This window comes from Streptomyces sp. NBC_00289, from assembly GCF_041435115.1.
Classification (GTDB): domain Bacteria; phylum Actinomycetota; class Actinomycetes; order Streptomycetales; family Streptomycetaceae; genus Streptomyces.
This window is the reverse complement of sequence record NZ_CP108046.1, coordinates 7632104-8548431: the sequence shown is the minus strand read 5'-3', so window position 1 is coordinate 8548431 and position 916328 is coordinate 7632104. Positions and strand designations below refer to the sequence as shown.

Sequence of the window (916328 nt, the reverse complement as noted above, 5' to 3'; positions counted from 1 at the left end):
ACCGCGCCACCGAGGGCGGCAGCGGTGGTCATGAAGTGTCTGCGGTCGACGGGCATCAACATGCCTCTCACTCTTGGGTGGAGAAGGAGTCGAAAAGTGCGGTCGTGATCTGGCCGGGGTAGTTGAGGTTGACCGCGCTCGCGACCAGACCTGCGTCCCCGGTGCCGCTCGCGGAGGGAACGGTGGCGGTGGCGACCTGCTGCCAGGCGGTGCCGTCGGAACTGGCGTACGCCGTGTAGGCGGTGCCGTCGCGGACGATCTTCAGCCAGGCGGGGTGGTACGAACTGCCGCCCCCGGCCCAGGTGTCGAGCTTCCCGTCACCGTCGCTGTCGGTCATGAACTCCAGGCCGTACTGCGCGGACATGGTGAGCACCGCGTAGCCGCCCGCCTGAGGCGAGGTGAGGTCGTTGGCCACGGCGATCCCCGCCTTGGCGGACGGGCCGCTGCCGGTCTGACCGACGACCCGGGCGGTCACGGAGCCGGACGACGGCGCGGCGTCGGCGAGGTAGACCGCCGCCTTCTCGTCCTTCCAGCCGGACAGGTCCTGGCCGCCCGCCCAAATGGCGAACTGGTCGCCGTTCTGGGCATATTGGGCCTTCTCCGTCGTGGTGGCGGTCGTCAGACACGGCGCCCGCACCTCGGACGGAGCGGGGGTCACCGTGGCGTCCACGCTGTCGGAGTCGTGCCGTGTCCGGCCGTCCTGGACGAAGGAGGTGCGTACGCCGATCTCGTGGGTGCCCCAGATCGCGTCGGCCGTCGGCGTCACCGTCCAGGTGACCTTGGCGCTGTCGCCCGGGGCGAGGGAGCGTACCCGCGTGCTGCCGGCCGGTTCGGCGGACCAGCCGTCGGGGAGATCGAGACGCGTGCTGACCTCGGTGACCGCTCTGGTGCCCGTGTTGGTGACGGTCGACGTGATCTCCGTGCCGTCGCCGCCGGCCCGCAGGGTCGGCCGGTACGGGGTGATCCGGACGCGGGCCGACGGGCAGCCGCGGCCCGCCCCGAGGGTGGTGAGGTCGACGGCGTCGGCGAAGGCCTTCATCCCGACGTCGTTGGGGTGCAGATGGTCACCGGAGTCGAACGCGGCGCCGTAGCGGGTGGGGTCGTCCGGGTCCCGTACGGCCTTGTCGAAGTCGGCGTAGCCGTCGAAGACTCCGCCGTCGCGGACGAACGTGTTGACCTTCTGCCGGTCGGTCTCCTTGGCCTCGGTCCACCAGTCGCCCCAGCCGCGATACGGCACGACCGTCGCGCCGATCACACGCAGCCCGCGTTCGTGGGCGCGGCGCACGATCTCCTTCATGCCGTCGATCACCTGATCACCGGTGGCGCCGCCCCAGCTGAGGTCGTTGACGCCCTCGAACAGGACCACCGTCCGGGCGCCCGGCTGTGACAGCACATCGCGCTCCAGCCGGTCCAGCGCCGACGGGTTGCCGTCCACGCCGGCCGTGATCCGGTTGCCGCTGATGCCCTCGTTCAGCACTCCGGCGGCGGACGAACAGGCCGACAGCCGCCCGGCGAGATAGTCGGGCCAGCGCCGGTTGGCGTTCGAGGTGGAGGCCGCGCCGTCGGTGATGGAGTCGCCGAGCGCCACCACGGCGCCCGCCGCGTTGCCGCCCCGTACGTCGACACCGGTCAGGAACGGGAAGGTGGAGTCGGTCTTCGTGAAGGCGTCGCCGTCGGCGTCCGCGGCGTGGTCGCCGCCGCCGTCGGGCGTCCAGTAGACCGTCTGGAGGCCCATCCAGTGCTGGCTGATGTGGGTGAGCCGGCCGGGGAAGTACAGGCTGATGACCACATCGCTGCGGGCGGGCACGGTGAGCCGGACCTGATCGCTGGCCCTCTGCTCGCCGGCCGCGATCGTCACCCCGCTCTTCCCGCCGAACCGCAGCTTCTGCGGCTTCGAGACGGCGGAACCACCATCCCGAAGTCCGACGGTCGCGTGTCCGATCGTCACCGGCTCGGTGGTGAAGTCGTTGGTCAGGCGGATGCGCACGCTCGACCCGCCGGCGCTCACCCGCACCGGTATCCGAACCGTCACCTCCGAGGTACCCGGGTCGTACGCGGCGTGCTGGGCGGTCGCCCACGTCCCCGTCCAACCCGGCTGCGCGGTCTCGGCAGCGGCCGGCGCCACCGGAAGCAGGGCTGCCACCGTGGCGGCCAACGCCGTGGCAAGGACCGCGAATCGTCGGTGCCCCAGCAGGTGTTCAAGCCGTCTGGACACGGTTCCTCCTCAGGAACAGCCGCGGCCGAGGCCGAGCGACATCAGGTCGATGGAGTCGGCGAATGCCTTCATCCCGGCGTCATTGGGATGCAGATGGTCACCGGAGTCGTACGCCGCGCCCAGCCGCCGCGGATCCGCCGGGTCCCGGACCGCCCGGTCGAAGTCGGCGTAGTCGTCGAAGACCCTGCCGGAGGCCCGGACGAACGCGTTGACCTGCTGCCGCCGCCCCTCCGTCTCCTCGCTCCAGCCACCCCAGGTGAAGTCCTTGTACGGGGTGATGGTGGCGCCGACGACCCGCATGCCGCGCCGGTGCGCCCGGTCGGCGATCTCCGTCATCCCGGCGATGATCTGCTCGGCACTCGCCCCGCCGAGATCGTTGATCCCCTCGAAGAGGATCAGGGTCCTGGCGCCCGGCTGGGAGAGCACATCCCGGTCGAGCCGGTCGAGCGCCGAGGGATTCGTCGCGGTCCCGGCGGTGATCCGGTTGCTGGTGATGCCCGCGTTGAGCACTCCGGCGCCGGGCAGACAGGCGTTCAGCCGGGCCGACAGCAGATCGGGCCAGCGCTGGTTGGTGTCGGCCGTCGAGTACGACCCGTCGGTGATCGAGTCGCCGAGCGCCACCACCGACCCGGTCCTCGGCGCGGTCACGTCGACGCCGCTGAGGAACGGCCAGCTCGTGGTGGTCCAGGTGTAGGCGTCGCCGGAGGTGTCGGCGGCGTGGTCGCCCGCACCGTAGTCCGTCCAGTACACGGTCTGCTGCGCCCACCAGTGATCGGTGATGTGTGTGACCTGGCCGGGCAGATGGAGACTGACGACCAGGTCGGTCAGGGCCGGCACGGCGAGTCCGACCGGATCGCTCACCGCCTGGCCGCCCGCCGGGATGGTGACCGCGCGCTTCCCGCCGAATCGCAGGTCGTACGGGCGCGCCACGGCGGAACCCCCGTCGTGCAGGCCCACGGTCGCGTGTCCGATCGCCACCGGGTCGGTGGCGTAGGCGTTGGTCAGCCGGATGCGTACGGACGAGCCGCCGACGCTGGTGTGCACCGGCATCCGTACCGTCACCTCGGACATCCCCGAGACCTCGTAGTGCTCGCTGGCCGCCGTCGCCCAGGTCCCGGTCCAGCCGCGCCCGTCGCCTTGCTGACCGGCCTCGGCGGGTGCCACCGTCCCGGCCACGACGGCCGAGACCGCCAGGAGCAACGCCGCGAGCCTGCCGCGTATCCCATGCATCTGACGCCCCTTACTGTTCCGCGCCGGTGCGCGCGAGCGCCTCGTACGCCTTGGTGGCGCCCTCGGCCTTGAGGTTCACGAACGCCGGCGTCACTCCGAGCGGCGCCGCGTACGCCTTGAGCGTCACGGGGCCGCGGACGACCTTGCGGTTGATGACGTCACGCCACGTTCCGGTGGGCAGGAAGACGTCCCGGGTGGTGCCTTCGTCGAGTTTCGGCGCGGCCAGCACGGCCGGGCCGAGCATCCACTCGTCGGCGACCGTGTAACTGGCCTCGTCCTTCGGGAAGTCGAAGAACAGCGGCCGCATGATCGGATCGCCGGTCTTCAGGATGCTCTGCACCTGGTCCCAGATGTAGGGAGCGAGCTTCTCGTGCGTCTTGATCGCCTGCCGGTAGAGGTCGACCGTCTCGCGGTCGTAACCGACCCACTCGCCGGTCGTCGCGTCCCGTACGCCGGTGGGTGAGGTAGAGGCGTACATCAGCGGCATCAGGGACGCCGCCTGTGCCCAGCGGGCCAGGACCTGCTTGGTGGGTGGCGGGTAGCCGAGCGAGCCGCCGATCATGTCGGTCTCCACGAACGGGTAACCGATCGTGGAGACCGCCAGGTTGGCCGAGACCGCGGCACGCAGCCCCGCGAAGGTGGTCGGTTTGTCGGCCGTGCGGGTGGCGAAGCCCTTGGCCTGCGCGGCGTTCCACGCGACCCGCAACCCCGCCCCCTGCTGGTCGAACTCGTCGGCCAGTTCGGTGCCGTACTTCACGTAGTCGGCGCGGGTGGCCCCCGGATAAGGGGCGCACCGGTCGTCGAAGAAGGCGGTGTCGAACTTGAAGCCGGCCACCCCCAACTCGCCCGTCTGAGCCTTGAGATCGTCGGTGTACCACTGCCGGGCTGCCGGGTTCGCCAGGTCGACCAGCCCGGTCTGGCGGCCGTTCCACCAGGTGAACAGGCACGGCTTGGACGGGTCGGACGGGTCCTTCAGCAGATACCCGTTGTCGACGGCTTCGGAGAAGTTGGCGGCGGTCTCGGGCATGTACAGGCCCGTCCACATGCCGAGGTCGAAGCCGAGGCGGCCGAGCTGCCTGGACAGGGCGGGCAGATCGGGGAAGCGTTCGCCGAAGTCGGAGGCGATCACGCTCTCCTCGATCTGCACCGCGTGCCCGCCGAGCCCGGCGGCGGCCAGCGCACGGGCCCAGGCGAGGACGTTCGCCTGGGTCTGTTCGCCGTAGAGCTGCGCCCAGGAGTTCCAGAGCGGGGTGGCGTACTGCTCGTAGGGGGTGTCGGAGCGTTCGGGTTTGCCGACCAGCGCGATGTGGTCCCGGTACACCTCGGCGGGGGTGTCCTCGACGAACACCGTGGAGGCGGAGGGGCGTTCACCGGTGACGGTGAACTCGCCGAGCCCGTTGCCGCCGGAGTTGATCCGCACGTCCATCGGGTCGTTCGTGTCCGCCCACAGTCCGGTGGCGCTGGAGGTGTACCAGAAGGGGGACACCACCTGGTACGACGCCGGACCGAACCCGGTGTCCACCACCTGCCCGGAGTCCAGCGGCCACGGCTGGACCGTCTGGTCGCTGTTCTCGCCGTGCCCGTACCAGTGCCCGGCGCTGCTCAGGTCGTACGCCGTGCTGAGCGCGTCGGCCTGTCCGCCCGACAGGGACCAGTTCATGTCGTACCGGTCGGAGCGCAGGGTGATCCGCAGATCGACGGTGACGCCCGGCAGGTCGGTGGCGGCGGTGACGCGCAGGGTGTTGCCGTCACGGGTGCTGCCGGTGACCTCCCCGACGATGTGCCAGTCGGAGCCGATCCGGAACCGGAACGCCGCGGGCGCGGTGGCCAGCACGGTCCGGCCCGCCCGCACCGTGGTGACGGTCAACCGGTCCGTGGCGACGCGCAGTTCGTAGGCGGGTGTCGTGACGGTGACCGGCCCCCCGGAGTCGGCGGCGGCCGGCGCCGTGCCGAGCAGCGGGGCGGCCAGCACCAGCGCCGCCGAGCCGCCACGGACGGTTCGTCTCAGACCGGGCATCAGGCACCGCCGCCGCAGGTCAGCTTGGCGTCGGCCCAGTCGGCGTGATCCGAGGAGACATCGCCGGCACCGTCGACGAGCAGGTCCAGCCAACGGGCCTCGGTCACTTCCACGTCGATGTCGGTGCCGCCGTCGGAGCCGCGCACGACCGGGGTTGTGGTGAGCGAGCGGCCGTCGGCGATCACCTGGAAGGTGACACTGCCGCCGTCGCCGACCTCGTCGTCCACCCCGGCGGTCGCGGTGAAGCGGGTGCAGCCACCGCCGAGATAGACCCGGACCTGGCTGTTCGCGTGCACGCCGAGGCCCTTGGTGTACGTGGTGCCGCCGATACTCAGGGGACGACCGTCACCCGCCGCGTCCTCCCCGTTGGAGGAGTCCTTCTCCACCGGCCCCCAGCCGTTGACCGCCTTGACCAGGGTCAGGTCGCTCACATAGGCGTCGGCGGACAGCGCGGCCGGTGGCACCTGTACGGCGCGTACACCGGTGACGGTGCCCGGACGACCGGGCTGGGTGAGCTTGGCGGTCGCGGACAGGACGGCGTAGTGGACCGGGTCACCCGGCGGGGTGACGGTGTAGTCCGCGGTCACGGTGTCGCCGGGACGGACCTGGCCGAAACGGGTGGTGTCGTCGGTGGTCGCGGTCCAGCCGTCCGGGACCTTCAGCGCCAGGGCGACGTTCCGGGCGGTCGGCGCGTCCTTCGGCACGCTGAGGGTGACGGGGACCTTGGTCGCGGTGCCGGTGGCCAGGAACGGCTCGGCGTCGACGGTGACCCGGGCGCCCGCGGCCGGCAGGGCGTAGGTCTTGGCGTCGTACGAGGGCGCGGCCACCGTACCGACCCTGATCCCGCCCGCCGAGGCGCCGAGGTCGACGAGCTTGGCCGAGCCCGGGCCCGCGCCGGCCTTGGTGGACCACACGGCCAGGGCGATGGTGTTGCTGCCCTGCTCACGCAGGAGGCCCTTGGGAATGACGAACCGTGTCTGTGGTCCGGTGTCCGGCAGGTAGCGGCCGATCAGCCAGCCGTTGACGAAGATCTCGGCGCGATAGCCGGTGCTGCCGCCCGCGGGTTCGGCGAGATCCAGCGCGAGCGCGTTGTCCTGGCCCTGCGGCAGGTCGAGCCGGGCGGAGGTGCGGTACCAGCGCACGCCGGGCTCGGTCTTGGCTGCCTGCCCGGAGAGGGTGGTGCTCTTCCAGCCGCCGTCGGGGAAGCCCGGCAGCGACCAGCCGGCCCGCTCCCCGTACAGCCCGCCGTTGTTGTAAGGGCCCCGTGCGGTGTCCACCGGGTCCTCGCCGCCCCGGTTGCCCTGGATCTTCCAGGTGAGGGTGGAGGCCCCGCCGATCACCTCGGCACTGAGCAGACCGCGTGGCTCCTTGGAGTAGTCGTGGCCCCATTCCTCGTTGTGGCCCGCGTTCTCCACGAGGACGGAGAGGACGTTGTCGCCACCGGCCTTCAGCGTGCCCGCCGGGATGTCCAAGGTGTGCGCACCGTCGCCGGAGCTGCCGAGGTAGCGGCCGTTGAGCCAGACCGCGTACTGGCCGGTGTTACCGGTTTTGGCGTCGAGTGCGAGCGCGGTCGCGGCACCGGTGGTCCTGAACCGGCCGCGGTACCAGACGTTGCCGTGGTGGAAGCCGTACTCGTCCATCGCGAGGACCGGCAGCGACCCGGCCAGCGCCGCGTTGTTGGCGGTGAGGTGGTCGGCGGTGGTCCAGGTGGAGTCGTCGAAGCCGGGAGCGGACTCCGGGGCCTCCTCCTTGTACTTCCACGTCGTCAGCTTGGGCAGTTGGACCGGGAGCGGCGCCCGGGTGACGGCGACCTCGCGGCCGTTCCAGGTCACCTTCTTGGCGTCCGCGATGACCTCGATCTTCGCGGCCTTGGTGGAGTCACCGGTCAGTTTCAGGGTGCCGTCCGCCTGTTCGGCCGTACGGACCAGGGACGGTCCTCGTACGAGGACCGGGCCCGCGGCGGTGTCCTGGCGCCACCAGTGGGCGGTCTCCGCGGTGTCGGCGATCAGCAGTTCCATGCCGTTCACCCGTACGCGGGCCAGGCCCTTGTGGGTGTAGTTCAGGCGCAGGTCGCCGCGTTCGGCGTCCCAGGTGGTGGTGACATCGCCGTCGAAGACCTTGACCTCGGGGCGCTCGGCGTACCGCAGCACGGTCTCGCCGGCCTCGCCCGCACGCCCGTACAGCAGCGCCACGTCCCGGTCGCCGATCCGGGCGTGCGTCATGATCTCCGAGGTGGAGTAGACGAGCCGCTGCTTCTCGCCCAGGTCGTAGCCCGCGACGAGGAGTTTGGCGTCCCGGCCGTCGACCGTGATCGTTCCCTGCTGGGGTACGCGCCGGTAGTCGCCGTCCGCGCCCTTCAGCGACAGGGTGGTCTCGTCCCTGTCCTTCACGCGGGTGTCGGCGTGCCGCACGGTGAAGAACTGGGTGCCGTCGTCGGGGTTGACGCGACGGTCGATGCGCAGGGCGTCGTCGGTCGGGGTGGGGGCCTCGGCCTTGTCGGTGCGCGCCAGCGAGGTGACGGAGTTGACCATGTACCCGAGGCGCTTGAACTCCTGGTACTTGTCCGTCAGTTGGCGGGACTCGTTGATCGGGGCCCCGTAGTCGTACGACGTGTAGACCGCGTTGGGGTCGGCGAGCCAGCCCCAGTTGGTGCCGCCGTACGTCATGTAGAAGGACTGGCCGCTCACTCCGGCGGCGATGTTCATCTTGCTGAACACCCGGGTGAAGTCGGTGCCGGTGAGCTTCGCGCAGTCCTGGTATCCGGTGCCGCCCCAGGGGTCGAAGGCGCCGCCCTGTGCCTCCGGGATGATCAGCGGGGACTCGGGCTTCCACTCGTTGACGTACGAATAGTCGGGGAGGTTCTTCCAGGTGTCGGGGTCCTTGCAGTCGAAGCCCTGCGGGTAGGCGTCGAAGCCGTAGATGTCCGGGGCGCCCTTGCCGCTGACCCAGTTCTGGTTGGCGCCGCCGTCGTTGACGAAGGTGGGCACATCGATGCCGTCCTCCTTCGCCCAGTCGATGAGGGTCTGCATGTAGTCGGCGTCGTGGCGACCGCCCTGGTACTCGTTCTCGATCTGGTACAGGATCACCGAACCGGTGCCACGGGTGAGTTGGTGACGCGCGATGATCGGGTTGATCCGGCTCATCCACTCCCGGGCCGCCTTCATGTACTCCGGCTCGGAGGTGCGGTTCACACCGGCCTGGGTCGACCGCCAGGCGGGCATGCCGCCGCCGGAGACCTCCGCGTTGATGTACGGGCCCGGGCGGCCGATCACATACAGGCCGGCGCGCTCGGCCTCGTCGAGCAGCCGCTCCACGTCGCGGATGCCGGTGAAGTCGTACGAGCCCGGCTTGGCCGTGTGGTAGCCCCAGTCGAAGTAGAGCGAGACCGCGTTGAACCCGCCCGCCTTGATCTTCTGCAGGACGTCGCGCCACGCGTCGGGGCTGGGCAGTCGGAAGTAGTGGAGCTCGGCGCCCCAGATGTACAGGGGCTTGCCGTCGACCCGCACGGAGTACTGGTCGTAGGTGACGGTGTGCCGCGCCGGGGTCTGCTGCTCCGCCTGGGCCGGTGTCACGACACCCGCGCCGGTCAGGGACATGGCAGTCAGCGCTCCGGCAAGCAGCAGTGATCTCCACCTGCCTTTCATGACGTCAGCCCCTTCACGACTGCCGCACGCGCGGTCTCGATGTCGTTGACGTCCTTCGTCCGGCCGTCGAGGTTCCGGGTCGCGGTGGTGAGAGCGTCGGTCAGGGCGCCGCTGTCGGCGCCGCCGTCCTTCTTCCGCAGCTGGGCGATGAGTTCGTAGTCCTCGACGCCCTCCTTCAGCTGCTCCCAGCGGATGCTGGACATCGGGCCGTCCGTGCCCGGATAGACCAGGTACTCGTCGCCCTGCGTGAAGATGTGCACCGGCTGCTTGAAGGGATCACTGGTCCAGCTGTTGTACGACCAGCGCAGGAAACCGTCCAGATTCCGCTGGGCGGAGATCCAGGGCAGCATCCGCGACTCGACGGCGGGCGAGTAGGACAGCGTGTTGGGGTGGGCGGGCGAGCCGTACACGTAGAAGGTCGTGATCTGGCCGGCCTTGCGCCGTTCCTCCACCTTCTCCTTCGTCATCGCGTCGATGCCGCCCCAGTCGACGGACAGGTTGGACGCGACGCCTTCGGTGTTGATCGAACCTGCCACGGAGATGCGGTCGTCGAAGGCCGGCGCGACCTCGTGGACGAAGTTCTTGACGACCGTCATGGTGTCGATGGGCCGCTCGTCGAAGGACAGCCAGGTGTTGTTCAGCCAGCCCTTCGCCTTCAGGTGCTTCTCGAAGGCCGGAAGGAACGCTCCCCACGCCTGACGCCAGCGGTCGCCGCCCAGATCGACGTTCTCGTAGATGGTCTTGCCGGTGCTGGTGTCGGTGTAGGTGAGGTGCTCCTGGTCCTGGAAGGCCAGCATGGAGAAAGCGCCGATGTCGGGCCCGAGACCGGCGCGTCTGGCGGCCTGGACGTACTTGTCCCAGCGGCTGAAGTCGAAGGAGAACGTCTTTCCGTTCCAGGTCCAGCCCACCATGCTGGTGTACGGCGTGGCGGTCTGCGACTCCCGGGTGCCGAGCGACCACTGGTGGTGCCACGGGTTGTCGACGATGGTGGTGTTGATGACCTTCTGGCCGTGCGAGGCCAGGTCGCGGTCGTACGTGTCGATCAGCTTCCAGTGCTCGTCGGACCAGAGCTTGACGCCGTGGTTCTTGGCGATCGTCTCCGGCTGCGCCCACACGTCGAGGAAGAAGCGGTAGTCCTTCGGGTCGGGCACGCTCGCGTCGGCGACCTCGATGGTCAGCGGGTACGTGCTCTGGGTGCGGCCGTCGGCTTTGACCTTCACCGTGCCGGTGTAGGTGCCGGGCTTGGCCGCCTTGGGGATGTGGAAGGTGAACCACAGCGGCTGCGCGGCGTACGCGGGTACGTCCACCGAGGCCCCCTCCTCCAGCGGGTCGCCGACCACATCGGGGTTGCGGTCGCCGGACACCTCCTTGCCGGAGCTGACCTGGTCGATGGTGGCGGACCAGTCGACCTCGCTCTTGGAACGCTGCACGGGTACGTACTTGACGAACCGGACCTGGGTGCCGGCACCGGACAGCTTCGCGCCACCGGGCCCGGTGAGGTCGCCGACCACGGCGCTGACGTCGTCCAGGTTCTTGCCGGAGGCGATCGCCAGCTGCGCCGAGACCTGCTCGTTGCGGACGGCGGAGAGCTTCAGCTCCTTGGTGTCCTTGCCCTGGATGGGGGTCATCGGGTAGCGCGGGACCCGTTCTTCCGCGGAGCCGGCGAAGGAGCCGGTGGGGACCCAGGTGATGGTGTCCCTGGTGCCCATGGCGTCGGCGACCTTGACGGTCAGCCAGGTGGTGGTGGCCTTGGAACTGAGGCCGGTGCTGGAGGTCGCCGTACCGGTGACGGCGATCGCGGTGGTGCTCGCGGCCACGACGACGCCGGCGACGAAGCCGGCGGCGAGTGAGGACGTACGTGCCATGGGGCTGGGTTCCCTCTCTCACGGAGGTGCGGGGAGTGGTCCCGGGCGGAACCTCCAGGGGAGGGAGGCATGCCGGGGCGCGGGGATGGTCCCGGCAGGCCCCCAGGGGGAGGGGAGGCCTGCCGGGAAACCGGGGGGCTGGTGATACCGGCGTGTCAGGAGGTGACGGTGAATCCGCTGAAGACGGCTTCGATGTTCTCGCCGGGGTAGTTGACGTTGGCCGCGCTGGCGACCATCCCGGCGTCCTCGGTGCCGGCGGCCGACGGCACCTGGGCGGTGCCGACCTGCGACCAGGTCTGGCCGTCCTTGCTGGCGTACGCCGTGTAGGTGGCGCCGTCCCTGGTCAGCTTGAGGTACGCCGGGTGATAGGTGGCATTGCCGCCCGCCCAGGTGTCGAGCTTCCCGTCGCCGTCGCTGTCGGTCATGAACTCCAGGCCGTAGCTCTGGGTCATGACCAGCACCGCGTAACCGCCCTTCTCGGGTGCGGTCAGGTCGTTGGCGAGGGCGACGCCCGCCTTGCCGACCGGTGAGGCGCTGTTCTGGGAGACCAACCGGGCCTGCACGGTCGACTTCTCGCCGGCCGCGTCGTCGCGGTAGATGACGCCCTTCTCGTCCTTCCAGCCGGACAGGTCCTGGCCGCCCGCCCAGATGGCGAACTGGTCACCGGCCTGGGCGTATTGAGGGTCTTCGGAGGTGGTGTCGGTCGTCAGGTACGGCGCCTGCACACTGCCCGGCGCGGCCTTCACCTGCGCCTGCACGGTGTCGGACACCTTCGTCGAGCCCTTGGACCCGGTGTAGGTGGCGGTGCCGGTGAGGTCATGGCTGCCCCAACGGGCGTCCTCGGCCGGGGTCACCGTCCAGGTGGTGGTGAGGGTGGCGCCGTTCTTGAGGGAACTCGCGGTGGTCGGACCGGCCGACTTGGCGCTCCAGCCGTCGGGCAGGTCAAGGGCCGCCTTGACGCTCTTGATGGTCCCGGTGCTCCAGTTGGTCACGTCGGTGGTCACCTGGAACGGCTTGCCGGCGTCGGTGGCCGGGGCGTCCGGAGTGATCAGGACGGCGGCGGCCGGAGCGTCGTCACGCTTGAGCGCCTTGATGGCCTTGTCCGCGCCCTTGGCCTTGAGGTTGACGAAGGCCGGGGTGACGCCGAGCGGTGCCGCGTACCCCTTGAGGGTCTTCGGGCCGCGGATGACCGTGCCCTGGTTCACGTCGTACCAGGTGCCCGGCGGCAGATGGACGGAGCGGGTGGCGCCGGTGCTCAGCTTCGGCGCGGCGAGCACGGCCGGGCCGAGCATCCACTCGTCGGCGACCGTGTAACTCGGCTTGTCCTTCGGGAAGTCGAAGAACAGCGGCCGCATGATCGGATCGCCGGTCTTCAGGGTGCTCTGCACCTGGTCCCAGATGTACGGGGCGAGCTTCTCGTGCGTCCTGATCGCCTGCCGGTAGAGGTCGACCGTCTCCTGGTCGTAGTCCACCTTCTGCCCGGTGGTGGTGTCGTTGGTGTCCACGGGAGAGGTCGAGGCGTACATCAGCGGCATCAGCGAGGCGGACTGCGCCCACCGCACGAGCACGTTCTTCGACGGCGCGGGCTGGCCGCCGGAGCCGCCGATCATGTCGGACTCGACGAACGGATAGCCGATGGTGGAGATGGCCAGGTTCTGGGAGGCGGAGGCGCGCAGGGAGTCCCAGCCGGTGCCCTTGTCGACCTGGCGGGTGACGAAGCCGGCCTCGTGGGCCGTCTTGTTCCAGTGCACCCGGATACCGGCACCCTGGAGGTCGAACTCGTCGGCGAGCTGCGTTCCGAGCTTCTGGTAGTCCGTGACCTGCGAGCCCTCGCGCGGCGCGCACCTCTCGTCGAAGAAGCGGGTGTCGAACTTCAGCCCGTCGATGTCGTACGTGTCCATCAGGGACTTGAGGTTGCCCTCGTACCAGGCCTTGGCCTCGGGGTTGGCCAGGTCGATGATCCCCGCCTCGCCGTTCCACCAGGTCACGTCGCACGGCTTGGTCTTGTCCTCGGCGTCCATGAGCAGATAGCCGTGGTCGACCGCGTACTGGTAGTTGGCGGAGTCCAGGTTGATCCACAGGGTGACCCAGACGCCGAAGTCGAACCCCATGTCGTGGATCTTCTTGGAGAGTCCCTTGGGATCGGGGAAGGTCTTGGGATCCCAGGTCAGATTGCCGTAGTTCGACTCCCACTTGTCGTCGAGCTGGATGGTGTGCCCGTCCAGGCCGTTGTCGTGGAGGTCGGTGGCGTAGTCGAGCAGCTTCTCCTGGTCGACCTTGGTGTAGAACTGCGCCCAGGAGTTCCACAACGGCTTGGCGTACTGCTCGTACGGGGCGTCGGACTTGGTGGGCTTGCCGACGATGCCGATGTAGTCGCGGTAGACCTCCAGCGGGGTCGACTCGACGAACACGGTGGCCTTGTAGGTGTCGGGCGACTCGACGACGAAGCTGCCGAGACCGTCCTTGCCCTTGTTGAGCGCCACGTCCAGGACGTTCCCGGTGTCGACGCGCAGCCCCGTCGACTTCGAGGTGTACCAGAACGGATCGATCATGTGGTACGACGCCGGGCCGAAGGTCTCGTGGTCGACCTCACCGGCGTCGAGCGGCCAGGGCTGGTCGGTGCCGGGACCGCCCTGCGGGGTCTCCGCCTCGCCGTGGCCGTACCAGTGGCCGGCCGACGACAGGTCGTAGGCGAGGCCGAGTCGGTCGGGGCTGCCGCCCTCGACGTCCCAGTCCAGCTGGTAGCGGTCCGCTTCGGGGGTGAGGCGGGCTGTGACGGTGGCGCCGTCGAGCGTCGTGTCGGCGGTGAGCGTGAGGACACCGCTCTTCCAGGACCAGTCGGTGACCTGGGTGGCGTGCTGCCAGGCGCCGGCGGAGCGGAACCTCAGGGCTCCGGTGTCACCGCCGGCGGTGGCGAGCAGGGTGGTGCCGGTGCGTTCGGTGTCGAGGGCCAGTTCGTCGGTGGCCACCTCGACGCGGTAGCCGGGCGCGGACCGGGTGGCCGGTACGGACACGGTGACCGCGTCGGCGGTTCGGGTCACTCTCGGCGTGGCGGCCGTCGCGGGGGTGGCGGCCGTGTCCGCCAGGGCGGGTGACGTGGTGAGTTCGGTGACGGGTGAGAGGAGCGTCAGAGTCAGAGCTGCGGCAAGTAGTGCGGCGCGTCTGGACGGATGTGAGCGCACTCGGGTCCTCCTGCGGACAGGACCGGGCAGGGCCGTGACGTCTACATGAAATCTCATGCAATATTTTGCTTGATTGCGCTCATATTCCAGCGCCAAACGACACCTGTCAACATGCTTCGCTCATTCCTGACTCAGGATCAGCGTCCGCCGGGACCCTTCGAGTTGTTGGTGCGGACACCATGGGGCTCTCGTCAGGAAATGTCCGCCCATGTAACCGACTCGTCACGCGGCCACCTCTTGACAGCCACCACGATCCGTTGAGCATCATGGTTTTTCGTGCTTGAAAAGAGCAGGTTTCGAGCACAAATGAACATTCACTCGCACGGACAGCTGGTGGCACGAACAGAAGGTGGTACCCCGTGAGACGGAACCCTGTCGGCATCTGCGCAGCTCTGACCCTGACCCTGGTCCTCGCCGGCTGCGGCAAAGGGGGTTCGGCCGGCGGCGACGACTCCAGCGGAAAGACGATCAGGTTCGTGGCGGCGAAGTACGACGACGGCACCCAGCCCTACTGGGAAGACCTGATCAAGGACTTCGAGGCCAGGAACCCCGGCTACAAGGTGAACCTGGAGGTCGTCGACTGGGAGCAGATGGACTCCAAGGTCAAGACATACATCCAGACCAAACAGCAGCCCGACGTCCTCAACTACAACAAGTTCTCCGACTTCGCGCGGGACGGCCTGGTGTACAGCGCGCGGGAGGCCGTCTCCCCGCAGGTCCTCGGAGACTTCCTGCCGGTCTTCGCCGACAACGCGAAGTACAAGGACGTCCAGTACGGCCTGCCGTTCATCTCCAGCGCGCGGCTGTTCTTCTACAACAAGGACATCTTCGCCAAGGCCGGGATCTCCCAGCCGCCGTCGAGCTGGGCCGAGGTGGAGGCCGACGCCAAGAAGATCAAGAAGGTCGGTGGCGGCGGAGCGAAGTACATCCCGCTGGGCCTGCCGCTCGGCCCGGAGGAGGCCCAGGCGGAGTTCTCCATCTGGGCGATGAACAACGGCGGCGGCTGGGTGGACGGCTCCGGGAACTGGGCCATCGACCAGCCCGCCAACATCAGGACGCTGGACTACCTGCGGAAGCTGACCAGGGCGGGTCTGACCCAGCCGAACCCCGAGACGACCAACCGCAAGGACGTCTTCAACCAGTTCGCCCAGGGAAAGATCGGGATGATCAACGGCGCCGTCTTCATGCGCAAGGGCTTCATCGACCCCGTCGCCAAGAAGCTGGACTACGGCGTCGCGGCGCTGCCGAGCGAGGACGGCGGCACGCACCACACGCTGGGCGTGCAGGACTACCTGGTGGCCTTCAAGAAGGACGGCGGCAAGAACCGCACCTCCGTCAACAAGTTCCTCGACTTCGTGTACCAGAAGGACAACGCCTCCAAGTTCCTCTCCACCGAGGGGTTCCTGTCGGTCACCAAGTCGGCAGGTGAGGCCCTGAGTTCGGACGCCGCCTACTACAAGCCCTTCGTCGACGCGCTGGACAACGCCGAGTTCGCGCCCACCGACAACCCGCGCTGGGTGGCGGTCGACGGTGCCGTCAAGCAGCGGATCGGCACGGCGGTCTCGAGCGGCGATCCCGAGAAGGTGCTGGCCGAGATCCAGAAGACCGCAGAGAAGAACGGCTGACCGGGGTGGCCGTGCAGGAAGTCACCGTGCCCGCCGCCAGAACCCGGGACCGCACCCCCGCGGTACCGCGGCGTCCGTCGCGCCCGCGCCGGGTGCTGCGCGCGCTGGAGCCGCTGCTGTGGCTCGGTCCGGCGCTCGTGCTGATCCTGGCCGTGGTCGTGTGGCCCGTCGTCGAGATGATCCGTACGTCACTGACCGACGTCAGCTCGACCGGGCTGAGCCTCGGTTTCGCGGGCGGCCGCAACTACACCGACCTGTTCGCCGAGGCGGATCTGCCGGGTGTGCTGCTGCGCACGCTCGTGTGGGTCGTCGGCGTGGTCGCCGTCACGGTCGTGGTCTCGCTGGGCCTCGCGCAACTGCTCAATTCCCGCTTCCCGGGGCGGCGGCTGGTGCGCTGGGCGCTGATCGTGCCCTGGGCCGCCTCTGTGTTGATGACGGCCCTGATCTGGCGCTGGATGCTCAACAACTTCTACGGCGTGGTCAACCGCGTGCTCATGGACGTGGGGTTGCTGGACGCGCCGGTGAACTGGCTGGCCCATCCGGCCCAGGCGTTCGCGGCGATGATGGCCGTGGCCGTCTTCGTCTCGGTGCCGTTCACCACGTTCGTCGTGCTCGCCGGACTCCAGACCATCCCGACGGAGGTGTACGAGGCCGCCCGCATGGACGGAGCGGGCCCGCTGCGCTGCTACGTCGCGATGACCCTGCCGCTGCTGCGTCCCGCGTTGCTGGTCGGCGCGATCATCAACGTCATCAACGTCTTCAACTCCTTCCCCGTCATCTGGGCGATGACCCGTGGCGGACCCGGCTTCTCCACCGACACGACGACCACGTTCATGTACAAACTCGCCTTCGACAACCAGGCCGTCGGTGAGTCGGCCGCCATGGCCGTCGTGAACTTCGCGCTCATCCTCCTGCTGGTTCTGGTGTATCTGCGGGTCGTCCGCTGGCGAGAGGAGGTCCGCTGATGGCGGCCTCAACTGCCCGGCGGTTGCCGGGGCTGCGCGTCGTACTGCTGACCGCGGTGGGCTGGACCGTGGCGCTGGTGTTCCTCGCGCCCTATCTGCAGATGCTGTTGACGGCGCTGAAGCCGACGGCGGAGCTGATGAAGTCGCCGCCGTCGTACCTGCCGTCGCGGTGGGAGTGGTCGAACTTCGCCGACGTCTGGTCGCTGAAGGACCCACCGGTCTCCGGTGCCCTGGGGTTCTCGCTGTACGTCGCCGGGATGTCGACGCTGCTGGCGTTGGCCGTCGGGCTGCCCGCCGCCTACTACACGGCCCGCCACCGGTTCCGGGGCCGTGGCGGCTTCCTGCTGCTGGTTCTGGTCACCCAGATGTTCGCGCCGACCGCGCTGCTGGTCGGCATCTACCGGGAGATGGTCAGCCTCGACCTGACCGACACGGGCGAGGCGCTGATCCTCGTCAACGCCGCCTTCAACCTGCCGTTCTGCATCTGGATCCTCAACGCCTACTTCACGAGCATCCCCAAGGAACTGGAGGAGGCGGCGTACATGGACGGCGCCGGCCGGCTGGGCGCGCTGTTCCGGGTCACCCTGCCGCTGGCGCTGCCCGGCGTGGTGACCGCGCTGGTCTACACCTTCATCGGGGCGTGGAACGAGTACGTGGTGGCGCTCACCATCACCTCCTCGTCCGACCGGACGACGCTGACCAAGGCCATCCCCGGCTTCGTCACGGCGTACCAGGAGCGATGGCAGTACCTCTTCGCCACCTCGCTGATCGCCATCGTGCCGGTGGTGATCCTGTTCGTCCTGGTGGAGCGCCACCTGGTCAGCGGCCTGACCGCCGGCGGGGTCAAGGGCTGAACGCCGTGCCTCCACCAGGTCCTGTCGTCACGTTCCCGTCGTCGCCCGCGAGGCGGACGGGAAGGTGTCGACAGGACCTAGGCCCGGATGATCTCCACTCCGGCCGCGGCGAACGGGTCGGTGAGTGCGGCGGGCGCGTTCTTGTCCGTCACCAGCACCTGGATGTCCTCCACCGGGCAGATCCGGGCGAAGGCGCGCCTGGCGAGTTTGGAGCTGTCGGCCACGACGACGACCTGCTGGGCGCGCCGCGCCAGAGCCCGGTTGATGCTGGCCTCACCCTCGTGGTGGGCGGTCGCCCCGCGGGTCACGTCGATGGCGTCCACGCCGATGAAGACATGGTCGAGGGTGATCTGCGAGAGCAGTTCGGTGGCGAGCGGCCCGATCAGTTCGTACGAGGCCGGGCGGGCCACGCCTCCGGTCAGGACGAGCTTCACATGACGTCGTACGACCAGCTCGTTGGCGATGTTCAGCGCGTTGGTGACGATCGTCAGCGTGATCTCGCTGCCGCCCGATCCCAGGTCGGCCCGGGTGGCCAGGGCCCGGGCCACCTCGGTCGTGGTGGTGCCGCCGTTGAGGCCCACCACGGCTCCGGCCTTGACCAGGCTCGCCGCGGCGTGGGCGATGCGCTCCTTCTCCGGGGCGTTGCGGGCGGCCTTGTACCGCAGGGGCAGGTCGTAGGCGATCGCGTTGACCATGGCGCCGCCGTGCGTGCGGGTGACCATCTGCTGGCGTGCGAGCTCGTCGAGGTCGCGCCGGATGGTGGCGGCGGAGACCCCCAGCTCGGCCGCGGCGGCCTCCACCTCGATCCGTCCTTCGCGCGCCAGCATCTCCAGCAGCGCACTCCACCGGACCTGCGGTGCCGCCATCGGCCGCCCCCTCGTTGTCGTCCGCGCTCATGAAACCACGAGTCGGTGTGCCAGGTTCTCTGTGAAGTGGCGTCCCATTATGCATTTTATTATGAAGAAACAAGCAATTTCGCGCAACGGCGTACAGGAAACGTCAGCTTCCCGGCGCTCTCCCGGCTTTCAGACGCACACGGAAAGGGCGCCTGCCCCGTGGACGAACGGGTCAGGCGCCCCTTCCCGAAGGGCCGTTTCGGCTACGGCACCCGCAGGCCCGTGGTCATGACCGGTCACTCTCGTGTCCGGAGGCATCGAACGCGTCGCGTTGCCCGGTCTCCTCCTTCTGGTCCAGCTGCAGGATCTCGGGGTGGTGCAGTTCGAAGGCGGGGGATTCCGAGCGGATGCGGGGCAGCGCCACGAAGTTGTGGCGGGGCGGTGGACAGGAGGTGGCCCACTCCAGGGAACGGCCGTAGCCCCAGGGGTCGTCGACCTCGACGCGCTCGCCGTACTTGGCGGTCTTCCACACGTTGTAGAGGAAGGGCAGCGTCGACAGGCCCAGCAGGAAGGCGCCGATGGAGGAGACGGTGTTGAGGGCGGTGAAGCCGTCGGCGGCGAGGTAGTCGGCGTAGCGGCGGGGCATGCCCTCGGCGCCGAGCCAGTGCTGCACCAGGAACGTGGTGTGGAAGCCGACGAACAGGGTCCAGAAGTGGATCTTCTCCAGACGCATGTCGAGCATGGTGCCGGTCATCTTCGGCCACCAGAAGCTGAATCCGCCGAACATGGCGAAGACGATCGTGCCGAACAGCACGTAGTGGAAGTGCGCGACCACGAAGTAGGTGTCGGTCACGTGCCAGTCCAGCGGCGGGGAGCCGAGGATGACGCCGGTCAGGCCGCCGAAGAGGAACGTCACCAGGAAGCCGGCCGCCCACAGCATCGGTGGCTCGAACGACAGCGAGCCTCTCCACATGGTGCCGATCCAGTTGAAGAACTTCACCCCGGTCGGCACCGCGATCAGATAGGTCATGAAGGAGAAGAAGGGCAGCAGCACCGCTCCGGTGGCGAACATGTGGTGGGCCCACACCACGACGGACAGCCCGGTGATGGTGATCGTCGCTCCCACCAGTCCCACGTAGCCGAAGATCGGCTTCCGGGCGAAGACCGGGATGATCTCCGAGATCACGCCGAAGAACGGCAGCGCCAGGATGTAGACCTCCGGATGACCGAAGAACCAGAACAGGTGCTGCCACAGGAGCGCGCCCCCGTACTGGGCGTCGAAGACGTGCGCGCCGAACTTGCGGTCCGCCTCCAGCACCAGCAGGGCGGCGGCCAGGACGGGGAACGCCAGCAGCACCAGCACCGAGGTGAGCAGCACGTTCCAGGTGAAGATCGGCATCCGGAACATGGTCATGCCGGGGGCACGCATGCAGATGATGGTGGTGATGAAGTTGACCGCGCCGAGGATGGTGCCGAATCCGGCCAGCGCCAGCCCCATGATCCACAGGTCGCCGCCGATGTAACCGGCCCGGATCGGACCACTCAGCGGGGTGTACGCGGTCCAGCCGAAGTCGGCGGCGCCCTGCGGGGTGAGGAAGCTGCCCAGCACGATCAGCCCGCCGAACAGGAACAGCCAGTACGACAGCATGTTCAGCCTCGGGAACGCCACGTCCGGCGAGCCGATCTGCAAGGGCATGATCGCGTTGGTGAATCCGGCGAAGGTCGGGGTCGCGAACAGCAGCAGCATGATCGTGCCGTGCATGGTGAACGCCTGGTTGTACTGCTCGCTGGAGACCACCTGGAGCCCGGGGCGGGCGAGTTCCGCCCGCATCACCATCGCCAGCGCACCGCCGATCAGGAAGAACCCGAACGAGGTGATCAGGTAGAGGTGCCCGATCTTCTTGTGGTCCGTCGTCGTGGCCCAGGAGACGATCACCTGTCCCCTGGTCCGCCGCGCCGCAGGTACGGGAGCAATCGGTTCAGTCACTGCTGCCATCGCATGTCCTCACCAGATGAACAAAAGGGACTTCGAGTACTTTCCGCTCACGATGGCGTATCAGCGGAGTCACGCCCGCTCGCCACGCCCCTTCCGAGACCCATGGCGCGCTGTGTTCCCCGACTGTCCCGACCTACTCCTGGCGGTCGGCGGCGAGCGCGTGCGGCGGGACCGGAAGGGCCGCCGCCGCCAGGCGTCCGGGCATGTCCGACGGCTCAGAGGCGGAGTTGCCGTTGCATCCAGTCCGCGGCGGCCCGGCGGAACCGTCTCCGGTTGTCCGCGCGCAGGAAGTCGTGGCCCTCGTCGCGCAGGGTCAGGAGCTCGGCTGGCAGACCCCGCTCACGCGCGGCCCGTACGAACTGCTCGGACTCCCCCGGCGGCACGTTGGTGTCGTGCTCACCGTGCACGGCGAGCAGCGGAACCCGCAGCGCGTCGATCCGGCTCATCGGTGACAGGGCGTGCAGCAGCTCGCGGTCGTGCTCGGGGTGGCCGTACTTGTGCGCGGCCGACTCCGCGATCCAGGGCTCCGTACCGGCGAAGAAGGTCAGGAAGTCGGACATCCCGCACACGGCGACCCCGGTGCGGAACAGATCCGGGTGCCACACGAGAGAGGCGAACACCAGATAGCCGCCGTAGGAGCGGCCCATGACCGCCAGCCGGGTCGGGTCCGCGAGGCCGGCCGCCACCACGTGGGCCGCGCAGTCCGCCACGTCGTCCAGCGCGGCGAAGCGGCCGGCGCCCAGGTCGGCGTCCACGAACGACCTGCCGTGCCCCGAGGAGCCGCGGACATCGGGCGCGAAGACGTCCAGTCCACGTCCGAGCAACTCGTGGTACAGCGGGTTGAACACCGGGCGTTCCTGCTCCTCGGGGCCACCGTGCAGGTGGATCACGCAGGGGGCCGGCTCGTCGGCGGCGCGGCCCGGCGCCCTGTAGTACCAACCGCTCAGGGGCAGCCCGTCCCGGGCGCCGAGACGCAGGGGGACGGGGCGTACGGGTGGGCGGCCCGGCGGGACGGCGTCCTGGTCCCGGGAGGACCACGGGGTGCGGAGGAGCGACACGCCCTCGTGGGCCCACCACACGCCCGGCCGGCGTTGCGACCCCGACAGCGCGAGCAGCAGGCGTCCCGGGCCGGCCGCCACGACGCGCGTCACGACCTCGTGGGGCAGGGGAACCGGCCGCGCCGGCCCGGTGTCGTCCGGGGTCCGGCGGGTTTTCGGAAAGGTCTCGACGAGTTCGAGTTCGCTCGCGCCCTGCGCGTTCCACGCCAGCGCGGCCGTGCGACCGTCCTGCGCCAACGTCAGGAGTTCGAGGTCGCTGCCCTCGCGCTCGCTCACGACCGACACGCCGTGCGGCCCGCCGTCGGCGCCGAGAGCGACGGCGAACAGCGCGGCGTACTCCCGGTCGGCGTTGCTGCGCAGCCACAGCGTCCGCGCGTCGGAGGAGAACCGGCCGATCCACGGATCGCCGTCGGCGACGGGCACGGTGCACGTCGTCGCCGAGTCGGCCGTGCGCCGGACCACCGCCTCCCGCCGGCCGCGCGGCCCCCGGCGCAGCAGCGCGAGCCCGCCGTCGCGGCTCAGATCGCAGACGCGGAGGGTGGCGGCGTGCGTTTCGGTGGCGAGCAGAGCGGGGGACACCAGGCCGTCGGGGTCGATCAGATAGGCCGACAGACCACCGTCGGACCCGGCCTGCGCCGCGGTGAGCGCCGCCGTGGCCTCGGCCGGCGTCACTCCCGGCCGACGCCACGACTCCTGCTCCGGAGTCGGCTCCGGTTCGGACCAGGGCCGTGTCCACGCTCCCGTCAGCAGTTCCGCCTGTGTCTGTGTCCGCGTCAGTGCCGGGCGCAGACGCGCGTCGTACGGTGCTTCGCCGAGGAGGGTCGGGTGACCGTCACGGTCGGCCCAGTCGGCCGGCGGGCGAGTGCCGTACCCGTGGCCGCCGGCCGGGCCGGGGTCCGCCGGGGCGTGTCCCGCCCCGACTCGCGAGGTGCGGGCGGCCGGTGGGGCGACGGTGACGGCGACGGCGGAGCCGTCGTGCGCCCAGCAGCCCAGGTAGGCGGTGCTGTCGGGGTCGGCGCCGGCCAGGGCGCGGCGGCCGGTGCCGTCGGGCCGCACGCACAGCACGCGGGAGTGCTCGCCGCCGCCCGGCGCGGTGGTGTAGGCGATCCAGCGGCCGTCCGGCGACCAGGACACCTCGGTGACCGGGTCCGGGGCGGAGTCCAGCAGCCTGACCTCGTCACCGTCCACGGGTCCGGCCCACAGTTGGGGAACTCCGGAGCGGTCACAGATGAACGCCACCTGTGTGCCGTCGGGGTTGGCGGAGGGATACCAGCAGCCGTGCGCGTGCAGCCTGGTCACGGCGTCACGCGCGCCCGCCGCCTCGGGCAGATGCAGCAGAGACGGGGCGGCGGAACAGGTGGCGTCGCTGACGTCCGCCGGCCGGGCAGCCGGCTGCCGCCCGTCCATCCGGGTCTCCTGGGCGGGACCGGCTGCCCCGGGGTGCGCGACGACGGCCGGCTGGGCGGGTGCCTCCCCGTGCGGGGCCCGCGCCGTCGGCTCACGCCGGGGCGTCTTCGAGCGGGGGGCCCGCGCCGTCGGCTCGCCGGTCACTTGATTCCGTGCGTCTGCAGCCATATCTCCAGCAGCGCCACCTGCCACAGGGCGTTGGCCCCGCGCCTGGTCCGGTGGTCGTCGGGCGCCGCGAGCAGCTCGGCCACGTACGACTCCCGGAACAGTCCGCGCTGTTGTGCCTCAGGGGCCGTGAGCGCCTCGCGCACGCGTTGCAGGACGGGACCCGCCATGTGCTTGATGGCCGGCACCGGGAAGTAGCCCTTGGGACGGTCGACGACCTCACGGGGCAGGATCTTGCGGCCCACCTGCTTCAGTACGCCCTTGCCGTCGTCGGCCAGTTTGAGTTCCGGCGGGCAGGCGGCGGCCAGCTCCACCAGTTCGTGGTCGAGGAACGGCACCCGGCCCTCCAGGCCCCACGCCATGGTCATGTTGTCCACCCGCTTGACGGGGTCGTCGACGAGCATGACGTGCGTGTCCAGCCGCAACGCCGCGTCCAGCGCGGTCTGCGCCCCGGGCGCCGCCATGTGCTCCCGGACGAAGCGGCCCGAGACGTCGTGCTCGGGCAGCATGTGGGGCTGCAGGACCCGGGCGAGGTCGGTGTGCGACCGGTCGAAGTACGTCTCGGCGTACCGCTCCGGCTCCTCCTCGCGGGAGACCTCGGCCAGTCGCGGGTACCAGTGGTAGCCGGCGAACACCTCGTCGGCGCCCTGCCCGCTCTGCACGACCTTCACGTCCTTGGACACCTGCTCGGACAGCAGGTAGAAGGCGACCACGTCGTGGCTGATCATCGGTTCGCTCATCGCCGCGACGGCCCCGTCCAGCGCCGTGGACACCCGGTCGGAGGGCACCATCAGCCGGCGGTGGTCGGTGTCGAACCGCCTGGCGACCAGGTCGGAGTACCGGAACTCGTCGCCCTCCTCGCCGCCCTCCGACTCGAATCCCACGCTGAACGTCATCAGGTCCTGCGAGCCTTCCTCCGCCAGCAGGGCGACGATCAGGCTGGAGTCCAGGCCGCCTGAGAGCAGGACTCCGACCGGAACGTCGGAGACCGTCCGACGGCGTACGGCCGTGCGCAGCGCCTCGAGCACCGCGTCCCGCCACTCGTCCGCGCCCATGTCGGCGTACTCGGCCCGGCGCGTGTAGGAAGGCTGCCAGTAGCGGTGGTCGTGCCGGCTGCCGTCGGGCTCGACGACCCGCACGGTGGCGGGCGGAAGCTTGCGTACGCCGTTGAGGACGGTCCGCGGCGGTGCCACCGTGGCGTGCCAGCTCAGGTACTGGTGGACCGCCACCGGATCGAGTGAGGTGTCCACGTCTCCGGCCGCGAGGAGGGCCGGCAGCGAGGAGGCGAACCGGAGCCGGCCCGGAGTCTCCGCCAGGTAGAGCGGTTTGATGCCGAGCCGGTCACGGGCCAGCACCACACGGCCGGTCCGGTGCTCGACGAGAGCGAAGGCGAACATGCCGTGGAAATGCTCGACGCAGGCGGTTCCCCACTGCTGGTAGGCCTTCAACACGACCTCGGTGTCGGACGTCGACGCGAAGCGGTGACCGAGAGCGCCGAGTTCCTCGCGCAGTTCCCGGTAGTTGTACACGCAGCCGTTGAAGACGCCGGTGATCTCGCCCGCGGCGTCGGTCATCGGCTGTGCTCCGAGGTCCGACAGGTCGATGATCTTCAGTCGCCGATGTCCCAGCGCCACGGCGCCGCGCGTCCAGATTCCCCGGCCGTCGGGCCCACGGGCGGCGAGCGTGTCCCCCATGCGCTCGACGGCCCCGAGGTCGGGGCGACGGCCGTCGAAGCGGATCTCCCCGCTCAGACCGCACATGACGGGCCGCCTCCCTTCCGTACACCGTCGTCGGCGCGCCGGTACGGGGGTGCCGCGTCGCGCCTGCCGGCTACGGCCTGGATGCTGCTGGACATGACGGGATCTCTCCTGAGCTCGTAGGTGGGGGACGGACGGCGTGGGGGTGCCGCGGACGGGGCGGACGGGTCTGCGGCGTCCGCGGATCGGGATGACACCGGGCCGCACGGAGCCGCGCGGTGGGCGCACGCTCCGGCTGCCGCGAACCGGCGCCGCATGTTCGCGGCGCGTGCGCGGTGCGCTGGTCCCATGACGTTCACCGGCGGATCAGCGTCCGATGGCCTCCGGTGATCCGGAGCCGAGGGGCGGGCGGCGTGCCCCGCCCGTGGGGGAAGACCGCGGGTCGCTGGGGACGGCGGCGGTCCGGCCGGGGTTTCTGCGTTCGCCCCGGGTCTCGGCGATCAGCATGTCGACGCAGGCCAGCAGGTCCTCGTCGTGTGCCGTACGGCGCATGCGGCGGGCGGCGCTGCCGTCGGCGAGGGCGGCCTCGGTGAGCGCGTGGACGGTCTGCCAGTCGCCGTGGGCTTCGAGGGCCGGGCGCAGCCGGGCGAGGAGCCTGGCCACGACCTGCGACGCGGCTGCTTCGCGGCGGGTCTCGGGATCCACCAGGGTGCCTTCGAGACCGGACCGGGCGGCCCGCCAGGAGGCCCCGCGCAACCACTCGTGGTGCCCCTCGCAGCCGGGGGCACCGGGCGCCCGCAGCCGCTCGCAGGCATCGCTGACCAGGGCGCGGAAGAGTCCGGCGACGAGCACGACGGTCTCCGCTCGCGGGCAGGCGTCGCAGATGCGCAGTTCGAGTGTCTGCAGGTGCGCGGAGGGGCGGACGTCGTAGTAGATCATTCCCGCGTCGCTGATGATCCCGGCCCGGACGAGGTCCCGCACAGCGGTGTCGTACTCGGCCGCGTCGGCGAAGCAGCCGATCGGGCCGGCGGTGGGCCAGCGCTGCCACAGCAGGGTGCGCCAGCTCGCGTATCCGGTGTCGGAGCCCTGCCAGAACGGTGAGCTGGCGGACAGCGCGAGCAGGACCGGCAGCCAGGGAGAGACCGCGCACATGACGCGTACCGCCGTGTCGCGGTCGGGTATGTCCACGTGGATCTGGCCACCGCAGATCAGCTGCTCGTCGGCGACCTTGCGGTATTCCTCGACCATGTGCCGGTAGCGGGCGTCGGCGGTGGGAGGCACGGCGGCGGCGGGTGCCAGTGGTGCCGTACCGGCGGCCACCACCGCGAGCCCGAGTGAGGAGGCCGCCGTGTCCAGCAGCCGCCTCGTCCTGGCCAGGTCCGTGTACAGGTCGTGCAGGGAGCTGTGCACCCCGCTGTTGGCCTCCACGGTGGACCGGTGCAGTTCGGCCGTGAAGGTCTGCGGAGAGAGTCTTCGCAGGATCTGGCCTGCGCGTGGCACGAGCACTCCGCTTTCCACCTCCAGGACGTGGAACTCCTCCTCCACTCCGATACGCATGCTCACGGTCGCTCCTCGAGGTGTGACCAGAACGCCTGTCCCCGTCCCAGGGTCTCTCACCGGGGCGGACACGGCAGCTTGTGACGGTTTGCGTGTGCCCGGGGCATTGATCCTCAAGCATCATTTTGCTCTTTTGAAACAGATGCATCTCCGATGAGCGCACGGGAGCGGCGTGGCCCGAGGTGGGGGGCCCGCTTTCGGTCGCGGGCAAGCCGACTACCCCGTATCCCGGAGGCCTCACAGGGGCGGGACCGGTCCGCCGCCGTCCGCCGACTCGCTCCGGCCCTTCGCCCGGCGCCCGATCCCCGGCCGACCGGCACGCGGCACCAGCTCTGGGTGACGCTGCCCGGCGGGCTGCACGGCGCCGTCGCGCCGGTGGACCGGCGTGGCTCCGGCGACGGGCATGGTCCGTCTGGTGCACGTCCCGGAGGGCAGCGTCGCCGAAGGAGTGCTCGTCAGCCACCCGGTGGTTGAGGAGGCCGGCCCCTCCCCGCCCCTCTCACGCCGTACGGCACCCTGCCCGCAACCGTCTCGCAACGTTCCGTCTGATGACCTGGTCACCGGCCCGCCGATGGGCCGGTGACCAGGTTTTCGACGACGTGTGGGGACGGTTGGCATGCACGAGGAACCGGCGCGCCCCGAGCAGGCGGACGCTCCGCTCACCGACGTCGACGAGGTCCCCCGCGTGGAGTTCACCCCCGGCGCCGCCCGTCTGGTCCGCCGGCTGAGTGAGGCGCACGGTCCGCTGATGTTCCACCAGTCCGGCGGCTGCTGCGACGGCAGCGCGCCCATGTGCTACCCCGAGGGCGAGTTCCGCACCGGCGGCTCCGACGTGCTGCTCGCGGAACTCGACGTCGAGGGGGTGGCGAGGCCGGTGGGGTTCTGGATGTCGAGGAGCCAGTACGAGGTGTGGAGTCACACCCGGCTGATCGTCGACGTGGTCGAGGGCCGGGGCAGCGGTTTCTCCCTCGAAGCACCCGAGGGGGTGCGTTTCCTCACCCGTTCGCGGGTCGTTGGCGGCTGACCGTCCCGCCGGACTCCGCCGTCTGCTGCACTCTCCCTGAGTTCCCTGTTTCCTGGGACAGTTGACGAGACATCAGGGGGAGTCGTGACGCGTCGTCAGATTCGATCGGGTGTGGGCGGATCGGTACTGACCTTCTTGGCGGCCTTCGGCACGCTGGCCGGCGTGGGCCTGGCCGGGGCGGCACCGGCCGGCGCCGCACAGGGCGCGGTCGGGATCGCGCCGGGTGTCTCCTACCGGCAGTTCGACCTCGCGGCGGCCAAGGGCCCGACGCACGCGCATGTGCTGAGCCTCGACCTGCGCGATCCGCGCGTGAGCGTCGATCTGCTGTACCCGGGGACGGTCGCCGCACGGGCCACCGTCTCCCGGCTGGCGGACGCGCGAGGCGCGGTGGCCGGAGTGAACGGCGACTTCTTCAACATCACCGAGACCCAGCACCCGGGCGTCGAGGCCACCGGAGCCTCCGTGGGGCCGGCGATCGCGAGCGGTCACGTGCTGAAGGCGGCGGTGCCGGACGGCCAGCGCTTCGGACCCGAACTGCCGCCCGGCACCACGACCAGGAACGTGATCGGCGTGGGCACCGACCGCAGGGCTCGTCCGGACAGTCTGGCCCTCGTCGGCTCCGTCACCGCCGCCGGGGAGCGGTTGCCGCTCGGCGGGCTCAACCAGTACGCGCTGCCGGTGGGGTCGGTCGGCGCGTTCACCTCGCGGTGGGGCACCGCCTCCCGTGTCCGTGCCACCTGCGGCACGGACACGGACCGGGCCGCCGCCTGCAGCACGGACACGTACGAGGTGACGGTCCGCGGCGGCCGGGTCGTGTCCGCCGCCGGCACACCGGGCCGTGGTCCCATCGCCTCCGGCACGACGGTGCTCGTCGGCCGGGAGGCGGGAGCGCAACGGCTGCGGAAGTACTTCACCGGCCAGGCGGTGAAGGTGCGGCACCGGCTCGTGGCGTCCGCGTCCCGGAAGCCGTACCGCTTCGCGCTCGGCGGCTATCCGGTGCTCAGGGACGGACATCCGCTGCCCGGTCTGGACGGCACGACCTCGGCCGTGCGGACCGCCGTGGGCGTCGCGGACGGCGGGCGCCGTCTGCTGCTGTTCGCGGTGGACGGGGCGCCCGCCCACCGAAGCGGCCTGACGATCGCCGAAGTGGCGGACTTCATGCGGACGTTGGGTTCGACCGACGCATTCAGCCTGGACGGCGGCGGTTCGACGACGCTGGTCGCCCGCGCGCCGGGCGCGACCACCGTCTCGGTGCGCAACCATCCCAGCGGCGGCGCGGAACGTCCCGTCCCGAACGGCATCGGGGTCTTCTCCACACCCTGAGACCGCGTGCGGTCACGGTCTCAGGCCGCTGACGATGTCCGCCGTCGCCGTGAGGCCGCTGTAGATCGTCGGGGCGATGCTCGATCCGGCCAGGTAGAAGCCGAGCAGCCCGCACACCAGGGCGTGGGAGACCTTCAGCCCGCCGCTGCGCAGGAAGATCACCGCCAGGATCAGGAGCAGCAGCACCACAGAGATGGAAATGGCCATCGTCAACCTCCTCCGCCACGTCCGCTTCGCGGCGTTCGGCCGCAAGTGTGACGTAGCGGAGGGTTCGTCCGGGCTGCTGACCTGTCCTCCGAACGTGTGGTGTCTGCGCGTTACCGGTGGGCGTCCAGGAACGCCTCCAGTCCGGCGAGGTCGTCGGTGTTGATGTGGTCGACGTCGGCGGCGAGCAGTTCGGCCCACACCGCGTCCCGGGCGGGGCCCGGAACCTCGGGGGTGGCCCACAGCCGGACGCGCTGCCCGCGCCGGTGCGCGGCCCGGACGATGTCGCGCAGCTTCCGCCGCTCGGCGTCGGGGAAGGCGCCCTCGCCCCGCCAGGTGAAGTTGAGCGTCCAGTTGTCGGAGATCAGCGGGACGAAGGAGGCCGGGGCGGAGGTGCCGAGGTCGCTGAGACGGCCGTCGTAGAAGGCCCGGCGCACGGTCTGGGCCTCCATCGGCATCCGGGCCGCCCGGTCGCCGGAGATGACGGCGGTGACCGGGCCCTGGTGGACCCGGCCGTGGGCGTACGTCGTGAACAGGTGCCGGTAGCGCGTGAGGTGGCGGTCGAGTTCGAGGTACGTCGACGAGCCCTCGGTCTTGATGTCGATGAGCAGTTGCAGGGGTCTGCGGTAACCCCGGTAGATGGCACCGTGGTTGGCCTTGACGCGGGCCGCGAGCGGGGCGAGGTAGAGGGATTCGAGGGTGCGGCCCGGGTCGAGGTCGACCGGGTCGTGGGCGACGAGGAGCTGGTCGCCGACGAGGTGGATGTCGGCCTCGACGCTGCCGAAGCGGTGGTCGAGGGCGTCGAACAGGGGCCGCGGGTGCTCGTAGTCGTTGTGGGCGTGGGCGCGCCACAACGGCCGTGCGCTGTGCTTCTGTTCGCCTGCCACCGCGCGCGTGGCGGGCAGGGCGACCGTGCCCGCGATGGCTGCGCCGAGGGTGCTGAGGGCTCTGCAGCGGGTGGTGAGGGCCATGCTCTGCCTCCCTGGTAGGGCCGTGGGGAACCTCAGCGAGTATGCGATCCACCAGGGCCCAGGAAGCAGTGCTGTGCGGGGAGTTGTCCGGTCTGCCGCCACGAGTTCACTTCGCCCGCGCGGGGCACACGAAAAGGCCCGCCCCAGATGGGGCGGGCTTCTCGCGGGCGTTGCCCGGGTGTACGTCAGGGGGCTTGGAGGTCGACCATCTCGGCCAGTTCGGCACGGTGGGCGCCCGCCGTGCCGTAGGCGATCGAGTCGGCCTTGGCCCGCTTCAGGTACAGGTGGGCGGGGTGCTCCCAGGTCATGCCGATGCCGCCGTGCAGTTGGACGGCCTCCTCGGCGGCGTGGACGGCGACGGACGCCGCGTACGCCTGGGCGACGGCGACCGCGACGTCGGCGTCCTCTCCCCTGGTGAGCGCGTCCGCGGCGTTGCGGGCGGCCGCGCGCAGGTTGACGACCTCGAGCCACAGCTGCGCGAGCCGGTGCTTGAGCGCCTGGAAACCGCCCACGGGCCGGTTGAACTGCTTGCGTTCCTTCAGGTAGCGGACGGTCTCCGTCAACGTCCAGTCGGCGAGGCCCAGTTGCTCGGCGGCGAGTAGTCCGGCCCCGGCCCGCAACGCCCGTCGTACGGCGGGTTCGGCATCGCCGAGCCGACGGGCGCGCGCCCCGTCGAACGTGACGGTCGCGAGTGGCCGGGTCAGGTCCAGGGAGATCTGCGGGGTGACGGTCACGGCGTCCGCGCCGACCGCGTACAGTCCGCCGTCCTCGGCCGGCACCAGCAGCACGTCGGCCGCGGCCGCGTCGGCGATTCCGGACAACTTGCCGCGCAGGAGCCCGTCTTCGTGCCGTACGGTCCGGTAGGCGCCGCCCGGGGCGACGTTGAGGGCGACGGCGAGGGCGCCGATCTTCCGGCCGGACGCCAGCTCGGCGAGGAGGTCCTCGGCCTCGCACGCCAGCAGCGCCTCGGTGGCCACGACGGCACTCGTCAGGTAGGGCACCGGGGCGACGGCGCGGCCCAGTTCCTCCAGGACGACGGCGGCTTCGCGGTGGGTGGCTCCCTGGCCGCCGAGCGCCTCGGGCACCAGCAGGCCGGCCAGGCCCATGGCCTCGGCGAGCGCCTTCCACAGCGACAGGTCGTGCGGGGCGTCCGACTCGGTGCGGGCGATCACGCCGGCCGCGTCGCAGTGGTCGCCGAGCAGGTCGCGGACGGCGGCGCGGAGGGCCTCTTCCTCCTCGGAGTAGAGCAGGTCGGGCTGTGTGCTCATCGGGCGAGGTCCTTCCAGGCGACGTCCTTGTCGGTGCGCGGCTCGGCGGGCAGGCCCAGGACGCGTTCGGCGACGATGTTCAGCAGGACCTCGTTGGTCCCGCCCTCGATGCTGTTGCCCTTCGAGCGGAGGTAGCGGTAGCCGGCGTCCCGGCCGGTGAAGTCCACGAACTCCGGTCGGCGCAGGGTCCAGTCGTCGTACAACAGGCCCTCCTCGCCGAGGAGTTCGACCTCCAGGCCGCTGATCTCCTGGTTGAGGCGGGCGAACGCGAGCTTCATCCCGGAGCCCTCGTAGCCGGGCTGGCCGGCGACGAGCTGCTGGCGCAGCCGTTCCCCGGTGAGGCGGGCGACCTCGGCCTCGACCCAGAGCCCGAGCAGTCGCTGGTGCAGCTCGTGGGTGCGCAGGTCGGGGCGTTCGCGCCAGGTCCGGGAAACCGGGCCGATCATGCCGCCCTCACGCGGCAGACGCATGCCGCCGATCGAGACGCGTTCATTCATGAGCGTGGTCTGGGCGACCCGCCAGCCGTTGCCGACTGCTCCGAGGCGGCGCGAGTCCGGGATCCGGACGTCGGTCAGGAAGACCTCGTTGAACTCGGCCTCGCCGGTGATCTGCCGGAGCGGACGCACCTCGACGCCGGGGTCGGTCATGTCGCAGACGAAGTACGTGATGCCCTGGTGCTTGGGCACGTCCGGGTCGGTACGGGCGATGAGGATGGCCCAGCGCGCGACATGGGCGCTGGACGTCCACACCTTCTGCCCGTTGACGACCCAGTCGTCGCCTTCGCGGACGGCCCGCGTGCCGAGCGCGGCCAGGTCGGATCCGGCGCCCGGCTCGCTGAAGAGCTGGCACCAGACCTCCTCCCCCAGCCACAGGGGCCGCAGGAACCGCCGCTTCTGCTCCTCCGTGCCGAACTCGAGGATCGTCGGCGCGGCCATGCCGAGACCGATGCCGATCCGCCGGGGGTCGTTGTCCGGGGCGCCCGCGGCCTCGAGTTCGGCGTCCACGACGGCCTGCAGGGAGCGCGGGGCACCGAGTCCGCCGAGGCCCTCGGGGTAGTGCACCCACGCCAGACCGGCGTCGAAGCGGGCCGCGAGGAAGTCCGGCGCGGCGGTTTCCGCAGGGGGGTGCGCGGCCAGCAACTCCCTTGTGCGGCGGCGCTGTTCGTCGGCGTCGGTCATGCGGTGGCTCCGTTCTCCAGTGCGGGCAGCACGGTGACGCGGCCGGTGGTGACGCCGTCACCGACGCGCTGGACGGCGTCCGCGGCACCGCTCAGCGGCACGCGTTCGCTCACCAGCGGTTTGATCGCGCCCCGGGCGGCCAGCTCGGTGAGCTGTTCGTGGCAGTGCTGGATCAGCTTCGGGTTCTTCGAGGCATACAGGCCCCAGTGCAGGCCGAGGATCGCGTAGTTCTTCACCAGGGCGTGGTTGAGGCCCGGGCTGGGGATCGTGCCGCTCGCGAAGCCGACGACCACGATGCGGCCCTCGAAGGCGACGACCTTGGCGGACTGGGTGTAGGCGTCGCCGCCGACCGGGTCGTAGATCACGTCGGCGCCCCGGCCGCCGGTGGCCTCCCGCACGGCGGCGACGACGTCCTCGCTCCGCCGGTCGATCACCACGTCACAGCCCAGCTCGCGGGCGACGGCGGCCTTGTCGGCGCCGCCCACCACGCCGATGACCCGGGCGCCCGCCGCCTTGCCGAGCTGCACGGCCGCGCTGCCGACCCCTCCGGCGGCGGCGTGGACGAGCAGGGTCTCGCCGGCCTCCAGCCGGGCCCGCCGGTGCAGGCCGAACCAGCCGGTCTGGTAGCCGATGTGCAGCGCGGCGGCCTCGGCGTCGTCCAGCGAGTCGGGCGCGGGCAGCAGGGCGGCGGCGTCCGCGACGGCGTACTCGGCGAAACCGCCGTGGGGCAGCGCGGGGTTGGCGATCACCCGGCGTCCGTCCGGGGTCTCGCCGCAGATCTCCACGCCCGGCGTGAACGGCAGCGGGGGCCTGACCTGGTACTGGCCCCGGCACATCAGCACGTCGGGGAAGTTGATGTTCGCGGCCCGCACCCGCAGCAGGACCTGGCCGTCGCCGGGCACCGGCTGTGCCACGTCCGCGAGGCGCATCACCTCACTCGGCTCGCCGTTCTCGTGCACTTGCCATGCCTGCATGGGGGGCCTCCACGGGACTGCTTCGTCTGACCGGGCTCGATCGCATACTAAGCGGTCGCTTGCCCATCAGGGAACAGCCGGAGCCCGTCGGAGTCGGTCGACGTCAGTCGTCTTCGCCACGTTGACGGTGCCGGGCCCGTACGTGCATCCGCTCCCCCTGCGGCCCGAACAGGCTCAGGAACTCCGCCGGCCCCTCCCCCGTCGACCCGAACCAGTGCGGCACCCGCGTGTCGAACTCGGCCGCCTCCCCGGCCGTCAGCACCACGTCGTGCTCGCCCAGCACGAGCCGCAGCCGACCGGACAGCACGTACAGCCACTCGTAGCCCTCGTGGGTCCGCGGTTCCGGTTTCTCGTTCCGCTGCGGCTCCAGCACCTTGAACGCCTGGAGACCGCCGGGCTGACGGGTGAGCGGCCAGTGGGTGCGCCCGTACCGCACGATCGGCTCGCCGCGCACCCGCGGATCGCGCACCGGCGGGGCGCCCACCAGTTCGTCCAGCGCCACCTCGTGGGCGCGCGCGATCGGCAGCAGCAACTCCAGGCTGGGCCTGCGCAGGCCCGACTCCAGCCGGGAGAGCGTGCTCACCGAGATCCCGGTCGCCTCGGACAGCCCGGCCAGCGTCGCCCCCCGCTCCTTGCGGATCCGCCGCAGCCGCGGGCCGACCTCCGCGAGCACCTCGTCCGTGTCGTCACTCATGTCGCCATTGCAGTTTCGGCAAAGACGTTTGTCAACACGGCAGGAGTGGGCGACCTTGGCGGTGGAGGTGGTCACCATGACCGAGAAACAGCACCCGAAGGCCGCGAACACCTACGAGGTGGTCGTCGTCGGAGGCGGCGCGGCCGGCCTGTCCGCCGCGCTGGTCCTGGGCCGGGCCCGGCGCCGCACGCTGGTCGTCGACGCGGGCGAACCGCGCAACGCGCCCGCCGCCCACATGCAGGGCTTCCTGACCCGCGACGGCATGGCACCCGCCGAGTTCCTCGCGATCGGCCGCGAGGAGATCGCGCGCTACGGCGTCGATCTCGTCCGGGACCGGGCGGTGGACGCGGCCCGCGACACGGACGGCGAGTTCGACGTGACGCTCGCCGGCGGGCGGACCGTGCACGCCCGGCGCCTGGTCATCGCGACCGGCCTGAAGGACGAGCTGCCCCCGGTCGCGGGCCTCGCCGAGCGCTTCGGGCGCGATGTGCTGCACTGCCCGTACTGCCACGGCTGGGAGGTGCGGGACCAGGCCTTCGGAGTGCTCGCGACCACCCCGATGAGCGTGCACCAGGCGCTGATGGTCTCCCAGTGGTCCAGGGACGTGACGCTGTTCCTGCACCGGGTCACCGAGGAGCAGTTGTCCGACGAGGACCTGCGCAGGCTCGCCGCGGCCGGGGTCGCCGTGGTGCCCGGCGAGGTCACGGAGCTGGTGGTCGAGGACGACCGGCTCACCGGAGTCCGGCTCGCCGACGGCACGGTCCACGACCGCCGGGTGCTGTTCGTCGCGCCCCGCGCCGTCCCGCGGACCGGCCTCCTCGAGAAGCTGGGCGCCGAGATGGAGGAAACCCCGTTCGGCGGCTACCCGGTGATCGACGAGCGGGGCCTGACCAGCGTGCCCGGACTGTGGGCGGCGGGCAACGCGAGCGGTTTCGCCGAGCAGGTGGTGAACGCGGCCAGCCGTGGATACCGGGCGGGCGCCACGATCAACGGCGAACTGCTGATGACCGACCTCGACGCGCTCGTACGGGCGGGGGACGGATCCGTCCGGGTGTAGACCCCCCGTCCGCGGTGCACCATGACTGCATGCTGCTGACCCGGCTGGCCCGTGTGTCCCAGGAGGTGGCCGCCACCTCCGCGCGGTCGCGGAAGATCGCGCTGCTCGCCGAGCTGTTCCGGGACGCGGAGGCCGAGGACGCGCCGATCGTCATCCCGTATCTGGCGGGACGGCTGCCCCAGGGGCGGCTCGGCGTCGGCTGGAAGGTGCTGAGCCGCGCCGTCGACCCGGCCGCCGAGCCGTCGCTGACCGTGCGCGAGGTCGACGCCCGGCTCACCGAGCTGGGCGGGATCTCGGGTGCCGGCTCGCAGGCCGAGCGGGTGCGCCTGGTCGGAGAGCTGATGGGCGCGGCCACGGCCGACGAGCAGCGGTTCCTGCTCGGGCTGCTCAGCGGCGAGGTCCGGCAGGGCGCGCTCGACGCGGTCGCGGTCGAGGGTCTGGCCGAGGCGACCGGGGCGCCGTCCGGGGACGTACGGCGTGCGGTGATGCTGGCGGGTTCGCTGCAGACCGTCGCGGAGGCCCTCCTCGCCGACGGCCCGGCCGCCCTGGACCGCTTCCGGCTCACCGTCGGCCGCCCGGTCCTGCCGATGCTCGCGCACAGCGCCTCCTCGGTGGCCGAGGCGGTCGACAAGCTCGGGGCCTGCGTGGTCGAGGAGAAGCTGGACGGCATCCGCGTGCAGGTGCACCGGGACGGCGACGTCGTACGGGTCTACACCCGCACCCTCGACGACATCACCGACCGACTCCCCGAAGTCACCGCGGCGGCACGGCTGTTGCGAGGTGAGCGGTTCATCCTTGACGGCGAGGTGATCGCGTTCGGCGAGGACGGGCGGCCGCGTTCGTTCCAGGAGACCGCCGGGCGGGTGGGCTCCCGCGTGGACGTGGCCACGGCCGCCGAGGCGGTCCCGGTCTCCCCCGTGTTCTTCGACACGCTGTCCGTGGACGGCCGTGACCTGCTCGACCTGCCCTTCGCGGAACGGCACACGGAGCTGGCCCGGCTGGTGCCCGAGCCGATGCGGGTGCGCCGCACACCGGTCTCCGGACCGCAGGACGTGACCACCGCCGAGGAGTTCCTCGCCGAGACGCTCGACCGCGGCCACGAAGGCGTCGTCGTGAAATCCCTGGACGCCCCCTACAGCGCGGGCCGGCGCGGCGCGTCCTGGCTGAAGGTCAAGCCCGTCCACACCCTCGACCTGGTGGTCCTCGCCGCCGAGTGGGGCCACGGCCGGCGCACCGGAAAGCTCTCCAACCTGCACCTGGGCGCCCGCGCCGCGGACGGCTCCTTCGTCATGCTCGGCAAGACCTTCAAGGGCATGACCGACGCGATGCTGACCTGGCAGACCTCCCGGCTCCGGGAGCTGGCCGTCGACGAGAGCGGCTACGTGGTGACCGTACGCCCCGAACTCGTCGTCGAGATCGCCTACGACGGCCTGCAGAGGTCCACCCGCTACCCGGCCGGCGTCACCCTCCGCTTCGCACGCGTGATCCGCTACCGCGAGGACAAGCGTCCCGAGGACGCCGACACGGTCGAGACGCTGCTGGCCGCCCACCCCCAGGTGCGGCCGTGACCGGGAGACGGAGTGCGGGCCTGCTGCTCTTCCGCCACACCGGACGCGGTCTGGAGGTGTTGCTCGGCCACATGGGCGGCCCGTTCTTCGCCCGGCGTGACGCCGGGGCATGGACGGTGCCCAAGGGCGAGTACGAGCCCGACGAGCCGGCCTGGGACGCGGCCCGCCGGGAGTTCCGCGAGGAACTGGGGCTGACGCCGCCCGACGGCCCGGCCCTCCCGCTCGGCGAGGTCCGCCAGTCGGGCGGCAAGACCGTCACGGCCTGGGCGGTCGAGGCCGACCTCGACCCGGCGACGATCGACCCCGGCACGTTCCGGATGGAGTGGCCGCCGAGATCCGGGCAGATCCGGGAGTTCCCCGAGCTGGACCGCGTCGAGTGGTTCGGCCTCGACCGGGCCCGCGAGGTGATCGTCGGGGCGCAGACCGCGTTTCTCGACCGTCTGGCGGAGCACTCGCCCCCATGAGACGTGTCCACGTCGCAGACGTACCCGCGTTGCGGTCGCCACCGCCGCGCGGGAAGGTCGAAGCACATCCGCTTTCAGGAGGTCAGTCATGCCCATCGCGACGGTGAACCCGGCGAACGGCGAGACGCTCAAGACGTACGAGGCCATGGGCGACGAGGAAATCGAACGCCGGCTCCAGCTCGCGGAGGCCACCTTCCGCACGTACCGCACGACCACGTTCGCCGAGCGGTCCCGTCTCCTCGTCCGGGCGGCCGAGCTCCTCGACGAGGACGAGCAGGACATCGGCCGCCTGCTGACCACCGAGATGGGCAAGCCGGTCAAGCAGGCCCGCGCGGAGGCCGCCAAGTGCGCCAAGGCGATGCGCTGGTACGCCGAGCACGCCGAGGAACTGCTCGCCGACGAGGAACCCGCCGAGTCCGACGTGAAGGACTCCGGCGCCTCCCGCGCCCTGGTCCGCTACCGGCCGCTCGGCCCGGTGCTCGCGGTGATGCCGTGGAACTTCCCGCTGTGGCAGGTGATCCGGTTCGCGGCCCCCGCCCTGATGGCGGGCAACGTCGGCCTGCTCAAGCACTCCTCGAACGTGCCGCAGACCGCCCTGTACCTGGAGGACCTCTTCCACCGGGCGGGCTTCACCGAGGGCTGCTTCCAGACGCTGCTGATCGGCTCCGCGGCGGTCGACGAGATCCTGCGCGACGAACGCGTCAAGGCGGCCACCCTCACCGGCAGCGAACCCGCGGGCCGCGCGGTCGCCTCCACCGCCGGGAACATGGTCAAGAAGACGGTGCTGGAACTGGGCGGCAGCGACCCGTTCGTCGTGATGCCGTCCGCCGACATCGACCGGGCCGCGCAGGTCGCGGTCACCGCGCGTGTGCAGAACAACGGGCAGTCGTGCATCGCCGCGAAGCGGTTCATCGTGCACACGGACGTCTACGACGCCTTCGCCGAGCGCTTCACACGGGGCATGCGGGCGCTGACGGTCGGCGATCCGCTGGACGAGGGGACGGACGTCGGGCCGCTGGCCAGCGAACAGGGCCGGGCCGACCTGGAGGAACTGGTCGACGACGCCAAGCGCGGCGGCGCGGCCGTCCTGTGCGGCGGTGAGCGCCCGGACGGGCCCGGCTGGTACTACCCGCCGACCGTCCTCGCCGGCATCACCCGCGAGATGCGCGTCCACCGCGAGGAGGCCTTCGGCCCGCTGGCCACCCTCTACCGCGCGGGCGACCTCGACGAGGCCGTACTGATCGCCAACGACTCACCGTTCGGGCTGAGTTCCAACGTGTGGACGCGGGACGAGGCCGAGGTCGACCGCTTCGTACGGGATCTGGAGGCGGGCGGTGTGTTCGTCAACGGGATGACGGCGTCCCATCCGGCGCTGCCGTTCGGCGGGGTGAAGCGGTCCGGATACGGCCGTGAGCTGTCCGGGCACGGAATCCGCGAGTTCTGCAACATCACCACCGTATGGCACGGAGCGTGAGCCTTCCGCGGCTACGATCCCCTTTGTGAACCGCGAAGTGACTCTGCCTCTGATCGTCGACGACCGCGGCACCTTGCAGGTCTCCGCGGCCGACGTGAGCAAATTGCTCCGCACGGTGGGTGGCCGGTGGCTGCATCTCGTGGAGGCCGGGCAGGAGGGGCTCGACGAGGACACGGTGGCGGCCCTGACGATCGAGCTCGCGAAGCTCGCCGACCGGATCGACGTGGCGTGCATCGCCCACAGCAGCGGGACCACACCCTAGGGCGAGCCGGACGGGCTCGCCCCGGAGGTGGTGGAAGCGGGAAGTGCGTCAGCGGATGGGCATGCCGGAGAGGGTACGGGCGATCACCAGGCGCTGGATCTCGCTGGTGCCCTCGAAGATCGTGTAGATGGCCGCGTCCCGGTGCATCCGCTCCACCGGGTACTCCCGGGTGTAGCCGTTGCCGCCGAGGATCTGGATCGCCTGGCCGGTGACCTTCTTCGCGGTCTCGCTGGCGAACAGCTTGGACATCGACCCCTCGGCCGCGTTGAACGGCCTGCCGTTGATCGCCATCCACGAGGCGCGCCAGACCAGCAGCCGGGCCGCGTCGACGGACGTGGCCATGTCCGCCAGCTGGAAGGCCACTCCCTGGTTGTCGATGATCGGCCGGCCGAACTGCTCACGCGTCTTCGCGTAGTCGAGGGCGACCTCGTACGCGGCCCGGGCGGTGCCCACCGCCATGGCGCCGACGGCCGGGCGCGAGGCCTCGAAGGTGGCCATCGCCGCGTTCTTCACCCGCTCGCCCCCCGACTTCGCGCGCTCACGGGCCCGTGCGAGGCGCTCGTCCAGCTTCTCCTTGCCGCCGAGCAGGCAGGAACCGGGAACACGGACGTTGTCCAGGACGACCTCGGCGGTGTGCGAGGCGCGGATGCCGTGCTTCTTGAACTTCTGGCCCTGGGACAGCCCCGGCGTGTTCGGCGGGATGATGAAGGATGCGTGCCCCTTGGAACCGAGCTCCGGATCGACGGCCGCGACGACGACGTGGACGTTGGCGATGCCGCCGTTGGTCGCCCAGGTCTTCGTGCCGTTGATCACCCACTCGTCCTTGGCCTCGTCGTACACGGCACGCGTGCGCATGGACGCGACGTCGGAGCCGGCGTCGGGCTCGGAGGAGCAGAAGGCGGCGACCTTCACGTCGTTCGCGTCCCCGTACATCTGCGGGATCCACGTGCCGACCTGTTCCTCGGTACCGTTGGCGAGAACGCCGACGGCCGCGAGGCCGGTGCCGACGATCGACAGGGCGATGCCCGCGTCGCCCCAGAAGAGCTCCTCCATGGCCATCGGAATGCCCAGGCCGGTGGGGTCGAAGTACTGCTGGGCGTAGAAGTCGAGGGAGTAGATGCCGACCTTCGCGGCCTCCTGGATGACCGGCCAGGGAGTCTCCTCACGCTCGTCCCATTCGGCGGCGGCGGGGCGGATGACGTCGGCGGCGAAGCCGTGCAGCCAGTCCCGCACCTCCTTCTGTTCGTCGTTGAGCTCCATGGTGAACTCGGCCATGTCCCCTCCAGCGGTGGCGCACGTACATGTTACTTGCGGTAACAGTAGTCTGTTACCGACCAGTAGGAAATGTCAACTCCCGATGACCGCTCGGTAGCCCGTTCGATGTCAGAAGGGTGTTGAGTGTTAGTTTGCGCAGGCGTCACCGAAACAGCACGGGTGGGGAGAGCACATGGACACCACACAGCGGACCGAGCAGCAACGGTCCGCCGACCGCCGACGGCGCGAACTGCTGGAGGCCGCCGACCGGGTGGTGCTGCGCGACGGCCCGCAGGCCTCGATGAACGCCATCGCCGCCGAGGCCGGTATCACCAAGCCGATCCTGTACCGGCACTTCGGGGACAAGAGCGGACTCTACGCCGCTCTCGCCACGCGGCACACCGACGCGCTGCTCGCCTCGCTGCGGGCCGCCCTCGACGCCCCGGCGGAGCGGCGCGAACGGGTCGAGGCCACCCTCGACACCTACCTCGCGGCGATCGAACTGCGCCCCCAGGTGTACCGCTTCCTGATGCATCCGTCCGACGGGTCGCCCGGCGACCAGGGCTTCGACGTGGGCAAGCACTCGGCACCCCTGCTGCGGCGGATGGGCGAGGAGTTGGCCCAGGTCATCGAGGAGCGGCTGGATGTCGGACCCGGCACCCAGCAGCTCGCGCGGGTCTGGGGCCACGGCATCGTCGGGATGATGCACGCCGCCGGTGACTGGTGGCTCGGCGAACGCCCCTGCACCCGCGCGGAGTTGGTGCGGAGCCTGGCCGACCTGCTGTGGGGGCGGCTGGCCGCGGCGGGGGACAAGGCCGGCGGACCGGGGTTTTGACGGTCGTACGGGCGGCCGCGGGGCCGAAGCGGTGCGGCCGTGCGGCCGCACCGGGCAATAGCTCCGCGCCCCTTCACGACGGACGGCTCACGCGTGCCAGGAAGCCCGCCGCACCTGCCGCATGAGGCGGCGGTGCCGCAGGCCCGTCAGACGGTCCGCGTAGAGCCGGCCCTCCAGGTGGTCGCACTCGTGCTGAAGGCACCGCGCGAAGAAGCCCGTGCCGTGCACGGTGACCGGCTCCCCGGTCACCGTGAAACCCTCGACCACGGCGTGGTCGTAGCGCTCGGTTCCCGCCTCCAGGCCAGGAAGCGACAGACAGCCCTCCGGCCCGCGCAGCACCAGCCCGTCGGCGACCACCAGGCGCGGGTTCACCACATGGCCCAGATGGCGCACGTCCTCGTCGTCGGGACAGTCGTACACGAACACGCGCCACGGCTCGCCGATCTGGTTCGCGGCCAGGCCGACCCCCTGGGCGGCATACATGGTCGCGAACAAGTCCTCGACGAGGCGGGCCGGTTCGGGACCGAACTCCGTGACCTCCCGGCACGGCTCACGCAGGGTCGCGTCGCCGAGCAGGACGAGGGGCCGGACGCGCCCGCGGGCGCCCGGAATAGGGCCGTTTCGCATGCGGCAAGGGTACGGTCCGCCGCGGACCGGGCCCGCCGCGCGGGTATTGGTGGTGGCCGGGATTCGGGAGAGCGAATGGATCTCGATAGGCTGACCACCACCACGTTGCCGTCAGGCAGAGGCGCGGCGCGTACGCAAGGAGGATCGAGAACTGATGTCAGGCAACTCGGACCCGCTCACGCCGCGGGCCAAGCTGGCCGTGACCGCGGGCAAGGCGGTCGCGGCGGCTTCGCGTGCCGCGGGGCGCGGCAGCGGTTCGGTGATCGGCGGCCGGGTGGCGCTCAAGCTCGACCCCGACCTCCTCGCGCGGCTCGCCCAGAACCTGGACGTCGTGCTCGTCTCGGCGACCAACGGCAAGACCACCACCACCCGGCTGATCGCCGAGGCCCTGCGCGCTGCCGGCCCGGTCGTCTCCAACGCGCTCGGCGCCAACATGCCCGCCGGCATCACCTCGGCGCTGGCGGGCAGCTCGGACGCGCGGTACGGGGTCATCGAGGTCGACGAGAAGTACCTGGCGGGAGTCGCCCGGGACACCGACCCGAAGTGCATCGCCCTGCTCAACCTCTCGCGCGACCAGCTCGACCGCGCCGCCGAGACCCGCATGCTCGCGGAACACTGGCGCGAGGGGCTCGCCGGTTCCAAGGCCGTCGTCGTCGCCAACGCCGACGACCCGCTCGTCGTGTGGGCCGCCTCCTCCTCCCCCAACGTGATCTGGGTCGCGGCCGGCCAGATGTGGCAGGAGGACGCCTGGTCGTGCCCCTCCTGTGGCGGCGTGATGCAGCGCCCCGGCGACGACTGGTTCTGCGGCGAGTGCGGTTTCCGCCGTCCGACGCCGAGCTGGGCGCTGTCCGGTGACCACGTCCTCGACCCGCACGGCTCCGCCTGGCCGATCCACCTCCAGCTGCCGGGCCGCGCCAACAAGGCGAACGCCGCCTCCTCCGCCGCCGTAGCCGCCGTCTTCGGCGTGCCGCCCCAGGTGGCCCTGGAGCGGATGTACCAGGTGCAGGCGGTGGCCGGGCGCTACGACGTGGTCCAGTTCATGCAGCGCGACCTGCGGCTGCTGCTGGCCAAGAACCCGGCCGGCTGGCTCGAGACGTTCAGCCTGATCGACCCGCCGCCGACCCCGGTCATCCTGTCCGTAAACGCGCGCGGCGCCGACGGCACCGACACCTCGTGGCTGTGGGACGTCGACTACACGCGTCTGACCGGCCACCCGATCTTCGTCGTGGGCGACCGGAAGCTGGACCTCGCGGTGCGGCTCGAGGTGGCGAACCAGCACTTCCAGGTCTGCGAGAACCTCGACCAGGCGGTCCAGGCGGCTCCGCCGGGCCGGATCGAGGTCATCGCCAACTACACCGCGTTCCAGGACCTGCGCCGCCGCGTCGGCAACTGAGTGACAAGGACGAAGACATCATGAGCGACAACAGCCTGCGGGTCGTCTGGGTCTACCCGGACCTGCTGAGCACCTACGGCGACCAGGGCAACGTCCTCGTGGTGGAGCGCCGGGCCCGGCAGCGCGGCCTCGACGTGGCCCGCCTCGACGTGCGCAGCGACCAGCCGATCCCCACCTCCGCCGACATCTACCTGATCGGCGGCGGCGAGGACCGGCCGCAGCGGCTCGCGGCCGAGCGGCTGCGCCGGGACGGCGGTCTCCAGCGGGCGGTGGAGAACGGCGCGATCGTGTTCTCGGTGTGCGCCGGCTACCAGATCCTCGGCCACGAGTTCATCAACGACCTCGGTCAGCGCGAGCCCGGCCTGGGCCTGCTCGACGTGGTCTCGGTGCGCGGCGAGGGCGAGCGGTGCGTCGGCGACGTGCTCGCGGACATCGACCCGCGTCTGGGCCTGCCCCCGCTGACCGGCTTCGAGAACCACCAGGGCGTCACCCACCTCGGCCCCACCGCCCGCCCGCTCGCCAAGGTGCGCATCGGCAACGGCAACGGCACGTCCGACGGTACGGAGGGCGCGTACAACGACACGGTGTTCGGCACGTACATGCACGGCCCCGTGTTCGCGCGCAACCCGCAGCTCGCCGACCTGCTGCTGAAGCTGGCCCTGGACGTCAACGCGCTGCCGCCGACCGACGACCGCTGGTACGAGTCGCTGCGCGGCGAGCGCATCGCGGCGGCGGAGCAGCCCGCCTGACCGCCGCGCCCCGCGATGTTCACCCGTATGCCCCGCAGGTGTGGCAAGCCCGTCTGACAGCCTGTACGCACAGGTGAGCGGGGCCGTCCAGCAGGCGGACGGACGCTTCGGTCCCGCCCCCCTCAGCCGCTAGGGTGGCGGGAATCCGGCCGGACAGCGTGGTCCGGTCCCCGGCCCACGTTGAGAAGGTTGTTTCGGGCTATGCGCATTGGTGTCCTCACGTCCGGCGGCGACTGCCCCGGCCTGAACGCCGTCATCCGGTCCGTCGTGCACCGTGCCGTCGTCGACCACGGCGACGAGGTCATCGGCTTCCGGGACGGCTGGAAGGGCCTCCTGGAGTGCGACTACCTCAAGCTCGACCTCGACGCGGTGGGCGGCATCCTCGCCCGCGGCGGCACGATCCTCGGCTCCTCCCGGGTCCAGCCCTCGCACCTGCGGGACGGCGTGGAGCGGGCCCGGGGCCATGTCGAGGAGCTCGGTCTCGACGCGGTCATCCCCATCGGCGGTGAGGGCACGCTCAAGGCGGCCCGGCTGATGGCGGACAGTGGCCTGCCCATCGTCGGCGTGCCCAAGACCATCGACAACGACATCGCGGTCACGGACGTCACCTTCGGCTTCGACACGGCCGTGGGCGTCGCGACGGAGGCCCTGGACCGGCTGAAGACCACCGCCGAGTCCCACCAGCGGGTCCTGGTCGTGGAGGTCATGGGCCGCCACACCGGCTGGATCGCGCTGCACTCCGGCATGGCGGCGGGCGCCCACGCCATCGTCGTACCGGAACGACCCTTCGACATCGAGGAGTTGGCGGCTCGGGTGGGCGCGCGGTTCGAGGCCGGCAAGCGGTTCGCGATCGTCGTCGCCGCCGAGGGGGCCAAGCCGGCGGTCGGCAGCATGGACTTCGACGAGGGCGCCAAGGACATCTACGGCCACGAGCGCTTCGCCGGAATCGCGCGGCAGCTCTCGCTGGAGCTGGAGCACCGCCTCGGCAAGGAGGCCAGGCCGGTCATCCTGGGGCACGTGCAGCGGGGCGGGACGCCCACGGCGTACGACCGGGTGCTGGCGACGCGCTTCGGGTGGCACGCGGTGGAGGCGGTGCACCGGGGTGAGTTCGGCAAGATGACCGCGCTGCGCGGAACCGACATCGTGATGGTGCCGCTGGCGGAGGCCGTGGAGACGCTGAAGACGGTGCCGGACGAGCGGTACGAGGAGGCGGAGTGCGTGCTCTGAGCGCTCCGCCCGTGGTCCGGTAGCGCGGCTCGCCGCGCCCCCGTGGGGCGCCGCCGCATCACCACGGAATCGTTGTTCCGCCCCCGGTCGCGAGTGCGGTCGGGGGCGGTTCTAGTCTGGGTCCGGACAGACAGCACAATGCGTACGAACCAGGAGCCGTTGGATGGATCACAGCGGGCACGGCATGACCATGGATCTGCCGCCGTTCACGCTGGGGCGGGGGCTCACGTGGTCCGCGGACCCGTTCTTCCTCGTCGCCTGCCTCCTGGGGCTGGGCCTGTACGGCTGGGGTGTGCTGCGGCTGCGGCGGCGCGGCGACGCGTGGCCGGTCGGCCGGACGATCGCCTACGTCGTCGGGGTGCTCACCGTGGCGCTCGTGATGTGCACCCGGCTGAACGACTACGGAATGGTCATGTTCAGCGTCCACATGGTGCAGCACATGGTGATCAGCATGCTGTCGCCGATCCTGATCCTGCTCGGGGCGCCGGTCACGCTGGCGCTGCGCGCGCTGCCGCCGGCGCCGCGGGGCCGCAAGGGTCCGCGCGAGCTGCTGATGATGTTCCTGCACAGCCGCTACATGCGGATCATCACGCATCCGGCGTTCACCATCCCGCTGTTCATCGCGAGCCTGTACGCGCTGTACTTCACCCCGATCTTCGACTTCCTGATGGGCTCGAAGACGGGGCACATCGCGATGATGGTGCACTTCCTCGCCGTCGGAGTGGTCTTCTTCTGGCCGATCATGGGCGTGGATCCGGGTCCGAACCGGCCCGGCTACCTGCTGCGGATGCTGGAGCTGTTCGCGGGCATGCCGTTCCACGCGTTCTTCGGCATCGCCCTGATGATGGCGTCGGAGCCGCTGGTCGCGACGTACAAGAACCCGCCCGCCTCGCTCGGCATCGACGCGCTCACGGACCAGAACGCGGCCGGCGGCATCGCGTGGGCGTTCAGTGAGATCCCGTCCGTGCTGGTGCTGATCGCGTTGCTGTTCCAGTGGTACGGCTCGGAGCAGCGGCAGGCCAAGCGCCAGGACCGGGCCGCCGACCGCGACGGCGACAAGGAGCTGGAGGCGTACAACGCCTATCTGGCCTCCCTCAACGCGCGCGGGAACTGACCCGAAGACCTCGCTCTCGTCCGTTCGCCCGAGGCGCGGCAGGCTGGTTCGGCCGCCCCGCCCCGGTGCGACTTCACCCGTTCGGGCGTACGGCTGGGCGCGCCCAAGACCCCCCACCGGCTCGGGCGCGGCTCGAGAAGTCGGGCACACATTTCGCCGTCCGCGCCGTCCGCGGGCAGAACCGGGGCACCATGGAGGAGGACGAACCAAGAGAAGGGTGTCCCGATGCCCGGTTCCACGAACGGTTCCACGAAGACGATGGGGGTGCTCACCGTCGGCGGGCTCGTCGTGGTGACGGCCTACACGGTGGCGCTCGGCAGCAACGGCTGGCTGTGGTTCGGCTGGGTCGTGCTGGGCCTGATCACCCTCGGAATGGTCGCCACGCGCAGTACCTGACGCGCACCGCCGGACAGGCGCGGGACCCGGCATGCGGGGTCCGTGCTCATCCCGCGGTGAGCCGTCCCGCCGAGTGCACTCCCGGCTGGTATTTCGGCAGCCGGGCGGTGATCTTCATTCCCGCTCCCACGGCGGTCTCGATGACGAGGCCGTAGTCGTCTCCGTAGACCTGCCGGAGCCGGTCGTCGACGTTGGACAGCCCGATGCCACCGGACGGGCTGACCTCGCCGGCGAGGATGCGGCGCAGCGCGTCGGGGTCCATGCCGGTGCCGTCGTCCTCGATGACCACGAGGGCCTCGGCGCCGGTGTCCTGCGCGGTGATGCTGATGCGGCTCCTGCCGGCGGACACGGCCTTCCCCTCCAGACCGTGCTTGACGGCGTTCTCGACGAGCGGCTGGAGGCACAGGAAGGGCAGGGTCACCGGCAGCACCTCGGGGGCGATCTGGAGGGTGACGGAGAGGCGGTCGCCGAACCGGGCCCTGACCAGTGCCAGGTACTGGTCGATGGCGTGGAGCTCGTCGGCGAGGGTGGTGAACTCGCCGTGCCTGCGGAACGAGTAGCGGGTGAAGTCGGCGAACTCCAGGAGGAGTTCACGGGCGCGCTCGGGGTCGGTGCGCACGAACGAGGCGATCACCGCGAGCGAGTTGAAGATGAAGTGCGGGGATATCTGCGCGCGCAGAGCCTTGATCTCGGCCTCGATGAGGCGGGTGCGGGAGCGGTCGAGGTCGGCCAGTTCCAACTGGACGGAGACCCAGCGGGCGACCTCGCCGGCGGCCCGTACGAGGACGGCGGACTCGCGGGGCGCGCAGGCGACGAGGGCCCCGTACACGCGGTCGTCGACGGTGAGCGGCGCGACGACGGCCCAGCGCACCGGGCAGTCGGGGGTGTCGCAGGTGAGCCGGACGGCCTCGCCGCGGCCGGTCTCCAGCGGCCCGGCGAGGCGTTCCATGATCTCGGTGCGGTGGTGCGCGCCGACGCCGTCCCAGACCAGGACGTCCTGCTGGTCGGTCAGGCACAGGGCGTCCGTGCCGAGCAGTGAGCGCAGTCGGCGGGCCGACTTCCGCGCCGTCTCCTCGGTGAGGCCGGCGCGCAGTGGAGGCGCGGCGAGGGAGGCGGTGTGCAGGGTCTCGAAGGTGGCGTGTTCGACGGGGGTGCCGAGACCGCCGAGACTCTCGGGGCGCGCGGTGCGCCGGCCCAGCCAGAAGCCGGCGGCCAGCAGGGGGAGGACGGCCACGCACAGGCCGGCCAGGAATCCGCTCATGCCATGTCCTCCGGCCCGGCGGGGTCGGGGACGGCACCCGGGCCGCCTCGGCGTCCCTTCGTCCCGGCGGGATGACCCCTCATGCCTTGACCTCCGCCCGCAGTTCTTCCGGCAGATGGAACCGAGCCAGGATCGCTTCCGTGCCCGCCGGTACCCGGCTCGCGGTGGCCAGCGACACCAGGATCATGGTGAGGAAGCCCAGGGGCACCGACCACAGCGCCGGCCAGGCCAGCAGGGCGTGCAGCGGGCCCTTGCCCGGGAAGCCCGCCATCGTGGCGGCCACGGCCACGAACGCGGAGCCGCCGCCCACCAGCATCCCGGCGGCCGCGCCGGGCGGGGTCAGTCGACGCCACCAGATGCCGAGCACGAGCAGCGGGCAGAAGGAGGAGGCGGAGACGGCGAAGGCCAGCCCGACGGCGTCGGCGACCGGCAGCCCGCCGACCAGCGCGCTCGCCGCGAGCGGTACGGCCATCGCGAGCACCGTGCCGAGCCGGAAGTGCCGTACGCCGCGCGTCGGCAGGACGTCCTGGGTGAGCACGCCCGCCACGGCCATGGTCAGCCCCGAGGCCGTGGACAGGAACGCGGCGAAGGCGCCGCCCGCCACCAGGGCGCCGAGCAGGTCGCCGCCGAGGCCGCCGATCATGCGGCCGGGCAGCAGCAGGACGGCGGCGTCCGCGTCGCCGGTGAGGGCGAGTTCGGGGGCGTAGAGCCGGCCGAGCGCGCCGTACACGGGCGGCAGCAGGTAGAAGGCCCCGATCAGGCCGAGGACGGCCACCGTGGTGCGGCGGGCGGCGACGCCGTGCGGGCTGGTGTAGAAGCGGACGACGACGTGCGGCAGGCCCATGGTGCCGAGGAAGGTGGCGAGGATCAGTCCGTACGTGGCGTACAGGGGGCGTTCCTCCCGGCCCGCGGCCAGGGAGGTCGACATGCCGCCGGTGGTGGCGCGGTCGGCGGCCGGGACGGCGGCGCCCGGGTCGAAGGTCAGCCGGGTGCCCCGTTCGATGCGGTGGGTGCCGGCGGGGAGGCGGAGCCGCTCGTGGTCGTGCGGGCGGTCGTCGACGGTGCCGCTCACCGTGACGGTCAGGGGCCGGTCGAGCGTCAGGTCGAGGCTGTCGTCGACGCGGACGACCCGCTGTTCGCGGAAGGTGACCGGCTCCTCGAAGGCACGGCGGGGCGCCCCGTCGTCCTGCCAGGCCAGCACCAGGAAGAGGGCGGGGACGAGGAGGGCGGTGAGCTTGAGCCAGTACTGGAAGGCCTGTACGAAGGTGATGCTGCGCATACCGCCGGCGGCGACGGTGGCGACCACGACGACCGCGACGATCACACCGCCGAGCGAGTCGGGCGCGCCGGTCAGCACGGTCAACGTCAGTCCGGCGCCCTGGAGTTGGGGCAGCAGGTAGAGCCAGCCGACGCCGACGACGAAGGCCCCGGCCAGCCTCCGCACCGCCTGTGAGGCCAGCCGGGCCTCCGCGAAGTCGGGCAGGGTGTAGGCGCCGGAGCGGCGCAGCGGGGCGGCGACGAACAGCAGGAGGACCAGGTAGCCGGCGGTGTAGCCGACCGGATACCAGAGCATGTCCGGGCCCTGCACCAGGACCAGGCCCGCGATGCCGAGGAAGGAGGCGGCGGAGAGGTACTCCCCGCTGATGGCGGCCGCGTTGAGGCGGGGGCCGACGGTGCGCGAGGCGACGTAGAAGTCGGAGGTGGTGCGGGAGATGCGCAGGCCGAAGGCGCCGACGAGGACGGTCGCCACGACGACCAGGGCGACGGCGGGGACGGCGTAGGTGGAGTTCACGGCGCTCGGCGGTCCTCGGTATCCGCGGTCCGACCGCTCATCGGTCCTCGACCAGTCGCACGAAGTCCCGTTCGTTGCGCTCCGCGCGGCGCACGTGCCAGCGGGCGAGCAGCACCATCGGCGCGTAGAGGCCGAAGCCGAGCACCGCCCATTCCAGTCGGCGGGCGTCCGGCATCGCGGCGAAGAGCAGCGGCAGCGGTCCGATGAGCAGGCCCAGGACCGCGAACACCGTGAGGGCTGCGCGCAGTTGGGTGCGCATCAGGGAGCGGACGTAGGTGTGGCCGAGGGTTGTCTGCTCGTCGATCTCGGTGCGCGGACGGTAGTAGCCGGAGGCGCGTCGGGTGCGCCGGGGCGGGCCGGTGACGACGACCCGGGGTTCGGTGGGGTCCTGGGGCACCTCAAGGCCTCCTCATCAGCAGGTCCCGCAGTTCCCGCGCGTGCCGGCGGCTGACCTGGAGCTCCTCCGCGCCCACTAGGACGCTCACGGTACCGGCGTCCAGGCGGAGTTCGCCGATGTGGCGCAGGGCGACGAGGTGGCGGCGGTGGATGCGGACGAAGCCGCGGGAGCGCCAGCGCTCCTCCAGGGCGGACAGCGGGATGCGGACGAGGTGGCTGCCCTTGTCGGTGTGCAGCCGGGCGTAGTCGCCGCGGGCCTCGACGTGGGTGATGTCGTCGACGGCGACGAAGCGGGTCACGCCGCCGAGTTCGACCGGTATGTGGTCGGGGTCGGGCTCGTGCACGGGTATGCGGGGCGCGGTGCCGCTGCGCTCGGCGGCCCGCCGGACGGCCTCCGCGAGCCGTTCCTTTCGTACCGGTTTGAGCACGTAGTCGACGGCCTTGAGGTCGAAGGCCTGCACGGCGAAGTCCTCGTGGGCGGTGACGAACACGACCAGCGGCGGCACGGCGAACCCGGTCAGCAGCCGGGCCAGGTCGAGCCCGTCGAGGCCGGGCATGTGGATGTCGAGGAAGACGACGTCGATCGCCTCCGGCCCGCCCGGTCCCGACTCCAGGGCGCGGTTGATCCGGCGCAGCGCCTCGGTGGCGTCGCCGGCGCCCTCCGCGCTGCCGATGCGGGGGTCGGCGTTCAGGAGGTAGAGCAGTTCCTCCAGCGAGGGTCGTTCGTCGTCGACGGCGAGGGCGCGCAGCATGAACGTGGAGTGTAGGAGCAATCCGTACGTCTGGACATGTGCCGGGTGCGGACGTCCTCGCTGGATACAGTGCCGACATGAACAGCAGGACCACCCCGTTCGACGAGCTCGACCGGAAGATCATCACCGCTCTGATGGCGAACGCCAGGACCAGTTTCGCCGAGATCGGGGCGGCGATCGGCCTGTCCTCGACGGCGGTCAAGCGGCGCGTGGACCGACTAAGGGAGACGGGCGTGATCGCCGGGTTCACCGCCACGGTGCAGCCGTCCGCGCTGGGCTGGCGGACCGAGGCGTACGTCGAGGTCTACTGCGAGGGCGCGGCCCCTCCGCGGCGGCTCGCCGAGGTGGTCCGCAACCATCCGGAGATCACCGCGGCCATGACGGTGACCGGGGGCGCGGACGCGCTGCTGCACGTGCGGGCACGCGACGTGGAGCACTTCGAGGAGGTGCTGGAAAGGATCCGGGCGGAGCCCTTCGTCCGCAAGACGATCAGCGTCATGGTGCTCTCCCACCTCATTCCGGAGAGCCCGGAGGCGGGCGCCGGCTACGCCGCACCCGACGACGCAGCGGACGTGCGCCAAGAAGCCTGACAACGCAGCATTCCTGCGCGAACACGCAGCTCCTGTTCCTTGTCGGGCGTACAGGTCAGTTCCTACCTTGGTGTCAACCCTCAGTCGACACCGCAGGAAGCGGAGGAACCCCTCTGTGACCCACAGCCGTGTGCCGCGCCGACGACGATTCCTCGTCTGCGAACCCAGACACTTCGCCGTGCAGTACGCGATCAACCCCTGGATGCATCCCGACACCCACGTCGACGTCGACCTGGCCCAGGAGCAGTGGCAGGCGCTGATCCGCGCCTACCGCGCCCACGGGCATGCCGTCGACACGGTGGAGCCGGTCCCCGGCCTGCCGGACATGGTCTTCGCCGCGAACTCGGCGGTCGTCGTCGACGGCCGCGTCTTCGGCTCCCTCTTCCACGCACCCGAGCGCCGTGCCGAGTCCACGCACTACGACACCTGGTTCAAAACGGCGGGCTACGACGTGTACCGCCCCGAGGCCGTGTGCGAGGGCGAGGGCGACCTGGTCTGGACGGGACGGTACGTGCTGGCCGGCACCGGATTCCGGACCACCCGCGAGGCGCACCGCGAGGTGCAGGAGTTCTTCGGCCACCCGGTGATCGGCCTGACGCTGGTCGACCCGTACTTCTACCACCTGGACACCGCGCTGTTCGTCCTGGACGACGACAACATCGCGTACTACCCGGAGGCGTTCTCACCCGGGAGCCGCGAGGTGCTCGCTCGGCTGTACCCGGACGCGGTGCTCGCGTCCCGGCACGACGCCATGACGTTCGGTCTGAACTCCGTCTCCGACGGCCGCCACGTCTTCATCGCCCCCCGGGCCGAGGCACTCGCCGCCCGCCTGGACGCCCACGGCTACGTCCCCGTTCCCGTCGACCTGTCCGAGTTCCAGAAGGCCGGCGGCGGCATCAAGTGCTGCACTCAGGAGATCCGCTCATGACCGCTCCCGTCCGCACGCGTTCGTCCGCCGATCTGATCCGCGCCGAGGAACCGGTCCTCGCGCACAACTACCACCCGCTGCCGGTGGTCGTCGCCCGCGCCGAGGGCACCTGGGTGGAGGACGTCGAGGGCCGCCGCTACCTCGACATGCTGGCCGGGTACTCGGCCCTCAACTTCGGCCACCGCCACCCGGCGCTGGTCGAGGCCGCGCACCGGCAGCTCGACCGGCTGACGCTCACCTCCCGCGCCTTCCACAACGACCGGCTCGCCGAGTTCGCCGAAGGACTCGCCGGGTTGACGGGCCAGGACATGGTGCTGCCCATGAACACCGGGGCCGAGGCGGTCGAGAGCGGCATCAAGGTGGCCCGCAAGTGGGCCTACGAGGTGAAGGGCGTCCCGGCCGACCGGGCGACGATCGTGGTCGCGGCGGACAACTTCCACGGCCGTACGACGACGATCGTCAGCTTCTCGACGGACGAGACGGCACGGACCGGTTTCGGCCCCTTCACGCCGGGCTTCCGCATCGTCCCGTACAACGACCTGGCCGCGCTGGAGGCGGCGGTCGACGAGACGACGGCGGCCGTGCTGCTGGAGCCCATTCAGGGTGAGGCGGGCGTCGTCATCCCGGACGAGGGCTACCTGACCGGCGTCCGCGAGCTGACCCACCGCAAGGGCTGCCTGTTCGTCGCCGACGAGATCCAGTCCGGGCTCGGCCGCACCGGCCGTACCCTCGCGGTCGAGCACGAGTCGGTCGTCCCGGACCTTGTGCTGCTCGGCAAGGCACTGGGCGGCGGCATCGTCCCGGTGTCCGCGGTGGTGGGCCGCCGGGACGTGCTCGGTGTCCTCGGCCCGGGCGAGCACGGCTCCACCTTCGGCGGCAACCCGCTCGCCGCCGCGGTCGGCACGGCGGTGGTGGAACTGCTGGAGACGGGTGAGTTCCAGCGCCGGGCGGCCGAGCTGGGCGTCCTCCTGCGGGACGGGCTCACGGGCCTGGTGGGCAAGGGCGTCGTCGGGTTCCGGGCGCGCGGGCTGTGGGCGGGCGTCGACGTCGACCCCGCCATCGGCACCGGCCGCGAGGTGAGCGCGCGCCTCATGCGGGAGGGCGTCCTGGTCAAGGACACCCACGGGTCGACGATCCGCCTGGCGCCGCCGCTGACGATCACGGGCGAGGAGCTGGCGGGCGCGCTCGGCGCACTGGAGAGGGTGCTGACGCGGGCGAGCTGACACCGGACGGCCCACCTGACCGAGGTCCGCAGGACACCGGCGGATCCCCGCGCTCCGCCCGCACGCAGGACGACCGCGTGAGGGCGGAGCGGCACAACAGGGCCGCCGCCCCGTTTACCACACGATCCGCTCCCCCGCCCTGATCGGGAGCTTCGTGCGAAACTGGTGTGATCCCGGTGGTAAGGCGGGGACATGAAAACCTTGGCGATCAACTACGCGGCGGCGTTCCAGGCCCTGCCCGGCATGGTGGCACTGCTCACGCCGGACCTGGTGTACGCGGACGCCAACGAGGAGTTCCTGCGCGTGTCCGGGCGCAGGCGCCTCGACGTGGTCGGCCGCTTCCTCTTCGACGTCTTCCCCGACAACCCGGACGACCCCCACGCGAGCGGCATGCGCAACCTGGAGGCCTCGCTGCGGCGGGTCCTGGCCACCGGCGAGCGCGACACGATGGCCCTGCAGCGCTACGACCTGGAGGACCCCGACAAGCCCGGGGTGTGGGAGACCCGCTACTGGAGCCCGGTCAACGCCCCCGTGCACGGCCCCGGCGGCAAGGTGGTGCTGCTGGTGCACCGGGTCGAGGAGGTCACCGAGCTGATCCGGGCCCGCGGCGGCTCCGGCGGGAGTCGGGGCCGGGTGCTCGAGGCCGAGTTGTACACCCGGGCCCGCGAACTCCAGGACCTCAACGACCGGCTGCGCCAGGCCCACGCCCGCGAGCGTGAGGTCGCCCTCGCCCTCCAGGAGGCGATGCTGCCCGCCCCGCGGCAGGTGGGCGACCACCGGGCCGCCGTCCGCTACCGGCCGGCCGTCGGCGCGCTGAACGTCTGCGGGGACTGGTACGACCTGGTCGACCTGGTGGACGGCCGGCGCCTCGGCGTCTCCGTCGGCGACGTGGTCGGGCACGGCCTGGCGGCGGCCGGCGTGATGGGCCAGCTGCGCAGCGCGCTGAGCGCCGCCTCCCGGGTCGCCGAGGGGCCCGCCCAGGCGCTCAACGTCCTGGGGCGGTACGCCAACGTCGTGGACGGCGCGGAATCGGCCACCGCGGTCACGACCTTCGTCGACTTCGAGCGCCACACCATCACCTACAGCAGCGCCGGGCATCCGCCGCCCGCGCTGGTCCACCCCGACGGTCACGTGGAGTTCCTCGACCGGGCCACCGACCCGCCGCTCGACGCCCGTCCGGACCCGGCCCCCCGGCCGCAGGCCGAGACCACGTTCACCAGTGGCGCGACCCTGGTGCTGTACACCGACGGTCTGATCGAACGGCGCCACGAGGACATCGACACGGGCCTGGCCCGACTCGCCGGCTCCCTCTCCCGTCACCGGACGGCGGACCCCGAGGCCCTCGCGGACGCCGTCCTGTTCGAACTGCTGCCGCCGGGCGGCGCCACCGACGACACCGCGCTGATCGTCGTGCGTCTGTGACGCGGTGCCGGGGGATTGAGCCAGAGGCGTCCGCGCCGGTTCCAAGTGCCTGGGCCTGCACCTAGACTGACACCCCCGACACGTCGGTTGACCTGCCGGAACACGGCGGTTGAGGCGATCCGCCGGAGTGAGGAGCGACCCGTTGTTCTACTACGTCCTCAAATACGTCTTGTTGGGGCCCCTGTTGAGACTGGTCTTCCGACCACGGATCGAAGGCCTCGAAAACGTACCCTCGGAGGGCGCGGCCATCGTCGCCGGCAACCATCTGTCGTTCTCGGACCACTTCCTGATGCCGGCGGTTCTCAAGCGGCGCATCACCTTCCTGGCGAAGGCCGAATACTTCACCGGCCCGGGCGTCAGGGGCCGGCTGACCGCGGCCTTCTTCCGCAGCGCCGGGCAGATCCCGGTCGACCGCTCCGGCAAGGAGGCGGGCCAGGCCGCGATCCGCGAGGGCCTCGGCGTGCTGAGCAAGGACGAACTGCTCGGCATCTACCCGGAGGGGACGCGTTCCCACGACGGGCGCCTCTACAAGGGCAAGGTCGGCGTCGCGGTCATGGCGCTGCGGGCGGAGGTCCCGGTCATCCCCTGCGCGATGATCGGCACGTTCGAGGCGCAGCCGCCGGGCAAGGTGGTCCCGAACATCCACCCCGTCGTGATCCGCTTCGGCAAGCCCCTCGACTTCTCCCGGTACGCCGGCATGGAGAACGAGAAGGCGATCCTGCGCGCCATCACCGACGAGATCATGTACGCGATCCTGTCGCTGTCCGAGCAGGAGTACGTCGACCAGTACGCGGCCGTCGTGAAGGCGGAGGAGGCCGCGGCCCGCTCGGCCAAGGAACGCCGCTTCCCGCGCATGCCGCTCCGCTAGGAGCCCCGGCTTTCCCGGCCTCTTGTTCCGGGGAGCCGCCCCGGTCCCCCGCTCCGGGGAACGACCCCGGCTCCCCCTACCTCCCGCTCCGGGGAGCGACCTAGCTTCCCCGGGCTCCGGCTCCGGGAGCCGCCGCGGCTTCCCCGACCTCCCACTCCCGGGATCGACCCGGCTCCCCGGCCTCCCGCTCCGGGGAGCAGCCCCGGTCCCCCGGCCTCCCGCTCCGGCGTCTGCTGCCGGAGCGAGACCGTGGCCTCCGGCTCCGGGAGCCGCCCCAGCTTCCCCGACCTCCCACTCCCGGGAGCGACCCGGCTCCCCGACCTCCCACTCCCGGCAGCGACCCGGCTCCCGACCTCCCGCTCCCGGGAGCCGCCCCCGTCCCCGGCCTCCCGCTCCGCGTCTGCTGTCGGCAGAAGACCGTGGCACGACCGGCCGCGCGGGCCGTACCGTCCCGGCATGGGACGAGCTGTGGTGATCGGGGCGACGGGACAGATCGGGCGGGTGGCCGTCGGGGCACTGGCCCGCGACGGCTGGGAGGTGACGGCCGTCTCGCGGAGCGGCGGCCGGGACGAGGGCTGGGCCGGGGACGTGCGGGCCGTGCGGGCCGACCGGTCCGACGACGGGGCGCTCGCCGCGGTGGTCGGCGACGGCTGCGACGTCCTGGTGGACATGGTCGCCTACGGGCAGGAACACGCCCGGCAGCTGATCTCGCTCGCCGGCCGCGTCGGCTCGGCCGTGGTGATCTCCAGCGTGTCGGTGTACGAGGACGACAGGGGCCGTAACTTCGACACGCAGGAGGAGCCGGACGGCTTCCCCGAGTACCCGGTGCCGATCACCGAGGACCAGCGCGTAGTGGCCCCGGGCGAGGCCTCCTACAGCACCCGCAAGGCGGCCCTGGAGCGTGAACTCCTGGACGCGGGGGACCTGTTGCCCACGACGCTGCTGCGCGCGGGTGCGATCCACGGACCGCACTGTCTGACCCCGCGCGAGCTGTACTTCGTCAAGCGCCATCTGGACGGGCGACGGCGGCGCGTGCTGGCGTTCGGCGGCCGGAGCCGGTTCCACCCGGCGAGCGTCCACAACATCGCGGAGCTGATCCGGCTGGCCGCGGCCCGGCCGGGCACCCGGGCCCTCAACGCCGTGGACCCGGACGCGCCGACGGTCACCGCGATCGCCGCCGCGATCGACGCGGTGATGGGGGTCGAGGCGGAGAACGTTCTGGTGGACGGGCCCGCTCCCGCGCCGACGGTGGGGGACACGCCCTGGTCGGTACCGGTGCCGGTGGTCTGCGACATGTCGGCCGCGGAGCGGGAGTTGGGCTACCGGGCGGTGGCCCGCTACGCCGAGACGCTGCCCGACACCGTCGCCTGGATCGAGGGACGGCTGTCCGGACGGGACTGGCGGGAGGCGTACCCGAAGATGTTCCAGACCTACGGCGACCTCTTCGACTACGCGGCGGAGGACGCCTGGCTCGCGCGCTGAGCAGGGAAAAGGGGCGGCCGGTGACCCGGCCGCCCCTCACCTTTCGCGCCCGCCGGTTACGGCTTCGGCGTGGCGTGCGGTCCGCACGTGAGGTCGGCGCGGTCCAGCTTGCCGGTGAGCAGGTAGGCGTCCACCCGCTCGTTGACGCACGGGTTGACCAGGCTGGTCACACCGTGGGATCCCGCGTTCTTCTCGGTGATGAGACGGGAGCCCTTGAAGCGCTTGTGCAGGCTGACAGCACCGGCGTACGGCGTGGCGGCGTCCCGCTCGGACTGGACGATCAGCACCGGCGGCAGTCCCTTGCCGGTCTTCACCTCCACCGGCGTGTGCTGCTTGACCGGCCAGGTGGCACAGGGCAGGTTCATCCAGGCGTTGGCCCAGGTCATGAACGGGTAGTCCTTGTCGAGCCGGGTGTTGTCCCGGTCCCACGTGCGCCAACTGGTGGGCCACTTGGCGTCGGTGCACTCGACTGCCGTGTAGACGGCGTTGCCGTTCTCCGAGGCGATGTTGCCCGCGGTGTCCGACAGGTCGGGAGCCGCCGCGTCGACGAGCGCCTGTGTGTCGCCGGCGACGTACTGGCTGAACACGGTGGCGACCGGTACCCACGAGGAGTCGTAGTACGGGGCGCTCTGGAAGAAGGAGATCAGCTCGGCCGGGCCGACGACCCCGCCGAGCGGGTTCTTCTTCGCGGTGGCGCGCAGGTCCAGCCACTTGGCCTGGACGGCGGCGCGGGTGGTGCCGAGGTGGAAGGTGGCGTCGTTGGCGGCGACCCAGTTCTGCCAGTCCTTCCAGCGGCCCTCGAAGGCGATGTCCTGTTCCAGGTTGGCCTGGTACCAGATGTTCTCGCGCGACGGGTCGACGACGCTGTCGACGATCATCCGCCGGATGTGGCTCGGGAACAGCGTCCCGTAGACGGCGCCGAGGTAGGTGCCGTAGGAGACGCCGAGGAAGTTGAGCTTCTTCTCGCCGAGCGCGGCGCGGATCACGTCCAGGTCCCGCGCGGTGTTCGGCGTGGTCATCTGCGGCAGCATCGCGCCGCTGCGCTCGTAGCAGCCGTCCGCGTACTCGCGGGCGAGCTTGCGCTGCGCGGTCTTGTCGGCTTCGGTGTCGGGCACCGGGTCCGCCTTGGGCGCCTTCACGAACTCCTGCGGGTCGATGCAGGAGATGGGCGCGGAGTGGCCGACGCCTCGCGGGTCGAAGCCCACGAAGTCGTACGCCTTGGCGGTGTTGACCCACAGGGCGCTCTTCGTGGTCACCCGGCGCGGGAAGCGAAGGCCGGAGCCGCCCGGTCCGCCGGGGTTGTAGATGAGCGCGCCCTGGCGCTCCTCCTTGGTCCCCGTGTTGCCCATGTGGTCCACGGCCAGCTTGATCTGCTTGCCGTTCGGCTTGGCGTAGTTGAGCGGCACGGTGACCCAGCCGCACTGGATCGGCTTCTCCAGGCCCCAGTCGGCCGGGCAGTCCTGCCAGTCGATCCCGGCCTTCGCGGCGCGTTCCGCGGCGATCGCGGCGCCGCGGGCCTCACGGTCCTGTCCCGGCCGGCTCCCCGCGTTCGCGCTGGCGGAGGGCGCCGCGACGGCGCCGGCTATCAGCGTGGCCGTGACGAACACTCCGGCCGAACCGAGCGCCATCACTCGGCTCCTAGGTCTGCTGCCCCTCAAGTGGGACCTCCCCGTACGTCGTTGCGATTGGTACGGGGATCCTCTCGGCTGTGAGGTACCTGAGAACAGGGGTCGTTGACCTTCTTTGCCAATCCGATAAACGGATAGGTCCGTTCGCTCGGCGAACCGGTCAGAAAGTGAGCGCCGCCTCGTCCAGCAGCCGGCGCAGCCGCAGCGCGTCCGGCGCCACCGCCGTCACCAGCGCGGCGGGCCCGGCCAGCGGAACGACCGCGGCCCCCTCCCCCAGCACCCTGGCCGTCACCGGCTCATCGGCGAACTCCGGCCGTACGACGAGGAGTTGCCCCACGGCGCGATGTCCCGCCAGCACGGCGGGGCCGTCCCAGCCGCCCGGCGCCCCGGGCCCACACGCCAGCTCCTGGTCGAGCACGGTCCGGCCCGCGATCCGCAGACGAAGACGGGAGGACAGCCGCCCGGGTTCCTCGCCCGCCCGCCCGAGCACCTGCTCCTCGCGCAGCACGAGCCGCGCCGTGGCCCCGAGGTCGACGTGCGTGGTGACGTACAGATCACTGCCCCGGACGGAGATCAACTGTTCGGGCAGCCAGTGCAGTTCGCCCCCGTCGGCCACCGTGAGCCGTACGTCGTAGTGGGCCTCCCCCTTGGCCTGTCCCGGCAGGGCGATGGTGGCGGCGGCCGAGCCGACCCGCAGCCGGGCGCCGTCCTCCACACCGGCCTCGACCCTGAAGTGGTCGCCGCCGAGCGGCCCGCTCATCGCGCCGACCAGCATGACCCGCGCCTCGGCGCCGCTCCCCCGGGTCCTGCGCAGCGCCAGCGGCCCGTCGCCCTCCAGGACCGGGAGGGACGTACCGCCCCTGCCGTCGTCCCGCGCGACGATCCGTGCCGTGGCCCGCACCCCGCTCGCGTTCACGCCGTCCACGTGGCGAGCTGCGCCCGCACCCAGTCGGCGACGTCCTTCACCCCGGGCTCGCTCCTGAGTGACTGGAAGACCACCGGGAGTTCGCCCCGCTGGGCCTTGGCGTCGGCGGCCATCCGCGCGAGGTCGGAGCCGACGTGGGGCGCGAGGTCGGTCTTGTTGACGACGAGCAGATCGGCCGTGGTGACCCCGGGCCCGCCCTTGCGCGGGATGTCGTCGCCCCCCGCCACGTCGATCACGAAGATCTGCGCGTCGACGAGCCCTCGGGAAAAGGTCGCGGTCAGGTTGTCCCCGCCGGACTCGACGAGGATCAGGTCCAGCGGCCCGACCTCGTCCTCCAGGTCCTCGACCGCTTCGAGGTTCGCGGAGATGTCGTCGCGGATCGCGGTGTGCGGACAGGCACCCGTCTCCACGGCGGTGATCCGCTCGGGCGGCAGCACGGCCTCGCGGAGCAGGAACTCGGCGTCCTCGCGTGTGTAGATGTCGTTGGTGACGACGGCGAGCGACAACTCCTCCCGCAGGGCGCGGCACAGTGCGGCGACGGTGGCCGTCTTGCCGGAGCCGACGGGCCCGCCGAGTCCTACCCGCAGCGCGCGACGCAGGCCGTCGGGACGGCGGGCGTCGGCACTGACGGCGGAAACGCCCTCGTGAGAATGGTCAAGATGCATAGAGACGGCTCCATCGTTTCAGCCCGTCCGTCCGGCGTTTGGTGACAAGGCCGGACGGGGGATCGGGGGGCGGAGCCCCCGGGGGCGGGGGCGGGGAACGGAAACGGGCGGCGGGGGCGACCTCCTAGGACGCGAACAGACGCACAGGCCACGCCGCGTGCGCCTCCGCACTGATCTCCAGCAGCGGAGCGGAACACGCCGGCAACGCGTCGACACCGACGTCGACCACCCGCCGCGCGGCCTCCACCGCCTCGTCCACGACGCGATCCAACTCCGGTGCCAGCCGGGCCAGCACCCGCGTCGCGTCGAAGGGATCGAGGCTCAGCAACCGCACCGTCGCGCTCGCGGGCCCGCTGACGCACTCGTACGCCGCGCAGTACGCCGCGTCGTCGGGCCCCAGCCCGGCCGCCCGCGCCGTGAGCCCGAGCACGACCGGCTGGTGTGCCCCCTTGGGAAACTCCCGCGCCACCGCGTCGAGTTCCGCGGAGGGCCAGGTCGCACGCGCGGCCCGCGTCAGCTGCCGCCCGAGCCTTCGCGCGGCGACCCGCAAGGCGGGCGACGGAGTGCGCGCGTCGGCGGCCGCGTCCAGGGCCGAGGGGTTCACCCCGAGTACGGCCGCCGCGGCCAGCGCCGCCGCGACCCGCCCGGCCGTGTGCAGCCGGCCCCGGCAGAACTCCTCAAGGCTCGCGGCCCCGGTCACCCGGCCGACCCTGACGGCCGCCTCGGCCCCGCCGGAGTGCGCGTGCCCTCCGGCGGGAAACCGCCCGTCGGCCAGGACCAGCAGTGCTCCCCTGGACATCAGAAGAGGAAGTAGCGCTGGGCCAGGGGCAGTTCCGTGGCCGGCGTCGCCTCGACGAGTTCCCCGTCGATGTGCACGGCGAAGCTGTCGGGGTCGACGCGCACCACGGGCCGTGCGTCGTTCTCCCGCATGTCGGCCTTGGTGACCCCACGCGTCGAGTCGATCGCCACGAACCGCTTGCCGAGCTGAAGCCGCTCCGGCAACCCGTCCTCGATCGCGAGCGGCGCCACGAAGTTGAAGGAGTTCGACGCGGGTGCCCGCCCGATCGCCCCGTACATCGGACGCGGCAGGACCGGCTGCGGGGTGGGGATCGAGGCGTTCGCGTCGCCCATCTGCGCGTAGGCGATCTGGCCGCCCTTGATCACGAGGTGCGGCTTGACCCCGAAGAACGCGGGCTCCCACAGCACCAGGTCGGCGAGCTTGCCCGTCTCCACGGAGCCGACCTCGCGGGAGAGGCCCTGCGCGAGCGCCGGGTTGATCGTGTACTTGGCGACATAGCGACGTACGCGATGGTTGTCCGCCCGCCCGTCACCGGGCAGCGCGCCCCTGCGCCGCTTCATCACATGGGCGGTCTGCCAGGTCCGCATGACGACCTCGCCCACCCGTCCCATGGCCTGGGCGTCGGAGGAGATGATCGAGATCGCGCCCAGGTCGTGGAGTATGTCCTCCGCGCCGATCGTCGACGGCCTGATCCGGGACTCGGCGAAGGCGAGGTCCTCGGGGACGGCCGGGTTCAGGTGGTGGCACACCATCAGCATGTCGAGGTGTTCCTCGGCGGTGTTGACGGTGAAGGGCCGGGTCGGGTTGGTCGAGCTGGGCAGCACGTGCGGCTCGGAGACCACGGTCATGATGTCCGGCGCGTGCCCGCCGCCCGCACCCTCGGTGTGGTAGGCGTGGATGCCCCGGCCGGCGATCGCGGCAAGCGTGTCGCCGACGAAACCGGCCTCGTTGAGGGTGTCCGTGTGGATGGCGACCTGGATGCCGGTCCGGTCGGCGACGGTCAGCGAGGCGTCGATCACCGCCGGGGTCGAGCCCCAGTCCTCGTGCAGCTTGAGGCCGAGGGCGCCGCCGCGGATCTGCGAGAGCATCGCGTCCTGCGAGACGGTGTTGCCCTTGCCCAGCAGCCCGAAGTTGAGCGGGTACGCCTCCATCGCCTCGAGCATCCGGGCCAGGTGCCACGGGCCGGGCGTCACGGTGGTCGCCTTCGAGCCCTCGGCGGGTCCCGTGCCACCGCCGATCAGGGTGGTGATGCCGGCGGCAAGAGCCTCGTCGGCGATCTGCGGGCAGATGAAGTGGACGTGCGCGTCGATGGCGCCGGCCGTCAGGATCCGCCCGTTGCCCGCGATGATCTCGGTCTCGGGGCCGATCACCAGGTCGGGGTGGATGCCGTCCATGGTGTCGGGGTTGCCGGCCTTGCCGATCCCGGTGATCCGGCCGTCGCGGACACCGACGTCGGCCTTGACGATCCCCCAGTGGTCGATGATCACCACGCCCGTGATGACGGTGTCCGGGGTGCCCTCCGCGCGCGTGGCGCGCGACTGGCCCATGGATTCCCGGATGACCTTGCCGCCGCCGAAGACCGCTTCGTCACCGGCGAGTCCGGGGCCGCCGGAACGATCCTCCTCGATCTCGACCAGCAGATCGGTGTCGGCGAGCCGGATGCGGTCACCGGTGGTCGGGCCGAACAGGTCGGCGTACGCGGCACGCGAGATCTCAGGCATCGAGGGCACCTCCGGTCTCCCCGCGCAGGCCGGGCACGACCCGGGCACCGGCGAGCGGGACGAGTTCGACGTCGACGGGGATGCCGGGCTCGAAGCGCACCGCGGTCCCGGCGGCGATGTTCAGCCGCTTGCCGCGGGCGGCGGCGCGGTCGAAGTCCAGACCGGGGTTGGCCTCGGCGAAGTGGTAGTGGGAGCCGACCTGGACGGGCCGGTCGGCGGCGTTCAGGACGGTCAGCCTGGTGACCTCGCGGCCCTCGTTGTAGACGATCGGGCCGTCCGCGAACAGGATCTCTCCGGGAATCATGGTGGTCGCTCCCGTCAGACGATCGGGTCGTGGACGGTGACGAGCTTGGTGCCGTCCGGGAAGGTCGCCTCGACCTGGACGTCGTGGATCATCTCCGGGATGCCCTCCATGACGTCGTCCCGGGTGAGCAGCTTGCGCCCGGAGGACATGAGCTCGGCGACCGTACGGCCGTCCCGCGCGCCCTCGAGGATGTGCGACGTGATGAGCGCGATCGCCTCGGGGTGGTTGAGCTTCAGCCCGCGGGCCCGACGCCTCTCGGCCACGTCGGCCGCCACGTGGATCAGCAGCCTCTCTTGCTCGTGCGGGGTCAGTTGCACGTCCCACCTCACAGTCCTCGCTCCGGACCGTGCGGGGCCCGGTTGCCGCAGCCACCAGAGCAAAGTGCCTGGTGGTGGATCGGCAGGCTAGTTGGACCGGGTTTCAGACGCGTTAACCGAGCCGAGACCCGTCGTGCGTGTCGGACGGGTCCGTCGTACGCGTCAACGCCCGTGGACCGAGCCGGACCACCTGGCCCGGAGCGGGACCGCACGGGGACTGCCGCGCGAGGAGGCCCGGCACGACGGCCATGATCGCCGCGCCGCAGGTCAGGCGGTACGTCCGATCGCATCGTCCCGGAGTCCCGACGGGGTGGGTGACGCGCGTTCGGGCCTGGAGCACCGAGCGGACCGGTTCCTCGGCCGCCGCCGATCCGAAGTCGGCGGCGGACGTCGGGTTCGTCCGGGGCCTGGGCGATGGACGGCCGGCCGGAAGCCTGCCGGAGTGGCGTGGAAGCCGTTGACGTCGTCCTCGTACCGCTCCCCGCGGCCCTGGCGCTGTGAGCCTCCGCCCGGCCGGCCCCGCCTGACCCTCCGCGGGGTGTGCCCGTCGGCGTCGGCGGGCACGCCACCGCCGCAGCCCTGGCGGAAGGCCGGCTCGGGCGGCATGAGGGCGCGTAAGACATCCACCCTCACGCCGACGAGATCGCCACCGGGACGCGAGCGAGGACGCGACCGTATACGGCGCGTTCGTCGTGGCGCGGGCCCGCGCCGCTGACCGCCTCCACCCCGAGCCCGCTCGCCGCCCAACCGCCGCGCCAGGCGGTCCGTACGCCTCGCGGACCGCTCGACTCGCGCGGCTCGGCGCCCTTCGCGCCGTTCGCGCTACGAGGCGCCCGACCCCCGGTGCTCCGCCGTGATGCCGAAGTGCCGGCGTTCACGGGAAGCGGACGCGACCTCGCGCATGCCCGAGACCGCACTGATCATCTGGTCCTCCGGGGCTTCCTGGAGCTTCTCGAGCCGCTCGAGGTCGGCGGCCGAAACGAGGGCGACGAGGGGTTTGCCGTGACGGGTCACGACGACGCGCTCACCGCCGTACACCACGCGGTTGATCAGGTCGGCGAGCTCAGCCCTGGCTTGCGTCACCGGAATCTCGTAGGCCATATCCCCATCATAACGTCATGTACATCCTGTACATTTTTTACGGAGACACCGGAGACAGCTCCGCCGGAGACGGCACCACCGCGAGGAGGGGTTCGCGATGACCCGACCGTCCACCCGCCACGTCCCGCCCGAGTTCACCGAACGCCCCGCTGCGGGGAGCAGGGCGACGGATCCGTTCTCGAAGATGCTGGAGGCGCGGATCGTCTTCCTCGGGACGCCGGTCGACGACGCCTCCGCGAACGACGTGACGGCGCAGCTCCTGCACCTCGAGCACCGCGATCCCGACCGGGACATCTCCCTCCACATCAATTCCCCGGGCGGTTCCTTCCGCGCGATGGCGGCGATCTACGACACGATGCGGTTCGTCGGCTGTGACGTGGAGACGGTCTGCCTGGGCCGGGCCGGGCCGTCCGCCGCGGTGTTGCTGGCCGCGGGAACGCCGGGCAAACGCCTCGCGCTGCCGGGCGCGGTGGTCACGCTCCACCAGCCCTCACCGCCCGGCCCGCTGGAGGGTCAGGCCAGTGATCTCGCCATCCGCGCCCGGGAGTTGTCCCGTGCCCGGGCCCGTCTCGAGGAGCTGCTCGTACGGCACACGGGCCGCGAACCGGAGCAGGTGAGCGCGGACATCGAGCGGGAGACGATCATGGACGCGCGACAGGCTCTGGAGTACGGCCTGGTGGACCGCATCGTCGCCGGCCACCCCGCTTCGCACACCGAGCCCGGCGACAGGTGAGCCGCAGATGCTGCCACCGGAGCTGCCGCCGCTGCCTGCCCTGACCCGAGCCGAAGGTGAGTTGATCGACCGTTACCTGGACGTCGTCGACCTGCTCGGCCGTATCAACCCCGCACGCCACGGGGACACCTACCGGGGCCTGCGTGCCGCCCAGGCCCTGGTCGCCCAGGCGGCCCTGCTGCGCGACGCGCTGGAGCTGATGCACCGGCGCGGCGAGACCGAACTGCACGCCCCCACCCTGGCCCGCGCGCTGCGCGTACTGGACGGGGAGCGCCGCACGGCCCGCGTCACGGTGCCCGCGGACACCGACAGTTGACGCACCCTCCCCTGTCCCGGACACCCGCCGCGACGCGGAGCATCCGGGACACGTTGAAACGGACCAAAAGGCGTACCGCCGATTGGAGTAGACGCACGTCCTCTTTCGGGGCCCCCGAAGTTGCGCAACGCGCGTAGCCCCGGGGCGGAATCGGACATTCCTGTGCAGGTCCGAGGGTGCGCGACCCCTCCAACGGCCCTTCGAACACAGGGGTGTCCACCCGAACGGGTGAGTGGTGAGTAACAACACAAACCCCCGATTCCGTTGGGATTTTCGGACATCTGTCAGCCAAGATCCCTGTCTGACGACAAGACCCCGCCACAGCGGCGGGGCGATCCGGGCGGACGCCGAGTCCTGCCGCCGCACGGATGACCGGTCGACAGGAGTGGTTCGGCAGGAGTGGAGGACCCAAGCACGACGGGTCGCAGGAACGGTCACGCCATGACCGGGTCGAGCAGCCCTTGGGGTGAAGCCGCAACCGCGGCCGGGCAACTTCGCCAGCCCGAATCCGACAGGTCATCCTTCACAGGCGGCTGACGAAGGGTTGCGCATGACTGCGCTCAATCGTGTCCCGTCGCTCATGGTCCGGGCCGGTACGGCTTCGGCTCTGACCATCGCCGCTGTGGGCGGCTCCGTCGTGATCCCGGGCGTCGCCTCCGACGCCGCGGCCGCCACGACGGCGACGAAGGCACTGCACATCGCGGCTTCCAAGAAGGGTTCCCCGTACAAGTACGGGGCCGCCGGGCCGCGCCGGTTCGACTGCTCCGGGCTCACGCTGTACTCGTTCAAGAAGGCGGGCAAGAAGCTGCCCCGTACGGCGGCCCAGCAGTACAACAAGACGCACCACATCTCCTCCAGGAGCCGTAAGGCCGGAGACCTGGTGTTCTTCCACTCGGGGTCCAGCGTCTACCACGTCGGTATCTACGCCGGGAAGGGCAAGATCTGGCACGCCCCGAAGACCGGGGACGTGGTGCGGCTGCAGAAGATCTGGACGAAGAGCGTCTGGTACGGCCGGGTCAGCTGACTCTCCCGGGGAGGCGGCGGTCGCCTGACACGCCGCCGCCTCCCCGGGGTCCGACACGGGCTCGCATGGTTACCCTCTCCCGAGGTGGTTACCCGTGCGCCCATGGCCGACCACAGTCCCTGCACGGCACGCAACGAGACGCCGCTGGAGCGCGCGGATCGCAACTTCAGCGAGCTGCTCCAGGAACTGCGCGTCACGCAGACCGGGGTGCAGATCCTCTTCGCGTTTCTGCTGACGCTGGCCTTCACCCAGCGCTTCCCGTCCCTCGACACGTTCCAGCGCGCCACGTTCGTCGCCACCCTGCTGCTGTCGGTCCTCGCGGCCGCGCTGTTCACGGCGCCCGCCGCGCTGCACCGCTCGCTCTTCCAGCAGCGCGCGAAACCGCGCATCGTCCAGGTCTCCTCGCGGCTGGCCGCGGTCGGCATGGGGGTCCTGGTGCTCGCGTTCACGGGTTCGGTGCTGCTCGTGGTCGACGTGACGACCAACCGGGCCGGCGGAGCGGCCGCGGGCGGGGGGACCCTGCTCGTGTGTCTCGGCCTGTGGGGGCTGCTCCCCCGGCTGGTGCGCCGGGCGGGCCTCGCCGACGAGCGGGCCGCGGCCGGGCGGCCGGCCCCGGCCCGGCTGATTCCGGCACATCGCGAGCCGTCCGCACACCGGGAGACGCCCCTACGCCATGAGCCGCTCCTACGCCGTGAGCCGCCCGTACGCCGCCTGTGACGTCCCCGGAGACCCTGGCGCCACCGGTCGGCCGCGCTACGGCTCCTGCTGCCCCGCCGCGGGCACCGGCTCGACCGGGACCGTCCACGGCAGCTCGATGAAGACCGTCTTGCCGCCCTCCCGGGTGGGCCGCACTCTCAGCTTGCCGCCGTACTCCGCGGTGAGCCAGCGGATGATCACCATGCCCCGGCCGTTGTCCTGCTGGACGGCGGCCGGCAGCCGTTTGGGGAATCTCGGGTGACTGTCGGTGACACCGATGCGCAGGTGCTCGTCTCGGTCGAGCGCGATGTCCACCGTGAAGGTGGGTGACCGCCCGAAGGTGTGCTGTACGGCGTTGGTGGCGAGTTCCGAGACGATGAGCCGGATGGTGTCGGCCGCCTCCGTGTCCGCCGGCAGCCCCCACTCCGTCAGGGTGCTCGCCACATAGGCACGGGCCGCGGAAACCGAAGCGGGATCGCTCGGCAGAGTGACGGATGCTTCCAGATGGTCTGCCATGGCGACGTCGTCCCTTTCCCACAGGACCGCAGCCGGACACGGAGCGGATGGTTCGAGTACGGTCCCGGACTGGTGCTTCGTCGTCAGAGTGCCATCACCGCACCGGTCACGGGTGGCGATCCACCAAGATATGCATATATCTGTCGCTCGAAGCGGTGAACTCTCCGACGGAAGACCGTATTTGGGTGGCCCGGAAGGAGTAAGGAGTTGCGCATGCAGCACGGTCCCGCGGTACGCCGCCGGAAGCTGGGCGCCGAACTGCGTGCGTTGCGCACCGGTGCGGCGCTCACCAGTGGTGAGGCGGCCCGCCTGGTGGGCTGGCACCAGTCCAAGGTGAGCCGGATCGAAACCGGCGCCAGCGGGGTGAAACCGGCCGACGTGCGGTTACTTCTGGACGCCTACGGCGTGACCGACTCCCAACTACGGGAGTTGCTCGTGGTGTTGGCGGGCTCCGACGAGGGTGGCGGACGGCACCACTGGTGGCACGCGTACCGCGGGGTGCTGCCACCGACCTACCGGGATTTCATCAGCCTGGAGTCCCAGGCCGGCACGATGCGCACGCTGGAGACCTCCGTGGTCCCGGGGTTGCTGCAGACACCCGAGTACGCCCGGGCGGTCACCCGGGCCGCGGTGGACGGGCTGGACGACGAGCGGCTGCACGCACTGGTGGAGGTACGGCTGGCCAGGCAGGACGTGCTGCGGGCGGATCCGCCGCTGGAGCTGAGCGCCGTACTGGACGAGGCGGTGCTGCGGCGCGAGGTCGGCGGTCCCGGGGTGATGACCCGGCAGCTGGAGCGCCTCGTCGAGTCGGCCCGGCTGCCCCAAGTCCACTTGCAGGTACTGCCGTTCGCGGCCGGGGCCCACATCGGAATCACCGGGCCTTTCGTTATCTTCTCATTTTCGCGCACATCTGATCTGGATGTGGTTGTTCTCGACCACTTGACGAGTAGCCTCTACCTCGAACGGAAAGAAGACCTAGAGGCCTACACCGAGGCCTTCAACGCCCTTCGGATGTACGCGCTTTCACCCGAGGACTCGTTGGATTACATCGCCCAAATAGGTGGCGGCGCGTAAGGAGGCACCATGTCAGCTCTGCCTCGTAACGTACCTTCCAGCACCGCTCTGCACGGAGTGCGGTGGCTGCGCAGCAGCTACAGCACGGGAGCGAACAACTGCGTCGAGACGGCTCGCCCGATCACCGGCCCAGGCGCCGGACTGCTCGCCGTACGCGACTCCAAGGACCCGGCCGGACCCGCGCTGCTCTTCTCCCCCGAGAGCTGGGCGGGCTTCACCACCGGGATCGGGTCAGATCACTTCCGTCACAACTGATCTGACCGTTCACCACTTCTGATCGCTTTCCCGTCCCGCGACACGCGGCCGTGTCACGCCGACTCATGGTCGCGTCTCGCCGATCACACGTACAGCGCGTTCGATCTGCGCCCCGGAGAGGTCCCCGCGGGCTGTCAGCCTGAGCCGTGAGATGCCGTCGGGCACGGAGGGAGGACGGAAACAGCCCACGGCAAGCCCGGCCGCACGGCAGTCGGCCGCCCAGCGCACGGCCCCCTCCGGGGACGGCGCGCGCACGGAGACCACCGCCGCGTCCGGACGTACCGCGTCCAGACCCGCGGCGGTCAGGCGTGCGTGCAGTTCGCTCGCCACCGCGCGCGCCCGCGCCGCCCGCTCCGGCTCGCGGCGCAGCAGTCCCAGTGCCGCCAGGGCCGCGCCCGCCGCCGCGGGGGCGAGGCCCGTGTCGAAGATGAACGTCCGGGCCGCGTTGACCAGGTGGTCGATCACCCGGGCGGGGCCGAGCACGGCGCCGCCCTGACTGCCGAGCGACTTGGACAGCGTGACCGTCACGACCACGTCGTCGGCGCCCGCGAGCCCCGCCGCGTGGGGGGCGCCGCGGCCGCCGTCGCCGATGACGCCCAGACCGTGGGCGTCGTCGACCACCAGCCCGGCGCCGTACTCGCGGCAGACCTGGGCGAGCGCGGACAGCGGGGCGGCGTCGCCGTCGACCGAGAACACCGTGTCGGACACGGCGACGGCCGGCCCGTCATGGGTCTGGAGGGCCTTGCGCACCGCGTCCGGCTCGGCGTGCGCGACGACCTGGGTCGTACCCCGGGCCAGCCGGCACCCGTCGATCAGTGACGCGTGATTGCCCGCGTCGGAGACGACCAGCGAGCCGTGCGGGGCGAGCGCGGTGACCGCGGCGAGGTTGGCCGCGTAGCCGGAGGAGAAGACGAGCGCCGCCTCGAAGCCGCAGAATTCGGCCAGTTCGTGTTCCAGCCGGGTGTGCAGTTCGGTGGTGCCGGTGACGAGCCTGGAGCCGGTCGCGCCGCCGCCCCAGGTCCGCGCGGCCCGTGCCGCGCCCTCCGTGACCTCGGGGTGGCGGGCCAGACCCAGGTAGTCGTTGCTCGCGAGGTCCAGGAGGGGCGAGTCGGCCGGGCGGGGGCGCAGGGTCCGTACGAGTCCGGCGCGGCGGCGCGATCGCGCCTGCTCGTCGATCCAGCCGAACGCCATGGGTCCTCCGGGGATTTTGTAGGCAGTGAACAGACCCTAGCGGTACGTTTTGCGACCCACCGTGTGGCAATACCCACACGGCCGAGGGGCGCTGTTTGTCCGAAGCCTCCTTGGCCGCGGGCGGTCTCGTAGGACAGGATCGGCTCTCATGGACCTGCTGAACACGCTGGTGGACAAGGGGCTTCGGCGCGAGGTGCCGACCCGCGAGGAGGCTCTTGCCGTCCTCGCCACTTCCGACGACGATCTGCTCGATGTGGTGGCCGCGGCCGGAAAGGTACGCCGCCACTGGTTCGGCCGACGGGTGAAGCTCAACTACCTCGTCAACCTGAAGTCCGGGCTGTGCCCCGAGGACTGTTCGTACTGCTCGCAGCGGCTCGGCTCCACGGCCGGCATCCTGAAGTACACCTGGCTCAAGCCCGACGAGGCGTCCAGGGCCGCCGCGGCCGGACTCGCGGGCGGCGCCAAGCGGGTGTGCCTGGTGGCCAGCGGCCGGGGACCGACGGACCGGGACGTGGACCGCGTCTCGGACACCATCAAGGCGATCAAGGACGGCAACGAGGGCGTCGAGGTGTGCGCCTGCCTGGGGCTCCTCTCCGACGGCCAGGCCGACCGGCTGCGGGAGGCCGGCGCGGACGCCTACAACCACAACCTCAACACGTCCGAGGCGACGTACGGGGACATCACGACCACGCACACCTACGCCGACCGCGTGGACACCGTGCGCAAGGCGCACGCGGCGGGCCTGTCGGCCTGCTCGGGTCTGATCGCCGGCATGGGCGAGTCCGACGAGGACCTGGTCGACGTGGTCTTCTCGCTGCGCGAGCTGGACCCGGACTCGGTACCGGTGAACTTCCTGATCCCGTTCGAGGGCACCCCGCTGGCCAAGGAGTGGAACCTCACCCCGCAGCGCTGCCTGCGCATCCTGGCGATGGTCCGGTTCGTCTGCCCGGACGTCGAGGTGCGCATCGCCGGCGGCCGTGAGGTGCATCTGCGCACCATGCAGCCCCTCGCGTTGAACCTGGCCAACTCGATCTTCCTCGGCGACTACCTCACCAGCGAGGGCCAGGCCGGCAAGGCCGACCTGGAGATGATCGCGGACGCCGGCTTCGAGGTGGAGGGCGCCGACCAGGTGACCCTGCCGGAGCACCGGGTGACGGCCACGGGCGGCTGCGGGTCGCAGGAGAGCGCCGGGTGCGGGTCCCATGAGGGCGGTGCCTGCGGGTCGCACGAGGGTGGCGGGTGCGGGTCGCACGCGGGTGGCGGTGTGTGCGGGTCGGGTGCCGGCGCCGGTGCCGCCACGACCGCGCAGGTCACCGAGGCGCGTACCGACCTGGTCGCCGTACGCCGTCGGGGTGCCGGAACGGACCTCGCGCCCAATGCCTGAGCTGCCGGGCCTGGGCGTGTCAGAACTGCTGGAGCTCGACCGGCGGCATGTCTGGCATCCGTACGGGCCCATGCCCGGTCGTCAGGAACCGCTCGTCGTGGAGTCGGCGAGCGGGGTACGGCTCACCCTGGCCGACGGCTCCGGCGAACTCGTCGACGGCATGTCGTCCTGGTGGTCGGCGATCCACGGCTACAACCACCCGGTGCTCAACGAGGCGGCGCACGCGCAGCTCGGGCGCATGAGCCACGTGATGTTCGGCGGGCTCACCCACGAGCCCGCCGTACGGCTGGCGAAGCTCCTTGTCGACATGTCGCCCGACGGTCTGGAGCACGTCTTCCTCGCCGACTCGGGGTCGGTGGCCGTCGAGGTCGCGGTCAAGATGTGCCTTCAGTACTGGCGCTCGCTCGGCCGCCCCGACAAGCAACGGCTGCTGACCTGGCGCGGCGGCTACCACGGCGACACCTGGCAGCCGATGTCCGTGTGCGACCCGGAGGGCGGGATGCACGAACTGTGGACGGGAGTGCTCCAGCGCCAGGTGTTCGTGGACGCGCCGCCCGCCGCGTACGACGAGTCCTACGCCGAGCGGTTGCGCGCGTCGATCGAGGCGCACGCCGACGAACTGGCCGCGGTGATCGTCGAGCCGGTGGTGCAGGGGGCAGGCGGGATGCGGTTCCACTCCCCCGCGTATCTGCGGGTGCTGCGCGAGGCGTGCGACGCGCACGGCGTACTGCTGGTGTTCGACGAGATCGCCACCGGTTTCGGGCGTACCGGCGCGCTGTTCGCCGCGGACCACGCCGCGGTGACACCGGACGTGATGTGCGTGGGCAAGGCGATGACCGGCGGATATCTGACGATGGCGGCGTCGCTGTGCACGTCGGAGGTGGCCGACGGGATCTCGCGCGGCGAGGTCCCCGTGCTCGCCCACGGGCCGACCTTCATGGGCAACCCGCTGGCGGCGTCCGTGGCCTGCGCCTCGATCGAGCTGCTGCTCGGGCAGGACTGGCTCACGGAGGTCAAGCGGATCGAGGCGGGGCTGCGGGACGGACTGGCGGCGGCCGCGGACCTTCCCGGCGTACGGGACGTACGGGTTCTCGGCGCCGTCGGGGTGGTTCAGCTGGACCACGACGTGGACATGGCGGCCGCCACCCGGGCCGCCGTACGGGAGGGCGTGTGGCTGCGGCCGTTCCGCGATCTCGTCTACACGATGCCGCCGTACGTCACGGACGACGAGGACCTGGCACGGATCACGCGCGCGGTGTGCGCGGCCGCACGAGAAGGATGAGGGCGACCGGGCGGGCGGTCGGACGCGCCGGAGAGCTCCGCGAAAGGGATGACATGCCGGTACTGGTGATCACGGGCACGGGCACGGAGGTCGGCAAGACGGTCGCGACCGCCGCCGTCGCCGCCGCGGCCGTCGCGGCCGGCCGGTCGGTGGCCGTGCTGAAGGCCGCCCAGACAGGTGTACGGCCGGACGAACCCGGGGACGCCGACGAGGTCGTACGGCTCGCCGGGGGCGTGACGGCGACCGAGGTCGCCCGCTATCCCGAGCCCCTGGCGCCCGCCACGGCAGCGCGTCGGGCGGGGCGTGCGCCGGTGCGCCCGCACGACATCGCCGAGGCGGCCGCCAAGCTGGCCGCCGCACACGACCTGGTGCTGGTGGAGGGGGCGGGCGGACTGCTCGTCCGGTTCGACGCGGAGGGCGGGACGCTCGCCGACGCGGCAGAGCTGCTCGGGGCGCCGGTGCTGGTCGTGGCGTCCGCCGGCCTGGGCACGCTCAACACCACGGAACTGACGGCACGCGAACTGCGCGCCCGCGGGCTGGACCTGCTCGGGATCGTGATCGGCAGCTGGCCCGACGCACCGGACCTCGCCTCCCGCTGCAACCTCGCCGACCTTCCGGACGTGGCCGCGGCACCCCTGCTCGGCGCCCTGCCCGCCGGAGCGGGAGCACTGCCGCCCGCGGCCTTCCGTGAAGCGGCCCCCCGCTGGCTGGCGCCGCGGCTCGACGGGACGTGGGACGCGGACGCGTTCCGGGCGCGGGAGGCGGGCTGATCCGAACGACAGGCCCTGGGCCTGTCCTGGGCCGAACCTGTCCGCGGTCCCCACAGGCACGGCCCGGTGAGCCGGAGTGGGTGCGCGGGGACGGACGGGCAAGGGTGCGCGGGGACCGTACGGGGAACAATCGCGGTAACGCCCGTCCTGCGAGGAGGTCCCCATGCCCCTACGGTCCGCCGGCTCCGGCAGGGTGGCGCCGGATCCCGTGAGTCATCCGCTGTTCGCCCGGTACTACGCCCGCGTCAGCGTCGCCGCGGAGACGCGGCTCGGCATGGCCGGGGTGCGCGACCGGCTGCTGACCGGGCTGTCGGGGCGGGTGATCGAGATCGGCGCGGGAAACGGTCTGAACTTCGCCCACTATCCGGGTGCGGTCGCGGAGGTCGTGGCGATCGAACCGGAGCGCCGGCTGCGAAGTGCGGCGGTGGAGGCCGCCCTGCGCGCGGAGGTTCCCGTCGACGTGGTCCCGGGCGCGGCGGAGGCACTGCCGGTCAAGAGCGAGGCCTTCGACGCGGCGGTCGTCTCGCTGGTGCTGTGCAGTGTGCGCGATGTGACGCGTGCACTGGGCGAGGTACGGCGGGTGCTGCGGCCCGGCGGCGTGGTGCGGTTCTTCGAGCACGGCCGGGGCGGCGGCCCGGTCATGCGCCTCGCCCAGCGCACCCTGGACCGAACCCTGTGGCCACCGCTGAACGGCGGCTGTCACCTGGCCCGGGACCCGGTCGCCGCCTTGCGTGACGCCGGGTTCGAGCTGGGTCCCTACCGGCGGATCGTGATGCCGGAGAAGGGGCCGAGGCTGCCCCCGTCCTTCTGTGTACTGGGCACCGCGTGGCGTCCCGGACCGGACGAGCGTTGACCACGGGCCCTGCTGCCGCCGGTCACCGGCTCACAGGCTCCACTGCCGGAGCTCGCGCGCGATGTCGTCGACCGAGGCGTCGCCGCTCTTGACCAGGCGGGCCAGGTCGCGGACCTGTTCGGGCGAGGTGACGACCTTGAGGCCGCTGGCGACCAGGTAGGCGTAGGCGACGGCGGACGCGAACAGGGCGTTGGAGCGCTCCAACGCGGGCACGTGGATGAGGAGTTGGAGCAGCGCGGCGGCTCGCGCCTGCGGACTGTCGTAGACGGGGACGTCGAATATCTCGGCCCGGTGGCGCGCGACGGCGGCTACCAGGGCGCCCCAGTCGGTGACCTGGGGATCTCCGGGCGTCTTGTGTTCGGCGAGCATCAGCAGCCAGGCGAGGTCGATCCTGAGATTGCTCAAGGGCTCAGCGACGGCCTTCCCGGGCGCCGTCGGCTCCCGGAGCGCGGTCCACGCCGAACTCGTCGGTGAAGACGGTCTCGTACTGCTTCATGAAGTCGGCGGCGGCCTCCACGAAGGTGTGGCCGACTTCCCCGGTGTCCTGTCTGACCAGCTCTTCGATGTAGCGGTTGACGCTCATGCCGCGGGCCAGGGCACGTTCGCGGGCGGCGCGCGCGGTGCCCTCGTCCACGCGTACGTTCAGTTGGGTCTTCGCCATACCTAGACGCTAGCGCCGGAATGCTAGCGCGGGCAAGAGGTCCTCCCACGGGTGGAGGGTGCCCCTTACACCGGTATCAGGGGCCAGACCTGGGGTGGAGACCCACCGGCACCCACGGGGGATACCGGGTGTGGGGCGGGTCACACTACCCTCGGCCGGGACACCGGGTCGGAAGGTCCAGAGCGAGGAGGCAGTCTTGTCCACACCTGCTACGGAGCACGCGCCGGGCCTTGCGTCGGCCGACGGGGTCGCGGCCCGCGCCCGCGGTCTCACCAAGGCCTACGGCTCGGGCGAGACCACGGTGCTCGCCCTGGACTCGGTGGACGTGGACATCGCGCGCGGCCGCTTCACCGCCGTCATGGGGCCGTCGGGCTCCGGGAAGTCCACGATGATGCACTGTCTCGCCGGCCTCGACTCGGTCTCGGCCGGCCAGGTGTGGCTCGGCGACACCCAGATCACCGGGTTGAAGGACCGCGAACTGACCCGGCTGCGCCGCGACCGGATCGGGTTCATGTTCCAGTCGTTCAACCTCATCCCGACGCTGAACGCGGCCGAGAACATCACCCTGCCCATGGACATCGCGGGCAAGAAGCCCGACGAGAAGTGGCTGGACCAGGTCATCGACACGCTCGGACTGCGCGACCGGCTCAAACACCGGCCCGCCCAGCTCTCCGGGGGTCAGCAGCAGCGCGTCGCCTGCGCCCGCGCGCTCGCCTCCCGCCCCGAGCTGATCTTCGCCGACGAACCCACCGGCAACCTCGACTCACGCGCCGGGCTCGAAGTGCTCGGCTTCCTGCGCGAGGCCGTCGACCAGCTCGGCCAGACGGTGGTCATGGTGACCCACGACCCGGGCGCCGCCGCCCACTCCGACCTGGTGCTCTTCCTGGCCGACGGCCGGATCGTGGACGAGATGCAGCGGCCGACGGCGGAGGCGGTGCTGGAACGCATGCGCCTGTTCACCGGAGCGGCCGGCGCGGCCCCCGGCCGGCCGGACGACGCGACCCCCGACAAGGACTGAGCCGTGCTGAAGGCGACCCTGCGCAGCTTCCTCGCACACAAGGGGCGACTGCTGCTCTCCGCGCTGGCCGTGGTCCTGTCCGTGGCGTTCGTCGCCGGCAGTCTGATCTTCTCCGACACGGTCTCCCGCACGTTCGACCGGCTCTTCTCCTCCACGTCCGCCGACGTGACGGTGGAGCCGCGGGACGACCTCTCGTCGTCCGTGCCGACCGGCGCCACCCAGACCGTGCCCACCGCCCTCGCCGGCCGGGTGGCGAAGGTCGACGGGGTCGCCTCCACGCACGCCGACGTCTCCGTCGAGAACATCACCGTCGTCGACAGCGAGAACAAGTCGGTCGGGACGACCAGCGGCGCCCCGACCATCGCCACCGACTGGTACGTCACCGACCGCAGCCCCGTGAAGCTGACCTCGGGCCATGCCCCGCGCGGCGCCCGCGAGGCCCTCCTCGACGCGGACACCGCCGACCGGAAGCACGTGGAGATCGGCGACACGCTCACGGTGATGGCGCAGCCTGGCACCTTCAAGGTCGACATTGTCGGCATCGCCACCTTCACCACCACCAACCCGGGCGCCGCACTGGTCTACCTCGACCCCGCGACCGCGGCCGCCCAACTGCTGGGCTCGCCCGGCCGGGCCACGAGCATCTCGGTGGACGCGGCGCCCGGCGTCGGCGACGCCGAGCTCAAACGCCGGGTCGTCGCCGAGACCGGCGCCGGCGTCTACGACGTGAAGACGGCCGACGAACAGGCCGAGTCGTCGGCCGCCGACCTCGGCGGATTCCTCGACGTGATCAAGTACGTCATGCTCGGCTTCGCCGGGATCTCCGTCCTCGTCGGCGTATTCCTGATCGTCAACACCTTCTCGATGCTGATCGCCCAGCGCACCCGCGAACTCGGTCTGCTCAGGGCCCTCGGCGCCGACCGGCGGCAGGTACGACGGTCCGTGCTCACCGAGGCGCTGCTGCTCGGTGTGGTCGGTTCGACGCTGGGGCTGGCGGCCGGCATCGGGCTCGCCCTCGGACTGATCAAGCTCATGGGCGCGTTCGGCATGAACCTGAAGGCCACGGAGATGGTCGTCGGGTGGGGCACTCCCGTCGCCGCGTACGTCGTCGGGGTCGGCGTCACCTTCGTGGCCGCGTATCTTCCGGCCCGGCGGGCCGCGGGCGTCTCCCCGATGGCCGCGCTCGCGGACGCCGAGATCGCCGGCGTGGGGCGGCCGTTGCGGGTGCGCGCGGTGGTCGGTGCGGTCGTCGGCACGCTGGGCGCCGCGGCCCTCGTCGGCTGCGCCACCGCCTCGAAGACGTCCTCCTCGGCCTCCCTGCTGGGGCTCGGTGTCGTACTGACCCTGACCGCCACGGTGATCGCGGGCCCGCTGCTGGTGCGTCCGGTGATCCGGGTCCTCGGCGGGGCCTTTCCCGCGCTGTTCGGCTCGATCGGCCGCATGAGCCAGCGCAACGCCCTGCGCAACCCCCGCCGTACCGGCGCCACCGCGGCCGCCCTCATGGTCGGCCTCGCCCTGGTCGGCGGGATGTCGGTGGCCAGCGCCTCCATGTCCCGGTCCTTCGACCAGCAGATCGACAAGACGCTGGGCGCCGACTTCATCGTCCAGAACGCCAACTTCGTGCCGTTCTCCCAGGAGGTCACCGACAAGGTGCGCGGCACGGACGGCGTCGGTCTCGTCGTACGGCAGCGGTTCGCGCCGGTCGCCGTACGGCTGCCGGACGGCAAGCGGATCGAGACGACCGCCGCCGGCTACGACGCGCGGGTCGACGAGGTCGCTCACGTGACCTACGCGGGCGGCGACACGGCGGCCGCGCTGGCGGACGGGCACATCGCCATGGACCTCGGTTTCGCGAAGGACCACGACGTTCGCCTGGGCAGTGTTGTCCCCGTCGAGTTCCCGGCCGGCCAAAAGGCCGAGCTCACCGTGAGTGCCCTCACCGACCAGGACGCCGCCGAGGGGTTCGGTATGCAGGGCGGGCTGTTCTTCGGTATCTCCACCGTCGAGAAGTACGTCCCCGGCGGACAGGACTCCGCGCTGTACGTCAACGCGTCCGCGGGCACCGGCCCCGACACGCTGCGCTCCCGGCTGGAGGGCGCTCTCGACCCGTATCCGCAGGTCCAGGTGCGTGACCAGGCCGACTACAAGAAACTGGTCCACGACCAGATCGCCGTGCTGCTCTACCTCGTGTACGCGCTCCTCGGGCTGGCGATCGTCATCGCCGTCCTCGGAGTCGTCAACACCCTCGCCCTGTCGGTGGTGGAACGCACCAGGGAGATCGGGCTGCTGCGGGCCATCGGGCTCGGCCGGCGGCAGCTGCGCCGGATGATCCGGCTGGAGTCGGTGGTGATCGCGGTGTTCGGTGCGGTCCTCGGGCTCGCGCTGGGGCTCGTGTGGGGCGTGTGCACGCAGCAGGTGCTGGCGCTGCAGGGCATGAAGGCCCTCGCGATCCCCTGGACCACGATCGTCGCGGTCGTGATCGGCTCCGCGGTGGTGGGCATCGTGGCGGCGCTGCTGCCGGCGCTGCGCGCGTCCCGGATGAACGTGCTGGCGGCCATCGCGCACGAGTGAGAGACGGGGGCGGGCGACGGCGGACGGGGGCGGACGGCGAGGGGACGGCCGGGCCCCGCGGCGCCCCGCGAGGCGGCCAGGCGCGCCGGGCGCCGGCCGGTCGCGCCGTACGAGACCGGGCGCGTCCGCATCGTGGAATCCCGTGTCGCCGCCCCTTGCTCGTGATGGGATTTCCGCATGACCGACCTGCGCATACGGGCCGCCACGCCCGACGACATCGACGCCGTGCTCGCCTTCTGGAAGGTGGCCGCCGAGGGCACGAGCATCAGTGACGACCGGGCCGGTGTGGAGCGGCTGGTCGCCCGGGACCCCGAGGCACTGATCCTGGCCGAGCTCGGCGGTGAGCCGGTCGGCACGGTGATCGCCGGCTTCGACGGCTGGCGCTGTCACCTCTACCGGCTGGCCGTGCACCCGGACCGGCGCCGCCAGGGCATCGGCTCGGCCCTGCTCACGGCCGCGGAGGAGCGGTTCGTGCGGCTCGGCGGACGGCGCGGGGACGCGATGGTGCTGCGCCGCAACGAGACGGCGCATCATGCCTGGCGCGCGGCGGGGTACGCGCCCGAGGAGCACTGGCGGCGCTGGGTGAAGCCGCTCGGCGACCGGGAAACGGACCACTGACAGGACACTTTTGCCGATCCTTTACCCTTGGTGGGTCACTCGATCCTCCATGAAAGGTGTGAGCGTCCGCCCATGGGCGAGCCTCCCAGTACGCGACATCGCGCGATCCTTCCCGCCCTGCCCGATCATGGGACGGAGGTGACCCGATGACCGAAGTGCTCCTCCTCCTGGTCGCGATCCTGCTCTCGCTGGCCTGTGGCGCCTTCGTCGCGGCGGAGTTCTCACTGACCACGGTCGAGCGCGGCGAGCTGGAACGGGCCGTGGAGCGCGGCGAGCGAGGCGCCTCGGGCGCCCTCAGAGCCGTACGGAACCTGACCTTCCAGCTCTCCGGCGCGCAGCTCGGCATCACCGTCACCAACCTGGTGGTCGGCATGCTCGCCGAGCCCTCCATCGCCGTACTGATCGCGGGCCCGCTGGAGGCCCTCGGCATCTCGCGTTCCGCCGCGAGTTCGCTCGCCCTGGTGCTCGGTACGGCTCTGTCGACGGTCTTCCTGATGGTCGTCGGCGAGCTGGTGCCCAAGAACTGGGCGATCTCCTCGCCGCTGGCCGTGGCCAAGCGGGTGGGGAACGCCCAGCGCTTGTTCAGCGCCGCCTTCCGCCCCTTCATCAGCCACCTCAACAACACCGCCAACCGCGTGGTCCGGCGCTTCGGTCTGGAGCCGGCCGAGGAGCTGGCGTCCGCCCGCGGCCCGCAGGAACTGGCGGCCCTGGCCCGGCACTCGGCCAGGGAGGGGGCTCTGGAGGCGGACACCGCGGAGCTGTTCGTCCGCACCCTGAACCTGGCCGACCTGACCGCCGAGAACGTGATGACGCCGCGCGTACAGGTCATCGCCCTCGACGCACAGGCGACCTGCGAGGACGTGGCGAACGCCACCCGGGCGACGGGGCTGTCCCGCTTCCCGGTCTACCGCGGCAACCTCGACTCCGTCGTGGGCACCGCACACATCAAGGACTGCCTGGCCGTGCCCGCCGAGCGGCGGTCCCGCGTGCCCGTCTCCGAGGTGATGCGCGAGCCGCTCCTGGTCCCGGAGTCGCTCACCGTCGACCGGCTCCTGGACCGGCTGTCCGGCAGGCGCACCATGGCCGTGGTGATCGACGAGTACGGCGGCACCGCGGGCGTGGCCACCCTCGAGGACATCGTCGAGGAGGTGGTCGGCGAGGTGCGCGACGAGCACGACCCGCACGAGACGCCCGACCTGGCCCCGGCGGGCACCGACGACGAGGGCCGACCGCTGTACTCCGCCGACGGCTCGGTCCGCACCGACCAGCTCGCGCGCGTCGGGCTGAAGGTGCCGGACGGACCGTACGAGACGCTGGCCGGTCTCGTCGCGACCGAGCTGGGCCGCATACCGGCCGTCGGCGACTCGGTGGAGGTCAGCGGCTGGCAGCTGGACGTGGTGGACGCCTCGGGCCGCAGAGCGGCGCGCGTCGTGCTGCACGGGCCGCGCGACCAGAACGAGCAGGGGGAACGATGATCGCCGTACAGCTGCTGATCGGGCTGGCGACCCTCGTCGTCAACGCCTTCTTCGTGGGCGCGGAGTTCGCGCTGATCTCCGTGCGCCGCAGTCAGATCGAGCCGTACGCCGACGAGGGCGACCGTCGGGCGAAGAGCGTCCTGTGGGGACTGCAGCACGTGTCCGCGCTGCTGGCCGCCGCACAGCTCGGCATCACGCTGTGCACCCTGGTCCTCGGTGTGGTCGCGGAACCGGCCATCGCGCACCTGCTCGAGCCGGTGTTCCACGCGGTGGGCGTGCCCGCCGGGGCGGGACACGTGGTGTCGTTCGTGATCGCGCTGTCCCTGGCGACGTATCTGCACATGCTGCTCGGCGAGATGGTGCCGAAGAACATCGCCCTGGCGGAGCCGGTCCGCAGCGCGCTGCTGCTCGGGCCGCCGCTGGTGGGCCTTGCCCGGGCGCTGCGCCCGGTGATCTTCACGGTCAACGCCTTCGCGAACGCCCTGCTCAAGCTGTTGCGGGTGGAGGTCAAGAACGAGGTCACCGCCACCTTCTCGGACGCCGAGCTGGCCCGGATCGTGCGGGACTCGGGCGAAGCCGGTCTCATCGACGACCGCGCGCTGGAACGGCTGAACGACGCGCTGGAGCTGGGCCGCCGGCCCGTGCGCGACGTGGTGCTGCCACTGGAACGGGTCGTCTACGCGCGCGTGGGCGTCACCCCGGAGCAACTGGAACAACTGGCCGCGGAATCCGGCTTCTCCCGCTTCCCGGTGGTCGACGACGGGCGCCGCATCGTCGGGTACCTGCACGTGAAGGACGCGCTGGAGGCCTCCCGGCGCGACCTCCCGTTCCGGGTTTCGGACATGCGGCCCATCGCCCGGGTACGGGAGAACACACCGCTGGACGACGTCCTCACGGCGATGCGCGGCAGCCGCACACACCTCGCGGCCGTGCTCGGCGACGACGGGCGGCTCGCGGGGCTGGTGACGATGGAGGACGTGCTGCGGGAGCTGTTCGGGCAGCGGGCCTGACCATCACGCGCCGTCCCCGTCCGAGACCGGACGAGCGGGTGCCCCCTGCGCAGCACTGCGCGGTGCGGGGGCACCCGTTTCCGGTGCGGGGCCGCGCGGCCCCGCACCGGAAACGGGCCGACCGACCGACGGGTATGGGGTCGGGTTACCATCGTTGGCGCCATGCAGACGAACCCCCTTTCCACTCCCCCGCACACCAGCCTGGTCGCGGTCGGCGACTCCTTCACGGAGGGCATGTCGGACCTGCTTCCCGACGGCTCCTACCGGGGCTGGGCCGACGTTCTCGCCCACCGGATGGCCGCCCGCACGCCCGGCTTCCGGTACGCCAACCTCGCGGTGCGCGGCAAGCTGATCCAGCAGATCGTGGACGAGCAGGTGCCGGTGGCCGCGGCGATGGGCGCCGACGTGATCACCCTGGTCGGCGGGCTCAACGACACGCTGCGCCCCAAGTGCGACATGGGTCGGGTGCGCGCCCTGCTCACCGAGGCCGTGGAGCAGCTCGCGCCCGCGTGCAAGCAGCTCGTGCTGATGCGCAGCCCCGGCCGGCAGGGCCCCGTCCTGGAGCGCTTCCGGCCGCGCATGGAGGAGCTGTTCGACGTGGTCGACAGCCTCGCCGAACGGCACGGCGCGCTGGTCGTCGACCTGTACGCGGCTCCCTCCCTCGGCGATCCGCGCCTGTGGGACGTGGACCGGCTGCACCTGACGGCCGAGGGACACCGCCGGGTCGCGGAGGCGGTGTGGCAGACCCTCGGACACGAACCCGAGGACACCGAGTGGCACACACCCATGCCGGCCACGCTGCCGCCGGGGTGGGGCGCGCGCCGGGTCGCCGACGCACGGTTCGCCCGGCAGTACCTGCTGCCGTGGATAGGCCGCCGCCTGACCGGCCGGTCGTCCGGCGACGGACTGCCGCCGAAGCGGGCCGAGCTGCTGCCCTACGAGGGGCCTACCGCGTAAACCCCGAGGGGCCCGCCCGGTAAGCGTCGAGGTGCCCGCCCGGTAACCGTCGAGGGACCCGGCGCGTAACCGCCGAAAGACCCGGCGCGTAACCGCCGAAAGACCCGGCGCGTAGCCGCCGAGGGACCCACAGCCTGACCGCCGAGACCGCCGGCCCGGAAGCGGGCGGCCCGACAATCACGGCCCGTCGTGCCCCTGCCCGCCCGGGCCCCTGATCTTCGTAGGTTCCACCAAACAACCCGATGGCGCTGGCCTGCAGGAATCGCCAGTAGAATCCGTACACGTGACTTCTGCGCCCGCCAAGCCCCGCATCCCGAACGTCCTCGCCGGACGCTACGCCTCCGCCGAGCTCGCCATGCTCTGGTCGCCCGAGCAGAAGGTGAAGCTGGAGCGTCAGCTCTGGCTCGCCGTGCTGCGGGCCCAGAAGGACCTCGGGATCGAGGTGCCGGACGCGGCGATCGCCGACTACGAGCGCGTCCTCGACCAGGTCGACCTGGCCTCGATCGCCGAGCGCGAGAAGGTCACGCGGCACGACGTGAAGGCACGGATCGAGGAGTTCAACGACCTCGCCGGGCACGAGCACGTGCACAAGGGCATGACCTCCCGCGACCTCACCGAGAACGTCGAGCAGCTCCAGATCCGGCTGTCCCTGGAGCTCGTCCGCAACCGTACGGTGGCCGTGCTGGCGCGGCTGGCCAAGCTGGCCGCCGAGTACGGCGAGCTGGTCATGGCCGGCCGCTCGCACAACGTGGCCGCCCAGGCCACCACGCTCGGCAAGCGCTTCGCGACCGCCACCGACGAGATGCTCGTCGCCCACGGCCGGGTGGAGGAACTGCTCGGCCGCTACCCCCTGCGCGGCATCAAGGGCCCGGTGGGTACGGCGCAGGACATGCTGGACCTGCTCGGCGGGGACGCGGCCAAGCTCGCGGAGCTGGAGCAGCGGATCGCCGGGCACCTCGGCTTCTCGCAGGCGTTCACCTCCGTCGGCCAGGTCTACCCGCGCTCGCTGGACTACGAGGTCGTCACCGCGCTCGTGCAGCTCGCGGCCGCGCCGTCCTCGCTCGCGAAGACGATCCGGCTGATGGCCGGGCACGAGCTGGTGACCGAGGGCTTCAAGCCGGGTCAGGTCGGCTCCTCCGCCATGCCGCACAAGATGAACACCCGCTCCTGCGAGCGCGTCAACGGCCTGATGGTCATCCTGCGCGGCTACGCCTCGATGACCGGCGAGCTGGCGGGCGACCAGTGGAACGAGGGCGACGTGTCCTGCTCGGTGGTCCGCCGGGTGGCCCTGCCCGACGCGTTCTTCGCGCTCGACGGCCTGCTGGAGACGTTCCTGACGGTGCTCGACGAGTTCGGCGCCTTCCCGGCCGTCGTCGCCCGCGAGCTGGACCGCTACCTGCCGTTCCTCGCCACCACGAAGGTGCTGATGGGCGCCGTTCGCGCGGGCGTGGGCCGGGAGGTCGCGCACGAGGCGATCAAGGAGAACGCGGTCGCCTCAGCACTCGCGATGCGTGAGCGGGGCGCCGAGCGCAACGAACTCCTCGACAAGCTGGCCGCCGACGAGCGCATCCCGCTCGACCGGGCCCAGCTGGACGCGCTGATGGCCGACAAGCTGTCCTTCACCGGCGCCGCGGCCGCCCAGGTCGCCACGGTCGTCGGCCGCGTCGACGACCTCGTGAAGCAGCGTCCGGAGGCCGCGGGCTACACCCCGGGGGCGATCCTCTGACCCGCTTCACCCCGGCGGAGCTGGAGGCCGCCCGCGACCGTCTGGTACCGGACGTGGTCGCGGACGGTCTCCGTGTGCTGTTCTGCGGCATCAACCCCGGTCTGATGACGGCCGCGACGGGACACCATTTCGCCCGCCCCGGCAACCGCTTCTGGCCGGTGCTGCATCTGTCCGGGTTCACGCCCAGGCTCCTGAAGCCGTCGGAGCAGCGGGAGTTGCCGTCGTACGGGCTCGGCATCACGAACGTCGTCGCACGGGCGACGGCTCGCGCGGACGAACTGGGCGCCGAGGAGTACCGGGAGGGCGGGCGGCTGCTCGCGGTGAAGGTGGCGCGACTGCGGCCGCGCTGGCTGGCTGTCGTGGGAGTCACCGCGTACCGGGCCGCGTTCGACGACCGTAAGGCGCGGGTGGGCCCGCAGCAGCGGACGATCGGGGACACGCGCGTGTGGGTGCTGCCCAATCCGAGCGGACTGAACGCCCACTGGACGGCTCGGACGATGGCGGAGGAGTTCGCGCGGTTGCGGGTGGCGGCGGAAGCGTCGGAGGCCGGGGAAGCGCACGAGTCCTAGCGGCCGGCGCCTCACGGTGGGTCGACGTGCGTGACGACCGTGAGGAGCCGGACCTCGTCGTTCTCCTCCCGGTCCGCGACGCCGAGGGCGACCCAGCGGTCCGCGTGCTCCACGTGCCACAGGTGCAACTCGTCCACCAGGACACTCACCGTGGCCCACGGTTCCGGTATCTCCTCGCCGCGGTCCAGGCGCACCCCGAGCGTCACCGTCCCCCAGGGCGGCTGCTGTTCCCCCCATCTCTCGTTCAGCCGCTGTGCCAAGTGGTCCTTGAGGGCGTGGAAGTCCTCCGCGGTCGGTATTCGCCCGGACGCGTCGCCGGTCGGCAGGCCGTGGCTGACCATTAACTCCACGACCCGGTAACCCGGTCCCGCCACGACCGCGTCGGACTCGCCGTGGCCCGCGGTCAGGTCGAGGGCGCACAGCGAGTCGATCGTGGCGAGGTACTCGGCGCTGTCCATGTGATCCAGTAAACCCGTCGCCACTGACAATTGGCGTGCCGTCAGCGGCTTCGCCGGGTCAGGCGTCCCGCCGCCGTACGCTCCACGCTCCCGCCGCGAGGGCCGCGGCCGTCCACAGCGCGGTCACGCCGAGCCCCGACCACGGTCCCAGCGTCCCGTCGTAGGTCTCGTACAGGGCCACCTGACCCGCCTTGTCGGGCAGCAGGTCCTCGGCGCCGCCGGACATGTCCCCGATCACGAACGAGACCACGATGAGGAACGGGATCAGGACGGACAGGGTGCCCACGCCACTGCGCAACAAGGCCGCCAGGCCGGTCGCGAGCAGAGCCATCAGCGTGAGGTAGACCGCACAGCCCACGACACCGCGGGCCTGCTCCGCCACGGAGAGGGGGCTCGCCGCGTCGCCGAGCCCCGCCCGCGCCGCGACCAGCGCGGCGAGGGCGGTGACCAGCCCGACGAGGAGGACGGGTACGGCGACGGCGGTCGCCTTGGCCGCGAACCACCGGCCGCGTTGAGGGACCGCGGCGAGCGAGAGACGGAGTCCATCCCCGTGGAACTCCGACGACATCGCCATGGCGCCGAAGGAGACCGCGGCGATCTGGCCGGGCGTCACGCCGGACAGTGCGGTGAAGAGCGGGTCGAACTCGGGGTCGGAGGTGCCGGAGGCTCCGGCGATCGCGGAGAACGCCGTGGTCACGGCGAACACCGCCAGCAGGGCTCCGCAGAGCGAGCGGAGCGTACGGATCTTCAGCCACTCGGAGTGGAGCACGGGTGCGAACGACATGTCAGGCCTCCTGCTGCTGCGTCGCGGACGGCTGGGCGGTGAACTCGGTCTCGTCTGCGGTCAGGTCCAGGTACGCCTGTTCCAGGGTGGCTTCCTCCGCCGTCAGTTCGAGGATCGGCACTCCCGCCGCGGACGCGAGGCGTCCGATGTCGTCCACGCGCGCGTGGTGCACGGTCCAGTGCCCGTCCTCGTGCCGCACCACCCGGTGACCGTGCGGGGCGAGGGCGTTCTCGAGCGCGGTGGCGTCCGTCGTCCTGATCCGGACGGCGGGCCGCACGCGTGCGTGGATGAACCCCCGCATCGGGGTGTCGGCCAGCAGGCGGCCCCGTCCGAGGACCACGAGGTGGTCGGCGAACGACGCGGTCTCGTTCATGAGATGGCTGGAGACCAGGACCGTGCGGCCCTCCCCCGCCAGCCGGCGCAGCAACTCGCGGATCCAGACGATGCCTTCGGGGTCGAGGCCGTTCGAGGGCTCGTCGAGCATGACGACCTCGGGGTCGCCGAGCAGGGCGGCCGCGATGCCGAGGCGCTGACGCATGCCCAGGGAGTACGTCTTCACCCGGCGGCGAGCGACCGCGGCCAGCCCTGTCTCCTCCAGCACTTCGTCGACCCGGGCGAGCGGGATCCGGTTGCTCACCGCCAGGGCGCGCAGGTGGGCGTGGCCGGTACGGGAGCCGTGGGCGGCCTGCGCGTCGAGCAACGCGCCCACATGTCGCAGGGGTTCACGGAGCGTGGCGTAGGCACGGCCGCCGATCGTGGCGGTGCCCGAGGTGGGCCGGTCCAGGCCGAGGACGAGGCGCATGGTGGTCGACTTGCCGGCGCCGTTGGGGCCGAGGAAACCGGTGACGCGGCCGGGCGCGACTCGGAACGTCAGGTGGTCCACGGCACGCCGGGTGCCGTACTCCTTGGTGAGGTCGTGGACGTCGATGCTGGTCATGGCATCAGCCTGGCCGCCGGTGCGGGGCGCGGTCCTCCCCCGGAGGTGGAGATCGTCTCCCCCGGCCGGGGGAGGACCGCTGTCGGTGGCGGGTGGCACGATGGCGAAATGCCCGGAATCTTGCGCCCGTTGCTCCGCGGGACGACGTACACGCGCTTCCTGCACCTGTGGGTTCCGATGCTCGCCGTCAGCGTGTGGCTGTTCATCGACATCAGCAAGCCGTGGGTGCCCGCCCTGGTCCTTGTTCCGCTCGGGTTCCTGATCCCGGGCGTGCGCCGCGGCGAGGGCGTCCAGGCGCGCCTGCTGCTGACACCGGGCGAGCCGGACACGGAGATCTCCGTGGAGCCGTCGGCCGGCTGGCGGGACCGCCTGCGGACCGTGCTGTGGCTGGAGGCGCGCATGGCCCTGGGAGGGGTCATCTCGGTGTGCACCGTCTGGCTGCCGCTCACCTCGCTCGAGCTGGTCGAGTTCGCCCGCGAACGAACCCCTCGCGACCTGCCCGTCCTGGGTGAGGTCCAGCCGCACTGGGCCTACGCCTTCCTGGCCCCACTCCCGCTGATCGCGCTGTACGGCGCCGTGGTCGGCCTCGGCGAGCTGGTCACCGCCCTCGCGCGCCGCCTTCTCGGCCCTTCCGCTGCCGAACGCCTCGCCGCCCTGGAGGAACGCACCGAGCAACTCCTGGAGCGCACGCGCATCGCGCGCGAACTGCACGACTCCATCGGCCACGCCCTGACCGTCGCGGTGGTGCAGGCGGGAGCCGCCCGGGCGGCGGGCGATCCCGCGTTCACCGACCGGGCCCTGGAGGCCATCGAAGAGACCGGGCGCGCCGCCATGGAGGATCTCGAGCGGGTGCTGGGCATCCTGCGTGAGTCGGAGCGGCCGGTGAGCGGCCGGCCGACGCTGACGGACGCCCATCGCCTGGTGGAGTCCGCCCGCGTCTCCGGCGCGAAGGTCGACGCGGACTTCTCCGGCCCGCTGGAGACCGTCCCCGGGCCGGTCTCCCGCGAGGGCTACCGCATCCTCCAGGAGTCGCTGACGAACGTACTGCGCCACGCGGGGGCCGTCCCGGTCCGGGTGCGCGTCCACGTCGTCGGCGGCTCCCTCGGCCTGGAGGTCCGCAATCCGTTGGCCGCCGCCCTCCCCGGGCCGGGCGGCACCCCCGGCACCGGCGGCGGCAGCGGCCTGCGCGGCATACGCGAGCGCGCCGTCCTGCTCGGCGGGCACGCGCGCACGGGCCCGGACGACGGTGACTGGCAGGTGCATGTTGAGCTGCCGTTGGGCTGATCTACGCTGGCCGGATGCCGGTCACCGTTCTCCTCGTCGACGACGAGCCCCTCGTCCGCGCCGGTCTGCGCGCCGTGCTGGAGTCGCAGCCCGACATCGAGGTCGTCGGAGAGGCGGCCGACGGCGCGGCGGTGATTCCCCTGGTGCGGCGGCTGCGGCCGGACGTGGTCGCCATGGACGTACGGATGCCCCTCATGGACGGCATCGAGGCCACGCGCGCGGTGCTGCGGACGGTCGACGAGCCGCCGAAGATCCTCGTCGTGACGACCTTCGAGAACGACGAGTACGTGTACGACGCACTGCGGGCCGGGGCGGACGGGTTCCTGCTGAAGCGGGCCCGGCCCGCCGAGATCGTGCACGCCGTGCGGCTGGTCGCCGAGGGCGAGTCGCTGCTCTTCCCGGCCTCGGTGCGGCGGCTCGCCGCCGAGTACGGCGACCACGGCGCGAACCGCGCGGCCCACGCCGCGATGGAACGGGCCCAGCTCACCGACCGCGAGGCGGAGGTGCTGCGGCTGATGGCCCGCGGGCTGTCGAACGCCGAGATCGCCGCCCGGCTGATCGTCGGGACCGAGACCGTGAAGTCCCATGTGAGCGCCGTGCTGGCGAAGCTGGGGGCGCGGGATCGCACGCAGGCCGTGATCGCGGCGTACGAGTCGGGGTTCGTCGCGCCGGGTTGAGGCGCCCGGACGGAACACGCGTGCAGGTTCGGTCGTGCCCGGCACTCGCCGGGGTCCGCCGCGCCTTGTACGATCCGGCCAACACGCGCACGAGCTGGAAGGACGGACGTTGGGGCGGCTGACCGGCGGGGATCCCTCGCTGCTGCGAAGGATCAATTCCGCGGTGGTGCTGCACGCGCTGCGTGCCACGGACTGCGCGACACTCACCGAGATCACCCGGGTGACCGGACTGTCCCGGCCGACCGTCGAAGGAGTCGTCGAGGGTCTCATCGAGGCCGGCCTCGTCGTGGAGAAGGCCGCCGACGAGGGCGCCACCCGGCGTCAGGGCCGGCCGGCGCGGCGGTTCCGGTTCCGGGCGGAGGCCGGACACCTGCTGGGCCTGGAGATCGGGCCGCATCGCGTCGCCGCCCTGCTGTCCGACCTGGACGGCCGGGTGACCGGCGCGCAGGCCAAGGACATCGACGAGACGGCCTCGGCCGACGAGCGCCTGGAGCGGCTGCGCACCGCGGTGGCCGAACTGCTGCGCCGGGCCGGTGTCGCGCGCGGCTCGCTGCGGGCGGTGGGGGTCGCCACGCCCGGGATCGTCGAGGCGGACGGCACCGTACGGCTGAGCACCGCGCTCCCCGAGTGGACCGGGCTGCGGCTGGGTGAGCGGCTGAGCCGTTCCTTCAAGTGCCCGGTCCTGGTGGAGAACGACGCCAACGCCGCCGCGGTGGCCGAACACTGGAAGGGCGCCGCGACCGAGTCCGACGACGTCGTGTTCGTCCTGGCCGGGCTGAGTCCGGGGGCCGGTGCGCTGATCGGCGGACGGCTGCACCGGGGGTACGGCGGGGCGGCCGGTGAGATCGGCGCGCTGCACCTGCTGGGCCGCGGGGCGACTCCCGAGACGCTGTTGTCCACGACGGACGAGCCGCTGCACCCGCTCGACGAACTGGCCGTCGCCGGGGTCTTCGCGCAGGCGCGCGAGGGCGACCGGCGGGCCCGGGAGGCCGTCGACCGTTTCATCCAGCGGCTCGTCCACGACGTGGCGGCTCTCGTCCTTGCCCTGGACCCCGAACTGGTCGTCGTCGGGGGCTGGGCGGCCGGACTGGACGGCGTACTGGAGCCGCTGCGCCGCGAGTTGGCGCGCTACTGCCTGCGGCCGCCGAAGGTGGCCCTTTCGCTGCTCGGCGAGGCGGCCGTGGCGACGGGGGCACTGCGGCTCGCGCTCGACCATGTGGAGGAGCAGCTGTTCGCGGTGGAGGGCACGGTGACCGCGCGCCGCTGACACGCCCCCGCGACACGCGTCGCGCCCCGGCTGTCCGCCGGGGCGCGTGGTGTCACTGGGTTCGGCGTGGTGTCACCGCGTTCAGGAGGCCCGGCGTTCCGGTCCCTGCTGGATCTCCACCCCGCCGGAGTCGCCGAAGGTCAGCCGGCAGGTGTCCGCGCGGTAGGTGGCGACGGACAGCGCGACGGTACGGCCGTCGGCGATGAAACGGGTGGTGACGACGAGGACGGGCGCCCCGGGGAGCCGGTCCAGCTGCCTGGCGTCGTCCGCGCGGGCCGAGCCGAGCTCCACGGCGCTGTCCTGGCCCTCCAGCTCGAGGCGCTGGAGGTCGCGCAGCACCGCACGCGCGCGTGCCGCTCCGGACGGGGCGTCTATGGCGGAGAGGTCGGGCACCGACGACTCGGGGATGTAGAGCAGTTCGGCGGCGACCGGCTGGCCGTGGGTCGTACGCGAGCGACGTACGGTGTGCACCGCCTGCTCGCTGCCGGTCTCCAGGGCCTCCGCGACGGTTGCGGGCGGCACCTCGAGGGTGCTGTCGACGGGCTGCCAGCCGTCGTCGACCGCTCCCGGCCAGGCGTGCTGCTCGGTGCCGACGGCCACGCCGACGCGCGGCGGAGCCACGGTCGTACCGACACCGCGACGGCGCTGCAGCCGGCCTTCCAGTTCGAGCTGCTCGAGTGCCTGGCGGAGCGTGGCCCGGGCGACGCCGAAGCGGGCGGCCAGATCACGTTCGTTGGGCAGGATCTCGCCCACCGTGAACTCGGAGTCCAGTGCCTCTGTGAGCACGGTCCTGAGATGCCAGTACTTCGGTTCCGGCACCGATTCCAGCTGCGTGGTCCCCACCCTAGTCCTCCGCGATCGCCGTGGTCGGCGGCTTTTTAGCGCCCTTGTTTATTAAAGGTTGTTGCACTTCTCTGCGACCATAGGACGGCCCCCACCCTTGGTCAAGACCAATCCTCGATCCCTCGGGCAACCGACAGGCGCTTTGCGGCACAGCGTTCACGGGGCGTTCGTACGACACCGCGTTCGTGACGCCACGGCAAAGCCCCCGTCGCGAAACGGGGGCTTCGTCGGACGGCGGTGCGCCTCAGACGACGGCGAGCGACCGCAGCTTGTCGGGGTTGCGGATGATGTAGACGCACTGGATGCGGCCGTCCAGGACGTCGAGTTGGAACACGGAGTCGGGGCTGTCCCCCCTCGATGCCAGCACCGCGGGTCCGCCGTTGAGCTCCAGGAAGCGGAAGGACAGGCCGGGGACGCCCTTGCGGGCGACGCCGGCCATGAAGCGGCCCACCTTGTCGGCCGTGTCCAGGACGCGCAGGGGCGCCTTGGTCTTGCCCCCGCTGTCTCCGACAAGCCGCACGTCGGGGGCCAGCAGGGCGATGAGCCCCTCGATGTCCCCTTCCGCGGCCGCGACCAGGAACCGCTCGGTGAGGTCGCGGCGCTGCGCGGGGTCGACCTCGTAGCGCGACCTTCGCTCCTCGACGTGCTTGCGGGCCCGTCCGGCGAGCTGTCGTACGGCCGGTTCGCCGCGCTCCAGCATCGCGGCGATCTCAGCGTACGGGTAGCCGAAGGCCTCCCTGAGCACGAACACCGCACGTTCCAGCGGCGACAGCGACTCCAGGACGACGAGGACGGCCAGGGAGACGGAGTCGGCGAGCACCGCGCGCTCCGCGGTGTCCGGCACGGTGTCCGCGAAGTCGGTCACGTACGGCTCGGGCAGCCACGGGCCCACGTACGCCTCGCCCCGCGCCTTGACCTGGCGCAGCCGGTCGATGGCGAGGCGGGTGGTGACACGCACCAGGTAGCCGCGCGGTTCGCGCACCTCGGTCCGGTCCGCGCCCGACCAGCGCAGCCAGGCCTCCTGGACCACGTCCTCCGCGTCGGCGACGCGCCCGAGCATGCGGTAGGCGACGCCCAGGAGGACGGGGCGGTGCTCTTCGAAGACGTCGGTGTCGGTGGTCACGGCACCATCCCAGCCGAAGCGTCCGGCGGTGTCCAGGTGAAAACGGCGCCCGCCGGGCAGCGGGTCCCGCGCACCGTCGGCGGTCGGCGAGCCCGGTTTCTCGGGAGGCGGAGCGGGCCGGCGGATTCAGTCCGCGTTCCCGCACGCGCGCGGTGAACCGGCTGTTCCAGCAGGTGGGGCGCCCGGAGCCCAACCTCCGGGTGCGCAGAGCGCGTTGAGGGCGGTACGGCGACGCGGCCCGCGCCACCCGAGGGGCTACCCGTCGGTAGTAATTGCTGACAAGCTGTCTACCCCGGTTGTCCGCCCGGCGTCCGTCTGCGAGCCCAGCCAAGGAGCACTTCCATGTCCGCCACTGTCTCCTTCGAGGTCCCCACCCCTGGGGGCCCTCGTCCCGTGACCGTCTCCTACGCGCGCGTGGGCCGCGGCGAACCGCTGTTGCTGCTGCACGGGATCGGTCACCACCGGCAGGCCTGGGACCCGGTGGTGGACATCCTCGCGACCGAACGCGACGTGATCGCCGTGGACCTGCCCGGATTCGGCGCGTCTCCGGCCCTGCCCGCCGGCCTCGCCTACGACCTGTCCACGACGACGGCCGTGTTCAGCGCCCTGTGCGAGGCACTGGAGCTCGACCGGCCGCACGTGGCGGGCAACTCGCTGGGCGGCCTGCTGGCCCTGGAGCTGGCCCGTGAGAAGCGCGTACGGTCCGTCACCGCCCTGTCTCCGGCCGGGTTCTGGTCCCCGGCCGAACGGCGCTACGCCTTCGGTGTCCTGCTCACCATGCGGCACATCTCCCGACGGCTGCCGCTGCCCCTGGTCGAGCGTCTGTCCCGCTCGGCGGCCGGCCGCACCGCCCTGACGAGCACGATCTACGCCCGTCCGGCCCGCCGTTCACCCGAGGCCGTGGTCGCCGAGACGCTCGCCCTGGCGCAGGCCACGGGCTTCGACGAGACCCTGCGGGCCGGCATCGGTGTCCGGTTCACCGACGACATCCCCCAGATCCCGGTCACCGTGGCCTGGGGCACCAAGGACCTGCTGCTGGTGCGCCGCCAGGGCGTCCGGGCCAAGCAGATCATCCCCCGGGCCCGGCTCGTGCGGCTGCCCGGATGCGGGCACTGCCCGATGAACGACGACCCCGCGTTGGTCGCCCGCGTGATCCTCGACGGAAGCCGCGCGGGCGGCCGCTGAGCGACGGCGGGACAACGCGCCCGATCCCAGGGCCACTCCGACACCGACCAGGGCGCTGCCGGCCGCCTGGGCGGCCCCGTAGGAGCCCGTTCCGACGAGGGGAGCGGTGCAGGCCGCCGAGACCGGGATGAGGCCGGAGAAGAGCGTGGCGCGCTCCGCGTCGAGCCGCTGCATGCCCATGTACCAGCACACGAAGCCGACGGCGGTGACGACCACCCCCTGCCACAGCAAGGCGGCCGCCTGTGCCGGATCGGGCCACCGCAACCACGCCGGGCCGTCCAGGAGCAGTCCGAGAACCCCGGCCTCCACCGCGGCGACCGCACAGACCGCGGCGGACAACAGCCGGGGCCCCAGGGGCCGCAGCACGGGTACGGCGAGGACCGCGAAACCGACCTCGCCGGCCAGCGCGCACCCGGAGAAGACGATGCCCGCGCCGTCGGTGCGTCCCCAGCCCTGGACGGTGCAGGCTCCCACCGCGACCAGCAGGGCCCCGTACAGCACCACGCGTCGCGGGCGGCGCCCGGCGAGCAGCGGGACGATGACCGCCACGACCACGGGCGCGCATCCGACGAAGACACCGGGGACCGCGGGCTCGGCGGTGCGTTCGGCGGCGATGACGGCCAGGTTGAAACCGACCATGCCGACCGCCGCGAGCAGGCCGAGACGCACCCACTGGGCTGCGGACAGCGCCCTCAGCCGGGCCGCGGCGCCCTTCCGGGCCGCCGGAACGAGCAGCAGACAGGCCAGGCCGTAGCGAAGGAACTGACCGCCCGCGGGCGGATAGTCGCCGAGCACGCTGTTGGCGGTGAAGGACCCTCCGACGAGGACACAGGCGAGCGCGGCGAGCAGGGCTCCGCGCGTGGTGGTGGCGTTCATGGCGACGACGCTAGGGAGCGTCGCGGCCCGGTTTAAGGTCCACTTCCATGACGTCATCGGAGACCAATCCCGACCGACCGCCTCACCGGCCGACGGGCTCCGCCGCCTGGGAACTCCTGCTGCCGGCCGTCGCGGCACCGGCACGCGCGCGTGGTCGCTCACTGCAGGCGGCGCTGCGGGACGCGGTCCGCTCCGGCAGGCTCGCGCCGGGCACCCGGCTGCCGTCGAGCCGCGACCTCGCGGCCGATCTCAAGGTGTCCCGCGGGCTGGTCACCGAGGCCTACGAGCAGTTGACCGCCGAGGGATACCTGCGCAGCGGCCGGGGTGCGGGCACCTGGGTGGGCGGTGCCGTACGGGCCGCCCACCCACGCGCGCGTGACCTCGCCCCGCGCTCCCCCGGCATCCGTGCCACCTTCGTGCCCGGGACACCGGACCTGTCCCTGTTCCCCCGGGCGGCGTGGGCCACCGCGCAGCGCGGGGTGCTGGCGGGACTCCCGCATCGGGACCTCGGCTACCCGGACCCCCGCGGACTGCCCCGGTTGCGCACCGCCCTGGCCGAACTGCTCGCCCGCCGCCGGGGCGTGGTCGCGGACCCGGAGCGGCTGGTGGTCGTCTCCGGGGTGGCCCAGGCGACCGCGCTGCTCGGATTCGCCCTCAGCGCGCGCGGGTTGCGCACCGTCGGCGTGGAGAACCCCGGCAGCCCCCAGCACGCCGCCCTCCACGCCTCGGCGGGCGTCACCACCGTGCCACTGCCGCTGGACGACGAAGGGCTCGCTCCCGGCCCCCTGCGGGCCTCCGGCGTCCGGGCCGTCGTGACCACGCCGGCCCACCAGTTCCCCACCGGCATCGCCTACTCCGCCCGCCGCCGCGCCGAACTCCTCGACTGGGCCCGGTCCGTGGACGGGCTCGTCTTCGAGGACGACTACGACGGCGACTTCCGCTACGACCGTGCGCCGGTGGGCGCGCTCCAGGGCCTCGACCCGGACCACGTGGCCTACGCGGGTTCGGTCAGCAAGTCCCTGGCACCGGGGCTCCGGCTCGGCTGGCTGCTGGTGCCGGAGTCCTGGGCCGACGAGGTGGTGGAACGCAAACGCACCATGGATCTCGGCCATCCCACCCTCGACCAGGCGCTGTTCGCCCGATTCCTGGAACGCGGTGACTACGACCGCCAGCTGCGCCGCTGCCAGCGCGCGTACCGCGAACGGCGCGACGCCCTCGTCGCGGCCCTGGGGGAGCACTTCCCCGGCTCCGAGGTGTCGGGGATCGCAGCGGGTCTGCACGTCATCGCCGAGCTGCCGCGGCGGTTCGGACCCGAGCGGCACTTCCTCGCGCGCGTGGCGGCCGCCGGGGTGGCGGTGCGCCCGCTGACGGACTACATGCACGCGTGTCGCGGCGCCGATGCCGGTTCCGGTTCCGGTGGCGAGGGCGAAGGGTCCTCGCAGGTGCGGTTGGTGCTCGGCTACGCACACCAGTCGCCGGCCCGCATCCGTACCGGCGTACGGCTGATGGCCGAAGCCCTGACCCGGTGAACGGCCTACGGTGCCCACCTGATCGCCCGCCGTTCCCTCCTCCAGCGGCCAGTTGTTCACTTGCGGTTTCCGTGTGCGCTGCGGCGCACCAGTAGTTGTGGCACTGCACACCGGCCGGATCCCGTCCCTGGAGGCACAGCCATGTCCCACCGTCCGTTCCCCGGCCGCCGCAGCGTCCTGCGCGGCTCCCTGGCCGCGTCGGCGGCCCTCACCCTGCCCGCCGCGGCCGGCGCGGCGCCCGCCTTCGCCCTTTCCGGGCGCCCCGGAGCGGGTTGGGGTGTGCAGGCCGGTGACGTGACCTCCGACTCCGGACTGGTGTGGGTGCGCTCGGACCGGCCGGCCCGCATGCTGGTGGAGACCTCGGCGACCGAGTCGTTCCGCAACCCGCGCAGGTGGCACGGTCCACTGCTCGGCGCGGACACCGACTTCACCGGAACGACCCGGCTGCGCGGCCTGCCGGTGGGCGAACAGATCCACTACCGCGTCCTGCTGGCCGACCCGGACGACCCGCGCCGTACCGGCGAGCCGGTCACCGGCACCTTCCGCACGGTGTCGTCGCGCAGGCGCGGCGGTGTGCGGTTCCTGTGGTCCGGCGACCTGGCCGGTCAGGGCTGGGGCATCAACCCCGACCTCGGCGGCTACCGCATCTACGAGGCCATGGGCCGTCTCGACCCCGACTTCTTCCTGTGCAGCGGCGACAACATCTACGCCGACGGCCCGATCACCGCGACCCAGGCGCTGCCCGACGGCAGTACCTGGCGGAACATCACCACGGAGGAGAAGTCCAAGGTCGCCGAGACCCTGGCCGAGTTCCGCGGCAACTTCCGCTACAACCTGCTCGACGAGAACCTTCGGCGGTTCAACGCCCAGGTGCCCTCCGTCATCCAGTGGGACGACCACGAGGTGCGGAACAACTGGTACCCGGGCGAGGTGATCGCGGACACGGACACCCGTTACACGCAGAAGAGCGTGGACGTGCTGGCCGGACGGGCCCGGCGCGCCTTCGGCGAGTACTTCCCGATCTCCACGCTGCGGCCGGGCGCTCGGGAGGGCCGGGTCCACCGGGTACTGCGCCAGGGGCCGCTGCTCGACGTGTTCGTGCTGGACATGCGGACGTACCGCAACGCCAACTCGCCCGACGACCAGACCGTCGACCCGCAGGGGATCCTCGGCCGCGAGCAGCTCGAATGGCTCAAGCGGGAGCTGTCACGTTCGCGTGCGGTGTGGAAGGTGATCGCCGCCGACATGCCGATCGGCCTTGTCGTGCCCGACACCACCGAGGGCAGGCCGAACATCGAGGCGGTTGCGCAGGGCGACCCTGGCGCGCCACTGGGGCGTGAGCTGCAGATCGCCGAGTTGCTGCGGTTCGTCAAGCACCGGCGGATCACCGGCACGGTGTGGCTGACGGCCGACGTGCACCACACGTCTGCGCAGCACTACCAGCCGTCGCGGGCCGCGTTCACGGACTTCGAGCCGTTCTGGGAGTTCGTCTCGGGTCCGCTCAACGCGGGCGCCTTTCCGGCGAGCGCCCTCGACAGGACCTTCGGTCCGGAGCGGGTGTTCGTGAAGGCGCCGACCGCGTCGAACGTCTCGCCCGCCGGCGGCTACCAGTTCTTCGGCGAGGTCGACATCGACGGCGACAGCGGGGAGCTGACGGTGCGGCTGCGCGAGCAGGACGGCACGGTGCTGTTCACCCAGGTGCTCCAGCCGGGCAAGGTCGGCCAGTAACACCCGCAACTCCCGTACGCTCGACGGTGTGCCGCGCACCGGCGTCATCTCCCGGTGCGCGGTGACACCCGTGTCCCTCGGCCGCTGACGGGCCGCCTCTCCTCGGCCGGTCGGCCCCGTCGAGGCGGGCAGACCGAGGAGGCCCGCAACACGTCGCCGAGCGGGGCCTTTTCGCAGGTCGGGGCCGGTTGTCAGTGGTCGCCTCTACGGTTTTTCCATGACGCGATCTTTGCAGGCCGTGGCCTATCGCCAACCCTCCGTGCTGGAGTCCGCCGCAGGTGGACAGCTCCTGGGGCTCGAGACCTCCCGGGGTGCGACGCCTTCGGGTGTCCAGGACCATCCCCGGTTCTTCACCGGCTTTCTGACGTCTCCTCAGGTGGCCGCGGCCGGACTGCTGGCGGTGGCCGACGTGGCGGCGGCGCGCTACTACCAGCGGCAACTGCCCGCCTCCCTCGACCCCGTGGTCACGGGCAACGGCGACCGACTGCGCTTCGAGTCCTTCTCCGGCTGCGGCGGGGTGTACGCACGCCTGGACGTGCTGGAGGCGGGCCTCGACGGCGGCGAGGTGGGCCACGGGACGACGAATGTCGACGTCAACAACCCGCTTCGTGAGGCACTCTCCCGGGTCGGTACGACAGACCCGCTCCACCTGCGGGTCGGCCCGGAGGAGTTGGCCGTCACCACGATGGACGGCCCGGTCGTGGAGAAGAAGGTGCCCCTCCCGGACCGGTGGCTGCGGGGCTTCGCCGAGGCCCAGGTGATCGCGGCCGGCTTCGACCTGCGGGCCGAGCTGCCGGCCGCCGAGGCCGTGCGGTTCCTGCGTGCGCTGCCGCGCGGCGGGACGCGGGCCGCCTCGGTGGGCCCGCGCTGGGTGGTGCCCGCGGGCCGCTCGCTGCGTCCGACCACCCGGCCCGTACCCGGCGCGGTCTGCCTGCCCGGACCCGACCGGCTGATCGCGCTGCAGCGGGTGCTGCGCCACGCGACGGCTCTGCGGGTCTACGGCCCCCCGGTCGCTTCGGCGGCCGCCGCGGCCAGTGCCTGGGAGGTCGTCCTGCCCGGGATGCGGCTCACCCTGACCCTGTCCCCCGACGCCTCCCGCGGGTTCTCCGGCGAGGGCGGGGTCCTCGACGCGCTCGCCACCGACGAGGCCGCCGCGGACGCCGAGCTGATCTCGGTGCTGCTCGCCTGGGAGCCCCGCATCGACACGGCGGACCTCGCCGCGGCCTCGGGCCTGGAACCCGAGCGCGTCAGGGCGGCCCTCGTCCGCCTGGGCACCTCGGGCCGCGTCGGGTACGACACGGCGGAGGCGGCCTACTTCCACCGCGAACTCCCCTACGACGCCGAGCGGGTGGAGCGTCACAACCCACGGCTGCGCTCGGCCCGGGCACTGGTGGCCGCGGGCGCGGTAGCCCTGGAGGGCACACTCGCGACGGTGACGGCCGAGGACGGTCATGCGCACCGGGTCCGGGACGAGGCGGGGGTGCTCAGTTGCAGCTGCCTCTGGTGGGCGAAGTACCGGGGCGGGCGCGGGCCGTGCAAGCACGCGCTGGCGGTACGGATCGTGCGGCGGGGCGCCGCACCGGAGCAGGACATGGCACGAGTCGACGGGGGTGCGCGATGAGTTCGCTGCTGGAAGCGGTCCGGGCCGGGCGCACGGCCGAGGTGGTGAGCCTGCTCGACGGGATGACGGACGCCGAACGGCGCTCGTTCTTCCCCGAGTTGCGGGCACTGCGCAAGGAGCTGCGCTCCGATCAGTGGAACGCGGCCTCCCGAAGGGCCTACCCCGCCCTGCACGCGGCCGGGGCGGCCTGCCAGACCGGCGCGGCAGCCGTGGCGAGCTGGCTCGCGGCGGCCGACATGCGCTGGTCGCAGGCGTCACCGGGACTGCTGATCCACCTCTTGGGCGACCGCGAGACCGACTGGCTCGTCGACGTGACGCACCGGCTCGCGCAGCGCCCGGAGAGCGCGCGCGTGCCTTATGAACTGCTGGCCGGTCTGGTACGGCTGTCCGGTTGCCCGGTGCCGACGACGCCGGCGTACGTCACTGGCTGGGTGGAGCACATCGGCGCCGGCTGGGAGCTCGGGAACACGGTGCTGGACCGGCTGCGCAAGGATCCGCACCTGGCGCCTCTCGTGGCCGCCGCCTTCGAGACGGAGGACATCGGCGGACGGTGGGCGTGGACGTACGGCGAGGGGCCGGACAGCTGGGCCGAAGCGCTCGCGCGGCTCACCGACGAGGGCGCGCTCGACCGCGGGGCGACGGTCGACGCGTGCGTGGCCCGGCTGTTGCGGGGTGGCTCGGCCGCCGACCAGCGCTCGTTCCTGCGCGTGCTGAAGTCGCTGGCGCTCACTCGTGACGAGGAGCGGGAGCGGATCGCCGACTGGCTTGCCCTGGCCTCGGACGGGATGTCGGTGGTGGCCGCGCACGCCCAGTCGGTGCTGGGAGCCCTGGCACTGGACGGCGACCTGGCACCGAGCCGGCTGACGGAGATGTCGGGCGCGGTGCTGTTCCGCACCGAGAAGAAGCTGGTGCGGGCCCAGCTCGTGCTGCTGGGCAAGGCACTCGCGCGGGATCCGTCCGCGGCGGGGGAATTGTTGCCCGCCGCCGCGCAGGCCTTCGGGCACGAGGACTCGGACGTGCAGGACCGGGCGCTCAAGCTGGTGGAACGCCATGCGAAGAAGGCCGACACCGGCCCGCTCCGCGAGGAACTCGCCGTCGCCTCGGAGCAGTTGATCCCGGTGCTGCGTGCTCGGGCGGCACGGACTCTGGGCGTACCGGCGGCTTCGTGGACGCCGGAGTACGAGGAGGTTCTGCCGCCGGTGCCGCAGCCGGTGCGTCTTGCTCCCGCTCCGGAGACGGCCGCCGAACTCGCGGAGGAGGTCGGCGCGTTGCTGGCGTCCGGCGGTGGCGTGACGGAGTTCGAGAGGACCCTGGACGGACTCGTCCGCCATACGTACCGGGACAAGGGCGCGCTGCTGGACGCTCTGGCGCCCGTCGTCTCACAGCGCTGGTGGGACCCGTCGGGGCCCGAGCGGATCCTGCCCTCGCAGGACTACTTCAGCAACAGCCACCGGGGTATCGGCACCACCGAGGACGGCATCGATTTGCTCCTGGCGACGCTGCGCGGCGGACTGCTCACCGCCACGCTGCACTCCGCGGTCCAGCGGGGGGCACGTACGCACGAATGCGTGCACAGCGCGCTGTCCCGGGCGTTCGACGCCCGACTCTGGGAGGTCGCGTACCGCATCCGGACCGACCCGTTGCCGTTCCTGCTCTCCACCCCCACATGGAGCACCGGCCTGCTGGAACCGGACGAACTCGTGGCGCGCCTGGACACCTACCGACGACTCGGGGTCCGTGTCTCCCCGGCCGACTTCGCACAGGCGCTGCTGCGGGTCCGGCGCGAGGACCGCTCGGCCGCTGCGACGGCCGCCGAGGACGCCGCGGCGCTCGGCACCGCGGAGGGGACTCGACTCGCGGCCTGGCTCTCCTGCGACGGCCCGACCCTGCCCACCGACCGGCGACGCACCTCCGGCGCCCGCATCCTGGTCGAGTGTGGTGAACTCCCGGAGCTGCAGGAGGACTTCCCCGAGGAATTCCGGCCGCTGGGCCGTCCGGTCAGCGTCTTCAAGGAGCGCTGGTACTGCCATCACTGGGGCCAGGACATACGGCAGCACTGGCTGGCCCTGCTGCCCGAGCGGCGCGAGCTGGTCGCGGTGCGGGTGCTGCGGGACATCTCCGCCCTGGCCGTGGAGGACAGTCGCGGCGCCGCGGCCGTACTGCCGCTGCTCGCCGAGGCCGGCGGTGCGGCCGGCGAGGCCGTGCACCTGTGCCTGGCGTACGGGCTCGGGGCGCGTCATCCCGAGGATCGGCTCGCCGCCGTGGACGCCCTGCTGGTGCTGGCCGCACGGGGGCAGCTCGACCCGGCCCGGCTCGGCGCGGACCTCGGACAGCTGGTGCGGCGCGGGGCCGTCAAGCCGCTGCGACTCGCCGAGTCCGCGCGGACCGCGGCGGCCACGGGGGCGAACGCCACCATCTGGGGGGTGCTCCGGCACGCCCTGCCCGTCCTGCTCGCGGACCTCGCGACCGAGGGCGCCGCCGCGTCGGGCCGGGGGCTCGGAGAACTGGTGGGCGTGGCCGCGGAGTGCGCCGAACGTTCCGGGGCACGCGGGGAGATACCGCACCTGGCACAGGCGGCGGACCGGCGCGGCTCGTCCCGGCTGGTGACGCAGGCGCGGCGGCTGCGCGACACACTGGCCGAGCAGCGGGCCGCGTGAGACGGCGCGGGTTCACGACTGGTCGGTGCCTGCTCGACGTACGCGACTCAACTATCAAAAGATAAACAAAAGGGTGCAAAAGCAGTCTTTACCGGTAGGTCACAAAGCGTTCGTGATCACGCAACACCGTTCCTTCACAGTGGCTGCATGACTCGAGACATGTCTGATGTGACCCGTGCCAGGCACGGTCGTCCTGTCCACCACTGGCGGCGGGACGTGATCGAACTCGCCGCGCTCTTCACGGCGGTCGCGGTGGCGGACGCCGTCGCGAACCTGATCGGGCACGGCCCCGACGGACCGGAACTGCTGCTGATCTCAGCGGTCGTCCTGATCGCCACGGCGGGATTCCACACATGGTGGGCACGACGCCACGGTCACGCCCCGCCGAGCGATACCGACGCCCGGCCGCTGTCCACCGGACAGCAGGCCGGGCCGTCCGACCGGGACGGGACCGCTCCGGACGCGGTGACCGGGGAGAGCGTGCTGTGGCGGATGCGGACCACGGTGAAGGACGAACCGGGATCGCTGGCCACGCTGTGCACGGCGCTCGCCGGCCTGCGGGTCGACATCCTGAGCCTGCAGACGCATCCACTGGCCGAGGGCACGGTGGACGAGTTCCTGCTGCGTGCTCCGGCCGAACTCGCCGGGGCCGAACTCGGCCGCGCGGTCTCGCTGGCCGGCGGCGCCGACACCTGGATCGAGCGGGCCGACGCCCACGATCTGGTGGACGCGCCGACCCGGGTGCTCGGCCTCGCGACCCGCACCGCCCTCGACGCGGCGGAACTGCCGCTCGCGCTACGGCAGTTGCTGGGCCGGTGCACCATCCGCTCGCTGCCCGCGGCCCCCGTGGGCGGCGGCCGACGGCCGGAGTCCGTGCCCGTCGAAGGAGCGCTGGAGGGCACCGTGATGCGGCTGCGCGCTCCGGAAGGCGGAGTGATCACCGTGGAGCGGCCGTATCTGCCGTTCACCCCGACGGAGTTCGCCCGGGCGCGGGCACTCGTCGAACTGGACGCCCGGCTGGGTCCGCGCGTACCGATGGGTCACGACGTGCTGACGCTGCCCGAGGGCAGTGACATCACCGTGCGCCGGGCGGACCCGAGCGACCTCGAGCCCGCGAAGGCCATGCAGGAACGGTGCTCGGCGCGCACGCTCGCCATGCGTTACCACGGACCGGTCGGTGACGCCGATCGCTATCTGAACCACCTGCTCAGTCCGCGCTTCGGTCGCACGCTCGCCGTGCAGACCGCCTCCGGGCGCATCGTCGGGCTCGGTCATCTGCTGTGGGACGGTGACGAGACGGAGGTCGCGCTGCTCATCGAGGATGACTGGCAGCGGCGGGGTATCGGCAGCGAACTCCTCGGCCGACTGGTGGCGATGGCGGTGGCGGCCAACTGCGAGAGCGTGTACGCCGTGACGCAGGCGTCCAACACCGGCATGGTCGCCGCGATGCGCGGCCTCGGCCTGCCCCTCGACTACCAGATCGAGGAGGGCACCCTGGTCATCACCGCCCGCCTCGACAGGACAGCGGCCACCTCCCACCTGTCGTACGACCAGTCACCGGGCCAGGCAGCCGGCGAACGGATCGTCCGGGAGTGACCACCGAGCGGGCGCCCGCGCGCCTTGCGTAGACACGGGGGTCGCGGCGTTCGCGCAGTGGCGGATCGCGGCGTTCGCGCAGTGGCGGATCGCGGCGTTCGCGCAGTGGCGGATCGCGGCGTTCGCGCAGTGGCGGATCGCGGCGTTCGCATCGCGGCGGGTCGCGGCGTTCGCATCGCGGCGGGTCGCGGCGTTCGCATCGCGGCGGGTCGCGGCGTTCGCATCGCGGCGGGTCGCGGCGTTCGCATCGCGGCGGGTCGCGGCGTTCGCGTCGTGGAGTTCGCGTGGCGGCGGGTCACGGCGTTCGCGTCGTGGCCGGCCGCGCCCGCGCGGCAAGGTGGCACTCGGCGAAACGCCCGGGGGAACTCAGCGCTGGGTCGTTTCGCCGTGCGGGGCCGGCCCGGATCGCGGCCGCCGTTCAGGCGCCCCGCGCCGTTTCGTGGGCGCCGGTCGGCACCGGCAGGGCGGTCGGTTCGCCCAGCGCGTCGTCCAGATCGGACCACAGGTCCTCGACGTCCTCCAGGCCCACCGACAGTCTCAGCAGCCGGTCGCTCACGCCGGCATTCCTGCGGTCGCCGGCGTCCACGATGCGGTGGCTGATGGACGCCGGGTGCTGGATGAGGGTGTCGACGCTGCCGAGGCTGACGGCCGGGGTGACGAGACGTACTCCGCGAATGACCTCGTGCGGGTCGCCCGCGACCTCGAAGGCGACCATCGCGCCGCCGATGCGCGGGTAGTGGACGCGGGTGACGCGCGGGTCGGCGGCGAGCCGGCGGGCGAGTTCGGCGGCGTTCGCGGAGGCGGCCCGCACACGCACCGGCAGCGTCGACAAGCCCCGTAGCAGCAGGTAGCCGGCGAGCGGATGCAGGACGCCGCCGGTGGCGAACCGGACCTGCCGCAGCCGCCCGGCGAACTCCTCGTCGCAGGCCACGACGCCGGCCATCACGTCCCCGTGCCCGCCGAGGTACTTGGTGGCGCTGTGCATCACGAGCCGCGCGCCCTGCTCGGCGGGGCGTTGCAGCACAGGCGTGGCGAAGGTGTTGTCCGCGAGCAGCGGCACGGAGCCGCAGGAGTGCGCGACGGCCCGCAGGTCGAGTTCGGCGAGGGTCGGGTTCGCCGGGGACTCGACCAGCACCAGCCCGGTGTCCGGGCGCAGCGCGTCCGCGATACCGGCCGGGTCCACCCACGTCACCTCGGAGCCGAGCAGCCCGGCGGTCAGCAGGTGGTCGCTGCAACCGTAGAGCGGACGGACGGCCACGACATGACGCAGCCCCATCGAACCGCGTACCAGCAGTACGGCGCTCAGCGCGGCCATACCGCTCGCGAACGCGACCGCCGCCTCGGTGCCCTCCAGCCGGGCCAGGGCGGTCTCGAAGCGGGCGACGGTCGGGTTGCCCAGCCGTGCGTAGACGGGCGGGCCCTCCGGTTCGGCACCGGTGGCGGCGAAGGCGTCGATCCGGGCGGCCTCACCCCGGCTGTCGTACGAGGGGTAGGTGGTGGACAGGTCGATCGGCGGCGCGTGCAGGCCCTGACGCGCGAGATCGTCCCGGCCGGCGTGCACAGCCTCGGTGGCCAGTGCTCTCGGTGCGGAGCGCACCGCGCGTGCGGCGCGTGCGGCGCGTGCGGGGTCGTAGGTGTGCAGGCTCGCTGAGTCCATGGTCGGAAGAGTGAACACCGGCCGGGATTCGGGGGTCGAAGTCCGTGTTACGTTCGGCACATGGGTGAATCCGTCGAACTCGATCCGGTGGACCTCCATCTGTTGCGGCTGCTGCAGAACGACGCCCGGACCACGTACCGGGATCTGGCCGCGAAGGTGGGGGTCGCGCCGTCGACCTGCCTGGACCGCGTCACGCGGCTGCGCCGCGCGGGCGTCATCCTCGGTCATCAGCTGCGACTGGATCCGGCCAAGTTGGGGCGCGGCCTGGAGGCGCTGCTGTCCGTGCAGGTCAGGCCGCATCGGCGGGAGTTGGTGGGGCCGTTCGTGGACCGGATCCGCGCCCTGCCGGAGTCACGGACCGTCTTCCATCTCACGGGGCCGGACGACTATCTCGTCCACGTCGCGGTCGCTGACATGGCCGATCTGCAGCGGCTGGTGCTGGACGAGTTCACGGCACGGACCGAAGTGGCCCGGGTGGAGACCCGGTTGATATTCCAGCAGTGGGAGTGCGGGCCCCTGCTGCCACCCGGCCCGGCCGGAGCCACGCCCTCAGCGAAATCGAGCTGACACGGCACCCGGCCCGCCGAAACGGGGCTGACGCGGCACGTGTCCGCGTATGAGGATGTCCGCATGTCAGAGACCAACAGCCCGCTGCCCCGCGAGGTCGCCGACGCCTACGTCGACGACCTCATCGCCCTCGACCCGGTCACCGGTACGTACCTCGGCGTGCGGGAGAGTTCGAGCAGACTCCCCGACACCTCGCCCGCGGGCCAGCAGGCGCTCGCGGAGCTGGCACGGACCACACTCGCGCGGCTCGACGAGGCCGAGCGCCGGCCCGGCGCGGACAGCGACGTGGAGCGCCGGTGCGCCCGTCTGCTGCGCGAGCGGCTCACCGCGGAACTCGCCGTGCACGAGGCGGAGGAGGGGCTGCGCGCGGTCGGCAACATGCACACGCCCGCGCACTCGGTGCGCGAGGTCTTCACCGTCACGCCGACGCAGACGGACGAGGACTGGGCGGCGATCGCGGAGCGGTTGCGCGGTGTCCCGGCCGCACTGGCCGGCTACCGCGAGTGCCTCGCGCTCGGACTGGAACGCAAGCTGTACGCGGGCCCCCGCCCGACGGCGACGTTCGTCGAGCAGCTCACGGAGTGGGCCGACACCGACGGCACCGGCCGCGGCTGGTTCGAGGACTTCGCCTCGACGGGCCCCGAGTCGCTGCGCGCGGAACTGGACGAGGCCGCCGGCGCCGCGACCGCGGCCGTCGTCGAGCTGCGGGACTGGGTGCGCGACGTGTACGCCCCCACGATCGAGGGCGCGCCGAACACGGTGGGGCGCGAGCGCTACGCCCGCTGGTCGCGCTACTTCAACGGGACGGACCTGGATCTGGACGAGGCGTACGCGTACGGCTGGGCCGAGTACCACCGGCTGCTCGCCGAGATGAGGCAGGAGGCGGAGAAGATCCTGCCGGGCGCCGAGACGCCGTGGGTGGCACTCGCGCACCTCGACGAGCACGGCAGGCACATCGAGGGTGTCGACGAGGTCCGCGAGTGGCTGCAGGGTCTGATGGACCAGGCGATCGAGTCACTCGACGGCACCCACTTCGAACTCGCCGAGCGGGTACGGAAGGTGGAGTCGCACATCGCCCCGCCCGGCAGCGCGGCCGCCCCGTACTACACGGCCCCGTCTGAGGACTTCTCACGCCCGGGCCGCACCTGGCTGCCGACGATGGGCCAGACCCGCTTTCCGGTGTACGACCTGGTCTCCACCTGGTACCACGAGGGCGTCCCGGGTCATCACCTGCAGCTCGCCCAGTGGGCGCATGTCGCCGGGAACCTCTCCCGCTACCAGGCCACGGTCGGCGGGGTCAGCGCCAACGCCGAGGGCTGGGCGCTGTACGCGGAGCGGCTCATGGACGAGCTGGGCTTCCTCACCGACGCGGAGCAGCGGCTGGGCTACCTCGACGCGCAGATGATGCGGGCCGCCCGGGTCATCGTGGACATCGGCATGCACCTGGAGCTGGACATCCCGGCCGACTCCCCCTTCCACCCGGGCGAACGCTGGACCCCCGAGCTGGCGCAGGAGTTCTTCGGCACGCACAGCAGCCGTCCCGCGGACTTCGTGGAGAGCGAGCTGACCCGCTACCTGACGATCCCGGGCCAGGCGATCGGCTACAAGCTCGGCGAACGGGCTTGGCTGCTGGGCCGTGAGAGGGCCCGCGAGCGGCACGGCGCCGCCTTCGACCTCAAGGCCTGGCACATGGCGGCCCTCTCGCAGGGCTCCCTCGGCCTGGACGACCTGGTCGACGAGTTGTCCCGGCTCTGACGCACAGCGTGCGGGGAGGGCGGCCGAAGAGACCGCCGGCGCGCGGCGCTGGGCAGCCGCGGGCCGACACTCGACGGCCGCAGCTCATGACCCGCGCTCGCCTGCCCGCGCTCGCCGGCCCGGCACTCGGCGGCCGGCGCTCGGAGCTCGGCGGCCGGCGGCCGGCGCTCCCCCGCTCACCGACCAGCGGCCACTGCCGTATCCGGGCGCGGTGACACCGTGGCCGCCACCGCCGGTGCGGGGCGGTCGGCGCCCCAGGGCATGGCGAGGTCGTGCGGCACGTGGTGGTGCAGGTAGACGTTCGCCCCGTACGCGGCGAGCCGCCGGGCGACGGCATGCCCGATGCCCGCCCCTCTGCCGGCCTCGGTGACCAGAGCCGTCCGGCCGCGCAACGGCAAGGGAGCACGGCGCAGGTCTTCAGGGGTGGGACGCGGGTCTTCAGGGCTGGTATCCGGGTTCGTCGGCATGGTGGCCAAGCATGACCAGCCCGGCGGGGACGGCGCACGCGGTTGTCCCGTCCCCGTCCCTCCCGCCGGCCGCTCCCGGTCCGCGTGTCGCACCAGGGCGCAGACCCCGCCCGCACCGGGTTCTCCCCCTTCGAGGTCCCCGAACCTTCGCGTCAGCAGCCGCAGTTCTCCGCATCGACGGGTGCCGTGAGCGGGTCGGCGGCGCGCTGCTCGCGACCCTGCCAGGTCTCGTACGGGAAGCCCTCGCGGGCCCAGTACTCGAAGCCGCCGAGCATCTCCTTGACCTGGTAGCCGAGTTCGGCGAGGGCCAGGGCCGCACGCGTGGCGCCGTTGCAGCCAGGGCCCCAGCAGTAGGTGACCACCGGCACGGACCTGTCGAGGAGTTGCCCGGCCTGCTCGGCGACGAGCGCGGTCGGGAGATGGACGGCGCCCGGTACGTGGCCCTGGTCCCAGGACTCGGTGGAGCGCGAGTCGAGGACGACGAAGCCGGGGTCGCCGCCGGCGGCGAGCGCGGCGGCCACGTCGGACACGTCGGCGTGGAAGGCCAGGCTCGCGCGGAAGTACGCGGCCGCCTCGGCGGGAGCCGCGGGGGCGACGCGCAGAACGGGGCTGACGGCGGTCGTGCTGCTGCTCATGGTCGGGGCCTTCCGGATCCGGGTTCGGGAGAGTGACGTCCCGAAATCTACGGTCGGTGATCGCCGTTCAGAAGGGGCGTTCCCCGGCCCTTCCCTTGCCTTGCCGGGGATTCCCCTGTTATCTCTCGGGCATGACCGCGTTTTCCCCGGACGCCACCGACTGGCGCATCCTCGATGTCCTCCAGCGGGAGGGCCGGGCCAGCTTCGCCGAGCTGGCCCGTGCCGTCTCCATGTCCGCGAGCGCGGTCACCGAACGCGTGCGCCGGCTGGAGGAGGCGGGCGTCATCCAGGGGTACGCGGCCGTCGTGGACCCGGACCGGCTGGGCCTGTCGATCCTGGCGTTCGTGCGCCTGCGCTACCCGCACGGCAACTACAAGCCGTTCCACGACCTGGTCGCCGCCACCCCCGAGATCCTCGAGGCGCATCACGTCACGGGCGACGACTGTTTCGTCATCAAGGTCGCGGCCCGCTCGATGCGGCACCTGGAGGAGGTATCGGGCCGGATCGGCGCGCTGGGCTCGGTGACCACGAGCGTCGTCTACTCCTCACCACTCCCCCGGCGCCCACTGGGCCGGTGAGGTCAGCCGGACCCCCGCTGGCGGACCACGGACCCCGACCGTCCCTTCACGATCTCCAGCTGGGCGTGGATGCGGCGCCGCAGATCGGCGACGTGGCTGACGATGCCGACACTGCGGTCGCGTTCGCGCAGTGAGTCGAGGACGTCGAGGACCTCGTCCAGGGTCTGGTCGTCGAGGCTGCCGAAGCCCTCGTCGATGAAGAGCGTGTCCAGCCTGACCCCGCCCGCCTCGTCCGTGACGACGTCGGCGAGGCCGAGCGCGAGGGCGAGGGAGGCGAAGAAGGTCTCCCCGCCGGACAGCGTCGCCGTGTCGCGCTCACGACCGGTCCAGGCGTCGACGACGTGCAGCCCGAGACCGCTGCGGCCGCGGCCGGTCCGGTCGTCGGAGTGGACGAGGGTGTAGCGGCCGGACGACATGCGCTGCAGCCGTACGGTCGCGGCGGCGGCGACCTGTTCCAGCCGGGCCGCCAGGACGTACGACTCCAGGCGCATCCTGCGCGCGTTGTCCGCCGAGGTGCCCGCGGCGAGGGCGGCCAGACGGGCCACGCGGTCGTACTCCACGCGCAGCGGCGCCAGATGGCGTACGGCGGTGGTGCACCGGGCGGACAGCCGGTCCAGTTCGGTGCAGCGGCGGGCCGCCGCGTCGCGGGCGGAGGCCGCCTCACGCAGCCGCCGGGTCGCGGCGGCCGCCGCCCGCTCCGCCGCGTCGAGGTCGGCGGGTGGCTGCTGGGCGGCGGCCGCGGTGTCGGGTTCGGCGAGCACCGCGCGTACGGCGGCCTCCTCCGACTGCCGGGCGTCCAGCCGTCGTTGCAGCTCCCGGTGGGCCGCGTCGTCCAGGAGGGCGTCGGCCGCGGCCTGGGGGGTGTCGAAGCCGGCGCGGAACGCGGCGTCGGCGAGGCGGGCGTCGGCGTCCTTGAGGCGCTGGGCGGTGTCCTCGGCGGCGCGCGCGCTGTCGGCGGCGTCGGTGAGCAGTGCCGCGCGCCGTTCGAGCTGCGCGGCCCGCGCGGCCACACTGTCGGCGGCGCCCCGCGCCTGGGTCAACTCCTGCTCCAGTGAGGCGCGTTCACGGTCCAGCTGCTCCCGGTGCCCGACCCGGGCGGCGGATCTGACCGCGGCCTGCTGCCGTACGGCACTGCGCCGCTCGTGCTCGTGCTCGGCCCGGCGCAGCTCCTCGTGGGCCGCGTGCAGGCCGGAGGCGACACCGCGGGCCCGGGTGTACAGCCGCTCCAGAGCGTCGACTTCTTCGGCCAGTCGCTCCGTCGGGGTGTCGCCGGCTTCGGCGGTGGCGGCGGCCAGTGCCTCCCGTACGACGCCGAGGCGGCGTTCGTCCTCGACGCGCCGTTCGTCGGCGCGCTGGAAGGCGGTCAGGGCGCGTTCCTCGGTCTCCCGGTCGACGTGTCCGGCGATCTTGCGTGCGGGGGCGGGGTGTTCGGTGGCTCCGCAGACAGCACACGGCTCGCCGTCGGTGAGGTTCGCGGCGAGTTCGGCGGCGATGCCGTTCAGGCGCTGTTCCTTCAGGTCGAGCCAGTGCGCACGGGCCCGCTGGGCGTTTTCGACGGAGGCGAGCACCTGCCGCTGGGCAGCCTCCGTGTCGGCGGCGAGCTCGTCTCGCTGCCGGGCCGCCCCGAGGCGCTTCTGGGCAGGCTCGTGCTGGACGGCGAGCTGTTCGGCCCTGGCCGCGGCCTCCTGGGCGGAGTCGACGCCGTCCTGGAGGGCCGCGCGCGTCGCCTCCCACCCGGCGAGCCAGACGTCCGTGTCCTGCAGGACGTCCTCGTCGGCACGCTCCTGCCGGTCCAGGTCGGCGCGTTCCGTGCCGAGTTCGGCGAGCCGCTGCTCGGCGCGGCGGGCCGATTCGAGGCCGCCCAGTTCCTCGGCTGCCCGGCGGGCGGCGGTCGCGAGGCCGGGCGCGCCGGCGCCGGCGAACGTGTCCGGCAGCTGGATACGGGCGCGTGCCTCGGCCGATGCGGCCCGCCGGTGCTCGGCGTCGGCGGCCTCCCGCAGCTCCAGTGCGGGCGAGACCGCCTCGGCCTTGCGGGCCCGTTCCATCCGCGCCTGCGCCAGGCGGTGCGCGTCGGCCTGGTCCTCCAGCCGCCGGGCCCGCTCCCGCGCCTCGGTGAACCGCTTCTGCAGTCGCGTCACTTCGCGCGCGTCGGCGAGGGCGCGCTCGGCGGCGGCCTGGGCGGACTCGGCGGCCGTGAGGCGGCAGTGGGCGACGGTCAGCTGCTCGCGGGCGGTGCTGCGGGCTACGGCGGCGGCGCTCAGCACGGCATCGGCCAGCCCGGGTTCGCCCGGTGTCAGCTCGGGCAGGTCCATGGCGTCGCCCGCGGCCTGCTGCATGCGGTGCGCGTCGGCCAGCAGCGCGGCGTCCCCCTCGCGCACCTGGGCCTCGGTGGCCCGCCGCCGGTCGGCGAGGCGTTTCTCGGCCTCGGCGAAGCGGCGGGTGTCGAAGAGCCGGCCGAGCAGCTTGCCGCGCGCCTCGGCGTCGGCGCGCAGGAAGCGGGCGAAGTCGCCCTGGGGCAGCAGGACGACCTGGCAGAACTGTTCCCGGCTCATGCCGAGCAGCTGGGTGATCTCCTCGCCGATCTCCTGGTGGGAGCGGCTGAGGTCCTTCCAGACGGCGGCCGCCGGGTCGTACTCGCGCAGCCAGGTCTGGGCCTTGTCGAGGGTGGTGCCCGAGCCGCGCTTCTTGGGGCGCTCCCAGGGCGGCTGCCGGGTGACCTCCAGCCGGCGCCCCGCGACGGTGAGTTCGAGGCGGACCTCGGTGCGCGTGGCGACTGCGGCGTGATCGCTGCGCAGGGTGACGCCCTGGCCGCTCTGGCGGGCGCCCGGCACCGAGCCGTACAGCGCGAAGCAGACGGCGTCCAGGACGGATGTCTTGCCGGCGCCCGTCGGCCCGTGCAGCAGGAACAGCCCGGCAGCCGAGAGTTCGTCGAAGTCGACCGTCTGGGATCCGCCGAAGGGGCCGAACGCGGTGAGGTCGAGTCGGTGGAGTCTCACCGTGCCACCTCCCGCACGGTGTCGTCCGCGCGCACCGCGTCGAACGCGTCCCGCAGCACGCCCTGCTCCTGCTCGTCGGGTCCGGCGCCGCGCACATGCGCCACGAAGTCCTCCGCGATCTGCTGGTCGCTGCGGCCTGCCAGCCGCCTGGCGTACGACACGTCGGGGTCGTCCGGGGCCCGCTCGGGGTCGAAGACGAGGCTGAGCGTGTGCGGGAAGCGTTCGGTGAGCCGGGCCATGGGGTCGGCCGGGCGGACCGGGTCGGTGAGCGTGGCCTCCACCCACGCCTCGGTGTGCCGCTCGAGCTCCGGGTCGGCCAGCAGGTCCTCCAGCGTCCCGCGGATGCGGGCCAGCGCGCGCGGTACGGGGCAGTCGACACGCTGCGCGGTGACGGTCCCGTCGGCGCTCAGGTCGACGAGCCACACGCTCTTGCGGTGAGCGGCCTCCGAGAAGGAGTACGGCAGCGGGGAGCCCGAGTAGCGCACGCGCTCGGTGAGGGTCTGGCAGCCGTGCAGATGTCCGAGCGCCGTGTAGTCGACGCCGTCGAAGACGCCGGCCGGCACGGCGGCCACTCCGCCGACGGTGATGTCCCGCTCGCTGTCGCTGGTCTCGCCGCCGGTGACGAAGGCGTGCGCGAGGACGACGGAGCGGGTGCCCGGCGCGCGGGTGGCGAGGTCGGCGCGGACGCGGTCCATGGCGGCGGCGAGCACCGTCTCGTGGCCGGCCTTCTGCACCCCGAACTCGTCTTTGACCAGGGCGGGTTCGAGGTACGGCAGACCGTAGAAGGCGACGTCGCCGTGGGCGTCGGCGAGCACGACGGGCGTGCCGCACGCCGAGGGCTCGGTCCGCAGATGGATGCCGGCCCGGTCGATGAGGCCGGCGCCCACGCCCAGCCGGCGCGCCGAGTCGTGGTTCCCGGAGATCATCACGGTCGGCACCCCGAGGGCGGCGAGCCGGTGCAGGGCGTCGTCGAACAGCTCGACCGCGGCGAGCGGCGGCACCGCCCGGTCGTACACGTCCCCCGACACGACTACCGCGTCCACGCCGTGCGCACGCACGGTCGTGACGAGGTGACCGATGAACTCGGCCTGGGCCCCGAGCATGTTGACCCGGTGGAAGGCCCGGCCGAGATGCCAGTCGGACGTGTGCAGCAGTCGCATGATCCCCGAGCCTAACGGCCGGCTCCGACACCACGGGCGGTAACTCCCGTATCGACCGTCATGCCCGGCCCTGCGTCTGCCCGTTATCGCACGGATGTGACTCTTGCCCGGTCTCTCAGGTGACCTGGTGCCCGTCCCCGTACGCCTCGCCGCCGAGTTCACAGGCGGCCGTGCCGGCGGTGGCGTCGGCGAGCCAGGCGCGGAAGCGGTCCACGTCGGCGTCCGGGAGCCCGATCTCGATGGTGACCGCCTCGGCGTACCGCACCTCTCGTACCTCGCGGCCGGTGGCGCGCAGCTCGTTCTCGAGTTTGCCGGCCCGCTGGTGGTCAACGGTCACCGTGGCGAGGCGGAACCGGCGCCGGGTGAGGGTGCCGAGCGTGTCCAGGGCCTCGCCGACCGCTCCGCCGTACGCCCGGATCAGGCCGCCCGCGCCGAGCTTGACGCCGCCGTAGTAGCGGGTGACGACGGCGACGACGTAGCGCATGTCGCGGCGCAGCAGCATCTGGAGCATGGGGACGCCGGCGGTGCCGCCGGGTTCGCCGTCGTCGCTCGCCCGCTGGATCGCGGCGTCGGCGCCGATGACGTACGCGAAGCAGTTGTGGGTGGCGTCCGCGTGTTCCCTGCGGACCGTGGCGACGAAGTCCTGGGCCTCCCGCTCGGTGGCCGCCGGGGCGAGGGCGCACAGGAAGCGGGAGCGGTTGACCTCGGTCTCGTGCACGCCCGCGCGCGCGACGGTGCGGTACTCGTCCTGCATCGGGCCAGCCTATGCGGAGTGGCGGCGACGGCCGTCCGTGGCGGTGCGGGCCTCCCCACACGGGAAACGCGCTCTCGCGGATGTCCGCGCCGGGGCGCGGGCCACGGCTCGTGCGTCTCCGGGTGACAGACCCCGGCTCAGCGTTTCGTCCCGCGCGCCACGATCAGGTCCGTCAGCAGCGCCGTACCGGGGGCCAGAGCACGCCAGGACGGGCCGTGCCAGGCCAGGACGGCCACCGCCGAGGTCGGGAACTTCACGCGGACCCGGTCCAGCGCGTCACCCAGGCCGTCTCCGGCGAGTTCGAGGACGAGTTCCTCGAGGCCGGGGTTGTGGCCGACCAGCAGCAGCGTCTCGACCTGGGCCGCCACGCCGTGCAGGACCTCCGTCAGCTCGGCCACGTCGGCGGCGTACAGCCGGGCGTCGTGGCGCACCGGCGGCGGGGTGGCCCACTGGGCGGCGGCCAGGTCCCAGGTCTGACGGGCGCGTACGGCGGTGGAGCACAGGGCGAGATCCGGCAGGCAGTCGGCCTCGGCGAGCGCACGGCCCACCGCGGGCGCGTCCCGGCGGCCGCGCGGAGCGAGCGGGCGCTCGTGGTCGGCGACGCCCTCGGGCCAGGCGGACTTGGCATGCCGCAGCACGACCAGCCGGCGCAGCGGGCCTGCTCCCGACCGCGCGGTCACAGCGGCGATCCCAGGTCGCGGGTGAGTTCGAGGCCGAGCAGCCGGTCCGCGTAGGCGTACGTCTCGAAGCGGGCGCCGTCCGGCAGGTCCGAGGTCTCCACCGAGCGCAGGAGGCGCAGGACCTCGGGCACGTTCAGGTCGTCCTCCCAGGCGTCGCGGAGCTGTACGCGCACCTCGTCGGGGACGGGCCGCGACGGCTTGCGCGCCCAGCCCGCGACCGCGCGACGCCAGCGCGCGAGGGTCTCCTCGGCGTCGCCCAGCGCCTCCGCGTCGAGCCGCAGGGGTGTGCCGCGCTCCCGGGAGACCAGGGCGAGGCGAAGCGCGGCGGGATCGGCGCCGACGAACGGACCGGGCCCGGCAGCCGGCCCGGCGGACGGTTCCACGTCGACCTGCGCGACCTCGACCCGTACTCCCTCCGGCACGGCCACGCCCTTCCCCGCCACCTGGATGACCTGGGCCTCGCCCAGACCCGCGCTGACGTCCCGGCTGTCCTCGAACGGCCGGATGCCGAGGTCCGCGGCGCCCGCCCGCAGCTCCGCCTGCTCCCGCTCACCGGTCAGCAGCGCCCAGACCGGCGTGCCGCCGAGCTCCAGGGTCCGGACGAGGAGGTCGGCGACCAGCAGCACCCGCAGGGCACTGGTGTCGGAGCCCGGGGCATGGGCCACGACCCGGGTCAGGCCCCGTCGGGCGGGGGCGGCGTCGACGGGCTCGCCGGTTCGGGCGTCGATGATGCGCAGCACGAGGTGAGCGTAGGCGGGCGGACGCCCGTGTGCAGCCACGTCCCGCGAAATCCGACAAGGTGGCGGAATCCCGCGGCGCCGGGGACCGGGAATCACCGCCTGCCCTCACCCGTTGTCGAACAGGGCAGTTCTTCCCGGTTCTGCTTCCTTCCCAGTTCATCCACGAGGCCCCGAGGAGACCGACGGTGTACGGCGACGAGGAAACGATCCGCAGGATTCTCACCGGGCTCGGCGACACCTGGGCGGTGGTCGGCCTGTCCTCCAACCAGCGGCGTGCCGCGTACGGCGTGGCCGAGGTGCTCCAGCGCTTCGGCAAGCGCGTCGTGCCCGTCCACCCCAAGGCCGAGACGGTGCACGGAGAGCAGGGATACGCCTCCCTCGCGGACATCCCCTTCGACGTGGACGTGGTCGACGTCTTCGTGAACGGCGACCTCGCCGGGGCGGTCGCCGACGAGGCGGTCGCGAAGGGCGCCCGGGCCGTCTGGTTCCAGCTCGGCGTCATCGACGAGGACGCGTACGACCGCACCCGGGCCGCGGGAGTGGAGATGGTGATGGACCGCTGCCCCGCCATCGAGATCCCCCGGCTGCGCTAGAACCGGTTCTCCCGCATCGACATAATGTCCGCGTGACTTCCGTCTCCCCCCACCCCAACTCCCTTGCCGCACACCGCTTTCCGGTGGTCGTCGTGGGTGCCGGTCCGGCCGGTCTCACCGTCGCCAACATCCTGCGGGCCGCCTCCGTCGACTGCCTGGTCCTCGAGACCGAGACACGCGCGTTCATCGAACAGCGGCCCCGGGCGGGCGTGCTGGAGGAGTGGGCCGTGCGCGGGCTCCAGCAGCGTGGTCTCGCCGACACCCTGCTGGAGCGGGCACAGGTGCACGAGGAATGCGAGTTCCGGTTCGCCGGGGAGCGATACCGGTTCGCCTACGCCGGGCTGACCGGGCATCACCACTTCGTCTATCCGCAGCCCTTGCTGGTGACGGACCTGGTGCGCGAGTACGCGGAGGTGCGCGGCGGAGACGTGCGCTTCGGCGTGCGCGACGTCGAACTGCACGATCTGGACACGGCCCGGCCCTCGGTGTCGTACACCTGCCCCGAAACCGGTCGACGACAGGTGGTCCAGACGGACTTCGTCGCGGGGTGCGACGGGGCGCGCGGAGTGACCCGGGCCTCGCTGCCGCCCGGGCGTGTCCACATCTCGCGGCACGACTACGGCATCGGCTGGCTGGCGCTGCTCGCGGAGGCGCCGCCGTCCGACGACTGCGTCGTCTTCGGCATCCACCCGGACGGCTTCGCCGGGCACATGGCCCGCAGCCCCGAGGTGACCCGCTACTACCTCGAATGCCCGCCGGGCGACGACCCGGAGAACTGGCCGCACGAACGCGTCTGGGCCGAACTCCGGCAGCGGCTCACCGCGGCGGGAGCCCCGCCGCTCAATGAGGGGCGGCTGATCGAGAAGCGCGTGCTGGACATGCACAACTACGTGGTCGAGCCGATGCGCTTCGGCCGTCTCTTCCTGGCCGGGGACGCCGCCCACCTCACCGCGCCGATCGCGGCGAAGGGCATGAACCTCGCGCTGCACGACGCCTTCCTGCTCGGCGACGGACTCGTCGCCCACCTCACGAAGGGCGACGGCAGCGGGCTGAACGACTACTCGGAGGCGTGTCTGGGGCGGGTGTGGGACTACCAGGAGTTCTCCCAGTGGCTGTCCGAGGTGTACCACGGCGCGTCATCGGGTGATCCGTACCGCGCGGGCACCACGCTCGCCCGGCTGCGCCGCGTCTTCGGCTCCCCCACCGCGGCAGCCGCGTTCGCGGAGCAGTACCTCGGCAAGGACGCGGGCTTCTAGTACCGCCGGGAGACCGGGCGCCGGGAGGCCGGAAGGTGAGTTCGCGCTGCCGAAGGCAGCTTCACGTGAGGACGCGTGGACGCGTGGACGCGTGGACGCGTGAGGCGCGTGGACGCGTGAGGCGCGGGCCCCGATTCGGCTGCGGCGCGGCTCAGTCGTGCGGAGGGCGGTCGCTGAGCCGGTGGTCGGCCACGTTCAGCGCCTCGTCGACCAGTCGGCGCAGGTGCCCGTCCCGGAGTGCGTAGACCACCCGGCGCCCCTCTTTGCGGGTGTTCACGAGTCCCGCGAGACGCAGCCGGGCCAGGTGCTGACTGACGGCCGGCCGGGCCGCCCCGCACGCCTCGGTGAGCGTCGTAACGTCGGCTTCTCCCCTGGTCAGTGCGTGCAGCAGGGCGAGCCGGGTGCGGTCGCCGAGCAGGGCGAGGAGCTCGGCGGCGAGGGCGAACTGCTCCTCGCCGGGGGTGCGCGGGTGCGCATCGTGCGCAGGTGACAGGTGCATGCGTGCGCTCATACGCACATAATGACGTCGTGGGCGTCACACGTCCACTCCCCGCAGCGAAGGGAACCGACGTGAGGGACCGGCACGACCACGGACACGACCACGACCACGGACACGGGCACGGGCACGGGCACGAGACCACCCACTCCCACGCCCGTCCCGACCGCGATCAGGGGCACGGGCACCATTCCGGTGACGGCCACGGTCACGGGCACCCCCGAGGCGACGAACGTCGCCCGCGTCACCGCCTCACCCACCGCCTCGGCCACCTCCTCACCCCCCATTCGCACGAGACGGCCGACAAGCTGGACTCCGCGCTGGAGACCTCGGCGCGCGGAATGCGCGCCCTGTGGGTGTCGCTGGCGGTGCTCGGTGTGACGGCCCTGGCGCAGGCGGTCGTGGTGGCCGTCTCCGGTTCGGTGGCGCTGCTCGGCGACACGGTGCACAACGCGGCGGACGCGCTGACCGCCGTACCGCTCGGGATCGCCTTCGTGCTGGGCCGGCGGGTGGCCACGCGGCGCTTCACGTACGGGTACGGACGGGCCGAGGACCTGGCGGGCATCGCGATCGTGCTGACCATCGCCGCGTCCGCCGCCTTCGCGGCGTGGGCGGCGGTCGACCGGCTGCTCGACCCGCGCCCGCTCACCCATGTTCCGGCGGTCGCCGTGGCCGCGCTGGTGGGTTTCGCGGGCAACGAGTGGGTGGCGCGTTACCGGATCCGGGTCGGCCGCGCCATCGGCTCGGCCGCGCTGGTCGCGGACGGACTCCACGCCCGTACCGACGGATTCACGTCACTGGCCGTGCTGTTGGGCGCGGGCGGCGCGGCGCTCGGCTGGCAACTGGCGGACCCTGTCGTGGGGTTGGCGATCACCGCGGCGATCGTGCTGGTGCTGCGGGACGCGGCGCGCGAGGTGTTCCGGCGGGTGATGGACGCCGTCGACCCGGCTCTGGTGGACCGGGCCGAGCAGGCCCTGCGCGAGGTGGCCGGCGTGCGCGAGGTGGGCGAGGTGCGCCTGCGCTGGATCGGTCACCGCCTGCGCGCCGAGGTGGTGGTCGTGGTGGACGGCGACGTGACGGTGCGGGCGGCGCACGCGGTCGCCGTCGAGGCGGAACACGCTCTGCTGCACGCCGTTCCGCGACTCACCGCCGCCCTGGTGCACGCCGATCCGGCGCCGGCCCCCGGCGAGAGCGACCCGCACCTCGCGCTGGCCCACCACCTGACGGCCTGAGCCGCACCCGAGGTCTTCCGGACGCCCGAGGTCAGGCCGTCCCGAGCTCTCGGACGCCCGAGGTCAGGCAGTCCCGAGCCCCTCGATCACCACCGCTCCGGGCAGTTCCGCGAACGCCTTGCCCGGCACCAGCAGTTTGCCGCGCCGGCGTCCGCTGCCGACCAGCACGTACGGCAGATCCACGACGGCCGAGTCCACCAACACGGGCCAGCCGTCGGGCAGTCCGATCGGGGTGATGCCGCCGTACTCCATGCCGGTCTCGCCCGTAGCGGTGTCCATGGAGGCGAACGAGGCCTTGCGTGCGCCGAGTTGTCGGCGCACGACGCCGTTGACGTCGACCCGGGTGGTGGACAGCACGACGCATGCGGCGAGGGTGGACTCACCACCCCGCTTGCCCGCGACGACCACACAGTTCGCCGACTGCTCGAGCAGCTCCCGTCCGTAGTGCTCGACGAAGACCGCCGTGTCGGCCCACCGGGGGTCGGTGTCGACGTGGACGATCCGGTCGGCGGGGACGCTGCCGCGCCACTGGCGTACGGCGTCGGCGACCGGGCCGATCAGCTCGTCGAGGCAGTCGGGAGCGGGGGTGGCCTGGTCGAAGTTCCCGATGGGTGCGCGCATGACCGCACGCTAACAGCCGGTCGGCCGCGCCCCGTGAGGGATCTCAGTGCACGGGCGGGACCGAGACGGCCATCACCATGTCCATGGGTACGTCACCGTCGTTGCCGTACGTGTGCGGGGTGTTCGCCTCGAAGGTGGCGGTCGCTCCGGCGGGGACACGGTGCCGCACGCCGTCGACAGTGAGCGTGAGTTCCCCCGCCGTGACGTGGACGAGTTCGACCGTACCGGTGGGGTGCGGGTCCGAGAGGCTGCTCTCGCCCGGCATGAGATGCCAGTCCCACATCTCGAGCGGGCCGGGCGCCTCGGCACCCGCGAGCAGCCGGTTGTAGCTGCCGGCGTCGGTGTGCCACAGACGCACGGCGCCTTCGGCGGGGACGACGCGGACCTTCGGGCCCTGCTCGTAGTCGAGCAGGGTGGTGATGCTGACCCCGAGCGCGTCACCGATCTTCACGACCGTGCCGATGCTGGGGTTGGTCCGGGCCTGCTCGATCTGGATGAGCATGCCGCGGCTGACCCCGGCGCGGGCGGCCAGCGCGTCCAGGGTGAAGCCGCGCTCGGTGCGCCAGCGCTTGACGTTGCGCGCCAGGGACTGGTTCAGCAGGTCGAGGTCCGACACGTTCCGTCCATTCCGTCCGTCATTCCGTCCATCCTTCGTCCGTCTTCCGTCCGCGTTCCGTCCGTCTGTCGCCGGACGTTCTCGCCCGTCCGTCGCGTCCGGTGCCCCGGAGGGTCACCCACGGCGGTTCGGCCAGTATTATGGATGACTGAGTCCATTCCACTGCACTACGGTGTGGTGCACCGGATCGTCCACCGAACTGTACTGCGAGGCAGACCGTGACAGCATTCTTCGCCCTGGCCACCAGCCTGCTGTGGGGCTTGGCCGACTTCGGCGGCGGACTGCTCACCCGGCGCGTCCCCGCGCTCACCGTGGTCGTCGTCTCGCAGGGCATCGCGGCGGTCGTGCTCGGCGCGATCGTGGTGGCCACCGGCGGCTGGAGCGAGGCCGGGCCGCGCCTGTGGTTCGCGTTCGCCGCCGGCCTGGTCGGCCCGGTCGCCCTGCTCGCCTTCTACAAGGCCCTCGCGCTCGGCCCCATGGGCGTCGTCTCCCCGCTCGCCACGCTGAGCGTGGCCGTGCCCGTCGGAGTGGGCCTCTTCCTCGGCGAACGGCCGGGGCTCGTACAGGTCGGGGGGATCGCGGTCGCCGTCGCGGGGGTGGTCCTGGCGGGCGGACCGCAGCTGAGGGGCGCCTCCGTGCAGCGGCAGGCACTGCTGCTCTCGCTGGTCGCCGCGCTCGGTTTCGGCACGGTGTTCGCCCTCATCGCGGAGGCGTCGACGACCGTCACCGGTCTGTTCCTCGCCCTCTTCGTGCAGCGGGTGACCAACGTCGCCACGGGTGGCGCCGCGCTGTACGTCTCGGTGAAGCGGGGCGGGGACGCGCTCCCGGAGGCCGGCTTCCCGTGGGGTTTCCTGCCGGCGCTGGGCTTCGTCGGACTCGCCGACGTCGCGGCGAACGGCACGTACTCCGTCGCCGCCCAGCACGGCCCGGTCACCGTGGCCGCCGTCCTCGCCTCGCTGTACCCGGTCGTGACCGCGCTGGCCGCGCGCGGGTTCCTGAGCGAACGCCTGCGGGCGATCCAGGCGGCGGGCGCGGGGCTCGCCCTGGTCGGCACGCTGCTGCTGGCCACCGGCTGAGAGCGCGGGCCGGCAGGCCGCCACGGCCTCGGCGGCCGTGGCGTGCGCCGGGGTGGCGGCCGTGAGCGAGGCGGCTGTGAGCGCGCCGGCGCCGGCTCAGTCCATCTCGGCGAGTTTCGCCGCCGTCTCCTCGTCCAGCTCCGCCAGCGCGCGCAGCTGATCCGGCGTGACACCGTCGGGGATCGGCACCGGCGCGGGGGTCCTGAGCGGCGGCTGCCAGCCGTCGACGGACGTCCACCGCCGTACGACGCGGGCCGGCGCCCCGGCGACCACGGCGTGGTCGGGCACCACACCCCGTACGACGGCGCCCGCCGCCACCACCACGTTGCGCCCGATGCGCGCTCCCGGCAGGATCACCGCGCCGGTCCCGATCCAGCATCCGGAACCGATCTGCACCGGCTCCATCCGCGGCCACTGCTTGCCGATGGGCTCGTGCGGATCGTCGTAGGAGTGGTTCGTGGACGTGACGTAGACGTACGGCCCGAAATAGCAGTCGCTGCCGATGGTGACCGTGGTGTCGGCGATGACGTGGCTGCCGCGCCCCAGCACGACTCCGTCGCCGATGCGCAGGATCGGGTCCGGGCCCAGGTCGAGGTCGGGCATCAGGCCGGCGGTCAGAGTGACCTGTTCGCCGACGATGCAGTGGGCGCCCAGGTGGATCCAGGGTTCGCCGAAGACCGTGCCGAGCGGGAAGGCCAGCCGGGTGCCCGTGCCCAGCGCGCCGAAGCGGAAGCGTCCCGGGTGCGCCGCGGTGACGGAGCCGGTGCGCTGCACCCAGGCCCAGACCGCGTGGACGGCGCGCTGCGGGAGGCCGCGCCGCCATGATGAGAACGTGTTCTTGCGCTTCGGCACCCGCACACCGTACTCAGCGCGCCCCGGCCCGACGTGGCCGTAGCCCTGTGATCTTCGCCCCACCGGATGGCGTACGGTGCCGGGGTACCGGGCACCGAGGAGCGGGGAGACGGAGATGACGCACAGGGCGCTGATCACGGGCATCGGCGGCAAGGACCCGCAGGTGGACCCGGAGGCGTTCACGGCGCCCACGTCCGTGGTGATCGGCGAGGTGACGCTGCACCCGGGCGCGAGCGTCTGGTACGGCGCGGTGCTGCGGGCGGACTGCGGGCCGATCGTCGTCGGCGCGCACAGCAACGTCCAGGACAACTGCACGCTGCACGTCGACCCGGGCTTCCCGATCTCCATCGGCGAGCGCGTCTCCATCGGCCACAACGCCGTCGTGCACGGGGCGACCGTCGAGGACGACTGCCTGATCGGCATGGGCGCCACCGTCCTCAACGGGGCGGTGATCGGCGCCGGTTCCCTGGTCGCCGCGCAGGCGTTGGTCCCGCAGGGCATGCGGGTCCCCCCGGGCTCACTGGTCGCGGGGGTACCCGCCAAGGTCAGGCGGGAGCTGACGACCGAGGAGCGCGAGGGCATCTCGCTGAACGGCACGATGTACGCGGAACTGGCCAAGGCCCACCGCGAGGTGCACGAAGGGTAAGTCCGAAGAGGCAGGCCGAGGCCTACTCCGCGGCCGGCACAGCTTCCGGCTCGGTCTCCCGCGGCGCGGCCTGTACCTTCTTCGCCTTGCGCTTGAGCACCAGCATCGAGGTCAGCCCGATGAGCACGGCCGCCACCAGCCCGAGCCACGAGAAGCGCTTCAGCCAGGACTCGGCGACCACACCGACGTAGTAGATGACGGCGGTCGTGCCACCGGCCCAGATGATGCCGCCGAGGACGTTGGCGATGAGGAACTTCCAGTACGGCATCCGCAGCACGCCCGCGAGCGGCCCGGCGAAGATGCGCAGCAGGGCGACGAAGCGGCCGAAGAAGACCGCCCACATGCCCCACTTCTCGAAGGACCGCTCGGCGGTCGCGATGTGCCCCTCGCTGAAGTGCTTGGGGAACTTGCCGCCGAGCCAGGCCAGCAGCGGCCGCCCGCCCTTGCGGCCGATGGCGTAGCCGATGGAGTCACCGACGACCGCGCCGAGGCTGGCGCAGGCGCCGAGGATCACGGGATTGATGCCCGAGTGCTGGGAGGACAGCAGCGCCGCCGAGACCAGGATGATCTCGCCCGGCAGCGGGATGCCCAGGCTCTCCAGACCGATGACGAGCCCTACCACGGCATAGACGGCGACCGCGGGCACCGTGTCGAGCCATTCCTGGACGTGCAACGCCGGTTCCTCCCGTTGTGCGTCTCTTCCCGGCGTGCGCCACGAAGGGCGCACGCCGGGAAGCCTACCGGGTCACCGGGACACGACGACGGCCCACGCGTCGCCCACGAATCCGCCCGTGCGGGTCGCGGCGGGCCGCGCCCACTGCCGAGGAGGCCTGGGCCACCGACGAAGGAACCGGCCTATCCGAGAAGGGACCCGAGAGCGGTCGTGGCGGTGCCGACGACCGACGAGGCGGTGTCCAGGGCTCCGGACGCGAGTGCGTCGGCCGCGTCGGAGGGTTTCGGCGGCTCGTCGTGCCCTGCACCCGCCCCGGCCCCGCTGCCACTGCCACTGCCACTGCCGGTGTCCGTACCGCTACCGGTGCCGTGGCCGACCTGGGCGACACGCGTCTCGTATCGCGGCTGCTGCTGCTGCGGCGCGTCCTCCGGTCGCCGCGGCGGGGACCCGCCGTCGGGCGGCGGTGGGGCGACACCCTCCGGTGACGCCGGTTCGTCGGGTGGGCCGCCAGGGCGTCCCGACGGACTGTCCTCCTTCTTCTTCTCCGTCGCTCCCGTGCCCTCACCCGAGGGTTCGAGCAGCCAGCGCTGCTCGGTCGACCCGTCGCGCGCGGTGACGACCAGATGCCTGCCCGCGCCGGGCGCGACGAGCAGCCCCTCGCCCCGGCGCAGCAGCAGTTCGCCCCGGACGGTGAGGTCGTAGCGGACCTCACCGGCGTGCACCAGGCAGTCGGCCAGGACGACCATCTCCGTGTCCGCGTCGGAGTCGAGGCAGAGGGTCGGGTCGGCGGCGCTGCGCAGCAGCCCGTCGTCCTGGTACGACCACTGCTGGGATCCGGCGGACGAACACGCCGTCAGTGCGGTCTCCGCCCCGTTTTCGATCCGACCGTCTCGAACTCCGAGGCACAGATCGACGTCCAGGTTGCGGAGTCTGCCGTGTCCGATCTCACCGGACCGCCCCACCAGGGCGGCCGAAGGGGATCCGGCGGAGGCGGAGGACGACTCGGACGTGACACCCGACCCGGCGGAGCTGACACTCGGCACTCCCCAGGTGGCACGGGGCCCGGAAACGCCCTCGTCGGACCAGCCTCTGGCGGCCAGCACGGTGACCAGCAGGGCGAGCGAGGTGATTCCGGCGCCCACGACCAGGGCCTTCGAGGGCCGGCGCGGCACGGCGAAGGAGCCGGTCGGCGGGCGGTGGCGCCCGCCGGCCCGGGGCCGGGCGCCGGGCTCGGCCGACGGGGGCGGGCCGCTGCCGCGGCCGGGCCGCGAGTCGAGATAGCGGCGGGCGCCCCAGCCGAGGACGGTTTCGGCGAGCAGTACGTCGAGTGCGTCCTCGAAGTGGCTGAGCTGCTCGGCGGCGTGCCGGCAGAAGCGGCACTGCGTCAGATGCTTCCGGACGTCGGGCAGCAGGGCGCCGCCACGGCGGATCGGGACGTCGAGCAGGCGGTTGTAGAAGCGGCATTCCCGGCTCGGCGCGAGTTCCCGGTGGGCTCGTACGCAGCCCGCCCGGAATTGCTCCCGCGCCTGCTCCTTCGCGGCCGTCGCGGTACCGGTGTCCACTCCCAGCAGACCCGCCGGTACGGATATGGGCTCGGCCTCCACCTCGGTGTGCCAGAGCAGACATTGTGATGCTCCCGGAAGAGCTTGGAATGCGCGCTCGGCGAGCCGTCGCCTTTCCGGGGTGACGGACCTCGCGGCAAGCAGACCCCGGCCGCCGGTCGGTTTGCGGAGTTCCGGCAGCAGAGCGGAAATTCCGTCGTCCGCGGCCCACTCCCTGGCGGTGTCCCGGACCGCCGCGAGGAGTTGCGGGCGCAGGGCACCACCGGTCGGCCGTGCGAGTACCCGGTGGAAGGCGGCGGTGGCCGCCATCGCCGCCGTACTGGTCGAAGAGGCCAGGCAGATGACGGAGTACTCGTAGGTCGGCCGCCAGTGCCGGGCGAACAGCAGCGCGAGGGCGCGGGCGTCCGTGTCGTGCGCGCCCAGCCCTGCCACGAGGTTGCGGTCGGATTCCTCGGGACCGGCTCCGGGACGTGGGGGGAACGGAGGTCGTGGGGGGAACGGGGATTGCACTGAACCATTTCCTTCCGAGCCGCAGGACGGCATGGGAATTCGCGCGCCCACCGGAAAGCAGGTGCCTGATTGGTGCATACCTATGCCGCGTCAGGTACGGGCTGCTGTGAGGCGGCTCACCTTCGCACGAACAACGCGCAGCAAACAAGAAGTTCGAGTGACTCATGTTCAAAACGAGGTGAATTCAGAAAAGTTACCGCCGGTATCCTTGTCCGTTTACTACATCGCGGGTCCAGGGGCGCCGAGTTGTGTGCACCGGACGACGGTCGGCACACGAAATCTCCAACGTTCGGCGCCGGTCAACGGCCCGCGGCCCGGCCCACAGGAACCTCCGATGTTCCTCTCGGCCGGCTCCCATCCCCGTGGACCACCATGAGTCGCATGATCGCCCCCCACACGACCTCCGACTCCGCCCCCGCCCGTCCCCGCACGGTCCGCAAGGCCGTCGTGCCGGCCGCCGGGCTCGGCACCCGCTTCCTGCCCGCCACCAAGGCGACACCGAAGGAGATGCTGCCGGTGGTCGACAAACCCGCCATCCAGTACGTCGTCGAAGAGGCGGCCGCGGCCGGACTGGACGACGTCCTGATGGTCACCGGCCGGCACAAGCGGGCGATCGAGGACCACTTCGACAACGCCGTCGAGCTGGAGCAGGCGCTCGCGGCCAAGGGCGACGCGGTCCGCCTGGACGCCGTGCGCGATCCCGCCCGCCTGGCCAACATCCATCACATCCGCCAGGGCGAGCCCCTCGGCCTGGGCCACGCGGTGCTCTGCGCCCGCCGGCACGTCGGCGACCAGCCCTTCGCGGTCCTGCTCGGCGACGACCTGATCGACCCGCGCGAGACCCTGCTCAGCCGGATGCTCGACGTCCGGGACCGTTACTCCGGCAGCGTGGTCGCCCTGATGAAGGTCCCCCCGGAGCAGATCCACCTCTACGGGTGCGCCGCCGTCGAGACGACCGGCGAGGACGGTGTCGTCCGCGTCACCGGCCTGGTCGAGAAGCCCTCCCGCCAGGACGCGCCGAGCGGCTACGCCGTCATCGGCCGCTACGTCCTCGACCCCGCCGTCTTCGACACCCTGGAGCGCACTCCTCCCGGCCGGGGCGGCGAGATCCAGCTGACCGACGCCCTCCAGGAGCTCGCCGCGGGCGGCACGGTGCACGGAGTCGTCTTCGACGGGCTGCGTTACGACACCGGCGACAAGGCCGACTACCTGCGCACGGTGGTCCGGCTGGCCTGCGACCGGCCGGACCTGGGGCCCGAGTTCACGGCCTGGCTCAAGGACTTCGTGGCGGGACTGGACAGCCCCGCGGCCGACCGCCGCCACCTCGCGGCCTGACCGGACGCCGTGGGCCCCGGTCGGCTCACCCACCCGACCGGGCCCACGTCACCACGGCTCAGCCGTCCGGTTGTTCAGCCGTTGGGACGCAGTGTCCAGATCACGGTCATCTCTCCGGTCACGGCCCCGTCTTCGCGCTGGATCGCGACGGTCACCGGGAACTCCGGACGCTTGCCCTGGTCGAGCTCGGCGACGACCTCGGCGGCCGGGCGGCCCAGGGTCGCGGTGGCCTTCACCGGTCCGAGAGCGATCTTCTTGAACGCGATCTCGGCGGTGACCGGCAGCGGCACCGCACGCGAGAGCTGGTCCCCGAAGGCGGCCAGCACGATCGCCCCGCTGGCCGACTCGCCCAGCGTGAACATCGCTCCGGCGTGCGGCCCGCCCACGTGGTTGCGGTACTCGCTCTGGTCCGGAAGGGCCAGCACGGCCTTTTCCGGCGTGGTTTCCAGGTACTCGAGGTTCAGCGTCCGAACCATCGGCACCGTGGCGGCGAGCAACTCGCCGATCGACATCTGATCTGCGCTCATGGCGTCACGTTACCCACGAGTAGCCTCAGCTGGCCAGGGCGGCGTGGCGAGAGCCGTATCGCCACGGGGTCAGGCTCGGTCCAGATTTTGCTACGTCCCTGACAAGCCCCGGTGACCGAATCGTGTCCATGACCGCACTAGGGTTGCTGCCCATGTGGCCAGGACAGCAGCCGCCCGGGGGCGAGCAGAACCCGCAACAGCAGAACAACCCCTACCAGCAGCCGGGGTACCAGCAGCCGAATCCGTACCAGCAGCCCGACTACCAGCAGACCAACCCCTATGCGCAGCAGCCGCAGTGGGGTGCCACCGGCCCGGTGGGCGCGCCGGAGCCACCGCGCGGTGGTGGCGGGAACAGGACGAAGGTGATCGCCGTCGTCGCGGCGACGGCTGTGGTCGTGGCCGCCGGTGTGACCGGATTCCTGGTTCTGGGCAAGGACGGGGACAAGGAGACGGAGGCGAACGGCGGCAAGAACGGCAAGCCGTCCGCGAGCGCCTCGTCCGCCGACGCGAGCGCGTCCGCCTCCGCCTCCGCGGGCAATCCGCGAGGTGGCGACGCCGAGCAGCCGACGATCAAGGGCTGGAAGGTCGTCATCAACCCCAAGTGGGGTACGGCGTTCGACGTGCCTGCGGACTGGGAGGTCCAGGACCCGGGGCTCACCATCGGCTTCGAGGACGACAAGTCGGACGACGCCAAACCGCTCATCACCATGTCGGCCCCGGCGTTCGACAAGTCGAAGTGGTGCACCAGCGACGACGACAAGGACGGCAGGACCGACGACACGGCGCTGGCCGCGGCGGGCACCAAGGGTGCCAACGGCGCCAAGAGCGCCGACGAGATCGCGATCAACACCCCCGCCTGGTGGATCTACGGCGGCTACACCCAGCCGGACAAGAAGACCGTGACCTTCGACAAGAAGGCCACGCCCTTCACGACCACGTCGGGCGTCAAGGGCAGTGTCGGCTGGGCCGAGTCGACGAACACGCCCCGCAAGGGCAAGTGCGCGAGCGACGGCAAGGCGGTCACGTTCGGCTTCAAGAACTCGGCCGGTGACTTCGTGTCCTGGAACTTCTACGGCGCCAAGGGCGTCAAGGACGAGGTTCCCAAGGAGACCATCATGAAGATCCTCGGCACGGTGCGGCTGCACGGGGAGCCCACGGGCGGCTGACAGGTCGTGGGGCCGCCCCGGGCGGACGGGGCGGCGGCCCTTCAGCCGATGCCGAACGCTCCCCCGGGTGGCTCGGGTGACGGTACGGCGTCCTCGTCCCGGACCGGTCGCGCGCCGCCGACGAAGTCGCGCAGGGCGGCGCCGTGTTCGACCCGTGCCGGGAACGCGTCGGCTGCGGTGAGCCGGGCCAGGGCGTGGGTGTCGACGGGGTGCCGAGCGGCGACGAGCACCGCGTTGCCGAAGCGGCGCCCGCGCAGGACCCCCGGTTCGGCGATCAGCACGAGCTCCTCGAACACCGCCGCGAAAGTGGCGAGTTGGGAGCGCAGGAAGGCGAAGGGCGCGGCGTCGGCGAGGTTCGCGAGATAGACCCCGCCGTCGCGCAGGACCCGCCCGGCCTCCCGGGCGTAGGCGAGTGACGTCAGGTGTGCGGGGACCCGTGAGCCGCCGAAGACGTCGGCGACGAGGACGTCGGCGCAGGCCGTGGGGGCGGCCTCCAGCCAGGCCCGGGCGTCCGCCGCGTGCACCGTGGTGCCGGCGCCGCCCGGCAGGGGCAGGTACTCGGCGACCAGCTCCAGCAGGCCCCGGTCGGCCTCGACGACGTCCTGCCGCGAGCCGGGCCGGGTCGCGGCCAGATACCGGGGCAGTGTGAGGGCCCCACCGCCGAGATGCAGCACGTCCAGCGGACGGCCCGGCTCCGCGACGGTGTCCAGGACGTGCCCGAGCCGCCGCGTGTACTCGAACTCCAGATGCGTCGGGTCGTCCAGGTCGACGTACGACTGCGGTGCCCCGTCGACGGTCAGCAGCCAGGCCCGCTTCCGGTCGATGTCGGGCATCAGCTTGGCGGTCCCGTGGTCGACGGGGCGCAGCACGGGTATGGGCTCGTTCACCGGTCCATTGTGCCGGGGACGCGGGCGCGGACGTGTCCGCCGGTCGCCGTTCGCCGTTCGCCGTTCGCCGTTCGCCGTTCGCCGTTCGCCGTTCGCCGTTCGCCGTTCGCCGTTCGCCGTTCGCCAAGGCCACCAGCAACCGGCAACCGGCAACCGGCAACCGGATGGGTGTCCGCCCGCGCGGGGACGGACACCCACCTCGTCAACCGACCGACGTCACCGTGCCGGCGCCCACCGTGCGGCCGCCCTCCCGGATGGCGAAGCCGAGCCCCGGCTCCAGCGGCACGTCACGGCCGAGTTCGACCGTCATGGTGACCGTGTCGCCGGGCCGGGCCACCACCGTCTCACCGAGGTCGATGTCACCGACCACGTCCGCCGTGCGGATGTAGAACTGCGGCCGGTAGCCGGTCGACACCGGCGTCGTACGACCCCCTTCGCGCGCGGAGAGGACGTACACCTGCGCGGCGAAGCGGCGGCTCGGCGCGACGCTGCCGGGCGCCGCGACCACGTGTCCGCGGCGCACGCCGTCACGTGGCACACCCCGCAGCAGCAGCGCCACGTTGTCCCCCGCCTGCGCCTCCTCCATGGGCTTGCCGAAGGTCTCCACGCCGGTGACCACCGTCTCCAGCGAGGCGCCGAGGACCTCGATGCGGTCACCGACCCGCACCCTGCCGCGCTCGACCGCGCCGGTCACGACCGTGCCCCGGCCGGTGATGGTGAGCACGTTCTCGACCGGCATGAGGAACGGCGCGTCCAGATACCGCTCGGGCATGGGCACATAGGTGTCCACCGCGTCGAGCAGCGCCTCGACCGAGGCCGTCCAGCGCGGGTCCCCTTCGAGGGCCTTCAGGCCCGAGACCCGTACGACGGGCACGGCGTCGCCGCCGTACCCGTGCGAACTGAGCAACTCGCGCACCTCCAGCTCCACCAGGTCGGAGAGCTCCTCGTCGCCCGCGTCCGCCTTGTTGAGGGCGACGACGATGTGGTCGACGCCGACCTGCCGGGCGAGCAGCACGTGTTCGGCGGTCTGCGGCATGATCCCGTCGAGCGCGGAGACGACGAGGATCGCCCCGTCGAGCTGCGCGGCCCCGGTGACCATGTTCTTGACGTAGTCGGCGTGGCCCGGCATGTCCACGTGCGCGTAGTGCCGGGTGTCGGTCTCGTACTCGACGTGCGCGATGTTGATGGTGATGCCGCGCGCGGCCTCCTCCGGCGCCCGGTCGATGCGGTCGAACGGCACGAAGGTGGACGCCCCGCGGTCGGCGAGGACCTTGGTGATGGCGGCGGTCAGGGTGGTCTTGCCGTGGTCGACGTGACCCATGGTGCCGATGTTCAGATGCGGTTTGGTGCGTACGTATGCCGTCTTGGGCATGGCGGGACCTCGAAGCCTCTCGGTGGTGCCGTGTGGTGGTCGCGGCGCGTCGGGCGCGGCCGGGACGGGGACCCCCTGGAGTTGCCGACCCTCCCCCTGCGGGGTCCGCCGGACGATCCGGAGAGGGTCAGCTTCGGGCGCCGTCGACGGCTGCCACGAGAACGGGAACGGCAGCCTTCGGGGCATCCGCGACTGCGGATGCTGCGAGGACGAAGGCATACCGGAACATGACGCCGATCATCGCCGACGCTTTGCCCGACGTCGAATGGTTTTCGGGGGGTGTCGGCTCCGGTGTCTACGCGCCGATGTTCTTCAGTGCCTCTCGCACCGAAAGTGGGGCGAACCGCCCGCGCTCCCGGGCCAGGAAGGTGCGTACGGCCTGCGGGTCGGTCTTCGCGTACTCGCGCAGACACCAGCCGATCGCCTTGCGGATGAAGAAGTCCGGGTGGCCGGACTGGAGCAGGCAGTAGGCGAAGAGCCGCTCGGTGTCGGTGTGTTGTCGGTAACTCAGTTGGTGCAGCAGGGCGGTGCGGACGACCCAGAGGTCGTCGTCCGCGATCCAGCTGTCCATGTCCGAGGTCAGTTCGGGGTCGGCCGCGACCAGTGCGCCGACGACGTGCGCGGCGAGCGGGTCGACGGTGTCCCACCAGGGGACGGTGCCGACGAGGTACCGGGCCACGGGCAGGAATCCGGAGGAGCACACGCGCGCGTGGCGGCGCAGGTAGTCGACGGCGAAGTAGTGGTACTCACGTGCGGGGAGCTGCCAGCAGCGCAGGGCGATCGCGGTGCATGCGGCCTCGTCGGGATGTGCGGTGCCCCACAGGACGGTGCGGGACAGGGCGCGGCGTACGGGCGTGGCCAGGCCCAGGAAGGGTGCCGCGTCCTTCATGTACGCGCGCATCGCCACGGCCCGTTCGGGGTCCGCCGCGGCCGCGTACGTGGCCGTCAGCCGTGCCAGCACGGTGTCGGCGAGCCGACTGTGGGGCACGTCCGAAGTGCCCGCGTCTGTGACGCTCATGAGACGAACCATACGGCGATCACACACACAAGTCGGTTAGTGTCACCGGATGCTCGATGCCACCACCCGCTCTGGGGGCACCGCCTTGGCCCGTCCCCGGGCCGCCGCCACGGAGCTCCCCGTCACCGTCCCCACGGTCTCGCCCGTCCTGCCGACGGGCCTCACCGCCCGCTTCAGGAGAGCACTGCTCTCGCCGTGGTCGCGGCTGTCCCTGCTCGTCGTCCTGCTCGCGGCGGCCGCCTCGACCGTGCTGCTGTTCCACCCGCAGCGGCTCCTGTCGGACGGTTGGCCGCCACAGCTCGGCGGAGCCGCCGCGGCGGTGGTCTTCGGGGCGGCCTACGGTCTGTGCACCGTGGCGTTCGTGCCGCGGCCGCTGCTGAACCTGGCGGCGGGCGCGCTCTTCGGCACCCAACTGGGCGTCGGTGCGGCCCTGGCGGGCACGGTGCTCGGGGCCGGCGTCGCCTTCGGGCTCGGCCGGATACTCGGCCAGGACGCACTGCGTCCCATGCTGCGCGGCCGGTGGCTGCGGGCGGCGGACGGCCAGCTCAGCCGGCACGGCTTCCGCTCGATGCTGGCGGCACGGCTGTTTCCCGGGGTGCCGTTCTGGGCCGCGAACTACTGCGCGGCCGTCTCGCGCATGGGCTACCTCCCGTTCCTGCTCGCGACCGCCCTCGGTTCGATCCCGAACACCGCCGCGTATGTCGTCGCCGGTGCCCGCGCCTCGACACCGACATCGCCGGCCTTCCTGATCGCGATGGCCTGCATCGCCGCACCCGCTCTGGTCGGCGCGGTGGTGGCCTGGCGCAAGCGCCACCACCTGCGCGGCCGGTAGACGGTCACACCGACCGCACCGGTCCCGCAGGACACCGCCGCTTCGGCTACACCGACTCCAGGATCATCGCGTTGGCGAGTCCGCCCGCCTCGCACATCGTCTGGAGGGCGTAGCGGGCGCCGCGCTCGCGCATCGCGTGCACGAGGGTGGTCGTCAGGCGGGTGCCGCTCGCCCCGAGGGGGTGCCCGATGGCGATGGCGCCGCCGTGGACGTTGACCTTCGCGAGGTCGGCGCCGGTCTCCTGACGCCAGGCCAGGACCACGCTGGAGAACGCCTCGTTGACCTCGAACAGGTCGATGTCGTCGAGCGTCAGGGATGCCCGGCGCAGGACCTTCTCGGTGGCCGGGATGACGCCGGTGAGCATCAGGAGCGGGTCGGAGCCGGTGACCGCGAAGCTGTGCAGCCGGGCGAGCGGGCGCAGTCCGAGCCGGGCCGCGGTCTCGCTGGAGGTGATGAGCACGGCGGACGCCCCGTCGTTGACGGGACTGGCATTGCCGGCGGTCACGTTCCACTCGATCTGCGGGAAGCGCTCGGCGAAGGCCGGGTCGTGATAGGCGGGCCTGAGACCGGCGAGGATCTCGGTGGTGCTGGCCGGCCGTACGCACTCGTCGCGGGTGACGCCGTCCAGCGGAGCCACCTCGGCGTCGAAGAGCCCCGCGTCCCAGGCGGCGGCGGCCTTCTGGTGCGAGGAGACCGCGAAGGAGTCCATCTGCTCGCGCGTGACCGACCACTTCGCGGCGATGAGTTCGGCGCTGATGCCCTGCGGGACGAGGCCCTCCCGGTAGCGCTCGGCGACCCCGGGACCGAAGGGGTCCTTGCCGGACGGCACGTTCGACCACATCGGCACGCGACTCATCGACTCGACTCCGCAGGCGACCACGAGGTCGTACGCGCCGGAGATGACGCCCTGCGCCGCGAAGTGCACGGCCTGCTGGGAGGAGCCGCACTGCCGGTCCACCGTGGTCGCGGGGACGGTCTCCGGGAAGCCCGCGGACAGGACGGCGTAGCGGGTGGTGTTCATGGCCTGCTCGCCGACCTGGTCGACGGTGCCGCCGATGACGTCGTCGATCAGCGCCGGATCCACTCCGGAACGCTCGACGAGGGTGCGCAGGGTGTGGGCGAGGAGTTCGACGGGGTGGACGTGCGCGAGGGCGCCGTTGGGCTTGCCCTTGCCCACGGGGGTGCGTACGGCTTCGACGATGACTGCGTCACGCATGGTGCGGGCCTCCTTGGCCGCCCGGGCGGTGACCGGGGCGATTACCGGTGAGTAGGAAATCCGAACTCACCATAACCCCGTGGGTTGGAAAAACAAACCTTCCAGCATGCTGAAGCCGAACCGATGAGTTGGAAAACCGAACCCTCACCTAGACTGAGCTTCATGGCCGCCTCCAAGGACCCGCGCCCCTGTTCCATCGCCGACGCCCTGGCACTGGTCGGCGAGAAGTACTCCCTGCTCGTCCTGCGGGAGGTGTGCCTCGGCAACAGCCGCTTCGACCAGCTGGTGCGCAACATCGGCGCCCCACGCGACGTCCTGGCCACGCGGCTGCGCCGCCTCGTCGACGCCGGCATCCTCAAAAAGCGCGCCTACAGCGAGCGGCCGCAGCGCTTCGAGTACCGGCCCACCCAGGCGGGGCTCGAGCTGGAGCCGGTGCTGATGACCCTCATGGCCTGGGGCGACCGCCATCTCCGCCCGGACGACGACCGCCCCATGGTGATCGAGCACTCCTGCGGCAACGAGCTGCTGCCCGTCGTCAGCTGCCGGGCCTGCGGTGACGAGGTGCACCACGAGGACCTGACGGCCCACCCGCAGGCGCCAGGCTGGACGGTGAGGGGCCCGGCGGCGGCCTGAACCGCCTCCCACCTCCCGCTTCCCGCCGTCGGCCGAACAGGGCTTCCGCGGGCGGCACATGGCCCACCCGTCCACCAAACCCCTGTGCCGGGCATGTCACCTCGGGACGCTACGCTGCCCGTCGACACCCACGATCACCGAACCCGGCGGGTCGGTGCGCCCCTCGCCCCTCCCACAATCAGCGCTTGGACTCCGTAACTTCATGTCTTGGTTTGAATCCCTCATCCTCGGACTCGTCCAGGGGCTGACCGAGTTCCTCCCCGTCTCCTCCAGCGCGCACCTGCGGCTGACCGCGGCCTTCTCCGGCTGGAAGGACCCGGGCGCGGCCTTCACGGCGATCACCCAGATCGGCACGGAGGCGGCCGTACTGATCTACTTCCGCAAGGACATCGCGCGGATCATCTCGGCCTGGGCCCGCTCGCTCACGAACAAGGCGATGCGCCAGGACCACGACGCCCAGATGGGCTGGCTGGTGATCGTCGGCTCGATCCCGATCGGCGTGCTGGGCGTGACGCTCAAGGATCAGATCGAGGGACCGTTCCGGGATCTGCGGATCACCGCGACCATGCTGATCGTGATGGGTGTCGTCCTCGGCTTCGCCGACCGGATGGCGGCGCGCGACGAGACCGGCGGCCGTCACCGGGCCCCCAAGCAGCGCAAGGCCCTGCAGGACCTGAGCGTGAAGGACGGCCTGATCTTCGGCCTCTGTCAGGCCATGGCCCTCGTCCCCGGCGTCTCCCGCTCCGGGGCCACCATCAGCGGCGGTCTCCTGATGGGATACAAGCGCGAGGCCGCGGCCCGCTACTCCTTCCTCCTCGCCATCCCCGCGGTGCTCGCCTCCGGCCTCTTCGAGCTCAAGGACGCGGTGGGCAGCGACCATGTGTCCTGGGGGCCGACGATCTTCGCGACGGTGATCGCCTTCGTCTCCGGCTACGCCGTCATCGCGTGGTTCATGAAGTTCATCACGACCAAGAGCTTCATGCCGTTCGTCTGGTACCGCATCGCGCTCGGCATCGTGATCATCGCCCTGGTCGCGACGGGTTCGCTGAGCCCGCACGCCGCGGAGTCGGCGGGCTGAGCCGTGGGCGGCGGCCCCGAGATTTTCCCGTGACCAAGCCCATAGGTGATGCGTAGCCGTCCGGTAGCGGACTGTCAGTGCTTGCGCCTACGCTTGTCCGCATGTTCCCCGATTCCCACACCTCTGGTTCCGTACGGTCCGCCGCCCAGGTCAACGAGCAGATCCGTGCGCTCTGGCTGCGCGCCGGCGGTTCCCTGACGGCCCAGGAGCGGGCGGCGTACGAGCGGTTGGTGGTCGAGTGGGCGGCGGCGATCCGGGGCGAGGTCGTCGAGGCGGCCTGAAACCGGCCACCGCGTATCCACAGCGACCGGACACTTTCGGCAGGATCCCCGTGCAGCACCTGGACAGCGTTCCGCCGCGTCGCGGCCTGGTCGTCTTCCTCAACGGCACGTCCAGTTCGGGCAAGTCGAGCATCGCGGGCGAGCTGCTGCGGATGCTCGACGAACCGTACTTCCACATGCCCGTCGACGCGTTCCACGCGATGCGCTCCCGCACCGAGATCCCGCCGGACCGGCTCGACGCCGTACTGCACCGCACCTGGCAGGGCTTCCACCGGGCGGTCGCCGGCATGGCCGCCGCGGGCAACAACGTCGTCATGGACCATGTGTTGAGCGCCGAGTGGCGACTCACGGACTGCCTCTCGCTCTTCGTGCCGCAGGACGTCGTACTGGTCGGCGTGCACTGCCCGTTGGAGGAGCTGGAGCGCCGCGAGCGAGAGCGCGCCGACCGGCCGTCCGGCCTCGCCGTGCGCCAGCTGCGACAGGTGCACAGCCACGGCGTCTACGACGTCGAGTGCGACACCAGCCGCTCCACTCCCCGGGACTGCGCCGGCCGTATCAGGGACTTCCTGACGGCGAGACCCACGCCGACCGCCTTCGAGCGGCTGCGCGCCACCCGCTGAGCCTCACCGTCCGCCCGACACCCGCAGCACCGCGCCCGTCGCGTACGACGCGTCCGGCGACAGCAGCCACGCGATCGCGGCGGCGATCTCCTCCGCCCTGCCCGGGCGCCGCAGCGGAATCGACGGGGCGGCACGCGCGGCCCGGTCCGGGGCGCCCATCGCGGCGTGCATCTCGGTGTCGACGACCCCGGGCGCGACCGCGTTGACCCGCACACCCTCCGGGCCGAGTTCCCTGGCCAGACCCAGGGTCAGGGCGTCCACGGCCGCCTTGGTCGCGGCGTAGTGGACGTACTCCCCGGGACTGCCGAGGGTGGCGGCGGCCGACGACACGTTCACGATCACGCCGGAGCCCCGCGCGGTCATGAGCTGCGCCGCCCGGCGTGAACACAGCAGGGTGCCCAGGAGGTTGACGTCCAGGACCCGGCGCAGGTCCGCTGAGTCGGCGTCGACCAGCCGGCCGAGCGGCCCGGTCACCCCGGCGTTGTTCACCAGGCCGGTCACCGGCCCGAGCCGCCGCTCCGCCGTGTCGAAGAGCCGCTCGACGTCCGCCTCGACCGCCGTGTCCCCGGCCACGGTGACGCAACGGCCGCCGGCCTCCCGCACCTCGTCGGCCACCGCCTCCGCCGCTCCGGCGTCCCGGACGTATCCCACCACGACGTCGTGGCCGTCCACGGCGAGCCGCCGACAGGTCGCGGCGCCGATCCCCCGACTGCCCCCGGTGACGACCGTGACGGGACGACGTGTCATGAGTCCTCCAAAACTCAGTGGAATGATCGATCATCGATCGCCCATGACCGTAGCCGACCCCACGCGGTCACGGGAGGCCCCGGTGACGCACCAAGTACCGACCTGCGGATTCCCTCCCCTCGACCGGTCGATCCGGCCGGGATGCGCCCCGAGGCCACCGAATGTCGCCGCGTGCCCCTTGGCGGAGCTCTGAACATGCCCAACACTGAGCCGATGACGCAGCGTGTGGAGCTCGCGACCGTGATGGACCGACTGGCCGTCGACGAACTGATCACCGACTACGCGGCGGCGGTGGACGACGGCGACTGGGAGGCGTACCGGGGGCTGTTCGCGCCGGGTGGGCGGGCGGACTACCGGTCGGCGGGAGGTGTCGAGGGGGACGCCGGGACGGTCGTCGGATGGCTCGCGGAGAGCATGCGGCTGTTCCCGATGCGGCAGCATCTGATCGTCAACCGGCGGATCCGGTTCGGCCTCCTCGACCAGGACGCGGGCGACACGGCCGAGGTCCGGGCCGACTATGTCAATCCGATGCGGTTCGCCGGGGACGAGGCCGGAGCGGCCGCACCGGACTTCGTGTGCGGCGGCCGCTACGCGTTCGGGCTGCTGCGGACGGACGACGGCTGGCGGCTGCGCGCCGTGGTCGTCCAGGAGAAGTGGCGCCGTCTGCCCGAGCGGCAGCCGGCGCCTGTGGTCAACTGAACCGGCGTCCTCTGTCCGAGATCGCCGCCGGCAGGCACACTGGAGCCGTCCGCTGGGTAGGGGAGCGCCCTATGGAGACCTTCGGCCACCGGCCTGCCTTCGCCCGGCGGCGTTCGACGACCGCCGTATCCGTCGTGGACGGGTGGCTCGCCTCGCCGTGGCGGCGTTCGGCCGTCGCCGCCCTGGCGGGCGCCCTGCCCGTGCTCGCCTTCCCCGCCCCGTCCCTGTGGTGGTTCGCCTACATCGCCCTGGTGCCGTGGATCGCGCTGGCCCGCTCCGCGCCGACCGGGAAACGGGCGGCGTACGACGGCTGGGGCGGCGGCTTCGGGTTCATGCTGGCGATGCACCACTGGCTGCTGCCCAGCCTGCATGTCTTCACGTTCGTCATCGCCGCGCTGCTCGGCGCGCTGTGGGCCCCGTGGGGCATGCTCGTGCGCCGGTTCCTGGCCGCGACACCTGGCCGCGGCCAGGTGGTGGGCGCCCTCCTCGTGCTGCCCTCGGGCTGGCTGACGGTCGAACTGGTCCGTTCCTGGCAGGGCCTGGGCGGTCCGTGGGGGATGCTCGGCTCCAGCCAGTGGCAACTGGAACCGGCACTGCGGCTCGCGTCGGTCGGCGGGGTGTGGCTGCTGAGCTTCCTGGTGGTGGCGGTCAACGTCGCGGTCGCCGTACTCGTGTCGGTCCGCGAGTCCCGGATGCCCGCCGTGGCCGGTCTGGTCGCCACCGCCGCCGCCACCTCCGCGGCCTGGGTGTGGTCGCCGCGTCCGGATGTCGACGGCGAGGTCCGGATAGCCGTGGTGCAGCCGGGCGTCGTCGACGGCACCGTGAGCGGCGACCGCCGGTTCGACCGTGAGGAGCAGCTCACCCGCCGGCTGGTCGGTCAGGACGTCGACCTGATCGTCTGGGGCGAGAGCAGCGTCGGCTTCGACCTCGTCGAGCGCCCGGATCTCGCCCGGCGGATCGCCGCGCTCTCGCGCGCGACCGGGGCCGACGTCCTGGTCAACGTGGACGCACGGCGGTCCGACAAGCCCGGCATCTACAAGGGTTCGGTCCTCGTCGGCCCGCGAGGCCTCACCGGCGACCGCTACGACAAGATGCGGCTGGTCCCCTTCGGCGAGTACGTTCCGGCCCGCTCCCTGCTCGGCTGGGCGACCTCCGTCGGCAAGGCGGCCGGCGAGGACCGCAGGCGTGGCACGGAGCAGGTGGTCATGAACGTGGGGCACGGGCTGCGCGTCGGCCCGATGGTGTGCTTCGAGACCGCGTTCCCCGACATGAGCCGCCATCTCGCCGACGACGGTGCCGACGTACTGGTCGCCCAGTCCTCGACCTCGACGTTCCAGCACACCTGGGCCCCCGAGCAGCATGCCTCGCTGGCCGCGCTGCGTGCCGCCGAGACGGGCCGGCCGATGGTGCACGCGACGCTGACGGGAGTGTCCGCCGTCTACGGCCCGAGCGGGCAGCGCCTCGGTTCCTGGCTCGGCACCGACGCGAGCACCGAGCAGGTGTACGCCGTCCCGCTGGCGCACGGCATCACCCCGTACGTCCGCTACGGTGACTGGCCGGCGCACGCGGCGCTGCTGATCCTCGCCGCGTGGTGTGCCGCCGAGGGCGCACGGACCCTGCGGCTCAGGCGGCTCGCTCCTGAACCGCTAGGACCACCCGCTCGCACAGTTCGTGAGTCGCCAGCGCGTCCCGGGCGCTGAGCACCTTGCCCGCGCGCACGGCGTCGAGGAAGGCCAGCACCGCCTGTTCGATGCCGCGCTGCCGGGCCACCGGCACCCAGTCCCCGCGCCGCCGCAGAGTCGGCTGTCCCTTGTGGTCGATCACCTCGGCGAGGTTGAGCACCTGACGCTTGGTGTCCTGCCCGGACACCTCGAGGATCTCCTCCGCGGAGCCGCTGAGCCGGTTCATCACGCCGAGCGCGGTGAAGCCTTCGGCGGAGAGCTGCAGCACCACGTGGTGCAGCAGGCCGTCCACGACGCGGGCGCGCACGGTCACGTCGTCGACCGGGCCGGGCGCCAGGAAGCGCAGTGTGTCGACGACGTGGATGAAGTCGTCGAGGATCATCGGCCGCGGCTCCTCCGGCAGGCCGATGCGGTTCTTCTGCAGGAGGATCAGCTCGCGCGGGTGCTCGGCGCACTGCGCGTAGGCGGGGGCGTAGCGCCGGTTGAAGCCGACGGCGAGGCTCACGTTCCGCCGCTCGGCGAGTGCCACCAGCCGTTCGGAGTCGGCCAGTTCGTACGCGAGCGGCTTGTCGACGTAGGTCGGTACGCCGGCGTCGAGCAGCCGGGTGACGATGTCCGGGTGGGCGGTGGTGGGGGCGTGCACGAACGCGGCGTCGAGGCCCTGCGCGAGGAGCGCGTCCAGGTCGGGGTGACGCTGCGGGCCGGGCAGGTGGAGCTCGTCGGCGACGCGGTCCAGCGTGGCGGGGGTCCGGGTCTGCAGATGCAGTTCGACTCCGGGCTGCACGGCGAGGACGGGCAGATAGGCCTTCCGCGCGATGTCGCCGAGTCCGATGCAGCCGACCTTCACTGGGTCTCCTCTACCGGTTGCCTGCTGAGCCACCCGGAAGCATACGGGGGGGCCGCGCGGGCCGGGCACGGGAGAAAAGCACAGGGTGTGCCCCGCCGGGTTGGGTCACCATGCAGGCATGACGACGCAGCGCAGTGAACCCGCCCAGAACGCCGACGAACGCACCATGCTGGAGGGCTGGCTGGACTACCACCGGCAGACCCTCGCGTGGAAGTGCGAGGGGCTGACCGACGCCCAGCTCAGGACCGCTTCGGTGGAACCGTCCGAACTGTCCCTGATGGGGTTGGTGCGGCACATGGCCGAGGTGGAGCGGGGCTGGTTCCGCAAGGTCCTGGCGGGCGACGCCCCGGGGCCGATCTACTACACCGAGGAGGACCGGGACGGCGAGTTCCACCTCACCGAGGCGGACACGTGGGAGGAGGCCCGCGCCACCTGGCAGACCGAGATCGACACCGCCCGGCGGATCGCGGCCGGTTTCGCCCTCGACGACCTCTCCAAGGGCAGGAGCCGGTCCACGGACGAACCCTTCAGCCTGCGCTGGATCTACACCCACATGATCGAGGAGTACGCGCGCCACAACGGCCACGCCGACCTGATCCGCGAGCGCGTCGACGGCGCCACCGGGGAGTGAACCGGGCCCGGTCCCGGAACCGAACACCCCGGGACCGCGCTCGGGCCCGGGCCGCCGAACCGACCAGCGTCACCCACGCCCACTCCGCGCCCTCCGTAAGGGGCAGGAGATCACCCGTGTGGGGCAACCTCGGTCGGTCCGCTGTCCCGGAGCGGGCCCGACCGAGCAGAGTTGCGCGGGTGCATCGAACGACGACCACCGCAACGCTCCTGGCCGCCGTGGCCGTTTCGGCCCTGTCCGGCTGTGTGACGGTCCAGCGCCCACCCTTCTCCGGCCCGCCGGCGGCTCCGGCCCAGCCGACGGCGGCGCCCCGCCCGGACGGCCGGGCCGAGCCGCAGATCGTGCAGGCGCCGGCCCGGGAGGCCCTGGAGCTCATCGGCCCGTCCCGCAGTCCACGGGCGGCCGTCCCCGTGCCTCGCCGGGTGGCGCCACCCGCCACACGGCAACAGCCGCCTCCCGCCCAGCACCCGCACACCCGCACGCCACTCCCACCACCCCGGCATCCGCGACGGCCCCGGGTCGAGATCCCCGACGTGTCCGAGTCCGTCCGCGGAGACGTCCGGCAGCACACCGATGTCTGCGCCCTCGGCAAGCAGTACGGCGGCTGGCAGGCGGACAGTCCCGAGGCAGTCATCTGCGGGCAGGCCTACGGGCGCTGAGACGGAAGCGCCGTTCGGGCGGCGCTGTCAGGGCCGCTGTCTGGGCCCCCACCCGCCGCCGCCCGAGGCGCTGCCGTCCCCGAGCCGCAACTCCAGGCGGCTGATCGCCGCGCGCACCCCGTCGCCGTAGCTGTCGTCGGTCAGGGCGTCGGCGGCGCCCCGGGCGCGGCGCAGATGGGTGCGGGCGGCCTCGGCACGGCCGAGCTTCACGTAGTCGGCGGCCAGGTTCAGGTGCAGCGAGGGGTAGAGAGCGCGGACGGCGAGCGCGGCCCCGTGCTCGGCGAGCCGGTCGGCCGTGAGCTCCTCGGCGGCGGTCAGCGCCCTCAGATCCCAGGCGAGTTCGTCGAACGGGTCGTCCTGTGTGTCGGCCAGGTAGTGCGCCAGCGTGCACCGGTGCAGTGGGTCGCCGTCCTCGCCGATCTCCGCCCACAGGCCGAGGAAGCGGTGCCGGGCCTCCTCACGGTCGCCCGCGTGATGCAGGATCACGACCTGCCCGATCCGTGTCATCACGGCATCCGGGGCCGCCCGCTCCTGTCGCTCCGCCACCCTGTCCTCCGCGCGCTCGTCGGCTGTCCCTCCCGACGCTAACGCCGGCGACTGACAATCCCCGTCAGGCCGCACCGGTCCGGTTCGGCGGGAACCGGCCAGGTGGCACTCAGCCGAGGTTCGGGACGCGCCAGTCGATCGGCTCGTGGCCCTGCCGGGCGATCGCCTCGTTGATCTGCGTGAACGGGCGGGAGCCGAAGAACTTCTTCGCCGACAGCGGCGAGGGATGCGCGCCCTTGACCACGATGTGCCGCGTCTCGTCGATCAGGGGGAGCTTCTTCTGCGCGTAGTTGCCCCACAGGACGAACACCGCCGGGTCGGGCCGGTCGGCCACCGCGCGGATCACCGCGTCGGTGAACTTCTCCCAGCCTCTGCCCTTGTGCGAGTTGGCCTCGCCGCCGCGGACGGTGAGCACCGCGTTGAGGAGCAGGACGCCCTGCCGGGCCCACGGCATCAGATAGCCGTTGTCCGGGACGGGCAGGCCGAGCTCCTCCTTCATCTCCTTGTAGATGTTGCGCAGGGAGGGCGGTGTGCGCACCCCGGGACGCACCGAGAAGCACAGGCCGTGTCCCTGGCCCTCGCCGTGGTACGGGTCCTGGCCGAGGACCAGGACCTTCACGCTCTCGTACGGCGTGGCGTCCAGCGCGGCGAAGACCTCCTCGCGGGGCGGGTGGACGGGACCCTTCGCCCGCTCCTCCTCGACGAACTCCGTCAGCTCCTTGAAGTAGGGCTGCTGCAGTTCGTCACCCAGGATCCCGCGCCAGGACCCGGGCAGCATGGCGATGTCGGTCACGTCAACTTCCTTACGGTGTGCGGCGACTGCGCGGTGCGATCGCTTCCAGGCCACAGAACCTACAGGCGGCCACTGACAATCGGCACCGCGGTCGCGGCGACCCGGGCCTACCAGCTGGTCTTCCGGGACAGGTCCCACATCGTCATGATCGTCGACGGGTCGAGCGCCCGCTCGGCCCCGGAGACGTCGACGCTGGCCGCCACGAACTGCCGGCCCTGCCACAGGGGCAGCAGCCGGGCGTCGTCGACGAGGATCTGCTGCGCCTCCTCGAACTCCTCCACCACGTTGCCGCGGTCGCTCTCCCCGCGCGAGCGGGGCAACAGCACGTCGGTGATCTTCGGTGCCGCGTACGGCGTACCGAGGGCGTTCTGGGTGCCCACGAACGGGGCGATGAAGTTCTCGGCGTCCGGGAAGTCGGGGAACCAGCCGCGCCCGAAGACCGGGTACTCGCCCTTCTGGTAGCCCTCGACGTACGTCTTCCAGGGGCGGCTCTTGAGGGTGATGGTGAAGAGGCCGGAGCTCTCGAGCTGGGTCTTGAGCTCCTTGAACTCCTTGGCGGTCTCCGAGCCGTAGCGGTCCGTCGTGTACCAGAGGGTGAGCGGCACGCGCTGGGTGATGCCCGCCTCCGACAGGAGCCGGCGCGCCTTGGAGGTGCTGGGGTCGCCGTAGTCGTCGAAGAAGCCGGTGGTGTGACCGGTGAGCCCCTTGGGGACCATGGAGTACAGCGGGTCAACGGTGCCCTTGTAGATCTTGTGCGCGATCGCCCCCCGGTCGACGAGCTGGGCGATGGCCCGGCGGACGGCGGTCTTGCTCGCCCACGGGTCCTTCGGGTTGAACACCAGGTAGTTGATGTCGGTGCCGGAGCCCTCGATCAGCTGGAGCTCCCGGTCGGAGTTCTTGGCCTGGAGGGCGACGATGTCGTCGGCGGCGAGACCGCGGTACGTCACGTCGATCTGCTTGTCCCGCAGCGCCTTGACCATGGTGGCCGAGCTCTGGAAGTAACGGATGGTCACCGCGTCGTTCTTGCGCTCGGCGAAGCCCTTGTACTCGTCGTTGCGGACGAGTACGGCCTCCTTGCCCTCCTCGTAGGACTCCAGCCGGTACGGCCCGGAGCCGGACACCTTGCTGTCCTTGCGGAGGGACCCGGCCGGATAGTCGTCGGGGTCGACGATGGACATGGCGGGGGTGGCGAGCACGAACGGGAAGGTGGCGTCGGACTTGTTGAGGTGGAAGACGACCTCGCGGTTCCCGAGCACCTGTACGCGGTCCAGGCTGCCCAGCAGCCCGGCGGGTCCGCCGGACACGTTGATCTTCCGGATCCGGTCGATCGAGTGCTTCACGGCCTGTGCGTCGAGAGTGTCCCCGTCGGCGAACTTCAGGCCCTCGCGCAGTTCACAGCTGTACGTCGTGTTCGAGCTGCCGGTGAAGCGGCACTTGGCGGCGTCCGGCTGGGGCGTCGTCGCACCCGTGGGATAGGCGAGCAGCGTCTGGAAGACATTGCGGAACAGCTCCCAGGAGCCGTCCCAGGACGCGGCCGGATCCAGCGTGCTGGGGGCACTGGTGGTGCCCACCATGATCGGCCCCTGGTCCCCGGAGGAGTCCGACGACAAAACGCCGCACCCAGCCACCAGGGACGATATGGACGCGATGGCCGCCACCCGCCGCAGGCATCGATTCCGGTTGAACACGCGCACGCTCCTCGATCTGCCGTACCAAGGGTCGGCAGACCATACCGCAGCGTTCCGGCCCGTCAACCTACCCGGAAAGGGCCTTCTTGATCGCCGCGGCGATGACGACGTTGTCATCGGTCTGTGCGTTTCCTGTACGTCGGCACGGGCGCCGTTTCTGTCGACGGGCGCCCGTGCCGAGGCGGGGAAGATCAGCCCACGCCGGCGTTCAGGAAGATGCCGCCGTCGACGACGAGCGTCTGGCCGGTGATCCAGTCGGACTGCTCCGACGTCAGGAACGCGGCGGCGCCGCCGATGTCGGAGGGGACGCCGAGCCGGGCCAGCGGGTAGGCGGCGGCGGCCTCCGCCTCGCGGCCCTCGTACAGGGCCGTGGCGAACTTGGTCTTCACGACGGCCGGGGCGATCGAGTTGACCCGTACGCCGGGCGCGAACTCGTGCGCCAGCTGGAGGGTCAGGTTGATCATCGCGGCCTTGCTGACGCCGTACGCGCCGATGAACGGCGAGGCGGAGACGCCCGCGACGGAGGCGATGTTGACGATCGCTCCGCCGTTGTCCTTCTGCCAGGCGTGCCAGGTTCGCTGCGCGAAGCCGAGCGCGGAGATCACGTTGGTCTCGAAGACCTTGCGCGCCACGCCCAGGTCGAGGTCGGCGATCGGTCCGAACACCGGGTTCGTACCGGCATTGTTGACCAGGAAGTCGACGCGGCCGAAGGCCTCCATGGCGCGCTCGACGGCGACGGCCTGGTGGGCCTCGTCGTGGGCCTTGCCGGCCACGCCGATGACCCGGTCGGCGCCGAGCGCCTCGACGGCCTCCTTGAGGGCGTCCTCGTTGCGGCCCGTGATGCAGACCCGGTCGCCGCGGGCGATGAACGCCTCGGCGACGCCGTAACCGATCCCGCGGCTGGCACCCGTGACGAGGGCGACCTTTCCGGAGAGTTCAGGCAGTGCGGTCATGTCCGTTTTCCTCCGGTCCTAGTCGAGCGGTCCGCCGGCGACGTACAGCACCTGGCCGGAAACGAAGCCGGCCGCCTCGCCCGTGAAGAAGGCGATCGCGTTGGCGATGTCGTCCGGGTCGCCGACCCGGGCCACGGGGATCTGGGTGGCGGCCGCGGCCTTGAAGTCCTCGAAGCCCATGCCCACGCGCGCGGCGGTGGCCGCGGTCATGTCGGTGGCGATGAAGCCGGGGGCGACGGAGTTGGCGGTGATGCCGAACTTGCCGAGTTCCTTGGCGAGGGTCTTGGTGAAGCCCTGCAGACCGGCCTTGGCGGCGGAGTAGTTGGCCTGGCCCCGGTTGCCGAGGGCGGACGACGAGGAGAGGTTGACGATGCGGCCGAAGCCGGCGTCGACCATGTGCTTCTGGACGGCCTTCGCCATCAGGAAGGCGCCGCGCAGGTGCACGTTCATGACCGTGTCCCAGTCACCGGCGCTCATCTTGAACAGCAGGTTGTCGCGCAGCACGCCCGCGTTGTTGACCAGGATGGTCGGTGCGCCGAGTTCGGCGGCGACGCGCGCGATCGCGGCCTCGACCTGGGCCTCGTCGGAGACGTCCGCGCCGACCGCGAGGGCCCTGCCGCCCGCCGCGGTGATCTTCTCGACGGTGTCCTTGCAGGCGGCCTCGTCGAGGTCGATCACCGCGACCGCGCGACCCTCGGCGGCCAGTCGTACGGCGGTGGCGGCGCCGATGCCGCGCGCCCCGCCGGTGACCACGGCGACCCGCTGCTCAGTGGTGGACATTGCTGGTTCTCCTCGCCCTTGAGAAAGTACGCCCATCTGGTGAGCGACCGCTTAGTACCTTCAGCAGACGTGACGCTAGAAGCCCTGGCACCCGGTGTCAACGTCACACGAGGCGGGTGTGATCCATTACCTCACCAGCAGTTCGAGCAACCGCTCCGCCTCGGCCGCCGGATCGGCGGTCAGACCGGTGTGCACGGGCCCCGGCTGGACGACCGTGGAGCGGGGCGCGATCAGCCAGCGGAAGCGCCGTCCGGCGTCGTCGGACGCCGCCTGTCCCGCCCCCGTCCCGCCGCCGCACACGCCCTCGACGGCGCGCAGCGCGGCCCGTACTCCGGCCACGTCCGCGGCCGGGTCGAGGGCCAGCAGCCTGGCCTCGTCGAGGTGCGTGCGCACCCCCACGTAGGTCTTCGCCCGGCAGTACACGAGCACCCCGGCGTTGATGCACTCGCCGCGCTCCACCCGGGGCACGACCCGCAGCACCGCGTACTCGAAGACGTCCCGGTCGCTCACTTGTCCCCCTCGATGCGCTCGTGGATGCGGGCGGCGCGCGCGAGCAACGGCCGGGCGTACGCCCGCCGCAGGTCGTCCGGCGTGTCGAAGCCGGGCTCGTCCGCGAGCCAGACGTCCGGGACCGCGGCGGTGACCTCGGCGAGGAGTTCCTCGGTGACCAGCGGCGCCAGTGCGGCCGCGGCGGCCGCGATGTCCGGCTGGAAGGGCCTGAGCGCGTGGTCGGCGATGCCGTAGGGACGGGCCGCCGAGGCCTCCGCACCGCGCCAGCTGTGGTGCCAGATCATGGTCGCGCCATGGTCGATGAGCCACACCTCGCCCCGCCACACCAGCAGGTTCGGGTTGCGCCAGGAGCGGTCGACGTTGTTGACCAGCGCGTCGAACCAGACGATCCGGCCCGCCTCCTCGCTGCTCACCGCGAAGGCGAGGGGGTCGAAGCCGAGCGCGCCGGACAGGAAGTCCATGCCGAGGTTGGTGCCGCCGCTGGCCTTGAGCAGCTCCTGCACCTCCTGGTCGGGTTCCCCGAGGCCCAGGACGGGATCGAGGTCGAGTGTCACGATCCGGGGGACCCGGAATCCCAGCCGCCGGGCCAGTTCCCCGCAGACGACCTCGGCGACCAGCGTCTTGCGGCCCTGACCGGCGCCGGTGAACTTCATGACGTACGTCCCGAGGTCGTCGGCCTCGACGAGCCCCGGCAGGGAGCCGCCCTCACGCAGGGGCGTGATGTAGCGGGTCGCGATGGCTTCCTTGAGCATCGCCCCAGGCTACTGGGGTGTTCGCGGCCTCCGGACGTCGGCCGCGCACCATCTGGGCGGCCGTCTGAACAGCGGGTACCGGCGGGCCGTACTGCTTGACAGATCACCGAACATCCGAGGAAGGGAACGTCAGCATGACCAGCGAATCGGTTCAACCCACCGCCGGTCCCAGCCGTCGCACCGTCGTGGCGGCGGTAGGAGCGGCCGGGGTCGCCGTCGCGCTGACGGCGTGCGGGTCGGAGGACAAGAAGGACAGCGCTTCCGCCTCGGGCGCGTCGGGCGAGGCCATCGCCAAGACCTCGGACATCCCCGAGGGCGGCGGCAAGATATTCAACGACGCCGGGGTGGTGGTCACCCAGCCGACGGCGGGCAAGTTCAAGGCCTTCTCGTACAAGTGCACGCACGCGGGCTGCCCGGTGACGAAGGTGGCCAACGGCGTCATCGTCTGTCCGTGCCACCACAGCGAGTTCTCCATCGAGGACGGCAGCGTCAAGAAGGTCCCCGCGACCAAGCCGCTGCCGGCCGTCGCGATCACCGTGGCAGGGGAGGACATCAAGCTGGCGTGAGCGTCAGCCGCGTCCCGTCCGGGGTGGCCGCTCGATGCAGCCGAGGACCTCGTCGGTGGTCGTGAGGGTCGCCACCAGGGCCAGCGTGTGGCGGATCATCACGGGGGTGTACTCGGAGGGCACCCCCGCGATGGCGTCCGTCGGCACGACGGCGGTGTAGCCGAGGTTCACGGCGTCGAAGACGGCGGCCGGAACCGCCACGTTGGCCGAGACGCCGGTCACGACCAGCGTGCGGCAGCCGAGGTTGCGCAGCAGGGCGTCGAGCTCGGTGCCGTGGACCGGGGACACACCGTGCAGCCGCCGTACCACGATGTCCTGTTCGGCGACCTCGATCGGGGCGACCACCCGGACCGCGGTGCTGCCGGACAGCTGCTGGACGGGCAGCCGTTCGGCCGCGCGGAACAGCCGGGCGTTGCGGCTCGCGCCCCGGCCGTCCGGGCGGCGCTCGGCGATGGCGTGGATCACCTGGATCCCGTTCTCGTGCGCGGCGGCGACCAGCCGGGCGATGCGGGAGAGGGTGCCGGAGGAGCGTGCCTCCCGGGCGAGTTCGGGCAGCGCGCTGTCGGGGCCCACGACGCCCCGCTGGCACTCGACGGTGAGCAGAACCGTGCTCGTGGGGTCGAGGAGGTGGCTGAGCTGTTCGCGCGACGGCATGATGCCCCCTGGTCGCCGATGGCGTGGGCGGGCGAGACTAGCCACCATTGCGTGTGGACGGAAGACGACCCATCCTTTTCTGACGTGATGTCAGAGGATCTCTCCTCTGACACGACGTGAGAGAAAGAGGGGGCCGCATGACCGTCGCTCAACGCCGGGGCCGGAAGATCATGATGACGCCGGGCGAGCTGGACGAGTTCCTCACCGGCCAGCGCACCTGCCGGGTCGCCACCGTGTCGGCCGACGGCGCTCCGCATGTCAGTGCCCTGTGGTTCGCCTGGGACGGCAACTCGCTGTGGCTGTACTCCGTGGTGCGCAGCAAGCGCTGGGCCGATCTACGGCGCGACCCACGGGTCGCGATTGTGATCGACACCGGCGAGGAGTACGACGACCTGCGCGGAGTCGAGCTTTCCGGGACGGTGGAGTTCGTGGGCGAGAGCCCGCGCACCGGGGAACTGCGCGCGGAACTCGACGTCCCGGAGACCCTGTTCGCCCGCAAGAACTTCGGGCTGGAGGAGATGCCGCACGACGGCCGGCACGCCTGGGTGCGGCTGACCCCCGAGAAGATCGTCTCCTGGGACTTCAGCAAGCTGGGCGCCGCGTAGGGGCCGCCCGACCGGTCACGGTCGAGGGGGGCAGCGGCGCGCCACACCCCGCGTCCACGCCGTGGCCGGCCTGACAGCTCCTGGTCAGCCGACCTTCTCCCCCGCGGCCCGCAGCGCCTGGACCGCCGCCCGGATCGACGGGCGGCGGTCGGCGTCCGCGCGCCAGACGACGTACACATGCCGGCGCACGCGCTGGGTCAGTGGCACCGTCACGACCCCCGCGGGCATCGGATGGCGGCCCAGCAGCGGGGCGACGCAGACGCCGAGTCCCGCGGCGACCAGTCCGAGCTGGGTGTGCGTCTCGGCGGCGCGATGGCCGACGATCGGCTCGATGCCGCGGGAGCGCAGCGTGAACATCAGCCACTCGTGGCAGAACTCCCCCTCGGCCCAGGTGATCCACTCGTCCTCGGCGAACTCCGCGAGGTCCACCTCCTGACGGCCGGCGAGCCGGTGGCCGACCGGCATCGCCACGTCCGCCGGGTCGTCCAGAACGGGCGCCTTGACCAGGCCGTCGGGCAGCGGCATCGGCTTGTTGTACCAGTCGAGCACCACGGCCAGGTCCAGGTCCCCGCGGACCACTCCCCTGATCCCGGCCTCCGGCTCCAGCTCGCTCGAGCGGATCCGCAACGCGGGATGCCGGGCGCGCAGCGCGGCCAGCGCGACGGGGAAGAGTCCGCGCGCGGCGGTCGGGAACGCCGACAGTCTCAACTCGCCGACGACCTGTCCCCGCTGCGCCTCCAGGTCGGACTGGGCGAGCTCGACCTGCGACAGGATGCGCCCCGCGTGCTCCGCGAGCAGCCGGCCCGCGTCCGTGAGCCGCACACCCCGCCCGTTCTTGGCGAGGAGCTGCTGCCCGACCTCCCGCTCCAGCTTCGACATCTGCTGGGACACGGCGGACGTCGTGATGTGCAGCCCCTCGGCCGCGCCGCTGACCGAACCGTGCCGGGCGAGGGCGTCGAGGGTGCGGAGGCGCTCCAGGTTCAACATGTAAGTAACTCTACGAGATACGTCGCGCGAATTCTCGCTTGTGCTACGAGGTCGTCTCCTTCATCGTGGTCGACATGAGCACCGCCGCCACGACCGCCACCCGCGACCCGGCCCCCGTCGCGCCCCGCACCCGTCCGACGCTCGACTGGCGCGTCCGTTTCGGCGTCCTCTCGCTGATCTGGGGTTTCAGCTTCCTGCTGATCAAGGTGGGCACCGAGGGGTACGCCCCCTTCCAGGTCACGCTGGGCCGTCTGGTGTTCGGTACGGCGGTGCTCGCGGCGGCGATGGCGACGAAGCGTGAGCGGCTTCCGCGCGGCGGGCGCACCTGGGGTCATCTGGCGGTCGCCGCGTTCCTCCTGAACGCGCTGCCCTTCTCCCTCTTCGCCTACGCGGAGCTGACGCTCCCCTCCACCCTCGCCGGCATCTGCAACGCGACCTCCCCCCTGTGGGGCATGGCCCTCTCCCTGGTCGCCCTCTCCGAGGACCGGCCGACGCGGGCGCGGGTGGCGGGACTCGGCCTGGGCTTCCTGGGTGTCCTGACCGTCCTCGGCGTCTGGCAGGGCTTCCACGGCCTGGACGCCACCGGCACGGCGACGGCCCTGCTGGCCTCGCTCAGCTACCCGATCGGCTGGATCTACGTCCGCCGCACCCTGACCGGCACCGGTCACTCGCACCTGTCCCTGACCGGCGCCCAGTTGATGCTGGCCACGCTCCAACTGGCCGTGGTCACCCCGCTCTTCACCGGCTGGCCAACCCGCTTCCCGGTCCCACCCCTGCTCGCGATCGCGGCGCTGGGCGCCCTCGGCACGGGCCTGGCCATGCTCCTCCAGTACGGCATCGTCGCCGAGGTCGGCCCCACGACGGCCCAGATGGTCACCTACTTCATCCCGGTCATCGCAACCGCCGCGGGCGTGGTGATCCTGGGCGAATCACTGACCTGGTCGACCCCGGTAGGCGCGGCGATCATCCTGACCGGAGCAGCCCTGACCCAGGCCCACCCACGCCCCCAACCCAACCCGACAGCCCAGTAGGGGCGCGGCGAACCGCGCACCACGGGGCGCCAGCCCCGGTAGGGGCGCGGGGAACTGCGCGCCCAGCCACAACGCATCCGCAGCCAGAACACGCCACCAGCCCAAGGGACGCGGCGAACCGCGCACCACCGGCCGACAACCCCGCCAGGGGGCGGGGAACCGCGCACGGGCGCGGGGAACTGCGCAACCACCGGCCGACAGCCCCACAAGGGGCGCGGGGAACTGCGCACCCACCCACAACGCACCCGCAGCCAGAACACGCCGCCAGCCCAGTAGGCGCGGCGAACCGCGCACCACGGGGCGCCAGCCCCGCTAGGGGCGCGGGGAACTGCGCAACCACCGGCCGACAGCCCCACAAGGAGCGCGGGGAACTGCGCACCCAGCCACAACGCACCCGCAGTCGCCCACGACACCCCGCACGGAATGCGACGCCGACGACCGGCCGGAAGCGAACCGCACGCCCTAGACGTACCCCCGACCCGCCGCCGAACCCACCGCGGAGCCAACCGCGTCCGCCAGCGCCAAAATCTCGTCGTCCGTCAGCGTGGAGACGGTGACCCGGATGCCCGGCGGCGCGCTCATCCGGAACCGCGCACCGGGCGCGACGGCCCAGCCCGCGTGCAGCAGCCGCGCGACGGCCCCGGTCTCGTCGGGCACGGGGATCCACACGTTCAGCCCGCTCCGCCCGTGCGCCCCGACCCCGCGGTCCGCGAGCGCGCCGATCAGCAGGTCCCGTCGTCCGCGGTACGCGGCGGCCACCGCCGCCGTGTCGAGGGCGCCGTCCGCCAGCAGCCGGGCCACGGCCCGCTGGGTGATCCTGCTGACCCAGCCGGGCCCGAGCCGCTGACGGCCGCGGACCCGGTCGAGGGTGACGGCGTCCCCGGTCAGCACGGCGAGCCGCAGGTCGGGTCCGTACGCCTTGGCGACCGAGCGCACGAACACCCAACCGTGGGTGACCCCGGCCAGCGGACGCAGGGGCAGGTCGACGATCCCGTGTCCGTGGTCGTCCTCGATCAAAAGGGTATCCGGGTACTCGCGCAGCACGGACCGCAGGGCGTCCGCGCGCCCTGCGCTCACCACGGCACCGGTCGGGTTCTGCGCCCGGTCGGTGACGATCAGGGCGCGGGCCCCGCCCTCCAGGGCGCGGCGGACGTCGTCGGGCAGCGGCCCTTCGTCGTCCACGCCGACGGGTTCGGTACGCAGGCCGAGCGCCGGGACGAGGTCGAGCAGGCTCCCCCATCCCGGGTCCTCGACGGCGACGGCGTCGCCGGGTCTGAGGTGGGCCGCGAGGACGCGCTCGATGGCGTCGAGCGAGCCCGAGGTGATGGCGAGGGGCCCCTCCGGCACCCCGTCGGCGTCCAGCTCGGCTCGCGCGCGGAGCGCCAGCTCCGGCTCCACCGGCCCGTCTCCGTACAGCACCGGATCCCGGTCGGCGAGCTCGGCGGCCGCGGTAAAGGCGCTCGCCAGGGAGGGCAGCAGCGCCGGGTCCGGGTTGCCGTTCGACACGTCCCGCACCCCTTCGGGTACGTGGACCCGGATGTGCTCGCGTCCCGTGGTGGCGGGTGTGGGCCGCACCCGGCTGCCCCGGCGCCCGGCGGTCTCGATGACGCCGCGCTCGCGCAGGGTGCGGTACGCGGCCGCGACGGTGTTGGGATTCACGCCCAGCTCGGTCGCCAAGTCCCGCATGGCGGGCAGCAGTTGCCCCGGCTCCAGCTCACCCGAGCCCACCGCGCGCTCGACGCTTGACGCAATCTCCGCTGCGCGCCGACCTTCGATCCGATATTCTCCTAGCACAAAGCAGATTATGCACTAGTGCAATGGAGTACGCAATGCAGGAGACCGAGCGGCCGACGTCGCAGCCCACCGTCTACACGCCGACCGACCGCACCGTCCCCACCCGGTCCCCCGACCGGGCCTCCTACGACAGGGAGCTGGTGCACTCCATACTCGACGCGGCCTACGTCTGCCACCTGGGGTTCGTCCGGGACGGCGCTCCGGTCGTCCTGCCCACGCTCTACGGCCGGGTCGGCGACCGGCTCTACGTCCACGGCTCGACGGGCTCGCGGCCGCTGCGGATGACCGGACAGGCGGACCCCGGCCTGCCGGTGTGCCTCACGGTCACGCACGTCGACGCGCTGATCCTGGCCCGCTCGGCCTTCCACCACTCGATCAACTACCGGTCCGTGGTCGTGCACGGCGTCGCGCACGACGTGACGGACCCCGAGGAGAAGCGGCTGGCCCTGGACGCGCTGGTCGACCACGTCGTACCGGGCCGGTCCTCCGACTCCCGGCCGGCCAACAAGAAGGAGCTGGCCGCCACCGCCGTCATCCGCCTCGACCTCGACGAGGTCTCCGCCAAGCTCCGCACGGGCGGCGTCAACGACGAACCCGAGGACCTCGCCCTCCCCCACTGGGCCGGCGTCGTCCCGCTGCGCAAGGGGTACGAGGCGCCCGTCGCCGACGCCGACCTGGCCCCCGGCACCGAGCTCCCCGCGAACATCAGGGCCCTCTGATGCTGATCCATCCCTGGGACGCGCCCCACGACGACACCGAGTGGCAGCGGTGGCTCGCCACCCACGACTTCGGGCAGCTCGCGGTGAACGGCCCGCCGGGCGAGCCGCCGCAGGTCCAGCCCCTGCACTTCGCCTACGACGCCGAGCGGGCCGAGGTCGTCACGCATCTCGCGCGCCCCAACCCCCTGTGGCCCGCCCTTGAGGCGAACCCGGACGTCCTGCTGAGCGTGGTGGACGACTACGCGTTCGTCCCCGGACCGTGGCAGGCCGCCCCCGAGGAAGCACCCGAACACGGCACACCCACCAGCCTGTACGCCGCCGTGCAACTGCGGTGCCGGGCCCGGGTCGTCGACGACCCGGCCGAGAAGGCCGAGCTGCTCAACCGGCAGGTCGGTCACTTCCAGCCGGAGGGCGGCTCGGCACGGGCGGCGGTGGGCGAGGAGCCGTACGGCCGACTGCTGCCCGGTATCCGCGGTCTGCGGCTCGACGTGGTGGGCGTGCGGGCGAAGTTCAAGTACGCGGGCAAGAAGCCCGACGCTGTACAGGACCGCATCGCCGCCGGACTGGCCGACCGCTCCGCCCCGGGCGACACGGCGGCACGCGCACACCTGCTGCGCAGACGCGGAGCCTGACAGGCGACGGGACCCTCCCGAGCACGTCCCGCCCGACACGACTCAGGCCCCCGGACGGACCCGGCGCCACCCGGACCAAAGCCGGCCCGGGCGACGCGGCTACGCGCGCACATCCGCTGCGCAGGCGCAGGGCCTGACAGGCGACGGGACCCTTCCGCGAAGGTCCCGCCCGGAGTGACCCGGTGCCGCTCGGGGTTCCCGATGCCGCCCGGCCGCACCCGGCGCAGCCCGGACCCGCACCCCGCACACGGGCCGAGTTTCGCCGACGGCCGTCAGCCCGTCGGCGCCGGAACCGGTTCCTCCGCTCCCGCGCCCCGCGCCTTCGCCCCCGCGCCTCGCGCCTCGGCCACCGCGAGCGCGGCGACCGAACCCAGCATCAGCGCCGTGCCGGCCAGCGTGGCCGCGGTGAGCCGCTCGCCGAGCACGGCGACGGCCAGCACCGCCGCGCTGACCGGCTCGAGCAGCATGATCACGGACACGGTGGCGGACCGGACGACGGCCGCGCCCGCGAAGTACAGGGCGTAGGCGAGGGCCGTGGGAACGGCCGCGACGAAGGCCAGGAGCCACAGGACGCGCACCGGGTCGGCGCTGTGCGGCACCAGCCCCTCGGCCAGCGCGAACGGCAGCAGGCACAGGCTCGTCACCGCGAACGCGGCCACCGACGTACCGGCGGCGTCCGTCCCGCCGTCGCGGCCCCATCGTCGGGTGAGCAGCGTCATCACGCTGTATCCGGCCGCGGACACCAGCGCCAGCAGCACACCCGACGGGCGTACGTCCGCCTCCCCGCCGCCGAGGACCAGCACCCCGAGACCGACGAGCGCCCCGGCGACGGCGGCGGCACCCGCCCCGCCGAGGCGCTCCCCCAGGGTCAGCCGTGCGCCGAGCGCGATGAGCACGGGCCCGGCGCCGAGCGTGACGACGGTCGCCACGGCGAGTCCGGTGGCCTCGACGGCCGCGAAGTAGCTCGTCTGGAAGACGGCGAGGGCCAGCCCCGTCATCCCCGCCCGCAGGACCCCGCGGCCGCGCGGCCCCGCCACGGCGGGCCGGGTGCGCGGGCGCAGCAGGCGGGCGGCGGACAGCAGGACCAGTCCGGCCGCGCAGCGCCAGAAGGAAAGGGTGACGGCCCCCATGTCACTGGCCCGGTAGACCAGGGAGGCGGCCGCGCCCGCGGTGCCCCAGGCGACACCGGCGACGATCAGATAGAGCAGGCCTCGCCCGACGGGCAGGCCGACAGCGTTGTTCGACACGTGTTCTCTCCGCAGTTGCGCACAGGGCGCGAAGTTCGGGAAGGGACCACCGCATCGCGGGGTCCGCGGACTTCGTCTGCGGGCAGCACCGTTCGGCCCGACGACACGCGCCGGGCGGCCTTACCGGAGGGCCCGCCTCAAGCGGCCGGAGGCGGAAGTACGAGCGCGCGCGAATGCATGATCCGCAGTGTAGACGGTGCCGAACGGTTCCCGGCCGGGCGGCCGACGGGACGGTCGGACCCGGCCTGGACCGCAACGCCTGGGCCGCCGGCCCTCGACCGCCGAACCCGGCCCGCCTGACCTAGGCCGCAGTCCCGCGGGCCGACAACTCGCGTTCCTCCTCCTTGCCCGCGGCCGGTTCGGCCGGGTTGCCGCCGGGCGCCGACGTCTGGGCGATGAACGCGCCGGCCAGGACCACCGCGCCGCCGACGATCTGCGGCGCCGAGAGGTGCTCGCCGAGCAGGACCCAGGCGAGGACGGTGGCGATGACCGCTTCGAGGCAGGCCACGACGCCCGCGACCTGCGGGGAGAGCCGGCGCACCGACAGCACGCCGGTGACGTAGGCGAGGACCGTGGCGATCAGCACGATCCAGGCCAGCAGCAGACCGGCCGCGACGGGGGTGCCGTTCATCTCCGCCGAGCGGCCGAGCACCGACCAGTCCATGGTCCAGGGGCGGGCGACGACGGTCAGTACGGCGGTCCCGACCAGCAGGCCGTACGCGATCACGCCGAGCGGGTCGGGAGCCCGGTCGCCGGATGCGCTGCCCTGGTCGGAGAGGACGAAGTAGCCGACCTGGCAGCAGGCGGCGCCGAGCGCGAGGAGGAGACCGAGGGCGTCGAAGCTCAGGCCCGACCAGACCTCGACGACACAGGCGAGTCCGCCGACCGCGAGGACCACTCCGAGCGCGGCGGCGCGCGTCACCGGCCGCCGCTGCACGAAGCGCACCCAGCCGAGGACGAGGGCGGGCGCCAGGTACTCGACGAGCAGCGCGACCCCGACGGGAATGCGGCTGATCGCGGCGAAGTAGCAGGCCTGGACACCGGCGACGGCGAGCAGCCCGAATCCGGCGAGCAGGGCCGGGCGGCCGCGCAGCAACGCGCGGTGGCGTACGGCGACCGGCAGCATCACCAGGGCCGCGCCGGTCACCCGCAGCCACACCACGTGGAGCGGGTCGAGGCCCGCCTCGATCAGCGGCTTGGCCGCGACACCGGAGCCGCCGAAGGCGAGCGCGGACACCAGGGCGAGGCCGAGCCCGAAACCTCGTGTGCGGTCGCCCCGACCGCTTTCAGACGTGTGCACCGGCCCATGATGACAGGGCACGACATGAGCGTCACCCCGGTTGACTCCTGTCTCACTGCCTGGACGGCGGCCGGGAATCTCATCGGCTGGCGGCAGCCGGAGAGCGGTGACCCTTCAGCGGCCGGGTTCGCCGCCTCCGGCGTACTCGTCTCAGCGGCCGGACTCGCCGCCTCCGGCGTACTCGTCGAGTTCCTCGGGGTTCCCCTCGATCCGGGCGGACAGTTCGGCGGCGTCGATCCCGGCGCGGGCCAGTACCTCGACGGCGCGGGCCTGGTGATCCACGACGATCGCCGCGAGCAGGTCGACACCCCTGGCCGGTCCGCCGCCCCGTCCGGCGGCCCGTGCGCAGGCGCGTTCCAGGGCGCCGGCGGCCAGTGGTGAGAATCCGGCGAGGTCCGTCACGACGGGCAGGCCGCCGGAGTCCTCCACGGTGCCGTGCCAGCGCAGGCCGTAGCCGATGCTGCGCTGCACGAGGTAGCCGAGCAGACGGGCCACCTGCGGTCCCTCACCGAAGGCCTCCCGCACTTCGGGGTCGGACTCGAGCAGCGAGTGCAGCAGGTGGGCCGTGTCGATCTGCGCGTCCCCGTCCCGGACCGCCCGCCGGCGCGCGCCGGAGAACACCGCTGCCAGTTCCGCGCTGAGCCTGGCATCGTTGTCACGGTGGTCGGAGTGGTCCGAGCGCCGGCTGTCCGGCCCGTGGGCCGACTGCCGGGGGATACGGGAGTGCACACCCCTACCCCATCAGCCGCCGCCCATCCGGTCATCCCCGGGGGGAAGCATCTTCGCCTCCCACGCAGAGTGGACCGCGGTGGCCGGAATCTCCTCCCTACGGATGAGATCAGGCCGTTTTCCCCCGAGGCCGCACCGCGCCGACCTGCCGAGCCGCGTGGCACTGTCATGAGGGCGGCCTGCCCCTCGATCGTGCCCGCTCGTGGCTCTCCACACTTCCTGACGGTTCATCAGTATTGAATGTTCGGGGCCTTGAGACTACGTTCCGCGACACCGTAGCCCGACACGAAGAGGTGGTCGCATGGCCGAAGTCAGCGCGGAGGCACGCATCCAGGCCCCCGCCGAGAAGGTGTGGGCGCAGCTCACGGACTGGTCCGCCTACGGCGAGTGGAACGCGACCCACACCAGCTTCCCGAAGGGCGGCCCGACGACCCTGGAAGTGGGCGCGACCTTCCAGGAGAACATGAAGCTGATGGGCTTCCCGGCGGAGGTCGAGTGGACCGTCGAGGAGCTGGAGCCGGCCCGGGTGCTCGCCATCCGCGGCAAGGGCCCGATGGCCGTGTCCGTCGCCACGCGCTACACCCTGACACCGGACGGCGACGCCACGCTGGTACGCATCGACGGCGAGTTCACCGGTGCCGCCGTGTCGCTGATGGCGGGCAAGCTCAAGGACTCGGGAACGGCCGCCCTGAACGAGTCGTTGCGCAAGCTGGCCGGACTGGTGTCCTGACAGCGGCGGCCCTGCCGTACGCCACCCCCACGCACACGCGAAGGCGCCCCGCGGATCGCTCCGCGGGGCGCCCTTCACCGGCCCATCGGCCGTCAGTCCTCGTCGGCGAGGATCAGGTACAGCTTCTTGCGGGCCTCGTTGATGACGGTCAGCGCCTTCTCCCGCTGCTCCTTGCTGCCGGTCTTCCAGACCTGGCCGAAGGCCTCCATCAGACCGAAGCCGGCCTGCCGGATCTCACCGAGGGCCTCCCAGTCGACGCCGCGTGAGGCTTCCTCCCACGGCGCGTCGGGCCCCTCCTCGGCCGCCGTACGGCCGGAGTCGGTGAGCGAGAAAAGCTTCTTGCCGCCCTCACTCGCGCTGATGATCAGCCCCTCGTCCTCCAGCAACTGGAGGGTGGGGTACACCGAACCGGGGCTGGGCTTCCACGCCCCGCCGCTGCGCTCGGCGATCTCCTGGATCATCTCGTAACCGTGCATGGGCCGGTCTTTGAGCAGGGCCAGGATCGAGGCCCGTACATCGCCTCGCCGCGCCCGTCCCCTCGGTCCACCGCGCCCCCTTGGGCCCCATGGGCCCGGACCGAAGCCCGGTCCGCCGAAACCGGGGCCGCCGGGGCCACCCGGCCCGAAGGGCCCGAAGGCCGCACGCCGTCCGTCGAAGCCGTCCTGGCCACGCCGGCCCGGGCCGTCCTGTCGACGGCCGTGTCCACGCTCGAATCCGTGGCTGCGCATTGCCATCACTCCATTCCATCGTTGATCTGTCGCGATGCATCAACGATATATCGGGAGTGTTCGTAAGGCAAGCCCCTGCCCCGTGCGGGTCCCGGAAAGGGAAGGTCCGGGGCACCGCACGGAGACTTCGGCGAGGTCAGGCGGGAGTCGGGGTCCGGCTAGGCGGCCTGTGGGGCGAAGGGGACCAAATCCTGGTCGTCCGTTCCCGGTCGCACCACGCCGTAGCTGTTCTCGGGCACCTCGTTCCAGGCGCCGGGCAGGTCACCCAGGGGCTCGGAGACGAAGAGGCGGGTGTCGTCGGATATCCCCCGCAGGAACGCCACGTCCGGGTGGAGGGCCCGGAGTGTCTCCACCTTGGTGCTGTAGTAGAGCGAACGGGAGGCGCCCTGGCTGGAGTAGCGGAAGGCCCACAGGCTCTGGCCGTCGGTCACGGCCACCGTCATCTGCAGCGGGAACTCCACCCCGTGCCGGTGACCGACCTCCTCCACCAGGCCCGCCATCCGTGCCACGGCGCCCGGTGGGTCCTCTTCCAGGCCGAAGGTGAGGGCCAGGAAGAACATCATCTCCGAGTCCGTCGACCCCTCGATGTCGAGGAACAGCTCCGGGTCGACGACGAGGGCGAGGTCGCGCCGCATCCGGTGGAAGTCGGTGATCGCCCCGTTGTGCATCCACATCCAGTGACCGTGGCGGAACGGATGGCAGTTGGTCTGCTGCACGGCGGTCCCGGTCGAGGCCCGGATGTGCGCGAAGAACTGGTGCGAGCGGACGTGGTTGGCGATCTCCCGCAGGTTGCGGTTGCTCCACGCCGGGGCGGTGTCCCGGACGACCGCCGGGGTGTCGACGTCCGTCGCGTACCAGCCGACGCCGAAGCCGTCACCGTTGGTCGTCTCGACGCCCAGCTTGGAGTGCAGGCTCTGGTCGATCAGCGAGTGGGCCGGTCTGTAGAGGATGGCGTCGAGCAGGATGGGTGTTCCGGAGTAGGCAAGCCACCGGCACATCGGCTACCGCCTTCCTGGTTCGCGGGTGGGGAGGACGGGGCGGCGGGAACCGCCCCGTCCCGGTCTCGTGCGTCTGACCCGTGGGTGCCCTCAGGGGGCGGATGCGGAGGGGGCGGTGCCCGCGCGTTCCGACGGACCGGAGCCGCTCAGCACCAGTTCCTTGGCCCTGCGGAACTCGTCGTCCGAGATGTCGCCGCGGGCACGGATCTCGGACAGCCTGGCGAGTTCGTCGACGCTGCTGGTCCCTCCCTCGCCACCACCCTTGGCGGTCTCGCGGATGTAGCTGTCGAACGCCTTCTGCTGGTCTCGCGCCTGCGTCGCCTCGCGGCGGCCCATGTTCTTCCCACGTGCGATCACGTAGACGAACACGCCCAGGAAGGGCAGGACGATGACGAACACCAGCCAGCCGGCCTTGGCCCAGCCGCTCATCGTGTCGTCGCGGAAGATGTCCACGACGATCCGGAAGAGCAGGACGAACCACATGATCCACACGAAGAACAACAGCATGGACCAGAAGACGCTCAGCAGCGGATAGTCGTAGGCGAGGTACGTCTGCCCACTCATGTCTTTCCTCCGTCCCGGGCCTTCGCCCGGCAGCCGTTCGGTGACGTACTCAGCGTGCCCACGGCAAGCACCGGGCGGCTCACCCGAGACGGGTGAGAGTGCGGGCCGCCGCGGTCCGCGGCACCGCGCGTCCGGGCACGCGCGCCGCTCACGGACCCGGCCGTCCCGCTCCGCGGGCGGTCCTGTCCGGTTCGGTGGCCGCGGCGGCGAGTACCGCCACGACGGCCAGCACGATCAGGATCAGGCCGACGACGAGCACGACTCCGGCGATCGTGGGGTGGTTCCAGAGCAGGAGCGTCAGGGCGCCCGCCCCGATGGCCACCCCGGTGATCCACGGCCGGTGGGTGGTCAGCCAGCGCCCCGCGGAGCCGGTGCGCAGTCCCGCGCCGCTCAGTGTCGCGCCGGCCGCGGTGGCGCCCCGGTGGGTCACGTCCCGCGTCCAGCGGGCCACTCGTCCGGGGCCGTACAGATAGGCGGTCAGCGCCACGATCAGGAAGACGACGAGCAGGGTGCGCGTGCTGTCACGCAGGAACCGGAGGAACGTGTCGTAGATGACCGCGGCGGTGTCGGGCGGCAGTGTCGCGGACGGGACCGCGTCGAGGTAGACCCGTCGTACGACGGCCAGTGCGACGAGCAGCACCACCATCATCAGGCTGATGCCGAGAGAGGTGATCATCAGCATCAGCCGGTGCCCCGGAGCCGTCCACACGGCGAGGGCGCCGACGGCGAGTGTCACCACCGGCAGCCAGGTGCCGAGGATGTTCAGCAGGCGCATCCCGTCCTGTGCCTTGCCCAGTTCCTCGGTCCGGAACAGGGTGACCGTCCGTTCGCTGTCCGGGATGGCGGCCGCCTTGTCGAAGCCCTGGTCGACGAGGCGCTGCTTCACCTGGTCGACCACGCTTCCGATGTCGAGCTGAATGCTGTCTCCCTTGGCGCGCAGGGCGCCGTTCCCCTCACCGGTGAGCATGTTCACCACCGCCGCGTGCGCCCGCCGGTTCGAGCCCTCCCAGGCCTGCCGGAAGACATCGCTGGTGATGACCCGGTCGACGCTGCGGTGCACCACGGTCTGCACCGCGGAGCGCAGGGGAGCGTCGAGTGCCTGCGCTCCCGACACGACGCTGGGCGGAGCGCCGGCGTCCTTGAGGACCTTGGTGAGCGAGTCCGTCACGGCCGCGACGTCCACCTCTTTCACCACCCGGTTGGTCAGCCGGTCGGTCAGGGTCTTCTGCACGGCCGGGTCCGAGGCCAGGGGCGCGACGGTCTCCACGTACCGGTCGGTGTCGGAGACGATGTCGTTCACCCACACGGCGACGACGGACAGGGGTGCGAGCAGCACGGTCAGCACCAGCAGGATCCCGGCGCCCGCCCGGCGCAGTCCTCGGTGGCGTACTCCCTCGGCGTGGCGCAGCCGCTCGTACTCCGCGCGTTCCGCGGCGGTCAGGTCAGGAGCGGATTCCGCGGATCCGCCGGAGTGGGACGGTTCGGGGGCGCTGCCGGACGAGTCCATGGCTCCTCCTCGGGGTTTGTGCCGCTCCCGGCAGCGCTCGGCTGCCGTCAGGGAGGTGACGTTCGTCAGGGGTGTCGGAGCCCCCGGCGCCGCACCGGCCGGGAACTCGGGTCCTGCGGGCCGGGCCACGGAGCGGGCCGCCGGCCGGGGCGGCACGGGCGCCGGGACGGAGGCTCAGACGGCCCCGGCCGGGTCGCTCGGCTCCGTGATACGTGACCTGCGGAGGGCTGCCCGCCACGCGAAGGCGACGGCCACCTCGACCAGACCCAGCAGCACGAGCCACAGACCGAGCAGCCGGGTCAGCGCCAGGGCGGACTCGGCGGGCAGGGCGAGCACCACGATCCCGGCGAGAATGGCGATCACCGCGGCGCCGAGGACGAAGCCGCGGTGGGGCAGGTCCTTGGCGGCGATGGCCGTGTAGAGGGTGAGGATGCCGGACACCAGCCAGACGATCCCGACGATCAGCGAGAGCGCGGCGATCGTCTGCAGCGGGTTGCGCAGGCACAGCACTCCGGCCAGGACGTACAGCACCGCGAGGAGCAGACCCGCCAGCCGCTCGCCGTGTTCGTCGCGGTCGAAGGTGGCGACGAACCGGAACGCCCCGCTCACCAGCAGGTAGAGGCCGATGACGATCGCCAGCACGTTGAGGGTCTCGTCAGGCCAGACCAGGACCAGGATGCCGGGGACGAGCGTGGTGATCGCCGAAGCGAGGATCCACGTCCAGGACCGCCCGAGTTTCGCCAGCACGTCGGCGGGGTCCTCCATCGCTGCGGGGACCGCCCCGTCGGGCCTGTGTTCCGATCCGGTACGCGGTGTCGGACCACGCGACACGGTCATGGCTCCTCCTCGCGAGATCCGACGGGTCGCTTCCGGACCGCCGACGGGGCGGTGTGCGGTGACCTCACCGGGTCAGCGTCCCGCCCGCCGGCTGCCCGCGGATCACCCCCGGCGGGTGATCCGCGCACACCGCCGAGGCGATGAAGTGAAATGCCCGGAGCCACGCGCCCGTGTGCGACGAAAACGGGCAAAGATACGCCTATGGACGATCCAGCGGCTTCCGGGAAGGAGCCCGCCCGGTCCGGGCGGGCTCCTTCCCGGAAACAACCCGACCGGCGCGCGGCGGCCCTGGCCCTCGCGCGTGCCGTGGGCATCACGGTGGGCCTGCTCACCGCGTACTACCTGCTGCCGTTCGACGAACGCGGCACGGGCAACACCTCGCTCCTGCTCACGATCGGCCTGGTGGCGGTGTTCCTCGTCTTCGGGTGGGAGGTCCGGGCCATCGTGCAGTCGCCGCACCCCCGGCTGAAGGCCGTCGAGGCCCTGGTCGCGACGCTGGTGATGTATCTGGTGCTCTTCGCGAGCGGCTACTACCTGATGGAGCGATCCACGCCCGGGTCCTTCAGCGAACCGCTCACCCGAACGGACGCCCTGTACTTCACCCTGACCACGTTCTCCACCGTCGGGTACGGCGACATCACCGCCCGTTCGCAGACCGGGCGGGTGGCGACGATGCTGCAGATGGTCGGCGGACTGATGCTCGTGGGCGTCGCCGCACGGATCCTCGCGGGTGCCGTCCAGGCGGGTCTTCGCCGACAGGGCCGGGAGCCGCCGCAGCTGTAGGACTTCGGTGAACCCCGGCCGAGCCGGAACCCACTGTCACCACCCCGCGGCACTTCCGGCACATCACTCCGGCAGCTGGCGCATCTCCAGGACCCGCAGACCCAGCGACCGGCAGCGGGCCAGCAGCCCGTACAGGTGCGCCTCGTCGATCACTGGTCCGAACAGGACGGTCTGCCCGGACATCACCACGTGCTCGAGTTCCGGGAAGGCACTGGTCAGCGTCTCCGACATGTGTCCGTCGACGCGGATCTCATAGCGCATCAGCTGCTCTCCCCCGGTGGCCTGGGACAGGCGGGCCGCGCCCTTCGTCTGCCCTTCGATCGTCCGTCCCGTCGGGCGGGACGGCCTCACCCCGCGAAGGTGATACTCGCCCGGACACGCTTCCCAACCTGCGTCAATGCGTGAGGAACAGCTTGAAGGCGATGATCAGGAGCCCGAGCAGGAGATTCACCGAGACCGCGGTGGCCACCAGGCGCCAGGACGCGCCCGCTTGCCGTGCCGCGGCCGCCGACCAGCCCACCTGCCCGGCCACGGCCACGGCGAGCGCCAGCCACAGGGCACCCTCCACGTCGAGGCCCAGCGCCGGACTGACGGCCACGGCGATCGCCGGCGGGCCGGCGGCCTCGACGATCGGCCATTCCTCCCGGCAGACACGCAGCACGATCCGGCGGTTCAGGTCTCGCTGGGCCAGGCGCGCGCCGAACAACTGGGCGTGCACATGCGCGATCCAGAAGGCCACGCCGGTGAGTACCAGCAGCAGCACGAGTTCCAGAACCGGGAACGAGCCCAGGGTGCCGGCGCCCAGGATCACGGAGGAGGCGATCATGGAACCGTAGACGCCACCGGTGTAGTCGGTGCCGGCCCGGCGCTCGGCGCTGTCGGCCGCACCGGTTGTCCTCTGTCCGGTCGCGGGCATCGCGGCCTCCCTTCGGGGTCGGGGCACCGGGGCCGCGCGGACTCAGCGCGCCCGGTCGAGCGCGTCGGCGGAAGCGGTGATGTCGGGTCGCCTGCTGCGGCTCGCCCCGCCGGTGGGCAGGTGACGTGTGACGAGGAAGCCGGCGAGGGTGATGCCTCCGGTGGCGAGAATCGCCGCCTTCAGGCCCTGCAGCTGTGCCGACACGTAGGAGTCCCCGACGGCGTCGACCTCGGCCGGCGGCAGCCCGGCGCGCTCCGCCGCCGAGCGCACCTCGCAGGTGGGAGCGGAGCTGATCCCTGCCTCCAGCGCGACACCGGTCGGCCCCTGGGCTTCCTCCGACAGCCGCGGGTTGTCCTCCACCTGTGAGGTGAAGCCGTTCGCCGGCGCGCCGATGAGGATCGATCCGATGAGCGCGGAGCCGAGGTTCCGGGCCGTGAACCGCGGCCCGCCGGTGGTGACCTCGGTGTCGAAGTCCTCGACCGGCCGGCTGACGGACACGTTCATGACCGACGTGGCCGGGACCATCAGGAACCGGGCCGTACCCAGGAGGATCAGAGCCCGCCAGTGCTTCACGGTGCCACCTCGCCGAGTCGGCCCGGGACGCCGGCGCAGTCCGCCGGGCAGCTTCCGGTGCCTCCCCGGTCGCCACCTCCATCGCAGCCGACGGTGCCGCCGGGCGCCTCACCCGCAATGGGCGAGGTCGGGCCCGCGGCCTCGGCCGCCTTAGGGGTGGCTGTGCGGGTGCGCGTCGGGATTCCTGCGCAAGACGCCCTCCGGGTGGCTCCCGGCGGTGTCGGGAAATCGGTCCAGCGCGCCGGAATTGGCCTTGGTCAGGCAGGCCACGCAGCCTCTAGCTTCGTTGTCATGCGTATCCGAATCGTCGACGCCTTCACCGACCGTCCCTTCGCCGGCAACCCGGCCGGGGTGCTGCTTCTGGACGCCTTCCCGGACGACGGCCGGCTCCAGCGGGTGGCCCTGGAGGTCAACCACGCCGAGACCGCCTTCGCCCATCGGTTGCCCGAGGGCGGGGCGGCGGACTGGGCGCTGCGCTGGTTCACCCCCGCGGCCGAGGTCGCCATGTGCGGACACGCGACGCTCGCCACCGCCCACGTCCTGCACACCACCGGCGCCCACGAGGGTCCGGTACGGTTCGCCACCCGCAGCGGCGTCCTGGTCGCGACGCCCCACGAGGACGGTTCGATCACCCTGGACTTCCCGACGGCCCCGCTCACCCCCGTCGACGTCCCGGACGGGGTGGCCGAGGCCCTGGGCGCCGCACCGCGCACCGCTCTGGACACGGGGCCGAACGTCGGCGATCTGCTGCTGGAGCTCGCCGACGAGAAGACCGTCCTCGCCCTCTCCCCCGACCACAAGGCTTTGGCCGCCTACTCCGAGCGGGGCGTCATCGCGACCGCCCGCGCCGAGGACCCGGGCCGGGGATACGACTTCGTCTCCCGCTGCTTCTTCCCGAACGTCGGCATCGACGAGGACCCGGTCACCGGCAGCGCCCACACCGCCCTCGCCCCCTTCTGGTCCGAACGCCTCGGCCGCACCCGCCTCACCGGCCTGCAGGCCTCCCCGCGCTCCGGCCGTGTCCGTACGGAGCTGCGCGGCGACCGCACCCTCCTCACCGGCCACGCGGTGACGGTGATCGACGGGGAGCTGCTGGCCTGACGGCGCGGGCGAAGCGCCGTACGGCCGGACCGGGGGCGGGGAAGAGCACCACAGGGGCGTACGGGACGGCGTGCGCCCCTGGGCCGGCCGCTCAGGCCGTCGGCAGCCAGCCCACCTTCCCGGCCAGCAGCGCGTAGCCGACGAACGCCCCGATGTCGAGCAGGGAATGCGCCACCACCAAGGGGCCCACCCGGCCCCAGCGGCGGTACAGGTACACGAAGACCACGCCCATGGCCATGTTGCCGAGGAAGCCACCGATGCCCTGGTAGAGGTGGTAGGAGCCGCGCAGTACGGAACTGGCCACCAGGGCGGTGCCCGGGGTCCAGCCCAACTGGCCGAGCCGGCGCAGCAGATAACCGACCACGATGACCTCTTCGAGGATCGCGTTCTGCAATGCCGCGAGGATCAGCACCGGGAACTTCCACCACACGTCGGGCAGCGCCTCCGGCACCACCGTGAGGTTGAAGCCCAGCCCGCGCGCGGCCAGGTAGAACGCGATGCCGGTGCTGCCGATCACGGCCGCCACGCCTGCCCCGCGGCCGAGGTCGGGCCAGGGACGGGTGCGGTCGAAGCCGAGCGTGCGCAGGCCCTGCCCCTCCCGCAGCAGGAAGTGGGCGACCAGGGCGACGGGCACCAGCGCCGAGGCGATCCCGAACAGCTGCCAGGCGAGATCCAGCCAGGGACGGCCGGGCGCGGCCGAGCCGACGAGGGTGGTCGCCTGGTTCTTGAGACCCCCCGGTTTCGTGACCGATCCGACAAAGCTGATCAGGGCGGACACACCACTCGCACCGAGCGAGAGCGCCAGAACGAGCAGTGTCTCGTCACGGAGAATTCGTCGTGAGGGCCCCTCCTGCGGAAAAGAATCGGCCACCGGGCCCGCCTCCGCCTGCACACCTGCCTCCAGTTGAGTATTCCTGCCTCATCCCCACCAAGGCCCCGCTAGGGTCTCGAAAGAAGTTACGAAAATCGTGCGTGACAGGCCGTTGGGGGACGGACGCCGTACGGGGCGTACCTCCCCCTTTCGCATGCCGTACGGCCGTCCTGCGGCACGAGGTTCGACAGGGAGGGGCATCACCGCCATGGGACGTCACAGCTTGCCCGATCAGTATGGGGCGGGCGGCAGCGACCCCCGCGTACGCGCGCGCCGCCGCACGGTGGCCGTCGCCACGGTCCTCGTGCTCACCGTCGCCGGCGGCGCTGCCGCCGCGGTGCGGAGTGGACTGCTCTCCTTCGGTTCCTCCTGCCAGGACGACCCGGTACGGCTGAGGCTGGCCGCCTCCCCGGACCTCGCGCCCGCCCTGTCGGCCGCGGCCCGGCAGGCCCGCGCGGCGAACATCACCTCCGACGGACAGTGCGTCGCCGTGACGGTGACCGCACGCGACTCGTACAAGGTCGCCGACGCCCTCATGGCGGGGAAGCGGTCCGACGTGCAGATGTGGGTGCCGGACTCGGACGTGTGGGTCCAGCGGGTCACGGCGAACCGGACCGCGACACAGGTCACCTCGGCGGGCCACGTCGCCTCCACCCCGGTCGGGGTGGCCATGGTCCCCGCGGCCGCGAAGTCGCTGGGGTGGCCGAAGAAGACGTACAGCTGGATCGAACTGGCCGGAGCCACCCTGCGGGACGACTCCCTCAAGCTGGGCGCGGCAGACCCCGCGCGCAGTGCGACCGGGCTCCTCGCGCTCACCCGGCTGAGCACCGCCGCCGCCGGCCTCAAGGACGGCGACACGCAGGCCGCGGCCATGATGAAGACGCTCTCGCAGCGCACCTCCGACACCGACGGCCAGGTTCTCGACACCCTGCCCCGCGACTCCTCGGGCACCGAGCGGGGCAACCCGAAACGCAACCAGGCCCTGGTCCTCACCGAGCAGTCGGCGTTCACGCACAACGCGTCGGCCGACGGCGCGGGCGACCTGGACATGTTCTATCCGAAGGACGGGTCGCCGCGGCTCGACTACCCGTACACACTGGTCGACCAGTCGCACCTGTCGACCGACCAGAGCCGGGCCGCGATCCGCTTCATGACGTATCTGCGCCAGCCCGCGCAGCGCAGGCTCCTGGAGAAGCTCGGGTTCCGGACCGGCGACGAGGCCCCCGCCGCGGTGGTCGCCAGGGCCGGTGGCAGCAGTCCGCAGCCGTACGGGGAGTCGGCCCCGCAGCCGGCCTCCGAGACGGCCGTCGAGGAGGCGCTCGGCATGTGGACGATCACGGTGCAGAGCGCCCGGATCACCACCGTCGTGGACGCCTCCTCGTCCATGTCGGAACCGGTGCGGGACACCGGCCGTTCACGGATGGACGTCACCAGGACCTCCCTGCTCCAGGCGCTCGCCACGTTCACGCCCGAGGACGAGATCGGTCTGTGGAAGTTCTCCACGAAGCTGGACGGCGACAAGGACTACCGCGTCCTCGTGCCGACCGAACGGCTCGGCGACCGCGTCGGCAACGGCACCCAGCGCGACCGGCTGTCGGCGGCGTTCAGCGGTCTGGAACCCGTCCCCAACGGCGCGACCGGCCTGTACGACACCACGCTCGCCGCGTACAAGGCGGCGACCTCCTCCTACGCCAAGGGCAAGTTCAACGCCCTGGTCGTGCTGACGGACGGGGTGAACCAGGATCCCGGCAGCATCTCGCGCGGCGACCTCGTCGAAAAACTGCAGGCACTCACCAACCCCGAGCGCCCGGTCCCGCTGATCGTGATAGCCGTAGGCCCGGACGCCGACCGGCAGGAGGCCGAGCAGATCGCCAGGGCCACCGGCGGCTCGGGCCACGAGGTCAGCGATCCCTCGCAGATCCACTCGGTGATCCTGAAGGCCATCGTGGCGGCGGGAGCACAGGGCGAGCAGGGCTGACCCCGCGGTTCACCCCAGCGGCGCCGGCTCCCGCAGCCCCACGGGCCAGGTGTGCACGGGCTCCCCCACATGCATCAGCTCGCGATAGCGCCGTGTCGTGGCGGCCAGCGCCTCGTCCCGCGACAGGCCCCCCTCCAGCGCCCGGTGGAACGTCGCCGCCTGCCAGGTCGCCCCGTTGGTCCGGCGCCGGCAACGCTCCTCGATCACGCCGAGGTACAGGTCACGGTCGGCGGGCTCGACCCCCCACGCGTCGAGACCGGCCGCGGCCAGCGGCAGCAGTTCGTCGCGTACGAGGCTGACGGCGTCGTACTCGGCCGTGCCGCCGTACCGGCCGCGCCGGGGCCAGGTCAGTCGGGCGTCGATGCCGTGCCGGCACGCTTCGTCGAAGTTGGCCGCGGCGGCCTCGAACGGCAGCCTGCTCCACACCGGGCGCGACTCCTCGGCGAGGGCACGGACGAGGCCGTAGTAGAAGGCCGCGTTGGCGATGACGTCGGTGATGGTGGGGCCGGCGGGCAGCACGCGGTTCTCGACGCGCAGGTGGGGGACGCCGTCCGCGATGCCGTAGACGGGTCGGTTCCAGCGGTAGATGGTGCCGTTGTGCAGGACGAGTTCGGAGAGATTCGGGACACCGCCGCCGTCCAGCACCGCGAGCGGGTCCTCGTCGTCACAGATCGGCAGGAGGGCCGGGAAGTAGCGGAGGTTCTCCTCGAACAGGTCGTACGCCGAGGTGATCCACCGCTCTCCGAACCAGGTGCGCGGCCGTACGCCCTGGGCCTGGAGCTCGGGCGGCCGGGTGTCGGTGGACTGCTGGAACAGCGGGGGCCTCGACTCGCGCCACAGTTCCCGGCCGAACAGGAAGGGGGAGTTGGCGCCGACGGCGACCTGGGCGGCGGCGACGGCCTGTGCGGCGTTCCAGACGGCGGCGAAGCGGCCGGGCGTGACCTGCAGGTGCAGCTGCACGGAGGTGCAGGCGGCCTCCGGCGCGATGGACTTCGAGGTGCAGGTGAGGTGCTCCACACCGTCGATGTCGAGCACGAAGTCCTCGCCCCTGGCGGCCACGATCTGTTCGTTGAGCAGGGCGTAGCGGTCGACGTCGGAGAGGTTGGAGGACACCAGGTCGTCACGGTCGAGGGTCGGCAGGATGCCGATCATCACGATTCCCGCGTCGACTTCCCCCGCCTTCCGGTCGGCATATGCCAGAGAGGTTCGGAGTTCCTCGGCTAGTTGGTCGAATACACGGCCCCCCAATCGATGTGGGGCTATGTTGACTTCCAGGTTGAACATGGCGAGTTCTGTTTGGAAATCTCGACTTGCGATGCGTTCCAGAACCTGCCCGTTGAGCATTTTCGGCATGCCGTCTTCGCCCGTGAGATTCAATTCGATCTCCAGCCCCATGAGGTTCTGTGGGCGATCGAACCGCTTCTCGGCCAGGAGTCGCTCCAGCCCCGTCAGGTTGTGCCGGAGCTTGTCGCGGTAGCGCTGGCGATCGGACAGGTCGAACGGCCCTGCCACGACCTTCTCGCCCATCGAAGGGTCCTCCTTGGTGCGGGCGGGCCGAGGATCCGGCCGCCGGTGTGCGGGTCACGTGGGATGATGCCCCGCGAAAGCGATCGATAACGTCCCAGGCCGCTCCGGTGCCCGGTAGTCTGTCGGAGGTGACCGGCGGCACATTCACCGGGCATGCGGCAGAACGCAGTTTCGGGCACTCCGGATGACTCGTGAAAAACGCCGACGAGAATGGGCCGACCGCCTGCCCGGCATTCCCCGAGGTCAACGGCGTACCGCCGTCCGGGAAACGGGATGATTCCCGCGGATCGCCGACCGAATAGACCCTTGCTTCACGCAGCGGAAACAGCTAGCCGAAACACTGCGTGAACATATGTCGTATAAACTCCGCGAACAAGGCAGAAGGCCGGCGCCCGCGGTCCTTGTCCTGCCGTCCTGATGACGCGCCACACGGCAGGGCACACTCACACCACGCGTATACCGACCAGGGCACCCGTCTCTCTGTCCCCGTGTGCTGACAGCGCCGTCCGCCCCCGCCCTCGCGCCCTTGTGCCTGCCGAATGAGAGGCGACCCACCATGCCGCTGCATGTCCCTCCGGCCCCCGCGCCCGCCCTTCGCTCCGTCCTCACCGCGCTGGCCTCCCCCACCGCGGTCCGCGAGGCCCGAACTCCCTCCTTGCTGCGCGCTCAGGGGCCCACCACACCCGAACTGCCTCTACCGGTACACGTGCTGGAGCAGATCACCCCGGCGGGAGTGCCGGCGACCCGGCTGGCCGGGTGGCGTTTCCTGATCCGCTGCGGGGACCGTGCGGTGGCCGCGGCCGAGACCATGCTGACCCCTGACGGCTGGGCGTTCTCACGCTTCTTCGAGGGTCCGTACATCGCCTCCACCGAACTCGCGCTGCGCCAGGCGGAGACCGTGCAGCAGCACTACCAGCCCCGCCTGCTGTCGGTCCCCGGCCTGTACATGCTCACCCTCTGGTTGCACGGCGACCACACCGCGGACGGCGCCACCGGCCACCCCGCCGACACCGACCTGCTGATCCCGCTGGCACCGGCACCGCCAGGCATCGCCGCCCACCGTCCGCACCGGGTGGCCGACCTGCTCCCGGTCCTGACCCACCGGGTGACTCCGGCGCCACTGCTCTCGTCCCCCGCCTGACACTTCACCGCGCGACGGCCTCTCGTACCCCGCTCCGGAATTCCGGCCGGCGGGGTACGACGCTGTGCGCACACGTGAATCCGCCTGACGTACCGAACTCCCTTCTGCTCGTACGAGCATTGAATAGCTCGTCCGAGCCGATAAGGCCCTGGACTGTGCCGACCAGCCCTGTTCGGCCCCCGAACACCACCGGGAGTGACAGTCCGGTCGCAATGAACCATCAATGCGGGTGTCGCGTCATCAACCTGTGAGAAGAGGTGCTGCGAAATACCTGCGGATTGACGTCCATGGGGCAACACTGGGTCCGGAAGGACTAAACACAACGGGGGGCGGCCATGAACAACGCTTCACGCCGCACGACAGACACCACAGCCATCTCACACTTCACGACAGAGCGAAAGATCCCATCCATGTGCCAGCACCAGCCACCGTGTCCGACAGCCGGCTCCGCCGACCGGGAATCCGCGCGCCTCACGGCGCACCACCCGGAGCAGGGATGGAGCCTGCTGTGCAACGGCGTTCTGCTCTTCGAGGACACCGGTGAGCTCCTGCCCGACGGCCGCATCATCGCGCCGCACCGCCCGATGGGCGCCGTGATGACAGCCGCCTGAGCGGGCCGGGCGGTCCACCGACCGCCCGGAGACCTGAGGGGCCGGATCGCAGCGACCGACTGCGCGCCGGCCCCGACACACGTTCCGGCACCGTCACTGCGTGTAGTCCTCCGTGTGAGATGCCCGGAGCGGGCGTGGGCCCTTCCCACAGCCACCCGTTTCCCGGAAGACTTCTGGAAGTTTCGCAGGGCACGTCGACGGAGGTGGGTAGTGGCAGCACGCGAGGCCGAGGCCGAACCGGCACCCGGGGCCCGGGGCAGGATCACGATCACGGAGATCGCCCGTCGGGCCGGGGTGTCGGTGCCGACCGTCTCCCGGGTCGTCAACGGCCGGTCGGACGTGTCGCCGCAGACCCGGGCCCGCGTCGAGGACCTGCTGCGACAGCACGGCCACCGCAAACGCGTCGCCGCCTCCGGCACCCGTGCCGCCCTGATCGACCTGGTCTTCAACGACCTCGACAGCCCCTGGGCGGTGGAGATCATCCGGGGCGTGGAGGAGGTCGCCCACACGGCCGGCGTCGGCACCGTGGTATCGGCGCTGCACGGACGTTCGGGCGACGCCCGGGAGTGGATGCGCAACCTGCGTGCCCGTGCCTCCGGCGGGGTCGTCCTGGTCACCTCCGCCCTGGAGCCGGTCCTGCACGAGGAACTGCGCGCCCTCGGCGTCCCCCTGGTGGTGGTCGACCCGGCGGGCTCCCCCGCCATCGACGCACCCACCGTCGGAGCGGCCAACTGGTCCGGCGGTCTCGCGGCCACCGGGCACCTGCTGTCCCTGGGCCACCGCAGGATCGGCCTGATCGCCGGGCCGCCCCGGCTGCTGTGCTCACGGGCCCGCTTCGACGGCTACCGCGCGGCCCTGGAGAACGCCGGTCTCGCCGTCGACGAGACCCTCGTCGTGCCCGGGGACTTCCGCCCCGAGTCCGGTTTCGCCGGCTGCAACGCCCTTCTCGACCTGCCCGAGCCGCCGACCGCCGTGTTCGCGGCCAGTGACCAGATGGCACTGGGCGCGATCGAGGCGCTGCGGCGGCGCGGACTCAGGGTGCCGGAGGACATGAGCGTGGTCGGCTTCGACGACCTTCCGGAAGTCCGCTGGTCGGCGCCGCCCCTCACGACGGTCCGTCAGCCCCTCGCCGAGATGGGCAAACTCGCCGCCCGTACGGTGTTGCGCCTGACCCGCGGCGAGCAGCCGGACTCGCCGCGGGTGGAGCTGGGCACGGAACTGGTGGTGCGGGCCAGCACCGCGCCCCCGGCCCGGCACGGCTGACTACCTGCCGCCCAGGGCCTCCTGGATCGCGAAGTACGCCGGCTTCGGGGCCAGTTGCTCGTCCCACGGAAGGGCCGCGCCCTGGCCGGGGAAGAACGCCGGGATCCACGAGTACTTGTCGGTGTAGTCCCACACCGTGATGCCCACGCACCGCCGCACCGCGAGGCACGCCTTCGTCATGTCGGCGTACCACTGCGCCTGGGTGGCGAGCTTCGCCTCGTCCGCGGGCAGCAGCATCCGCACGTCGACCTCGGTGAGCGCGGTGTCGAGGCCGAGCCGGGAGAAGCGCCGGAGGTTGTCCTCCAGGGTGGTCGGATAGCCGTACTGGAGGGCGAGGTGAGCCTGCAGGCCGATGCCGTCGAGCGGGACACCCCGCGCCTTCAGGTCCTTGGCCAGCGCGAAGTAGGCGTCGCTCTTCGGGCCGACGGCCTCGATGTTGTAGTCGTTGAGGTACAGCTTGGCGTGCGGGTCGGCCTGGTGGGCCCAGCGCAGCGCGTCGGCGATGTAGTCCGGGCCGAGCGTCCGGTAGAAGACGGTGTCCCGGTAGGTGCCGTCCTCGTTGAACGCCTCGTTGACGACGTCCCAGGAGTAGACCTTGCCCCGGTAGTGGCGGGCCTCCGCGAAGATGTGCTTCTTCAAGACGGCCCGCAACTCGCCCGCCGTCCACTCGCGGTCGGTGAGCCAGCCGGGCAGCTGGCTGTGCCAGACCAGGGTGTGGGCGCGGACCCGCTGGTGGTTCTTCCGGGCGAGGTTCACGATCTCGTCGCCCTGCGACCAGTCGAAGACGCCCTGTCGGGGCTCGGTGGCGTACCACTTCATCCCGTTGCCCGGGGTGATCATGTCGAACTCGCTGCCGAGCAGCGCCGTGTACGCGCTGTCGGTGAGTTCGGGGTTGTCGGTGGCGCTGCCGAAGTACCGGCCGTGGCGTTCGGCGAGGTCGGCGAGGGTGGCCGGCTTTCCGTGGCCCTCGCCGGCCTGGGCCGCCGGGCCGGCGGCGACGCCGACGGCGACCAGGGCGGCGGCGAGTGCGCCGGCGAGTCTGAGCCGGGTGCGGGAACGGGTGCCTGTGCGGGTGGTGACGTGCATGGTGCGACTCCTCACGGTGCGGTGGTGTGGGTGAGCCGTACGCCGGCCGGCGCCTGTCATCCCTTCGTGGCGCCGGCGGTGAGGCCGCCGATGAGCTGGCGCTCGGCGACCGAGTAGAAGGCCAGGGCGGGGACCATGGCCAGGACGAGGTAGGCGAAGACACGGGCGTACTCCGCCGAGTACTGGCCCTGGAACTGCTGGACGCCGATGGGGAGCGTCCACCAGGTGTTGTCGGTGAACACCAGCAGCGGCAGGAAGAAGTTGTTCCAGCTGGTGACGACGGCGAGCACGGAGACGGTGCCGAGGGCGGGCCGCGCCATGGGCAGCAGCACCCGCCAGAAGAACCCGAAGGGGCTGCAGCCGTCGAGCGTGGCCGCCTCCTCCAGTTCGCCGGGGATCTGCCGGAAGAACCCGCGCAGGATGATGATCGTCATCGGCAGCCCGAAGGCGGCCTGCGGGAGGATCACGCCCAGCGGGTTGTCGAGCAGGCCCAGGGAGCGCAGCAGCAGGAACAGCGGCAGGGCCGCCACCGCGAACGGGAACATCAGCCCTGTCGTGAAGACGGTGAACAGCACCTCCCGTCCGCGGAACGCGAACCGGGCGAAGGAGAAGGCCGCGAGCGCGGACACGGCGACCACGAGCACGGTCGTCGCCACCGCGATCAGCGTGCTGTTGCCGAGCAGCTTCCAGAAGTCGCCCGAGCCGAGGATCTGGGTGTAGTTGCCGGTCAGCCAGTGCTCGGGCAGGCCGAAGGGGTTGGTGGAGAGCTCGTCGGTGGACTTGAAGCCGGACAGGACGGCGTACGCCAGGGGCAGGACCATCACCGCGCCCACCAGGACGAGGATCATGTGCAGCGGCAGGCTTCGTACGGTCTTCCGGGTCACGTGCCGTCTCCCCTCATCGTCGTGGTGGCCCCTTCGAGGTCGCGGCGGAGCACGAACCGCTGGTACGTGAGGGCGAAGACGAGGCAGATGCCGAACATGACCACGCTGATCGCGCTGGCATAGCCGACCTGGTAGCGCTTGAAGCCGTACTGGAACATGGTCACGGCCATCGTCTCGGAGTGGTGGTCGGGGCCGCCCTGGGTGACCACCCAGACCAGGTCGAACAGCTGGATCGACCCGATGACGGACAGGAAGACGCTGATGCGCAGGGTGGGCGCGAGCAGCGGCAGGGTGACGTTGCGGAAGCGCTGCCAGGGTCCGGCGCCGTCGATCAGCGCCGCCTCGGTCAACTCGGCCGGGATGGACTGGAGTCCGGCGAGGTAGAGCATCATGTGGAAGCCGAAGTACTTCCAGGTCATGACCAGGAACAGGGTCGCCATGACGGAGGAGGGGTCGGCGAACCACTCCCCGCCCACACCGCCCAGTCCGATGCCGCCGAGGATGTGGTCGGCGAGACCGTCGTCCGGCGCGAAGACCATGCTGAACAGCACACCCGTGATCGCCTCGGACAGCACGTACGGCGCGAAGAACAGCATCCGGTACGCGGCCCGGCCGCGCAGCCGCTGGTTGAGCAGCACGCCCATGGCGAGCGCGAAGGGCAGTTGCAGGGCGAGGGACAGGCCGACCAGGACCAGGCAGCGCCACAGGTCGCCGAGGAAGACCGGGTCCTGGAAGAGCCGGGTGAAGTTGTCGGTGCCCGTGTAGTCGGAGGGCATGCCGAAGCCGCCCCAGCGGAAGAAGGCGGCGTACAGCGCGAACAGGATCGGCAGCAGCACCAGGACGATGAACAGCACCAGGGCGGGCAGCTGGAAGCCGACCGCGGTGAGCCAGTGGAGCCGGCGCCGGCGCGCCCGCCCCCGCGCCGCGTCGGCGGTCGGGGGCGGGAGGGCGACGTCGGGGCCGCTCCGCTTGTCCGGAAGGAACGTGGAGGTCATCGCCGGTTACTGCTCTTCCTTCGCGGTCTTCGTGACCGACTCGGTGACCTGTTGGGGGGACTTGGAGCCGGCGATCAGCCCGGCGACACTGTCGTTGATCTCCTGGCCGACGGCTGGGGCGTAGGCCTGGTCGAGGTACAGCTGGAATCCGGTGGCGGCCTTCAACTGTGTCTGTACGGCCTGGATGTTGGGGTCGGTGATGGCGCTCTCGGCGGCCGGGACGACCGGGAGCACGCCGGTCTTCTTGACGAGTTCGAGGTCCGTCGCCTGCGAGGCGAAGAACTTCAGGAAGTCGAGGGCCGCCTGCGGGGCGCCCTTGCGCACGGCGTGCCCGCCGCCTCCGCCGAACACCTCGGTGATCGATCCCCTGCCGCCCTCGACCGCCGGGAACGGGAAGAACCCGAGGTCGTCGCCGAGTCCCTTGCCCGCGTCCGCCTCGACGACGGGGGCCCACTGGCCCATGAGCTCCATCGCCGCCTTTGCGTTGCCGACCGCGGCGGCCTGGCCGGTGGGGGTGGAGTAGGCGGCGCCCAGGAACCCCTTCTGGAACGGCTTGAGCGCGACGAGGTCCTTGAGGTGCTGTCCGGCCTGGACGAACCCGGCGCCCGTGAAGTCCTTGTCCTCGTCGGCCTTCCGCAGGGCGTCGACGCCGGCGGTGCGCATCGCGAGGTAGGCCCAGTAGTACATGCCGGGCCACTTCTCCTTGCCGGCCAGGGCGAGGGGCGTGATGCCGGCGGACTTCAGCTTGCGTACGACGTCGAGGAAGCCGCTCCAGGTGGTCGGGGGCGCGCTCACGCCCGCCTGCTTGAAGAGCGCCTTGTTGTACCAGAACCCGATCATGCCGATGTCGAACGGGATGCCGTACACCTTCTCGTCGAGGAGGTACGGCTGCTTGGCGACCGGCAGGAGGCCGTCGGCCCAGGGCTTGGTGCCCTCCGTGAGGTCCTCCACGAGCCCCGCGTCGACCTGCTGCTGGAGGACGCCGCCGCCCCAGGTGTGGAAGACGTCCGGCAGCTTGCCGGAGGCGATGAGCGCCGTCATCTTCGACTTGTAGGCGTCGTTCTCCAGTTGCACGATCTTTATCTTGACCTTGGGGTTCTCGGCCTCGAACTTCTTGGCCAGGCCGGCCCAGACGTCCTTGGTCGGCTGAGTGGTCGAGATGTTCCACCACTCGATGGTGGTCGTCCCCGACGACCCTCCGTCCGAGTCGCCGCCACATCCGCTCAGTGCCGTCATCCCCAGACCGGCAGCGGCCGAGGCCGCCAGGAAGCCGCGGCGGGACAGTGCCGGGTCACCCATTGTGCGCTCCTTGGGTACGGGACGGCGCGCGTGCGTCCGCCCTGTCGACCGAAAGTTTCGAAGATGATTCAGAAAGCTTCGCTGTTGCCGCACCCTAGAGACAGCGCCCAAACGGTGGCAACCCCTTGTACGTGGGGAATCTGCGGCCAACGTGCGCGGTGACCGCGCCCGTTCACGCCGACACGCCCCAAACGGGGAGCGGGCCGAGAGTTTCCGACGCGTTCCGGAAAGACCCGGCACGCACTGAGGCATGAGCGCGAACCCCCGATGACGGGGTCACCGTACGTCCGCATGCGTGCCAGCCCCTCCTGATGCCGGGCGAAACATTCGGGTGATCCGACGAACGTTGGGGCCGCGCACTGTAGGGAACCGGAGAGGCCGGGGCAAGACGTCGCGGCCACATCGGAGCGGGGGCCGACGGGGCCCGGAGAAGTCCCGGTCCCGTCGACCCCCGCGGGGTCGTGTGAGGTCGTCAGCTCTTCGTCACGAGGTCCTTCAGTGCGATGTTGAGCTCCAGGACGTTCACGCGGGGTTCGCCGATGAAGCCCAGGGTGCGGCCGTCGGTGTGCTCGTCGACGAGGTTCCGGACGACGGTGACGGGCAGGTGGTTGCGCGCGGCGACACGGTGGACCTGGAGGTCGGCGTACCGCGGGGAGATGTCCGGGTCCAGACCCGAACCGGAGGAGGTGACGGCGTCGGCGGGTACCCGGGACGGCTCGACCGGGTGACCGGCCACCGAGTTGTCCTTGACGACGGCGGCCTTCGCGGCCTTCACCCAGGCGACCAGGTCCTTGTTGTCACCGGAGCGGTTGGTCGCGCCGGACAGGATCAGCTTGTAGCGGGTGTTGACGCTGTTGGTGCCCAGGCCGTTCTGCGGACGGCCCTGGAACCACTTCAGGTCGGCTTCGGGAGTCTTCTCTCCCTTCTTCAGCGGCAGGTTGTACGACTGCCCGATCAGCGAGGACCCGACGACCTTGCCGTCCGCCGTGATCTCGGAGCCGTTCGCTTTGTCGTGGAACAGGCCCTGGGCGATGCCGGTGACGAGCAGCGGGTAGATGACGCCCGTCACCAGCGTCAGGACGAGGAGGGCACGCAGGCCCGCCCCGAGCAGCCGGGCGGTGTTCGCAACCGCGTTGTTCATGGCGATCAGCACGCTTTCAGGAGTTACAGCCCGGGGATGAGGGAGATGACCAGGTCGATGATCTTGATACCGACGAAGGGGGCGACCAGCCCGCCCAGGCCGTAGATCGTCAGGTTGCGACGGAGCATTCTGTCGGCGCTCACCGGCCGGTACCGGGCCCCGCGCAGCGCGAGCGGCACCAGCGCGATGATGATCAGCGCGTTGAAGATCACCGCGGACAGGAGCGCGGAATCCGGTGAGGACAGCCCCATGATGTTGAGCTTGCCCAGCCCCGGGTAGACGGCCGCGAACAGCGCCGGGATGATCGCGAAGTACTTCGCGACGTCGTTGGCGATGGAGAACGTGGTCAACGCGCCCCGGGTGATGAGCAGTTGCTTGCCGATCTCGACGATCTCGATCAGCTTCGTCGGGTCGGAGTCGAGGTCGACCATGTTGCCGGCCTCCTTGGCGGCCGACGTACCGGTGCTCATCGCGACGCCGACGTCGGCCTGTGCCAGGGCCGGTGCGTCGTTCGTCCCGTCCCCCGTCATCGCGACCAGCTTGCCGCCGGCCTGCTCCCGCTTGATGAGAGCCATCTTGTCCTCGGGCGTGGCCTCCGCGAGGAAGTCGTCGACGCCGGCCTCCTCCGCGATCGCCTTCGCCGTCAGCGGGTTGTCGCCGGTGATCATGACCGTCCTGATGCCCATGCGCCGCAGCTCCTCGAACCGCTCCCGCATGCCCTGCTTGACGACGTCCTTGAGGTGGACGACGCCCAGGACGCGGGCGCCTTCGGCGTCCTGGACCGCCACCAGCAGCGGCGTACCACCCTCCCCGGAGATCCTGTCGGCCGACTCCCGCGCGTCGTCCGCGACCTCCCCGCCCTGTTCGCGAACCCAGGCGATGACCGAACCGGCCGCGCCCTTGCGGACCCGGCGCCCGTCGACGTCCACGCCCGACATCCGGGTCCGGGCGGTGAAGGCGATCCACTCCGCGCCGGCCAGTTCGGCCTGGTGCCGCTCGCGCAGTCCGTACCTCTCCTTCGCGAGGACGACGATGGAGCGGCCCTCGGGCGTCTCATCGGCCAGCGACGACAACCGGGCCGCGTCCGCGACCTCGGCCTCGGTGGCACCGCTGACGGGCACGAACCGGGCCGCCTGCCGGTTGCCGAGCGTGATGGTGCCGGTCTTGTCCAGCAACAGCGTCGACACATCGCCCGCGGCCTCGACAGCCCTTCCGGACATGGCGAGCACATTGCGCTGCACCAGCCGGTCCATGCCGGCGATGCCGATCGCGGAGAGCAGCGCGCCGATGGTGGTCGGGATCAGACAGACCAGCAGCGCGACCAGGACGACCATCGTCAGCTGTGTGCCCGCGTAGTCCGCGAACGGCGGCAGGGTCGCCACCGCGAGCAGGAAGACGATGGTGAGGGACGCCAACAGGATGTTCAGCGCGATCTCGTTCGGCGTCTTCTGCCGGGCCGCGCCCTCGACCAGGTTGATCATCCGGTCGATGAAGGTCTCGCCCGGCTTCGTCGTGATCGTGATGACGATGCGGTCGGACAGCACCTTCGTACCGCCGGTGACGGCACTCCGGTCGCCGCCCGACTCACGGATGACCGGAGCCGACTCCCCCGTGATCGCCGACTCGTCGACGCTCGCGACGCCCTCGACGACGTCGCCGTCACCGGGAATCAGGTCGCCCGCCTCGCACACCACCCGGTCGCCGATGCGCAGCTCCGTACCGGGCACGCGCTCCTCCCCGTCGCCGGTGAGCCGCCTGGCCACCGTGTCGGTCTTGGCCCTGCGCAGTGTGTCGGCCTGCGCCCTGCCCCGCCCCTCGGCGACCGCCTCCGCCAGGTTCGCGAACAGCACCGTCAGCCACAACCAGGCGCTGATCGCCCAGCCGAACCAGTCCCCGGGGTCCTTGAACGAGAAGACGGTGGTCAGGACCGAGCCGATCCACACCACGAACATCACGGGCGACCTGACCAGCATGCGCGGGTCGAGCTTGCGGAAGGCGTCCGGCAACGACCTGAGCAGCTGCCCCGGGTCGAAGAGACCGGCGCCGACACGCGCCTCGGAGGACGTGTGGCCGCTCGGCACCTCGCCGTGCGGGGCCCGGGCCGGGGTGGCTGGGGACACGGAGTCCTCGTGCTTCGTTACGTCGGTCGTCATGACGCCAGCCCCTCGGCGAGCGGGCCCAGAGCGAGGGCCGGAAAGTAGGTCAACCCGGTGATGATCAGGATCGCGCCCACCAACAGGCCGGTGAACAACGGCTTTTCGGTGCGCAGGGTGCCCGCGGTGACCGGGACGGGCTTCTGCTCGGCGAGCGAGCCGGCCAGCGCCAGGACGAACACCATCGGCAGGAACCGGCCGAGGATCATCACGAGACCGATCGTGGTGTTGAACCAGTGGGTGTCCGCGTTCAGACCGGCGAAGGCCGAGCCGTTGTTGTTGGCGCCCGATGTGTAGGCGTAGAGGATCTCGGAGAACCCGTGCGCCCCGCTGTTGGTCATCGAGTGGGCCGGGGTCGGGAGGGCCATCGCGAAGGCGGTGAAGACCAGGGCGAGCGCGGGGGTGACGAGGATGTAGCAGGCGGCCGGCTTGATCTCGCGGATGCCGATCTTCCTGCCCAGGTACTCCGGCGTACGGCCGACCATCAGACCGGCGATGAACACCGCGATCACCGCCATGATCAGCATGCCGTAGAGGCCGGAACCGGTACCGCCGGGTGCGATCTCGCCCAGCATCATGCCGAGCATGGTGATCCCGCCGCCGAGGCCGGTGAACGAGGAGTGGAAGGAGTCCACCGCGCCCGTCGAGGTGAGGGTCGTGGACACCGCGAAGATCGACGAGGAGCCGACGCCGAACCGGGTCTCCTTGCCCTCCATCGCCCCACCGGCGATCTCGAAGGCCGGGCCGTGGTGGGTGAACTCGGTCCACATCATCAGGGCGACGAAGCCGACCCAGATGGCGGCCATGGCGGCGAGGATCGCGTAACCCTGCCGGACGGAGCCGACCATGACGCCGAACGTGCGGGTCAGCGCGAACGGGATCACCAGCAGCAGAAAGATCTCGAAGAGATTGGTGAAGGGGGTCGGGTTCTCGAACGGGTGGGCCGAGTTGGCGTTGAAGTACCCGCCACCGTTGGTCCCCAGCTCCTTGACGGCCTCCTGGGAGGCGACCGCGCCCCCGTTCCACTGCTGGTGGCCGCCCATGAACTGGCCGACCTCGTGTATCCCGGAGAAGTTCTGGATCGCTCCGCAGGCGACCAGGACGATCGCGGCGATCAGCGCGCCCGGCAGCAGGATGCGGGTCACCCCACGCACCATGTCCGTCCAGAAGTTGCCGAGCTCACCGGTGCGGACCGAGGTCCCCCCGTTCGAGCGAAGCCGGGAGTGGGGGAGGGCGAAACCGCGCACGAGGGCGACGGCGACGGCGATACCGACGGCCGCGGACACGAAATTCTGCACGGCCAGACCGGCGGTCTGCACGACGGGCCCCATGGCCTGCTCGCCGTAGTAGGACTGCCAGTTGGTGTTCGTGACGAAGGACGCGGCGGTGTTGAACGCCTGGTCCGGGTCGATCGACCGGAACCCGAGCGAGCCGGGCAGGACGCCCTGAAGCCGCTGGAGCAGATACAGGAACAGGACGCCGACGGCGGAGAAGGCGAGAACCCCGCGCAGGTAGGAGGGCCAGCGCATCTCCGCGTCCGGGTTGGCACCGATGCCCTTGTAGATCCACTTCTCGACACGCCAGTGCCGGTCGGACGAGTAGACCTTGGCCATGTAGTTGCCGAGCGGTATGTAGGCGAGCGCCAGTGCGGCCATGAGCGCCGACAACTGGAGCACACCGGCGAGTACGGGACCCATGTGGCTGCTCAGAACCTCTCCGGGAAGATCAGGGCGAGGACGAGATAGCCCAGCAGGGCGACGGCCACGACCAGACCCACCACGTTCTCGGCGGTCACAGCTTCGTCACCCCCTTGGCGACGAGGGCCACCAGCGCGAAGACCGCGATCGTGGTGACGACGAAGGCCAGATCGGCCATCGTGAACTCCTGACATGGGTGCGGATGGATCGGACGCTTCGAGACAACCGCTTCTGCGACCGGATGCGACCGCCCTTGACGCGTCCCTTACGGCAGCTCACGCGCCTTTGACGCGACCCTGACGGCCTTCGGGATCGCGCCGGAGGAAGAGCCGCGGCCACGGTCGGCTGCTCACCGCGTCGGCCCAGGAGCGACGCGGCCGCGCCTGATCCGGAAAGGGGACCGACCGGAAACAGCCGCCGCCGGGACGACCACGTACGACGTGACGCTGGGTGCCCGCACCGGGCCCGTTCGGCCTGTTCTCACCATGTGCCCAGGCACCCACCGGGCCCTGCGGCGCACTCCGTGACGTACCGCCACCAGCGGCGCGGGCCAGTCTTAACGGAAGATTGACGCCGGCAGCCCTCGCATCCGCGGGCCCTCACATCACTCTCCGCTTACGCTGATCCCGCCGTCCGTGGATGGCCGGAAACGCACGCTGAGCCGCACCCCAGGAGCCCGTCCGATGGCCACCACCGAGCCTCCCCCGCCCAGCCGCCTGCGCTCGTGGATGCTGGAGGGCCTGTCCGACATGGGCAAGGGCGGCGGCCACCAGGGACCGCACGCCCGGCCGGAGCCCCCGCACAAGGGTCAGCGCTGGTGGCGGGTGATGTGCCTGACCGGCGTCGACTACTTCTCGACCCTGGGCTACCAGCCCGGCATCGCGGCCCTCGCGGCCGGGCTGCTGTCGCCGGTCGCGACCATCGTGCTGGTGATCGTCACCCTGGCGGGCGCGTTGCCCGTGTATCGGCGGGTGGCCGAGGAGAGCCCCCGCGGCGAGGGCTCGATCGCGATGCTCGAACGGCTGCTGTCCTTCTGGCAGGGCAAGCTCTTCGTACTGACCCTGCTCGGCTTCGCCGCCACCGACTTCCTGATCACCATCACCCTCTCGGCCGCCGACGCCTCGACCCACCTGATCGAGAACCCTCACCTGACCAGCGCGCTGCACGACAAGCAGATGCTGATCACGCTCGTCTTCGTGGCGCTGCTCGGCGCGGTGTTCCTCAAGGGCTTCCTGGAGGCGATCGGCGTCGCGGTGGTGCTGGTGGGCATCTACCTCTCGCTCAACGTCGTGGTCGTGATCGTCGGTCTGTGGCACGTCGCCACCGCGGGCCATGTCGTCACCGACTGGTCCACCGCCCTGACCGCCGAACACGGAAACGTCTTCGCGATGGTCGGCGTGGCCCTGCTGGTCTTCCCGAAGCTCGCGCTCGGCCTCTCCGGCTTCGAGACCGGCGTCGCCGTCATGCCCCACGTCCAGGGTGACCCGGACGACACCGAGGAGAAGCCGACCGGCCGGATCCGGGACACGAAGAAGCTGCTCACCACGGCCGCCCTGATCATGAGCTGCTTCCTGATCGCCACCAGCTTCATCACCACCCTCCTGATCCCGGAGAAGGACTTCGAGCCGGGCGGCCAGGCGAACGGCCGCGCGCTGGCCTTCCTCGCCCACGACTACCTGGGCAGCGCCTTCGGCACGGTCTACGACGTCTCGACGATCGCCATCCTGTGGTTCGCCGGCGCCTCCGCGATGGCCGGCCTGCTGAACCTGATGCCGCGCTACCTGCCCCGCTACGGCATGGCCCCGCACTGGGCGCGCGCGGTGCGCCCGATGGTCATCGTCTTCACCCTGATCGCCTTCCTGGTCACGTGGATCTTCGACGCCGACGTCGACGCGCAGGGTGGCGCCTACGCCACCGGCGTCCTGGTGCTGATCAGCTCCGCCGCGATCGCGGTGACCATCGCCGCCCGCAAGGCCGGTCAGCGCAACTGGACCATCGCCTTCGCGGTCATCTCGGCGGTGTTCCTGTACACGACGGTGGTGAACGTCATCGAACGCCCCGACGGCGTGAAGATCGGCGCCTGCTTCATCGCGGGCATCATCCTGGTCTCCCTGCTGTCCCGGCTGGCCCGGGCCTTCGAGCTCCGCGTGACGAGCGTGACGCTCGACCCCATGGCGGAACGTTTCATCCGGGACATGGCCAGCCGCAAGATACGGTTCATCGCCAACGAACCCGACCAGCGCGACAAGGCCGAGTACCGCGAGAAGCTCGAGCAGATCCGCGCGGACCACGACCTCCCCGGCGAGGACTTCGTCTTCGCCGAGGTCACGGTCCTCGACCCGTCCGAGTTCGAAACGGGTCTGACGGTACGCGGCGAGGTCCTCCACGACCGCTACCGCGTCCTGACCCTGGAGTCCTCCTCCATCCCCAACGCCCTGGCCGCCCTGCTCCTGCACGTCCGCGACTCGACCCGGTGCACCCCGCACATCTACTTCGAGTGGACCGAGGGCAACCCGTTCGCCAACTTCCTGCGCTTCTTCCTCTTCGGCCAGGGCGAGGTCGCCCCGGTCACCCGCGAGGTCCTGCGCGAGGCGGAACCGGACCGCAGCCGCCGCCCCCGTGTCCACACCGCCTGAGCGACCCCACGCACGGAGGCGACATCCGCTACCGCACCGCACGCCACCTGCGGCCGCCCCCACGCCCCTCACACCCGGGTTCAGCCCCTATCGTGATCGCCATGCAGTCCTACACGATCGGCCAGGCGGCGCGGCTGCTCGGCGTGAGCCCGGACACCGCTCGGCGCTGGGCGGACGCGGGCCGGGTGGCGACCCATCGCGACGAGGGCGGGCGGCGACTCATCGAGGGCCACGACCTGGCCGCGTTCTCGGTCGAGCTGGCCAGGACCGGGGGCGGCGAGGAGGAAGCCGTCTCCCACACCTCCGTGCGCAACGCCTTCCCCGGCATCGTGACCGCGATCAAGCTCGGTGACGTGGCGGCCCAGGTCGAGATCCAGGCCGGCCCGCACCGGCTGGTCTCCCTGCTGACCAGGGAGGCCGTGGAGGAACTGGGCCTGGAGGTCGGGATGGAGGCCACGGCCCGCGTGAAGTCGACAAACGTACACATCGACCGCGTCTGAGCGATCCCGAGGCGACGCAAACCCATGCGTACCCGGCATAAGCCGCCTTTCCGACTACGGTGGGGACCTCCCCGAAACCCTCCAGGGCACCGCCCCCACCGTCAGCGAGGCGCGCACACCATGAGCCTGAGCAGCCTGAGCATTCGCAATCAGCTCCCCGGCACCGTCACCGCCATCACGGCCGGCGAGGTCATGGCCACCATCAGGGTCGGCCTGGCCGGAGGGCAGGACCTCACCGCGGCGATCACCCGCGAGGCGGTCGAGGAACTCGGCCTCGCCACGGGCACGGCCGTACTGGCTCTGGTGAAGTCGACGGAGGTCTCACTGGCCACCGGCCGCGTCGAGGGCCTCTCGATCCGCAACCGGCTGCCCGGCACCGTGCGGGAGATCGTCACCGGCGGTGCCATGGCCTCCGTGAAGGTGACGGTCGAAGGCGGTGAACTGACCGCCGCGATCACCACCGACGCCGTCACCGACCTCGGTCTGTCCGCCGGCACGCCCGTGGCCGCCCTGATCAAGTCGACCGAGCTCTCCCTCTCGACCGGGTGAGAGAGGTGAAGGGCGCTGCCCGGGCCATACCGGCCCGGGCAGCGCCCTTCACCTGCCGCGTGCTCAGTCCTCGTACGCGTCCAGCGGCGGGCAGGAGCAGACCAGGTTCCGGTCGCCGAAGGCCTGGTCGATCCGGCGCACCGGCGGCCAGTACTTGTCCGCCACCGCGACACCGGCCGGGAACACGGCCTCCTCGCGGGTGTACGCGTGCTCCCAGTCGCCGCCCAGCGCGGCGGCGGTGTGCGGGGCGTTCCGCAACGGGTTGTCGGCCGCGGGCCACTCGCCCGCGCCGACCTTCTCGATCTCCGCACGGATGGCGATCATCGCCTCGCAGAAGCGGTCGAGCTCGATCAGGTCCTCGGACTCGGTCGGCTCGATCATCAGCGTCCCGGCCACCGGGAACGACATCGTCGGCGCGTGGAAGCCGTAGTCGATCAGTCGCTTGGCCACGTCGTCCACGCTGACGCCGGTCGCCTTGGTGAGCGGCCGCAGGTCGATGATGCACTCGTGCGCGACCAGGCCGCCGGGGCCGGTGTAGAGCACCGGGTAGTGCGGCTCGAGCCGCTTGGCGATGTAGTTGGCGCTCAGCACGGCCACCTGCGTGGCCCGCTTCAGCCCCTCGCCACCCATGAGCCGGATGTACGCCCACGAGATCGGCAGGATGCCCGCAGAGCCCCAGGGCGCGGCGGAGATGGGACCGACGCCGGTCTCCGGGCCGGCGGCCGGCTGCATCGGGTGGTTCGGCAGGTACGGCGCCAGGTGCGCGCGCACACCGACCGGGCCGACGCCCGGGCCGCCGCCGCCGTGCGGGATGCAGAACGTCTTGTGCAGGTTGAGGTGCGAGACGTCACCGCCGAAGTGCCCCGGCTTGGCCAGCCCCACCAGCGCGTTGAGGTTGGCGCCGTCGACGTACACCTGGCCGCCCGCCTCGTGCACCTGGGCGCAGATGTCGGCGACGTGCTCCTCGAAGACGCCGTGCGTCGACGGGTACGTGATCATCAGCACCGACAGCTCGTCGCGGTACTGCTCGATCTTCGCCCGCAGGTCCGCTACGTCGATCTCGCCGTCCTCGGCGGTCTTCACGACGACGACCTTCATGCCGGCCATGACCGCACTGGCGGCGTTGGTGCCGTGCGCGGAGGACGGGATGAGGCAGACGGTGCGCTGCTCGTCGCCGTTGGCACGGTGGTATCCGCGTACGGCGAGCAGCCCCGCCAGCTCGCCCTGCGAACCGGCGTTGGGCTGGAGCGACACGTTGTCGTAGCCGGTGACCTCGGCCAGACGCTCCTCCAGCTCACGGATGAGGGTCAGGTAGCCCTGAGCCTGCTCGGCGGGCGCGAAGGGGTGCAGCTGGCCGAACTCGGGCCAGGTGACGGGCTCCATCTCGGTGGTCGCGTTGAGCTTCATGGTGCAGGAGCCCAGCGGGATCATGCCGCGGTCGAGCGCGTAGTCCCGGTCGGCGAGCCGGCGCAGGTAGCGGAGCATCGCCGTCTCGGAGCGGTGCTCGTGGAAGACCGGGTGGGTCAGGTAGTCGTCGGTGCGCAGCAGCGCGTCCGGCAGGACCTCCGCCGTCGCCGCGTCCAGCGCCTCGATGTCACCCTCGACCGCGAACGCGCTCCACACCGCGCCGACCTGGGCCCGCGCGGTGGTCTCGTCACAGGTGATCGACACGTGGTCGGCATCGACGAGGTGCAGGTTGACGCCCTGCTCGCGGGCGGCGGTGACGATCTCCGCGGCACGGCCCGGGACCTTGGCGGTGACGGTGTCGAAGTAGGCGCCGTGCACGAGCTCGACCCCACCGGCCTCCAGCCCCGCGGCGAGGATCGCGGCGTAGCGGTGCGTGCGCCGGGCGATGCCCTTGAGGCCGTCCGGGCCGTGGTAGACGGCGTACATTCCGGCCATCACGGCGAGCAGCACCTGGGCGGTGCAGATGTTGCTCGTGGCCTTCTCACGGCGGATGTGCTGCTCACGGGTCTGCAGGGCGAGCCGGTAGGCCCTGTGGCCGTCGGCGTCCACGGAGACGCCCACGAGTCGGCCGGGCAGGCTGCGCGCGAACGTCTCGCGCACCGCCATGTAGCCGGCGTGCGGCCCGCCGAAGCCCATCGGCACACCGAAGCGCTGGGTCGTCCCGACCGCGATATCCGCGCCGAGTTCACCCGGCGACTTCAGCAGTGTGAGCGCGAGCAGGTCGGCGGCCACGGTGACGAGCGCGCCGAGCTGGTGCGCCTGGTCGATGACCGGCTTGAGGTCGCGTACGGCACCGGAGGCGCCCGGGTACTGCAGGAGCACACCGTTGATCTCCCGTCCGGCGATCTCGGCCGGGATGCCCTCGCTCAGGTCCGCGACGACGACCTCGACGCCGGCCGGCTCGGCCCGGGTCTCGATCACGGCGATGGTCTGCGGCAGCGCGTCCGCGTCGACCAGGAAGAGGCCCTTCTTGTTCTTGCCCATACGCCGTGAGAGCGCCACCGCCTCGGCGGCCGCGGTGCCCTCGTCGAGCAGCGAGGCACCGGAGGTCGGCAGCCCGGTCAGGTCGGCGACCATGGTCTGGAAGTTCAGCAGGGCCTCGAGCCGCCCCTGGGAGATCTCCGGCTGGTAGGGCGTGTAGGCCGTGTACCAGGCCGGGTTCTCCATCACGTTGCGCAGGATCACCGGCGGCGTGAAGGTCCCGTGGTACCCGAGCCCGATCATCGGGGCCAGGACCTGGTTGTGGTCGGCCAGCTCACGCAGCTCCGCCAGCACCTCGGCCTCGGTCCGGGCGCCCGGCAGGTCCAGCGCGTCGGCGTTCTTGATCACATCCGGGACCGCGGCGGCCGTGAGCTCGTCGAGGGAGCCGTAACCCACCTGCGCGAGCATCTTGGCCCGGGCCTCGTGGTCGGGGCCGATGTGGCGCTGCTCGAAGGGGATTCCCTGTTCGAGCTCGGTAAGCGGAACGCGATGGGCGGTCATTGCGGAGGCCTCCTGGTCTGACGCGACCTTCGAGGGGTACCCCGGCACGGGTACCCCGACGGCCTCCCCCTCTGTCATCTCAACCTGAGAGCTTCACCGGGCCGCCCGCAGGCACTCCCGGCTTTCACCGTCGGTGAGGACGGAAGCCTTAGACATCCGCCCTGCTTTCCAGAGTGACCTCGTCCGTGCGGTACGGGGGCCTGAGAGATTCCGGGGAGGATTTGCTCCTTCGGCGCCTCCACGATGTCTGGAGGACTCTCCCGCACAGGGTCAGCAGCCGCTTGCCAGCCTACCAGCGAGGTCAACGCCCGTACTTTCGAGTGGCCACCTCCTCGAAAGTGCTCTTTTGTAGTGCTTAGGGATGGGTTGCGACCACATGGAGGGCCCGTGCAGACCGACATCGATCCGCGCCACCTGATCGGCCGCAAGGCGTTCGACCGCGACGGGACCAAGATCGGCACGATCGACGAGGTGTACCTCGACGACGCGACCGGGGTACCGGAGTGGGCAGCCATACGCACCGGACTGTTCAGCAGGGACGCCTTCGTGCCCCTGGAGCCCAGCAAGCTGATCGAGGGCACCCTGCACGTCCCGTTCAAACGTGCCCTGATCAGAGACGCCCCCGACTTCGGCGTCGGCCGGCACCTCTCACCGGAACAGGAACTCCAGCTCTACCACCACTACGGACTGGACGTGGCCGAGCCTCCACCGTTCCCCGACCACGACTTCGGCAAGCTGGCAGGCTCGGACGAGTCCTGAGGCACCGGGACGTCCGGCCCGCCGGGTCTTCGCGGCGCGACGGGCACGCTCGGCACGAGCGGCAGTGGGTCCGCCGGCTCCAGGTCCGGGTCGTCGGTCCGGAAGGTCCGCACCCGGCCCGGCACCGAGTCGGGCGTCTCGAACCGCACGGTGACCCGGCCCAGACCGCTGCCCTGCACCCATCCGTGCCCGTACCCGGCGTGCCGCACGTCGTGACCCGCGGGCCACCGCCGTTCGACCGGCGCCTCCCCCTCCACCACCGGCCCGTCCTCACTGTCCTCCGCCGCATCCTCCGCCCGCTCCCCCGCCGCCTGGGCGAACAGATCCTCCTGCGTGTAGTCGGCGAGCCCCGTGACGCCCACACCCAGCAGCCGGACCCCACCCGTCGTGTCCACCGAGTCCAGCAGCCGGGCCGCCGCCTCCCGTACGACCGCCGGGTCGTCGGTGGGCCCGCGAAGGGTCTCGGACCTGGTCAGCGTGGAGAAGTCGTACCGCCGCACCTTGAGCACGATGGTCCGCCCCGACAGGTTGGCCTCCCGCAGCCGCCGCACACAGCGGCCCGCCAGCTTCTGCACCTCCAGACCCACCCGAACCCGGTCGTGGATGTCCACGTCGTAGGTGTCCTCCACCGACACCGACTTCGTCTCCCGCTCGGCCACCACGGGCCGCTCGTCGTGCGCCAGCGCCATGGCGTACAACCCGTGCCCGTGGGACTTGCCCAGCAGTCGTACGAGCTCGTCCTCGCCCGCCTCGGCGATCTCGGCGACCGTGGTGATCCCGGCCCGCCGCAGATGGTCGCCGGTCGCCGGCCCGACCCCCGGCAGCGTCCGCACCGACATGGGACCCAGCAGAGCCCGCTCGGTACCCGGTTCGATCAGCACCAGACCGTCCGGCTTGGCCTGCTCGGAGGCGATCTTCGCGAGCATCTTGCAGGCCGCGAGTCCCACGGATCCCGTGAGCCCGGTGAAGGTGCGTATGTCGGCGCGCAGCCGCACCCCCACCAGCCGGGCCGAAGCATCGTCCCAGGCCTCTCCCCCGGCCTCCAGATCCACGAACGCCTCGTCCAGGCTGAGTGGCTCCACCAGCGGCGACAGGGCACGCAGGAGCCCCATCACCTGCTCGCTGATCGACCGGTAGAACGCGAAGCGAGGCACGAGATACGCGGCGTTCGGAGCGAGCCGCCGGGCCTGGGCCATCGGCATCGCCGAATGGACGCCGAACACCCGGGCCTCGTACGACGCGGTCGCCACCACCCCGCGCGGCCCCAGCCCGCCCACCACGACGGCCTTCCCGCGCAGACTCGGCTTGGACGCCTGCTCCGCCGAGGCGAAGAAGGCATCCATGTCGAGATGCAGGATCGTGGGCGCGGTTCTCACATCTCCGATGCTGCCCTACGCCACTGACAATGCCGTCCCACCCGGCGCCGGACGAGGAGGACGCGGTCAGACCGCCCGGTTGCGCCGCCGCGCCAGCTCGTCCGCCGGGTTGTGCCCGACGAGGGTCTCGCCGGTGTCGACCCGCTCTCCGTGCAGCTGCGAGAGCGCGCTCTCGACGTCCCGCCACACCACGCCGACCGCGATGCCGAACACGCCCTGGCCGCCCTGGAGCAGCGCGTGCACCTCGTCGGGCGAGGTGCACTCGTAGACCGTGGCGCCGTCGCTCATCAGCGTCATGCGCTCCAGATCGCTGAACCCCCGCTGCCTGAGGTGCTGGACCGCGGTGCGGATGTTCTGCAGGGACACCCCAGTGTCGAGGAAACGCTTGACGATCTTCAGAACCACGACGTCCCGGAAGCTGTAGAGACGCTGCGTCCCCGACCCGTGCGCGGGCCGCACGCTCGGCTCCACGAGCCCGGTGCGCGCCCAGTAGTCCAGTTGCCGGTAGGTGATGCCGGCGGCCGCGCAGGCCGTCGGGCCTCGGTAGCCGATCTCCTCGGACGCCATGGACGTCGCCCCTCCGCTGCTCGGCACCGCCGCCGGTCGCTGCGGAGCGTGATCGGCCGCGCTGCTGTGAAGCGGGTACGGACCGCTCGCCCCGAGACTGCGTCCGGGAGCACCCCCAGCCGTACCGTCGCCGCTGCTTCTCACGCCGACCTCCGTCCTTGACCTGCCTTCTCGACGGTAGGCAGTCACCAGGGGTGCGTCAACGATCGCCACACTCGGCACGCCGAGTGATAATCACCCTAGGAGTGGTTTCCCGCACCTCACCGCGGGGAAAGGCTAGCCGAATGTGCTCGGAGCGGGCCGCAGGACGCTCTCACGCGCCGCTGGCAAATACCGGCATTTGAGCAGTTACCGACCGGAGCTCCAGTCGTCGACCGGCCCGCCACCAAGGCGCCGGGCCGCCACGCCTCACTGGCTGCTGCTGCCGAAGTCCTCGGGGGAGATCTGGTCGAGGAACTCGCGGAACTTCTCCACTTCGTCCTCCTGCTCGTCGGGAATGGCGATGCCGGCGTCGTCGAGCACACCGTCGCTTCCGTAGATCGGCGTCCCCGTACGCAGCGCCAGCGCTATGGCATCGGACGGGCGCGCGCTCACCTCCACGCCGCTGGCGAAGACCAGCTCCGCGTAGAAGACGCCGTCACGCAGATCCGTGATGCGTACTTCGGTGAGCTCCTGGCCGACGGCCTCCAGCACGTCCTTGAACAGGTCGTGGGTCAGCGGTCGCGCGGGGGCCATGCCCTGCTGGGCGAAGGCGATGGCCGTCGCCTCCCCCGGTCCGATCCAGATGGGGAGGTAGCGGTCGCCTCCCACTTCACGCAGGAGCACGATCGGTTGGTTGGAGGGCATTTCGACCCGGACACCTACGACATCGAGCTCGTTCACACAGCAACCCTAGGCCGTGCCCGGGACGTTTGGGTAGTCGGGCCCGGAACGGGCGGCCGATCCCGCCTCCGCAGCCCGGCCCGTCAGGGCAGCCGTACACCGAGCGCGGTCTGCACCAGCGCCGCGTGCAGCTTCACCGTGAGCCCCGCGAGTTCCCTGGTGCGGGCCTCCGCGTGGGTCCTGGTCTGCGGATTGCGGTGGCGTCTCAGCGGAGCCACCACCTGGTCCACCAGGCCGGCCTCACGATCCGCGGCGGCCTTCATCACCCGCAGGTGCCGCGGCTCGATTCCGAACCGCCCCAGCTCGGCGATCAGCGACGCCACCGTCACCGTCTCGGCGTCGTACGCCCCGTCCGGCAGCGGGGCGATGAGTCCGTACGACTCCCACTCCTGAAGGTCCCGCTCCTCGATCACGGCGGCGGCCAGCAGCTCGGCCCGTCCGATCCGGGCCGCCGTCGGCGCGTCGGAGGGCTCCAGGACGGGCTCACCGTCTCGCTGGCGGCCCACGGTGGGCAGGTGGACGGCCTCACCGCGCTCCATCGCGTCCAGATGCTCGCGGATCACCTTCAGCGGCAGGTAGTGGTCCCGCTGCATCCGCAGTACATGGCCGAGGCGCTCGACGTCGTCGGCGGTGAACTTGCGATACCCCGACGGGGTCCGCTGCGGCTCGACGAGCCCCTCCGACTCCAGAAAACGGATTTTGGAGATGGTCACTTCGGGGAACTCGTCGCGCAGCACGTTCAGCACCGTGCCGATGCTCATCAGCCCGCTGTCCGCGGCGGCGGCGCCGTGCCCGACACCGCCGCTCGGTGTTTGCAGCATGGACCTTCCCTGGGAGGGTCAGTAGCCCCGCTGGCTCGCGTAGAAGACCAGCCGGTACTTGCCGATCTGCACCTCGTCCCCGTTCGACAGAGCGACCTGGTCGATCCGTTCACGGTTGACGTACGTGCCGTTCAGGCTGCCCACGTCGGCGACCGTGAACGAGCCGTCCGGACTACGGCGGAACTCCACGTGCCGACGGGAGACCGTCACGTCGTCCAGGAAGATGTCGCTCTGCGGATGACGGCCCGCCGTGGTCAGCTCGCCGTCCAGCAGGAAACGGCTGCCCGAGTTGGGTCCGCGGCGCACCACCAGGAGCGCCGACCCGAGAGGAAGGGCGTCGACCGCCGCCTGGGCCTCCGGAGAGAGCATCGGCATCTGCGTCTGGCCGGTGGCCTCGGCGTCGTAGGCCTCGAGACCGGAGATGGAGATGGTGGACGTCGTCTCCGACGGGCGCTCGGGCGTGGCCCCGGCCCGCAGCGGCGCGCCGCAGTTGGAACAGAAGCGGCTGTTCTCCGCATTGCGGTTGCCGCACCTCGTACACACCAGGGCCGACATCGACGGATCCTCCTGCCGCGGCTGCCCCGACGGGGCGTTGGACGCGTACGGACCGTGAAACTCTCCACCCGTACCTGAGGTTGACGGTTGCCCGAAACCTATGCCGCCGGACTGGGCAGGGTCAACAGACGGCGCGCCCTGACCTCCGGAAACGTCGCCCCCCTGACCGGAGAGCTGGTCCCGGAACAGCGGACGCTGGCCTTCCGCGTCAGGCTGTGCGCGATGACGAGCGGTCGCGTTGTCGCCACCCTCGCGCGCGCTCTTGCCGAACAACTTCGCAAACAACTTCACGGGCGATTCCCCTTGACCGAAACAGACCCGCCCGTGGGGCAGGACGAACCCTGATTGAACACACCGGTCGACCCGGACATCCTCACAACGTCCGTATCCACCAGACAGTTTCCACCACGCACCACCCATTCGGTGCGCCGACCCCCCGCAACCTCATGCCCTCGCCCGACGTCCCGCATGCACCCGCGGTTCACCGGGAGGACGACCGAGCGTAGTCAGGCCGCTTCGCAGCTCGCAAGGCGTCCACGACGATCTTGTCCGCCCGCTCCACGGTAACGGTGGCCTGCTCCTTCTCAAGAGTCTGCACCACGCCTCCCGGGATGTTCAGCGCCGGCTCGAGGTCCTGCGGCTTGCCGATGACCTTGAAACGATACGGGGCGTTGATCTTGTTCCCGTCCACGCTCACACCGTTGTCGGAGTCGGACAGGAACGTGCCCGCGACGACACGCACGCCGTTCACCTGGATCGCCTCGGCACCCGCCGCACGCAGTTCCTGGATCGCGTCGAGCAGCATGTCCGCCTTGACCGTCGCCTTCGTGTCGTCGATGGTCATCGTGATGCCGGGACCCTCCGCGGCCACCGTGCCCGCCAGGATGCCGAGCTGCCCCTCCTTCTCGACCGTCTGCTTACGGGCCTCCTCCGCCTGGTCCGAGCTGTTCTCCAGCTCGTCCCGCTGCTTCTCGAGTCCCTGCTTCTCGTCTGCAAGACGCTGCGTACGGTCGTCGAGTTCATCGAGGATGCGCACGAGATCTTCCTGGCGTGCGCCGCGCAGGGCACTGTCACTGTCACTGTTCGACGCCACCTGGACGGCCAGCCCGAAACCGAGGCCGAACAGCAGCACGGCGACGATGAGTTGGGCCCTGGTGACGCGCGGCGGCCACACACCGTTCGCCAGCCGCTGCCGGCCGGTGAGCCCCGGTTCCGCCTGCGGCCCGTCCGTGGGCGCGTCAGCGGACGCGGACGACGGCACCTCCTCCGGCAGCTCGCGTCGCAGCCGGTTCTCGGGAGTCTCGTCGTTGTTGTCGTTGTCGTTGTTGTCGTTCTCGTTGTCGGTGTCGCTCATCGCCCTCACGCCCGGAACACGTGCCGGCGGATCGCCGCGGCGTTGGAGAAGATGCGGATGCCGAGGACCACGACGACGCCCGTGGACAGCTGGGCTCCCACGCCCAGCTTGTCGCCCAGGAACACGATCAGCGCGGCCACCACGACGTTGGACAGGAACGACACCACGAAGACCTTGTCGTCGAAGATGCCGTCGAGCATGGCCCTCAGACCACCGAAGACGGCGTCGAGCGCCGCCACGACGGCGATCGGAAGGTACGGCTCGACGACCGCCGGAACCTCGGGCCGGACCAACAGGCCGGCCACCACTCCCACGATGAGGCCCAGTACGGCGATCACGATGTGCCCTTCTCATTTCTCGGCTGCGCTGTACGTACGATCACACTCGGTGCGGCGGGCAGCCGGAGGTCGCTCTCCACCGAGATGCCGGTCCGGATGCCGTAGTTCTCCTGCAGGGCATGCAGATACAGCCCGTCGGCACTGTTCTGGAACCTGGTGCTCAGCCTCTTGCCGTCCCCCACGGCGAGCACCGTGTAAGGCGGAACCAGTGGCTTGTTGTCGACCAGTATCGCGTCACCCGCGGCCCTGACCGCCGACAGCGCCGTCAGCCGCTGCCCGTTGATGGACACGGCCTCGGCGCCCGACTCCCACAGTCCGTTCACCACGCGCTGCATGTCACGGTCGCGCACCCGCCCGGTGTCGGAGAATCCGGAGGTCTCGCGCGGGTCGCCGTCGCCGCCCGTAGTGGCTTCCTTGGCGTCGTTCACGACCAGTTTCACCCCGGGGCCGCGCACTTCCGTGGCGCCCGACAGGATGCCTACCAGGGACGACCGGTCGGTGTCACCGGTCTCCTTCAGCGCCGCGCGCTGCCGCGCGCTCACATCGTCGCGCAGGGTGTCGACGGTTCCCTCGAGCTTGTCCGCCGCCTCGGTCTCACGGTCGATGCGGTCGATCAGCTCCTCGCGCTCCTTGGCCACGACGGGAGCCGCGACGCGCGCCTGCGCCGCGCCGACGGTCACGACCAGCGCCGCGAGCACCAGGCCGGCGGCCAGACCGAGCTTCGCACTGAGGGTCTTCGGCATGCCGCCGCCGCCCGCCGCCTTCCTCCGGGCGGCTGCCTCGGCGTAGCCCTCGTCGAGGCTGTGGTCCATGACATTGGTGAGCAGCGACATGGACGCGTCCGGGCGCGAGGCGCGCGCGGGTGTGCTCCGAACGGGGGGCTGCTGCGGCATGCCGCACATCGTCGCACGCCGCGACCGGTACCTCCGAATGGCCCCACCGGCGTGCCGGACAGGCCCCCTTGGGGACACTTGTCCGGCACGCGCGTGTGATCCGTGTTTCAGCGACCCGCGCTGTCCACGACCGCCGCCCACTCATCGAGCAGAGCCTGCGCGGAGGCGTCGTCCGGCCCCTCGGCCCACAGGTGCGTGACGGCTTCGGCCGGGTCGGGCAGCACCATCACCCAGCGCCCGTCGGTCTCCACCACCCGCACACCGTCGGTCGTGTCGACAAAGCGATCGCCGGCCGCTTCCACGACCCGCCTCATCACGAGTCCCTTGACGGCCCACGGAGTCGCCAGGTCCCGCCTGATGACGTGCGCCCGCGGGATCCGCGCATCGATCTGGCTGAGCGTGAGCTGCGTCCGCGCCACCAGCCCGATCAGTCGTACGAAGGCCGCCGCGCCGTCGAAGACGCTGCTGAACTCCGGGATGATGAAGCCGCCCTTGCCGTCACCACCGAAGATCGTGGTCTCGTCACGGCCGACCCGGGTGAGATCGTCGGGCGAGGTCGTCGTCCACTCCACCTGCGTCCCGTGGTACGCCGCGACCTGCTCCCCGATCCTGGTGGTGGTCACCGGCAGTGCCACCCGCCCGCTGCGCCGCTCCGCGGCCACCAGGTCGAGCATGACGAGCAACGCACGGTCGTCCTCGACGATCCGCCCCTTCTCGTCGACCAGCGACAGCCGCTCGCCCACGGGGTCGAACCGCACGCCGAACGCGGCCCGCGCCGATGCCACGATCTCCCCCAGCCGCACCAGCCCCGACCGACGCGCGTCGGTCGTCTCGGTCGGCCGGGACTCGTCCAGGCCCGGGTTGATGACCAGCGAGTCAACCCCGAGCTTGCCGAGCAGACTGGGCAGCACCAGCCCCGCGCTGCCGTTCGAGGCGTCGACGACGACCTTGAGCCCCGACTCGGAGATCCCGGTGATGTCGACGTTCCGCAGCAGCGACCCGGTGTACGAGTCGAAGACACTGGCCGGGAAGTGCAGATCCCCGATCTCGCCGGGGAAGGCCCGCCGGTACTCCTGCCGCGCGAAGACCCGGTCCAGCTTGCGCTGGCTGCCCTGCGACAGATCGGCGCCCTGACTGTCGAAGAACATGATGTCGACCGAGTCCGGCACGCCCGGCGTCGTGCGGATCATGATGCCGCCGGCACTGCCCCGAGCGGTCTGCTGCCTGGCGACGGGCAACGGTACGTTCTCGAGGTCCCGTACGTCGATGGCGCTGGCCTGCAGCGCCGAGATGACCGCCCGCTTGAGCGCACGAGCACCACGGGAGTGGTCACGGGCCGTGGTGACGGTGGAGCCCTTCTTGAGCGTGGTCGCGTAAGCCCCGGCGAGACGCACCGCCAGCTCCGGCGTGATCTCCACGTTCAGGATCCCGGACACGCCTCGGGCACCGAAGAGATGCGCCTGTCCTCTGGACTCCCAGATCACCGACGTGTTCACGAACGCGCCGGCCTCGATGGTCTTGAACGGGTAGACCCGCACGTTGCCCTGCACGATCGATTCTTCACCGATCAGGCACTCGTCACCGATGACCGCGCCGTCCTCGATCCGGGCCGCGCGCATGATGTCGGTGTTCTTGCCGATGACGCATCCGCGCAGGTTGCTGTGCTGCCCGACGTACACGTTGTCGTGCACGACCACCTTGTGCAGGAACGCGCCACTCTTCACGACGACGTTGGAGCCGACCACGGTGTGCTCACGAATCTCGGCACCGGCCTCGACCTTCGCGTAGTCCCCGATATAGAGGGGACCGCGCAGAACGGCGTCGGGATGCACCTCGGCACCCTCGGCCACCCACACGCCGGGAGAGATCTCGAATCCGTCGATCTCGACGTCGACCTTGCCCTCCAGGACGTCGGCCTGCGCCTTCACATAGCTCTCGTGGGTGCCGACGTCCTCCCAGTAGCCTTCCGCGATATAGCCGAAGACCGGCTTGCCCTCTTTCATCAACTGCGGGAAGACATCACCGGACCAGTCGACGGACGTATCGGCTTCGACGTAGTCGAAGACCTCGGGCTCCATCACGTAGATGCCGGTGTTCACGGTGTCCGAGAACACCTGCCCCCAGGTCGGCTTCTCGAGGAAGCGCTCGACCTTGCCCTCTTCGTCGACAATGGTGATGCCGAATTCCAGCGGATTGGGCACCCGCGTCAGGCAGACGGTGACCAGCGCACCCTTTTCCTTGTGGAAGTTGATGAGCTCGGTGAGGTCGAAGTCCGTCAGGGCATCACCGGAGATGACGAGGAAGGCATCGTCCTTCAGCGCCTCCTCGGCGTTCTTGACGCTTCCGGCGGTACCGAGTGGCTTCTCCTCGTTGGCATAGGTGAGCTCCATGCCGAGCTCCTCGCCGTCACCGAAGTAGTTCTTGACCAGCGAGGCCAGGAACTGGACGGTAACGACGGTCTCGTTGAGCCCATGCCTTTTGAGCAGCCGCAGAACGTGCTCCATGATCGGCCGGTTGGCCACCGGCAGGAGCGGCTTGGGCATGCTCGAGGTCATGGGACGAAGGCGTGTGCCTTCGCCTCCGGCCATCACGACGGCCTTCATGTCGGAAGCGTCCTCCTCTGAGAGACGACAGTCTGGCCGACTGCACCCGTCCCTATTGTCCCGCACTTTGCCGCGGCGGGCCATCGAGCCCCTACGGGCGGATCAATGGGCGGGGTCAATCGGCATGGGGTCCGCACGGAGCAGCCGGCGGACCTGTACTACGTAGAGGACTCCTGCCCACCAGTACAGCGTTGTACCCCATACGGCGAACGCCCATCCGAAAATAGCACCGAGTGACGAGAGCCATCCACTCCCGTCACTGATGAGGAGCAGCGGGAACGCGTACATCAGGTTGAAGGTGGCGGCCTTACCCAGGAAGTTCACCTGTGGGGGCGGATAGCCGTGGCGCCTGAGGATGGCCACCATCACCAGCAGGACGAGCTCTCGCGCCAGAAGTGCAGCGGTCAACCAGATGGGCAGAATCTCCCGCCAGGTGAGACCGACCAAAGTCGAGAGAATGTAGAGCCGGTCGGCCGCGGGGTCGAGGAGCCGGCCGAGGCTGCTGATCTGGTTCCAACGGCGCGCGAGTTTGCCGTCCAGGTAGTCACTGATCCCGCTCAGCATCAGCACCAGAAGCGCCCAGGTGTCACTCTTGGGGCCACCGAACTCGGGCCTGAGGATCAGCCACAGGAAGAGCGGCACACCAAGGAGCCGCGCCATGCTGAGGATATTGGGGATGGTGAGCACCCGGTCCGTCTGGACGCGGGTCTCCTGGACCTCCACCCGGGAGCCTCCTGTGGGAAATGTGCCGACGATGCCCCCTGACCCTACCTCAACGCAAAAAAGCTCTGGTTCCTGGGCTGCATGCCCAAGAACCAGAGCTTTAAAAGGAGTTCGGCGGTGTCCTACTCTCCCACAGGGTCCCCCCTGCAGTACCATCGGCGCTGTGAGGCTTAGCTTCCGGGTTCGGAATGTAACCGGGCGTTTCCCTCACGCTATGACCACCGAAACACTATGAAACAGACAACCGCACCGTTGTGTGGCACAACGGGGTTGTTCGTGGTTTCAGAACCAACACAGTGGACGCGAGCAACTGAGGACAAGCCCTCGGCCTATTAGTACCGGTCACCTCCACACCTTACGGTGCTTCCAGATCCGGCCTATCAACCCAGTCGTCTACTGGGAGCCTTAACCCCTCAAAGGGGGTGGGAATACTCATCTCGAAGCAGGCTTCCCGCTTAGATGCTTTCAGCGGTTATCCCTCCCGAACGTAGCCAACCAGCCATGCCCTTGGCAGGACAACTGGCACACCAGAGGTTCGTCCGTCCCGGTCCTCTCGTACTAGGGACAGCCCTTCTCAATATTCCTGCGCGCGCAGCGGATAGGGACCGAACTGTCTCACGACGTTCTAAACCCAGCTCGCGTACCGCTTTAATGGGCGAACAGCCCAACCCTTGGGACCGACTCCAGCCCCAGGATGCGACGAGCCGACATCGAGGTGCCAAACCATCCCGTCGATATGGACTCTTGGGGAAGATCAGCCTGTTATCCCCGGGGTACCTTTTATCCGTTGAGCGACGGCGCTTCCACAAGCCACCGCCGGATCACTAGTCCCGACTTTCGTCCCTGCTCGACCCGTCGGTCTCACAGTCAAGCTCCCTTGTGCACTTACACTCAACACCTGATTGCCAACCAGGCTGAGGGAACCTTTGGGCGCCTCCGTTACTCTTTAGGAGGCAACCGCCCCAGTTAAACTACCCATCAGACACTGTCCCTGATCCGGATCACGGACCCAGGTTAGACATCCAGCACGACCAGACTGGTATTTCAACGACGACTCCACCTGAACTGGCGTCCAAGCTTCACAGTCTCCCAGCTATCCTACACAAGCCGAACCGAACACCAATATCAAACTGTAGTAAAGGTCCCGGGGTCTTTCCGTCCTGCTGCGCGAAACGAGCATCTTTACTCGTAGTGCAATTTCACCGGGCCTATGGTTGAGACAGTCGAGAAGTCGTTACGCCATTCGTGCAGGTCGGAACTTACCCGACAAGGAATTTCGCTACCTTAGGATGGTTATAGTTACCACCGCCGTTTACTGGCGCTTAAGTTCTCAGCTTCGCACGCCCGAAAGCGCACTAACCGGTCCCCTTAACGTTCCAGCACCGGGCAGGCGTCAGTCCGTATACATCGCCTTACGGCTTCGCACGGACCTGTGTTTTTAGTAAACAGTCGCTTCTCGCTGGTCTCTGCGGCCACCCCCAGCTCACCGAGTAAATCGGATCACCAGTGATGGCCCCCTTCTCCCGAAGTTACGGGGGCATTTTGCCGAGTTCCTTAACCATAGTTCACCCGAACGCCTCGGTATTCTCTACCTGACCACCTGAGTCGGTTTAGGGTACGGGCCGCCATGAAACTCGCTAGAGGCTTTTCTCGACAGCATAGGATCATCCACTTCACCACAATCGGCTCGGCATCAGGTCTCAGACTATGTGCTGTCCGGATTTACCTAGACAACGTCCTACACCCTTACCCCGGGACAACCACCGCCCGGGATGGACTACCTTCCTGCGTCACCCCATCACTCACCTACTGCAGGTCTGGTCCGTCGGCTCCACCACTTTCCTTTCCCCGAAGGGTCCGGAACGGCTTCACGGACTTAGCATCGCCTGGTTCAATGTTTGACGCTTCACAGCGGGTACCGGAATATCAACCGGTTATCCATCGACTACGCCTGTCGGCCTCGCCTTAGGTCCCGACTTACCCTGGGCAGATCAGCTTGACCCAGGAACCCTTAGTCAATCGGCGCACACGTTTCTCACGTGTGTATCGCTACTCATGCCTGCATTCTCACTCGTGAACCGTCCACCACTGCCTTCCGGCGCGGCTTCACCCGGCACACGACGCTCCCCTACCCATCCATACTCCCGTTGGGGATATGTGTATGAATGACACGACTTCGGCGGTACGCTTGAGCCCCGCTACATTGTCGGCGCGGAATCACTAGACCAGTGAGCTATTACGCACTCTTTCAAGGGTGGCTGCTTCTAAGCCAACCTCCTGGTTGTCTGTGCGACTCCACATCCTTTCCCACTTAGCGTACGCTTAGGGGCCTTAGTCGATGCTCTGGGCTGTTTCCCTCTCGACCATGGAGCTTATCCCCCACAGTCTCACTGCCGTGCTCTCACTTACCGGCATTCGGAGTTTGGCTAAGGTCAGTAACCCGGTAGGGCCCATCGCCTATCCAGTGCTCTACCTCCGGCAAGAAACACACGACGCTGCACCTAAATGCATTTCGGGGAGAACCAGCTATCACGGAGTTTGATTGGCCTTTCACCCCTAACCACAGGTCATCCCCCAGGTTTTCAACCCTGGTGGGTTCGGTCCTCCACGAAGTCTTACCTCCGCTTCAACCTGCCCATGGCTAGATCACTCCGCTTCGGGTCTTGAGCGCGCTACTATATCGCCCTGTTCGGACTCGCTTTCGCTACGGCTTCCCCACACGGGTTAACCTCGCAACACACCGCAAACTCGCAGGCTCATTCTTCAAAAGGCACGCAGTCACGACGCATTGAGTAAACTCAATGCGCGACGCTCCCACGGCTTGTAGGCACACGGTTTCAGGTACTATTTCACTCCGCTCCCGCGGTACTTTTCACCATTCCCTCACGGTACTATCCGCTATCGGTCACCAGGGAATATTTAGGCTTAGCGGGTGGTCCCGCCAGATTCACACGGGATTTCTCGGGCCCCGTGCTACTTGGGTGTCTCTCAAACGAGCCGTTGACGTTTCGACTACGGGGGTCTTACCCTCTACGCCGGACCTTTCGCATGTCCTTCGCCTACATCAACGGTTTCTGACTCGCCTCACAGCCGGCAGACTGTGAAAGAGAGATCCCACAACCCCGCATACGCAACCCCTGCCGGGTCTCACACGTATACGGTTTGGCCTCATCCGGTTTCGCTCGCCACTACTCCCGGAATCACGGTTGTTTTCTCTTCCTGCGGGTACTGAGATGTTTCACTTCCCCGCGTTCCCTCCACATACCCTATGTGTTCAGGTATGGGTGACAGCCCATGACGACTGCCGGGTTTCCCCATTCGGAAACCCCCGGATCAAAGCCTGGTTGACGACTCCCCGGGGACTATCGTGGCCTCCCACGTCCTTCATCGGTTCCTGGTGCCAAGGCATCCACCGTGCGCCCTTAAAAACTTGGCCACAGATGCTCGCGTCCACTGTGCAGTTCTCAAACAACGACCAACCACCCGTCACAACCCGCCGAAGCAGATTTTCACCGGGGCCGGCACTGAAGGCAGCCAACAATCGGCCGTACCCTCAGATACCCAACAGCGTGCCCGACCGCATCCCGTCCGAAGATCATGCTTTCCACACTCTTGCGAGCAGTACTTGCAGCCTCCGACCCGGAAAACCGGCCGAATAATCAACGTTCCACCCATGAGCAACCACCGTCGAACGTATGCCGACGTAATGGCCCTGGACCACCAGACAATGCCTGGCGGCCTAGATGCTCCTTAGAAAGGAGGTGATCCAGCCGCACCTTCCGGTACGGCTACCTTGTTACGACTTCGTCCCAATCGCCAGTCCCACCTTCGACAGCTCCCTCCCACAAGGGGTTGGGCCACCGGCTTCGGGTGTTACCGACTTTCGTGACGTGACGGGCGGTGTGTACAAGGCCCGGGAACGTATTCACCGCAGCAATGCTGATCTGCGATTACTAGCAACTCCGACTTCATGGGGTCGAGTTGCAGACCCCAATCCGAACTGAGACAGGCTTTTTGAGATTCGCTCCACCTCACGGTATCGCAGCTCATTGTACCTGCCATTGTAGCACGTGTGCAGCCCAAGACATAAGGGGCATGATGACTTGACGTCGTCCCCACCTTCCTCCGAGTTGACCCCGGCAGTCTCCTGTGAGTCCCCATCACCCCGAAGGGCATGCTGGCAACACAGAACAAGGGTTGCGCTCGTTGCGGGACTTAACCCAACATCTCACGACACGAGCTGACGACAGCCATGCACCACCTGTCACCCGACCACAAGGGGGGCACCATCTCTGATGCTTTCCGGGCGATGTCAAGCCTTGGTAAGGTTCTTCGCGTTGCGTCGAATTAAGCCACATGCTCCGCTGCTTGTGCGGGCCCCCGTCAATTCCTTTGAGTTTTAGCCTTGCGGCCGTACTCCCCAGGCGGGGAACTTAATGCGTTAGCTGCGGCACCGACGACGTGGAATGTCGCCAACACCTAGTTCCCACCGTTTACGGCGTGGACTACCAGGGTATCTAATCCTGTTCGCTCCCCACGCTTTCGCTCCTCAGCGTCAGTAATGGCCCAGAGATCCGCCTTCGCCACCGGTGTTCCTCCTGATATCTGCGCATTTCACCGCTACACCAGGAATTCCGATCTCCCCTACCACACTCTAGCCTGCCCGTATCGACTGCAGACCCGGGGTTAAGCCCCGGGCTTTCACAACCGACGCGACAAGCCGCCTACGAGCTCTTTACGCCCAATAATTCCGGACAACGCTTGCGCCCTACGTATTACCGCGGCTGCTGGCACGTAGTTAGCCGGCGCTTCTTCTGCAGGTACCGTCACTTTCGCTTCTTCCCTGCTGAAAGAGGTTTACAACCCGAAGGCCGTCATCCCTCACGCGGCGTCGCTGCATCAGGCTTTCGCCCATTGTGCAATATTCCCCACTGCTGCCTCCCGTAGGAGTCTGGGCCGTGTCTCAGTCCCAGTGTGGCCGGTCGCCCTCTCAGGCCGGCTACCCGTCGTCGCCTTGGTGAGCCATTACCTCACCAACAAGCTGATAGGCCGCGGGCTCATCCTTCACCGCCGGAGCTTTTAACCCCCACAGATGCCTGCAGGAGTATTATCCGGTATTAGACCCCGTTTCCAGGGCTTGTCCCAGAGTGAAGGGCAGATTGCCCACGTGTTACTCACCCGTTCGCCACTAATCCCCACCGAAGTGGTTCATCGTTCGACTTGCATGTGTTAAGCACGCCGCCAGCGTTCGTCCTGAGCCAGGATCAAACTCTCCGTGAATGTTGTCCCGTAATCGGGATGACACCACGAGAGCGGAACAGCCAGGCGGAATAAGCCCGGCCGTTCACAGCGTCCTCGCTGTGTTTACTTCAAAGGAACCACGCCCCGACCAGACGGCCGGAGACGGGGTATCAACATATCTGGCGTTGATTTTTGGCACGCTGTTGAGTTCTCAAGGAACGGACGCTTCCTTTGTACTCACCCGAGACACTGTCTCGCGGCTTTCCTCCGGGCGCTTCCCTTCGGTGTTCCAAACTCTATCAGTGTTTTTCCGGCCCCCTGACCACCATCCTGCGAGCATGCAGAAAGTGACCCCGAGATAGGATCTGACAAATTTGGGTGCTGCTGAGCAAGGACGCTCTGGAGCGCCGCTCGGCCTCAAGCAGGAGTACGACTGTACACGCGGCTCCGAAGGCGGTGCAAATCCATTGGGGTTGTGGTCTAGACCACTTACTGGGATCATCAGTCGGAACCGTCACTCGATGTGACATAGCCTGCTGCACAGTGCGCCGTCCGGCACAGGCAGCGACGGCCCCTATGACTCTCCACCCCTGGGAGGTTTCCCATGACCACCGTGACGTCCCCGCTTGCCGGACGCGCCATCGGCCTTGCCGCTGTGCCGGATCCGGTCTTCTCCGGCGCCATGGTCGGCCCCGGCACAGCCATCGACCCCGTGCGTGAGCCCTCCGAGGCTGTTTCGCCCGTGGACGGAGTGATCGTTTCTCTCCATCCGCACGCCTTCGTCGTCGTCGACGACAAGGGGCACGGTGTGCTCACCCACCTGGGTATCGACACCGTGCAGCTCAACGGCGAGGGTTTCGAACTGCTCGTGAACAAGGGCGACACCGTGACCCGCGGTCAGAGCGTGGTGCGCTGGGACCCGGCCGCGGTCGAGGCCGCCGGCAAGTCCCCGGTGTGCCCGATCGTGGCACTCGAGGCGACTGCCGATGCCCTCTCCGAGCTCCGCGACAGCGGCGAGGTGAAGGCCGGGGACAGTCTCTTCCTCTGGAAGTGACGTCAGAGCCGTCGTATGACGGCATGTAGGGACAACCACCACAGCGGCGGGACCCGCTGCACTATCGGAGACGGGTGAGATGGAGACAACGCTGCGAGGCGTCGGCGTGAGCCACGGTGTGGCGATCGGCGAGGTTCGGCACATGGGAACGGCGGTGCTCGAGCCGCCTGCCAAGCAGATTCCGGCCGAGGACGCGGAGCGTGAGCAGGGGCGCGCCCGCAAGGCGGTGGAAGCGGTCGCGGCCGACCTGATCGCCCGCGGCAATCTGGCGGGTGGTGAGGCCCAGGCGGTGCTCGAGGCGCAGGCCATGATGGCCCAGGACCCCGAGTTGATGGCGGACGTGGATCGGCGTATCGCTGTGGGAAGCACGGCCGAGCGGGCGGTGTACGACGCGCTGGCCGCGTACCGCGCCCTGCTGGCGGGTGCCGGTGAGTACCTCGCCGGTCGCGTGGCCGATCTCGACGACGTGCGGAATCGTATCGTCGCCCGGTTGCTCGGGGTGCCGATGCCGGGCGTTCCGGACAGCGACGAACCGTACGTTCTCATCGCTCGTGATCTGGCTCCCGCCGACACGGCGCTGCTGGACCCGACGCTGGTTCTCGGTTTCGTCACCGAGGAGGGCGGCCCCACGAGCCACAGCGCGATTCTGGCGCGGGCGCTCGGTGTGCCCGCGGTGGTGGCGCTGCCGGGTGCGGGTGAGCTCGCCGAGGGCACGATGATCGCCGTGGACGGCAGCTCCGGTGAGATCTTCGTGAATCCCAGCGAGGAGAAGAAGGCGCAGCTGGAAAGCGCGGCCGCGGAGCGCAAGGCCGCCCTGGCCGCCTCGACCGGGCCGGGTGCCACCTCAGACGGTCACAAGGTGCCGTTGCTGGCCAACGTCGGCGGTCCGGCGGACGTGCCGGCCGCGGTCGAGGCCGGCGCCGAGGGTGTCGGTCTCTTCCGCACCGAGTTCCTCTTCCTCGACGACAGCAAGAACGCGCCGTCGGAGGAGAAGCAGGTCGAGGCCTACCGCAAGGTTCTCGAGGCGTTCCCTGAGGGGCGTGTCGTCGTGCGGGTGCTGGACGCGGGTGCGGACAAACCGCTGGAGTTCCTGACGCCCGCCGACGAGCCGAACCCGGCGTTGGGTGTGCGCGGTCTGCGGACGCTGCTCGACCACCCGGAGGTGCTGCGCACCCAGCTGAGCGCGCTCGCCAAGGCGTCAGAGGGGCTGCCGGTTCACCTCGAGGTCATGGCCCCGATGGTGGCCGACCGGGCCGACGCCAAGGCGTTCGCGCAGGCCTGCCGTGAGGCGGGTCTGCACGCGAAGTTCGGCGCGATGGTGGAGATTCCGTCGGCCGCGCTTCGGGCGCGCTCGATTCTGCAGGAGGTCGAGTTCCTGTCGCTCGGCACCAACGACCTCGCGCAGTACACCTTCGCCGCCGACCGTCAGGTGGGTGCGGTGTCCCGTCTGCAGGACCCGTGGCAGCCCGCGCTGCTCGACCTGGTCGCGTTGTCCGCCGACGCGGCGAAGGCCGAGGGCAAGAGCTGTGGGGTCTGCGGCGAGGCCGCGTCCGACCCGCTGCTCGCGTGTGTGCTGACCGGTCTCGGTGTCACCTCTCTTTCCATGGGGGCCGCGTCCATTCCCTATGTGCGGGCGGCGCTGGCGAAGTACACGCTGACGCAGTGCGAGCGGGCGGCGGCTGCCGCGCGAGCGACGGACAGTGCGGAGGAGGCGCGCACCGCGGCTCAGGCCGTGCTGTCCGGCGAGTAGCGGTTCGCGGTCGAGCGGTTGCCGGTCCTCGGGGCGCTCCACTTGCGCGTGGGGCGCCCCTTCGGCATGTCGGCTCTGTGGCCTTTCAGTGCTGGTGGGACGCCGGTCCCGGCGCTCCGAGGTCAGGTGGCACGCAGTAGTCGACGTCCGACTCCGGTGAGATGAGGTCCCCGGAGTCCACGTCGGTGCAGTAGGCGTCGAACACCTCTCCCGCCGTGAGGGGCTCGAGGCTGCCCCGCATGCGCCAGCCGTAGATGCGGTCGGTGGCGCCGGGGGCGCTGGTTCGCATGACCAGTCCTCCTGGACCGCGGATCCCGAGGCCGAGGGCCAGCACGGTGGTGAACTCGAGGGCTTCGGCCTCGTCGAGCTGGGTGACCCCGTCGCTGTCGTCGTCGGCGTGGAGGACGGCTACGAGTGTCTCCGGGGTGCCGGAGACGCTGCAGACGAGGTGTCGGTTGCCGGGCTGAGCCGTCTCCAGGATGCGGACGAGGAGGTCGGAGGCCCGGGCGAAGGCCGCGCGGCCGAAGTCCTCGCCGCAGGAGGCGCAGGCACCGAGTCGGGCCAGGAGTGTGGACGCGTACTCCCAGGTGGCCTGGCGGATGGCCTCGTCGACGAGGTCGGGGACGAGGTCGGAGAGTGGCCGACCGTCGTAGGGGACGGTGGGTCCGGTGGTGGCCAGTTCAGCCGTGAAGCGGGTGCGGCTGGAGGGAATGTCGGGGTCGAGTCCGGAACTCGTGCAGAACTCGGCGTACTCCTGTGGGTCGAACAGGGTCACCGTGGTGTGGCTGCCCTGGGAGGCCCGGGTCCTGAGGAGGGCTTCCACCTGTTGCAGATACGTCGTGTGGTCGTCGAAGGTGAAGCTTCGGTAGCGCCGCATCGCGCGGAAGTCGTGCTCGTCGGTGAGCAGTCCGATGGTGCCGGCGATTTCGCGGCGCAGGACGCGCCGCATGGTCTGGTGGTCGGTGTGCGCCATGGTTCCCCCTGAAAACGGTCGATCAATGCTCACTCACAGTAATCGGCGGCACTGACAACGGCATCGGGGTCAGTGGGTCAGGCGCGCTTGCGGGCCAGTTCCTCGTAGAAGTGCAGCAGGTCGAGGTTGTCGATGGAGCCCGGGTTGACCGCCTTCTCCAGGGGTGTGCCCTGGAGAAGGCGTTTCACCGGAACCTCGATGCGCTTGCCGGTGAGGGTGTGCGGGATACCGGGCACCTCGATGATCTCGTCGGGGATGTGGCGCGGCGAGAGCTGTTCGCGGATGGTCTGCTTGATGCGGGTCAGGAGGGCCTCGTCGAGGGACGCGCCGGGAATCAGGTGTACGAAGAGGGGCATCCAGTAGCCGCCGTCGGCTTGTTCGATGCCGATCACGAGGGATTCCCTGATCTCGGGAAGGCGTTCCACCGCTTCGTAGATGTCGGCCGACCCCATGCGCACACCCTGTCGGTTGAGTGTCGAGTCCGAGCGGCCGTGGATGACCACCGAGCCTCTGGAGGTGACCGTGATCCAGTCGCCGTGGCGCCACACGCCGGGGTAGGTGTCGAAGTAGCTGTCGTGGTAGCGGCTGCCGTCGGGATCGTTCCAGAAGCGGATCGGCATGGACGGCATGGGGTTGGTGACCACGAGTTCGCCGACCTCGTCCACCACGGGCCGGCCGTTCGGGTCCCAGGACTGGAGGTCGGTGCCGAGGCCGGGTGCCTGGAGTTCGCCGATGTGGACGGGCAGGGTCGGTACGGCTCCGGCGAAGCAGGAGCAGACGTCGGTGCCGCCGCTGACGGAGGCGATCCACAGGTCGTCGCGGACCTCGTCGTGCAGCCAGCGGAAGCCGTCGGGTGGCAGCGGCGATCCGGTCGTGGCGACGCACCGGACCCGGGAGAGGTCGAAGTCGTGTGCCGGGCGCACACCCGCCTTGCGGCAGGCCATGACGTATGCGGCCGAGGTGCCGTAGAGGGTGGCCCCGGTGCGTTCGGCGATCCGCCACTGGGCGCCGGTGTCCGGGTAGCCCGGGCTGCCGTCGTAGAGAACGAGCGTCGTCCCGGTGAGGAGGCCGGAGACGAGGAAGTTCCACATCATCCAGCCGGTCGAGGTGTACCAGAAGAAGCGGTCCTCGGGGCCGAGGTCGCAGTGCAGGGCGAGCTGTTTGAGGTGCTCGATCAGAATGCCGCCCTGGGACTGGACGATGGCCTTGGGCAGGCCGGTGGTGCCTGAGGAGTAGAGCACCCACAGGGGGTGGTCGAAGGGCACCTGCTCGAAGACGGGCTCCGTGTCGGCGGCGGTCAGGGCCGACCACTCCACGGCTCCTTCGGGAGCCTCGGTGCCCAGGACAGGGATGTGGACGACGGCGCGCAGGGTGGGCAGTTCGCGGCGGAGTTCGGCGACGGTGTCGCGGCGGTCGTGCTCCTTGCCGCCGTAGCGGTAGCCGTCGACGGTGAACAGGACGACCGGTTCGACCTGCTGGAAGCGGTCGAGGACGCTGCGGGCGCCGAAGTCGGGGGCGCAGGACGTCCAGACGCCGCCGACGGCGGCCGTGGCGAGGAGGGCGACGACGGCCTCGGGGATGTTGGGCAGGTAGCCGCTGACGCGGTCGCCGGGGCGCACTCCCAGCCCGCGCAGTTCGGCGGCCAGGGAGCCGACCTGGCGGCGCAGCTCGGACCAGGTCACCGGGCGTGCCTCGTGCGTCTCGTCGACGTGGAGCAGGGCGGGTGCGTCCGTCCGGGTGGCGGCCGCGCGCAGCGCGTGTTCCGCGTAGTTGAGGGTGGCTCCGGGAAACCACTGGGCGCCGGGCATCGAGCGGTCGCCCAGCACGCGCGCGTAGGGGGTGGAAAACCGTACGTCGAACCATTCCGTGACGGCTTTCCAGAACGTGTCCAGGTGGTCGACGGACCAGCGGTGCAGGGCCGGGTATCCGCCCTCGGAGGGGGCGCCGTGGTGCTCGGCGGCCCAGGCCTGGAATCGGGTGACCTGTGCCTGCGCGATGCGTTCCGGATCTGGCTGCCAGAGCGGCTGGGGGTTCACGGTCGACATGGGGCGGCTCCCGGACTGTGCGCGTGGTGTGCGTCTGGCGCGCACGGGCTGGGGTGTGCGCGTGACGCGGCTGACACGGACGATGCCATGTGATCGACTTCTGCACCAGGGCGGGCCCCACATAGTCCACGTCGTGAAGATGTGGTCCCGGCACGGGTGAACGGAAGTTGAACGACACCCGCGCGTGCGGCGGTCGATGGCAGGGTGAGCAGCATGGACGGTCGTGACCTGGTGCGTTCGGTGAAGGCGGTCGGTTCCGCGGGGGTGAGTCAGGGGTTGCGTACCGTACGGGCCGCGTGGCGGACGAAGCGTGCCGATGCCTCCGGGCTTCCGGCCCGGGGTGCGGAGCGGGCTCGGGTGCCCGGGCCCGTCAGGGACGTCGAACCCGCGCCCGGGGGTGGCATCGTCCGATTCAGCCGGTCCGAGCTGCGGATCGTCGTCGCGGTGAACGGGGCCGTCTTCTGGGGCTGGGACGGAGCGGGCCCGGAACCGTCGTACGCGCTCGCGGGCGGTTGTCCCGAGGCGGATCCGCGCGCGGTTCTGGAGCCGGACAAGGACGGTGGCTGGCGGGTCGTGGCCGAACGGGTGACCGTGGTCGTCTCGCGGCACGGCGCGCTGGAGGTGCGTACGCCCGGCGGTGTGACCCTGCGCCGGGAGCTGCCGCCCCGGTGGTGGGAGCCGGTGGGCGGCGGGGTGGCGCGCTGGATGCAGCGCTCGGAGGTGGCCGCGGACGCCCGGTTCTTCGGGCTCGGGGGGCGTGCCTCCGGCCCGCGGCTCAGGAACGGCACGTACCGGCTGTGGAACTCGGACCCCGGTCGCGCCTTCGGTCCAGACGACGATCCGCTGTACCTCACGATGCCGGTCCAGTTGGTGGTGGCCGACGCGGGCACGCATCTGCTGTTCCACGACACCTCGTGGGACGGCGGGGTGACGCTGCGGGAGGGCGAGGAGGGTGCCGGTTCCGGGCACGACCGGGCCGGGACGTGCGAGCTGCGGATGGACGGCGGCCCGATGCGCTGCTGGGCGGTGGTGGGCACTCCCGCGCGCGTGCTGCATGCCTGGACCTCGCTGACGGGTGCGCCAGCGCTGCCGCCCGTGTGGGCGCTCGGCCACCAGCACGGGCGCCGGGGCTTCGGCACCGAGCAGGAGGTACGGCGGATCGTGACGGGCTACCAGGAGCGCGGCCTGCCGCTCGACGCCGTTCATCTGGACATCGACCACTACGACGCTCACCGGGTGTTCACCGTGGACAAGGAGCGTTTTCCCAAGCTGCCGCAGCTTGCCGCGGACCTGCGGGGGGACGGGATCCGACTGGTGTCGGTCGTCGACGCGGCGGTCGGCGTCGCGCCGGGCGACGACGTGTACGACAGCGGAACGGCCGAGGACGTCTTCGTGCGGGACGCCTCGGGTCGGGTCGTGCGGGGGGTCGGGTGGCCCGGGGAGGTGGTCTTTCCGGACTTCACGCACGCGCGCGTGCGGCGATGGTGGGGCGAGCTGTACGAGGAGCGGCTCACACAGGGGTTCTCGGGCTTCTGGCACGCCAGGAACGAACCCACGTCCTTCACCGCCTTCGGGGAGCCGACATTGCCGCGGTCGGCCCGGCACGGGCTGGAGGGGCGGGGTGGTGATCACCGCGAGGCCCACAACGTCCATGCGCTGTGCATGGCCATGGCGGCCTACGAGGGGCTGCGCGAACTGGCGCCCAAGGAGCGGCCCTTCGTCCTCTCGCGTTCCGGGTGGGCCGGCCTGCAGCGCTACGGGGGTACCTGGTCCGGTGAGGTGGCCACGGGCTGGCCCGGTCTGCGGGCCTCGCTGTCGCTGGTCATGGGGCTGGGGCTGTGCGGGGTGCCGTACTCGGGGCCGGACGTGGGCGGCTTCGACGGGAGTCCGTCCCCGGAGCTGTATCTGCGGTGGTTGCAGCTGGGTGCGTATCTGCCGCTGTTCCGCACGTACGCGCGTGCGCGGGCGGGGCGCAGGGAGCCGTGGGAGTTCGGCGACGAGGTGCTGGCGCACGCGCGCGTGGCGCTCGTCGAGCGTCGGCGGCTGTCGCCGTACCTGCTGACCCTGGCGCATCTGGCCCGGCGCACGGGAGCGCCCTATGTGCGCCCGGTGTGGTGGTCCGCGCCCGAGGACCGTGCGCTGCGTGACTGCGAGGACACGTTCCTGCTGGGCGACTGTCTGCTGGTGGCGCCGGTGCTCGGTCCGGGCGCGGACCGGCGTGCGGTGCAGTTGCCGCGCGGGCGCTGGTACGACACGGCCACCGGGCAGGCGTACGAGGGGCCGGGCCAGGTGCTCGTGGACGCCCCGTTGTCGCGGATTCCGGTGCTCGCGCGCGCGGGCGCCGTCCTCCCCGTGGGCGGGGACGACGGCGGTCTGGAGTTGGAGGTGTGGGCGCCCGCCCGGGGCCGGACCGGAGCGGGTCTGGTGGCGCCGGACGCGGGCGACGGGTGGGACGAGCCGGAGATCGAGCGTTACGTGTCCCGGTGGGAGGGTGACCGGGTGGTCGTCGAGCGGGAGGGTGTGGACGGTCTGAGCGAGCCTCCCTACCCGGTGCGGGTCCGCGGGCGTGGGGAGGGCTGAGCTCAGATGTAGCGGCCCTCGAACCAGGCCCGTGCGGCCAGGGTGTGCAGGGGGAAGGCGAGCTCCTCCGGCCTGCGCAGGAGGTGCCAGCCCTCCGTCTCGTCCGTGGCGGCGGACCTGGGCAGGCTGTCGGCCGGCCGCTCCGGCAGGAGGCCGAACAGCAGGAGGTGCCCGTCCTGCGAGCTCATCGCGTCGATGAGCCGCACGTCGCGGCCTGCCACGTCGATGCCTGTCTCCTCTTTGAGTTCGCGTACGACCGCCTGCCGCCAGTCCTCGCGGTCGTCGATGAAACCGCCGGGCAGGGCGATGCCCCCGCGCGCGGGAGCGATGGTCCGGGTGATGACGACGAGGGCGGTGCCCTGCTCGTCGTACACGGGCTGGAGGGCCACCGCGACCGGGAGCGGGTTGCGGTAGGCGACGGTGTGGCAGGCCGGGCAGGTGCGCGGCCAGCCGGAGGCACCCTCTCCGTAGGGGGCGCCGCAGCTGGAACAGTGCGAACCGGGCTGGGAGTTGGGGGCTGAGTGCTGAGTTTCGGACACGCGGCGGACTGTATCCGATCACGGGAGGCGAGTCCGCCGCAGGCGTCTCAGTCGGTGCTGACCAGCGACTTCGAGGACACGGGGAAGTCGAAGTAGGTGTCCGGGTACGGCTCCGGTTTGAAGGTGTAGTGCCACCACTCCTCGGCCAGGTTCACGAAGCCGAGGTCCTCGAGGGTGCTTTTGAGCAGCAGTCGGTTGTCCCGCTGCCGGCCCTCGACGCGCGGGTCGAGGGTGTGCGCGAGGGTGTCGAAGCAGTCGAAGCCGGTGCCCATGTCGACGGAGTTGTCCGGGAAACGCTGGTCCTGGGATGCGTAGCAGGGTACGAGGGGCTCTCCGGGGTGGTACGGCCGGGTCGGTCGCGCCGGCAGCCGCACGATGGTGAGGTCCATCGTCGAGCCGCGGCTGTGGCCGGACTTCTCGGCGATGTAACCGTCCTCGAACAGGCGGGTCTTGTCGACGTTCGGGTAGAACTCGCTCTTCATGACCTGGTCGTCGAGGTCCTCGGCCCAGCGGACGAAGTGGTTCACGGCGCGTTGGGGCCGGTAGCAGTCGTACACCTTGAGGCTGTAGCCCTCACGCAGCAGTTTCACCTGGGCCTGGTGGAGGGCCTCGGCGGCGGGTCGGGTGAGGATGCAGAGGGGCTGCAGGTAGCCGTCGATGCGCTCGCCGACGAAGTTGTGCGAGGTGAAGTAGCGCATCTCCTGAAGGATGGTGGGGTCCACGGTTCGCAGCGCCACGAAGTTCGCGGGTGCCGTGGTGTCGGTCGCCGCCCGGGCGGTGGGGGAGGCGACGGTCACGGCCAGCAGGGTGGCGAGCGCGGTGAGCAGTCCGCGCACCGCTCGGGAGAGTCGTGTCATGTCTCCTGCGTCTATCAGGCGCGCGGTCCATCGGGGAAGGGATGCGATGCCGTCGGGTCACGATCGGCTCGCATCGACGGAAGGACGGCCGGAACCACCCCCGTGGGCCCCGGCCGCCCCTCCCGATAACACGACGCCGGAACCGCCGGTCCGGTTCTGCGGGACGCCCTGCCTCTTTCCGGCCAACCGTGCCACACTTCTGACGTTCCGTCAGATCTGGTGTCGGGAGGGACCTTGTCGCGCACACGCACACCCGTTGTCGCCAGGTGGTTCGCCGGTGAGGGGGACGAGTTCAAGCTCCTCGGCACGCGCTGCACCGCCTGCACGTCGGTCTTCTTCCCCCGGGAGGACGCCCACTGCCGCAACCCCGGTTGCCCCGGCGGCGAGCTCCTGGAGGTCCCCCTCTCCCGCCGCGGGCGCGTCTGGTCGTACACGGACACCCGCTACCGCCCACCGTCACCCTATGTGACGGACCCGGAACTTCCGTGGGAGCCGTACGCGTTGATCGCTGTGGAGCTGGAGCCGGAACGGATGGTGGTACTGGGACAGGCTGCTCCCGGGATCACCGTCGCCGATCTGGCGGTCGGAATGGAGGTGGAGGTCGTCTCCGGCGTCCTGCCGGCGAGCGCGGAGACGACCTGGAACTGGCGGCCGACGGGGGTGCGGGCATGAGGCAGGACGTCGCGGTGCTCGGCGCGGGCATGCATCCGTGGGGCAAGTGGGGGCGCGGGTTCGTCGAGTACGGGGTCGCGGCGGCCCACGCGGCGCTCGCCGACGCCGGGCTGGACTGGCGGGACATCGGCTCGATCGTGGGGGCCGACACCGTGCGTGGCGGCTACCCGGGGTATGTGGCGGGCGCGACCTTCGCCAGGGCGCTCGGCTGGCAGGGGGCCCGTGTGGCGAGCGTGTACGCGGCCTGTGCGTCCGGCGCCCAGGCGGTCAACACCGCACGGGCGCAGATCCTTTCGGGCCTGTCGGACGTGGTGCTCGTGGTGGGCGCGGACGCGGCACCAAAGGGCTTCTTCCGGCCCGCTGGCGGAGACCGGCCCGAGGACCCGGACTGGCTGCGCTTCCGGGTCCTCGGGGCCACCAATCCGACGTACTTCGGGCTGTACGCGCGCCGGCGGATGGCCGTGCACGGGGACACGCCGGAGGACTTCGCGCAGGTGAAGGTGAAGAACTCGGCCGTGGGGGCGCTGAACCCGAACGCCCGTTACCGCAGCCGGGTCACCGCCGACGAGGTCGCCGCCTCCGCCGTCGTCGCGGATCCGCTGCGGTTGCTCGACATCTGCGCGACCTCCGACGGCGGGGCCGCGCTCGTGCTCTCCAGCATGGAGTTCGCCCGGCGGCACGGGGCGCCGCGGCCCGTGCGGATCCGGGCGGTGTCCACGGTGACGCCGCGTTACCCCAGCACCGTGCTGGACCTGCCGGACATCGCGACGGACTCCGCGGTGGCGGTCGAGCCCGCCGCGGAGACCTTCCGGACGTCCATCGCGTCGGCTGCCTACGAGGAGGCCGGCCTCGGGCCCGGGGACCTCTCCCTCGCCGAGGTCTACGACCTTTCCACCGCCCTGGAGTTGCAGTGGTACGAGGATCTCGGACTGTGCGGACAGGGTGAGGGCGCGAAGCTCCTGCGGGAGGGCGAGACCGCTCTGGGCGGGCGCATACCCGTCAACGTGAGCGGCGGACTCGCTTCCTTCGGGGAGGCCGTGCCGGCGCAGGCGATCGCCCAGGTCTGCGAGCTGACCTGGCAGCTGAGGGGGGATGCGGGTGAGAGGCAGGTGGCCGGGGCCCAGGTGGGGATCACCGCGAACCAGGGACTGTTCGGGCACGGTTCGGCGGTGATCGCGGTGCGGTGAGCGGTGGGCCGGCCACGGGAACCGGACGGCGCGGAGCCTGCCCCGGAAGCATAGGCCTGCGACCGCGCGGGCGTGAAGAGCGCAAGCCCTTTCGCCCACGCTGCGTGATCACGCCGAAATGCTGCGTGAACGTCTCGTGAACTGGGCCTGGGCAGGCTCAGGCAGCGCAATCATGCTGCCGTGCGCTCCTGGACGGATACTCTCCGCTTCGCCTTCCAACCGGTGGTCAACCTGACGACAGGCGGGGTCGCGGGCCTGGAGATACTCGCCCGGCCGGAGTCCGGCGACATCCTGGCCGAGGCCCGCCGCGATCCCGAACTGGACGGCCGGCTCGCGGTCCTGGCGGTCCGCGCGGCGGCGCGCCAGGAGACGTTGCTGCCGCTCCACGTCAACGTGTTCGCCGGCACTCTCGCCGACCTCGGCGGGCTCACCCCCCTGCGCGACGCCGTGCACGCGGTCGGGCGGCTGCCGTGGGAGGTGACGGTCGACGTCTGTCCGCCGTACACGCACGTGCCCCACAACGCGCTGCTGGAGGCGGTGGGCGGGTTGCGCGGGCAGGGCTTCCGGATCAGTGCGGACGGCGTCGGCGACGGGGACGCGCCCCTGCGACTGCTCACCGACATGGCGCCCGACCTGGTGAAACTCGATGCCTCACTGCTGACGCGACCGGCGGCGGTACGCGCCATGCGGACGCTGTGCGACCAGTTGGGAGCGCTGCTGTCCGTCGAGGGCGTGGAGAGCGAAGCGCAGTGTGCGGCGGCGCGGTCGGCGGGGGCGCAGCTCGCCCAGGGCGAGCTGTTCGCGCCGCCCTCACGGCTGCCGAGAGCGGACGTGTACGTTCCGCCCCGCTCCCCCGGTGTGCCGGCGGCGCCGCGTCAGGGTCCGTCGGTGCGTGAGTTCGTCCGGCCCGCCGCGCTGTTGCCCGCCACCGCGTCGGCCGCCCAGGTGCGGGCGTTGCTGACCGGGTCGCCCGAGGTGTCCGGGATCCTGCTGGTGGACCGGAACGGCGTGCCGGTCCGTTCGGTGCACCGGTCCCGCTTCCTGCTGTCGATGTCGGGACGCTACGGGCACGCGTTGTACGCCGACCGGCCCGCCGCCAGGCTCGGGGACGCGCCACGGACCGTGGGCGTCGACGCCACCGCGTGGGAGGTCCTGGACGTCGTCGCGGTCGGCGGGCGCGGCCGTACGTCCGACGATGTGGCCGTCGTCGACCGGTACGGGCGGTGCGTGGGCGTCGTACGGCTCGCGGACCTCGTACGGGCCCTGGCGGAGAGCCGGGTCGAGGAGGCGGCCGGGCTCAATCCGCTGACCCGGCTGCCCGGTTCGGACACCGTCACCGCCGAGGTGGACCGGCGGATCGCCGACGGGCTGCCGTTCGCGCTGAGTTGGCTGGATGTCGACCACTTCAAGCAGGTCAACGACGAGGCCGGATTCGCGGCGGGCGACGAGTTGATCCGGTCGGTGGGGCGGGCGTTGCAGCAGGTGGCGTCCGGCCGTACGCGCGTGGGGCACATCGGCGGGGACGACTTCCTGGTGCTCGCGGACACCGACGCGCTGGAGCCGCTCGCCGCCGCCGTACTGGACGCGCCCTGGTCGGCGGGCGGGCGTCCCGTGACGCTGTCCCTGGCCAGCGTGCTGTGCGCGCCGGGCAGTGTCACGGACCACCGGGAGGTCGCCGCACATCTGGCGCCGCTGAAGAAGGCCGCGAAGTCGCTGAGCGGGGCGAGCTGGATCCTGGGCCGTGCGGGTCTTTCCGGCCACGAGGTGCGGCGGGGCTCGGCGGCTTCCGGCGCCCAGACGGGATACGCGGTGGCGGAACCGGGCTGAGTGCCCAACCGGGCGGCAGCGCGCCTCGGTTCGGGCGGGGAGGGCCGCTCGGTCGGGGAGGCGAGGCCGTGGGTTCGGGCGGGGGGCCGCTCGGACGGGGAGGCGAGGCCGTCGGGTCGGGCGGGCAGGGCCGCTTGGTCGGGGAGGCGAAGTGGTCGGGGCGGGTGGCCTCGAACCGTTGTGGCCGGCCGAGGGCCCAACCCAACCGGGCGGGCAACGCGGCTCGGTTCGGGCCGGCAGGGCCGCTGGGCCGGGTCGGCCAAGCAGTCGGTTCGCGCGGGCAGAACGCTCGGTCGAGCGGGCAGGGCCGCCCGGCCGGGCCGGCGAAGCGGTCGGTTCCGGCGGGCAGGGCCGCTCGGTCGGGCAGGCGGAGTGGTCGGGGCGGGTGGCCTCGAACCGTTGCGGTCGGCGACCTTGACGCTCCGTGGCCGCCGGTGAACACTTCCGGGTGTCGGTCGACATCGCCGTACATTCTCGGCGTTACCAGGCACCACGCCGCGCGGGCCCCGCCTGAACCACGGGCCGTTCCCCCACGGGCGATTCGGCTGCGACGGCACGCTCGTCACGGACGCCGGGCGGGGCGCGGGACCCTCCCTGCCTTCGGCTGTTCGCCAAGGGAACCGCATCCCGCACGGAGGCCGGGGGCCGACTGCCCCTGGCCAGGCCTAGGAGCCGCCATGAGCAACGGAGACATATTCCTCGGCGAAGTCATCGGTACCGCGATTCTGATCCTCTTCGGCGCCGGCGTGGTCGCCGCCGTCGTACTGAACTACTCCAAGGCGAAGGACGCCGGCTGGATCGTCATCACGTTCGGCTGGGGCTTCGGTGTGCTGGCCGGGGCCTATACGGCCGCTCCGCTGTCCGGGGGGCACCTCAACCCGGCGGTGACCATCGGCATCGCCGTCGACACCGGGGACTGGGACAAGGTCCCGGTCTACATCGCGGGCCAGTTCGTCGGTGCCATGCTCGGCGCCGTCCTGTGCTGGCTGGTCTACCTCGCGCAGTTCCAGGCCAACGCCGAGGAGGAGATCGCCCAGCCCACGCTCGGGATCTTCTCCACCACACCCGCGATCCGCCATCCCGTGGCGAACCTCGTCACCGAGATCATCGCGACCATGGCGCTGGTGCTGCCGATCCTGGCCTTCGGCCTCACCAAGGGACTCGGTGAGTCCGGGACGTCGATCCTGATCGTGTCGTTCCTGGTGGTCGGCATCGGTCTGTCGCTCGGCGGCCCCACCGGATACGCCATCAACCCGGCCCGTGACCTGGGCCCGCGCATCGTCCACGCGCTGCTCCCCATTCCCAACAAAGGTACGTCCGACTGGAGTTACGCGTGGATTCCGGTGGTGGGACCGCTGATCGGCGGGGCCCTGTCCGGACTCATCTTCAACGCAGCCTTCTGAAGGAACCGACGAAGGGGACGTCATGACGGACAAGTTCGTCGCCGCTATCGACCAGGGCACCACCTCCAGCCGCTGCATCGTCTTCGACCAGAACGGTGCGATCGTCGCCGTCGACCAGCGGGAGCACCGGCAGATCTTTCCCAAGCCCGGCTGGGTGGAGCACGACGCCACCGAGATCTGGTCCAAGGTCCAGGCGGTGGTCGCCGGGGCGATCGCCAAGGCCGGGCTGCGTGCCGACCAGATCAGCGCGCTGGGCATCACCAACCAGCGGGAGACCACCGTCCTGTGGGACCGCGCCACGGGCAAACCCGTACACAACGCGATCGTGTGGCAGGACACGCGCACCGCGGCGCTGTGCCACCAACTCGGCGGCTCGGACGGGCAGGACCGCTTCCGCGACCAGACCGGTCTGCCGCTGGCCAGCTACTTCTCGGGCCCCAAGGCGGCCTGGCTGCTGGACAACGTGCCGGGGCTGCGCGCCCGGGCCGAGCGCGGGGAGATCGCCTTCGGCACCATCGACTCCTGGCTGATCTGGAACCTCACCGGCGGCACCGAGGGCGGGCAGCACGTCACCGACGTGACCAACGCCGGGCGCACCATGCTGATGAACCTGGAGACGCTCCAGTGGGACCAGTCCATCCTGTCCGCGATGAACGTGCCCGAGGCGGTGCTGCCCGAGATCAGGTCGTCCGCCGAGGTGTACGGCACCGCCGTCGGCCAGCTCGCCGGGGTGCCCGTCGCCTCCGCGCTGGGCGACCAGCAGGCGGCCGTGTTCGGACAGGCCTGCTACGACGTGGGGACCGCGAAGAACACGTACGGCACCGGCAGTTTCCTGCTGCTCAACACCGGCAACCGGCCCGTGCCGTCGAAGAACGGCCTGCTCACGACCATGGGCTACAAGATCGGCGGCGAGGCGCCCGTCTACTGCCTGGAAGGCTCGATCGCCATCACGGGCGCGCTGGTGCAGTGGTTCCGCGACCAACTGGGCATCATCCGCAGCGCCGACGAGATCGAGCCGTTGGCGGCGAGCGTGGACGACAACGGCGGCGCGTACATCGTGCCGGCGTTCTCGGGCCTGTACGCGCCGTACTGGCGCTCCGACGCGCGCGGTGTCGTCACCGGGCTCACCCGGTACGTCACCAAGGCACACCTCGCGCGCGCGGTGCTCGAGGCGACCAGCTGGCAGACGCGCGAGGTCGTCGACGCCATGTTCCAGGACTCCGGGGTCCAGATCACGACCCTGAAGGTGGACGGAGGCATGACCAAGAACAACCTCCTCATGCAGCACCAGGCGGACGTGCTCGGCGTGCCCGTCATCCGCCCCCGGGTCTCCGAGACCACCTGCCTCGGCGCCGCGTACGCGGCCGGACTCGCCACCGGGGTCTGGAACGACCTCGACGAACTCAAGGCGCATTGGCGGAAGGACGCCGAGTGGACGCCGTCGATGGAGGCCTCGGTGCGCGACCGCGAGTACGGCCACTGGCGCAAGGCCGTCGAGAAGAGCTTCGGCTGGCTGGAGGAGGGCGAGAACTAGGCGTACGCGGGTGGTCGGGCCTGCTTGAGTGGGGCGCACGCGCGCGTGGGTCATGGCTTGGAGCACGCGCCTACGCGGGCGAGGGCCACGCTCGGACCTGGCACGCACGCGCGCGTGGGTCACGCGGCTCGGAGCACGCACGCGTGGGCCACGCTCCGCGTGAGCAGGAGCACGAGCGCGCACGCGAGACGCCGAGGGACGCGGCCCGTACCCCGGTCGGCGGGGGTACGGGCCGTACCTTCATCATGCGGGCCATGGGCTGTGCGTCGGACGAGGTGCGGGCCGCCTCGTGCGCGGGCCAGGCTGCGGGCCGGGCGTGGATGAGGTGGCGGGCCCGGCGCGGTCGAGTGGCGGGCCGGGTGCGGTCAGGGGTGGCGGGCCCGCCGTGGTCAGGTGGTGACCGCCTCGCGGCGGGTCGCCGCGTGGGCCATCGCGTGCTGGACCACGCCGACTAGGGTCTCCTTGACGGACTCGCGGTCGCGGGCGTCGCACAGCAGGAGAGGTACGCCCTCGTCGAGGTCCAGGGCCTGACGGACGGCGTCCACCGGGTAACGGGCGGCTCCCTCGAAGCAGTTGATGCCGACGACGAAGGGGATGTCGCGCCGCTCGAAGTAGTCGACGGCGGCGAAGCAGTCCTCCAGGCGGCGGGTGTCGGCGAGGACGACGGCTCCGAGCGCCCCCTCGGAGAGCTCGTCCCACATGAACCAGAAACGATCCTGGCCGGGCGTGCCGAAGAGGTACAGCACCAGGTCCTCGCGGAGCGTGATGCGGCCGAAGTCCATGGCCACGGTGGTGGTGTACTTGCCCTCCACCCCGCTCGTGTCGTCGACCGGGCGGCCGGCCTCGGTGAGGAACTCCTCGGTGCGCAGCGGCTTGATCTCGCTGACCGCGCCGACGAGCGTGGTCTTGCCCACGCCGAAGCCGCCGGCGACCAGAATCTTCAGCGTGACGGGCTCGACCGGGGGTTTGCCGCGCTCAGAGCGCCCGAAGATCATCGATCTCTTCTCCTGCTTGGTAAGGGTCGGGCGACGACGGTCCGTGGCCTCCGCCGCCGGGGTCTCGACGGGAAGTTCGCCGCGGTGGACGACAGTGTGGTGGCGGTTCGGGCGGTCGACGCGCGGCGCGGTCGGCGCAGGGGGCGCCTCGGTCGGCCCGGAACTGACGACGCGTCACGTCGGTCCCCCGCTTCCGCGCCGCTCACAGCGCCCGGAGGCCGCTGATGACATCGCGCAGAATGCTTTCGTCGGGGAGTTCGGCCGGGGGTACGGGCCGGTTCACGTGGACGAACTCCCCGTGCACCAGGTCCCCGACGAGAACCCGGACGACTCCGACGGGCAGATCGAGTTCGGCGGCGAGTTCGGCGACCGACTGCGGGCTGTCACGGCAAAGTTCGACGATGTCCACGTGTTCCGGGGACAGTGAGTGGTCGGCTTCCGGATCGTCCGCCTCGACCTCCGTGACGACCAACGCGATGAGGTCGAGGCGGTGTTGGCCCGCGCTGGTGGTGCGGCCGCGCGTCATGGCGTACGGACGGACGACCGGACCGGCTTCGTCGTCGAACCAGTGGCTTCTTCCCTGACCGTCTGCGCTCATGCCATCCCACTACCCGCCCGAGGGCAGATCGGTGCGCGGCACGGCGCCCAGATGCACACCGACGCGCTTGACGAGGAGCGTCATCTCGTAGGCGACCTGGCCGACGTCGGAGTCGGCGTCCGAGAGAACGGCGAGGCAACTGCCGTCGCCCGCCGCGGTCACGAACAGGAAGGCCTCGTCCAGCTCGACGACCGTCTGGCGGACGCTGCCCGCCTCGAAGTGGCGGCCCACGCCCTTGGCGAGGCTGTGGAACCCGGAGGCGACGGCCGCCAGGTGCTCGCCGTCCTCGCGGGACAGGTCCTTGGACACCCCGGTGGCCAGTCCGTCGCCGGAGAGCACGACGGCCTTGCGGATGCTCGCGACGCGGTCGACCAGGTCGTCCAGCAGCCAGTTGAGTTCGCCGGACTGGCTGGTCGTGGTCCGGTCGGTCGGCTTCGGTGCGGTCATCGACCGTCCCCCTTTGTCGTTCGTTGTGGTGCCGCGCCGCTGTGGGCGTCGTCGCCCTCGGCGTTCTCCTCACGGCCGCGCTGCCAGCCGCGCTGGAGCGAGGCCATACGGCTGCGTACCTCGTCGGCGTCCCGGTCGGCCGGCTCCGAAGCGGCCTGAGGGCGCCGCTCGGTGCTGTTCTTCAGCTGCGGGGCAAGGCTGGCCTGTCGCACGCGGCGGGGCAGGGCCGCCGTACCGGAGCCGGCGTCCTGCACGGAGCCGGTGGCGCCCGGGCCCCGCGTGGAGCCGAGGCCTCCGTCGAGGCCGGGGCTCTCGGTGAGGCCGGAGCCACCGGTGCGGGCCGAGGTCGGGGCGGGGTCGGTGGCGCCGCTCGACGCGATCTCGGCGCGGCGGGTGCGCCTGGGGAGCGCGGGGGCCTCCGGGCTCTCGTCGAGGTCCCGGTCGGCGGCGGCCGGCGCGCCCGTGAACTCGTCGGTGCGGTCGGCCAGTCCGGTGCCGCGGCGCAGCGGCGCAGCACCGCGGCGGCGGGACGGCAGCGGGCCGGGCGGCCGCGGCCAGGTCGGATCCGTCGAGGGCTCCTCCGGCTCCTCCCGGCGCGACCGCGGCTCGCTGACCGGGCGTCCGTGGGAGCTGACCAGCTTGGGTGTCCGACGGCGCGGCAGCGACACGGCGGCGCCCAGGCGGTCGTCCGAACCGGCCGGGTCCGGTCCGCCATGGGCGTCGGGGACCTCGTGCAGCGGCTCGCCGAGCCGGCCCGGCGTCTCGTCGTCGGCGCCGAGGAGCGTGCGGCGCGGGCGGAAGAGCCCACCGCGTTCGCTGTCCTCGTCGTCGAGCGCGCCCGGGAACTCCTCGATGGCGTCCAGGTCGACGGGTGCCTCCAGCTCCACCGGACCGCCCAGGAGCGAGGCGGGCAGGCCGGGCAGCTGTGCGGGCACCTTGGTGAGCGAGGTCCGGTGCGCCGTCTCCAGTTCGGCTTCCTTCGAGGGCTGGGGCCGGTCGAGGCGGAAGCCGATGCCGTTGGTGTCCGGGACGTCGTCCGTCAGGAGCGCGTCGGGGATGAAGACGACGGCCGTCGTACCGCCGTACGGGGACGGCTGCAGCGAGACCCGGACGTTCTGTCGCTGGGCGAGCCGGCTGACGACGAACAGGCCGAGCCGGTCGGTGTCGGACAGCTCGAACTCGGGTGTCTCGGCGAGCCGGAGGTTGGCGTCCAGCAGGGCGTCGGCCGCCATGCCGAGGCCGCGGTCGTGGATCTCCAGGGTGAAACCGTTGGCGACCCGTTCGCCGATCACCTGGACGGCGGTGTGCGGCGGGGAGAACACGGTGGCGTTCTCCAGGAGTTCGGCCACCAGGTGGGTGAGGTCGGCGACGGCCGGGCCGGTGACGGCGACCCGGGGCAGCCTGCGGACCTCGATGCGTTCGTAGTCCTCCACCTCGGCCACGGCGGCCCGTACGACGTCCATGAGCTGGACGGGCTTGCGCCACTGCCGGGAGGGGGCGGCCCCGGAGAGGATCACCAGGCCCTCGGCGTGCCGGCGCATACGGGTGGTGAGGTGGTCGAGGCGGAACAGGTCGGCGAGTTCGTCGGTGTCCTCGGTCCTGCGCTCCATGGTGTCGAGCAGGGTGAGCTGCTTGTGCAGCAGGACCTGGCTGCGGCGAGCGAGGTTCACGAAGACCTCGGAGACGCCGGCGCGGAGTTCGGCCTGCTTGACGGCGGCTTCGACGGCGGCCCGCTGCAGTGTGTTGAGGGCCTGGCCGACCTCGCCCATCTCGTTCCTGTCGTACTCCAGGCGCGGCACCTCGGTCTCCACGTCGACCTGTTCGCCCGCGGACAGGCGGCGCATCACGCTGGGCAGGCGCACGCCGGACGCCTCGTGCGCCTCCAGGCGCAGCTTCCGCAGGTCACGGATGAGGCCGCGGCCGATGCGTACGGACAGGACGAGCGAGAAGATCACCGCGAGCAGCCCGAGAACGCCGACGACGGACGCCTTGACGATGACGCCCATCGCCGTCGGCTGGACCCGGTCCTGGTAGCGGTCACCCGCCTCGTCGTCGAGGGTGGCGAGCTCGTCGAGCACGTTTCCGGCGGCGGCGTCCCAGTTCTTGGCGCTCACGGTGCCGGCGGCGCTGCCGGGCTCCGAGGCGATGACGTCCTCCTCGGCCGACCGCAGGGGGGCGGTGGAGGCGTTCTTCCAGAAGTGCTGGTAGCGCTCACGCTCGGACGGGGGCAGGACCGGCAGGCTGATGTCGTACAGCAGGGTGCGCTGGGCGACGAGGTCGGAGAGGTCGCGGATCTCGTCGCCGGAGAGTTTCCCGACCACCAGGGAGGAGCCGAGCAGCGCGTCCTCGCGGGAGAGCAGTTCGCGGGCGCGGGTCACGTTGACGAGGGCGCGGGCCTGCTTGTCCATCTCGACGCTGTCGACGCCGTCGAGCGACGCCAGCAGGGCGTAGACGGGGTCCACGAGCCGGTTGTAGAGGGTGAGGGCCTGCTGTCGGGGGAGCGTGCCCTCCTCGACGCCGCGGCGCAGCGAGTCGATGCCGTCGAAGGCGTCGAGGACGGTGGTGAGGCGTTCGGCGTCGTCCTCGTCGAGTCCGTCGCGGACGTCGGAGTTCTTCGTGTTGTCGCGGAACTTGGTCACCGCCGCGTCGGTGAGGCCGCGCGTGGTGCGGAGTGCGGACAGCGCGTCCGAGGCCCGGGGATCGGCCAGGTAGACGAGGGTCTGGCGGCGTTCCTGCTGCAGGCCGCGGACGGCGTCCTCGGCGGGGTAGCCGATCTTCTCGACGACGGAGGACATCTGGAACAGCTGGGCCACTTCCCGGCCTGTCAGTACCGTGGCGAAGCCCCAGATCGCGGCGAGGGACACCAGCGGCACGAGAAGCAGCGCCACGATCTTCCGGCGGATCGACTTCCCGCGAAAGCGCATGGCCTCCCCCAGCTCGACCCCCAGTCAGGGGGCACACATTTACGTCAACAAACGGCGCGAGCCTACTACTGCCGCACAGGTAACTCGAAGACCCGTCCGGAACCTGAACTTCCGCACCCGGGACGAGACATGGCGAGTTGTCCGCTCATTGGGGGAGATTGTCCCCTGTGAGCCCACGGCGGCCCCCGGATCGAATGCGAACGCCCTGTCTGGGCAGTTGGCCGGAATTCTTCGCTCAGCGGGAATCTTGAAGACGCTTCGTTCGTCTTTCTTGTGGGAGTTGGGGGCGGAATCGGCCACAGGAGCCGCATCTCGCATCCGGGGCAGCGTAAAACAGCGCAAGCCGGGCAGCCACTGTGAAGCCGGTTCTTCGGACACCGGGGCGAGGGTCTGCAGGCGGTGGGGAGTGACACGTTGATGGGCACGGCGGAGCGGCGCGAGGCGCCCGAAGGCGGCATGACGGCACAGTTGACTGTGCGGCGGGGTCCTGGGGCACCGGATCGCGACATTCCAGCGGCCGGGCGTACGGCGACGGGCGGGCACCGGCTCGGAGCGGATACGGCCGACGGGGCGGCGCGCCACGAGGACACCCCGGGGACCGAGGGACGAGTGAGGGCGCCGCGCACGAGTGCGGCGGCCGGCGCGTACGACACCGTGTATGAGCCGCCGTCATCCCGGCCGTTGTGGGTCGACGAGCCGGCGCGGCGGCGTCGGATGCCGGACCCGGTGCGCACGGCGGCGGTGCGGGCGGTACTCGTCATCGCCGTGACGCTGATTCAGGCGATGGTGGCCTTCCTGTGCACCATGGCCGGCTCGTGGCTGGCGTTCCCGATGGTGCTCAGCGGTGTGGCCAGCACCGTGGTGGCCACCTGGGCAGCTCTCGACGTCTGGGTCACACGTCAGGTCTGGAACCAGCGCAACGGCGTGGTGTCGGCGCCGAGCAGCACCGCGCGGGCCCTGCGCCGCGAGCGGCGCAAGGTCAGGCGGCAGACGCGTACGACGGAGCGGGCCCAGGAGCGGATACGGCGGCAGGGCGGCGCGGGGCAGCTGTCGCACTCCTGAGGGCCGGCGACCTCCGGAAGCCCGATGCCACGGCAACGGCTCTCGGCCGAGGTCCGGTCCCGCGTGGAGCCGGCCCTCGGCCGCCGTTTCAGAGTGCGGCAGGCTGCACCCGGCTCTCCTGCCGCGCGAGTTCGCGCCGGGTGCGCATGAACGGGCGGGGGCGGTTCACGGCGAGTACGGCGGTCGTCCGTCCGTCCCGCTCGTAGACAGCGAGGAAGCCGTCTTCGGCGGGCGCCCCCTCGGACAGCTCGCCCTCGGCGATGCGCACGGTGTCCCCGGGCCGGCGCCGGCCGGCGAACTGGATGCGCGCCCCGTACTGGTCCGACCAGAAGTACGGCAGCGACCGCGCGGTCTCCAGGGGGCGGCCCGCGAGCAGGTTGGTCACGGCGACCCGGGGTTGTTCCGTCGCGGAGGTCCAGTGCTCGGCCCGGTGGCCGCCCACTCGGGCGACGTCGCCGACCGCGACCACCTGCGGCAGGGCCGTCATGCAGCCGTCGTCGCACAGGACGCCGTCCTGCAGGGCGAGTGTCGAACCGGCCAGCCAGGCGGTGTTGGGGGTGGCGCCGATACCGACGATCACGATGTCGGCGGGCAGCAGGCGGCCGTCGGCGAGTCCCACCCCTGTGACGGCGTCCGTGCCGCGCAACCCCGCCACTCCGGTACCCGTGACCAGCTCCGCTCCGCCGCGGCGGTGCAGGGCGGCGCACACGGTGGCCATCTCGGCGCCGAGTTGAGGCGCCAGAGGCAGCGCGGCCGCCTCGACAACGGTGACGGTGTGCCCGAGGGCGGCGCAGGACGAGGCGGTTTCGGCGCCGATGAAACCGCCGCCGATGACGACGACCTGACGTGGTCCCCGGCCCAGTTCGTCGCGCAGGGTTCGGGCGTCGTCGAGGGTGCGCAGGGTGTGCACTCCGGAGAGTCCGGCACCCGGGAGGCGGCGGGCCGAGGCACCGGTGGCGATGACGACTCCGTCGGTCGAGACGGTGCGGCCGTTGTCCAGCAGCACGGTGCGGCCCCGGGAGTCGAGGCCGCGCGCCCGCACGCCGAGGCGCCACTCGGCGTCGAGTTCGGCGATCTCGTCGGCGTCGGCCAGGGCGAGGTGGTCCTCGTCCGCGCGGCCGGTGAGGAAGTCCTTGGAGAGGGGAGGGCGGTCATAGGGGCGGTGCGCTTCGTCGCCGACGATCACCAGTCGTCCGTCGAAGCCCTGGGCTCGCAGTTCCCGGGCGGCGTAGAGACCGGAGAGTGAGGCGCCGACGACGGTCACGGTCCTCATGCGGAACGGCTCCTCTCGGGGGTCGGCGTGGGGGCGGACGTCGCCGTCGGTGCGGCGCTTGCTGCGCGGGCGACGCACGCCGTGCAGGCGACGCACGCCGTGCAGGCGACGCATCCCGTGCAGGCGGCGCATGCCGTGGACGCGGCCCCCTCCGTGCCCTCCGTACGAACCCGTCGGGCCACGCGCGCGGTGCGGAGCCCGCCCGCCGTGCGGGTCGGCTCCGCGGCGATGCGTGTCACGGGGCTGGGACGGGCCGCACCGGCCGCTCGCCCCGGGCAGGCGGACCGGCGGGCCGTCGTGCGCCACACGTTCGGGGCGTTCATGCGGCGGTCCCCTCCTGCGCGTCGAGGTGGACGTGGACGACGCCGTCCTCGACGGTGACGCGATGGGTGCGGACGGCGCGGCGGGCCGGAAGGCAGGTGGGCCGGCCCGTGCGAAGGTCGAATGAGGCGGCGTGCAGCGGGCATTCGACCAGACAGCCCTCCAGCCACCCCTCGGAGAGAGAGGCGTCCTGATGGGTGCAGGTGTCGTCGATGGCGTACAACTCGCCGTCGTCGGTCCGGAACACGGCGACGGGTGGCGTCGTCTCCAGACGGACGGACTCACCCTCGGGGAGGTCTTCGAGGCGGCAGACGGGAATCATGGGCCCCCCTCTCGGTCCGGCACGCGCGGTCCGGAACCGACTCGGTCCAAGCAGTCAGGGTCGTTCAGGGAGTATCGGACCGCCGTTGGTCCGGACGTCCGGTCCTGTTCGGGGCTTCGCAGCCCTTCCCGGAGCCGGACCCTTCGGTAACATGATGTTTCGTATGGCGCATGAGCAAGCGCTATGCGCAACAGAATCCGGGCGGGACGACCGTCGCGTCAAGGGTTTCCCGCAGATGCGGCCCAAACCGGGCCGACAGGTGGTGAGAGTCGAGCCATGACCCGCACACAGAAGCAGTCCGACCGTGGTGAGGAGCAGGCCGTGGAGCCGGCGGAGCCGAAGGGGTCCGGGAAGCCGGAGAAGCCCGGGACCGCGGCGCAGCACAACGGCCGGGGCGCGGCGAGCGCCGTGCAGTCGGTGGACCGTGCCGTGAGCGTGCTGGAGATCCTGGCCCGGCACGGCGAGGCGGGTGTCACGGAGATCGCCGACGAGCTGGACGTGCACAAGTCCACCGCGTTCCGCCTGCTGGGCGTTCTGGAGAACCGCGGTCTGGTGGCCCAGGCCAAGGACCGCGGCAAGTACTACCTGGGGGCCGGCGTCCTGCGCCTGGCGGGAGCGGCCGCGGTGCGCCTGGACATCTCGCAGGAGGGTGTCCCGGTCTGCCGGGAACTCGCCGACGAGCTGGGCGAGACGGTCAACATCGCGGTCCTGGACGACGACGCGGCGGTCAACATCATGCAGGCCCGCGGCACCGCCTCGGTGACCGCGCAGAACTGGCTGGGCAGACGTACTCCGCTGCACGCCACCTCCAGCGGCAAGGTGCTGCTCGCGCACATGCCGCCCACCCTGCGCGAGGGCCTGCTGGCCCGCGCCCTGCCCCGCTTCACGGAGCGCACCATCACCGGCGCGTCGGTGCTGCGCGGCGAACTGGAGGCGGTGGTGGAGCAGGGCTACGGCCTCACCATCGAGGAGCTGGAACTGGGACTGGCCGCGGTGGCCACCCCGATCCGGGCGCACGACGGCAAGGTCATCGCCGCGATCAGCGTCTCGGGGCCGGTGTACCGCCTCAACGGCGACCGGCTGCCGGAGGTGGCCAAGCGCACGGTGGCGGCCGGGGCCGAACTGTCGCGGCGGATGGGCTACGGCTTCTGACGGACCTCCGGGCGGACACGATCCGTCGCGCGGCCGCGGCGCGGGACCGGGAACCCTCCTGGTCCCGCGCCGTCGTGTGTCCGGCAGGTTTCGTCCGTCCCGTTCCTTTTGCCAAGGGTTAACTCGCACCTCTTGACGGCCGCTCGATCCCGTTCTCAGTATGTTCCTCATCGCGCAACCCATCGTGCATTGCGCAACAGCAGAGGAGCTTGTCGTGCCACACGAGGTCCGTGCCGTAGTCGCTGTCAAGAAGGGCGCACCCGTCGAGGTGCAGACGATCGTCGTTCCCGACCCGGGGCCCGGAGAGGTGCTCGTCACCGTTCAGGCCTGCGGGGTCTGCCACACGGACCTGCACTACCGGGAGGGCGCGATCACGGACGACTTCCCGTTCCTCCTCGGCCATGAGGCGGCGGGCACGATCGAGGCGGTCGGCGACGGCGTCACCGACCTGGAGCCCGGCGACTACGTGGTCCTCGCCTGGCGCGCGCCCTGCGGTTCGTGTCGCTCCTGTCGCCGCGGCCGCCCCTGGTACTGCTTCGACTCCCGCAACGCCACCCAGCCGATGACCCTGCTCGACGGCACCCCGCTCACCAACGCCCTCGGTATCGGCGCGTTCGCCGAGAAGACGCTGGTCGCGGCCGGTCAGGCCGTGAAGATCGACCCGGCCGCCCGCCCCGAGGCCGCCGGTCTCATCGGCTGCGGCGTGATGGCCGGCTACGGCGCCGCCGTGAACACCGGCAACGTGGGCCGCGGCGACTCGGTCGCCGTCATCGGCTGCGGCGGCGTCGGCAACGCGGCCATCGCGGGTGCCTGCCTGAACGGCGCCATGAAGGTCATCGCCATCGACATCGACGACAAGAAACTCGACCAGGCCGAGAAGTTCGGCGCCACGCACACCGTCAACTCCCGGGGCACCGATCCGATCGAGGCCGTCCGCGCCCTCACCGACGGTTTCGGTGTCGACATCGCGATCGACGCGGTGGGCAGGCCGGAGACGTTCCTGCAGGCCTTCGCCATGCGCGACCACGCGGGCACGCTCGTCCAGGTCGGCGTCCCCTCCCCCGAGATGAAGGTCGAGCTCCCGCTGATCGACGTGTTCTCGCGCGGCGGCGCCATCAAGGCGAGCTGGTACGGAGACTGCCTGCCGAGCCGGGACTTCCCGTACCTGATCGACCAGTACCTGTACGGACTGCTGGACCTCAACGCGTTCGTGACCGAGACGATCGCCCTCGACCAGGTCGAGGAGGCTTTCGCCAAGATGCACCGGGGTGAGGTGCTGCGCTCGGTGGTGGTCCTGTGAGCGCCCGGGGAGCCGTACGGGTCGACCAGGTCGTCACCTCCGGCACCTTCAGCCTCGACGGCGAGACCTTCGACGTGGACAACAACGTCTGGCTCGTCGGCGACGACGAGGAGGTGCTGGTCATCGACGCCGCGCACGACGCCCGCACGATCCACGACGCGATCGCAGGACGGCACGTCACCGCGATCGCCTGCACCCACGGGCACGACGACCACATCGACGCGGCGCCCGAACTCTCCCGCCTGACCGGCGCCCCCGTCCTCCTGCACGCCAACGACAACGAGCTGTGGTCGCACACCCACCCCACCCGAAAGCCGGACGGGGAACTGACCGACGGCCGGATCCTCACGGTCGCCGGGATCGAGCTCCACGTCATCCACAATCCGGGTCACACCTGGGGCAGTTGCTCGCTCCACGCCCCGTTCCTGAACACGGTCTTCACCGGCGACACCCTCTTCCACGGCGGCCCGGGCGCGACCGGCCGCTCCTACTCCGACCGTCCCACCATCGAGACGTCCATCCGCGACCGACTGCTCACCCTGCCCGGGGACACGGTCGTGCGCACCGGACACGGCAGGGACACGACGATCGCCGACGAACGGCCCCACGTCCCCGCCCTCTGAGCACTCCCCCAGCGCGTTCGCTCCCCACCCCGGCAAGGAGGGGCATGTCCAGCACGCCCGAAACCCGCCCGAACGGTCCGCAGGTCGTCATCATCGGCGCCGGCATAGTCGGCTGCTCCCTCGCCGACGAGCTGACCGCCCGCGGCTGGACCGACGTCACCGTCCTCGAACAGGGCCCGCTGCCCGCCCCGGGCGGCTCCACCTCGCACGCGCCCGGTCTCGTCTTCCAGACCAGCCCCTCCAGGACGCTCACGGCACTCGCCCGGTACACGGTCGAGAAGTTCGCCTCCCTGCGCGCCGACGGCATCCCGTGCTTCAACCAGGTCGGCGGCCTGGAGCTCGCCACCACCCAGGAACGCCTCACCGATCTGCACCGCAAGGCCGGTTACGCCGCCGCCTGGGGCATCCGCGGTGAGGTCGTCAGCCCCGCCCGCTGCAAGGAACTGTGGCCGCTCATCGACGAGTCGGTGGTCCTCGGCGGCTTCCACACCCCCGACGACGGCCTGGCCCGCGCCCTGCTCGCGGCCCGTGCCCAGCTGGAACGGGCCTCCGGGAGGGGCGCCCTCTTCCTGGACCGCCACACGGTCACCGGCATCGAGAAGGAGAACGGCCGCGTCACCGCGGTCGTCACCGACCAGGGCGTCTTCCCGGCCGACCACGTGGTCTCCGCGGCCGGCTTCTGGGGCCCGGTCATCGGCCGCATGGCCGGTGTCGACGTCCCCCTGCAACCGCTCGCGCACCAGTACGCGAGGACGAGGCCGCTCGCCGACCTCCAGGACCACGAGGCGGAGGCCACCAGGCCCATCCTCCGCTTCCAGGACCGCGACCTCTACTTCCGCGAGCACACCGACCGCATCGGCATCGGCTCCTACGCCCATCGCCCCCTGCCCGTCGACCCGTTCGCGATCCTGCCCTACGACGAGGCCCGCGCCCGGAACATGGACATGCCGTCCTCGTTCCCCTTCACCACGGAGGACTGGGCCCCGAGCTGGGACGACTGCCGCCGGCTGATCCCGGCCCTGCGCGAGACGGAGGTCGAGGAGGGCTTCAACGGCGTCTTCTCCTTCACCCCGGACGGCATGCCGGTCCTCGGCGAGACGCGACAGCTGCGCGGCTTCTGGCTGGCCGAGGCCGTCTGGGTCACCCACTCCGCGGGTGTCGCCAAGGCCGTCGCCGAGTGGATGGTCGACGGGCGCCCGTCCCTCGACCTGCACGAGTGCGACCTCACGCGCTTCGAGGATGCGCAGCGTTCACCGTCGTTCGTCCGTGAACGCGGTTCACAGCAGTTCGTGGAGGTGTACGACGTTCTGCACCCGCTCCAGCCGATGGAGCAGCCCCGCCCCCTCCGCGTCAGCCCCTTCTACGCCCGCCAGCAGCAGCTCGGCGCGCGTTTCCTCGAGGGCGGCGGCTGGGAGCGGCCGCACTGGTACGAGGCCAACGCTCCCCTCGTCGACGCCATGGACCCGCTGCCCGAGCGCGACGCCTGGTCCGCCCGCTACTGGTCGCCCATCGCGGCCGCGGAGGCGAAGGCCACCCGCGAGAAGGTGGCCCTGTACGACATGACCCCCCTGCGGCGTCTCGAGGTCACCGGCCCCGGCGCCCTCGACTTCCTGTCCCGCATGACGACCAACAACCTCCGCAAGAAGCCCGGCGCCGTCACCTACACCCTGCTGCTCGACGAGACGGGCGGCGTCCGTTCCGACCTCACCGTGGCCCGCCTCGCCCCCGACCGCTTCCAGGTGGGCGCGAACTCCCCGGCCGACCTCGACTGGCTCACCCGGCACGCACCGGAGGGAGTGCAGATCAGGGACATCACCTCGGGCACCTGCTGCATCGGCGTCTGGGGTCCGCTGGCCCGCGACCTGGTCCAGCCGCTCACCCGTGACGACTTCTCACACGAGGGCTTCGGCTACTTCCGCGCGAAGCAGACCCACCTCGGGCACGTCCCGGTCACCGCCATGCGTCTGTCGTACGTCGGCGAGCTCGGCTGGGAGCTCTACACCACGGCCGACCTGGGCCTGCGCCTCTGGGACACGCTCTGGGAAGCCGGCTCGGACCTCGGCGTGGTCGCGGCCGGCCGCTCGGCCTTCAACTCCCTGCGCCTGGAGAAGGGCTACCGCGCCTGGGGCGTCGACATGACCGACGAGCACAACCCCTACGAGGCGGGCATCGGATTCGCGGTCCGCACGGACAAGGAGTTCCTGGGCCGCGCCGCTCTCGAGGACGCCCCGGTGACCCGCAGGCTCACCCCCCTCCTCCTCGACGAACCCGCCGCCGTGGTCCTCGGCAAGGAGCCGGTGTATGTGGACGGCGCCCCCGCCGGCTACGTGACCAGCGCCTCGTACGGCTACACGCTCGGCCGCTGCGTCGCCTACGCCTGGCTGCCGGCCGGGCTGACGACCGGCACGGGGGTGCACATCGAGTACTTCGGCGAGAAGGTCCCCGCGACGGTCGCCGAAGAGCCGCTCTTCGACCCGAAGATGACCCGCATCCGCCGCTAGCGCCTCTCGTTCGGATCAGCCGGAAGCAACAGTCCATAACCCGCCGGCCGTCATCGGCTGGTGGCGCGGTTCCCGCGCCCCTGCCGGGCGCGACCTAGGAGGCCCACGTGTCACCCACTTACGACGTGATCGTCATCGGTCTCGGCGGCATGGGCAGCGCCGCCGCCCACCACCTGTCCGCCCGCGGTGTCCGTGTGCTGGGCCTGGAAAAGTTCGGCCCGGTGCACAACAGGGGCTCCAGTCACGGCGGTTCCCGGATCACCCGGCAGTCGTACTTCGAGGACCCGGCGTACGTACCGCTGCTGCTGCGCGCCTACGAGCTGTACGAGGACCTGGAGCGGGCCACCGGCCGCGAGATCGCGATCCTGCCCGGCGGCGTGATGGTCGGGCCGCCCGACTCGCGGACCGTCTCCGGCTCCCTGCTCTCCGCCCAACGATGGGACCTGCCCCACGAGATGCTGGACGCCCGGGAGATCCGCCGCCGGTTCCCGACGCTCACGCCGAAGGACGACGAGGTGGCGCTGTTCGAGAAGAAGGCCGGTCTGCTGCGCCCCGAGAACACCGTCGCCGCGCACCTCCAGCTGGCCACCCGGCAGGGCGCCGACCTGCACTTCGAGGAGCCGATGACCCGCTGGGAGCCCTACCGGGACGGGGTGCGTGTCCACACAGCGGAGAACACCTACACGGCGAGCCGGCTCGTCATCTGCCCAGGGGCGTGGGCGCCGCAGCTGCTGACGGATCTCGGCGTGCCCTTCACCATCGAGCGGCAGGTCATGTACTGGTTCCAGCCGGCCGGCGGCACCCGGCGCTTCGTGCCCGAAAACCACCCCATCTACATCTGGGAGGACGCGGCCGGCGTCCAGGTCTACGGCTTCCCCGCCATCGACGGGCCGGAACTCGGCGCCAAGGTCGCGTTCTTCCGCAAGGGTGAGGTGACCACGCCCGAGACCATCGACCGGACGGTCCACGAGGAGGAGATCCGGGCGATGGCGGACCACATGTCCGGTTGCGTCCCCGACCTTCCCGGAACCTTCCTCAAGGCCGCCACCTGCATGTACTCCAACACCCCCGACGAACACTTCGTGATCGCCCGCCACCCGGCCCACCCCGACTCGGTCACCGTCGCCTGCGGGTTCTCCGGGCACGGCTTCAAGTTCGTGCCCGTCGTCGGCGAGATCCTCGCCGACCTGGCCCTGACCGGCACCACCGGCCACCCCGTCGGCCTGTTCGACCCCGCCCGCCTCGCCGCCGCGCCCGCCTGAGGAGCACCTCCGTGACGACGACCCCGACCTCCCCCAGCCTGATCGCCACCCTCCCGGGGCACTACTACACCGACCCGGAACTCTTCCGTCAGGAACAGGAGCACGTCTTCGAGTCGATGTGGTTCTGCGCCGTCCGCAGCGCCGACCTCGCCAAACCCGGCGCCTTCCGTACCGTCCAGGTGGGCCGCGAGAACGTGATCATCACCCGGACCCGCACCGGTGAACTGCGCGCCTTCCTCAACATCTGCCGCCATCGCGGGGCCCGGCTGTGCACGGAGGAGTCCGGCGAGGTCCGGCGCACGCTCCAATGCCCTTACCACGCGTGGACGTACGACCTGGAGGGCAAGCTGGTCGCCGCGCCCAACCTGATCAGGATGCCGGACGTCGACCGGGTCGAGTACGGCCTGGTCAAGGTGGCCCTGCGCGAGTGGCTCGGCTACGCCTGGGTGTGCCTGGCCGACGAGCCGCCCTCCTTCGAGGAGTCGGTGCTCGGCGCCGCCGTCGAACGGCTCGGCGACGTGGCCGCGATCGAGCACTACGGCACCGAGAACCTCGCGCTCGGCAGGCGGATCGTCTACGACGTGAAGGCGAACTGGAAGCTGATCGTCGAGAACTTCATGGAGTGCTACCACTGCGCGACGATCCACCCCGAACTCACCGACGTCCTACCCGAGTTCGCGGACGGCTACGCGGCCCAGTACTACGTGGGCCACGGCGCCGAGTTCGGCGAGGAGGTCAGGGGGTTCACCGTCGACGGCAGCGAGGGCTTCGCCACGCTGCCCGCCCTCTCCGCCGACCAGGACCGCCGCTACTACGCGATCACGGTGAAGCCGACGGTGTTCGTCAACCTCGTACCGGACCACGTGATACTGCACCGCATGTTCCCGATGGCCGAGGACCGCACCGTGGTGGAGTGCGACTGGCTGTACGCGCCGGAGGTCGTCGAGTCGGGGGCCGACGTGTCGAAGTCGGTGGAACTGTTCCACCGGGTGAACGAGCAGGACTTCGAGGCCTGTGAACGAACGCAGCCCGCCATGACGTCGCGGGCGTACCGCAACGGTGGTGTGCTGGTGCCCAACGAGCACCACATAGGGATCTTCCACGAGTGGGTCCTCGGAAAGCTGGGAGGCGGTCATGCCGGATCTGTTCATTGACGGCGAGTGGCGGGGGGCGGTCGACGAACGCACCCGCGAGATCCGCTGTCCGGCCGACGGCTCCCTGGTCGGTGTCGTGGACGAGGCGGGCGGCAAGGACACCGTGGAGGCGATCGCCGCCGCCCGCCGCGCCTTCAACGAGGGCCCCTGGCCGCGCACCTCCCCCAACGAACGCGGCGACCTGCTGCTGCGGGTCGCCGACCTGCTCGTACGCGACAAGGACGCGCTCGCCCGGGCCGAGTCCCTGGACACCGGCAAGCGGCTCGTCGAGAGCGAGTACGACATCGACGACATCGCGAACTGCTTCCGCTACTTCGGGCGGCTGGTCGCGAGCGAGACCGGACGGGTCGTCGACACGGGGACCGCGGGCGTGGACAGCCGGGTCGTGTACGAACCGGTCGGCGTCTGCGCGCTCATCACCCCCTGGAACTACCCGCTGCTGCAGACCGCCTGGAAGGTCGCACCGGCCCTGGCGGCCGGCAACACCTTCGTGCTCAAGCCCAGCGAGCTGAGCCCGCACACCGCGATCCACCTGCTGCGGCTGCTGGCGGAGGCCGGGCTGCCGCCGGGGGCCGGGAACCTGGTCCTCGGCGCCGGTCCGGAGGCGGGCGCGCCGCTCGGCGACCACCCGGACGTGGACCTGGTCTCCTTCACCGGCGGCCTGCAGACCGGCCGCCGCCTGATGGCGGCCGCGTCCGGGACGGTGAAGAAGGTCGCGCTCGAACTCGGCGGCAAGAACCCCAACATCGTCTTCGCCGACGCCGACTTCGAGACGGCCGTCGACATGGCGCTGACGGCCGTGTTCCTGCACTCCGGTCAGGTCTGCTCCGCGGGAGCGCGCCTGCTGGTGGAGGACTCGCTGCACGACCGGTTCGTCGACGAGGTCGTACGGCGGGCCTCGGCGATCCGGCTCGGGGGCCCGTTCGACGAACGGGCGCAGACCGGGCCACTGATCTCGGCGGCGCACCGGGAGAAGGTCGAGGCCTATGTCGCCAAGGGGCTGGAGGAGGGTGCGGTGCTGCGCTGCGGCGGCGCGCGTCCGTCCGGGCCGGGCCTCGACGAGGGCTTCTACTATCCGCCCACCGTGCTGGACGAGTGCGCCGCGGGGATGGCGGTGGTCCAGGAGGAGTCCTTCGGGCCGGTGCTGACCGTGGAACGCTTCACGACCGAGGACGAGGCGGTGCGCCTGGCCAACGACACGATCTACGGGCTCGCCGGCGCCGTGTGGACGAGCGACGAGGCCAAGGCGGCCCGGCTCGCGGCACGGCTGCGGCTGGGCACGGTCTGGATCAACGACTACCACCCCTATGTGCCGCAGGCGGAGTGGGGCGGTTTCAAACAGTCCGGCTTCGGGCGCGAACTGGGACCCTCGGGGCTCGCCGAGTACCGCGAGACGAAGCACATCTGGCGCAACACGGCTCCCGCGCCCCAGAAATGGTTCGCCTGACCGGTACAACCCGTACCGACCCGTACCTGCCCCCCACGGACAACCACCCCCTCACCGGTCCAGGCACCCGCGCCGAGCCGCTCCATCCCCTCCTCCAGGCCCACCAGGAGTCCGCTCATGACGACCACCGAGCAACCACCGTCCGAGCACGGCCACGACGACGCCGAACTCGCCGAGTTCGGCTACAGACCCGAACTCAAGCGAACCCTCGGCAACTTCCACACCTTCGCCGCCGGCATCAGCTACATCTCCATCCTCACCGGCACCTTCCAGCTCTTCTACTTCGGCTACGGCAGCGGCGGCCCCGCCTACTGGTGGTCGTGGCCGATGGTCTTCGTCGGCCAGTTCATGGTCGCCCTGTGCTTCGCCGAGCTGGCCGCCCGCTATCCCGTGGCGGGGTCGGTGTACAACTGGTCGAAGCGCATAGGCAATCCGCATCTCGGCTGGCTCGCCGGCTGGATGATGCTGATCGCGTCCATCGTGTCGATCTCGGCCGTCGCCCTCGCCTACCAGCTGACGCTTCCGCAGATCTCGTCCGTCTTCCAGTTCGTCGGGGACGGCACCGGCAAGTACGACGTGGCGACGAACGCGGTCGTGCTCGCGACGGTGCTGATCCTGTTCACGACCCTGGTGAACGCCTTCGGCGTCAAGCTGATGGCCACCATCAACAGTGCGGGCGTGCTCATCGAGCTGGTCGCCACCGTCGTCCTCATCGTGCTGTTCGCCGTCCACATCACGCGGGGACCGCAGGTGGTCACCGAGACGCAGGGCACCGGAGCCGGCCACTCCGCCGGCTATCTGGGTGCGTTCATGGTGGCCTCACTGGCCTCGGCCTACGTCATGTACGGCTTCGACACGGCCGCCTCGCTGGGCGAGGAGTCCCTGAACCCGTCCCGCAACGCACCGCGCGCGATCATCCGCGCCATCGTCGCCTCGTTCGTCCTCGGCGGGCTCGTGCTGCTGTTCGCGCTGATGAGCGTCTCGAACCTGAAGGGCGAGAAGCTGTCCACGGACGGTCTGCAGTACATCGTGCTCGACGTCCTCGGCCCGACGGCCGGCAAGGCGATGCTGTGGTGCGTACTGATCGCGGTCACCGTCTGCGCGCTGGCCGTGCACACGGCGGCGATCCGGCTCGCCTTCGCGATGGCCCGCGACAACAACCTGCCGGCGTCCTCGCTGGTGGCGAAGGTCAGCCCGCGCTTCAAGACCCCGGTGCTGCCCGCTGTGGTCATCGGTGTCCTCGCCGTGGCGATCCTCGTCGTCAACATCCGCCAGCCGCAGATCTTCACCGTCGTCACCAGCATCGGCATCATCATGATCTACCTCGCCTACCTCGGCGTCACCGGACCCATGCTGGTGGCCCGGCTGCGCGGCAGGTGGCAGCCCGCGGGCGACGGCAAGTTCTCGCTGGGCCGCTGGGGACTGCTCGTCAACATCATCGCCGTGGTGTGGGGCGCGGCCATGACGCTCAACCTGATCTGGCCGCGGGCCGAGGTCTACAACGCGGCCGCCCCCTTCCACTGGTACCTGAAGTGGGGCGCGGTCCTGTTCGTCGCGGTGATCGCCGGCGGCGGCTTCGCCTACTACTGGTTCGTCCAGCGGCACCGGACCGGCGTACTCGCCGAGCACCGGCTGGAGGACCCGGCCGCGCCGTCCACCCCCCTGGGCGCCCCGGCGAACGACTGAAGGAGGTCAACAGCTCATGGACATCGATGAGTTCGACTATGTCGTGGTCGGCGGCGGCACCGCGGGCAACGTGGTGGCGGCCCGTCTCTCGGAGGATCCGGCGGTCACGGTCTGTGTACTGGAGGCGGGTCCGAGCGACGTCGGCGACGACGACGTCCTCAAGCTCGAGCGCTGGATGGGTCTGCTGGAATCCGGCTACGACTGGGACTACCCGGTCGAACCGCAGGCCAGCGGCAACAGCTTCATGCGCCACGCCCGCGCCCGGGTGCTGGGCGGCTGTTCCTCGCACAACTCCTGTATCGCGTTCTGGGCCCCGGCCGAGGACCTCGACGGCTGGGCGGCGGCAGGCTGTACGGGCTGGAGCGCCGCCGACCTCTTCCCGTTGTACCGGCGGCTGGAGAACAACGACGCTCCCGGCGACCACCACGGCCGCACCGGGCCGGTGAAACTGCGCACGCTGAAGAGCGACGACCCGTGCGGCGCGGCCCTGCTGGAGGCATGTGCGCAGGCAGGGATCCCGACCACCCCGTTCAACACGGGACGGACGGTGGTGCGGGGTGCCAACTGGTTCCAGATCAACTCCGACGAGAACAACATCCGCCAGTCGTCCTCGGTCGCGTACCTGCACCCGGTCCTGGGCAAGCGGCCGAACCTGGAGGTACGCACGGGGGTGCGGGCCAAGAAGCTGGTGCTCGACGGGCGGCGCTGCGTGGGCGCCGAGTACCTGGACCCGGACCTGATCCACACCCGGACGGTACGGGCGCGGCGCGAGGTGATCGTCTCCTGCGGCGCGATCGACTCCCCCAAGCTGCTGATGCTCTCGGGCATCGGACCGGCCGCGCACCTGCGCGAGACCGGCGTCGAGGTCGTGGTCGACTCGGCGGGCGTGGGCGGGAATCTCCAGGACCACCCCGAGGGCGTCATCATGTGGGACGCCAAACAGCCCATGACCACCTCGTCCAGCCAGTGGTGGGAGGCGGGCATCTTCTACGACACCGAACCGGGCCTGGACCGGCCCGACCTGATGTTCCACTACGGCTCCGTGCCCTTCGACATGAACACCGCCCGGCACGGCTATCCCACGTCCGAGAACGCGTTCTGCCTCACGCCCAACGTGACGGGCGCGAAGTCACGGGGGACGGTGCGGCTGCGCACCCGGGACTACCGGGACAAGCCGATGGTCGACCCGCGGTACTTCACGCACGAGCACGACGTACGCGTGATGACCTTCGGTCTCAGGCTGGCCCGCGACATCGCGTCACAGCCCGCGTTGAGCGGCTGGGCGGGCGCGGAACTGGCTCCGGGGCCGGACGTGCGCAGCGACGACGAACTGCTCGACTACATCCACAAGACCCACAACACCGTCTACCACCCGTCCTGCACCGTGAAGATGGGCGCGGACGACGACGCCTCGGCCCCGCTCGACGCGCGGCTGCGGGTCAAGGGGGTCGAGGGTCTGCGGGTGGCCGACGGTTCGGTGATGCCCGACCTCGTCGCCGTCAATCCGTGCATCACGACGATGATGATCGGCGAGAAGTGCGCGGACCTGCTGAAGGAGGACGCCTGATCATGTCGTGGTCGGCGCGGGCCGCCTGAACATCCGCGTCGCCGTGATCTCACTGTGTACCGCTTCGCCTTCTCCGGCCGGGGCCTGCCGAGGCAGTCCCGGCCGGAGGTGTTCCTCCACGCTGATGTACTTCAGGCCGGCCCGCAGGTCGGCGTCGTTGCGCAACCGGATGACGAGCGGGAACTCGGCGAGCGCCGTCGTGTCGAACAGGCCCGTGGTGTAGAGGAGTTGGACGCCGAGGGCATCGGACACGGCCCGCTGGAGCTCCAGCAGGTAGGTGGCGTTGGCGCGTCCGATGGGGTTGTCGAGGAACAGCGTGCCGGCGTGCCGGTGCCTGTCGCGGCCCCGGTCGTTGCTCCTGAGCGCGGCCATCGTGCAGTAGAGGGCGATGGCCGCGGTGAGCAGCTGCCCGCCCGAGAACACGTCGCCCATCTGCCCGACGGGGACGCGCTCCGCGCGCAGCACGGCGTCCGGCTTGAGGATCTCGACGGCGATGCCCTTGGGCTGGAGGGCCGCGCCGACCCCGCGCAGCAGCAGCGACATTCCGTCGCGCCGCAGGTCGGAGTTCTTCCTGACGGCCGCCCGGGTGGCCTCGTCGATGACCTCGCCGAGCCGCTCGGTGAGGACGGCCTGGTCGGGCTCCTCGAACCGGATGCGCAGGAACTCCTGACCGGACCACTCGCCGAGGCCCTCGGGCAGGCGGGACAGCCGCTGGGCGGAGCGCAGGGTGGCGAGGGCCGACTCGACCAGTCCCCGCAGCCGGTCCACGATCGAGTCCCGGTTGCGCTCCAGCTGCGCCAGCTCGTCGGTGAGGACGCGGAGCCTGGGCGCGAAGGCGTCGGCCCACTTCTGGGCGTGCTCGGGCAGCGCGGACGCCGGCAGCTCACGGATCTGCTGCCGGGCGGGTGTGCGCACCTGCTCGTAGCGCGTGGAGTTGGCGTGCCGGACGAGGATGTCGCTCGCCTCGCGTACGGCCGCCTCGGCGGCCGAGAGGTCGGCGGCGCAGCCGCGCAGGGAGCGGCGGGTCTCGGCGGCGGCCTGCCGGGCCTCCTCCGGGGTCCCGGGGTACGGCTCCGGCTCGTCCTGCTCCTCCTCGGTGGTGTGCTCGCGCAGCAGGTCACGGAGCATCGCGGCGATCTCGTCGAAACCGCCGGCCGCGTCCTCGGCGGCGCGATGGGCTTCCAGGAGTTCCGCGTGCGCCGCCCGGGCTCCGCTCAACGCCTCGGTGCGGGAGGCGAGTTCGGTGGTCGCGGTGCGCAACAGCGCCTGGGCGTGTTCGGCGTCGCGCGGCAGCATGTCCTCGGACAGCTCGGTGTGCGCCTCGCCGTCCTCGGGCGCGTGCCGTTCGGCCTCGGCGCGCAGCCGGCCGAGCTGCTCGCTGGCTCCGGACATCCGCGTCTCCAGAAGCTGGACCAGCTCGTCGGCGCGGGCCACGGCGGCCTGCCGGGAAGGTCCGTCCGAGCCGTCGGGCGACTCGAGAAGCTGGCCCGCGCGCGTGCGGACCTTGTTGCTCAACCGGTCCAGTTCGGCGAGCGCCGCGCTCTCGTCGCTCTCGGCACGGGCCTGCTCGGCGCGCAGATCGGCGCCCACACCGACCTTCTCGTACAGCTGGGAGGCGGCCCGGTAGGCCTCGCGGAGGGCGGGCAGCGACGACCTCGGGGCCCCGGCGTCGTCCTTCGGCACGTCGTCGGGGGCGCCCGCGATCTCGGAGCGCTCGGCGCGCAGGGCGCGGGCGGTACGGCGGGCGTCGTCACCGGCGCGCTGGGCGGCCCGCCGGTCCTCGTCGGCGGCCCGGGCCCGCTCCAGACAGGCCTGGGCCCTGGCCTCCGACTCGGCCGCCTCGTCGGCCAGTTCGCGCAACTTGACCTGCCAGCCGGCCCGTTCGCGCAGCCGGAAGGCGAGCCCGGCGAGGGCGTCGGCGGCGCGCCGGGCCTTCTGCGCGGCCTCCTGCCGTTCGTCGCGGACCTGGGCGGCCTCGGCGGCCGCCTCGTCGGCCTCGATCCGCACGGTCCGTGCCTCGACCAGCTCGGCCTCGGCCTCCTCGGTGAACGCGCGCGTCTCCCGGGCGGCCTGCGCCAGCTCGACGAGCCGCCCCGCGGGACAGCCGGTACGCCAGGAGGAGAGCCGCGCCGCCAGCTCCCGGTCCTTGCCGAGCCGGGCCGCGAGTGCCCGGATCTCCTCGTCCCGGGCGCCCGCCCGGGCGCGCAGCGCCTGCCGTTCCTCGTCGGCGGCGTGCTCGTCGTGCATGGCGGGGTTCGGCGGCACGAGGAACACGTCGGCGTGGCGGCCGTCGGGGGAGCCGGGAGCCGCTGTCGGTGCGAGCAGGGCGGCGGCGGTGCCGACCGCCACGGCGGAGCGCGGCAGCAGTGCGGCGTCGCTCAGCGCCTCCCGGGCCCGCGCGTGGGTGTCGGGGTCCGTGATGATCACGCCGTCGACGAGTTCGGGGCGGGCGGCCAGGACGCGGGCGTGGTCGACGGGGTCGACGGCCTGGGCGAGATAGCGCCAGCCGGGCAGCGCGGGGATGCCGCGTTCGCCGAGGAACTCCACGGTGGCCAGTACGTCGGGGCCGGGCGGCAGCAGTCCGCCGTCGCCGAGCGCGCCGAGGATCCGGGCGTCGTCGGCGGCGGCGGTGCGCAGGTCGAAGAGCTGGCGTTCGGCCCGGGAGACGGCGTCGTCGAGCAGTTCGCGCAGTTCGTCGGAGAAGCGGTCGAGGTCCTCGGGGGTGAGGGACCCGCTCTCGGGTCGGCCGGAGGGGGTCCTCGCGGTGGCTGCGGGCCCGGCACCGTCAACGGGGTTGCCGGCGCGGGGCGCGGGCACGCCGGCGCGCCCGGCACCGGAAGCTCCGGAGGCGCCGGGCAGGCTCAGCAGTTCCGCGAGCCGCTCCTCGGTCGCCAGACCCTCGGCGAGGCGGCGCTCGGCCTCATGGGACCGCTCGGCGGCGGCGGCCGCGTCGGCCGCGCGGGCCGCCGTCAGCTCCGCGCGCGACTCGGCGGAGGCGGCCTCCCGAGCGTGTTCGGACGTCCGGCGTGACGCCTCGCGCGCGGTGTCCCAGGCCGCGACGGCCGACTTCTCGGCGTCGCTCGCGGCGAGCGCGGCCCGCGCGGGATCGGCGTCGGGCGCGCTGTCGTCGAGCCAGCCCGCGCGGACCGCCTCGGCGGTCTCCTGCTCGACCTCCGTGAGGCGCTGACGCAGGTGTCCGACCTCGCTGCGGGCGCGCTGCGCCTCCGTGGCGGCGGAGGTGGCGTCCCGGTGCGCGGTCTCGCTGACCTCCTGCAGCGCGGCGGACCGCTCCTCGCCCTCGTTGGCGAGGGTCTCGGCGCTGTCCGCGGCCGCGTGCAGGGCCCGTACGAGGTCCACGGCGGCCCTTGACCGGGCGGCGAGCGCCGGAGCCGCGTCCCGCTCGGCCTCCTGGATGGCGGTGGCCACGCGGGCGACGCGGTCGGCGGCGGCACGGTGGCGGAGCACGACCTCGGCGGCCTGCCAGGCGGAGTGCAGGGTGCGCGCGTCGGCGAGTTCACGCTTCAGCGCGGCCGCCGACCTCTCCGCCGCGGCCAGGGCCAGCGAGGCGTGCCGGTAGGCGAGTTCGGCGGCGATCAGGGCGCTGCGCCCGCGTCCTCCCTCGGCGTGCGTCACGGCGTGGGCCGCGGCGGTCACCCGCTGGGCGAGGTCGCCGGACCGCACGCGCTCCCGCGTGCCGCGGGCGGAGAGCCGGCGGGCCAGCGTCCGCGTGCGGCGCTCGGCTCCCGCGTGGACCTCACGCGCCCGGGAGCGCGCCTCGGCGGCCTCCACGATCCGGCCGAGCAGGTCCACCGACCCGGCGGTGAAGTCCCGTTCGGCGATCAGCTCGGCGCGCCGGCCCAGCTTGTTGCCGAACCCGCTGACCAGGTCGGCCAGTCCGTCGGTGTCGCGGGTGTCGGTGACCGCGCGCAGCAGCAGGTCGGTGAAGTCGGAGTCCTTCTTGACCGCGAAGAGGCCGGCGGCCTCGCCCTCGTCGGCGTTCATCTCCCGCTGGTAGCGGAAGAGTTCGGGGTCCAGGCCCAGGTCGCCGAGGTGCTCGATCCACCGGTCGTGGATGTCCTCCCAGTGGACCTCCAGGTGTGGGTACGCCTTGCCCGCCTCGGTGATGGCGTCCCGGAAGCCCTTCATGGTGCGCCTGCGTCCCTGGGCGCCGGACTGGCCCTCTACGGGCGGCCGTACGGCGGTGGACTCGGCGACCGGCAGGTTGTCGAGGCTCAGTCCGGGCCCGGGCCGGAAGGAGTACCAGGCCTCGGCGAACTTCCGCGGGTCGGTGGAGACCTGGCGGCCGCGCCACTCGCTGGCCTTGCCGACCACGACGCACTCCCCGGTCTGCACGTGCTGCCACTCCAGCGCCACGTGCCCGCAGTCGTCGGCGAGCAGGAACTTGCGCAGCACCCCTGAGCTGGCGCCGCCGAGGGTGTTGCGGTGGCCGGGCAGCATCACGGAGAAGATCAGCTTGAGCAGGACGGACTTGCCGCCGCCGTTCTCCAGGAAGAGCACGCCGGCGGGGGCGGGCCGCAGGGGCGGGCCGACGGGCTCGTCCGCGAAGAACTCCGCCTGGGTGGGCGCGGGGTCGGGCACGGGCTCGCCCACGCCCCGCAGGTCAAGCACGGTATCGGCGTAGCGCGCACCGGCGGGACCGATGGAGTAGAGGCGGACCCGGGACAGCTCGTACATGGCGGACTCTCGTAAGTCTTCGGCAGGTCGGGAACGTTCGGGAGGAGATCGGGGGCGGGCGGGAGGATGTGGCGGAGGCTCAGGAGGAGTGGAACGGGAGCCCTGCGTCGGCCACCAGCTCCAGGTCGTCTCTCTCCTCGGCGGGCAGCAGGGTCGGCGTCCCGTCCGTCACCGGGACGACGCCCAGCTCGAGGAGCTCGGCCATGGCGGCGGTGCCCGCCATGTCGCGTACCTGGAGCTGATAGCGGGCCGTGGTGCGGTACGTGCCGCCGTTGTCGTCGCCGGTGCGCTGGAGGAATCCGGAGTCGGTGAGGAAGACCGCGGCCTTGCCTACGATGCCGGTCGTCGAACCGGCGAGGCGGCGGGCGTCCTTGGTGGCGCCGGTCGCGCTGCGGCGGGCCCAGATCCGCCAGGCGGTCTCCAGGCCCGGCGCGTCGGTCGCCGGGTCGGTGATCTCGCCCCGCACCTCGGCGCGCTCCTCGAGCCGGCGGCAGGCCTGGCGCACGAAGGCGTCGACGCCGTTGACGGTGATCCGGCCGATGTATCCGTCGTCGGCCAGGTCCTCGGGGCGCGGGAACGCCATGGCCGCGACGGCGAGATGGGCCAGCCCGTGCAGGAACCGGTCCCCCGAGTCGGCGGACGTGCGCCGCGCGTAGTCGCCCATCCGGACGGCGAACACCGAGTCCTCGGCGGCGGTCACCGCCATCCCCGCGCGCGGGGACACCTCCAGGACGACGAGGCCGAGCCCGGCGGCCACCGCGTCCGCGAGTCGCGCGAACGGCGGCTCCTCGCGGTAGCGCCGCAGCAGGTCCTGGTACTCCTGGTCGCGCGCGGGCTGGAGCTTGGGCTGCAGGCCGAAGGCGACGAGCCGCGCCGCGTCGGCGGCGTCGGCGGGGGTGACGGCGGCGCTCGCCTGCGCGGCGACGGCCTCCGGCTCGCTCCGGTCGACGTGCTCGCTCACGACGGGGACTCCTTGGTGTGGGGGACGAGGGGCGGGACAACTCCGTGGCGGGCGCGGGGCCATGGCGTTCGCCGGACCACCGCGCGGGCGGCTCCGCCCGCAGCCGCTCCGCACCCGGCGAACGACATCACGCGGCCTCCGCCCGGTCCGTCACCATCCCCGGCGAACGACATCACGCGGCCTCCGTCCGGTCCGCCGCCATCCCCGCCGCGTCCAGCAGGGCCGTACCGACGATGAGGTCGGCTCCGCCGAACTCGGGATCGTCCAGCTCGGTGCCGTCGTCCACGGCGAACAGCAGCTTCTGCTCCCCCTGCCGATAGGCGGTCCCCACCGGCGGGCTGGCCGCGTGGACGGCCAGCAGGGCCACCAGATAGGGCAGTTCGGGGTCCTGACGGCGGGCCTCGGCCAGTAGCCCGGACAGCCTGCGGGGCGCGTCGGCCGGCAGGTCGAGGAGTGCCGTCGCCGCCGCGAGCTGCTCCTCGCTGAACCGGCTGTCGTCCGGGGTGGCGATGAGGTCCGGCTCGGGCATCTCGGCGCCGAGGTGTTCCCGCTCGACGGGTGGCGTCAGGAGGATGTCGACGAGGTCGCCGACCCGGACGGACACGGGGGTCCGCAGCCCGGTCCCACGCGCGAAGAAGGCGTCGGTGACCCGGACCGCCTCCTCCAGGGGGAGCGGGAGGACGGGCGCGAAGAGGTGGCCGTAGAGGTCCGTCCCCGAGGTCGTCATGGGCGTGGCGAAGGCCTGCCGGTCCTGCTCGGCGCGGAACAGGGGGCCCGCCTCCAGCAGGCGGGACTGGAGCTGCGTGTGGCGCCGGATGCAGTCCTTGACGATGTCGACGAGCTCGGCCGCGCGCCGCTTCTGTTCGGGGTCCTCGGACTCGTCGCGGGCCCGGCGGATGTTGGTGAGGATCGCGTTCTCGTGGCGGTAGCGGTCGGCCACGTGGTCGAGGGCCTCGGCGATCATGTCGGGCACCGAGTTGAGCCAGTCGACGGCCCGGACGTTGCGCCGGGTCGCGTCCAGGGCCCGGCGCAGCGTCTCGGAGTACTGCACGGTCCGGTAACGGGCCTGCTCCGCGGCGAGTTGGGCGTCGGCCAGCCGGCCGCGGCTGATCAGCACCTCCAGCTTGACCTCGGCGGCGATCTGCGCGCTGGTGACGTCGGTGTCGAGGGCGCCCACCAGGACGTTGACCGCCTCGTCGGTCGTACGGAGGTAGACGGTGCCGCCGGGGCCCGGCACCTCCTCGATCAGCTTGAAGTCGTAGTCCCGGCGCACATAGGTGCCGTCCGTCGCGAACGTGCCGTAGACGGCACGGAATCCGCGGTCCACGCTGCCGACGTTGATGAGGTTCTCCAGCACCCAGCGGGCCACGCGCTCGTGCTCGGCCACGGGCCGCCGCGGGGCCTGTGCGGCGATGCGCGGGATGAGCCGGGCGACGATCTGGTCGTGGTCGGCGCCGGTGTCGAAATCCATGTTCAGTGTGACCAGGTCGATGGCGGACAGGGCCACCTCCGCCATGCCGTACACCGTGTACTCGCCCGCGAGGTTGGCCTTGCGGGCGTCGAGGTCGTGCAACGGCGCGGTGCACGCGAGCGCGCGCAGCCGCCGCGCCAGCCCCTCGTCGGCGGCCGGGCCCGGTGCGGGGCGCGGCCCCGCGCTGAGCTGGGGCGGAACGCTGTCCGTCGATGCAGGCGAAGTCACGCTGCACAGACTAGGTCCTCGGTCTGACAACGACCCAAACGACGCAGATGCCACCCGGCGCAGCGGCGGTCACCCGGGTGCGGCGGTGTACTGGCCCTCCTCGCCGACCCGCCGCCGGTACACCTCGACCACCCGCTGCAGCGAGTCGGCGAGGTAGACGGCGAGCAGCCGCTCGGCCTCGGCCTTGTCCTGTGCCTGCAGCGCCTGGAGGATCTGCTGGTTGCGCGCGAGGTACGGCTCGTGCAGCCGGCGCGGGTCGTCCACCACGTGGAAGGCGAGGCGCAGTTCGGCGAAGACGCTGCGCATCAGTTCGTCGGTGCGGTCGCTCGCCGCGAGGGCGACCAGCTCCCGGTGGAAGTGGATGTTGGCCGTACCGAGCCCTTTCCAGTCACCTTCGCGCGCCGCCCGCTGTCCCTCGGCCACGGCCTCCGCGAGGCCGTCCAGGCCGTACGGCGGCTCGCCGAGTCCGCGTACGACGGCGCACTCGACGAGGGCGCGGGTGCGGTAGATGTCGTCGACGTCCTCGACGGTCAGGACCCGGACGAAGACGCCCCGGTTCAGCTCGTGGACGAGCAGCCGTTCGTGTGTGAGCAGCCGGAACGCCTCGCGCAGGGTGTTGCGGGAGACGCCGAGCGCACCGCCGATGCTGTCCTCCGACAGCCGTGTCCCGGGCGGGAAGTAGCCCTCGGCGATACGGCTTCTGAGGATGTCGGCGACCCGTTCGGCGGTGCTGGTACGGCCCAGGAGGGCGCGGTCGTCGGCCAGTCCCGTGAGCTGCTCTGCCATGCCCGGAATTCAATCGCAGATACAGGAACGAAACAACACGGGTATTGAAGGATCGTTCAACGATCCTCTACCTTGTGGCGTACGGCGACGTTCCCGCATCCACGGCGCCGCGTCCTCCCCGCACGGCACGGCTCAGTCCCCACGCACTCTCCGTCCTCCCTCTGCGAGGTGCTTCATGAGCACGACCCCTCCGCCACAGGCCCTGACCACCGACCCCGACGCCAGGAGCGCGACGGACGACCGCGGCGACGACGGCGCGCTGGGCTGGCTGCGCGCCCTCGGCCCGCGCGGCCGGCGCGCCTTCGCCGGCGCGTTCGGCGGCTACGCCCTCGACTCGTACGACTACTTCACGCTGCCGCTGAGCATGGTCGCGCTGGCCTCGTACTTCGGCCTGGACAGCGGCCAGACCGGCCTGTTCACGACCGTCACGCTGGTCGTCTCCGCGGTCGGCGGCGCCCTCGCGGGCGTGTTCGCGGATCGCGTCGGCAGGGTCAGGGCACTGATGATCACCGTGATCACCTACGCGGTGTTCACCGTCGCCTGCGGTTTCGCACCCAACTACGAGACGCTGCTGGTCTTCCGGGCCCTCCAGGGGCTGGGCTTCGGCGGCGAGTGGGCGGTCGGCGCCATCCTGGTCGCCGAGTACGCGAGCGCGAGGCACCGGGGCCGCACCCTCGGCGCGGTCCAGAGCTCGTGGGCCGTCGGCTGGGCCATGGCCGCGGTGATGTACACCCTGGTCTTCTCCTTCCTCGACGACGACCTCGCCTGGCGGGTGATGTTCTGGACCGGCGCGCTGCCCGCGCTGCTCGTCATCTGGATGCGGCGCCGGGTGCACGACGCGCCCGAGGCGGCCGCGGCACGCGAGAAGAGCGCCGAGAAGGGCTCGTTCGCGGCGATCTTCAAACCGGGCACAGCCGAGTCGCCGGGCCTGCTGCGTACGACGATCTTCGCGGGACTGCTCTCCACCGGCGTCCAGGGCGGCTACTACACCCTCGCCACCTGGGTGCCCACGTACCTGAAGACCGAGCGCGACCTGTCGGTCGTCGGCACCGGCGGCTATCTGACCTTCCTGATCTCCGGCGCCTTCCTCGGCTACCTGACCGGCGGCTACCTCACCGACCGGCTGGGCCGCAGGCGCAACATCTGGCTGTTCGCCCTGCTGTCGGCCGTGTGCATCCTGGCGTACGCGAACATCCCGAGCGGCGCCAACACCGTGCTGCTCGTGCTCGGTTTCCCCCTCGGGTTCTGCATGTCCGCGATCTTCAGCGGCTTTGGGTCCTACCTCAGCGAGCTGTACCCGACGGCGGTGCGCGGCACCGGCCAGGGCTTCACGTACAACACCGGCCGCGCGGTGGGCGCCGTGTTCCCCACGACGGTCGGGTTCCTCGCCGACAGCTGGGGTGTGGGCGGCGCGCTGGTCTTCGGCGCGATCGGCTACGCCATCGCCGCCCTGGCACTGCTGGGCCTCCCGGAGACCCTGGGGAAGGAACTCACGTGAACGGAACACAGGACCGCCCGTCGACCGCACCGCAGGGCCGACCGCCGGCCCTGACGGAGGACCGCCCCCTGACCCTCCTCGACGAGCACGCGCACGCGTGGAGCCCGAAGGACGCACGGGCCCGCTTCCGCGCGGGTCTGGCGGGACCCACCGCGGGAGTCGCGGCCGGCCACACCCAGGTCAACCTGATCTCGGTGCCCGCCGACTGGGCGTACGACATGCTGCTGTTCTGCCAGCGCAACCCGAAGCCCTGTCCGGTGCTCGACGTCACCGACGCCGGCTCCGTCACGACCGTCCTCGCCGACGGCGCGGACCTGAGGACCGATCTGCCGCGCTACCGGGTGTGGCGGGACGGCGAGCTGGTGGACGAGCCGACGGACGTGCGCGCGCACTGGCGCGACGACCTGGTGTCGTTCCTCATCGGCTGCAGCTTCACCTTCGAGTGGGCGCTGAGCGGGGCGGGTGTCCCGATCCGGCACATCGAGCAGGGCCGCAACGTCCCGATGTACGTCACCGACCGCCGGTGCCGCCCGGCCGGACGGCTGCACGGCCCGATGGTGGTGTCCGTGCGACCGGTGCCACCGCAGCATCTGGCGGCCGCGATCCGGGAGAGCAGTCTGCTCCCGGCGGTGCACGGCAGCCCCGTGCACTGCGGCGACCCGTCGGCGCTGGGCATCCAGGATCTCGGCCGGCCCGACTTCGGCGACCCGGTGGAGTCCGAGCCGGACGACATCCCGGTGTTCTGGGCCTGCGGTGTGACCCCGCAGGCCGCTGTGATGGCCTCGCGCCCCCCGTTCGCCGTCACCCACGCCCCCGGGCAGATGTTCCTCACCGACGCCCGCGACGAGCAGTACCGCGTGGCCTGAGCAGGAGACACTGGATCCATGACCTCGATCGATCTCAACGCGGACCTCGGCGAGGGCTTCGGCCGCTGGCGGCTGACCGACGACGAGCGGCTGCTGTCCGTCGTCACCAGCGCCAACGTGGCCTGCGGCTTCCACGCCGGGGACGCGGTCACCATGCGCCGGGTCTGCGAACAGGCGGCCGAGCGCGGGGTACGGATCGGCGCCCAGGTCTCCTACCGGGACCTCGCGGGGTTCGGGCGGCGCGCGATGGACGTGCCGCCCGCCGAGCTGACGGCCGAGGTGGCCTACCAGATCGGCGCCCTGCAGGTCTTCGCGCGCGCGGCGGGCACGCGCGTGTCGTACGTCAAACCGCACGGCGCGCTCTACAACCGGGCCGTGTACGACGCGGAGCAGGCCGGCGCGATCGTCGACGGTGTGCTCCTCGCGGACGCCGCCCTGCCGGTCCTGGGGCTGCCCGGCTCGCGGCTGCTGGAACTGGCGGCGAAGGCGGGCCTGCCTGCCGTCCCGGAGGCGTTCGCGGACCGCGCGTACACCCCCGAGGCCACGCTCGTGCCGCGCGGCGAGGAGGGCGCGGTGGTCAGCGACCCGCAGGCGGTCGTGGAACGTTCGCTGGGGCTGGCCCTCGACGGGGTGGTGACCACCCGCTCCGGGGAGCGCGTGCGGGTACGCGCGCGTTCCCTCTGCCTGCACGGTGACACGCCCGGCGCGGTGGAGCTGGCCCGCCGGGTCCGGGAGCGGCTCCAGGAGTCGGGCGTCCGGGTGGAGGCCTTCACATGAGAGTGCTGCCTGTGGGCGACGATGCCCTGCTCGTCGAGGTGGCCTCGGGCGACGAGGCCGAGGCCCTGCACGCGGAGCTGCTGCGCCGCCGCGCGGAGGGCCTGCTGACCGTCCGCGAGATCGTCCCGGCGGCCCGCACGGTCCTGTTGGACGGCCTCGACGACCCGGTCCGGCTGGCGTCCGAACTGACCGCCTCCGAGGTGCCCCCCGCTCCCCCGCGCGCGCGGCGGGTGGTGGACATCCCGGTGCGGTACGACGGCCCGGACCTGGCCGACGTGGCCGCGCACTGGGGCGTCTCCGCACCGGAGGCGGCGCGTATCCACGCGGACACCGAGTTCCGTGTGGCCTTCTGCGGGTTCGCCCCAGGCTTCGGGTACCTCACTGGTCTGCCGTCGCGCTACGACGTGCCGCGCCGGGACACCCCGCGCACGGCCGTGCCGGCCGGGTCGGTGGCCCTGGCGGGCCCGTACACCGGCGTGTACCCGCGCGCGTCGCCGGGCGGCTGGCAGCTGATCGGCACCACCGACATCGTGCTGTGGGACCCCGCGCACGTGCCGGCCGCACTGCTGTCGCCGGGCACGCGCGTCCGCTTCGTCCCCGTGGAGTCCTCATGACGGACCGTGCGCTCGCCGTCGTCCGGGCCGGTGCGCTGACCACCGTGCAGGACCGGGGGCGCCCCGGGCACGCTCACCTCGGGGTGCCACGCTCCGGGGCCCTGGACATCCCCGCCGCCGCGCTGGTGAACCGCCTGGTCGGCAATCCGCCCGAGGCGGCCGTCCTGGAGACCACACTCAACGGCTGCGCGGTGCGCCCCCGTTCCACGGTCACCGCTGCGGTCGGCGGAGCACCCTGCCGGATCACGGTGGACGGCCGCCCGGCCCCCTGGGGTGCACCGATCCTGGTGCCCGCCGGGGCGCTTCTGGAGGTCGGGACGGCCGTGGCCGGCGTACGCAGCTATGTCGCCGTGTCCGGCGGTGTCGCCGTCGAGCCGGTCCTCGGCAGCCGCTCCACCGACCTCCTCTCGGGCCTCGGCCCGCCACCGCTCGCCGACGGCGCGGTGCTGCCGCTGGGGCGTCCGGCCGAGCTCCACACGCGCGTGGACGTCGCCCCGCAGCCGCGGCCCCCGGTCGAACTCGTCCTGCACGTCACGCCGGGTCCGCGCGACGACTGGTTCACGCCGGAAGCCGTACGGACCTTCACGACCCGTGCCTACCGCGTGTCCTCCGCCAGCAACCGCATCGGACTGCGCACGGAGGGACCCGCCCTGGAGCGGGCGCGGCCCGGCGAACTCCCCAGCGAGGGCATGGTGCTGGGCGCGGTCCAGGTGCCGCCCGACGGCAGGCCGGTGGTCTTCCTGGCCGACCATCCCACCACCGGTGGCTATCCCGTGATCGCGGTCGTCCGCACCACCGACCTCCCGGCCGCCGCACAGGCCGTACCGGGCATCCCGGTGCGCTTCGTGGCCGTCCACCACCGCTGAAACGGCACACCGATCACCATCGCGTCCAACCACCCGACCACAGGGGCTATCCCGTGATCACGGTCGTCCGCACCACCGACCACCTGGCCGCCGCACAGGCCGTACCCGGCGTCCCGGTCCGCTTCGTGGCCGTCCACCACCGCTGAAACGGCACACGGATCACCATCGCGTCCGACCACCCGACCACCGGGAGCCAACCCGTGATCACGGTCGTCCGCGGCACCCGCCTCGGGACCACCGCCCACCGCCCACCACGTGATCACAGCCGTCCACACCACCAGGCCACCGGCCACCGGCCGCCGCCCACCCGCACGGCCGTACGCCGCCGCCTCTGCCGCCTGTCAGGCGAGGTCCGGCCGTTCCGCCGCCGACAGGGCGGTGAGTGCCGCGGACACCGCGGCGGACGCCCGCAGGTCGAGGCGGGCGCTCGTCCCGCGGGCGCGGTGGCGCAGCTCGTCCGCGGCGAGGGTCAGCAGCTGGGGCAGCAGATCGGTGCACCGGCGGGCCACCCAGCCGGTGCCCGCGGTGGCCAGCCACCACAGGCTCGCCGACCTCGTGGGCACCGGGAACGCGGGCTCCGGCGAGGGCGCGGGACCCGTGGCGATGCCCTCCCGGACCAGCAACGCGTGGAAGCGCGCCGCGAGTTGCCGGTGTCCCCGCTCCCCCGGATGCAGCCGGTCCGCGCTCCACATCGCGCGGTCCGTGATCCAGGCGCCCTCGGAGGCGTGCAGGTGCACGGCCCCGTACCGGTCGGACAGCGCGTGGACGACCGCGTTGACCGCCCGCTGTCGCCGGGCCAGCGGGTGGGCCAGCGCGCCGGGCAGCCCGAGCGCCGCGCCGGGGTCGGGCAGACACGCCGTGAGCAGCACCGCGCCGAGGCCGGTGCAGGCCGCGTACACCGTGTCCAGCCGGGCCGCGACGGCACGGATGTCGAAGGTGCAGCGGAGCGTGTCGTTGACGCCGATGACCACCGACACGACGTCCGGGCGGAGGGCGAGCGCGGCGGGCAGTTGCCGGTCCAGTACGTCACGCGTCTGGGAGCCGCTCACCGCGAGGTTGGTGAATACGACGGCCCGCTCGCTCTCCCCGGCCGTCGCCGTGAGTCCGTCCGCGAGCAGCGCGGCCCAGCCGCGCCATCCGTCGCCGACGGGATCGCCCACGCCCTCGGTCAGCGAGTCGCCGAGGGCGACGAAGCGCAGCGGTCTCATGTGACGCCCTCCGGCAGGAACGAACGCGTCGCGCCAGGGATGCCCGCGTCGTGGGCGGCGAGGAACGCCTCGACCGCCGTACGCCACCCGAAGCACTCCGCACGCGCGCGTGCGGCCTCGCGCCGCCGCGGCTCCGGGCGTTCGAGCAGCAACTCCACGGCGTCCGCGAAGGCGCCCCCGTGGTCCGCGGCCGTGGCTCCCGCGGCGCCGATCACCTCCGACAGCGCGGACGAGGCGCTCGCCACCACGGGTGTGGCGCACGCCATCGCCTCCAGCGCGGCGAGCCCGAACGTCTCCGCCGGCCCCGGCGCCAGACACACGTCGGCGGACGCCTGGAGCGCGCCGAGCAGCGTGCGGTCGGCCACATGGCCGAGGAAGGTGACCGCCAGTCCGCGCTCGCGCGCCCGGTGTTCGAGCCGCGCGCGCAGCGGTCCGTCCCCGGCCACCACCAGCACCGCCCGCCGGCCGCGCCGCGACAGCGCCTCCAGGGCGTCCAGCGCGGTGCCGGGCCGCTTCTCCACCGACAGCCGGGAGCACATCACGAGCAGGGTCTCGTCCACGCGCGCGTACCGGGCCCGCAGCCCGGCATCACACAGGCCGGGGTGCCGGGCGGCGAGGTCGACGCCCAGCGGGGCCCGTACGACGTTGCGGGCCCCGATCCGCACGAACTCCCGCTCGGCGAACTCCGTCGTGCACACCACGCGCGCGTACGTGTGTGCCGTACGGACGTTGAGGGCGTCGGCCGTACGCCGGGACAGGTTCTCCGACAGTCCCCAGGTGCGCAGGACGCCGTCGGCGGTCTCGTGGGAGACCATCACGGCCTGGACGCGGGCCCGGCGCGCCCACTTGCCGGTCCATCTGAGGGTGGTGCGGTCGGAGACCTCCAGGCGGTCGGGGGCCAGTTCCTCCAGGAGGGCTGCCACCCGCCGTCTGTCGGTGAGGACGCGGTAGCCGCCGGTTCCGGGCAGCAGCGGGCCGGGCAGTGTGATGACCCGGCCCTGTTCGGTCTCCCGGTCGCCCGCCCGCTCACCGGGTACGACGAGCACGGGTTCGTGTCCCGCGGCTCTGTACCCCTTGCCCAGCTCGCGCAGCGCGGTGCGCAGACCGCCGGACGAGGGCGCGACGAAGTTCGCCAGCCGCACGATCCGCAACGAGGTCATGCCGCCACCGCCGTCCGGCGTGCGGCGAGCACGTCGCCGTAGTGGCCGATCAACTGGTCACCGACGGCCGCCCAGGTACGTCCCTCGACGCTCGCGCGCGCCGTGCTGCCGAAGGCGGCTCGCAGGACGGGATCGGCGGCCAGGGCGGCGACGGCGTCCCGTACGGCGTCGGGGTCGCCCGGCGGGACCAGCAGTCCGGTGCGTCCGTGGGCGACCAGGTCAAGCGGTCCGCCGGCGGCGGGCGCGACGACGGGCACGCCGCTCGCCATGGCCTCCTGCACGGTCTGGCAGAAGGTCTCGAAGGGGCCGGTGTGCGCGAAGACGTCCAGGGAGGCGAAGATGCGGGCGAGTTCGTCGCCGGTGCGCCGGCCCAGGAAGACCGCGCCGGGCAGCGCCTGGTCCAGGCTCGGCCGGCTGGGCCCGTCGCCCACGACCACGACGCGGACGCCCGGCAGGCCGCACACGCCGGCCAGGAGCTCGATCTGCTTCTCGGGGGCGAGTCGCCCCACGTAGCCGACGATCAGCTCGCCGTTCGGGGCGAGCTCACGGCGCAGCGTCTCGTCGCGCAGTTCGGGACGGAAGCGTGCGGTGTCCACGCCCCGCGCCCACAGTCGCACGCGGGGCACGCCGTGTGCCTGGAGGTCGAGCAGGGCTGGGCCGGACGGGGCGAGCGTCAGGTCGGCGGCCGAGTGGACGGAGCGTATGCGCCGCCAGGCCGCCGCCTCACCGGCGCCCACGTAGGTGCGGGCGTATCCGGCGAGGTCGGTCTGGTAGACGGCCACGGCGGGGATGCCGAGCCGGGCGGCGGCCGCCATGCCGCGGACGCCGAGGACGAAGGGACTGGCCAGGTGTACGAGGTCGGCGCGGTGCTCGGTGATGGCCGCGGCGACACGCCGGCTCGGGAGGGCGACGCGGACCTGGGGGTAGCCCGGGAGCGGCAGGGAGGGGATGCGGACGACGGGGCACGGCGCCGAGGCGTCGGGCCCGCTGCCGGCGACGGTGGCCGGCGCGACGACGAGGGGAAGGTGACCGCGATCCACGAGGTGCCGGGCGGTCTGGAGCGCGCAGTGGGCCACGCCGTTCACGTCGGGGGGAAAGGATTCGGTCACGATGACGAGACGCATACCCGTGTTGTCGCCGTGCTGGACGTGGCCGCGTCAACGTGGATCTTTCCGGACGAGGAACGGTCCATGAGCGTTGCGCGGCGCACCCGGGCAGGTCAGGCCGCGTCCATACCGCCCTGACCCACGGGTCATCCCCTGTTCACACCGCGGGCGCGTCCGGTCCGATCCGGCTGCGGACGGCCGTCTGCACCTCGTCCTCCTCGGCCGGGTCGGCGGCGAGCCTGCGCAGCCGCTCCACGACCCGGGCGTCACCGGTCTCGGCGTGCCGGGCGGCGATCTCGCGGGTCGACTCCTCGCAGTCCCACAGGCACTCGACGGCGAATCCGGTGGCGTAGGACGGGTCCGTGGCGGCGAGGGCACGGGCGGCACGGCCGCGCAGATGGGACGAGGCGGTCTCGCGGTAGACGTGCCGCAGGACGGGGGCGGCGCAGACGATGCCGAGCCGTCCGGCGCCGTCGACGAGGGTCCACAGCGTCGGCGCGTCGGGCCCCTCGCCCCGTACGGCCTCCCGGAGTGCCGCGAGGACCAGGTCGCTGTCCTGCGCTCCGCCCCGGCAGGCGAGCATCCGGCCGGCGGCGGCGCCGAGCGGATCGGGCCGTCGGGCCCAGCCCCGCGCACGGTCGACGGCGGCGATGCTGCGCATGCGTTCGAAGGCGTCGACGGCGGCCTCCACGACGAGGGCCGAGCCGGTGGTCACGGCGCCCTCGACGAGGCGGAGGGCGTCGGGATCGTTGCTGTCGGCGAGATAGCGCAGGGCGGTGCAGCGGGCTCCGTCGGTGCCGTCCTCGGCGGCCCCGATGATCTCGGGCCGGTCCTCGGGTCCGGCGACGGCCGAGAGGCAGCGGGCGGCCGGCACATGGAGCGCGGCACCGCGTTCGATGCCCTGCTGGGCCCATTCGAAGACGGCCTGCACGCTCCACCCGGGACGTGGGCCGCTGGGGCGCATCTGCCGCTGCCAGCGGTCGAAGCAGCCGGACTCGTGGGCGGCACGCACCCGCGTGGCGATGGATTCCCGCGGATCCTCGGCCCACAGCCGCCAGGGCCGGGGCTCGAAGGAGTCGCGCACGGCGGCGGCGAGTTCCGCCTCGCCCTCGGCGTCGGTGGCGAAGCGCGCCAGGACGGGTGCCGCCAGGGCGCGCAGGCCGGCGTCGTCGTCGCGCAGCGCCAGTTCGTCCAGGGCCCAGGCCCAGTTCGAGCCGGAGGCGGCGTACCTGCGCAGCAGTTCAAGCGCGTCGAGCCTGCCGTACGAGGCGAGGTGGCCCAGGACCGCGAGGGCGAGCCCGGTGCGGGACTCCTCGCCGTCGAAGACGTCCTCGACGTCGAAGAGGTGCGCCTCGATCTCGTCCAGCTCGCCGTTCAGGTCGAGGTAGAGACGGGCGTAGTAGAGGGAGCGGTTCTCCACCTGCCAGTCGTGGCGGGGGTCGCGCAGCACACACTGGTTCAGGGCCGCGAGCGCTTCGGCGCGCGGTGCGGTGAGTGCGTGCAGCGTGCCGTCGCCACGGCCCCGCTGAAGCAGGCCGAGCAGCGTACCGCTGGGCGCTATGACCGGATCGAACATGGGAAACAGCCTCACATCAAGCGTCGACGCAACCGGGAACGTGCATTACCTGGCCGCGTGACAACACGTCGGGGCGCCCGCCGTTTCCTGCTTGCTGTAGACCATCTTCCTCTGCCTCTCGTCGGTGGCCCATGCGGACCGCGTCACGGTCCGCGCGGTGCGGCATCCTCTGCCCGGCCATCACGTCCGTGAATCACGAGGTCATGATGACTCGGCAGTTCCACCTGCCGCGACCGAAATTTCGGCGGCCTGTTACCGCCTCCCCCGTTTTGCGAGTTTTCCCTGGTCAGGACTGCCGGATCAGCTGACGCCGAACAATTCGAGAAGGTCTGCCTTACCGAACATCCGGGCCGTGTCGACGGCCGACGGGGTGCCGGCGGCCGGGTCGGCACCGGCCTCGATCAGGGCCCTGATCACGTCGGTCTCCCCCTTGAAGACGGCCCCGGCGAGCGGAGTCTGGCCCCGGTCGTTGATCCGGTCGGCCTCGGCGCCCCGGGCGAGCAGGGCCCGCACCGCGTCGGCGTGGCCGTGGTAGGCGGCGAGCATCACGAGGGAGTCGCCGCGGTCGTTGGTGAGGTTGGCCGGTACGCCCGCGTCGACGTACGCCACGAGTGCCTCGGTCTGACCCTTGCGGGCCAGGTCGAAGATCTTGGTCGCGAGCTCCACGACCTCGGGGTCGGGGGCTTCACTCATCAGCCGGACCGCCTCTCGTTACAACCGTTCAGGTGAATCGCCAGCGTACTGGCATCCGGCGCACATGACCGGACGCGTCTCCGGCAAAGATCACGGCGGCCCGTGCACCGCAACAGCCCTGGTCGCAGGGCCGGTGCAGCTCTGCCACCGGAGTGAAATCAGCCGTAATTCACTCAGTTGCACCTTTTATCGTATGGATACATCCTGTGATCCTGGAAGTACTCATGGTGACTGTCCCCGCGAACCAGGAGAACGCAAATGATCCTGTCCATCTCAGGTGTCGTACTGCTCGGCATCATCGTCTTCCTCTTCTTCCGCAAGGACGGACTGAAGGCGTCGCACGCCATGGTCTCGGCCCTGTTCGGCTTCTACCTCGCGAGCACCGCCATCGCGCCGAGCATCAAGGCCGGCGGCGAGAGCCTGGCGAGCCTCCTCGGCGGCATCAAGTTCTGACGCCCCCACCGTCCGTACGCACCGTCAGGAGACAGCCGTGGTCCGGCGCCCCCTCCCCCGCATCCTGAGCACAGGCAGCGCGCAGATCGCCCGGAGCCGGGAGCTGGCCCGGACGGCGGCGGACAGCGCCACCGACGTCCTCCACCCACTGATCACGGTCACCCGCGGTCTGCGCCGGCTGGCATCCGCCGGGCGGCGCAGGTGGGCCGAGACCCCCAAGGACAAGCGCGGACCGCTGCTTTTCCTGGTGGCCTCGGTGGTCCTGGTCGTGGCACTCGCGCCGTACGGCCCGCTGCTCGCCGCCATCACGCTGATGGCGGCGGCAGCCTGGCACGGCCGCGACCGCAAGCCGTCGGCGCCCGAGGGGCCGGACGACACGCAGACACAACGACTCCAGTCGCTGTACGACGCGCTCGTCCCCCACTTCTCGGCCGCCGAGGATCCTGCACCCCTGTACGCCCACGGCGGCGGGTGGGAGGACGCCTTCCCCGCCTTCGAGTTCGACGACTCGGGGCGCGTCACCCACCTCGAGATCCGCTACCCGGCCTACTTCACCGACGGCGAGGCGGAGTCCCGCACGCGGATCGAGCAGTTGCTGCACGCCAAGTCGGGCCGCGGCCGCGAATACCACTTCGGGTGGGACGAGGAGGGCAACCAGCTCACCGTCACCGTCCTGCCGCCGCTGCCCACCGACATTGCGGCGCAGCGCTTCGTCACGGCACCCGGCGAGACGGTGCTCGGCTTCACCGACCCCACCGAGGTCCAGCGCACGCTCCCGCTCTCGTACGGCGAGGAGCAGCGCGACGTCCCGCCCGTCGTGTGGCGCACGGGCATCCGCTCCACCGAACCCCACCTGCTGGTCATGGGTCATCCCGGCAGCGGGACGTCCACCCTGCTGCGCTCCGTCGCCCTGCAGGCCCTCCAGTACGGCGATGTGGTGATCGTCGAGGGAGGTGGCAGCGGCGAGTACGCCTGCCTGACCGGACGGGACGCCGTCCTGGCGGTCGAGTGCGGGCTGGCCGGGGCGCTGGCGAGCCTGGAGTGGGCCTCCCACGAGACGGAGCGCCGTCTCATCGCCGTCAACCGTGCGCGCCAGGCGGGCCACCCGACGCCGGAGGACACCAAGCGGCCCCTGTGGATCCTCCTCGACCGCCCGAGCGCCTTCACCCACCTGGCCTCGACCGACGGCCGCAAGGACCCGCAGTCCCTGCTCCAGGTCCCCCTGCGGCACGGTCGCGCGGTGAACGTGACGGTGGTCGTGGCCGAACAGTTCGACAGTGCGGACGTCCTGAGCGACGCCGTACGGCAGCACACGCGCGCGCGTGTGGTCCTCGGCCCCGCCACGGCCGAGCAGCTGGAGGCGGTCCTGGGCGCGTCCCCGCCCACGACCCCGGTCCCGCAGCTGCCCCCCGGCCGCGGCTACGCCCGCCTGGGCACCGGCCCGGTCCACCGCCTCCAGGTGCCGGCCACCCCGGACCCGTACGACGAGGCGACGAGTGACACCGACCGCGAGGCGGTACTGGCGCTCCTGCCGCCCCGCACCACCCCGGCGGACGCGGAACAGCTGGTGGAACAGGTACCGGAGCCGGAACGGGACCCGGTCCCGACGGAGGCGGTCGCGACGGAAGCGGTGGGCGCGGAGACCGCGTAGCCGCCACGAGCCCCCGCCGTACGGCGCCCCGCCGGCCCACACCGGCGGGGCGCTCCGCCCTCCGGCCCCAGCACCGCCGGGGCCACTGCATCCCCTCAGGCCACGAACACCCCAGGCACCTCACCACTCCCGGCCTCCCCGAGCACCGCCGGGGCCACCGCATCCCCTCAGGCCACGAACACCCCAGGCACCTCACCACTCCCGGCCTCCCCGAGCACCGCCGGGGCCACCGCCCCTCAGGCCACGAACGTCCGGGGCGCCTCGCCACCGCCGGCGCCGCCGCTCTCCACCAGGCGTGCCGCGGCCGCCAGGCGGACCGCCGCCTCCTCCGCCACCGCGCCGCCGACGGTGAACGGCAGTCGCACATAACCCTCGAACGCCCCGTCGACGCCGAACCGGGGCCCCGACGGCACCCGCACCCCGACCCGCTCCCCCACCTCGGCGAGCCGCGAACCGGACAGCCCTCCGGTCCGCACCCAGAGCGTGAGTCCGCCCTTCGGGACCTCGAACTCCCAGTCCGGCAGCTCCCGCCGCACCGCGGCCACGAGCGCCTCCCGGTTGTCCCGCGCCTGGGTCCGCCGTACGTCCACGGCCTGTTCCCATCCCCCGGTGCTGAACAGCCAGTTGACCGCGAGCTGCTCCACCACGGGCGTGCCCAGGTCGGCGTACGCACGGGCGGCGACCAGGCTGCGGATCACGTCCGGTGCCGCCCGCACCCATCCGATGCGCATCCCCGCCCAGAACGCCTTGCTGGCCGACCCGACGGTCACGACCGTCGATCCGGCCGCGTCGTAGGCGCAGACGGGTCGCGGCATCTCGACGTCGGCGTCCAGCCACAGCTCGCTCATCGTCTCGTCGGTGACCAGCACGGTCCCGGCCGACCGGGCCGCCTCCACCAGTTGGCGCCGCTGGTCGTCGTCGGCGAGCGCGCCGGTGGGGTTGTGGAAGTCGGCGACGACGTAGGCGAGGCGCGGCGCGGAGTCCCGCAGCACCTGGCGCCAGCGGTCCAGGTCCCAGCCGGTCAGCCCCTCGGCCATGGCGACGGGCACCAACCGCGCGCCGGCCTCCCGCATCAGCTGGAGGATGTTGGCGTACGAGGGGGACTCGACGGCGATGCGCTCCCCCCGGCCAGCGAACAGGTGGCAGATCGCGTCGATCGCGCCCATCGCCCCGGTCGTCACCATGATCTGCTCGGGCATGGTGGGGATCCCGCGCGCGGTGTAGCGCTCGGCGATCATCGAGCGCAGGGCGGGCAGCCCGGCCGGATAGTCCCCGTGCGTGTGGGCGTAGGGCGGGAGTTCCTCCAGCGCGCCCTGGACCGCGCGGGTCAGCCACGGCTCGGGCGCGGGCAGCGCCGCACAGCCGAGATCGATCATCGAGCCCAGCGCCTCGGGCGGCAGCGGCTCCAGCCCGCGCGCCGGCAGCGGATTGCCGGCCGGTACGGCGGTCCAGCTGCCGGCGCCGCGCCGGGATTCCAGGAAGCCCTCGGTGCGCAGCGCCTCGTAGGCGGCGGCGACGGTGGTGCGGCTGACGGAGAGGGCGAGCGCCAGTTCGCGTTCGGCGGGCAGCCGGGCGCCCACCGGGACGCGCCCTTCGAGCACCAGCAGCCTGATGCCGTCGGCCAGTGCCCGGTAGGCGGGCGGCCGGCGTGTGCCGGGGCCCGCCGGGCGGTCCTGCTGGGAGTTGAGGAGCCGGGCCAGCTGGGCCGCCCCCACCGCCGAGGTCCACTGCGCCATGGAAATCAGTCCACCTTCGCCGAATTGGCCATGGATGCTGTCTACTGCCAAGCCACAGGGTGTCATGCACCAGGCCACTTCCACCACAGGGGGACGTCGTGTCCACGCAGAACCGCACCGGGCGGCGATTGATCCAGCTGTACGTCGGGCTCGCGCTGTACGGAGCCAGCTCGGCCGTTCTGGTGGAAGCGGGCCTGGGTCTGGAGCCCTGGAACGTGCTGCACCAGGGCCTGGCCGAACTCACCGGCCTGACGATCGGGGTCGTCTCGATCATCGTGGGAGCGGTCGTGCTGCTCCTGTGGATCCCGCTGCGCCAGCGGCCGGGCCTGGGCACGGTGTCCAACGTCTTCGTGGTCGGCATCGCCATGGACGGCACACTCGCCGCGCTCCCGGAGACGCACACCCTTGCCGTGCGGATTCTCCTGCTGCTGGCCGGCATCCTGCTCAACGGCGTGGCCACCGGCCTCTACATCGCCGCCCGCTTCGGGCCCGGCCCGAGGGACGGTCTGATGACCGGGCTGCACCGCCGCACGGGCCGTTCGATCCGGCTGATGCGCACGGCCGTCGAGGTGGCGGTCGTGGCGACCGGCTTCGCCCTGGGCGGCACCATCGGCGTCGGAACCGTCCTGTACGCGGTGTCGATCGGTCCGCTCGCCCAGCTCTTCCTGCGGATGTTCGCCGTCCCGGCGGCATCCGACGGCAGCACGGTGGTTGCCGCGGGGCCACCGCGGCGAGCAATACTGCGACCGTGACCACGCGGATACGCCACCCCTACCTCGACCACCCCGGCCCGATCGCCTTCGCCCACCGGGGCGGGGCGGCGGAGGGCCTGGAGAACACCGTGCTCCAGTTCCGGCGCGCGGTCGAGGCGGGCTACCGGTACATCGAGACCGACGTCCACGCCACGGCGGACGGCCGGCTCGTCGCCTTTCACGATGCGTCGCTGGACCGGCTGACGGACGGCGCGGGCCTGATCGCGGACCTGCCGTGGAAGGACGTACGGCACGCGCGCGTGGCCGGCCGGGAGCCGGTGCCCCTCTTCGAGGAGCTCCTGGAGACGTTCCCCGAGGTGCGCTGGAACGTCGACATCAAGGCGGAGCAGGCGCTGCGCCCCTTCCTGGACCTGGTCGAGCGCACGGACGCCTGGGACCGGATCTGTGCCGGCTCGTTCGCCGAAGCGCGCGTGGTGCGGGCCCAGCGGCTGGCCGGCCCGCGCCTGGCGACCTCGTACGGCACCCGGGGCGTACTGAACCTGCGGCTGCGGTCCTGGGGTGTGCCGGCCACGCTGCGCCGCTCCGCGGTCGCCGCCCAGGTGCCCGAGGCCCAGTCCGGCATCCAGGTGGTCGACCACCGCTTCGTCCGGACCGCCCACGCGCGCGGGCTGCAGGTCCACGTGTGGACCATCAACGAGGCCGATCGCATGCACCGTCTGCTGGACCTGGGAGTCGATGGCATCATGACCGATCACATCGACACGTTGCGCAAGGTCATGGAGGACCGTGGTGTCTGGGTCTGACACCCGCTGACATCGCCCGCCGCCCCCTGAACCGTGGCCCGCGCGGCGTCTTCACGGGGAAGCGAGGGCACGGGTGGGCACCGACACCGTGCGGGTGGACGCGGCCGACGAGGCCGGGGAGAGAGCCGAACGCACACGCGAACAGCGCGGCTGGTACTTCTACGACTGGGCCTGCTCCGTCTACTCGACGAGCGTGCTCACCGTGTTCCTCGGTCCCTATCTCACCTCGGTCGCCAGGTCGGCGGCGGACGCGGACGGGTTCGTCCATCCCCTGGGCGTTCCGGTGCGTGCGGGGTCCTTCTTCGCGTACTCCGTGTCCCTGTCGGTGATCGTGGCGGTCCTGGTGATGCCCGTGGTGGGCGCCGCCGCCGACCGCAGCGGCCGCAAAAAGCCCCTGCTGGCGGCAGCCGCCTACACGGGGTCCGCGGCGACCGCCGGCATGTTCTTCCTCGGCGGCGAGCGCTATCTGCTCGGCGGGGTGCTGCTGGTCGTCGCGAACGCGGCGCAGTCGGTGGCGATGATGCTCTACAACTCCTACCTGCCGCAGATCGCGCCGCCCGAGGAGCGGGACGCCGTCTCCTCCCGGGGCTGGGCCTTCGGTTACGCGGCGGGATCGCTGGTCCTGGTCGTGAACCTGGTCCTCTACACCGGCCACGACTCCTTCGGCCTCTCCGAGAGCGCCGCGGTCCGGGTCTGTCTGGCGTCGGCCGGCCTGTGGTGGGGCGCCTTCACCCTCGTACCGCTGCGGCGGCTGCGCGATCGCGGGCCGGTCGCGGGCAAGGCGTCCGTGCCCGGCTTCCGGCAGCTCGCCGCGACCGTCCGCGACATGCGCCGGCACCCGCTGACGCTCGCCTTCCTGCTGGCCTATCTGGTCTACAACGACGGCATCCAGACGGTGATCTCCCAGGCATCGGTGTACGGCTCCGAGGAACTCGGCCTGGGACAGTCGACGCTCATCGGGGCCGTGCTGCTGGTGCAGGTACTGGCGGTGGCGGGGGCGCTCGGCATGGGCCGACTGGCCCGCACGTACGGCGCGAAGCGCACGATCCTGGGCTCGCTGATCGCCTGGACGGTGACCTTGGCAGCCGGGTATTTCCTGCCCGCCGGGGCGCCGGTCTGGTTCTTCGCCCTGGCGGCGGGCATCGGACTGGTCCTCGGCGGCAGCCAGGCCCTGTCCCGTTCCCTGTTCTCGCATCTCGTGCCGCCGGGCAAGGAGGCCGAGTACTTCTCCGCGTACGAGGTGAGCGACCGGGGCATGAGCTGGCTGGGCCCGCTTCTGTTCGGGGTCACCTACCAGCTGACGGGAAGCTACCGGGACGCGATCATCTCGCTGGTGGCCTTCTTCGTCATCGGCTTCGCGCTCCTCGCGCGGGTGCCGGTACGGCGGGCGATCGGCGACGCGGGCAATCCGGTGCCCGAAAGGATTTAGCGTTCAACACGAAAGCGAGGTAGTGTACGCGTTTGGCCTGCCAGGCGTACCGTTACTGCGCGTCAAAGATGCCGAAACGCTGTGTTACATGTGCTAGCAGATGTGACAAACCGGGCGCTGGTGGGTACAACAAGGGCGGCTACGACGGGCGACGCATGACCCGGAACGGGACCCGGAACGGGAATCTTTACCGCCGACCGGACGTTGACCGGATGACGACGACAGCGACACCTGTCCTGTGGGCGACAAGCCCGGGAGGCACGATTCATGAGTGAGCGAGCTCTTCGCGGCACGCGCCTCGTGGTGACCAGCTACGAGACGGACCGCGGCATCGACCTGGCCCCGCGCCAGGCCGTGGAGTACGCATGCGAGAAGGGGCACCGTTTCGAGATGCCCTTCTCGGTCGAGGCGGAGATTCCGCCGGAGTGGGAGTGCAAGGTCTGCGGGGCCACAGCACTCCTCGTGGACGGCGACGGCCCTGAAGAGAAGAAGGCCAAGCCCGCGCGTACGCATTGGGACATGCTGATGGAACGGCGCACCCGTGAGGAACTCGAAGAGGTCCTCGCGGAGCGCCTGGCCGTACTCCGCTCCGGCGCGATGAACATCGCGGTACATCCGCGGGACAGCCGTAAGTCGGCATAGTCCCAGCGCGGGTCGGGCGGAACACGACACACACAAGACCGCGGGCGCCGTACGTGAGTACGGCGCCCGCGGTGTCATGTCCGCCTTCCGTCGGCCGTGGCCGACGGAGCGGCACCGTCGGCCGTGGCCGACGGAGCGGCACCTCAGTGCGTCAGCGGCGGCCGCGGGCCCTGCGGGGCGTCGCCGGGCTCCTCCCTGACGACCTCGCCCTGCACCACCTTGCCGTCGGGCCGCCGGATCCGGGCCTGCTGGAAGGCGTCGCCCAAAGTGCCCGGGACGGCCGCGCGGAGCTTGCGGTCGAGGGTGCGTTCGGCGTACCGGCTGAGGGCCTTCTGCACCGGTGGGACCAGCAGGAGCAGGCCCACCGCGTCCGAGACCAGTCCCGGGATCATGAGGAGCAGGCCGCCCAGCATCATCAGGCCGTTGCCGCCGCCATTCGCACCGGTGGGCGCCTCACCGCGCTGCAGCGCCTCGTTGAGGTTCTGGAAGGCGCGCCGGCCCGCCCGCTTGATCACCACCGCGCCGAGGACGAGCCCGGCGAGCAGCAGCAGAAGCACGACCAGCCCACTCGTCGCGCCCGCCACCACGGTCAGCAGCCAGATCTCCAGCACCAGCCAGGCCGCGAGGCCCAACGGCAGGAACGTGCGCAGCCGGGAGCGCCGGGGCCGGGCCGGATGCGTGGGAGTCGGAACGCCTGTCGTCATACGTCCAGTGTGCCTGGCCGGTGCTCAGCGCGGCATAAGCGGACGATCAGCCGCGCCTGTGCGGCCTCCGCCCCGCGCCCCGCGGCTGTCACCGCCGGGTCAAAGCCCCGCGACCGCCGCCGGGGTCAGGGCTGTGACGGCTTGCCGCGGCCGACGATCTTGCCTACGCGCTCCCCCACGCCCCACGTGGTGACCCGCCACAGGGCCTCCACGAGGATGTCGCGGCTCATCTTGGAGTCACCGAGTTCGCGCTCCACGAACGTGATGGGCACCTCGACGACGTGGTAGCCGGCCTTGACCGCGCGCCGGGCGAGGTCGACCTGGAAGCAGTAGCCCTGGGAGGCGACCTCGTCGAGCCCGAGCCCTTCGAGGGTCTCGCGGCGGAAGGCGCGGTAACCGCCGGTGATGTCGCGAAGCGGCAGGTCGAGGGCGAGCCGCGAGTAGAGGCTGCCGCCGCGGGAGATGACCTCGCGCGACTTCGGCCAGTTCACCACGCGGCCGCCGGGCACCCAGCGGGAGCCGAGGACGAGATCAGCGCCCTTGAGGGCGGTGAGCAGTCGGGGCAGTTCCTCGGGCTGGTGGGAGCCGTCGGCGTCCATCTCGACCAGGACGCCGTAGCCGTTGTCCATGCCCCAGTGGAAGCCCGCGAGGTAGGCGGCGCCGAGGCCCTCCTTGCCCTTGCGGTGCAGGACCTGGACGTGGTCGTCCCCCACGGCCAGTTCGTCGGCCAGCTTGCCCGTGCCGTCGGGGCTGTTGTCGTCGGCCACGAGGACGTGCGCCTCGGGGACCGCCTTGCGTACCCGGCCGACGATCGCCTTGATGTTCTCCGCCTCGTTGTAGGTCGGAATGATCACCAACGTCGTGCCGAGCGGGCCGAACCGCCGCTCCTCGGCCTCTGCCGCGAGGGTCCCGTCGCCGTCGTTCACCGCTGCCCCTTCAAGTCCGTACGCAGGGGTCCACCATAGTGGCCACAGCCTGCGATGACGTGACAGGACGATCGTAGGGTGGTGTCGATTCCCCAGGAGCGGGGTATGAATCCGGATTTGGTCGTTTGTGCGTCCTGCGGATGGGGGCCCCGGCGCCCTTCGGGCCGACCTGGGGCCCGCTGGCTGCGGGTCGACCGAAAGCCGTTGTCTACTGAGCGCCCGGGCCCCACCCGGGTCACACCTCCCCGACAGGCCGGAACGCTCCCTCGCTGTGGCACGGACGCTGAGCCTGGCTGCCAGTGGCGGTGCCCCGGTGCGGCACACCGTCCCTGACCCAGCGGCGCCGCGGCGAGTGGCGAACGTTCCCCGGTCGGGCGTCCGGTGGTGGACTCCGCCGAACCTACCGGCCCCCTGCCGTCGCCTGTCAACAGCCGTTTGACCTGCGCTTCTTCCGTTAAACCGCTGGTCAGCGCAGAGGGAGCACAGGTGGCGCGACGGCGTGTCGGCGGTGGATCTTCACCACGCCGCCCCGGCAGATCACTCACCCGGCCGTACGAAAACCGTCCGTCCGCCCACCACGGTGCGCAGACAGACCGGCAGGTCGCGGCCCGGTGTCAGATCGGGCAGGCCGGGGGTGCCCGAGCGGGGGTCGGTCGACCAGCGGGCGACCCGGTCGTCCGGGGCCTGGACGACGAGTTCGTCGGTACGCCACACGGCGTAGTCCGCCGGCGCTCCCGGTACCAGGACGCCCGCGTCGTCCCGTCCGACCGCCCGCCAGCCGCCGCGCGTGTGCGCCGTGAACGCGGCGCGCACCGAGACGCGGTGCTCCGGGGTGCGGTGGAAGGCGGCCGCGCGGACCGTCCCCCAGGGGTCCAGAGGCGTGACGGGGCTGTCGGAGCCGAAGGCGAGGGGCACACCGGCCCGCAGGAGGGCCGCGAAGGGGTTCAGAGCACGCGCCCGCCCGACCCCGAGGCGCTGGGCGTACATGCCCTCCTCGCCGCCCCACAGCGCGTCGAAGGCGGGCTGGACGGAGGCGGTCAGGCCGAGCTCGGCGAAGGCCGCGACGGTCTCGGGGGTGAGCATCTCGGCGTGCTCGACGCGGTGGCGGGCGGCCAGCACCCGAGCCGGGCCGATCTTGTCGGCGGCGGCGCGCACGCCCTCCACGACGGTGGTCACGGCCGCGTCACCGATCGCGTGGAAGCCGGCCTGGAGGCCCGCCTCGGTGCAGGCGACGACGTGGGCGGCGACGGCGGCCGCGTCCAGGTAGGCGGTGCCGGTGTGGCCGGCGTCGTCGTACGGCTGATGCAGGCATGCGGTGTGCGAGCCGAGGGCGCCGTCGACGAACAGGTCACCCGCCGCGCCGACGGCGCCCAGCTCGCGCGCCCTGGCGACGCCTTCCTCGCCCTGCTCGGCCCAGTAGCCGACGACACGGGGTCCGGGTTCCCGCGCCGCGAGCCGGAGCAGGCCGGTGAAGTCGTCCTCGGAGGAGATCTCCGGGCCGCCGCACTCGTGGACGCTGCCGATCCCGAGGGAGGCGGCGTGGGCGAGGGCGACGCGCTGCGCCTCGGTGCGCTGTTGCTGCGTCACTGCGGCAAAGGCGGCGGCGCGCACGGCGTGGTGGGCGTCGCGGACGAGGGGGGCGTCCTCGCGACCGAGGTCGGCGGGGACCAGGTCGAGCAGGGCCGTGGTGACGACGGCCGAGTGGACGTCGATCCGGCTCAGATAGAGGGGGCGGCCGCCCGTGGCCCGGTCGAGTTCGGCCCGTGTCGGCGGGCGGCCGCCGGGCCAGCGGGAGGCGTCCCAGCCGTGGCCGAGCAGGACCCGGTCGGCGGGGCGGGCGGCGGCGAAGTCCCGTACGAGGGTGAGGGCGGCCTCCAGCGACGGGGCGCCGGACAGGTCCAGGCCGGTCAGGGCGAGGCCCGTGGCGGTGGTGTGCACATGTGCGTCGGTGAACGCCGGGGTGACGAGGGCGCCGTCGAGGTCGACCACGTGGTCGACGCCGTCCGCGAAGGCGTCCGCGGCTCCCTCCGAGCCGACCCAGGCGACGTGCCCGTGTTCCACCACCATCGCCGTGGCGAACGGGTCGGCGGGGCTGTGGACCTCGCCGCGGCGCAGGAGGACGGTCTTCGGCTGGGCGGTGCGTTCACTCATGAGGGACAGTTTCGCGCCTCGGGCGAGCCGCCCGGCACACCGGCCCCCGGCTCGGCCCGGGGCCCTCTCAGACCCGCGGCGGCCGCGCCTCGTACGGCGTGGACAGCACCACGGTCGTCCGGGTCGAGACCCCTGCCAGGCTCCGGAGCCGCGCGAGCAGTTCCTCCAGCTCGTGCGGGGTGGCCACCCGGACCTTGAGGATGTAGTTCTCGTCGCCCGCGACGCTGTGGCAGGCCTCGATCTCGGGGACGCCGGCGAGGCGGTCCGCGATGTCGTCCGGGGCGCTGGGATCGAACGGCTTCACCGAGATGAAGGCGGTCATGGGCAGCCCCACGGCCTCGGGGTCGACGACCGCGGCGTACCCGCGGATGACGCCGCGCTGCTCCAGCCGGCGCACCCGCTGGTGCACCGCGGACGTGGACAGTCCCGTGGCCTTGCCCAGGTCGGTGTAGCTCATCCGCCCGTCCTTGACGAGCAGCTGCACGATCTGTCGGTCGAGCTCCTCCATGGCGCAAGAACCTACAGTGCGGTTGATCTCCTCCGATACCTGAGCAGCCCAGGTCATGCCCGGTTCGTGATGTGGCCGAGAGCGGCCCGTGAGGCCTTCGGGGAGACAAAACGGCCGCGCCGGGCACCTGCGGGCGGCATGTGACGAAGGCCACACCTCATGGAAGGGCTGTGTGATGGTCTCGCGATTACCGCCAGGACGGGACGGGAAGTGCTTGCTGTGGTCGAGGCCGCAGCGCCGATACGGCCCAGCCCTAGGGGGAGAACCCATGCAGAGTCCCAAGCGTCCTGGTCGTACCGCGCCCAAGCGCCTCCAGGCAGTCGTCGAGCCCGAGCCGGAGGGCGTCGAACCCGACGCCTTCGACGACGAACTCGACGCGTACGACACCTTCGAGATGTTCCGGGTGATCTGCCCGGACTGTGCGCAGCCCATCGCCCTGCTGGCGGACGAGGCGGTGCTCCCGGAGCACGCGCTGTGCATCTCGCCGTGGAACCCGTTCGGTCTCACCGTCTGTGCCGGCACCGGCCGGGGGGCCGCCGAGGCACGGCCTGCGGACGAGTCGGCCGAGCCGCAGGAGCAGGACACCGCCCTGCTGTTGACGCTCCCTCAGGGTCTCGACTGGCGGATGCAGCCCTTCTCGCACGTCGGCGGCCCGGGCTCGCGCCCCATCAGGGTCCCCGACATGCGGCGCCAGGCCGCCTGAGCGCCACCGCCGCGCGCCACCCCGTCCCGTCTCCGTAGCTGCCCGCACCACGGCTCGCAACCCGCCCTGGTGCGGGACCGGCACGTCCGGATCCGGCCCGGGCGTCGTCATCCGTCCGTGGCGCCACCCGTCCGTGGCGCCACCGCTTTTGACGGTACGTCAGCCCGTCGTCCGAACCCCGGTGGCGGCGACGGACGTCCGTGAACTCACGGTCGATTCCGTGGACCGGTGACCTGCCCGCCCGCTCTCGCGTTGCCCAGCCATGACCCCCACCTATTCAGCCACCGGGCGTCAGCGCCGAGTGTTCGTTCCGGCACCCGGAGAATCGGTTCCGCCCGCACCGCCGCAGCAGCCCGACCCGCCCATCTACCGAGAGCTCATGCGCACGTGGGCCGACCGGGGGCGGACCCTGCCGGGGCGCCACGACCCGGAGTGGGTCCGGCTGGCGGCGCCCCAGGTCACCCGGGGCCAGTTCAGCGGGTCTCGGGACCCGCTAGGTGACGGGCGATGACCATCCGCTGGATCTGGTTGGTGCCCTCGACGATCTGCAGGACCTTGGCCTCGCGCATGTAGCGCTCGGCCGGGAAGTCCGCGGTGTAGCCGTACCCGCCGAGGATCTGCACGGCGTCGACGGTCACCTTCATCGCGGTGTCGGTGCAGTGCAGCTTGGCCATGGCCGCCTGCTTTGCGAACGGCCGGCCCGCGTCACGCAGCCGTGCCGCCGCCAGGTACAGCGCCCGGCCGGCCTCTACCTGCGTCGCCATGTCGGCGAGCATGAAGCGCAGCCCCTGGAAGTCGGCGATCGGTCGCCCGAACTGCCGCCGTCCGGTGGCGTACGCGACGGCCTCGTCGAGCGCGGCCTGCGCCAGACCGATCGCGCAGGCGGCGATGCCGAGCCGCCCCGAGTCGAGCGCGGCCAGGGCGATCGCGAACCCCTGGCCCTCCTCGCCGATCCGCCGCTCGTCGGGGACGCGGACCCCGTCGAAGTGGACCTGCGCGGTCGGGGAGCCCTTCATCCCCATCTTTCTCTCCGGCGCCGCGCTGCTGAGGCCCTCCGCGTCGCCGGGGACCAGGAAGGCGGTGATCCCGCGCGGGCCCTCCTCGCCGGTGCGCGCCATGACCGTGTAGAAGTCGGCGATGCCGCCGTGGGTGATCCAGGCCTTGGTGCCGGTGATGACCCAGTCGTCGCCGTCGCGCACCGCCCTGGTGCGCAGGGAGGCCGCGTCCGATCCGGAGGACGGTTCGGAGAGGCAGTACGCGCCGAGCAGGCCGCCGCCGAGCATCGCGGGCAGGTGCTCGACCTGCTGTTCCTTGGTGCCGCGGGCGGCGAGCGCGTAGGAGGCGAGGGTGTGGACGCTGACGCCGAGGCCGACGGTGAGACGGGCCGCGGCGAGTTCCTCCAGTACCTGGAGGTAGACCTCGTACGGCTGGTCACCGCCGCCGTGCTCCGCCTCGTACGGCAGGCCGAGCAGTCCGGACCCGGAGAGCAGGGTGAAGACCTCGCGCGGGAAGCGTCCGGCGTCCTCCTCCTCGGCCGCCTTCGGTGCGATCTCGCGCTGCGCGATGTCGCGGACGAGCGAGATCAGATCCCGGGCCTCGTCCGTGGGCAGTTGACGGTCCACCGGCTGCGGGGCGTGGTCGGGCATGGCGACGCTCTCCTCCCTGTCGGGCACGGGCGGACGGGCCCTTCGGGTGGGGGCGGCGCCGCCGGGTCTCTCGTGCCGGCCGATGCTCGCACTCCCGGGTCTCGGAAGCTGCTGACCAGCGGCTGTGCGCAGTGAGTATGCCCGATCGGACGCACCCCGTCACCAGTTAACGACCGCTTACTTCAGGTAAGGCCCGAGGAGCCGTCCGGGAGACCGGATTGGTCCGAACCATTGACGTACTGGTCTAGTCCTCCTAGGGTTCCGGCCAACCGCATGACCGCGTTCATGCCAATCAGCGCGCGTTCCCCTCTCCCCCACGAGGAGACACCTGATGCACCCCGACCACCGTCCCCGCACCCGGTTCCGGGCACTCCTGTCCGCCGTGTGCTGCGCCGTCCTCGGCGCGGGTCTGCTCGCCGGCGCGGGCACCGCCACCGCCGCCCCCTCGGCCCAGGAGGCCGCCGGCTCCAAGGTCGTCGGCTACTTCACCGAATGGGGCACCTACGACCGCAAGTACTTCGTCAAGAACATCGAGACCTCGGGCTCGGCGGCCAGGCTCACCCACATCAACTACGCCTTCGGCAACGTCACCGGCGGCAAGTGCGCGATGGGCGACGCCTACGCGGCGACCGACCGCACCTACACCGCGGCCGAGTCCGTGGACGGCGTCGCCGACACCTGGGACCAGCCGCTGCGCGGCAACTTCAACCAGCTGCGCGAGCTGAAGAAGAAGCACCCGGGCCTGAAGGTCCTCTGGTCGTTCGGCGGCTGGACCTGGTCGAGCGGCTTCGGCGAGGCCGCGAGGAACCCGGCCGCCTTCGCCCAGTCCTGCTACGACCTGGTCGAGAACTCCAAGTGGGCGGACGTCTTCGACGGCATCGACATCGACTGGGAGTACCCGAACGCCTGCGGCAACACCTGTGACACCAGCGGCAGGGCCGCCTTCAAGAACCTGATGTCGGCGCTGCGCTCGAAGTTCGGCTCGGGCAACCTGGTCACCGCCGCGATCACCGCCGACGCCACCAGCGGCGGCAAGATCGACGCGGCGGACTACGCGGGCGCCGCGCAGTCCGTCAACTGGTACAACCCGATGACGTACGACTTCTTCGGCGCCTGGGACGCGACCGGCCCGACGGCCCCGCACTCGCCGCTGAACTCCTACTCCGGCATCCCGAAGGCCAACTACTACACCTCGGCGACCATCGCCAAGCTCAAGGGTCTCGGCATACCGGCCTCCAAGCTGCTGCTCGGCATCGGCTTCTACGGCCGCGGCTGGACCGGCGTCACCCAGTCCGCGCCCGGCGGCACCGCGACCGGTCCGGCGGCGGGGACGTACGAGCAGGGCATCGACGACTACAAGGTGCTCAAGACCAAGTGCCCGGCCACCGGCACCGTGGCCGGCACCGCCTACGCCAAGTGCGGGACCAACTGGTGGAGTTACGACACCCCCGCCACCATCGGCACCAAGATGACCTACAAGAACCAGCAGGGCCTGGGCGGCACGTTCTTCTGGGAGCTGAGCGGCGACACCGCGAGCGGTGAGCTGATCAGGGCGATCAACTAGGCGGACCCACGGGGGACCTGGGGCGGGGGACCACGAGCCTCCGCCCCTTGCCGTCAGCCGTCGCGGCGGGCCGGCGCCGGGGCGGGGAAGGCGGGGTCCATCTCCTCGATGGCGCGCATCGCGCCGCCGAGCATCTTGACCAGCAGATCGCACAGCGTCTCGCGGGACAGGTCCTGGCGATCGATCCAGTCGAGGGTGGCGCCCTCGACGCTGCACACCCAGGCGAGCAGGCCCACGCGGGCCGGCGGGGTGATGTCGGTGCGGCCGTAGGCACCTTCGGCGATGGTCGCGACGATCGCCTCGCGCACGCCGTCCCGGATGGCGTGCACCTCGGTGTCGAAGCCGACGCCCCCGCTGACGATCGTGCGGTAGGCGGCCTGGTTGTGCTCGGCGTAGCGCAGATAGCTGTCGATGGTGCGGTGGACCCGGTCCACCTGCTGCAGTTCGATGCCGCTCGACGCGTAGGTGACCAGGTCGGCGACGGAGTCCTGGATGATCGCCAGGTAGTAGCCGCGCTTGGACTGGAAGTAGTAGTAGATCAGCCCCTTGGCCACGTGGGCCTGCCGCGCGATGTCGTCCATCGACAGTGCGTCGTAGGAGATGTCGGCGAACAACTTCCGCCCGATGGAGATGAGTTCGGCGCGTCGCGCGGCCGAACGCTCGGTGCCGCGCGCCCGGGGGCGTGCGACGTCGCGCTCTTGGCTGATATTCAATTCAGACCCTGGTCTCCAACGGGCGGCGGGACATCCGCAGTATGGCAGGTCGGGTATGGGTCAGGTCACAGCAGGCCGAGCTGGGCCACGAGCATCGCGATCACCACGACGAGGGTCCATCCCACGACGTGCTCGAGGACCTTCGGGCCCTCGTCCCGGGGGCCGCCGGTGCGGGCGCTTGCGGCGGTGGCTGAGTGTGCGGTCATGGCGTCTCGCTGATCTCGGAGGTACTGGTGGACTCCCCCCACCGATCTGTCCACCTTGCCACCGGGAGCGGCTTTTGCGGCCGAGACTTAGGTCACACGGATACGGCCCCCGGGAGACCGGGGGCCGTGTGCGTCGCGTCCGCTCGGCTCAGCGCACGCCCACCGCCGCGAGCGCCTTGCGCTGGCGCGGGGTCGGATGCGCCGGGAAGTACAGGTAGCAGACGCCGCCGGTGCCGGAGACGACCTTGCCGGAGGCGTTGTACCGCTTGGTCCTGAGCCAGATGTTCTCCCACTCGGACCGCTTGTAGACCCGGCGGACCGCCGCGTCGCTCTCCGAGGCCGGGTCGTTGGCGATGACGTCGCCGTCCGCGGTGAAGCCGATCACCGTCATCAGGTGGCCGGAGGTGCCGTAACCCGCCCCCGTGAGCTCCTCCTTGAGGAACGACTGGGACGTTATGGCCGGGATACCGGCCGCGATCAGCGTCTCCAGATCGGTGAGCGAGCCGAGCCGCGTGACCACGCCCTGCAGGCCCTTGAAGGTGGCCGCGTAGGCGGCGTTGAACGGCCAGTTGCCGCAGCCCGCGTACTGGAAGTCATAGGTGTACCGGGCGGCGTGGCACACCTGCGGGTCGGCGTACGAGGGGTCGACCCAGGAGAGCTGCTCCGGGGTGAGCAGCCCGCCCCAGTACTCGATGATCATCTGCGAGGAGGTCGGACTGCACCAGGCCTCGCCGCCGTTGTCGTACTCGGGGTACTGACCCTTGTGGATCTCCTGCGAGTAGCGCGGCACGCGGAGTTCCCCGGCGAGGGCGGGTGCGGAGGCCGGGACCGTGAAGCGGTCGGGAACGTCGGAGCCCATCGCGCCCAGCCGCCAGACGGTGGGCGTGAGCTTGGTGCCGGGCTTGCGGTACAGCGTGAGCCGCAGCCGGTACGAGGCCAGGCGCAGGCCGGTGGTGGCGTCGTCGATGGAGAAGGTGTCCGTCCAGATGGTGCTCTTGCCGTCCGTCTGGTCGTCCACGGAGGTGCGCCTGATGTCCTGGTCCCCGGACGCCCAGCGGCCCATCACGTACCACGGCGTGTCCGTGCCGTCGGAGTACGTGCCCTGCAGTTCGACCTGGATCCAGGTACCGGCCGGCGTGTGGGCGTTCCACGAGGCGATGACCTCGGTGGCGGGAACGGCGAGTCGGTGGACGGGGGAGGTCCAGGTTCCGTACGCCCAGGTGGCGGTCGTGCCGGTGTGCGGGTCGGTGTAGTCGGCGGTGCCGGCGGGCGTGCCGAGCTCCAGGCCGGGGCGGGCGCCCGCGCGGGCCCGGGTGCCCTCGGCGGCCCCGCCGCGCCAGTCGGCGTACGTGATCCAGGCGCGGTTGTCGACCAGGCGGTCCGGGGTCCGCGCCGGGTCCGCGGCGTCGGTGGCGACGCCGGGCCTGGTCGCGGCGGCCGCCGGGGCCGCGCCTGTGGCCACCGCCGCGGCGACCGCGACGGTCAGAACGGTTCTACGGGACGGCTGTTCGGCTCTGCTCATGGGCGGAATGACTCCCAGGTGTCCGAGTCGGGGCAGGTCCAATCGTGGTGCCGCACCGGCGGATGCGCGGTGGTGGGCCAACTATGGCCGCAGAGGCATGCTCCTGCCAGCACTTCGACCCATGCCACGCCAACGAATATGGGTCTGGACCACTGGCATGACCTGCTGCGGGGCCGGCGGGCACGGCGGCCACCGCCGGGCGCCGCCGCGGGACCGTCGCCCGGCCCGTCACCCGGGCCCGGCCTCCCCCGCCACTAGAATGTTCCCGCATACGCACCACTCCCCTCACGCTCCCGGGACCAGCCATTCACGACCTCGCCGCCCGGCTCCGCCGGCTGCCCCCGTCCTGCGGCCCGGTCCGTCTGATCGGCGTCGACGGGCACGCGGGCTCCGGGAAGTCGACGTTCGCCGGACGGCTGGCCCGGGCCCTGGACGACGCGCCGGTGCTGCACCTCGACGACATCGCCAGCCACGACGAACCGTTCGACTGGACCGGCCGGCTGCTGGCCCAGGTGATCGAACCGTTCGGCCGCGGCGCAAACGCGCGCTACGCCCCCTACGACTGGCACGGCCGCCGCTTCGGGGCGCCCCGCGCCCTGCCGCCCGCGCCGGTGGTGCTGGTGGAGGGAGTCGGCGCGGGCCGCCGCGCCCTGCGCCCGCACCTGGCGCGTCTGCTGTGGCTGGAGCTGTCGCCCGAGGAGGCGTGGACGCGCGGACGGCTGCGGGACGGGGAGGAGCAGCGGGACTTCTGGGACGGCTGGGTCCGGGCGGAACGCGAGCACTTCGCCGTCGACCCCTCCCGACCCTTCGCCGACCTTCTGGTACGACAGTTCGGCGAGGGATACGAGGTGCTCGAGGGGCCTGCCGGGACCGTTGGCCCGGACCAGTCACTCACACAGGGTGACGGGCCATCGGCAATGTGCTGAACTGGTGAAGGGCCTTGCGGGACAACTTCCCGGAGTGCTTCAACTCGGCTTGACCGTGGGGCCGTACAGGTCTTACGTTCTGAATGTGCGGCCGTTCGAGGCCGCCCTCAGTCGCGAAGCCCCCGGTTGTTCCCCCGTGATCGGGGGCTTCGTTCTGCTCCCGGCCCCTTTTCCGGGTGCCGTACGGCGCGATCCGCTCACCCTCGGTGACCACACGCGATGCGCCCCATCTGCTCCCACCTCGTCAAACGGGCTGTGCGGCACCCTTCGGCGGGCGAACTACCGCAGGTACGATGCCCTCGGTGCGGCCTACGGACGACTGCTCTGCGCACCGTTGCAACTCCGGTCCACGACACAGTCGTTGGACCAAGGCGGCCGCCGGACGACAGTCGGGTGGTGAACCACGGGGGCACGGTTTGTGGGGGACGTGATGGACTTCGGCACGCAGGGCCCCGAGGCCCCGGCCGACCTCGCCTGGCTGCGGGGTGTGGACGCCTACACGATGGGCGCCTATCCGCAGGCGGAGGAGGAGTTCCGGGCCGCGGTCCGGATCGATCCCGGGATGGCCGACGGCTGGCTCGGTCTGCACGCGCTGCGCGTCGACACGACGACCGCGCTGCTCAGGATGTTCCGGCACCGGGAGCGGTTCGGCGAACAACGCGCCCGGCACCGCCGCTCCCTCAACTCCTGGTACTGGCTGGGCTGGTGGGTGCAACCGGTCCTGGAGACCCCGCGCGATCTGCTGCTCGCCCACGCCTCCCACTGGCTGGACGGCCGGCACGTCCCGGAACTGGACCGGGCCCTGGCCGGGCTGCCGCCGGTGGACACCGACCACCAGGTCCGCTTCCTGCACGCCTGCCGCGCCTATCTGGTCAAGGACTGGGAGCAGTTGGTCCGGCACACCGATCCGCTGCTCGACGACCCCATGCTCGGGATCGAGGCGGGCCTGTTCGGCGGCATGGCCCGGGTCCGCCTGGAGACGTACGGACAGGCCGAACCACTTCTGTCGGCGGCCCTGATGCGCTGCCGCAGCGAGCAGCCGCAGCGCAAGGAGCTGCGCTACTGGCTGGCGCGGGCGCACGAGGGCACCGGCCGCAGTGCGGCCGCCCTCCCCCTGTACCGGGCGGTGCACCGCGTCGACCCGGCCTTCATGGACACCTCGGCCCGGCTCGCCGCGATCGCCGAGGGTGACGGCTACGAGGACTCCGCCGACTTCGCGGCGATCGCGCTCACCGGGATCGGACAGGACGCGCTGGACGCCCCGGACGGTCTCGACCCGCTCTTCGGCTCCGAAGGGCGGGACCTGCGGTTCACCGAGCCCGAGCTGCCGCCGGCCGCTCCCCTGCCCTCGGTCACCGACCCGGCGGTGCGCGAGAAGAACGTCGTGCCCGTGCAGCAGCTGCCCGCCGGGCCCACCGATCCCGCGTTACTCGAGGAGGCACTCGCCGAGCTGGAGCGGATGGTGGGCCTGGAGCCCGTGAAGCGCCAGGTGAAGGCCCTGTCCGCGCAGTTGAACATGGCCCGGCTGCGTACCGGACAGGGTCTGCCGGTCCAGCCGCCGAAACGGCACTTCGTCTTCTCCGGCCCCTCCGGCACGGGCAAGACCACCGTCGCCCGCATCCTGGGCCGCGTCTTCTACGCCCTCGGACTGCTCGGCGGAGACCATCTCGTGGAGGCGCAGCGGGCGGATCTGGTGGGCGAGTATCTGGGGCAGACCGCCGTGAAGGCCAACGAGCTGATCGACTCCGCGCTCGGCGGCGTGCTCTTCGTCGACGAGGCCTACTCCCTCTCCAACACCGGCTACGGCAAGGGCGACGCGTACGGCGACGAGGCCCTGCAGGTGCTGCTGAAGCGGGCGGAGGACAACCGCGACCACCTCGTGGTGATCCTGGCCGGCTATCCGGAGGGCATGGACCGTCTGCTGGCCGCCAACCCCGGTCTCTCCTCCCGCTTCACCACCCGGGTCGACTTCCCGTCGTACCGCCCCCTCGAACTCACCTCGATCGGCGAGGTGCTGGCCGCCGACAACGGCGACGCGTGGGACGAGGAGGCGCTCGACGAGCTGCGCTCGATCGCCGGTCACGTGGTCGACCAGGGCTGGATCGACGAGCTGGGCAACGGGCGGTTCCTGCGCACCCTGTACGAGAAGAGCTGTGCGTACCGGGACCTGCGGCTGTCGATGTACCCGGGCGCGCTGTCCCGCGACGACCTCTCCACACTCCGCCTGGCCGACCTGATGCAGGCCTACGGCGAGGTGCTGTCGGGGCGGGGACCGCAGGATCCGTCGACGACCTGACGCGTCCCGCGCCCCCGCCCCGGCGCGTCAGCCGGCCAGCGCCTCCTCGGGAGCCCCGCTGGCCCGCGGCTCCGTCACCCGCACCTCGGGCGTCTCCCGGTGCGCCGGATCGCGCACCTCGCCGACCAGCAGCTCCAGTACGTCCTCCAGGGCCACGAGCCCCAGCACCTTCCCGGACGCGTCCGCGACCTGCGCCAGATGGGTGGCGGCCCGGCGCATGACCGTCAGGGCGTCGTCCAGCGGGAGTTCGGAGCGGAGGGTCGTCATGGGCCGCCACAGCTGCTGCGGCACCGCCCGCTCGGAGTCCTCCTGGTCGAGTACGTCCTTCACGTGCAGGTAGCCCATGAAGGCGCCGCCGTTCTCCGCGGCCACCGGGAAGCGGGAGTACCCGGTGCGGGCGGTGAGCTCGACGATCTGTCCCGGAGTGACCGAGGGACTGACCGTCACCAGCGACTCGCGGGTCAGCAGCACGTCGGTCACCGGGCGGGAGCCCAGCTCCAGGGCGTCCTCCAGGCGTTCCTGCTCCTCGGGGTCGAGCAGACCGGCCTGGCCGGAGTCCTCCACCAGCCGGTTGAGCTGTTCGCTGGTGAAGACCGCCTCGACCTCGTCCCTGAGCTCCACCCGGAAGAGCCGCAGGATGCCCTGGGCGCAGGCGCCGAGGGCCACCGTGATGGGGCGGCACAGGCGGGCGAAGGCGACCAGGCCGGGGCTGAGCCACAGCGCGACCTTCTCGGGCGCCGCCATCGCCAGGTTCTTCGGCACCATCTCGCCGATCACGAGGTGGAAGAACACGACCGCGGCGAGCGCGACGACGTAGCCGAGCGGGTGGATCATCCCGTGCGGCAGGTGCATCCACTCGAAGACCGGCTCCAGCAGCCGGGCGACCGTCGGCTCGGCCACCGCGCCCAGGGTCAGCGAGCAGACGGTGATGCCGAACTGGGCGGCCGCCATCATCTGCGGCAGCCGCTCCAGGCCGTGCAGGACCTGCCGGGCCCGGGCGGTGCCGAGCGGTTCGATCTGGCTGCGGCGCACGGAGACGAGCGCGAACTCGGCGCCGACGAAGAAGCCGTTGGCCAGGACGAGCAGGGCGGCGAACAGGAGTTGGAGCACGCTCATCGGGACGCCTCCAGGACGGGTGCCGTCCGCACGACGCGGACCCGCTCGGCGCGGTAGTGGCCGACCTGGCGCACGGACAGCCGCCAGCCGGGCAGCTCGGCCCGGTCGCCGACGGCCGGGATCCGGCCCAGCAGGTCGGCGACCAGGCCGGCGACCGTCTCGTAGGGGCCCTCGGGCACGTCGAGGCCGATGCGCCGGAGGATGTCGACGCGGCAGCTGCCGTCGGCGTCCCAGGCGAGGCGGCCGTCGTCCGGCGGGGCTGCGGCGAGTTCGGGCACGTCCTGGCCGTCGTGCTCGTCACGGACCTCGCCGACGATCTCCTCGACGATGTCCTCCAGTGTGACCACTCCGGCCGTGCCGCCGTACTCGTCGACGACGACGGCGATGGGCTGTTCGCTGCGCAGCCGCGCGAGCAGCGGCTGCACCGGGAGCGTCTCGGGCACCAGCAGCGCCGGGCGGGCGATGCGTCCGACCGGAGTGCGCAGCCGGTCACGCGAGGGGATCGCCAGGGCGTCCTTCAGATGGACCATGCCGACGATCTCGTCGATCTTCTCCCGGTAGACGGGGAAGCGGGACAGGCCGGTGGCGCGGGTCAGGTTGACCACGTCCTCGGCGGTGGCGGAGGACTGCAGGGCGCTGACCTTCACCCGCGGGGTCATGACGTGCTGCGCGGTCAGCTCGGCCAGCGACAGCGTCCGTACGAAGAGGTCCGCGGTGTCCTGTTCCAGGGTGCCGGCCTGTGCGGAGTGCCGGGCCAGGGAGACGAGTTCGCCGGGGGTGCGGGCGGAGGCCAGCTCGTCGGCGGGTTCGACGCCCAGGGCGCGGACCAGTCGGTTGGCGACGGCGTTCAGCGCGGCGATCACCGGCCGGAACAGGCGGGCGAAGGCGTGCTGCGGGCCGGCGACGAAACGCGCGACCTGCATCGGTTTGGACACCGCCCAGTTCTTGGGCACGAGTTCGCCGATCACCATCTGCACGGCGGAGGCGAGCAGCATGCCGACGACCACAGCGACACCGGAGACGGCTCCCCGGGGGACGCCGGCCGCGCTGAACGGGCCGCGCAGCAGTTCGGCGAGCGCCGGCTCGGCGAGCATGCCGACCACCAGGGAGGTGATGGTGATGCCGAGCTGGGTGCCGGAGAGCTGGAAGGACAGCTCCTTGAGGGACTCGACGACCGTACGGGCCCGTCGGTCGCCCTGGGCGGCGGCCCGCTCGGCGTCCGTGGCTTCGACGGTGACCAGGCCGAACTCGGCCGCCACGAAGAAGCCGTTGGCGAGGATCAACAGGAGGGCCGCTCCGAGGAGCAGCAGGGGGGTGCTCATGATGCCGCCGCCTCCGCGTACACACGGACCGGGTCCGCGGTATGTCGGCAGGGGGCGGCGCAGGTACTACAGGACGATCCGTCCATCGCCGGAGAGGGTCACTCCTCGGGTAGCAGGAACCCCTGGGCGCCGGGCGGCGCGCAGGGGTGGAGGCGCAGCGAAAAAAGCCTCCGCCAACAGATTAATCAAGACATGGGCCTGTGCGGCAGGGTGGACGGCCCCGAGTCAGCCCTGAAGTTGCATGCGATCAGTCACGGTGCTGCTCGGGATCCCGGGCGGACCGGGCCTCGGCGAGTGCCCGCAGGGTGCGCGCGTCGGTGATGGCCCGCTCTTTCGCGATGCCCGGCTGGATGCCGAGCGCGGGCAGGCTGGTGCCGTCGCTGAGGTTCAGGAAGACCCAGGGGTCGCCGGGCCGCAGGTTCACCTGGACGATCTCGGGCCACTCCAGGCGGCGCCTGCTCGTGATGTTCACCACCGTGACGCCGGACTCGTCGGCGACGACCTTCGGCCGGGAGAGCAGGAGCAGCACGGCGAAGAGCAGCGCCCCGGTGAGGACGAAGCTGAGGCGCTCGCCCGCGCTGAGCTGCTCCAGCAGCATCGCGACCGTCGTGATCACCACGAAGATCGCGAGGCCGGCGGTGAGCAGGACGGCCCGGGTGCGGCTCGGCCGGAACGTGACGGGGAGGGAGGGCAGGTCGGACATGGTCAACGGCTCTCGTACGGCTCTCAGAGACGGCAGGCGTGGATGGCCGTGGTCAGGATGGCCCGGGCGCCGATGTCGTACAGGTCGTCCATGATCCGCTGGGCCTCCTTGGCGGGGACCATCGCGCGGACGGCCACCCAGCCCTCGTTGTGCAGCGGGGAGACGGTCGGCGACTCAAGGCCCGGGGTGAGCGCGACGGCCTTCTCGAGCTGCTCGACCCGGCAGTCGTAGTCCATCATCACGTACGTCCGGGCCACGAGGACGCCCTGCAGTCGGCGCAGGAACTGCTGCACCTTGGGGTCGTCGGCCTCGGCGTCGGTGCGCCGGATGACGACGGCCTCGGACTTCATGATGGGCTCGCCGAAGACCTCCAGGCCCGCGTTGCGCAGGCTGGTGCCGGTCTCGACGACATCGGCGATGACCTCGGCGACGCCCAGCTCGATGGCGGTCTCGACGGCGCCGTCCAGGTGGACGACGGAGGCGTCGACGCCGCTGTCGGCGAGGTGCCCGGCCACGATCCCCTCGTAGGAGGTGGCGACCGTCCTGCCCTTGAGGTCCTCGATGCCGTTGGCGGTGCCCGGCTTGGCAGCGAAGCGGAACGTGGAGCGGGCGAAGCCCAGCGGCAGGATCTCCGCGGCGTCGGCGCCGGAGTCGATCAGCAGGTCACGGCCGGTGATGCCGATGTCGAGGCGGCCGGAGGAGACGTAGATGGCGATGTCGCGGGGGCGGAGGTAGAAGAACTCGACCTCGTTCTCCGGGTCGACGATCCGCAGCTCCTTGGCCTCCCGGCGCTGCTGGTAGCCGGCCTCATGCAGCATCTCCCCCGCGGGGCCTGACAGGGAACCCTTGTTGGGGACGGCGATGCGCAGCATGAGGTCGGCTTCCTTTGTTCGTTTCGTACGGTGCGGGTGGGGGTGACGGCTCAGAGGTGGGCGTAGACGTCGTCCAGCGAGATGCCGCGGGCGACCATCATCAGCTGAACGTGGTAGAGCAGCTGCGAGATCTCCTCCGCGGCTGCCTCCTTGCCCTCGTGCTCCGCGGCCATCCAGACCTCGGCGGCCTCTTCGACGACCTTCTTGCCGATGGCATGGACGCCCTTGCCGACCAGTTCCGCGGTGCGGGAAGTGGCGGGATCGCCGTGGGCTGCCTTGTGCTGGAGCTCGGTGAACAGCTCCTCGAACGTCTTATTGGACATGGTGGCGCTCACTTTACGCGTGTGCCGGCCGCGCTAGCGCCAGGGTTCGGATACTGAGCGGAGGGTGGCCGCGGTCGCCACCGCCGCCGTCACCGCCTCGTGCCCCTTGTCCTCGCTGGAGCCTTCGATTCCGGCCCGGTCCAGGGCCTGTTCCTCGGTGTCGCAGGTGAGGACGCCGAAGCCGACGGGGACGCCGGTCTCGACGGAGACCTGGGTCAGGCCGCCCGTGACGCCCTGGCACACGTACTCGAAGTGGGGGGTGCCGCCGCGGATGACGACGCCGAGCGCCACGATCGCGTCGTATCCCCGGCCGGCCAGCACCTTGGCCACCACCGGGAGCTCCCAGCTGCCGGGAACCCGCAGCAGGGTCGGCTCGTCGATCCCCAGGTCGTGCAGGGCGCGCAGGGCGCCGTCCACCAGGCCGTCCATCACCTTTTCGTGCCACTGCGCCGCGATGACGGCGACCCGCAGGTCCCCGACGTTGCGTACGGACAGTTCCGGTGCACCCTTGCCGCTCACGTCTCTCCTCAGTTCTCTTCTTACTGGTTGCCGCAGGCGGACACGGGGGCCGTGTCCAGCCAGGGCAGGTCGTGCCCCATCCGGTCCCGCTTGGTGCGCAGGTAGCGGAGGTTGTGCTCGCCCGCCTGTACGGGCATCGGCTCCCGCCCGGTGACCTTGAGGCCATGGCGCACGAGCGCGTCGGTCTTCTCGGGGTTGTTGGTCAGCAGCCGCACGCTGCGGACGCCGAGGTCCTCCAGGATCTGCGCGCCGGCCCCGTAGTCGCGGGCGTCGGCGGGCAGGCCGAGCTCGAGGTTGGCGTCGAGGGTGTCGCGGCCGCGTTCCTGGAGCTCGTAGGCGCGCAGCTTGGACATCAGGCCGATGCCGCGCCCCTCGTGGCCGCGCAGGTAGACGACCACTCCCCGGCCCTCCTCCTGGATCCGGTCCAGGGAGGTGTCGAGCTGGGGGCCGCAGTCGCAGCGCTGCGAGCCGAAGACGTCGCCGGTGAGGCATTCGGAGTGGATGCGCACGAGGACGTCCTCGCCGTCGCCGATCTCGCCGTGGACGAGGGCGACGTGCTCGACGCCGTCGACGGTGGAACGGTAGCCGTACGCCGTGAACGTGCCGTGCACGGTGGGCAGATGCACCTCGGCCTCGCGGCGCACGGTGGGCTCGGCGCCGCGTCGGTAGGCGATCAGGTCCTCGATGGAGATGATCGTCAGGCCGTGCTTGCGGGCGAACGGGATCAGCTCGGGCAGGCGCAGCATGCGGCCGTCCTCGCCGGCGATCTCGACGATCGCGCCGGCCGGGCGCAGGCCGGCGAGCCGGGCCAGGTCGACGGCGGCCTCGGTGTGGCCGTTGCGGACCAGGACCCCGCCGGAGCGGGCACGCAGCGGGAAGATGTGGCCGGGGCGGACGAAGTCGTCGGCCGCGGCGGTGCCGGTCGCGAGCAGCTGGAGCGTGGTGGCACGGTCGGAGGCCGAGATGCCGGTGGTCACACCGTGCGCGGCGGACGCGTCCACGGTCACGGTGAACGCGGTCTTCATCGACTCGGTGTTGTCGTCGACCATCTGCGGCAGCTTCAGCCGGTCGAGTTCCTCGCCCTCCATCGGCGCGCAGATCAGGCCGCGGCACTCGCTCATCATGAAGGCGACGATCTCGGGGGTCGCCTTCTCGGCGGCGATGACGAGGTCGCCCTCGTTCTCGCGGTCCTCGTCGTCGACGACCACGACCGGGCGGCCGGCCGCGATGTCGGCGACGGCCTGCTCGATCGGGTCGAGCGACCAGTCCTCGATGTTGTCGGTGCTGTACAGGATCGGGGCCGAGGTCATGCCGGCGCTCCTTCCAGGACGGGCCGCGCGTCCCTGCGGGAGCGCAGCCACCAGTCGCGCATGCCCCACAGGACGAGTGCGCCGTAGATGACGTAGACGAAGCCGGAGAAGGCGTAGCCGTTGGCGAAGTTCAGGGGGACGCCGACCAGGTCGACGAGGAGCCAGGCGAACCAGAACTCGACCATGCCGCGCGCCTGGGCGTACATGGCGACGACGGTGCCGACGAAGATGTAGGCGTCGGGCCAGGGGTCCCAGGAAAGCGTCGGGTAGGCCTTGAAGAGCAGGGCCACGGCGACGGTGCCGGCGGCCGCGGCGGCGATCATCGCCGCGCGTTCGCGCCAGGTGGCGAAGCGCACGGAGATCTGGCCGTCCGCGCCCTCTCGCTTGCGGCGGTTCCACTGCCACCAGCCGTAGCCGGCGACGACCATGACGACGACCTGCTTGCCGGCGCTGCCGGTCAGGTGACTGTAGAAGGCGCCGAAGAGGATCAGGCCGGACAGGAACTGCACGGGCCAGCTCCAGATGGAGCGGCGCCAGCCGAGGGCGAGGGCGATCAGGCCGAAGATGTTGCCGATCATGTCCGACCACAGGATGTGCTGGTCGAAGAGGACGAAGGCCTCGGAGTTCAGCCGGTTCACCTGTCCGCCCCCTGACCGGTGGCGAGCAGCCGCTCGACATACTTGGCGATGATGTCGACCTCGAGGTTGACCGGGTCGCCGGGCTGCTTGCGGCCGAGCGTGGTCAGGTCGAGGGTGGTGGGGATGAGGCTGACGGTGAAGTGGTCCGCGCCGGCCTCGACGACGGTGAGGCTGATGCCGTCGACGGTGATGGAGCCCTTCTCGACCACGTACCGCGCGAGGTCCGCCGGGAGTGAGATCTTCACGATCTCCCAGTTCTCGGAGGGCTTGCGCTCCAGCACCTGACCGGTGCCGTCGACATGGCCCTGCACGATGTGGCCGCCGAGGCGCGCGCCCACGGCGGTGGGGCGTTCGAGGTTGACGCGGGATCCGACGGCGAGCGCGCCCAGGCTGGAGCGGTCCAGGGTCTCGGCCATGACGTCGGCGGTGAACTCGTCGTCCTCGTGGTCGACGACGGTCAGACAGACGCCGTTCACGGCGATGGAGTCGCCGTGCTTCGCGCCCGCGGTGACGACGGGGCCGCGCAGCCGGAAGCGGGACGCGTCGCCGAGGTTCTCGACGGCGGTGACCTCGCCCAGCTCTTCGACGATTCCGGTGAACACTTCCCGGGTCCTCCTGCCTCTTGGGGCACGGACTCCGGGGCTGTCGATGACGACAGAACAACGGACAGGAACACCGGGAACGACGCCGGACAGGGTTCGCCTCAAGGACGAACCGGTACGGCGGCGCGCACGAATGCCCGCCCGCCGCGCACTGCCTCCCATCCGGACTTTAACCGTCGGTCCAGGAATTTCACCTGGTCAACCGGCCGCTGGAAGCGACCGGGTCGCGGACTGTAACCGCCGGTTCGGACTTTCACCGACCCCGGAGTGCGCTGCTTCTGGTACAGGGCCAGTGTGCCACGCCGTGTCGGCGTCCATACGGGCGAATGCTGTGGGGTGGCTCACAACGACCTTCGCTGGACTTCCCTGACGGCCCGTGAGGCCGTCAACTCCCGACCCCTCAGGCCCGCTTGAGATTGGTCCATACCTATTGACCAGCGTGGTCTAGTCCTTTTAGGGTCTGCGCAGGTGACCGGGTTCCGCCCGCCCCCTCGCGGACCGGCCCGGCGGCGGTGACGACGGCCCTTGCCCGCCGCCGGGCCTCCATTGCCGTACGGCGGCGCGTCGGCACCGTGAGCGCGGGACGAGCGCGGTCGGGTGGCGCGACCGGCGGGCCGCCCTTCACGGACCCGGCGGGCGGGTGCGGCCGGACGGACGGTTTTCCGGGGGTGCGAAGAGTTCCTCCTGGGCCCGGTCCCGCGCCGTGAGCAGTGCGCCGCGCAGGACCGCGCCGCCACCCAGCGCGCTGGACCGCACCTCGGTGGGCAGGGGTGACATCCGGGCCAGGCGGTGCTGGACCCGGGCGGCGAGCGTGTCGCCGCCGGCCCGGCCGATCTCGCCGGCCAGCACCAGGCAGCCGGGGTCCAGGACCGAGATGACGGCGGCGGCGCCGAGGGCCACCCGGTCGGCGAGGGCGTCGAGGAAACGCTCGGCGGACGGGTCCGCGCCGGCCCGCCGGACCGCCGCCCGCACCAGCGCCTCCGTGGCCGGCCCCGACCCGGCGGGCTCCGCCGGCACGCCGTGCCGCGCCGCGAGGGCCGCGACCGCCGCCGCCCCCGCGAGGGAGTGGAAGCCGCCGTCGCAGTCGGTGGCGGAGGGCAGCCCCGACGTCCCGGGGACGGGCAGGAAGCCGATCTCGCCCGCCCCTCCGTTGGCGCCCCGGCGCAGCGCCCCGTCCAGGACGACCGCGGAGCCGATCCCCATGCCGAGCCACAGCAGGACGAAGGTGTCCCGGTCCCGGGCGGCCCCGTCGCGCTGTTCCGCCAGCGCCGCGAGGTTGGTCTCGTTCTCCACGCTGAACCGGGCGTCCGGGAACCGCTCCTGAAGGGCCGCCACCAGTCGGCGGTGCCACTCGGGCAGGCCGGTGGAGTCGCGGAGTTCGCCGCTCGCCGGATCGATCAGGCCGGGGGCGCCGATGCCGACGGTGTGCAGCCGGTCGGCCCCCGCTTCCTTCACCACCCGTTCGACGAGCGTGACCGCCTGCTCCACCGCGGAACCGGTACCCGTGTCGGGGCCGATCGGCACCGACGCCTCGGCCAGCGCCCGGCCGAGGAGGTCGGAGACGACCACGGAGACCCCTTCCAGGCGCACGTCCAGGGCCGCCAGGTGGGCCTGGTCCGCGACGATGCCGTACACCTTCGCGTTCGGGCCCCGGCGCTGTTCCCCCGACTCCCCGACCACGGCGATCAGACCGGCCAGCGTGAGACGTTCGACGAGGTCGGCGACGCTCGGCCGGGACAGACCGGTCAGCTGCTTGAGTCGCCCCGCCGTCAACGGGCCCTCCTGCTGGAGCAGACGCAGGGCGAGCCGGTCGTTGATGGCCCGGGCGGTGCTCGGGGATGCGGGCATGCCGGGATCCTTCCAGATCGGCGGGGTCGCACGCCGGGCGACCGGTTACGCGCTATCTATCAGGCAGGGTCCCTGATAGTTTACGTCGGCCGTGCGGGGAACAGACCTGGGAGGGGTCGGAGAATGGGTGCAGTGATCTACGAGCAGCGCGAGGTGAAGCGCGCCCGGTACGCCGTGGCCGCCGTCTTCGCCGTGCACGGCGCCGTCACCGGCTCATTCGCGACGCGGGTGCCGTGGGTCCAGGACCATGCCTCCGTCAGTGCGGGACAGTTGGGCCTCGCCCTCGCCTTCCCCGCGCTCGGCGCCTCGCTCGCGATGCCGCTGGCGGGCAGCGTCACCCACCGTTTCGGTGCCCGGAACGCGCTGCGCGGACTGATCGCCCTGTGGACACTGGCGCTGGTCCTGCCCTCCCTCGCCCCGAACCTGCTGACGTTGTGCGTGGCCCTGTTCATCTACGGGGCCACGGCGGGCATGGCGGACGTGGCGATGAACGCGCTCGGCGTCGAGGTCGAGAACCGTCTCGGCCGCTCGATCATGTCCGGCCTGCACGGCATGTGGAGCGCGGGCGCCCTGATCGGCTCGGCGGCCGGCACGCTCGCCGCCCACCTGGGAGCGGACGCCCGGCTGCATCACCTGCTGGCGGCGGGAATCCTGACCGTGCTCGGCGTGGGCGCGTGCTCCTGGGTGCTCGACCTGCAGCCCGCCGAGGACGAGGATCCGCCGCCCCGGTTCGCGCTGCCGCCCAGGTCGGCGCTGCTCATCGGCGCGGTCGGCTTCTGCGCGGTGTTCGCGGAGGGCGCCAGCCTGGACTGGTCGGCGGTCTATCTGCGCGACCGGCTCGAATCCTCGGCGGGACTCGCGGCGGCCTGCACGACGGGCTTCACGCTCACCATGGCGGTCGCGCGGATCGCCGGCGACCGGGTGGTGGACCGGTTCGGTTCCGTGGCGACGGTCCGCGCCGGCGGTGTCCTCGCCGTACTCGGCGGACTGCTGGTCGTCGTGGCGGGCCATCCGGCCGTGGCGATGGCCGGGTTCGCGCTGATGGGCCTCGGTATCGCGGTCGTCGTCCCGCTCTGCTTCGCCGCGGCGGGCCGCAGCGGCCCCAACCCGAGCCAGGCCATCGCGGGCGTCGCGACCATCACCTACACCTCCGGCCTGGTCGCGCCGAGCGCGATCGGCGGCATCGCCCAGGCGACCAGCCTGATGGTGTCGTTCGGTCTGGTGACCCTGCTGGCGTGCGGGCTCGTGGTCTTCGCCGGGGTGCTGCGCTCGGCCGACCGGGACCGCCCGAAGCTCAGCCCGCCGGCCGAAGCAGTTCCCGGCCCGCGGTCCTGAAGCGGTCGCTCCAGGGCGCGGGGCGCAGGGTTCCCGCGTCCAGCCGCACCAGCACCCGGGTGCCGCGCGCGTAGGTCGTGCCGCCGTCCGCCGAGCAGAACCGGAAGCCGTAGGTCAGGCCGGTGGTGCCGAGGCGCTCCAGCCAGAGGTGGACGGCGTAGGCGCCGCTCCGGGTGACCGGGAGGTCGTAGGAGATCAACAGTTCCCTGACCACGTTGCAGGCGTCACCGGCGCTCGCCCAGTCGCCGTCGAAGCGGATGCCGTGCCCCTGCCAGAACTCGGTCCAGGCCCGTTCGACGAGCAGCGGGTAGCGGGCGTTGTGCAGCATGCCGAGCGCGTCCAGGTCGTCGAAGTGGACCGTGACGGGCATCAGCCGGCCGTAGGACAGGGCGGGGGCGGTCGGGGCTTCGGCGGTCACGGCGGGACTCCTGAGTGTATGGGGCAACGATCGCTATCCTAAGCGGTCGCTCACCCTCCCCCTCCACGTGACAATGGTCCGGAACCCGCACGTACGAGGAAAGCGAAACCGCACCATGGATCTTGGCGTCCGCTGGAAACTGCACGGCGACGGACGCACCCCGGCGCCCGGGGCGGTGGTCCGTCCCGACGAACGGCTCTCCTGGCCGCGCACGGTCGGGCTCGGCGCCCAGCACGTGGTCGCGATGTTCGGGGCATCGTTCGTGGCCCCGATCCTGATGGGTCTGAACCCCAATCTCGCCATCATGATGTCCGGGGTCGCGACCGTCGTCTTCCTGCTCGCGACCCGGGGCCGGGTGCCCAGCTACCTGGGCTGCTCGCTGTCGTTCGTCGGGGTCGCGGCCGTGATCCGCGCGCAGGGCGGCACCAGCGCGACCGTGACCGGCGCGGTCTTCGTCGTGGGCGTCGCGCTGTTCCTCGTGGGTCTCGCGGTGCGGCGCTTCGGGGCGCGGATCATCCACGCGGTGATGCCGCCGATCGTCACCGGCGCGGTCGTGATGCTGATCGGCTTCAACCTGGCCCCGGTCACCGCCTCCACCTACTGGCCGCAGGACCAGTGGACGGCCCTGCTGGTGATGGCGTTCACCGCTCTGGCGGTCGTCTGTCTGCGTGGTTTCTGGTCCCGGATCGCGATCTTCCTCGGCCTGGTCTTCGGCTACGGCGTGTCCTGGGCCTTCGACCGGATCTTCGGCCGGATCCACTCGGTGGACGCGAGCGGCAAGGTCACCGACCACTGGCGGCTCGACCTCTCCGGGGTCGGTCACGCCGACTGGATCGGACTGCCGGCCCTCCACGGGCCGTCCTTCGAGTGGTCGGCGATCCTGGTCGCCCTGCCCGTCGTCATCGCGCTGATCGCCGAGAACGCCGGACACGTCAAGGCGGTCGGCGAGATGACCGGGGACCCGCTGGACGACAGGCTGGGCACCGCGATCGCCGCCGACGGCGTCGGCTCCATGCTGTCCACCGCGGTGGGCGGCCCGCCCAACACCACCTACTCCGAGAACATCGGTGTGATGGCCGCGACCCGCGTCTACTCGACGGCCGCCTACTGGGCCGCCGCCGGCTTCGCACTCCTCTTCGGCGTCTGCCCCAAGTTCGGCGCGGTCGTGGCCGCGATCCCGGGCGGCGTCCTCGGCGGCATCACCGTCATCCTCTACGGCATGATCGGCCTGCTCGGCGCCCAGATCTGGATGAGCGCCGGGGTGGACCTGCGCAACCCGCTCAATCTGGTGCCGGCCGCGGCGGGCATCATCATCGGCGTCGGCGACGTCACCATGAAGTTCACCGACACCTTCTCGCTGAGCGGCATCGCCCTGGGCACGCTGGTCGTGATCATCGGATACCACGCGCTGCGCGCGTTCGCGCCCGCCCACCTCAGGACGCAGGAGCCGCTGCTGGACGAGGGCACCTCCTCGTACGACACGGAAGCTTCCGGCGAGGGAGCTCAGCGCGCCAACTCGTAGGCGTACGACGGCGTGAACGTGCCCGGCGTTCCCTTGCAACCGTCCGACTCCCCCGGCAGCTTCACCCACAGGTAGGCGTCGATGCGCGCCTCACCGGTGTCCAGGCTCGGTGCCCGGCCGATCCTGCGGCCCGAGGGGTCGCACCACTCGCCGTCGGCCGGGGCGCCGTTGCCGTTGCGGCTGGTGTCGATGACGGCGCCCAGGCCCGCGGGACCGCCGAGGGCGTCGAGGACCCGGCGGTCGTAGGCGATCTCGTCGGACGTGAGGTGGAAGTTGGAGACGTTGCTGAAGATGCCGTCGGAGGAGTCGGCCGAGGCGGCGCCCGCCTGTTTCAGGAGGGCCGCCTGCTGCGCGGGCGTGTTCCAACCGGAGTGGCCCGCGTCGTAGTAGACCCGCGCGCCCGGGTTCGCTGCCTTGAGGACGCGGCCCGCGCGGGCCAACGAGGCGAAGCGGTCGGCGCGTTCGTCCTCCGCGAGGCAGTCGGCCTGGGCGATCGAGTCGGGCTCCAGGATCACGACGACCTCCGAGGAGCCCAGTCCTGAGGCGAAGCCATCGATCCAGTCGTCGTACGCGCCCAGGTCGGGCGCTCCGCCCTCCGAGGCCCCGCCGCAGTCACGGCCGGGTATCGCGTACGCCACGAGTACCGGCACCCGGCCCTGCCCGGCGGCGCCGGACGTGACCGCGCGCACCCGGCCGGCGATCGTCGACGGCGAGAAGTCGGCGAACCAGACCGCCGTCGGCCGGTCGGCGATGCGGGACCCGATGACCTGGGCGCGCGAGTCGCCGGGGTGGGCGCGCACCCACTCGAGCACCTGGGAGTCGGCGTACCGGTACAGCCCCGTCGAGGCGGCGGCCGGCCCCCGTACGTTCCCGGACTTCCTGGGCGAAGGGCTGGCCTTGCTGGTGGCCGGTGAAGGGCTGGGAGAGGTCGTGGCCGAGGGGGACGCCGACGGGACGGCGGGCAGCGGTGCCAGTCGAGGCGAGCTGGTCACCCGGGGCGCGGCCTCGTCGGAGCCGCGCCCGTCGTCGAGCGCGGAGAGCAGTCCGGTGACCGTTCCGAGGGCGACGACGCACGAGGCCGCGGCGACCATGACGGCACGCCGGGCGGCGCGTGTGCGCCCGGCCCGCTGTCCGGTCTGCCGACGGGCACGCGAACCTGACACGGTGCCGCTCCCCCTCCCGCGCGACGGGCGCGTTCCCCCGTTGTGGGGAAGCCTCGGGCCCGCCGGTATCCGGGCCAGCGTAAAGCTGCGACTCTGCCCACATGGTGCAATGCGAACAAGTCACCACTCCCGTCGACGAGGTCCTCTCCCGTATGCGCGCGCTCGACGCGAACCTGCCGGAGCGGGACGGGGTGGCGGTCTTCAACCGCGTCTACCTCGCCGTCACCGAGGCGGTCGACCGACGCGTCGACGCCGGTCGCCTCGGCGACCCGCGCGCCCTGATCACCCTGGACGTACGGTTCGCGGAGCGCTATCTCGCCGCGGTGGAGTCGGTGGCCGACGAGCGGCGCCCGCCCGCCTGCTGGCGGCCCGTGTTCCAGTTCCGCCGCCATCCCGGCGTACGACCGCTGCAGTTCGCGCTCGCGAGATGAGCAGACATGCACTCCATCCGATAGCCCACTGACCTGCGTAAACCCAAAGAAGCCCCGCCCGCCTCCACAGGGGTGGGAGACGGACGGGGCGTCAGGGGACTCCACCCCCAGGAGGTGAGGACCCGCCGGGGGTGGAGCCTTACGGGCGCGTGAGCCAGGGAGGGAATCGGCCGACCTCACATCAACCTCAACCACTCTGCTCTGTCGCGCCCACCGCGAACCGGGCGCGTACCAGACCCGGTCCGCGGGCTCAGGGGGCGTCGTCCTCCGTCGGAGGTTCGCCAGTACTGAAGTTCGTTATGTGCGTGACGCGGAACGTGACGTGCCAGGGCTTCAGCTGCGTGTGCTCCTCCGCCCACGCCACCGGGTCGGGCACATCGTCAACGTGGTGCATCCCAACGCACCGGGTGCATTCGACGTACATGCGCGCCGGTAATGCCTTGAGTCCGTCGCTGCTGTGCACGCTGGGGAACGGCTTCGTCCCGCTCACCGGACGCGGTTCCGCGATCGCTCATTCTCGACGCGAACCTTCGCCCTTACCGCTTCCTCTGCGGTCGCCGGCCGGACGTATCCGCGGCCGACTAACCACTCCCGCCCGCCCCCGACGGGGCGCAGGTATACGGACTCCGTCGTCTCGTCGCGGTATTCCCCGAGACGATCGTGAAGGGTGTCCATCATGACGTCGCCGACGTCGGGCCGTTCTCTGGTTTCAGGGCGTGGCACGACGCCTCCAAATTCTCCGGGACTCCTGTGCATCGAAGGTAGGCGGGAGCCCGACCGGAGTTCCACGAAGTTCTATGGAGTTCTACGCATTTTCAGTCGAGGGAGTCAATCGACGCCGAGATGAGCGACCGAGCGCGCGCCCCGTAGACCGCGAGTGACACCATTTCCTCGAAGGCATGGGCGTACTGAGAGATCTCTCCAGGCGTCGTCACCGTGATGGCAGCCGTCAGCAGCTCCACGTGGACGCGTTCCTCGTCGAAGATCGTGAACGTCTCCAGTGTCCACATGTCCCGGGGGCGACCCGCGGGGACGATGCCGACTGACACGGAGGGCAGCGCCATGACGGAGAGCAGGTAGCCCAGTTGGCCCGCCATGGTCGCCGGGTCTCCGACCACGTGGCGTAGGACGCTCTCCTCCAGGAGGATGGCGAAGCGGTGAACGCCTTCACGGATGATGTGTGACCGCTCTACGCGCGCAGCTGCCGCATCGGCGACGTCATCAGGCGTCCCGTGGACGCGCGCAATGCTCCCCAGGAGCGACGCCGCGTACTCGTACGTCTGGAGGAATCCTGGGATGACGGTAGAGCTGTAGACGCGGAACTGTTGGGTTCGCTCGTACAGCGGGATCCGGGACTCTTGCAGCCGTCGCAGCCCCGTGCGCTGCACGCGGCGCCATTCGAGGTACATCGAGTCGGCCGTGCGATTCGCCGCTAGAAGATCCGGGATCCGGTCCTCCGCGTCGCAAGCGCGACACCATGCGCGGATGTCCTCGTCGGATGGCGGCGTCGTAGCGCTCTGGAGCCGCGACACCTTCGACGGGAGCCAGCCGGCTCGGGCTGCAACCTCCCTGCCCGTCAGACCGGAGTCACGGCGGATCTCGCGGAGTTGCTCCGCGATGGCACGGCGTGCGGCGTCAAGCGCCGATGACGGGTAGGGAGACTGCATCTGTCGACGTCGCTCAGATCCGGTAGTCCTCGTGCGGGATGGCGCGATCCCAGATGGATTCGAACGCCTCCGCGTGGCGCTTCACGACGTCGTCTGAGTCCTCCACGACGTCGGTGACAAACTGGCCGTTACCTGCGAACAGGCTGAAGCGGATGAGTCGGTCGTCGAAGATCCACAGATCGTTCCCCGGGATCAGGAGATCTGATGCCAGGCGTCGAGGCAGCCACCGAACCGCCTCGCCGGCCTCGATGTTCTGCGGCGTGCACGAGTGCTCGTAGCCGATGTACTCGCTTACGGGCTCCGACACGACGCGAGCGCGTCGCATGACAACTCCGCGGCTCACGGCGTCCGACACGACGTCGTGGAAGTCGTTCCACCACGACGAGCGGTCGTCGAGGTCGTACCTCCGCCCGTCGCGCCAGGCAGCGAAGTCGGCGTCTTCCTCGGCGACCCCGTAGACGTCGCGCGTCTCCAGGTGGACCGCGGAGCGACGGCAGCCGGCGAGCAAGTCAGCGAACGGCGGCACGTTCCGCGACATCGAGTGCCTCCCTGATCTGCTGCACCATGCGGACAGGCAGTCGGACGACTGCCTCCGTGTCGGGGATCGGTCCCGTCGCAAGGCATTGTGCCTGTAGAGCCTCGTCCGCCTTCCATCCCTGGAACACGAACTCTTGCCTGTCCTCGTCGAGCCATACCGTCGGGCAGTGGTCGCCGTTTGTCTCGGGGTCCTTACCGAACGAGCGTAGAGCCATGATGACCTCCGTCGTCACGCGGATTGCGCAATGTTCTACGACCATCACGCCCACGGGTGCAGCCGTCAAGAGTGCCTAGAGCCATCCCGCGTGACGCATGCGACGGCGCCACATGCGACCGTGTTCAGGAGTGCAGTACTGCCTCACACGCCCCGCTCCGGACGCCTGCTCCAGTGTCACGCCACAGTGCAAGCACGTCGTCTGCTGCCGCTTCGCCGGCTGTCCAAGCATGGTTCCTCCTGAAAGTCGAAAGCCCCGCGGTCCATGTCGGTCCGCGGGGCGTAGCTGGGGGTGGGCCGGCCCCATGTCGGAGCCGGCCCGCAGTGTGCGTGTGGTGTGGTGATCAGGTGTAGCGACCGGCTGAGATCAGCCGGCCCGTGTCGGCGTCGTACGCCTCGATCTTCTGCTCAATGATCCCGCCGACTTCGCGGCCGTCGAGGTAGGTGTGCGAGACGACGTTGATGTTCGGCGCACCGCTTCCGCTCTTCGCGGCGCGAATGTCGTCCCACTGTCCAGAGGTGAACACAGGCTCCGGCTTGCCTGTCCCGTTCGCTACCAGGTTTAGACCAGGCTGGAGCAAACCGCCCGAATCGTACCAATGCGGCGAGCGAGCAAGCCACTTCGAGTAGGCGGCCGACGGAGATCCGTAGTCGGGGCGCCCCTTGATGTAGCCGAGACCCCAACGGATCTGCGTCTTGTAGTTCGTCAGCCAGTCGGAGCCGGCGGACGCCATCTTCGTTGCGGGCAGTGCCTGCGGGATTCCGTAGGCGCCGGACGAGGCGTTACGCGCGTTCCAGCGCCACCCCGACTCGCCGTTCCACAGTTGCTTCAGCGGGCCGAACTGCGAGGGTCCCCACCCGTAGTTGGGGAGGATGCTCTTCGCGTACCGCTGCGCCGCTCCGGCAGCCTGCGCGTTGAACCCGCCGGCCGGACCCGTCAGGTACGGCATGGGGTCGACAGGCGTTCCGCCCAGTCGCGCCTCCAGGTGGAGGTGAGGTCCGGTGACGTTGCCAGTTGCGCCGACCTTGCCGATCTGCTGCCCCTGCTTAACCACCTGGCCGACTGACGTCAGCATGCGGCTCATGTGCGCGTACAGGGAGGAGAGTCCGCCACCGTGGCTCACCATGACGTGGTTGCCGTAGGGGCCCCCGCTGGAGGCTCCGGTGACCTGGCCGTTGGCTACGGCGTTGATCCTCGTCCCGACGTCTGCCGGGAAGTCGAGGCCCGTGTGATGGCCACTCGACCACATGTTGCCGGCGACCCCGAATCGCGTTCCGAAGGGGACGTTGACGGGCTTGACCCACTGGCCTCCCGATACGTCGCCCTGGAACATGTTCGCGACGGCGTCAACGATCTTGTCCTTCAGGCTGCCGGCCATCTTCACCGGGTAGGACGCGAGAGCCTTGCCCATGAGGGAGGTTCCTACGCCGCCCGTCACCTTCGACATGACTGGCTTCAGGAGCGAGTTCCAGACCTTCGCAGGGTGGATCATCAGATCCGCGCCCGTCTTAGCCCAGTCGATTCCCTTGCCGATGACGTCGCCGACGGTGTCCTTCGTCCAGTCCCACGCTCCGCCGATGATGCCGCCGGATTCGAGGAGCTGAGTTCCCGCCTGTTGATGCATCGCGAGCGCGCGGCTGCGGTACTTCGGGTCCGTCGGAATGACGTACTCGGGATAGCGAGGATTACCCTCGCCGACGATGGCCGTCGGTCGGTTCGTCTTCATCGGGCGCGCGGGACCCCAACCGTTGCCGATTGTTCCGCCCGCCTCCAGGAGCTTAGAGCTCGTAACAGGATCTTGTTGAAGCATGCTGGTGGGACGTAACCGGTGTGACTATCCGGCCGTTCGCGAGGTGTGGGTACTCGACCGTGGATGGTGGACGATGAGTTGTGGGTGCTGATCGAGCCGTTACTGCCGCCGTGGCCGGAGCGGTCCCCGGGGCCACGACCGGTGGCGGATCGGCTCTGCCTCCAGGGCATCCTGTTCGTTCTCTACAACGACATAGCCTGGCAACTCCTACCCCTGGAGCTGGGGTTCGGCTCGGGGCAGACCTGCTGGCGCCGCCTGGACCGGTGGCAGAGAGCAGGAGTCTTCGACCGGTTGCACCGGGTCCTGCTCGCGGAGCTGAACGCGGCTGGCGAACTCGACTGGTCAGGTGCGTGCGTGGACGGCTCTCACATCCGCGCGAAAAAAGGGGCGCCGACACCGGTCCGTCGCCGGTCGACCGGGGAAAACGGGCAGCAAGCACCACCTGATCTGCGATGGACGCTGCACCCCGCTGAAGGTCATCACGACCGCGGCCAACGTCAACGACGTCACCCAGACCCTCGCCCTGGTCGACGGCATCCCGCCCGTCGCGGGCCGCCCCGGCCGGCCCCGCCGCAGGCCCGAAGCCCTACTCGGCGACAAGGGCTATGACTCCAACGCCCACCGCGACGAGTTGCGTCGCCGACGGATCCTGCCCGTCATCTCCTGCAAGGGATCACCGAACATCAAGGGCATGGGCAAGCTTCGCTACGTCGTCGAGCAGACCTTCGCCCTGCTGCACCACTTCAAACGCCTCGCCGTCCGCTGGGAACGCCGCACCGAACTCCATGACGCCTTCGTCTCCCTCGCCTGCAGCCTCATCTGCTGGCGACGGCTTTGGAAGCCCAAGAACGACTGACCGGTGTCAGGGCAGGCCAGGGCCCCAGCTCGCTGCTGCAGAACGTTGGTACCCTCCGCATCTACGCGAGGCGGGGAGATGATCGTGGGAGCAGAGCCGTCGAGTCCTCCGAGCCGCTCGTTCAGCGGAACTGGCTTTGGCGTCCTCTTCGGTGGGCTCACCGCGGTGGCAATCATTGCTGCCATTGGGAGGGCATGGGCTGCTTGCGACATCGGCGTCAACGCAGCAGCCAACAGCATGACATTGATGTTTCTTGCGCCTCTTATATGGATCGCCGCTGCGGTTCCGTGGGTGATCCTGCACAGAACCCTCGGGAAGCGTCATCGCAGTACAGCTCTGGCTGCAGGGTTCGTCTTCACCCTGTGGTTCGCCTGGTTCCTGGTCACATGGATTGGCATGCCGGACTCCTACCCCACCCCGCTGTGCCCGGGCAACGTCCCACCCTGGTGGCCGAGCTTCATCCCGGCATGACTCCGGCGTAGCCCGTAAACGACCTCGCGGCGGCAACCTCAACAGCACCCCCCGTACCAGCCGCGGGACGCCAGCAAGATCGTGTTACGAGTTCTTAGGAGCCTCCGGGAGTTTCTTCAGTCCGACGAAGCCGGCGACCTTATCCCAGACCGCCTTAATGCCCTTTGTGTAAACCCACTTGATAATGAAGTTCACGGGCGTCTTCGAGTGGTCTACGACGCTTTGCCAGGCTTCCTTGATGCTGTCACGCATATCGCCGAACGCGTCGGCAATGTCGTCGGTGATCGGCTTCACGCCGTGGTCGTACAGCCATTCCAGTTTGTCAGCTACCCACCCGAAATCCTTCCGCATATCCTTGAACGCGGGGGCGAGGTGCCGGTCGTAGAGGGCGCGTACCTTGTCGGAAATCCACCCCGTCACGGGCTTTATCGCGTGGTCGTAGAGCCAGACGAATTTGTCGCCGACATACTTGATCGCGTCCCAGAATCCCGAGAAGAACGGCTTGAGATCTTCCAAACCGAGGTTGCACGGTCGCCGATGTACGTGAACGAAGGCTTTATCGCCTTCTCCCACAGCCACATCGCGATGACTCCGACGGCCTGAATCAGTATCCAGATCGGCGTGAGGACGGCCGTCACCACGATGGCGAACAGGATCCGCGCAGCGAGCCATATCCCTTCGAAAGCGGGTTTGATCGCTTGCTTCCAGAGCCATACTGCGACGTCGCCGACCGTCTTCAGTGTGTCGCGGAACCAGCCCCAATGCTTGTAGGCATAAATGACCGTCGCGACGAGGGCGACGATAGCGACGCCGATCAGGACAATGGGATTCGCAGCCATGACGAGATTGAACGCAAACACTGCCAGCGTCCACAGTTTCGTGGCGACCCATGCGCCGTACATGAGCTGAATCAGCCAGGGCAGCGTATCGGCAACGGAGGCTATCCCGTCGGCCAGACTTCCGATCAGCCTGAGCAGCGGGCCGGAGACGGGTGACATCGCCGTTCCGATGGCCAGGAAAGCTCCGGCGATGGATCCCAGGGTCCGAGCGATCAACGGGCCGTGCTCGTCCGCGTAGTTCAGGAACCGTTCGAACTTCGGAGAGCCCTTCAGGCCGGCGCCCCAATTGGCGAACCGGCCGGACGCCTTGACCATGCGGTCAGCGATTCCGTCGATGTGCGGTAGGAAGGCGTCGACGACGCCGGCCGCGCCTTTCAGCACGTTCCCGAGCGTCTTCCCCAGACCGACGATCGCCGGTCGAGCACTCTTCTCGATGTCCGCCTTGAATCGTCGCCAGAACGGTTGCTTCAGCTCGTTCGATGCAGCGTCCTGGAGCTCCGCAACACCTGCCGCTGCCTCTCGCACGAGCGGCGAGAGTCCCGGCAGTGACGCCTTCGCCCCGTCGACGCCGCGCGTGAAGAGCGGCAGGACGTCAGGCTGAAGCTCCTTCGACCACGCCTTGAACGCCGCCGTGATGCCCTTCGGGCCGGCAATGGAGTCGTAGAGGTCGCGCTGCTCGGGAGTGAGCTTCGCGAGTGCCTTACGGTACTCGTCAGACTTCGTCGCAGCCTTGACAGTCGTGTCGATGCTCGACAGGCGAGCCGACTCGACGCCCCGTTCGGCGGACGCGATGGAATCCGCGGCCTGGACCTGCGTGTCTGCGGCGCTCTGGACGGCGTCGGCCAGGGAGCGCTGAGCGTCGACCACGGACTGAGCCGCCTCGACCTCCGCGCGGGCTGCGTCGCGGTGCGCGTCGGCTACGGCTTCCGTCTGATCGCGGACGCTGCGCTGAGCTTCGGCGAGTTGCTCCGCGGCGCTTCTGACATTCGCGTTTCCGCTGACGCCTGCCTTCTCGGCTTCCTTCGCGTCTTTCTGGAGTTCCTTGAACTGCTTTTTCTGCTCCGCCGCAGCCTGTACCGACTGGTCATAGGCGAGCTGCGCGCGCTGGAGCTGGAGGTCAGTAGCCTTGCCGGCGTCGTACTCAGCTTGCGTCTTAGCTAGCTCCTGTTGCGCCTCCTGGACGCGGAGCGTGGCGTCACGCTGGTCAAGGGCGCCGTCGGCAAGCTTGTCGTTGAGGTCGGCGAGTTGCTGCACTGCGTCCGCGCGAGCCTGCGTGAGGTCTTCCTCCGCCTGCCGGGCCTGACGCTTGGCGTCGGAGAGGGAACGCTCTGCGCGCTCGACGCTCTCCGCGGCCTGACGTCGCTGATCCGCGGCACGCTGTGCGGCGTCGGCAACGGCGCGTTCAGCGTCGGCTACCTGCCGGTTGGCCTGCGCGATGGAGCGGGCTGCGTTGCGGTGGGCGGCCGTCAATGCTTGCTGTGCGCCCACCATCTGAAGTGCACGCTGCGACGCCTTGACGGAGGCGGCAGCGCTGTTGTCCGTCGCGGACTTCGCTTCCTTCTCCGCCGCGGACTTCGCCTGAATGACGGCAGTGACGCCCTTGATCGCGGGGATAGCTGCCAGAGCAAGTGCGCCCACTCCCGCTCCAGCGGCGACGGCCGCGGAGGCTATGGCGCCGATACCGGCGGCAGCTACCGGGACTAGGGGGATCGCAGCTACGGCACCGATTTGAATTCCGAGCATGCGCAAAGCAGATATTGCGCCGGCCGTGTCAGCCTTGACGCGGATATTCACGTCGTCGCGGTCGACGTCGTTTATCTGCGCCTGAACTGCCGCCAATGCAGCACGCGCGGCAGCCGTGTCCGTTCTCACCTGAACGGTTGGGTTGTCGGCCGCCAAACGCGCCAACGCTGCGTCAATCTCAGTGATTTCCGCGAGTGCCGCGCCGGCGTCAAGGTCTATGCCGATCGTCTTGCCGGACAACGACGCTATGCGTGCCCGCAAACGGTCGAGATCGGCGTTCAGGCCCGTATCTCCGAGACGAACGTCAGCGCGCGGGAGGGATTTGAACGCCTCCTCCAGCTTGCGCTTTACAGAGCGTCCGAAGGCGCCTCCAACTTGCCCGCCTTCACGGTCCGCGGCCACTCTCGCGCGCCGTCCGCCGCTCACCACCGCATCCGGGATGCTCACGACGATGTTCCGGGATATGGCCTCGCCGATGCGCTCGCCGGCCTCCCGCCCCACGCGGTCCGCGGCAGGGAGGACGGCAGCCTTCAGTTTCTCGTGGAACTGCGAAGCAATCGGGACGATATCGACTGCTGCGGTTCCGACAATGTCAAGATCCGGCATCGAGCACCCCGCACAGTCCCGGAGCCTCGTCATACTCCGCCGCATGGGCGCGGAGGTTTAGCAACTCGTTGATCAGGATGAGTTGATGAGAACGGCGTTCAGTTTCCGTTGTCGGCTCCGAACGGGCGACAACTAGACTCGCCTCCGTGAACTCTTTGCAGGCAATAGAGCAGTAAGCGAACACCTCCAGACCACCGATTTCGGTCAACCCCAGCAACGGCGAGAAACGACAGTCGGGGCGGAGGCAACGCGTTGGTTCATGGTTCATATGAATTCCTGACATGCAAAAACCCCCAATGCGTCCATTGGGGGCTAGGTGGATGGGGCTGAGTTCCTCAGGGGCGCGGGGCGTCCTCCGGAAAGACTCCGGGGACGAACTCCCACGGGTTCGAGCGTGCGTCGAGAAGTTCCGATAGGCGGAGAAGTTCCGCGGCCTCCACCACGTCACTGGCGCGCATGGCGCAGCGCGCCCTGACGCTCCACCTATAGCAAGCGGCGCTGCACCACTGCGTCACGGCGCCGTTCGCCCTCCGGCGCTTACCGCGCTCAAACCTGCAACCGGCTCGGTCGCACGTCGGTGACGTCGCGAATTCCATTGAGTTCCTCCTGAGGGCAACAAAAAAGCCCCGAGGACGCTCCTCGGGGCTTCGAACGCTTTTAGGTCTCTGACCTGCGGGTTGTAACGGCTGTGGAGGGATCTTGCGCGTACTGAATGATCGTCCGTCGCGCACGATCCGCCTCGTCGGCCGCGCGCCAGAGCCCCCAACGGGGCGTCAGAGGGCCCTGCGGCGGCGCCTGGAAGCGTTACATCTCAGGTCCCCAGACCCGTACAGACAGCGACGCCCAGCACCTTTACGGTCTTCAAAGATCAAGATCAGGGGTCACCCCCTGGGTGATCATGGTCAGTTGATCTTCGCAGCGAAGCCGGCGCGAGGCTCGCCCTGATCTCCAGGCGACTGGGAGCCTGACAGTGCTAGGCTCAGGGAGCTGAGACCGCCAACTCAGCACCGCTCCCGCAACGGGAACGGCCTGCTCCGCAACGGAGCTTGGCTACTTGCTACCAGCAAGTAGTGGCCCTGAGTAGACAGGTGCCCAACGGCGCAATGCCGTCAGGGAACCACCACTCTGTAGGTCTCCCGTAGACCTCAACGACATGCACCGCAACGGTGCAGCGCGCAGCAAGGGCCCTGCGCACTGACAGGTCACCTGTCGTCGTTGAGGCTGCTGATGCATCCTCCTCACGGCACGTGGCACAACACCGTTGCTGAGGAGCGTTCGTCGTGTGGTCCGTCCTGGGTGAACTCGCCCTATCTGCACCGTGGTTGCTCGCGCTGTTGTTTGGCGTGCTGGCCCTGATCGTGCTCGTTTCGCTGCCTCTGAGTCTGCGTGGCTCTGACGCCAGTGAGCGCCCCGAGATCATCAGAGCGCTTGCTGACTTCTGGAGGTTCTGGCGACGTTGACGTCAGCCCTGGTTATCGGCTCTCCATGTTCCAGGTGTTCTCAGTGAACGGGGCCCGCCCGTTCGTCGGTGCGGGACGCTGCCCGTCCTCCGGGACGCCGTGACGGTCGCGGTACAGCGCAGCGCCGGCCGCGACACCGGTCGCTGTGGCGACGTCGGGTCCCTGGTTACCACCGGAGCGGTGCGTGGGAGCGGTGTTGGCGGCGCCCAGCTCCGCGGCGAGCGTCGCGGCGTCCGCTTCGAGCTCGTCGGAAGTGGTGCCCTGGATCCGGGCGGACTGGTCAGGTGTCAGGCCGGCTGCGACTCCGGCGCGGAGTCGGGCGAGTTCGTTGAGAGCGGCGTCGCGCTCTTCCTCGGGGGTCATGGTTCCTCCAGGTCAGTAAGAGAGTTCAGGGGTGCGCTCGGCACCGGTCAGCGCCGGCGCGGGCGCTTCGGGGATCGGCGTCACGCGGGGGCTGTAGTTGGCGGGTCGGCCAGCGTCGGTGTAGGAGATCGGCTCCGTCGACGCTTCGACGTCTGCCGCCAGGTCATCGAAGGACGCCGGCACGTAACCCGCCCCGGACTGCGCGAGCCACGCCAGGTACTCGATGCTGTAGGCGCGCGTTCGCATCACGTCCAGGATGTGAGCCGGGACGTCGTCGAGACGTACGCCCCGCACCTCTCCGTGGCCCTGCGCCGCCCACACGCGCATGCGCGCCTGTTCGTCCGGGCCGCTCACCGAACGGAGTACGTCGGCCTGCGCCGCGCGCACGTTGCGGAACTCGCTCAGGAGCGACGTAAGACGCTTCCAGGCGTCGAGGGCATCCGCGCCTGCGTCAATGGCCTCGTCGGCTGTCCTGACGTCGCCCAGCGCCGAACTGGCGTCCTTCGCAGCGCCCAGGATCTCCGTCAGACGGCTCCCCAGGTGCTCCAGGACGTCAGGCGCCGTGATGTCGCGCACGTCCTCCGCGGCGTACTTCAGCATGTCCTCCGCGCGCCGGAGCGCGATCGCCTCCGCCTGCCACACCACGGCGTCGGCATGCGCCTTGCTCGCCTTCCGGGCAAAGTCCCTCGGCCACTCGCCCGTGGCCGTGAACGCCGTGATGGCCTCGTCCTGGACGCGCGTCAGGGCCGCTTCGGGAGTGTCGCCGCGCGGGAAGTCGCGGCGCAGCTTGACGGCCGCCTCGTAGCGCTCCTGCGCTGTGGCGACGCTGGGCACCGTCGCCCACGCTGCCGTGAGTTCGGGATTCGTGCTCGCACGCATAGTCAGTCCTCTGTCTCTAGAAATGCCGATGGCCCCGGTCCACGTGGGACAAGGGCCTGTCTGAAGTAAGCCGCACGCGTCGCGTATCGCTCTCGCATACGTCTGCGTTGGGGCTCAGGATTGGACGCGTACGCCTCGCGGCGCCTCGCGTTGTAGCAAGTCAGGCAGTGCGGTCGGGTACCGCCTCGTCCCGCGGCGTCGAACGGCCAGTGCTCCAGCGTCACGGGGAAGTCTTCCCCGCATGACAGGCACGACCGTTCGACGGGGCTAGGTACGTCAAGAGCGCGCATCGTCTCTCCGTCCGTGATCTTCGCTCTATGGCTCGAATTTTGGGCATAGGGACGGGCTCCCACCCGCGGAATGACGGCGCGGAGCTGCAAGGCCCAGAGGAAAAGCCAGCGCTCAACGTGCCCCCCGAAGGGACGCGGATGGGAGCCCGTTGCGTGACGTCGGAAAGGTGACGACGTCACGCAGTCGCGGGGACCTTCAACGGCGGAGTTTCTGGGGGCCGGAGGCACCGCGAGGTAGAGGGGAGAGGGAAGGGGCGGCCCCCTCCCCTTCCCTATGTAACCCGTGACATCAGGTCAGGCAGCGTCGTCACCACGCTGCCGGCGCTTGCGATCACGAGCCCTGTCGCGCTCCCAAGACGCCGTGCACTCGCCTCCGCACAACTTCCTCCAACGGCGGGTCTGGCTCGCGGGCCGACGCTGCTCGAACGCCGTGCCGCATTGCGCGCACGGGCCGCGCCAGGTTTTGAAGTCCCCGACGACGGCCACTTGCCCGCCGTCGACGACCCACGTCGCGCCCTCCGTCGCGCCGGACTGACGGGCCGCGAATGCTGCCGCTATCGCCGGATCCACAGTCACCGTCACTTCGGTCTGTACCGGAGGGACGATGTCGACGGCCCGTCCCGACGGACGACGTCGCTGCGGACGATCAGGGTCGTCATCGTCATACATGCCGTCGTGCCAGTCCTCGAACTGCCGCTCCCCGAACTCCTCGTCGGGGATGTCGTCGAGCGGGTCGTGTCCGCTCAGTCCCCGCCACGGTGCCCGCCCGCGGGAGACGTAGGCGTCGTGGTCTGTCTCCAGCTCCAGCCCCAGATAGCGGAGCTCCTCCGCCTCGTCCGTCAGTCGGGTGCGCCGGCGGATGGGTGCGCCGTGGTCGTCGTACATGCCTTACCCCTTTGATGTCGGAGCCGCGCAAGCGCGCGACCTCAAGGGAGTTATGGGGCGCCAGGCTGAAAATGCTGGAGTGACCTGCGCCACACCTTTAGCCTCGGAGCGCTCCCGTCCCCACCATCGTTATGGGGGAATTCCCGGCAGTTGTTACGAGGGCACGAATGCAATTCTGACTACGCTGCGTAACATCGAGACCGACGGGCAATCTACCAGCAGATACGCCCCGAGTGGGCGCAGGAGCGTCCAGGAGGGGTCGATGGGCCCTTTTTCCCCTGCGGGCCCCTGCGGGGCGACGAGAGGGGCACTCAGGGGCTCCCTGGGGCGCCGTCCGCCCCGCCTCCTCCGTCGCCCTCCGTCAGAGGGGCTCTCGACGTCCTCCGGAGCCAGTTTGGACAGTCTGGCCAAACTACTGACCTTGAATGCGTGATGTCGTCATGGTGGCTGGCGCCGGAGGCCGGTGCCGGTGAGGCAGCCGTCGAGGACGTCGTGGCGGTACTGGAGCTGGCGTAGGCCGCGTCGGACGGCAGTGATCAGGTCGTCGGGGTTGGCGAAGGCGCGGTTGGCTGTGGTCGTGCGTCGCAGGACGGACCAGATGCCCTCGACCGGGTTGAGGTCGGGTGCGTAGGGCGGGAGTTGGAAGACCGTGAGCCAGTCGCGGTCGGCGATGTAGCGGCGCATGCCGGCGGTGAGGTGGGTGTTGAGGTTGTCCCAGACCAGCACGATCGGGCCGCCAAGCTGCTGGTGGGCGGTCTGGATCAGGTCGCGGTAGTCCTTCCAGGAGAAGCTTTTGCGCCCATCGGGCCGGGCGTCTGGGCAGGGCCGGTAGATCAGCCGCGAGGGTTCGCCGGTCTTGTAGCAGGCCACGGCGGCCACCGATAAGCGGCGGCGGGAGCGGCCCCGGACGCGGACCACAGGGGTGTGGCCGCGGTGGGACCAGGTGCGGATGATCGGCGGCGTCATCGAGAATCCGGCTTCGTCCTCGAAGACGAGCCAGGCGTCGAGCGCCGCCACGGTCCTTCCACCTGGGGCCAGGTCTCCTTCACCCAGCCGGCCACCACGTTCTCGTCCCGCTCGATCGCCCGCCGGGCGGGAACCTGGCAGCTCCAACCGTGCCGCTTGAGCAGGGCGGCGACCCCTTGCACGGTGTAGCTCTTGTGGAAGCGGCGCCCGATCAGCGTCCTGATCCGCGACAGGGTCCAGGTCTGGTCCGGCCACCCGTGTGCCACCGGCCCCTTGGCCAGCTCACGCTCCAGCACGGCGAACAGTTCGTCATTGAGAAGCGGCAGCGATGCCGGGCCCCTGGAGGCCAGGGCCCGGGGCCCGTTCTGCGACCAGGCTCTGCGCCACCGCTGTACCGACCGGACGCTGACCCGCAGGTCGTGAGCGATGACCGGGTTCTCGTCGCCCTGCCTGAACCGCTCGGCCGCCTCCATCCTCAACTTCTCGCGGAAGGCCCGCCGTTCGTCGGTCAGTCCGCCCCCTTGCGCATACCTCATGCGGTCGGCATACCGCAGGGATCAAGAGGCGTCAGCCGCTACGACACCACCCTTTGAAGGTCAGTAACTGCCATTTTCACTTCCTTCTAACACGCGTTAAGGAGAGTTGAGAAATAGGCTCTAGTTTGTCCACCTTGGCAAAGGAGCAGGTCAGGGCGTCGCGGAGGAGGGTCGAATTCGACCGACGACCAAGGGAGCGAACGGTACCAAACGCCTATAAGCCTTGAAAGGTACGGAGCGATTGACTCCGCTTCCCGCCGGAGGGTGCCGGCGAGCCTTCAGGACGCGCGGAGGCCCCCTCCAGCCGCGAGGCTATCGGGGGCCATCCGTCACACATAGTTACTTCGCTGCGGCTTCGTCCTCCCGCATCTTCCGGCGGAGGTAGTCAGCGTTCCATCCGACGTCGCGCGGGTCCTCGTCGAGCGCCCCGCGGATGGTGGTTCGGGCCCACGCCGCACGGTCGACGATCCGTCGGTCGTCGACGTCACCGTCAGGCGGCGTCAGTGCCTCGCACACGGCCTCCAGGAGTTCCCGGAGGGCTTTCACTTCGGCGTTCACGCGGCGACCTTCAGGGCGCCGTGCCTACCGTCACGACGGAGCCTGTCGAGGCAACCGGCGTGCAGGGGAACGAACGTGTCGCCGCTCTCGACGATCGCCAAATCGTCCATGTCATTCCACTCGCCGCACCATGCGCAGCCGGACTCCTCCCGGCACTCCGCGCAGAACACCTCTCCGGCCTCGTCGACGTAGGGGCGCGTGTGGCGGGAGACGAGCCCGCAGGGGCACTCCGTCACCTCGTCGGCCGTGAGCGGCTCCTGAACGTCCATGTGCGCCGCGAGTGCCTCCGCGAGGACGACGAGCGTCGACACGTCCCGCAGGGCAGTGACGTCACCCGTCAGGTAGACCGACGCGTAGTCGGTCGCGGTGTGGTCTGCGTGAGTGGCGTAGGTCGCCGGCCGACCGAGTTCGTACGCGACGTTGTAGGCCAGGGCGCGGAGAGCCTTGACGTCAGCGGAGGTAGCGATGGGGCCGATGCACAGAACGCCGGACGTCGGGGCGGGCTCCTCGTCGACGCATGCCGGGTGGGCGTAGAGATCGACGAGACCAGAGGGGGCCGGACCGACGGGGATCATGGGCCGCTCGTCTACCTGCCCGCACACGGCGCAGGTGACGCCGTCGAGCTGGAGCTGAGTGAGCTTGGAAACGTCGAAGCGTGCCATGATGAAGCCTCCAGTGATGGAACGACGGGCCCGTGCATCCGCCAAGATCTCGCGGGCCCTTCGTCTTGCTTGCGTCGGGGTGTGGCTACACCTTAGACACGGGTGTAGCCACACCGCAACCCTTGGTGTGGCTACACCTCTGCTACGGTCTCCCCATGCCCAACCAACCGAAGACACCTGTCAGCCGCTTCCGCATCGACGCGGAGTTGTGGCAAGCGTTCGGGGACGCGGTGCCGGACAACACAGACCGCTCAGAAGTCCTCCGCCGCTACGTGGCCTACTACTGCCGTCGGCCAGGCTCGAAGCTCCCTGAGCGACCCCCTGCGGGACCGTGGAGTGAGCCACCCACGGCATAGCGAGAGCCCCGTCAAGCGACGCTGACGCTGTTGGTAAATCCGCCCCGCTGGATCTCATCCGGCGGGGCGGAGTGCTGCGAAGGGTGAGACGCGGGTGCGGGCGAGGGGTCTGCCGGTGAGCCAGGCATCGATGCGGGCGAGGTTGATGGCGGCGCCGGTGAAGTGGTGTTGCAGTCGGGTCTTTGCGAGACCGCGGTAGCGGGATCTGCGCAGGCCGAAGGCTTGGACGCCTTGGGAGATGCTGCCCTCGACGCCGGCGCGGTGTCCGTAGCGGCGGCGCCAGTGGTCGGTGTCCTGCTCGGTGCGGGCCTGCTGAAGAATCTCGTGCTCGGCTTTCGGCCGCAGGGTCAGGTTGCGGCCGGTTCCGGCGTTGGTGCAGGACGTTCGCAGTTCGCAGGGGCCGCAGTGCCGTTCGGCGAAGCGGACGCGGGTGACCGGGGTGCCTCGGTGGCTGCGGGTGTCTCGCCACGAAACGCTGATGTGGCCACCAGGACAGACGGCGTGGCGCTGGTCCCAGTCGATGGTGAAGCGGGTGCTGTCGAAGAAGCCGCCGGTCACCTGGTGCCGGTTGGTGTTCTTCCCCACCGGTCCGACGAGGTCGATGCTGTGATCGCGGCGGGCGTGGTGGATCTGCTCGGCATCCACGTATCCGGCGTCCACCAGGTGTTCGTCCGGCACCAGTCCGCGTTCAGCCAGGGCGGTGTGGATGTCCTCCAGCACCGCGCCGTCGGTCACTGGTGCCGGGGTGGTGTGGATGTGGGTGATCAGGTGCGGGGCGTCGGGCTCGCAGGTCTCGCTGAGATGAACCTTGTATCCGGACCAGCCCAGATCCCGCTTCGCCCCGGTCCTGGCCTCGGGCTCGTGCGGGGTGCGTAAGCGGATCAGACCGGGCGGGGTGTTCTTCGGCTCCCGCCAGCGCACGGCCCCCTCGGCCTGGTGGAACTGCTGCACCCAGGTCTGACGCAGGAACTCCACCGCGGGCAGATGCCGCAGGCCGGGCGGTGCCGACGCCGACCAGGCGGCTTGGAGCAGCACCATGCCGTCGGCCCCGCACTGGTCGCCGTGCTCGACGCGGGCGGCCCACCGGGAGGGGAAACGGCTGTCCTCCGGCCGGGCCGAGTACCGGTCGAACCACTCCGGCGCCGCCACGGTCACCAGCCAGTCCCCGGCCGCCTCGGCGATCTGGTTCAGTGCCGTGCGCAGCGTCTCGACCACGAACTCCAGCCGGCTCAGGTCCCTGGTCACGGCCAGTACATGAGTGGCGTCCGTGCGCTGCCGCTTGCCCGCCGTGACCAGCCCCGCTTCCCCGGCGGCGGTCAGTACCGCGTCGAACACCGCCCGGCCCGCATCCGACTCGGCTAGCCGGGCCCGGAACTCACTGAGCACGGAGAAGTCGAACCCCGTGTCGGCCAGCTCCAGCGACAGGGCGTACTTCCAGTCCAGACGCGAGCGCACCGCGTGCGCGGCCTGCCGGTCGGTCAGCCCCTCCGCGAACTGCAACACCGACACCAGCGCCAGCCGGGCCGGTGACACCGCCGGACGCCCTCGCACCGGGAACAGCTCCTCGAAATCGACGTCGGCGAAGACCGGCCCGAGCGCATCCCGTACCCGCATCACCAGACAGCCCTTCGGGAACACCGCACGCGCCAACCGCACGGTCTCCTCAGGGATCTCCGCCAACTCCACCCCACGCAACGACACGAACCCACCCCAGAAACACGACGACGGCCTGCACAACCCCAACGGGGTCACACAGGCCGTCGTCACGCAAACCCCGGATTTACCAACAGCGTCAAGCGACGCTGACGGGGCTCTCCGGCATCACAGAGGCACTTCAGAGGCTCTCTTGGTAGACCACGTCTTCAAGCGCGTCCAAGTCCGGGGCCGGCCGGTAGATCTCGAAGGACAGCCGCTCTTCGACGGGCCGGCGCCATCCCGTCGGAGGACCCACGATGACGCGGATGTTCATGGACAACATGATCTGACGACGTTCCTCGTCGTTCTCGGCCTCTAGAAACCCATCACCCCATGTCGTGTCTAGCTCCACGACCTGAACTTTCGGGGGCTCGACAGGGATGATCTGGAGCTGCTCAATGCGGTCTGAGATACCGAGCATCTGCCTCGTGACGACGTCAGCGGCGGCGCCGCGCAGCTCTCCCAATCGCTTGCCCAGCTCTTCGAGGTTCTCCTCCAACTCCGCAATCTCCGGACGGTGGTCGACGCCTGGCGTACGCACTGCCTGAGTCCGACGCATGAACCCGAAGCGACGCACGAACTCCGCGTGAACCCATGCGACGGTGGTCGCCCTGGTGACTGTGGGTTTTGGTATGCCCCTACCGTGCCGCGCACTGTTGCACCGGAACACAGCAGCCCGGGTGCCGTCGTGTTCAGTGCGGTAGGCCGTGTGCATGTTGCTCTCGCAGCTATGACAGACGAGTACGCCGAGCAACTCGTGAGCGTCGCGCCGGCGTGGCGCCTGAAGCGCCTCTACCGCCCGGTTCGCCAGGGCAGCTTGCAGCTCGCGCCACGTCTCGTCACTGACCAGCGCCACGCCCTGAAGGACAGGGCTCCCGTCAGCGTTGCGTACCGTCGAGCCGTCCCGGGTGACGAGATGCCCGCGGTTTAGCGCCGACATGAGCATTGACCGAACTGTTGTCGGCATCCATACGCTTCCCGGATCCTCGTCGCGCCCGGCAAGCCTTGCCCTGTGGTTGGTTGGAGTGATAGCGCCCGACGTGTTCAGCCAATCCGTGATTTCGTTGAACGACGTCCCAGCGATTACACGAGCGATAGCCGACCTCCGAATGTCGGCCGTCTCCGCGTGCTCTCCTAGCCACCATCCCTCGTTACCGTCGGGGAAGACTTTGCGCTCAGGCTTGAAGCCGTATGGCACCGGTCCCCCTGCCCAGCGCCCCAGCGATTGCAGTCGCGCGGCAGCACCTTGGTTCCGCTCGACGATTGTTTGTCCTTCGAGCTGCGCCGCGAACGCAAGAATGAGCATGATCAGTTCCGACATGGCGGACCCGAAGTCAAGCTCTAGCATGTCGCCCCCGGGACCGGACGCGAACACCAGCCTTTTCCCGTGCTGCTTAGCGAACCGGCCCAGGTTCGCCATGTCGGCCATGGACCGAACGGCGCGGTCCATACGCTGCCAGATGAGAACGTCCCACTCATCCGGTCGTTCTAGCCAGTAGAGGAGTTCGTCTCGCTCCCATGGGGACGTCTTCAGCGCTGAGACGTCAATATCTTTCGCCCATCCGACGAGGACACCCCCGACTCGGTGGGCGGCGAGAGTGATCATCTCCTCTTGCACCTCGGGGGACGTGGTCGAGTCGTGGTACCGGCTGAGCCGGATGGCACCCACGACCCGAGGCGCATGGCGGGGCAACAGCTCCGCGCGCCTGGTCAGTTGCGTCATGGATGCAATGTTACTCCGAACACCTCGCGCTCGCGGGCATCAACGCGCACATCGGCCACGACCTGGCGCTCGCCGTCGTGGACACCTGTCGTACGCTCGGCTGCGAACCTGCCGAGCTGGAGGACGAGTTCGATCGCGTGGGTGATCTCCTCGTCTCGCTGGAGGAACGCATCCGCGAGGATCTGATGCCGGGCCCCGACCTCCTGCAGGTCGCCGACCCGCTCACCCATCTGCTCGGCGCCTGGAGCCTGGAGCGGGCCCGGGACGCGACCTGGGCGGCGGCCCGCGCGCTGTGGGCGCTGCGCCGGCTGCCCGATCTGGCCGGGGAGTTCACCGACCGCCTGGACGCGGCGGTCGGCTTCGCGGGACGCATGCTCCTCACACCCCTGCCGGACTGACGCGCGCCGGCTCAGTCCTCGGGGAGTTCCACGGGGGCGATGTCGTCGTAGACGTCGCCGGGGCCGGGGTTGGTGCGGTCGGTCTCCCCGCCGAAGTGGTGCATGACGCCCCAGACCGCGTTCAGCGCGGTCTGGATCGCGCCCTCGGCCCAGCCGGCCGTCCAGGAGATGTCGTCGCCGGCGAGGAAGATACCCCGCTTGTCCTCGGGCAGCCGGTCCTGCATGAAGTGGGTGAACAGGCGCCGCTGGTAGCGGTAGTGGCCGGGCAGGTTGGCCTTGAAGGCGCCCATGAAGTAGGGCTCGTTCTCCCAGGAGACCGTCACCGGGTTGCCGATGACGTGCTTGCGGATGTCGACGTTCGGATAGATCTCACCGAGCGACTTGAGCATGACCTCCATCCGCTCGTTCGCGGACAGCGGGAGCCACTTGAGGCTGTCGTCGCACCAGGTGTAGGAGAGGCAGATGACGGCGGGCCGGTCCGGACCGTCGTCCAGGAGGTAGGTGCCGCGCGTCATCCGGTCGGTGAGCGTCATCGACATGACGTCCCGGCCGGTGGGGTTTCCGTTGCCGTCGACGGCCTTGTCCAGCCAGAACGGCCGGTCCACCGGCACGAAGAGCTTGGAGCTCTCCATGTAGTGGGTGCGCTCGATCGCCGTCCAGTGGTCGATCGGGAAGAGCGAGTCGTCGCAGGCGATCTTCGACAGCAGCATCCAGGACTGGGCGGTGAAGACGGCCGCGCCGTAGGTGCGGATGTCGCCGTTCGCGTCCGTCACCGTGATGCGGTTGCCGGCGGTACGGTGCAGCCGGGTCACGGCCGGACGGGGCTCGCCGCCCTCGTGCAGACTCGCCAGCGAGGTGCCGTACGCCCAGTGGACGATCTTCTCCGGCTCGCGCTCCCAGAGCCTGAGCGGCAGTTGCTGGGAGCCGCCGACGATGCCGCGGTGGTGGTCGTCGGCCTCGGTGTAGACGACGCGGAGGATCTCCAGGATGGAGTTCGGGAAGTCCGTGTCCCAACCGCCGGTGCCGAAGCCGACCTGGCCGAAGATCTCGCGGTGGCGGAAGGACTTGAACGCCTCGGAGTCGCAGAGGAAACCGTAGAAGGTCTGGTTGTCGAGCTTCTCGACCAGCTTCGCCCAGATCTCCCGGATGCGCGGCACGTCCCGCTCGCGCAGGGCGCGGTTCATGTCGGTGAAGTCGGCGCCCTCCTCCAGGCACCGGTTCCAGGCGGCCGCCACGTCCCGGTACACCTGCGGCAGGTCCTCGACCGTCTCGGCGTAGTGCGACTCGCCCTTGAGGTCGACGACTGTGGACGGCGTGATCTCGGCAAGGGGGTTGGGGAACGGCCTGGTCTCCAGACCCACCAGGTCGATGTAGTGCTGCAGCGCCGTGGAGGACGGCGGGAAGCGCATCGCGCCCATCTCGGCGGTGAGAGAGGGGTCGCAGCCGTCGAAGCCGACGGTCCGCAGCCGGCCGCCGATCTGGTCGGCCTCGTAGACGACGGGCTTGAGGCCCATCTTCATCAGCTCGTAGGCGGCCACGATCCCGGACAGACCGCCGCCGATGACCGCGACCTCGGCGCCGTGCTCGGTCGCCGGTATCTGGCCGAGGCCCGCCGGGTTGGCGAGGAAGTCGTCGTAGGCGTACGGGAAGTCCGGACCGAACATGGTGATCGGCGGCTGCTGCTCGTCGGCGTGCTGGACGGCGGTGGGCACCGTGGACGTCATGGGGTACGGACTCCTTGCGCGGACGAGGACAGGGGGGAAGCGGGGGGCGGGCGGGCGGAGCGAGGAGGGCGAGGCCGGGGTCAGATCAGGGACCCGTAGAGGCCGGGGCGGCGGTCCTTCAGGTACGGGTTCACCTCGCGGGAGGCGGCGAGCAGGACCGGGTCGACATCGGCGAGGAGGAGTTCCTCGGCGCGTCCGGCGCGGGTGCGGGCGACCCCGTCGGGACCGGCCAGCGTGGAGAGGCCGACGAACTCGAACTCCCCTTCCCGACCGACCCGGTTGACGTACGCGACGTACATCTGGTTCTCGAAGGCGCGCACCAGAACGACGGACTCCGCGACGAACTGGAACGGGTGCATCTGCGCGGTCGGCACCACCAGGAGGTCGGTACCGGCGAGGGCGTGGGCACGGACGTTCTCCGGGAACTCCACGTCGTAGCAGATCATCAGACCGACCCGGAGGCCGTTCAGCTCGGCCTGCACGACCGGCGTCCCGCCCGGGGTGAAGTGGTCGTGTTCGAAGCAGCCGAAGAGGTGGGTCTTGCGGTAGTTCGCGAGGCGCGTGCCGTCGGCGGAGATCAGCTGCGCGGAGTTGAAGACGCTCTCGCCGGCCCGCTCGGGGTAGCCGTAGGCGACCGCGAGCCCGTGCCGCGCGGCGAGCTCGGCGACCGCGTCCGCCCAGTCGCCGTCGGCGGGCTCGGCGAGGCGGGCGATGTCGTCACCGATCGCGTACCCGGTCAGGAACATCTCCGGCGCGGCCAGCAGCCCGGCGCCCGCGGCGGCGGCCCGGCCCGCGGCCTCGTCGAGAACCTTGAGGTTCGCGGCGACGGAGCCGGGGCGGCCGGAGCTCTGGAGCAGGGCGGTGCGCATGCGTGTTCCTCACCGGTACGAAAGGGTTCGGGGGGTCACCTAGACGGTACGGTCGGCGCGCTCGCCCGGACAAGAAGAAGCCGTTGCGCGCCCGTGCGCGGATCGTTGCGTGAGCCGGGGGAAGGACGGCGATTCGTTGCGCGGCCGTTCGCGACTCGTCGGGTGACGTCGGGGCCGGTGCCGTGGGAGGCGGCCGTCGCCTGTTGAGAAGCGGCGTCCGGTACGGCGTAGCAGGCCCCCGTCCGAGCCGGGCGGAGGCCGGTCCGAGGCGCAGGGCAGGACCCGGACGTCGCGAGGGAGCGGGCCTCGCCGGTCGCGGCGCTAGATCCGGCGCAGGAGTTCGACGATCTCGCGCAGGAACTCCGGGTCGACCGCGGGCCCGCCCGGTGACGTGGGGCGCGGCTCGTCGATCCGCACGAGGCCGGCCTCGGCCAGGTCGCCGAGCAGCACGCGTACGACCGTCAGGGGCAGGTCGGCGTCCGCGGCGAGCTCGACCACCGGGCGGGGGCCACGGTGCACCAGGTCGAGCAGGGCCGCCCGGGCGTGGTCCACACCGGGCGGCCCCGCTTCCGTCCGCACGGCGGTGACCTGGGACATCAGGTCGACGGTGTGCCCGGCGACGGGCCGGGTCCGGCCCCGCGTCACCGTGTAGGGGCGCACCATCGGCCCGGTCTCGTCCTCGTACCAGTGGTCGTCGGTCACGGTCGGTTCATGGACCGTCCGGGCCGGCGGTCGACCGGACGGTGGCGTCCAGGTGCCGGCCGAGCCTGCGGACCAGCAGCGCCATCTCGTGGGCCAGCTGGCCCACGTCGGTCCGGGCCTCGCTGAGCACGGCCAGCCGGCTCCCCGCGCCCGCCGGCGTGATGAAGAGGTAGGCGTCGTCGAGCATGACCATCGTCTGCCGCACCTGACCTGCGTCGAACCGCTCTCCGGCGGAGCGGGCGAGGCCGTGGAAGCCGGAGCAGACGGCGGCGAGGTGCTCGATGTCCCGGGCCGGCATGCCGTCCGAGGCGCTCAGGGGAAGGCCGTCCCCGGTCAGCAGCACGACCTGGCGAACGTGCTCGGTCCTGGCCACGAGGTCGTCGAGCAACCAGCCGAGGTCCGTGCCGGGTTGCTGGGGGGCGGGGGCGGGGGCGGAAGCAACCGCCGGTTCCGGTGCCGGGGCTGGGGCCGGGGCTGGGGCTGGGGCTGGGGCTGGTGCCTCGGTGTTCAGGTCGTCACTGGGCATCGTCGGCGTCCGTCCCGTCCTCGGTGTCGGTCTGCTGTGCGGGTGCGGTGCCGGAGGGGGCGTCCGGGTGTGCGGGCAGGCCCCTGCGGCCGCGCTCGATACCCCGCTGGAAGGCGCCGAAGACGGCGCGCACCTCCTCGGGGGTCAGGTCGCGCTCGGGCGGCTCGTCGGCGGACGGACCCTCGGTTCGACGGACGGCGGCGAGCGAGGACTGGCGGACGCGGGTGGGCAGGGCCGGGGTCCGGACGCGGGCGGTGCCCTGCTCCCGGCCGGTCGCTCCGGTGTCGTCGTGCGCCTCGCCGCGGGTCGGCAGCGCCCGAAGCGGCAGGGTCGTCGGGGTGACGGCCGTCGCCGCGGCCTTCCGCACGGGCATCTGCTGCGCGGACTCGGGCGCGGGGCCGCTCGCGGACGCGGGGCCGCTCGCAGGCGCGGGGCCGCTCGCGGGCGCAGGGCCGCTCGCGGACGCGGCCTCGCCCGACATCGCCGGCGCGGACACCGCCGTAGCGGACACCGCTTTCGTCGGCGCCTGCGCCGATGTCGCCGTCACCGACCCGGCGGACCCGGCGACGCCCGCAGGCGCGGCCTCGGCCGATACCGCCATCCCGGGCACCGCAGTCGCCGCAACCGCCGTCTCCGGGTCGGCGGGCGCGGCAACGCTCGCGGGCTTTGCCGGCGTCGTCCCCTCGCCTCGGCCCGGGTCGCCGTCCGGCTCCGCCAGCACCCCGGTCGGGAGCAGCACCACCGCTGTGGTCCCGCCGTACGGCGAGCGGCACAGGGTGACTCCGATGCCGTGGCGCGCGGCGAGCCGGCCCACCACGTACAGCCCGAGCCGGTCGTGCCGGGTGGGGTCGAAGTCGTCCGGCCCGGTGAGGGTGCGGTGGGCCTCCTCGGCGCGGTCGGCGTCCAGGCCCAGGCCCCGGTCGTCGATCTCCAGCACGAAGCCCCCGCCGGCCCGGCCGGTGCGCAGGGTCACCCGGGTGTGGGGCGGAGAGAACGCGGTGGCGTTCTCGAGGAGTTCGGCGATCAGGTGGACGACGTCCGCCACGGCGTCCGCGGCGACCCCCACCCGCTCCATCGGCGGGACCTCGACGCGCGCGTAGTCCTCGATCTCGCCCACCGCCGAGGAGACCACGTCGACGATCGGCACCGGGCGCCGCCATCTGCGGCCGGGCGCCGCGCCGGACAGAATGATCAGACTCTCCGCGTGCCGACGCATACGGGTGGTGAGGTGGTCGACGTGGAACAGCTGCCGCAGCAGGTCCGGATCGTCCGTCCGCCGCTCCAGCCGGTCCACGAGCTTCAACTGGCGGTGCACGAGGGCCTGGTTGCGGCGGGCGATGTTGAGAAGGACCGCGAACAGTCCGCGCCGCAGGGTGGCCTGCTTGACGGCGGCCTCGACGGCCGCGAGGCGGGCGGTGTTGAACGACCGGCCGACGTCCCCGATCTCGTCGGAGCCCGCCTCGCCGTCGGCGAGGGGCGGGGCCTCGGCCACCGCGTCCACCTCCTCGCCCCCGCTCAGCCGGCGCATCACGTCGGGCAGTTGCCGGGTGGCCAGCAGATCGGCCGCGTCGCGCAGCGTCTCCAGCCGGCGCGAGATGCGGCGGGCGCCGCGCACCGCGAACCACAGCGACGCGCCCACCGCCGCCAGCCCGAGCGCTCCCGCGACGACGGCCTTGGCCAGCTCCCGGTAGGCGAACTCCCGTCCGCGCTCGGCGGAGTTCTTCGCCGAGTGCGTGCACAGCAGCATGTAGCGCTTCACCGCCCGGTCGGTGGTGTTCCGCCAGGACCCGGCCGCGACCGCCTCGCCCGCCCCGTCGGCTCCGGCCCGCAACAGGGCTTCCTCGCCACTCTCCAACTCCCGGTGCAGGGAGCCGTGCTGGAACTCCGTGAAGAGCGCCCGGGAGTCCGAGGGCAGGTCGGGCACATACGTACGCTCGAAGACCCGGCGGTCCTCGATCGTGGCGGTGAGCGTGTCGTACTGGCGGTCGGTCAGGGTGCCCGCGGCCCGTGCCCCGGCGACCAGCGCGTCCTCGCGCGAGACGAACTCCCGCACCCGTACCAGTTCGACGACGACCTGGGCCTCCCGGGCCAGCTGACCGGCCTGCAGGGCGGTGAGCGCGGACGGGACGTCGAAGCCCGGCTCCACGAGGGCGCTGTACTCGTCCACCGCACGGTCCCAGGAGACGTCCCGGGCCAGCACCCGTCCGCGCAGGCCCTCCAGGGCGTCCACGCTGTCGAGCATGGCGTCGAGGGCCTGCCGCTGCCGGACGGAGAGCCGCTCACGGTCCCTGTCCCGGCTCGCGGCGCGCAGGGCGTCGACGGAGCGGTCGGTGCGGCGCTGCTGTTCCAGCAACTCCGCGGCGGCGGCCGTACCGTGGTCGGCGCCGACGCCCAGGTACGTGGCCGCGAGCCGTCGTTCGATCTGGATCTGCCCGACCGCCGTGTCGACGGGGGTGCCGAAGTCCTCGTACACGGCCTGGAGCCTTACGAGGGCGCGCAGTTCGCCGGTGACGGACACCATGGCGAAGCTCCACAGCGCCATCAGGGCGATCGCCGGAGCGAGCGCGAGGGCCACGATCCGCGCGCGAACCGTGGTGGGACGGCCGATGGGCCAGCGCATGCTCTCCCCAGGGCGACAGGACGTTCGGACGGCGGGACGATCGCGACAGGACGTGCGGGCGGCAGCACGGAACCCCGGTTACTCACCGGTGTTACCCGCTGGTAGCGAATGCCGCACAACCTACGGGACGTCAGTCCGTGACCGCAATGGCCGCCTTGCCGCGAGCAGCAGCGCCGTCGCCAGGTAGGGCACCGCGAGCACCGCGAAGGTGGTGCCGTGCCCGGCCCGCGTGCCGATCACCCCGTACACGCCGTACACGAGCACCGTGGTCAGCTCGGTCCCCAGGCCCGCCACGGAGGTCAGCGTCGCCCGGCCGGTGGCGTCGATCCGCCGCTGGAGGCGGACGTCGGCCAGCACCTCCGCCAGCTGGAAGCCGCCGAACGCGAGCGCCACGAGGCCGATGCCCGCGGGTGTCCCCGCCAGGGCGCCCGTGGCCAGGGCGAGCGCGGCGGCCGCGAGCACGCCCGCGAGCCCGGCCCGGCCGAGCCGCTCGGCAGGGCCGGCCAACAGGCTCCCGGCCGTGGCACCGGCCCAGATCAGCAGGAGCAGGTACGGAACCGTCCCGTCCGCCACCCCGGTCTCCCGGACCAGCAGCGGGGTGTACTCGTCGAGCGCGCCCCACACCGCCGCCACGGCCGGGACGAGCAGCAGGGCCCCGCGCACGGACCGGTCGTGCCGGGCCTCGGCGAGTCCGGCTCGCAGGGTCGTCAGCCAGTGATCGCTTTCGGCGGCCTTCCCCCGGTGTTCGGGGAACCGGGTCGCGACCGCCGCGGTCAGCAGACAGGCCAGCACACTCGCGGCTCCCACGGCGGGATAGCCGCCCCACCCGAACACGGGTCCGGCAAGTCCCGTCGCCGCCATCACGGCGACCAGCCCCGCTGCCCTGGCCCGGCCCATGGCACCCGCGTAGCGGTCGGCCGCGCCGAGCCGGTCCAGCTCGTCGTAGACAAGGGCCTCGAGCGCTCCGGAGCCGAGCGCTCCCCTTGCCCCCCACAGAACGAAGCCGAGGGCGAAGGACCAGTACGAGGGGACGAGCACCCACAGCGCGAAGCCGGCCGCGGTGAGCAGCGGGCCCAGCCACAGCAGCAGCCGACGGGAGACGGCGTCGGCCCAGACGCCGGAGGGAATTTCGAGCAGCACGCCGGTGACGGACCACAGGGCGAAGAGGGAGGAGATCTGCCAAAGGGACAGACCGGTGTCGCTGAAGAGCAGCGCGTACACCGGGTAGAGCAGGACGAAGTCGTCGAGGAACGCGTAGCCGTACAGCGTGGCCGTGAGCCGCCGGACGTCGGCGACGGGCACACGCACAGGTGAGAGTGTCATGGGGCCTTCCCGCAGGGACGGATCGGATGCCGGGGATACGGCGTCCGAGGCGGTCCTCGGGAGGCACGGCTGGTGGATCAATGTCGCCAGGTCATGCCACCGATGCTAGGCGCGACGGGACCCGTCAGGCCATCGAATATGCGGTCCGATCCGAGACCGCGGCCGCACCGGGCACCCCTCGGCCCACGGCCTCACCCGGCACCCCCGGAGCGACGGCCCGGACCCACGCCCCCGGAGCGACGGCCCAGCCGAGCGCCCCGGACCCTCGCCCGCGGAGCGACGCTCAGCCGAGCGCGCCGGACCCACGGTCCGAGCCCAAGTGCCCCGGACCCTCGCCTTCGCAGAGCGGCGCCAGGCGACCCCAACCGTCGGCCCAAGCCGCACAGCGCAGGCCCTACAGCGCGACCGCGCGGCGCAAGCCGTACAGCGCGAACCGCGGCGCGAACCGCCCGGCGCAAGCCGTACAGCCCGGCCGCGTCCACCATCAGGTCGGCGACCCCGACGAGAAGCGGCGCAGCAGGGGTGACAGCACCAGTACGGACTTCGTCCGTTCGACGAACGGCTCCCCCGCGATCCGTTCCAGGACCCGCTCGAAGTGCCGCATGTCGGAGGCGAAGACCTGGACGACCGCGTCCGCGTCACCGGTGACGGTGGACGCGGCCACGACCTCCTGGTAGGGCTCCAGGCCCCGCCGGATGGTGTCCGGCGAGGTGTTGTGCCGGCAGTAGATCTCGACGAACCCCTCGGTCTCCCAGCCGAGGGCCGACGGGTCCACCCGTACGGTGAAGCCGGTGATCGCCCCGGTGGCGCGCAGCCGGTCCACGCGCCGCTTCACGGCGGGCGCGGAGAGGCCGACGATCTGCCCGATGTCCGCGAAGGAGCGGCGGGCGTCCTCGGCGAGGGCGTGCACGATGCGTTCGTCGAGTTGGTTCAGCACTGCGGGTGGTTCACTTCTCCGGAGTCGCGAGTCGGGAACGGCGATGGCCGTATCCGAAGTAGAACACGAGCCCGACGGCCATCCAGATTCCGAAGACCACCCAGGTGACGGCGGACAGGCTGCCCATCATCCACACGCAGAAACCGAGACCCAGGGCGGGCAGGACCGGCGAGAGGGGCACGCGGAAGGTGCGGGGCATCTCGGGGCGGGTCCGGCGCAGCACCACGACGGCGATGTTGACCAGTCCGAAGGCGAAGAGCGTGCCGATGCTGGTGGCGTCGGCGAGCTGGCCGAGCGGGATGGCGGCGGCGAGGACACCGCAGAACAGCGAGACGATCACGGTGTTGGCGCGGGGTGTGCCGGTCCTCGGGTGGACCTTCGCGAAGACCTTGGGGACGAGGCCGTCCCGGGACATGGCGAAGAGGATGCGGGTCTGGCCGTACAACACGGTCAGGACGACGCTGGCGATGGCGATGACGGCGCAGGCGGCCAGCAGGGTGCCCCAGAAGGTCTGCCCGGTCACGTCGCGCATGATCTGGGCGAGCGCGGCCTCGGAGTCGTTGAACCGCTGCCAGGGCTTGGCGCCGACGGCCACGGCCGCGACGAGGACGTACAGCGCGGTGACGATGACGAGCGACAGCATGATGGCGCGGGGCAGGTCCCGCTGCGCGTTCTTGGCCTCCTCGCCGGCCGTGGAGGCGGCGTCGAAGCCGATGTAGGAGAAGAAGAGGGTCGCTCCGGCCGCGCTGACCCCGGCCATGCCGAGCGGCATGAAGTGCTCGTAGTTGCCGGAGCGGAAGCCCTGGATGCCGATCGCGCAGAACAGCACGAGCGCGGCGATCTTCACCGCGACCATGATCGTGTTGGCGCGGGCGGACTCGCGGGCGCCGCCGAGCAGGAACGCCATGGCGAGGAGGACGACGATCAGCGCGGGCAGGTTGAAGATGCCGCCGTCGCCGGGCGGGGCGGACAGCGCGTCGGGGATGGTGACGCCGAGGGTCCCGTCGAGCAGTTCGTTGAGGTACTCGCCCCAGCCGACCGCCACGGCGGCGACCGAGACGCCGTACTCCAGGACCAGGCACCAGCCGCAGATCCAGGCGATCAGTTCGCCCATCGTCGCGTACGCGTACGAGTACGAGGAGCCGGCGACCGGAATGGTGCCGGCCAGCTCGGCGTAGGAGAGGGCCGAGAAGAGGGCCGTCAGGCCGGCGATCACGAAGGAGAGGGTGACGGCCGGACCGGCCTTGGGAACGGCCTCGCCGAGGACCACGAAGATGCCGGTGCCGAGGGTGGCACCGATGCTGATCATGGTGAGCTGCCACAGCCCGAGGGAGCGGCGCAGACTGCCGCCCTCGCCCTGGCCGCCCTCGGCGACCAGGCGTTCCACCGGCTTGCGGCGCATGAGGCGCGCACCGAGGCCCGGGGACGCCGGGGCTTTCCGGGTGCTGTTGTGCGGGGGTGCGCCTTGGTCGAGCACGCGCTGACTCCTTTGTCGCTGCCTCTCGGGGCGGCGGAGACCGGCGGCGTCCCTGCGAACGGGAACCCACCGAGCGGGGTCCCCGCCGCACCAGTACAGCGCCTGACCCTATGAGCTGGGGCATCACGGTCGTAATGCGGCAACCTTGCGCGTCTCCGCAAGATCCTTGCGTTCGTGCGGGACGGGCGGGCATTCGTTGCGCGAGGGCTTTCGACCGTTGCGCAGGGGGCCGCCGGGCACGCGGGCGGCCCCTGTGCTCGTGGCACAGGGGCCGTCCGGCCTGCGTGCGGCTCAGATCCAGCTGGCGTGCAGCGCCTTGCCCTCCGCGTAGCCGGCCGCGCTCTGGATACCGACGACGGCCTTGTCCGCGAACTCCTCCAGGGAGCCCGCGCCGGCGTAGGTGCAGGAGGAGCGGACACCCGCGATGATCGAGTCGATGAGGTCCTCGACGCCGGGGCGGGCCGGGTCGAGGAACATCCGGGAGGTGGAGATGCCCTCCTCGAACAGCGCCTTGCGGGCGCGGTCGTAGGCCGACTCGTCCGACGTGCGGTTGCGCACGGCACGCGCGGACGCCATGCCGAACGACTCCTTGTAGAGACGGCCGTTGGCGTCCTGCTGGAGGTCGCCGGGCGACTCGTAGGTGCCCGCGAACCACGAGCCGACCATCACGTTGGACGCCCCGGCCGCGAGCGCCATCGCCACGTCACGCGGGTGCCGGACACCACCGTCGGCCCACACGTGCTTGCCGTACTTCTTCGCCTCGGCGGCACACTCCAGGACGGCGGAGAACTGCGGCCGGCCCACGCCGGTCATCATGCGCGTGGTGCACATGGCGCCGGGGCCGACACCGACCTTGACGATGTCCGCTCCGGCCTCGATCAGATCCCGCACGCCCTCGGCGGCGACGATGTTGCCGGCGGCGATCGGCACGTGCGGGTCGAGCGCGCGCACGACCTTGATCGCGCTGATCATCGACTCCTGGTGCCCGTGCGCCGTGTCGATGACGAGTGTGTCCACGCCCGCGTCGAGCAGCTGCTTGGCCTTGCCCGCGACGTCGCCGTTGATGCCGACGGCGGCGGCGATGCGCAGCCTGCCCCGGGCGTCGACGGCCGGCGTGTACAGCGTGGCGCGCAGGGCGCCCTTGCGGGTCAGGATGCCGGCCAGGCGGCCGTCCGCGTCCACGGCGGGGGCGTAGCGGCGGTTGGCCCCGTCGAGCCGGTTGAAGGCCTCGCGCGGGTCGATGTCGGCGTCGAGCAGCAGCAGGTCACGGGACATGACCTCGGCAAGCTGGGTGAAGCGGTCGACGCCGGTCAGGTCCTGGTCGGTGACGACACCGACGGGCCGGTGCTCCTCGTCGACGACCACCCCGGCGTTGTGCGCGCGCTTGGGCAGCAGGGCCAGCGCGTCGGCGACGGTCTGGTGCGGGGCCAGCACGATCGGGGTGTCCAGGACGTGGTGGCGGCTCTTCACCCAGGAGACGACCTCGGTGACGACCTCGATCGGAATGTCCTGCGGGATGACCACGAGGCCGCCGCGCCGGGCCACGGTCTCGGCCATCCGGCGGCCGGCGATGGCGGTCATGTTGGCGACGACCAGCGGGATCGTGGTGCCCGTGCCGTCCGGGGAGCCGAGGTCCACGCCCTGCCGCGAGCCGACCGCGCTACGGCTCGGGACCATGAACACGTCGTCGTACGTCAGGTCGTACGGGGGCTGGATGTCATTGAGGAAACGCACGTGCCGCACATCCCAGTCGATCAGAGGTGACCCCCGGACAGGTCAGCCAGGGGGAAGAGCACGTGCTTCATTGTCCCACGGCGACCGCACAGCGATGCCCGGTAGCATCATCCAGGCAGGTCAGAGGGCCCTTGGGAGGAACCTCCAAGGGCGAGGGCGACCGAGAGCCCCGGCGTCCGGTCCGCCGCTTCGCCGAACACCTGCTGGGCGGTCTCCCACTCGTCCGGGCGGGCGTGGGCGTAGGGCCGCCAGTTCCGTACGACGATCAGCAGCCCGTCCTCGACGGCGCCCTCGGGCCACACGCCGTGGTCGCCGAGGCTGTCGGCCAGCGCGTCCCAGTTGCGGCCGAACCAGTCGGGCAGCGCCAGGGCGCGGGCGCAGCGGTCCATCAGACCCGCCTTGTCCGTGACCCCGTCGAGGTCGAGCGGCACCACGCGTGGCGTCATCTCAGCACCGCCCTGAACGAGTCGTAGTGATCGTCGGTGTAGTAGATCTCGCCGCCCCGGCCGGTGACGAGGCGCCGGGCGCCGCGGTCCGGTGAGCCCGGCGTCGTGACGGTGTACTCGTGGTAGTAACCACGCTCCCGCGAGGGCAGGAGCCGCTCGAAGTTCCCGAAGACGACGCCGTCCCGGTCGTAGGGGAACGGGCCGCCCTCATCGATGAGTTCGAGCGTCCGCCGGGCCTCGGCGGGGAGCCGGGACACCTCGACCGTGGCCAGGCCCCCGGCCCACGAGGGGGCGGCGGCCGAGCCGCTCGCGTCGGCCGGCGTACCGGTGCGGTCCGACGAGCAGCCCGTCAGCAGTACGGCGAGACAGACCAGCACACCGGCGAGCACTCGGGGGACGAACCGCGGCAGCATGCGTCGATGCTGTCACGGCCGCCCCCTCATGACGCACCGTCAGGGCCCGTCGGGGTCAGCCCGGTTGAGTGAAGGCCTGGGCGTCGGCCCCGCCGTCAGAAGGTAGTCCGCGGCCGACGTGTCCGTCACCAGGCTGGTGACGAGCCCGGACCGCAGCACCGCGTCGATCGCCGGCGCCTTGCGCTGGCCGCCCGCGATCGCGACGACCTCGGGGACCCGGCGGAGCTGGTCGGTCTTCACGGTGATGCAGCGCTCTCCCAGGTCCCGCCCGACCCGGCGGCCCTCCACGTCGAAGAGGTGCGCGGACATCTCGGCGGCGACACCGAGCGAGGCGTAGTGCGCGCGCTCCTCGTCGCTGAGCATGTCGTGCACCGTCGAGATGCCCCGCTCCCAGGAACCGATGGAGACGCAGGCGACGGTGACCTTGTCGAAGTACTCGAAGGCCCGCGCGATGCCGGTCTGGTTGCGCAGCGCGATCGCCGTGGCCGCGTCCGGCAGCAGCATCGGCGCGTAGATGGGATGGGCGTCCCCGCCCGACACCTGGGCCGCGCGGCGGACGGCCTCCACGGAGCCGCGTTCGGCGGTTCCGGCGTCGTACACCCCGGTCAGCTGCACCACCGTGCACGGCGGCAGCCGGTCGAGGGCGGCCGCCATGTGGATGGTCGACCGGCCCCAGGCCAGGCCCAGGATGTCGCCCTCGTTCACCAGTTCGCCGAGCAGGTCGGCGGCCACTTCCCCCAGATTCTCCGGGTCGGGTGTCTCCTCGGCCTCGGCCGGGGACTCGACCACGACGGCGTGCCGCAGGCCGTAGCGGGCGCGCAGCGCGTCGGAGCGCTCCGCGTCCAGTTCGGCCGGCACACGGATCTCGATACGTACGAGATCCCGTTCGAGGGCGGTCTCCAGGACCCGGGCCACCTTGAAGCGGCTGACGCCGAACTCCTCGGCGATCTGGATCTTGGACTTGCCCTCGAGATAGAAGCGGCGGGCCATGGCCGCCGCCTGGACCAGCTCAGCGGGTCCCATCCGCATGGCTGACCGGCCCGCCGACATACCCGACACGGCCTTCTCCTCACTGCTGTTCACACTCTGGATTCGCCGTTCATCCTCGCAGATCCGGCGCGCTTGATCGGCCCGGACGAGAGCCGTTCACATTCCTGTCGGTCAGTGGTCGCACGCCCAGGACGCCTTGGTGGTGGCCGACTCCGCCTGCGTGCGCAGTGCACGTACCGCCTGGGCCGGGTCGGATGCCCCGTAGACCGCAGAACCGGCGACGAAGACGTCGGCTCCCGCGTCGGCGCAGCGCTCGATGGTGGCGGCCGAAACTCCCCCGTCGACCTGGAGCCACAGCTCGAGACCGTGCTTGCTGATCAACTCGCGGGTGCGCCGAATCTTCGGGAGCATGATGTCGAGGAAGGCCTGTCCGCCGAAACCGGGCTCGACCGTCATGATCAGCAGCATGTCGAGCTCGGGGAGCAGATCCTCGTACGGCTCGATGGGCGTCGCCGGCTTCAGCGCCATGGAGGCGCGGGCGCCCTTGGCCCGGATCTCCCTGGCGAGCCTGACCGGAGCGGCGGCCGCCTCGACGTGAAAGGTGACGGAACCGGCCCCCGCCTCGACGTACTGGGGCGCCCACCGATCGGGGGCCTCGATCATCAGATGGCAGTCCAGCGGGGTGTCCGTCGCACGGGCCAGTGACTCTACGACCGGCACACCGAGCGTGAGGTTCGGGACGAAATGGTTGTCCATGACGTCGACGTGAAGCCAGTCGGCTCCGTTGACCGCCTGCGCCTCGTCCGCGAGGCGGGCGAAGTCGGCGGACAGAATGCTGGGGTTGATCTGCGCGGCCATGACCCAAGCCTGCCATGTCCGGGCACGTTTGTTCGCGCCGGTCCACAGCCGGGCCGTTCATCGGATGTTCCACCGGGCCCGCACGTGCCATGCTGGGCGACTCATCATGTGCGGCTACGGCTACGGGGGTGGCCATGACGGACGGGAAGGACCACGGGCGCCATGTGCGCCAGGGACTCATCGGATTCGTGACCGGGCATCGCAGCAAGTGGCTGATTGTCGCCCTGTGGCTGGTGGTGCTCGTCGTCGCGGCCCCGCTCGCGCAGAAGCTCACCGACGCCCAGGACAACGACGCGGCATCCTGGCTGCCGGGCTCCGCGGAGTCCACCCAGGTGCTGCAGACGGCGGACGGCTTCAGGCCGGAGCAGATCCCGGCAGTCGTCGTCTACGCGCGCGAGGGCGGGCTCACCGTCCAGGACAGGCGGCAGATCGCCGAGGACGCGGCCCAGATCAAGCAGCTGACCGCGCACGGCATCCGCGGCGCGGAGACACGCGGCCCCGTCTACAACCAGCGGTCGGCGCCCGAGGCCGCCCAGATCTACGTGCCGATCACGATGGACGAGAAGGGCTGGGAGGAGATCTCGCCCGCTGTCGACTCCATCCGTGACAAGGCCGGCGAGAGCGAGAACGGGCTCGCCGTCCACGTCACCGGCCCCGGCGGCACCTCCGCCGACTTCTCCAAGGCCTTCGAGGGCATCGACTCGACCCTGCTGCTTTCGGCCATGGCCGTCGTGATCGTGATGCTGCTGCTCACCTTCCGCAGCCCGACGCTGATCATCGTCCCGCTGCTCGGCGTGGTCGTCGCGCTGTTCACGGCGCAGGCCCTGATCTATCTGCTCGCCCAGCACGCGGGCCTGACGGTCAACGGCCAGAGCGCGGGCATCCTCACGGTCCTGGTCTTCGGCGCCGGCACCGACTACGCCCTCCTGCTCGTCGCCCGCTACCGCGAGGAGCTGCGCCGGCATGAGGACCGCCACGAGGCGATGGCGCTCGCCCTGCACCGCGCCGGCCCGGCCGTGCTGGCCTCCGGGGCGACGGTCGTCCTGAGCATGCTGGTGCTGCTGGCCGCCGAGATGAACTCGACCCGGGGACTGGGCCCGGTGGCGGCGATCGGCGTGGCCGTCGCCCTGCTGGCCATGATCAGCCTCTTCCCGGCGCTGCTGCTGATCTGCGGCCGCTGGATCTTCTGGCCGTCGATCCCGCACTCCGGCTCGGCCGACCCGACCGAGCGGGGCATGTGGGCGCGCCTGGGCCACCGGATGGCCCGCCGCCCGCGCGTCGTGTGGGTCGGCACGGCGCTGGCCCTGGCCGTCCTCTCCCTCGGGCTGCTGCAACTGCGCGCCGAGGGCATCGGCAACGCGGACGCCTTCACCGGCAAACCGGACTCGATCACCGGGCAGGAGGTGTCGGCGCGCTACTTCCCGGCGGGCAGCGGTGACCCACTGGTGATCGTCTCCAACGAGGCACAGGCCGACCAGGTCCGCCAGGCCGTCTCGTCGACCCAGGGTGTGGTGCCGGGCAGTCTGACGGTCCCGCCGGGCACGAAACCCTCGCACGACGGCCAGGTGCTCTTCGAGGCCACGATGACGGCGCCGGCCGACAGCGAGGCCGCGAAACACACCGTGGAGCGCGTCCGTGACGCCGTGCACGACGTGCCCGGTGCCGACGCCCAGGTGGGCGGCGGCACCGCGGCCCTGCTCGACATGGACGCGGCCACGACGCACGACAACCTCGTGATCATTCCGGCGGTCCTCGTGGTCGTCCTGCTGATCCTGAGCGCGCTGCTGCGTGCCGTGGTGGCGCCGGTGCTGCTGATCGGCACGGTCGTGCTGTCCTTCGCGGCCGCGCTGGGCGCGAGCGCGCTGGCCTTCCGGCACGTCTTCGACTACGCGGGCGAGCAGACGGACTTCCCGCTGTTCGTCTTCGTCTTCCTGGTGGCCCTGGGGATCGACTACAACATCTTCCTGACCACCCGTATCCGGGAGGAGGCGGCCCGTGAGGGCACCCGTCGGGGCGTGGTGACGGGCCTGGCGGCGACGGGCGCGGTGATCACCTCCGCCGGCCTGGTCCTGGCCGGCACCTTCGCCGCCCTCGCCACACTGCCGATGGTCGCCTTCGCCGAGATCGGCTTCGCGGTGGCCCTCGGCGTCCTCCTGGACACCTTCGTCGTGCGATCGGTGCTCGTCACGTCGCTGTTCCTGGACGTGGGCCGCAAGGTGTGGTGGCCCGGCCGGCTGGCCCGCGAGGACGGCGGACCGGCCGCGCGGGCCCGGGCCGAGGAGCGTGTCAGCCAGTCCTCCGAATGAGCGCCAGGTACATGGCGTCGGTCCCGTGCAGATGCGGCCACAGCTGTACGTCGGGGCCGTCGCCGAGGGCCGGTACGCCCGGCAGGAAGGGGCGGGCGTCGACGAGTTCGGCCGCCGGGTGCTGCTTGAGCACGTCGTCCACGACCGCCCTGGTCTCCGCGAGGTGCGGCGAACAGGTCGCGTAGCCGACGATCCCGCCGACCCGGACCGAGTCCAGGGCCGTGGTCAGCAGACCGCGCTGCAACGGAGCGAACCCCTCCAGGTCGTCGGGGCGGCGCCGCCAGCGCGCCTCGGGACGCCTGCGCAAGGCACCGAGGCCGGTGCACGGCACGTCCATCAGCACCCGGTCGAAGGACCCGGGCCGCCACGGCGGCCGGGTGCCGTCTGCGGCGATCACCTGATAGGGCCCGGGATTGCCGTCGAGGGCCCTGGCCACCAGCGCCGCGCGGTGCGGCTGCTTCTCGGAGGCGAGCACGACGGCCCCCCGCTCGGCCGCGAGCGCGGCGAGCAGCGCGGCCTTGCCGCCGGGCCCGGCACACCCGTCGAGCCACTTCCCGTCGGGTCCGTCGAGGGGCACGTTGGCGAGCGCCAGGGCCACGAGCTGACTGCCCTCGTCCTGCACGCCCGCACGGCCTTCCCGTACGGCCTCGATCGCCCCCGGTTCGCCGCCCTCGGTCAACCGCACGGCATACGGCGACCAGCGCCCCGGCACCGCGGCCTCCTCGCCGAGCAGTTCCTCGGTCGTGGACCTGCCCGGCCGGGCGACCAGGGTGACCTCGGGCCTCTCGTTGTCGGCCGCCAGCAGGTCCTCGATGCCGGCCCGGCCGCCGCCGAGCGAGTCCCACAACGCCGAGACGATCCAGCGGGGGTGGGAGTGCACGACGGCGAGGTGGTCCTCCGGATCGTCCTCGTAGGGCGGGGCGACCTTCTCGATCCATCCGTCGAGATCGTGCTGCGCGACCTTCCGCAGCACGGCGTTGACGAACTTGGCCCGTCCGTCCCCGAGCACGACCCGGGCGAGCTCCACCGAGGCGGAGACGGCGGCGTGCGTGGGAATCCGCGTGCCGAGCAGCTGGTGCACGCCCAGGCTCAGCACGTCGAGCACGGGCGGGTCGACCTCCCGCAGCGGCCGGTCGACGCAGGCGGCGATGACCGCGTCATACGTCCCCTGCCGCCGCAACGTGCCGTACACGAGCTCCGTCGCGAGCGCGGCGTCCCGCCCGTCGAAGTCACCGCTCTGCCGCGCCTTGCGCAGCAGCGGCGGCAGAACGAGGTTGGCGTAGGCGTCCCGCTCGTCCACGGCCCGCAGGGCCTCGAAGGCGAGCATGCGGACGGGATCCTTCTGGGGCCGGCGGTAGGGCTTGCCGGGCTTGCGGGGACGACGGTGCTGGTCGCTCACAGAAAAGGTGCTCCGGATATCAGGAAGGGGTACGGCACAAGCCTACGACGCACCCGTCGCCGGCCCGTCGCCCCGGAGGGGCGTCACCCGCCGAGGGTCTCGCCGTCGGCGATCCGCACCCCGCGGGCCCAGTCCGCCGCTTTCATCGGCTTCTTGCCCTGGGCCTGCACCCACAGCAGCTCGACGGCGTACGACCCCGTGCCCACGTGGACGCTGTTCTTGCCGACGGACAGCTGCCCGGGGGCGAGCTCCGTACGCTCGGTCACCGGCACGGCCTGGATCAGCTTGAGCCGCTCACCGCGGAAGACGGTCCAGGCGCCGGGCGCGGGCGTGCAGCCGCGTACCACCCGGTCGACGCGCAGCGCGGGGGTGGCCCAGTCGACCCGGGCGTCCTCGACGGTGATCTTCGGGGCGAGCGTGATGCCCTCGCCCGGCTGCGGTACGGCCTTCAGCGTGCCGTCCTCGATCCCGTCCATCGTCGCGGCGAGCAGCCCGCTTCCGGCGAAGGCGAGCCGGGTCAGCAGGTCGCCGCTGGTGTCGGTGGGGCGGATCGCCTCGGTCACCGTGCCGTACACCGGTCCGGAGTCGAGCCCTTCCTCGATCAGGAAGGTGGAGGCGCCGGTGATCTCGTCCCCCGCCATCACGGCGTGCTGCACGGGCGCGGCGCCGCGCCAGGCGGGCAGCAGCGAGAAGTGCAGGTTGACCCAGCCGTGGGTGGGGATGTCGAGGGCGACGCGCGGCAGCAGAGCCCCGTAGGCGACGACGGGACAGCAGTCGGGGGCGATCTCCCTGAGCCGCTCCAGGAACTCCGGTTCCCGCGGCCTGACCGGCTTCAGCACCTCGATGCCGGCCTCCTCGGCCCGCTCGGCGACGGGGGACGCGACCAGCCTGCGACCCCGCCCGGCCGGTGCGTCGGGACGCGTGACGACGGCGGCCACCTCGTGCCGCCCGGAGGCGATCAGAGCGTCCAGTGCGGGAACGGCGACCTCGGGGGTACCGGCGAAGACGAGCTTCATGGGTGGGTCAGGGCCTCTCGGGCGGAGTTCGACGTCGGGCAGCACACAAGTCTAGGGCGGAGGGCTCCCGGCGGCCCGGGCGGCCGCCGACGGCGGGCGCCCCCCGAAACGGGTGGTGGACGCGTGGGCGAGGACCGGGACCGGAGGCCGAGGCGCGACCCACACCCCGGGGGCGTACGCATATGCCCATACGCCCCCGTTGCGTGACCAGCGGAGCGCGGACGCGTTGGTCAAGAAGGATTGACCACAGCGGGCCGCAATCGGGCGGCCCGATCCTTTTCATCGCCGGTTCGAGAGGCTTGTTCATGGCCGACCACGCAACCCACGACGCCCAGGCTCGGGCCAGCCTGCACTTGCTGGTGCGCGACATCGAGCGGGTCCGCCGGCAGGTGGACGCACTGCGTACGCTCACCGCCCAACTGGGCAACGTCTACCGTCCGCGCCGCTCCGGCCCCTCCACGGGCTTCGTCGTCTACGGACGTGCCCCCGCCCCGACGGTCCGGCTCGCCCAGGAGCTGCGGGACAGCGTCGAGAGCCTGGTCACGGCCGCCGTGGACTTCGACCGCTCGCTCGGCTTCTCCTGGGACGCGGTCGGTTCGGCCCTCGGTGTCACCAAGCAGGCGGTCCACCGCCGTTACGGCTCCCGCCGGGCCACGGTCCAGGCGACCGCCGAGGTCGAGACCCCGGACACGCCCGCCGCCCGCCCGGTCAGCGTCAACACCGGCATGCCCACGGTCCCGACGGTCCCCGCCGCCCGCTCCATGCCGACCCAGCCCACGGCCGGCAGCCCCGCCCTCCGAGACGCGGCCGGTCTCACCCTCCGCGAGCCCGGCACCCCGACCCTCCGCGACACGGCCGGCCCCGCTCTCCGCGACCCGGGCAGCCCCGCCCTCCGCGACGCGGCCGGCGCCGCCCTCCGAGACGAAGCCAGGCCGACCGCCTTCCCCGGCCCGCGCAACGGCTGACACTCCCTCCCCTGCCCTCCCGGGACGCACGCCCGTCCGGGAGGGCAGCCGCACACCACCACGCCCGAGGCCCGAAGCACCACGCGCCAACCCCACCTCAACCGACACGGCCGCATCAATCCCACACCCGCACCACCGCATGCCACCAGGCCCATAGGCCACCAGGCCCTCGCAGCCCACGCCCCGAAGCGCCGGCGCCGAAGATCACTCAACCGAGGCCAGGCGGATCGACCCACACCCGCACCGCCACCTCGGCATCCCCCCACGCGAGCAAGATCCGCCCCGCACGCAGCCCCGCCACAAGCCGCATCCCCCGGCCCCAAGCCTCCCGCGTCGACCCCGCCTCAGCCGATGTCGGGCGGATCGATCCGCACCCGTACCGCCGCCTCCGCACCGCCACGCGCCATCCGCGCCGCCTGCGCGGTTTTCAGCGCGGCGGCGAGTGCGGCGCCGCTCCCCGGTGGCACCCGGATCAGCGCCCGCTCCCAGTGCTCACCGGGGGGCGGTGCCCCCGCTCGCCGCGGCAGCCCCGTCCTGGTGGCCGGTACCGGAACCGGGCCGAGCACCTCGGCCTCCGTCGGCAGTCGCAGCGCACCGAGGAACTCCGTGACCGCCTCCGCCGGTCCCGCCACGGCCGCCATCCGCGATACCGGCGGGAATCCCAGTTCGGCCCGCTCGGCGAGCTCACGTACGGCGTGTCCGACGGGGTCCCACCGCACCAGCGCCTGGACGGGCCGCAGCGTGGGCTCGGCGACGACGACCACGGTCCCCCCGACGCTCTGCGGACGGACGAGTGACGCGGCCCCGATCCACCGCCGCAGCGCGTCCTCCCCGGCCCGCAGATCGGGCCGCCCGAGCATGGCCCAGCCGTCGAGCAGCAGCGCGGCGGCGTACCCGCCCTCGGCGACCGGCTCGGCTCCCGGCGTACTCACCACCAGCGAGGGCGCACCCGGCACGGTGTCCAGGACGTGCTCGCGCCCGGAGGTCCGCACCGGGACGGCCGGGAAGGCGCGCCCCAGCTCCTCGGCGGTCCGCCGGGCTCCCACGATCTGGGCCCGCAGCCGGAAGGCACCGCACTCCGGACAGTGCCAGGCCTCCTCCGCCCGCCCGCACCAGCCGCAGTGCAGGGCCCCGGAGTCCGGGGCCTCCAGCGGCCCCGCGCAGTGCCGGCAGCGGGCGGGCGCCCGGCAGTTGGCGCACGCCATCCGCGGTACGTACCCCCGCCGGGGGACCTGGACGAGGACGGGCCCGTGCCTCAACCCCTCCCTGACGGCCTGCCAGGCGAGGCTCGGCAGCCGGGCGGCCCGGGCGGCCTCGTCCCGCGCGAGATCCCCGTCCCCGACGGTCCGGACCAGTGGGGCGGCGCCGCGCACCTGTTCCCGCGTGGCAGCCAGCGGCCGGGCCCAGCCGCTTTCGACGAGCTGTGCGGCCTCCACGGTGCAGCTCCAACTACCCAGCAGGAAGCCGCACTTGTCCTGAGCGGCCCGCAGCAGCAGCACTTCCCGCGCGTGGGGCTGCGGCGCGTGCTGCTCGCTGTGGCTGTCGTCGCCGTCGTCCCACAGGGCGAGCAGTCCGAGGTTCTGCACCGGAGCGAACATCGCTGCCCGGGTGCCCACGACCGCCCGAACAGACCCCCGGCGGACCGCGAGCCACTCCCGGTAGCGCTTCTCGGGCCCGGCGTCGGCGGTGAGCACGGCGTGCCGTCCCTGCCCCAGCAGGGAGGTCAGGGCGGCGTCGACCCGCGCCACCGCCCTGCCGTCCGGCAGGACGACCAGTGCACCGCGCCCCGAGGCCAGCGTCGCCGCGACGGCCCGCGCCAGTTCCTCGCTCCACTCGGGCCCGGGCAGCGCGTTCCACACCGCTCGTGGCGCCCCGCCCGAGGCCAGGGACTCCAGGAACGCGGCCCCCCGCTCGTACCGCGCCCAGGACCCCGCCTGGGGCGCCTCAGGCGGCGGCAGCGGCTCGGCGGACGCCCGCTGCTCGGCCCGCGCGCTGCGGGGCGGCACGGCCAGCTGCAGCACGTCGGCGAGACTGCCCGCGTACCGGTCGGCGACGGCCCGCGCCAGTCCGAGCAGTTCCCCGCTCAGCACCCGCTCGGGTGAGACGACCTGGGCCAGCGCGGCGAGCGGGCCGGAGTAGTCGGACTCGGCGAGCCGCTCGACGAGGAAGCCGTCGATCAGGCCCCCGCCCTCACGCCGCCCGTCCCGAACCCGGTGGCGTCCGGCTCCGAACCGCACCCGCACCCGCACCCCGGGCTGCGCCTCGGCGTCCAGTTCCTCCGGGACGGCGTAGTCGAAGTAGCGGTCGAGGTGGAGCACGCCCTTGTCGACCAGCACCCGGGCGACGGGAAGCTCCCCGGCCAGGGCGGCCCCACGCCAGGTCCGTGGCTTGGCCCGGGGCACGTCGGCCTTGCGCACGCTGTCACGAATCAGCGCAAGCTGCTCGGGCGGCGCCCCCTCGGCCCCGCCGCCCACCGACCCGTTCTCGCTGCTCACGCTTGCATTCTTACCAAACCGCACTGACAACCGACGGCGTCCGGCCGCCCCACCGGCGACGGCACAACGGTGCGCGGCGGACACGCCGAGGCCCGGCTCCCGCAGGGGGAACCGGGCCTCGGCACGGTCGTCGGCGGGCCTGCCTTACAGCCCGGCGGCCTTGCGCAGGGCGTCGACGCGGTCGGTGCGCTCCCAGGTGAAGTCGGGCAGCTCGCGGCCGAAGTGGCCGTAGGCGGCCGTCTGGGCGTAGATCGGGCGGAGCAGGTCGAGGTCGCGGATGATGGCGGCCGGGCGGAGGTCGAAGACCTCGTCGATCGCCTTCTCGATCCGGTCGGTGTCGACCTTGGCGGTGCCGAAGGTCTCGACGAACAGGCCGACCGGCTCGGCCTTGCCGATGGCGTACGCGACCTGGACCTCGCAGCGCGAGGCGAGACCGGCGGCCACCACGTTCTTGGCGACCCAGCGCATCGCGTACGCGGCGGAACGGTCCACCTTCGACGGGTCCTTGCCCGAGAACGCGCCGCCGCCGTGGCGGGCCATGCCGCCGTACGTGTCGATGATGATCTTGCGGCCGGTCAGGCCCGCGTCACCCATCGGGCCGCCGATCTCGAACCGGCCCGTCGGGTTGACCAGCAGCCGGTAGCCCTCGGTGTCCAGCTTGATGCCCTCGTCGAGGAGCACCTTCAGCTCCGCCTCGACGACGAACTCGCGGATGTCCGGCGCGAGCAGCGACTCCAGGTCGATGTCGCTGGCATGCTGCGAGGACACCACGACGGTGTCGAGCCGGACCGCCTTGTCGCCGTCGTACTCGATGGTGACCTGCGTCTTGCCGTCCGGGCGGAGGTAGGGGATCGTGCCGTTCTTGCGGACCTCGGAGAGGCGGTTCGCGAGGCGGTGCGCGAGGAAGATCGGCAGCGGCATCAACGTCGGCGTCTCGTCCGTCGCGTAGCCGAACATCAGGCCCTGGTCGCCGGCGCCCTGCCGGTCGAGCTCGTCGTCGTCGCCCTCGACACGGTTCTCGTACGCCGTGTCGACGCCCTGCGCGATGTCCGGGGACTGCGCGCCGATCGACACCGACACGCCACAGGAGGCGCCGTCGAAGCCCTTCTTCGAGGAGTCGTAGCCGATCTCGAGGATCTTGTTGCGGACCAGGGTCGCGATGTCCGCGTAGGTCTTGGTCGTGACCTCGCCGGCCACGTGCACCAGGCCGGTGGTGATCAAGGTCTCGACGGCGACCCGGGAGGTCGGGTCCTCGCGCAGGAGCGCGTCGAGAATGGTGTCGCTGATCTGGTCAGCGATCTTGTCGGGGTGACCCTCGGTGACGGACTCCGAGGTGAACAGGCGACGGGACACAACGCTCCCTGGGGTTGCAGCGGCTGCTGGCTGATCTTGGGCGGACGGGTCGGGGGCTGCGCCCGGCGATCGTCCGAGAACAGTTTATCGGTCGCACTCTGCCACCGGCTCCCTTGTCTCGCCTCTCGGAAGCCCTGTGACCTGCGGCACGGGCATTCTGCCCAATCCCGACCGCCGTTGGCCAGGGGCGCCACACCTCAGGTGTGAGGTTCGGGGCAGTGGTGAACGGGTGAAACATTCACCCCAGCCGGTCGGCCACCAGGTCCCACACGGTGTCGGCCAGGGCTTCCTTCGGACCGTACGGCACCGGGGTCTCGCTGCCGTCGGCGCCCAGCACCACGGCCTCGTTCTCCTCCGAGCCGAAGGTCTTGCGCTCCCCCACCTCGTTGACCACGAGGAGGTCGCAGCCCTTGCGCCGGAGTTTCGTACGGCCGTTGGCGAGGACGTCGTCCGTCTCCGCGGCGAAGCCGACGACCACCTGCGCCGGGCGGGCCCGTTCGGCCGATATCTCCGCGAGAATGTCCGGATTCCGTACGAGCACGACGGGCTCGGGATCCTGGCCGTCCTTCTTCTTGATCTTCCCGCCCGCGTACGTGGCCGGGCGGAAGTCGGCGACCGCCGCGGCCATCACGACCGCGTCGGCGTCGGGAGCCGCCTTCAGCACCGCCTCGCGCAGCTGCACCGCGGTGCCGACCTGGACGACGTCCACCCCCGCAGGATCCGGCAGGCCGGTGTTCGCCGCGATCAGCGTGACGCGGGCACCGCGCGCCGCGGCGGTCCGGGCGAGGGCGTAGCCCTGCTTGCCGGAGGAGCGGTTGCCGAGGAAGCGGACCGGGTCGAGCGGCTCGCGGGTGCCGCCGGCGCTCACGACGACATGCCGTCCGGCGAGGTCCGGCTCTCTGGCCCCACGGGCCAGGACCCGTCGGCAGACCTCGAAGATCTCGGCCGGGTCGGGCAGCCGGCCCTTGCCCGTGTCGACACCGGTGAGGCGGCCGACGGCCGGCTCGATCACGACGGCGCCCCGGCGGCGCAGCGTCGCCACGTTCTCCTGGGTGGCCGGGTGCTCCCACATCTCCGTGTGCATGGCGGGTGCGAAGACGACCGGGCAGCGGGCGGTGAGCAGGGTGTTGGTGAGGAGGTCGTCGGCGAGACCGTGGGCGGCCCTGGCGAGGGTGTCCGCGGTGGCCGGGGCGACGACGACCAGATCGGCGTGCTGGCCGATGCGGACGTGCGGAACCTCGTGGACGTCGTCCCAGACCTCGGTCGAGACGGGGTTGCCGGAAAGGGCCGACCAGGTCGCCGCACCGACGAAGTGGAGGGCTGAGGCGGTGGGGACGACGCGGACGTCGTGCCCCGACTCGGTCAGTCTGCGCAGCAGCTCACAGGCCTTGTAGGCGGCGATGCCCCCGCTGACCCCCAGTACGACCTTCGGCTTGTCCACCGGACTTCTGCCTCCCCGCCACTCGTCACCGGTACGCCACGGCTCCCGGCGTACGACTCCCATCACACACCACAGGCCCGGCAGTCGCGCTGCCGGGCCTGTGGAAAAGCCAACTGCAAACCGAAAAAACTACTGAGCCGGGCCCTCAATGGCCTCGGACGTCAGGAGTCCCGCGTTGATCTCGCGCAGGGCGATCGAGAGCGGCTTCTCGTGCACGTGGGTGTCGACGAGCGGACCGACGTACTCGAGGAGACCCTCGCCGAGCTGCGAGTAGTAAGCGTTGATCTGGCGGGCACGCTTGGCCGCGTAGATGACGAGGCTGTACTTCGAGTCGGTGGCCTCGAGGAGCTCGTCGATCGGCGGGTTGATGATGCCCTCGGGCGCGGAGATGGAAGAGGACACGCTCTACCTTCCGATGGATGGGAAAAGATCAGTCATGATCACACAACTTCCATCAAGGCTAGCAGCTCGCGCGCCACGTCCTCGACGGAGGTGTTGACCAGGGTCACATCGAACTCCGGCTCGGCCGCCAGTTCGATCTTCGCCGCCTCCAGGCGGCGCTCGATCACCTCGGGCGGCTCGGTGCCCCGGCCGGTGAGCCTGCGCACGAGTTCCTCCCAGGAGGGGGGAGCCAGGAACACCAGCTGAGCCTCGGACATGGACTCGCGGACCTGCCGGGCACCCTGGAGGTCGATCTCCAGGAGAACCGGCACTCCGGTCTCCAGGTGCTCCAGCACGGCCGTACGCGGCGTGCCGTAGCGGTTGCCGGCGAATTCCGCCCACTCCAGCAGTTCGCCGTTGGCGATCAGCTTGTCCATCTCCTCGTCACTGACGAAGAAGTAGTGGACGCCCTGCTTCTCGCCGGGACGGGGCCTCCGGGTCGTCGCCGACACCGAGAGCCAGACCTCGGGGTGTTCCTTGCGCATATGGGCGACGACCGTGCTCTTGCCGACCCCGGAGGGGCCGGAGAGCACGGTCAGCCGCGGACGTTCACTCATGCAGCGATTATTCCAGCAATCCCGGGGTGCCCGGCACTCCCTGCCCGGAGCATCCGGGACTCAGGAACCGGTGCTGCCGAACTCACGCTCCAGAGAGGCGATCTGGTTGGAACCGAGGCCGCGCACGCGGCGGCTTTCGGAGATGCCCAGACGCTCCATGATCTGCTTGGCGCGGACCTTGCCCACGCCGGGGAGGGACTCGAGCAGGGCGGAGACCTTCATCTTGCCGATGACATCGTTCTCCTGCCCCTGCTTGATGACCTCGTGCAGGGAGGCGCCGGAGTGCTTGAGTCGATTCTTGACCTCGGCCCGCTCCCGGCGAGCCGCGGCGGCCTTCTCGAGCGCGGCTGCGCGCTGTTCAGGGGTAAGGGGCGGAAGAGCCACGCCTACGTCACCTCGGATGTTGACTGTCGGATACGGAACCGGTGAGGAACCTAATCGCCCCACACCTGGGGAGCCACGAGCAACACGCTTGCCCGTTCACTCTCGTCGGAGACTAGCGGGCAAGTCCGCCGGAGTCAGCGAGAACAGCGGAAAAGTCCTGGTCAGCCTCAGCGAGGGCGGACATTTACGACATACTGCCCCGGATTTGAGGATGTATTCAGACTCAAGTCGGCTTCGAGCCACTCATCGGAGGACTCGAGCGACCGACTCGAACACCCGCGACGACCGTCGCGAAAGCCTCAGACCGCCGCCAGCGCGACCCGGATCTCCGTCGCGAAGCGCTCCGCGGCCGCGCGCAGCGCGCCGACGTCGGGACCGTGCCGCAGTACTCCCCGGCTGACGTTCGGGACGACGTTGCGCACCGCCCGGCCGAAGACCGCGGGGAGATCGGCCGGAGTGGCTCCCTGGGCGCCGATGCCGGGTGCGAGGAGCGGCCCGTTGATGGCGAGGTCGTAGGAGGACAGGTCGCCGAGCGTGGCCCCGACGACCGCGCCGAAGGAGCCCAGGGGCTCCTCCCCCACGTTCTCGGCGGCCAGGTGCGCCAGCATCGTCGCTCCCACGTTCCGGCCGTCCGCGCGGATCGCGTGCTGGACCTCGCCGCCCTCCGGGTTGGAGGTCAACGCCAGGACGAACAGGCCGGCCCCGCTCTCCCGGGCCAGGGCGACCGCCGGGGACAGCGACCCGTAGCCGAGGTAGGGCGAGACGGTGAGGGCGTCCGAGAACAGCGGGGAGTCCTTGTGCAGGAAGGACTCGGCGTACGCGGCCATGGTCGAGCCGATGTCGCCGCGCTTGGCGTCCATCACGACCAGGGCGCCGGCCGCCCTGGCCTCCTCGACCGACTTCTCCAGGACGGCCACGCCCCGCGAGCCGAACCGCTCGAAGAAGGCGATCTGCGGCTTCAGGACCGCCACCCGGTCGGCCGTCGCCTCCACCACGGTCCGGCTGAAGCGTTCCAGCCCGGCGATGTCGTCGTTCAGACCCCACTCGGCCAGCAGGGACGCGTGCGGGTCGATGCCGACGCACAGCGGACCGCGCTCGTCCATGGCCCGGCGCAGGCGGGCGCCGAAGGGTTCCAGAGCAGTCATGCCGTCTTCCTTGCGTCGGCGCCGACCGCGTCGGCGAGGGTGGCGTAGGGGCTCGTACGGAGGCGGGCGGCGAGGCCCTTGTGCAGGGCGCGGCTCCAGAAGGGGCCCTCGTAGACGAACGCGCTGTAGCCCTGGATCAGGGTGGCGCCCGCCAGGATGCGCTGCCAGGCGTCCTCGGCGTTCTCGATGCCGCCGACGCCCACCAGGGTGATCCGGTCGCCCACGCGCGCGTAGAGGCGGCGCAGGACCTCCAGGGAGCGCGCCTTGAGCGGGGCGCCGGACAGTCCGCCGGCCTCCTTGAGCAGGGAGGCCGAGGACTCGAGTCCGAGCCCCTCGCGCGCGATCGTGGTGTTCGTGGCGATGATCCCGTCCAGGCCGAGTTCGACGGCGAGGTCGGCGACCGCGTCGACGTCCTCGTCCGCGAGGTCCGGGGCGATCTTCACCAGGAGGGGGACCCGGCGCGTGGCGACGGTACGGTCGGCGGCCTCGCGCACGGCGGTGAGCAGCGGGCGCAGCGCCTCGGTCGCCTGGAGGTTGCGCAGGCCCGGGGTGTTCGGGGAGGAGACGTTCACGACCAGGTAGTCGGCGTACGGCGCCAGCCGCTCGGCCGACTTCACGTAGTCCGCCGCGGCCTCGGCCTCAGGTACGGCCTTGGTCTTGCCGATGTTGACGCCCACGACGGTCCTGAAGACCGGCTCACGGGAGGCCAGCCGGGCCGCGACGGCCAGCGAGCCCTCGTTGTTGAAGCCCATGCGGTTGATCAGCGCCCGGTCGGGGACGAGCCGGAACAGCCGCTTTGTGGGATTGCCCGGCTGCGCCTCCCCCGTCACCGTGCCGATCTCGACGTGGTCGAAGCCGAGCATCGACATGCCGTCGACGGCGACCGCGTTCTTGTCGAAGCCGGCGGCGAGCCCGAACGGGCCGTGCATGCGCAGCCCGAAGGCCTCGGTGCGCAGTTCCCTGTGGCGGGGCGCCAGCGCGGCGGCGACGAAGGTGCGCAGCACCGGGACGCGGACGGCGAGCCGGATCCAGCGGAAGGCCAGGTGATGGGCCTGTTCGGGGTCCATCCGCTGGAAGACCAGACGGAAGAAGAGCTTGTACATCTCGGGAGTCCTCAGGGGTCCTCATGAGGACCGGGGGTCCTCATGAAGAGGGGGACACCGTTTCCGGTGTCCCCCTCAGGGCTGCTAGTCGCGGGCCGCGGTCAGGTGTCGCGCGTGTTCCTGCAGTGAGCGGACGCCGACGTCACCGTGGTTGAGGGCGTCGATGCCCTGGACGGCCGCGGCGAGTGCCTGGACCGTCGTGAGGCAGGGGACCGAGCGCGCCACGGCCGCCGTACGGATCTCGTAGCCGTCGAGGCGGCCGCCGGTGCCGTACGGGGTGTTGACGATGAGGTCGACCTCGCCGTCGTGGATGAGCTGGACGATGGTCCGCTCCCCGTTCGGGCCGATGCCCTCGGACTGCTTGCGCACCACGGTGGCGTTGATGCCGTTGCGCTTGAGGACCTCGGCCGTGCCGGAGGTGGCGAGCAGCTCGAAACCGTGCGCGACCAGCTCCCGCGCCGGGAAGATCATCGAGCGCTTGTCCCGGTTGGCGACCGAGATGAACGCCCGTCCCTTGGTCGGCAGCGGGCCGTAGGCGCCCGCCTGCGACTTGGCGTACGCCGTGCCGAAGACGGAGTCGATGCCCATGACCTCGCCGGTCGAGCGCATCTCCGGGCCCAGCACGGTGTCGACGCCCCGGCCGTAGATGTCGCGGAAGCGCGACCACGGCATGACCGCCTCCTTGACGGAGATCGGCGCGTCCAGCGGCAGTTCGCCGCCGTCGCCGTTCGCCGGCAGCAGCCCCTCGGCCCGCAGCTGGGCGACGGTCGCGCCCAGCGAGATCCGGGCGGCGGCCTTGGCCAGCGGCACCGCGGTCGCCTTCGAGGTGAAGGGGACGGTGCGGGAGGCACGCGGGTTGGCCTCCAGGACGTAGAGGATGTCGCCCGCCATCGCGAACTGGATGTTGATCAGTCCGCGCACCCCGACCCCGCGGGCGATGGCCTCGGTGGAGGCGCGCAGGCGCTTGATGTCGAAGCCGCCGAGCGTGATCGGCGGCAGCGCGCACGCCGAGTCACCGGAGTGGATGCCGGCCTCCTCGATGTGCTCCATGACGCCGCCGAGGTACAGCTCCTCGCCGTCGTACAGGGCGTCGACGTCGATTTCGATCGCGTCGTCCAGGAACCGGTCGACCAGCACCGGCCGGGAGGGGCTGATCTCGGTGGACTCCGCGATGTAGGACTCGAGACGGGTCTCGTCGTAGACGATCTCCATGCCGCGCCCGCCCAGCACGTACGACGGCCGCACCAGGACCGGGTAGCCGATCTCGTCGGCGATGGCCTTGGCGCCCGCGAAGGTGGTCGCGGTGCCGTGCTTGGGGGCCGGCAGGCCCGCCTCGGCCAGGACCTGGCCGAAGGCGCCGCGGTCCTCGGCTGCGTGGATCGCCTCGGGCGGCGTGCCCACGACCGGCACGCCGTTGTCCTTCAGCGCCTGTGCGAGGCCCAGCGGCGTCTGCCCGCCGAGCTGCACGATCACGCCCGCGATCGGACCGGCCTGCGACTCCGCGTGGACGATCTCCAGCACGTCCTCCAGCGTGAGCGGCTCGAAGTACAGGCGGTCGGAGGTGTCGTAGTCGGTGGAGACGGTCTCCGGATTGCAGTTGACCATCACCGTCTCGTAGCCGGCGTCGCTCAGCGCGAAGGAGGCGTGCACACACGAGTAGTCGAACTCGATGCCCTGGCCGATGCGGTTGGGGCCGGAGCCCAGGATGATCACCGCGGGCTTCTCGCGGGGCGCGACCTCGCTCTCCTCGTCGTAGGAGGAGTAGAAGTACGGCGTCTTCGCGGCGAACTCGGCGGCGCAGGTGTCGACCGTCTTGTAGACCGGGCGCACGCCCAGCGCGTGCCGCACCTCCCGCACGACGTCCTCGCGCAGGCCGCGGATCTCGGCGATCTGCTGGTCGGAGAAGCCGTGCCGCTTGGCCTCGGCGAGCAGCTCCGGGTTCAGCCGGTCGGCCGCGGCCAGCTCGTCCGCGATCTCCCTGATCAGGAACATCTGGTCGACGAACCACGGGTCGATCTTCGTCGCCTCGAAGACCTCCTCGGGCGTGGCACCCGCGCGGATCGCCTGCATGACGGTGTTGATCCGGCCGTCGGTGGGCCGGACGGACTCCGCGAGCAGCGCGTCCTTGTCGCCGGGCTCGCCCACGAACGTGAACTGCGAGCCCTTCTTCTCCAGCGACCGCAGCGCCTTTTGCAGCGCTTCGGTGAAGTTGCGGCCGATCGCCATCGCCTCACCGACCGACTTCATCGTCGTCGTCAGCGTCGAGTCCGCCGACGGGAACTTCTCGAAGGCGAACCGCGGGGCCTTCACGACCACGTAGTCGAGGGTCGGCTCGAAGGAGGCCGGGGTCTTCTCCGTGATGTCGTTCGGGATCTCGTCGAGCGTGTAGCCGACGGCGAGCTTGGCGGCGATCTTGGCGATCGGGAAGCCGGTCGCCTTCGACGCCAGCGCCGAGGAACGCGACACACGCGGGTTCATCTCGATGACGATGATGCGGCCGTCGACGGGGTCGACCGCGAACTGGATGTTGCAGCCGCCGGTGTCGACGCCGACCTCACGGATGATCGCGATACCGATGTCCCGCAGCCGCTGGTACTCGCGGTCGGTCAGCGTCATCGCGGGCGCGACGGTGATGGAGTCGCCGGTGTGCACGCCCATCGGGTCGAAGTTCTCGATGGAGCAGACGACCACGACGTTGTCGTTCTTGTCGCGCATCAGCTCCAGCTCGTACTCCTTCCAGCCGAGGATGGACTCCTCCAGGAGCACCTCGGTGGTCGGGGAGAGCGTGAGGCCCTGGCCTGCGATGCGGCGCAGCTCCTCCTCGTCGTGGGCGAAGCCGGAACCGGCGCCGCCCATGGTGAAGGAGGGCCGGACGACGACGGGGTAGCCGCCGAGGGTCTCGACGCCCGTCAGCACGTCGTCCATCGTGTGGCAGATGACCGACCGGGCCGACTCGCCGTGCCCGATCTTCTCGCGTACGGCCTCGACGACGCCCTTGAACAGGTCGCGGTCCTCGCCCTTGTTGATCGCCTCGACGTTGGCACCGATCAGCTCGACACCGTACTTCTCCAGCACACCCTGCTCGTGCATGGAGATCGCGGTGTTGAGGGCGGTCTGGCCGCCGAGCGTGGGCAGCAGCGCGTCGGGCCGCTCCTTGGCGATGATCTTCTCGACGAACTCCGGGGTGATCGGCTCGACGTAGGTCGCGTCGGCGATCTCCGGGTCGGTCATGATCGTCGCCGGGTTGGAGTTGACCAGGATGACCCGGAGCCCCTCGGCGCGCAGGACGCGGCACGCCTGGGTGCCGGAGTAGTCGAACTCGGCGGCCTGGCCGATGACGATCGGGCCGGAGCCGATGACCAGGACGGACTGGATATCGGAGCGCTTAGGCACGCTGGCCCTCCATCAGGGATACGAAGCGGTCGAACAGGTAGGCGGCGTCGTGCGGGCCCGCTGCCGCTTCGGGGTGGTACTGGACGCTGAAGGCCGGCTGGTCGAGCAGCTGGAGACCTTCCACCACGTTGTCGTTGAGGCAGACGTGGGAGACCTCGGCGCGCCCGAACGGGGTGTCGGACACGGTGTCGAGCGGGGCGTCGACGGCGAAGCCGTGGTTGTGCGCGGTGACCTCGACCTTGCCGGTCGTGCGGTCCTGCACCGGCTGGTTGATGCCACGGTGGCCGTACTTCAGCTTGTACGTGCCGAAGCCCAGCGCCCGCCCCAGGATCTGGTTGCCGAAGCAGATGCCGAACAGCGGGGTACCGCGCTCCAGGACCGCCCGCATGACGGAGACCGGGTGGTCGGCGGTGGCCGGGTCACCGGGGCCGTTGGAGAAGAACACTCCGTCGGGCTCCACCGCGAACACGTCCTCGGCGCTCGCCGTGGCGGGCAGCACGTGCACCTCGATGCCGCGCTCGGCCATCCGGCGCGGGGTCATGCCCTTGATGCCCAGGTCCACGGCGGCGACGGTGAACTTCTTCTCGCCGATCGCCGGGACGACGTAGGCCTCCTTGGTGGCCACCTCCGCGGCCAGGTCGGCGCCCTTCATCTCCGGGGCCTGGCGCACCTGCGCGAGCATCGTGCCCTCGTCGGGCAACGCGTTGCCCGAGAAGATGCCGACGCGCATCGCGCCGCGCTCCCGCAGGTGCCGGGTCAGCGCACGCGTGTCGACGCCGGAGATGCCGACGACGCCCTGCTGGGCCAGCTCCTCGTGGAGGGAGCGGCGCGAGCGCCAGTTGGACGGCACGCGCGCGGGGTCGCGCACGACGTATCCGGCGACCCAGATCCGCCGCGACTCGGGGTCCTCGTCGTTGACGCCGGTGTTGCCGACGTGCGGCGCGGTCATCACCACGACCTGCCGGTGGTACGACGGGTCGGTCAGCGTCTCCTGGTAGCCGGTCATCCCGGTGGAGAACACGGCCTCGCCGAAGGTCTCCCCCACCGCCCCGTAGGCGCGGCCCCGGAAGATCCGGCCGTCCTCCAGGACGAGTACGGCGGGAAGCGCCTCTTTCCTCTGCGAGGCGTTCCCCTGCTTGGAGGTCGTCATCGTTCGGCGCCTTCCGTGGTGGTTGTTTCGATCATGGAGTTGATGGCGTCGACCCACTCGTGGTGCTCGGACGCCTGATCCGAGCGGAACCCGGAGTCGAGCAGCCGGTCGCCGTGTGCCCAGGTCAGGACGAGCAGACCGCCCTCGGTGAGGACCTTGCCCGCGATGCCCTTGTCGAGCCTGGCCTCGCGCAGCGCGGCGAGGGGGACGAAGAAGTCGCTCGCACCCGGGCGTACGACGTCCAGTCCCGCGTCCGTCAGCGTGAGCTCGACCCGGCTGCGGCTGCCGAGGCCGTGCGCCACGATGCGGTCGAGCCACTGCCCGGCGGTGGTGGAGCCGTGGTAGCGGCCGCTCAGGGTCAGTCTCGCCGGGCCGGGGTCTTCCGGCGCGGTGGGCAGCTCGGGCAGGTCGCCCTGGAGCGTGCCGCGCCATTTCCAGCCCTCGCGCATCAGCCAGTAGACGAGGGCGACGAAGAGGGCGAGTCCGACGAGCCAGCCGATGCGGGCGGCCCAGTCGGTCACCTCGGCCGATTCCTTCTCCGCGGCCAGCAGGATTACAGGTGTCACGTGAGCTTCCCGTCGACGAGCGTGGCCTTGCCCCGGAGCCAGGTGTGGGTGACACGGCCCGGCAGCTCGCGGCCCTCGTACGGAGTGTTGCGGCTGCGCGAGGCGAAGCCCGCGGGGTCCACGGACCCACGGTATTCCGTGTCGACGAGCAGGAGGTTGGCGGGCTCACCTGCCGAGACGGGCCGGCCGTGGCCGCTCGCCCGCCCGATGCGCGCGGGCGCGGCGGACATGCGGTCGGCGACGCCGGCCCAGTCGAGCAGTCCGGTGTCGACCATCGTCGCCTGGACCACCGACAGCGCGGTCTCCAGCCCGACCATGCCCATGGCGGCCGCGGCCCACTCGCAGTCCTTGTCCTCGTGCGGGTGCGGGGCGTGGTCGGTGGCGACGATGTCGATCGTGCCGTCGGCGAGCGCCTCGCGCAGGGCGTGCACGTCCCGCTCGGTGCGCAGCGGCGGGTTGACCTTGTAGACCGGGTTGTACGTCCGTACCAGCTCGTCGGTGAGCAGGAGGTGGTGCGGGGTGACCTCGGCGGTGACGTCGATGCCGCGGGACTTGGCCCAGCGGACGATCTCGACGGAGCCGGCGGTCGACAGGTGGCAGATGTGGACGCGGGAGCCGACGTGCTCGGCGAGCAGGACATCCCGGGCGATGATCGATTCCTCGGCCACCGCGGGCCAGCCCCCGAGCCCGAGCTCGGCGGAGACGACGCCCTCGTTCATCTGGGCGCCCTCGGTCAGCCGCGGCTCCTGCGCGTGCTGGGCGACGACTCCGCCGAAGGCCTTCACGTACTCCAGCGCCCGGCGCATGATCACGGCGTCGTCGACGCACTTGCCGTCGTCGGAGAAGACGGTGACTCCGGCCGCCGACTCGTACATGGCGCCCAGCTCGGCGAGCTTCCTGCCCTCCAGGCCGACGGTGACCGCGCCGATGGGCTGGACGTCGCAGTAGCCGTGCTCCTGGCCGAGCCGGTAGACCTGCTCGACGACGCCGGCGGTGTCGGCGACCGGGAAGGTGTTGGCCATGGCGAACACCGCGGTGTAGCCGCCGGAGGCGGCGGCGCGGGTGCCGGTCAGCACCGTCTCGGAGTCCTCGCGGCCGGGCTCGCGCAGGTGGGTGTGCAGGTCGACCAGGCCCGGCAGCAGAACCTTGCCGCCGGCCTCCACGACCTCGGCGCCCTCGGCCGACAAACCGCTGCCCACGGCCGCAATCAGCCCGTCCTCGATCAGGACGTCCTGCGGTTCGCCGCCGAGTACCTTCGCACCCCGGATCAGGATTGTGCTCATCTGTCTTACTTCTCCTCGATACGGGGGTGGCTGTCGGCGGGCACGTTCTTCGAGTCGAAGACGGCGCCACCCAGAAGCAGGTAGAGCACGGCCATACGGATGGACACTCCGTTTGCGACCTGCTCGACGACGGTGCAGCGCTCGGAGTCGGCGACCCCGGCGGTGATCTCCATGCCCCGGACCATCGGGCCGGGGTGCATCACGATGGCGTGCTCGGGCATCCGCGCCATGCGGTCGCCGTCGAGGCCGTAGCGCCGCGAGTACTCGCGCTCGGTGGGGAAGAACGCCGCGTTCATCCGCTCGCGCTGGACCCGCAGCATCATCACCGCGTCGGACTTCGGCAGCGTGCTGTCCAGGTCGTAGGACACCTCGCACGGCCAGGACTCGATGCCGACCGGCACCAGGGTCGGCGGGGCGACGAGTGTCACCTCGGCGCCGAGGGTGTGCAGCAGGTCGACGTTGGAGCGGGCGACCCGGCTGTGCAGGATGTCGCCCACGATCGTGATGCGCTTGCCGGCCAGGTCGTTGCCGAGGCCCGCGTCCCGGCCGACCAGGCGGCGGCGCATGGTGAAGGCGTCGAGCAGGGCCTGCGTGGGGTGCTGGTGGGTGCCGTCACCGGCGTTGATGACGGCGGCGTCGACCCAGCCGGAGGTGGCGAGCCGGTACGGGGCCCCGGAGGCGCCGTGCCGGATCACGACGGCGTCGACGCCCATGGCTTCGAGGGTCTGGGCGGTGTCCTTGAGGGACTCGCCCTTGGAGACGCTCGAGCCCTTGGCGGTGAAGTTGATGACGTCCGCGGACAGGCGCTTCTCGGCGGCCTCGAAGGAGATCCGGGTGCGGGTGGAGTCCTCGAAGAACAGGTTGACGACGGTACGGCCGCGCAGGGTCGGCAGTTTCTTGATCGGCCGGTCGGCGACCCGGGCCATCTCCTCGGCGGTGTCGAGGATCAGGACGGCGTCGTCGCGGGTGAGGTCGGCGGCCGAGATGAGATGACGCTGCATCTGTCAGGCTCCGTAAGGCAGTTCAAGTGGGGACACGGGGGGCCGGGGGCCCCGGAAGGCGCCGCCGGGCGTGCTGGGGCGCACTCAGCGACGGACGGCTGAGCGCTGCTACTGCTCGCGCGTCGGCGCGGTCTGCTTCACACCGAGCAGCACGGTGTCGCGACCGTCCTCCTCGGCGAGCTGGACCTTGACCGTCTCCCGCAACGACGTGGGGAGGTTCTTGCCGACGTAGTCGGCCCGGATGGGCAGTTCGCGGTGCCCGCGGTCCACGAGGACAGCGAGCTGCACCGCGCGCGGGCGCCCGATGTCGCCCAGGGCGTCGAGGGCGGCGCGGATGGTGCGGCCGGAGAAGAGCACGTCGTCGACGAGGACGACCAGCTTGCCGTCGACGCCGTCACCGGGGATCTCGGTGCGAGCGAGCGCACGCGGCGGGTGCATGCGCAGGTCGTCGCGGTACATGGTGATGTCGAGGGAGCCGACCGGGATCTTGCGGTCGGTGATCTGCTCGAGCTTGGCGGCGAGCCGCTGGGCGAGGAAGACGCCCCGGGTCGGAATGCCGAGGAGCACCACGTCGTCGGCGCCCTTGGCGCGCTCTACGATCTCGTGGGCGATGCGGGTCAGGACCCGCGCGATGTCCGGAGCCTCGAGGACGGGCCTCGCGTCGGACGCCTGCGTGTCGGGTGTTCCCTGCGTGTCGTGCGTGTCCATAAGAAACGGACCTCCTTCTCCGCCTCACGGGACGGACCTTAAAGGACGTCGGATTTGCGCCACCCACGTTAGCAGCCCGCGACGACGCCCCTGATCACCCCTATGGAGTAATCGGCCACCGCTGCCACGGGACAGCCGGTGCGGCCCATTCGGCTTGACGCAGCAGAGTAACGCTGCGTAACCTCACAGTGAGTTACCAGCCGCGCGGCCTGGCCGCGTAGTCACAGTGTCCGGGGAGCTATATGTCCAGCGAATACGCCAAGCAGCTCGGGGCCAAGCTCCGGGCCATCCGCACCCAGCAGGGCCTTTCCCTCCACGGTGTCGAGGAGAAGTCCCAGGGACGCTGGAAGGCGGTCGTGGTCGGGTCCTACGAGCGCGGTGACCGCGCCGTGACCGTGCAGCGGCTCGCCGAACTGGCGGATTTCTATGGGGTTCCCGTGCAGGAGCTGCTGCCCGGCACCACTCCGGGCGGAGCCGCCGAGCCGCCGCCGAAGCTGGTTCTGGACCTGGAGCGGCTGGCTCACGTGCCGGCCGAGAAGGCGGGTCCCCTGCAGCGTTACGCGGCGACGATCCAGTCCCAGCGCGGCGACTACAACGGCAAGGTGCTCTCGATCCGCCAGGACGACCTGCGCACACTCGCCGTCATCTACGACCAGTCCCCCTCGGTCCTGACCGAGCAGCTGATCAGCTGGGGCGTCCTCGACGCAGACGCGCGCCGCGCGGTCGCCCACGAGGAGAGCTGAGCCCCCACCGGCTTCAGCAGAAACGTGCCGCCGGGGGTGGCCGGAACCTCACACTTCCGGTCACGCCCGGCGGCTCAGCAGCTCCCCGGGGTGCCAGGAGGCACGACGGACGCCAGAGGGCCCGCAGCTGTCACGCTGCGGGCCCTCTGGCGTTGTCGTGTCCCTCGGGGCCCCGTCAGGCCTCGTCGCGGCGCAGCGAGGGCTTCAGGTCCTTGAGACGGCCGAGCAGGCCGTTGACGAACGACGGCGAGTCGTCCGTGGAGAACTCCTTCGCCAGCTGCACCATCTCGTCGAGCACGACGGCGTCCGGCGTCTCGTCGGCCCAGATCAGCTCGTAGGCGCCGAGGCGCAGGATGTTGCGGTCGACGACCGGCATCCGGTCCAGCGTCCAGCCGACCGAGTACTGGGAGATCAGCTCGTCGATACGCGTCGCGTGCAGCGCGTAGCCCTCGACCAGCTGCATCGTGAACTCGCTGACCGGCGGCTGCCGGGTGTCGGCCCGGGAGAGCCGGATCCAGTCCGCGAGGACCGTCAGGACGTCCGCGTCGCGCTGGTCACCCTCGAAGAGGATCTGGAAGGCGCGCTTGCGGGCCGTGTTGCGGGCAGCCACGGTTAGCTGTTCACCCGGCCGAGGTAGTCGCTGGTGCGGGTGTCGACCTTGATCTTCTCACCGGTGGTGATGAAGAGCGGCACGTTGATCTGGTGACCGGTCTCCAGGATGGCGGGCTTGGTGCCACCGGTGGAGCGGTCGCCCTGGACGCCCGGCTCCGTCTCCTGGATGACGAGCTCGACGGCGGCGGGCAGCTCGACGAAGAGCACCTCGCCCTCGTGCTGCGCGACGGTGGCGGTGAAGCCCTCGATCAGGAAGTTGGCGGCGTCGCCGACGGCCTTCCGGTCGACCATCAGCTGGTCGTAGGTGTCCATGTCCATGAAGACGAAGTACTCGCCGTCCATGTACGAGAACTGCATGTCGCGCTTGTCGATCGTGGCCGTCTCGACCTTGACGCCGGCGTTGAACGTCTTGTCGACGACCTTGCCGGAGAGCACGTTCTTCAGCTTGGTGCGCACGAAGGCCGGGCCCTTGCCGGGCTTGACGTGCTGGAACTCGACGACGGACCAGAGCTGGCCGCCTTCGAGCTTGAGCACCAGGCCGTTCTTGAGGTCGTTCGTGGAAGCCACGGTTGCGGAATCTCCTGGACTGACGTGGACGACCCCGGCGCACGCGCACAGCTCGGAAAAGCTACAGCGCGAGCAGCTCCTTGGTCGTGATGGTGAGTAGCTCGGGTCCGCCGTCCGCCTCGGGGCGTACGACGAGCGTGTCATCGATCCTGACACCGCCCCGGCCCGGGAGGTGGACCCCCGGTTCGACGGTGACCGGCACGCAAGCGTCCAGTTTACCCATGGCCGCGGGGGCCAGCTGCGGGTCCTCGTCGATTTCGAGTCCGACACCGTGCCCGGTGAGCTCCGGGAAGCCCTCCGTGTACCCCGCCGAGCCCAGTACCTGACGGGCGGCGCGGTCCACGTCACGGTAGGCGGCGCCGGGTGCCAGCATCTCCCTTCCGGCGCGCTGGGCAGCGAAGACGAGGTCGTACATCTCGATCTGCCAGTCCGCGGGAGACGTTCCGATGACGAACGTACGGCCGATCTCGCAGCGGTAGCCGCGGTACCTGGCGCCGAGACAGACGGAGAGGAAATCGCCTTCCTCGACCCGTCGGTCGGTGGGCCGGTGGCCGCGTCTGCCGGAGTTCGGGCCGGTGGCGACGGAGGTCGCGAAGGCGGGGCCGTCGGCGCCGTGGTCGACCAGCCGCCGCTCCAGCTCCAGGGCGAGATGCCGCTCGGTACGGCCCACGAGGATGGACTCCAGCAGCTCCCCCAGCGCCTGATCGGCGATCTCCGCGCCGATGCGCAGGCAGGAGATCTCCTCCTCGTCCTTGACGATGCGGAGCTGCTCGACCGCGCCGCCCAGGTCGGCCAGGCGCAGCCGCGGCACCACCGAGCGGATCGCCCGGTGCCGGGCCACGGTGAGGTCGTGCTCCTCGACGGCGAGGGAGTCGGCGCCCTGGGCGAGGGCGAGATCCGCGGCGGCCACGGCAGCGTCTCCGTCCCTGCCGGGCAGCGGCTGCACACGCACCGCCTCGTCCGGCCGCCCCTCCGCGGGACGGTCGTCCGGCGGGCCGGTGCACAGCAGCAGGTCCTCGGTCCTTCCCAGCAGCAGCACGGCGCCCCTCGGGGCCGCGCCCGTGAGATAGCGGACATTGGCGGGACGGGAGACAAGCGCCGCCGCGCTGCCGCCCGCGTGACAGCGTTCCTTCAGCCGGGTCCGGCGAGCCGCGTACACCTCTGACATGAATCGAGCGTATGAGCTGCGCGGGGATGGCGCCGGTTGAGCGAGGCCGAGTGGGGGGTGCCGGTGGCTGTGCTGTGCCGACCGCGTGCCGCGCGGGCGGGGGCCGACCGCGGATTTCCCGCCAAGACGCCCGCTTCCCGGGGCTACCAGGCCGGCGGGCTGGCGATCGACCGGGCCAGCACGTCGTCCAGGACGCGGGCCGTCTGCGGTACGTCGAGCTGTGAGTTGTCGATGATCGGGAGGCCGGAGCCGTACCAGCCGGCCATCCGGCCGTGGATCTGGGCGACCTCCTCGTCGGCGAGGCGCCGGTTCCCGGAGCGCTCGGCGTTGCGCTCCAGCACGATCTCCAGGCCGGGCAGCAGGACGACCGGCAGCAGGCCGGGGCCCACATGCCGTTTCCAGCCCCCCAGGCCGACCACCGGGCGGTCGGGGAAGACGGCGTCGTCGAGGATGCACGAGATGCCGTTGGCGAGGAAGTTGCGCGCGGCGAAGCCGCAGGTGCGGCGGGCGAGGCGGTACTGGGCCTCGGAGTGGTCGTTCCACCCCGCCTGGGGGTCGGCGAAGCCCGAGCGAACCCACTCGCGGACGTCGTCGAGGCTGATGTGCGCGGTGGGAACCCGCCGGTGGTCCGCCCAGTACTTGGCCACGCTCGTCTTCCCGGCGCCCGCGGGACCGATGAGCAGCACCGCGAGGGTCGTGCCGGTCGGGTCGGGCGCGGCAGCCGTGGCGGGCGGCACGCTGGGCATGGCGACGGGTCCGCCGGGGGGCAGCGGCACATGGCCGGTGGTGTCCGGAGCGGGGGGGACCTGACCGCGCGGGGGGCCGGGCGGGGCGGGAGCGTGGTGCGGGGCGGGCGGCATCGGGCCCGCGGGGGCCGGCGTGTAGCCCGGGGCCGGCGGCGCCGCGGGTACGGGGGCGGAGCCCTGGTGCGTCCCGGGGTGGGGCGGGCCCGGGTGGTGTGCGGCCTGCGACCAGCCGACGGCCGCTCCGTGCCCCGGTTCATGGGGCGGCGGCAGCGGAGAACCCACGTGCTGCATCCGGTGCCACTCCGTCTCGTGTCGTCTGGCGCATGCGCCACCGGGTCTCCTCAGCCGGAGGCGAGAGCCCGACCGCGCTCGGCCCTTCGGGCCTCCGCGCGCTCACCCTCTCGACACCGACACGCCCCTTCAGCTCACTCGCGGCAGGCGATGGGCGCCGGCAGCGGGGTGCGAACCCCGATCCCTACCGAACGGTACCGTCCCCGGCCGTCATTTGGTGAACGGCCGGGGACGCCCCGAAGTGCCCGTGCCGGTACGGCACATCGGACGGAAGGTACGCGGGTGTCCTTACTCGCCCACTTCGCCGTACGCGGCGAGCAGCACGGCCGGATCCGGGCCTTCCAGGACGGTGGGCTTGGCCAGGCCGTCGAGGACGATGAAGCGCAGCAGGTCGCCGCGGGACTTCTTGTCGACCTTCATGGTCTCCAGCAGCTTGGGCCACTGGTCGTGGCGGTAGTGCAGCGGCAGCCCCACCGATTCCAGGATCGTGCGGTGGCGGTCGGCCGTGGCGTCGTCCAACCGGCCCGCGAGACGGCCCAGTTCGGCGGCGAAGTGCATGCCCACCGAGACCGCGGCACCATGGCGCCACTGGTAGCGCTCGTTCTTCTCGATGGCGTGGGCGAGCGTGTGCCCGTAGTTCAGGATCTCCCTCAGGCCCGCCTCCTTGAGGTCCGAGGAGACGACCTCGGCCTTGACCCTGATGGACCGCTCGACGAGTTCGGCGGTGTGCGGGCCCGCGGGCGTGCGGGCGGCCTCCGGGTCGGCCTCGATGAGCTCCAGGATCGCCGGGTCGGCGATGAAGCCGGCCTTGATGATCTCGGCGAGCCCCGAGACGTAGTCGTTGACCGGGAGCGAGTCCAGCGCGGCCAGGTCGCACAGCACGCCGGCCGGCGGGTGGAAGGCACCCACGAGGTTCTTGCCCTCGGCCGTGTTGATGCCGGTCTTGCCGCCGACGGCCGCGTCCACCATGGCCAGCACGGTGGTCGGGACGGCGATCCAGCGCACCCCGCGCAGCCAGGTCGCGGCCACGAAACCGGCGAGGTCGGTGGTGGAGCCGCCGCCGACCCCCACGATGACGTCGCTGCGGGTGAACCCGGACTGGCCGAGCGCCTTCCAGCAGTAGGCGGCGACCTCGGTGGTCTTGGCCTCCTCCGCGTTGGGCACCTGGATGGCGACGGCCTCGTAGCCCTGCCCGGCCAGGTCGGCGCGCAGCGCCTCACCAGTCTCGGCGAGTGCCTCGGGGTGGACGACGGCGACCCGCTTGACCCGGTCGCCGATCAAGCCGGCCAGCTCGCCCAGGAGTTGCCGGCCCACCAGCACCTCGTAGGGCTCGCTGCCGGCCGTGCCGCCGACCTGGATCCGCGTCACTGCCTCGCTCATGCTTCCTTCAACTCCAGTGCGTCCAGGGCTGCTTGGGTGACCTCTTCGGGCGTACGGTCATCGGTGGGTACGACGGCCGTGGCGATCCCCTCGTACAGGTGCCGCCGCGCCTCCATCAGCTCCCGCCACTGCTTGCGCGGGTTGACGGCGAGCAGCGGGCGCGCGGCGTTCAGGCCGGTGCGCTTGACGGCCTCCTCGACGTCCATCGAGAGGTAGACGACGCGCTGTCCGGCGAGCAGTGCGCGGGTGTCCTCGTCGAGGATCGCGCCACCGCCCAGCGCGAGGACGCCGTCGTGCTCGGCCAGTGCCCGGTGCACCGCCCGCTTCTCGATCGCGCGGAAGGCGGCCTCGCCCTCGTCGACGAAGATCTCGGCGATGGACCGGGCCTGCTCGGCCACGATGTCGTCGTCCGTGTCCCGGTAGGCGACGCCGAGCCGCTCGCCGAGCAGCTGCCCGACCGTCGACTTGCCGACTCCCATCGGGCCCACCAGGACGACCACGGGCGTCGCGCTCACCGGATGGCCAGGTGGTCGAGGTAGGACCGCACGTTGCGGCGGGTCTCGGTCACGCTGTCGCCGCCGAACTTCTCCGCGACCGCGTCGGCGAGCACGAGGGCGACCATCGCCTCCGCGACGATGCCGGCCGCCGGAACGGCCGACACGTCGGAGCGCTGGTGGTGGGCGGCGGTCGCCTCACCGGTGGTCACGTCCACGGTCCGCAGGGCCCGCGGCACGGTCGCGATCGGCTTCATCGCGGCCCGCACCCGCAGCAGCTCTCCGGTGCTCAGGCCACCCTCGGTGCCACCGGAGCGGCCGGAGGTCCGGCGGATGCCCTCGTCGGTCTTCACGATCTCGTCGTGCGCCTTGGAGCCGGGCACCCGCGCCAGGTCGAAGCCGTCGCCGACCTCGACGCCCTTGATGGCCTGGATGCCCATGAGGGCGCCGGCCAGCCGGGCGTCCAGCTTGCGGTCCCAGTGCACGTGCGAGCCCAGGCCCACCGGCACGCCGTACGCCAGGATCTCGACCACGCCGCCGAGGGTGTCGCCGTCCTTGTGTGCCTGGTCGATCTCCGCGACCATCGCCTTCGACGCGTCCGCGTCCAGGCAGCGCACCGGGTCCGCGTCCAGCTTGTCGACGTCGCCCGGCTTCGGGTACACGCCGTGCGGGGCCTTCGCGGAGGCCAGCTCGACGACGTGCGAGACGATCTCGATGCCGGCCGTCTCCTTCACGTACGACCGGGCCACCGCGCCCAGCGCCACGCGCGCGGCCGTCTCACGGGCGGAGGCGCGCTCCAGGATCGGCCGGGCCTCGTCGAAGCCGTACTTCTGCATGCCCGCCAGGTCGGCGTGGCCGGGGCGCGGGCGGGTCAGCGGGGCGTTGCGGGCCAGACCGGCGAGGATCTCCGGGTCGACCGGGTCGGCCGCCATGACCTGGTCCCACTTGGGCCACTCGGTGTTGCCCACCATGATCGCGACCGGGGAGCCGAGGGTGAGGCCGTGCCGGACGCCGCCGAGGAAGGTCACCTCGTCGCGCTCGAACTTCATCCGGGCACCGCGCCCGTAGCCGAGCCGCCGCCTCGCCAGGTGGTCCGCCACCATCTCCGTGGTGATCGGCACGCCGGCGGGAAGTCCCTCCAGCGTCGCGACGAGTGCGGGGCCGTGGGACTCCCCCGCGGTCAGCCAGCGCAACCTGCTCAACGGTGCTCCTCAGTACTCGCGCCCTGGTCCTGCCCCGCGTACGCGCGTCCTCGCGTACGGCAACGGCGGCCGGGTGCGCGGCCCCGGCCCGCCACTCCCGATCCTCCCACGTCCGGACCCCGACCCCGCCGCCGGTCCACCACCCGGACGGGACGCGAGACAACGAAGTGACACAAAAGGCCGCGCCCACAGCGGGCCCCGGACTTCCGGCGAAGCGCTCAGCGGGCAGCTAGCGCGCGCTCGCCGGCCTTGCGCATCGCGTCCAGCGGCGCCGGGGTACGCCCCGTCATCTGCTCCACCTGCAGGACCGCCTGGTGCACCAGCAGGTCGAGCCCGCTGACGACGGCGCCCCCGTAGGCGGACCAGCGGGCCGCGAGCTCGGTGGGCCACGGGTCATAGAGGACGTCGAAGAGGGTGGCGGGCCGCTCCGGCACCCTGCCGGACAGGGCGTCCGTCGCACCGGCCGGGGTGGTCGCGATCACCAGGGGCCTGTGCAGCGCCTCGGCCGCGTCCGCCCAGTCCTCGGTGCGCACCTCGAGGTCGAGCCGCTCGCCCCACTGCCGCATCTCCGCGGCCCGGGCCTCGCTGCGCACGTACACGACGACCTCGCCGGTGCAGATCCGGGCCAGGGCCGCGAGCGCGGAGGAGGCGGTGGCGCCGGCGCCGAGAATCGCCGCGGAGTCGACCTCCTCGATCCCGCGCTCCCGCAGCGCGGCGACCATGCCGGGGATGTCGGTGTTGTCGCCGGCCCTGCGCCCGTCCTGGGTGAAGACCACGGTGTTGACCGCCTCGACCGAGGCCGCCGTCTCGCTGATCTCGTCGAGCAGGGGGATGACGGCCCGCTTGAGCGGCATGGTCAGTGACAGTCCGGCCCAGTCCGGCCCCAGGTCCGCGAGGAAGCCGGGGAGAGCGGTCTCGTCGACGTCGAAGCGGTCGTAGGACCAGTCGGCCAGCCCCAGCTCCGCGTACGCGGTACGGTGCAGCACCGGGGAGAGGGAGTGGGCGATGGGCGAGCCGAGCACGGCCGCCCTGCGGGGAGCTGTCATCAGTCTCAGTTCCTTGACGCGTTGAACTGCTTGACCAGCTTCTCGTGCTCCGCGAGCGTCTTCGTGAACTTGCTGGTCTTGCCGTCCAACGAGATGAAGTAGTACCAACCGTCGTGCGTCGGCCTGAGGGCGCCCTTCAGCGCCTCTTCACCGGGGTTGTCGATGGGGCCGGGCGTCAGGCCCTTGATGTAGTACGTGTTGTACGGGTTGTTGTACTTCCGCAGCTCGGCGATGCTCAGGTCGATCTTGCTCTGGTTCTTCACGTAGTTGTACGTGGAGTCGAACTCGAGCGAGCCGTAGGTCTCGGGGTTCCCGGACTTGAGGCGGTTGTAGACCACCTCGGCCATCTTGCGGAAGTCGTCGTGGCTCGTGCCCTCGGCCTGCACCAGGCTCGCCACCGTCAGCAGCTGCCACGGGCCCTCCAGCCCGAGGCTCTCCGCCTTCTTCTCGAGACCGAGTTCCTCGTACTTGTCGTTGGCCCGGGAGACCATGTCCTTCAGGACGGCCGCGGGCTTCTGCCCCTTGCTGACCGCGTAGCTGGAGGGGTAGAGGAATCCTTCCAGCGGATCCTTCAGGTTGTCGTGCCCGAGTGCCCAGTCGGGCAGGCCGAGGGTCTTGTACTGCTTCTTCGCCACGCTCGCCGTGGTGCCGTCCGCCACCCCGAGGCGCTTGTCGATCAGCGTGTAGATCGCCATGTTGCGCGAGCCCTCGGCGATGATCAGGTTGCTGCGGCTCTTCGGACTGAGCATCAGTTCGACCGCGCTCGCCGCCGACATCTGCTTCTGCAGCGTGTAGACGCCGTCCTGGATGTACTTGCCGTCGGCGTTCGACTGCTGCGCGGAGACGAACGCGTCGACGCTCTCGACGACGCCCGCCTCCTTCAGCTTCTGCCCGATCACATAGCCGCCCGCGTCCTTGGGAATGACGACGGTGACCTGATCGCCGTTTCCGTCACCCGCGTAGTCCGGCGCCGGACCGAAACGGTCCTGGTAGTAGTCGTAGCCGACATAGCCGAGCCCGCCGACGATGCCCGCGAAGATCACCGTCAGCACCAGGCACGCGCACCCGCTGCGCCGCTTCTTCGGCTTCTTGCCGCCCCGGCCCCTGCGGCCGCCGCGCGGATCGTCCGCGTCGTCGTCGGCCTCGGCATCGGCCTCGTCGTCGTTCCCGCCCGCGAAGAAAGCGTGTTCACCCTCGTCGGGTCCGGGGTCCCAGTCGGTCTTCGGCTCCGGTTCGGCGCGCCTCTTGTTCGGCGGCTCGGGCGGCGGATAGGCGTCGGGGGTGCCGTAGTGGTCGGGTTGCTCCCCGCCGTAGACGGCCGGGTCCTGCTGCCCGTACGGATCCGCCGGACCGGCGTACTGGACGGGCGCCGGAGTGCCCGCGCCCCAGCCGCCGTTGTCGTACGCCTGCTGCTCCTGACCGGCGTAGTACTGCTGGTCGTACTGCTGGCCGTACTGCTGCTGGAACTGCTGGGGATACTGCTGCGCCTGGTCGTAGGGGGTCTGCTGCCCCTCGGCCCACTCGCCGTACTGCGCCTGCTGCGGGTGCTGGGACTGGTGTGGCTGCGCGGGGTAGTGCTGTGGCTGGCCGCCGTAGGGGGACTGCTGACCCGACTGGGCCTGCTGTCCCTCCCATCCGCCGTCCCCGTACAACGGGTCCTCCGGATGCCACGGTTCGGAGCCCTGGCCCCGGCCATACTCAGTCATCGATCCCCTAGAGCCGCGAGGCGGCGGTCGCGCGGCTTCGGGCCCGGCTCCCGTCCCGCCTCTTGTTTGCGGCGACTGTTCGAACACCGCCGCATCGCGCGGAACGTTACCGTATCGCGATCAGATGACCACTTCGACGCCCTCGCCGGGTGCTTTACCTGACACCCGTTCGGATTCCAGTGCCTGCTGCAGGATGATCACAGCGGCTGCCTGGTCGATGACCGACCGGCCCTTCTTCGTCTTCACCCCCGAGGCGCGCAGGCCCTGACTGGCCGTCACCGTGGTCATCCGCTCGTCCACGAGTCGTACCGGGACCGGCGCGATGCCCGTCGCGAGCACCTGGGCGAAGCCCCGAACCTTTACCGCGGCCGGGCCCTCGCCCCCCTTCAGGGAGCGCGGGAGACCGACGACGACCTCGATCGGCTCGTACTCCTCGACCAGTTGCCGCAGCCTGCGGTGCGCGGCCGGGACGTCACGGCCCGGGACCGTCTCCACCGGGGTGGCGAGGATCCCGTCGGGGTCGCACGAGGCGACCCCGATACGGGCGTCCCCGACATCGATCGCGAGCCGCCGGCCGCGGCGCATGACCCGTTCCCCTCCGGTCACTTGGCCGTCTCGGCCACGAGCCGCTCGACCGCGTCCACGGCCTCGCCGACGGCGGCCGGGTTCTGGCCGCCGCCCTGGGCGACGTCCGGCTTGCCGCCGCCACCGCCGCCGAGGGTCTTGGCGGCGGTACGAACCAGGTCACCGGCCTTGAGGCCGCGCTCGCGGGCGGCCTCGTTGGTGGCGATGACCGTCAGCGGCTTGCCGTTGTTGACCGTGAACAGGGCGACCACGGCGGGGCGCCCGCCCTGCACGCGCCCACGCACGTCCAGGACCAGCTTGCGCAGGTCGTCGGGGGTCGTACCGTCCGGGACCCGGCCGGTGACCACGGCGACCCCGTGGACGTCCTTGGCGGACTCGGCGAGCCCGGCGGCGGCCTGCAGGACCTTCTCGGCGCGGAACTTCTCGATCTCCTTCTCGGCGTCCTTCAGCTTGCCGAGCATGGCGGAGACCTTCTCTGGGAGCTCCTCCGGACGGCCCTTGACCAGCTCCTGGAGCTGGGCGACGACCGTGTGCTCACGGGCGAGGAAGTTGTAGGCGTCGACACCGACCAGGGCCTCGATACGGCGTACCCCCGAGCCGATCGACGACTCGCCGAGCAGCTTCACCAGGCCGAGCTGGGAGGTGTTGTGCACATGCGTGCCGCCGCACAGCTCCTTGGAGAAGTCGCCGATGGTCACGACGCGGACGCGCTCGCCGTACTTCTCGCCGAACTCGGCGATGGCGCCCTGCTTCTTGGCCTCGTCGAGGCTCAGCACCTCGGCGTGCACGTCGAGGTCACGGGCGAGCACCTCGTTGATCTTCTGCTCGACGTCGGTCATCACGGCCGTCGGTACGGCGGCCGGGGAACCGAAGTCGAAGCGGAAGCGGCCGGGCTGGTTCTCTGAACCGGCCTGGGCGGCCGTCGGGCCGAGGGCGTCGCGCAGGGCCTGGTGGGTGAGGTGCGTGGCCGAGTGGGCGCGGGCGATGGCCGTACGACGGCGGCCGTCGATCGAGGCCTGGGCCTTGGCCCCGACGGTCACCTCGCCGAACTGGACGACGCCCTTGTGGACGTAGACGCCCGGTACCGGCTTCTGGGTGTCGCGGATCTCGATGACGGCGCCGGAGTCCACTCGGATGCGGCCGGTGTCGCCGATCTGGCCGCCGCCCTCGGCGTAGAACGGGGTGCGGTCCAGGACGATCTCGACCTCGTCGCCCTCGGTGGCGGCCGGAGAGGAGGCCCCGTCGACGAGGATGCCGACGATCGTGGACTCGCTCTCGGTGGCCGTGTAGCCGATGAAGTCGGTGGCGCCGGCCTTGTCGGCGATCTCACGGTAGGCACCGGCACCGGCGTGGCCGGTCTTCTTGGCCTGGGCGTCGGCCTTGGCGCGCTCCCGCTGCTCCTTCATCAGGCGGCGGAAGCCGTCCTCGTCCACGGAGAGGCCCTGTTCGGCGGCCATCTCGAGGGTGAGGTCGATCGGGAAGCCCCAGGTGTCGTGCAGCAGGAAGGCCTTGTCGCCCGGCAGGACCGTGGCGCCGGACGACTTGGTCTCGGACACGGCGGTGTCCAGGACGTTGGTGCCGGCGTTCAGGGTCTTGAGGAAGCGGGCCTCCTCGGCCAGGGCGACGGTCTCGATGCGCTCGCGGTCGGTGACGAGCTCCGGGTACTGCTGGCCCATCATCTCGATCACGACGTCGATCAGGTCCTTGACCACCGGGCCGGTGGCGCCGAGCAGACGCATGTTGCGGATGGCGCGGCGCATGATGCGGCGCAGGACGTAGCCGCGGCCCTCGTTGCCGGGGGTCACGCCGTCGCCGATGAGCATGACGGAGGTCCGCATGTGGTCGGTGACCACGCGCAGGGACACGTCCGAGTCGTGGGCGTCGCCGTAGCCGACGCCGGTCAGCTCGGTGGCCTTCCTGATGACGGCCATGGAGGTGTCGATCTCGTACATGTTCTGCACGCCCTGCAGAATCATGGCGAGCCGCTCCATGCCGAGGCCCGTGTCGATGTTCTTGCTCGGCAGCTCGCCGAGGATCTCGAAGTCCTCCTTGCCCCTGCCCTCGCCACGCTCGTACTGCATGAAGACGAGGTTCCAGATCTCCACGTACCGCTCGTCGTTGACGGCGGGGCCGCCCTCGACGCCGAACTCGGGGCCGCGGTCGTAGTTGATCTCGGAGCAGGGGCCGCAGGGGCCGGGAACGCCCATGGACCAGTAGTTGTCCTTCTTGCCGAGGCGCTGGATGCGCTCGGCCGGGACACCGACGACGTCACGCCAGATGCGCTCGGCCTCGTCGTCCTCCAGGTAGACGGTGATCCAGAGCTTCTCCGGCTCCAGGCCGTAACCACCCTTGTCCTGGGGCGAGGTGAGCAGCTCCCAGGCGTACTTGATGGCGCCTTCCTTGAAGTAGTCGCCGAAGGAGAAGTTGCCGCACATCTGGAAGAAGGTGCCGTGCCGCGTGGTCTTGCCGACCTCTTCGATGTCCGGCGTGCGTACGCACTTCTGCACGCTGGTGGCACGCGAGAAGGGCGGCTTGACCTCGCCCAGGAAGTAGGGCTTGAAGGGCACCATGCCGGCCGGGACGAGGAGCAGAGTCGGGTCGTCCGCGATGAGCGACGCCGAAGGGACGACGGTGTGACCGCGCTCCTCGAAGAAGCTCAACCAGCGGCGACGAATCTCGGCCGACTCCATCAGTGGTCCTCATTCCGGTTGTACGAGTCCGTCGTCCTGTCACCGTCGACGGACCTCGGGTTGCTGCGGTTCTCGATGGCGGCGTACCGCCGGGGGGCGGGGAGCTCGGGGTCCGCGTGGATGCCCAGCGCCTCACCCAGTTCGGCCTCCCGCTGGGCCATGCCCGCGCGGACGTCGAGCGCGAAGCCCACGGCGCTGTCCTTGAGCCGGTGGCCCGCCTCGATCGCCTTGTTCGCGGCCTGCGCGGCGAGGTTCTCGGGGGTCAGCTGCCTGAGCTTACGGTTGACCTTGGTGGTGGCCCAGACACCGGCGGCTACGCCCGTGCCGAACCAGAACGTACGGCGGAACATCGCTCGCTCAGGCCTTCTTTCCCCTGTTGTTCCGCTTCTCCCGCCGCGCGCCCGGGACCGTGCGGCCCACGATCACGGTACGCCGGGGCTCCCTGGTGGGCGCGTCCTCCCGGCGGCCGCCGAGAGCCCGGCGCACGCCGTAGCCGAAGGCCGCGACCTTGACCAGAGGGCCACCGAAGGTGGACGCGACGGTGGTCGAGAGTGCGGAGGCGTTCGAGGTGACTTCCTGGACGTCCGACGCGATGGCGTCGACCCGGTCGATCTGGGTCTGCGCCGAGCGCACCGCCAGGGAGGCGTCCGCCAGCAGCGGGACGGCCTGGTCGGTCACGTCCGCGACGAGCTTGGTGGTCGCCTTCAGCGTCTGGGCCAGCCTCACCAGCGCGACGGCGAGGAAGGAGACCAGGATCGCCCAGAAGACGGCCACCAGGATCCCGGCCACCTCTCCACCGGACACTGTGTGCACCCGCTCCCTGAAACGTGCGGTCAACGTCGAACCTAGAAATCAGTGTCACGAGCCTATCGCGCCGGGACTGCCGCTCCGTACCGGATTACCGCTCGCGCGCACCCGAGTCGCGCCGCGCGCTTGTACGGACCGAACACGGCTCAGTACGCTCCGTGTTCCATGCGAGTTCATCAGCCCGGCGGCACCCCCGTGACCGGCAACCTGCCCCTGGAACTCACCTCGTTCGTGGGCCGGTCGGCGGAACTCGCCGGGCTGCGGGAGGCACTCGGCGCCTCGCGGCTGGTGACGGTGACGGGGGCCGGCGGCGTCGGCACGTCGCGCCTGGCCGCGCACGCGGCGGCGCGGTCCGCCGAGGCGGGCGGGGTGTGGCGGGTGGAGCTGGCTCCGGTGCGCGATCCTGAGTTCGTCGACTACGCGGTCGTGGAGGCCCTGGGGCTGACGGACCACACGACACGTGGACCCCGCGAGACGCTTCTCGATCACCTCGCCGAACGTGGCGTGCTGCTGGTCCTGGACGGTTTCGAGCACCTGGTCGACGCCTGTGCCGCACTGACGGCCGATCTGCTGCGCGGGCTGCCCGGCCTGCGGGTGCTCGCCGTGGGGCGCAGGCCGCTGGCCGTGGCCGGGGAACGGCTCTTCCCGCTCGGCCCGCTCGAAGAGGACGAGGCGGCCGCGCTCTTCCTGGACCGGGCGGCACAGCACGGGGCCGTCGTGGAGGACGGCCCGGACGTACGGGAGCTGTGCCGGCGCCTGGACGGGATTCCGCTGGCGATCGAACTGGCCGCCGGGCGACTGCGTGCCCTGTCCCCCGCACAGCTGCTCGAGCGGCTCGACGACCGGTTCCGGCTACTGACCGGCGGCGGACGGGACGTCCTGCCCCGCCATCAGACGCTCCGTACGGCGATCGGCTGGAGCCACGAACTGTGCACGCCCCCGGAACGGCTGCTGTGGTCGCGGCTCTCGGTGTTCGCCGGGCGATTCGACCTGGAGGCCGCGGAGTACGTGTGCAGTGGCGGAGGTCTCGCCGCGGACGACGTCCTCGACGTCCTCTCGGAGCTGCTCGCCCAGTCCGTCCTCGCGCGCGAGGAGGCCGCGACGGGCGTGCGCTACCGCATGCTGGACACGGTCCGGGCGTACGGCGCCGAGTGGCTGGAGGCCACCGGGGACGCGGCCCGGCTGCGGCGGCGGCACCGCGACTGGTACGTGGGCCTGGCCACCTGGTGCGAGCTGGAGTGGTTCTCCCCGCGGCAGTACGAGGTCGCCGCCCGCGTCGAGGCCGAGCTGCCGAACCTGCGCTGCGCCCTGGAGTACTGCCTGACCGAGCCGGACGGGGCGCCGCTGGGCCAGTACCTGGCGGGCTCGCTGTGGTTCTACTGGGCGGGCTGCGGCCGGCTGTCGGAGGGGCGGCACTGGCTGGAACGGGCCGTGCGGGAGGAATCCGGCAACGAGCAGTCGCGCCTGAAGGCCCTGTGGGTGCTCGGCTACGTCGCGATCCTGCAGGGCGACAAGGTGCCGGCGCTGGCCGCGCTGCAGGAGTGCCGGGAGGAGGCGGAGCGGATGGCGAGCCCCACGGCGGTGGCGTACGCGGAGCACCGGGCCGGCTGCCTGGCCCTGGTCACGGACGACATGGCACGCGCGGAGACGCTGCTGCGCTCGGCACTCGACCGCTACCAGGAGATCGGCGAGCTCAACAGCAACGTGCTGATGGGCCAGGTCGAGCTGGCCATGGCACGGGCGTTCCAGGGCGACCTGCCCACCGCGGTGCGGCTGTCGGAGGACGTCCGCCAGGTGTGCGAGGACCACGGCGAACGCTGGGCCCGGACGTACGCGCTGTACGTCCTGGCGTACGCCGCCTGGAGCGAGGGCGACCCGGTGCGCGCCCGCGACCTGCTGGCGGACTGCCTGAGCGGCGCCCGCACCTTCCGCGACCTGCTCGGTTCGGTGCTCACGATCGAGCTGCTGGCCCTGGTCACGGCGGCCGAGGGCGACTTCGCCGAGGCCGCGGTGCTACAGGGCGCGGCCTCCGCGATGTGGCCCTCGGTGGGCCTGCCGCTGTTCGGCTCCGCCTACTACAACGCCCCGCACGAGCTGTGCGAGGCGACGGCCCGGGAGCGGCTGGGCGACGAGCGGTACGAGGAGTGCGTACGGCAGGGAGCTCGGCTCGGTCGTGAGGCGGCGGTGAGCCGGGCACTGAGCGGGGCGCCGGCGACGTCGATGGACGCGGTGCCGGCGCCGCGCGGGCCGGTGCGGCACACGACGGGGACCCCGGACATGCGAGAGCCCGCCGCCTCGCCCACCCGGAAGGGCGGGGAGACGGCGGGCTGATGCGCAGGTGGTGCTACGCCCCGGTGTCAGCGGGCGTAGTACTCGACGACGAGCTGCTCGTCGCAGATCACCGGGATCTCCTTGCGGTTCGGCTCACGGTCCAGGCGGAAGGCCAGGGCGCGGAGGTTCACCTGGAGGTAGCGCGGGGTCTCGCCGTCGGGGGCGAAGCCGCCCTCACGGGCGATGGAGAAGAGGGTCTTCTCGCGGCTGCGCTCGCGGACCATCACGACGTCGTCGGGACGGACGCGGAAGGACGGCTTGTCGACCTTGCCACCGTTGACCTCGATGTGGCCGTGGACGACCATCTGGCGGGCCTGGTAGATCGTGCGGGCGATGCCCGAACGCAGGACCAGCGCGTCGAGACGGCGCTCGAGCTCGATGACCAGGGCCTCACCGGTCTTGCCCTGGGTCTTGGCGGCACGCTCGTAGGCGCGGACGAGCTGGCGCTCGGACACGTCGTACTGCGCGCGCAGACGCTGCTTCTCCAGCAGACGGACCTTGTAGTCCGAGTTCTGCTTGCGGCCGCGGCCGTGCTCGCCCGGCGGGTAGGGGCGGGCCTCGAAGTACTTGACGGCCTTCGGGGTCAGCGCGATGCCGAGGGCACGCGACTTCTTGACCTTGGGGCGGGGCTGATTCGCCACGTTTTTGTCTCTTTCCTGGATTCCGGCTCACCAGAGTTAAGGGAGGTCGCATCCGCAGCCTGGGAGACCCGCCTTCGTCCCTGCGGACGGGGCAGGCAGCCGCTCCCTGGTCTGGGCACAACGTGCAGCACACGAGTGGCCCACCGACCGTCCCGGAGACCGGGTGGTGGTGGGCTGCCCGCGACACCTTCGACGGTGCGCGACGCTCCTGGAATCCCTCCGTCGAGGCAGGGGCTCCGGCTGGATGTCCCGTTCTGGTGATGCCGACCGGAGCCGGACACGGGACGCAGCGCTTCGGGTCATCTTACAGGGTGCTCAGGACCGCCCTCGACCGAGGTGCTTCCTGGTCCACTCGACCGCGTCCGCGTACCGGGCCTCGGCGCCGTGCCGGGTCGGCGCGTAGTACTCGCGGTCCTTGAGCTCCTCCGGCGCGTACTGCTGCGGGGCGATGCCCTCGGGCAGGTCGTGCGGATACACGTATCCCTGGGCGTGCCCCAGTTTGGCGGCGCCCTTGTAGTGCCCGTCACGCAGGTGCGGGGGCACGGAGCCGGCCATCCCCTTGCGTACGTCCTCCATGGCGGCGCCGATCGCCATGGTCGCCGCGTTGGACTTGGGGGCCAGAGCGAGGGCGATGGTGGCGTGGCTGAGCGTGAGCGCGGCCTCGGGGAAGCCGATCATCGCGACGGCCTGGGCGGCGGCGACCGCGATCGGCAGGGCGTTCGGGTCGGCGAGGCCGATGTCCTCGCTGGCGGAGATCATCAGGCGGCGGGCGATGAAGCGCGGGTCCTCGCCGGCCTCGATCATCCGGGCCAGGTAGTGCAGGGCCGCGTCCACGTCGGAGCCGCGGATGGACTTGATGAGGGCGCTGGCCACGTCGTAGTGCTGGTCGCCGTCGCGGTCGTACTTCACGGCCGCGCGGTCGACGGTCTCCTCCAGGGTCTGGAGGCCGATCTCCGTCTCACCCTTGTCGAGGGCGGCCCCGGCCGCGGCCTCCAGGGCGGTCAGCGCGCGGCGGGCGTCGCCGCCGGCGATCCGCAGCAGGTGCTCCTCGGTGTCCCCGGGGAGGGCGACGGCGCCCTTGAGACCCCGCTCGCCGGTCACGGCGCGCCGCAGGAGTGCGCGCAGGTCGTCGTCGGTGAGGGGTTCGAGGGTCAGCAGCAGGGAGCGGGACAGCAGCGGGGAGATCACCGAGAAGTACGGGTTCTCCGTGGTCGCCGCGATCAGGGTCACCCAGCGGTTCTCGACGGCCGGGAGCAGGGAGTCCTGCTGGGCCTTGCTGAAGCGGTGGATCTCGTCCAGGAAGAGGACGGTCTCCTTGCCGAAGCCACCAGTGGCACGACGGGCGCCGTCGATGACCGCCCGGACCTCCTTGACGCCGGCGGTGATCGCCGAGAGCTCCACGAAGCGCTTGTCGGTGGCCTTGGAGACGACGTACGCCAGGGTGGTCTTGCCGGTGCCGGGCGGGCCCCACAGGATCACCGAGGACGGTCCCGCCGGGCCGCCCGCGCCCTCGCCGACGAGTCTGCGCAGGGGCGAGCCCGGCTTGAGCAGGTGTTGCTGGCCCACCACCTCGTCGAGGGTGCGCGGGCGCATCCGGACCGCCAGGGGGCTGCTGGACGGGTCCTTCTCCTGGCGTTCTTCTGCGGCGGCGGTGAACAGGTCGGGCTCCACGTGCAAAACCCTATGTCACCGCACTGACAATCCGGCCGGGGCGGTCGCGGACCCCCGGCAGCGGAGCTGTCAGCTGGTCCAGAAGTCCCACCAGCGGGTCATGACCAGCATGCCGATGATGCCGATGTGCAGGACCGGCAGCACCCAGGTGAACTCGCCGAAGAAGCCCTTGAGCCAGCGGGGGGCGGGCAGGAAGGAGTTGCGGACGTTGAACGAGGTCACGTACCAGAACATGGTGATCGTGGCGACCCAGGCCAGGGAGCACCACAGGCACAGCGCGTTGATCCGGTACAGCGACTGGAACTGGAGCCAGGTGCAGAAGGCGACACCGAAGAGGGTGCCGGCGTTGAAGGTGAGCCAGTACCAGCGCGGGAAGCGGGCGCGGGCCAGCAGGCTCATGCCGACGCAGATCACGATGCCGTAGCAGACGAGGCCGAGCATCGGGTTGGGGAAGCCGAAGGCGGCGGCCTGCTTGCTCTCCATGACGGAGCCGCAGGAGACGACGGGGTTGAGGCTGCACCCGGGTGTGAACGTCTTGCCCGCGGCCTTGGCCTCGAGCAGCTTGAACTTGTCGATCGTGATGACCCACGCGGCGAGCAGTCCGGCCGCGCCGGTGATGATCAGAAGCAGGCCGAACGCGCGGCTGCCGCCGACCGTGCGCGGCTCGGCGGCGGCGCGTTCCGGCCCGGGCTCGGTGGAGACGTCCTTGACTGTCGTCTTGCTCATCACGCCGATTCCATCACTGGGGAGTGGGGACTGCTTCGGGCGGGGCCATTGTGCCGCACACCCACGTAAGCCCAACGTTCAGTGGACACAGAAAGGTACGGACGGCCGCCCCGGAACGTTCGGTTCAGGACAGATCCGCCGGCCGGAGGACCCCCCACCGCGAGGGAATCGCGGTGGGGGGTGCGGGGCGGTGACCCGCCCCGCACGCTCAGCCCAGCCTCGACTCCAGTTCCGCCACGATCTCGTTCACGCCGATCGCCGTCTGCTCTCCGGACTGCATGTCCTTGAGCTGCACGAGACCCTCGGCCAGGTCGCGCTCGCCGGCGACGATCGTGTAGCGGGCGCCGCTGCGGTTGGCGTTCTTCATCGCGCCCTTGAGGCCCTTGCCGCCATAGGCGAAGTCGGCCGCGATGCCCACCTTGCGCAGCTCGGTGACCTTCGCGAACAGGATCCGGCGGGCCTCCTCACCCAGGGGCACCGCGAACACGCTGGTGGTGGAAGGCAGTTCGAGCTCCACACCCTCCGCCTCCAGGGCGAGGACCGTGCGGTCGACGCCCAGGGCCCAGCCCACCGACGGCAGTGCGGGGCCGCCGATCATCTCGGACAGGCCGTCGTAGCGGCCGCCGCCGCCCACCGCGGACTGGGAACCCAGACCGTCGTGGACGAACTCGAAGGTCGTACGCGTGTAGTAGTCCAGGCCGCGGACCAGCCGGGGGTCGTCCTCGAAGACGACGCCCGCCGCCGTGACCAGGTCGCGGACCTCCTCGTGGTACGCCTTGCAGGCGTCGCAGAGGTAGTCGCGCAGCAGCGGGGCGTCCGCCAACTGCTTCTGGACGTCCGGGCGTTTGTCGTCCAGGACACGGAGGGGGTTGATGTCCGCGCGGCGGAGCGTCTCCTCGTCCAGGTCCAGGCCGTGCAGGAAGTCCTGGAGTGCCGCGCGGTAGACCGGACGGCACTCCTTGTCGCCCAGGCTGTTCAGCAGGATCCGGAACTGCCGCAGGCCCAGCGTGCGATAGGCCTGGTCGGCCAGGATGATCAGCTCGGCGTCCAGGGCCGGGTCCTCGGCCCCGATCGCCTCGGCGCCGACCTGGGAGAAGTGGCGGTAACGGCCCCTCTGCGGGCGCTCGTAGCGGTAGTACGAGCCCGAGTACCAGAGCTTGACCGGGAGGTTGCCGGCCTTGTGCAGGTTGGCCTCGAGGGCGGCGCGCAGCACGGAGGCGGTTCCCTCGGGGCGCAGGGCGAGCCTGTCACCGCCCTTGGTCTCGAAGGCGTACATCTCCTTCGTCACGATGTCCGTCGACTCGCCGACACCGCGCGCGAAGAGCTCCACGCTCTCGAAGCCGGGCGTCTCGACGTAGCCGTAGCCGGAGTTGCGCAGGGGCGCGGCGATCGCCTCGCGGACCGCCAGGTACTTCGCGGAGTCCGGCGGGATCAGGTCGTACGTGCCCTTGGGGGCCTTGAAGGTGCTCACGGAGGGTTCTCGTCACATTCCTCGTCGGGGAGCCGGCGAAGCTCCCTGGCCGGAGGCCACCTGCCGCAGATACGGGTTGGTGGCGCGCTCCTGGCCGATGGTCGTCTGGGGGCCGTGGCCCGACAGCACCACGGTCGAGTCGTCGAGCGGCAGGCACACACGGGCCAGCGAGTCGAGCATCTCGGCCATGTCACCGCCGGGCAGGTCGGTGCGTCCGACGGAGCCGGCGAAGAGCAGGTCGCCCGAGAAGAAGACCGGCGGGATCTCCGCGGTCTCGGGCATCCCGAACGTCACCGACCCCCTGGTATGGCCGGGCGCGTGCGCGACGGACAGCTCCAGGCCGGCCAGCTCCAGCTTCGCGCCGTCGGAAAGCTCCCTGACGTCGTCCGGCTCGCCCACGGTCAGCTCACCCATCAGCGGCATCCCGATGGAACGCCCGAGCGCCTTCTCCGGGTCGCGCATCATGTACCGGTCCTCGGGGTGGATCCAGGCCGGTACGTCGTGCGCGCCGCACACCGGGACGACCGAGGCCACGTGGTCGAGGTGGCCGTGGGTGAGGACGACGGCGACGGGCTTGAGCCGATGCTTCTTCAGCGCTTCCTCGACTCCCTGGGCGGCCTGGTGGCCGGGGTCGATGATCACACACTCCTCACCGGCGGCGGGGGCGACGAGATAACAGTTCGTCCCCCAAGCCCCGGCGGGGAACCCGGCAATGAGCACGATCGTCCCTCGTTGTGTCGATACGGGTGGCTTGAGAAAGGCTGCGCCTGTGGTCAGAGCCTACCGGCGCTGCCGATTCCTCAGCGAACCCATATACGGTACGGGGCACACGTAGGCGGTCGGCTCACAAGACGCACGCGTCCCAGTCGACGTACGAGACGCATGAGGAGAGAACCCGGTGGTCACCCAGGAACAGCGGAAGCGGCAGCTCGCCCGGGAGAAGTTCTTGCGGCAGCAGCAGCGGCGCACCTCAGCGCGGCGCAGGGCGCGCATGCGCAACTCGGTGATCGCGTCGGTGCTCGGCGTGATCGTGATAGGCAGCGTCGCGCTGTACACGACCGGCGTCCTCAAGGACGACAACAAGAAGGCGAGCGCGAGCACCGAGGCGTCGCCGAGCCCGGAGGCGCCCAGCAAGGCACCGGACCCGTGCGAGAAGGCGGCGGCCGGCAAGGTGGAGACGCAGAGCTGGAAGAAGGAGCCGGCGGTCACCATCGACAAGTCGGCGAAGTACACGATGAAGCTCGCCACGACGTGCGGTGAGATCGACGTCGCGCTGAAGGCGTCGGCGGCGCCGCACACGGTGAACTCGTTCGACTTCCTCGCCGGCAAGGGCTACTTCGACCACACCAAGTGCCACCGGCTCACCACCAACGGCATCTACGTCCTGCAGTGCGGCGACCCGACGGGCTCCGGCAGCGGCGGTCCCGGCTACACGATTCCGGACGAGAACCTGAAGGACAAGAGCCTCAAGAGCAACACCTACCCGGCGGGCACGATCGCGATGGCGAACACCGGTCAGGCGCACACCGGCGGCAGCCAGTTCTTCCTCGTGTACCAGGACAGCCAGCTCCCGCCCAGCTACACACCGTTCGGTACGGTTTCGGCCTCCGGAATGAAGGTTCTGAAGAAGATCGCCGCCGCCGGAGAGAGCACCGGACAGGGCGACGGAGCACCCAACGCGACGGTCGTGATCAACAAGGCAACCGTCACGAAATCCTGACCCCCCAACTGCGAAATTTCGGTCGCGCGGGATGCGGACAGGCAACCCGCCGGTCGCCTATGTTGGCCGTGACGAAACTGTGGACGATGCCCGGGGGAACAGAAGCCCTCCGCAGGCATCATGTGGAGGAGGCGCTGTGAGCAGCGACCCGTGGGGCCGCGTCGACGAGACGGGGACCGTGTACGTGCGTACGGCCGACGGCGAGCAGGTCGTCGGTTCCTGGCAGGCCGGCTCCCCCGAGGAGGCGCTGGCCTACTTCGAGCGCAAGTACGAGGGCCTGGTGGTCGAGATCGGCCTCCTCGAGAAGCGGGTGAAGACCACCGACCTGTCGGCGAAGGACGCGCAGACCGCCATCGACCACCTGCGCGAGCAGGTGGAGGCGCACCACGCGGTCGGCGACCTGGACGCCCTGCGGACCCGGCTGGACAAGCTCGTCGCGACCGTCGAGGCACGCCGCGAGGAGCGCAAGCACCAGCGCGCCAAGCAGTCCGACGAGGCGCGGCACTCCAAGGAGGCGCTGGTCGCCGAGGCGGAGGAGCTGGCGCAGTCCGACCAGTGGCGGGCTGCCGGTGAGCGGCTGCGTTCCCTGGTGGACACCTGGAAGGGGCTGCCGCGGCTCGACCGCAAGTCGGACGACGAGCTGTGGCACCGCTTCTCGCACGCGCGCTCGGCGTTCTCCAAGCGCCGCAAGGCGCACTTCGCGTCGTTGGACGCGCAGCGCGAGGACGCCCGCAGGACCAAGGAGCGGCTGTTCTCCGAGGCGGAGGCGCTGTCCGGTTCGACCGACTGGGGTCCGACGGCCGCGCGCTACCGCGAGCTGATGACGGAGTGGAAGGCCGCGGGCCGCGCCCAGCGTGAGCACGAGGACGACCTGTGGAACCGCTTCCGCGGTGCCCAGGACGTCTTCTTCGCCGCGCGCAGCTCGGTCTTCGCCGAGCGGGACGCCGAACAGTCCGAGAACCTGAAGCTCAAGGAGGAGCTGGCCGAGGAGGCCGAGAAGCTCCTGCCGATCTCGGACCTGAAGGCGGCACGCGCCGCGTTCCGCACGCTCAACGAGCGGTGGGAGGCCATCGGTCATGTGCCGCGCGACGCGCGGCCCAAGGTCGAGGGCCGGATGCACGCCGTCGAGCGGGCCATCCAGGAGGCCGAGGAGACCGAGTGGCGCCGGACGAACCCGGAGGCACGCGCGCGTGCCGCGGGTCTCACCGGGCAGCTCCAGGCGGCCGTGGACAAGCTGACGGGCCAGATCGAGCAGGCGCGCGCCCAGGGCAACGCGTCCAGGGCCGAGAAGCTCGAGCGCGAGCTGGAGGGCCGGCAGGCGCTCCTGGACCAGGCGCTCAAGGGCCTGCACGAGTTCGGCGGCTGACCGGCCGCACCCGGAGCCCGTACGAGGGCCCCGCGACTCCTCTCGAGTCGCGGGGCCCTCGTCGTCGTACCGCGGAACGTGTCGTCCTGCGGCGGGACGAGCCGCCCCGCGGGTCCTAGCGCTGCTGCCGGGCCGATGTCACCCGGTACACGTCGTAGACGCCCTCGACGCCCCTGACCGCCTTCAGGACGTGCCCCAGGTGCTTCGGGTCGCCCATCTCGAAGGTGAAGCGGGAGGTGGCGACGCGGTCGCGGGAGGTCTGGACGGCCGCGGACAGGATGTTGACGTGCTGGTCGGACAGGACCCGTGTGACGTCCGACAGGAGCCGGGAGCGGTCCAGGGCCTCGACCTGGATGGCGACCAGGAAGACCGAGGACTGCGTCGGCGCCCACTCGACCTCGAGGATGCGCTCGGGCTCGCGGGACAGCGAGTCCACGTTCACGCAGTCGTTGCGGTGCACCGACACTCCGCTGCCGCGCGTGACGAAACCGATGATCGGGTCACCCGGGACGGGCGTACAACAGCGGGCCAGCTTGACCCAGACGTCGTCGACACCCTTCACGACGACACCCGGGTCGTTGCTGCTGCGCCGCTTGCGGCCGCGGCCGCGGGCCGGCGGAACGGACTCGTCGATCTCCTCGGTGGCCGCCTCCTCACCGCCGAGTGCCTGGACGAGTTTCTGTACGACGCTCTGCGCGGCGACATGGCCCTCGCCGATGGCCGCATACAGGGACGAGATGTCGGGGTAGCGCATCTCGTGCGCGAGCGTGACCAGCGAGTCCCCGGTGAGGATGCGCTGGATCGGCAGGTTCTGCTTGCGCATCGCCCGCGCGATCGCGTCCTTGCCCTGCTCGATCGCCTCGTCGCGCCGCTCCTTGGAGAACCAGGCGCGGATCTTGTTGCGGGCGCGCGGCGACTTGACGAAGCCGAGCCAGTCGCGGGAGGGACCCGCCCCGGCCGCCTTGGAGGTGAAGACCTCCACCAGGTCGCCGTTGTCCAGGGTGGATTCGAGTGGCACCAGACGCCCGTTGACCCGTGCGCCTATCGTCCGGTGACCGACCTCGGTGTGCACCGCGTACGAGAAGTCGACGGGGGTGGCGCCCGCCGGAAGCGCTATCACGTCACCCTTCGGGGTGAAGACGAAGACCTCGTTGCGCGACAGGTCGAAGCGCAGGGACTCCAGGAACTCGCCGGGGTCCTCGGTCTCCTTCTGCCAGTCGAGGAGCTGGCGCAGCCACGCCATGTCGTTGAGGTGGTCGTCCTTGCCGGTGGTCCTCGGCTGGTCCGAACGCACCTTGGAGGTACCGGCGACGGCCTCCTGCTTGTACTTCCAGTGCGCGGCGATGCCGTACTCCGCGCGGCGGTGCATGTCGAACGTGCGGATCTGGAGTTCGACCGGCTTGCCGTTGGGGCCGATGACCGTCGTGTGCAGCGACTGGTACATGTTGAACTTCGGCATCGCGATGTAGTCCTTGAACCGGCCGGGGACCGGGTTCCATCGCGCGTGCACCGTGCCGAGGGCCGCGTAGCAGTCGCGGACGGTGTCCACGAGGACGCGGATGCCCACCAGGTCGTAGATCTCCGCGAAGTCGCGGCCGCGGACGATCATCTTTTGGTAGACGCTGTAGTAGTGCTTGGGGCGCCCGGTGACGGTGGCCTTGATACGGGCCGCGCGCAGGTCGGACTGCACCTCGTCGGTCACTATGGCCAGGTACTCGTCGCGCTTGGGGGCACGCTCGGCGACCAGGCGCACGATCTCGTCGTACATCTTGGGATAGAGGATCGCGAACGCGAGGTCCTCCAGCTCCCACTTGATGGTGTTCATGCCCAGGCGGTGGGCGAGGGGCGCGTAGATCTCGAGGGTCTCGCGCGCCTTCTTCTCCTGCTTCTCGCGCTTGAGATAGCGCATGGTGCGCATGTTGTGCAGGCGGTCGGCGAGCTTGATGACCAGGACGCGCGGGTCCTTGGCCATGGCGACGACCATCTTGCGCACGGTCTCGGCCTGCGCGGCCTCGCCGAACTTGACCTTGTCCAGCTTGGTGACGCCGTCGACCAGCAGGGCGACCTGGTCGCCGAAGTCCTTGCGGAGGGTGTCGAGGCCGTACTCGGTGTCCTCGACCGTGTCGTGCAGCAGGCCCGCCATGAGCGTGGCCGGGTCCATGCCGAGCTCGGCGAGGATCGTGGTGACCGCGAGCGGGTGGGTGATGTACGGGTCGCCGCTCTTGCGCTTCTGGCCGCGGTGCCAGCGTTCGGCGACCTGGTAGGCGTTCTCGATCTGGCGCAGCGTCGAGGTCTCGATCTTCGGATCGTTGCTGCGCACTATCCGCAGCAGCGGTTCCAGGACCGGGTTGTACGGGTTCGAGCGCTGGACGCCGAGGCGGGCCAGCCGGGCGCGGACGCGGTTGGAGGAGCCGGAGCGGGCGGGCTGGCCCGCGGCCGGGCGGGCTGCCTGCGGGGCGGCGGGACGCTCGGCGGGCGCGGGCTTGGGGCGCGCCTGCTCGGGGGACTTCTCGACCGGCGCGGACTGGGCGTGCTCGACCGGCCCGCGGCTGTCGTTCTTCGCGTGCGTCGCGTGCGGCGCGGGCTTGTCCGCCGGGGCCGAGCCGGGCTCGGGCTTGGCGGCGGTGAGTGGCTGGGCCTCGTCTGCCAAGAGGACTCCTCGTGCGGATCCGGGTCCCCCGGTCAGGCTCCGGAGGTCCCATGGTAGCGATCCCGCGCCCCGGGATCGCCTTCAGGCCACTGTGAGAGCCGTCTACCGGAGAAACGCCAGAGGCGGGCGCCGGATTCCTCCGGGCCCGCCGCTGCGGTGTCGTACGGGTGTCACGGGGCTCGCGCCGGACTTTCCGTCCGGTGCCGGCCAGGCGCTCCCCGGCCGCTCAGATGGTGAGCAGCGCCTCCAGGGGGGCGCCCTCGAGAGCCGGTTCCAGGCGGGTGCGGCCGCCGAGGAAGCCCAGCTCCATCAGGACGGCGAGGCCCGCGACCTGCGCGCCCGCCCTCCGAATGAGCTGGATGGACGCTTCGGCGGTGCCGCCGGTGGCGAGGACGTCGTCGACGATCAGCACGCGGTCGTCCGCGCTCAGGTCCTCGGCGTGCACCTCGATCTCCGCGGAGCCGTACTCCAGGTCGTACGCCTGGCTGAGGGTGGCTCCGGGGAGCTTGCCCGCCTTGCGTACCGGAATGAAGCCGAGCCCCGCGCGGACGGCGACGGGGGCGCCGAGGATGAAGCCCCGGGCCTCCAGGCCGACGACCTTCGTCGCACCGGTGCGCTCGGCGGTCTCCGCCAGCGCGTCGGTGAGCGCGGTGAACGCCACCGGGTCCGCCAGGAGCGGGGTGATGTCCTTGAACACCACTCCCGGCTCCGGGTGGTCCGCCACGTCGCGGATGCGGCTGAGCAGCAGCTCCGTGATGTCGGTGAGCTCGGTCATCGGCGCTTCCCCGAGGGTCGTCCGCGGCCCCGGTTGCGGGACGCGGGCTGGTGACGCGGGCCGACGACCGCGGCCGCCTCGTCGTCCGGCTCGTCGTCCAGCGGCTCGTCGACGGTCTCGGTCTCCAGCGGCTCGCCCTTCGCGGCGGCCTGGGCCCGCTTGGCGAGCACGCGCTTCCTGAGGGCCTTCATCTGCGGCTCGCGCTCCTTGAGGTCGGCGACGAGCGGCGTGGCGATGAAGATCGAGGAGTACGCACCGGCCGCGAGGCCGACGAACAGCGACAGCGAGATGTCGTTGAGCATGCCGGCGCCGAGGACGCCGCCGCCGATGAACAGCAGGGCGCCGACCGGCAGCAGCGCGACCACGGTGGTGTTGATCGAGCGGACCAGCGTGCTGTTGATCGACCGGTTGGCGATGTCGCTGTAGGTCCAGCGGGTCTGCTTGGTGATGTCCTTCGTCTGCTCCTTGAGGCTGTCGAAGACGACGACCGTGTCGTAGAGCGAGTAACCGAGGATCGTCAGCAGACCGATCACCGTGCCCGGCGTGACCTCGAAGCCGACGAGGGCGTAGATGCCGACCGTGATGGTGATGTCGTGGATCAGGGCGACGAGGGCCGCGAGCGCCATGCGCCACTCGAACGCGATCGCCAGGTAGATCACGACGAGGACCATGAAGATCGCCAGGCCCTGCCAGGCCTTGTTGGCGATCTGGTCGCCCCAGCTGGGGCCGACCAGGTCCGCGTTGATGTTCTCCGAGTCGACCTTCAGCTCCTTGGCGAGGGTCTCCTTGATCTGGTCGGACTTGCCGGTGTCGATGCCGGCGATCTGGACGCGCAGGCTGCCGTCACCGAGCTTCTGGACGATGGCGTCGTGTCCGGACGCGTCCTCCGCGAACGTCTCGGCCTGGGCGACCGAGACGCTCATGTTCTTCGGGGTGGTGAAGACGGCACCGCCCTGGAACTCGATGCCCATGTTCAGGCCGCGCACCGCGAGGCCGAGGATGGCCGTGATGGTGATCAGTATCGAGATGCCGTACCAGATCTTGCGGTTGCCGACGAAGTCGTAGCCGACCTCGCCGCGGTGCAGTCGGGCGCCGAGGTTGCCGAGCTTCGACATCTCACGCCTCCTTCGGGTCGACGGGGGCGGCCGGACGGCGGGTGCGGCGAAGCGGGGGCTTCGCGCCGAGTGCCTTCGGGTCGAGGCCGGAGAACTTGTGGCCGTTCGCGAAGAACTTCTTGCGGGCGAGGATCGTCATCAGCGGCTTGGTGAAGAGGAAGACGACGACCACGTCGAGCACGGTGGTCAGACCGAGCGTGAACGCGAAGCCCTGGACCTTGCCGACGGTGACGATGAACAGCACCGCGGCGGCGAGGAAGGACACGAAGTCGGAGACCAGGATGGTGCGCCGGGCACGCGGCCAGGCCCGCTCGACGGCGGGGCGCAGCGAGCGGCCCTCGCGGATCTCGTCCCGGATGCGTTCGAAGAACACGATGAACGAGTCCGCGGTGATACCGATCGCGACGATGGCGCCACAGACGGCCGGCAGGTTCAGCGCGAAGCCGATGGCCGGGCCGAGCAGCGCCATGATCACGTAGGTGAGGGCCGCGGAGACCAGCAGCGAGGGGATCGCGATGACGGACAGACCGCGGTAGAAGATCAGCAGGTAGATGACGACCAGGGCCAGGCCGATCGCGCCCGCGATCAGACCGGCGTGCAGCTGCTCACCACCGAGGGCGGCGGTCACCGTGGTGACGCTGTCCTCCTTGAAGGTCAGCGGCAGGGCGCCGTACGACAGCATGTTGGCGAGGCTCTGGGCCTCCTGCTGACCGAAGCTGCCGGAGATCTCCGCGCTGCCACCGGTGAGCGCCTGGCTGACGGACGGGTCGGAGACGACCTCACCGTCCAGGACGATCGCGAACTGGTTCTGCGGCTGCTGGTTCTTCGCCAGCTCGCCCGTGATGTCCCCGAACTTCTTGCTGCCCTTGTTCGTGAACTCCATGGTGACCGTCCAGCCGGCGGCGGTCGTCGTGTTGAAGACGGCCTGCGCCTTCTTGACGTCCGTGCCGTCGACAGCGGCGGCGCCGAGGACGTACTTCTGCCACTGGCCGCCCGAGTTCTGGCCGCAGGCGACGGTCGGCTCGGTGGCCTTGGCGTTTTTGCCGGCCGTGCTGCGGACCGACTTCTTGCTGCAGTCCAGCGCCGCGTACTGCGCCTGGAGCTTGGCGGTCGCCGGGTCGACGGAGGCGCTGGCGCTGGGGGTCGGGGAGCCGCTCGCGGCGGCCGAGCTGCTCGCCGACGGGGAGCTGTCCGCCTTCAGGGCGTCGGTGACGGCGCGCCCCTGCGTGCTGGCGGACGCCGACGGGGACGCCGAGGTGGAGGGTGACGCGGACGAGCCGGCCTTGTCGGTCGCCTTGTCGGTGGCCTTGCCCGAGGCGCTGCTGGAGGCGCTCGGCGACGGGGTGGGCGTCGCGGCGCCGCCGCTCACCTCGGTGGCGATCACCGGGCGGAAGTACAGCTTGGCGGTGGTACCGACCTGGTCCCGGGCCTCCTTGGAGTTCGTGCCCTTGGGGATGTTGACGATGATGTTCTTGTCGCCCTGGGTCTGAACCTCGGCCTCCGAGACACCAAGACCATTGACACGGCGGTTCATGATGTCGACCGCTGTGTTCATGTTGGTCTTGTTGATCGCGGATTCCTGGCCTTTCTCCGGGACCGCCCGGAGCGTGATGCTCGTACCGCCGGCAAGGTCGATGCCGAGGCGCGGAGTGGTGTGCCCGGAGGCGAACATCCCGCCGGTGAGCGCCACGATGGCGATCAGGATGAGGGCCAGCGAGCGCCACGGCTTGCTCTGGGCGCTCGCGCTCCGGCCCTTCTTAGGTGCTGCCACCTTCTCGTACTCCCTCTCGGGCCGCCGCGCGCCGGATCTGCGGGCGGGCGGCCATGACATGGTGTCGGGATCCCGTGCGAGCTGCGCATCGACCGGGGCTCGCGGAACAGGTCCGCGCGCCCGGGAATGCGGTTACTTCGCGCCGGACTCGCCGTCGGTCTTCTTCGGCTCGTCGCCCGTCTTCGCCTCGGCGGCCGGCTCCTCCGCCGTCGGGTCGGCAGCGGTCTCCGCCTTGTCCTCGGCCTCGTCCTCGGCGGTCTCCTTCTTGCCGAGGTCGACGGACTTGTCGTCGGAGGCGGCAGCAGCGTCGTCGACGGAGTCGTCGGTCCCGGTGAGGGAGGAGGCGTCGTCCGGGACGAGGTCGGTGTCCGACTTCAGGTCGTGCTCGACGCCGTGGACGATGCGGTTGTACTCGTCGTCCGACAGGACGGCCCCGATCGAGTTCTTGGCGAAGACGAGCTCCACACCCGGACCGGCGTCGAGGAGGACCGTCTCGTCGTTGACTTCCTTGACCGTCGCGAACATGCCCCCGATCGTGCGGACGCCGCTGCCGGGCTGCAACTCGTTGCGCATCGCGGCGGCCTGCGCCTGCTTGCGCTTGGCCGAGCGGGTCATGAGGAACATGGCCCCGATGAGCACGATGAAGGGGAGGAGCATGGTGATATTCACGGGACGGCATTTCCTTCGCACGACCGCGGTGGACGGCGGCCTGATGGATGGGGGTATGTATACCGCCGAGAGAGGCGGCATCGGCGGAGTCTAAGCGAGTCCGCGCGCAAGGAACAACGCTCAGCATGGCACCTGGGTTCCTGACCGGGCCAATGCCCTCGCCGTCACGCCCCGAACAGGTCCTGTTGTCCGTTTCCCCCGTTTGCCGCACGTGGCGGGGTGAGGCCGAGATGCGCCCAGGCCGCGGGAGTGGCGACCCGCCCGCGCGGGGTACGGGCCAGCAGTCCCTCCCGGACGAGGAAGGGCTCGGCCACCTCTTCCACGGTCTCCCGCTCCTCCCCCACCGCGACGGCGAGCGTGGACAGGCCGACGGGTCCGCCGCCGAACAGTTTCAGCAGTGCCTGCAGCACGCCCCGGTCGAGCCGGTCGAGACCGCGGGCGTCGACCTCGTAGACCGCGAGGGCCGCCTCGGCGATGCCCTTCGTGATCCGCCCGTCCGCCTTGACCTGCGCGTAGTCGCGTACGCGGCGCAGCAGGCGGTTGGCGATGCGGGGCGTGCCACGGGAGCGGCCGGCGATCTCCGCGGCACCGTCGGTGTCGATCTCCACGTCCAGCAGGTTCGCGGAGCGGTGGATGACCCGCTCCAGCTCGGCGGGCTCGTAGAACTCCATGTGCGCGGTGAAGCCGAAGCGGTCGCGCAGCGGGGGTGGCAGCAGGCCCGCGCGCGTGGTGGCGCCGACCAGGGTGAAGGGAGGCAGTTCGAGGGGGATGGCGGTGGCGCCGGGGCCCTTGCCGACGATGACGTCGACGCGGAAGTCCTCCATCGCCATGTACAGCATCTCCTCGGCGGGCCGGGACATGCGGTGGATCTCGTCGAGGAAGAGGACCTCGCCCTCCTGGAGGGAGGACAGGATCGCCGCGAGGTCACCGGCGTGCTGGATGGCGGGGCCGCTGGTGATCCGGATGGGGGCGCCCATCTCGGCCGCGATGATCATCGACAGGGTGGTCTTGCCCAGACCGGGAGCGCCGGAGAGCAGGACGTGATCGGCGGTGGCACCCCGCGCGCGTGCGGCCCGCAGGACCAGGTCGAGCTGCTCACGGACCTTCTCCTGGCCGATGAACTCGCCCAGGTCCTTGGGCCGCAGGGCGGCCTCGACGGCCTGGTCCTCACCGTCGGCGGACGCGCCGACGAGCCGCTCGGCGGCGGAGCTGTCGGTCGTGTCGTCCCAGTTCACTGCGGTTCTCCTTGCGGTGGCTCGCCGGGCGGGGCGATCGGCCGGGGTGCCGGTGCCTCCCCGGGGCGGGCACGGCGTGCGCGGTGCCCCGCGCCCCCGTGACGGCGCGGTCGGTTCAGCGGGCTCGGTTCAGCGTCTGCAGGGCCGCCCTGAGCAACTGGCCCACCTGCACGGCGCCCTCGGCCGCCTCGGCCTGCGGGGTGACCGCGGTGACGGCCTCGTCGGCCTCGCGGGTCGAGTAGCCCAGGCCGATCAGGGCGGCGTGCAGCTGGTCGCGCCAGCCGGAGGTGACCGCCGTACCGACAGCGGGTGCGCCGAGCGGCTCACCCAGCCGGTCCTTCAGCTCCAGGAGCAGCTTCTGGGCGCCCTTCTTGCCAATGCCGGGAACGGCGACGAGGGCCTTCTCGTCACCGGTCGCGACGGCCCGGCGCAGCGCGTCCGGCGCGTGGACGGCGAGCATCGCCTGGGCGAGCCTCGGGCCGACGCCGCTCGCGGTCTGGAGCAGCTCGAAGGTCTGCCGCTCGTCGTCGTCCGCGAAGCCGTACAGCGTCAGTGAGTCCTCGCGGACGACGAGGGAGGTGGCCAGCTTGGCCGGCCGGCCCATCCGCAGCCCGGAGAGAGTGTTCGGCGAGCACTGGACGGCGATGCCGATCCCGCCCACCTCGACCACCGCGGAGTCCGGGGCGAGGGCGGCGACCGGGCCGCTCACGAAGGCGATCATGCCGTACGGCCTTTCGATGCGTGCAGGGCGACGGCCTGCTGGAGTCGGTTCTGGGCGGGGGCGCGCCAGATGTGGCAGATGGCCAGCGCGAGGGCGTCGGCGGCGTCGGCGGGCTTCGGCGGGGCGCTCAGCCGCAGCAGCCGGGTCACCATCGCGCCGACCTGGGCCTTGTCGGCGCGGCCGCTGCCGGTGACGGCGGCCTTGACCTCGCTGGGGGTGTGCAGGGCGACGGGAATGCCGCGGCGGGCGGCGCAGAGCATGGCGACGGCGCTGGCCTGGGCGGTGCCCATCACGGTCCGTACGTTGTGCTGGCTGAACACCCGCTCGACGGCGACGAATTCGGGGCGGTACTCGTCCAGCCACTGTTCGATGCCCTGCTCGACGGCGACCAGGCGCAGGCCCAACTCGGCGTCCGTGGGCGTGCGTACGACGCCGACGCCCAGCATGGTCAACGGTCGCCCGGGAACGCCCTCGACGACGCCGACACCGCACCGGGTCAGTCCCGGGTCCACACCGAGTACGCGCACCCCGCCCCCTCCCGTCGATCTCCTGTTCGTGCAGGCTATCGGGTGCCACCGACAACGGCCGACACGGCGACGGGCCGACGGGGGTGTGTCCCGTCGGCCCGGTCAACCGGTGCAGCGCGCGGCGCGTTACGCGTCGACCTTCTCCATGACCTCGTCGCTCACGTCGAAGTTGGCGAAGACGTTCTGCACGTCGTCGCTGTCCTCGAGGGCGTCGATCAGCTTGAAGATCTTCCGGGCACCCTCTTCGTCGAGTTCGACCTGCATGGTCGGGACGAAGTTGGCGTCGGCGGAGTCGTAGTCGATGCCGGCGTCCTGGAGGGCGGTGCGGACCGCGACCAGGTCGGTGGCCTCGGAGATGACCTCGAAGGTCTCGCCGAGGTCGTTGACCTCCTCGGCACCCGCGTCCAGGACGGCGCCCAGGACGTCGTCCTCGGCCAGCTCGCCCTTGGGGACGATCACGACGCCCTTGCGGTTGAAGAGGTACGAGACGGAACCCGGGTCGGCCATCGAGCCGCCGTTGCGGGTCATGGCGACGCGAACGTCCGAGGCGGCGCGGTTGCGGTTGTCGGTGAGGCACTCGATGAGCACCGCGACACCGTTCGGGCCGTAACCTTCGTACATGATCGTCTCGTAGTCGGCGCCACCGGCTTCGAGACCGGCGCCACGCTTGACCGCGGAGTCGATGTTCTTGTTCGGGACCGAGCTCTTCTTGGCCTTCTGAATGGCGTCGAACAGCGTCGGGTTGCCGGACACATCGGCGCCACCCGTGCGAGCCGCGACCTCGATGTTCTTGATCATTTTCGCGAAGAGCTTGCCGCGCTTGGCGTCGATCACGGCCTTCTTGTGCTTCGTCGTGGCCCATTTAGAGTGGCCGGACATCTGCCTGTCTCCTTCGCGTAACCCATCCCGTACGAACTCCCCCAGTCTGGGAAGTCTGGGGGGACCCCGGGAATCCTACAAGGACTCCGCTGTCCGGTTCGCGCGCACCATGTCGACGAAGAGGCCGTGCACGCGGTGGTCGCCGGTCAGTTCCGGGTGGAACGACGTGGCGAGGGCGTTGCCCTGGCGGACGGCGACGATGTGGCCGGCGTGCTCGGCGAGCACCTCGGTCGCGGCGCCGACGGACTCCACCCAGGGGGCCCGGATGAAAACGCCCTCTACAGGATCGCCCGCGACGCCGTCCACGTCGACCGCCGCCTCGAAGGACTCGTTCTGTCGGCCGAAGGCGTTGCGGCGCACGATCATGTCGATGCCGCCGACGGTCTCCTGGCCCGAGCGCGGGTCGAGGATCTTGTCGGCGAGCATGATCATGCCCGCGCAGGTGCCGTAGACGGGCATACCGGCGCGCACGCGTGCGCGCAGGGGCTCCATGACACCGAAGAGGACGGCCAGCTTGGAGATGGTGGTCGACTCGCCACCGGGGATGACCAGGCCGTCCACCTCGGCGAGCTCCTCGGGACGCCGCACCGGCCTGGCCACGGCGTCGGCCGAGGCCAGGGCGACGAGGTGCTCCCGTACGTCGCCCTGGAGGGCCAGGACGCCTATGACAGGTGCTTCGGTCATGAGTGATTACCAGCCGCGGTTGGCGTAGCGCTCGGCCTCGGGGAGGGTGTCGCAGTTGATGCCGACCATGGCCTCGCCGAGGTTGCGGGACGCGTCCGCGATGATCTTCGGGTCGTCGTAGAAGGTGGTCGCCTTCACGATGGCGGCGGCGCGCTTGGCCGGGTCGCCGGACTTGAAGATGCCGGAGCCGACGAAGACGCCCTCGGCACCGAGCTGGCGCATCAGCGCGGCGTCGGCGGGGGTGGCCACGCCACCGGCGGAGAACAGGACGACCGGGAGCTTGCCGAGCTCGGCGACCTCCTTGACGATCTCGTACGGGGCGCGCAGCTCCTTGGCGGCGGCGTACAGCTCGTTGTTGTCGTAGCCGCGCAGCCGGGCGATCTCGTTCTTGATCTGGCGCAGGTGACGGACGGCCTCGACGACGTTGCCGGTGCCGGCCTCGCCCTTGGAGCGGATCATGGCCGCGCCCTCGGCGATGCGGCGCAGGGCCTCACCGAGGTTGGTGGCACCACAGACGAAGGGGGTGGTGAACGCCCACTTGTCGGAGTGGTTGACCTCGTCGGCCGGGGTGAGGACCTCGGACTCGTCGATGTAGTCGACGCCCAGGGACTGCAGCACCTGGGCCTCGACGAAGTGACCGATGCGGGACTTCGCCATGACCGGGATCGAGACGGCCTCGATGATCTCCTCGATCATGTTCGGGTCCGACATGCGGGCCACGCCGCCGTCCTTGCGGATGTCCGCCGGGACCCGCTCCAGGGCCATGACGGCCACGGCGCCCGCGTCCTCGGCGATCTTCGCCTGCTCGGCGTTGACGACGTCCATGATCACGCCGCCCTTGAGCTGCTCGGCCATACCGCGCTTCACGCGCGCGGTGCCGGTCGCGGGGGCCTGGTTTTCGGAGAACGTGCTGGACACGGGTGACCTCACTGAGGGGAAAAGGGCTTCTGCATCACCGAGGAAACGCGAGAGGACCAGTCCACAGCAAGGGCCAATGGAAAGGCGGTGGATCGTTTTCCGGCCACCAGCCGGGAACCCGCAGCTAGGAGGCCCGGTCCGCGAGCGCGGCCGGCGACTCGTCGTCCATCTCGAACGCCATCGGGAACGGCGCGTGCCCCGCCAGCCGGAACCAGCGCACCTTGCGGTGCTCCCGCAGCCTGCGGGCGGCCCCCACCGCGTCGTTGTGGAAGCGCCGGGCCATCGGCACCCGGCGCACCGCCTCGGTCAGCTCACGGGCGGCGGCCTCTCCGCCGGGCGCCTCCCGCACCGCCTCCACCTGCGGGGCCTCCGCGAACACGGCGCGCAGCGCCTGGCTCAGCTCGCTCTCCGCGACCTCCCGCTGCTCCTCCTCGGCCTGCCGGGCGGCGTGCGCCGCCTCGTACAGCACGATGGAGGCGGCCGGGTCGAGCACCCCGGAGGTGGCCAGCTCCTGCGTCACCGACGCGCGGCGCAGCAACTGGGCGTCGAGGGCGGCGCGCGTCGCGTCGATCCGGACGTGCAGCCGGTCCAGCCGTCCCGCCGTCCAGCTCAGGTACAGGCCGATCGCCACGAGGGCGACGAGGATCCAGATGAGGGTTGCGGTCACGGGCGGCAAGGCTACCGGGGTGCGCTCACGTCCTCGCGGGGCCCCACGCCGGGCGGGGCTCCCGCCCGGCCGGGCCCCGCCGTCGTCAGTTCCGCGCCAGCCCGAACCGCGCCCGCAGTCCCGTGCTCCGCTCGTCGGCGGCCACCGCCGTCGTCCCATCGGTGACCGTCTCGTACACCGACAGGATGTCCGCGCCGACCGTGGACCAGTCGAACCGCCGGACGTGCGCGCTGCCGCGCTCGCGGAGTTCCGCCCGGCGCCGGGGGTCGCCGAGGAGCCGTACGGCGGTCTCGGCGAGCGCGTCCGCGTCCTCGTTGGTGAACAGCTCCCCGGCCACGCCCTGGTCGAGGACCTGGGCGAAGGCGTCCAGGTCCGCGGCGAGCACGGGGGCCCCGGCCGACATCGCCTCCACCAGGATGATCCCGAAGCTCTCGCCGCCGGTGTTGGGGGCCACGTAGAGGTCGACGCTGCGCAGCAGGCGGGCCTTGTCCTCGTCGCTGACCATGCCGAGGAACTCCACGTTCCCGCGCAGTTCCTTCGGCAGCGACTCGACGGCCTCCTCCTCGTCCCCGCGGCCCGCGACGAGCAGCCGGGTGCGCGGGCGCTCGGCGAGGATCTTCGGCAGGGCCCTCATCAGCACCGGCAGGCCCTTGCGGGGTTCGTCGATGCGTCCGATGAAGCCGATCGTCTCGCCCTGCCACTCGGGCTTGGGCTCGGCCCGGGCGAAGAAGTCCACGTCGACGCCGTTGGGGATCACCACCGCGTCCCCGCCGAGGTGTTCCACGAGGGTGCGGCGCGCGTACTCGCTGACCGCGATCCGGGCGCTGATCTTCTCCAGGGCCGCCTGGAGGATCGAGTACGCGGCGATCATGGCTCTGGAGCGCGGGTTGGAGGTGTGGAAGGTGGCCACGATCGGACCCTGCGCGGCCCAGCAGGCCAGCAGGCCGAGCGAGGGCGAGGCGGGCTCGTGGATGTGGATGACGTCGAACTCGCCGTCGTGCAGCCAGCGGCGGACCCGGGCCGCCGACAGGAAGCCGAAGTTCAGGCGGGCCACCGAGCCGTTGTACGGCACCGGCACCGCGCGCCCCGCCGAGACGACGTAGGGCGGCAGCGGGGTGTCGTCGTCGGCCGGTGCGAGGACCGACACCTCGTGCCCCAGCCGGATGAAGTAGTCGGCGAGGTCACGGATGTGGAACTGGACGCCGCCGGGCACGTCCCAGGAGTACGGGCAGACGATGCCGATCCTCACGGCCGCTCCCCGTCCGAGGGGCGGGGTTCCAGGTCGGCGAGCCACAAACGCTGGAGCATGTGCCAGTCCTCCGGATGGTCGGCGATCCCGGTGGCGAAGGCATCGGCCAGCGCCTGTGTCATGACAGACGTCTTCTCAGCCCGGGTACCTGTCTCGGGGACGTCGACCGGCGGATGGACCCGGCCCCGCATCACGGGCGAGTCGTCGTACCAGAGCGTGACGGGCAGCAGCAGCGCTCCGGTCTGCTGGGCGAGCAGGGCCGGACCGGCGGGCATCCGGGTGGCCTCGCCGAAGAACTTGACCTCGACGCCGGAGGCGGACAGGTCGCGCTCGGCGACCAGGCAGACCAGGCCGCCGTCGCGCAGCCGCCGGGCCAGGGTGCCGAAGGCGGTGCCGCCGCTGTGCGGCAGGACCTCCATGCCGAGGCCCTCGCGGTAGGCGACGAAACGGTCGTAGAGCGTCTCCGGCTTGAGGCGTTCGGCGACCGTGGTGAACGGTGTCTCCAGCCTGGTGGTGACCCAGGCGCCGGCGAGGTCCCAGTTGGCCATGTGCGGCAGCGCGAGGATCACGCCCCGGCCGGAGGCCAGCCCGTCGGTCAGGTGGTGCAGGTCCCTGGGCTCGAAGCCCTGCCTGACGCGCTCGGCGCTCCAGGCGGGCAGCCGGAAGGACTCCATCCAGTAGCGCAGGTAGGAGCGCATGCCCGCGCGGGACAGCGCGGCCAGCCGCTCTGGGCTCGCGTCGGGCACCACGCGCGCGTAGTTGCTCTCCAGCCGCCGCACGCCCTTGCCGCGCCGCTTCCAGGCGAGGTCGGCGATCTGCCGGCCGAGACGGACGGCGACCGGCTCGGGAAGCTTCTTGACCGCTCCCCAGCCGAGACCGTAGAGCGCGTCGGTGAGCCGCTCCTGGGCGCTCACTTCGCCGCCTCACTCCCCCGGGAGGCGTTCGCCGGATTCCCCTGCGGGTCCTGCTCGCCCTCCGCGGCCTCTGCCTCGGCGGACTCCCGGCGGACCGTGACGACCCGCTGGATGAGCGTGACCAGGCTGCCGACGGCGACGATCCACAGGGCGATCGGCAGCAGCACCTGGATGCCCGGCACGCCGAACGTGTGCAGGCCCGCGAGGCCGGCCGCGACCAGGGAGATCACCAGGCGTTCGGCGCGCTCGACGAGACCATTGACGGCGACCGGGAGGCCGATCGACTCGCCCCGCGCTTTGGTGTACGACACGACCTGGCCGCTGGCCAGGCAGAAGATCGAGACGGCGCACAGGACGTTGTCGTCGCCGTGGCCCGCGTACCACAGGGCGAAGCCGCCGAAGACCGCGCTGTCGGCCACCCGGTCCAGCGTGGAGTCCAGGAAGGCGCCCCAGCGGCTGCTGCGGCCCAGCTGGCGGGCCATGTTGCCGTCGACGAGGTCGGAGAACACGAACAGTGTGATGACGATCGTGCCCCAGAAGAACTCGCCCCGGGGGTAGAAGACCAGCGCGCCCGCCATCACGCCGGCGGTGCCGAGCAGCGTGACCGTGTCGGGGCTGACGCCCCGGCGGATGAGAAACGCGGCGAACGGTGTGAGGACACGCGTGAAGAATGCACGCGCGTACTTGTTCAGCATGGCCTTCCCGAGGGTCGGTGTGGCCGAGCGGCCCCTGCTGGCCACCGGCTGGCCCATCGTAGTCACGCCCGCGTGCGGGCGGCGGACGGGCACCCGGCCCCCGTGTCACGTCCCCGCGGCATCCGGGTCACGGCGCGATCGCGTCCTTCGTATGGACGCACCGTGACGGGAGTGGAAAGCTCGAAGGACCGCGGGCGTCACCGGAGCCGTTACCGGCCCGGACGAGGTCTGTCCGGGGAAGGATCCGCGTGCCCGCGCCCACAGAGACCTCACCGTGCACGGGAGGCAAGGCCATGGGCGACAAGGCGAACACACACCCCGGAGCCGCCGGCAGGGCTACGGCGGCCGACCACCCCGCGTCCGTACGGAATGTGGTGCTGGTCGGCCACAGCGGATCCGGCAAGACGACGCTGGTGGAGGCTCTCGCCCTCACGGCGAAAGCGGTGAACCGGGCGGGCCGCGTGGAGGACGGCGGCACCGTCTCCGACTACGACGACATCGAGCACCGACAGCATCGTTCGGTGCAGCTGTCCCTGGTCCCCGTCGAATGGGACGGGATCAAGATCAACCTCCTCGACACCCCCGGCTACGCCGACTTCGTCGGGGAACTGAGGGCCGGTCTGCGAGCGGCGGACGCGGCCCTCTTCGTCGTCTCCGCCTCGGACGGCGTGGACGGCTCGACCCGCATGGTGTGGGAGGAGTGCGCCGCCGTCGGCATGCCGCGGGCCATCGTCGTCACCCACCTGGAGGCGGCCAGGGCGGACTTCGAGGAGATGACGCGGATCTGCGCGGAGGCCTTCGGCGCGGACGACCCCGACGCCGTACTGCCGCTGTACCTGCCGCTGCGCGGCCCGCAGGCAGCGGACGGGCACGCGCCCGTGACCGGTCTGATCGGGCTGCTGTCGCAGAAGCTGTTCGACTACTCCACCGGGGAGCGCAAGGAGTCCGAGCCGGGCGCGGACCAGCTGCCGCTGATCGAGGAGGCCCGCGACCGGCTGATCGAGGGGATCATCTCCGAGAGCGAGGACGAGACCCTCATGGACCGCTACCTCGGCGGCGAGCAGGTCGACGTACGGACGCTCGTCGAGGACCTGGAGCGGGCGGTCGCGCGCGGGGTCTTCTTCCCCGTCCTGGCCGCCGCCCCCGCGGCCGAGGGCGCCCGGCAGGGGCTCGGCACGGTCGAGCTGCTGGAGCTGGTCACGGGCGGTTTCCCGACCCCGCTGGAGCGCGAGGCGCCCGGCGTCACCACGGTCGACGGGAAGCCGCGCGAACTGAAGCCGTGCGACCCGGACGGGCCGCTGGTGGCGGAGGTCGTGAAGACGGCGTCCGACCCGTACGTCGGCCGGGTCTCCCTCGTACGGGTCTTCTCCGGCACCCTGCACTCCGACGAGACGGTGCACGTCTCCGGGCACGGGCTCGCCGACCGCGGACACGAGGACCACGACGTCGACGAGCGCGTCGGCGCCCTGTCCTCGCCGTTCGGCAAGCAGCAGCGGGCGCTCACCCACTGCATCGCCGGTGACCTGGCCTGCGTGGCGAAGCTGAGCCGGGCGGAGACCGGCGACACCCTCTCGGCCAAGGACGACCCGCTGCTCATGGAGCCGTGGGAGATGCCGGACCCGCTGCTGCCGCTCGCCATCCAGGCGCACAGCAAGGCCGACGAGGACAAGCTCTCGCAGGGGCTCGGCAGGCTGGTCGCCGAGGACCCGACCATGCGTCTGGAACAGAACCAGAACACCCACCAGGTGGTCCTGTGGTGCCTGGGCGAGGCGCACGCCGACGTCGCGCTGGAGCGGCTGCGCACCCGCTACGGCGTCCAGGTCGACGTCGTACCGCACAAGGTGTCCCTCCGGGAGACGTTCGCGGACAAGGCCGGCGGGCGCGGCCGGCACGTCAAGCAGTCCGGCGGGCACGGGCAGTTCGCGATCTGCGAGATCGAGGTGGAACCCCTGCCGGGCGGTTCCGGCATCGAGTTCGTCGACAAGGTGGTCGGCGGCGCGGTGCCGCGCCAGTTCATCCCGTCGGTCGAGAAGGGCGTAAGGGCCCAGGCGGCCAAGGGAGTTGTCGCGGGCTATCCGCTCATCGACGTCCGGGTCACGCTGCTGGACGGCAAGGCGCACTCCGTGGACTCCTCGGACGCCGCGTTCCAGACGGCCGGCGCGCTGGCGCTGCGGGAGGCCGCGTCGGACGTGCGGATCCACCTTCTGGAGCCGGTGGCGGAGGTGACGGTGCTGGTCGGCGACGAGTACGTGGGCGCCGTGATGAGCGACCTGTCGGGGCGGCGCGGCCGGGTGCTCGGCACCGAGCAGACCAGCGGCGGCCGCACCCTGGTGCGGGCCGAGGTGCCGGAGATCGAGATCGGCCGGTACACCGTCGACCTGCGCTCGCTGTCCCACGGAACCGCCCGGTTCGACCGCTCGTACGCGCGGCACGAACCGATGCCGCCGCAGATCGCGGAACGCGTTCGCGAAGACGTGCGCGGCGCCTCGTAGTTGGCATTCGGCGCCACCGGAGTGGCCTGTATGCGCCGCTGCCTCCGCGTCGGCGGGCGGTTCGGACCGTCCGCCGACGGGATGTCCGTGCCTGCGGATACGCTGATCACCTGATCACGTTGTGACTCGATCATGGGCCGGGTCGTCAGGATCAGCTGATCAACAGGTGTGCGGGGCAGGGAAGTCGGGAAAGCCGCAGAAGCGAGAGCAGCGGCGATCGGGGGCGGGAATGACCGTTGACGGCGGTTACGCGGACATCTTCGGGCCGCAGGTGCCGCGTACGGGCGACGAGGGGCAGACGGCGACCTTCGCGCTGGCCTCGGCGGCCTACCGGGACGGCCCCATGGAGGAGATCAAGAAGGCCGACAACGAATGGCACGAGTCGACCATCAAGCCCGGGCGCCGGTGGTCCCGGATCTTCCGGCCCAACCTGGGTGAGGCGTTCTCCGGCGCGGTGGTGGCCCGGATGCTGGGCAGCGGCCGCAACCCGCTCATCCAGTCCTTCGGCGCCGAGCCTCAGGCGGTCGTCGAGCACTGCCTGGCGGCGAACAACATCCGCAAGGACCGCGACAACCGGCTGATGATCGTCACACTGCTGTGCGGTCTGCTGTTCCTGCCCGGCTTTCTCGTCTGGCTGCTGATCTTCCAGACCCGGGCCGCCATCGACAGGCGCGACGACAAGCGGGCCTCCGCGCTCGGCACCACCCTGCTCGTCGCCTTCGGCGCACTCGCCGTGCTCTTCCTGATCCGCATGCCGTTCACCGGCTTCTGGGCCCTGTACGCGCGCGCTTCGGTCGTCATGCCCGTCCTCGGCTGGCTGTGGGCCCGGCGGATCTGTGAGCGCACGGCGACGGACCTGCGGGAGCGCTGGAACAGCCTGCTCTCGGGCAGCAGCGTCGGCGCCAAGGTGCCCGAGGCGGTACCGAGCAGCCCGCGCGAGACGGCGGCGGAACAGCTGCGCCAGTCGCTCGCCAGGCTCAGCGCCGAGCAGCAGTCGAACTCCGTGTTCTACGCGGGCCCCAAGGGCATCCTGGGCATGGGCACGCGCTGGGGTTCCTGGCAGCTCGCCGAGGATCTGGTGGCGGCGGACCCCAACAGGGAGATCCATCCCTTCCGCAGCTGGGACGTCATCCGGTCGATCCACGACCAGCTGCGCATGCTGGAGCGGGGCCCGCTGAACACCGGCGGTTTCCCGAAGGCCTCCATACGGCACTGGATCGTCACGCCGATCGGGGAGAACGCCAAGGCGGTGTCCCGGCCCGAGGGCACCGACGTGGAGGCGTACCAGGTCAAGTCGCACGCCATACAGGAGATCTGCAACAAGCAGCAGTTCGGCGCCGGCGACCGGCACTACCTCGGCGTGCAGTGGACGCTGTGGGACGGGCAGTTGGTCATCACCATGATGATCACCGTGACCGTGTTGCACGCGACCCTGCGCATCGAGGTCACCGGGCACGCCCTGGGCCCGGTGAACCCGCTGTTCACCAGCAAGGCGGAGGCACCGACCAAGGAGGTCGCGAAGTCGCTGAAGCCGTGGGAGAACCGCACGGTGAAGCTGCCCCTGGTCAGCACGAACGAGGTGGTGCGCCTGGCCGTCCGCGCGCCCCTGACCTGGTACCCGCCGCTGCTGAACTGGCTCGGCGGCTCGATAGGCCTGCCGGAGCCGTTCGGCCTGCGGCACGCCTGGGCCGATCAGCCCTGGCGCCACCGCTTCATGGCCGACGACGCCCTGCGCGCAGCGGCGCCGGTGCTGCGGGTGGTGCACGCGGCGGCGATCCGGGTGCTGGACGAGAACGGCGTGGACACGGAGAAGTTCGGCAACCGCTCGGCGTTCCTCTCCACCGCGGTGCAGGACACCTCGCCGCGGAAGGCGGACGTCTACGACGCGTGAGTCCGGGGCGGACGTGTCCGCCCCGGCCCGGGCGGACGTGTCCGCCCGGGCCCGCTCAGCCCGCCGGCCAGGCGTCCGCCAGCATCTTCCGGGTGTCCGCCAGGAGCTGCGGCAGCACCTTCGTGTGACCGACCACCGGCATGAAGTTGGTGTCGCCGCCCCAGCGGGGCACGAGGTGCTGGTGGAGGTGGGCGGCGATGCCGGCGCCCGCCACCGTGCCCTGGTTCATGCCGATGTTGAAGCCGTGCGCGCCGGAGGCGGTCCGCAGGGCCGACATCGCCTGCTTGGTCAGCGCGGCGAGCTCGGCGGTCTCCGACTCCGTGAGGTCCGTGTAGTCGGCGACGTGGCGGTAGGGCACGACCATCAGGTGGCCGCCGTTGTACGGGTACAGGTTGAGCACCGCGTACACCTGCTCACCGCGGCGGACGATCAGGCCGTCCTCGTCGGACTTCGCCGGGATCGAGCAGAAGGGACAGCCGTCGTCGGCACCCGGGCCGGTCGGCTTGTTCTCACCCTGGATGTACGCCATCCGGTGGGGCGTCCACAGACGCTGGAACGCGTCCTGCGTCCCCACTCCCCACTGCTGCTCCGGCTCACTCGTCATGCAGTGCAGCATATGACTTGGCCCGCTCGCGCCGTGTGGGCGGGGTTGTGGGAGAAGCGGCCTCGCGCGAGGCCCCGGCAGGTCGAACCTCCCGGGGGCCTCGCGCGACGCGGCGCGGGTCAGACCTGCGTGCGCTCCTCGACGACCTGAGCGATCTTCGCGATGGCCGCCTCGAGGGGGATGCCGTTCTCCTGGGAGCCGTCGCGGTAGCGGAAGGACACCGAGTCGTTCGACATGTCCTCGTCGCCCGCGATGACCATGAAGGGCACCTTCTGCTTCTGGGCGTTGCGGATCTTCTTCTGCATACGGTCCGAGGAGGAGTCGACCTCGACCCGCAGGCCCTTCTTCCTGGCCTCGGCGGCGAACTTCTCCAGGTACTCGACGTGCCCGTCGCCGATCGGGATGCCGACCGCCTGAACCGGGGCCAGCCAGGCCGGGAAGGCGCCCGCGTAGTGCTCGAGCAGCACCGCGAAGAACCGCTCGATCGAACCGAACAGAGCGCGGTGGATCATGACCGGGCGCTGCTTGGAGCCGTCGGGGCCGGTGTACTCCAGGTCGAAGCGCTCCGGCAGGTTGAAGTCGAGCTGCACGGTCGACATCTGCCAGGTGCGGCCGATCGCGTCCTTGGTCTGGACGGAGATCTTCGGACCGTAGAAGGCGGCGCCGCCCGGGTCCGGGACCAGCGGGAGGCCCTGCTTCTCGGCCACCTGCCGCAGCGTCTCGGTGGCCTCCTCCCACACCTCGTCGGAGCCGACGAACTTCTCCGGGTCCTTGGTCGACAGCTCCAGGTAGAAGTCGGTCAGACCGTAGTCGCGCAGCAGGTTCAGCACGAAGGTGAGCGTCTTGTCGAGCTCGTCGGCCATCTGCTCGCGGGTGCAGTAGATGTGCGCGTCGTCCTGGGTGAAGCCGCGGGCGCGGGTCAGGCCGTGCACGACGCCCGACTTCTCGTACCGGTACACGGTCCCGAACTCGAAGAGGCGCAGCGGCAGTTCACGGTAGGAGCGGCCGCGCGCGTCGAAGATCAGGTTGTGCATCGGGCAGTTCATGGGCTTGAGGTAGTAGTCCACGCCCTCGTCGAGCTGCATGGGCGGGTACATGCCGTCGGCGTACCAGTCCAGGTGGCCCGAGGTCTCGAAGAGCTTCCCCTTCGTCGCGTGCGGGGTGTAGACGAACTCGTAGCCCTCCTCCTCGTGCCGGCGGCGCGAGTAGTCCTCCATGACCCGGCGGACGACACCGCCCTTGGGGTGGAAGACGGCGAGGCCGGAGCCGATCTGCTCCGGGATGGAGAACAGGTCGAGCTCGCTGCCGAGCTTGCGGTGGTCACGCTTCTCGGCCTCGGCGAGGAAGTCGAGGTGCGCCTTCAGCTCGTCCTTGGACGGCCACGCGGTGCCGTAGATGCGCTGGAGCATGGGGTTCTTCTCGCTGCCGCGCCAGTAGGCGGCCGCGTTGCGCATCAGCTTGAACGCCGGGATGTTGCGGGTGGTGGGCAGGTGGGGACCGCGGCAGAGGTCCTTCCAGCACAGGTCACCGGTCTTGGCGTCCAGGTTGTCGTAGATCGTCAGCTCGCCGGCGCCGACCTCGACGTCCGCGCCGTCGTCCGTGGAGGCCGAACCCTTGATGCCGATGAGCTCCAGCTTGTAGGGCTCGTTCGCGAGCTCCTCGCGGGCCGCCTCGTCGGTGACGACGCGACGGGCGAACCTCTGCCCGCGCTTCTGGATCTCCTGCATCTTCTTCTCGACGGCCTTGAGGTCCTCCGGCGTGAAGGGCCGCTCGACGTCGAAGTCGTAGTAGAAGCCGTCCTTGACCGGCGGGCCGATGCCCAGCTTGGCCTCGGGGAAGAGCTCCTGCACGGCCTGGGCCATCACATGCGCGGTGGAGTGGCGCAGGATGTTCAGGCCGTCCTCGGAGGAGATCTCCACGCCCTCGACGGTCTCGCCGTCCCGCACCGCGTACGAGAGGTCCTTGAGCTCCCCGCCCACGCGTGCGGCGATGACGGAACGCTCACCGGCAAAGAGCTCGGCGGCCGTGGTGCCCGTCGTCACCGTTCGCTCTTCCCGCTCGGAATCGCGTTGGATGATCACACGGACGTCTGACACCGGTCTCTCCTGACTGAAGGTGGGCGCGGCGCCGTACCGAGAGCGCACGCAATACCGGATCGTACCGACCCGGGGCCGCCCACCGCGAAATCATTCCCCGCCGCGGGCTCCCTCGAAGAAGTCCAGGTTCTCCTGCAGCGACTTCATCAGGCGGTCCCGCTCGGCCTCGTCGACCTGCACGGGCACGACACCGGAGGCCTCGGTCAGCCGCCGGAAGCCGCCCCGGCTCTCCAGCCTGCCGTGCACCCGCACCGGCAGCCCGACGAGGTGAGCGTGTCCGGCGATCCGGTACGCCTCCTCGTCCAGGGTCAGCCGGACGTGCGGCACCTCGGCGCCGGCCAGCACCCGCAGCCGCACCGTGCCCTCGCCCCGCGGCCCCGACCTGCGCATCCGGACCACCGCACCGGTGATCCGCACGGGCACGGAGGGCTCCTCGCGCAGATAGCGGGCGCCGGCCTCGCGCAGGGCGGGCAGGTCGCCGGGCGAGAACTCGACGGGCCCGGCGGCCGCGCAGTCGTCGGGGACGCCCGCGGCCGGCGCCCACGCGACGGCGATCCGGGCGCCCTCGGTGCCCCGGACGAGGGTGATCAGGGCCTCGGTGAGCTCGCGGCTGACGCCCGCCCCGACGGCCCCGTCGAAGGCGCCCATGCCGCCGGTGGCGCGCTGGAAGTCGATGGCCTCACGGGCCGCGTGCAGGGCCTGGTGGAGGCGGACGGCGAGCGCCCGCCCGGAGCCGACGGGCACGAAGGCGGTCAGGCCGTGTCCACCGGCCGCGGCACCGACGAGCACGCTCTCCAGGGACGCGGTGGCGCTTCCGCGGTACCGGGCGCCGTAGTAGCCGGCCCGGGCACGGGTGGCGAGCGCGGCGGCCAGCAGGGTCTGCCGGGCAGCGGTGCGCAGTTGCTCCTCGACCGTCCAGGGAGCGGCGGGGACCGGCCCCACCGGGACGTCCCGCCACCAGCGGATCTCGTCGCTGGGCACGGCGAGCCCGACGAGCACCTCCCGCGCGGAGGGCGTGCCGCTGCGGGCCAGGGCGACCAGCGCCTCGCCGAGCAGGTCGTCGCTGTCGGGGAAGGCGCGGCTCTCGGGCACCAGCAGGCTGGTTGTGCCGCCACCCGGACCGGGCGGGGTCCAGCGGCCGTAGCGTCCGGCGGCTCCGCCGCGCCGCTGCCAGCCGTGCCGCCGCAGCAGGGCGGCGAGGACGGCGGGGTCGACCTGGCCGGGCTCGGGGGGACGGTCCCAGTGGGCGTCGTCGGGGTGCGGCCTGACGGCCCGCAGTGGCTCGTGCAGCGGTCGGTGGGTCATGGTCTGCCTCCCGTCCCGACCCGCGTCATGATCTCGCAGAGGGCCCGGTCGTCGAAGACGCGCGAGGTCGGTATGCGCACGGTGGTCCGGTTCCGGCCGGTGACCGGATGGCCGGCGAGGTTGATCCAGTAGCAGCAGTGGCGCAGGTCGAGCCGGTCGTGGCTGGCGCGCAGCCAGTCGTCCTGGGACCGCGGGACGAGCATCACGACGAGGATCTTGTGCACCGACACCGGGGTGCGGGCGAGCTTCGCCAGGTGGGCGTTGTCGAGCGTGAAGGAGAAGAAGCGGCCGGGCGGGTTCGGCGCGATCTGGTAGGTGCACTTGAGCTGCACCTTGATGGTCACCTCGTCGTCGACGGTGTGGCCCGGTGAGCCGTGACTGACGTGCCAGTCGATGCCGTTGTCCGGAAAGGGCTGGGACAGCGAGCAGCCCGCGGCCGCCGCGACCGCGTGCAGATAGCCGACCTGCAGTGTCTCCATGCAGGCGGTGGTGGCGAGTGTGCCGCGATGGGGTGCCGTCCGTTCGGGCAGCAGCCCGCCCCGCTCGGGCTGCGCTATCGCCATGACCAACAGCCTTCCCAGCCGTGTGAATCCCCGTGTCGAGCCGCTGAACTGCAAAGACCCGTACTTCTGTTGTGTCCTTCCGGCGTACGGCGCAAACAGCCCGGGTATCACCAAACGGGCAGGAGACGGAACGTCAGCTGCCGTGGGTGAACGAGGAGTTGCATGGTGATGACGTGCTGGTACGAGGGCCCACTGGCCGCCTTCGACACGGAGACCACGGGCGTCGACGTCGAGACCGACCGGATCGTGTCGGCCGCCGTCGTCGTCCAGGACGCCCCGGGCACGCGGCCACGGATCAGCCGGTGGCTGGTGAACCCGGGTGTGCCGGTGCCCGCCGGAGCGACGGCGGTGCACGGACTGACGCAGGAGCATCTGCAGCGCAACGGCCGCTGGCCGGCGCCGGTGATGCACGAGATAGCCGAGGCGCTGGCGGAGCAGGCCGGGGCGGGCCGTCCGCTGGTGGTGATGAACGCGCCGTTCGATCTGACGCTCCTGGACCGCGAGTTGCGCCGCCATCGCGCCTCGTCCCTGGACCACTGGCTCGAGGCGTCGTCGCTGCGCGTGCTCGACCCGCGGGTCCTGGACAAACACCTGGACCGCTACCGCAAGGGCCGACGCACCCTGACCGATCTGTGCGAGCACTACGGCGTCGTCCTGGACGGCGCGCACGACGCGGGCGCCGACGCGCTGGCCGCACTCGACGTCGTACGGGCGGTGGGACGTCGTTTCGCGGCCCGGCTCGAGCGGCTGTCTCCGGCCGAGCTGCACACCCTGCAGTCGGTGTGGCACGCGGCACAGGCGCGCGGTCTGCAGGCGTGGTTCGCGCGCAGCGGCACCGACGAGGTGGTGGACACGGCGTGGCCGCTGCGTCCGGAACTGCCGGCGGCGGCCGCATAGCCGCACACGGCCGCAAGAACCGCACGGCCGCGCAAAAAAGCCGGTCCGCTGCTGCGGACCGGCTTTTCCCGGTGGGCGATACTGGGTTCGAACCAGTGACCTCTTCGGTGTGAACGAAGCGCTCTCCCACTGAGCTAATCGCCCGGGAACGCAGTGAACAATACAGGTCCCCGCGGCTTTCCTTCAAACCGCTTGGCGGCCGCGCCCGAGGTGGGCCGCCAGTCCGCGCCGCCCGGCCCGCATCATCAGCCAGTGGTTGGCGCGGAAGAACGGCCGCCCCGGCACCGCGAACCGCCTGAGCAGCGGCTTGTTGACCTGGACCGCCTGGTCGTAGCGGGCCAGGCTGCCGGTGCCGTCCGGCATGACCGTCCAGCGCGCCCAGCCGTCGAGATCACCGGACATGGCGATTTCAAGGACTCCGGCCGCGGGGTCGCGCCGCACCTCGCGCGCGGTGAAGGTGAGGTCGTACGGGATGAGGGAGCGGATCCGGACGACGCCCGTCGTGTCGTCGGTACGGCGTACCTCGCGGACCTGGCGCCACCAGCGCGGGTAGTCCTCGGCCCGCTCCAGCGCCGCGTACACGGTGGCGGGCGGCGCGGGCAGGGCCCACAGGCTGCGGAAGCGGTAATGCGTCCAGTCCATGTGCCGAGTGTGCCCGTACGCAGGCACGATGCGCGGCATCCGGCGGGTTTGAGTACGGTCTGAGTACGCGCACTCATGTCGTACGACGTGACGCGGGCCACGCTGCGAGGCATGACGCACATTCCGCCACCGGCCGAGGAGTTGCGGTTCCTCGACGCCGAACTGCGGCAACTGGACGCCCGTCGGGCCCAGTTGCTGGTCCGCCGCGCCTGGCTGCTGACCTCCCTCCAGCCGGTGCGGCCCAACCTGCCCGCTCCGGCCGGACCGCCCCGTCCGGAGACCAGCGCGCCGGGCGTGCAGAACGTCCTCCTGCTGCTGGGCGGAATCCTGCTGACCGTCGCCGCGATGGTGTTCACCCTGGTCAGCTGGGGGCACCTCGGAATCGCCGGCCGGGCCGCGGTGCTCGGCGCCGTCACGCTGGCGGCGCTCGGCGCACCCGTGGCGCTGTTGCGGCGAGGCCTGCGCTCGACCGCCGAGTCGGTCGCGGGTCTCGGCCTCGCGCTGACGATGCTGGACGCGTACGCCCTGCACGAGGCCGCGTTCCCGACGGCGGACGGCGTCACCTACGCGGCCGCCGCGTCGACGCTGCTGGCGGCGGTGTGGACGGCGTACGGCGTGGCGCTCGCCGCGCTGCCGGGTCCGGCCGCCGTGCGGCTGCCGCTGCCCGCCGCCCTGGTCTGCGCCCAACTCCCCCTTGCGCTCTGGGCGGTCGCGAGCGGCGGCGGACCGCACACGGTCACCGCCGCGGTGCTGCTCACCGCCGCGTTCGACACGGTTGTCGCGCTCCGGGTGTCCGGGCGGTCCCTGCGGCTCGTCGCAGCGGGCGGCGCGTTCGGCACCGGCGGCTGGGGCGTGCTGGCGACCGGCCTGCTCTCCCTGGACGCGGCCGGTCCGGGTGCCGCCGCCCGTGCGGCGGCGCTCTTCGCCCTCGCGGCGGCGATCGCCCTCGGCGCCGCGTGGTTCGCTCCCCGGCCGGCTCTCGCGACCGGCACAGCGGTGGCGGGCGGGCTGTTCCTGGTCGCCGGGGCCGGGGGCGTCCCGCGCGCCGTACTGCCCGGCGACTTGACGGTGCTCGGGTATCTGGTGTGCGGGATCGCGCTGGTGGCCGCCGTGCGGGGGCCGGTCGCGGAGCCGGTGCGGCGGGGCCTCGCCCTCGCCTCGGGGGCGGTGCAGGCGTGCGCGGTGCTGTGGGCGCTGCCTGCCGTCGGCGTCGCGCTGCTGGGTCCGGTCGCGTGGGTGCTGCACGCGTGGTCCGGCGCGCCGGCCGACGCCCGCGCCGCGGCGACGGTCGACGGTTTCTGGCCGGCGCACGCGGCCACGGCTCCCCTGGTCCTCGTCGCGGTGGCCACGGTGCTCGCCCTGGCGGTCCGCGACGTACGGTGGCGCCCGCAGGCATGGACGGCCGCGCTCGTCCTGGCCTGGGCCACGGTGCTCGTCCTCCCGGCGGCACTCGAAATGCCGTACGCCGTCGGCCTGTTGGTTCAGGGCCTGGCCACGGTGGCGGTGCTCGGGTTCGCGACGCCGGTGTCCACGGGGCTCGCCGTGCTCGGCTCCGCCGGCCTCGCCCTCCTCTCCCTGGCCACCGAGACGGGAACCCTCGTCGTACTCGGTTCACTGACCGTCCTGTTCGCGGTGGCCGCGTGGCGCCGACGCCTCGCCCCGGTCTCGGCGTCCGTCTCCCTCGGGTACGCCACCGGGCTGGCCTGCGCCGTGGGCGCCTCGCTGGGCCTCCCGCCGCAACACACCGCGCTGCTGGTGCTCGCCGTACCCACGGCCGCGGCGCTGGCCGCTCACCGTGTCGGCGGCACCCCCGTCAGGGTCGCCGTCGAGGCGACCGGTGCCGCGGCGGCCCTCGTCGCCGTCGGCCTCACGCTCACCGACCCACCCCTGCTCTCCCTGGTGCTCGCCCTGTGCGCGGTGATCGCCGCCGGCACGGCCGTCCGCCCGGACCGCCGCCCCGCCGGCTACGCGGCCACCGCTCTCCTCGTCCTGGCCACCTGGGTCCGGCTGGCGGCCTGGGGCATCACGGCGCCGGAGGCGTACACGCTGCCGGCCGCGGTCCCCGCGCTGCTCGTCGGCGCCCTCCGCCGCCGCCGCGACCCCGGGGCGTCGTCCTGGTACGCCTACGGCCCCGGGCTCGCCGCCGGCCTCGTGCCGAGCCTCTTCGCGGCCTGGGGCGACGCCCACTGGATCCGCCCGCTGCTGCTGGGCGCGGCGGCCCTGCTGGTCACGCTGCTGGGCGCCCGGCACCGGCTCCAGGCGCCGCTCGCCCTGGGCGGCACGGTGCTCTCCCTGGACGCGCTGCACGAACTCGCCCCGTATCTCGTCCAGATGACCGACGCGCTCCCCCGCTGGGTGCCTCCCGCCCTCGCCGGACTGCTGCTGCTCGCCCTCGGGGCGACGTACGAGCAGCGACTGCGCGACGTCCGGCGGGTGCGGGAGGTCCTGGGGCGGATGAACTAGTGCCGCGGCAGGCAACGTCTGCGCGACGGGGCGAACGTTGCCTGGCGGGGCACCGGTTTCGGGTCACGGCATCCTGTCGCCGAGCAGTGCGAGGTTCTCGATGGCGGCGAGTCCGTAGAGCGCGGTGTCGTTGGTGGACACCCAGGTGGCCTCGCTGCCCGGCACCAGGGTGACGGGGCCGCTCAGCTTCTCCGTCTTCCAGGGCGCCGACTCCTGGTAGCCGTCGGAGCTGTAGAACTTCTCCCAGGCCCGCTTGGCGAGCTTCTCGTCCCCGGTCCGCACGGCCGTGTACGCGTCGAGGCGCGAGTGTCCCTGGAAGAGCAGCAGGCTGCCGAAGTTCGAGCCGTAGCGTGCCGCCTGCTCCGCCTTGGTCGCGTTGAAGTAGCGGCAGTAGTCGAAGTAGGCCTCGTTGAATTTCGGCATGTCGACGAGGTCGATGAGCTCGGCGCACAGCTCGTTGAGGCCGAACACGGCGGAGAGGTGGGAGACGCTGACGACGGGCACCGCGGCCACGGCGAACTTCCCGGTGTCGAGGTCGTACAGCCCGCTGCCCTGCACGAACCCGTTGGGCTGGGCGGCGATGGTCTCCATGGTCGAGAGGACCCGCGCCTTGGCCTTCTCCCACTTGGGGCCCTTGCGCTCCCACTCGGTCAGCCAGGCCGACACCAGGCCGCTCCAGTCGGTGCCGAAACCGACCGACAGGGCGTGCCGGTCGGGCGTGTACGGCTCGGTGCGGATCTTGCGGATCGGGTCGAGGACGAGGAAGGTCTCGTCGGAGTCGACGTTGGCGTGCATGAGGTCGCCGACCCGCTCGTCACCGGTGAGGAAGTAGTAGTAGCGCCGGTAGGTGGTGTTGGCGATGCGCTGCTGCTTGGCGCTGTCGGCGTAGTGCTGGACGCCGTGCCGGGTACCGAGACCGGCCCATTTGCCCAGGTGGTACACGTCGACCTCGCCGGTGTGCCGGGTCATCGCCTCCGCGAAGCGGAAGATGTCGGCACGGCCGCTCCTCAGGTACGCCAGCCAGAGCCACAGGTCGGGCGACAGCTCGGAGTTGTCCCAGGCGTAGCCGCCGATGTCGTACCGCCAGACGTGCCGGGCGGTGTCGTACGTGTGCATGATGTCGCCGTAGTCCCAGAAGCCGTACCAACGGCGTTGCTCGACCTGGTCCTTGTAGTAGGTGAAGAGGAAGTCGAGGTGGTCCTCGATCTTCGCCTTGGCGGGCGTGGAGCGGTCCGGCTCGGAGTAGAGGCCGGGGCCGAGCACCCTGGCCTTGATGAGCTGCCTGGGCGGGGCGGCCAGCTGCGGCAACACCCTTACGGCTTGGACCTGTTGGGCGAGCCTCTCGGCGCTCGGGGTGGACTCGTTGGCCCAGAAGAGGAGTTCGGAGGTGCGGGCGATGCCGTACGGGGTGCCGAATTCCGGCTCGTAGTCCTCGTAGGTGATGTTGAGGCCCTCGAGCTGTTCGGCGTACGTGTCCTGGCCCATGCCGTCGTGGTAGAACCGCAGGTCCATGGGCTGCGCCTCGGGGGACCAGAGCCAGAGGGTGACCTCGGCCTCGTCGGTCTGGGCGTCGCGGATGTCGAGCTGGGCGGGGAACTTCTCCCAGAAGTCCCGCAGGCCGAAGGAGAGCCCGCCGGATGCGCCGCCCACGTACCCGAATCCGGAGGCCCGCCCGCCGCCGCCGGCGCCGATCCAGCCGTGCCCCTTCTTCGTGCGCTTGCGCAGTGTGAAGCCGTCGGCGGAGAGCTGCGAGAGGGTGTAGTCGCCCCACTCGGGGATGTACTGGAGTCTGGTCGTCACCCGCTGGTCCCAGGTGGCCGGGTCGGGCAGCTTCTCGCCCGCGTACTGCGCCGCCTGCACGGCGGCACCCGGGTCACGGCGCAGACCGGTGATGCCCTTGACCGCCTCCCGCAGCAGACCGGTGCCCTCGCCGCCGATGCGGATGTGCCGGTCGTACGCCGCGTCCCGCATCGGCACCGTGAAGCGGACGCCGAGACCGCGGATGAAGTCGCCGCTGCTCCTGCCGGGCTCCTGGGTGCCGTCGAAGGTGACGGTGTGCACCATGCGAAACGAGTCGGCGCCCGCGTAGAAGTACAGGCGGATGGAGAACGGCAGCCAGCTCCGGTTGCCCTTGCGGTGCTTGCCGTCGATGCGGACGACCGCGCGGACCGGGCCCTTCTGCTCGACGGTGACCTCGGAGACGGCACCCTCGAAGCGCTCGGTCTTCACCGCGCCCTGGTCCTCGTCCTCGATCTCCGGCTGGCGGATCAGCACGAGACGACCGTTCCTGGCGATCTCCGTCGAGCCCCGGGTCACCGACTTGATGAGGGTCGCACCCGAGGTGCCGATGCTCGCGGTGATGACACCGGTCGACACCTCGATGGTGCCGCCGCGCCTCACCACGGTGACCTTCTTCTCCGGCGCGGCCGCGTCCCCGGCGCTGAGAGTGAGCTTTCCGGAGCCCGAACTGACCGCGTGGGCAGTCCACTTGAGGGAGCCGTCCGGCCAGTAGGCGAGCGGCCAGGACTGCACGGGCACGGCCTTGCCGTCCGCGTCGGACACGGCGAACGTCTGGTCCGCCTCGTACGTGCCCTTCGGCCAGGGGACACCGACGGTGGAGCCGGGGGCGGCGCCGAGGCCGCCGGCCTCCAGCCAGTCCAGGGGCACGGGATCGGCGTCGGCGTTCTCGGCTCGGGGCGCGGCCTGCGCCTCCTTGGCGCCGAGCGCCCAGCTGAACTGCGCGGCGGCTCCGGCGACGGCGGCCGCCTTGAGGAGGGACCTGCGGGGAATGGGGGACATGGCCTTTCCTTTCCGTGCGGGGTTCGGGTTCGAGAGATGGGGACGAGCGCCCGGGTGGTCAGGGGCATGACAGACCGAGGTGCGACGCCCGGTGCGCCGACCTGGTGCGAGGGCACCGCCCGTCAGCGGCGCCGGTGGCGCTCCTCGACGGCTACGGCCGCCGCCGCGACGGCGCCCAGGACGGGCACCGCGAGCGGCGCGACGAACCAGGCGGAGCAGGTGACGACGACCAGTCCGCCGACGACCAGGAAGGACCCGGCCGGGTCGAGGACGGTCCGCCGGCCCGCGTCCGCCAGCAGGGAGCGCCAGGCCGCGCCGGGCGTCCACACGGCGGCCGCGCGCAGCCCGGCCACGCCGAGGCCGATCAACGCGAGGAGACCCACGGCCCCCACCAGCGGCCCACCGGGAAGGCCGGCCCGGACGGCCTGGACATCCACCCAGGCCACGGCCACGGCGGCCCAGCCGGCGAGCCCGACGAGCCACCCGCCGCGCACCGCCGACCGGAAGTCGGCGGCGAACTCGCGCATGCCACCGGCCCGGTGGCCCGCGCGGCGGCGCAGGTGCCGGGCGCCCGCGGCGAACGCGGCCGGGTAGGTGACCACCCCGACCGAGGCCACCGCGATCCACACGCCGGTGAGCAGACACTCGGCGAACAGGGCGAACCGCTCGGCGAGGACGGACTCCCCACGCGGGGCGCGTGCTTCGGCGCGCACTTTCGCGCGTGCTTGGGCCATGCCGGGTCAGCCCTTCAGACCGGACGTCGCCATGCCGTCGATGAGGTACCGCTGGAAGGCGAGGAAGAACAGCAGGACGGGCAGCAGCGCGACCAGGGACATGGCGATCAGTCCGCCGTAGTTGGCGGCGACACCGTCGGAGTCGCGGAACATCATCATGCCGAGGGAGACCGTGTACTTGCCGGGCTCGTTGAGGTAGATCAGCGGACCCATGAAGTCGTTCCAGGCGTTGATGAAGGTGAAGATCGCGCTGGTGATGAGCGCGGGCCGGCACAGCGGCAGCACGATCGACCAGTAGATCCTCAGATGCCCGCAGCCGTCGATCCGCGCGGCCTCGTCGAGCTCCCGCGGCAGGTTGCGCATGAACTGCACCATGAGGAAGACGAAGAAGGCCTCCGTCGCCAGGTACTTGCCGAGGAGCAGCGGCACATAGGTGTTGATCAGCTCCATCTTCTGGAACATCACGTACTGCGGGATGAGCAGCACGTGGTACGGCAGCAGGAGCGTGCCGATCATCAGCGCGAACATCAGGTTCCGCCCGGCGAACCGGATCCGGGCGAAGGCGTACGCGGTCAGCGAGCAGGAGACGAGGATGCCGACGACGGCGCCGAGCGCGTAGAACAGGGAGTTCTGGAAGAACGTCAGGATCGAGATGTCGGCGATGCCGTCGGCCAGGCCCCGGAAGTTGCTGAGGACGGGGCTGGCCGGGAACAGCTCCAGGCTGTTGACGATGTCCCTGCTGGGCTTGAACGAGGCGCCGACGACCCAGAGGACCGGGTAGAGGACGACCGCGAGAACGAGCAGGGCGCCGACGTGCCAGACGAGCGAGCCGGTCCGCCGGCGGCCGAGGCCGAGCGGCTCGGAGGTGGAGGTGGAGGTGGAGGTGGTGGTGCTCATCGGGCGGCCTCCTCGTAGTGCACCCACTTCTTCTGCGACCAGAAGAGGACCGCCGTCACCAGTGCCACGGCGAGCAGCAGCATCCAGGCCATGGCGGAGGCGAAGCCCATCTGGGCGTTCTTGAAGCCCTGCTGGTACAGGTAGCAGGTGTAGACGAGCGTGGCGTCGGCCGGTCCGCAGTAGCCGTTGGAGACGACGTACGCCGAGCCGAAGATCTGGAACGAGTGGATCGTCTCCAGCAGCACGTTGAAGAAGAGCACCGGGGAGATCATCGGAAGCGTGATGTTCCAGAACCGCCGGAAGGGTCCGGCACCGTCCATCGCGGCCGCCTCGTACAGCTCCCTCGGCACCTGCTTCAGCCCCGCGAGGAAGATCACCATCGGGGCGCCGAACTGCCACACCGTGAGCGCGACCAGGCTGTAGAGGATCCAGTCGGGGTTGCCGACCCAGCCGCCCACGTCGAAGCCGAAGAACGACTGCGTACGGTCCACGACGGCGTCGTCCGAGAAGAGCGCGCGCCACACGAAGCCGACGGAGACGCTGGCGCCGATCAGCGAGGGGGCGTAGAACGCGGCCCGGTAGAAGGCCTGACCGCGTCGGCTCTGCGCGAGCAGCAGGGCGACCCCGAGCGCGAGCAGCAGCTTCAGCGGGGTACCGATGACGACGTACTTGGCCGTCACCTCGACCGACCGCTGCCACCGGGGATCGTCGAACATCTTGGTGAAGTTGCCGAAGCCGATCCACTTCGGCGAGTTGAAGAGGTTGTAGTCGGTGAACGCGAAGTAGAGCGAGGCGACCATGGGTCCCGCGGTCAGGAGCAGGAAGCCCGCGATCCAGGGAGACATGAACAGATAGCCGGCGAGGTTCTCCCGCCGCCCCCGCCGCCTGACGGCGGGGGCGGCGGGACGGACCTTCCGGATGTCGGGCGGAGAGTCCTTGACGAGCGTCACGGGTGTTCCCATCAGGCTTGGAAGGCGGCCTCGGACTCGGAGAAGAACTGCTTCACCGCGTCGGAGACCTTGGTCTTGCCCTGGGCCATGTCGCCTCCGATGCGCAGGAAGGCGGCCTCGACCGTGTCGGCGCCGGACGGGTGCGGGGTGATCGTCCCCAGAACACCCGCCTTCGCGGTGTCGTCCTCGTACTGCGCGATCTCCTTGCCGACCTCGTCGCTCGGCTTGTACGCGTCGTACTGCTCGGTGCTGGCCAGGATGCCCCGGTCGTAGCCCATGATCTTTCCGACCTCGGGGTCGTGGACCATGAAGTTGATGAACTGGGCGACTTCCTTGGGGTGCTGGGTCCGCGCCGAGCCGCTGAGCATCAGGGAGGCGAGGTACTGGCCGGTGTTCTTGCCGTCCGTGGTGGGGATCGGGGCGAGACCGTAGGTGCTGTCGCCCTCCGCCGAGTAGCGGACCGTGAAGTTGTCCCAGGTGAACTCGGAGGCACCGTGCGCGGCGGTCACCGACGACTTGGGCTTGTCCTGCTCGACGGTCTTCGGAGAGGTGATGATCCCGGCCTTGACCCGGTTGTACGCGTCAGTCCACCACTCCGTCAGGTCGGCCTGGTCGAACCCGAGTCCGTCCTTGTCGAAGAACGCCTTGCCGTTCTGGCGGAGGTAGAGGTCGTACAGGTACATGATGCTGAAGTAGCCGGTGTCCCCGGGGATCTTGGTCTTGTCGTGGATCGTCTTGAGGGCCTTGAAGTACTCGTCCCAGGTCCAGCCCGCCTGCGGGTCGACTCCCGCCTGCTCGAAGACCTTCTTGTCGATGACCAGCGCCATGGTGTTGGAGCCGACGGGGATGCCGAGCTGCTTGCCGTCGACCTCGCCGACCGTGGTGACACCCTCGCGGAAGTCGTCCAGGCTCAGATTCCCCGCGTCGATCTGGGACTTGAGGTCCAGCAGGATGCCGCGCTTGTCGTACTTCCGAAGAAATCCAACGGCGTTCTGGAATACGTCCGGCGGATTTCCGCCGGCGGCCTGGGTCTGGAACTTCTCCCAGAAAGACACGTAGTCCTGGAAGTCCGTCTTCACCTTGATCTTCGGATACTTCTTCTCGAAGAGCGCGATGGATTGGTTGATCTTCTTGGCCCGCTCGTCGGCACCCCACCAGGAGTAACGGATCGTCACCGTTCCGTCGGCCGACGTACCGCTGTCGCCACCGCAGCCGGTGGTCGCGGCCAGCCCCAGCGTGGCCGCCGTCGCACCGGCCGCCTTCAAGATCGTACGCCTCTCAACATTCCTGCTGGTTCCCACAGTCGGAGCCTCCCCGCAGCGTCGTTGCCGCCTGCATGAATCGTTTCAAGTAAGCGCTTGCTGGCACAAGCTACGGAGGGCCCCGGAGTGCGTCAATGATTCGGACAGGATTTTCTTGCGGCCCTGCCGGGCCTGTTGGCGAGTCGAGACGGACCGCACCGGGCGACGACGGAGGCGATGTCGCAGGTGGCAGAGGGTGGGGCGGCCCGTTAAAGGGGAAAGCGATTGCGGGGCGCCGTCCCGGCGCGCGTCCGAAAAACCTCGGACACCTGAGGCCTCTCGGCTCGGGTCGCGTCACCGGGAGCGAGCGCTCCGCCCACACCGCGCGGGGCCCGCCACCCCGCTCCCGTCACTCGCCGGCGAAGACCGCCGTCACGCACACCGTCCGTACACACGACGACGGCCCGCCTGCTCTCGCAGACGGGCCGTCGTGTCCGGTGGGCGATACTGGGTTCGAACCAGTGACCTCTTCGGTGTGAACGAAGCGCTCTCCCACTGAGCTAATCGCCCGGACGCAGGAAGAACATTACCCCATGTCAGGGGATGCCTGTGACCAGCGACGACCCGGCCCGGCCGCCCTGCCGCGGGTCACTGGTGCCTGATCTTCCAGGGCATCTCGAAGCCGAACTTCCACACGTAGATCCCGACGAGTACGGCCACGATCACCAGGCCGATCACCGTGAGGGTGATGTTGCGCCGGCGGACCTTGGGGTCGAGTGCGCGCTGCGCCGCCTCGGTGACCTTGCGCTTGGTCCAGCGCAGCACCAGCTGGGCCCACACGAACTCGGTCGCCCAGATGGCCATGCCGCCGAAGATCACCACCCAGCCCGGGCCGGGCAACGGCAGCATCACGATGCCGGCGGCCACCACGGCGAGCCCGATGACGAAGACGCCGACCTGCCAGCTGACGTGCAGCATCCGGCGGGCCTTGATGAATTCCGGCGCCTTGGAGCCGAGCCCCTGCTCGTCCCTCGCCCCGTCCGACTTCGTCTCCTCCGACACCACGGCAACCTCGCCCGGATCGTCACTCCCCGTATTCATACGGCCAAACCCTACCCGACGGAAACCGGTCACCGGAATGGTCGTACCGTGCAAACGTACCCTCGGCCGGAAGAGTTACGTAATCGCACGCAAAACACCCAGAGGGGTTTACAACGGCACCGTAGGTGGCATGTCGATTTCGCCGACGTGCGAATCCCCGAGCGCACACTGAGCGAAAGGCCCTGGCGCTTATGAACACCACGGTCAGCTGCGAGCTGCACCTGCGCCTCGTTGTGTCGAGCGAGTCCTCCCTGCCTGTCCCCGCAGGCCTGCGGTACGACACGGCCGACCCCTACGCCGTGCACGCCACCTTCCACACCGGAGCCGAGGAAACCGTCGAGTGGGTGTTCGCCCGCGACCTCCTCGCGGAGGGCCTCCACCGGCCCACCGGTACCGGCGACGTCCGTGTCTGGCCGTCGCGCAGTCATGGTCAGGGCGTCGTATGCATCGCCCTGAGCTCGCCCGAGGGCGAGGCCCTGCTCGAAGCCCCGGCGCGGGCCCTGGAGTCCTTCCTGAAGCGGACGGACGCGGCCGTGCCACCCGGCACGGAACACCGGCACTTCGATCTCGACCAGGAACTCTCACACATCCTGGCGGAGAGTTAGGCGAGGCCGCCACAGAGCCGCCCGGCGCCGTCCACTCGGGGAGACGGCTCGGGCCTAGACAACCGCATAGGGCACGCGCCCGGCGCCGTCACCGTGGAACCACTCCACGGGGCGGCGCCGGTCGCGTTCCGGGCGGCCGCGGGGGCCCGGTTCAGGGCGTGGGCCGAGGGGTGCCGTTCCGGCGCGCCGGAACGGGAACCCCCGCCTCGCGGGTGGCGTTGTTATCGGCAGACGTAGGAGGCTGTGCGGGCGAGCCGGTTGTCGGCGGTCCGGAAGCCACTACGATCGGCCAGCATCGGCGGGCGCCCGCCCGTCCCCCAGGCCAGGGAGCGAAACGTGCTGATCACCCACGACACCCGGTGCGCCCTCGACACCGTGGTGGATCTGGTGAACACCGCGCCGGAGGACGACGCGACGCCGGACGCGTTGCCGGACGTGGCCGCCCTAGAGGATTTCGTACGAAACCACGACATCAGCGATGTCACGATGCTCTCGGATTTCGACCTCTCCGCGGTGCGCAGGATTCGCGGGCGGTTCGCCGGGGTCTTCGCGGCCTCCGACGCCCGGGTCGCCGCCGGGCTGATCAACGAGCTGGTCGCCACCGCGGGCACCACCCCCCGGCTCACGAACCACGACGGCTACGACTGGCACGTGCACTACTTCGCACCCGGCGCCTCGGTCGCCGACCATCTGGCGGCCGACTGCGGCATGGCACTGGCGTTCTTCGTCGTGGCCGGCGAACAGGAGCGGCTCCGGCGCTGCGAGGCTCCCGACTGCCGACGCGCCTTCGTCGACCTGTCCCGCAATCGATCGCGGCGCTACTGCGACAGCCGCACCTGTGGAAACCGCCTGCACGTGGCCGCGTACCGGGCCCGGCGCAAGGAGGCCGCGGGCTGAGACCCGGGAAAGATCGCTGAGGTCGTGGCCCCCGGCGGGTGACGCCGGGAACCACGGGTACGGCTCACAGCATCAGCAGGTCGTGCAACGAGGCCATGAGCAGCAGACACCCGATCACCGCAAGAAAGATCATCAGCGGTGGCTGGGAAAGGGCGAAGAGACACCCGCGCGGCTCGTCCTGCGGCGGCGCGGCGTCGCTCTGTGTCGTGTCCAGCATCTCGCGGCGATGATGACGCAGTCGGCATGCCCTGGGCGATCAACACGCCAGGGACGTACGGGAGTTCGCTGTATTCGTGACTTTCGGTTCAGGTCGTGATCGTTTACGGGCGCGCGCCGACCCGCTGTGTCGTTTCCGCCCGTCGGGCGGCCCTCATATGCCGTGCTTCTTGAGGATGGCCTCGATGTCGCTGAAGTCGTCCCCCGACGAGGCACGGGGCGTGGCCGCGGGCCGGGCCGCCGGGCGGCTGCCCGGGCTCAGGGAAGGCGCCGAGGCGGCGGGAGCCACCGCATCGCGCTGTGCCGCCCGGGCCTCCTTGCGCTCCGTACGGCTGCCGCCGCGGCGGCGCTCCACGGCACGGGTGGTCGCGAACAGGGCCCAGGCTCCGCCGAGCAGGATGAAGCCGGCCCAGGCCGTCGGGCTGAACGCGGTGTCGGCGGCCCAGCCGACGATCCCGGTCATCACCAGGGCGACGGGAACGAGGGAGTAGGCGGCGATGCGGGCGGCCGCCAGGAAGCGCTTGCGGTACGCCGTCACCACCGCGATGCCCAGGCCGGCTGCGGACGCGGCGGAACAGACGGTCTCGGCAATCATCCGGTCCTCCAGGCAGGGCTCGCTCGGGCAGGGCACTTCGTCCCTTCCATCCTGCACCGTCCGGGCCCCGCCGGGCCATGCTCCGGCCGGACATCAGGGACATCTCCGGGTCGACTCCTCCGCAGGTGTCGGTCGAGCCGTACGGCCTCGGTCCGGGTCGGATTCCGGATGACGTCGCGCTTCGCGCCCCTGGCCGGTCGCGCCACCCCGAGCCGTGCGGGTCGTACGGGCACGGGCCCTCGGGTGCTACGGCCAGGGCCCGTGGGGCGTACGGCCATGGGCCTGATCGGTGTCGGGGCCCCCGGCTCTGCGGTCGCACCGCCGCGCGCCCGGCTGGTGCCACCGGCGCAGCCTTGCGCGACGCCCCGCCGTGCCCTGGCCTGTCGCGCCGCCCGAGGCCTGCGGGCCGTACGGCCCGCAGGCCTCGCGGGTCGTACGGCCACAGGCCCCGTGACTCGTACGGCCACAGGCCCCGTGACTCGTACGGCCACAGGCCCCGTGACTCATACGTCCACAGGCCCCGCGGGCCTTATGGCTACAGACCCCGTGAGTCGTGCGATCCAGGCCCTGTGGGTCGGACGGCCATGGGGCGGTCGGTGGCGTCATCGCACGCCCGCTGGCGGTCGGACCGCGCTACGTGAGCCCGGGCGGCGTGGCAAGCGTCCGGTATCCGGTTGGGGTGTCCGGGTCGGGGCTGGAAGACTGGGCCTATGAGCGACTCCTCCCCCGCCCGGCCCGCCGCCCCCGTCCTGGACGTCTGGTGCGAACTGCAGTGCCCGGACTGCGGCAGCGCCCTGGACGACCTCCGCGCCCTGCGCGCCCGGTACGGCGACCGGCTGGAGGTGCGGCTGCGCCACTTCCCGCTGGAGAAGCACAAGCACGCGTTCGCCGCCGCGCAGGCGGCCGAGGAGGCCGCGGAGCAGGGGCAGGCCTGGCCGTACGTCGAGGCCGTGCTCGGCCGGGTGGCGGAGCTGGACCGCGAGGGCGAACCGTTCCTCGTCGAGGTGGCCCGTGAACTCGGTCTGGACGCCGAGGAGTTCGACACCGCGCTGATCGACGGCCGGCACATCCTGATCGTGGACGCCGACCAGGCCGAGGGCAAGGCGATCGGCGTGACCGGCACCCCCACCTATGTCATCGGCGGCGAGCGCCTGGACGGCGGCAAAAGCCAGGAAGGGCTGCGCGAGCGGGTCGAGGAGATCGCGGACCGGTTGCTGGCCGAGGGCGCGTGACCCCTGGGGCGGCAGCGTCTCAGACGAGTTCCTTGTAGACGTGGCGGGCGGTCGTCACGTAGCCGAGTGACTCGTAGAGCCGTTCGGCGGGAGGGTTGCCGGCGAAGACGTTCAGGCGGATGACGGGCCACCCGGCCTCGACGGCCTGCGCCTCCGCCAGGAGCATCAGCGTCCTGCCATGACCCCGGCCCCGGTACCGCGGGTCGGTCTCGACGTCGTAGACGAAGGCCCGGCCGTCGAGCGAACCCGACCAGAGTGTGCCGACCGGCGTTCCCTCGTGTTCCAGGACGCTCAGCAGCACGCCCTCGGTGGCCAGGCCGTCGGGCAACAGGGTGGCCTGGTCCTTCTCGGCCTTGGCCCGGGCCTGCGCCTCGGGCACACCACGCTCGATCCAGTCCCGCGCGTAGGCCTCCGTCTCGTGTTCCCGCCAGACGTCGAACTCGGCCGGGGTCATCGGGCGGCCCCGGCTGCCGGCCGGCAGCTCGGGCGGGCTCTCGCCGAGGGGCTTCTCCATCGTGCGGTTGCGCAGGACGTACCCGAGGGACGTCGCCATCCGCACTGCCGCCGCGGAATCGGCGGGCACCGACGCCTCGATCCGCCGGCCGCCCCAGCCGCGGGCCACCTCCTCCGCGGCGAGCGCCGCCACCGTGCCCCGGCCGCGCCTGCGGTCCGGCTCGTCGATGCGCAGGTCCAGGATCCGGACCACCGTGGCACCGAAGGCGGGGCTGGTGCCGAGGTGTATCGCGCCGACGGAACGGCTGTTCACGCATACCTGGTAGCGGCGCGAACGCGTCCCGTCGGCAGCGTGCTGAAGCGGCTCGGTCGGCCGCAGGGTCGTGGTCATCAGAGGAGTTCTACCCGGCAAGGAGCACCGGGGCAGCCGAATATCGGTGAGAACCGCGGGACCATGGCTCCGTGGTCAGGGATCAGGGGTCGAGGTCGTCGCCGGCCCGCTCGTCGAAGACACGCATCGCCTTGGCCGTCACCGGTCCCGGCGTGCCGGTGAGTTCGCGGCCGTCGACGCGGTGCACGGCCTGCACGTCCCGCAGGGTGGAGGTCAGGAAGATCTCCTCGGCCCGCTCCAGGACGTCCAGCGGCAGGTCGGTCTCCTTGGCGCCGGTCCATTCGACGGTCAGGGCGCGGGTGATGCCCGCGAGGCAGCCGGAGGCGAGCGGCGGAGTGTGGATCTCGCCGTCGAGGACGACGAAGACGTTGGATCCAGTGCCCTCACAGAGCCGGCCGGCGGTGTTGGCGAACAGCGCCTCCGAGGCGCCCTGTTCGCGGGCCCGGGCGAGGGCGACGACGTTCTCGGCGTACGAGGTCGTCTTCAGGCCGGTGAGCGCGCCGCGTTCGTTGCGGGTCCACGGGACGGTGATCACGGCCGTGGAGTCGGCGCGGCGGCCGGTCTCGCCAAGGGCGACGACGAGCGTGGTGCCGTGTTCGCCGCGGTCGGAACCGAGCGGGCCGTGGCCGCCGGTGTAGGTGATGCGCAGCCGGCCCAGCGGCATCGGGTTGGCCTCGATGACGGCGGCGCAGGCGCGGCGGACCTCGTCGAGGTCGGGGTCGGGCAGGCCGAGGCCACGGGCGGACCGGGTCAGCCGGTCGAGGTGGCGGGTGAGCGCGAACGGCCGTCCGTCCACCGTCTTCACGGTCTCGAAGATGCCGTCGCCCACGGTCAGCCCGTGGTCGAACACGGAGACGCGGGCGGACTCGTTGTCCTGCAACCCGCCGTCGAGCCAAAGCTTCACGTCAGTTCCTCCATACTCACCTCGTACGTTCCCGACGCTATCGCGAGCAGCCGGGACGCCTTCAGCTCGGTCTCCCGCCATTCCCTCTCGGGGTCGGAGCCCCAGGTGATGCCGGCGCCGGTGCCGAACCGCAGCACACCGTCCGCGCGGTCGATCCAGAAGGTGCGGATGCCGACGGCCAGCTCGCCCGTCCCCCGGTCCGCGTCGACCCAGCCGACGCCGCCGCAGTACGGGCCCCGGGCCGCCGTCTCCAACTCCGCGATGATCCGCAGGGCGCTGGACTTGGGCGCTCCGGTGACCGACCCGGGCGGGAAGGCGGCACCGAGCAGCTCGGCCCAGCCGGCGTCCTCGCCGAGCTCGCCCCGGACCGTGGACACCAGGTGCACCAGGCCCGGGTGCTTCTCGGGCACGCACAGGTCGGGCACGGTGACGCTGCCGGTCGCGCAGATCCGGCCGATGTCGTTGCGGACCAGGTCCACGATCATCACGTTCTCGGCGAAGTCCTTCTCCAGGAGATCCGCCTCGGTCCGCCCGGTGCCCTTGATCGGCCCGGACTCGACGGTGCGGCCGGCCCGGCGCAGGAAGAGTTCGGGGGAGGCGGTGGCCACCTCGAGGCCGTGCCCGGGCAGCCGGATCGTTCCTGCGTACGGTGCCGGGTTGCCGCGCGCCAGCAGCGCCGTCAGCGCGTCCACGTCGGCGTCGGGAGCCACGGGCGCGGACAGCACCCGGCAGAGGTTCGCCTGGTAGACCTCGCCGACCGCGATGTACTCACGGATCCGTCGTACGCCCGCCGTGTACGCGTCGCGGTCGAGAGATGACGTCCAGTCACCGGCCGCGGGTCCGCGCCATGCGCCCGGCGCGGGGGCGGGCACCGGCTCACGGCGTACGTCCTCGAAGCGGGCGCAGGTCAGACCGCCCTCGAAGTCCGCGCAGACGGCCCAGAAGCCGGCGGAGTCGAGGGCCGCCGGATCACTGGTGACGTCGAGGAGACCCGTGGCGACACGGTCGCCGAAACGGGCGAGAGGAGGGAGGCGAAGCACACGTCGAGTCTATGGCGGGCGTCCGGCATGTGGCCTGACCATGACCTTCCCGGAACCCCGACCATGTGCGCGGCCAGGTGCAGGGCAGCACGCTGCACAAACGCGTTTTTGTACTGGCCGGGGAATCCGCTAGAGTTCAACACGTCGCCGCGCCGCGCAAGCGGAGCGGAAACGGCACGCGGACGTAGCTCAGTTGGTAGAGCGCAACCTTGCCAAGGTTGAGGTCGCCAGTTCGAACCTGGTCGTCCGCTCGCAGGAAGAGGGGATCATCCCGACCCCCGCACTCCTGGTGGAGTGGCCGAGAGGCGAGGCAACGGCCTGCAAAGCCGTCTACACGGGTTCAAATCCCGTCTCCACCTCCAAGGACGATTAGCTCAGCGGGAGAGCGCTTCCCTGACACGGAAGAGGTCACTGGTTCAATCCCAGTATCGTCCACCGGAGCCCTCGGGCTTCCGGAGCCGCAAGGCTTCGACCCCCGCGCGATTAGCTCAGCGGGAGAGCGCTTCCCTGACACGGAAGAGGTCACTGGTTCAATCCCAGTATCGCGCACGCAGTACGCACGACCTGCAGTCCCCCCGCGCGATTAGCTCAGCGGGAGAGCGCTTCCCTGACACGGAAGAGGTCACTGGTTCAATCCCAGTATCGCGCACCAGCCGAATCCCCCGGCCGTCTCCACGGCCGGGGGATTCGTCGTGTGCCGGTCGGCTGTCGACTGTCAGCTGGAGAACAGCATGCGGCCGAAGCTCTTCTGCCGGTGGTGGCCTCCGTGACCGTGACCGCCGTAGTGGCCGCCGCCGTGCTGTGCGCCCCAGGCAGGGGCCTGAGGGGCCGGGTAGGCCTGCGGGGCACCCGGGGGCGGCGGGGCGGGCTGCGACCACTGGGACTCCAGGCGGGTCAGCGACTCCAGCTCGCCGTAGTCGAGAAAGATGCCGCGGCAGCCGCTGCACTGCTCGATCTGGACGCCGTTGCGGTTGTACGTGTGCATCGGCGCATGGCACTTGGGACACTGCATGGTCGGCTCAACTCCTCGCCGGTAGGTCCTGCTTCGTGTTTCGCCAGGACAGACACTGTCCGGCTGCGATCGGTTGCACCCTACTTCGCGGGGCCGTCGGCCAACTCCGGCGGGACCCGGCCCATTCGGTCACACGCGTCGACGACCGCGTCCTCCACCTCGTCCAGGGAGCGGCCCTCTTCGACGGCCTTGGCTACGGCCCGGGCCGCGGTCTGCACGCTGAGGGCGCGGGCGGGGACGTCCAGGGCGGGCCAGGGGTCGCTGTCGGCCGGGACCGCAGGACCGCGCGCCGCCCGGTAGGCGGTCAGGAAACGGGCCCACTCGTCGGGTGGCAGCAGGCCGCAGGCGTACCAGGCCGCCGGGCGGGCCAGATCCCAGGCGGCCACCCCGTGGCCGAGGTCGTCGACGTCGATGAGCAGCCAGGCGCCGTCGGGGGCGGGGTGGCGGACCAGCTGACCGAGGTGGAGGTCGCCGTGGCAGAGGGTGGTGGTGTCCGGCATGGGGGTCTCGGCGCGGGCCCAGGCAGGGAGCGTGGCCCAGGCGCGCAGGACGGGAGCGGTGGCGGGGTGACCGGCCGCCGTCGTGCGGAGGCGGGAGACGGCGCGGGCCGCCTTGGCCGGACCTCGCATGGGCGGCAGGCCGGCGACCGGGGCGGGGGTGCGGTGCAGGCGGGCGAGGAGGGTGGCGGCCTCCTCCCAGGGCGCGGCGTCCGGATCTTGCGGATCCACGGGGATGCCGTACGGCCAGAACGTCACGGGCCGGCCGTGCAGCTCGACCGGCGTCGGGCCGAGCGGGGGCAGGAGGATGCCGGGGAGGCGGGCGGCGGCGGTGAGGCGGAGGGTGAGCTCGGGGAGCGGTGTGGCCGGGGCGTGGGCCTTGGCGACGGTGTCGGCGTGGCGGACGACGGTGCCGTCGGGGCGGTCGGCGAGGGTGGCGCTCACTCCGCAGCGGCAGGCCGTCGTACGTGCATGGGCCTGGACTCGGGCTCGGGAGGCGAGCGCGGAGAGCAGGGGGTCGGCGGTCACGGGGCTCCCTGGGGTGCGGGTCTGCTCGCGAGGGTACGCAGATTGTTCGACGGGGGGTGGGGGTCGGGTGTCCCTGCGGGCGGGTGGTGGTGGGCGTGCGGGGTTGAGGGGACGGCAAGTTGAGTAGGCGGCACTGATGCCGGGGGCCGGCCTCTGAGAGGTGGGCGGCACTGATGCCGGGTGCCGGCCTCCGCGAGGTGGGCGGCACCGATGCCGGGTGCTGGCCTCTGAGAGGTGGGCGGCACTGATGCCGGGTGCTGGCCTCCTCGAGGTGGGCGGCACCGATGCGAGGCGGGGGGTGCCCGGTGGGTTCGTCGCGGAGTGGGCGGCGCTGGTGGTGAGGCCGGTGGGTCGCGCGGCTCGGCGCTTGCGAGGCGCCGCCTGCGCCCACCCGTGCCGCCCCAGGCGGCACGCATGCCCGCAGCTGGGTGACTGGTGGGGGCGGAACCGCGGCTGGCCCCGTGGCGCAGGCCGCCGGCGGCGTGGTCCGGGGGATTCGGGCATGGCAATGCCGGCGCAGCTCCCCAGCTGCGCCGGCATTTTTTGCCGTCCGCCGCACCCCCGTCCCCACGGGGTTTCATGGGTGGATGTCCCCGCCCGGACCGCTCTTCCGGGCCTGGGGTCGCCGCTCAGCGCCCCAGCATCACGCCCACGGACGACGCCTGTGTGGCCACTGTCTCCCAGCCGTCGAAGACGAGCAGGAGCAGTGCGGCCAGGGGAAGGGCCATGAGTGTCGCCACCAAGGGGTGGCGGCGGCCCTGACGGCGGGTGCGGAACGCGGTGCTGTACGCCTTGCGTCCCTGTGTGCGAACCAGTGTCCGCGGTGCCGTAAGGGCCATGGTCCCTCTCCTGACCGTTCTCCGTTGTGGTTGGCAGCGGCGGGTGTCTGACCTCGGGGGACGAGTGCTGCACCCGCCGCTTGACCTCAAATCTAGGCGTCCGGCGCCCGGCGCACGTCATGCCCTCGTACCGATTGCCGGGCCTCCCGGAGGATGACCCATGACCTGCGGAGTACTCCCCTGGGTGGAGACGGGGACCCAGGTCTCAGGGTCTTCCCGGAGGGGCTGCCCGGTGTGCCCCTATGTTTCCGAGCTGTCCTCCCGCGGCACCGGCTGCTCGACCAGCGCGAGGACCCGGTTCGCCATGAAACGGGCCGTACGCACCACAGAGCCGTTGCGGGTGACTTCGCTCACTTCCACCACACCCCGGCGTACCGCCGTCTCCACCCGGCGGCCCGCCCGGCTCGCCACCACCTCGTACGTGCGCGTCGTGTCTCCAGCGTCCACGACTATTTCCACGCGGTCACCCTTCACGGGCACAATCCCCCTTCTGCGACGGGTGGTTGGGGTCACCGACCGGCCAAAGCAGGCCTGTTCACGGGCTCCCTGACCACTCTTCAATTCTCCCACCCGGCACTGACAATCCATCGGGTCGAGAGGGCGCGGCCTCTGCGCGCGGGCGGCCGTGGAAACGTAAGCTGTGGCACGTCACACGGACCGGGCAGCGGGGATGGACATGGCGATGATGCGCCTGAGGCGCGAGGACCCGCGCGTCGTCGGCTCGTTCAGGCTTCACAGACGGCTCGGCGCGGGCGGAATGGGCGTCGTCTACCTCGGCTCCGACCGCAAGGGACAGCGGGTCGCGCTGAAGGTCATCCGGCCGGACCTGGCGGAGGACCAGGAGTTCCGGTCGCGGTTCGCGCGTGAGGTCTCGGCGGCGCGGCGGATTCGCGGCGGGTGCACGGCACGGCTGGTCGCGGCGGATCTCGACGCGGAGCGGCCGTGGTTCGCCACGCAGTACGTACCCGGGCCGTCCCTGCACGACAAGGTGGCCGACCAGGGTCCGCTGGGGGCGGCCGAGGTCGCCGCCATCGGGGCCGCGCTGTCGGAGGGACTGGTCGCGGTTCACGAGGCCGGGGTCGTGCACCGGGACCTGAAGCCCTCGAACATCCTGCTCTCCCCCAAGGGTCCGCGGATCATCGACTTCGGGATCGCCTGGGCGACGGGCGCCTCGACGCTCACGCACGTCGGGACGGCGGTCGGCTCGCCGGGCTTCCTGGCGCCGGAGCAGGTGCGCGGCGCCGCCGTCACCCCGGCCACGGACGTGTTCTCGCTCGGGGCGACCCTGGCGTACTCGTCGATGGCGGACTCACCCTTCGGGCACGGCAGTTCCGAGGTGATGCTGTACCGGGTGGTGCACGAGGAGGCGCAGCTGCACGGTGTGCCGGACGCGCTGGCCCCGCTCGTCCGGGCCTGTCTGGCGAAGGACCCCGAGGAGCGGCCGAGCACCCTGCAGCTGTCACTGCGCCTCAAGGAGATCGCGGCCCGCGAGGCCCAGGGTCTGGCCGACGGGCGGCCGCCCGCGCCCCGTGCCGGGGACGCGGACCGGGCAGCCGGGCGGCTTGCCGACACCTATCCGGACCGGGCACCGCAGCGTCGCTCGCAGGGACAGGGTGGTCCGGGGACTCCTCCGTCGGCCCGCGGTGCCGTGCCCCCGTCCCGCGGCCCCGCTCCCTCGCGTGGCGGCAGCGCTTCGCGTGCCGGTGGTACGTCGCCCCGGTCCGGGACCCGGCCCACGCCCGCCTCGCGGAACACGACCCGTTCCGGCAGCGGGAGTCGGCCCGCGCCGCGCAGCGGTACCGGTCGGCCGTCGGCCAGGAACACCGGTACGGGACGGCGTCCCGCCAATCCGCGGCTGCTGCGCCAACGGCTGTTCGTGTTCGTCGTGGTGACCCTGCTCGTGGCGCTCGGCATCGCGGCGGCGCAGGGCTGCCAGGGGCCGTCACGCGGGATGGGCGGCGGGGGCGACGTCGTACGGAAGCAGCAGGAGCAGACGGACGGACGACTGCCCGATCCCGGCATCGCCGAGGGGCATCCGGCGAACGGCTGACGTTCGGGCGGTTCGCGTCGGCGTGCACCGCTTCCAGGGTCCGCGCCGGACGACACGGGGCACGGACGCGCGCCGGTGCCGGACACCGTCTGCCCGTCGAGGCGCGGCGTCCGGTGCCCGCTCTCGGCGGGCCGGCTGGAGCTCTCGTACTGGACGCACCCGAGTTCTTCGCGCGGTGGAGCGAGAGGGTGCGCCGGGCTTCGCCCGTCGAGCGGGAGAGGCAGGGGGCTAGTTCCGTGGTCCGCCCGTGGCCACCGCGTAGAAGGCGACCGCTGCCGCCGCGCCCACGTTGAGGGAGTCGACGCCGTGGGACATGGGGATGCGGACCCATTCGTCGGCGGCCACCAGGGCCTGGGTGGAGAGGCCGTCGCCCTCGGCGCCGAGCATCAGGCCCACCCGGTCCATCGTGTGCGGGGCGGCCTCGTCGAGGGGCCGGGCCTTTTCGTCGGGGGTGAGGGCGAGCAGGGTGAAGCCGGCCTCGCGGACCGACTCCAGGCCCTTGGGCCAGGTGTCCAGTCGCGCGTACGGCACGGAGAAGACCGCGCCCATCGAGACCTTGACGCTGCGGCGGTAGAGCGGGTCGGCGCAGTCCGGGGAGAGCAGGACCGCGTCCATGCCGAGGGCGGCGGCCGAGCGGAAGATCGCGCCGATGTTGGTGTGGTCGTTGACCGACTCCATGATCACGACCCGGCGGGCCGTCTGGAGGAGTTCGGCGGCCGTCGGGAGCGGTTTGCGCTGCATGGAGGCGAGGGCGCCACGGTGCACGTGGTAGCCGGTGACCCGCTCGGCGAGTTCCGGGCCGACGGCGTACACCGGGGCGGGCAGTTCGTCGATGACGTCGCGCATGACGTCGACCCACTTGGCGGACAGCAGCATCGAACGCATCTCGTAGCCGGCGTCCTTGGCCCGGCGGATGACCTTCTCACCCTCGGCGATGAACAGGCCCTCGGCGGGTTCGCGCTTGCGGCGCAACTCGACGTCGGTCAGGCCCGTGTAGTCGCGCAGGCGCGGGTCGTCGGGGTCCTCAACGGTGATGAGATCGGCCACAGGGTGATACTGCCTTGTCCTCGGTGCGGTGCCAACGGCTGGGAGCAGGTTGTGTTACCCGGGGTTACTCGGCCGGGCGCACCAGGCTCCCGACACCCACGTTCACGACCTCACCCACGACGATCACCGCCGGGGACCTGACCTCCTGCGTCCGTACCGTCTCGGCGACCGTGGCGAGGGTGGCGTCGACCCGGCGCTGCGCGGCCGTCGTGCCCTCCTGGACCAGGGCGACCGGGGTCTCGGGGGACTTGCCGTGGGCGACCAGGGTCTCGGCGATCTTGCCGATCTTGTCGACGCCCATGAGGATCACGAGCGTGCCGGTCAGCTTCGCGAGGGACGGCCAGTCGGCCAACGAGCGCTCGTCGTCAGGGGCGACATGACCGCTGACCACCGTGAACTCGTGTGCGACCCCGCGGTGGGTGACCGGGATGCCCGCCACGCCCGGCACCGAGATCGAACTCGAGATGCCGGGCACCACGGTGCACGGGATGCCGGCCTCGGCGAGCGCCTGGGCCTCCTCCATGCCGCGGCCGAAGACGAAGGGGTCGCCCCCCTTGAGCCGTACGACCGACTTGCCCTGTCTGGCGTGCTCGATCAGGGCGTTGTTGATGGCCTCCTGGGCCATGTAGCGGCCGTACGGGATCTTCGCCGCGTCGATCACCTCGACGTGCGGCGGCAGTTCCGCCAGCAGGTCGCGGGGTCCGAGGCGGTCCGCGATGACGACGTCGGCCTCGGCGAGCAGACGCCGGCCGCGCACCGTGATCAGGTCCGGGTCGCCGGGGCCACCGCCGACCAGCGCGACGCCCGGAGTGCGGGTGCGGTGGTGGGGGGCGACGAGGGTGCCGTCGCGCAGGCCCTCGACCACGGCGTCCCGGATGGCGGCGGTGTGGCGGGGGTCGCGGCCCTTGGCGCTGGTGGTGAGGACCGCGACCGTGACGCCCTCGCTGTGGCCGGTGGCCGGGGTCCACGCCGTGGCCGCGTCGGCGTCGTCGGAGCGGACGCACCAGACGCGACGCGCCTCCGCCTCGGCGGAGGCGCGTGTGTTCGCTTCCGGGTCGCTGGTCGCGATCAGCGCGTACCAGGTGTCGGCGAGGTCGCCGTCGGCGTAGGCGCGCCTCGTCCAGGTGATCTCGCCGGCGTCCGCCATCGCTTCGACCGAGGGGGTCGCCTCGGGGGACACGAGGCGGACGTCGGCGCCTGCCGCGATCAGGGCCGGGAGCCGGCGCTGGGCGACCTGACCGCCGCCGAGGACGACGACCCTGCGGCCGGTGAGGCGGAGGCCTACGGGGTAGGCGGGGTTTTCGGCCATGAGGGTACGGCTCCTCTTTACGGCAGTGCGGTGGCCCTGACGTGCGGATTTTACGGGGCGGTGGGCGCCGGCGGCTCAGGTGGTCCAGTGGCTGGGCAGTGCGCACGAGCCGGGCGCGGGGCGTGGGCGGGTCGGGCCCGCCCCGTGCACCGGGCGGAACTCCTGTCCACCACCCGCGGCAGGCGGCCACCGAGCGGCCGTGCGCCACTGCGGCGCGCTGACGCACGGGGCACCGGGTTCGTCGCCCCGGAGCCCCTGGCGCCCACGCCCGCGCCTACTTCTCGGTCACCCCCGCCGAGTCGAACGTCGCCACCTCGTGCATCGCCCGCGCCGTGCTCTGCACCAGCGGCAGCGCCAACAGCGCGCCCGTGCCCTCGCCGAGGCGGAGGTCGAGGTCGACCAGCGGGCGCAGGCCCAGCTTGTTGAGGGCGGCGACATGGCCGGGCTCGGCGCTGCGGTGGCCCGCGATGCAGGCGGCCAGGACCTCGGGGGCGATCGCGCGGGCGACCAGCGCGGCGGCGCCGGCGCTGACCCCGTCCAGGATCACCGGCGTGCGCAGGGAGGCACCGCCGAGGAGCAGGCCCACGATCGCCGCGTGCTCGAAGCCGCCGATCGCGGCGAGGACACCGATGGGGTCGGCCGGGTCGGGCTGGTGGAGTTCGATCGCCCGGCGGACGACCTCCGTCTTGCGGGCGAGGGTCTCGTCGTTGATTCCGGTACCGCGTCCCGTCACCTCGGCGGGGTCGGTGTCCGTGAAGACCGAGATCAGGGCCGCGGACGCGGTCGTGTTCGCGATGCCCATCTCACCCGTGAGCAGGGCCTTGTTGCCGGCCGCCACCAGGTCGCGGGCCGTCTCGATGCCGACCTCGATGGCCTGCTTGGCCTCCTCGCGGGTCATCGCGGGGCCGGTGGTCATGTCGGACGTGCCCGCGCGGATCTTGCGCGGCAGCAGGCCCGGGGTGGCCGGGAGGTCGGCCGCGACGCCCACGTCGATGACGCAGACCTCGGCGCCCACCTGGGTCGCGAAGGCGTTGCAGACCGCTCCCCCGCCGAGGAAGTTGGCCACCATCTGCGCCGTGACCTCCTGCGGCCAGGGGGTGACGCCCTGGGCGTGCACGCCGTGGTCGCCGGCGAAGATCGCGACGGCGGCGGGCTCCGGGATCGGCGGCGGGCACTGGCGGGACAGTCCGGACAACTGCGCGGAGATGATCTCCAGCATGCCGAGCGCGCCGGCCGGCTTCGTCATGCGCTTCTGCCGGTCCCACGCCTCGCCGAGCGCCTTGGCGTCCAGCGGGCGGATCTGCGCGACGGTCTCGCCGAGCAGGTCGTGCGGGTCCTCGCCGGGCAGGGCGCGCCGGCCGTACGTCTCCTCGTGGACGACCCAGGACAGCGGCCGGCGCTTGGACCAGCCGGCCTGCATCAGCTCGGGCTCGTCCGGGAACTCGTCGACGTAGCCGACACAGAGGTAGGCGACGACTTCGAGGTGCTCGGGCAGGCCGAGGGCGCGGACCATCTCGCGCTCATCGAAGAAGCTGACCCAGCCGACGCCGAGGCCCTCGGCGCGGGCCGCGAGCCAGAGGTTCTCGACGGCGAGCGCGGAGGAGTACGGAGCCATCTGCGGCTGCGTGTGGCGGCCCAGCGTGTGACGGCCGCCGCGGGTGGGATCGGCGGTGACGACGATGTTCACCGGAGTGTCGAGGATGGCCTCGATCTTCAGTTCCTTGAACTGCTTCGCCCGGCCCTTGGGCAGGGACTTCGCGTAGGCGTCACGCTGGCGTACGGCCAGTTCGTGCATGCCGCGCCTGGTCTCGGCGGACCGGATGACGACGAAGTCCCAGGGCTGCGAGTGCCCCACGGAGGGGGCGGTGTGGGCCGCCTCCAGAACGCGGAGCAGCACCTCGTGCGGGATCGGGTCGTCGCGGAACCCGTTGCGGATGTCACGGCGCTCACGCATGACCTTGAGCACGGCCTCGCGCTCGGCGTCGTCGTAGGCGGGCGCGGCCGGACCTGTGGACTGTCGTACGTTTTCCACCGCGGCCGTGCTCTCTTCCTGGTCGGCGGCCCGGGTGTCCAGGTCGTCCGCATGCTGTACGAGTTCGGGGTCGTGCTCCGGCTCCGGCGCGGGGACGGGGTCGGCCTCGCGGGGAGCCGGCACCGCGGCCACGGGTTGCTCCTCCTCCACGGGGAGGACGAGCGGCTGCGGCGGGGTCGGTGCGAGATGGGGTGCGGTCGGCACGGAACCCTCGACCGGCACGAACTCGCCCAGCGGTCCGCTCGGGTCGGGCTCCAGGGGGACGGCGGCCGGGAGGGGGGCGGTGGCGGGAAGGGGGGCGTCGCTCTCGCCGTAGGCGTGGCCCGGACCCGGGTCGACGGCCGCGGGGGCGATCGCTTCCGCGGGCAGTTCCTCGGGGACGCTGACCACGGGGTCCGCGAACTCGGCGGGTGCGCCCGCGTGTTCGGGGGTGTGGGACGGCGCTGCGGGCGCGAGGGTGTCCGGGGCTTCGGGAGCGGCCCGGTCCTGCGGCGCGGCGACGGCGTTCTCGACCTCAACCAGCTCCTGGTCCACGTCCTGGTCCACGTCCTGGTCCTGGTTTTCGTGCGGGAGTGCGGTGTACGCGAGCTGGACCGGCGGCTGGAGTGCCTCGGCCTGCGGAGCCGGCTCCGTGAATCGGGGGGCGGCGCCCGGGGTGACGAGTGCCTCCGGAGGCAGGGGCGGCGCGGGGGCCTCGGCCGCGTGGGTCTGCGGGGCGATGAAGGTGAGGGCGGGGCCGGTCGCGGCGGGCGGAGCCTCGGCGTGCACGGCCTGCGGGGTGGCGTCCGGGCCGGGGTGATGGCCCTGCACCGGGTGGGCCGCCGCGACGAGTTGGGGGCCCTGTTCCGGCTGGGCGCTCGCGGCGTGCTGTGCGTCGGCGACAGCGGCGGGGACGGCCGCGAGGACCGGCTCCGCCTCCGTGACCGTCTCGTGGGACGGTGCCGTGTGCTCGGGTTCCGCGTGCAGGGGGGTCGGCTCGGGGATCTCCTCGGGGATCGCCTCGGCGGGGGCGTCCGCGTCGAGAGTCACCGAGTCGTCCGCCGGTTCGGCGGCTTCCGGGGAGTAGGCGGCTTCGGGGAACCCGTCACCGGGCACGTCCACCGTCTCCCCGGCAGGCACGGCAGGTGGTGTGGTGGGCGCGAGCGCGGGTGCCGCCTCCGCGGCGGCGAAGTGCGCGTCGTCGGGGACGGGGACGTCCTGTGCGGCCTGCGCCGCCTCGGCGTCCTGCGGGACGCCGGTCGGCGGAAGCGCTGCTTCCGGCGCCGGGACGAGGTCGGGGGCGGACGCGGTGAGGGCGCTCCCCTCCGTTTCGGAGGCGGAGACACCGTTGGAGCCTTCGAGAGCTTCAGGGACCTCGGGGCCAGGGCCCTCCTGGGTCTCCACGACGGCGTCGGCTCCAGGAACGTGCCCGGCCTCCGGCGTGAGCACGGCGTCCGGGGCGAGCTCGGTCGCCGCGGCGGGTACCGCGTGATGGCCGGCGTCAGGTGCGGCGTCGCTCGCCGGGAGCTCCTGTCCGGCCACGGGGGCCTGCGCGTCCTCGGGGCCCGTCGGCACGCCCTGGCTGGTGGAGAGGTCCTCGGCCGGCCAGGGCTCCTGGCTCGCCGGAACCTGCCCGTCGTACGCGCCGAATGCGCCGGACCCCTCCTGGGGACCCTGCGCGACCGGCTCGGTCTCCGCGGGGTGCGGACCGGTCCCGTCGACCGCCTCGGCGGTGGCCGGGTCGCTCACCGCTTCGGCCTGGGCGACGGCCGGGTCGCTCACGGCGTCGGCCTCGGCCGCGACCTGGGCCACGACGGCCTGGGCCGCGCCCACCGGCTCGAAGCCCGTGGCCTGCGCCTGGGCACCCCAGGGCGCCGCGCCCTGCGGCGGCATGTCCCGCAGATGCGGGACGTCGAGGTACTCGGGGCCGATCGTCGGCGGGCCGGACTGCCGTACCGGCACGCCCGCGGGGCCTCGGTCGGCGAGGGAGCGGACGGGGCTCGCGGAGGCGTCGGGAATCGGCGGGCCGAGGTGGAGCGGACGGCGCGGCGGGACCGGTGCCGACTGCGGCGCGGGGGCCGGAGTGGGCAGGCGTACGCCGCCGAGGTCGACCGAGCCGCTGTCCCGGCCGGACATCTCGTGCGGTCCCGGCTCGTGCACCGTCTCGACGACGGGCTCGGGCGCGGGCGGGGCGACCTCGTTGCCCCAGGCGCCCTGGGCGCCCGGCAACAGCAACAGGTCTTCGTCCTCGGCGGTGGTCTCGGAGAGGTAGGTGTACGCGCCGTGCGCAGGAACGCCCGGCTCTTCCACCATGCCCGCGCTCTCCGGCAGTCCCTCGCCCGGGACCTGGCCGGTGTCCGTCATGCGTACCCCTCGCCCATCGGTTAGTGCTCCTACGTCCAGCTCACCCGGAACGGCGCACCGACCGCCCCGCAGTGAAGAACGAGCGTGCGTGCCCAGCGGCACGAACGGCCTGACGACAAAGACGACAAAGCCATCAACTGGCATTGTCGCGGCCGTTGCTCCGTCACGACAGGTCGATCCGTGACGGTCCGCTGTGGACTGCGCCACGTTGCGCGTCCTCCGGTTCTGCCGTACCACACCCACCCCAAAAGGGGCGCGTTTTCCGGACATTGACCGACGAACCGCCGGGCGTCCGAGAGCGGTACAACGATCGGCCAGCCTACCGCGCGCAGTACGACAACAGGATCACGGGGACGCGAACAGGGTCATTGCGCGCGGTTCGGCAACAGGCCGCTGAGCAGGAACGCGACGCTGCGCTCCGTCTCCGTCCAGGCCCGCGTGTCGAGTTCGACGGACTGGAGGAGGGCGCACTCGACGCGGTAGCCGTGCTCGGTGAGGTCCCGGCCGACGAGTTCGGCCGCGTCACGGGTGGCGGCGTGCGCGACGATGCGCTGCGGACGGCGGTCGGCGACCGCGGAGACCACGGCCGCTCCCCCGCCGCCGACGCGTACGACGTCCGGCTCGGGGAGGTTCTCCAGCACGTGCGGGGCGCCGCCGTGCACGATGTGCAGCTGCACCCCGAAGCGACGCGCCGCGGCGTCGGTACGGGCGCAGGCCTCCAGGTCCCGGTCCACGGCGATGACGGCGGCACCGGCACGCGCGGCCTCGACGGCGAAGGCGCCGCTGCCGCAGCCGATGTCCCACACCAGGTCGCCGACGCGCGGCCCGAGGCGGGCGAGTTGGGCCGCGCGGAGCAGCTCCGTCTCGCCCTCGCCGAGCTCTCCGTCGTACTCCTCGGCGGGCAGCGCCCAGCCGCGCGGGCCGGCGCCCGGGTCGCGACCGGCGATCCAGCCGCCCGCGTCCGCCGGCGGTCCCACCGGGCCGCCGATGACGATCACGACGTTCGGGTCGCGCCAGATGTGGTCGGCGGCCTTGTCGGAGGTCACGACCGTGACCTGCTCGCGTTCGGTGCCGAGCTCCTCGCAGATGACGAAGGTGCGGTGGACGCCTTCCAGGAGCAGGCCGAGTTCGGCGGGTCCTGCGCCCGGTGAGGTGAGGACGGCGACTTTGGTGTGGGCCCGGCACACATTCACCGCGCGTCGCAGGGTGCGCCGGTGTGCGACCACCACCTGTGCGTCGTCCCAGGGCATGCCGGCCCGTGCGAAGGCGGCGGCCACGGAGGAGACGGCGGGGACGACTTCGACCTCGAGGCCGAACTCGGGTGCGCGCAGGGTCCGTACGACGCCGAAGAAGCCGGGGTCGCCGTCGGCGAACACGACGGCGGTGCCGCGGTGGGCGGCTATGCGGCGGGCGGCGAGGGTGACACTGCCGAGGCGGACGCGCTCGGCGGCGGGAGACACCTCGGGAAGCGCCAGATGGTGGGCGGCACCGGCCACCAGTGTGGCGGCGCCGAGGGCGGAGCGGGCCGCGGCGGTCAGCGGCGAACCGTCCCAGCCGATCACCGTGACCCGATCGGCCATCTTCGTCAGTCTCCAGGGGATGTGCGCGCGGTGTCAGGGGCCGTGGATTCGGCTCCGTGAGCGTATCGGGTGGCGCCGGCCGGGGCCGCGGCCCCCCTGGGGGTCAGTTCCAGTCCGAATACGACGTGAAACCGCCGGTGTCGGCGAGCTGCTCCCCCGCGCCGTCGAGGTCCTCCGGCAGCAGGCTCCACACGATGAAGTCGGTGCGGACGTCGGTCCAGGTGCCGTCCTCGGTGCGGACGTGCGCTATGCAGGCGTTGCGCAGGACGCCCTCGCTGATACAGCCGATCTTCTGCGCGACCTGCTGGGAGGCGGTGTTGTCCGCCGCCGTGCGCAGTTCGACGCGCTCGAGCTTCTGGTCGCCGAGCAGCCACTGGGCGGTGACCAGGGCCGCCTCCGAGGCGTAGCCCTCGCCGCGGGCCCAGGGGGCGATGACGTACGACAGTTCGGTGGACCTGATGTGCCAGTTGGTCTTGCCGAGCTGGATGACGCCGACCAGGCGCTGGGTGAGGAACTCGGTGACGGCGAGGTCGAGGCCGCGGCCCGCGGCCCGTTCGGTGGGCGCGTACTCGCTGATCCAGGCGCGGGCGGCGTCCTCGGTGAACGGCTGGGGGACGTCGGTCCAGGCCGCGACCTGCTCGTCGTTCATCATCTCGGTCAGGGCGGGCACGTCGTCCTCGTCGAGGGGCCGCAGCACCAACCGCTCCGTGCTGATGGAGATGTTGGGGAAGGTGCTAGTCATGCGCCGCTCCGTAACCTTCGGAAAACCTTCAGGGCCTGCTGAACTGCCCAGCATGCAGCATGAAAGCACTGAACCGCACTGCGGGCCCACTCCGGGTGAGGGAGTGGACCCCGTGCGTGGTGATACGCCGTATACGCGACGCGGGAACCGGTCCGGGACCGTTTCCTGATCAGAAGGAAGCGATGACCGAGCCCTTGTACTTGTCCTCGATGAACTTCTTCACCTGGGGCGAGGTGAGGAGCTTGGCGAGCTTCACGACCCGCGGGTCCTTCTCGTTGCCCTCCTTGACCGCGAGGAAGTTGCCGTACGGGCTGTTCTTCGCGGACTCCAGGACGAGGGCGTCCGTGGCGGGCTTGAGTCCGGCGGAGATGGCGAAGTTGCCGTTGACGACCGCGGCGTCCACGTCGTCCAGGGAGCGCGCGGTCTGGGGCGCCTCGACCTCCTTGAACTTGAGGTTCTTCGGGTTCGTGGCGATGTCCTGCGGGGTCGCCGCGCTGCCGGCGCCGTCCTTGAGGGTGATCAGCTTGTTGGCGGCGAGCAGCTTGAGGGCGCGTGCCTCGTTGACGGCGTCGTTGGGAACCGCGACGGTCGCGCCGCTCTTCAGGGCGTCGGCGCTCTTCACCTTGTGCGAGTAGAGGCCGAGGGGCTCCAGGTGCACCGTGACGACGGGCACGATGTGGGTGCCGCGCTTCTGGTTGAAGTCGTCCAGGTACGGCTGGTTCTGGAAGTAGTTGGCGTCCACCGAGCCGTCCTCGGTCGCCGTGTTCGGGACGATGTAGTCCTGGAACTCCTTGACCTCCAGGTCGAGTCCCGCCTTCTTCGCCAGGTTGTCCTTGACGTAGGTGAGGATCTCCGCGTGCGGGGTGGGGCTCGCGGCGACGACCAGCGGGCCGCTGGTGTCGGAGGAGGCGGTGGAGCTGCTGTCCGAGCCGCAGGCGGTGAGCCCGAGGGTGAGGGTTCCGGCGGCGAGGACAGCGGTGGTGATCTTGGCGGTGTTACGCACGAAAAGTGCCTTTCCTGATGGGTGCAGCGGCCCCGCGTGGGGTGGGCGGGGAGTCTGGTGGAGTGGCGTCTGGTGGAGTGGCCGGCTCAGACGGCCTTGCTGACGTCCGCGGCCGCGGGTTCCTTCGCCTTCAGCAGGCGGAGCCTGGGCGCGGGGCCGGAGTGGCCGCCGCGCCGGTGCAGGGAGCGGGCCGCGAAGTCGCCGGCGAACTGGATGAGGGAGATGACCACGGCGAGGATGGCCACGGTGATCCACATGAGGTCGGTCTCGAAGCGCTGGTATCCGTAGCGGATGGCGATGTCGCCGAGACCGCCGGCGCCGACCGTGCCGGCCATGGCCGAGTAGCCGATGAGCGCGACGATCGTGGTCGTGGTGCTGGAGATCAGCGAGGGCAGCGACTCCGGTACGAGCACCTTGCGGACGGTGGTCCAGGTGTTGCCGCCCATCGCCTGCACGGCCTCGACCAGTCCGCCGTCCACCTCTCGGACAGCCGTCTCGACGAGGCGCGCGAAGAACGGGATCGCCCCGATGGCGAGCGGCACGATGGCCGCCTCACGGCCGATGGTCGTCCCGGTGATCGAGCGCGTGAAGTTCATCAGCGCGACCATCAGGATGATGAACGGCATCGAGCGGGCGATGTTCACGATCTGCCCGATGACCTTGTTGGCGGCCACGTTCTGCAGCAGGCCGCCCCGGTCGGTGAGGACGAGCAGGACGCCGAGCGGAAGGCCGCCGACGACGGCGATGAGCGTGGACCAGCCCACCATGTAGAGCGTGTCCCAACACGCCTGGGACAGCAGGGGCTGCATCTCGGACCAGGTCACTTGGCACCTTCCTTCACCAGCACGGCCTCCTGGCCCACCACGTCGATCTGCAGGCCCCGTTCGCGCAGGAAGCCGATCGGCACGACGTTGTCCTCGTAGTGGCCGGGCAGTTCGATGCGCATCCGGCCGACCTGGAGGCCGCCGACGGTGTCGATCGCGGCGCCGAGGATCGAGATGTCGATGTTGTACGTGCGCGAGAGCTGCGAGATGACGGGCTGGGTCGCGGCCTCGCCCTGGAAGGTGACGTCGACGACGGTCCGGTCGTCGCCGGTGGCCTCCCCGCCCACCGGGAACAGCGCGCCGGCGAGCTCCGAACCCGGGGTCGCGAGCAGTTCGCTGACCGTGCCGGACTCGACGATGCGTCCGTTGTCCATGAGGGCGGCGGAGTCGCAGATGCTCTTGACGACGCCCATCTCGTGGGTGATGAGCAGGACGGTCAGGCCCAGTTGCCGGTTCAGGTCGCGCAGCAGCTGGAGGATCGAGCGGGTGGTCTCCGGGTCGAGGGCGCTGGTGGCCTCGTCGGACAGGAGCACCTTGGGGTCGCCGGCCAGCGCGCGGGCAATGCCCACGCGCTGCTTCTGGCCGCCGGAGAGCTGGGCGGGGTAGGCCTTCGCCTTGTCGGCGAGGCCGACCAGTTCGAGCAGTTCGAGTGCCTTGCGGGAGCGTTCCCCGCCCGACCTGCCGAGGATCTCGAGGGGCAGCTCGACGTTGTCCTGGACCGTGCGGGAGGACAGCAGGTTGAAGTGCTGGAAGACCATGCCGATACGGCTGCGCGCCCGGCGGAGTTCCCGGCCGGCCCGCGGCCCGCGTCCGGCGAGGGCGGTGAGGTCCTGTCCGGCGACGGTCACCGTCCCTGAGGTGGGCCGTTCCAGCAGGTTGACGCAGCGGATGAGCGAGGACTTGCCGGCGCCGGACTGGCCGATGACGCCGTACACCTCGCCTTCGCGGACGTGCAGATCGACGCCGTCGAGGGCGGTGACCTCACGGCCGCGGGAGCGGTAGACCTTGGTCAGGCCCGAGGTGGTGATCACTGGGGTTTCCGTCACTGTCGAGTGCGCGGGCATGGCTGTGCCCGGAGCACGGTGCGTGCATTCGGTTGGAACGCGGCACGGTTCTCGTCCGGTGGCGCTGCGGGAAAAAGGAGGGAGAGGAGAACAAGTGCGCGTGGGGTCCCACGCCGTTCGGGCGGTGGGGGCGGCTCGGTCACGTACGGCGTTCGGCGCACGGACATGCCACGGCGTCTCGCTTCGGGGCGCGAGGCTCGAGGTGGTGCAGGGGCCCTCTAGAAGGCGCGCATTCGACACATACAACGAGCACCGGGCGTCAGGGTCGCCTCGGTCGCAAGGGTGCGGCAGCTCGTGGTGGTCATGCGATCAGTAAACCAGACGTACGGTCCTTACATGCTTCCGCTGTCCGCATACTGGACAGCGGCGGACGCGTGTCAGGCGCGGACGGAGACCTCCACTCCGGCGCCGGTGACCAGTGCGGACAGGGCCGACAGGTCCGCCACCACCAGGTCCGCGAGCAGTTCGTGGGCCTGGTGGGTAGTGGCCAACGCCACGGTGGTCATTCCGGCCGCGCGGCCCGCCTGAAGTCCGGCCGGAGCGTCCTCGAAGACGACACAGCGGGCCGGGTCGACTCCCAGTCGGCGGGCGGCGAGCAGGTAGGGCTCGGGGTCCGGCTTGCCGCGTGTGACGTCGTCGGCGGCGATCAGGGTCTTGGGCAGGATGCCGACGGCGTCGAGTCTGGCCTCGGCGAGCCTGCGGGTGGCGGAGGTGACGACGGCCCACCGGTCGGCGGGCAGCGAGTCGAGGAAGTCCCTGGTGCCGGGGAGCAGGTGCACTCCCCCGTTGGGTACGTCGTCCACCTCGAGCTGCTCGATCCGCGCGACGGCCGCCGGCACGATCTCGGCGGGCAGCAGGTCGGCGGCTATCTCCGCGGCCGTCCGCCCGTGCAGTTCGACGCGCCCGAACTCCTCGGCGGTGATGCCGTACTCCCCGGCCCACTGCGTCCAGCAGCGGTCCACGGAGGCGAGGGAGGAGACAAGGGTGCCGTCGTTGTCGAACAGGAGGGCTTCAGCGCGGATCTTCATGCCCTCGACCCTACGGTGCGTCCCGGGGTCGGCGGCGTCGGGCCTTTTGGCCCGTAATAGGGTCGCCGCATGCTTGCCGCCCTGACGCTCGTGACCGGCGTCGCCGCCCTTCTGCTCGCCGCCTGGTGCGGCTGGGCCGCCTACCGTGACCAGCCGACGAAGGACTGGCACTTCATCGGGATGGGCGTGGTCTCGTTGCTGGCCGTGGTCCAGCTGGTGATCGGGATCGTGCAGCTGGCGCGGGGCGAGAAGCCGGAGCAGGGCACGACGATCTTCGTGGCGTATCTGCTGGGGGCGGTCGCGTGCGTTCCGGCGGTGGCGTTCATGTCCTTGGCGGAGCGCACCCGCTGGGGCTCGGTGACGGCCGCCGCCGGCGGTGTGGTGCTCGCCGTTCTGGAGGTGCGGCTCTATGACATCTGGGGAAACTGAGATGACCGCCACGGAGGAGAAGCCGGTGAAGCCCGCGAGGACACGGCTGATCAGCGGGCCCGGGATGCTGCTGGTGTGGCTGTACGGCGTGATGGTCGTCGGTGCCGTGTCGCGGTCGGCGGTGCAGATCTCGACCCACTTCGACCACGCCCCGCTCGCCTACTCGCTGTCCGCGGTGGCGGGCCTCGTCTACGGCTTCATCACCTACTCGCTGGTGCGGGGCGGTGAGACGGCCCGCAGGGCGGCCGTGGTGTGCTGCGCCGCCGAGTTGCTCGGTGTGCTGGCCGTGGGCACATGGACGCTGGTCGAGCCGTCCGCGTTCCCGGACTCGACCGTGTGGACGGACTTCGGGATGGAGTACGTCTTCATCCCGGTGCTGCTGCCGTTGTCGGCCCTGTACTGGCTTCGCAGGGCCCGCACCCAGCAGCAGCCGGACGCCTCGTGAGCAACCTCAGGCCGTAGCCGCGTACGTCCCCGCCGGCTTCTCCAGGACGATCATCGGGACGCCGTCGGCACCCTTGGACGTGCCCACCGTCTGGTAACCGACCCGGCGGTACAGACGGAGGTTGCCCTCGCTGCGGTGGCCGGTGTGCAGGCGGAACCTGGTGGCACCGCGCTCCTCCGCGAGAGCCGACTCCGCCGCCCGGAGAAGGCGCGCGCCGATGCCGTGCCCCTGAAGGCGGGGGTGCACGCAGAGTTTGCCGATGGCGGCCGCGCCGTCCTCGGTGACGCTGCCGCGCACGGAGCCCACCACCTCGTCACCCAGCCGCGCGACGAAGACGCAGTCCCCGGTCACCTCCGCGCGGACCGAGTCCAGCGTCTGGAGGAGCGGGTCGATGCGGTAGTTGCCGTACAGCGCCGCCTCGCTCTGGAAGCACAGGTACTGCAGCCTGAAGATCTGCTCCACATCCTGCTCGGTCGCCGCCGAGATGGTCACGCTCATGCCCATGTGCGCACGCCTCCCGCTCACCTGATCGCCTGTTGTCCTCACCTCTATCCCCGCCCTCCGCGGGCCGCAACCTCCGGCGTGAGCAAACGACGCAGACATCCCAGGCATCTGGAACGTTCCGGGCCAAGACTGCCCTGTGACATACCCAACTCACCCGCGATCTCGCGGTACGTGAGGTCCTTCGGCGAGAGCAGGGCCTCCATCAGACGGGGACAGCGACCCGGCAGCCGGCGCACGGCGTCCCGGAGGGTGCGGCGGCGGGCGGCGGCGAGGGCCAGCTGCTCGGGACCGGGAGCGCCGTGGTCGGTGGGCTCGGTCTCGTAGGGGCGTTCGAGTCGGGTGGTACGGCGGCTGCGGCGCACCTCGGACCGGACGGTCCGGCGCAGCCAGCCCTGCGGGTCGACGGGCGGACCGTCGGAGTCGAGGCGCTCCAGCAGGCGGAGCCAGACCGCCTGTTCGAGGTCGCCAGGATCGGTTCCGGAGGCATATGCCTCGGCGGAGGCCTCGGCGCTGAGCAGGGGGCGCAGGGTGGAAACCAGGTCGTGCGTCATATGCGGCACGACGCCACCATCCGGGCCACGGGTTGCCCGGACGGCCGACTGTCACCCCAACCGGGTCCAGGCGCTCAGCCGTTGACGAAGTCCTCGCGGGCCAGCAGACCGGTGTCGGCGTTGTCGGTGAAGACGCCGTCGATGCCGGTCGCGAAGTACGCCTTGAAGGCGCCGAAGACGTCGCCGTAGCCGTCCGGGTCCGTGCCCTTGCGGAACTCCGCGGGCAGGAAGGGGTTCTCGTTGCGCATGGTGTACGGGTGCAGGATCAGTCCCCGCTTGTGCGCGTCGGCGACGAGGGTGGTCGGCGTGGTGAGGTTGCCGTTCGCGTCCTTCGGGATGACCAGGTCCAGCGTCGGGCCGATGCCCTGCGCGTAGCCGGCGATCTCCCTGAGGCCCTTCGGGGTGATCAGGTCGGCGACCGTGCGGGGGTCGCCCGTCTCGACGAAGTCCCAGGGGCGGCTGCTCGCGGTGGAGAGCAGGACGACCAGGGGGTTGTCGACGAGCTCGTTCAGCCGCTGGATGCCGGTCGGCTCGAAGGACTGGAGGACCACCGGCGAGTTCCGCCGGTCCTTGCCGTACTTGCGCAGCAGTTTGGCGACCCGCTCCTCCAGGCCCAGGCCCAGCTTGCGGAAGTAGGTGGGGTGCTTGGTCTCGGGGTAGATCCAGACCTGCCTGCCCCGCTTGCGGGTCTGCTCGTCCTGCCAGCGCAGCACCTCCTCGAAGGTGGGGATCTCCCAGCGGCCGTCGTAGAGGGTGTTGTGCGGACGGTTGGCCGGGATCCGCTCGACGGCGCGCAGGGTCTTCAGCTCCGCGAGGGTGAAGTCCTCGGTGAACCAGCCGGTGGTGGAGACACCGTCGAGGACCTTGGTGGTCCGGCGGCCGGCGAACTCCGGATGGTCCGCGACGTTCGTGGTGCCGCCGATCTCCGGCTCGTGACGGCACACCAGGTGGCCGTCCCTGGTGGGCACCAGGTCACCGGCCTCGACGATGTCGGCGCCCAGGTCCAGGGCGAGCTGGTACGAGCCGAAGGTGTGCTCCGGCCGGTAGCCGCTGGCGCCGCGGTGGCCGATGATCGTCGGCACCGGCAGGCTCTTCAGTCCCCCGCCGCCGGGCCTGGCCTCGGCCGCTCTCGCCGTGCCGGACAGTCCGAGGACCGTTCCGCCCGCGCCGAGCACCGCCGCGCCGAGGAGTGCCCGGCGTCCGGTCCCGCGGGACTGTTCCTGCGACTCCTGCGGTTCCTGCGACTGCTGCGTTCCCATGGCCGGCTCCTGCCGTCGACTCGTCAGTGCGGGCCGATGGTAGGTGCGGGTCCATGACCGGCGGGAGACCTCCGACGGAACACGCGGGTGACTCGTGATGTCACCTGGGAACGGACGTCTGACGACACGTCGGCATCGGCGCGGCGGTGCGGGGTACGCGTCTGCCGACGGGGAGAATCGCGACCTGTGTCACACCGTTCCGGACGGGTTACCGGCGCGCGACGGCGTGGCACCGCAGGTAAACCCGCGTCAACAGTGCGTAAGACCTGGGTGAACCCGATGTGCAAGACCCCCCGGACCGCGAGTAATGTCCTCACCTGCACAGACTCATACAGAATCCCTTGACACCGGAGGACCCGTTGTCCCGCTTCGCGCTCATCAAGGCAGTGCTCGGACCGATCATGCGCCTGATGTTCCGCCCCCGGGTGGAAGGCGTGGAGCACATCCCGGGCGACGGTCCGGTCATCCTGGCCGGCAACCACCTCACGTTCATCGACTCGATGATTCTTCCGCTGGTGTGCGACCGGCAGGTCTTCTTCATCGGCAAGGACGAGTACGTCACCGGCAAGAGCCTCAAGGGACGGCTCATGGCCTGGTTCTTCATCGGCGTCGGCATGATCCCGGTGGACCGCGACGGCGGCCGGGGCGGTGTGGCCGCGCTGATGACCGGCCGGCGGATCCTCGAGGAGGGCCGGGTGTTCGGCATCTACCCCGAGGGCACGCGTTCGCCCGACGGCCGTCTGTACCGGGGCCGCACCGGCATCGCCCGGCTCACGCTGATGACCGGTGCGCCGGTCGTTCCCTTCGCGATGATCGGTACGGACAAGTTGCAGCCGGGGGGTGCGGGGATGCCGCGTCCTGGACGGGTCACCGTTCGGTTCGGTGAGGCGATGGAGTTCTCCCGGTACGAGGGGATGGACCGGGACCGGTACGTGCTGCGGGCGGTTACGGACTCCGTGATGGCGGAGGTCATGCGGCTGTCCGGGCAGGAGTACGTGGACATCTACGCGACCAAGGCGAAGGCGGCGTAACGCCGCCGGCGGCCGTTCTGCGGCTGCGGGTGCGGTGTGGCTGGTCGCGCCGTTCCCCGCGTCCCTTCAGGTCGGCTGGTCAGCCGTGGGATTGAAAGCCTGACCCCATGGTTGTGCCTGGCGGCGGCCGTTCCCTGGCTGCGGGTGCGTTGTGGCTGGTCGCGCCGTTCCCCGCGCCCCCATCGGTTGGCTGGTCGGCCGTTGGGCTGACCGCAGCCGTGGCCTCGTGGTGTGCCTGGCGGCGGCCGTTCTCTGGCTGCGGGTGCGTTGTGGCTTGTCGCGCCGTTCCCCGCGCCCCTTCGGGTTGGCTGGTCAGCCGTGGGACTGAGGGACTGGGCCCATGGTTGTGCCTGGCGGCGGCCGTTCCCTGGCTGCGGGTGCGTTGTGGCTGGTCGCGCCGTTCCCCGCGCCCCCATCGGTTGGCTGGTCGGCCGTGGGATTGAGGGCATGGGCTCCTGTTGGTGCCTGGGGCTGGGGCGGTTTCATGTCGGCTGGTCAGCTGTTGGTTTGGAGGCTGGGTGGCTGTCCAGGTGTTGGTTTCGGAGCATGAACCAGGCTGCTGTCGCTGTGGCCAGGAGGACCGCGGCGCCGGTGGCCGAGGCCAGGGTCAGGCCTTCGGTGAAGGCCTCTCGGGCTGAGGACAGCATGGCCTGGCCGGTGGCCGGCGGCATGGCGGTCGCCGCCTCGAGCGCTCCGCCCAGGGACTCGTGCGCTCCGGCCGGGGTGCCCGCCGGGGCGGTGAAGCCGCTGTACACACCGGTCACGATCGAGCCGAGGACGGCGATGCCCAGGGCCGCGCCCAACTCGTAGGCCGTCTCCGACACGGCGGACGCGGCGCCTGCCTGTTCCTTGGGGACGGATCCGAGGATCACGTCGGCGGTCACGGTGAAGGAGAGACCCGCGCCCACGCCGACGAACAGCAGCGCGGTCCCGAGCAGGGGGTAGCCGGTGGACTGGTCGAGGACCGTGAGCGACGCCAGCGCGAGGCCGATCGCCGCCAGACCGCCGGACACGGCGGCCCGTACCGAGAAGCGGCGGGCCGCGTGGCCGGCGACCAGGCCGGCCACCACCGCGCCGACGGCGGCCGGCAGTTCGGCCAGGCCTGCTTCGAACGGGGGCCTGCCCTGGACGAGTTGCAGGTACTGGGAGAGGAAGAAGACCAGGCCGGACAGGCCGAGGACGGTCAGCAGGTCGGCCAGGACCGCTCCGCTGAAACCACGGTTGCGGAACAGACGCATGTCGAGCAGCGGGGCCGGCAGGGTCAGCTGACGGCGTACGAAGCCGTACAGCGCGGCCGCGCCCAGCAGGCCCACGGCCGACGACTCCCAGGTGATGCCGTGGGTGGCGGCCTCCTTGACCACGTAGACGACGCCGATCATGCCGACCAGAGACATGACGACGCTCGGCAGGTCCCACGGGCCGGGGTTCGGGGTGCGTGACTCCGGCAGCAGCCGGATACCGACGAGGACGAGGACCACCATCACCGGAAGGTTGATCAGGAAGACCGAGCCCCACCAGAAGTGCTCGAGCAGGAAGCCGCCGACGATGGGCCCGATGGCCGTGCCCGCGGACGCGGTGGCACCCCAGATGCCCACGGCGAGGCTGCGTTCGCGCGGGTCGTGGAAGAGGTTGCGGATCAGGGCGAGTGTGGCCGGCATCAGGGTCGCGCCGGCGACACCCAGCAGTGCCCGGGCCGCGATCATCATCTCCGGCGTCGTCGCGTAGGCGTTGAGGACGGATATCGCGCCGAACGCCGTCGCGCCGACGAGCAGGATCCGCTTGCGGCCGATGCGGTCGCCGAGACTGCCCATGGAGACGAGCAGGCCGGCGATGACGAAGGAGTAGACGTCACCGATCCACAGGAGCTGGGTGCCGGAGGGCTTGAGGTCCTCGCTGATGTAGGGGGTCGCGAGACCGAGGACGGTCGCGTCGACGGCCACCAGCAGCACGGCGAGCACGAGGACGGACAGCGCGAGCCAGCGACCCGGACGCGTCACCGCCTCGGTCGTGTCGGCCGGCTGCAGGGTGCTGGTCATGGTTCCTCTCTTCGCAGTGCGCCGCCGAGCAGCAGCTCGGCGATCATGTGGGTGAAGTCCTTGCGGGCGACGCGGCCCTCCGCGACCGCCCAGGCGCCGGAGGCCATCAGGCCGTAGAGCGCCTCGGTGAGCCAGGCCGGGGTGAGGTCGATGCGGAACTCGCCGCTCGTCTGGCCGCGCCGGAACAGGTCGGAGATACGGGTGTCCAGGCGGGCCCAGCCCTCGTTCTGCTCCTCGCCCTCGAACAGCTGGTTCTCGGTGTAGAGGAAGGCGAGCAGTCCGGCGGCGGGTTCGAGTTCCTTCAGGAACCTGCGCAGGGCCTCCTGGGCCGGGCCGTCGTCGAGCCGGGCGGCGGCCACCGCGGCCTCGCACTCGGCGATGCCGAGCGACTCCAGCGCCCGTACGAGCGCGTCGCGTCCGGCGAAGTGGCGGTGCAGTGTGGCCCGGCTGATCCCGGCGGCCTTCGCGACCTCGTCCATGGTCGCGGTGGATTTGCGGGTCAGCAGGGCCGCGGAGGTGCGCAGCACGTGGTCACGATCGACAGCCATGAGACAAGCTTAGTCCATATGAGACATTGATGTCTCATACTGGGCATGCCTGCCTCATGGCTGGAGCTCAGGACTCGGTGCCGTGTGCCGTACGACACGCGTAGTGTGCCGTGTCGCTCAGTGCCAGGGCAGACTGCCGCGCCGCTCCCAGTAGGCGCGCGGGTCCTCGGCCAGCGCGGCGAGCCGGGCGGCCTGGTCCTCGTCGAGGTCGACCACCGCCGCGTGCAGGTTGGAGGCGAGCTGGCCGGTGGTGGCGGCGCCGGAGAGCACGACGCCGGCCCAGGGTTCGCGCAGGATCAGGGCGAGGGCGACCGCGTCGCAGCCCAGGGAGGTCTCCTCGGCCACCGCCTTCAGGGCGTCGGGCGCCTGCGGGCCGGCGAGGCGCCCGTTGGCCATGCCCTCCTTGACGATCACGGTGAGGCCGGCGTCGTGGGCCTCGGCGAGGGCGGGCCCCGCCGAGGTCTCCAGGGCGTTGAACGTCGACTGGACGGTACGGAAGAGGGGCTCGCCGTCGACCGTCACGGCGAGGGCGGCACGGATGGCGTCGGCCTGTGCGGGGCCGCTGGTGGAGAACCCGATGCTCAGGCCCCGCGCGGCCGCTTCCGCCAGCTTGGCGTGCAGTTCCTTGTCGGTGAGCGCCGGGCTGTCCGGGGTCACCGAGTGGATCTGGTAGAGGTCCAGCCGGTCGCCGAGCAGTTCCGCCGTCTCGGCGCGCTGCCTTTCGTACGTCTCGGCGCTGTGGTCCTTGACCTCGTGCCGCTCGGCGTCGGTGGACCAGCCCGCGGTGTAGGTGTAGCCCCATTTGCTGCCGACGACGACGTCCTCGATCTCGGAGCGGGCGTTCAGCCAGTCGGCGAGAAACTCCTCCGAACGACCGTAGGAGCGGGCCACGTCGAAGTAGCGGACGCCCTGGGCGTAGGCGGCGTCGAGGAGTTCGTGGGTGCGGGCGCGCAGGGCGCCGACGCTGCGGTCGGCCGGGAGGTCCCGCTCACGGCCGAGGTTGATGTAGCCGGGTCGGCCGACCGCGGCGAGCCCCAGGCCGAGATGGCAGGTGGGAGTCGTCGCTGAGGAAAGTCGGGCGAAGGGCATCACGGGCTCCGTTCGGTCGGCTCCGGTACGGCTTCCGACCAACCTAACCCGCGATGCCCCTGGTACACCCGACCTGCTAGTTCTTGTCCTTCGCGGTGGCCCACCGGTGCTGCGCCGCCACGTCGGCCTTCGCGTCGGCGAGTTGCACGGCGACCGCGCTGGGCGCCGTACCGCCGCGGCCGTCGCGGGAGGCGAGCGCGCCGCGGACGTTGAGGACGGAGCGGACCTCGGGGGTCAGGTGGGCGGAGATCTTGGCGAACTGCTCGTCGGTCAGGCCGTCGAGTTCCTTGCCCTCCGCCTCGGCGACCTTCACGCACTCGCCGGCCACCTCGTGCGCGACACGGAACGGCACGCCCTGCTTGACCAGCCACTCGGCGATGTCGGTGGCGAGCGAGAAACCGGCCGGGGCCAGCTCCTCCATGCGCTCGCGGTGCACGGTGAGGGTCGCCATCATGCCGGTGAAGGCGGGCAGCAGGACCTCCAGCTGGTCACAGGAGTCGAAGACCGGCTCCTTGTCCTCCTGGAGATCGCGGTTGTACGCGAGCGGAAGGGCCTTGAGCGTGGCGAGCAGCCCGGTGAGGTTGCCGATCAGACGGCCCGACTTGCCGCGCGCCAGCTCCGCGATGTCCGGGTTCTTCTTCTGCGGCATGATCGACGAGCCGGTGGAGAAGGCGTCGTGCAGGGTGACGAAGGAGAACTCCTTCGTGTTCCAGATGATGATCTCCTCGGCGATCCGGGAGAGGTTCACGCCGATCATGGCGGTGATGAAGGCGAACTCCGCGACGAAGTCACGGGAGGCCGTGCCGTCGATGGAGTTGGCGACGCTGCCGTGCTCGAAGCCGAGGTCCTTGGCGACCGCCTCGGGGTCGAGGCCGAGGCTGCTGCCGGCCAGAGCGCCGGAGCCGTACGGGGAGACCGCCGTCCGCTCGTCCCACTGACGCAGCCGCTCGGCGTCCCGGGACAGGGCCTGGACGTGGGCGAGGACGTGGTGGGCGAAGAGGACCGGCTGGGCGTGCTGGAGGTGGGTGCGGCCGGGCATCGCCACGTCCGGGTGCGCCTCGGCCAGGCCGGTGAGCGCGTCCTGGAGGTCGGCGATCAGGCCGCCGATGATCCGGGCATGGTCGCGCAGGTACATCCGGAACAGGGTCGCGACCTGGTCGTTGCGGGAGCGGCCCGCGCGGAGCTTGCCGCCGAGGTCGGGGCCGAGGTGCCCCAGGAGTCCGCGCTCGAGGGCGGAGTGGACGTCCTCGTCGGCGATGGTGCCGGTGAACTCGCCCGAGGCGACCTCCGCCTCGAGCCGGTCGAGCCCGGCGAGCATCCGGGTCAGCTCGTCCTCGGTGAGGAGGCCGGCCTTGTGCAGGACGCGCGCGTGGGCACGCGAACCGGCGATGTCGTAGGGCGCGAGCCGCCAGTCGAAGTGGACGGACGCGGACAGCTTCGCCAGGGCCTCGGCGGGACCGTCGGCGAAACGGCCGCCCCAGAGCCGTACGTCACCGCTGTTGCTGCTCACTCGCTGCGCTCCTCGAAGGTGGTGGATGTGCCGCCGCCTCCCTGCCGACCGACGGTCAGGGAGGCGGCGTTCACGCTACTGGTTGCGCGGGACGGCTGCCGCTCACGCCAGGTCCCGCCGGGCGGCGATCTTCGACGACAGGCTGTAGATGTCGATGAAGCCCTTGGCCGCGGCCTGGTCGAACGAGTCGCCCGTGTCGTAGGTGGCGAGGTCGAAGTCGTAGAGCGACGTCTCGGAGCGCCGGCCGGTGACGACGGCGCGGCCGCCGTGCAGGGTCATCCGGATGTCGCCGTTGACGTGCCGGCTGGCCTCGTCGATGAAGCCGTCCAGGGCGCGCTTGAGCGGGGAGAACCACTGGCCGTCGTAGACCAGTTCGCCCCAGCGCTGCTCCACCTGCCGCTTGTAGCGGGCGAGTTCGCGCTCGACGGTGACGTTCTCGAGCTCCTGGTGGGCGGTGATCAGGGCGATCGCGCCCGGGGCCTCGTACACCTCGCGGGACTTGATGCCCACGAGCCGGTCCTCGACCATGTCGATCCGGCCGATGCCCTGGGCGCCGGCGCGCTCGTTGAGCTGCTGGATGGCCTGGAGCACGGTGACGGGCCTGCCGTCGACGGCGACCGGGGCGCCCGCCCTGAAGGTGATGACCACCTCGTCGGCCTCGCGCGCGGTGGCCGGGTTCGAGGTGTACTCGTAGATGTCCTCGATCGGGGCGTTCCAGATGTCCTCCAGGAAACCCGTCTCCACGGCGCGCCCGAAGACGTTCTGGTCGATGGAGTACGGGGACTTCTTGGAGGTCGCGATCGGGAGCCGCTTCTCCTCGCAGAACGCGATCGCCTTGTCGCGGGTCATCGCGTAGTCGCGGACCGGGGCGATGCACCTGAGGTCGGGGGCGAGGGCGACGATGCCGGCCTCGAAGCGGACCTGGTCGTTGCCCTTGCCGGTGCAGCCGTGGGCGACCGTGGTGGCGCCGTGCTTCTGGGCGGCGGCGACGAGGTGCTTGACGATCGTCGGCCGGGAGAGCGCCGAGACCAGCGGATAGCGGTCCATGTAGAGGGCGTTGGCCTTGATCGCCGGGAGGCAGTACTCGTCGGCGAACTCGTCCCTGGCGTCCGCGACCTCGGCCTCCACGGCGCCGCACGCGAGGGCGCGCTTGCGGATGACGTCGAGGTCCTCGCCGCCCTGGCCGACGTCGACCGCGACGGCGATGACCTCGGCGCCCGTCTCCTCGGCGATCCAGCCGATGGCGACGGAGGTGTCCAGACCGCCTGAGTAGGCGAGTACGACGCGCTCGGCCACGGGGTTCTCCTCACAGTGCGTTCGCTGACATGCATGAGTATGCAGGAGTCTGCATGATTCGTCAATCGAGCCCTCTCGACGAGGAGTGTGTGAAGGAATTTCGAGGAGCCGTTGAACGCGTGAAACCGCTTTCCCGTACCTCTCGCCAGACGCAGGCGCCGCGTTTGTCAACCAAGTCACCCCCGTCACCTCTCGACCCGAGTGAGGCATCCGCATGTCCAGGGCCCTTCCGAAGTACAACAAGCGTCGTATCGCGGTCATCGGCGGCGCCGCCGCGGTAGCGCTGACCGGCGCGGTGGTCGTCAACTCCGCACTCGCCGGGGAGACGCCCAAGAGCAGCGACACCGCGAAGACGCTCGCCAGCCCCGGCACGATCAGCTGCCCGGACGTGGCCTCGCAGCTGCCCGCGATCCCCGCCTCCGCGCAGGCCGAGGTGACACGCAACCTCACCCTGCTCGACACCCAGATCGCCGAGGCCAACAAGCGACTGGTCGACACCGTCGGCCAGGGCGGCGCGAACTTCGTCCAGAACGCGATCCTCGGCCCGCTGAAGGACAAGCGCGTGGCCACGGTCAACCGCATCGCGACCGCGATCGGCCGTACGGCGGCCAAGCCGACCGGGCTGGACGCGCTGGCGCCCTGCGCCCTGAACGCGGGCGGCGTCGACACCGGCGGGGCCACGAACACCGCGGCCGCCACGCCGAGCGCGGCGGCGACCGCCTCCCAGCAGGCCGGCGGGAACGCGGGCGACACCGGCAACGCGGGTGCCGCGGGCACGATCAGCTGCCCGGACGTGGCCTCGCAGCTGCCCGCGATCCCCGCCACCGCGCAGGCCGAGGTGACACGCAACCTCACCCTGCTCGACACCCAGATCGCCGAGGCCAACAAGCGACTGGTCGACACCGTCGGCCAGGGCGGCGCGAACTTCGTCCAGAACGCGATCCTCGGCCCGCTGGCGGACAAGCGGAAGTCGACCATCGACCGCATCGCGATCTCCATCGGCCGCACGGCGACCAAGCCGGCCGGTCTGGACTCGCTGGCCGCCTGCACGCTCGACAAGTGACGTGACAGGCGCTGTGGCCGCCCCGAGGAAGCGCCGGCCGGGGCGGCCGCGGACGGATCTCCGGTCCACCCGGAGCCCGTAATTCGTTAGACGCGCGAAACATCTGCGCCCATAATCCATGGGCATGGGAAAGACCTACGCCCGCCTCGACGGCCGGCTCCGCGCGTTCATCGAGGCCCAGCCGGTCTTCTTCGTCGCTTCCGCTCCCCTGTCCGGCGACGGCACGGTCAACCTCTCCCCCAAGGGCCTCACGGGCTCCTTCGTGATACTCGACGAGCACACCGTGGCCTACCTCGACTTCGCCGGTTCGAGCGCGGAGACCATCGCGCACCTGCGGGAGAACGGCCGGATCACCCTCATGTGGTGCGCCTTCCAGGGTCCGCCGAACATCGTCCGGGTGCACGGCCTCGGCGAGCCCGTCTTCCGCGACGACCCGCGTTTCGCGGAACTGCTCGACCACTTCCCGGACATCGACGCGACCCGGCACGGGCTGCGCGCCGTCATCGTCGTGACGGCCGAACTGATCCGTGACTCCTGTGGGTACGCCGTCCCCCACATGTCGTACGACGGTGACCGCGACCTGCACGCCAGACGCTTCGAGCGCGAGGACGACGACTCGCTCAGCGAGTACTTCGCCAGGAAGGACCACGTCGCGACGAGCCTGGACGGCCTCCCCGGGCTGCCGCTTCCGCTGCCGCCGTCCACGGTCTGAGCCATGCGTCACGGGGTGGCGGGCAGCCGCACCCCGAACGTCGTCGATCCCGGCCGGCTCTCCAGCGTCACGGTGCCTCCGTGGGCCTCCAGCACCGCCGCGACGATCGCAAGGCCCAGGCCGGCGCCCCCGCCGCCGCCCGGGCCCTTGGCCCGGCGGTCGGCTCTGGTGAAGCGTTCGAAGACGCCCGGGCGGATGTCCTCCGCGACGCCGGGGCCGTCGTCGTGGACGGCGAGGACGACCGCCGTACCGTCCCTCTCCAGGGACACCGTGACCTTCGTGCCGACGGGTGTGTGCGACCGGGCGTTCGCCAACAGGTTGGCCAGTGCCTGGTGGAGGCGGTGCTCGTCGCCGGTGACCGTCACCGGCTCCTCCGGGAGTTCCAGGGTCCAGCGGTGGCCGGGGCCGGCGGCGCGGGCGTCGGTGACCGCGTCGAGCACCAGGCGGGTGAGGTCGACGGGGGCGCGTTCCAGCGGGCGGCCCGCGTCCAGGCGGGCCAGCAGCAGGAGTTCGTCGACCATGGCGCTCATCCGGGACGACTCGGCGGTGATGCGTTCCAGGGCCCGGGTGACCTCCGGCGGCACCGGACCCGGGTGCAGCAGGGCGAGTTCGGCGTGGCCGCGGACCGAGGCGACCGGCGTGCGCAGTTCGTGACTGGCGTCGGCGGCGAACGTGCGCAACCGCTCCTGGCTCGCGTGGCGTTCGGTGAGCGCGTCCTCCACGTGGCCCAGCATGCGGTTGAAGGCGGCGGCGACCCGGCCCACCTCGCTGCGCGGGTCGGCATCGGGGGCGCGCGGCGGCAGCGCCACCTCGCCGCTGGCCAGCGGCAGTTCACTGACCCGGGTGGCGGTCGCGGCGACCCGGCTGAGCGGGCGCAGCGACCAGCGCACCCAGAGCGCGCCGACCACGCCGGTGAAGGTGAGGGCGGCGCCGAAGACGATGCCCGCGACCAGTTCGAGGCGGTGGACGGTGGCCTCGACCGGCTCCAGCGGCAGGCCGGTGATCATCACGTCGCCGTCGAGACCGTTCGTCGCCATGACCCGGTAGTCGTCCAGGGAGGAGATGTCCACGGTGTGCCCCCGGCCGTCGACCGGGACCGAGGCGAGCCGCCGCGCGTCCGCGGCGGTGAGCGGCACGGTGAGGATCGTGGCGGCGGCACCGGAAGGGACGACCGCCGCGTTGGTGACCGCGCCGTCGACCAGCCGGACGCCGAGCGTGCCGGCGGCCTGTCTGCGGGTGTCGCCGTGTTCGTCGCCGTCGTGGTCGTCGCGGCTGTCGGGCAGTTTCCCGTTGTGCTCCAGGCTCGCCGGGAAGCGGCTCCCGGTTTCGCTCAGCTGCTCGTCGAGCCGGCTGGTGAGGAAGCCGTCCAGCTCCAGTACGGCGGCCACGCCGACGGCGGCGCAGCTGGCGGCGAGCAGGACGACGAGGCCTACGGTGAGCCGGGCCCGCAGCGTGTGCGGGCGGGGCAGGTGCCGCGGCCACCACGCCTTCGCCCACCCCGCTCTCGCCCACCGCGCCGTCGCCGACCGTGCCCGCGCCCACGCCTCCGGCACCCGCCGCGCAGCCTCCGGCCGGCGGGCTCTCACCGGGACACCGGCTTCAGTACGTACCCGGCCCCGCGCACCGTGTGGATCATGGGCTCGCGGCCCGCGTCCACCTTCTTGCGCAGGTAGGAGATGTACAGCTCGACGACATGGGCGCGGCCGCCGAAGTCGTAGGACCAGACGCGGTCGAGGATCTGCGCCTTGCTCAGCACGCGCCGCGGGTTGCGCATCAGGAACCGCAGAAGCTCGAACTCGGTCGGGGACAGCTCGACCAGTTCGCCCGCGCGGGTCACCTCGTGCGCCTCCTCGTCCATGACCAGGTCGCCCACGATCAGCCGCGGTCCCTCCTCCAGCTGCCGGGCCATGCCCGCACGGCGCAGCAGCCCGCGCAGCCTGGCGACGACCTCCTCCAGGCTGAAGGGTTTGGTGACGTAGTCGTCGCCGCCCGCCGTGATGCCCGCGATGCGGTCCTCCACTCCGTCCCGCGCGGTGAGGAAGAGCACGCAGACCTCGGGCCGTACCGCGTGCAGGGAGCGCAGCACGGCGAAGCCGTCGGTGTCCGGGAGCATCACGTCCAGCACCACGGCGTCCGGCTCCAGCTCACGGGCCGCGGTGACCGCCGAGGCTCCGTCACCGGCCGCGCGGACCTGCCAGCCCTCGTAGCGCAGGGCGCCGGACAGCACCTCCGCGAGGTCGGGGTCGTCGTCGACGACGAGGACGCGCAGGGGCGTGCCGTCGGGGCGGGTGAGGGCGGGGCGGCCGGAGCGGGTGGTGTTCATCGCCTCTCCAGGATCACCCCTCGCCGTGGCGGCCGGTGCCACCCCCGGCTCTGAGTTTCCTCTGAGTGCGCTCGGCGGGGGGCCGGTTCAGAGCGTGCTGAGAGGTTCCGCCCGCACAGTTGCGTTCCGGACGGGACATGGACGGAGAAGGGACGCACACATGACCACCCTGTACGAGCGGCGGGCGGCGCCGCCGGTACCGCCGGTGCCGCCCGCCGCCCGCCGCTCCCCCGCCGGCCCGCTGCTCGCCCTGCTGTGGGCCGGGGCCGCGGCCGCGCTCGCGGCCTGGTGGCTGAACGCCGACTCGGTGGTCGGCACGGCCGGCTGGCTGACGAACGCGGGACGGATCGCCGGGCTGCTGTGCGGATACGCCTGCGCCGTGCTCGTCGGGCTGATGGCCCGGGTGCCTGTGCTGGAACGCCGGATCGGCTCCGACCGGGTCACCCGCTGGCACGCGATGGCGGGCCGGTACACGGTCTGTCTGCTGGTGGCGCACATCGTGCTGATCCTCGCCGGGTACGCCGCCCAGGACGGCGCGTCGTTCGTGCACGAGACGCTCACCGTGGTCCTGGACTATCCGGAGATGCTGAAGGCGACCGTCGGCACGCTGATCCTCTTCGCGGCCGGCATCACCTCGGCACGTGCCGTACGGCGGCGGCTCGGCCACGAGCTCTGGTACCACGTGCACCTGCTCACCTATGCCGCGGTCTTCCTCAGCTTCTTCCACCAGGTCCAGCTGGGCACCGACCTCACGGGCGGCGGGGTCGCCCAAGCCGCCTGGTACGCGCTGTACCTGGGGGTCGCGGCGCTGGTCGTGTGGTTCCGCGTCCTCGCCCCCGTGCGGCTGAACCTGCGGCACCGGCTGCGGGTCGAGTCGGTGCACCGGGAGGCGGCGGGCGTGTGGTCCGTCGTCGTACGCGGGCGGCGGCTGGACCGACTCGGGGCACGGGCGGGGCAGTTCTTCCGCTGGCGGTTCCTCACCGAGGGCATGCGGTGGACCTCCACGCCGTACTCCCTGTCGGCGCCGCCCCGGCACGACCTGATGCGGATCACGGTCAAGTCGCTGGGCGACCACAGCGCGGCGATCCCCCTGCTGCGGCCGGGGACCCGGGTGTGGGCGGAGGGTCCGTACGGCTCCCTGACCGCCGACCGGCGCACCGCGCCGAAGTCGCTGCTGATCGGCGGCGGCGTCGGCATCACCCCGCTCCGCGCCCTGTTCGAGACCCTGCCGGGCGAGGTCACCCTGCTGTACCGGGCGAGCAGGGCCGAGGACCTGGCCCTGGGGGGCGAGCTGGAGGCCATCGCGCGGTGGCGCGGCGCGAGGGTGCTGTACGCGCTGAACGGGGCGGACGGGCGGCGCCCGAGCTTCACCGCCGGGTCCCTGCGCGAAACCGTCCCCGACCTCGCGGCGCACGACGTCTACCTCTGCGGGCCGCACGGTTTCGCCCGCGACCTGTACGAGGCGTTGCGCGCGGCCGGTGTTCCGGACCGCCGTATCCACCACGAGTCGTTCGAGCTCTGAGGACCGCCGAAACCGTGACAGCCACGAGAACGGTGACAGCCGCGAGAACCGTCAGAGCTGTGAGGCAGAGAACTGTGAGGCCGGAGAAGTGCACGCGTTGAAGAAGAACCGTCCGCTGCGCCGCATCGTGCTGGCGAGCGCCGCGACCGTCTCCGGGATGGTGCTGCTGCTGTCCCTGAAGCCGCACTCGACGCCACAGGTCGCCGTGACCGCCCCGTCGACCGCTCCGTCCGGCGGTTCGACCAGTGGCTCCGGCAGCGGCTCGAGCACCGGAACGAAAAGCGTCACCGGGGACACGGTCCAGACCCGCTGGGGCCCCGTCCAGGTCCGTATCACCCTCAAGAACGGCAAGCTCACCGAGGTGACGGCCGTCACCTACCCGACGGAGAACCCGCGGGACCAGGAGATCAACAGCTACGCCATCCCCCGGCTGCGCGCCGAGGCCCTCACCGCGCAGAGCGCCTCGATCGACACCGTCTCGGGAGCCACCTACACGAGCGACGGTTACCGCCAGTCACTCCAGTCCGCACTGGACTCGGCCGACAGCTGAACACACGGCCGTCGCGGCACGTATCTGAGGACCGAGGGACCACGCCACCCCCCTTGCCCCCGTCCCCGGAGGAATCGTGACCACGACGCTCGCAGGCGGCCGCGCCGCCCGCCGCCAGACGATGCGCCGCATCCGCCCGCGCCGCTCACCGGCGACCATCCTGCTGATCGCCGTCTGGGCCGGCGCGGCCGGCGTGCTGTGGTTGTGGTGGCACAACACCGCGTCCATTCCCGACGACAACGGCAAGATCCTCAACGCGGGCCGGATCACCGGCCTGCTGGCCGGCTACCTGATGGCGCTCGTCGTGCTGCAGATGGCCCGGGTGCCCGCGCTGGAACGCCGGGTCGGCTCCGACCGGGTCGCCCGCTGGCACGCCATGAGCGGCCGGTACACGCTCTGCCTGGTCCTCGCCCACGTCTTCCTGACCATGTGGGGCTACGCCCTGCAGGCCGGCAAGTCGCTCGGCGACATCGTCCAGCAGACGACCGACTCCATCAACCAGCTTCCCGACATGGGCAAGGCCGCCATCGGCACCGGCCTGCTGCTGCTCATCGGGCTGGTCTCGATCGGCGGGATCCGCCGCAGGATGCCGTACGACACCTGGTACCACGTGCACCTGATGACGTACGCGGCGGTGTTCCTGACGTTCTGGCACCAGCTGACGACCGGCAACGACTTCGCGGTCGAGCCGGTCGCCAAGACGGTCTGGTACGCGCTGTACGGAACGGTCACCGCGCTGGTGGTCTGGTACCGCATCCTCACCCCGATCCGGCTGAACCTCCGTCACCGGATGCGCGTCGAGGCGGTCATCGAGGAGACGCCGGGCATCGTGTCGGTGCTCATCGGCGGGCGGAAGCTGCACCGGATGGGCGCGGAGGCGGGCCAATTCTTCCGCTGGCGGTTCCTGGCGCCGGGCATGCGCTTCAGTTCGCACCCGTACTCGCTGTCGGCGGCGCCCCGCCCCGACATGCTGCGGATCACCGTGAAGGCGATCGGCGACCACAGCGCCAGGCTGCGCGAGCTGGCGCCCGGCACCAAGGTGTGGGCCGAGGGCCCGTACGGCGCGATGACGGCGAACCGGCGCAGCCGCGGCAAGGTGCTGCTGGTCGCGGGCGGTGTGGGCATCACCCCGATGCGGGCGCTGTTCGAGACGCTGCCCGGCGCGTCCGGCGACATCACGCTCCTCTACCGGGCCAACAGCACCCAGGACCTGGCCCTGTGGGACGAACTGGCCGCCATCGCCGACGAGCGCGGCGCCCGGCTCATGTACGCGGTCAACAGTCCGGACGGGGAACGCCCGGACATCTCCGCGGACAGCCTGCGCCGGAAGCTGCCGGACATCGACGACCACGACGTCTTCATGTGCGGGCCGAACGGTTTCGCACAGTCCGTTTACGAAGCACTGCGCGGCGCGGGGGTTCCCGCCCGCCGCATCCATCACGAGTCGTTCGAGATGTGAGCGACGGGACTTCAGGAGCTCAGACCAGATGAGGAAGAGTCACCCCATCCGGCGTGTCGTGCTGGCCACCGCCGCCACCGTGTCGGGAGTCGTGCTGCTGCTGTCGCTGAAGCCGGCGTCCGATCCGGCCTCAGCGGCCGCGGCGGGCGGCGCGGCCCCGCAACAGACCGCGGCGGCACAGGAGTCGGCGCAGGGCGGCGCGGAGGCGGCCGGGAACGGCACCGTCACCGGCGCCGTGGCGCAGACCCAGTACGGCCCGGTGCAGGTACGCCTGACCATGAGCGGCGGGAAGATAACCAAGGCGGAGGCCGTACAGGCCCCGAAGGGCGGGACCAGCGACCAGAAGACCGCGCTGTCCGTCCCCAAGCTCAACCAGCAGGCGGTCGCCGAGCAGAGCGCGGACATCGACACGGTGTCCGGGGCGACGTACACCAGCACCGGCTACAAGCAGTCCCTGCAGTCCGCGCTGGACAAGGCGCAGGCCTCCCAGCCCGCCGCGGGCGCCTCGCCGAGTGCCTCCGCCGGCTCGGGTGGCTCGAAGGGTTCGGGCGGCGCCCAGATCAGCCGCACCGTCACCGGCAGTGTCGCGCAGACGCAGTACGGGCCCGTCCAGGTCCGCATCACCGTCAGCGGCGGGAAGATCACGAAGGCCGAGACGATCCAGGCGCCCAAGGGCGGGACCAGCGACCAGAAGACGGCGCTGTCCGTCCCCAAGCTCAACCAGGAGGCGGTGGCCGCCGGCAGCGCGGACATCGACTCGGTGTCCGGGGCGACGTACACCAGCACCGGCTACAAGCAGTCCCTGCAGTCGGCACTGGACCAGGCCGGTGGCTGACACGGTGGCTGATCCTGCGGAAGCTCCCGCCGCGGTACGTCATGCGGAGGAGGTCATGGGGACGGTCTTCTCCTTCGACGTCCGCGGCGGGGAACCCGGTGTGGTGCAGGCGGCGCTTCAGGAGGCCGTGGCCGGGCTGCACCGGATCGACGAGGTGTTCAGCACGTACCGCGAGGACAGCCAGATCTCCCGGCTGGCCCGCGGCGAACTGACCGTCGAGGAGTGCGATCCGCTGGTCGCCGAGGCGCTGGCGCTGGGCGCCGAGGCGGAACGGGCCAGCGAGGGCTGGTTCAGCCTGCGCTACGAGGGTCGGCTCGACCCGACCGGCATCGTCAAGGGCTGGGCCGCCGAGCGCGCGGCCCGGCTCCTCGCGGCGGCGGGGGCGAGCGGGGTGAGTGTCAACGGGGGCGGCGACGTCCAGCTGCTCGGGACACCCGGCCCCCAACGGCCCTGGCGGGTCGGGGTGTCGGACCCGTTGCGGCCCGGCGGGCTGGCCGCGGTGATCTCCGCGGGCGGCACCGACGAACTGGCCGTCGCCACCTCCGGAACAGCCGAGCGCGGCGCCCACATCGTGGACCCGCGCACCGGCCGCTCCGCGGTCACCGACCTGGTCGCCGTGACCGTCGTCGCACCCGCACTGACATGGGCGGACTGCTGGGCGACGGCCGCCTTCGCGATGGGCTCACGCGAGGGTCTGGCCTGGCTGGAGTCCCTCCCGGGCGTCGAGGCCCTGCTGATCACGGCGGGCGACGAGGTGCGGTGCACCGGGGGGCTGGCCGCGCGGCTTGGGTGAGCCGCCGGTCGTTCAACGGTGTTGCCGCCTTCGCGTCGTCGTCCGGTCCGACTGGACAGCAGCAGCCCGTTTGGGTCGATGCGGTTGACGGGGCCGCCCTCGGCACAGAGGCAGGGGTTCTGGTCCTGGTGAAGCGGCCGATGGGCAGCCGGGCTGCGCATGGTCGCGCGTGCTGAGAGCAAGAAGACGACAGCGCGGGTCAGTGACCGTTCTGGGCCAGCCGCAGCAGGTGGTCCGCCAGCGCCTGTCCCCCGTCCGGATCCCGGCTGATCAGCAGCAGCGTGTCGTCACCGGCGATGGTGCCCAGGATGTCGTGCAGCTCCGCCTGGTCGATGGCCGAGGCCAGGAACTGCGCCGCCCCCGGTGGGGTGCGCAGGACCACGAGGTTCGCGGACGCCTCCGCGGAGATCAGCAGCTCCGCCGACAGGCGCCGCATCCGGTCCTCCTTCGCCGACCCGCCCAGCGGTGCGCGCGGGGTGCGGAAGCCGCCCTCGCTCGGTACCGCGTAGATGAGGTCGCCGTCGGTGTTGCGGATCTTCACCGCGTTCAGCTCGTCGAGATCCCGGGAGAGCGTCGCCTGGGTGACGGTCAGCCCGTCGTCGGCGAGGAGTTTCGCCAACTGGCTCTGGGAGCGGACCGGTTGCCGGTTGAGGATGTCCACGATCCGGCGGTGACGCGCGGTGCGGGTCTGCGGCAGGGCGGGCCCTGCGGTCTGCTCGTGATCCTGCGCCTGGCTCATCGTCGTCTCATTCCCCGCATCATCCGTCCCCGTTGGCCACGTCCAGGACGCCCGGGAGCGCCCGGAGGAGGGCGTCCACCTCGTCGTCGCCGAGATTCAGCGGCGGCATCAGCCGTACGACATCGGGGGCGGGCGCGTTCACCAGGAAACCGGCGTCCTGAGCCGCCTGCTGCACCTGCGGCGCGAGAGGCTCGGTGAGCACGATACCCAGCAGGAGACCCGCACCCCGGACATGGGCGATCAGCGGGTGCCCCATTGCCTCGATTCCGTCGCGCAGCTTCTCGCTCTGCCGCTTCACGTTCTCCAGCAGGCCCTCGGACGCGATGGTGTCGAGCACGGCCAGGCCCGCCGCGCAGGCCACCGGGTTGCCGCCGAAGGTCGTGCCGTGCTGACCGGGCTGAAGCAGTTCGGCCGCCCGGCCGAAGGCGACAGTGGCACCCAGCGGGAGTCCGCCGCCGAGCCCCTTCGCCAGGGTGACGACGTCCGGCAGGACACCCTCGTGCGCCTGGTACTCGAACCAGTGGCCGGTGCGGCCGATGCCGGTCTGCACCTCGTCGAGGACCAGCAGCGAACCGGAGGCGGCCGTGATCGCCCGGGCCGCCTTCAGGTAGCCGGCCGGGGGCACCACGACCCCGTTCTCGCCCTGGACGGGCTCGATGACGACCAGGGCCGTGTCCTCGGTGACCGCGGCGGCCAGTGCCTGCGCGTCGCCGTACGGCACGTGCGTCACCTCGCCGGGCAGCGGCAGGAAGGGCTCCCGCTTGCCGGGCTGGCCGGTGAGGGCGAGGGCGCCCATGGTCCGGCCGTGGAAGCCGCCCTCGGTGGCGACCATGTGGGTGCGCCCGGTGAGCCGGCCGATCTTGAAGGCGCCCTCGTTGGCCTCGGCGCCCGAGTTGCAGAAGTACACCTTGCCGTCGCGGCCGAAGTGCTGGAGGAGCCGCTCGGCGAGCGCGACGGGCGGTTCGGCGATGAAGAGGTTGGAGACGTGCCCCAGGGAGGCGATCTGCCGGCTGACCGCCTCGACGACCGCCGGGTGGGCGTGGCCGAGCGCGTTGACCGCGATACCGCCGACGAAGTCGACGTACTCCTTGCCCTCGGCGTCCCAGAGCCTGGCGCCCGCGCCACGGACGAGCGGGAGGCGCGGGGTGCCGTAGTTGTTCATCAGCGAACCCTGCCAGCGCTCGGTGAGCTCTGCGTTGGTCGCGGTCCCGGTCATCCGGCATCCCCCTCTTGCTCGTCGGGCACGACCATCGTGCCGATGCCCTCGTCGGTGAAGATCTCCAGCAGGATCGAGTGCTGGACCCGGCCGTCGATGACACGGGCGGTGTTCACTCCGCCGCGTACGGCGTGCAGACAGCCCTCCATCTTCGGCACCATGCCGGCCGACAGGTCCGGCAGCAGCTTCTCCAGCTGGGAAGCGGTGAGGCGGCTGATCACCTCGTCGCTGTGCGGCCAGTCCTCGTAGAGACCCTCGACGTCCGTGAGGACCATGAGGGTTTCGGCGCCCAGCGCCGCAGCGAGTGCCGCAGCAGCCGTATCAGCATTGACGTTGTAGACATGTCCGTCGTCCTGGCTCCGGGCGATCGAGGAGATGACCGGGATACGGCCGTCGGCGAGCAGTGCCTCGATCGCGCCCGTGTCGATCGCGGTGATCTCGCCCACCCGCCCGATGTCGACCAACTCGCCGTCGATCTCGGGCTGGTGCTTGGTGGCGGTGATGGTGTGCGCGTCCTCGCCGGTGAGACCGACGGCGAGCGGGCCGTGCTGGTTCAGCAGTCCCACCAGCTCGCGCTGGACCTGCCCGGCCAGCACCATCCGTACGACGTCCATGGCGTCCTCGGTGGTGACCCGCAGTCCGGCCTTGAACTCGCTGACGATGCCGTGCTTGTCGAGGGCGGCGCTGATCTGCGGGCCGCCGCCGTGCACCACGACCGGCTTGAGGCCGGCGTGGTGCAGGAACACGACGTCCTGCGCGAACGCGGCCTTCAGGTCCTCGTCGATCATCGCGTTGCCGCCGAACTTGATGACGACGGTCTTGCCGTTGTGCCGGACCAGCCAGGGCAGCGCCTCGATGAGGATCTGGGCCTTGGGCAGGGCGGTGTGTTTCCTGGTCACATTGCTCATGAGGAGTAGGCGCTGTTCTCGTGGACGTAGTCCGCGGTGAGGTCGTTGGTCCAGATGGTGGCGGTCTCGGCGCCGGCGGCGAGGTCGGCGACGACGTGCACCTCGCGGTAGCGCATGTCGACCAGGTCGCGGTCCTCGCCGACGCCTCCGTTCCTACAGACCCAGACACCGTTGATGGCGACGTTGAGCCTGTCGGGCTCGAAGGCGGCGGAGGTCGTGCCGATGGCGGACAACACGCGGCCCCAGTTGGGGTCCTCGCCGTGGATCGCGCACTTGAGGAGGTTGTTGCGGGCGATGGAGCGGCCCACCTCGACGGCGTCGGCCTCGCTCGCGGCGTTGATCACCTCGATCCTGATGTCCTTGCTGGCGCCCTCGGCGTCCCGGATCAGCTGCTGTCCGAGGTCGTCGCAGACGGTGCGTACGGCCGCGGCGAACTCGTCCTGGGCCGGGGTGACCCCGGAGGCGCCCGAGGCGAGCAGCAGCACCGTGTCGTTGGTGGACATGCAGCCGTCGGAGTCGACGCGGTCGAAGGTGACCGCGGTGGCGGCGCGCAGGGTCTTGTCCAGGGTGGCGCTGTCCAGGTCGGCGTCGGTGGTCAGCACGACGAGCATGGTGGCCAGGCCCGGGGCGAGCATGCCCGCGCCCTTGGCCATGCCGCCGACGGTCCAGCCGTCCCGGGTCACGACGGACGTCTTGTGGACGGTGTCGGTGGTCTTGATGGCGATGGCGGCCTTCTCACCGCCGTGCTCGCTCAGCGCCTCGGCCGCCGCCTCGACCCCCGGCAGCAGCTTGTCCATCGGGAGCAGGACACCGATGAGTCCGGTGGAGCAGACGGCGACCTCGGCCGCGCTGTGCCCGTCGAGCACCTCGGCGACCTTCTCGGCGGTGGCGTGCGTGTCCTGGAAGCCCTTCGGCCCCGTACAGGCGTTGGCGCCACCGGAGTTGAGGATCACGGCGGAGACCTGGCCGCCCTTGAGGACCTGCTCCGACCAGAGCACGGGCGCGGCCTTGACGCGGTTGGAGGTGAAGACGCCGGCGGCGGCGCGGCGGGGCCCGGTGTTGACCACGAGGGCCACGTCCGGGTTGCCGTTCTGCTTGAGTCCGGCGGCGATGCCCGCCGCCCGGAACCCCTGTGCTGCCGTGACGCTCACTGCATCTCCTCGTTCGCTTCTCCGCCCGCGCGGCGCGGCGGTGCGGCCTTCGTCGTCCGCGGCCCGGTGGCCGCGGGTGCGTCGCTCACGGTGCGACCCCGATCGTGGACAGCCCGGTGGTCTCGTCGAGCCCGAGGGCGATGTTCATGCTCTGGACGGCACCGCCCGCGGTGCCCTTGGTCAGGTTGTCGATGGCGCTGATCGCGATGATGCGGCCCGCGGCCTCGTCGTGTGCGACCTGCACCTGAACGGCGTTGGAACCGTAGACGGACGCCGTCGCGGGCCACTGCCCCTCGGGCAGCAGGTGGACGAAGGGCTCGTCGGCGAACGCCTTCTCGTAGGCGGCCCGCAGCACCTCGCCGGTGACCCCTTCGGCGGCCTTCGCGCTGCACGTGGCGAGGATGCCGCGGGGCATCGGCGCGAGGGTCGGCGTGAAGGAGACGGACACGGGCTCGCCGGCGGCCGCCGAGAGGTTCTGGATCATCTCGGGGGTGTGCCGGTGGACCCCGCCGACCCCGTACGGCGACATGGACCCCATGACCTCGCTGCCCAGCAGGTGGGGCTTGGCCGCCTTGCCCGCGCCGGACGTGCCGGACGCGGCGACGATCACGGCCTCGGCGGCGGCGAGCCCGGCCGCGTACGCCGGGAAGAGCGCGAGGGAGACGGCGGTCGGGTAGCAGCCGGGCACCGCGATGCGCTTGGACCCCTCCAGCGCGGCGCGGGCACCCGGCAGTTCGGGCAGGCCGTAGGGCCAGGTTCCGGCGTGCGGGGAGCCGTAGAACCGCTCCCAGTCGCCCGCGTCCTTCAGCCGGAAGTCGGCGCCCATGTCGACGACGAGGACGTCCGGGCCGAGCTGCTCGGCGACTGCGGCGGACTGGCCGTGCGGGAGTGCGAGGAAGACGACGTCGTGTCCGGCGAGGACGCCGGGGGTCGTCTCGGCGAGGACGCGGTCGGCCAGCGGCAGCAGGTGCGGCTGCAGTCCGCCGAGGCGCTGACCCGCGTTGGAGTTGCCGGTCAGGGCGCCGATCTCGACCTCGGGGTGAGACAGGAGCAGACGCAGGAGCTCTCCGCCCGCGTACCCGCTCGCTCCGGCCACTGCCGCACGTACCGCCATGGTATCCATCCTCCTCTTGGATGGCATGACTATACGTTTCGCTGCACGTTTATGCAATTCATCGGGTCGCGACGGGCCCCGCGGGCCGTGCGGCCGGTCCGGCCCGTCATGATGATCTCCATGACACCGATCACCGGCATGGACCTGACCGGCTTCACCGAGCGAGAGCCGGGCATATGGACCGACGAGTGGGGGGTATTACTGTCGGTCCACTACTTCTCCCAGGTCCCGGACCTGCCCGCTCCGCTCGACGAGCCGGAGCGGCTCCGGTCCGCTCTCGCGCACAGCGTGGCCGCGGCCGGTGGCGGCCTGATCGAGGCGGTGCCGGGCCTGGTGGACGGAGTCCCGGCCGTCCGGCAGCTGGTCAAGATGCCGCGGCCGGACGGGCACGGCCAGGTCTTCCTCGGCTCATGGACGATCCCCCGGTCCGGCTGCAGCACGGTCGTCACGGTGCAGGCCGCCGAAGGGGCGACGACCGGCATGCGTGAGGCGATGATCATGGGGCAGGTGGGGCCGGCCGACTACTTCCGGCCGCACCCGTACGCCGCCGGCCTCCAGGGCGGACTGCCGTACCACGTGGGTGACCATGAGGAGTGGGACGCGCGGTTCCCGGAGCACCCGCTCACCCTGGTCCGGGCCGCGCTGCGGCGCGTCACCCCGACCGTCACCCTCGACGAGCGGTTCAGGACCCTCCCGCCGTTCGGCTCGCCGGCAGGCCCGGCGACGGGTCCGGCGGCAGGGCCCGTGGCAGGGCCCGTGTCCGGCGGCCCCGCCGAGGGTCCGGCGGCCGGCCCGCCGGTGCCCCCGGTGGCGGGCCCGCCGGACATGCCGCTGACCCCCGGGCCCGGCTGGTTCCGGCGCCGAGGGCGCCGGTGAGCCGGGTCGGGCTACCGCTGCCTGATCCGCAGGAAGGTGACGGAGTTCGCCGGGAAGGTGTACGTGAACCTGTCCGCCACCCCCTCGTAGGTGGACGAGACCGGCGCCACGGCCGTGGACGTCTCCGTGTTCACGGCGTCCGGTGCGGCCGCGAGCGTGGTCACCCGGGCCCTGGACGCGACCTTCGCGCCGCCCAGGTCGATCGCCGTACGGGCCGCGGCGGACTGGGCGTTGACGACCTTGACGATCAGGTCGCCGGTCTTCCCGTCCTGGGTGACGACCTGCCGGAAGGGCTCGGCCGGCTTGTCGTCGGTGAAGCCGCCCCACTCCCGGCCGTCGAGGTAGAGGGTCACCTGTCGGCCCCGCACCTTGATGTCGATGTCGTAGGCGCGGTTCGTCTCGATGGTCCCGGCCTTGGAGACGAGCGTCGACTTGCCGCCGTCCACGGCCTGCTCGACGGCGGAGGTGGTGTTGTTCCAGCCGCCGAGGTTCCACCAGTAGTAGTTGCCCGTGTCCTTGACGCCGAAGGCGACGAGGAAGCCCTCCTTGCCGGCCTTCTTGGTGGCCTTCACATGCAGGTCGTAGTCGTGCCATCGGGCGTCCCCGGCCGAGACCATGGTGTTCTCGGCGGCCACGTCGCTCTGGACGTACTGCCCGTCCTGGACGCTCCAGCTGCCGCCGCCGGTGTGCGTCCACTGCGAGGCGTCACCGGAGAAGTCGTCGCCCAGCAGCGCCGTCCCGTCCGCGCCCGTCACCCGTACGTCGTCGTACGCCGCCGACGTCGCCCAGGTGGACAGGCCGACGGCGCCTGAGACCGGGCCGCTCACGGCCGGGGTGCCGGTGGCGGTGGAGGGGACCACGCGGTCACCGACGTTGGTCATGAACAGCTTCTGGACCTCGTAGTTGGCCGAGTTCCAGGAGGCGTGGTTGTTGAACCAGACCAGGTCCGGGCGCCACTGGACGTAGTCCTCGTTGGCGAACAGCGGTGCATAGGAGGCCAGTTTCACCACGTCCGCGTTGCGCTCCAGACCGGTCATGTAGGCCGCTTCGGCGAGGCCGTTCCTGAAGGCGTTGCCCTGGGAGGCGTATTCGCCCAGGAAGACCTTGGGGCCTCCGCGGTCGTAGGAGTCGTAGCGGCCGTTGTTCTGGAGAAACCACCGCGGACTGTTGTAGTAGTGCTCGTCGACCATGGCGACGTCCGCGTCCCGGTTGAGCTGCCAGGCCGTGTCGAAGGTCGAACCCGAGTCGTCGGGACCGGAGTTGGAGATGACGGTGATGTCCGGGTACCTCGCCTCGATCGCGGCGCGGAACCGCGTGAAGCGGGCGAGGAACTCGACGGGCAGGTTCTCCTCGTTGCCGACCTCGAGGTGCGTCAGATGGAAGGGCTCGGGGTGGCCCATCCGGGCGCGCTTCCCGCCCCAGGTGGAGGTGACCGGTCCGTTGGCGAACTCGATCAGGTCCAGGGTGTCCTGGATGTGGCGCTTCAGCAGCGCGTCGTCGTCGACGGCCCGGTTCTGGCCGCACCCGGTCACCAGGGCGGGCACGACGGGCAGGGGCATCGCGCCGATGTCCTCGGCGAAGCGGAAGTACTCGTAGTAGCCGAGGCCGTAACTCTGGTTGTAGCCCCAGACGTTGGCGTTGGTGGCCCGCCGCTCGACCGGGCCGACGGTGTCCTTCCACTGGTACGAGCGCTTGCGCTGCCAGTCGGAGGCCTCGCTGTAGTCCAGCATGGAGCCGGTGTTGACCAGGCAGCCGCCGGGGAAGCGCATGAAGCCCGGGTGCAGGGCGGCGACCTTCTCGGCGAGGTCCTTCCGCAGGCCGTTGGCCTGGTGCTTGTAGGTGTCGCGCGGGAAGAGGGACACCATGTCGAGGGCGGCCGCGGCGGAGGAGGCGACGGCGAGCCGGCCCTCGCCGCTGGTGCGGGTCGCGGTGAAGGTGGCGGTGTACCTGGCCCAGCCGCGCTTCGTGACGGCCACCCTACGGGCGGTGGCGAGGGTCCCGTCGGCGTCCTCGAGTGAGATCGTCAGAGCGGTGCCGGCCGTGGCACGCGCCCACACCGAGAAGTCGTACTTCTTGCCCTCGTCCACCCGGACGCCGGTGTTGTAGCCGGCGTTGGTGACGGACGAACCGGCCCCCAGGGAGAGGTAGTTGCGGTTGCGGTCGTTGAGCCGGCCGTCGTCGTTCACGACCTGCGCGGTGCCGCCGACCGTCCAGGCGGTGAGCGGGGTGTACGAGCCGTTGTCGGCGGTGGAGTACTCGAAGGACCGGTTCTGCACGAGCTCGGCGTACAGGCCGCCGTCGGCGGCCCGGTTGATGTCCTCGAAGAAGACGCCGTACATCGTGTCGTCGATCTTCGGACCCCTGGCGGACGGGTCGACGGTGACGGCGTAGTCGGTGACGTCCTCGGCGTGTGCGGGGACGGGGACGACGGCGGCGGCCACCAGACAGGCGGCGGCCGTCAGACCCAGTCTCCAGCGGGACCGGGTACGGGTGCGTGACATGGATACTCCGCGGCTCGATGTTCGAAATATCAGACGTCGATCAGCACTTCGAACGGCAACATAGAGAGGGGGTCGGGGAGCGTCAATGGGGCGCGTGGCAACGGATGTGACGGAGGGAAGGGCTGATGGGCGAGTTCTGGCCAGTGCCCGACGTGCTGGGCCACCTGGCCGGGAGCTGGCGCGTGACACGGTCGGTGCGGGATCTCGCGAGCGGCGACGAGGGCCGGTTCGACGGCACGACCGTCTTCGCCCCGCTGGAGGCGGAGAGGGGCCCACTGAAGGCAGGAGCCCCGGCGGAGCCGGGCAGCCCGGCGGACGCGAAGGCCGCGGTGGCCGGAGGCGGCCTGCTGCACCGGGAGTCGGGCATCTTCGTCTGGCGGGGTGTCCCCCGCTCCGCCGAGCGGACGTTGCGCTTCCTGTCGGGGAGTTCACCGGCGACGGCGGACGTGCGCTTCGCCGACGGGCGGCCCTTCCACGATCTGGACCTGACCTCCGGGCACCATGTCGCCGATCACCCGTGCGCGGCGGACCTCTACCGCGGCGAGTTCACCGTCCACGACCGGGACCACTGGCGGTCGGTGTGGCGGGTCCGCGGCCCGGCCAAGGACCTGGTGCTCACCACCGACTACGCCCGCGAGGACTGAGCGGACACCCCGTCGAGGCGCAGGTTCCAGCGCCGCGCGCGGCCCGTGACGGTGGTCGTCGACAGGGGCCGCACGTCGATGTTCCAGTACGTCGAGGGCGGCGCCTGCAGGGCGTACACGAGGGCGGCGCGGATCACGGACGGCTCGGCCACGGCGACGACGGCGCCGCCGTCTCCGACGGGCCGGGTGTCCAGCCAGCCGCCGACCCGGGAGATGAAGGCGTGCAGCGATTCACCGCCGTGCGGGGTGGCCTGCGGCCCGGCGAGCCAGGCGTCCACGGCTTCCGGCTCGCGGGCCATCGCCTCGCCGAGCGTCAGCCCGCGCCACCGGCCCATGTCGCAGTCCCGCAGGGCGAGCTGCACGAGCGGCGCGTACCCCAGGGCGTCCCCGGTGCTGCGGCTGCGCGGGGTCGGCGAGCAGTAGCGCAGCTCGGCGGCCGCGAACGGCACCAGGTCGTGGGCGGCGCGCTGCACCTCCTCCCAGCCGGCCTGGTCCAGCGGCCGGTCGTCCTCGAAACGCTCGGCGAGCAGCGAGGAGCTGCGGGCGGCGGCGACGAACGTGACCCGAAGTGGCATGCGGCGATCGTGAATCGGATAAGTTCGCAGGTCAAGGGATGTTACCTGGGAGTTACCCTGGGTATGCGAATGATTGCCGGGAGGGGCCGGATCCGGCGGACAAGTCACTCGAATCACTCGAAGAGGAGCGCCATCCACTGGTCCGGCTTCACCAGCGCCGCGAACCCGGCCTTCTCGTACACGCCGTGCGCGTCGTGGGTGGCGAGCAGGATGCGCCGCAGCCCGTACGGCCGCAGGTGCTCGCGCACGAACTCGACCAGCGCCGTACCGATCCCCTCGCCCCGCACCGCCGGGTCGACGTACACGTCGCAGAGCCAGGCGAACGTCGCCCGGTCGGTGATGATCCGGGCATACGCCACCTGATCCCCTGAAAGTGACGCGTAGACACCGAAGTTGAGCGAACCGGCGATCGCCAGGTCCTGCTTCTCCCGGGACCGGCCGATCGCCCAGTACGCGTCGGTGGACAGCCGGCGGTGCACCCACTCGGCGTCGACACGGTCGGGGTCGGTGGAGATCTCGTAGCCCTCGGCGAGGCGCGCTGCGGTGGTCATGCGGGGAGAGTTCCAGGCCGGGGTCAGCGCCGTCGAGCGGTTTTCACCGGCGGGCCACGGCCTCGTCGGACGGCGGCCGGAGCACCTCGTCACAGGCGGTGCGCAGCCGCCGTACGCCCTCCGTGATCTCCCCCGTGCCGGCGACCGCGGCGAAGCTCAGGCGCACGTGGCCCGCGGGCGGTTCGGCGCTGAAGTAGGGGCGGCCCGGAGTGATCGCCACGCCCGCGCGCAGGGCGGCCGCCGTGAAGCCCGGCTCGTCGGTGCCCTCGGGCAGCCGCAGCCACAGGTGGTATCCGCCCGAGGGGACGTGCGGGAGGGACAGTTCGGGCAGGGTGGCCCGCAGCGCGGCCGTCATCGCGGTCCGGCGGGTGCGCAACTCGGCCGACACCGCCCGCAGATGGCGGGGCCAGGCGGGCGAGCCGACGAGTTCGAGCGCGGCCTCCTGAAGCGGGCGGGGCACGAAGAAGGTGTCGACGACCTGGATGGCGCGCAGCCGCTCCAGGACCGGGCCGTGCGCGGCGAGCGCGCTCACCCGGAAGCTGGGCGAGGTCGCCTTGGTCAGCGAACCCACGTGCACGACGACGCCGTCGGGGTCCTCGGCGGCGAGCGGGCGCGGCAGCGGGCCCGCGTCCTCGTGCACGAGCCGTCGTACGAAGTCGTCCTCGACGACGAACGCACCGGCCTCGCGCGCGATGCGGAGCACCTCGCCCCGGCGCTCGGCGGCGAGCACCGCGCCGGTCGGGTTCTGGAACAGCGGCTGGCAGACGAAGACCCGGGCGCCGGTCGCCCGGAACGCGTCCGCGAGCAGCGCGGGTCGCACTCCGTCCCTGTCCACCGGCACCGGGACCGGGCGCAGGCCCGCCGCACGGGCGATCGCCAGCATGCCGGGGTAGGTGGGGGACTCCACCAGGACGGGCGCCCCGGGCGGGGCGAGGGCGCGCAGCGCGGTGGTCAGCGCGGACTGGCCGCCCGCGGTGACCAGCACGCCCGCGGCCGTGACCGCTCCGCCGGGCCCGCCGATGCTCCGCGCGAACCACTCCCGCAGTTCCGGCAGCCCCTCCATGGGCGGCCGGCCCCAGGCGCCGGGGCGGCGGCCCGCCCGGGACAGGGCCGCGGCCATCGCCCGCTCGGGCTGCAACGAGGGGTGCAGGTAGCCGCCGTTGAACTCGATGACTCCGGGCGGCGGCGCGGCGAGCGAGACGAGGACACCGGAGGCGTCCACGGAGCGCGGTACGAGGTCGACGGCGCCGTCCGCGCTGAGGGCGACCTCCTGCCAGGAGGTGTCGCCGCCGCGGGCGGTCGTGGCGGGCGGCTGGGCGCGGAAGGCGCCGGCGCCCGGGCGGGTGAGGACCAGACCCTCGGCGGCCAGTTGCGCGAGAGCCCGCGAGACCGTCACCGGGCTGACCCGGAACCGCTCGACGAGTGCCCGACTCGACGGGAGCTTTCCACCTGGCGAGTAGCGGTCGAGCTCTCGTCGCAGATGATTCGCCAGTTCACCCACACTGCTATTCTCGTGCATGAGAGCACAGAGTAGCGCTACTGCCCCGAGCCGGATAGCGGTCGACACCCCGGCGAGGGCGGCCACCACGGGCACCCTCCAGGCCGGTCTGGGTGTCGTCGCGTTCTCCCTCACCTTCCCCGCCACCGCCTGGGGCCTGGAGGGCTTCGGCCCCTGGTCCCTGGTGGCCGTACGCAGTGTGCTGGCCGCCCTGATCGCGGGCGGCTGTCTGCTCGCCCTGCGCGTGCCGCCGCCGGGCCGCCGTCACTGGCCGGGGCTCGCGGTCGTCGCCGCCGGCGTCGTCGTCGGCTTCCCGCTGCTGACCACCCTCGCGCTCCAGACGTCCACGACCGCGCACGCCGCCGTCGTGGTCGGCCTGCTGCCGCTGACGACCGCGCTCCTGTCCGCGCTGCGCACAGGCATCCGCCCCTCCCGCACCTTCTGGACGGCGGCTCTCGCGGGCGCCGCCGCCGTGCTCGTCTTCACGGTGCAGCAGAGCGGCGGCGCCCTCAGCACGGCCGACCTGTACCTGTTCGCCGCGCTGCTGGTGTGCGCGGCCGGCTACACGGAGGGCGGCCGGCTGGCCCGGGTGATGCCGGGCTGGCAGGTCATCGGCTGGGCGCTGGTGCTGTGCCTGCCGCTCGGCGTGCCGGCCACCCTGCTCGCGCTGTCGTACGAGCCCGTGCACCTGACCCCGCACAGCGTGGCCGGACTGGTGTGGGTCGCGGCGGGCTCGCAGTTCGTCGGTCTGGTCGTCTGGTACCGGGGCATGGCGGCCATCGGCGTCCCCAAGGCCAGCCAGTTGCAGTTGGCCCAGCCGCTGCTCACACTGGTGTGGTCGGTGCTACTGCTGGGCGAGCACCTGACGGTGGCCGCCCCGTTGACGGCCGCGGCGGTGCTCGTGTGCATCGTCGTCACCCAGCGGGCGAGGGGTTGAGCGGCACCGCCCGCGCAGGTCCCGACGGGCGCCCAGCGCCGTAGACTCAAGGCCACGGACCGCTGCTCCCGTACCCGGTGAGGAGGCCCAACAGATGCACGCAATCGTGGGCGACCAGCTTGTCCAGCACGGCAGGGTGGTCGGTCAGCACGACAAGGTCGCCGATATCGTCGAGGTGATGGGTCAGGAGGGCACGCCCCCGTACCGCGTCCGCTTCCAGGACGGGCACGAGGCCGTGTGCTCACCCGGCCCCGACACCGAAATCCGCCACAGGGACACCGCCCACTAGACCGCGCCGGACCGCCCGGTCCCCGCGCGACGGTTCCGCTCCCCGGGATGCCACCTTGTGGATGTCGGGGAGCCGAGCCGCCCGGTCCGGATCAGCGCGGGGGTTTCACCGGCCGCGGGTAGTGGTCGGCGACGACCCGTGCCATCGCGTCGATCCGGTCGACGACCACGTCCTTGGCGGCGAAGAAGACATGCCCCCGTGCCTGCGGGTACCGCTTCGCCAGCGTGAGGTGCCGGGACAGTTCGGCCGGGTCCTGCCAGGCGGCGGGCTGCGCCGGATCACCCGCCTTGTACAGCGCCTCCCCGAGGTACAGCCGCGTACCGGTGCCCTGGACCGCCTCCGCCCACCAGGCCAGGAGCGTCGCGTAGTCGGCGGCGGCGAAGCCGATGTTCCAGTAGAGCTGCGGGCAGATGTAGTCGATCCAGTTCTCCCGGACCCACCTGCGGGTGTCCGCGTGCAGGTCGTCGTACGTCTGCACGCCCGCCCTGGTGTCGGAGCCGAGCGGATCGGTCGCGGCGTTGCGCCACACCCCGAAGGGGCTGATGCCGAAGCGCGTCGCGGGCCGGACCGCCCTGATGCGGGCTGCCGTCTCCCGCACCAGCCGGTCGATGTTGTCGCGGCGCCAGGCGGCACGGTTGGGGAAGGCCCCGCCGTGGCGGTCGTAGGCCGCGTCGTCGTCGAAGGTCTGGCCGGCCACCGGGTACGGGTAGAAGTAGTCGTCGAAGTGCACGGCGTCCACGGGGTACTTCCGCACCGCGTCGAGCATCGCGTCCTGGACGAAGGTCCGCACCTCGGGCAGCCCGGGGTTGTAGTAGAGCTTCCCGCCGTACGGCACCACCCAGTCCGGGTGCCTGCGGGCGGGGTGGGTGGACACGAGTCTCGCCGGGTCCGTGTGGTTGGCGATCCGGTACGGGTTGAACCAGGCGTGCAGGTGCAGGCCCCGCGCGTGCGCCTCGGCGACGGCCGTGCCGAGCGGGTCCCAGCCGGGGTCCCGGCCCTGGGTGCCGGTGAGGTACTGGGACCACGGCTCGTACGGCGAGGGCCACAGGGCGTCGGCCGTGGGCCGCACCTGGAAGACCACCGTGTTGAGCCGGTCGCGGACCGCCGTGTCGAGGTGGGCGATCAGCTCGGTGCGCTGCTCGACCGCGGTCAGGCCCGGCCGGGAGGGCCAGTCGCGGTTGGTCACGGTGGCCAGCCACACACCGCGCATCTCGGTGCCCGCCCGCCGCCGGCCGGACGGGGCGGCGGCCGTGCTTCCCACGTCCCCACCCAGCGCGAGTGTCGACAGCGCGGCCGCCGCGAACGCCCGACGTGTCACTCGACCCATCCGCCACCCCCATCGCCGCGGGTCCGCGCCCGCGCGGACCGTCTCCGCGCCCAGAATGCCCCACCCAGGTGATCGATCATCGATACTTGGGAGTAACGTGCACGAACGGAGCAGGCACCGGACCACGGCGGCCCTGCCTCAGCCGAAGACCAGCGAAAGGGACGATGTGACCGACATCGAGCGCGTCGGAGTGGTGGGCTGCGGCCAGATGGGAGCGGGCATCGCCGAGGTGTGCGCCCGCGCCGGCCTGGACGTCAAGGTCGCCGAGACCACCGGCGAAGCCCTGGAGATCGGCCGGACCCGGCTGTTCAACTCCCTGTCGAAGGCCGCCGAACGCGGCAAGATCACCGAGGAGGAGCTGGCGGCGACGCAGGCGCGGCTGAGCTTCACCACCGATCTCGGCGAGTTCTCCGACCGCGACCTGGTGATCGAGGCCGTCGTCGAGAACGAGCAGGTCAAGACCGAGATCTTCCAGGTGCTCGACCAGGTCGTGTCCCGTCCCGACGCGATCCTCGCCTCCAACACCTCCTCCATCCCCCTGGTGAAGCTGGCGGTCGCCACCTCGCGGCCCGACCACGTCATCGGCATCCACTTCTTCAACCCGGCGCCGGTGCAGAAGCTGGTCGAGCTGATCCCCGCGCTCACCACCTCCGAGGGCACGCTCAGCCGGGCCCAGGTCTTCACCGAGAAGGTGCTCGGCAAGCACGCCATCCGCGCCCAGGACCGCTCCGGTTTCGTGGTCAACGCGCTGCTGATCCCCTATCTCCTCTCCGCGATCCGGATGTTCGAGTCGGGTATCGCCAGCCGCGAGGACATCGACAACGGCATGGAACTCGGCTGCGCCCATCCCATGGGCCCGCTGAAGCTGTCCGACCTGATCGGCCTCGACACGGTCTCCTCGGTGGCGTACTCGATGTACGAGGAGTACAAGGAGCCGCTCTACGCCGCTCCCCCGCTGCTCCAGCGCATGGTCGACGCCGGCCGCCTCGGCCGGAAGTCCGGCTCCGGGTTCTACACCTACGGCTGACCGGTGCCGTGTCGCCTGCGCCGACACGCACCGTAGTTCTTCGGCTGCCGCGGGGCCGGCACTCTTCGGAGTGCCGGGCCCGCGGCATTCACACGCCGTGTGCGCGCCGGGCCCGCATATGCCCCTCGCACACTCTCCCCACTCGCCCACCAGCGGAGTTCACTCTTCATGCACATGCAAGGGATGTGATGACTACGGAAAGGAGCGGACTCGTGACCGCCGACCCGGAGCATCCCGTGGTCCATGGAGAACTCGCAGAGTTACGGCGACGCCTCGATGTCGCGTACACGCGCGTCGAGGGAGGGCTGGCTCTGCTCAGCCATCGCACCGAGGAGACGGACAAGGAGGTCGACGACCTGAGCGCACGGGTCGTCGCGCTGGAGCACGCCCGCTGGCCGCTGCCCGCGGTCGCCGCGATCACGGCGGTGGGCGCGCTCGTGGTGACGATCTGGCAGGCGCTGGGGCGCTAGGAGGTCAAGCGCGCCGCGGTGACCCGCGCCGGGACCAGGGCGCCGTGGGGGGATCAGGGCTGGGCGTCCTGGCCGAGGCGGAGGTGGTGCAGGAGCAGGAGCGCCGCCACCATGTTGGCGGCCGGGACCTCACCGCGGGCGACCATGTCGGGGACGAGTTTGAGGGGGACCCATTCCCGGCGGTCCGACTCGAAGTCGTCCACCGGGTGTCCGGTGTACTCGCCCTCCTCGGCCCAGAAGATGTGGTGCCGGGCGTCGGTGAGTCCGTTGGAGGGCTCCACGCTCATGAGGTGGCGCAGGGGTCCCGGCCGCCACCCGGTCTCCTCCTCGAGTTCCCTGGCGGCCGCGCGGGCGATGTCCTCGCCGTCCTCGACGACGCCCGCCGCGAGTTCCCACCCCCAGCTGTCGGTGATGAAACGGTGGCGCCACAGAAGGAGGACCTCATTGGCCTCGTTCACCACCGTGGCCACGGCGACGGGCCGCAGCCGTATCAGGAAGTGGTCGAGATGTCGGCCGTCCGGCAGCTCGACATCGGCGAGATTGACGCTGAACCAGCGGTTTGCATACACAGGTTGTTCGTTCTGTTTCGTCCACTGCACGGTTCTGCCACCTTCCGCTGAGTAAGTGGCAATATCGCAGCAGGAACAGTGTCACAGCAGGCGCACACCGGTCGGCTCGCAGCGCGACGGGGTGTCCGTGGCGCGCTCTCGCCGTGGCCGCGCACCCGTCACAGACGTCGCCTCGCGCCTGTCACAGGGGTACGCGCAGTGCCCCGTCGATCAGTTCGGCGGCCTCTGCCGTACCGGCACAACCGCTGCGCACCAGGTGTTCGCGCACCGCGCGGAGTCTGTCGCGCAGCCGCTGCGACTCCATGCCACGGGCCTGCTCGGCCATCTGTACGGCGGTGGCCACCGCCTTGTCGGCGTTGCCCTGCCGCATCTCGATGGTGCTGAGCATGGCGAGCCGGTGCACCCGGCCCCGGTCGTGGGCCGGGTTGTCGACCGCGGCCGCGGCGTGCTGCGCGGCCGCCGCGAGTTCGCCGAGGCTGAGCAGCGCCTCCGCCACCTGTACGTTGACCAGTCCCGGCTGGACATAGCCCGTCTCGTCGGGTTCGTGGCCGCGCCGGATGCGTTCGGCGGTCTGCTCGGCACGCCGGATGCAGGACAGCGCGCTCGTGCCGTCACCCAGGTGCGCGTACGCCTTCGCCTGCATCGCGTACAGGTCGGAGGCGAGCGCCGGGGTGATGTGGCGGCCGGCGGCGCGCAGTGCGGCCTCCGCGAAGGCAACGGCCTGGCGGTACTCCCGCATGAACAGCGACTGGTTGACCAGGAGCGCGATCACGTAGGCGCCGAGTCCCCGGTCCCCGCTGGCCTTGGCGAGCCGCAGGGCCTGGTGGAAATAGCGCTGGGCGAGTCCGTGGGCGTCGGAGTCGTACGCGCAGATTCCGGCGATGGCCACCAACCCGCCGGTGGCGCGGTGCAGTTGGCGGCCGGTCGCGTCGGTGTAGCTTCCGCGCAGCAGCGGAGCCGCCTCGGCGTTGAGGAAGCCGACGATGCGGGTGCGGGTCGCCATGCCGCCGGCCTTGCGGTACATCTGCTCGTAGTGGGCGCGGGCCGAGCGCAGCATCGCTATGTCGGTGGAGGTGACCCGGTGCCGGCCGCCGCGGGAGACGTCCACGTCCTCGGGCGGGTTCTCCCACTCCCACACGGGCATCACGGCGGGTGTGCCGGTGACGGCGGGCGCACCGAGGATGTGCGGGCGCTGCTGTTCGTCGGAGCGCCACAGGGCGGTGGCCCGCTCGACGAAGCCGGACAGTGTGGTGCCGTGCGGGGCCGACGGCTCCCCGGGCACGCCGAGACCGATGTCGTCGAGGGTGACGGGCCGCCGCAGCCGGGCGGCCAGCACCTCGCAGATGAGGTCGGGCACCTGACCGCGCGGCCGCTGCCCCTTCAACCACCGCGCCACGGCGGTGTGTTCGTATCTGAGGGCGAGGTCGCGCGCCCGGCCCGCCTGGTTCACATGTGCGGCCAGACCCGCGTGCGAGACTCCGGCTTCGTCGAGAATCGCGTCGAGCAGAGTATTGGGCTGCATGGGTGCCCCCCGGTGGCTCGGTGCCGACAGATTAGTGGGTCCTCCCTCACACGGGGTGTGAACGGAGTGCCCGTATCCGCACTGTGTGCGCGCTGTTGCGGAGAGTTTCCGGCCGGTTGACTGAGATGCCTCGCAAGAGGCCGGCCGGGCCGCCGGCTCCCCCTCGTACAGTGCGGCGGCCCGTTTCCGCACCGTCCGCCCAGCTGCCTGCCCGACACTCCGTGGCGGGGCGGACGGTCGCCGCCGGCGAGGCCGTGTCCACGGGTACGTCGGCGGGTGCGTGGCGTTCGGCCGCGACACCCGCGACCCGGCGGGGCCTGTCCGAGCCGGCGTGGCAGCGCGTGCCGGACGTGCGGGGCCGACCCGGTGCCGACGCGGGAAGGACGGCACCGGTGGCGGACCGCACGGTGGAGCCGTTGTGCCGGGCGAGCGGACGGACAGTTCGTAGCTGATCGCGCCGGCGCCCCGGACCGTGGGAAGACCGAGGGCGAGCAGCCGTCGGCGACCCGGCGGGGGCGGCCCGACCTGCGGGGAATCCCAGCCCTGGTAGGGATCATGCCGATGGCCCCCCGTTCAGGCCCTGCAAGCGCAATCGGACCGGCCCCTGGAGGCCGGTCCGATTCTGTCGAGCAATGCCCTCAAAGCGCCCGATCACCTGTAGTTCTCACCCGATCGAGTGAGGTGACCGGATGAGGTGTCGGGGGTGCCGCCCCTCCCCCTCAGCCGCGCAGTACGGCCTCCGTACGCTCACCCGCCAGGGTCACCGCCGCGTCCCGGGCCGCCGACGCCTCGTCGACGGTCAGCGTCCGGTCGCTCGCGCGGAAGCGCAGCGCGTACGCCAGCGACTTCTTGCCCTCGCCGAGCTGCTCGTCGTTCTCGTACACGTCGAACAGCCGGATGGCCTCGAGGAGTTCGCCGGCGCCTTCGCGCAGCGCGGCCTCGACGTCGGCGTGCGGGACGGACTTGTCCACGACCAGCGCGACGTCCTGCGTGGCCACGGGGAACGTGGAGATGCTCGGCGCCTGCACGGTGGTGCCGCCGGCCCGCTCCAGCGCGTCCAGGTCGAGCTCCATCGCGGCGGTGCGCGCGGGCAGGCTCAGTGACTTGACCACACGCGGGTGCAGCTCGCCCGCGTGTCCGACGACCCGCTCGGTGCCGTCCACGGTGATCACGAGCTCGGCGCACCGGCCCGGGTGCCAGGGCCCGTACTGGCCGCCACGCACGATCAGCTCGGCTCCGGTTTCGCGGGCCACGGCACGCGCGGCCTCGACCGCGTCGGCCCAGTCGGCCGGGCGGCCCCTGCCCCACCAGCCGGCCTGCTCACGGGCGCCCGCGAGCACGACGGCGACGTGCCGCGGCTGGTCGGGCAGCGCGGCGTCGAGCTCGGCGATCTCCTCGTCCGTCGGACGCCGGTCCACGGGCAGGACGCCGGCGACGCGCTGCTCCTCGCGCGGCAGGAAGACCAGACCGGTCTCGAACAGCGCCAGGTCGTGGCTGCCGCGGCCGTCGTTGCGCCGCAGTGCGCCGAGCAGGCCCGGCAGCAGGGACGTGCGCAGCACCGGCTCCTCGTCGCGGAGCGGGTTGACCAGCTTGACCGCGCGGCGGGCCGGGTCGTCGGCCGCCAGGCCCAGCTGGTCGAAGACCTGCTCGCCGACGAAGGGGTAGGTGGGCGCCTCGACGTACCCGGACCCGGCGAGGGCCCGGCCCACCCTGCGGTGCAGGCGCTGCCGGTGCGTCAGGCCACGGCCCGACGGCGGCTTGGGCAGCGTGGAGGGCAGGCTCTCGTAGCCCTCCAGGCGGATGACCTCTTCGGCCAGGTCGTTCGGCGCGCCGAGGTCGGGCCGCCACGAGGGGGTCGTGACGATCAGCTCGTCCTGCCCGTAGACGTCGCAGCCGACCTCCTGGAGGCGGCGTACGACGGTCTCGCGGCCGTACTCGACACCCGCGACCCGGTCGGGGTGGTCGGCGGGCATGGCGATGGTGTGCGGCGCGGACGGCGCGATGATCTCGGTGACGCCGGCCTCGGCGGTGGCGCCCGCCAGCAGCACCAGCAGGTCGACCGTGCGCTGGGCGGCGGCCGCCGCGGCCTGCGGGTCGACTCCCCGCTCGAAACGGCGGGACGCCTCGGAGGACAGCTTGTGACGGCGGGCCGTGCGCGCGATGGAGGTGGCGTCGAAGTGCGCGGCCTCGATCACCACGTCGGTCGTGGTGTCCTCGCCGTCCGTGTGGTCGGCGATCTCCGTGTTGGCGCCGCCCATGACCCCGGCGAGGCCGATCGGGCCGCGCTCGTCGGTGATCACCAGGTCCTCGGCGGCCAGCGTGCGCGTGACGCCGTCGAGGGTCGTGAGCTTCTCGCCCGGCTCGGCCCGGCGGACGCCGATGGTGCCCTGGACCAGGGTGCGGTCGTAGGCGTGCAGGGGCTGGCCGAGCTCCATCATCACGTAGTTGGTGACGTCGACGGCGAGCGAGATCGGGCGCATGCCGACCTTCTGCAGCCGGCGCTGAAGCCAGATCGGGGAGCGCGCCTCGGGGCTCAGGCCGGTGACGGTGCGGGCGGTGAAGCGGTCGCAGCCGAACGGGTCGGCGACCGACACCGGGTATCCGAACGCGTTCGGGGCGGGGACGTCGAGCAGTGCCGGATCGCGCAGCGGCAGGCCGTAGGCGATGGCGGTCTCGCGGGCGACGCCGCGGATCGACAGACAGTCGCCGCGGTTCGCGGTGACGGCGATGTCGAGGACCTCGTCGACCAGTTCGAGCAGCTCGACGGCGTCCTTGCCGACCTCGGTCTCCGGCGGCAGCACGATGATGCCGTGGGTGCCGTCGTCGCCCATCCCCAGCTCGCCGCTGGAGCAGATCATGCCGTGCGAGGTCTTGCCGTACGTCTGGCGGGCGGAGATCGCGAAGCCACCGGGCAGCACGGCGCCCGGCAGGACCACGACGACCTTGTCGCCGACGGCGAAGTTGCGGGCGCCGCAGACGATCTCCTGCGGCTCACCCGTCCCGTTGGCGGTGCCGACGTCGACGGTGCAGAAGCGGATGGGCTTCTTGAAGCCCTCCAGTTCCTCGATGGTCAGCACCCGGCCGACGACGAGCGGACCCTTGAGGTCGGCGCCGAGGTGCTCGACGGTCTCGACCTCGAGGCCCGCCGACACGAGTTTGGCCTGCACGTCACGGCCGGTCTCGGTGGCCGGCAGGTCGACGTACTCCCGCAGCCAGGAAAGCGGGACCCGCATCAGATCTCCATCCCGAACGGCCGGGTGAACCGGACGTCACCCTCGACCATGTCTCGCATGTCTTCGACGTTGTGGCGGAACATCGCGATCCGCTCGATCCCGAACCCGAAGGCGAAGCCGCTGTACTTCTCCGGGTCCACGCCGCACGCGGTCAGCACCTTGGGGTTGACCATGCCGCAGCCGCCCAGCTCGATCCAGCCCTCGCTGGAGCAGGTGCGGCAGGGCCGGTCGGGGTTGCCGACGGACTCGCCGCGGCAGACGTAGCACACCATGTCCATCTCGGCGGACGGCTCGGTGAACGGGAAGAAGTTCGGCCTGAGCCGGGTCTTCATGCCCTCGCCGAACAGCGACTGGACCATGTGGTCCAGGGTGCCCTTGAGGTCGGCCATGGTCAGGCCCTCGTCCACGGCGAGCAGTTCGACCTGGTGGAAGACGGGCGTGTGGGTGGCGTCCAGTTCGTCGGTGCGGTACACGCGGCCGGGGCAGATCACGTAGACCGGCAGCTCGCGCTGGAGCAGCGAGCGGATCTGCACCGGCGAGGTGTGGGTGCGCAGGACGACGCCGGACTCGGTGCCGCCCTCGGGCCCCTGCACGAAGAACGTGTCCGCCTCGCCGCGGGCCGGGTGGTCCGGGCCGATGTTCAGCGCGTCGAAGTTGAACCACTCGGCCTCGACCTGCGGGCCCTCGGCGACCTCGTAGCCCATGGCCACGAAGACGTCCTCGATGCGCTCCGAGAGCGTGGTGAGGGGGTGGCGGGCGCCCGCCGGGACCCGGTCGTAGGGCAGCGTGACGTCCACCGCCTCCTCGACCAGTACGCGCGCGTCCCGCTCGGCCTCCAGTTCCGACTGCCGGGCGGCGAACGCCTTGTTCACCGCGCCGCGGGCCTGGCCTACCAGCTTCCCGGCGGCCGCCTTGGCCTGCGGGGGCAGGGCGCCGATCTCGCGGTTGGCGAGGGCCAGCGGGGAGGTGCCGCCGGTGTGGGCGACCTTGGCCTCCTGGAGCGCGTCGAGGGAGTCCGCGGCGGCGAAGGCGGCGAGCGCCTCGTCCCGCAGGCGCTCGATCTCTTCCGGTTTCAACGCCTCGACCTCGACAGGGTCGTACGACTTATTCGGTGCCGACATCTCTTCCCGTGCTTCCGATTGGCTGGCTGGAGGTCCCCGTCACCGACTCGTCGTGACCGGTACGCGGACGGATCGTCTCCGTCCGCGGGACGCAAAGGTGCCAAAGGCCGAGTCTAACGGGGTGGGGGTGGGCGAATGCGCCCGCGGGCTGCTCAGGTCAGATAGGCCGGAGTGCTCACGGGCAACGTAAATCGGAACTCGGCGCCGCCGACGGGGGCGCGGCCGACCGTGATGGTGCCGCCGTGGGCCTCGACGATGCCCTTGACGATGTACAGCCCGAGGCCGGTGCCGCCGCGCTTGCTGCCCCGCCAGAAGCGGGTGAAGGCGCGGTTCATGGACTCCTCCGGGATGCCGGGTCCCTCGTCGCTCACCGTGACCGACGTGGCGGTGTTCTCGCCGGTCCCGCCGTCCTCGCCTTCCCGCGGGGACGCCGAGGGCGTGATGTCGATGGTGACGGTTCCCTCGCCGTGGCGCACCGCATTTTCCAGCAGGTTGCTGAGCACCTGGTCGACCTTGTCCGGGTCGGCCCACAGGGCGGGCAGCGGATGCTCGACGCGCAGCAGGAACCGGTCGGCGGCCAGTCCCGCGGCGACGTACGCCTGGATGTGCCGTCCGACGGCGGCTCCGATGTCGACGGGCTGGCGGCGCACCTCCAGCCGTCCGGAGTCGATCCGCGAGATGTCGAGGAGCTCGGCGATGAGGCGGGTGACGCGGTCGGCGTCGGCGTCGACGGTCTCCAGCATGAGCCGCTTCTGGTCGTCGGTGAAACGCTCCCACTTGGCGAGCAGGGTGGCGGTGAAGCCCTTGACCGAGGTCAGCGGTGAGCGCAGCTCGTGGGCGACGGTGGCGATCAGTTCGGCATGACTGCGTTCGGTACGGCGGCGGGCCTCGGTGTCGCGGAGGGAGACGACGACGCGCCGGACCGGACCGGTGGGCTCGGCCCGCACGTAGCGCGCCGACACGAGGACCTCCCGCCCGCCGGGCAGCAGCAGGTTGCGCTCGGGCTGGCGGAACCGGATGGCGAGCCCGCCGTACGGGTCGGTCAGCTGCCACCAGCGCCGCCCTTCCAGGTCCTCCAGCGGCAGCGCCTTCTCGAGCGACTGGCCGAGGGCTTCGGCGGCGGGGACGGCGGTGATGCGCTCGGCGGCGGCGTTGAAGGTGACGACCCGGCCGTGTGCGTCGGCGATCACGAGCCCGTCGGGCAGGTCGTCGGGGTCGATGCCGTGGCCGCCGGGGTCGTCGTGCCGGAGCCGGTCCGGGTCCCGCGCATCCCGTGCTCCCGGTGCGCTGCTCGTGCCGACACTCATCCCCGTACCCCACCTCTCAGACGGCGCAGGGCCCCCGAGCTGGTCACCCTACTAGCTCTCGGTGACGGAGCGGCACCCTCCGGAGGCGCGCTGTGCACGGGCTGACGCATAGAGACATACGGCGGCGGCGGTGGCGAGGTTCAGACTTTCGGCCCGCCCGTGGATCGGAACGCGCACGACGGCGTCCGCGAGCGCGCGGGTCTCCTCCGGGAGCCCCCACGCCTCGTTGCCGAACACCCACGCGGTCGGCCCGCCCATGGTGCCCTGGTCGAGTTCGTCGTCGAGGTCGTCCGTACCTGCTCCGTCGGCGGCGAGGATCCGCACCCCGGCCTCCTTGAGCCCGGCCACGGCACGCTCGACGGGCACGCCGACCGCGACGGGCAGATGGAACAGGGAGCCGACGGAGGCGCGGACGGCCTTGGGGTTGTAGAGATCGACCGAGGCGTCGGTCAGTACGACGGCCTCCGCGCCGGCGGCGTCGGCGCAGCGCAGCACGGTGCCGGCGTTCCCGGGGTCGCGGACGTGCGCGAGGACGGCGACGAGCCTGGGCCGGGCCGCGAGGATCTCCTCGAAGGGGGTGTCGAGGAACCGGCAGACGCCGACCAGGCCCTGCGGGGTGACGGTCGTCGAGATGTCCTCGATCACCTGCTCGGCGGCCAGGTGCACCCGGGCTCCGGCTGTCCGGGCCTCCGCCACGATGTCGGCGTACCGCTCGGCGGCCTCGACGGTCGCGAACAGTTCGGTGAGGGTGCCGCCCTCGCCGCCCCGGTGCCGCGCCGCCTCCCGCACGGCCTGCGGGCCCTCCGCGAGGAACAGCCGGTCCTTGCCCCGGAAGTTCCGCTTCGCGAGCCGCCGCGCGGCGGACACCCGGGAGGAGCGGGGAGAGATCAACTCGGGGGTGCCGGGGGGCATGCTGTTCACCTTCGAAGGACCACTTTCCGCTGTTCCGCTGTCCGGCTTTCCGCTGTCAGGCTTTCCGCTGCCGCTGAAACACCGCGGACCCGCAGGCCGGAAGCCTACGGGTCCGTCAGATCACGCCGGCCCGGGGCCGACGCGCGATCACGCAGCCTTGGGCGCGTTCACGTCGGCCGGCAGAGCCTTCTGGGCGACCTCGACCAGCGCGGCGAACGCGGTGGCGTCGTTGACGGCCAGCTCGGCCAGGATCTTGCGGTCGACCTCGATGTTCGCCGCGTTCAGACCCTGGATGAAGCGGTTGTAGGTGATGCCGTTGGCACGGGCAGCGGCGTTGATGCGCTGGATCCACAGCCGACGGAAGTCGCCCTTGCGCTTCTTGCGGTCGTTGTAGTTGTAGACCAGCGAGTGGGTGACCTGCTCCTTGGCCTTGCGGTACAGGCGCGAACGCTGACCGCGGTAGCCGGAGGCCGCCTCGAGGATCGCCCGGCGCTTCTTGTGGGCGTTGACTGCCCGCTTGACGCGTGCCACTTGTTTAACTCCTTGTAGCGGGGCCGTGGTTGGACTCACACGACCCGGAATCGATTGGGTCCCGGTCAGAGATCAGGCGCGTGTGACGCGCCCGACGTCACTTGCCGAGAAGCTTCTTGATCTTCTTGGCGTCGCCCGGGGCCATCTCGGCGTTGCCGGTGAGGCGACGCGTCACGCGGGACGACTTGTGCTCGAGCAGGTGGCGCTTGCCGGCGCGCTCACGGAGCACCTTGCCGGAGCCGGTGATCTTGAAGCGCTTGCTGGCACCGCTGTGCGACTTGTTCTTCGGCATAGCGCCGTTCTCTCCTCGTCGGTGGCGCTCCGGTGCCCGGTCGTGAAACCGGGCACGGTGGAGCGTCGCTCTCGTATCGGGTGGGGTCCCGGACTCGCGTCCCGGAGTTCCGGGGCGTGCGCCCGTGGGGTCAGGCTTCGGCAGAAGCCTCGGCCGGGGCCTCGGCGTCCAGCTCTACCGCGTCGTTCTCTTGCTCGAGCTCGTCGCTTTCCGCGGCGTTCTGCGAGCGACCCGGGTTGGCCTTCGCGTCGGCCTTGCGGGCTTCCTGCGCCTGGCGGGCCTCGGCCATCGCCTCGGTCTTCTTCTTGTGCGGACCGAGAACCATGATCATGTTTCGGCCGTCCTGCTTCGGATTCGACTCGATGAAGCCGAGGTCCTGGACGTCCTCCGCGAGGCGCTGCAGCAGTCGGTAGCCCAGCTCGGGCCGGGACTGCTCGCGACCACGGAACATGATCGTGATCTTGACCTTGTCGCCCTGCTTGAGGAACCGGACGACGTGACCCTTTTTGGTGTCGTAGTCGTGCGGGTCGATCTTCGGCCGGAGCTTCATCTCCTTGATGACCGTGTGCGCCTGGTTCTTGCGCGCCTCACGGGCCTTCATGGCCGACTCGTACTTGAACTTCCCGTAGTCCATGAGCTTGCACACGGGCGGACGGGCGGTAGCCGCCACCTCGACCAGGTCGAGGTCGTACTCCTGTGCAAGTTCCAGGGCCTTGGCAAGCGGAACAATCCCGACCTGCTCGCCGCTGGGTCCGACAAGTCGCACCTCGGGAACACGAATCCGGTCGTTGATGCGGGGCTCGGCGCTGATGGATCCTCCTCGGTTAGCACCACACGGCGGTCTGGCGGACGGCCGCGTATGTCTTTGTGACGTAGACCTAACCGCACCGAAGCACAAAAAATGCCCCGATCGATCACAGGCGGGGCTCCAAAACAGTACCGGAGCACCGCCGCGGTGACCGCGGGGCGCACATTCGGGCGACTCCATCGTCCGTACGGAACGATGGGGGCCGCCTGACCGGGTGACCCGCCGTCCCGGGGGACGGTCAGGTGGGAGAGTGGAGCCTCCACTTGTGGGCCGAACACTTCGACGTGCGTCTCAGACATCCGGCCGGTCGTTACACAAGGTTAGCAGTTCACCGACGCGTGCGCTAATCCGGTGTCGCCCGCCTCCTGCTGTCAAGGGGACACGCTCCGGGCCCTATCGTGTCCTGCATGAGTGACACCTCCCCCTCGGGCACCCCCGAGTCGCCCGACTTCGACGACATGACCCGCGACATCGCCGAGGTCCCCGCCGTCGAGGTGATCGTGACGGTCGCCGTCAACCTGATGAGCGCCGCCGCCGTGAAGCTCGGTCTGACCGAGGAGGGCGACAAGTACAAGGACCTGGACGAGGCCCGCAAGCTGGTGCACGCCCTCGCCGGGCTGCTCGACGCGAGCGCGACCGAGATCAGCTCCTTCCACGCGGCCCCGCTGCGCGACGGCCTGAAGTCGCTCCAGCTGGCGTTCCGCGAGGCGTCCCTCGTCCGGGACGAGCCGGGCCAGGGACCGGGCGAGAAGTACACGGGCCCGATCTACGGCTAGACACGGCGTGCGCCGTCCGTGAGGCCTTCACGGCCCCGGCCGACCGCTCGATCAGCCGCGTACGTACAGGGGCTCGCCCGGTGGCGTCGCCTCGGCCGGCAGCAGCGCCAGGTCGAGGCCGCGCACCAGGCGGGCCCGCAGTGTCTCGTCGGCGGCGAGGCGCTCGGCCACCGTGCGGGCGGCCTGCGCCGGGGGCGCGGCGGGGTCGAGCACGAGGGCGAGGGTGCCGTCGGCCTCCCCGGGGCCGAGGTGGGCACGCAGTACGCCGGGCTCGGAGGCCACCACGGCACGTACCGCGTCGAGTACGGCCGGGTCGGCGAGCGGATCCGTCGTCGCGCGTCCCTCCGCGAGCGCGAGCAGGGCGGGCCCGGTCAGCTCGTAGGGCACCGGTCCGGCGAGGTCCAGCACGACGGTGTCCGCCTTCTCGTGCGCCGCGGCCTGCAGCGCCTGGTGCAGCGGTACGGCGACCGGGCGGGCCTGCGGGTCCCAGCGGGCCAGCGAGTCGGTGGAGGTGAAGGCGGGCAGCGCGGTGCGGTGTCCGGCCTTCAGGGTCGGTACGGCCATGTCGCTGGTCTTCTCGCGGCGCAGCCCGTTCTCGTCCTCCTCGACCTCGCCGAGCACGGCCACGACGGGAACGAGCAGCCGGGCACCCTTGAGCGCCTCCAGGACGGGCCCCACGGCGGTACGGTCCTCGGCCCAGGCGGCGAGCGCCGCGCTCAGCCGGGGATCGGCGGAGCCGTCGTCGTCGGGGAAGCCGGAGTCGGGAATGTTCTTGTTCGCCACGGTCACCGACCCTATAGGGGGGATGCTGCTGCGCTTGTGCGGCCCCGGAAACCTGCCGGTCACCACTTTCACGGGTTTTTCAGACTTCCCTGACACACATCTAACGTCCGTCTAACGCCCCGCACAGTCGCCGCCCCGAGCATCGCGGACATGGAGTCCTCCAGAGTCCGCCGTGCCCGCCGCGCTCGTGTCTCCCGCCGTCGTGCCCTGCTGTACACCGCCCTCGCGACCGTCGCCGTCGTGGGCGCCACGGCCGGTGGGACCGTGTACGTACAGGCGCAGGCGCACACCGGAACGGGCACCGTATCGTCGTCGACGGCTCCGTCGGCCTCCCCCTCGGCCACGGCGGACAGGGAGGCATCCGTGGAACCGGTGGCAGAGCCGACGGTGGACCGGGACGCGCTGCTGGCCGACGCCATGGCGTCGGTGGGCGTCACGGGCGACGCGAAGGTGTCGGTCGCCGTTCTGGACCTGGACTCCGGCGCGAGCGCCGCGTACGGGGACGGCGCCTTCGACACGGCGAGCATCGTCAAGGTCGACATCCTCGCCACGCTGCTGCTCCAGGCGCAGGACGCGGACCGGCACCTGACGGCGAGCGAGAAGGCGTACGCCACCGCGATGATCGAGAACAGCGACAACGCCTCCGCGTCGGCCCTGTGGCGGATCATCGGGAAGGCGGCCGGCCTCGCCGCGGCGAACGAGCGCTTCGGACTCACGGACACCGAGGGCGGCGACGACATGCTGTGGGGGCTCACCCAGACCACGGCGACCGACCAACGCGCCCTTCTCCAGCAGGTGTTCGGGGTCGGATCGAAGCTGAGCGCGGCCTCTCGGACGTATCTGCGGGGGCTGATGGGGCAGATAGCCACCGACCAGCACTGGGGCGTCTCGGCCGCGGCCACCGGTTCGGCGTGGGCTCTGAAGAACGGCTGGCTGGCGCGCAGCGCCACCGGGCTGTGGGACATCAACAGCATCGGCCGGGTGACGGTGGGGGGCCACGACTACCTGGTGGCCGCGCTGTCAGGCGGAAACGCGACGAAGGCGAAGGGGATCTCGCTGGTGGAGGCGGCGGCGAAGGCGGCGGTGTCGGTGTTCACCGGGGACACCGAAACGACTCCCACTGCCGGCGCCTCGGCGACCGCGTCCGCCTCTACGTCCGCCTCCGCGGTCAGGTCCGCTTCCGCCGCCGGCTGACCGGAGCGGCGCCTAGAAGTCGTCGTCGTGCACGACGTGCACGTGCTGGGTCCGGCGGCCGCGCCACACGACCACCGCCGCGACCAGGAGCAGCCCGCCGAAGCCGCCCGCGAGCGGGGCGGCCCAGCTCGCGGTGTCGTCGTCCGACGGGGGCGCGTCGGGGCCCGAACCGAAGTACTTCTTCCCGTACGCCGCCGCCCGCAGCCCCTCCGGATCGAGGCGGCCGGCCGCCTCGAGGGCGGCCGCCGGGTCGACGAAGCCGAAGCCGCGGGAGTCGTCGCGGCCGCCGGTGGGCGCGTCGCGGGCCGTGTCCTCGAGGAGCTTCTTGATCTGGGCGGGGGTCAGTCCCGGGTGGGCGGCCCGGACGAGGGCCACCGCGCCGGAGACGAAGGCGGAGGCCGCGCTGGTGCCCCAGCCCTCGTAGTACTTGTGGTCGGGGTCGGCGATGACGACGCCGACGCCGGGGGCGCTGACCGTGGCGTACCAGCGGCGGGTGGAGAAGGAGGCGCGGGTGCCGTAGCGGTCGACGGCGGTCGCGGCGATCACGCCCGGGTAGGCGGCCGGGTAGGAGATGTGGTCGCCCTTCTCACCGCCGTTGCCCGCCGAGGCGACGACGGCGGCGCCCTTCTTCAGGGCGTACTGGACGGCTTCGTCCTCGGAGGGTTCGGGGTGGGCGGAGGCCGAGTCGTCGCCGAGGGACAGGTTGATGACGTCCGCGCCGTGGTCGGCGGCCCAGCGGATGCCGTCGGCGAGGGCGTTGCTGCGGGTGCTGCGGGCCTTGCCGCGGGCGGAGTCGCCGTCCTCGAGGATGACCCGGACGGGCAGGATCCTCGCCTCGGGGGCGATGCCCATGACACCGTCAGCGTTACCGGAACCGTGTCCGTGACCTGCGATGATGCCGGCCATCGCGGTGCCGTGGCGGGCCCAGGCGCGTTCACCGCGTACGGCGCCGAAACCGATCATGTCCTTACCGGTGAGGACGTTGCCGGTGAGGTCGGGATGGTCGTCCTCGACGCCGGTGTCGAGGACCGCGACGGTGACGCCCTTGCCCTTGGTGGTCCGCCAGGCGTCCTGGGTGTGCATCGCGCCGAGGGCCCACTGCTGGGCGCGGATGCTGTCGGCGTGCGCGACGGTGGGCGGGACCAGCGCGACCGAGGCCGCGAGGAGGACGCTCAGGAGACCCGCCCGGCGGGTCGCGGGGCGCCGGAGACCGGCCCGGCGGGTGGTGCGGCTCATGAAGGCTGCTCCGTGGGCGAGCTGACGGTCTTGCGCAGGGTCCGTTCGACGCGGTCGGCGAGGCCCTGCGCCTCGTTGCCCAGGCCGGCCTGGGCGAGGGCCGTGGTGGCGCCGGAGGCCATGGCGTCCTGGGCGGGCAGCGGCTTGTCGACGGTACGGCCGTCGGCCCAGCCGGAGACGGCGTAGGCGACGACGGGGGCGTCGGTGAGGACGGAGACGGTCCAGGAGGCCCGCTGTTTCGGGCCGAAGTTCGCGGCCACGGTGTCCTTCGCGGCGTACGGGCGGGGCATGAGGTCGGTGCGGCGGCCGAGGCCGTCGTTCTGAAAGCGGGTGGCCAGCGACTGCATCGCGGCGGCGTCGCCCTTGGTGAACAGCAGGCCGACGGTGGTGACGTAGCTGCGGGTGGCGTCCGTGTAGGTGGCGCGCAGGAGCCGGCCGCAGCCGACGGGCGCGAGCGCCTTGCGCAGGAGCGGGTCGAAGGCGTTGCGGCAGCCGCTGTCCGGGGCGACGGCGATCCGCGTCCAGGTCCGGTCGGCGCCACCGGGGCCCGCGCCCTGTCCGTCCACGGTGGGCGGGAAGAGCTGGTCCACCGGAACGCTGTGCCACAGGCCTCCGGCCGTCGCGAACGAGCCGCGGTCCTGGCTGTCCCCCGGCTCTCCCGAAAGCCAACTCCCGGTCACGGCACCGCCGATGAGGCCCAGTCCGAGCACGAGGCAGGCGGTGACCACGGCGATCCGAGGCCGGAAACGGGCACCGAACGGGCGGGGCCGCACCCGCTCGTCGTACCCCTCGGGCTCCCCGAACGAGACGACGGGCCGCCCGGCACCGACCCCCTCGCCCGGCACCATCGGCGCACTCCAGGACAACGCCGGATCCGGAGCCGTGGAGGAGCCGTGACCGCCGACTGGACCACGGGGTGGGGCGAGTGGCGGCGGTGGCGTATGCAGACCGCTCACGGAGTCGTCGGGCGGCGGGGGGACGAGCGGAGTGCTCGGCGAGTGGGCGGGTGCGGATGCGGATGCGGATGCGGCGAGCGAGTTGCTCGGCGAATGGGCGGGAGCGGGCGAGGCGAGCGGGCTGCCCGGCGAATGGGCGGGGGCCGGGGAGACGAGCGGAGTACTCGGCGCATGGCCGGACGCGGGTGAGGCGATCCGGCTGCCCGGCGAACGAGGGGGCGCGGGCGAGGCCGGCGGACTGCTCGGCGCGTGGGCGGGGGCCGGCGGGACACGAAGACCGTTCGCGGAGGCTGCGGGGGCCGAAGTCGTCCGGGAGCTGCTCGCGGGGGCGGGGGGTGCCGAGGGCGGACGGGAGCCGCTTCCCGGCGCGAGCGGGCTCCACGGCGTGTGAGGACCACTCGCTGGGTCGCCGGGCACCGGAGAAGTGCGCGGACCGGTCGCGGAGGCGGCGTCCGATGAAGGCGAGCGGGGACCGCTCGCCGGCCCGAGCGGAGTCCACGGCGTATGCGCGCCGCTCGTGAAGTCGTCCGGCGACGGAGGTGAGCCGGGGTGTGAGCCGGGGTCCCTGGCGGAATCGACGGACGCGGAAGGCGAGCGGGGACCGCTGGTTGGCCCGAGCGGGCTCCACGGCTCGTGCGCACCGTCCGTCGAAGCGGAGGACGCCGACGGCGTACGCGAACCGGTCACGGAATCAGCCGACGCCGACGGCGAACGAGGACCACTCGCCGGCCCGAGCGGGCTCCACGGCTCGTGCGCACCGTCCGTCGAAGCGGAGGACGCCGACGGCGTACGCGAACCGGTCACGGAATCGGCCGACGCCGACGGCGAACGAGGACCACTCGCCGGCCCGAGCGGGCTCCACGGCGTGTGCGCATCGCTCGCGAAGTCGCCCGGTGCCGAAGGCGAGTTGAGGCCGTTCGGGGGCGCCGCGGGCGTTGAAGGGGCATCGGAGCCGTTGGTGGGCGCGGAGGGCGCCGACGGCGTGCGCGGTCCGCTCGGGGGCTCCGCAGGCGCCGACGGCGTGCGACGGCCATTCGTCGGGGCACTGGTCGCCGTCGAGGCCTCCGGGTGCGGACCGGTGCCGGGCTCGGTGAACGTGCCGGGGCGGCTGTCAGGTCTGCGCGGGCCGGTGATGCCAGGGGTGCCGGAGCCGGATGCGGACGAACCAGGTGTGGCAGCACCGGGCTCGGACGAAGCCGGCGCGGACGGGCCCGGTGCGGTGTCCGGCTTGGGCGGGACGCCGTTCGAGCCAGGGTTGGCGTAGGACTCGGTGCGCGCGGAGTTCCTACCGGCGTCCGGTGAGCTGGGCGCGGCCTGGTCGGGGTGGGGCACGGACCCGGGAGCCGGGGAGCGTTCCGAACCCGAGGGCGGCTGCGCCGGAGTCGGGCGCAGGCGGAACACCGGTTCCGGCGCGCTCCGCGCGGGCACGTCGGTACGTCGTTGCTGCGCCGGGGGTCGATGGCTGGGCCGGGGCGGTACGACACCGGGCACGGGCGTCGTGGGGTCGTCCTCCCGCGTTTCGCGGTTCGCGGCGGGAGGCGCGTCCGGAAAGCGGGCCGAGGCTTTCGGCGGGGGCGGGGACGAGGGCCCGGTGTCCTGACGGGACGCGGTCCTCGGGCCGGGGAAGTACGGCCGGGAGTGGGTGGGCGGACCGGACACGGGGCGGCTCTCGCCCTCCGTACGGGACCGCCGTGGCGACGGGACATCACCGGAACCGTCGTCGGCGGAAGTCTGCACCGGCGCACGCGAACCGTCCGGGGCGGCCGCGCGCGAACCAACGGAGGCCGGGGGCTGCGCACTTGCGGACGCCGAGGCCCACGAGCTGCCCGAGCCCGGCCCCCACGAACCACCCGGGCCCTGCCCCTGCAACTGTCCCTGCCCCTGCCCCTGCCCCTGCCCCTGCGATCGGTCCGAGACAGACGACCGTGAACCACCGGAGTCAGGCGCATACGAACCACTGGGGGCCGGCGCCTGCGAACCACCGGAGCCAGGCGCATACGAACCACCGGCAGCCGGTCCATACGAACCACCGGAGGCCGGGAGACGCGAGCTGCCGGAAGCTTCCGCCGGTGAACCGCCGATCGCCTGCCCTCGCGTACCGTCCGAGGCCACCGCGCGCGAACCGCCGGAGGCCTGCCCGCGCGTACCGTCCGGTATCGGCGCCCACGCGCTCCCGGAGCCCGGTGCCTGTGAGGCGTCCGGGGCCGGCAGCCGTGCGTCACGAGCGTCCGGCACCCGCTGCCCCTCCGAAACCGGCCCCGGCGAGCCGTCGGGATCCCGCACCGGCGAATCGTTCGACCCCGGCGGGCGCGCGAGGTCAGGTACCGGCGTCCGTGAAGGATCCGGGGCAGGGGCACGCGCAGCGTCAGGGACCGGGCCGTCGGCCCTCATGTCCGGAGTCGGACGTGTGTCGCCCGACCCGGTTGTGGGGTAGTGCGTGGGAGACCCGGCGCGCGGCGCCGAATGCCTCGGCGACCCCGTGGGCGCCCCCGTGGACAACGCGGGGGCATTGCCTCGCGGTGTGTGCGGTGAGTCACGTTTCGCGAAGGCCTCCCACCGCACGGCACGCTCCGCGCCCGCTGCGGCTGTCCGACCGGCACGGTCCGTACCCGCTGCGGCTGCGCGACCGGAACGTTCCGCCGGGTCGGAGCCGGGGCGGTCCGTCTCGTCGGCCTGGCCCTCGCCGGCCGTCGGCGGCTGTTCGGGTCGTGGGGGGATGGAGGCGCGCCGCGCTTCCGTGCTCATGCACCCCCCGTTTCCTCGTGCCCGGGCCGTCTCCTCGTACGCGGGCCCTTCTCGCCCGTGGCCCGCGGACTCGGCCGTCCCGGACACGCATACCCGCGCGGGCGGAGCGCCATCCCGGCGTGAGCCTGCGGCCGGGGTCGTTCGTCCGTGCGTGCGCGTCACTCTACGGGTTGCCCCCGGTCGAGCGGGAACCAGTCCACGAGCCCGGGGCTTCTGCCCGGAACGTCCCCCTACCCTGCGGTAATCCTGTCTGGCAGGCTTCGTTCATGACTGCGCGCGCCGCCGACAGGGCCCGTTACGACCGGGCCACCGCCCATCTCGACGCCCCGCTCGCGATCGTGGACCTGGACGCCTTCGACGCCAACGCGGACGATCTCGTCCGCCGGGCCGCCGGCAAACCGATCCGCGTCGCCAGCAAGTCCCTCCGCTGCCGGGCCCTGCTCGAGCGTGTCCTCGCGAAGGAGGGCTTCGCGGGCATCATGTCGTTCACCCTGGCCGAGTCGCTGTGGCTGGCGCGTTCCGGATTCGACGACGTCCTGCTCGCCTATCCGACGGCGGACCGCGCCGGGTTCGCGGAGCTGACCGCCGATCCCAAGCTCGCCGCCGCCGTGACCGTCATGATCGACGACCCGGCGCAGCTCGAACTGATCGACGGGGCACGGGTGGGCGGACGTGAAGTGGTGCGGGTGTGCCTGGAGTTGGACACCTCGCTGAAGCTGCTGGGCGGGCGGGTGCGGGTCGGCGCCCTTCGTTCGCCGCTGCACTCCCCCGCGCAGGTGGCCGACCTGGCACGGGCGGTGAACCGCCGGCCGGGGTTCAAGGTCGTCGGGATCATGGGATACGAGGGGCACATCGCCGGCGTCGGCGACGCGGTCGCCGGCCGGCCGCTGCGCTCGCGTGCCGTGCGGCTGATGCAGTCGACCGCCCGCCGGGAGCTCGCGGAACGGCGCGCGGAGGCGGTCCGGGCGGTCCGGGCCGTGGTGCCCGACCTGGAGTTCGTCAACGGCGGTGGCACGGGCAGCGTGCAGCACACCGCCGCGGAGGACGCGGTGACGGAGATCGCGGCCGGCTCCGGGCTGTACGTGCCGCGGCTGTTCGACAACTACACGTCGTTCAGCGGGCGTCCGGCGGCCCTGTTCGCGCAGCCCGTCGTACGGCGGCCGGGGGTCGGCGTCGTGACGGTCCTCGGCGGCGGCTATCCGGCCTCCGGCGCGGCCGGGCCCGACCGGCTCCCCGTGCCCTACCTGCCGGAGGGCCTGCGCTACGACCCCCAGGAGGGGCCCGGCGAGGTGCAGACGCCGCTGCTCGGTTCCCCCGCCGACGACCTGCTGATCGGCGACCGGGTGTGGTTCCGGCACGCCAAGGCCGGTGAACTGTGCGAACGGTTCGACACCCTGCACCTGATCGAGGGGGACGCGGTGACGGAGACCGTCCCGACGTACCGCGGGGAAGGCCACACCTTCCTGTAGCGCGGCCCTCCCACCACCCGCTACAGAGGCGTGACGTACGCGCCCGAGATCCCGCCGTCCACCAGGAAGTCGCTGGCGTTGACGAAGGACGAGTCGTCGCTGGCCAGGAAGGCGACGGCGGCGGCGATCTCCTCGGCCTCGGCGAACCGGCCGAGCGGGATGTGCACGAGCCGGCGTGCGGCGCGCTCGGGGTCCTTGGCGAACAGCTCCTGCAACAAAGGGGTGTTGACCGGCCCGGGGCACAGGGCGTTGACCCGGATGCCCTCCCTCGCGAACTGCACGCCCAGTTCCCGGGACATGGCGAGCACGCCGCCCTTGGAGGCGGTGTACGAGATCTGCGAGGTCGCCGCGCCCATGCGGGCCACGAAGGACGCCGTGTTGATGATGGAGCCCCGGCCCTGGCGCCGCATGTAGGGGATGGCGGCCTTGCAGCACAGGTAGACGGAGGTGAGGTTGACCTCCTGGACGCGCTTCCATGCCTCCAGGCCGGTCTCCAGGATGGAGTCGTCGTCGGGCGGGGAGATACCGGCGTTGTTGAACGCGATGTCGACGCTGCCGTAGGTGTCGAAGGCCGCCTGGAACAGGGCCTCGACCTGCTCGGGGTCGGTGACGTCGACCTTCACGAAGATGCCGCCGACCTCCTCGGCGACCGCCTTGCCGCGCTGCTCGTCGACGTCGCCGCACACGACGTGTGCGCCCTCGGAGGCGAGCCGGCGCGCGGTGGCGAGGCCGATGCCGCTGCCGGCGCCGGTGATGACGGCGGTGCGGCCGACCAGGCGGCGGCAGATGATGTCGTCAGTCGATGCGGTCACTGTGCGGGGCCCTCCGTGCTGATGAAGACGTTCTTGGTCTCGGTGAAGGCGGTCAGGGCGTCCGGGCCGAGTTCGCGGCCGATGCCGGACTGTTTGAAGCCGCCGAAGGGGGTCCAGTAGCGGACGCTGGAGTGGGAGTTGACGGACAGGTTGCCGGCCCGGACGGCCTGGGAGACGCGCAGGGCGCGGCCGACGTCCCGGGTCCAGATGGAGCCGGCGAGGCCGTAGTCGGTGGCGTTGGCGAGGGCCACCGCCTCCGCCTCGTCCTCGAAGGGCAGGACGACGGCGACCGGACCGAAGACCTCCTCGACTGCCACGCGCGCGCGGGGGTCGACCTCGGTGAGGACGGTGGGCGGGAACCAGAAGCCGGGGCCTTCCGGGGCCTTGCCCCGGATGCCGGGCGCGTCGGCGTCGACGTACGAACGGACGCGCTCCAGCTGGGACCTGGAGATGAGCGGGCCCATCTGGGTGTTCTCGTCGGCCGGGTCGCCGACCAGGACGGACTCGATCGCGGGGGCGAGGAGGTCGAGGAAGCGGTCGTAGGCGGTGCGCTGGACGAGGATGCGGGTGCGGGCGCAGCAGTCCTGGCCGGAGTTGTCGAGGAAGGCCATCGGAGCCGCCGCGGCGGCGGCCTCGAGGTCGGCGTCGGCGAACACGATGTTGGGGCTCTTGCCGCCGAGTTCGAGGGTGACGCGCTTGAGGAGGGCGGAGCCCCTGGCCAGCACCTGCTTGCCCACCGCCGTCGATCCGGTGAAGACGATCTTCGCGATCCCCGGGTGGTCGACGAGCGCGGTGCCCGCGACGGGGCCGTGCCCGGGCAGCACCTGGAAGAGTCCTTCGGGAAGGCCCGCGTCCAGGGCGAGTTCGGCGAGCCGGAGCGCCGTCAGGGGGGTCGTTTCGGCCGGCTTGAGGAGGACCGCGTTGCCCGCCGCGAGCGCGGGCGCGGTGCCCCAGGCGGCGATCGGCATGGGGAAGTTCCAGGGCGCGATCACCGCGACCACACCGAGCGGTTCCAGGATCGTGAGGTCGAGACCGCCGGGGACCGGGATCTGGCGGCCGGTCAGCCGCTCCACTCCCCCGGCCGCGTAGTCGAACAGGTCGCGCACGTTGCCCGCTTCCCAGCGGGCGTTGCCGAGGGTGTGTCCGGCCTCGCGGACCTCCAGCCGGGCCAGTTCCTCGAGGTGTTCGTCCACGGCGGTGGCGAACCGGCGCAGCAGCCGGGCCCGGTCACCCGGTGCGAGCGCGGCCCAGACGGCCTGTGCCCTCGTGGCACGTACGACCGCCGCGTCCACGTCGGCGGCGGTGGCACCGGGGACGGTGGCGACGACCTCCTCGGTCGCGGGGTTCAGTACTTCCAGGGCGTACTCGGCAGACACGGAGGGCCTCACATGCGTTCGAAGGAGCGGCGCAGCTCCCAGTCGGTGACCGCGGCGTCGAAGGCGTCCAGTTCGACGCGCGCCATGTTGCGGTAGTGCGCGACGACCTCGTCGCCGAAGGCCGCCTTGGCGATCGGGCTGTTCTCCCAGAGCTCGGCGGCCTCGCGCAGCGTGGTGGGGACGTGCTCGTACTCGGCGGTGTAGGCGTTGCCCGCACACGCCTCCGGCAGTTCCAGCTTGTGCTCGATGCCGTGAAGACCGGCAGCCACCAGTCCCGCCACCGCGAGGTGCGGGTTGACGTCACCACCGGGGAGCCGGTTCTCGAACCGCATCGAGCGGCCGTGGCCGACCACGCGAAGCGAGCAGGTGCGGTTGTCGTAGCCCCAGGCCACGGCGGTCGGGGCGAAGGAGCCCGGCTGGAACCGCTTGTAGGAGTTGATGTTCGGGGCGTAGAGCAGCGAGAAGTCGCGGAGCGCGGCGAGTTGTCCGGCGAGGAAGTACCGCATGACGTCCGACATACCGCCCGGACCGTCCCCGGCCATGGCGTTCGTGCCGTCCTGGTCCGCGAGGGAGAGGTGGATGTGGCAGGAGTTGCCCTCACGCTCGTTGTACTTCGCCATGAAGGTGAGCGAGACGCCCTCCTGGGAGGCGATCTCCTTGGCGCCCGTCTTGTAGATCGCGTGCTGGTCGCAGGTGATCAGCGCCTCGTCGTACTTGAACGCGATCTCGTGCTGACCGGGGTTGCACTCGCCCTTGGCGGACTCGACGGTGAGGCCGGCGGCCTGCATCTCGTTGCGGATGCGGCGCAGCAGGGGTTCGATGCGGCCGGTGCCGAGGACCGAGTAGTCGATGTTGTACTGATTGGCCGGGGTGAGGCCGCGGTAGCCGGTGTCCCAGGCCTGTTCGTAGCTGTCCTTGAAGACGATGAACTCGAGCTCCGTGCCGACCTGGGCGGTGAAGCCGTGCTCGGCGAGCCGCTCCAGCTGGCGGCGGAGGATCTGCCGGGGCGCGGCCACCACGGGTGATCCGTCGTTCCAGGCGAGGTCGGCGATGAGGAGGGCGGTGCCCTCGTTCCAGGGGACGCGGCGCAGGGTGCCGAGGTCGGGGTGCATGGCGAAGTCGCCGTAGCCGCGGTCCCAGGAGGACATGGCGTAGCCGTCGACGGTGTTCATCTCGGCGTCGACGGCCAGCAGGTAGTTGCAGCCCTCGGTGCCGTCCCGGAGGACGTCGTCGAGGAAGAAGCGGGCGGCGAACCGCTTGCCCTGGAGCCGCCCTTGCATGTCGGGAAAGGCCAGGACGACAGTGTCGATCTCACCGCCTGCGACGAGGGCGTGCAGCTCCTCGACGCCGAGCGGGGGTGTGCGGTCTGCCACGGGAAAGCCTCCTTCGGCTTCTACGGTCAGCCGGAAGCCATAAGGTATTGCGGAGAACCTTTGCTTGGGAAGGGGGTGCGGCCGGATGTCGCAGGCGGGTCCTGACACAGGCCCTGACATAGGCGCGGACGGCGGGCCGGTGAGCTTCGCAGCGGGCGCGGAGGACCGGCTGACGCCGGTGCTGCGTCCGGTGCGGGCCGGAAACGGCTTCGAGGAGGCGCTGGAGCAGATACTGCAGGTCGTACGGCTCGGTCTGGTGCCGGGCGGCGAGCGGTTGCCCGCGGAGCGGGAGTTGGCGGAGCGGCTCGGGATCAGCCGGGTGACGCTGCGGGAGGTCCTCAAGGTGCTCCAGGACCAGGGTCTGGTCGAGTCGCGGCGCGGCCGGTACGGCGGCACGTTCGTGCTGCCGAAGTCCGATGCGGTCGGTGAGGACGAGCTGCGGCGGCGGATCACCGAGACCGACATCGAGGACGTGCTGCGGTTCCGGGAGGTGCTCGAGGTGGGCGCGGCGGGGCTGTGCGCGACGCACGGTCTCTCGCCGGATCAGGCGGCGCGGCTGCGCGAGGCGCTGGCCGGCACGCAGAACGCGCCGCTGACCGAGTACCGGCGCCAGGACACGATGCTCCACCTCACGCTCGCCGAGCTGTGCGGCTCACCGACCCTGACCGCGCAGTACGCGGCGGTACGGGCGACGGTGAACGACCTGCTCGACTGCATCCCGCTCCTGGTGCGCAACCTGGAGCACTCGCAGCGGCAGCACACAGCCCTGGTCGAGGCGGTGCTGGACGGGGACGCGGACGGGGCGCGGGAGATGATGCGGGAGCACTGCGGCGGAACGGCGGCACTGCTGCGGGGCTTCCTGGCCTGACCGGCCCGGCCCGGCCACGCATGGAAGGCCGCCGGCGGTCCGGCCACCGGACGCGGCCGGACCGCCGGACCGCCGGACCGCCGGACCGGGGGGCGAACGGGCCGAGGGAGCCGACCGTCAGCCGGGCTGCCGGACCGCCGGGCTGCCGGACCGACGGACCCCCGGACCGACGGGCGGGCCATCACGCGGCTGCCTGGCCACCGAGCCGAACGCCCGCCCGCCCGCCGGGCCACCGGACCTCCCCGAGCGAACGGCCGCCAAGCCGGCACCCCTTGCCCGCCCCGCACCCCGTGGGCAAAGGTATGAACGTATTCCATTGCTCTGGCTGGGAGGACGCATGGCGGGCAGGCCGCTGATCGGCATCAGTACGTACATCGAGGCCGGCGCCCGCTGGGGCGTGTGGGAGCTGGAGGCGGCGCTGCTGCCGGTCGGGTATCCGCGGCTCGTACAGCGCGCGGGCGGGCTCGCCGCGATGCTCCCCCCGGACGCGCCGGAACACGCGGCCGCGGCCGTAGCCCGCCTCGACGGCCTGGTGATCGCGGGCGGCCCGGACGTCGAGCCTTCGAGATACGGCGCCGAACCCGACCCCCGCACCGGCCCGCCGGCCCGTGCGCGGGACGCCTGGGAGCTCGCCCTGATCGACGCGGCCCTGGCCGCGCACGTCCCACTGCTGGGCATCTGCCGCGGCATGCAGCTGCTGAACGTGGCCCTCGGCGGCACCCTCGTCCAGCACCTCGACGGCCATGCCGAGGTCATCGGGGTCTTCGGCCGTCACCCGGTCAAGCCGGTACCGGGCACGCGGTACGCCGCCGCCGTACCGGAGTTGACGTCCGTACCCGCCTACCACCACCAGGCCGTGGACCGGCTGGGCGCGGGCCTGGTGGTGTCGGCGCACGCGGAGGACGGCACCGTGGAGGCGGTGGAACTGCCCTCCGAGGACTGGGTCCTCGGCGTGCAGTGGCATCCCGAGATGGGTGAGGACGTGCGGGTGCTGCGGGCACTGGTCGAGGCGGCCGCCACGCGACCGGGCTCCTGAGCCGGGGCAGAACCCCCTGAGGGCGGTCCGAGGTGCGGCCTCCTACCCCCGTGTCAGCGACAGCAACTCCCGTGCCGGACCCGTCGGCCGGTGTCCCGTCGGCCACACCGCGCGCAGGTCGCGGGCCAGGGACACGGCCGCCACGGGCACGTTCACCAGGCGTCGCATCGCCAGTTCCTCCCGTACGGCCAGTTCGCTGAGCACCGCCGGCCCGGCGCCGCTCACCGCGGCGGCCTTCACCGCGGTGGTCGACGACAGTTCGATCAGGGGGCGCGACAGCCCGCCCAGCGCCGCGTCCAGGACCTGCCGGGTGCCCGAACCCTTCTCCCGCAGGATCAGCGGGGTCGCGGCCAGTTCCGTGGGCTCCAGCGGGCGCCTGCGGCGGGCCCAGGGGTGCGCGGGTGCGGCCACCACGATCAGGCGGTCGTGGCCGATGACCGCGGAGTCCAGGCCGGGCGGCACGCTGAGGCCCTCCACGAATCCGAGGTCCGCCTCGTCGGAGAGCAGCCGCTCGGCGACCGCCGCCGAGTTGCCGGCCAGCAGGGACACCGCCGTGTCCGGGCGCTGCGCGCGCAGCGCGAGCAGCCAGCCCGGCAGCAGGTACTCGGCGATGGTCATGCTCGCCGCCACCCGCAGCCGGGAGTCGCGGCGGTCGCGCAGTGCCTGCGCGCCCGCGTCGAAGGCCTCCGCCGCCTCGACGATCCGCCGCGCCCAGTCGGTCACCAGGGCGCCGGTGTCCGTCAGCCGGGAGCCGCGTGGCGAACGGTCCACCAGCGCCACGCCCAACTGCCGTTCCATCGACCTGATCCGGCTGCTCGCGGCCGGCTGGGTGATGCCCAGTTCGCGCGCCGCACCGCCGAGACTTCCGAGCCGCGCCACCGCGAGCAGCAGTTCCAGGGCACCGAGCTCCGGCACCCGGTGCGCCAGCGAGCCGCCACCGACCTGCTCGGAACCGTCCCGCTCCGCGGCCCCACCACTGCTGCTCATAACTCCAGCTTATGTCCTCATAGAGACGTACTCCCTGGTCGCGAGCGTTCACCGACGAGACGGTGGACACATGGCCACCGCAGCCCAGCCCCTCTCCCGCGCCACCGCGCACCCCTGCCCGCGCCCCGGGCCCGCCCGGTCCGTCCGTCACCTCGGGCCCAACTGGTACGCCTGCGTCATGGGCACCGCGATCACCGCCACCGCGGGAGGCGCGCTCCCCCTGGGCGTTCCGGGCCTGCACGCCGCCCGCCTCGCCGTCTGGATCCTCTCCCTCGCGATGCTGCTCGCCCTGCTCGGCGCCCGGTCCCTGCACTGGCGACACCACCGTGACCAGGCGCGCGCCGACCTCCTCGACCCGGCGACGGCACCCTTCTATGGCTGCCTGGCGATGGCTCTGGTCGCCGTCGGCGGCGGGGCCCTCACCGTCGGCGGCGACTGGATCGGCACGGGAGCGGCCGTCGCCCTGGACGTGGTGCTGTTCACCGCCGGTACGGTCGTCGGGCTCGCGGCCGCCGTCGCCGTGCCGTACCTCATGGCCGTACGCCACCGGGTCGAGCCGGGTCAGGCCACTCCCGTGTGGCTGCTGCCCGTCGTCGCGCCCATGGTGTCCGCCGCGCTCGGTCCCCTGCTGGTGCCGTACCTGCCGCCAGGACCCGCCCGGGAGACGCTGTTCTGGGCCTGCTTCGCGATGTTCGGACTCAGCCTGTCGGCGACGCTGCTCATGTTGCCGCTGGTCTTCGCCCGGCTTCTCACCGCCGGGCCCCTTCCACTCGCCCTCACCCCGGCCCTGTTCCTGGTGCTGGGCCCGCTCGGGCAGTCCACCACCGCCGTCGGCAGGTTCGCGGACGTGGCCCCCGGCGTCGTACCGGCCGCCGAGGCTCACGGTTTCGGCGTGCTCGCCGTTCTGTACGGCGTGCCGGTCATGGGCTTCGCGCTGTTCTGGTTCGGCCTCTCCGCCGCCCATGTGCTGCGCGCCCGCCGGCGGGGCATGGGCTTCGCGATGACCTGGTGGGCGTTCACCTTCCCGGTGGGCACCTGCGTCACCGGCGCCGAGTCCCTGGCCCGGCACACCGGGCTCGCCGTCTACGGCTGGCTCGCGACCGGGCTGTACCTCGTGCTGGTCGCCGCCTGGGGCACCGCCGCCGTGCACACGACACGCGGCCTGTTCAGCGGTGAGCTGCTCGCAGGGCCTCGCCCAGCAGCCGTGGCGCCTCGGCCAGTGACGGCCCGTACCAGGTCAGGTGCCGTCCGCTGACCAGTGCGCAGGGCAGGCCCGCGAAGGCCTCCGGGCCGTCCTCGGCGGTGAAGCGGTAGGGCTCGTCGGGGAGCACGACGAGGTCCGGCGCCGCCGCCCGCAGCTCCTCCACCGGAATCCTCGGGTAGCGCTCCGCGTGGCCGGCGTAGAGGTGGTCGACGCCGAGCCGGGCCAGCAGGTCGCCCGCGAACGTGTCCCGGCCCAGCACCATCCAGGGCCGGCGCCAGATCGGTACGACCGCCGTCGTACGGCGTGACGGCCGCGGCAGCGCCGACCAGGCGGCCTCCGCCTCGTCGAGCCAGCGAGGCCGGGAGCGCGTTCCGCAGGCGTCCAGAACGCGGTCGAGTTCGCGGAAGGCCTGCGGAACGTCCCGCACCTCGGTCAGCAGGACCTCGACACCGGCGGCGCGGAGAGCGGCGAGGTCCGGTGCGCGGTTCTCCTCCTCGTTGGCGATCACCAGGTCGGGAGCGAGGGCGATGATCCGGTCGGTCTTCGGGTTCTTGGTGCCGCCGACGCGGGCCACGTCGAGCTCCGCGGGGTGCGTGCACCAGTCCGTCGCGCCCACCAGGGCGCCGGGCGTGGACAGCGCCACGGCCTCCGTCAGTGACGGGACCAGCGAGACGACCCTCATCGGCGTGGCCGGTCCCGGACCGCCTCGATGTGCTCCGCCACGGCGACGACGATCACCCGGGTGTCCTCGACGGTCGCCCGCCAGCGGTGGCGGACCCCGCCGGTGAGGTACAGGGTGTCGCCGCGCCCCAGCCGGTAGGCGCGGCCCTCCGCCTCGATCTCCACGGCTCCGTCGGCGACGTACATCAACTGGTCGTTGCGGTACTGGAATTCACGGCCGGTGTCCTGGTCGCCGGTGAACTCCGAGGCGTGCATCTGGTGGTGCCCGCGCACCAGGGAACGCGACCTCGGCTCGAGCACCGATTCGGTTCCCTCGGCCCGCACGACGTCCACGCTGCACGCCGGGTCGGCTGCCGCGAGGAGCTCGACGGCGGTGGTGCGCAGGGCGTCGGCGACCTTCTCCAGCGAGCTCTGGCTGGGACGCGCCCGCTCGTTCTCGATCTGGCTCAGGAAGGGGACCGACAGGCCGCTGCGCTCGGCCACGACGGCGAGCGTGAGTTCCAGCGCCCGACGTCGTCGCCGGACGGCCGCGCCCACCCGTAGGGGCTGTTCTTTGTGGTCGCCCATGGCTCTGGCTCCCTCCTTCGCTCGTCGGTCCGCTGCCTCGGCGCCGCTGTCCGGTCGCACCGCTTCTGCTGACTTCTCTGCACCCTACGCAGGTTCGGCAAACCGTTTCATGCACCCGTCACATCGAGGACACACCCCGTGCGACCGCACCTCACATTTCGCGCCAGTACACCAGTTTCGCGCACTCGCCGGTCGTACGTTCGCCCTTCACGGGAAACAGGCTGACCAGCGGGGTCGCACGGCCGTCGGGGGCGGTGCCCTGGGGTCGGGGACGGGTGCCGGCGCGGCTGTCTCCGGGTGGGCCGGCGCCGGCCGGTCGGCCCCTCGGATCGCGGCGCGCGGACGTCGGTCCGACGGCTCCCGCCAGTCCCCGCACCACGGCCGCGCCTCGGTCGGGACGAAAGCGCCGCTGTTAGTTTCAATGCGCGAAGAGCTTCAGGTGTTCCCCGCCGGCGCCACCGCGGCATGCGCGCGGTCAGGCCGGTGATCAGCGGTTCGTGTCGACATCCGAACGTCTGGACGGGGGCCGGGAGTTGACGCTCGGGGTCAGGGCGGACCCGGTGACGGCGGGCGGATTCGAGGGGTCGCCGCTTCACCGAGAGAGGACGAGGCCGGCCCCGGCCCGGTGGGCGACGTGCCGTACGCGGCGCATGTGCGGGTGGCACGTACGGCCGGTGCGAGGCGCGGCTCGGGTCACGGCGTAGCGCTCTGTGGTTGGCCGGATCCTTACCGTAGGCGGGAGGTTGGTGGCCGACGGTGCCCGCACCGGGAAACGACCCGAGGGGCGGGCCTCACCACACGCTGTCAGGACGCGTGGGGAGGCCCGCCCCTCGGGCGGTCCGGGTGCGGCGGCTACCGCGGTGTCATCCGCTCGACCATGCCGGGGTGCTCCTTCAGCCAGGAGGCGACCGCTTCCTCCTCCTGACCATGGCCGTGCTGATTGATCTCGCTCTCCAGGGAGCCGAGTTCGCCCTCGCTCAGGTGGAAGTTCTTGATCCACTCGGTGAGCTGGGGGTACTGCTCCGGGAACTTCGCGCTGGAGATGGTGCGGATGGTGTTGCCCTCGCCGAACAGCTTCTTGTCGTCGGCGAGCTTCGTGAGGCCGTACTCGCTGTAGGCCCAGTGGGGCGACCACAGCACGACGGCGACGGGTTCCTTCTTGGCGTAGGCGCGCTTGAGTTCGGCCAGCATCGCCGGCGTCGAGCCGTCGACGACCTCGTACTCCTTGTCCAGGCCGTAGCCCGGCAGCACCTTCGTCTTGAGCAGGTTCATCTCGCCGGTTCCCGGCTCGATGCCGATGATCTTCCCGTGGAAGGTCGATCCCTTGCCCTTGAGGTCCGCCAGGGACTTGACGTCCTTGACGTAGGAGGGCACGGCGACCTCCAGCGAGGTCGGCCGGTACCAGGTGCCCAGGTCGTTGAGTCTGTCCTTGCTCTTGTCCCAGTAGTTCTTCTGCGCGTAGGGCAGCCAGGCGTCGAAGTTGAGGTCGAGGTCTCCGGAGGCGAGGCCGGTGTAGACCGGGCCGACGTCCATCTGCTTGAGGTTCAGCGTGTAGCCGCGCCGCTGCAGGACGTGCTTCCACAGGTAGGTCACGGCGACGTCCTCGTCCCAGGGGAACCAGGCCACGTCGACGGCACGCTTCGCCTCGGCGGGGGTCGAGCCGGAGCCGCCCGCGACCGGGGCGAGCTTGTCGACGACACCGGGGTTCTTCTTCAGCCAGGCGCGGACGGCGTCCTGCTGCTTCCCCTTGCCCGCCTTGTTGATCTCGGCCTCGAGACCGGTGAGCTGCTTCTCGCTCATGGTGAAGTTCTTCAGCCAGCCGCCGACGACCGGGTCGTCGTCCGCGAACCCCTTGCGCGCGAGGGTGTGCACGCCGTCGCCCTTGCCCCAGGCACCCTTCGGGTCCTTGAGCTTCTTCAGGTCGTAGTCGCTGTACGCCCAGTGCGGCGACCAGAGCGTGACGACGACCGGTTCCTTCTTGCTGTAGGCACGCTTGAGCTCGGCCAGCATCGCCGGCGTGGAGCTGTCGACGACCTTGTACTCCTTGTCGAGGCCGTACTCCCCGAGGACCTTGCTCTTGAGCAGGCTCATCATGCCGGCGCTGGACTCGATGCCGGTGATCTTCCCGCCGAAGGTGGCGGCCTTGCCCTTGAGGTCGGCCAGCGAGTCGATGCCCTTCATGTACGAGGGCACGCTCAGTTCCAGGGAGGTCCGGCCGTACCAGGCCCCGAGGTCGTCGAGCTTGCCGCCGTACTTCTTCCAGTACTGCTCGTGGGTCGTCGGCAGCCACGCGTCGGTCTGGAAGTCGACGCTGCCCTGCGCGAGGGAGGTGTACAGCGGCCCGGCGTCGAACTGCTTGGCGTCCACCTGGTAGCCGCGCTCCTCGAGGATCTCCTTCCACAGGTAGGTGGAGGCGACGCCCTCGTCCCAGGGGATGTAGCCGATGGTGATCTTCTTGCCGCGGCCGACGTCCTTGCCGTCGGCGACGGCGGTGGAGCCGCCGCTGCCGCCGAAGATCCCCATGCCGCCCGCCACGAGGGCGAGGACCACGACACCGATGACGGCGACCTGCGGGCGGGGCCGGTACGACCACAGCTTCCGACCCTGGGCGGAGCGCGCCTTGGCGGCGGCACGCCGGCCCAGGGGGGAGACGTGGGTGCCGAGGGCGCCGGTCATGCGGTCCAGGTAGATCGCGAGGATCACGATGGCGACGCCCGCCTCGGAGCCGAGGCCGACGTCGAGCTGTCCGATGGCCTCGTTGACGTCGCCGCCCAGACCGCCGGTGCCGACCATGCCGGCGATCGCGGCCATGGACAGGCCCAGCATGATGACCTGGTTCACGCCGGCCATGACGGTCGGCAGTGCCAGCGGCAGCTGAACACGCAGCAGCGTGTCGCGAGGCGTGGTGCCGAACGCCTCGGCGGCCTCGACCAGTTCCCTGTCGACCTGGCGGATGCCCAGTTCGGTCATGCGCACGCCGGGGGCGAGCGCGAAGATCAGGGTGGCGACGATGCCCGCCGAGGCTCCGGTGCCGAAGAACAGGATCGCCGGGATGAGGTAGATCATCGCGGGGAGTGTCTGCATGAAGTCCAGGACCGGCCGCACGATCCCGCTGACCCGGCTGGAGCGTGCCGCCCAGATGCCCACCGGAACCGAGATGACCAGCGCGATGATCGTGGCCACGAGGACCAGCGACAGGGTCACCATCGCGTCCTCCCACAGTTCGAGGGAGTCGATGAAGGCGAAGCCCACGAAGGTGAGGACACCGGCCGTCGTGCCTCGCAGCCAGAACGCGAGAACGGCGAAGATGCCCGCGAGCAGCAGGGGTTCGGGAGCCTGGAGGACGGCGTCGATGCCGTCGTAGGTGCCGGTGAAGACGGTCTTGAGGAAGTCGAAGAGCCAGGCCATGTGGCTGAGCAGCCAGTCGACCGCGTCGTTGACCCAGTCGCCGAGCGGAATCCTAGGCACGGGCGATCACCTTCTCGCCGCCCTCGCGGGGACTGTCGCACGGGGCGGCCTCGCCCTGCTGGTCGCCGAGGAAGGCGACGAGTCGCTGTCCGGTGACGACACCCACGAGTTCCCGCCGGGCGTCGAGGACGGCCACGGGGTGGGTCAGACGGGCGCTGATCGCGCAGAGTTCGTTGAACGGGGTGTCCGGCGTCGCGGTCTCGCAGTCGCAGTCGGCCTCGTCACCGCGGGTGTCCCGGTCCATGACCGCGCCCGCGGTCAGGACCCGGGAGCGGTCCACGTCCTGGATGAAGGAGGCGACGTAGTCGTTCGCGGGACGCAGGAGGATGTCCTCCGCCGTGCCGGTCTGGACGATCCGGCCGTCGCGCATCACGGCGATGCGGTCGCCCAGGCGCATGGCCTCGTTCAGGTCGTGGGTGATGAAGACGATCGTCTTCCTGAGTGTCCGCTGCAGCTCGAGGAGCTGGTCCTGCATGTCCCGGCGGATCAGCGGGTCCAGCGCGCTGAAGGACTCGTCCATCAGGAGCAGGTCGGCGTCGGTGGCGAGGGCGCGGGCCAGGCCCACGCGCTGCTGCATGCCGCCGGACAGCTCGTCGGGCCAGGACTTCTCCCAGCCGGCCAGCCCGCACAGGGCCAGCGCCTCGCCGGCGCGTCGCTCGCGCTCGGCGCGGGGCAGGCCCTGCACGGCCAGACCGTAGGCGGCGTTCTCCAGAACGCTGCGGTGGGGGAAGAGCGCGAAGTGCTGGAAGACCATGCTGATCTTCTTCGCGCGGACCTCGCGCAGCTCCCGGTCGGTGAGCGCGGTCAGGTCCTGGCCGTCGAAGCCGACGCGCCCCGCGGTGGGCTCCAGGAGCCCGTTGAGCATGCGCAGCAGTGTGGACTTGCCGGATCCGGACAGGCCCATGACGACGAAGATCTCGCCGGGTTCCACGGTGAAGGAGGCGTCGATCACGGCGGCGGTGACGCCGTCGGCGCGCAACTCCTCCCGGTCGGCTCCCTCTCGGAGCCGTTCCATCGCCTCGTCCGGCCGTCTGCCGAACACTTTGTAGAGCCCGTGGGCCTCAAGCCTGGATGACACGCGTACCTCTTGTCTCGGGGGCAGGGAAAGGAGCCGAGAGGCCGCAAACAGTTGAAAGTGCAACCGGCATCACTCCGAGGCGGCACCTGCCCTCATCCCTGTGGGGCAAACGCGGGAGTGGGCCAGTTCACAAGGGGTTTACAAGTGCGACGCCGTGTTCACGGGCCGGTCACTGTCGGTGCCGTACGGCATGATGCGGGACGTGACCGGACGACTGATGCTCCTCGACACCGCCTCGCTCTACTTCCGCGCCTACTTCGGGGTTCCGGAGTCGGTGAAGGCCCCGGACGGCACGCCGGTGAACGCCGTGCGCGGGCTCCTCGAATTCATCGACCGCCTGGTCCGCGACCACCGTCCGGACCGGCTGGTCGCCTGCATGGACGCCGACTGGCGCCCACAGTGGCGGGTCGACCTGATCCCCTCCTACAAGGCGCACCGCGTCGCCGAGGAGCACGAGCTCGGCCCGGACGAGGAGCAGGTTCCGGACACCCTCTCGCCGCAGGTTCCCGTCATCGAGGCCGTCCTCGACGCGCTCGGCATCGCGCGCGTGGGCGTCGCGGGATACGAGGCGGACGACGTGATCGGCACGTTCACCGCGCGGGCCGAGGACGCGGTCGACATCGTCACCGGTGACCGCGACCTCTACCAGCTCGTCGACGACGCCCGCGGGATCCGCGTGCTGTACCCGCTGAAGGGCGTCGGCACGCTCCAGCTCACCGACGAGGCGTGGCTGCGCGAGAAGTACGGGGTCGACGGGCGGGGGTACGCGGATCTGGCGCTGCTGCGCGGCGATCCGAGCGACGGCCTGCCGGGCGTGCCCGGGATCGGAGAGAAGACGGCCGCGAAGCTGCTCGCCCAGTTCGGTGACCTGGCGGGCGTCATCGCGGCGATCGACGACCCGAGGACCACGCTCACGCCCTCGCAGCGCAAGCGTCTGGACGAGTCCCGGCCGTACCTCGCGGTGGCGCCGACGGTCGTCAAGGTCGCGGACGACGTGCCGCTTCCGGCGGTCGACACCGCGCTGCCGCACGCACCGCGCGATCCGGCGGCACTGGAGGCCCTGGCGGCCCGCTGGGGGCTGGGCGGTTCGCTGCAGCGGCTGCTCACCACACTGGGGGCCTGAATCCCGGGAGCCCGAGAACTGTTTCGGCTCATGCGTGACGTGCTCGCCAAAGGGAAGTCAGCCTCTGGGGGCGGCTTAATCTCGTCCTCGGACAAGGGGTGTTAAGTAGGAGCGAGATGCTAACTTAGGTTAGCCTAAGCACCGGATGAGGGAGGCCGCCATGGCAGAACGACCGGGACGCAAGCCGCGAAAGCCGCACTCCGCGCAGGTCGTCCGCACCGAGCGGCTGACCCCGCACATGCAGCGCGTGGTGCTCGGCGGCGACGGCCTGGCCGAGTTCGCGGCCGACACCTGCACGGACCACTACGTGAAGCTCCTGTTTCCGGCCGAGGGTGTGACCTATCCGGAGCCCTTCGACATGGAGCACATCCGCGCGGAGTTCCCGCGCGAGCAGTGGCCGGTCACCCGGACGTACACCGTGCGCGCCTGGGATCCCGAACACCGCGAGCTGACGCTCGACTTCGTGATCCACGGCGACGAGGGCCTGGCCGGCCCGTGGGCGCTGCGCGCGCAGCCGGGCGAGACCGTGCGCTTCATGGGTCCCGGCGGCGCCTACGCCCCCGACACGGGCGCCGACTGGCACCTGCTGGCCGGTGACGAGAGCGCGCTGCCCGCGATCGCCCGCTCCCTGGAGTCGCTGCCGGACGGCGCCCGGGCGTACGCCTTCGTCGAGGTGGCGGGCCCCGAGGAGGAGCAGAAGGTCGACTCCGACGTGGAGGTCGTCTGGCTGCACCGCGGGAGCCGCCCCGCCGGCGAGGCACTGGTCGAGGCCGTCCGGGCACTGGAGTTCCCGGAGGGCCGGGTGCACGCGTTCGTGCACGGCGAGGCGGCCTTCGTGAAGGAACTGCGCCGGCTGCTGCGGGTCGAGCGCGCGATTCCCCGCGAGGACCTGTCGATCTCCGGGTACTGGCGGCTCGGCCACAACGAGGACGGCTGGCAGGCGGCCAAGCGGGAATGGAACGCGCGCATCGAGGTGGAGCAGGAGGGCGGCGCGACCGCCGCCTGAGGCCCGCGACACCGAAGGCCCGTCCGGACCAGGGTACGGAGCACCCGAGACCCCTGCAGAGCGGCGGCACCATGACGGTGCCGCCGCTCTCGTGTGCGCGCGTCCGGCGACGGACGATCCCGGACAAACCGCCCCGCCACGGGCCGGTGAAGCGTGCCGCGACCACCCCCTCGGGCAGTACGCGACATATCGCGCTACGGCCGACCCGCCGAGAACGTGAGGACTTGGGCCCGCCTCGGACACGCTCACGTGACGCCACCGAAACAGCGGCTCCCTAATTTCTGTCAACCGACAGGAATTCAGCGCCCAAGGCAGGTGCCGCCGTGACCACAACCGTTTCCTCCGACCTGCGCCCCGATCCGCCGGAGTCCCCCGGCGACCGCTCCCTCGCCGAGTTCGGCTACCGCCAGGAGCTGCACCGCAGCCTCGGCCGGTACGCCTCGTTCGCGGCCGGCTTCTCGTTCATCTCCGTCCTGACCACCGTCTTCCAGTTCTTCGCGTTCGGGTACGCGTTCGGCGGCCCCGTCTTCTTCTGGGCCTGGCCGATCGTCCTGGCCGGGCAGCTTCTGGTGGCCGCCTGCTTCGCGGAACTGGCCGCCCGCTACCCGATCTCGGGCGCGATCTACCAGTGGTCCTCGCGCCTGTCGAACGCCACTTTCGGCTGGTTCGCCGGCTGGATCATGGTGATCGGACAGATCGTGGTGGTCGCCGCGGCGGCCCTGGCCCTGCAGATGGTGTTGCCGGCCATCTGGTCGGGCTTCCAGCTGGTGGGCAGCGACCCTTCGCCGGTCTCGGCCGACGGCGCGGCCAACGCGGCCGTCCTCGGCGTGGTCCTGCTGGTCCTCACCACGATCGTGAACCTCGTGGACAACCGGGTGATGTCCGTGATCAACCGCGTCGGCGTGACCGCCGAGATCATCGGCGCGGTGCTCATCGTCGTCCTGCTGCTGACCCACTCGGAGCGCTCCCCCGGCATCACCTTCCACACCGGGACCGCCGCCCAGTCCGGCCTGTTCGGCGCGCTGCTGGTGGGTTCGTTCACGGCGGCGTACGTGATGATCGGGTTCGACAGCGCGGGCGAGATGAGCGAGGAGACGCACAATCCGCGGCGTACCGCGCCCCGCACCATCCTCACCGCACTGGGCGCCGCCGGTCTGCTCGGCGGACTGATCGTCCTCGGTGGTCTGCTCGCCGCGCCGAGCCTCACCGACGGGCACCTGGGCGTCGACGGACTGAGTTACGTCCTGACCAGCAGCCTGGGCGACGGGGTCGGCCGCGCGCTGCTGGCCGACGTGGTGGTGGCGATCGCGGTCGCGACCCTGGCGATCCAGACGGCCGCCTGCCGAATGCTGTTCTCCATGGCCCGCGACGGACAACTGCCCTTCGCCCGCCGCCTCGCCAAGGTCAACCCTCGCACCGGCATGCCCGGCGCCCCCGCCCTGGTGGTCGGCGTCCTCGCGGCGGCCCTGCTGCTGCTCAACTTCGCCTCCCCGGAGGCGTTCCTGGCCATCGGCACCACCTGCATCGTGATGCTGTACCTGGCCTACGCGATGGTCACCGGCCCGCTGCTGGTCCGCCGCCTGCGCGGCGGCTTCACCTCCGACGGCACCGACGAGACGGGAGCCCGCCTCTTCTCCCTCGGACGCTGGGGCGTACCGGTCAACGTGCTGGCCCTGCTGTACGGCCTGTTCATGACGGTCAACCTGGCCTGGCCGCGCGCCGCGGTGTACGACCCCGCGGGCGGGCACTGGTACTTCCAGTGGTTCACGGTGCTGTTCCTGCTGGTCACCGTGGGTGCCGGAGGGCTGTGGCGGCTCTCGGTCGCCCTGCGCGGGCGGGCGGCCACGACGGCGCCCGTACCGGAACCGGCTCCCTAGGAGGTGTCCGGCCCGGCGCCTCGCCGCCCCGCGGGTCGAGCACGAGCACGCCGGCCCGCGGGGCGGCGGGCGCGGGTGGCGGGCGCCTGGCGAGGCGGCGGGCGCGGGGCTGGGCGCCTCGTACGCTTGCCCTGATGAGACGCAAACCCCGTATCCCGCCCTCTCCCCTGCCCCAGCGCGAGGGGATCGACCCGGTGCGGGTGCGGCTGCCTCCCGAGGGTGGCTGGGCCACCGTGCGCGAACACCTCGCGGAACGGCTCTCGCGAGCGGGCACCGGGGTCGTCGACCACATGTTCTCGGCAGGGCTCGTCGTCGGGGCGGACGGGCGGGCGGTGGCGGCCGACGCCGTGTTCGTGCCGGGGATGTTCGTCTGGTTCCACCGGGAGCTGCCCGCCGAGGTGCGGGTGCCGTTCCCGCTGGAGGTGGTGCATCGCGACGAGCACATCGTGGTCGTCGACAAACCGCACTTCCTGGCCACCACACCCCGGGGCAGCCATGTCACCGAGACCGCGCTCGCGCGGCTGCGCCGGGAGCTGGGCATCCCCACCCTCGGCGCCGCCCACCGCCTCGACCGACTGACCGCCGGTCTCCTGCTGTTCACCGTGCGCCCGGGTGAACGCGGCGCGTACCAGTCGCTGTTCGGCGACCGGCGGGTGCGCAAGGTCTACGAGGCCGTCGCCCCCTACGACCCCTCGGTCGTCCTGCCCCGGACCGTACGCAGCCGGATCCTCAAGGAGCGCGGGATCCTGGCCGCCCGTGAGGTCGAGGGCGAGCCGAACGCCGTCAGCCGCGTCGAGCTGGTGGAACACCGCCCCTCGACGGACGGGCCGGGCCGGCTCGGCCGGTACCGCCTGGTGCCCGCCACCGGCCAGACGCACCAGCTGCGCGTCCACATGAACACGCTCGGCGTGCCGATCCTCGGCGATCCGCTGTACCCGGTGGTGACCGGCCCCGTGCCGGCCGGCGACTTCCGGCGTCCGCTCCAACTACTGGCGCGTGAGCTGGAGTTCACCGATCCGGTCACGGGGGTGGAGCACCGGTTCCGCAGTGGGCGGGCGCTCGGGGCCTGGGCCTCGTACGACCGCTGGTCGGCCGGTCAGTAGCCGCGCCACCACAGCAGGAAGCGTCGCCAGGCACCCATCGGGCGGGCCGGTTCGGGCGCGGGCACGGTCTGCTGCGGGGCGGGGGCCGGCCGGGGCGCGGGCTCCGGCGCCGGTGTCGCGGGCTGCACGGGCTGCGGTCGCGGGGTGCTGACCTGCCAGGCGGCGCGCTGGGGCGGCACGGGAGCGTGGCTCGGCTTCTGCAACACGTCCTGCTGCGGCTTCGGTTCGAAGCGGACCGGCATCTCCACCAGGTGGCGTGAGGCCAGCGACTCGGTCCAGGACAACTCGTCCTCGTCGATGTCGAGTTCGACGTCCGGCAGGCGCATCAGCAGGGCGTCGACGCCGGTGTCGGCGATGGCGCGCCCGATGTCCTGACCGGGGCACTCGTGCGGGCCGCCGCCGAAGGCGAGGTGGGAGCGGTTGCCCTGCATGTTGGCGGCCAGGTCGGGGCGCACCCGCGGGTCGATGTTGCCCGGCGCGATGCCGAAGAGCAGCCCGTCGCCCTTGCGGATGCGCCGGCCGCCGAGTTCGGTGTCCTGCTTGGCGAAGTAGGCGAAGACCGTGCTGAACGGCGGTTCGTCCCACAGGGACTGCTCGACCGCCTCGGGCACCGTCATCTGGCCGCCGTTGAGCTGGGCACGGAAGCGCGGGTCGGTGAGGACCATACGCAGCACGTTGGCGATGAGGTTGGCGGTGGCCTCGTAGGCCGCCATGAGGACGACCCACAGGTGCTTGGTGACCTCGTCGTCGGTGAGGCCCGCCGGGTGGTTGACGAGGTGGCTGGCGAAGTCGTCCTCGGGCTGGGCCCGGCGGCGGACGGCGAGCCGCTGGAGGGCGCCCATGACGTAGGCGTGGCTGGCGATGGCCGTCTCGGTGCCCCGGAGCATGTCGCGGGCCGCCTGCACCATGCGGTCGTTGTACTCCTCGGGCATCCCGAGGATCTCGCACAGCACGGCCATCGGCAGGTGCTCGGCGAACTGGCTGACGAGTTCGGCCGCGCCCTCCTCGCAGAACTCGTTGACGAGGCGCTGGGTGTAGCGGTTGATGTGCCGGCGGGCGCCGCGGTGGTCGATGGTCGAGATGGCGCCGGTGACCGCGCCGCGCAGCCGCAGGTGCTCGTCGCCCTCGGTGTGGGAGCAGATGGGCTCCCAGGCGATGTGCGGCATGAGCGGGTGGTCGGGCTTGACCATGCCGTCCAGGAGGGGGGTCCAGATGCGGCTGTCCCGGCAGAACTGCGAGGGCGTGCGCACCATGTGCAGGTTCTCGGCGTGGCCGAGGACCAGCCACATCGGCACGTCGTCATGGAGCAGCACGGGCGCCACCGGGCCGTGCTCCTCGCGCAGTTGCTCGTACAGGGAGCCCAGGTCCTCCGCGTCCGGGCCGTACAGCCGGTGCAGCCCCCCGGGGCCGCGGCCGTGGGCGGGGCATCCGGGCGGCGGGCCGGGCGTGGGGTCCGTACCGGTGAGGGAGTGGGATTCAGGCGTCACAGTGGTCGCTCCGAAGTGGATCCGGGGTCTGGGGGGAAGGAAGACGGGAGTGGTCGCCGAGCCGGGCTAGGTGAGCGAGCCCGTCATGGCGAGGGAGTGCAGGAAGCGCATCAGGGTCATCAGGACGTCCCGGCTGGAGGCGCGGCGGCGCGCGTCGCACTCGATGATCGGGATGCCCGGACTCAGGTCGAGAGCGGTGCGCAGGTCCTCGACGGGGTGATGGGGCCCGTCCGGGAAGGTGTTGACGGCGACCACGAACGGCACACCGCGCTCCTCGAGCCGGTCCATGACGTCGAAGCTGACCTCGAGCCGACGGGTGTCGATCAGGACGACCGCGCCCAGCGCGCCCTCGAACAGGCCGTTCCACAGGAACCAGAAGCGTTCCTGGCCGGGGGTGCCGAAGAGGTACAGCACCAGCTGGTCGGTGATGCTGATCCGGCCGAAGTCCATCGCCACGGTGGTGGCCGTCTTGGAGTCGGAGCCGTAGTTGTCGTCGACCCCGACGCCGGCCTGCGTCATGGTCTCCTCGGTGGTCAGCGGCCTGATCTCGCTGACCGAGCCGACCATGGTCGTCTTGCCGACCCCGAAGCCGCCCACGATCACGATCTTCACCGCGGCCTGGGCCGTGTGCGGGAGATGGTCCTCGGTCCGGGGACCCGTGATGGTGTCAGAGCTTTTGAAGTCCATGCATCACCGCTTCGAGGAGGGAACGGTCGGGGAGCGCCTGGCGGACGATCGGGTTGCGCGCCTGGACCAGTTCTGCCGTCAGCAGCTCGGTGAGCAGGACGGTCACCACGCTGTACGGCAGATTGAGATAGGCCGAGAGCTCGGCCACGGACAGGGGGGTCGTGCACATCCGGAGCAGCGCCGCCTGCTCGGGCTGGGCGGAGGGCGGGGGGTCGGCGCGCGCCACGATTAACGTGACCAGGTCGAGTTCCGCCCGCTGCCCCTCGTCTCCCGCGCCGGTGAGCACGTAGAGCCGCTGGGGTTCCTTCCCGCCCTGTTTGGGTGGTGGTTCGGTCTTGGGGTGTCGCCGCCGGCGTTGCGGAGGAGTCATACGGTCTGGCCGTTGCGCCGGGGCGGGCTGGTGAGGTGGGCGCCGATCCGGACGACGAGGTCGCGCATGCGGTTGCTCATCAGGCCGGGTTCGGCGACCACGTCGGACAGGACCGCGAGGTAGGCGTTGGCGCCCGCGGCCATCAGGTAGAAGTAGCCGCCGTTGACCTCGATGATGACCATGCGCATCCGGCCGTCGCTGTCCGGGATCTCCTGGGCGACGGCGCCCGCCAGGCTCTGCAGGCCCGCACAGGCCGCGGCGACGCGGTCGGCGGCGTCCGGTTCGCCGCCGTGGCGGGCGATGCGCAGCCCGTCGGCGGAGAGCACCACGATCATCTCGATGCCGGGTACGCCGTCGGCGAGATCCTTCAGCATCCAGTCGAAGTTCGCTCGTTGCTGGATCACTTGAGGTCCCTCTCGTCGTCGGCCTCGATGCGGGCCGGCTCGTGTGTCGGCTGGGTGAATGCGGTCGGGTCCGGGTCGCCCTTGAGCCCGTCCATGAAGGCCTCGACCCACAGCCCCGGTTCGGGGTCCTTCGGTGCCGGTTCGGGTGCGGGCGTCGACCAGATGGTCGGCTTGCCCTCACGTTCGGCCCGCTCGATGGCCGCCTGCTCGGCGAACCGCTGGCTGAGCGGGGTCTTGACCCGGCTGCGGCGCTGCGGCAGACCGCCCGCGGTCCACTCGGTGACCTCGCGGACGTCGTCCTCCATGGAGAGCGGCGCGGTGATGCGGGGGCTGGTGGGGCGGCGCTTCTTGGGCACGCGCTTGGGTCCCTCGAGCGCTCCGAGGTCGATCTTGGGCGCGGCGGTGGCGCCGATGCCGTGGGCGAGTCCGGAGGCGTGCTCGGCGGTCATCATGTCGCTGGGCACGACGAGGACGGCGCGGACACCGCCGTAGGCGGAGGCCCGCAGCGAGACCTGCATCTTGTACGTCTGGCAGAGCCGTCCGACGACGGCCAGGCCCAGGCGGGGTGACTCGCCGAGGTCCTCCACGCCGCCCGTTCTGGCGCGTTCCAGCATGCCCTCGGCCTGGGCGCGGGCCTCCTCGCTGAGGCTGACGCCGGCGTCCTCGATCTCGATGGCGACACCGGTCTGCACCTCGACGGCCGTGACGTGCACCTTGGTCTGGGGCGGCGAGTAGCGCGTGGCGTTGTCGAGGAGTTCGGCCGCGGCGTGGATGAGGGGCTCGACGGCGGTGCCGCGGATGTTGACCTTGGCGATGGAGTGCAGCTCGATGCGGCGGTACTCCAGGATGCGGGACATGGCGCCGCGCATCACGCTGAACAGCGGCACGGGCTCGGGCCACTGGCGGCCCGGGCGGCCGCCGCCGAGGACGGAGATGGAGTCGGCGAGGCGGCCGATCAGCGCGGTGCCGTGGTCGATGCGCAGGAGGTCGTCGAAGACCTCGGGGTTGCGGCCGTGGTCCTCCTCCATCTCCCGCAGTTCGTTGGCCTGCTGGTGGACGATGGCCTGGACGCGGCGGGCGATGTTGACGAAGGAGCGCTGCGCGCCGTCACGCATCGACTCCTCGCGGTCGACGATGTCCAGCACCGTCTTCAGCAACGACACCTGTGCCTGGGGAAGTTCGCGGTAGGAGGGGTCGAGGTCGCCGAGGTGGCGAATCACCTCTCCGGGGGAATTTCCACCGCGCATCCGGTTCAGCGCGGCCGGCGCGATCTCCTTGGCGAAGCGCAGCATGTCCTGGTCGTGGGCGGCGATCCGCCGTTCCAGATACGCGGTGTGACGGGTCTGCTCGGCGTACCGGTCACGCAGGGAACGCCCGCGGCGGACCGCGGCCGCCGCCGTGGCGAGCACCAGCAGGGTGGCGACGGCGCCGCACCCGCCGACGGCCGTCCGGGCCGGCCCCGCCACCATCGCTGCGGCGGCCCCGGTCGCCGCCGCCATCGCTATGGCGGGCAGCAACAGCAGTCGCGTGTACGGGAGTTCACGGCGATCCGGAGGGGATTGAACACTCACCATGTGGGCCCTCTGAGACAAATCGGCTGGGAGTCGGGGACCTTGCGGGGGGGTACGACAGGGAACAGTCTGGATCTTCGGTATGTTTGGGAACAAGCGCACGAATACACCTCAACTCGGTGCGCTGCGGGCGAGCTTAGTCCGACCGGATCAAGGCCGTGTCATATTCGGCAAGCACCTGAATCGACCCTCGCGACAGGAGTACCCTCGGCCCCATTTGCACGCTCAGGTTCCTTTCGCACACGCAGCGTCACGGCGTACGGGCATGCGAAAACCACTCACCGTGACGGGTGACCGGAGCCAGGGCAGGTGACAGGGGCCGGGGGCGACAGGGCCGGGCGGCGGTCCGGCTCAGATCCCGGCGATGCGCAGCGCCGCGTCCGCCGTCGCCTCGGCGAACACCGACACCGACCGCTCCGGATCGGAGCGGTGGACCAGGATGACGCCCTCGATCAGCCCGAACAACAGGTCCGTACGCAGGTCGAGCTCACTCTTGGCCAGCGCGCCCCCCGCAGCCGTCGAGGCGAGCAACTGCCGGTAGGCGTCCTTGAGTTCGGCACGTACGGCATGGAAGCCGGCGAACTTCTCGGCCCGCACCTCGGGCAGCAGGTAGAGGCCACCCAGGTTGTGCGGTCCGCCGCACAGCAGCTCGACGTCGGTGCGGCACAGCTCCCACAGCCGGTCCTCAGCCGGGGCCGTGTCGTCGGCGAGGAGTTCGCGGGCGTAGGCGAGGGAGGGGGTGACCGTGGACTCCAGGAGCGCGGCGAGCAGTTCCTCCTTGCCGGAGACGTAGTGGTACATCGACGCCTGCCGCATGCCCGCGCGTTCGGCGACGGTCCGGGTGGTGGTGGCCGCGTAGCCGCGGGTGGTGAACAACTCCGCGGCGGCCGCGAGCAGTTCCTCGCGCGGCCGCAGACCGCTGTCCGGCCGCTGTGCGGCCCGCGGCCTGCCGACCCGGCGGCCCGGCCGTTCACCTGTCGTCCCCATGCGTTCGATCCTCGCACACGGTGTCCCGGGTGATCCCGGGCCGACTTCCGGGTGATCCCCGTGAGGGCTCGGTAACCGGGCGGCAACGCGCGGGCAACGCCGGCGACCCGCCCCGCACCTAATTTCTGTCGAGCGACAGAAATTCGACCGACGGGTTCGCCGAGACGGACCCACCCCGGAGCCGGAGGTCCCGCGATGGCGACAGCGACCACTTACGGAGCCCGCGCCCATGCCCGAGCCCAACAGGGCACGCGCACCGAGGCCATGCCCGTCGTACCGGCCGGGAACTGGCCGGCGCCCCCCTGCGAGGCGGGCCACCTGGTGTGGGCCGAGACGGTCGCGGGCGGCAACTACACACACCGGGTGCTGGCCCGCGGCACCGAGCTCCGACTGACCGACCTGCGCGGCGACGCCTGCGCCCACCTGCTGCTGTACGCCGCCGACCGGCCCTGGGAGCGGCTGAACGTCGCCGACACGGTGAAGGTCCAGTGGAACGCCTACCTGGGCGAGGACAAACTCCTCCTGTCCGACCAGGGCCGGGTCCTCGCCTCGGTGGTGGGCGACACCTCCGGCCGGCACGACGCCCTGTGCGGCACCTCCACGCTCGTCCGCAACACCGCGCGCTACGGCGACGGCACCCCGCAGTCCCCCTCCCCCGCCGGCCGCGAGCTGTTCAAACTGGCGGCCGCGAAGAACGGCCTGGAAGCCCGCGACCTGCCACCGTCGCTCTCCTTCTTCCAGGGCGTCGAGGTACGCGACGACGGCACCCTCGACTTCACCGGCTCGGCGGGCCCCGGCGGCAGCGTGACCCTCCGCGCCGAGCAGGACGTGACCGTGCTGCTCGCCAACGTGCCACACCCCGCGGACCCCCGCCCGGACTACGTCAGCACCCCGCTGGAGGTGCTGGCCTGGCGTGCCGAGGCCACCCGGCCGGGCGACCCGCTGTGGGAGGCCACCCCCGAGGGCCGCCGCGCCTTCCTCAACACCGCCGAACTTCTCGCCGCGAGGGGGCTCGCATGAGCACGTCCGTCGTTCCCGCCCGGGCCGCCTGGTCGGCCGTCGTCCGCGCCGGACAGACGCTCACCGTCACCGACCTGCACGGCAACCAGGCCGTCGACTTCCTCGTCTACGACGCCCACGACACGTCGGTCCGCTACAGCGCGCCCGACACGATCCACGCGCAGGGTGGCATCTTCCTCACCACCGGCAGCGTGCTCATGTCCAACGAGCACACCCCGCTGATGACCGTGACCGACGACCAGGTGGGCCGGCACGACACGGTCGGCGGCGCCTGCTCCAAGGAGTCCAACACCCTGCGCTACGGCCACCACACCTGGTCGCAGCACGCGTGCGTGGACAACTTCCTCGCGGAGGGCGCGAAGTACGGTCTCGGCAAGCGCGACCTCGTGTCCAACATCAACTGGTACATGAACGTGCCGGTCGAGAAGGACGGCACCCTCGGCATCGTCGACGGTCTCTCCGCGCCAGGCCTGCGGCTGACCCTGCGCGCCGAGCGGGACGTGCTCGTCCTCGTCTCCAACTGCCCCCAGATCAACAACCCGTGCAACGGATTCGAGCCGACGGCGGTGGAGATGACGATCACCGAGGCGGCCGCGGCATGACCTTCGACACCCTGCTGACAGCCAACCGCGGCGAGATAGCCGTGCGGATCATCCGCACCGCCCGCGAACTGGGCCTGCGCACGATCGCCGTGTACTCCGACCCCGACCGCTCCGCCCCCCACGTCCGGCTCGCCGACGAGGCGGTGCGGCTCGGCCCGGCGCCCGCGAAGGAGTCGTACCTCGACGCCGACCTGGTCCTGAAGGCGGCCAAGGACACGGGCGCCGGCGCGATCCACCCCGGCTACGGCTTCCTGTCCGAGGACGCGGCCTTCGCGCGCCGCTGCGAGGACGCGGGCATCGTGTTCGTCGGCCCGACACCCGGGCAGCTGGAACTCTTCGGCGCCAAGCACACCGCGCGGGCGGCGGCCGAGGCGGCCGGAGTTCCCCTGGCACCGGGCACCGGACTGCTGGCATCCCTGGACGAGGCCCTTCGGCAGGCGGGCGCGATCGGCTACCCGGTCATGCTCAAGGCGACCGGCGGCGGTGGCGGCATCGGCATGTCCGCCTGCCACTCCGCCGGTGAACTGGCCGACGCCTGGGAGCGGGTGCAGCGCGTCGCCGCCGCCTCCTTCTCCTCCGCCGGCGTGTTCCTGGAACGTCTCGTCGAGCACGCCCGCCACGTCGAGGTACAGGTCTTCGGCGACGGCGAGGGCAGGGTCGTCACCTTCGGCGACCGCGACTGCTCCCTGCAACGCCGTCACCAGAAGGTGCTGGAGGAGGCACCGGCGCCCGGCCTGCCCGCGCACGTGCGCCAGCAACTCGCCCGCTCCGCCCGCGACCTGTGCGCCTCGGTCGGCTACCGCTCCGCCGGAACCGTCGAGTTCGTCTACGACGCGGCCCGCGAGGAGGCCTACTTCCTCGAGGTCAACACCCGCCTCCAGGTCGAACACCCGGTCACCGAGGAGGTGTACGGCGTCGACCTGGTCGACTGGATGCTGCGCCTGGCCCGCGGCGAGGCCGGCGTCGTGCGCGAGCCCGGCCGGCCGCGCGGACACGCCGTCGAGGCCCGCCTGTACGCCGAGGACCCCTCCCGCGAACACCGGCCGAGCGCGGGCCTGCTGACCCGCGTCGAGTTCCCGCCGGGCGTGCGCGTGGACGGCTGGGTGGAGACCGGCACCGAGGTGACGACGTCGTACGACCCGATGCTCGCGAAGGTCGTCGCCTACGGCTCCGACCGGGCGCACGCCCTGGAGCGACTGGACGAGGCGCTGGCCCGCACCCGCGTCGACGGCATCGAGACCAACCTGGGTCTGGTCCGGGCCGCGCTCACGCACCGGGACTTCAAGAACGCCACCCACTCCACGGCGACCCTCGCGACGGTGGCCGACCCGACGCCGCGCGTCGAGGTCGTCTCCGGCGGGACGCTCACCACCGTGCAGGACTGGCCCGGCCGCACCGGCTACTGGCAGGTCGGCGTGCCGCCCTGCGGCCCGATGGACGACCTGTCCTTCCGGCTCGGCAACCGGGCGCTCGGCAACCACGAGGGCGCACCGGGCCTCGAATGCACCCTCAAGGGGCCCGCCCTCCGGTTCACCCACGCCACCACCGTGTGCGTCACGGGCGCCCCCGCCCCGGTGACCGTCGACGGCACGCCGGCCGCGCAGTGGGAACCGGTGACGGTGCCCGCGGGGGCCGTACTGGAGATCGGCGCGCCCGCGGAACACGGCCTGCGCACCTACCTCCTCGTCGCGGGCGGCCTCGACATACCGGCGTACCTGGGCAGCGCGAGCACCTTCACCCTGGGTCGCTTCGGCGGCCACGGGGGCCGGGCGCTGCGCACCGGTGACGTCCTGCACGGCGGATCGGTCGCCGAGGGCACACCGGTGCCGGCCGCCGACCGCCCCGGCTTCGCCGCCGTATGGCACGTGGCCGCCGTCGAAGGCCCTCACGCGGCACCGGAGTTCTTCACCGAGCAGGACATCCACGACTTCTACGCCGCCGACTGGAAGGTCCACTTCAACTCGGCGCGCACCGGTGTCCGCCTGGTCGGCCCCAAGCCGCGCTGGGCGCGTTCGGACGGCGGCGAGGCGGGCCTGCACCCGTCCAACATCCACGACACCCCGTACTCCGTCGGCGCCGTCGACTACACGGGCGACATGCCGGTACTGCTCGGCCCGGACGGCCCCTCCCTCGGCGGCTTCGTCTGCCCCGCGACGGTGACCAGCGGCGAGCGCTGGAAGCTCGGCCAGCTGCGGCCCGGCGACACGGTGCGCTTCGTCCCGGTGGACGTGGCGGGTGCGCGACGCCCGGCCATCGTGGACGGCGGTGTGCTGGCCCGGGACGGCGACGTCACCTACCGGCGCAGCGGGGACGACAACCTGCTCGTCGAGTTCGGCCCCATGCAACTGGACCTGGCCCTGCGCATGCGCGTCCACGCCCTGATGGAGGCGGTCACCGAGGCCTCCTTCGACGGGGTCACGGACCTCACACCGGGCATCCGCTCCCTCCAGATCCGGACCGACCCGAGCCGCCTGCCGCAGCACGAACTCCTCGTCGCCGTACGGGAGATCGTCACCGCCCTGCCGCCGACCGACGAGCTGGTCGTCCCCTCCCGCACGGTCCACCTCCCCCTGTCCTGGGACGACCCGGCCACCCGCGAGGCGATCGCCCGCTACATGGCGGGGGTCCGCGACGACGCGCCCTGGTGCCCGTGGAACATCGAGTTCATCCGCCGCGTCAACGGCCTCGACTCGGTGGCGGGCGTGTACGACACGGTCTTCGACGCGGAGTACCTGGTCCTCGGCCTCGGCGACGTCTACCTGGGCGCCCCGGTGGCCACCCCGCTGGATCCGCGGCACCGCCTGGTCACCACCAAGTACAACCCGGCGCGCACCTGGACCGCCGAGAACTCGGTCGGCATCGGCGGCGCGTACCTGTGCGTCTACGGCATGGAGGGCCCCGGCGGCTACCAGTTCGTCGGCCGTACGACCCAGGTGTGGTCGGGCTGGCAGCAGCGCGGGGCGTTCGAACCGGGCTCACCCTGGCTGCTGCGGTTCTTCGACCGGATCAGGTGGTATCCGGTGGACGCGGACGAACTCCTCGAACTCCGCGCCGACATCACCTCCGGCCGCTTCGTCCCCCGCATCGAGGAGGGCACCTTCTCCCTCGCCGGCCACCAGGCGTTCCTCGCCGAGAACGCCGCGTCCATCGCGGAGTTCGGGTCCCGGCAACGGACGGCCTTCGCGGCGGAGCGGGACGCCTGGGAGGCGGCGGGCGAGTTCACCCGCGCCGACGCGGCGGCAGCGCCGGCCGCTCCGCCGGCGGAGATCACCGTCCCCGCGGGCGGCCGCCTGGTCGAGGCCGAGTTCGCGGCCTCGGTCTGGCAGGTGAACGTCGGACCCGGCGACGCGGTGACGGCCGGGCAGCCACTCCTGGCCCTGGAGGCGATGAAGATGGAGTCCAGGGTGCACGCGCCGGTCGCCGGTGTGGTGACGGAGATCCTGGCCAAGCCCGGAGACCAGGTGGAGGCGGGCACAGCGCTCGTCGTGCTCGCTCCGGCCCCGAACTGAAAGTCGAGGAACAGCGCATGTCCAGCACCCTCACCCGCGTCCGCGCCGCCTACGCCCGCATCGACGCCGTCGACCGCCCCGAGATCTGGATCGACCTGCGCCCGCGGGCCGAGGTCGAGGCGGAGGCCCGCGTGATCGACGAGCGGGTGTCCGTGGGCGAGCGGCTCCCGCTCGCCGGACGTCTGCTCGCCGTCAAGGGCAACATCGACGTGGCCGGCCTGCCCACCACCGCGGGCTGCCCGTCGTACGGCTACGAACCCGAGGCGGACGCGCCGGTGGTCGCCCGGCTGCGGGCGGCGGGCGCGATCGTGCTGGGCACCACGAACCTGGACCAGTTCGCGACGGGCCTGGTCGGCACCCGCTCGCCCTACGGCGCGGTACGCGGCGCGTACGACCCGGCGAGGATCAGCGGCGGCTCCAGTTCGGGCTCCGCCGTCGCGGTGGCCCTGGGCATCGTGGACCTCGCCCTGGGCACCGACACCGCGGGCTCGGGCCGGATCCCGGCCGCCCTCAACGGCATCGTCGGCCTCAAGCCGACCCGTGGCCTCGTCCCGACGGCGGGTGTCGTCCCGGCCTGCGCCTCCCTCGACTGCGTCACCGTCTTCGCCCGTACGCTCCCGGAGGCCGAGCAGGCCCTGTCGTTCATGGCCTCCCCCACATCCCGCGACCTCCCCCCGCTCCCCCAGCGCGCCCCCGGCCCGTGGCGCGTCGCGGTCCCGGCCAGGGAACAGCTCGGCGAGCTGGACGAGGGGTGGGCCGAGGCCTACGAGGCCGCCGTCGCCCGGCTCGACGCGGCGGGTGCCGACATCCGCGTCCTCGACCTCGCCCCGTTCACCGAGGCCGCCGCGATGCTCTATGAGGGCGCGTTCGTCGCCGAGCGGTACACGGCGGTGGGGAACTTTGTCGACAAGGCGATCGTCGAGGGCGACGAGTCCCTCGACCCCACCGTCGCCGGCATCATCACCCGTGCTCGTGACATCCCGGCCCACCGGCTCTTCGCCGACACCGACCGGCTGGCCGTCCTGCGCACCCGGGCCCTGGCGGAACTGGCCGACTCGGACGCCGTGTTGCTGCCCACCGCACCGGGCCACCCCACCCTCGCCGAGGTCGCCGCCGACCCGCTGGGCAGCAACGCCCGACTGGGCCGCTTCACCAACTCCACGAACCTCTTCGACCTGGCGGCCGTCGCCGTCCCCGCGGGCGAGGCGAACGGTCTCCCCTTCGGCGTCATGCTGGTCGGCCCCGCGTTCACCGACGACCGGCTGGCACGCATCGCCGCCCTCCTTCGGCCGGACACCCGGCTGGCGGTGGTCGGCGCCCACCTCACGGGCCAGCCCCTCAACCCCCAACTCCTGTCCCTGGGCGCCCGCCTCGACCGCACGACCACGACGGCCCCCGTCTACCGCCTGCACGCCCTGCGCACCGACCCGCCCAAGCCGGGCCTGGTCCACGTCGGCGAGGGCGGCGCACCCATCGAGACAGAGGTCTGGCACCTCCCCCCGGAGGGCCTGGGCCGGCTCCTGAGCACCCTCCCCCGCCCCATGACGCTGGGCAGTGTGCAACTGGCGGACGGCACCCACGTGCCAGGCTTCCTGTGCGAGCCGAGCGCACTGGAGAACGCGGAAGACATCACCAAGCACAAGAGCTGGCGCTCCTACCTGACCCACCGGCAGAACCAGCTCAGGGACGCCGACACCCCGCCGCCCGGCACAACCAACTAGGAACGCGCGGAACCGACAGAACCAAGTCAGGGGCGCGGGGAACTGCGCAACCGCCCACACCAACCGACCGGCACAACTAGGGGCGCGGGGAACTGCGCAACACCCCCACCCAACCCGCACCCACCAACCAACCGAACCAAGTCAGGGGCGCGGGGAACTGCGCAACCACCCCCAACCAGCCGCACCCACCAACCGGCGAACCGTCACCCCACCGACGAGTACGCCACAACCCCCCGCAGCAGCTCGTCCACCGCCTTGCGCGCATTCCTCCCCACCGTCGAGCCCTCCGCAGGAGAAGCCGCCGAGATCTGCCCCAGCACATCGATGACCTGCTTGCACCACCGCACGAAGTCACCGGCCGGCATCTCCACCTCGCGCAGCACCTCGTCGAGCCCCTTGCCGGACGCCCACATGTAGGCGGCCCAGGCGAAGCCGAGGTCAGGCTCGCGCTGGCCGACGCCCTCGGTCTGGGTGATCCGGAAGTCCTCCTCCAGGGCGTCCAGACGGCCCCAAATCCGGACCATCTCACCGAGCGCGGCCTTCGCCTTGCCGGCAGGCAGCTTGGGCGCCGTCGCGTCGTCGCTGGACCTCGACTCGAACACCAACGCCGAGACGCAGGCGGCCAGTTCCGCGGGGGCGAGGCCTTCCCAGACGCCGGCGCGCAGGCATTCGCTGGACAGCAGGTCGAGTTCGCCGTACAGCCGGGCCAGCCGCTTGCCGTGCACGGTGACCTCGTCACCGCGCAGATAGTCCAGCTCGGTCAGCAGCGCGACGATCCGGTCGAAGGTGCGGGCGATGGTGTTCGTACGCCCCTCGATGCGCCGCTCCAGCTGCGAGGTGTCCCGCAGCAGCCGGTGGTAGCGCTCGGCCCAACGCGCATGGTCCTCGCGGTCGCTGCAGCCGTGGCAGGGGTGGGCGCGGATCGCGGTGCGCAGCCGGGCGATCTCCCGGTCGTCGGCGGCCTGGGCCCGCTTCTTGCGGGCCCGCTCCGGCGGAACGTGCCCGGCCTTGGTGCGCAGCGCGGACGCGAGGTCCCGACGCGACTGCGGGGACCGCGGGTTGAACGACTTGGGGATCCGCATCCGCTCGAACGCCTCGACGGGCACCGGGAAGTCCATCGAGGCCAGCCGCTTGACCTGCCGCTCGGCGGTCAGCACCAGGGGGCGCGGGCCGTCGTGCTGCTCGAAGCCGCGGTGGCCGTTGGAACGCCCGGCGGGCAGCCCCGGATCCAGCACGAGGGCCAGGCCCGCGAACTTGCCGGTGGGGACGTGGATGATGTCACCGGGCTTGAGCTTCTCCAGCGCGACGGCCGCCTCGGCCCGACGTTCGGTGGCGCCCTGCCGGGCCAGCTCGGTCTCGCGGTCGGAGAGTTCGCGGCGCAGCCGCGCGTACTCGTCGAAGTCGCCGAGGTGGCAGGTCATGGACTCCTTGTAGCCCTCCAGCCCTTCCTCGTTGCGCTGCACCTGACGCGAGATCCCGACCACCGACTTGTCGGCCTGGAACTGCGCGAAGGACGTCTCGAGGAGCTCGCGCGAGCGGTGCCGCCCGAACTGCTCGACCAGGTTGACCGCCATGTTGTACGACGGCTTGAAGCTGGAGCGCAGCGGGTAGGTGCGGGTGCCGGCCAGGCCCGCGAGGTGCTCGGGGCTGCTGCCGCGCTGCCACAGCACGACCGCGTGACCTTCGACGTCGATGCCACGCCGGCCCGCACGGCCGGTGAGCTGCGTGTACTCGCCGGGGGTGATGTCGGCGTGCTGCTCGCCGTTCCACTTGACGAGCTTCTCCAGTACCACCGAGCGGGCGGGCATGTTGATGCCCAGCGCGAGCGTCTCGGTCGCGAACACGGCCTTCACCAGCCCGCGGACGAACAGCTCCTCGACGACCTCCTTGAACGTCGGCAGCATGCCCGCGTGGTGGGCGGCGATACCGCGTTCCAGGCCTTCCAGCCACTCGTAGTAGCCCAGGACGTGGAGATCCTCGGTCGGGATGGAGGCGGTGCGCTCCTCGACGAGGGCGCGCACCTTGCCCCGCGCCTCCTCGTCGTTGAGCCGCAGCCCCGCGAACAGGCACTGCTGTACGGCGGCCTCGCAGGCGGCGCGGCTGAAGATGAACGTGATGGCGGGCAGCAGGCCCTCGTTGTCGAGCCGTTCGATGACCTCGGGCCGGCTGGGCGTCCACACCCGGGACCGCTGTCTGCGCTCGCGCTCGCGGTCCGCGTCCCGCATGGCGCGGCCCCGCCTGCGGTCCTGGTAGGAGGGGCGGCTGGCCTCCATCCGGGCCAGGCGGGTGAGGTCGGGGTTGACGGCCCTCTTGTGGCCCTCGCCCTCCTCGAACAGGTCGTACATCCGCCGTCCGGCGAGCACGTGCTGGAACAGCGGCACGGGGCGGTGTTCGGAGACGATCACCTGGGTGTCACCACGGACGGTGTCCAGCCAGTCGCCGAACTCCTCGGCGTTCGACACGGTCGCCGACAGGGAGACGAGGGTGACCGACTCGGGCAGGTGGATGATCACTTCCTCCCACACGGCGCCCCGGAAGCGGTCGGAGAGGTAGTGCACCTCGTCCATGACCACGTAGCCGAGGCCGAGGAGGGTCTGCGAGCCCGCGTACAGCATGTTCCGCAGCACCTCGGTGGTCATCACGACCACCGGCGCATCGGAGTTGACGCTGTTGTCGCCGGTCAGCAAGCCGACCTTGTCCGCGCCGTAACGACGGCTCAGGTCGGCGTACTTCTGGTTCGACAGCGCCTTGATGGGTGTGGTGTAGAAACACTTCTTGCCCTGCTGGAGGGCGAGGTGGACGGCGAACTCGCCGACGATCGTCTTGCCCGAGCCGGTGGGCGCGGCCACCAGCACACCCTTCCCTGCCTCGAGTGCCTGGCAGGCCTCGATCTGGAAAGGGTCGAGGCCGAAGTCGTACATCTCGCGGAATCCCGCGAGCGCGGTGGCCTGCTCGACAGCACGCTTACGGGCTGCCGCATACCGCTCGGCCGGTGAGAGGTCCTCTGTCATCGTGCTTTCGAGCGTACCGGGCGCCACTGACAACAGGACGATCATTATCCGGATCAGCTGCGGCAGCGGCGCCTCCCGGCACCGCCCCCATCCAGCAAGCGCTTTCCCTCTTCGGGCAAAAGACCTTGACAGGTAAACGAACCCCTATGACAAGATCACGAACTGGCAAACACACCTTTCGTGTGCATGCCATTCGACCATCACGAACAAGGGGATTCATGAACCGCAGCATCGCTCGTCTGACCAGCGCCGCAGCTGCAGTGGCCGTGACCGCGGTGGGGGCCGTCATCCTGACGCCTGGCTCGGCCTTGGCCGCCGCCGCGACCAAGTGCAGCAGCGTCCAGAAGAACGAGTGGGACACCATCGGTCCCGACCTCGACCTGGCTGTCCAGCTCTGTGTCACCCGCAACTCCAGCAACGACTACCGCGCCTACGCCGACATCTCCTGGAACGACGGCGGTGGCGGCGTGAGCGCCGGCATGGAGGACCTGATCCTCAACCTCCGGCTGGAGCGCAACGACGCGGACTACCGGAACGAGGACTTCAACATCAACTCGCCCATCAGGGTCAACGAGTCCGGAAGCACGCGGGTATACGGCAGCACCTACCGCAGCAGCACGACCGGCGGCTGGACGGCCGACGGTCACGTCGAGTGGGACATCCAGAACGACGGCAAGGGCGGCGACACCTGGCCCCTGGGCGGCTCGCCCAGCATCTGACACCGGTGGAAAACGGTGAATCGCAGCGGCCCATCGCCTCAACCCGGCGATGGGCCGCTCCCGGTACGTGCCTGGCGTCAGGTGATGTCTTCGAGATCCGTCGAGGTCACCGGGTGGCCGTTGGCCTGTTCCGGCAGGCCGCGTCGCGTGGTCACCGGCTCGATCTCGCCGATGTCCTCCGGCGTCAGGTCCAGCTCCGACGCCTCGTCGTCCGCCGGACCCGCGGCGGCGCGGGCGGCCCGGCGCCTGTCGTTGACCAGGGCGATGGCCGTCGCGCCGAAGTACATGATCCAGATGGGGCCCGCCAGCGCCAGCATGGAGATCGGGTCGGTGCTGGGGGTGGCGATCGCGGCGAACAGGGTGATGCCCATGATCATGCCGCGCCACCAGCCGGCCATCTTCTTGCCCGAGAGCACGCCGCCGAAGTTCAGCATCACCAGGAGCAGCGGCATTTCGAAGGAGAGGCCGAAGACGATGATCATCCGCATGATCAGCTGCAGGAGTTCGTCCAGGGGAAGCTGGTTGTCGCTTCCGATGATGGAGAACTCCAGCATCACCGTCGCCATCTTGGGCAGGGACCAGTAGGCGAAGTACGCGCCGGTGAGGAACAGCGGGAAACCCGCACCCACGAAGGCGAGGCCGTACCGCTTCTCGCTGCGGTGCAGACCCGGCGCCACGAACGCCCAGAACTGGTAGAGCCACACCGGGGCGGCGAGCGCCACACCCGAGGACAGCGAAACGGTCAGGGCGAGGGTGAACGGGCTGAGCAGACCGTTCTGCACGATGCGCGCGCACTGGGTGTTGTCGGTGTTCTGCAGCTCGGCGAAGCTGTACTTGCACCCCACGGCCTGCAGGATGGGATCCGTGAAGAACTGGATGATGTCCTTGTAGAAGAAGGCTGCGACGATCGTGGTGACGACGATCGCCAGGAGACTCTTCACCAGGCGATTGCGCAACTCTCGCAGATGCTCAGCGAGGGGCATCCGCCCCTCGGGGTCCTTCTCCTGCTTGCGGGCGGACTTCAGCAACCCACGTTCCCATCTCGTGCGGCGGGCCGGAGGTCACCGGCCCTGGGTCAGCGCTTCGTCGTGTCCGTGGGCTCGGTGACCGGGCGTGAGCTGGTCACGTCACCGGGCGAGGCCTGGATCGTGCGCTGCGAGGGGGACTGCTCGTCGGTGTTGGGCGGGCCGGCCGGGGTGGCCGTGCTGTTGCCGTCGTCCTTCATCGCCTTGGCCTCGCTCTTGAGGATGCGAGCGGACTTGCCGAGCGAGCGCGCCATGTCGGGAAGCTTCTTCGCGCCGAACAGCAGGATGACGACGACGAGGATGAGAATGATCTCGGGGGCGCCGAGCCTTCCGAACATAAGTCTTTACCTTCTCACCGAGGCGGCTGGAGTGGGGTGCCGTCCGACCGGTCGGACATACGTCCGATCAATCGTTCTGACAGCGATCGTAACGCTCAGGGGTGAACGTCTGGCAATCCCCGTGCGTACTCCCGGTCCGCGGTCCGCGCCTCGTTCTGCGGGCCGCGACCAGCAGCGTACCTGTCCCTGCCGTCAAGTTGACAGGGCGAAGTGGCCCAAAACGCATCCGGCGCGGGACTCACACCATGCACACAGCAGGACTCACAGCGAGTCCACAGCGCGGGCCGTGCTCGTGGCCGCCCGCTCCAGATCCTCCGCCGCCCGGCTGATGCGCCGCGCCGAGTCCGTGACCTGCCTGCCGAGGCTCCGCGCCTCCAGGAAGACCCGTACGGCCAGCACACCGAGAACGGCGAGACCCAGAAAACCCACAGCTACCGCGAACATCGGCCAGAACATGGCGCCGAGCCTAGACCGTCCCCGGGGCCGGGGCGCAGCCGCCCGCCGCACCCGCGGCGCCGGGTGCTACACCGCGGAGTGCAGCCGCAGGGTGCTGACGCCGCCGCCGGTGAGCAGCTCGACGACCCGCTCACCGGCCGGCTTGCGGACGGCCGCGCCGCAGTCGGGGCAGGTGAAGGAGTAGAAGGTGGTGCGGCTCGTGGCGCCGATGACCAGCCGCAGGGCGCCCGCGGCCAGCTCGAAGCGGCCCCGGCAGTCCGGGCAGCCCGCCTTGAACACCACGGGGGTCACGCCTCTCATCCCGGAGAACGCGTCCGCCACCGTCATGCCCCGCACCCCGGCCGTCGACGACTCGTTCACAGCGCCTGCTCCTGCCTGTCGTACTGCCCCTCGGTCACCGCGCGAACGCCGTGGTCGCCGCGCGGCTCGACCCCGTCGTCGTACGCCGCCAGCGCCTCCCGGGCCGCCTCGCGGGCGCTGTCGGCGAGGCCGCGCGGCGACACGATCCGGCCCTCGCGCCCCAGCCGCAGCGCCAGCCGCTTCAGGGACGCCGGATCCGGGGTCCGCAGGGTGATACGCAGCCCGCCGTCGGGAAGCTCATCCGCACTGTCGTGCGGGTAGTACTCGGCGACCCAGCGGCCCCCCGGGCCGACCTCGACGACGACCTCCGGGTCCTCGGCGGCGGGCTGCACCAGGGCTTCGGACAGGTCCCGCAGCTCGACCTGGGGCGGCGCGGACGGCTCGTCGAGGATCTTGATCTCGGCGACCCGGTCGAGCCGGAACGTGCGGCGCGCCTCGGAGCGGCGGCACCAGGCCTCGACGTAGGTGTGCCCGACGCTGACGAGGCGGATCGGGTCGATCTCGCGCTCGGTGAGCTCGTCGCGGGCGGGCGAGTAGTAGCGGATCCACAGGCGGCGCCGCTCGGAGATGGCCCGGTCGACGTCGGCGAAGACACCGCCCTCGGACTCGAAGGTCACCGACAGCCGGGAGCTCGCGCCGGCCTGTTCGCCGGCCGCGGCCTCCACCTTGGCGGTGGCGCGCAGCAGCGCCTGCCGGTCGCTCTCACGCAGACCGGGCAGGGTGGACACCGCGCGGGCGGCCACCAGCAGCGCGGTCGCCTCGTCCGCGGCGAGCCTCAGCGGCTCCGCCACGTCGTCGGGGTTGTGCCACCAGATGCGCTCGCCGTCCGTGTCGATGTCGAGCAGGTCGCCGCCGCGGAAGCTGGTGCCGCACATGGGCAGCACGTCGAGGTCGGAGACCAGCTCGTCCTCGGTGATCCCGAAGGCGCGGGCGACGTCCTCGACCTTCGCCCCCGGGCGCTCCCGCAGATAGGTCACCAGCGAGAGCATCCGCCGGGTCTGGTCGATGGCGTTCGTGGGCCTGACCGGTTTGCCTGCCACTGTGTTGTCCGTTCCCCCTCAGCCCTTGGCCACGGCACGCAGCCGGTCCAGCACGTCGGCCCGCAGTTCGGCGGGTTCCAGGACCACCACGTCCGGCCCGAACTCCACCAGCCAGGCGTCGAGCCCGTGTCCGTACGGGATCTCCAGCTCGTCCCAGCCGTCCCCCAACGCCCGCACCGCGGTGGCCTTCGCCCGCAGCGGGTACCCCGCGTCCCTGCGCAGCCGGATCAGCGCCGAGCGGTCGGCGGTCTCCCCCGCCCAGCTCGCGACGGTCTCGCGGACCGTGACCACGTCGGGAACCGGGGCGGTGAACCGGGCGCCGCGCGAGCGCACCTTCCCGGTGATGCGCGACAGCCGGAACACCCGCTCGGCGCCGCGGTCACGGTCCCAGCCGGCGAGGTACCAGGTCCCGCGCCAGCACTCCAGGGCCCACGGCTCGACATGCCGGGGCTCGGGCTGGGCGGCGTTCGCCTTGCGGTAGTCGAAGACCACCGGCCGGCGGTCACGGCAGGCCAGCATCAGCGGCTCGAACGCCGCCTCGTGCACCGGGATGCGCGGTTCGAGGGCGCCATGTGCCTCGGACGGGTCGAAGTCCTCGGGCAGCCCCGCCGCCCGCAGCTTCTGCAGCGCGCCGCTGGCCGCGCCGGCCAGCCGGGCCTGCTGCCACACCTTGGCGGCCAGGCCGAGGGCGGCGGCCTCCTCGGCGTCGAGGGTGACCGGCGGGAGGCGGTTGCTGTCGCGGCGCGCCAGGTAGCCGACCTCGCCGTCCAGGTTCTCGACGGTCTCGATCACGAGTCCCAGTTCCCGCAGGTCGTCCTTGTCCCGCTCGAACATGCGGTTGAAGGAGTCGTCGCTGCCCGCTTCGAGGTAGGCCTCAATGGACTCGCGCAGCTCACGCTTGCTGAGCGGCCGGCGCGTTCCGAGCAGACACAGCGCCAGGTTCATCAGTCGCTCGGCCTTGGCAATGGCCATCGACGCCCTTCGCCTCCCTATGGTGCTTACGATCGTTGACCGTACCGCTCCGAAGTGGCCGGGCAAAAGCCGAGGGCCCACGCCCGGGCGGGCATGGGCCACTGGTGATCGGGTCCGACCGGATCCCGTACGGACGTCGTACGAGGTTCCGACCGCTAGGTGATCACTTACGACTCCTGTACGACGATCAGACCCCGAGCAGGTCGACGACGAAGATCAGGGTCTCGCCGGGCTTGATCGCCGGGGTCGGGCTCTGGTTGCCGTAGGCGAGGTGGGCGGGGATGGTCAGCTGGCGCCGGCCGCCGACCTTCATGCCCTGAACGCCGAGGTCCCAGCCCTGGATGACCCGGCCGCCGCCCAGCGGGAAGCGGAACGGGGTGCCACGGTTCCAGCTGGCGTCGAACTCCTCGCCGGTGCTGAAGGCCACGCCCACGTAGTGGACGGTGACGGTCTGACCGGCGGTCGCCTCGGCGCCCTCGCCCTCCCAGATGTCCTTGATCTCGAGGTCGGCCGGGGGCTCGCCGCCCGGGAAGTCGATCTCGGGCTTCTCGATGCTCACGTGGTGACTCCTGCTTGTGTACGAAAGGCAACGCGGACAGTCTTACAGACCCGGCAGGTCACATCGCGGCCAGGATGTCGACGGAGAACACCAGCGTGGAGTCCTTCTTGATAGCGCCGCCCGTCGGCGGGTTGTCCCCGTACCCGAGCTTCGGGGGCATCACCAACAGCACCCGGCTGCCCACCTTCTTGCCCTCCAGCCCCTCCGCCAGACCCTTGACCAGCTGCTGCATCTGCGTCAGGGAGAAGGAGCTGAGCTGCTTGCGGGTGTACGTCGACTCGAACTCCTTGCCGCTGTCCCAGACCACGCCCTTGAACTGCACGAGGACCGTCTGGTCCGCCTTCACGGGCGCGCCGTCGCCCTCCAGGACGTAGTTCGACACGAGTTTCGTCGGCGCGTCGGCCTTGGGAACCTCGATCGAGGGCGCCTTGCCGTCGGTGTTGGTACCCACCTTCGGCAGGTCCGCGTCGTCCTGGGCGACGGTCTTGCCCTTGGCGGAGCTCTTGGCGTTGAACGCGTCCTGGATGTCGATCACGAAGACGAGCGTGTCGGTGCCCTTGATGCCCGCCTGGGCGTTGCCCTGCGTGCCGTATCCCCAGGTCGGCGGAATGGCCATCTCGACGCGGCTGCCCACCTTCCGGCCGGCCAGGCCGTAGCGCCAGCCGTCGATGATGCTGCCCTGCGCGAGCTGGAGGACCAGCGGGGCGTTGCGGTCGTAGGAGTTGTCGAAGACCTTCGCCGTCGACCAGATCTGGCCGAGGTAGTTCGCCTGGATGTAGTCGCCCTCCGCCACCGCCCGCCCGCTGCCCGCGATGACCGTCTTCACCGCGAGGTTCTTCGACGGATCGCCGCTGCCCTTGGCCACCGTCGGCTTCTCGTCGAACTTCGTCCCCGCGGTGATGGCCGGCACCGGTCCGTCGACGATCTTCGGCGGCGGTGCCGCTGACGTGGCCGAGGCGGAGGGTGACGGCGAGGCGCTGTCGCTGGCCTTGCTCGAGTCCTTCTTGTCATCGCCGCATCCGGCGATCGTGACCAGTCCTGCGGGTACGGCGATGAGAAGTGAGCGTCGGCGCACGGTGAAAGCCTCGTATCGGTCGATCTTGATGATGGCGTCCGCGCAACTCTACGGCGTGCGAAGGGCGCCGTACGGGAAACGTACGGCGCCCGCGTTGCGTTCCGGAAGGCGCCCCGGAACGCATTGCTCACATTCCGGCGATCAGCTTCTCCACCCGGTCGTCCACGGAACGGAACGGGTCCTTGCACAAGACCGTGCGCTGAGCCTGGTCGTTGAGCTTGAGGTGGACCCAGTCGACCGTGAAGTCGCGGCGCTGTTCCTGGGCCCTGCGGATGAAGTCGCCGCGCAGCCTGGCCCGAGTGGTCTGCGGCGGAACCGATTTGCCCTCGAAGATCTTCATGTCATTGCAGATCCGGGCGGCTTGACCCTTCCTCTCCAGAAGGTAGTACAGACCACGACGGCGGTGAATGTCGTGATACGCGAGGTCTATCTGCGCGACCCGCGGATGGGACATGGTCATGTTGTGCTTGGCCCGGTACCGCTCGATGAGCTTGTACTTCATCACCCAGTCGATCTCGGTGCCGATCCGGTCGAGGTCCTCGGCCTCGATCGAGTCCAGCGTGCGGCCCCACAGCTCCAGGACCTGGTCGACGACGCCGGTGCGGATGCCACGCCGCTCCACGAAGTCCACGGCCTTCTCGTAGTACTCGCGCTGCACCTCCAGCGCGGAGGCCTCGCGGCCACTGGCCAGACGCACCTTGCGCCGGCCCGTGATGTCGTGACTGACCTCGCGGATCGCCCGGATCGGGTTCTCCAGGGTCAGGTCGCGCATCACCGTGCCCGCCTCGATCATGCGCAGCACCAGGTCGGTGGCGCCGACCTTGAGCAGCATGGTCGTCTCGGACATGTTCGAGTCGCCCACGATGACATGCAGGCGGCGATAGCGCTCGGCGTCCGCGTGCGGCTCGTCGCGCGTGTTGATGATCGGCCTCGAACGGGTCGTCGCCGAGGAGACGCCCTCCCAGATGTGCTCGGCACGCTGACTGACGCAGTACACCGCCCCGCGAGGGGTCTGCAGCACCTTGCCGGCACCGCACAGCAGCTGCCTCGTGACGAGGAACGGAATCAGGATGTCGGCGAGCCGGGAGAACTCCCCGTGCCGGGCGACGAGGTAGTTCTCGTGGCACCCGTAGGAGTTTCCCGCCGAGTCGGTGTTGTTCTTGAAGAGGTAGACGTCGCCCGCGATTCCTTCCTCGTGCAGGCGTCGTTCGGCGTCCACCAGGAGTCCTTCGAGAATGCGCTCGCCGGCCTTGTCGTGGGTGACGAGTTCCGTCACGTTGTCACATTCGGGTGTGGCGTATTCCGGATGTGAGCCCACGTCGAGATAAAGCCGGGCGCCGTTTCGCAGAAAGACATTGCTGCTACGGCCCCATGACACGACACGGCGGAAGAGGTACCGCGCCACCTCGTCAGGCGACAGGCGGCGCTGTCCCCTGAACGTGCACGTGACGCCGTACTCGTTCTCCAGCCCGAAAATGCGGCGGTCCATGAGTGAACATTACGCCCGATCCCCTGACCGCAAACGGGGTTCGACAGCACGGTTTGGATCATTTTCCGATGAAGCCGCAACCACCGCCCGCCCGGCGGGAGCTGCGAGGACCCTTCCGGTGGCCAGCAGAACCAGCAGGGACACGCCCCCCGCGACACCCGGCACGACGAAGCCCCACAGGGCCCCGCCCGCCTCCACGACGGGCCCGGCCAGGCCCGTTCCCACCGACGCGCCCACGGTGAACGTCGTCACGAGCCACGAGAACGCCTCGGTGACCGTCCCGGCCGGCGCGTGACGGTCGACCAGAACGAAGGCACACGCGATGGCGGGCGCCAGGAAGACACCCGCCAGGACCGCCAGCAGCGTCATGGCGACCGCGCCCGGCATCAGCGTCAGCGGCAGGTAACACACCGCCAGAAGGGCCACCAGGGCCTGCAGTCGCCGCGCCGGCTCACCGGTCCACCGCCGCGCCCCGTAGAACAGCCCGCCGATGAGCGCGCCCAGGCCCACGGCCGCCATCAGCCAGCCGTACACCGCGTCCCCGCCGTTGTCGTCGGCGTACGGGACGGAGGCGACCGTGATGGAACCCAGCGCCATCCCGACGAAGAGGAACGCCCCGAGCAGAGCGAGGAGTCCGGGCGAGCGCAGCGCACCGAGCCAGTGCGCCTCACGCGGAGCCGACCGCCACGCCCGCGAGGGCGGCGAGAGCACCACGGACAGCGCGCCGAGGACCCCGATGACGCTCAGCACGAGCAGGGCGGCCTGGGCCGACCACACCGACGCGCACAACGTCACCAGCAACGGCCCGACGGTGAACATCACTTCCTGCGCCACGGCATCCATCGCGTACGCCGTGTGGACCTGGCCCTCCTCGCGCAGGACACCGGGCCACAGCGCCCGCAGGCCGCCCTCCAGCGGCGGCGTGAAGAGGCCCGCGGCCGCCACGCAGGCATGGGCGAGCGGCAGCGGATCGGTGCCCGCGAACGCGAAGGCGGTCATCGCCAGAGCCGACAGCACCGCGGCGGGCAACTGCACGCGTGGCTGCCCGTACAGGTCGACGAGCCGCCCCAGCACGGGCTGCCCCACGGCGTTGGCGACCCCGTACGTGGCCGCCAGGCCTCCGGCGAGGCTGTAGGAGCCGCCCTCCGCACGGACGAACAGCACGATCGCGATCGCGGCGGTGGCGTTCGGCAGGCGGCCCACGAGCGTGCCCACCAGCAGCCTGGTGGCATGCCTCGCCCTGAGGATCTCCAGGTATCCCGCGGCCATGTCCGCCCTTCCACGCTGTCGGCCCGCTGCGATGACGCATGAGGTTTTACGTATAACTACCTCCGTCATACGTACCATGTGCGCTGTTCACCCGTCCATACGAAGGAGCAGACCCACGGTGGCACGAGGCAGCACCCGCCCCACGAGCCGTGACGTCGCCCAGGCCGCCGGCGTCTCCCAGGCCGCCGTCTCCCTGGTCCTCGGCGACAAATGGCGCGGGCGCGTCTCCGAGACCACCGCCGAACGCGTCCGGGAAGCCGCACGCGACCTCGGCTACCGCCCCAACCTCGCCGCCCGCAACCTACGCCTCGGCCGCACCCGCACCGTGCTCCTCGTCGTCCCCGCACTGACGACCGAGTTCTTCGCCGGCGTCTACACCGGCGCGGCCCGCGTCGCCGCCGCACATGGCTTCGGAGTCGTCCTCTACCCCTCCCCCGAAGGCATCGGCCCCGCCCGCGACCCCTTCGCCTCCGCCCAGGCCGCCCTCGACGGCGTCATCGCCTCCTCCATGGCAGCCGACGCCCTCAGTGCCATCCGCGGCGACCAGCTGCCCCTCGTCATGCTCGACAGCGACCCCGAGGGCAGCCTCGGCGCGGCCACCGTCAACCTGGACATCACCGACGGCGTCCGCCAGGTCGCCGACCACCTCCTCGGCCTCGGACACCGGCGCTTCCTGCACCTGGCCGCCGACGTACCTTCCTGGACCTTCGACGTACGCGCCCACGAGCTGGTCGCACGCATCGCCGCCGTCCCCGGCACCTCGATCCGCACCGCCCGCGCCCCCATCTCCATCGACGGCGCCCTCGCCGCCACCGAGACGGCCCTCGCCCAGCCCGGCCCCCGGCCCACCGCCCTCGTCTGCGACGACGACAAACTCGCCGCCGGCGCCTACAAGGCGGCCCGACGCCTCGGTCTCCGCGTCCCCGACGACCTCTCCGTGACCGGCCTGGACGACCTCGCTCTGGCCACCGCGCTCGACCCGGAACTCACCACCGTGCGCCTCGACGCCGAGCTCTTCGGCGAACGCGGCATGCACGCCCTCCTGGCCGTCCTGGACGGCCGTACACCGCAGGCCGGAGACATCCCCGTCGAACTCGTCGTCAGGGGCTCCACGGCACCCCCCAGCCCCTCCTGAGACGCCTGTGCCCCGGCCGCAGAGCCGGCCGGGGCACATGAAGAGCGGGATGGGCTACTTCTCGTCGGGTTCCTCGGCGCTCTCGGCCTCGGTGGCGGCACCGCCCGCCTCCAGCAGCCGCGACAACTGCCCGCCGACGATCCGCTTGAACTTGCGCTGCTGCGGACGCGTACGGTCCAGCACCGCGACCTCCAGGCGCTCCGCGGGAATCTCCCGCTCACTGCCGTTCGTGTCACGGGACAGCGCCTGAACGGCCAGCCTGAGCCCCTCGGCGAGGCTCATACCGTCCTGGTGCCGCTGATCCAGATACGTGCTGATCTGCTCGGCATTACCACCGACCGCGACCGAACCGTGCTCGTCGACGATCGACCCGTCATGCGGCAACCGGTAGATCTGGTCACCCTCCGGCGTCTCCCCGACCTCGGCCACCACCAACTCCACCTCGTACGGCTTCTCGGCCGCCGAGGAGAAGATCGTGCCCAACGTCTGCGCATACACGTTGGCGAGACCGCGAGCGGTCACATCGTCCCGGTCATAGGTGTAACCCCGCAGGTCGGCGTACCGCACACCACCGATCCGCAGATTCTCGTACTCGTTGTACTTGCCGGCGGCCGCGAACCCGATCCGGTCGTAGATCTCGCTGAACTTGTGCAGCGCACGGGACGGGTTCTCACCGACGAACACGATGCCGTCGGCATACTGCAGCACGACCAGGCTGCGGCCACGGGCGATGCCCTTGCGGGCGTACTCCGCCCGGTCCGCCATCGCCTGCTGGGGTGAGACATAGAACGGCGTCGACACCGGTTATCCGTCCCTTTCTGTCGAAGTCACTGGACCACCTGGATAAGAACGGGCCATCGCCTACAGCAGTGCGGCCCGCGGGCCGTCCGGCTGCTCCAGGCGCCGCTCCAGGATCGCGCGGGCGATCTCGGAGGACTCGTCGTCGTTGAGCCGACGGAAGCCGCCCTCGGTGATCACGGTGACGATCGGGTAGATCCGGCGGGCCACATCGGGACCACCGGTCGCCGAGTCGTCGTCCGCCGCGTCGTAGAGGGCCTGCACGACCAGCGTCGTGGCCTCGTCCTCGGTCAGATCCTCACGGAACAGCTTCTTCATGGCGCCGCGCGCGAAGATCGAGCCGGAACCGGTGGCGGCGTAGTAGTGCTCCTCGGAACGGCCGCCGGTGACGTCGTAGGAGAAGATGCGGCCCTTCGCCCGGTCAACGTCGAAACCGGCGAAGAGCGGAACCACGGCCAGACCCTGCATGGCCATACCGAGGTTGGAACGGATCATGGTCGACAGCCGGTTCGCCTTGCCCTCCAGCGAGAGCTGCGCCCCCTCGACCTTCTCGAAGTGCTCCAGCTCCAGCTGGAAGAGCTTGACCATCTCGACGGCCAGACCGGCGGTGCCGGCGATACCGACGGCCGAGTACTCGTCCGCCGGGAAGACCTTCTCGATGTCCCGCTGGGCGATGACGTTGCCCATGGTGGCCCGACGGTCACCCGCGAGCACCACACCGCCCGGGAAGGTGACGGCGACGATCGTGGTGCCGTGCGGCGCCTCGATCACGCCCTGGGTGGGCGGCAGTTGCCGGTTGCCCGGCAGGATCTCCGGCTGATGCTCGGAGAGGAAGTCCATGAAGGACGACGACCCGGGCGTCAGGAAGGCAGCTGGTAGACGCCCGGTGCTACGAGTGTTGGCTTCCACGCGATTCCTTCCACGTAAACAGCAGCCCGCCTTATGGCATCGGGCCGATCCTTGAACTGCCCCAGTGCGGCGTTGCAGCTGAAGCACAGTACGCCTCGGACCCTACCCGTGTTGTGGCAGTGATCCACATGTGCGGCCGGAGCTGACAAACATATGCAGCAGACGCCCGCCTGAGAGGCGATCAACTCGTCCCGCTCGGCTTCGGTGATGCCGTACTGACGCCTGAGATGCCCCTGCCGCCCCTGGACGGCGCGACACGCCTTGCAGCGGGTCGACAAGCCGTCGGAGGCGGTGGCGTTGCGATGCCACTCGCTGTGCGGCTTGACTACGCCACAGGTCCGGCAGAGTTTGTGCCCTGCCGGAACGTCGGCCTTCTCCCGGACCGGCTTGCCCATCGCCTCCCGGCGGCGCCGGTAGTGCGCGGCACTGTATTGCGCCACACACTCCCGGCATCGCACCTGCAGGCCATCGCTCCGGTTCTTGTCCCGAGCGAACGCGGCGACGGGCAAGTCACTCCCGCAGCCCGAGCACCGTTTGAGAGGCGAGCCCCCAGCCATCCCCTAACCCCCCGCACCCTTCAATTCGAAGGAGAGATGGCGCGACTAGCTTTTACTCTCCACCTTTTTGCACGAAGCTTCGAACGAAATCCTCAGCATTCTCTTCGAGTACGTCGTCGATCTCGTCCAGAACCGAGTCGACGTCGTCGCTCAGCTTTTCCTGGCGCTCCTTGAGGTCGTCGGTCGCCTGGGCGTCCTGTGTCTGCTCCTCGACCTCCTCGGTCGAGCGCGTCGCCTTCTGCTGGCCGCCGCCGGTGTCCTTGGTCGCCATAACCCTCACCCCGCTCGGTTCGACGTTCTTGATCAGACCCTACAAGCAGGGTCCGACATCGGCCCCGCAGTTGCATCAACGTCCGGGGACCATCTCGATGATTCCCTCACGCCGACTTTTCCACCCTGCGGGCCGAGTCGGCCCCGGGTACCCACTCAGTTGCCCGACAGCACCCTGACCAGGTCTTCCGCCGTGCGGCAGCGGTCCAGGAGCTCCTTGACGTGATTACGCGTTCCGCGAAGCGGCTCCAGGGTTGGGACGCGCTGCAGCGAGTCCCGGCCCGGCAGATCGAAGATCACCGAGTCCCAGGAGGCCGCGGCGACGTCGTCCGCGTACTGCTCCAGGCAGCGCCCGCGGAAGTAGGCCCGGGTGTCCTCGGGCGGCTTGGTACGGGCCCGCTCGACGTCGTTCTCGTCCAGCAGGCGCTTGATGCGGCCGCGGGCCGCGAGACGGTTGTAGAGGCCCTTGTCGGCCCGTACGTCGGCGTACTGGAGGTCGACGAGGTGCAGGCGGGGGGCGTCCCAGTCGAGGCTGTCCCGACGCCGGTACCCCTCCATGAGTTCCCGCTTGGCGACCCAGTCGAGCTCGCCCGCCAGGCTCATCGGGTCGTTCTCCAGGCGGTTGAGGGTGTCCTCCCAGCGGGCCAGGACGTCCTTGGTCTGGTCGTCGGCGTCCGCGCCGTACCGTTCCTCGACGTACTTGCGCGACAGTTCGAAGTACTCCATCTGGAGCTGGACCGCGGTGAGCGTCCGGCCGCTGCGGAGGGTGACCAGGCGCTTGAGCGTCGGGTCGTGCGAAACCTGGTGCAGGGTGCGGACGGGCTGGTCCACCGCGAGGTCCACGGCGATGAAGCCGTCCTCGATCATCGACAGGACCAGGGCCGTCGTGCCCAGCTTGAGGTACGTGGAGATCTCGGACAGGTTCGCGTCGCCGATGATCACGTGCAGGCGGCGGTACCTCTCGGCGTCGGCGTGCGGCTCGTCGCGGGTGTTGATGATCGGGCGCTTGAGGGTGGTCTCGAGGCCGACCTCGACCTCGAAGTAGTCGGCGCGCTGGCTGAGCTGGAAGCCGTGCTCGTGTCCGTCCTGGCCGATGCCGACGCGGCCGGCGCCCGTGACGACCTGGCGGGAGACGAAGAACGGGGTGAGGTGGCGCACGATGTCCGAGAAGGGGGTCTCCCGCTTCATCAGGTAGTTCTCGTGAGTGCCGTAGGAGGCGCCCTTGTTGTCGGTGTTGTTCTTGTAGAGGTGGATGGGCTGGGCGCCGGGCAGCTGGGCGGCGCGTTCCGCGGCTTCCGCCATGATGCGTTCGCCGGCCTTGTCCCACAGGACGGCGTCGCGGGGGTTGGTGACCTCCGGGGAGCTGTACTCGGGGTGTGCGTGGTCGACGTAGAGCCGTGCGCCGTTGGTGAGGATGACGTTGGCCAGTCCGATGTCCTCGTCGGTGAGCTGGCTGGAGTCGGCTGTCTCGCGGGCCAGGTCGAAGCCTCGCGCGTCGCGCAGCGGGTTCTCCTCCTCGAAGTCCCAGCGGGCCCGGCGGGCCCTGTGCATCGCGGCCGCGTAGGCGTTGACGATCTGGGACGAGGTGAGCATGGCATTGGCGTTGGGGTGGCCGGGGACGGAGATCCCGTACTCCGTCTCGATGCCCATTACTCGCCGTACGGTCATGCGGCCCTCCTTGCCCGGCGGCGCCCTCGGTCGGGGACGCCGCTCACGTACCGCTGGCGCTCCGGTGCGTGTGCGGTGCCCGTCCCCGCACTGCGCGACTCGGCGGTACCGAAGAGCCTAGAACGCCTCCGCGCCGGCGGGGAGATCATTTGCGTCTTTGCCTTGCTCCGGCCGTGGCCCGAAAAGCAGTCGGCTGCGGGTACCCGGTGAGGGCACCCGCAGCCGCCCTGTGTTTTACAGGTACTGACCGGTGTTCGCCACCGTGTCGATGGAGCGTCCGGTGTCCGCGCCCTGCTTTCCGGTGATGAGGGTGCGGATGTACACGATCCGTTCGCCCTTCTTTCCGGAGATGCGGGCCCAGTCGTCCGGGTTGGTGGTGTTGGGCAGGTCCTCGTTCTCCTTGAACTCGTCCACGCAGGCCTGGAGGAGGTGGGAGACGCGGAGGCCCTTCTGGGTGTGTTCGAGGAAGTCCTTGATCGCCATCTTCTTGGCGCGGCCCACGATGTTCTCGATCATGGCTCCGGAGTTGAAGTCCTTGAAGTAGAGGACTTCCTTGTCGCCGTTGGCGTAGGTGACTTCCAGGAAGCGGTTCTCCTCGGATTCCGCGTACATGTGTTCCACGGCCGTCTGAATCATGCTCTGGACGGTGGTGGTCCTGCTGCCGCTGTGCTCGCCGAGGTCGTCGGCGTGCAGGGGGAGGCGCTCGGTGAGGTACTTGCCGAAGATGTCCTTGGCGGCTTCCGCGTCCGGACGCTCGATCTTGATCTTCACGTCGAGCCGGCCGGGGCGCAGGATGGCGGGGTCGATCATGTCCTCACGGTTGGAGGCGCCGATCACGACCACGTTCTGCAGGCCTTCCACACCGTCGATCTCGGCGAGCAGCTGCGGGACGATGGTGTTCTCCACGTCCGAGCTGACACCGGAGCCGCGGGTGCGGAAGAGGGATTCCATCTCGTCGAAGAAGACGATGACGGGAGTGCCCTCGCTGGCCTTCTCCCGGGCACGCTGGAAGACGAGGCGGATCTGCCGCTCGGTCTCACCCACGTACTTGTTGAGGAGTTCGGGTCCCTTGATGTTGAGGAAGAAGCTCTTGCCGGTGGCCTGTCCGGTCACCTCGGCGACCTTCTTGGCCAGCGAGTTGGCCACGGCCTTGGCGATGAGCGTCTTGCCGCATCCGGGGGGCCCGTAGAGCAGCACACCCTTGGGTGGCCGCAGTTCGTGCTCCTTGAAGAGGTCTGGGTAAAGGTAGGGGAGCTCGACGGCGTCGCGGATCGCTTCGATCTGGCCGCCCAGACCGCCGATCTGCTCGTAGCCGATGTCCGGCACTTCCTCGAGGACGAGTTCCTCGACCTCGCTCTTGGGCACGACCTCGTAGACGTAGCCGGAGCGGGGTTCGAGCAGCAGGGCGTCGCCGGGTCGGATGACGACGTCCAGCAGTGGCTCGGCGAGCCGTACCACCCGTTCCTCGTCGGTGTGCCCGACCACGAGGGCGCGCTCGCCGTCCTCGAGGATCTCCTTCAGGGTGACGATGTCGCCGACGCTCTCGTACTCCATGGCCTCGACCACATTGAGAGCCTCGTTGAGCATCACCTCCTGGCCGCGCCGGAGCTCTTCGAGCTCGACGCTGGGGCTGACGTTCACCCGTAGCTTGCGGCCGCCGGTGAAGATGTCGGCCGTGCCGTCCTCGTTCGCCGTGAGGAAGACTCCGAAGCCGGCCGGTGGCTGTGCGAGCCGGTCGACTTCCTCCTTGAGGGCCACGATCTGGTCGCGGGCCTCACGGAGTGTGTTGGCGAGTCGCTCGTTCTGGGCGGACACGCCGGCCAGATTGGTCTGCAGCTCGACGATCCGCTCTTCGAGAATCCTCGTGTGTCGCGGAGAGTCGGCGAGCTTGCGTCGCAGGACGGCGATCTCCTGCTCAAGGTAGGCAATCTGCCCGGACGGGTCGTCGGACCCTCGTCCCGGGCGGATGCCGCGGTTCATGTCGTCGTCGTGGGCTGCCACGGTCCTCACCTCCTCCAAGGGGAGCTGGACGCTTCCAGACCCTACCTGGGCGGGTGTCGATTGAAACCCCTAGATCACAAAGACTGTCGGGGTGTGTCCGATCTTCACCCTTGCGCTCTCCCTCACGCCAGGGGAATACCCACCGAACATGATTGGAAAGCTGCCGGAGGTAGGGTCGAACTGTTCAACACCCGTCAGAGCTGGCCGGATTCCCGTTCAGCTCGGCGCTGAAACGGCAGGAGAACATGAGCGTGCAGCAGGAGGCCGGGGCCGACAGTGGGGCGCTGGAGGTCTGGATCGACCAGGATCTCTGTACCGGTGACGGTATCTGCGCCCAGTACGCGCCCGAGGTGTTCGAGCTGGACATCGACGGTCTGGCCTATGTGAAGGGCGCGGACGACGAGCTCCTGCAGGACAGGGGCGCGACAACACCCGTGCCGCTGCCGCTGCTCACGGATGTGGTCGACTCCGCGAAGGAGTGTCCGGGCGACTGCATTCACGTACGTCGCGTTTCGGACAGCGTCGAGGTGTACGGACCGGACGCGGAGTGATCGGCTCCGCACGCCGTGTGATGACTGTCTGATTTCTCACAGCCGGGTGGCGTGGGTCAGACGCTGTGGGATCCGGCAGGTGTCGAGCGCATGAACGAGCCGTTCTTCCACTGCCACTTCGCGCTGTCCGTCACGTCCGGGCAGCAACTGGGCACGTCGGCGGTGGAGTAGCCGAGCAGGGTGGCCAGGACAGCTCCGTCACGCACGGTGAACTGGCTGACGGTGAGACGGTCCTTCGGGTCGACCAGGGTGGCGACCAGGCGCGGTGTGCCGGAGTCCTTGGCGCGGGTGAGGACGTACACGGCGTCGGGTGGGGTGCCCATGGCCGCGTCGCAGTGCACGACGACGACCGTCTCCGGCCTGCCGTCACCGTCGAGGTCTCCGGAGGCCTTCTTCTGCACGAGGGCCTTCACCGGACCGCACTGGATCGGGAAGGCGACGCCCGTGGGATCGGGTGCCGTGGTGACGACCGGGGCGCTTCTGGCCGCCGGGCCGGCTGCCTGGGCCGCCGTGGCCGGGTTGGGCTGGAGCATCGAGGACAGGGCGACCACACCGGCCACGGCTGTGGCCGTGGCGACCCAGTGGATCGGTCGGGTGTGCGTGTGTGCCAGTTCCGGGACGGCGGATTGCTGCACGAGGAAGTTGTCTCCTGTGAGGGCTGTGCCGGTGGGGGTGGCCAGCATGGTGCCACACGTCACAGGGCGTGGGAACGGCGGGGTCAGGACTTTGTGTGCCGGAGCTGCGGATGTTCTCGCCACGCATGCGCGGGACGGCAGCCGGGCGGCGCCGAGGACGTGCGGCCGGGGCCCTTGCGGTCGCGGTGGGCGTCGTCGCGGTGGGTGTCGTCGCCGCTGACGGTGTGACGATCGGTGTCGTCACCGGCGGCTTCGCGGCGGTGGTTGTTGTCGCGTCAAACGGAAAGCGCCGTGGCCGAGTTCCCGGTACTGGTCGGGAACTCGGCCACGGCGTCGTCACGTTGGCGGGGGCACGGGGCCGGACTCAGCGGCCGACGCCTCCGTCGGCGTTGGGGCCGGTGTAGTCCTCGCCGTAGGCACCCTTCGCGGGGCGGCGGCGGCGCATGGGGGGCTCGACGCCGTCGGCGAGGCGGCGGGCGGTGAGCAGGAAGCCGGTGTGGCCGATCATCCGGTGGTCCGGGCGGACGGCCAGGCCCTCCACGTGCCAGTTGCGGATCATCGACTCCCACGAGGTCGGCTCGTTGAAGGAGCCGATCTCACGGATGGACTCGACGGTCCGGGCGAGCTGGGTGGTGGTCGCGACGTAGCAGCACAGGATGCCGCCGGGCACCAGGGCCTTGGAGACGGCCTCCAGGCACTCCCAGGGCGCGAGCATGTCGAGGATGACGCGGTCGACGTCGGTGTCGCTCAGGTTGTCCTGGAGGTCGCCGACGGTGAGCTGCCAGGCGGGGTGCGGGCCGCCGAAGTAGCGCTCCACGTTCTGCTGGGCGATCTCGGCGAAGTCCTCGCGCCGCTCGTAGCTGTGCAGCATGCCCTGGTCGCCGATGGCGCGCAGCAGGAAGCTGCTGAGCGAGCCGGAGCCGACACCGGCCTCCACGACGCGGGCGCCGGGGAAGATGTCCGCGAAGGCAAGGATCTGCCCCGCGTCCTTGGGGTAGACCACGGCGGCGCCGCGGGGCATGGACAGGACGTAGTCGGGGAGCAGGGGGCGCAGCGCGAGGTAGGCGACGTTTCCGGTGGTGCGGACAACGCTGCCCTCGGGAGCGCCGATCAGCTCGTCGTGCGGGAAGGAACCCTTGTGGGTGTGGAAGTTCTTCCCGGCCTCGAGCGTGAACGTGTAGTGGCGGCCCTTGGGGTCGGTCAGCTGTACCTGGTCCCCGACCTTGAAGGGCCCGCGCCTGCGGGCGGCACCGGTCGGTTCGGACATGTGACCAGCCTACCGGCCTTTGCGCGGGCGGCCGACCATCCGTGGACCGGGCACGGGCCCAGGTCCCGGAGGGTCCGGCAGAGCTCTAGGAGGATGCCGACGGTCTGGCCATGGCCTTGACGAAGGCGCGTTCCACGTCGGCCGCGGACAGGACGCCGTAGATCTCACCGCTGTCCTCGATCACCAGGTACTCGGTGGCGGGGGTGGCGCGCAGGACGTCCAGGAGGTCCTCGCCGGCGAGCTCCGCGGAGACGCACATGCCGTCGGTGAGGTCCTGGGCCAGGCCGCCGACGGCGACCCAGGGGCGGCGGTGCTCCGGTACGCCGACGATGGCGGCCTCGCGGACGAGGGAGAGGGGTTCGCCGTCCGCGTCGACGACGACCAGGGCGCGGGCTCCGGCGTCGTTGGCGCGGCGCAGTGCTTCGGAGAGCGGGGTGTCGGTCTGGACGGGGACCGCGCGGCGGGTGAGGTTGCGGGCGCGCAGGTCGGGCAGGTGCTCGCGCAGCCGTGCCATGCGGAGGCTGTTGCCCGCGCCGGTCCAGATGATCGCGGCGAGGATGGCGGCCAGCAGGGCGTCCATGACGGTGTCCATGCCGACGTTGTCCTCGGCGTTGGAGCCGAGCGCCCCGGACTGGGTGAGCAGGGGGAGGCCGATCAGGACGGCGACGGCGAGGAGGCGGCCGACCCAGGCGGCGGCGACGGTGCCGGTCATCGGCCTGCCGGTGAGCTTCCAGACGACCGCGCGGAGCATGCGGCCGCCGTCGAGGGGCAGGCCGGGCAGCAGGTTGAAGCCGGCCACGATGAGGTTGGAGACCATCAGGCCGGCCAGCAGGACGCCCGGGACGGTGCCGGGCTCGACGCCCAGCATGGCGAGGTAGAAGAGCCCCGAGAGGACCAGGGAGAGCAGCGGTCCGACGAAGGCGAGGACGAACTCCCGGCCGGGGGTCTCGGCCTCCTTCTCGATCTCCGAGACACCGCCGAAGAACTGGAGTTGGATGCGGCGGACCGGGAGCTTGAAGCGGAGTGCGGCGACCGTGTGGGCGAGTTCGTGGACCAGGACGGAGGCGTAGAAGGCGACCGCGAAGAAGAGGGAGACGAGGTAGCGGAGGGCGCCGAGCTCGGGCAGTACGCGGTCGAGCTGGCCGCCGAACACCCAGGTGATGAGGGCGGCGACGAGGAACCAGCTGGGCGCCACGTAGACGGGCACGCCGAAGGGCCGCCCCATCAGCAGTCCGCCGCCGGGTTCCTTGGGGCGTCGGGGCGGACGGGCCTTGGTCACGCCGGAGTGGGCGAGCGAGCGCTCGTGGGTGGGGTCCGGCGTGGGGGTGGGAGCGGGGCCGGGCGGGAGGTCCGGGCTGCCGGCGGCGGCCGTGTCGTCCTGGCCGCTGCCGGTGGGGCTGACATCGCTGTCGGTGGGGCTGTCGCCGCTGTCCGGGTTGTCGACGGGGGTCGGGTCGCCGGGGGTGGGGTCGTCAGTGGTGGAGTCGTCGTGCGGGGCCGGGTCCGGGTGTGTGGGGCCGGGCGCCGGGGTCGCGGGACCCGCGTGGTGCTCGGCCGGCTCGTCGGTGCCGGACCGCGGCTGCCCGCTCCCGCCGCTCTCGTCCACGATGTCCCCTCGTTCGAAGCGTCTCCCGCCTGCCCGGTGGGAGGGTCTCGGGTCGATGGTATGCGGCCGTCGCCGTGCGTTCCGCCCCGGCACCCCCGTGTTCGCCCGCCGTCGCACCGGTCGTCGTCGCGGCCGTGCGACCGGGCGTTGACGCGGCTGGGTCACTGTCAGTGGCGGGCCGTATGGTCTGTGGTCATGGAGACGAGTGCGGAGGGCGCCGCGGAGGCCCACGGCAGTGATACCGCGGCGGCGGTCGGGGACGGGGTCGCGGTGACGGCGGCCGGTGTGGAGGTGGTCGGGGCCGAGGCGGTGGGCACGGCCGCGGGCGCCGGGGTGGCGGTCGTCGCCAGAGCGCCGGCGTCGCTGTCGCCGTCGCGGGCCAGCGACTTCATGCAGTGCCCGTTGCTGTACCGGTTCCGGGTGATCGACCGGCTGCCCGAGAAGCCGAGCGAGGCGGCGACCCGGGGCACGCTGGTGCACGCGGTCCTGGAGCGGCTCTTCGACGCCCCGGCCGCCGAGCGCACCGCGCCGCGCGCCAAGTCCCTCATCCCCGGCCAGTGGGACCGGCTGCGGGAGAGCCGGCCGGAGGTCGTGGAGCTGTTCGCCGAGGATCCGGAGGGTGAGCGGCTGGCCCGCTGGCTCGGTGAGGCGGAGCGGCTCGTCGAGCGCTGGTTCGCGCTGGAGGACCCGACCCGCCTCGAGCCCGCCGAGCGGGAGTTGTTCGTCGAGGCCGAGTTGGACTCGGGGCTGCGGCTGCGCGGGATCATCGACCGGGTGGACGTGGCGCCGACGGGTGAGGTGCGGATCGTCGACTACAAGACCGGCAAGGCGCCGCGGCCCGAGTACGCCGAGGGTGCCCTGTTCCAGATGAAGTTCTACGCGCTGGTCGTCTGGCGGCTGAAGAACGTGGTGCCGCGGCGGCTGCAGCTCGTCTATCTCGGCAGTGGTGACGTGCTGACGTACGACCCCGTCCTCGCCGATCTGGAACGCGTGGAGCGCAAGCTGCTCGCGCTGTGGGAGGCGATCCGGCTGGCGACGGAGACGGGTGAGTGGCGGCCGCGGCCCACGAAGTTGTGCGGTTGGTGCGATCACCAGGCGCACTGCCCGGAATTCGGTGGTACTCCCCCGCCGTATCCGCTGGAGGTCGGGGCCGCCGAGGCCGGCGGGGCCGCGCAGGGCAGAATGGGGCCGGACTAGCCGAAGGAGACTTACGTGGCCATCCGCGTCCTACTGGTCGACGACCAGCCGCTCCTGCGTACGGGCTTCCGCATGATTCTGGAGGCGGAGCAGGACCTCGCGGTCGTCGGCGAGGCCGGAGACGGCCTGCAGGCCCTCGATCAGGTGCGGGTGTTGCAGCCCGACGTGGTGTTGATGGACATCCGTATGCCGCGGATGGACGGCGTCGAGGCGACCCGGCAGATCACCGGGCCCGGGCGGGACGGCCCGGCCAAGGTGCTGGTGCTGACGACGTTCGATCTCGACGAGTACGTGGTGGAGGCGCTGCGCGCGGGGGCCAGCGGTTTCCTGTTGAAGGACGCGCCGGCCAACGAACTGGTGCAGGCGATCCGGGTGGTGGCCTCCGGTGAGGCGATGCTCGCGCCGAGCATCACGCGCCGACTGCTCGACAAGTACGCCACGCATCTGCCGTCCGGTGACGAGCCGGTGCCGGACACGCTGCACACGCTCACCGACCGCGAGGTGGAGGTGCTGAAGCTGGTGGCGCGGGGGCTGTCGAACGCCGAGATCGCCGCCGACCTCTTCGTCAGCGAGACCACCGTCAAGACGCACGTGGGTCACGTCCTGAACAAGCTGGGACTGCGGGACCGGGTGCAGGCCGCGGTGTACGCGTACGAGAGCGGTCTGGTGCGCCCCGGCGCGCAGTAGGACGTCGGCCGTACGGCGAAGGGCGCCCCCTCGGTGGAGGGGGCGCCCTTCGTCGTACGCGGGGCGTTGCTCAGCTCACGCCGCGGCTGAGCTCCCACAGCTGGAGGGTGGCGGAGGAGTTGAGCGCGTAGGCGGTGCCGGTGACGTTGTCGCGGGCGGCGACGTACTGCTTGCCCTGCCACAGCGGGAGGATCGGGACGTCGTCGGCGACGATGTCCTGGATCTCCGTCAGGCTGGTGGCCGCGGCCAGTCGGTCGGCCTCGCGGCGGGACTCCGGGATCAGCTTGGTGCGGATCTGGGCGTTCGCGTAGGGCAGCTTGAGGAAGTTGTCCTTGTCGAGGAACGGCGCGAGGTAGTTGTCCGCGTCGGGGAAGTCGGGGAACCAGCCCATGCCCCAGACCTCGTACGTGCCCTTGCGCTCGGCCGGTACGAACGTGTCCCAGGCGGCGCCCTTGATGGTGACGTCGAACAGGCCGCTGGCGTTGAGCTGCTTCTGCAGCAGCTCGAACTCCTGCTTGGTGGCGGAACCGTAGTGGTCCGTCGTGTAGTTGAGCGTCAGCTTCACCGGGGTGGTGATGTTGGCCCCGGTGAGCATGGCCTTGGCCTTGGTGACGCTCGGGTCGCCGTACTTGTTGAAGAACGAGTTGGAGTGGCCGGTGATGGACGCCGGGACCAGCGAGTACAGCGGCTCGGCCGCCGAGCCGTACACCTTGGAGACCAGTTCGCTGCGGTTGACGATCTGGGCCATCGCCTGGCGGACGGCCTTGGTCTTCACGCCCGGGTCGTCGGTGTTGAAGGCCAGGTAGCGGATTTCCAGACCGGGCATCTCGACGAGGTCGACGTTGCCGTCCGAGGCCTCGGTGAGCTTCTTGATCTGCGCCGGCGACATGGTGCGGGTCATGACGTCGAGGTCGCCCTTGGCGAGGGCGTCGCCCATGTCGTCCGCGCTCTCGAACGAGCGCATGTCGACCTCTTCGTTGTTCACCTTCAGCGTCCCCTTGTAATTGGGGTTCTTGGTGAACACGGCGTTGGTCATCTCGTCGTTCTTGACGTCGGCACTCAGGGTGTAGGGGCCGGAGCCGTCCACGTCGAAGCCGTCGCGCAGCTTGTTCTTCTCGTAGTCGTCGGGGTTGACGATGCCGGCGACGGGGGTCGACAGCTTGAACGGGAAGGTGGCGTCGGCGGTCTTGAGGTGGAAGATGACCTCACGGTCGCCCTGGGTCTCGACGGTGTCGATGGTGGACAGCAGGGCGAACACACCACTGTCGGCCTTGATCGCGAGGGCGCGGTCGATGGAGTACTTCACGTCCGCGGCGGTGATGGAGTCGCCGTTGGCGAACTTGAGGCCGTCGCGCAGCTTGCAGGCGTAGCGCTCGTTGCCGCTGTCGGTGAAGCCGCAGCTCTCCGCCGCCTCGGGGACGGGGTCACCCTCACCCTTGGGCTGGATCATCAGGGTCTGCACGGTCTGGCGCAGGATGTTCCAGGTGCCGACGTCGTAGGCGTAGGCCGGGTCGAGAGGCGCGGGCGCGTCCTTGGAGGCGGTGAACCGGTCCGTGGTGCCGACGACGATCGCGTCCCCGCCGCTCCCACTGCCGGACCCGCCACAGGCGGCGAGCACCGGAGCGAGCAGGCCGACCACGGCAGGCAGCACCAAAGTCTTGCGGTTCATGCTCGTGTTTCTCCAGAGCTGTTCAGGTCCGTGTACCCGGCATGCAGGGGTGTCGCGGCGGATCACGGGGGTAGGGGCGATGTTCTCGCCTTGAGATTAGTCCGCACCAGCATGAGGGTTCGCCGTCATCGGAGTTGAGACCCCATCACGCAGCGAAACCGGCTGCGGACAGACCGAAAACCCGACAGGGGAAGGATTAGTGCAGCGTTCCACCAATCGGGACACAAGGGCACGTCCGTGCCCCCCGAAACGGGGTGAACAGCACACCGGAGGTTCACTGTCGACCCCTGCTCGCGTGGTGAACCTCACAGCTCCGGCGAGCTGGGGCAGTACCGGAATTCGGCCACCCGACAGGTTTCGAATTCTTTCGCGGGTCTCGCTCGGAAATTCCCCGTCTATCGCCTTGCACGCTGGGTGAACAGCTAGCGCATTTCCGTCATCAGCCCGCGCAGGAATACCAGGTCGACCTGTTCGAGGGAGCCGACGACGGTACGCCGGGGGGCCGGACCGATCGGGGCCACGGAGGGCACGACCACCACATGGCAGCCCGCCGCCTCCGCCGAGGCGACCCCGGTGGCGGTGTCCTCGACGACCGCGCATCTGGCCGGATCCACGCCGAGCCCGGCGGCGGCGAACAGGTACGGGTCGGGGTGCGGCTTGGTCCGCGAGACCTCGTCGCCGGCGACCGTCAGCCCGAACCGGTGGCCGAGGGAGGTGAGCACCCGGTCGATGATCCGCCGGTGCGAGGCGGAGACCAGGGCGGTGGGGATCTCGTGGGCGGACAGCTCGGCCAGCAGGCGGGCGGCTCCCGGCATCAGCGGCAGGGTGCTCCTGATGCGCTCCTCGAACCCGTTGTTGAGCAGCACCGCGAGTTCGGGGAGGGCGATGTCGGCGCCGGTGGCCTCGATCAGGAAGCCCGCGCTGCGGGTCATGGGGCCGCCGACCACGACATGGCGCCAGGAGTCGTCGAGGGTGTGGCCCAGGCGGGCGAAGATCTCGACCTCGACGTCCCACCAGAAGCCCTCGGTGTCCACCAGGGTTCCGTCCATGTCGAGGAGAACGGCCTGCAGAGCTGAGCCTTCGGCCGTACGGGTTCCGAGCGCGGGGACCGTGCTGGTCATCCTGGCGCACCTCCTTGAGGGACGACCAGGCCGGTTCCCACGAAGGGAACCGGCCTGCAGTGGACCGACCAGTGTACGACTTATCCGATCAGTGTGCGTCTTTGCCGATCATCGCGCGTGTTTCGGGGGTCATCGGGCGTTGAAGTACTTGGCTTCCGGGTGGTGGATGACGATGGCGTCGGTGGACTGCTCGGGGTGGAGCTGGAACTCCTCGGAGAGGTGGACGCCGATGCGCTCCGGCTGGAGCAGTTCGGCGATCTTGGCGCGGTCCTCGAGGTCGGGGCACGCACCGTAGCCGAGGGAGAAGCGCGCACCGCGGTACTTGAGGGCGAACATGTCCTCCATCGCGCCGGGGTCCTCACCGGCGAAGCCCAGCTCGCTACGCACCCGCGCGTGCCAGTACTCGGCGAGCGCCTCGGCCAACTGCACGGACAGTCCGTGCAGTTCGAGGTAGTCGCGGTAGGCGTTGGCCTCGAACAGCTTGGCGGTCTCCTCGCCGATCCGTGAGCCGACGGTGACCACCTGGAGTCCCACGACGTCCGTCTCCCCCGACTCCTCCGGGCGGAAGAAGTCGGCCAGGCACAGCCGGCGGCCGCGGCGCTGGCGGGGGAAGGTGAAGCGGGTGCGCTCGTTGCCCTGCTCGTCCAGGAGGATCAGGTCGTCGTCCTTGGACACGCAGGGGAAGTAGCCGTAGACGACGGCCGCCTCGAGCAGGTTCTCGGTCTGGAGCTTGTCCAGCAGCCCGCGCAGCCGGGGTCGGCCCTCGGTCTCGACGAGGTCCTCGTACGTGGGTCCCTCGCCGGTGCGGGCCTGCTTCAGGCCCCACTGGCCCTTGAACAGCGCGCCTTCGTCCAGCCAGGTCGCGTACTCCTTGAGCTGGATGCCCTTGATGACCCGGGTGCCCCAGAACGGCGGCTGCGGGACCGGATTGCCGACGGTCACGTCGGAGCGGACGTGGCCCTCCTCCGGGCGCTCCTCGACCACCGTGTCGACGGCCGCGCGGACCCGGCGCTGCTTCAGCTCGGGCAGCTTCGCCCCCGGCACGCCCCGCTTGACGCCGATCAGCGCGTCCATCAGGCGCAGGCCCTCGAACGCGTCCCGGGCGTAGCGGACCTCACCGTCGTAGATCTCGTGCAGGTCCTGCTCGACGTAGGCGCGGGTGAGGGCGGCGCCGCCGAGGATCACGGGGAAGTCGGCGGCGAGCTTGCGCTGGTTGAGCTCCTCCAGGTTCTCCTTCATGATCACGGTGGACTTGACCAGCAGACCGGACATGCCGATCACGTCCGCGCGGTGTTCCTCGGCGGCCTCCAGGATCGCCGACACCGGCTGCTTGATCCCCAGGTTGACCACGTTGTAGCCGTTGTTCGACAGGATGATGTCCACGAGGTTCTTGCCGATGTCGTGCACGTCGCCGCGGACCGTGGCCAGCACGATGGTGCCCTTGCCCTCCGCGTCCGACTTCTCCATGTGCGGCTCCAGATGAGCCACCGCCGTCTTCATCACCTCGGCCGACTGCAGCACGAACGGCAGCTGCATCTGACCCGAGCCGAACAGCTCACCGACCACCTTCATGCCGTCCAGCAGCGTCTCGTTGACGATGTCCAGCGCTGGCCTGCTCCGCAGCGCCTCGTCGAGATCGGCCTCCAGACCGTTCTTCTCCCCGTCGATGATCCGCCGCTTCAGCCGCTCGTCCAGCGGCAGCGCGGCCAGTTCCTCGGCCCTGCCCGCCTTCAGGGACTTGGTGGTGGCGCCCTCGAACAGGGCCATGAGCTTCTGCAGCGGGTCGTAGCCCTCGGCGCGCCGGTCGTGGATGAGGTCGAGGGCGGTGGTGACCTCTTCCTCGCTGAAGCGGGCGATCGGCAGGATCTTCGAGGCGTGCACGATCGCGGAGTCCAGGCCCGCCTTGACGCACTCGTCGAGGAAGACGGAGTTGAGCAGGATGCGGGCGGCCGGGTTGAGGCCGAAGGAGATGTTGGACAGGCCGAGGGTGGTCTGCACGTCGGGGCGGCGGCGCTTGAGCTCGCGGATCGCCTCGATGGTGGCGATACCGTCCTTGCGGGACTCCTCCTGACCCGTGCAGATCGTGAACGTCAGACAGTCGATGAGGATGTCGGCCTCGTGGATGCCCCAGTTGGTGGTGAGGTCCTCGATGAGCCGTTCGGCGATGGCGACCTTGGTCTCGACGGTACGGGCCTGGCCCTCCTCGTCGATGGTCAGCGCGATCAGCGCCGCCCCGTGCTCCCGGGCCAGAGCCGTCACCTTCGCGAAACGCGACTCCGGGCCGTCACCGTCCTCGTAGTTGACGGAGTTGAGGACCGCGCGTCCGCCGAGGCGCTCAAGGCCCGCGCGCAGGACCTCGACCTCGGTGGAGTCGAGCACGATCGGCAGCGTCGAGGCGGTCGCGAAGCGCCCGGCCAGCTCCCGCATGTCCGCGACACCGTCACGGCCCACGTAGTCCACGCACAGGTCGAGCATGTGCGCGCCCTCACGGATCTGATCGCGCGCCATCTCCACACAGTCGTCCCAGCGGCCCTCCAGCATCGCCTCACGGAACTTCTTCGACCCGTTGGCGTTCGTCCGCTCACCGATCGCCATGTACGCCGTGTCCTGCCGGAACGCCACCGTCTGGTACAGCGACGCCGCACCCGGCTCCGGACGCGGCTGACGCGCGGACGGCGTCAGATCCCGGACCCGCTCCACGACCTGCCGCAGATGCTCCGGCGTCGTACCACAGCAGCCACCGATCAGGGACAGCCCGTACTCGTTGACGAACGTCTCCTGCGCGTCCGCCAACTCCGCCTCGGACAGCGGGTAATGGGCGCCGTCCTTGCCGAGGACGGGCAGGCCCGCGTTCGGCATGCAGGAGAGCGGGATGCGGGAGTGGCGGGCGAGGTAGCGCAGGTGCTCGCTCATCTCGGCCGGGCCGGTGGCGCAGTTCAGGCCGATCATGTCGATGCCCAGCGGCTCCAGCGCGGTCAGCGCGGCACCGATCTCCGAGCCCAGCAGCATCGTGCCGGTGGTCTCCACGGTCACCGACACGATCAGCGGCAGGTCCAGGCCGGAGACCTCCAGCGCGCGGCGGGCGCCGAGCACGGCGGCCTTCGTCTGCAGCAGGTCCTGCGTGGTCTCCACGATGAGCGCGTCGGCGCCGCCCGCGGCCAGGCCCTCGGCGTTGCGCTGGTAGGCGTCACGGAGCGTGGTGTACGGGGCGTGGCCCAGGGTGGGCAGCTTGGTACCGGGGCCCATGGAGCCCAGCACCCAGCGCTGGCGTCCGTCCCGGGCGCCGTACTCGTCGGCCACCTCACGGGCCACCCGGGCACCCGCCTCTGACAGTTCGTACACCCGGTCGGCGATGTCGTACTCACCGAGCGCCGAGTGGTTCGCCCCGAAGGTGTTCGTCTCCACACAGTCGACGCCCACCGCGAAGTACTCGTCGTGGACCGAACGGACGATGTCGGGCCGGGTGAGGTTGAGGATCTCGTTGCAGCCTTCGAGCTTCTCGAAGTCCTCGAGTGTGGGCTCCTGTGCCTGGAGCATGGTGCCCATTGCTCCGTCGGCTACCACCACACGGGTGGCCAGCGCCTCACGGAGCGCGGACACACGGGTCCGGCTGTCGGCGGAAGGGGTGAGCGGCGACGAGGCCATGAACGGGCTCCCTCTAGGTGCGACGGCTGTCGGCTTTGCGCCCGGCCGTGGAACTCTCCGCGGTCGGCGCACGCCGCCAGGGTAACCGGGACCGTCAAGAGATGCCGGGAGCGTCCACGGGACGGACCGGGATGACGGACAGGTCACCGAAGGGATACGAGTGACGCAACATATGGGGGCCGAACATTGGCGGGAGGTCGGCAAGGACCGGTAGTGTTCGACATTGCCGAACGGCGGCAGCGACGTCGCGGGTCGACGGTCGAAGGGGACGGAGGCAGCACGGCGATGGCACGGAACATCCAGTCGCTCGAACGGGCGGCCGCGATGCTGCGGCTGCTCGCGGGCGGCGAGCGACGCCTCGGCCTCTCGGACATCGCCTCGTCGCTGGGCCTCGCCAAAGGCACCGCCCACGGCATCCTGCGCACCCTTCAGCACGAGGGCTTCGTGGAACAGGACGAAGCCTCCGGGCGCTACCAGCTGGGCGCCGAACTGCTGCGCCTGGGCACCACCTATCTGGACGTGCACGAACTGCGGGCGCGCGCCCTGGTGTGGACGGACGACCTGGCCCGCTCCAGCGGCGAGAGCGTCCACCTGGGCGTGCTGCACCAGCAGGGCGTGCTGATCGTGCACCACGTCTTCCGGCCCGACGACAGCCGGCAGGTCCTGGAGATCGGGGCCATGCAGCCGCTGCACTCCACGGCCCTGGGGAAGGTCCTGTCCGCCTACGACCCGGTCGCGCACAGCGAGGCGCTGGAGGCCGACCGCAAGCCGTTCACGGACCGGACGGTGTGCGAGCTGGAGAGCTTCGAGAGCATCCTCGACGTCACGCGCGCGCGTGGGTACGCGGCGGACGTCGAGGAGACCTGGGAGGGCATCTCGTCGGTCGCCGCCCCCATCCACGACCGGCGGCGCATGCCGGTCGGCGCGGTCGGCATCACCGGCGCCGTGGAACGGCTGTGCCGGGACGGGGAGCTGCGCCCCGAGCTGATCGCGGCCGTACGCGACTGCGCCCGCGCGGTGTCGCGGGACCTGGGCGCCGGACGGTTCTGAGAGTCGTACACGAACGGGCACGAAGGGGCCGGGACGGGAAGGACGTTCCGGCCCTTTGTCATGCCCAGACACAAGGGGCGAACCCACCGATCCACACGCAGGGTGCTCGCGCCGGGGCCGTCCGTATCCGAACTCAAGATCGATTACCGACGGCACTCAATAACGATCGCGTTTCCGGCAACCGGGCTCTTGACGTGCACGTAACCCCACAGCAAGACTCCCGTCCATCGGTCGGCATTGTCGAACACCTACCGGCAATACGCGCTAGAGTGTGACAACGCCAAGGGCCGTACCGCTCTCACTCCCGAGGGCAAGCTCGAACTCCCGGAGGGACCCGGGGTTCGGTCCCCTGGACGAAGGACAAAGGAGTCGCGGGTGTCCAGCTCCGACATCTTCATCGGCGAGACCATCGGTACCGCCATACTCATCCTGCTCGGCGGTGGCGTCTGCGCCGCCGTCACGCTGAAGGCCTCCAAGGCGCGCAACGCCGGCTGGCTCGCCATCACCTTCGGGTGGGGTTTCGCCGTACTGACGGCCGTCTACACCTCGGCGCCGCTCTCCGGCGCCCACCTCAACCCGGCCGTGACGCTCGCACTCGCGATCAAGGACGACGACTGGAGCAACGTTCCGGTCTACTGGGCCGGGCAGCTGCTCGGTGCCGCCATCGGCGCGACGCTGGTCTGGGTCGCCTACTACGGCCAGTTCCACGCGCACCTCACCGACCGGGAGATCGTCGGCGGTCCGGGCGCGCAGGCCACGAAGACCAAGGCCGTCGAGGCCCAGGAACAGGGCGCCGGCCCGGTGCTGGGCGTCTTCTCCACCGGTCCGGAGATCCGGGTCGTCTGGCAGAACCTCGCCACGGAGATCATCGGCACCATCGTGCTGGTCCTCGCCGTCCTCACGCAGGGCCTGAACGACAAGGGCAACGGCCTCGGCAACCTGGGCGCGCTCATCACCGCACTCGTGGTCGTCTCGATCGGTCTGTCCCTCGGCGGCCCGACCGGCTACGCGATCAACCCGGCCCGTGACCTCGGTCCGCGCATCGTGCACTCCCTCCTGCCCCTGCCCAACAAGGGCGGCTCCGACTGGAGGTACGCCTGGATACCGGTGGTCGGCCCGCTGATCGGCGGCGCGATCGCCGCGGGCATCTACAACGTCGCATTTGCTTAAGAGCATCGAACCCCACAGCTTCGGACATGACGACGACCATCGCGCCTCGTCCTCCGAGCACGGAGCACCGAGCCCCACAGCACGCGCCGTACGTACAGCCCCTCACCCACGGAACCTCCAGGAGCAGACAGTGACCGACGCGCACACCGCCGGCCCGTTCATCGCCGCGATCGACCAGGGAACGACCTCTTCCCGCTGCATCGTCTTCGACCGCGACGGCCGTATCGTCTCCGTCGACCAGAAGGAGCACGAGCAGATCTTCCCGAAGCCGGGCTGGGTCGAGCACAACGCCACCGAGATCTGGACCAACGTCGAGGAGGTCGTCGCCGGGGCCATCGCGAAGGCCGGCATCACCCGCGACGACATCAAGGCCATCGGCATCACCAACCAGCGGGAGACCACGCTCCTCTGGGACAAGAACACCGGCGAGCCCGTCCACAACGCCATCGTCTGGCAGGACACCCGCACCGACGCCCTCTGCCGGGAGCTCGGCCGCAACGTCGGCCAGGACCGCTTCCGCCGCGAGACGGGCCTGCCGCTCGCCTCGTACTTCGCCGGGCCCAAGGCCCGCTGGCTGCTCGACAACGTCGAGGGGCTGCGCGAGCGCGCCGAGGCGGGCGACATCCTCTTCGGCACCATGGACAGCTGGGTCATCTGGAACCTGACCGGCGGCGTCAACGGCGGCAAGCACTACACCGACGTCACCAACGCCTCCCGCACCATGCTGATGAACCTGCACACGCTGGAGTGGGACGACAAGATCGCCGAGTCCATCGGCGTGCCGCTGAACATGCTCCCGGAGATCCGCTCCTCCGCCGAGGTCTACGGCGAGGTCACCGGCGGCAAGCTGGGCGACCTGCTCGGCGGCATCCCGGTCGCCTCCGCGCTCGGCGACCAGCAGGCGGCCCTGTTCGGCCAGACCTGCTTCGCCGAGGGCGAGGCCAAGTCGACGTACGGCACCGGCACGTTCATGCTGCTGAACACCGGCGAGAAGATCATCAACTCGTACTCGGGGCTGCTGACCACGGTCGGCTACCGGATCGGCGACGACAAGCCGGTCTACGCCCTGGAGGGCTCGATCGCCGTCACCGGTTCGCTGGTGCAGTGGATGCGCGACCAGATGGGCCTGATCTCCACCGCCGCCGAGATCGAGACCCTCGCGCTCTCGGTCGAGGACAACGGCGGCGCGTACTTCGTGCCGGCCTTCTCCGGTCTGTTCGCCCCGTACTGGCGCTCCGACGCCCGCGGTGTGATCGCCGGCCTCACCCGGTACGTCACCAAGGCGCACCTCGCGCGCGCCGTCCTGGAGGCCACGGCCTGGCAGACCCGTGAGATCACCGACGCCATGACGAAGGACTCCGGCGTCGAACTCGCGGCCCTCAAGGTCGACGGCGGCATGACCTCCAACAACCTGCTGATGCAGACGCTCTCCGACTTCCTGGACGCACCGGTCGTGCGCCCGATGGTCGCCGAGACCACCTGCCTCGGTGCCGCCTACGCCGCCGGCCTCGCCGTCGGCTTCTGGACCAGCACCGACGACCTGCGTGCCAACTGGCGACGGGCCGCCGAATGGACCCCCCGCATGGACGCGGAGACCCGCGACCGTGAGTACAAGAGCTGGCTCAAGGCCGTCGAGCGGACCATGAGCTGGCTCGACGAAGAGGAGTAAGAACCCCACATGACCAGTCAGTCCACCCTGCAGTCCGTGCCTGCCCTGGGGACGCACCCGGCGTCCGGCTCCAACCCGAGCCGCGCCGAGACCCGGGAGCAGCTCTCCAAGGCGTCGTACGACCTTCTCGTGATCGGCGGCGGCATCCTGGGCATCTCCACCGCCTGGCACGCCGCGCAGTCCGGTCTGCGGGTGGCTCTGGTCGACGCCGGCGACTTCGCCGGCGCCACCTCCTCCGCCTCCTCCAAGCTCCTCCACGGCGGTCTGCGTTACCTGCAGACCGGCGCGGTGAAGCTGGTGGCGGAGAACCACTTCGAGCGCCGTGCGGTCTCTCGCCAGGTGGCTCCCCACCTGGCGAACCCGCTCACGTTCTACCTCCCCGTGTACAAGGGCGGGCCGCACGGCGCGGCGAAGCTCGGTGCGGGCGTGTTCGCCTACTCCGCGCTGTCGGCGTTCGGTGACGGCGTCGGGCACCTGCTGTCGCCGGCGAAGGCCGCGCAGGACGTGCCCGAGCTGCGCACCGACAACCTCAAGGCCGTGGCCGTGTACGGCGACGACCAGATGAACGACGCCCGCATGGCGCTGATGACGGTCCGTGCGGCCGTCGAGGCGGGCGCGGTGGTCCTGAACCACGCCGAGGTGACCGGCCTGCGGTTCACCAAGGGCCGGGTGACGGGCGCCGAACTGCGCGACCGCACCTCCGGTGACGAGTTCGGCGTCAACGCCCGTCTCGTGCTCAACGCGACCGGTCCGTGGGTCGACCACCTGCGCCGGCTGGAGGACCCGAACGCGGCGCCGTCCATCCGCCTGTCCAAGGGCGCGCACCTGGTCCTGAAGCGCACCTCCCCCTGGAAGGCCGCGCTGGCCACCCCGATCGACAAGTACCGCATCACCTTCGCCCTCCCCTGGGAGGACATGCTGCTGCTGGGCACGACCGACGAGGAGTACGAGGGCGACCCGGCGGACGTCGCGGTCACCGAGAAGGACACCGCCCAGATACTCGACGAGGCCGCGTTCTCCGTCCGTGACCAGCAGCTCGACCGTGACCTCATCACGTACGCCTTCGCGGGTCTGCGTGTGCTGCCGGGCGGGCCGGGCAGCACCGCGAAGGCCAAGCGCGAGACGGTCGTGACCGAGGGCAAGGGCGGCATGCTGTCCGTCGCGGGCGGCAAGTGGACCACCTTCCGGCACATCGGCCGTACGGTGATGCAGAAGCTGGAGGCGCTGCCGGGTCACCCGCTGGGCGAGGACTTCGAGCCGATCTCCTCGCTGCCGAAGAAGCTGCCGCTGCCGGGTGTCGCCAACCCCCGGGCCGTGGCGCACCGTCTCCTGGTCGACCACCCGGCACCGGGTCCCCGCATGGCGCCCGACACCGCCAGGCACCTGGCCACCCACTACGGTTCGCTGGCCTTCGACATCGCCCGACTGGCCAACGACAACGCCGAGCTGGCCGAGCGCGTCCACCCGGACGCCCCCGAGATCTGGGCGCAGGTCGTCTACGCCCGGGACCACGAGTGGGCCGAGACGCAGGACGACGTGCTGCGCCGCCGGACGACCCTGACGATCCGCGGTCTGGCCACGGACGAGGTGCGGGCGAAGGTGCAGGACCTGCTGGACAAGAAGTGACGACCCGGGACCGGCGCCCACCCCGACCGGGCGCCGGGCCCGCGTGAGGGGCGGCTCCACGCCGATGGAGCCGCCCCTTTCGGATGCCCGGTTGTCAGTGCCGGGTGTCCTCATGGGCGCATGAACAGGGATCGGGCCGACCCGGAGGAACTCGCGGCACGGCGAGCGGCGTTCGGCGTGGACGACGGTGGTGGGTCGGCGCTCGGCCGGCTGGCGGCGCACGCCTTCGAGGCGGATCACGGGGTGGTCCTGCCGGAGCCGTACCGGACCTTCGTGGCGGAGCTGACCGACGGCTCTTACCAGGGGCCGCCGGTGGCACCTCGACCTGAACGCTCCGCCTCTGCGGCCGGCGCACGATCCCCGGTCCACGCTCGACCACGCCGCGCACCCGGCGGACGTGCGGGACACCGTCGTCGACGGGCGGGTGCTGATGCGCGACCGGGTGCCGACGACGCTCGACGAGCAGGCCGTGATCGCCGATCTGGCATCAGTCTCCTGAACAGGCCCCATAATGTGCTGAGACATCCGATGTCCGGGCGACAGGGAGGCGGCCGTGGCAGTCACCGATGAGGCGATCGAGAAGATCAAGGGCATGATCGTCTCCGGCGCGCTGCGTCCCGGCGACCGGCTGCCCAAGGAGAGCGAACTCGCCGCCGAGCTGGGGTTGTCCCGCAACTCGCTGCGGGAGGCCGTGCGCGCGCTGTCGCTGATCCGGATCCTGGACGTACGGCAGGGCGACGGCACCTACGTGACCAGCCTCGATCCGCAGCTCCTTCTGGAGGCGCTGAGCTTCGTCGTGGACTTCCACCGCGACGACACGGTCCTGGAGTTCCTCGCCGTGCGGCGCATCCTGGAGCCCGCCGCCACCGCGATGGCGGCCCTGCGCATCAGCGAGCAGCAACTGGACGCGCTCACCGCGCAGTTGGACAAGCTGGGCGAGGCGCCCTCGGTGGAGGAACTCGTCGCCTGCGATCTGGACTTCCACCGGGGCATCGTGCAGAGCTCCGGCAACTCGGTGCTGTGCTCCCTGCTAGACGGACTCTCCGGCCCGACCACGCGGGCGCGGATCTGGCGCGGGCTGACCCAGGAGGACGCGGTCAGCGGGACCCTGCGGGAACACCGGGCGATCCTGGGCGCGCTGCGGGACCGGGACGCGGAGGCGGCGCGCTCCTGGGCGACGGTGCACATCGCGAGCGTGGAGCAGTGGCTGCGTTCGACGCTGTGAGTCCGGGCGCCGGGGCTTTCCCGGGGGGCGAGTTGCGCACGGGCGTGGCGGCGCGGCAGCTGTGCCGCCGCCACCCGAGTGGGTGAAACCACGTGCCCGGGCAGGCGTCAGCCGCCCGCCCGTGCGGCACGGAACAGCACCCTGATCTGAAGACCCCGAGGACCGCCCGAAGTGGGCCGTGGACAGCTCGGATGACTGAGGGGTGTTCCGGGGTGGCTATCGGGGCAGTGATCCGTTCACTCCCCCGTGCAAGGGGGCTGCGGGCGTCCCCTCCGCACGCCGTAAGGTTGGGGCGTACGCGAGGGCACGTCGGAAGGAGGCGCTGGGTGATCGAGCTCGAGGGGGTACCCGAGCTGATCGACCCGGTCATGGTGGCCGCGTTCGAGGGCTGGAACGACGCCGGCGACGCCGCCTCCACCGCGGTCGCGCATCTGGACAGGGAGTGGAAGGGCGAGGTCTTCGCGGCGCTGGACGCCGAGGACTACTACGACTTCCAGGTGAACCGTCCCACGGTGTGGATGGACGGTGGTGTGCGGAAGATCACCTGGCCCACGACCCGCCTCTCGGTGGTCCGGGTCGGCGGCGACAAACCGCGTGATCTCGTACTCGTCCGGGGCATCGAACCCTCCATGCGGTGGCGCTCGTTCTGCAACGAGATCCTGGGTTTCGCCCACGAACTGGGCGTGGAGCTGGTGGTGGTCCTGGGCGCCCTGCTCGGCGACACCCCGCACACGCGTCCGGTCCCGGTCAGCGGGGTCACGTCCGACCCGGACCTGGCCCAGCGGATGGATCTGGAGGAGACCAAGTACGAGGGCCCCACGGGCATCGTCGGCATCCTCCAGGAGGCGTGCACGCACGCGGGCGTGCCGGCCGTGTCGCTGTGGGCCGCGGTGCCGCACTACGTGTCGCAGCCGCCCAACCCGAAGGCGACGCTGGCCCTCCTGAACCGCCTGGAGGACCTGATCGACGTGCGCATCCCGCTGGGCGAGCTGCCCGAGGACGCGCGCGCGTGGCAGGTGGGCGTGGACCAACTGGCCGCCGAGGACAGCGAGGTCGCCGAGTACGTCCAGTCGCTGGAGGAGGCCCGGGACACCGCGGAGCTGCCGGAGGCGTCGGGCGAGGCGATCGCCCGGGAGTTCGAGCGGTATCTGCGGCGCCGGGACGGGTCCGGTCCGGCCGGCTCCGGCGGGCACGCCACGGCGGACGGCAGCGACAGCACGCCGTATCTGCGGGACAATCCGGGCCCGCGGGCCAAGCCGCCGAAACCCCCGAAGCCGGGGACGGACGACGAGTCTCCGGAGGACTGAACGGCGGGGGCGGTGCACGGTGAACGCACCGCCCCCCGCCGCGGTCCCGGCTGACGGGCGGCCGATCGGCAGGCGCTGCTTCGCCGGTCCGGTGCGCGAAGACGAAGAGGGGCGCTTCCTTCACGTGGAGAACCACGCGGAGGAAGCGCCCCTCTCGTGTCCGGGTGCCTACAGGGCCACGCCCAGCAGCGCGTCCACGGCACGCGAGACGACGCCGGGCGCGCCTTCGTCCGTACCGCCGCGCTCGTCCTGGAGCGCGGCCCAGCGGTCCACGGCGGCCAGCGCGGCCGGGGCGTCCAGGTCGGCGGCGAGGGCCTCGCGGATCTCCTCGACGAGCGCCTCGGCGGGCGGGCCGTCGGGCCGGGACACGGCCGCGCGCCAGCGTCCGAGCCGGGCGACGGCGTCCTCGAGGACCTGGTCGGTCCACTCCCAGTCGGCCCGGTAGTGGTGGGCGAGCAGCGCGAGACGGATGGCGGCGGGGTCGACGCCGTCCTGACGCAGCGTGGACACGAAGACCAGATTGCCCTTGGACTTGGACATCTTCTCGCCGTGCAGGGCGACCATGCCGGCGTGCACGTACGCCTTGGCCATGGGGAACTCGCCGGTCAGGGCCTGGGCGTGAGAGGCGCCCATCTCGTGGTGGGGGAAGGCGAGGTCGGAGCCGCCGCCCTGGACGTCGAAGCCCATACCGAGATGGTCGAGGGCGATGGCGACGCACTCGATGTGCCAGCCGGGTCGGCCGCGTCCGAGGGAACCGCCGTCCCAGCTGGGCTCACCCTCACGGGCGGCCATCCACAGCATCGGGTCGAGGGGGTTCTTCTTGCCCGGGCGGTCCGGGTCGCCGCCGCGTTCGGCGGACAGCAGGCGCATCGTGGCGGCGTCCAGGTGGGACACCGTGCCGAAGTTCGGGTCGGACTCGACGGAGAAGTAGACGTCCCCCTCGAGTTCGTAGGCGGCGCCCGCGTCCCGCAGCCGTTCGACGAGCGGCACGATGCCGGGTATCGCCTCGACGGCGCCTATGTAGTGCTGCGGCGGCAGCATCCGCAGGGCGGTCATGTCCTCGCGGAAGAGGGCGGTCTCCTTCTCGGCGAGGGCCACCCAGTCGATGCCGTCGCGCTCGGCCCGCTCGAGGAGCGGGTCGTCGACGTCGGTCACGTTCTGGACGTAGTGAACCTGCCGCTTGGTGTCGAGCCACACGCGCTGGACGAGGTCGAACGCGTTGTAGGTCGCCGCGTGACCCAGGTGGGTCGCGTCGTACGGAGTGATGCCGCAGACGTAGATACGGGCGACGGGACCGGGGTCGAGGGTGACCGAACCGCCGGTCGCGGTGTCGTGGATCCTCAGGTCGCGGCCCTGACCAGGCAGGGCGGGGACCTCGGAAGCGGGCCAGGCATGCATGTCATGAGCCTAACCGGCCGGATGTGACGTATACGAACCGGACCGGGCCGGATGGCCGGTAAGGCGTTCTTGCGTGATACCGGCTCTTGTGTCCTAGCCCCTCTCATGCCCTGTCCGTACCGATCCGCGTGGGTATCCCCGAATGCGGCGTACGTCCATAGACGCCCGAGATGCCTGAAATCTGCTAGACAGGCGGCCAGGGGATCGCCGGCCATTCGCCGCTCGGCTCCGGGTGCTTGCCCGAGGTCAGCAGGGCGTCGACGCGGGCGCGCGTGGCGTCCAGCTCGGCCTCCGTGATCAGCGCGGTCAGCCGCCGGGCGAGCGCGCCTGACGCCGTCAGTGCCTCCTGGAGGCCTTTGAGCACCGCCACCGACTCGTCCGTCAGAGGCTCCCCCGCCCAGCCCCACAGCAGCGTCCGCAGCTTGTTCTCGGCGTTGAAGGTGACCCCGTGGTCGATGCCGTACAGCCGGCCGCCCGCGGTGGGCAGCAGGTGGCCGCCCTTGCGGTCGGCGTTGTTGATCACGGCGTCGAGCACGGACATCCGGCGCAGCCGTTCGTCGTCGGCGTGCACCAGGAGCGCCGTTCTGCCCTCACCCACCTCGGCGAATCCGATCGCCTTCCAGCCCGGGCCGGGCTCCTCGCCGTCCACCAGGGCGAGCAGTTCCGTCTCGGGCGTCATCTCGATCCACAGCTGGCACATCCCCTCGCCGTACGGGCCCTCCCGCAGCACCGTGGGCGGCACGAGCCCCCAGCCGGTCGCCTCGGCGACCTCGTAGGCGGCCACCTCGCGCTGGGCCAGCGTGCCGTCGGGGAAGTCCCACAGGGGCCGCTCACCGGCGACCGGCTTGTAGACGCAGAACGCTTCCTGCCCGTCATGGCTCACCGTGCAGTACAGCGCCGCGTTGGACGCCTCGCGGATGCGGCCGCGCACGGTCAGCTCGCCCTCGGCGAGGAGTTCGGCGGGCGACAGCGGACCGGATGTCACGCTCCGCGGCGGTATCCGTTCTGGCGCGGACATACATGTCCTTCCGGGTCGAGCGGGAGGCTGCACAGCGGGCAGGGCGGCCGTCCCGCGTTGACGACGTCGAGCGCGCGCTTGGCGAAGGACCTCGCCTGCGCGCCGGTGAGCCGGACCCGCAGCATCGGCGGGCCGTTCTCCTCGTCCTGCAGGAGCCGCTCCTCCGCCTCGGCGAGGTCCTCGTCGGTGTCGGCGTCGAGTTCGACCAGGGCCTGCGCCTCGACGATCATGCGCTCTTCCTCGCCGTCCCAGGCCAGCGCCATGGTGCCGACGCGGAACTCCTCCTCGACGGGAGCTTCGAGGGGGGCGGTGTCGGGCACGTCGGCGGGCGCCACGGCCGGGACGGCCGCGTTGCCGCCGCTACGGCGTACGACCTCGTCGAGGAGTTCGTCCATGCGCTCGGCGAGCGCGGCGACCTGCGTCTTCTCCAGGGCCACGCTGGTCACCCGGGGGCCGGCGGCGGCCTGGAGGAAGAACGTACGGCGTCCGGGCAGCCCGACCGTACCGGCCACGAAACGGTCCGGGGGGTCGTAGAGGAACACCTGACGGGACACGTCCTGTCTCCATTGGAATCGTGGATCGACATGGGGCCGGCCGGCCCCGCCCCTGCGTTGCCGCGGGGCAAGTACGGCGCGCTTGCGACCGCTTCACCCTACTGCGCCCGACGATCACGGTGCGCCCGCACCACCCCCGACCGGGGCCTCGTCCGCCGGCGGCTCCTCGCGCGGCGCCAGGGACGCGAAGTCGCCGGTGTCGCCGAGGCGGAGAAGAAACGGCCTGAGCCGTGTGTAGCGGATGACGGTGACGGAACACGGTTCGACGGAGATCCGCTGGAAGAGGTCGAGATGAAGTCCTAGGGCGTCGGCGACGAGGGACTTGATGACGTCTCCGTGCGAGCACATGAGGTAGACCGCGTCGGCGCCGTGATCGCGCTCCACGCGCGCGTTCCACTCGCGCACCGCCTCGGCGGCCCGCGTCTGCATCGCCCGCATCGACTCGCCGCCGGGGAACGCGGCCGCGGACGGGTGCGCCTGCACGACCGCCATCAGCGGCTCGTCCGTGAGCTCGGCGAGCTTGCGACCGGACCAGTCGCCGTAGTGGCACTCCCCGATCCGCTCGTCGGAGTGCGAGGCCAGACCGGGCCGGGCCTCCAGCAGCGGGGCGATCGTCTCCTGGCAGCGCTGCAGCGGGCTGGCGACGACCTCGGAGATCGGCAGCCCGGCGAGCCGCCCGGGCAGTGCGGCGGCCTGGGCGGCGCCGCGCTCGTCGAGGGCGACCCCGGGCGTCCACCCGGCGAGCAGCCCCTCGGTGTTCGCGGTGGAGCGTCCGTGCCTGACAAGGATCAGAGTGGGCATGCGGACCAGCGTAGGCGCCCGCCTGATGGCGGGAGCTGCCGGGCGGAAGGAGAATACGGTCCGTGATCGTCGACTGTGCCATCTACCGGGACGGGCACCGGACGGAGGGTCCCGAGGACCTTTCCGACGCCCTCGCGCAGGCCCGTGCCACGGGCGACGCGTTCGTGTGGGTCGGGCTGCACGAGCCGTCGGAGAAGGAGTTCGACCGCGTCACCGAGGAGTTCGGGCTGCACCCGCTGGCCGTCGAGGACGCCCTGAAGGCCCATCAGCGGCCCAAGCTGGAGGTGTACGACGACTCGCTGTTCCTGGTCCTCAAACCCGTCGTCTACGAGCAGGAGAGCGACGCCGTCTCCACCGGCGAGCTCATGCTGTTCCTCGGCGACTCCTTCGTGGTGACCGTCCGCCACGGCGAGGGCTCCTCGCTCGGTGCCGTGCGGAGCCGCCTCGAGAACGAACCCGAGCTGCTGGGCAAGGGCCCCACCGCGGTGCTGTACGCGATCACCGACGCCGTCGTCGACCACTACCTGGACGTGGCCACCGAGTTGCAGACCGACCTGGAGGAACTGGAGACGGAGGTCTTCTCGCCGAACGGCGGCGGCTCACGCCACACGGCCTCGCGGATCTACACCTTCAAACGGCAGATCCTGGAGTTCCGCCGGGCCACCGGACCCCTGGCGCTGCCGCTGATGCGACTGTCGGGCGTCGGTCAGTTCGGCGGGGCGGTGCCGTTCGTCGACGACAGGGCGCGGCCCTTCTTCCGGGACGTCAACGACCACCTCACGCGGGTGAACGAGTCGGTGGAGGGGCTGGACCGGCTGGTCTCGGACGTCCTGTCGGCGCATCTCGCGCAGATGAGCGTCCGGCAGAACGACGACATGCGCAAGATCTCCGCGTGGGCGGCCATGGCGGCGGTCCCCACGATGATCGCGGGGATCTACGGCATGAACTTCGACCACATGCCGGAGCTGCACTGGGTGTGGTCGTATCCGGCGGTGATCGCGCTGATGGCCGCTCTGGAGGTCGCGCTGTACCGGCTGTTCCAGCGCCGGGGCTGGCTGTAGGCACGCGCGCGAGGCGGGTGGTTCAGGCGAACTCGGGGGCCGTGGTCGCGGGCCCGCCGAGCGCGTCGCGGCGCTCGGGCATCCGCAGGCTCGCCATCCGGCGCCAGCCCGCGAGCCGCTCGTAGGCGTACACGGCGTGGATACCGGCCGCGAAGAGCGCGGACTTCGCCTTCGGCCAGCCGAGGATGCGTCCCATGTGGTCCATGACGGCGAGGCTGACGTCCCGGTAGACGCGGATCTCCGCGAGGGCGCACTCGCGCAGCGCGCGCTGGATGGCGCGGCCGTGACCGGCGTAGGCGAGGCGGAGCAGTTCCTCGTGGCAGTAGGCGAGGTGGTTGTCCTCGTCGTTCGAGATCATTCTCACGGCGCGCCCGATGTCGGGGTGGTCGGCGAAGTGTCTGCGCAGCAGTCGCATCTGCTCGGAGGCGCGCTGCTCGGTGACCCGGCTGTGGGCGAGGTAGGTGACGACGTCCCGCACGCTCAGCGGCTCGTCGTCCCTGAGCTTCTCGTGCGCGAGACCGATGCCGTGCCGCTCCAGGAGCATCGTGTAGTCGGTCTCGGGCGGTACGGGGACCGGTCGCAGGCCGCGCTTTCTGAGCAGGGCGTGGAAGATCCGGCCGTGCTTGTCCTCGTCGGCGCCGTGCCGGGCGATCTTGGGTGCGAGTTCGCGGGCGTCGGCCGGGACGAGCGCGGCGATGCGTCCGTTCTCCCAGCCGCCCTGCGACTCCCCGCTGGCGGCGATGGAGCAGAACAGCCGGAAGGACTCGTCGTCGTCGAGGATCTCCTGGAACAGATTCTTCGCCGAAAGCATCGTGGGCACCTCTCCGCAGCGTTCCGGCCGATTCCGCAGGAATCCCCGGAGAACGAGTCAAGTGCGGTGCGGGAGGTGCCGCAACAGCTGTGTCGGACAACTGCGCCGAAAGGGGGACCGTCGGCGTCACGAGCGGGGCGTAACCGAGCGGACTCCCGCGCGTTGTTCCCCGTGACGGCCGTGGCGGGGAAGACCCCCGAGCCCCCACCACGGCCGCGGAACTTCGGCGGCCCACGCGTTGTGGGCCGCCGCCGTGTCAGGCGAGTCCGGCGCGCTCCATGGCCTCGGTGCCGGCGCGCAGTGAGGCGATCCGCTCGTCGAGCGTGAAGCCCGCGGGCGCGAGGGTCAGGGTGGTGACCCCGGCCGCGGCGTAGGCCTTCATCCGGTCCGCGATCCGCTCGACGCTGCCGAGCAGCGTCGTCTTGTCGATCAGGTCGTGCGGTACGGCGGCCGCGGCACCCTGCTTGTCGCCGGCCAGGTACTTGTCCTGGATCTCGGCGGCCTCCTTCTCGTAACCCATGCGCTGGGCGAGCTGGTTGTAGAAGTTCTGCTTACGGCTGCCCATGCCGCCGACGTACAGCGCGGTGTAGGGGCGGAAGGTGTCGGCGAGCGAGGCCACGTCCTTGTCCTCGCCGACGGCGAGCGGCAGCGTGGGGCAGACGTCGAAGCCGTCGAGGGTCTTGCCGGCCTTCTCGCGGCCCGCGCGCAGGTACTGGATCGCGGTGTCCTCGATGTGGTCGGCGGACGGGAAGATGAGCAGCGCCCCGTCGGCGATCTCACCGGTCTGTTCGAGGTTCTTCGGACCGATGGCGGCGATGTAGAGCGGGATGTGCTCGCGCTCCGGGTGCACGGTCAGCTTGATCGGCTTGCCCGGGCCGCCCGGCAGCGGCAGCGTCCAGTGCTCCCCCTCGAACGACAGCCGCTCCCGTGTCATGGCCTTGCGCACGATCTCGACGTACTCGCGGGTGCGCGAGAGCGGCTTGTCGAACTTGACGCCGTACCAGCCCTCGGAGACCTGCGGGCCCGAGACGCCGAGGCCGAGCCGGAACCGGCCGCCGGACAGCGAGTCGAGCGTGGCGGCGGTCATCGCGGTCATCGCCGGCTGGCGGGCCGGGATCTGGAAGATGGCCGAACCCACGTCGATGCGCTCGGTCTGGGCGGCGACCCAGGTGAGCACGGTGGCCGCGTCGGAGCCATAGGCCTCGGCGGCCCAGCAGACGGCGTACCCGAGCCGGTCGGCCTCCTGGGCCACGGCCAGGTTGTCCCCGTCCATTCCGGCACCCCAGTAGCCGAGGTTGATCCCGAGCTGCATGCCGATCCCCTTACCGATCAGTAACGTCCCTTGGGCCGAACCATAGCGCGGGGGTGCGGATCGGGGCAGGTCGCGGTCGGGGTCGGGACGGCGGGGCGAACCCGGCACCCGCACCGGCAGCGGCCGCGAAACTGGTTATCCACCGGCACCCACGCGACAGGTTCTGGCCAGTAATCTCGGCGTTCATGGAGCAGAGGCATCTCGGTCGCACCGGCCTGCGCGTGTCCCGCATCGGGCTCGGCACCCTCACCTGGGGCCGGGACACGGACGAGCACGACGCGGCGGACCTCTTGAAGACGTTCTGGGAGGCGGGCGGCTCCCTCGTCGACACCGCGGACGTGTACGGCGACGGAGACGCCGAGTACCTGCTCGGACGTCTCATAGAAGGCCTCGTACCGCGCCGGGACCTCGTCATCTCCACGAAGGCCGGCAGTGTGCCGGACCCCGACCGCCGCTCCGACGGCTCGCGCGGCCACCTGCTCGCCGCCCTGGACGACTCGCTGACCCGCCTCGGCACGGACTACGTCGACCTGTGGCACATCCACGCCTTCGACCCGGTCACCCCCCTGGAGGAGACTCTCCAGGCGCTCGACCTCGCGGTCAGCAGCGGTCGCGCCCGCTACGCCGCGGTGTCCAACTTCTCTGGCTGGCAGCTCGCCAAGGCGGCGACCTGGCAGCTCGCGGCCCCGGGTACGCGGACCCGGCTGGCGGGTACGCAGCTGGAGTACTCGCTGCTCCAGCGGGGCATCGAACGCGAGGTGCTGCCGGCCGCCCAGGATCTCGGGATCGGCCTGCTGCCCTCCTCACCGCTCGGCCGCGGGGTCCTGACGGGCAAGTACCGGCACTCGACGCCGGCCGACTCGCGGGGCGGCTCGCAACACATGGCGCCCTTCGTCGCGCCGTATCTCGACGACACGGCGAGCCGCATCGTGGACGCCGTGGCGACCGCGGCGGACGGACTCGCCGTGACCCCGCTCCAGGTGGCACTGGCGTGGGTCCGCGACCGGCCCGGCGTGACCGCGCCGATCGTCGGCGCGCGCAACGCGCAACAGCTCACGGCGGCGTTGTCAGTGGAGGCCCTTAGTCTTCCTGACGAGATCTGCCGGGCGCTCGACGACGTGTCGGCGCCCCTGCACCGCTATCCCGATCACGACTGGAGCACGCTGTGAGCACGGAGCCGGAGCCCACCGAGGACGCTCAGGACACCGAGCCGGAAACGCCGGACGCCGCGGCGGAGGGCGGCACACCGGAGTCCGGGACCGTGGCTGAGACCGGGAGCGACGACGCCGGCGCCGCCGCGGGGCCGGTCGCGGACGCCCTGACCGGCGAGGGCGGCGAGGGTGGCGAGGCCACGGAGGAGACGGCAGGCGCCGAGGGGGACGGCGCCGCCAAGCTCTCCGAGGCCGAGGCCGAGCTGGCCGCCCAGCGGGTGGAGCGGGAACGCATCGAGCGGCGGAAGGCAGAGCGGAAGGCGCCCGTGGAGAGCGGGACCAAGCTCAGCGGCACCGCGGCCGAGCTCCTCGCGGCCGTACGGGCCGTGGAGAGCGGGGAGAAGCCCGTGGCCACCGCCTTCCGCGAGCCCGAGCCCGCACCACGCCGGCCCGCCGCCGAACCGAGGCCCCAGCCCGTGTCCGCGCAGCCCGTCACCTCGCCCTCGGCCGCCGCGCCGGAGACCGTCGGGGCCGTGCGGCGCGTGCTGACCGACGGCGGTGCGCCCGACACGCTCGCTCCGCAGGTCGCCGCCGCCCTGGGAGAGGGAGCGGACGAGCTGCTGCGGGCGGATCCCTGGCAGTTGCTGCGGGTCGGCGGTGTGCGGCCGGAGCAGGCCGACGGCTTCGCGCGGGCGCTGCTCGGCGCGGACTGCGGCCCGGCCGACGAGCGGCGGGTGCGGGCGGTCACCGTCTGGCTGCTGGAGCAGGCGGCCCTGGCCGGGCACACCGCCCTGGACCTGCCGGCCCTCGTCGCCGCGCTGGGCCGTCAGGCCGTGCCGGACCCGGAAGCGGCCGTGCAGGACACCGTCGCGGAGGGCGAGGCCCTGCTGTTCCAGGACGCCCTGGAGCAGTCCGCGGTGCCCGACCGGCAGGCGGAGGAGGCGGAGGACGAGGAGCGGCCGGTCCGTGTCCTCGTCGGCCTGGAGCGGTACGCCCTCGCCGAGGAGAGCCTCGCGGACGGCCTGGCCCGGCTGGTCAACTCGGTGCCCAAGGAGGACGGTTCGGCCGCGGACTGGGAAGGGGCCGCCGCATCCGCCGAGGGCTCCGCCGCGGAGCTGATCCGCGCGGTCGCGGGCCATGGCCTCGTCCTGCACACCGGCGCCGAGGCGTCCCTGGCGGAACCGGCGGCGCTGCTGCGCGCCGCGCACGGACTCGGGCTGCGTGCCTGGGCCGCCGCCCACACCCCGCTCGGCCGCGCCCGCTTCGCGGCCCTGACCGCACGGGCCGCCGCGCAGGCCGGTTCCCCGGCCGACAGCTCCGGGCCTCCCGAGAGCGCCGGCCCCGGTGTCGCCACCGTCGCCGGGCTGCTGGCCGGCGCCGAGGGTCCGGGCCGGGACCGGGACGGTGCGCTGGACCTCGACCTGCTCGTCGTACTCGACGCGCCCCAGCTGGACGTCGAGACGGCGGCCCTGGTCTCGGAGTCGCTGCCGGACGGCGCCCGGCTGGTGCTGGCCGGGGACCCGGCGGTGCTGTGGTCGGCCGGCCCCGGCCGCGTCTTCGCGGACCTGCTGGCGGCGCGGGCCTGCCCCCAGGTCGCCTCGCGGCGGCCGGACCCGGGTCCGCTGGGCGAGCTGGTCTCGGGCGTCGGCATCGGCGAGCTGAACCAGGTGGAGGCCCCCGGCAAGGAGGTCGTGATCGTGCCGGTGCGGGACGCGGGCGAGGCCGTGCACCGCACCGTGCAGCTGGTCGCGGACTCGGTGCCGCGGGCGATCGGCATCCCGGCCGAGGAGACCCAGGTGATCACCCCGGGCCACGGCGGTGCGGCCGGCACGCGCGCGCTGAACACGGCGCTCAAGGAGCGGCTCAACCCGGGCCCCGGCCGGTTCGGCGGCTTCGACCCCGGTGACCGGATCGCCTACTCCCCCGCGCCGGGCCGTACTCTGCCGGGCCGCGTGGAGAAGGCCGACGACGACGGGCTGCACCTGTCGTGCGGGGGCGAGACGGTCGTCGTACCCCGGGAGCGGGTGGAGCAGACCGTGCGGCACGGATGGGCGCTGACCGCGCACCAGGCGGTGGGATGCCGGTGGTCCGCGGCGGTCGTGGTGCTGCCCGGCGACGCGGTGCAGTCGCTCAGCCGTCCCTGGGTCTACACGGCGTTCGGCCGTGCGGACCGCCATCTGTCCGTGGTCCACGGCGTGGAGCAGGCGCTGCCGAAGGCCGTGGCGGAGGTGCCGGCGAAGACCCGCACGACCCGGCTCCCCGCCCTGCTCGGCGCCCAGGTCCCGGCCGCCGGATGAACGGACGACGGCGGCGGCACGGGGTTCTGCCCCGTGCCGCCGCCGTCGTGTCGACCGACGTGCCCGTCAGCGATCCGCGTCCTGCGGCTCCAGGTCGTCCTCGACGTCGTCCTCCGCGCCGTCTTCGAGTTCTTCGAGCTCCTCGTCCTCCTCGAGGTCCGCGTCGTCGTCGATCTCGTCGTCGAACACCGCGCTGACGTCGAAGCGGCAGATCACCCGCTGCGGATCGATCTGCTCGAACGGCGCCTCCAGCCACTCACCGGGATCGGCCGGCTCGTCGGCGGCCGTCACCCAGAGCGTGGAGTCGCCCTCCTCCAGACCGAACTCCTTGTGCCGGGAGGCGATCTCGTCCGCCTCGAACTCGCCGAACAGGATGCCCAGCGCCCCGTGCACCGTGACGGAGGCCTCCGTGTCCGCGCCCTCGTCGTCCACCGCCTCGACCCGCTCGGCCTGTGCCAGCAGGCGCTGCGGTTCCACCACGGCGTAGTCGCGACGGATCAGCACGCTGAGCGCGTTCGGCTCCTCGGGGCCCGTGTAGGGGGGCAGCGAGTCGTCCGCAGCCGGGATCTCGAAAGGCGTGACCTCGTCGTGGCGGTCGTAGAGCAGCTCGTCGTACACCTCGGCGGCCGCGGCCAGCTGGTTGAACGCCTCGTAGACAGCGGGGTCGTCCTCCCCGGACCTGCGTTCGACCGCGGCCAGGTGGCGGTCGAGCGCGGTCTTGACCGCCTCGGCGGCGGCTCGTACCTCGGCAGCGGTGGGCTGCGCAGCATCAGACATAGTGCAGACGCTATCCGTACCGAGCCCGTGCCCGCACAATAGATGCGATGCCGGAATACGAATTTGTCGACGTGTACGTACCGCGCGGGGTCTCCCGCAAGGACGCCACACGCCTGCTGACGGACCATGCTGAGTACGGACACTGGGAGTTGGACCGCCTCAGTCTGCTGCGCGACGGCAGCCGCAGGGTGCGGTTGCGGCGGCGGATCATCCGCCAGGTGCGTGCCACCTGGTGAGACGGCGGACAGGGTGACGGGCCCCGCCGGAGCGAGGCCCGTTCCGTCGCGGTCACCGCCCGTTTCCGGTGCGGTGCGCGCCGCACCCGGCGTCTTCGGACGGTGTGCACCCGATCACATGGAGGTGCGCCCCTTGCGGTACAGCACCGCGCCCGCCAGCAGCGCCCCGGCGCCCACCGGGAGGACCAGGCCCATCGGCAGGTCGCTGCCGGTGTGGGCAAGCTGCGCGGCTGCCTGCGGCTGGACGACGGACCGGGCTCCCGGCTGGTCGACGTGCGCGGAGCCGCCCGGCACGTGGCCGCCCGAGGCCGGCGGGGTGCCCGGGAAGCCGGGGTGACCCGGCTGCGCCGGGGTGCCGGGGTGACCCGGCTGGTTCGGAGTCCCCGGGTTGCCCGGGTGGCTCGGGTTGCCGGGGTGGTGCGGACTGCCCGGGTGACCGGGGTGGCCCGGCTGCTCGGGGCTGCCGGGGTGCCCCGGCTTCCCGGGCGGCGTGGAGTGACCGCCGCCGTAACCGCCGTCGTTCGCGCAGTCGTTGCCCAGGGCAGGGTTGCCGATGCCGATGAGATCCACGCTGTTGCCGCAGACGTTCACCGGGGCGTCGATCGGCACCTCGACGTGATTGCCGGAGCCGACACCCGGAGAGCCGCCGGTGTGTCCGCCGGCGTGCGAGCCCCCGGAGCCCTCATGGCCGCCCCCGTGTCCTCCGTGGCCTCCGTGTCCTCCGTGGCTGCCCCCGTGACCTCGGGAGTCGCCGTATCCTCCGGAGGAACCGCTGCCGCCGCTCCTGTTGGCGCACTTGTTGCCGACCGCGGGGTTCAGGACCCCGACGACGTTCACCGTGTTGCCGCAGGCGTTCACCGGCACGTGCACCGGCACCTGCACGGTGTTGCCGGACAGCACGCCGGGCGAGTTCGAACTCGAGCCGCTCGCGCCCGAGTCGGCGTGGGCGGCGCCTCCCGCGGCGGCGATCACACCGGTCGCGGCCGCCACGGTCATCAGGCCCTTGCGGGTGACCTGTCGCATTACTGAATCCCTGCCTTCGACCTTGTCGCGAAAACCGAAAAGCGAAAAACCGACGTTCCGAAAAGGCCGGTCGGCCCCGGAGCGCATGGCGTGCACTACGGGGCCGACCGGCTCAGGCCCTCATGGGGCGAGGCACAACGTCACTGGTTGACGCAGGTGTTGCCGAAGGCGGGGTTCAGCAGCCCGATCACGGAGACCGTGTTGCCGCAGACGTTCACCGGGACGTGAACGGGCACCTGAACGACGTTGCCGGAGAGGACACCCGGGGAGTGCACCGCAGCACCCTGAGCACCCGCATCGGCGACGGCCAGACCCGCGCCCGCGAGAACCAGCCCACCAGTGGCAGCCGCAGCAGCGACGACCTTCTTGATCATTATTCCTCCTTGTAGGCAATGCGATCCCAAGTACCGGATCGCATGACCTGTAACGAGGAGGGAGTAATGGAGCTACGAGCTTATGGTCGGATTCACTCTTCTCAGTAGATTCCGTACGCGCGGTCGAATAGCGGGTCGCCGCGGCGGTTCAGGACGCGTCGATGAACCGGTCGAGCACGCGCACGCCGAACCGCAGCGCGTCCACCGGCACCCGCTCGTCGACACCGTGGAACATGCCGGCGAAGTCCAGCTCCGGCGGCAGCTTCAGCGGTGCGAAGCCGAAGCCGCGGATGCCCAGGTCGTCGAAGGACTTCGCGTCCGTGCCGCCGGAGAGCATGTACGGGATCGCCTTGGCGGCCGGGTCCTCGGCCAGCAGCGCGGACTGCATGGCCGCCACGAGGCTGCCGTCGAAGGTGGTCTCCACGGCCTTGTCGGAGTGCACGTCCTCGCGTCGCACGTTCGGACCGAGGATCCGGTCGAGGTCGGCGAGGAACTCCTCCTCGAAGCCGGGCAGGAACCGCCCGTCGACGTGCGCGGTGGCCTCGCCCGGGATGACGTTCACCTTGTAACCGGCGTTCAGCTGCGTGGGGTTGGCCGTGTTGCTCAGGGTCGCGCCGATGAGCTTGGCGATGCCGCCCAGCCTGGCGAGCGTCCCCTGCATGTCCTCCGGGTCGAGTTCGGTGCCGAGCGCGTCGCCGAGTTCGTCGAGGAAGGCCCGGGTCGTCTTGGTGACGCGCACCGGGAACGTGTGCCGGCCGAGCCGGGCGACGGCCTCCGAGAGCTCGGTGATCGCGTTGTCGCGGTGGATCATCGACCCGTGCCCGGCGGTGCCGGCCACGGTCAGCTTCATCCAGTGCATGCCCTTCTCGGCCGTCTGGATCAGATACAGCCGCCGCTGCTCGTTCACGGTGAACGAGAACCCGCCCACCTCGCTGATCGCCTCGGTGACGCCCTCGAACAGGTCGGGGTGCTTGTCGACGAGGTGCCGCGCGCCGTACGTACCGCCCGCCTCCTCGTCCGCCAGGAAGGCGAGGACGATGTCGCGGGGCGGCCGGCGCCCGCTGCGCAGCCGGTCCCGGACGACCGCGAGGGTCATCGCGTCCATGTCCTTCATGTCGACGGCACCGCGGCCCCACACGCATCCGTCCGCGATCTCGCCGGAGAAGGGGTGGTGGGTCCAGTCGTCGGCGTTGGCCGGTACGACGTCGGTGTGGCCGTGGATGAGGAGCGCGGGCCGGGAGGGGTCCTCGCCCTGGATCCGGGCCACCGTGGAGGCGCGGCCCGGGTGCGACTCGAAGATCTGCGGGTCGAGGCCCACCTCGGCGAGCTTCTCGGCGACGTACTCGGCCGCCTTGCGTTCGCCCGGCCCCGAGTGGTCGCCGTAGTTGCTGGTGTCGATCTGGATCAGCTCGCGGCAGAGGTCCACGACCTCGTCCTGGCCGGTGACGCTGCTGGCCGTGTCCGTCTCGCTCACGCTGCTTCCTCCCGCTGTCACTGCTGGTGGTTCCCCTCATCCTCCCCCTCCCCCGGCGCACACCCCAAGACCGGTCCCGGCCCGTCACACGCCGTTCACGCGGGAGCGGGGGCCGATGCGGGGGCACCGGGGGCACGACGGGGGTGATCGGCCACCCCGGGAAGCCTGGTAATGTTTCCTTTGTCGCCGCGGGGGAAACTCCGCACGGCACACACCTTGTCCGGGTGGCGGAATGGCAGACGCGCTAGCTTGAGGTGCTAGTGCCCTTTATCGGGCGTGGGGGTTCAAGTCCCCCCTCGGACACCAGCCGAATCCCCCGGCCGCTCAGCGGCCGGGGGATTCGTCGTGTACCGCCCGGGAGCGCCCCGTCCGCCCGGTGTGTGCCATCTCTCCCCCGCCACGAAGATCACCAGGTCACCGACGTGCGAAGCATGTCCAGTCGGCCCCGAACGGCCTTCTCCGGTGGCCGATCCGCCGGAGCGAACCTAGCTTCGTACTAAAATTTCCGGCTTGTTACGGAGCTGGAGCCGGACAACCCCAGGCAGACCTGCGGGTGCGGGCCCGCCAGCGCCCCGGATGGCTCCGGGATCGAGACGCGAGGACCCGATGGCAGCCATACACGAGAGCAGTGCTCTCGGTCTGCTCGACGAAGAGATCCGCGAACGGTTCGGCGACACGGCACGCTTCTCCGGTGGCCCGGCCGCCTCTCCGCGGACGCTCATCGACATCTTCGACGCGTCCGTCCGCTCCTACCCGGACGAGCTCGCCCTGGACGACGGCACGGCACGGCTCACCTACCGGACGCTGGCCGTCGAGGTGCAGAACCTCCGGCGCGCGCTCGCCGCCGCCGGTGTCGGCCTCGGCGACCGGGTGGGCGTCCGCGTCCCCTCGGGCACCAATGACCTGTACGTCGCGGTCCTGGCCGTACTCGCCGCGGGAGCCGCCTACGTCCCGGTGGACGCCGAGGACCCCGACGAGCGGGCCGAGCTGGTCTTCGGGGAGGCGGACGTGCGGGCGGTGATCGGGGAGGGGCACGAGATCGCCGTCCACGGCTCGTCCGACTCCGCCGCCGCCCGTCCCGGCCCCGTGCACGACGCCTGGATCATCTTCACCTCCGGCTCCACCGGCAGACCCAAGGGCGTCGCGGTCAGCCACCGCAGCGCCGCCGCCTTCGTCGACGCCGAGGCCGCGCTGTTCCTGACCGAGGAGCCGATCGGGCCCGGCGACCGGGTCATGGCCGGACTGTCCGTGGCGTTCGACGCGTCCTGCGAGGAGATGTGGCTGGCCTGGCGGTACGGGGCCTGTCTGGTGCCCGTACCCCGCTCGCAGGTCAGGAGCGGGGCCGATCTGGGGCCCTGGCTGGTCGAGCAGGAGATCACCGTCGTGTCGACGGTGCCGACGCTGGCCGCCCTGTGGGAGCCGGAGACCCTCAACGACGTCCGTCTGCTGATCTTCGGCGGTGAGGCCTGCCCGCCCGAGCTGACGCAACGCCTGGTGACGGAGGGGCGCGAGGTGTGGAACACCTACGGGCCCACCGAGGCGACCGTGGTCGCCTGCGCCTCACTGATGTCCGGCGCGGAGCCGATCCGGATCGGGCTGCCGCTGGACGGCTGGGAACTGGCCGTCGTCGACGAGGCCGGCGAGCCGGTGCCGATGGGCGGCAGCGGACAGCTGGTGATCGGCGGGGTCGGGCTGGCCCGGTATCTCGACGCCGAGAAGGACGCGGAGAAGTACGCGCCGCTGCGGTCGCTGGGCTGGGAGCGGGCGTACCGCAGCGGCGACCTCGTCCGGGCGGAACCCGAGGGACTGGTGTTCCTCGGGCGGGCCGACGAGCAGATCAAGCTCGGCGGCCGCCGGATCGAGCTCGGCGAGGTGGACGCGGCCCTGCAGGCGCTGCCCGGCGTCGCGGGCGCCGCCGCCGCGGTGCGCACCGCTCGCGGCGGCAATCAGCTCCTGGTCGGCTATGTCGTCACCCAGGACGGCTGGGACCAGGCCGCGGCCGTGGAGAAGCTGCGCGCCGAGCTGCCCGCGGCGCTCGTCCCGTTGCTCGCGCCCGTCGGCGACCTGCCGACGCGGACCAGCGGCAAGGTGGACCGGAACGCGCTGCCCTGGCCGCTGAAGGGGCTGGAGACCGGTGGCCCGGCCGAGCGGCTGTACGGCACCGAGGCGTGGCTCGCCGAGCAGTGGACGGAAGTCCTCGGCATCCCCGTCACCGGTTCCCGCGACGACTTCTTCGCCGTCGGCGGCGGCAGCCTCGCCGCCGCCCAGCTGACCACGCGGCTGCGCACCCGCTACCCGAGCGCCGCCGTCCTCGACATCTACCAGCAGCCCACCCTGCGCAAGCTGGCCCGCCGCCTGGAGAAGTCCGCCCAGGACGACGGCGCGGCCCGGGTGATCGCGCCGGTCCCGGTGCGGGCCAAGGTGATCCAGCTCCTTGCCCTGGTGCCGCTGTTCACGCTGCTCGGGCTGCGCTGGACGGTGCCGCTGGCCGCGCTCGGGAACCTGCTGCCCGGGTACGCCTGGCTGCCGACCGCCCCCTGGTGGCTCGTGGTGTCCGGCGCTCTGCTGCTGTTCAGCCCGCCCGGTCGGCTCGCGATCGCCGCGGGCGGGGCGCGGCTGCTGCTGCGGGGCGTGCGGCCGGGCCGGCACGCGCGCGGTGGCGGCGTACATCTGCGGCTGTGGACGGCCGAGCGGCTGGCCGAGTTCAGCGGGGCGACCTCGCTGACCGGGGTGTGGCTGGAGCGGTACGCGCGGGCGCTGGGCGCCAAGGTCGGGCCGGACGTGGACCTGCACTCGCTGCCGCCGGTCACCGGCCTGCTGAGGCTGGGCCGGGGCGCCGCCGTCGAGTCCGAGGTGGATCTCTCCGGGTACTGGCTGGACGGTGACCGGCTGGAGATCGGCCCGGTCAGGGTGGGTGCGCATGCCGTGGTCGGCACGCGCAGCGTGCTCTTCCCGGGGGCCCGGGTCGGCAAGCGTGCCGAGGTGGCGCCCGGTTCGGCCGTCACCGGGCAGGTTCCCACCGGGCAGCGGTGGGCGGGCGCGCCCGCCGTCAAGCTCGGCAAGGCCAAGCGCAACTGGCCCAAGGAGCGGCCGCGCCGGGGCACCTACTGGCGTGGGATGTACGGCGCGGCGGGCTTCGCGCTCACCGCGCTGCCGGTGCTCGCGGGCGGGGCGGCCCTGCTGGTGGCCCGCCTGTTCGTGACGCCGGGCGGCGGCCTGGCCGAGGCCCTGCGGGGCGCGGCCCTCGCCCTGGTGCCGGCGACGCTGGCCTTCGGGGTGGCGTACGCCCTGCTGCTCCTGGTCGCCGTACGGCTGCTGAGCCTGGGGCTGCGCGAGGGGACGCATCCCACGCACAGCCGGATCGGCTGGCAGGCGTGGACCGTCACGCAGCTGATGGACCGCTCGCGGGAGACGCTGTTCCCGCTGTACGCCGGGCTGGTCACGCCGGTGTGGCTGCGGCTGCTCGGCATGCGGATCGGGCGGGGCGCCGAGGTGTCGACCGTCCTCGCGCTGCCGAGCCTGACCACGGTCGGCGAGGGCGCGTTCCTGGCCGACGACACACTGACCGCGCCGTACGAGCTCGGTGGTGGCTGGGTGCGGGTCGGGCGCGCGGAGATCGGGCGACGGGCGTTCCTCGGCAACTCGGGGATGACCGCGCCGGGGCGGAGCGTGCCGGACGGCGGACTGGTGGGTGTGCTGTCGGCGACGCCGAAGAAGGCGAAGAAGGGCAGCTCGTATCTGGGGCTGCCGCCGGTCAGGCTGCCGCGGAGTACGGCCGGTGGTGACCAGAGCCGGACGTACGACCCGCCGGCGCGGCTGCTGTGGGCGCGGGCGCTGGTGGAACTGTGCCGGATCGTGCCGGTGTTCTGCTCGGCGGCGCTGGCCGTGCTGACGGTGGCCGCGCTGTGCGCGCTGGGTGCCTGGGCGCCGCTGCTGTCCGGGCTGGTGCTGCTGGGGGCGGGGGCGGTGGCGGCCGTGGTCTCCGTCGTCGCGAAGTGGCTGCTCGTGGGGCGCCACCGCGCCGGGGAGCATCCGTTGTGGAGCGGGTTCGTGTGGCGCAACGAGTTGGCGGACACGTTCGTCGAGGTCGTGGCCGTGCCGTGGCTGGCCGGTGCGGTGCCGGGCACCCCGCTGCTGACGGCGTTGTTGCGCGGCCTGGGCGCGCACATCGGCAGGGGTACGTGGGTGGAGAGCTACTGGCTGCCCGAGACCGATCTGGTGACGCTGGAGGACGCGGTCACCGTGAACCGCGGCTGTGTCCTGCAGACGCACCTCTTCCACGACCGGATCTTGCGGACGGATACTGTGGTCCTCCGTGAGGGCGCGACGCTGGGTCCTGGCGGAATCGTCCTGCCCGGCAGCACCGTCGGAGCCCGTTCGACACTGGGCCCGGCGTCGCTCGTGATGGCGGCGGAGTCCGTTCCCGACGACACCCGCTGGCTCGGCAACCCGATCGAGGCATGGCGTCCCTGAACGCGGCCGGTCGGGGGCCGGAGGACGGTGCGCGTTCTCGCGATCCGGCACGACGTACGAGCACAGCGCAGGGAGCAGACACAGCAGTGGCAGTTCAGCAGTCCGCGGGTGCGGACCCGTACTTCCCGGCCAACGGTGATCCCCGTTACCGGGTGCACCGCTACGAGCTCGCGCTGGACTACCGCCCCGGCCCCAACCGCCTGTCGGGGACGGCCCGGATCAACGCCATAGCGGGCCGCACGCCGCTCGCCGAGTTCCATCTCAACCTGGCCGACTTCCGGGTGGGCCGGGTCCGCGTGGACGGCCGGCAGCCGCACTACACGCACCGGGGCGGCAGGCTGCGCATCCGTCCCGCGAAGCCGGTCCGGGCCGGGGCCACGTTCACCGTGGAGGTGCAGTGGTCGGGCAATCCCAGGCCGGTCGCCAGCCCGTGGGGCGGCCTCGGCTGGGAGGAACTGGCGGACGGGGCGCTGGTGGCGAGCCAGCCGGTGGGGGCGCCGTCCTGGTACCCGTGCAACGACCGGCCGGCCGACAAGGCGTCGTACCAGATCTCGATCACCACGCCCTCGGCGTACGCGGTGGTGGCGGGCGGGCGGCTGCTGACGCGTACCACCAAGGCGAGCACGACCACCTGGGTGTACGAGCAGTCGGCGCCGACGTCCAGCTATCTGGTCGGGCTGTCGATCGGGAAGTACCAGACGGTGCTGCTGGGCGATCCCGGGCTCGGCGGGGTGCCGCAGCACGGGCACATTCCCGCGCATCTGCTCCCCGAGTTCTCGCGGGACTTCGCGCGGCAGCCCGCGATGATGCACCTGTTCCAGCAGCTCTTCGGGCCGTACCCGTTCGACGAGTACGCGGTGGTGGTGACCGAGGAGGAGCTCGATGTCCCGGTCGAGGCCCAGGGGTTGTCGCTGTTCGGCGCCAACCACGTGGACGGGGCGCGGGGTTCGGAGCGGCTGGTGGCGCACGAGCTGGCGCACCAGTGGTTCGGCAACAGCGTGTCCATCGCGGACTGGCGGCACATCTGGCTGAACGAGGGGTTCGCGAAGTACGCCGAGTGGTTGTGGTCGGAGCGCTCGGGCGGGCGTACGGCCCAGCAACTGGCCGCCGCCGCGCACCGGTCGCTGTCCTCGCTGCCGCAGGATCTGCGGCTGGCCGACCCGGGGCGCAAGTCGATGTTCGACGACCGGCTCTACGTACGCGGCGGGCTGACGGTGCACGCCGTGCGGTGCGCGATGGGCGACGAGGCGTTCTTCCGGATGCTGCGCGGCTGGGCCGGGCTGCACCGGGGCGGCTCCGTCACCACGGCGACGTTCACCGCGCACGTGGCCCGCTTCGCGGCGGAGCCGCAGGAGGAGCTGTTCGAGGCCTGGGTGTACGGGACGGCGCTGCCGCCGCTGCCCACCGGGTAGGCCCGACGGGCAGAATGAGGCCATGTCTCGACGCACCCCGCAGAAGCGGCGGCAGTCCGCCTCCGCTCCCGCTCCCGCCCCGTCCTGCCCTTGCGGTCTTCCCGAGCCGTACGAGAGGTGCTGTGGCCGGTTCCACCGGGGTGAGGGTGCGGCGCCGACGGCGGAGGCGCTCATGCGTTCGCGCTACAGCGCCTTCGTACGGCGGGACGAGGAGTACCTGCTGCGGACCTGGCATCCGCGGACGCGGCCGGCGCTGGTCGAGTTCGATCCGGGAATGCGCTGGACCGGCCTGGAGATCCTCGGGACGGGGGACGGCTCGGCCTTCCACACCACCGGGACGGTGACCTTCCGGGCCTCCTACCGGGGCGGCTCCCTGCACGAGCGGAGCCGGTTCGAGCGGGTCGACGGGGCCTGGGTGTACGTCGACGGGGAGTTCCCCGGCGAGTAGTGAGGTTGCCGGGCGGCGCTACGGCGCCAGGATGTCCAGTTCGTGAAGGGCACCGACCGTGATCTCCCGGGTGAGCTCCTCCGCCCGTACTCCGTCGCCCTCCCGGACCGCCTCCGCGACCTGCACGTGCAGGGTGACGGCGGCCGGGTCGGGGTCCTCGAACATGACCTCGTGATGCGTGCGGCCGGCCAGGACCTCCGCGACGACGTCGCCGAGGCGGGCGAACATCTCGTTGCCCGACGCCCCCAGGATCACCCGGTGGAAGGCCATGTCATGGACGAGGTACTCCTGGAGCCGGTGGCCGCGGGAGTTGGCCACCATGCCGAGGGCGCACTCGGTGAGCTCGGCGCACTGCTCGGCGGTGGCGTGCTTGGCGGCCAGGCCCGCGGCGACCGGCTCGATCGCGGAGCGCAGCACGGTGAGCGAGCGCAGCTGTTGCGGGCGGTCGGCGCCGGCCAGCCGCCAGCGGATGACCTGGGGGTCGTAGACGTTCCACTCGCGCTTGGCGCGCACCGTCACGCCCACCCGGCGGCGGGACTCCACCAGGTGCATCGACTCGAGCACGCGGACCGCCTCGCGCATCACCGAGCGTGACACCTCGAACCGCTGAGCCAGCTCGTCCGTGCGCAGAACGCTGCCGGGAGGGTACTCACCCGCTGTGATCGCGGGGCCGAGGGTGTCCAGTACATGGCCGTGCAGACCCCGGCCCGGTGTGCTCATGCACTCAGAGTACGGGGCACATAACGGAGCCAAAAGTCAGACTTATTTGTCACAGACACTTGAATTCGTCGTACCTAATGCGTTTCAGTGTGGCCGACGCCAGTTGTCGGCGTCGATGTCGAGGAAGACAGCGAGGCAGTGATGCGTACCCCGCACGTGGAGGTGGTGATGGGCGTCGCGGGCACGGGCAAGACCACGATCGGTCCCCTGCTCGCGGCCCGGCTGGGCGTCCCGTACGCCGAGGGCGACGATTTCCACCCGCCGGCCAACATCGCCAAGATGTCGGCCGGAACCCCGCTCGACGACGCGGACAGGTGGCCGTGGCTCGACGCCATCGGCTCCTGGGCGCACGACCGGGCCGGGCTCGGCGGGGTGGTCAGCTGCTCCGCGCTGAAGCGGTCGTACCGCGACCGGCTCAGGGCCGTGGCACCCGGAATCACGTTCCTGCACCTCGCGGGCGACCGGCAGCTCATCGAGGGCCGGATGGCGCACCGGCAGGGGCACTTCATGCCGACGGCGCTGCTGGACTCGCAGTTCGCCACGCTCCAGCCGCTCGGCGCGGACGAGGCCGGGGTGGCCGTGGACGTCTCCGGCAGCCCCGAGGAGATCACCGAGCGGGCCGCCACGGCGCTCGGCACCCTTCCCGCGCCGCGCCGGTAACTCCCCTTCTCCCTCCCGCTCTTCTCTCCCTTCCCTCCCTCCTCCCACACCTGTAAAGGGAATTACCCGTGACCAGACTCAGCGTCGAGATGCTGGCAGCGGACACCGTCGAGCCGATCACCTCGGCCGGCCACGCCCAGCTGGGCATAGCCGTGCTGGCGGGCATCGCCGTCATCGTCCTGCTCATCACCCAGTTCAAGGTCCACGCGTTCCTGGCCCTGACCATCGGGTCACTGGCGCTGGGCGCGTTCGCCGGCGCCCCGCTCGACAAGGTCATCGTCAGCTTCACCACCGGGCTCGGCACCACCGTCGCCGGCGTGGGCGTGCTGATCGCCCTCGGCGCGATCCTCGGCAAGCTGCTCGCCGACTCCGGCGGCGCGGACCAGATCGTCGACACGATCCTCGCGAAGGCCGGCGGCCGCTCGATGCCGTGGGCGATGGTGCTGATCGCCTCGGTGATCGGCCTGCCGCTGTTCTTCGAGGTCGGCATCGTGCTGCTGATCCCGGTCGTGCTGATGGTCGCCAAGCGCGGCAACTACTCCCTGATGCGCATCGGCATCCCGGCCCTCGCGGGCCTGTCCGTGATGCACGGCCTGATCCCGCCGCACCCCGGCCCGCTGGTCGCGATCGACACCGTCAAGGCCAACCTCGGGGTGACGCTGGCGCTCGGCATCCTCGTCGCGATCCCGACGGTGATCATCGCCGGGCCGGTGTTCTCGAAGTACGCCGCCCGCTGGGTGGACGTTCCCGTCCCCGACCGCATGGTTCCGCAGCGCCCGTCCGAGGAGCTGGAGCACCGCCCGGGCTTCGTCGCCACCATCGCCACCGTCCTGCTGCCGGTCGTCCTGATGCTGTCCAAGGCGCTGGTCGACATCGTCGTGGACGACCCGACGCACACCGTGCAGCGCGTCTTCGACGTGATCGGCTCCCCGCTGATCGCCCTGCTCGCCGCGGTGATCGTCGGCATGTTCACACTGGGGCGGCCCGCCGGCTTCAGCAAGGAACGGATCTCACGGACCGTGGAGCTGGGTCTCGCGCCCATCGCGAGCATCCTGCTGATCGTCGGTGCGGGCGGCGGCTTCAAGCAGACGCTGATCGACTCCGGCGTGGGCCAGATGATCCTGGAGATCTCCAAGGACTGGTCGATCCCGGCCCTGCTGCTGGCCTGGCTGATCGCGGTGGCGATCCGGCTGGCGACCGGTTCGGCGACCGTGGCGACGATCTCGGCGGCCGGACTGGTCGCCCCGCTCGCCGCCGACATGTCGACGGCGCACACAGCCCTGCTGGTCCTGGCCATCGGCGCCGGCTCGCTCTTCTTCAGCCATGTCAACGACGCCGGATTCTGGCTGGTGAAGGAGTACTTCGGGCTCACCGTCGGCCAGACCCTCAAGACCTGGTCGGTCATGGAGACGATCATCTCGGTGGTCGCCGGCGGCCTGGTCCTGCTCCTCTCACTGATCATCTAGGGGTACGCCGATGAGTCACCCTCTGTTCGACATCAGCGGCCGTACGGCCCTGGTCACGGGCTCCAGCCGGGGCATCGGCCTCGCCCTCGCCCGTGGCCTGCTGGAGGCGGGCTGCACGGTCGTCCTCAACGGGCGGGACGGCGAACGCCTCACCAAGGCGGCCGCGGAGCTGCCCGGCAACGTCCGTACGGCGGTGTTCGACGTGACCGACGGCGCCTCGGTGGCCGCCGGGATCGCGGAGGTCGAACAGCGGGTGGGCCCGCTGGACATCCTCGTCAACAACGCGGGCATGCAACTGCGCGCTCCCCTCCTGGAGTTCACCTACTCCGACTGGCACCGCATCCTGGACACCAACCTGACGAGCGCGTTCCTGGTGGGCCGGGAAGCGGCCCGCCGGATGACGGAACGCGGCCACGGCAAGATCATCAACATCTGTTCACTGCAGAGCGAGGTGGCCCGGCCCGGCATCGCGCCCTACGCGGCCACCAAGGGCGCCCTGAAGATGCTGACCAAGGGCATGTGCGCGGACTGGGGCCCCTCCGGCGTGCAGGTCAACGGTCTCGGCCCCGGTTACATCGAGACCGAGCTGACCAAACCCCTCGTCGAGGACGAGGAGTTCAGCGCCTGGGTGCGCCGGCGGACCCCGGCCGGCCGCTGGGGCCGCACCGAGGACCTGGTGGGCGGACTGCTGTTCCTCGCCTCACCCGCCGCGGACTTCGTCGGCGGACAGGTGCTGTACGTCGACGGCGGCATGACGAGCGTGCTCTGAAGGGAGCCTGGCGGTGCTGGGTTGTGTGATTCACGGTCAGGGAGACCTCAGAGTCGACGGGTTGCCGGTCCCGTCACCCGGCCGCGGCCAGGCGCTCGTCGCCGTCCGCTACGGCGGGGTCTGCGGGTCCGACCTGCACTACTGGCGGCACGGCGGGGTCGGCGACTTCCGGCTCCAAGAGCCGATGGTGCTCGGGCACGAGGTGGTGGGGACGGTCGTCGCCCTCGGTGAGGGTGCGTCAGGACCGGTGCCCGGTACGCCGGTCGCCGTGCATCCGGCCACTCCGTGCGGGGTCTGCCCGGAGTGCGCGGACGGCCGGCGCAACGTCTGCCGGGACACCCGCTACCTCGGCAGCGCGGCGCGTTTCCCGCATGTGCAGGGCGGTTTCGCGGCCCGGCTGGTCGTACCGGTCGAGCAGTTGCGGCCGCTTCCGGTGGGCCTCGAGCCGCGCCGTGCGGCCCTCGCCGAACCCCTTTCGGTGGCCCTGCACGCCGTGCGGCGGGCCGGGGACCTCACCGGCGGGCACGTCCTGGTCACCGGCGCGGGCCCGATCGGCTGCCTGGTGGTCGCGGCCGCGAAGGCGGCGGGCGCCGCCCATGTGACGGTCACCGATCTGCTCCCGACGGCCCTCGGGTACGCCCGCGCCGTCGGCGCCGACACCGTCGTACGGGCGGACGACCCCGACGACGCCGGGTGGCCGGCGGAAGCCGACGTGGCCGTGGAGGCGTCCGGGGTGGCCGCCGGGCTCGACACCTGTCTGCGCCTGGTACGGCGCGGCGGGGTCGTGGTCCAGCTCGGCATGCTGCCCCCGGGGCCCAGCCCGTTCGCCGGCAACCTGGTGGTGAGCCGGGAGATCGAGCTGCGCGGGGCGTTCCGCTTCGACGCCGAGTTCGACGACGCGCTCGCCCTGCTGGCGACCGGGCCCGCGTTCGACTCCCTGATCAGCGCGGTCGTACCGGTCACGGAGGCGGAGTCGGCGTTCGCGCTGGCCGCGGACCGGGGCCGGTCCTGCAAGGTGCTGCTGGACTTCGGCGAGCTCTGAGCCGGCCGGAGCGATGCCCCCGCGGGCGGCGGGCGGGCTCCCGGCGCGGCGCGGGGCCGCCACAACGGATGCGCACGCTCGGCCCAGTCCCTTGCTCACCGAACCCGTGCGCAGGCCCCGAAGGCCCCCGGTCCGCTCAAGGCCGCCACAACGGATGCGCGCGTTCGGCCCACTCCTCGCTCACCGAACCCGCTCACAGCCCCCGAAGGCCCCTGCTCCGCTCAAGGCCGCCACAGCGGATGCTCGCGTTCCGCCCACTCCTTGCTCACCGAACCCGTGCGCAGGCCGCGGCGGGCTCCCGGGTCGCCGATCGCCATGCCGATGTGGCCGGCCACCACGATGCCGACGGTCAGGGCCAGCCAGTCGTGGACGAAGGTCGCGCTGGTGCGCCACATCAGCGGGGTGAGGTGGGTGAACCACATCAGCAGTCCGGTGCCGAGCATCACCAGCGTGGCCCCGGCGATCCAGGCCGCGTAGATCTTCTGCCCCGCGTTGAACTTGCCCGCCGGGCGGGACGACCGCCGCTTGTCGCGGCGCAGGGCGGCCCGCAGCCAGACCCGGTCGTGCGGGCCGAAGCGGTTCAGGAAGCCCAGGTCGGCGCGGAAACCGCGGGAGACGAGGCCGGCCAGGACGGGTACGGGCAGGGCGAGCCCGGCCCACTCGTGGACCCGGACGATCAGCTCGCGGCGCCCGACGATCTCGGCGAGCTGGGGGACGTACAGACAGGCCGCCGTGACCACGCACACGCCCATCAGGGCGGCCGTCGTGCGGTGCACCCAGCGCTGCGCCCGGCCGAAGCGGCGGATCAGGGAGGCCGGCGGCGTCGCCGCCTCAGCTCGTACGCTCATCGTCCCGCCCGTTCGAACGGCCGACCCAGGCGTCGACGTCGTAGCCGCGTTCCTCCCAGTAGCCCGGCTTCACGTCCTCGGTGACGGTGATGCCGGAGAGCCACTTGGCGGACTTGTAGAAGTACATGGGGGCCACGTAGAGCCGGACCGGGCCGCCGTGGGAGTGGCCGAGGTCCTTGTCCTGCATGCGCAGTGCGACCAGGACGTCGGAGCGGCGGGCCTGGTCGAGGGTGAGGCTCTCGGTGTACGCGCCGTCGAAGCAGCGGAAGCGCACCGCCCCGGCCGAGGCGCGGACCCCCGCGGCGTCCAGGATCCGGGACAGCCGTACGCCCTCGAAGGGGGTCCCGGGGACGCGCCAGCCCGTGACGCACTGGACGTCCTTGACCAGCCGGGTCTGGGGCAGCGCCCGGAGGTCGGCGAGCGTGTAGTCCCTCGGACGGTCGACGAGGCCGTCGACGGTGAGACGGTAGTTCTCGGCGTTCCTGTGGGGCACCGAGGAGGTGACCGAGTAGTAGCGGAAGCCGCCGCCGTTCGGGAGCAGGCCCGTCAGGCCCGTGGGGTCCTTGTCCGCGGCGCTGCCGAGGAAGGACTCCAGACCGCGTTGCAGGGTGGGCGCGGCGACGACGCCGAGAGCGCCCAGGCCGAGAGTGCCGAGGACGACGCGGCGGCCGACGGGCTTGCCCCGCTCCTCGGGCTGTTGCGAGTTCACGGACCCATTCGAACACCCGCGACCCCGGCGGGGCCAGGGCGGGCGGGTGCTCGTCAGGGTTCCGTAAGCACTTCTTACGTCGTTCTCAGGAGGCGGCTCCGCTACGACGCCTCCTCCGCGGCCTTCTCCAGCTGGAACGCCTCGTTCCCGAGGCCGATCCGGGCGTACGCCTCGGGCCTGCGAGCACGCAGCAGCAGGCCCTGCGCCACGCCGACGACCAGGGCGAGGCCGATGATCCCGGGCAGCAGCCAGCTGAGCGACGAGTCGGGGCCGGCGCCGACCAGGACGTCGAAGTCCTTGACGGTGTAGCCGGCGATCACGAGCAGGGCGACCCCGGCGACCGCGGAGGTGGCCAGCCGCCAGGCCTGCGCCCCCACGGCGCCGCGGCGGGCGAAGAAGACCACGACCGAGGCGGAGGCCGCGGCCATCAGCACGATCACGCCGAGGGCGCCGATGTTGCCGAACCAGGTGAACAGGTGCAGGACCGGTTCGGTCGGGTCGCCGGCCGGCTTGTCGTCGGCGATCGCGAAGGCGATCACGGTCACCACGGACACCGCCGTCTGCAACAGCGAGCCGGTGCCGGGCGCTCCGCTCGCGCCGGTGGTCCGGCCGAAGGCGGCGGGCAGCAGTCCCTCGCGGCCCATGGCGAAGGCGTAGCGGGCGACGACGTTGTGGAAGCTGAGCAGGGCCGCGAACATGCCGGTCACGAACAGGATGTGCAGGACGTCGGTGAAGGTGCCGCCGAGCCGGGAGTCGGTGAGCGAGAACAGCAGGCCGGCGCTCTGCTTCTGGGACTCGCCGACGATCGCCGACGGTCCGGCGGCGACGGTCAGGGCCCAGCTGCTGAGCGCGAAGAAGACCGCGACGCCTCCGACCGCGAGGAACATCACGCGCGGCACGAGGATGTGCGGCCGGCTGGTCTCCTCGGCGTAGACGGGTGCCTGCTCGAAGCCGAGGAAGGCCGCGATGCAGAAGCACAGGGCGGTGCCGACGCCGGCGCCGGTGAGTGTGTCGGGGTTGAAGGCGTGCAGCGAGAGCCCCTCCTTGGCGGGGTCGGCGACGGCCGCGATGTCGAAGATGACGACCAGCGCGACCTCGATGACCAGCAGCACGCCGAGTACCCGGGCGTTGACGTCGATCTTCAGCCAGCCCAGCGCGCCGACGACCAGCGCTGCCGCCAGCGCCGGTATCCACCAGGCGATCCGCAGGTCGGCGTAGGTGTCGAACAGCCCGGAGACCTCGTAGCCGAAGATGCCGTAGATGCCGACCTGGAGGGCGTTGTAGGCGACCAGCGCGACCAGGGCGGCGCCCGCGCCGGCGGTGCCGCCGAGTCCGCGGGAGATGTAGGCGTAGAACGCGCCGGCGTTGTGGACGTGGCGGCTCATCTCGGCGTACCCGACGCTGAAGAGGACCAGGACCACGCCGAGGACGACGAAGAGGAGCGGCTGTCCGACGATGCCCATCACCGCGAATGTGGTGGGCATGACACCAGCGACGACCATGAGAGGGGCAGTCGCGGCCAGGACGGAGAGCAGCAGGCCCCCCGTACCGAGGCGGTTGGCGCTCAGCGCGCGCTCCCGCCCCTTGAACGTGCTGATGCCGTCGGCGGCGGTGGGTCTGCTCGTGCTCGAACTGCCCGTCGTCATCGGGGACCGTCCTTCTGTTGGGGATCGCAGCGGGGGTGGGGTTCTACGCCGTGCCGAGCGCGGTCTCGCGTGCGGCACGGAAGGCGGTGTACGGGTCGCGGTCCGGGTACGCCCAGGGGGCGGCGGTGGGGTGGTCGCCGATGCGGTGGAACAGGGCGGCGGCCTCGGCGCCCCGGCCCTCGCAGACCTTGGCGTGGGCGAGGAAGTTGAGGTCGACCAGGCGGCGCGGGTGGCCGTCGTGCTCCCACTCCAGCCACCAGTCGAAGGCGGCCTTCATCACCTGGCGGGCCCGGCGCCCGGTCCAGTGGGCGGAGCGGGCCGGTTCGGCGGGCTCGTGTCCGGCGGCGGCGAGGGCACGGTAGCGCTCGGCGTGCGCCACGACCGGCAGGATCGCGAGCGGCGAGTCGGCGGGGGCCTGCTCAGCCCAGAGGTTGGCGAAGTCGTAGACCTCGTGGAGCGGGTCCGGGCCGGCGTCCGCGTGGCGCTCGGCGAGCCGGGCGATCATCAGGTGGTGGGCGTGGTGGTGGTCGGCGTAGCGCTCGCGGACCTCCCCGAAGAGCCGGACGGCCTCGTCCTCGGCGCCCAGGGCGCACTCCAGCATGAGCAGACCGAGCCACGGGGTGGGGTCGACGGGCACACGGGCGGCGGCGCCCACGCAGGCCTCGCGGGCCCGGACCGGCTTCTCCTTGCCGCGCAGGGCGCGCTGGACGAGGGCGAGGGCGAGCAGGACCGAGGCGTCGGCGGACTCGGGTTCGGCGAGCAGCCAGTCACGGGCCCAGGGGGCGCTGTAGGGCTCCTGGGCGAGGACCGCGACCCGGTGTCCGCGACGGTCCCAGTCGTCCGCGGTGCGGGTCAGCAGCGTACGGGCGGCCTGCCACCGGCCCTGGGCCAGCGCGGCGCGCGCGGCGACCAGCTCGGTGTCGTCCAGAGCGGTGTCGAGAGCCTGGGCGGCGCGCCTGCGGCCGCGGCCCAGGGGTGGTGGGGGTGGAGACACCGCGGAGACTTCCTCACGCGACACGGCTCGTCGTCTGTTGTCGGCTTGCCATCGATTGATCACACACAGCAAACCCCCCACCAAGGGTTGTCGTCAAGGGCGGTCCTGGCGTTACACGCGTCAACCGCTGTGACGGGTGGGGAAGTTGGGGTGAACCGGACTCGCCTGACCCCTGCGCTCCGTGTCACGCTGTGGCCCACGCCATGGCGCTGAGCGCCCCGGCACCGCACCATGGCGTGAAAGGTCGCGCCGCCGCCCGGCACCACCGGGCACCGCGACCGGGTCGACTGCCCGATTCCGGGTACTCCCAGGACCAAGCCGAGCACTGGGACGCTACAGTCGCCCCTACGCACCCCGTGGCCCGGCCTGACGATCGAGGTACGAAGCGTGTCCCTACTGGTTCTGATTCTCGCCGTGAGCGCCGCCTGCTGCCTGGGCTTCGGGTTCGTGCTCCAGCAGAACGCGGCCCAGCAGGCACCACTGAGCGACTTCCTCTCCCCGCGCCTGCTCCTGGACCTCATGAAGGTGCCGCGCTGGCTCGGCGGCATAGGGCTGATGGTGGCCGGCATGGTGCTCGGCGCGATCGCGCTCGGCCAGGGCGAGGTCTCTCTCGTCGAACCGCTGCTGGCGACGAACCTCCTCTTCGCGCTTGCCCTCTCCCGTCGGCAGACCAGACAGCCACTGGGCCGCCAGGGCTGGGCGGGCCTGCTCCTGCTCGCGGGCGGCGTGACCGCGTTCATCGTGGCCGGTGAGCCGCGCGGCGGCAGCGCCGTCACCGATCCGCTCCGCCACTGGCTGATCATCGGCGTCATGATCGGGCTCGCCCTGCTGCTCACGACGTACGCGAAGCGCTCCCGGCTGAGCTCCGGCCCCGTTCTGCTGGCCTTGGCCGCGGGCCTGCTCTACGGACTCCAGGACGCGCTGACCCGGGTCAGCGGGCAGCGGTTCTCCGAGGGCGGCCTGGCGGAGCTGCTGACCGGCTGGCAGCCGTACGCGGTCCTCGCGCTCGGCGTCACCGGGCTGGTCCTGGTCCAGAGCGCCTTCGAGACGGCGTCCCTGCGCATGTCCCTGCCCGCCCTCACCGCGGCGCAGCCGCTGGCCGGCATCATCTGCGGCGTGGGCTTCCTCGGCGACCGGCTGCGCACCGACACGGGCGCCCTGGCCTGGGAGGCGGCCGGGCTCGCGGCGGTGGTGGCGGGCATCGTCCTGCTGGGGCTGCACCCCGCGATGCCCCGGGGCTGCGCGGTGCCGGCCCAGCGACGGAACCTCCAGCCGCACTGAACCGCTCGCCGGGAGCCCTGCTTGGATGGGGTCATGAGCGCTGCTGACGAGATCCTCGACATCGTCGACGAGAACGACCGGGTGATCGGCCGGTCCCCGCGCGGCGAGGCCTACGCGAAGGGCCTGCGCCACCGCTGCGTCTTCATCCAGGCCCGGGACGCGCACGGGCGCCTCTTCGTCCACCGCCGCACCCCCACCAAACTCGTCTTCCCCTCCCTCCACGACATGTTCGTCGGCGGAGTGGTCGGCGCGGGCGAGTCCTACGACGACGCCGCCCTGCGCGAGGCCGAGGAGGAGCTGGGCGTGACCGGCCTGCCCCGCCCCGAGTTCCTCTTCAAGTTCCTCTACGACGACGGCACCGGACAGACCTGGTGGTCGGCGGTCTACGAGGTCCGCTGCGACCTGCCGGTCAGCCCGCAGGCGGAGGAGGTGGCCTGGCACGAGTTCCTGCCCGAGGACGAGGTACTGCGCCGCCTGACGGACTGGGAGTGGGTGCCGGACGGTCTGGCGGCGTACGAGCGGCTGAGGGCGTTCAGGTCGATGGGCTGACCGGGCCCGGATCGCGCCCGGCGGGTGGCGCGGGAGACCGCCCGGCCGGCCACGACGGGTCCGCGGGTGGCGTACCGCACTCCGGCGGCGGGCCTCTCGCGGGAAACGGCTGGATAGGGTCGCGTAGTGATCGATTTCGCACGGAACGCACGGCTCTGGTTCGCACCCCAGGAGATCCGCCGCGAGGGCGGTACGCCCGACTACCGGTTCTCGCTGGCGAACGAACGCACCTTCCTGGCCTGGCTGCGCACCGCGCTCGCGCTGATCGGCGGCGGCTTCGCCGTGGACCAGTTCCTGCCCGACCTGAGCTGGGGCTGGCGGGTGGGACTCGCGCTCGCGCTGCTCGGGGCGGGCGTGCTGTGCTCCCTGCGCGCGGTCAACCACTGGGTGCGCTGCGAACGGGCGATGCGCCGGGGCGAGGATCTGCCGGTGTCCCGCTTCCCGGCGCTGCTGAGCCTGCTGGTCGCGGTGGTGGCCGTCGCCATGGTCGTCGTCGTGTTCGCCCGGTGGGAGGGGTGAGCGCCCCGGCGGCCCCGGACCGGGACCCGGGGCTGCAGCCGGAACGCACCCGGCTGGCGTGGCGGCGTACGACGCTGGCGAGCACCGTCGCCGCCCTGCTCGCCATGAAGTCGGCCCTGCACGGCGGGCTGTCGCCGACCTCGCTCGCCGTCTGCGCCCTCTGCTGCGCCCTGTGGCTGGGTTTCCTGCTCGTCGCCCACCACCGCATCCGCGTCCTGGCCGGCGCGTCCGCCCCCCAGGCGTTCCCCCCGCGTCACGCCACCGCGGCGGCTCTGCTCACGGTGGCCCTGGCGGTGTGCGGGGCGGCGCTGGTGCTGTAGTCGGACCGGAGTCCGCCGTGGTCCCCGGCCGGTCTTCCGGCCGCCCGGCCCGACCGGTACTTCCGTGCGGACTAATAACCCACGGCTCCCGGCTCGGCCCCCGGCTCCGGCTCCCACTCCACCGTGACCACGATCTTGCCCCGTGTCCGCCCCTCCTGGTTCAGGCGGTGCGCCTCCGCCGCCCGCTCCAGCGGGAACGTGTCGGACACGTGCACCGACACCACGCCCGACTCCACCAGCTCGGTCAGCCGCAGCAGGTCCTCGGAGTCGGGGCGCACGAAGTGGTAGCGGCCCCCGTAGTCGACGACGTCGGGGTCGGCGATCGAGACCAGCCGGCCCTCGGGGGCCAACAGGTTGGCGGAGGTCTTCAGCGTCGCGCCGCCGATGGTGTCGAAGGCCGCGTCCACACCCTCGGGCGCCAGGCCCCGCACCCGCTCGGCCAGCCCCTCGCCGTACGTCACCGGCTCCCCGCCGATGCCCCGGACGAAGTCGTGGTTGGCCTCGCTCGCCGTGCCGATCACCCGGGCGCCCAGATTGCGGGCGAGCTGGACGGCGATCGAACCGACCCCGCCGGCCGCCGCGTGCACGAGTACGGTCTCGCCCCGCCTGACCTGGAGCACCTTGATGAGCACCTGATAGGCGGTGAGCCCCACCAGCGGCAGACCGGCCGCCTCCTCGAAGGAGAGGTTGCGCGGCTTGCGCGCGAGGGTCCGCACCGGCGCGGCCACGTACTCGGCGAAGGTGCCGCGGGAGAGGAAGTCCTCGCGGACGTAGCCGATGACCTCGTCCCCGACGGCGAACTCCGCGACGGCCGCACCGGGTTGCACGACGACCCCCGAGACGTCCCAGCCGGGGACCACCGGGAACACGGCGTCGAGGAGCCCGTCGAGATATCCCTCGCGGCACTTCCAGTCGACGGGGTTCACCGACGCCGCCCGGACCTTCACCAGCACGCTGTCGGGCCCGACCTTCGGGTCGCGCACCTCCCCGTACTCCAGTACCTCGGGTCCGCCGTACCGCTTGTAACTGATGCCCTTCATGCCACCGACCCTCCGGGGTACTCGGACGCCACGCAAGCCGGATGCCCGGATATGCGCCGTTCGCGTGGCAGCCTGTCCGACGTCATCACCCAGTACCCCGAAGGTGAGCACCATGACCACCCTTCACCAGGAACACGACTCCCACCCGCACACCCACGGTCCGCACTGCGGTCACACCGAGGTGCGGCACGGCGACCACGTCGACTACGCGCACGACGGGCACCTGCACCGCGAGCACTCCGGACACTGGGACGAGTGCGAGCCCGGCGGGCACGTCTCGCACGAGAGCCACGAGCACCGCCACGGCGAGGGGTGCGGGCACCCGAGGGTGACGCACGGCGACCACGTCGACTACCTCCACGACGGTCACCGGCACGCCGAGCACGACGGTCACTGGGACGACCACTGACCCGACCGGAACAAACCGGCGACACCGGCCGACAGCTCCCCGCCGCACCACGTGGGGGGCTGTCGGCCTATCGTGGCTCCGATCACGTTCGGCCTCTCCTCTGGACGACATACCGACCGGTCGGCATCATTGGTCGTGTCCCGTTCACGCGACGTGACCCCGTGCACGCACGCGCGGACCGTTCACGCGCCCGCGGACCCGGTCCCGCACACGTAAGGAGAACCATGAGCCCCGATCATCCGCCCGGACTCGATCTGGACAGGCTGCGCGGCCTGCTCGACGGCGAGCGGCCCGGCCTGGTGCACGGCCCCCTGACCGGCCGGCTGATCGAGGGCGGACGGTCGAACCTCACCTACGCGGTCTCCGACGGCACCTCGAAATGGGTCGTACGGCGACCGCCGCTCGGTCACGTCCTGGCCACCGCGCACGACATGAAGCGCGAGTACCGGGTGATCAGCGCACTGCACCCGACGAACGTGCCGGTGCCGCGCCCCGTGCTGCTGTGCGAGGACGAAGAGGTGCTCGGATCCCCCTTCTACGTCATGGAGTACGTGGAGGGCACGCCGTACCGCACCGCCGACCAGCTCGCCCCGCTCGGCCCGGAGCGCACCCGGGGGGCCGTGCTGTCCCTGGTGGACACGCTCGTCGAGCTGCACGCGGTGGATCCTGCCGAGGTCGGCCTCGCCGACTTCGGGCGCCCCGAGGGCTTCCTGGACCGGCAGCTGCGGCGCTGGGGCAAGCAGCTGGACGCCTCCCGCAACCGCGAGCTGGCCGGCATCGACGAGCTCCACGCGGCGCTCGGCCGGGAACTGCCCCGCTCCCCCGCGCCGGCCGTGGTGCACGGCGACTACCGGCTCGACAACGTCCTGATCGGCGAGGACGACGGGATCAGGGCGATCCTCGACTGGGAGATGTCGACCCTCGGCGACCCGCTCACCGACCTGGGGCTGCTGGTGATGTACAGCATGCCGCTGGGCACGTCCGACTCCCCCGTCTCGACCACCGCCGAGGCCGCCGGGCACCCGGGTCCCGCGGAGCTGATCGAGCGGTACGCCGCGCGCTCGGGGCGCGACGTCTCCGCGGTCTCCTGGTACACGGCGTTCGCCTGGTTCAAGCTCGCCGTGATCCTCGAGGGCATCCACTACCGCTACACGCTGGGCCAGACGGTCGGGCAGGGCTTCGACCGCATCGGCGACCTGGTCCCCGTCTTCATCGAGCACGGCCTCACCACTCTTCACGAAGGCCTCCAGGAGGGCTGATCGTCATGGACTTCGCGTTCGACGCACGCACCGAAGAGCTGCGCGCAAAGCTCCTCGCCTTCATGGACGAGTACGTCTACCCGGCCGAGCAGGTCGCGCATGAACAGCACGCGCGACTCGCCTCGCCGTGGGACACCCCGGCCGTGGTCGAGGACCTCAAGGCCGAGGCCCGCAGGCAGGGCCTGTGGAACCTCTTCCTGCCCGACACCGAGTACGGCGCGGGCCTCACCAACCTCCAGTACGCCCCGCTCGCCGAGATCACCGGCCGTTCCCCGCACCTGGCGCCCACCGCGACCAACTGCGCGGCGCCCGACACCGGCAACATGGAGGTGCTGGCGCAGTTCGGCGACGAGCGGCAGCGGAAGCAGTGGCTGGAGCCGCTGCTCGCCGGTGAGATCCGCTCGGCGTTCGCGATGACCGAGCCGGAGGTGGCCTCCTCGGACGCCACCAACATCACGACGCACATCGAGCGAGCCTCCGACGGCACGGGCGACTACCTCGTCACGGGTCGCAAGTGGTACATCTCCGGGGCGATGAACCCCGACTGCAAGATCTTCATCGTGATGGGCAAGACGGACCCGGACGGCTCCGACATCCGCCGCCAGCAGTCGATGATCCTGGTCCCGCGCGACACACCGGGTGTCACGGTGGAGCGGGCGATGCAGGTCTTCGGCTACGAGGACCACTCCCACGGTGGTCACGCCGAGGTGGTCTTCGACCACGCGCGCGTGCCGGCCGCGAACCTGATCGGCGAGGAGGGCGGTGGCTTCGCCATCGCCCAGGCCCGCCTAGGCCCGGGCCGCATCCACCACTGCATGCGGCTGATCGGCATGGCGGAGCGGGCGATCGAGCTGATGTGCAGGCGGGCGGTGTCCCGTGACGCCTTCGGCAAGTCGCTGGCCCAGCAGGGTGTGGTGCACAACTGGATCGCGGACGCGCGGGTGGCCGTGGAGCAACTGCGTCTGCTGGTCCTCAAGACGGCCTGGATGATGGACACCGTGGGCAACCGGGGTGCCCACTCGGAGATCCAGGCCATCAAGATCGCCACGCCACGGACGGTCGTCGGCATCATCGACCGGGCCATCCAGCTGCACGGCGCGGGCGGTGTGAGCCAGGACTTCCCCCTGGCCGAACTGTACGCGGGCGCCCGCACGTTGATGATCGCGGACGGGCCGGACGAGGTCCATCAGCGGTCGCTGGCGCGGCGGGAGCTGAAGAAGTACGTGTGACGCACGGGTAAGGGGCGACCGCCTGGGCGGTCGCCCCTTACCCATGTGTGTACGACCCCTGCGACAGCTACGGCCGCAGCGCCCGCAGCAGCAGGTCGGCCAGGTTGTCGGCGACCTCCTGCGGGGTGAGCGGGCCGTCGGGGCGGTACCAGGTCGACAGGTGGTGCACGGAGCCGAAGTGGTAGTCCACCACCAGGTCGGCGGGGATCTCCTTGGTGAAGACGCCCGCCTGCTGGCCCTCCTCGACGAGCGCGCGGAAGCGTTCGTGGTAGCGCCGGCGCTCCGCGCGTACCTGCTTGTTCTTCTCGGGGCTCAGGTGGTGCATCGAGCGGAAGAAGATCGACGCGTCGTCGAGGTTGTCGATCGTCGTGACCACCACGTCGGCCGCCGCGCCCCGCAGCCGCTTCTCGATCGGTTCGTCGGCGTCCGCGAAGGCGTCGAGACGCTCCTGCTGGACGCGCAGCACGCGCGCGTACACCTCGTGCAGGAGGTCGTCCTTGGAGCCGAAGTAGTGGTACAGCGCCCCCTTGGTGACGCCGGCCGCCTCGACGATCTCCTGCACGGAGGTGCGGTCGTAGCCCCGCTCCGCGAAGAGCCGGGTGGCGGCGGCGAGCAGCCGCTGCGGGACGGGCGTACCGTCACCGTCCGTCGTCCTGGGCACTGTGCCGCCACCTGCCTTCCGGGCTGTGTGCTGTTCTTTCCCGCGTGGGTCTACTGACCGTCCCGCGGACGGGAACGAAGTTCCCGCCGGAGGATCTTCCCACTCGCCGTCTTCGGCAAGTCGGGCAGGATCTCCACCTGCCGCGGATATTTGTAGGCGGCCAGTCTCTCCTTGCAGTACGCGGCGAGTGCGTCCGGGTCCGTCTCGACACCCGGCCGGAGGCTGATGTACGCCTTCACGGTCTCCCCGCGGTACCCGTCGGGCACGCCGACGACGGCCGCCTCACGCACCGCCGGATGGGTGTACAGCACGTCCTCGACCTCGCGCGGCCACACCTTGAAGCCGGAGGCGTTGATCATGTCCTTCTTGCGGTCGACGACGTACAGCCAGCCCTGCGGGTCCATGAAGCCGATGTCGCCGGTGCGCAGTTCGCCGTCCGGAAAGGCCTCGGCGGTCGCCTCGGGCCGCCGCCAGTAGCCGGGCACCACCTGCGGTCCGCGGACGACGATCTCGCCCTGCTCGCCGAACGGCACCTCCGCGCCCTGCTCGTCGACGATGCGCACGACCGTCTCGGGCCCCGGGAGGCCGACGGCGAGCGTCCCCGAGACGGGATCGACGGGCGCCTCGAGACCGGGCGGCACGGAGGCGCACGGCGCGGTGCACTCGGTCAGGCCGTAGCCGTTGCGGATGTACGGCCCGAAGCCCGCCCGGAACTTCTCCACCAGCGCGGGCGGCACCGGCGCGCCGCCGGAGGAGATGTTCACGAAGGAGGAGAAGTGGTCCGGGGTCGCGGCCGGCTGGGCGGCCAGCGCCATGAAGGCGGTCGACGGGCCGACCGTGTAGTGCGGCCGGTGCTCGGCGAAGGCGTCGAGCACCACGCCCGGCTCGAAGCGGTACGTCAGGACGAGGGTGCCGGCGCTGTTCAGGCAGGCCCCGAACTGGCAGACCATGCCGGTGATGTGGAACAGGGGCGCCATCGCGTAGTACACGGGCCCGTCGGGCAGGGCGAGCCCGGTCCGCTGCCGCTCGGCGTTGTACATGATGTTGCCGTGCGTGTTGGTGGCGCCCTTGGGCTTGCCGCTGGTGCCCGAGGTGTAGCTGATCAGGGCGATGCCGGCGGGTTCGGGGTCACGGTCCTCGGGCGGCTTGTGGCCCGCTCGGGCGACGGTCGTCAGGTCGTCGGCGTCCTCTGCCCGCTCCGACCGCTCGAAGGTGAGCACGCGCGCGTCGCCGCGGGTCTGGAAGTCCAGCTCGCAGCCGGTCAGCACGATCCGTACGGGCGAGTCCGCCGCCGTATCGCGCAGATACGACTCCCAGGCCCGGTCGGAGCAGATCAGCGCGGCCACGTCGGCGTCCTCCAGGACGTGGCCGACCTCCGCCGACTTGTACATGGGGTTGACCGGGACGACGGTCGCGCCCGCCTTCCAGGCGCCGAGGACGGCCAGCACGAAGTGCGGCGAGTTCTGCAGCAGCACGGCCACCCGGTCGCCGTGCTCCAGGCCGCGGGAGGCGAGGTGACCGGCGACGGAGTCGCTCAGCTCGTCGACCTCGCGGTAGCTCAGGCGGCCGTCGAAGTAGGCGAGGAAGGCGCGGTCCGGGGCCTCGGCGACGGACCTGCGCAGGGCGTGCACCAGCGAGTCGGCGGGGTCGATCGGGTCGCGCTGGGCTTCGTTGAGAAGGTCCACCCAGGGACGGGCGGCGTAGCGGGAGTCGTTCACTGTCCGGCCTCCCACTTCTGCTGGAGGTGGTTCATGCCGGTCAGCCAGCGATCCGGCTCGGCGGCCCGGGCCCGGTAGTACGCGCCGACCTCGGGATGCGGCAGGATCAGGAAGCGGTCCTCCTCGATGCCCTCGAAGAGGGCGTCCGCCACCTCCTCCGGCGTGATCGCGGTCGGCTGCAGGACCAGGTCGCCTGCGCTGCCGGTGGCGGCCAGCATGTCGGTGCGCACGCCCTGCGGACAGATGGCGTGCACCTTGAGCCCGCGGTGGCGGTAGGTCAGCGACAGCCACTCGGCGAAGGCGTACGCGCCGTGCTTGGTCACGCTGTAGGGCGCGGCGCCGATCATGGTGAGCAGTCCGGCGGCGGACACGGTGGAGACGAAGCGGCCGCTGCCGCGCTCCAGCCAGTCGGGGAGCAGCTCGTGGGCCGCGCGGACGTGGGCCATCACGTTGACGTCCCAGGAGGTCGCCCAGGCCCCCTCGTCGCCGAGGTCGGCCACGTCCGGGCCGCCGAAGGCGACGCCCGCGTTGGCGCAGTAGACGTCGATGGTGCCGTCGAGCGCGTCACGGGCGTCGGCGACGATCGCGGAGGCGTCACCCGGGACGGCGGTGCCGCCGATCTCGTCGGCGACCGCCTTGGCCCGGTCGGCGTCCAGGTCGTTCACGACGACCCGGGCGCCGCCGGCCGCGAAGCGGCGGGCCAGCGCGGCTCCGATTCCGCCTCCCGCTCCGGTGACGACCACTCCGGCATCCTGCACGGCTCCCACCATCGGTCTCCTTCGACGCGACTCGGCATTTCAGCGCCAGACTAACCGGTCGGTATGTGCCAGGGGAAGGGTGACTGCAGCACCCTGAGGAGCGCGCAAGAACCGCGCGCCCCAGCCACCGACCGCCCGCCCCCCACCCCTACGGAGGTCATCCCCATGCGCCTGTCACGACGAGGTCTGCTCGCAGCGGCGACGGCGACAGCCGTGTCACCCACCGCCCCGGCGGCCGCGGCCGGGCGCCGCGGGCAGCCGCGCACCGGCTTCGAGCGGCTGGCCGCGGACGGCTACGCCGTGCTCCACGGACAGCGGGTCGGCGTGGTCACCAACCCGACGGGTGTCACCCGGGACGCGCGCCACATCGTCGACGTGATGCACGCCGACGAACGGGTGAACCTGGTCGCCGTCTTCGGCCCCGAGCACGGCTTCCGCGGCACCGCCCAGGCGGGCGGCTCCGAGGGCCGCCACGACGACCCCGCGACCGGTCTGCCCGTGTACGACACGTACCTGAAGAGCGGCCGTCCGCTGGCCGACGTCTTCACCGCGTCCGGCGTGGACACGATCGTCTTCGACATCCAGGACGTCGGCGCGCGGTTCTACACGTACATCTGGACGCTGTACGACTGCATGGAGGCGGCCCAGCTCGCGGGCAAGCGGTTCGTGGTCCTGGACCGGCCGAACCCGGTGACCGGGCGGGCGGCCCTGGGACCGGTGCTGCACAAGGAGTTCGCGACCTTCGTCGGACGGCAGCCGATCGCGCAGGCGCACGGGATGACCGTCGCCGAGCTGGCGCGGCTGTTCAACGGGGAGTTCCTGACCACGCCGGTGCACCTGGACACCGTACTGATGACCGGCTGGCGGCGGTCGGCGTTCTACGAGGCGCAGGGGCTGCCCTGGGTGCCGCCGAGTCCCAACATGCCGACGCCGGACACCGCGCTGGTGTACTCGGGGACCTGCCTCTTCGAGGGGACGAACCTGTCGGAGGGGCGCGGGACGACCCGGCCGTTCGAACTGCTCGGCGCGGCGGGTGTCGACGGACGCTGGGCGGCGGCCGCCAATCAACTCGCGCTGCCGGGCGTGCACTTCAGGGAGGCCTACTTCGCGCCGACCTTCTCCAAGTTCCAGGGCACGACGGTCGGGGGCGTGCAGATCCATGTGCACGACCGGGCCGCCTTCGACCCCGTACGCACCGGTGTCGCCCTCCTGGTGACCGCCAGGAAGGTGTGGAGCGGCTTCGCCTGGCGCTCCGACAACTGGATCGACAAGCTGACGGGCTCGGCGCGGGTGCGCACCGCGATCGACGCCGGGGCGGACACCGACGAGGTGGTGGCGGGCTGGCAGGCGGAGCTCGCGGACTTCCGGAAGGTACGCCGGGAATACCTCCTCTACAGATGACTCGTCCGGATGAGTCATGACGTATGGCCAACCTCGCCCCGTAGCAGGACGATGCGCCCACATCGCACCACTACGGGGGACGAGAGGGCCTGTCATGGCACATCCGGCAATGAGTGTGACTCCTTACTGGGAGCTGACCTTCGACGCGGACGGGGACCCGGACGGAGCGGCGCGGGACCGGCTGCTCGCCCAGGTCAGGCAGCGCGGTGTGCGCGACCTCGTCGTGTTCTCGCACGGCTGGAACAGCGACCGCTCGGGCGCCACCCGGCTCTACAGCCGCTTCTTCGAGCCGTTCCCGGAACTGGCGCCGCGCGCCCGGCTCGGGTACGCGGGGGTGGTGTGGCCGTCGATGCGGTTCTCGGACGAGCCGATCCCGGACTTCCCGCGCTCGGTGGCCGCCGAGACGACCCGGCGGCCGGCCCTCGACAAGGACACCCGGCACGCGCTGCTCGAGACCTTCCCGGGCCGGGCGACCGTGATCGACCAGATCGCCCGGCTGCTGGAGCAGCAGCCGGGCGAGGAGGCCGAACTGGAGGAGTTCGGGCGGCTTGTGCGGATGCTCGTCGACGTCGTACCGCCGGGGCCGCAGGCGCTGTTCGCGGCGGACACGCTGGCGGAGGGGGTGCCGCAGAGCGAGCCCGGGATGTTCTCGGGGTCCACGGCGGCGGCCTGCGAGCAGTTCGCCGGGGCGCTGGCGCGTCTCGCGGCCCGCGAGAACGCGGGCGAGGAGGGCGAGGGCCGGGACGGCGGCTTCCCGGACGGCGGCGTCACGGGCGGCGGCTCATCGGGCGGCGGCTCATCGGGCGGCGGCTCATCGGGCGGTGAGCCTTCGGCGGGCCGCCGGCTCCCCGGTGCGCCGCCCTCCTTCGCGGTGCCCAACCCGTGGGACGGCGCCCATGAGCTGCTGCGCCAGGCCACGTACTACGCGATGAAGCGGCGCGCGGGCACCGTGGGCGAGCGGGGGCTGGGCCGGGTCGTCGGACAGCTCGCGGCGGTGGCCCCGGAGGTGCGGGTGCACCTGGTGGGGCACAGCTTCGGCGGGCGGCTGGTGTCGTTCGCGCTGCGCGGGCTGCCGGAGGGGGTGCGCACGGTGAAGTCGGTGACCCTGCTGCAAGGTGCCTTCTCGCACTACGCGTTCGCGTCCCGGCTGCCGCACGACCCGCGCGCGGGAGGTGTGTTGCAGGGGCAGCAGAACCGCATCGACGGCCCCTTGGTGTGCTGCTACTCCCACTTCGACTCGGCGCTCGGCACGATCTATCCGCTCGCCTCCCGCATGGCGAGCGACGCGGAGGGGGTCGTGGCCTTCGACATCGGCCGGACGCTGGGCGCCAAGTGGGGCGCGATGGGGCACGACGGAGTGCAGGCGGTGCCGGGCACGCGCGCGTGGAAGCTCGCCGACGCGTTGCGGACCACCCTGCCCACCTCGGGGTGCGTGAACATCGACGCGGCCGCCGTGGTCCACCGCGGCGGGTCCCCGTCCGGCGCGCACAGCGACATCGTGCACCGCGAACTGGCGCAGGTGGTGGTGGCGGCGGGCCGCATCGGCTGACCCGCCGCCTCCACCGGTCACCGGTCGGTGGTCACCGGTCACCTTCACCTCCCGCCCGTCACCGGTGGGAGGTGAACTCCACGATCTGCTGGAACGTGGGCCGGTTCTGCCAGCTGATGTTGGAGTGCTTGATGCCGCCGAGCGTCCGCTGGACGATCGAGTCGGCACACCACTGGTCGCCCGCCGAGCACAGGTCGTCGCCGGGGTAGACCTGGGCGGCGGTCTTGCCCGCTGCCTCCTTCAGGGAGCTGATGAGCAGGTCACGGCAGGCGGTGAGGCTGCCGCCGCCGCAGTACTTCCGCGCCAGCGGGCCCTGCACCGTCTCGCCGAGCACGGACCGGATGTCCTTGTCGACATAGCTCCACCAGCCGTACTGGAAGGAGCTTCCGGCGTGCGCGCCGGTCGGACCGTGGGCGGCCGACGGTGTCTCGTCGACGGGCAGGTTGGCACCGAAGGCGCTGTACAGGTCGCTGCCGAGGCCCGGTTCGAACTCGGCCTTCACCAGCAGCGGCCACCACGCGTCCAGCAGTCGGACGGCGTCGGCGTTGGCGTAGGTCTTGGAACCGGCCGACGTCTCCGTGCGCTTGGCGCCCGCCGACACCCAGGCCGACAGCTTGCTGACGGCCGCCGCCGCGGTGGAGTCCGTCACCGTCGAGCTGTTGACCACCTTGAGGAGGTCCGGCAGCACGTCCTCGGCCCGCAGGTCCGCGAGCGCCGCGTCCGCCATCGCCTTGGTCAGCGCGGATCTGGTGACCCCACCCGCGGCGGCCAGCTTCTTCACCCGGTCCTCGAGGAGGTTTCCGCGGTGCACGGACCCGTCACCCCAGGAAGCGGTCGTGTAGTCCTTGGCCTGCTTGTTGTTCCAGGAGATGTAGTAGTCCTGGTCGACCGAGTTGGGGTGGGCGGACGCCGGCGTGTAGTCGGCGGTGTTGGTCGTCGGGTTCCAGTTCCGCCACTCGTAGGCCGCCTGCGCCCACACCGGGAACTCGGCGTCGACACCACTCGCCCGCACCGGGTTGTCGCCGCTGTTGTAGTAGGCGGTGTGCGTCGAGTCGGCGTAGAACCAGTTGAAGGTGTAGTTGATGTGCTGCACCGCCGCCTGGAAGGTCTGCGGGCTCTTCACGTAGTCCGGGTCGTTGAGCATCTGGAAGCCGATGATCGAGTCGGCCTCGTGCAGGAAGGACGAGCGCAGGGTCGTGTAGGCGACCTTCTTGCCGCCGACGGTCGCCCGGTACTCGACGGGACCGTACTTCGTACGCCACACCTTCATCGTGTACGAACCCGCCGCGGTCCCGTCGGCCGTGGTGGGCGTCCAGGCGTTCTTCTGCTGGACCTGCTCCATGGCCGTGCAGGTGCCGTGGTAGAGGTAGTGGTTGTCGTCCTGGCACAGTTCGACGGCGTACGAGTCGATGATGTCCTGGCCGGAGGTCGTGGCGCTCCACGCGTAGTCCTGGCCGCGGCCGAGCTCGACGTACATGCTCAGCCCCGCGAAGGAGGCCCCGCGGGCGCTCAGGCCCGGGCCCTGGATCTCCTGCAGCATGAGCAGTTGCGGTGCGAAGTAGCCGGTCTGCGGGCCGAAGACGGCGATCGGGTGGCCACTCGCCGTGGCCTTTCCGCTGACCACCAGGGCGTTGGACATCCCGCGTCTGGCCGAGCTCACGGCGGTGGTGGCCGCCGTGCTGGACGCGCCGGTCGCGCTCGCGGTCGCCGCGCTGCCCGTACGGTCGTAGACCAGTTGCTCCTGGGTGACGGAGCCCGCGTCGGGCAGCGCCTCGCCCTGCGGGGTGTCGGGCCTGGAGGCGTAGGGGAAGCTCTCGCCGTTGTGCAGGGTGACGGCGGCCTCGGGGTCGTTGCGCTCGCGGAACGACTCCCAGACCTTGGTTCCCTCGGCGACGCCGTACTTGGACTGGGCGGCGAGCAGGGAGAGCGCGTTGTTGACCTCGCCGCCGCCGCCGGAGCCGAAGAGCGAGCCGATGACGGAGGCCAGCGCGACCAGGTCGGTGGTCTTGAAGTGGTCGATCGTGCCGGCGTTGGTGACGGAGTCCTTGTGGCCGGTCAGGACGTACTCACCGGGGAAGTACCGGCCGCTGTCGGAGGCGTCGATGTAGGAGTTGATGCCGGCCACGTAGGCGTTGACGTCGGCGAGGGCCTGCTGGCCGCGGGTGCCGGCGGCGGCGACGGCGTTGTCGATCTGGGCCTGGAGGTCGGCCTCCGTGTAGGGGGCGTTGCGCCAGAACTCCTGCTCCAGGCCCTGGTTGGAGGCGGCGCCGCCCGCGAAGGAGGTCACCTGGCCGCGGCCGACGTGCCGGAACACGTCCATCAGCCACAGCCGGTCCTCAGCCGCCGCATACCCGGCACCGAACTCCGTGCCGTATCTGGTGGTACCGGTGATGTGCGGCACACCCGTCTTCTTGTCGCGGACGATCGTCACGTCACTGCGGCCGGCCGGTTTCTCGGAGGAGGCGTCGTTGAAGAAGGTGTTGATCTTGGCGTCGGTGAGGGTGGAGGAGCCCTTGGCCAGGTTGGCGTAGGGACCGAGCTGGTCGTCGGCGTGGGCGGGCTGGGTGCCGAAGGCCTGGTTGAGGAGGACCTGGGCGAGGGTGGCGTTGCCGTTCTCGCCGGGCGGCAGGATGTCGGAGCACTGTCCGCCGCAGTAGTCGTTGGACGCCGTCGCCTCGGCGGCGACCGCCGCTTGGGAAAGCGGGGACAAAAGACCGGCAATCAGGACGCATATGGAAGCGGTCTTCAGGAACCCGGGGAGTCCGTGGGGAGTTCTCAGTCTGTCGAGAAGGGTGCTGCCGGGGGTACGCCGAGGCATGGGTGCTCCTACCGACGGGGGGTGGGACTGGACGTTACCGCCGGTATCCCCGCGATTGAAGATGAACATGCGTCACTTTTTGGAGTCGGTACGGCGACTTATGGAGGGCATCGGAAAACGGATGGAGCCAAATCGCTTGTCGATACGTCTATTCGGCGAAGTCCGTACGACGACACCGAAGTGACCGAAGTACAGGTGCAGGTGTGACGGAGGTGCAGGACGATGGCCGGTTTCCGGAGTCTGGCGAGACAGGTGCGAGATCCGCGCAGCGATCTTGCGCTGCGGCGCTACTCACTGCGCAAGTGCCTTGAGCGGTTCGCGCCTTACGGGCACAGGGCGACCTGGGACCATTTGTGCTCCCGGGCGGGGTTCGGCCCCGAGGACCGCTCCCCCGATCCAGCGCGGCTCGTGGCCGCGTTGGACGAACTGGAGGAAGCGCGTTCGGTGTGGCTGGCCTACGAGGTCGAGTTCGCCGAGCGGCGCAAGAAGGAGAAGTACGACGGGTTGCGCAGGCCGGGCAGTGTCGACGACTGGCACCGTCTGACCTGGGGCGGCTTCGGGGTCGCGTGGTGCGACGACCCACGGGTCCACCCCCGTGAACCGCTCGGGGAGGTGCTGCGCCGGCTGACCTCCGCACTGGAGCGGGACCCGGGCGCGGAGTGCCCGGTGTGCGGCGGGGAGCGCCTCGCCTGGAAGTACGAACTGGACCACGAACCATCGACGGGTCCGGTCTGCACGGCCTGCGGAATTCTCGTACCGCGGCCCGTGCTCACGCCCGAGGCCCTGGCGGACGCCAGGCACGGGAGGCTGCTGGTGTCGGCCTGAGCGCGACGGGGGTGCGCCGGGGATGCCGCACCCCCTGTTTTTGAACTTCCTGGACTTCCACAACGTCTCGGATTCCGTCGCGCCACGTCGCCGGGAGGCACCGTGCAGGTGTGTCTGAACGGGCCCCGAGGGGCCGCCGCCGGTGCGCGGGTGCCGCTGTCGCCGGAGGCGATGGCCGAGTCCGCGGCCGAGGCCGTCGCGGCCGGGGCCACGGACATCCACCTCCACCCGAAGACCCCCTGCGGACAGGACACCTTGTCGGCCCGCGTGGTGGCGGTGACGCTCGAGGCGGTACGGGCTCGGGTGCCGGTGCCGGTCGGCGTGACCACGGGCGCGTGGAGCGAACCGGATCCGGCGGCCCGGCTCGCCCGGATCCGGAGCTGGACCGTGCTGCCCGACCACGCCTCGGTCAACTGGCACGAGCCGGGCGCCGAGGAGGTGGCCTGCGCCCTGATCGACCTGGGCGTGGGTGTGGAGGCCGGCATCTGGTCCGGGACGGACGCGGCGGCGCGGTTCGCCCGCTCGTCACTCGGGCCCAGGGTGCTGCGCGTGCTCGCGGAGGTGACGGACACCCGCCCCGACACGGCCGAGGACACCGCGCGGGCACTGCTGGCCGGCCTCGGCCCCGCACACGGTCGCCCCGTGCTGCTGCACGGCGAGGACGGGGGCGCGTGGCCGGTGCTGCGGCTGGCCGGCCGGCTCGGCCTGGCGACCCGCATCGGCCTGGAGGACACGCTGGCCCTCCCGAACGGAGAACAGGCGCTGTCCAACGCCCAGTTGATCACCGAGGGCCTGACCGGGCACGGACGGGCCGTGCGGTCGCCGTAGAGCCCGCGACCGCCGCGCACCGGCCCGCGGACCGGGCAACCCACCGGGCAACGAGAAGGTCCGGCCGGCGCCGTGACCTCAGCAGTCGCCCGCGGTTCGGCCGACCGTGCTTCGGGGGCCGGCTCCGCGCCGTTCCACCAGCAGCCGGGACCCGGTCAGCCGGTCGCCGAAGACGTCGTCGGGGTTGGACAGTACGCAGGTGTCCATGGACAGGCAGCCGCAGCCGATGCAGTCGGTGAGGTGATCGCGCAGGCGGTTCAACTGCGTGATGCGTTCGTCGAGTTCGGACCGCCAGGCCGCGGAGAGGCGGGCCCAGTCCTCCCGGGTGGGGGTGCGTTCCTCGGGCAGTTCGGCGAGCGCCTCGCGGATCGTGGCCAGCGGGATGCCCACGCGTTGCGCGGCCCGTACGAAGGCGACCCGGCGCAGCGTGTCACGGGAGTAGCGGCGCTGGTTGCCCGAAGTGCGGCGGCTGCTGATCAGCCCCTTCGACTCGTAGAAGTGCAGGGCGGAGACCGCGGCGCCGCTGCGGGCGGCGAGCTGGCCGACCGTGAGCTCGTGGATCTTCTCGGGAATCTGGGGCACCCCTCGAACCCTACCCACCGCGCCACACCGCCGGTCCGTTGACAGGGGCCGTCCGCCCGACCATGCTAAGCAGTCGCTTAGACATTGAGTCGCGACGACGCGACCTGCGACCCGGGAGGCCAGGAACATGGCAGAGCCGAGGATCTTCACGTCCGCCGACGAACTGAAGGCGGCGGTGGGTGAGCAGTTGGGACACACCGACTGGCTGGAGATCGACCAGAAGCGGATCGACCTGTTCGCGGAGGCGACCGGCGACCACCAGTGGATCCACGTGGACCCGGAGAAGGCGGCCTCGGGCCCGTTCGGCACGACCATCGCGCACGGCTATCTGACCCTGTCGCTGCTCCCCCTCTTCGGGCCGCAGCTGATCAGGGTCGAGGGCGTGAAGATGGGCGTCAACTACGGCTCCAACAAGGTCCGTTTCCCCTCCCCCGTGCCGGTCGGCTCGCGGCTGCGCGCCACCGCGGCGATCACGGGCGTCGACGACGTGCCGGGCGGCATCCAGGTGACCGTCGCCTTCAGCGTGGAGCGCGAGGGCGGCGACAAGCCGGTGTGCGTCGCCGAGTCGGTGTCCCGCTACTACCTCTAGTGCCGCGGCAGGCAAGGTTCGCGTGACGGGGCGAACGCCGCCTGCCGGGGCACCAGCGGCGCTCGGGGGCTACTTCGCCCCCACCATGCGCAGCACGAGGTCGGCATAGAGTTCGCCGACCTCGTCCGGTGTCCGGGAACCGTTGACGTTGAACCAGCGGGCGACGTCGATGCACAGGGACAGTACGGCGAGGGTGGTCCCCCGGACGTCCGGCACGTCGAACTCACCGGTCGCCACGCCGTCCTCGATGATCCCGCGCACCTGGGCGTTCACCTGGCGGCGCAGCGCCAGGATCTCGGCGCGGGCGTCCGGACCGAGGGAGTCGAGTTCGTACTGTACGACCCGTGCGGTGGTGCGCCCTCCGGCGTGCCAGCGGACGAAGGAGCTCACGGCGTCGGCGAGACGCTCGGTGGCGCCGCCCTCCCCCTCGGCCGCCGTCCGCAGGATCTCCAGGGCCTTCTCGTGGCCGATCCTGCTGATCCGGTGGAGCAGCTCTTCCTTGGTCTTGTAGTGGATGTAGAGCGCGGCGGGGCTCATGCCGGCGCGGCCCGCGATGTCGCGGGTCGTCGTCGCGTGATAGCCCCGCTCGGCGAAGGCCTCCACCGCGGCGACGAGCAACCGCCGGGCCGCGTCGGGCGTGACCTCGCCCCACGGCTGCGGCTCTCCGCCGACCGTCTCCTCCGCCGTACTCATCGCTCGTTCGCCCCTCTCACCGGTCCGGGGTACACCATACCGCCGAAGCTGAGCGAGCGCTTAGGGCTGATCGCCCGCGGTCTCGGTCAGAGCTTTTCGAAGGGGCTGTACGTCCGGGCGGTCGCGTCCTGCCGGTCCCGGATCACCTTGGCCAGGGTGAAGGCGGAGGTGACCAGGTACAGGACGGCGATCGCCAGGAACGCCCGTACCCAGGCGTCGGCGTTCAGCTTGAAGATGCCGATGGCGGTCGCGGCCATGGCGACGGAGAAGGAGGCGACCGCCTGTCCGTAGAAGGCGGCCGTGTTCTGCTGCTTGCCCGGTGTCTCACTCATGGGGCAAGGATCGGCCGAACGTGGCACCCGCCACATCCGTCGAAGTACTCAGGCCGTAGGGCGAACGGCGGGACGACGTACTCAGAAGGCCGAAACGCCCGTCAGCGCCCGCCCGATGACCAGTTTCTGGATCTGACTGGTGCCCTCGTAGAGGGTCATCACGCGGGCGTCGCGCAGCAGCTTGCCCGCCGGGTACTCGTCGATGTAGCCGTAGCCGCCGAAGACCTGGAGGGCGTTGTTGGCGGCGCGGACGGCGGCCTCGGAGGCGAAGAGCTTGGCCTTGGAGGACTCGGTGGCGAACGGCAGTCCGCGGTCGATCAGGTCGGCCACCCGCCAGGTCAGCAGCCTGGCCGCGTCCACGTCCACGGCGATGTCGCTGATCAGCTCCTGGATGAGCTGGTGGTGGGCGATGGACTTGCCGAACTGCTCGCGCTCGCCCGCGTACCGCACCGCCGCGTCCAGCGCCGCCTGGGCTATGCCGACACAGCCGGCCGCCACCGACATGCGGCCCTTGGCCAGGGCCGACATGGCGACCGAGAAGCCCTTGCCCTCGGCTGCGAGCATCGCGGTGGCGGGGACCCGCACGTCCTGAAGGACCAGTTCGGCGGTGGCCTGGCCGCGCAGGCCGAGCTTGCCGTGGATGGTGCGGCGGCTCAGGCCGGGGGTGTCGGCCGGGACCAGGAAGGCGGAGACGCCCTTGTGTCCGGGCGCGTCCGTGGAGCGGGCGAAGAGCAGCACCACGTCGGCCCAGGTGCCGTTGGTGATGAAGGTCTTGGTGCCGCTGATGACGTAGTCGCCGCCGTCGCGGACCGCGCGGGTGGCGAGGTTGCCGGCGTCCGATCCGGTGCCCGGTTCGGTGAGTCCGAAGCAGCCGACGTACTCGCCGGAGGTGAGGCCGGGCAGCCAGCGCCGCTTCTGCTCCTCACTCCCCCAGGCGGCGACGGTCTTGGCGACCAGGCCCAGGGAGACGGACACGATCCCGCGCACCGAGGAGTCGCCGCGCCCGAGTTCCTCGGTGACCAGGCAGTACGCGAGGTGGTCGCCGCCGCTGCCGCCGTACTCCTCGGGGACGGTCAGACCGAGGAAGCCGACCTCACCGAGTTTCTTCACGATCGACCGGTCGACCTCTTCGGCACGGTCCCAGTCGACGACATGGGGGGCTATCTCGCGGTGCACGAAGTCCCGGGCCAGCTGCCGTACGGCCGCCTGCTCCTCGCTGAGCTCCAGGTTCACGCCGAGCCACCCCACAGAGTACGAATCTTGAAAGCCGTACATTTAAATTAGCACTGCTAGTTTCTGTTGTCAGCCCTACTATGTGCGCCATGGCCCGACCGCGCAAGCCCTTGCTCAGCACCGACCGGATCGTCGTGACCGCGCGGGATCTGGTGGACGCGGAGGGCCTGGCAGCCGTCTCCACACGCCGGCTCGCGGCGGAACTCGGCGTCAGCGGGCCCTCGCTCTACAACCACTTCGCGACCAAGGACGAGATCCTGGAGGCGGTCGCCGACTCGGTGAGCGCCCAGGTCGACCTGTCGGTGTTCGAGAACGGCCGGGACTGGCGGACCGCGCTGCACGACTGGGCCGTCTCCTACCGCGCCGCCCTGCGCGACCACCCGAACATCGTCCCGGTCCTCGCCCGCGGCCCCGGCCGCCGCCCCGCCGCCCTGCGGCTCGCGGACGCCGTCTACGGCGCGATGGTCGCCGCGGGCTGGCCGCCCGCGCAGGCCACGTCGATCGGCGCGCTGATGCGGTACTTCATCATGGGCTCGGCACTCGGCTCCTTCGCCGGTGGCTTCGTCGACGACGCCACCGCCTACGACCCGGCCGACTACCCGCACCTCGGACAGGCCCACCTCCTCGCCGAGCAGCAGGAGAAGATCGACGAGCGGGCCTTCGAGACAGGGCTCACCGCGCTCCTCGACGGGCTGGCCCAGCAGTACGAGCAGGCCAGGCGCACCGCCTAGGCGCGAAACGGCCGCCCGGACGCGTACCTTCCGGCGCTCCCACCCTCGCGTCCGAAAACCGCGAGCCTTCCGCGCCCGTCCCTCCTAGCCTCTCCGGCATGGACAACATCTCCCCGCCCCGTCCGGTACGCCGTGCCGAGCTGCTCGCCGCCGGCGCGGCCACCGTCACCGTCGTGCTGTGGGCCTCCGCCTTCGTCTCGATCCGCAGCGCCGGCTCCGCGTACTCCCCGGGTGCGCTGGCGCTCGGCCGGCTGCTGGCCGGGGCCCTCACACTGGGGGTGATCTGCCTCATACGGCGGGAAGGGTGGCCGCCCCGGCCCGCCTGGCGCGGGATCGCGGTCTCGGGAGTGCTGTGGTTCGGCTTCTACATGGTGGTCCTGAACTGGGGCGAGCAGCAGGTGGACGCCGGTACGGCGGCGCTGGTGGTGAACATCGGGCCCATCCTGATCGCCCTGCTCGGCGCGCGGCTGCTCGGTGACACGATGCCGCCCCGGCTGCTGGCGGGGATGGCGGTGTCGTTCGCGGGTGCGGTGGCGGTGGGGCTGTCGATGTCGGGCGACGGCGGGTCGTCGTTGCTCGGGGTGGTGCTGTGCCTGCTCGCCGCGGTCGGCTACGCGGGCGGGGTCGTCGCGCAGAAGCCGGCCCTCGGCCGGGCGAGCGCGCTGCAGGTGACGACGTTCGGGTGCCTGATCGGCGCGGTGGTGTGTCTGCCGTTCGCCGGCCGGCTGGTCCACGACGCGGCCGACGCGCCTGTCTCCGCCACCCTCAACATGGTGTACCTGGGCGTGTTCCCGACCGCGCTGGCCTTCACGACCTGGGCGTACGCGCTGGCCCGTACGACCGCCGGCCGGATGGGCGCGACCACGTACGCGGTCCCGGCCCTGGTCGTGCTGATGTCGTGGCTGGCGCTGGGCGAGGTACCCGGGTTGCTCACCCTGGCCGGCGGGGTGCTGTGCCTGGCGGGTGTGGCGGTGTCCAGGTCGAGGCCGCGGCGCACGGCGGCCGGGACCGCGTCCGGCACGGCGCGCACGGCGGTCGAGGCCGCGACCGTGACGGCGCGCACGGCGGTCGAGGCCGCGCCCGTGACCCGCGCGCCCAACGGCCGCGACGGCGGCACCGGAGGCCGGTCCGAACCGGCTGACGGGCCGGAAGGCCGGGTCGAACCAGCCTGACGTGCCGGAAGGCCGGGTCGCGGCTGAGGTGCCAGAAGGCCGGTCCGAACCGGCCTGACGTGCCAGAACCAGTCCGAACCAGCTGAGGCGCCAGAAGGCCGGGGCGAACCAGCTGAGGCGCCAGAAGGCCGGTCCGAACCGGCCTGACGTGCCAGAACCAGTCCGAACCGGCTGAGGCGCCAGAAGGCCGGGGCGAACCAGCTGAGGCGCCAGAAGGCCGGTCCGAACCAGCCCGACGTACCGGAAGGCCAGTCCGAGCTGCGGTGGCGTGGCGGACCCGCTGCTGTCTCGGACGCCTCAGGCGCACCCCCAGCCGCGGACCCGGGCCGGCAGGTCTCCGCCCCGGTCTCACCGGGGCCTGTCAGAACACCACCAGTGCCCGGCCGCCCTTGCCCGCCAGCATGTTCTCGAAGGCCGCCGGGATACCGTCCAGGGCGATCCGCTCCGTCACCAGCGAGCCCAGGTCCAGGCGGCCCGCCCGGACGTGCTCGGCCAGGACCGGAAGGTCCTTCGCCGGGTCCGAGTCGCCGTACACACAGCCCGAGAGGGTGCGGCCCCAGTGGAAGAGTTCGAGGGCGTTGAAGGTGACCTGCTGGTCCTTGCCGCCGATGCCGACCACCGTCGTACGGCCGCCGCGGCGGGTGGAGTCCCAGGCCGCGCGGATCGCGACCGCGCGGCCCACGCACTCGACGGCCACGTCGACGCCCTGCTTGCCGGTGAGGGCGCGGATCTCGCGGGCGGTGGTGTCGGAGGCGACGACGTAGTCGGTGGCGCCCGCCGCCCGCGCCAGCTCCTCCTTCTCCGGGGAGACGTCGACCGCGACGATCTTCGAGGCGCCCGCGATACGGGCCGACTGGATGGTGGCGAGCCCGACGCCGCCCACCCCGAACACCGCGACCGTCTCCCCCGGCAGCACCCGCGCGGAGTGGTGGACGGCGCCGTAGCCGGTGAGGACCGCGCATCCGAGGAGCGCCGCGTCGACGAGCGGGACACCGTCCGGTACGGGCAGGACGCAGGCCGCCGGTACGACCGTCTCCTCGGCGAACGCGGCGACGTTCAGGCCGGGGTGCAGCTCGGTGCCGTCGGAGGTGCGGCGGGCGTGGACGTCGGCGGCGCCGTTGAGCGCGTTGGCGCACAGCCAGACCTCGCCGCGCGTGCAGGCGTGACAACTCCCGCAGGACGGAGCCCAGTTGAGGACGACCCCGGCACCGGGCGCGACATGGGTGACGCCTTCGCCGACGGCGACGACCGTGCCGGCGCCCTCGTGGCCGAGGACGGCGGGGACCGGTACGCGCATGGTGCCGTTGGTCAGGGACAGGTCGGAGTGGCAGACCCCGGCGGCGGCGAGACGGACGCGGACCCGGCCGGGGCCGGGGTCCGGGAGGTCGATCTCCGTGATCTCCAACGGGGCGCCCACGGCGGGCAGGACGGCGGCACGAACCACGGGAAGGCTCCTCAGAACTGCAGGGACTTGGTCTGGAGGTACTCGGACAGGCCGTGTGTGCCGAGTTCGCGGCCCACACCCGACTGTTTGTAGCCGCCGAAGGGCGCGAGCGGGTTGAAGCGGCCGCCGTTGATGTCGACCTGGCCGGTCTCCATCCGGCGGGCGAAGGCCACCGCCTCCTCCCGGTCGCCGGCCCAGACGGCGCCGGCGAGGCCGTAGACCGTGCCGTTCGCGATCCGCAGGGCGTCCTCCTCGTCCTCGTAGCGGAGGATCGACAGGACCGGTCCGAAGATCTCCTCCTGGGCGATCGTCATCTCCGGGGTGACGTCGGCGAACACCGTGGGGCTGACGAAGTAGCCCTGCTCCCGGGGCGGTTCGGAGCCGCCCGCGACCAGACGGGCGCCCTCGGCCACGCCCTTGTCGATGTAACCGAGCACCCGGGCCTGCTGCTCGGCGTTGACGACCGGGCCGATCCGGTCGCCGTACTTGGCGGCGGCGGTGGCGGCAAGTCCGACCGCCTCGTCGTAGCGCGAGGTGTGCACCAGCATGCGGGTCCAGGCGCTGCACGTCTGGCCCGAGTTGGACATCACGTTGGCGACTCCGACGTTGACCGCCTTGGCCAGGTCGGCGCTCGGCAGGATGACGTTGGCGGACTTGCCGCCCAGTTCCAGGGCCACCTTCTTGACGGCCGCGCCCGCCGTCGCGCCGATCCGCCTGCCGACGGCGGTGGAGCCGGTGAAGGACACCAGGTCGACCCCCGGGTGCTCGGCGAGGGCCTGGCCCGCGACCGGGCCGAGGCCGGTGACCAGGTTGAAGACTCCCGCCGGGACACCGGCCTCGTGGACCGCCTCGGCGAACAGCTGGGCGGTGAGCGGGGTGTCCTCGGCCGGCTTCAGCACCACCGTGCAGCCGGCCGCGAGCGCCGGCGCCACCTTCGCGACGATCTGGTGCAGGGGGTAGTTCCAGGGGGTGATGGCGGCGACCACGCCGACCGGCTCCAGGTGGACGGTCGAGTTGCCGGCCTTCTCCTCGAAGGCGTACGTCGCCGCCAGTTCGGCGTACGAGCCCGCGACCGCGATCGGCACGCCGGCGTGCACCGCCTGGGAGAACGCGAGGGGCGAGCCGAGCTCGGCGGTGACCGTCCGCGCGATCTCCTCCGCCCGGGCCGTCAGCACGTCCCGGAGGGCGGCGAGCCGGGCGGCCCGCTCGGCGGGCGCGGTCCGGGCCCAGAGCGGGAGGGCGGCGCGGGCGGCCCGTACGGCGGCGTCGACGTCCTCGGCGGTGCCCGCGGGGACCACGGCGAGGACCTGTTCGTCGGCCGGGTTCACGACCTCGATCGTGTCCGGCCCCGCGGCGGGGCGCCAGGCGCCGTCGATGTACATGCCGTCGTGTGCCTTCATGGTGCGTCCTCCCGGCGGGGCGGTGTCGTCGTCCGCCTCACAAACTAGCGGTGTTAGTTTTCGGGCGCCAGACACCCCGGACGTCACCCGGGGAGAGTTACGTCTCGGAGCGCGACTGCCCGCACGGCGGCGCGGCCCCGACCGGGAGGCGGTTCGCGCGCTCGCGCCGGGCGGGTGTCACTCGTCCAGGTCGGGAAGGCGTGCCGGAGCCGGGCAGATCCGTTCGCCGTGCTGGTCGAAGACGAACAGGTGGGCGATGTCCACGAGCAGCGGCACCTGCATGCCCCGCCGGAACTCGATGTCGGGAGTGGTGCGGACGACGAGATCGCCGGGCAGGCGGCCCTCGGGCGGCTCGGGGTCGGCGCCGGCCTCCTCCGGATGTTCCAGCACCACCACGGGGCCGGCCCGCAGGGTGCCCGCCCGCTCCCTGATCCGGTCCAGGACCGTTCCCTCGCGGCGGCGGCGCCGGACCGGCCGGGTGGGACGCGGGGCCTCCAGATCCGGTACGAGCGCGGGGCGGGAGCCGGTGTTGAAGTGCACGAGGACCTCGTGGCCCTGGAACTCCACGTGCTCCACCAGGCCGCTGATCGCCACCTCGCCGGGGCGGGCGGAGGCGGGCCGCGCGATCCGTACCGCCTCCGAGCGCAGCCCCACGATGACCTCGCGGCCCTGTTGCACGCGCAGCAACTGGTGGTCCAGGGACAGGGGTTCGGGCAGGCGCAGGTACTGCTTGCCGAGGCTGATGGTCATCGCGCCGTCCAGCGGGGCACGCACCAGGCCGCGCAGCAGGTTGATGCGCGGGGTGCCGATGAAGGCGGCGACGAAGACGTTGCGGGGCAGCGCGTACACCGAGCGGGGGGCGCCCACCTGCTGGAGCACCCCGCCCCGCAGGACGGCGACCCGGTCGCCGAGCGACATGGCCTCGGACTGGTCGTGGGTGACGTAGACCGTGGTGACGCCCAACTCGCGGGTGAGGTGGGTGATCTCGGCCCGCAGATGGTTGCGGAGCTTGGCGTCGAGGTTGGACAGCGGCTCGTCCATCAGGAAGGCCGAGGGGTGCCGGGCGATGGCCCGCCCCATGGCGACGCGCTGGCGTTCGCCGCCGGAGAGCTGGCTCGGGAAGCGGTCGAGGAGGTCCTCGATGCCCAGCATGCGGGCGGTGGCGTCCACCCGCGGGCCCGGGTCGTCGCCGGGGCTCTCGACCCGCAGCGGGAAGCCTATGTTGCCGCGGGTCGTCATGTTCGGGTAGAGCGCGAAGTTCTGGAACACCATGGCGATGTCCCGCTCGGACGGGAGCAGGTCGTTGGCGTACTCGCCGTCGAGCCGCAGCTCGCCCCCGGTGATCTCCTCCAGGCCGGCGATCATTCTCAGCACGGTGGACTTGCCGCACCCGGAGGGCCCGAGCAGGACCAGGAACTCGCCGGGCACGATGTCCAGCGACAGCCGGTCCACCACCCGGACGCCCTTGCCGTAGACCTTGCTCACGTCGTGCAGGGAGATGGCGCGTGTCATGACGGTGCCCCCGGGGCTCACTTGGGCGCTGGTGCTCCGCGGTCGGAAGTCCCGTGCGGGTCGTACGGGCCGTGGGTCACGGAAGCTAACGGACGGTGCACGGTCGGGGGAAGACGCAGGACCGAAATCGGGCGCCACGATCCCGTCGGGGGAGGAAACGGACGCCACGATTCAGCGTGCGGCGACTCCCCGGCCGCGGCCGGTGACAGCGCCCGCCGCCGGGTCAGCGGGTCGCGGTCAGATGAGCGAAGACGACGACGTTGCTGGAGTAGCCGGTCCTGCGGTTGAAGAGGCCGCCGCAGGTGAGCACGCGCAGTTCGGGACGCCTGCTCGGGCCGTACACCTCCTTGTCGGGGAAGCGCGCCTTGTCGAAGACCCGTACCCGGTCCACGGTGTAGACGGCGGTACGGCCGTCCGCGCGGCGGGCCTCGATCCGGCTGCCGCGGGTCGTCTGGGCGAGGGCGGCGAAGACCGCGGGGCCGGTCTTCGTGTCGCGGTGGCCGACGGCGATGGCCGTGCCCGTCTCGCCGGGCGTGGGCCCGTCCTGATACCAGCCGACGAGTTTGGGTTTGTCGAGCGGCGGTGTCCCGAGCTGCCGGTCGGGGCCGATCCGCAGCCCGACGACCGGAGCGTCGATCCCCAGGGAGGGTACGCGCAGGGTGGTCGCCGCAGACCGGGGCAGCGGCCGGGGCGGGGGCGTGGGGGCGGCCGACGCCGTCGGTCGCGGCTCCGGGCGCCGCCCGTCGGCGTCACCCGCGGCCGGGTCGCGTCGCCCGTCCGCGTCTCCCGGGGCCGGGTCCGCCGGCGCCTCGGTGGGCGCCGGGCCTCCGGCCCGGGCGGGCCCGGCCGGCTCGTGCCCCCCGCACCGGACCACCGTCGCCAGGACGGCCACGATCAGGGCCGTCCTGGCCAGACGGTAGGCACGGGTCCGGTACCAGGGCCTGCGTCTGCGCCTACGCGGCACCATGCGAGCGTCGGCGCAGCAGCCGGAAGTACACGGCTCCGCTGACCACGACCAGGCCGACGGCCGCGGCGGCGCTCAGCGGGGTGTACGCCTGCACGGTGTCGACGAGACCGCCACCGCCGGCGTGGACGCCGCCCTTCGGGCCCCCGCCGGCGCTCTCGGCACGCTCGCCGCCCTGGCCGGACTGAGCGCCCTGGTCGGACCGGGTGCCCTGACCGCCGTCTCCGCCCTGGCCGCCGTCACCGCCCGGGCCGCCCATGCCCGCCGCCTGACGGCCGTCCTCCGCGATCGGGCGGTTCGGGTCCTGGTTCCCCTCGCGCCGGTCCTCGTGGCAGTTGACCTTGAAGATCTTCACCTTGGGCGAGGGGACCGGGGCGGTGGCACCGGGAGGCGTGATGGTCCACTCGAGCGTGTACGACCCCTCGGCCAGGCCCAGCGTGTCGGTGTGGCCGGAGCCCTGGGTCAGTTGGATGGTGCCGGTCACGGTGGCGCTGGTGGGCGCCGGGGGCCGCGCCTTGATGGTGTAGGAGACGATCGGCAGCTCGCCGAAGTTCGCGGCGTCGAGGTAGAACCTGCAGACCACCGGGTCGTCCTTCGAAACACCGAAGGGCACCTGCTCACGGTGGATCCTGATGTCGGCACCGTCGCCGGGGGCGGCCACGGCGGTCGGCGTCGCGATCCAGGTGGCCCCGGCCGCGGTGAGTACGGTGAGGGCCGCGGCGCCGAGGCGGGTGCCGACGGCGGACGGGGGCAGCGAGGTGGGCATGGATGTTCCTCCGAGTCAGACGATTTTCACACAAATCGCGCTTTCGCCTGACTCTCTTTCACATCCGCCCCGCATCGCACGGCGGTGCCACCCGACGCGCCGTCAGATGTCGCTCGACCGGCGCAACCGGCCACGGTCCCGGCCGGCCGCGAGTACGGACCCCGCCGCCGGGACGTCTCCCGGGGCCGTCGGCGCACGCAGCGCGCTGCCGGCCGAGAGCAGCAACAGCGCGCCCAGCATCACGAACGGCGCGGCCACGCCCGTGACGCCCGCGACCAGTCCGGCCGCGGCGGGAGCGGCGACCTGACCGAGGCGGTTGCCGGTCAGACGCAGCGCGAGAGCCGTGGAGCGGGCGCCCTCCGGAGCCGCCTGGACGACCGTCGTCATCGACAGCGGCTGACCGACGCCGAGGCAGAAGCCGAGCGCGGCGAGCATCAGACCGAGCGCCCACACCGGCACCGGCAGCGCGATCCCCGCGCACAGCACGGCCGCCAGTACGCAGGTCAGGGTGAGCAGCAGGGTGCGGCCGAGCAGCCTCAGCAGGGGCGTCAGCACCAGCCGGCAGGCGATGGTGGCCGCCGCGCGCAGGCTGAGCAGCACGCCGATCACCGACGGCGCGATGCCCCGGTGTTCGCCCACCACCGGCAGGTACGCGGTGAGGATGTCGGTGGCGGAGAGCACGGAGAGGCTGACCAGGATGCCCGCGGGCACGCCCCGGGCCCGCAGGATGCGCCCCACCGGGACGCGGTCGCCCTGCCCGGTGCGGGACTTGGCCGTCATGGGGCGTTCGATGCGCCACAGCGAGGTGAACGCGACCGTGGCGCCCGCGCCGGCGACGAGCAGGGCGAGCGCGCTGGTGCCCGCCATGTCGGGACCGCCGATCAGGGCGCCCGCCGCGATCGGGCCGACGAGTTGGCCGAGCGAGGCGCCGATGGTGAAGTGGCCGAAGTTGCGGTCCTGTTCGTGCGGGGCGGACTGGCGGGCGACGAGCGACTGGGCGCCGATCACGAAGCAGAGGTGCCCGAGGCCCATCACGCCGCTCCAGAGCGCCATCGCCCACAGGGAGTCCGCGACCCCGCTCAGCGCGCAGCCGCCGGATATGAGGACCACGCCGAAGGGCAGCAGGGGCGCGCAGCGGCCGTGGTCGGTGCGGCGGCCGAGCGGTACGGCGGCGAAGAGCGGGAGCAGGGCGTACACCCCCGCGATCACACCGACCGCCCGCTCGTCCGCCCCCAGCGCGAGGGCCCGGTAGGAGACGGCGGGCCGGGCCATCGACACCGCCCCCTGTGCGAAGCCGAAGGCGATGACGAGGCGGAGCAGCCAGCCGCGGTTCCCACCGGGCACCATGGTCAAGTCCTCTGTCTCGTACGTCAGGTGATGCTGTATCAGATGATGCCGAACAGGATTCCGGCGCCGAGGATCACCAGAGAGGTCAGCGCGGCCCACTTCACCACGAACCTGGTGTGGTCGCCGAACTCGACCTTGGCCATGCCGACCAGGACGTAGACGGCAGGGACGAGCGGGCTGGACATGTGCAGGGGCTGGCCGACGAGGGAGGCGCGGGCGATCTCCAGGGAGGAGACGCCGTGGGCCTGGCCGGCCTCGGCGAGCACGGGCAGGACGCCGAAGTAGAAGCCGTCGTTCGACATGAAGTACGTGAGCGGGATGCTCAGGACGCCGGTGACGAAGGCCATGTGCGGGCCCATGCCGTCCGGGATGTTGCCGACCAGCCACGTGGCCATGTGGTCGACCATGCCGGTGCCGGTCAGGACCCCGGTGAAGACGGCGGCGGCGAAGACCATGCCGGCGACGTTGAGCACGTTCTCGGCGTGCGCGCCGATGCGGGCCTTCTGGTCGGGCATGTGCGGGAAGTTGACGGTGAGGGCGAGCGCGGCGCCGAGCAGGAACAGGACCGGGATCGGCAGCCACTCCATGATCATGGCGGTGAGCAGGACGACCGTGAGCAGCGCGTTGAACCAGTACAGCTTGGGGCGCAGGGTGGCGCGGTGGGGGTCCAAGCCCTGGAAGCCGTCGTCCTCGGTCTCGTCCTTCCCTGAGTCCTGCGGCGCGTCCGCGTCGGTTCCGGAGCCCGCGCCGCCGGTGCGCACGGGAGTCTCGCCGGAGCCGGAGCCGCCGGCGCCCACGAGCACCGTCTCGGTCTCCCTCTCCTTCTCCTCGACCAGCACCTCGTCCAGCGTGAGCACGCCGAGCCGCGAGCGCTCGCGGCGGCCGAGGACGTACGAGAGGACGAGGACTCCCAGCAGGCCGACGGCCAGGGCCGGGATCATGGGGACGAAGATGTCGCTGGCGTCGAGCTTCAGGGCGGTGGCGGCGCGGGCCGTCGGTCCGCCCCAAGGAAGCGTGTTCATCACGCCGTTGGCCATGGCGGCGACACCGGTCATCACGACCAGGCTCATCTTCAGGCGCTTGTACAGCGGGTACATCGCCGAGACCGTGATCATGAAGGTGGTCGAGCCGTCGCCGTCGAGCGAGACGATCGCGGCGAGCAGGGCCGTGCCGACCACGATGCGCAGCGGGTCCGCCTTGCAGAACTTCAGGATCCCGCGAACGATCGGGTCGAAGAGACCCACGTCGATCATCACACCGAAGTAGACGATCGCGAACATGAGCATCGCCGCCGTGGGGGCGAGGCTGGTGACGCCGTCGAGGACGTAGTCCCCGAGCTTGGCGCCCTTCCCGACGAAGACACAGAACAGTGCCGGGATCAGCACGAGCGCCGCGATCGGCGACATCTTCTTCAGCATGATCAGGACCAGGAAGGTCGCGATCATGGCGAAGCCGAGGATGGTCAGCATGAGTGGATACCTAACGTTCGCCCTTGAACTCCCACCAGAGTCGGCGGTGCGTTGACGTTAGGTCCGTTCGTTTGGCGTTAACAAGACGTTGACCTGCGAGCAATAAGCGCAAAACTGCAGGTCACGGCTTTGCACTGGTCAGGGGCGTGGACTTGGTGGGGTCCAAATCGGTCACGGGGCCAGTGCGGTGACCACGATCGGTACGCCGTTGAGCACCGCGTTGCCCGACAGCGGGTCGAGCAGGCTGCCGTCGAGGAGCTGGTTGACGTTGACGCCGGGGTCGGTGGCCGCGTGGCTCATCCGGGTGCCGGGGCGGTCGTGGCCCCAGCCGTGCGGCACGCTCACCACACCCCGGCGCACGCTGTCGGTCACCTCGGCGGGGGCGGTCACCTCTCCCCCGGCGCCCTTCACGCGCACCGGGGCACCGTCGCGCACGCCGAGCCGCTCGGCGTCCTCCGGGTGGATGTGCACGGTGCAGCGGTTGGTGCCGCCGGTCAGGGCGGGCACGTTGTGCATCCAGCTGTTGTTGGAACGCAGATGGCGGCGGCCGACGAGGACGAGTCCTTCCGGGCGCTCGCGCAGGGCCCGGCGCAGCCGCGGCAGGTCGTCCGCGATCGGCCCTGGCAGCAGCTCCACCTTGCCGCTGGTGGTCTTCAGCGGCTGCGGCAGGCGCGGCTCGAGCGGACCCAGGTCGATGCCGTGCGGATGGGCCAGCAGCTTCGTGAGGCTCAGCCCGTCCGGTCGTGCGCCGAAGCCGTCGCCGTAGGGGCCGAGGCGCAGCATCAGGTCGAGCCGGCGCTCGGGGCCGCTCTCACCGGTCAGCAGGCCGGCCAGCTCGCGCGGGTCCCGGCCGTGTACGGGAGAGTGCGTTTCGTTGACCGCCTTGCCGAGGGTCTGGTCGATCACCAGGGTGTCGACGGCCGCCGGGTCGGCGCCGTGCATGCCGGTCGCGGCCAGGATCAGCCGGGCCTGGATCTCGGTCTCCGACATCCTGCCGGGTTCCAGCGGGACGGCGGGGCGGGTGTAGCGGACCTGGTTGCGGACGGCGAGGGTGTTGAAGGCGAAGTCGTGGTGCGCGCTCTGCGAGGGCGGGGGCGGCGGCAGGACGACGTGGGCGTGGCGCGAGGTCTCGTTCAGGTAGGGGTCGACGCTGACCATGAAGTCGAGTGAGCCGAGCGCCTTGTCGAGCCGGTCGCCGTCGGGGGCGGACAGCACGGGGTTCGCGGCGATGGCGACGAGGGCACGGACCGGCTCGCCCACCACGGTGGCGGTGTCGATCTCCTCGGCGAGCGCGGACAGCGGCAACTCGCCCTTGGCCTCCGGGTGTTCGCTCACCCGCGAGTGCCAGCGGCCGAGCGTGAACCCGCGACCGGGCCCGGCGGGGCGGGGCGTCCGGTCGGTGGCCGCCTGCGGGAAGAGGGCACCGCCGGGGCGGTCGAGGTTGCCGGTGAGGATGTTGAGGACGTCCACGAGCCAGCTGGCCAGGGTGCCGTGCGGGACCGTGCAGCTGCCGATGCGGCCGTACACGGCGGCGGTGGGCGCGGCGGCCAGTTCGCGGGCGAGGGCGCGCGTCTCGGCGGCGTCCACGTCACAGGCGGGCGCGACGGCCTCGGGCGTGAAGTCCCCTACGGCTTCCCGGAGTTCGTCGAGTCCCTGGACGTGGGGGGCCAGTGCGCCGAGATCGACGAGGTTCTCCGCGAACAGGACCTGGGCCATCGCCGCGAGCAGCAGGGCGTCCGTGCCGGGCCGGATCGCGATATGCCGGTCGGCGAGCTTGGCGGTGCGGGTGCGGCGCGGGTCGATGACGGTGAGGGTGCCGCCGCGGGCCTTGAGCGCCTTGAGCTTGCCGGGGAAGTCGGGGGCGGTGCACAGACTCCCGTTGGACTCCAGGGGGTTGGCGCCGATGAGCAGCAGATGGTCGGTGCGGTCGAGGTCCGGGACGGGGATGGCGTTGGCGTCGCCGAAGAGCAGCCCGCTGGAGACGTGCTTGGGCATCTGGTCGACCGTGGAGGCGGTGAAGACGGCGCGGGTGCCGATGCCCGCGAGCAGCACCGGCGGGTAGAGGGCGCCGGCCATGGTGTGCACGTTGGGGTTGCCGAGGACCACGCCGACGGAGTTCGGTCCGTAGCGCTCGACGACCGGGCGCAGGCCCGCCGCGACCGCGTCGAACGCCTCCTCCCAGGTGGCCTCGCGCAGCTCGCCGTCCTTGCGCACGAGCGGGGCGCGCAGCCGGTCGGGGTCGGCGTCGACGGCACCGAAGGAGGCGCCCTTCGGGCAGATGAACCCGCGGCTGAAGACGTCGTCGCGGTCACCGCGGGCGCCTGTCACCCGGGTCCCCTCGATGGTGAGCGTCAGCCCGCAGGTGGCCTCGCACAAGGGGCAGATTCGCAGGGCGGTGCGGGACACGGGTCCTCCCGGGGAGCGGCGGCGGTGACGCACGGACTGGCGCCGAGCATACCGACCGGTATGAACGCTGGGGAGGCCCTGCCGGGAGCGGGGTCGGAAAGTTTCGGAAACCGGGTCCGCCGGCCGGGCTCAGTCCAGGACCCGGGCCAGATACGCCCGCAGCAGCTCCCGGGTCTCCTCGATGATCCGCGGGTCCCCGTCCGGCGCCACCCGGAAGGCGAGGTGGACCAGGGTGTCGGCGGTCTCCACGGCGATCAGGAAGGTGCGCCGCAGGTCGTCGTCCGGGTCCCGGTCGAGGTAGCCGGAGAGCAGGTCCGTGAGGCGGTCGGCGACGCGGTGGTTGGGTTCGGCGTAGCGGGCGCCGACCGGTATCTGGTTGCCGAAGTCGACGAGGGAGAAGCCGGGCGCGGTGCGCTTCATGGCGAGGTACTCGTCGAGCACGGCGTCCACGGCAGCCCGCCAGCCCCCGCCGCCCGTCTCCTTCAGCCGCTCGGTGACGCGCTCGGTGTAGCGCTCGAGGTTGCGCTGGGCGAGCGCGTCGGCCATCGCGCGCTTGTTGCCGAAGAAGCGGTAGACCGAGCCGATGGGGACGCCGGCGCGCAGCGCGACGGCACGGGTGCTCAGGTCGTCGTAGCCGACCTCGTCGAGGAGGTCGGCGCACGCGTCGAGGATCCGGGTCAGGCGTTCGGCGCTGCGCCGCTGCACGGGCGCACGGCGGAGCGATGTCGCGTGGGGCACGGGCTTCATGATGCCTCTCCGCCTCGGTCCGGTGAACCTCGCCCCTCAGTACGGAGGTGAGTGCCCGGTGCACTCAACGCGTGGCCCGCGGTCGCGGAGGGTTCCGCTCCGGACGCCGTGACGTCCGCCGTGCTCTCCACCGGCTCGCCGTCCACGGCCCACACCGTGTCGTCGTCGGCGTACAGGCGCGCGGTGACATGGTGCGTGCCGTGCGGGAGGTAGCCGGCCGGGAGGTGGTGTCCGGGAGTGCGGAGGGAGGCGACGGCCCGGCCGTCCACGAAGAGCAGGGCGTAACCACGGCCGGGCACCGCCTTCTCCCGGGCGTCGGCGGGCGAGAAGCGGAAGTCGTCGACGGTCAGCCGGACGTCCCAGCCAGCGTGGGTGTCGGGCTCCACCTCGATGCCGACCCCGGGTGCGCCTTTGTCCTCCACTTCCCGGTACTGCCGCCCCTCCCGGTCCGTTTTGTCGAGGAGCCGGCCCACCGGTGCGGTCGGCGCTCCGCTGCTCCCGCCCGGTCGCTCCGGGGCGTCACCGGAGTCGCAGCCCACGGATCCGGTCAGCAGCAGGACACAGACCGTGAGCGCGGTGAGAGGTCCACGCGTCCACGACATGCGGGGAGGTTAGAACACCGGTCCGACAGCCGGATCCCCCTGAGGTCTGGTTCTCGTCGTCCCCAGTGAGGAGGTGGCGACCTCTTGCGCCCGGGAAACCGCAATCCTACGGTGGTGCATAGGAATCGATACGCAAGGGAGCGATCATGAGCGATGGGGGTACCTCCCGCGCGAGCGTGTTCGAGCGTGGGGGAGCGCGTAAGGCCGCCGAGGAGTTGGCCCACCTCTCCGGTTTCGGCAACGAGCACAGCTCCGAGGCCGTCCCGGGCGCACTGCCCGAGGGACGGAACTCGCCGCAGCGCGCACCCCTCGGGCTCTACGCGGAGCAGCTGAGCGGTACGGCGTTCACCGAGCCGAGAGCCTGCAACCGGCGGTCGTGGCTGTATCGGATCCGCCCGTCGGCAGCGCATCCGGCGTTCTCGCGCACGGACAACGGCGCGATCCGCACGGCTCCGTTCACCGGTGAGGCGCCCGACCCGAACCGGCTGCGCTGGGATCCCCTGCCCGAGCCGCCGGCCGGGACGGACTTCCTGGCCGGACTGTGGACCCTCGGCGGCAACGGCGACGCGACCCAGCGCACCGGCATGGCCGTGCACCTGTACCACGCCAACTCCTCGATGGACCGGGTCTTCGGCGACGCCGACGGGGAGCTGCTGATCGTTCCGGAGCACGGCGGGCTGCTGTTGCACACGGAGTTCGGCCGGCTGCATGTGGAGCCGGCACACATCGCGCTGATCCCGCGTGGGGTCCGCTTCCGTGTGGAGCTGCTGGACGAGTCGGCTCGCGGCTATGTGTGCGAGAACTATGGGGCCGCCTTCCGCCTCCCCGACCTCGGCCCGATCGGTGCCAACGGGCTCGCGGCCCCGCGTGACTTCCGGGCCCCGGTCGCCGCGTACGAGGACGTCGAGGGTCCGGTGGAGGTGGTCAACAAGTTCTGCGGCAACCTCTGGACGGCCACCTACGACCACTCACCGCTGGACGTGGTCGCCTGGCACGGCAACTATGTGCCGTACGTCTATGACCTGCGGCGGTTCAATGTGCTCGGCACGATCAGCCATGACCACCCCGACCCGTCGATCTTCACGGTGCTGACCTCCCCGTCCGACACCCCGGGTCTCGCGGGCGTCGACTTCGTCGTCTTCGCACCGCGCTGGCTGGTCGGCGAGGACACCTTCCGGCCGCCGTACTTCCACCGGAACGTGATGAGCGAGTACATGGGCCTGATCGAGGGCGCCTACGACGCGAAGACCTCCGGACCCGGTGGCTTCGTGGCCGGCGGCGGCTCGCTGCACAACATGATGTCGGCGCACGGACCCGACCGGGAGACCTTCGACCGGGCAAGCGCCGCCGAGCTGGTGCCGCAGAAGGTCGACGACGGGCTGGCGTTCATGTTCGAGACCCGCTGGCCGGTCACCCTCACCTCGCACGCCGCGCACGCGGAGCACCTGCAGCCCGGGTACGACGACGTGTGGCGGGGTCTGGAGCGCCACTTCCGACCCTTGCACTGAAGATCTCCTACCGGTACGGATGACCCGTGACCTCCTTCGCCCCGGACTCGATCGTCCTGAACCGCAAGCTGCCGCTCTGGTACCAGGTGTCGCAGTCGCTGCGCGCCTCGATACTCGGCCGCTCGCCCCGGGACCCCCTGCGGCTGCCCACGGAGGAACAGCTCGCGGGGCACTACGGGGTGAGCGTGCTGACGATGCGCCAGGCGCTGAAGGAGCTGGAGGACGAGGGGCTGATCAGCCGCCACCGCCGCCGCGGCACGTTCATCGAGCCCGGGGTGCTGCGGGGGGCGCCGGTCCGCCTCCTCGGCTCGGTGGACGCGATCGTGGCCCAGCAGTCCGGCATGACGACCGAGCTGCTGGACCAGGGCAGCACGCCGGTCCCCGCCGAACTCGCCGAGCACTTCCCGGACCTCGCCGAGGTGGCGACGTACCACCGGCTGCGCGCCGACGAGAAGACCGGCGAGCCGACCAACCACGCCCGCAACTTCGTCCGCCCCGAACTGGCCGCGCGCATCGACGCGGAGGACCTGGTGCGCTGGCCGATGACCAAGGTGCTGCGGGACATCGTCGGGGCGGACATCAGCCGCATCACGGACACGGTGGAGGCCCGGCTCGCGGATCCCGAGACGGCACGGCTGCTCCAGGTCCCGCTGCTCAGCCCGATCCTGCACTACACGGGCATCACCTACGACACCGCCGGCCGCCCACTGGACGTGGCCGTCATCCACTACCGGGGCGACCGTTTCTCCTTCACGGTGACCCTCGACGCCACCTGACCGCCGTTCCGGCCCGCCGATACGATGCCCAGCGTGACGCACGACGACGCTCCGCTGCTCGCGGACCTCATGCCGTGGTCCGTCGCACCGCCGCGGCTCGGCCGGGGGTGGCCGACGGGTCCCGACGTGGCATCCCTGAAAGCCCGCTGGGACGCCCTGATGAAGGCCGAGGGCCCGGACCGCCAGGCCCTGTTCGAACCGACACGCGCGCGCACGCTGCACTCCGCGGTGGGGCAGCTGCCGGGGCAGTCCAGCGGCACCGGGAAGCTGGTGCGCGCCTCGGGCCCCTGCACGGAGCCGGTCCGCGTGCTGCGGGCCCCCTTCGACGAACAGTGGCTGATCCCCGACCACCGCCTGATCGACGCGGCACGGCCCGAGTTGTGGCGGGTGGCGGACGAGCGGCAGATCTTCCTGGTCGAGACGCCCGCCGCCGGGGACGCCGCCGGCCCTCCCGTCCTCGCGACCTCCCTGATCCCCCTCCTGCGCCCCGGCCGCGTCCGCCCCCTGTACCGCCGCCCCGGCGGTGCGGAACCCAACCTGGCACCGGGCCTGCTGAACCACCTGGCCACCCGCCTCGGCCACTCCCCCGCCCCGGAGGACGTCCTCGCCTGGATCGTGGCGACGGCGCGCCCCGGCCTCCGGGTGCCCCTCACCGCGGACGCCGGTCTGTGGGCACGGGGCGTGGAGCTGGGCCGCCGCATCGTGTGGCTGATGCGCCGTGACGGCGCCCGCCCCAAACTCCCGGGCGGCCGCCGCCCGTACGTCCGGGCCCCGCTGCCCGCCGGCCTCCTGACCGTGCGCTACGACCGCGACGAGGAGACCCTGCACCTCGACGACGGCCGCGTCTCCCCGGTGCCACCCGAAGCCTGGGACTACGAGGCCGGCGGGGTCCGCGTCCTGGAGCAGTGGTTCACGGCCCGCACGAGCGAGCCCGAGCCGGGCACCCTGGCCGCGATCCGGCCGTCGACCTGGCCGCAGTCGTGGACGTCGGAGCTGCTGGAGCTGATCACCGTTCTGGCCCTGCTGGCGGAACTCGGCCCGCAGCAGGCGGAGTCGACGGTGACGTCCCCGGTCACCGCCACCGAGCTGACCAAGGCCGGCGTCCTCCCGGTCCCGGACGCGGCCTGCCGCCCGGCATCGGTCCTTGACCACCACGAGGAGGGCCCTGAGGGCCAGTTCGCCCTGCTCTGAGCCCCGCCCGGCACGCCGGCCCGGGACGACGACCCCGCAGCGCGGCCCCGCAGGAACCTCAGCACTCCGGATCGAAGGCGTCCAGCACGCGTTCGAGGGCCCGCCTGAACACCGCCTCCAGATCGATCGGCCCGCTGTCCTCCATGAAGGCCGCGGCCAGTCGGGGATAGGCCCCGGTGGCCACCTGGCTGCCGAGGTAGGCGATGCGGACGGCGTTCTCCTCCGCCTCGGTCCAGGGCATGGAGCGGGTGCGCTCGGCGGTGGCGATCTCGTTGGCGGTGTACGTCGTCACCACGCCGTTGAGCAGCGCCACCAGCTCCATCTTCGTGCCGTACGGGACGTCGAGCGGCTCCAGGCAGGCCAGGCAGTGCTCCAGGTAGCGCAGGGAGTTGGGGCTGAAGCCGTACACCCCCGACATCAGACGCGCCGCCCAGCTGTGGCGGCGCAGGATGGCGCGGGTCTCCTCCGCGTTGCGCAGCAGGTCGGCGCGCCAGTCGCCCGAGGGTTGCTGAAAGACGTGTTCCGCGCCGATGGCGTCGATCATCAGCTCGTACAGGTCCTCCTTGCGCGGCACGTAGTTGTAGAGCGACATCGTGCCGCAGCCCAGTTCGGCCGCGATGTGCCGCATGGAGACGGCGTCGAACCCCCGGGCGTCCGCGATCCGCACCGCGGCGGCCGCGATGTCCGCGCGGCTGAACGCCGGCCGCGGACCACGGCCGGCCCGCTCGGGACGGGCCCAGATCACTTCGGGTACGGCCTTGCGCCCTGCCATTGGTCGATCACCTCGCGACCATCCTAGTTACGTACAGCGTACGTAGTGCGCTATGGTCGGCACATGACTACTACGTACGCTGTACTTAGTGAAGGTCTGGAGAAGCGCTTCGGCGCTGTGCGCGCCCTGCGAGGGTGGATCTCGCCGTGGCGCAGGGCACGGTCTGCGGGATCCTCGGCCCGAACGGGGCGGGCAAGACCACGGCCGTCAGGCTGCTCACCACGCTGCTGCGGCCGGACGCGGGCTCCGCCCGGATCGCCGGCCACGACCTCGTACGGGCGGCCGCGGCCGTACGGCGCGGGATCGCGGTCACCGGGCAGCAGACGTCCGTGGACGGGGACCTCACCGGGCGCCAGAACCTGCGGCTGTTCGCCCGGCTGCACCGGATGCGCGGACCGGCCGAGCGGGCGGGCGAACTGCTGGACCGCTTCGGCCTCACCGAGGCCGCCGACCGGGCCGTGTCCACCTACTCGGGCGGGATGCGTCGCCGGCTGGACCTGGCGGCGAGCCTGGTCCGCCGTCCCGAGGTGCTGTTCCTGGACGAGCCGACCACCGGGCTCGACCCGGCCAGCCGCACCCTCATATGGGACGCCGTGCGCGCGCTCACCGCGGACGGCACGACCGTACTGCTGACCACCCAGTACCTGGAGGAGGCCGACCAACTCGCCGACGACATCGCCCTGGTGGACCGGGGCCGGGTCGCGCACACGGGCCCGCCGGCCGAACTCAAGGCGGTCGTCGGGACGTACGTCGAGGCCGTCGTCGCGGACGCGGACGTGATGGTGCGGGCGGCGGGGGTGCTCGACCGGCTCACCGGCGGACAGCCGTCGTTCGACCCCGCCCGCAACGCCGTCGGCGCGATCACCCGCGACCGGACCCTCACCCTGCCCCGTCTGGTGCGCGAACTGGACGCCGCGGGCGTGCCGTTGCTCGACGCGAGCGTGCGGCCCCCGACCCTCGACGACGTGTTCCTCCAGCTCACGGAGGACCTCGCCGACCCCACCGGACCGCACACGGAGAACAAGGAGCCCGCGGTATGAACACCCTGGCCTACGACGGCTCGGCGATGCTGGGCCGCCAGTTGCGGCGGATGCGGAACAACCCCGGGCTGCTGATCCTGACCCAGTCCATGCCGGTCAGCATGCTGCTGTTCTTCGGCTACGTCTTCGGCAGCGCGCTGGCGATGCCCGGCGCGGAGTACCGGTCCTTCCTGGTGCCGGGCCTGCTGGTGGCGACCGCCGCCGGCGGGATCATGACCGGGATGTTCCAGGCGGCCCAGGACACGCACCGGGGCGTGACGGACCGCTTCCGCACGCTGCCGATGAGCCGGGCGGCCGTGCCGCTCGGACAGGCGGCCGCGGATCTGGTCGTCACGGCGGCCGGAACGGTGTCGTTCCTACTGGTCGGCCTCGCGGTGGGCTGGCGGGTGGAGGGCGGCGCGCTCGATGCGGTGGGCGCCTTCGGACTGCTGCTGCTGTTCCGGTTCGCGGCCACCTGGATCGGGATCTTCCTGGGCCTGCTCACCCGCAGCGAGGACGCCGCGGGCCAGCTGGGTGGCGCGACCTTCCTGCTGCCGCTGCTGTCCAACGCCTACATCCCCGCCGAGGGGCTGCCCGGCTGGCTGCGCACGGCCGCCGAGTGGAACCCGATCAGCGCGGTGACGACGGCCCTGCGGGACCTCTTCGGGAACGCTCCGGTGCCGGAGTCAGCCGCCTGGCCGGTGGCGCATCCCGTCGCCGGGTCGCTGGCCTGGTGCGCGGTACTGCTCGCGGTGTTCGTGCCGCTCGCCGTCCGGCGGTACGCGCTGGGCGAGCGGTAACACGGGCCGGGCCGCACCGGCGTCCATGCCGGGGGACGTCGTCCCGCGCCGGGCCTGAGACACGGCGTTACGCGGGTGGGTGGGCCGTGCCGGGACGACGGAGCGGGCGGAGCGCGAGCGGGGGAAGGAACCTCCCCGCGCTCGGGAGGCGGGCCGGGACGCCGCTGCGGCCGTGGGGATGGCGGACGGCGACATCGCGGCACCGCGCCGGGACGGCGATGCGACCCGAGCACGGGCCCTCGAGGTCACCCCCGAGGAACACCGGTACGACTCAGCGTCCGCCGAACAGCGAACGGCTCAGCCGGCGCAGCGGCGCGAAGAGCGAGACCCGCCGCACCCGAGCGCCCCTGGCGCTGCGGTTGCGCCCGGTGTCGCGCGCGGTCAGCTCCCGCATCAGCGAGGTCGCCTCGAGCGTCTCCCGCTGCGGAATGGCGGGACCCCCGAGCACCGAGAGATGGCGGTCGAGACGCGAACTGGTCGCGCTGCTTCCGCAGGTGATCGCAGGGACCCTCGCCCTGCTGCTCACTGCTATCTGTTCCATGTCACTCCCCACCCGTACGAGTCCACCCGGCCCGGGCAGGTTAACCCTATCGCCCCCCGGGGGCACTCGTGTATCGCGGTCACAGGATTCACCTTCCCAGCAAGGAGGTTGACGATTACTCTCCGAATCCAACCGATTTCAGGGCGAGTTGGACAACCGGCTGCGTAGTGGGCTGTGCTGATCCCCCGTCGGGCTCGACCGTCACAGCGAGTGACGTCGCGGACTTCGTGAGACCCGACGCGACGAGGGGCGTGTCGTCCTCGAAGAGGCCCAGGGAGCGTGGTTGCGCGCCGGGGCGCATGAGCCACAGTTGGCGCACCCGTCCGCTCGGTGGGGCGCCGTACCCGCTCAGGGTGACAACCGCGCGCCCCTCCGATGCGGAGGCGATCACCCCGATGTTCCGGCCCCCGGCGTCCTGGCCGGTGTCCGCCCGCGCGTCGGGAGCCGCGAGGACGTGGGCTATCTCACGGGACTGGGCCTGCTGGGCGTCCAGCTCGTCCTGGGTCCGGTCGGCCTGGACGGCGAAGAGCGAGGCGACCACGAGCGCCGCGGCGGCCGTCGCGGTGGCGAACGGCACGAACAGGGGGCGCCTTTGGGACGCCCGGGCGCGCGCCGGCGGCGGCTGCGTGCCCCAGACATGGGGCGGCAGTTGCGGTGTCCGCGCCCGTGCCGCGTGCGGCGAGGGCGACTCCTGCGGGGTCGCGCGTACGGCGGCCAGCACCCGGTCGCGCATCGCGGCCGGCGCGGGCGCCGCGGTCGACCAGGCGAGCCGGACGGCGTCCTCGGACAGGGCCCGCACCTCGGCACCGCACCGGTCGCAGTTCTTGAGATGTTTCTCGAACCGGACGCGCTCCGCGGACTCCAGGGCGTCGAGGGCGTACGGGGCGGCGAGGGAGTGGATGTCCTCGCGGCGGAACAGGCGGTCGCGCAGACTCATGCGACACCTCCCAGGCACTCGCGCAGCCGGGTGAGTCCGTCGCGCATACGGGTCTTGACCGTGCCCAGCGGCAGAGAGAGCCGCTCGGCCACTTCACGGTAGGTGTAGCCGTCGTAGTAGGCGAGGGTGACCGACTGGCGCTGGAGGGCGGTGAGCCGGTCCAGGCAGCGGCGTACCCACTCGCGTTCGAGGCCGGCCTCGACCTCTTCGGTGACCTGGTCGAAGGCGGGATGGTGCGACCGCCGGGCCTCGCGCTGCTCGCGCTCGCCGGCCGCGCGGGCACTGCGCACCCGGTCGACCGCCCGACGGTGGGCGAGCGTGAGGACCCAGGACAACGCGCTGCCTCGTCCGGGGTCGAACCGCGCGGCGGAGCGCCAGAGTTCGAGCAGCACTTCCTGAGCCACCTCCTCCGACTGGGCCGGGTCGCGCACCACGCGCCGCACGAGGCCGAACACCGGCCCGGACACGAGTCCGTACAGCTCCTCGAACGCCTTCTGGTCACCACCAGCCACGAGCACCAGCAGCTCGTCCGCCTCCACCCGTTCCCCCTCTCAGCGGGCCGCCCCGCGGCCCGTCCCGTCACGTGAGGCATTCGCAGCGAGCGTGCCTTCGGATGGGTTACGGATCAGTGAGCCCAAAACGCGGGTCCCCGACGATGAAACAACTTTTCAAACGCTGCGTAAGAACGTTTGGGATTCGACCAATCCACCCTGCCGGCCGCTCCGAATGGCGTTCGTCAGGCAAGTTGGCACTGAGGACGGACGGCATGACACCTACTTTCTTGAGCGGTGCGGGACGCAGGAGTTTCGCGACCCTCGTATGTGGTGCGCTGGCCGCCGGGGGGCTCGCAGCCGCCGGCGTGGCCACACTGGAACCGGGGGCGGCCTCCGCCTCCAGTCACCGGGAGGCCCCGCTGATCTCGGGGCAGCCCCAGTACGACAACACCGACGTGTACGCGTTCGTCAGCCCGGACCACCCGGACTCGACGACCATCATCGCGAACTGGATCCCGTTCGAGGACCCGGCCGGCGGCCCGAACTTCTTCACGTTCGCCGACGACGCGCAGTACGACCTCCACATCGACAACAACGGTGACGCGCAGGGCGATCTGCTCTTCCGCTACACCTTCAAGACCCAAACGAAGAACAAGAAGACGTTCCTCTACAACACGGGCGCCGTCACCAGCCTGGACGACCCCGACCTCAACGTCACGCAGACCTACGACGTCGACCTGATCAAGCTGCACAACCAGAAGGTCATGTCGCAGACCAAGATCGCCGACGACGTGCCGGTCGCCCCGTCGAACGTCGGCAAGGCGTCGATGCCGGACTACAGCAAACTGCGCAAGCAGGCTGTCCACAAGCTCACCAGCGGCGCCCAGACCTTCGCCGGCCAGGCCGACGACCCGTTCTTCCTGGACCTGCGCGTCTTCGACCTGCTCTACGGCGGGAACCTGAGCGAGGTCGGCCGGGACACGCTCAAGGGCTACAACGTCAACTCGATAGCCCTGCAGGTCCCGACGGACATGATCGCCGAGTCGTCGCACCAGCCGGTCGTCGGCATCTGGTCGACCACCCAGCGCCGTAACGCGCAGGGGTACTACTCGCAGGTCTCGCGCCTCGGCAACCCGCTGGTCAACGAGGTGGTCAACCCCATCGGGGACAAGGACAAGTTCAACGCGTCCGCGCCGTGGGACGACGCCCAGTTCCTGAAGAACGTCACCAACCCCGAGCTGCCGAAGCTCATCGAGGGCATCTACAAGATCAAGGCGCCCGCCGAGCCGCGCAACGACCTGGTCGACGTGTTCCTGAAGGGCGTCAAGGGCCTCAACCAGCCGCCGGAGGTCCGCCCGTCCGAGGAACTGCGCCTCAACACCTCGATCGAGCCGACCGCCAAGCCGAAGCGGCTGGGCGTCCTCGACGGCGACAACGCGGGCTTCCCGAACGGCCGTCGGCTCACCGACGACGTGATCGACGCCTCGCTCCAGGTGGTCGAGGGTGAGCTCGTGGGCTCCAAGAACGACCTGGGCGACGCGGTGGACAAGAACGACAAGAAGTTCGGTCACTCCTTCCCGTACCTCGCCAACCCGACCGCGGGTTCCCGCGGCAAGCTCGCCAAGGGCACCAGCGGTGGCAACGACGTCCGCAACCAGCTGGGCGACGCGCTCCAGCCGGCCGGCGTCTCCGGCAGCTCCGACACCCCGCTGATCGCCGCCTCCGCGGGCGCCGGCGCGGTCGGCATCCTGCTGATCGGCGGTGGCCTGATGTGGTGGCGCCGGATGCGCGGACGGGCGTACTGAGCGCTCCGCGGGAAGTCCGGCGACGCGGCCGGGCGGCCGCGGTGCCCCGTCGACTCGGCTCGACCGGGCCCGCCCCCGCCCCGCCGCCCGCCACCCCCACAGACCGGCGCGGTCCGCACCCAACCCATCCCCCACGGCGCGGGCCGCGCCGCCCCACGCGACATCTTCCGTATCCACCCAGCAGGTTGATCCACCCAGGCGACCGAGGAGAGGGCATGGCCCCGCGTACGAACGACAGCGCACCGGAGAGCGGACCCGGCGACGAGCCGACCGCACCGGCGGAGCGCGAGCGCGGCGCAGGCCCGGCCGCCGCCACCGGCACGGCCGGTGTTCACGGCGGTGACGGCGGTGACGGCGGTCCCGTCGGGGCCGACGGGGCCGACCGGGCCGACCGGGCCGACGGTCACGACGGGACCGAGAGCAACACTGGTCCCGGCGGTGACGGCGGTGCCGACATCGACGACCGTGACGGCGGTGACGGCGGTGATCGTGACGGCCATGGTGGTGTCGGTGGCGGCGGTCACGCGGTGACCGGTGCTTCGGGCGCCGCTTCCGGCGTGGTCTCCGACACGGCGTCCGGCGATCCGCGGGTCGCCGCCGTGCGGCGGGTCGGGGCGGCCGGAAGGCGCTGGCGCTTTGCCCAACTCGCCGGATGCGCGGCCTTGTTGGCCGTGGCCCTGACCGCCGGTTCCCTCGCGGTCGGAGCCGCGCGGGACGGCGGCGGGACCTCCGCCGTCGCGGCCGCGCCCGCCGCCGTCTCCCCCGCGCTGCTGTCCAGCGGCGGACTCGACGCGAGCATCGCCGCCCTGCAGGCCCATCTCCGGGCCCAGCCGAGGGACTTCGGCGGGTGGGCCACGCTCGGTCTCGCCTACGTCGAGCAGGCCCGCACCAAGGGCGACCCCTCCCGCTACCCGCAGGCCGAGCAGGCCCTGAAGCGCTCCCTCGACCTGAAGCCGGACAACGAGCAGGCCGTCTCCGGACAGGCCGCCCTCGCCGCGGCCCGGCACGACTTCAAGGGCGCCCTGGCCCACGCCGACCAGGTCCTCGCCGAGAACCCCTACAGCGAACGCGCCCTGTGCTCCCGTATCGACGCCCTCGTGGAACTCGGCCGCTACGGCGACGCGTCGAAGGCCGCGGACACCGCCGACGCCAGGCGGCCGGGCATCCCGGTCTTCACCCGGTACGCCTACGTGCGGGAACTGCGCGGCGACGTCGGCACCGCCCGCCGCGTCCTGGAGCACGCCCTCACCACCGCCTCCGCCCCCGGCGACATCTCCTACGTGGCCTCCGCCCTGGGGCAACTCGCCTGGAACCAGGGCGACTACAAGGCCGCCCTGAACCACTACGCGCGCGCCCTGGCCGCCGACGAGAACTACCTCCCCGCGCTGGAGGGCCGCGCCCGGGCCCAGGCCGCGAGCGGCGACCGGGCCGGCGCGATCACCGGCATGGAGGACGTCGTCTCGCGCTTCCCCCTGCCCGGCCCGCTGGTCGAACTCGGCGAGCTGTACGAGGATCGCGGCGGCGAGGGCGACCGGGCCAGGGCCGCGGACCAGTACGCCCTGGTCGACGCCTGGACGGCACTCGCCCGCGCCAACGGCGTCAACGCCGACCTCGACACCGCGCTCGCCGCGGCCGACCACGGCGACCGGAAGTCCGCGCTGCGCGCGGCCCGCGCCGAGTGGGCCCGCCGGCACACCGTGCACACCGCGGACGCGCTCGCCTGGGCCCTGCACGTCAACGGCCGGGACGCGGAGGCCCTGCCCTACGCCCGCCGGGCCACGGCCACCGGCTACCACAACGCCTCCTTCCTCTACCACCGCGGCATGATCGAACGCGCCACCGGTCACCCGAAGGAGGCCCGCACCTCGCTGCGGGCGGCCCTGAAGCTGAACCCCGGCTTCTCTCCGCTCGGCGCTCGCGCGGCCCGCAAGGCACTGGAGGCCGCCAAGTGAGGGCCCGCCGCCTCGCCTCCGGCGCGGCCGTCCTCACCGCCGCCGCCGCGCTCGCCCTGCTCCCCTCGGGGGCCGCGAGCGCGCACCCCCTCGGGAACTTCACCGTCAACCGCTACGACGGCCTGGTGGCCGCCCCCGGTGGGCTGCGGGTCGACCACGTCGAGGACCTCGCCGAGATCCCGGCGACCCAGGCGGAGCCGGAGCTGAAACGGCTCGGCACGACCGAGTGGGCCCGGCAGCGGTGCACGAAGGCCGCCGAGGGCAGCAGGGTCACCGTCGACGGCCGTACGGTCTCGCTCGCCGTCGCCACCAGCCACGCGCGCGTGCGGCCCGGTCAGGCCGGGCTGAACACCCTCCGTGTGGAGTGCCGGCTGACCGCCGCGCTGCCCGCCGGCGAGTCCGCCGTCCTCGGCTTCCACAGCGCGGGCGCCTCCACCGGTCCCGGCTGGCGCGAGATCACCGCGCGCGGCGACCGTATGACGCTCACCGCGTCGGACGTGCCGAAGACCTCGGTGTCCCGCGAACTGACGAGCTACCCCAAGGAGTTGCTCTCCTCCCCGGCCGACACCGCGACCGCGTCGCTGCGGGTGCGTCCCGGCGGTCCCGCCCTGTCCGAGGAGCGGGAGGACGCCCCCGCGGCCTCCGTCCTGCCCCGCGGGGCCGACCGCTGGACCCGGGCCCTGAACTCCCTGGTGGCCCGCCACGACCTCACCCCCGGCTTCGCCGCACTCGCCCTGCTCATCGCCGTGGCGCTCGGCGCCATGCACGCGCTCGCCCCGGGCCACGGCAAGACCCTCATGGCCGCGACAGCGACCGCGCGGGGCGGCCGGGCCCGCCTGAAGGACGTCCTGCCACTGGCCGCCTCGGTGACCGTCACTCACACCCTGGGCGTGGTCGCCCTGGGTCTCCTGGTCACCGCCGGCTCGGCGGCCGCGCCCTCGGTGATCGCGTGGCTGGGTCTCGCGAGCGGCGTCCTGGTCATCTGCGCGGGCACCACCCTCCTACGACGGGCCTGGCGCAACCGCCCCCACCGGCAGCAGCCCACGCACGACCACGACCACGACCATGCGCACGATCACCAGCACCCGCACGACCACGACCACGACCACCAGCACGAACACGAGCACGAACGCACACCGGTTCTGGTCGCCGCGCACAGCCGTTCCGCGTCCGGCGAGCACGCATCGGACCGCGCACCCGGCCACACGCACCCCGCCCATGGCGCGACCCACGGTCATGACCACCACGACCACAGCCACGACCACCCGCACGACGCCCCCCACCAGCACGAGGAGCCCCACAGCCACCACGGTCCCCACACCGTCGAACACACCCACGGCGGCTTCACCCACACGCACGCCACCGCCCCCACCCTCCGCGGCACGCTCCTCCTCGGCTTCGCCGGCGGACTCGTGCCCAGTCCGTCCGCCGTCGTGGTGCTCGTCGGCGCGGCGGCGCTCGGCCAGGCCTGGTTCGGGCTGCTGCTCGTCGTCGCGTTCGGCGTCGGTCTCGGCCTCACACTCACCGCGGCCGGCTACGCCGTCGTCAAGCTCGGGGCCGGTGTGACCCGGGTGCTGGACCGGCGACCGCGCTGGACGACGAGTCCGCTGACGGTCGTGGTACGCAGGACCGCGCCCCTCGCCTCGGCGCTCGTCGTCGTGACCCTCGGTGCCGCCCTGGTGCTCAAGGGGGCGGCATCCGCACTCGGCTGAGCTACGTTTGTGGAGAAAACACACGGATGCGAAGGGGGGACGCCCGTGTCCGAGGAACCGGGCAGTGAACGTCTGATCGCCGGCCGCTACCGTCTCCTGTCCCCGCTCGGCGAGGGCGGCATGGGAACCGTGTGGCGCGCCCGCGACGAGGTGCTGCACCGCGAGGTCGCCGTCAAGGAGGTGCGCGCGCCCGCCGGGCTGCCGGACTCCGAGGTGGAGCGGATGTACGCCCGGTTGGAGCGCGAGGCGTGGGCGGCGGCCCGGGTCGCCAACCGCAACGTGGTCACCGTGTACGACGTGGCCACCCAGGACGGCCGCCCCTGGATCGTGATGGAGCTGGTCCGTGGCGTGTCCCTGGCCGACGCGCTCGAGGCCGAGGGCCCGCTCGGGCCGCAGCGCGCCGCCCACATCGGTGCCGAGGTGCTGGCCGCGCTGCGCGCCGCCCACGCGGCCGGGGTGCTGCACCGGGACGTGAAGCCGGCCAACGTCCTGCTGTCGAACGACGGCCGGGTGGTGCTCACCGACTTCGGGATCGCGACGGTCGAGGGCAGTTCGGCACTGACCATGACCGGCGAGGTCATCGGCTCGCCCGAGTTCCTCGCGCCGGAACGGGCCCTGGGCCGCACGCCCGGCCCCGAGTCCGACCTCTGGTCGCTCGGAGTGCTGCTGTACGCGGCGGTCGAGGGCAACTCCCCGTTCCGCCAGGACACCCCGCTCAGCACCCTGCGGGCGATCGTCGACGAGGAACTGCCGCCCGCGCGACGGGCCGGGCCGCTGCTTCCCGTCATCGAGGGGCTGCTGCGCAAGGACCCCGCCGAGCGGCTGCCGGCCGAGGTGGCCGAGCGCGATCTGCGGGTCGTCGGCGCGGGCGGCTCGCCCCGGGCGGACGCGCTGCGGGCGGCCCCGTACGCGCCGACGGTCGCCGGCCGGCCCGAGGACTGGTCGTCGGCGCCCCCGCCACTGCCCCCGACGACGGCCGCGCGAGGGCCCGTTTCCGGCGGCCCGACCGCGGCGACGCCCCGGCCGGACCGCAACCGGCGTGCGGCTGTCGTGCTCGTCGCCGGCCTCGCCGCGCTCGCGCTGGCGATCGCCGGACTGACGTACGCCCTGCTCAACCGCGACGGCGACGGACAGGAGGGGCGTGCGACCAACAGCACGAGTGTGGGCGCGAGTTCGACTCCCACGACGGGGAGCAGCAGCTCGGAGGGCGATGCTCCGGCGCCTTCTCCCAGCCGGAGCGGCAGCCCGTCGAGCGCGCCCGCGGCCCAGACCGTCCAGGTCACACTGACCGGCGCGCACACCGAGTACTCCGGGAGTTGCCCGCCGCCGAGCGGCGAGGCGCCGGCGTTCACGGCGACCCTCACGGTCGGCCGGCTGCCGGCGCGGGTGAGCTACCGCTGGGTGTCGCGGGACGGGCACATCGTGGATTCCGGTTGGAAGACGCTCTCGTTCCCCGAGGGTGGCGGGCGGACCCGGCAGGACCGGGCGTTCGTGACGACGTACGACGAGAGCGGGACGGTCGAGAACGCGATCAGCGTCGAGGTGCGTGATCCGGTGCGCACGACGTCCAACCCGGTGTCGTTCTCCGTCACCTGTGTGGCGGAGACCCCGACGGGCGGGGCCTCCCCCTCTGTTTCCGTTTCGGTCAGTCCGTAGGGAATCAGGCCGCGCTGTTCAGGGCCGACAGATAGCCGCCTGACTGGCCGCCCGCGGTCGGGTGGTACGACTCCCCGACGTTGAGCCAGTTGAGGCTGTGCAGCCAGGAGTCGCCGGAGCAGATCTCGTGTCCGGTGAAGCCGGTACGGACGTCGCCGAAGGCGAAGCCGTAGCCGGCGGCCCGCCGGGCGATGGCGGTGTCGAGGTAGTCGGCGGCCTCGTTGATCGCCTTCCGCTTGGTCTCGGAGAGGCCGAGGCAGGTGGTGCCGAGCTTGTAGAAGCGGGGGTAGCCGATGACGACGACACGGGCGTTCGGTGCCTTGGTGCGGATCGCCGTGTAGACGCTGTCGAGCTTGCCGGGGAGCGTCGAGTCGACGTACGCCCTGGCGGTGGCGATCCGGGACAGGCAGGAGCTGTCGGACTGGAGCACACAGGTCGTCATGACGTCGGCGAAACCTGCGTCGTTGCCACCCACGCTGACGGAGACGAGGGCGGTGGCGGTGCTGAGCGGGGTGAGCTGGTTGGCGAGAACATCACCCGTTCGGGCGCCCGAGCAGGCGGTGAAGTCGAACGACGAGGGTGAGTGGGCGGCGGCCCAGAGGTAGGGATGGGCCTTCGTGCTGCGCTTGCAGTCGCCGCTGGAGCTGATGTAGCTGCCCGCTCCGACCCCGGAGGAGTAGGAGTCGCCAAGCGCCACATAGCCGCCCGTGGCGGCGAGTTGGGACGCCTGAGCCGTGGTTGCCCCGGTGAGGGCGATGCCGGCGGCGAGGAGGAGTGAGCTGACGTATGCGGCAAGTCGGGAACGTCTCATGGAACCTCCCTTTAGCAGGATCTCTGCCACAACCGTCGTAGCAACTACGCGTGTTGAATGGAAGTGTCCATGCCAAGACTTTCAAGACCTTCCTACAATTCGCGGGTCTTTTCGGGGCGCTGGGGCACCCTCGATTCCGGGGCATATGCGCGTTCGGCGCTTCAACGAACAGCCCTTGCAAACGGATGGGCCAAATCCGGTCAACACGTGATCAATCACCGTGCTGTAACGGTCAAACCAACAAAAACGTGAGACCTCGTTCCAGGCCTTGCCATACATGCTCAATCATCAATACCGTCGTACATCTCACCCGCATCGGTCCGTCATCAAGCGGCTCCAGGGGAGGGCTCAGGACCGCGATGGAATCCGGCGCGGGGCGCGGTAGGGGGGTGCCGTGCTCGGTGACCGCACTGGTGATCGAGTCGTGCCGCGAGACCGGCTGCCGTTTTCCGGCAGGCGGTCAGTTTTGCCAGCTCACCCGGCGTCGTACGGAGATCCGTCCGTCATGCCCGGGTGAGAACCCCCCTTTCGAACCGGGCAAACCCGGACCGCCCAGGGGCGGGCGGTCCACCGGACGAGAGGGATCAGACTCATGAGCTCAGTTCTGCAGCCGGCGACCACGGGACAGGAACCGTCCATGGCCGCCAAGTACCGGCCCGTCTCCTCTCACCTGGCCATCGCGCCACCGGTGAGTGTGGTGATTCCCGCCATGAACGAGGCGGAGAATCTTCCCTACGTCTTCAAGACCCTTCCGGACTGGATACACGAAGTGGTCCTGGTGGACGGCAACTCCACCGACGACACCGTCGACGTGGCCCGCGAACTGTGGCCCGCGGTCAAGGTCGTCGAACAGCGCGGCAAAGGCAAGGGGGACGCGCTGATCAGCGGGTTCGAGGCGTGCACCGGCGACATCATCGTGATGATCGACGCGGACGGCTCGGCCGACGGCAACGAGATCGTGTCGTACGTCTCCGCCCTCGTCTCGGGCGCGGACTTCGCCAAGGGGTCCCGCTTCGCCAACGGGGGCGGCACCGACGACATGACGCCCATCCGCAAACTCGGCAACTGGGCGTTGTGCGCGGTCGTCAACCGCAAGTTCGGCGCCCGCTACACCGACCTGTGCTACGGCTACAACGCGTTCTGGCGGCACTGCCTCGACGACATCGACCTCGACTGCACCGGCTTCGAGGTCGAGACCCTGATGAACATCCGGGTGGTCAAGGCCGGGCTGAAGGTGCAGGAGATACCCAGCCACGAGTACCTCCGCATCCACGGCACCAGCAATCTGCGCGCCGTGCGCGACGGGTTCAGAGTGCTCCGCGTCATCCTCGGGGAGCGCTCCAACCGGCGGGCCCTGCGCCGCCGGGAACAGCGCTCGCCGATGCTCGACTCGGTCCGGGGAGAGCTGTCTTGAGCGATCCCGACATCTCCGTCGTGATCTGCGCGTACACCGAGGACCGCTGGGAGGACATCCTCGCGGCGGTCTCCTCGGTGCGGGCGCAGTCCCGGCCGGCCGTGGAGACCCTGCTGGTCGTCGACCACAACTCGGTCCTCCTGGACCGGCTGGCCAGGGAGTTCAAGGAAGTCGACGAGGTGCGGGTGCTCGCCAACGCGGGCGTCCGCGGCCTGTCCGCGGGCCGCAACACCGGGATCGCCGCCTCGCGCGGTGCCGTGGTGGCCTTCCTCGACGACGACGCCGTGGCCGAACGCGACTGGCTGCGGCACCTCGCCGCGGGATTCGCCGATCCGCGGGTCATGGCCGTGGGCGGGCGGACGCTGCCGATCTGGGCGTCGGGCCGTCGGCCCGCCTGGTTCCCCGAGGAGTTCGACTGGGTGGTGGGCTGCACGTACCGGGGCCTGCCGCGAGGCCGGGCCCGCGTCCGCAACGTCCTCGGCGGCAACGCGTCGTTCCGCCGTACGGCGTTCGACGCGGCGGGCGGCTTCGCGACCGGCATCGGACGCGACGGCGACAAACGCCCGCTGGGCTGCGAGGAGACGGAGCTGTGCATCCGCCTGAGCCGCGTCAGACCCGACGCGGTCCTGCTGATTGACGACCGGGCGGTGATCCATCACCGGGTACCGGCGGCACGCGAGCGCTTCGGGTACTTCCGCACGCGCAGCTACGCGGAAGGTCTGTCCAAGGCGCTGGTGGCGCGAAGTGTCGGTACCGGCAAGGGACTTGAGACGGAACGCCGCTACACCACCCGGGTCCTGCCGGCCGGCGTGGCCCGAGGGCTGGGAGACGCCCTGCTGGCCCGCCCCGGCGGTGCGGGCCGGGCCGGCGCCATCGTCGCCGGAGTGCTCACGGCGGCGGGCGGCTACCTGGTCGGCAGCGTCCGGGCGCGCCGGGGCAACGTCACCTTCGCGGCGACGCCGATCGAGGAGGGCGCCGCATGAGTGAGGCACCGGTGCCGATCCTCATGTACCACTCGGTCGCGACCGACCCGAACGACGCCACGCGCGAGCTGTCGGTGACCCCGGACGCCTTCGCGCGACAGATGGCGCTGATCGCGGAGTCGAGCCGCACACCGGTCGACACGGCCACGCTGGCCGCCGCCTGGCGCTCGGGTCGTCCGCTGCCCGAGCGGCCGGTCCTGATCACCTTCGACGACGGCTACGAGGGCGTGCACCGGCACGCCCTTCCCGCCCTCGTCAAGCACGGTTTCGCGGCCACCCTGTTCGTGACCACGGGCTGGCTGCGGGGCGCGCACGACACCGGCGGCGGGCTGGACACGATGCTCGACTGGGACCAGGCCCGCGAACTCGCCGCAGCGGGCGTCGAGATCGGCGGGCACAGCCACACCCATCCGCAGCTCGACCTGCTCGGCGCCGACCGGCTGCGGTCCGAGCTGATCCTGTGCAGGGAGATCGTCGCGGACCGACTGGGCGCCGTACCGGCCTCGTTCGCCTACCCCTACGGCTACTCCAGCCGCCGGGTCCGGCAGGCGGTGCGCGAGACGGGGTACGCCCAGGCACTCGCCGTCGGCAACGCTCTGGCGCGGCGCCGGCAGGGACCGTACGCCCTGCGGCGGGTGACCGTGCGGCGCGGCACGGGCATCGCGGAGTTCGAGCGGCTGCTCGAAGGGCGCGCGATCGCCCGGACGTTCGCCCGGGACCGCACGCTCACCAAGGGGTACGCCGTGCTCCGCAGGACACGGCAGGCGGGCCGGAGGGCGACCGGCGCGACGAGTCGCCGCTGACGGGACGCGGCTGCCGCGGACCGGCCGGGGTCGCTCCCGACCGGTCCGCGGCGTCGGACCGCGGAGTCCGCGACGCGGCCGACGCGAGCGGCGCACTCGGGAAAGCGGATGCACACGGCGTTCCCGTGCCGGATCATGGCGGCATGTCTGCGAACCCATACGACGCGCTGCCGATCCGGCTCAACGTCGACGACAGCGACTCCCCGTCCGACGTCGTCGACGCGCTGTTCCTGGGCCGTTTCGCGACGGGCGAGCAGCCGTACTCGCACGCGGCCAACATCGACCGTGTGCGGTCCGGGGCCACGCTGCTGCCGCCGAACGCCCAGGTGCTGCGTATCGCCCGCGACGACGACCGCAGCGCGACGCTGGCGGAGGGCGACGGCTGGACCGTACTGATCTCGCGCTGGAACCGGGGCGCCGACGTCACGGTGACGGCGACCACCGCCGAGCTGGCCGCCAAGATCCTCGACCAGGCCACGGACGGCGCGGCCGACGAGCCCGAACCCCAGCCGGAGAACGTCACGATGGGGTTCTGGTACGTGTCCCCGAGGCGCGGCCCGCACCGCACCACCCGGCAGATCTCGGCCGGCACCTGGGACGAGATCCGCCCCAACTACACCGCGCCGGTGGCGGACGCGATGGACCGCCTGATGAAGACGACCCCGGAGGACATCGCGGGCCGTCTGCTGCTCCTGCACGGTCCGCCCGGCACCGGCAAGACCTCGGCGCTGAGGACGCTGGCGCGCTCCTGGCGGGACTGGTGCCAGGTGGACTGCGTGCTGGACCCGGAGCGGCTGTTCTCCGACGTCGGCTATCTGATGGACATCGCGATCGGCGAGGAGGACGCGGCGGGCAAGGGCCGCTGGCGGCTGCTGTTGCTGGAGGACTGCGACGAACTGATCCGCGGGGAGGCCAAGCACACGGCGGGCCAGGCCCTCTCCCGGCTGCTGAACCTCACGGACGGGCTGCTGGGGCAGGGCCGCAACGTGCTGGTGGCCGTCACGACCAACGAGGACCTGGAGCGGCTGCATCCCGCCGTCGTCCGCCCCGGCCGCTGTCTGGCCCGGATCGAGGTGGGCGCGCTCACCCGCCGGGAGGCGGTCACCTGGCTCGGCACGGAGGAGGGCGTGGGCCGCGAGGGCAACTCCCTGGCCGAGCTGTACGCACTGCGCCGGGGCACGTCCCCGACCTCGCTGCCGGAGCCCCGGGAGGGTGCGGACGCGGGGCTGTACCTGTAGCGGGGGCCCCGGGGTGTTTTGATGGACGTATGACCCTGTTCGTCGGCACCTCGGGGTGGCAGTACAAGGACTGGCGGGACGTCCTCTACCCCGACGGATGTCCCACCCGCCTGTGGCTGGAGGAGTACGCCCGGCGCTTCGCCACGGTCGAGGTCAACAACGCCTTCTACCGGTTGCCCTCCCGCGAGACCTTCGAGGCCTGGCGGGAGCGGACCCCGCCGGACTTCGTGGTCGCCGTCAAGGCCAGCCGCTATCTGACCCACATCAAGCGGCTGCGGGAGCCGGAGGAACCGGTGCACCGGCTGATGAGCCGCGCGGAAGGGCTCGGTGACCGGCTGGGGCCGGTGCTCCTGCAGCTGCCGCCGACCCTGCGCGCCGACGCGGGACTGCTGGACGCCTGCCTGGCCTGCTTCCCGGCCGGCACCCGGATCGCGGTGGAACCGCGGCACAGCACGTGGTGGACGTCCGAGGTCCGCGAGGTGCTGGAGAGCCGTGGCGCCGCCCTGTGCTGGGCCGACATGCGCGCGCGCCCGGCGACACCGCTGTGGCGGACCACCGACTGGGGGTACGTCCGCTTCCACCAGGGCCGCGCCCGGGCGTGGCCGCACTACGGCCGGCAGGCCCTGAAGACCTGGGCCCAGCGGATCGCGGACACCTGGCGGGCCGGGGACGACGTGTACGCGTACTTCAACAACGACCCGAACGCGGCCGCGGTCCAGGACGCGGTGACCTTCGCGAGAACGGCCGACGCGACGGGCCTCAGAACGACCCGCACCCCATGACGCCCGCCCGCACCCTGCCGCGACGGTGACGGCGACGACGGCCGTCCGGGGGCAGTGTCGTACCCGCCGGCGTCACCCCTGCTCGAAGGCCGCCCGCAGGGCGTCCCGCACCGCGGCCAGTGCCGCGTCCTCCTTCAGCCCGAGCCGGCGTACCCGCTCCGCGTACGCCTGCGCGGCCGACGCCGCCTCGCGCTCCGCGGCCGGGCCCGCCGCGGCGACGAACGTTCCGTTGCGCCCCCGCGTCTCGATCACCCCGTCCGTCTCCAGTGCGCGGTAGGCCTTGGCGACCGTGTTCGCGGCGAGTCCGAGCGACTCGGCCAGCCCGCGCACGGTCGGCAGCCGGTAGCCCACCGGCAGCGCTCCCGACCGCGCCTGTCCGGAGATCTGCGCACGCACCTGCTCGAACGGCGGGGCACTGTCGTCGATACGGATCTTCAAGGTCACGGAGTGATTGTCGCCCACCCGCCGGAAAATGAGAGGCACCCCGGCTCATCTCCCCCGTAGCGTGCGCCCACATGACAGTGATCGTGCGCGACCTGCGCCCCGGAGCACGAGCCGACGTGGAGGGCTTCGCCCGGGTCCGGAGGCTGGCGCTCCCCTTCGTTCTGTTCACCACGGACTCCGTGATCTACGACCTCGACCACGCCCACCCCGCCTCCCGTTTCCGCCCCCTGGTGGCGGAGGAGGACGGCGAGGTGATCGGCACCGCCCAGGTCGGCATGGTCCACGACAGCCCGGAGCCCGGCCAGGGTTACGTCAACGTGTACGTGCACCCCGAGCGCACCCGGCGCGGGGCCGGCTCGCTGCTGGCCCGCACCGCCGAGGAGTACCTGGCCGGCCTGGGCGCGACCAGGTTGTTCAGCTGGGTCCTGGACGAGCCCGCCAACCACGCCTTCGCCGAACGGCACGGTTACACGGCGAGCCGCTCGGCGCACTTCCTGCGGCTGGACCTGGCCGACGGCACGCTGCCGCCGCTCGCGGACCCGCCGCCGGGTGTCGAACTGCGCACGGCCGCCGACTTCGCCGACGATCCACGGCCGCTGTTCGCGCTCGACGCGCAGACGATGGCGGACGAACCGAGCGACATCACCAAGGAGTTCACGGACTACGAGGCCTGGCTCGAGGAGACCTGGCGCCATCCGCTGCTCAGCCTCGAACTGACCTCGGTCGCGGTCGTCGACGGGCGTCCCGCCGCCTTCAGCGCGGCCCGCACGGACGGCGGTACCCGCTACGGCACCGTGATGACCGGCACCGCCCGCGCCTTCCGCGGCCGGGGCCTGGCCAAGCTCGCCAAGAACGACTCGCTGCACCGCGCCCGTGCCGCCGGGTTCACGGAGGCGTTCACGGGCAACGACGCGGGAAACGAGCCGATGCTGGCGATCAACAAGTGGTTCGGATACGAGATCTGTGCGACGGAGGTGCGTTGTGTCCGCGAACTCGGCTGAGGGAACCACCCGGGTGGACGTCCGGCTCGTCAAGGCGGGCCGTACGAAGATCCGTTACGGGGCCGAACTGCTCGCCGACGACGGCACCCGCGTCGTCGTGCGGGCACCCTGGGCGGGCGAGGGCGTCCGCGACTTCGGCTTCGTGCGTTTCGAACCCGGCGACGTCTTCACCGAGTACTACTGGCGCGACCGGTGGTACGCGGTGAAGGAGGTCCGTGACAGCGCCGGCACGCTGAAGGGCTGGTACTGCGACATCACCCGCCCGGCCGTCCGCACCGGAACCGAACTCGTCGTCGAGGATCTCGACCTGGACCTGTGGCGCTCCGCCGACGGCGGGGACGTACGGCGCCTGGACGAGGACGAGTTCGCCGACAGCGGGCTGGCGGAGTCGGACCCACCGGCGGCGGCCGCCGCGACGGCCGCACTCGACGAAGTCGAGGCACTGGCCCGCGGCGACGGCTTCGCCGCGCTGCTCGCCTAGGACATGGCCGAGGAGACCGGGAGGCGCCAGAGCCCGGGCGGTCTCGCGGCGCCGCCCGGCCCCAGAGCCCGCCCGGCTCGGCCCGCGTTCACGACCGCGCCGTCACCGCCACCACCGCGTACCGCTCGTCCGTCACCTGCCTGCCCCACAGCAGGGCGTCGTCCGACAGGCCCTCCAGGCGCACGTCCCCCGCGAGGGGCGCGAGCAGCCGGGTGAGCCGGTCGGCCGGTATGCCGACCGGGCCGATCGTCCCCCACACGCCCTCGACCAGCACGAACCGCCCGCCGGGGCGCAGCAGCTCCCGCCAGTGCCGAAGGGCCCGGCCCGGATCGGGCAGCGTCCACAGCACATGGCGCACGAGGACCACGTCGAAGCGCTGCTCCCCCACCGGCGGCATCGCGGCGTCACCGACCAGGAACGCCGCGTCACGGCCGGCGAGCTTCGCGCGGGCCAGGTCCACCATGGCGGGCGAGCTGTCCACGCCGGTGACGCGGTGTCCCTGTTCGGCCGCGAGCAGCGACAGGCTGCCGGTGCCGCAGCCGAGATCGAGGACGTCCGAGGCGGCCGCGGGCAGCCAGCCGCGGAGCCGGTCGGCCCAGGCCCGGCGCACCCCGGTGTCCCGCAGTCCGTGGTCCGGCTCCTCGTCGAAGGAGGCGGCCCGCGAGTCCCAGTCCTCGGCCGCCGTGGCGGGTTCCGCTTCGTCACTCGTCGTCATGGGCCAAGCGTGACACCCGCCACTGACAGTCAAACGTGACAGCCGCCACTGACAGACCGGCGCCGATGAGGAACTCTCCCCGAAAGGGTCTACCTCCGTGAGAACGCGGAACCCGGTGGACGCTAAAGGAGGCAGCCATGCGCCGTGTGACCGTGCAGAGGCCCCTGAGGAAGTCGGACGCCCGCCGGGTCCGTGAGGAGGCCGAAGAGCGTCCTGAGCAGCGCCCGGAGGTCCGCAAGGACATCGCACGCACGTGGTGGCCGGATGGCTGACCGCGTCGCTCAGCTCAGCCGCTTGCGGTAGTGGACGCGGTCGTAGGGCCCGTCTGTCCGCCGTTCCACGAGTTCGTACCCGTACCTGGGGTAGATCCGCTGGTTCTCCCACATCAACACGTTCGTGTAGAGCCTGACCTCGCGCAGTCCCAGGGCACGCGCGTGTGCGTCCACGAAGTGCAGCAGTCGCCGTCCCACACCCCTGCCGTGCGCGTCGGGGTGGACGGCGATGCTGTCGAGGAACAGATGATCCTCGTGCGCCTCGACCACGACGAGCCCGAGCACGGGATCGCCGGTCACGAAGACCTTCCCCGCGGCCACGTTCGCCTCGTGGTGCGCCCGCATGGGCTGCGGCACGAGCCCGATCCGCGGGATGTAGGGGCTGTAGGCGGCGTCGGTCACGGCCTTCACCGCCGGCACGTCGGCGGCGACGGCCGGCCGGATCTCCTCGTCGGTCATGTCCCGCACGGTACCTACCTGATCGCAGCCTGAGCACCGCCTTAAGACGACCCTAAAGATCGCCACGGACCTCCCCGAGCAGGCGTTTTCACGGTTTCTTGGTTCCGGTACACCCAGCACCGGTTCCGAGGAGATCTCCCATGCCCGCACGCCGCAGGCTCGCCGGCGTCGCCGCAGTCGGCATCGCCCCGCTCGCCCTGACCGCGCTGACCGCCGCGCCGGCGTCCGCGCACGGGTCGATGGGTGACCCGGTCAGCCGGGTCGCGCAGTGTTACGCCGAGGGCCCCGAGAGCCCGAAGTCGGCCGCGTGCGAGGCGGCGGTGGCGGCCGGCGGAACCCAGGCGCTCTACGACTGGAACGGCATCCGCATCGGTGACGCGAACGGGCGGCACCAGGCGCTGATCCCGGACGGCAGCCTGTGCAGTGCGGGCAACGACGAGTTCAAGGGGCTCGACCTGGCCCGCGCCGACTGGCCCGCGACCGGCGTGCGGAGCGGCTCGTACACCTTCAAGTACCGCGTCACCGCCCCGCACAAGGGCACCTTCAAGGTGTACGTCACGAAGGCGGGTTACGACCCGGCGAAGCCGCTGGCCTGGGCCGACCTCGATCTGGACCACCCGGTGGCGACGGCCACCGACCCGGTCGCCTCGGGCGGTTTCTACACGTTCTCCGGCAGTCTGCCCGAGCGCACCGGCCGGCAGGTCCTGTATGCGATCTGGCAGCGGTCGGACAGCCCGGAGGCGTTCTACTCCTGCTCGGACGTCTCCTTCGGCGGGAGCGGCGACGCGGGAGGCGGCGGCACCGGAGACGGTGACGGCGACGCCGGAGGCAGCGGCGCGGGAGGCGGCGCGCCGTCGGCTCCGACCGCCTCCGCGCCTTCCGAGGAGCAGATCGAGGACGGTGCGGACAAGTCGACGGTCGAGCATCACGGTCACGGCGACGACGACGCCAGTACCTCGGCCGAGCCGACCACGGCGGCGGACAGGACCACGGAGGCCGAGCCGGCCGCGGAGACGGCCGCCGCCAACGAGCCCGCGGCGGCCGGGGCCTCGCGGAACCTCGCCGAGACCGGCGGTGACGGCAGCACGCCGTACCTCGCCGTCGGCGGCGCGGCCGCCCTGGCGCTGGGTGCCGCGGCGCTGTTCGCCTCGGTCCGCCGGCGCGCGGTGAGCGGCGGGCGGCACGGCCGCTGAGCGGACTCCGGGGCCTGACCGGCGGCTCAGGTCGGTCAGGCCCCGGCGCGCGTCAGTCGAAGACCGACGCGCAGGTGGTGGCGGTGGCGTGCGCCGGGTCGAGCGCGTTGACCACCTCGTGGTAGGCGATCCGGTCGAACAGTCCGATCGCGGCGTGCTCGGAGAGGTCGAGCGGGCACAGGTCCTGCAGCAGGACGTTGCGCACGTCGGACCCGCTGAGGAACTGGCTCCGGTACGGCGTGACGACCTCGTCGTACTTCGTGGCGAGGACCGTGTAGTGCACGCCGGGCACGGTGTCGCCGCCCTCGTTGAGTTTGGTGAGGAAGGCGGAGCCCGCGACCTGGTCGGCGAGGGCGGGAGTGGCGGTGGAGAGCAGGTCCTCGGCGCCGGGGAAGTACGGCAGCAGTTTGGTGAGGCCGGACAGAGTGGTGCCGTGGTTGTCGGGCGCGATGCCGACGAGGGCGTTCACCTTGGCGGCTCCGCCGAGGAACTTCAGGTAGTAGCGGGGCATCATGCCGCCCTGCGAGTGGCCGACGAGGTCGGTCTCGGCGGTGCCGGTGGCGGTGAGCACCTTGTCGACGAAGGTCTTGAGCTGCTCGGCCGACTTGTCGATGGGGCCGAGGCCGTAGAAGAGGGGCACGCCGGGGAGTTGGCCGTAGTCGAACGAGAAGACGCAGTACCCGCGGTCCTTCAGGTACGGCGCGAGGACCAGCCAGTTGTCGACGGAGTTCGCGAACGTGCCGTGAACGAGGACGACGGGGCGGGGGTGGGCGGTGGACGGCTTGCAGGAGTAGTCGTTCCAACCGCTGCCGGTGCTGGTGGCGGTGGCGGTGGTGGCGTGGGCGGTGGCGGCGGGGACCACGGCGACCGCTGCGGTCAGCAGCAGGGCGGCGAGGGGTCTGAGCGCTCGTTTCCAGGGCAGCATCGTGTGATCTCCTTGCGGCTCAAGGGAGGTGCGACGGCCTTACGCCCTGTGATCCGGATCACGAGGAATGCTGTTCACTCGTCAAGTTACGGATGAGTAGCAGAAGTGTGAAGTTACGCGTCAGTAAAAACTTCCAGTGATAACCGGTGCTGACCAGCGACGACCGCGAACGGCCCTCGATCGGGCCGGTCAATCACTGATGAACCGTCACCAGGCAGGCCTGATGGGACCATAGGGTGCGATGCGCCCCAATTGTTGGCACAACACCCGCACTTCACCCTCGCCGAGCAACTCGACCCACTCCCGCACGGCTTCCGCCGCGGCCGCCTCGGCCGCCCGAGTGCATGCCCACCCCTGTTCGGTCAGCACGACCAGCCGGGCCCGCGCGTCCTCGGGGTGCGGCCGGCGTTCGGCGTAGCCCTTGCGCACGATCTCCTCGACCAGCTGGCTCGCGGCCTGCTTCGTCACCCCGAGATGGGCGGCGAGGTCGGTGGCCGTCGCCCCGTCGGGGGCGAGCCGGGCGAAGGCGAAGCCGTGCGCCGGCCGCACCCCCTCGAAGCCGCGGGCGACCACGCCGTCGTGGATGCGCTGCGTGAGGTCACCGGCGACGGCGAGCAGGGCGGCGGACAGGGCCATGGCCTCGGAGTTCTGCACGACTGCATTGAAACACCCTTGACGGATCGGTCAAGCAGCTTGACCATAGGAGCATATAGTCAAGCAGCTTGACCATCTGTTTCACGGTCACCCGCAGGATCCAGGAGGCACACCCATGCCCGTCGTCCGTTCGTCCGAGGCCGTCACCCACGAGATCCACGGCGTCCGCTTCGTCTCGTACGCCACCCCGCTCACCGGAAGCAGGGAACTGTGCGCCTGGCGGGGCGAGATCCCCGCCGGGACCAGGGCACCCGCGCACACCGTCAACCGGGAGGAGATCTTCCATCTGCTCGTCGGCGAGCTCCTGGTCACGCTCGACGGCGAGACCACGCCCCTCGCCGCCGGCGACACGGTGATCATCAACCCCGGGGCGACCGTCGCAATCGAGAACCCCGCCGACCGGACCGCCATCTCCTGGGTCACCACCTCCATCGGCCTGGAGGCGGAGCTCGCGGACGGCACCCGGATCACACCGCCGTGGGCCAACTGAGGCCGGAGGACGGGCACTCACGCCGCCAGCGTTCCCGGCATCACCGCCCTCGGCCCGACCTTCGCCCGCGCGCGGTCGGCCACCTCCTCGACCCGGCGCACCTTCTCGTCGACGGGGTCGAAGGTGAGCTGGTGGGAGGCCTGCTCGGCGGGGCTCAGCCCCTCGGCTCGCACGACGATCGCGCGGACCCGGTCCCGCTGGAGGCCGAGCGCCTCGTACATGTCGTAGGCCGCCCGCGTCAGCGCCGCGGAGTGCGCGGTCGGCTCCTCGAGGGTGCGACTGCGGACGGTCGAGGTGGGGGCGCCCCCGCTCGAGCCGGTTCGGAGGAGGTCGGCGTAGCGCACGGTGAGGGTCAGGGTGCGGCAGACCTTGTCCAGGGCGCGGAGACGTGCGCCGAGTTCCTCGGTGGCCGAGAGAAGGGCGCGGCGGTGCCGGTCCGGTTCCACCTCGTCCCGGGTGAAGGGCCGTTCGGCGGCAAGGAGGTGGGTCCCCCAGGTGTTCGGCACCACCCGGCCGCGGTCGATGCCGTTCGCCTTCTCGCGCAGTTCACGGCCCGCCTTCGCGCCGACCAGGCGCTGCAGCGTGGACAGCGGGGCGGCCGCGACCAGGCCGAGGGTGTCGAGGCCGTACGCGCACAGCGTGCGGGCGGACTCGGCGCCGATGCCGGGCAGCGCGGCGACGGGCCGTCCGGCGAGGAACTCCACGACCCGGTCCGGCTCCTGGGGCACCACGCCCGTCACCCCGGGCCGGGCGTCACGCAGCGCCATCCGCGCCAGCAGCGGGCCGGGCCCGGCACCGAGCAGACAGTCGACCCCGTGCAGCGCGAGCGCCCGCACCCGGATCACCGAGGCCAGTTCGGCCGCGCCGCGCCCGAAGTACCGTTCGGCGCCGCGCAGATCCGCCAGCGCCCCGTCCGGTGGCAGCGCCTCGACGACCGGGGTGAACTCCTCGATCAGGCCGAGCAGTTCCGGCAGGGCGGCCTTCTTCGCCGACGGCAGCTGAAAACGTACGCAGAGGATGGTCATCCCGCACTCCCCGGGCTCTGGTGCCACAACTTCCTGACGTTCGCGGGCTCTTCGCCCGCCGGGCGCAGATCCGCCCACGGATGCAGCTCGTATCCGGTCGGCAGGCGGATGCTGCGGCCTCGGGCGGCCTCCATCGGGTCCTGCGCGGCGGAGCCGGCCGGCGGGGGCCGCCCGTCCGATCCGGCGAGCCGGGCCCGGCGCGCTCCCCCGCCGTCGTGCTCGGCGCCCGCCTCCTCCTCCGGCGCCGCCGCCCGCGTCAGCCGCGCCGCCACCACGTCGAGCCCGCCGCGGCCGCGCAGTTCGACCAGTTCGGCGAGGTTCCAGGCGGCCGCGCCGACCACGCTGAGGCTGCGCGGGCCGCGGCGCTGCACCACCCCGCGCACCAGCAGCAGCCAGGAGTGGAAGACGGTGTGGGCGCAGGCGTCGTGGGAGTCGTCGAAGAAGGCGAGGTCGACCAGGCCGGTGCCGTCGTCCAGGGTGGTGAAGATGACCCGCTTGCCGGACCGGATCGGCGGGGTCTGGGTGGCCGCCCTGGCGCCCGCGACCAGGACCGTCTCGCCGTGCCGCGCCTCGCGCAGCCTGCGCGCCGACAGCACGCCCAGCTCGTCGAGGAACTCCCGGTGGTCGTCCATCAGATTGCGCGAGGCGTCCATGGACAGCACGCCCAGCTCGGCGCTGAGCCGCTCCGCGGAGGAGAGGTCGGGCAGCCCGGCCGGTGCGGTGTCCCGCCCGCCGGACAGCGGGAGTTGGCCGCCGCCCGCACCCCGGCCGCCCCGGTGCAGCTCGGTCAGGTGCAGTTGCAGGTCACGCCGGTTGGCGCCGAACGCGTCCAGCGCGCCCACCTGCGCGAGCCGCCCGGCCAGCGGGCGGCTGGGCCGGGCCCGCTCCCAGAAGTCGAGCAGCGAGGCGTACGGCTGCCCGTCGGCGATCCGCGCCGCCTCGGCCTCGCTGATGCCGTGCACGTCGGAGAGGGCCAGCCGGAGCCCCCAGACCCCTGATTCAGACACCAGTTCGATACGGTGGGCGACCGCGGACCGGTTCACGTCCAACGGCAGGATCGGCACCCCGCGCCGCCGCGCGTCCGCCAGCAGCAGCCGCTTCGGATACATCCCGGGGTCGTGCGTGAGCAGCCCCGCGTAGAAGGCGGCCGGGTGGTGCGCCTTGAGCCACGCCGACTGGTACGTCGGTACGGCGAAGGCGACCGCGTGCGCCTTGCAGAAGCCGTACGAGCCGAAGGCCTCGATGATCTCCCAGGTCCGCTGGACGGTTTCCGCGTCGTATCCGTTCGCCGCCGCGTGCTGCGCGAACCAGAACCGGATCCGCCCCTGCGACTCCGCGTCGGACAGTCCGCGCCGCACCCGGTCCGCCTCGTCGCGTCCGCAGCCGGTCATGATGTCGACGATGTCGATGATCTGTTCGTGGAAGACGACGACCCCGTACGTCTCCTTCAGCGGCGCCTCCAGATCCGGGTGCGGGTACCTGACGGGCGCCCGCCCGTGCCGCGCCTCGATGAACGGCCGCACCATGTCGGCGGCGACCGGACCGGGCCGGAAGAGGGAGATGTCCACGACGAGGTCGTGGAAGGTGGCCGGCTGGAGCCGCCCGACCAGGTCCCGCTGGCCCGGCGACTCGATCTGGAAGCAGCCCAGCGTCTCGGTGGAACGGATGAGTTCGTACGTCGCCGGGTCACCGGGACCCACCGCGTCCAGGTCGACCCGCTCCCCCGTCGCCCGCTCCGTCTCCGCGACCGCGTGGGCCATCGCCGACTGCATCCGCACCCCGAGCACGTCGAGCTTGAGCAGCCCGAGGTCCTCGACGTCGTCCTTGTCGAACTGCGCCATGGGAAACCCCTCGCCACTGGTCGGCACCACCGGCGTACGGGCGAGGAGGCCGGCGTCGGAGAGCAGGACCCCACAGGGGTGCATGGCGACTCCGCGCGGGAGGGCGTCGAGCGCCTCGACCAGCTCCCAGAACTTCCCGCGCTTCGTGCCCTCCCGCCGGAACTCCGCTGCCAGTGACCTGAGTTCGGGCAGTTCCGCCAGCGCCGCGCGGGCGTCGCGGGCGCGGATGTGCGGGAAGGACTTGGCGATGCGGTCGATGTCGGCCGGGTCCATGGACAGGGCCGCGCCCACGTCACGGATCGCATGCCGGACGCGGTACGTCTCCGGCATCGCGACCGTCGCCACCCGCTCGGTGCCGAAGCGGCCGATGATCGCGCGGTAGACCTCCAGCCGGCGCGCGGACTCCACGTCGATGTCGATGTCGGGCAGGACCTGACGGCGCTTGGACAGGAAGCGCTCCATCAGCAGCCCGTGCTCGACCGGATCGGCGTGCGCGATACCGAGGAGATGGTTGACCAGGGACCCCGCTCCGGAGCCGCGCGCGGCGACACGGATGCCCATCTCCCGTACGTCGTCCACCACTTGGGCGACGGTCAGGAAGTAGGAGGCGAAGCCGTGGTGGGCGATGATGTCCAGCTCCCGGTGCATCCGCTCCCAGTACGCACGCCGGGTGTCGTAGCCGCGCCGCACCATGCCGGCCGCCGCCCGTGAGGCGAGCGCCCGCTGGGCGGTGCGGCGGCCGGCGCCGACGAGGTGCGGCTCGGGGAAGTGGACGGTGCCGATGCCGAGGTCGTCCTCGGGGTCGACCAGGCACTCGGCGGCCGTCGCCCGGGTCTGCTCCAGCAGACGGTGGGCGGTGTCGCGCCGGAAGCCCGCGGCCTCCACGACCCGTTCCGCGACCTGGAGCATGGCGTCGGCGCCCTTGAGCCAGGCCTCGCCGGAGTCCAGTTCCCCGGCGGGGTCGACGGGCACGAGCCGGCGGGCGGCGTCCAGGACGTCGGCGACCGGGCCCGCCCCGGGGTCGGCGTACCGGACGGCGTTGCTGAGCACGGGCCGGACGCGCTGCTCGGCGGCGAAGCCCACGGTGCGGGCGGCCAGGCGCAGGGAACCGGGGCCGGTGCCCTGGCGGCCGTGCCAGACGGCTTCGAGGCGCAGGGCGTCGCCGTACGTCTCCCGCCAGGGGACGAGGAGTCCGGCGGCGCGGTCGGGGCGCCCGGCGGCGAGCGCGCGTCCGACGTCGGAGTCGGGGCCGAGCAGGACGGTCAGGCCGTCTCCCTTGTTGTCGGCCCAGGGCAGCCGGGGCGCGCCCGCTCCCGCATGCGCCGCCGTGATGATCCCGCACAGGTCGGACCAGCCCCGGGCCCCGTCCCGGGCGAGGAAGGTGACACGGGGTGTCGACTCGTCGATGAAGGCGCCTCCGCGCACGGGGGCACGGCGCCTTTTCCCGCCCGCGGCACCGTCTCCCCGCGAGGGTCCGTCCCCGCGTACGGGCTCCGGTTCCGCCACCGCCAGCTCCACGCCGAACAGCGGGCGGACGCCGGCCTGTGCGCAGGCCTTGGCGAAGCGGACCGTGCCGGCGAGGGTGTCGCGGTCGGTGAGCGCGAGGGCGTCCATGCCCCGCTCGGAGGCCCGCTCGGCAAGGCGTTCCGGGTGTGCGGCTCCGTAGCGCAGGGAGAACCCGGAGACGGTGTGCAGATGCGTGAAACCCGGCACACGCACCTCCCGCACTCGTGAGCCCCGACGGGCTCTCGAACATCTGTTCCCAATCACCTCACCCCCACCATAGACCAATTTTCGAATGTGTGTGCGGTGTCGGTCCAGCCCCGTCCCACCTGGGCAAACACACCGCGACCGGGGCGCGGATCGCCCGGCGCGGACCGCCTGGGCGCCGGCCTCCACGACGGGCGGAAGCCCCGCCCCTTCACCCGGGGCGGGGCTTCTCGTCGGGCCGGGCGCGGCGGCCCGGCCGCGTCCGTCAGCCGATCTGGGCGCCGAAGGCCGCGAGGGCCTCGGTGACCGGCTGGAAGAAGGTCTCGCCGCCCGCGGTGCAGTCGCCGCTGCCGCCCGAGGTGAGGCCGATCGCGCTGCTGCCGGAGAAGAGCGAGCCGCCACTGTCACCGGGCTCGGCGCAGACGTCGGTCTGGATCAGGCCGTTGACGATGTCGCCGTTGCCGTAGTTCACCGTGGCGTCCAGGCCGGTGACCGTGCCGCTGTGCACCTGGGTCGTCGAGCCGCTGCGGGTGACCTGCTGGCCGACGGTGGCCTCGGCCGCGCCGGTGATCTGCTGGGCGGAGCCGTCGTAGAGGTCGACCTCGCTCGGGTGGTCGACGGCCGAGGTGTACTTGACCAGGCCGTAGTCGTTGCCGGGGAAGCTGGACTGCTCGTTCTGGCCGATCACGTTGCCGTCGGAGTCCGACCAGCTGGAGATGGCCTCGGTGCAGTGCCCGGCCGTGATGAAGTACGGCTGGCCGTCCTTGACCACGTTGAAGCCCAGCGAGCAGCGCCCGCCCGAACCGGTGATCGCGTCGCCGCCCGCGACGAAGGGTGTGAACTCCCCCTTCGTGCGCCGGACTTCGGCCACGGAGCCGAGTCCGTCGACCACCTCGGCGAGTTCGGCCCACTCGGACGTCGAGACCGTGCGGTCGGCGGTGACGACGATCCTGTTGGTGCGCGGGTCGGTCGCCCAGGAAGTGCCGGGGATGGTCGCGTCCTGCTTGAGGGTGCCGCGGGCGCTCTTCAGCTCGGCGAGGGAGTTCTCGACGACTCTCGCCCTGCCGCCGGCCGCCTCGACCAGCTGGGCGGCGGTCTCGTCGAGCACGTTGACCACGAGGTTGCGGGTCTTTGCGTCGTAGTACGTACCCGCCGCGTCGGCGCCGAGGTCCTTGCCGAGCGTCGAGGCGAGCTTTCCGGCCGCCGCGATCGACAGCGTCTGGGGCGCGGCGGGCTTCGCGGGCTCACTGGCGTTCGCAGTCTGGAAGGTGACTCCCGCGGCGACCAGTGCGGCGACACCCGCGCCTGCCACGGCCGTCCGCCGCCCGGATATACGTCGGTGCTTCAACTCGCGTCCTCCTGTGGGGGGTCGGCCCGGGAGGTTGTGGGGACCTCACGGACCGGAAGGGTGGTTGACGGGCGCCCACTCTTCCGAATCCCACAGGGAGCACACAAGGTCGACTTCAGGACGCGCGTGCGGAGGCGGCCGTACGCCCCCAATGTCCCGAGCGCCCATGGTCACCCCGGGCGAATTCGCGCTGCAAACACTACGCGCGAGTAACCTCTACCGGATCGTGAGGTCTAGTCCTGTCCTGAATTCGCCCCCTGGGGACCGGAATCCACGGGGTGTTCGACGGGCGGAAGTTGCTCCTGCACCGGTTGCCGTGCCATGGACGGCATCTGTGGCACCGGCCGCTGCGCCACGGGCGGCATTTGTGGCACCGGCTGCTGTGCCACGGGCGGCATCTGTGGCACCGGCTGCTGTGCCTTCTCCAGGAAGCGCAGCAGCTCCACCGGAAACGGCAGCACCAGCGTCGAGTTCTTCTCGGCGGCCACCGCCACCACCGTCTGGAGCAGCCGCAGTTGCAGCGCGGCGGGCTGCTCGGACATCACCTCGGCGGCCTCGGCGAGCTTCTTCGACGCCTGGAGTTCGGCGTCCGCGTTGATGACCCGGGCCCGCCGCTCACGGTCGGCCTCCGCCTGCCGGGCCATGGACCGCTTCATGGTCTCGGGCAGCGACACGTCCTTGATCTCCACCCGGTCGATGGTGACGCCCCACTCCACGGCCGGGCTGTCGATCATCAGCTCCAGACCCTCGTTGAGCTTCTCCCGGTTGGACAGCAGGTCGTCCAGCTCGCTCTTGCCGATGATGGACCGCAGCGAGGTCTGCGCCATCTGCAGGACCGCGAACCGGTAGTCCTCGACCCGGACGATCGCCTCGGCCGCGCCGGTCACCCTGAAGTAGACGACGGCGTCCACGCGCACGGTGACGTTGTCCCGGGTGATGCCCTCCTGGGCCGGCACGGGCATCGTCACGATCTGCATGTTGACCTTGCGCAGCTGGTCCACGAACGGGACGACCATCGTGAACCCCGGTCCGCGCACCTCCGGCCGGAGCCTGCCCAGCCGGAACACCACGCCCCGTTCGTACTGCTTGACGACCCGCGCCGCCGCCATCACGTACACCGCCGCGGCGGACGCGAACGCCGCTCCCGCCACCACCAGCTCCTCCACCATGCCGGCCCCCAGGGTCCGAAGTGGGCGCAGTACAGCACCGCAGGGGAGTACTGCCTGTGTGTCGACGGTAGCCCCGCGCCCGGACGAGGGCGAGCCCCCGCACGCCGGTTGCGTGCGGGGGCTCCTCTGCCGACCGGGGCCGGGCCGCGCGAACGGCCCTGCGGGGTCCTAGAAGACGTGCACCCCGTAGGCGCTCAGCGCCTCGGTGACCGGCTGGAAGAAGGTCGTACCGCCGGAGCTGCAGTTGCCGCTGCCGCCGGAGGTCAGACCGTAGGCGATGCCGCCGTTCGAGTAGAGCGGGCCGCCGGAGTCGCCGGGCTCGGCGCAGACCGTGGTCTGGATCATGCCGTAGACGACGTCGCCGCCACCGTAGTTGACCGTCGCGTTGAGCGCGGTGACGCGGCCGCTGTGGATGCCGGTCGTGGAGCCGCGACGGTAGACCGTGGTGTTGACGGAGGGCGTGGCGGCGCTGGTGATGTCCACGCTGCCCACGGTGCCCGACTTGGTGACCGACGAGTTCGTGTACCGGACGAGGCCGTAGTCGTTCGTCGGGAAGCTGGAGCCGGCGGTGCTGCCGAGCGTGGTCGTGTGACCCGAGTTCGACCACCAGGTGCCGGCGCCGTCGGTGCAGTGCCCGGCGGTCAGGAAGTAGTAGTTGCCGCTGTTGTCCTGGACGTTGAAGCCCAGGGAGCAGCGCCAGCTACTCGCATAGATGGCGTCGCCGCCCGAGATGTACTTCTGGAACCTGCCCGAGGTGTGCTTGATCGTGAGCGCGTCGGCGTTGGTGCCCGCCTGCTCCTTGATCTTCGCGATCTCGGCCTTCGAGACCGTGCTGTCGACGGTGACGACCACACGGTTGGTCTTGCTGTCGACGGTCCAGGCGGTGCCCGGGACGTCGGCCTTGAGCACCGAGCCGCTGGCGCTCTTGAGCTGGGTGGTGCTGAAGGGAGTTGCGTCGGACGCGCTCGCGTTGGGGATCGCGATCGCTGCGGCGGCCACGAGGCCGGTGGATACGGCGATCAGCCGAGTCCGTCTCGTAATGCCACTGCGGGGGGTGGTGCGCTTGATCCTCACGTGTCGTTCCCTCCCAGGGGAAGTCGGGGGCCCGCGTGGGGTCGGGGCCCGTGAGGCGCAGTCGGGGGCCTCGGTCCGGATTCCGAACACGCCGTGCCCCTGACAAGCGCTGAGGGGGAGTATTCGGCCGAACGACCGGTAGGCGCAAGGGCGCCTTTCGGCCGTCAACCTTTGAACGAACTGTGCGGTACGGGCGAGATGACCACCCTCCGGCCCCGCCTTCAGAGCAGCTTGCGCTCCCCCGCCTCGACCGCGACGTCCAGCGTGTTGCCCGGCGGCGGGAACGGGCAGATGAAGTGGTCGGCGAACGCGCACGGCGGCAGCAGGGCGCGGTTGAAGTCGACCGTCGTCCGTCCCTCGGCGTCGGGCGCGGCCGGGCGCAGGAACCGGAAGCGGTAGCTGCCGTTCCCGCTGTCGGCGTCGGCGAACACGGCCCACAGCGAGCCGTCGCCCTCGACCGCCACCCGCAGCGTCCGTTCCTGTCCGTCGAGGGTGAAGGACAGCTCGCCGCCGAGGCCGAACCCGCGTTCCCGTCCGTCCGCGTTCTCCACCCGTACGGTGCGATGCTCGGCGTAGGGAGTGAAACGTCCCGGCACCGACCAGCGCGGATCGTACGGCGTGGCGTCGATGCCGAGGAACGCCCGCCGTGCCGCGGAGGCCGGGTCGAAGTCGCGTACCCCCCACACTCCTTCGCGGACGAGTACGACCAGACGCCGTTCGCCGTACGCGATCCGGGCCCCGTCGGCCGGTCCCTGATCGGCGGTGAGGTGGACCTCGCCGTCGAGGGGCTGCCCGTCGACGGTCAGGCCGTTCGTCTCGACGGCCGTGAGCACGACCCCGTCGGCTTCGGCCACCCAGATCCCGGGGATGTCCGGAAGTCGCCCGTCCGGATAGTCCTCCAGCCAGTGCGTGCCGGTGAGCGCGAGGGGCCCGTAGGGCGCCGACACCGCCTCCACGCGATGCTCGTGCCACGACTTCCACGCGTCGGATACGTCCGTCGTCATGTGGTCAACCTTTCCCTGTTCATACGGAGAGCCCCAGGTGAGAGCGGAGAGTGGCGCCCCGGTAGGCCGTGCGGAACGAGCCGCGTTCCTGGAGCAGCGGCACCACCCGGTCCACGAACTCGTCGAGTCCGCCGGGCGTGAGATGCGGTACGAGAACGAAGCCGTCGGCGGCGTCCCGCTGCACGAACTCATCGAGTTCGGCGGCGACCGCCTCGGGGGTCCCGACGAAGGACTGCCGGCCGCCCTCCTCGATCACGGTCTGCCGGATGGACAGTCCCTTCTCCTTCGACAGGGCCCGCCACTTCTCGGCGATCGCGACGGTGTCGCCGCGCCGGGTCAGCCCCTCGGTGATCGCCGGTTGCGGCACCGGATCGGTGTCGGGCAGCGGTCCGTCGGGGTCGTACGCGGAGAGGTCGGTCCCCCAGATCTGCTCCAGCGTGGTGATCGCGTTCTGCGGGGAGACCTGCCGCCGCCTGATCTCGGAGGCCTTCTCCCGCGCCTCGGCGGCGGTGTCGCCCAGGACGACGGTGACACCGGACATGATCTTCAGGTCGTCCGGAGTACGGCCGTATCTCTCCAGGCGTCGCTTCACGTCGGCGTGGAAGGAGCGGCCGGCCTCCAGCGTGCCGTGCCGCGTGAAGATCACGTCGGCCGCCCGCGCGGCGAACTCCCGCCCCTCGTCCGAGTCGTCCGCCTGGATGACCACCGGGTGCCCCTGCGGGGAACGCGGCACGCCGAACTCGCCCGCGATGTCGAAGTGCCGCCCGCGGTGCGCGAACGGCCGCGACACGCCCTGCGCTGTCCAGGAGCCCCACAGCTCCCGTGCGGTGTCGACGAACTCGGCGGCTCGCGTGAGGGCGACCCCTCCGCTGGGGCGAAGCCGGGAGTCGGGAAGGTCGGCCCGGTCGGGGAAGCCGCCACTCCGGAAGTTCTCGCCGGTGAAGGCGTCGGGAGAGGTCACCGGGTTCCAGGCGGCCCGGCCGCCACTGAGGTGGTCCAGGGTGGCCAGCCTGCGGGCCAGGTCGTAGGGCTCGCTGAAGGTCGCGTCGACCGCGGCGGCGAGCCCGAGCCGCTCGGTGACGGCGGCCAGGGCGTTGAGCACGGTGATCGGCTCCGGGCGCCCGACCACGTCCAGATCGTGGATGCGGCCCTTGTGTTCGCGCAGCCGCGGTTCCCCGGCGAGGAGGAAGAAGTCGAAGAGTCCGCGTTCGGCCGTGCGGGCGAGGTGCTCGAGGGAGGAGAACTCGATCGGGGACCGGAAGCCCGGATCGCCCCAGACGGTGGCGTCGTCGACGCCCGGGAAGTGCGCCGCGAGGTGGATCTGCCTGCGCGAGGCGCCGGTCCGTACGGTCATGACGCTCGCCCCGTCACGGCGTACCGGTTGGCGGGTCTGGCGAGACCCAGGTGCTCCCTGAGCGTGCTGCCCGGGTAGAAGGTGCGGAACAGGCCCCGGTGCTGGAGCAGGGCCACCGTCCCGTTGACCAGTCGCTCCAGGTCCCGGCGCGGCTGGACCGGCGTGAAGTGGAAGCCGTCGACGGCGCCCTCCGCGTGCCAGGCGGCGATCAGTTCCGCGAGGTCGACGGGGCCGCCGCGGTAGAGCGGGCCCTGCGCGGTCTGCCGGGGGCCGCCCCCGCCGTGGCCCGGCTCGGCCGCGTGCTCCCCGTCGCCGAGGTCGACAGCGAGGCTCGCCAGGACCCGCAGCTCGTCGGGACGGCGTCCGAACGCCGCGGCGGTGTCGCGCAGTTGCTCGCGTACGGCGCCGGCCTGCGCGAAGCTCACCGACCGTACGAGCGCCACGTCGGCGTACCGGGCCGCGGTCGCCCGGGCGTGGCCCTCGGTGGCGTCGACCACCCGGACGGGATGACCCTGCGGGGGGCGCGGCACGATCGAGGGGCCCCTGACCGAGAAGGCGGAGCCGGTGAAGTCGACGTGGTGCAGCTTGTCCCGGTCGACGAAACGGCCGGTGCTCACGTCCCGGATCTCGGCGTCGTCCTCCCAGCTGTCCCACAACCGGGCGGCCACGTCGGCGACTTCGCCCGCCTCCTGCCACAGGTCGTCGGCGGGGGCGGCGTGCCGGCGGCCGAAGAGGCGGGCCTCTCCCTCGGTCGTCGACACGTCCAGCCGCCAGCCGGCCCGGCCGCGGCTGACCCAGTCGAGGGTCGCGACGGCCGCCTGCACGTGGAAGGGCTCGGTGTGGGTGGTCGTGACGGTCGGCACCAGACCGATCCGGCGCGTGGCCGGCGCCACCCGGGCCAGGACGGCGAGCGCGTCGGGGCCGGGGCGGGCGAAGGTGTCGTCCAGCGTCACGAAGTCGAGGCCGCCGCGTTCGGCGAGCCGCGCCAGCTCGACGTGGGAACCGGCGTCGTACGCCGTCCGCTGGTCGACGGCGGCGGCCAGGTGCAGCAGCGCCCGGCCGGGCTTGGAGGTCATGGGGGAAACCCTTCTGATGCGGGCCCCGTCGGGACCGTGTCCGACGCGGGCTCAGAGAACCTTGGAGAGGAACGCCCGCGTCCGCTCGTGCCGTGGCGCGTCGAGCACGTCCCCGGGGGCGCCCTGCTCGACGACGCGCCCGTCGTCCATGAACACAACCGTGTCGGCGACCTCGCGGGCGAAGCCGATCTCGTGCGTGACGACGATCATCGTGGTGCCCTGGTGGGCTAGGTCCTTGATGACGTCGAGGACCTCACCGACCAGCTCGGGGTCGAGCGCGGAGGTCGGTTCGTCGAAGAGGAGCAGCTTGGGTTCCAGCGCCAGGGCGCGGGCGATGGCGACGCGCTGCTGCTGACCGCCGGACAGCTGCCGGGGGTAGGCGTCGGTCTTGTCGGCGAGCCCCACCCGGTCCAGCAGCCGGCGCGCGGCCTCGACGGCGTCCCGGCGGGGCCGCTTCAGCGCGGCGACGGGTGCCTCGACGACGTTGTCGAGCACCGTGAGGTGCGGGAACAGGTTGAAGTTCTGGAAGACGAAGCCGATCTGCGTGCGCTGTCTGAGCACCTCGCGTTCACGCAGTTCGTGGAGCTTGTCCCCCGAGCGCCGGTAGCCGACCAGGACGCCGTCCACGCTGATCACTCCGCGGTCCACCTTCTCCAGGTGGTTGATGGTGCGCAGCAGCGTCGACTTGCCGGAGCCGGAGGGGCCGAGGACGACGGTGACCTCGCCGCTCCGCACGGCGAGGTCGATGCCCTTGAGCACCTCGAGGGAGCCGAAGCTCTTGTGGACGGACCTGATGTCGACCATGACGCTCATCGCGGGGTTCCTTCGGTGACGTGGAAATGGGGGGCGGACACGGCCTACGCGGCGGTGCGACACGCGAGCGCCCGCAGAAACGCCAGCGCGGCCCGCGCGGTGGCGTCGTTCTGCCGGAACGCCGGTCCGCCGGTGCGCGGCCGGGTGAAGGCGCCGGAGCCCCGCCCGTCGGTGTGCGGTCCGAGCGCGAACCGCCGTGGGTGCGGCCGCCCGGACCGGTCGAGGACCCGTCCGTCGGCGGGGTCCACGGACAGCAGTCCGTCGGGGGTCGCGGCGGCCCCGTCCTCGTACAGCTCCCGCAGCAGGGTGTCGCGGGCCCGCTCGACGGTGGGGCTCGGCAGCCGCGCCTCCACCAGCGCCCGGGCCTCGACGACGTGGCCCGGCACGGTGGGGCTCGACGCCCGGAACACCCCGTCCTCGGCGGCGACGGTCATGTCGGCGCCCAGGAAGCCGAGGACACCCGCACGCGACAGCGCGAGCATCTGCCGCAGCCGGGGGCCGGGCGGTCCCGAGGCCAGGTAGCTGAAGAAGCCGTGCCACCAGGGGCCGATGTCACCGAGCCGGACCAGCTGGCCGTAGACCGACAGCAGTCCGAAGAACACCGCCTGGTCGGGGCTGTGCGTGGGGTCGTGGCGTCGTCTCAGGTCCTCCTCGACCCAGCCGCGCAGGCCGTCCTGGAAGGCGTCGTACGAGGTGTACCGCACCCCGTCCAGCGGATGGTCGAGGGCGGCGAGGTCGAGCCGGTCGGCCGGATCGGGTACGGCGGAGACGACGAGGGTCTCGCGTTCCGCCACGTCGGCGGCCGCGTACTTCTCGTCGAAGTCGGTCCAGGCCATCCGGGTCCGCTCGGGATGGGCCGCGAACAGCCGGTGGTAGTGGGCGAAGCCGAGCTCCTTCTCCACCAGCGGCCACACGTCACGCCGGAAGTCGGGGCGGTCCGGCCGGGCGAGCAGCGCGCCGACCTCGGCGGGCCCGAAGAACCGGGGCAGCGGCGGCCGTTCACCGGTCCAGTCGTAGCCGATCTTCGAGTGGTACGGCACTCCGCGTCGCGAGCCGACGTGCAGCACGGGTTCCCGCCCGGACGGGTGGTACGTCAACTCGCCGTCGACGCCGGTCTCGTAGCGTCCGCCCCGGCCCTCCGTGAGCAGCGCCATCAGGTCGACGAAGGCGAGCCCGAAGCCCCGGACGAGGACGGGTTCGCCGGGCGCGAGCGCGGACAGGTCACTGTCGGCGGTGAAGTCGGGCGGGATGTGCACGAGGTCGTTGCGGGCCGCGTAGGCGACCAACTGTTTCTGTTCCTCGTCCAGTTCCGCGTCGAGGTGGCCGAGGGTGAGGATCACGAGGTCGGCGAGAAGCGGGCGCGGGCGGTCCTCCAGCCAGACCTGCTGGCGTCCCTCCCGGGGCCCGCCGACGCGCAGCGCGCGGCACGGGTGGTGGTGGACGGTGACGGACGCGGGCAGCGCGGCCACGGCCCGCTCGTGCACCCAGCGCAGGTAGGAGCCCTGGAGCTGCCGGTCCGCGAAGGTGGCGCCGTCGATGCCCGCCCACTCGTGCAGGGTGGGTCCCGGGTGCACGGGCCCGGCCATGTCCACCGTCTCGTCGGTGAACATGGTGACGTCCTCGGCGTGCGAGTTCATCCACAGCAGCGGCGACTGCTCCTCGCGCCAGATGCGGCCGGCGCCCGGCGGAAAGGGGTCGACCAGATGGATGTCGAGCTCCGAACCGGCGTACAGCTCGGCCGCGTTGGCGGCGATCCGCTCGACGAGACCGGTCCCCCGCGGCCCGGCCCCGACGATCACCAGCGAGGGCCTCATCGGACGCGCTCCGACCCGCGGGCGTAGTGCTTCTCCACGTAGTACTGGCCGATGCCGAGCACCGAGGTGACGACCGTGTACCAGACGGTGGCCACCATCAGCAGCGGGATGACCTGGTAGGTGCGGTGGTAGACGAGCTGCACCGAGTAGAGCAGGTCCTGCACGGCGATGACGCTGACGATCGAGGTGCCCTTGAGTGTGCCGATCAGCATGTTCCCGGCCGGCGGCACGATGGACCGCATCGCCTGCGGGAGCACGATCCGCCACCAGCGGCGCCACCGGCTCAGCCCGAGGGCCTGAGCGGCCTCGATCTGACCGCGGTCGACGGAGAGGATGCCGCCGCGGACCACCTCGGCGGCGTACGCGGCCTCGTGCAGCGTCAGCCCGATGACCGCGACGGTGACCGGACCCAGCAGGTTGACCGTCTTCACCCCGAGGATCTGCGGGTACAGCGCCCCGATGTTGAACCACAGCAGCAGCTGCACCAGGATCGGGATCGACCGGAACAGCCAGACGTACCCCCAACTCACCGCGCGCAGGACCGGGTTGGCCGACAGGCGGAAGGCGGCGAGCAGCGCGCCCAGCGCGAAGCCGAGCACCATGACGACCGCGGTCAGCCACAGGGTGAGCCACAGCCCGCGCAGCACGGCGTCCGAGGTGAAGTAGTCGGCGACGACGTCCCACTGGAACGCCTCGTTGCGCAGTACCGAGTTGACGGTGAGAGCCAGCAGCAGGACGACGACGACAGCGGCCGTCCACTGGCCGAGACGGCGTTGCGGGACGATCCGCAGGGAGTCCGCGTCCTCGGGTATGTCCGGTGCGGCGGGGGCTTTGGCGAGGGTGTCGGAAGACATGGAAGGCTCCGTGACATCGAGTCAGTCGAACACGGGTGGTGCCTTCACACGGAAGCGCGTCGAACGTGCTGCGCGGCGTTGTCACGGCCGAGCCCCTCAGCAGGGCCGTGCACCGAGAGTACGGTGGCGTTTCCCCCCGCTGTCAAGGATGTCCAGACTGTGGGCAGCACGTCTCAAGTCGGTTGACTCACCACCGGATGCCTGTTCCACTTGGCCCATGCATCCACAGCAGTGGCTGGTCAAGCGCTCCCACATCGACTTCGGTCGCGTGTGGTCCTCTTCCTGTTGAGCTGACCCCCTGCGCGCCCTGGTTCTCCAGGGCGCCTTCGCGTTCTCCCTCCTCGTTCCGCCTTCACACGCGCGCCCTCCCCTCGCCTTTCCCCCCTCGCTTCGCGCTTCTCGCCTTCTGCCACAGGAGACCGCTCACGATGCGTACGTCGACGCATGCCCGTTATAAGCCTTTTGCACCTTTCGCCCTGATCGCCTCGGCGGCCCTGTTCCTCACCGCGTGCGGCTCCGGCTCGGACGATGCCGCCGGCGGGACCGCGAACGCCGCGGCCAGGGCCGACAAGATCCCCACCACGGACGTGGTCTCCTCCATCCAGAAGGACGAGGCGGCGGCCGGGCTGCTGCCCTCCGGCGTGACAGGCCTCACTCTCGCCGTCGCCGTCGGCGGCACCCCGCCCGGGACGACGTACCTCGACGACGGCAAGACCCTGACCGGTCAGGACGTCGACTTCGCCCACGCCGTCGGCAAGGTGCTGGGCATCAAACTCACGACGGAACAGGCGAGTTTCGAGGCGATCCTGCCCGCCCTCGACAGCGGCAAGTACGACTTCGGCGCCAGCAACTTCGGCGTGACCGAGGAGCGGCGCAAGACGATCGACTTCGTCACCTACATCAACGACGGCCAGGGCTTCGCCACCCGCAAGGACAGCAAGCTCGGCAAGGTCACCGACCTGAAGCAGCTGTGCGGCCTGAACATCGCGACCGGCGCCGGCACCACCTTCGAGGCCACGCTGGAGGAGAACAAGCACCTCTGCGCCGACGCGGGCGAGAAGGCGTACAAGGTGCAGACGTACAGCGAGTCGGGGGCGATCTGGTCCTCGCTCCAGCAGGGCCGCAGCGACGTCGTGATGTCCACGATCAACGGCCTGCGCTACGCGGTCGCCCAGCAGGAGGGCGTGAAGTTCCTCAACGAGTTCCACCGGCTCGACGTCGGCTTCGCCTTCAAGAAGGGCACGAAGCTGGCGCCGGCCTTCCAGGCGGCGGTGAACAAGCTCATCGCGGACGGCACGTACGACAGGATCCTCAAGAAGTGGGGCACGACGGGCTCGGCGATCACGAAGTCCCGGATCTCCCCGCCGGAACTGAAGAACTGACCGAGGAACCAGGACCTGTCCGCGGAGGCGCGGGGCGCTCACGCGGGACGAGCGCCGGCCGTCGCGAGGTGCCGCGCGCCCCCGCCACCCGGTTCATCAGCACACCCAGCACATCCCGCACGGACGTCCGGTCCCGCGCATCGCACTCCAGTACCGGTACCTCGGACCGCAGTCCCAACGCGGCCCGCACCTCGGCGAGTCCGAACCGTTCGGCTCCGTCGAACCGGTTGACCGCGAGGACGAACGGCGCCCGCTGCCGCTCGAAGTAGTCGACCGCCGGGAAAGACTCCTCGATCCGCCGCGTGTCCGCGAGGATCACCGTGCCGAGCGCGCCCTCCACCAGGTCGTCCCACAGGAACGAGAAGCGGTCCTGACCGGGCGTGCCGAACAGGTACAGGGCGATCGTGGGATCGAGCGTGATGCGGCCGAAGTCGAGGGCGACGGTCGTCGTCGTCTTGGACTCGACACCCTTCAGCGAGTCCACCCCGACCGACACCTGAGTGATCGGCGCCTCGGTCTCCAGCGGGCGCCCGATCTCCGAAATGGCTCTGATGAAGGTCGACTTGCCCACCCCGAGCCCCCCGCTGACCACGATCTTCACGGCCAGCGGCACGATCCTGTCAGAGCGCCCGGACCGCGGCCCCTGGGTCCCTGATCCTTTCGCGAACATAACTGGCTCTACGTTCGGCGGCTCCTCGCCGTTCATCGGGGCACGAAGGTTTCCCGGGCGGTCGTCGCTTACGCCGGCTTCCTCCCGGCCCCTGCGCCTCCTCGTCTCCGCCCCCGCGTCACAAGCCGCAGTCGCAGCACGAGCAGCATTCACAGCACTCGCAACCGTCACAGCAGTCGCAGCAGTCGCAGTCGCAGTTCGAGCACCACCCCTCGCGCCGCTGGCGCGACCACGGCCCCTCGAACTCGTCGGCGCAGCACACCTGGCACGTGCAGCACAGTCCGACGGCGACCGCGCACCCCGACCAGAACCCCCGCCTGCCGGGCCGCGGCGGCTCACCGCCGAAGGGGTTCCCACCGTAGGGACTGCCCGGCGCCTGCGGCCCCTGCGGGGTGTACGGTCCGCCGTGCTGCGGCGGTCCGAAGGCGGCGGTTGCGGTGGCGGCGCCGGTGTCCGCGGCCGCGTGCCCGCAGGACGACACCCCGAACGCCCGGTCCACCGAGCGCCGCAGCTCGTGCACGAGCAACTGGTGCGCCAGCTTCCCGTCGGCGTTCCGCCGCGCCGCCAGGGCCCCGGGGGCCCAGGCCACCTCGCGCAGGGCGAGCCGTATCCCGTGCAGCGCGTCGTCCGCGAGCCGCCGGGCCTCGGTGAGCGGGGTACCGGTCGCCGTGAGCGGGTTCCACGCGCCCGCCGCGGCGTCGGCCGCCCGGTCCTCCACGGCGTCCAGCAGGTGTGCCAGGCGCCCGAAGAGACGCCCGGCCTCGGCGAGCGGCACGGCGTTGCCCGGCCGTCCCGCCAGCACGGCGGTATGGGCGAAGGCGGCGGCGGTGGCCGTCTCGGTCGGCTCGGTGACCGTCAGGATCGGCGTCCCGGCCCCGGCGAGCGACTCGATGCCGGCCTGCCGGTCGACGGCGTCGACGAGTACGGCGGTGTCGAACCCCACGTCCAGGCCGGTCCGCGCCCCCGCCTTCCCCCAGCTCACGGCGATCCGGCGGGCGGCGAGCGCCACCGGCCGGCGGGCCAGCAGTCCGTCCCCGTCTGTTACATGGTCACGCACCTTGGCGGAGGCGAGCACGAGCGAGACGGCGGCCGCGAGCCGGGCGCCCTCACCCTGAGTGACGGACGCGGTGCGCATTCCGCGCAGCGGACAGGGCCCCGCGGTACGTCTCCGCCCGTCGGCGCCGTTTCGCTGAGCCTCCGTCAGAACGGAGACGAGAAGCCCGTCGTAGTTGGTGACCACCCGCGCGAACTGCCCGTGATCTCCGCGCAACGCGAGGCACAGCCCGCACAAATGCGCCATCCACTGGGCTTTGAGGCTCTCACCGAGCCGATGACTGCATGGCCTGACTATTCCGAACACGACGTTCCCCCGTGATGTGTGCGGCGTTGGACTTCGCTGAGCTGCCGCATCGTACCGACCGACGCGTTCACCCGTACGCCCCGCCCGTCACCCGTTCGCCGTGAAGAATCATATTTCACTCACAGTCAGCAGCTGTTTGCGCGACGGCCCTTGGGACACACGGACTCTCGACGTATTCGCTGTGCACCAGTACCGTCACAAACCCCCCGCGCGGCGTCTATCCACTTGGCGCACGGTCCGCATCATGGATGACCATAGGGATGCGGAAAGCAAGAATGACCGCTGTGAGAGGAGGCGTCCATGGGATCGGTGCGCAAAGCTAGTGCATGGCTCGGCCTCGTCGACGACAACGACGACGAGCGTTACTACGACGACGACGGCTACACCGAAGGGACCGAGCCGGGGGAAGCCTGGGTCACCGATCCGCGGGTGAAAGTGGCCGCGGAGGTCGCCGAGGCGAAGGAGCGCCGGATCGGCACGGTCACTCCGGACAGCTTCCGGGACGCGCGCGCCATCGGCGAGCTGTTCCGCGAAGGGGTGCCGGTCATCGTGAACCTCACGGCCATGGATGCCGCCGACGCCAAGCGCGTGGTCGACTTCGCGGCCGGGTTGATCTTCGGTCTGCGCGGTTCGATCGACCGCGTGTCCAACCGTGTGTTCCTGCTGACCCCCGCCGACACGGAGATCGTGAACGGGGATCCGGCACCGCACCGTACGGACGGCTTCTTCAACCAGAGCTGAGCAGGGCCGCTCATCGGCCCTGCCCGCTTCTGGGGGGTCAGCGGAAGGCGTCGAGTCCGGTGAGCGCCTTGCCCAGCACGAGCTGGTGCATCTCGACGGTGCCCTCGTAGGTGAGCACCGACTCGAGGTTGGTGGCGTGCCGCATCACGGGGTATTCGAGCGAGATCCCGTTGGCGCCGAGAATGGTCCGGGCCGTACGGCAGATGTCGATGGCCTCGCGGACGTTGTTGAGTTTGCCGAAGCTGACCTGCTCGGGACGCAGGCGGCCGGCATCCATGCGCCGCCCCAGGTGATGGGCGAGCAGAATTCCCTTGTGCAGTTCGAGGGCCATGTCGGCGAGCTTCGCCTGGGTGAGCTGGAAGCCACCGATGGGCCGCCCGAACTGCTCCCGCGTCTTCGCGTAGTCGACGGCGGTCTCGAAACAGGAGCGCGCGGCCCCCATGGCCCCCCAGACGATGCCGTAGCGGGCGTGGGAGAGGCAGCTGAGCGGGCCCTTGAGCCCGACGACCTCGGGAAGCACCGCGTCGGCGGGCAGTCGGACGTCGTCCAGGACGAGCTCACTGGTGACGGAGGCGCGCAGCGACCACTTGTGCTTGATCTCCGGGGCGGAGAACCCGGCGCTGTCGGCCGGCACCACGAACCCGCGGATCCCCTCGTCGGTCCGCGCCCAGACGACGGCGACCTGCGCGACCGATCCGTTGGTGATCCACATCTTCCGCCCGTTGAGCACCCAGTCATCACCGTCGCGCTTGGCGTAGGTGCGCATGGCGGCCGGGTCCGAGCCGTGGTCGGGCTCGGTGAGCCCGAAGCACCCGATGACCTCACCGGCGGCCATGCGCGGCAGCCAGGCCTGCTTCTGCTCCTCGCTGCCGAAGCGGTGCAGGGCGTACATGGCGAGGGAGCCCTGCACGGAGACGAGGGACCTGATGCCGGAGTCGGCCGCCTCCAGCTCGAGGCAGGCGAGCCCGTACTGCACGGCGCTGGCTCCGGCGCACCCGTATCCGCTGAGCGACATGCCCAGCGCCCCGATGCCGCCGAGCTCGCGGGCGAGCTCGCGGATGCCGGGCAGCTCGCCCCGCTCGTACCAGTCGGCGACGTACGGCAGCACGCGGTCCGCGGCCCAGGCCCGCACGGTGTCCCGGACGGCGAGGTCCTCCGGATCGAGCAGGTCGTCGATGCCGAGCGGGTCGGCGGGGTCGAACGGGGGCAACGTCGAGGACGCGGACATGGGACACCCTCCGGCACACGGAAAACTAGCACCGCTAGTCACGATTTCGGGCCGACGTTACGTCGCCCTGTCCGGCACGTCCAGTACGCGGGCGGCGGACACGGGTGCTCTGGGGTGGGCGTGGGCGGCGGGAGAGCGCGTGTCACGCCGAGACACGGGAGTCCGCGACCTCCCGGGGTGCGGGCAGTTCCACCGGCCGCCCCGGTTCCTCCGGCCGCCCCGGTTCCTCGCACTGCATCACGCGCGGCAACCGCAGCGCCATCACCGCGCCCAGCAACAACAACCCGGCACTCACCAGCAGCGTCATGTGCAGTCCGTGCACGAAACAGTCCCGCGCGGTGCGCCGCAGGGCCTCTCCAGCCGACCCGCCGAGCCGGCCGGCGACCTCGTAGGCCTCGCCCAGGGAGTGCCCCGCCGCCGCGGAGTCCGAGGCGGGAACGCCCGGTACGGACGACAGCCCGGGCGCGTACGCCGCGTTCATCACGCTCCCCAGAAGCGCGATGCCGATCCCCGCACCCAGCTGGTAGGACGTCTCCCCGACGGCGGCGGCGCCGCCCGCCTGCTCCGGCGGGGCCTCGCTCAGCATCGACTCGTACGCCCCGAACAGGGTGGTCTCCAGTCCGAAGCCGAGCAGGAGGAACCCGAACAGCAACAGCCCCGCGTTGTCCTCGCCGCCCATCGCGGTCAGCAGCACGACCGCCACTGCGGTCAGACAGAAACCGAAGCACACCATCCGCCGGGGCCCGAACCGTCGCAGCATCCGCGCTCCGGCCAGCCCCGACGCCATCGCCGCGATCGTCAGCGGCAGCAACCGCAGCCCGGTCTCCAGCGGCGACAGGCCCAGCACCAGCTGTAGGTACTGCGCAGCGATCAGCTCCAGCCCGACCAGCGCGAGCATCGCCAGCACGATGCAGCCCACGGACGTGCTGAACGCCGGCCGCGCGAACATGCTCAGATCGACCAGGGGATGCGCGCGGCGCCGCTGCCGTCGCACGAACAGGACGATCAGCGCCGCGCCCACGAGCAGCGGCACCACCGTGAACACGTCGAGTTCGCCGCTCCCGAGCCGCTTCACGCCCAGTACCAGGCCGAAGAGTCCGGCCGCCGCCATCAGCGCGCCGACCACGTCCCAGGGACCATCGCCGACCCCGCGCGACTCGGGCAGCAGCAGCCGCCCCACGGGCAGGCTGACCAGCATCAGCGGGATGTTGACGAGGAAGACCGACCCCCACCAGAAGTGCTCGAGGAGGAAGCCGCCGAGCAGCGGACCGACGGCGGCGCCCACCGCGGCGACCGCGCTCCAGATGCCGATGGCGAGGGCGCGCTCACGCCGGTCGGGGAAGACCTGGCGGAGGATCGAGAGCGTCGCGGGCATGATCATGGCGCCGCCGACGCCGAGCAGCGCCCGGGCCACGATCAGTACCTGGGCGTCGTGGGCGAGGGCCGCCAGCCCGGAGGCGACGCCGAACAGGGCGTATCCGAGCAGCAGGATCCGTCTGCGGCCCACCCGGTCGCCGAGCGTGCCGAAGAGGATCAGCAGCGAGGCGCAGACGAGCGGATAGACGTCGACGATCCAGAGCAGTTCCATCGCGCCGGGCTTGAGGTCCTCCGTGACGGCGGGTACCGCCACGTGGAGCACCGTCGCGTCGAGGGCGACGAGCAGCAGGCTGGTGCACAGGACGACGAGGACGACCCAGCGGTTGGCACCGGCCCCGGCCGCCCGACGGCGCAGCGCAGCGGCAGCCGTGGTCGTCCCGGACATGTACGTACCTCCCAGTGTTCCCTCGCGTTCGGCGGGGCTCACGGGGTGGGGACTCCCCGTGACTCGGCCGGAAGGAGCGGTGGTCTCCGGCCCGCGCAGCGAATGGCGAGTGACACGCCAGAGTACGCGAGTCCGCGCCGGTGCCCAGTGGCGGACCTCTCAGACTGCGCACGCACCCGTGTGGCGTACGCCACTCCCCGGTCGGCGGGTGTGCCCCGGCCGGACGGCCGGTGCGGTGCGCCGTCGATAATCGGGCGCGTGACCGATCTTGAGACGCGCGCGGCCCGGCCCGGCGCCGGGGCCCTGCGCCGGGCGGCTCCGGCCCTCCTCGGGTACGCGGCCGTCCGCGCCCTGGGCCTGCTCGCCCTGGCCCTGTGGAGCGCGGCGCGCGACAAGAGCGCGTACACCCTGCTCACCGCCCGCTGGGACGCCCTCTGGTACACCAGGGTCGCCGAACTCGGCTACGGCTACGAGGTGCGCCTGCCGAACGGCGACGTCCACTCGAACCTGGCCTTCTTCCCGCTGCTGCCCTGGCTGGAGCGTGCGCTGGCGGCGGTGACCCCCCTGTCGTACGCCGACGCCGGTTTCGTGGTCGCCCTGCTCGCCTCGCTCGCCGCGGCCTGGGGGATCTTCGCGGTCGCGGATCACGTGTACGGCCGCCGGGCGGGGGTGTGCGCCGTGGTGCTGTGGGCCGTCCTGCCGGTCGGGATCGTGCAGTCGATGGCGTACAGCGAGTCGCTGTTCACCGCGCTCGCCGCCTGGTCGCTGTACGCGGTCCTGACCGGCCGGTGGCTGACGGCCGGCACGCTGGCCCTGCTGGCCGGTCTGACCCGGCCGGTGGGGCTCGCCGTCGTCGCGGCGGTGTGGGCGGCGGGCATCGCGTGGTTCGTGCGGGAGCGGAATGCGGCGCGAGTGGGCAGCGCCCACACCGGCGAGCGCGCCCCCGATCCGGCGGTCGGTGCCCGACCCCGGCGCGTCCCGGCAGCGGGCGGCGCATGGAATCCGTCGCGCGCCGTGGGCGTGCGGGCCCGGTGCGCCCTCGGCATGCTGCTCGCCCCGCTCGGCGCCGCCGGGTACGTCCTGTGGGTCGGCCACCGCACCGGCAGGGGTCCGCTCGGGTATCTGGACGTCCAGGCGGGCTGGCGCAACGGCTTCGACGGTGGTTACGCCTTCGCCCGCTTCGTCGCCGACAAGTTCACGTCCTTTCCGTCGGCCCTGGCCGGCGTGGGACTGATCGTCGGGGTGGGACTGCTGATCCGGCTCTACGTCGTCTGTGTACGGCAGCGCCAACCGCTCCCGCTCCTGGTCTACGCGGGAGTCGTCACCGCGCTCGCCCTGTGCGCGTCGAGCTACTTCGGCTCGAAACCGCGCCTGTTGCTGCCCGCCTTTCCCCTGCTGTTCCCGCTCGCCCTGGCCCTCGCCCGGCTGCGTACCCGCAGGACGGTCCTGGTGGTCGGCGCCGTCGCGCTGGCCTCGGCCGTATACGGGGCGTTCTGGCTGAACGGATCGGGTCCGCCATGATCGACCGGATGCCCTGCGTGAGCGGCCGGATAATTCCACCCCATGATTCGGTGAACGAATTCATAAGCACAATTAAACCGCCGCGCAGAATGATCAAAGGAATTGAAGGGTCCGAGGAGCCCGGATTGCGGAATCCCTGGAAATAAACCCCACTCTGAGAGGAATCCCACATCACATCGTCATCACAAAGCCGCTGATTCGACGAGGAACTGAGCTCACTCGCTGTAACGTCGATTGGGTGCGTACCGAACGAGATCCCACCCGTCTGGACCGGGTGTTCGCCAGGCTGGACCGTGAGCCGGAGCGACCGGCCCACATCGACGTGCCGACGATGAGCCGGCACCGGGTCGTGCTGCTGTGCGCGACCCTGGCCTTCTACCTGGCGATCGTGTGGGCCGTGGTGATCTCCTCGTGGCTGGTCCGCCTCGACTGGCAGGTCATGTTCTTCCGCCCCTACCAGCAATGGCCGGAGATCCACGCCTTCCTCGACTACTACGTCGTCCTCGGCCAGCGCGGCCCGACGGCCGTGATGGTCGCGGCCTGGCTGGGCTGGCGCTCCTGGCGGCAGCACACGCTCCGCCCCCTGCTCACCCTGGGCGCGTCCCTGCTGCTGCTGAACATCACGGTCGGGGCCGCCAAGCTGGGCATGGGCCGCCTCGGACCGCACTACGCCACCACCATCGGCGCCAACGAGATGGGTCTGGGCGGCGATATATTTCCCAGCGGCCACACCGCCAACGCCGTGGTGACCTGGGGCATCCTGGCCTATCTGGCCTCCACCCCGCGAGCCCGCCGCTGGCTGTCCGCCGTGTCGGCGGTGACCTCCCTCGGCGTCGGCCTGACCACCGTCTACCTCGGTACGCACTGGCTGAGCGACGTCGTGCTCGGCTGGGTCGCCGGCCTGCTGATCCTGCTCGCCCTGCCCTGGTGCGAGCCGCTGATGGCCCGCGCCGAGAACGCGATCTTCGACCTGCGTGACCGCTGGCGCGCCCGCCGCGGCAGCGGGGCACCGGTACCGCCCCTGCCCGTCGGGGCTCCCGTACGGCTCAAGCCACTCACTCCCCAGGACGAGTCCGCACCCGAGCCGGTCTCCGCGGCCCACCCGGCCCGGACGCACGCCTATCACCTGGCCCCGGGTCCGCACCCGCACACGACCCGCTCCGAACGCACGCCGGTCACCCCGGCCGGCAGCCGTCGCCCGCCGCACCCGGAGCGCGTCACGCGCGGCACGGCGGGCCGCCCCCTGACGGGCGGCTGACCCACCGGTCGGCGGAGGCCGGTACGCACCACCACACACCCGAAGGCGACGGCCCCGGTTCTCCGATGGGGGAACCGTGGCCGTCGCCGTACGCTCAGCCCTTCCAGGCCCGGCCCACGCGGCCGTCCCTGACCTCGAAGTTCAGCCGCCCCACCCGGTACTCCATGGTGATGATCGCGCCGGGTGGCAGCGAGCGGACCGTCGACCACCCCCGCTCACGGGCGAGCCGCTCGGCCCGGTCGGCGTCGAGGCCGACATACGTGTCCGGGGTGTCGTCAGGTTCGGCGGGCGGTGTCGGAATCGGTGCCATACGGCCACGCTAGGCCCTGCCCCGCGGCCGGGGAAGCCCGGGCCCGCGCCCTTGTCAGGCATCCCTCTCCGGTCACACTTCTGTCACAGGATCACGACACGCGTGTCGATCGAACTCCGTCACCCGAACGGGGGTTCCGCACCTTTTTCCCGCGTATTCGAACTCAATTCCACGGGTCGCGACGGCTCGGCGAATATTCCGGCAGAAAGGATTCGCAGAGCCGTCCCGAGGCTCTTTCGCCACCGATAACGGACGGATCCGCGGATGCCGGCACCGCACACGGAATACACGGTTCCGGCACAAACCCCCGTCCGCCCCCTGCCGGAGCGCGGCGTTCCGGAAGCATCACGACACCTGCTCGCGCGGCCCCTACGGCGGGGCTTCGGCGGGCCACGGGCGAGCCCTCGACGCCCTCCCCTGGCCCCGTTCCGAGGCTCCGGCGGGCGCTCTCCGTCCCGCTCTCAGTCCTCCGGGGAAGGCGGCGCGGCTTCACCGGCCCGGGCCAGAGCGCGAGCGAGCCGGCCGTCGGCCGTCCTGATCGCCTCGGTCAGCTCCGCCGGCTCCAGCACCTCGAACTCGAAGCCCGTCATCATCACGTGGATCACCATCACGTCGAGGCTCGCGGCCCCCGTCCGCAGGACGCAGGCGTCCGCCCCGTCGGGCTCCAGCGTTCCGGCGGACGGCGAGATCCGCTCGGCGGCCTCAGCGAGCGGCACGAGCAGTCGGACGACCGCGTGCGAGGCGTACGCGCGCGTGGAGACGCCCCGGGAGACGTAGGCGGCGAGGTCGTCGGCCGGCGGTGTGCGCGGGGGGAAGCGCGGCCCGTGCGGGGGCTTCGGCGTGATGCGGTCCGCGCGGAACGTACGCCAGTCGTCGCGGTCGAGGTCCCAGGCGACCAGGTACCAGCGGCGCTCGGTGCACACCAGGCGATGCGGTTCGACGGTACGGCGGGACGGGACGCCGCCGTGGTCGCTGTACTCGAAGCGCAGCCGCTCGGCGTCACGGCAGAGGTTGGCGAGCTCGGTGAGGACGGCCGGGTCGACGGCGGAGGGCTGGGGGCCGCGCAGCATCGGCACGGTGAAGGCGTTGAGGGTGCCCACCCGGCGGCGCAGCCGGCTCGGCAGGACCTGTTCCAGCTTGGCCAGGGCCCGCACCGAGGTCTCGCCGATCCCTTCGATGCCCTGCCCGGCGGCCGTGCGCAAACCGACGGCCACGGCCACCGCCTCGTCGTCGTCCAGGAGCAGGGGCGGCAGCTCGGCACCCGCGCCGAGCTGGTAGCCGCCGCCGGTGCCGGGGCTGGCGTTGACGGGATAGCCCAGTTCGCGCAGCCGGTCCACGTCCCGGCGGACCGTGCGCGCGGTGACGCCGAGACGGTCGGCGAGGTCGGCGCCGGACCACTCGCGGTGGGCCTGGAGCAGCGAGAGCAGGCGCAGCAAACGGGCCGAGGTCTCCAACATGGCGCCGAGTCTGCCAGTGATCGCGGACAGCGACTGTCCGCAATTCAAGGCGCTGCGCGTCAGGGCCGGTGGGGCAGCTGGGGTACGTCGAAGCAGGTGCTGTTCATGTCGCCCTGTTGGACCCAGCCCTTCCCGCTACGACCTCGCTCGACGCCTACCCGTGGCTCGCCCCGCTGCTCGCCCGCCGCGCCGACGCGCTCCGGCGGCGAGCAGCGCGTACTCGCCGTCTCCCGGACCGTGCCGGCACGCGCGCGTGCTGCTCGTCGACGAGCTCGCCCAGGGCATGTCGCCCGCGGTCGCGGCCCGCACGTACGAGCTGCTCGGCTCGCTCGACGGGTGCGTGGTCGTCGCCGAACAGCGGCTGCCGAGGGTGCCGCGCGGTCGGGTGGTGCTCGGGTACGAACCGCGCCGGGCCACGGTCGTGTTCAGCGGAGGGGCGGGCGAGTGGGGACGGAAGGCGGCGGCGGACCGAACCCGGCGGAGTCCGGCACCGGGAGCAGGGCGCGGGCCGAGCCCTTCGGGATGGCCAGCAGGGTGCCGGGCTTCAGCCGGTCGGGACGGCGGCCGATCACGTCCCGGTTCGCCGCGTAGAGCCCCTGCCAGCCGCCCTTGACGCCGTAGGTGCGGGCGATCGACACGAGTGTGTCGCCGCGTTCCACCGTGTGCATACGGCCCTTGAGCCCGTACCGCGCCGAGCAGACCCGCCAGGCCCCCCATCCCTGCGCGGCGAGCACCTTGCGGGCGACGGCGATCTGTTCCGCGCGCGTGGCGAGATCCGCGCGGGGTGCGTACGTCAGTCCGCCGAACGCCTTCCAGGTGGGCTGCCAGAACTGCAGCCCGCCGTAATAGCCGTTGCCGGTGTTGATGTGCCAGCGCCCGCTGCTCTCGCACTCGGCGATGCAGCCCCAGGGCCACTCGTCGTTCACGCACGCGTGGGACACGCGGGTCAGGGGCGGGCCGGGCGGCGGCGGTGCCGCGTGCGCCACGGCCGGGGCGAGCACGGCGAGCAGGGCGGCGGCGAGGACGAGCGGGAGCGGCTTGGCGGACATCGGCACACGCTAAGCAGTGAGTCGCCCGGGGCCGCTCCGGCGCGTCCGGTGCGGCCGCGGGCCCCACCCGGTCGGCGGACCGGGCGGGGCCTCCTGACGGGCCGGGCGGGTGCCGGCGCTCAGAGTTCGATGCGCTGTCCGGGCACGATCAGGTCGGGATCGGCGCCGAGGACGGCCCGGTTGGCGGCGTGCAGGCGCTGCCAGGTGGTCCCGTGGCGGGCGGCGATCGCGCTCAGCGTGTCGCCCGGGCGGACGGTGTAGTCGCCGCGTGAGGCGCCGCGGTTCGGATGGCCGGCCGCACGCGTGGGCGCTTGCGCGGGAGCCGTCTCGGGTGCCGCCTTCGGGGCCGGGGCCGAGGGAGCCGACTTCGTCGTGGCCGAGCCGGAGGAGACGGAGGGGGCGCCCGGAGCGCTTCCCTGAGCGCCGGCCCGCGCCGAGCAGGTCGGCCAGGCGCCCCACCCCTGGGCCCGCTGGACCTTGGCGGCCACGCTGATCTGCTGGGACCTGGAGGCCTGGTCGGCGGTCGGCGCGTAGGCCGTGCCGCCGTAGGCGCGCCAGGTGCCGGCGGAGAACTGGAGTCCGCCGTAGTACCCGTTGCCGGTGTTGATGTGCCAGTTGCCGCCGCTCTCGCACCGGGCGATGCGGTCCCACACTCCGCCGTCCGCCGCGGCGGCGTTGCCGGTCGCGGCCAGCAGCCCGAGTGGCGCGAGCAGCGCCGCCCCGGCGAGCACCGCCGTGGTGCGGACCGGGGTCCTACGGGCGTTGTCGTGGGTGTTGTCGGCACATGAGGACATGGAGTTCCCTCTCCAAGGACCCGGGGTCCCCCAGAACGGGACGCCACGTCCCGCGTGTCGTACGCGGTCGTCGCGCTCCGTCCCGTCCGCCGGCGGTGGTGGAACCGTGAGCCGAGTGCTGCGGCCGGCGGACTACCCGAGCGGTGCTCGTTGCACACGGCGGAGCAATGTATGGAGCGGGCCGGGCCGGCATCAAGCATCTGCTTGTCATTCCAGGCCAGTTCGCCGTTACCTTGGGTATCAGCGATTTCCGGACACCCACTTCATTCGCTGATTTCCTGATTTGTCGACCAGCCGTCCTGGCCCTCTGTGACCCACTTCACCGGTCCAACTTCCTTCCATATCCACGGACTTGACAGGGAGTGCCGGATTCCGCACCGAGCGTGACCCTGCGCGGTCGCCGGTCGGATTCCGTTCGCCGTGGGGCGTGACTCCCGCCACAGATCGCCCGTTGTCTTCTTCATGAGCCCGGGATCCCCCGCGGTTCACGGACCGGGAGCCACCCGGCCCCGCCACGCACCACATCCCGAGGGAGCCACCCGTGCCGCGCATGCTCGACGTCAGCGACGAGGTACGCGCCGAGATCGGCGACGAAGAAGCCGCCCGGCTGCTCGCCGGCGAGAACGCCCCCGGCAGTTACGACTGCACGTCCTGCCGCACCCAGGGCGACTCGGACCAGGAGCGCACCAGCACCGTTCTGTTCATCGGCGACGAGACCGCCGTCCTCGCGTTCGCCCACGCCTCGTGCCTGCCCTCGCAGGTCGTCCAGGTCACCGAGGAGCAACTGCGGGGAGCGGTGCGGTCCATCACCGGCGACACCGTCGACCTCGAGCCCGACAAGATCATGCCCGAGCAGGCCGTGCTCGGCGTGACCAGCGGACTCGTCCTGATCGCCGGGGAGCTGCACCCGGCCCTGGTCGTCGAGCCGACCGCGCCCGTCGTGCGCCCCGGCACGACCGGTCTCGGCGACGACTTCCTGCCGCTGCTCATCGAGCAGGGCTTCATGCCGCTGACGGCGATCCAGTCCGCGCCGGCCGTCCTGCACGGCTGGTCCGTCCTGCTCGCCGCGGGCCGGCTGCACGCGGTGCTCCAGCCGGGCACGAACGGCGGTTCCCCGGTGGCCTGGTGGCAGGCGCACCAGCCGCTCCAGGTCACCGAGAGCTGGCGGGCGGCCGCGAACAAGCACCAGCAGGTGCTGATGTTCGCGGCGCCGGTCGGGTCGATCGGGCGGCAGCCGCGGGAGGACCTGCTGCGCGGTGCGCTGGACAAGGCGGCGGCCAACGGCCAGCTGGTCGCGGCGGCGCTGCCGCTGGCGGGCACCTGAGCACGGCGCGTCCCGGAGGCCGCCGGCTCCGGCCGGCCGGCCGCGAGTGCTCCGCCGCCGGTCACGCGCACGCGGCGGAGCGCCATGTCGTCACGGCCCCGCGCCCCGGAGGCATGCGGTCCGACCGCATCCCATGAGGGCCGGGGTCGTTTGGACATACGTGCACGCAAACGACGTCTCCCGCCGCCAGCCCTTCCAGTCGATCCCGTCCGCGCGACCGGCTCAGGATCACCAGGGCGGCCCATCGGCCACGCCGATCTACGACGCGCTCTACGCCGAGTACGTCAGATCCTTCCGCTCGCTGCCGGGGGACCGCAGCGGCGAGGAGGACCTGGGCTTCACCGCCTTCGGGAACCTCCCGCACACCGCCGGCTCGTTCGGGGGTCATCGCTCGGGCTCGTTCAGCAGCTCGTACAGCGCCTACAGCGCGGGGGCCCACAGCGCCCGCCACACCACCGGGCAGCAGTCGCAGTGGCAGCGCGTCGGCCAGCTCGGGCAGATCGGCCAGCAGCAGTACGGCACCGGGACGCACCACGTCCCGGCGGCTCTGCCACCCGGTCCGCGCCGGGGCCTGTGACACAGGAGAAGGGCGGCCCCCGGTCGGGGGCCGCCCTTCTCCTGTGTCAGGGGCTACTTCCTCTTCGCGCCGCGCTTCTCGCGCACCCGCACCGAGATGTGGATCGGCGTTCCCTCGAAGCCGAACTCCTCACGCAGCCGGCGCTCGACGAAGCGCCGGTAGCCGGCCTCGATGAAGCCGGAGGCGAAGAGCACGAACCGCGGCGGCTTGGTGCCGGCCTGCGTGCCGAACAGGATGCGCGGCTGCTTGCCGCCCCGGATCGGGTGCGGGTGAGCGGCGACCAGCTCGCCGAGGAAGGCGTTCAGGCGGCCCGTGGGAACGCGGGTCTCCCAGCCGGCCAGGGCGGTCTCGATCGCCGGGACCAGCTTCTCCATGTGCCGCCCGGTGCGCGCCGAGACGTTGACCCGGGGTGCCCAGGCGACCTGGGCGAACTCGGTCTCGATCTCCCGCTCCAGGTAGTAGCGGCGCTCCTCGTCGAGGCTGTCCCACTTGTTGTACGCGATGACCAGCGCGCGGCCCGCGTCGACGGCCATGGTGACGATGCGCTGGTCCTGGACCGAGATGGACTCGGAGGCGTCGATGAGGATGACGGCCACCTCCGCCTTCTCGACGGCGGCCGCGGTGCGCAGCGAGGCGTAGTAGTCGGCGCCCTGCTGGAGGTGGACGCGCTTGCGGATGCCCGCCGTGTCGACGAACTTCCAGGTCACGCCGCCCAGTTCGATCAGCTCGTCGACCGGGTCGCGGGTGGTGCCGGCGACCTCGTCGACGACGACGCGATCCTCGCCTGCGACCTTGTTCAGCAGCGAGGACTTGCCGACGTTGGGGCGGCCGATCAGGGCGATCCGGCGCGGGCCGCCGACCGCGGTGCCGAAGGTCTGCGCGGGCGCCTCCGGCAGGGCCTCCAGGACGGCGTCCAGCATGTCGCCGGTGCCGCGCCCGTGCAGCGCGGAGACGGGGTGCGGCTCGCCGAGTCCGAGGCCCCAGAGGTACGCCGCGTCGGCCTCGCCGCTCAGGCCGTCGACCTTGTTGGCGGCCAGGACGACGGGCTTGCCGGCCTTGCGCAGCAGTCGTACGACGGCCTCGTCGGTGTCGGTGGCGCCGACCTTGGCGTCGACGACGAACACGACGGCGTCGGCGGCCTCGATGGCGTACTCGGCCTGCGCGGCCACGGAGGCGTCGATGCCGAGGACGTCCTGCTCCCAGCCGCCGGTGTCGACGAGCTTGAACCGGCGGCCGGCCCACTCGGCCTCGTAGGTGACGCGGTCCCGGGTGACACCGGGCTTGTCCTCGACGACCGCCTCGCGGCGGCCGATGATGCGGTTCACCAGAGTCGACTTGCCGACGTTCGGGCGGCCGACGACGGCGAGGACGGGCAGCGGTCCGTGACCGGCCTCGTCGATGGCACCCTCGACGTCGTCGACGTCGAAGCCCTCTTCCGCGGCGAGCTCCATGAAGTCCGCGTACTCGGCATCGCCGAGCGCTCCGTGCTCGTGCCCGTGCTCGGCCGGGCCGTCGGGCTGGATGTGGTCGTTCATGAAGTACGTACCTCGTCGTTCATCGTGGTGATCGGTGGAACCTCCCGGTTTCGGGTGATCCACTACTCAAGTGTCGCCTAGCGGCCGGTCAGGCGCCTGGCGTTGTCCAGGTGGGCGGTGAGCTGCTTCTGGATGCGTTCGGTCGCCTCGTCCAGCGCCGTGCGGGTGCGCCGTCCGCTGCCGTCGCCCGCCTCGAACGGGTCGCCGAAGACCACGTCGACGCGGCTGCGCAGCGGGGGCAGCCCCTTGGCCAACCGTCCGGGGCGGTCGGAACTTCCCAGAACGGCGACCGGGACGACCGGCGCACCGCTGCGTACGGCGAAGTAGGCGAGCCCGGCGCGCAGCGAGGCGAAGTCGCCCTCGCCCCTGCTGCCCTCCGGGAAGATACCGAGGACGCCGCCGTTGTCCAGCACGCCCAGGGCCCGGGTGATCGCGGTGCGGTCGGTGGTCTCCCGGTCGACCTTCACCTGCCCGATGGCGAGCAGGAAGGGGTCGAGCGGGCCGATGAACGCTTCCTTCTTGATCAGGAAGTGCGTCGGCCGGGGCGCCACGCCCATGACCATCGGGCCGTCGATGTTGTGCGAGTGGTTGACGGCGAAGATCGCCGGACCGGTCGCGGGGACCTTCCAGGCGCCCAGCACGCGTGGCCGCCACAGCCCGTACATCAGGCCGACGCCGATGCGCCGCCCGACCTCGGCGCCCCGCGCCGAAGGCAGCTCGGTCACTTCGCGGCCCGCTTCCCCTCGACGAGGGTGACGACGCACTCGATGACCTGCGTGAGTGTGAGGTCGGTGGTGTCCACCTCGACCGCGTCGTCCGCCTTGGCGAGCGGCGAGGTCTTGCGGCTGGAGTCGGCCGCGTCCCGCTTGACCAGGGCCTCGCGGGTGGCGTGGACGTCGGCGCCCTTCAGCTCACCGCTGCGGCGGGCGGCCCGTGCCTCCGGGGAGGCGGTGAGGAAGACCTTGAGGTCGGCGTCGGGCAGCACGGTCGTACCGATGTCGCGTCCCTCGACGACGATGCCCTTCTCGGCGGCCGCGGCGAAGGAGCGCTGGAGCTCGGTGATCCGGGCGCGCACCTCGGGCACCGCGCTGACCGCGCTGACCTTGGAGGTGACCTCCTGGGTGCGGATCGGGGCGGCCACGTCGATGCCGTCGACAGTGATCGTCGGGTCCAGGGGGTCGGTGCCGGAGACGATCTCCGGCTTGCCGGCCACGGAGGCGATCGCGGTCGGGTCGTCTATGTCGATACCGTTGTTCACCATCCACCACGTGATCGCCCGGTACTGGGCGCCGGTGTCCAGGTAGCTCAGGCCCAGCTGTGCGGCCACGGCCTTCGACGTGCTCGACTTACCCGTGCCGGAGGGGCCGTCGATGGCGACAATGACTGCGGCGCGTTCCACTGTGGGGGCACCTTCCTGATCCGGAGTGGTGGGTCGGGGCGGATGGCGCCCCGGACAAGGTTACCGGGCGCGCGTCACTCGTCCGGCCGCCCGGTCGCCTCCCGGCCGGGGCCGGCCCTACTGCCGCAGCGCCCAGCCCCGCTCCCGCAGCGCGGCCGTCAGGACCGGCGCCGCCTTGGGCTCCACCATCAGCTGCACCAGACCGGCCTGCTGTCCGGTCGCGTGCTCGATCCGTACGTCCTCGATGTTGACGCCGGCCATGCCCGCGTCCGCGAAGATGCGGGCCAGCTGGCCGGGCTGGTCGTCGATGAGGACGGCCACGACCTCGTACGCCCGCGGGGCGGAGCCGTGCTTGCCGGGGACCCGGACCTGGCCGGCGTTGCCGCGCCGCAGGACGTCCTGGATGCCGGCGGTGCCCTCCCGGCGCTTGGCCTCGTCGGAGGACTGCAGGGCGCGCAGCGCCTGGACCGTCTCGTCGAGGTCCGCCGAGACGTCGGCGAGGAGGTCGGCGACCGGCCCGGGGTTCGCGGAGAGGATGTCGATCCACATCCGGGGGTCGGAGGCGGCGATCCGGGTCACGTCACGGATGCCCTGCCCGCACAGCCGTACGGCCGCCTCCTCGGCGTCCTCCAGGCGGGCGGCGACCATGCTGGAGACCAGGTGCGGCATGTGGGAGACGAGGGCGACGGCACGGTCGTGGGCGTCCGCGTCCATCACCACGGGGACCGCCCGGCAGTGCGAGACCAGCTCCAGCGCGAGGTTCAGCACCTCGGTGTCGGTGTCCCGGGTGGGCGTCAGCACCCAGGGACGCCCCTCGAACAGGTCACCGGTGGCGGCCAGCGGCCCCGACTTCTCGCGGCCTGACATGGGGTGGGTGCCGATGTACGCCGACAGGTCGAGGCCGAGTGCCTCCAGTTCACGGCGCGGCCCGCCCTTGACGCTCGCCACGTCGAGGTAGCCGCGCGCGACACCGCGGCGCATGGCGTCGGCGAGGACGGTGGCCACATGGGCCGGCGGGGCCGCGACGATCGCGAGGTCGACGGGGCCCTCGGGCGCCGTGTCCAGGCCGGCGCCCAGCGCGGCCGCGGTACGTGCCTGCTCCGGGTCGTGGTCGGCGAGGTGCACGACGACGCCCCGCTGCGACAGGGCCAGCGCCGCCGAGGTGCCGATGAGCCCGGTTCCGAGGACGAGCGCGGTCCTCACTGGGCGATGTCCTTGCGCAGGGCGGCCGCGGCGCCGAGGTAGACGTGGGCGATGTCGGCGCGGGGCCGGTCCGACTCGATGTGGGCGAGGACGCGGACCACGCGGGGCATGGCGCCCTCGATGTCCAGTTCCTGGGCGCAGATCAGCGGCACGTCGGCGAAGCCGAGCTTGCGGGCCGCGGCCGCCGGGAAGTCGCTGTGCAGGTCGGGCGTCGCCGTGAACCAGATGCTGATCAGATCGTCGGCCGTCAGATCGTTGCGTTCCAGGACGGCGGTGAGCAGGGCTCCGACCTGCTCGTCCATGTGGCCGGCCTCGTCCCGCTCCAGTTGGACGGCCCCCCTGACCGCTCGTACCGCCACGGCGCTGCTCCTCGTTGGTGTGCGTGTCGTTCCTTGGTCCGTCCAGCGTAGTCAGCCCGCGCCGGGCCGGTGCGCGGCGCCCGCCGGCTGAGACGGCGGGAGGCGGCTCGGGAGTCCTGCCGACGCCGTCCGGACCCTCCCCGTCCGCCGGACCGGGCGACAACGCTTCCGTGCGCCTCTGGACGCCGGGCCGCCGGTCCGCTCTGATGGCAGGACACTCGCCTCGGGGGAGGCCCGTCATGAAGCGCTCCGGACCACTGCTCACCCTTTTCGCGGGACTGCTGCTCGGCCTGTTCATGCTGTCGCTCAACGCGACGACGGGTACGAAGAGCGCCTCGACGACCTATCGGGAGGACGCACCGGCGGTCACGGCGTCACCCTCGCCCACGGCGTCCCCGTCCGCCACGAAGACCCCTCCGGCACCGTCGCCGACGACGTCACCCGTCCCGGACGCCGAATACGCCGGCCGTACCGACGACGACTCCTCCGCCGTCTCCGTCTCCGTGCGCGACGGCAGGGCGGTCGCCTACTTCTGCGACGGCCACGACAAGGAGTCGTGGCTGAAGGGTGAGGTGAAGGACGACGGCCGGATGCGGCTCACCGGCGAACACGGCGCCGTGCTGAACGGCACGCTGGAGGCCGGGCGGCGGATCCGGGGCGGCGTCGACATCGACGGCGGCCACTACGCCTTCACCGCCGACCGGGCGAAGAAACCCTCGGGGCTCTACCGGGCGACCGCCACCGTCCGCGCGGCGAAGGTCGACGGCGGCTGGATCATCCTGAAGGACGGCACGCAGGTCGGCGTCCTCACCCGCGGCGGCAAGCCCTCCCCCGCGCCTCCCATCGACCCGGAGACCGGCGTGGTGACGGTCGACGGACAGCAGCTCACGGCACATCCCGTCGTCCCCTGATCCCTCCGGGAGCCGCTCATGACCGTCGACCCGAACGCCGCCACCCAGGGCTTCCCCTCGCCGCCGGCCCGGCGCGGCCCGCACCCGGCCCGCTATCTGGTCCCGGCGCTCGTCGCCGCCGCGGTGGCGGTCGCCCTGGGCGTCTACGGCAAGGTCCACGATCCGGCGGGGACCGCGTTCAACCTCGCCGGGTTCAGCAGCACCGCCGCGGTGAAGTCGTGGCTGGCGACGGTCGCGTTCCTCTTCGCGCTCGTGCAGCTCGTCTCGGCGCTGATGGTGTACGGCAGGCTGCCGGGCCCCCGCTGGTCCTCCGCGCTGCACCGCTGGTCGGGCCGGGCTGCGTTCCTGGTGGCCGTGCCGGTCGCGGTGCACTGCCTGTACGCGCTGGGCTACCAGACGTACGAGACGCGCGTGATGTGGCACTCCCTCGTGGGTTGCTTCTTCTTCGGTGTCTTCAGTGCCAAGATGTTGCTGCTCCGCTCGGAGCGACTTCCCGGCTGGCTGCTGCCGCTCGTCGGCGGGCTGGTCTTCACCGCCCTCACCGTCGTCTGGCTGACCTCGGCCCTCTGGTTCTTCCGCACCTTCGGAGTGACGACATGACCCAGCACCCGGCGCGCCGCACCGTCCTTCTCGCGGCGGGCACGGCGGCCCTGACCGCGGGCTGCAGCAAGTACGGCGACGAGGACAGCGACTCCTCGACTGCCTCCAGCGGTCAGGAGCTGGCCAAGACGGCCGACATCCCGGTCGGCGGCGGCAAGATCTTCGCCGACGAGAAGATCGTCGTCACCCAGCCGAAGGAGGGCGAGTTCAAGGCCTTCTCCAACATCTGCACCCACGCGCAGTGTCCGGTGGCGAGCGTCTCGGACGGGACCATCAACTGCACCTGCCACGGCAGCAAGTTCAACATCACCGACGGCTCGGTGGCGCACGTCCCGGCGACGCGGCCGCTGCCCGAGAAGAAGATCACCGTGCAGGGCGGCTCGATCCGCCTGGCCTGAGAGCCGCCCACCCGCCGAACGCCCGCCCCGCACCCGCTGTCAGGCGTCCCAGAGCGCCCCGAGCGTCACCAGTTCGCTCTGGTACTCGATGCGGTCGGCCCAGGGGGCGGGCCAGGCCTCGGCACCCAGATACGCGCCCGCGAAGGCACCGGTGAGACAGGCGATCGAGTCCGAGTCGCCCGAGGTGCAGGCGGCGCGGCGCAGGGCCGTCACCGGCTCGTCGGGGAACAGCAGGAAGCACAGCAGACCGGTGGCCAGGGCCTCCTCGGCGATCCAGCCCTCGCCGGTGGCCAGGCACGGGTCCGCCTCGGGCGAGACGGTGCCCACGGCGTCCTCGAGCCGCCCCAGGATCTCCAGGCACTCGTCCCAGCCGCGGGAGATGAAGTGCTCCGCGTCCGGGTCGTGCCCCCGGCTCCACAGATCGCCGAGCCAGCGCTCGTGGTAGTGGCCGCGGTTCTCCTCGGCGTAGGTGCGCAGCAGCCCGACGAGTGCGGCCGGCTCGGCGCCCTGGGCGAGCAGGCGTACGGCGTGGGCGGTGAGGTCGGAGGCGGCGAGTGCCGTCGGGTGCCCGTGCGTGAGGCCGGACTGCAACTGGGCGGCGCCCGCCCGCTGTTCGTCACTGAGACCGGAGATCAGACCGAGGGGCGCCACCCGCATGTTGGCACCGCATCCCTTGGAGCCGATCTGGCTCGCCTCCTGCCAGGGGCGGTTCTCGGCCTTCAGCAGATCGCAGGCGACCAGGCAGGTGCGTCCGGGTGCGCGGTTGTTCTCCGGCGACCGGTACCAGTCCACGAACTCCTCCCGTACCGGCCGTTCGAGCCGCTTGGGCCCCAACAGCCCCCGGTCCATGGCCGAACGCAGCCCCCGCCCCAGCGCCAGAGTCATCTGCGTGTCGTCGCTGACGATCGCCGGCGTCGGCAGCTCCATCTCCCGCCACGGGCCGCACTTGGCGAGGATCGACGGCACGTCGTTGAACTCGGTCGGGAAGCCGAGCGCGTCCCCGAGGGCGAGGCCCAGCAGGGCCCCGGTCGCGGCGCGCTTGTGGGCGGTGGGTGTGGCGGTCATGTGGGCGGACCTTCCCGGGGCGGTCGGAGCAGAGGCGGATGCAGGGTGGTGGCCGACCCTGCGCGGTACAGCGCGGCCGGTTTGCCGCGGCCGCCGGTCAGGCGGGCCGCGCCGGGCACGGGTTCGACGAAGCCGGGGGTGGTGAGCACCTTGCGCCGGAAGTTGGGCCGGTCGAGGGCGGTACCCCACACGGTCTCGTAGACCTGTTGGAGCTCGCCGAGCGTGAACTCGGGCGGACAGAAGGCGGTGGCGAGGCAGGTGTACTCGAGCTTCGCGCCGACGCGGTCGTGGGCGTCGCGCAGAATCACCTCGTGATCGAAGGCGAGCGGTCCCGCCGTGTCGTACGGCGTCCAGCGGGCCTGCGCCGCGTCACCGCCGCCGTGCGGCTCGGGCGCGTCGGGCAGCAGCGCGGCGAACGCGACGGACACGACCCGCATCCGGGGGTCCCGGTCGGGCTCGCTGTAGGTCCGCAGCTGTTCCAGGTGCAGCCCGGAGACGTCCGACAGGCCGGTCTCCTCGGCGAGTTCACGCCGGGCGGCCGTCTCCGCGGACTCGGCGGGCAGCACGAAACCGCCGGGGAGGGCCCAGTGGCCGGCGTACGGTTCCTGCCCGCGCTCGACGAGCAGGACCTGCAGGGCGCCCGCGCGGAGGGTGAGGACGGCGAGATCGACGGTGAGGGCGAACGGCTCGAAGGCGTGCTTGTCGTAGCCCTCGGGTGCCGGTGTGCCGCGCTCGGCCATGCCCGTCCACCCCCTCCACCGTCGGCACGACTAATAGTCACACCGACTATAAAGGGGGTGGACGGAACCCCACAAGCCCCTAACGTCCGTCCCGCGAGGGCGCGAACGCCGCCACCAGCGCGCCCGCCGCCGCGGCTCCCGCCGAGATCCACAGCGCGGGTCCGCACCCGTCGACGAAGGCCTCGGCCGAGCCGTAACCGCCGTACCGGGCGAACACGGCCGCGGCGATCGCGATCCCGAAGACCCCGCCCAGCTCCCGCAACGCCATGTTGACGCCGGCCGCGACACCCGCGTCGGCGGGCGGCACGGAGGAGGTCACCGCGTTGGCGGCGGTGGGGAAGACCATGGAGATGCCGACCCCGGAGATGATCAACGGCACGATCAGGCTTCCGTATCCGACCCCGGGCTCGACCTGCCAGGCCATCAGCGCGTACCCGATCACCTGGAGCACCAGGCCGCCCAGCATGAAGGGCCGGTTCCCGAACCGGTCCGCGAGGGTGCCCGCCACGGGCGCGACCAGCAGGGGCATGCCCGTCCACACCAGAATCCGCACGCCCGCCTCCAACGGGGAGCTGCCCAGGCCCGTCTGGAACAGCTGCGAGATCATGAAGAGCGCGCCCAGCAGCGAGAACAGCTGCAGGAAGATCGCACCGTTGGCGGTGGCGAAGCCGCGTCGGCGGAAGTAGCCGAGCGGCAGCATCGGATACCGGGCACCCGATCGCTCCCAGCCGACGAAGGCCGCCAGGAACACGGCTCCGACAGCCAGCGCGCCGGCCACCTCGGCACTGTCCCAGCCCGCCTCGGGCGCCCGCATCGGCGCCCAGGCCAGCCCGGCCAGGCTCACCGCGGCCAACAGGAGCCCCACCAGATCCAGTTGGGGCCGCGGACCGTGGCTCTCGCGCAGCTTCAGCACCGACAGCGGGATCATGACCAGCCCCAGCGGTACGTTCAGCCAGAAGATCCACTGCCACGACAGGCCCTCGGTGACGGCTCCGCCGAGCACCGGCCCGGCGGCCACGCCGAGTCCGGTCACCCCACCCCACATCCCGATCGCCACGCCCCGCTTCTCGGCCGGGAACGCGTCGCTGATCAGGGTGAGCGTGAGCGGCAGCAGGACGGCCGCTCCGGCCCCCTGCGCCATCCTGGCGGCGATCAGCTGTCCCGGCCCGCCGGAGAGCGCCGACGCGGCCGAGGCGAGGGTGAAGACGGCGAGCCCGACGACGTACATCCGACGCCGTCCGAAACGGTCGCCGAGTGCCGCGCCGGTCAGGGTGAGGCCGGCGAAGACGAGGTTGTAGCCGTTGATCGTCCACTCCAGGTCGGCGAGGCTCGCCCCGAAGTCGGCCCGCAGCGCCGGCAGCGCGGTGGAGACGACGACCACGTCGAGGGAGCCCAGTAGCGCCCCGAGTCCGGCCAGGAGCACGGTCCACACGGGTCGTGGGGGCGCGTGCTCCACGGCCGGCGCACGCGGGGGAACCTTCAGGATGTCGGTCATTTCCCTGCCTTTCGTGAGGGCCTTGAGGTCACTCACGGAAGACAGACCGGGCTCACCCGGGAAAGGAATCGCCCCGCCCGAGGAAGCCGAGGAGCCGGTCGTCGGGCCTGGCCCACGGCGGCACGTCGACCGGCGCGCCGAACCGCACACCCCGGTCGGCGTCGGCGACCACCTGCCACGCGACCGGCAGCAGCCCGGCCGCGAGGGCCGGCGGAATCGGCCACGACCGCCCGCACGCCCGGGCCACGTCCCAGCCGTGCACGGCGATCTCGACGGCGCCGACAGCGGCCAACACCCCGACGTCGAGCGGCCGTTCCGCCACCAGGACGCGGTCCGGGGGGCCGGCCGCCCAGGCACCGAGCACCGCGCCCGCACGCCGGCGGAAGACGCAGGCGGGATCGGCCCCCGGTCCCGGGCCGGGGAACAGCCCGATCCGCCCGCCCGTCAGCCCCTCGTGCAGCGCGTCCAGCGAGTCGTCGAGGTGCCCGAGCAGCTCCCCCAGGTTCCACGCGGCGCACGGTGTGCCTCGTCCCAGGCTTCCGGGCGGCACCCCGGCGACACTCCCCAGCGCGTAGGCCAGGGAACGCTCCAGCAGCTCCCCGGGGTTCACGACAGGGTCCCCGGCATGCCGAAGCGGTGGAAGAGCTCCGGGCCCAGGAAGACGGTGATCCGCGCGACAGCCCGCCCCGCCAGGGTGAGGACCTGCACCGAGTGCGCCCGGAACACCCCGTCGGTGTCCCGCTCGTACATCGCCACGGCCGGCTGCCCGTTCGCGCGCGTGGGCAGCATCCGCACCCGCCCGCTCTCGCGCACCCGCGGTTCCAGGAACCGCCGGACGTCCTTGTGCCCGCGGAACCACTCCAGGTGCGGCGGCATCTCCAGCTCGATCCCGTCCTGGAGCAGCAGGAGCAGGGCGTCCATGTCCGCCTGCTCGAAGGCGGCCACGTACCGGTCGAGCACGTCGCGGTCGGCGGCGCCGTCCGGCTCGACGACGAGGTCCTCCTCGGGCGCCAGTTCGTCGAGCCGGGCCCGCGCGCGCTGGAGGCTGCTCTTCACGGCCGCCGTCGAGGTGCCGAGCAGCGCCGCGACCTCGGGTGCCCGCCAGGCCAGCACGTCCCTCAGGATGAGCACGGCCCGCTGCCGGGCGGGCAGATGCTGGAGCGCGGCGACCAGCGCGAGGCGCAGGCTCCCCCGGGCCGCCACGACGCTCGCGGGGTCGGTCAGCGCGTCGGGCAGCGGCTGCAGCCACGGAACATCCGTCGAAGGGGCCCCCAGCGGCTCCTCGGGCGTCTGCGACGGCCCGCCGAGCCCGGAGGGCAGGGGACGACGCGTGCGGCTGTCCAGCGCGGTCAGACAGGTGTTGGTGGCGATCCGGTGCAGCCAGGTCCGCAGGGACGCCCGGCCCTCGTATCCGTCGTAGGACCGCCAGGCCCGCAGATACGTCTCCTGCACCAGGTCCTCGGCCTCGTCGACCGAGCCCAGCATGCGGTAGCAGTGCGCCAGCAGCTCCCTGCGGTACGGATCCGTCAGCCGCACGAACTCGTCGCGGTCCGTCGTCGTCCCAGCCATCCCCGCTCCCTCCGTCACCGATACAGACCGGCGGGAGGGGGAAAACGAATCGGCTGGCCCCGGCCGCGTTTCCCGGGGGCGCTCCCGCACCCCCGGACACTGGTCCGGAACCGGCCGACGCGCGGGTCTCCCCGGGTGTCCTAGAGGTCGACTTCCTTCATCAGCATGCCGACCTCGGTGTTGGACAGCCGCCGCAGCCAGCCCGACTTCTGGTCGCCCAGGGTGATCGGGCCGAAGGAGACCCGGACCAGCTTGTCGACCGGGAACCCGGCCTCGGCGAGCATGCGGCGCACGATGTGCTTGCGGCCCTCGTGGAGGGTCACCTCGACGAGGTAGTTCTTGCCGGTCTGCTCGACGACCCGGAAGTGGTCCGCCTTCGCGTAGCCGTCCTCCAGCTGGATGCCGTCCTTGAGCTGCTTGCCCAGGTCGCGCGGGATCGGGCCGACGATGTGCGCGAGGTAGACCTTCTTCACGCCGTACTTGGGGTGGGTCAACCGGTGCGCCAGCTCGCCGTGGTTGGTGAGCAGGATGACGCCCTCGGTCTCGGTGTCGAGCCGTCCGACGTGGAACAGCCGCGTCTCGCGGTTGGTCACGTAGTCGCCGAGGCACTGCCGGCCCTCGGTGTCCTCCATCGTCGAGACGACACCGGCCGGCTTGTTCAGCGAGAAGAACTGGTACGACTGCGTCGCGACGGTCAGGCCGTCGACCTTCACCTCGTCGTGCTCCACGTCGACCCGCTTGCCCTGCTCCAGGACGATCTCGCCGTTGACCTCGACCCGTGCCTGCTCGATCAGTTCCTCGCAGGCACGCCGGGAACCGTAACCGGCGCGCGCCAGGATCTTCTGCAGCCGCTCGCCCTCCTGCTCGGCGCCCGGGAAGGTCTTGGGCGGCCTGACGTCCTTCTTGCCCGCGTACCGCTCCCGGTTGCGCTCCTCGGCGCGCGCCTCGTACTCGCGGGAGGTCGCCGGCACCGAACGGCCGCGCCCGGTGCCCTGACCCTGCTTGGGGCCGCCCTTGGCGCCGCCTCGCGCGGAGGCGCCGCGCCCGGACTTGGGGCCCTCGTGGGTGGCGCCGGAGCCCACGTCGTAGCGGCGCTCCTCGGGGCGGGGCTTGCTGGGACGCTGCCCCTGCTTGTCGTCGCGGGCGTTGCCGGCGCCGCGGTGGTTACCGCGGCCACCGCTGCTCCCGCCGCGGCCGCCGCTGTTGCCACCACGGCTCCCGCCGTTGTTTCCGCTGCTGTTCCTGCCGCTGCTTCGCATCAAAGTTCCGTCTAGTCGTCTGCGTCGTCTGCCCCCGGAGCATCGGGTGCGTCCGGGTCGAACGACAGAACGCCCTCCTGGGTCTCGGCCTCGATCGCCTCAGCCTCCGGGAGGAAGGGCGCGAGCTCCGGGAGTTCGTCCAGGCCTCGTAGGCCCATCCGTTCCAGGAAGTAGTTCGTCGTCGTGTACAGGATCGCACCTGTTTCGGGTTCCGTGCCCGCCTCCTCGACCAGACCGCGCTGCAGGAGGGTGCGCATCACGCCGTCGCAGTTCACTCCCCGCACCGCGGAGACCCGGCTGCGGCTGACCGGCTGGCGGTACGCCACGACCGCGAGCGTCTCCAGCGCCGCCTGCGTGAGCCGGGCCTGCTGGCCGTCCAGGACGAAGCCCTCGACGGCCGCCGCGTACGCGGGCCGGGAGTAGAAACGCCAGCCGCCGGCGATCAGCCGCAGCTCGAAGCCACGGCCCTGGACGGTGTACTCGTCGGCCAGCTCCCGCAGCGCGTCCGCGATCTGCCGCCGGGGCCGCTGGAGGATCCTGGCGAGGTGCTCCTCGGTCGCGGGCTCGTCCACGACCATGAGGACGGCCTCCAGAGCGGGCTTGAGGTCGAGATCGGCGACGGTGTGCAGCCCCGCCGGCACATCGGAGGTCTCCTCGCTCACGCCTTCTCCTCCTCCTTGGGCTCCTTGGGCTCCGTGGGCTCCTTGGGCTCGTTGGACCCCTTCGGCTGCCCGGGCTCCTCGGGCGGCGCGGGCGGCCGGTCGAACTCGTCGGTCACCACCGGCTCGGCTTCCCCGTCCCCGCCGGTCCAGCGCACCAGCAGCTCGCCGAGGGCGACCTCCTGGTCGAGCGCCACGGCCTTCTCGCGGTACAGCTCCAGCAGGGCGAGGAACCGGGCCACGACGGTGAGGGTGTCGTCGGTGTCCTCGACGAGCACGCGGAAGCTGGCCTCGCCGAGCTCCCTGAGCCGCGCGACCACGATCCCGGCCTGCTCCTGCACGCTGACCAGCGGCGCGTGGATGTGGTCGACGTACACCTGCGGCCTGGGCCGGGGCTGCATCGCCTTGACGGCGAGCTTCGCGAAGCCCCCCGGGCCGATGCGGATGACGACCTCGGGCAGCAGCTCCGCGTGGTGGGGTTCGAGTCCGACGGTACGGGGGTAGCGCCGGGCCTCCTCCTCAAGGCGGTGGTTGAAGATGTCGGCGATCTGTTTGTACGCGCGGTACTGCAGGAGCCGGGCGAACAGCAGGTCCCGGGCTTCGAGGAGCGCCAGGTCGGCCTCGTCCTCGACCTCCGCGGCGGGCAGCAGCCGGGCCGCCTTCAGGTCGAGCAGGGTGGCGGCCACGACCAGGAACTCGGTCGTCTGGTCCAGGTCCCAGTCCGGCCCCATCGCCCTGATGTGCGCCATGAACTCGTCGGTCACCTTGGACAGGGCGACCTCGGTGACGTCGAGCTTGTGCTTCGAGATCAGCTGGAGGAGCAGGTCGAAGGGCCCCTCGAAGTTGGCGAGGCGCACCGTGAAGACGCCGTCGCCCGGCTCCTCGGACCCGGCGGCCCGACCGGGCTCGCCGACGGGACCCTCGGCGGGAACTCCGGACACGGCATCGGACGGCAGCACCCCAGCGACAGGCTCCGGCACCCGGGTGGCCGCGGTCAGCGGTACCCGGGCCGCGGGTTCGGAGTCGGGGCCCGCAGGCACCTCGGGCTCCGGGGCGAAGGTGGGCGGCACCTCGGAATCCGGGGCGGGGGCGGGCGGGGCCTCGGGCTCCGGCGCAAAGGTGGGCGGCACCTCGGAATCCGGGGCGGGGGCGGGCGGGGACTCGGGCTCCGGGGCGGGCGGGGCCTCGGGTGCGACAGCCCCGGGCTCCGCGAGGTCCGCAGGCTCCGCGCCCGCGTCCCCGTCCGTTTCCGCTACGACGGCCCCGGGTTCCGGAGCCGTCCCCGGCCCCCTCCCCAGCGCACGCCGACGGCCGGCGGAGGCGCCGGGGACGGGAGCGTCGTTCGAGGTCATGGCCCCCGCAGGCTACCGCTACCGTCCGCGCAGTCGCCGTACGAGAATGCTCGCGTCCCCCCGGGACTCCAGATCGGCCAGCACCACGGCGACCGCCTCACGGACGATCCGCCCGCGGTCGACGGCGAGCCCGTGCTCACCCCGGAGCACCAGCCGTGCGTGTTCCAGGTCCATGAGCTCCTCGGCCGACACGTACACCGTGATCTTCTCGTCATGGCGTTCGCGACCGCTGGGACGGCGCGAGGGCGACCGGCCGCGCTTGCGCGACTGGCCCGTGGCAGAACCTTCCTGCGCGTCCTCACGTCGGCCGGAGCGGTCCGCGCCCCGGCTCCGGGACTCTCCGGCGTCGGCCGGGTCGGAGTCGGCCGCGACATGCTCCGCGCCCTCGCCGTCGCCGCCCCGTACGGGTACGGACTGCGGCGCGTCCTCCCCGGCCGCCACCCCGTCGCTCTCCCCCGCGGGAGCGGGCACCCGGGCCTCGCCGTTGGCCCCTCGCCGGGGAGTGGACGCCTGGAGCGCCATTCCCCCTGTCGTGCGGAACAGTTCGTCGGCCCCCGGCAGACTCACTCGGCGTGACACCGGGCGAGCACCTCCCTGGCAAGCTGGCGATAGGCGGCGGCACCGACGGAGTTGGAGGCGTACGTGGTGATCGGCTCACCGGCGACCGTGGTCTCCGGGAAGCGGACCGTGCGCCCGATGACCGTGTGGTAGACGTGGTCGTCGAAGGCCTCGACCACCCGCGCGAGCACCTCACGGCTGTGCACCGTGCGCGAGTCGTACATGGTGGCGAGGATCCCGTCGAGTTCCAGCTCGGGGTTGAGCCGCTCCTGGACCTTCTCGATCGTCTCGGTCAGCAGGGCCACACCGCGCAGCGCGAAGAACTCGCACTCCAGCGGCACGATCACCTTGTGCGCGGCGGTCAGCGCGTTGACCGTGAGCAGACCCAGCGAGGGCTGGCAGTCGATCACGATGTAGTCGTAGTCGGCCATCAGCGGCTTCAGTGCCCGCTGCAGGGTGGACTCGCGCGCGACCTCGCTGACCAACTGCACTTCGGCGGCGGACAGGTCGATGTTGCTGGGCAGCAGGTCCATGTTCGGGACCGCCGTCTTGAGGAGCACCTCGTCGGCCGCCATGCCCCGCTCCATGAGCAGGTTGTAGACGGTGAGGTCGAGCTCCATCGGGTTGACGCCGAGACCGACCGACAGCGCGCCCTGCGGGTCGAAGTCCACGAGCAGCACACGACGGCCGTACTCCGCGAGCGCGGCACCCAGGTTGATGGTCGACGTGGTCTTGCCGACGCCGCCCTTCTGGTTGCACATCGCGATGATCGTCGCGGGTCCGTGGTCCGTCAGCGGCCCCGGGATCGGGAAGTACGGCAGCGGGCGTCCGGTCGGGCCCACGCGCTCGCGGCGCTGGCGGGCGGCGTCGGGCGCGAGCGTGGCCGCGTACTCGGGGTCGGGCTCGTACTCGGCGTCGGGGTCGTAGAAGTGCCCTTCGGGCAGTTCGTCGTAGGCGGCGAGATGGTTGTGGGGCGCGCCACTTCCGTCGCCGACCGTGGCGTTCACGTGATGGCCATCCATGCTCTGGTGTGCTGGCTGAGTCACGCTTGAGATCCGGTGACTCTGGTGGGCTGCGAAGGTACGCACAGCGACGGAGCCGACAGCCTCGAACCCCGCGGGGTCCTGGCCCCGTGCAGGCATTCCTGGTTGACCACCCCCGGGAGAAAATGTCGACTCATTCACAAGTCGTCTTACCTCCTTGGAGACCAGGAAACTTCTAGACAGGTCAGCGAAACACCATGCCGACGGTTGGCGACTCTATGGCGTGTCGGGCGTCCGCAGCAACACAATCCGCCGGACCCGGCAGGATGTGTCGGCAATGAAACATCCCTCTGTCAAGGGCGTACGGCCGTCGCACGGCAGGTTTCACCGGTGTACGAATCGGTTCAAGGGTTACGTTCGAGGCGAGTTGGCCGAGAGCCGCAAAGTGACCATACACACATCCGGCCGGACCTCATCGGGCAAGGTCCGGCCGGGTGCGCGGTGTTGACGACCTGTGTTGACGTATCGCCTTTTGGCCTGTGCCGACTTGGCGCCGGGGCTCAGCCGAGGAGGGACTCCAGCTCGGCGTGCTCAAGGCCGTGGGACTCCGCGACCTCCTTGTAAACGACCTTGCCGTCATGCGTGTTGAGACCCTTGGCCAGCGCGGAATCCCGGCGCAGCGCCTCGACCCAGCCACGGTTGGCGAGCTCGACGATGTACGGAAGCGTGGCGTTGGTGAGCGCGTAGGTGGAGGTGTTGGGCACCGCACCCGGCATGTTGGCGACGCAGTAGAACACCGAGTTGTGGACCGGGAAGGTCGGCTCGGCGTGCGTGGTCGGACGGGAGTCCTCGAAGCAGCCGCCCTGGTCGATCGCGATGTCGACAAGGACACTTCCGGGCTTCATCCGGGAGACCAGCTCGTTGGTGACCAGCTTCGGGGCCTTGGCACCCGGGATGAGGACCGCGCCGATCACGAGGTCGGCCTCGAGGCAGGCCTTCTCGAGTTCGAAGGTGTTGGAGACGACGGTCTGGATCTTCGTGCCGAAGATCTTGTCCGCCTCCTTGAGCTTGTTGATGTCGCGGTCGAGCAGGGTCACGTGGAAGCCCATGCCGATGGCGATCTGGGCGGCGTTCCAGCCGGAGACACCGCCGCCGATGACGACGGCCCGGCCGGCCAGCACGCCCGGGACACCGCCGGGCAGCACACCGCGGCCACCGTTGGCGCGCATCAGGTGGTAGGCGCCGACCTGCGGGGCCAGCCGGCCCGCGACCTCGGACATGGGGGCGAGCAGCGGCAGCGCGCGGCTCGGCAGCTCGACCGTCTCGTAGGCGATGGCCGTGGTGCCCGACTCCAGGAGGGCGTCCGTGCACTCCTTGGACGCGGCCAGGTGCAGGTAGGTGAAGAGCGTCTGGTCCTTGCGGAGGCGGTGGTACTCCTCGGCGATGGGCTCCTTGACCTTCAGCAGCAGGTCGGCGGTGGCCCACACCTCGTCGGCGCTCGGCAGGATCCGGGCGCCGGCGGCGACGTACTCGGCGTCCGTGATCGAGGAGCCGAGACCGGCGCCCAGCTCGACGACGACCTGGTGGCCGTTGCGCACGAGCTCGTGCACGCCGGCGGGGGTGATGGCCACCCGGAACTCGTTGTTCTTGACCTCGCGGGGGATGCCGACCTTCACGTGGATCACGGTCCTTGGCTCAGTGGATATGGGGCAATAGAACACATACCCAGGCATGCGGAGCACACCGGGAGACACCGCGGAAGAAGGTGCGGCAGAGCCAGTCTAATGAAGGCGTTCTCCCTGTCTAGCCTTTCATTGCATCAATCTTCAGCGGATGCACTACGGATTTCGTAGGTGTTAGCACCGTGTTCCGCCTTCAGAGCGCTGGATTCCGGCCCCGCGGCCTTTGTTTGGGGCTCCACGGCCGCCGTCGCGGGCCCGGTGGTCGACGGCTCCGGCGCCATGGCCTTCGATTCCTGCTCCGTGGGCGTCGCCCGGGGCTCCGCCACCGTCGTTTCCGGCTCCACGGCCTTCGTTTCGCTCCCCGCCGCCCGCGATTCCTGCTCCGGTCGGCTCTCCCGGGGGGCGTCGTCCAGCAGCCGCTCGGCCGCGCCCCGGTGCAGACGGGCCGCCACCGGGTCACCGAGGTGCTCCAGCGTGTCGGCGAGCCGCAGCTGCAGCGCGGCCTGCAGGCGTACGTCCTCGGCCCGGCGCGCCCACTCCACCGCCTCCTGGCAGGTCCGCAGCGACTCCGCGGGCCGTCCGGCGTACTCCTGGACCCGGGCCAGTTCGCTCAACGCCCGCGCCTGGGCGGCCACATCGCCGTTCTTGCGGTGCCCGGCGACCGCTGCCCGCCAGTTGCGCAGCGCCTCGCCGTAGCGGCCCGCGTAGGTGTGCGCGGCGGCGATACGGCCGTACAGCCGGGCGGCCTCGGCGCGCTCGTCCCGGGCCAGCCGCTGCGCCAGCGCCCTGCCGTACCAGTCGGCGGCCCGGTCGTAGTCCCCGAGCTCCAGATGGGCGCCGCCCACGGATTCCATCGCGCGTCCGGTCGCGTACGGGTCGTTCGCCTCGCGTCCGGCGTCCAGTGCCGCCCGGTAGCGGGCCAGCGCTTCCGCGGTGCGGCCGGTGCGGGCGTCCAGGTCGCCGAGGTTCAGCAGGGCCGCGGCCTTCTCCCGGGGTAGGCCGCGCCGCTCGGCCACGTCGAGGACGAGCCCGTGGATGCCGTACAGGTCCGGGGCGGCCGCCCGGGTGCCGAAGTGGGCGACCATCGCCCGTACGAGCTGGGACATCAGCCGCCGGGCGAGCGTGTCCAGCTCCCCGTCGGCGACCGCGAGCCGGACGGAGGCCAGCAGGGCGGGCCTGGCGGCCCGCAGCCACTCCTCGGCCGCCCGCGGGTTCGAGAAGCGCAGGGAGCGCGGCAGGCCGAGCAGCTTCTGGCGGGCCTGCGGACTGTCGGTCTCGGTGATCGCCCGGCAGGACTGCAGGAGCCGCACCATGCGCTCCAGCATGCGGGCGCGGGCCAGCTGGAGTTCCGCGGGACGGTCCTGCGTCTCGCTGAGGGCCTTCAGCAGGGGGAGCAGGCAGCCGGGTACCTCGTACTGCGGCAGCGGCGCGTCCACGGCCGTCAGCAGGCCGAGAACGACGAAGTCGTCCAGGGTGGTGCGGGCGCCGTTGACCGAGCAGCCGGCGAGCGCGGAGGCGATGTGCGCGTCGACCAGGCCGGCCGGGGCGAGGGAGAGCAGTCGTAGCATCCGCGCGGCCGGAGTGGACAGGGAGGCGTGGACGAGCCGCAGGACACGGCTCAGCGGGGTTCCGTCCTCGCCCTCGGCGTGCAGGTGCTTGGCGAGGTCGGCGACGGCCGCCGTGGGGCGGGCGGCGAGCCAGCCGCCGGCCAGGGTCAGCGCGGCCGGCTGGGCCCGGCACTGCTCGACGAGGCGCTCGGCGGCACGGGGGTCGACGGTGATGCGGACCGAGCCGGTGTACCGGGTCAGCAGCTCAAGGGCGGACTTGGTGTCGAGGCCGCCCAGGGTGCAGGGCCGGACGTCCGCGATCCCGGTGAGGGGTCCCCCTGAGACGGCCACGACCAGGCATTCCGGGGTGTCCGGGAGCAGGACGTCGACCTGCTCGGCGTCGGCGGCGTCGTCGAGCAGCAGCAGGGCCCGGCGGTCGGCGAGGGCCTCGCGGAAGGCGGCCGTGAGGTCGTCCTCGGCGGCTCCGGCCGGGGCGGGCAGCCGCAGGGCGGCCAGCAGCTCGCGGGCGGTGCGCTCGGTGGGGACGGGGCTGCCGTCGGGCTCGCTGAGCCGGGCGCGCAGCATCCCGTCCGCGTAACGGTCCGCGACCTGCCGTACGAGCTCCTCGGCGAGAGCCGTGCGGCCCGAGCCGGGGCGGCCGGCGATGAGCAGGACGCGCGCGCGGGGGGCCTTGCGGCCGGCGAGGGTGTCGAGGCCGGCGCGCTCGATGTCGGCGCGGAGTTCCTTCAACTCCCTGTTGCGGCCCAGGAATCGGGGCTCCACGCCAGGGCGCTGCGACAGCCGTACACCGTCCGTGTCCACCGCCTGGTCCGTCACGGGCCACACTCCCGTCCCACCGCACAAGCAAGCCCGCCGGGACTCCGGTTCGGGCGTTTCCAGAGCCTAGTTCACGCTCTGCTACCTTCCGGGCGGAGCGCGGCGGAGACGTCCCCCGATCGGATCAGCCGATGGTCACACCGGCAGGGGGATGGGTGTTCAGGACTCGAACGGACGGGCGGGCCAGGGCGCCTCAGCCGGACGCAGCGCGTCGAGTCCGTCGCCCTGCTCGGCGGCGACCAGCGAAAGCACGCCCACCACCAGGCAGTTGTTGTGCAGCTCGCCCGCGAGTACGCCGCGGACGAGTTCCGGCACGGGCACCCGCGACAGCTCCATGTCGGCCTCTTCGTCCTCGACCTCGAAGCGCTCCCCCTCGGCCTCCGACAGGTCACGGGCGAGAAAGATCCGCACGGCCTCGTCGCAGCCGCCGGGAGTGGTGTAGACGTCGGTCAGCACGTGCCAGTTCTCCGCCTTGACGTGCGCCTCCTCGTACAGCTCGCGCTGGGCGGCGTGCAGGGGGTTCTCGCCGGGGACGTCCAGCAGACCGGCCGGGATCTCCCACAGCTTGTGGCGCACGGGGTGGCGGTACTGACGGAGGACCAGGACGCGCCCCTCGTCGTCGAGGGCGAGGACGGCGACGGAGCCGGGGTGGACCTGGTAGTCGCGGTGGACCACCGTGCCGTCGGGCATGACCACGTCGTCGGTGCGTACGGAGGTCTTGTTGCCCACGAAGGGGGTCTCCGTCGCCCGGATCTCCCACTCCTCGGGGGTGTCCCTGATCGTCATGCCCTGTCCTCCCAGACGTACCGAACCGTGTGCGAGGCCGCCCACGAAAGCAGCCGGGGTGCCCACCTTTTGAAGGTTTGCGCCCCGGCCACCGTACAACTGGTGTGTTACTCGGAACTCTTCCCCGCCTCGACCGTCCGCTGGACGGCCGCCTTCACCAGCCCGGCGAACAGCGGGTGCGGGCGCGTCGGGCGCGAACGCAGCTCGGGGTGCGCCTGGGTGGCGACCAGATACGGGTGGACCTCGCGCGGGTACTCGACGTACTCGACGAGCTTGCCGTCCGGGGAGGTGCCCGAGAAGACGATGCCGGTCTCCTTCTCCAGCTCCGCCCGGTAGGCGTTGTTCACCTCGTAGCGGTGACGGTGGCGCTCCTCGACGTACTCCTTGCCGTCGTACACCTCGCGCACGATCGAACCCTCGGCCAGCTTGGCCGGGTACATGCCCAGGCGCATCGTGCCACCCATGTCGCCCTCGCCGGCGACGATGTCGAGCTGCTCGGCCATGGTCGAGATGACCGGGTGCGAGGTGGCCGAGTCGAACTCGGTGGAGTTGGCGTCCGGGATGTCGGCCAGGTTGCGCGCGGCCTCGATCACGATGCACTGCAGGCCCAGGCAGAGCCCGAGCAGCGGGATCCGGTTCTCGCGGGCGTAGCGGATGGCGCCGACCTTGCCGAGCACACCGCGGTCGCCGAAGCCGCCCGGGATGCAGATGCCGTCCACGTCACCGAGCTGCTGGGCGGCGCCGGCCGGGGTCCTGCAGTCGTCCGAGGTCACCCACTTGATCTTCACCCGGGCCCGGTTGGCGAAGCCGCCGGCGCGCAGCGCCTCGGTGACCGAGAGGTAGGCGTCGGGCAGGTCGATGTACTTGCCGACCAGGGCGAGGGTGATCTCGTGGTCCGGCTTGTGGACGCGGTCGAGCAGGTCGTCCCAGGTCGTCCAGTCCACGTCGCGGAACGGCAGGTCCAGCTTGCGGACGACATAGGCGTCCAGGCCCTCGCCGTGCACGGTCTTCGGGATGTCGTAGATGGAGCGGGCGTCGGGACAGGCGACCACGGCGTCCTCGTCGACGTCGCACATCAGCGAGATCTTGCGCTTGATCGCCGCCGGCACCTCGCGGTCGGAGCGCAGCACGATCGCGTCCGGCTGGATACCGATGTTCCGCAGGGCCGCAACCGAGTGCTGGGTCGGCTTCGTCTTCAGCTCACCCGAGGGGCCGATGTACGGCAGGAGCGAGATGTGCACCACGAACACGTTGTCCCGGCCGACCTCGTGACGGACCTGGCGGACGGTCTCCAGGAACGGCAGCGACTCGATGTCGCCGACCGTGCCGCCGACCTCCGTGATCACGACGTCCACCTCGTCCGTCGCCATACGGCGGATGCGGTGCTTGATCTCGTTGGTGATGTGCGGGATGACCTGCACGGTGTCGCCCAGGTACTCGCCGCGCCGCTCCTTGGCGATCACCGTCGAGTAGACCTGTCCTGTAGTGACATTGGCCGAGCCGTCCAGGTCACGGTCGAGGAAGCGCTCGTAGTGTCCGATGTCCAGGTCGGTCTCGGCGCCGTCGTTGGTGACGAAGACCTCACCGTGCTGGAAGGGGTTCATCGTGCCCGGGTCGACGTTCAGGTACGGGTCGAGCTTCTGCATGACGACGCGCAGGCCCCTGGCCTTGAGCAGCATCCCGAGACTCGAGGCGGTGAGCCCCTTGCCGAGCGAGGAGGCGACACCCCCGGTGACGAAGATGTGCTTGGTCGTCGTGGATTTGGGCGTCATGGCCAAGAGGGGGCTCCCGTGGTCGCGGTCTGGGGTGCGGTACGGCTGCCGACCGGGAATCTCCGGGGGTGCCGTCGCTGCGGTTCGGGGGTTTCTTGCCCACCGGTCCACGGGCTACCAGGGTATCAGCGCCCGGAGGAGATGGCTTCCGGCCACGCACCGCACACGCGTCGACACGGACGCGCGTCACGTCACGTGTTTCTCACCCGTTGCTCACCCGTTCGGCCCAGCCGGGTTGCCCGGAGCGGCACGCAGATCATCTACGTGCGTCGTATCCTGCTCGGACACTCGCTGGCGAGCCCGCCCGGCAACAGGGCACCACCCCCCGCCCGTACGCCCCGGAACAACGAGAGCTCGCCAGTTCGTTGAGCGGAGATTGTCGTTTTGCCATACGGCACGAGCGGCTGCTTTGCTTCACCGCTCAACGACGTACGACGTATGACACATTCCCCCTGACCGCAAGAGCGACAGCCCCCTGCTGGGGGTGACGTGGCCGTTCGACTGGAGTTGCACGTGGCCGGGCGCATCGAAGACTACGCACTCATCGGAGACATGCAGACCGCCGCATTGGTCTGCCGGGACGGCACAGTGGACTGGCTGTGCCTGCCCCGCTTCGACTCGCACGCCATCTTCGCCGGTCTGCTCGGCACCGAGGAACACGGCTTCTGGCGGCTCGGGCCCGCCCACGCCTCCGACGCCCAGCCGCCCACCGCGGCCCGGCGCAGCTACCGCGGCGACTCGCTGATCCTCGAGTCCGAGTGGGACACCCCGCGCGGCACGGTCCGGGTGACCGACTTCATGCCCCCGCGTGACGGCGCCCCGCAGCTCATCCGGATCGTGGAGGGCGTCTCGGGCCGGGTCCCGATGCGCTCGGCCCTGCGGATGCGTTTCTCCTACGGCCGGGTCGTCCCGTGGGTGCACAAGCACGAGGGGCGCACGGTGGCCGTCGCCGGCCCCGACTCCGTGTGGTTCGACACATCCGCCGAGACCTACGGCAAGTCGCTGACGACGTACGCGGACTTCACCGTCGCCCCCGGGGACCGGATCGCGTTCACGATCTCCTGGGAGCCCTCGCACAAGCAGCCGCCGCCGCTGCCGGAGCCGGAGCAGTCGCTGGAGGCCACGGAGGACTTCTGGCGCGACTGGGTCGACCACTGTACGTACCACGGCCCCTACCGCGAGGCCGTGGTCCGCTCGCTGATCACCCTCAAGGCCCTGACGTACGCCCCCACCGGCGGCATCGTCGCCGCGCCCACCACCTCGCTGCCCGAGGAGATCGGCGGCGTCCGCAACTGGGACTACCGCTACACCTGGCTGCGGGACGCGGCGATCACCCTCTCCTCGCTGCTGCGCACCGGCTACCGCGAGGAGGCCCGCGCCTGGCGCGAGTGGCTGCTGCGGGCCGTCGCCGGCGACCCCGAGAACCTGCAGATCATGTACGGCATCGCCGGCGAGCGCGAGCTCGGCGAGGCGGAGCTCGACTGGCTGCCCGGCTACGAGAACTCCGGCCCCGTCCGGGTCGGCAACGGCGCCGCGCACCAGCTCCAGCTCGACGTGTACGGCGAGGTCACCGAGGCCCTGCACCTGGCCCACATGACGGGCCTGGCCCGCAACGACTACGCCTCGGTGCTCCAGCTCAAGCTGATCCGCTACCTCGAGGACCACTGGGACGAGCCGGACGAGGGCATCTGGGAGGTGCGCGGCCCGCGCCGCCACTTCGTGCACTCCAAGGTGATGGCCTGGGTCGCCGTCGACCGCACCATCAAGCTCATCGAGTCCGGTGACGCGGACGGCCCGCTGGAGCGGTGGCGCGAACTGCGCGACGACATCCACCGGGACGTGTGCGAGAAGGGCTACGACAAGGAGCGCAACACCTTCACGCAGTCGTACGGCTCGAAGGAACTGGACGCCTCGCTGCTGCTGATCCCGCAGATGGGCTTCCTGCCGCCGGACGACAAGCGGGTGATCGGCACCATCGAGGCGATCCAGCGCGAACTGTCCACCTCGGACGGCTTCATCCTGCGCTACCCGACGGACGGCGAGGCAGAGGGCGTCGACGGCCTGCCCGGGGACGAGGGCGCCTTCCTCGCCTGCTCGTTCTGGATGGCGGACGACCTCGCGATGATCGGCCGGGTGGACGAGGCCCGCAAGCTGTTCGAGAAGCTCCTGTCGCTGCGCAACGACCTCGGTCTGCTGGCCGAGGAGTGGGACCCGCGGCTGCAGCGCCAGGTCGGCAACTTCCCGCAGGCCTTCAGTCACGTCCCGCTCATCGACACCGCCCTGCGCCTGACGGCGTCGGGAGCCTACGGCGGCTGAACAGGACCGACCGGCCGGGCCCGCCTACGCTGGAGCCAACAGCCCCTGCACGGAAGGGGGCCGCCCCATGGCCTCCCCATCGAAGGCGGGCGCGGCTCTGACCGCGTTGCGTGAGGATCTGGTCGGAGACGTGCTGACGCCGGGCGATCCCCGCTACGACGAGGCACGGACCGTCTTCAACGCCATGATCGACCGGCGTCCGGCGGTCATCGCCCAGTGCGTGGACGAGGCCGACGTGGTGCGCTCGGTGCGCTACGCCCGCGACCTCGACCTGCCCGTCGCGGTGCGCGGCGGCGGGCACAGCGTGGCGGGTGCCGCGGTGAACGACGGCGGCCTTGTGGTGGACCTGCGTCACATGCGCGCGGTCACCGTCGATCCCGCGGCCGCGGCGGTACGGGTGGCGGGCGGCGCCACGATGAGCGACATGGACCGGGCCACCCAGCCGTACGGCCTGGCGACCACCGGCGGGCGGGCCTCCACCACCGGCGTCGGCGGCTTCGTCCTCGGCGGCGGCACGGGCTGGCTGGACCGCTGCTGCGGCCTGGCCGTGGACAACCTGCTCGGCGCCGAACTCGTCACCGCCGACGGCAGCCGGGTGCACGCGAGCGCCGACGAGAACCCCGAGCTGTTCTGGGGCCTGCACGGCGGCGGCGGCAACTTCGGCGTCGCCACCGCGCTCACCCTGAAGCTGTACGAACTGCCCGCGTTCTCCCTCGCGCTGGTGCTGTTCCTCCCCGAGTTCGGCCCCGAGGTCGTCCGTACCTACCGCGACCTGATCACGGCCGCCCCGGACGAGGCGGCGGGCGGCGTCATCTACTTCACCGCCCCGCCCGAGGACTTCGTACCGCCGCACCTGGTCGGCAGGCTGGTGTGCGGTGCGCTGCTGACGTACGCCGGAGCCGAGGAGAACCTGCGCAAGCTCGCCGAGCCGCTGCTGGCGCTGCCGCACGAGTCGGAGATCGTCGGCGCGATGCCGTACGCCGACATGCAGTGCATGCTCGACGACCCGCCCGGGATGCGGAACTACTGGTCGGCGGAGTACCTGTCGGGCGCGCCCGACGACTTCGTGGACGTCTTCTGCGCCCGCGCGGACACCCTGCCCGCGCCGACCGGCACCCAGCACGTGCTGTTCCCGCAGGGCGGCGCGATCGCCTCCGGACCGTCCGAGTACCCGATCCCCTACCGGGACGCGGCCTGGGCGGTGCACCCCTTCGCGATCTGGGAGGACCCGGCCGACGACGAGCGGTCCGTCCGGTGGGTCCGCGACGTCCGCGCCGACGTCGCGCCGTGGAGCACCGGCGCGGTCTACCTCAACTTCATCGGTGACGAGGGCCCGGAGCGGGTGGTGGCCGGTCTGGGCGCCGAGAACAGCCGGCGGCTGGCCGACCTGAAGCGGCGCCACGACCCGGACAACGTGTTCCGCTTCAACCACAACATCAGCCCGGCCGGAGCGCCGTGAGGGTGCGCTCCCCCGCCGGATCTCCGGCGGTGGCCGGGACGAGGGCGATCTCGTCGAGGCCGGCCGCGGCGTAGGCGTCGATCCGGCCGCGTACCGCGTCCCGGTCGCCGACCAGACCGACCAGGCCCGCGGCCCGGGCCGGCAGGGCGTTCACCAGCGTCTCGCGGTCGGCGCCGGACGCGGCGAGCCGCACCGCCGTGCCGAACCCCGCCGCGGCGAACACGTCGCTGTAGCCGGGCACTGTCAGGTATCCGGCGACGCTCCCCAGGATCTGGGCGAGCGACTCCGGCTCCGGATCGACCGCCGCGGGCAGCCAGGCGGCCAGCGTCGGTGGTGTCCGGCCCAACTTCCGGGCGGCGGCGAGGAGCTTTCCGCGCAGCTCGCTCACCTGCTCCGGAGAGACCAGGTCGAGCAGCATGCGGTCGGCGTGCGCGGCGGCCGTGGCGATCGCGCGGTCGCCGAACGCGGCCACGGTGAGCGGGCCGCCGGGCGGCGGAAGGCGGCGGGGGAAGACGCTTCCGGGCACGACCGGCTCGCCCGGCCGGCCGTGCAGCAGACGCCGTACGGCCGCCGAGCTCTCCTCCAGCACGCTCGCCGGCCGCACCCGGGGCCGCCCGTGCACGCCCTCGACGACCCGCTTGCTGGACGTGCCCAGGGCCACCCCCACGGGGCGGCCGACCACGGCCGCGACCGAGGCGGCTCCCCGGGCCGCGGTGAGGGGGTCGCGGACCGACACCGGCACCGGGCCGGCCGTCAGCGCGACCCGTTCGGTGGCCCGCCCGATCGCGGTGGCCAGGACGAACGCGTCCCAGGTCGGCCCCTCTCCCGCCCACACCTCGCCGTATCCGAGCCGGTCGGCGAGCACCGCCATCCGCAACGGCTCGTCGACCGGACTGTCGTCCTCCCGTGCCACGGCAACCACGCTGAAGTCCATGGTCCGGCCGCTACCCGTTCGGGACCGCCGTATGCGGGCCGCGGAGGCCGGTGCCTGCGTCCGCCGATCGTCCCGGGGGCGGCGCCCGGAGATGTCCCCGAGGCATCCGCGCGGGTAGCGTCCGGCTCATGGACAGCGGTATGGACAGCAGATTCGACACCCAGGGCGCGGGGATCACCGTTCAGCGGGCGCTGGAGCTGCCCGGACTGCGCAGCGGGCTGCCCGAGATCCTCGCGGGCGCCGACCGGCTGCAACGCACCGTGCGCTGGGTGCACGCGGGTGAGGTGCCCAACATCGCCTCCCTCCTCAAGGGCGGAGAGCTGCTGCTGACCACGGGTTACGGCCTCGGCACCCGTCCGGCCGAACAGCGCGCGTTCGTGCGCACCCTGGCCGAGCGTGGCATCGCGGCCCTGGTCGTGGAGCTCGGCCCGCGCTTCACCCGCCTGCCCGCGGCCCTCGTCGACACGGCACGGGCGACCGGGCTGCCCCTGGTCCAGCTGCACCGCGAGGTCCCGTTCGTGGCGGTCACCGAGGAGGTCCACACCGAGATCGTCAACGGCCACTACGCGCTCCTGCAACGCGCCGAGGAGGTGCACCGCCGCTGCACCGAGGCCCTGCTCGGCGGTGGCGGCATTCCCCAGGTGCTCGGCATCCTGGCCGACTTCGCCGCCAACCCGGTCTTCCTGGAGACTCCGGACGGCCTGCTTCTGTACGCCGCCGGAGCCGGCCCCGAGGGCGCGGACCCGCTCCAGGTCTGGGAGGGACTGCGCGCCCAGCACCGGGACACCCCGCCGGCCGGTTCGGTGCTGGTGGACGTGCCCGGCGGCGGCCCGGGGACGGGGTCGGTCCGCGCGCGCCTGGTCCTGCTGCCCGTACGGACTCCGCTCGCGCCGGTCCACCGGATCGCCGCGGAACGCACCGCCGGCATCCTGGCGGTGGTGCTGATGCAGGCCCGGCAGGAGGAGGAGCTGGCCGCACGGGGGCGCGGCGACTTCCTCACCGACCTCGCGGAGGGCCGTGTCGCCGCCCAGGACGCGCCGGCGCAGGCACGCGTTCTCGGGTTCAAGCCGGGCGACAGCCCGCTGCTGCCGGTGGTGATGCGGCTGGGCGACGCCCTCTCCTCCGGCGGCGGCTGGGCGGTTCTGGCGCGCGCGGTCGCGGAGGAGCTGGCCTCGGTGGGGGTTCCGGTCCTGCTGGGGGTACGACCGGTCGAGGGCCGCGTTCCGCTGCTGCTGGGCCTGCGTTCGGAGTCGGAGCGATCGGCGGTCGCGGACCGGGTCGCGGCGGCGCTGCGGACGGGTGTGGAGCGGGCCGGGATACAGCGGCCCGGGGCGCAGCCGCCCGTCGTGGTCGTCGGGGTGGCCGGCGGCTGGGCGGCGGCCTCGGCGGGGCTGCGGCACGCGGCGGAGACGGCAACCGCCGCGCAGGGCCTGTCGGACCGGCCGTGGTACGACGCCCGGCGCCTGGACATCGACCTGCTGCTGTGGCGGCTGCGCGACCATCCCGACCTGGCGGCCTTCGTGGACCGCGCGATCGGCCCGCTCCGCGACCACGACAGCCGCTCCCGGCCGCCTCTGCTGCCCACCCTCCAGACCTATCTGGCGCATGCCGGCCGCAAGGCGGAAACGGCACGCGAGCTGCACCTCAACCGGCAGACGCTCTACAACCGGCTGGCCCGGATCGGGGAGTTGCTCGGCACCGATCTCGACGACCCGCAGACGGTGCTGGCGTTGAGCCTGGCACTGCGCGCACGCAGGCATGTCGCGCAGTGAGGCGGCGGGTGACGTTCGTCCCCTCGCGACGCCCTAGATGAACGGCCGCGGCTGGGTCAACTCGTCGTAGACGCTGAGCACCTGGGCGACGGTCTCGTCCTCGGTGGGCCAGGTGGCGGCCTGCCGGGTGCCCCGGTCCCGGAGGAGCTCGCGTCGCCCGGGATCACCGAGGAGTCGTACCACGGCGTCGGCGAAAGCCTCCGCGTCCGCGGCGGGCACGAGTTCGGCCGCGTCGCCGACGAGTTCGGGGACACCGCCGACGGCCGTGGCGACGAGCGGCACGCGCGCGAGGAGGGCCTCCTGGGCGAGCACCGAGCGCGATTCCCACCTGCTGGGCAGCAGGGCGAGGTCGGCGGCGGCGAGCAGTTCGCCGACGTCCTCCCGGCGGCCGATGAGCCGGACCGGCAGTCCCTCGTCCTCGATCCGCCGCTGGAGGACGGCCCGTGACGGCCCCTCCCCCGCGACCACGACGAGCGGCACCGGGTCGAGGCGGCGCCACGTGCGCGCGGCGTCGAGCAGCGTGTCGTAGCCGCGGTGCGCGTCGAGGGAGCCGACGGCCAGCAGCAAGGGGCGTCCGGTGGCGCCGAGTTCGGCCCGGACCTTCGGCCGCAGCCGGTCGGGGTCCTCCTGCTCCACGTCGCCGCGGGGGCCGGGGAGCGTCACGGCCGCGAGCCGCGCGTCCCGCGCTCCCGTCCGGCGCGCCCGGTCCACCAGGTCGGAGGTGGTGGCGAGCACCACGGAGGCGGCCTTGACGACGCGGCGCTCCAGCAGACGCAGCAGATGGGCGCGGGCCCCCTCGGCATGCGCGCGGTCGTGCCAGGTGACGACCAGTGGGGTACGGCGGCCACTGAGCGCGAGCACGGCGCGGAAGGAGGCGTGCAGGCCGTGCGCGTGCACCAGGTCCGCTTCCGCGCACGCCGCCCGCAGCGCGGCCACGGAGGCCGGATCGCTGCTGCGCGGCACGTGCACGTGTGCGGCTCCGGCACCGGTGAAGTCGTAGGAGCGATCGGCGTCGGCGGGGGCGCACACCGTGACCCGCACGCCCCGTGCGGCGAGCCCCAGGGCCAGGGAACGCACGTGCGCGCTGCTGCGGGCGTTGCCGCCGCCCAGCACCTGCACGGTGCGCAACGGCGGCCGGCCGTGCGGTGAGTGGCTGCTCACGGGGGTCACGTGGCCGGGGCTCCTGGTTCGGCGTCGGGCGGTCACGAGGAAACGTACAGAAGTTGTCGGGCGGAGGGGTGTACCGCGCGCTTCCTACGCGTGCTGCGTTATGGGACAAGGATGCCAGGCCGTACGGGTGTTCCGGCAACGCCGCGAACGCGAAGGGCGGTGACGCGACGCGGCAGGTCACTCACACGAGTGAGGGAAGGGTAGGTTCCGGACGCATCGCACGCCCCCCTCGGAACCGAACACGCCCCCGCCGCAGGCCACTTCAGCGGCCGACCGGCCCGCGCGCGGCCGCGCTCACCCTGTCGCCGTGCACCGCCGCCACCGTCAGGGCGACGGCGTGCGCGAGCAGTCCGGTGCGCCCGTTGCCCGCCACGACGGCGGCTCCCAGCGCCGCGCCCAGCGCGTGGGCCCCCGTGTCGCCGATCATCACGCGCTCCCCGAGGTCGTCGGGCAGCACGGCCGCGGCGGCTCCCACGGCGGCAGCGGCCAGTTCGGCCCCCTCCCCCCGGCGCAGCAGTCCGGGAGCCCCGAGCACGAGCACGGCGCCGGCCGCCCTCCCCGGTCGTACGTCGAGAAGGTTCACGAAGTGCGCGGCTCCGGCGATCACCACACCCGCGAGCAGCTTGTCGAGGGGCCGCTCCTTGAGCACGGCCCCCGCGACGAGCCCCGCCCCGGCGACACCGAACAGCTTGACGGCCCCACTGGTGACCTCGCCGTCCCGGAGCGCCGAGAGGTGCGCCGCGAACCCGCGCCTGGAGTCACCGGCCCCGACGACGTCGTCGTATGCCCCGCAGAACCCGGCGGCGGCGACGGCGGCTCCCACGGCGGGCCGGGTCCGCCAGGCCCCGACGGCGGCTCCCGCCACGGCGGCCGGTCCCGCGTACAGCCCGACAGGTCGACCGGCGTGGTTCGTCCGCTCCCAGCGCCGACGGCCGCCGGGAGCGGACGCACGAAGGGCGATGAGCCCGGCCCGGGTGAGAGCGGCGGAGAGCGCGAGCGAAGTGGTCCGACGAGCACGGCTGATCATCCGGCCACCCTACGGACCCGGGGACGGGCCCCGGTCACCGCGCATGGTTTTTGTGCCGCGACCCGGGCGACGTCCGCACGTTGGCGACGCCCGGCGGGCGCCACGCCCTCATCGTCGCCCGAGTCGGGAGGCGGGAGACCGTCCTCGCCCGCCACGCGCCCCCGTCGTCGAACCAGCGTCGCCCGGGTCGGGCGGCGGCGGGACCTCTTCGCCGTACCGGCCGAAAGCCCTGCTGCGTCCGGCGCGAGGATGTGCGACCGGCACTCCCCCAGCCTCCCGCCGGGGGCCCCAGAGCACGCGCCGCGCTCCGCTCCTCATCGGGCAGACGGTGCCGCCCGCGCGCTAGCCGTCGCTCCGGGCCGTCGCCAGCAGTTCCTCCGCGTGCGCCCGGGCGGTCTCCGAGTCCTCCTGACCGGCCAGCATCCGGGACAGCTCGCGGACCCGCTCCTCGCCCTCGAGGACCTTCACCCCGGACCGAGTGACCGATCCGTCGTTCGTCTTCTCCACCAGAAGCTGCCGGTCCGCGAAGGCGGCGACCTGCGGCAGATGCGTCACCACCACGACCTGCGCGGTCTTCGCCAGCCGTGCCAGCCGCCGTCCGATCTCCACCGCGGCCTTGCCGCCGACTCCGGCGTCGACCTCGTCGAAGAGGTACGTCGGCACCGGATCGGTGCCCGCGAACACGACCTCGACGGCCAGCATCACGCGGGACAGTTCACCGCCGGACGCTCCCTTGGCGATCGGCCGCGGCGGTGCGCCCGGGTGGGGGGCGAGCAGCAGCTCGACCTCGTCGACACCCGACGGCCCGTACGCCACCGTGCGTCCGCCGACCTCGACGCCCTCGGGATCCTCGGTCTGCCGGAGGTCGAAGGACACGCGCGCGTGCGGCATGGCCAGCGAGGCCAGCTCGGCGGTGACCGCGGCCGCGAACCGCTCCGCCGTCTCCGCCCGCGCGTCCGTCAGTGCCTGTGCGAGCCCGCCCAGTTCGGCCCGCAGCGCGTCCCGCTCGATCGTCAGCTCGCCGATCCGCTCGTCGTCGCCGTCGAGCTCGGTGAGCCGCGCGGCGCTCTGCTCGGACCAGGCGAGCACCGTGGCGACGTCCTGGCCGTACTTCCGGGTCAGCGCCCCCAGCGCGGCCCGCCGCTCCTCGACGGCCGCCAGCCGCAGCGGGTCGGCGTCGAGGTCGTCGGCGTACCCCGCCAGTTCCCCGGCCACGTCACCGAGCAGGATCCCGATCTCGCCGAGCCGCTCGGCGAGTGCCGCCAGCGCCGGGTCGTGCGACCGCACGGCGTCCAGGGCCCGCTGCGCGCCCGCGACGAGCGTCGCGGCGTCGATGCCCTCGGGGTCCTCCGGATTGCCCGCGAGCGCGGCGTGCGCGGCCGTGGCGGCGGACGCCAGCGCCTCCGCGTGCCCCAGCCGTTCCGCCTCCTCCGCGAGCTCCACGTCCTCGCCGGCGCGTGGCTCGACGCCCGCGATCTCGTCGAGCCCGTAGCGCAGCAGGTCGGCCTCCTGGGCCCGCTCACGCGCGCGGGTGGTGATCTCGTCGAGCTCGACGGCGACGGCCCGAAGCCGCCGGTAGGCCTCGGTGTACTTGGCCAGCGGCACCGCGACGGCGTCACCGGCGTACCGGTCGAGTGCCTGCCGCTGCCGGGACAGCTTGAGCAGCCCCTGCTGGTCGGTCTGGCCGTGCACGGCCACCAGGTCGTCGGCCAGCTCGGCGAGCAGCCCCACCGGCACCGACCGGCCGCCGAGGTGAGCCCGGGACCGCCCTTCCGCGGAAACGGTACGGCTGATCAGCAGCACCCCGTCGTCGAGCTCCGCGCCCGCCTCCTCGGCCCGCAGGACCGCCGACGCGCCCGCGGGTACGGCGATCCGCCCCTCCACGACCGCGTTCTTCGCTCCGATCCGCACGAGCGCCGGGTCGGCACGCCCGCCCAGGAGCAACCCCAGGCTGGTGACCACCATGGTCTTGCCCGCACCCGTCTCACCCGTCACGGCGGTGAAACCGGGCGACAGCTCGACGACCGCGTCGTCGATGACTCCGAGCGACCGTATCCGCATCTCCTCCAACACGGACACGACCTTACGAGGTCAGGGGGAGGAAGTGCGACGCCCCCCCGCCCTCCTTACGAGAAGGCCCAGCTAGACGAATGCGCACGGGACGCCCATGTCACCCACGCGAGTGCACGAATCCCGGGACGAGGGGAACCGCGCGGTCAGCGACAGACCACCCGTAACCGCGCATATCCCCCCGCACCCCTCTTCCGAGCGCTAGTGCGGCGCCCCCCGCCACCCGGACACCGGCAGGGCGAACTTGGCGACCAGCCGATCGGTGAACGACGCGTGATGCAGTCGGGCCAGCCGCACCGGCACGGCCCCCCGCCGCACCTCGACCCGCGCACCCGGCGGCAACTCCACGGTCCGCCGCCCGTCACACCACAGGACCCCCGGCGGAATGTGCGGCAGCACCTCCACCGCCAGGACGGAGTTCGGCGAGGTCACCAGCGGTTTCGCGAACAGCGCGTGCGCGCTGATCGGCACCATCAGCAGCGCCTCGACCTCGGGCCACACCACGGGCCCGCCTGCCGAGAAGGCGTACGCGGTCGATCCGGTGGGAGTCGCGCACACGATCCCGTCGCATCCGAATCCCGTCACCGGCCGCCCGTCGATCTCCAGCACGACTTCCAGCAGCTTCTCCGCGGAGACCTTCTGCACGGCCGCCTCGTTCAGCGCCCAGTCGGTGTGCACGATGTCGCCGTTGCGGTGCACGACCACGTCGACGGTCATCCGCTCCTCGACCTCGTACGACTTGGTCACCACCCGGTCGACGACCCTGTCGAGGTCGTCCCGCTCGGCCTCGGCGAGGAACCCGACACGTCCGAGGTTGACGCCGAGCATGGGCACCCCGGAGGCCCGGGCGAACTCGGCGCCGCGCAGCAGCGTGCCGTCACCGCCCAGGACGATGAGCAGCTCACATCCGTCGAGGCACTGCGGGGTGGCCTCCCCGACCAGCTCCACCTCGCTCGGCAGCGGCAGGTCGCGCGCCTCCGCCTCCAGGACGCGTACGCCGATCCCCTCCCGCAGCAGCCCCTTGACCACGAGCTCGGCGCTGCGGATGGCGGCGGGCCGCCCGGTGTGGGCAAGCAGGAAAACAGTACGAGCTCGGTTCTCGGTCAACGCGGCCCCTCCGCCACTGCACGGTCGACATCGGCCGGGTCGAGTTCCGGTGCCCCGGCCCGCAGCCACAGAAAGTACTCGACATTCCCGGAGGGTCCGGGCAGCGGGCTGGCGGTGACCCCCCGCACCCCGAGCCCGAGTTCCCCGGCCCGGGCGGCCACACCGCGCACGGCCTCCGCCCTCAGCTCCGGGCTTCGTACGACTCCCCCACTGCCCAGCCGCTCCTTCCCCACCTCGAACTGCGGCTTGACCATCATCACCAGGTCGGCGTCCGGCTTCACACACCGCACCAGGGCGGGCAGTACCAGCCCGAGCGGGATGAAGGACAGATCCCCCACGACAAGATCCACAGGCTCCCCATCGATCACTTCAAGCGTCAACTCGCGTACGTTCGTACGGTCCTTGACGGTGACGCGTTCATCGCTCTGCAGAGACCACGCGAGTTGCCCGTATCCGACGTCGACGGCGACCACGTGCGCGGCCCCCGCCCGCAGCAGTACGTCGGTGAAGCCGCCGGTGGACGCGCCGGCGTCCAGCGCCCGCCGCCCCTCGACCACGAGCCCCTCGGGGCCGAAGACCGCGAGCGCGCCGGCGAGCTTGTGGCCGCCCCGCGACACGTAGTCGGGATCCCCGTCGTCGGCCGCGACCACGATGGCGGCGGCGGTCTCCACCTGGGTGGCCGACTTGGTCGCGACGGTCCTGCCGACGGAGACGCGCCCGGCGGCGATCAGCTGGCCGGCGTGCTCGCGCGAGCGCGCGAGCTTGCGGCGGACCAGCTCGGCATCGAGGCGGCGGCGTGCCACTCCTGCCACGTTCGGTTCAGCTCCTGTGTTGGTACGGCGGCGGGGGCGCCGGAGGTCCCGGGCGGGCGTCGAGCGCGGTGAGCGCGTCGCGCAGCCCCCGGTGTACATCCTCGTACACCTCGACGTGTCCGTCGGTGGCGAGGTGGTCGGCGTCGGCCAGGCGCTCCAGTTGGGCGTCGACCTCGGCGTTGCCGGTGGAGGTGCGCTCCACACCCAGCGGGGCGGGAACGGCGGGGTCGTACTCCGGTTCGGCCGGAGCCTGCGGCTCCGCAGCCGTCGCTTCCGCCCGGGCCTCGACCTCGGGCACTGAGTCGCTCATGCCCCGACGCTACCGCGAAGCGCTGGGGTACCGTCGGTCGCGATGGCGACGACTGAGGAGTGCCGAGCCGCACTCGACAAGCTCTCGGACAACATGGCGGGCGCCGAAGGGGGCGTGGCCGAGGCCGCGGCCCTGGACCGCTCGCTGAGCTGCCGTATCACCGACCTGGACATCACCTTCGTCGGCCGCCTCACCGGCGGCCGGATCGAGGTGACCGACACCCTCCAGGGACCGCCGCGCGAGAAGGCCGAGATCAGACTCACCATGGCCGGGGACGACCTCGTGGCGATGGTGAACGGCGAACTCAACTTCGCGAAGGCCTGGGGCGCGGGCCGGGTGAAGCTGGAGGCGAGCCTGCGGGACGTGTTCCGCCTCAGGAAGCTTCTGTAGCGGCCGGCTTCCGGGCATCGGCCCGGTCTCCGGCCCGTGTCCTGCGGGCGGCCGGCACCACCAGCGGCGTTCCCGTCTCCGGGTCGTCGATCACCTGGCAGCGCAGCCCGAAGACGTCCTCGACCAGCTCGGCCGTGACGATGTCGCCCGGCGCGCCCTCCGCAATGATCTCGCCCTCGCGCAACGCGATGAGGTGGGTGGCGTACCGGGCGGCGTGGTTGAGGTCGTGCAGCACGGCGACGAGCGTGCGGCCCTGCTCCTCGTGCAGTTCGGCACACAGGTCGAGGACATCGATCTGGTGCTGGATGTCGAGGTACGTGGTCGGCTCGTCGAGCAGCAGCAGCGGCGTCTGCTGGGCGAGTGCCATGGCGATCCACACGCGCTGCCGCTGACCGCCCGACAGCTCGTCCACGTACCGGTCGGCCAGCTCGCCGACGCCGGTCTGCGCCATCGCCTCCCGGACGACCCGCTCGTCCTCCGTAGACCACTGACGCAGGATCCCCTGGTGCGGGTAGCGGCCGCGGCCGACCAGGTCGGCGACGGTGATGCCGTCCGGGGCGATCGAGGACTGCGGCAGCAGCCCCAGGGTCCGTGCGACCTTCTTCGCCGGCATCGACTGGATGACCTGCCCGTCGAGCAGCACCCGTCCCTGACTCGGCCTGAGCATGCGCGACAGCGCCCGCAGCAGCGTCGACTTGCCGCACGCGTTCGGGCCGACGATCACGGTGAAGGAGTTGTCGGGTATCTCGACCGACAGCTGCTCGGCGATGACACGCTGGTCGTAGGCAAGGGTGACCTGGTCGGCGGACAGGCGGTTCACGGTGCTCCTCTGCTTGTTCGGCCCGCTGGGGGTGCTGCTGTCGGCGCTCATATCCGGCCCGCCCTGCGTTCGGTGACCAGCAGCCACAGCAGGTAGACGCCACCGAGGACACCGGTGACCACGCCCACGGGCAGCTGGTCCGCGCCGAAGGTCCACTGCGAGACCCAGTCGGCGGTGACCAGCAACGCGGCGCCCATGCACAGGGACGGCAGCAGGTTCGGTCCGGGCGAGCGGGTCAGCCGCCGGGCGAGTTGCGGCGAGGTGAGCGCCACGAAGCTGACGGGACCGCAGGCGGCGGTGGCGGCCGCGGTGAGCAGGACGGCGGCCACCATCAGCACCAGCCGTACGCGTTCGACGCGCACCCCGAGCGCGTGCGAGACGTCGTCGCCCATCTCCATCATCCGCAGCCCGCGCGCATGGGCGAGGACGAGTGGTACGAGCACGGCGCACAGCACGAGCAGCGGCCAGACCTGGGTCCAGTCGCGGCCGCTGAGCGAGCCGGTCATCCAGACGACGGCACGGGACGCCTCGACGATGTCGGAGACGGTGAGCAGATAGCCGTTCACCGCGGTGACGACCGCGGAGACACCGATGCCGACCAGCACCAGCCGATAGCCGTGCACGCCCTGCTTCCAGGCGAGCAGATAGATCGCGAGCCCGGTCACCAGGCCGCCGACCAGCGCACCGACGGTGACCTGGGCTGCGGTCCCGGACATCAGCACGATCACGACGAGCGCCCCCGCCGTCGCGCCCTGCCCGAGACCGAGTACGTCCGGACTGCCCAGCGGATTGCGGGAGATGGACTGGAACAGCGCCCCGCCCAGCCCGAGCGAGGCACCGACCAGCAGGCCGACGAGGACCCGTGGCAGGCGCAGCTCGTTGACGATGAGTTCCTGCCCGGCGGTGCCGCCGCCCGCCAGCGTCCGAAGAACGTCGGCGGGCGGGATCGGGAAGTCGCCGGTCCCGATCAGCACGACGCTCGCGGTGAGCGCGACGAGCAGCAGCAGGACGACCACGACGAAGGCCCGCACGTCCAGCCGGACGGAGAGTCCGCCCGGCGTCCTGAGGGCACGGTTGCTCCGGGTGGTGCTCACAGCTGCGCCGTCCTCCGCCGTCGTACGAGAAAGATGAACACCGGCCCGCCGATGATCGCGGTGACGATGCCGACCTGGAGCTCCGCGGGCCGGGCGACGACCCTGCCGACGACATCGGAGCCGAGCAGCAGCACGGGCGACAGAAGGGTCGCGTACGGCAGGATCCAGCGCAGGTCGGGCCCGGTGAAGGACCGCACGACGTGCGGCACCATCAGGCCCACGAACACGATCGGACCGCACGCCGCGGTCGCGGCCCCGCTCAGCACGGTGGCCGCCAGCATGGACAGCGCCCGGGTGCGGTTCAGGTTGGCCCCGAGGGCCTTGGCGGTGTCGTCGCCCATGGCCATGGCGTTGAGCGGCCGGGCGAGAGCGAGCGCGAGCACCGTGCCGACCGCGAGGAACGGCAGCACCTGCACGATGGTCTCGTCGGTCGCGGAGGACAGCGAACCCACCGTCCAGAAGCGCATTTTGCCGAGCGCCGCGTCGTCCGTGATCATCACGGCCTGGAGATAGCCGTAGAGCGCGGCACTGATCGCCGTACCGGCGAGCGCGAGCCGCACCGGTGTCGCGCCCCGGCTGCCGCCGAGGAACCAGACCAGCGCCCCCACCGCGGCCGCGCCGAAGAAGGCGAACCACACGTAGCCGCTCAGCGAGGTGACGCCGAAGAAGGTGATGGCGGTGACCACGGCCGCGGAGGCGCCCGCGTTGATGCCGAGCAGGCCGGGGTCGGCCAGCGGGTTACGGGTGAGCGCCTGCAGCACGGCTCCGGACAACCCGAGGGCGGCGCCGGCCAGCAGTCCCAGGACGGTCCGCGACACCCGCTCGGACACCACGACGTCGGCGTAGGTCCCGGAGTCCTGGAACAGACCGTGCCAGACCTCTCCCATGGACAGCTGTTTCGCCCCGATCGCGATGCTTGCCAACGCGACGAGGACCAGGATCGCGACGGAGACGAGCAGGCCAAACGCTCGTATCGCCCGGCGGGTTGGGGGCGCGGGGGCGGTGTCCGCGCGCTGTTCGGGAGGACTGTCGACCAACACCCGGTTAGGTTAGCCTACCCTCGCAATCTGCCACGATTCCGGTCCACGTCGGCTCCTCGCAGGGGTTCACAGCCCTCCCCGCGGACGGCTCACCACCCCAACCGTGCCAACGCCTTCCCCGAATCCAGCTCGCAGACACCTTCCCCCGCCACCGTCCAGGCCGCCGCGCACAGCGCTCGCAGCCCGTCGACGGCCTCGCCGTCGCCCTCCAGCTCCAGTCGTTCCGTGCCGGCCGTCGCCGTCCATCCACCGCAGCGGAACCCGTCCCCCGCCTCGGTGACCTCCGGCTGCCCGGTGAGCAGGCCCCGCAGATCGGCGTCGACGAACGTCGGCCTGTGCTGCGGCGGCGCCGCGAGCAGCTGGGGGCCGTCGGTCACACCGGTCAGCACCAGCAGCGAGTCGACCTCGCCGTTGAACGCGCCCTCGATGTCCGTGTCCAGGCGGTCCCCCACCACCAGTGGCCGCTCGGCCCCGGTCCGCAGGATCGTCTCGCGGTGCATGGGCGGCAACGGCTTGCCCGCGACCTGCGGTTCGGCACCGGTGGCGATCCGGACGACCTCGACCGCCGCACCGTTGCCCGGGGCGATCCCGCGCCCGCTGGGAATGGTCAGGTCGGTGTTGGACGCGTACCACGGCACCCCGCGCGCGACGGCGTAGCTGGCCTCCGCGAAGCGGCCCCAGGGCAGGTCCGGCCCGCCGAAGCCCTGGACCACGGCCGCCGGATCGTCGTCCGCCGACTCGACGGGCTCGAGCCCCCGCTCGCGCAACGCGACCCGCAGCCCCTCCCCGCCGATCACCAGCACCCGCGCGCCCGCCGGCACCTGCTCGGCGATCAGCCGGGCCACGGCCTGTGCCGAAGTGATGACGTCCGGCGCCCCCGTCGGTATGCCCAGCTCGGTGAGGTGGTCGGCGACCGCGTCAGGCGTCCGCAGCGCGTTGTTGGTGACGTACGCGAGACGCATCCCGCCGGACCGTGCCGTGGCCAGCGAGTCGACCGCGTGGGCGATCGCGTGCCCGCCCGCGTACACCACCCCGTCCAGGTCGAGCAGCGCCGTGTCGTACGCCTCGCTCAGGGCCCGCCCACTGCCCTCGGGCCTCGTCCTGACGCTCTGGCTCATTCCACATCGCTCCTCGTTCGTCCGCTTTCCCCGATCATCCCGCATGCCACTGACACACGTACGATGCCGGGATGAACTCAGCAGGTCACTCGGAAGCAACGGCGCCCCGAGGCCTGGAACTCACCCCGTTCCGAGGCCTGCGGTACGACCCCGACCGGGTCGGCAGCCTGGCCGCCGTGACATCCCCTCCGTACGACGTCGTGGTCCGCCCCGACGGCCTGCACCACCTCCAGTCCGCGGACCCGTACAACATCGTCCGGCTGATCCTGCCCCAGGCCACCACTCCGAGTGTCCGCAACGAACAGGCCGCCGACACCCTGCGCCGCTGGCTGTCCGAGGGAGTCCTGACCACCGACTCCGAACCCGGCCTGTACGTCTACGAACAGCGGCACGACGACGGCATGCTCCAGCGCGGGATCATAGGCGCCCTGCGTCTGTCGGACCCCGCCGACGGCGTGGTGCTGCCCCACGAGGACGTCATGCCCCACGTCGTCGCCGACCGCGCGGCCCTCATGCGCGCGACCTCCGCGAACCTCGAACCGCTGCTCCTGACCTACCGGGGCGACGGCACGGGAACCGCGGCGGCCGAGGCCGTCGAGCGCACCGCCGAGCAGCCCCCGCTCCTGTCGACGACCACGGAGGACGGCTTCAGCCACCGCCTCTGGTCGATCACCGACCCGGCCGCCCTCAGCCGCATCCAGTCCGACCTGGCCCGCCACCAGGCGCTCATCGCCGACGGCCACCATCGCTGGGCCACCTACCGGCGTCTACGCGCGGAGCACCCGTCCCCGGGCCCCTGGGACTTCGGTCTGGTCCTCCTGGTGGACACCGCCCGCTACCCGCTCCGCGTCCGTGCGATCCACCGGCTGCTGCACGGCCTGCCGGTGGCCGAGGCCGTGGCCGCCCTCGACGGCCTGTTCCGCGTCCGCCGCCTGGAGGGGCCGCTCCCGGCAGCTCTGGAGACCCTGGCCGACGCGGTCCGCGCGAGCAACGCCTTCCTGCTCGCCGGCGACGGCGCCTTCCATCTCGTCGACCGCCCGGATCCGGAGCTCCTGGCGCGCACCGTCCCGGCGGACCGGCCCGCGGCCTGGCGCACCCTGGACGCGACGGTGCTGCACGCCACGCTCCTCGACCACGTCTGGCACATCCCCGAGGACTCCCCCGCCCACATCGCCTACATCCACGACACGGCGGCCACGGTCGAGAAGGCGGAACGCGACGGCGGTACGGCCGTCCTGATGCACCCCGTCCGCGAGGAGGTCGTCCGCGACCTCGCCCGCCAGGGCGTGACGATGCCCCGCAAGTCGACGTCGTTCGGCCCGAAACCGGCATCGGGACTGGTGCTGCGCGCGCTCGACGCCTGACATACGAAAGGGGCGGGATCCCGTTCCCGGAATCCCGCCCCCTTCACTCGGCGGTGTCAGTCCTTGTCGTGATCGCGATCGCCTTCGCGGTCGCGGTCCTGATCGACCTCGAGGGCATCGCCGGGTTCGGTGTCGAGGTCGTCCTCGACGCCGTCCTCAAGGTCGTCGTCAATGTCGTCGTCGACGCGGGCCTCGATGTCGTCCTCGACGTCGACGTCGTCCTTGACCTCGTCCTCGACGTCGTCCGCGGACGTGTCCCGGGGCTCACCGTCGCTGTCCTTCTCGCTCCGGATCTCGCCGTCGACCTCGTCCTCGTCCTCGTCGAGGGCATCGACGAAGTCCACGCCGTCGATCTCGGCCAGCCGGTCCGAGGCGTCCGTGCTGCCGTCCTTGTCGGCCTCCACGGCCTTCGCGAACCACTCCCGTGCCTCGCCCTCGCGGTCGGCCGCGAGCAGCGCGTCGGCGTAGGCGTACCGCAGTCGCGCGGTCCACGGCTGCACGGAGTTGGAGGCCAGCTCGGGACTCTGCAGCGTCACGATGGCCGCGTCGAGCTGCCCCATGTCGCGCCGGGCGCCGGCCGCGACGAGCCGCATCTCCACCTGCCCGGCCTTGTCGAGCTTGTGCACCTCGGGTGCACCGGCCATGTCGAGCGCCTTCTCCGGCCGCCCGAGTCCACGCTCGCAGTCGGCCATGACGGGCCACAGTTCCGCGTTGCCGGTCATCCGCCGTGCGGCCCTGAACTCGGCAAGCGCCTCGCTGTACTTCTGGTTCGCGTAGGCCGCGAACCCGGCCGCCTCACGCACCGCCGCGACGCGCGAGGCCAGCCGCAGGGCCACCCGGGAGTAGCCGTAAGCGCCCTCGGGGTCCTCGTCGATGAGCCGGGCGACCATCACCAGGTTCCTGGCGACGTCCTCCGCGAGCCCCTTCGGCAGGCTCTGCAGCTCCTGCCGTACGTCCTTGTCGATCTCGTCGCCCGTGACCTCGTCGGGAATCGGCAGCCGCTTGATCGGCTCACGGTCCCGGTCCCGCTCGTCACGGCCGCGGAAGCCACCGGGACGGTCGTCGCCCCTGCGGTCGTCACGGCCTCGGAAGCCTCCGGGGCGGCCGCTGCCGCGGTCATCACGCCGGGCGCCGAAGCCCCCACGGCCGCGATCGTCGCGGCCTCGGTCGTCGCGCCCTCGGAAGCCACCGCGCTCGTCCCGGCTGTCGTCACGCCGGAAGCCACCACGGTCACCACGGTCGTCAGTGCGCCGATCATCGCGGCGGTCGTCACGACGGGGGAAGCTCCCACGGTCGTCACTCCGCCGGTCGTCACGCGAGAAGCTCCCACGGTCGTCGCGGCGGGCAGGCCCCCGGTCATCGGTGCCACGGAAGCCGGCGCGCTCGCCTTCACGGCGGTCATCGCGTCGATCGTCCCTACGCTCGTCGCGGCGGCCGTAGGCAGGCCGCTCGCCCCGGCTATCGTCACGCCGGAATCCGCCACGCTCGGGACGGTCTCCCCGGTCGTCGCGACGGAACCCGCCGGGACGGTCGTCACGGCCGCGGAAACCCCCACGGTCACCGCGGTCATCGGTCCGACGGTCGTCACGCCGATCATCGCGACGGAAGCCGCCACGGTTGTCGTCACGACGGAAGTCACGGCGATCATCGCCACTGTCGCGCCGCTCACCACGGTCATCGCGACGGAACGGAGGACGGTCTCCGCCCCTGGCGACCCCGCCACGGTCACGGTCGTCACGACGCGGGCCGGCGGGACGGTCGTCGCGGCGCGGACCCGACGACGGCCGGTCGTCGCGACGGAAACCGCCCGAGCGGTCGTCACGACGCGGAGCACCGGAGCCCGACCGGTCGTCGCGACGGGGACCGGAAGGACGGTCGTCGCGGCGCGGTCCCGACGACGGCCGGTCGTTGCGACGGAAACCGCCCGAGCGGTCGTCACGACGCGGAGCACCGGAACCGGACCGGTCGTCACGACGGGGACCGGAAGGACGGTCGTCGCGGCGCGGACCCGACGACGGCCGGTCGTCGCGACGGAAACCGCCCGAGCGGTCGTCACGACGCGGAGCACCGGAACCGGACCGGTCGTCGCGGCGCGGAGCACCCGACCCGGAACGGTCGTCGCGGCGCGGAGCGCCGGAACTGGAACGGTCATCACGACGGGGGCCGGAAGGACGGTCGTCGCGGCGGACATAGCCGCCACGATCGCGGTCGTCACGGCCACGGAAGCCGCCACGGTCACCACGGTCGTCGCCTCGCCGGTCATCCCGGCGATCGTCACGGCGTCCGTACGCGGCACGGTCACCGCCGCGGTCGCTACCGCGGTCGCCGGCACGGTCGTTGCCGCGCTGCGGACCACCACGGAACCCGCCGCGGTCACCGCGGTCACCACTGTCCCGTCGCCGCTGGTCGCGCTCCGGTCGGTCGTCGGGAGAGTTGGTGGACATCGGTGACTCCTGTCTTCGGTACCGCAAGTCATTCTCGCGCAGCCGGGTACCCGGCGCGCTCTGGAAAAACAAAAGGACCCCTGGTCCCAGCTGAACGCTGGTGACCAGGGGTCCTCCAAAGATTGTTCGGCGGCGTCCTACTCTCCCACAGGGTCCCCCCTGCAGTACCATCGGCGCTGTGAGGCTTAGCTTCCGGGTTCGAAATGTAACCGGGCGTTTCCCTCACGCTATGGCCACCGAAACCCTATTGGTTTCGAGCGAACAAGCACACTTTTCAATTTAATGTTCTGCTCAAAGCCGACAACGGTCGTTGTCTCAGAACTAACACAGTGGACGCGAGCAACTGAGGACAAGCCCTCGGCCTATTAGTACCGGTCACCTCCACACCTTACGGTGCTTCCAGATCCGGCCTATCAACCCAGTCGTCTACTGGGAGCCTTAACCCCTCAAAGGGGGTGGGAATACTCATCTCGAAGCAGGCTTCCCGCTTAGATGCTTTCAGCGGTTATCCCTCCCGAACGTAGCCAACCAGCCATGCCCTTGGCAGGACAACTGGCACACCAGAGGTTCGTCCGTCCCGGTCCTCTCGTACTAGGGACAGCTCTTCTCAATATTCCTGCGCGCGCAGCGGATAGGGACCGAACTGTCTCACGACGTTCTAAACCCAGCTCGCGTACCGCTTTAATGGGCGAACAGCCCAACCCTTGGGACCGACTCCAGCCCCAGGATGCGACGAGCCGACATCGAGGTGCCAAACCATCCCGTCGATATGGACTCTTGGGGAAGATCAGCCTGTTATCCCCGGGGTACCTTTTATCCGTTGAGCGACGGCGCTTCCACAAGCCACCGCCGGATCACTAGTCCCGACTTTCGTCCCTGCTCGACCCGTCGGTCTCACAGTCAAGCTCCCTTGTGCACTTACACTCAACACCTGATTGCCAACCAGGCTGAGGGAACCTTTGGGCGCCTCCGTTACTCTTTAGGAGGCAACCGCCCCAGTTAAACTACCCATCAGACACTGTCCCTGATCCGGATCACGGACCCAGGTTAGACATCCAGCACGACCAGACTGGTATTTCAACGACGACTCCACCTGAACTGGCGTCCAAGCTTCACAGTCTCCCAGCTATCCTACACAAGCCGAACCGAACACCAATATCAAACTGTAGTAAAGGTCCCGGGGTCTTTCCGTCCTGCTGCGCGAAACGAGCATCTTTACTCGTAGTGCAATTTCACCGGGCCTATGGTTGAGACAGTCGAGAAGTCGTTACGCCATTCGTGCAGGTCGGAACTTACCCGACAAGGAATTTCGCTACCTTAGGATGGTTATAGTTACCACCGCCGTTTACTGGCGCTTAAGTTCTCAGCTTCGCACGCCCGAAAGCGCACTAACCGGTCCCCTTAACGTTCCAGCACCGGGCAGGCGTCAGTCCGTATACATCGCCTTACGGCTTCGCACGGACCTGTGTTTTTAGTAAACAGTCGCTTCTCGCTGGTCTCTGCGGCCACCCCCAGCTCACCGAGTAAATCGGATCACCAGTGATGGCCCCCCTTCTCCCGAAGTTACGGGGGCATTTTGCCGAGTTCCTTAACCATAGTTCACCCGAACGCCTCGGTATTCTCTACCTGACCACCTGAGTCGGTTTAGGGTACGGGCCGCCATGAAACTCGCTAGAGGCTTTTCTCGACAGCATAGGATCATCCACTTCACCACAATCGGCTCGGCATCAGGTCTCAGCCTTGATGTGCGACGGATTTACCTATCGCACGGCCTACACCCTTACCCCGGGACAACCACCGCCCGGGATGGACTACCTTCCTGCGTCACCCCATCACTCACCTACTGCAGGTCTGGTCCGTCGGCTCCACCACTTTCCTTTCCCCGAAGGGTCCGGAACGGCTTCACGGACTTAGCATCGCCTGGTTCAATGTTTGACGCTTCACAGCGGGTACCGGAATATCAACCGGTTATCCATCGACTACGCCTGTCGGCCTCGCCTTAGGTCCCGACTTACCCTGGGCAGATCAGCTTGACCCAGGAACCCTTAGTCAATCGGCGCACACGTTTCTCACGTGTGTATCGCTACTCATGCCTGCATTCTCACTCGTGAACCGTCCACCACTGCCTTCCGGCGCGGCTTCACCCGGCACACGACGCTCCCCTACCCATCCATACTCCCGTTGGGGATATGTGTATGAATGACACGACTTCGGCGGTACGCTTGAGCCCCGCTACATTGTCGGCGCGGAATCACTAGACCAGTGAGCTATTACGCACTCTTTCAAGGGTGGCTGCTTCTAAGCCAACCTCCTGGTTGTCTGTGCGACTCCACATCCTTTCCCACTTAGCGTACGCTTAGGGGCCTTAGTCGATGCTCTGGGCTGTTTCCCTCTCGACCATGGAGCTTATCCCCCACAGTCTCACTGCCGTGCTCTCACTTACCGGCATTCGGAGTTTGGCTAAGGTCAGTAACCCGGTAGGGCCCATCGCCTATCCAGTGCTCTACCTCCGGCAAGAAACACACGACGCTGCACCTAAATGCATTTCGGGGAGAACCAGCTATCACGGAGTTTGATTGGCCTTTCACCCCTAACCACAGGTCATCCCCCAGGTTTTCAACCCTGGTGGGTTCGGTCCTCCACGAAGTCTTACCTCCGCTTCAACCTGCCCATGGCTAGATCACTCCGCTTCGGGTCTTGAGCGCGCTACTGAATCGCCCTGTTCGGACTCGCTTTCGCTACGGCTTCCCCACACGGGTTAACCTCGCAACACACCGCAAACTCGCAGGCTCATTCTTCAAAAGGCACGCAGTCACGACGCATTGAGTAAACTCAATGCGCGACGCTCCCACGGCTTGTAGGCACACGGTTTCAGGTACTATTTCACTCCGCTCCCGCGGTACTTTTCACCATTCCCTCACGGTACTATCCGCTATCGGTCACCAGGGAATATTTAGGCTTAGCGGGTGGTCCCGCCAGATTCACACGGGATTTCTCGGGCCCCGTGCTACTTGGGTGTCTCTCAAACGAGCCGTTGACGTTTCGACTACGGGGGTCTTACCCTCTACGCCGGACCTTTCGCATGTCCTTCGCCTACATCAACGGTTTCTGACTCGCCTCACAGCCGGCAGACTGTGAAAGAGAGATCCCACAACCCCGCATACGCAACCCCTGCCGGGTCTCACACGTATACGGTTTGGCCTCATCCGGTTTCGCTCGCCACTACTCCCGGAATCACGGTTGTTTTCTCTTCCTGCGGGTACTGAGATGTTTCACTTCCCCGCGTTCCCTCCACATACCCTATGTGTTCAGGTATGGGTGACAGCCCATGACGACTGCCGGGTTTCCCCATTCGGAAACCCCCGGATCAAAGCCTGGTTGACGACTCCCCGGGGACTATCGTGGCCTCCCACGTCCTTCATCGGTTCCTGGTGCCAAGGCATCCACCGTGCGCCCTTAAAAACTTGGCCACAGATGCTCGCGTCCACTGTGCAGTTCTCAAACAACGACCAACCACCCATCACCCCGGACCATGAGTCCGAGTGCACTGGGGCCGGCACTGAAGGCAGCCAACAATCGGCCGTACCCTCAGATACCCAACAGCGTGCCCGGCCGCATCCCGTCCGAAGATCATGCTTTCCACACTCTTGCGAGCAGTACTTGCAGCCTCCGACCCGGAAAACCGGCCGAATAATCAACGTTCCACCCATGAGCAACCACCGTCGAACGTATGCCGACGTAATGGCCCTGGACCACCAGACAATGCCTGGCGGCCTAGATGCTCCTTAGAAAGGAGGTGATCCAGCCGCACCTTCCGGTACGGCTACCTTGTTACGACTTCGTCCCAATCGCCAGTCCCACCTTCGACAGCTCCCTCCCACAAGGGGTTGGGCCACCGGCTTCGGGTGTTACCGACTTTCGTGACGTGACGGGCGGTGTGTACAAGGCCCGGGAACGTATTCACCGCAGCAATGCTGATCTGCGATTACTAGCAACTCCGACTTCATGGGGTCGAGTTGCAGACCCCAATCCGAACTGAGACAGGCTTTTTGAGATTCGCTCCACCTCACGGTATCGCAGCTCATTGTACCTGCCATTGTAGCACGTGTGCAGCCCAAGACATAAGGGGCATGATGACTTGACGTCGTCCCCACCTTCCTCCGAGTTGACCCCGGCAGTCTCCTGTGAGTCCCCATCACCCCGAAGGGCATGCTGGCAACACAGAACAAGGGTTGCGCTCGTTGCGGGACTTAACCCAACATCTCACGACACGAGCTGACGACAGCCATGCACCACCTGTCACCCGACCACAAGGGGGGCACCATCTCTGATGCTTTCCGGGCGATGTCAAGCCTTGGTAAGGTTCTTCGCGTTGCGTCGAATTAAGCCACATGCTCCGCTGCTTGTGCGGGCCCCCGTCAATTCCTTTGAGTTTTAGCCTTGCGGCCGTACTCCCCAGGCGGGGAACTTAATGCGTTAGCTGCGGCACCGACGACGTGGAATGTCGCCAACACCTAGTTCCCACCGTTTACGGCGTGGACTACCAGGGTATCTAATCCTGTTCGCTCCCCACGCTTTCGCTCCTCAGCGTCAGTAATGGCCCAGAGATCCGCCTTCGCCACCGGTGTTCCTCCTGATATCTGCGCATTTCACCGCTACACCAGGAATTCCGATCTCCCCTACCACACTCTAGCCTGCCCGTATCGACTGCAGACCCGGGGTTAAGCCCCGGGCTTTCACAACCGACGCGACAAGCCGCCTACGAGCTCTTTACGCCCAATAATTCCGGACAACGCTTGCGCCCTACGTATTACCGCGGCTGCTGGCACGTAGTTAGCCGGCGCTTCTTCTGCAGGTACCGTCACTTTCGCTTCTTCCCTGCTGAAAGAGGTTTACAACCCGAAGGCCGTCATCCCTCACGCGGCGTCGCTGCATCAGGCTTTCGCCCATTGTGCAATATTCCCCACTGCTGCCTCCCGTAGGAGTCTGGGCCGTGTCTCAGTCCCAGTGTGGCCGGTCGCCCTCTCAGGCCGGCTACCCGTCGTCGCCTTGGTGAGCCATTACCTCACCAACAAGCTGATAGGCCGCGGGCTCATCCTTCACCGCCGGAGCTTTTAACCCCCACAGATGCCTGCAGGAGTGTTATCCGGTATTAGACCCCGTTTCCAGGGCTTGTCCCAGAGTGAAGGGCAGATTGCCCACGTGTTACTCACCCGTTCGCCACTAATCCCCACCGAAGTGGTTCATCGTTCGACTTGCATGTGTTAAGCACGCCGCCAGCGTTCGTCCTGAGCCAGGATCAAACTCTCCGTGAATGTTGTCCCGTAATCGGGATGACACCACGAGAGCGGAACAGCCAGGCGGAATAAGCCCGGCCGTTCACAGCGTCCTCGCTGTGTTTACTTCAAAGGAACCACGCCCCGACCAGACGGCCGGAGACGGGGTATCAACATATCTGGCGTTGATTTTTGGCACGCTGTTGAGTTCTCAAGGAACGGACGCTTCCTTTGTACTCACCCGAGACACTGTCTCGCGGCTTTCCTCCGGGCGCTTCCCTTCGGTCTTGCGTTTCCGACTCTATCAGACCGTTTTTCGATCCGATTCCCAGTCGGTGGGATATGCCGAATGGCTTTTGCTTTCGCTGTCGGCCTTTCGACATTCACTACGTTAGCCGATCCCCCTCGCCAACTCATAATCGAGTCCGCGGGTCCCGAATTCAGACATGCAAGCACGCCGAACTCGCCCTCGCTGAGGGGGATTCATAGGTAGTGGGTTGGCCACTTCCGGCTGCTGGCGATCGCCGTACCCGGGTCAAGCGGCTCGGGCTACATTACGCACCTTCCCAAGACGCGTCAACTTGAGCGACGCCTGGGCACATGGGCCCGATAAGGGCTCACCGTCGGGTCGTTGGCGATCCAGAAGCGCCAGGGGTGGACGCCTCCGTCGCCGGCCACTCCGGTGCGGGGACCGTTGCGTACCTGGTCGGCGGCCACGGGTGTGCCGGTCAGGACCCGCAGGGGGGTTTCGTCGACCGCGCACGCGTCCGTGCCGTTCAGTGCTCGGTCCACCCCCAGGGCGGTGGCCAGGCGGGCCGGCCCTTTGGCCAGTTCCTTGTCATTTCGGGCCGAGAGTCTACGTTTGCGAGCCGACTCGGCCCCCTCGACGATCTCGCCGGCGCGGAGCAGGACCGCGCTGGAGGTGCCCTCGGGACCGCACACGAGGTTCATGCAGAACCACATGCCGTAGGTGAAGTAGACGTACACGTGTCCGGGGGGACCGAACATCACGCCGTTGCGGGCTGTGGGGCCGCGATAGGCGTGCGAGCCCGGGTCGTTGGGTCCGTCGTACGCCTCGACCTCTGTCAGGCGCAGGACGATCGGACCGTCCGGGGTGCTGCGGACCAGGAGACGGCCGAGGAGATCGGGGGCGACCTCCAGTACAGGGCGGTCGAAGAACTCTCTGGCCAGAGGCGTACGGTCGGGGGTCGCGATCATGCCGTCCGAGGGTAGTGCAGACGGGCGGACGCAACGGGGTGGCCAAGGCGCCTTCGCCTTGCCAGGGTGAGGGCGCGGAACCGGCCGGGGCCGGATCGCGTTTCTAGGGATCAAGGACCCACACGTAAAGGGAGTGTCATGGCGTTCAAGAAGCTGCTCGCGAGCCTGGGGGCCGGCGGGGCTTCGGTCGAGACGGTGCTGACCGAGGTCAACGTCGTTCCGGGCGGCGTCGTCCAGGGTGAGGTGCGGATCCAGGGCGGTTCCGTCAACCAGGCCATCGAGGGACTCTCCGTCGGACTGCAGGCCAAGGTCGAGGTCGAGAGCGGCGACGAGGAGTACAAGCAGAACATCGAGTTCACGAAGCTGCGGCTCGGCGGCGCCTTCGAGCTGCAGGCGGGTGCCGTGCACGCGGTGCCGTTCGGGCTCGAGATCCCGTGGGAGACGCCGATCACGACGATCGACGGCCAGACGCTGCGTGGCATGAACATCGGGGTGACCACCGAGCTGGAGATCGCCCGCGCCGTGGACTCCGGCGACCTCGACCCGATCAACGTGCACCCGCTGCCCGCGCAGAAGGCCATCCTGGACGCCTTCATCCAGCTCGGCTTCCGCTTCAAGAACGCGGACCTGGAGCGCGGTCACATCCGGGGTACCCGGCAGAAGCTGCCGTTCTACCAGGAGGTCGAGTTCTTCCCGCCGTCGCAGTACCGGGGTCTCAACCAGGTCGAGTTGAGCTTCGTGGCCGACGAGCACGCGATGGACGTCGTCCTGGAGATGGACAAGAAGCCCGGTCTGTTCGGCGAGGGCAGTGACACCTTCCGCTCCTTCCAGGTCGGTCTGCACGACTACCAGGGCACCGACTGGGCGGGCTATCTCAACCAGTGGCTGTCTGAGGTCGGCAGCAAGCGCAACTGGTTCTAGGCTCGGAACCACCAGTTCCAGGCATCGTTCAGGAGGTACCGAGGTGACCGAGCTCAAGAGGCGGCCGCTCCCCCATGACTTCCATCCGCCCGTGCCGTCGTTCACGGTGACGAGCGAGGACGTCCCGGCGGGCGGGACACTCGAGGATGCTCAGGTCCACGCGGCCGGCAACACCTCACCGCACCTGCGGTGGGAGGGCTTCCCACCCGAGACCAAGAGTTTCGCCGTGACGTGCTACGACCCGGACGCCCCCACGGGCAGCGGGTTCTGGCACTGGGTGGTGTTCGACATCCCGGTCTCGGTGACCGAGCTGCCTTCAGGCGCGGGCACCGGCAAGTTCGAGGGTCTTCCGGAGGGTGCCGTCCAGGCGCGCAACGACTACGGGTCGAAGGACTTCGGAGGTGCCGCGCCGCCGCCCGGTGACGGGCCGCACCGGTACGTGTTCACGGTGTACGCCGTGGACGAGGAGAAGCTCGGTCCGGACTCGGACGCCAGTCCCGCCGCCGTGGGCTTCAACCTGCGGTTCCACGCGCTGGCCCGCGCCCAGCTGATCGCTGAGTACGAGCTGCCCGCCGAAGGATGACGTTCATTGAACGTTTGCCCGCCTCTGGTCTTGGAATTGATCAGGGGCGGGCATTTTTATTGCGTTGTCCATCTCGGCGTGCCCGGCCAGAGTTGATCCAAGCCCGCCAGGGGGTGGGCCGGTGCGCATGGGAGGTGGGCTGGATGCGGGACACGCTGGTGCTGAACGCGAGCTTCGAGCCGCTGTCGACGGTGACCTTGAATCGAGCCGTCGTTCTGGTGCTGCAGGACAAGGCCGTCGTCGAGCAGGCCCACCCCGAACTGCGTATGCGCGGAGCCGTGGTGGACATACCCGCGCCCCGGGTGATCAGGCTCTGCAGGTACGTACGGGTGCCGTTTCGAAGACAAGCGCCGTGGTCGAGGCGGGGCGTTCTGGTGCGGGACCGGCACAGGTGCGCGTACTGCGGCAGGCGGGCGACCACCGTGGACCACGTGGTGCCGCGGGCGCAGGGTGGTCAGGACTCGTGGCTGAACACGGTCGCGTCCTGCGCCGAGGACAACCACCGCAAGGCGGCCCGCACTCCGGACCAGGCGGGTATGCCGCTGCTGCGGCAGCCGTTCGAGCCGACTCCGGCGGACGCGATGCTGCTGTCGCTGGGACACGAGGACTTCGACGCGCTGCCGGATTGGCTGGCCCAGCCGGCGGCCTAGCCGCCGTGCCCCCGGCCCCCACAGCGAAGCGGGCCCGCCCTCCGTCGGAGGGCGGGCCCGGTGTCGTGGACGGGCAGGTCAGTCGAGGGACGGCTTCTCCCGGCGTTCCGTGCCGCCGGAACCGCCGGAGTTCCCTCCGTTACCGGAGTTGCCCCCGCCGCCGAAGTTCCCCCCGCCGCCGAAGTTCCCGAACGCGCCGGACAGGCCCTTGAGGGCGTCGCCGATCTCGCTGGGCACGATCCAGAGCTTGTTGGCGTCGCCCTCGGCGATCTTCGGAAGCATCTGGAGGTACTGGTAGGAGAGCAGCTTCTGGTCCGGGTCTCCGGCGTGGATGGCCTCGAAGACCGTACGGACGGCCTGGGCCTCGCCCTCGGCGCGCAGGGCCGCTGCCTTGGCCTCACCCTCGGCGCGCAGGATCTGGGACTGCTTCTCGCCCTCGGCGGTGAGGATGGCCGCCTGACGCGTGCCTTCGGCGGTGAGGATCGCGGCGCGCTTGTCACGGTCGGCGCGCATCTGCTTCTCCATCGAGTCCTGGATGGAGGTGGGCGGCTCGATCGCCTTGAGCTCGACGCGGTTGACGCGGATGCCCCACTTGCCGGTGGCCTCGTCGAGGACTCCGCGCAGGGCCGCGTTGATCTCCTCGCGGGAGGTCAGGGTCCGCTCCAGGTCCATGCCGCCGATGATGTTGCGGAGGGTGGTGACGGTCAGCTGCTCGATGGCCTGGATGTAGCTGGCGACCTCGTAGGTGGCGGCCCTGGCGTCGGTCACCTGGTAGTAGATGACCGTGTCGATGTTGACGACCAGGTTGTCCTGGGTGATCACCGGCTGGGGCGGGAACGGCACGACCTGTTCACGCAGGTCGATGCGGTTGCGGATGGTGTCTATGAACGGGACGACGATGTTGAGGCCCGCGTTGAGCGTTCGGGTGTAGCGGCCGAAGCGCTCGACGATGGCCGCGCTGGCCTGTGGGATGACTTGGATCGTCTTGATGAGGGCGATGAAGACCAACACCACCAAGATGATCAGAACGATGATGACCGGTTCCATCGTCGGCTCCCCGTGCCCTTCTTCGTATCGGCGTTTTCGGCAGATCTTATGCTTGTTGAAGATCTTGCTGGTCGAGTCTGACAGACCGTCGCATGGCCTGTGAGGCGTTCGGTTCAGTACGTCGTACGAGGTCACATGATGATCGCGGTGGCGCCCTCGATATCCACGACGTCCACTTCCTGACCCACTTCGTAGGCACGGTCGGTGTCCAGCGAGCGGGCCGACCAGATTTCCCCGGCAAGCTTGATCCGGCCGCCGCCGGAGCCGTCCACACGCTCCAGCACGATGGCCTGTTTGCCCTTCAACGCGTCGATGCCCGTGGCGAGTTGGGGTCGCCGCGCGTGCCGGTTCGCGATCGGCCGTACGACGGCGATGAGCGCGACCGAGACGGCGACGAAGACGAGTACCTGGACGACGACGCCGCCACCGAGTCCGGCGACGGTCGCGGCCGCCACGGCGCCCACGGCGAACATGCCGAACTCCGGCATCGCGGTCACCACGAGCGGGATTCCGAGCGCTGCCGCGCCGACCAGCCACCACACCCATGCGTCGATGTCGTTCACATGGTCATGGTAGGTCCGCAAGTGCCCCACGGACAGGGCGCGATGGGGCGGGAAGGGGCTTCTTACCTTTGTTTTCGCGGGTGGTTCACCGCTTTACGACAGCGGCAGGCCCTGCGCGGTCCAGCGCTCACCGACCTGCTCGACGACGAGCGGGAGGCCGAAGCAGAGGGAGAGGTTGCGGGAGCTGAGTTCGAGCTCCAGCGGGCCGGCGGCCAGAACCCTGCCCTGGCGGATCATCAGGACGTGGGTGAAGCCGGGCGCGATCTCCTCGACATGGTGCGTGACCATGATCATCGACGGCGCGATCGGGTCGCGGGCGAGGCGGCCGAGGCGACGGACGAGGTCCTCGCGGCCGCCGAGGTCGAGACCGGCGGCGGGCTCGTCCAGGAGGAGCAGCTCGGGGTCGGTCATCAGCGCGCGGGCGATGAGGGTGCGCTTGCGCTCGCCCTCGGAGAGGGTGCCGAAGCGGCGCTCGAGGAAGTCGCTCATGCCGAGGCGGTCGAGGAAGGCGCGGGCGCGCTGCTCGTCGATGTCCTCGTACTCCTCCTGCCAGCCGGCGGTCATGCCGTAGGCGGCGGTCAGCACGGTCTGCAGGACGGTCTGGCGCTTGGGCAGCTTGTCGGCCATGGCGAGACCGGCCATGCCGATGCGGGGGCGCAGTTCGAAGACGTCCGTGCCGGGCCTGCCGAGGGTCTCGCCGAGGATGGTGGCGCTGCCCTGGCTGGGGTAGAGGTAGCTGGAGGCGACGTTCAGGAGAGTGGTCTTGCCGGCGCCGTTCGGACCGAGGATGACCCAGCGCTCGCCCTCCTTGACCGACCAGGAGACCTGGTCCACCAGAGCCCGGCCCTCGCGGACCACGGATACGTCCTGAAGCTCCAGAACATCGCTCATGAGCGCGTTGTCTCCCCTTGCATGTGTGGCCGGTCTCGGCTGTCGCGTTCGCCTGTGGCGCGGTCCGCCACGCCGGTGGGCGCAGCCCTCAAGGAAATCTACGCCACCGGTCGGCCGCTCCATTCCATCGGTCCGGTCCTTAGGGTGGAGGCATGCTTTCGGAACCACGTTCAGGACGCCTTGCAGCCTGGGGAAATGCCCTGTTGGCCGGACTTGTCTCACCGGACGACGCCGTGCTCGCCATCGTCGGCGAGGACGCGGTGCACCGTGTGGAGGGACTGCCCGGTGAGTCGGGTCCGGTCGGTCTGACGCTCGCTCTCGGGCGGCTGCGGACGCTCGGGGTGAGCGGACTGCGGGTCGCGCTGCCCGCGCCCGGGCATCCGCTGGGGCTGAGCGGACCGCCGGAGTTCAACGCGCGGGCGCTGGACGCGGAGGAGGCGGTCGTCTGCTACGGCGCCGCGCTCGGGCTGGTGCCGGAGGTGTACGAGGCCGGGCCCGCCGGCGACGTGCACGTCGAGGTGGTGTGGCACTGCCTGCCGGTGCGGGAGGCGCCGCCCGCCGACGTGCCCTCGCTGGGTGAGTCCGAGCGGGAGCTCGCGGAGGCCCTGCGGGACGCGACCGCGGTGTTGTCGCGGCTGGACCTGGCCGGCTCGGGGCCGGTGGCCGAGGCGGCGATCGACGCGTACCGGGCGCGGGCGGAGCGGGGGCGGGAGGCGTTGGCGCCGGGGTATCCGCCGCGGGCGGTGCGCGTGCTGGAGCTCGCGCAGCGGGTGGGGATGCTGGTCTCGCTGGCGTACGAGAACGGGCACGGGGGTGCGGTGAGCGCTTCCGAGGTGGCCGCCCGGGCGCAGGCCCTGCGGCCGGTGGAGCGGACGGCTCGGCGGGCGCAGGTGGCGGCGTACAACGCGATGGTGGAGGAGCGTGAGCGGTGAGTTCGGGGTCATGGTGACTGCCTCTGGGGGCTCCGCCCCCAGACCCCCTGCCGGCCCGGAGGGCCTTGTCCGCAAACGCCGGACGGGCTGGATTTGTCGGCCGGCGACAAGAAGGCCCCGCGAGTCGTCGTTGACTCGCGGGGCTTCTCGTCGGGTGTGGGCGTCAGTCGTTGGTGCCCTGGTTGCCGAACGCCGGGTTCAGCGCGCCGATCACGTTCACGCTGTTGCCGACCACGTTCACCGGGACGTGGACCGGGGCCTGGATGAGGTTGCCCGAGCCGACGCCCGGCGACTTCGCGGCCGCACCCTCGGCCCCCGCGTCGGCGAAAGCGGCACCGGCGGACGCGCCGGCGGCGATACCGGCGACGGTGAGGGCCACGGCAGCCTTCTTGGCGATGTTCATGAGAAGCGTTCCTCCTGCGTTTGCGTGTTCGACCCGGCCGCGGGTCGTGGACTGATCAACGCGGGAGTGCTCCGTAATGGCACGCAAAGCCCGCTTCAAGCGCCCGTTCGGGCCAATGGGACGACAAGCCGACCGGCCCGGGGCGGCAGGGATCAGCGGTTGAGGCCGAGGTTGCCGAAGGCGGGGTTCAGCGCGCCGATCACGTTCACGCTGTTGCCGACGGCGTTCACCGGGATGTGCACCGGGGCCTGGACGAGGTTGCCCGAGGCGACGCCCGGCGAACCGACGGCCGCACCGTGGGCCACCGCACCGTCGGTGGCGGACGCCATACCGGCACCGGCGGCGATCAGCCCGCCGGCCACCATCGTCACGGCCGCTACCTTCTTCAGCTTGTTCACTTCTGAGCCCTCCTGGTGATCACCGCGGCAGTCGCCGCAGCACGCACTGGAGAACGGCGGAGATCCACGAAGGATGCGCCATCCGGGGGACATTCCCACGACGGTATGAATCTCAGCCCGGAGCGGAACCTTCCGTATTGACGTACCGGATCGCTCCGGCGCACCACCCGGAGCGTGGGTCAGCCGGTCACGCCATGGCGGACGGCCCACAGCGCGGCCTGGGTGCGGTCGGCGAGGTCGAGTTTCATCAGGATGTTCGAGACGTGCGTCTTGACGGTCTTCTCGGAGAGCACCAGCGCTCGGGCGATCTCCCGGTTGGAGCGGCCGTCCGCTATCAGGGTCAGCACCTCCCGCTCCCGCTCCGTCAGCGAACCGCCCCTGCCGTGGCCCGAGTTGGTCACCTCCTGGGACAACAGGGCGCCCGCGACCTCGGGTTGGAGCAGGATGTGGCCGGCGTGGACGGAGCGGATGGCGCCGGCCAGGGCGTCGGGGTCGACGTCCTTGTACACGTAACCGGCGGCTCCCGCGCGCAGGGCCGGGACCACCGTGCGCTGCTCGGTGAAGCTGGTGACGATCAGCACGCGCGCGGGGTTGTTCAGTTCGCGCAGCTTGCGCAGGGCCTCGACACCGTCCATGCCCGGCATCTTGACGTCCATGAGGACGACGTCGGGCTTCAGTTCCTCGGTGCGGGCGACTCCTTCGGCGCCGTCCGCCGCCTCGCCCACGACCTCGATGTCGTCCTGCACCTCGAGGAAGGTGCGCAGGCCCCGGCGGACCACCTGGTGGTCGTCGACGAGCAACACCCTGATCGCGTCAGCCACCGGGGACCTCCATCTCGATCGTGGTGCCCTTTCCGGGCACCGATTCCACGGTCAGGCTGCCGCCGGCCCCGCTCGCCCGGTCCCGCATGGAGACCAGGCCGAGGTGGCGGCCCGCACGGCGGGTCGCCTGCGGGTCGAAGCCGCTGCCGTCGTCCGTCACCCGCAGGACGGCCCCGCCGCCGCGCCGGTCCAGGGTGACGTCGACGTGCTGTGCCCCGGAGTGCCGCAGCGCGTTGTGCAGGGCCTCCTGGGCGACGCGGAGGACGGCTTCCTCCTGGGCGGCGGGCAGCGCCCGGACACCGCGGCCGTCGAAGGTCACCCGTGCGGTGTGGGCGCGGTCGAGGACCTGGATGTGGGTGCGAAGGGTGGCGAGCAGGCCGTCCTCGTCCAGGGCGGCGGGGCGCAACTCCACGACGGCGTCGCGCAGTTCGTCGGCGGCCTCCGCGGCGAGCGCGGCCACCTGCTGCAGCTCGCCCTTGGCGCGGGACGGGTCGCGGTCGACGAGGGCGGCGGCCGCCTGGGCCGTCAGACGCAGGGAGAAGAGCTTCTGGCTGACGGCGTCGTGCAGTTCGTGGGCGAGCCGGGAGCGTTCCTCGGCGATCGTCAGTTCACGGCTGCGCTCGTACAGGCGGGCGTTGGTGAGCGCGATCGCCGCGTGCTGGGCGAGGAGGGCGAGCAGTTCCTCGTCCTCGGAGGTGAAGCCGCAGCTCCCCTGTTGTTTCGCGCAGTCCTTGTTGGCGAGGAACAGTGCGCCGATGACCTCGTCGCCGTCCCGGATGGGCAGGCCCAGGAAGTCGGACATGTCGGGGTGGGCAGCGGGCCAGCCCTCGAAGCGGGGGTCCTTGCGCACGTCGGCGAGGCGTTCGGTCCTGGCCTCGCGCAGCATCGCGGCGAGGATGCCGTGCTGGCGCGGGAGGGGACCGATGGCCTTCCACTGCGCGTCACTGACGCCGTCGACCACGAACTGGGCGAAGCCGCCGTGGTCGTCGGGGACCCCGAGGGCGGCGTACTGCGCGTCGAGCAGCTCACGGGCCGAGGCGACGATCGTCTTGAGGACGTCGCGCACCTCGAGGTGTCTGCTCATGGCCAGCAGCGCGGAACTCACCGCTGCGAGGCCGGACCGGGGGCCTTGACTCATTCCCTCACCGTACCGGCGGCCTGTGACAGTACGGATCGGACCGGTGACGGCCACCGTCTGCGCCCCTGGACCTAGGACCCGGGACCGGTATCGGCGGCGTAGGCCGAAGGGCCCCGGGAGGATGCGGCCCGCGTCCGAGGCGGGGCGGGCGGGCCCGTTCCTACGGTGGGGGCAGCGCGGCGCGGACGACGTGGCGCACGAGGGGACGTGACGACATGCCGGTAGCGATGATCACGGGGGCGTCGAAGGGGCTGGGGCGGGCGCTCGCCGAGGCGCTGGCCGCGCGGGGCTGGGATCTGGTGCTCGACGCCAGGGGTGCCGGGGCCCTGACGGAGGCGTCGAGGGCGGCGGCCGCGCACGGCACGCGCGTGGAGGCCCTGCCGGGTGACGTCACGGACGCCGGGCACCGCGCCGGGCTGGTGGCCGCGGCGAGCGGGCTGGGCGGCCTGGACCTGCTGGTGAACAACGCGAGCGCGCTGGGGGCCGAGCCGCTCGTCCGGCTGGCCGAGCTGCCCCTGGAGGGGCTGCGGCGGGCACTGGAGGTGAACGTGGTGGCCGCGCTGGGCCTGGTCCGGGAGACGCTGCCGCTGCTGCGGGCGTCGTCGGCGGGGACGGTGATCGCGGTCAGTTCGGACGCGGCCGCCGAGGCGTACGAGACATGGGGCGGCTACGGGGCGTCGAAGGCGGCCCTCGACCAGCTGGTGGCGGTGCTCGGCGTGGAGGAGCCGGGGTTGCGCGTGTGGGCGGTCGACCCCGGCGACATGGCCACGGACCTCTACGCGGCGGCCGTACCGGAGGACGACGATCCGCGACCGGAGCCGGCCCTGGTTGTGCCCGCGTTCCTGCGGTTGCTGGACGAGCGGCCGGTGAGCGGCCGCTACGGAGCTCCCGCCCTCGTGGAGGGCCGATGACGCTGGCGGTGCGGGTGCCGGAGTCGTTGTCGGCGCGGATACCGGCGGAACAGCGCGGGCCGGGCCTGGACCGGGACGCCGTACGGCTGCTGGTGTCGCGCGGTACGGAGGTGTCGCACCACGCGTTCGCGGAGCTGCCGCGGCTGCTGCGGGCCGGAGACCTGCTGGTCGTCAACACGTCTCCCACGCTGGCCGCCGCCGTCGACGGCAGGATGGGGCACGCGCGCGTGGTGGTGCACTTCTCCACGTGCGGGGACGACGGACGGTGGGCGGTCGAGCTGCGGGAACCGGACGGACAGGGCACCACACGCGCGCGTGCGGGCGGGCCCGCCGGAGCACAGGTGCGGTTGCCGGGTGGTGTGCGGCTGGCGCTGGAGGAGCCGGTGAGCGCGGGGAGTGAGCGGCTGTGGTGGGCGCGGGCGTCCGGGCCCGAGGTCCTCGGGGGGCAGCGCGCGCCGGGGGCCGGGGTGCTCGGGACGCTGCGGGAGTTCGGTCGGCCGATCCGCTACTCCTATACGGAGCGGGACCAGCCGCTGTCCGCGTACCAGACGGTCTTCGCGCTGCCGTCGGCCGACGGGGCGGGCAGTGCGGAGATGCCGAGTGCGGCGCGGCCCTTCACCGCGCGGCTGGTGGCGGAGCTGGTGAGCCGGGGGGTGCAGTTCGCGCCGGTCACGCTGCACACCGGGGTGGCGTCCGCCGAGTCGCACGAGCCGCCGTATCCGGAACGGTTCGCGGTGCCGGAGGCGTCGGCGCGGCTGATCAACGCGGTGAACGCGGGCGAGGGCCGGGTCGTCGCGGTCGGTACGACGGCCGTGCGGGCGGTGGAGTCCGCCGCCGGAGCCGACGGGGTGGTCCGGGCGGCCGAGGGCTGGACCGGGCTCGTGGTGACGCCGGAGCGGGGTGTGCGTGTGGTGGACGGGCTGCTGACCGGGCTGCACGAGCCGGAGGCGTCGCATCTTCTGCTGCTCGAGGCGGTCGCCGGGCATACCGCGATCGACCGCGGGTACGAGGAGGCGCTGGGCGGGCGCTATCTGTGGCACGAGTTCGGGGACCTGCACCTCGTCCTGCCGGAGGAGACTCCTCACGCTGAGCATTGCTCGCGCAACTGCGGGTGAGAGTCCCATCGGCCCCGTGTGAGCCCGCGCATAGGGCGCAGATCACGTACGAAGGGGCATAGGAGATGGACATGTCCCTTATGAGCGGCACGTACGGTCCAATCTGTCCTGATTTGCCCTTCCCTGATCCACTATCGAGGATCGTACGTCACACCTTTGCCTCATGATTTTGCGGCCGCTAAGAATTGCTCCCGTCGCTCAGCGCCGCGGCTTTTGTCCGCGGCGTTCGTGCCGGAAGCACCCGTCCCTCACCGGACGACGAGCGACCTCCGCGCTATCCGAAGAGGTCCGTCTGCCATGCCCCAGAACACCATCACCCGAAGTCGTCGTGCACTGACCAGGACGCACAAGGCCGCGATCGCCGGTGTCGCCACCCTCGGTGCCGCCACCCTGGCGTTCACCGCCGTGCCGGGCCACGGGCAGACGACCACGTCCGACGCCGCTGTCTCCTCGGCGCGGGTGGCCTACAGCTCGGAGCAGTTCAAGGGCACGGCGGACGTCGCCGAGCAGTTCTCCCGCCCGAGTCTGCAGGGCCAGGCCGCCGCGAAGGAGAAGGCCGCCGCCCAGGCCGCCGCGAAGAAGAAGGCAGCCGCCGAAGCCGCGGCGAAGAAGAAGGCAGCCGCGCAGGCCGCGGCCAAGAAGAAGGCCGAGCAGGCGCGCAAGGCCAAGCAGGCCGCGAGCCGGTCGGTCAAGCGCATCGAGTTCAAGACCGTCGCCGCGAAGACCTACGCGAACAACCTCGACGGCTGGATCAAGCACTCGCTCGACATCATGAAGTCCAAGGGCATCCCGGGCAGCTACAACGGCCTGCACCGCAACATCATGCGGGAGTCCTCGGGCAACCCGAAGGCGATCAACGGCTGGGACATCAACGCCATCAACGGCATCCCGTCCAAGGGCCTGCTCCAGGTGATCCCCCCGACCTTCAGCGCGTACCACGTCGCCGGCACCTCCTGGAACATCTACGACCCGGTCGCCAACATCACCGCGGCCGCCAACTACGCGGCCGACAAGTACGGCTCGATCGACAACGTCAACAGCGCGTACTGAGGTCGGCGCGGACCTCTGCTCGCGAACGCCGAAGGGCGGCACCCTCCTGACGGGGTGCCGCCCTTCGGCGCGTACGAGCGCGACTACTTCCGCATGACCTCGGGCTCGTGGCGGCGCAGGAAACGGGCCACGAAGAAGCCGCAGATCACACCGAGAACGATCAGCGCGAACATGTCCATGCCCCAGGCGCCGACGGTGTGCTCCCACAGCGGGTCCGTGTCGCCGCCCTCCTTGGGAGGGCTGATCTTGTTGAAGTCGAGCGTCGCGCCCGCGGCGGCGACCGCCCAGCGCGAGGGCATCAGGTACGAGAACTCGTTGACACCGACCGCGCCGTTCAGGGTGAACAGGCAACCGGTGAACACGACCTGGATGATCGCGAACATCACCAGCAGCGGCATGGTCTTCTCCGCCGTCTTCACCAGCGAGGAGATGATCAGACCGAACATCATCGCGGTGAAGCCCAGCGCCATGATCGGGATGGAGAGCTCCACCATGGTGGCGGTGCCGAGGACCAGACCCTGCTTCGGGATCTCCCGGCTCGCGAACCCGATCACGCCGACCATCAGGCCCTGCAGCAAGGTGATCACGCCGAGCACGAACACCTTGGACATCAGGTAAGCGGAGCGGGACAGCCCGGTCGCGCGCTCCCGCTCGTAGATGACCCGTTCCTTGATCAGCTCACGCACGGAGTTGGCCGCCCCGGCGAAGCAGGCGCCGACCGCGAGGATCAGCAGGACCGTGGTGGCGGTGCCGTTCGGGATGATCCTGCCCTGCGCGTTGGCCGGGTTGGGCAGCAGGCTGTTGCCCGAGTCGATGAGCAGGCTCACCGCGCCCAGGACGGCCGGCAGGATCACCATCAGGGCGAGGAAGCCCTTGTCGGAGACGATGACCGAGGAGTAGCGGCGCACCAGAGTGACGAACTGCGACATCCAGCCCTGCGGTTTCGGCGGCTTCATCGCCTGCATGGGTGGCATCTGTACGGACTGCGCGGCAACGGCGTCGATGTCCGCGGCGTACATCTGGTAGTGCTGCGAGCCCTTCCAGCGTCCGGCCCAGTCGTAGTCGCGGTAGTTCTCGAAGGCGGAGAAGACGTCGGCCCAGGTGTCGTAGCCGAAGAAGTTCAGTGCCTCCTCCGGCGGGCCGAAGTAGGCGACCGCGCCGCCGGGCGCCATCACGAGGAGCTTGTCGCAGATCGCCAGCTCGGCCACGGAGTGCGTGACGACCAGGACCGTACGGCCGTCGTCGGCGAGGCCGCGCAGCAACTGCATGACGTCACGGTCCATGCCCGGGTCGAGTCCGGAGGTCGGCTCGTCCAGGAAGATCAACGACGGCTTGGTGAGCAGTTCCAGGGCCACGGACACGCGCTTGCGCTGGCCCCCGGAGAGAGAGGTGACCTTCTTCTCCTTGTGGATGTCGAGCTTCAGCTCGCGCAGCACCTCGTCGATGCGGGCCTGGCGCTCGGCGCCCGTGGTGTCCGCCGGGAAGCGCAGCTTGGCCGCGTACTTGAGGGCCTTCTTGACGGTGAGTTCCTTGTGCAGGATGTCGTCCTGCGGGACCAGACCGATGCGCTGGCGCAGTTCGGCGAACTGCTTGTACAGGTTGCGGTTGTCGTAGAGGACGTCGCCCTGGTTGGCCGGGCGGTAGCCCGTGAGCGCCTTGAGCAGCGTCGACTTGCCGGAGCCGGAGGGGCCGATGACCGCGATGAGCGACTTCTCCGGGACGCCGAAGGAGACGTCCTTGAGGATCTGCTTGCCGCCGTCGACCGTGACGGTCAGGTGGCGGGCCGAGAAGGAGACCTCGCCGGTGTCGACGAACTCCTCGAGACGGTCGCCGACCAGGCGGTACGTCGAGTGTCCGACGCCGACGATGTCGTTCGGGCCGAGCAGCGCGGAGCCGCCCTTGGCGATCGGCTGGCCGTTGACGTAGGTGCCGTTGTGCGAGCCCAGGTCGCGGATCTCGAAGCGGCCGTCGGGCGTGGCGTGGAACTCGGCGTGGTAACGGGAGACCTGGAGGTCGGAGACGACCAGTTCGTTCTCCAGCGCACGGCCGATGCGCATGACGCGGCCCAGGGAGAACTGGTGGAACGTGGTCGGGCTGCGGTCGCCGTAGACCGGCGGCGCCCCCGCGCCACCACCGGGGCCCTGCTGCTGCGGAAACTGCGGGGCGGCCTGCTGCGGCTGCTGCCAGCCGGCCTGCGGGGTCTGCGGCTGCGGCGGAGCCTGCTGCGCCCAGCCCGGGCCCGCGCCCTGCGCCGCGAACGGCTGCTGCTGCGGCTGTGCCTGCGGCGTCGCCACGGCGGCGGTGCCGGCGACACTCACGAGCGGTCCGTCAGTGGCGTTCCCCAGGTGGACGGCCGAGCCCGGGCCGATCTCCATCCGGTGGACGCGCTGACCCCGCACGAACGTGCCGTTGGTACTGCCGTGGTCCTCGATCGCCCAACTGCGGCCCCCCCAGCTGATCGTGGCGTGACGCCAGGACACCCTGGCGTCGTCGAGCACGATGTCCCCCTGCGGATCGCGTCCGAGGGTGTATGACCTGGACGTGTCGAGCGTCCAGGTCCTTCCATTCGATTCCAGTACGAGTTCCGGCACTCCATGCCCCACTGAGTAGTCCCCCGAGTTACCCCCAACACAGGGAGTCTAGGGATGTCGAACATCGTCGGGAACTATTTCAGGCTCGCCCCCCTGACCGAAAGTCGGGCCTTGTGAAGACCGCCCGCGGGCGCTTCGGCCGTTTCCGTTGACGGGGTTGAAACCGGCCCGGAGAGTGGTAATCCACGCGAGGGGGACAAGTGCGGTGGTCGGCCGCGCCGCGGATCGGGGGGTCTGCCATGAGGGCGTCGACGAACGTCAGGGCCACGGCGTACGACACGAAGGTGCCGTGGGGCGACGTGCTGCTGTCCGCGATCGCCGCCGTGAGCTGGGCGTTGATCGGGATGGCGGGCACGGCCGCGCTCGGCCTGCATCTGCTGGAGGCGGACACGGCGGGCTCGCTCGGCCCGATGACCGCGGCTGTGGTGGCGCTCGGGGCGGGTGGTTCGGTCACGCCGTCGGGCGACGTGTCCGCGTTCGGCCTGTCGGGCGCGCAGGCGAACACCGCCATCGAGATCACGCCACTCGGGGTGAGCCTGGTCGGGGCACTGCTGCTGACCTGGTTCTTCCTACGATCCCTGCGGGCGGCCGGAGTTGTGATCACGCCGACCGAACTCCTCGCACGCGCGGGCGCGGTGGTGGCCCTGTTCGTCGCCATGCTGGGCGGGCTGGCCTGGGCCGGACACGACGTCATCACGATCGACGGGGGCTCCCTGGGTCTCGACAACCTGCCCGGCGGCGGTGGGGGCGGCGGCGGGCTGGACATTCCGGGTCTGGGTGACGTCGGGGACATCGGCGGGCTGCTGCCCGACAGGCTCGGTGACCTCGTCGACGCCAAGGCGGCGGTCGGGTTCACCGTCGACACCGCGCCCACCCTGCTCGGCGGCCTCGTCTGGTCCGCGGGAATCCTGCTGATCGCCCTGCTCGCCTCGCGCCGCACTCCCCTGCCGCTCGGCTGGGAGGCCGTCCACCGGGTGGTGCGCCCGGCCGTGTCCGCGCTCGTCACGGTGCTGCTGACGGCGGTGGCGGCCGGGTTCGCGGCGGCGGCGTACGCGGCGATCGGCGACGACCACCCCAAGCGGATCGCGGGCGCGGCGCTGCTCGGCGCGCCCAACGGGACCTGGCTGGGCATCCCGGTCGGCCTGTTCGTGCCGTACGACGGACAGGCCACCGGCGTCCTCACCAAGGTGCTGCCGCATCCCCTCGACGACCTGCTGAGCACCAAGTCCGACCAGCCGGTGACGCTGGGACGGCTGGCGGAGCTCGACGGACGGGTGTGGCTGCTGGGCGTCGCGGCCGCCCTGATGATGCTGCTGGCGGGGGTGCTGACGGCGGTGCGGACGCCTGGGGGCGGCGGGGCCGGGGCCGGTGGGGCGGAATTCGGCGCTCGGGGCGGGACCGGGGCTCGGGCCGGGGCGGTGTCGCAGGGCGCGGGGGTCCCGGGGGGCGAGGCCGGACGAGATCCGGGTGCCCTCGGGTTCGCGGGGCGGTGCGCGCTGCGGCTGGGCATCGCGACGGCGCTGACGCTGCCGTTGCTCGGGTGGCTGACGGCGGTGTCGGTGGACGCCTCGCTGTCCGTGCTCGGCTTCGACGCGTTCGGCGCCGGGGTACGGCTCAACGGACACCTCGGCATGGCGCTCGTACTCGGCGCGCTCTGGGGCGCGGGGGCGGGGGCCGTCGGGGCACTCCTGGCCCGGGCGAGCGGTGCGGCGGGGCGGCGGGCGACGCCGTTGGCACTGGGTGTCGCGGCGGGGGTCGGGGTGCCGCGGGGTGAGGCACGAGGGGTCGGGGCGCCGGGAGTTGAGGCGCCGACGGCGGGACCTTCGGGGTATCCGCCGTACGGAGCGGGAGCGGGAGCGGGAGCCGGAGCCGGGCCCGGGGTCGTCGGGGAGGGGCCCGGTGCGTACGGGGGTGAGTCCGGGCCGTACTCGGGCGGGCCCACGCCGCACGGGAACCAGGACGGGCCGTATGCCGGGAAACCGGGACCGTACGCGGAGCGGGGCAGGCCGCGCGCGGGTGAGCAGGGACCGTACGCGGGACAGGGCGGACCGCAAGCGGGTGGGCAGGGACCGTACGCCGACGAGCCCGAGCCACATGCCGGGGAACCCGGACCGCCATACGCCGACGGGCCCGGACGGCCATACCCGGGCGCGCCCGAGCCCGCATCCGGGGAGCAGGGGCCGTACGTGCCCGGGATGCCCTACCGTCCGCCGAATCCGGACACCAATCCGTATCTGCGGGTGCCGGACGAGGCGCGGGAACCGCAGGACGCCCGGCCCACCGATGCGCGACCCGATGCCGAGGACCCGGGCGGGGGCGGCAAGGGCGCCCGGCCCCCTCGCGCGCGGCCCGACGACTCAGGGAGGGGTGGCAAGCCTGCTGGGCGTGCGGCTCCGCCGTCCGACGGCTCTCCGCGGGCCGGCGAGGCGCGGCGGCCCGGGGACTCGCGGCCGCCTCCCAACGTGTACGGCGCACCCACGGTGGCCCGGCCGATCACCCCACCGCCTCGGTCGCCGCAGCAACCGCCCCGGTCGCGGCCGGGAGACCGCCGGTCACCGTCGTCCGACGACGGGCCCCCACCGCCGCCCCCGCCACCTCCCGCGCCACCTCGGCGGCCGAAGGGGCCACGGTGACCCGTGAGCCGCCCGGAGCCTTCTCGTGGGCATGCGTACCCCGAGGCGGCCTGGTCCGCGCGTCCGGTCGTTTGGGAGCGGCCCACGCGTGCCGCCGCTCGGGGGCAGGCCACGCGTGCCGCCGTTCAGGGGCAGCCCACGCGTGCCGCCGCTCGGGGGCAGCCCACGCGTGCCGCCGCTCGGGGTCGGCCCGTGGGCCGGGCGTAAGACGCCCGCCACCGCTTCGACACCTGTTGTTCCGTGTCCGTCAGGCGGACCTCCCGCGCGTGAGGCACTGCGTGCCGGATACGGTGAGAACACCATGAACGCTTCGCAGACCTCTGACGTACCCACTCTCCTCGTCAAGATCTTCGGCAAGGACAAGCCGGGCATCACGGCCGGTCTCTTCGACACCCTCGCCGCCTACTCCGTCGACGTGGTCGACATCGAGCAGGTCGTCACCCGGGGGCGGATGGTGCTGTGCGCGCTCGTGACCGAGCCGCCGCAAGGGCTCGAGGGGGATCTGCGGTCCACCGTCCACAGCTGGGCCGAGTCGGTGAAGATGCAGGCGGAGATCATCTCGGGCCGGGGCGACAACCGGCCGCGCGGGCTCGGCCGGTCCCTGGTCACCGTGCTGGGCCACCCCCTCACCGCGGAGGCGACGGCAGCCGTCGCCGCCAGGATCACCAAAACCGGCGGCAACATCGACCGTATCTTCCGCCTCGCCAAGTACCCCGTGACGGCCGTCGAGTTCGCGGTGTCCGGTGTGGAGACCGAGCCGCTGCGCACCGCCCTGGTGACCGGTGCGGCGGAGGTCGGCGTCGACGTGGCGGTCGTGGCGGCGGGTCTGCACCGGCGCGCGCAGCGCCTCGTCGTCATGGACGTGGACTCGACGCTCATCCAGGACGAGGTGATCGAGCTCTTCGCCGCGCACGCCGGCTGCGAGGACAAGGTCGCCGAGGTGACGGCGGCCGCGATGCGCGGGGAGCTGGACTTCGAGCAGTCGCTGCACGCGCGCGTGGCGCTGCTGGAGGGGCTGGACGCCTCCGTGGTGGACAAGGTGCGCAGCGAGGTCCGGCTGACGCCGGGCGCGCGCACGCTCATCCGGACGCTGAAGCGGCTCGGCTTCCAAGTGGGCGTGGTCTCGGGTGGGTTCACCCAGGTCACGGACGATCTGAAGGAGCGGCTGGGGCTGGACTTCGCCCAGGCGAACACGCTGGAGATCGTCAACGGGAAGCTGACGGGCAAGGTCACCGGCGAGATCGTGGACCGGGCGGGCAAGGCACGGCTGCTGCGCCGGTTCGCCGCCAAGGCGGGTGTCCCGCTCTCCCAGACGGTGGCGATCGGCGACGGCGCCAATGACCTGGACATGCTCAACGCGGCGGGTCTCGGGGTCGCCTTCAACGCCAAGCCGGTCGTACGGCAGGCCGCGCACACCGCGGTGAACGTGCCGTTCCTGGACACGGTCCTGTATCTGCTGGGCATCACCCGCGAAGAGGTCGAGGCGGCCGACGCGCACGTGGAAGACTGAGCCTCCGCAGGAGCGGAACCCCATGACAGCAGCCACAGGGCGGCGAGAGCCGGGAGCGACCGGACGGGGACCGACGGTATCCGCAGGGGCTACGGGGACGCCGTACGGGGGACGCCGTAGGACCGAAAGGCACTGGGGTGGCCGCGAGCGTCGGACGAGTCCACAGGACGTGAGTACGAGAGCGGCAGAGCACGAGAGCGGCAGGGACCAGCAAGACCGGCAGGAAGCAGCGCAGGCCCGCAGCGGCCGGCGAGGCCCGTAGGAGCCGGTGGAGGCCGTCGGGCCTGTTCACGGCAGGGCGGAGGCCACCGACGCCCCTCGGGGCCGGGCTGAGGCAGCAGGACCGGGCTGAGGGCGGCGAGGGCCGTCGACTGAGGGCGGCGAGGGCCGTCGCAAGGTCTCAGGGGCCAGAGGCCGCAGGGGCCGGGCCCGCCGAGGACCGGCCGGGCCCCACACCCAGCGCCGGGGACCGCACGGCGCGGTCAGGACCGGCAACCGCGGTGCGGACCCCGCGCTCCGTACGGTCCCGTCACTCGGAGGGCGCCCAGTAGTCGGTCAGCTTGGCCACGCCCGGCTCGAGGCTCTTCCAGGGGCCGTCGAAGGACAGCACGGCGAAGGCCGCGGCCGGGAACCCCCGGCTGTTCATCCGCTCGCGGACGTCGCCGTCGGCCGAGCCTGCCAGGACGTCGGCGAGACCCTGCACGCCCGGGTTGTGGCCGATCAGAACGACGTCCTGCGCGTCGTCGGGGGTCTCGTTGAGCAACGCGATCAGCTCGCCGGGCGAGGCCTCGTAGATCCGCTCCTCGTAGACGGTTTTCGGCCGGTGCGGGAGTTCGTGGACGCCGAGCTTCCAGGTCTCCCGGGTCCGGATCGCGGTCGAGCACAGGGCCAGATCGAAGGGGATACCGGTGTCGGCCAGCTTGCGTCCGGCGACCGCGGCGTCCATGCGGCCCCGCTCAGCGAGCGGCCGCTCGTGGTCGGTGACCTGTGGCCAGTCGGCTTTCGCATGCCGGAAGAGGACAATCTTGCGGGGTTCTGCGACGCTCATAACACCCAGCTTCGCATGAAACACGCCATGCGGCGCAGGGAGTTGACATGCGACTTCACCGGTGCAGGGTGATCACGGCAGCGAGCCCTGGTCGGGCGCTCAGCGCCCCACCAGCTCCTGCAGGCGCTGGAAGATGTGGGTGATCGCGGGGTCACCGGTCGCCGCCTGCGCGTCGGACGGGTTCAGTATCAGCACGAGCAGCGTGATGAAGGCGAGCGCGGGCAGGGCGAGGGCCCACCAGGGCAGCCGGATGTCGACGCCGCCGCGGGTCGCCGGGTGGGTCCGGGTGTGCGTCGGTGCCGACATGAGTGCCTCCGCGGGGCTTCGGGTGGTCCGTGGGTCGAGAGCCGTGTCCGACTGTCGCGGCCACATCTCGAAGTTACGGAATCCGCGGGTCTCAACCCATCCGGTGATCCACCCAGTTGACCCTGACACTCACCCCCTAGGGGACGGGGGGCTAACCCCACCACCCGCCCGGCGCGGGACCGATCCCGGGTCCGGTCAGGGCGAGGCGATCGACGCGATGACGGCGATGATCACGAAGATGGCGAAGAACGCGCCGAAGACGAGCAGCATCTTCTTCTGGCCGTTCTGGGGGTTCGGATCGAGCACTGGCATACGGCAAGTCTCGCACCCGGCGACCGCACCGGCTCCGCCGGGGGGACGTCGGCGGACCGCCCCCGGGAGGACGTCAGCGGGCCGCCTCCTCCTCCACCGTGCGGTCGCGTCCCGCCAGGACGCCGACGGCCATCTGCGGGATCATCAGGCCGGCCATGAGCGCGATCGGCAGCCCCCAGCCGCCGCTGTGCTGGTAGAGCACGCCGACCAGGAGCGGGCCCGGGATGGAGATCAGGTAGCCGGTGCTCTGCGCGAAGGCCGACAACTGGGCGACGCCCGCCCCGGTGCCGGCCCGCATGCCGACCATGGTGAGGGCCAGCGGGAAGGCACAGTTGGCGACACCGAGCAGCACCGCCCAGGCCCAGGCCCCGCCGGCCGGCGCGAGGTAGAGGCCGGCGTACCCGGCGAGGCCGCAGACGCCGAGCACGAGGACGATCGGGCCCTGGTGGGGCAGCCGGGTGGCGACGCGCGGGATGACGAAGGCCAGCGGCACGCCCATGACCATGGTGACGGCGAGGAGCAGCCCGGCCGTACCGGCGGCGACGCCCGCGTCCCGGAAGATCTGCGGCATCCAGCCCATGGTGATGTAGGCGGCGGTGGCCTGGAGCCCGAAGAAGACGGCGAGCGCCCAGGCCGTGCGGCTCCGGGTGATCCGCAGCGCGGCCGGCGCACCGCGCCCGGACTCCCTTCGCCCGTCCGGCCGCTGGACGTCCGGCCGCATCCCGTCCGGCCGCTCGACGGAAGCGGCACCGCGCGCGGGTACCCGCCGCCCGTCCGGCCCCTCGCCGGAGGGGGCGCCCCCGTGCCGTACGAACGGGATCCACGGCAGTACGGCCGCCGCCGCGAGGCCCGCCCACACGGCGAGCCCGGACTGCCAACTGCCGCCGAGCGCCTTCGTCATGGGCACGGTCACCGCGGCGGCGGCCGAGGTGCCGAGGGCCAGTGCCATGGAGTACAGGCCGGTCATGGAGCCGACCCGGTCCGGGAACCACTGCTTGACGATGACCGGCATCAGGACGTTGCTGACCGCGATGCCCATGAGCGCGAGGGCGCTGGCGGCCAGGAAGCCCGCCGTACCTCCCGCGTAGGGCCGTATGAGCAGGCCGGCGGTGATGGCGGCCATGCCGGCGCAGACCACGGCGCCCGGCCCGAAGCGGCGGGCCAGCCGGGGGGCCATGACCCCGAACACGGCGAAGCAGAGCGGGGGCACCGAGGTGAGGAGTCCGGCCAGGCTGCCGCTCATGCCGAGGCCGTCGCGGACCTCTTCGAGGAGGGCGCCGAGGCTGGTGATGGCGGGGCGGAGGTTGAGCGCGGACAGCACGATGCCGACCACGAGCAGCCGCGTCGTCCACGCGCGCGTGGCGGTGGGCGGGGTCCTGTGTGCCGCCGGGGCGGAGCCGGGTGTGGACGTCATCGTCCGGGTTTCCTCACGTGCCATGCGGCCCATCATAGAATCATGGGATGATTGGTTGTCCAGCCCGGGGGCGGCCCGCTCCGTCCCCGCCCGTGCGAAGGTGTGCCATGCCTCTGAGCCATCCCCGCCGCTCGGCGCTGTCCGAACAGGTCATCGCCGCGCTGCGGAACCAGATCACCTCGGGCGAGTGGCCGGTCGGTTCCCGGATCCCGACGGAGCCCGAACTGGTCGAGCAGCTCGGCGTCGCCCGCAACACCGTTCGCGAGGCCGTCCGCGCGCTCGCGCACAACGGGCTGCTGGACATCCGGCAGGGCTCCGGCACCTACGTCGCGGCCACCAGCGAACTGGCGGGCGTGATGCACCGGCGCTTCGCCGACGCCGATCCGCGGCACATCGCGGAACTGCGCTCCACGCTGGAGTCGGCCGCCGCGCGCCTGGCCGCCGAGCGGCGCACGGAGAAGGACCTCAAGCAGCTCGACGCGCTCCTCGTACGCCGCGAGGAGGCCTGGGAGTCGGGTGACACCGAGGTGTTCGTGGCCGCGGACGCGACCTTCCACCTGGCGGTGGTGGCCGCGTCCCACAACGACGTGATGACGGCGATGTACGCCGACCTGGGCGAGGTGCTGCGGGACTGGCTGCGCGCGGACGTCGGCGAGGAGCTGACGCCGGAGACCCACATGGACCACGCGCGGCTCGTCGACGCGATCCGCGCGGGTGACGCGGCGGCGGCCGCGTCGGAGGGCGCCAGCTATCCGTTGCAGTGCCGCCCGGGGCGGCTCAGCTCCCCCGCCGCTGGTGGCTGACCCATGCCGAGCCGACTTCCTTCCAGCACCGCCCGGTGAGCCGTACGGTCGTCGCGGGCCCGGCGTCGACCGGCGCGCTGTCGGTGTCGAGGTCCCACCAGCGGCCGCACTCGACGTGCAGGCTCACCCGGTCGACGTCGACGTAGGGGTTGTGGCAGTAGGCGACCACGTGAGAGCCGAGGACGCTGACGCGGCACTCGGCGCCGAAGGGCCGCGGGGCATCCATGGGTCCGGCCCCCACGCGCGCGTGGGGTGTCGCCTCGTACGGCAGGGACACCACGAGGGCGACGGCGACGGTCACTGAGGCCAGGCTGCGGGACAGGCGCACAAGGGGACCTCCTCGGCCGTACGGGGGAGGGGGAACACGTGGGGACGCGTACTCAGAGTGCGTGCTCGCACCACGCTCCCGCCCGGCGGGTGGGCCGATCGGGTGACGCGCCGAGGGCCCGCATCCGGGTGGATGCGGGCCCTCGAACGGTCGGCCGGGTGCGGCAGCGGTCACGCACCGACGGCGTGCAGACCGCCGTCCACGTGGATGATCTCGCCGGTGGTCTTCGGGAACCAGTCGCTCAGCAGGGCGACGACGCCCTTGCCGGCCGGCTCCGGGTCCTTGAGGTCCCACTCCAGGGGGGCGCGGTTGTCCCACACGGAGGCCAGCTCGCCGAAGCCCGGGATGGACTTGGCGGCCATGGAGCCGAGGGGGCCCGCGGAGATGAGGTTGCAGCGGATGTTCTGCTTGCCCAGGTCGCGCGCCATGTAGCGGCTGGTGGCCTCCAGGGCGGCCTTGGCCGGGCCCATCCAGTCGTACTGCGGCCAGGCGTACTGCGCGTCGAAGGTGAGGCCGACGACGGAGCCGCCGTTCTGCATCAGCGGCAGGCAGGCCATGGTCAGCGACTTCAGGGAGAACGCCGAGACGTGCATGGCGGTGGCGACCGACTCGAACGGCGTGTTGAGGAAGTTGCCGCCAAGCGCGTCCTGCGGCGCGAAGCCGATGGAGTGGACGACGCCGTCGAGGCCGCCGAGCTCCTCGGCGACGATGTCGCCCAGCCGTCCGAGGTGCTCGTCGTTGGTGACGTCGAGCTCGATGACCTTGGTGGGCTTGGGGAGCTTCTTGGCGATGCGCTCGGTCAGCGTGGGCCGCGGGAACGCGGTGAGGATGATCTCCGCGCCCTGCTCCTGGGCCAGCTTGGCGGTGTGGAAGGCGATGGAGGACTCCGTCAGCACACCGGTGATCAGGACGCGCTTGCCCTCGAGAATTCCGCTCATGGTGATCAGTGACCCATTCCCAGTCCGCCGTCTACGGGGATGACGGCTCCAGTGATGTACGAGGCGTCGTCCGAGGCGAGGAACCGCACCGTCGCGGCGACCTCCTCGGGCTGCGCGTAGCGGCCGAGCGGCACCTGCTTCACGATGGTCTCGCGCTGCTCGTCGGTGAGCGCCTTGGTCATGTCGGTGTCGACGAAACCGGGCGCGACGACGTTGAAGGTGATGTTGCGCGAGCCCAGCTCACGGGCGAGAGACCGGGCGAACCCGACCAGGGCGGCCTTGGAGGCCGCGTAGTTCGCCTGGCCGGGGCCGCCGTACAGCCCGACGACCGACGAGATGAGGACGACACGGCCCTTCTTGGCGCGGAGCATGCCGCGGTTGGCGCGCTTGACGACGCGGAAGGTGCCGGTGAGGTTGGTGTCGACGACCGAGGTGAAGTCCTCCTCGGACATACGCATCAGGAGCTGGTCCTTGGTGATGCCCGCGTTGGCGATCAGGATCTCGACCGGGCCGTGTTCGGCCTCGATCTCCTTGTAGGCCTGCTCCACCTGCTCGGTGTCGGTGATGTCGCACTTGACTGCCAGGCAGCCGAGCTCCGTGAGGGCGGCCGGCGGCTCCCCCGAACGGTATGTGATCGCGACCTTGTCGCCGGCGTCGGCGAAGGCGCGGGCGATGGCGAGGCCGATGCCCCGGTTGCCTCCGGTGACGAGAACCGAGCGGCTCAACGGATCACCCTTTCGATAGCGGTCTGACGCACCCGCCCGGACAGCTGGATGACAGGCGGCTTCCTCGAAAACCTATCGGTCCCGAACCGCCGACGGACAATCGGGCACCGACAGTGGCTAAGGGGACTCACTGTCGGGTCCCTACAGAAAGTTGCCGACGGCGTACTGAAACGTGTGGTCGGCGGCCCCACCCGCGCGACATGATCGGGTCAACCACAGGTCACGACAACAAGGAGAGACCTCGGTGTCTCATACCATCGACGAAGCCTTTACGGCCCTACCCCTGCGCGCCCTCGCCGACGCGGCGCTCGCACGCGCGCGTGCCCTCGGGGCCGATCATGCCGACTTCCGGTTCGAACGGGTGCGCAGCGCGTCCTGGCGGCTGCGGGACGCCAGGCTCGCCGGGTCGTCGGACACCACCGACCTCGGATACGCGGTGCGGGTCGTGCACGGCGGTACGTGGGGCTTCGCGTCGGGGGTGGACCTGAGCCTCGACGCCGCCGCCAAGGTCGCCTCCCAGGCGGTGGCGATGGCGAAGCTGTCCGCCCAGGTGATCAAGGCGGCCGGCTCGGCTGAGCGCGTGGAGCTGGCCGGCGAGCCCGTGCACGCCGACCGGACGTGGATCTCGTCGTACGAGATCGATCCGTTCTCCGTGCCCGACGAGGACAAGTCCGGGCTGCTTGCGGAGTGGAGCGCGCGACTGCTCGCGGCGAACGGGGTCAACCACGTCGACGCCTCGCTGCTCACCGTGCATGAGAACAAGTTCTACGCGGACACCGCGGGCACCGTGACCACGCAGCAGCGGGTGCGGCTGCATCCGCAGCTGACCGCCGTGTCGGTCGACGAGTCGAGCGGCGAGTTCGACTCCATGCGGACCATCGCGCCACCGGTCGGCCGCGGCTGGGAGTACCTGACGGGCACCGGCTGGGACTGGGAGAGCGAGCTGGAGCGGATCCCCGAGCTGCTCGCCGAGAAGATGCGGGCCCCGAGCGTCGAGGCCGGTCTCTACGACCTCGTGGTCGACCCCTCCAACCTGTGGCTGACCATCCACGAGTCCATCGGCCACGCCACCGAGCTGGACCGCGCGCTCGGCTACGAGGCGGCCTACGCCGGCACCTCCTTCGCCACCTTCGACCAGCTCGGCAAGCTGAGGTACGGCTCCGAGCTGATGAACGTCACCGGCGACCGCACCGCCGAGCACGGCCTGGCGACGGTCGGATACGACGACGAGGGCGTCGAGGGACAGTCCTGGGACCTGGTGAAGGACGGCACGCTCGTCGGCTACCAGCTGGACCGGCGGATCGCGAGGCTGACCGGGTTCGAGCGCTCCAACGGGTGCGCGTTCGCCGACTCCCCCGCGCACGTGCCGGTGCAGCGCATGGCCAACGTGTCGCTGCGGCCGGACCCGGCCGGGATGTCCACGGAGGATCTGATCGGGGGTGTCGACCGCGGGATCTACGTCGTCGGCGACCGGTCCTGGTCGATCGACATGCAGCGCTACAACTTCCAGTTCACCGGTCAGCGCTTCTTCAGGATCGAGAACGGGCGGATCACCGGGCAGCTGCGGGACGTGGCCTACCAGGCGACGACCACCGACTTCTGGGGCTCGATGGCCGCGGTGGGCGGCCCGCAGACGTACGTCCTGGGCGGTGCCTTCAACTGCGGCAAGGCCCAGCCGGGCCAGGTCGCCGCCGTCTCGCACGGCTGCCCGTCCGCCCTCTTCAAGGGCGTCAACATTCTGAACACCACGCAGGAGGCCGGTCGATGAGCGCGCGTACCAGCAAGCCGCACGAGGTCGTCGAGCGCGCCCTCGAACTGTCCCGGGCCGACGGCTGTGTCGTGATCGCCGACGAGCAGTCCACCGCGAACCTGCGGTGGGCGGGCAACGCGCTGACCACGAACGGCGTCACACGCGGGCGCACCCTCACGGTGATCGCGACCGTCGACGGCAAGGAGGGCACCGCCTCCGGTGTCGTCTCCCGCTCGGCCGTGACACCCGACGAGCTGGAGCCCCTCGTGCGGGCCGCCGAGGCCGCCGCGCGCTCCGCCGGACCAGCCGAGGACGCGCAGCCCCTGGTCACGGGCGTGCCGCAGGCGCAGGACTTCACGGACGCGCCCGCCGAGACCACCTCCGCCGTGTTCGGTGACTTCGCTCCGGCACTCGGGGAGGCCTTCGCACGCGCGCGTGCGGGCGGCCGTGAGCTGTACGGCTTCGCCAACCACGAACTGGTCAGCAGCTACCTGGGTACGTCGACGGGGCTGCGCCTGAGGCACGACCAGCCCAACGGGACGCTGGAACTCAACGCCAAGTCCCCGGACCGTACGCGCTCGGCGTGGGCGGGGCGGTCGACGCGGGACTTCAAGGACGTCGATCCGGCCGTGCTGGACGCGGAACTGGCCGTACGCCTCGGGTGGGCCGAGCGGCGGGTCGAGCTGCCGGCCGGCCGGTACGAGACGCTGCTGCCGCCGACCGCCGTCGCGGACCTGCTGATCTACCAGATGTGGTCGGCCTCGGGCCGGGACGCGGTCGAGGGCCGCACCGTCTTCTCCAAGCCCGGCGGCGGCACGCGGGTCGGGGAGCGGCTCACCGAACTGCCGCTGACCCTGCGCAGCGATCCGCACGAGCCGGGCCTGGAGTCCGCGCCCTTCGTGCTCGCGCACTCCTCCGGCGGCGACCAGTCGGTGTTCGACAACGGGCTGCCGCTGACGGCCACCGACTGGGTCCGCGAGGGCGAGCTGGCCGGCCTGATGACCAGCCGGCACGGCGCGGCGCTGACCGGCCTGCCGGTGGCCCCGGCGATCGACAACCTGATCCTGACCGGCGGCGAGGACCGTTCCCTGGAGGAGATGGTCGCGAGCACCGAACGCGGGCTGCTGCTGACCTGCCTGTGGTACATCCGCGAGGTCGACCCGGCGACGCTGCTGCTCACCGGCCTGACCCGGGACGGCGTCTACCTGGTCGAGAACGGCGAGGTGAGCGGCGAGGTCACCAACTTCCGGTTCAACGAGTCGCCGGTCGACCTGCTGGGCCGGGCGACGGAGGCGGGCCGGACGGAGAAGACCCTGCCGAGGGAGTGGAGCGACTGGTTCACCAGGGCCGCGATGCCCGCGCTGCGCATCCCGGATTTCAATATGAGCTCTGTCAGCCAGGGCGTATAACCTCGTAGTCGGCTGTCGCCCGACCGCCCGAGGATCATTCGAGGAGATACGAGAACCGTGACGGACATCGTCGACGAGCTGAAGTGGCGGGGCCTGTGGGCCCTGTCCACTGACGAGGACGCTTTGCGCAAGGCGCTCGCGGACGGTCCCGTCACGTTCTATTGCGGTTTCGACCCGACCGCGGCCAGCCTCCACGTCGGCCACCTGGTGCAGGTGCTCACCATGCGCCGCCTCCAGCAGGCGGGCCTGCGTCCGCTGGCCCTGGTGGGCGGGGCGACCGGCCAGATCGGTGACCCGCGCCCCACGGCGGAGCGCACGCTGAACGACCCGGAGACGGTCGCGAACTGGGTGACCCGGCTGCGCGGGCAGATCGAGCCGTTCCTGTCCTTCGAGGGCGAGAACGCCGCGGTGATGGTGAACAACCTGGACTGGACGGCCGGCCTGTCGGCCATCGAGTTCCTGCGTGACATCGGCAAGCACTTCCGCGTCAACAAGATGCTGACGAAGGACTCCGTCGCCCGGCGCCTGGAGTCGCAGGAGGGCATCAGCTACACCGAGTTCAGCTACCAGCTCCTGCAAGGCATGGACTTCCTGGAGCTGTACCGGCGCTACGGCTGCACGCTCCAGCAGGGCGGCAGCGACCAGTGGGGCAACCTCACGGCGGGCCTCGACCTGATCCACAAGCTGGAGCCCGAGGCCCGGGCGCACTGCCTGGCGACGCCGCTGATGGTCAAGTCGGACGGCACCAAGTTCGGCAAGACCGAGGGCGGCGCGGTCTGGCTGGACCCGGAGATGACGACGCCGTACGCGTTCTACCAGTTCTGGCTGAACGTGGACGACCGGGACATCTCGACGTACATGCGCATCCTGTCCTTCCGGTCCCGCGAGGAGCTGGAGGAGCTGGAGCGGCAGACCGAGGAGCGGCCGCAGGCCCGTGCCGCGCAGCGCGCGCTGGCCGAGGAGCTCACGACGCTGGTGCACGGCGCCGGTCAGACGGCCGCGGTGATCGCCGCGTCCAGGGCCCTGTTCGGTCAGGGCGAGCTGGCGGAGCTCGACGAGCGGACGCTGACCGCGGCCCTCTCCGAGGTGCCGCACGTCCAGGTCGCCGAGCTCGGCCCGGTGATCGACCTGTTCGCCGAGGTCGGTCTGGTGGCCAGCAAGTCGGCCGCGCGCCGCACGGTCAAGGAGGGCGGCGCCTACGTGAACAACGTGAAGGTCGCCGCCGAGGACGCGGTCCCCGCCAAGGAGGACCTTCTGCACGGGCGCTGGCTGGTGCTGCGCCGTGGCAAGAAGAACCTGGCGGCGGTCGAGGTCACCGGCGTCTGACAAGTCGAGGGGGCGGCTTCCCGTGCGGGAGGCCGCCCCCTCGCTCCGTCCGCCCGTCCGTTCTCAGGTTCGCTGCCTGTTTCCCCGGACCGCCATGTACGCCATGTCGCCCACGGCGACGATGATGATCGCGGCCACCAGCTGGAAGAGGTGCCGGGTCCAGTCGATGCCCGCGGTCGCCTCGACGCCGAAGGCGCGGGCGAGGGCGTTGCCGGCGATGGCGCCCAGCATGCCGAAGATGGTCGTCAGCCAGAGCGGGCTGTGCTGCTTGCCCGGGAGGATCGCCTTCGCGATCAGCCCCAGCACGAAGCCGACGATGATCGCCCACAACCAGCCCATGACTGCCTCCTCTTACGGCTCGACGTGAGCACTACGCCCAGTCTCGGACCGTCCGTCGTACGGCGCATGTCAGGTACGGCCATCCGGCGCCCGGTCCTACACAGCTCGGCGCAGTTCGCCCGCCCGGACAGCGGGTGCCCCGCTCTCGTAGGCGGCGGAGGTGCGGCGTAACGTGGAAGCCGTCCGGGTCCGGCCTCCTGCCGGAGACGGAGTGGACACGGGCCGGGCGAGTCCGACGCGGGTGGATGGTGGATGTGATGCGGAAGCAGCATGGTGGCGGCACCGCCGAGGTGTTCCGGATCACCGGGGCCCGTACGAGCCTCCAGGAGGACGTGCGCGGACGCCAGCGCCGGTACGTCATCTCGATGTCGATCCGTACGCTGTCGGTGATCCTCGCCGTCGCGCTCTGGAACGTCGAACGGCACGTCGCCATCGTCGCGTTGGTGCTCGGAGGGGTCCTGCCCTACATCGCCGTGGTGATCGCGAACGCGGGACGGGAGAACGCGCCGTCGCTCCCCTCGACGTTCGTGGACGCGGCGACGCGGCGGGGGACGCCTCCCCCGCTTTCGGCCGGAGGAGAGATCACCTCGCCGCCGTCGGACGAGAGGGGCGCCGCGCCCGCCCCGGACGACGCCGCGACCGATCCCGGACCGGCCTCACCGAGCGTGCCGGGCGACCGTGTGTGATCTTCGACGGACCCCTTCTGGAGAGGCCGTAAACGGAAGTCGGCTCCGCACAAAGCTCAGGAAAAGCTCAGATCAATCATGTTGTTCCGGTGCCGGGCGGCGGGCCACCCGTGACATACTTCGTAGGCGCTCCGCATCCCCCGTCGGAGCGACAGACCGACGCCGGGCAGCTCCCCCCGTGGCTGCTCGGCGTCGCCTTGTTCCCCGACTTTCCGCCGCGTTCCGCGTGCCCGCGCACCCTGTCTGTGAGTCGAACCCGTGAGTGACGAGACCCCGATCTGCTCCGCCAAGGGCTGCCGCGCCGACGCCGAGTGGGTCCTCGCGTGGAACAACCCGAAGATCCACCCGCCGGAGCGCCGCAAGACGTGGCTGGCGTGCGAGGAGCACCGGGAGCACCTGTCCCAGTTCCTCGGGGTACGGGGATTCCTGAAGGACGTCGTGAGGTTCGAGGACTGGGAAGCGCCCGCGGGATCCCAGGGCGGGGCCTGGTGAGTCCGACAATTCGCGTCGCGCGCCCGGCGGGAACTGTCAGACGCGTCCCAGTGCCGCGGCACTAGCCGCCGATCGCCGACATCGGCCGGTCCGGCTGGACGAACGACGGGTCGTCCAGGCCCGCGCCGGCCTTCTTGCCCCACATCGCCAGCCGCCAGATACGGGCGACCTCCTCGTCGGAGGCGTCGGAGCGCAGGGCCGCGCGCAGGTCGGTCTCCTCGCGGGCGAACAGGCAGGTGCGCACCTGGCCGTCGGCCGTGAGGCGGGTGCGGTCGCAGGCCGCGCAGAACGGGCGGGTGACGGAGGCGATGACGCCGACGCGGTGCGGTCCGCCGTCGACGATCCAGCGTTCGGCGGGGGCCGAGCCGCGCTCCTCGGAACCCTCGGCGGTGAGCTCGAAGCGGGTGCGCAGGGAGGCGAGGATGTCGCCCGCGGTGATCATGCCGTCGCGCTTCCAGCCGTGCTGGGCGTCCAGCGGCATCTGCTCGATGAAGCGCAGTTCGTAGTCGTGCTCGACCGCCCAGGCCAGCAGGTCCGGGGCCTCGTCCTCGTTGAGCCCCGGCATCAGCACCGAGTTGACCTTGACCGGGGTCAGGCCCGCGTCACGGGCGGCGTACAGGCCCTCGATGACGTCCTGGTGACGGTCGCGGCGGGTGAGGGTCTTGAACACGTCGGGGCGGAGGGTGTCCAGCGAGACGTTGACCCGGTCCAGGCCCGCCGCCTTGAGGGCGGACGCCGTGCGCTTGAGGCCGATGCCGTTGGTGGTCAGGGACATCTGGGGGCGCGGTTCCAGCGCGGCGACCCGCTCGACGATGCCGACCAGGCCGGGACGCAGCAGCGGCTCGCCGCCGGTGAAGCGGACCTCCCTGATGCCGAGGGAGGTGACGGCTATGTCGATCAGCCGGACGATCTCGTCGTCCGTGAGCAGGTCGGGCTTGGCCAGCCACTGCAGGCCCTCCTCGGGCATGCAGTACGTGCAGCGGAGGTTGCACCGGTCGGTCAGTGAGACCCGCAGGTCGGTGGCCACTCGGCCGTAGGTGTCGATGAGCACGTGGGCCCCCTCCCTCGAAGTGGATCGCATGTCTCTCGTCACCTGTGAGCCTACGTGACTCCTCCGACACGGTCAGGGCCCGATCGCACGAGGTGCGGTGCGGTCGCGTCGTAGGGATCTACGACGCGACCGCGCCCGCGACGGGCCGTGCGGTGTGGCTCAGTGTGCTCCGGTGCCGGTCAGGGACCGTACCTCCAGCTCCGCGTACTTGTCGGCGTCCGGCTCCTCCTTCGACAGCAGGGTGCCGAGGATGCCGAGCAGGAATCCGACCGGGATCGAGATGATGCCCGGGTTCTCCAGCGGGAACCAGTGGAAGTCGACGTCCGGGAACATCGAGCTGGGCTTGCCCGAGACGACCGGCGAGAACAGCACCAGGCCGACCGCGGTGACCAGGCCGCCGTAGATCGACCACAGGGCTCCGGAGGTGGTGAACCGCTTCCAGAAGAGGCTGTAGAGGATCGTCGGGAGGTTGGCGGAGGCGGCGACCGCGAAGGCGAGGGCGACCAGGCCCGCCACGTTCAGGTCGCGGGCGAGGGCGCCCAGCAGGATGGAGACGGCGCCGATGCCGACGGTCGCGTACCGGGCGGCGTTGATCTCCTGCTTCTCGGTGGCCGTGCCCTTCTTGATGACGTTCGCGTAGATGTCGTGGGCGAACGAGGAGGACGAGGCCAGGGTCAGGCCGGCGACGACCGCGAGGATCGTGGCGAAGGCGACCGCCGAGATGGTGGCGAGCAGGATCGCGCCCCAGTTGGAGTCCACTCCGCCGAGATGGAGTGCCAGCAGGGGTGCGGCCGTGTTGCCCGCCTTGTTGGAGGCGACGATCTCGTCCGGCTTGATCAGCGCGGCGGCGCCGAAGCCGAGGGCGAGGGTCATCAGGTAGAAGGCGCCGATCAGGCCGATGGCCCAGATGACCGACTTTCGGGCGGCCTTGGCGGTCGGGACCGTGTAGAAGCGGATCAGGATGTGCGGCAGGCCCGCGGTGCCGAGAACCAGGGCGATGCCCAGGGAGATGAAGTCCAGCTTGGTGGTGCCGGTGGCGCCGTACTTCAGGCCGGGCTCCAGGAAGGCCGCGCCCTTGCCGCTGTTGTCGGCGGCCGAGCCGAGCAGGTCGGAGACGTTGAAGTCGAACTTCAGCAGGACCAGGAAGGTGAGCAGCAGCGCGCCGGCGATCAGCAGCACGGCCTTGACCATCTGGACCCAGGTGGTGCCCTTCATGCCGCCGATGGTGACGTACACGATCATCAGGACGCCGACCAGGGCCACGATGCCGATCTTGCCGCCGTCGCTGGTGATGCCGAGCAGCAGCGAGACCAGGACGCCGGCGCCCGCCATCTGGGCCAGCAGGTAGAAGATCGACACGACGATGGTGGAGGTGCCGGCCGCGGTGCGGACGGGCCGTTGCCGCATCCGGTAGGCCAGCACGTCACCCATCGTGTAACGGCCGGAGTTGCGCAGGGGTTCGGCGACCAGGAGCAGGGCGACGAGCCAGGCGACCAGGAAGCCGATGGAGTAGAGGAAGCCGTCGTAGCCGAAGAGGGCGATGGCGCCCGCGATGCCGAGGAAGGACGCGGCGGACATGTAGTCGCCGGAGACGGCGAGGCCGTTCTGGAATCCGGTGAACTGCCGTCCGCCCGCGTAGAAGTCGGCGGCGTCCTTGGTCTGCCGGCCCGCCCAGACGGTGATGACGAGGGTTGCGGCGACGAACACCGAGAACAGGATGATGATCAGCGTGCGGTGCTCGCTGGCCTCACCGGCGGCCAGGGTGATCGCGGGGCTCATGCGCCGCCCTCCATCCGGGACTTGATGGCTTCCGCCTTGGGGTCGAACGTGGCTGCGGCGTGCCGCGCGTACCACCAGGCGATGAGGAACGTGGTGAGGAACTGCGCGAGGCCGAGGACCATCGCGATGTTGATGTTGCCGCCCACCTTGGTGCCCATGAAGTCGCCCGCGTAGTTCGACAGCAGCACGTACAGCAGGTACCAGGCGATGAAGGCGAAGGTCAGCGGGAAGGCGAAGGAGCGGTAGGAGCGGCGCAGTTCGATGAACTCCGCGCTCTCGTGCACCTCGGTGTACTCCTCCGCTGAGGGCAGTTCGTGTTGCTCTTTCGACGGGGGCGGTGCGTCGGTGGCCACGGAGTCTCCTCGCGTTGCGGGTGCTGGTGTGTCGGTGGACGGGGGCGAGTGTCCTCGCGGTCCCTGTCCAAGGTCACGGCGCCACGCGAGGACCGGTTCAACTCCCCCGGCCTGTTTCCGAAGTCACTGTCGGGAAGTCATTGCTGGCCAGCGACTCCGGGGGATAGCTTCGAGCCGAACTACCCGTCATGTACCTGCCCAGGCAGCACCTGTGTCCCGGGCAGGTCTCGTTTTCCGGATGATGTGGAGACCCCATGGCTCATCTGCGTTCCAGACGCCGCCTCGCCCTCGCCGTGCCCGTCGTGCTGTCGCTCACGGCCTCGCTCGGTTTCCTGCCGACGGCGGCCTCGGCCGCCCCGCGAGCGGAGAGCGCGGCGCAGACCGCGGACGCGCCCAGCCTGGCGTATGTCGTCAACACCACGGTGGATCACCGCACGATCGCGTCGGTCAAGAAGGCGGTCGCCGCGGCCGGCGGCACGGTCGTGGTGGCGTACGAGAAGATCGGTGTGATCGTCGCCCACTCGGCGAACCCGGACTTCGGCAAGCAGCTCCGCACGGTGCGCGGGGTGCAGTCGGCGGGTGCCACGCGCACCGCGCCGCTGACCGCCGCCGGCACGACCGACGAGGGCGCGGCGCAGATCCTGTCGAAGGCGCAGGCCGAGAAGGTGGCGAGCGCCTCCGCCACGGCGGGCGAGAGCGAGCCCCTGGAGGCCGACCAGTGGGACCTGCGGGCGATCGGCGCCGACAAGGCCGCGAAGATCGACCCGGGCAGCCGCAGGGTGACCGTCGCCGTGATCGACACCGGCGTCGACGACACCCACCCCGACCTCGCCCCGAACTTCTCCGCCGATCAGTCCGCGAACTGCGTCGGCGGAGTCGCGGACACCGGTGCGGGCGCCTGGCGTCCGTACACCGCGGCGGACTACCACGGCACACACGTCGCCGGTGAGATAGCCGCGGCCCGCAACGGCATCGGCGTCGCGGGCGTCGCCCCGGGCGTGAAGGTCGCCGGCATCAAGGTGAGCGACCCGGACAACGGGCTCTTCTACCCGGAGAGCGTCGTCTGCGCCTTCGTGTTCGCCGCCGACCACGGCGTGGAGATCACCAACAACAGCTACTACGTGGATCCCTGGCTGTACAACTGCATGGACGACCCCGACCAGAGGGCGATCGTCGACGCGGTCAACCGGGCCCAGCTGTACGCCCAGCACAAGGGCACCCTGAACCTCGCGTCCGCGGGCAACTCCAACCACGACCTGGACTCCGACGCGATCGTCGACGCCAGCAGCCCCGACGACGGCACGCCGTCCGAGCGGACCATCGACCCGCACGAGTGCTTCGACGTGCCGACCCAGCTGCCGGGTGTCGTCACGGTCAGCGCGACGGGCGTCGACAACATCAAGTCGTACTACTCCTCGTACGGCAAGGGCGTCATCGACGTCGCGGCTCCCGGCGGCGACGGGCGCTACCAGATCCCGGACACGCCGTCGAAGAACGGCCGCATCCTGTCCACGATGCCGAACGGCGAATACGGCTTCCTGCAGGGCACGTCGATGGCCTCGCCGCATGCCGCGGGCGTCGCGGCGCTGCTGAAGTCGACGCACCCGTACGCGAGTCCGGCCCAGTTGCAGCTGCTGCTCAAGGCGCAGGCGGACAACCCCGGCTGCCCGACGTCGTACGACCAGAACGGCGACGGCACCCAGGACGCCGTGTGCAAGGGCGTCAAGCGCGTCAACGGGTTCTACGGGTTCGGCATCGTCAACGCTCTGGACGCGGTGCGGTGACCGAGTAGGTCAATAGGTTGATTCAGTCAATACTGCATGATGCAGTCATGACTGATATCGCGTTGGCCTGGTCCGCGGTGGGCGGCGATCCCGCCCTGTTGGCGCGGATGTCGACCGTGGTGCGGGAGGGCGCTCTCCAGGGGCGCCTTCCCGTACGCGCTCTGGCGCGCGCCTCCGTGGGCGCGTGCGCGCTGGCGGCCGCCGAACTCGGCGCCCGCCGGGCCGGGCTCCCCGCGGTGCCCCGCGTACGCGTGGACGACGGGGCGGTCGCCACGGCGTTCGTGAGTGAACGGCATCTGTCGGTCGACGGACGCGCGCCGGTCTCCTTCGCCCCCCTGTCCGGGTTCTGGCGGACGGCGGACGGCTGGGTGCGGACGCACGCCAACTACCCGCACCACCGGGCGCGGCTGCTGTCCGCGCTGGGACTGACGACCGACCGGGCGGACTCGGTCGAGCGGGTGCTCGCCGAGCGGACCGCCCTGGAGGTCGAGGAGGCCGTGTACGCCGCCGGAGGCCTCGCCGTGGCGCTGCGCACGGCCGCGCAGTGGGCCGCTCACGGGCAGGCCGCCGCGGTGGCCGCACGGCCTCTGGTGGAGCGACGGCGACTGGACTCCGCTCCCGCGCGCGTGCTGACGCCCGTCGAGACGGCCCCGCTGCTGCCCGCGGCCGGGCTGCGGGTGCTGGACCTGACCCGGGTCATCGCGGGCCCGGTCGCCACCCGCACACTCGCCCTGCTCGGCGCGGACGTGCTGCGCGTGGACGCCCCGCGACTGCCCGAACTCCCCGACCAGCACACGGACACCGGTTTCGGGAAACGCTCCACGACGCTGGACCTGGTGGCCGACCGGAGCGTCTTCGAGGAGCTGCTCGCGGCGGCGGACGTGGTCGTCACCGGCTACCGGCCGGGCGCTCTCGACCGGTTCGGGCTCTCGCCTCGGGCGCTGGCCGAGCGGCGGCCCGGGGTGGTCGTGGCGCAGTTGTCGGCCTGGGGCGCGTACGGGCCGTGGGGTGGGCGCCGGGGCTTCGACAGCCTGGTGCAGGCCGCCACCGGGATCGCCGCCACCGAGGGATCGCCGCAGCGGCCCGGCACACTGCCCGCGCAGGCCCTCGACCACGGCACGGGCTACCTGCTGGCGGCGGCGGTGTTGCGGGCGCTGACCGAGCAGTCGTACGACGGCGGCAGCCGGTTCGTCGGGGCGGCGCTGGCGCGGACCGCGGAGTGGCTGACGCACGGCGTCGGGCCGGAGCCGGGCGACCCGGGGGACGCGGCGGAGGGCGCGGCGTACGACGGGCCCGATGCCTGGCTGTCCGAGACGGACGGCCCGCTCGGACGGCTGCGGTACGCCCTGCCGCCGGTCTCCTTCGCGGGCGGCCCGGCCGACTGGGCGCGGCCGCCGGGGCGTTGGGGGACGGACGCCGCCCGCTGGGTCTGAGTCACCGCGCCCGGCCGGTCGGCTCAGTTGGTCACCAGCACCTTGAGCGCGGTGCGCTCGTCCATCGCCTTGTAGCCGTCCGGCACGCCCTCCAGACCGACGGTCAGGTCGAAGACCGGCGACGGGTCGATACGGCCGTTCAGGACGTCGGGGAGCAGCTCGGGGATGTACGCGCGGACCGGCGCGACCCCGCCGCGCAGCGCGATGTTCCGGTCGAACAGGACGCCGAGGTCCAGTCCGGTCCCGCTGCCGTGCGGCACCCCGACGAAGCCGATCGCTCCGCCGTCGCGCGTGACGCCGACCGCCGTACGCATCGACTGCTCGGTGCCGACCGCCTCGACGACGGCGTGCGCGCCCTGTCCGCGGGTGAGTTCCCGTACGGCCTCGACGGCCGCGTCCCCGCGCTCGGCGACGACGTCGGTGGCGCCGAAGCGGCGCGCGATGTCCGTACGGACCTGGTGACGGCCGAGCGCGATGATCCGTTCGGCGCCGAGGCGTCTGGCGGCGAGCACCGCGCACAGGCCGACGGCTCCGTCGCCGACCACGGCGACGGTGGCGCCCGGCCTCGCTCCAGCGCCGAGGGCGGCGTGGTGACCGGTGCCCATCACGTCGGAGAGGGTCAGCAGCGCGGACAGCAGGTGGTCGTCGGAGGCCGCGTCACAGGGCAGCGGGACGAGGGTGCCGTCGGCGAAGGGCACCCGCACGGCCTCGCCCTGGCCGCCGTCGTAGCCGACGGCGCCCCAGAAACCGCCGTGCTCGCAGGAGGTGGTGAGCCCCTCACGGCAGTAGTCGCAGACGCCGTCGGACCACATGAAGGGCGCGACGACAAGGTCTCCGCGGCGGACTCCGGTCACCTCGGAGCCGGCCTCCTCGACGATGCCGAGGAACTCGTGCCCGATCCGCTGCCCCGGCTGCCGGGCCGCCTCACCCCGGTACGCCCACAGGTCGCTGCCGCAGATGCAGGCGCGCAGCACCCGCACCACCGCGTCGGTGGGCAGCTGCACCACGGGTTCGGGCACGTCCTCCACGCGCATGTCGTACGGGGCGTGGATGGTGGTGGCGCGCATGGTGAGGATCCTTCTCGTGCGGTCCGTGCGGTGCTGGTGCGCTCGGAGGGTGGTCGAGCGCCCTTCACCGTACGCCGCCGCCGGCACCCTCGCCCCGCCGCCGCCGCCGCGCTACACCCCGGCCGCGCCCAGCAGCACCCCGACCGCGTAGGTGACGCCCATCGCCAGCGCCCCGCCCACCACGTTCCGCAGCACCGCCCTGCGCGGGCCCGCCGCGCCCAGCCGCGCGCTGCTCCAGCCCGTCAGCACGAGGGCGGCCAGGACGCAGACCACGGTGACGCCGAGCCGCCAGTCGGCCGGTGGCAGCACGATGGCCAGCAGGGGCAGCAGCGCCCCGGCCGTGAACGCCAGGAAGCTCGCCCACGCCGCGTGCCACGGGTCGGCGAGCTCGTCCGGGTCGATGCCGAGCTCCACGCGCGCGTGCGCCCTGAGCGCGTCGCGTTCCGTCAGCTGGACGGCGGCCTCCAGGGCCACGTCCCGGGACAGTCCCCGCTCCTCCAGCAGTTCGGTCAGTTCCTCCAGTTCCGCCTCCGGCTGCTCGCGCAACTCCCGCTTCTCCAGGGCCAGGGCGGCCTTCTCCGAGTCGCGCTGGGTGGACACGGACACGTATTCCCCGGCCGCCATCGACAGGGAGCCGGCGAGCAGACCGGCCAGGCCCGCCGTCAGCAGGGCGGAGGCGTCGTCCGTGGCGCCGGCCACGCCCACGACCAGGCCGGCGGTGGACACGATGCCGTCGTTCGCGCCGAGGACCGCGGCCCGCAGCCAGTTGAGGCGCGAGCCGAGCCCGCCGCCGTGGGCCTCGCTGTGCGTGGGTTGCGTCACCCCGGGAGGATCCCACTCCGCGCGGCACCGCGACCGCACCGACGCTCACGGCCCGGCACCGGCACCAGCACCGGCACCGGCACGCCCAGGTCCCTCGCTGATCCTCACCACACGCGCACCGACGCTCCTCGTGCGAAGACGGGGCTCGTCGCGTCCGCGGGCGGTTCGTCCAGCGGCTGCGCGAGTTCCGCCACCGTCGGACCCACCTTCGCCGCGAGGGCGTCCAGCAGGTCCAGGTCGAAGCCGTACACCCGTGCCGCGTTGCCCCCGACCATCGCCGCGACCTCCTCCTGCGGCACGCCCGCGAAGGCGAACCGCAGCCCCTCGCGGGAGTAGGGGTGGGTCCCCTCGTCGTGCGGGTAGTCGCTGCCCCACATGATCTTCTCGATGCCGATGCGCTCGCGCAGCGGCACCTCGTGCGGCCGCATGAAGCTGGCGCCGACGAAGCAGTTGTCCCGCCACACCTCGGAGGGGCGACGGCCCATGCCGGCCGCCAGGCCGGCGCCGAACCTGGCCTCGGCCGTGACCGCCTTCCGCGCGGCCGCGACCATGCGGCCGTGGTAGTAGTCCAGCATGTCGAGCACCCCGGGGATCCAGCCCGAGCCCTGCTCGGTGAGGACCAGTCTGAGGCCCGGGTGGCGGCGGAAGGCACCGCCGAAGACCAGGTGCCACAGCGCGCGGTGCGAGAACCAGGTCGTCTCGACCATGAAGACCGCGCGGGCGGCCGGCTCCTCGCCCAGGGGCGGGGACGCCGAGCCCGCGTGGTGGTTGACCGGGACGTCCAGCTCCTCACAGACCGCCCAGATCGGGTCGTACGCCGAGGAGTAGAGCTCGGGCAGGCCCGAGCCCGGGGGTGTGCCGGGCAGCAGCAGGCCGCCGGTGAGGCCCGCCCGGGAGGCCCACCGGATCTCCTCGACCGCCGCGTCCACGTCGTTCAGCAGGATCTGGAAGACGCCCGCGCGCCGGCCGGGCGCCGCCGCGCAGAAGTCCGCCAGCCAGCGGTTGTGGGCGCGCAGTCCGGCCCAGCGCCGCTCGAACTCCTCGGCGGGCGGCGCCGGCGCCATCAGGGAGCCGGACGGGAAGAACGGCGGGATCGTGTTCGGGAAGACCACCTCCGCGACGATCCCGTCCGCCTCCAGCTCGGCCAACCGCAGCTCGGAGTTCCAGTTCCGGTCGGCGGTGTCGGCGACCAGGTCCTCGTACGGGTTGACGTACGTCGCCGCCCACGCGTCGAACTCGTCGTGGTACCGCCGCTCCAGGTACGGCCGGTAGTCCAGGAGGTCGGCGCCCGCATGGCAGTCGGCCGAGACGACCGTGTACCGCTCGTCGTTCACGGCGTCACCCCCAGCGCCGGGAAGTCGTGGTCCGTCAGCCAGTGCCGGCCCACCTCGCGCGAGCGTGCCCAGGACGCCGCCACGGCCGCCTGGTCGTCCGGCTGGCCGAGGTCGGCGGGAGTCGGTCCGATGCGGCGGGCCAGCGGGGCCAGCCGCTCGGTGTCGAAGCCGAACACCTCGGCCGCCGCCAGGCCCAGCATGCGGCGGGTCTCCGGCACCGGGATGTCGTGGAAGGTGCGCCGCAGCCACGCACGCGTGTCGGGCCAGGTGCCCTCGGGGTGCGGGAAGTCGCTGCCCCACAGCATGTTGTCGACGCCGATCTCGTAGCGCTGGGCCAGTTCGCGGCGCTTGGTGTTGGTCGCGCAGACGAAGACCTGCCGGTCGAGGTACTCGTGCGGCGGGCGCCGCAGCTCGGCGAAGGGCGACAGCTTCTTGCCGCCGTGCGCGCCGAGGTAGAGGCGGTCCATGAACCACAGCAGGTTCGGCAGCCACCAGCAACCCGACTCGGCGACCCCGAATTTCAGGCCGGGATGGCGTTCGAAGACGCCGGACCAGAGCAGGAACCACAGCGGCCGGGCGGGCCACCAGGTGACTTCGGAGACGTAGATCCCCAGGTGGTCGCCGTACTCGTGGCGCGGGGCCGCCCCCGAGTGGGTGAGCACCGGCATCCCGCACTCGGCGGCCGCGGCCCACACCGGGTCGTAACGGCGGTCGTGGTACGGCTCCTTGTCGACCCACATGGCGGGGATCATCAGGGCGCCGAGGCCGGACTCCTTGGCGCGGTGAATCTCCGCGACGACCTTCGGGACCTCCGCGGTGATGGGCAACAGGGCGACTCCGCAGTGCCGTTCGGGATGCTCGGACACGAAGTCGGCCAGCCAGCGGTTGTGGGCCCGCGCGCCCGCCATGCCCAACTCAGGGTCGTGGTCGCCGGAGAGGCCGAGGCCGACGCCGAAGGGCGCCGCGGTCCGGCTGTCCACGGCGTCGGCGTCCGGGAAGACCACCTCGGCCGCTACGCCGTCGCCGTCCAGCTCCTTGACGCGCTGCGCCGCGTCCCAGCCGCCGCGCAGTCCCTCCTCGTTGTCCTTGAACCACTTGTCCGCGAACGCCTCGTTGCGGATGCCGAGCCGCGTCATCTCCTCGCGGCGCCGCTCACGCCCGGCGAGGAACTCGTCGAAGTCGCGGTGGTGGCGGGAGTCCAGGTAGGGCCGGTACTCCTCGGTGGGCAGCCCGGCGTGGCAGTCGGAGGAGATGATCAGGTACGGGTCCTGGCCGGTCACAACGGTCCCCTCTCAGTCCAGGATGAAGCGTTCGAGGTACGACGGGTTCGTCCGGTCGAGCATCGACCGGGCCCGCGCCCGGACCTGGTCGTCGCTGCGCTCGCTCTTGGGCAGCAGCCAGAAGCGGTCGGCGCGGACACCGTCCACGACGAGGTCGGCGACCTCCTCCACGGGCGTGAAGCGCACCTCCTGGCCGGCCTCCCGCATCGCCGTCTCCCACTGCTCGAGGCTGCGGTACGGAGTCCTGCGGGGCCGCCGCTTCGCGTACCGGACGGGCCTGTTGCGGTGCGACTCCCACAGGCCCGTGCGGAGCATGTGCGGGCCTGGGAACAGGACCGACGCCCCCACGCGCGCGTGTTCCGCCCGCAGATGCGCGTACAGCGACTCGGTCATCGTCACCACGGCCGCCTTGGTGACGGCGTACACGGAGGCGGTGGGCAGCGGGGCGATCCCGCCGTCCGCGGAGGACGTGTTGACGACGTGGCCGGGCTCGCCCGCGGCCAGCATCCTCGGCAGGAACGCCTGGACGCCGTGGAAGACGCCCCACACGTTGACGGCGAAGGCCCACGCCCAGTCGTTCGGGTCGTGCTCCCACATGCGGCCCTCCGCGCCCGAGCCGACCCCCGCGTTGTTGCACAGGACGTGCACGGCGCCGTAGGTCTCGTAGGCCGAGTCGGCGAGTTCCACGACCTGGTCGCGTGAACCGACGTCGACCACGCGCGCGTGCACCTCGGTGCCGTCCGCCCGCAGGTCCGAGGCGGCCCGCTCCAGGGCGTCCCGCTCCACGTCGGCGAGGACCACCTTCAGGCCCTCCGCCGCGAACCGCCGGGCCATCGCCAGCCCGATGCCGCTCGCCGCGCCGGTGACGACGGCGACCTGTCCGGGGTGAAGGTCCATCAGACGGTCCCCCCGGGCGGGGCGTCGAGGATCTGGGCGGGATCGTCGTAGCGCTGGTGGATGTAGGGCAGCAGTGCCTCGGCGGCGACGCGTTCGGCGACCCGGCCGCGCTGGTCGCTGGTCTTCTCGCCAATCGTGATCCCGAGCAGCCGGCGCACCGGCAGGTCGGCGACCGGGTCGTACATCGACTCGCGCAGGACGACGTCCCCGGTGACCCGCTCGAGCCTGCGCACCCGCTCGTTGCGCACACAGTGCACGAGCACCGGATCGGCGTCGAAACCCGAACCGTCCACCGCGGGCAGGAACTTGAAGTAGAAGTCGGTCTTGAGGTTCGGCGCCGGCAACGGGAGCTCGCCGGCGGCGGCGCCGCGCACCTCGACGAAGACGATGCCGTGCCGGGCGAGGGCGGCACGGAGAACGAGGCCGTCCCGCTCGACCGTCACCTCGCCGAGCTTCTTGGGCTCTCCGAAGACCTCACGGCCGCCGATGAGGGCCCGCTCCAGCGTCATCGGCATGACCAGCGGGTACCAGCCGTCGACGCCGTCGTGGGCGGCGGCGACCGCGAACGAGCCCGCGCCCAGGACCTGTCCGGGCAGATCGACCTGGCTGATGTTCACCCGGACCAGTGGCCGCCCGGTGGGTTTGAGGGGCGGTGGCAGAACCGCCGCGAGGGCGTCCGGGTCGGTCTCCCAGAGGGCCACCACGCCGGTGGACCAGATCTCGGGAAGTCTGGAGCTCGCCGTGCGCGTGGCGACGATCTCCGCCTCGGTCCGTGCGCCGTAGCGTACGCGTGCCATGTGCCGTACCGCCCTTCGTCGTCCGTGCACCGGTCCGTCGTCCACGGCGTCCGCCGCGGTCGTCGTCGCCTTTCTCGTCGGCGGCCGCCTAGGCGGCCGTCGGCCGTCCCCTCGGCAGTCCTCTCGCGGTTGCCTCGGTGGTCGTCGTCCGCGGGCTTCGTCCGCCGGGCGGGCAGCACGGTCGCACCGGGCGCCGAAAAGGTCCATAGCCGCGTGCACAGACATTCGCACCATTCGTGGCACTCGAACGGGCGGGCGGACGTGGGGACCTGACGGACGGGTGCGGGACCGGGCTGTCAGTCGCGGCCCGTATCCTCAGGAACATGCTCGAAGACCTCACGACCGCAGCGCCCTTGGCCACGGTGTGGCCGACCGCGTATCCGAAGGGATACGCGGTCGTTGACGTGGAGACCACCGGCCTCGCCCGGGACGACCGGATCATCTCCGCGGCCGTCTACCGGCTGGACGCGCACGGCGAGGTCGAGGACCACTGGTACACCACGGTCAACCCCGAGCGGGACCCGGGCCCGGTGTGGATCCACGGACTGACGAGTGAGGCACTCGAAGGCGCTCCCCTCTTCCCGGACATCGCCGAGGAGTTCTCGCTCCGGCTCGCGGACCGGGTGCTCGTCGCACACAACGCCGTCTTCGACTGGCAGATGATCGCCCGGGAGTACGCGCGCGCAGAGCGCGAGGCGCCGGTGCGGCAGAGGCTGTGCACCATCGCGCTCTCCAAGGAGCTGGGCCTGCCGCTGCCCAACCACAAGCTGGAATCACTGGCCGCGCACTTCGGTGTCGTGCAGCAGCGGGCGCACCACGCGCTGGACGACGCGCGCGTGCTGGCGGAGGCCTTCCGGCCGAGCCTGCGGGCCGCGGCCGCGGGTGGTGTCCGGTTGCCGCTGCACGAGTGCCGGCCGCTGACCGAGTGGGCGGACCGGCCGGCCGCGCCCCGGATCGGACAGCAGGCGGGCGGCTACGGCAGCTACCGCCCGAGCAGTTGGCGCCCCGCGCGCAAAAGGCCCGCGTGCCCCTATCCCAACCCGGGGCGGTACGAAGAGGGCAAGTCACTCAAACAGGGCATGCGGGTCGCGTTCTCCGGGGACACCTCGGTCGAGCGGGAGCTGCTGGAGGACCGTGCCACCGAGGCCGGGCTGCATGTCGCGTCGAGCCTGTCCCGGCTGACCAGCCTGCTCGTCACCAACGACCCGGACTCCCACACCTCGAAGGTGGTCAAGGCCCGGCAGTTCGGAACCCCGGTGGTGGACGAGGCCGCCTTCGGACAACTGCTCAGGGACGTGGAACCGGCCTCGGGGCAGTGACCGTACGCCTGCGGGCGCGCCGGCGGCGACGACCGTACGGCTGCGAGCGCGGCTCGGGGCGGCGACCGTACGGCTGCGGGCGACCTCGGGGCGACGACCGTACGGACGGGTGATTGCCGGGCGACTCGCCCGGCCGCGTCCCGCCCGCGCGGCGCGGACGGCTCACCCTGTGGCGCATGGCGACCTGCGAAGTATGTGGCAACAACTACGGAATGACCTTCGAGGTGCACGCGCAGGGTGCGGTGCACGTCTTCGACTGCTTCTCCTGCGCGATCCATCGCATGGCACCGATCTGCGAGCACTGCCGGGTGCAGATCATCGGCCAGGGAGTCGAGGTCGAGGGTCACTGGTTCTGCGGCGCCCACTGCGCCCGCGCGGAGGGCAGGGCGGGGATCGTCGACAAGGTGTAACCCACTACCCGCCCGAATGCACCCCACGACCGAGTTGTACGGTCGTGGGGTGTACCGCTTCCTGTTGTCCCGGCAGTGGGTGATCCTCACGCTGATCTCCCTCCTCCTCATCCCCACGATGATCAGGCTGGGCTTCTGGCAGATGGACCGCCACGACCTGCGCACCGCCCGGAACCAGCTGGTCTCGGACGCGCTGGCCGCCAAGCCGGTCCCCGTGGAGCAGCTGACCACGCCCGGGCACGCCGTCACCCGCGCGGAGCGTTACCGCACCGTGACCGCGACCGGCACCTTCGACACGGCGCGAGAACTCGTCGTCAGGCGCCGCGTCAACACCGACGAGACGGTCGGCTTCCACGTCCTCACCCCGTTCGTCCTCACCGACGGGAAGGTGCTGCTGGTCAACCGCGGCTGGATTCCCGCGGACGCGGCGCAGACCGTCTTCCCGAAGATCCCCGCACCGCCGCACGGCCGCACCACCGTGACCGGGCGCCTGATGGCCGACGAGACGACCGCGGCGAGCGGCATCAAGGACATCAAGGGACTCCCCGACCGGCAGATCATGCTGATCAACAGCGAGCAGGAGGCACGGCGGCTGGGCGCCGAGGTGCTCGGCGGCTACATCGCACAGACAGCGCCCCAGCCCAAGGGCGGCTCTCCCGAGCTGCTCGGCGATCCCGGCAGGGAGGACGCGGCGCTGAACCTCGCGTACGCCATCCAGTGGTGGCTGTTCTCCGCGGGCGTCCCGGTCGGCTGGGTCGTCCTGGTGCGGCGGGAGGCCCGCGACAGGCGCGCGGCGGCCGCCGGCGAGGACGCACCGGCGTCGGAACCGGTGTCGGTGTAGCGCGGACGGTTCACCCGCCCGCCCGGCGCCCTGATTGTGCGGCCGTCCCGCCGGGAACCCGCACCCCGTGCACCCCCGCATCGAGGACTACGCCGTCATCGGCGACGAACAGACCGCGGCCCTCGTCGGCATGGACGGTTCCGTCGACTGGCTCTGTCTGCCCCGCTTCGACTCGGCCGCCTGTTTCGCCAGACTGCTGGGCGGCGACGAGAACGGCCACTGGCGCATCGCGCCCACGGGCCACGAGGGCGCCTGCGCCCGCCGTGCCTACCGCCCCGACACCCTCGTGCTCGACACCGAGTGGGAGACCGACGAGGGCAGCGTGCGGGTCACCGACCTGATGCCGCAGCGCGACGTCGCCCCCGATCTCGTACGCGTCGTCGAGGGCCTCAGCGGCCGGGTCACCGTCCGCAGCACGCTGCGGCTGCGTTTCGACTACGGCTCGATCGTGCCGTGGATGCGCCGCTCCGACGGCCATCGGGTGGCAGTCGCGGGCCCGGACTCGGTGTGGCTGCGCAGCGAGCCCGCCGTCCCCACCTGGGGCGAGCACTTCGGCACGCACTCGGAGTTCACGGTCGAGGCGGGTGAGAAGGTCGCGTTCGTCCTCACCTGGCATCCCTCGCACGAGCCGCGCCCGCCGCTCGTCGACCCCTACGAGGCGCTGCGCGTCAGCGTCGCCGACTGGCGGGCGTGGTCGTCCCGCTGCCGCTACGACGGGCCGCACCGGGACATCGTCGTACGCTCCCTGATCACCCTCAAGGCCCTCACCTACGCGCCCACCGGCGGCATCGTAGCCGCGGCCACCACCTCGCTGCCGGAGGAGGTCGGCGGGGTGCGCAACTGGGACTACCGCTACTGCTGGCTGCGCGACTCCACCCTCACGCTGGGCGCACTGCTCGCGGCCGGCTACCACGAGGAGGCGGAGGCCTGGCGGAACTGGCTGGTGCGCGCGGCCGCGGGCGACCCGGCGGACCTGCAGATCATGTACGGCCTGGCCGGCGAGCGCCGACTGCCCGAGTACGAGCTGCCGTGGCTGTCCGGCTTCGCCGGCTCGGCGCCGGTACGGATCGGCAACGCGGCCGTGAACCAGCTCCAGCTGGACGTGTACGGCGAGGTCATGGACTCGCTCGCGCTGGGCCGCCTCGCCGGCCTGTCCGTCGAACCGCACATGTGGTCGTTGCAGTGCGCCCTGATGGACTTCCTGGTCTCGGCGTGGCAGCAGCCGGACGAGGGGCTGTGGGAGGTGCGCGGGGAGCGCCGGCACTTCGTCCACTCGAAGGTGATGGTGTGGGTGGCCGCCGACCGGGCGGTGCGCACACGGGAGGCGGACCCGAGCCTGCACGGCGACCTCGACGGCTGGCGCGCGATGCGCGACGAGGTGCACCGCGAGGTGTGCGAGAAGGGCTACGACCCCGAGCGGAACACGTTCACGCAGTCCTACGGCTCGCGCGAGCTCGACGCCTCCCTGCTGCTCATCCCCCGCGTCGGTTTCCTGCCGCCCGACGACCCGCGCGTGCTCGGCACCATCGACGCGATCCGCGACGGGCTGGGCCACAGCGGTTTCGTGCGCCGCTACAGCTCCGAGCGGACGGACGTCGACGGGCTGCCGGGCGACGAGGGCACCTTCCTGGTGTGCTCGTTCTGGCTCGCGGACGCGCTGCACATGACGGGCCGCACGAAGGAGGCCCGGGAGCTGTTCGAACGGCTGGCGGGACTCGCCAACGACGTGGGTCTGCTGGCCGAGGAGTACGACCCGGTGGCCGGCCGCCTGCTCGGCAACTTCCCGCAGGCGTTCAGCCACATCGGCCTGGTGAACACCGCCCTCGCCCTGTTCGGGGACGAGGAGGCAGGATAGGGGCCATGGATCTTGGACTGAAGGACCGGGTGTACGTCGTCACCGGGGCCACCCGCGGACTGGGCCACGCCGCCGCCCGCGAACTCGTGGCCGACGGTGCGAAGGTGGTCATCACGGGGCGGGACGAGAAGCGCGTCGCCGAAAAGGCGGCCGAGCTGGGTCCGGGCGCGGCCGGTGTCGCCGTCGACAACGCCGACCCGGAGGCGCCCGCCCGGCTGATCGCGGCCGCGCGGGAGCGCTTCGGCGGCTTCGACGGCATCCTCGTCAGCGTCGGAGGTCCGCCGCCCGGCTTCGTCGCCGACACCACGGACGAGCAGTGGCAGGCGGCCTTCGAGTCGGTCTTCCTCGGTGCGGTGCGGGTCGCCCGCGCGGCGGCGGAGGAGCTGGAGGCGGGCGGGGTCATCGGGTTCGTGCTGTCGGGATCGGTGCACGAGCCGATCCCGGGACTGACGATCTCCAACGGGCTGCGGCCCGGTCTCGCCGGATTCGCCAAGTCCCTCTCGGACGAGCTGGGGCCGCGGGGCATCCGGGTCGTGGGGCTGCTGCCGGCGCGCATCGACACGGATCGGGTGCGCGAGCTGGACGGGTTGTCGGCGGACCCCGAGGCGACCCGGGCGGCCAACGAGTCGCGGATTCCGTTGCGCCGGTACGGGAGGCCGGAGGAGTTCGGGCGGACCGCCGCGTTTCTGCTGTCTCCGGCCGCGTCCTATCTGACCGGGGTCATGGTGCCGGTCGACGGTGGGATGCGGCACGGGTTCTGACGCTGGGCGTCAGCGTGTCGGGCTGCGTGTGGTGGGGGTGGCGGTCGCGCGGTTCCCCGCGCGCCTGGAGGTTCGTCAACCGGGCCTGCATGGTGCGTGGTTGAACGCGGGACGGTCACGTGTGCCGCGTGTAGGAACTCTGCCTGCGGTCGGTGGGGGCTGGGCGCGCCGTTCCCCGCGCCCCTGGCGTGCGTCAACTGGGCCTGCTTGCGCAGTGGTTGAGCGTGGGACGGGCACCGTGGTGCGGGTCGCGGTTCGGCCTGCGGTCGGTGGGGGCTGGGCGCGCCGTTCCCCGCGCCCCTGGCGTGCGTCAACTGGGCCTGCTTGCGCAGTGGTTGAGCGTGGGACGGGCACCGTGGTGCGGGTATCGGTTCGGCCTGCGGTCGGTGGGGGCTGGGCGCGCCGTTCCCCGCGCCCCTGGCGTGCGTCAACTGGGCCTGCTTGCACAGTGGTTGAGCGTGGGACGGGCACCGTGGTGCGGGTCGCGGTTCGGCCTGCGGGCCGGGGGGCGGTCGCGCAGTTCCCCGCGCCCCTGGAGGGGCGGGGGGTCAGTTGACTCTGTCCGCTCGGTGTTTGACCGCGTTCAGGCGGACTTCCGTGGGGAGGGTCGGGAGGGCCGCTGATGTGCGGGCGTGGGTCAGGGCCTGGGTGGTGAGGTGGTGCAGGGCGGTGGCCGGGTCCACCTGCGGTTCCAGCAGGAGCCGTACGCGGGCCTCGGGGGCCGTGCGGCGGCCGGTCAGGTGGACGTGGGCCCGGGCGACGCCGTCCAGGTCACCCGCCTCCCCCGCGAACACGCCCTCCAGGGCCCGTCCCCGCAGCAGGGCACCCTCGCCGTCGCCGGTGTCGACGAGCACCTCGGCGAGCCGACGGCGGCGCAGCACCGCGGTCAGCCACCACAGGGCCAGCAGGACGAGTACGGCGAGCACGGCGATGACGGTGGGCCACCACCAGCCGGCGTCCCGCCAGCGGGTCCGCTCGGCGACGCTGAGCAGGACGTCGTGCCGTCCGTCGTGAATCCACCAGGAGGGCGGGGACGCGCCCAGTCCGACGGCGAGCACGGAGCCGCCGAGGAGGACCAGCACCAGGCCGACCACCCCGAGCACCACACGGTTGACGGTCCTGAGCATCGCCTTCACCCCTTCCGTCCGGGCCTCGCCACACGGACCGCCGGCGCGGGCGGCCGGACCAGCCCGAGCCCCCGCACGGCCTCGGCGAGCACGGCCTCCACATCGGCCCGTACCTCGTCCAGTTCACGGAAGTGCGCGACCGCGCGGACGTCGGACTTCCTCCGGCGGGTCCGCACGCGAACCGACTGCACGCCCGAGACCTCCATGGCCCGGTCGCGCAGCACCGTCGCGACCGCCTTCCGGTGCAGTCCGGCACGTACGTCGGCGTGCGTGCGCCGCATCGGCAGCACCGCCCGCAGGCCCGGCGTGACGGCCAGCACGATCAGCCACAGGCCCACCGCCGCCGCGACGCCCGCGCCGACGAGCACCCAGATGTCGTCGAGGGGCCGTTCGGCGAGCTGCCGGGCCAGTTCCCGGCGCCAGTGCATGGCGGACCGGCCCGCTCGCACGGCGGCGACGTCGTAGAGGAAGGCGCCGGCGACGACCAGGAGCACCAGCGCCACGATGCCCGCCGGGACGCGGCGCGCGGACCAGAAGCGGCCGGTGCCGCCGGCCTCGGCCTCCTTCTCCTCGGTCGGGGGCGGTGGTTCGTACTCCCCGACCGGATCGGCCGCCCTCTCGATGACCGGCAGCCGCTGCGTGGTGCCCTCGGTGCCCTGGGACTCGCTCATCGCGTCCTCCCCTGTGCCGCGCCGTGTGCCGGTACGAGATGCAGCCGTTCCACGTGCACGGCGACCTCCGGCACCTCCATGCCCACCAACGCGCCTACCCGCTCGACGACATGACGACGCACCCGTCCGCACCGTCCGCCGATGTCGCACGGGTAGTCGAGTTCGAGATGGATCCGGACCCGGGCACTCCCGTGGTGGACGACGACGGTGGCGTGCGGGAGCGCCACGTCCCGGGGCAGCTTGCCCAGCACCTCGCGCGCCGCCTCAGCGGCGGTCTTCGCGACGACCCGGTCCGCGATCCTGGTCGCGCCACGCTCGCCGGGCGCGACGACCGTTAGGGGCCCGCGCAGCTCACCGACCCCGTCGCTCACAAGCGTCACCGCCGCCGGTCGTCACGGGAACGGAACAGGTCGCCGAGTTCCAGGTCCCCCTCCAGGAACCGGCCGACGACGAAGCCGACGGCTCCCAGGGCCGCCACCAGGAGGAAGGCACCGAACCCCCCGAAGTATCCGGCGAAGCCCAACGCCATGCCGGCGATCATGCCGGCCACGGCCATGCTCATGGTGCGCTCCTCAACTCGTCAGACCATCAGCTCGTCGTCGCCCGTCTCTTCGGCCACCGGCTGCTCACTGGATGCGGGGTTCCGGCTCCTCGTCCTCTTCGTCCGGCAGTTTGACGTCGCTCACCGCGATGTTGACCTCGACGACCTCGAGGCCGGTCATCCGTTCCACCGCCGCGACGACGTTCTCCCGTACGTCCCGGGCCACGTCGGAGATCGACACGCCGTAGTCGACGACGATCTCCAGGTCGAGCGCGGTCTGCACCTCGCCGACCTCGGCCTTCACTCCGCGCGTCGCCGATTTCGACCCGCCGGGCACCCGGTCGCGCACGGCCCCGAAGGTCCGCGACAGCCCGCTGCCCATGGCGTGCACGCCGAAGACGTCCCGCGCGGCCAGTCCGGCGATCTTCTCCACCACGCCGTCCGCGATGGTCGTCCGCCCCCGGGTTGACGGGTCTCCACCACCGCGCCTGGTCGCCTGGGACTTGCGCGTCGCAGAGGTCTCCGGCGTGTCCTTCGCCCCTGATGAGGTCCCCGTCCGGTCCTGTTCCGTCATGTCGGTCATGGCCGTACGTCCCTTTCGGTTGGCGTCCTCCCACCACCGTATGTGTGGTTTCGCTCACGCGCGCCCGGGATGCGGCAGGCTGGAGCAATGACGGCAGATCAGTGGACCCGGGCGGTGCGCCATCAGCTGGGGCTGGGCAGGCTGCTGCCCCTGGGCGGCCCCAACGACGGCGCCTGGATCTCGGAGCGGGCGGCCGACTCGGTGCTCCGGCGCGCGGCGGAGGAGGTGCGCGGGGTTCGGCTGACCGCGCTGCGCATCGCCCTCGCCGACCCGGAGGACACGCGGGAACCCGTCGTACCGCCGCCGGCGAGCGCTCTGCCGCCCGGAGCGCTGCGGGTGACGGCGGAGTTCACGGCGTCGGCGTCGCAGCCGCTGCCGACGGCGGCGGCGCGGCTGCGTACGGTGCTGGCGGCAGCGGCCACGGAGCGGCTCGGCCTGACGGTGACGGAGGTGGACCTGCGGGTCACGGACCTGTTGGAGGGGGACGAGGTGCCTTCGGGACCGTCCGCCGAACCGGAACCGGAGCCGACGCCGGGCCCGCCCCGGACACCGGACGCGCCGGACACACCGGCCTCCGCGGCCCGGAGCGCCGACGAGCAGCGGGTGGCCGCCGCCGCGCTGACGGTCCCTGGCGTGGTCCGGGTGACGGGCGCCCGCGTCGAGGAGCTCGGGGGCGGGCAGGCCGTTCTGCCGCACCGCCACGTCCGGCTGGAGGTGGCGGTGGGCCTCGGCGTCCGGGCCCTGGACGTGGCCCTGGAGGTCCGTGCGAGGGTGGCGCAGTCGCTGCCGGACCACCCGACGGCAGCGGTGCTGGTGGCGGCGGTCAGCTGACCGCCGGGTTCATTCGCCGACGCCGGCCAGGTCCCGCAGCCGCCGGGCCTGGGCGGCCCGCTCGGCGGCCCGCTGCTCCTCGTACGACCGCCCCTGGACCCCGCGCAACAACGCCTTCGTCTCGATCACGGCGTCCCGCGGCGCGGCCAGCACCGCGCCGGCCAGGTCCCGCACCGCGCCCTCGAGTTCGTCGAGCGGCACGGCCAGGTTCGCGAGTCCGCTGCTGACGGCTTCCTCGGCCGTCACGGACCGGCCGGTCGCGCAGATCTCCAGCGCCCGGGCGTAGCCGACCAGCCCGACCAGCGGATGCGTACCGGTCAGGTCGGGTACGAGTCCGAGGCTGGTCTCGCGCATGGCGAACTGCACGTCGTCGGCGACGACGCGCAGGTCACACGCGAGAGCCAGCTGGAATCCCGCTCCGATGGCATGTCCCTGCACCGCGGCGATGGACACGATGTCGCTGCGCCGCCACCAGGTGAAGCCCTCCTGGTATTCGGCGATGGTCGCGTCCAGCTCGGCGTCACTGCCACGCGCGAGGTCGATGAACGACGGTTCGCCGTCGAAGCCCTCGGGCGTGAACGCCTGCCGGTCGAGTCCGGCGGAGAAGGACCTGCCCTCGGCGGCCAGCACGACGACGCGAACGGTGCCCGGCAACAACCTCCCGGCTTCGGCCAACGCCCGCCACAGAGCAGGACTTTGGGCGTTGCGCTTGGCCGGGTTGGTCAGGGTCACCGTGGCGATCGCGTCGTCGACGGTGAGCCGTACGCCGTCCTTGTCGAGTACCGGACCGAGGTCCTGGTCGGGCGAAGCCATGGAGCGCCTCCGATGCGTGCGGTCGTCGTGCCGTGCCGTCGGACGGTTTCCCGCCGTACCACGGCACAGCCAAGTGACTGCACAGTAACCACCCGACCGATCAGTCGACCGACCGGGTGGCCACCATCGAAAGCCGATGGGCCGCCCGGTTCAGGACGTTGCGGCCTTCTTGCCCCGGGTCGCGCCGCCACGCCCACGCAGCGTGACGCCCGACTCGCTGAGCATCCGGTGTACGAAGCCATACGAGCGGCCGGTCTCCTCGGCCAGCGCCCGGATGCTCGCACCGGAGTCGTACTTCTTCTTCAGGTCTGCCGCGAGCTTGTCGCGCGCGGCGCCGGTTACCCGGCTGCCCTTCTTCAGAGTCTCGGCCACCCGTGCCTCCTCATGGGAAGTGCGCTCTGGTCCTCTCATGATCACCCCTCCGGGGCCTCATGGCCACCCATTCGGCAAGGTCCGTAAGACAAGGTTTTGACGACAGGAGCGGGTACGCACAATCGGAATCTTTGATTCCAGACTGACGTGTCCGTACGGCCGAACGGGTTCTCTCGTGAAGTGCCAGGTCAGGGACGCACGAAGGCCGAGCCCTTGTCGACAAAGGGCTCGGCCGCGAAGTGGATGTAGGACACACCTCGGTACGAGGAGATCTCACACAGATGATGGATCACGGATCGGCCGAATGATCCATAGGCAGTGGATCACGCAGTTGATCACACAGTCGATCACGCATGGATCAAGGGGCCGACCGCCCGTTCGATCAGTCGGATCCACGTCCCACAGGTGACCGTGCGGGCTCAGGCCAGGGCCACGAGGTCCGCGTAGTCGGCGCCCCACAGGTCCTCGACGCCGTCCGGCAGCAGGATGATCCGCTCCGGCTGGAGGGCCTCGACCGCTCCCTCGTCGTGGGTGACGAGGACGACCGCGCCCTTGTACGTGCGCAGCGCGCCGAGGATCTCCTCGCGGCTGGCCGGGTCGAGGTTGTTGGTGGGCTCGTCCAGCAGCAGCACGTTCGCGGAGGAGACCACCAGGGTCGCGAGCGCGAGGCGGGTCTTCTCGCCGCCGGAGAGCACACCGGCCGGCTTGTCGACGTCGTCGCCGGAGAAGAGGAAGGAGCCGAGCGTCTTGCGCACGGCGACGAGGTCGAGGTCGGGTGCGGCGGAGCGCATGTTCTCCAGCACCGTGCGCTCGGGGTCGAGCGTCTCGTGCTCCTGCGCGTAGTAGCCGAGCTTGAGGCCGTGGCCCTCGATGACCTCGCCTGTGTCGGGCTTCTCGGCGCCGCCGAGCAGCCGCAGAAGGGTGGTCTTGCCGGCGCCGTTCAGGCCGAGGATGACGACGCGCGAGCCCTTGTCGATGGCCAGGTCGACGTCGGTGAAGATCTCCAGCGATCCGTACGACTTCGACAGGCCCTCGGCCATCAGCGGGGTCTTGCCGCAGGGGGACGGCTCGGGGAAGCGCAGCTTGGCGACCTTGTCGGAGGCCCGTACCGCCTCGAGTCCGGCGAGCAGCCGGTCGGCCCGCTTCGCCATGTTCTGCGCGGCGACGGTCTTGGTGGCCTTGGCGCGCATCTTGTCGGCCTGCGAGTGCAGGGCGGCGGCCTTCTTCTCGGCGTTCTGCCGCTCGCGCTTACGGCGCTTCTCGTCGGCCTCGCGCTGCTGCTGGTAGAGCTTCCAGCCCATGTTGTAGTAGTCGATCTGGGCGCGGTTGGCGTCCAGGTAGAAGACCTTGTTGACGACCGTCTCCACCAGGTCGACGTCGTGGGAGATCACGATGAAGCCGCCGCGGTAGGTCTTGAGGTAGTCGCGCAGCCAGACGATCGAGTCGGCGTCGAGGTGGTTGGTCGGCTCGTCGAGCAGCAGGGTGTCGGCGTCGGAGAACAGGATGCGCGCCAGCTCCACGCGGCGGCGCTGACCTCCGGAGAGCGTGTGCAGGGGCTGGCCGAGCACCCGGTCGGGGAGGTTGAGCGCGGCGGCGATGGTGGCGGCCTCGGCCTCGGCGGAGTACCCGCCCTTGGTGAGGAACTCCGTCTCCTGGCGCTCGTACTGCCGCAGGGCCTTCTCCCGGGTGGCGCCGCTGCCGTTGGCGATGCGCTGTTCGTTCTCCCGCATCTTGCGGATCAGGGTGTCCAGGCCGCGCGCGGAGAGGATGCGGTCGCTGGCGAGGACGTCGAGGTCGCCGGTGCGGGGGTCCTGCGGGAGGTAGCCGACCTCGCCGGAGCGGGTGACGGTGCCCCCGGCCGGGACGCCGTCACCGGCCAGGACCTTGGTGAGGGTGGTCTTCCCCGCTCCGTTGCGGCCGACCAGGCCGATGCGGTCGCCCTTGGCGACTCGGAAGGTGGCGGACTCGATGAGGACTCGGGCGCCGGCGCGCAGCTCGATACCGGAGGCGGAGATCACGGACAGGCTCCAGGGCGGGGTTGTGTGGCGGGACGGGCGGCTGAGGACGTTCCCGCCGTCTAATGCGCGAGGAGAATGGCCATGGGCCAAGTCTAACGGGGCCGTGCAAGCACTTTTCCGGTGCGCGGGTGTTCGGGTCGGCCGCCGGACCCGGGCCGACGCGATGACCTGCGCCGTCGGGGCGGTCGCCGGGCGGGAGCGGACGCGGGATCGTGCCGCACGGTGACGTACGGCACGTCCGGGGCCGGCGGGAGGGGCCGCGCGGAGGGCCCGTGCGTCGCCGGGAGGGCGTTTCCGGCGCACTGTCAGTGGCCGGTGCAAGACTGGGCAACAGCCGGAATTCTTCCAATTTCCGGCGGCGGGGCGACTGGGTGACACGACAGGGAGTGATCGGTATGGCAGGCACGGCCGGCGGGCGTCCGAGCATCTGCCCGACGCTGCTGTACGCGGACGCGAAGGCGGCGATCCGCCAGCTCACGGAGGCCTTCGGTTTCACGGAGCTGTCGGTGTACGAGAGCGAGGACGGCTCCGTGATGCACGCGGAGCTGGCGCAGGGCAACGGCGCGGTGATGGTCGGCTCCAAGGGCCGCGGCGGTGTCTTCGACACGGCGATGAAGGGTGCGGGACCGAGCGGGGTGTACGTCGTGGTGGACGACGTCGACGCGCACCACCAGCGCGCCCTGGACCACGGCGCGGAGATCCTGATGCCCCCGACGGACCAGGACTACGGCTCCCGCGACTACATGGCCCGGGACGCCGAGGGCAACGTCTGGAGCTTCGGCACCTACGCCCCCGAGACGGGCGCCTGACGCCGGCCCTCAGCTCCCGCCGGTGTGCACCTGGAAGGCCGCCCGCCGCACCGCCTTGGCCAGCGCCGGGTCCGGGTGGGCCGCGGCCAGCGCGACCAGGACCTGCACCGTGCGGGGGTGTCCGACCGCGCGCACCTCGTCGAGGAGCATCGGCACGGTGGGCTGCACGGCGGACTCCAGGTGCCGTACGAGCAGCGGGGCCTCACCGTGGTCGGCGACGGCGGCCGCGGTGTCGACCCACAGCCAGGTGGCCTCCTCCCGGGTGAGGATCTCGTGCGCGTCCTCGGGGTCGATCCCGTCGTGTTCGGCCAGCCACAGCAGGGCGTACGGCCGCAGCGTCGGCACGTCGGCCACACCGCGCACGTCGGGCTCGGCGGGGGCGCCGACGACGCGCAGCGCCTCGAACGCGAGGCCGCGCAGCAGGGCGTCCTCGCCGCGGGCGGCCTCGAGGAGTTCGGTGACGGCGCTGCCCACGGGGCGGGCGGCGAGCCAGGCGCGGTACTCGGCGCGGGCCGCGTTCGGACGCAGCTGGGCGCAGCCGCGGAGCATTCCCTCGGCCGCCTGCTCGATGTTCCCGGCGGGGCTCTGCGCGGCGACGCAGATCTGCTCCAGCTTGACCCAGACCGCCCAGCTGCCGAGCGGGGTGAGCGTGGCCTGCCTCTCGCCGTAGGTGAGCGCGCCGACGGAGGCCAGGGCGCGCAGGGCCCACTCCAGGAGCGGGGGCAGCGGGGCGTCAGCGGGCTCCGGAGGGGTCGGCCGGGACGGCTCGGGTTCCGGCTGGGGGCCGTAGGGAATCTCGCAGCGTTCGGTGCGCAGTTCGGTGACCCGCTGCTCCAGCAGGTCCAGCAACTGCTCCACGGGTACGGGCCCGGCGGACAGTTGGAGGAAGGAGAGCACCTGCGGCATGGCCGAGACGACCTCGGCGACGGCGGCCGGCTCGTGGTCGGAGGGTTCCGGGTACGCGAGCGACCAGGCGTCGAACAGGGCGACCCAGCCACGCAGTACGGCACTGTCGTCGCGGTCCCAGGCGCGCAGCCGCCAGCCGGGGCGGGCGCTGTCGCCGTGCACCTCGACCAGCCCGGCCAGGCGTGCGGTGTCCCAGTCGGCGCGGACCTGAGCCGCGGTCAGGCCGAGGTCGGCGGCGGCCCGTTCGGCGGTCGCGTCGGAGAGGGTGCCCTTGCCGTCGGGGCTCGCGCTGTCCCGGCCGGGGCGCAGGGCGGTGTCGGCCCAGTGGGCGACGCGGGCCGCCGCGGCAAGCCCGGAGCGCGCCATTCTGGCCAGCTCCGCGGGAGCCGGGGTGCCCTCCGGCGGGCGGGGGGCGGGGCGGCGCGAGCGCCGCTGGTTCATCGCTCGGGGGGCGGCGGCCAGGGGTCGCGGGCGGACGAGTCGAAGCCTGGAGTCGCGCGGGATACGGGACGTCACGGGTGCAGTCTTCCGGTTGACGGTCCGAAAACCCAAACGGAATGTCACCGCGGGCGACGGGGATGGCCAAGGCACGGGTTGTCGCGGGCGGCCCGGGGCCGAGAACAAGCCAGTGGTACGGCCTTAAACGGAACCCTTGCGACCGGGCCGGCGGAGTGCCGCGCTCCGCCTCCGCGGGCTCGCTCGGACCCCGTGGGACCGGGGGCGGAGGGGACCGGTCACATCAGCGGGACGAGGAAGCGCCGCAGTGCCTCCTCGTAGGCTTCCGGGTCGGCGTTCCACATGGCGGCGTGCGGCGCGCGGCGGACCGTGTGCAGGGCGACCAGGTTAGGGCGGGCGTCGGCGAGCCGGCGCGAGAGTTCCCAGGGGGCCACGGTGTCGTCCGGCCCGTGGAAGATCAGCGTCGGCGCCCTGAGTCCGTCGAGGGCGGGGGCGGCGCCGCGGTCGGGGTGCAGTCCGGTGCGGCCCTGGGCGGCGCGCACGGCGAGCGGCAGCAGGGCGCCCGGGGTGCGGTGGGCCGCGGCGAGGGCGCGCAGTGTGGTCTGCCAGCTGAGCACCGGGGAGTCCAGGACGAGGCCCGCGACGCGGTCGCGCAGTGCCGAGTGCGCGGCGGCGCGCAGGGCCATGGTGGCGCCGGTGGACCAGCCGTACAGGACGACCTGCCGGGCGCCGTAGCGCTCGGCGTAGCGGATCGCCGCGTCCAGGTCCCGCCACTCGGTCTCGCCGAGGTGGCTCAGGCCGTCCGGGGAGCGGGGCGCGCCGAGGTCGCCGCGGTAGGCGAGGTCGAGCAGCGGGAAGCGGTGGCGGTGCAGGAGGCCCAGCACGTTCAGGGGGTGTTCGCGGGTGGTGCCCAGGCCGTGCACGGTGATGATCCAGGTGTCCCGCAGGCCGGGGACGAACCAGGCGGGCAGCGAGCCGAGTTCGCCGGGGATGTCGATGTCGGCGTACTCGAGACCGAGGGCGGAGCCCGGATCGCCGACGTGCACGTTGGGGGTGAGCCATGCCTTGCCGCCGGGTTCCGGGGCGCCGTGGGTGACGCGTTCCAGGCGGCGTACGACGGTGTCGGCGGGGTGCGGAGTGGCCTCCTGGACGGGACCCACCACCGCGTGCATGCCATCGCCCGCGAGTCCGTAGGTGCCGGGCCGCAGTGAGGCCAGGGACCGGGTCAGCACGATCTGCCCGGCGGCGGTGCCGTGCACGGTGAGGCGGGGCTCGGTCGGCAGCGGCCGGCCCGGCGGTGCCTTGAGCGCTGCGCCGCTGGCGTACCGGCCGGCGGCGACGCTTGCCACGCCGGCCGCGAGGGCCACGGAGACGGCCGCGGCCGTCGCTTTGACTGTGCGCATCAGACCAGTGTCCTGGCCCGCCCCGCCCGCGGCCAGCGGGAGGGCGGCCCGGAGTGAGGCGGGGGCGGTGCCGGCGGGCCGGCGCGGGCGGTGCTCTCGGGCGGAACCCGACGTCAGGGTTGCCCGTACCCGCGCAGCCGCTCCCCCACCTCGGCCATCTGTTCCGCCGACAGGAGCGTCGGGTTCAGGCCGGGTACCGAGGACGCCGTGAGCCACAGGCGGCACATCCACTCCAGCTGGGCGGTGCGGTCGTAGGCCTGGTCGAGGGTGGCGCCGTGGGTGATCGTGCCGTGGTTGCGCAGCAGGCAGCCGGAGCGGTCGGCGAGGGCGCGCAGCATGTTCTCGGCCAACTCCGCCGTGCCGTACGTGGCGTAGGGGGCGACCCGGACGGGGCCGCCGAGCGCGGCGGCCATGTAGTGGATGGTCGGGAGTTCGGTCACGAGCGTCGAGACGGCCGTGGCGTGCACGGCGTGGGTGTGGACGACGGCACGGGCGTCGGTGGTGGTGTAGACGGCGAGGTGCATCGGCAGTTCGCTCGTCGGCAGGAGCGAGCCGAGCACCTGGCGGCCGTCGAGGTCGACGCCGACGACGTCGTCCGGGGTGAGCCGGTCGTAGGGGACGCCGGTCGGTGTGACCAGGACGGTGTCCCCGACGCGGACCGAGACGTTGCCCGAGGTCCCGACGACCAGGGCGTCCTGGACCGTCCGTCGGGCGGTCGTGACGAGGGCCTCCCAGGCGAGCGCCTCCTCGGGGCGCGCGCGCCCCCAGGCCTCTCCCGCAGGCACGCCCTCCCGAGCACCTCGCGCGTCCCGCCGGTCCCGTCGTTGCTCAGCCATGCGGCGATCCTGCCAGGCCGGGCGCCGCCCCGCGGCCCGTCATCACGCGCCGCCGGGCCGCCCGGGAGCGACGCAACGACAACCGCCCCTTCCAGACACCGTGCAGCCTGCCTCAGTTCATCTTCCGTTCACCCAGATTGCCTACGGTCATCCAGCCAATGACCTCGAACGATTGCCTGGGTAAATGGAAAACTTCTCGCTGATCCTCGCGATTGTGGTAATAACCGCACTTGCGTTCGATTTCACGAACGGTTTTCACGACACCGCCAACGCGATGGCCACGACCATCTCGACCGGTGCGCTCAAGCCCAAGGTCGCGGTGGCGATGTCCGCCGCGCTCAACCTTGTGGGTGCCTTCCTTTCCGTGGAGGTCGCCAACACGATCTCCAAGGGACTCGTCGACGAGTCCGGCATACGTCCCGAGGTCATATTCGCCGCCCTGGTCGGCGCGATCCTCTGGAACCTGCTGACCTGGCTGGTCGGACTCCCCTCCAGTTCCTCGCACGCCCTCATGGGCGGCCTGATCGGCGCCACCATCGCCTCGGCGGGGTTCGGCGCGGTGCACGGTGACGCACTGGTCACCAAGGTGCTGATCCCCGCGGTCGCGGCCCCGATCGTCGCGGGCGTCGCCGCGTTCCTCGCCACGCGCCTGTCGTACACACTCGGCAGGAAGGCCGACGGCAAGGCCGCCGCGAAGGGCTACCGCACCGGCCAGATCGCCTCCGCCGGCCTGGTCTCCCTGGCCCACGGCACCAACGACGCGCAGAAGACGATGGGCATCATCACCCTCGCCCTGGTCGCCGGCGGCGCCGTCGCCCCCGACTCCGACCCGCCCACCTGGGTCATCCTCTCCGCGGGCCTCGCCATCGCGCTCGGCACCTACCTCGGCGGCTGGCGCATCATCCGCACCATGGGCAAGGGCCTCACCGACCTCCAGCCGCAGCAGGGCTTCGCCGCCCAGACCAGCGCGGCCACGGTCATCCTGGCCTCCTCCCACCTCGGCTTCTCCCTGTCCACCACGCACTCCGTCTCCGGTTCGGTGATGGGCGCGGGCCTGGGACGCAAGGGCGGCGTCGTCCGCTGGTCGACGGCCACCCGGATGTTCGTCGCCTGGGGCCTCACCCTCCCGGCCGCGGCCCTGGTCGGCGCTCTCGCCGAGTCCGTGACGGACCTCGGCGACTGGGGCACCGCGGTCGTCGCCGTCTTCCTGATCGCCTCCAGCGCCGCCATCTGGAAGATCTCCCGGCGCGAGGTCATCGACCACAGCAACGTCAACGACCCCGAGGAGCCGGCCGGCGTGGTGACCACGGCGATCGCCGTCGTGACCCCGCCGCCCGTGGGCACCGTCGCCGAGGACCTCACGGCCACGATCCCCGCCCCGGCCGCCGACCCGGTGGTCCCGCCGGCCACCACCACCGTCTGAGCCCCGCGCCCCCGGTTACGAAGGAAGCAGCAACATGAAGATCGACTGGGCAGCTCTCGGCTCCGTCTTCGGGGTCAGCCTCGTGATCACCGTGGCCCTCGTGGCCCTGTTCACCCTCGGCGTCACCGGTCTCTCCCGTCGCGAACGCGCGGCGGCCCAGGGAGACTCCGCCGTGCTCGCGGTCACCGGCGCGTACGTGTGCTTCGCGGCCTGCGCCGCGGCGGTGGCGTACGGCATCTCGCTGATCATCGCCTGACCTGCCGCCACCAGGACACCGAGTGGGGTGCGGGACGGATCGCCGTCCCGCACCCCACTTCTCTGTGGCGCCTGTGACCGCGCGTGTGTGGGCCTCAGCACACTCTCCCTTCGCAGGTCAACAGCAAGTTGACGGCCCTTCGGGGACCGTGGTGGACTGCCGGGGCCATGTACGGCGGCAAGAGAGGAAGCCGGTGTGAATCCGGCGCGGTCCCGCCACTGTGACCGGGGTAGAAAGCCCCGGGAGCCAGGAACTCTCACCGCCGGTCTCGTCGAACCAGGGCGTGGACACCCTGAGTGAGGACACATAGCCATGCTCGGCTGCCGTTCGAGGTTCACCGCCGGCGCTCTGCCCGACCCCTCGGCCGGCTGAGCCGATGCGTGCCGATCGCGTCTTCGCGTACGGCGCCGCCGCCGGCCTCCTCGCCGACCTGGTCCTCGGTGATCCGCGCCGCGGACATCCGGTCGCCGCGTTCGGCCGGGCCGCCGGTGCCGTGGAACGCCTGCTGTGGCGGGACCACCGGGGCCACGGCGTGCTGCACACCGCCGTCTGCGCCGGAAGCGCCGTCTCCCTGGCCGCCGCCGCCACTTCGCTCGTACGACCGTCCCGTACCGCCTCCGTCGCGCTGACCGCCGCCGCGACCTGGGCCGTGGTGGGCGCGACCAGCCTCCAGCGCGAGGCGCGGGCCGTCGGCCGGGCCCTGGAGGCCGGGGACGTCGAGGCCGCGCGGGCGCGGCTGCCGCATCTGTGCGGGCGCGATCCGCAGGCCCTCGACGCGGACGGGATCGCCCGGGCCGTGGTCGAGTCCGTCGCCGAGAACACCTCGGACGCGGTCGTGGGGGCGCTGGTGTGGGGCGCGTTGGGCGGTGTGCCCGGTCTCGTCGGGTTCCGGGCCGTGAACACCCTCGACGCGATGGTCGGGCACCGGTCGCCCAGATACCTGCGCTACGGATGGGCCTCCGCCCGGCTCGACGACCTCGCGGGGTGGCCGGGAGCACGGCTGACCGCCGTCCTGGCCGCCGTCGGCGGAGGGGACCCGCGGGGTGCCGTACAGGCCTGGCGTGCCGACGCCGGGAAGCACCCGAGCCCCAACGCCGGTCCCGTGGAGGCCTCGTTCGCGGGGGCACTCGGGGTGCGGCTGGGCGGGACCCTGTCGTACGGGGGGCGGGTGGAGCGGCGGCCGGTGCTGAACCAGGCGGGGCGTGCCGTGCGGGTACGGGACATCGAACGGGCCGCGCGGCTCTCCCGGCGCGTCGGTGTTCTCGCGCTCGGCGTCACCGTCGCCGCGCGGATCGCCGCCACGCGACTGCTCGTCAGGCGGACATCTGTCACGCGGACATCTGTCACGCGGATCTCTGCCACGCGGATCGTGAAGGGGCGTACGTCATGAACGGTGGTCTCCTGGTCGCCGGCACCACCTCCGACGCCGGCAAGAGCGTCGTCACCGCCGGGATCTGCCGCTGGCTGGTCCGGCAGGGGGTCAAGGTCGCGCCGTTCAAGGCGCAGAACATGTCCCTCAACTCGTTCGTGACGCGGGAGGGCGCCGAGATCGGCCGTGCGCAGGCCATGCAGGCGCAGGCGTGCCGCGTCGAGCCGACGGTGCAGATGAATCCCGTCCTGCTCAAGCCGGGCGGCGAACAGAGCAGTCAGGTCGTGCTCATGGGGCGGCCCGTGGGCGAGTTGAGTGCCCGCGGCTACCACGGAGGGCGGCAGCGGCAACTGCTGGGGACCGTGCTCGACTGTCTCGCCGAGTTGCGGGGCACGTATGACGCGGTGATCTGTGAGGGGGCCGGCAGTCCCGCGGAGATCAATCTGCGGCGCACCGACATCGTGAACATGGGCATCGCGCGGGGCGCGCGGCTGCCCGTGCTCGTCGTCGGCGACATCGACCGCGGGGGCGTGTTCGCCTCCTTCTTCGGCACGGTCGCCCTGCTGTCCCCCGAGGACCAGGAGCTCGTCGCCGGGTTCCTCGTCAACAAGTTCCGGGGGGACGTCTCGCTGCTGGAGCCGGGCCTCGACATGCTGCACGGGCTCACCGGACGGCGGACCTACGGCGTGCTGCCCTTCCGGCACGGGCTCGGCATCGACGAGGAGGACGGGCTGCGCATCTCGTTGCGCGGGACGGTCCGCGAGTCGGCCACCGCCCCACCCGTCGGCGAGGACGTCCTGCGCGTCGCCGTCTGCGCGGTCCCCCTCATGTCCAACTTCACCGACGTGGACGCGCTGGCCGCCGAACCGGGTGTCGTGGTGCGGTTCGTGGACCGGCCCGAGGAACTGGCGGACGCCGACCTCGTGGTGGTCCCGGGCACCCGGGGCACGGTCCGCGCGCTGGAGTGGCTGCGGGAGCGGGGCCTGGCCGGCGCGCTCGCGCGGCGCGCCGCCGAGGGCCGGCCGGTGCTCGGCATCTGCGGTGGCTACCAGCTGCTCGGTGAGCGCATCGAGGACGAGGTCGAGAGCCGGCGGGGGCGGGTGACGGGACTCGGACTGCTGCCCGTCCGGGTGCGGTTCGCCCGCGAGAAGACCCTCACCCGGCCCGTCGGCGAGGCCCTCGGCGAACACGTCGAGGGGTACGAGATCCACCACGGGGTCGCCGACGTCATGGGCGGAGACGCGTTCATCTCCGACGGCGAGGGGCACGGCCTGGACGGTTGCCGGGTCGGCCAGGTCTGGGGCACGCACTGGCACGGCTCCCTGGAGTCGGACGGTTTCCGGCGTGCCTTCCTGCGCGAGGTGGCGGCCGCCGCGGGCCGCCGGTTCGTACCGGCCGCCGACACCTCGTTCGCCGCGCTGCGCGAGGAGCAGCTCGACCGGCTCGGCGACCTGATCGAACAGCACGCGGACACGGACGCGCTGTGGCGGCTCATCGAGTCCGGCGCGCCGCAAGGACTGCCTTTCATTCCACCGGGAGCGCCCGCATGAGCACAGTGTTGTTGTTGTCGACCGCCGACACGGATCTGCTGGCGGCGCGTGCCTCCGGCGCCCCGTACCGGATCGGCAATCCGACCCGGATCGACGTCGCGGAGGAGCTGCCCGCGCTGATCGCGGGCGCGGACGTCGCCGTCGTACGGCTGCTCGGCGGCAAGCGGGCCTGGGAGGACGGGCTGGCCGCGCTCAGGGCGTCCGGCGTCCCGACCGTGCTGCTCGGCGGGGAGACCGTCCCGGACGCCGAGTTGATGGCCGAGTCGTCCGTGCCGGCCGGTGTCGTGGCCGAGGCGCTGCGCTATCTCGTCGAGGGCGGCCCGGAGAACCTGACGGAGCTCACCCGCTTCCTCTCCGACACCGTACTGCTGACCGGTGAGGGGTTCGACGAGCCGCGGAAGATGCCCGAGTTCGGGGTGCACGGGGAGCGCTCGTACGTCGAGGGCCGTCCCACCGTCGGCGTGCTCTTCTACCGGGCCCACCAGCTCAGCGGCAACACCGGCTTCGTGGACACGCTGTGCGAGGCGATCGAGGCGCGGGGCGCCAACGCCCTCGCCGTGTACTGCGGTTCGCTGCGCGGCGCGGACGCCGGGCTGTACGAGATCCTCGGGCGGGCCGACACCCTGGTCGCCACCGTCCTCGCCGCCGGCGGCACGCACGCCTCGCAGGCCTCGGCCGGTGGCGACGAGGAGGCCTGGGACATCGGGGCCCTCGCCGACCTCGACGTGCCCGTTCTCCAGGGTCTGTGTCTCACCTCGTCGAGGAGCGCCTGGCAGGACTCCGACGCCGCCCTGTCCCCCATGGACGCGGCGATGCAGGTCGCGATCCCGGAGTTCGACGGGCGGCTCATCACGGTGCCGTTCTCGTTCAAGGAGCAGGGACCGGACGAGGTGCCGGTGTACGTCGCCGACCCCGAGCGGGCCGCGCGGGTCGCCGGAATCGCCGTACGGCATGCCCGGTTGCGGCACAAGCCGAACGCGGAGAAGAAGCTCGCGCTCGTCTTCACCGCCTACCCGACCAAGCACTCGCGGGTCGGCAACGCGGTGGGGCTCGACACGCCCGCCTCGGCGGTGCGGGTGCTGGACGCGCTGCGCGACGCCGGGTACCTCGTCGAGGGGCACCCGGACAACGGCGACGAACTGATCCACCGGCTCATCAACGCCGGTGGCCACGACGTCGAATGGCTCACCGAGGAGCAGCTCGCCGCCGCTCCCGCGCGCGTGCCGCTCGCCGACTACCGGGCCTGGTTCGACCAGCTCGACCCCGCGCTGCGCGAGGGGATGCTCGAGGCGTGGGGCGAGCCGCCGGGCTCCCTCTACGTCGACGGGGACGACATCGTGCTGGCCTCCCTTCAGTTCGGGAACGTCGTGGTGATGATCCAGCCGCCGCGCGGCTTCGGGGAGAACCCGATCGCGATCTACCACGACCCCGACATGCCGCCCTCGCACCACTACATGGCGGCCTACCGCTGGCTGGAGGCCACGACGTCGGAGGGGGGCTTCGGCGCCGACGCGGTCGTGCACATGGGCAAGCACGGCACCATGGAATGGCTGCCGGGCAAGGGACTCGGGCTCAGCGGCGGCTGCGCGCCCGACGCCGTGCTGGGTGAACTCCCCCTCGTCTACCCCTTCATCGTCAACGACCCGGGCGAGGGCACCCAGGCCAAGCGCCGCGGGCACGCCACGGTCGTCGACCACCTCGTGCCGCCGATGGCGCGCGCGGACACCTACGGCGATCTCGCGAAGCTGGAGCAGCTCCTCGACGAGTACGCGCTCGTGTCCGACCTGGACCCGACGAAGGCCCCGGCGGTGCGCGCCCAGATCTGGACGCTGGTCAAGGCGGCCGAGCTGCATCACGACCTGCACGTGGACGACCAGCCGGACGACGGCGACTTCGACTCGTTCGTCATGCACATCGACGGCTACCTCTGCGAGATCAAGGACGTCCAGATCAGGGACGGCCTGCACGTTCTGGGCGGCGGGCCGGAGGCCGAGCCGCGGGTCAACCTGGTGCTGGCCGTGCTGCGCGCCTCCCAGGTGTGGGGCGGCACCGCGAACGCGCTGCCCGGTCTGCGGGCCTGTCTGGCCGAGCACTTCGGCCTGGTCGAGAAGGAGCTGCTCGCCGAGCCGGGCGCGCCGGTGAAGGTGCCGGTGGAGCTGACGGAACGCGTCGACGGACCGGCACGGACCGGCGCCGACGCCGTGGACCTGCTGGAGCAGCTGTGCCGGCGGTTCGCGGAGGGCATGGAGGAGCGCGGCTGGGACGCGGCGGCCGTTCCCGCGCTCGTGCGTGACGTCCTCGGCACCGAACTCCCGGACGCCGTCGCGGTCCTGGAGTTCGCCTGCCGCGAGGTCGTACCCCGCCTGGCCCGCACGACCGACGAGATCGACCACATCCTCAAGGCCCTGAACGGCGGTTACGTCCCGGCCGGGCCGTCCGGCTCGCCCACCCGCGGTCTCGTCAACGTCCTGCCGACCGGCCGCAACTTCTACTCGGTCGACCCCAAGGCCATTCCGTCCCGGCTGAGCTGGGAGGTCGGGCAGTCGCTCGCCGACTCGCTCGTACAGCGCTATCTCCAGGACACCGGCGCGTACCCGAAGTCCGTCGGCCTGACGGTCTGGGGCACCTCCGCCATGCGCACCCAGGGCGACGACATCGCCGAGATCCTGGCGCTGCTGGGCTGCCGGCCCGTGTGGGACGACGCCTCGCGCCGGGTGACCGGCTTCGCGATCGTGCCCCTGGCGGAGCTCGGCCGGCCGCGCATCGACGTCACGGTCCGTATCTCCGGGTTCTTCCGGGACGCGTTCCCGCACGTCGTCGGGCTGATCGACGACGCGGTCCGGGCGGTGGCCGAGCTGGACGAGCCCGCCGAGCAGAACCACGTCCGGGCCCACGCCGACGCCGACACCGCCGAGCACGGCGACCGGCGGCGGGCGACCGCCCGTATCTTCGGCTCCAAGCCGGGCGCGTACGGCGCCGGGCTGCTGCCGCTGATCGACGCCCGCAACTGGCGCTCCGACGCCGACCTCGCCGAGGTGTACGCGGTGTGGGGCGGCTACGCCTACGGGCGCGGGCTCGACGGGCGGGCGGCGCGCGGGGACATGGAGACCGCGTTCAAGCGCATCGCGGTCGCCGCGAAGAACGTCGACACCCGCGAGCACGACCTGGTGGACGCCGACGACTACTTCCAGTACCACGGCGGCATGGTCGCGATGGTCCGGCACCTGACCGGCGCCTCCCCCGAGGCGTACGTGGGCGACTCGGCCGTCCCCGACCAGGTCAGGACCCGCACACTGGGCGAGGAGACCCACCGCGTCTTCCGCGCCCGCGTCGTCAACCCGCGCTGGATGGCGGCGATGCGGCGGCACGGCTACAAGGGCGCCTTCGAGATGGCGGCGACCGTCGACTACCTCTTCGGCTACGACGCCACGGCCGGGGTCGTGGACGACTGGATGTACGAGAAGCTCAGCGCCGAGTACGTCTTCGACGCGGAGAACCAGGACTTCATGAAGAAGTCCAACCCGTGGGCCCTGCGCGGCATCACGGAGCGCCTCCTGGAGGCCGCCGAGCGCGGGCTGTGGGCGGAACCGGACGCGGACACCCTGGAACGGCTGCGGGCCACGTACCTGGAGCTGGAAGGCGACCTGGAGGGCGACCAGAAGTGAGTACCCCCTTTCCGTTCACGGCCGTCGTCGGCCAGGACGACCTGCGGCTCGCGCTGCTGCTGAACGCCGTCTCGCCCGCCGTCGGCGGTGTGCTGGTGCGCGGCGAGAAGGGCACCGCCAAGTCCACGGCGGTACGCGCCCTTTCGGCCCTCCTGCCGCAGGTGGAGGTCGTCTCCGGGTGCCGGTTCTCCTGCGACCCCGCCTCCCCCGACCCGGCCTGCCCGGACGGTCCGCACGAGCCCGGGGCCTTCGAGTCCCGGCCCTCCCGCATGGTGGAACTGCCCGTCGGCGCCTCCGAGGACCGGCTCGTCGGCGCCCTCGACATCGAGCGGGCGCTCGCCGAGGGCGTGAAGGCTTTCGAGCCCGGGCTGCTGGCCGCCGCGCACCGCGGCATCCTGTACGTCGACGAGGTCAACCTGCTCCACGACCACCTGGTCGACCTGCTTCTCGACGCGGCCGCGATGGGCGCGTCGTACGTGGAACGCGAGGGCGTCTCCGTACGGCACGCCGCCCGGTTCCTGCTCGTCGGCACCATGAACCCCGAAGAGGGCGAGCTGCGGCCGCAGTTGCTCGACCGGTTCGGGCTGACCGTCGAGGTGGCGGCCTCCCGGGAGCCCGACCAGCGGGTGGAGGTCGTACGGCGGCGGCTCGCCCACGACGACGACCCCGACGCGTTCGCCGCCCGGTGGGCGCAGGAGGAGACCGCCGTCCGGGCGCGGATCGTGGCGGCGCGGGAACTGCTGCCGTCGGTGCGGCTGGGCGACGGGGCGCTCCGGCAGATCGCGGCGACCTGTGCCGCGTTCGAGGTGGACGGCATGCGGGCCGACATCGTGATGGCCCGTACGGCGACCGCGCTGGCCGCCTGGGCCGGGCGCACCGACGTGCTCGCCGAGGACGTACGGCAGGCCGCGCTGCTCGCGCTGCCGCACCGGAGGCGGCGCAATCCCTTCGACGCGCCGGGCCTCGACGAGGACAAGCTCGACGAGACGCTGGAGCAGTACGCGGAGCCCGAGGACGACGACCCGGGCCCCGACGGACCCGGCGGGGGCGGCGGGCAGCCGCCCGCACCGGACTCCGAGGGCCCCGAAGGCCCCCAGGGCGGTGACACGGGCGCGCGTCCCGAGGCCGGCGAGGGCGGCGAACCGCAGCCCTCCGGCGCGGGCTCCGGCGACCAGCAGCCGGTGCGCGCCGCCGAGCCGTTCCGCACCAGGGTGCTGAGCGTTCCCGGTCTCGGCGAGGGCGCCGCCGGACGGCGGTCGCGGGCGCGGACCGAGCAGGGGCGGACCACGGGGGCGCGACGGCCCCGGGGGGCGCTCACCAAGCTGCACCTGGCGGCGACCGTGCGGGCCGCGGCGCCGCATCAGCGGGCCCGGGGGCGGTCCGGGCCGGGGCTCGTCGTACGCCGGGACGACCTGCGGCAGGCCACCCGGGAGGGCCGCGAGGGCAACCTCGTGCTCTTCGTGGTGGACGCCTCCGGGTCGATGGCGGCACGGCAGCGGATGAGCGCCGTGAAGGGCGCCGTGGTGTCGCTGCTCCTCGACGCGTACCAGCGGCGGGACAAGGTGGGTCTGGTGACCTTCCGGGGGTCGGCCGCCGACCTCGCGCTGCCGCCGACCTCCTCGGTCGACGCGGCGGCGGCCCGGCTGGAGTCCCTGCCGACCGGCGGCCGGACGCCGCTGGCGGCCGGGCTGCTCAAGGCGCACGACGTACTGCGGGTGGAACGCCTGCGCGATCCCGCGCGGCGGGCGCTCGTGGTGGTGGTGACCGACGGGCGGGCCACCGGCGGGCCGGAGCCGGTCGCGCTGGCCGGGCGGGCGGCGCGGCTGTTCGCGGCCGACCAGGTCGCCTCCGTGGTCGTGGACTGCGAGTCGGGGCCGGTGCGGCTGGGTCTCGCGGGGCGGCTCGCGGGTGAGCTGGGCGGTACGGCGGTGACGCTGGAGGAGCTGCGGGCGGACTCGATCGCCGGGCTGGTCAGGGACGTTCAGGGCGACAGGAGGGCCGCGTAATGCCGCAGGGACAGCCGAGTGTGGTGCCGGACGACGGCCTGACGACCCGTCAACGGCGGAACCGTCCGCTGGTCGTCGTGCACACCGGGGTCGGCAAGGGAAAGTCGACCGCCGCCTTCGGGCTCGCGCTGCGGGCCTGGAACCAGGGCTGGCCGATCGGGGTGTTCCAGTTCGTCAAGTCGGCCAAGTGGAAGGTCGGAGAGGAGCGGGCGCTGCGCGTGCTCGGCGACTCCGGCGAGGGCGGGTCGGTCGCCTGGCACAAGATGGGCGAGGGCTGGTCGTGGGTGCAGCGCGACGCGCAGATGGACAACGAGGACAAGGCGCGCGAGGGCTGGGAGCAGGTCAAGCGGGACCTGGCCGCCGAGACGTATCAGCTGTACGTGCTCGACGAGTTCGCCTACCCCATGCACTGGGGCTGGATCGACACGGATGAGGTCGTCGCGGTGCTGCGGGACCGGCCGGGCACCCAGCACGTGGTGATCACCGGGCGGAACGCGCCCGCGAAGCTCCTCGACGTCGCCGACCTGGTGACCGACATGTCGAAGGTCAAGCACCCCATGGACGCCGGCCAGAAGGGCCAGAGGGGCATCGAGTGGTGACGTCCTCCTCCGTGCCCCGGCTGGTCGTCGCCGCGCCCTCCTCGGGCAGCGGCAAGACCACCGTGGCCACGGGGCTGATGGCCGCGTTCGCCGGGCGGGGGCTCTCGGTGTCCCCGCACAAGGTCGGGCCGGACTACATCGACCCCGGGTACCACGCGCTCGCCACCGGGCGGGCCGGGCGCAACCTCGACGCGTACCTGTGCGGGCCGGAGCTGGTCGGTCCGCTGTTCCTGCACGGGTCCCGCGGCTGTGACATCGCCGTCGTCGAGGGAGTGATGGGGCTGTACGACGGGGCCGCCGGGGAGGGCGAACTGGCGTCCACCGCCCAGGTGGCGAAGCTGCTGCGGGCGCCGGTGGTGCTGGTCGTGGACGCGTCCTCGCAGTCCCGGTCGGTCGCCGCGCTCGTGCACGGGTTCGCGTCCTGGGATCCGGAGGTGCGGATCGGGGGCGTGATCCTCAACAAGGTCGCTTCCGACCGGCACGAGGAGTTGTTGCGGGACGCGCTGGACTCGGCCGGGGTGCCGGTGCTGGGTGTGCTGCGGCGGGTGGAGCAGGTGGCGACGCCTTCGCGGCATCTGGGGCTGGTGCCGGTCGCCGAGCGGCGGGCTGAGGCCGTGGAGGCTGTCGCCGCGATGGCCGCGCAGGTCTCCGACGGGTGCGATCTCGATGCGCTGGCGGCGCTGGCGGCCGGTGCGGGTGCGTTGTCCTGCGCGGCTTGGGACGCGGCCGAGGCGCTGGGTGTCTCGCCCCCGCCGCCCCTTCCCTTCCCGTCCCCGGGGGCTGCGCCCCCAGACCCCCGCTGTCGGCCCGAAGCGCCTCGTCCTCAGACGCCGGACGGGCTGGGAACGGCTGCGAGGCCACGTCCTCAGGTTCCCCCCAACGGGCTGAGAATAGCCATTGCCGGTGGGCCCGCCTTCACCTTCTCCTACGCCGAGCATGCCGAGCTGCTGGCCGCCGCCGGGGCCGAGGTCGTCACCTTCGATCCGCTCCGCGACGAGCAACTGCCCGACGGAACGGCCGGGTTGGTCATCGGCGGTGGCTTTCCGGAGGTGTACGCGGCCGAGCTGTCGGCCAACGAGCCGCTGCGCAAGGCCGTCACGGCCCTCGTGGAGACCGGCGCGCCCGTCGCCGCCGAGTGTGCCGGGCTGCTGTACCTGTGCCGGGAGCTCGACGGGCAGCCCATGTGCGGGGTGCTCGACGCCGGCGCGCGGATGACCGGACGGCTCACGCTCGGGTACCGGGACGCGGTCGCCGTGAGCGACAGTGTCCTCGCCGTCGCGGGGACGCGGATGCGCGGGCACGAGTTCCACCGGACGGTGGTGGAGCCGGGGGCCGGAGAGGTCGCCGCCTGGGGTGTGCGAACACCGGCGCGGCGACTGGAGGGTTTTGTACAGCGAGGTGTGCACGCGAGTTATCTGCACACGCACTGGGCCGGCCAGCCCGGTGTCGCCCGTCGGTTCGTGGAGAGGTGCCGGACGTCATGAGCAGCAGGCTGATCGGAGTCGGGGTCGGGCCCGGTGACCCCGAGCTGGTGACCGTCAAGGGCGTCAACGCCCTGCGCGCCGCCGAGGTGGTCGTCGTCCCCGTGATGGCCGCGGCCGACGGGACGGACGGAGGTGAGCCCGGGCGGGCCGAGGCGACCGTGCTGCACTACGTGCCCGGGGAGAAGGTCGTCCGGATCGTGTTCGCGCTCAACGAGCGCAGCGACCGGGCGCGCCGGGAGGCCGCGTGGGACGCGGCCGGCCGGCGGGTCGCGCAGTTGCTCAGGGACCGTGGGTCCGTCGCCTTCGCGACGATCGGCGACCCCAACGTCTACTCGACCTTCACCTATCTCGCGCAGACCATCGCCGAGCTGGTACCGGGCACCGTCGTGGAGACGGTGCCCGGGATCACGGCCATGCAGGATCTCGCGGCCCGCTCGGGCGCCGTCCTGACCGAGGGGACCGAGCCGCTCACCCTGGTGCCGGTGACGGCGGGCGCCTCGGTGCTCAAGGACGCGTTGAACGGGCCCGGGACCGTCGTCGCCTACAAGTTCGGGCGGCAGGCCCGCGAGGTGGCCGAGGCGTTGCGGGAGACCGGGCGGATCGACGACGCCGTGTGGGGCTCGGCGCTCGGCCTCGCGGAGGAGTCCATCCGGCCGGCCGCCGAGCTCGACGACGCCGCCCTGCCGTACCTCTCGACGCTCATCGCGCCCGCCCGGCGCGGCGGCGGGCGGGGCGGCAAGCTGTGACCGCCCGCCGGTCATCCGGCGAGGCCCACCACCAGCCAGATGAACCCGACGCCCGCCACCGTGCACAGCACCGTGGAACGGGCCGGGTGTTCGTGGTGGGCCTCGGGCAGGATCTCGGCGGCGGCGAGGTAGAGGAGCGCGCCGCCGAACAGGCCGAGATAGCCGCCGAGCAGCTGCTCCGGGATGGTGAAGAACAGGGTGGAGGCCGCGCCCACCATCGGCGCCACGGCGTCCGCGAACAGCATCGCGAGCGCCTTGCGGCGGGCGTTCCCGTACAGGCTCGTGATCGTGTACGTGTTGAAGCCGTCCGCGAAGTCGTGGGCGACCACGGCGAGGGCGACCGCGGTGCCCATGCCGCCGCCGACCTGGAACGCGGCGCCGATCGCCACACCGTCCATGGCGCTGTGGCCGACCATCGCGGCCGCCGCCGTCAGCCCCACCTCCGGCGCCCGGTCGTCACGGGAGCGGCCGGCCGTGGGAACGGTCTCCTCGCCGCCGTGCGCGACCTGCTGGACGGCCAGCAGACGTTCCACCAGATGGGCCAGCAGGAAGCCGCCCACGAACAGCAGCAGCGCCGCCGGTACGCCGAAGACCTCGGTGCCGGCCGCCTCCAGCGCCTCCGGCAGCAGATCCAGGCCGACCACGCCCAGCATCAGGCCACCGGCAAGGCCGAGGACCAGGTGACGGCGGTCGGTCACACGCTGTGCCGTCCAGCCGCCGGCCAGCGTCATCAGGAACGCGCCGAGCGCGACGAGGACCGCCATACGCCCTTGCTATCCGATCGGAGCCCCTTCACGCACATCCGGCACCGACTTCCGCACCACCCGTAACGCCTCGCAATACCGCACAGAACCCCGCAAACCCATGCGAAATGCCGTAAGACCTTTGCTAGAGAGGACCGTTCCCATGGCCGATGCCCCCGCCGGCAAGGTGACCTTCGTCGGTGCCGGCCCCGGCGCCGCCGATCTGCTGACGTTCCGTGCCGCGCGTGCCATCGCCGAGGCCGACGTCGTGATCTGGGCCGCCAGTCTGGTCCAGGCGGAGGTCCTCGAGCACGCGCGCGAGGGCGCCGAGATCCTCGACTCGGCGACCATGTCCCTGGAGGACGTCGTCGCCGTGTACCGGCGCGCCCGCGAGACGGGGCTGCGGGTGGCCCGGATCCACTCCGGCGACCCGGCGCTGTGGGGCGGCACGCAGGAACAGCTCGACCGGTGCGCGGAACTCGGCGTCGAGACGGAGGTGGTCCCCGGCGTCTCCGCCTTCTCCGCCGTCGCCGCCCTCGTGCAGCGCGAGCTGACCATTCCCGAGGTGGCGCAGTCGGTGATCCTCACCCGGCTCGGCGGCGGCAAGACGCCGATGCCGCCCGGGGAGGAGGTCCGCGAGTTCGCCAAGCACGGCACGACCATGGCGCTGTTCCTGTCGGCCGCCCGCAGCGGACAGCTGGTGCGGGAGCTGCTGGAGGGCGGCTACCCGACGGACACGCCGGTCGTCGTCGCCTATCAGGCGACCTGGCCGGAGGAGCTGGTCGTGCGGTGCACGATCGCCACGCTGGAGGAGACGGTCAAGGAGCACAAGCTCTGGAAGCACACGCTCTTCCTGGTCGGCCCCGCCCTCGGGGCGCACGGCACCCGTTCGCACCTCTACCACCCCGGCCACTTCCACGGGTACCGCAAGGCCGACCCGGAGGCCCGCAGGGCCCTGCGCGCGCGGGGTGCGAGCACATGATCACGGTCGTCGGTACGGGGACGGGGGCGCCGGTCGCCGCGGAGGCGCTGGGCGGGGCCCGGCTGGTGGTGGGCGGCCGGCGGCATCTGGCGGCCGCCGCGCTGCCGGAGGGGGCGGAGCGCGTCGTCCTCGGGCCGCTCGCTCCGGCACTGGACACCATCGAGCGGTATCTGGACAAGCGGGAACCGGTCGTCGTGCTGGCCTCCGGGGACCCCGGGTTCTTCGGGATCGTGCGGGTGCTGGCGGAGCGGTTCGGGGCGGACCGGCTGGACGTGCGGCCCGGGGTGTCCTCCGTCGCCGCCGCCTTCGCACGGATCGGACTGACCTGGGACGACGCCGTGGTGGTCAGCGCGCACGGGCGGGATCTGCGCACGGCCGTCAACGTGTGCCGGGCCCGGCCGAAGGTCGCGGTCCTGACGGGGCCGGGGGCTGGACCCGCGGAGCTCGGTGCCGCGCTCGCCCGCGCCTCCGGCGGGCGGGTCCTGGTCGTCGCCTCCGCGCTGGGCGACCCCGGGCACGAACGCGTCGAGCGGGTGTCGCCGGCCGCGGCCGCCGCCCGTGACTGGGGCACGGGCGTGAACGTGGTGCTCTGCCTGGACGAGACGCGGGCGCCGGGTGGCGTCCGCACGGTCGCGGGCCTGCCGCCCGGTCCCGCCGGATGGGCCCTGGACGAGGCCGAGTTCACCCACCGCGACTCGATGATCACCAAGTTCGAGGTGCGGGCGCTGGCGCTGGCCCGGCTCGGCCCCCGGCCGGGCGACCTGGTCTGGGACGTGGGGGCCGGCTCCGGGTCCGTGGCGGTCGAGTGCGCGCGGCTCGGCGCCGCCGTCACCGCGGTCGAGAAGACCCGGGACGGTGTCGAGCGGATCCGGGCCAACGCGGCCGCCCACGGGGTGGACGTGCGAGCCGTGCACGGGGCGGCGCCCACCGTGCTGTCCGACCTCGACGACCCCGACGCCGTGTTCGTCGGCGGCGGAGGACGTGAACTGCCCGCGATCGTCACGGCGTGCGCGCGGCGGGCACGGCGAACCGTCGTGGTCGCCCTGGCCGCGCTCGACCGGGTGCCGGCCGTGCGCGAGGCGCTGACCTGCGCCGGATTCGCCTGCGACGGGGTGCTGTTGCAGTCGTCCCGGCTCGCGCCGCTGCCGGGTGACGTGACCCGGCTCGCGGCGACCAATCCCGTTTTCCTGCTGTGGGGCGTCAGACCCCCGGCGAGTACCGACAGCAAAGGAGTTGCTCAGTGATCGGCCTCATTTCCGCCACCGTGGCGGGGGCGGCTGCGCGGGACCGGCTGGCCGCCGCGTGGCCCTCCCGGACCAGGGTGTACGACGGCCCGGTCGGGGACGCCGTACGGCGGGCGTTCGCCGAGTGTGAGCAGCTCGTGTGCTTCCTCGCCACCGGCGCGGTCGTACGGCTCGTGGCCCCCCTGCTGGCCGACAAGGCGTCCGACCCGGGTGTGGTGTGCGTCGACGAGGGCGGCCGGTTCGCCGTGTCGCTGGTGGGCGGGCACGCGGGAGGCGCCAACGAACTCGCCCTGGAGGTAGGCGAGTTGCTGGGAGCCGAGCCCGTGGTGACGACGGCGACGGACGCCGTGGGGGTGCCGGGCCTGGACACGCTGGGGCTTCCGGTCGAAGGGGATGTCGCCGGGGTCTCCCGGGCCATGCTCGACGGCGAACCGGTGGCGCTGAAGGCGGAGTCGGCCTGGCCGCTGCCCCCGCTGCGGGTCACGGACGCGGGAACGTACGCGATCCGCGTGACGGACCGTCTCGTCGAGCCCGCCGCGCACGAGGTCGTGCTCCGGCCGCCCACGCTCGTCGTCGGCGTCGGCGCCTCCAAGGGCGCCCCGGCCGACGAGGTGCTCGCGCTGATCGAGGGGGCGTTGCGGGACGCGGGGCTGTCCGCCCGCAGCGTGGCCGAGCTCGCCACCGTCGACGCCAAGGCCGGGGAGCCCGGCATCGTGGAGGCCGCCGCGCGCCTGGGCGTACCCCTCGTCACCCACTCCGCGGAGCGGTTGTCGGAGGTCGAGGTGCCCAACCCCTCCGCCGCGCCGCTGGCCGCCGTCGGCACGCCGTCCGTCGCGGAGGCCGCCGCGCTGGTACGGGGCGGAGAACTCCTCGTCCCCAAGCGCAAGTCGGCCGCGAGTCCCGCGATGGCGACCTGTGCCGTCGTACGCCGGCCGGCCCGCGGGCGGCTCGCGGTCGTCGGGCTCGGCCCCGGCGCCCGGGACCTGCTGACGCCCCGCGCGAAGGCGGAACTGCGACGCGCCTCCGTGCTCGTCGGCCTCGACCAGTACGTCGACCAGATCCGCGACCTGCTGCGGCCCGGCACCCGCGTCCTGGAGTCCGGGCTCGGCGCCGAGGAGGAGCGGGCCCGAACGGCCGTCGCGGAGGCGCGGAAGGGTCAGGCCGTGGCGCTGATCGGCAGCGGGGACGCGGGCGTGTACGCCATGGCCTCCCCCGCGCTCGCCGAGGCCTCCGACGACATCGACGTGATCGGGGTGCCCGGGGTCACCGCCGCGCTCGCGGCCGCCGCGATCCTCGGCGCCCCGCTGGGTCACGACCACGTGTCGATCAGCCTGTCCGACCTGCACACACCCTGGGAGGTCATCGAGCGGCGGGTGCGGGCGGCGGCCGAGGCGGACATCGTCGTGACGTTCTACAACCCGCGCAGCCGGGGCCGGGACTGGCAGCTGCCGAAGGCGCTCGCGATCCTCGCGGAACACCGGGAGCCGACGACGCCGGTCGGGGTCGTACGCAACGCGTCACGTCCGGACGAGTCGGGGCGGCTGACCACACTGGCCGGCCTCGACCCGACGACGGTCGACATGATGACGGTCGTGACGGTGGGCAACACCGCGACCCGGGACATCGCGGGGCGCATGGTGACCCCGCGCGGCTACCGCTGGCAGGAATCGCAGGAGGGCGCCCAGTGAACCGTGTGGTCCATCCCATCGAGCAGGAGTCCTTCCGGCGGCTGCGCGCCCGCCTGGACACCTCGCACTTCCCGCCGCTGACCCGGGCCGTCGTGGAGCGGGTCGTGCACTCCGCGGCCGACCTCGACTACGCGACCGACCTGGTCATCGACGAGGGTGTGCTGGAGAAGGCGCACAGGGCCCTGCACGAGGGGGCGCCCGTCGTCGTGGACGTGGAGATGGTCGCGGCCGGGATCACCCGGCGCGAGACCGTCTGCCGGCTCAGGGACGCCAGGTCCGGGCCGGGGCTGACCCGTTCGGCCCACGCGATCCGCCTCGCGTACGAGGAGGTCGGCCCCGGCGCGCTCTGGGTGATCGGCTGCGCCCCGACCGCGCTGGAGGAGCTGCTGACCCTCGACGCCTCCCCCGCACTCGTCATCGGCCTGCCCGTCGGCTTCGTCGGCGCGGCCGAGTCCAAGGCCGCGTTGCGCGAGAGCGGACTGCCCGCCGTGAGCAACGTGTCCGAGAAGGGTGGCTCGGCGGTCGCCGCCGCCGCACTCAACGCCCTGCTGTACACCACCGCTTCGCCTGCCGAGCGCTCGAATACCTCCGAGGAGACATCGTGACCACCCCGCCGCCCGCCCTGCTCATCGCCGGCCACGGCACCCGGGACGAGGCCGGGGCCGAGGCGTTCCGCGCCTTCGTGCGGGAGCTGGCGCTGCGCCGTCCCGAACTGCCCGTCGCGGGCGGCTTCATCGAGCTGTCCCCGCCGCCGCTCGGCGAGGCCGTCGCCGAACTGGTGGAGCGGGGCGTACGGCGGTTCGCCGCCGTGCCGCTGATGCTGGTGTCCGCCGGGCACGCCAAGGGGGACATCCCGGCGGCGCTCTCCCGCGAGCAGGAGCGCCACCCCGGGATCTCCTACACGTACGGGCGTCCGCTGGGCCCGCACCCGTCGCTGCTGTCCGTCCTGGAACGGCGGCTGGACGAGGCGCTGGGCGGCGGCACGCGGACGCCCGCCGACCGGGCCGACGTGACCGTGCTGCTGGTCGGGCGCGGCTCGACCGACCCGGACGCCAACGCCGAGGTGCACAAGGCGGCGCGGCTGCTGTGGGAGGGGCGCGGGTACGCGGGCGTGGAGACGGCGTTCGTGTCGCTGGCCGCGCCGGACGTGCCGAGCGGTCTGGACCGGTGCCTGAAGCTGGGCGCGCGGCGGATCGTCGTCCTGCCGTACTTCCTGTTCACGGGCATCCTGCCGGAGCGGGTCCGGCAGCAGACCGACGGCTGGGCGGCCGCGCATCCGGAGGTCGAGGTGCGGTCCGCGGACGTGATCGGCCCGGAGCCCGAACTGCTCGACCTGGTGATGGAGCGGTACGAGGAGGCGGTGCGGGGCGACCTGCGGATGAACTGCGACTCCTGTGTGTACCGCATCGCGCTGCCCGGCTTCGAGGACAAGGTGGGCCTGCCGCAGCAGCCGCACTTCCACCCCGACGACGAGGGCCACCAGCACGGTCATCACCACGGACACGGCCACGCCCACTCCCATGCGCACTGAGGACCCCGGCACGGGCGGCCACGACCTGCGCCACCACGGTGACGCCGAGGTCCGCGACGACGGCTCGGCGCTCGTCGACCTCGCCGTGAACGTCCGCGCGGACACGCCCCCGGAGTGGCTGCGCGAGCACGTCGCCGCGTCGCTGACCTCGCTGGCGGCCTACCCCGACGGGCGCTCCGCGCGGGCCGCGGTGGCGGCGCGGCACCGGCTGCCGGTGGAGCGGGTGCTGCTGACGGCGGGCGCGGCCGAGGCCTTCGTGCTGCTCGCCCGGGCGCTGAAGGTACGGCGGCCGGTGGTCGTGCACCCGCAGTTCACCGAGCCGGAGGCGGCGCTGCGGGACGCCGGGCACTCGGTCGGCCGGGTGCTGCTGCGGGCACAGGACGGTTTCCGGCTGGATCCGGCGGCCGTCCCCGAGGACGCCGACCTGGTCGTGCTGGGCAATCCCACGAACCCGACGTCCGTCCTGCACCCGGCCGCCGCCGTCGCTCGACTCGCGCGTCCCGGGCGGACGTTGGTGGTCGACGAGGCGTTCCTGGACGCGGTGCCCGGCGAGCGGGAGGCGCTGGCCGGGCGGACGGACGTGCCCGGACTCGTCGTCCTGCGCAGCCTGACGAAGACGTGGGGGCTGGCCGGGCTGCGGATCGGGTACGTGCTGGCCGACCCGGAGACGATCGCCGCGCTGGAGCGGGCGCAGCCGCTGTGGCCGGTGTCCACCCCGGCGCTCGCGGCGGCCGAGGCGTGCATGGGGCCGCGGGCGCTGGCGGAGGCCGCGCACGCGGCCCACCGCGTCGCCGCGGACCGGGCCCATCTGGTCGCGGGACTCGCCGAGTTCGCCTCGGACGGGCTGCGGATCGTGGAGCCGGCCGAGGGCCCCTTCGTCCTCGTGGGGCTCCCCCGGGCCGCCGCCGTGCGCCGCCATCTGCGTGACCTCGGCTTCGCGGTCCGCCGCGGGGACACCTTCCCGGGACTGGGCGAGGACTGGCTGCGGCTTGCGGTCCGGGACCGGACCACGGTCAACTCGTTCCTCCAGGCGCTGGACCGGGCCGTGACACTGGCCCATCGCTGATCCGGGGCACCGTCTCCCGGGTGCCGTCCGGAAAGCGGATCTCCACGTCGCCGTCGACACCGACCACCGCACTCGCTCCCGTGACCAGGACGTGCGGGTCGCCGGTGAGACGGTGGCGGCCGCCGTACGCGAGGTGGTCTCGGTCTTCGACAGGTCGAGCCGCACCTCGCCGACACCGGGCACCCTGACGTCGGTCGGGCCGCCCGCGGTCAGCGTCACCTTCTTGCCGAGCACCGTCACAGAGCCCGGCAGGTTCGCGGCGGCGACCGGCGTCCGGCCGGCCGCGCAGGTCGCCGTGGACCTGACCGCCCCGATCTCGACGACTGACAGCAGCGGCAGACCGGGAACGTGGAGCGCGGCATGGGCCAGCCGGGTGGACGCCTCGGCCCGGTCGCCGGTGACCGTCGCCCTCGCCTCGGCCACGTCGGCGCGCAGCACGCTGAACGCCCTGCCCCCGTCGACGCCGTCCAACTGGGCGGTCAGCGCGGTCTTTTCGGCGCTCCGCGCCCCACCGCCCTCAGCTCACGACCTTCCCGTCGAGCACCACCCGCCGTGGCGCCGCGAGCACCCGCACGTCGGCCCGCGGGTCGCTCTCGTAGACCACCAGATCGGCCGGTGCCCCCTCGTCCAGGCCAGGGCGGCCGAGCCACTCGCGCGCGCCCCAGGTCGTCGCCGAGAGGGCCTCCTGAGCCGGGATGCCCGCCGTGACCAGTTCCGCGACCTCGGCCGCGACCAGACCGTGCGGAAGGGTGCCGCCCGCGTCCGTGCCGACGAAGACCGGGATGCCGGCGTCGAAGGCCGCGCGGACCGTGTCGTAGCGGCGTTCGTGGAGCCGCCGGATGTGGGCCGACCAGCGGGGGTACCTGGCCCGGCCGCCGTCGGCGAGCTTCGGGAAGGTCGCGATGTTGACCAGGGTCGGGACGATGGCGACGCCGCGTTCGACGAAGAGGGGGATCAGTTCCTCCGTCAGGCCCGTCGCGTGTTCGACGCAGTCGATGCCGGCCTCGACCAGGTCACGCAGGGAGTCCTCGGCGAAGCAGTGCGCGGTGACCCGGGCGCCGAGGCGGTGCGCCTCCGCGATCGCCGCCCGCGAGGCGTCCGCGGGCCAGCAGGCCGACAGGTCGCCGAGGTCCCGGTCGATCCAGTCGCCCACCAGCTTGACCCAGCCGTCGCCGCGCCGGGCCTCCCGGGCGACGTACGCGACCAGGTCGTCCGGCTCGATCTCGTGCGCGTATCCCCGGATGTATCGGCGGGTGCGGGCGATGTGCCGCCCGGCCCGGATGATCCGGGGGAGGTCCTCGCGGTCGTCGGTCCAGCGGGTGTCGGAGGGTGAGCCCGCGTCGCGGATGAGCAGGGTGCCCGCTTCCCGGTCGGTGAGCGCCTGCTTCTCCGCCGTCGCGTCGTCGACGGGGCCGTGGGCGCCGAGGCCCACGTGGCAGTGGGCGTCGACGAGGCCGGGGAGGGCCCAGCCCTCGACGGTCCGGACGTCGCGGGTCCCGGCGGGACGGTCGTAGGAGATCCGGCCGTCGACGACCCACACCTCGTCGCGGACGTCCTCGGGCCCGACGAGGACCCGACCCTTCATGTGCAGAACCAGGTCATCGCTCATGCCCCGCACCTTAGTGAGCTACTTCTCGGGGCCGCCCACCTGGTCCGAGGTCTCCTCCTCCACCTCCGCCATCGCCGGGTCGAGGAGGCGGGAGAGGAAGTGGCGGGTGCGTTCGTGGCGCGGGTCGCCGATGACCTGGCCGGGTGCGCCGTCCTCGACGATCACCCCGCCGTCCATGAAGACCACCCGGTCGGCGACCTCACGGGCGAAGGACATCTCGTGGGTGACGACCATCATCGTCATGCCCTCGTGCGCGAGCCTGCGCATCACGGCGAGGACGTCGCCGACCAGTTCGGGGTCGAGCGCGGAGGTCGGCTCGTCGAACAGCATCACCTCGGGGCCCATCGCCAGCGCGCGGGCGATGGCGACGCGCTGCTGCTGCCCGCCGGAGAGGGAGGCGGGGTAGGCGTCCGCCTTCTCCGACAGGCCGACCCGCTCCAGGTTCTCGGCGGCCACCTTGGCCACCTCCGCCTTGCCGCGCCGCAGCACCCGGCGCTGCGGCAGGGTGAGGTTCTCGGTGACCGTCAGGTGCGGGAAGAGGTTGAACTGCTGGAAGACCATGCCGATCCGGCGGCGTACGGCGTCGATGTCGACGTCCGGGTCGGTGAGTTCGGTGCCGCCGACGAAGACCTGGCCCTTGGTGGGTTCCTCCAGGAGGTTCACACAGCGCAGCAGCGTCGACTTGCCGGAGCCGGACGGCCCGATGACGCAGACGACCTCGCCCTGGCCGATCTCCAGGTCGATGCCGCGCAGCACCTCGTTGTCGCCGAACGACTTGTGCAGGCCGCGTACGTGGATCTCTGCGGTACCGCTCACTTGGTGGCCTCCCCGGCCTTGGCCTCCATGCGGCGCACGACGAAGCCGAGCGGGATCGTGACCAGCAGGTAGCACAGGCCCGCGACCAGGATCGGCGTGGAGTTGGCGGTCGTACTGGCCAGGTCGCGGCCGTACTTGGACAGTTCGCGTTCCTCCAGCGTGACGCCGAGGAACAGCACCAGCGAGGAGTCCTTGAAGAGCAGGACGAGTTCGTTGGTGAGCGGCGGGAGGATGATCCGGAACGCCTGCGGGATGATGATCGAGATCATCGCCCGGCCGGGCGAGAAGCCCAGCGAACGGGCCGCCTCCAACTGCCCCTTGGGCACCGCCTGGATGCCCGCGCGGATCGTCTCGGCCATGTAGGCGGCCGCCACCAGGCCGAGCGCGAGGGCGACCTTGCCGTAGGTGCCGCCGACGATCTCCGTGCCCGGGAAGGCCAGCGGCACCGCCACGCCGATGAAGATGAAGATCAGCAGGGCGGGCAGTCCCCGGAAGATCTCGATGTAGATCCCGGCGAGCCAGCGGTAGGGCCCCACCGACGACAGCCGCATCAGCGCGACGAGCATGCCGAGGGCCAGGCCGACGGCGAAGCCGGACACGGTGTAGAGGACGGTGTTCTTCAGCGCCAGCGTGATGACGTCCGGGAACATCTGCTTCGCGATGGCCCACTGCGCGAACTGGTTCTTCAGCCGCCCCCAGTCCGCGGAGACCGCGAAGGCGATCACCGCGGCGACGAAGACCACGTACTGGGCGCCGCGCGACAGGCTCCGCTTCTGCCGCCGGGTCAGTCCCTGCTTCTTCGGCTGGACCGGTGCGTCCGTGTCGGCCATGGGTCAGGACGCCGAGGGGGAGGCGGCGGAGGCGTCGTACGGGCCGATCCACTTCTCGTAGAGCTTCTTGTACGTGCCGTCGGCCTTGGCCTCGGTGATCGCCTTGTTGACGGCCGCGAGCAGCTTGGTGTTGCCCTTCTTCACCGTGAAGCCGTACTGCTCACCGGTGTTGAGGTTGTCCACGACCTTGAAGGCGTCGGCGTTGGCCTTGTTCTTCAGCCAGCCCTGGACGACCGGGTAGTCGATGACGACGGCCTTGACCTGGCCGGCGCGCAGGCCGTTGAGGACGGCGTCGGAGGACTCGAAGGAGACCGGGTCGAAGCCCTGCTTCTGGACGTACTCCTCGCCGGTGGTCTGCGCCTGGGCGCCGATCTTGGCGTTCTTGGCCTTGGCGTCGGCGAGGGAGGTGATCCCGCTCTTGCGGTCGACCAGGACGGCCTGGGTGGCGTCGAAGTACGGGTCGGAGAAGTCGACGTTCTTCTTGCGTTCCTCGGTGATGGTCATGCCGGCCGCGGCCAGATCGCACTCACCGGAGTTCAGGAAGGCGCCGGTCTTGAAGTTCTCGAACGGCGTGTCGAGGACGGTCTGCTTCACGCCCAGGTCCTTGGCGACCAGGTCGATCAGGGAGACGTCGAAGCCCTGCACCTTGCCGTCGATCTCCGACTGGAAGGGCGGGTAGGGCAGGTGGGTGCAGGTGGTGAGCTGCCCGCCCTTGACCAGCTCGACCCCACCGGCGGCGGTCTTCGAGCCGCTGCCGCCGTCGCCGCTGGAGGTGCAGCCGGAGACGGTGACGGCCACGAGCGCCAGCCCGGCCGTCGCGGTGGTGGCGGCCAGGACGCGGGTCCGGCGCCCGGGGATCGTGTTCACGGGGGAGCCTCCTGTGTGGGAACTGTGGGTTCCGATTATAAGGAGAAGTTTGAGACCCTCAAACCAAACTGATGGCTTCGAGGCCGTCCGGCCTAAGAAGTCGCCGGTCGGAAGGGGCCCGGGAGTCTCCGGCTACCCTCAACCGCAGTCGACAACCGCGAGCGAAGAGAGCACCGCCGTGACCCACCCCCTCCTCGACCTGCCCCCGCTGAGCGCCGCGCGCTTCGCCTCGATCGAGGACCGCGTGGCACGGCTGCTGAGCACCGAGCAGGACGTCGTGATCACCCAGGGCGAGGCGCTGCTCCCGCTGGAGGGCGCGATCCGCTCCGCGGCCGGACCGGGCACCACGGCGTTGAACGTCGTCACCGGCCCCTACGGGCAGACCTTCGGGAACTGGCTGCGCGACTGCGGCGCGCGCGTGATCGACCTCGCGGTGCCCTTCCACACCGCGGTCACCGCCGAGCAGATCCGCGAGGCGTTCACCGAGCACCCGGAGATCGACTTCGTCTCCCTGGTGCACGCGGAGGCGGCGACCGGAAACACCAATCCGGTCGCGGAGATCGGCGAGGTGGTGCGGCGGCACGGTGCGCTGTTCTACCTCGACGCCGTCGCCTCCGTCGGGGCCGAGCCGGTGCTGACGGACGCGTGGGGCGTGGACCTGTGCGTGATCGGGGCGCAGAAGGCGATGGGCGGTCCGGCCGGTGTGTCGGCGGTGTCGGTGAGCGGGCGGGCGTGGGCACGGATGGCCGCGAACCCCGGTGCGCCGCGCCGGTCGTACCTCTCGCTGCTGGACTGGAAGGAGCGGTGGACCGACGCCGGCCGCACAGCGCTGCCGCACGCGCCGGCCCAGCTGGAGATGCTGGCACTGGAGGCCTGCGTCGAGCGCATCGAGAAGGTGGGCCTGCGGGCGGTGATGGACCGGCACGCGGCGGCCGCGGCGGCGGCCCGGGCGGGCGCGCGGGCGCTGGGCGGGGGGCTGGAGCCGTATGTGCGCCGGGACGCGGAGGCGGCGCCGGTCGCCACGACCCTGCGGGCGCCGTCGGATGCCGACGCGTCGGAACTGGTGGCATGGGCCCTGGAGACGGATCCCGGCCTGCCGCTGGCCGCGGGCGGCGGCGCGCTGGCCTCGGAGATGATCCGGGTCAACCACTACGGGGCCGACGCCACCGTGGACGTGGTGCGGGGCTGCCTGGCGGCGCTCGGCGACGCGCTGGCCCGAAAGGGGCTGACCGTGGACGTGGACGCGGCGCTGCGGGCCGCGACAGAGGGTTCCCGGCGGTAAGGGATGACGGGGGCGCCGGCCCCGAACGTGGGACGGGCCGACAAAAGCCGAGCCGAATGCACGGATAATTCGGACCCAATTCTCGCGTAATTCCTGAATTAATTCACGTGTAGTTTCCCAGGTTCTTCTGCCCGCTTTTTTTCGTCCTAAACGCAAAGATTCTGCGAACGAAAACAGGCGCGATTCGGGCAGATCTCATGGAGGTTACACGGCTGTGACGCGTTGCACAGCGCGTCCGAATCGCACCTTATCTGGGTATCAAAACGCCCCATAACTCCGCCCGCGCCCACGTGATATCACATGCCCTGCCGGAAAGTAACCCCATCCGGCCATGCATTTTTCAATTCCCATCGGTAAATTCAATCCGCATGACTGCCACGCAAGCAGACCTGCAGATCGACCGCCCGACGGTGGCCGACGGAGCCGCGCTGTGGCGGATAGCAAGGGATTCGAAGACCCTCGACCTGAACTCGTCGTACAGCTATCTGCTGTGGTGCCGTGACTTCGCCGCCACCTCCGCCGTCGCGCGTGACGAGCACGGCGAGCCGGTCGGGTTCGTCACCGGCTACGTACGGCCGGAACGCCCGTGGACCCTGCTCGTCTGGCAGGTGGCGGTGGACCCGGCGTACCGCGGGCGCGGGCTCGCCGCCGCGCTGCTGGACGGGCTGGCCCTGCGGACCGTCGTCGAGTGCGGGATCACCACCGTCGAGACCACCATCACGCCCGGCAACACCGCCTCCGAGCGCCTGTTCGCCTCGTTCGCCGAGCGCCACGGCGCCCGGGTCGAGCACGAGGTCCTGTTCGAGGCGGACGCCTTCCCCGACGGACCGCACAACTCCGAGGTGCTTCACCGCATCGGCCCCCTCTCTCTCACTCCCTCTGCATGACCCCCCACGCGACGAGGAGCGATTTCGTGACCATCACCCAGCCCGACCTCAGCGTCTTCGAGACCCTGGAGTCCGAGGTGCGCAGCTACTGCCGCGGCTGGCCCACCGTCTTCGACCGCGCGCAGGGCAGCCGCATGTACGACGAGGACGGCCACGAGTACCTGGACTTCTTCGCGGGGGCCGGCTCACTCAACTACGGCCACAACAACCCGGTACTGAAACGGGCGTTGATCGACTACCTGGAGCGGGACGGCGTCACGCACGGGCTCGACATGTCGACCACCGCCAAGCGCGGCTTCCTGGAGTCCTTCCAGAACCTGGTGCTGCGGCCGCGTGACCTGCCGTACAAGGTCATGTTCCCGGGGCCGACGGGCACCAACGCCGTGGAGGCGGCGCTCAAGCTGGCGCGGAAGGTGAAGGGACGCGAGGCGATCGTGTCGTTCACCAACGCCTTCCACGGCATGTCGCTGGGCTCGCTCGCGGTGACCGGCAACGCCTTCAAGCGGGCCGGCGCGGGCATCCCGCTGGTGCACGGCACCCCGATGCCGTTCGACAACTACTTCGACGGGCAGGTGCCGGACTTCCTCTGGTTCGAGCGCCTGCTGGAGGACCAGGGCTCCGGCCTCAACAAGCCCGCCGCCGTCATCGTGGAGACCGTGCAGGGCGAGGGCGGCATCAACGCCGCGCGCGCCGAGTGGCTGCGCGCCCTGGCCGGACTGTGCGAGCGCCAGGACATGCTGCTCATCGTCGACGACATCCAGATGGGGTGCGGCCGCACCGGGGCCTTCTTCTCCTTCGAGGAGGCCGGGATCGTGCCCGACATCGTCACCGTGTCCAAGTCGATCAGCGGGTACGGGCTGCCCATGTCCCTGTGCCTGTTCAAGCCGGAGCTGGACATCTGGGAGCCGGGCGAGCACAACGGCACCTTCCGCGGCAACAACCCCGCGTTCGTCACGGCCACCGCCGCCCTGGAGACGTACTGGGCGGACGGGTCCGCGATGGAGAAGCAGACCCGCACCCGCGGGGAGCAGGTCGAACAGGCCCTCATCTCCATCACCGAGGAGAACCTCGCCGACGTGAAGGAGTACCGGGGGCGCGGGCTCGTGTGGGGCCTGGAGTTCCACGACAAGGCACGGGCCGGCCGGGTGGCGCAGCGTGCCTTCGAACTCGGGCTGCTCATCGAGACGTCGGGCCCGGAGAGCGAGGTCGTCAAGCTGCTCCCGGCGCTCACCATCTCGCCGGCCGAGCTGGACGAGGGCATGAGCGTCCTCGCCCGTGCGGTGCGCGAGACCGCCTGAGCCACCGGGCGGCCAGGACCGTCCGACAGACGTCCGGGCCGGACCGCCCGTCCCGGACACACCATCCAGCCGAGGAGGCATCGCAGCACCGTGATCGTCCGTTCGTTCAAGGAGATCGAAGGCACCGACCGGCACGTCAGGGCCGAATCCGGCACCTGGGAGAGCAAACGCATCGTCCTCGCGAAGGAACGGGTCGGCTTCTCGCTGCACGAGACGATCCTGTACGCGGGTACGGAGACGTCCATGTGGTACGCGAACCACATCGAGGCCGTCGTGTGCGTCGAGGGCGAGGCCGAACTCACCGACGACGAGACCGGGCAGAAGTACACCATCACGCCCGGCACCATGTACCTCCTCGACGGGCACGAGCGGCACACGATGCGGATCAAGGAGGACTTCCGCTGCATCTGTGTGTTCAACCCGCCCGTGACCGGCCGGGAGGACCACGACGCGAACGGCGTCTACCCCCTGCTCACCGAACCCGAGGAGGTGTGACATCACCATGACCACCACCACCGTCACCGATCTCTACCCCAGCCGCGGCGCCACCGAGGTGTCCGTCCCCCGCCAGGACCCGGTCGTGTGGGGCTCCCCCGACACACCGGGCCCGATCCCGGCCGGCGATCTCCAGGCCTTCGAGCGGGACGGCTTCCTCGCCGTCGACCAGCTCCTGCCCGACGACGAGGTCGCCGTGTACCGGCGGGAGTTGGAGCGGCTCGTCACGGACCCGGCGATCCGGGCCGACGAGCGGTCGATCATCGAGCCGCAGTCCAAGGAGATCCGCTCGGTCTTCGAAGTACACCGGATCAGCGAGGTGTTCGCCGCACTCGTGCGCGACGAGCGGGTGGTCGGGCGGGCCCGACAGATCCTCGGCTCGGACGTGTACGTGCACCAGTCGCGGATCAACGTCAAGCCCGGCTTCGGCGCCAGCGGCTTCTACTGGCACTCGGACTTCGAGACCTGGCACGCCGAGGACGGTCTGCCGAACATGCGGACCGTGTCCGTCTCGATCGCGCTGACCGAGAACCACGACACCAACGGCGGACTCATGATCATGCCCGGGTCGCACCGCACGTTCCTCGGCTGTGCGGGGGCCACCCCGAAGGACAACTACAAGCAGTCGCTCCAGATGCAGGACGCGGGCACCCCGTCGGACGAGGCGCTGACCGCGCTGGCCGGCGAGCACGGTATCAAGCTGTTCACCGGCAGGGCGGGTTCGGCGACCTGGTTCGACTGCAACTGCATGCACGGCTCCGGCGACAACATCACGCCGTTCCCGCGCAGCAACGTGTTCATCGTGTTCAACAGCGTGGAGAACGAGGCCGTCGAGCCGTTCGCGGCGCCCGTGCGGCGCCCCGAGTACATCGGCGCGAGGGACTTCACCCCCGTCCGGTGAGTTCCGGTCCGGGCGGCGTCACGGGCGGGACGGGTGTCACACCCACGCCGTGCCGCCGCCCGCTCCCGTACGTTCCGTACGGCATCTCGTTCCCCGCGCGGGCTGCTCGTCCCGCCTCCGGGCCGGTGCCGCGCCAGTGGATCAGGAGGACAGGACCTCCAGCAGCCGGTCGACGTCCGCGGGGGTGTTGTACAGGTGGAAGGCCGCCCGCAGGTTGCCCGCCCGGTCGGAGATCTCCACGCCCGCCCTGCTCAGTTCGGGCTGCCGGCGGCCGAGTCCGGGGACGGAGACGATCGGCGAGCCGGGGGCGGGGACCGGCTCGTGGCCGAGACCGGCGAGACCCGCCCGGAACCGGTCGGCCAGGGCCAGGTCGTGCGCGCGTACGGCGTCCACACCGACCTCCTCCAGCAGTGCGAGGGAGCGGCTGGCGCCGGCGTACGAGAAGAGGGCGGGGCTCTCGTCGAACCGCCGTGCGGAGTGGGCGTGTTCCTCGATGGGGCCGTAACAGGCGTCCCAGGGGCGCTCTCCCGCGACCCAGCCGGCGAACAGCGGGGTGAGTGCGCCGAGATCCTCCGGGACCACGAGGAAGGCCACGCCCCGCGGGCACATGAGCCACTTGAAGGCGACGGAGGCGACGTAGTCGTAGGCGTCCGCGTCGAGATCCAGCCAGCCCGCGGCCTGTGAGGCGTCCACGTAGGTACGCGCACCGTGCTGCCGCGCGGCCGTGCGGATCGCGGTCAGGTCGGCGATCCTGCCGTCTGCGGACTGGGCCGCGCTGACCGCGACCAGCGCCGTGCCGGGCCGTACCGACTCGGCGACCCGTTCCAGGGGCACGCTGCGCACCTTGAGATCGCGGCGCACATGGAACGGGTTGACCAGGGAGCTGAAGTCGTCGTCGGCGGTGAGGACTTCGGCGCCGTCGGGCAGGGAGGAGGCGATCAGCCCGCTGTACACGGCGACCGAGGCGCCCGCCGCCACGCGGTCGGCGGGCACCCCGGTCAGGCGGCCGAAGGCGGCACGGGTCGCCTCGACGTCCGCGAACATGTCGGTCGGCCGCCCCGCGGCGGCCGCTTCCACGGCGGTCCGCATGGCCTCGACGGTGCGGGTGGGCAGCAGTCCGGTGCTCGCGGTGTTCAGGTAGGTGTTCTTCGCGGCGAACTCGGTACGGACGAGGGTCTCGAAGGTCTCCATACGACCACTGTCGCGCCCGCCGGACCCCCCGTCTATTGCGCGTTTCTGCGCGATATCACCAAGGATCGCTTATGGATACCCGCTGACCTGCGTGTTTCCGTGCCGTGGGTTCTGGTGCCGCGGGTTCCAGCGCCGCGGCTTTCAGGGCTGCGGCACCGCGCATCCGTCCGGGCCGCAGGCCTCGGCGGCCTGGGCGTCGTCGTCCGCGACCAGCTTCAGCTGCGGGCGGTCGTCCCACGCCCGGGTCAGCGCCTGGGCGAAGACCTCGGCGGGCTGAGCGCCGGAGACGCCGTACTTGCGGTCGAGGACGAAGAAGGGCACGCCGGTGGCGCCCAGTTCGGCGGCCTCGCGCTCGTCGGCGCGCACCTCGTCGGCGTAGGCGGCCGGGTCGGCGAGCACCGTGCGGACCTCGTCCGCGTCGAGACCGGCCTCGACGGCCAGGTCCGTGAGCCGCTCGGCACCCTCGGTGAAGACGGACCGCTCCTCGGCGAAGTTCGCCCGGTACAGGATCTGGATCAGCTCGTCCTGCCTGCCCCGCTCCCTGGCGAAGTGCAGCAGGCGGTGCATGTCGAAGGTGTTGCCGTGGTCGCGGCCGCTGGTGCGGTACTCCAGGCCCTCGGCAGCGGCCTGCGCGCCGAGGTTCTCCTCGCCCGCCCTGGCCTGCGCGTCGCTCATGCCGTACTTCCGGGTGAGCATCGTGATCACCGGCTGGATGTCGTCCTTGGCGCGGCCGGGGTCCAGCTCGAAGGAGCGGTGCACCACCTCGACGCCGTCACGGTGCGGGAAGGCCTCCAGCGCCTTCTCGAAGCGGGCCTTGCCCACGTAGCACCAGGGACAGGCGATGTCGCTCCAGATCTCGACGCGCATGTGTTCGGCTCTCCAGGTCGTCCGGGTACGGAGGCTCCCTCCGGCATGAACGTTCAAGGGAACGACTTCATTCCCGGTCGCCGGCCCGTGCCGTTCGCCGGCCCCCTCCCGTTCGCCGGTCACGGCGTGGCGCGGCCCACGGAGTAGCGCAGGTACAGGTGGTGGTCACCGGCGGCGGGCGGATGCGCGGGGTCGGGGAGCCAGCCCTGCCGGGCGTAGAAGGCCTGGGCCCGTTCGTTGGCGACGTGGACGTCGAGCTCGGCGAAACGCCGGCGGTCGGCCGTCCACTGCTCGGCGCAGGCAGCGTGCAGGGCGGCGCCGACACCCGTGCGCCAGTGGCCGGGGTCGACGTGGAACTGGAACAGTTTGACCATGTCGGCGGGGGCGTCCGCCGGACGCCGGAACGAGGCGATGCCCACCAGACGGGCGTCGCGCACCGCGCACAGCACCTGCCCGTCGGTGCGTCCGATGGCCTCGCGCCACCGGGCGGGCCAGTCGGTGCCGTCCTCGGGGAGACCCTCCGGGTAGTACGTCGACCGGGCCCGCACATGCAGGTCGGCGACCGCCGCCGCCTCCACCGGCAGGGCGGTCCTGATCACCAGGGAGTCGACGGTCCGATGCGCTCTGATCATGCAGCCGAAGACGTGCCCGCCGCGGGCCCGGTTCCCCGGGCCGGCCGGTCAGCCGCCGTCCCGCAGATCCTTCGGCCAGTTCGGGCGGAACTCGATGTGGTCGTACGTCACCACACATCCCTCCCCCATCGGCGACTGGGTCATGAAGCCGACCAGGGCCGCGCCGGTCTCCTTCTCCGTGCCCAGGGTGAAGAGGCGGACGAAGGTCCAGCGCTCGCCGTCGCGGGAGGCGTGGAAGGCGAAGGCGCGGCCGGTGCGGCTGATCCGCAGCCAGACGGAACTGCCGTCCACGGTGAAGGAGTTGGCGTCGTCGGAGTGGCCCCGGGTGACCACCGTGCAGACGGTGGGCACCTCCGGGGAGTACTCCAGGCAGAGCTTGGCCCACGCCCGCTCGCCGACGTGGACGTAGAGCACCCCGGCGTCGAAGGCCGCGGCGAACCCGACCGTGACCCGGGCGATCAGCTGGAAGTCCCCTTCGGGGGCACCGAGCAGCCGCGGCGCGTCGGCGGCGGGGTCCAGCCCCTCGCCGGTGGGCGTCACGAACCGGTCCTGCCGTGGGCCGGCCCACCCGGTGAGCACCCCGTCCTCGTGCGACCAGTTGCCGTCGGGTCCGTACGTACGGAGCGGGAAGGGCAGTTCGGGAAGTCGGACGTCCATCCACTCATTCTCTCAGGTCGAGTTCGCCCACTCGGGGGCGCGGGGAACTGCGCGACACCCAGGGGCGCGGGGCACTGCGCGACAAGCCACGACGGACCGGCACTCGCAACGCAACCGCACCCCCGGCGCCCCCTACCGCACCCCCGATGAGCGCTACCGCTCCAGGCGCCCGTTGAACCGCCGCGGCAGCCCCAGCGGATTGTCGTCCCGCAGCTCCGCGGGAAGCAGCGCCTGGGGCGCGTTCTGGTACGCCACCGGCCGCAGCCACCGCTCGATCGCCGTACCGCCGACGGAGGTCGAGGTGGAGGTCGTCGCCGGGTACGGGCCGCCGTGGTGCTGGGCGGCCGCCACCGCGACACCGGTCGGCCAGCCGTTCACCAGGACCCGGCCCGCCAGCGGCGTGAGCTCCGCGAGGATCTCCGCACCCCGGCCCTCTCCCGCCGCCTCCTCCTCGGACAGCTGGACCGTCGCCGTGAGGTTGCCCGGCAGCCGCGAGAGCACCTCGCGGACCTCCGCGTCGTCCTCGTAGCGCGCCACCACGGTGACCGGCCCGAAGCACTCCTCCAGGAGCAGGTCGTAGGAGCCCGCGCTGGTCAGCTTCTGGGCCGCGACCGTGAGGAAGCCGGGGCTCACCGTGTGCTCGCCGCCCGCGCCCGGGGTCACCGGGGTCTCCACCTCGGGCAGTTCGGCACGCTCGGCGACGCCGGCGATGAAGTTGTCGCGCATGCGGTGGTCCAGGAGGACCCCGGAGTCGGTGTCGCTGACGGCGTCCGTCAGGGACTTCACCAGCCGGTCACCCGCCGCGCCCGCCGGCGCCAGGACGAGCCCGGGCTTCACACAGAACTGTCCGACGCCGAGCGTCATGGACCCGGCCAGACCGGCGCCGATCGCCTCGGCCCGCTCGGCTGCCGCCGCCTCCGTGACGACGACGGGGTTCAGGGACCCCAGCTCGCCGTGGAACGGGATCGGCACCGGCCGCGCGGCCGCGGCGTCGAACAGGGCCCGCCCGCCGCGGATCGAACCGGTGAAACCCGCGGCGGCGACCAGCGGGTGCCTGATGAGCTCGATGCCCGCCTCGAAGCCGTGCACGAGACCCACGACGCCCTCGGGGATGCCGTGCACGGCGGCGGCCCGGCGCAGCACGGACGCGACGAGCTCGGACAGCCCGGGGTGGTCGGGGTGGGCCTTGACGACCACGGGGTTGCCGGCGCCGAACGCGCTCGCGGTGTCGCCGCCGGCGACCGAGAAGGCGAAGGGGAAGTTGGAGGCCGAGTAGACGGCGACGACACCCAGGGGCACCTTGTAGCGGCGCAGGTCGGGGATCGGCGGGGTCGCGGTGTCGTCGGGGTGGTTGATGACGACGTCCAGGAAGGCGCCCTCGTCGACGATGTCCGCGAAGGCCCGCAGCTGGAAGCAGGTGCGGGCGAGCTCGCCGGTCAGCCGGACCGGGCCGAGCGCGGTCTCGGCGTCGGCCGCCTCCACGAGGTGGTCCTTGGCCCCCTCGAGCAGGTCGGCGGCGGTCCGCAGGAAGGCCGAGCGGACCGTGCGGTCGACGAGCGCACCGCGTGCCTCGTGCGCGGCACGGACGGTGGTGTCCACCTCCTGGGCCGTGGCCTCCACCGCAACCTGTTCCCGCTGCTTCCCGGTTCGGGGGTCGACACTCCAGACTGGTGCTGCTGCCACCGGGGGTCCCTCCACGTTGTTTGCCGCTGTATTGCCGCAGTACTGGGTCATCCACCAGGGTCGTTCGATATGCTGAACGCCGTCTCTGATGATGAATATGCTGTCGGAGACTATTTCCCGTCGAACGAAGGGGTCAAGGGCGATGTCGGCTGGCGAGACGGGGGGCGGGGCGCAGGTCAAGTCCGCGGTACGGACGGTTGAACTGCTGGAGTACTTCGCCGGCCGCCCCGGAATGCACTCCCTCGCGGCGGTCCAGGAGGCCGTCGGTTATCCCAAGTCCAGCCTGTACATGCTGCTGCGCACGCTGGTGGAGCTGGGCTGGGTGGAGACGGACGCGACCGGCACGCGGTACGGCATCGGCGTACGCGCGCTGCTGGTCGGCACCTCGTACATCGACGGCGACGAGGTCGTCGCGGCGGCCCGGCCGACACTGGACCGGCTGTCGGACGACACCACGGAGACGATCCACCTGGCGCGGCTCGACGGCACGAACGTGGTCTACCTGGCCACCCGGCAGTCCCAGCACTACCTCCGTCCGTTCACCCGGGTCGGCAGACGGCTGCCCGCGCACTCGACCTCCCTGGGCAAGGCGCTGCTGAGCACCTGCACCGACGAGCAGGTCCGCAAGATGCTGCCGGAGACACTGCCCGCGCTCACCGAGAACACGATCACCGACCGGGAGAAACTCATCGAGGAGCTCCACCAGGTGCGGGACCAGGGCTTCGCCGTCGACCGCGAGGAGAACACCCTGGGCCTGCGCTGCTTCGGCGTGGCCATCCCGTACCGCACCCCGGCGCGTGACGCCATCAGCTGTTCGGTCCCGGTGGCGCGGCTGACGCCCGCCCACGAACAGATGGTGAAGGACGCACTGTTCGACGCCCGTGACCGCCTGACGCTCGCCACCCGGAGGCTCTGAAGGATGCAGGTCGTACTCCGCGAGATCCACGACAGCGACCTGCCGGTCTTCTACCGGCAGATGAACGATCCGGAGGCGCTGCGGATGGCGGCCTTCACGGCCGAGAACCCGGCCGACCGGGATGCCTTCGACGCCCTCTGGAAACGCATCCGGTCGAAAGAGGTGGCACGCACGATCCTGGCCGACGGCGACGTGGTGGGCAGCGCGGCCGTGTACGGGGTGCCGGGCGAGCGCGAGGTCACGTACTGGGTCGACAGGGCGTACTGGGGGCGCGGGGTGGCCACGGCCGCGCTGCGGGCGCTGATCACCGAGGTGCCGGAACGCCCGCTGTACGCCCGCGCGGCCGCCGACAACGGGGGCTCGCGCCGGGTCCTGGAGAAGTGCGGCTTCCAGATGTCCGCGCAGGCCAAGGGCTTCGCTAACGCGCGGGGGCAGGAGATCGACGAGGTCGTGCTGACCCTGCAGCACTGACCGGCCGCCGCGTCCGTCCGGAGCCGGCGAAGCCCGCCGCGGGTGCGGCGGGCTTCATGAACAGCCGATGAGAAAACGGGGCGCAAGGGAACGATTCGCTCCGGGCCGCTCGTCTTCAGAGCGGGATGAACAAAACGATCAGGCGCGCCTCCGTCTTCACGCTGCTCCTGGTGTTCGCTCTGCTGATCAGAGCGACCTGGGTGCAGTTCTACGACGGCCAGGCGCTCGCGGACGACAAGGACAACCGGCGCAACGCGATCGAGACGTACGCGGACCCGCTCGGGAACATCATCGTGGCCGGCGAGGCGATCACCGGTTCCGCGCGGACGAAAGGCAGCGACCTCGACTACAAACGCACCTACACGGACGGCAGGCTGTACGCGGCGGTCACCGGCTACGCCTCGCAGGCTTACGCGCCGACCCAGCTGGAGGGCATCTACCAGAACCTCCTCGACGGCACGGACACCCAGCTGAAGACCGCCATGGACACGGTCACCGGCAAGCGCGCCTCCCCGGGCAACGTGATCACGACCATCGACCCGGACGTGCAGAAGGCCGCGTACGACGCGCTCGGCGACAAGAAGGGCGCGGCCGTCGCCATCGACCCGAAGACGGGCAGGATCCTCGCGGTCGTGTCCACGCCGTCGTACGACCCCTCGTCGCTGACCGACGCCAACACCGCCGGTTCCGCCTGGACGAAGCTCACCAAGGACGCGGACAAGCCGCTGACCAACCGCGCGCTGCGGCAACCGCTCGCGCCGGGTTCGACGTTCAAGCTGGTGGTCGCGGCGGCCGCGCTGGAGGACGGCCTGTACGCGTCGGTGGACAAGGCGACGGACAGCCCGGACCCGTACACGCTGCCCGGCACGACCACCGTGCTGCGCAACGAGAACACGTCCGCGCCCTGCGAGAACGCCTCGATCCGCACCGCGCTGCGGTACTCCTGCAACAACGTCTTCGCGAAGATGGCCGTCGACCTGGGCCAGGACAAACTGCGGGCGACGGCGGAGAAGTTCGGCTTCAACGACACGAAGCAGGACGTGCCCGTGCGGGCGTACGCGAGCGTGTACCCGTCGGACATGGACAGGTCGTCGACGGCCCTGACCGGCATCGGCCAGTTCGACGTCACGGCGACCCCGCTGCAGATGGCCATGGTGTCCGCCGCCATTGCCAACGGCGGCAAGCTGGTCTCACCGCACATGGTCTCCCAGACCACCGACAGCGGCGGCGATGTGCTGAAGAACTACGACGACAGCACGGAGACCCGGGAGATCGTCAGCTCCTCGACGGCCGAGCAGTTGCAGTCGGCGATGCAGACGGTCGTCGAGAAGGGCACGGGCACGAACGCGCTGATCGACGGCGTCACCGTGGGCGGCAAGACCGGCACGGCTCAGAACGGCGAGAACAACAGCAAGGCCCCGTACGCCTGGTTCACGTCCTACGGGAAGACCGACGCCAAGGAGGTCGCCGTCGCGGTCGTGGTGGAGCAGTCGGACGCGGCCCGGTCGGAGGTCAGCGGCAACGGGTTGGCGGCTCCGGTGGCGAGGGCGATGATGCAGGCGGCGCTGAAGAACTGAGGCCGCCGCCCGACCGGCCACGGACGGCCCGCCGCGCGACCGGCCACGGGATCCGTGGCCGGTCGCGCGGTGAACCGTGCTGCTCGGGTGCCTACTTCGCGCCGAGGATCTGCTCGATCGGGTCGATCGCGAAGTACACCAGGAACAGCACGGAGGTCCCCCACAGCAGCCAGTGGATCTCCTTGGCCCTGCCGAGGACCGTCTTGATCACCACGTAGGCGAGGAAGCCGGCACCGATGCCGTTGGTGATGGAGTAGGTGAACGGCATCACGGCGATGGTCAGGAACGCCGGGATGGCGATCTCGTACCTGTCCCAGTCGATGTGCTTGACCTGCGTCATCATCAGGAAGCCGACGGCGACCAGGGCCGGGGCCGCGGCCTGGAGCGGGACGATGGTCAGCAGCGGGGTGAGGAACAGCGCCAGGCCGAACAGGCCGCCGGTGACCAGGTTGGAGAAGCCGGTGCGCGAGCCCTCGCCGACGCCGGCCGCCGACTCGATGTAGGAGGTGGCCGAGGAGGACGAGGCCGCGCCGCCGGCCACCGCGGCGGCGCCGTCGATGAGCAGCACCCGGCCGAGGTGGGGGACCTTGCCCTCGTCGTCCAGCAGACCCGCCTCGGCGCTGATGCCGACGACCGTGCCCATGGTGTCGAAGAAGTCCGACAGGATCAGCGTGAAGACCAGCAGGACGACCGTGATGGCGCTGGTCTCGGAGAAGGCGCCGAAGACGCTGAAGTGGCCGAGGAGCCCGAAGTCGGGGGAGGCGACGACGTCGTCGGGGAGCTTCGGGGTGGTCAGGCCCCAGGACTTGATGTCGGCGATCGAGTCGATGACGATCGCGAGGACCGTCATGGTCACGATGCTGATCAGGATCGCGCCCTTGACCTTGCGGGCGAGCAGTCCGATCGTCAGCAGCACGCCGAGACAGAACACGAGGACCGGCCACCCGGTGAGGGTGCCGGTGCCGCCGAGCTGGACCGGGACGGTGGTGTTCGCGATGTCGGGGATGCGGCTGACGAATCCGGCGTCGACGAAGCCGATGAACGCGATGAACAGGCCGATGCCGACACTGATCGCCTGCTTGAGGGCCTGCGGGATGGCGTGCATGACGGCCTCGCGAAGCCCGGTGACCACGAGCACGCAGATCAGCAGGCCTTCGAGGACGATCAGACCCATCGCGTCGTCCCAGCTCATCAGCGGGGCGATCTGGAAGGCGACGACGGCGTTCAGTCCGAGGCCGGCGGCGAGCGCGAGGGGCAGGTTGCCGCCCACGCCCATGATGATCGTCATGACCGCGGCCACCAGGGCGGTGGCGGTGGTCAGTTGGACGGCGTCCAGCTGGTGGCCGAACTTGTCCTTGGCGCTGCCGAGGATGATGGGATTCAGGACAAGGATGTAGGCCATCGTGAAGAAGGTGGCCAGGCCGCCGCGTATCTCGCGGCCGAAGGTGGAGCCCCGCTCGGTGATCCTGAAGAATCGGTCGACGCTGTTGGCCGCCGGTGGCACGGCACTTGACCGGTCTGCCACCTGCTGCGTTCTGGACATGGCGGTACTCCTCGGGTCCTGAATGATCGGTGCGCGGATGCTGGCTGGATTGTTCCCTCGCTGAACCGGTTCCAGGTTTTCTCCGTGTTACGGAATCGGGCTGGTGCCGCGCTTTCGCGTTCGATGCCCTGTACGAAAACGGACGGTCGATCACTGCTACGCTTCCCGATCGCGTCCCGGCCACCCCGGACGCTCACATGTCATTCACATGACACGCACAGGCGTCCGCCTCGCGGGACGCCCCCGCCGCCCGAAGAGAGGTCGCCCGTGGGCACGGTCGTCGACGACGCCGCCTCCGTGGAGTTCCACGCCTTCTTCGAGCGCCACTACGCCGAACTCTCGCGCCTGGCCCATATGTTGACCGGCGAGGCGGACGCCGCCGACGATCTGGCCGCGGACGCCCTGCTGGCCCTGTGGCACCGCTGGGACCGGGTGCGCGCGGCCGATCATCCGGTGGCGTACGCGCGCGGAGTCGTCGCGAACCTGGCCCGCACCCGGATCCGCAGCGCGGTGCGCGAGCGGCGGCGCGTCGCCCTGTTCTGGTCCCAGCGGGACGAGCGGACCGACGACCCCGACGTGGCGGGCGTGGTGGACGTCCAGGACGCGCTGCGCCGGCTGCCGTTCCGCAAGCGGGCCTGTGTCGTGCTCCGGCACGCCTTCGACCTCTCCGAGAAGGACACCGCGCTCACGCTGGGTGTCTCGGTCGGTACGGTGAAGAGCCAGACGTCGAAGGGGATGGCCGAACTCCAGCGGCTGCTCGGGACACAGGGCGTGCCGCAGAAGGTGCACGCGGCGATGGGGCGCGGCGACGAGAGCGGAGGGAGGAACCGATGAGGCAGCAGGACGTGCCCGGCGAGCTGCGCGCCCGGCTGCACGAGGCGGCCGAGAGCCACGAACCCGACCGGGCTCGCATCCTGGCCAGGATCGAGCGCGGTATGAGCGAGCCCGACCGCCCCGGCCACCGGGCCACCCGTCCGCCCGTGTGGGGCTGGGTGCGGGTGGTGAGCGCCACGGCCGCGGTCGCGGGCATGCTCGCCGTCGGCGGCTACGCGGTCGCCTCCGCGGTGAAGGAGGACGCCACGCCGCAGAAGACGGTCGAGGTCACACAGACGCCCCCGCCGTCGCCGGAGGCGACGAGCCGCGCGCCCGTTCCGCCGGTGCGGTCGACGCCGAGCACACCGTCGGCGCAGAGGTCCAGCGGTTCCCCCGCGCGGACGCCCTCCGCCTCCACCTCCGCCTCCGCCGGCCTGCTGCCGCCGGCGGACGGGGAGAAGGACGGCCCGCTGTGGTCGGACGGCTCGGTGGACCCGCACAGCAACGACTTCTGGGCGCAGAGCAACATCACGATCAAGGCGTCCGGGAAGCTGACCGCGCTCACCGTCCAGTTGAGCGTCGCGCAGACCGGCGGGGTCCACTCCGCCGGTGCCTGGCGCTCGCTGCCGGAGGACGACTTCACGCTGACGGTCGGCGAGCGGGACGGCTTCCTCGTCTACACCTGGGTGCTCAAGGAGGGCCGTACGGTCCCGAAGGGCGAGTGGGTGTTCGCCGGTCAGTACGACCACGACCGCGGCGGCCGGGACGCGAAGGACGACGGCTACACGGTCAGGGCCACGGCGGCCGGCGAACAGCGCGCCGTGTCGGGCGACTTCGCCGCCCACACGGACGACGAGGGCGACTCCTGACACGTCCCGGGGCGCGGCAACCTTTTCCGTGCCGGTGGCGACCATGGAGCGCGGGGCCCTCCCCCTGCGCAACGTCTGATCACGCATCGAACATCGGAGACCAGAAACAACCACACGTGGGCATTCCGCGTCTTCACCAGTGCGGAGGACGGGCACCTGGTCCGACGCGACAGACCTGCCGGCTTGAGCCCCCCTCAGCCGGCAGAGCGCCGGTCAGAGCCCCCCTCGACCGGCGGCCAGGACGCCCCCGCCGGTGACGACCGGCGGGGGCGTTCCCAGTTGGCGGGTGCTCCCGACGGGTCGGTCCGTCGGGTCGGTCCATGGTCGAGCCGATCGCCGTGGACCCCGTCGTGAGGAAGACATCCCGGGGGTTGCCGCGCAGACCAGTCGCCGCCGCGGCCGGAAGAGGTTGCCCGGGCGGAGCGAGAACGACCGAAACTTTCGCCGGTTCTCATCCCGCTCTCATCGATTGACGTCTCGTTGCCCGCTGGCGAGACTCCGAGGGCGCACCACTCAACAGAAACCCCCACACTCCGACAGGACCGCCCATGCGCCTACGAGCCGCGCTCCTCGCCTGTCTCGCCCTCCTCCTCACCCTGCTCGCCGCCCCGTCCGGCACCGCGCACTCAGGAGCCCCGCCCGTGAAACACCCCCGGTACGCCGGCTACCTCTTCGCCTACTTCACCGGCGAGGGCACCGCCGACGGCGAACAGATCCGCTACGCCCTCAGCCGCGACAACGACCCATTGCACTGGCGGGAGCTGAACGCCGGCAAGCCGGTCCTGACGTCGACCATCGGGGAGAAGGGGCTGCGCGATCCCTTCGTGATCCGCTCACCGAAGGGCGACACCTTCTACCTGATCGCCACCGACCTGAGGATGTACCGCAACAGCAGCGGCAGTTGGGACGACGTCCAGCGGCACGGCAGCAAGTCAATCATGATCTGGGAGTCCACCGACCTGGTCCACTGGACCGACCGGCGCATGGTGAAGGTCGCCCCGGACAGCGCGGGCAACACCTGGGCGCCGGAGGCGTACTGGGACGAGTCGCTCGGTGAGTACGTCGTCTTCTGGGCGTCGAAGCTGTACGCCGACGACGACCCCGGCCACACGGGCTCGACGTACAACAGGATGATGTACGCGACCACGAAGGACTTCCGCACCTTCGGCGCGCCCAAGGTCTGGGACGATCCCGGCTACTCGGTCATCGACTCGACGGTCGTGAAGTACAGGGACACCTACTACCGCTACACCAAGGACGAGCGGGACCCCACCTCCAGCTCGCCCTGCGCCAAGTTCATCACCGGGGAGAAGTCGACGAGCCTGACCTCCACCACGTACGACCTCGTCGCGGACTGCGTCGGCAGCGGCGCGATGGAGCGGGGCGAGGGGCCGACGGTGTTCAGGTCGAACACCGAGAAGAAGTGGTACCTGTTCATCGACGAGTACGGCGGCCGCGGCTACGTCCCCTTCGAGACCACCGACCTCGACTCGGGCGAGTGGACCCCGTCCACGGACTACCAACTGCCCGCCAGCCCGCGACACGGCACCGTGCTGCCGGTGACGCAGAAGGAGTACGACCGGCTGCTCGCCGCGTATCCCGCCACTCCCACGTCGGTCGTGGACGCGACGGCCCAGGGGCAGCGGGGGTACGCGATCGTCACGGAGGCCGCGTCGAAGGTGGTGCTGCCGATGGAGCCCGGCGCCGACCGGCGCGGCCTCGCTCCGAGGATTCACGTGGGCGAAGGCGCGACCGTGAGCCCCAAGTCCGGTACGCGGCGGGACTTCCGCACACCGCGGACGTACACCGTCACGGCCGCGGACGGTACGAAGCGCACTTGGACGGTCGAGGCGGCGGTGACCCGAAGTCCCGTCCTGCCCGGCCTCAACGCCGACCCGGACGTGCACCACCTGAACGGCGAGTACTGGATCTACCCGACGACGGACGGCTTCCAGGGCTGGAGCGGGACGCGGTTCAAGGCCTACTCCTCGAAGGACCTGGTCCACTGGAAGGGCCACGGCGTCGTCCTCGACCTGGGTCCGGACGTGAGCTGGGCCGACAGGAACGCCTGGGCGCCGGCGATCGCCGAGCGCGACGGTAAGTACTACTTCTACTTCTGCGCCGAACAGCAGATCGGCGTGGCGGTGGCCGACTCCCCCGCCGGCCCCTTCAAGGACGCGCTGGGCAAGCCCCTGGTGGCGAAGGGCGGTTCGCTGAGCGGCCAGATGATCGACCCGGCCGTCTTCACGGACGACGACGGGACGTCGTATCTCTACTGGGGCAACGGGCACGGGTACGTGGTGCCGCTGAACGACGACATGACCTCGTACGACGCCGCGAAGGTGAAGGACATCACCCCGGACGACTTCCGCGAGGGATCCTTCGTGATCAAGCGCAAGGGCACGTACTACTTCATGTGGTCCGAGGACGACACCCGCAGCGAGAACTACCACGTCGCCTACGCGACCGGCCCGTCCCCGCTCGGCCCGTGGACCGAGCGGGGGACGATCCTGTCCAAGCGCCCCGAGTACGGCATCCTCGGCACCGGCCACCACTCGGTGGTGAACACGCCCGGCACCGACGACTGGTACGTCGTCTACCACCGGTTCGCCCTCAACGGGCCCGGGAAGCCGGGTGGTGACGGCACGCACCGCGAGACCACCGTCGACCGCCTGGAGTTCGCGGCCGACGGCACCATCGAACCGGTGGTGCCGACGCTGGAGTCGGTCGCACCCGTGCGCTCGCGGTGAGCCCGGTGCCGCGGCAGGCAACGTTTGCGCGACGGGGCGAACGTTGCCTGTCGGGGCACTAGCTGACGAAGTACGTCGGGTTCGGCAGCTTGTACGTCCGGTCGGCGTAGCCGCCGTCGAGGTCGGAGTACTGGTCGCCGAAGTTGGCGACGATCTCGTACCCGAGGTCCTGCTCGATGTGCTTGCGGGTGCCGGCCTTGTACTGCACGGTCGTGCAGTTCCAGGTGCCGGGGGTGGCGCAGGCGCTCAGGTAGGACGGCGGGTTCGCCTTGTCCTTGAGGAAGACGTGGTCGGCGTCGAGGTTCACATCGGCGCCGATCTTCTTCAGGTTCTCGACGGCGGCGGACCGCTGCGCCTCGCTCAGACCCGAGTTGTAGAAGACCTCGACGCCCTTGGACTCGGCGTAGCGCACGAGCTCCGGGCTGCCGAAGACGGCCGGACGGTCGGCCTTGTTCACGTAGTCGGCCCACGTGGTCGGGTTGTACGTGTAGTTGTAGCGCTTCTCGTAGTCGAGACTGAGCAGCAGCGTGTCGTCGATGTCGAAGACGACCGCGGGCTTCTCGCGCTTGTGGTGGGCCTTGCGGGCCGCCTGGTCGATGTAGGTGCGCGCGGCCTTGTCGAGTCGCGCGAGGTCCTTGGCGTACGGGCTGTCCGGGGACGCCTGGTACACGCCGGCGGCGTCGGGCGTGGTGCCGTAGTAGGTGTCGATGTCCTTCACCAGGAGCCCGATGTTGTAGGGCTCGTGGGTGGAGTTGGCCGTGGACTGGCCGGCCGTGGCGGCACCGGTGCCGTACAGGGCGGCACCGGCGACGGCACACGCTGCGGCGATCGCCGCGATACGTAGTGGCTTATGCATGACAGGTGTTCTACGCGCGTCACCCCGCCGGACGCGAGACCCGTTGCCTGATCGAGACCTCGCGCACAGGCAAAAATCGGGTCAAGCGGCCGGGTGCCGGGTGGGCCTGGTCAGTTCATGGTGGCCCCGATGGTGGTGCTGCCGGTCGTCAGGAAGGTCGTCGCCGGCAGGGAGCCGTCGGACGCGCGGGCGTTGTACGTGCTCGACGCGTCCGTCGACCTGAAGGCCGGCGGGGAGATCCCGGAGTCCCAGTTGTTGCCGGACGAGGTGACCTTCGAACCCTTGCTGACCGAGCCGCTGCCGCTGCTTACGGCGAGGTTCTTGCCGAGCTTGGCGGAGCTGGTGGCGAAGTAGTAGCCCCACTTGCTGTTGGCGTAGGCGGTGGTGCGGTTGATGACGAGCGTGCCGGTGTTGGAGTTCTCGGTGAAGCCGTTGCCGGCGTTGCCCCAGGCGGCCGAGTTGTTGACGACGTGGGCGACCACCTCGCCGTCGCCGCCGAGTTTGTAGCCGTTGCCGTCACCCGCGAAGGCCGAGTCGGACCAGCGGTTGGCGCCGTTGCCGAAGGACCAGGTGTGCTCGACGGTGACGGGCGAGGAGAAGGACCAGAAGTCGATCCCGTCGTCCGAGTTGTTGTAGAGGCGCGCTCCGGTGATGAGGTTGCCGGTGCCGGAGCCGAACTTCACGGCGACGCCGTCGGCGTTCTCGCCGTGGTTGGCGGCGTCGTAGTGGCCGTAGGAGTCGAGGTTCCTGACCGTGTTGTTCACGGTCCCGTCCCCGGTGAGGGTGAAGCCGGAGTCGCCGCCGTTGATGGTCTTGACGTTGTTCCAGTTGGTGCCGGTGCAGGACTGGCAGACGACCGCGCTGTCCGGGGAGTTCTGGAAGGTGATGCCGGAGACGTTCCAGTAGTCGGCGGTCAGCTTGAAGATCCAGTCGCCGTCGGGCAGCGACGAGCCGTCGATCTTCACGGTCTCCGAGCCGTACGCGGTGAGCGTGACCGGCGCGGAGGAGCTGCCGTTGGCCGTGGACTGGAGGGTGGCCGTCGGGTAGTAGGTGCCGCCGCGGACCTGGATGACGGTGCCGGCGGTGGCGTTCTTGAGGGCGTTCGACAGGTCCGTGGTGGTGCTGACGACCACGGTGGCGGCCTGCGCCTGGGTGGGGAGCACGGCGAGGCCGGCGCCCAGGGTGAGGGCGGCGACGGCCGCGAGAGCGGTACGACGAGACATGGAGTGCGGGTCCTTTCCGTCGTTCAGGGGGAAGGTCTTTCAGGGGGAAGGTCCGGGGGACGAGCAGGTGCTCCTCGACGGTGGCGCGGACGGCGCGGCGCCAGGCGCGGACGTCGCGCACCGGGGACCTGCCCCAGGCGAGCGGGAAGGTCAGCTCCGCCTTGAGGGCGGGGTGGAAGTCGGGCAGCGGACCGTCGACGACCGCCGCCTCGGCCTGGGCTCCGGCGGCCTGCGCGGTCAGCAGCGCCGCCCCGGCGCCGACCACGAACGCCCGCCGTCCCACCTGGTCATGGCCGCTCATACGGCCTCCAGTCCCGCAGATAGGTCCGCCGGGTGTGCCGGGCGGCCTCCTCGGCGGTCAGCCGCGGCCGGTTCTCCGGCACCGTGGTGACCGCGCCCGGACCGGAGTTGGCGTGTTCGTGGAAGCGCATGGTCTGCCAGGGGTAGGCGTCCCGCATGTTCGTGTACGGGGCGACCGCGTCGATGCCGGGGCCGATCCAGGTGTCCCGCACGACCAGTGAGGGCCAGGCGGTCGTCTCGTACGACGGCACCCACGGCCGGGCGATCTTGTACGCCCCGTCCTCCGCGCCGGAGGTGATCCGGCTTCGGACGGCGAGGAGACCGTAGGGGTTGGCACGGGCCGTGGAAGGGGCGAAGACCATGCCCTTGGGGGTGAAGGCCACGTCCCGTCGCAGCGTGTGGAAGTGGCACGACTCGAAGACGGCGGTCGCCCGCCCGAAGACGAAGTCGACGTCACCCTCGATGTAGCAGCGGTGGAAGTACTGCCGGTCGAAGGCGTCCAGCGCCGTCGTCTCGGTGAAGAGGGTGTCCTGGTGGGCCAGCAGCCGCACGTTGTCGAAGTGGGTGCGGTCGCCGTACGTATGGGCCGCCACCGCCTGTGTGCCGGTGATCTCGGGGTGGTCGGCGCGCAGCCAGTCGTTGGCGAGGGTGAGGTCGCGGACGGTGAGACCGGGGGCGGCGGAGGTGAAGGTGGCGGAGCCCGCCGTGCCGTAGGTGCCGCTGCCGTCGGGCCTGGGTGTGCCGTTGGCGTTGTCGTACACGATGACCGTGTCCCGCGGGTCGCGGCCGGCCCCGCGCAGGGTCAGCTCACCCGCCGTGGCGGGGACGCTGACGATCTCCCGGTAGGTCCCCGGGTGTACGACGATCGTCTGGCCGGGGCCGTCGACGCGGTCCACGGCCGCCTGGAGGGAGTCCCCGGGGCGGACGTGCAGGACACGGCGGCCGGAGGCGAGGGCGGGGGTCGTGCCGGTGACGGCCAGGGCGCCGGCGATGCCTGCCAGCAGGGCGCGTCTGCGCATGTCAGCACTCCTCCTTCCAGGGCGCCCAGTCCCCCAGGTAGGTGGCGCGGGTCGCCGAACGGGCCTGTTCGGCGGTGAGTTGGGGGCGGTTGCCGGGAACCGTGATCCTGGCTCCCGGACCGGTGTTGCGGTACTCGGCGAAGCGCTGGCTCTGCCAGGGGAAGGCGTCCGACATGTTGGTGTAGGGCGCGACCGGGTCGACACCGGGGCCGAGGTGGGTGTCCCGGACGGTGAGCGACGGGTGGGCGGTGGTGTCGGAGCTGGGCACCCAGGGGCGGGCCAGTTTGTAGAAGGCGTCGGGGGCTTCGCCGGAGACACGGCTCCGGGTCACCAGGTAGCCGCGCGGGTTGGCGCCGGCCGTCGAGGGCGCGAAGACGAAGCCGTAGGGGGCGCCCGCCAGGTCGGTGCGGTCGAGGGTGTGGAAGTGGCAGTTGTCGTACACCGCCGTCGCCCGGCCGAAGACGAAGTCGACGTCTCCTTCGACGTAGCAGTGCGCGTAGTACTGGCGGGCGAACGTGCCGAGGGCCATGGAGTCGGCGTACAGGGTGTCCTGGTGGCCGAGGAAGCGGCAGTGGTGGAAGGCGCCGCGGTCGCCCTGCACCTTGACGGCGACGGCCTGGGTGCCGGTGATGTCGGGGTGGTCGGCGCGCAGCCAGTCGTTGGCGAAGGTGATCCAGCGGGCGGTGAAGCCGTCGGCCTGCACGGTGGTGGTGGCCGACCCGGTGGTGCCGTAGGTGCCGCCGCCGGGCTTGGGGGTGCCGGCCGCGTTGTCGTACACGATGACCGTGTCACGCGGGTCCTCGGAGGCGCCGATCCAGGTCGCCTCGGCGCGGGTGACGTCGAGGGCGATCGTGTCCCGGTAGATGCCGGGGGCGATGACCAGGGTCCGGCCGCTGCCGGTCGCGGCGGCCACGCCGTCCCGGACGGAGGTGACGTCACCGCGTCCGTGCGGGTCGACGTACAGGGTCTGCGGGGTGAGGCGGGCGGCCGGTGAGCCGTACCGGCCGAACGGGCGCCTTCCGGTGGCGGCGCGGGCGGGCCTGGCGGCGAGGCCGAGGGCGGCGGCCGTGCCGGCGCCCGCGAGCAGGAATCCCCTTCTGGACAGGGGGAGCCGGGGGTGGGGCGAGGGCATGCGGGTGCTCCTTCGCGGTGCGGCTGTGCGGGTCGGGGGCCGGGGCGGGGCGATGCGGTGCGGGCCGCCCCGGCCGTCGTACGGGGATCAGCCCAGGCGTCCGGCGCCCGCTCCGCAGTCGACGATCCGGGGAACGGACTTCACGGGGTCGACCTTGGTGCGCAGGGTGGGCGTCCAGCCCGCGCCGGACTGGAGGACCTCGCCGGGGATCTGCGCGTTGTGGACGGCGATGAGGTCGGTCGCGGTGCCGTTGACGTAGTTGTCGTCGGCGGTGACCGGCGACACGTTCCACCGCTTCAGCACCTTGGCCGCGCTGACCCCGGCCGGCAGTGTGAACGCGTTGTGCTGGGCGACCAGTTGGGACTCCTTGCCGATGCCGAAGCTGTAGGAGTAGGAGTCGTCGGCGACGAAGTGGTTGTTGTAGGAGTCGACCTGTCCGAAGCGCACGCGCGGGGCACGCTCCACCAGACCGGAGAACAGGTTGTGGTGGAAGGTGACCTTGAGGTGGCCCCGGTCGCCCGCGGCCGTCGACTCGCTGTCGCTGTTGCCGATCAGGATCGTCTTGTCGTGCTCGGTGAAGGCGTTCCAGGAGGCGGTGACGTAGTCGGCGCCGCGGACGATGTCCAGTTCCCCGTCGTGCTGCTGGTAGAGCATGCCGAAGTAGGTCGGCGCCGCGCTGTCGGGGTGACCGCCGTCGGTGAAGGTGTTGTGGTCGAGCCAGACGTGCGTGGAGCCGTAGACGACGGCGGTGTCGTACTCGGAGTTCCAGTTGCCCTTGTCGCCGTCGGTGGGGTCCCACTGCGGGAAGCAGTCCACGGGGCTCTCGAACGTCAGGTTGCGGACGATGACGTTGTCGACGGCCTTGATCTGCAGGCTGGCGCCCTTGAAGCCGGCGTTCTTCCCGATGCCGATGATGGTGGTGTTGGCGGGGACGACGGCCTTGATGGTCTGGTCCTGGTTCGCGGCGGACACGCGGCGCAGGCCCTCGGGGCTGTCGTCGGGCTCGGCGCTCAGGTCGGTGTCCAGGCCCCAGCTCTCCGGGGCGTACGTCGCGAGGTAGTCGTCGAAGTCGTAGCCGGGCGCGGCGAGGGAGTCGCAGCCTTCGGAGACCGCGTCGATCGTGCCCTTCACCTTGATGATCTTCGGCGCGCTGCCGTCGGCGGCGAGGGCGGCCTTGAACCCGGCCCAGGTGGTGACGGTGTGCACGTGCGCGGCGTCGGCGGCCGCGCCTCCGGTGGTGCCGGTGCCGTACGCGGCCCAGCCGTCGTTCGCGGCGAGGGTCTGCCGGGCGGGGTCGCCGGGTTTGGCCTGGGCGGCGGTGCCGGTCACGGACAGGACGAGCGCGGCGCAGCCGATCGACGCGGCCACACGGACTGCTGTGGCATGCCCATGCCATTTCTGTGTGTTCATGGTGCGGCTCTCTCTTTCCGGTTCGTCAGTGGTGGGTCACGCGGTGGCCGGCGGCCAGGTGATCCAGGACTCGGGGATCTCCTCGTCGAGCCGGCGCACCTCGCGCGGCGCGAGCACCCGCGTGCGCAGCAGCTCCCGCACGACGAGCCGGGCCACGGCGATCGCGCCCGGCGGGTTGAAGTGCGTGTTGTCCTGCTCGGTCGCCGTCCAGTTGAAGTACTTCTTCGTCTCCTCGACGCCGAGCTTCTGCCACAGCGCGAGCGACAGGGCCTGGATGTCGAGCAGCGCCACGCGCTCCTGCCCGGCGAGCGCGCGCATCGCCGCCGGGTAGTCGCCGTGGCTCGGCGCGGCGTTGCCGTCCGCGTCGAACCGCCGCCGCTCGACGGGGGTGGCGAGCACCGGTCGGGCGCCCCGGGCCCGTGCGCCGTCGACGTACTGCCGCAGGTAGTCCTGGTACGTCGTCCAGGGCTCGGTGTAGCGGACCGGGTCGGTGGTCTTCTCGTCGTTGTGCGCGAACTGGATGAGCAGGAGGTCACCCGGGCGGATCGCGTCGAGGACGACGTCGAGCCGGCCCTCGTCGACGAAGCTCTTCGAACTGCGCCCGTTCACCGCGTGGTTGGCGACGGGCCGGTCCCGGTGCAGGAAGAACGGCAGCGCCATCCCCCATCCGGTCTCCGGCGCGGCGTCGGCGTACTTCTGGGCGGCGGTGGAATCACCGGCGATGTAGAGGGTGCGGCGGCGCCCGGAGGCCTGCGCGGTACCGACGGCGCCGAGGGCGAGGGGGAGGGCGGCGAGAGCCGCGCCGGTGACCTGTCTACGGGTAAGGGACACGGGAAGTGCACCTCTCAACAGGGAGATGGGTTCTTCGGAGGCGGGGCTGTGGGCGTGTTCGGCCGCGCCGCGTGGGCGCGCCGGGCCACGGCCGGTCCGGGGATCGAGCACGACCTCACCACCCCGGACCGACCGCGTACGGCACCGACCGGCGGAGTTAGCCGCGCTGCTTCCACTCGGCCTGCGCCGCGTTCAGCTGGTCGGCCACCGTGTCCAGGAAGTCCTTCGCGCTCATCTTGCCGAGCAGGACCTTCTGGAAGTTCGGCTCGTTGTCGGCCTTGGAGATGGTGTTCCAGTCCGGCAGGTAGTACGGCAGCTGCACGATGGTCGTGGAACCGTCGGTCAGCGCGGCGGCGGCCAGCTTGGTCGGCTCCGCCTTGGAGATCCAGGCGTCCTTGGCCGCGTCGTTGTTCGACGGGACCTGCCCGGCCGACTCGTTGAACTTGGAGCTCTCCGCGTGCGAGGTGGCGAACTCGATGAACTTCCAGGCGGCTCCCTTGTTCTTGGAGTTCTTGAACAGCCCGAGCCCGTCCACGGGGTTGGACACCTGCACCCGCTTGCCGGTGGCGCCGACCGGCTGCGGGATGCCCCGGAACCTGTCGGCGCCGAGCGCCTTCACGTGGTCCTGGTAGGAACCCAGGTTGTGGTTCAGCATGCCGATGGTGCCGGAGTCCCACTGGGCGACCATCTTGGTGAAGTCGTTGTTGAGGTCGGCGGACGGGGTGTCCTTCTTGTAGAGAGCGGCGTACTTCTCCAGCGCCGCCACGTTCTTCGGGTCGTTGACGGTGGTCTTGTCACCGCTCGCGTCCCAGAACGACGTGATGCCGGACTGCCCGTACATCGCGTCCAGCGCCTGGGCGATCGAGCCGGCGCCACCGCGGATGGTGTAGCCGAACTTGTTCTTGTCCGCGTCGGTGAGCTTGTCCGCGGCCTCGTAGAACTTGTCCCAGGTCGTCGGCTCGTCCAGGCCCGCCTGCTCGAACAGGTCGGTCCGGTAGTAGAGGACGCCGTTGTTGGCGGAGGTCGGGATCGAGTACAGCGTGCCGTCACCGCCGCCGGCCGCCTTCAGCGACTTGACCATGTCCTCGTTGAGCTTGCCGTCGAGGGACGACTTGGCGAGCCGGTCGTCCAGCGGGTCCAGCACCTTCTGGGCGGCGAAGCCCGCGAGCATGGCCGCGCCGACACCGCCGACGTCCGGCAGACCGCCGCCCTGGATCGCGGTGTCGACCTTGGACTGGTACTCGGTGGAGGCGATGCCGACGTACTTGACCTCGATGTCCGGGTTGGCCTTCTCGAAGTCGGCGATGACCTCCTTCCAGATGTCGGTGCGGACACCGCCGTTGTTGTCCCAGAAGAGGACCTGTCCCTTGCCGCTGCCCTCGGCGCCCTTGTCGCCGCCCGTGCCGCTGCCGTCGTCGCCGCAGGCGGTGGCGGTCAGCGCGAGCGCAGCGCCCAGGGCGACGGCGATGGCGGCGCGCCTGCTTCTGCGGATGCTGGTCTTCATGTGATCGGCTCTCTTCTTCTGGATCCAACGGAGATGTGACGTGGTGCGGGGTTCGCGCGGCTTCGGCAAGCGCTTGCTACGGAGGTGCGTCATTGCGGCTCCCAACAGGCGTGCGAGTCGTGTGGCTTACAGGGGGGTGATCCGGAAGTGCGTGAACGTGGCGGCGCCGGCGTGGCCGGGGCCGACGGGCGCGAGGGCGAACAGGCCGAGCAGGGCTCCCACCCAGTGCCAGGGGGTGGCGGCGAAGACCGGTCCCGAGGGGCGAGGGCCGGTGCCGACGTCGTGGAAGAAGCGGCAGCGGGCTCCGGCGCCGATCTCGATCCGCAGCCGCGCGCGTCCCTCGGGCGCGAGGCACGGGTGACCGGCGTCCCGCTCCCGGTCGGCGACCGGTTCGGCGAAGCGGTGCACCAGGTGGACGGTGCCGTCGGCGCCCCGCTGGAGTCCGATCCAGCCGAACGCGTCACCGAGCACCGCGAGTCCGGCGCGGGCGCCCGGCTCCTCGCTGTGCAGCCGCAGGTCCACCTCGACGGCCGCGGGGATGCCGGGCAGCCGCTGGGTGAGCAGGTTCGGCAGGGTGCGCAGGTCGTGCGCGCCGGCCGAGCGGACGCAGGCCAGCCGCAGCCCGTCGCCGGAGTGCTGGGTGGCCCAGCCGGCCTGGGGGTTGGCCGTCCACTGCCACTGGCGGCCGTACCGCCCGCCGGGGAAGTCGTCGTCGGTGGCGGGCGCGGCGGCCTGCTGCGGCGGCAGGGCGGGCCGCCGGTGCACGGCCACGGGGGCGCCGTCGTCCCCGAGCACCGGCCAGCCGTCCGCGCCGTCCCAGCGCATCGGCTGGAGGTGCACGACCCTGCCGTACGCGCCCCGCTGCTGGAAGTGCACGAACCAGTCCTCACCGGACGGGGTGCGCACCCAGCCGCCCTGGTGGGGTCCGTTGACGTCGGTGTCCCCCTGCTCCAGGACGACCTTCTCCTCGTACGGCCCGAAGAAGCCGCGCGAACGGAAGGCGCCCTGCCAGCCGGTCTCCACTCCCCCGGCGGGAGCCAGGATCCAGAACCAGCCGTCGTGCCGGTAGAGCTTGGGCCCTTCGAGGGTGAACCAGCCGGGGATGCGGTCACCCTCGACGATCACCTTGCCCTCGTCCATGAGCGAGGTGCCGTCCGGGTGCATACGGTGGCCGGTCAGCCGGTTCTTGACGCCCGCACGGGATGTGGCCCAGGCGTGCACCAGATAGGCCTCGCCGGTCTCCTCGTCCCACAGGGGACAGGGGTCGATCAGGCCCTTGCCCTCCTTGACCAGGTGCGGGCGGGTCCAGGGGCCCCTGATCTCGGGGGCGTTGATCTGGAAGATGCCCTGGTCGGGGTCGCCCCAGAAGATCCAGAAACGGTCGTCGTGGTGCCGCAACGACGGCGCCCAGACCCCGCAGTCGTGGCGCGGCAAGCTGAACTCGGCCGCCGGTTCCAGGCGTTCGAGCGCATGGCCGATCAGCGTCCAGTTGACCAGGTCGCGGGAGTGCAGCAGGGGCAGCCCGGGGACGCGGCCGAAGCTGGAGGCGGTCAGGTAGAAGTCGTCGCCGACGCGGACGACGTCCGGGTCGGACCAGTCGGCGTTCAGGACGGGGTTGCGGTAGGTCTCCTCGGCCGGCTCGGCGGTCACTGGTTCACCGCCTTGCGGACCAGGGCCGCGGCGGCGTCCCGGTCGAGACGGCCGTCGGCGACAACGGTGACGATCCGGCGGACGACGGTGTCACCGGGGGCGATCGGCAGCCGCTCCCGGTGGGCCAGCGACGAGCCCACGCCCGGGTATTCGGCGGTGCGCACGAACCACGGGTCCCGCCGGGTCTGCTCCGTGGCCCCGGCGAAGACCAGCGTCCAGCCGGTGCCCGCGAGGGCGAGCCAGTCGGCGCGGGTGCCGTGCAGCTCCTCCTCGCCCTCGCGGTCGGCGGTGAACACGTCCGGGGTGTCGTCCTCCTTGCGGGCGCGCCAGAAGAAGCCGCCGTAGGCGGCGCCGGGGCGTCCGTTGGTGGCGGGGCTGCCGATGGACAGCGGGTCCGGCGTGACGTTGGTCAGGGAGAAGGTGAAGTCCAGCGCCCAGGCGGCGTCGGTCAGTTCGGTGGCCGCGACCGTACGCCGCTCACGCAGCAGCTCGCCGCCCGCGGCCACCCAGCGCAGTTCCTCGACGAAGCCGTCGGGGTCGCGCAGCTGGAAGGCCGTGTGGCGCTGGGCGCCGTGGTTGTCCAGCTCGGTCGGGCCCTGGTCGCGGACGTAGGTGCGCCCGCCCCAGAAGTTGTGCCCCTCGACGTCGGGAACGGCGACACCGACGCCGAGGTGGTGGGTGTGGTCCGCCGGGCTGAGCTCGGTGACCGCCGTACCGGACAGGGTGGTGACCGGGTGCAGGTACGGGCGCGGGGAGAGCCGGGCCGGCAGTTCGGGCCGGGTGACGTAACGGCAGACGGGGCGGCCCGCGATGCGCAGGACCGGCGAGTCGGTGGTCGTCATCAGGTGCTCACCTCTTTGGGAAGTGATTCCGCGCTCGCCGCCCAGGGGGCGCCGAGCTCCGAGTACAGGGCCAGGGTGTCGGCGGCGGCCGCGACGAGCCCGTCGATGCCGGGCACCACCCGGCGGTTCTCGTCGGCCAGCAGGTGCCAGGCGTCGCGTGGCAGCGGGGCCGGGTCGGGGGAGAGCCGGATGGCCTCGACGACCTTCATGAACGCGCCGGTCGAGTCCGGGGCGACCAGCAGCCCGGTCCCGTCGGTGAGGTGCTCGACGAGGTTCTCCAGCAGGTCGGTGCGGCCGTACTCGGACTCCTCGGGGCCGTGGTCGGCCCGCTGGAGCAGCACGCGGTCCTGCTTGTACCAGAAGGTGATCCGGCCGCTGGTGCCGTGGACGACGACGTACGGCTCGTCGGGGTCCTCGGCGCACAGGGTCGCGGCGACCGTGATCGGCCGGCCCCCGGCGGTGGTGACGCGGACGCACGAGGTGTCGTCGGACTCGATGTCGTTGGCGCGCAGCAGCTCGGTCTCGATCCGGGTGACGTCCTCCGCGTGCGGGGAGTCGCCGAGGGCCAAAGCGGTGGCGACGGCGTGCGCGAGCGGGTTGGTCAGCACCCCGTCGATCACGTCGGCCCCGTTCATCCTGCGCCGGCCCGCCCACGGCGCACGCCGGTAGTACTCCTCCGCACGCGCCCACGCTCCGGCGCCGCCGATCCCGACCACCTCGCCGATCGCGCCCTCCGCGATCAGCTTCCGGATCGCGGGCACGGCGTGCGAGCCCAGCGACTGGAAGCCGATCTGGCAGGCGACACCGGCCTCGGCGACCCCGTCGGCCATCCGGCGGAACTCGGCGTACGAGGGCGCGGGCGGCTTCTCCAGCAGCAGGTGGACGCCCCGGCCCGCGGCCGTCAGGGCCAGGTCGGTGTGCGTGGGGATCGGGGTGCAGATCACCGCGATCCGGGCACCGGTGGAGTCCAGGAGACCACCGAAGTCGGCGGACTGCTCAGGCGTGCCGAGGCCGTCGGGGAGCTCGGCCGGGGTGAGCGGGGTGAGCTCGCAGATCCCGGCGAGTTCGACGATCCCCTTGTCCTGGAGCCGGCGGATGTTGTCGAGGTGCCAGCGGCCGTGGCCGCGCGCGCCCGCGAGCACGACGGGCAGTGCGTTGTTCGTCATGGGATCCTCCCCGCGCCCGCGCCGCGCGCCGCCTTCCGGTCGGCCGCATCGGCGCCGTCGATCTTTCCGAGCAGGGTAGGCACGCTCCCGAGCGGGCGGGTGCGGGGATCGCGGGCGGCTCTGGTCATCCCTTCACCGCCCCCGCGCTGAAGCCGGTGATCAGCCACTTCTGGATGAAGGCGAACACCAGCACCACGGGCACGGCCGCGATGATGCCGCCCGCGGCCAGGGCGCCCAGGTCGACGCTGTCCGCGCTCATCAGCGTGTTGAGGCCGACCGGGATGGTCTGCTTGCCCTGGTCGCTGAGGAACATCAGGGCGAACAGGAAGTGGTTCCAGGCGTGCACGAAGGCGAAGGAGCCGACCGCGATCAGGCCGGGCCGCAGCAGCGGCAGGACGACGATGCGGAAGCCGGTGAGGCGGTTGCAGCCGTCGACCCAGGCGGCCTCCTCCAGCGTGTACGGCACGTTCTTGATGAAGCCGCTGATCAGGATGATCGACAGCGGCAGCTGGAAGACCGTCTCGGCGATCACCACGCTGGCCAGCGAGTTGATCATCTGGAGGTTGGCGAAGATCTCGAAGAGCGGCACCAGGAGGAGCGCGCCCGGCACGAACTGGGTGCACAGCAGGGCCAGCATGAAGGCCCGCTTGACCTTGAAGTCGAACCGGGCGAGCGCGTAGCCGCCGGCCAGGGCGACGACCGTGGTCAGGAACAGGGTGGCGACGCCCACCAGCACGCTGTTCTGGAAGTAGGTGCCGAAGGCCCGTTCCGTCCACACCTTCTCGAAGTGGTCGAAGGTGACCGGCCAGGGCACCAGTGAGGTCGAGCCGGCCGGGCGCAGCGCGAAGAGCAGGATCCAGTAGAACGGGATCAGCGTGAAGACGAGGTAGATGCCCAGCGGCAGGTAGATCTGCCAGCGGGGGGCCTCGTCCCAGGCCCGGCGGCCACGGCGCGGGCGCTGGTCGGGGGCGGCGGGCACCCGCTCGGGGGCGGGCGCGACCTTGGTGGCCTCCGTGGTGATCACTTCTCGCCTCCGAACTTGCTCAGCCGCAGATAGACCATCGAGCAGAAGAGCAGGATCACGAACGCGACCGTGGTCAGGGCGGACGCGTAGCCGAAGTTGTGGGCGTCGACGCTGGTGTTGGCGATGTAGAGCGGGAGCGTGGTCGTCTCGCCGGCCGGTCCGCCGCCGGTGAGCGTGTAGAGCAGGTCGACGTTGTTGAACTCCCAGACCGCCCGCAGCAGTGTGGACAGGACGATGGCGTCCTTCAGGTGCGGCAGCGTGATGTGCCAGAACTGCTTGAGCCGGCTCGCCCCGTCGACCTCGGCGGCCTCGTACAGGTCCTTCGACACGGACTGGAGGTCGGCGAGGATGAGGATCGCGAAGAAGGGGACACCGCGCCACAGGTCGGCGACGATCGCGGCCGGGAACACGGTCGAGGTGTCCGACAGCCAGCTGGTGCCGTACTGGCCGATGCCCATGTCCGCGAGGTAACGGGTCACGCCTGTCTGGGAGTTGTACAGCAGTACCCAGATGGCGGAGGTCAGCACGCCGGAGACGGCCCACGGGGAGAAGACCAGCGCGCGGCCGAGCGAACGGCCCACGAAGGTCTGGTTGACGATGAGGGCCAGCGCCAGGCCGAACAGCAGTTGCAGTCCCACCTCGACGATCACCCATTTGGCGCTGAAGGTCAGCGTGCCCCAGAACTGCGGGTCGTCGGTGAAGGCGTGGACGAAGTTGTCGAGGCCCGCGTAGCCGTTGCGCCACGGTTTGGTGGGGTTGTAGTTCTGCAGGCTGTAGTAGAAGACGCTGATGACCGGGTAGGCGATGAAGCCCAGCATGAGCAGGGCCGCCGGGGCGATCAGCAGGTACGGGAGCCTGCGCGGCGTGGCGGAGGCACGGCGTCGCCGGGGTGGCGCGGGCGGTTTCGCCACGGCTGCGGCTTGGGCCATGACAGTTCTCCGTTCTGGTACGTCGTGCGGGGAAGCGCTTTCTCTTGTCGCGCGGTTGGTTCTTGGCCGTTCTGGCGGTGCGGGTGGTCCTGGCGGTGCTGGTGGTCCTGATGGGCCTCGACGGGCCCGTGGTTCAGCCCGCGTACGGGTCCTGCACCGTGCCCGGGCGGGCCAGGAACTCGAAGTCGCAGCCGGTGTTCGCCTGGGTGATCTGTTCGTTGTAGAGCGCGCCGTAGCCGCGCTCGTACCGGACGGGCGGCGGTGTCCACTCCGCCCTCCGGCGCTCCAGCTCCGCGTCGTCCACGTGGAGATGGAGGGTTCGCGCCTCGACGTCGAGGGTGATCGAGTCCCCGCTCCGGACCAGGGCGAGCGGTCCTCCGACGTACGACTCGGGCGCCACGTGCAGCACGCAGGTGCCGTAACTCGTGCCGCTCATCCGGGCGTCGGAGATCCGCACCATGTCCCGCACCCCCTGCTTGAGCAGGTGGTCGGGGATCGGCAGCATGCCGTACTCGGGCATGCCCGGGCCGCCCTTGGGGCCGGCGTTGCGCAGCACCAGCACGCTGTCCGCGGTGATGCCCAGGTCCGGGTCGTTGATGGTGCGCTGCATCGTCCGGTAGTCGTCGAAGACGACCGCGGGGCCGGTGTGCTTGAGCAGGTGCGGTTCGGCCGCGATGTGCTTGATGACCGCGCCGTCCGGACACAGGTTGCCGCGCAGGACGGCGACCCCGCCCTCGCCGGCCACCGGGTTGTCCCGGTGCCGGATGACGTCGTCGTTGTGCACCTGGGCGCCGGCGAGCTGCTCGCGCAGGGTGTCGTACGAGACCGTCGGCCGGTCCAGGTGGAGCAGGTCCGTGATGCGGGACAGGAAGCCGGGCAGGCCGCCCGCGAAGTGGAAGTCCTCCATGAGGTGCGTCCGGCCGCCGGGGCGCACGTTGGCCAGCACCGGGACCGTGCGGGCGACGCGGTCGAAGTCGTCCAGGGTGAGCCGGACGCCGGCCCGTCCGGCCATGGCGATGAGGTGGATGACGGCGTTGGTGGAGCCGCCGAGGCCGAGGACGGTCGTCACCGCGTCCTCGAAGGCGTCGCGGGTGAGGATGTCGTTCAACGTCCGGCCTTGATGGACGAGTTCGACGATGCGCAGGCCCGACGCGGCGGCCATCCGGTCGTGCCCGGAGTCGACGGCCGGGATGCTCGACGCCCCGGGGACCGTCACCCCCAGCGCCTCGGCCGCGGCCGTCAGCGTGGACGCCGTTCCCATCGTCATGCAGTGCCCGGGCGAGCGCGCGAGGCCGCTCTCCAGCTCGGTCATCTCGCAGTCGCCGATGAGACCGGCCCGCTTGTCGTCCCAGTACTTCCACATGTCGGTGCCCGAGCCGAGGGTCTCGCCCCGCCAGTGACCCGGCAGCATGGGCCCGGCGGGCACGAAGACGGTCGGCAGGTCGACACTGGCCGCGCCCATCAGGAGCGCCGGGGTCGACTTGTCGCAGCCGCCCATCAGGACGGCCCCGTCGACCGGATAGGACCGCAGCAGTTCCTCGGTCTCCATCGCGAGCATGTTGCGGTAGAGCATGGGGGTCGGCTTCTGGAAGGTCTCGCTGAGTGTGGAGACCGGGAACTCCAGCGGGAAACCCCCGGCCTGCCAGACGCCCCGCTTCACGGCCTGGGCGCGGTCGCGCAGATGGACGTGGCAGGGGTTGATGTCGGACCAGGTGTTGAGGATCGCGATGACGGGCTTGCCGAGGTGCTCCTCGGGCAGGTAGCCGAGCTGGCGGGTGCGGGCCCGGTGGCTGAAGGACCGCAGTCCCTCGGTGCCGTACCACTGGTGGCTCCTGAGCTCCTCCGGGCGCTTGGTGCCGGCGGGCCGGTTCATATGGACCACCCGGAGGCGATGGCGGCGACCTCGGCGCGCTCGTCCTCGGGCAGCTGCCTGCTCGGCGGGCGGACGTCGCGGCGGCACAGCCCCAGGGAGGCGAGGGCCTCCTTGACGACGGTGACGTTGTTCGCGGAGCCGTTGGCGGCGCGCAGTTCCTCGAAGCGGCGGATCTGCTCCCAGACCTTCATGGCGCCCGGGTAGTCACCGGCCCGCAGCGCCTCGATCATGTTCAGGGAGACGGCCGGGGCGACGTTCACCAGCCCCGAGGTGAATCCGGTGGCGCCGGCGGAGAAGTACGAGGGGGCGTACGGCTCGGCGAGGCCGGCCACCCACACGAAGCGGTCCAGGCCCGCGTCCCGGGCGAAGGCGGCGAACCGGGACGCGTCCGGGACGGCGTACTTCACGCCGATGACGTTGGGGCAGGTGTCGGCGAGTTCGGCGAGGCGGGCGCCGGTGAGCTGGGCGTTGCGGATGTACGGGACGACGCCCAGCTCGGGCACGGCCTCGGCGATGGCCCGGTGGTAGTCGACCCAGCCGCGCTGGGAGACGTAAGGGTGGACCGGCTGGTGGACCATGACCATGGCGGCGCCGTGGTCACGGGCGTGCCGTGCGGAGGCGACGGCGGTGGGCACGTCGTGACCGACCCCGACGAGGATCACGGCCCGCCCGCCGGTCTCCTCGATCGTCAGCTCGGTGACGAGCTGCCGCTCCTGGGGGGTGAGGGCGTAGAACTCGCCGGTGTTGCCGTTGGGGGTCAGGGTCCTGACCCCGCCGTCGAGCAGACGACGCAGCAGGGCCCGGTGGGCGACCTGGTCGACGGAGCCGTCCTCGGCGAACGGGGTCACCGGGATCGCCACCACGTCGGCCAGCGCCGTCCGCTGGGTCTCGAAGGTCACGCTGCTCATTCCTGCCCTTCCTCTTCGCCGGCCCCGGGGAAGGCCCGCTGCACGAACGACGCGATGTGCGCGTGAAGGGCGTTCGCCGCGCCGTCCGCGTCGCCGGCCAGGGCGAGCCGCAGGATCTCGCGGTGCTCGCCGGCCTCCCGCTCCCAGGAGGGTGAGGCGGCCCAGGCGACGGCGGACACGAGGGCCGCCTGGTCACGGACCTCGTCGAGCATCCGGCCGAGCAGCGGGTTGCCGCACGGCAGGTACAGGGCGCGGTGGAACTCCCGGTTGGCGAGGGAACGTTCGGCGGTGTCGGTGGCGTCGTCGGCCCGGGTCAGCGCGGAGCGCGCCGCGTCGAGGGAGGCTCCGCGCCGGACGGCGCGCTTCAGCGCCTGGGGCTCCAGGAGCAGCCGCACGTCGTAGACCTCGCGCGCCATGTCCGCGTCCACCATGCGCACCGTGACGCCCTTGTACTGGTTCATCACGACGAGCCCGGTGCCGGCCAGGGTCTTGAGCGCCTCCCGCACCGGGGTCTTGGACACCCCGAACTGCGCGGCGAGCTCGGTCTCGACCAGGGCCTGACCAGGGGTCAGCTGTCCGGTGAGGATGCGGTGTTTGATCCCTTCCAGCACGAACTGCGTGCGGGAGGGGATCGGCGTGGGCACAGAGGTCATGCGCGCCTCTCGGATCTCGCGTATCGGATCTCACGTATCGCGTCTCATATATGACGTACGAAGTACGACGGCTTGAAGGTAGGAGGGGGCCCGTGTTTCGTCAATGCTTCCGACAAAGGAAGTTGAGGTTGCCGACCAGTGGGACGCCTCGATCCGGGCGATTCGCGGTCATCCCGGATGGGTGGGCCGCCGCGACACGAAAGAGGCGGGGAGCGTACGTGTGCCGTACGCTCCCCGCCTTCCCGTCACCCCTACGGCGTCCAGCCGGGATTGCGTCCGCTCAGTCCGAGCGCCCGGTCCAGCAGCGGGGCGTCGGCCCGGACGGGCACCACGGGCCCGAAGATGCCACCACCGCGGGTCGGGTCCTCGGCCGCCGCGTGGAGGAAGCCGTACGCCGCCCGCAGTGCGGCCGGGTCGGGGTCGTAGGCCTGGCCGGTGGCCCGGGCCAGGTCCCAGCCGTGGACCACCAGCTCGTCGGCGACGACGGCAGCGGCGACCGCGCCGGGCAGGTCCACTCCGCCGGCCCGGGTCATGCCGGTCCAGGCGGCCGGGTCGCGCCACGCGTCGGCGAGTTCGTCGAGCGCCTTGGACAGTTCCTCGCGCCAGCCGGAGGCGATGTCCGGCACGCTGGCCCCCGGCGGCGTACCGGTGGTGACACCCAGGTCCTTGCGGGCGGCGTCGCGGAAGGCGACGGACAGGCCCGCCAGGTGTCCCAGCAGGTTGCGTACCGCGTAGTCCGGGCACGGCGTCCGGTCCGCGAGCCGCTCCTCGTCCACGCCGTCCGCGAGCCGGGCCACGATCCGCGCCTGCGGTCCGAGGTCGAAGGTGTTGTCGGTCATCCGCTGCTCCTCACCTTTTCGTTTCCGTGGGGTGGACCGGCCGGAGCCGCGAAACTCATCGGTCGGTGCGGGCGTGCTTTCTACGGCACCTGCCCGATGCCGTCACGCGGTCCTTAGACCCACGATGACCAGGCATGACGACACGATGGACCGGGGCGCGCGTGCTGCGCGACCGCAATGCGGGGCTGTATCTGGCGGGTGTGGTGGTGTCCGGTTTCGGCACGTCCGCGCTGTGGCTGGTGTCGGGCGTGTGGGTCAGGGAGCTCACCGGATCGGACGGGCTGGCCTCGCTGTGCCTGCTCGCCATGTGGGCGCCCACCCTGGCCGGCCCGGTGCTGGGCACGCTCGCCGACCGGGTCCGCCGCAAGCCGCTGCTGATCGGCCTGAACCTGCTCCTGGCGGCACTGCTGCCCACCCTCCTCGCCGTCGGCTCCCCCGACCGCCTGTGGCTGCTGTACGCCTTCCTGTTCACGTACGGCGCGGCGGGTGTCGTCCACGACGCGGCCGAGTCGGCCCTTGTCGCCACCGCCGTCGACCCGGCGCTGCTGGGCGACTACAACGGGCTGCGGACGACGGCCGCCGAGGGCGTGAAACTCGTGGCACCACTGGCGGGTGCGGGCCTCTACGCGGCGTACGGAGGCGCGTGCGTCGCCCTGCTGGACGCGGCCACCTTCGTCGTCGCCACGGGCCTGTACACCGCTCTCCGTGTCCGCGAGAGCAGGCCGGCGCCGCCCGGGGACGGCCTGCGGACGCGGACGGCCGAGGGCCTGCGGCACCTGCGGGCCCGCCCCGGGCTGCGTCCGCTGCTCCTGGCGGGCGGTACGACGATGCTGTGCGCCGGCGTCAACGGCACGCTGACCTACGCCGTGGTCGACGGCCTCGGGCACAGTGCCGCGTACGCCGGTGTCCTGTACGCCGTCCAGGGCGCCGGTTCCGTGACGGTCGGGCTGCTCTCCGGTCCCGCCCTGCGCCGCCTGGGCGAGCGCCGGTTCGCCGCGTGCGGGATCGCCCTGACGGCGGTCGCGGCGGGGGCGCGGGCGGTGTCGTCCGACCCGGTGGTGCTGGCGGGCAGCGCGGCGATCGGCCTCGGCCTGCCGTGCGTACTGATCGCCGCGCTGACGGCCGTACAGCGGGAGACGCCGGGGCCGCTGCTGGGCCGTGCGGCCGCCACCGCCCACACGCTGCTGTTCGCGCCGAACGTGCTCGGTCTGGCGGCCGGGGCCGCCCTGGTCGAACTGGTCGACCACCGGCTGCTGTCGGTCCTGCTGGGCCTGGCGCTCCTCTCGACGACCGCCCTCCTGGCTCAGCGCCCGGCGAGTGCCTCCCGGACCACCGACAGGTCACCGTCCGACGCCAACCCGGCGTGATACAGCCGTAGTTCGGTCGCCCCGCGTTCGCGTGCGAGGGCGGCGTCCGCGGCGAGGGTGTACGGACTGCCGCCCATGCCCGAGACCACGGTGAAGTTGGCGGCGAGGACGGCGCCCTCCGCCCGTCGCTCCGCGAAGGGGGTGAGCGGACCGGGGCCACCCGCGCACGGCACGACCACGCCGTCCGCGACGGACAGGATGTGCGCGGGGTCGACGCCCGGATTGGCCCCGACGTGGTACGACACGGGGTCGGCGTGCAACAGCACCTGGAAGCCTTCGGCGGCGGCCGACCGGACCGCGGCGACGGCCGTCTCCTGAAGCGTGCGGGCGGTTTCCTCGCGCCACGCGCGCGTGGCGTTGGCGATGGTCTCACCGAGGAGCTTCTCGACGCCGGCCCATCCGCCGTCGGAGGGCACGCCCTGCCAGACCGGCGTCAGCGCGGCCCGTACGGCGGCCGCCAGCGCGTCGGCGTCCAGGCCGCCCTGCCGGCCGTACCCCTCCCGGCAGGCCGGGCAGAAGCACAGCGCCATCAGGTACTGCCCGGCGTCCCCGAGGCCGACCCCGCCGGTCTTGTCGTGGGCGTGCAGGTGCTGGAGCCCGTACCAGCCGAGGGACTCCAGTTCGGTGCCGCGCGCCCCGGGCCGCACCGCCGCCTCGGCCGCCAGGTCGACCAGGTACGCACGCGTGGCGGGCTGGGCGATGCAGGGGGCCCAGGGGTAGCGGTCGCCGTAGGCGTTGACGACCGAGGTGTCCGGACGCTCGGCGCCCAGGCGGGAGTTGTGCGCGAGGACGACCCAGGTGTGCACCTCCAGGCCGGCGTCCGCGAGCGCGTCGGCGGCCTCCCCGAACGCGTCCCCCGGAGCCCAGTCGCCCGCCGGGTAGGGGCGCAGGGCACGGCCCTCCCAGCGGTCGCCGGCCGGGTAGAGCACGGCGGCGTGCTCGGCGGTGACGATGCGGTGGCGCGGGTGGCGGGGGGTGAGCGCGCGCGTGGAGTGGTAGGCGGCGGCGAGCGTCACCTGTTCCACGCCCAGGGCCGCGATGCGCCCCGGCGCCGCCGGGTCCCCGTTGACGTCCCAGGGGTAGACGAACGCCGACGCCTTCACTTGTCCTCCTCGATCAGGGCGTACCCGCGTTCGATCACCTGCGCGAGTTGCTTGACATGATCCTCGCTCGGTTCGTGCAGCGGGGGCCGCACCTCCCCCACGTCGAGTCCGCGCAGCCGTACCCCGGCCTTGACGAGGGCGACGGCGTAACCCCGGCCCTGGGCGCGGAGTTCGACGAAGGGCCGGTAGAAGCCGTCCAGGAGCCGGTGCGCGGTGCCGTCGTCGCCGGAGCCGAGCGCCGTGTAGAACGCGAGGGCGATCTCCGGGGCGAAGCAGAACACGGCGGAGGAGTAGAGGGTGATGCCGAGGGCCCGGTAGGCGAGCTGGGTCTGTTCGGCGGTGGGCAGCCCGTTGAAGTAGAGGAATTCGCCGGGGACTTCGGTGCGTACGGCGCTGATGATCCGCTGCATGAGGTCGAGGTCGCCGAGGCCGTCCTTGAACCCGATGATCCCCTCGGTGCGCGCGAGCTCGACGACGGTCGGCGGGGTGAAGACGGCGTTGTCGCGCTGGTAGACGACGACGGGCAGGGCGGTCGCCGCGGCCACCTCCCGGTAGTGCCGCAGCAGCCCCTCCTGACCGGCGACGACCAGGTACGGCGGCATGGCGAGCAGCCCGTCCGCACCGGCCGCCTCGGCGAGCCGCGCGAACCGCACGGCGAGCGCGGTGCCGTAACCGGCGCCCGCGACGACCGGCACCCGCCCCGCGGTCTCCTCGACGGCCGCCCGTACGCAGGCCTCGAACTCCTCCGGCGCGAGCGCGTGGAACTCCCCGGTGCCGCAGCACGCGAAGACGGCGGCGGCCCCGGCGTCGACACCGCGGCGCACATGCGCACGGTAGACGTCGAGGTCGACGGAGCCGTCGGGGCCGTAGGCGGTGACGGGGAAGAACAGCGGCCCGCCGGGGGCGCTGAGTCGAGCGGCGAGCGGGGCTGGCGTCACGGGCTCTCCCTGGGACAGGCGTGTGCGTGCGAACAGACGCGTGCGTTCTTCTGATCAACGTCTACATTTATGAACGCACCCACCCTAAGGAGCCCCATATGGGCGGGTCAAGCGCCCAAAAGGGCAACCGAAGAGTAGATTTCGCAGGTCTGCGGCCCACTTGACGGGCGGGACACGAGATCCTTAGCTTGTCCACGCATGTGAATACCGTCCACGCATGAATGAGCTGAGCATGCGGCCGTCGAACCAAGGAGAACCGAGGATGCCCGCTCCCCGCACCGTTCTGCTCACCGGCGCCGCCGGGGGGCTCGGCTCCCTGATGCAGAACCTGCTCCCGGCCTTCGGTTACGAACTGCGCCTGCTCGACCTGCGCCCGATCCACGGCGAACCGGACGCGATCACCGCGGACCTCGCCGACAAGGACGCCGTACGCGAGGCCGTCCGGGGCGTCGACGCGATCATCCACCTCGCGGGCATCTCCCTGGAAGCCTCCTTCGAGAAGATCCTCAAGGCGAACATCGAGGGGACCTACAACCTGTACGAGGCGGCCCGCGAGGAAGGGATCGGACGCATCGTCTTCGCGTCCTCCAACCACGCGGTGGGATTCACCCCCCGCCCGCAGGGCGAGACACCGCTCGACCCGGACGCGCTGATCCCGATCGACACCCCGCGCCGGCCCGACACCTTCTACGGCCTGTCCAAGTCCTTCGGCGAGGACCTGGCGCAGTTCTACTGGGACAAGCACGGCCTGGAGACCGTCTCCGTGCGCATCGGCTCCTGCTTCCCCGAACCGACCAGCGTGCGCATGCTGTCGCTGTGGATGAGCCCTCCCGACGGCGCCCGTCTGTTCCACGCGGCCCTCACCGCCGAGAACGTCGGCCACACCGTCGTCTACGGCTCCTCCGCCAACACACGGCTGTGGTGGGACCTGACCACCGCGCGGGCGCTCGGCTACGAGCCGCAGGACGACTCCGAGCCGTACGCCGCGAAACTCATCGCCGAGCAGGGTGAGCTCGACCCGGACAACGTGGCCCACGCCCACCTGGGCGGCCACTTCGTGAGCGACCCGCCGATCTGGCCGTACTGACTCGCGGAAGCACACGCACACGGCGGGCGGGCACCGAACGGGCCCGCCCGCCGCCGTGTTCGGGCATCCGTCCTGCCCGTTCCCACCCGCCGTCCGGCAGCCTCGCAGGTCCGCGACGGGCACACGCCCGGCCGAAACGGACCCACCCGGGCAGTATCGGGCCTGCAACAGACCTGGTCAGTGCCTCCCACCCGCTGTAGAACTTCCCCCATGGGCCGCACCGGGCCCGAACGGGCAGGCAGGCGCGGAACAGGACAGGCACGGAAGCGGGTGGCGGCCATGAACACCAGGACGGCGGAAGAGCGCCAGCGCGAGATCGTGCGGGCCGCGCGGCACACCGGGTCGGTCGACGTCGCCGCGCTCGCCGCAGAACTGGGCGTGGCCAAGGAGACCGTACGGCGGGATCTGCGCGCGCTGGAGGACCACGGACTGGTCCGCCGCACCCACGGCGGCGCCTATCCCGTGGAGAGCGCCGGCTTCGAGACGACGCTCGCCTTCCGGTCCACCAGCCACGTGCCGGAGAAACGCCGGATCGCGGCCGCCGCGGCCGAACTGCTCGGCGACGCCGAGACGGTCTTCGTCGACGAGGGCTTCACCCCGCAGCTCATCGCCGAGGCACTGCCGAGGGACCGGCCGCTGACCGTGGTCACCGCGTCCCTTCCGGTCGCGGGCGCGCTCGCCGAGGCGGACGGCGTCTCGGTGCTGCTGCTCGGCGGCCGGGTCCGCTCCGGCACCCTGGCGACCGTCGACCACTGGACGACGAAGATGCTGGCCGGCTTCGTCATCGACCTGGCGTACATCGGCGCCAACGGCATCTCCCGCGAGCACGGCCTGACCACCCCCGACCCCGCGGTCAGCGAGGTCAAGGCGCAGGCGGTCCGTGCTTCCCGGCGCACCGTGTTCGCGGGTGTGCACACCAAGTTCGGCGCGGTCAGCTTCTGCCGGTTCGCCGAGGTCGGCACGCTGGAGACGATCGTCACGAGCACGCTGCTGCCCTCGGCCGAGGCCCATCGGTACTCACTGCTGGGACCGCAGGTCATCCGCGTCTGAACAAGCGACTCCGACTCCCCCACTCCGACTCCCGCACACCGACTCACCCACGTCGAGGGGCACTTCTCCGTCCACCCATGCCCCTTATCTCACGAATTCTCCGCAATTTCCCTACGTCCAGGAGCGATCCATGCGAACCCAGAGCCGACGGAGGCCGCGAGCCACGCTCGCCATGGCCGCCGCAGGGACGCTGCTCGCCCCGCTGCTCTCCGGCTGCTGGGTCGGGGCCGGCGGGGCCGGATCGGGCGGCGACTCGATCAACGTCCTGATGGTCAACAACCCCCAGATGACCGAGCTGCAGAAGCTCACCGCCGCCCACTTCACCAAAGAGACCGGCATCAGGGTCAACTTCACCGTCCTGCCCGAGAACGACGTCCGCGACAAGATCAGCCAGGACTTCGCCAACCAGGCGGGGCAGTACGACGTCGCCACCCTGTCCAACTACGAGATACCGATCTACGCCCGCAACAGCTGGCTGCGCGAGATGACCACCTACGTGGCGGGCGACTCGTCGTACGACGAACAGGACGTCCTCAAGCCGATGCGCCAGTCGCTGACTGGCGACGACGGCAAGCTCTACGGCCAGCCCTTCTACGGCGAGTCGTCCTTCCTGATGTACCGCAAGGACGTGTTCGCCGCGAAGGGCCTGACGATGCCCGCACACCCCACCTGGACCCAGGTCGCCGACCTCGCCGCGAAGGTCGACGGGGCCGAGCCGGGCATGAAGGGCATCTGTCTGCGCGGACTGCCGGGCTGGGGCGAGGTCATGGCACCGCTCACCACGGTCGTGAACACCTTCGGCGGCACCTGGTTCGACAAGGACTGGAAGGCACGGCTCGACTCCCCCGAGTGGAAGAAGGCGGTCACGTTCTACGTCGACCTCGTCCGCGACCACGGCGAGTCCGGCGCCCCCCAGTCCGGCTTCGCCGAGTGCCTCAACAACCTCACCCAGGGCAAGGTCGCCATGTGGTACGACGCCACATCCGCCGCCGGTTCACTGGAGGCGGACAAGTCCCCGGTCAAGGGCAAGCTCGGCTACGCCCCCGCACCCGTCGAGAAGACGGACTCCTCGGGCTGGCTCTACACCTGGGCGTGGGGCATCCAGAAGGCGTCCCGCAATCCCGACAAGGCCTGGAAGTTCGTCTCCTGGGCGTCCGGCAAGCAGTACGAGCAGCTGGTCGGTGACCAGATCGGCTGGTCGAACGTGCCGGCCGGCAAGCGCGCGTCGACGTACACGAACGCCGCCTACCGCGCGGAGGCCGGCGCCTTCCAGGAGATGACCAAGGAGGCCATCGAGGGCGCTCGGCCCAACGACCCGGGGGTGCAGCCGCGCCCCGCGCCCGGCATCCAGTTCGTCGGCATTCCCGAGTTCACCGATCTCGGCACCAGGGTCTCGCAGGAGATCAGCGCGGCCATCGCCGGACGCCAGTCCGTCGAGTCGGCCCTGAAGAAGTCCCAGCAGCTCGCCGAGCGGATCGCGAAGGAGTACGAGGGACGATGACCGCGACGACAACGGCTCCGTTGGCCACCACACCCGCCCGCACCCTGCGCCGGCCCCCCGCCCGGCTGCGCGCCTGGGCCACCCGCGCCCCGCTCCTGCCCGCCCTGGTCTTCATGATCGTCGTGACCCAGCTCCCGTTCGTGGCGACGCTGGTCATCTCGTTCTTCGACTGGAACGCCCTCTATCCCCAGGCCCGCCGCTTCACCGGCGTCGACAACTACCGACAGGTGCTGACCGACGCGGACCTGCGCCACTCGGTCTGGACGACGGTGCTGCTGACGGCGGCGGTCGTCCTGGTCAGCCTGCTCCTGGGCCTGGCCCTGGCACTGCTCCTGGACCGCAGGTTCCGCGGCCGGGGCCTGGTCCGCACCCTGCTGATCGCCCCCTTCCTGGTGGTCCCGGTGGCAGCGGCCCTGCTCTGGAAGCATGTGCTGTACAACCCCGAATACGGCCTGCTCAACGGGTTGTTGCACTATGTGGGCGGCCCACAGCCGGACTGGATCTCCAGCACCCCGCTGCTGGCGGTCGAGGCATCGCTCGTGTGGCAGTGGACACCGTTCATGATGCTGATCCTGCTGGCCGGCCTGCAGAGCAGGGACCACGAGCAGCTCGAGGCCGCGCGGGTGGACGGCGCGAACGACTGGCAGGTCTTCCGCCACCTGACGCTTCCGCACCTGCGGCGCTACCTGGAACTGGGCGCGCTCCTCGGCTCCATCTACATCGTCCAGAACTTCGACGCGGTCTTCACGATCACGTCCGGCGGCCTGGGCACCGCCAACCTCCCCTACACCGTCTACCAGAGCTTCTACCAGGCCCACGAGAACGGCCTCGCCTCGGCCGCGGGCGTCCTGGTGGTCATCGGCTCGATCATCATCGCGACCTTCGCCCTGCGCGTGGTGTCGTCCCTGTTCCGCGAGGAGGTGTCCCGCGCATGAGCAGCATCGCCGTACGTGTCCGTGGAGGCGACCGAAACGACCGGCAGCGCCGCAGGGGGGCGGGCCTCGGCCTGGTCGCCTGGCTGGCCGGACTCGTCTTCTTCCTGCCGGTCGCGTGGATGGTCCTGACGTCCTTCCACTCCGAGCAGGACGCGGCGACCAATCCGCCGTCGTTCGGGGCCGCCCTGACCCTCGACGGTTACCGCGAGTTCTTCGGCACGGGCGGCGGCGCGAGCCCCTGGCCGGCGCTGGTCAACTCGGCGGTGGCGTCGGTGGCGTCGACGCTGTTCGTCCTGCTCCTCGCCCTCCCGGCGGCCTACGCGCTGTCGATCCGTCCGGTGAAGAAGTGGACGGACGTCCTGTTCTTCTTCCTGTCGACGAAGATGCTGCCCGTGGTGGCGGGCCTGCTGCCGATCTACCTCTTCGCGAAGAACGCGGGGATGCTCGACAACATCTGGCTGCTGGTCATCCTCTACACCTCCATGAACCTGCCGATCGCGGTGTGGATGATGCAGTCGTTCCTGGCCGAGGTGCCGGTGGCGATCATCGAGGCGGCGCGGGTGGACGGGGCACGGCTGCCGACCATCCTCGCGCGCGTGGTGGCCCCCATCGCCCTGCCCGGCATCGCGGCGACGGCCCTGATCTGCTTCATCTTCAGCTGGAACGAGCTGCTGTTCGCCCGGGTCCTCACCGGAGTGGTCGCCGAGACCGCCCCCGTCTTCCTGACCGGCTTCATCACCAGCCAGGGCCTGTTCCTGGCGAAGGTGTGCGCCGCGTCGCTCGTCATCTCCCTGCCGGTGCTCGCCGCGGGGTTCGCCGCCCAGGACAAACTGGTCCAGGGCCTGTCCTTGGGAGCCGTGAAATGAAGGCCGCCGTCATCGAGTCCGTGGGCCGTGCCGTCGTCACCGAGGTCCCCGACCCGACGCCGGGTCCCCGCGACGTCGTCGTCGAGGTCGCCGCGTGCGGACTGTGCGGGACGGATCTGCACATCCTCCAGGGCGAGTTCGCGCCGAAGCTGCCGATCGTGCCCGGGCACGAGTTCGCCGGCGCGGTGGTCGGCGTGGGCGCCCAGGTCACGGAGGTCGCGGTCGGCGACCGGGTGGCGGTGGATCCGTCGCTGTACTGCCACGAGTGCCGGTACTGCCGTACGGGTCACAACAACCTCTGCGAGCGGTGGGCGGCGATCGGCGTCACGACGGCCGGGGGCGCCGCGCAGTACGCGCTGGCGCCGGTGGCGAACTGCGTGAAGCTGCCGGAGCACGTGCGCACCCAGGACGCGGCGCTGGTGGAACCGCTGTCGTGCGCGGTACGCGGCTACGACGTCCTGCGGTCCCGGCTGGGCGCCCACGTCCTGGTCTACGGCTCCGGGACGATGGGGCTGATGATGCTGGAGCTCGCCAAGCGCACGGGGGCGGCGAGCGTGGACGTCGTGGACGTGAACCCGGCACGGCTGGAGACGGCGCAGCGACTGGGCGCCTCCGACACGGCCGCGAACGCGGACGAGCTGGAGCGGCCGCGGGGGTGGGACGTGGTGGTGGACGCGACGGGCAACGCGGCGGCCATCCAGGACGGGCTGGAGCGGGTGGCGAAGGCGGGTACGTTCCTGCAGTTCGGCGTCGCCGACTACGCGACGCGCGTGACGATCGACCCGTACCGCATCTACAACCAGGAGATCACCATCACCGGCTCGATGGCGGTGCTGCACAGCTTCGAGCGCGCGGCGGAGCTGTTCGCGGGCGGGGTCCTGGACCCCGAGATCTTCATCAGCGACCGCATCCCCCTGGACCGTTACCCGCAGGCGCTGGAGCAGTTCGCGGCGGGCGTGGGCCGCAAGATCGTGGTGGTGCCGTAGGAGCAGCCCTCCGGGGGGCGCGGGGGCGGCGGGGGCGGCCGGGGCGGCGGGAGCGGCCGGGGCGGCGGGAGCGGCCGGGGCGGCGGGAGCGGCCGGGGCGGCGGGGGCGGCGGGAGCGGCCGGGGCGGAAAACCCGGGGCCGCCAATTGGCCCACGGTAAGGGAACGGTAAAACGCCCTCGCTCGTTCACCGGGCATGACAGCTATGACCCCAGGCTCGAACATCCCTCTGTCCGCCGCCCGCGTGACGGTGGACGTCGCCGCCCCCGTGCGGCTCGACGTGTCGAGCCTGCTGCTCACCGCCGACGGCAAGGTGCGCTCCGACGACGACTTCATCTTCTACAACCAGCCCGCCGGCCCGGGTGTGACCTACCGCTCGGGCGGCGGCACGGCCCCCGACGCGATCGTCGTCGACACCGCCGCCGTCCCGCCGGGCATCGAGAAGATCGTCGTCACCGCCAGCCCGGACGCCGCGGGCCAGACCTTCCAGGGCATCGAGCCGACGGCCACCATCCGCAACGCGGACGACAACAGCGTCCTGGCCACCTTCACCCCGCCGCAGCTCGGCAGCGAGACGGCACTGGTGATCGTGGAGGTCTACCTCCGCAACGGCGCCTGGAAGGCCCGCGCCGTGGGCCAGGGGTATGCCAACGGGCTCGCCGGCATCGCCACCGACTTCGGCGTCACCGTGGAGGAACCGGCGCCCGCCGCGGCCCCGGCCGCCCCGCCGCAGCCCACCGTCCAGGCCCCGCCGCCCCCGCCCGCGGACCCGCGCGTCGCCGCGCCCCCGGTCCCCGCCGCACCTCCGGCCCCGCCGGCCCCGCAGCCCGCTCCCGGCGCCGGGAAGATCAACCTCGACAAGGGCCGGGTCAGCCTCCAGAAGAACCAGACCGTCTCCCTCGTCAAGGGCGGCCGCCCGCTGCTCTCCCAGGTCAAGATGGGTCTCGGCTGGGAGCCGGCGTTCCGCGGCAAGGACATCGACCTGGACGCGTCGGTCATCGCGTACGGTCCGCAGCGCAACCACATCGACAGCTGCTACTTCGGCAAGCTGTCCATCGTGAACGGCGCGATCAAGCACTCCGGCGACAACCTCACCGGAGAGGGCGGCGGTGACGACGAGGTGATCGTCGTCGACCTCGGCCGGCTCCCGCAGGAGGTCACCGGGCTGGTCTTCACGGTCAACTCCTTCTCCGGCCAGAAGTTCACCGAGGTCGCCAAGGCCTACTGCCGTCTGCTGGACGCGGCGACCGGCGAGGAGCTGGTCCGCTTCGACCTCACCGGCGCCGAGGCGCAGACGGGCGTGCTGATGGCCAAGCTGATCAAGCAGTTCTCCGGCGAGTGGGAGATGACCGCCATGGGCGACTTCGTCAAGGCCCGCACGGTCCGCAACATGGTCAAGCCGGGCGCCCAGGCCCTGTAGTCCGCACGGCACGATCTCCGGGGCGCCCCCCACCGCAGGCAGGGGGCGCCCGGTGCGTGCGGCTTCCGCGCCCTGGGCCGCCGACCCGTCCGGCCGGCGGCTACGAGAACAGCGCGCTGTAGGCGTTCAGCGCCGGCTGTCCGCCCAGGTGGGCGTAGAGGACGGTCGAGTCCCGGTCGATCTCGCCCCGGGACACCAGGTCGACCATCCCCGCCATCGACTTCCCCTCGTACACGGGGTCCGTGACCATCCCCTCGGTGCGGGCCGCGAGCCGCATCGCCGCCAGGGTGGCCTCGTCCGGAACGCCGTACGTCCCCGCGTGGTACCGCTCGTCCAGTTCGACGTCCGCCTCCGTCAACTCCTTCCGTACGCCGATGAGCTGCCCGGTGTCGTGCGCGATCCGCGCGATCTGTTCCCGGGTGCGGGCGGGCTTCGCCGACGCGTCGACGCCGATCACCCGCCGCGGCCGCCCGCCCGCCTCCTCCAGCGCGCGGAAACCGGCGACCATGCCGGCCTGCGTCGACCCGGTCACCGAGCACACGACCACGGTGTCGAAGAAGACTCCCGCCGCCCACTCCTGTTCGGCGACCTCGTACGCCCATCCGGCGAAGCCGAGGCCGCCGAGCGGATGGTCGGAGGCGCCGGCGGGGATGGCGTAGGGCTTGCCGCCCGTCTCCTCGACCTCCCGGAGCGCCTGCTCCCAGCTCTCCTTGAACCCGATCCCGAACCCGGCGCGCACCAGTCGTACGTCGGCTCCGGCGAGCCTGCTGATCAGGATGTTGCCGACCTTGTCGTACACGGAGTCGGGCCACTCCACCCAGCTCTCCTGCACCAGCACGCACTTGAGCCCGGCGCGGGCGGCGACCGCGGCCACCTGCCGGGTGTGGTTGGACTGCACCCCGCCGATCGAGACGAGCGTGTCGCAGCCCTTGGCCAGCGCGTCGGCGACCAGGTACTCCAGCTTGCGCGTCTTGTTCCCGCCGTACGCGATACCGGAGTTGCAGTCCTCCCGTTTGGCCCAGAGGGCGGCGCCGCCGAGGTGCGCGGAGAGCCGCTCCAGCGGGTGCACCGGTGAGGGGCCGAAGAGGAGCGGGTAACGCTCGTACGAGGAGAGGGACATGAAAGCCTCCGGGGTCAGTGGGCCTCTTCGTCGGCGGTCGCGTCCATGTCGGCCAGCCCCCGCCAGATCTCCGCGGTGACACCGACCGCGCCGTCCGTGTCGCCGTTCGCGCAGGCCCCGATCAGCCGCTCGTGCAGTCCGGTCGAGCGGCAGGCGGTGCCCTCGCCGAAACGGCGTCGCTCCAGACGCCGGATCAGCGGGGTGTAGCGGATGATCGTGGCCGCGGCCGCCCGGTTGCCGGCGGCGCGGACCAGGACATCGTGCAGCTCGTCGTCGGCGCGCAGGGCGGCGTCCACGTCACCTGCGCCGACGGCCGTGGCGAACCGCTCGTTGGCCGCCCGCATCGCCTCGACGTCCGCCGCGAACAGCCGGGGCACCCCGATCCGCGTGACCAGTTCGTGCATGGCGCCCACCACGGCGGCGGCATCCCGGACATCGCCGGCCACGACCGGCGTCACCCGCGTGTAGCTCTGCGGCTTGCTCTCCATCAGCCCCTCGTCGACCAGCCGGCTGAAGGCCTCGCGCACCGGCGCCCGGGACAGCCCGAGCCGCTCCGCCAGCTCGGCGTCGCGTACCACCGCGCCCGGCTCGATCTCCCCGGCCACGATGGCGTCCCGGATCGCTTCGTAGGCACGGTCCCGGAGCAGGGTGCGGCGCACGGGCCGTAGGGCGTTCATGGATTGAAATGTTAGATGTCAATCTGCGGGGCAGGCAAGAGCCGGGCCCGCACAGGAGTGCGGGCCCGGCTCACCTCACCTGGTCACCCGGCCGTCAGGCGGCCCACGGCCAGTCCGCGTCCCGGGCGCCCTCGAGCAGCGGCACCATCCGGAAGGCCGCGTCCGAGAGGCCGCCGAAGGCGTGCCGGTTCCCCTTGCCGGACGGGCCGTGCCCCGCCCGGTACCCGGCCAGGTTCCAGGTGTAGACCGGCACATCCGCCGGAACCTGCTCGGTCGGGTCGCCGTGAGCGCTGTACGCGTACTGCTCGTCGGTGACGATCAGCACCCGGTCGTGGCGGCGGTAATGGCGGCGCACCGCTGCGACCGTGTCGGTGCCGCCCAGGTCGCCGAAGCGCTCCAGGATCTTCAGCACCGACTCACCGGCGCGGAACTTCACGCGCTTGCTCGACGTCCCGAACTCCACGAGATCCGCGTCCACCGCCCGCAGCGCGAGCGCCGTGCCGAAGATCGCCGCCGCGTCGGCCCGGTTGAGCTCCGAGCGGTCGGAGAGGCGCGAGTAGAACATCGAGCCGGAACGGTCGACCAGCACCAGCGTCCGGCCGGGCAGCGCGGGCACGTTCGCCAGCGAGTGGCCGAGCGCCCGCTCCAGCGGGTACGCCCAGCGCAGCGAGGGCGCGTGCCGGTACGCGGCGAGGTAGCGGAAGGGGAACTGCCGCGAGCGCGCCACCTCCGCCGGGTCGCCGATGCGTGCGGCGACCTGTGCGGCCACCTCGTCGGACACGCCGGCCTGGTCGAAGTTCCGCAGGTTGCGGACCAGCGCCATCGCCCCCATGGACGGGATCACCGCCTCCCAGGCCGACTTGTCCATCGGCCCCTGCAGCCAGCCCGCCAGCGCCTCCCAGGTCATCCCCGCCGCCGCGAGCCGCTCGGCGCCGTCCCCCGACGTGACGACCGCCCGTCGCTCCCCGGCCGGAAGCGCCATCAGCGCCCGGTGCGCGGTCAGGATCTGGTCCGACTCGGGCGGTACGGCGGTGTCGGGGTTGTGCCGACGGTCGAGGGCGTACCGGAACAGCTCGCCCTGCCACGGCTTCGCGGGGTCCGGGGCGGCGTGCACCAGGTTGAGGATGTCGCCGAAGCGGTAGCCCCTGGACGCCGTGTCGTACTTCAGCAGGGACGGGCCGTTGTAGAGGCGTCGTACGGCGTCGGCCACGCCGCGCTTGACCGGCTTGGGGACGTTGCGGCCGTACGTCGCCGTCCAGTATGCGAGCAGTTCGCCGGGCTCGTCGGGCCGCCGCAGCACGGAGGCCACGACCTGCCGGTTCGACGGACCCTCGGTGGCGCTCGCGTCCAGACGCGCCTTCACGTACTCGACGGCACCCACGATCGACGCGGTACGGAGGTTGCCCTCGCCCCGCAGCCAGCCCAGCAGGCCCGCCGTCCAGAACGGGTCGCTGACGGCGAGTTCGCGCACCAGCGTGGAGAACCGGTCGTCCCGGCCGGCACCGGTCTCGTAGAAGGTCTGCTGCGAGACGAGGTTGGCGACCGACAGCAGGAAGAGTTCGGAGCGCGCGTCGCGCTCACGGCCGCGGCCGCCCTCGTACGTACGCAGCACCCGGCCCGTCGACGTGACGCGCGAGGTGGGCTGCGCCTTGGCGGCCTTCTTGTTGAATCGCGCCATGGTGAATTCCCCCCGAATTCCTGTGGGTGTTCCGGAAGGAGACGCAGCGAATCAATGAGGAGGGTGCCCGAGATCAGGAGTCGGCGACGGACTTATCATCGGACGCTCTTCCCCTTGAGCTACACCGGCCCTGGGCCGGTGACGGGACTCGAACCCGCGACCTTCCGATCCCTGAAGTAACCGTTGCCTGCGCACCGGGCACCCACCATGAGCTGCGCCTCCCGAGATCAAGTCGGCGGCGGCGTGGATTCTTTGGAAGAGAAGTAGCCGCTGCTGTCGCACCGGGAGGTGCGTGCCGTTCTGATCTCACTGTAGGAGGCGCAACTCGGAAGGGGCGAGCGAATTAACTATCCACGCTTCTGCCGCTTCCAGGGGCCGGTGATGGCGAGCATGATGCCGGGCGTCTGGATGTTGGCGAAAAGGGTCCGGCCGTCGGGCGAGAAGGTGACGCCGGTGAACTCGCTGTATTCCGGAGCCGCTTCGGTGCCGATGTTGAGTTCGTTGCGGGCGATGGGATACGTGCGGCCGCTGTCGGTGGCGCCGAACAGGTGCTGGACGCCCTCGCCGTCCTCGGCGATGACGAGGCCGCCGTAGGGGGAGACGGTGATGTTGTCGGGGCCGTCGAAGGCGCCGTCGACGGACGGGTCGGGGTTCACGCCGAGCAGCACCTTCAGGGTGAGGGTGCGCCGCTTGGGGTCGTAGAACCAGACGGCGCCGTCGTGCTGGACGGGGCTCTCGTCACGGGCGTAGGAGGAGACGATGTAGGTGCCGCCGTCGCCCCACCACATGCCCTCCAGCTTGCGGGCCCGTGTGACCTGGCCGTCGGTGAACTGCTTGCGGACCGACACCGTCCTGGCGTCGCGGTCCGGGACGTCGACCCAGTCCACGCCGTACACCGTGCCGATCTTCGTGGCGCGGGAGAGGTCGTCGACGAACTTGCCGCCGGAGTCGAAGCACTTGAAGGCCTGCAGGAAACCGGCGTCGTCGGCGAGGGTGCGCAGCCTGCCGCGGCCGTGGCGGAAGCCCTCCGGCGGGGTCCAGCGGAAGAGCAGGCCGTTGGGGCCGGAGGCGTCCTCGGTGAGGTACGCGTGGCCGCGCTTGGGGTCGATGACGACCGCCTCGTGGGCGTACCGGCCGAACGCCTTGACCGGCTTGGGGTTGCGGTTGGCGCGGCGGTCCTCGGGGTCCACCTCGAAGATGTAGCCGTGGTCCTTGGTCATGCCGTTCTGGCCGGCCTTGTCCTCGGTCTCCTCGCCGCTGAGCCAGGTGCCCCAAGGGGTGGTGCCGCCCGCGCAGTTGGTGGAGGTGCCGGCGATGCCGACCCACTCGGCGACGTGGTCGTGGCCTACCTCGACGACCGTGCAGCCACCGGCCGCCGCCGGGTCGTAGACCAGACCCTCGGTCAGCGGCACCGGGTAGGCCCAGCCGGAGCGGGGGCCCTTGAGCTCGTGGTTGTTGACGAGGAGCGTCGCGCCGCGCGGGCCGTCGAAGGTGGCGGTGCCGTCGTGGTTGGACGGGGTGATCTCGCCGGACTCCAGCTTGGTCCTGCCGCTGTAGGTGATGACGCGGTACCGGAAGCCGGCGGGCAGGGCGAGGATGCCCTTCGGGTCGGGGACCAGCGGTCCGTAACCGATGCCGCGGTGGGCGGCCGCCGACTCCTCACCCAGGTGCTCGGTGTCGGTGGACGCGAGGGCGTTCGGTGCGGTGGCGAGCGCGCCGACACTGCCCGCCAGCGCGACCCCGGCACCGGTGATCGCGGATTGTCTGGCGAAGTCCCTGCGGGTGAGCGACATGGTGTCTCCTGTGCGGTGGGTCTGCCGTGGAGGGTGGCGGAGCTCGGTATCGGCGCCACCGTCCCGCCCGGGCCTGAACGGAAGTTGAACACCGGGCGACTTCACCGGCCCCTCTTCCATGAACGCGCAATCCCCCACCCAACGACACCAAAAGAAAGCCACCGAGCGAGGGAACAAGCCCCAAGAGGAACGCGGGGAACCACACAACCGCCGGCACCCCAAAAGGGGCGCGGGGAACTGCGCCACCAGCCACAACCCACCCACAGCCGACCGACCACCCACCCCCACAGCGGCACCGGGAACCACGCAACCTCCGGCACCCCAAATAGGGGCGCGGGGAACTGCGCGACCAGCCACGACGCACCCGCAGCCGACCCACAGACCTCAGCCGCCCCGTCCCGCGCCTCCCCCGCCCAGGCCGACCGCCCAGGTCAACGGTGGCCAGGGCCGGTCAACGGCGACCGAGCGGTCAACCCCCTTGCTGCGACCGCGCCTTGAACGCCGCCTTCCGCGCCTCCTTGGCGATCCGCTTGTCCGGGTGCAGCCGCCCCATCGCCTCCAGCACATCCGCCGTCGCGGGGTGCTCCACCCGCCACGCGGCCGCGAAGAACCCGCTGTGCTGCATCGCAAGTCCTTCCACCAGTGCCCGCAGTTCGTCCGAGTTGCCCTCGGCGGCGAGCTGCGCGGCAAGCGTGTCGACGGTCAGCCAGAACACCATCTCCTGAGACGGCGCCGGCACGTCGGACGCGCCCCGCTCGCTCAGCCAGACCCTGGCGAGCCCGCCGAGTTCGGCGTCGTCGAGGACCTCCCGCAGGGCCGGCTCGGCCTCGGCGCCGACCAGCGACAGCGCCTGCTGGCAGCGCAGCCGCCGCAGCGGCGCACCGGCGTCCGCCCCGCGTGCCGCGGCCAGCAACTCGCGTGCCGCGGCCAGCTGTTCGCGACGCGCCAGCCACTGTTCGGTCTCGGCCTGGGCGGCGGCCGGCGGGAACAGGGAGGTCCCGTCGAGCAGCGCGTCGGCCCCCTTGTCCGCGAGATCTCCGACGGCGGGCGCCCCGAACCCGGCCTCCAGCAGCCGCGCCCGCAGCCCGTACAGACCGAGCGGTGTCAGCCGCACCATGCCGTAGCGGGTGACGTCCGTCTCGTCGACCGGGGCGGCGGGCTCCTCCTCCGCTTCGGCCATCAGCGCCTCGTCGACCGGCTGGTACTCGACGAGGCCGACCGGCGCCAGCAGCCGGAACTGGTCGTCCAGCCGCATCATCGCGTCGGACACCTGCTCCAGCATGTCGTTGGTGGGCTCACCCGTGTCGCCGGGCACGATCATGGAGGCGGCCAGCGCCGGCAGCGGCACGGGCACCTCGCCCGGGCCGTCCTCGCCGACCGTGAGCAGGTACAGGTTGCCGAGCACGCCGTCCAGGAACTCGGCCTCCGCCTCGGGGTCCCAGTCCAGTGCGGAGAAGTCGACCTCGCCGCCCGCGTCCACCGCGTCGACCAGGTCGTCGAGGTCGGGCACGCTCGCGTCGGCCAGTACCGCCTCCAGTGCCGCCTGCCAGACACCGAGCACGTCCTGCGGCGAACCGCCGCTCAGCAGGGCCAGGTCCTCGCCCGCCACGACGGTGCCCGCCTCCTCGTCGACGACCTCGACGAGCCCGGCGTCCAGGGCGACCCGCCACGCCTCACTCGCGAGGGCCGCCGCGTCGTCCCCGCTCAGCCCGAGGGTTTCGGCGGCCGCCGGCAACTGCTCGTCCACGAGCCCACCGCCGGCGTCGACCCGGGTGTCAGGACCGGCCCAGCGGGCGAGCCGGACGGCCCGGGAGAGCAGTGGCGTGGACAGGGCGTCCCGCGCCAGCTCCGCATCGGGGTGCAGCCTCACCGGCGGCAGGGGGGAGCTGTCTGACATCGGGTGTTTCTCCTAGGCGCCTTGGAAGGGAAGCCCATACGGCTCAGCCGCTCAGCCTAGACGGATTTCCACCCATGCCGCCCGGTTCATCTCTCGGTCAGGTCTCGTACGTGGCCGAAACCTTGACAACTCGACTGGCCAGGCAGGAGATTGACGCGCGTAGAAAACCAGCGGACAGCTGTTCACCGTAATTTCTACGCGCGTCGCCTCCGCCCCACCGGTCGCGTCGGCTCCCCGTTCGCGTTCCGCCCTCGTCCCGGCGTTCACGTATGTCCCCGGAGGGATCCCGTTGCCGAGCAAGTCTTCCGCGCGCCTCGCCGCGCTCACCGTCGCCGCCGTATGTTCCGCGGCGTCCACCGTCGCCCTCACCTCGCCCGCGCACGCGGACTCCGTGCGCATCCATGACATCCAGGGCAGCACCCGGACGTCCCCGTACGCCGGCCGGCAGGTCACGGACGTGGCGGGCATCGTCACCGGCGTGCGCGCCTACGGTTCGTCCCGGGGTTTCTGGATCGAGGACCAGACCCCGGACGACAACCCGGCCACCAGCGAAGGTGTCTTCGTCTTCACCAGTTCCGTGCCGAAGGTCGCGGTCGGCGACTCGGTCACCGTGACGGGCACGGTCTCGGAGTTCGTGCCCGGCGGTGCGGCCGGCGGGAACCAGTCGGTGACGGAGATCACCAAGCCGACCGTGACGGTCCTCTCCAGCGGCAACGCCGTCCCGGCCGCGAAGGTCGTCGACGCCCGGTCGGTCCCGGCGGCCTACACGCCGGCCGGCGACCCGGCCGCGGGCAACTCGGTCAACGGTCTGACCCTGAACCCGGCGAAGTACGCCCTCGACTACTACGAGTCGCTGGAGGGCATGAACGTCCGGGTCGCCGATGTCCGGGTGGTCACCGCCACCGACCCGTACACCGAGCTGTGGGTGACGGTGAAGCCGCGCGAGAACGCGAGCCGGCGCGGCGGCACGGTCTACGGGTCCTACGACTCCCAGAACACCGGCCGGCTGCAGATCCAGTCCCTGGGCGCGACCGCCGACTTCCCCAAGGCGAACGTCGGCGACACCCTCACCGGTACGACCGCGGGCCCGCTGGACTACAACCAGTTCGGCGGCTACACCCTCGTCGCCAACGAGATCGGGGCTCTCCGGAGCGCCGGGCTGGAGCGCGAGACCACACAGAAGCAGAGGCGCGGCGAGCTCGCGGTCGCGACCTACAACGTCGAGAACCTCGACCCGTCCGACGCCACGTTCGAGGAGCACGCCTCCGCGATCGTGAACAACCTGAAGTCGCCCGACATCGTGTCCCTGGAGGAGATCCAGGACAACAACGGCGCGACGAACGACGGTACGGTCGCCGCCGACCAGACGGTGCGCAAGCTGATCGACGCGATCGTCGCGGCCGGCGGCCCGGCCTACGAGTGGCGGTCCATAGACCCGGTCGACGGCGCGGACGGCGGTGAGCCCGGCGGCAACATCCGTCAGGTGTTCCTGTTCAACCCGGAGCGGGTCTCCTTCACCGACCGGGCGGGCGGCGACTCCACGACCGCGGTCGGCGTCACGAAGGTGCGCGGCAAGGCGCAGCTGACCGTCTCCCCGGGCCGGATCGACCCGGCGAACACGGCGTGGAAGGCGAGCCGCAAGCCGCTGGCCGGCGAGTTCGTCTTCCGCGGCCGTACGGTCTTCGTGATCGCCAACCACCTCAACTCCAAGGGCGGGGACCAGGGGCTGACCTCGCAGTACCAGCCCGTGGCGCGCAGCTCGGAGACCCAGCGTCATCTCCAGGCGACCGCGGTGAACACCTTCGTCAAGCAGATCCTGGACACCCAGAAGAACGCGGACGTCATCGCGCTCGGCGACATCAACGACTTCGAGTTCTCCGACACCGCCAGGATCCTGGAGGGTGACGGCGAGCTCTGGTCGGCGATCAAGTCGCTGCCCAGGAGCGAGCGTTACACCTACGACTACCAGGGCAACCAGCAGGTCCTGGACCAGATCCTGGTCAGCCCGTCGATCCGGCGGGACTGCGGCCTCGAGTACGACAGCGTGCACATCAACTCGGAGTTCAACGACCAGATCAGCGACCACGACCCGCAGGTGCTGCGGTTCGAGCCGTAGCGGCGGCGCTCAGGACTGGCTGAAAACACCCTTCAGCCAGTCCTGCCAGGCGGCTTCGTCCGCCTTGGCGTCGGCGTCCGGGGCGAAGTCGTGGACGCTGACGCCGACCGTGTGACCCCAGTGGTTGCGGCCGAAGAAGCGGACGAGGGTGTCGTCGGTGCGCAGTCCGATGAAGTACGGGTCGCGGTAGTCGACGACGGCGGCCAGGGTCCGGCCCGCGGGGCCGTGCGCCTGGACCCGCTCCCCCGCGGCGGTGTCGTCGGTGAGCCCGAGCGCGCGCCCGACGGTGGTCAGGGCGTCCGAGGACCTGGCGCCGTCGGGCCCGTCGAAGGTCGTGAAGGCGACCGGGAGGCCGTCGAAGTGGGTCAGGTACTCGCGCAGGGTGTGCAGGTAGAAGTCGGTGTGCTTGGCGGCGCCGTCGTACTGGTTGTCCCAGTCGTCGACGAAGATGCCGCTGTGCACGTACCGCACCCAGGCACGGCCCCCCTCGCGCGGCTCGATGGTGTAGTCGAGCTGGTTGAGGGTCTGCTCGGAGATGCCCTCGACGTCCTCGACGCGGTTGGTGTAACGGTGCGGCGGGTCCCAGACGGTGACCTTGGACCCGAACGGGCCCCGGCCGCCCTCGCGCGGCTCCGGTGCCTCCATCGGCCACAGCCAGCCGCCGGTGCCGGCGGTGAAGGCCTCCCACACCTGCTCGGGCGTGGCGTCGACCTCGAACTCGCGGGCGATCTCGAATTCCTTGGGCATGGTGAGCTCCTGAGTCCTACTGGTCCAGTGCGGGGGCGGGCCGGCCCTCGGCCGTGGCCCCGGGCTTGAGGGTGGGATGGACGGCGACGACGATCCGGTGGTCCCGGCCGCCTTCAGCGTCCGGAGTGTCGTATGTGCGGATGAGCGCGGTGACACCCGCGGTCAGTTCCTGGATGAACGCGGCCCGGTCGGCGGCCGAGGCGAAGCGCACCTCGCCGTCCAGCGCGTAGGTGGCCAGCCGCTTCCGTGCCTTCTCGGCGCCGGTGATCAGCGAGCCGACGTCCCGTACGAGCCGGGCGCCGAGCGCGAGCAGCCAGCGTGCGGACAGCTGGTCGCGGAACCGGTCCGGGTCCGGCTGTACGGCGGCGAGCGCGAGCGGCGAGATGACGTACGACGCGGCGGTCGCCCGCATCAGCCGCTCGGTGACGTTGCCCTTGCGGCGCTCACCGGCCAGCTCGACCAGTCCGTGCCGTTCCAGCGTCTTGAGGTGGTAGTTCACCTTCTGCCGGGGCAGCCCGACCTTGCCGGCCAGCATGGCCGCCGAGGCCGGTCCCGCTGCCAGTTCGGCGAGCAGCCGGGCCCGTATGGGGTCCAGGGAGACGGCGGCGGCCTCGGGGTCCTCGATCACGGTGACGTCCTGCATGAGTCCACCGTCCCACCGAACAATTTTTTTGTCCAGACGGTTTCAGCTTTCGGTGGGTGCCGCGCCCAGGAGCCGTGTCCCGACAACACGCGAGTGGGCGTGGACCGCCTCCGGTATCACCGGTTCGCGATCCACGCCCACTCGTGACGTGCCCCGGGCCTGCCGCCCGCTCGTTCCGTCCCTCGGCTACCGCCCGCCGCGCCGCCGTATCACGCCCGCCACCACGACGAGCCCCACCAGGGCACCGACGACCAGCACCGGTCGCGGATTGCGCAGCCCGGACCGGACGACGTTCTGGACGGGCTGTGGGGTGCGGTGCTCCACGACCTCACCCGCGTGCGTCGCCTTGCCCTGGACGGTGTGACCGGCGTGCAGTGCCCGGCCCTGGACGGTGTGACCGGCCTGCGCGGCGGAGCTGCGCAGCTGCACGCTCATGGCGCCGGCCTTGTCCCGCAGGTCGGCCGCCCGGGCCAGCGCACGGCCCTTGATATCCGTCTTCGCCGCCAACTCCTCGACGGTGTCGCCGAGTTGGCTTCGTGTCTGCTCGATCTGCCGTCGCAGCTCATCGGGCCCCTTGGCGCCGGCCGCCTGCGCGGCGTCCGCTCCCGTGCCCCGTGCCGCTGGCCTGTCTGTCATCGGTGCGCCCTTTCCTTGATTGCCTCGACATCGGCCTTGACGCTGCCGAGGGCCTGCTCGGGGGTGGGGGGTGCGGCGCGGCGGAACTGGGCGCGGCCGGACGCGGCCAGCACGGCCGCGATCACGAACAGCACGGCCGTCACGATGAGCGCCGCGGCCCACAGGGGCAGCACCAGCGAGAGGGCGGCGGTGCCCGTGCCGGCCAAGGCCAGCAGCCCGGCGTACGCGACGGCGCCCGCGGCGCCCAGCAGCCCGCCGCCGCGGCTCGCCCGCCGACCCTTCTCGGCGAGCTCCTCCTTGGCGAGGGCCACCTCCTGCCGTACGAGGCGGGAGAGCTGCTCGGTGGCTTGTCCGACGAGTTCGCCGACGGAATGGTGCTCGTCGCGCACGGACTTCGGTGTCACGGTCCCGGTCACGGTCACCGCCTCCTCTCGGTTCGGAACATCCGGGTACCCGGACGGGCCCCCGCTACCCCTGCCGTCCGCCGTCCGGCCCGGCCTCGCCGAACCGAGCCAGCTGGGTCTGGAACCAGTCGAGCCGCGCCTGCAACAGAGCTGCCTCCGCGGCGAGTTCGGCAACACCGAGCCCGTCCGTCCCGGTGGGCTGTGGCGTACCGACGCTCCCGGCGACCACCCGCAGTCCGTCCCCCGCCAGCCGGGCGAAGGAGGCCAGCGACACGGACGTACGCCCGTGGACGCACCCGGCGCAGGAGGGCGCCAGCGCGCGCCGGCCCGGTCTGCCCCAGCCGGCGTCGGCGAGCGCCGCGGCGACCGCGCCGCACGCGCAGGGTCCGACGGTCGCGACGCGCACCCGCTGGCGGGCGTACCGGAAGCCCTGCTCGAAGCGGATGTAGGCGCCCAGTACGGAGACCTCGAGCAGGGCGGCCGTCCGGTGTTCGGCGGTGCACAGCAGCGCCTCGGCCGCCGCACGCTCGTGCACGCAGTGGAAGCCGCAGTCGCAGCGGCGGTGCGGGGCGCGGTGCCGCAGGCCGTAGACGCAGGACGCGTCGGCCAGGACGCCGTACGGCAGTGCGGCGCCCAGCGACACCCCGGTGAACCCGGCCCGGGTGCCGTCGTGGGACAGCACCGGGTGGGCGATCTTGTATCCGGTCGGCGGCTCCGCCGGACGTTCCTCGGGGAGCCGCAGTCTCATCGTGCGGCCGGTGCCTCTTCGGGCGCGGGAGCCGCCGGCTCCGCGATCTCCTCGGGGGCGCGCAGTTCCTCCTCGTGGATCTGCGGCCGCTCTTCCGCGACGCCGGTGGCGAGTGCCTTGCCGAGCTTCATGGAGCCTCCCGTGGCGAGGTGCCGATGACCGTTGTGTCCATGGTGCCCCATGAGGAGCGGTATTGGACATAGGGCCTACCTCGCAGCATCCCTTACGCATATCTCGTAGAACATTTAAGTGGAGCTTCACCGTCGTGCGGCCGACACTACTCCCATGACGACACCCCGCTCCTCCCCCGGCCCGTTCGGCCGCGCCCTCTGCGCGATGATCACCCCCTTCACCGACACGGGCGGGCTCGACCTCGACGGAGCGCAGCGGCTCGCCGACCGACTGGTGTCCGCCGGCTGCGACGGCCTGGTGCTCTCCGGTACGACGGGCGAGTCACCGACCACCACGGACGCGGAGAAGACCGCGCTCGTCACGGCGGTCCGGGAGGCGGTGGGCGAACGCACGTCGGTCGTGGCCGGGGTGGGCACGTTCGACACCCGGCACACCGTCGAACTCGCCCTGGCGGCCGAAAAGGCGGGCGCCGACGGCCTGTTGGTGGTCAGCCCCTACTACAGCCGGCCCCCGCAGGAGGCGCTGGAGGCGCACTTCCGGGAGGTCGCCGACGCGTCCGGGCTGCCGCTCATGCTGTACGACATCCCCGACCGGACCGGCACCCGGATCGAGCCCGACACGGTGATCCGCCTCGCCGGCCATCCCCGGATCGTGGCGGTCAAGGACTGTTCCCACGACTTCCTGGGCGCGCAGAAGGTGCTGGCCCGCACGGAGTTGGCGTACTACGCGGGCTGCGACGAGCACAACCTCGCCCTGCGCGCGGTCGGCGCCGCCGGTTACGTCAGCACCGTGGCGAACCTGGTGCCCGCCCAACTCCGTGCGGTCCTGGACGCGTTCGAGGCGGGCGACACCCCCGTGTCCGCCCGCCTCCAGCAACGCGCCACGCCCCTCATCGAGTCGGTGATGGCGTCCGGCCTGCCCGGCACGGTCACCGTGAAGGCCCTCCTCACCGAACTGGGGCTGCCCGCGGGCCCGGTCCGCTCCCCGCTGCTGCCCGCCGGCCGCGAGGCGGTCGACGGGCTGCGGGCGGTGTACGAGGAGTTCGTGAGCGCCGGCTGACCGGTTCAGCGTTCGGCGAAGACCGGTTCCCAGCGTCCAGCGGCCCCGTCGTTGCCCTTGCGGAAGCCGCTGAGCGGTACCTCCTTGTCGCTCCCGATGGTGACCAGCACGAGCCGCTGGTGGAACTCGTTGGAGCCCGGCGTGATGTCCCACGCGATGAGGGACTTCTCGCCTGCCCAGGCGAGCAGTTGCTGCCCGCGCACCTCGGTCTTCCTGCCGGTGTCGGCGTCGAGGACCCAGGAGGAGGTCGGCCATTTCTGGCCGGCGAAGTCACCGGCGACCAACCGCCCGTCGGGCGACTTCCACGCGTCGACGAACCACGACAGGTACTTCTCGCCCGCCGGCACGGAGACCTCGGCTCCCTTCAGGTCGTAGAACTGCTTGCCGATGTCCCCCATGGGGTTCCCGGCCCAGACGTACCGGCCGTCGTGGGTGAGGGCGAAGTCCTGGCGGGAGTTGATGAAGCCGCCGCTCAGGGGGTCGTTCGGGTCGCCGCCGAGTTTCACCTCGCTCCAGGAGCCCTGACCGGAGGCCACGTCGAGGACGTAGAAGCCGGTGCGGCTCGACGGCTGCTCCGGCGACCAGTCGTCGGAACCCTGGGACTTGACCCGCCGGTCGGGGTTCTCGCCGTAGGTCGACGCCACCAGTCTGCGGCCGTCGCGCGAGAAGGACAGTCCCCCGACCCCGTGGTCGACCGGGATCCACCGCTCCACCTTCCCGGTGGTCAGGTCGAGCAGGCCGATCCGGGAGGCGGGCAGGTTCCGCTCCAGGACGGCGGCGGTCTTGAGGCCGGGGGCCACGGCGACGTAGGACCACTTCGTGGTCTTCACGTATTTTCCGGTCTTCTGGTCGAGCAGCCAGTAGGTACGCTCGGTGACGGCCTCGGTGGCCGACTTCTTGACGGTGCTCGGGATGTAGTAGGCAGCGAGCGCCGTCCGACCCGCGGCGATGAGGTCGCGCGGCGGCGACTGCTGTGGATGGGCGCTGGTGCCCTCCTGCTCCACGACACCCGCCGGACGTACGTCCTCCTTGCCGGAGTCGAGCAGCGGCACCGCCACCGCGACGGCGATCACCGCCACGGTCGCCGTGGCGGCCGCGGCGAGCCTGCGGGTGCGGCGGCGCCTGCGGGCGGCGACCACCCGGTCGGCGAATCCGGCTCCCGCCACGGACTGTTCGGCGGCCTGCTCGCGCAGGGCGTCGCGCACGAGTTCCTCGACGTTCACGGACGCACCTCCAGGGGCGAGTAGTCGCGGGACGGCTCACGCTCCGCGTCGGCGGGGCCGAGTGCGGCCAGTTCCGGTGACAGGGAGCGCAGCCGGGCCAGGGAGCGGTGGGTGGTGGACCGCACGGTGCCGACGGAGCAGCCCAGCAGTCGGGCCACGTCGGCCTCCGGCAGATCCTCGAAGTAGCGCAGCACCAGCACGGTGCGCTGACGCGCGGTGAGCCGGGACAGCGCCTCGCGCATCACGAGGCGCAGTTCGGCCGCGGCCGCCGCGTCGGCGCCGGCCGCGCCCGCCTCGGGCGGCTCGGCGACGCTGACCTCCTGCCGACGCCACTTGAGCTTGTTCCGCTTTGACGGACACCATCGGTGTGGTGGTCAGGCTGCGAGTGCGGTCTCGTATTCGGCGGGACTGCGATAGCCGAGGCTGCTGTGCAGACGGTGCAAGTTGTACCAGCCCTCGATGAAATCGAAGATCGCGGTGCGGGCGGCGGCCCGGCTGGGCCAGGAGACGGCGTCGAGCAGCTCCCTTGACGGTGGCGAAGAACGACTCGGCGAGTGCGTTGTCCCAGCATTGTCCGGTGCGGCCGACCGACAGACGCACCCCCAACTGGTCTGCCAGCGCGGCGAATTGCTGGCTCGTGTACTGACAGCCACGATCCGAGTGAAAGATCACCGGCCGGGTGGGACGGCGCTTGCGGCAGGCGGCCGTGAGGGCATCGGCGACCAGATCGGTCCGCAGGTGGTCGGCTGTCGCCCAGCCGACCACGCGACGGGAGGCGATGTCGATGACGGTGGCCAGATAGAGCCAGCCCTCCTCCGTGGCGATGTAGGTGATGTCGCCGCACCAGCGGGCATCCAGGCCGGCGGGGTCGGGCTGGAAGTCCCGGACGACGAGATCGGGCCGCAGGGCAACTCGTGGATCGGGGATCGTCGTCAGGTGCCGTCGTCTGCGGTGTCGGCCCTGCAGGCCGGCAGCCCGCATCAGCCGCGCGACACGTCGGCGGCCACATCCGGCGCCTGCCCGCTTGAGCACGGCATGGACGCGCGGGGCGCCGTAGGTTCCCCGCGATCTCGTGTGGACGTCGGCGATCTGTTCCGCCAGCTCGGCGTCACGGACCGCGCGGGGACCAGGCTTGGCAGCGCGGCGGGCATAGAAGGCGGTCCTGGAGACCTTCAGCAGCTCACACGCTCGTTTGACGCTGTGACCTGCACGCTTCTCCGCCTCGATGAACGGGTGCACCGTCACCGGGTCTCCTTCGCGAAGAAAGCCGTGGCCCGCTTGAGGATGTCGACGTCCTCACGCAGACGGCGGTTCTCCCGCCGCAGTGCGGCCAGTTCCTCACGTTCGCTGCTGGTCAGGCCGTCCCGCTCGCCCGCATCGACCTCGGCCTGCTTCACCCAGTCACGCACCGCGGTCTCGGTCAGATCGAAGTCCTTGGCGATCTGACCGACCGAGCGGTCACCGCGTCGACACAGCTCGACGATCTCCGCCTTGAACTCCGGCGTGAACGAGCGACGAGGGCGAGGCTTCTTCTTCCCCATGCTCTCCATGATGGACATCCTCCCGGGGCTGAACCCCTGATCTCGGATGTCCGTCAAAGCGGATCAAGCCCAACTTCAGCCGCCAGCGGCTGACCTGCTGGCGATAGAGGATCCTCCGTACGTAGGCCTCGGGCTCGTCGATCCGCTGCCAGCGCCCGGCCGCCTTGACCAGGGCGCTCTGCAGAAGGTCCTCCCCGGCGTGCCGGTCTCCCCCGCACAGCAGCACGGCCGTCTTCAGCAGGGCGGACGACCTGCTGTCCACGAAGTCCCGGAAACTCTCCAGCCCTTCGGCATCCATCGTCACCTTCTCTTCCCCGGCGGCGGCCTGTGCCCCGCCCCTGTGCCCCTTGTGACGCGCGCGGCCGCCCCCCGCTATGCCTGTTCCCGGGAAATCCCCGCGAGGAATTTCGTAGGGCCCGCGCCGCCGCTGCCGTACGGTGGCCGCGTGAGCCGCCCGCTGCTGTTCCTCGACGTCGACGGCCCCCTCAACCCGTACGCGGCACAGCCGGAGCGGCGTCCCGAGGGCTACACGACGATCAGGGCGTCCGTGCGCCCGGGCAGGCCGCTTCGGGTGTGGCTGAACCCCTCGCACGGCCCGGCCCTGCTCACCCTCGACTACGACCTGTGCTGGGCGACCACCTGGATGGACGCCGCCAACCGCTGGATCGCCCCCGTCGTCGGCCTGCCCGAACTTCCCTGGGTCGACTTCGGCGAGGGTCTGTTCGCGGTGCGGCCGGACGGCGTCCACTGGAAGACGGAGGCCATCGTGGCGTACGCCGGGGGCCGAGCGTTCGCCTGGGTGGACGACGAGCAGAGCCCCGCCGACGAGGTGTACGTGGCCGGCCGGCATCCCGGCAGCGCACTGCTGTACCACGTCGACCCCCGGATCGGGCTGCGCGAGCGCGACTTCACGGCCCTGGCCCGGTTCGCGGCGGCCGTACAGACGTGACCGGACGGGCGTGGGCGGGACATGGGCGAGCGCCCCTCCACCGGCGGCCGGCGGAAGGGCGCTCGCGGGGCCCGTGGGCTCAGTTGTGGCTGTGCAGGACGTCGTTCAGGCCGCCCCAGACCGCGTTGTTCGGGCGCGCCTCGACCGTGCCGGTGACCGAGTTGCGGCGGAAGAGGATGTTCGAGGCGCCGGAGAGTTCGCGGGCCTTCACGATCTGGCCGTCGGGCATGGTCACCCTGGTGCCCGCGGTGACGTACAGGCCGGCCTCGACGACGCACTCGTCGCCGAGCGCGATGCCCACGCCCGCCTCGGCGCCGACCAGGCAGCGCTCGCCGATGGTGATGCGGACGTTGCCACCGCCGGACAGCGTGCCCATGGTGGAGGCGCCGCCGCCGATGTCCGAGCCGTCGCCGACCACGACGCCGGCCGAGATGCGGCCCTCGACCATGGAGGTGCCGAGGGTGCCGGCGTTGAAGTTGACGAAGCCCTCGTGCATGACCGTGGTGCCCTCGGCGAGGTGCGCGCCCAGGCGGACCCGGTCGGCGTCGGCGATGCGCACGCCCTTGGGGGCGACGTAGTCCGTCAGGCGCGGGAACTTGTCGATCGAGGTCACCTGGAGGTGCAGGCCCTCGGCGCGGGCGTTGAGCCGGACCTTCTCGACGTCGTCGACGGCGACCGGGCCGAGCGAGGTCCAGGCGACGTTGGCCAGGAAGCCGAAGATGCCGTCCAGGTTCTGACCGTGCGGCTTGACCAGCCGGTGCGAGAGGAGGTGCAGGCGCAGGTAGACGTCGTGCGCGTCGGTCGGCTTCTCGTCGAGTGAGGAGATGACCGTGCGGACCGCGACGACCTCGACGCCGCGGCGCGCGTCGGGACCGATCGCCTTCGCGGCGCCCTCGCCGAGCAGTTCCACGGCACGCTCGGCGGACAGCCGCTCGGTGCCGGACGGGCCGGGCTCGGTGTTCAGCTCGGGCGCGGGGAACCAGGTGTCGAGGACGGTGCCGTCGGCGGTGATCGTGGCGAGCCCGGCGGCAACGGCGCCGGTCGTGCGAGGAGCAGTCGTGTCGGTCATGAGGGCAACCTAACCGGCCGGGCCCCGCCGAGGCGAACCAGCGAGCCGCCCGTCTCAGGTGCCGGGCCGCGGGTGTCACGATCCGTACCCGGACAGCGGCAGGCGGTCCGTCCCGGTCCCGCGCCGGGCCGCCACCCTCCCGCCGTCCCACGCCGGGCCGCCGCCCCTCCCGCCGTCCACGCCAGGCCACCCCGGGCCGCCGCCTCTCCCGCCGTCCCACGCCGGGCCACCCCCCCCCGGCTCTCCCGCCGTCCCACACCGGGCCACCCCCCCCCGTTATGTTTTCCGCGGTCCTGCAAGAGGGCCGCTGGCCTCCGGGCCCGGCATGACTGTTCCCCCCTGTCGAACTGATGACCTGGGGGGTGGTGTCACCGGGCCCGGGAGGTGCCGTCGGAGACGCTGATGAGAGGTCCGGCCATCGCCCGGTCCGGCGCAATGCCGGACAGCTCGCGGGCGGCAGGTCTGCATAACGTGGATGCGCGCGTACGACACCACTGCCAAGGCCGGCACCTGCAACTCTCCCGGAAGGGCGCAATGTTCGACACCGAAGACGTGGGCGTGTTCCTCGGCCTGGACGTCGGCAAGACCGCTCACCACGGCCACGGACTCACCCCAGCCGGGAAGAAGGTCTTCGACAAGCAGCTGCCGAACAGCGAGCCGAAACTGCGGGCCGTCTTCGACAAGCTGACCGCCAAGTTCGGCACCGTCCTGGTGATCGTGGACCAGCCCGCTTCGATAGGCGCCCTGCCCCTGACCGTCGCCCGGGACGCGGACTGCAAGGTCGCCTACCTGCCCGGCCTGGCGATGCGCCGAATCGCCGACCTCTACCCGGGCGATGCGAAGACGGACGCCAAGGACGCCGCAGTGATCGCCGACGCCGCCCGGACGATGCCGCACACACTGCGCTCGCTGGAACTGACCGACGAGATCACCGCCGAACTGACCGTGCTGGTCGGCTTCGACCAGGACCTCGCAGCCGAGGCCACCCGCACCTCCAACCGGATACGCGGCCTGCTCACCCAGTTCCACCCCAGCCTGGAACGCGTCCTCGGCCCCCGCCTGGACCACCAGGCCGTGACCTGGCTGCTGGAACGCTACGGATCCCCAGCCGCACTGCGCAAAGCCGGCCGCCGCCGGCTCGTCGAGGTGACCCGGCCCAGGGCCCCGCGCATGGCCACCCGGCTGATCGACGAGGTCTTCGACGCGCTCGACGAACAGACCGTCGTCGTCCCCGGGACCGGCACCCTCGACGTCGTGATCCCGTCGCTGGCCCGTTCGCTCGCCGCTGTCCACGAACAACGACGAGCTCTGGAAACACAGATCGGGCAGCTGCTGGAGGCTCACCCTCTTTCCCCGGTCCTGACCTCGATTCCGGGAGTCGCGGTCAGGACCGCCGCCACCTTGCTGGTCACTGTCGGCGACGGCACCAGCTTCCCCACCGCCGCCCACCTGGCCTCCTACGCCGGCCTCGCCCCCACGACGAAGTCCTCGGGAACATCCATCCACGGCGAACACGCCCCCAGAGGCGGCAACCGGCAACTCAAACGCGCGATGTTCCTCTCCGCGTTCGCCGCCCTGCACGATCCCGCCTCCCGCACCTACTACGACAAATGCCGGGCCAGAGGAAAGACCCACACCCAAGCCCTCCTCCGGCTCGCCCGGCAACGGATCAACGTGCTGTTCGCGATGCTCCGCGACGGCACCTTCTACGAGCCCCGAACCCCACGCCTCGCTTGACGAAAGACATAGGTGCGCCGTGAAGCGCGAGTTGTTCGAGTGGCGGTGAAAGGACGCCACCGCCGTCCTGTCGCAGTAGGGCGGTTGAAGCTGAGGGCAGCCCGACCCGGGAGGTGCCGGGGAGGGTGGCAAGCGGCCCTGACAAAGCCGGGACGTATCAGCACTGCCAGATGGTGCGGGCCCGGCAAGCGAGACGGAAAGGAGTACGCGAGGAACCGGCGTTGACGCCTCCTTACTCGTCACCAGCTCGAACCTGGCGGATCTGGGCTGGATGCGGTGCGTCCCTGCCTTGCTATGGGGGCGGGGAACTTCCCGGGCGATTGCTATGTGTCGCCCGGGGAGGCCACGACGAAGTGCTGCGGGGTAGTCGTGGCGATGCCGCGGGGGTATAGCCGGGCTCCTCCTCCGTCGATCGAACAACACGTGAACACGGGAACCGTTCCGGTCCTGACCTGCGGCAACGTATCCAGCGAGGCCGCAGGCTGGGCCCACCGTCGGCCGACCGGGCCGGGACGGGACGGAGCCGCCGTAGTACTCCGAGCCGGGGAGAGCCCGGCACATGGGGAAGGGCGGCAGCGGAATCACGAAGGGAAGGAGGCTGCAATGCCGAAAGAAGCACCGCTGAACAGCGGTGCACCAGAGGCTCCTATGGGGCCTCACCAGCGGGTATCGGGGATGCAGGCCAAACTTCACCGTTGGGCGGCGGCCGACGAAGGCCGCAGGTTCGACGATCTGTTCAGCCTCGTGTGCGACCCGGCGACGCTGCTGGTGGCGTTCGAACGGGTCGCGGGCAACAAGGGGGCCAAAACGCCCGGAGTGGACGGCCTCACCGCCGTCAACGTCGAGCGCGAGATTGGCCCTTACGGGTTCCTGGAGGATCTTCGCTACGTACTTAAATCGGGTGAGTTCCGCCCGCTGCCGGTGCGCGAACGCAAGATTCCCAAGCCCGGCGGCAGTGGGAAGGTGCGCAAACTCGGCATCCCGACCATCGCCGACCGGGTGGTCCAGGCAGCTCTCAAGCTGGTGCTGGAGCCGATCTTCGAGGCGGAGTTCAAGCCGGTCTCCTACGGCTTCCGGCCCCTGCGGCGGGCACACGACGCGATCGCCGAGATCCACTTCTACGGCACCCACGGCTACCGATGGGTCCTGGACGCGGACATCGAGGCGTGCTTCGACTCGATCGACCACACGGCCCTGATGGACCGAGTGCGAGGACGAGTCAAGGACAAGCGCGTGCTGCGGCTGGTCAAGGCGTTCCTCAAGGCCGGCGTCCTCACCGAGGACAACAACCGAGAGGACACCCTCACCGGCACCCCGCAGGGCGGCATCCTCTCCCCACTCCTGGCGAACATCGCCCTGTCGGCGCTCGACGAGCACCTGACCAGGCCGTGGGAGCCGAACGGGGAGATGGCCACCAGTCACTTGCGCAGGCGTCGCCGCGCAACCAGACGTCCGAACTGGCGAATCGTCCGCTACGCGGACGATTTCGTCGTGCTGACCGACGGCGAACGCGACGACGTCGAGGCGCTGCGCGAGGACATCGCCGAGGTGTTGCAACCGCTCGGTCTTCGCCTCTCCGAGGCCAAGACGCAGGTGGTGCACATGGCGGAGGGGTTCGACTTCCTTGGGTTCCGCATCCAGTGGCGCCGCAAGCGGGGAACGGACAAGTGGCACGTCTACACGTTCATCGCTGACCGGCCCATCCGGCAGCTGAAGGACAAGATCCGCGCCCTGACGAACAGAACGTCGCAGCAGAACCCCAGGGACGTGCTGATCAGGCTCAACCAGATCATGCGCGGCTGGGCCAACTACTTCAAGCACGCGGTCTGCAAAGCCACCCTGAGTTCCCTGGCCAGTTTCACCTGGCACCGGGTGATCAGCTGGTGGATGGCACTGCACCGCTGGAAGTGGAAGGACGTCCGCCGACGCCTCACCGACCACACCGGACGGTGGCAAAGGCCCTCGGCAGACGGGATCGAACTGTTCGACCTCCAAGCGGTGGCGGTCACTCGCTACCGCTACAGAGGCAACACGATCCCCAACCCCTGGACCCGCCCCAACCACGCCTGAACGGCAGAGTCCGTGGAGAGCCCGGTACTCGGAGACGGGTACGCCGGGTTCGGCGAGCGGCACGGAGAAACGGACCGGTGGCAACACCGGCACCGCGCTCCGTGCCGACTCAACAGGCACCCCCCCCCCCGGCTCTCCCGCCGTCCCACACCGGGCCGCCACCTTTCCCGCCGTCCCACGCCGGGCCGCCGCCCCTCCCGCCGTCCCACGCCAGGCCACCCCGGCCCGGCTCGTTCCCCCGCCGTCCGTGCCCGGCCCAGCCCGGCCCGTCGGCCGCCTACGCCGCCGGAATGACCCGGGCCAGAACCTCCCGCGCGTACGCCTCGTCGTACGACTCGTCCGTCAGCAGCACCTGGAGGCACATCCCGTCCATCAGCGCGACCAGCGCCCGCGCGGTGACCGGGTCCGTGCGGTGGGAGAGCCGCTCGGCCAGGTCACGGGCCCACTCGGCGGCGACGGGGCGCAGGGCGGGGCGGCGCAGGGCGGCGAGGTAGAGCTCGTACTCCAGCTCGACGCCGGTGCGGTCGCCCGCGAGCCACTCGCCCATCCAGCCCGCCAGCTCCGTGGCCAGGTCGGCGCGCGGGTCCGCCAGGCCGCCGCGAGCCGCGATCACCTTGGCGAAGCCCTCGTTGGCCTGCCGCAGCGCGGCGACCATCAGCTCGTCCAGGGTCGCGAAGTGGTACGTCGTGGAGCCGAGCGGCACATCGGCCTCGGCGGCAACGGAGCGGTGGGTGAGACCGGCGAGGCCCTTGTCCCCCACGACCCGGATCGCCGCGTCGATGATCCGCTGCCGTCGTTGCGGGTCGTACCGTCGGGGCATCAGTGCGCACCCCCCAGGTTCAGCACCACGACCCCGACGATGATGATCACGATCCCGGCCGCCTTCGTCACCGTCATCCCCTCCCCGAGGAAGACGGTTCCGATCGTGGCGATGGCCGCGGTGCCGACACCGGACCAGATCGCGTACGCCGTACCGACCGACATCGACTTCAGAGCCTGCGCCAGCAACACGAAGGAGACGACGTAACCGAGGACCGTCAGCAGCGTGGGGACAAGCCTGCTGAAGCCTTCGGTGTACTTCATGGCGGTCGTGGCGGCCACCTCCGCGGCGATGGCGACGCCGAGCACCAGGTATCCCATGCGTACGAGCGTACATAACGGTCGTGGGAAAGGGTGCCGACGCGACCGGCCGGCGGCGGGCCGGTTCCGCACGGGCCCGAGATAACAAGGGGGAAACCGCTCTCCCAAAAGGCTCGTTGGAGTTCCCACGGTCCACTACTCTTCCAACTGCTTCACCTTTCACACACCGAGCGTTCGCAGCCGCGCCACACGCCATGGGCACCGCCGGAGGACCAGCACATGCAAGACAAGACCCCCCGGCCCGCTCAGGAGCAGCCCTGGGAGAACGGCTGGGTGCCGGACACCTCCCGGGCGCCGGGGACCCGTCGGCTCTGGCTCGCGGGCGGGCTCGCGATGGCCACGATCATCGCCTGCGCCGCGTCCGTCGCCCTGATGGACAGGGCTCCTGACAAACTGTCGGCCGCGGGGAGCCAGTCCCCCTCCGGCGAGGCCACCGCGCCCGGTCTGATCTCCTTCGCCACCGCCTCCACGACCGGCACCGCGTCGCCCGGCACCAAGATGGCCCCGCCCTCGCCCTCCGGGCGGTCCACCTCGGCCGCGCCCCGGCCGCAGGCCTCGACCTCCCCCTCCGCCGTCGGGACGTCCAAGTCACCTTCGGGACACGCCAGTTCATCCCGACCGAAGCCGCAGGTCACGACCAGGTCCGTCCAGTCGGTCAACTACCCCGACCGCTTCTGGCATGTGAGCGGCGGCCTGGTGAAACTCGACCCGGTCCGCGGTTCGGAGTCCCGGGAGGACTCCACCTTCACGCTGGTCAACGGCCTGGCCAAGAGCTCGTGTTACTCGTTCGTCGCGGATGACGGCAGGTACCTGCGCCACCGCGACTTCGTTCTGCGCTCCGAGCGTTACGACGGCTCGACCCTCTTCAGGCAGGACGCCACCTTCTGCGCCGTGTCGTCCGCGTCGTTCCCGGGCGCCGTGATGCTGGAGTCGGTCAACTACCCGGGCCGCTTCCTGCGCCACCAGAACTTCGGGCTGCGCCTGGACCCTTACGGCTACAACACGACCAACCGGCCCGACTTCTCGTTCCGCCTGGTGGGCGGGCTGGGCTGACCACCCGACCGGAACACGTGAGAGCGGCGGCACCCGTCAGGGTGCCGCCGCTCTCACGTGTTCCGGAGATCTCTCAGACGTTGAACCCGAGCGCGCGCAGCTGCTCGCGCCCGTCGTCCGTGATCTTGTCGGGTCCCCACGGCGGCATCCAGACCCAGTTGATGCGCAGCTCGTTGACCAGGCCGTCCGTGGCGGACTTGGCCTGGTCCTCGATGACGTCGGTCAGCGGACAGGCCGCCGAGGTCAGGGTCATGTCGATCGTCGCGATGTTCGCGTCGTCGATGTGGATGCCGTAGATCAGGCCGAGGTTGACGACGTCGATGCCCAGTTCGGGGTCGACGACGTCGTACAGCGCCTCGCGGACTTCCTCCTCCGAGGCCGGCTTCATCTCAACGGTCTCGCTCATGCCGTCTTCCTTTCGGCTTCGGCTTCGGCTCCGCCCAGGGCCTGGGCCGTCGCGTCCTTCCACGCCATCCAGCTCAGGAGGGCGCACTTCACCCGCGCCGGGTACTTGGAGACACCGGCGAACGCGACCGCGTCCTCCAGCACCTCCTCCATCGCGTCGTCGGGCTCGATCCTGCCCTTGGACTGCATCAGCTCCAGGAAGGTCTCCTGGATCTTCTGGGCCTGCGCCAGGTCCTTGCCGACGAGGAGTTCGTTCAGCACGGAGGCGGAGGCCTGGCTGATGGAACAGCCCTGTCCCTCGTAGGAGACGTCCTCGATCGTCGTGCCGTCGTACTTCACGCGGAGCGTGATCTCGTCGCCGCACGTCGGGTTCACATGGTGCACCTCGGCGTCGCCGTCCCTCAGACCACGTCCGTGCGGGTGCTTGTAGTGATCCAGGATGACTTCCTGGTACATCGAGTCCAGCTTCATGTGGTCGTCATCCCGTCCGTCAGCCGAAGAAGTTCCGTACGTGCTCCAGGCCGTCGACCAGCGCGTCGATCTCGGCCGGCGTGGAGTACAGATAGAACGACGCTCGCGTGGTCGCAGGAATTCCGTAGCGCAGGCACACGGGGCGGGCGCAGTGGTGGCCCACCCGGACCGCGATGCCCTGCTCGTCGAGGACCTGGCCGACGTCGTGCGGGTGGATGTCCCCGAGCGTGAAGGAGATCGCCGCGCCCCGGTCCTCGGCCGTGGTCGGGCCGATGATCCGCAGGTCGGGGACCTCGCCGAGCTTCCGCACCGCGTACTCGGTGAGGGCGTGCTCGTGGGCGAGGATCTTGTCCATGCCGATCGCGTCGAGGTAGTCGATCGCCGCGCCGAGACCGACCGCCTGCGCGATCGGAGGCGTGCCCGCCTCGAACTTGTGGGGAGCGGGAGCGTAGGTCGACGAGTGCATCGACACCGTCTCGATCATCTCGCCGCCGCCCAGGAACGGGGGGAGGTCCTCGAGCAGTTCCTGCCGGCCCCAGAGGACACCGATGCCCGTCGGGCCGCACATCTTGTGACCGGTGAAGGCCACGAAGTCGGCCTGCAGTGCCTGTACGTCCAGCGGCATGTGCGGCGCGGCCTGCGAGGCGTCGATGCAGACCAGCGCACCGACCTCCTGCGCGCGGCGCACTATCGCCTCGACCGGGTTGACCGTACCGAGGATGTTGGACACCAGGACGAAGGAGACGATCTTCGTCTTCTCCGTGATGACCTCGTCGATGTTGGACAGGTCCAGCCGGCCGTCGTCCGTCAGACCGAACCACCGCAGCTTCGCGCCCGTGCGCTGCGCCAGCAGCTGCCACGGCACGATGTTGGAGTGGTGCTCCATCTCGGTGATGACGATCTCGGTCTCGTGGTCGACCCGGTAGGGCTCGTCGGCCCAGCCGAGCATGTTGGCCACGAGGTTGAGCGACTCGGAGGCGTTCTTGGTGAAGATCACCTCGTCGCGGCTCGGCGCGTTCACGAACGCGGCGACCTTGTCGCGCGCGCCCTCGTACAGCGCCGTGGCCTCCTCGGCGAGCACATGCACACCGCGGTGGACGTTGGCGTTGTAGCGCTCGTAGTAGTCACTGAGAGCGTCCAGCACCTGGCGCGGCTTCTGCGAGGTCGCCGCGTTGTCCAGGTACACCAGCTTCTTACCGTCGTGGACCTGACGGTCCAGGATGGGGAAGTCCTTGCGGATCGCCTCGGTGTCGAGGAGGCCCGGCAGCTGTGTCACGCGGATGCGCCACCCTTCACGTATGACTCGTAGCCCTCGTTCTCCAGCTTGTCGGCCAGCTCGGGACCGCCGGACTCGGCGATCCGGCCGTCCGCGAAGACGTGGACGTGGTCGGGCTTGATGTAGCGCAGGATGCGCGTGTAGTGCGTGATCAGCAGGGTGCCGACCTCGCCGGACTCACGGACGCGGTTGACGCCCTCCGAGACGATGCGCAGCGCGTCGACGTCCAGACCGGAGTCCGTCTCGTCGAGGATCGCGATCTTCGGCCTGAGCAGCTCCAGCTGGAGGATCTCGTGGCGCTTCTTCTCGCCGCCGGAGAAGCCCTCGTTGACGTTGCGCTCGGCGAAGGCGGGGTCCATGTTGAGGCGCTGCATGGCCTCCTTGACCTCCTTCACCCAGGTGCGCAGCTTGGGGGCCTCGCCGCGGATGGCGGTGGCGGAGGTGCGCAGGAAGTTGGAGACCGAGACGCCGGGGACCTCGACCGGGTACTGCATCGCCAGGAACAGGCCCGCGCGGGCGCGCTCGTCGACGGACATCTCCAGGACGTCCTCGCCGTCGAGCAGCACGGTGCCGCTGGTGATCGTGTACTTGGGGTGACCCGCGAGCGAGTAGGCGAGAGTCGACTTGCCCGAGCCGTTGGGGCCCATGATGGCGTGCGTCTCACCCTGCTTCACGGTGAGGTCGACGCCCTTGAGGATCTCCTTCGTGGCGTTGTCGGCCTCGACGGTGACGTGCAGGTCTCGGATTTCAAGCGTTGCCATGGGTGCCTCAGGACTCCTGGGTGAGGGAGACGAGCACATCGTCCCCTTCGATCTTTACGGGGTATACGGGGACGGGGCGCGTCGCGGGCAGGCCGGACGGTTTGCCGGTGCGGAGGTCGAAGCTGGAGCCGTGCAGCCAGCACTCGATCTGACAGTCCTCCACCTCGCCCTCGGAGAGCGAGACGTTCGCGTGCGAGCAGATGTCGTTGATCGCGAACACCTCCCCCTGGGTCTTCACGATCGAGACAGGCGTGCCGTCGAGTTCCACCCGTTTCGGGGTGTCCTCCTCCAGCTCGCCCAGCCCGCAGGCGCGTTGGAACGTCGAGGGGACAGTCATCAGACCGACGCCTCCAGCTCCTCGTCGATCCTGACGAGGAGGCGCTCCTGGATGTCGGCGACGCCGATCTGCTGGACGAGTTCGGCGAAGAAGCCGCGGACCACCAGGCGGCGTGCGTCGTCGGCGGGGATGCCGCGGGCCATCAGGTAGAAGAGCTGCTCGTCGTCGAAGCGGCCGGTGGCGGAGGCGTGACCGGCGCCGACGATCTCGCCGGTCTCGATCTCCAGGTTCGGCACCGAGTCGACCCGGGCGCCGTCGGTCAGCACCAGGTTGCGGTTCATCTCGTAGGTGTCGGTGCCCTCGGCCTTGGCCTCGATGAGCACGTCACCGATCCACACCGCGTGCGCGCCCTCGCCCTGGAGCGCGCCCTTGTAGGCGACGTTGGACTTGCAGTGCGGCTCGTTGTGGTCGACCAGGAGGCGGTGCTCCTGGTGCTGGCCCGCGTCCGTGAAGTACAGGCCGAAGAGCTCGGCCTCGCCACCGGGACCGGCGTAGGCGACGCGCGGGTGGAGGCGCACGAGGTCGCCGCCGAAGGTGACCACGAACGACTTGAAGGTGGCGTCCCGGCCGATCAGCGCGTTGTGCTGGGCCACGTGCACGGCCTTGTCGTCCCAGTCCTGCACCGAGACGACGGTCAGCTTGGCGCCGTCGCCCAGGAGGTAGTCGACGTTGGCGGCGAGTACCGCGTCACCGGTGTGGTCGATGACGACGACGGCCTCGGCGAAGGCTCCCAGCTCGATGACCTGGTGGCCGTAGGCGACCCCGCCCTGGCCGTGCACGGCGATACGGATCGGCTCGGTGAGCACCGTCTCCTTGGGGACGGAGACCACACCGGCCTTCTCGAACGCCGAGTACGCCTGGGCGGCGACGCGGTCCACCGGGGTGCCGGCCCTGCCGATGCGCGCGTCGTCACGGCCGACGGTCTCGACGGTGACGCCCTCGGGGGCCTGGATGTCGACCTTCACGCCCTCGCCGGTCGCGGCGGCGGTGCCGTCGTGCAGGCCGCGCAGGCGCTCCAGCGGGGTGAACCGCCACTCCTCCTCGCGGCCGTGCGGGACCGGGAAGTCCGACACGTCGAAGGAGGGCGGCGCGCTCATGCGCGTCGCGACGGTCGACTCGGCGGCCACCGCGATCTGGCCGGCGGTGGTGGATCCCACCGGTGGGGGTCCCCCCGCCCGAGCGGATTCGAGGGTGGGGGGGTTCTGAGCCTCAGCCATGGCTGTCGGTCTGCTCTCTTCCTACGTCAGGTTTCGCTGGCTGGATGTGGAGGGCGGGTCTCAGCCGACCGCGCCTTCCATCTGCAGCTCGATCAGCCGGTTGAGTTCGAGGGCGTACTCCATGGGGAGTTCCTTCGCGATCGGCTCGACGAAGCCACGCACGATCATCGCCATCGCCTCGAACTCGGTCATGCCACGGCTCATCAGGTAGAAGAGCTGGTCGTCGCTGACCTTGGAGACGGTCGCCTCGTGCCCCATGGACACGTCGTCCTCACGGACGTCCACGTAGGGGTACGTGTCCGAGCGGGAGATGGTGTCGACGAGCAGCGCGTCGCAGAGCACGTTGGACTTCGAGCCGTGGGCGCCCTCGCCGATCTCGACGAGACCGCGGTAGGACGTACGGCCGCCACCGCGCGCCACGGACTTCGACACGATGTTGGAGGAGGTGTTCGGCGCCATGTGGACCATCTTGGAGCCGGCGTCCTGGTGCTGCCCCTCGCCCGCGAAGGCGATGGACAGGGTCTCGCCCTTGGCGTGCTCGCCCATCAGGTAGACGGCCGGGTACTTCATCGTCACCTTGGAGCCGATGTTGCCGTCGATCCACTCCATGGTCGCGCCCTCGTACGCCACGGCGCGCTTGGTGACCAGGTTGTAGACGTTGTTCGACCAGTTCTGGATGGTCGTGTAACGGCAGCGGGCGTTCTTCTTGACGATGATCTCGACGACCGCGGAGTGCAGCGAGTCGGACTTGTAGATCGGGGCCGTACAACCCTCGACGTAGTGCACGTAGGCGCCCTCGTCGACGATGATCAGGGTCCGCTCGAACTGGCCCATGTTCTCCGTGTTGATCCGGAAGTAGGCCTGGAGCGGGATCTCGACCTGCACGCCCTTCGGCACGTAGATGAAGGAGCCACCCGACCACACCGCCGAGTTCAGCGACGCGAACTTGTTGTCGCCGACGGGGATGACGGTCCCGAAGTACTCCTTGAAGAGCTCCGGGTGCTGCTTCAGCGCGGTGTCGGTGTCGAGGAAGATGACGCCCTGCTCCTCCAGGTCCTCGCGGATCTGGTGGTAGACGACCTCGGACTCGTACTGGGCCGCGACACCGGCGACGAGGCGCTGCTTCTCCGCCTCGGGGATGCCGAGCTTGTCGTACGTGTTCTTGATGTCCTCGGGCAGGTCCTCCCAGGACTCCGCCTGCTTCTCCGTGGAACGGACGAAGTACTTGATGTTGTCGAAGTCGATGCCCGACAGGTCCGAGCCCCAGTTCGGCATGGGCTTCTTCTCGAAGAGACGCAGACCCTTGAGACGGAGCTTGGTCATCCACTCCGGCTCGTTCTTCTTCGCGGAGATGTCCCGGACGACGTCCTCGTTGATGCCGCGCTTGGCAGAGGCACCGGCTGTGTCGGAGTCGGCCCAGCCGTATTCGTACTTGCCCAGGCCCTCGAGCTCGGGGTGGGCAGTCTCCGTGGGGAGAGTCATGCGGGGTTCCTCCCGGCCGTGCTTGCAGATGCGTTGTGGGTGGTGTGGGAAATCTTGGGGATGAACGTCGTGCAGACGCCGTCGCCGTGCGCGATGGTCGCCAGCCGCTGGACGTGGGTGCCGAGCAGCTGGGAGAAGATCTCGGTCTCCGCCTCGCACAGCTGCGGGAACTTCTCCGCGACATGGGCCACCGGGCAGTGGTGCTGGCAGAGCTGCTCACCTTTTCGCGGGAGGGGGGCGCTGCGCGCCGTAGCAGCGTACCCGTCCGCGCTCAGGGCCTTGGCCAGCGCTTCGGTGCGCTCCTCGGGGGCGGCGGCCTCGATCGCCGTACGGTAGGCGGCGGCCTGCTCGGCGATCCTCGCGCGGGCGAAGGCCACGACGGCCTCGTCCCCGCCGAACCGCTCCTGGATCCAGCGCAGGGCGTCCGCGGCGAGCGTGTCGTAGGACTGGTCGAAGGCGTCCCGGCCGCAGTCCGTCAGGGCGAAGACCTTGGCGGGACGGCCGCGCGTACGAGCGCCGTACACCCGCTGCTCGCGTGCCTCCACGACGTCGTCGGCGACGAGGGCGTCGAGATGACGCCGTACGGCCGCCTGGGTGAGCCCCAGCCTTCCGGCGAGCTCGGTGGCGGTCGACGGCCCGTGGTCCAGGATGGATCGCGCGACCCGGTTGCGCGTCGAGCGCTCACCGGTCGCGAGCTCCTCCTGCGGGGCCCCCGTGGGGGTCTCCCGAGCCTCGCCGACGTTTTTCACAACGCCATTGTTGCGTAATTCCTCAGGGGCAGGCAAGCCGTGCCCGAATCGGCGGCCGGTGCCCTGCATCACTTAGGTGAACCTAATCCGACCTGCGCCGACGATCTTTGATCGATCAAACCGGTGGCGCCGCACGGCATCGTGGGGAACACTCGCGAATCATGTCCACACCCCCTCCGACCGGCCCTCTCGGCCCACTTGTCACCCGCGGCACAGTGGCCGCGCAGCTGCGCGAACTGGGCGTACGGCCGGGCGAGACCCTCCTCGTGCACTCCTCCCTCAGCTCCCTCGGCTGGGTCTGCGGAGGCCCCGTCGCGGTGGTTCGGGGACTGCTGGACGCCCTCGCCCCGGACGGCACGCTCGTGGTCCCCACCCAGACCGGCGACCTCTCGGACCCGGCTCTGTGGACGAGCCCCCCGGTGCCCGAGGAGTGGTGGACGACGATCCGCACCGCGATGCCCGCCTACGACCCGCTCGTCACGCCCTCGCGCGGAGTCGGCGTCGTCCCGGAGACCGTACGGACCTGGCCGGGCGCCCTGCGCAGCGCCCACCCCCAGACCTCGTTCGCGGCGCTCGGGCCGCGCGCGGCGGAGATCGTCGGGGAGCACGCCCCCGACTGCCGCCTCGGCGAGCGCAGTCCGCTCGCCCGGCTGGAGGCGCTCGGCGCGCGCGTCCTGCTGCTGGGCGCGGGCTACGCCACCTGCACCGCCTTCCACCTGGCCGAGTACCGCATCCCGTCACCGCTGGTGCGGGTGGGACGGCCGGGACCGGTGGGCTGGGAGGTGGTGACCGAGGTGTCGATCTCCTCCGAACGGTTCGACGAACTCGGCCACGACTTCGAACGGGACCGTCCCGTCCTCCGCGGGCAGGTCGGCGCGGCCGAAGCGCGGCTGTTCCCGGTGGCGGACGCGGTGGCCTACGCCGAGCGGTGGCTGAGCCTGCACCGGCCCCGTGAGGAGGAGATCGCGCACACTCCCCCCTTCTCGGCTCCGCTCGAGCGGGGGGACCCCCACGTCTGAGGCCCCACCGCCGTACCTAGACTCTGGACCCATGCGAAGCGAGCCCGTGGTCCAGGTCCAGGCCCTGGTGAAGCGGTACGGCAGGAAGACCGCGGTGGACGGCCTCGACCTGGTGGCCCAGGCGGGTGTGACCGCGGTACTCGGTCCCAACGGGGCCGGCAAGACGACCACGGTCGAGACCTGCGAGGGGTACCGGAGGCCGGACGCCGGCACGGTGCGCGTCCTGGGCCTCGACCCCGTCGCGCAGTCCGCCGGACTGCGCCCCAGAATCGGCGTGATGCTGCAGTCCGGCGGCGTCTACTCGGGCGCTCGGGCGGACGAGATGCTCCGGCACGTCGCCACACTGCACGCCCGTCCCCTGGACGTGGACGCCCTGGTCGAACGCCTCGGCCTCGGCAGCTGCGGACGCACCACCTACCGCCGTCTCTCCGGCGGCCAGCAGCAGCGGCTCGCGCTGGCGATGGCCGTGGTCGGGCGCCCGGAACTGGTGTTCCTGGACGAACCGACCGCCGGGCTCGACCCACAGGCCCGCCACGCCACCTGGGACCTCGTGCGCGACCTGCGCGCCGACGGTGTCTCCGTGATCCTCACCACCCACCACATGGACGAGGCGGAGCAACTCGCCGACGATGTCGCGATCATCGACGCGGGCCGGGTCATCGCCCAGGGCTCCCCGGAGGAACTGTGCCGCGGCGGCGCGGAGAACACACTCCGCTTCATCGGCCGGCCCGGTCTGGACGTCGGATCGCTGCTCAAGGCACTCCCCGCGGACTGCACGGCCGCCGAACTGACGCCCGGCTCGTACCGCGTCGTCGGCAAGGTCGACCCGCAGCTGCTCGCCACGGTCGCGTCCTGGTGCGCGCAGCACGGGGTGATGCCGGAGAAGATCTCCGTCGAGCGGCACACCCTCGAAGACGTCTTTCTGGAGCTCACCGGCAAGGAGTTGCGTTCATGATCCCGGCAGGCACGGACATCGGCCGGGGGTCCGGGAGCTGTCTCCCGGAAGGACACGGCCCGGAGCTCGCCGGCAGGGAGGTGCGCCCGTGACCACCTCCGCCGGCACCTACACCCCCGCGCCGGGGGCGGCGCCCCTCCCCCGCATGATCGCGGCCCAGGCCGCGCTCGAGACGAAGATGCTGCTGCGCAACGGCGAGCAGTTGCTGCTGACCGTGGTCATCCCCACCCTGCTGCTGGCCCTCTTCAGCTCGGTGGACATCGTCGACACCGGAGCGGGCGAGGCCGTCGACTTCCTGGCCCCCGGCATCCTCGCGCTCGCCGTGATGTCCACGGCGTTCACCGGGCAGGCCATCGCTACCGGCTTCGAGCGCCGGTACGGCGTCCTGAAACGGCTCGCCTCCTCCCCGCTCCCCCGCTGGGGCCTGATGACCGCCAAGACGGCGTCCGTGCTGGTCACGGAGGTCTTCCAGGTGATCCTGCTGACGGTGATCGCCTTCGCGCTCGGCTGGTCGCCGCACGGCAACCCGTTCGCCGTGCTGCTCCTGCTGGTCCTCGGCACGGCCGCCTTCTCCGGGCTCGGGCTGCTGATGGCGGGCACGCTCAAGGCGGAGGCCACGCTGGCCGCCGCGAACCTGGTGTTCCTGCTGCTGCTGGTGGGCGGCGGTGTCATCGTCCCGCTGGACAGGTTCCCGGCCGGGGCGCAGGACGTCCTCGGGCTGCTGCCGATCTCGGCGCTGTCGGACGGGCTGCGCGACGTCCTGCAGCACGGGGCCGGGATGCCCTGGGGCGACCTGGGGATTCTGGCCGTGTGGGCGGTCGTGGGGCTGGCGGCGGCCGGCCGGTTCTTCCGCTGGGAGTAGCCCCGGGGCGGACCCTCGTGAAAGCGTGCACAAGCGGCGGCCTACGATGGTGGGCGTGCCAAACGTGACCCGCGCCGACGCCGTAGCGGCCGTCCGCAACCCGCTCGCCTTCATCGCCGCACGCTGGACCCCGGATCCCCGGACGGTGCGGCGGGCGGCCCTCGCCGCGCTCGTCATGTCGGTGGTCATCGTGGTCACCGGCGGTGCCGTGCGGCTCACCGGCTCCGGCCTCGGCTGCCCGACCTGGCCCAAGTGCACCGACGACTCGCTCACCACCACCGGCGCCATGGGCGTGCACGGCGTGATCGAGTTCGGCAACCGGATGCTGACGTACGTCCTGTGCGCCGCGGTCGGCTGGGCGATCGTCGCCGCCCGCTCCGAGAAGCCGTACCGGCGCAGCCTCACCCGGCTCGGCTGGGCCCAGTTCTGGGTCGTCATGGGCAACGCGATCCTCGGCGGAATCGTCGTGCTCGTGGGCCTGAACCCGTACACGGTCGCCGCGCACTTCCTGCTCTCCTCGGCGCTGATCGCGGTCGCCACCGTGATGTGGCAGCGCACCAGGGAGGGCGACGGAGCGCCCCGCCCCCTGGTCGGCAAGCCCATCCAGCAGATGGTGTGGTTCCTGGTCGGCGCCGCCGTACTGCTGATCGCGGTGGGCACGGTGGTGACCGGCTCGGGTCCGCACGCGGGCGACTCCAGCGAGGTCGAGCGGATGCCGCTGGACTGGGAGACCGTGAGCAAACTGCACGCGGTGCTGGCCTGGATCGTGGTGACGCTGACCTTCGCCCTGTGGTTCGTCCTCAAGGCGGTCGACGCCCCCGCCGGCCCGCTGCACCGCACCCGCGACCTGTTCCTGGTGCTGCTCTCCCAGGGTGTCATCGGCTACGTCCAGTACTTCACGGACCTTCCCGAGGCCCTGGTCGGACTGCACATGCTCGGCTCGGGCCTGGTGTGGATCGCCGTACTGCGCGTCCTGCTGGCACTGCGCGAGCGCCCCCACCCGGTGATCGACCTGCCGGGCCCGGCGGCCGAGGCGACGCTGGGCACGCGCGCGTAGTCGTCGACGACCGACAGCGGGACGTCGGGCGACGGGTACGCGCCCGTGCGTCACGCGTACGTCGTCACCAGTGAGTCGATCGCCGGGCCCAGGTAGGCCCGGGTCAGTTCGCCCCTGCGGGTCGTCCACTCCTCGGTGGGCGGCGCCGGCCGCTCGTAGCGCCGCCGCCGGATGTCCTCCACCACCTCGACCGGCGCCCCGAGCGCCGGCAGTTCCCGCAGCGCCTCCCTCTTGGAGATCAGGCGTCCCTCCCGCAGGGTCACCGTCGCCCGCGCGAACGTCGTCAGCCCTACGTCGATCCAGTCGTCCCGCCGCCACAGGTGTGCCTTGTCGACGGCGGGCCGCCAGAAGTCCCGCTGGTCGCGGACGACGAACGCGCCGAGCTCCCGGTCCCGCACGGGCGGGAGCAGCTCGGCCGGGGTCCGGCCGTGCAGCACCCGCCCGAAGGCGTGCAGTTCGCACCGGGTGACGGGGGTGACCGGGCGGCGCATCACATGGTCGTGCGCCCAGGTCAGGTGCCGTCGTTCCGGATCGTCGAGCGCGTCGGGGGCGAAGTAGCTGCAGTGCAGCCTGACGGCGAGCGGCTCGGCCCGCAGCCGGCGGTGCAGGGTGACGACCCGGCGGACGGCGCCGAGTGTCACGGGCCGGTCGAGCACCGCGATCAAATCCAGGTCGCTGCGACCCTCCTGGTAGTCACCCCCGGCGAGCGATCCGTGCGCCCAGACGGCGACGGGCGCGAGCGCCGTGAGCTCGTCGAGGAAGCGGTCGAGTAACGCGTCCGTGTGCATCAGCCCAGTCTGTACAGCTCACTCCAGGCCGTACACCCTGCGCGCGTTGCCCGCCGCGATCAGGCCCGCCACCCGCTGCGCGTCCGTGAGCGACCACGCCCCCTCCGCGACCCAGGTGCCGAGCACCCGCGCCAGGGCCTCGCGGAACAGCCGCGCCCCCACCACGTGCAGCTCGGGCAGCCCGTGGGCCCCGCTGGCGAAGAGGATCTTGCCGAAGGGGGCCATCTCCAGGATCTCCGCGAGGACGGTCGCGGCCCGGGCTCCGGTGCGGACCAGGGCGGCGCCCGAGTCGGCGTAGACGTGCGGGAAGACGCCGGCGAGATGGGCGGCGTGCCGGTGGAAGGGGTAGCCGTGCAGCAGGACGAGGTCGGTCCCGAGCCCGGCCGTCGCCCGGGCGAAGTCGGTCAGCAGGACCGGGTCGGTGCGGTCGATCCGCATGCCCGGCTCGCTGAGCCCGGCATGCAGCTGGAGGGGCAACCCCGAAGCCACCGCGATCCACAACAGGTGCCTGAGCAGCACCGGGTCGCTCAGCTCGCCCCCGACCCTGCGCCCGGCCAGCCACCGCCCCGCCGCCCCACGCACCTCCCCCGGGCCGGGCGGCTCCGGCGCGAGGGCGAGCCCGTGCCGCACGCCCGCCACGGAGGTGAACGCCACGGCGTTCGCGGCGGCGCCGTGCACCGACTCGGCGAGGTTGGCGAGGAAGGACTCGACGGTGCCGGAGGTGTCCGCGACCTGTTCCGCCAGGAGTTCCAGGCGCACGATCTCACGGGCCTCGGCGGCTCCGGCGGAGGCCATCTCGGCGGGGCCGGTGAGGTCGCCGGGCAGCCCGGTGTCGACCAGGTAGGTGGTGATGCCGCTGCCGCGCAGCAGCCGGCGGCCCGATTCCAGTACGCCGAGTTCACGCCGCCGGGCGAGATAGCGGGCGGGTGGACAGTGCGGCTCCAGGCCGAGCAGCGGGGGGCACCAGCGGCGTACGGCGAATCCCGTCTGGGTGTCGAACAGGGTGGTGCCGGGCGCGGGCGGGCCCTCGGTGCGGGCCAGCTGGGCCTCGAAGGTGCCGAGGCCCAGCTCCGTTCTCAGTACGCCGTGGCAGTACTGGTCCACGAGGGACGGCGTTTCGATCATCCGGACTCCCCGCGCGACTGGACCGCGTCCTCAAATGGACTCATACGGTCCTAACGGGTGAACCGGGTGTCAGGTGATGCTCTCGCACACGCCGTGTGAATGTCCGACGTGCGCCGGCCGCCTCAGCGGTTCTTCGGGCCGCCGATCTGGATGCCCGCCATACGCGTCCACTCGTACGGTCCGGTCGTCACCTTGGCCGCGAACTCGCCGTCGAAGGCCTCGTGGACGGTGATGCCCGACTTCGCCACCGCCTGTTCCGCGATCGCGTAGGAGGGTGCCACGAGGTCGCCCCAGCCGCCGTCCGCGCCGACGAGCACGATCCGGGCGCCGCGCTCCCCGAGGTACGCGACGTGGCCCTCGGCCCCGCCGTGCGCCTTGGAGAAGCCGCCGATCTGCTTGGCGAGGCGGGCCGCGGCGCGCTCGGCCTTCGCGGCCTGCCTGGCGTCGGTTCCCTCGTCAACCTGCTGCGTGTCTGCCATGGCCAGGATGCTACCCACGGGTAGATCAAACGGCGACGGGCGGGGTGCGTGGCCTTGGCCACGCACCCCGCCCGTCGAGGAACACGCGCTATCGCAGGAAGGGATCCACCGCGACCGCCACGAACAGGATCGAGACGTAGGTGATGGACCAGTGGAACAGGCGCATCTCCTTGAGCTTGACGCCCGTCACCTCGGCCTTGGCCCTGCTGTGCAGCCCGTGCGCCTCCCACAGCCAGAACCCGCCGGCCAGCAGCGCGACCGTCGTGTAGAACCAGCCGGTGTAGCCGAGCGGGGTGAGCAGCAGCGACACGCCGACCATCACCCAGCTGTAGAGGACGATCTGCTTGGCGACCACCTTGTTGGAGGCGACCACGGGCAGCATCGGCACGCCCACGCGCGCGTAGTCCTCCCTCACCTTCATGGACAGCGGCCAGTAGTGCGGCGGCGTCCAGAAGAACATGACGAGGAAGAGGACGACCGGCGCCCACGACATGGAGTTCGTGACGGCCGACCAGCCGATGAGCACCGGAAGGCAGCCGGCGATGCCGCCCCAGACGATGTTCTGCGAGGTACGGCGCTTGAGGATCATCGTGTAGACGACGACGTAGAAGAGCAGCGCTCCGAGCGACAGCCAGGCCGACAGCCAGTTGACGGCGAGGCCGAACAGCAGGGTGGAGACGACCGCCAGGGAGACGCCGAAGACGAGGCACTCGCGCGGACTGACCATGCCGGTGACCAGCGGGCGCTGCGAGGTGCGGTCCATGAGCGCGTCGATGTCACGGTCGATGTACATGTTGAGCGCGTTCGCGCCGCCGGCGGAGAGGTAGCCGCCGAGGCAGGTGAGCAGCACCAGCGTCAGGTCCGGCACCCCCTGCTGGGCGAGGAACATCACCGGAACGGTGGTGATCAGCAGCAGCTCGATGATCCGCGGCTTGGTCAGCGCCACGAACGCCTTGACACGGGCCCCGAACGGCCGGTGGCTCGGGCTCTGGCTCGTCCCGATAATCCCCGCTGGACGGGATTCAACGGCCGTCACGCACACCCCTGACAGAGACATCCCAGCAAGCCCCGGGTGTGAACTCCCGGTAAAGGCTCGCGCGTACCACGCCACTGTAGACGTTGCCCAGACCCCGGCATTCGCGGGGGTGGGGTCGTGTCCGGCGGGCCCGCCGGAAGAGCCGGGCGGGACTCGATTGAGCACTCGGACGAGCGGCTCCGTATTCACTTGCCGAACACGGAACGGCCCAGTCGGGAGGCGGATCCCGATGAGTCCCGGCAGTCTGGAATGACTCGAAAAAACGCACGTACTTACGGGGGTAGGCTCGACATCGGCCGGGGCGCCCAGTGCACCGGCATTCGACATGCGTGACATGTGGAAAGGAGCCCTGACCCAGGGTGAGCACCAAGCCGACCACCACAGACCTCGAGTGGACCGACCTGGACCAGCGGGCCGTCGACACGGCCCGAGTCCTGGCCGCCGATGCCGTACAGAAGGTCGGCAACGGCCATCCCGGTACGGCGATGAGCCTCGCGCCCGCCGCGTACACCCTGTTCCAGAAGGTGATGCGGCACGATCCGGCCGATCCCGACTGGGTCGGACGCGACCGTTTCGTGCTGTCCGCGGGCCATTCCTCGCTGACCCTCTACACACAGCTCTATCTGGCCGGTTTCGGTCTGGAGCTGGATGATCTGAAGGCGTTCCGGACCTGGGGTTCCAAGACGCCCGGGCATCCGGAGTACGGGCACACCACGGGTGTGGAGACGACGACCGGGCCGCTGGGCCAGGGTGTGGCCAACGCGGTGGGCATGGCGATGGCCGCCCGCTACGAGCGCGGCCTGTTCGACCCGGACGCCTCGCAGGGCGAGTCACCCTTCGACCACTTCATCTACTGCATCGCCGGTGACGGCTGCCTCCAGGAGGGCATCTCCGCCGAGGCGTCCTCGCTGGCCGGCCACCAGAGGCTCGGCAACCTGGTCCTGTTGTGGGACGACAACCACATCTCGATCGAGGGCGACACCGAGACGGCCGTCTCGGAGGACACCGCCAAGAGGTATGAGGCCTACGGCTGGCATGTGCAGCGTGTCGCGCCGAAGCCGGACGGGGACCTGGACCCGCACGCGATCTACAACGCGATCCAGGCCGCGAAGGCCGTGACGGACCGGCCGTCGTTCATCGCGATGCGCTCGATCATCGCCTGGCCGGCCCCCCACGCGCAGAACACCGAGGCCGCACACGGCTCGGCGCTGGGCGACGACGAGGTCGCTGCCACCAAGCGGGTCCTCGGCTTCGACCCGGAGCGGTCCTTCGAGGTCGCCGACGAGGTGCTGGCGCACACGAGGGCGCTGGGCGAGCGCGGCCGTGAGGCCAAGGCCGAGTGGGAGAAGTCCTTCCAGGAGTGGCGCAACGCCAACGCGGAGCGCGCCGCCGAGTTCGACCGCATCGCCGCGGGCGAGCTGCCCACCGGCTGGGAGGAGAAGATCCCGGTCTTCGAGACGGGCAAGGGTGTCGCCACCCGTGCCGCGTCCGGCAAGGTGCTGCAGGCGCTGGGTGCGGTGATTCCGGAGCTGTGGGGCGGCTCGGCCGACCTGGCCGGCTCGAACAACACCACGATCGACAAGACCAGCTCCTTCCTCCCGGCGGACAACCCACTGCCGGAGGCCGACCCGTACGGCCGCACCATCCACTTCGGCATTCGCGAGCACTCGATGGCCGCGGAGATGAACGGCATCACGCTGCACGGCAACACCCGTGTCTACGGCGGTACGTTCCTGGTGTTCTCCGACTACATGCGCAACGCCGTGCGCCTGTCGGCGCTGATGCACCTGCCGGTGACATACGTGTGGACGCACGACTCCATCGGCCTCGGCGAGGACGGCCCGACCCACCAGCCGGTCGAACACCTCGCCTCGCTGCGCGCCATCCCGGGCCTCAACATCGTCCGCCCGGCGGACGCCAACGAGACCGCGATCGCCTGGCGGGAAATCCTGCGCCGCTACACCAAGGTGTTCGGCAAGGGCGCCCCGCACGGTCTGGTGCTGACCCGTCAGGGTGTGCCGACGTACGAGTCGAACGAGGACACCGTCAAGGGCGGTTACGTCCTGTTCGAGGCGGAAGGCGGCGAGGCCGAGGTCATCCTGATCGCCACCGGTTCCGAGGTGCACGTGGCCGTCGAGGCGCGTGAGCAGCTCCAGGCCGACGGGGTGCCGACGCGGGTGGTGTCGATGCCGTCCGTGGAGTGGTTCGAGGAGCAGGACCAGGGGTACCGGGACAGCGTCCTGCCGTCGGCGGTGAAGGCGCGCGTCGCGGTGGAGGCCGGCATCGGTCTCACCTGGCACAAGTACGTGGGCGACGCCGGTCGCATCGTTTCCCTGGAGCACTTCGGTGCTTCGGCCGACGGCAAGGTGCTCTTCCGCGAGTTCGGTTTCACTGCCGAGAACGTGGCCGCCAAGGCCCGGGAATCCATCGCCGCCGCCCAGCGCTGACGCTCATATACGACACGTAGGAGATGCATTTTCCATGACAGACGCACTCAAGCGCCTCTCCGAGGAGGGCGTCGCGATCTGGCTGGACGACCTGTCGCGCAAGCGGATCACGTCCGGCAACCTCGCCGAACTGATCGACCAGCAGCACGTCGTGGGCGTCACCACCAACCCGTCGATCTTCCAGAAGGCCATCTCGCAGGGCGACGGCTACGACCAGCAGGTCTCCGACCTCGCCTTCCGCAAGGTCACCGTCGAAGAGGCCATCCGCATGATCACGACGGCGGACGTCCGTGACGCCGCCGACATCCTGCGCCCGGTGTTCGACTCGACCAACGGCCAGGACGGCCGGGTCTCGATCGAGGTCGACCCGCGACTGGCGCACAACACCAAGGCGACCGTCGCCGAGGCCAAGCAGCTGGCCTGGCTGGTCGACCGCCCCAACACGCTCATCAAGATCCCCGCCACCCAGGCGGGCATCCCGGCGATCACCGAGGTCATCGGCCTCGGCATCAGCGTCAACGTGACGCTGATCTTCTCGCTCGAGCGCTACCGCCTGGTCATGGACGCCTACCTCGCCGGCCTGGAGAAGGCCAAGGAGCGCGGCCTGGACCTCTCGAAGATCCACTCCGTGGCGTCCTTCTTCGTGTCCCGCGTGGACACCGAGATCGACAAGCGGCTCGACGCGCTGGGCACGCCCGAGGCCAAGGCCGCGCGCGGCAAGGCGGGCGTGGCCAACGCCCGGCTGGCCTACCAGGCGTACGAGGAGGTCTTCTCCTCCGACCGCTGGCTCGCCCTCGACAAGGCGCAGGCCAACAAGCAGCGTCCGCTGTGGGCGTCGACCGGCGTGAAGGACCCGGCGTACAAGGACACGATGTACGTCGAGGAACTCGTGGCGCCGAACACCGTCAACACCATGCCGGAGGCGACCCTCTTCGCGACCGAGGACCACGGCGAGATCCGTGGCAACGCCATCGCCGGCACCTACGAGCAGGCCCGCGCCGAGATCGACGCGGTCGAGAAGCTCGGGATCGCGTACGACGACGTGGTCCAGCTGCTGGAGGAAGAAGGCGTCGAGAAGTTCGAGGCGTCCTGGACCGACCTGCTCAAATCGACCGAGGCGGAGCTCCAGCGCCTCGCCCCTTCGGAGGGCTGAAGATTTGTCAAGCAGCAATCCGCTGCGTGACCCCGCCGACCGACGGCTCCCGCGTATCGCGGGGCCGTCGGGTCTGGTTATTTTCGGCGTCACGGGCGATTTGTCCCGGAAGAAGCTCATGCCCGCCGTCTACGACCTCGCGAACCGGGGCCTGTTGCCGCCGGGTTTCTCGCTGGTCGGTTTCGCCCGGCGGGAATGGAAGCACGAGGACTTCGCACAGGAGGTCCACGACGCCGTCAAGGAGCACGCCCGTACGCCGTTCCGTGAGGAGGTCTGGCAGCAGCTCATCCAGGGGATGCGCTTCGTCCAGGGCACCTTCGACGACGACGACGCCTTCGAGCGGCTCCGCGCCACCATCGAGGAGCTGGACAAGGCACAGGGCACGGGCGGCAACTTCGCCTTCTACCTGTCCGTGCCGCCGCGCTCCTTCCCCGTGGTCATCCAGCAGCTGAAGAAGCACGGGCTGGCCGACCAGGAAGGCGGTTCCTGGCGCCGCGCGGTCATCGAGAAGCCGTTCGGCCACGACCTCAAGTCGGCCGAGGACCTCAACAAGGTCGTCCACGAGGTCTTCGGCTCGGACCAGGTCTTCCGCATCGACCACTACCTGGGCAAGGAGACGGTCCAGAACATCCTGGCGCTGCGCTTCGCCAACACGATGTTCGAGCCGATCTGGAACCGGTCCTTCGTGGACCACGTGCAGATCACGATGGCCGAGGACATCGGCATCGGCGGCCGGGCCGGCTACTACGACGGCATCGGCGCGGCCCGTGACGTCATCCAGAACCACCTGCTCCAGCTGATGGCCCTCACCGCGATGGAGGAGCCCGCCTCCTTCGACGCGGACGCGCTGGCCGCCGAGAAGACCAAGGTGCTGGGCGCGGTCCGGCTACCCCCCGACCTGGGCCGCGACACCGTGCGCGGCCAGTACGCGGCGGGCTGGCAGGGCGGCGAGAAAGCCGTCGGCTACCTCGAAGAGGACGGCATCGACCCCAAGTCGAAGACCGACACCTACGCCGCCATCAAGGTGGAGGTCGACAACCGCCGCTGGGCGGGCGTCCCCTTCTATCTGCGGACCGGCAAGCGCCTGGGCCGCCGGGTCACCGAGATCGCGGTCGTCTTCCAGCGGGCCCCTCACTCCCCCTTCGACCACACGGCGACCGAGGAGCTCGGCAAGAACGCGATCGTCATCCGCGTCCAGCCCGACGAGGGCGTCACCGTGCGCTTCGGCTCCAAGGTGCCGGGCACCTCGATGGAGATCCGGGACGTGTCCATGGACTTCGCCTACGGCGAGTCGTTCACGGAGTCCAGCCCGGAGGCGTACGAACGGCTGATCCTCGACGTCCTGCTCGGCGACTCGAACCTCTTCCCGCGCACCGAGGAGGTCGAGCTGTCCTGGAAGATCCTCGACCCGATCGAGCAGTACTGGGACAGGAACGGCAAGCCGGCGCAGTACGCGTCGGGCACGTGGGGCCCCGTCGAGGCGGACGAAATGCTCGAGCGAGACGGACGGAGCTGGCGCCGGCCATGAAGACAGACCTCACGGACACCACGGCCAGCAAGATCAACAAGGCGCTCGTCCAGGGCCGTCGTGCCATCGGCACGCCGGCCGTGGGCATGGTCCTCACCCTGGTCATCGTCACCGACGAGGAGAACGCCTACGACGCCCTGAAGGCCAGCAACGACGCCTCGCACGAGCACCCCTCGCGCACCATCGTGGTCATCCGGCGCGTCTCCCGTTCGCCCCGCGACCGTACGAAGTCCCGCCTGGACGCCGAGGTCCGCGTGGGTGCCGACGCGGGCACCGGCGAGACGGTGGTGGTGCGGCTGTACGGCGAGGTGGCCGAGCACGCGCAGTCGGTGGTCCTGCCCCTGCTGCTGCCGGACGCCCCGGTGGTGGTCTGGTGGCCGGTCAACGCGCCGCTCGACCCGGCGCAGGACCCGCTGGGCGCCCTGGCCCAGCGCCGGGTCACCGACACCTACGCCTCCGAGCAGCCGGTGCGCGACCTCAGCACCCGCGCCGACACCTACACCCCCGGTGACACGGACCTCTCGTGGACCCGCATCACGCCCTGGCGCTCGATGCTGGCCGCCGCCCTGGACCAGGTCACCTGCGAGGTGAAGGCCGTCGAGGTGGAGGGCGAGGAGTTCAACCCGAGCTGCGAGCTGCTCGCCATGTGGCTCGCCGACCGGCTGGACGTTCCGGTGAAGCGGTCGCTGTCCGGCGGCCCGGGTCTCACGGCCGTCCGCATGGACACCAACAGCGGCCCGATCGTGCTGGACCGGGCGGACGGTTCGCTGGCCACCCTGTCGATCGAGGGCCAGCCGAACCGCGCGGTGGCGCTCAAGCGCCGTGACACGGCCGAGCTGATCGCGGAGGAGCTGCGGCGGCTCGACCCGGACGACACGTACGCCTCGGCGCTGCGGTTCGGCGTGGACCGGCTGAACACGTCGAACGACAGGGCAGCGGCGGCATCCGACACGAAGCCGGCCGCCGAACCGGCCGCCGACACCCGGGGGCCCGCCGCCAAAGGAGAAGGGGGCGCGATCCCCACTCCCCTCGAGAGTGCTGCGAAAGCTCCCGCGAAGGAGGCGGCGGCGCAGGCCCCGGTGAAGAAGGCGGCGGCGAAGTGAGCACCCCGCAGCTCGTCGTGCACCGCGACAAGGAGCTGATGGCGCAGGCCGCCGCGGCCCGCCTGATCACGAAGATCGTGGACGCGCAGGCCTCGCGCGGCTCCGCCTCCGTGGTGCTGACGGGCGGCCGCAACGGCAACGGGCTGCTCGCCGCGCTGGCGACGGCCCCCGCCCGGGACGCCGTCGACTGGACCCGGCTCGACCTGTGGTGGGGCGACGAGCGCTTCCTGCCCGAGGGCGACCCGGAGCGCAACCACACGCAGGCGAGGGAAGCCCTCCTCGACGCCGTACCCCTGGACCCGAAGCGCGTGCACCCCATGCCCGCGTCGGACGGCCCTTACGGCGCCGACGTGGACGTGGCGGCGGCCGCCCACGCGGAGGAACTGGCCCGGGCGGCGGGCCCCGAGAACCACGGCGCGGTACCGACGTTCGACGTCCTCATGCTGGGAGTCGGCCCGGACACGCACGTGGCGTCGCTGTTTCCCGAACACCCCGCGGTCCGCGAGACCGAGCGCACGGTGGTCGGCGTCCACGGTGCGCCCAAGCCCCCGCCGACCCGCGTGACCTTCACGCTCCCGGCGATCCGCGCGGCCCGCGAGGTCTGGCTCCTGGCGGCCGGCGAGGACAAGGCGAAGGCCGCGGCGATCGCCCTGTCGGGTGCCGGCGAGGTCCAGGCCCCGGCGGCGGGAGCGCGCGGCAGACAGCGCACCCTGTGGCTGCTGGACGCGGCGGCGGCCTCACAGCTGCCGAGGTCGTTGTATCCGCCGGCTTCACCGTGACCGGGGGCGCGGCGGGGAGGTGGTCGCCCCCGCCGCGCCTGCCGTCCCGTAGCCGGGGGCTCCGCCGCCGTGCCGCCCGGTCCGGGGGCAGCCCCCGGACCGGACCTCACTTCACCGACCCCGCCATCACTCCCTGCACGAAGTGCCGCTGGAACGCGAAGAACACGACCACCGGTACCACGAGCGACACGAACGCCCCCGGCGCCAGCACGTCGATGTTGCTCCCGAACTGCCGTATCTGTGACTGTAGTTGCACTGTCAGCGGCTGCGAGGAACTGTCCGCGAACAGCAGGGCCACCAGCATGTCGTTCCACACCCACAGGAACTGGAAGATCGCCAGGCTGGCGATGGCGGGGCGGCCCACCGGCAGGACGAGCCGGGTGAAGATGCGCCACTCGCTCCCCCCGTCCATCCGCGCCGCCTCCAGCATCTCCTTCGGCATCTCGGCGAAGTAGTTCCGCAGCAGGAACACCGCGAACGGAAGTCCGTACGCCACGTGGAACAGCACCACACCGGGGATCGTGCCGAACAGCCCCAGCTGACCGAAGAGTTTGGCGACCGGCAGCAGCCCGATCTGCACCGGCACCACCAGCAGGG

General features: G+C 71.4%; 819 protein-coding genes, 8 tRNA genes, 6 rRNA genes, 16 pseudogenes and 4 riboswitches (2 of these 853 running past the window's edge). Of the genes and pseudogenes, 323 read left to right on the top strand and 526 right to left on the bottom strand.

The features are described 5' to 3' along the window. The 7 genes from OG985_RS38725 to OG985_RS38695 all read right to left on the bottom strand — a co-directional run. Positions 1 to 62, bottom strand: partial view of an alpha-L-fucosidase gene (locus OG985_RS38725; protein ID WP_371673042.1) — the start only. Its footprint begins 1393 nt before the window's first position; 62 of the gene's 1455 nt are visible here — the first part of the coding sequence; it begins with the start codon at positions 60 to 62; its stop codon lies off the left edge, out of view. 5 nt (positions 63 to 67) lie between these two features. Beyond that, entirely contained in the window at positions 68 to 2215 is a 2148-nt protein-coding gene (locus OG985_RS38720) for a GDSL-type esterase/lipase family protein (protein ID WP_371673041.1), read from the bottom strand. A gap of 9 nt (positions 2216 to 2224) precedes the next feature. Continuing rightward, positions 2225 to 3445 carry an SGNH/GDSL hydrolase family protein gene (locus OG985_RS38715; RefSeq protein ID WP_371673040.1) on the bottom strand — a complete coding sequence of 407 codons (1221 nt, stop codon included), beginning with the start codon at positions 3443 to 3445 and terminating at the stop codon, positions 2225 to 2227. Positions 3446 to 3455: 10 nt separating this feature from the next. Further along, positions 3456 to 5462: a TIM-barrel domain-containing protein gene (locus tag OG985_RS38710; RefSeq protein ID WP_371673039.1), complete on the bottom strand. Its 2007-nt coding sequence runs from the start codon at positions 5460 to 5462 to the stop codon at positions 3456 to 3458. Then, on the bottom strand, positions 5462 to 9058 hold the full coding sequence (locus OG985_RS38705; RefSeq protein WP_371673038.1) for a beta-galactosidase: 3597 nt from the start codon (positions 9056 to 9058) through the stop codon (positions 5462 to 5464). The genes OG985_RS38710 and OG985_RS38705 overlap by 1 nt, the downstream gene beginning before the upstream one ends. 44 nt (positions 9059 to 9102) lie before the next feature. After that, complete coding sequence (locus tag OG985_RS38700; RefSeq protein ID WP_371673037.1) at positions 9103 to 10971, bottom strand: glycoside hydrolase domain-containing protein; 1869 nt, start codon at positions 10969 to 10971, stop codon at positions 9103 to 9105. A 155-nt stretch (positions 10972 to 11126) separates the two neighbouring features. Next, positions 11127 to 14153: a TIM-barrel domain-containing protein gene (locus tag OG985_RS38695; protein ID WP_371673036.1), complete on the bottom strand. Its 3027-nt coding sequence runs from the start codon at positions 14151 to 14153 to the stop codon at positions 11127 to 11129. A 359-nt stretch (positions 14154 to 14512) separates the two neighbouring features. On the opposite strand from OG985_RS38695, the gene OG985_RS38690 reads away from it, so the two are divergent. Genes OG985_RS38690 through OG985_RS38680 form a run of 3 tightly spaced genes read left to right on the top strand, consistent with a single transcriptional unit; the run spans position 14513 to position 17597 of the window. Then, positions 14513 to 15778: an extracellular solute-binding protein gene (locus tag OG985_RS38690; protein WP_371673035.1), complete on the top strand. Its 1266-nt coding sequence runs from the start codon at positions 14513 to 14515 to the stop codon at positions 15776 to 15778. Positions 15779 to 15804: 26 nt separating this feature from the next. Further along, positions 15805 to 16743, top strand: coding sequence for a carbohydrate ABC transporter permease (locus OG985_RS38685; RefSeq protein WP_371673034.1), 939 nt, complete (start codon positions 15805 to 15807; stop codon positions 16741 to 16743). Then, positions 16743 to 17597, top strand: coding sequence for a carbohydrate ABC transporter permease (locus OG985_RS38680; RefSeq protein WP_371673033.1), 855 nt, complete (start codon positions 16743 to 16745; stop codon positions 17595 to 17597). Before OG985_RS38685 ends, OG985_RS38680 begins: the two co-directional genes overlap by 1 nt. A gap of 77 nt (positions 17598 to 17674) precedes the next feature. Here OG985_RS38680 and OG985_RS38675 read toward each other — a convergent pair whose 3' ends face one another. From OG985_RS38675 to OG985_RS38650, 6 genes are all read right to left on the bottom strand, one after another. Continuing rightward, positions 17675 to 18463: a DeoR/GlpR family DNA-binding transcription regulator gene (locus tag OG985_RS38675; RefSeq protein WP_371673032.1), complete on the bottom strand. Its 789-nt coding sequence runs from the start codon at positions 18461 to 18463 to the stop codon at positions 17675 to 17677. A 256-nt stretch (positions 18464 to 18719) separates the two neighbouring features. Next, positions 18720 to 20429, bottom strand: a complete 1710-nt coding sequence (ctaD, locus tag OG985_RS38670) for a cytochrome c oxidase subunit I (RefSeq protein WP_371673031.1) — start codon at positions 20427 to 20429, stop codon at positions 18720 to 18722. 215 nt (positions 20430 to 20644) lie between these two features. Then, the gene (locus OG985_RS38665; protein ID WP_371673030.1) at positions 20645 to 23062 is read right to left on the bottom strand and encodes a prolyl oligopeptidase family serine peptidase; all 2418 of its coding nucleotides are present in this window, start codon (positions 23060 to 23062) and stop codon (positions 20645 to 20647) included. Further along, positions 23035 to 24819, bottom strand: coding sequence for an N-acetylglutaminylglutamine amidotransferase (locus tag OG985_RS38660; protein ID WP_371673029.1), 1785 nt, complete (start codon positions 24817 to 24819; stop codon positions 23035 to 23037). Before OG985_RS38660 ends, OG985_RS38665 begins: the two co-directional genes overlap by 28 nt. A gap of 303 nt (positions 24820 to 25122) precedes the next feature. After that, a complete protein-coding gene (locus OG985_RS38655) occupies positions 25123 to 26313 on the bottom strand; it encodes a glutamate--cysteine ligase (protein WP_371674615.1) in 1191 nt (396 codons plus the stop codon). A 237-nt stretch (positions 26314 to 26550) separates the two neighbouring features. Continuing rightward, a complete protein-coding gene (locus OG985_RS38650; RefSeq protein ID WP_371674723.1) occupies positions 26551 to 26718 on the bottom strand; it encodes a hypothetical protein in 168 nt (55 codons plus the stop codon). On the opposite strand from OG985_RS38650, the gene OG985_RS38645 reads away from it, so the two are divergent. The 3 genes from OG985_RS38645 (at position 26656) to OG985_RS38635 (ending at position 28660) form a co-directional block, all read left to right on the top strand. Beyond that, positions 26656 to 26787, top strand: coding sequence for a hypothetical protein (locus tag OG985_RS38645; protein ID WP_371674614.1), 132 nt, complete (start codon positions 26656 to 26658; stop codon positions 26785 to 26787). The genes OG985_RS38650 and OG985_RS38645 overlap by 63 nt on opposite strands. 142 nt (positions 26788 to 26929) lie before the next feature. Continuing rightward, positions 26930 to 27337 (top strand): DUF779 domain-containing protein, encoded by a 408-nt coding sequence (locus OG985_RS38640; RefSeq protein ID WP_371673028.1) that lies wholly within the window; start codon positions 26930 to 26932, stop codon positions 27335 to 27337. Positions 27338 to 27421: 84 nt separating this feature from the next. Further along, complete coding sequence (locus tag OG985_RS38635; RefSeq protein WP_371673027.1) at positions 27422 to 28660, top strand: phosphodiester glycosidase family protein; 1239 nt, start codon at positions 27422 to 27424, stop codon at positions 28658 to 28660. Positions 28661 to 28672: 12 nt separating this feature from the next. Here OG985_RS38635 and OG985_RS38630 read toward each other — a convergent pair whose 3' ends face one another. From OG985_RS38630 to OG985_RS38605, 6 genes are all read right to left on the bottom strand, one after another. Continuing rightward, complete coding sequence (locus OG985_RS38630) at positions 28673 to 28867, bottom strand: hypothetical protein (protein WP_371673026.1); 195 nt, start codon at positions 28865 to 28867, stop codon at positions 28673 to 28675. A gap of 110 nt (positions 28868 to 28977) precedes the next feature. Next, complete coding sequence (locus OG985_RS38625; protein WP_371673025.1) at positions 28978 to 29835, bottom strand: phosphatidylinositol-specific phospholipase C/glycerophosphodiester phosphodiesterase family protein; 858 nt, start codon at positions 29833 to 29835, stop codon at positions 28978 to 28980. Between the two features lie 185 nt (positions 29836 to 30020). Further along, entirely contained in the window at positions 30021 to 31103 is a 1083-nt protein-coding gene (locus OG985_RS38620; protein ID WP_371673024.1) for an acyl-CoA dehydrogenase family protein, read from the bottom strand. Beyond that, a complete protein-coding gene (locus OG985_RS38615) occupies positions 31100 to 32281 on the bottom strand; it encodes an acyl-CoA dehydrogenase family protein (protein ID WP_371673023.1) in 1182 nt (393 codons plus the stop codon). Before OG985_RS38615 ends, OG985_RS38620 begins: the two co-directional genes overlap by 4 nt. Further along, positions 32278 to 33255, bottom strand: a complete 978-nt coding sequence (locus OG985_RS38610) for an NADPH:quinone oxidoreductase family protein (protein WP_371673022.1) — start codon at positions 33253 to 33255, stop codon at positions 32278 to 32280. Before OG985_RS38610 ends, OG985_RS38615 begins: the two co-directional genes overlap by 4 nt. Positions 33256 to 33358: 103 nt before the next feature. Further along, complete coding sequence (locus OG985_RS38605; RefSeq protein ID WP_371673021.1) at positions 33359 to 33949, bottom strand: helix-turn-helix domain-containing protein; 591 nt, start codon at positions 33947 to 33949, stop codon at positions 33359 to 33361. Positions 33950 to 34025: 76 nt separating this feature from the next. Between OG985_RS38605 and OG985_RS38600 the strand changes: the two genes are divergently transcribed. The 5 genes from OG985_RS38600 (at position 34026) to OG985_RS38580 (ending at position 38774) form a co-directional block, all read left to right on the top strand. Further along, positions 34026 to 35006 (top strand): NAD(P)/FAD-dependent oxidoreductase, encoded by a 981-nt coding sequence (locus OG985_RS38600; protein ID WP_371673020.1) that lies wholly within the window; start codon positions 34026 to 34028, stop codon positions 35004 to 35006. A gap of 29 nt (positions 35007 to 35035) precedes the next feature. Continuing rightward, positions 35036 to 36574 carry an ATP-dependent DNA ligase gene (locus OG985_RS38595; protein ID WP_371673019.1) on the top strand — a complete coding sequence of 513 codons (1539 nt, stop codon included), beginning with the start codon at positions 35036 to 35038 and terminating at the stop codon, positions 36572 to 36574. Further along, complete coding sequence (locus tag OG985_RS38590; RefSeq protein ID WP_371673018.1) at positions 36571 to 37038, top strand: NUDIX domain-containing protein; 468 nt, start codon at positions 36571 to 36573, stop codon at positions 37036 to 37038. The genes OG985_RS38595 and OG985_RS38590 overlap by 4 nt, the downstream gene beginning before the upstream one ends. An 88-nt stretch (positions 37039 to 37126) precedes the next feature. Continuing rightward, complete coding sequence (locus OG985_RS38585; RefSeq protein WP_371673017.1) at positions 37127 to 38512, top strand: NADP-dependent succinic semialdehyde dehydrogenase; 1386 nt, start codon at positions 37127 to 37129, stop codon at positions 38510 to 38512. Between the two features lie 25 nt (positions 38513 to 38537). Continuing rightward, positions 38538 to 38774 (top strand): DUF6213 family protein, encoded by a 237-nt coding sequence (locus OG985_RS38580; protein WP_371673016.1) that lies wholly within the window; start codon positions 38538 to 38540, stop codon positions 38772 to 38774. A gap of 48 nt (positions 38775 to 38822) precedes the next feature. Here OG985_RS38580 and OG985_RS38575 read toward each other — a convergent pair whose 3' ends face one another. Then, complete coding sequence (locus OG985_RS38575; protein WP_371673015.1) at positions 38823 to 40049, bottom strand: acyl-CoA dehydrogenase family protein; 1227 nt, start codon at positions 40047 to 40049, stop codon at positions 38823 to 38825. Between the two features lie 172 nt (positions 40050 to 40221). On the opposite strand from OG985_RS38575, the gene OG985_RS38570 reads away from it, so the two are divergent. Continuing rightward, positions 40222 to 40863: a TetR family transcriptional regulator gene (locus OG985_RS38570; RefSeq protein ID WP_371673014.1), complete on the top strand. Its 642-nt coding sequence runs from the start codon at positions 40222 to 40224 to the stop codon at positions 40861 to 40863. An 87-nt stretch (positions 40864 to 40950) separates the two neighbouring features. On the opposite strand, the gene def is transcribed toward OG985_RS38570, so the two are convergent. Beyond that, positions 40951 to 41490: a peptide deformylase gene (gene def, locus OG985_RS38565; RefSeq protein ID WP_371673013.1), complete on the bottom strand. Its 540-nt coding sequence runs from the start codon at positions 41488 to 41490 to the stop codon at positions 40951 to 40953. A 154-nt stretch (positions 41491 to 41644) separates the two neighbouring features. On the opposite strand from def, the gene OG985_RS38560 reads away from it, so the two are divergent. The 5 genes from OG985_RS38560 (at position 41645) to OG985_RS38540 (ending at position 46369) form a co-directional block, all read left to right on the top strand. Further along, positions 41645 to 42883 (top strand): MurT ligase domain-containing protein, encoded by a 1239-nt coding sequence (locus OG985_RS38560; protein WP_371673012.1) that lies wholly within the window; start codon positions 41645 to 41647, stop codon positions 42881 to 42883. A 20-nt stretch (positions 42884 to 42903) separates the two neighbouring features. Beyond that, positions 42904 to 43632: a type 1 glutamine amidotransferase gene (locus OG985_RS38555; RefSeq protein ID WP_371673011.1), complete on the top strand. Its 729-nt coding sequence runs from the start codon at positions 42904 to 42906 to the stop codon at positions 43630 to 43632. Between the two features lie 201 nt (positions 43633 to 43833). After that, positions 43834 to 44859, top strand: coding sequence for a 6-phosphofructokinase (locus tag OG985_RS38550; RefSeq protein ID WP_371673010.1), 1026 nt, complete (start codon positions 43834 to 43836; stop codon positions 44857 to 44859). Positions 44860 to 45022: 163 nt separating this feature from the next. Then, positions 45023 to 45973 carry a cytochrome c oxidase assembly protein gene (locus OG985_RS38545; protein WP_371673009.1) on the top strand — a complete coding sequence of 317 codons (951 nt, stop codon included), beginning with the start codon at positions 45023 to 45025 and terminating at the stop codon, positions 45971 to 45973. A 225-nt stretch (positions 45974 to 46198) separates the two neighbouring features. Further along, complete coding sequence (locus OG985_RS38540; RefSeq protein WP_371673008.1) at positions 46199 to 46369, top strand: hypothetical protein; 171 nt, start codon at positions 46199 to 46201, stop codon at positions 46367 to 46369. Between the two features lie 46 nt (positions 46370 to 46415). Here OG985_RS38540 and OG985_RS38535 read toward each other — a convergent pair whose 3' ends face one another. The 4 genes from OG985_RS38535 to OG985_RS38520 form a co-directional block, all read right to left on the bottom strand. Continuing rightward, positions 46416 to 47630: a sensor histidine kinase gene (locus OG985_RS38535; protein ID WP_371673007.1), complete on the bottom strand. Its 1215-nt coding sequence runs from the start codon at positions 47628 to 47630 to the stop codon at positions 46416 to 46418. 79 nt (positions 47631 to 47709) lie between these two features. Next, positions 47710 to 49422, bottom strand: coding sequence for a cation acetate symporter (locus OG985_RS38530; protein ID WP_371673006.1), 1713 nt, complete (start codon positions 49420 to 49422; stop codon positions 47710 to 47712). 37 nt (positions 49423 to 49459) lie between these two features. Continuing rightward, the gene (locus OG985_RS38525) at positions 49460 to 49819 is read right to left on the bottom strand and encodes a hypothetical protein (RefSeq protein WP_371673005.1); all 360 of its coding nucleotides are present in this window, start codon (positions 49817 to 49819) and stop codon (positions 49460 to 49462) included. A 1-nt stretch (position 49820) separates the two neighbouring features. After that, the gene (locus OG985_RS38520; RefSeq protein ID WP_371673004.1) at positions 49821 to 50570 is read right to left on the bottom strand and encodes a LytR/AlgR family response regulator transcription factor; all 750 of its coding nucleotides are present in this window, start codon (positions 50568 to 50570) and stop codon (positions 49821 to 49823) included. Positions 50571 to 50647: 77 nt separating this feature from the next. Between OG985_RS38520 and OG985_RS38515 the strand changes: the two genes are divergently transcribed. The 6 genes from OG985_RS38515 to OG985_RS38490 all read left to right on the top strand — a co-directional run bounded on the left by OG985_RS38515 (position 50648) and on the right by OG985_RS38490 (position 57083). Next, the gene (locus OG985_RS38515) at positions 50648 to 51160 is read left to right on the top strand and encodes an Lrp/AsnC family transcriptional regulator (protein WP_371673003.1); all 513 of its coding nucleotides are present in this window, start codon (positions 50648 to 50650) and stop codon (positions 51158 to 51160) included. A 115-nt stretch (positions 51161 to 51275) separates the two neighbouring features. After that, positions 51276 to 52088 (top strand): dimethylargininase, encoded by an 813-nt coding sequence (gene ddaH, locus OG985_RS38510; RefSeq protein ID WP_371673002.1) that lies wholly within the window; start codon positions 51276 to 51278, stop codon positions 52086 to 52088. Continuing rightward, complete coding sequence (gene rocD / locus OG985_RS38505; protein ID WP_371673001.1) at positions 52085 to 53311, top strand: ornithine--oxo-acid transaminase; 1227 nt, start codon at positions 52085 to 52087, stop codon at positions 53309 to 53311. Before ddaH ends, rocD begins: the two co-directional genes overlap by 4 nt. 192 nt (positions 53312 to 53503) lie before the next feature. Further along, positions 53504 to 54733: a PP2C family protein-serine/threonine phosphatase gene (locus tag OG985_RS38500; RefSeq protein ID WP_371673000.1), complete on the top strand. Its 1230-nt coding sequence runs from the start codon at positions 53504 to 53506 to the stop codon at positions 54731 to 54733. Positions 54734 to 54875: 142 nt separating this feature from the next. Next, positions 54876 to 55601, top strand: a complete 726-nt coding sequence (locus OG985_RS38495) for a lysophospholipid acyltransferase family protein (RefSeq protein WP_371672999.1) — start codon at positions 54876 to 54878, stop codon at positions 55599 to 55601. A gap of 456 nt (positions 55602 to 56057) precedes the next feature. Further along, positions 56058 to 57083 carry an NAD-dependent epimerase/dehydratase family protein gene (locus OG985_RS38490; protein WP_371672998.1) on the top strand — a complete coding sequence of 342 codons (1026 nt, stop codon included), beginning with the start codon at positions 56058 to 56060 and terminating at the stop codon, positions 57081 to 57083. Between the two features lie 56 nt (positions 57084 to 57139). On the opposite strand, the gene OG985_RS38485 is transcribed toward OG985_RS38490, so the two are convergent. The 8 genes from OG985_RS38485 to OG985_RS38450 all read right to left on the bottom strand — a co-directional run bounded on the left by OG985_RS38485 (position 57140) and on the right by OG985_RS38450 (position 64543). Then, positions 57140 to 58711, bottom strand: coding sequence for an alpha/beta hydrolase (locus tag OG985_RS38485; protein WP_371672997.1), 1572 nt, complete (start codon positions 58709 to 58711; stop codon positions 57140 to 57142). 160 nt (positions 58712 to 58871) lie between these two features. Continuing rightward, the gene (locus OG985_RS38480) at positions 58872 to 59636 is read right to left on the bottom strand and encodes an urease accessory protein UreD (RefSeq protein ID WP_371672996.1); all 765 of its coding nucleotides are present in this window, start codon (positions 59634 to 59636) and stop codon (positions 58872 to 58874) included. After that, entirely contained in the window at positions 59624 to 60301 is a 678-nt protein-coding gene (gene ureG, locus OG985_RS38475; RefSeq protein WP_371672995.1) for an urease accessory protein UreG, read from the bottom strand. Before ureG ends, OG985_RS38480 begins: the two co-directional genes overlap by 13 nt. A gap of 124 nt (positions 60302 to 60425) precedes the next feature. Continuing rightward, on the bottom strand, positions 60426 to 61100 hold the full coding sequence (locus tag OG985_RS38470) for an urease accessory protein UreF (RefSeq protein ID WP_371672994.1): 675 nt from the start codon (positions 61098 to 61100) through the stop codon (positions 60426 to 60428). After that, positions 61100 to 62821, bottom strand: coding sequence for an urease subunit alpha (locus OG985_RS38465; protein WP_371672993.1), 1722 nt, complete (start codon positions 62819 to 62821; stop codon positions 61100 to 61102). The genes OG985_RS38470 and OG985_RS38465 overlap by 1 nt, the downstream gene beginning before the upstream one ends. After that, entirely contained in the window at positions 62814 to 63125 is a 312-nt protein-coding gene (locus OG985_RS38460; RefSeq protein ID WP_093719217.1) for an urease subunit beta, read from the bottom strand. The genes OG985_RS38465 and OG985_RS38460 overlap by 8 nt, the downstream gene beginning before the upstream one ends. 14 nt (positions 63126 to 63139) lie before the next feature. Further along, a complete protein-coding gene (locus OG985_RS38455) occupies positions 63140 to 63442 on the bottom strand; it encodes an urease subunit gamma (protein WP_371672992.1) in 303 nt (100 codons plus the stop codon). Positions 63443 to 64264: 822 nt separating this feature from the next. Continuing rightward, complete coding sequence (locus OG985_RS38450; protein WP_371672991.1) at positions 64265 to 64543, bottom strand: type II toxin-antitoxin system Phd/YefM family antitoxin; 279 nt, start codon at positions 64541 to 64543, stop codon at positions 64265 to 64267. A gap of 97 nt (positions 64544 to 64640) precedes the next feature. On the opposite strand from OG985_RS38450, the gene OG985_RS38445 reads away from it, so the two are divergent. From OG985_RS38445 to OG985_RS38430, 4 genes are all read left to right on the top strand, one after another. Beyond that, a complete protein-coding gene (locus tag OG985_RS38445) occupies positions 64641 to 65276 on the top strand; it encodes an ATP-dependent Clp protease proteolytic subunit (protein WP_371672990.1) in 636 nt (211 codons plus the stop codon). Positions 65277 to 65283: 7 nt separating this feature from the next. Beyond that, on the top strand, positions 65284 to 65592 hold the full coding sequence (locus OG985_RS38440) for a hypothetical protein (protein WP_371672989.1): 309 nt from the start codon (positions 65284 to 65286) through the stop codon (positions 65590 to 65592). A 335-nt stretch (positions 65593 to 65927) separates the two neighbouring features. After that, a riboswitch (cyclic di-AMP (ydaO/yuaA leader) is annotated at positions 65928 to 66139 on the top strand. 3 nt (positions 66140 to 66142) lie between these two features. Then, a complete protein-coding gene (locus OG985_RS38435; RefSeq protein WP_371672988.1) occupies positions 66143 to 66616 on the top strand; it encodes a C40 family peptidase in 474 nt (157 codons plus the stop codon). Positions 66617 to 66718: 102 nt separating this feature from the next. Continuing rightward, positions 66719 to 67333 carry a DUF6328 family protein gene (locus OG985_RS38430; protein WP_371672987.1) on the top strand — a complete coding sequence of 205 codons (615 nt, stop codon included), beginning with the start codon at positions 66719 to 66721 and terminating at the stop codon, positions 67331 to 67333. Between the two features lie 36 nt (positions 67334 to 67369). On the opposite strand, the gene OG985_RS38425 is transcribed toward OG985_RS38430, so the two are convergent. After that, positions 67370 to 67828: an ATP-binding protein gene (locus OG985_RS38425; protein WP_371672986.1), complete on the bottom strand. Its 459-nt coding sequence runs from the start codon at positions 67826 to 67828 to the stop codon at positions 67370 to 67372. Positions 67829 to 68041: 213 nt separating this feature from the next. Here OG985_RS38425 and OG985_RS38420 point away from each other — a divergent pair, with 213 nt between their 5' ends. Both OG985_RS38420 and OG985_RS38415 read left to right on the top strand, forming a co-directional pair. Then, positions 68042 to 68902: a helix-turn-helix domain-containing protein gene (locus tag OG985_RS38420; RefSeq protein ID WP_371672985.1), complete on the top strand. Its 861-nt coding sequence runs from the start codon at positions 68042 to 68044 to the stop codon at positions 68900 to 68902. Between the two features lie 9 nt (positions 68903 to 68911). Further along, entirely contained in the window at positions 68912 to 69157 is a 246-nt protein-coding gene (locus tag OG985_RS38415; protein ID WP_371672984.1) for a DUF397 domain-containing protein, read from the top strand. 63 nt (positions 69158 to 69220) lie between these two features. Here the strand turns inward: OG985_RS38415 and OG985_RS38410 are convergent, their stop codons facing one another. Then, on the bottom strand, positions 69221 to 70348 hold the full coding sequence (locus OG985_RS38410; protein WP_371672983.1) for an 8-amino-7-oxononanoate synthase: 1128 nt from the start codon (positions 70346 to 70348) through the stop codon (positions 69221 to 69223). Positions 70349 to 70496: 148 nt separating this feature from the next. On the opposite strand from OG985_RS38410, the gene bioB reads away from it, so the two are divergent. The 4 genes from bioB (at position 70497) to OG985_RS38390 (ending at position 74637) form a co-directional block, all read left to right on the top strand. Beyond that, a complete protein-coding gene (gene bioB / locus OG985_RS38405; RefSeq protein WP_371672982.1) occupies positions 70497 to 71732 on the top strand; it encodes a biotin synthase BioB in 1236 nt (411 codons plus the stop codon). Continuing rightward, a complete protein-coding gene (locus OG985_RS38400) occupies positions 71725 to 73014 on the top strand; it encodes an adenosylmethionine--8-amino-7-oxononanoate transaminase (RefSeq protein ID WP_371672981.1) in 1290 nt (429 codons plus the stop codon). Before bioB ends, OG985_RS38400 begins: the two co-directional genes overlap by 8 nt. Positions 73015 to 73067: 53 nt before the next feature. Continuing rightward, on the top strand, positions 73068 to 73784 hold the full coding sequence (gene bioD, locus OG985_RS38395) for a dethiobiotin synthase (protein WP_371672980.1): 717 nt from the start codon (positions 73068 to 73070) through the stop codon (positions 73782 to 73784). A gap of 163 nt (positions 73785 to 73947) precedes the next feature. After that, positions 73948 to 74637, top strand: a complete 690-nt coding sequence (locus OG985_RS38390; RefSeq protein ID WP_371672979.1) for a class I SAM-dependent methyltransferase — start codon at positions 73948 to 73950, stop codon at positions 74635 to 74637. A gap of 30 nt (positions 74638 to 74667) precedes the next feature. On the opposite strand, the gene OG985_RS38385 is transcribed toward OG985_RS38390, so the two are convergent. Together OG985_RS38385 and OG985_RS38380 are read right to left on the bottom strand one after the other, a co-directional pair. Next, positions 74668 to 75042: a fic family toxin-antitoxin system, toxin component gene (locus OG985_RS38385; RefSeq protein WP_371672978.1), complete on the bottom strand. Its 375-nt coding sequence runs from the start codon at positions 75040 to 75042 to the stop codon at positions 74668 to 74670. Between the two features lie 4 nt (positions 75043 to 75046). Then, positions 75047 to 75298, bottom strand: a complete 252-nt coding sequence (locus tag OG985_RS38380) for a toxin-antitoxin system HicB family antitoxin (protein WP_371672977.1) — start codon at positions 75296 to 75298, stop codon at positions 75047 to 75049. A 196-nt stretch (positions 75299 to 75494) separates the two neighbouring features. Here OG985_RS38380 and OG985_RS38375 point away from each other — a divergent pair, with 196 nt between their 5' ends. The 8 genes from OG985_RS38375 to mug all read left to right on the top strand — a co-directional run bounded on the left by OG985_RS38375 (position 75495) and on the right by mug (position 85242). Next, the gene (locus OG985_RS38375) at positions 75495 to 76316 is read left to right on the top strand and encodes an ABC transporter ATP-binding protein (RefSeq protein ID WP_371672976.1); all 822 of its coding nucleotides are present in this window, start codon (positions 75495 to 75497) and stop codon (positions 76314 to 76316) included. 3 nt (positions 76317 to 76319) lie between these two features. Then, a complete protein-coding gene (locus OG985_RS38370) occupies positions 76320 to 78887 on the top strand; it encodes an ABC transporter permease (protein ID WP_371672975.1) in 2568 nt (855 codons plus the stop codon). A 177-nt stretch (positions 78888 to 79064) separates the two neighbouring features. Next, a complete protein-coding gene (locus OG985_RS38365) occupies positions 79065 to 79505 on the top strand; it encodes a GNAT family N-acetyltransferase (protein WP_371672974.1) in 441 nt (146 codons plus the stop codon). Positions 79506 to 79651: 146 nt separating this feature from the next. Further along, complete coding sequence (locus OG985_RS38360) at positions 79652 to 80980, top strand: hemolysin family protein (RefSeq protein ID WP_371672973.1); 1329 nt, start codon at positions 79652 to 79654, stop codon at positions 80978 to 80980. After that, the gene (locus OG985_RS38355; RefSeq protein WP_371672972.1) at positions 80977 to 81990 is read left to right on the top strand and encodes a hemolysin family protein; all 1014 of its coding nucleotides are present in this window, start codon (positions 80977 to 80979) and stop codon (positions 81988 to 81990) included. The genes OG985_RS38360 and OG985_RS38355 overlap by 4 nt, the downstream gene beginning before the upstream one ends. A gap of 162 nt (positions 81991 to 82152) precedes the next feature. Continuing rightward, positions 82153 to 82947, top strand: a complete 795-nt coding sequence (locus OG985_RS38350; protein ID WP_371672971.1) for an SGNH/GDSL hydrolase family protein — start codon at positions 82153 to 82155, stop codon at positions 82945 to 82947. Between the two features lie 283 nt (positions 82948 to 83230). Beyond that, positions 83231 to 84673 carry an adenylosuccinate lyase gene (gene purB, locus OG985_RS38345; protein ID WP_371672970.1) on the top strand — a complete coding sequence of 481 codons (1443 nt, stop codon included), beginning with the start codon at positions 83231 to 83233 and terminating at the stop codon, positions 84671 to 84673. Then, positions 84670 to 85242 carry a G/U mismatch-specific DNA glycosylase gene (gene mug / locus OG985_RS38340; RefSeq protein WP_371674613.1) on the top strand — a complete coding sequence of 191 codons (573 nt, stop codon included), beginning with the start codon at positions 84670 to 84672 and terminating at the stop codon, positions 85240 to 85242. The genes purB and mug overlap by 4 nt, the downstream gene beginning before the upstream one ends. An 11-nt stretch (positions 85243 to 85253) precedes the next feature. On the opposite strand, the gene OG985_RS38335 is transcribed toward mug, so the two are convergent. The 3 genes from OG985_RS38335 to OG985_RS38325 are packed head-to-tail and all read right to left on the bottom strand — an operon-like array spanning position 85254 to position 87421. After that, positions 85254 to 85700, bottom strand: a complete 447-nt coding sequence (locus OG985_RS38335) for a hypothetical protein (protein ID WP_371672969.1) — start codon at positions 85698 to 85700, stop codon at positions 85254 to 85256. 58 nt (positions 85701 to 85758) lie between these two features. Further along, the gene (locus tag OG985_RS38330) at positions 85759 to 86484 is read right to left on the bottom strand and encodes an ABC transporter permease (protein ID WP_371672968.1); all 726 of its coding nucleotides are present in this window, start codon (positions 86482 to 86484) and stop codon (positions 85759 to 85761) included. A 1-nt stretch (position 86485) separates the two neighbouring features. Next, the gene (locus OG985_RS38325) at positions 86486 to 87421 is read right to left on the bottom strand and encodes an ABC transporter ATP-binding protein (protein ID WP_371672967.1); all 936 of its coding nucleotides are present in this window, start codon (positions 87419 to 87421) and stop codon (positions 86486 to 86488) included. 108 nt (positions 87422 to 87529) lie between these two features. Between OG985_RS38325 and OG985_RS38320 the strand changes: the two genes are divergently transcribed. From OG985_RS38320 to OG985_RS38310, 3 genes are all read left to right on the top strand, one after another. After that, complete coding sequence (locus OG985_RS38320) at positions 87530 to 88705, top strand: sensor histidine kinase (RefSeq protein WP_371672966.1); 1176 nt, start codon at positions 87530 to 87532, stop codon at positions 88703 to 88705. Positions 88706 to 88719: 14 nt separating this feature from the next. Next, entirely contained in the window at positions 88720 to 89382 is a 663-nt protein-coding gene (locus OG985_RS38315; RefSeq protein WP_371672965.1) for a response regulator, read from the top strand. 109 nt (positions 89383 to 89491) lie between these two features. Beyond that, on the top strand, positions 89492 to 90649 hold the full coding sequence (locus tag OG985_RS38310; protein WP_371672964.1) for an ROK family transcriptional regulator: 1158 nt from the start codon (positions 89492 to 89494) through the stop codon (positions 90647 to 90649). 81 nt (positions 90650 to 90730) lie between these two features. Here OG985_RS38310 and OG985_RS38305 read toward each other — a convergent pair whose 3' ends face one another. Together OG985_RS38305 and OG985_RS38300 are read right to left on the bottom strand one after the other, a co-directional pair. Then, positions 90731 to 91492: a GntR family transcriptional regulator gene (locus tag OG985_RS38305; protein ID WP_371672963.1), complete on the bottom strand. Its 762-nt coding sequence runs from the start codon at positions 91490 to 91492 to the stop codon at positions 90731 to 90733. 244 nt (positions 91493 to 91736) lie between these two features. Beyond that, the gene (locus tag OG985_RS38300; RefSeq protein ID WP_371672962.1) at positions 91737 to 92615 is read right to left on the bottom strand and encodes an RNA polymerase sigma-70 factor; all 879 of its coding nucleotides are present in this window, start codon (positions 92613 to 92615) and stop codon (positions 91737 to 91739) included. 342 nt (positions 92616 to 92957) lie between these two features. On the opposite strand from OG985_RS38300, the gene OG985_RS38295 reads away from it, so the two are divergent. Beyond that, entirely contained in the window at positions 92958 to 93800 is an 843-nt protein-coding gene (locus OG985_RS38295; RefSeq protein WP_371672961.1) for an alpha/beta fold hydrolase, read from the top strand. A gap of 39 nt (positions 93801 to 93839) precedes the next feature. On the opposite strand, the pseudogene OG985_RS38290 reads toward OG985_RS38295, so the two are convergent. Continuing rightward, positions 93840 to 94676: pseudogene (locus tag OG985_RS38290) on the bottom strand (DMT family transporter); the annotation flags it as partial. Positions 94677 to 94723: 47 nt separating this feature from the next. Between OG985_RS38290 and OG985_RS38285 the strand changes: the two are divergent. The 5 genes from OG985_RS38285 (at position 94724) to OG985_RS38265 (ending at position 103807) form a co-directional block, all read left to right on the top strand. Further along, positions 94724 to 96205 (top strand): PLP-dependent aminotransferase family protein, encoded by a 1482-nt coding sequence (locus OG985_RS38285; RefSeq protein WP_371672960.1) that lies wholly within the window; start codon positions 94724 to 94726, stop codon positions 96203 to 96205. A gap of 141 nt (positions 96206 to 96346) precedes the next feature. After that, complete coding sequence (locus OG985_RS38280; protein WP_371672959.1) at positions 96347 to 97933, top strand: alkaline phosphatase; 1587 nt, start codon at positions 96347 to 96349, stop codon at positions 97931 to 97933. Positions 97934 to 98150: 217 nt separating this feature from the next. Further along, positions 98151 to 99554, top strand: a complete 1404-nt coding sequence (locus tag OG985_RS38275) for an SWIM zinc finger family protein (protein ID WP_371672958.1) — start codon at positions 98151 to 98153, stop codon at positions 99552 to 99554. Continuing rightward, entirely contained in the window at positions 99551 to 102211 is a 2661-nt protein-coding gene (locus tag OG985_RS38270; protein WP_371672957.1) for a DUF6493 family protein, read from the top strand. Before OG985_RS38275 ends, OG985_RS38270 begins: the two co-directional genes overlap by 4 nt. Positions 102212 to 102370: 159 nt before the next feature. Then, positions 102371 to 103807, top strand: a complete 1437-nt coding sequence (locus OG985_RS38265; protein ID WP_371672956.1) for a GNAT family N-acetyltransferase — start codon at positions 102371 to 102373, stop codon at positions 103805 to 103807. Between the two features lie 418 nt (positions 103808 to 104225). Here the strand turns inward: OG985_RS38265 and OG985_RS38260 are convergent, their stop codons facing one another. Further along, positions 104226 to 105464 carry a PLP-dependent aspartate aminotransferase family protein gene (locus OG985_RS38260; protein ID WP_371672955.1) on the bottom strand — a complete coding sequence of 413 codons (1239 nt, stop codon included), beginning with the start codon at positions 105462 to 105464 and terminating at the stop codon, positions 104226 to 104228. Between the two features lie 60 nt (positions 105465 to 105524). Between OG985_RS38260 and OG985_RS38255 the strand changes: the two genes are divergently transcribed. Then, complete coding sequence (locus OG985_RS38255; protein ID WP_371672954.1) at positions 105525 to 106031, top strand: Lrp/AsnC family transcriptional regulator; 507 nt, start codon at positions 105525 to 105527, stop codon at positions 106029 to 106031. 63 nt (positions 106032 to 106094) lie between these two features. Then, a complete protein-coding gene (locus tag OG985_RS38250) occupies positions 106095 to 107786 on the top strand; it encodes a DUF885 domain-containing protein (RefSeq protein ID WP_371672953.1) in 1692 nt (563 codons plus the stop codon). Positions 107787 to 107968: 182 nt separating this feature from the next. Here OG985_RS38250 and OG985_RS38245 read toward each other — a convergent pair. Together OG985_RS38245 and OG985_RS38240 are read right to left on the bottom strand one after the other, a co-directional pair. Next, positions 107969 to 108253: pseudogene (locus tag OG985_RS38245) on the bottom strand (3-ketoacyl-ACP reductase); the annotation flags it as partial. A gap of 152 nt (positions 108254 to 108405) precedes the next feature. Next, positions 108406 to 108888, bottom strand: coding sequence for a rhodanese-like domain-containing protein (locus OG985_RS38240; RefSeq protein WP_371672952.1), 483 nt, complete (start codon positions 108886 to 108888; stop codon positions 108406 to 108408). 131 nt (positions 108889 to 109019) lie between these two features. On the opposite strand from OG985_RS38240, the gene OG985_RS38235 reads away from it, so the two are divergent. Continuing rightward, positions 109020 to 109466 carry an Lrp/AsnC family transcriptional regulator gene (locus OG985_RS38235; protein WP_371672951.1) on the top strand — a complete coding sequence of 149 codons (447 nt, stop codon included), beginning with the start codon at positions 109020 to 109022 and terminating at the stop codon, positions 109464 to 109466. Positions 109467 to 109468: 2 nt separating this feature from the next. Here the strand turns inward: OG985_RS38235 and OG985_RS38230 are convergent, their stop codons facing one another. The 5 genes from OG985_RS38230 to OG985_RS38210 form a co-directional block, all read right to left on the bottom strand. Continuing rightward, positions 109469 to 112462 (bottom strand): AAA family ATPase, encoded by a 2994-nt coding sequence (locus OG985_RS38230; RefSeq protein WP_371672950.1) that lies wholly within the window; start codon positions 112460 to 112462, stop codon positions 109469 to 109471. Further along, a complete protein-coding gene (locus OG985_RS38225; RefSeq protein ID WP_371672949.1) occupies positions 112459 to 113622 on the bottom strand; it encodes an exonuclease SbcCD subunit D in 1164 nt (387 codons plus the stop codon). The genes OG985_RS38230 and OG985_RS38225 overlap by 4 nt, the downstream gene beginning before the upstream one ends. 115 nt (positions 113623 to 113737) lie before the next feature. Further along, positions 113738 to 114376: a YigZ family protein gene (locus OG985_RS38220; protein WP_371672948.1), complete on the bottom strand. Its 639-nt coding sequence runs from the start codon at positions 114374 to 114376 to the stop codon at positions 113738 to 113740. A gap of 137 nt (positions 114377 to 114513) precedes the next feature. After that, complete coding sequence (locus OG985_RS38215) at positions 114514 to 115056, bottom strand: histidine phosphatase family protein (protein ID WP_371672947.1); 543 nt, start codon at positions 115054 to 115056, stop codon at positions 114514 to 114516. Continuing rightward, entirely contained in the window at positions 115053 to 115796 is a 744-nt protein-coding gene (locus tag OG985_RS38210) for a hypothetical protein (RefSeq protein ID WP_371672946.1), read from the bottom strand. The genes OG985_RS38215 and OG985_RS38210 overlap by 4 nt, the downstream gene beginning before the upstream one ends. Before the next feature lie 185 nt (positions 115797 to 115981). Here OG985_RS38210 and OG985_RS38205 point away from each other — a divergent pair, with 185 nt between their 5' ends. Together OG985_RS38205 and OG985_RS38200 are read left to right on the top strand one after the other, a co-directional pair. After that, entirely contained in the window at positions 115982 to 116389 is a 408-nt protein-coding gene (locus tag OG985_RS38205; protein WP_371672945.1) for a CoA-binding protein, read from the top strand. A gap of 32 nt (positions 116390 to 116421) precedes the next feature. Further along, positions 116422 to 117645 carry a 4-hydroxybenzoate 3-monooxygenase gene (locus OG985_RS38200; protein ID WP_371672944.1) on the top strand — a complete coding sequence of 408 codons (1224 nt, stop codon included), beginning with the start codon at positions 116422 to 116424 and terminating at the stop codon, positions 117643 to 117645. Between the two features lie 151 nt (positions 117646 to 117796). Here OG985_RS38200 and OG985_RS38195 read toward each other — a convergent pair whose 3' ends face one another. Continuing rightward, a complete protein-coding gene (locus OG985_RS38195) occupies positions 117797 to 118156 on the bottom strand; it encodes an ArsR/SmtB family transcription factor (protein ID WP_371672943.1) in 360 nt (119 codons plus the stop codon). A 59-nt stretch (positions 118157 to 118215) separates the two neighbouring features. Between OG985_RS38195 and OG985_RS38190 the strand changes: the two genes are divergently transcribed. Beyond that, positions 118216 to 119373 carry a cation diffusion facilitator family transporter gene (locus OG985_RS38190; protein WP_371672942.1) on the top strand — a complete coding sequence of 386 codons (1158 nt, stop codon included), beginning with the start codon at positions 118216 to 118218 and terminating at the stop codon, positions 119371 to 119373. 63 nt (positions 119374 to 119436) lie between these two features. Here OG985_RS38190 and OG985_RS38185 read toward each other — a convergent pair whose 3' ends face one another. Both OG985_RS38185 and OG985_RS38180 read right to left on the bottom strand, forming a co-directional pair. After that, positions 119437 to 119994: a YbaK/EbsC family protein gene (locus OG985_RS38185; RefSeq protein ID WP_371672941.1), complete on the bottom strand. Its 558-nt coding sequence runs from the start codon at positions 119992 to 119994 to the stop codon at positions 119437 to 119439. 43 nt (positions 119995 to 120037) lie between these two features. Beyond that, positions 120038 to 120610, bottom strand: coding sequence for a helix-turn-helix domain-containing protein (locus OG985_RS38180; RefSeq protein WP_371672940.1), 573 nt, complete (start codon positions 120608 to 120610; stop codon positions 120038 to 120040). Positions 120611 to 120828: 218 nt separating this feature from the next. Between OG985_RS38180 and OG985_RS38175 the strand changes: the two genes are divergently transcribed. Continuing rightward, the gene (locus OG985_RS38175) at positions 120829 to 121686 is read left to right on the top strand and encodes an EamA family transporter (RefSeq protein WP_371672939.1); all 858 of its coding nucleotides are present in this window, start codon (positions 120829 to 120831) and stop codon (positions 121684 to 121686) included. A gap of 96 nt (positions 121687 to 121782) precedes the next feature. On the opposite strand, the gene OG985_RS38170 is transcribed toward OG985_RS38175, so the two are convergent. Next, complete coding sequence (locus tag OG985_RS38170) at positions 121783 to 122538, bottom strand: acyltransferase (protein WP_371672938.1); 756 nt, start codon at positions 122536 to 122538, stop codon at positions 121783 to 121785. Positions 122539 to 122653: 115 nt separating this feature from the next. Between OG985_RS38170 and OG985_RS38165 the strand changes: the two genes are divergently transcribed. Then, positions 122654 to 123184: a gamma carbonic anhydrase family protein gene (locus OG985_RS38165; protein ID WP_371672937.1), complete on the top strand. Its 531-nt coding sequence runs from the start codon at positions 122654 to 122656 to the stop codon at positions 123182 to 123184. Positions 123185 to 123206: 22 nt separating this feature from the next. Here OG985_RS38165 and OG985_RS38160 read toward each other — a convergent pair whose 3' ends face one another. Both OG985_RS38160 and OG985_RS38155 read right to left on the bottom strand, forming a co-directional pair. Beyond that, positions 123207 to 123857 (bottom strand): DedA family protein, encoded by a 651-nt coding sequence (locus OG985_RS38160; protein ID WP_371672936.1) that lies wholly within the window; start codon positions 123855 to 123857, stop codon positions 123207 to 123209. A 182-nt stretch (positions 123858 to 124039) separates the two neighbouring features. Then, complete coding sequence (locus OG985_RS38155) at positions 124040 to 125962, bottom strand: ricin-type beta-trefoil lectin domain protein (protein ID WP_371674612.1); 1923 nt, start codon at positions 125960 to 125962, stop codon at positions 124040 to 124042. A 348-nt stretch (positions 125963 to 126310) separates the two neighbouring features. Between OG985_RS38155 and galU the strand changes: the two genes are divergently transcribed. Further along, positions 126311 to 127264: a UTP--glucose-1-phosphate uridylyltransferase GalU gene (gene galU, locus OG985_RS38150; RefSeq protein ID WP_371672935.1), complete on the top strand. Its 954-nt coding sequence runs from the start codon at positions 126311 to 126313 to the stop codon at positions 127262 to 127264. Between the two features lie 74 nt (positions 127265 to 127338). On the opposite strand, the gene OG985_RS38145 is transcribed toward galU, so the two are convergent. Beyond that, the gene (locus OG985_RS38145) at positions 127339 to 127776 is read right to left on the bottom strand and encodes a DUF4442 domain-containing protein (RefSeq protein WP_371674611.1); all 438 of its coding nucleotides are present in this window, start codon (positions 127774 to 127776) and stop codon (positions 127339 to 127341) included. 167 nt (positions 127777 to 127943) lie between these two features. Here OG985_RS38145 and OG985_RS38140 point away from each other — a divergent pair, with 167 nt between their 5' ends. Further along, positions 127944 to 128957: a hypothetical protein gene (locus tag OG985_RS38140; protein ID WP_371674610.1), complete on the top strand. Its 1014-nt coding sequence runs from the start codon at positions 127944 to 127946 to the stop codon at positions 128955 to 128957. Between the two features lie 41 nt (positions 128958 to 128998). Here the strand turns inward: OG985_RS38140 and OG985_RS38135 are convergent, their stop codons facing one another. From OG985_RS38135 to OG985_RS38125, 3 genes are all read right to left on the bottom strand, one after another. Continuing rightward, positions 128999 to 129844 carry a spermidine synthase gene (locus OG985_RS38135; RefSeq protein WP_371672934.1) on the bottom strand — a complete coding sequence of 282 codons (846 nt, stop codon included), beginning with the start codon at positions 129842 to 129844 and terminating at the stop codon, positions 128999 to 129001. Positions 129845 to 130046: 202 nt separating this feature from the next. Beyond that, complete coding sequence (gene tuf, locus OG985_RS38130) at positions 130047 to 131216, bottom strand: elongation factor Tu (RefSeq protein WP_371672933.1); 1170 nt, start codon at positions 131214 to 131216, stop codon at positions 130047 to 130049. A gap of 295 nt (positions 131217 to 131511) precedes the next feature. Beyond that, complete coding sequence (locus OG985_RS38125; RefSeq protein WP_371672932.1) at positions 131512 to 132234, bottom strand: DNA alkylation repair protein; 723 nt, start codon at positions 132232 to 132234, stop codon at positions 131512 to 131514. 49 nt (positions 132235 to 132283) lie between these two features. On the opposite strand from OG985_RS38125, the gene OG985_RS38120 reads away from it, so the two are divergent. Beyond that, positions 132284 to 133066 carry a TVP38/TMEM64 family protein gene (locus OG985_RS38120; protein ID WP_371672931.1) on the top strand — a complete coding sequence of 261 codons (783 nt, stop codon included), beginning with the start codon at positions 132284 to 132286 and terminating at the stop codon, positions 133064 to 133066. A 46-nt stretch (positions 133067 to 133112) separates the two neighbouring features. Here the strand turns inward: OG985_RS38120 and OG985_RS38115 are convergent, their stop codons facing one another. Next, positions 133113 to 134282, bottom strand: coding sequence for an acetyl-CoA C-acyltransferase (locus tag OG985_RS38115; protein WP_371672930.1), 1170 nt, complete (start codon positions 134280 to 134282; stop codon positions 133113 to 133115). 162 nt (positions 134283 to 134444) lie between these two features. On the opposite strand from OG985_RS38115, the gene OG985_RS38110 reads away from it, so the two are divergent. The 4 genes from OG985_RS38110 (at position 134445) to OG985_RS38095 (ending at position 136894) form a co-directional block, all read left to right on the top strand. Beyond that, positions 134445 to 134915 (top strand): winged helix-turn-helix transcriptional regulator, encoded by a 471-nt coding sequence (locus tag OG985_RS38110; RefSeq protein WP_371672929.1) that lies wholly within the window; start codon positions 134445 to 134447, stop codon positions 134913 to 134915. Positions 134916 to 135117: 202 nt separating this feature from the next. Then, a complete protein-coding gene (locus tag OG985_RS38105; RefSeq protein WP_371672928.1) occupies positions 135118 to 135993 on the top strand; it encodes an undecaprenyl-diphosphate phosphatase in 876 nt (291 codons plus the stop codon). A gap of 101 nt (positions 135994 to 136094) precedes the next feature. After that, positions 136095 to 136274: a hypothetical protein gene (locus OG985_RS38100; protein ID WP_371672927.1), complete on the top strand. Its 180-nt coding sequence runs from the start codon at positions 136095 to 136097 to the stop codon at positions 136272 to 136274. Positions 136275 to 136324: 50 nt separating this feature from the next. Continuing rightward, a complete protein-coding gene (locus OG985_RS38095; RefSeq protein WP_371672926.1) occupies positions 136325 to 136894 on the top strand; it encodes a chloramphenicol phosphotransferase CPT family protein in 570 nt (189 codons plus the stop codon). Positions 136895 to 136897: 3 nt separating this feature from the next. On the opposite strand, the gene OG985_RS38090 is transcribed toward OG985_RS38095, so the two are convergent. Further along, positions 136898 to 137641, bottom strand: a complete 744-nt coding sequence (locus OG985_RS38090; protein ID WP_371672925.1) for an SDR family NAD(P)-dependent oxidoreductase — start codon at positions 137639 to 137641, stop codon at positions 136898 to 136900. Between the two features lie 213 nt (positions 137642 to 137854). Between OG985_RS38090 and OG985_RS38085 the strand changes: the two genes are divergently transcribed. Continuing rightward, positions 137855 to 138340 (top strand): nuclear transport factor 2 family protein, encoded by a 486-nt coding sequence (locus OG985_RS38085; protein WP_371672924.1) that lies wholly within the window; start codon positions 137855 to 137857, stop codon positions 138338 to 138340. 71 nt (positions 138341 to 138411) lie between these two features. Continuing rightward, positions 138412 to 140040, top strand: coding sequence for an apolipoprotein N-acyltransferase (gene lnt / locus OG985_RS38080; protein ID WP_371672923.1), 1629 nt, complete (start codon positions 138412 to 138414; stop codon positions 140038 to 140040). Here lnt and OG985_RS38075 read toward each other — a convergent pair. Further along, positions 139964 to 140869: a Gfo/Idh/MocA family protein gene (locus OG985_RS38075; RefSeq protein WP_371672922.1), complete on the bottom strand. Its 906-nt coding sequence runs from the start codon at positions 140867 to 140869 to the stop codon at positions 139964 to 139966. The two genes, lnt and OG985_RS38075, sit on opposite strands and share 77 nt — an antisense overlap. Positions 140870 to 140987: 118 nt before the next feature. Between OG985_RS38075 and OG985_RS38070 the strand changes: the two genes are divergently transcribed. Next, entirely contained in the window at positions 140988 to 141500 is a 513-nt protein-coding gene (locus tag OG985_RS38070; protein WP_371672921.1) for a DinB family protein, read from the top strand. A gap of 179 nt (positions 141501 to 141679) precedes the next feature. Continuing rightward, positions 141680 to 142159, top strand: coding sequence for a hypothetical protein (locus OG985_RS38065; protein ID WP_371672920.1), 480 nt, complete (start codon positions 141680 to 141682; stop codon positions 142157 to 142159). Positions 142160 to 142186: 27 nt separating this feature from the next. On the opposite strand, the gene OG985_RS38060 is transcribed toward OG985_RS38065, so the two are convergent. The 7 genes from OG985_RS38060 to OG985_RS38030 all read right to left on the bottom strand — a co-directional run bounded on the left by OG985_RS38060 (position 142187) and on the right by OG985_RS38030 (position 148181). Continuing rightward, the gene (locus OG985_RS38060; RefSeq protein ID WP_371672919.1) at positions 142187 to 142705 is read right to left on the bottom strand and encodes a hypothetical protein; all 519 of its coding nucleotides are present in this window, start codon (positions 142703 to 142705) and stop codon (positions 142187 to 142189) included. Positions 142706 to 142814: 109 nt separating this feature from the next. Further along, positions 142815 to 143498: a uracil-DNA glycosylase gene (ung, locus tag OG985_RS38055; protein WP_371672918.1), complete on the bottom strand. Its 684-nt coding sequence runs from the start codon at positions 143496 to 143498 to the stop codon at positions 142815 to 142817. A gap of 107 nt (positions 143499 to 143605) precedes the next feature. Continuing rightward, positions 143606 to 145186 (bottom strand): ABC transporter substrate-binding protein, encoded by a 1581-nt coding sequence (locus OG985_RS38050; protein WP_371672917.1) that lies wholly within the window; start codon positions 145184 to 145186, stop codon positions 143606 to 143608. A 191-nt stretch (positions 145187 to 145377) separates the two neighbouring features. Beyond that, on the bottom strand, positions 145378 to 146139 hold the full coding sequence (locus tag OG985_RS38045; RefSeq protein ID WP_371672916.1) for an SDR family oxidoreductase: 762 nt from the start codon (positions 146137 to 146139) through the stop codon (positions 145378 to 145380). An 18-nt stretch (positions 146140 to 146157) separates the two neighbouring features. After that, on the bottom strand, positions 146158 to 146919 hold the full coding sequence (gene fabG, locus OG985_RS38040; RefSeq protein WP_371672915.1) for a 3-oxoacyl-ACP reductase FabG: 762 nt from the start codon (positions 146917 to 146919) through the stop codon (positions 146158 to 146160). 126 nt (positions 146920 to 147045) lie between these two features. Beyond that, complete coding sequence (locus OG985_RS38035; RefSeq protein WP_371672914.1) at positions 147046 to 147429, bottom strand: DUF3037 domain-containing protein; 384 nt, start codon at positions 147427 to 147429, stop codon at positions 147046 to 147048. Continuing rightward, the gene (locus OG985_RS38030) at positions 147426 to 148181 is read right to left on the bottom strand and encodes a HipA family kinase (protein WP_371672913.1); all 756 of its coding nucleotides are present in this window, start codon (positions 148179 to 148181) and stop codon (positions 147426 to 147428) included. The genes OG985_RS38035 and OG985_RS38030 overlap by 4 nt, the downstream gene beginning before the upstream one ends. Positions 148182 to 148315: 134 nt before the next feature. On the opposite strand from OG985_RS38030, the gene OG985_RS38025 reads away from it, so the two are divergent. Further along, on the top strand, positions 148316 to 148747 hold the full coding sequence (locus OG985_RS38025; RefSeq protein ID WP_371672912.1) for a Rieske (2Fe-2S) protein: 432 nt from the start codon (positions 148316 to 148318) through the stop codon (positions 148745 to 148747). A gap of 3 nt (positions 148748 to 148750) precedes the next feature. Here the strand turns inward: OG985_RS38025 and OG985_RS38020 are convergent, their stop codons facing one another. Beyond that, on the bottom strand, positions 148751 to 149401 hold the full coding sequence (locus OG985_RS38020) for a cysteine hydrolase family protein (RefSeq protein ID WP_371672911.1): 651 nt from the start codon (positions 149399 to 149401) through the stop codon (positions 148751 to 148753). A 137-nt stretch (positions 149402 to 149538) separates the two neighbouring features. On the opposite strand from OG985_RS38020, the gene OG985_RS38015 reads away from it, so the two are divergent. After that, positions 149539 to 150006, top strand: a complete 468-nt coding sequence (locus OG985_RS38015; protein WP_371672910.1) for a pyridoxamine 5'-phosphate oxidase family protein — start codon at positions 149539 to 149541, stop codon at positions 150004 to 150006. An 84-nt stretch (positions 150007 to 150090) separates the two neighbouring features. Here the strand turns inward: OG985_RS38015 and OG985_RS38010 are convergent, their stop codons facing one another. After that, positions 150091 to 150993, bottom strand: a complete 903-nt coding sequence (locus tag OG985_RS38010) for a LysR family transcriptional regulator (protein ID WP_371672909.1) — start codon at positions 150991 to 150993, stop codon at positions 150091 to 150093. A gap of 74 nt (positions 150994 to 151067) precedes the next feature. On the opposite strand from OG985_RS38010, the gene OG985_RS38005 reads away from it, so the two are divergent. After that, on the top strand, positions 151068 to 152024 hold the full coding sequence (locus OG985_RS38005; protein ID WP_371672908.1) for a DMT family transporter: 957 nt from the start codon (positions 151068 to 151070) through the stop codon (positions 152022 to 152024). A 462-nt stretch (positions 152025 to 152486) separates the two neighbouring features. On the opposite strand, the gene OG985_RS38000 is transcribed toward OG985_RS38005, so the two are convergent. Further along, positions 152487 to 153818 carry an aminotransferase class I/II-fold pyridoxal phosphate-dependent enzyme gene (locus OG985_RS38000; RefSeq protein WP_371672907.1) on the bottom strand — a complete coding sequence of 444 codons (1332 nt, stop codon included), beginning with the start codon at positions 153816 to 153818 and terminating at the stop codon, positions 152487 to 152489. A 35-nt stretch (positions 153819 to 153853) separates the two neighbouring features. On the opposite strand from OG985_RS38000, the gene OG985_RS37995 reads away from it, so the two are divergent. Together OG985_RS37995 and OG985_RS37990 are read left to right on the top strand one after the other, a co-directional pair. Beyond that, complete coding sequence (locus OG985_RS37995) at positions 153854 to 154537, top strand: pyridoxamine 5'-phosphate oxidase family protein (RefSeq protein ID WP_371672906.1); 684 nt, start codon at positions 153854 to 153856, stop codon at positions 154535 to 154537. After that, entirely contained in the window at positions 154537 to 155169 is a 633-nt protein-coding gene (locus OG985_RS37990) for an FMN-binding negative transcriptional regulator (RefSeq protein WP_371672905.1), read from the top strand. Before OG985_RS37995 ends, OG985_RS37990 begins: the two co-directional genes overlap by 1 nt. Before the next feature lie 272 nt (positions 155170 to 155441). Here OG985_RS37990 and OG985_RS37985 read toward each other — a convergent pair whose 3' ends face one another. The 3 genes from OG985_RS37985 to OG985_RS37975 form a co-directional block, all read right to left on the bottom strand. Next, entirely contained in the window at positions 155442 to 156416 is a 975-nt protein-coding gene (locus OG985_RS37985; RefSeq protein ID WP_371672904.1) for a DMT family transporter, read from the bottom strand. Between the two features lie 301 nt (positions 156417 to 156717). Further along, entirely contained in the window at positions 156718 to 157716 is a 999-nt protein-coding gene (locus tag OG985_RS37980) for a DMT family transporter (protein ID WP_371672903.1), read from the bottom strand. A 150-nt stretch (positions 157717 to 157866) separates the two neighbouring features. Beyond that, on the bottom strand, positions 157867 to 158445 hold the full coding sequence (locus OG985_RS37975) for a Clp protease N-terminal domain-containing protein (RefSeq protein WP_371672902.1): 579 nt from the start codon (positions 158443 to 158445) through the stop codon (positions 157867 to 157869). Positions 158446 to 158746: 301 nt separating this feature from the next. Between OG985_RS37975 and OG985_RS37970 the strand changes: the two genes are divergently transcribed. Then, positions 158747 to 159175 (top strand): SRPBCC family protein, encoded by a 429-nt coding sequence (locus OG985_RS37970; RefSeq protein WP_371672901.1) that lies wholly within the window; start codon positions 158747 to 158749, stop codon positions 159173 to 159175. Between the two features lie 92 nt (positions 159176 to 159267). Here the strand turns inward: OG985_RS37970 and OG985_RS37965 are convergent, their stop codons facing one another. From OG985_RS37965 to OG985_RS37945, 5 genes are all read right to left on the bottom strand, one after another. Beyond that, positions 159268 to 159903, bottom strand: a complete 636-nt coding sequence (locus OG985_RS37965) for a PadR family transcriptional regulator (RefSeq protein ID WP_371672900.1) — start codon at positions 159901 to 159903, stop codon at positions 159268 to 159270. A 158-nt stretch (positions 159904 to 160061) separates the two neighbouring features. Next, a complete protein-coding gene (locus OG985_RS37960) occupies positions 160062 to 160901 on the bottom strand; it encodes a class II glutamine amidotransferase (RefSeq protein ID WP_371672899.1) in 840 nt (279 codons plus the stop codon). A 90-nt stretch (positions 160902 to 160991) separates the two neighbouring features. Next, positions 160992 to 161465 (bottom strand): SHOCT domain-containing protein, encoded by a 474-nt coding sequence (locus OG985_RS37955; RefSeq protein ID WP_371672898.1) that lies wholly within the window; start codon positions 161463 to 161465, stop codon positions 160992 to 160994. 148 nt (positions 161466 to 161613) lie between these two features. Next, positions 161614 to 162972 (bottom strand): hypothetical protein, encoded by a 1359-nt coding sequence (locus tag OG985_RS37950; protein WP_371672897.1) that lies wholly within the window; start codon positions 162970 to 162972, stop codon positions 161614 to 161616. A 174-nt stretch (positions 162973 to 163146) separates the two neighbouring features. Then, positions 163147 to 163809 (bottom strand): HdeD family acid-resistance protein, encoded by a 663-nt coding sequence (locus OG985_RS37945; protein WP_371672896.1) that lies wholly within the window; start codon positions 163807 to 163809, stop codon positions 163147 to 163149. Between the two features lie 201 nt (positions 163810 to 164010). Here OG985_RS37945 and OG985_RS37940 point away from each other — a divergent pair, with 201 nt between their 5' ends. Next, positions 164011 to 164592, top strand: a complete 582-nt coding sequence (locus tag OG985_RS37940) for a potassium channel family protein (protein WP_371672895.1) — start codon at positions 164011 to 164013, stop codon at positions 164590 to 164592. Between the two features lie 63 nt (positions 164593 to 164655). Here the strand turns inward: OG985_RS37940 and OG985_RS37935 are convergent, their stop codons facing one another. From OG985_RS37935 to OG985_RS37925, 3 genes are all read right to left on the bottom strand, one after another. Continuing rightward, positions 164656 to 164853, bottom strand: coding sequence for a hypothetical protein (locus tag OG985_RS37935; RefSeq protein ID WP_371674609.1), 198 nt, complete (start codon positions 164851 to 164853; stop codon positions 164656 to 164658). A gap of 133 nt (positions 164854 to 164986) precedes the next feature. Beyond that, the gene (locus OG985_RS37930) at positions 164987 to 165508 is read right to left on the bottom strand and encodes a hypothetical protein (RefSeq protein ID WP_371672894.1); all 522 of its coding nucleotides are present in this window, start codon (positions 165506 to 165508) and stop codon (positions 164987 to 164989) included. A gap of 42 nt (positions 165509 to 165550) precedes the next feature. Then, complete coding sequence (locus OG985_RS37925; protein WP_371672893.1) at positions 165551 to 166081, bottom strand: hypothetical protein; 531 nt, start codon at positions 166079 to 166081, stop codon at positions 165551 to 165553. A gap of 291 nt (positions 166082 to 166372) precedes the next feature. On the opposite strand from OG985_RS37925, the gene OG985_RS37920 reads away from it, so the two are divergent. Further along, positions 166373 to 167182, top strand: coding sequence for a PhzF family phenazine biosynthesis protein (locus OG985_RS37920; RefSeq protein ID WP_371672892.1), 810 nt, complete (start codon positions 166373 to 166375; stop codon positions 167180 to 167182). 91 nt (positions 167183 to 167273) lie between these two features. Here the strand turns inward: OG985_RS37920 and OG985_RS37915 are convergent, their stop codons facing one another. Beyond that, a complete protein-coding gene (locus OG985_RS37915; protein WP_371672891.1) occupies positions 167274 to 168074 on the bottom strand; it encodes a CPBP family intramembrane glutamic endopeptidase in 801 nt (266 codons plus the stop codon). Positions 168075 to 168261: 187 nt separating this feature from the next. Between OG985_RS37915 and OG985_RS37910 the strand changes: the two genes are divergently transcribed. After that, complete coding sequence (locus OG985_RS37910; protein WP_371672890.1) at positions 168262 to 170031, top strand: substrate-binding and VWA domain-containing protein; 1770 nt, start codon at positions 168262 to 168264, stop codon at positions 170029 to 170031. Between the two features lie 9 nt (positions 170032 to 170040). Here OG985_RS37910 and OG985_RS37905 read toward each other — a convergent pair whose 3' ends face one another. Continuing rightward, positions 170041 to 171558, bottom strand: coding sequence for a glutamate--cysteine ligase (locus OG985_RS37905; RefSeq protein WP_371672889.1), 1518 nt, complete (start codon positions 171556 to 171558; stop codon positions 170041 to 170043). Positions 171559 to 172114: 556 nt separating this feature from the next. Here OG985_RS37905 and OG985_RS37900 point away from each other — a divergent pair. From OG985_RS37900 to OG985_RS37890, 3 genes are all read left to right on the top strand, one after another. Beyond that, positions 172115 to 172699 carry a hypothetical protein gene (locus tag OG985_RS37900; protein ID WP_371672888.1) on the top strand — a complete coding sequence of 195 codons (585 nt, stop codon included), beginning with the start codon at positions 172115 to 172117 and terminating at the stop codon, positions 172697 to 172699. 410 nt (positions 172700 to 173109) lie between these two features. Further along, positions 173110 to 173310, top strand: a complete 201-nt coding sequence (locus OG985_RS37895) for a DUF5999 family protein (protein ID WP_371672887.1) — start codon at positions 173110 to 173112, stop codon at positions 173308 to 173310. Positions 173311 to 173520: 210 nt separating this feature from the next. Continuing rightward, positions 173521 to 174573 (top strand): LacI family DNA-binding transcriptional regulator, encoded by a 1053-nt coding sequence (locus tag OG985_RS37890; RefSeq protein ID WP_371672886.1) that lies wholly within the window; start codon positions 173521 to 173523, stop codon positions 174571 to 174573. On the opposite strand, the gene OG985_RS37885 is transcribed toward OG985_RS37890, so the two are convergent. From OG985_RS37885 to kdpF, 8 genes are all read right to left on the bottom strand, one after another. Further along, positions 174574 to 175659 carry an endo-1,4-beta-xylanase gene (locus OG985_RS37885; RefSeq protein WP_371672885.1) on the bottom strand — a complete coding sequence of 362 codons (1086 nt, stop codon included), beginning with the start codon at positions 175657 to 175659 and terminating at the stop codon, positions 174574 to 174576. Positions 175660 to 175715: 56 nt separating this feature from the next. Next, the gene (locus OG985_RS37880) at positions 175716 to 176507 is read right to left on the bottom strand and encodes a carbohydrate ABC transporter permease (protein WP_371674608.1); all 792 of its coding nucleotides are present in this window, start codon (positions 176505 to 176507) and stop codon (positions 175716 to 175718) included. Positions 176508 to 176539: 32 nt separating this feature from the next. Continuing rightward, complete coding sequence (locus OG985_RS37875) at positions 176540 to 177538, bottom strand: carbohydrate ABC transporter permease (protein WP_371672884.1); 999 nt, start codon at positions 177536 to 177538, stop codon at positions 176540 to 176542. 6 nt (positions 177539 to 177544) lie between these two features. Further along, a complete protein-coding gene (locus tag OG985_RS37870; RefSeq protein ID WP_371672883.1) occupies positions 177545 to 178837 on the bottom strand; it encodes an extracellular solute-binding protein in 1293 nt (430 codons plus the stop codon). Positions 178838 to 179309: 472 nt separating this feature from the next. Then, positions 179310 to 179978 (bottom strand): potassium-transporting ATPase subunit C, encoded by a 669-nt coding sequence (locus tag OG985_RS37865; protein ID WP_371672882.1) that lies wholly within the window; start codon positions 179976 to 179978, stop codon positions 179310 to 179312. A 23-nt stretch (positions 179979 to 180001) separates the two neighbouring features. Then, positions 180002 to 182131 carry a potassium-transporting ATPase subunit KdpB gene (gene kdpB / locus OG985_RS37860; RefSeq protein WP_371672881.1) on the bottom strand — a complete coding sequence of 710 codons (2130 nt, stop codon included), beginning with the start codon at positions 182129 to 182131 and terminating at the stop codon, positions 180002 to 180004. Then, positions 182128 to 183828, bottom strand: a complete 1701-nt coding sequence (gene kdpA / locus OG985_RS37855) for a potassium-transporting ATPase subunit KdpA (RefSeq protein ID WP_371672880.1) — start codon at positions 183826 to 183828, stop codon at positions 182128 to 182130. The genes kdpB and kdpA overlap by 4 nt, the downstream gene beginning before the upstream one ends. 8 nt (positions 183829 to 183836) lie before the next feature. Beyond that, positions 183837 to 183926 carry a K(+)-transporting ATPase subunit F gene (gene kdpF / locus OG985_RS37850; RefSeq protein WP_009326374.1) on the bottom strand — a complete coding sequence of 30 codons (90 nt, stop codon included), beginning with the start codon at positions 183924 to 183926 and terminating at the stop codon, positions 183837 to 183839. A gap of 585 nt (positions 183927 to 184511) precedes the next feature. Between kdpF and OG985_RS37845 the strand changes: the two genes are divergently transcribed. From OG985_RS37845 to OG985_RS37835, 3 genes are all read left to right on the top strand, one after another. Next, a complete protein-coding gene (locus OG985_RS37845; RefSeq protein ID WP_371672879.1) occupies positions 184512 to 186464 on the top strand; it encodes an amino acid transporter in 1953 nt (650 codons plus the stop codon). 101 nt (positions 186465 to 186565) lie between these two features. After that, on the top strand, positions 186566 to 186964 hold the full coding sequence (locus OG985_RS37840; RefSeq protein ID WP_371672878.1) for a molybdopterin-binding protein: 399 nt from the start codon (positions 186566 to 186568) through the stop codon (positions 186962 to 186964). A gap of 120 nt (positions 186965 to 187084) precedes the next feature. Further along, positions 187085 to 187513, top strand: a complete 429-nt coding sequence (locus tag OG985_RS37835; protein WP_371672877.1) for a molybdopterin-binding protein — start codon at positions 187085 to 187087, stop codon at positions 187511 to 187513. Positions 187514 to 187576: 63 nt separating this feature from the next. On the opposite strand, the gene gcvP is transcribed toward OG985_RS37835, so the two are convergent. Further along, a complete protein-coding gene (gene gcvP / locus OG985_RS37830) occupies positions 187577 to 190462 on the bottom strand; it encodes an aminomethyl-transferring glycine dehydrogenase (RefSeq protein WP_371672876.1) in 2886 nt (961 codons plus the stop codon). 178 nt (positions 190463 to 190640) lie between these two features. After that, a riboswitch (glycine riboswitch) is annotated at positions 190641 to 190735 on the bottom strand. A gap of 114 nt (positions 190736 to 190849) precedes the next feature. Between gcvP and OG985_RS37825 the strand changes: the two genes are divergently transcribed. Further along, entirely contained in the window at positions 190850 to 191221 is a 372-nt protein-coding gene (locus OG985_RS37825) for a PRC-barrel domain-containing protein (protein ID WP_371672875.1), read from the top strand. On the opposite strand, the gene OG985_RS37820 is transcribed toward OG985_RS37825, so the two are convergent. The 13 genes from OG985_RS37820 to OG985_RS37760 all read right to left on the bottom strand — a co-directional run bounded on the left by OG985_RS37820 (position 191143) and on the right by OG985_RS37760 (position 206613). Next, the gene (locus OG985_RS37820; RefSeq protein ID WP_371672874.1) at positions 191143 to 192597 is read right to left on the bottom strand and encodes a DNA polymerase IV; all 1455 of its coding nucleotides are present in this window, start codon (positions 192595 to 192597) and stop codon (positions 191143 to 191145) included. The two genes, OG985_RS37825 and OG985_RS37820, sit on opposite strands and share 79 nt — an antisense overlap. 66 nt (positions 192598 to 192663) lie before the next feature. Beyond that, the gene (locus OG985_RS37815; RefSeq protein ID WP_371672873.1) at positions 192664 to 193308 is read right to left on the bottom strand and encodes a MerR family transcriptional regulator; all 645 of its coding nucleotides are present in this window, start codon (positions 193306 to 193308) and stop codon (positions 192664 to 192666) included. Between the two features lie 264 nt (positions 193309 to 193572). Continuing rightward, a complete protein-coding gene (locus tag OG985_RS37810; RefSeq protein WP_356045943.1) occupies positions 193573 to 194046 on the bottom strand; it encodes a bifunctional nuclease family protein in 474 nt (157 codons plus the stop codon). 83 nt (positions 194047 to 194129) lie between these two features. Then, positions 194130 to 194867 (bottom strand): MerR family transcriptional regulator, encoded by a 738-nt coding sequence (locus tag OG985_RS37805; RefSeq protein WP_371672872.1) that lies wholly within the window; start codon positions 194865 to 194867, stop codon positions 194130 to 194132. A gap of 18 nt (positions 194868 to 194885) precedes the next feature. After that, entirely contained in the window at positions 194886 to 195842 is a 957-nt protein-coding gene (locus OG985_RS37800) for an FHA domain-containing protein (protein ID WP_371672871.1), read from the bottom strand. A 61-nt stretch (positions 195843 to 195903) separates the two neighbouring features. Next, positions 195904 to 196776 (bottom strand): DUF881 domain-containing protein, encoded by an 873-nt coding sequence (locus tag OG985_RS37795; protein WP_371672870.1) that lies wholly within the window; start codon positions 196774 to 196776, stop codon positions 195904 to 195906. Between the two features lie 5 nt (positions 196777 to 196781). Continuing rightward, on the bottom strand, positions 196782 to 197114 hold the full coding sequence (locus OG985_RS37790) for a small basic family protein (protein WP_006134295.1): 333 nt from the start codon (positions 197112 to 197114) through the stop codon (positions 196782 to 196784). Next, positions 197111 to 197947 carry a DUF881 domain-containing protein gene (locus OG985_RS37785; protein ID WP_371674607.1) on the bottom strand — a complete coding sequence of 279 codons (837 nt, stop codon included), beginning with the start codon at positions 197945 to 197947 and terminating at the stop codon, positions 197111 to 197113. The genes OG985_RS37790 and OG985_RS37785 overlap by 4 nt, the downstream gene beginning before the upstream one ends. A 167-nt stretch (positions 197948 to 198114) precedes the next feature. Further along, positions 198115 to 200610 (bottom strand): sugar phosphate nucleotidyltransferase, encoded by a 2496-nt coding sequence (locus OG985_RS37780; protein ID WP_371672869.1) that lies wholly within the window; start codon positions 200608 to 200610, stop codon positions 198115 to 198117. A gap of 102 nt (positions 200611 to 200712) precedes the next feature. Further along, positions 200713 to 201333 carry a CDP-alcohol phosphatidyltransferase family protein gene (locus OG985_RS37775; RefSeq protein ID WP_371672868.1) on the bottom strand — a complete coding sequence of 207 codons (621 nt, stop codon included), beginning with the start codon at positions 201331 to 201333 and terminating at the stop codon, positions 200713 to 200715. A gap of 109 nt (positions 201334 to 201442) precedes the next feature. Then, a 5S ribosomal RNA gene (rrf, locus tag OG985_RS37770) occupies positions 201443 to 201559 on the bottom strand. An 86-nt stretch (positions 201560 to 201645) separates the two neighbouring features. Next, a 23S ribosomal RNA gene (locus OG985_RS37765) occupies positions 201646 to 204769 on the bottom strand. A gap of 318 nt (positions 204770 to 205087) precedes the next feature. After that, positions 205088 to 206613, bottom strand: a 16S ribosomal RNA gene (locus tag OG985_RS37760). The 16S, 23S and 5S rRNA genes sit together here, the layout of an rRNA operon. Positions 206614 to 207178: 565 nt before the next feature. Here OG985_RS37760 and OG985_RS37755 point away from each other — a divergent pair. Together OG985_RS37755 and ptsP are read left to right on the top strand one after the other, a co-directional pair. Continuing rightward, positions 207179 to 207628: a PTS glucose transporter subunit IIA gene (locus tag OG985_RS37755; protein WP_371672867.1), complete on the top strand. Its 450-nt coding sequence runs from the start codon at positions 207179 to 207181 to the stop codon at positions 207626 to 207628. 79 nt (positions 207629 to 207707) lie between these two features. After that, complete coding sequence (ptsP, locus tag OG985_RS37750) at positions 207708 to 209378, top strand: phosphoenolpyruvate--protein phosphotransferase (protein WP_371672866.1); 1671 nt, start codon at positions 207708 to 207710, stop codon at positions 209376 to 209378. A gap of 85 nt (positions 209379 to 209463) precedes the next feature. On the opposite strand, the gene OG985_RS37745 is transcribed toward ptsP, so the two are convergent. Then, a complete protein-coding gene (locus tag OG985_RS37745; RefSeq protein ID WP_371672865.1) occupies positions 209464 to 210351 on the bottom strand; it encodes a hypothetical protein in 888 nt (295 codons plus the stop codon). Positions 210352 to 210428: 77 nt separating this feature from the next. Further along, the gene (locus OG985_RS37740) at positions 210429 to 212396 is read right to left on the bottom strand and encodes an acetoacetate--CoA ligase (RefSeq protein ID WP_371672864.1); all 1968 of its coding nucleotides are present in this window, start codon (positions 212394 to 212396) and stop codon (positions 210429 to 210431) included. 213 nt (positions 212397 to 212609) lie between these two features. Here OG985_RS37740 and OG985_RS37735 point away from each other — a divergent pair, with 213 nt between their 5' ends. Next, positions 212610 to 214976: a TIM-barrel domain-containing protein gene (locus OG985_RS37735; protein ID WP_371672862.1), complete on the top strand. Its 2367-nt coding sequence runs from the start codon at positions 212610 to 212612 to the stop codon at positions 214974 to 214976. 2 nt (positions 214977 to 214978) lie between these two features. Here OG985_RS37735 and OG985_RS37730 read toward each other — a convergent pair whose 3' ends face one another. Both OG985_RS37730 and OG985_RS37725 read right to left on the bottom strand, forming a co-directional pair. Continuing rightward, a complete protein-coding gene (locus tag OG985_RS37730; protein ID WP_371672861.1) occupies positions 214979 to 215515 on the bottom strand; it encodes an NUDIX domain-containing protein in 537 nt (178 codons plus the stop codon). Between the two features lie 47 nt (positions 215516 to 215562). Next, positions 215563 to 216372: a M15 family metallopeptidase gene (locus OG985_RS37725; protein WP_371672860.1), complete on the bottom strand. Its 810-nt coding sequence runs from the start codon at positions 216370 to 216372 to the stop codon at positions 215563 to 215565. Between the two features lie 234 nt (positions 216373 to 216606). On the opposite strand from OG985_RS37725, the gene OG985_RS37720 reads away from it, so the two are divergent. The 5 genes from OG985_RS37720 to glpK (OG985_RS37700) all read left to right on the top strand — a co-directional run bounded on the left by OG985_RS37720 (position 216607) and on the right by glpK (OG985_RS37700) (position 222995). Further along, positions 216607 to 217044, top strand: a complete 438-nt coding sequence (locus OG985_RS37720) for a Zn-ribbon domain-containing OB-fold protein (RefSeq protein WP_371672859.1) — start codon at positions 216607 to 216609, stop codon at positions 217042 to 217044. Beyond that, a complete protein-coding gene (locus OG985_RS37715) occupies positions 217041 to 218231 on the top strand; it encodes a lipid-transfer protein (protein WP_371672858.1) in 1191 nt (396 codons plus the stop codon). The genes OG985_RS37720 and OG985_RS37715 overlap by 4 nt, the downstream gene beginning before the upstream one ends. Positions 218232 to 218411: 180 nt before the next feature. Further along, positions 218412 to 220058, top strand: a complete 1647-nt coding sequence (locus OG985_RS37710) for an EAL domain-containing protein (RefSeq protein WP_371672857.1) — start codon at positions 218412 to 218414, stop codon at positions 220056 to 220058. A 677-nt stretch (positions 220059 to 220735) separates the two neighbouring features. After that, positions 220736 to 221461 carry an MIP/aquaporin family protein gene (locus OG985_RS37705; protein ID WP_371672856.1) on the top strand — a complete coding sequence of 242 codons (726 nt, stop codon included), beginning with the start codon at positions 220736 to 220738 and terminating at the stop codon, positions 221459 to 221461. Positions 221462 to 221483: 22 nt separating this feature from the next. Continuing rightward, on the top strand, positions 221484 to 222995 hold the full coding sequence (gene glpK / locus OG985_RS37700; RefSeq protein ID WP_371672855.1) for a glycerol kinase GlpK: 1512 nt from the start codon (positions 221484 to 221486) through the stop codon (positions 222993 to 222995). Positions 222996 to 223384: 389 nt separating this feature from the next. Here the strand turns inward: glpK (OG985_RS37700) and OG985_RS37695 are convergent, their stop codons facing one another. From OG985_RS37695 to OG985_RS37680, 4 genes are all read right to left on the bottom strand, one after another. Then, entirely contained in the window at positions 223385 to 223990 is a 606-nt protein-coding gene (locus OG985_RS37695) for an ATP/GTP-binding protein (RefSeq protein WP_371672854.1), read from the bottom strand. Between the two features lie 202 nt (positions 223991 to 224192). Next, on the bottom strand, positions 224193 to 224588 hold the full coding sequence (locus tag OG985_RS37690; protein ID WP_371672853.1) for a DUF742 domain-containing protein: 396 nt from the start codon (positions 224586 to 224588) through the stop codon (positions 224193 to 224195). Positions 224589 to 224597: 9 nt separating this feature from the next. After that, entirely contained in the window at positions 224598 to 225035 is a 438-nt protein-coding gene (locus tag OG985_RS37685) for a roadblock/LC7 domain-containing protein (RefSeq protein WP_371672852.1), read from the bottom strand. Next, complete coding sequence (locus OG985_RS37680) at positions 225032 to 227959, bottom strand: nitrate- and nitrite sensing domain-containing protein (protein ID WP_371672851.1); 2928 nt, start codon at positions 227957 to 227959, stop codon at positions 225032 to 225034. Before OG985_RS37680 ends, OG985_RS37685 begins: the two co-directional genes overlap by 4 nt. A gap of 417 nt (positions 227960 to 228376) precedes the next feature. Between OG985_RS37680 and OG985_RS37675 the strand changes: the two genes are divergently transcribed. Next, positions 228377 to 229021: a hypothetical protein gene (locus OG985_RS37675; protein WP_371672850.1), complete on the top strand. Its 645-nt coding sequence runs from the start codon at positions 228377 to 228379 to the stop codon at positions 229019 to 229021. 88 nt (positions 229022 to 229109) lie between these two features. Here OG985_RS37675 and OG985_RS37670 read toward each other — a convergent pair whose 3' ends face one another. Both OG985_RS37670 and OG985_RS37665 read right to left on the bottom strand, forming a co-directional pair. Next, a complete protein-coding gene (locus tag OG985_RS37670) occupies positions 229110 to 230294 on the bottom strand; it encodes an NAD(P)/FAD-dependent oxidoreductase (protein WP_371674606.1) in 1185 nt (394 codons plus the stop codon). A 319-nt stretch (positions 230295 to 230613) separates the two neighbouring features. Next, positions 230614 to 230937, bottom strand: a complete 324-nt coding sequence (locus OG985_RS37665) for a bifunctional 3-phenylpropionate/cinnamic acid dioxygenase ferredoxin subunit (RefSeq protein WP_371672849.1) — start codon at positions 230935 to 230937, stop codon at positions 230614 to 230616. A gap of 408 nt (positions 230938 to 231345) precedes the next feature. Between OG985_RS37665 and OG985_RS37660 the strand changes: the two genes are divergently transcribed. From OG985_RS37660 to OG985_RS37620, 9 genes are all read left to right on the top strand, one after another. Continuing rightward, positions 231346 to 232089: an IclR family transcriptional regulator gene (locus OG985_RS37660; protein WP_371674605.1), complete on the top strand. Its 744-nt coding sequence runs from the start codon at positions 231346 to 231348 to the stop codon at positions 232087 to 232089. A 214-nt stretch (positions 232090 to 232303) separates the two neighbouring features. Continuing rightward, entirely contained in the window at positions 232304 to 233389 is a 1086-nt protein-coding gene (locus OG985_RS37655; RefSeq protein ID WP_371672848.1) for an S-(hydroxymethyl)mycothiol dehydrogenase, read from the top strand. Next, complete coding sequence (locus OG985_RS37650; protein ID WP_371672847.1) at positions 233386 to 234012, top strand: MBL fold metallo-hydrolase; 627 nt, start codon at positions 233386 to 233388, stop codon at positions 234010 to 234012. The genes OG985_RS37655 and OG985_RS37650 overlap by 4 nt, the downstream gene beginning before the upstream one ends. 44 nt (positions 234013 to 234056) lie before the next feature. Further along, positions 234057 to 236513, top strand: coding sequence for an FAD-dependent oxidoreductase (locus tag OG985_RS37645; RefSeq protein ID WP_371672845.1), 2457 nt, complete (start codon positions 234057 to 234059; stop codon positions 236511 to 236513). Between the two features lie 107 nt (positions 236514 to 236620). After that, on the top strand, positions 236621 to 237775 hold the full coding sequence (solA, locus tag OG985_RS37640) for an N-methyl-L-tryptophan oxidase (RefSeq protein WP_371672844.1): 1155 nt from the start codon (positions 236621 to 236623) through the stop codon (positions 237773 to 237775). An 11-nt stretch (positions 237776 to 237786) separates the two neighbouring features. Next, positions 237787 to 238929 (top strand): aromatic ring-hydroxylating dioxygenase subunit alpha, encoded by a 1143-nt coding sequence (locus tag OG985_RS37635; protein WP_371672843.1) that lies wholly within the window; start codon positions 237787 to 237789, stop codon positions 238927 to 238929. Then, positions 238910 to 240376: an aldehyde dehydrogenase family protein gene (locus OG985_RS37630; protein ID WP_371672842.1), complete on the top strand. Its 1467-nt coding sequence runs from the start codon at positions 238910 to 238912 to the stop codon at positions 240374 to 240376. Before OG985_RS37635 ends, OG985_RS37630 begins: the two co-directional genes overlap by 20 nt. 117 nt (positions 240377 to 240493) lie before the next feature. Beyond that, positions 240494 to 242062 (top strand): APC family permease, encoded by a 1569-nt coding sequence (locus OG985_RS37625; protein ID WP_371672841.1) that lies wholly within the window; start codon positions 240494 to 240496, stop codon positions 242060 to 242062. A 16-nt stretch (positions 242063 to 242078) separates the two neighbouring features. Further along, the gene (locus OG985_RS37620; RefSeq protein WP_371672840.1) at positions 242079 to 243629 is read left to right on the top strand and encodes a GMC family oxidoreductase; all 1551 of its coding nucleotides are present in this window, start codon (positions 242079 to 242081) and stop codon (positions 243627 to 243629) included. On the opposite strand, the gene OG985_RS37615 is transcribed toward OG985_RS37620, so the two are convergent. From OG985_RS37615 to OG985_RS37600, 4 genes are all read right to left on the bottom strand, one after another. After that, positions 243630 to 248324, bottom strand: a complete 4695-nt coding sequence (locus OG985_RS37615) for a hypothetical protein (RefSeq protein WP_371672839.1) — start codon at positions 248322 to 248324, stop codon at positions 243630 to 243632. A 79-nt stretch (positions 248325 to 248403) separates the two neighbouring features. Next, positions 248404 to 249285 carry a hypothetical protein gene (locus OG985_RS37610; protein ID WP_371672838.1) on the bottom strand — a complete coding sequence of 294 codons (882 nt, stop codon included), beginning with the start codon at positions 249283 to 249285 and terminating at the stop codon, positions 248404 to 248406. A gap of 172 nt (positions 249286 to 249457) precedes the next feature. Beyond that, a complete protein-coding gene (locus OG985_RS37605) occupies positions 249458 to 250984 on the bottom strand; it encodes a hypothetical protein (RefSeq protein WP_371672837.1) in 1527 nt (508 codons plus the stop codon). A 69-nt stretch (positions 250985 to 251053) separates the two neighbouring features. After that, positions 251054 to 251770 (bottom strand): GntR family transcriptional regulator, encoded by a 717-nt coding sequence (locus OG985_RS37600; protein ID WP_371672836.1) that lies wholly within the window; start codon positions 251768 to 251770, stop codon positions 251054 to 251056. 175 nt (positions 251771 to 251945) lie between these two features. On the opposite strand from OG985_RS37600, the gene OG985_RS37595 reads away from it, so the two are divergent. Genes OG985_RS37595 through OG985_RS37575 form a run of 5 tightly spaced genes read left to right on the top strand, consistent with a single transcriptional unit; the run spans position 251946 to position 256391 of the window. Beyond that, the gene (locus OG985_RS37595; protein ID WP_371672835.1) at positions 251946 to 253268 is read left to right on the top strand and encodes an MFS transporter; all 1323 of its coding nucleotides are present in this window, start codon (positions 251946 to 251948) and stop codon (positions 253266 to 253268) included. Then, positions 253265 to 254134: a putative hydro-lyase gene (locus OG985_RS37590; protein WP_371672834.1), complete on the top strand. Its 870-nt coding sequence runs from the start codon at positions 253265 to 253267 to the stop codon at positions 254132 to 254134. Before OG985_RS37595 ends, OG985_RS37590 begins: the two co-directional genes overlap by 4 nt. Before the next feature lie 18 nt (positions 254135 to 254152). Then, a complete protein-coding gene (locus OG985_RS37585; RefSeq protein ID WP_371672833.1) occupies positions 254153 to 254911 on the top strand; it encodes a LamB/YcsF family protein in 759 nt (252 codons plus the stop codon). After that, on the top strand, positions 254908 to 255525 hold the full coding sequence (locus OG985_RS37580; protein WP_371672832.1) for an allophanate hydrolase subunit 1: 618 nt from the start codon (positions 254908 to 254910) through the stop codon (positions 255523 to 255525). Before OG985_RS37585 ends, OG985_RS37580 begins: the two co-directional genes overlap by 4 nt. Then, positions 255522 to 256391 (top strand): biotin-dependent carboxyltransferase family protein, encoded by an 870-nt coding sequence (locus OG985_RS37575; RefSeq protein ID WP_371672831.1) that lies wholly within the window; start codon positions 255522 to 255524, stop codon positions 256389 to 256391. Before OG985_RS37580 ends, OG985_RS37575 begins: the two co-directional genes overlap by 4 nt. 341 nt (positions 256392 to 256732) lie before the next feature. Here OG985_RS37575 and OG985_RS37570 read toward each other — a convergent pair whose 3' ends face one another. The 5 genes from OG985_RS37570 to OG985_RS37550 all read right to left on the bottom strand — a co-directional run bounded on the left by OG985_RS37570 (position 256733) and on the right by OG985_RS37550 (position 262134). Further along, positions 256733 to 257599, bottom strand: a complete 867-nt coding sequence (locus OG985_RS37570; protein WP_371672830.1) for an SGNH/GDSL hydrolase family protein — start codon at positions 257597 to 257599, stop codon at positions 256733 to 256735. Next, positions 257596 to 258759, bottom strand: coding sequence for a glycosyltransferase (locus OG985_RS37565; RefSeq protein ID WP_371672828.1), 1164 nt, complete (start codon positions 258757 to 258759; stop codon positions 257596 to 257598). The genes OG985_RS37570 and OG985_RS37565 overlap by 4 nt, the downstream gene beginning before the upstream one ends. Next, complete coding sequence (locus OG985_RS37560; RefSeq protein WP_371672827.1) at positions 258756 to 259883, bottom strand: glycosyltransferase family 4 protein; 1128 nt, start codon at positions 259881 to 259883, stop codon at positions 258756 to 258758. Before OG985_RS37560 ends, OG985_RS37565 begins: the two co-directional genes overlap by 4 nt. A gap of 139 nt (positions 259884 to 260022) precedes the next feature. After that, positions 260023 to 261441 carry a HEAT repeat domain-containing protein gene (locus OG985_RS37555; RefSeq protein WP_371672826.1) on the bottom strand — a complete coding sequence of 473 codons (1419 nt, stop codon included), beginning with the start codon at positions 261439 to 261441 and terminating at the stop codon, positions 260023 to 260025. A gap of 300 nt (positions 261442 to 261741) precedes the next feature. Then, positions 261742 to 262134, bottom strand: coding sequence for an ankyrin repeat domain-containing protein (locus OG985_RS37550; RefSeq protein WP_371672825.1), 393 nt, complete (start codon positions 262132 to 262134; stop codon positions 261742 to 261744). A gap of 258 nt (positions 262135 to 262392) precedes the next feature. On the opposite strand from OG985_RS37550, the gene OG985_RS37545 reads away from it, so the two are divergent. Both OG985_RS37545 and OG985_RS37540 read left to right on the top strand, forming a co-directional pair. Next, positions 262393 to 262587, top strand: coding sequence for a hypothetical protein (locus OG985_RS37545; protein WP_037742059.1), 195 nt, complete (start codon positions 262393 to 262395; stop codon positions 262585 to 262587). Between the two features lie 37 nt (positions 262588 to 262624). Further along, the gene (locus tag OG985_RS37540) at positions 262625 to 264238 is read left to right on the top strand and encodes an ATP-binding protein (RefSeq protein WP_371672824.1); all 1614 of its coding nucleotides are present in this window, start codon (positions 262625 to 262627) and stop codon (positions 264236 to 264238) included. A 236-nt stretch (positions 264239 to 264474) separates the two neighbouring features. Here OG985_RS37540 and OG985_RS37535 read toward each other — a convergent pair whose 3' ends face one another. Beyond that, on the bottom strand, positions 264475 to 265974 hold the full coding sequence (locus OG985_RS37535; protein WP_371672823.1) for a PLP-dependent aminotransferase family protein: 1500 nt from the start codon (positions 265972 to 265974) through the stop codon (positions 264475 to 264477). 98 nt (positions 265975 to 266072) lie between these two features. Here OG985_RS37535 and OG985_RS37530 point away from each other — a divergent pair, with 98 nt between their 5' ends. From OG985_RS37530 to OG985_RS37515, 4 genes are all read left to right on the top strand, one after another. Beyond that, positions 266073 to 266726, top strand: a complete 654-nt coding sequence (locus tag OG985_RS37530; RefSeq protein ID WP_371672822.1) for a YitT family protein — start codon at positions 266073 to 266075, stop codon at positions 266724 to 266726. Beyond that, positions 266723 to 267490 carry a glycerophosphodiester phosphodiesterase gene (locus OG985_RS37525; protein WP_371672820.1) on the top strand — a complete coding sequence of 256 codons (768 nt, stop codon included), beginning with the start codon at positions 266723 to 266725 and terminating at the stop codon, positions 267488 to 267490. Before OG985_RS37530 ends, OG985_RS37525 begins: the two co-directional genes overlap by 4 nt. A gap of 73 nt (positions 267491 to 267563) precedes the next feature. Next, a complete protein-coding gene (locus tag OG985_RS37520) occupies positions 267564 to 268919 on the top strand; it encodes an MFS transporter (RefSeq protein WP_371672819.1) in 1356 nt (451 codons plus the stop codon). Between the two features lie 267 nt (positions 268920 to 269186). Beyond that, positions 269187 to 269561, top strand: a complete 375-nt coding sequence (locus OG985_RS37515; RefSeq protein ID WP_371672818.1) for an RNA polymerase-binding protein RbpA — start codon at positions 269187 to 269189, stop codon at positions 269559 to 269561. 143 nt (positions 269562 to 269704) lie between these two features. Here the strand turns inward: OG985_RS37515 and fxsA are convergent, their stop codons facing one another. The 4 genes from fxsA to OG985_RS37495 form a co-directional block, all read right to left on the bottom strand. Next, positions 269705 to 270265, bottom strand: coding sequence for an FxsA family membrane protein (gene fxsA, locus OG985_RS37510; protein WP_371672817.1), 561 nt, complete (start codon positions 270263 to 270265; stop codon positions 269705 to 269707). 125 nt (positions 270266 to 270390) lie between these two features. Further along, complete coding sequence (locus OG985_RS37505; RefSeq protein WP_371672816.1) at positions 270391 to 271191, bottom strand: polyprenol monophosphomannose synthase; 801 nt, start codon at positions 271189 to 271191, stop codon at positions 270391 to 270393. 537 nt (positions 271192 to 271728) lie between these two features. Continuing rightward, the gene (locus OG985_RS37500; RefSeq protein WP_371672815.1) at positions 271729 to 273342 is read right to left on the bottom strand and encodes an amidohydrolase; all 1614 of its coding nucleotides are present in this window, start codon (positions 273340 to 273342) and stop codon (positions 271729 to 271731) included. Positions 273343 to 273409: 67 nt separating this feature from the next. Continuing rightward, on the bottom strand, positions 273410 to 273850 hold the full coding sequence (locus tag OG985_RS37495; protein WP_016434164.1) for an Lrp/AsnC family transcriptional regulator: 441 nt from the start codon (positions 273848 to 273850) through the stop codon (positions 273410 to 273412). A 268-nt stretch (positions 273851 to 274118) separates the two neighbouring features. On the opposite strand from OG985_RS37495, the gene OG985_RS37490 reads away from it, so the two are divergent. Together OG985_RS37490 and OG985_RS37485 are read left to right on the top strand one after the other, a co-directional pair. Then, entirely contained in the window at positions 274119 to 274553 is a 435-nt protein-coding gene (locus tag OG985_RS37490; protein WP_371672814.1) for a hypothetical protein, read from the top strand. Positions 274554 to 274815: 262 nt separating this feature from the next. Continuing rightward, positions 274816 to 275064: a hypothetical protein gene (locus tag OG985_RS37485; protein ID WP_371672813.1), complete on the top strand. Its 249-nt coding sequence runs from the start codon at positions 274816 to 274818 to the stop codon at positions 275062 to 275064. Here the strand turns inward: OG985_RS37485 and OG985_RS37480 are convergent. After that, a complete protein-coding gene (locus OG985_RS37480) occupies positions 275027 to 276199 on the bottom strand; it encodes an acyl-CoA dehydrogenase family protein (protein ID WP_371672812.1) in 1173 nt (390 codons plus the stop codon). The two genes, OG985_RS37485 and OG985_RS37480, sit on opposite strands and share 38 nt — an antisense overlap. A gap of 331 nt (positions 276200 to 276530) precedes the next feature. Between OG985_RS37480 and OG985_RS37475 the strand changes: the two genes are divergently transcribed. Then, the gene (locus tag OG985_RS37475) at positions 276531 to 277763 is read left to right on the top strand and encodes a glycoside hydrolase family 18 protein (RefSeq protein WP_371672811.1); all 1233 of its coding nucleotides are present in this window, start codon (positions 276531 to 276533) and stop codon (positions 277761 to 277763) included. 53 nt (positions 277764 to 277816) lie between these two features. Here the strand turns inward: OG985_RS37475 and OG985_RS37470 are convergent, their stop codons facing one another. The 3 genes from OG985_RS37470 to OG985_RS37460 form a co-directional block, all read right to left on the bottom strand. Beyond that, positions 277817 to 278476 (bottom strand): TetR/AcrR family transcriptional regulator, encoded by a 660-nt coding sequence (locus OG985_RS37470; RefSeq protein WP_371672810.1) that lies wholly within the window; start codon positions 278474 to 278476, stop codon positions 277817 to 277819. Positions 278477 to 278541: 65 nt separating this feature from the next. Further along, positions 278542 to 278682, bottom strand: coding sequence for an SCO1431 family membrane protein (locus OG985_RS37465; RefSeq protein ID WP_371672809.1), 141 nt, complete (start codon positions 278680 to 278682; stop codon positions 278542 to 278544). A gap of 148 nt (positions 278683 to 278830) precedes the next feature. Further along, a complete protein-coding gene (locus OG985_RS37460; RefSeq protein ID WP_371672808.1) occupies positions 278831 to 280204 on the bottom strand; it encodes a peptidase C39 family protein in 1374 nt (457 codons plus the stop codon). 305 nt (positions 280205 to 280509) lie between these two features. Here OG985_RS37460 and OG985_RS37455 point away from each other — a divergent pair, with 305 nt between their 5' ends. Continuing rightward, positions 280510 to 281130 (top strand): uridine kinase, encoded by a 621-nt coding sequence (locus tag OG985_RS37455; protein ID WP_371674604.1) that lies wholly within the window; start codon positions 280510 to 280512, stop codon positions 281128 to 281130. A gap of 430 nt (positions 281131 to 281560) precedes the next feature. After that, complete coding sequence (locus tag OG985_RS37450; protein WP_371672807.1) at positions 281561 to 283426, top strand: AAA family ATPase; 1866 nt, start codon at positions 281561 to 281563, stop codon at positions 283424 to 283426. A gap of 27 nt (positions 283427 to 283453) precedes the next feature. On the opposite strand, the gene OG985_RS37445 is transcribed toward OG985_RS37450, so the two are convergent. The 10 genes from OG985_RS37445 to OG985_RS37400 all read right to left on the bottom strand — a co-directional run bounded on the left by OG985_RS37445 (position 283454) and on the right by OG985_RS37400 (position 292679). Next, positions 283454 to 284542, bottom strand: a complete 1089-nt coding sequence (locus OG985_RS37445; protein WP_371672806.1) for a hemolysin family protein — start codon at positions 284540 to 284542, stop codon at positions 283454 to 283456. After that, positions 284539 to 285864: a hemolysin family protein gene (locus OG985_RS37440; RefSeq protein WP_371672805.1), complete on the bottom strand. Its 1326-nt coding sequence runs from the start codon at positions 285862 to 285864 to the stop codon at positions 284539 to 284541. Before OG985_RS37440 ends, OG985_RS37445 begins: the two co-directional genes overlap by 4 nt. Positions 285865 to 286111: 247 nt before the next feature. Next, a complete protein-coding gene (locus OG985_RS37435; RefSeq protein WP_371672804.1) occupies positions 286112 to 286567 on the bottom strand; it encodes a PH domain-containing protein in 456 nt (151 codons plus the stop codon). Between the two features lie 23 nt (positions 286568 to 286590). Next, positions 286591 to 287439 (bottom strand): ATP phosphoribosyltransferase, encoded by an 849-nt coding sequence (hisG, locus tag OG985_RS37430; protein WP_371672803.1) that lies wholly within the window; start codon positions 287437 to 287439, stop codon positions 286591 to 286593. 50 nt (positions 287440 to 287489) lie between these two features. Continuing rightward, complete coding sequence (locus OG985_RS37425) at positions 287490 to 287762, bottom strand: phosphoribosyl-ATP diphosphatase (protein WP_371672802.1); 273 nt, start codon at positions 287760 to 287762, stop codon at positions 287490 to 287492. A gap of 33 nt (positions 287763 to 287795) precedes the next feature. Then, positions 287796 to 288281 carry a 6,7-dimethyl-8-ribityllumazine synthase gene (ribH, locus tag OG985_RS37420; RefSeq protein ID WP_356039993.1) on the bottom strand — a complete coding sequence of 162 codons (486 nt, stop codon included), beginning with the start codon at positions 288279 to 288281 and terminating at the stop codon, positions 287796 to 287798. Between the two features lie 20 nt (positions 288282 to 288301). Continuing rightward, the gene (locus OG985_RS37415; protein WP_371672801.1) at positions 288302 to 289591 is read right to left on the bottom strand and encodes a bifunctional 3,4-dihydroxy-2-butanone-4-phosphate synthase/GTP cyclohydrolase II; all 1290 of its coding nucleotides are present in this window, start codon (positions 289589 to 289591) and stop codon (positions 288302 to 288304) included. Then, positions 289588 to 290229 (bottom strand): nicotinamide riboside transporter PnuC, encoded by a 642-nt coding sequence (locus OG985_RS37410; protein WP_371672800.1) that lies wholly within the window; start codon positions 290227 to 290229, stop codon positions 289588 to 289590. The genes OG985_RS37415 and OG985_RS37410 overlap by 4 nt, the downstream gene beginning before the upstream one ends. Next, the gene (locus tag OG985_RS37405) at positions 290226 to 290831 is read right to left on the bottom strand and encodes a riboflavin synthase (RefSeq protein ID WP_371672799.1); all 606 of its coding nucleotides are present in this window, start codon (positions 290829 to 290831) and stop codon (positions 290226 to 290228) included. The genes OG985_RS37410 and OG985_RS37405 overlap by 4 nt, the downstream gene beginning before the upstream one ends. Before the next feature lie 144 nt (positions 290832 to 290975). Next, a riboswitch (FMN riboswitch) is annotated at positions 290976 to 291106 on the bottom strand. 346 nt (positions 291107 to 291452) lie between these two features. Next, positions 291453 to 292679, bottom strand: coding sequence for an ROK family transcriptional regulator (locus OG985_RS37400; RefSeq protein ID WP_371672798.1), 1227 nt, complete (start codon positions 292677 to 292679; stop codon positions 291453 to 291455). 123 nt (positions 292680 to 292802) lie between these two features. Between OG985_RS37400 and OG985_RS37395 the strand changes: the two genes are divergently transcribed. Then, complete coding sequence (locus OG985_RS37395; protein ID WP_371672797.1) at positions 292803 to 294014, top strand: MFS transporter; 1212 nt, start codon at positions 292803 to 292805, stop codon at positions 294012 to 294014. On the opposite strand, the gene OG985_RS37390 is transcribed toward OG985_RS37395, so the two are convergent. Continuing rightward, entirely contained in the window at positions 293974 to 294432 is a 459-nt protein-coding gene (locus tag OG985_RS37390) for an acyl-CoA thioesterase (RefSeq protein ID WP_371672796.1), read from the bottom strand. The two genes, OG985_RS37395 and OG985_RS37390, sit on opposite strands and share 41 nt — an antisense overlap. Before the next feature lie 115 nt (positions 294433 to 294547). Here OG985_RS37390 and OG985_RS37385 point away from each other — a divergent pair, with 115 nt between their 5' ends. Continuing rightward, on the top strand, positions 294548 to 295954 hold the full coding sequence (locus OG985_RS37385; RefSeq protein WP_371672795.1) for a uracil-xanthine permease family protein: 1407 nt from the start codon (positions 294548 to 294550) through the stop codon (positions 295952 to 295954). On the opposite strand, the gene OG985_RS37380 is transcribed toward OG985_RS37385, so the two are convergent. Next, positions 295936 to 297045: a glycoside hydrolase family 6 protein gene (locus tag OG985_RS37380; RefSeq protein ID WP_371674603.1), complete on the bottom strand. Its 1110-nt coding sequence runs from the start codon at positions 297043 to 297045 to the stop codon at positions 295936 to 295938. The two genes, OG985_RS37385 and OG985_RS37380, sit on opposite strands and share 19 nt — an antisense overlap. A 173-nt stretch (positions 297046 to 297218) precedes the next feature. Between OG985_RS37380 and OG985_RS37375 the strand changes: the two are divergent. Continuing rightward, positions 297219 to 297542, top strand: a pseudogene (locus OG985_RS37375) (DUF5995 family protein); the annotation flags it as partial. A gap of 821 nt (positions 297543 to 298363) precedes the next feature. Here the strand turns inward: OG985_RS37375 and OG985_RS37370 are convergent. From OG985_RS37370 to OG985_RS37355, 4 genes are all read right to left on the bottom strand, one after another. Next, positions 298364 to 299215 (bottom strand): helix-turn-helix domain-containing protein, encoded by an 852-nt coding sequence (locus tag OG985_RS37370; RefSeq protein ID WP_371672794.1) that lies wholly within the window; start codon positions 299213 to 299215, stop codon positions 298364 to 298366. A gap of 13 nt (positions 299216 to 299228) precedes the next feature. Next, positions 299229 to 299753: a DUF6879 family protein gene (locus tag OG985_RS37365; protein WP_371672793.1), complete on the bottom strand. Its 525-nt coding sequence runs from the start codon at positions 299751 to 299753 to the stop codon at positions 299229 to 299231. Next, positions 299725 to 299967 carry a hypothetical protein gene (locus OG985_RS37360; protein WP_371674602.1) on the bottom strand — a complete coding sequence of 81 codons (243 nt, stop codon included), beginning with the start codon at positions 299965 to 299967 and terminating at the stop codon, positions 299725 to 299727. Before OG985_RS37360 ends, OG985_RS37365 begins: the two co-directional genes overlap by 29 nt. 343 nt (positions 299968 to 300310) lie before the next feature. Beyond that, positions 300311 to 301777, bottom strand: a complete 1467-nt coding sequence (locus OG985_RS37355) for a peptidoglycan DD-metalloendopeptidase family protein (protein WP_371672792.1) — start codon at positions 301775 to 301777, stop codon at positions 300311 to 300313. A gap of 63 nt (positions 301778 to 301840) precedes the next feature. Here OG985_RS37355 and OG985_RS37350 point away from each other — a divergent pair. The 3 genes and pseudogenes from OG985_RS37350 to OG985_RS37340 all read left to right on the top strand — a co-directional run. Continuing rightward, positions 301841 to 302014 (top strand): annotated as a pseudogene (locus tag OG985_RS37350) (transposase); the annotation flags it as partial. A 109-nt stretch (positions 302015 to 302123) separates the two neighbouring features. Further along, positions 302124 to 302633, top strand: coding sequence for an IS5 family transposase (locus OG985_RS37345; protein WP_371672791.1), 510 nt, complete (start codon positions 302124 to 302126; stop codon positions 302631 to 302633). Positions 302634 to 302717: 84 nt separating this feature from the next. Further along, the gene (locus tag OG985_RS37340) at positions 302718 to 303104 is read left to right on the top strand and encodes a hypothetical protein (RefSeq protein WP_371672790.1); all 387 of its coding nucleotides are present in this window, start codon (positions 302718 to 302720) and stop codon (positions 303102 to 303104) included. Between the two features lie 84 nt (positions 303105 to 303188). Here OG985_RS37340 and OG985_RS37335 read toward each other — a convergent pair whose 3' ends face one another. Genes OG985_RS37335 through OG985_RS37325 form a run of 3 tightly spaced genes read right to left on the bottom strand, consistent with a single transcriptional unit; the run spans position 303189 to position 306560 of the window. Further along, positions 303189 to 303620: a hypothetical protein gene (locus tag OG985_RS37335; protein WP_371672789.1), complete on the bottom strand. Its 432-nt coding sequence runs from the start codon at positions 303618 to 303620 to the stop codon at positions 303189 to 303191. After that, complete coding sequence (locus tag OG985_RS37330) at positions 303530 to 306292, bottom strand: hypothetical protein (protein ID WP_371672788.1); 2763 nt, start codon at positions 306290 to 306292, stop codon at positions 303530 to 303532. The genes OG985_RS37335 and OG985_RS37330 overlap by 91 nt, the downstream gene beginning before the upstream one ends. Further along, positions 306279 to 306560: a hypothetical protein gene (locus OG985_RS37325; protein ID WP_371672787.1), complete on the bottom strand. Its 282-nt coding sequence runs from the start codon at positions 306558 to 306560 to the stop codon at positions 306279 to 306281. Before OG985_RS37325 ends, OG985_RS37330 begins: the two co-directional genes overlap by 14 nt. A 1012-nt stretch (positions 306561 to 307572) precedes the next feature. Here OG985_RS37325 and OG985_RS37320 point away from each other — a divergent pair. After that, complete coding sequence (locus tag OG985_RS37320) at positions 307573 to 307752, top strand: hypothetical protein (protein WP_371672786.1); 180 nt, start codon at positions 307573 to 307575, stop codon at positions 307750 to 307752. Positions 307753 to 307764: 12 nt separating this feature from the next. Here the strand turns inward: OG985_RS37320 and OG985_RS37315 are convergent, their stop codons facing one another. The 9 genes from OG985_RS37315 to OG985_RS37275 form a co-directional block, all read right to left on the bottom strand. Then, complete coding sequence (locus OG985_RS37315; RefSeq protein ID WP_371672785.1) at positions 307765 to 308115, bottom strand: hypothetical protein; 351 nt, start codon at positions 308113 to 308115, stop codon at positions 307765 to 307767. A gap of 12 nt (positions 308116 to 308127) precedes the next feature. Next, a complete protein-coding gene (locus OG985_RS37310) occupies positions 308128 to 308994 on the bottom strand; it encodes a hypothetical protein (protein ID WP_371672784.1) in 867 nt (288 codons plus the stop codon). 584 nt (positions 308995 to 309578) lie between these two features. After that, on the bottom strand, positions 309579 to 310169 hold the full coding sequence (locus OG985_RS37305) for a hypothetical protein (RefSeq protein WP_371672783.1): 591 nt from the start codon (positions 310167 to 310169) through the stop codon (positions 309579 to 309581). A gap of 438 nt (positions 310170 to 310607) precedes the next feature. Next, positions 310608 to 311135, bottom strand: a complete 528-nt coding sequence (locus OG985_RS37300; RefSeq protein WP_371674223.1) for a transposase — start codon at positions 311133 to 311135, stop codon at positions 310608 to 310610. Further along, complete coding sequence (locus OG985_RS37295; protein ID WP_371666577.1) at positions 311132 to 311671, bottom strand: winged helix-turn-helix domain-containing protein; 540 nt, start codon at positions 311669 to 311671, stop codon at positions 311132 to 311134. The genes OG985_RS37300 and OG985_RS37295 overlap by 4 nt, the downstream gene beginning before the upstream one ends. A 339-nt stretch (positions 311672 to 312010) precedes the next feature. After that, positions 312011 to 312229, bottom strand: a complete 219-nt coding sequence (locus tag OG985_RS37290) for a hypothetical protein (RefSeq protein WP_371672782.1) — start codon at positions 312227 to 312229, stop codon at positions 312011 to 312013. Then, on the bottom strand, positions 312226 to 312891 hold the full coding sequence (locus OG985_RS37285; protein ID WP_371672781.1) for a hypothetical protein: 666 nt from the start codon (positions 312889 to 312891) through the stop codon (positions 312226 to 312228). Before OG985_RS37285 ends, OG985_RS37290 begins: the two co-directional genes overlap by 4 nt. Positions 312892 to 313301: 410 nt before the next feature. After that, positions 313302 to 314948, bottom strand: a complete 1647-nt coding sequence (locus tag OG985_RS37280) for an IS1182 family transposase (protein ID WP_331718584.1) — start codon at positions 314946 to 314948, stop codon at positions 313302 to 313304. Between the two features lie 133 nt (positions 314949 to 315081). Next, entirely contained in the window at positions 315082 to 316665 is a 1584-nt protein-coding gene (locus tag OG985_RS37275) for a recombinase family protein (protein ID WP_371672780.1), read from the bottom strand. Between the two features lie 26 nt (positions 316666 to 316691). Here OG985_RS37275 and OG985_RS37270 point away from each other — a divergent pair. After that, positions 316692 to 317063, top strand: a pseudogene (locus OG985_RS37270) (DUF5995 family protein); the annotation flags it as partial. Positions 317064 to 317074: 11 nt separating this feature from the next. Here OG985_RS37270 and OG985_RS37265 read toward each other — a convergent pair. The 13 genes from OG985_RS37265 to rpe all read right to left on the bottom strand — a co-directional run bounded on the left by OG985_RS37265 (position 317075) and on the right by rpe (position 331682). Next, entirely contained in the window at positions 317075 to 318787 is a 1713-nt protein-coding gene (locus OG985_RS37265; protein WP_371672779.1) for a flavin monoamine oxidase family protein, read from the bottom strand. An 80-nt stretch (positions 318788 to 318867) separates the two neighbouring features. After that, positions 318868 to 319656 (bottom strand): carbon-nitrogen hydrolase family protein, encoded by a 789-nt coding sequence (locus OG985_RS37260; protein WP_371672778.1) that lies wholly within the window; start codon positions 319654 to 319656, stop codon positions 318868 to 318870. Positions 319657 to 319977: 321 nt separating this feature from the next. Then, positions 319978 to 320358 carry a DUF742 domain-containing protein gene (locus OG985_RS37255; protein WP_371672777.1) on the bottom strand — a complete coding sequence of 127 codons (381 nt, stop codon included), beginning with the start codon at positions 320356 to 320358 and terminating at the stop codon, positions 319978 to 319980. A gap of 7 nt (positions 320359 to 320365) precedes the next feature. After that, positions 320366 to 320746, bottom strand: a complete 381-nt coding sequence (locus OG985_RS37250) for a roadblock/LC7 domain-containing protein (RefSeq protein ID WP_371672776.1) — start codon at positions 320744 to 320746, stop codon at positions 320366 to 320368. Positions 320747 to 320873: 127 nt separating this feature from the next. Next, positions 320874 to 323504 (bottom strand): nitrate- and nitrite sensing domain-containing protein, encoded by a 2631-nt coding sequence (locus OG985_RS37245; protein ID WP_371672775.1) that lies wholly within the window; start codon positions 323502 to 323504, stop codon positions 320874 to 320876. A gap of 120 nt (positions 323505 to 323624) precedes the next feature. Further along, entirely contained in the window at positions 323625 to 324827 is a 1203-nt protein-coding gene (locus tag OG985_RS37240; RefSeq protein ID WP_371672774.1) for an MFS transporter, read from the bottom strand. A gap of 484 nt (positions 324828 to 325311) precedes the next feature. Continuing rightward, complete coding sequence (locus OG985_RS37235; RefSeq protein ID WP_371672773.1) at positions 325312 to 325764, bottom strand: Lrp/AsnC family transcriptional regulator; 453 nt, start codon at positions 325762 to 325764, stop codon at positions 325312 to 325314. A gap of 10 nt (positions 325765 to 325774) precedes the next feature. Continuing rightward, positions 325775 to 327241 (bottom strand): amino acid permease, encoded by a 1467-nt coding sequence (locus tag OG985_RS37230; protein WP_371672772.1) that lies wholly within the window; start codon positions 327239 to 327241, stop codon positions 325775 to 325777. Positions 327242 to 327532: 291 nt separating this feature from the next. Next, positions 327533 to 328975, bottom strand: a complete 1443-nt coding sequence (locus OG985_RS37225) for a GuaB1 family IMP dehydrogenase-related protein (protein WP_371672771.1) — start codon at positions 328973 to 328975, stop codon at positions 327533 to 327535. Between the two features lie 107 nt (positions 328976 to 329082). Beyond that, positions 329083 to 329421 (bottom strand): barstar family protein, encoded by a 339-nt coding sequence (locus OG985_RS37220; RefSeq protein WP_371672770.1) that lies wholly within the window; start codon positions 329419 to 329421, stop codon positions 329083 to 329085. Further along, positions 329418 to 329834: a ribonuclease domain-containing protein gene (locus OG985_RS37215; protein WP_371672769.1), complete on the bottom strand. Its 417-nt coding sequence runs from the start codon at positions 329832 to 329834 to the stop codon at positions 329418 to 329420. Before OG985_RS37215 ends, OG985_RS37220 begins: the two co-directional genes overlap by 4 nt. A 39-nt stretch (positions 329835 to 329873) precedes the next feature. Next, positions 329874 to 330917: a sugar-binding transcriptional regulator gene (locus OG985_RS37210; protein ID WP_371672768.1), complete on the bottom strand. Its 1044-nt coding sequence runs from the start codon at positions 330915 to 330917 to the stop codon at positions 329874 to 329876. Between the two features lie 78 nt (positions 330918 to 330995). Further along, positions 330996 to 331682, bottom strand: a complete 687-nt coding sequence (gene rpe, locus OG985_RS37205; RefSeq protein ID WP_371672767.1) for a ribulose-phosphate 3-epimerase — start codon at positions 331680 to 331682, stop codon at positions 330996 to 330998. A 134-nt stretch (positions 331683 to 331816) separates the two neighbouring features. On the opposite strand from rpe, the gene OG985_RS37200 reads away from it, so the two are divergent. Beyond that, positions 331817 to 333988 (top strand): MMPL family transporter, encoded by a 2172-nt coding sequence (locus OG985_RS37200; protein ID WP_371672766.1) that lies wholly within the window; start codon positions 331817 to 331819, stop codon positions 333986 to 333988. On the opposite strand, the gene OG985_RS37195 is transcribed toward OG985_RS37200, so the two are convergent. Beyond that, positions 333969 to 335387 (bottom strand): RsmB/NOP family class I SAM-dependent RNA methyltransferase, encoded by a 1419-nt coding sequence (locus OG985_RS37195; protein WP_371672765.1) that lies wholly within the window; start codon positions 335385 to 335387, stop codon positions 333969 to 333971. The two genes, OG985_RS37200 and OG985_RS37195, sit on opposite strands and share 20 nt — an antisense overlap. An 83-nt stretch (positions 335388 to 335470) precedes the next feature. Continuing rightward, a complete protein-coding gene (fmt, locus tag OG985_RS37190; RefSeq protein WP_371672764.1) occupies positions 335471 to 336403 on the bottom strand; it encodes a methionyl-tRNA formyltransferase in 933 nt (310 codons plus the stop codon). A gap of 305 nt (positions 336404 to 336708) precedes the next feature. Here fmt and OG985_RS37185 point away from each other — a divergent pair. Next, a pseudogene (locus OG985_RS37185) lies at positions 336709 to 337194 on the top strand (hypothetical protein); the annotation flags it as partial. Between the two features lie 518 nt (positions 337195 to 337712). Here the strand turns inward: OG985_RS37185 and OG985_RS37180 are convergent. The 14 genes from OG985_RS37180 to pyrR all read right to left on the bottom strand — a co-directional run bounded on the left by OG985_RS37180 (position 337713) and on the right by pyrR (position 354388). After that, positions 337713 to 339863, bottom strand: coding sequence for a primosomal protein N' (locus OG985_RS37180; protein ID WP_371672763.1), 2151 nt, complete (start codon positions 339861 to 339863; stop codon positions 337713 to 337715). A 144-nt stretch (positions 339864 to 340007) separates the two neighbouring features. Then, positions 340008 to 341216: a methionine adenosyltransferase gene (gene metK, locus OG985_RS37175; protein WP_371672762.1), complete on the bottom strand. Its 1209-nt coding sequence runs from the start codon at positions 341214 to 341216 to the stop codon at positions 340008 to 340010. Between the two features lie 238 nt (positions 341217 to 341454). Next, complete coding sequence (coaBC, locus tag OG985_RS37170; protein ID WP_371672761.1) at positions 341455 to 342657, bottom strand: bifunctional phosphopantothenoylcysteine decarboxylase/phosphopantothenate--cysteine ligase CoaBC; 1203 nt, start codon at positions 342655 to 342657, stop codon at positions 341455 to 341457. A gap of 129 nt (positions 342658 to 342786) precedes the next feature. Continuing rightward, on the bottom strand, positions 342787 to 343059 hold the full coding sequence (gene rpoZ, locus OG985_RS37165; RefSeq protein WP_003977348.1) for a DNA-directed RNA polymerase subunit omega: 273 nt from the start codon (positions 343057 to 343059) through the stop codon (positions 342787 to 342789). Positions 343060 to 343097: 38 nt separating this feature from the next. Beyond that, positions 343098 to 343655, bottom strand: a complete 558-nt coding sequence (gmk, locus tag OG985_RS37160; RefSeq protein ID WP_371672760.1) for a guanylate kinase — start codon at positions 343653 to 343655, stop codon at positions 343098 to 343100. A 60-nt stretch (positions 343656 to 343715) separates the two neighbouring features. After that, complete coding sequence (locus OG985_RS37155; protein ID WP_003977346.1) at positions 343716 to 344039, bottom strand: integration host factor; 324 nt, start codon at positions 344037 to 344039, stop codon at positions 343716 to 343718. Between the two features lie 299 nt (positions 344040 to 344338). Continuing rightward, complete coding sequence (pyrF, locus tag OG985_RS37150) at positions 344339 to 345184, bottom strand: orotidine-5'-phosphate decarboxylase (protein ID WP_371672759.1); 846 nt, start codon at positions 345182 to 345184, stop codon at positions 344339 to 344341. Further along, a complete protein-coding gene (locus tag OG985_RS37145) occupies positions 345181 to 346287 on the bottom strand; it encodes a quinone-dependent dihydroorotate dehydrogenase (protein ID WP_371672758.1) in 1107 nt (368 codons plus the stop codon). Before OG985_RS37145 ends, pyrF begins: the two co-directional genes overlap by 4 nt. A gap of 84 nt (positions 346288 to 346371) precedes the next feature. Next, positions 346372 to 349680: a carbamoyl-phosphate synthase large subunit gene (carB, locus tag OG985_RS37140; RefSeq protein WP_371672757.1), complete on the bottom strand. Its 3309-nt coding sequence runs from the start codon at positions 349678 to 349680 to the stop codon at positions 346372 to 346374. Further along, positions 349673 to 350830: a glutamine-hydrolyzing carbamoyl-phosphate synthase small subunit gene (gene carA / locus OG985_RS37135; protein ID WP_371672756.1), complete on the bottom strand. Its 1158-nt coding sequence runs from the start codon at positions 350828 to 350830 to the stop codon at positions 349673 to 349675. The genes carB and carA overlap by 8 nt, the downstream gene beginning before the upstream one ends. Beyond that, entirely contained in the window at positions 350827 to 351396 is a 570-nt protein-coding gene (locus tag OG985_RS37130; RefSeq protein WP_371672755.1) for a hypothetical protein, read from the bottom strand. The genes carA and OG985_RS37130 overlap by 4 nt, the downstream gene beginning before the upstream one ends. After that, the gene (locus OG985_RS37125; protein ID WP_371672754.1) at positions 351393 to 352679 is read right to left on the bottom strand and encodes a dihydroorotase; all 1287 of its coding nucleotides are present in this window, start codon (positions 352677 to 352679) and stop codon (positions 351393 to 351395) included. Before OG985_RS37125 ends, OG985_RS37130 begins: the two co-directional genes overlap by 4 nt. Positions 352680 to 352684: 5 nt before the next feature. After that, positions 352685 to 353680 (bottom strand): aspartate carbamoyltransferase catalytic subunit, encoded by a 996-nt coding sequence (locus tag OG985_RS37120; protein WP_371672753.1) that lies wholly within the window; start codon positions 353678 to 353680, stop codon positions 352685 to 352687. A 108-nt stretch (positions 353681 to 353788) separates the two neighbouring features. After that, complete coding sequence (gene pyrR / locus OG985_RS37115) at positions 353789 to 354388, bottom strand: bifunctional pyr operon transcriptional regulator/uracil phosphoribosyltransferase PyrR (protein ID WP_371672752.1); 600 nt, start codon at positions 354386 to 354388, stop codon at positions 353789 to 353791. Between the two features lie 242 nt (positions 354389 to 354630). Between pyrR and bldD the strand changes: the two genes are divergently transcribed. Then, positions 354631 to 355131, top strand: a complete 501-nt coding sequence (bldD, locus tag OG985_RS37110; protein WP_030607052.1) for a transcriptional regulator BldD — start codon at positions 354631 to 354633, stop codon at positions 355129 to 355131. A gap of 175 nt (positions 355132 to 355306) precedes the next feature. Here bldD and nusB read toward each other — a convergent pair whose 3' ends face one another. The 13 genes from nusB to OG985_RS37045 all read right to left on the bottom strand — a co-directional run bounded on the left by nusB (position 355307) and on the right by OG985_RS37045 (position 368431). Continuing rightward, positions 355307 to 355741 carry a transcription antitermination factor NusB gene (gene nusB, locus OG985_RS37105; RefSeq protein WP_371672751.1) on the bottom strand — a complete coding sequence of 145 codons (435 nt, stop codon included), beginning with the start codon at positions 355739 to 355741 and terminating at the stop codon, positions 355307 to 355309. A 2-nt stretch (positions 355742 to 355743) separates the two neighbouring features. Beyond that, positions 355744 to 356310 carry an elongation factor P gene (efp, locus tag OG985_RS37100; RefSeq protein ID WP_371672750.1) on the bottom strand — a complete coding sequence of 189 codons (567 nt, stop codon included), beginning with the start codon at positions 356308 to 356310 and terminating at the stop codon, positions 355744 to 355746. Between the two features lie 61 nt (positions 356311 to 356371). Continuing rightward, complete coding sequence (locus OG985_RS37095; protein ID WP_371672749.1) at positions 356372 to 357478, bottom strand: aminopeptidase P family protein; 1107 nt, start codon at positions 357476 to 357478, stop codon at positions 356372 to 356374. A gap of 143 nt (positions 357479 to 357621) precedes the next feature. Further along, positions 357622 to 358515, bottom strand: coding sequence for a Pro-rich N-terminal domain-containing protein (locus tag OG985_RS37090; protein ID WP_371672748.1), 894 nt, complete (start codon positions 358513 to 358515; stop codon positions 357622 to 357624). A 288-nt stretch (positions 358516 to 358803) separates the two neighbouring features. Then, positions 358804 to 359895 (bottom strand): 3-dehydroquinate synthase, encoded by a 1092-nt coding sequence (aroB, locus tag OG985_RS37085; RefSeq protein WP_371672747.1) that lies wholly within the window; start codon positions 359893 to 359895, stop codon positions 358804 to 358806. Next, positions 359892 to 360374: a shikimate kinase gene (locus tag OG985_RS37080; protein WP_371674601.1), complete on the bottom strand. Its 483-nt coding sequence runs from the start codon at positions 360372 to 360374 to the stop codon at positions 359892 to 359894. The genes aroB and OG985_RS37080 overlap by 4 nt, the downstream gene beginning before the upstream one ends. Positions 360375 to 360406: 32 nt before the next feature. Further along, positions 360407 to 361591, bottom strand: a complete 1185-nt coding sequence (gene aroC, locus OG985_RS37075; RefSeq protein WP_371672746.1) for a chorismate synthase — start codon at positions 361589 to 361591, stop codon at positions 360407 to 360409. A gap of 218 nt (positions 361592 to 361809) precedes the next feature. After that, a complete protein-coding gene (locus OG985_RS37070) occupies positions 361810 to 362637 on the bottom strand; it encodes a shikimate dehydrogenase (protein WP_371672745.1) in 828 nt (275 codons plus the stop codon). Between the two features lie 5 nt (positions 362638 to 362642). Continuing rightward, complete coding sequence (gene mltG / locus OG985_RS37065) at positions 362643 to 364343, bottom strand: endolytic transglycosylase MltG (protein ID WP_371672744.1); 1701 nt, start codon at positions 364341 to 364343, stop codon at positions 362643 to 362645. 120 nt (positions 364344 to 364463) lie between these two features. Beyond that, positions 364464 to 364928 (bottom strand): Holliday junction resolvase RuvX, encoded by a 465-nt coding sequence (ruvX, locus tag OG985_RS37060; protein ID WP_371672743.1) that lies wholly within the window; start codon positions 364926 to 364928, stop codon positions 364464 to 364466. Positions 364929 to 364945: 17 nt separating this feature from the next. Beyond that, positions 364946 to 367618, bottom strand: coding sequence for an alanine--tRNA ligase (gene alaS, locus OG985_RS37055; RefSeq protein ID WP_371672742.1), 2673 nt, complete (start codon positions 367616 to 367618; stop codon positions 364946 to 364948). Then, positions 367618 to 367968, bottom strand: a complete 351-nt coding sequence (locus OG985_RS37050; RefSeq protein WP_371672741.1) for a hypothetical protein — start codon at positions 367966 to 367968, stop codon at positions 367618 to 367620. Before OG985_RS37050 ends, alaS begins: the two co-directional genes overlap by 1 nt. A 7-nt stretch (positions 367969 to 367975) precedes the next feature. Further along, complete coding sequence (locus tag OG985_RS37045) at positions 367976 to 368431, bottom strand: DUF948 domain-containing protein (protein ID WP_371672740.1); 456 nt, start codon at positions 368429 to 368431, stop codon at positions 367976 to 367978. A 159-nt stretch (positions 368432 to 368590) separates the two neighbouring features. On the opposite strand from OG985_RS37045, the gene OG985_RS37040 reads away from it, so the two are divergent. After that, entirely contained in the window at positions 368591 to 370756 is a 2166-nt protein-coding gene (locus OG985_RS37040) for a regulator (RefSeq protein ID WP_371672739.1), read from the top strand. Positions 370757 to 370782: 26 nt separating this feature from the next. On the opposite strand, the gene rpsD is transcribed toward OG985_RS37040, so the two are convergent. From rpsD to OG985_RS37015, 5 genes are all read right to left on the bottom strand, one after another. Next, on the bottom strand, positions 370783 to 371397 hold the full coding sequence (rpsD, locus tag OG985_RS37035) for a 30S ribosomal protein S4 (protein ID WP_356042260.1): 615 nt from the start codon (positions 371395 to 371397) through the stop codon (positions 370783 to 370785). A 315-nt stretch (positions 371398 to 371712) separates the two neighbouring features. Next, the gene (locus OG985_RS37030) at positions 371713 to 373068 is read right to left on the bottom strand and encodes a replication-associated recombination protein A (RefSeq protein WP_371672738.1); all 1356 of its coding nucleotides are present in this window, start codon (positions 373066 to 373068) and stop codon (positions 371713 to 371715) included. Positions 373069 to 373137: 69 nt separating this feature from the next. Continuing rightward, entirely contained in the window at positions 373138 to 373794 is a 657-nt protein-coding gene (locus OG985_RS37025; protein WP_371672737.1) for a vitamin K epoxide reductase family protein, read from the bottom strand. A 208-nt stretch (positions 373795 to 374002) separates the two neighbouring features. Further along, positions 374003 to 375265, bottom strand: a complete 1263-nt coding sequence (gene hisS, locus OG985_RS37020) for a histidine--tRNA ligase (protein ID WP_371672736.1) — start codon at positions 375263 to 375265, stop codon at positions 374003 to 374005. A gap of 12 nt (positions 375266 to 375277) precedes the next feature. After that, the gene (locus OG985_RS37015) at positions 375278 to 375985 is read right to left on the bottom strand and encodes an MBL fold metallo-hydrolase (protein ID WP_371672735.1); all 708 of its coding nucleotides are present in this window, start codon (positions 375983 to 375985) and stop codon (positions 375278 to 375280) included. Between the two features lie 178 nt (positions 375986 to 376163). On the opposite strand from OG985_RS37015, the gene OG985_RS37010 reads away from it, so the two are divergent. Together OG985_RS37010 and OG985_RS37005 are read left to right on the top strand one after the other, a co-directional pair. Then, on the top strand, positions 376164 to 376985 hold the full coding sequence (locus OG985_RS37010) for a peptidylprolyl isomerase (RefSeq protein ID WP_371672734.1): 822 nt from the start codon (positions 376164 to 376166) through the stop codon (positions 376983 to 376985). Between the two features lie 136 nt (positions 376986 to 377121). Next, complete coding sequence (locus OG985_RS37005) at positions 377122 to 378351, top strand: DUF349 domain-containing protein (protein WP_371672733.1); 1230 nt, start codon at positions 377122 to 377124, stop codon at positions 378349 to 378351. A gap of 115 nt (positions 378352 to 378466) precedes the next feature. On the opposite strand, the gene OG985_RS37000 is transcribed toward OG985_RS37005, so the two are convergent. The 15 genes from OG985_RS37000 to pgsA all read right to left on the bottom strand — a co-directional run bounded on the left by OG985_RS37000 (position 378467) and on the right by pgsA (position 393877). Next, positions 378467 to 381001 (bottom strand): bifunctional (p)ppGpp synthetase/guanosine-3',5'-bis(diphosphate) 3'-pyrophosphohydrolase, encoded by a 2535-nt coding sequence (locus tag OG985_RS37000; protein ID WP_371672732.1) that lies wholly within the window; start codon positions 380999 to 381001, stop codon positions 378467 to 378469. 226 nt (positions 381002 to 381227) lie between these two features. Further along, positions 381228 to 381776: an adenine phosphoribosyltransferase gene (locus tag OG985_RS36995; RefSeq protein WP_371672731.1), complete on the bottom strand. Its 549-nt coding sequence runs from the start codon at positions 381774 to 381776 to the stop codon at positions 381228 to 381230. Then, a complete protein-coding gene (gene secF / locus OG985_RS36990) occupies positions 381773 to 382891 on the bottom strand; it encodes a protein translocase subunit SecF (RefSeq protein WP_371666711.1) in 1119 nt (372 codons plus the stop codon). The genes OG985_RS36995 and secF overlap by 4 nt, the downstream gene beginning before the upstream one ends. A gap of 1 nt (position 382892) precedes the next feature. Then, positions 382893 to 384662: a protein translocase subunit SecD gene (gene secD, locus OG985_RS36985; RefSeq protein WP_371672730.1), complete on the bottom strand. Its 1770-nt coding sequence runs from the start codon at positions 384660 to 384662 to the stop codon at positions 382893 to 382895. Positions 384663 to 384794: 132 nt separating this feature from the next. Next, on the bottom strand, positions 384795 to 385319 hold the full coding sequence (yajC, locus tag OG985_RS36980; RefSeq protein WP_371674600.1) for a preprotein translocase subunit YajC: 525 nt from the start codon (positions 385317 to 385319) through the stop codon (positions 384795 to 384797). Positions 385320 to 385495: 176 nt separating this feature from the next. Then, entirely contained in the window at positions 385496 to 386566 is a 1071-nt protein-coding gene (gene ruvB, locus OG985_RS36975; RefSeq protein WP_371672729.1) for a Holliday junction branch migration DNA helicase RuvB, read from the bottom strand. Positions 386567 to 386681: 115 nt separating this feature from the next. Next, positions 386682 to 387287 (bottom strand): Holliday junction branch migration protein RuvA, encoded by a 606-nt coding sequence (gene ruvA / locus OG985_RS36970; protein WP_371672728.1) that lies wholly within the window; start codon positions 387285 to 387287, stop codon positions 386682 to 386684. Continuing rightward, positions 387284 to 387814: a crossover junction endodeoxyribonuclease RuvC gene (gene ruvC / locus OG985_RS36965; RefSeq protein ID WP_371672727.1), complete on the bottom strand. Its 531-nt coding sequence runs from the start codon at positions 387812 to 387814 to the stop codon at positions 387284 to 387286. Before ruvC ends, ruvA begins: the two co-directional genes overlap by 4 nt. Before the next feature lie 126 nt (positions 387815 to 387940). Further along, complete coding sequence (locus tag OG985_RS36960) at positions 387941 to 388693, bottom strand: YebC/PmpR family DNA-binding transcriptional regulator (protein ID WP_371672726.1); 753 nt, start codon at positions 388691 to 388693, stop codon at positions 387941 to 387943. 75 nt (positions 388694 to 388768) lie between these two features. After that, the gene (pdxT, locus tag OG985_RS36955; RefSeq protein ID WP_371672725.1) at positions 388769 to 389377 is read right to left on the bottom strand and encodes a pyridoxal 5'-phosphate synthase glutaminase subunit PdxT; all 609 of its coding nucleotides are present in this window, start codon (positions 389375 to 389377) and stop codon (positions 388769 to 388771) included. 6 nt (positions 389378 to 389383) lie between these two features. Further along, positions 389384 to 390295 (bottom strand): pyridoxal 5'-phosphate synthase lyase subunit PdxS, encoded by a 912-nt coding sequence (gene pdxS, locus OG985_RS36950; RefSeq protein ID WP_371672724.1) that lies wholly within the window; start codon positions 390293 to 390295, stop codon positions 389384 to 389386. A gap of 124 nt (positions 390296 to 390419) precedes the next feature. Continuing rightward, positions 390420 to 390962 carry a hypothetical protein gene (locus OG985_RS36945; protein WP_371672723.1) on the bottom strand — a complete coding sequence of 181 codons (543 nt, stop codon included), beginning with the start codon at positions 390960 to 390962 and terminating at the stop codon, positions 390420 to 390422. An 85-nt stretch (positions 390963 to 391047) separates the two neighbouring features. Then, positions 391048 to 392211: a glycosyltransferase family 4 protein gene (locus OG985_RS36940; protein ID WP_371672722.1), complete on the bottom strand. Its 1164-nt coding sequence runs from the start codon at positions 392209 to 392211 to the stop codon at positions 391048 to 391050. Next, the gene (locus OG985_RS36935; protein ID WP_371672721.1) at positions 392208 to 393125 is read right to left on the bottom strand and encodes a phosphatidylinositol mannoside acyltransferase; all 918 of its coding nucleotides are present in this window, start codon (positions 393123 to 393125) and stop codon (positions 392208 to 392210) included. The genes OG985_RS36940 and OG985_RS36935 overlap by 4 nt, the downstream gene beginning before the upstream one ends. Continuing rightward, positions 393122 to 393877 (bottom strand): phosphatidylinositol phosphate synthase, encoded by a 756-nt coding sequence (gene pgsA, locus OG985_RS36930; RefSeq protein WP_371674599.1) that lies wholly within the window; start codon positions 393875 to 393877, stop codon positions 393122 to 393124. The genes OG985_RS36935 and pgsA overlap by 4 nt, the downstream gene beginning before the upstream one ends. A 236-nt stretch (positions 393878 to 394113) precedes the next feature. Between pgsA and OG985_RS36925 the strand changes: the two genes are divergently transcribed. Both OG985_RS36925 and OG985_RS36920 read left to right on the top strand, forming a co-directional pair. Further along, complete coding sequence (locus tag OG985_RS36925; protein ID WP_371674598.1) at positions 394114 to 396312, top strand: elongation factor G-like protein EF-G2; 2199 nt, start codon at positions 394114 to 394116, stop codon at positions 396310 to 396312. Positions 396313 to 396541: 229 nt separating this feature from the next. Continuing rightward, the gene (locus tag OG985_RS36920) at positions 396542 to 398203 is read left to right on the top strand and encodes a hypothetical protein (RefSeq protein WP_371672720.1); all 1662 of its coding nucleotides are present in this window, start codon (positions 396542 to 396544) and stop codon (positions 398201 to 398203) included. 55 nt (positions 398204 to 398258) lie between these two features. Here OG985_RS36920 and OG985_RS36915 read toward each other — a convergent pair whose 3' ends face one another. From OG985_RS36915 to OG985_RS36900, 4 genes are all read right to left on the bottom strand, one after another. Then, entirely contained in the window at positions 398259 to 398819 is a 561-nt protein-coding gene (locus tag OG985_RS36915; protein WP_371672719.1) for an HIT domain-containing protein, read from the bottom strand. 107 nt (positions 398820 to 398926) lie between these two features. Continuing rightward, complete coding sequence (gene thrS, locus OG985_RS36910) at positions 398927 to 400903, bottom strand: threonine--tRNA ligase (protein ID WP_371672718.1); 1977 nt, start codon at positions 400901 to 400903, stop codon at positions 398927 to 398929. 90 nt (positions 400904 to 400993) lie between these two features. Continuing rightward, complete coding sequence (locus tag OG985_RS36905; RefSeq protein ID WP_371672717.1) at positions 400994 to 402208, bottom strand: hypothetical protein; 1215 nt, start codon at positions 402206 to 402208, stop codon at positions 400994 to 400996. Continuing rightward, on the bottom strand, positions 402205 to 402771 hold the full coding sequence (locus OG985_RS36900; RefSeq protein WP_371672716.1) for a DUF4365 domain-containing protein: 567 nt from the start codon (positions 402769 to 402771) through the stop codon (positions 402205 to 402207). The genes OG985_RS36905 and OG985_RS36900 overlap by 4 nt, the downstream gene beginning before the upstream one ends. A 168-nt stretch (positions 402772 to 402939) precedes the next feature. Between OG985_RS36900 and OG985_RS36895 the strand changes: the two genes are divergently transcribed. Beyond that, complete coding sequence (locus tag OG985_RS36895; protein WP_371674597.1) at positions 402940 to 403668, top strand: 3'-5' exonuclease; 729 nt, start codon at positions 402940 to 402942, stop codon at positions 403666 to 403668. Positions 403669 to 403740: 72 nt separating this feature from the next. Here OG985_RS36895 and OG985_RS36890 read toward each other — a convergent pair. Together OG985_RS36890 and OG985_RS36885 are read right to left on the bottom strand one after the other, a co-directional pair. Then, a tRNA-Val gene (locus OG985_RS36890) sits at positions 403741 to 403812 on the bottom strand. 39 nt (positions 403813 to 403851) lie between these two features. Beyond that, complete coding sequence (locus tag OG985_RS36885; RefSeq protein ID WP_371672715.1) at positions 403852 to 404310, bottom strand: SRPBCC family protein; 459 nt, start codon at positions 404308 to 404310, stop codon at positions 403852 to 403854. A gap of 75 nt (positions 404311 to 404385) precedes the next feature. Between OG985_RS36885 and OG985_RS36880 the strand changes: the two genes are divergently transcribed. Continuing rightward, a complete protein-coding gene (locus OG985_RS36880; protein ID WP_371672714.1) occupies positions 404386 to 406773 on the top strand; it encodes an SCO7613 C-terminal domain-containing membrane protein in 2388 nt (795 codons plus the stop codon). Positions 406774 to 406836: 63 nt separating this feature from the next. Here OG985_RS36880 and OG985_RS36875 read toward each other — a convergent pair whose 3' ends face one another. From OG985_RS36875 to OG985_RS36845, 7 genes are all read right to left on the bottom strand, one after another. Then, the gene (locus OG985_RS36875) at positions 406837 to 409572 is read right to left on the bottom strand and encodes a Tat pathway signal sequence domain protein (RefSeq protein WP_371672713.1); all 2736 of its coding nucleotides are present in this window, start codon (positions 409570 to 409572) and stop codon (positions 406837 to 406839) included. Positions 409573 to 409694: 122 nt separating this feature from the next. Continuing rightward, positions 409695 to 410306, bottom strand: coding sequence for a hypothetical protein (locus OG985_RS36870; RefSeq protein WP_371672712.1), 612 nt, complete (start codon positions 410304 to 410306; stop codon positions 409695 to 409697). 6 nt (positions 410307 to 410312) lie between these two features. Beyond that, entirely contained in the window at positions 410313 to 411203 is an 891-nt protein-coding gene (locus OG985_RS36865) for a carbohydrate ABC transporter permease (RefSeq protein WP_371672711.1), read from the bottom strand. Then, positions 411200 to 412153, bottom strand: coding sequence for a carbohydrate ABC transporter permease (locus OG985_RS36860; RefSeq protein ID WP_371672710.1), 954 nt, complete (start codon positions 412151 to 412153; stop codon positions 411200 to 411202). The genes OG985_RS36865 and OG985_RS36860 overlap by 4 nt, the downstream gene beginning before the upstream one ends. Positions 412154 to 412164: 11 nt before the next feature. Continuing rightward, on the bottom strand, positions 412165 to 413454 hold the full coding sequence (locus tag OG985_RS36855) for an ABC transporter substrate-binding protein (protein ID WP_371672709.1): 1290 nt from the start codon (positions 413452 to 413454) through the stop codon (positions 412165 to 412167). 438 nt (positions 413455 to 413892) lie between these two features. Then, a tRNA-Val gene (locus OG985_RS36850) sits at positions 413893 to 413964 on the bottom strand. Between the two features lie 78 nt (positions 413965 to 414042). Next, entirely contained in the window at positions 414043 to 414495 is a 453-nt protein-coding gene (locus OG985_RS36845; protein WP_371672708.1) for a TIGR02611 family protein, read from the bottom strand. 191 nt (positions 414496 to 414686) lie between these two features. Between OG985_RS36845 and OG985_RS36840 the strand changes: the two genes are divergently transcribed. Together OG985_RS36840 and OG985_RS36835 are read left to right on the top strand one after the other, a co-directional pair. Further along, positions 414687 to 415100 carry an SsgA family sporulation/cell division regulator gene (locus OG985_RS36840; RefSeq protein WP_004002642.1) on the top strand — a complete coding sequence of 138 codons (414 nt, stop codon included), beginning with the start codon at positions 414687 to 414689 and terminating at the stop codon, positions 415098 to 415100. A 336-nt stretch (positions 415101 to 415436) separates the two neighbouring features. Beyond that, complete coding sequence (locus OG985_RS36835) at positions 415437 to 415997, top strand: CGNR zinc finger domain-containing protein (protein WP_371672707.1); 561 nt, start codon at positions 415437 to 415439, stop codon at positions 415995 to 415997. A 64-nt stretch (positions 415998 to 416061) separates the two neighbouring features. On the opposite strand, the gene OG985_RS36830 is transcribed toward OG985_RS36835, so the two are convergent. Then, positions 416062 to 416214: a hypothetical protein gene (locus OG985_RS36830; RefSeq protein WP_371672706.1), complete on the bottom strand. Its 153-nt coding sequence runs from the start codon at positions 416212 to 416214 to the stop codon at positions 416062 to 416064. Between the two features lie 153 nt (positions 416215 to 416367). After that, positions 416368 to 416808 carry a hypothetical protein gene (locus tag OG985_RS36825; protein WP_371672705.1) on the bottom strand — a complete coding sequence of 147 codons (441 nt, stop codon included), beginning with the start codon at positions 416806 to 416808 and terminating at the stop codon, positions 416368 to 416370. A gap of 710 nt (positions 416809 to 417518) precedes the next feature. On the opposite strand from OG985_RS36825, the gene OG985_RS36820 reads away from it, so the two are divergent. Beyond that, complete coding sequence (locus OG985_RS36820) at positions 417519 to 418040, top strand: DsbA family protein (protein ID WP_371672704.1); 522 nt, start codon at positions 417519 to 417521, stop codon at positions 418038 to 418040. A gap of 19 nt (positions 418041 to 418059) precedes the next feature. On the opposite strand, the gene OG985_RS36815 is transcribed toward OG985_RS36820, so the two are convergent. From OG985_RS36815 to OG985_RS36805, 3 genes are all read right to left on the bottom strand, one after another. Further along, positions 418060 to 418884, bottom strand: a complete 825-nt coding sequence (locus OG985_RS36815; protein WP_371672703.1) for a GNAT family N-acetyltransferase — start codon at positions 418882 to 418884, stop codon at positions 418060 to 418062. A gap of 82 nt (positions 418885 to 418966) precedes the next feature. Continuing rightward, positions 418967 to 419788, bottom strand: a complete 822-nt coding sequence (locus OG985_RS36810; protein WP_371672702.1) for an aminotransferase class IV — start codon at positions 419786 to 419788, stop codon at positions 418967 to 418969. Further along, positions 419785 to 420828: a chorismate-binding protein gene (locus OG985_RS36805; protein ID WP_371672701.1), complete on the bottom strand. Its 1044-nt coding sequence runs from the start codon at positions 420826 to 420828 to the stop codon at positions 419785 to 419787. Before OG985_RS36805 ends, OG985_RS36810 begins: the two co-directional genes overlap by 4 nt. A gap of 178 nt (positions 420829 to 421006) precedes the next feature. On the opposite strand from OG985_RS36805, the gene OG985_RS36800 reads away from it, so the two are divergent. The 5 genes from OG985_RS36800 to OG985_RS36780 all read left to right on the top strand — a co-directional run bounded on the left by OG985_RS36800 (position 421007) and on the right by OG985_RS36780 (position 421480). After that, positions 421007 to 421079: transfer RNA gene (locus OG985_RS36800), tRNA-Gly, on the top strand. A gap of 37 nt (positions 421080 to 421116) precedes the next feature. Then, positions 421117 to 421190 (top strand) — tRNA-Cys (locus tag OG985_RS36795). A gap of 1 nt (position 421191) precedes the next feature. Continuing rightward, positions 421192 to 421263 (top strand) — tRNA-Val (locus OG985_RS36790). A gap of 42 nt (positions 421264 to 421305) precedes the next feature. Further along, positions 421306 to 421377: transfer RNA gene (locus tag OG985_RS36785), tRNA-Val, on the top strand. A gap of 28 nt (positions 421378 to 421405) precedes the next feature. After that, positions 421406 to 421480 (top strand) — tRNA-Val (locus OG985_RS36780). A gap of 63 nt (positions 421481 to 421543) precedes the next feature. Here the strand turns inward: OG985_RS36780 and OG985_RS36775 are convergent. The 4 genes from OG985_RS36775 to OG985_RS36760 form a co-directional block, all read right to left on the bottom strand. Then, a complete protein-coding gene (locus OG985_RS36775; protein ID WP_371672700.1) occupies positions 421544 to 421840 on the bottom strand; it encodes a zf-TFIIB domain-containing protein in 297 nt (98 codons plus the stop codon). Positions 421841 to 421920: 80 nt separating this feature from the next. Continuing rightward, positions 421921 to 422865: a phosphotransferase gene (locus OG985_RS36770; protein WP_371672699.1), complete on the bottom strand. Its 945-nt coding sequence runs from the start codon at positions 422863 to 422865 to the stop codon at positions 421921 to 421923. A gap of 629 nt (positions 422866 to 423494) precedes the next feature. Next, the gene (locus OG985_RS36765) at positions 423495 to 423704 is read right to left on the bottom strand and encodes a hypothetical protein (RefSeq protein WP_371672698.1); all 210 of its coding nucleotides are present in this window, start codon (positions 423702 to 423704) and stop codon (positions 423495 to 423497) included. Positions 423705 to 423944: 240 nt separating this feature from the next. Beyond that, the gene (locus tag OG985_RS36760) at positions 423945 to 424178 is read right to left on the bottom strand and encodes a hypothetical protein (protein ID WP_371672697.1); all 234 of its coding nucleotides are present in this window, start codon (positions 424176 to 424178) and stop codon (positions 423945 to 423947) included. Positions 424179 to 424374: 196 nt separating this feature from the next. On the opposite strand from OG985_RS36760, the gene OG985_RS36755 reads away from it, so the two are divergent. After that, positions 424375 to 425754, top strand: coding sequence for a protein kinase (locus OG985_RS36755; RefSeq protein WP_371674596.1), 1380 nt, complete (start codon positions 424375 to 424377; stop codon positions 425752 to 425754). A gap of 228 nt (positions 425755 to 425982) precedes the next feature. Here the strand turns inward: OG985_RS36755 and OG985_RS36750 are convergent, their stop codons facing one another. From OG985_RS36750 to OG985_RS36710, 9 genes are all read right to left on the bottom strand, one after another. Continuing rightward, a complete protein-coding gene (locus OG985_RS36750; protein ID WP_371672696.1) occupies positions 425983 to 426801 on the bottom strand; it encodes a TrmH family RNA methyltransferase in 819 nt (272 codons plus the stop codon). Between the two features lie 64 nt (positions 426802 to 426865). Next, a complete protein-coding gene (cobA, locus tag OG985_RS36745; protein ID WP_371672695.1) occupies positions 426866 to 428110 on the bottom strand; it encodes a uroporphyrinogen-III C-methyltransferase in 1245 nt (414 codons plus the stop codon). A gap of 274 nt (positions 428111 to 428384) precedes the next feature. After that, positions 428385 to 432485 carry a nicotinate-nucleotide--dimethylbenzimidazole phosphoribosyltransferase gene (gene cobT, locus OG985_RS36740; protein WP_371672694.1) on the bottom strand — a complete coding sequence of 1367 codons (4101 nt, stop codon included), beginning with the start codon at positions 432483 to 432485 and terminating at the stop codon, positions 428385 to 428387. Positions 432486 to 432850: 365 nt separating this feature from the next. After that, positions 432851 to 434065 carry a precorrin-6y C5,15-methyltransferase (decarboxylating) subunit CbiE gene (gene cbiE, locus OG985_RS36735; RefSeq protein WP_371672693.1) on the bottom strand — a complete coding sequence of 405 codons (1215 nt, stop codon included), beginning with the start codon at positions 434063 to 434065 and terminating at the stop codon, positions 432851 to 432853. 103 nt (positions 434066 to 434168) lie between these two features. Beyond that, positions 434169 to 434807, bottom strand: coding sequence for a GNAT family N-acetyltransferase (locus OG985_RS36730; RefSeq protein ID WP_371672692.1), 639 nt, complete (start codon positions 434805 to 434807; stop codon positions 434169 to 434171). Between the two features lie 169 nt (positions 434808 to 434976). Next, complete coding sequence (locus OG985_RS36725) at positions 434977 to 435810, bottom strand: MetQ/NlpA family ABC transporter substrate-binding protein (RefSeq protein ID WP_371672691.1); 834 nt, start codon at positions 435808 to 435810, stop codon at positions 434977 to 434979. A gap of 86 nt (positions 435811 to 435896) precedes the next feature. After that, positions 435897 to 436634: a methionine ABC transporter permease gene (locus OG985_RS36720; protein WP_371672690.1), complete on the bottom strand. Its 738-nt coding sequence runs from the start codon at positions 436632 to 436634 to the stop codon at positions 435897 to 435899. Next, the gene (locus tag OG985_RS36715; RefSeq protein WP_371672689.1) at positions 436631 to 437665 is read right to left on the bottom strand and encodes a methionine ABC transporter ATP-binding protein; all 1035 of its coding nucleotides are present in this window, start codon (positions 437663 to 437665) and stop codon (positions 436631 to 436633) included. The genes OG985_RS36720 and OG985_RS36715 overlap by 4 nt, the downstream gene beginning before the upstream one ends. 410 nt (positions 437666 to 438075) lie before the next feature. Continuing rightward, complete coding sequence (locus tag OG985_RS36710; protein ID WP_371672688.1) at positions 438076 to 438726, bottom strand: HAD family hydrolase; 651 nt, start codon at positions 438724 to 438726, stop codon at positions 438076 to 438078. A 69-nt stretch (positions 438727 to 438795) separates the two neighbouring features. Here OG985_RS36710 and OG985_RS36705 point away from each other — a divergent pair, with 69 nt between their 5' ends. Beyond that, positions 438796 to 439155: a hypothetical protein gene (locus tag OG985_RS36705; RefSeq protein WP_371672687.1), complete on the top strand. Its 360-nt coding sequence runs from the start codon at positions 438796 to 438798 to the stop codon at positions 439153 to 439155. Position 439156: 1 nt separating this feature from the next. Next, on the top strand, positions 439157 to 439600 hold the full coding sequence (locus tag OG985_RS36700) for a hypothetical protein (RefSeq protein ID WP_371672686.1): 444 nt from the start codon (positions 439157 to 439159) through the stop codon (positions 439598 to 439600). A gap of 6 nt (positions 439601 to 439606) precedes the next feature. On the opposite strand, the gene OG985_RS36695 is transcribed toward OG985_RS36700, so the two are convergent. From OG985_RS36695 to OG985_RS36685, 3 genes are all read right to left on the bottom strand, one after another. Then, a complete protein-coding gene (locus tag OG985_RS36695) occupies positions 439607 to 440104 on the bottom strand; it encodes a GNAT family N-acetyltransferase (RefSeq protein ID WP_371672685.1) in 498 nt (165 codons plus the stop codon). Positions 440105 to 440148: 44 nt separating this feature from the next. Beyond that, positions 440149 to 440655 (bottom strand): RNA polymerase sigma factor, encoded by a 507-nt coding sequence (locus OG985_RS36690; RefSeq protein WP_371674595.1) that lies wholly within the window; start codon positions 440653 to 440655, stop codon positions 440149 to 440151. Positions 440656 to 440729: 74 nt separating this feature from the next. Further along, entirely contained in the window at positions 440730 to 441914 is a 1185-nt protein-coding gene (locus tag OG985_RS36685) for a glycerophosphodiester phosphodiesterase (RefSeq protein WP_371672684.1), read from the bottom strand. 359 nt (positions 441915 to 442273) lie between these two features. Here OG985_RS36685 and OG985_RS36680 point away from each other — a divergent pair, with 359 nt between their 5' ends. After that, entirely contained in the window at positions 442274 to 442945 is a 672-nt protein-coding gene (locus tag OG985_RS36680; RefSeq protein ID WP_371674594.1) for a lysophospholipid acyltransferase family protein, read from the top strand. 482 nt (positions 442946 to 443427) lie between these two features. Here OG985_RS36680 and OG985_RS36675 read toward each other — a convergent pair whose 3' ends face one another. From OG985_RS36675 to OG985_RS36655, 5 genes are all read right to left on the bottom strand, one after another. Then, positions 443428 to 444981 (bottom strand): MFS transporter, encoded by a 1554-nt coding sequence (locus OG985_RS36675; protein ID WP_371672683.1) that lies wholly within the window; start codon positions 444979 to 444981, stop codon positions 443428 to 443430. After that, the gene (locus OG985_RS36670) at positions 444978 to 445529 is read right to left on the bottom strand and encodes a TetR/AcrR family transcriptional regulator (protein ID WP_371672682.1); all 552 of its coding nucleotides are present in this window, start codon (positions 445527 to 445529) and stop codon (positions 444978 to 444980) included. The genes OG985_RS36675 and OG985_RS36670 overlap by 4 nt, the downstream gene beginning before the upstream one ends. Positions 445530 to 445646: 117 nt before the next feature. Beyond that, positions 445647 to 446618, bottom strand: coding sequence for an aldo/keto reductase (locus OG985_RS36665; RefSeq protein WP_371672681.1), 972 nt, complete (start codon positions 446616 to 446618; stop codon positions 445647 to 445649). Positions 446619 to 446694: 76 nt separating this feature from the next. Then, the gene (gene argH, locus OG985_RS36660; protein ID WP_371672680.1) at positions 446695 to 448128 is read right to left on the bottom strand and encodes an argininosuccinate lyase; all 1434 of its coding nucleotides are present in this window, start codon (positions 448126 to 448128) and stop codon (positions 446695 to 446697) included. Positions 448129 to 448230: 102 nt separating this feature from the next. Continuing rightward, positions 448231 to 449424, bottom strand: coding sequence for an argininosuccinate synthase (locus tag OG985_RS36655; protein WP_371672679.1), 1194 nt, complete (start codon positions 449422 to 449424; stop codon positions 448231 to 448233). A 214-nt stretch (positions 449425 to 449638) separates the two neighbouring features. Between OG985_RS36655 and OG985_RS36650 the strand changes: the two genes are divergently transcribed. Beyond that, positions 449639 to 450487, top strand: coding sequence for a hypothetical protein (locus OG985_RS36650; RefSeq protein ID WP_371672678.1), 849 nt, complete (start codon positions 449639 to 449641; stop codon positions 450485 to 450487). Between the two features lie 124 nt (positions 450488 to 450611). Beyond that, positions 450612 to 451199, top strand: a complete 588-nt coding sequence (locus OG985_RS36645; RefSeq protein ID WP_371672677.1) for a pyridoxamine 5'-phosphate oxidase family protein — start codon at positions 450612 to 450614, stop codon at positions 451197 to 451199. 8 nt (positions 451200 to 451207) lie between these two features. On the opposite strand, the gene OG985_RS36640 is transcribed toward OG985_RS36645, so the two are convergent. After that, positions 451208 to 452668, bottom strand: a complete 1461-nt coding sequence (locus tag OG985_RS36640; protein ID WP_371674593.1) for a sensor histidine kinase — start codon at positions 452666 to 452668, stop codon at positions 451208 to 451210. Positions 452669 to 452781: 113 nt separating this feature from the next. Further along, positions 452782 to 453522, bottom strand: a complete 741-nt coding sequence (locus tag OG985_RS36635) for a response regulator transcription factor (protein WP_371672676.1) — start codon at positions 453520 to 453522, stop codon at positions 452782 to 452784. 160 nt (positions 453523 to 453682) lie between these two features. Between OG985_RS36635 and OG985_RS36630 the strand changes: the two genes are divergently transcribed. The 5 genes from OG985_RS36630 (at position 453683) to OG985_RS36610 (ending at position 458681) form a co-directional block, all read left to right on the top strand. After that, positions 453683 to 455044: a ferric reductase-like transmembrane domain-containing protein gene (locus tag OG985_RS36630; protein WP_371672675.1), complete on the top strand. Its 1362-nt coding sequence runs from the start codon at positions 453683 to 453685 to the stop codon at positions 455042 to 455044. Between the two features lie 88 nt (positions 455045 to 455132). Further along, positions 455133 to 455594 (top strand): FMN-binding protein, encoded by a 462-nt coding sequence (locus tag OG985_RS36625; protein WP_371672674.1) that lies wholly within the window; start codon positions 455133 to 455135, stop codon positions 455592 to 455594. A gap of 76 nt (positions 455595 to 455670) precedes the next feature. Further along, the gene (locus tag OG985_RS36620; RefSeq protein WP_371672673.1) at positions 455671 to 457053 is read left to right on the top strand and encodes a ferric reductase-like transmembrane domain-containing protein; all 1383 of its coding nucleotides are present in this window, start codon (positions 455671 to 455673) and stop codon (positions 457051 to 457053) included. A 28-nt stretch (positions 457054 to 457081) separates the two neighbouring features. After that, positions 457082 to 457888 (top strand): FMN-binding protein, encoded by an 807-nt coding sequence (locus tag OG985_RS36615; protein ID WP_371672672.1) that lies wholly within the window; start codon positions 457082 to 457084, stop codon positions 457886 to 457888. Beyond that, a complete protein-coding gene (locus tag OG985_RS36610) occupies positions 457881 to 458681 on the top strand; it encodes an FAD:protein FMN transferase (RefSeq protein WP_371672671.1) in 801 nt (266 codons plus the stop codon). Before OG985_RS36615 ends, OG985_RS36610 begins: the two co-directional genes overlap by 8 nt. Positions 458682 to 458880: 199 nt before the next feature. On the opposite strand, the gene OG985_RS36605 is transcribed toward OG985_RS36610, so the two are convergent. The 5 genes from OG985_RS36605 to argC form a co-directional block, all read right to left on the bottom strand. Then, positions 458881 to 459420, bottom strand: a complete 540-nt coding sequence (locus OG985_RS36605) for an arginine repressor (RefSeq protein ID WP_371672670.1) — start codon at positions 459418 to 459420, stop codon at positions 458881 to 458883. A gap of 19 nt (positions 459421 to 459439) precedes the next feature. After that, positions 459440 to 460636, bottom strand: a complete 1197-nt coding sequence (locus OG985_RS36600; protein ID WP_371672669.1) for an acetylornithine transaminase — start codon at positions 460634 to 460636, stop codon at positions 459440 to 459442. Then, positions 460633 to 461544 (bottom strand): acetylglutamate kinase, encoded by a 912-nt coding sequence (gene argB, locus OG985_RS36595; protein ID WP_371672668.1) that lies wholly within the window; start codon positions 461542 to 461544, stop codon positions 460633 to 460635. The genes OG985_RS36600 and argB overlap by 4 nt, the downstream gene beginning before the upstream one ends. Beyond that, complete coding sequence (gene argJ, locus OG985_RS36590; RefSeq protein WP_371672667.1) at positions 461541 to 462695, bottom strand: bifunctional glutamate N-acetyltransferase/amino-acid acetyltransferase ArgJ; 1155 nt, start codon at positions 462693 to 462695, stop codon at positions 461541 to 461543. Before argJ ends, argB begins: the two co-directional genes overlap by 4 nt. A gap of 85 nt (positions 462696 to 462780) precedes the next feature. Further along, positions 462781 to 463809: an N-acetyl-gamma-glutamyl-phosphate reductase gene (gene argC, locus OG985_RS36585; RefSeq protein ID WP_371672666.1), complete on the bottom strand. Its 1029-nt coding sequence runs from the start codon at positions 463807 to 463809 to the stop codon at positions 462781 to 462783. 120 nt (positions 463810 to 463929) lie between these two features. On the opposite strand from argC, the gene OG985_RS36580 reads away from it, so the two are divergent. Next, positions 463930 to 464685, top strand: coding sequence for a hypothetical protein (locus OG985_RS36580; RefSeq protein ID WP_371672665.1), 756 nt, complete (start codon positions 463930 to 463932; stop codon positions 464683 to 464685). A gap of 11 nt (positions 464686 to 464696) precedes the next feature. On the opposite strand, the gene OG985_RS36575 is transcribed toward OG985_RS36580, so the two are convergent. Then, positions 464697 to 467186, bottom strand: coding sequence for an alpha-L-arabinofuranosidase C-terminal domain-containing protein (locus OG985_RS36575; protein ID WP_371672664.1), 2490 nt, complete (start codon positions 467184 to 467186; stop codon positions 464697 to 464699). A gap of 125 nt (positions 467187 to 467311) precedes the next feature. Between OG985_RS36575 and OG985_RS36570 the strand changes: the two genes are divergently transcribed. After that, on the top strand, positions 467312 to 467830 hold the full coding sequence (locus OG985_RS36570; protein WP_371672663.1) for a DUF6314 family protein: 519 nt from the start codon (positions 467312 to 467314) through the stop codon (positions 467828 to 467830). Here the strand turns inward: OG985_RS36570 and OG985_RS36565 are convergent. The 3 genes from OG985_RS36565 to OG985_RS36555 form a co-directional block, all read right to left on the bottom strand. Then, positions 467812 to 468405, bottom strand: a complete 594-nt coding sequence (locus tag OG985_RS36565) for a histidine phosphatase family protein (protein ID WP_371672662.1) — start codon at positions 468403 to 468405, stop codon at positions 467812 to 467814. The two genes, OG985_RS36570 and OG985_RS36565, sit on opposite strands and share 19 nt — an antisense overlap. Positions 468406 to 468518: 113 nt before the next feature. After that, a complete protein-coding gene (locus OG985_RS36560) occupies positions 468519 to 468956 on the bottom strand; it encodes a GNAT family N-acetyltransferase (protein ID WP_371672661.1) in 438 nt (145 codons plus the stop codon). A 43-nt stretch (positions 468957 to 468999) separates the two neighbouring features. Beyond that, complete coding sequence (locus tag OG985_RS36555; RefSeq protein ID WP_371672660.1) at positions 469000 to 470475, bottom strand: PLP-dependent aminotransferase family protein; 1476 nt, start codon at positions 470473 to 470475, stop codon at positions 469000 to 469002. Here OG985_RS36555 and OG985_RS36550 point away from each other — a divergent pair. Beyond that, entirely contained in the window at positions 470474 to 471391 is a 918-nt protein-coding gene (locus OG985_RS36550; RefSeq protein ID WP_371672659.1) for a DMT family transporter, read from the top strand. The two genes, OG985_RS36555 and OG985_RS36550, sit on opposite strands and share 2 nt — an antisense overlap. A gap of 94 nt (positions 471392 to 471485) precedes the next feature. Next, entirely contained in the window at positions 471486 to 471680 is a 195-nt protein-coding gene (locus OG985_RS36545) for a DUF1918 domain-containing protein (protein ID WP_371672658.1), read from the top strand. A 91-nt stretch (positions 471681 to 471771) separates the two neighbouring features. On the opposite strand, the gene OG985_RS36540 is transcribed toward OG985_RS36545, so the two are convergent. Next, positions 471772 to 473007 (bottom strand): glycoside hydrolase family 10 protein, encoded by a 1236-nt coding sequence (locus OG985_RS36540; RefSeq protein ID WP_371672657.1) that lies wholly within the window; start codon positions 473005 to 473007, stop codon positions 471772 to 471774. Positions 473008 to 473173: 166 nt separating this feature from the next. Here OG985_RS36540 and OG985_RS36535 point away from each other — a divergent pair, with 166 nt between their 5' ends. After that, positions 473174 to 474034, top strand: coding sequence for a 3-hydroxybutyryl-CoA dehydrogenase (locus OG985_RS36535; protein WP_371672656.1), 861 nt, complete (start codon positions 473174 to 473176; stop codon positions 474032 to 474034). Positions 474035 to 474246: 212 nt separating this feature from the next. Next, the gene (locus tag OG985_RS36530; protein ID WP_371672655.1) at positions 474247 to 474504 is read left to right on the top strand and encodes a hypothetical protein; all 258 of its coding nucleotides are present in this window, start codon (positions 474247 to 474249) and stop codon (positions 474502 to 474504) included. 53 nt (positions 474505 to 474557) lie between these two features. On the opposite strand, the gene OG985_RS36525 is transcribed toward OG985_RS36530, so the two are convergent. The 9 genes and pseudogenes from OG985_RS36525 to infC form a co-directional block, all read right to left on the bottom strand. Further along, a complete protein-coding gene (locus OG985_RS36525; RefSeq protein ID WP_371672654.1) occupies positions 474558 to 475103 on the bottom strand; it encodes an NUDIX hydrolase in 546 nt (181 codons plus the stop codon). Between the two features lie 151 nt (positions 475104 to 475254). After that, positions 475255 to 476595 (bottom strand): transcriptional regulator, encoded by a 1341-nt coding sequence (locus OG985_RS36520; protein WP_371672653.1) that lies wholly within the window; start codon positions 476593 to 476595, stop codon positions 475255 to 475257. A gap of 719 nt (positions 476596 to 477314) precedes the next feature. Continuing rightward, complete coding sequence (pheT, locus tag OG985_RS36515) at positions 477315 to 479828, bottom strand: phenylalanine--tRNA ligase subunit beta (protein ID WP_371672652.1); 2514 nt, start codon at positions 479826 to 479828, stop codon at positions 477315 to 477317. Next, positions 479828 to 480949: a phenylalanine--tRNA ligase subunit alpha gene (pheS, locus tag OG985_RS36510; protein WP_371672651.1), complete on the bottom strand. Its 1122-nt coding sequence runs from the start codon at positions 480947 to 480949 to the stop codon at positions 479828 to 479830. The genes pheT and pheS overlap by 1 nt, the downstream gene beginning before the upstream one ends. A 152-nt stretch (positions 480950 to 481101) precedes the next feature. Beyond that, positions 481102 to 482256 (bottom strand): ATP-binding protein, encoded by a 1155-nt coding sequence (locus tag OG985_RS36505; protein WP_371672650.1) that lies wholly within the window; start codon positions 482254 to 482256, stop codon positions 481102 to 481104. Between the two features lie 51 nt (positions 482257 to 482307). Beyond that, positions 482308 to 483168: a TrmH family RNA methyltransferase gene (locus tag OG985_RS36500; RefSeq protein WP_371672649.1), complete on the bottom strand. Its 861-nt coding sequence runs from the start codon at positions 483166 to 483168 to the stop codon at positions 482308 to 482310. A 147-nt stretch (positions 483169 to 483315) separates the two neighbouring features. Beyond that, positions 483316 to 483699: a 50S ribosomal protein L20 gene (rplT, locus tag OG985_RS36495; RefSeq protein WP_020132316.1), complete on the bottom strand. Its 384-nt coding sequence runs from the start codon at positions 483697 to 483699 to the stop codon at positions 483316 to 483318. A gap of 97 nt (positions 483700 to 483796) precedes the next feature. Next, on the bottom strand, positions 483797 to 483991 hold the full coding sequence (rpmI, locus tag OG985_RS36490) for a 50S ribosomal protein L35 (RefSeq protein ID WP_019065473.1): 195 nt from the start codon (positions 483989 to 483991) through the stop codon (positions 483797 to 483799). Positions 483992 to 484121: 130 nt separating this feature from the next. After that, a pseudogene (gene infC / locus OG985_RS36485) lies at positions 484122 to 484827 on the bottom strand (translation initiation factor IF-3). A gap of 379 nt (positions 484828 to 485206) precedes the next feature. Between infC and OG985_RS36480 the strand changes: the two are divergent. Beyond that, positions 485207 to 485575 carry a DUF1844 domain-containing protein gene (locus OG985_RS36480; protein ID WP_371672648.1) on the top strand — a complete coding sequence of 123 codons (369 nt, stop codon included), beginning with the start codon at positions 485207 to 485209 and terminating at the stop codon, positions 485573 to 485575. A 51-nt stretch (positions 485576 to 485626) separates the two neighbouring features. Here the strand turns inward: OG985_RS36480 and OG985_RS36475 are convergent, their stop codons facing one another. Continuing rightward, positions 485627 to 486358, bottom strand: coding sequence for an SseB family protein (locus tag OG985_RS36475; RefSeq protein ID WP_371672647.1), 732 nt, complete (start codon positions 486356 to 486358; stop codon positions 485627 to 485629). 150 nt (positions 486359 to 486508) lie between these two features. On the opposite strand from OG985_RS36475, the gene OG985_RS36470 reads away from it, so the two are divergent. Then, the gene (locus OG985_RS36470; protein ID WP_371672646.1) at positions 486509 to 487552 is read left to right on the top strand and encodes a serine hydrolase; all 1044 of its coding nucleotides are present in this window, start codon (positions 486509 to 486511) and stop codon (positions 487550 to 487552) included. Between the two features lie 12 nt (positions 487553 to 487564). On the opposite strand, the gene mycP is transcribed toward OG985_RS36470, so the two are convergent. After that, a complete protein-coding gene (mycP, locus tag OG985_RS36465) occupies positions 487565 to 488788 on the bottom strand; it encodes a type VII secretion-associated serine protease mycosin (protein WP_371672645.1) in 1224 nt (407 codons plus the stop codon). Then, positions 488785 to 489636, bottom strand: a complete 852-nt coding sequence (locus OG985_RS36460) for a hypothetical protein (protein ID WP_371672644.1) — start codon at positions 489634 to 489636, stop codon at positions 488785 to 488787. The genes mycP and OG985_RS36460 overlap by 4 nt, the downstream gene beginning before the upstream one ends. Positions 489637 to 489775: 139 nt before the next feature. Here OG985_RS36460 and OG985_RS36455 point away from each other — a divergent pair, with 139 nt between their 5' ends. Further along, positions 489776 to 490135: a hypothetical protein gene (locus tag OG985_RS36455; RefSeq protein ID WP_371672643.1), complete on the top strand. Its 360-nt coding sequence runs from the start codon at positions 489776 to 489778 to the stop codon at positions 490133 to 490135. Between the two features lie 300 nt (positions 490136 to 490435). Here the strand turns inward: OG985_RS36455 and OG985_RS36450 are convergent, their stop codons facing one another. Next, the gene (locus OG985_RS36450; RefSeq protein WP_371672642.1) at positions 490436 to 490606 is read right to left on the bottom strand and encodes a hypothetical protein; all 171 of its coding nucleotides are present in this window, start codon (positions 490604 to 490606) and stop codon (positions 490436 to 490438) included. A 2149-nt stretch (positions 490607 to 492755) separates the two neighbouring features. Between OG985_RS36450 and OG985_RS36445 the strand changes: the two genes are divergently transcribed. Further along, on the top strand, positions 492756 to 493958 hold the full coding sequence (locus tag OG985_RS36445; RefSeq protein ID WP_371672641.1) for an amino acid deaminase/aldolase: 1203 nt from the start codon (positions 492756 to 492758) through the stop codon (positions 493956 to 493958). Between the two features lie 20 nt (positions 493959 to 493978). Here OG985_RS36445 and OG985_RS36440 read toward each other — a convergent pair whose 3' ends face one another. Genes OG985_RS36440 through OG985_RS36430 form a run of 3 tightly spaced genes read right to left on the bottom strand, consistent with a single transcriptional unit; the run spans position 493979 to position 497519 of the window. Continuing rightward, on the bottom strand, positions 493979 to 494770 hold the full coding sequence (locus tag OG985_RS36440) for a 3-oxoacyl-ACP reductase (protein WP_371672640.1): 792 nt from the start codon (positions 494768 to 494770) through the stop codon (positions 493979 to 493981). After that, a complete protein-coding gene (locus OG985_RS36435; RefSeq protein ID WP_371672639.1) occupies positions 494767 to 496146 on the bottom strand; it encodes an aldehyde dehydrogenase in 1380 nt (459 codons plus the stop codon). The genes OG985_RS36440 and OG985_RS36435 overlap by 4 nt, the downstream gene beginning before the upstream one ends. Before the next feature lie 8 nt (positions 496147 to 496154). Then, positions 496155 to 497519 (bottom strand): glutamine synthetase family protein, encoded by a 1365-nt coding sequence (locus OG985_RS36430; protein ID WP_371672638.1) that lies wholly within the window; start codon positions 497517 to 497519, stop codon positions 496155 to 496157. 85 nt (positions 497520 to 497604) lie between these two features. On the opposite strand from OG985_RS36430, the gene OG985_RS36425 reads away from it, so the two are divergent. Together OG985_RS36425 and OG985_RS36420 are read left to right on the top strand one after the other, a co-directional pair. Beyond that, positions 497605 to 498387 carry a FadR/GntR family transcriptional regulator gene (locus OG985_RS36425; RefSeq protein ID WP_371672637.1) on the top strand — a complete coding sequence of 261 codons (783 nt, stop codon included), beginning with the start codon at positions 497605 to 497607 and terminating at the stop codon, positions 498385 to 498387. A gap of 337 nt (positions 498388 to 498724) precedes the next feature. Next, positions 498725 to 499423 carry a gamma-glutamyl-gamma-aminobutyrate hydrolase family protein gene (locus OG985_RS36420; RefSeq protein WP_371672636.1) on the top strand — a complete coding sequence of 233 codons (699 nt, stop codon included), beginning with the start codon at positions 498725 to 498727 and terminating at the stop codon, positions 499421 to 499423. A gap of 42 nt (positions 499424 to 499465) precedes the next feature. On the opposite strand, the gene OG985_RS36415 is transcribed toward OG985_RS36420, so the two are convergent. Further along, entirely contained in the window at positions 499466 to 500410 is a 945-nt protein-coding gene (locus tag OG985_RS36415) for a LysR family transcriptional regulator (RefSeq protein ID WP_371672635.1), read from the bottom strand. 70 nt (positions 500411 to 500480) lie between these two features. Between OG985_RS36415 and OG985_RS36410 the strand changes: the two genes are divergently transcribed. Next, on the top strand, positions 500481 to 501665 hold the full coding sequence (locus OG985_RS36410) for a TDT family transporter (protein ID WP_371672634.1): 1185 nt from the start codon (positions 500481 to 500483) through the stop codon (positions 501663 to 501665). On the opposite strand, the gene OG985_RS36405 is transcribed toward OG985_RS36410, so the two are convergent. The 4 genes from OG985_RS36405 to OG985_RS36390 all read right to left on the bottom strand — a co-directional run bounded on the left by OG985_RS36405 (position 501577) and on the right by OG985_RS36390 (position 507408). Continuing rightward, complete coding sequence (locus OG985_RS36405) at positions 501577 to 502296, bottom strand: helical backbone metal receptor (RefSeq protein ID WP_371672633.1); 720 nt, start codon at positions 502294 to 502296, stop codon at positions 501577 to 501579. The genes OG985_RS36410 and OG985_RS36405 overlap by 89 nt on opposite strands. After that, entirely contained in the window at positions 502293 to 502862 is a 570-nt protein-coding gene (locus OG985_RS36400; RefSeq protein ID WP_371672632.1) for a helix-turn-helix domain-containing protein, read from the bottom strand. The genes OG985_RS36405 and OG985_RS36400 overlap by 4 nt, the downstream gene beginning before the upstream one ends. 852 nt (positions 502863 to 503714) lie before the next feature. Then, positions 503715 to 506330, bottom strand: a complete 2616-nt coding sequence (locus OG985_RS36395) for an ABC transporter permease/substrate binding protein (protein ID WP_371672631.1) — start codon at positions 506328 to 506330, stop codon at positions 503715 to 503717. Then, positions 506323 to 507408: a glycine betaine/L-proline ABC transporter ATP-binding protein gene (locus OG985_RS36390; RefSeq protein ID WP_371672630.1), complete on the bottom strand. Its 1086-nt coding sequence runs from the start codon at positions 507406 to 507408 to the stop codon at positions 506323 to 506325. The genes OG985_RS36395 and OG985_RS36390 overlap by 8 nt, the downstream gene beginning before the upstream one ends. A 193-nt stretch (positions 507409 to 507601) precedes the next feature. Here OG985_RS36390 and OG985_RS36385 point away from each other — a divergent pair, with 193 nt between their 5' ends. From OG985_RS36385 to OG985_RS36370, 4 genes are all read left to right on the top strand, one after another. Beyond that, positions 507602 to 508531 carry a 5'-3' exonuclease H3TH domain-containing protein gene (locus OG985_RS36385; RefSeq protein ID WP_371674592.1) on the top strand — a complete coding sequence of 310 codons (930 nt, stop codon included), beginning with the start codon at positions 507602 to 507604 and terminating at the stop codon, positions 508529 to 508531. A gap of 160 nt (positions 508532 to 508691) precedes the next feature. Beyond that, positions 508692 to 509537 carry a siderophore-interacting protein gene (locus tag OG985_RS36380; RefSeq protein WP_371672629.1) on the top strand — a complete coding sequence of 282 codons (846 nt, stop codon included), beginning with the start codon at positions 508692 to 508694 and terminating at the stop codon, positions 509535 to 509537. Positions 509538 to 509860: 323 nt separating this feature from the next. Beyond that, positions 509861 to 511414, top strand: coding sequence for an amino acid permease (locus OG985_RS36375; protein ID WP_371672628.1), 1554 nt, complete (start codon positions 509861 to 509863; stop codon positions 511412 to 511414). A gap of 134 nt (positions 511415 to 511548) precedes the next feature. Continuing rightward, complete coding sequence (locus OG985_RS36370) at positions 511549 to 512517, top strand: RluA family pseudouridine synthase (RefSeq protein WP_371672627.1); 969 nt, start codon at positions 511549 to 511551, stop codon at positions 512515 to 512517. On the opposite strand, the gene OG985_RS36365 is transcribed toward OG985_RS36370, so the two are convergent. The 6 genes from OG985_RS36365 to OG985_RS36340 form a co-directional block, all read right to left on the bottom strand. Then, complete coding sequence (locus OG985_RS36365) at positions 512511 to 514004, bottom strand: cytochrome P450 (protein WP_371672626.1); 1494 nt, start codon at positions 514002 to 514004, stop codon at positions 512511 to 512513. The two genes, OG985_RS36370 and OG985_RS36365, sit on opposite strands and share 7 nt — an antisense overlap. Before the next feature lie 66 nt (positions 514005 to 514070). Further along, the gene (locus tag OG985_RS36360; protein WP_371672625.1) at positions 514071 to 514691 is read right to left on the bottom strand and encodes an ATP/GTP-binding protein; all 621 of its coding nucleotides are present in this window, start codon (positions 514689 to 514691) and stop codon (positions 514071 to 514073) included. After that, positions 514672 to 515061, bottom strand: a complete 390-nt coding sequence (locus tag OG985_RS36355; protein ID WP_371672624.1) for a DUF742 domain-containing protein — start codon at positions 515059 to 515061, stop codon at positions 514672 to 514674. Before OG985_RS36355 ends, OG985_RS36360 begins: the two co-directional genes overlap by 20 nt. Continuing rightward, complete coding sequence (locus OG985_RS36350) at positions 515058 to 515465, bottom strand: roadblock/LC7 domain-containing protein (protein ID WP_371672623.1); 408 nt, start codon at positions 515463 to 515465, stop codon at positions 515058 to 515060. Before OG985_RS36350 ends, OG985_RS36355 begins: the two co-directional genes overlap by 4 nt. Next, positions 515462 to 517039, bottom strand: a complete 1578-nt coding sequence (locus OG985_RS36345) for a sensor histidine kinase (protein WP_371672622.1) — start codon at positions 517037 to 517039, stop codon at positions 515462 to 515464. Before OG985_RS36345 ends, OG985_RS36350 begins: the two co-directional genes overlap by 4 nt. A gap of 348 nt (positions 517040 to 517387) precedes the next feature. Continuing rightward, positions 517388 to 518023, bottom strand: coding sequence for a TetR/AcrR family transcriptional regulator (locus OG985_RS36340; RefSeq protein ID WP_371672621.1), 636 nt, complete (start codon positions 518021 to 518023; stop codon positions 517388 to 517390). A gap of 195 nt (positions 518024 to 518218) precedes the next feature. Here OG985_RS36340 and OG985_RS36335 point away from each other — a divergent pair, with 195 nt between their 5' ends. Genes OG985_RS36335 through atzF form a run of 4 tightly spaced genes read left to right on the top strand, consistent with a single transcriptional unit; the run spans position 518219 to position 524875 of the window. Continuing rightward, complete coding sequence (locus OG985_RS36335) at positions 518219 to 519043, top strand: urea amidolyase associated protein UAAP1 (RefSeq protein WP_371672620.1); 825 nt, start codon at positions 518219 to 518221, stop codon at positions 519041 to 519043. Beyond that, positions 519040 to 519645, top strand: coding sequence for an urea amidolyase associated protein UAAP2 (locus tag OG985_RS36330; RefSeq protein WP_371672619.1), 606 nt, complete (start codon positions 519040 to 519042; stop codon positions 519643 to 519645). Before OG985_RS36335 ends, OG985_RS36330 begins: the two co-directional genes overlap by 4 nt. Then, positions 519642 to 523154 carry a 5-oxoprolinase/urea amidolyase family protein gene (locus tag OG985_RS36325; protein ID WP_371672618.1) on the top strand — a complete coding sequence of 1171 codons (3513 nt, stop codon included), beginning with the start codon at positions 519642 to 519644 and terminating at the stop codon, positions 523152 to 523154. Before OG985_RS36330 ends, OG985_RS36325 begins: the two co-directional genes overlap by 4 nt. A gap of 17 nt (positions 523155 to 523171) precedes the next feature. Further along, positions 523172 to 524875, top strand: coding sequence for an allophanate hydrolase (gene atzF, locus OG985_RS36320; RefSeq protein ID WP_371672617.1), 1704 nt, complete (start codon positions 523172 to 523174; stop codon positions 524873 to 524875). A 203-nt stretch (positions 524876 to 525078) separates the two neighbouring features. Here the strand turns inward: atzF and OG985_RS36315 are convergent, their stop codons facing one another. Continuing rightward, on the bottom strand, positions 525079 to 527931 hold the full coding sequence (locus OG985_RS36315; protein ID WP_371672616.1) for a DEAD/DEAH box helicase: 2853 nt from the start codon (positions 527929 to 527931) through the stop codon (positions 525079 to 525081). A 173-nt stretch (positions 527932 to 528104) separates the two neighbouring features. Here OG985_RS36315 and OG985_RS36310 point away from each other — a divergent pair, with 173 nt between their 5' ends. Then, positions 528105 to 528605, top strand: coding sequence for a hypothetical protein (locus OG985_RS36310; protein ID WP_371672615.1), 501 nt, complete (start codon positions 528105 to 528107; stop codon positions 528603 to 528605). Between the two features lie 77 nt (positions 528606 to 528682). Here the strand turns inward: OG985_RS36310 and tatC are convergent, their stop codons facing one another. The 10 genes from tatC to OG985_RS36260 all read right to left on the bottom strand — a co-directional run bounded on the left by tatC (position 528683) and on the right by OG985_RS36260 (position 537188). Continuing rightward, positions 528683 to 529633: a twin-arginine translocase subunit TatC gene (tatC, locus tag OG985_RS36305; protein WP_371672614.1), complete on the bottom strand. Its 951-nt coding sequence runs from the start codon at positions 529631 to 529633 to the stop codon at positions 528683 to 528685. A gap of 47 nt (positions 529634 to 529680) precedes the next feature. Continuing rightward, entirely contained in the window at positions 529681 to 529968 is a 288-nt protein-coding gene (gene tatA, locus OG985_RS36300; protein ID WP_371672613.1) for a Sec-independent protein translocase subunit TatA, read from the bottom strand. A 261-nt stretch (positions 529969 to 530229) separates the two neighbouring features. Continuing rightward, positions 530230 to 530424, bottom strand: coding sequence for a hypothetical protein (locus tag OG985_RS36295; RefSeq protein WP_371672612.1), 195 nt, complete (start codon positions 530422 to 530424; stop codon positions 530230 to 530232). A gap of 66 nt (positions 530425 to 530490) precedes the next feature. Continuing rightward, on the bottom strand, positions 530491 to 530784 hold the full coding sequence (locus OG985_RS36290; protein ID WP_371672611.1) for a hypothetical protein: 294 nt from the start codon (positions 530782 to 530784) through the stop codon (positions 530491 to 530493). Then, a complete protein-coding gene (locus tag OG985_RS36285; RefSeq protein ID WP_371672610.1) occupies positions 530781 to 531824 on the bottom strand; it encodes a helix-turn-helix transcriptional regulator in 1044 nt (347 codons plus the stop codon). The genes OG985_RS36290 and OG985_RS36285 overlap by 4 nt, the downstream gene beginning before the upstream one ends. Before the next feature lie 18 nt (positions 531825 to 531842). After that, the gene (locus OG985_RS36280; protein WP_371672609.1) at positions 531843 to 532796 is read right to left on the bottom strand and encodes a helix-turn-helix transcriptional regulator; all 954 of its coding nucleotides are present in this window, start codon (positions 532794 to 532796) and stop codon (positions 531843 to 531845) included. Between the two features lie 187 nt (positions 532797 to 532983). After that, complete coding sequence (locus OG985_RS36275) at positions 532984 to 533355, bottom strand: FKBP-type peptidyl-prolyl cis-trans isomerase (RefSeq protein ID WP_371672608.1); 372 nt, start codon at positions 533353 to 533355, stop codon at positions 532984 to 532986. Positions 533356 to 533413: 58 nt separating this feature from the next. Next, positions 533414 to 534430, bottom strand: coding sequence for an FKBP-type peptidyl-prolyl cis-trans isomerase (locus OG985_RS36270; protein ID WP_371672607.1), 1017 nt, complete (start codon positions 534428 to 534430; stop codon positions 533414 to 533416). A gap of 127 nt (positions 534431 to 534557) precedes the next feature. Continuing rightward, positions 534558 to 535919: a Pup--protein ligase gene (pafA, locus tag OG985_RS36265; protein WP_371672606.1), complete on the bottom strand. Its 1362-nt coding sequence runs from the start codon at positions 535917 to 535919 to the stop codon at positions 534558 to 534560. Between the two features lie 9 nt (positions 535920 to 535928). Then, on the bottom strand, positions 535929 to 537188 hold the full coding sequence (locus tag OG985_RS36260; RefSeq protein ID WP_371672605.1) for an MFS transporter: 1260 nt from the start codon (positions 537186 to 537188) through the stop codon (positions 535929 to 535931). Between the two features lie 118 nt (positions 537189 to 537306). Here OG985_RS36260 and OG985_RS36255 point away from each other — a divergent pair, with 118 nt between their 5' ends. Further along, the gene (locus OG985_RS36255; protein WP_371672604.1) at positions 537307 to 538323 is read left to right on the top strand and encodes a LacI family DNA-binding transcriptional regulator; all 1017 of its coding nucleotides are present in this window, start codon (positions 537307 to 537309) and stop codon (positions 538321 to 538323) included. Positions 538324 to 538377: 54 nt separating this feature from the next. Here OG985_RS36255 and prcA read toward each other — a convergent pair whose 3' ends face one another. The 6 genes from prcA to arc form a co-directional block, all read right to left on the bottom strand. Then, a complete protein-coding gene (gene prcA / locus OG985_RS36250) occupies positions 538378 to 539124 on the bottom strand; it encodes a proteasome subunit alpha (RefSeq protein WP_371672603.1) in 747 nt (248 codons plus the stop codon). A 60-nt stretch (positions 539125 to 539184) separates the two neighbouring features. Next, positions 539185 to 540030: a proteasome subunit beta gene (prcB, locus tag OG985_RS36245; RefSeq protein WP_371672602.1), complete on the bottom strand. Its 846-nt coding sequence runs from the start codon at positions 540028 to 540030 to the stop codon at positions 539185 to 539187. Further along, a complete protein-coding gene (locus tag OG985_RS36240; RefSeq protein WP_371672601.1) occupies positions 539982 to 540587 on the bottom strand; it encodes an endonuclease VII domain-containing protein in 606 nt (201 codons plus the stop codon). The genes prcB and OG985_RS36240 overlap by 49 nt, the downstream gene beginning before the upstream one ends. Positions 540588 to 540639: 52 nt before the next feature. After that, positions 540640 to 540858, bottom strand: a complete 219-nt coding sequence (locus OG985_RS36235) for a ubiquitin-like protein Pup (protein ID WP_093831806.1) — start codon at positions 540856 to 540858, stop codon at positions 540640 to 540642. Positions 540859 to 541013: 155 nt separating this feature from the next. Then, positions 541014 to 542525, bottom strand: a complete 1512-nt coding sequence (gene dop, locus OG985_RS36230; protein WP_371672600.1) for a depupylase/deamidase Dop — start codon at positions 542523 to 542525, stop codon at positions 541014 to 541016. A gap of 234 nt (positions 542526 to 542759) precedes the next feature. Beyond that, positions 542760 to 544526 carry a proteasome ATPase gene (gene arc, locus OG985_RS36225; RefSeq protein ID WP_371672599.1) on the bottom strand — a complete coding sequence of 589 codons (1767 nt, stop codon included), beginning with the start codon at positions 544524 to 544526 and terminating at the stop codon, positions 542760 to 542762. A gap of 245 nt (positions 544527 to 544771) precedes the next feature. Here arc and OG985_RS36220 point away from each other — a divergent pair, with 245 nt between their 5' ends. Continuing rightward, positions 544772 to 545077 (top strand): ferredoxin, encoded by a 306-nt coding sequence (locus OG985_RS36220; RefSeq protein ID WP_371672598.1) that lies wholly within the window; start codon positions 544772 to 544774, stop codon positions 545075 to 545077. 56 nt (positions 545078 to 545133) lie between these two features. Here the strand turns inward: OG985_RS36220 and OG985_RS36215 are convergent, their stop codons facing one another. The 3 genes from OG985_RS36215 to OG985_RS36205 form a co-directional block, all read right to left on the bottom strand. Beyond that, positions 545134 to 545712, bottom strand: coding sequence for a hypothetical protein (locus tag OG985_RS36215; RefSeq protein ID WP_371674591.1), 579 nt, complete (start codon positions 545710 to 545712; stop codon positions 545134 to 545136). A 364-nt stretch (positions 545713 to 546076) separates the two neighbouring features. Further along, positions 546077 to 546979, bottom strand: a complete 903-nt coding sequence (locus OG985_RS36210; protein ID WP_371672597.1) for a tRNA (adenine-N1)-methyltransferase — start codon at positions 546977 to 546979, stop codon at positions 546077 to 546079. Positions 546980 to 547064: 85 nt separating this feature from the next. Then, the gene (locus OG985_RS36205; RefSeq protein WP_371672596.1) at positions 547065 to 548585 is read right to left on the bottom strand and encodes a site-2 protease family protein; all 1521 of its coding nucleotides are present in this window, start codon (positions 548583 to 548585) and stop codon (positions 547065 to 547067) included. A 195-nt stretch (positions 548586 to 548780) separates the two neighbouring features. On the opposite strand from OG985_RS36205, the gene OG985_RS36200 reads away from it, so the two are divergent. Both OG985_RS36200 and OG985_RS36195 read left to right on the top strand, forming a co-directional pair. Then, the gene (locus tag OG985_RS36200; protein ID WP_371672595.1) at positions 548781 to 549782 is read left to right on the top strand and encodes a RecB family exonuclease; all 1002 of its coding nucleotides are present in this window, start codon (positions 548781 to 548783) and stop codon (positions 549780 to 549782) included. Positions 549783 to 549797: 15 nt separating this feature from the next. Continuing rightward, positions 549798 to 550469, top strand: a complete 672-nt coding sequence (locus OG985_RS36195) for a response regulator (protein ID WP_371672594.1) — start codon at positions 549798 to 549800, stop codon at positions 550467 to 550469. A 70-nt stretch (positions 550470 to 550539) separates the two neighbouring features. On the opposite strand, the gene OG985_RS36190 is transcribed toward OG985_RS36195, so the two are convergent. From OG985_RS36190 to metH, 3 genes are all read right to left on the bottom strand, one after another. After that, positions 550540 to 552138 (bottom strand): ABC transporter substrate-binding protein, encoded by a 1599-nt coding sequence (locus tag OG985_RS36190; RefSeq protein ID WP_371672593.1) that lies wholly within the window; start codon positions 552136 to 552138, stop codon positions 550540 to 550542. Positions 552139 to 552560: 422 nt separating this feature from the next. Continuing rightward, on the bottom strand, positions 552561 to 553259 hold the full coding sequence (locus tag OG985_RS36185) for an HAD family hydrolase (protein WP_371672592.1): 699 nt from the start codon (positions 553257 to 553259) through the stop codon (positions 552561 to 552563). Positions 553260 to 553388: 129 nt separating this feature from the next. Next, positions 553389 to 556904: a methionine synthase gene (metH, locus tag OG985_RS36180; protein ID WP_371672591.1), complete on the bottom strand. Its 3516-nt coding sequence runs from the start codon at positions 556902 to 556904 to the stop codon at positions 553389 to 553391. Positions 556905 to 557189: 285 nt separating this feature from the next. On the opposite strand from metH, the gene OG985_RS36175 reads away from it, so the two are divergent. The 8 genes and pseudogenes from OG985_RS36175 to OG985_RS36140 all read left to right on the top strand — a co-directional run bounded on the left by OG985_RS36175 (position 557190) and on the right by OG985_RS36140 (position 564951). Next, a complete protein-coding gene (locus tag OG985_RS36175; RefSeq protein ID WP_371672590.1) occupies positions 557190 to 557954 on the top strand; it encodes an IclR family transcriptional regulator in 765 nt (254 codons plus the stop codon). Positions 557955 to 558329: 375 nt separating this feature from the next. Beyond that, a complete protein-coding gene (locus OG985_RS36170; protein ID WP_371672589.1) occupies positions 558330 to 559124 on the top strand; it encodes an MIP/aquaporin family protein in 795 nt (264 codons plus the stop codon). Positions 559125 to 559254: 130 nt separating this feature from the next. Then, on the top strand, positions 559255 to 560793 hold the full coding sequence (gene glpK / locus OG985_RS36165) for a glycerol kinase GlpK (protein WP_371672588.1): 1539 nt from the start codon (positions 559255 to 559257) through the stop codon (positions 560791 to 560793). A 9-nt stretch (positions 560794 to 560802) separates the two neighbouring features. Further along, entirely contained in the window at positions 560803 to 562419 is a 1617-nt protein-coding gene (locus OG985_RS36160; protein ID WP_371672587.1) for an FAD-dependent oxidoreductase, read from the top strand. A gap of 120 nt (positions 562420 to 562539) precedes the next feature. Further along, a pseudogene (locus OG985_RS36155) lies at positions 562540 to 562731 on the top strand (SMI1/KNR4 family protein); the annotation flags it as partial. A gap of 7 nt (positions 562732 to 562738) precedes the next feature. Beyond that, positions 562739 to 562918, top strand: a pseudogene (locus OG985_RS36150) (amidohydrolase); the annotation flags it as partial. 54 nt (positions 562919 to 562972) lie between these two features. After that, the gene (locus tag OG985_RS36145) at positions 562973 to 563644 is read left to right on the top strand and encodes a FadR/GntR family transcriptional regulator (RefSeq protein ID WP_371672586.1); all 672 of its coding nucleotides are present in this window, start codon (positions 562973 to 562975) and stop codon (positions 563642 to 563644) included. A gap of 326 nt (positions 563645 to 563970) precedes the next feature. Then, positions 563971 to 564951: a PAC2 family protein gene (locus OG985_RS36140; RefSeq protein WP_371672585.1), complete on the top strand. Its 981-nt coding sequence runs from the start codon at positions 563971 to 563973 to the stop codon at positions 564949 to 564951. Positions 564952 to 565119: 168 nt separating this feature from the next. On the opposite strand, the gene mshC is transcribed toward OG985_RS36140, so the two are convergent. From mshC to OG985_RS36120, 4 genes are all read right to left on the bottom strand, one after another. Continuing rightward, the gene (gene mshC / locus OG985_RS36135; protein ID WP_371672584.1) at positions 565120 to 566349 is read right to left on the bottom strand and encodes a cysteine--1-D-myo-inosityl 2-amino-2-deoxy-alpha-D-glucopyranoside ligase; all 1230 of its coding nucleotides are present in this window, start codon (positions 566347 to 566349) and stop codon (positions 565120 to 565122) included. Between the two features lie 184 nt (positions 566350 to 566533). Further along, a complete protein-coding gene (locus OG985_RS36130) occupies positions 566534 to 567367 on the bottom strand; it encodes an SCO1664 family protein (RefSeq protein WP_371672583.1) in 834 nt (277 codons plus the stop codon). Beyond that, positions 567331 to 567921, bottom strand: coding sequence for a DUF3090 domain-containing protein (locus OG985_RS36125; protein ID WP_371672582.1), 591 nt, complete (start codon positions 567919 to 567921; stop codon positions 567331 to 567333). Before OG985_RS36125 ends, OG985_RS36130 begins: the two co-directional genes overlap by 37 nt. 114 nt (positions 567922 to 568035) lie before the next feature. Next, a complete protein-coding gene (locus OG985_RS36120) occupies positions 568036 to 568722 on the bottom strand; it encodes a histidine phosphatase family protein (RefSeq protein WP_371672581.1) in 687 nt (228 codons plus the stop codon). Positions 568723 to 568784: 62 nt separating this feature from the next. Here OG985_RS36120 and corA point away from each other — a divergent pair, with 62 nt between their 5' ends. Then, complete coding sequence (corA, locus tag OG985_RS36115; RefSeq protein WP_371672580.1) at positions 568785 to 569783, top strand: magnesium/cobalt transporter CorA; 999 nt, start codon at positions 568785 to 568787, stop codon at positions 569781 to 569783. A 22-nt stretch (positions 569784 to 569805) separates the two neighbouring features. Here corA and OG985_RS36110 read toward each other — a convergent pair whose 3' ends face one another. Continuing rightward, positions 569806 to 570594 (bottom strand): ferritin-like domain-containing protein, encoded by a 789-nt coding sequence (locus tag OG985_RS36110; protein WP_371672579.1) that lies wholly within the window; start codon positions 570592 to 570594, stop codon positions 569806 to 569808. A 256-nt stretch (positions 570595 to 570850) separates the two neighbouring features. Beyond that, positions 570851 to 571906 carry an LLM class F420-dependent oxidoreductase gene (locus tag OG985_RS36105; RefSeq protein WP_371672578.1) on the bottom strand — a complete coding sequence of 352 codons (1056 nt, stop codon included), beginning with the start codon at positions 571904 to 571906 and terminating at the stop codon, positions 570851 to 570853. Between the two features lie 185 nt (positions 571907 to 572091). Here OG985_RS36105 and OG985_RS36100 point away from each other — a divergent pair, with 185 nt between their 5' ends. Both OG985_RS36100 and OG985_RS36095 read left to right on the top strand, forming a co-directional pair. Then, positions 572092 to 573075, top strand: coding sequence for an aldo/keto reductase (locus OG985_RS36100; RefSeq protein ID WP_371672577.1), 984 nt, complete (start codon positions 572092 to 572094; stop codon positions 573073 to 573075). Then, entirely contained in the window at positions 573072 to 575354 is a 2283-nt protein-coding gene (locus OG985_RS36095) for a helix-hairpin-helix domain-containing protein (RefSeq protein WP_371672576.1), read from the top strand. Before OG985_RS36100 ends, OG985_RS36095 begins: the two co-directional genes overlap by 4 nt. Before the next feature lie 66 nt (positions 575355 to 575420). On the opposite strand, the gene OG985_RS36090 is transcribed toward OG985_RS36095, so the two are convergent. Further along, positions 575421 to 576131 (bottom strand): hypothetical protein, encoded by a 711-nt coding sequence (locus tag OG985_RS36090; RefSeq protein WP_371672575.1) that lies wholly within the window; start codon positions 576129 to 576131, stop codon positions 575421 to 575423. 47 nt (positions 576132 to 576178) lie between these two features. On the opposite strand from OG985_RS36090, the gene OG985_RS36085 reads away from it, so the two are divergent. After that, positions 576179 to 576367 (top strand): DUF5703 family protein, encoded by a 189-nt coding sequence (locus tag OG985_RS36085; protein ID WP_005485166.1) that lies wholly within the window; start codon positions 576179 to 576181, stop codon positions 576365 to 576367. Positions 576368 to 576481: 114 nt separating this feature from the next. Here the strand turns inward: OG985_RS36085 and OG985_RS36080 are convergent, their stop codons facing one another. The 3 genes from OG985_RS36080 to OG985_RS36070 form a co-directional block, all read right to left on the bottom strand. Next, entirely contained in the window at positions 576482 to 577390 is a 909-nt protein-coding gene (locus OG985_RS36080) for a chaplin family protein (RefSeq protein ID WP_371672574.1), read from the bottom strand. A gap of 140 nt (positions 577391 to 577530) precedes the next feature. Next, positions 577531 to 577764: a chaplin ChpH gene (gene chpH, locus OG985_RS36075; protein ID WP_371672573.1), complete on the bottom strand. Its 234-nt coding sequence runs from the start codon at positions 577762 to 577764 to the stop codon at positions 577531 to 577533. Positions 577765 to 577912: 148 nt separating this feature from the next. Further along, complete coding sequence (locus tag OG985_RS36070; protein ID WP_371672572.1) at positions 577913 to 579238, bottom strand: M20/M25/M40 family metallo-hydrolase; 1326 nt, start codon at positions 579236 to 579238, stop codon at positions 577913 to 577915. A gap of 218 nt (positions 579239 to 579456) precedes the next feature. On the opposite strand from OG985_RS36070, the gene OG985_RS36065 reads away from it, so the two are divergent. The 4 genes from OG985_RS36065 (at position 579457) to OG985_RS36050 (ending at position 585571) form a co-directional block, all read left to right on the top strand. Then, positions 579457 to 579544: transfer RNA gene (locus OG985_RS36065), tRNA-Leu, on the top strand. Positions 579545 to 579844: 300 nt separating this feature from the next. Continuing rightward, positions 579845 to 583711, top strand: coding sequence for a Pls/PosA family non-ribosomal peptide synthetase (locus OG985_RS36060; RefSeq protein WP_371672571.1), 3867 nt, complete (start codon positions 579845 to 579847; stop codon positions 583709 to 583711). Positions 583712 to 583797: 86 nt separating this feature from the next. After that, positions 583798 to 585123 carry a M1 family metallopeptidase gene (locus OG985_RS36055; protein WP_371672570.1) on the top strand — a complete coding sequence of 442 codons (1326 nt, stop codon included), beginning with the start codon at positions 583798 to 583800 and terminating at the stop codon, positions 585121 to 585123. Positions 585124 to 585145: 22 nt separating this feature from the next. Further along, the gene (locus tag OG985_RS36050) at positions 585146 to 585571 is read left to right on the top strand and encodes a YchJ family protein (protein WP_371672569.1); all 426 of its coding nucleotides are present in this window, start codon (positions 585146 to 585148) and stop codon (positions 585569 to 585571) included. An 18-nt stretch (positions 585572 to 585589) separates the two neighbouring features. On the opposite strand, the gene OG985_RS36045 is transcribed toward OG985_RS36050, so the two are convergent. Beyond that, on the bottom strand, positions 585590 to 586291 hold the full coding sequence (locus OG985_RS36045) for a FadR/GntR family transcriptional regulator (protein ID WP_371672568.1): 702 nt from the start codon (positions 586289 to 586291) through the stop codon (positions 585590 to 585592). Between the two features lie 141 nt (positions 586292 to 586432). Between OG985_RS36045 and OG985_RS36040 the strand changes: the two genes are divergently transcribed. From OG985_RS36040 to OG985_RS36025, 4 genes are all read left to right on the top strand, one after another. Continuing rightward, the gene (locus OG985_RS36040; RefSeq protein WP_371672567.1) at positions 586433 to 586951 is read left to right on the top strand and encodes a gluconokinase; all 519 of its coding nucleotides are present in this window, start codon (positions 586433 to 586435) and stop codon (positions 586949 to 586951) included. 68 nt (positions 586952 to 587019) lie between these two features. After that, positions 587020 to 588417: a GntP family permease gene (locus OG985_RS36035; RefSeq protein WP_371672566.1), complete on the top strand. Its 1398-nt coding sequence runs from the start codon at positions 587020 to 587022 to the stop codon at positions 588415 to 588417. A gap of 10 nt (positions 588418 to 588427) precedes the next feature. Further along, a complete protein-coding gene (locus tag OG985_RS36030; protein ID WP_371672565.1) occupies positions 588428 to 589186 on the top strand; it encodes an SDR family oxidoreductase in 759 nt (252 codons plus the stop codon). A gap of 13 nt (positions 589187 to 589199) precedes the next feature. Continuing rightward, positions 589200 to 590228, top strand: a complete 1029-nt coding sequence (locus tag OG985_RS36025; RefSeq protein WP_371672564.1) for an L-idonate 5-dehydrogenase — start codon at positions 589200 to 589202, stop codon at positions 590226 to 590228. Positions 590229 to 590449: 221 nt separating this feature from the next. On the opposite strand, the gene OG985_RS36020 is transcribed toward OG985_RS36025, so the two are convergent. The 4 genes from OG985_RS36020 to OG985_RS36005 all read right to left on the bottom strand — a co-directional run bounded on the left by OG985_RS36020 (position 590450) and on the right by OG985_RS36005 (position 594425). Next, positions 590450 to 591076, bottom strand: coding sequence for a cytochrome b/b6 domain-containing protein (locus tag OG985_RS36020; protein WP_371672563.1), 627 nt, complete (start codon positions 591074 to 591076; stop codon positions 590450 to 590452). Then, complete coding sequence (locus OG985_RS36015; RefSeq protein WP_371672562.1) at positions 591060 to 591785, bottom strand: molybdopterin-dependent oxidoreductase; 726 nt, start codon at positions 591783 to 591785, stop codon at positions 591060 to 591062. The genes OG985_RS36020 and OG985_RS36015 overlap by 17 nt, the downstream gene beginning before the upstream one ends. Before the next feature lie 101 nt (positions 591786 to 591886). Beyond that, on the bottom strand, positions 591887 to 593431 hold the full coding sequence (locus OG985_RS36010) for an APC family permease (RefSeq protein WP_371672561.1): 1545 nt from the start codon (positions 593429 to 593431) through the stop codon (positions 591887 to 591889). Between the two features lie 43 nt (positions 593432 to 593474). Next, positions 593475 to 594425: a hypothetical protein gene (locus OG985_RS36005; RefSeq protein WP_371672560.1), complete on the bottom strand. Its 951-nt coding sequence runs from the start codon at positions 594423 to 594425 to the stop codon at positions 593475 to 593477. 387 nt (positions 594426 to 594812) lie between these two features. Between OG985_RS36005 and OG985_RS36000 the strand changes: the two genes are divergently transcribed. The 4 genes from OG985_RS36000 to OG985_RS35985 all read left to right on the top strand — a co-directional run bounded on the left by OG985_RS36000 (position 594813) and on the right by OG985_RS35985 (position 597094). After that, on the top strand, positions 594813 to 595706 hold the full coding sequence (locus tag OG985_RS36000; protein WP_371672559.1) for a DMT family transporter: 894 nt from the start codon (positions 594813 to 594815) through the stop codon (positions 595704 to 595706). A 33-nt stretch (positions 595707 to 595739) separates the two neighbouring features. Continuing rightward, on the top strand, positions 595740 to 596255 hold the full coding sequence (locus OG985_RS35995) for an NUDIX hydrolase (RefSeq protein WP_371672558.1): 516 nt from the start codon (positions 595740 to 595742) through the stop codon (positions 596253 to 596255). Positions 596256 to 596381: 126 nt separating this feature from the next. Next, complete coding sequence (locus OG985_RS35990) at positions 596382 to 596774, top strand: YidH family protein (protein ID WP_371672557.1); 393 nt, start codon at positions 596382 to 596384, stop codon at positions 596772 to 596774. Continuing rightward, positions 596771 to 597094, top strand: coding sequence for a DUF202 domain-containing protein (locus tag OG985_RS35985; RefSeq protein ID WP_371672556.1), 324 nt, complete (start codon positions 596771 to 596773; stop codon positions 597092 to 597094). The genes OG985_RS35990 and OG985_RS35985 overlap by 4 nt, the downstream gene beginning before the upstream one ends. A gap of 71 nt (positions 597095 to 597165) precedes the next feature. On the opposite strand, the gene OG985_RS35980 is transcribed toward OG985_RS35985, so the two are convergent. After that, positions 597166 to 598134, bottom strand: a complete 969-nt coding sequence (locus OG985_RS35980) for an NADP-dependent oxidoreductase (protein WP_371672555.1) — start codon at positions 598132 to 598134, stop codon at positions 597166 to 597168. A 112-nt stretch (positions 598135 to 598246) separates the two neighbouring features. Between OG985_RS35980 and OG985_RS35975 the strand changes: the two genes are divergently transcribed. The 3 genes from OG985_RS35975 to OG985_RS35965 all read left to right on the top strand — a co-directional run bounded on the left by OG985_RS35975 (position 598247) and on the right by OG985_RS35965 (position 601031). After that, complete coding sequence (locus OG985_RS35975) at positions 598247 to 598543, top strand: hypothetical protein (RefSeq protein WP_371672554.1); 297 nt, start codon at positions 598247 to 598249, stop codon at positions 598541 to 598543. A 224-nt stretch (positions 598544 to 598767) separates the two neighbouring features. Continuing rightward, the gene (locus tag OG985_RS35970) at positions 598768 to 599802 is read left to right on the top strand and encodes a phosphotransferase family protein (protein WP_371672553.1); all 1035 of its coding nucleotides are present in this window, start codon (positions 598768 to 598770) and stop codon (positions 599800 to 599802) included. A 5-nt stretch (positions 599803 to 599807) separates the two neighbouring features. After that, the gene (locus tag OG985_RS35965; RefSeq protein ID WP_371672552.1) at positions 599808 to 601031 is read left to right on the top strand and encodes an acyl-CoA dehydrogenase family protein; all 1224 of its coding nucleotides are present in this window, start codon (positions 599808 to 599810) and stop codon (positions 601029 to 601031) included. Positions 601032 to 601098: 67 nt separating this feature from the next. Here the strand turns inward: OG985_RS35965 and OG985_RS35960 are convergent, their stop codons facing one another. Genes OG985_RS35960 through OG985_RS35950 form a run of 3 tightly spaced genes read right to left on the bottom strand, consistent with a single transcriptional unit; the run spans position 601099 to position 604180 of the window. Then, positions 601099 to 601692: a TetR/AcrR family transcriptional regulator gene (locus tag OG985_RS35960; protein ID WP_371672551.1), complete on the bottom strand. Its 594-nt coding sequence runs from the start codon at positions 601690 to 601692 to the stop codon at positions 601099 to 601101. A gap of 50 nt (positions 601693 to 601742) precedes the next feature. Further along, positions 601743 to 603410 carry a class I adenylate-forming enzyme family protein gene (locus tag OG985_RS35955; RefSeq protein WP_371672550.1) on the bottom strand — a complete coding sequence of 556 codons (1668 nt, stop codon included), beginning with the start codon at positions 603408 to 603410 and terminating at the stop codon, positions 601743 to 601745. After that, positions 603407 to 604180, bottom strand: coding sequence for an SDR family oxidoreductase (locus OG985_RS35950; RefSeq protein WP_371672549.1), 774 nt, complete (start codon positions 604178 to 604180; stop codon positions 603407 to 603409). Before OG985_RS35950 ends, OG985_RS35955 begins: the two co-directional genes overlap by 4 nt. A 153-nt stretch (positions 604181 to 604333) precedes the next feature. On the opposite strand from OG985_RS35950, the gene OG985_RS35945 reads away from it, so the two are divergent. Together OG985_RS35945 and OG985_RS35940 are read left to right on the top strand one after the other, a co-directional pair. Then, positions 604334 to 605569 carry an exo-beta-N-acetylmuramidase NamZ domain-containing protein gene (locus tag OG985_RS35945; RefSeq protein ID WP_371672548.1) on the top strand — a complete coding sequence of 412 codons (1236 nt, stop codon included), beginning with the start codon at positions 604334 to 604336 and terminating at the stop codon, positions 605567 to 605569. Positions 605570 to 605663: 94 nt separating this feature from the next. Next, a complete protein-coding gene (locus OG985_RS35940) occupies positions 605664 to 607118 on the top strand; it encodes a serine-threonine protein kinase (RefSeq protein WP_371672547.1) in 1455 nt (484 codons plus the stop codon). Between the two features lie 58 nt (positions 607119 to 607176). Here the strand turns inward: OG985_RS35940 and OG985_RS35935 are convergent, their stop codons facing one another. Next, positions 607177 to 609936 (bottom strand): penicillin acylase family protein, encoded by a 2760-nt coding sequence (locus OG985_RS35935; protein ID WP_371672546.1) that lies wholly within the window; start codon positions 609934 to 609936, stop codon positions 607177 to 607179. Between the two features lie 222 nt (positions 609937 to 610158). On the opposite strand from OG985_RS35935, the gene OG985_RS35930 reads away from it, so the two are divergent. After that, positions 610159 to 610761 carry a hypothetical protein gene (locus tag OG985_RS35930; RefSeq protein ID WP_371672545.1) on the top strand — a complete coding sequence of 201 codons (603 nt, stop codon included), beginning with the start codon at positions 610159 to 610161 and terminating at the stop codon, positions 610759 to 610761. Positions 610762 to 610863: 102 nt separating this feature from the next. After that, positions 610864 to 611589, top strand: a complete 726-nt coding sequence (locus tag OG985_RS35925) for a 3-keto-5-aminohexanoate cleavage protein (RefSeq protein ID WP_371672544.1) — start codon at positions 610864 to 610866, stop codon at positions 611587 to 611589. Between the two features lie 78 nt (positions 611590 to 611667). Here OG985_RS35925 and soxR read toward each other — a convergent pair whose 3' ends face one another. Further along, on the bottom strand, positions 611668 to 612171 hold the full coding sequence (gene soxR, locus OG985_RS35920; protein WP_371672543.1) for a redox-sensitive transcriptional activator SoxR: 504 nt from the start codon (positions 612169 to 612171) through the stop codon (positions 611668 to 611670). A 127-nt stretch (positions 612172 to 612298) separates the two neighbouring features. Here soxR and OG985_RS35915 point away from each other — a divergent pair, with 127 nt between their 5' ends. Then, complete coding sequence (locus OG985_RS35915) at positions 612299 to 612760, top strand: MaoC family dehydratase (protein WP_371672542.1); 462 nt, start codon at positions 612299 to 612301, stop codon at positions 612758 to 612760. 69 nt (positions 612761 to 612829) lie between these two features. Here the strand turns inward: OG985_RS35915 and OG985_RS35910 are convergent, their stop codons facing one another. The 3 genes from OG985_RS35910 to OG985_RS35900 form a co-directional block, all read right to left on the bottom strand. After that, on the bottom strand, positions 612830 to 613453 hold the full coding sequence (locus OG985_RS35910; protein WP_371672541.1) for a TetR/AcrR family transcriptional regulator: 624 nt from the start codon (positions 613451 to 613453) through the stop codon (positions 612830 to 612832). 86 nt (positions 613454 to 613539) lie between these two features. Continuing rightward, positions 613540 to 613785 (bottom strand): YiaA/YiaB family inner membrane protein, encoded by a 246-nt coding sequence (locus tag OG985_RS35905; RefSeq protein WP_371672540.1) that lies wholly within the window; start codon positions 613783 to 613785, stop codon positions 613540 to 613542. An 81-nt stretch (positions 613786 to 613866) separates the two neighbouring features. Beyond that, complete coding sequence (locus OG985_RS35900; RefSeq protein ID WP_371672539.1) at positions 613867 to 615018, bottom strand: acyl-CoA dehydrogenase family protein; 1152 nt, start codon at positions 615016 to 615018, stop codon at positions 613867 to 613869. A gap of 89 nt (positions 615019 to 615107) precedes the next feature. On the opposite strand from OG985_RS35900, the gene OG985_RS35895 reads away from it, so the two are divergent. Together OG985_RS35895 and OG985_RS35890 are read left to right on the top strand one after the other, a co-directional pair. Beyond that, positions 615108 to 615749, top strand: a complete 642-nt coding sequence (locus OG985_RS35895) for a TetR/AcrR family transcriptional regulator (protein WP_371672538.1) — start codon at positions 615108 to 615110, stop codon at positions 615747 to 615749. Positions 615750 to 615847: 98 nt separating this feature from the next. After that, the gene (locus tag OG985_RS35890) at positions 615848 to 616921 is read left to right on the top strand and encodes a DMT family transporter (protein ID WP_371672537.1); all 1074 of its coding nucleotides are present in this window, start codon (positions 615848 to 615850) and stop codon (positions 616919 to 616921) included. A gap of 361 nt (positions 616922 to 617282) precedes the next feature. Here the strand turns inward: OG985_RS35890 and OG985_RS35885 are convergent, their stop codons facing one another. The 10 genes from OG985_RS35885 to OG985_RS35840 form a co-directional block, all read right to left on the bottom strand. Further along, positions 617283 to 618365, bottom strand: coding sequence for a Zn-dependent alcohol dehydrogenase (locus OG985_RS35885; protein ID WP_371672536.1), 1083 nt, complete (start codon positions 618363 to 618365; stop codon positions 617283 to 617285). 11 nt (positions 618366 to 618376) lie between these two features. Then, complete coding sequence (locus OG985_RS35880) at positions 618377 to 619765, bottom strand: aldehyde dehydrogenase family protein (protein WP_371672535.1); 1389 nt, start codon at positions 619763 to 619765, stop codon at positions 618377 to 618379. A gap of 177 nt (positions 619766 to 619942) precedes the next feature. Further along, positions 619943 to 621277 carry an ABC transporter ATP-binding protein gene (locus OG985_RS35875; RefSeq protein WP_371672534.1) on the bottom strand — a complete coding sequence of 445 codons (1335 nt, stop codon included), beginning with the start codon at positions 621275 to 621277 and terminating at the stop codon, positions 619943 to 619945. A 223-nt stretch (positions 621278 to 621500) separates the two neighbouring features. Continuing rightward, the gene (locus OG985_RS35870; protein ID WP_371672533.1) at positions 621501 to 622244 is read right to left on the bottom strand and encodes a class F sortase; all 744 of its coding nucleotides are present in this window, start codon (positions 622242 to 622244) and stop codon (positions 621501 to 621503) included. Further along, entirely contained in the window at positions 622231 to 623007 is a 777-nt protein-coding gene (locus OG985_RS35865; protein ID WP_371672532.1) for a hypothetical protein, read from the bottom strand. The genes OG985_RS35870 and OG985_RS35865 overlap by 14 nt, the downstream gene beginning before the upstream one ends. Before the next feature lie 102 nt (positions 623008 to 623109). Then, positions 623110 to 624354: an MFS transporter gene (locus tag OG985_RS35860; protein ID WP_371672531.1), complete on the bottom strand. Its 1245-nt coding sequence runs from the start codon at positions 624352 to 624354 to the stop codon at positions 623110 to 623112. A 38-nt stretch (positions 624355 to 624392) separates the two neighbouring features. After that, a complete protein-coding gene (locus OG985_RS35855) occupies positions 624393 to 625823 on the bottom strand; it encodes a CitMHS family transporter (RefSeq protein ID WP_371672530.1) in 1431 nt (476 codons plus the stop codon). Between the two features lie 171 nt (positions 625824 to 625994). Next, positions 625995 to 628229, bottom strand: coding sequence for a molybdopterin oxidoreductase family protein (locus tag OG985_RS35850; protein ID WP_371672529.1), 2235 nt, complete (start codon positions 628227 to 628229; stop codon positions 625995 to 625997). Between the two features lie 129 nt (positions 628230 to 628358). After that, positions 628359 to 628976 (bottom strand): TetR family transcriptional regulator, encoded by a 618-nt coding sequence (locus OG985_RS35845; RefSeq protein ID WP_371672528.1) that lies wholly within the window; start codon positions 628974 to 628976, stop codon positions 628359 to 628361. Continuing rightward, the gene (locus OG985_RS35840) at positions 628973 to 629578 is read right to left on the bottom strand and encodes a hypothetical protein (protein ID WP_371672527.1); all 606 of its coding nucleotides are present in this window, start codon (positions 629576 to 629578) and stop codon (positions 628973 to 628975) included. The genes OG985_RS35845 and OG985_RS35840 overlap by 4 nt, the downstream gene beginning before the upstream one ends. Before the next feature lie 146 nt (positions 629579 to 629724). Between OG985_RS35840 and hmgA the strand changes: the two genes are divergently transcribed. Genes hmgA through OG985_RS35825 form a run of 3 tightly spaced genes read left to right on the top strand, consistent with a single transcriptional unit; the run spans position 629725 to position 633053 of the window. Then, positions 629725 to 631086, top strand: coding sequence for a homogentisate 1,2-dioxygenase (gene hmgA / locus OG985_RS35835; protein ID WP_371672526.1), 1362 nt, complete (start codon positions 629725 to 629727; stop codon positions 631084 to 631086). Positions 631087 to 631112: 26 nt separating this feature from the next. Next, a complete protein-coding gene (locus tag OG985_RS35830; RefSeq protein WP_371672525.1) occupies positions 631113 to 631862 on the top strand; it encodes a GntR family transcriptional regulator in 750 nt (249 codons plus the stop codon). Between the two features lie 24 nt (positions 631863 to 631886). After that, positions 631887 to 633053 carry a type ISP restriction/modification enzyme gene (locus OG985_RS35825; RefSeq protein ID WP_371672524.1) on the top strand — a complete coding sequence of 389 codons (1167 nt, stop codon included), beginning with the start codon at positions 631887 to 631889 and terminating at the stop codon, positions 633051 to 633053. Between the two features lie 58 nt (positions 633054 to 633111). Here OG985_RS35825 and OG985_RS35820 read toward each other — a convergent pair whose 3' ends face one another. Further along, positions 633112 to 633825 (bottom strand): TetR/AcrR family transcriptional regulator, encoded by a 714-nt coding sequence (locus OG985_RS35820; protein WP_371672523.1) that lies wholly within the window; start codon positions 633823 to 633825, stop codon positions 633112 to 633114. A gap of 63 nt (positions 633826 to 633888) precedes the next feature. On the opposite strand from OG985_RS35820, the pseudogene OG985_RS35815 reads away from it, so the two are divergent. After that, positions 633889 to 634865, top strand: a pseudogene (locus OG985_RS35815) (ATP-binding cassette domain-containing protein). Beyond that, complete coding sequence (locus tag OG985_RS35810; RefSeq protein WP_371672522.1) at positions 634862 to 635644, top strand: ABC transporter permease; 783 nt, start codon at positions 634862 to 634864, stop codon at positions 635642 to 635644. Before OG985_RS35815 ends, OG985_RS35810 begins: the two are co-directional and overlap by 4 nt. A 271-nt stretch (positions 635645 to 635915) precedes the next feature. Here OG985_RS35810 and OG985_RS35805 read toward each other — a convergent pair whose 3' ends face one another. From OG985_RS35805 to OG985_RS35795, 3 genes are all read right to left on the bottom strand, one after another. Then, complete coding sequence (locus tag OG985_RS35805) at positions 635916 to 636185, bottom strand: hypothetical protein (protein ID WP_371672521.1); 270 nt, start codon at positions 636183 to 636185, stop codon at positions 635916 to 635918. Between the two features lie 115 nt (positions 636186 to 636300). Further along, entirely contained in the window at positions 636301 to 637122 is an 822-nt protein-coding gene (locus tag OG985_RS35800) for an anti-sigma factor domain-containing protein (RefSeq protein WP_371672520.1), read from the bottom strand. After that, a complete protein-coding gene (locus OG985_RS35795; RefSeq protein ID WP_371672519.1) occupies positions 637119 to 637661 on the bottom strand; it encodes a sigma-70 family RNA polymerase sigma factor in 543 nt (180 codons plus the stop codon). Before OG985_RS35795 ends, OG985_RS35800 begins: the two co-directional genes overlap by 4 nt. 227 nt (positions 637662 to 637888) lie before the next feature. On the opposite strand from OG985_RS35795, the gene OG985_RS35790 reads away from it, so the two are divergent. From OG985_RS35790 to OG985_RS35775, 4 genes are all read left to right on the top strand, one after another. Further along, entirely contained in the window at positions 637889 to 639421 is a 1533-nt protein-coding gene (locus OG985_RS35790; RefSeq protein ID WP_371672518.1) for a DUF4331 domain-containing protein, read from the top strand. A gap of 215 nt (positions 639422 to 639636) precedes the next feature. Beyond that, positions 639637 to 641373, top strand: coding sequence for a tetratricopeptide repeat protein (locus OG985_RS35785; protein WP_371672517.1), 1737 nt, complete (start codon positions 639637 to 639639; stop codon positions 641371 to 641373). Next, on the top strand, positions 641370 to 643085 hold the full coding sequence (locus OG985_RS35780; RefSeq protein ID WP_371672516.1) for a sulfite exporter TauE/SafE family protein: 1716 nt from the start codon (positions 641370 to 641372) through the stop codon (positions 643083 to 643085). Before OG985_RS35785 ends, OG985_RS35780 begins: the two co-directional genes overlap by 4 nt. A gap of 45 nt (positions 643086 to 643130) precedes the next feature. Beyond that, positions 643131 to 644741, top strand: a complete 1611-nt coding sequence (locus tag OG985_RS35775) for a serine/threonine-protein kinase (RefSeq protein ID WP_371672515.1) — start codon at positions 643131 to 643133, stop codon at positions 644739 to 644741. Between the two features lie 4 nt (positions 644742 to 644745). Here the strand turns inward: OG985_RS35775 and OG985_RS35770 are convergent, their stop codons facing one another. Continuing rightward, positions 644746 to 645552 carry an SGNH/GDSL hydrolase family protein gene (locus OG985_RS35770; RefSeq protein ID WP_371672514.1) on the bottom strand — a complete coding sequence of 269 codons (807 nt, stop codon included), beginning with the start codon at positions 645550 to 645552 and terminating at the stop codon, positions 644746 to 644748. Between the two features lie 592 nt (positions 645553 to 646144). On the opposite strand from OG985_RS35770, the gene OG985_RS35765 reads away from it, so the two are divergent. The 5 genes from OG985_RS35765 (at position 646145) to OG985_RS35745 (ending at position 650772) form a co-directional block, all read left to right on the top strand. Beyond that, positions 646145 to 646966 carry a glycosyltransferase family 2 protein gene (locus OG985_RS35765; protein ID WP_371672513.1) on the top strand — a complete coding sequence of 274 codons (822 nt, stop codon included), beginning with the start codon at positions 646145 to 646147 and terminating at the stop codon, positions 646964 to 646966. Beyond that, on the top strand, positions 646963 to 647949 hold the full coding sequence (locus OG985_RS35760) for a glycosyltransferase family 2 protein (protein ID WP_371672512.1): 987 nt from the start codon (positions 646963 to 646965) through the stop codon (positions 647947 to 647949). Before OG985_RS35765 ends, OG985_RS35760 begins: the two co-directional genes overlap by 4 nt. Next, complete coding sequence (locus OG985_RS35755) at positions 647946 to 648752, top strand: polysaccharide deacetylase family protein (protein ID WP_371672511.1); 807 nt, start codon at positions 647946 to 647948, stop codon at positions 648750 to 648752. The genes OG985_RS35760 and OG985_RS35755 overlap by 4 nt, the downstream gene beginning before the upstream one ends. Before the next feature lie 143 nt (positions 648753 to 648895). Then, positions 648896 to 649990: a DUF5925 domain-containing protein gene (locus OG985_RS35750; RefSeq protein ID WP_371672510.1), complete on the top strand. Its 1095-nt coding sequence runs from the start codon at positions 648896 to 648898 to the stop codon at positions 649988 to 649990. Positions 649991 to 650019: 29 nt separating this feature from the next. Beyond that, positions 650020 to 650772: a DUF72 domain-containing protein gene (locus OG985_RS35745; RefSeq protein WP_371672509.1), complete on the top strand. Its 753-nt coding sequence runs from the start codon at positions 650020 to 650022 to the stop codon at positions 650770 to 650772. A gap of 72 nt (positions 650773 to 650844) precedes the next feature. Here OG985_RS35745 and OG985_RS35740 read toward each other — a convergent pair whose 3' ends face one another. Beyond that, positions 650845 to 651216 (bottom strand): GntR family transcriptional regulator, encoded by a 372-nt coding sequence (locus OG985_RS35740; protein WP_371672508.1) that lies wholly within the window; start codon positions 651214 to 651216, stop codon positions 650845 to 650847. 71 nt (positions 651217 to 651287) lie between these two features. Between OG985_RS35740 and OG985_RS35735 the strand changes: the two genes are divergently transcribed. After that, positions 651288 to 652217, top strand: a complete 930-nt coding sequence (locus OG985_RS35735; RefSeq protein ID WP_371672507.1) for an N-acetyltransferase family protein — start codon at positions 651288 to 651290, stop codon at positions 652215 to 652217. Further along, positions 652198 to 652698: a DUF402 domain-containing protein gene (locus tag OG985_RS35730; RefSeq protein ID WP_371672506.1), complete on the top strand. Its 501-nt coding sequence runs from the start codon at positions 652198 to 652200 to the stop codon at positions 652696 to 652698. Before OG985_RS35735 ends, OG985_RS35730 begins: the two co-directional genes overlap by 20 nt. A gap of 88 nt (positions 652699 to 652786) precedes the next feature. Here the strand turns inward: OG985_RS35730 and OG985_RS35725 are convergent, their stop codons facing one another. Then, on the bottom strand, positions 652787 to 653413 hold the full coding sequence (locus OG985_RS35725) for a class I SAM-dependent methyltransferase (protein ID WP_371672505.1): 627 nt from the start codon (positions 653411 to 653413) through the stop codon (positions 652787 to 652789). Between the two features lie 137 nt (positions 653414 to 653550). On the opposite strand from OG985_RS35725, the gene OG985_RS35720 reads away from it, so the two are divergent. Then, positions 653551 to 653685: a hypothetical protein gene (locus tag OG985_RS35720; protein ID WP_371672504.1), complete on the top strand. Its 135-nt coding sequence runs from the start codon at positions 653551 to 653553 to the stop codon at positions 653683 to 653685. A gap of 9 nt (positions 653686 to 653694) precedes the next feature. On the opposite strand, the gene OG985_RS35715 is transcribed toward OG985_RS35720, so the two are convergent. After that, a complete protein-coding gene (locus OG985_RS35715) occupies positions 653695 to 654144 on the bottom strand; it encodes a GNAT family N-acetyltransferase (RefSeq protein WP_371672503.1) in 450 nt (149 codons plus the stop codon). A gap of 140 nt (positions 654145 to 654284) precedes the next feature. On the opposite strand from OG985_RS35715, the gene OG985_RS35710 reads away from it, so the two are divergent. Then, positions 654285 to 655337: a lytic polysaccharide monooxygenase gene (locus OG985_RS35710; RefSeq protein WP_371672502.1), complete on the top strand. Its 1053-nt coding sequence runs from the start codon at positions 654285 to 654287 to the stop codon at positions 655335 to 655337. 52 nt (positions 655338 to 655389) lie between these two features. Here the strand turns inward: OG985_RS35710 and OG985_RS35705 are convergent, their stop codons facing one another. Together OG985_RS35705 and OG985_RS35700 are read right to left on the bottom strand one after the other, a co-directional pair. Continuing rightward, positions 655390 to 656262, bottom strand: coding sequence for an esterase/lipase family protein (locus OG985_RS35705; RefSeq protein WP_371672501.1), 873 nt, complete (start codon positions 656260 to 656262; stop codon positions 655390 to 655392). Positions 656263 to 656469: 207 nt separating this feature from the next. Next, complete coding sequence (locus OG985_RS35700) at positions 656470 to 656916, bottom strand: MarR family winged helix-turn-helix transcriptional regulator (RefSeq protein ID WP_371672500.1); 447 nt, start codon at positions 656914 to 656916, stop codon at positions 656470 to 656472. A 115-nt stretch (positions 656917 to 657031) separates the two neighbouring features. Here OG985_RS35700 and OG985_RS35695 point away from each other — a divergent pair, with 115 nt between their 5' ends. Then, positions 657032 to 657406: a cupin domain-containing protein gene (locus OG985_RS35695; RefSeq protein WP_371672499.1), complete on the top strand. Its 375-nt coding sequence runs from the start codon at positions 657032 to 657034 to the stop codon at positions 657404 to 657406. A 17-nt stretch (positions 657407 to 657423) separates the two neighbouring features. On the opposite strand, the gene OG985_RS35690 is transcribed toward OG985_RS35695, so the two are convergent. The 11 genes from OG985_RS35690 to OG985_RS35640 form a co-directional block, all read right to left on the bottom strand. Next, complete coding sequence (locus tag OG985_RS35690) at positions 657424 to 658431, bottom strand: hypothetical protein (protein ID WP_371672498.1); 1008 nt, start codon at positions 658429 to 658431, stop codon at positions 657424 to 657426. After that, a complete protein-coding gene (locus OG985_RS35685) occupies positions 658428 to 661985 on the bottom strand; it encodes a DNA polymerase III subunit alpha (protein WP_371672497.1) in 3558 nt (1185 codons plus the stop codon). The genes OG985_RS35690 and OG985_RS35685 overlap by 4 nt, the downstream gene beginning before the upstream one ends. A gap of 262 nt (positions 661986 to 662247) precedes the next feature. Beyond that, positions 662248 to 663330, bottom strand: coding sequence for a S1 family peptidase (locus OG985_RS35680; RefSeq protein ID WP_371672496.1), 1083 nt, complete (start codon positions 663328 to 663330; stop codon positions 662248 to 662250). 233 nt (positions 663331 to 663563) lie between these two features. Next, the gene (locus OG985_RS35675; RefSeq protein ID WP_371672495.1) at positions 663564 to 664499 is read right to left on the bottom strand and encodes a slipin family protein; all 936 of its coding nucleotides are present in this window, start codon (positions 664497 to 664499) and stop codon (positions 663564 to 663566) included. 168 nt (positions 664500 to 664667) lie between these two features. Beyond that, positions 664668 to 665573: a S1 family peptidase gene (locus tag OG985_RS35670; RefSeq protein WP_371672494.1), complete on the bottom strand. Its 906-nt coding sequence runs from the start codon at positions 665571 to 665573 to the stop codon at positions 664668 to 664670. A gap of 221 nt (positions 665574 to 665794) precedes the next feature. Further along, entirely contained in the window at positions 665795 to 666577 is a 783-nt protein-coding gene (locus OG985_RS35665) for a DUF1684 domain-containing protein (RefSeq protein WP_371672493.1), read from the bottom strand. Between the two features lie 19 nt (positions 666578 to 666596). Continuing rightward, a complete protein-coding gene (locus OG985_RS35660; RefSeq protein ID WP_371672492.1) occupies positions 666597 to 667931 on the bottom strand; it encodes an NtaA/DmoA family FMN-dependent monooxygenase in 1335 nt (444 codons plus the stop codon). Then, on the bottom strand, positions 667928 to 669007 hold the full coding sequence (locus OG985_RS35655; protein WP_371672491.1) for an LLM class flavin-dependent oxidoreductase: 1080 nt from the start codon (positions 669005 to 669007) through the stop codon (positions 667928 to 667930). The genes OG985_RS35660 and OG985_RS35655 overlap by 4 nt, the downstream gene beginning before the upstream one ends. A 51-nt stretch (positions 669008 to 669058) precedes the next feature. Next, a complete protein-coding gene (locus tag OG985_RS35650; protein WP_371672490.1) occupies positions 669059 to 669820 on the bottom strand; it encodes an amino acid ABC transporter ATP-binding protein in 762 nt (253 codons plus the stop codon). A 44-nt stretch (positions 669821 to 669864) separates the two neighbouring features. Continuing rightward, positions 669865 to 671634: an FAD/NAD(P)-binding protein gene (locus tag OG985_RS35645; protein ID WP_371672489.1), complete on the bottom strand. Its 1770-nt coding sequence runs from the start codon at positions 671632 to 671634 to the stop codon at positions 669865 to 669867. Beyond that, entirely contained in the window at positions 671631 to 672488 is an 858-nt protein-coding gene (locus OG985_RS35640; protein WP_371672488.1) for an amino acid ABC transporter permease, read from the bottom strand. The genes OG985_RS35645 and OG985_RS35640 overlap by 4 nt, the downstream gene beginning before the upstream one ends. 428 nt (positions 672489 to 672916) lie before the next feature. Here OG985_RS35640 and OG985_RS35635 point away from each other — a divergent pair, with 428 nt between their 5' ends. Continuing rightward, positions 672917 to 673870: an ABC transporter substrate-binding protein gene (locus tag OG985_RS35635; protein ID WP_371672487.1), complete on the top strand. Its 954-nt coding sequence runs from the start codon at positions 672917 to 672919 to the stop codon at positions 673868 to 673870. On the opposite strand, the gene OG985_RS35630 is transcribed toward OG985_RS35635, so the two are convergent. After that, entirely contained in the window at positions 673830 to 674540 is a 711-nt protein-coding gene (locus OG985_RS35630) for an ATP/GTP-binding protein (RefSeq protein ID WP_371672486.1), read from the bottom strand. The two genes, OG985_RS35635 and OG985_RS35630, sit on opposite strands and share 41 nt — an antisense overlap. A gap of 118 nt (positions 674541 to 674658) precedes the next feature. Further along, on the bottom strand, positions 674659 to 675900 hold the full coding sequence (locus tag OG985_RS35625; protein ID WP_371672485.1) for a DUF5685 family protein: 1242 nt from the start codon (positions 675898 to 675900) through the stop codon (positions 674659 to 674661). Positions 675901 to 676200: 300 nt separating this feature from the next. On the opposite strand from OG985_RS35625, the gene OG985_RS35620 reads away from it, so the two are divergent. After that, positions 676201 to 676641, top strand: a complete 441-nt coding sequence (locus OG985_RS35620) for a cell division protein SepF (RefSeq protein ID WP_371672484.1) — start codon at positions 676201 to 676203, stop codon at positions 676639 to 676641. A gap of 37 nt (positions 676642 to 676678) precedes the next feature. Here the strand turns inward: OG985_RS35620 and OG985_RS35615 are convergent, their stop codons facing one another. Next, positions 676679 to 677869: an acyl-CoA dehydrogenase family protein gene (locus OG985_RS35615; RefSeq protein ID WP_371672483.1), complete on the bottom strand. Its 1191-nt coding sequence runs from the start codon at positions 677867 to 677869 to the stop codon at positions 676679 to 676681. 142 nt (positions 677870 to 678011) lie between these two features. Beyond that, positions 678012 to 679631 carry an MFS transporter gene (locus OG985_RS35610; RefSeq protein ID WP_371672482.1) on the bottom strand — a complete coding sequence of 540 codons (1620 nt, stop codon included), beginning with the start codon at positions 679629 to 679631 and terminating at the stop codon, positions 678012 to 678014. Between the two features lie 258 nt (positions 679632 to 679889). Here OG985_RS35610 and OG985_RS35605 point away from each other — a divergent pair, with 258 nt between their 5' ends. Together OG985_RS35605 and OG985_RS35600 are read left to right on the top strand one after the other, a co-directional pair. Further along, on the top strand, positions 679890 to 681152 hold the full coding sequence (locus tag OG985_RS35605) for a hypothetical protein (RefSeq protein WP_371672481.1): 1263 nt from the start codon (positions 679890 to 679892) through the stop codon (positions 681150 to 681152). Between the two features lie 238 nt (positions 681153 to 681390). Next, positions 681391 to 682410 (top strand): phosphatase PAP2 family protein, encoded by a 1020-nt coding sequence (locus tag OG985_RS35600; RefSeq protein WP_371672480.1) that lies wholly within the window; start codon positions 681391 to 681393, stop codon positions 682408 to 682410. A 94-nt stretch (positions 682411 to 682504) separates the two neighbouring features. Here OG985_RS35600 and OG985_RS35595 read toward each other — a convergent pair whose 3' ends face one another. After that, a complete protein-coding gene (locus OG985_RS35595; protein WP_371672479.1) occupies positions 682505 to 682720 on the bottom strand; it encodes an I78 family peptidase inhibitor in 216 nt (71 codons plus the stop codon). 461 nt (positions 682721 to 683181) lie between these two features. After that, on the bottom strand, positions 683182 to 684177 hold the full coding sequence (locus OG985_RS35590) for a helix-turn-helix transcriptional regulator (protein ID WP_371672478.1): 996 nt from the start codon (positions 684175 to 684177) through the stop codon (positions 683182 to 683184). 143 nt (positions 684178 to 684320) lie between these two features. On the opposite strand from OG985_RS35590, the pseudogene OG985_RS35585 reads away from it, so the two are divergent. Further along, a pseudogene (locus OG985_RS35585) lies at positions 684321 to 684628 on the top strand (ABC transporter); the annotation flags it as partial. Here OG985_RS35585 and OG985_RS35580 read toward each other — a convergent pair. After that, entirely contained in the window at positions 684603 to 685226 is a 624-nt protein-coding gene (locus OG985_RS35580; RefSeq protein ID WP_371672477.1) for a transglycosylase family protein, read from the bottom strand. The pseudogene OG985_RS35585 and the gene OG985_RS35580 sit on opposite strands and share 26 nt — an antisense overlap. Positions 685227 to 685345: 119 nt before the next feature. Continuing rightward, positions 685346 to 686020: a transglycosylase family protein gene (locus OG985_RS35575; protein WP_371672476.1), complete on the bottom strand. Its 675-nt coding sequence runs from the start codon at positions 686018 to 686020 to the stop codon at positions 685346 to 685348. A 541-nt stretch (positions 686021 to 686561) separates the two neighbouring features. Between OG985_RS35575 and OG985_RS35570 the strand changes: the two genes are divergently transcribed. Both OG985_RS35570 and OG985_RS35565 read left to right on the top strand, forming a co-directional pair. Then, a complete protein-coding gene (locus OG985_RS35570; RefSeq protein ID WP_371672475.1) occupies positions 686562 to 687344 on the top strand; it encodes a hypothetical protein in 783 nt (260 codons plus the stop codon). A 160-nt stretch (positions 687345 to 687504) separates the two neighbouring features. After that, the gene (locus OG985_RS35565; RefSeq protein ID WP_371672474.1) at positions 687505 to 687921 is read left to right on the top strand and encodes a hypothetical protein; all 417 of its coding nucleotides are present in this window, start codon (positions 687505 to 687507) and stop codon (positions 687919 to 687921) included. Positions 687922 to 687974: 53 nt separating this feature from the next. Here OG985_RS35565 and der read toward each other — a convergent pair whose 3' ends face one another. From der to aroH, 5 genes are all read right to left on the bottom strand, one after another. Beyond that, positions 687975 to 689456 carry a ribosome biogenesis GTPase Der gene (gene der / locus OG985_RS35560; protein ID WP_371672473.1) on the bottom strand — a complete coding sequence of 494 codons (1482 nt, stop codon included), beginning with the start codon at positions 689454 to 689456 and terminating at the stop codon, positions 687975 to 687977. Positions 689457 to 689533: 77 nt separating this feature from the next. Continuing rightward, the gene (locus OG985_RS35555; protein ID WP_371672472.1) at positions 689534 to 690181 is read right to left on the bottom strand and encodes a lysophospholipid acyltransferase family protein; all 648 of its coding nucleotides are present in this window, start codon (positions 690179 to 690181) and stop codon (positions 689534 to 689536) included. Beyond that, positions 690178 to 690855, bottom strand: coding sequence for a (d)CMP kinase (cmk, locus tag OG985_RS35550; protein WP_371672471.1), 678 nt, complete (start codon positions 690853 to 690855; stop codon positions 690178 to 690180). Before cmk ends, OG985_RS35555 begins: the two co-directional genes overlap by 4 nt. A gap of 117 nt (positions 690856 to 690972) precedes the next feature. After that, entirely contained in the window at positions 690973 to 692058 is a 1086-nt protein-coding gene (locus tag OG985_RS35545; RefSeq protein ID WP_371672470.1) for a prephenate dehydrogenase, read from the bottom strand. Further along, the gene (gene aroH, locus OG985_RS35540) at positions 692055 to 692417 is read right to left on the bottom strand and encodes a chorismate mutase (protein WP_371672469.1); all 363 of its coding nucleotides are present in this window, start codon (positions 692415 to 692417) and stop codon (positions 692055 to 692057) included. Before aroH ends, OG985_RS35545 begins: the two co-directional genes overlap by 4 nt. A gap of 239 nt (positions 692418 to 692656) precedes the next feature. On the opposite strand from aroH, the gene OG985_RS35535 reads away from it, so the two are divergent. Genes OG985_RS35535 through OG985_RS35525 form a run of 3 tightly spaced genes read left to right on the top strand, consistent with a single transcriptional unit; the run spans position 692657 to position 694326 of the window. Beyond that, entirely contained in the window at positions 692657 to 693328 is a 672-nt protein-coding gene (locus OG985_RS35535; RefSeq protein ID WP_371672468.1) for a hypothetical protein, read from the top strand. Between the two features lie 18 nt (positions 693329 to 693346). Next, positions 693347 to 693928 (top strand): DUF6529 family protein, encoded by a 582-nt coding sequence (locus OG985_RS35530; protein ID WP_371672467.1) that lies wholly within the window; start codon positions 693347 to 693349, stop codon positions 693926 to 693928. Next, positions 693925 to 694326, top strand: coding sequence for a Rieske (2Fe-2S) protein (locus OG985_RS35525; protein ID WP_371672466.1), 402 nt, complete (start codon positions 693925 to 693927; stop codon positions 694324 to 694326). Before OG985_RS35530 ends, OG985_RS35525 begins: the two co-directional genes overlap by 4 nt. A gap of 39 nt (positions 694327 to 694365) precedes the next feature. Here the strand turns inward: OG985_RS35525 and OG985_RS35520 are convergent, their stop codons facing one another. The 14 genes from OG985_RS35520 to OG985_RS35455 all read right to left on the bottom strand — a co-directional run bounded on the left by OG985_RS35520 (position 694366) and on the right by OG985_RS35455 (position 710630). Beyond that, positions 694366 to 695391 (bottom strand): ADP-ribosylglycohydrolase family protein, encoded by a 1026-nt coding sequence (locus OG985_RS35520; RefSeq protein WP_371672465.1) that lies wholly within the window; start codon positions 695389 to 695391, stop codon positions 694366 to 694368. Next, complete coding sequence (locus tag OG985_RS35515) at positions 695388 to 696131, bottom strand: NUDIX domain-containing protein (RefSeq protein ID WP_371672464.1); 744 nt, start codon at positions 696129 to 696131, stop codon at positions 695388 to 695390. The genes OG985_RS35520 and OG985_RS35515 overlap by 4 nt, the downstream gene beginning before the upstream one ends. A 79-nt stretch (positions 696132 to 696210) precedes the next feature. Continuing rightward, complete coding sequence (locus tag OG985_RS35510) at positions 696211 to 697626, bottom strand: MFS transporter (protein WP_371672463.1); 1416 nt, start codon at positions 697624 to 697626, stop codon at positions 696211 to 696213. Positions 697627 to 697678: 52 nt separating this feature from the next. Beyond that, positions 697679 to 698236: a TIGR03086 family metal-binding protein gene (locus tag OG985_RS35505; protein ID WP_371672462.1), complete on the bottom strand. Its 558-nt coding sequence runs from the start codon at positions 698234 to 698236 to the stop codon at positions 697679 to 697681. Continuing rightward, positions 698233 to 699195 carry a sigma-70 family RNA polymerase sigma factor gene (locus tag OG985_RS35500; protein ID WP_371672461.1) on the bottom strand — a complete coding sequence of 321 codons (963 nt, stop codon included), beginning with the start codon at positions 699193 to 699195 and terminating at the stop codon, positions 698233 to 698235. The genes OG985_RS35505 and OG985_RS35500 overlap by 4 nt, the downstream gene beginning before the upstream one ends. A gap of 140 nt (positions 699196 to 699335) precedes the next feature. Further along, complete coding sequence (locus OG985_RS35495) at positions 699336 to 700457, bottom strand: pseudouridine synthase (protein ID WP_371672460.1); 1122 nt, start codon at positions 700455 to 700457, stop codon at positions 699336 to 699338. Between the two features lie 8 nt (positions 700458 to 700465). Beyond that, complete coding sequence (gene scpB, locus OG985_RS35490) at positions 700466 to 701116, bottom strand: SMC-Scp complex subunit ScpB (RefSeq protein WP_371672459.1); 651 nt, start codon at positions 701114 to 701116, stop codon at positions 700466 to 700468. Then, on the bottom strand, positions 701113 to 702465 hold the full coding sequence (locus OG985_RS35485; RefSeq protein ID WP_371672458.1) for a ScpA family protein: 1353 nt from the start codon (positions 702463 to 702465) through the stop codon (positions 701113 to 701115). The genes scpB and OG985_RS35485 overlap by 4 nt, the downstream gene beginning before the upstream one ends. An 18-nt stretch (positions 702466 to 702483) precedes the next feature. Further along, positions 702484 to 703044, bottom strand: a complete 561-nt coding sequence (locus OG985_RS35480) for a hypothetical protein (protein ID WP_371672457.1) — start codon at positions 703042 to 703044, stop codon at positions 702484 to 702486. Beyond that, on the bottom strand, positions 703029 to 704165 hold the full coding sequence (locus OG985_RS35475) for a ParA family protein (protein ID WP_371672456.1): 1137 nt from the start codon (positions 704163 to 704165) through the stop codon (positions 703029 to 703031). Before OG985_RS35475 ends, OG985_RS35480 begins: the two co-directional genes overlap by 16 nt. 401 nt (positions 704166 to 704566) lie before the next feature. Beyond that, positions 704567 to 705691, bottom strand: a complete 1125-nt coding sequence (ald, locus tag OG985_RS35470) for an alanine dehydrogenase (RefSeq protein ID WP_371672455.1) — start codon at positions 705689 to 705691, stop codon at positions 704567 to 704569. A gap of 134 nt (positions 705692 to 705825) precedes the next feature. Continuing rightward, positions 705826 to 708072 (bottom strand): tetratricopeptide repeat protein, encoded by a 2247-nt coding sequence (locus tag OG985_RS35465; RefSeq protein ID WP_371672454.1) that lies wholly within the window; start codon positions 708070 to 708072, stop codon positions 705826 to 705828. Positions 708073 to 708231: 159 nt separating this feature from the next. Beyond that, positions 708232 to 708858, bottom strand: coding sequence for an NUDIX domain-containing protein (locus tag OG985_RS35460; RefSeq protein WP_371672453.1), 627 nt, complete (start codon positions 708856 to 708858; stop codon positions 708232 to 708234). A gap of 107 nt (positions 708859 to 708965) precedes the next feature. After that, complete coding sequence (locus tag OG985_RS35455) at positions 708966 to 710630, bottom strand: CTP synthase (protein ID WP_371672452.1); 1665 nt, start codon at positions 710628 to 710630, stop codon at positions 708966 to 708968. A gap of 513 nt (positions 710631 to 711143) precedes the next feature. Here OG985_RS35455 and OG985_RS35450 point away from each other — a divergent pair. Together OG985_RS35450 and OG985_RS35445 are read left to right on the top strand one after the other, a co-directional pair. Next, entirely contained in the window at positions 711144 to 712946 is a 1803-nt protein-coding gene (locus tag OG985_RS35450; RefSeq protein ID WP_371672451.1) for a glycoside hydrolase family 15 protein, read from the top strand. A gap of 67 nt (positions 712947 to 713013) precedes the next feature. Then, entirely contained in the window at positions 713014 to 714405 is a 1392-nt protein-coding gene (locus OG985_RS35445; protein WP_371672450.1) for an FAD-binding oxidoreductase, read from the top strand. On the opposite strand, the gene OG985_RS35440 is transcribed toward OG985_RS35445, so the two are convergent. Continuing rightward, entirely contained in the window at positions 714383 to 715339 is a 957-nt protein-coding gene (locus tag OG985_RS35440) for an LLM class F420-dependent oxidoreductase (protein WP_371672449.1), read from the bottom strand. The genes OG985_RS35445 and OG985_RS35440 overlap by 23 nt on opposite strands. Before the next feature lie 128 nt (positions 715340 to 715467). Here OG985_RS35440 and OG985_RS35435 point away from each other — a divergent pair, with 128 nt between their 5' ends. Next, entirely contained in the window at positions 715468 to 717111 is a 1644-nt protein-coding gene (locus OG985_RS35435) for a PucR family transcriptional regulator (protein ID WP_371672448.1), read from the top strand. A 33-nt stretch (positions 717112 to 717144) separates the two neighbouring features. Here OG985_RS35435 and OG985_RS35430 read toward each other — a convergent pair whose 3' ends face one another. The 6 genes from OG985_RS35430 to OG985_RS35405 all read right to left on the bottom strand — a co-directional run bounded on the left by OG985_RS35430 (position 717145) and on the right by OG985_RS35405 (position 723607). Continuing rightward, positions 717145 to 718281: a glycosyltransferase family 4 protein gene (locus OG985_RS35430; RefSeq protein WP_371672447.1), complete on the bottom strand. Its 1137-nt coding sequence runs from the start codon at positions 718279 to 718281 to the stop codon at positions 717145 to 717147. Between the two features lie 262 nt (positions 718282 to 718543). Beyond that, positions 718544 to 719308: a hypothetical protein gene (locus tag OG985_RS35425; RefSeq protein WP_371672446.1), complete on the bottom strand. Its 765-nt coding sequence runs from the start codon at positions 719306 to 719308 to the stop codon at positions 718544 to 718546. Positions 719309 to 719650: 342 nt separating this feature from the next. Continuing rightward, a complete protein-coding gene (gene recN, locus OG985_RS35420) occupies positions 719651 to 721369 on the bottom strand; it encodes a DNA repair protein RecN (protein WP_371674590.1) in 1719 nt (572 codons plus the stop codon). Between the two features lie 210 nt (positions 721370 to 721579). Continuing rightward, the gene (locus tag OG985_RS35415) at positions 721580 to 722485 is read right to left on the bottom strand and encodes an NAD kinase (RefSeq protein WP_356039713.1); all 906 of its coding nucleotides are present in this window, start codon (positions 722483 to 722485) and stop codon (positions 721580 to 721582) included. After that, a complete protein-coding gene (locus tag OG985_RS35410) occupies positions 722482 to 723297 on the bottom strand; it encodes a TlyA family RNA methyltransferase (protein ID WP_371672445.1) in 816 nt (271 codons plus the stop codon). Before OG985_RS35410 ends, OG985_RS35415 begins: the two co-directional genes overlap by 4 nt. 7 nt (positions 723298 to 723304) lie before the next feature. Continuing rightward, positions 723305 to 723607 carry a hypothetical protein gene (locus OG985_RS35405; RefSeq protein ID WP_371672443.1) on the bottom strand — a complete coding sequence of 101 codons (303 nt, stop codon included), beginning with the start codon at positions 723605 to 723607 and terminating at the stop codon, positions 723305 to 723307. Between the two features lie 42 nt (positions 723608 to 723649). Between OG985_RS35405 and OG985_RS35400 the strand changes: the two genes are divergently transcribed. Next, complete coding sequence (locus OG985_RS35400) at positions 723650 to 723997, top strand: SCP2 sterol-binding domain-containing protein (protein WP_371672442.1); 348 nt, start codon at positions 723650 to 723652, stop codon at positions 723995 to 723997. Here the strand turns inward: OG985_RS35400 and OG985_RS35395 are convergent. From OG985_RS35395 to OG985_RS35380, 4 genes are all read right to left on the bottom strand, one after another. Then, positions 723981 to 724868, bottom strand: coding sequence for an ABC transporter ATP-binding protein (locus OG985_RS35395; RefSeq protein ID WP_371672441.1), 888 nt, complete (start codon positions 724866 to 724868; stop codon positions 723981 to 723983). The two genes, OG985_RS35400 and OG985_RS35395, sit on opposite strands and share 17 nt — an antisense overlap. Next, positions 724865 to 725911, bottom strand: a complete 1047-nt coding sequence (locus OG985_RS35390; protein WP_371672440.1) for a FecCD family ABC transporter permease — start codon at positions 725909 to 725911, stop codon at positions 724865 to 724867. The genes OG985_RS35395 and OG985_RS35390 overlap by 4 nt, the downstream gene beginning before the upstream one ends. After that, entirely contained in the window at positions 725908 to 726951 is a 1044-nt protein-coding gene (locus OG985_RS35385; RefSeq protein ID WP_371672439.1) for a FecCD family ABC transporter permease, read from the bottom strand. The genes OG985_RS35390 and OG985_RS35385 overlap by 4 nt, the downstream gene beginning before the upstream one ends. Before the next feature lie 89 nt (positions 726952 to 727040). Beyond that, the gene (locus OG985_RS35380; protein ID WP_371672437.1) at positions 727041 to 728069 is read right to left on the bottom strand and encodes an HAD hydrolase-like protein; all 1029 of its coding nucleotides are present in this window, start codon (positions 728067 to 728069) and stop codon (positions 727041 to 727043) included. A gap of 71 nt (positions 728070 to 728140) precedes the next feature. Between OG985_RS35380 and OG985_RS35375 the strand changes: the two genes are divergently transcribed. Next, positions 728141 to 729433 carry a DUF1015 domain-containing protein gene (locus OG985_RS35375; protein WP_371672436.1) on the top strand — a complete coding sequence of 431 codons (1293 nt, stop codon included), beginning with the start codon at positions 728141 to 728143 and terminating at the stop codon, positions 729431 to 729433. Between the two features lie 56 nt (positions 729434 to 729489). Here OG985_RS35375 and OG985_RS35370 read toward each other — a convergent pair whose 3' ends face one another. From OG985_RS35370 to OG985_RS35350, 5 genes are all read right to left on the bottom strand, one after another. Then, positions 729490 to 730431, bottom strand: coding sequence for a hypothetical protein (locus tag OG985_RS35370; RefSeq protein WP_371674589.1), 942 nt, complete (start codon positions 730429 to 730431; stop codon positions 729490 to 729492). 1570 nt (positions 730432 to 732001) lie between these two features. Further along, positions 732002 to 732118 (bottom strand): 5S ribosomal RNA (gene rrf / locus OG985_RS35365). 104 nt (positions 732119 to 732222) lie between these two features. Then, positions 732223 to 735347, bottom strand: a 23S ribosomal RNA gene (locus OG985_RS35360). A gap of 319 nt (positions 735348 to 735666) precedes the next feature. Beyond that, positions 735667 to 737192: ribosomal RNA gene (locus OG985_RS35355) — 16S ribosomal RNA — on the bottom strand. 537 nt (positions 737193 to 737729) lie between these two features. Beyond that, positions 737730 to 738371 (bottom strand): DNA-3-methyladenine glycosylase, encoded by a 642-nt coding sequence (locus tag OG985_RS35350; RefSeq protein ID WP_371672435.1) that lies wholly within the window; start codon positions 738369 to 738371, stop codon positions 737730 to 737732. 138 nt (positions 738372 to 738509) lie between these two features. On the opposite strand from OG985_RS35350, the gene OG985_RS35345 reads away from it, so the two are divergent. The 3 genes from OG985_RS35345 to OG985_RS35335 all read left to right on the top strand — a co-directional run bounded on the left by OG985_RS35345 (position 738510) and on the right by OG985_RS35335 (position 740525). Then, positions 738510 to 739292, top strand: a complete 783-nt coding sequence (locus OG985_RS35345) for a sporulation protein (RefSeq protein WP_371672434.1) — start codon at positions 738510 to 738512, stop codon at positions 739290 to 739292. Positions 739293 to 739335: 43 nt separating this feature from the next. Continuing rightward, positions 739336 to 739875, top strand: a complete 540-nt coding sequence (locus tag OG985_RS35340) for a YbhB/YbcL family Raf kinase inhibitor-like protein (RefSeq protein ID WP_371672433.1) — start codon at positions 739336 to 739338, stop codon at positions 739873 to 739875. 143 nt (positions 739876 to 740018) lie between these two features. Further along, complete coding sequence (locus OG985_RS35335; RefSeq protein WP_371672432.1) at positions 740019 to 740525, top strand: HNH endonuclease; 507 nt, start codon at positions 740019 to 740021, stop codon at positions 740523 to 740525. 78 nt (positions 740526 to 740603) lie between these two features. Here OG985_RS35335 and OG985_RS35330 read toward each other — a convergent pair whose 3' ends face one another. The 3 genes from OG985_RS35330 to OG985_RS35320 form a co-directional block, all read right to left on the bottom strand. Then, positions 740604 to 741572: an SPFH domain-containing protein gene (locus OG985_RS35330; protein WP_371672431.1), complete on the bottom strand. Its 969-nt coding sequence runs from the start codon at positions 741570 to 741572 to the stop codon at positions 740604 to 740606. Positions 741573 to 741703: 131 nt separating this feature from the next. Beyond that, the gene (locus OG985_RS35325) at positions 741704 to 742135 is read right to left on the bottom strand and encodes an NfeD family protein (RefSeq protein WP_371672430.1); all 432 of its coding nucleotides are present in this window, start codon (positions 742133 to 742135) and stop codon (positions 741704 to 741706) included. Between the two features lie 93 nt (positions 742136 to 742228). Beyond that, complete coding sequence (locus OG985_RS35320; protein WP_371672428.1) at positions 742229 to 743026, bottom strand: ABC transporter ATP-binding protein; 798 nt, start codon at positions 743024 to 743026, stop codon at positions 742229 to 742231. A 152-nt stretch (positions 743027 to 743178) separates the two neighbouring features. Here OG985_RS35320 and OG985_RS35315 point away from each other — a divergent pair, with 152 nt between their 5' ends. Further along, positions 743179 to 743958, top strand: a complete 780-nt coding sequence (locus OG985_RS35315; protein WP_371672427.1) for a hypothetical protein — start codon at positions 743179 to 743181, stop codon at positions 743956 to 743958. A 163-nt stretch (positions 743959 to 744121) separates the two neighbouring features. On the opposite strand, the gene OG985_RS35310 is transcribed toward OG985_RS35315, so the two are convergent. The 4 genes from OG985_RS35310 to OG985_RS35295 all read right to left on the bottom strand — a co-directional run bounded on the left by OG985_RS35310 (position 744122) and on the right by OG985_RS35295 (position 746718). Beyond that, entirely contained in the window at positions 744122 to 744361 is a 240-nt protein-coding gene (locus OG985_RS35310; protein ID WP_371672426.1) for a chaplin family protein, read from the bottom strand. Positions 744362 to 744513: 152 nt separating this feature from the next. Beyond that, entirely contained in the window at positions 744514 to 744759 is a 246-nt protein-coding gene (gene chpE, locus OG985_RS35305; protein ID WP_371672425.1) for a chaplin ChpE, read from the bottom strand. A gap of 179 nt (positions 744760 to 744938) precedes the next feature. After that, positions 744939 to 745580: a response regulator gene (locus tag OG985_RS35300; protein ID WP_371672424.1), complete on the bottom strand. Its 642-nt coding sequence runs from the start codon at positions 745578 to 745580 to the stop codon at positions 744939 to 744941. Then, a complete protein-coding gene (locus OG985_RS35295; protein WP_371672423.1) occupies positions 745573 to 746718 on the bottom strand; it encodes a GAF domain-containing sensor histidine kinase in 1146 nt (381 codons plus the stop codon). The genes OG985_RS35300 and OG985_RS35295 overlap by 8 nt, the downstream gene beginning before the upstream one ends. Before the next feature lie 215 nt (positions 746719 to 746933). Here OG985_RS35295 and OG985_RS35290 point away from each other — a divergent pair, with 215 nt between their 5' ends. The 3 genes from OG985_RS35290 to OG985_RS35280 all read left to right on the top strand — a co-directional run bounded on the left by OG985_RS35290 (position 746934) and on the right by OG985_RS35280 (position 749794). Beyond that, a complete protein-coding gene (locus OG985_RS35290; RefSeq protein ID WP_371672422.1) occupies positions 746934 to 747629 on the top strand; it encodes an SDR family NAD(P)-dependent oxidoreductase in 696 nt (231 codons plus the stop codon). Continuing rightward, positions 747626 to 748744, top strand: coding sequence for an S-adenosylmethionine:tRNA ribosyltransferase-isomerase (locus OG985_RS35285; protein WP_371672421.1), 1119 nt, complete (start codon positions 747626 to 747628; stop codon positions 748742 to 748744). Before OG985_RS35290 ends, OG985_RS35285 begins: the two co-directional genes overlap by 4 nt. 297 nt (positions 748745 to 749041) lie before the next feature. Further along, positions 749042 to 749794: a transglycosylase SLT domain-containing protein gene (locus tag OG985_RS35280; RefSeq protein ID WP_371672420.1), complete on the top strand. Its 753-nt coding sequence runs from the start codon at positions 749042 to 749044 to the stop codon at positions 749792 to 749794. Between the two features lie 83 nt (positions 749795 to 749877). On the opposite strand, the gene OG985_RS35275 is transcribed toward OG985_RS35280, so the two are convergent. Then, positions 749878 to 752385 carry an FHA domain-containing protein gene (locus OG985_RS35275; protein WP_371672419.1) on the bottom strand — a complete coding sequence of 836 codons (2508 nt, stop codon included), beginning with the start codon at positions 752383 to 752385 and terminating at the stop codon, positions 749878 to 749880. 239 nt (positions 752386 to 752624) lie between these two features. Here OG985_RS35275 and OG985_RS35270 point away from each other — a divergent pair, with 239 nt between their 5' ends. Continuing rightward, on the top strand, positions 752625 to 755018 hold the full coding sequence (locus OG985_RS35270; protein WP_371672418.1) for a streptophobe family protein: 2394 nt from the start codon (positions 752625 to 752627) through the stop codon (positions 755016 to 755018). 301 nt (positions 755019 to 755319) lie between these two features. After that, complete coding sequence (gene serB, locus OG985_RS35265) at positions 755320 to 756528, top strand: phosphoserine phosphatase SerB (protein ID WP_371672417.1); 1209 nt, start codon at positions 755320 to 755322, stop codon at positions 756526 to 756528. Positions 756529 to 757057: 529 nt separating this feature from the next. On the opposite strand, the gene OG985_RS35260 is transcribed toward serB, so the two are convergent. The 4 genes from OG985_RS35260 to OG985_RS35245 form a co-directional block, all read right to left on the bottom strand. Next, positions 757058 to 757576 (bottom strand): histidine phosphatase family protein, encoded by a 519-nt coding sequence (locus OG985_RS35260; RefSeq protein ID WP_371672416.1) that lies wholly within the window; start codon positions 757574 to 757576, stop codon positions 757058 to 757060. 99 nt (positions 757577 to 757675) lie between these two features. Next, on the bottom strand, positions 757676 to 757882 hold the full coding sequence (locus tag OG985_RS35255; RefSeq protein ID WP_371672415.1) for a hypothetical protein: 207 nt from the start codon (positions 757880 to 757882) through the stop codon (positions 757676 to 757678). 195 nt (positions 757883 to 758077) lie between these two features. Next, positions 758078 to 758194, bottom strand: a complete 117-nt coding sequence (locus OG985_RS35250) for an SGM_5486 family transporter-associated protein (protein WP_356043957.1) — start codon at positions 758192 to 758194, stop codon at positions 758078 to 758080. A gap of 73 nt (positions 758195 to 758267) precedes the next feature. Then, complete coding sequence (locus tag OG985_RS35245; protein ID WP_371672414.1) at positions 758268 to 759644, bottom strand: CynX/NimT family MFS transporter; 1377 nt, start codon at positions 759642 to 759644, stop codon at positions 758268 to 758270. A gap of 71 nt (positions 759645 to 759715) precedes the next feature. On the opposite strand from OG985_RS35245, the gene OG985_RS35240 reads away from it, so the two are divergent. Continuing rightward, positions 759716 to 760411, top strand: coding sequence for a FadR/GntR family transcriptional regulator (locus tag OG985_RS35240; protein ID WP_371672413.1), 696 nt, complete (start codon positions 759716 to 759718; stop codon positions 760409 to 760411). Here OG985_RS35240 and OG985_RS35235 read toward each other — a convergent pair. From OG985_RS35235 to fabG (OG985_RS35225), 3 genes are all read right to left on the bottom strand, one after another. Further along, on the bottom strand, positions 760386 to 760739 hold the full coding sequence (locus OG985_RS35235) for a hypothetical protein (protein ID WP_371672412.1): 354 nt from the start codon (positions 760737 to 760739) through the stop codon (positions 760386 to 760388). The two genes, OG985_RS35240 and OG985_RS35235, sit on opposite strands and share 26 nt — an antisense overlap. 170 nt (positions 760740 to 760909) lie before the next feature. After that, a complete protein-coding gene (gene fabI / locus OG985_RS35230) occupies positions 760910 to 761677 on the bottom strand; it encodes an enoyl-ACP reductase FabI (protein WP_371672411.1) in 768 nt (255 codons plus the stop codon). Between the two features lie 5 nt (positions 761678 to 761682). Beyond that, positions 761683 to 762402 carry a 3-oxoacyl-[acyl-carrier-protein] reductase gene (gene fabG, locus OG985_RS35225; protein WP_371672410.1) on the bottom strand — a complete coding sequence of 240 codons (720 nt, stop codon included), beginning with the start codon at positions 762400 to 762402 and terminating at the stop codon, positions 761683 to 761685. A gap of 244 nt (positions 762403 to 762646) precedes the next feature. Between fabG (OG985_RS35225) and OG985_RS35220 the strand changes: the two genes are divergently transcribed. From OG985_RS35220 to tyrS, 3 genes are read left to right on the top strand one after another with little or no spacing between them, the layout of a single operon-like run. Continuing rightward, positions 762647 to 764170, top strand: coding sequence for a TldD/PmbA family protein (locus OG985_RS35220; protein ID WP_371672409.1), 1524 nt, complete (start codon positions 762647 to 762649; stop codon positions 764168 to 764170). Beyond that, positions 764167 to 765561, top strand: a complete 1395-nt coding sequence (locus OG985_RS35215) for a metallopeptidase TldD-related protein (protein WP_371672408.1) — start codon at positions 764167 to 764169, stop codon at positions 765559 to 765561. Before OG985_RS35220 ends, OG985_RS35215 begins: the two co-directional genes overlap by 4 nt. A gap of 57 nt (positions 765562 to 765618) precedes the next feature. Then, positions 765619 to 766887: a tyrosine--tRNA ligase gene (gene tyrS / locus OG985_RS35210; RefSeq protein ID WP_371672407.1), complete on the top strand. Its 1269-nt coding sequence runs from the start codon at positions 765619 to 765621 to the stop codon at positions 766885 to 766887. Between the two features lie 63 nt (positions 766888 to 766950). Here the strand turns inward: tyrS and OG985_RS35205 are convergent, their stop codons facing one another. After that, entirely contained in the window at positions 766951 to 767226 is a 276-nt protein-coding gene (locus OG985_RS35205) for a GlsB/YeaQ/YmgE family stress response membrane protein (RefSeq protein ID WP_371672406.1), read from the bottom strand. A 257-nt stretch (positions 767227 to 767483) separates the two neighbouring features. Here OG985_RS35205 and OG985_RS35200 point away from each other — a divergent pair, with 257 nt between their 5' ends. Both OG985_RS35200 and OG985_RS35195 read left to right on the top strand, forming a co-directional pair. Next, the gene (locus OG985_RS35200) at positions 767484 to 767912 is read left to right on the top strand and encodes a DUF3099 domain-containing protein (protein WP_371672405.1); all 429 of its coding nucleotides are present in this window, start codon (positions 767484 to 767486) and stop codon (positions 767910 to 767912) included. 258 nt (positions 767913 to 768170) lie between these two features. Continuing rightward, positions 768171 to 768404: a hypothetical protein gene (locus OG985_RS35195; RefSeq protein WP_371672404.1), complete on the top strand. Its 234-nt coding sequence runs from the start codon at positions 768171 to 768173 to the stop codon at positions 768402 to 768404. 61 nt (positions 768405 to 768465) lie between these two features. Here OG985_RS35195 and moaA read toward each other — a convergent pair whose 3' ends face one another. The 3 genes from moaA to OG985_RS35180 all read right to left on the bottom strand — a co-directional run bounded on the left by moaA (position 768466) and on the right by OG985_RS35180 (position 771587). Continuing rightward, positions 768466 to 769455 carry a GTP 3',8-cyclase MoaA gene (gene moaA / locus OG985_RS35190; protein WP_371674588.1) on the bottom strand — a complete coding sequence of 330 codons (990 nt, stop codon included), beginning with the start codon at positions 769453 to 769455 and terminating at the stop codon, positions 768466 to 768468. Positions 769456 to 769614: 159 nt separating this feature from the next. Beyond that, complete coding sequence (locus OG985_RS35185; protein WP_371672403.1) at positions 769615 to 771234, bottom strand: cation acetate symporter; 1620 nt, start codon at positions 771232 to 771234, stop codon at positions 769615 to 769617. Continuing rightward, a complete protein-coding gene (locus OG985_RS35180; protein ID WP_371672402.1) occupies positions 771231 to 771587 on the bottom strand; it encodes a DUF485 domain-containing protein in 357 nt (118 codons plus the stop codon). The genes OG985_RS35185 and OG985_RS35180 overlap by 4 nt, the downstream gene beginning before the upstream one ends. Positions 771588 to 771841: 254 nt before the next feature. On the opposite strand from OG985_RS35180, the gene OG985_RS35175 reads away from it, so the two are divergent. Together OG985_RS35175 and OG985_RS35170 are read left to right on the top strand one after the other, a co-directional pair. After that, positions 771842 to 773371 (top strand): S8 family serine peptidase, encoded by a 1530-nt coding sequence (locus OG985_RS35175; protein WP_371672401.1) that lies wholly within the window; start codon positions 771842 to 771844, stop codon positions 773369 to 773371. Positions 773372 to 773418: 47 nt separating this feature from the next. Continuing rightward, positions 773419 to 774804 carry a CoA transferase gene (locus tag OG985_RS35170; protein ID WP_371672400.1) on the top strand — a complete coding sequence of 462 codons (1386 nt, stop codon included), beginning with the start codon at positions 773419 to 773421 and terminating at the stop codon, positions 774802 to 774804. A gap of 23 nt (positions 774805 to 774827) precedes the next feature. Here the strand turns inward: OG985_RS35170 and OG985_RS35165 are convergent, their stop codons facing one another. The 6 genes from OG985_RS35165 to OG985_RS35140 form a co-directional block, all read right to left on the bottom strand. Next, a complete protein-coding gene (locus OG985_RS35165) occupies positions 774828 to 775871 on the bottom strand; it encodes a zinc-dependent alcohol dehydrogenase family protein (RefSeq protein WP_371672399.1) in 1044 nt (347 codons plus the stop codon). 111 nt (positions 775872 to 775982) lie between these two features. Further along, entirely contained in the window at positions 775983 to 776693 is a 711-nt protein-coding gene (locus tag OG985_RS35160) for a VIT family protein (protein ID WP_371672398.1), read from the bottom strand. Between the two features lie 104 nt (positions 776694 to 776797). Then, positions 776798 to 778027 carry an amidohydrolase family protein gene (locus OG985_RS35155; protein ID WP_371672397.1) on the bottom strand — a complete coding sequence of 410 codons (1230 nt, stop codon included), beginning with the start codon at positions 778025 to 778027 and terminating at the stop codon, positions 776798 to 776800. Beyond that, entirely contained in the window at positions 778024 to 779307 is a 1284-nt protein-coding gene (locus OG985_RS35150; RefSeq protein ID WP_371672396.1) for an amidohydrolase family protein, read from the bottom strand. Before OG985_RS35150 ends, OG985_RS35155 begins: the two co-directional genes overlap by 4 nt. A 12-nt stretch (positions 779308 to 779319) precedes the next feature. Beyond that, on the bottom strand, positions 779320 to 780204 hold the full coding sequence (locus OG985_RS35145; protein WP_371672395.1) for an SDR family NAD(P)-dependent oxidoreductase: 885 nt from the start codon (positions 780202 to 780204) through the stop codon (positions 779320 to 779322). After that, positions 780204 to 781001 carry an acetoacetate decarboxylase family protein gene (locus OG985_RS35140; RefSeq protein ID WP_371672394.1) on the bottom strand — a complete coding sequence of 266 codons (798 nt, stop codon included), beginning with the start codon at positions 780999 to 781001 and terminating at the stop codon, positions 780204 to 780206. Before OG985_RS35140 ends, OG985_RS35145 begins: the two co-directional genes overlap by 1 nt. A gap of 323 nt (positions 781002 to 781324) precedes the next feature. Between OG985_RS35140 and OG985_RS35135 the strand changes: the two genes are divergently transcribed. From OG985_RS35135 to OG985_RS35115, 5 genes are all read left to right on the top strand, one after another. Beyond that, positions 781325 to 782320: a DEDDh family exonuclease gene (locus OG985_RS35135; protein WP_371672393.1), complete on the top strand. Its 996-nt coding sequence runs from the start codon at positions 781325 to 781327 to the stop codon at positions 782318 to 782320. A 176-nt stretch (positions 782321 to 782496) separates the two neighbouring features. Further along, on the top strand, positions 782497 to 782730 hold the full coding sequence (locus OG985_RS35130) for a hypothetical protein (RefSeq protein ID WP_121746319.1): 234 nt from the start codon (positions 782497 to 782499) through the stop codon (positions 782728 to 782730). 49 nt (positions 782731 to 782779) lie between these two features. Next, positions 782780 to 783571: an SURF1 family protein gene (locus tag OG985_RS35125; protein WP_371672392.1), complete on the top strand. Its 792-nt coding sequence runs from the start codon at positions 782780 to 782782 to the stop codon at positions 783569 to 783571. 67 nt (positions 783572 to 783638) lie between these two features. Beyond that, entirely contained in the window at positions 783639 to 785426 is a 1788-nt protein-coding gene (locus OG985_RS35120) for a glycoside hydrolase family 15 protein (protein WP_371672391.1), read from the top strand. Between the two features lie 5 nt (positions 785427 to 785431). Beyond that, positions 785432 to 786187 (top strand): SDR family oxidoreductase, encoded by a 756-nt coding sequence (locus OG985_RS35115; RefSeq protein ID WP_371672390.1) that lies wholly within the window; start codon positions 785432 to 785434, stop codon positions 786185 to 786187. A 548-nt stretch (positions 786188 to 786735) separates the two neighbouring features. On the opposite strand, the gene amaP is transcribed toward OG985_RS35115, so the two are convergent. The 5 genes from amaP to OG985_RS35090 form a co-directional block, all read right to left on the bottom strand. Then, positions 786736 to 787314 carry an alkaline shock response membrane anchor protein AmaP gene (amaP, locus tag OG985_RS35110; RefSeq protein ID WP_371672389.1) on the bottom strand — a complete coding sequence of 193 codons (579 nt, stop codon included), beginning with the start codon at positions 787312 to 787314 and terminating at the stop codon, positions 786736 to 786738. Between the two features lie 5 nt (positions 787315 to 787319). Then, positions 787320 to 787985 carry a DUF6286 domain-containing protein gene (locus OG985_RS35105; protein ID WP_371672388.1) on the bottom strand — a complete coding sequence of 222 codons (666 nt, stop codon included), beginning with the start codon at positions 787983 to 787985 and terminating at the stop codon, positions 787320 to 787322. Then, entirely contained in the window at positions 787982 to 788365 is a 384-nt protein-coding gene (locus tag OG985_RS35100) for a hypothetical protein (protein ID WP_371672387.1), read from the bottom strand. Before OG985_RS35100 ends, OG985_RS35105 begins: the two co-directional genes overlap by 4 nt. Then, on the bottom strand, positions 788362 to 788547 hold the full coding sequence (locus OG985_RS35095; protein WP_371672386.1) for a hypothetical protein: 186 nt from the start codon (positions 788545 to 788547) through the stop codon (positions 788362 to 788364). Before OG985_RS35095 ends, OG985_RS35100 begins: the two co-directional genes overlap by 4 nt. A 64-nt stretch (positions 788548 to 788611) precedes the next feature. After that, the gene (locus tag OG985_RS35090; protein WP_371672385.1) at positions 788612 to 789109 is read right to left on the bottom strand and encodes an Asp23/Gls24 family envelope stress response protein; all 498 of its coding nucleotides are present in this window, start codon (positions 789107 to 789109) and stop codon (positions 788612 to 788614) included. An 87-nt stretch (positions 789110 to 789196) separates the two neighbouring features. Here OG985_RS35090 and OG985_RS35085 point away from each other — a divergent pair, with 87 nt between their 5' ends. Continuing rightward, positions 789197 to 789940 (top strand): nucleopolyhedrovirus P10 family protein, encoded by a 744-nt coding sequence (locus tag OG985_RS35085; protein WP_371672384.1) that lies wholly within the window; start codon positions 789197 to 789199, stop codon positions 789938 to 789940. 9 nt (positions 789941 to 789949) lie between these two features. Here OG985_RS35085 and OG985_RS35080 read toward each other — a convergent pair whose 3' ends face one another. From OG985_RS35080 to OG985_RS35070, 3 genes are all read right to left on the bottom strand, one after another. Then, complete coding sequence (locus OG985_RS35080; protein WP_371672383.1) at positions 789950 to 790753, bottom strand: enoyl-CoA hydratase/isomerase family protein; 804 nt, start codon at positions 790751 to 790753, stop codon at positions 789950 to 789952. A gap of 150 nt (positions 790754 to 790903) precedes the next feature. Continuing rightward, the gene (locus OG985_RS35075; protein ID WP_010355597.1) at positions 790904 to 791125 is read right to left on the bottom strand and encodes a helix-turn-helix domain-containing protein; all 222 of its coding nucleotides are present in this window, start codon (positions 791123 to 791125) and stop codon (positions 790904 to 790906) included. Between the two features lie 419 nt (positions 791126 to 791544). Continuing rightward, on the bottom strand, positions 791545 to 793143 hold the full coding sequence (locus OG985_RS35070; RefSeq protein WP_371672382.1) for an ABC-F family ATP-binding cassette domain-containing protein: 1599 nt from the start codon (positions 793141 to 793143) through the stop codon (positions 791545 to 791547). A 395-nt stretch (positions 793144 to 793538) separates the two neighbouring features. On the opposite strand from OG985_RS35070, the gene OG985_RS35065 reads away from it, so the two are divergent. Next, positions 793539 to 793952 carry a VOC family protein gene (locus OG985_RS35065; protein WP_371672381.1) on the top strand — a complete coding sequence of 138 codons (414 nt, stop codon included), beginning with the start codon at positions 793539 to 793541 and terminating at the stop codon, positions 793950 to 793952. A gap of 9 nt (positions 793953 to 793961) precedes the next feature. Here the strand turns inward: OG985_RS35065 and OG985_RS35060 are convergent, their stop codons facing one another. The 3 genes from OG985_RS35060 to OG985_RS35050 all read right to left on the bottom strand — a co-directional run bounded on the left by OG985_RS35060 (position 793962) and on the right by OG985_RS35050 (position 797553). Then, positions 793962 to 795374 carry a hypothetical protein gene (locus OG985_RS35060; RefSeq protein ID WP_371672380.1) on the bottom strand — a complete coding sequence of 471 codons (1413 nt, stop codon included), beginning with the start codon at positions 795372 to 795374 and terminating at the stop codon, positions 793962 to 793964. A gap of 218 nt (positions 795375 to 795592) precedes the next feature. Then, entirely contained in the window at positions 795593 to 796717 is a 1125-nt protein-coding gene (locus OG985_RS35055; protein WP_371672379.1) for an alpha/beta hydrolase, read from the bottom strand. A gap of 113 nt (positions 796718 to 796830) precedes the next feature. After that, positions 796831 to 797553 carry a class II aldolase/adducin family protein gene (locus OG985_RS35050; RefSeq protein WP_371672378.1) on the bottom strand — a complete coding sequence of 241 codons (723 nt, stop codon included), beginning with the start codon at positions 797551 to 797553 and terminating at the stop codon, positions 796831 to 796833. Between the two features lie 184 nt (positions 797554 to 797737). Here OG985_RS35050 and OG985_RS35045 point away from each other — a divergent pair, with 184 nt between their 5' ends. The 9 genes from OG985_RS35045 to cobI all read left to right on the top strand — a co-directional run bounded on the left by OG985_RS35045 (position 797738) and on the right by cobI (position 810651). After that, positions 797738 to 798976 carry an anion permease gene (locus OG985_RS35045; protein ID WP_371672377.1) on the top strand — a complete coding sequence of 413 codons (1239 nt, stop codon included), beginning with the start codon at positions 797738 to 797740 and terminating at the stop codon, positions 798974 to 798976. A 34-nt stretch (positions 798977 to 799010) separates the two neighbouring features. Continuing rightward, on the top strand, positions 799011 to 799232 hold the full coding sequence (locus OG985_RS35040; protein ID WP_371672376.1) for a hypothetical protein: 222 nt from the start codon (positions 799011 to 799013) through the stop codon (positions 799230 to 799232). Positions 799233 to 799357: 125 nt separating this feature from the next. Next, positions 799358 to 799509: riboswitch (cobalamin riboswitch) on the top strand. Between the two features lie 99 nt (positions 799510 to 799608). Continuing rightward, the gene (locus tag OG985_RS35035; protein ID WP_371672375.1) at positions 799609 to 800622 is read left to right on the top strand and encodes a cobalamin biosynthesis protein; all 1014 of its coding nucleotides are present in this window, start codon (positions 799609 to 799611) and stop codon (positions 800620 to 800622) included. After that, complete coding sequence (locus tag OG985_RS35030) at positions 800619 to 802151, top strand: cobyric acid synthase (RefSeq protein WP_371672374.1); 1533 nt, start codon at positions 800619 to 800621, stop codon at positions 802149 to 802151. The genes OG985_RS35035 and OG985_RS35030 overlap by 4 nt, the downstream gene beginning before the upstream one ends. Then, positions 802148 to 805816 carry a cobaltochelatase subunit CobN gene (gene cobN / locus OG985_RS35025; RefSeq protein WP_371672373.1) on the top strand — a complete coding sequence of 1223 codons (3669 nt, stop codon included), beginning with the start codon at positions 802148 to 802150 and terminating at the stop codon, positions 805814 to 805816. The genes OG985_RS35030 and cobN overlap by 4 nt, the downstream gene beginning before the upstream one ends. Further along, the gene (locus OG985_RS35020; protein WP_371672372.1) at positions 805813 to 807822 is read left to right on the top strand and encodes a putative cobaltochelatase; all 2010 of its coding nucleotides are present in this window, start codon (positions 805813 to 805815) and stop codon (positions 807820 to 807822) included. The genes cobN and OG985_RS35020 overlap by 4 nt, the downstream gene beginning before the upstream one ends. Next, complete coding sequence (gene cobO, locus OG985_RS35015; protein WP_371672371.1) at positions 807822 to 808421, top strand: cob(I)yrinic acid a,c-diamide adenosyltransferase; 600 nt, start codon at positions 807822 to 807824, stop codon at positions 808419 to 808421. Before OG985_RS35020 ends, cobO begins: the two co-directional genes overlap by 1 nt. Further along, positions 808415 to 809905, top strand: coding sequence for a cobyrinate a,c-diamide synthase (locus OG985_RS35010; RefSeq protein ID WP_371672370.1), 1491 nt, complete (start codon positions 808415 to 808417; stop codon positions 809903 to 809905). The genes cobO and OG985_RS35010 overlap by 7 nt, the downstream gene beginning before the upstream one ends. Next, entirely contained in the window at positions 809902 to 810651 is a 750-nt protein-coding gene (cobI, locus tag OG985_RS35005) for a precorrin-2 C(20)-methyltransferase (RefSeq protein WP_371672369.1), read from the top strand. The genes OG985_RS35010 and cobI overlap by 4 nt, the downstream gene beginning before the upstream one ends. 11 nt (positions 810652 to 810662) lie before the next feature. Here the strand turns inward: cobI and OG985_RS35000 are convergent, their stop codons facing one another. After that, complete coding sequence (locus OG985_RS35000; RefSeq protein WP_371672368.1) at positions 810663 to 811415, bottom strand: ZIP family metal transporter; 753 nt, start codon at positions 811413 to 811415, stop codon at positions 810663 to 810665. A gap of 142 nt (positions 811416 to 811557) precedes the next feature. Here OG985_RS35000 and cobM point away from each other — a divergent pair, with 142 nt between their 5' ends. Genes cobM through cobC form a run of 6 tightly spaced genes read left to right on the top strand, consistent with a single transcriptional unit; the run spans position 811558 to position 817905 of the window. Then, the gene (cobM, locus tag OG985_RS34995) at positions 811558 to 812376 is read left to right on the top strand and encodes a precorrin-4 C(11)-methyltransferase (protein ID WP_371672367.1); all 819 of its coding nucleotides are present in this window, start codon (positions 811558 to 811560) and stop codon (positions 812374 to 812376) included. Continuing rightward, positions 812373 to 813620: a precorrin-6y C5,15-methyltransferase (decarboxylating) subunit CbiE gene (cbiE, locus tag OG985_RS34990; RefSeq protein WP_371672366.1), complete on the top strand. Its 1248-nt coding sequence runs from the start codon at positions 812373 to 812375 to the stop codon at positions 813618 to 813620. Before cobM ends, cbiE (OG985_RS34990) begins: the two co-directional genes overlap by 4 nt. After that, entirely contained in the window at positions 813617 to 815308 is a 1692-nt protein-coding gene (gene cobJ, locus OG985_RS34985; protein WP_371672365.1) for a precorrin-3B C(17)-methyltransferase, read from the top strand. Before cbiE (OG985_RS34990) ends, cobJ begins: the two co-directional genes overlap by 4 nt. Further along, positions 815305 to 815913, top strand: a complete 609-nt coding sequence (locus OG985_RS34980; RefSeq protein ID WP_371672364.1) for a precorrin-8X methylmutase — start codon at positions 815305 to 815307, stop codon at positions 815911 to 815913. Before cobJ ends, OG985_RS34980 begins: the two co-directional genes overlap by 4 nt. Continuing rightward, the gene (locus tag OG985_RS34975) at positions 815910 to 816839 is read left to right on the top strand and encodes a sirohydrochlorin chelatase (RefSeq protein WP_371672363.1); all 930 of its coding nucleotides are present in this window, start codon (positions 815910 to 815912) and stop codon (positions 816837 to 816839) included. Before OG985_RS34980 ends, OG985_RS34975 begins: the two co-directional genes overlap by 4 nt. Next, a complete protein-coding gene (cobC, locus tag OG985_RS34970) occupies positions 816829 to 817905 on the top strand; it encodes an Rv2231c family pyridoxal phosphate-dependent protein CobC (RefSeq protein WP_371672362.1) in 1077 nt (358 codons plus the stop codon). Before OG985_RS34975 ends, cobC begins: the two co-directional genes overlap by 11 nt. A 111-nt stretch (positions 817906 to 818016) precedes the next feature. Here the strand turns inward: cobC and OG985_RS34965 are convergent. The 5 genes and pseudogenes from OG985_RS34965 to OG985_RS34945 form a co-directional block, all read right to left on the bottom strand. Beyond that, positions 818017 to 818409: pseudogene (locus tag OG985_RS34965) on the bottom strand (SCO1860 family LAETG-anchored protein); the annotation flags it as partial. 13 nt (positions 818410 to 818422) lie between these two features. Continuing rightward, positions 818423 to 819514 carry an amidohydrolase family protein gene (locus tag OG985_RS34960; RefSeq protein ID WP_371672361.1) on the bottom strand — a complete coding sequence of 364 codons (1092 nt, stop codon included), beginning with the start codon at positions 819512 to 819514 and terminating at the stop codon, positions 818423 to 818425. 18 nt (positions 819515 to 819532) lie between these two features. Further along, the gene (locus OG985_RS34955) at positions 819533 to 820330 is read right to left on the bottom strand and encodes an amino acid ABC transporter ATP-binding protein (protein ID WP_371672360.1); all 798 of its coding nucleotides are present in this window, start codon (positions 820328 to 820330) and stop codon (positions 819533 to 819535) included. Then, on the bottom strand, positions 820327 to 821160 hold the full coding sequence (locus OG985_RS34950; RefSeq protein WP_371672359.1) for an amino acid ABC transporter permease: 834 nt from the start codon (positions 821158 to 821160) through the stop codon (positions 820327 to 820329). The genes OG985_RS34955 and OG985_RS34950 overlap by 4 nt, the downstream gene beginning before the upstream one ends. 3 nt (positions 821161 to 821163) lie before the next feature. Further along, positions 821164 to 822027 (bottom strand): transporter substrate-binding domain-containing protein, encoded by an 864-nt coding sequence (locus OG985_RS34945; protein ID WP_371672358.1) that lies wholly within the window; start codon positions 822025 to 822027, stop codon positions 821164 to 821166. Positions 822028 to 822205: 178 nt separating this feature from the next. On the opposite strand from OG985_RS34945, the gene OG985_RS34940 reads away from it, so the two are divergent. From OG985_RS34940 to thpD, 5 genes are all read left to right on the top strand, one after another. Then, a complete protein-coding gene (locus OG985_RS34940) occupies positions 822206 to 823309 on the top strand; it encodes an alanine--glyoxylate aminotransferase family protein (protein WP_371672357.1) in 1104 nt (367 codons plus the stop codon). A gap of 368 nt (positions 823310 to 823677) precedes the next feature. Continuing rightward, positions 823678 to 824196 carry a diaminobutyrate acetyltransferase gene (gene ectA, locus OG985_RS34935; protein WP_371672356.1) on the top strand — a complete coding sequence of 173 codons (519 nt, stop codon included), beginning with the start codon at positions 823678 to 823680 and terminating at the stop codon, positions 824194 to 824196. Between the two features lie 26 nt (positions 824197 to 824222). Next, positions 824223 to 825494, top strand: a complete 1272-nt coding sequence (gene ectB, locus OG985_RS34930; protein WP_371672355.1) for a diaminobutyrate--2-oxoglutarate transaminase — start codon at positions 824223 to 824225, stop codon at positions 825492 to 825494. A gap of 90 nt (positions 825495 to 825584) precedes the next feature. Further along, the gene (locus OG985_RS34925) at positions 825585 to 825989 is read left to right on the top strand and encodes an ectoine synthase (protein ID WP_371672354.1); all 405 of its coding nucleotides are present in this window, start codon (positions 825585 to 825587) and stop codon (positions 825987 to 825989) included. A 1-nt stretch (position 825990) separates the two neighbouring features. Continuing rightward, positions 825991 to 826890 carry an ectoine hydroxylase gene (gene thpD / locus OG985_RS34920; protein ID WP_371674587.1) on the top strand — a complete coding sequence of 300 codons (900 nt, stop codon included), beginning with the start codon at positions 825991 to 825993 and terminating at the stop codon, positions 826888 to 826890. Positions 826891 to 827031: 141 nt separating this feature from the next. Here the strand turns inward: thpD and OG985_RS34915 are convergent, their stop codons facing one another. The 5 genes from OG985_RS34915 to OG985_RS34895 all read right to left on the bottom strand — a co-directional run bounded on the left by OG985_RS34915 (position 827032) and on the right by OG985_RS34895 (position 831920). Then, the gene (locus tag OG985_RS34915) at positions 827032 to 828081 is read right to left on the bottom strand and encodes an aminotransferase class V-fold PLP-dependent enzyme (RefSeq protein ID WP_371672353.1); all 1050 of its coding nucleotides are present in this window, start codon (positions 828079 to 828081) and stop codon (positions 827032 to 827034) included. Positions 828082 to 828222: 141 nt separating this feature from the next. After that, on the bottom strand, positions 828223 to 828948 hold the full coding sequence (locus tag OG985_RS34910) for a DsbA family oxidoreductase (protein ID WP_371672352.1): 726 nt from the start codon (positions 828946 to 828948) through the stop codon (positions 828223 to 828225). Between the two features lie 119 nt (positions 828949 to 829067). Then, positions 829068 to 829580 (bottom strand): N-acetyltransferase family protein, encoded by a 513-nt coding sequence (locus OG985_RS34905; protein WP_371672351.1) that lies wholly within the window; start codon positions 829578 to 829580, stop codon positions 829068 to 829070. A 48-nt stretch (positions 829581 to 829628) separates the two neighbouring features. Then, a complete protein-coding gene (locus OG985_RS34900) occupies positions 829629 to 830237 on the bottom strand; it encodes a DUF1349 domain-containing protein (protein WP_371672350.1) in 609 nt (202 codons plus the stop codon). A 153-nt stretch (positions 830238 to 830390) separates the two neighbouring features. Next, positions 830391 to 831920, bottom strand: a complete 1530-nt coding sequence (locus OG985_RS34895) for an aldehyde dehydrogenase (NADP(+)) (RefSeq protein ID WP_371672349.1) — start codon at positions 831918 to 831920, stop codon at positions 830391 to 830393. A 142-nt stretch (positions 831921 to 832062) separates the two neighbouring features. On the opposite strand from OG985_RS34895, the gene OG985_RS34890 reads away from it, so the two are divergent. The 3 genes from OG985_RS34890 (at position 832063) to OG985_RS34880 (ending at position 834884) form a co-directional block, all read left to right on the top strand. Further along, the gene (locus OG985_RS34890; RefSeq protein WP_371672348.1) at positions 832063 to 832836 is read left to right on the top strand and encodes an IclR family transcriptional regulator; all 774 of its coding nucleotides are present in this window, start codon (positions 832063 to 832065) and stop codon (positions 832834 to 832836) included. Between the two features lie 3 nt (positions 832837 to 832839). Beyond that, on the top strand, positions 832840 to 833307 hold the full coding sequence (locus OG985_RS34885; protein ID WP_371672347.1) for a GNAT family N-acetyltransferase: 468 nt from the start codon (positions 832840 to 832842) through the stop codon (positions 833305 to 833307). A 125-nt stretch (positions 833308 to 833432) separates the two neighbouring features. Then, positions 833433 to 834884 carry a peptidoglycan D,D-transpeptidase FtsI family protein gene (locus OG985_RS34880; protein ID WP_371672346.1) on the top strand — a complete coding sequence of 484 codons (1452 nt, stop codon included), beginning with the start codon at positions 833433 to 833435 and terminating at the stop codon, positions 834882 to 834884. Between the two features lie 91 nt (positions 834885 to 834975). On the opposite strand, the gene OG985_RS34875 is transcribed toward OG985_RS34880, so the two are convergent. After that, complete coding sequence (locus OG985_RS34875; protein ID WP_371672345.1) at positions 834976 to 836427, bottom strand: NCS2 family permease; 1452 nt, start codon at positions 836425 to 836427, stop codon at positions 834976 to 834978. Positions 836428 to 836694: 267 nt separating this feature from the next. Between OG985_RS34875 and OG985_RS34870 the strand changes: the two genes are divergently transcribed. From OG985_RS34870 to OG985_RS34860, 3 genes are all read left to right on the top strand, one after another. Next, on the top strand, positions 836695 to 837261 hold the full coding sequence (locus OG985_RS34870) for a SigE family RNA polymerase sigma factor (protein WP_371672344.1): 567 nt from the start codon (positions 836695 to 836697) through the stop codon (positions 837259 to 837261). Next, positions 837258 to 838109, top strand: coding sequence for a hypothetical protein (locus tag OG985_RS34865; RefSeq protein WP_371672343.1), 852 nt, complete (start codon positions 837258 to 837260; stop codon positions 838107 to 838109). Before OG985_RS34870 ends, OG985_RS34865 begins: the two co-directional genes overlap by 4 nt. A gap of 548 nt (positions 838110 to 838657) precedes the next feature. Continuing rightward, entirely contained in the window at positions 838658 to 840859 is a 2202-nt protein-coding gene (locus tag OG985_RS34860) for a family 43 glycosylhydrolase (RefSeq protein WP_371672342.1), read from the top strand. 58 nt (positions 840860 to 840917) lie between these two features. On the opposite strand, the gene OG985_RS34855 is transcribed toward OG985_RS34860, so the two are convergent. The 17 genes and pseudogenes from OG985_RS34855 to OG985_RS34775 all read right to left on the bottom strand — a co-directional run bounded on the left by OG985_RS34855 (position 840918) and on the right by OG985_RS34775 (position 859018). Continuing rightward, the gene (locus OG985_RS34855; RefSeq protein ID WP_371672341.1) at positions 840918 to 841715 is read right to left on the bottom strand and encodes an HAD family acid phosphatase; all 798 of its coding nucleotides are present in this window, start codon (positions 841713 to 841715) and stop codon (positions 840918 to 840920) included. A 110-nt stretch (positions 841716 to 841825) separates the two neighbouring features. Next, positions 841826 to 842938, bottom strand: a complete 1113-nt coding sequence (locus OG985_RS34850; protein ID WP_371672340.1) for a chondroitinase-B domain-containing protein — start codon at positions 842936 to 842938, stop codon at positions 841826 to 841828. 52 nt (positions 842939 to 842990) lie between these two features. Next, positions 842991 to 843239, bottom strand: a pseudogene (locus OG985_RS34845) (hydrolase); the annotation flags it as partial. Continuing rightward, entirely contained in the window at positions 843226 to 844257 is a 1032-nt protein-coding gene (locus OG985_RS34840; RefSeq protein WP_371672339.1) for a pectinesterase family protein, read from the bottom strand. The pseudogene OG985_RS34845 and the gene OG985_RS34840, both read right to left, overlap by 14 nt. Position 844258: 1 nt before the next feature. Continuing rightward, on the bottom strand, positions 844259 to 845389 hold the full coding sequence (locus OG985_RS34835; protein ID WP_371672338.1) for a pectinesterase family protein: 1131 nt from the start codon (positions 845387 to 845389) through the stop codon (positions 844259 to 844261). 87 nt (positions 845390 to 845476) lie between these two features. Further along, on the bottom strand, positions 845477 to 846799 hold the full coding sequence (locus OG985_RS34830; protein WP_371672337.1) for a polysaccharide lyase family 1 protein: 1323 nt from the start codon (positions 846797 to 846799) through the stop codon (positions 845477 to 845479). Positions 846800 to 846835: 36 nt separating this feature from the next. Then, positions 846836 to 847630, bottom strand: a complete 795-nt coding sequence (locus OG985_RS34825; protein ID WP_371672336.1) for a rhamnogalacturonan acetylesterase — start codon at positions 847628 to 847630, stop codon at positions 846836 to 846838. Between the two features lie 157 nt (positions 847631 to 847787). Then, on the bottom strand, positions 847788 to 849134 hold the full coding sequence (locus OG985_RS34820) for a sugar ABC transporter substrate-binding protein (protein WP_371672335.1): 1347 nt from the start codon (positions 849132 to 849134) through the stop codon (positions 847788 to 847790). A 126-nt stretch (positions 849135 to 849260) separates the two neighbouring features. Further along, a complete protein-coding gene (locus OG985_RS34815; RefSeq protein WP_371672334.1) occupies positions 849261 to 850784 on the bottom strand; it encodes a family 43 glycosylhydrolase in 1524 nt (507 codons plus the stop codon). Then, a complete protein-coding gene (locus OG985_RS34810) occupies positions 850781 to 851626 on the bottom strand; it encodes a PmoA family protein (RefSeq protein WP_371672333.1) in 846 nt (281 codons plus the stop codon). Before OG985_RS34810 ends, OG985_RS34815 begins: the two co-directional genes overlap by 4 nt. Next, on the bottom strand, positions 851626 to 852792 hold the full coding sequence (locus tag OG985_RS34805; protein ID WP_371672332.1) for a Gfo/Idh/MocA family protein: 1167 nt from the start codon (positions 852790 to 852792) through the stop codon (positions 851626 to 851628). The genes OG985_RS34810 and OG985_RS34805 overlap by 1 nt, the downstream gene beginning before the upstream one ends. A 124-nt stretch (positions 852793 to 852916) precedes the next feature. After that, a complete protein-coding gene (locus OG985_RS34800) occupies positions 852917 to 853816 on the bottom strand; it encodes a carbohydrate ABC transporter permease (RefSeq protein ID WP_371672331.1) in 900 nt (299 codons plus the stop codon). Next, positions 853813 to 854745, bottom strand: coding sequence for a carbohydrate ABC transporter permease (locus OG985_RS34795; RefSeq protein ID WP_371672330.1), 933 nt, complete (start codon positions 854743 to 854745; stop codon positions 853813 to 853815). The genes OG985_RS34800 and OG985_RS34795 overlap by 4 nt, the downstream gene beginning before the upstream one ends. A gap of 133 nt (positions 854746 to 854878) precedes the next feature. Further along, positions 854879 to 856618: an L-arabinonate dehydratase gene (araD, locus tag OG985_RS34790; RefSeq protein ID WP_371672329.1), complete on the bottom strand. Its 1740-nt coding sequence runs from the start codon at positions 856616 to 856618 to the stop codon at positions 854879 to 854881. After that, entirely contained in the window at positions 856615 to 857526 is a 912-nt protein-coding gene (locus OG985_RS34785) for a dihydrodipicolinate synthase family protein (RefSeq protein WP_371672328.1), read from the bottom strand. Before OG985_RS34785 ends, araD begins: the two co-directional genes overlap by 4 nt. Next, on the bottom strand, positions 857523 to 858179 hold the full coding sequence (locus OG985_RS34780; protein WP_371672327.1) for a GntR family transcriptional regulator: 657 nt from the start codon (positions 858177 to 858179) through the stop codon (positions 857523 to 857525). Before OG985_RS34780 ends, OG985_RS34785 begins: the two co-directional genes overlap by 4 nt. Before the next feature lie 251 nt (positions 858180 to 858430). Then, the gene (locus OG985_RS34775; RefSeq protein WP_371672326.1) at positions 858431 to 859018 is read right to left on the bottom strand and encodes a TIGR03086 family metal-binding protein; all 588 of its coding nucleotides are present in this window, start codon (positions 859016 to 859018) and stop codon (positions 858431 to 858433) included. A gap of 134 nt (positions 859019 to 859152) precedes the next feature. On the opposite strand from OG985_RS34775, the gene OG985_RS34770 reads away from it, so the two are divergent. Continuing rightward, positions 859153 to 860385, top strand: coding sequence for an MFS transporter (locus OG985_RS34770; RefSeq protein WP_371672325.1), 1233 nt, complete (start codon positions 859153 to 859155; stop codon positions 860383 to 860385). Here the strand turns inward: OG985_RS34770 and OG985_RS34765 are convergent. Together OG985_RS34765 and OG985_RS34760 are read right to left on the bottom strand one after the other, a co-directional pair. Further along, positions 860322 to 861488, bottom strand: coding sequence for a hypothetical protein (locus OG985_RS34765; protein WP_371672324.1), 1167 nt, complete (start codon positions 861486 to 861488; stop codon positions 860322 to 860324). The two genes, OG985_RS34770 and OG985_RS34765, sit on opposite strands and share 64 nt — an antisense overlap. Beyond that, the gene (locus tag OG985_RS34760; RefSeq protein WP_371672323.1) at positions 861485 to 862426 is read right to left on the bottom strand and encodes a 5-dehydro-4-deoxyglucarate dehydratase; all 942 of its coding nucleotides are present in this window, start codon (positions 862424 to 862426) and stop codon (positions 861485 to 861487) included. The genes OG985_RS34765 and OG985_RS34760 overlap by 4 nt, the downstream gene beginning before the upstream one ends. A gap of 262 nt (positions 862427 to 862688) precedes the next feature. Here OG985_RS34760 and OG985_RS34755 point away from each other — a divergent pair, with 262 nt between their 5' ends. The 7 genes from OG985_RS34755 (at position 862689) to OG985_RS34725 (ending at position 870270) form a co-directional block, all read left to right on the top strand. Next, positions 862689 to 863513, top strand: a complete 825-nt coding sequence (locus tag OG985_RS34755) for an NAD-dependent epimerase/dehydratase family protein (RefSeq protein WP_371672322.1) — start codon at positions 862689 to 862691, stop codon at positions 863511 to 863513. 279 nt (positions 863514 to 863792) lie between these two features. Further along, positions 863793 to 864563 (top strand): DeoR/GlpR family DNA-binding transcription regulator, encoded by a 771-nt coding sequence (locus OG985_RS34750; RefSeq protein ID WP_371672321.1) that lies wholly within the window; start codon positions 863793 to 863795, stop codon positions 864561 to 864563. 130 nt (positions 864564 to 864693) lie between these two features. After that, positions 864694 to 866064 (top strand): sugar ABC transporter substrate-binding protein, encoded by a 1371-nt coding sequence (locus OG985_RS34745; protein WP_371672320.1) that lies wholly within the window; start codon positions 864694 to 864696, stop codon positions 866062 to 866064. After that, positions 866061 to 866999, top strand: coding sequence for a carbohydrate ABC transporter permease (locus OG985_RS34740; RefSeq protein WP_371672319.1), 939 nt, complete (start codon positions 866061 to 866063; stop codon positions 866997 to 866999). Before OG985_RS34745 ends, OG985_RS34740 begins: the two co-directional genes overlap by 4 nt. Beyond that, a complete protein-coding gene (locus OG985_RS34735) occupies positions 866996 to 867865 on the top strand; it encodes a carbohydrate ABC transporter permease (RefSeq protein WP_371672318.1) in 870 nt (289 codons plus the stop codon). The genes OG985_RS34740 and OG985_RS34735 overlap by 4 nt, the downstream gene beginning before the upstream one ends. Then, positions 867862 to 868851, top strand: a complete 990-nt coding sequence (locus OG985_RS34730) for a zinc-dependent alcohol dehydrogenase family protein (protein ID WP_371672317.1) — start codon at positions 867862 to 867864, stop codon at positions 868849 to 868851. The genes OG985_RS34735 and OG985_RS34730 overlap by 4 nt, the downstream gene beginning before the upstream one ends. A gap of 204 nt (positions 868852 to 869055) precedes the next feature. Further along, a complete protein-coding gene (locus tag OG985_RS34725; RefSeq protein ID WP_371674586.1) occupies positions 869056 to 870270 on the top strand; it encodes a TerD family protein in 1215 nt (404 codons plus the stop codon). A 100-nt stretch (positions 870271 to 870370) separates the two neighbouring features. Here OG985_RS34725 and OG985_RS34720 read toward each other — a convergent pair whose 3' ends face one another. The 5 genes from OG985_RS34720 to OG985_RS34700 all read right to left on the bottom strand — a co-directional run bounded on the left by OG985_RS34720 (position 870371) and on the right by OG985_RS34700 (position 877435). Next, positions 870371 to 871390, bottom strand: a complete 1020-nt coding sequence (locus OG985_RS34720) for a 1-aminocyclopropane-1-carboxylate deaminase (protein WP_371672316.1) — start codon at positions 871388 to 871390, stop codon at positions 870371 to 870373. Between the two features lie 14 nt (positions 871391 to 871404). Continuing rightward, complete coding sequence (locus OG985_RS34715; RefSeq protein WP_371672315.1) at positions 871405 to 872067, bottom strand: GntR family transcriptional regulator; 663 nt, start codon at positions 872065 to 872067, stop codon at positions 871405 to 871407. A 94-nt stretch (positions 872068 to 872161) separates the two neighbouring features. After that, positions 872162 to 873745 (bottom strand): TROVE domain-containing protein, encoded by a 1584-nt coding sequence (locus tag OG985_RS34710; protein ID WP_371672314.1) that lies wholly within the window; start codon positions 873743 to 873745, stop codon positions 872162 to 872164. A 347-nt stretch (positions 873746 to 874092) separates the two neighbouring features. Continuing rightward, on the bottom strand, positions 874093 to 875538 hold the full coding sequence (locus OG985_RS34705) for an alkaline phosphatase PhoX (protein WP_371672313.1): 1446 nt from the start codon (positions 875536 to 875538) through the stop codon (positions 874093 to 874095). Positions 875539 to 876007: 469 nt separating this feature from the next. Continuing rightward, the gene (locus OG985_RS34700; RefSeq protein ID WP_371672312.1) at positions 876008 to 877435 is read right to left on the bottom strand and encodes a hypothetical protein; all 1428 of its coding nucleotides are present in this window, start codon (positions 877433 to 877435) and stop codon (positions 876008 to 876010) included. Positions 877436 to 877724: 289 nt separating this feature from the next. Here OG985_RS34700 and OG985_RS34695 point away from each other — a divergent pair, with 289 nt between their 5' ends. Further along, a complete protein-coding gene (locus OG985_RS34695) occupies positions 877725 to 879551 on the top strand; it encodes an endonuclease/exonuclease/phosphatase family protein (RefSeq protein ID WP_371672311.1) in 1827 nt (608 codons plus the stop codon). A 9-nt stretch (positions 879552 to 879560) separates the two neighbouring features. Here OG985_RS34695 and OG985_RS34690 read toward each other — a convergent pair whose 3' ends face one another. From OG985_RS34690 to OG985_RS34665, 6 genes are all read right to left on the bottom strand, one after another. Beyond that, positions 879561 to 880298, bottom strand: coding sequence for an SRPBCC domain-containing protein (locus tag OG985_RS34690; protein ID WP_371672310.1), 738 nt, complete (start codon positions 880296 to 880298; stop codon positions 879561 to 879563). Between the two features lie 16 nt (positions 880299 to 880314). Next, entirely contained in the window at positions 880315 to 880941 is a 627-nt protein-coding gene (locus tag OG985_RS34685) for an ArsR/SmtB family transcription factor (RefSeq protein WP_371672309.1), read from the bottom strand. A gap of 186 nt (positions 880942 to 881127) precedes the next feature. Continuing rightward, positions 881128 to 881577 (bottom strand): DUF3618 domain-containing protein, encoded by a 450-nt coding sequence (locus tag OG985_RS34680; RefSeq protein WP_371672308.1) that lies wholly within the window; start codon positions 881575 to 881577, stop codon positions 881128 to 881130. Further along, positions 881574 to 881993 (bottom strand): phage holin family protein, encoded by a 420-nt coding sequence (locus tag OG985_RS34675; protein ID WP_371672307.1) that lies wholly within the window; start codon positions 881991 to 881993, stop codon positions 881574 to 881576. The genes OG985_RS34680 and OG985_RS34675 overlap by 4 nt, the downstream gene beginning before the upstream one ends. Before the next feature lie 52 nt (positions 881994 to 882045). Further along, the gene (locus tag OG985_RS34670) at positions 882046 to 882729 is read right to left on the bottom strand and encodes a hypothetical protein (protein ID WP_371672306.1); all 684 of its coding nucleotides are present in this window, start codon (positions 882727 to 882729) and stop codon (positions 882046 to 882048) included. Continuing rightward, on the bottom strand, positions 882726 to 882860 hold the full coding sequence (locus OG985_RS34665; protein ID WP_371672305.1) for a hypothetical protein: 135 nt from the start codon (positions 882858 to 882860) through the stop codon (positions 882726 to 882728). The genes OG985_RS34670 and OG985_RS34665 overlap by 4 nt, the downstream gene beginning before the upstream one ends. A gap of 154 nt (positions 882861 to 883014) precedes the next feature. Between OG985_RS34665 and dapA the strand changes: the two genes are divergently transcribed. Next, positions 883015 to 883920, top strand: coding sequence for a 4-hydroxy-tetrahydrodipicolinate synthase (gene dapA, locus OG985_RS34660; RefSeq protein ID WP_371672304.1), 906 nt, complete (start codon positions 883015 to 883017; stop codon positions 883918 to 883920). Positions 883921 to 883925: 5 nt separating this feature from the next. Here dapA and OG985_RS34655 read toward each other — a convergent pair whose 3' ends face one another. From OG985_RS34655 to OG985_RS34630, 6 genes and pseudogenes are all read right to left on the bottom strand, one after another. Further along, entirely contained in the window at positions 883926 to 885143 is a 1218-nt protein-coding gene (locus OG985_RS34655; RefSeq protein WP_371672303.1) for a YncE family protein, read from the bottom strand. Next, positions 885140 to 885490 (bottom strand): annotated as a pseudogene (locus OG985_RS34650) (sigma-70 family RNA polymerase sigma factor); the annotation flags it as partial. The gene OG985_RS34655 and the pseudogene OG985_RS34650, both read right to left, overlap by 4 nt. A 27-nt stretch (positions 885491 to 885517) precedes the next feature. Then, positions 885518 to 885796 carry an IS3 family transposase gene (locus OG985_RS34645; RefSeq protein WP_371672302.1) on the bottom strand — a complete coding sequence of 93 codons (279 nt, stop codon included), beginning with the start codon at positions 885794 to 885796 and terminating at the stop codon, positions 885518 to 885520. Then, positions 885681 to 886382: pseudogene (locus OG985_RS34640) on the bottom strand (IS3 family transposase); the annotation flags it as partial. The gene OG985_RS34645 and the pseudogene OG985_RS34640, both read right to left, overlap by 116 nt. Before the next feature lie 2 nt (positions 886383 to 886384). Then, positions 886385 to 886693 (bottom strand): IS3 family transposase, encoded by a 309-nt coding sequence (locus OG985_RS34635; protein WP_053743648.1) that lies wholly within the window; start codon positions 886691 to 886693, stop codon positions 886385 to 886387. Between the two features lie 64 nt (positions 886694 to 886757). Continuing rightward, positions 886758 to 886982 (bottom strand): annotated as a pseudogene (locus OG985_RS34630) (SigE family RNA polymerase sigma factor); the annotation flags it as partial. A gap of 147 nt (positions 886983 to 887129) precedes the next feature. On the opposite strand from OG985_RS34630, the gene OG985_RS34625 reads away from it, so the two are divergent. Continuing rightward, on the top strand, positions 887130 to 887633 hold the full coding sequence (locus OG985_RS34625) for a hypothetical protein (protein ID WP_371672301.1): 504 nt from the start codon (positions 887130 to 887132) through the stop codon (positions 887631 to 887633). A gap of 79 nt (positions 887634 to 887712) precedes the next feature. Here the strand turns inward: OG985_RS34625 and dapD are convergent, their stop codons facing one another. Then, complete coding sequence (gene dapD / locus OG985_RS34620) at positions 887713 to 888702, bottom strand: 2,3,4,5-tetrahydropyridine-2,6-dicarboxylate N-succinyltransferase (protein ID WP_371672300.1); 990 nt, start codon at positions 888700 to 888702, stop codon at positions 887713 to 887715. Between the two features lie 534 nt (positions 888703 to 889236). Here dapD and OG985_RS34615 point away from each other — a divergent pair. Both OG985_RS34615 and ltrA read left to right on the top strand, forming a co-directional pair. Continuing rightward, positions 889237 to 890439, top strand: a complete 1203-nt coding sequence (locus OG985_RS34615; protein WP_371672299.1) for an IS110 family transposase — start codon at positions 889237 to 889239, stop codon at positions 890437 to 890439. 603 nt (positions 890440 to 891042) lie between these two features. Beyond that, the gene (ltrA, locus tag OG985_RS34610; protein WP_371672298.1) at positions 891043 to 892509 is read left to right on the top strand and encodes a group II intron reverse transcriptase/maturase; all 1467 of its coding nucleotides are present in this window, start codon (positions 891043 to 891045) and stop codon (positions 892507 to 892509) included. A 277-nt stretch (positions 892510 to 892786) separates the two neighbouring features. Here the strand turns inward: ltrA and OG985_RS34605 are convergent, their stop codons facing one another. Both OG985_RS34605 and OG985_RS34600 read right to left on the bottom strand, forming a co-directional pair. Beyond that, positions 892787 to 893329, bottom strand: coding sequence for a TetR/AcrR family transcriptional regulator (locus tag OG985_RS34605; protein WP_371672297.1), 543 nt, complete (start codon positions 893327 to 893329; stop codon positions 892787 to 892789). Next, the gene (locus OG985_RS34600; RefSeq protein ID WP_371672296.1) at positions 893329 to 893649 is read right to left on the bottom strand and encodes a multidrug efflux SMR transporter; all 321 of its coding nucleotides are present in this window, start codon (positions 893647 to 893649) and stop codon (positions 893329 to 893331) included. The genes OG985_RS34605 and OG985_RS34600 overlap by 1 nt, the downstream gene beginning before the upstream one ends. Before the next feature lie 219 nt (positions 893650 to 893868). Between OG985_RS34600 and OG985_RS34595 the strand changes: the two genes are divergently transcribed. Next, a complete protein-coding gene (locus tag OG985_RS34595; RefSeq protein WP_371672295.1) occupies positions 893869 to 894702 on the top strand; it encodes an AbfB domain-containing protein in 834 nt (277 codons plus the stop codon). Positions 894703 to 894775: 73 nt separating this feature from the next. On the opposite strand, the gene OG985_RS34590 is transcribed toward OG985_RS34595, so the two are convergent. Genes OG985_RS34590 through OG985_RS34555 form a run of 8 tightly spaced genes read right to left on the bottom strand, consistent with a single transcriptional unit; the run spans position 894776 to position 901400 of the window. Then, a complete protein-coding gene (locus tag OG985_RS34590) occupies positions 894776 to 895108 on the bottom strand; it encodes a metal-sulfur cluster assembly factor (protein ID WP_073494514.1) in 333 nt (110 codons plus the stop codon). Continuing rightward, positions 895105 to 895578, bottom strand: coding sequence for a Fe-S cluster assembly sulfur transfer protein SufU (sufU, locus tag OG985_RS34585; protein ID WP_371672294.1), 474 nt, complete (start codon positions 895576 to 895578; stop codon positions 895105 to 895107). Before sufU ends, OG985_RS34590 begins: the two co-directional genes overlap by 4 nt. Positions 895579 to 895597: 19 nt before the next feature. Further along, entirely contained in the window at positions 895598 to 896854 is a 1257-nt protein-coding gene (locus OG985_RS34580) for a cysteine desulfurase (protein ID WP_371672293.1), read from the bottom strand. Then, positions 896851 to 897615: a Fe-S cluster assembly ATPase SufC gene (sufC, locus tag OG985_RS34575; RefSeq protein WP_371672292.1), complete on the bottom strand. Its 765-nt coding sequence runs from the start codon at positions 897613 to 897615 to the stop codon at positions 896851 to 896853. The genes OG985_RS34580 and sufC overlap by 4 nt, the downstream gene beginning before the upstream one ends. 7 nt (positions 897616 to 897622) lie before the next feature. Then, positions 897623 to 897952 carry a non-heme iron oxygenase ferredoxin subunit gene (locus OG985_RS34570; protein WP_371672291.1) on the bottom strand — a complete coding sequence of 110 codons (330 nt, stop codon included), beginning with the start codon at positions 897950 to 897952 and terminating at the stop codon, positions 897623 to 897625. Next, positions 897952 to 899169: a Fe-S cluster assembly protein SufD gene (gene sufD, locus OG985_RS34565; RefSeq protein ID WP_371672290.1), complete on the bottom strand. Its 1218-nt coding sequence runs from the start codon at positions 899167 to 899169 to the stop codon at positions 897952 to 897954. The genes OG985_RS34570 and sufD overlap by 1 nt, the downstream gene beginning before the upstream one ends. A 60-nt stretch (positions 899170 to 899229) precedes the next feature. Next, positions 899230 to 900651 (bottom strand): Fe-S cluster assembly protein SufB, encoded by a 1422-nt coding sequence (gene sufB, locus OG985_RS34560; protein ID WP_371672289.1) that lies wholly within the window; start codon positions 900649 to 900651, stop codon positions 899230 to 899232. Continuing rightward, positions 900648 to 901400, bottom strand: a complete 753-nt coding sequence (locus tag OG985_RS34555; protein ID WP_371672288.1) for a helix-turn-helix transcriptional regulator — start codon at positions 901398 to 901400, stop codon at positions 900648 to 900650. The genes sufB and OG985_RS34555 overlap by 4 nt, the downstream gene beginning before the upstream one ends. A 161-nt stretch (positions 901401 to 901561) precedes the next feature. Between OG985_RS34555 and OG985_RS34550 the strand changes: the two genes are divergently transcribed. From OG985_RS34550 to OG985_RS34535, 4 genes are all read left to right on the top strand, one after another. Beyond that, positions 901562 to 902419 carry an aminoglycoside N(3)-acetyltransferase gene (locus tag OG985_RS34550; RefSeq protein WP_371672287.1) on the top strand — a complete coding sequence of 286 codons (858 nt, stop codon included), beginning with the start codon at positions 901562 to 901564 and terminating at the stop codon, positions 902417 to 902419. Between the two features lie 31 nt (positions 902420 to 902450). Then, positions 902451 to 903374, top strand: coding sequence for an ABC transporter ATP-binding protein (locus tag OG985_RS34545; protein ID WP_371672286.1), 924 nt, complete (start codon positions 902451 to 902453; stop codon positions 903372 to 903374). 145 nt (positions 903375 to 903519) lie between these two features. Continuing rightward, entirely contained in the window at positions 903520 to 904236 is a 717-nt protein-coding gene (locus OG985_RS34540) for an ABC transporter permease (protein ID WP_371674584.1), read from the top strand. A 46-nt stretch (positions 904237 to 904282) separates the two neighbouring features. After that, positions 904283 to 905293 carry a heme A synthase gene (locus OG985_RS34535; RefSeq protein WP_371672285.1) on the top strand — a complete coding sequence of 337 codons (1011 nt, stop codon included), beginning with the start codon at positions 904283 to 904285 and terminating at the stop codon, positions 905291 to 905293. Between the two features lie 50 nt (positions 905294 to 905343). Here OG985_RS34535 and OG985_RS34530 read toward each other — a convergent pair whose 3' ends face one another. From OG985_RS34530 to OG985_RS34515, 4 genes are all read right to left on the bottom strand, one after another. Further along, complete coding sequence (locus OG985_RS34530; RefSeq protein WP_371672284.1) at positions 905344 to 906081, bottom strand: nucleotidyltransferase domain-containing protein; 738 nt, start codon at positions 906079 to 906081, stop codon at positions 905344 to 905346. Positions 906082 to 906099: 18 nt separating this feature from the next. Then, positions 906100 to 907206, bottom strand: a complete 1107-nt coding sequence (locus OG985_RS34525; RefSeq protein WP_371672283.1) for an amidohydrolase family protein — start codon at positions 907204 to 907206, stop codon at positions 906100 to 906102. A gap of 122 nt (positions 907207 to 907328) precedes the next feature. Further along, complete coding sequence (locus OG985_RS34520) at positions 907329 to 907685, bottom strand: hypothetical protein (protein WP_371672282.1); 357 nt, start codon at positions 907683 to 907685, stop codon at positions 907329 to 907331. 88 nt (positions 907686 to 907773) lie between these two features. Then, on the bottom strand, positions 907774 to 908742 hold the full coding sequence (locus OG985_RS34515) for a heme o synthase (RefSeq protein ID WP_371672281.1): 969 nt from the start codon (positions 908740 to 908742) through the stop codon (positions 907774 to 907776). Between the two features lie 338 nt (positions 908743 to 909080). On the opposite strand from OG985_RS34515, the gene tkt reads away from it, so the two are divergent. From tkt to pgl, 5 genes are read left to right on the top strand one after another with little or no spacing between them, the layout of a single operon-like run. Beyond that, the gene (gene tkt / locus OG985_RS34510; protein ID WP_371672280.1) at positions 909081 to 911168 is read left to right on the top strand and encodes a transketolase; all 2088 of its coding nucleotides are present in this window, start codon (positions 909081 to 909083) and stop codon (positions 911166 to 911168) included. A gap of 34 nt (positions 911169 to 911202) precedes the next feature. Then, complete coding sequence (gene tal, locus OG985_RS34505) at positions 911203 to 912321, top strand: transaldolase (RefSeq protein ID WP_371672279.1); 1119 nt, start codon at positions 911203 to 911205, stop codon at positions 912319 to 912321. Between the two features lie 4 nt (positions 912322 to 912325). Then, positions 912326 to 913849: a glucose-6-phosphate dehydrogenase gene (gene zwf / locus OG985_RS34500; RefSeq protein WP_371672278.1), complete on the top strand. Its 1524-nt coding sequence runs from the start codon at positions 912326 to 912328 to the stop codon at positions 913847 to 913849. Further along, positions 913846 to 914952, top strand: a complete 1107-nt coding sequence (opcA, locus tag OG985_RS34495; protein ID WP_371672277.1) for a glucose-6-phosphate dehydrogenase assembly protein OpcA — start codon at positions 913846 to 913848, stop codon at positions 914950 to 914952. The genes zwf and opcA overlap by 4 nt, the downstream gene beginning before the upstream one ends. Next, positions 914949 to 915731, top strand: coding sequence for a 6-phosphogluconolactonase (pgl, locus tag OG985_RS34490; RefSeq protein ID WP_371672276.1), 783 nt, complete (start codon positions 914949 to 914951; stop codon positions 915729 to 915731). Before opcA ends, pgl begins: the two co-directional genes overlap by 4 nt. Positions 915732 to 915837: 106 nt before the next feature. Here pgl and OG985_RS34485 read toward each other — a convergent pair whose 3' ends face one another. Beyond that, on the bottom strand, positions 915838 to 916328 hold the 3' portion of the coding sequence (locus OG985_RS34485; RefSeq protein WP_371672275.1) for a carbohydrate ABC transporter permease. Its footprint extends 349 nt past the window's final position; the window shows 491 of its 840 coding nt (coding positions 350–840); its start codon lies beyond the right edge, outside the window; its stop codon occupies positions 915838 to 915840.

Excerpts from the sequence above, each read along its gene's own strand:
- OG985_RS35205 (WP_371672406.1), bottom strand. The coding sequence starts at position 767,226 with ATGGGCTGGTTGTGGGCGATCATCGTCGGCTTCGTGCTGGGGCTGATC.
- OG985_RS35965 (WP_371672552.1), top strand. The coding sequence starts at position 599,808 with ATGGACTTCGCGTTCGACGCACGCACCGAAGAGCTGCGCGCAAAGCTC.
- OG985_RS37090 (WP_371672748.1), bottom strand. The coding sequence starts at position 358,515 with ATGCAGCACGTGGGTTCTCCGCTGCCGCCGCCCCATGAACCGGGGCAC.
- OG985_RS34750 (WP_371672321.1), top strand. The coding sequence starts at position 863,793 with ATGAACACCAGGACGGCGGAAGAGCGCCAGCGCGAGATCGTGCGGGCC.
- OG985_RS37535 (WP_371672823.1), bottom strand. The coding sequence starts at position 265,974 with ATGGCGCAGTGGACCTCGGCGGTGGGGGCGGCCCAGCTGGCCCGGCTC.
- OG985_RS38585 (WP_371673017.1), top strand. The coding sequence starts at position 37,127 with ATGCCCATCGCGACGGTGAACCCGGCGAACGGCGAGACGCTCAAGACG.
- OG985_RS36405 (WP_371672633.1), bottom strand. The coding sequence starts at position 502,296 with ATGAGGGTCGTCTCGCTGGTCCCGTCACTGACGGAGGCCGTGGCGCTG.
- OG985_RS35380 (WP_371672437.1), bottom strand. The coding sequence starts at position 728,069 with ATGAGCCAGAGCGTCAGGACGAGGCCCGAGGGCAGTGGGCGGGCCCTG.
- OG985_RS36030 (WP_371672565.1), top strand. The coding sequence starts at position 588,428 with ATGAGTCACCCTCTGTTCGACATCAGCGGCCGTACGGCCCTGGTCACG.
- pheT (WP_371672652.1), bottom strand. The coding sequence starts at position 479,828 with ATGCGGGTCCCGCTTTCCTGGCTGCGGGAGTACGTCGACCTGCCGGCC.
- OG985_RS34540 (WP_371674584.1), top strand. The coding sequence starts at position 903,520 with ATGATCGCGGCCCAGGCCGCGCTCGAGACGAAGATGCTGCTGCGCAAC.
- OG985_RS35935 (WP_371672546.1), bottom strand. The coding sequence starts at position 609,936 with ATGCCTCGGCGTACCCCCGGCAGCACCCTTCTCGACAGACTGAGAACT.
- OG985_RS36190 (WP_371672593.1), bottom strand. The coding sequence starts at position 552,138 with ATGAACCGCAAGACTTTGGTGCTGCCTGCCGTGGTCGGCCTGCTCGCT.
- OG985_RS36695 (WP_371672685.1), bottom strand. The coding sequence starts at position 440,104 with ATGGGCATGAGCGTGACCATCTCGGCGGCGACCGAGCAGGATGTGGAG.
- OG985_RS37445 (WP_371672806.1), bottom strand. The coding sequence starts at position 284,542 with ATGAGCGTGCTCCAACTCCTGTTCGCCGCCCTGCTCGTCCTGGCCAAC.
- lnt (WP_371672923.1), top strand. The coding sequence starts at position 138,412 with ATGGAGACCTTCGGCCACCGGCCTGCCTTCGCCCGGCGGCGTTCGACG.
- OG985_RS34570 (WP_371672291.1), bottom strand. The coding sequence starts at position 897,952 with ATGACTGTCCCCTCGACGTTCCAACGCGCCTGCGGGCTGGGCGAGCTG.
- OG985_RS38185 (WP_371672941.1), bottom strand. The coding sequence starts at position 119,994 with ATGCGCGCACCCATCGGGAACTTCGACCAGGCCACCCCCGCTCCCGAC.
- OG985_RS36705 (WP_371672687.1), top strand. The coding sequence starts at position 438,796 with ATGCTTGCCGCCCTGACGCTCGTGACCGGCGTCGCCGCCCTTCTGCTC.
- OG985_RS37300 (WP_371674223.1), bottom strand. The coding sequence starts at position 311,135 with ATGACGCCGCCGATCATCCGCACCTGGTCCCACCGCGGCCACACCCCT.
- OG985_RS34805 (WP_371672332.1), bottom strand. The coding sequence starts at position 852,792 with ATGACGAACAACGCACTGCCCGTCGTGCTCGCGGGCGCGCGCGGCCAC.
- ruvA (WP_371672728.1), bottom strand. The coding sequence starts at position 387,287 with ATGATCGCCTTCGTGAGCGGCCCGGTCGCCGCCCTCGCCCCGGACTCC.
- ureG (WP_371672995.1), bottom strand. The coding sequence starts at position 60,301 with ATGCATCTTGACCATTCTCACGAGGGCGTTTCCGCCGTCAGTGCCGAC.
- dop (WP_371672600.1), bottom strand. The coding sequence starts at position 542,525 with ATGACCGTACGGCGAGTAATGGGCATCGAGACGGAGTACGGGATCTCC.
- OG985_RS36470 (WP_371672646.1), top strand. The coding sequence starts at position 486,509 with ATGGAGTCCTCCAGAGTCCGCCGTGCCCGCCGCGCTCGTGTCTCCCGC.
- OG985_RS35860 (WP_371672531.1), bottom strand. The coding sequence starts at position 624,354 with ATGGTGCCCGGTGGGAACCGCGGCTGGCTGCTCCGCCTCGTCATCGCC.
- OG985_RS37480 (WP_371672812.1), bottom strand. The coding sequence starts at position 276,199 with ATGCCCGACCACGCCCCGCAGCCGGTGGACCGTCAACTGCCCACGGAC.
- OG985_RS36410 (WP_371672634.1), top strand. The coding sequence starts at position 500,481 with ATGGCCACCGCAGCCCAGCCCCTCTCCCGCGCCACCGCGCACCCCTGC.
- OG985_RS36650 (WP_371672678.1), top strand. The coding sequence starts at position 449,639 with ATGTCCAGGGCCCTTCCGAAGTACAACAAGCGTCGTATCGCGGTCATC.
- galU (WP_371672935.1), top strand. The coding sequence starts at position 126,311 with ATGATCGCCCCCCACACGACCTCCGACTCCGCCCCCGCCCGTCCCCGC.
- OG985_RS37690 (WP_371672853.1), bottom strand. The coding sequence starts at position 224,588 with ATGAGCGCAGACGGTCAGGGAAGAAGCCACTGGTTCGACGACGAAGCC.
- OG985_RS37645 (WP_371672845.1), top strand. The coding sequence starts at position 234,057 with ATGTCCAGCACGCCCGAAACCCGCCCGAACGGTCCGCAGGTCGTCATC.
- OG985_RS38465 (WP_371672993.1), bottom strand. The coding sequence starts at position 62,821 with ATGCCTGAGATCTCGCGTGCCGCGTACGCCGACCTGTTCGGCCCGACC.
- OG985_RS34880 (WP_371672346.1), top strand. The coding sequence starts at position 833,433 with ATGAACAAAACGATCAGGCGCGCCTCCGTCTTCACGCTGCTCCTGGTG.
- OG985_RS37565 (WP_371672828.1), bottom strand. The coding sequence starts at position 258,759 with ATGACCTCGTTGCGGATCGTGCGGCTGGCGAACTTCGTCGCGCCCTCG.
- OG985_RS34530 (WP_371672284.1), bottom strand. The coding sequence starts at position 906,081 with ATGCACACGGACGCGTTACTCGACCGCTTCCTCGACGAGCTCACGGCG.
- OG985_RS36710 (WP_371672688.1), bottom strand. The coding sequence starts at position 438,726 with ATGAAGATCCGCGCTGAAGCCCTCCTGTTCGACAACGACGGCACCCTT.
- OG985_RS36700 (WP_371672686.1), top strand. The coding sequence starts at position 439,157 with ATGACCGCCACGGAGGAGAAGCCGGTGAAGCCCGCGAGGACACGGCTG.
- OG985_RS37585 (WP_371672833.1), top strand. The coding sequence starts at position 254,153 with ATGACCTCGATCGATCTCAACGCGGACCTCGGCGAGGGCTTCGGCCGC.
- OG985_RS38235 (WP_371672951.1), top strand. The coding sequence starts at position 109,020 with ATGACCGCGTTTTCCCCGGACGCCACCGACTGGCGCATCCTCGATGTC.
- OG985_RS37575 (WP_371672831.1), top strand. The coding sequence starts at position 255,522 with ATGACGGACCGTGCGCTCGCCGTCGTCCGGGCCGGTGCGCTGACCACC.
- serB (WP_371672417.1), top strand. The coding sequence starts at position 755,320 with ATGAACGCTTCGCAGACCTCTGACGTACCCACTCTCCTCGTCAAGATC.
- OG985_RS35805 (WP_371672521.1), bottom strand. The coding sequence starts at position 636,185 with ATGGAACAGATAGCAGTGAGCAGCAGGGCGAGGGTCCCTGCGATCACC.
- OG985_RS38015 (WP_371672910.1), top strand. The coding sequence starts at position 149,539 with ATGACCGTCGCTCAACGCCGGGGCCGGAAGATCATGATGACGCCGGGC.
- OG985_RS36545 (WP_371672658.1), top strand. The coding sequence starts at position 471,486 with ATGCACGCAATCGTGGGCGACCAGCTTGTCCAGCACGGCAGGGTGGTC.
- OG985_RS38630 (WP_371673026.1), bottom strand. The coding sequence starts at position 28,867 with ATGGCCATTTCCATCTCTGTGGTGCTGCTGCTCCTGATCCTGGCGGTG.
- OG985_RS36260 (WP_371672605.1), bottom strand. The coding sequence starts at position 537,188 with ATGGCCGCGGGATACCTGGAGATCCTCAGGGCGAGGCATGCCACCAGG.
- OG985_RS38705 (WP_371673038.1), bottom strand. The coding sequence starts at position 9,058 with ATGTCCCTGACCGGCGCGGGTGTCGTGACACCGGCCCAGGCGGAGCAG.
- OG985_RS35335 (WP_371672432.1), top strand. The coding sequence starts at position 740,019 with ATGCGGGACACGCTGGTGCTGAACGCGAGCTTCGAGCCGCTGTCGACG.
- OG985_RS35375 (WP_371672436.1), top strand. The coding sequence starts at position 728,141 with ATGAACTCAGCAGGTCACTCGGAAGCAACGGCGCCCCGAGGCCTGGAA.
- OG985_RS34810 (WP_371672333.1), bottom strand. The coding sequence starts at position 851,626 with ATGACGACCACCGACTCGCCGGTCCTGCGCATCGCGGGCCGCCCCGTC.
- OG985_RS38165 (WP_371672937.1), top strand. The coding sequence starts at position 122,654 with ATGACGCACAGGGCGCTGATCACGGGCATCGGCGGCAAGGACCCGCAG.
- OG985_RS38155 (WP_371674612.1), bottom strand. The coding sequence starts at position 125,962 with ATGCCGTCCTGCGGCTCGGAAGGAAATGGTTCAGTGCAATCCCCGTTC.
- OG985_RS37705 (WP_371672856.1), top strand. The coding sequence starts at position 220,736 with ATGAGCAACGGAGACATATTCCTCGGCGAAGTCATCGGTACCGCGATT.
- OG985_RS37240 (WP_371672774.1), bottom strand. The coding sequence starts at position 324,827 with ATGACACTCTCACCTGTGCGTGTGCCCGTCGCCGACGTCCGGCGGCTC.
- OG985_RS35320 (WP_371672428.1), bottom strand. The coding sequence starts at position 743,026 with ATGAGCGATGTTCTGGAGCTTCAGGACGTATCCGTGGTCCGCGAGGGC.
- OG985_RS36310 (WP_371672615.1), top strand. The coding sequence starts at position 528,105 with ATGAACCGCAGCATCGCTCGTCTGACCAGCGCCGCAGCTGCAGTGGCC.
- OG985_RS37930 (WP_371672894.1), bottom strand. The coding sequence starts at position 165,508 with ATGCCCGCGACCGGACAGAGGACAACCGGTGCGGCCGACAGCGCCGAG.
- OG985_RS34820 (WP_371672335.1), bottom strand. The coding sequence starts at position 849,134 with ATGAAGACCAGCATCCGCAGAAGCAGGCGCGCCGCCATCGCCGTCGCC.
- ctaD (WP_371673031.1), bottom strand. The coding sequence starts at position 20,429 with ATGGCAGCAGTGACTGAACCGATTGCTCCCGTACCTGCGGCGCGGCGG.
- OG985_RS35635 (WP_371672487.1), top strand. The coding sequence starts at position 672,917 with ATGCGTACGTCGACGCATGCCCGTTATAAGCCTTTTGCACCTTTCGCC.
- hmgA (WP_371672526.1), top strand. The coding sequence starts at position 629,725 with ATGAGCGATGGGGGTACCTCCCGCGCGAGCGTGTTCGAGCGTGGGGGA.
- OG985_RS35030 (WP_371672374.1), top strand. The coding sequence starts at position 800,619 with ATGAACGGTGGTCTCCTGGTCGCCGGCACCACCTCCGACGCCGGCAAG.
- OG985_RS36865 (WP_371672711.1), bottom strand. The coding sequence starts at position 411,203 with ATGAGCACCACCACCTCCACCTCCACCTCCACCTCCGAGCCGCTCGGC.
- OG985_RS37840 (WP_371672878.1), top strand. The coding sequence starts at position 186,566 with ATGCAGTCCTACACGATCGGCCAGGCGGCGCGGCTGCTCGGCGTGAGC.
- OG985_RS36105 (WP_371672578.1), bottom strand. The coding sequence starts at position 571,906 with ATGCAGCTCGGGATCAACCTCGGCTACTGGGGTGCCGGAATGGACGGG.
- OG985_RS34795 (WP_371672330.1), bottom strand. The coding sequence starts at position 854,745 with ATGGCCCAAGCCGCAGCCGTGGCGAAACCGCCCGCGCCACCCCGGCGA.
- OG985_RS37945 (WP_371672896.1), bottom strand. The coding sequence starts at position 163,809 with ATGACCGTGTCGCGTGGTCCGACACCGCGTACCGGATCGGAACACAGG.
- OG985_RS35770 (WP_371672514.1), bottom strand. The coding sequence starts at position 645,552 with ATGAGACGTTCCCGACTTGCCGCATACGTCAGCTCACTCCTCCTCGCC.
- OG985_RS35035 (WP_371672375.1), top strand. The coding sequence starts at position 799,609 with ATGCGTGCCGATCGCGTCTTCGCGTACGGCGCCGCCGCCGGCCTCCTC.
- OG985_RS37630 (WP_371672842.1), top strand. The coding sequence starts at position 238,910 with ATGCCGGATCTGTTCATTGACGGCGAGTGGCGGGGGGCGGTCGACGAA.
- OG985_RS38140 (WP_371674610.1), top strand. The coding sequence starts at position 127,944 with ATGTGGCCAGGACAGCAGCCGCCCGGGGGCGAGCAGAACCCGCAACAG.
- OG985_RS37485 (WP_371672813.1), top strand. The coding sequence starts at position 274,816 with ATGACCCCCACCTATTCAGCCACCGGGCGTCAGCGCCGAGTGTTCGTT.
- OG985_RS35940 (WP_371672547.1), top strand. The coding sequence starts at position 605,664 with ATGGCACATCCGGCAATGAGTGTGACTCCTTACTGGGAGCTGACCTTC.
- OG985_RS36755 (WP_371674596.1), top strand. The coding sequence starts at position 424,375 with ATGGACATGGCGATGATGCGCCTGAGGCGCGAGGACCCGCGCGTCGTC.
- OG985_RS35290 (WP_371672422.1), top strand. The coding sequence starts at position 746,934 with ATGCCGGTAGCGATGATCACGGGGGCGTCGAAGGGGCTGGGGCGGGCG.
- OG985_RS36685 (WP_371672684.1), bottom strand. The coding sequence starts at position 441,914 with ATGGGAACGCAGCAGTCGCAGGAACCGCAGGAGTCGCAGGAACAGTCC.
- OG985_RS35535 (WP_371672468.1), top strand. The coding sequence starts at position 692,657 with ATGAAGCGCTCCGGACCACTGCTCACCCTTTTCGCGGGACTGCTGCTC.
- OG985_RS36875 (WP_371672713.1), bottom strand. The coding sequence starts at position 409,572 with ATGTCCCCCATTCCCCGCAGGTCCCTCCTCAAGGCGGCCGCCGTCGCC.
- OG985_RS35580 (WP_371672477.1), bottom strand. The coding sequence starts at position 685,226 with ATGTCCGCCAAGCCGCTCCCGCTCGTCCTCGCCGCCGCCCTGCTCGCC.
- OG985_RS35785 (WP_371672517.1), top strand. The coding sequence starts at position 639,637 with ATGGCCCCGCGTACGAACGACAGCGCACCGGAGAGCGGACCCGGCGAC.
- OG985_RS36880 (WP_371672714.1), top strand. The coding sequence starts at position 404,386 with ATGTCGTACGACGTGACGCGGGCCACGCTGCGAGGCATGACGCACATT.
- OG985_RS35890 (WP_371672537.1), top strand. The coding sequence starts at position 615,848 with ATGGACAACATCTCCCCGCCCCGTCCGGTACGCCGTGCCGAGCTGCTC.
- OG985_RS35915 (WP_371672542.1), top strand. The coding sequence starts at position 612,299 with ATGGCAGAGCCGAGGATCTTCACGTCCGCCGACGAACTGAAGGCGGCG.
- bioD (WP_371672980.1), top strand. The coding sequence starts at position 73,068 with ATGCCGGTACTGGTGATCACGGGCACGGGCACGGAGGTCGGCAAGACG.
- OG985_RS38555 (WP_371673011.1), top strand. The coding sequence starts at position 42,904 with ATGAGCGACAACAGCCTGCGGGTCGTCTGGGTCTACCCGGACCTGCTG.
- OG985_RS35250 (WP_356043957.1), bottom strand. The coding sequence starts at position 758,194 with ATGCCAGTGCTCGATCCGAACCCCCAGAACGGCCAGAAGAAGATGCTG.
- OG985_RS37545 (WP_037742059.1), top strand. The coding sequence starts at position 262,393 with ATGATCCTGTCCATCTCAGGTGTCGTACTGCTCGGCATCATCGTCTTC.
- OG985_RS34590 (WP_073494514.1), bottom strand. The coding sequence starts at position 895,108 with ATGAGCGAGACCGTTGAGATGAAGCCGGCCTCGGAGGAGGAAGTCCGC.
- araD (WP_371672329.1), bottom strand. The coding sequence starts at position 856,618 with ATGAACCGGCCCGCCGGCACCAAGCGCCCGGAGGAGCTCAGGAGCCAC.
- OG985_RS38660 (WP_371673029.1), bottom strand. The coding sequence starts at position 24,819 with ATGTGCGGTCTGAGCGGGGAGATCCGCTTCGACGGCCGTCGCCCCGAC.
- OG985_RS38335 (WP_371672969.1), bottom strand. The coding sequence starts at position 85,700 with ATGGACAGCGCCGAGTACCTCGCCACGATCGACTCGCTGTGCGCCCTC.
- pheS (WP_371672651.1), bottom strand. The coding sequence starts at position 480,949 with ATGTCGGCACCGAATAAGTCGTACGACCCTGTCGAGGTCGAGGCGTTG.
- OG985_RS37215 (WP_371672769.1), bottom strand. The coding sequence starts at position 329,834 with ATGCTGCCGCGGTTCGTCCCCCGAGTGCTCGCCGGTGTGCTGGTCTGT.
- OG985_RS35575 (WP_371672476.1), bottom strand. The coding sequence starts at position 686,020 with ATGTCCTCATGTGCCGACAACACCCACGACAACGCCCGTAGGACCCCG.
- OG985_RS34665 (WP_371672305.1), bottom strand. The coding sequence starts at position 882,860 with ATGAAGCTCGGCAAGGCACTCGCCACCGGCGTCGCGGAAGAGCGGCCG.
- OG985_RS37715 (WP_371672858.1), top strand. The coding sequence starts at position 217,041 with ATGAGGCAGGACGTCGCGGTGCTCGGCGCGGGCATGCATCCGTGGGGC.
- OG985_RS38250 (WP_371672953.1), top strand. The coding sequence starts at position 106,095 with ATGTCAGAGACCAACAGCCCGCTGCCCCGCGAGGTCGCCGACGCCTAC.
- recN (WP_371674590.1), bottom strand. The coding sequence starts at position 721,369 with ATGCGGATACGGTCGCTCGGAGTCATCGACGACGCGGTCGTCGAGCTG.
- OG985_RS37450 (WP_371672807.1), top strand. The coding sequence starts at position 281,561 with ATGGACTTCGGCACGCAGGGCCCCGAGGCCCCGGCCGACCTCGCCTGG.
- OG985_RS38460 (WP_093719217.1), bottom strand. The coding sequence starts at position 63,125 with ATGATTCCCGGAGAGATCCTGTTCGCGGACGGCCCGATCGTCTACAAC.
- OG985_RS35810 (WP_371672522.1), top strand. The coding sequence starts at position 634,862 with ATGAACACCCTGGCCTACGACGGCTCGGCGATGCTGGGCCGCCAGTTG.
- OG985_RS37595 (WP_371672835.1), top strand. The coding sequence starts at position 251,946 with ATGAGCACGACCCCTCCGCCACAGGCCCTGACCACCGACCCCGACGCC.
- OG985_RS36900 (WP_371672716.1), bottom strand. The coding sequence starts at position 402,771 with ATGGCGATAGCGCAGCCCGAGCGGGGCGGGCTGCTGCCCGAACGGACG.
- OG985_RS35095 (WP_371672386.1), bottom strand. The coding sequence starts at position 788,547 with ATGAGCATGGCCGTGGCCGGCATGATCGCCGGCATGGCGTTGGGCTTC.
- OG985_RS34840 (WP_371672339.1), bottom strand. The coding sequence starts at position 844,257 with ATGCGCAGACGCGCCCTGCTGGCAGGCATCGCCGGCGCCCTGGCCGTC.
- tal (WP_371672279.1), top strand. The coding sequence starts at position 911,203 with ATGACAGACGCACTCAAGCGCCTCTCCGAGGAGGGCGTCGCGATCTGG.
- OG985_RS34885 (WP_371672347.1), top strand. The coding sequence starts at position 832,840 with ATGCAGGTCGTACTCCGCGAGATCCACGACAGCGACCTGCCGGTCTTC.
- OG985_RS34735 (WP_371672318.1), top strand. The coding sequence starts at position 866,996 with ATGAGCAGCATCGCCGTACGTGTCCGTGGAGGCGACCGAAACGACCGG.
- OG985_RS35435 (WP_371672448.1), top strand. The coding sequence starts at position 715,468 with ATGGACAGCGGTATGGACAGCAGATTCGACACCCAGGGCGCGGGGATC.
- OG985_RS37145 (WP_371672758.1), bottom strand. The coding sequence starts at position 346,287 with ATGTACAAGCTCTTCTTCCGTCTGGTCTTCCAGCGGATGGACCCCGAA.
- OG985_RS35245 (WP_371672414.1), bottom strand. The coding sequence starts at position 759,644 with ATGATGGGCCGCATGGCACGTGAGGAAACCCGGACGATGACGTCCACA.
- OG985_RS35590 (WP_371672478.1), bottom strand. The coding sequence starts at position 684,177 with ATGTTGGAGACCTCGGCCCGTTTGCTGCGCCTGCTCTCGCTGCTCCAG.
- OG985_RS37025 (WP_371672737.1), bottom strand. The coding sequence starts at position 373,794 with ATGAGCAAGACGACAGTCAAGGACGTCTCCACCGAGCCCGGGCCGGAA.
- atzF (WP_371672617.1), top strand. The coding sequence starts at position 523,172 with ATGTCCAGCACCCTCACCCGCGTCCGCGCCGCCTACGCCCGCATCGAC.
- OG985_RS36210 (WP_371672597.1), bottom strand. The coding sequence starts at position 546,979 with ATGTCCGAACCGACCGGTGCCGCCCGCAGGCGCGGGCCCTTCAAGGTC.
- OG985_RS37800 (WP_371672871.1), bottom strand. The coding sequence starts at position 195,842 with ATGGGTGGTGCGTGGTGGAAACTGTCTGGTGGATACGGACGTTGTGAG.
- OG985_RS37295 (WP_371666577.1), bottom strand. The coding sequence starts at position 311,671 with ATGAGGTATGCGCAAGGGGGCGGACTGACCGACGAACGGCGGGCCTTC.
- OG985_RS35345 (WP_371672434.1), top strand. The coding sequence starts at position 738,510 with ATGGCGTTCAAGAAGCTGCTCGCGAGCCTGGGGGCCGGCGGGGCTTCG.
- OG985_RS38030 (WP_371672913.1), bottom strand. The coding sequence starts at position 148,181 with ATGCTCAAGGAAGCCATCGCGACCCGCTACATCACGCCCCTGCGTGAG.
- fabG (WP_371672915.1), bottom strand. The coding sequence starts at position 146,919 with ATGTCCACCACTGAGCAGCGGGTCGCCGTGGTCACCGGCGGGGCGCGC.
- OG985_RS37500 (WP_371672815.1), bottom strand. The coding sequence starts at position 273,342 with ATGAGTGAACGCACCGCCCAGCCGAAGACCGTCCTCCTGCGCCGCGGC.
- OG985_RS38145 (WP_371674611.1), bottom strand. The coding sequence starts at position 127,776 with ATGTCGATCGGCGAGTTGCTCGCCGCCACGGTGCCGATGGTTCGGACG.
- OG985_RS37095 (WP_371672749.1), bottom strand. The coding sequence starts at position 357,478 with ATGTCAGAGGTGTACGCGGCTCGCCGGACCCGGCTGAAGGAACGCTGT.
- OG985_RS35980 (WP_371672555.1), bottom strand. The coding sequence starts at position 598,134 with ATGAAGGGCATCAGTTACAAGCGGTACGGCGGACCCGAGGTACTGGAG.
- OG985_RS36335 (WP_371672620.1), top strand. The coding sequence starts at position 518,219 with ATGGCGACAGCGACCACTTACGGAGCCCGCGCCCATGCCCGAGCCCAA.
- OG985_RS34605 (WP_371672297.1), bottom strand. The coding sequence starts at position 893,329 with ATGCCCCGACGGTACGACCCGCAACGACGGCAGCGGATCATCGACGCG.
- OG985_RS38105 (WP_371672928.1), top strand. The coding sequence starts at position 135,118 with ATGTCTTGGTTTGAATCCCTCATCCTCGGACTCGTCCAGGGGCTGACC.
- OG985_RS35475 (WP_371672456.1), bottom strand. The coding sequence starts at position 704,165 with ATGCCTGCACGGGGCCAGGACCCCGCGGGGTTCGAGGCTGTCGGCTCC.
- OG985_RS37440 (WP_371672805.1), bottom strand. The coding sequence starts at position 285,864 with ATGAGCACCCCCCTGCTGCTCCTCGGAGCGGCCCTCCTGTTGATCCTC.
- OG985_RS35065 (WP_371672381.1), top strand. The coding sequence starts at position 793,539 with ATGGCAGGCACGGCCGGCGGGCGTCCGAGCATCTGCCCGACGCTGCTG.
- OG985_RS37670 (WP_371674606.1), bottom strand. The coding sequence starts at position 230,294 with ATGAGGACCGTGACCGTCGTCGGCGCCTCACTCTCCGGTCTCTACGCC.
- OG985_RS35995 (WP_371672558.1), top strand. The coding sequence starts at position 595,740 with ATGAGCGCTGCTGACGAGATCCTCGACATCGTCGACGAGAACGACCGG.
- OG985_RS37435 (WP_371672804.1), bottom strand. The coding sequence starts at position 286,567 with ATGTCCGACCTGCCCTCCCTCCCCGTCACGTTCCGGCCGAGCCGCACC.
- OG985_RS35735 (WP_371672507.1), top strand. The coding sequence starts at position 651,288 with ATGACAGTGATCGTGCGCGACCTGCGCCCCGGAGCACGAGCCGACGTG.
- pdxT (WP_371672725.1), bottom strand. The coding sequence starts at position 389,377 with ATGACCGAAGCACCTGTCATAGGCGTCCTGGCCCTCCAGGGCGACGTA.
- OG985_RS35725 (WP_371672505.1), bottom strand. The coding sequence starts at position 653,413 with ATGACGACGAGTGACGAAGCGGAACCCGCCACGGCGGCCGAGGACTGG.
- OG985_RS38680 (WP_371673033.1), top strand. The coding sequence starts at position 16,743 with ATGGCGGCCTCAACTGCCCGGCGGTTGCCGGGGCTGCGCGTCGTACTG.
- bldD (WP_030607052.1), top strand. The coding sequence starts at position 354,631 with ATGTCCAGCGAATACGCCAAGCAGCTCGGGGCCAAGCTCCGGGCCATC.
- OG985_RS35425 (WP_371672446.1), bottom strand. The coding sequence starts at position 719,308 with ATGATCAGCCGTGCTCGTCGGACCACTTCGCTCGCGCTCTCCGCCGCT.
- fabI (WP_371672411.1), bottom strand. The coding sequence starts at position 761,677 with ATGAGCGGAATTCTCGAGGGCAAGCGCGTCCTGATCACCGGTGTGCTG.
- cobC (WP_371672362.1), top strand. The coding sequence starts at position 816,829 with ATGCGCACTGAGGACCCCGGCACGGGCGGCCACGACCTGCGCCACCAC.
- OG985_RS34595 (WP_371672295.1), top strand. The coding sequence starts at position 893,869 with ATGCAAGACAAGACCCCCCGGCCCGCTCAGGAGCAGCCCTGGGAGAAC.
- dapD (WP_371672300.1), bottom strand. The coding sequence starts at position 888,702 with ATGACCGACACGACTGCTCCTCGCACGACCGGCGCCGTTGCCGCCGGG.
- OG985_RS37960 (WP_371672899.1), bottom strand. The coding sequence starts at position 160,901 with ATGTGCCGGTGGCTTGCCTACTCCGGAACACCCATCCTGCTCGACGCC.
- OG985_RS35870 (WP_371672533.1), bottom strand. The coding sequence starts at position 622,244 with ATGGTGCCGCGTAGGCGCAGACGCAGGCCCTGGTACCGGACCCGTGCC.
- OG985_RS36385 (WP_371674592.1), top strand. The coding sequence starts at position 507,602 with ATGCGGGACGTGACCGGACGACTGATGCTCCTCGACACCGCCTCGCTC.
- OG985_RS38485 (WP_371672997.1), bottom strand. The coding sequence starts at position 58,711 with ATGGCGCTCGGTTCGGCCGGAGTGTTCGTCACGGCCACGCTGATAGCC.
- OG985_RS36600 (WP_371672669.1), bottom strand. The coding sequence starts at position 460,636 with ATGACCGGGACCGCGACCAACGCAGAGCTCACCGAGCGCTGGCAGGGT.
- OG985_RS35515 (WP_371672464.1), bottom strand. The coding sequence starts at position 696,131 with ATGGCCGAGCGCGGCACACCGGCACCCGAGGGCTACGACAAGCACGCC.
- OG985_RS34850 (WP_371672340.1), bottom strand. The coding sequence starts at position 842,938 with ATGTCTCGTCGTACCGCTCTCGCGGCCGTCGCCGCCCTCACCCTGGGC.
- def (WP_371673013.1), bottom strand. The coding sequence starts at position 41,490 with ATGCGAAACGGCCCTATTCCGGGCGCCCGCGGGCGCGTCCGGCCCCTC.
- OG985_RS38435 (WP_371672988.1), top strand. The coding sequence starts at position 66,143 with ATGACTGCGCTCAATCGTGTCCCGTCGCTCATGGTCCGGGCCGGTACG.
- OG985_RS38100 (WP_371672927.1), top strand. The coding sequence starts at position 136,095 with ATGTTCCCCGATTCCCACACCTCTGGTTCCGTACGGTCCGCCGCCCAG.
- OG985_RS37995 (WP_371672906.1), top strand. The coding sequence starts at position 153,854 with ATGCAGGAGACCGAGCGGCCGACGTCGCAGCCCACCGTCTACACGCCG.
- OG985_RS35270 (WP_371672418.1), top strand. The coding sequence starts at position 752,625 with ATGAGGGCGTCGACGAACGTCAGGGCCACGGCGTACGACACGAAGGTG.
- OG985_RS36280 (WP_371672609.1), bottom strand. The coding sequence starts at position 532,796 with ATGGCCATTGCCAAGGCCGAGCGACTGATGAACCTGGCGCTGTGTCTG.
- OG985_RS37845 (WP_371672879.1), top strand. The coding sequence starts at position 184,512 with ATGGCCACCACCGAGCCTCCCCCGCCCAGCCGCCTGCGCTCGTGGATG.
- OG985_RS36775 (WP_371672700.1), bottom strand. The coding sequence starts at position 421,840 with ATGCAGTGTCCCAAGTGCCATGCGCCGATGCACACGTACAACCGCAAC.
- OG985_RS35440 (WP_371672449.1), bottom strand. The coding sequence starts at position 715,339 with ATGGACTTCAGCGTGGTTGCCGTGGCACGGGAGGACGACAGTCCGGTC.
- OG985_RS36960 (WP_371672726.1), bottom strand. The coding sequence starts at position 388,693 with ATGTCCGGCCACTCTAAATGGGCCACGACGAAGCACAAGAAGGCCGTG.
- OG985_RS35240 (WP_371672413.1), top strand. The coding sequence starts at position 759,716 with ATGCCTCTGAGCCATCCCCGCCGCTCGGCGCTGTCCGAACAGGTCATC.
- OG985_RS38365 (WP_371672974.1), top strand. The coding sequence starts at position 79,065 with ATGACCGACCTGCGCATACGGGCCGCCACGCCCGACGACATCGACGCC.
- OG985_RS35310 (WP_371672426.1), bottom strand. The coding sequence starts at position 744,361 with ATGAACATCGCCAAGAAGGCTGCCGTGGCCCTCACCGTCGCCGGTATC.
- OG985_RS38535 (WP_371673007.1), bottom strand. The coding sequence starts at position 47,630 with ATGAGCGGATTCCTGGCCGGCCTGTGCGTGGCCGTCCTCCCCCTGCTG.
- OG985_RS37835 (WP_371672877.1), top strand. The coding sequence starts at position 187,085 with ATGAGCCTGAGCAGCCTGAGCATTCGCAATCAGCTCCCCGGCACCGTC.
- OG985_RS37680 (WP_371672851.1), bottom strand. The coding sequence starts at position 227,959 with ATGCGCTTTCGCGGGAAGTCGATCCGCCGGAAGATCGTGGCGCTGCTT.
- OG985_RS37955 (WP_371672898.1), bottom strand. The coding sequence starts at position 161,465 with ATGAGTGGGCAGACGTACCTCGCCTACGACTATCCGCTGCTGAGCGTC.
- OG985_RS37795 (WP_371672870.1), bottom strand. The coding sequence starts at position 196,776 with ATGAGCGACACCGACAACGAGAACGACAACAACGACAACGACAACAAC.
- OG985_RS36555 (WP_371672660.1), bottom strand. The coding sequence starts at position 470,475 with ATGCACGAGAATAGCAGTGTGGGTGAACTGGCGAATCATCTGCGACGA.
- OG985_RS35215 (WP_371672408.1), top strand. The coding sequence starts at position 764,167 with ATGAGCGCGCGTACCAGCAAGCCGCACGAGGTCGTCGAGCGCGCCCTC.
- OG985_RS35315 (WP_371672427.1), top strand. The coding sequence starts at position 743,179 with ATGCTTTCGGAACCACGTTCAGGACGCCTTGCAGCCTGGGGAAATGCC.
- OG985_RS36765 (WP_371672698.1), bottom strand. The coding sequence starts at position 423,704 with ATGGCCCTTACGGCACCGCGGACACTGGTTCGCACACAGGGACGCAAG.
- OG985_RS37900 (WP_371672888.1), top strand. The coding sequence starts at position 172,115 with ATGCCGCTGCATGTCCCTCCGGCCCCCGCGCCCGCCCTTCGCTCCGTC.
- OG985_RS35705 (WP_371672501.1), bottom strand. The coding sequence starts at position 656,262 with ATGCTGCCCTGGAAACGAGCGCTCAGACCCCTCGCCGCCCTGCTGCTG.
- OG985_RS38355 (WP_371672972.1), top strand. The coding sequence starts at position 80,977 with ATGATCGCCGTACAGCTGCTGATCGGGCTGGCGACCCTCGTCGTCAAC.
- OG985_RS35280 (WP_371672420.1), top strand. The coding sequence starts at position 749,042 with ATGCCCCAGAACACCATCACCCGAAGTCGTCGTGCACTGACCAGGACG.
- OG985_RS34960 (WP_371672361.1), bottom strand. The coding sequence starts at position 819,514 with ATGAGCGATGACCTGGTTCTGCACATGAAGGGTCGGGTCCTCGTCGGG.
- OG985_RS37785 (WP_371674607.1), bottom strand. The coding sequence starts at position 197,947 with ATGTCGCTGCTCACCAATGTCATGGACCACAGCCTCGACGAGGGCTAC.
- OG985_RS35615 (WP_371672483.1), bottom strand. The coding sequence starts at position 677,869 with ATGTCCGCGTCCTCGACGTTGCCCCCGTTCGACCCCGCCGACCCGCTC.
- OG985_RS36340 (WP_371672621.1), bottom strand. The coding sequence starts at position 518,023 with ATGGGGACGACAGGTGAACGGCCGGGCCGCCGGGTCGGCAGGCCGCGG.
- OG985_RS37550 (WP_371672825.1), bottom strand. The coding sequence starts at position 262,134 with ATGAGTGAAGCCCCCGACCCCGAGGTCGTGGAGCTCGCGACCAAGATC.
- OG985_RS36815 (WP_371672703.1), bottom strand. The coding sequence starts at position 418,884 with ATGACCACGACCCTGCGGCCGACCGAGCCGCTTCAGCACGCTGCCGAC.
- ptsP (WP_371672866.1), top strand. The coding sequence starts at position 207,708 with ATGGAGACAACGCTGCGAGGCGTCGGCGTGAGCCACGGTGTGGCGATC.
- OG985_RS38665 (WP_371673030.1), bottom strand. The coding sequence starts at position 23,062 with ATGGCTGCAGACGCACGGAATCAAGTGACCGGCGAGCCGACGGCGCGG.
- OG985_RS35045 (WP_371672377.1), top strand. The coding sequence starts at position 797,738 with ATGGAAAACTTCTCGCTGATCCTCGCGATTGTGGTAATAACCGCACTT.
- OG985_RS35865 (WP_371672532.1), bottom strand. The coding sequence starts at position 623,007 with ATGCCCACCTCGCTGCCCCCGTCCGCCGTCGGCACCCGCCTCGGCGCC.
- OG985_RS36825 (WP_371672705.1), bottom strand. The coding sequence starts at position 416,808 with ATGATTGCCGAGACCGTCTGTTCCGCCGCGTCCGCAGCCGGCCTGGGC.
- OG985_RS36520 (WP_371672653.1), bottom strand. The coding sequence starts at position 476,595 with ATGCAGCCCAATACTCTGCTCGACGCGATTCTCGACGAAGCCGGAGTC.
- OG985_RS36820 (WP_371672704.1), top strand. The coding sequence starts at position 417,519 with ATGAGCGACTCCTCCCCCGCCCGGCCCGCCGCCCCCGTCCTGGACGTC.
- OG985_RS38025 (WP_371672912.1), top strand. The coding sequence starts at position 148,316 with ATGACCAGCGAATCGGTTCAACCCACCGCCGGTCCCAGCCGTCGCACC.
- OG985_RS35800 (WP_371672520.1), bottom strand. The coding sequence starts at position 637,122 with ATGAGTCTGCGCGACCGCCTGTTCCGCCGCGAGGACATCCACTCCCTC.
- OG985_RS37460 (WP_371672808.1), bottom strand. The coding sequence starts at position 280,204 with ATGAGCAGAGCCGAACAGCCGTCCCGTAGAACCGTTCTGACCGTCGCG.
- OG985_RS36870 (WP_371672712.1), bottom strand. The coding sequence starts at position 410,306 with ATGGCCCAAGCACGCGCGAAAGTGCGCGCCGAAGCACGCGCCCCGCGT.
- OG985_RS37685 (WP_371672852.1), bottom strand. The coding sequence starts at position 225,035 with ATGACCGCACCGAAGCCGACCGACCGGACCACGACCAGCCAGTCCGGC.
- cobA (WP_371672695.1), bottom strand. The coding sequence starts at position 428,110 with ATGGCCGAAAACCCCGCCTACCCCGTAGGCCTCCGCCTCACCGGCCGC.
- OG985_RS37870 (WP_371672883.1), bottom strand. The coding sequence starts at position 178,837 with ATGGGTGACCCGGCACTGTCCCGCCGCGGCTTCCTGGCGGCCTCGGCC.
- OG985_RS38085 (WP_371672924.1), top strand. The coding sequence starts at position 137,855 with ATGACGCAGCGTGTGGAGCTCGCGACCGTGATGGACCGACTGGCCGTC.
- bioB (WP_371672982.1), top strand. The coding sequence starts at position 70,497 with ATGGACCTGCTGAACACGCTGGTGGACAAGGGGCTTCGGCGCGAGGTG.
- chpH (WP_371672573.1), bottom strand. The coding sequence starts at position 577,764 with ATGATCAAGAAGGTCGTCGCTGCTGCGGCTGCCACTGGTGGGCTGGTT.
- opcA (WP_371672277.1), top strand. The coding sequence starts at position 913,846 with ATGAAGACAGACCTCACGGACACCACGGCCAGCAAGATCAACAAGGCG.
- OG985_RS37805 (WP_371672872.1), bottom strand. The coding sequence starts at position 194,867 with ATGCTGCAAACACCGAGCGGCGGTGTCGGGCACGGCGCCGCCGCCGCG.
- OG985_RS35745 (WP_371672509.1), top strand. The coding sequence starts at position 650,020 with ATGACCCTGTTCGTCGGCACCTCGGGGTGGCAGTACAAGGACTGGCGG.
- OG985_RS37615 (WP_371672839.1), bottom strand. The coding sequence starts at position 248,324 with ATGTACGAGCTGTCCCGGGTCCGCCTCTACTCCATCGGTCCCGCCGGT.
- OG985_RS37360 (WP_371674602.1), bottom strand. The coding sequence starts at position 299,967 with ATGGCTCTACGCTCGTTCGGTAAGGACCCCGAGACAAACGGCGACCAC.
- cobT (WP_371672694.1), bottom strand. The coding sequence starts at position 432,485 with ATGACGGACACCGGCCAGGTCCCGGGCGAGGGACTGCCGGAGAGCGCG.
- OG985_RS34705 (WP_371672313.1), bottom strand. The coding sequence starts at position 875,538 with ATGTCGCTCACCCGCAGGGACTTCGCCAGACAATCCGCGATCACCGGT.
- OG985_RS35650 (WP_371672490.1), bottom strand. The coding sequence starts at position 669,820 with ATGAGCGTCATGGTCGACATCAGGTCCGTCCACAAGAGCTTCGGCTCC.
- OG985_RS37325 (WP_371672787.1), bottom strand. The coding sequence starts at position 306,560 with ATGAACCATGAACCAACGCGTTGCCTCCGCCCCGACTGTCGTTTCTCG.
- OG985_RS34635 (WP_053743648.1), bottom strand. The coding sequence starts at position 886,693 with ATGGAGAGCATGGGGAAGAAGAAGCCTCGCCCTCGTCGCTCGTTCACG.
- OG985_RS38275 (WP_371672958.1), top strand. The coding sequence starts at position 98,151 with ATGACGCGATCTTTGCAGGCCGTGGCCTATCGCCAACCCTCCGTGCTG.
- OG985_RS37555 (WP_371672826.1), bottom strand. The coding sequence starts at position 261,441 with ATGTTCGATCCGGTCATAGCGCCCAGCGGTACGCTGCTCGGCCTGCTT.
- OG985_RS36690 (WP_371674595.1), bottom strand. The coding sequence starts at position 440,655 with ATGACGCACGACCTGGTTTCCACCCTGCGCCCCCTGCTCAGCGCCGAG.
- OG985_RS37125 (WP_371672754.1), bottom strand. The coding sequence starts at position 352,679 with ATGAGCACAATCCTGATCCGGGGTGCGAAGGTACTCGGCGGCGAACCG.
- OG985_RS36345 (WP_371672622.1), bottom strand. The coding sequence starts at position 517,039 with ATGGTGAGTGTTCAATCCCCTCCGGATCGCCGTGAACTCCCGTACACG.
- OG985_RS35905 (WP_371672540.1), bottom strand. The coding sequence starts at position 613,785 with ATGAGTGAGACACCGGGCAAGCAGCAGAACACGGCCGCCTTCTACGGA.
- OG985_RS37675 (WP_371672850.1), top strand. The coding sequence starts at position 228,377 with ATGGGCACGGCGGAGCGGCGCGAGGCGCCCGAAGGCGGCATGACGGCA.
- mycP (WP_371672645.1), bottom strand. The coding sequence starts at position 488,788 with ATGAGCCGCACCACCCGCCGGGCCGGTCTCCGGCGCCCCGCGACCCGC.
- OG985_RS35765 (WP_371672513.1), top strand. The coding sequence starts at position 646,145 with ATGAGCTCAGTTCTGCAGCCGGCGACCACGGGACAGGAACCGTCCATG.
- OG985_RS38500 (WP_371673000.1), top strand. The coding sequence starts at position 53,504 with ATGAAAACCTTGGCGATCAACTACGCGGCGGCGTTCCAGGCCCTGCCC.
- OG985_RS37415 (WP_371672801.1), bottom strand. The coding sequence starts at position 289,591 with ATGACCTCGGCCCCGATCCTGTACAGCACCGACAACATCGAGGACTGG.
- ltrA (WP_371672298.1), top strand. The coding sequence starts at position 891,043 with ATGCCGAAAGAAGCACCGCTGAACAGCGGTGCACCAGAGGCTCCTATG.
- OG985_RS37515 (WP_371672818.1), top strand. The coding sequence starts at position 269,187 with ATGAGTGAGCGAGCTCTTCGCGGCACGCGCCTCGTGGTGACCAGCTAC.
- OG985_RS38545 (WP_371673009.1), top strand. The coding sequence starts at position 45,023 with ATGGATCACAGCGGGCACGGCATGACCATGGATCTGCCGCCGTTCACG.
- OG985_RS37625 (WP_371672841.1), top strand. The coding sequence starts at position 240,494 with ATGACGACCACCGAGCAACCACCGTCCGAGCACGGCCACGACGACGCC.
- OG985_RS38270 (WP_371672957.1), top strand. The coding sequence starts at position 99,551 with ATGAGTTCGCTGCTGGAAGCGGTCCGGGCCGGGCGCACGGCCGAGGTG.
- OG985_RS38220 (WP_371672948.1), bottom strand. The coding sequence starts at position 114,376 with ATGCAGGACGAGTACCGCACCGTCGCGCGCGCGGGCGTGCACGAGACC.
- OG985_RS34900 (WP_371672350.1), bottom strand. The coding sequence starts at position 830,237 with ATGGACGTCCGACTTCCCGAACTGCCCTTCCCGCTCCGTACGTACGGA.
- OG985_RS35405 (WP_371672443.1), bottom strand. The coding sequence starts at position 723,607 with ATGAGCGACTCAGTGCCCGAGGTCGAGGCCCGGGCGGAAGCGACGGCT.
- OG985_RS35910 (WP_371672541.1), bottom strand. The coding sequence starts at position 613,453 with ATGAGTACGGCGGAGGAGACGGTCGGCGGAGAGCCGCAGCCGTGGGGC.
- OG985_RS37380 (WP_371674603.1), bottom strand. The coding sequence starts at position 297,045 with ATGGTCGCCGCGGCCTCGTGCGTCGTCGCCCTCGGAACGGTCACCGGA.
- OG985_RS35145 (WP_371672395.1), bottom strand. The coding sequence starts at position 780,204 with ATGGACCTTCACCCCGGACAGGTCGCCGTCGTCACCGGCGCGGCGAGC.
- OG985_RS37990 (WP_371672905.1), top strand. The coding sequence starts at position 154,537 with ATGCTGATCCATCCCTGGGACGCGCCCCACGACGACACCGAGTGGCAG.
- OG985_RS36915 (WP_371672719.1), bottom strand. The coding sequence starts at position 398,819 with ATGCTGCACTGCATGACGAGTGAGCCGGAGCAGCAGTGGGGAGTGGGG.
- OG985_RS38255 (WP_371672954.1), top strand. The coding sequence starts at position 105,525 with ATGGGTGAATCCGTCGAACTCGATCCGGTGGACCTCCATCTGTTGCGG.
- OG985_RS34720 (WP_371672316.1), bottom strand. The coding sequence starts at position 871,390 with ATGTCCCTCTCCTCGTACGAGCGTTACCCGCTCCTCTTCGGCCCCTCA.
- OG985_RS36920 (WP_371672720.1), top strand. The coding sequence starts at position 396,542 with ATGACCGTTGACGGCGGTTACGCGGACATCTTCGGGCCGCAGGTGCCG.
- OG985_RS35500 (WP_371672461.1), bottom strand. The coding sequence starts at position 699,195 with ATGGCTGGGACGACGACGGACCGCGACGAGTTCGTGCGGCTGACGGAT.
- OG985_RS36845 (WP_371672708.1), bottom strand. The coding sequence starts at position 414,495 with ATGAATACGGGGAGTGACGATCCGGGCGAGGTTGCCGTGGTGTCGGAG.
- OG985_RS38020 (WP_371672911.1), bottom strand. The coding sequence starts at position 149,401 with ATGCCGTCGCGCGAACAGCTCAGCCACCTCCTCGACCCCACGAGCACG.
- OG985_RS37935 (WP_371674609.1), bottom strand. The coding sequence starts at position 164,853 with ATGCGCTATGAGATCCGCGTCGACGGACACATGTCGGAGACGCTGACC.
- OG985_RS37970 (WP_371672901.1), top strand. The coding sequence starts at position 158,747 with ATGGCCGAAGTCAGCGCGGAGGCACGCATCCAGGCCCCCGCCGAGAAG.
- OG985_RS36505 (WP_371672650.1), bottom strand. The coding sequence starts at position 482,256 with ATGAGTGTCGGCACGAGCAGCGCACCGGGAGCACGGGATGCGCGGGAC.
- sufB (WP_371672289.1), bottom strand. The coding sequence starts at position 900,651 with ATGACTCTCCCCACGGAGACTGCCCACCCCGAGCTCGAGGGCCTGGGC.
- OG985_RS35610 (WP_371672482.1), bottom strand. The coding sequence starts at position 679,631 with ATGTCCGGGACGACCACGGCTGCCGCTGCGCTGCGCCGTCGGGCGGCC.
- OG985_RS35175 (WP_371672401.1), top strand. The coding sequence starts at position 771,842 with ATGGCTCATCTGCGTTCCAGACGCCGCCTCGCCCTCGCCGTGCCCGTC.
- OG985_RS34745 (WP_371672320.1), top strand. The coding sequence starts at position 864,694 with ATGCGAACCCAGAGCCGACGGAGGCCGCGAGCCACGCTCGCCATGGCC.
- OG985_RS35140 (WP_371672394.1), bottom strand. The coding sequence starts at position 781,001 with ATGGCACGCGTACGCTACGGCGCACGGACCGAGGCGGAGATCGTCGCC.
- dapA (WP_371672304.1), top strand. The coding sequence starts at position 883,015 with ATGACGACACCCCGCTCCTCCCCCGGCCCGTTCGGCCGCGCCCTCTGC.
- OG985_RS35840 (WP_371672527.1), bottom strand. The coding sequence starts at position 629,578 with ATGTCGTGGACGCGTGGACCTCTCACCGCGCTCACGGTCTGTGTCCTG.
- OG985_RS34680 (WP_371672308.1), bottom strand. The coding sequence starts at position 881,577 with ATGACAGACAGGCCAGCGGCACGGGGCACGGGAGCGGACGCCGCGCAG.
- OG985_RS35455 (WP_371672452.1), bottom strand. The coding sequence starts at position 710,630 with ATGACGCCCAAATCCACGACGACCAAGCACATCTTCGTCACCGGGGGT.
- OG985_RS34600 (WP_371672296.1), bottom strand. The coding sequence starts at position 893,649 with ATGGGATACCTGGTGCTCGGCGTCGCCATCGCCGCGGAGGTGGCCGCC.
- OG985_RS34685 (WP_371672309.1), bottom strand. The coding sequence starts at position 880,941 with ATGCAGGACGTCACCGTGATCGAGGACCCCGAGGCCGCCGCCGTCTCC.
- OG985_RS35895 (WP_371672538.1), top strand. The coding sequence starts at position 615,108 with ATGGCCCGACCGCGCAAGCCCTTGCTCAGCACCGACCGGATCGTCGTG.
- OG985_RS38625 (WP_371673025.1), bottom strand. The coding sequence starts at position 29,835 with ATGGCCCTCACCACCCGCTGCAGAGCCCTCAGCACCCTCGGCGCAGCC.
- OG985_RS34690 (WP_371672310.1), bottom strand. The coding sequence starts at position 880,298 with ATGCCCAAGGAATTCGAGATCGCCCGCGAGTTCGAGGTCGACGCCACG.
- OG985_RS38675 (WP_371673032.1), bottom strand. The coding sequence starts at position 18,463 with ATGGCGGCACCGCAGGTCCGGTGGAGTGCGCTGCTGGAGATGCTGGCG.
- OG985_RS37330 (WP_371672788.1), bottom strand. The coding sequence starts at position 306,292 with ATGCCGGATCTTGACATTGTCGGAACCGCAGCAGTCGATATCGTCCCG.
- OG985_RS36175 (WP_371672590.1), top strand. The coding sequence starts at position 557,190 with ATGGCACGGAACATCCAGTCGCTCGAACGGGCGGCCGCGATGCTGCGG.
- OG985_RS38520 (WP_371673004.1), bottom strand. The coding sequence starts at position 50,570 with ATGCTGCGCGCCCTCGCCGTCGACGACGAACGACCCTCGCTGGAGGAA.
- OG985_RS34780 (WP_371672327.1), bottom strand. The coding sequence starts at position 858,179 with ATGACCTCTGTGCCCACGCCGATCCCCTCCCGCACGCAGTTCGTGCTG.
- OG985_RS38120 (WP_371672931.1), top strand. The coding sequence starts at position 132,284 with ATGCTCGATGCCACCACCCGCTCTGGGGGCACCGCCTTGGCCCGTCCC.
- OG985_RS37665 (WP_371672849.1), bottom strand. The coding sequence starts at position 230,937 with ATGATTCCCGTCTGCCGCCTCGAAGACCTCCCCGAGGGTGAGTCCGTC.
- OG985_RS37695 (WP_371672854.1), bottom strand. The coding sequence starts at position 223,990 with ATGATCTTCGGGCGCTCTGAGCGCGGCAAACCCCCGGTCGAGCCCGTC.
- OG985_RS34890 (WP_371672348.1), top strand. The coding sequence starts at position 832,063 with ATGTCGGCTGGCGAGACGGGGGGCGGGGCGCAGGTCAAGTCCGCGGTA.
- OG985_RS34730 (WP_371672317.1), top strand. The coding sequence starts at position 867,862 with ATGAAGGCCGCCGTCATCGAGTCCGTGGGCCGTGCCGTCGTCACCGAG.
- OG985_RS38195 (WP_371672943.1), bottom strand. The coding sequence starts at position 118,156 with ATGAGCGCACGCATGCACCTGTCACCTGCGCACGATGCGCACCCGCGC.
- OG985_RS38650 (WP_371674723.1), bottom strand. The coding sequence starts at position 26,718 with ATGCCCGTCGCCGGAGCCACGCCGGTCCACCGGCGCGACGGCGCCGTG.
- OG985_RS37910 (WP_371672890.1), top strand. The coding sequence starts at position 168,262 with ATGGGACGTCACAGCTTGCCCGATCAGTATGGGGCGGGCGGCAGCGAC.
- OG985_RS35750 (WP_371672510.1), top strand. The coding sequence starts at position 648,896 with ATGTCTGCGAACCCATACGACGCGCTGCCGATCCGGCTCAACGTCGAC.
- OG985_RS38325 (WP_371672967.1), bottom strand. The coding sequence starts at position 87,421 with ATGACCAGCATCGACGTCCACGACCTCACCAAGGAGTACGGCACCCGG.
- OG985_RS35255 (WP_371672415.1), bottom strand. The coding sequence starts at position 757,882 with ATGTCGGCACCGACGCACACCCGGACCCACCCGGCGACCCGCGGCGGC.
- OG985_RS38450 (WP_371672991.1), bottom strand. The coding sequence starts at position 64,543 with ATGGCCTACGAGATTCCGGTGACGCAAGCCAGGGCTGAGCTCGCCGAC.
- OG985_RS36080 (WP_371672574.1), bottom strand. The coding sequence starts at position 577,390 with ATGCGACAGGTCACCCGCAAGGGCCTGATGACCGTGGCGGCCGCGACC.
- OG985_RS35105 (WP_371672388.1), bottom strand. The coding sequence starts at position 787,985 with ATGAGCGAGTCCCAGGGCACCGAGGGCACCACGCAGCGGCTGCCGGTC.
- OG985_RS36550 (WP_371672659.1), top strand. The coding sequence starts at position 470,474 with ATGAGAGCACAGAGTAGCGCTACTGCCCCGAGCCGGATAGCGGTCGAC.
- cobI (WP_371672369.1), top strand. The coding sequence starts at position 809,902 with ATGAGCAGCAGGCTGATCGGAGTCGGGGTCGGGCCCGGTGACCCCGAG.
- OG985_RS38115 (WP_371672930.1), bottom strand. The coding sequence starts at position 134,282 with ATGCGTGACGCAGTCATCGTCGAAGCCGTACGCACCCCCGTGGGCAAG.
- OG985_RS38295 (WP_371672961.1), top strand. The coding sequence starts at position 92,958 with ATGTCCGCCACTGTCTCCTTCGAGGTCCCCACCCCTGGGGGCCCTCGT.
- pafA (WP_371672606.1), bottom strand. The coding sequence starts at position 535,919 with ATGGACCGCCGCATTTTCGGGCTGGAGAACGAGTACGGCGTCACGTGC.
- OG985_RS36615 (WP_371672672.1), top strand. The coding sequence starts at position 457,082 with ATGAGGAAGAGTCACCCCATCCGGCGTGTCGTGCTGGCCACCGCCGCC.
- OG985_RS38265 (WP_371672956.1), top strand. The coding sequence starts at position 102,371 with ATGTCTGATGTGACCCGTGCCAGGCACGGTCGTCCTGTCCACCACTGG.
- OG985_RS35690 (WP_371672498.1), bottom strand. The coding sequence starts at position 658,431 with ATGACCATCCTCTGCGTACGTTTTCAGCTGCCGTCGGCGAAGAAGGCC.
- OG985_RS37260 (WP_371672778.1), bottom strand. The coding sequence starts at position 319,656 with ATGCGCACCGCCCTGCTCCAGAGCTCCGGCCGCCCCGGCTCCGTCGCC.
- tatA (WP_371672613.1), bottom strand. The coding sequence starts at position 529,968 with ATGTTCGGAAGGCTCGGCGCCCCCGAGATCATTCTCATCCTCGTCGTC.
- OG985_RS34670 (WP_371672306.1), bottom strand. The coding sequence starts at position 882,729 with ATGAGACTGCGGCTCCCCGAGGAACGTCCGGCGGAGCCGCCGACCGGA.
- OG985_RS34535 (WP_371672285.1), top strand. The coding sequence starts at position 904,283 with ATGGTGGGCGTGCCAAACGTGACCCGCGCCGACGCCGTAGCGGCCGTC.
- OG985_RS36895 (WP_371674597.1), top strand. The coding sequence starts at position 402,940 with ATGACGTGCTGGTACGAGGGCCCACTGGCCGCCTTCGACACGGAGACC.
- OG985_RS36560 (WP_371672661.1), bottom strand. The coding sequence starts at position 468,956 with ATGACCACCGCAGCGCGCCTCGCCGAGGGCTACGAGATCTCCACCGAC.
- OG985_RS38570 (WP_371673014.1), top strand. The coding sequence starts at position 40,222 with ATGGACACCACACAGCGGACCGAGCAGCAACGGTCCGCCGACCGCCGA.
- OG985_RS37755 (WP_371672867.1), top strand. The coding sequence starts at position 207,179 with ATGACCACCGTGACGTCCCCGCTTGCCGGACGCGCCATCGGCCTTGCC.
- OG985_RS35790 (WP_371672518.1), top strand. The coding sequence starts at position 637,889 with ATGACACCTACTTTCTTGAGCGGTGCGGGACGCAGGAGTTTCGCGACC.
- OG985_RS34755 (WP_371672322.1), top strand. The coding sequence starts at position 862,689 with ATGCCCGCTCCCCGCACCGTTCTGCTCACCGGCGCCGCCGGGGGGCTC.
- OG985_RS36565 (WP_371672662.1), bottom strand. The coding sequence starts at position 468,405 with ATGCCACTTCGGGTCACGTTCGTCGCCGCCGCCCGCAGCTCCTCGCTG.
- OG985_RS37940 (WP_371672895.1), top strand. The coding sequence starts at position 164,011 with ATGGACGATCCAGCGGCTTCCGGGAAGGAGCCCGCCCGGTCCGGGCGG.
- OG985_RS35755 (WP_371672511.1), top strand. The coding sequence starts at position 647,946 with ATGAGTGAGGCACCGGTGCCGATCCTCATGTACCACTCGGTCGCGACC.
- OG985_RS36200 (WP_371672595.1), top strand. The coding sequence starts at position 548,781 with ATGGAGACGAGTGCGGAGGGCGCCGCGGAGGCCCACGGCAGTGATACC.
- fxsA (WP_371672817.1), bottom strand. The coding sequence starts at position 270,265 with ATGACGACAGGCGTTCCGACTCCCACGCATCCGGCCCGGCCCCGGCGC.
- OG985_RS36060 (WP_371672571.1), top strand. The coding sequence starts at position 579,845 with ATGGCAGCCATACACGAGAGCAGTGCTCTCGGTCTGCTCGACGAAGAG.
- OG985_RS36130 (WP_371672583.1), bottom strand. The coding sequence starts at position 567,367 with ATGTCCGCGCCAGAACGGATACCGCCGCGGAGCGTGACATCCGGTCCG.
- OG985_RS36840 (WP_004002642.1), top strand. The coding sequence starts at position 414,687 with ATGAACACCACGGTCAGCTGCGAGCTGCACCTGCGCCTCGTTGTGTCG.
- OG985_RS36330 (WP_371672619.1), top strand. The coding sequence starts at position 519,040 with ATGAGCACGTCCGTCGTTCCCGCCCGGGCCGCCTGGTCGGCCGTCGTC.
- sufD (WP_371672290.1), bottom strand. The coding sequence starts at position 899,169 with ATGGCTGAGGCTCAGAACCCCCCCACCCTCGAATCCGCTCGGGCGGGG.
- OG985_RS36480 (WP_371672648.1), top strand. The coding sequence starts at position 485,207 with ATGAGTGACACCTCCCCCTCGGGCACCCCCGAGTCGCCCGACTTCGAC.
- OG985_RS38490 (WP_371672998.1), top strand. The coding sequence starts at position 56,058 with ATGGGACGAGCTGTGGTGATCGGGGCGACGGGACAGATCGGGCGGGTG.
- OG985_RS36500 (WP_371672649.1), bottom strand. The coding sequence starts at position 483,168 with ATGCCCCCCGGCACCCCCGAGTTGATCTCTCCCCGCTCCTCCCGGGTG.
- OG985_RS35825 (WP_371672524.1), top strand. The coding sequence starts at position 631,887 with ATGCCCAGCGTGACGCACGACGACGCTCCGCTGCTCGCGGACCTCATG.
- OG985_RS36635 (WP_371672676.1), bottom strand. The coding sequence starts at position 453,522 with ATGAACACCACCCGCTCCGGCCGCCCCGCCCTCACCCGCCCCGACGGC.
- OG985_RS37620 (WP_371672840.1), top strand. The coding sequence starts at position 242,079 with ATGGACATCGATGAGTTCGACTATGTCGTGGTCGGCGGCGGCACCGCG.
- OG985_RS38110 (WP_371672929.1), top strand. The coding sequence starts at position 134,445 with ATGGCCGCCTCCAAGGACCCGCGCCCCTGTTCCATCGCCGACGCCCTG.
- OG985_RS36925 (WP_371674598.1), top strand. The coding sequence starts at position 394,114 with ATGGGCGACAAGGCGAACACACACCCCGGAGCCGCCGGCAGGGCTACG.
- metH (WP_371672591.1), bottom strand. The coding sequence starts at position 556,904 with ATGGCCTCGTCGCCGCTCACCCCTTCCGCCGACAGCCGGACCCGTGTG.
- OG985_RS38350 (WP_371672971.1), top strand. The coding sequence starts at position 82,153 with ATGCAGACGAACCCCCTTTCCACTCCCCCGCACACCAGCCTGGTCGCG.
- OG985_RS35855 (WP_371672530.1), bottom strand. The coding sequence starts at position 625,823 with ATGCTGACCATCCTCGGCTTCGCCATGATCGCGACCTTCCTGGTCCTG.
- OG985_RS34715 (WP_371672315.1), bottom strand. The coding sequence starts at position 872,067 with ATGAACGCCCTACGGCCCGTGCGCCGCACCCTGCTCCGGGACCGTGCC.
- cobO (WP_371672371.1), top strand. The coding sequence starts at position 807,822 with ATGCCGCAGGGACAGCCGAGTGTGGTGCCGGACGACGGCCTGACGACC.
- OG985_RS34550 (WP_371672287.1), top strand. The coding sequence starts at position 901,562 with ATGTCCACACCCCCTCCGACCGGCCCTCTCGGCCCACTTGTCACCCGC.
- kdpB (WP_371672881.1), bottom strand. The coding sequence starts at position 182,131 with ATGACGACCGACGTAACGAAGCACGAGGACTCCGTGTCCCCAGCCACC.
- OG985_RS36325 (WP_371672618.1), top strand. The coding sequence starts at position 519,642 with ATGACCTTCGACACCCTGCTGACAGCCAACCGCGGCGAGATAGCCGTG.
- OG985_RS38400 (WP_371672981.1), top strand. The coding sequence starts at position 71,725 with ATGCCTGAGCTGCCGGGCCTGGGCGTGTCAGAACTGCTGGAGCTCGAC.
- OG985_RS38595 (WP_371673019.1), top strand. The coding sequence starts at position 35,036 with ATGCTGCTGACCCGGCTGGCCCGTGTGTCCCAGGAGGTGGCCGCCACC.
- OG985_RS36400 (WP_371672632.1), bottom strand. The coding sequence starts at position 502,862 with ATGGGCGACCACAAAGAACAGCCCCTACGGGTGGGCGCGGCCGTCCGG.
- OG985_RS38390 (WP_371672979.1), top strand. The coding sequence starts at position 73,948 with ATGCCCCTACGGTCCGCCGGCTCCGGCAGGGTGGCGCCGGATCCCGTG.
- OG985_RS36830 (WP_371672706.1), bottom strand. The coding sequence starts at position 416,214 with ATGCTGGACACGACACAGAGCGACGCCGCGCCGCCGCAGGACGAGCCG.
- OG985_RS34740 (WP_371672319.1), top strand. The coding sequence starts at position 866,061 with ATGACCGCGACGACAACGGCTCCGTTGGCCACCACACCCGCCCGCACC.
- ectA (WP_371672356.1), top strand. The coding sequence starts at position 823,678 with ATGACTGCCACGCAAGCAGACCTGCAGATCGACCGCCCGACGGTGGCC.
- OG985_RS37475 (WP_371672811.1), top strand. The coding sequence starts at position 276,531 with ATGCACCCCGACCACCGTCCCCGCACCCGGTTCCGGGCACTCCTGTCC.
- OG985_RS34860 (WP_371672342.1), top strand. The coding sequence starts at position 838,658 with ATGCGCCTACGAGCCGCGCTCCTCGCCTGTCTCGCCCTCCTCCTCACC.
- OG985_RS37285 (WP_371672781.1), bottom strand. The coding sequence starts at position 312,891 with ATGGCACGCTTCGACGTTTCCAAGCTCACTCAGCTCCAGCTCGACGGC.
- yajC (WP_371674600.1), bottom strand. The coding sequence starts at position 385,319 with ATGCTCCTCCCCTTCATCGTGCTCATCGGGGCCATGTTCCTCATGACC.
- OG985_RS35820 (WP_371672523.1), bottom strand. The coding sequence starts at position 633,825 with ATGGCAGGGCGCAAGGCCGTACCCGAAGTGATCTGGGCCCGTCCCGAG.
- OG985_RS34770 (WP_371672325.1), top strand. The coding sequence starts at position 859,153 with ATGACGACACGATGGACCGGGGCGCGCGTGCTGCGCGACCGCAATGCG.
- OG985_RS35295 (WP_371672423.1), bottom strand. The coding sequence starts at position 746,718 with ATGAGTCAAGGCCCCCGGTCCGGCCTCGCAGCGGTGAGTTCCGCGCTG.
- OG985_RS38600 (WP_371673020.1), top strand. The coding sequence starts at position 34,026 with ATGACCGAGAAACAGCACCCGAAGGCCGCGAACACCTACGAGGTGGTC.
- OG985_RS37120 (WP_371672753.1), bottom strand. The coding sequence starts at position 353,680 with ATGCAGCGTCATCTCATCTCGGCCGCCGACCTCACCCGCGACGACGCC.
- OG985_RS38430 (WP_371672987.1), top strand. The coding sequence starts at position 66,719 with ATGGCCGACCACAGTCCCTGCACGGCACGCAACGAGACGCCGCTGGAG.
- OG985_RS37305 (WP_371672783.1), bottom strand. The coding sequence starts at position 310,169 with ATGTACGACGACCACGGCGCACCCATCCGCCGGCGCACCCGACTGACG.
- OG985_RS38700 (WP_371673037.1), bottom strand. The coding sequence starts at position 10,971 with ATGGCACGTACGTCCTCACTCGCCGCCGGCTTCGTCGCCGGCGTCGTC.
- amaP (WP_371672389.1), bottom strand. The coding sequence starts at position 787,314 with ATGCTCAGGACCGTCAACCGTGTGGTGCTCGGGGTGGTCGGCCTGGTG.
- OG985_RS36010 (WP_371672561.1), bottom strand. The coding sequence starts at position 593,431 with ATGACGACGGGCAGTTCGAGCACGAGCAGACCCACCGCCGCCGACGGC.
- OG985_RS38575 (WP_371673015.1), bottom strand. The coding sequence starts at position 40,049 with ATGGCCGAGTTCACCATGGAGCTCAACGACGAACAGAAGGAGGTGCGG.
- OG985_RS35090 (WP_371672385.1), bottom strand. The coding sequence starts at position 789,109 with ATGACCGACATGACGGAACAGGACCGGACGGGGACCTCATCAGGGGCG.
- OG985_RS36460 (WP_371672644.1), bottom strand. The coding sequence starts at position 489,636 with ATGGTGCCGGGCGAGGGGGTCGGTGCCGGGCGGCCCGTCGTCTCGTTC.
- OG985_RS35170 (WP_371672400.1), top strand. The coding sequence starts at position 773,419 with ATGACTGATATCGCGTTGGCCTGGTCCGCGGTGGGCGGCGATCCCGCC.
- OG985_RS34725 (WP_371674586.1), top strand. The coding sequence starts at position 869,056 with ATGACCCCAGGCTCGAACATCCCTCTGTCCGCCGCCCGCGTGACGGTG.
- cbiE (WP_371672366.1), top strand. The coding sequence starts at position 812,373 with ATGATCACGGTCGTCGGTACGGGGACGGGGGCGCCGGTCGCCGCGGAG.
- OG985_RS35655 (WP_371672491.1), bottom strand. The coding sequence starts at position 669,007 with ATGACCTCCAAGCCCGGCCGGGCGCTGCTGCACCTGGCCGCCGCCGTC.
- OG985_RS35640 (WP_371672488.1), bottom strand. The coding sequence starts at position 672,488 with ATGTCTTCCGACACCCTCGCCAAAGCCCCCGCCGCACCGGACATACCC.
- OG985_RS38440 (WP_371672989.1), top strand. The coding sequence starts at position 65,284 with ATGCTGCCACCGGAGCTGCCGCCGCTGCCTGCCCTGACCCGAGCCGAA.
- OG985_RS38315 (WP_371672965.1), top strand. The coding sequence starts at position 88,720 with ATGCCGGTCACCGTTCTCCTCGTCGACGACGAGCCCCTCGTCCGCGCC.
- OG985_RS37400 (WP_371672798.1), bottom strand. The coding sequence starts at position 292,679 with ATGCCCGCATCCCCGAGCACCGCCCGGGCCATCAACGACCGGCTCGCC.
- OG985_RS38415 (WP_371672984.1), top strand. The coding sequence starts at position 68,912 with ATGTCAGCTCTGCCTCGTAACGTACCTTCCAGCACCGCTCTGCACGGA.
- argB (WP_371672668.1), bottom strand. The coding sequence starts at position 461,544 with ATGAGCAATGTGACCAGGAAACACACCGCCCTGCCCAAGGCCCAGATC.
- OG985_RS37385 (WP_371672795.1), top strand. The coding sequence starts at position 294,548 with ATGGATCTTGGCGTCCGCTGGAAACTGCACGGCGACGGACGCACCCCG.
- OG985_RS35520 (WP_371672465.1), bottom strand. The coding sequence starts at position 695,391 with ATGACCGCCACACCCACCGCCCACAAGCGCGCCGCGACCGGGGCCCTG.
- OG985_RS34525 (WP_371672283.1), bottom strand. The coding sequence starts at position 907,206 with ATGATCGAAACGCCGTCCCTCGTGGACCAGTACTGCCACGGCGTACTG.
- OG985_RS38005 (WP_371672908.1), top strand. The coding sequence starts at position 151,068 with ATGAGCACCGCCGCCACGACCGCCACCCGCGACCCGGCCCCCGTCGCG.
- OG985_RS36540 (WP_371672657.1), bottom strand. The coding sequence starts at position 473,007 with ATGGGTCGAGTGACACGTCGGGCGTTCGCGGCGGCCGCGCTGTCGACA.
- OG985_RS38620 (WP_371673024.1), bottom strand. The coding sequence starts at position 31,103 with ATGAGCACACAGCCCGACCTGCTCTACTCCGAGGAGGAAGAGGCCCTC.
- OG985_RS38615 (WP_371673023.1), bottom strand. The coding sequence starts at position 32,281 with ATGACCGACGCCGACGAACAGCGCCGCCGCACAAGGGAGTTGCTGGCC.
- sufC (WP_371672292.1), bottom strand. The coding sequence starts at position 897,615 with ATGGCAACGCTTGAAATCCGAGACCTGCACGTCACCGTCGAGGCCGAC.
- gcvP (WP_371672876.1), bottom strand. The coding sequence starts at position 190,462 with ATGACCGCCCATCGCGTTCCGCTTACCGAGCTCGAACAGGGAATCCCC.
- OG985_RS35115 (WP_371672390.1), top strand. The coding sequence starts at position 785,432 with ATGGATCTTGGACTGAAGGACCGGGTGTACGTCGTCACCGGGGCCACC.
- OG985_RS38125 (WP_371672932.1), bottom strand. The coding sequence starts at position 132,234 with ATGAGCGTCACAGACGCGGGCACTTCGGACGTGCCCCACAGTCGGCTC.
- hisG (WP_371672803.1), bottom strand. The coding sequence starts at position 287,439 with ATGCTGCGCATCGCCGTCCCCAACAAGGGTTCCCTGTCAGGCCCCGCG.
- OG985_RS36905 (WP_371672717.1), bottom strand. The coding sequence starts at position 402,208 with ATGACCCACCGACCGCTGCACGAGCCACTGCGGGCCGTCAGGCCGCAC.
- OG985_RS36360 (WP_371672625.1), bottom strand. The coding sequence starts at position 514,691 with ATGGACTTCAAAAGCTCTGACACCATCACGGGTCCCCGGACCGAGGAC.
- OG985_RS35135 (WP_371672393.1), top strand. The coding sequence starts at position 781,325 with ATGCTCGAAGACCTCACGACCGCAGCGCCCTTGGCCACGGTGTGGCCG.
- OG985_RS37050 (WP_371672741.1), bottom strand. The coding sequence starts at position 367,968 with ATGTTCCGCCGTACGTTCTGGTTCGGCACGGGCGTAGCCGCCGGTGTC.
- OG985_RS38420 (WP_371672985.1), top strand. The coding sequence starts at position 68,042 with ATGCAGCACGGTCCCGCGGTACGCCGCCGGAAGCTGGGCGCCGAACTG.
- OG985_RS36120 (WP_371672581.1), bottom strand. The coding sequence starts at position 568,722 with ATGCCCACTCTGATCCTTGTCAGGCACGGACGCTCCACCGCGAACACC.
- OG985_RS34905 (WP_371672351.1), bottom strand. The coding sequence starts at position 829,580 with ATGATCAGAGCGCATCGGACCGTCGACTCCCTGGTGATCAGGACCGCC.
- OG985_RS35695 (WP_371672499.1), top strand. The coding sequence starts at position 657,032 with ATGCCCGTCGTCCGTTCGTCCGAGGCCGTCACCCACGAGATCCACGGC.
- OG985_RS38070 (WP_371672921.1), top strand. The coding sequence starts at position 140,988 with ATGACGACGCAGCGCAGTGAACCCGCCCAGAACGCCGACGAACGCACC.
- OG985_RS34775 (WP_371672326.1), bottom strand. The coding sequence starts at position 859,018 with ATGACCGACAACACCTTCGACCTCGGACCGCAGGCGCGGATCGTGGCC.
- OG985_RS36885 (WP_371672715.1), bottom strand. The coding sequence starts at position 404,310 with ATGGACTGGACGCATTACCGCTTCCGCAGCCTGTGGGCCCTGCCCGCG.
- OG985_RS37580 (WP_371672832.1), top strand. The coding sequence starts at position 254,908 with ATGAGAGTGCTGCCTGTGGGCGACGATGCCCTGCTCGTCGAGGTGGCC.
- OG985_RS38515 (WP_371673003.1), top strand. The coding sequence starts at position 50,648 with ATGAACAGCAGGACCACCCCGTTCGACGAGCTCGACCGGAAGATCATC.
- OG985_RS36100 (WP_371672577.1), top strand. The coding sequence starts at position 572,092 with ATGGAGCAGAGGCATCTCGGTCGCACCGGCCTGCGCGTGTCCCGCATC.
- OG985_RS36235 (WP_093831806.1), bottom strand. The coding sequence starts at position 540,858 with ATGGCGACCAAGGACACCGGCGGCGGCCAGCAGAAGGCGACGCGCTCG.
- OG985_RS38090 (WP_371672925.1), bottom strand. The coding sequence starts at position 137,641 with ATGACACGTCGTCCCGTCACGGTCGTCACCGGGGGCAGTCGGGGGATC.
- OG985_RS35595 (WP_371672479.1), bottom strand. The coding sequence starts at position 682,720 with ATGGCACCGATTCCGACACCGCCCGCCGAACCTGACGACACCCCGGAC.
- OG985_RS34950 (WP_371672359.1), bottom strand. The coding sequence starts at position 821,160 with ATGGCCGACACGGACGCACCGGTCCAGCCGAAGAAGCAGGGACTGACC.
- OG985_RS38410 (WP_371672983.1), bottom strand. The coding sequence starts at position 70,348 with ATGGCGTTCGGCTGGATCGACGAGCAGGCGCGATCGCGCCGCCGCGCC.
- OG985_RS36630 (WP_371672675.1), top strand. The coding sequence starts at position 453,683 with ATGACCACCCTGTACGAGCGGCGGGCGGCGCCGCCGGTACCGCCGGTG.
- OG985_RS35330 (WP_371672431.1), bottom strand. The coding sequence starts at position 741,572 with ATGGAACCGGTCATCATCGTTCTGATCATCTTGGTGGTGTTGGTCTTC.
- OG985_RS37965 (WP_371672900.1), bottom strand. The coding sequence starts at position 159,903 with ATGCGCAGCCACGGATTCGAGCGTGGACACGGCCGTCGACAGGACGGC.
- OG985_RS35040 (WP_371672376.1), top strand. The coding sequence starts at position 799,011 with ATGAAGATCGACTGGGCAGCTCTCGGCTCCGTCTTCGGGGTCAGCCTC.
- OG985_RS37740 (WP_371672864.1), bottom strand. The coding sequence starts at position 212,396 with ATGTCGACCGTGAACCCCCAGCCGCTCTGGCAGCCAGATCCGGAACGC.
- cbiE (WP_371672693.1), bottom strand. The coding sequence starts at position 434,065 with ATGGCCGATCGGGTCACGGTGATCGGCTGGGACGGTTCGCCGCTGACC.
- OG985_RS35620 (WP_371672484.1), top strand. The coding sequence starts at position 676,201 with ATGGGATCGGTGCGCAAAGCTAGTGCATGGCTCGGCCTCGTCGACGAC.
- OG985_RS37895 (WP_371672887.1), top strand. The coding sequence starts at position 173,110 with ATGTGCCAGCACCAGCCACCGTGTCCGACAGCCGGCTCCGCCGACCGG.
- OG985_RS38240 (WP_371672952.1), bottom strand. The coding sequence starts at position 108,888 with ATGAGCAGCAGCACGACCGCCGTCAGCCCCGTTCTGCGCGTCGCCCCC.
- OG985_RS36045 (WP_371672568.1), bottom strand. The coding sequence starts at position 586,291 with ATGAGCACACCGGGCCGGGGTCTGCACGGCCATGTACTGGACACCCTC.
- OG985_RS35445 (WP_371672450.1), top strand. The coding sequence starts at position 713,014 with ATGGCCTCCCCATCGAAGGCGGGCGCGGCTCTGACCGCGTTGCGTGAG.
- OG985_RS36665 (WP_371672681.1), bottom strand. The coding sequence starts at position 446,618 with ATGCCCTTCGCCCGACTTTCCTCAGCGACGACTCCCACCTGCCATCTC.
- alaS (WP_371672742.1), bottom strand. The coding sequence starts at position 367,618 with ATGGAGTCGGCCGAGATTCGTCGCCGCTGGTTGAGCTTCTTCGAGGAG.
- OG985_RS37370 (WP_371672794.1), bottom strand. The coding sequence starts at position 299,215 with ATGCAGTCTCCCTACCCGTCATCGGCGCTTGACGCCGCACGCCGTGCC.
- OG985_RS38470 (WP_371672994.1), bottom strand. The coding sequence starts at position 61,100 with ATGTCCAGGGGAGCACTGCTGGTCCTGGCCGACGGGCGGTTTCCCGCC.
- OG985_RS37950 (WP_371672897.1), bottom strand. The coding sequence starts at position 162,972 with ATGGACTCGTCCGGCAGCGCCCCCGAACCGTCCCACTCCGGCGGATCC.
- OG985_RS35710 (WP_371672502.1), top strand. The coding sequence starts at position 654,285 with ATGCCCGCACGCCGCAGGCTCGCCGGCGTCGCCGCAGTCGGCATCGCC.
- OG985_RS38360 (WP_371672973.1), top strand. The coding sequence starts at position 79,652 with ATGACCGAAGTGCTCCTCCTCCTGGTCGCGATCCTGCTCTCGCTGGCC.
- OG985_RS34515 (WP_371672281.1), bottom strand. The coding sequence starts at position 908,742 with ATGTCTCTGTCAGGGGTGTGCGTGACGGCCGTTGAATCCCGTCCAGCG.
- OG985_RS35055 (WP_371672379.1), bottom strand. The coding sequence starts at position 796,717 with ATGCGCACAGTCAAAGCGACGGCCGCGGCCGTCTCCGTGGCCCTCGCG.
- OG985_RS38280 (WP_371672959.1), top strand. The coding sequence starts at position 96,347 with ATGTCCCACCGTCCGTTCCCCGGCCGCCGCAGCGTCCTGCGCGGCTCC.
- OG985_RS38045 (WP_371672916.1), bottom strand. The coding sequence starts at position 146,139 with ATGACCGCACTGCCTGAACTCTCCGGAAAGGTCGCCCTCGTCACGGGT.
- OG985_RS34545 (WP_371672286.1), top strand. The coding sequence starts at position 902,451 with ATGCGAAGCGAGCCCGTGGTCCAGGTCCAGGCCCTGGTGAAGCGGTAC.
- mshC (WP_371672584.1), bottom strand. The coding sequence starts at position 566,349 with ATGCATGCCTGGCCCGCTTCCGAGGTCCCCGCCCTGCCTGGTCAGGGC.
- OG985_RS38610 (WP_371673022.1), bottom strand. The coding sequence starts at position 33,255 with ATGCAGGCATGGCAAGTGCACGAGAACGGCGAGCCGAGTGAGGTGATG.
- OG985_RS37735 (WP_371672862.1), top strand. The coding sequence starts at position 212,610 with ATGGACGGTCGTGACCTGGTGCGTTCGGTGAAGGCGGTCGGTTCCGCG.
- OG985_RS35715 (WP_371672503.1), bottom strand. The coding sequence starts at position 654,144 with ATGACCGACGAGGAGATCCGGCCGGCCGTCGCCGCCGACGTGCCGGCG.
- rpmI (WP_019065473.1), bottom strand. The coding sequence starts at position 483,991 with ATGCCGAAGAACAAGTCGCACAGCGGTGCCAGCAAGCGCTTCAAGATC.
- carA (WP_371672756.1), bottom strand. The coding sequence starts at position 350,830 with ATGACGACCTCCAAGCAGGGGAACGCCTCGCAGAGGAAAGAGGCGCTT.
- tuf (WP_371672933.1), bottom strand. The coding sequence starts at position 131,216 with ATGCCCAAGACGGCATACGTACGCACCAAACCGCATCTGAACATCGGC.
- OG985_RS35660 (WP_371672492.1), bottom strand. The coding sequence starts at position 667,931 with ATGACCGTACGGACCGGCGCCTCGCGCAGGCAGATCCACCTCGCGGCG.
- OG985_RS34700 (WP_371672312.1), bottom strand. The coding sequence starts at position 877,435 with ATGTCAGACAGCTCCCCCCTGCCGCCGGTGAGGCTGCACCCCGATGCG.
- OG985_RS36570 (WP_371672663.1), top strand. The coding sequence starts at position 467,312 with ATGGGCGAGTTCTGGCCAGTGCCCGACGTGCTGGGCCACCTGGCCGGG.
- OG985_RS36995 (WP_371672731.1), bottom strand. The coding sequence starts at position 381,776 with ATGACCGAGCTCACCGACATCACGGAGCTGCTGCTCAGCCGCATCCGC.
- OG985_RS36380 (WP_371672629.1), top strand. The coding sequence starts at position 508,692 with ATGGCAGAACGACCGGGACGCAAGCCGCGAAAGCCGCACTCCGCGCAG.
- rocD (WP_371673001.1), top strand. The coding sequence starts at position 52,085 with ATGACCGCTCCCGTCCGCACGCGTTCGTCCGCCGATCTGATCCGCGCC.
- OG985_RS38605 (WP_371673021.1), bottom strand. The coding sequence starts at position 33,949 with ATGAGTGACGACACGGACGAGGTGCTCGCGGAGGTCGGCCCGCGGCTG.
- OG985_RS35260 (WP_371672416.1), bottom strand. The coding sequence starts at position 757,576 with ATGAGCGTCGCAGAACCCCGCAAGATTGTCCTCTTCCGGCATGCGAAA.
- OG985_RS35050 (WP_371672378.1), bottom strand. The coding sequence starts at position 797,553 with ATGGCTGAGCAACGACGGGACCGGCGGGACGCGCGAGGTGCTCGGGAG.
- OG985_RS36240 (WP_371672601.1), bottom strand. The coding sequence starts at position 540,587 with ATGGCTGGGGGCTCGCCTCTCAAACGGTGCTCGGGCTGCGGGAGTGAC.
- OG985_RS35975 (WP_371672554.1), top strand. The coding sequence starts at position 598,247 with ATGACCACCCTTCACCAGGAACACGACTCCCACCCGCACACCCACGGT.
- OG985_RS37570 (WP_371672830.1), bottom strand. The coding sequence starts at position 257,599 with ATGAGACCGCTGCGCTTCGTCGCCCTCGGCGACTCGCTGACCGAGGGC.
- OG985_RS36420 (WP_371672636.1), top strand. The coding sequence starts at position 498,725 with ATGGCGGGCAGGCCGCTGATCGGCATCAGTACGTACATCGAGGCCGGC.
- OG985_RS35665 (WP_371672493.1), bottom strand. The coding sequence starts at position 666,577 with ATGACGACGGACGTATCCGACGCGTGGAAGTCGTGGCACGAGCATCGC.
- OG985_RS38320 (WP_371672966.1), top strand. The coding sequence starts at position 87,530 with ATGCCCGGAATCTTGCGCCCGTTGCTCCGCGGGACGACGTACACGCGC.
- OG985_RS35485 (WP_371672458.1), bottom strand. The coding sequence starts at position 702,465 with ATGACCTCGAACGACGCTCCCGTCCCCGGCGCCTCCGCCGGCCGTCGG.
- OG985_RS36415 (WP_371672635.1), bottom strand. The coding sequence starts at position 500,410 with ATGAGCAGCAGTGGTGGGGCCGCGGAGCGGGACGGTTCCGAGCAGGTC.
- OG985_RS37490 (WP_371672814.1), top strand. The coding sequence starts at position 274,119 with ATGCAGAGTCCCAAGCGTCCTGGTCGTACCGCGCCCAAGCGCCTCCAG.
- aroB (WP_371672747.1), bottom strand. The coding sequence starts at position 359,895 with ATGAGCGAGGCAGTGACGCGGATCCAGGTCGGCGGCACGGCCGGCAGC.
- OG985_RS36670 (WP_371672682.1), bottom strand. The coding sequence starts at position 445,529 with ATGGCTGTCGATCGTGACCACGTGCTGCGCACCTCCGCGGCCCTGCTG.
- OG985_RS35285 (WP_371672421.1), top strand. The coding sequence starts at position 747,626 with ATGACGCTGGCGGTGCGGGTGCCGGAGTCGTTGTCGGCGCGGATACCG.
- OG985_RS35645 (WP_371672489.1), bottom strand. The coding sequence starts at position 671,634 with ATGAGGCCCTCGCTGGTGATCGTCGGGGCCGGGCCGCGGGGGACCGGT.
- OG985_RS38640 (WP_371673028.1), top strand. The coding sequence starts at position 26,930 with ATGCACGAGGAACCGGCGCGCCCCGAGCAGGCGGACGCTCCGCTCACC.
- OG985_RS35510 (WP_371672463.1), bottom strand. The coding sequence starts at position 697,626 with ATGACCGACATCCTGAAGGTTCCCCCGCGTGCGCCGGCCGTGGAGCAC.
- OG985_RS36090 (WP_371672575.1), bottom strand. The coding sequence starts at position 576,131 with ATGTCTGATGCTGCGCAGCCCACCGCTGCCGAGGTACGAGCCGCCGCC.
- OG985_RS35085 (WP_371672384.1), top strand. The coding sequence starts at position 789,197 with ATGACGGCAGATCAGTGGACCCGGGCGGTGCGCCATCAGCTGGGGCTG.
- OG985_RS37780 (WP_371672869.1), bottom strand. The coding sequence starts at position 200,610 with ATGAAGGCCGTCGTGATGGCCGGAGGCGAAGGCACACGCCTTCGTCCC.
- OG985_RS38445 (WP_371672990.1), top strand. The coding sequence starts at position 64,641 with ATGACCCGACCGTCCACCCGCCACGTCCCGCCCGAGTTCACCGAACGC.
- fmt (WP_371672764.1), bottom strand. The coding sequence starts at position 336,403 with ATGAAGCTCGTCTTCGCCGGTACCCCCGAGGTCGCCGTTCCCGCACTG.
- pyrR (WP_371672752.1), bottom strand. The coding sequence starts at position 354,388 with ATGGACACGCACGACACGCAGGGAACACCCGACACGCAGGCGTCCGAC.
- OG985_RS36085 (WP_005485166.1), top strand. The coding sequence starts at position 576,179 with ATGCCGGAATACGAATTTGTCGACGTGTACGTACCGCGCGGGGTCTCC.
- OG985_RS37880 (WP_371674608.1), bottom strand. The coding sequence starts at position 176,507 with ATGATCCTCGTCCTGGTGGGCGCGGTGATGGTCCTGCCCCTGGCGTAC.
- OG985_RS38560 (WP_371673012.1), top strand. The coding sequence starts at position 41,645 with ATGTCAGGCAACTCGGACCCGCTCACGCCGCGGGCCAAGCTGGCCGTG.
- OG985_RS34710 (WP_371672314.1), bottom strand. The coding sequence starts at position 873,745 with ATGGCGCGATTCAACAAGAAGGCCGCCAAGGCGCAGCCCACCTCGCGC.
- OG985_RS37600 (WP_371672836.1), bottom strand. The coding sequence starts at position 251,770 with ATGGCAGAGCAGCTCACGGGACTGGCCGACGACCGCGCCCTCCTGGGC.
- OG985_RS36185 (WP_371672592.1), bottom strand. The coding sequence starts at position 553,259 with ATGACCAGCACGGTCCCCGCGCTCGGAACCCGTACGGCCGAAGGCTCA.
- OG985_RS37885 (WP_371672885.1), bottom strand. The coding sequence starts at position 175,659 with ATGCACGTCACCACCCGCACAGGCACCCGTTCCCGCACCCGGCTCAGA.
- OG985_RS36445 (WP_371672641.1), top strand. The coding sequence starts at position 492,756 with ATGACTGCGCGCGCCGCCGACAGGGCCCGTTACGACCGGGCCACCGCC.
- OG985_RS35400 (WP_371672442.1), top strand. The coding sequence starts at position 723,650 with ATGGCGACGACTGAGGAGTGCCGAGCCGCACTCGACAAGCTCTCGGAC.
- OG985_RS34875 (WP_371672345.1), bottom strand. The coding sequence starts at position 836,427 with ATGTCCAGAACGCAGCAGGTGGCAGACCGGTCAAGTGCCGTGCCACCG.
- cobN (WP_371672373.1), top strand. The coding sequence starts at position 802,148 with ATGAGCACAGTGTTGTTGTTGTCGACCGCCGACACGGATCTGCTGGCG.
- OG985_RS36675 (WP_371672683.1), bottom strand. The coding sequence starts at position 444,981 with ATGACCAGCACCCTGCAGCCGGCCGACACGACCGAGGCGGTGACGCGT.
- OG985_RS37745 (WP_371672865.1), bottom strand. The coding sequence starts at position 210,351 with ATGGCGCACACCGACCACCAGACCATGCGGCGCGTCCTGCGCCGCGAA.
- OG985_RS37080 (WP_371674601.1), bottom strand. The coding sequence starts at position 360,374 with ATGGGAGTCGGCAAGTCGACGGTCGGGCAGCTGCTCGGCGAGCGGCTC.
- OG985_RS36575 (WP_371672664.1), bottom strand. The coding sequence starts at position 467,186 with ATGTCACGCACCCGTACCCGGTCCCGCTGGAGACTGGGTCTGACGGCC.
- OG985_RS34855 (WP_371672341.1), bottom strand. The coding sequence starts at position 841,715 with ATGCATAAGCCACTACGTATCGCGGCGATCGCCGCAGCGTGTGCCGTC.
- cobM (WP_371672367.1), top strand. The coding sequence starts at position 811,558 with ATGGCCGATGCCCCCGCCGGCAAGGTGACCTTCGTCGGTGCCGGCCCC.
- OG985_RS37355 (WP_371672792.1), bottom strand. The coding sequence starts at position 301,777 with ATGCTTCAACAAGATCCTGTTACGAGCTCTAAGCTCCTGGAGGCGGGC.
- OG985_RS35630 (WP_371672486.1), bottom strand. The coding sequence starts at position 674,540 with ATGTTCGCGAAAGGATCAGGGACCCAGGGGCCGCGGTCCGGGCGCTCT.
- OG985_RS38260 (WP_371672955.1), bottom strand. The coding sequence starts at position 105,464 with ATGGACTCAGCGAGCCTGCACACCTACGACCCCGCACGCGCCGCACGC.
- OG985_RS35950 (WP_371672549.1), bottom strand. The coding sequence starts at position 604,180 with ATGGTGGGAGCCGTGCAGGATGCCGGAGTGGTCGTCACCGGAGCGGGA.
- OG985_RS37495 (WP_016434164.1), bottom strand. The coding sequence starts at position 273,850 with ATGGAGGAGCTCGACCGACAGATCGTGCAGCTGCTCGTCAAGGACGGG.
- OG985_RS35130 (WP_121746319.1), top strand. The coding sequence starts at position 782,497 with ATGGCGACCTGCGAAGTATGTGGCAACAACTACGGAATGACCTTCGAG.
- OG985_RS35930 (WP_371672545.1), top strand. The coding sequence starts at position 610,159 with ATGGCCGGTTTCCGGAGTCTGGCGAGACAGGTGCGAGATCCGCGCAGC.
- OG985_RS35080 (WP_371672383.1), bottom strand. The coding sequence starts at position 790,753 with ATGGCTTCGCCCGACCAGGACCTCGGTCCGGTACTCGACAAGGACGGC.
- OG985_RS37200 (WP_371672766.1), top strand. The coding sequence starts at position 331,817 with ATGACGGACGGGAAGGACCACGGGCGCCATGTGCGCCAGGGACTCATC.
- OG985_RS36370 (WP_371672627.1), top strand. The coding sequence starts at position 511,549 with ATGAGACGCAAACCCCGTATCCCGCCCTCTCCCCTGCCCCAGCGCGAG.
- pgsA (WP_371674599.1), bottom strand. The coding sequence starts at position 393,877 with ATGGGCCAGCCGGTGGCCAGCAGGGGCCGCTCGGCCACACCGACCCTC.
- OG985_RS38550 (WP_371673010.1), top strand. The coding sequence starts at position 43,834 with ATGCGCATTGGTGTCCTCACGTCCGGCGGCGACTGCCCCGGCCTGAAC.
- OG985_RS34910 (WP_371672352.1), bottom strand. The coding sequence starts at position 828,948 with ATGCGCGTCGAGATCTGGAGCGACATCGCCTGTCCCTGGTGCTACGTG.
- OG985_RS35395 (WP_371672441.1), bottom strand. The coding sequence starts at position 724,868 with ATGAGCGCCGACAGCAGCACCCCCAGCGGGCCGAACAAGCAGAGGAGC.
- OG985_RS38715 (WP_371673040.1), bottom strand. The coding sequence starts at position 3,445 with ATGCATGGGATACGCGGCAGGCTCGCGGCGTTGCTCCTGGCGGTCTCG.
- OG985_RS37315 (WP_371672785.1), bottom strand. The coding sequence starts at position 308,115 with ATGACCCCCGAGGAAGAGCGCGACGCCGCTCTCAACGAACTCGCCCGA.
- argC (WP_371672666.1), bottom strand. The coding sequence starts at position 463,809 with ATGGCGGTACGTGCGGCAGTGGCCGGAGCGAGCGGGTACGCGGGCGGA.
- OG985_RS36580 (WP_371672665.1), top strand. The coding sequence starts at position 463,930 with ATGACACCGATCACCGGCATGGACCTGACCGGCTTCACCGAGCGAGAG.
- OG985_RS37425 (WP_371672802.1), bottom strand. The coding sequence starts at position 287,762 with ATGTCCAATAAGACGTTCGAGGAGCTGTTCACCGAGCTCCAGCACAAG.
- OG985_RS34615 (WP_371672299.1), top strand. The coding sequence starts at position 889,237 with ATGTTCGACACCGAAGACGTGGGCGTGTTCCTCGGCCTGGACGTCGGC.
- OG985_RS36220 (WP_371672598.1), top strand. The coding sequence starts at position 544,772 with ATGAGCGTGCAGCAGGAGGCCGGGGCCGACAGTGGGGCGCTGGAGGTC.
- OG985_RS36355 (WP_371672624.1), bottom strand. The coding sequence starts at position 515,061 with ATGACTCCTCCGCAACGCCGGCGGCGACACCCCAAGACCGAACCACCA.
- OG985_RS35530 (WP_371672467.1), top strand. The coding sequence starts at position 693,347 with ATGACCGTCGACCCGAACGCCGCCACCCAGGGCTTCCCCTCGCCGCCG.
- OG985_RS35945 (WP_371672548.1), top strand. The coding sequence starts at position 604,334 with ATGCGCCTGTCACGACGAGGTCTGCTCGCAGCGGCGACGGCGACAGCC.
- OG985_RS35525 (WP_371672466.1), top strand. The coding sequence starts at position 693,925 with ATGACCCAGCACCCGGCGCGCCGCACCGTCCTTCTCGCGGCGGGCACG.
- OG985_RS37465 (WP_371672809.1), bottom strand. The coding sequence starts at position 278,682 with ATGACCGCACACTCAGCCACCGCCGCAAGCGCCCGCACCGGCGGCCCC.
- OG985_RS37920 (WP_371672892.1), top strand. The coding sequence starts at position 166,373 with ATGCGTATCCGAATCGTCGACGCCTTCACCGACCGTCCCTTCGCCGGC.
- OG985_RS38710 (WP_371673039.1), bottom strand. The coding sequence starts at position 5,462 with ATGCCCGGTCTGAGACGAACCGTCCGTGGCGGCTCGGCGGCGCTGGTG.
- secF (WP_371666711.1), bottom strand. The coding sequence starts at position 382,891 with ATGTCGAAGCTCGGCAACCTCGGCGCCCGACTGCACCGCGGCGAGGTC.
- OG985_RS36160 (WP_371672587.1), top strand. The coding sequence starts at position 560,803 with ATGACCAGTCAGTCCACCCTGCAGTCCGTGCCTGCCCTGGGGACGCAC.
- OG985_RS35675 (WP_371672495.1), bottom strand. The coding sequence starts at position 664,499 with ATGGTGGAGGAGCTGGTGGTGGCGGGAGCGGCGTTCGCGTCCGCCGCG.
- OG985_RS37560 (WP_371672827.1), bottom strand. The coding sequence starts at position 259,883 with ATGCGTCTCGTCATCGTGACCGAATCCTTTCCCCCCGACGTGAACGGC.
- OG985_RS34830 (WP_371672337.1), bottom strand. The coding sequence starts at position 846,799 with ATGAACACACAGAAATGGCATGGGCATGCCACAGCAGTCCGTGTGGCC.
- mltG (WP_371672744.1), bottom strand. The coding sequence starts at position 364,343 with ATGACTGAGTATGGCCGGGGCCAGGGCTCCGAACCGTGGCATCCGGAG.
- OG985_RS35460 (WP_371672453.1), bottom strand. The coding sequence starts at position 708,858 with ATGACGATCAGGGACACCCCCGAGGAGTGGGAGATCCGGGCGACGGAG.
- OG985_RS37365 (WP_371672793.1), bottom strand. The coding sequence starts at position 299,753 with ATGTCGCGGAACGTGCCGCCGTTCGCTGACTTGCTCGCCGGCTGCCGT.
- OG985_RS37275 (WP_371672780.1), bottom strand. The coding sequence starts at position 316,665 with ATGACGCAACTGACCAGGCGCGCGGAGCTGTTGCCCCGCCATGCGCCT.
- OG985_RS35165 (WP_371672399.1), bottom strand. The coding sequence starts at position 775,871 with ATGCGCGCCACCACCATCCACGCCCCGTACGACATGCGCGTGGAGGAC.
- OG985_RS36040 (WP_371672567.1), top strand. The coding sequence starts at position 586,433 with ATGCGTACCCCGCACGTGGAGGTGGTGATGGGCGTCGCGGGCACGGGC.
- OG985_RS35720 (WP_371672504.1), top strand. The coding sequence starts at position 653,551 with ATGCGCCGTGTGACCGTGCAGAGGCCCCTGAGGAAGTCGGACGCCCGC.
- OG985_RS35880 (WP_371672535.1), bottom strand. The coding sequence starts at position 619,765 with ATGAAGGCACACGACGGCATGTACATCGACGGCGCCTGGCGCCCCGCC.
- OG985_RS35200 (WP_371672405.1), top strand. The coding sequence starts at position 767,484 with ATGCGGAAGCAGCATGGTGGCGGCACCGCCGAGGTGTTCCGGATCACC.
- OG985_RS37905 (WP_371672889.1), bottom strand. The coding sequence starts at position 171,558 with ATGGGCGAGAAGGTCGTGGCAGGGCCGTTCGACCTGTCCGATCGCCAG.
- OG985_RS34865 (WP_371672343.1), top strand. The coding sequence starts at position 837,258 with ATGAGGCAGCAGGACGTGCCCGGCGAGCTGCGCGCCCGGCTGCACGAG.
- OG985_RS38010 (WP_371672909.1), bottom strand. The coding sequence starts at position 150,993 with ATGTTGAACCTGGAGCGCCTCCGCACCCTCGACGCCCTCGCCCGGCAC.
- OG985_RS36020 (WP_371672563.1), bottom strand. The coding sequence starts at position 591,076 with ATGAGCGTACGAGCTGAGGCGGCGACGCCGCCGGCCTCCCTGATCCGC.
- OG985_RS38285 (WP_371672960.1), top strand. The coding sequence starts at position 94,724 with ATGACGTCATCGGAGACCAATCCCGACCGACCGCCTCACCGGCCGACG.
- OG985_RS37220 (WP_371672770.1), bottom strand. The coding sequence starts at position 329,421 with ATGACGCCACGCGTGGTGCCGCTCGACCTCGACGGGGTCACGGACAAG.
- OG985_RS36425 (WP_371672637.1), top strand. The coding sequence starts at position 497,605 with ATGTCGCAGGCGGGTCCTGACACAGGCCCTGACATAGGCGCGGACGGC.
- OG985_RS37875 (WP_371672884.1), bottom strand. The coding sequence starts at position 177,538 with ATGACCTCCACGTTCCTTCCGGACAAGCGGAGCGGCCCCGACGTCGCC.
- OG985_RS37070 (WP_371672745.1), bottom strand. The coding sequence starts at position 362,637 with ATGACAGCTCCCCGCAGGGCGGCCGTGCTCGGCTCGCCCATCGCCCAC.
- kdpA (WP_371672880.1), bottom strand. The coding sequence starts at position 183,828 with ATGGGTCCCGTACTCGCCGGTGTGCTCCAGTTGTCGGCGCTCATGGCC.
- OG985_RS38655 (WP_371674615.1), bottom strand. The coding sequence starts at position 26,313 with ATGCGTATCGGAGTGGAGGAGGAGTTCCACGTCCTGGAGGTGGAAAGC.
- OG985_RS38540 (WP_371673008.1), top strand. The coding sequence starts at position 46,199 with ATGCCCGGTTCCACGAACGGTTCCACGAAGACGATGGGGGTGCTCACC.
- OG985_RS36295 (WP_371672612.1), bottom strand. The coding sequence starts at position 530,424 with ATGTTCTGGCCGATGTTCGCGGTAGCTGTGGGTTTTCTGGGTCTCGCC.
- OG985_RS35970 (WP_371672553.1), top strand. The coding sequence starts at position 598,768 with ATGAGCCCCGATCATCCGCCCGGACTCGATCTGGACAGGCTGCGCGGC.
- OG985_RS35875 (WP_371672534.1), bottom strand. The coding sequence starts at position 621,277 with ATGACACGCGCCATCTCCCTGCACGACGTGAGCAAGGTCTACGGCAAG.
- OG985_RS38425 (WP_371672986.1), bottom strand. The coding sequence starts at position 67,828 with ATGGCAGACCATCTGGAAGCATCCGTCACTCTGCCGAGCGATCCCGCT.
- OG985_RS35185 (WP_371672403.1), bottom strand. The coding sequence starts at position 771,234 with ATGAGCCCCGCGATCACCCTGGCCGCCGGTGAGGCCAGCGAGCACCGC.
- OG985_RS36605 (WP_371672670.1), bottom strand. The coding sequence starts at position 459,420 with ATGAGCCAGGCGCAGGATCACGAGCAGACCGCAGGGCCCGCCCTGCCG.
- OG985_RS36315 (WP_371672616.1), bottom strand. The coding sequence starts at position 527,931 with ATGATCGTCCTGTTGTCAGTGGCGCCCGGTACGCTCGAAAGCACGATG.
- ruvX (WP_371672743.1), bottom strand. The coding sequence starts at position 364,928 with ATGCGCCGCGGCCGGCGGCTCGCGATCGATGTCGGGGACGCCCGTATC.
- OG985_RS37395 (WP_371672797.1), top strand. The coding sequence starts at position 292,803 with ATGGGTGCAGTGATCTACGAGCAGCGCGAGGTGAAGCGCGCCCGGTAC.
- OG985_RS36110 (WP_371672579.1), bottom strand. The coding sequence starts at position 570,594 with ATGCTTTCGGCGAAGAATCTGTTCCAGGAGATCCTCGACGACGACGAG.
- OG985_RS34915 (WP_371672353.1), bottom strand. The coding sequence starts at position 828,081 with ATGGAGACCTTCGAGACCCTCGTCCGTACCGAGTTCGCCGCGAAGAAC.
- OG985_RS37265 (WP_371672779.1), bottom strand. The coding sequence starts at position 318,787 with ATGACGTCCACGGTGCCCACCGCCGTCCAGCACGCCGACGAGCAGCAG.
- OG985_RS38330 (WP_371672968.1), bottom strand. The coding sequence starts at position 86,484 with ATGTCGTTCGCACCCGTGCTCCACTCCGAGTGGCTGAAGATCCGTACG.
- sufU (WP_371672294.1), bottom strand. The coding sequence starts at position 895,578 with ATGAAGCTGGACTCGATGTACCAGGAAGTCATCCTGGATCACTACAAG.
- OG985_RS35000 (WP_371672368.1), bottom strand. The coding sequence starts at position 811,415 with ATGGCGGTCCTCGTCGCGCTCGGCGCGTTCCTGATGACGCTGGCCGGC.
- OG985_RS36050 (WP_371672569.1), top strand. The coding sequence starts at position 585,146 with ATGTCTCGACGCACCCCGCAGAAGCGGCGGCAGTCCGCCTCCGCTCCC.
- pyrF (WP_371672759.1), bottom strand. The coding sequence starts at position 345,184 with ATGACTGCTCTGGAACCCTTCGGCGCCCGCCTGCGCCGGGCCATGGAC.
- OG985_RS37245 (WP_371672775.1), bottom strand. The coding sequence starts at position 323,504 with ATGCGCTGGCCCATCGGCCGTCCCACCACGGTTCGCGCGCGGATCGTG.
- OG985_RS35845 (WP_371672528.1), bottom strand. The coding sequence starts at position 628,976 with ATGAAGCCCGTGCCCCACGCGACATCGCTCCGCCGTGCGCCCGTGCAG.
- OG985_RS34785 (WP_371672328.1), bottom strand. The coding sequence starts at position 857,526 with ATGAGCAGCGTGACCTTCGAGACCCAGCGGACGGCGCTGGCCGACGTG.
- OG985_RS38380 (WP_371672977.1), bottom strand. The coding sequence starts at position 75,298 with ATGGCGAAGACCCAACTGAACGTACGCGTGGACGAGGGCACCGCGCGC.
- OG985_RS34835 (WP_371672338.1), bottom strand. The coding sequence starts at position 845,389 with ATGCCCTCGCCCCACCCCCGGCTCCCCCTGTCCAGAAGGGGATTCCTG.
- rpe (WP_371672767.1), bottom strand. The coding sequence starts at position 331,682 with ATGGCCGCGCAGATCAACCCCAGCATTCTGTCCGCCGACTTCGCCCGC.
- OG985_RS38225 (WP_371672949.1), bottom strand. The coding sequence starts at position 113,622 with ATGCGACTGCTGCACACGTCCGACTGGCATCTCGGCCGGGCCTTCCAC.
- OG985_RS37865 (WP_371672882.1), bottom strand. The coding sequence starts at position 179,978 with ATGAACAACGCGGTTGCGAACACCGCCCGGCTGCTCGGGGCGGGCCTG.
- OG985_RS37725 (WP_371672860.1), bottom strand. The coding sequence starts at position 216,372 with ATGACACGACTCTCCCGAGCGGTGCGCGGACTGCTCACCGCGCTCGCC.
- OG985_RS34520 (WP_371672282.1), bottom strand. The coding sequence starts at position 907,685 with ATGGCAGACACGCAGCAGGTTGACGAGGGAACCGACGCCAGGCAGGCC.
- gmk (WP_371672760.1), bottom strand. The coding sequence starts at position 343,655 with ATGAGTGAACGTCCGCGGCTGACCGTGCTCTCCGGCCCCTCCGGGGTC.
- OG985_RS36730 (WP_371672692.1), bottom strand. The coding sequence starts at position 434,807 with ATGACTAGCACCTTCCCCAACATCTCCATCAGCACGGAGCGGTTGGTG.
- OG985_RS37040 (WP_371672739.1), top strand. The coding sequence starts at position 368,591 with ATGCGAGTTCATCAGCCCGGCGGCACCCCCGTGACCGGCAACCTGCCC.
- OG985_RS36645 (WP_371672677.1), top strand. The coding sequence starts at position 450,612 with ATGGGAAAGACCTACGCCCGCCTCGACGGCCGGCTCCGCGCGTTCATC.
- OG985_RS35350 (WP_371672435.1), bottom strand. The coding sequence starts at position 738,371 with ATGATCGCGACCCCCGACCGTACGCCTCTGGCCAGAGAGTTCTTCGAC.
- der (WP_371672473.1), bottom strand. The coding sequence starts at position 689,456 with ATGAACGACCACATCCAGCCCGACGGCCCGGCCGAGCACGGGCACGAG.
- glpK (WP_371672855.1), top strand. The coding sequence starts at position 221,484 with ATGACGGACAAGTTCGTCGCCGCTATCGACCAGGGCACCACCTCCAGC.
- OG985_RS37310 (WP_371672784.1), bottom strand. The coding sequence starts at position 308,994 with ATGCGTGCGAGCACGAATCCCGAACTCACGGCAGCGTGGGCGACGGTG.